The sequence below is a fragment of the Mycobacterium toneyamaense genome (assembly GCF_055384815.1).
Genome location: NZ_AP040333.1, coordinates 3846928 through 4755171 on the forward strand (window position 1 = coordinate 3846928; position 908244 = coordinate 4755171).

The window sequence follows — 908244 nt, forward strand, 5'->3', positions numbered from 1 at the left end:
CGGGCGCAGGCGGTCGAGCGCGGTGACGTCGAATTCCGTTGCGGTGTACAGTCCGCCGGCGGCGATGGCACCGGGCGGCGGCAGCATGCGGTAGCAGCCGACGTACTCGCCGGTGTGGTCCTCGCGGACCAGCAGGTGGTCGCAGAACTCGTCGAATCGGTCGGCGTCGCGGCCACTTTCGAATCCGGGGCTGTCGTCGGTGAGGGTGTAGCCCGGCTCGGAGGTGAACACGTGGTGACGAAGCCGTTGCGCGGCCTCGATGTGTTCGGGGTCGGCCGACAACAGGAGGGTGTACCTCGGGGTGTCGGTCGAAACAGCAGTGTCGTCGGGGGCGATGAGTACAGAACTAGTGCTCATGCTCAGCACGGTGACGGAGCCGATCAGCGCGGCGGCATCAATCACGTAACGCGTCGATGACCGGTTGCGAAACATCACGGTCCATTGCATTCGGCGCATGATGCCGCGATGAGGAGCCGCTTCTGACAAGGGTTTCAGGCACTGTCCCGGTGTGCCAGCGCAACGCGCAGCTGCCGCCGGCCGCGGGAGACCCGCGACATCACCGTGCCCATGGGCACTCCCATGAGCCCGGCGGTCTCGGCGTAGGTGTAGCCCTGAACCTCCACATAGAACAGCGCGGTCCGCGCGCCTTCGGACAGCTCCCCGAACGCGGCCTCGACATCTCCGTCGGCCATGAGGTCGAGCAGCTCGACCTCTGCCGAACGGCGGGCAGTCGACTGTTCGTGGCCGGCCGCGGTGATCGCCTCCAGCGGCACCTCCGGTGGGCGCGACGCCCGATGGCGATGTCTGCTGACCCACCGATTGTGCAAGATGCGGAAAAGCCAAGCGTTGAGATTGGTGCCCTGCTGAAACGACCCGAACCCCTGATACGCGTGTAACAAGGTGTCCTGCAAGAGATCTTCGGCGTCGGCTTCGCAGCGTGTCAGCCGGCGGGCGCCGCGGCCGAGGGCGTCGAGCAACGGCACGGCATCCGCGACAAACCGGGCCGCAAGGTCAGCGTCCGGCACCGGCGCTGCCGTCACGATCGAAACTCCCCTCGCCTGTGACCGCGCAGGGTGCGCCGCCGAACTCAGACTCGCCGGAAAGCGCCTGTGGCGAACCATTGAAAGTTCGTGGTCGGTACCGGAATCCGTGGTGCGCCCTGCGATGGATGACTTCGCGCGCCGGCCCGCGTTCAACCCCGCACAGGGTCAAATCCATGACGCTGCCGAATGTGTGCCAGAAGGAGACAACGTGAGCTTGGACAACATTTCCCACCTCGGTCAGACGGGGCTCGACGAGTTGGTTCCGTCGCGTTACGCGGTGCCGGTCGGCGATATCGAGGTACTGGTCATCAGCGACGGCGTACTGCCGATCACGGCGTCGACGCTGGGCACCAATGTCCCGCCCGCCGAACTGACGGGGTGGCTGGACGACAACTTCCTGCCGCCCGAGATCGTCGACTGGCCGCTGAACATCGTGGTGGTCCGCAGCGGCGACCAGACGATCCTGGTCGACGCCGGACTCGGGCTGGAGTTCCCGGACTTCCCGCGCGCCGGACAGACGGTCCAGCGGCTGGAGGCAGCTGGTGTCGATCTCGCCTCGGTGACCGACGTCGTGCTGACCCACATGCACATGGACCACGTCGGCGGACTGATCACCGAGGGCGTGAAGGAACGGTTCCGGCCGGACCTGCGCGTGCATGCGGCCACCGCCGAGGCCGAGTTCTGGGCGGCACCCGACTTCTCCCGGACGGTCATGCCGCAGCCGATCCCCGACGTGCTGCGGCGCTCGGCCACGCAGTTCCTGACCGACTACAGCGGCCAATTGCGGACGTTCGAGACGGACTACGAGGTCGCGCCGGGCGTGCTCGTCTCGCGTACGGGTGGTCACACGCCCGGGCACAGCGTGGTCCGCCTCGAATCGCGCGGCGAGAAGCTGACCTTCGCCGGCGACGCCGTGTTCGCCCCCGGCTTCGATAATCCGGAGTGGCAGAACGGCTTCGAGCACGACCCCGAGGAGGCGGCCCGCGTCCGCATCCGCCTGCTGCGCGAGATCGCGGCCACCGGCGAGGCCCTCGTCGCCACGCACCTGCCGTTCCCGTCGGTGTGCCACGTGGCGGCCGTCGGCGACGCTTTCCGGTGCGTGCCCGCGACCTGGGACTACTGACCGCTGAGCACGAGAACGGCCCCCGGACCTGTTGTCCGGGGGCCGTTTTCGGTGAGGCGGGCGGTCAGGCAGCCGCGCCGCCGCCATCGGCATGCAGCGTCGACCCGGTGACGAAGCTCGACCGTGGCGACGCCAGGAACAGCACCGCCTGCGCGATCTCGGCCGGCTGTGCCGTCCGGCCCAGCGGCAGCATGCGCCCCAGTTCGTCGTTGGTGTCGCCCCATTCGGCAGCCACCCCCGGCGTCGCCGTCGGCCCGGGAGCCACGCTGTTGACACGCACACCGTGCGGCCCGAATTCTGTTGCCCACGTGCGGGTCAACGATTCCAGCGCAGCCTTGGACGCGCTGTAACTGGATGCCCCCGGCACGCCCTTGAACGCGACCATGGACGTGACATTGACGATGCTCCCCCGGCCCCGGCGCAGCATGCCAGGGACCAGAGCCGCCACCAGGAAATAAGCGCCGCGCACGTTGGTGTCGAAGGTGGACTCGAAGGTCGCCACGTCCTGCTCCACGGTCAGTGCACCCGGGAAGCTGGCGGCGTTGTTGACCACGATGTCGACATCACCGCATTGGCGGGCAAGGCTTTTCACTGATTCCAGGTCGGCCAGGTCCGCGGGGATGAACCGCACCCCGAGTTCGGCGGCCGCCGCGGCGCCACGGTCGGCGGAGCGTCCGGTGATGATCACCGTCGCACCTTCGGCCGCCAGCAGGCGCGCGGTCTCGAACCCGATGCCGGCCGTCCCGCCCGTCACGAGCGCGGTCAGCCCGGTCAGCTCTGTCACCGGGCCGCCAGCCAGTCCGCCAGGTGCAGGTCCGAGATGATGGCATCGCCGCTGGTGACCAAACCGGTGTCGCCGACCTTGGTGCCGAAGTAGGTGGCTGCCGGGTCGACGACGATCGGCAGGCTCTCACCGCGGTGGGCCAGCGCCAGTTTGGCCAGGCCCGCGAACGTCAGTTTGTCCGGCCCGCCGATGTTCACGATCCCGTTGGCGGGTGCGTCCTGGGCGACGCGGGCCACTTCGGCGGCGACGTCGGCGCCGGCGATCGGCTGGATGAGGCCCTCGGGCACCCGCACTTCGCCGTCGACGGTCAGCGATGCGGTGATCGCGTCGGCGAACTCATGGAACTGGGTGGCCCGCACGATCGTGTAGGGCAGCCCCGACTCGGTGATGATGCGCTCCTGGGCGACCTTGGCCCGCATGTAGCCGCTGTCGGGCAGACCGTCGCAGCCGACGATGGACAGTGCCACGTAGTGGCCGACGCCGGTCTCCTTCGCGGCGGCCACCAAGTTGGTCGCCGACCGGGTGAAGAAGTCCAGTACCGGGCCGTCGGAGAAGTCCGGCGAGTTGACGACGTCGACCAGCACGTCGGAGCCGGCGAGGGCCTCGGTCAGGCCCGCGCCGGTGAGGACATCGGCACCTGAGTCCCGAGAAGCCGCCACGGTCTGGTGACCGGCCTCGTTAAGCAGGGCCACGACCTTCGAACCGATCTGGCCGCTGGCACCCATCACAGTGATCTTCATCAGACACACCCTTTCGAATTGTTTCGGTTGTGCGGCTTCCACACTCGCAGTCGCCGCAGGCCCGCGAACCCCGGAAAGTCCGTAGTCCGCCGGCGGTCAGTCCAGGAACACCACGTTGTCGCCGATCGGATTGCGCGGCGTGTCAAGGTGGTTCGCCGGAAACGCCGGGTCGGCGTAGCCGATCGAGATGCCGCACAGGATCGTGAGTTCCTCGGGAATGCCGAGCTGCGCACGCAGCACCTCGGGATACAAGCTGATCGACACCTGGACACAGCTGCCGAGGCCCCGCTCGGTCAATGCCAGCATCAGCGTCTGCAGGAACATCCCGACACCCATCGCGTCGACCGAGCCGAAATCGCGGTGCATGCACACCACCCCGGCGACGGGCGCCCGGAAGAATTCCCAATTGCGCCGCTGCGCCGCCCAGCGGCCCGCCGCGTCGCCGCGTTCGATGCCCATCGCGCCGTACACCAGGGCACCGCTCTCGCGGCGCAGATGCGCGAACCGGGGCGGCAGACCGGCCGAGCCCACCTCAGGCGGCGTCGTATCGACGGCCGCGAGCAGCGCCTCGACCAATCGTGCGCGCCGTTCCCCGGTGACGAGGTAGACGTGCCACGGCTGGGTGTTGGAGTTCGACGGTGCCCGGATCGCCAGCTCCAACGCCTCGTCGAGCAGCTCCCGCGGAACCGGCTTGTCCGGCAGGAACATCCGTGCGGACCGGCGCGACCGGACGATGTCGCCGAACCCGGTCGTCATCGGACTCGCCGGTCCTTGCGGGTTTCGAGTTCGTCGTCATCGACGACGACGAGCATCGGCACGCCGGGCGTGCAGATCATCGTCACGAGAAAGCGCAGCCGGACGTCGGTGCGGTTGTTGGCGTCCGAGTAGTGGATGACGTCGCCACCCGGCTCCCAGAATGCCTCCCCCGCTTTGATCACCCGCGGCGCTTCACCCTCCAACTCGAAGAGCATCTCGCCTTCCAAGACATAACCGAACGACGGTCCACCGGGATGACGATGCGGCGGAGCGCCCGCGCTCCCCGCCGGCCACTCGATGATCGACGTCATCACGTGGGCGTCGGCCGGGATGAACGGCGGCGTCACGGTCTGGATGGTGGTGATCGCCTTCATCAGGTCGGCACTATCGAACATTGTTGCTCCTCAGTTGAATCCAGGCCTGACCGATCGGAATGCCGACAGGCAGGACGCTCGGTATTCAGCTTCGTCGCGATGCGGCCTGGTGGGACCCTTGGAACTCCGTAGTCGAAACCGGGTGGAGCCACCGGGCGATATTGGCGACGTAGTCCTTGAAGACCGCCAGCCGCGACGGGTCGTCCTTGATCTGTGTGCCGGGAAGATCGGACACGAACGACGGTGCCCCCGCGGCGAGGTCCCAGTTGTAATCGGCGAAGTGGTGGAAGGTGGACTCGGCGACCACGCGGCCCATCGGCCGCCCGGCCGGACATCGTTCACCGTCGACCACGACGGCGAGGTTGAAGTGCCGGCCGGTCGCGGTACTGCGGCCCCTCGCGATTGCCTGGGCGTACGGACCTTTCGCAGTCACCATGCCCTCATGCGGATGCGCGGGGAACCATTCGATGTGCCCGCTGGCGGTGTGGTTCGTTCTCAGCAGTTCGTGTGGCTCGCCGTCGACCAACACCGGCTGGTAGTCGCCGTTGGCACCGGAGTGGTAGTTGGGCCACGAGATGTGCGGATTGTCCTGGTCGTCGCACAGCTCGCGAGGGTCGACGGTCTCGTCGTGGAATTCGTTGACCACGCCCAGGATTCCGAGGCGGTTCAGGCAGCACCCCAGGTCCTGGTGATCGCGCGCGGTGAGCACCCCGCCGCCGCGCTCGCGGAACCGGCGGATGCCGTCGGCGTCGGCGGCCGTCAGACCGTCGCCGACGTCGACCGCCAGCAGCCACAGCTGGTCGAAATCGAGCTCGTCCAGACGGGCCAGTACCGGGTCGTCGGTGAGACATGACCGATTGCGTGCGGTCACGTGGTGACCGCACGCTCTCAGTTCGTCCGCGACCATCGAGAACCGGCTGACGTCCCAATCGTCGGCGCACTCGGTGATCGTCGTCTGCAACAGGATGCGGGACACAGAACTCTTTCATGTCAAGGGTTTTCGCGGAACGCGATCAGCATGGCCGATGGCGGACCGCGCCGGACCCTTGACAGTTCGTGGTCTGTGGCGCGAGTCAGCCGGCGGGGAACAGCGTGCGCAACTGCCGCCGCGACGTGATGCCGAGCTTGACGAAGACCTTGCGCAGGTGCCATTCGACGGTGTGCGTGCTGATGAACAGCTGGGCACCGATCTCCTGGTTGGTCAGACCGGCGGCGGCAAGTTCGGCGATCTGGGCCTCTTGCGTCGTCAGCTCGTCACCCGAACTGACCGGCTCTTTGCGGACCTTCTTCCCGGCGGCGATCAGCTCGCGTCGCGTGCGCTCCGCGAACGCCTCGGCTCCCATCCGGTTGAACATCTCGAATGCCGCGCCGAGGTGCTCCCGCGCCGCCACGCGCCGGTTCATGCGGCGCAGCCATTCCCCGTAACACAGATGGGCCCGGGCCAGCAGGAACACGACGCCGGTACGCCCGAGTCGTTCGATGGCCTCGGCGTACCGGACGTCGGCGTCTTCGTCGTCGGCCACCAGGGCGCGCGCGTACGCGAACGCCCCCAGCCCCCAGTCGGTGCCGCTGGTACCCGCACGTCCGGCCAGCTGCTGCGCAGCCCACTGCCCGGTTTCCTCGTCGCCGATGCGCGTCGCCGCTTCGACGAGCTCGATCAGACCCCAGCAGTAGAAGCCCAGATCGTCGAACTGGCAACAGTTCCTGGCCGCCGCGAACGCTTCGGCGTAGCGCCCGAGTCCGTTGTAGACGACAGCCGAAAGAAACCCCGTGACCCCGAGTACCCGGCCTTCGCCGCGGGCCGCCGCGTCGGCCGCGGCGGACTCGATGAGGCCCACGGCGTCGACCGCGACCCCGCGAAACGCCGCCAACGACAGCGAGTGGTACCGCAACGGGGCGTAGTCGGTCGCCGCCGAGATGACGGCGGCCTCGGCGATAAGTGCTGCCGCCGTGTCGAATTCGCCTGCGAGCAGATGAACGCCGGCCCCGAACGCGAGTGCGGGCGGAAGTACGGCCAAGGCGCCGGCGTCGCGCGCCTGGCGTATCGCGGCGGTGGCCAGCAGCCGGTGGATGCCGTCATCCCAAATCTCGCCGACGGCCGACTCCTGAATGATGGCCAGGCCCAACGGCATCCACCGCAGGAACTGACCGTCGGCGTCCTGTGCGTGCCGGCACATGAGCTCCAGCGCGGCGCGCATCTGTTCGGCACCACCGCCGGTGACGATCCGGCTCGCCACCCCGCTCAGCAGCAGGTCCACCGGCCGATGCAACGCGGCCGCATCTCCGAGCGCCGCGCCCGCGGCCTCGGCCACCTGCACCACCATGTCCGTCCCACCGAGCCGGCCCGCATACATCGCCGCGGCGAGCGCCTCGAGGTATGTCTCGTGGGCCAGCCCGGCGTCGAGCCTCTCGAGGTCGCGTGCCGCGGCGAGCAGCTTCTGCACGGCGTCGCTGAGCGGCGGCACGCCGGGCCCGCCGCCGCGACTGCGGGCGAACTGCATCTCCGCCCGCAACCGATCCACTTGCGCCCGTTGCAGATCCGTCAGTGGCCCGAGTTCGGCGATCGCCAGGAGCTCATACGCCGCAGCCGGTGCCGCCGCGTCGCGCTTGGCCTGTGCCGCCGCGAGCGCGCGTGCCGCACGCAAGGCCGGGTCCGCGGTGAGCACCGTCGCACGTTCCAGGAAGGCCGCGGCCGCGGCGACGCCGCCCTTGCTCTGCGCCCGTCCGGCGGATCGCTCCAGATCCGCGGCCACTGCGTCGTCGGGCCCCGCCGCCGCGTGCGCGAAATGCCACGCGCGGCGGTCCGGATCCTGCCGCGGGTCGGTGGCCTCGGCCAGCGCCCGATGTACCGATCGGCGCGCGTTCACATCGGCCGCACGGTAGACAGCCGACCGCATCAACGGATGGCCGAAACGCACACGCGCGCCGAACTCGATGAGTCCGGCCGCCTCGGCCGGCGCCAGCGCGCTGACGGACAGTCCCAAAATCGTTGCGGCCCGCTGGAACAGCGCCGCATCCCCAACCGAGTCGGCGGCGGCGAGAAACAACAGTTGCTGGGCCGCCGGTGGCAGCGCCTCGACGCGACGCCGGTAGCCGTCCTCGACCTGCCGCGTCACACTGCGCCCGGTGCCCATGTTCCAGAAGCCACCGGCGAGCTCGGCGGCAGAAACACTGCGGGGAACCTCGAGGAGCGCCAACGGGATTCCCCGCGTCTCGGCGACCACACGGTCGCGCACCCGTTCGTCGACCCGACCCAACAGCACCGAGTCGAGCAGGTCGCGGGCGTCGGCATCGGACAGCCCGGTGACCGTCAGCTCCGGCAGCGGCCCCAGCGCCTCTGCTCCGGCGTCACGGGCCGCGAACAACAGCACAACGGGCTCGGCGAGGAAGCGGCGCGCCACGAAGGCAAGGGTCTGCAGCGATACCTGATCGAGCCACTGCGCGTCGTCGACCACACACAACAGCGGCTGGTCCGCCGTCGCGGCGGCCAACAGGCTCAGCACCGCGAGGCCCACCAGGAAACGGTCCGGCGCCGCCCCGGCGCCGCGGCCGAAGGCCACGTCCAATGCCCCGCGCTGCGGCGTCGGCAATTCGTCGAGGTGCTGCATCAGCGGCGCGCACAGCTGCTGCAGGCCCGCGTACGCCAGCTCCATATCGGACTCGACGCCCGTCACCTGAATACAGCGGAATCCGTCGGCAGCGTCCACCGTATGCCGCAGCAGCGCAGTCTTCCCGACCCCCGCCTCGCCGCGCAGGACGAGGACCTGACTGCTGCCCGAGCGCGCGGCCGACAACAGGCCGCGCAGCGTCGTGATCTCTCTGTCGCGGCCACGCAAGACCGGCGCGCGATCCTGGCTCGCCATCGGCACCACCGTTTCTGGTTGCTGTCAGCAGTCCTGCCCAGACACAAAGGTGCCCCAAAACCGAAGTTTTGGGGCACCTTCGCTTCTGCTCACGCAGAGAAAAATCAGCCCTTGCGAGCCTTGATGGCGTCGGTCAGCTGCGGGGCGACCTGGAACAGGTCACCCACGATGCCGAGGTCGGCGATCTCGAAGATCGGGGCCTCTTCGTCCTTGTTGACCGCGACGATGGTCTTGGACGTCTGCATGCCGGCGCGGTGCTGGATGGCGCCCGAGATACCGAGGGCGATGTACAGCTGCGGGGCAACGGTCTTACCGGTCTGGCCGACCTGGAACTGACCGCCGTAGTAGCCCGAGTCGACCGCGGCACGCGAAGCACCGACAGCACCGCCGAGCGAGTCGGCCAGGGCCTCGACGACCGCGAAGTTGTCGGCGCTGCCGACACCACGGCCACCGGCGACCACGACGCTGGCCTCGGTGAGCTCCGGACGGTCACCGGCGACGGCCGGCTCGCGCGAGGTGATCTTGGTGGCGTTCTCGGCCTGGGCCGGAACCTCGACGTTGACGACCTCACCGGCGCCGTCGGCCGGGGCGGCCTCGACGGAACCCGGACGGACAGCGATCACCGGGAGCACGTCGTTGGCCTGCGCCTCGACGGTGTAAGCGCCACCGAAGATGCTGTGGACGGCGATGCCGCCGGCCTTGACGTCGACGACGTCGACCAGCAGGCCGGCACCCAGGCGGGCGGCCAGACGACCGGCGACCTCTTTGCCCTCGGTGCTGGCGACAGTCAGCACGGCGGCCGGGCCGGCGGACTCGACGAGAGCCTCCAGCACGTCGACGGTCGGGGTGACCAGGTAGTTCGCCGCGTCAGCCGACTCTGCGACGTAGATCTTGGCCGCACCGGCGGCCTTGAGGGCGTCGGTCAGCGGCGCGGCGGTGCCGGGGGCACCCACCACAACTGCCGACGGCTCACCGAGCACACGGGCAGCGGTGATCAGTTCGGTGCTCACCTTCTTGAGGGCACCATCGGCGTGCTCGACGAGCACAAGTACTTCAGCCATGCGTATTTGCCTCTGTGTCTTTCTGGAAGTTTCGGTGTGGTGGGGGCTAGATCAGCTTCTGACCAACGAGGTACTCGGCGATCTTGTTGCCGCCCTCGCCCTCGTCGGCGATCTTCTCGCCCGCGGCCTTGGCCGGCTTCGGCGTCGACGACAGCACCTTGCTGCTGGCGTTGGCGACACCGACCTCGTCGGCCTCGACACCGATCTCAGCCAGCGTCAGCACGGTGACCGGCTTCTTCTTGGCGGCCATGATGCCCTTGAACGACGGGAAGCGGGCTTCACCGATGCGCTCGTTGACGCTCACGACGGCGGGCAGGGTGGCCTCGAGGCCGAAGACGCCCTCGTCGGTCTCACGCTCGCCGGTGACCTTGCCGTTCTCGACGGAGATGCTGCGCAGCGAGGTCAGCTGCGGCAGGCCCAGCAGCTCGGCGATGACGGCCGGAACCGCGCCACCGACACCGTCGGTGGACTCGTTGCCACCGATGACCAGCTCGGCGCCCTCGATGGTGCCCAGCGCGCGGGCCAGGGTCCAACCGGTCTGGACGATGTCCGAACCCTTGAGCTGGTCGTCCTTCACGTGCACCGCGTTGTCGGCGCCCATGGACAGAGCCTTGCGGATGGCCTCGGTGGCCCGCTCCGGTCCGACGGTCAGCACGGTGACGGTGCCGGCGCCGCCGGCGGCCTCTTCCTTCTCCTTGATCTGCAGCGCAGCCTCGACGGCGCGCTCGTTGATCTCGTCGAGCACCGCGTCCGCGGACTCGCGGTCGAGGGTGAAGTCGCCGTCGTTGAGCTTGCGCTCCGACTCATAGTCAGGGACCTGTTTGATCAGGACCACGATGTTCGTCATGGGTGTGGTTCGTCCTCCTCGATGAGGCCGGCGGTCGGCCTGGCATTCACGATTAACGCAACGACCAACATGTTACTACTCGGTAACTTATGTGGCATGGCGCAGGAACACCATAGCTGGTCGAACGCGGCCCGAGGATGCCGCCTTTTGTTTTCTTGACCACACTCGAGGCGGTTGGGCAACATGGCAGAACCAGCAGGTGGGACGGCCCAACCGATCGGGCATGGGATCAGCGGTACCACTCTGGGCTAGCCTGCCTATCTAATGAGCACTTTTCCCGAAACCCAGCCGGACAGCCACGCGGCAAAGTCAGTGCCAGTGATGCCACTGACCGGTGAGCGCACCGTCCCGGACCTGGCCGAGGAGAACTACTGGTTCCGGCGCCACGAGGTGGTGTACCGGCGACTGGTCGAGCGCTGCCGCGACCGCGACGTCCTGGAGGCCGGTGCCGGCGAGGGCTACGGCGCCGACCTCATCGCCGACGTCGCGCGCCGGGTGATCGGGCTCGACTACGACGAGTCCTCGGTGGCGCACATCCGCGCCCGCTACCCGAGAGTCGAGATGCTGCACGGCAACCTGGCCGCGCTGCCACTCCCCGATGCCTCCGTCGACGTCGTGGTCAACTTCCAGGTGATCGAACACCTTTGGGACCAAGGACAATTCGTCGCCGAGTGCCTGCGCGTGCTGCGCCCGGGCGGCGTCCTCCTGATGTCGACGCCGAACCGGATCACCTTCACCCCCGGCAGCGACACCCCGCTGAACCCGTTCCACACCCGGGAACTCAACGCCGCCGAGATGACCGAGCTGCTGACCGAACAGGGCTTCGTCATGGAGGCCATGCTGGGCGTCTATCACGGCGCCGGACTGCGTGAGCTCGACGCTCGGCACGGCGGCTCCATCATCCAGGCCCAGATCGACCGCGCCGTGGCCGATGCACCCTGGCCCGCGGACCTGCTGGCCGACGTGGCCGCGGTGACCATCGACGACTTCGATCTGCTCGCAGCTGATGCCGCAAACAGCCCGAACATCGACGACAGCCTCGACCTGGTGGCAATCGCGGTGCGGCCGTGAGTGATTCATCGAGCACACCAGTACCGGGGATGTTCACCCTGGTGCTGCATACGCACCTGCCGTGGCTGGCCCATCATGGCCGCTGGCCGGTCGGTGAGGAGTGGCTGTACCAGTCGTGGGCGACGGCCTATCTGCCCCTGACGCGCGTGCTGCGCGAGCTGGCGGAGGAAGGCCGCGGTCACCTGCTGACGCTGGGCATGACGCCCGTCGTCACCGCTCAGCTCGACGATCCGTACTGCCTGGCGGGTATGCAGCAGTGGCTGTCCAACTGGCAGCTGCGCGCGCTGGAGGCGACGACCGTCCGTGACGGCGGCGGCGCCCCGGAGACCTTCAACTCGCCGGAAGCGTTGCGCGCCTTCGGTGTTCACGAGCACCAGCAGGCCGGTGCGGCACTGGCCGAGTTCGCCGATCACTGGCAGCACGGCGGCAGCCCGGTGCTGCGGCAGCTCATCGGCGCGGGCACCATCGAACTGCTCGGCGGCCCGCTGTCGCATCCGTTCCAGCCGCTGCTCAACCCCCGGCTGCGCGAGTTCGCGCTGCGCGAGGGCCTGGCCGACGCCGGCGCCCGCTTCGCGCACACCCCCGGCGGCATCTGGGCGCCCGAATGCGCCTACGCCCCCGGCATGGAGACCGGCTACGCGGCCGCCGGCGTCACCCACTTCATGGTCGACGGCCCGTCGCTGCACGGCGACACCGCGCTCGGCCGTCCCGTGGGCGAGTCGGACGTCGTCGCCTTCGGTCGCGACCTGCAGGTCAGTTACCGCGTGTGGTCGCCCAAGTCCGGCTACCCGGGGCACCCGGCCTACCGCGACTTCCACACCTACGACCACCTGACCGGCCTCAAGCCGGCCCGCGTCACCGGACGCACCATCCCGTCGGAGTCCAAGGCGCCGTACGAACCGGAACGGGCCACCGCCGCCATCGACGCGCACGTCGCGGATTTCGTGAACACCGTGCGGCGCCGACTGCTCTCGGAGTCCGAGCGCACCGGCCGCCCGGCCCACGTCGTCGCCGCTTTCGACACCGAGCTGTTCGGGCACTGGTGGCACGAGGGACCGGAGTGGCTGGGCCGGGTATTGCGCGCGCTGCCGGCCGCCGGTGTCCGGGTCGGCACCCTGTCGGACGCGATCGCGGGCGGCTTCGTCGGCTCCCCCGTCGAACTGCCGCCCAGTTCCTGGGGTTCGGGCAAGGACTGGCAGGTCTGGTCCGGCGAGCAGGTCGCCGACTTCGTGACGCTCAACGCCGAGGTCGTGGATACCGCGCTGACCACGGTGGACAAGGTGCTCGCACAGGATTCGGCGTACCCGGCACGTGACCGCGTGGCCGACCAGATCCTGCGGGAAGCCCTGCTGACCGTCTCGAGCGACTGGCCGTTCATGGTGAGCAAAGACACCGCGGCGGAATATGCTCGCTATCGCGCGCACCTGCACGCGCACGCCACCCGGGAGATCGCCGGTGCCCTCGCGTCTGGACGACGCGATCAGGCCCAGAAACTCGCGGAAGGTTGGAACCGCGCCGACGGACTGTTCGGCGCCCTGGACGCGCGGAGGTTGCCGCGATGAGCACTTGCGCGAAGAGCCGAGTGCACCGATGAGCGCTTGCGCGAAGAGCAGAAGGCAACGATGAAAATCCTCATGGTCTCGTGGGAGTACCCACCCGTGGTGATCGGCGGCCTCGGACGCCACGTCCACCATCTGGCCGTCGAGCTCGCGGCCGTCGGCCACGAGGTCGTGGTGCTGTGTCGTCGCCCCGCGGGCACCGACCCCAGCACGCACCCCACCACCAACGAGGTGCACGAGGGTGTGTGGGTGATCTCGGCGGCCCTCGATCCGAACGAGTTCACCTTCGGCACCGACATGATGGCCTGGACCCTGGCCATGGGCCACGCCATGATCCGCGCCGGACTGAGCCTGCGCGACTGGACCCCGGACGTCGTACACGCGCACGACTGGCTGGTCGCCCACCCCGCCGTCACGCTGGCCGAGTTCTTCGACGTGCCACTCGTCTCCACCATCCACGCCACCGAGGCCGGCCGGCACTCCGGCTGGCTCTCCGGCCCGGTGAGCCGCCAGGTGCACTCGCTGGAATCGTGGCTCGTGCACGAGTCCGACTCGCTGATCACCTGCTCGGTGTCCATGGGCGAGGAGATCACCGAGCTGTTCGGACCCGAGCTGCCCGACGTGAGCGTCATCTGCAACGGCATCGACACCGCCGGCTGGCCGTTCGCCATGCGCCGCAAGCACGACGGCCCGGCCGAGCTGCTGTTCGTCGGCCGGCTGGAGTACGAGAAGGGCGTTCATGACGTCATCGCCGCGCTGCCGCGCATCCGGCGGACCCACCCCGGCACCACGCTGACCGTCGCCGGTGACGGCACGCAGTACGAGTGGCTGGTCGAGGAAGCCCGCAAGGCCAAGGTCACGAAGGCCGTGAATTTCGTTGGCCGCGTGGATCATTCAGGGCTACTGGAGCTGCTGCACCGGGCCGACGCCGCAGTCCTGCCGAGCCACTACGAGCCGTTCGGCATCGTGGCGCTGGAAGCCGCCGCGGCCGGGACGCCGCTGGTGACGTCGAACGTCGGCGGGCTCGGCGAAGCGGTGATCAACGGCAAGACCGGCGTCTCCTGCCCGCCGCGCAACGTCGGCGCGCTGGCGTCCGCGGTCCGCAAGGTGCTCGACGACCCCGCGGGCGCGCAGCAGCGCGCCCTGGCCGCACGTGACCGGTTGAACCACGACTTCTCGTGGCAGACCGTGGCCGCCGAGACCGCGGATGTCTACCTGGCCGCCAAGCGCGGCGAGCGACTGCCGCACGCGCGTCGTCCCATCGTGGAGCGCCCGCTGCCCGACCGCGGCTGAGAGTTCTTCACCGCAAATCCATAGAACTGTCCCTTTTCCCTGGAAGAGGGACAGTTTTGTGCTGACTTGCGGACTTTCGACCCTTGACGCATATACCCCCCGGGGGTACAAACGGCAGGGTGTTCACTCGCCGTAGTTTCCTGATCGCCTCCGCCGTCACGGGCGCATCCGCACTCGCCGGCGTCGCCGCGTGTAGCAAGACGCCGGCCGCGGCCGGCGGTATCGACCAGAAGGCCATCGCCGCTGCCGAGGCTGCCCGCCCGCACACCGGGCGCACCGTCTCGGTGGCGCTGCGCCCGCAGCCGGCCACCGTCGACCTGGGCGGTGTCACGGTGCAGACCCTCGCGTACGGCGATCAGGTGCCCGGCCCGCTGATCCGCGCGTCGGTGGGCGACGAGCTGTCGGTCCGCGTGTCCAACGGGCTCGACCATGACACGTCGGTGCACTGGCACGGCATCGCCCTGCGCAACGACATGGACGGCGCGGCACCCGCGACGCCGAACATCAAGCCCGGCAACGACTTCACGTACGCGTTCTCGGCCCCGCATGCCGGCACCTACTGGGCACATCCGCACACCGGTCTGGACGCGGACTACGGGCTGTACCTGCCGGTCGTCATCGACGATCCCGCGGAGCGCGGCCGCTACGACGCGGAATGGATTGTGGTCCTTGATGACTGGACCTCGGGTGCCGGTAAGTCGCCCCAGCAGATCTACGACGGCCTGCGCGCGATGGCCGGCATGGGACACATGGGCGGCCACGACATGAGTGGCATGGGTGACATGCCCGGTATGGCGGGAATGGCGACGAGCCCGCTGCTCGGCGGCGACGCCGGCGACGTCAAGTACCCGTACTTCGTCGCCAACGGCCGGATTCCCGCCGCACCAACGGTTTTCAATGCCAAGCCGGGTCAGCGCATCCGGCTGCGCATCATCAACGCCGGCGCCGACACCGCGTTCCGGGTGGCACTGGCCGGGCACCGCATGACCGTCACGCACACCGACGGCTTCCCCGTTGACCCGGTGGACGTGGACGCACTGCTGCTGGGTATGGGCGAGCGCTACGACGTCGTCGTCACCGCGGGCGACGGCGTCTTCCCGTTGGTGGCGGTGGCCGAGGGCAAGGACAGCGCCGCGCGCGCCATCCTGTCCACCGGCGCCGGCACCGCGCCGGACGCCGCGTTCCGCCCCGCGGAGCTGAACCGGAAGATCGGCACCGTCGCCGACTTCACGGCGACCTCGGCCGTCGACCTCGGTCCCATCACACCGGACGTCACGCTGGCCGCGGAACTCACCGGCTCGATGATGAAGTACGACTGGGGCATCAACGGGCGGGGCTTCGACAACCGCACGGCCCTGACCGTCCGACAGGGACAGCGCGCCACCATGACCTTCACCAACTCGACGACGATGTGGCATCCGATGCACCTGCACGGGCACACGTTCCAGGTGCTGCAGGCCGACGGCCGGCGCGGGCCGCGCAAGGACACGCTGATCGTGCTGCCCAGGCAGAAGCTCACCGTCACACTCGTCGCCGACAACCCCGGTGAGTGGATGCTGCACTGCCACAACGCCTATCACCAGGAGGCGGGCATGATGACGACGCTCGACTACATGAGCTGAGCTACCGGGAGCTCTTCTTACGCTCGATGTCGGCCAGGGCCCGGGCGAGTTCCTCGCGCTCGGCGGCCGAGGTCTCCCAGTCCAGCTTGCGGTTCTTGACCACCTTGGCGGGGGCACCGACCGCGATGGAGAAGTCCGGAATCTCGCCCTTGACCACCGCGTGGGCGCCGAGCACGCAGCCGCGGCCGATGCTGGTGTTGCGCAGGATGGTCACCTTGGCGGCGATCCAGGTGTCCGGCCCGATCCGCACCGGGCCCTTGATGATGCCCTGGTCCTTGATCGGCAGCTCCATGCTGTCCATCTTGTGGTCGAAGTCGCAGACGTAGCACCAGTCCGCCATGAGCGCCGACTCGCCGATCTCGATGTCCAGGTAGGTGTTGATGACGTTGTCGCGTCCCAGCACGACCTTGTCACCGAACCGCAGCGAGCCCTCGTGGCAGCGGATGGTGTTCTTGTCGCCGATGTGGACCCAGCGGCCGATCTCCATCTGCGCCAGCTCGGGCGTGCACTGGATCTCCACGCCCTTGCCCAGGAACACCATGCCGCGCGTGATGATGTGCGGGTTGGCCAGCTTGAACTTGAGCAGCCGGAAGTACCGCACCAGGTACCACGGGGTGTAGGCCTTGTTGTCGAGCACCCACTTCAGCGACTCACGGGTGAGGAACCGCGCCTGCCGCGGATCGCGCAGCCGCGAACCCCGCCATCGTTTGTGAATCGGTGCGCCCCACATCGTCGTCATGGCCGGAAAGCCTACGCGAGGCGAAATCGGACATTCGCCGGTCTCGGACTAGTCTCGGGACTCGATGCCTGCACACCGAATCCGCCGCCTCGCCACCGTTGCTGCTGCCGCGGTCACGCTGACCGTTGCCGGGTGCGGCAACACCGACTCCTGGGTCAAGGCACACCCCTCGGACGGCTGGCCCGCGCAGTACGGCGACGCCGCCAACAGCAGCTACACCGCGCTGGCCGGGGCAAGCAGCCTGAAGCAGGACTGGGCCCGCTCGGCCAAGGGAAACATCGGCGCGCAGGTGATCCTCGGCTCCGGCAGCTATCTGGCCATCAACGCGCAGTCGGCCAACGGTTGCTCCCTGATGGTGTGGGAAAGCGACCAGCACGGCCGCCAGCGCTGGTGCACCCGGCTGTGGCAGGGCGGCGGCATGTCCAGTCCCCTGTTCGACGGCTTCGACAACATGTACGTCGGCCAGCCCGGCGCGATCATGTCGTTCCCGCCGACGCAGTGGATCCGCTGGCGCCAGCCCGTGATCGGGATGCCGACGACACCGCGCATCCTGTCGCCCGGTCAGCTCCTCGTGGTGACGCATCTGGGCCAGGTGCTGGTGTTCGACGCGCACCGCGGCCAGACCATCGGCGCCCCGCTGGACCTCGTCAGCGGCGTCGACCCCGCCGACTCGGCGCGCGGCCTGGCCGACTGCCAGCCCGCCAGAGCGGCCTGCCCCATCTCGGCGGCGCCCGCCTACTCCCCTGACACCGACATGGTCGTCCTGGGCCTGTGGCAGCCGGGCACCGATGCCCCGGCCCTCGTCGGGCTGCGCTACCACGAGGGTCAGACGCCGCTGCTGACCCGCGAATGGAGCAGCACCGCGGTCGGAGGCGGCCCCATCGCCAGCCCGGTGCTGTCGGCCGACGGCAAGACCGTCTACGTCAACGGCCGCGACCAGCACCTCTGGGCGGTGAATTCCGCCGACGGCAAGGCCAAGTGGTCGGTCAACCTCGGCTTCCAGCCGCAGACGCCGCCGTCGGTGACGCCGGACGGTCTGGTGGTCGCCGGCGGCGGGCCGCAGACCAAGCTCACCGCGGTCAAGGACAAGGGCGACAAGGGTGAGGTGGCGTGGACGCGCAGCGACGTCGAGCCGCTGACGACGGCCACGCGCGCCGGCACCGACGTCGGGTACGTGGTGGTCCGGGACGGCCAGGCCGGCCAGGCGTTGGTCGTCTTCTCCCCCGCCGACGGCCACACCGTGAACAGCTATCCGCTGCCGGGCGCCACGGGCTGGCCGGTCGGGGTGTCCGTCGGGCACGACAAGCGCGTCATCACCGCGACGAGCAACGGCCAGGTCTACGCGTTCGCCCCAGCCTGATCAGGGATTTGTGCACGATTTTCCGCGGCCGGCGCGGAAAATCGTGCACAAATCCCTAGGCGAGCATGGACTCGATAGGCGCTCGCGGCACCGTCACCTGCACCGCGCCGGCGGATTCCGGTAGCACCTGTCCCTGGCTGAAGAAGAAGATCAGCGAGTCGTTGGTGATCGCGAAGTTCTGGTAGGTCTCCGGATCCAGCCCGGCGGCCGGCGGCATCAGCACCGGCTGCGCTGACTGGCGGATCAGTTCGCCCTGAACCAGCGGCAGGATCACCGGAAAAGGTTGTGCGCCAGGTACGAACAGATTGTCGATGGTGATCGGCCTGCGCTGGACCAGGTCCCACGTGAACGTCTTGTAGAAGGTCTGCGGATGCGCACCGCCGACATCCTGGAACGTCTTGAACACGACCGACTGGGTGTTCCGGGGCGGGATCGCCGCGGTGTACTGCGTCGCGGTGGTGTCCAGCTCGTACGAGGTCTCGTGCGGTCCGGGCATCTTCGCGACGTTGACGTACCCGTCGCGGGTCTGCGTGATGTAGTCGACCACGGCCTGCTGATCCGGGTAGTCGATGGGATAGCTGATGTTGAGCGCGTAGCCGCGGGTGGTGTCGCGAATCTGACACATCCGTGAGCCGTCGACGACGCCGCCCAGCTCCGGGCATTTCGCCGGGGTCGCGGCCGCAAGAGGCATGCCGAGCCAACCGACCGCCCCTGTTGCAGCGATCACTGCGGCGAGTGCGGGAAGGCGCATCTGGTGAATCCTCCAGGGATCAAGAAATGGCGGCAAGTCGCCGCCGGTTCCAGCGTACCTGTCGGCCCTACCCGTCCCGGCCATGAACTGCGACCTGGCGATTCAGCGCGACGGCCGGCAAATGAAGGCCGTCGGCCGGGCGGCGGCGCCCGCACCGATGCGCGTGATCACCACAGAGAGCTGCGCACCCGAGCGCTGCAGCTTCAGCTTGGCGCGCAACGCATCCGGGTCGATGTCGACGCCGCGCACCAGAATTTCGACGGCCGACGCCCCGTGCGCGGACAGCGCCTGCCGGAGCCGCTTCTCGTTGTAGGCGATCTGCTCGATGACCTCGAAACCCCTTGTGCCGCTTGGCAACTCGTCGCCAGACAGGTACGCGATCGCCGGGTCGAGCTGCCACAGGCCGTGCCGCGCCGCATAGTGGCGCACCAGACCGGCGCGCACCACCGCGCCGTCGGGGTCGACGATCCACCGCCCCGCGGGCCCCGAGGGACAGTCGCCGGGGTCGGCATCGGTGAATTCCTCGGCCACCTGGCCGTTCTTGTCGAGCACCGTGGCCCGGCGCGTAACGCCGGATGGCGCCAGCCCCGGTGACCACAGACAGGCCTCCCGGACGCTGCCGGCCAACGACGTGATCTGCACCTCGCCGCTGAATCCCAGCTCGGCCAGTTGGCCGAAATCGACGCCGGGAGCGCATTTCACCACCAGGTCGCGGCCCTGGTAGACCTCGAGCAGCTCGTCCAGCGGCGGGGCGTAATCACGGGGGTCGAACTTGCGGCGCCCCGAACTGCGCCGCGCCGGGTCGACGACCACCACGGTGTCCCGCGTGATCGGGCGGAGCGCGTCCGCGCGGCACAGCAGCGCCCGGTCGCCCACGTTGTGCCGCGCCATGGCCAGCCGGACCGCGTCCAGGTCGCTGCCGACGAGATGCGACGCCGAATCAGCCGAATTACTCAGCGCGGCAAGTTCTGTCCCGACGGAACACGTCGCATCGTGCACGAGGCGGCCGGACAACCGCCGCGCCCGATGAACGGCGACAGCCCCGGCCGTGGCCTGCTGCAGCGCCTCGTCGGTGAACAGCCAGCCGGTGACGTCGCCCAGCTGCGCCAGTTTGGCGACGGCCCGGCGCCGCAGCAGCACGGTCTCGACCAGAACCGCCGCACGGTCACCGAAACGCGAACGCGCCCAGGCGATGTCGGATACCCGGTGGGCATCGGTCAGGGGCCGGGCGGCCACCTCGGCGAGCGCCTCCTGACCGGGTCCGGTCAGGTAGGCGACATCGTCGAGTGTGAAGGCATAGCCGCTCACGTCAGAGCGTCAGGGGCGCGGGGTCCGTCAGGACGGCTTGACCCCGGTGATCATGACGTTGTAGAACCAGCCCTTCGGCACGATGTGGCGCCACACGTTGGCGTCGAACCAGCTGAGCGAGGTCCAGCCGCCGAAGGCGAACTTGGCCCAGCCCCAGCCGAGCTTGCCCGGGGGCACCGTCGACTCGAAGGTCCGCACCGGCCAGCCCAGCATGGCGGCGGTGAATTCCTCACTGGCGGTGGCGACTTCGACCGCACCGGCGTTGGTCGCCATGCGCTCCAGGTCGGCGGGCTCGAAGGTGTGCAGGTCGACGATCCATTCGAGCGCGGCGGCGCGCGAGTTCTCGTCGAGCTCCTCCTGCGGCCGGCGCCAGGACGCCAGGCCCGGCAGCTTCATGGCCGCGACGGTGGTCTTCCAGGTCAGGTCGGCCAGGCGACGGGCGTAGAAGTTGCCGACGGTGGTGGGCTCGCCGGCGAAGATGAACCGGCCGCCCGGCTTGAGCACGCGGACGACCTCGCGCAGCGACAGCTCCACATCGGGGATGTGGTGCAGCACCGCGTGTCCGACGACGAGGTCGAAGGTGTTGTCCTCGTAGGGAATTCCCTCCGCGTCGGCGACACGGCCGTCGATGTCCAGACCGAGGGCCTTGCCGTTGCGGGTGGCCACCTTGACCATGCCCGGGGACAGGTCGGTGACCGAGCCGCGGCGCGCGACGCCGGCCTGGATCAGGTTCAGCAGGAAGAAGCCGGTGCCGCAGCCGAGCTCGAGGGCGCGGTCATACGGCAGCTGGCGCTGGACCTCGTCGGGCACGATGGCGTCGAAGCGACCGCGGGCGTAGTCGATGCACCGCTGGTCGTACGAGATCGACCACTTGTCGTCGTAGCTCTCGGCTTCCCAGTCGTGGTACAGGATCTGCGCCAGCTTGGTGTCGTGGCGGGCCGCCTCGACCTGCTCGGCCGTCGCATGCGGGTTGGGTGCCTGGTCAACTACCTCGGATACCTTGGCGGCAGCGTCGGCTGCGGCGACCTCGGACGTCTGGTCGGTACTCGTCATGCAGGTCAGCCTAACTGCCCCGTCACCGGGAGTTCACATCCACGGTTCTGTTCACCCGCTGAGCACGGGGATCAGCGAACCGCGAACGCCGCCTTTGCTGTGGCCAGCGCCTCGGGCGACGAGTCGAGGAACCTGCGCGCCCACTTGTGCGCTTCGTCGTAGACGTGGTCGGGCGCCACGAGTTGGTCGACCAGACCCAGGGCCACGGCTTCATCGGCACCGGCGAACCGGCCACTGAACACCAGGTCCTTGGCCCGGCTGTCGCCGACGGCCGCGGCCAACCGCGCCGCGGCACCCTCGGCCGGTGCCCGGCCCGACAGGATCTCGGTCGACCCGACCTTCACGTTGTCGCCGCTGATGCGCCAGTCGGCCGCGAGCGCCAGCGTCAGGCCACTGCCCAGCGCGTAGCCGGTGACGGCCGCGACGGTGGGCCGCGGAATGGCGGCGACAGCGTCGACCGCGGCGCGGCACACCGCGCCCGCGACGCGGGCCTCGGCCGCATCGAGGGTGCTGGTCTCGTGGTCGTCGTCACCGGTGCAGAAGACCTCGTGGCCGCCGTACACGATGACGGCGGTGACGTCGGACCGCTGGCCCAGCTCCTCGGCGGCTGCGGCGACCTCCCGGCACATCTGGCGGGTCAGCGCATTGCGCGGCGGCCGGGCCAGCAGCAGGGTCCCGATGCCGTCGATGACGTGGATTTCGACGAATTCCGCGGCGAACTCACGCTTGGTCATCACTGCGCCCTACCGGCGCGCGCCGCCTTGTACCGCTCGGCATCGAAGAACTCGATGTCCCACGTCCCCTCGCCCATGGTGAGCACCGGTTCGATCGGCTCGATCTTCCGTTCGTCCTTGAGCAGCTCGCCGACCGTCCGGCCGTCCAGTGAGCTCAGTTGCGTCCACGTGGGCGGCAGCAGGAACGAATGTCCGGCCGCGAACTCCTCCAGCGCGGCCGTGGGCGTACGCCAGGCGACGTGGTCGCTCTCGGTGTTGTTGCCGTCGGCGCGCTGGCCGGCCGGCAGGGCGCCGACGAAGAAGAACGTGTCGTAGCGACGGGTGCGTTCCTCTTTGGGGGTGATCCAGTTGGCCCACGGCCACAGCAGATCGGCGCGCAGCACCAGCTTCTCGCGGGCCAGGAACTCCCCGAACGACAGCTCACGGCTTTCCAGCGCGGCGCGCGATTCGTGGTAGACGGTCGCGTCGGAGACGATGCCGTCGGGGTCGTCGGCCGGCCCGGCGAACAGCACACCGGACTCCTCGAAGGTCTCGCGGGCGGCGGCGCACACCAGCGCGCCGGCCAGCACCGGGTCCACGCCGAACTTCTCGGCCCACCAGGTGCGGTCGGGTCCGGTCCAGGCGATGTCGGCATCGCGGTCGCGCTCGTCGACCCCGCCGCCGGGGAACACCGTCATGCCGCCGGCGAAGGCCATCGACATGGTGCGGCGCATCAGGAAGACCTCGATGCCAGGCGCACCGTCGCGCACCAGCATCACCGTCGCGGCCGGCCGGGGATGCAAGGGGTCGAGTTCGGTCATATACGCCTCCTGTGCGCCGCGCGACTGCGGGTACGACGGGCGAAGTACCGCCCGTCGATGTACTCCAGGGCGATCGACTGACCGAAGGCCTGGGAGAGATTCTCGGATGTCAGCACGTCGGGCAGCAGCCCGGCGGCGACCGTCTGCCCCTCGGAGAGCAGCAGGCAGTGCGTGAAGCCCTCCGGGATTTCCTCGACGTGGTGAGTGACCAGCACCGTGGCCGGCGCGTCGGCGTCGGCGGCCAGATCAGCCAGCCGGGCCACCAGTTCTTCGCGACCGCCGAGGTCCAGTCCGGCCGCCGGCTCGTCGAGCAGCAACAGCTCCGGATCGGTCATGAGCGACCGGGCGATCAGGACCCGCTTGCGCTCCCCCTCGGACAGCGTGCCGTAGCGGCGGTCGGCGAGGTGTTCGGCGCCGATGCTCTCCAAGGTGTCCAGCGCACGGTTGTAGTCGACGTCGTCGTACTGTTCGCGCCACCGGCCCAGCACGGCGTATCCGGCCGAGACCACCAGGTCCCGCACGACTTCGTCGTCCGGTATCCGCTGCGACAGCGCCGAACTGCTGAGCCCGATGCGAGACCGCAACTCGGACATGTCGGTGCGGCCCAGCCGCTCGCCGAGGACGAAAGCCGTGCCCGACGACGGATGCTCGACGGCGGCCGCCATGCGCAGCAGCGACGTCTTGCCCGCGCCGTTGGGGCCCAGGACGACCCAGCGTTCGTCGAGTTCCACCGCCCAGTCGATGGGGCCGACCAGGGTGGCCCCGCCGCGGCGCAGCGTGACCCCGGAGAATTCGATCAGCAGGTCAGGATCGGGCTGGGCGTCGGGTTCTACGAGGTGGTCGTTGAGGGCGCCGGGCACTCGCTCATCGTAGTCACGGCCGGTTCAGCCGCCCGGTCCCCCACCACGTGTGCCCAGCCACTGGCCGCGAGCCACCGGGTCGGGGTGCACCGCAGCACCAGTTGCACCAGCGGCCCAATCCCCAAGGCGTACACGACGGTTCCGACGCCGACGGTGCCGCCCAGCAGCCAGCCGGTGGCCAGCACCGTCACCTCGATGCCGGTGCGGACCAGCCGCACCGACCAGCCGGTCCGGGCCACCAGCCCGGTCATCAGTCCGTCGCGTGGCCCCGGCCCCATCCCGGCACCGATGTACATCACCGTGCTGACGGCGTTGAGCACGACGGCGCCGACCATCATCGCGGTGCGCACCGGCAGCGTCGTCGGCTGCGGCAGCACCAGCAGGGCCGCGTCGACCACGACGGAGATGACGATGACGTTCGCGACGGTGCCGACGCCCGGCCGGTTCCGCAGCGGAATCCAACCGAGCAGCACGACGACGCCGACGAGCGCCGTCGCGCCGCCGATGGTCAGTCCCGTGTGCTTGGCCAGGCCCTGGTGGAAGACGTCCCACGGGTCCAGGCCCAGGCCGGCCCGCACGAACAGCGCCATTGACAGTCCGTAACCGCTCAGGCCCGCCAGCAGCAGCGCCGTGCGGACGGCCGTGGTCTTCACGCCGACGTCAGCCCTCACCGGTGGTCCTGGAAGCGAGCGCGGATGGCATCCAGTTCGTGCCGCACCCGCGCCGCATCCAGATCGCGGACATCGGCCCGGTTGTCGCGCCGCGACCGGACGCGCTTCTCAGCCAGTTTTGATAGCCAGTTCGTTCGCATGGCCCCAGTTTTCCCGCCAACTGGCTTGCCATTCAATAGCCAGTTGGCTGATACTGGCTTCAATGTCGATCGAGATGTCAGCCAGATCACTTGACGAAGTCCTTCTGGCACGAGAATTGGGCAACTGGCGCACCTCCAGCCTCAGCGGCCCCGCCTATCTGGGCCTGGCCGATGCCATCCGCCTGCTCATCGTCGACGGCCGGCTTCCCGTCGGCGCCCGGTATCCCAGCGAGCGCGCGCTGGCCGACGCCCTGCGCGTCTCCCGCACCACCGTCACCGCGGCCTATGCCCAGCTGCGCGAGGACGGCTATCTCAACGCCCGCCGCGGCGCCCGCAGCACCACGGCGCTGCCGCCCACCGCACCGACGGCCAGTCCGGCCCCCCTCACCAGGACCGGCACGCTGAGCCTGGCCGACGCCGCCCCCTCGGCGCCGGCGGCCGCCACCATCGAGGCATTCACGCGCGCCGCCCAGCGCCTGGCACCGCACTTGCACGACATCGGCATCGAACTCACCGGCGTCGCCGAACTTCGCCAGGCCATCGCCGAAAGATATTGCGCCAGGGGGCTTCCCACCGAGCCCGACGAGATCATGGTGACCACCGGGGCCCTGCACGCGATCAATCTCATACTGGCCACCTACGCCCGCCCGGGCGACCGCGTGCTCATCGAGCAGCCGACGTACCACGGCGCCATCTCGCTCATCGCCGCGTCCGGAGCCCGCCCGGTGCCCGTCAGCATGGCCGAAGACGGCTGGGAACTGGATGCCGTGCAAGCCGCCATGCGGCAACTGGCACCGAATCTGGCCTACCTGATCGTCGACAACCACAATCCGACCGGGCTGAGCCTGCCGGCCGCGGGACGCGAGCGCCTCGCGCGCATCATCTCCGAGACCCGGACTCGCACCATCATCGACGAGACCATCTGCGACATCTGGCTGGACGAGCCGCTGCCGCCGCCACTGGCCTCCTACCTGGAGAGCCGTCGCGACCTGGTGATCACCGTCGGTTCGATGTCGAAGTCCTTCTGGGGTGGACTGCGGGTCGGCTGGATTCGCGCCGAAAGGTCCACCCTGGCCGCCATCGCCGCGGTGCGGCCGACCATCGACCTGGGCACCGCCATCGTCGAACAACTCGCCTCGGCCGATCTGCTCCGCCAGGCCGACACCGTGCTGCCGGCCCGCCGCGACATGCTGCGGGCCCGGCGGCAGCTGGTGAGTTCGCTTCTGCAGGAACAACTTCCGGACTGGACGGCGAGCCCGTGCCACGGCGGCATGTCGATGTGGATGCGGCTGCCCGCACCCATGAGTTCAGCGCTATCGGCCGCGGCGTCCCGGATGGGGCTCGTCATCCCCGCGGGTCCACGATTCGGCGTCGACGGCACCCTGGAGCGCTTCATCCGGGTGCCCTTCACACAGCCCGAGGAGCGGCTACACGAATCGGTTGCGGTGCTGGCTCAGGCCTGGCGCAGCGTCACCGGCTCCGGTACGCCGGACGCGCACGCCCTCGTCGTCTGAGGGGCCCTGAGAACTTACTGCTGGCTCTGGATCAGGCCGATGCAGGTGCCGATGTGCTCGGGCGTGCAGGGGATGCCGTTGACCGTCTGCAGGCCGCCGACCGACTGGGTGATCTGTGCGCCCGTCCCACTGTTGGACGTCTGCGGCGGCACCGCCTGCGGGCCACTGCCATTCGCCGTGCCCTTGACGCACACGCCTTCGAAATGGCTCGGCACCGTCCCCCAGGGGCACGCGTAGGCCGGCGCGGCCGCCGTCACAGAGACGACCGACAAGGGGCCGGCGACCAACGCGACAGCACTCACACCAACCAGAACCGCACGCTTCATGTCACCATCTCCCACACGCTTACGCAGCAAATCAATATCAATAGTCACCACTGTAACGCGACAGCGGCCCCGGTGTGCCCTCGCCAGGGAATCCCTACGGAATATCGACGCGTCGCACCACACCGTCGACGGCGTCGGCGGCCTCGATCTCGCCACGCGTGATGCCCAGGATGAACAGCACGGTGTCCAGATACGGGTGGTTCAGCGACGCGTCGGCGACGGCCCGCAGCGCGGGCTTGGCGTTGAACGCCACCCCGAGCCCGGCGGCCGACAGCATGTCGATGTCGTTGGCGCCGTCGCCGACCGCGACGGTCTGCTCCATGGGCACACCGGCCTGGTTGGCGAAGTCCCGCAGCGCCTTGGCCTTGCCCGGGCGGTCGACGATCGGGCCGGTCACCCGGCCGGTCAGCTTGCCGTCGACGATCTCGAGGTGGTTGGCCGCGACGAAGTCGAGCATCAGTTCCTCGGCCAGCGGCTCGATCACCTGACGGAACCCGCCCGACACCACACCGCAGTGGTAACCCAGCCGGCGCAGCGTGCGCAGCGTGGTGCGGGCCCCCGGGGTCAGCTCGATCTGGTCGGCGACCTCGTCGACCACCTCGGCCGGCAGCCCGGCGAGCGTGGCCACGCGTTCCCGCAACGACTCCTCGAAGTCCAGCTCGCCACGCATGGCGGCTTCGGTGATCGCCGCGACCTTGGCCTCGGCGCCGGCGCGGGCAGCCAGCATCTCGATGACCTCGCCCTGGATCAGCGTCGAGTCGACGTCGAACACGATGAGCCGCTTGGCCCGGCGGGCCAGGCTGTAGTCCTCGAGCGCGATGTCGACGCCCTCGTCGACGGCGACGCGCGCCAGCGCGGTTTGCAGCTGGGTGTACGCCCCGCCCACCGGCGGCACCGACACCCGCAGCTCCAGCCCCGTCACCGGATAGTCGGAGACGCCGCGGATGAAGTCGATGTTGACCCCCAGCGCCGCGACCTCGCGGGCGACGACGGTGAACGCCTCGGCGGTGATGGGCCGGCCCAGCACGACGATGGTGTGGGTCGACGGTTCCGTCAGGACGGGCTGATCGTCACTGCTGTCGATCGCGACATCGAGTCCCAGCTCGCCGATGGCCTGTTGCACGTCGGCCCGCAGCACCTCGCCGGCCACCTCGGCCGGCACCGCAACCAGCACGCCGAGTGTCAGGCGGCCACGGATGACCACCTGCTCGACGTTCAGCAGCTCGACGTTGTGCCGCGACAGCACGCCGAACAGCGTCGACGTCACGCCCGGCTGGTCGAGACCGGTGACGGTGATGAGCACGGATCCGTTTGGCATTCCTGCCTGCGTCATCTGTCAAGTCCCCTAACGCAGAACCGCCCGCGCCTTAGGCGCGGGCGGGTCGGCTGATTCCTAGTGGTGCGATCGACCGATGTGCGCTTCGGCGCGCATCCGCTCGACCATGTGCGGGTAGTGCAGCTCGAACGCCGGGCGCTCCGAACGGATCCGGGGCAGCTCGGTGAAGTTGTGCCGCGGCGGCGGGCAGCTGGTGGCCCACTCCAGGGAGTTGCCGTAGCCCCACGGGTCGTCCACCACGACGGGCTCGCCGTAACGCCAGCTCTTGAACACGTTCCACACGAACGGCAGCGTGGACAGGCCCAGGATGAAGGCACCGATGGTCGAGATCACGTTCAGCGTGGTGAAGCCGTCGGTGGGCAGGTAGTCGGCGTAACGACGCGGCATGCCCTCGTCACCGACCCAGTGCTGGACCAGGAAGGTGGTGTGGAAGCCGATGAAGGTCAGCCAGAAGTGCAGCTTGCCCAGACGCTCGTCGAGCAGCCGGCCCGTCATCTTCGGGAACCAGAAGTAGATGCCCGCGTAGGTGGCGAACACGATGGTGCCGAAGAGCACGTAGTGGAAGTGCGCGATGACGAAGTAGCTGTCCGTCACGTGGAAGTCCAGCGGCGGGCTGGCCAGCAGCACGCCCGACAGGCCACCGAGCAGGAAGGTGATCAGGAAGCCCACCGAGAACAGCATCGGCGTCTCGAAGGTCAACTGGCCCTTCCACATGGTGCCGATCCAGTTGAAGAACTTGATACCGGTCGGGACCGCGATCAGGAACGTCATGAAGGAGAAGAACGGCAGCAGGACGGCGCCGGTGGCGTACATGTGGTGCGCCCACACGGCGACCGACAGGGCGGCGATACCGAGCGTCGCGTAGATCAGGGTGGTGTAACCGAAGATCGGCTTGCGGCTGAACACCGGGAAGATCTCCGAGACGATGCCGAAGAACGGCAGCGCGATGATGTACACCTCGGGGTGGCCGAAGAACCAGAACAGGTGCTGCCACAGGAGGACGCCGCCGTTGGCGGGGTCGTAGATGTGCGCGCCCAGGTGGCGGTCGGCGGCCAGGCCGAACAGCGCGGCAGTCAGCAGCGGGAAGGCCAGCAGCACGAGGATCGAGGTCACCAGGATGTTCCAGGTGAAGATCGGCATGCGGAACATCGTCATACCCGGGCAGCGCATGCAGACCACGGTGGTGACCATGTTGACGGCACCCAGGATGGTGCCGAGACCACCGACGGCCAGGCCGACGATCCACAGGTCGCCACCGGCACCGGGCGAGTGGATCGCGTCGGTCAGCGGCGAGTAGGCGGTCCAGCCGAAGTCAGCGGCACCACCGGGGGTGATGAAGCCGGCGATGGCGATCATGGCGCCGAACAGGAACAGCCAGAACGAGAAGGCGTTCAGCCGCGGGAACGCCACGTCGGGGGCGCCGATCTGCAGCGGCAGCACCAGGTTGGCGAAGCCGAACACGATCGGGGTCGCGTAGAACAGCAGCATCACCGTGCCGTGCATGGTGAACAGCTGGTTGAACTGCTCGTTGCTCAGGAACTGCAGTCCCGGCATGGCCAGCTCGGTGCGCATGAACAGCGCCATCAGGCCACCGATGAAGAAGAACACGAAGCAGACGACGCAGTACATGATGCCGATCAGCTTGTGATCGGTCGTGGTCACCAGCTTGTAGATCAGGTTGCCCTTGGGGCCCATACGCTCCGGGAACGGGCGACGAGCCTCGAGTTCTCCGATTGGGGGCGCTTCGGCTACCAACAGATCCTCCAAATGTTCCGGGCGAATAGTTCGAGCACACGGGGCATCCCATGTTGTCTGCCGGTGATCTTATCCCCCATCGCACAGCCTTGCGGCGAGGGTCCTACAAACTGTCGTAATTGGCTGGACCGGCCGCCTGGCCCGGCGTGGCGCGGGCCCCCGCGACCGCGCCTCATCTGGGCCCGACCGCGCGGGTGTTACCGTCGGCCACGTGCAGTTTCCGACTTCCCGTACCCGGCTGTCCAGCGCAAGCGCGGCGGTTCTCACCGCGCTGTGTGCGACGGCCGCGGCCGTCCTGACGGGCTGTTCGGGACACACCGCCGAACCTCAGGCAGCGAACTCGGCTCCCATCACCAGCACCACCCGTATCGCCACCGCGGGCGTGCTCGGCAACCAGCGCCGGCCCGACGACTCGTGCGCGCCCAACCCGGCAGCGCTCGATGAAGGGCCGCCCATCCGTCAGGTGCACCACGCCGCGGGAGCCACCGACGTCAACGCCGACCCGCAGCGCATCGTCGTGCTCTCGGGCACAGCACTCGATGCGCTGTGCGCGCTGGGTCTGCAGTCCCGTGTCGTCGCCGCGGCGACCCCGACGGATTCGTCGGGCCAGACGTCGTATCTGGGCACCGTCATCCACAACGTGCCGGCGGCCGGCACGCGCGGCGCACCCGACATGGCGGCGGTCAAGGCCGCCAACCCCGACCTGATCATCGGCTCGCAGGTGTCGTCGACGTCGGACACCTACGGCGCGCTGTCGGCCATCGCACCGACGGTACTCACCCGTCCGTCCGGCGCGGCCTGGGAGGACGATCTACGGATGGTCGGTGCGGCGACCGGACGCGGCGCCGCCGCGGGCGCACTGGTCGACGGATTCAACGCCGACGCCTCCAGGATCGGCGGGCAGAACGACGCCTCGCACTTCCAGGTGTCGGTGGTGCAGCTGACCGAGGGCACCATGCGAATCTTCGGCGCCAACAACTTCCCGGGTAGCGTGCTGGCCCGGATCGGCGCGGATCGCCCTGCGCCGCAACGGTTCACCGACAAGCCGTACCGCGAGATCGACATCTCGAAGCTGACGCCCGGCACCGATTTCTCGACTGCCGACGGTGACATCGTCTACCTGTCGTTCGAGTCACCGGCGGCCAAGGACAAGGCTGCCGCGTTGCTCGACAGCCCGGCCTGGAAGAAGCTCGCCGCCACCCGCGACAACCGGGTGTTCGTGGTGAACAACGAGGTATGGCAGACCGGCCAGGGCATCGTGGCCGCGCGCGGCATGCTCGACGACCTGCACTGGCTCAACGCGCCCATCAATTAGTCATTGCGCGTCCTGCAACGCCTGCTGGCCGAACTGTCCGAGTTCCAGCGAGCCGTCGGGCAGGACCAGCTCGCCCGACTCGATGCGCTGTCTCAGATAGGCGAACGTCTGCGCGGTCTGGGCGAACAGATGCTCGCCCGCGCGCAGCGCGGGGCGTGGCTTGGCGTCTGACGACGCGAACTGCGGCAGCGGTTTCACCTCGGTGTGGTAGTCGACGTTGAAGAACAGCGGAAACGAATACCGCTCCTCGGCGACCTTGCGGACCCGGTGGCTGGTGGCCACGAACGCGCCGTTGGTCCACAGCTCCAGCAGGTCCCCGACGTTGACGACGAACGTGCCGTCCACCGGTGGCACGTCGATCCACTCGCCCGCGCCGTTGAGCACCTCGAGGCCGGGGGCCGTCGGCTTGAGCAGGGTGAAACATTCGTAGTCGGTGTGCGCGCCGATCCCGACGCTGTCGTGGGCGTCCGGGTTGTACGGATAGTGGATGAGCCGCAGCTGGCTCGGCGTCTTGGTGGCGTGCCGGGAGAAGACCTCGGGATCCTCGCCGAGGGCGACGGCGAACGCCCACAGGAGCCGCTGCCCCACGGCCAGCACGGCCTGGTAGTACGCGGTCACCGCCTCGGCGAAACCGGGTAGGTCCGGCCAGGTATTGGGGCCCAGCATGGGGTTGCCGGCCAGATGATCCGGATCGTCGGCGGGCAGATCCAGCGCGGTGTCGAACGCTTCTTTCAGGTCCGGGACGGTGCCCTCCAGGCCCTCCTCGCCGACCGGCACATACCCGCGATGACAGCGGGACAGCCCGATGTAATCACGCATCTTTTCTTCGACCGGCAGCGCGAAGTACTCCTTCACCGCCGCCAGCATCGCGCCGAACAACGACTCGTCGATGCCGGTGCCGCTGATGTAGAAGAAGCCGACGTCGGCCGCCGCCCGGCCGAGCTCGGCGGCCACGCGGTGCTGCTCGGCACGCTCGGGTGACGACAATCCGCTGATATCGATGATCGGCACCGACGTGAATGACGTTACGCCACTCATGAATTCACATTCCCTTCCGAGTTGTCCACCGTCCAGTGCACGCCGTTGGCCTGGATTTGGTCGCCGACAGAAGCCATGTCGGCGAAGTCGATACCGAGCGCTCGCTGCGCGTCGCCGCCCACGGTGCCGAGCACCACCTGAGTGCCGTCGGCCCAGCCGAACATGGCGCCGACCCGGACCAGTAGCGCCGACGCTCCGGCCGGCCCGGACAGGTGCAGCGCGCCTGTCGGCCCCGCGTCGCCGGGGTCGCGGACCCAGTGCTCGATGTAGTGTTCGTGCACCCCGGTCTCGACGAGAACATCGCTCTCCCAGTGCATTACGCCGGCGTCGGGATGCGGTCCCGGCGTCGTGATGTCGAACTCTCGATGCCACTCGAAGACGTCGCCGTCCTGGTGCAGGGTGCCCGCGAATCCGCGGGAGTCAACGTAGGCCGTCAGGCTCTGCAGCCACAGCACACCCGGTTCGGTGTCGCGCGTGCCGTCGACGTCGATCAACAGCGTGCGGCGCCAGAGGCCGGCGCAGTCGGTCAGCAGTGGTGTCATGACGATTCCTCCCAGTTGTGCTGCAGCATCCGCAGTCCGTCGACGGTGGGCACCCCTATTGCCCGTACCCGGGCGATCCCGCCGTCCGGGTAGGCCTGTACGCGCAGTGCCGCCACGTCGGGCACGTCGACCGCGAACACCTGGCGCGCATCGGCGAGCAGTCGCGTCCGCGGCAGCACCGGAACGTCGAAAGCGACCATCCCCCAACCGTGTTCCCGATCAGGGCGACTACGGCTGCCCAGCACCGACACCTCCAGGCTGGCGTTGAACACGAAGTACGACGTGTCGACCTCGATGCGGCGCAGGTCGGCGGGCGCGGCGAACGAGACGATCACCGCGTCGTGGGTGTCCGGTCCGACGTCGCGGCGTCGGCGCGCCTCCCAGCCGTCGCCCATGTTGTGCGGCCGGTTCGGCATGATCAGCGACGTGGCACTGGAATAGAAACTGTCACTGCACCATTCGACCCGACCACCGTTTTCCAGACCGGACACCTCGACGGTGACATCGCTGAAGGACGCGGGGTCCGCCACCACCTCGCCGTACGCCCGCAGCCGGGCGACGCCGCCGTCGGACTGCAACCGCAGCCGCAGGTGCGTCCACCGCCGGCGGTCCGCGACGGCCAGCAGATTGTGCGAATCCGCCTTGAGCACAGTGGGTTCCACGATCGGTGTCCAGGCCACGACGGGGTCTGCCGGATCGTCGGTGCGCGCCAGCACGCAGGCGTCCACCGCGCAGCCGCTCGGGTGATTGCCCGAGAAGAACCGGGTGTCCACGTCGATGGTGCGCAGCCGGCCGGGTGTGCCCAGCCGGATGATCGCCCAGTCGCCGGCGCGGCCGGCGTGGCGCCGGGTCTCCCAGCCGTCCACCACTTCGCCGCGCAGGTCGAAGGTTCCCGGCACGAAGGCGGGTTCGGCCGGGTCGACGAGCCGCTCCTTGAATCCGAACGATTCGTCACTGGCGGCCACCACGCTGCCGCCGACGAGGCGCGAGGCGAGATCGACGTCGGTCATCGGCCCAGTGCTTCCGACAGCGGCCAGTGGCTGCGCGGATTGTCCGGTCCCGGCGCGAACACCCCCGCCTTGCTGGTGGACAGGCCCAGCCCGACGACGGCCTGGGCGAGGGCCACCGCGGCGGCGACCCCGTCGACCGCGGGCACCCCGAGCTTGGCGGAGATCGCCGCCGTCACGCCCGCCATCCCGGCGCACCCCAGGCAGATCACGTCGGCGCCGTCCTCGTTGATGGCGCGTGCGGCCTCGTCGACAATCGCCTGCACGGCGCCGGCGGGATCGGCGTCCACGGCTGCCGTGCCGAGGCCGCAGGCCCGTACCGAGGCGCAGTGTGCGTTCAGGCCGGCCAGCAGCAGCCGGTCCTCGATGGGCGGGATCGACCGGGCGAGCGTGGTGATCACCGAGAACCGCCGGCCGATCAGGTGCGCGACATGCGCGGCGCATTCGGCGATGTCGAACACCGGCACCGTCAGCATCTCGGCGAGCGCGTCGCGGCCGTGCTCGCCGAATCCGGCGAGCACAACGGCATCGAAGTCGAAGTCGCCCGACCGGGTCAGTCGGGCAACCAGGTCCATCACCCCGACCGCGGAAAGGTAGCTCTCGGCGGCGGAGTCGATTGCCGCCGAGCCGAAATACGGTGACATGCACACGATCTCAACGTCGGGATGCGCAGCGGCACGCGCGGCAGCGGCGATCTCGGCGGTCATGGCCGCCGAGGTGTTCGGGTTGAGCACCAGGATTCTCATGCCGGCTCCCCCACCGACGCCGGCACGCCGGCAACCCAGGTCTGCAGGACCGAACCCCGCAGCATGACACCGTCATACGGGCTCACCGGGTGACGGTGCCGCAGCGTCGCCGCCCGCACGGTGTCGAGGGCACCCGGATCGAAGGCGCACAGGTCGGCCCGCAGACCCACGGCGATCCGGCCCCGGTCGGCGTAACCGGCCAGCGCGGCGGGCCGTTGCGACATCCACCGGCTCAGGTCGGCGAGCCCGAAGCCGCGTGCGGCGGCCTGCGTCCACACTGCGCGCGGGCTCAGCTGCAGTGAGCTGATCCCACCGAATGCCCGCCCGAAATCCCCGTCCCCCTTGAGCCGCGGCGCGCAGGGCGAGTGGTCGGACACCACCAGGTCCAGCGTGCCGTCGTGCAGCGCGGACCACAGCAGTTCACGGTTGGCGCCGTCCCGGATGGGCGGGCAGCAGGCGAATTCGGTGCCACCGTCGTGCACCGCCTCGGCGGCGAATGTCAGGTAATGCGGGCAGGTTTCGGCCGTCACCGGTATCCCGGCGCGCTTGGCCTCGACGAGACGGGCCAACACTGTGGCGCTGGAGACGTGCACGATATGCGCGCGGGCCCCGGTCGCCGCCGCCGCGTCGATCACCAGGGCCACGGCATCGTCTTCGGCGGCGTCGGGTCGCGACGCCAGGAACGACCGGTATTGGCGGCCCGCCGGCACTGGCCCGGCGTCGATCACCTGGTTGCTCTCGGCGTGGACGAGCAGCACCGACCCCAGTTCGGCGATGCGCCGCATGGCATCCCGGAACTGTCCCGGGCTCAGGTGCGGGAAATGCGGGTTGCCCGAGTCGGCGAGGAAGCACTTGAAGCCGCGCACCCCGGCCTGTGCCAGGTCGGGCAGGTCGTCCAGGTTGTCGGGCACCACGCCACCCCAGTACCCGACGTCGACGTGGCAATTGGCCGCTGCCGTGGCCTCTTTGGTGTTTAGGGCCGCGACGCTGGTGGTCACCGGGTCGCAGTCCAGTGGCATGTCGACCACGGTGGTGATCCCGGCCGCGGCCGCCGCGGCGGTGGCGGTCTCGAAGCCCTCCCAATCGGTACCCGGTTCGTTGATGTGGACATGCGTGTCGACGAAACCGGGCAGCAGCACCACCGATTCAGGCAACCGGATGTCCTCTGCCGCAGCGCAATCGGCGTCGACGTCACCCACGAAGACGATGCGGCCACCGTCGATCCCCACCGCGGCGGGAACCTGGTGACCGTCGACGAGCACCCGGTCGGCGCGCAGCACGCACTCCATCACAGCCCGCCGAACCGGTGATGGAAATGGTCGGTGAGCTCGGGCCACACGTGTGGATCATGGCCGGGGATCAGCTGAAACCCCCTGTCGGCGGCCAACTTCTTGAGTCGGCGGATCGGCTCGATCGTGTCCTGCGGGTCGACGTCGATGAACCCGCCGAGGGCGAGCTCGTGCTCGATGTTCTCCGTGAGGTCGGCCGCATCGAAGGCGAACACGAAGCCGTCACCGCCGACCGACCGGTCGAGTTCGACGACGAAGCTCTGATGCCCCGGCGTGTGCCCATAGGTCGGCACTGCGGTAATGCCCGGGGCGATCTCGGCTTCCCCGTCGGCCAGGTGCCACTCGATGTTCGGGTCGTCGAAATCGATCCGATTGATCGCGTTGCGTTCAGGCTCAGGGTGATTCGACAGCCCGTACTCGAGTTCACGACGCTGGGCGTGCACCGGGACCTTGCCGGCGAACAGCTTGAGCCCGCCGGCGTGGTCGTGATGCAGATGGCTGACGGCGACGGTGTGGATCTCGTCGAAATCCACCCCGACCTCCGCCAGCCGCTGCTCGATCGGCTCGCCCGGTCCGGGCAGCACCGGGCGGTACTCGACGGTCGGGAAGAACCGCCGGTACAGCGCCGGGTCCCGTATGAGCGCGGTGTTGAATCCCGTGTCGAGCAGTACCCAACCGCCGTCGGTCTGCAGCAACACCCCGGGCACCGGCTCCCGCATGCGCTCCTCGGGCGGTGCGCCGTACACCGACACCGACTTCGGCAGCTCCTCCCAGCCCAGGGTCAGCAGGATGATCCGCCGTACCCCGGGCTTGCCGACCAGAGTGGCCATCAGCCGACCGAAAGGGCGTTCAGGCGCAGTGAATTCGGGTTGGTGACCACGTGTGCCTGTTCGACGCCCTTGAGCCAGGGCTGGGCCACCATGAAGTCGTTGACGTCGGCGATGTTCAGCCAGCAGCCGGTCTTGACCGCTTCCACACCGGCCGTGGAGAAGTCGGCCTCCGAGTCTGTCGGCAGTCCCGCGGCCAGTGCCGCGGTGACCGGCGGCGCCGAGCACCCGAAGAAGTTCAGGCCACCATCGGCATCCCACGAGATGTGGCCCCAGGTGTACGGCGACGGCGCATCGGGCCAACCGAGATAGGTCATGATCTCCGGCGCGGACTGCCCATCGGTGCCGACCCAGCCGTAGATCTCCGACGTCGGGTACGCCTGCACCTTGGCGGTCAGACCTGCCGCGGCCAGCTGCGTCTGAATCAGGTTGCCGATCAACTGGTTATCGGGGTTGCTCGAGTCGTAGCCGATGGTCACGGTCTTCTGATCTGCAGGCAGCTTGCCGGCAATCGCGGACAGTGCCGACGTATCGTGCGAGACCGACTGCTTGCCGTATTCGGCGGCCATCATGTTCGGCGGATAGATCTGCTCGGCCTTCTTGCCGCGCCCGAAGTACGTCTGCTTCACCAGTTCGTCGACGTCGATCGCCTGCATCACGGCGGTCCGGTTCTTGGCGTCGGTCATCATGCCCTTGCGCGGGTTGATGTACGCGTAGTTCGACATCATCGTCGGCAGCGAGTAGTTGGCGAACGCCTTGTTGTTCAGGTAGGACTGGACCGCCGAGGAGGGCAGGTCGTGCAGGATCGCGGCCACCTGGCCGTTGTTGAACTGCAGTTGCTGCGCCGACACGTCGGTGATGACCGGAAGCTCGACCTTCTCGAAATACGGCTTGGTGCCCCAGTAATCGGGGAAAGCGGCCATCGCGTAGTGCGAGCCCACCTGCGCGTCGGTCAGCGTGAACGGACCGGTGCCGAGATCGTGAGTGGTCAGGTAACCCTGCGCGTTGTCCGTGCCGGCGTTCTTCTTCAGTCCTTCGGGGCTGAGCATGCGGGGTCCATAGGGACAGGCCAGGTAATCGAGGAACGCCGAGTTGGGTGCCTTCAGCGTAATGGTGACGTCGTAATCCCCTTGTGTGGTCACCGATTCCACGTCCTTGACCATGTAGGCCGGGCCCTGGTTGACGGCCACCCGGCGATCGAACGACGCTTTGACCGCCGCCGACGTGAACGGCGTGCCATCGTGGAACTTGACGCCCTCACGGAGCTTGAACGTGAACACCTTGTTGTCCGGCGACGCCGTCCAGCTCGTCGCCAGCAGCGGTTCCAGGACGGCCTTGTCGACACCGGCCTTGTATTGCAGCAGGCCTTCGTAGGTGTTGGTGGTCAGCAACAGACCTTGTCCCGCGTAGTAGATGTCCGGGTCCGGCGGCTGCCCCGGGTCCTGCAGGAAGGACAGGTGCAGAACCTTGTCGGTGGGCGCGGCGTTGGGCGTGCCGCTCCCCGAGTTCGAGCCACCGCAACCGCTCAGCGTCAACATGACGGCGGCACCGGCAGCGGCGATCCGCCAGCTTCCGCGCGCGCGACCGGGGACCTTGAGGCTTTTCATCATCGGGCAACTCCTTCGAGGGCGGGGCTGGACAACTCGGGCGGACACATATCGGAAAAGGCGGCGACGATCTCGTCGGTGGTGCGCATGGCACCGGCCTGCAGGTACTCCATGGCATCGAGGGCCGCGTCGTGGCGATAGGTCGACGAGCCGCCCACGCAATCGGTCACGACGCGGACGTAGAAGTCACGCTGGTGCGCATCGGCGAAGGTGTAGTGCACACAGACGTCGGTGAGCCCGCCGATGAGAATGAGTGTCGAGGCGCGCAGGCCCGACAGCACGATCTCGAAATCTGTTCCGATGAAACCGGAATAGCGGCGCTTGACGATGTGGAACTCGTGGTTGGGCCCATCGAGGTCGGGCAGCAGCGCGGGATGCAGCGGGGTGCCCGGGCGGCCGTCCACACAATGCTCGCCCTCGGCGCCGTCGAGCTCGCGGCCGAAGTCGATCCCGTTGGGGCGGTGCACCTCCTGGAAGAACACGATCGGGACTCGCGCGGCGCGCGCGGCGGCGATCAGGCGCTGGGCCCGGGCGATCCGGCCGTCGTACCCGGCCATGTGCTCGATGCCGACCAACTCGGCCGGCATGTCGCCGCACTCCTGCATGTCGACGACGACCAGGACGGGATTACCTACGATGAGCGGCTGTTTCGGCACTTAACCTCCTGTGACGGCGATACGCGGATCAGCGGCGGCCTGCAGCAGGTCCACCACCGTGTTGATGACGACGTAGAGCGCACCCAGCATCAGCGTGACCCCGGCGATCGCCGGGAAATCCGCCACGGGAATGCTCTGCGCGACGTACTGCCCGATGCCGGGCCAGCCGAAGACCTGCTCGACCACCAACACGCCCGAAAACATCAGGCCCACTTGGAGTCCGGTCATCGACAGGGCGGCGCCGACCGAGTTGCGCAGCACATGCCTGGCCAGGATTCGGGTCTCGGACAGTCCCTTGGCGCGGGCCGTCCGCGCGTAGTCGCTGTCGATGTCGGCCAGCAGGCTGCTGCGCAGCACGCGGCCGATCGCGACAGCCGGGCCGATCGCGATGACGAACGCCGGCAGGATCAGGTGGTGCGCGGCGTCGGCCACGACATCGAGCCGCCCGTGGAGCAGACCGTCCACGGTGAGCATGCCCGTCGGCCCGGTCGGCGGACTCGGCACGGCACTGCGGCCGTTGGCCGGTACCCAGCCCAGGTCTTGGTAGAAGACGATGAGGCCGAGGATGCCGAGCAGGAACATCGGCGCCGAGGAACCCGCGAACAACACGGCCCGAAGCACATTCGCGCCGCGCCAGTTCAAGGTTGTGCTGAACGCCAGCAGCACCGCGAGAACGACGGCGATCAGCAGGCCGGCGAGCGCCAGCTCCAGCGTGGCGGGCACGAACGACCCGAGGTCGGCCATCACCGCATGCCGGGTCCGGTACGACGTGCCCAGGTCACCGGTCGCGGCACCGGCCAGGTAGTGCCAGAACTGGACCAGCACAGGGTCATTCAGTCCCAGCGCCGCGCGCCGGGCCGCCACCGCGTCAGCTGAGGCCTGGGCGCCGAGCTGGGCCTTCACCGGATCCAGCGGCGAGATGTTCTGCAGGACGAACATCACTGCCGTCAAGGCGACCAGGATGGCGACCATCGACCCCAACCGCGAGGCCACGAACGTCTTCATGTTTCACCCACCTCTCTTCATGCGCGCGCTCATCACCACCACCGGATCGGCGGCCTATGTCGTCTTCATCAGGTTGCGCAGGCAGTCGCCGGAGATGTTGGCGACCAGCGCCAGCACCAGCACACCCAGTCCCGGCATGACCGGAATCCACCACTGCTGCAGGAAGTAACTCAGGTTGCGCGCCGAGTCGGCGCCGAGCTCGGGTGCCGGCGCGGCCTGACCGAGCCCGAGAAAGGACAAGCCGGCCAGGGTGAGAATCAGCGTGCCGATGTCCAGGCTCGCGGCGACCAAGGCGTTGGGCACCGCACCCGGCAGCAGGTGCCGTCCGGCGAGCCGAAATCGGCTGACACCGGCCAGCTTTGCGGCCTCGACGTGGGGACGCGCCGCAAGTCGCGCCACCTCCCCGCGAACCAGCCGCGCGTAGAACGGCCACCACACGATGGACACCGCGATCAGCGTGTGCAGGAAGCTCGGTCCCAGCGCGGCGACCACGGCGATCGCCAGCACCGGCGCGGGCAGCGACAGGAAGCCGTCGGTGATGCGCATCAGCGTCGAGTCGACCCAGCCACCGGCCGCCCCGGCGACCAGGCCGACGAGCCCGCCGATCAGCAGGCCCAGCGCCACGACCGCCAGCGCGGCCAGCCAACTCGACCGCGCGCCGTAGAGGACACGGGACAGGATGTCGCGTCCCACGCTGTCGGTGCCGAGCAGGAACCCGTGCTCACCCGGCGCCTGCAATGGCATCCCGACCGGGATCAGCGGGTCGTGGGGAGCCAGCAGCGGCACCGCGACGAGAGCCAGCGTCAACAGGATCACGAGGGCGAATCCCGCGCGGTTGATGATCGTCGACCGGGACTGCGGCAGCGCCAGCCGCAGCCGGCCACGACCGCGGGTGAGACTCGGGGCGGGGATCGCGATGGCCATCAGCGCACCTTCTCTTCGATACAGGCGACCTGATGGACGCCACCGAATTTGCCGACGAGTCGGACGTCGAGCTCGTCACCGCTGCAGGCGTCGACGGCGATCGGGCATCTCGGATGGAACGCACATCCGGTCGGCGGTGACAGCGGGCTCGCCGGTTCGCCTGGCAATACCCGCGATTCGCGGCCGAGGTCGGGAATCGCGTCGACCAGCGCACGGGTGTACGGATGTGCCGGGTTTCCGATGACCTCTTCGGCCGGTCCGATCTCCACGATGCGGCCCAGGTACATCACGGCGATGCGATCGGCGACGACCCGAGCCACCGACAGGTCGTGCGTCACGAACACCACCGACATGTCCAGACTGCGGCGCAGGTCCCCGATCAGGTTGAGCACCGAGGCCGCCAGGGACACGTCGAGGGCACTCGTGGGTTCGTCGCACAGCAGCACGGCGGGCGGGACGACGGTGGCGCGTGCCAGCGAAACCCGTTGGCGCTGACCGCCGGACAGCTGGCCGGCGCGTGACTTCGCCACCTCCGCGGGTAGCCCCACCCGGCCGAGAACCTCGATGACCGCATCGCGGCGCGCGGTCCGCGACAGTTTCCTGCCGCGCAGGCGCTCGGCGATCAACTCGCCGACCGACAGCCACGGCGTCAGTGAGGCGCCGGCGTCTTGGAACACCATCTGTGGGCGTTGTTCCCCGGCCACCTCGACGGCGCCCGTGGTCGCCTTCTCCAGGCCGGCGATCACGCGCAACAGTGTGGATTTTCCCGAACCGCTCTCCCCCACCAGTGCCACCGACTCGCCGTGGCCCACGCGCAGCGTCACACCGCGCAATGCCTGGAGTTTGCCGCGCGGCGCGACGGTGAAGGTCTTGGTCACGTCCGTCACGGTGACGGCGGCCGGCTGGTCCGCAGCGGCAGTGCTGACCGGCTGTGCGGCAACGGGTTCCGGCATTGAGTCGAGAGCCGCGGGATCGTGCGCCAGCTCCTCCGGGGTGAGCAGACAGGCGCTGACCCGCCCGGGGCCCACGGAAGTCGGTTCGGGAGAGGACTTCTCACAATTTTCGGTGGCTTGATCACAGCGCGGGCTGAAAGCGCATCCCGGTAGCGGTGACACCGGGCTCGGCACCGAACCGGGCATCGCCGCCAGCCGACGGCCACGTGCGGTGTCCAGCGTCAGCCGTGACCGCAGCAGCCCGCGGGTATAGGGGTGAGCAGGTGCGCCCAGAACGTCGGCGGCCGGGCCGACCTCGGCGATGCGGCCGGCGTAGAGCACCGCGATGCGGTCGGAGATCTGGGCCGCCACCCCGAGGTCGTGGGTGATGAAGACGATGCTGCAACCGATTTCGTCGCGGAGTCGTTGCAGCAGTCGGAGGACCTGGGCCTGCACCGTGACGTCCAGTGCGGTCGTCGGTTCGTCGGCGATGATGAGTTCCGGCGAGCCGGCGATCGCGATGGCGATCATCACGCGCTGGCGTAGGCCGCCGGAGAGTTCGTGCGGGTAGGCGCGCATCCGTCGCGCCGGATCGGGTATGCCGACCGCCGTCAGCAGCCGCAGCGCTTCGTCGGCGCTGCCGGCCGCCTCGGCGACCTGCTTCCCGATGCGCATGGTCGGGTTCAGGGACGTCATCGGGTCCTGGAATACCGCGCCCAGATCGAGACGGCGCACCCTGCGCAGCGCCTTCGCGTCACCGTGCACCATGTCCGAGCCGGCCACGGAGATGGTGCCCTCGATCCGGGCGGAAGCCGGCAGCAGCCCGAGCATGCCGAATCCCAATACGCTCTTCCCCGAACCTGATTCGCCCACCAGGCCAAGGATTTCGCCGCGCCGAACGGTCAGCGAGACGCCGCGCAGCGCGTGTACCTCACGACCGTTGCGCTGGAACGTGACATGCAGCCCCGCCACGGTCGCCACCGCATCCGGGTTCGACGACACGGTGGCGACGGGCGTGGCGTCCGCCACCGATACAGCAGTGCCCATGTGCGCTCTCCTGCGTTCTGATCGCCATGCCTTGGTACGTCGCTGACCGCTGGCCTGTCAGTTGACAGTTTTCTCCCCCGACCATCTCGCATGGTGTCGCCGAAGTAAGCACGATGTAAGCAACCGAGGCCCTCAGGTAACCGGCCGATATCGCAGGTTTCTGTCGCGTGACAGATACCGACCGCCGGTATCGATGGCTGCCGGCTTGGACCACGATGAATGAATGTCGACCACCCACACAGGAAGGCCTCGACTGCGGCCCCAGCGACGCCCGGGCGTCACGGGACGAGACGAAATCCTCGATGCCGCAAGCGAATTGTTCACCACCCTGGGCTACGCAGGTACGTCGACGCGAACCATCGCCGATTCGGTGGGCATCAGGCAGGCGTCGCTGTACCACTACTTCAAGACCAAGGACGACATCCTGTGTGCCGTGCTGAGCCAGACCGTCGCCCCGACACTGGCCTTCATCCCGAGCCTGCTCGACGCCACGCCGCCACTGTCGGCAACCGAGCACCTGCACGCCCTGGCCGCGTTCGATGGTGACCAATTACTCGGAGGCACTTGGAATCTGGGAGCGCTCTACCTGCTTCCCGAGCTGCGCGCCGATCGCCTGGAGCCATTCTGGTCCGACCGCGAACGCCTGCGACAGCACTACCTGACCCTGAGCCGGGAAGTACTGCAAACGACCGGCGTCCATCCGGCGGCGGCCGACCTACCGTTCCGGCTGGTCGAATCGCTGGTCAACATGTGGTCGGTGCCGCACGGCCCCGAACGATCCGACCTGCCCATGCAGGTCGCCGATGCCGGCGTGCGCGTGCTGGGCATCCCCGACGCCGCGACACCGGCACTGCGCAGAAGGACCGGGCAGGTCATCGAACTCCACCAGGCTCCCCGATAACCTCATAGCGTGTTTCACGTACTGAACATCACCTACACGCAACCCTTGGACGTCGTGGACCAGGCGCGACCCGCGCATCTGGACTGGCTCGGCAAGCTGGTCGAGGAGCGCCGCATCCTTCTCGCCGGCCGACTGGAGTCGCAGGGCGGCGCCGTGCTGATCGCCTCGGACATGACGGCCGAAGAAGCCGACGCCCTCACGGCCAGCGATCCGTATGTGCACGCCGGCGTCGCCACGTACGAGCGCGTGAGCTTCAACGCAGGTTTCCGCGCCGCCGGGCTGTAGCCGCAAAATTCACAGCCGGATCCGGGATTAGTTCGGCGCCGGTCGCCGTTGAGTGTGGTCAGGGCCTGACGCATTGCCCCTCATTTCGTTACCTTCGCTAATCTTTGTAGTAGGTAACCGCCGCTAGGCAAGCCGAGAATGAAGAGGACTGAACACGCATGACCACGACCGTTTCCGCCTACGCCGCGACCTCAGCGACCAGCCCGCTGACCAAGACCACCATCGAGCGCCGTGACATCGGCCCGCACGATGTGGCATTCGACATCAAGTTCGCGGGCATCTGTCACTCGGACATCCACACCGTCAAGTCCGAATGGGGCCCGGCCAACTACCCCGTCGTACCCGGCCACGAGATCGCCGGTGTCGTCACCGCCGTCGGCTCCGAGGTGACGAAGTACAAGGTCGGCGACCACGTCGGCGTGGGCTGCTTCGTCGACTCGTGCCGCGAGTGCGAGAACTGCCTGGCCGGCCTGCAGCAGTACTGCACCGGCAAGGGCGGCAACATCGGCACGTACAACGCCACCGGCCGCGACGGCACCCCCACCTACGGCGGCTACAGCACCGCGATCGTCGTCGACGAGAACTACGTGCTGCGCATCCCGGACAGCATCCCGCTGGACAAGGCCGCTCCGCTGCTGTGCGCCGGCATCACCCTGTACTCGCCGCTGCGGCACTGGAATGCCGGGCCGGGCAAGAAGGTGGCGATCGTCGGGCTGGGCGGTCTGGGCCACGTCGGCGTGAAGCTCGCCGTCGCGATGGGCGCCGAGGTCACCGTGCTGAGCCAGTCGCTCAAGAAGATGGAAGACGGCCTGCGCCTGGGCTCACACCACTACTACGCCACCAACGACCCGGACACCTTCAAGAAGCTGGCCGGCACCTTCGACCTCATCATCAACACGGTGTCGGCGAACCTCAACATGGGCCTGTACCTGAACCTGCTCAAGAGCGACGGCACGCTCGTCGAGCTCGGCGCCCCCGAGAAGCCGCTCGAGGTGCCGGTATTCCCGTTGATCGGTATGCGCCGCACCCTCGCCGGCTCGTTGATCGGCGGCATCCCGGAGACCCAGGAGATGCTGGACTTCTGCGCCGAGCACGATGTCACCCCGGAGATCGAGGTCATCGACGCGTCGTACGTCAACGAGGCCTACGAGCGCGTCATCGCCAGTGACGTGCGGTACCGCTTCGTGATCGACACCGCGACCATCTAGCCGCGGGTTTCTCGTCAACGCCGAGGATTGCAGTCAAATACTGACTGCAATCCTCGGCGTAACGCGTTATCGGCCGTCTGCGCCGGGGCGGGCGTCAGGCAACAGGTCCATAGCGGCCAACGGCCAGCCGGCCGCGGCCAGTTTGGCAGCCACCCGCGCGACGTTCTCCGGGCCGGCGTCATGGTGGGTGACGTCGGCGATGAACTCGGCGATGTCGTCGCGCTCGATGGGATTGTCGACGTCGGCGGGCGCTGAGGCCTCGGCGATATTGCGCACCACTTCGGCCACCTGCTCCTCGGTCAGCGGCGTGGCCCGCAGCAATGCCAGCAGCGGCACCCGGTCGGGGCCTGGGACCCCCTCCGGGTAACCGGCACGCAGCCAGTTCAGTACCGAAAGCAGCAGCGACTTCGTCGACACCCGGTAAGTCTCGCCGTTGCCCGGTCAACCCACCACTGGACGCGCCGGCATCTGGGGTTTTCGCGTCTGCTCTCGGAGTACCGGCCACAATCTCCCTTGTGCCCGACGATCCGGTAGACATCCTGCAACGCTGGGAGCTTGCAGGGGGCGTCTGGCGGGTCATCGGCCGCCGTGCGCACGAACTGACCATCGGGCTGTTCCAGTGCGACGGCGGTGAGCGGGTCGACGTGATCCGCTCCGGCGATGCGGCGCTGCTCGCCTTCGTCGGCGACCGGGAGTCCAACGCGGACTGACCAACCGGCCCGCTCGGCCGCGTCGGGAACAGACTCAGGTTGGAAAATTCGCGCCGGGAGCCCAGTTCAGGGCGTCGTATCGTTGACTCAATCGTCGTCGTAAGCGTGTTGGAGGCAGCCAGGTGAGGACACCGCGCACCGGCTTCCGCGCTCGCGATGACCTCGAACCGGCCGTACCGGACGAGTCACGGCGACGGCCACGACGATGGCGACACGTCTTAGCCGCACTGGTCGGAAGCTGCCTCGCGTTACTCATCGTTACGGGCGGGATCGTTGTCGGACTTCGTGTTTCGTCATCACGACCGCTGGTGTCGCCACCCTCATCCAGCCCCCACACAACGAGCGCGCCAGCGGTTGCGTTGCCAAGTCCCTCGCACACAGCTGCCGCTCCCGACTCCTCCAGTGATTCGCGCAACCTCCGCCTTTCCTTTGCTCAGCTACAGGCGGCCCTGGGCGGTCGGCTCGGAGTAACACTGATGCCAATTGGCGGTGGCGGACCGGCGATGTCGTTCGGCAATTGGGCCCGTGGCCCGGCGTGGTCGACGATGAAGGTGCCGCTCGCGATAGCCGCACTGCGTCAAGGAGATTCAGCCTCGGCAAGCGAGCCGATCAAAATCGCAATCACCCAATCCGACAACGAAGCGGCAGACGCCATCTGGCGTGGCCTGGGATCGCCCGACACCGCTGCGGAGAAGGTCGACGCAGTGCTGCAGGAAGCCGGTGATCCGACCCGAGTTCAGTCTTACCGAAGCCGGCCCGAATACAGCGCTTTCGGGCAGACCGTCTGGTCGTTGGAGAATCAGACTCGGTTCCTAGCTGCCGCAGCATGCGACGACCGAAGCGCGCCGATCTTCGACCTCATGGGACAGATCGCCAGCGATCAGATGTGGGGCCTCGGCACCATTCCTGGCGCCCGGTTCAAGGGCGGTTGGGGGCCGTTGGAGGCGGGTGGATACCTGGTACGCCAACTGGGTGTAATCGATACCGGCTGGGGCCGGGTCGCGGCAGCAATTGCCGTGCAACCGAATTCGGGGACGTTCACCGATGGCATCGCTCAGCTGTCGCAAGTCGGACGCTGGTTGAAGGAGCACTCAGCGGAGCTGCCTGCGGGCCGTTGCCGGGCCTGAACTCACTGCAGCAGGACACCGGGCGCACCCCGCCGCCTCAGTAGATGTATACCCGGGCGTTGTTTCCGCCCACGCAGGTCACCCAGTTGTCGGTGCCGTAGGCCGCACACTGGACCACAAAGTTTGGCCCGCTACAGGTGGCGCCGTCAACGGTGCGGCAATCCACGGCTCCGGGTGCCGATACCGTCCGTGGCGCACGAACGACGCCGCCGTAGTGATCCCAATACGAACCGAGGACACTTCGAGCGAAGAAACATGATGTCTCCGCAGAACCTCGGCCCGAACGCGTTCCCCATCCCGACCTGGACGTCAGCGACCAGCCGGCATCGCAGCTATCGTGTGACGCGCTGTTATCCGCGCCGGTCACGAGCGGTGGCGTTCCACTCGACGAAGGCATCGGCGGTGCAGGCACAGGTAGAGGCATGGGCGTCTGCGGAGCGGGCGGTTGTTGCGCAGGAGGCGCGCCGATCGTCGAAACAGTTTGGCCAGGTGAGGAAGTCGCGACCGCGTTCGTGTTGTTCTGGCCAGCAAGCATCCCAATGACGATGCCTATTCCGCCTAGCATCAATGCGCCAACCGCTCCGATCACCGCCGGCACCACCCACCGCCCCCGTTGTTCGGAATGCGTCGCTCCGACAACCACCGTCGGCCCGGTCAGGGGCTCAGAGTCATGGCGAGGAGGCGGGGGCACCACCAACTGCTCTCGCTGCATGGTCGCTGACTGCTGCCACGCAGCGCCTGCGTCGCGCAATGCTCGATGCGCAGCGCGTGCCAACGCCCCAGCCGTGCCGTAGCGATCATCGGCCTCCTTCGCCATGCCGCGAGCGACAACGTCATCGAGTGCGGTTGGAACGTGTGGATTGATCGCACTCGGACGCGGCGCCGGCGTGGAAAGGTGTGCAGCGATTACCTGCTCAAGCCCTTGGCCGGGGAATGGCGCACGGCCGGTCAGCGCCTCGCACAGCACACACGCAAGCGCGTAGACGTCGACGGCTGGCGTCGTGTCGTGTCCCCCGAATCGCTCGGGGGCCATGTACGCCATCGACCCGATTTGAGTTCCGGTCATAGTTAGCCGCGAATCCCCGTGAGCCTCGGCAATCCCAAAATCGACTAGGTATGCGAAGTCTCCCGCCGTGACCATGATGTTCTGCGGTTTCACGTCGCGGTGAATCAACCCAGCGGCGTGAGCGGCGTCCAGCGCCGAAGCGATGTGGCCAACTATTGCTACCGCTTGTTCCGCAGGCAGCGGGCCTGACTTGAGCATGTCGTGCAGGGTTTCGCCGTGCACCAACCGCATGTCGATGTAGAGGCGGCCATCGACCTCACCCCAGTCGTGGATCGGAATAACGTGTGGTTCCTGCAGGATTGCGGCAGCACGTGATTCGCGCTGAAACCGTTCGCGGAAGCGCTCGTCCTGCGAATACTGATCGGACAAGATCTTCAGCGCGACAGTACGGTCCTTGCTGGTGTCCACAGCTTCGTAGACCTCGCCCATGCCGCCGACACCGAGCAGCCCGGTGATTCGGTACTTACCGAACTGCTCACCGTTGCGCTTAGTCACGTAGCCCCCTGCAGACAAGTTCCTATTCGCAGCCCGCCCACCCCGGCCATCCGACTGCGATCAGCAAGGCTCCAGTGAGCGCCACCGATGTCGATCAGCATAAAACCAAACATTCTGCTCACTACCAATATTGACCAGTAGGCGCATTTGCCCGCGATCAATAGCCCTGTGACGAGATACTCGATCTATACCTGCAGTCGCCACCAGACTGCGCACCGCTGCACCACGATAGAAGGGTTCGATGAGCTATCCGCACGACCCGGCGAGACACGGCAGACCAGCGTCCGACCAGCGCAGACCTGTCGGCCAGCCGACAGTGATGCATCCGTCCCCGTCGCCTGCGGCTCGGCATGCAGCGCCCACAGCGCCGAACGCGATCATCGGCTCGATCCGCGTCGTGGAATTCAATTTGAGGTTTGCCCCGTATGCGAAGTTCGGCTGCGCGTGCTCGTCCAACAGGCCGGATGCTCGATAGCCCGTGTCAGCATCGGCGCAACCACGACCTCCGATCGAACGTCCGGCGCTCGGCGCCAAAGGCGTGACAGTCAGACTGATCTCGGTCGTGGCAGCCTTCTTTGTGTCTGCATGTGGGCACACAGTCGTTGCCGGACAACCACTTTCGGCACGGTTCAATCCACAAAAGGTCAGCGGACTGACTGTATCGGACGGACCAAGTGGCCCGAGACCTGACAGCCCCGCACCGACTGGACGTGTCGCAAATACCGATGACGGTAGCTTTGATCGGTTAGCCCTGTTGGCCATCAACGATGTCGAGTCGTTCTGGAAGATGCAGTACCCCAAATCGTTCGGACAACAACTCAAACCCGTCAGCCGACTCGTCTCCTCAGATGGTGACGAACTGGCCGGGTACACATTGTGCGGAAGCCCCGAAGGCAACGCCGTGTACTGCACCATCGACAACTCAATCGGGTGGGACCGGTCGCAAGAGACAGGGTTGGTTCCGCCGGCGCTACCGTTCTTCGGCGCGATCGGCGCGGCAGGCGTTTTCGCGCATGAGTACGGCCATGCCGTTCAATTTCAGGCGGGCCTACCGATCCGCTCTCCCACGCTGATAAAAGAACAGCAAGCCGACTGTTACGCCGGGGTATACATGCGCTGGGTCGCTGACGGCGATTCTGCGCGGTTCGTGGTCAGTACAGGAGACGGCCTCAATCATCTGCTTGCCGGTCTCTTGGCAATACGCGACCCGCAAGGCGAATCCGACGATCCAGATGCGCTTCTCAAACAGCACGGCACCGGACTGGATCGCATCAGTGCCTTCCAAATCGGATTCGAGCAGGGAGCTCGCGCCTGTTCGACGATCGATCGGGCCGAAATTCAACGACGGCGAGGCGATCTGCCTCGTAACCTGTTCGATGCCCGAAGCCCGAACAGCGACATCACCATCGACCAGAGCACGTTGGCCACACTCGGCGAAGAACTCCACAAGATCCTGCAGCCTGCGAACCCGCCTGGGCTCACGACTGGCGGAGCGTCGTGTGACGGAAGCCGGTCTACCGCGGTCGCTGTGTACTGCCCTGACAGCAACACCGTGGCAATCGACTTGCCGGCACTACAGCAGATCGGCGCGCCCGCAGACGAACGCAGCCATCGACTCCTGCAGGGCGACAACACCGCAATATCCGTAATCGCTTCCCGCTATGCGCTGGCCAGCGAGCACGAGCGCGGATTGCCGCTCGACACGCCGCAAACCGCGATGCGCACCGCATGCCTCACCGGAGTCGCGCAACGCGGCATGGCGCAGCCAGTTTCCTTGCCGTCAGGTCCAGGTTTGATGCTCGGCGCCGGCGACCTCGATGAAGCCGTCGCAGGGCTGCTGACCAATGGAATAGTCGCCAGCGACGTCAACGGCACCCCGCTCCCCGCTGGCTTTACCCGCATTGCCGCCTTTCGCATCGGAATCCTCGGAACAACCGACGACTGCTTCCGGAGGTTCTGACTCATGAACGACAACACCTCAAACACGGAAAACGCCACCTCGCGGATCACGCAGCCGCAACGCGAACCTTCAGCGCCGGCCAACCAGCCGAACCACGATGAATTGCCCTGGTGGCAAACCATTTATCAGCCGCCGCCTGGGTCATTCCACAACATCCCGCAGCGCCGGCCACCTATGCGCCCCGTCCGCCCGTTTGCTCCCCCTAGAAGTTCGGCCATCGCACCCCGTGCTCGACCAGCGTCGCAGGATGCTCGCCTCCCGCCACCGATTCCACAAAGCGCCCCGGTGGGACCACCTGTTGGCCCGGCACAACGAGGCCCTGCATCGTCAACGACCCGGTTGAAACACCAATCCAATGGGCGCCGCAAACTCATTGGCATCGGAGCAGCTGTGCTTGCCGTCGAAGCCGTCGCGCTCCTGGTCGGCATATCGATGCTCCGCACCTCGAAGACGATCGAACTCGACATCAATCAAGCGCAACGAGGCGTGGAACAGGTCCTGACCGACACGGTGAGTGGCTATGGCGTTACGAACATTTCAAACGTCAGGTGCAACGGCGGCGTCAACCCACCCGTCAAGAAGGACGGCACCTTCAAATGCGAGGCCACCGTCGACGGCCGCCAGCGACAGATCACGGTGGTGTTTGTCGACGACGGCGGGACATACGAAGTCGGAGGTCCGACCGGCTGATGACCCGACTGGAATGCCCAATAACAGCTGATGGACAACGCAATTCCACGATGCACGACAAGGACTCTGACCGTGATTGCACACACTAACCGGATCGGAACGGAATTCGGAAAATATCGGATTGTGGACATGCTCGGCAAAGGTGGAATGGGCGAGGTCTATGAAGCCTTCGATACGGAGAAGAACCGCACCGTCGCGCTGAAGATCCTCGCCGCACAACACGCTGATGACGATCAATTCAGAGCGCGGTTCCTGCGCGAATCACACGCGGCAGCGATTCTGCAGGAACCGCATGTGGTGCCAATCCATGACTGGGGCGAGATCGACGGAAATTTGTACATCGATATGCGGCTGATCCAGGGCGCTACGCTACATGAACTGATCAAGACTCAGCCGCTTGAACCGCAACGGGCTGTATCGATCATTCAACAGATTGGCGCTGCCCTCGACGCCGCACATGCTGAGAGGCTGCTGCATCGCGACGTCAAGCCCCAGAACATCATCGTCACCTCAGCCGACTTCGCATATCTCGTGGATTTCGGTATCGCTGAAGCCCAAGGCGACACACACCTCACGATGGCCGGCACTCAGATCGGGTCGTTCTCCTATATGGGGCTCTTCATGATTGACGGTGTAGTTGGGGTCTGAATCCGCCGGTTTCGAGTAGGGATCGGGCGATGTAGTGGGTGAGGTTGCGAAAGCCCAGGGCGGAGCCACGGAGGTGTTCGAGACGGCCGTTGATCGCTTCGGTCGGTCCGTTGCTGGTGCCGGGCCGGTCGAAATAGGCCAGCACATCGACAGCCCGCTTGGTCAGTGTGCGTCCGAGGGTGATCAGCTCGGTCAGCGGTTTGGGAACGCCGGCGCTCAGCGTGTCGATCAGCGCCGCCATCATGGCTCGGCCTTTCGTGCGGTCGGGTTCGCGGTAGGCGGCCACGGCGCGTTGGTACATGTGCCAGGTCGCTTCGACCTCCACATGAATGTCGCCGGTGAACAAGGCTGCCAGCCGGGCTTTCTGGCGGTCGGTGAGCAGATCGACGCCGGTGTGCAGGGTGCGTCGGCAGGCATAGAGCGGGTCGGTCTTGCGGCCGCGGTGCCCACACGTGGCCACCTGGATACGGCGGCGGCAGTCGTCGAGAGCGTTGCCGGACAACCTCACCACGTGGAAGGGATCCATCACCGTGGCTGCCTCAGGAAGTTCTTCGGTGGTGGCGGTCTTGAACCCGGAGAAGCCGTCCATGGCAACAACTTCGACACCGTCGCGCCAGGGCTGGGGTCGCTCGGACAGCCAGTCGGCGAACGCCTTCTTGGAGCGGCCTTCGACCATGTCGAGCAGCCGGGCAGGGCCGGTCTGGTCGTGGACCGGGGTGAGGTCGATGATCACGGTGACGTACTTGTCGCCGCGACGGGTGTGCCGCCACACGTGCTCATCGACGCCGATCACCCGCACGCCGTTGAAGCGGGCCGGATCGGCGATCAGCACTCGCTGCCCTTCGGCCAGGACGGCGTTGTTGGCGGTGTTCCACGACACCGCCAGCGCTTCGGCGACGCGAGCCACGGTCAGGTGTTGGCAGACAATCGCTTTCAAGGCCCACTGCAACGCACGCCGGGACAGCTTGGCGCGTGGTTCGGCGGCGTTGCCGAGGTCTTGGCGCCACACATGGGCACAGCCGGCGCAGCGGTAGCGGCGGAGGGTGACCAGCAAGGTGGTGGGCCGCCACCCGAATGGTTCGTGGGCAAGCTCGCGTGTCACGCTGTCGCGGCTGACGCCTCGCTCGCCGCAGCGGCGGCACCACGAGTCGTCGTCGCTGACCCGGCATGCCAATACCGCACGATCGGGGTGCAGTTGCTGGCCGGTCACCTCCAACCCGAGGTCGTCGAGGCGGCAGAAAGTAGTCAGGTCAGCGCGGGCGAAGCCCGCCCGACCGGTAGCGTCAGGCACGTCGAGGTCTTTCGGATGAGGCGTGTAGGAACCTTCATCTTCGAGAGACCTCGACCCCTATCCCGGCAACGACGCGCCGATGACCTCTACACCCTCAACTGCGAAGAGCCCTATATGGCTCCCGAACGATTCGACGACGCACCATGCTCACCGGCGTCGGACGTCTACTCGCTGGCTTGCGTGCTGTACGAATCCGTCACCGGCGAAACGCCCTTCGCTTCCACCAGCCAACAACATGTGATCGCCGCACACATTGCCAAACCTCCGCCACGCGCCAGTTCAATCAATCCACACCTCTCGCCTGCATTTGACGAAGTCATCGCACGTGGCATGGCGAAAGATCCGGACGACCGTTATGGCAGCGCCGGAGCACTGGGGCGAGCTGCGCTCCGGGCGCTCACACCCGGTGTCCACACACCGGCATTCGCCGACGCGAACACCATGGCCAGACCCTATTCAGCGCCTGTACAGGCGATCGACAGCGTGCCCGCAGTACCGACCGGTCCGACCGCTGCTCACGAGCGAAACGATACCGATCGTCCAGCCCGAAACATGACTGTTCCGCTTGTAGTCATCGCTGCAGTGGCGGTCCTGCTCCTCGGCGCAGTTGGCATCGTCGTCGGCATGCTGGTCTCCCGGAATTCCAATCAGAACGCGGGCGCCCCGACAACAGTCACCGTCGCTCAACCAGCTGCCCAGGCATCGATGTCGCCAATCGTGTCGCCATCTATGCCGCCGCCAGCACCGTTGCCGCTGCCCAAGCCAGCGCCCTCCGCGCCGTCGGTTCCCACCATCGACCAGGAAACGTCCAGTACCGCTCAATTGGGCCAGCTGGTCGCAAACGACCGGCCGTACGTTGCTGCCGTACTCGCCGACTTTTGGATCCCGCAGTTGAGCGCAAAACGACCCGGAGTCGTCGACCAAGGCGTGGTCTGGGACAACACTCTTGCACTGCAGGAGCATCTTCGGCTGCGGCAGCGGTACAACGCGAAGCTGCTGTGGTCCGGCGATTGGTCCACATTCGACGGCAGAAATTTCTGGGTAACGGTCGTGCCGATTACCTTCAGTGATTCAAGCGGGGCGCTGTTGTGGTGCGAGGCCCAGGGATACGATCGAGACCACTGCATTGCGAAGATCGTGAGCAACACACGGCCAGTTGCGGGCAGTACTGCCACGAACTGAGCGAAGCCACCGGGCGATCCCAGCGTTTGCACAAGTTGACGGAATTTACTGTCACGCATTAATACTTGGAGCATGACGTCCGCTCGCCGCCGTGCTCCGCTGCCCCAGCTGGCCCTTGCCGGCGTGGCCATCGCCCTGCTGCCGACGGGCGTCGCGCAGGCCGATCCCGAGCCGGTACCGGCACCGGCTCCCGTATCCGCCGGCGTCACCGGCGTCCTCAACGACTGGCAGAAGTCCGTCTGTGCGCCAGGCAGTTTCAACCAGGACGATCCCGCGATCGCCGCCCGTGACTGGCCCGGCGCGGTGCGAGCGGGCACCTGCGCGAGCGCGGTGAATCCCGGCCTGACCAACGGCCTGTGGATCACGCAGTGGACCGCCAACAGCGACATGACCTCGGCGCTGCAGCGCAATTTCATGGCGCTGTTCGCATCGGCCGTCAGCGATCAGACGGCGATCATCACCTTCGCGGTGGCCAGCCCCGAGGCGCGCAAATCCCTTGAGCCGCTGACGAAATTCGGGTTCACCATCAACCCGGTGCCGCCGCTGGCCTGACGGTCAGCACTTGCCCGACGACACCTGCCCGGCGAGCTTCTGCGCAAGGACCGCCACCGGGGTGTTCGATTCCTGCGACAACCGAGTCAGCATGTTGAACGCCACCACGGCATTGACCTGGAAGCGCTCCATGATGATGCCCTTGGCCTGGCCGATGACGTCCCGGCTGCTCAGTGCGCTACGGAAGTCGACCTCGCGGCGCACGCTGTCCCAGGCCAGCGCCGCGTGCGTGGCCAGCACGTAACCGACCTGCTCGGATTCCTCGTCGAAGGCGTTCGCTGCCCGGGCGTACACATTCAGTGCACCCAACATCTTCTGTGACGTGAACAGCCGAAAGCACAGCATCGAGGAGGAATTGTCAATACCTGTGGATCGGCTTGTTTCAGGCGACCTCCGTTCCAGTTGATTCGGTCGGTGCCGAGTCCGCCGACGGGGTGATGTCGGTGGGTCGCTCGAGCAGTTTGCCTTTGTGGAAGATCGCGCCGGCCCGGACCAGAGCGACCAGGTGCGGTGCGTTGACGGCTCGCCAGCGGGCTTGCGCGGCGTCGATCAGCTTGTAAGCCATGGCCATTCCGGCGACGCGTGAACCCGGCCCCTTGGTCACCTTGGTCCTCAAACGTACCGTGGCAAACGTTGATTCGATCGGGTTGGTAGTGCGCAGATGGACCCAGTGCTCGGCCGGGTACTTATAGAACTCCAGCAGCACATCGGCGTCATCGACGATCTTGGCGACCGCCTTGGGGTACTTGGCGCCGTAGTCCACCTCGAACGCCTTGATCGCCACCTGCGCGTGGTCGATATCCTCGGCGTTGTAGATCTCCCGCATCGCCGCGATCGCCCCCGGATGAGCCGACTTTGGCAGGCAGGCAAGAACATTGGCCTGCTTGTGAAACCAGCACCGCTGCTCGCCGGTGGCCGGGAACACCTCACGCACGGCCTTCCAGAACCCCAGGGCCCCATCGCCGACGGCCAGCACCGGTGCGGTCATCCCGCGACGTCGGCACGACCGCAACAGATCAGCCCACGACTCGGCCGACTCCCGGTACCCGTCGGTGAGCGCGACCAGCTCCTTGCGGCCGTCAGCGCGCACACCGATCATCACCAGCAAACAGAGCTTCTCCTGCTCCAGGCGCACCTTGAGATGGATGCCGTCGACCCACAGGTAGACGTAGTCGGTGCCCGACAGATCACGGGCCTCGAAGGCCTTGGCCTCGTCCTGCCACTGCGTGGTGAGTCGGGTGATCGTCGTGGCCGACAAGCCGGCACCCGAGCCCAGGAACTGCTCCAACGCCGGACCGAAATCACTGGTCGACAAGCCATGCAGATACAGCAACGGCAACACCTCGGTCATCTGCGGCGACTTGCGCACCCACGCCGGCAGGATCGCCGAGGAAAACCGTTGCCGCTCACCAGTGTCCGGGTCAACACGTTTGTCATTGACCCGCGGCGCGGTCACACTCACCGCGCCCGCCGCGGTGAGCACCTCGCGCTCGCGGTGATAGCCATTGCGCACCACCAGCCGGTGCCCGTTCTCATCAAGCTCACCGGCATGAGCCTCGATGTAGGCGGCGACCTCAGCCCGCAACGCTGCGGCCAGCATCTGGCGGGCACCGTCGCGGACAATCTCATCGAGCAACGACCGCGACGAGCCAGCATCCTCGTTGGATGAATCCGCATCGTGAACTACCGTGAGCATGGGCGTACCTTCCCGAACCAGCGCGCCAACGCCGGCTCTTGATCAGACCTTCGACATTCAGATCATCCTCGGGAAGGTGCGCCCTTTCCTACGCCGCCTCGCCGAGGCTCATCCACAGGTTCTGATCATTGCTCAGCATCGAGCGGATCGGGGTCACCCGCATGGCGTCGGCCGCGAACTTCGGCCAGCGCTGCTCGGTGCTCAGGTCGCCGACCTCGACGATGTCGCGCTCCCACGTCGCGCTCAGGCACGGGCCTTCCAGGTGGCGCTGCTGGATGGCGTCGAGCATCACCGGGTAGTCGTGCGTGGTGGCCTGTGTCTCCACCTTGCCACTGTTGGTGTGGCCCAACGTGATACCCGCATATTGGGCGCCGGGGACCTCACGGACGGCGGCCTGCACCACCTGGTCGACGAGGTCGGATTCGGGTTGCGAGGTGTCGTGCAGTTCGCGCGCCATGGCGGCGATTCGGTCGAACGCCTCGGGTAGGTCGTACTCCGTCATCGCCGCCTCCCGGCGTCAGCCGCAAGGGTGTGCGGCCCCTATTAGAAGTCCCAGTCGGAGTCTTCCGTATTGACGGCCTTGCCGATGACGTACGACGAACCCGAGCCCGAGAAGAAGTCGTGGTTCTCGTCGGCGTTGGGCGACAGCGCCGACAGGATCGCCGGGTTCACGTCGGTCTCGTCGCGCGGGAACAGCGCTTCGTAGCCGAGGTTCATCAGCGCCTTGTTGGCGTTGTAGCGCAGGAACTTCTTGACGTCCTCGGTGAGGCCGACGCCGTCGTACAGGTCCTGGGTGTACTCCACCTCGTTGTCGTACAGCTCGAACAGCAGCTCGTAGGTGTAGTCCTTGAGCTCGGTCCGCTTGGCCTCGTCGACCGCTGCCAATCCGCGCTGGTACTTGTAGCCGATGTAGTAACCGTGCACCGCTTCGTCACGGATGATCAGGCGGATCATGTCGGCGGTGTTGGTGAGCTTGGCGCGCGAGGACCAGTACATCGGCAGGTAGAAGCCGGAGTAGAACAGGAAGCTCTCGAGCAGCGTCGAGGCGACCTTGCGCTTGAGCGGCTCGTCACCCCGGTAGTACTTCATGACGATCTCGGCCTTGCGCTGCAGGTTCGGGTTCTCCTCCGACCAGCGGAACGCCTCGTCGATCTCGACGGTCGAGCACAGCGTCGAGAAGATGTTGCTGTAGCTCTTGGCGTGCACCGACTCCATGAAGGCGATGTTGGTGTAGACGGCCTGCTCGTGCGGGGTCAGCGCGTCCGGGATGAGGCTGACGGCGCCGACGGTGCCCTGGATGGTGTCAAGCAGCGTCAGGCCGGTGAAAACCCGCATGGTGAGCTGCTTTTCGCTGTCGGTGAGGGTGCCCCAGGACGGGATGTCGTTGGACACCGGCACCTTCTCCGGCAACCAGAAGTTGCCCGTGAGACGGTCCCAGACCTCCGCGTCCTTGTCGTCCTGCACGCGGTTCCAGTTGATCGCGGAGGCCCGGTCGATCAGCTTCATACCTTCAGACACCGTGACCCCATTTCGCCTGGAACTGTGTTTGCCGGATCGGCACCACAGACACTACCCCTGGTGTCTGTCATCGCCGAACACCGCTAAAAGTTGTGTTCGCGTGTCGCGCCCGCGGAGCCGATTCAGCGAATGAACTCATACTCGGTCGACTTGAATTTCCGGGTTTCCAGCCAGTACTGCCAGGTCATGCCGCTCCACAGGGTGCGGTTCACGCCGTGCTCGTCCATGTACCAGCTGTGGCAACCACCGGTGCTCCACACCGTGCCGGCCAGGTTCTGCTGCAGTTCGGCGTTGTACTCGTCCTGGGCGCGGCGGCTCGGCATCAGTGCGGCGGCGCCCGCCTTGTCGGCCGCGGCGATGGCCTGCGCGGCGTAGCGGATCTGCGACTCGATCATGAACACCACCGAGTTGTGGCCGAGCGCGGTGTTCGGGCCGAGCAGGAAGAACAGGTTCGGCATGTTCGCCACGGTGATGCCGCGGTGCGCCGCCATCCCCTCGCGGTTCCACCGGTCGACCAGGTCCTCTCCCCCGAGGCCCTTGATGTCGACGTAGGTGTACGAGTCGGTGACGTGGAAACCGGTGCACCACACCACCACGTCGACGGGGTGCTCGACGCCGTCGCGGGTGACGATGCCGGCCGCGGTCATCCGCTCGATGCCCTCGGTGAAGACCTGCGTCTTCGGGTTGGCGATGCCGCGATAGTAGGTGTCGGAGTTCAGGATTCGCTTGCAGCCGGCCACGTAGTTCGGCGTCAGCTTGCGGCGCAGCTCGGGATCTTTGATGCTGCGGTTGATGTTCCATTTGCCCAGCAGCTCACCGATTTTGAGCAGCCGCGGCTGCTTGGTCATCGCGAAGCCGACGCCTTCGTGGATCCAGTAGATGGCATCCCGCATGAGCGCCCGCGTACCCGGCACCCGGCGGAAGGTGTTCTTCATCCATTCCGGAAAAGCGTTGTTGGGCCGCGGCATGACCCACGCCGGGGTGCGCTGGTACAGGTGCAACTCGGACACCTGGTCGACGATCGCGGGCACGATCTGGATGGCGCTGGCGCCGGTCCCGATCACCGCGACGCGCTTGCCGGTGATGTCGACACTGTGGTCCCACTGTGCGGAATGGAAAGCGGCACCGGCAAATTCGTCGCTGCCTTCGATTTCGGGAACCGCCGGGATGTGCAGGCCGCCCGCACCGGAGATCAGGAACTGCGCGATGTACTCCTGGCCGTCGGTGTCGTAGACGTGCCAGCGCCGCTCGTCTTCGTCCCAGTGCGCGCGGTCGACATGGGTGTTGAACCGGATGTTGCGGCGGAGGTTGTGCTTGTCGGTGACGCCCTTGAGGTAGTCGAAGATCTCGGGCTGGAACGACCACATGTGCGTCCAGTCGGCCTTCGGCTCGAAGGAGAACGAGTACATGTGTGACGGGATGTCGCACGCGCAGCCCGGGTAGGTGTTGTCGCGCCAGGTGCCGCCGACCTCGTCGGCCTTCTCCAGGATCAGGAAGTCGCGCTCGCCGAAGCCCTGCTTGCGCAGCGCGATGCCCATGCCCAGACCGGAGAAACCGGACCCGATGATCACCGCGCGCGTCACGATGGGCTCGGCGGCCTCGTTGCCGACGGACTGCGCTCCAGTTGACTGCTCGACCGTCATGAACCTGCTCTTTCCTGGGAACGGCGGTACCGGATACTGCACAGTCTCCGGTCCGACCCGCGAGGTGTCAACGCACCACGTCAGGAGCGGAATCGTCAGCCGACGGACTCTTCGCGGCGCACCGCGTCGTGCACCGGCAGGTCCAGGTCGAACCGGATGCCGAGCAACCTGGCGGTGCCGTTGATGGCGCCGATCATGATGGTGGTCATGTGCGCGACGAACTGGTCTCGGGGCAGCCGGCGCGGAGTTTCATCACTGCCGCCGAGCCACCAGTCGGTCGCCGATGCGGCCGCGCCGAACAGCGTGAACGCCGCCAGCTCGAAGATGGCCGAATCCAGATCCATGTCCTTGAGTTCGCCGCTGATCATGGCGGCGATCGCCAGGGTGATGTCGCGGCCGCGGTTGACGGTCGTCATCGCGGCGGCGGACTGGTCGGCGAACCTGCCCTGCAGCAGGAAGCGCACCACGTTGGGGTGCTGGTCCACCAGGTCCACATAGTGCTCGACGGCGCGGCCGATGATCTGCCCGGTCGAATCGTGCTCGATGTCGATGGACGGAATGACGGCCGCCCACAACATGTCGCGCATCCGCTCGCCGATCTGCGAGAACATGTCGGATTTGTCGGCGAAGTGCCGGTAGATCTTGGGCTTGGCGGTGCCGGCCTCTTCGGCGATCTCCCGCACGCTGACGTTCGGGCCGAGCCGGTCGATCGCGCGGAACGCGGCGTCGACGATCTCCTCGCGGACCTTGAGCCGGTGTTCGCGCCAGCGCTCGCTACGGGCGTCCACCTTCTCGGGCGCACCCTTGGGCGGAGTGACCTTCACCTGCACGGTGACCGACGGAACGTTCACGCCCGGCACACCAGGAACTTTCACCCCGGCCTGGATGCCGGTGCGTGGAAGAGATGGCCTGCGCACCCCGCCACTGTACCGGGCGGGCCAAATCTGACCTGCTCAGACTGCCCGGCGCGGCGCATGTCACACCTTCGGACGCCTCGTCACAGCCAGCGGATCAACAGGCTGCACGCGTAGCATCGGCGTCAGGCCTCGCCCGAAAGTACCGGCCCGACAAGGAATTGATTACATGGTGCAGCGGTACGACGTCATCGTCGCCGGCGGAGGTCCCGCCGGATCGGCGGCTGCGTGGCAGGCCGCGCAAACCGGCGCCAGCGTGCTCGTCATCGACAAGGCCACCTTCCCGCGCGACAAGCCGTGCGGCGACGGCCTGACGGCCCGCGGGGTCAGCTACCTGCAGAAGATGGGCCTGACGGACGAGGTCGCCCGGTTCCACCGGATCAATCGGGTCACGGTGTTCAGCCCGCACCAATGGGAGCTGTCGTTCCCGCGCCGCCCCGGCATGCCCGACCACGGCTGCACCGTCAGCCGTACCCACCTGGATGCGCTGTTGCTCGGCCATGCCGCGGCCGCGGGCGCGGAAGTCCGCCAGGGTGGCGAGGTGGCCGGTGTCGAGCGCAACGACGACGGCCGGGTCACCGGTGTGGTGCTGAAGGATGGCGAGACGGTGCACGCGGACGCCGTGATCGCAGCCGACGGCGCCTATTCCCCGATCAAACGCGCGCTGCATGTCGACTCGAGTTATCACGGCTATTCGGCGATCGCCATTCGCGCCGAGATGCCGGCCGAGCGTCCCGACTCCGACGCGCTGGAGATCTACCTCAAGCTGCTGTTCGACGGTGACCAGCTGCCCGGCTACGGCTGGGTGTTCCCGATGGGCAACGGCACCTTCAACATTGGCCTCGGCTACGTCAACAGCTACCGCAACTGGCAGGCCATCAACGCCACCCGGTTCCTCGGCGACTTCCTGCACACGCTGCCGCGCGACTGGGCGCTGCCGTCGATCGACGAGTTGAAGAAGAACCGGAGCGTGCGAGCCTGGCGCCTGCCCATGGGGTTCACCGCATGGCCGCCGTGGCAGCCCGGCGTCCTGTTCGCCGGTGATGCGCTGGGCGCCGGCAAGCCGGCCTCCGGTGCGGGCATCTCAAAAGCACTCGAATCCGGTTTGGCCGCAGGCGAATGCGCCGTCGCCGCGCTGACCAACGGCGGTCCCGACGACTTCACCAACTACCAGCAGCGCATCGAGGCGGCGTGGGGCCGCGAGTACCGGCGCGGCCGGTTCTTTCACAAGCTGGCCGGCATCCCGTGGGTGGCCGAGGCCGGCCGCCGCGCGGTCGACAGCCGCGTCTTTCGTGATGTGCTGCTCAAGTCGCTGTACAAGAAGGCCGAGGGGCCGGCACACACCTGACTACGCGGCCGGCCGCGCGCCCTTGCCTGACGGCGTGTGATCGGCCTTCGCGCCGGCGGGCGCGTCGGATTTGGTTGTGCTCCTGGTGGATTCGCGCCGCCGATCGCCGGCTTTGACGGACGGTGTGGTCGCGTCGATACCGGCGTCCGCATGACCGGCGTCCACATGACCGGTGTCCGCGGGTTGTGGCCGCCGATCGCGGGTCTGCCGCACCGGCACGACCGGGTCCGCCGCTGGCCGACCCTGCCCACGCTTCACCGGTTTCCCCTTCGAGGCGGCCGATGACGACGGGGCCACCGCGCTCGCCGAGGGCGCGGTCGAGTCCGGGTCCCCTGACGTCGCCGTCCGCGGTGCCGTTGCCGCGAGGCGGCTTGCGGTTGTCGGCACTGCCTGGGGCGTCGTCGCCGCGGCGACGGACTTCGGTGCGGTACTCGGCGGCGTGGCCGACGTCGGCTTCTGGCCGCCGACCACCTGCAACAGCTTGGCCACCGGACGCGTGATATTCGTCAGCGCCGCAGTCAGATTCACCACCGACTGACGGATCGCCTTGGCCAGCGGCGAGTTGTCCACCGACTTCGCCGGATGGTCGGTGGTGGGTGTGGCCGGTTCGGTGGCATCCACCGTCGGTTGCGGCAGCGTGGGCGTATAGCTGCCGGTGCGGAGAATCTGCACCGACTGTGCCAGCGCTCCGGGCAACTCTTTGAGGGCGGCGCTGATCTTGGCCTGCGGCGTGGTCCAGCTGAATTGCTTGACCTGGCTGGGATCCGCCGTGCGCTCATAAGCGCTTTCGATGATGACGCGCAGAACCGGGTCCATAGCGTCGACGAGGCGCTGCGCCCCGATCAGCGATGCGGCAAGGCGCAGGGGCGCGAGCAGCGGCAGGCGCTGCGGGAAGGTCACGTACGTGGTGTTGCCCACGGTGGTGCTGACCGTGTTCGAACTGACCTTGGGCTCCAACGCATACCCGGGCAGGACATGCTCGAACACGATGCCCATGACGGCGTTGACCACGGCCAGCGGGTTGAAATACGCCGGGAAATCAGCGAATCCGTCGTACTGGTTCTGGTAGACCGTGGTCTGGAACGGGCTGTCGGACGGCCCCGGCCGTCCGAACGGAAAGAGATCACCGAGGATCGGCATGCGACTCCATGCGGTGAAGCGGGACAGGATTCCACCGTTCGGCTGGTACGGATCGCCGATGAGGGTGAACGTGTAGTCGCCCGCATGGGCCACATAGGCCGGGTCCTTGGCCATGTCGGCGCGCGCGATCTCGGCAACCTCGGCCCCTTGGGACATGCCGAGGATGGTGATCTTCTCGCCCGGTGCCTGTTTGGCGATGTCCTGCTCCAGATATCCGGCACCGATGCGTTCGGACTGCTTCAAGGAATGCGGCCAGTACGGAATACCCGACAAACCCGGCAGCGCGGAGATGATCGGCCACTCGACGTTGATCTGCCCCGGGTAGGGCACAACGTGGAACGAATCTCCTTGCGGGACAGCGGTTCCGTAGAAGAACATCGGGATGCTCAGCCCGAGCGGGTCGAAGGAGCCACCGATGCCGATCGTGGTGTCGACGAGCCGTACGGCGACCTGCGACACGATCGGAGCGCCCGGTGCCGCCACACCGGCCACTGCCGCCGCCGCGATGCCGACCGCGACACCCCTCGCCAAGACCGTGGTCGTCCACCGCGATGATTGCCATTGTTGTGTTGAGTTGACCCCCATAGCCGCAGGACGCTATAGCAATCCCGCATTTGAAAACAAGAGTTCTTTTTAAAAACAAGAAGTCTTGTTCAAAACCGTCCGCAATCGGCGATCAGCAGGTATGACGGGACCGCGATCACCGCACCGAGGCGGCGATACCGGCCCGCACCACTGCCATGAAGCTCGTCAGATTGCCGATCAGGGTGTCGATGCTCGGGCGCGATTCGGGGTCGGCTTCGTGGTCGTGCAGCCAGTCGGCAACAGCCTCGAACAGACCACCGACCGTCAGGACCGCCAGCGCGTGGAAGTCGACCGCGGCATTGTCCGCGATCTCCGGGAACTCGCGACGCCGCCACAAGTCTTCGACAAACGTTGCGGTCCAACGCCGATTCTCGCGACGCTGTCGCTCGACCCGCGGCGAGATACCCGCGCATTCCCCGAACGCCACCACCGCAATCCGTGGGTCATCGACCAGAGCGTGGGCGAACGCCGACAGCAACAGCCGGACGGTCTCGTCGTTGTCATCCGGTGCGCTGTCGAGGATCTCGACAACATGGCGTTCGATTCGCTCGGCGATTTGCCGGAGCAACTCGATGTAGCAGTCTTCTTTGCTGTCGAACGTCTCGTAGAACGCCTTGTTCCCCACGAACGCGTTCTGGCAGATCTGCTCGATCGAAGTATTCGCATAGCCGTCGCGGGCGAACAGCTCGAACGCTGATGCCAGCAGTTGTTCCCGGCGGTGGATTCGGCGCTGCTCGGCGTCGAGACCGCGTATCGTGCGCGGACTTCCTGATGTCGCGGATCGTGGCGCGGTGGTTTTGCCTGTGCCCGCCGACGGTCTGCTCATGGCCTGGGAGTGTAGTAGCGCCGGGCAAACGCGACAGGTACGACGGCGTCAGCGCCGACCGCGCTTGGCCTGGCCCGGCTTTCGCGCGACTTTGCCCGCCGCGGCCCGGGCCGCCTGCTTGGCGAGGGTCTTCTCCCGCGCGCTGCGTTTCGGCGCCGGTTCGGCCTGCCCCCGCGACGAACTGGCTTTCCGGCCCCGCACGATGCCGATGAACTCCTCGACCAGCTCCGACTGCTCCCCTTCCGGAAAAGCGAGTGCGACGGGGCAGGTCGGTGCGTCGGTGATCGGCCGATAGGTGAGGTCCTTGCGGTGATACAGCCGCGCAAGCGACTGCGGGACGATGAGCGCGCCCATTCCGGCGGCGACGAGTTCGATTGCGTCCTCGGTGGTTTCGGGCCGATGGTCGACGGGCGCGCCCGGGGCGTCGGCCCACGCGACCACATGGTCGAGCGGTACGAGGATCGGCTCGCCGTCGAGGTCGGCGGCGGCGATCTCGTCGACCGCGGTGAGCAGATGATCGGTCGGCACCACGGCCACCGTCGTCTCCTCGTACAGCGAGATGACGGCCAGGCCACTCGTGTCCGCCGGCAGCCGGAGCAGCGCCACATCGACGGTGCCGGCCCGGAGTGCGTCGGCCGCATCTGCCGCGGCGACCGGATGCAGAACCAGCGCTGCCTCGGGATGACGCTCGGACCAGATCCGCGCCCACTTCGCGGGCGTCCCGCCGGGGACGTATCCGAGGGTCAATGAGGCCGACAAGGAGGACGGTGGCACGGCGATCACGCTACCCAAACGCGCGTCGGGCGGTTCGTGGTCAGCGCCGATAATTGGGTCATGACCGGGCTCGGCGTCTTCACGTTCCATCTCGTCGAGATGCCTGTCACGGCGACGGTGCCGCTGCTGCGGCGACCACCTCATCCTGACCGGGTGACGGGGCTGCGCTACGCGGAATGCCTGTCGCTGATGCGGCTCGGCGCGCCGACGGTCTCCCCCGACCGGCTGCAGTTGCGGCGGCTGGCGATGTTCGCCCGGTGGGACGACGAGGCCGCGATCGACACCTTTCTCGCCGGTCCGGGCACGCGTCTGGCCGCCGGCTGGCATGTCCGGATGACGTTTCTGCGGCGCTGGTCCACGCTCGTGGCGCTCCCCGATTTGCCGCAGGAGGCCGATGCCTCCGACGCTGACGAGCCCGTCGTCGCCGTCACCCTGGCCCGCATGCGGTTGCCCGAGGTACCGCGCTTCCTCACGTGGGGCAAGCCGGTCGAGCGGTTGGTCCGTGATCATCCGGACGCCACCCTGGCGCTGGCGGCGGTGCGCCCGCCCCGCTCGATCTCGACCTTCTCGATCTGGAACTCGGTGCGGGCGATGACGGACATGGTGCATGGCCGGGGTGAAGTGGCCGAGCTCGCCGACCCGGCACGGCATGCCGACGCGATGGCCGAGCGCCGCCGCCGCGACTTTCATCATGAGTTCGCGACCTACCGGTTCCGGCCGCTGTCCGAACACGGCTACTGGGACGGGCGTACCGGTTACGTCCCGCGGCGTTCCAGCTTGTAGTGCAGGCGGACGGCCGGCAGGTTCCACATCCGCAGCACATGGTCGGTGCGAAGTACCTGCTCACGGTCGACGTAGAGGTCGAACGTCTCATGCACGGGTACCCGCCGCGCGAAGTAGCGCCCGCGGTCGCGCACCAGGACGTACGCCCCGTCAGCGCCCCACGGGCCGGCCGGGGAAGACAACCGCAGACCGCCGTCCGGCAGGTGCTGCGGCCGCAGGAAGACCTGGACGTTGCCCTCTTCCAACGGGAACGTCACGTGCACGCTGGCCCGGTCGGCACCGGGAAGCGTTCTGCGCGAATAGCATCCGCTGAACACGGTGTCGCCGTTGCCGCGCAAGGTCCGGATCCAGCCGGCCGCGACCTGCGCGCCGGTGCCGTCGGTGATCACCGAGACCCGACCATCGATGCCGCGTGCCACGTCAAGGGGACGCATCGGTAGCGCCAGTTGCTGTACCCGCTTACCGAACATGCGCGATATCAATTCGCCGCCCGGCCAGAACAACGGTGACCAGCTGCTCCACACCTCCATCCGCCAGCGCGCCGTGTGGGTGTAGAAGTCGTGAATCATCGGGTGGACGGCCGCGGCATCGAATCCGGGCCCGGACAGTCCCTCGAGATCGGGCTGCAAACCGGCGTCGGGGTCGTCGTCGCGCAGCGCGCCACCGCGGCGGGCCGCTTCATCACGCAGCCAGTTGTTCCCGCCGCCCCGGGACCCGAGTGGCGCCTGCAGCCAGGCATCGACGCCGTCGAGGTCGACGCCTCTGCCGGTGGCCCGCCAGAACTTGCGGGTCGCGAGATCCAGAGTCGAAAACTCCACGTCGCGGATCGTACGGGGTCATCGCAGCGACCTACCGATAGGCTGATGCCCATGAGCAGGCCCAACGCGCAGTCCATGAAACCCGCCACCGCGGCGAAGAAGCTGGACGTGTACTTGCCCGCGACACCTGCCGAGTTCCAGGAGAACGCGATCACCCGCGCCGACCTGGCGGCGCTGCAGGCCGATCCGCCACAGTGGCTCAAGGACCTTCGCAAGAACGGGCCGCACCCCAAGAACCTGGTGGCCGCCAAGCTGGGTATCTCGATCGCCGGCCTCGCACGCGGCGGCGTCGAGAAGGCGCTGACCACCGAGCAGATCGACGCCCTGCTCGAGGAGAAGCCGGACTGGCTGATCATCGAACGCGAGAGCTACCAGCAGGTACTGCGCGAGCAGCGGCGGATCAAGGCACTGCACGCGGATCAGGCGCGCGAAGCCTGACGACCGGTCGCCACCTACCACCGGTCGTCACAGCAGCACTCACCAGAGATCGAAGCCCACGTTGGTGTTGGGGTAATGGCTGCTGAAGCTGTGATTGATCCAGTAGTTCTTGGCGAGAAAACCGGTGACACTGGTGTTCGCGACATTCGTGTTGGTCTTCGAGTCGTTGACCTCGTAGGTGGCGGTCGGGCCGCCGACACCAACCCGGTAGGCGACGTGCATGTCGAGCGAGTCGCCCTGTGGCGCAACGGCTGTCACGGTTTCGGTGGCGCCGGGTGCCAGTAGCCGCTGAGGACCGTCGACCCATTTGCCGTTGGGGCTCGTCCCGTCGCCCTGCAGGAACTGAACCTTGTCGGTGTGGTTGGTGATCGTCATCGCGATGGTCGGCTCGCCGGGATGAGTGACCGGCATGGTGCCCGCGTTGGCGACAGCGGCGAAGGACAGCGCGGCGGCGATGCCCGTTCCGGCCGCGGCGATACGAGCCGTCGTGATGTTCATGGGGCCTCCTGTACGTGAATGTTGTTACTCGAGAAGGGTTTTGGACCTTTCCTCTGACACCGACAACTATTCCGCGCACGGCGACTTCCCGGATTCCCCCGAACAGCGGATTCGCCGGTGGAACCGTTCTCCCCCGATCGGTGGACATGCCGAGTCCGCCGAACGGTCACCGCGGCGATCTGCTTGGGTAGACCCGATGGCTGACACACCGAACCCGCTACTGGGCATCGCCACGTTCAACGTCAACGGGATCCGGGCGGCACGCCGCCGCGGCTTCGACGCCTGGCTCGCCAGGCGGGGACTCGACGTGGTGGCCCTGCAGGAGTTGCGCTGCCCGCCCGCGGAGGTCGGCGCGTTCGACGGATATCACGCGGCAATCGACAGCGGCTCGATCCCCGGCCGCAACGGCGTCGCCATCCTGACGCGTGAGGCACCGGCGGACGTGCGGACTTGGGTCTCGCATCCGCCGCGCAGCCGCGGCCTCGGGGTCCATGCGCTCGAGGGCCGGTACCTCGAGGTCGACCTTGCGGACGCTCCCCTCACGGTGGCCTGCCTCTACCTGCCGAAGGGCGGCCTGCCCGCGCACCTGCAGCGGCCCGGCAACATACGCGACATTCCGGACGGCGGCGCCAAGTACGAACGGAAGATGCGCTTCCTCGGGGCGTTCGCGCGCGAGCTGGGCCGGAACCGCCGGGCGGCGCTCGCGGCGGGCCGCGAGTTCCTGCTGCTCGGCGACCTGAACGTGGCCCACCTGCCACACGACGTGACCAATTGGCGGGCGGCGCAGAAGATGGAGGGCTTCCTCCCGGAGGAACGTGCCTGGCTGGACGCGCAGATCGGGCCGCGCACGCTGGTCGACGTGGTCCGGACGCTGCACGGCGACCGCCCCGGGCCGCTGTCCTGGTGGAGCTGGGCCGGTGAGTCGTTCGTCAAGGACGTGGGCTGGCGCATCGACCATCACCTCGCCACGCCTCGGCTTGCGCGGACCGCCGTGTCGGTGACGGTCGACAAGGAAGCCGAGCCCATTGCGCGGCTGTCGGACCACGCGCCCGTGGTCGTCGAGTACGCCTTCCCCTGAGCCTTCGAAACCGTCGCTAGCGGTCGAACATGTCGCTCAACCGATCGAAGAATCGATCGGCCCGCTGCTCCAACCGCGTGCCCTTGCCCCATTTCTCCCACGCGTAGACCGCGCCGAAGATCGCGATCACGATCCCGAAGACGAGAGCGGTGACCAGGATGACTTGAACGGTCGTCGACATCGGATCATCTTCACGCACGCGATGAGTTGTGCGCGGGCCGGCTGTCTACCCCTGTGACGGCACCCGCTTCCGGGCGCCGCGGACCACAGGAGCAGCCCGATGCACGCCATGATCTTCGTCCACCTGCCCGTCGCCGACGTCGCGCGCTCGCGGAAGTTCTTCGCCGGCCTCGGCTATTCGTTCAACGAGGACTTCAGCAGCGACAACGCGGTGACGTTGACGCTCGGGGAGAACCAGTTCGCGATGCTGACCCAACGCGACGTCTTCGACTCCCTGCACCCTGCCGAAACTGCCGACGCTTCGAAGACCAAGGAGTGCGTCGTCTGCTTGAGCGTCGACAGCCGTGAGTGTGTGGACAAGCTCGTGGACGGTGCCCTCGCCGCAGGGGCAACGGCAGGCGACACCGATGACGAGGACTTCATGTACGGCCGCAGCTACAACGACCTCGACGGCCACTCCTGGCAAATCTTCGCGATGACCCCGGCGGCCGCGGGCGTGGCCGAATAGAAGAAAGCTGCGCAAAACACGCAAAAGCCTGACTAATACGTACAAGCTCGCGTTGTGATGCCGGTTACAGCGACCCTTCTGAGATTGCTCCAGTCACACCCTCAGGAGATAGCTGATGTTGGTTGCCCTCGGCCTGACCATGGTCGCCGCCTTCATGGTCGTCATCATGACCAAACGCGCCACGCCCATCGTGGCGCTGATCGCCGTTCCCGTGACCTTCGGCCTGCTGGCGGGAGCGGGCAGCGGGATCGGGAAAATGATCACCGACGGCATCAAGGATCTGGCGCCCACCGCCGCGATGCTGTTCTTCGCGATCGTGTTCTTCGGGATCATGATCGATGTCGGGCTGTTCGATCCGGTCGTCCGCACCGTGATCCGCGTGGTGGACCACGATCCGGCGCGACTGGTGGTCGGCACCGCGGTGCTCGCCGCGGTGGTCTCGCTCGACGGTGACGGTTCGACGACGTTCATCGTCACGGTCTCCGCGCTTCTGCCGCTGTATCTGAAGCTGGGCGTCAGCCCGGTGGTGCTCACCGTGGTCGCCGGGTTGGCGAACGGCACCATGAACATCGTGCCGTGGGGCGGCCCGACGGCACGTGCCGCGGCCGCGCTGAAGATATCTCCGTCCGAGGTGTTCGTCCCGATGATCCCGTCGCTGATCGCCGGAATGTTCATCGTGCTGGCCTTCGCGTGGCACCTGGGAGTGCTGGAGCGCAAGCGGATCGGTTCCATCGTGGTCCGCGAACGGGTCCTGGCGGGTGTCGGCGCCGGCCCGGAGCCGGCGGGCCTCAGCGGCGGCGACGCATTCGAGGGTGCCGCCGACGACTCGGGCGCGATCTCCGGCGCGTTCGCCCGACCAAAGCTGCTGTGGTTCAACGCCATTGTCACCGTCGCGCTGCTCGCGGTGCTCACCATGGACATCCTGCCGATCCCGGTGCTCTTCATGATCGCCGCCGCCGTGGCCCTCATGGTGAACTTCCCGCAAGTGGCCGAACAGCAGGCGGCGATCACCCGGCATTCGTCGTCGATCGTGTCGGTGGTGGGCATGGTGTTCGCCGCCGCGGTACTGACGGGAGTGTTCAAGGGCACCGGCATGGTGGAGGCGGTGGCCACCTGGGTCACCGGCATCATCCCCGAGTCGATGGGTCCGCACCTCGGCGTGATCACCGGTGTGCTGTCCATCCCGTTCACGTTCCTGATGTCCAACGACGCCTTCTACTTCGGCGTCCTGCCGGTGCTCTCGGAGACCGCGAGCCATTACGGGATCAGTGCGGCCGAGATGGCGCGGGCGTCGATCACCGGGCAGCCGTTCCATATGCAGAGCCCACTGGTCCCGGCGATCCTGCTGCTGGTCGCGCTGGCCGGCGTGGGGCTCGCCGATCACCACAAGAAGGTGCTGTGGCGCGCGGCGGTGGTCTCGCTGACGATGCTGGTGGTGGGCGTCGCCCTCGGCCAGATACCGCTCTGACGCGCCGATCCGCGGCCGATCCGCCGTCGACGGCGATAGCCTCGACCCTCATGCCGAGGATCCGATTACGCACGCAGATCCTGATCCTGCAGATGGTGATCGTGACCGCCAGCCTGGCCGCCGGTTTCGGCATCATCATCCACCGCACCGACACGCAGACCCGCACCGAATTCGCCCGCCGCGCGCAGGCCATCGCCGAGACGGTGGCCTCGGATCAGGAGGTCCAGGCCGGCGCTGCCGCCCAATCCGCGGCACGCCGGGCCGGGCACCCGGCCACCGCCGCCGAACTGGCCGCCGCCCCGCTGCAGCGGCAGGCCGCGGCCATCACGGCCCGTACCGGAGTGTTGTTCGTGGTGATCGCCGACGACGCCGGATATCGCATCGCACATCCGGACCCGGCGCAGCTGGACCGGCCCCTCAGCACCGATCCCTCCGCCGTACTCGGGGGCGAGTCCGAGCTGACGGTGCAGCAGGGCACCCTCGGCGATTCGGTCCGCGCGAAGGCCCCGATCCGCGGTCTGGACGGCACGGTCGTCGGCCTGGTCAGCGTCGGCGTGCCGATGGACACCGTCAACCAGGCCACCCACCGCACCCTGATGCTGCTGATCACGTTGGTGGCGGTTGCGCTGACGGTTGGGGCGATCGGGTCGGCGCTGTTGACCAGGCGCTGGCGCCGCCTCACCCTGAGCCTGGAGCCCGAGGAGATGGCCGAGCTGATCCGCGAGCAGGATGCGGTGCTGCATTCGGGCGCCGAGGGCGTCGTCGCGATCGACGCGGACGGCATCGCCCGGGTGATCAACGAGCGGGCGCGGGAGTTGCTCGGCATCACCGCCGCACCGGGGACGCCGCTCAGCGAGCTGGGCCTGACGCCCCGTGTGTCGGCGGTCGCGGCGGAGCCGACGACGGTGCCGGTGGCCGCGGCCGTCAACGAACGTGTGGTGCTGGTGTCGTCCCGGCGCGTGCACCGCGGCGGCACCGATCTGGGCACGGTGCTCACTGCCGTGGACCGTACCGACATCGAGGCGCTCACCCGGGAGCTGGACTCGGTGCAGGCGATGAGCTCGGCGCTACGGGCACAGCGCCATGAGTCGGCGAACCGTCTGCACGTGGTGTCAGGCCTGCTCCGCGACAATCGGACGGCCGAGGCACTGAGGTACCTGGACGAGATCACCGGGCGAGCCGGCGTGGCCCCGGTGCCAGGTCTGGAACGCCTGGACGAGCCGCATCTACGGGCGTTCGTCGGCGCGAAGGCCGCCCGTGCGCACGAACGCGGCGTCGTGCTGCGGGTGGGCGAAGAGACGGCGCTTGTCGGCGCACTCGCCCACCCGGTGGACACCACCACCGTGGTCGGGAATCTGCTCGACAACGCGATCGACGCGGCAGCCGAGAATGCGGCGCCCGACGCGCGCGTTCCGACGGTGGAGCTGGACCTGCTGCGCGACGGGCATGATCTGGTGATCGTGGTGACGGATACCGGGCCCGGTTTCACCGTTGACGACCCTTTCCTCGAAGGAGTTACGACGCGGTCCGATCCGACGGTGCCGGGTGGGCGCGGTATGGGTCTGGCCATCGCACGGCAAGTGGCGCGCGGGCATGGTGGCGACGTCACCATCGCCGCTCGCGGCGGCACGGACGGCGCGCCGACCACGGTGCTGGCGACGATTCCGGGAGGTGTTCTGGGCGATGACGCGTGAGCTGCGAATCCTGGTGGTGGACGACGACTTTCGGGTCGCCGCGTTGCACGCCTCGGTGGTCGATTCGATGCTCGGATTGGTCACGGTCGGCTCGGCGCGAACCATCGCGGAAGCTAGGACGATCGTGGCCGGCGCCGACGCCGCGCAGGCACCGGTGGACCTCGCACTGGTCGACGTCTACCTGCCGGACGGCTCCGGCATCGACCTGGTGCGCAGCCTGCGCTGCGACGCCTTCATCCTCGGTGCCGCTGACGATGCGGCCAGCATCCGGGCCGGGCTCGCCGCGGGCGCCCTCCACTATCTGATCAAGCCGTTTCCGAACACCGAGTTGGCGCGGCGCCTGGCGGCATACACGGCGTATCGGCGGATCCTCGATGGCCCGCACCTGACGCAGGAACAGGTGGACTCGGCGGTCTCGGTGCTGCGGTCCGAGCGCCCGGCCACCAAGAAAGACGACGGCGCCTCGCCGACCGAGCGCCTGATCGTGGACGCGCTCCGTGAGGCGGGTGAACCACTACTGGCAGACGAGATCGCGCAACTGGTGGGCGTCTCCCCCGCGACCGCGCGGCGCTATCTCGCGGATCTGGTACGGGCCGGCACTATCACGATGGGCCTGCAGTACGGCTCCACCGGCCGTCCCCGCCAGCGTTATGCCCTTGCGTGAGAGGGTGATTGGCTTTCAGTCCGGCACTCAGTCCAGGCGGACGGTCTCGAACGTCGCCCCGGCCGCGGGCAGGCGGGCCAGTAGCGCGTCGCCCAGCGCCGCCGCCGGGGTCAGTACCCCACGCAGATCCGAGAGCTTGTCGCGGTCCAGCGCGAGCGCAAGACTGCTCTCACCCAGCAGGACCGCGGTCGCGATATAGCTGGGGTCGCCCTGCTGGGCGATGACGGCTCGGTACCGGGCCCCGGTCGTCGTGGTCGTGTAGGTCTCGATGCGGTATTGCCCTTTGTTCAAGGCACTTTCGCTCGGTCCGGTGCCGGGCTTGGGCAGGAGGCGTTCGAAGAACCGCGCGGGCGCCGTGTCGGCGTAGCGGCTGCCCACCGCAGACAGCCCGGCAAGGGCCGCCGTCGAGACTGCCGCACGCACGGGCGCGAGTACCGAAGGGCCGGCGCTTACCTGCTCGGCGTACCGGAACTTGCGCCCGTACGCCCAGTCCAGAAGTGCGTTGCTACGCCGCACGATTCGCGAGTTTTCCACCGCCATGATGAATGCACCTGTCCAGCTGCCCTCGAGTTCGGGGGCGATCTGGTTGCCGCGCCGCAACGGGGTATCGGTCTGACGGCCGAAATCGGGCTCGGCGCCGCGATCGGTGCTCAGCGTGTAGGGATCGAGCATCGCGTTGCGGACGGCGGCGTCGGCCGACATGGTGCGTCGCGCTTCGAGGATCGAGGCGAGGGTGCCGCCGGACGCCCCGCCAACGAACTTCTGCACCACCATGTTCGTCGTGGTGAGCTCGCCCTCCCCGTCAGCTTTCGCCCGCTTGTAGAGGGCGTAGACGGTGAGATCGGAAGGGACCGAATCGAATCCGCAGGAGTGCACGATCCGGACACCGGCGTCGGCGGCCTGCCGGTGGAACTGTTCGGCGCTGGCGCGGATGAACGGGGTCTCACCGGTGAGGTCGGTGTAGTCGGTGCCGGCTTCCACACAGGCCGCCACGAGTGGCAGGCCGTAGCGGGTGTACGGCCCGACGGTGGTGATGACGACTTGGGTGCGCGCGGCCATCGCCAGCAGGGACGCCGGCGACCCGGCGTCAGCCTCGATGATCGGCCAGTTCTGGGCCGCCTCCCCCAGTGACTCCCGCACCGCACGCACCTTGTCCGCCGATCGGCCGGCCAGCGCGATCCGGGCCGACCCACCCGCCTTGGCCAGGTATTCGGCGGTGAGCCTGCCGACAAACCCGGTGGCGCCGTAGAGGACTAGGTCGAATTCACGCTGAGCCATGGCCCGGAAATTACCTGAGCGAACCACGTCACAATTGAAATGCGACATGAATCATGGTCAGAATTAGCGTGGGCCGGCCGTGCCTGTCCGGTGTGCCGTCACACCGTCGTCAGCAGGTGACCGGCCTTCAGCCCCGAACCGGTGAGGACTGCGACGACCGTGTCCGCGGCGTCGATCGCGCCGGCCGCCTGGAGCCGACGCAGCGCGGGAAGAACCTGGGCACTGGTGGGTTCGACGAACAATCCGGCCCTGGCGAGCTCCCCCACCGCGGGCAGCAACTCGTCCTCCGGTACCGCGACGGCGGTCCCGCCGGTGTCGCGGATCGCGTGCAGGACTTCGCGGTCCCGCACCGGTTTCGCGATGGCTGTTCCCTCGGCGGCGGTCGTCGACCACTGGTGTTCGGCGACCTCATCCCAGCCCTGCTCGATGGCCGTGACTAACGGACAGCAATTCCGTGGCTGGCTGACGAGGATCCGTGGCATTCGGTCGATCGCGCCGGCCCGGTGCAGCTCGCCGAATCCGATGGCACAGCCGAGGACCAGGCTGCCGGCACCGGCAGGAACGAGAACCGCAGTGGGAGCACGGAATCCGAGGTCTTCCCAAATTTCGTAGGCGATCAGCTTGATGCCCTGCAGGAAATACGGGTGCCAGTTGTGGCTCGCATAGAACGTTGTTCCGGCTCGGCGGACGGCCTCGCCCGCCACCTCCTGCCTTGTGCCGGAAACCAATTCGATGTGCGCGCCGTGCCACCGACTCTGCACGATCTTGTTCGGCGAGGTAGCGGCCGGCACGAGGATGTGGGCTTCGATTCCCGCCGCCGCACAGTAGGCCGCGACCGAGGATCCCCCGTTGCCGCTGGAATCCTCAAGCGCGCGCTCGATGCCCTGGTGACGCAAGGCCGTCACCATCACGGCGACGCCGCGGTCCTTGAAACTGCCGGTGGGGTTCATCGATTCGACCTTCAGGCCGACGTCGATGCCGTCGAAGTTCCGAGTGATCAACGGCGTCCGACCCTCACCGAGCGTCACCGGGTCGATGTGCGCCAGGGGATTTGGCAGCGCCGCGCGGTAACGCCACTGAGAGTTGACCGCGGTGTCGATCTGCGCGCGGCCGATACCCGGCAGCGTTTCGAAGACCAACGGGCTGCCGTCGTCACCACGCCAGCGGGGTTGGTCAGCGGGATACCGGTGCCCGCTGCGGTCGACGAGGCGCGGTCGACTCAACTCGACTCTTCATTGCAGTACCGGCACGTGTCTTTCTTGACTCCGCGATTTGTGTGGTACCTCGTATGCGCACTGCGCTTGCTCGACGGCATGGGCCGGCCCTTTCGGGCCGCTGACATTTTGGCGCGCGTTTCCGCACTGGCACTGCGACCAAAATTCGGGTTTCCGGCGCCTTTCCGCTGCTCTGAAAGCTTGGCCTTAGCCTCTTCCGACATCACATGACCGAAGCTGGGGTGATCAGCACCGAACTTCCCGAAATTCGGATTGTCAGCACCAACGTTCGTTCCTTTACGTGCGGCCGACCACTTCGCTCGTTGCTCCGCGGAGTGTTCCCCTCGATAGAACGGCGCATCCTCACCGAATCGGCTGGGAATCTTACGACCGGTCGATCGAATCCTCGCTGCCTCCCGCATCTCCGCGGTCCACACAACGCCTGTCGGTCCGAGCCCGCCGTCCGACAAGTTCAACAGTGGATGCCCCTCCTGCCGAAGAAGCGCTATCCACGCAATCTCGGCCTCGCCTAGCTCGTCGAGACCGTCTGTCCAGTCCAGCGGGTCCACGACCAGGTCGTCACGCTGTTGCTTTCGCAACCAGTCGTAGAACGGCGTTTTTCTCCCGTCCCAAGCAACTTTCAGATGCTGTCGCAGGCGTACTTGCGCGGTTTTTGTTGTGAGGCCGACATAGCGATAAACGGACTCCGACCGGAGCCTGACCCCATAGATCAGGCCTCCGGTCGGAGTTCTACCCGTCACGAAACCCGCTGTCAGCGAACAATCACTACAACATGCAACTGACGCAACCCTCCACGGACGTGCCCTCCAGAGCCATCTGGCGCAACCGGATGTAGTACAGCGTCTTGATGCCCTTGCGCCAGGCGTAGATCTGCGCCTTGTTGACGTCACGCGTCGTGGCGGTGTCCTTGAAGAACAGCGTCAGCGAAAGTCCTTGGTCCACATGCTGAGTGGCCGCGGCGTAGGTGTCGATGATCTTCTCGTAGCCGATCTCGTACGCGTCCTGGTAGTACTCCAGGTTGTCGTTCGTCAGGTACGGCGCCGGGTAGTAGACGCGGCCGATCTTGCCTTCCTTGCGGATCTCGATCTTCGACGCGACCGGGTGGATCGAGCTGGTCGAGTGGTTGATGTACGAGATCGAGCCCGTCGGCGGGACGGCCTGCAGGTTCTGGTTGTAGATGCCGTGCGCCTGCACCGACTCCTTCAGCGAACGCCAATCGTCCTGCGTCGGAATGTGAATGCCGGCATCGGCGAAAATCTGGCGGACCTTGTCGGTCTTCGGCACCCACTCCTGGTCGGTGTACTTGTCGAAGAACTCACCCGAGGCGTACTTCGACTTCTCGAACCCACCGAACTTCGTACCGCGTTCGATCGCAATGCGATTCGAGGCGCGCAGCGCGTGGAACAGCACCGTGTAGAAGTAGATGTTGGTGAAGTCGATGCCCTCTTCGGAGCCGTAGTAAATCTGCTCACGAGCCAGGTAGCCGTGCAGGTTCATCTGTCCCAGGCCGATGGCGTGCGAGTCGTTGTTGCCCTGCTCGATCGACGGCACCGACCAGATGTGCGTCTGATCCGACACCGCGGTCAGGGCACGAATCGCCACCTCGATGGTCTGCGCGAAGTCCGGCGAATCCATGGCCTTCGCGATGTTCAGCGAGCCCAGGTTGCACGAGATGTCCTTGCCGACCTTGGCGTAGGACAGATCGTCGTTGTACAGCGACGGCGTCGACACCTGCAGAATCTCCGAGCACAGGTTCGAGTGCGTGATCTTGCCGTCGATCGGGTTGGCCCGGTTCACCGTGTCCTCGAACATGATGTACGGGTAGCCCGACTCGAACTGCAGCTCGGCGAGCGTCTGGAAGAACTCGCGCGCCTTGATCTTCGTCTTGCGGATGGCGCCGTTGTCGACCATCTCGTAGTACTTCTCGGTAACGTTGACGTCGGCGAACGGCAGTCCGTAGACCTTTTCGACGTCGTACGGCGAGAAGAGGTACATGTCCTCGTTCTTCTTCGCCAGCTCGAACGTGATGTCCGGGATCACGACACCCAGCGACAGCGTCTTGATCCGGATCTTCTCGTCGGCGTTCTCGCGCTTGGTGTCGAGGAAGCGGTAGATGTCGGGGTGGTGCGCGTGCAGGTACACCGCACCCGCGCCCTGGCGGGCACCGAGCTGGTTGGCGTAGGAGAACGAGTCCTCCAGCAGCTTCATGATCGGGATGACGCCCGAAGACTGGTTCTCGATGTTCTTGATCGGCGCGCCGTGCTCACGAATGTTGCTGAGCAGCAACGCAACTCCGCCGCCGCGCTTGGACAGCTGCAGCGCCGAGTTGATGGAGCGGCCGATGGACTCCATGTTGTCCTCGATGCGCAGCAGGAAGCACGACACGGGCTCGCCGCGCTGCTTCTTGCCCGAGTTGAGGAACGTCGGGGTGGCCGGCTGGAACCGGCCGTCGATGATCTCGTCGACAAGCTTCTCGGCCAGCTCGGTGTCACCAGCGGCCAGGGTGAGGGCGACCATGACGACGCGGTCCTCGAACCGCTCCAGGTAGCGCTTGCCGTCGAAAGTCTTCAGGGTGTAGCTGGTGTAGTACTTGAATGCGCCCAAGAACGTCGGGAAACGGAACTTCTTGGCGAAGGCCCGGTCCAGCAGCTGCTTGACGAAGTTGCGGCTGTACTGGTCGAGCACCTCGCGCTCGTAGTACTCCTTCTCGATCAGGTAATCGAGCTTCTCGTCCTGGCTGTGAAAGAACACCGTGTTCTGGTTCACGTGCTGCAGGAAGTACTCCCGCGCCGCGAGCACATCCTTGTCGAACTGGATCTTGCCGTCCGCGTCGTACAGGTTGAGCATCGCGTTGAGAGCGTGGTAGTCGCTCTCACCGGGCAGCGCGTGCGTGGTGGCGGCTACCGGTTCTGCAGCTGTGACGGTTGGTGGCACGAGAGTTCCTTCCAGAAATCTTCCAGACCCTCACGGACGGCGATGACGTCGTCCGGGGTTCCCATGAGTTCGAGGCGGTAGAGGTACGGAACTCCACACTTACGGGAGACCACATTGCCCGCGTAAGCGAATTCAGCACCAAAGTTGTTGTTGCCCGCGGCAATGACGCCGCGGATCAACGACCGGTTGTGTTCATTGTTGAGAAAGGCGATGACCTGCTTCGGGACGTAGCCACCGTCGTTGATGTCCGGGGTGGCACGCCCGCCGCCGTAGGTCGGGAGCACCAGGACGTAGGGCTCGTCGATGACCCCGTCCTCGATACGTCCATGAATCGGGATGCGAATGGCCGGGATACCCAGCTTCTGGACGAAGCGGTGGGTGTTCTCGGACACGCTGGAGAAGTAGACGAGATTGCTCACTGTTCCTTCTCCTCCCCCGGCTGGTTGATTTCTAGGCGGTGACCGCCACGGTGCTGAGCGCCTTGATCCGGTCGGGACGGAAGCCCGACCAGTGCTCGCTGTCGGTCACGACGACCGGGGCCTGCAGGTAACCGAGCGCCAGCACGTACTCGCGAGCTTCGTCATCGATGCTGATGTCGACCTTCTCGTAAGCGATGCCCGCCTTGTCCAGCGCCTTGTAGGTGGCGTTGCACTGCACACATGCCGGCTTGGTGTACACGGTGACGGTCATCTCGGTACGACTCCTCTTCGAAAGGCCTGGAAGCTGAACTGAACATGGCTGGCAACTGACGGGGTAGCGCTTTCCGCTGATATCCCCATCCGGATCAGCGGCCCGGCAACCCCTGAAATTCCCGCATCTCCGGTCGTCCCGAGCCACTGCTGTCAGCACGTCCGGGAATCCCCGTCCGACCGACTTTGCGGCCCCGGCCGACCCTCAAATTGTGGGGGCCTGTCGGTCCGTCAAACACTACACCTAGTGGGCGACAAACCGAACAGATACAAGATGTTCTGAACAACATTCGTGAAATTCCCAGGTCGTAAGGCCGAATCCGAGACACTCTCTCGGCGTGTCGCACATCACACCCGGGGGCGTGTCGCGCTCCGACTACCGGTTTATCACCAGCCACCGACATTGATTGTGTTCAACCCGTTCGGGCGAGGATGACCTTGCTCGTTCGCCGCTGGTGATGACCCTCCCACCGACTGACGCCCTGCTGGGTTGTCTTCGACTTGATCTGTCTCACCAGCGACGCGCGAGCAAGCGTTGCCCCGAGAGCCCAGCGGGGCGGACATGACCTAATCAGGAGCCTGGCCGTTCCTCATCAATGTCTTGTCTGCCCGCCCCGCAGGGTTGTCACCCACCCGCACGGTTCATTACTACGGAGAGGACACCACCATCGTGACATCCCCACGCCGAGTCGTCATCGGCGCCGACACCCATCTGGACACCATCCACGTCGCCGCCATCACCGACACCGGCCAACCGCTCGGCGACGCCGAATTCCGCACCAACCCCACCGGCTACTGGGCCGCGATCTGCTGGGCCCGCAGCTTTGGTGACATCGTGACCGCAGGAGTCGAGGGCACCAGCAGCTACGGCGCCGGACTCACACAAGCATTGCAGGCCAACGCTATTCACGTCGTTGAAGTCAACCGACCCGACCGGGCAGCCAGGCGCAGGCAAGGAAAATCCGACCCGCTCGATGCCTACAGTGCCGCCCGCGCCGCGCTGGCCAGCAACAGCCCAGCCGTCCCCAAAGACCCCCACACCAATGCACTCAAAGCCCTGCTGACCGCCCGTCGCGGCGCCGTCAAAGCCCGCACCGCAGCCATCCAGCAGATCAAGGACCTCCTCGTCACCGCTCCCGCCGAGATACGCGAGCGCTACCGCGGCTACACCACCACGCTGACGCTCGTGGCCGCGCTGTCCAGATGCCGACCCGCTACACACAACGATCCCGTCACGGTCTCAGTACTGACGGCCTGCAAAACACTGGCCCGCCGCGTCACCTTCCTGCAAGATCAGGCCGACGAAATCACTGCTGAGCTCGACACCCTCACTGCTGCATTCAATCCTGCACTCCGGGCCGCCCACGGCGTCGGCCCGGACACCGCCGCTCAACTGATCATCACCGCCGGCACCAACCCCCAACGACTCCGCAGCGAAGCCTCCTTTGCGATGCTCACCGGAGTCGCTCCCATCCCGGCCTCGTCCGGGAAAACCAGCCGCCACCGACTCTCCCGCGGCGGCGACCGCGCCGCCAACAACGCCCTGTACCGCATCGCCCTGGTCCGCATGGCCCACGACCAACGCACCCGCGACTACGTCACCCGCCAGACCGCCGCCGGCCGGTCCAAAAAAGAGATCCTGCGGATGCTCAAACGCGCTATCGCCCGCGAGATGTTCAAACACCTCACCGCACCCAGCCCGATCGACGACTACAGCGACCTCCGCCCGGCTCGTCGAGCCACAAACATCACTCTCACCGCCGTCGCCGACCACTTCGGCGTATGGCCCAACGACATCTCCCGCCTCGAACGCGGCCTCAAACGCGACGACACCCTCGCCGCTACCTACCGCCAATGGTTAAACACCCAGCTCAACCACGCCGCTTGACTATTAACAGAAATAGGAGCATCAAGTTGCGGCGACGCGCCGCTCGCGACGCGCCGGGCTCGGCCCGGCGGAAGTGGCCAGCTACGCCGATTTCCACGCGACGGGCATCACTGCGGTGGTACAGGCGTGACGGACGTGACACATGCGACCATCACCCCCGCGTGGCGCGTACCGCCCACACCCCCGCCGCCAGTACGGCCACCGCTTCGGCGACCACACTGAGGACTGCATACGGTACCGGCTCGGCGCCCGTCTCCCACGAATCCGAACAGGCCGACGGTTCGCGACAGCGCGAACGCCGCCAATGCCCCCGCCGACAGCACTCCCGAGGCCCATCCGAACCACCGCGGCGCACCCACCGCCAGCAGCGCGCCGACGGCACAGAACACCGCTGCCTGCACCAGGAAGCCGGTGCCGATCGTCGGGATGTGTCGGTACCCGTGCACATAGAGGTAGGCGTGCACACCGCCGCTGACAACCATGGCCGCCGCGATCACCAAACGGTAGACAAGAGTCACAGCAGGGTCCGTTCCTTGAGCGCGAGCGTGTGCTGACCGGTCTGGTAACTGACCTCACGGATACCGAGCGCGTCGTGCAGCTTGCCGGCCGGCAACGTCAGCGGTTTCGGTGCCGGACCGTCGCCGGGATGCGGCAACGGGTAAGCGGTGGTGGTGCCGCTGTGGAAAGTGATGTTGCCCTCGGTCTTCGAAAATACCTGGTGCACATGCCCGTTGAGGCAGGTCACCGAGGCGAACCGCTTCAGGTAGCTCAGGGCCTGGGCGGAGTCGTCGGTCCCCCAGCCCCAGTCGGGATACATCGCGAACAGCGGGATGTGGCTGAACACCACGATCGGGGTATCGCTCGACAGCGCGGCGACGTCCTTCTCCACGAACTCGAGTTGATCGACGCCGAGGTGGCCGAGTTTCTTCAGGTTCAGTGTGTTCACCAATGCGATGACATGTACGCCGGCGATATCGAAGCTGTACCAGCCGTCGCCGCGGGTGCCCGCGCCGAAAGCCTGGCGGTACTTGGCGCCGGCGTCGTCGGCCGAATCATGTTCTCCCGGAACGGTGAACACGTGCGGGGTGCGCAGTCCGGTCATCATCTGCCGGACCTGGTCGAATTGTTCCGGCGTGGCCAGATGCGTCAGATCGCCCGTGTGGATGACGAAATCCGGCGTGTAGCCGAGGTTGTTGATGGTGTCGATGGCATGGGTGAACGAGCCGGCGACGTCGGTGTTGGCGGCACCGGTGAAGCCGATGTGACTGTCACTGACCTGGGCGAAGCGCAGCGTGGGCTGCGCGGCCGGCCCGGAAGAGCTACCTGCGACGTGCGACAGCACTTCCCCGCCGACCACCGACAGCCCCACGGCCGCGCCGAACCACGCCGTGTGCCGGAGCAGTTGGCGGCGGTTCATCTGCTGCGGGTCGCCTTGCGAGTCACTCATTTGACGACCACCGTCCCGTGCATGAAGGGGTGAATGCCGCAGACGTACGTGTAGGTGCCGGGCGCTGCGAACACGTAGCTGAAGGTGGCGCCGGAACCCATTGTCGGAGAGCGGAACTGACCGCCTTCGGCGACGACGTTGTGTGGGTCTTCGTCGTGGTTGGTCCACGTCACGGTCGTTCCGGCCGGCACCGTCAGCGTGTCGGGCGCGAACGCGAAGTTGTCGATGTTGACGGCGTTCGGGCCGGCCGGCATCGGCGCCTGGTGGCCCGGTTCGGGCGGGGCCATCGTCATCGAGCCCATCGCGGGTCCGGACCCGGAGCCCGACATGCCAGGCGTGACGCCGGAACTGAAAACCGCGGTTGCAGTTGAGCTTTGTGGAACGGTCGAGGTGCATGCGGACAGGAACAGGACTGCGCCGGAGAGCGCCACCAGGGATCGTCGCGACACGACGGGAACCTCCGTAGTCGTCGGGTACGGGCGCGCCTGCGCACCCTCACCAACAGATACGGCGGCGGGTTACACCGCCTCAGGCCGGCTGGCTCGGCGGCGTCGGCGCGAAAACCTCGATCACGCCGCCCACCTCCCGAACATCGAACTTCGGCAAGGGTTTTGGCGCAATCGGCAACTGATGGGTCAGGACGTGACCGTCCGTGGCGAACGACGTGGAATGGCACGGGCAGCGCAACCTGTCGTCCGGCCCGTCGAACCAGAGCCGGCAGCCCTGATGCGTGCAGACACCCGAGATGCCCTGCACGTTCCCGTCGACCCTGCGCACGAACCCCACGACCGAGCCCAGGTCGAACGGATGCACCGCACCCTCCGACACCTCGGCGCTGTCGGCGACCTTCTGCCACGTCCCCGCCGACGGAACCAACTCCTGGCTCGCGGTGTCCTGCTTGCCAGACCCACTGCGGCCCACCAACGCCCGGTCGACGGCGACCGCGGCCACCGCGGCACTGGCGGCCGCCGATGTCCCGACGATCACCTGCCGTCGGTTGGCGCGCAGCCAACCCGGCTTCGGCGCCGCCGCGTCGTCGCCGTCGAACTGTGCGGCGAGTCTGGCGTGCAGATCGGCGAGGAACTCCGGACGCGGCTCGTCGGCGCCGGGCCGGGCCGCCTGTAGGTCGATCGCCGTCCGCATCTGCGCCGCGTCGAAGTCGTCGGGCGTGAACCGCGACGGCTTGCGGCCACGCAGCAGATCGTCGAGGTACCGGCGCAACCCCCGCGCGTTCATGGCTCGCCCTTCTCGTTGATCTGTGCCGCCAGCCGTAATGCCCGGTGTTGCAACACCTTTGCGTTGGCGACGCTGACGCCGAGCTCCGCTGCGGACTCCTTGATCGACTTGGTCTGGAGAAATCGCAGCTCCAGTATGCGTCGATAGTTGTCCGGCAGGGCGTCCAACACCGCGGCGACACGGTCCGGCGCGGTACTGATGGACTCCTCGGCTTCCGGCGGCGCCTCGATGTCCAGGTCGATCACCGTGATCTCCCGCCCCATCGTCTCGCGCCAGTGCGCGGCGAGCACCGTGCGCGCGGTACTGCGCAGATACGACCGCACCTCGGCAGCACTTGCCGTCAGCCGCAACGGCCGCAGCGCGGCGAGAAACACCTCGGCGGTGAGGTCCTCGGCGTCGGCCTGATTGCCGACCCGCGCGTAGATCGTGCGGTAGACCCACGTCGCGTTGTCCTGGTAGACGGATTCCCAGTCGGGATACCGGGAATCCGACGACACCACGCGGAGCGGGGGTCGGTGCACAGGATCACGCTGTGCAGACACATTGGCCCCGTCTCATCGGTGCGGCCCGGCACACCCCGGGACCACTTCGACAAGTAGATAGCCGCCGGGGTTACATCGGGCTGCCGCGGGCAACACCGTCACCCGCCGTCGTCCACCGGGTCCAGCAGCCGGTCACCGAACAGACTGCACAGCAGCAGCGCCACCTCGACGTCGAGCCGGTCGTCCTCGATGGGCCGGCCCCGGCGTTCGATCGCCCGCTGCACCCGGTATTTCACCGAGTTCGTGTGCAGGTGCAGTTCCTCGGCCGCGGCCTTGTTGCTGCCGCCCGCCTTGAGGAAGGCCTGCAGCGTCTCCCGGAGGCGCTGGTCGCCGTCGGTCGAACAGGCCAGCGGGCCAAGCACTTCCGTGGCCCACGCCGACAGCGCATCGACATTCGACCCCAGCAGTGCCGCGAGTGCGATGCCACGGTGGCCGAACGCGGTGAACCGGCGCCGCTGCGGGCCCGACGCCACCGCGACGGCGCGGGCGTCTTCGGCCTGCCGGTGCGACAGCCGGAAGCCGGCGACGCCGGACTGCGGAGTGCCGGCGGCGACGTACGGCCCGTCGGCCGGCACCAGGCTCCCCAGCCACGTCACCGCCTCCGCGATCACTGCCGCGGGCACTGCGACCCAGGCCCATGCCGTGGCGCGGTCGACCGAGACGAAAAGCGGCGAATCTGCCGCGCCGATCGACGCGGCGAACTGCTGGATCAACCGTTCCATCTCGGCCAACCGGTCCTCGGAGTCGTCGCACCACAGCACCACCGCGAGATGGGTGCGCTGCAGTGGATAACGGATCGCCACCGTCGCGGCGTCGATGTCGACGTCGCCGCCGGCCAGCAGTTCACGAATCTCCGTGATGCGCACGCTGTTCCGGTTCTCCAGCCAACTCTCGCGGGCCTGTTGGTACACCTCGATGACCTCTTGGGAGATCCTGTCGATGTAGTTGAACGAGATCGTCGACATCACGTCGAAGACGTCCAACGCCAGCTGCGGGTCGAAGTCCGCGGTCCGGACCTCCTCCAGGACCTCTTTCAGTACCGCCTGATGGCCGAGCCGGTACGACCGGACTAGCACATTGGCGGAGATGTCGCGCTGCGCCAGCCGCCGCGCGTGTTCGATCGCGGCCGCGGGGGCATGCAGGAGGTCGATCGAGATACCGTGTCGCGCCGCGGCGAAGAACGCATCGATGTTCGCGGCGACCGAGTCTGCCAGGATCTGCTGAAGTTGCTCTTCGTCGCGCAGCTCGGCGATGTCGGATACCAGCAGCTCGGAGATGGAGCGCGTGATGTCGGTGAGCCGAGCGTCCAGTCGCGTGCCGATTCCGGCCACCGCCTGCGTCAACGCGTCACCCGCGCCGGTGCGGTCTGCGCCACCGGCCACGTTAACTGCCTGTTTTCCCGGCCACCCCCAAACCGTAGTTCGTCGTCAGTCCGTTTGTCCCCGAAGAACGGCAGCTACCGGAATTTTCGTCGCGGTGTTCGCTCAGCGGCCACACAGCAACGGGGCCGCCGATATCCGTTCGCGGATACCGGCGGCCCTGATGTTCACCCGAGGTGTGTTCAGCCGACCTCGGCGGCCAGCTTGGCGACCACGCCACGCACGCCCTCGACGACCTCGGCCGCCTCGCGGGGATGCTTGCCGTCGAACGCCGAAGCCGGCAGGGACAGCTTGACGTCGACGACATCCGCACCGGCGATGCCGAACGACTTGCGGCTCTCGTCATGTGCCCACACCCCGCCGTACTGGCCGAGCGCGGTCCCGATGACCGCCAGCGGCTTGCCGGCGACGGCGCCGGAGCCGTACGGGCGCGACAGCCAGTCGATCGCGTTCTTCAAGACGGCGGGAATGGTGCCGTTGTACTCCGGGGTCACAGCCAGGATCGCGTCCGCGTCGCCCGCGATCTGGCGCAGCGCGACGACCGCCTCGGCAACCGAGTCGTTGTCGATGTCCTCGTTGTAGAACGGCAGGTCGGCCAGCCCGTCCGCGACACGTACCGTCACGCCATCAGGCGCAGATTCGACCGCCACCTCGGCGAGCTGGCGATTGAGCGAGGCCGCGCGGAGGCTGCCGACCAGGACCAGGACCTTGGTATCTGCCATTTTCTTTCCCCTAGCTTGTCTCTGTGGACCGTTCCGGCGAACCGATCCTCGCACGAGTCAACCGGACTGCGGTCCGATTCATTCCGCCTGAGTTAAAGTTTTTTCATGAGCGACGGGGTGGCGCAACTGCGGCCCACGAACCTGCCCATGGCGGGTCTGCCGATGAGTCCGGCTGCGCCGGTCGAGCGCGGCGATGCTGCGCGCAACCGGCTCCTGCTTCTCGACGCGGCCCGCCGGCTCATCGCCGCGCGCGGCTCCGACGCCGTCACCATGGACGACATCGCGGCCGAGGCCGGCGTCGGCAAGGGCACCCTGTTCCGCCGGTTCGGCAGCCGCGCCGGCCTCATGCTCGTACTCCTCGACGAGGACGAGCAGGTCGAGCAGAACGCCATGATGTTCGGCCCACCTCCGCTGGGTCCCGGCGCACCGCCGCTGGAACGACTGCTCGCCTACGGCCGCGACCGGCTTCAGTTCGCCTGGCAGCACCGCGCCCTGCTGTCCGACGCCGGGCGTGATCCGCAGAGCCGCTTCGGGGCCGCCGCCGCCGTCCACCGCACCCACGTCCGGATGCTGCTGCACACCGCCGGCACCACGGGAGACCTCGACGCCCAGACCGATGCCCTGCTGGCTCTTCTCGACGCCGACTACATCAGCCACCAGCTCGACGATCTGGGTCACAGCCTGCAGGCGCAGGGCGATGCGTGGGAAAGCGTGGCGCGCAAGCTTTGCGGGACCTGAGATGACCTGGGTACTGCACGTCGACCTCGATCAGTTCCTGGCGTCCGTCGAATTGCGCCGGCACCCTGAGCTGGTCGGTCTGCCCGTCATCGTCGGCGGCAGCGGTGACCCCACCGAGCCCCGCAAGGTGGTCACGTGCGCTTCCTATGAGGCAAGGGAATTCGGCGTCCACGCCGGGATGCCGCTGCGCACCGCCGCCCGCAAATGCCCGGAGGCCGTCTTCCTGCCCTCGGACGCACCCGCTTATGACGAAGCCTCCGAACAGGTGATGGGCCTGCTGCGCGACCTCGGCCATCCGGTCGAGGTGTGGGGCTGGGACGAGGCGTATGTCGGTGCGGCCGTGGCTGACCCGTTCGAGCTGGCCGAGAAGATTCGCGCCGTGATCGCCGCCGAGACCGGCCTGTCGTGCAGCGTCGGCATCAGCGACAACAAGCAGCGTGCCAAGGTCGCCACCGGATTCGGCAAGCCGGCCGGGGTTTTCGCGCTCACCGCCGAGAACTGGATGACGGTCATGGGCGACCGGCCTGTCGACGCGCTCTGGGGCGTGGGTCCCAAGACCGCGAAAAAGCTGGCCGAGCTGGACATCACCACCGTCGCGGAGCTGGCCCGCACCGACGCTGAGCTGCTCACGTCAACCTTCGGTCCGACCACAGGCTTGTGGATCCTGTTGCTCGCCAAAGGCGGCGGCGACAGCAACGTCACGGCTGAACCGTGGGTGCCGCGGTCACGCAGCCACGTGGTGACGTTCCCGGCAGACCTCACCGACGTCGCCGAGATGGACGCCGCCGTCAGCGAGCTGGCCCGCCAGACTCTCGACGAGATCGTCGAGCAGGGCCGTGTCGTCACCCGAGTGGCCGTGACCCTGCGCACCAAAACGTTCTTCACCCGCACCAAGATTCGCAAGTTGCCGATGGCCGGTACGGATCTGGAGACCATCACCCGAACCGCGATCGATCTGCTGCACGACTTCGAACTGGACCGGCCGGTGCGGCTGCTCGGGGTGCGGCTGGAACTGGAGATGCCGCAGTAGTGCTCACCACCATCGCCATCCGGGGCTACCGGTCGCTGCGCGAGATCGTCCTGCCGCTGTCGGAGCTGACCGTCGTGACCGGAGCCAACGGCACCGGCAAGTCCTCGGTGTACCGGGCACTGGGGCTGCTGGCCGACTGCGGACGCGGCGAGGTCATCGGGTCCCTGGCCCGCGAGGGCGGGTTGCAGTCGGTGCTGTGGGCCGGGCCGGAGAACACCAGCGGCGCGCGCCGGACGGGTACCACCGAGGGCACCAGCCGGACCCGGCCCGTATCACTCGAACTCGGCTTCGCGGCAACCGATTTCGGCTATTTCATCGACCTCGGCCTGCCGCAGGACCCCGGGCACAACTCGATGTTCGGCCAGGACCCCGAGATCAAACGCGAGACCGTGTTCGCCGGGCCCTCTCCCCGGCCCAGCAGCGCCCTGGTCCGTCGCACCCGGACCTACGCCGAGGTGGCATCCGACTCGGGCCGCGGTTTCGATGAACTGACCCGCGCCCTGCCCAGCTACCGCAGCGTCCTCGCGGAGTACGCGAACCCCGAGGCGCTGCCCGAGCTGGCCGCGGTCCGGGACCGATTGCGCGACTGGCGTTTCTACGACGGCTTCCGCGTCGACCGCGACGCGCCCGCCCGCCGCCGCCAGGTGGGCACCCGAACCCCGGTGCTGAGCAACGACGGCAACGACCTGGCCGCCGCCGTGCAGACCATCCTCGAAGCCGGTTTCGACGATCTGCCGCGCGCGGTCGGCGATGCGTTCGACGGCGCCGAGATATCGGTCAGCTCCGACGGAGGGTTGTTCGAACTGCAGCTGCACCAACGCGGCATGCTCCGGCCGCTGCGCTCGGCCGAATTGTCCGACGGCACACTGCGGTTCCTGCTCTGGGGCGCCGCCCTGCTGACGCCGCAACCGCCCGCGCTCATGGTGCTCAACGAACCGGAGACGTCCCTGCACCCCGACCTGGTGGGCCCGCTCGCCGACATGATCGCCGCCGCCGCACGCAAGACGCAGGTCGTCGTCGTCACCCACTCGGCACGGCTGCGCGAGCGGCTGGCCGCGTGCGACGCGAGCGAAGTCGAACTGGTCAAGCAGTGGGGCGAAACCCGGATCGACGGCCAGACCATGCTCACCGCGCCGCCGTGGGACTGGGGAAAGCGCTGAAGCTCAGCAGTTTTGGGGTTCAGCCACGCTTCGGCCGCAAGGCGCGCGTGAACAACACGTTCACTTGACGCATCGACACACTGTAGGGCCACCACGCCAGCCGCTTGAACAGGTACAGGGCCCGGATGTCGGGTGACGTGTAGACCATGAACCGGTTCTTGGCCACCCCGGACAGCAGCTTGTCCGCAGCCTGCTCGGGCGACACCGCGTGTCCGGCGAACCTGGCCACCCAGCGCTGCACCTGCGGATCGTCGCGATCCACGCCCGCGATCTGAACCGTCTGCACCAGAGGCGTTTTCACCGCGCCCGGCACCACGACCGACACCCCGATGCGATGCCGTGCCAGGTCGAAGCGAAGTACCTCGCTGACCCCGCGCAGGCCGTACTTGCTGGCACTGTAGGCGGCGTGCCACGGCAGCGCGACGATGCCCGCGGCCGATGAGACATTGGCCAGCCGACCACCGCGGCCGGCGGCCACCATGGGCGGGACCATGGTCTCGATGACGTGGATGGGCCCCATCAGGTTGACGTCGACCATAGACCGCCAGTGCTGATGGGTCAGGGTGCTGACGGTGCCCCAGGCTGAGATCCCGGCGATGTTGAGCACCACATCCATGGCCTCGTGCCGGCTGTGGATGTCGGAGGCGAAAGCCGCGACGGCGTCGTAGTCGGAGATGTCCAGCGCGCGGTGTTCGGCCACCTCCCCGCCGAGTGCCCTGGCGTCGGCGACGGTCTGTTCCAGCCCGGTGGCGTCACGATCGGTCAGATAGAGGACCGCGCCCTGCTGGGCCAGCTTGAGCGCGGTCGCCCGGCCGATGCCGCTGGCCGCCCCCGTCACGAAACACCGCTTGCCTGCGTAGCCGCTCCACCGCGTCATGGCCCGACCCTACACAGGCCCCGTCTTTCAGACAGAGACCTGGCCGCCACCCCATAAGGCGCTGAGCCACAGTCGTTCCACGATGTCGACGGCGCGCTGCGGGTCGCCGCCCCGTCCGATGAACGCGCTGTCTCGCGACAGCGTGTAGGCCGTGGTCGACACCAGGGTGCGAACCAACGCCGGCAAGTCGTCGGAAATCGGGCGCCGACCGGCGTCCTGCTCGATGAGTCCGACGATCTTGTCGATGACGCCGTCCTCGAAGTCGGCCATCAGGTCGCGGATTTCGGCGTCAGTGTTCTGGGCTGCGGTGCACGCCGCCATGATCGGGTCGTTGATGGCGTAGACCGCCGCCGCGCTACCGACCATGCGCTTGGCGAAGGATGCCGGCGTCTCGTCCGGTTCGCGCGGCGCGAAGTTGTGGGTGAGCTCGTCCAGTTCCTCCATCGCCTCGGACACGATCCGGGCCAGCACGGAGTACTTCGAGTCGAAGTAGAAGTAGAAGCCGGACCGCGCCACACCGGCGCGGGCACTGATGGTGCTGACCGACAGATCGGCGAACGGCCGCTCCTCCAGCAGTTCGCGAACCGCCTCGATGATGGCGTCGCGTTGCTTGTCGCCGCGACTACGGCCCTTGTCGGCCGTCTCGACTTCAGCACTCATGGCGCTCACGATGTCATCGCCGACACGCCAATTCAAACTTGACACGCGTCAAGTATGGCAGCCAAGATGACAACAGGTGGTGACTTTCACCACAAAAGAGCATCAAGAGCAGACAGGAATCCCTGGATGGCGACCATCAGCACCCCGAACTACCTCCTCGATCAGGCCATGCGGCGCCTCAAGCCGACACCCGTCACGGTGCCGGGCATGGGCGTCATCGAGAAGCGGCTGCTGGCCACCGACTGGGATCAGTTCAAGCTCGCCGAGCCGCCCGCAGGCAGCGGCCTGAAGCCGATCATGGGCGACTCCGGGCTGCCGGTCATCGGACACCTGATCGAGGTGTTCCGGGGCGGGCCCGACTACGTCCTGGACATCTACCGCAAGCACGGGCCGCTGTACTACGCGCAGACGCCGGCGCTGCCGGCCGTCATGGCGCTGGGGCCGGACGCGACGCAGGCCGTGTTCTCCAACCGCAACAAGGACTTCTCGCAGCGCGCGTGGGATCCGGTGATCGGTCCGTTCTTCGAGGGCGGCCTCATGCTGCTCGACTTCGACGAGCACATGTTCCACCGCCGGATCATGCAGGAGGCGTTCACCCGCTCACGGCTGACGGGCTACGTCTCGCACATCGATTCCGTGGCGACCAAAGTGCTGGCCAACGACTGGGTGGCCAACGATCCCCGATTCCTGTTCCACCCGGCGGTCAAGGAGCTGACGCTCGACATCGCGTCCGAGGTGTTCATGGGACACCCCGCGGGGACCGACCACAAGCTCGTCACCACCATCAACCAGGCCTTCACCACCACGACCCGCGCCGGCAACGCCATCATCCGGAAGCCGGTGCGCCCCTTCGCCTGGTGGCGCGGCGTGCAGGCCCGCAAGACGCTCGAGGACTACTTCTCGAGCTCCATCGCCGAGAAGCGCCGCTCCGAGGGCACCGACATGTTCAGCGTGCTGTGTCATGCGCAGGACGAAGACGGTCAGACCTTCACCGACGACCAGATCGTCGCGCACATGATCTTCCTGATGATGGCCGCGCACGACACCACGACCTCGACGCTGACGACCATGGCCTACCACCTGGCGGCCAACCCGCAGTGGCAGGACAAACTCCGCGAGGAATCCGAGCGCATCGGTGACGCGCCGCTCGACATCGAGTCACTGGAGAAGCTGGAAACCTACGACCTGGTGATCAACGAGTCGCTGCGGTTGCAGACGCCGCTGGGCTTCAACTTCCGCCGTGCCGTCCGGGACACCGAACTGCTCGGCTACTACATCCCGGCGGGAACCGACGTCGTCACGTGGCCCGGCATGAACCACCGCCTGTCCGAGCTGTGGACCGACCCCATGCGGTTCGACCCCGAACGGTTCGCCGAGCCGCGCAGCGAGCACAAGGCGCATCGCTACGCCTTCGCCCCGTTCGGCGGTGGCGCACACAAGTGCATCGGCATGGTCTTCGGGCAGCTGGAGATCAAGACCGTGATGCACCGGCTGCTGCGCCAGTACCGCCTGGAGCTGACCCACCCCGGCTACGAGCCGTGGTACGACTACGGCGGCATGGCCGTGCCGGTGGACGGCATGCCGATCGTGTTGCGGCCGTTGCGCTGATACTTCTGCCGAACGGGACTAGGCGTGCAGCCGGTTCGCGCACGCGATCATCGCCCGCAGCGCCGACTGGACCGGGTCGCGCGCCCAGCCCATGGCCCACTCCGAGCGCACGCCGTCGCTGCCGTGGATGAAGGTCGCGATGCCGCCGCCGACGGCGGGCAGTTGATGGAACTTGATCATCTCGACGGCCATGCCGCGCTCGTGCAGCATCGCGGTCAGGGCTGCGACGGGGCCGGTCGCGGCGGCCGTAGAGGTCGCGATGCGGTCGCCGACGGCGATGCTGGCGCGGTACCGGCGCGGAGCGGTGATGCCGCGACGAAGGTCGTCGTCGCCCGCGGCGCCCCAACTGCCCAGACGGATCGGACCACCCTGGTGGCCGTAGTGGTCGACGAACGTGTCGTGACACATCGCTTCTGCGTGTTCGCGCAGGTCACGAGGCACGGGACGGTCGAACAGATCCGCGAAACGAGTGGTGGAAATGGCGGTGGAGGTGAACATGCGTCGGTCTTTTCTGCTCGAAAGGAGTGACCGACAGGTAGTAGCGTCCGACCCACAGCGAGGGGTCGGTCAGGATCAGACCCCGCTGTGGGTACTGGCTACTACGAGCATGTGAAGCATGGTCGCCGAGGTTAGTCCGCGACCGTGCCCCGGGTCAAGGCGATTTCACCGCCGGATTGAGCAGCCACAGGAACGGCCGGTGGCTGAGGCGCCCGTCCCGGTGCAGCGGCATGCTGTCTCGCGACGCGGAATACCAGGCGGCCCGGCTGACGCCGGTGAAGTCGAGTTGCCGCCCGCACCGGCCCGCGAGCGCGTGCAGCAGCAGCATCCCGGTGCGTCCGTTGCCTTCACGGAACGGGTGAATCTGGTTGTAGCGGGCGTACAGGCGGGCCAGTTCCCAGGCCAGCCGCGGGTTGTCGAGCTCAGCCCCGACTTCCACCAATGCCGTTGCGGCGAGCTGGATTTCCGCCAGCCCGGCGGCGACGTCGACCTGCCAGGTGAACGCCGAGTCACCGCGGCGGATGTCGACGGTACGCAACTCCCCCGCCCACTCGTAGACGTCACCGAACAGCTCCCGGTGCAGGGTGCGGATGTCGATCTCGGCCTCCGTCGCAGCTTGCCGACAGTGCCACAGCACCATTCGCCCCGCCGTCACCTGAAATTCCACTGCTGCCAGGTCCGGCCCGTGCTGGATACCGAAGTTGTTGCGCAGCACCGATGTTCCCGGAATCAGGTACGGCGCCCGGCGCCGCAGCAACCGGCGCCGCACCGGCGCCGGTGGATACTGCGCACGGCACCGTGCGAGGTAGTCGCCGAAATCCAGTGCGCCGGAGGCCAGTGCACCCAGCTCGACGATGTGGGCGGGCTGCGGCTCCCAACCTTCGATGCGCTGCGCGGCCAGGGTCTGGTGCACCGCATGCTGTGCCGCGCGAGCGGTCACGGTGGGCTCTGTTGGCATCAGCGGAACGCCGACGTCGACGCGAGATAGGCCAACTTGCGGCTGACGCCGGCCACCTCGCGGGCCACACTGCGCAGCATGGCCCGCTCCTGTGGCGGCAGTTCCGACAGCACCACTTGATCGCCGGCCGCGCGCGACGTCCACCGGAATTTCACCAAGGCGGCAAAACAGTCCCGTAACGTCGAAACATCATCGGCGTCAAGCACCTTCGCCGCACCGGCGGCGTCGAGCCGACTCGGCGTCGATAGCGCCGTGGCACCCGCCGACACCCCCGCCCAGCGGGCGATCTTCACCAGCGGATCGATCGCCGCCGGTTTGAGGTCGACGGCGTCGGACTGGTTGGCCAGCATGCGCAGCCGGGAGGGAAACGTCGCACGCAACGTGGTGGCGTCCTGCAGCAGGTACTGACGCGCCGGGTAGCTGGCGACAGCCGCACGCACCACCTGCGCCCGTAGGAGGTCCTCGGCCACCTCGTCGTCGGCCAGGTGGACGGCTCGGGAATCGGCCAGCACACCGGTCATCACGACGCCGCGGTCCACGCGCGGATCGGACGTCCAGTGCGCGATGCCGTCGGACCATGCGCTCGCCGAGCGGCAGAATCGCGGCCGACTGGCCAGCACCCCGTTGGCGTCCGCCCGCACACCACACCGTTCCAGGACGCCATGCACCTGCGCTGCCGCCGCCAGCGCTTCGTCGCGCGCGGCATCGTCCGCCAGCACGACCAGGGTCTCGACGTCGGACCCCGCCACCGCCTCGCCCCGCGCGACGCTGCCGGACACGAACCACGACCAGGACGGGCCCGGCGTCAGCCGTACGGCCGCGGCGACACCGGAGCGGAGCGCCTGCGACCACGCCGCCGCGACCTCACCGGCGGGGGCCGACGCCCGCGCCGCCGCCCGCACCGCCTGCAGGGCCTGCTCGATTCCCGACCGCAGCGCGCCCTCGCCGTCCGCCGCTCGGATCGCGGCGAGGGCGGCGTCGACACCGAGATCAGCGGAGGACATGCAGATGTTTCTATCGGACGACAGTTACCTCCGCGTTTCGTGCACGGTTTTCCGCGGTCAGCGCGGATTTTCGTGCACAAATCGCGAGGTTGTAGGGTTTGCCGCGATGAGCTGGCAGCACGCGTTACTTCTGCTCGCCGCCGGTGTCGCGGGCGGCCTGACCGGGAGTATCGCCGGACTGACCTCCGTCGCGACGTACCCGGCCCTGCTGATGGCGGGGCTGCCACCGGTGGCGGCCAACGTGACCAACACCGTCGCGCTGACGTTCAACACCATCGGATCGGTGTGGGGTTCGCTCCCCGAACTCGAGGGCATGGGCCAATGGCTGCGGCGGGTCATGCCGATGGCCGTCCTCGGCGGCGCGGCCGGCGCCGCACTGCTGCTGTCGCTGCCCGCAGAAGGTTTCGAGCAGGTGGTGCCGATCCTGCTGGCGCTGTCGAGCCTCACCATCGCGATACCGCAGCGACGCGGCGCGGACGACGAGCCCGGCCGCTGGCGTTCGGTGCTGATCTCCGTCGCGATCTTCGCAATCTGTTTGTACGGAGGATATTTCGGCGCCGCGGCGGGCGTGATGCTGCTGGCGCTGTTCCTGCACGGCGGTAGTGAATCGCTCGCGCATGCCAACGCCGCCAAGAACGTCGTGCTCGGCGCCGCCAATTTTGTTGCCGCCATCGGCTTCATCGCACTGGCGCCGGTGCACTGGATTGCCGTCTGGCCACTCGGCCTGGGTTGTCTGATCGGTGCCCGGCTCGGCCCGATCGTGGTCCGCCACGCTCCCGCGACACCACTGCGACTGGCCATCGCGGTCGCCGGCCTGGCGCTGGCAGTCAAGCTGGGCTACGACGCCTACCGGTAGGGAACGGGTTGTCGCCCTTGGCCACCCGCACACCCAGGTGGATCAGCTCGGTGGCCGAGGCGTGCAGCTTCTCCCCCGCCTCACGGTCGGCCAGGCCCGCCAGGAACCGTGACCAGGTGCCCTCGATCACGATGCCCAGCTTGAAGCAGGCCATCGCGATGTACCAGTCGAGGTGTTCGGTGCGGCGGCCGCCCGCGGCGAGGTAGGCGTCCAGCAGTTCGTCCCGGCCGGCCAGGCCACCGGCCTCCGCCAGCGCGGCACCGACGACGATCGCGTTGGGCGCGGTCGGCCAGCACACCAGCATCCAGCCCAGATCCAGCAGCGGGTCGCCGATGGTGCACATCTCCCAGTCGACGAACGCCGCCAGCTCCGGCCGGTCGTGGCGCAGCATGACGTTGTTGAGGTGACAGTCGCCGTGCATGATGCCGGGCTCGCCATCGGGTGGCCGGTTGTCGGTCAGCCAGGTCGCCAGCTGCGCGACACCGTCGAGCGATTCGGGATCGTAGTGCTCGTGCCGGTAACTCTGAAGCAGCCCGACGAACTGCGGAACCTGGCGTGCCACAAAGGATCCCGGCTTCCGGATGGCAGCCAGCGGGCTGCCTTCCCAGGTGACGTTGCCCAGCTGCGCCAGGCTCGACGCATAGGACAGCCCGACGTCATGCCGTAGCCCGGCGTCGGCGGCGTATGCCGGCGAGAGTTCCTCGCCGGGGTTGAAGCCGTCGACCTCGGCCATCAGATAGAAGACGACGCCGAGCACCGCCGGGTCCTCGCAGCCGGCGATGAAGGCGGGATGCGGCACCGAGGTACCGGCCAGGGTCCGCAGTACCGCGATCTCGCGCAGCATGGTCTTGTCACTGGTCGGGCGGGGATGCAGGGGCGGGCGGCGCAACACCACCGGGCGGCCGTCGATGTGCAACCGCACCACGATGTTCTGGGTGCCTCCGGTCAGTGGCTCGACGGCGGTGACGTGCTCACCCAACCCCTCGGCGCGAATCCAGTTCTGGACGATCTCTCGGTCACGGTCGGTCAGAGTCGGCTGCATGATGTAAGTGATTCTGGCCCGGCATCACCCGGACGGGCAGCCAATTCTTACGATCCGTTTTCATTCGGGGCTCGCCACCGGGGCGCGCCGTACTGTGACGGTGTGGCACATCGACTGGATCCGCACCGCTCGCTGGCCGGCCTCGCAGCCGCAGCCGTTGCGCTCGGGGTGGCGGCGCTGCTGGCGATTCCGCTTGGGCCACACGCCGATTCCCGCACCGCGGTCGGATCGGTCGTCATCGACCTGACGCCCGGGCCGGTCAAGGAGTGGGCGATCCAGACCTTCGGCACCAACGACAAGCTGTTCCTGACCGTGGCGGTGCTCGTGGTCATTGCGGTGATCGCCATGGTGACAGCACAATTCGAGGACCGGAAGCTCGGCAGTATCGCCTTGGGGCTGGCCGGGGTGCTGGGCGGCGCCGCGGTGCTGTCGCGCACCGGCGCCCGCCCGGTCGACGTCATCCCGTCGCTCGTGGGCGCTGCGGCGGGCATCGCGGTCCTGCGGCTGCTGGTCGCCGATCGCGTCAGGCCCCCGGCGCCGGAACCGGGAGCAGATACCGATCCCGGCCGGCGTCGATCGCTGGCGGCGCTGGGTTTCCTCGCCGCCGGCACCCTCGCCGGCGTCATCGGGACGGTGCTGGGCCGCGCCGCGTCGTCGGCCGCGGGTGACCGCAACGCCTACACCCCGCCGGCGCCCAAGGTCCCCGGCCCGCCGATTCCGCCCGAGGTGCAGCCCGCCGACGTGGACCTGGCGCCGTTCATCACTCCGACGGCCGACTTCTACCGCATCGACACCGCGCTGTCCGTCCCGCAGGTGCAGCGCCAGGACTGGCGGCTGCGGATCCACGGGATGGTCGATCGCGAAGTCACCTTTCGTTTCGATGAGCTGGCCCAGTTCGAGGCCATCGACAAGGTCGTCACGCTCACCTGCGTGTCGAATCCGGTGGGCGGCAACCTGATATCGAACGCCACGTGGACGGGCTACCGGGTGCGCGACCTGCTGGCGCGGGCCGGCGTCCATTCCGACGCCGACATGGTGCTGTCCAAGTCCATCGACGGGTTCACCGCGGGCACTCCCGTCGAGGCACTGACCGACAACCGCGACGCGTTGCTCGCCGTCGCCATGAACGGCGAACCGCTGCCGACCGAACACGGCTACCCGGCGCGGCTGGTGGTCCCGGGTCTGTACGGCTACGTCTCCGCGACCAAGTGGCTCGTCGACCTCGAACTCACCAGATTCGATCGGGCCGAGGCCTATTGGACGAAGTTGGGCTGGTCCGCGCACGGGCCCATCAAGACCGAGTCGCGCATCGACGTACCCCGCGCCGGGTCCGGCGTGCCGATGGGTACGGCGACGTTCGGCGGCGTCGCGTGGGCGCAGAACCGCGGGGTCCGCGCGGTGGAGGTCCGGATCGACGACGGCCCATGGCGACCGGCGACGCTGGGCGCCGCGTACTCGAACGACACCTGGCGGCTCTGGAGTTACACCTGGCAGGCAGACCAGCCCGGGCGGCACACCATCACCGTCCGCGCCACCGATGGCACCGGCGCGCTGCAGACCTCGGAGGTCGCCGACGTCGTTCCCGATGGCGCGACGGGCTGGCATTCGGTGTCGTTCACCGTCGCCTGACCGGCGCCCGAAATATTCGGTTGGCGAGCCGGATCCGCTTCACTACGGTGGCCGGATGACCGAACCCGCCCAGCAGTGGCGCGCCGGCCTCCGGTCCCGGCTCATCGCGGCACGCAAGGCCAAGGACAACGTTGCGGTCGCGGCGCTCCGCAGCGCACTCAGCGCCATCGACAACGCCGAGACCCCGGACGTGCCGCTGCCGCGGGCCGGCGCCATCGCCGACAGCGCCCACGGTCTCGGCGCCGCCGAGGTCGCCCGCCGACATCTCACCGACGACGAGATCCAGGAACTGATCGGCACCGAGGCAGACGAGCGTCGGGCCGCGGCCGGACAACTACGGGCGGCCGGCCACGGGGACCGCGCCGCGCAGGTCGAGGCGGAGGCCGCCGTACTGCGTGCGCTGCTCGACAGCGCCTGAACATGTCGGTGCCCCATGCCAAGCTGGGGTCATGCTGCTCTCCGACGTCGCCACGGCCTCGGCCGAAGTCGGTGCGGTGTCTGCCCGGTCCGCGAAGATCGCGCGCATCGCGGCTCTCCTCGGGAGTGCGGCCGATGATCCGGCGACCGTCGCCGTCGTCGTGCACTGGCTGTCCGGTGAGCTGCCGCAGCGGCAGATCGGGGTCGGGTGGGCGGCGCTGCGCGCGCTGCCGCCGCCGGCCGCCGGCGACCCGACGCTGACGGTCATCGAGGTCGACGCCGCGCTGACGGCCATCAAGGCGGTGGCCGGCAAGGGTTCGGGGGCCGCGCGCTCCGCGCTGCTCCACGGTTTGTTCGGGGCGGCCACCGAGGTCGAGCAGACCTTTCTGCGTGGGCTGCTCAGCGGCGGGCTGCGCCAGGGCGCGCTGGCAGGCGTGATGGCCGACGCGGTCGCGAAGGCCGCCGGCATCGCCGCCGCCGACGTGCGCCGTGCCGCGATGCTCGGCGGCGACCTGGCCACGGTCGCTGCCGCCGTGATGTCCGACGGCGTCGCGGGCCTGCGGCGCTTCACCCTCACCGTGGGCCGCCCGGTGAGCCCGATGCTGGCCCAGACTGCCACCGATGTCGGCGATGCCCTCGAAAAGCTCGGTGGCACGGCGATATTCGAGACGAAGCTCGCCGGCGTCCGGCTGCAGATACATCGGTCGGGCACCGACGTGTCGGTCTACACCCGCAGCCTCGACGACATCACCGCCCGGTTGCCGGACGTGGTGCGCGCGGTGCTGGCGCTGCCCGTGACGGACCTGATCGCCGATGCCGAGGCCCTGGCCATGCGTCCCGACGGCCGCCCGCACCGGTTCCAGGTCACGTCCTCCCGCATCGGCAAACGCGCCGATGATGGGGCGCAACCCCTTTCGGTGTACTTCTTCGACATCCTGCACCGCGACGGCACCGATCTGCTGGACCAGCCGGCCGAACACCGCCGCCAGGCGCTCGACGACGTCGTTCCCGAACCGCTGCGGGTCGGGCGCTGCGTCACCTCCGATTCGGTTGTCGCCCAGCAGTTCCTCGACGACACGCTGGCCGCGGGCCACGAAGGCGTGATGGCCAAACACCCGGAGTCGCCCTACGAGGCGGGCCGGCGTGGCGCCGGGTGGCTGAAGGTCAAGCCGGTGCACACGCTCGATCTGGTGGTGCTCGCGGTCGAGTGGGGATCCGGACGGCGCACGGGCAAGCTGTCGAACATCCATCTGGGAGCGCGGGATCCGGTCACCGGTGGCTACGTCATGCTGGGCAAGACCTTCAAGGGGATGACCGACGCGATGCTCGACTGGCAGACCGCCCGGTTCACCGAACTGGCCGACGGCCCGATGGACGGCTACGTCGTGCGGCTGCGCCCGGAGCAGGTCGTGGAGATCGCGTTCGACGGAGTGCAGGGGTCGAGCCGCTACCCCGGCAAGATGGCGCTGCGGTTCGCCCGGGTGCTGCGCTACCGCGACGACAAGCGGCCGGAAGAAGCCGACACCATCGACACCGTCCGGTCGCTGTACGAACGCTGAGTGTTACCCCGCGATTCGGGGCCACCGATGACAGGATGTGGGGCATGTCGCAAGCCACCGCGCACCCCGGCGAATCCGTCGGGGACGTCACCTATGTGCGTACCGACCCGGACCTGCCACCGGTCGCGATCATCGACCGCTCGCCCATCACCACCCGACATCGGGTGATCTTCGGCGTCATCGCCGTGGTCGCCGCCGTGGCGTGGGCCGTAATCGCCCTCGCGCGTGGCGAGACGGTCAACGCGGTGTGGTTCGTCATCGCCGCGATCTGTACGTATGTCATCGGATACCGGTTCTACGCGCGGCTGATCGAGATGAAGATCGTCAAACCCCGCGACGATCACGCGACCCCGGCCGAGCTCCTCGAGAACGACACCGACTACATGCCGACCGACCGCCGGGTGCTGTTCGGTCACCATTTCGCGGCCATCGCCGGCGCCGGCCCCCTGGTCGGCCCTGTGCTGGCCATGCAGATGGGCTACCTGCCGGGCACCATCTGGATCATCATCGGCGCGGTCGTCGCCGGTTGCGTGCAGGACTACCTGGTGCTGGTCATCTCGACGCGGCGGCGCGGCCGCTCGCTCGGCCAGATGGCGCGCGACGAGCTCGGGCCCATCGGCGGTATCGCCGCGATCGTCGCGGTGCTGGTGATCATGGTGATCCTGCTGGCTGTGCTGGCTCTCGTCGTGGTCAACGCGCTCGCGGAAAGCCCGTGGGGCGTGTTCTCCATCGCGATGACCATTCCGATCGCGATCTTCATGGGGCTGTACCTGCGGTACCTGCGGCCCGGCCGGGTGTCCGAGGTGACACTCATCGGCGTCGCGCTGCTGCTGCTCGCGGTGGTCTCGGGCGGTTGGGTCGCCGAAACCTCCTGGGGTGCAGACTGGTTCACGCTGTCCAAGGTGACGTTGTCGTGGTGCATCATCGTCTACGGCCTGGCCGCGTCGGTGCTGCCGGTGTGGCTGCTGCTCGCGCCACGCGACTACCTGTCGACGTTCATGAAGGTCGGCACCATCTCGCTGCTGGCGGTCGGCATCCTGATCGCCCACCCGGTCATGTCGGCTCCCGCCGTGTCGCAGTTCGCCACCCGGGCCGACGGTCCGGTGTTCGCCGGCGCGCTGTTCCCGTTCCTGTTCATCACCATCGCGTGCGGCGCGCTGTCCGGCTTCCACTCCCTGATCTCCTCGGGCACGACGCCGAAGCTGCTGGAGAAGGAAGGGCAGACGCGGCTCATCGGCTACGGCGGCATGCTGACCGAGTCGTTCGTCGCGATCATGGCGCTGATCACCGCGGCGATCATCAACCAGCACCTGTACTTCGTCATCAACTCCCCCGGGGCGGCGACCGGCCCCACCGCGGCAACCGCCGCGACCTACGCCAACGGGTTGGGCCTCTCGGGAGCCCCGATCACCGCACAAGAGATCACCACTGCCGCCACCGATGTCGGTGAGCACTCGGTGGTTTCGCGTACCGGCGGCGCACCGACGCTGGCGCTGGGCATGTCGGAAGTACTGCACCAGGTGTTCGGCGGGTCGAGCATGAAGGCCTTCTGGTACCACTTCGCGATCATGTTCGAGGCCCTGTTCATCCTGACCACCGTCGATGCCGGCACCCGCGTCGCACGCTTCATGCTGTCCGATGCCCTGGGCAATCTCGGGGGGCCCCTGCGGAAGCTGCGCGATCCCAGCTGGCGGATCGGCGCGTGGAGCTGCAGCCTCCTGGTCGTCGCGGGCTGGGGCAGCATCCTGCTGATGGGCGTCACCGATCCCCTCGGCGGCATCAACACGCTGTTCCCGTTGTTCGGTATCGCCAACCAGCTGCTCGCCGCCATCGCACTGACGGTCGTCACCGTCGTGGTGATCAAGAAGGGCCTGCTGAAATGGGCCTGGATTCCCGGGCTGCCACTGTTCTGGGACGCCCTGGTCACCCTCACCGCGTCGTGGCAGAAGATCTTCTCCCACGACCCCAAAATCGGTTACTGGCAACAGCATTCGCAGTATGTGGCGGCCGAGGCGGCCGGCAAGACGAGCTTCGGCTCCGCGAAGAACCCCGACCAGATCGACGCCGTCATCCGGAACACCTTCATTCAGGGCACGCTGTCCATCGTGTTCGCGCTGCTGGTGGTGATCGTCGTGGTCGTCGGCATCGTCGTCGCCATCCAGGCCATCCGCGGCGGCGGCCGGCCCCTCACCGACGACGAGGCGGTGCCGTCGCGGCGGTTCGCCCCGCGCGGCCTCTTCGCCACCGACATCGAGAAGGAGGTGCAGAAGCAATGGGACGCGCTGCCCGACTCGCACGCCAGATCAGTTGGTACTGGTCATCACTGATGGGCGACAACCACTACGCCCGGTATCTGGACCACCACCGTCGCAGCCACACCGGCGAGCCGGCGCTGACCGAGCGCGAGTACTGGAAGGCGCGGCACCGCGCCGCGGATCGCAACCCGCAGGGCCGCTGCTGCTGAGCGGGCACGCCAGGTGAACAGCTGACCGTCGGGCCGGCGGGCAACGACCGTCTACACAACCGTCCGCACAGTGGACGCACACCGCTGTCGGCACCGCACAGGGTGGTACCAAAAGAGACGCCCCTCACTCCGTGGTACTAAATTCCTGTATGGACAGATGTCCAGTTGTTGCCCGACCAGCTTTAGGAGAAACGTGCTGTTCACGGTTTCCGACGTCACCGACGCCGTCGCTGCAGCCATCCCGGACCGGACCCTGATCATTCAGGGCGATCGCCGCTTCACCTACGCCGAGGTCGTCACCCGCGCCAACCGGCTCGCCGCCTACCTGCACGCACAGGGCCTGGGCGTGCACACCGAGCGCGATCAGCTGGCCGGCCACGAAGTCGGGCAGGACCTGGTCGGCATCTACGCCTACAACGGCCCCGAGTTCGTCGAATCGCTGCTCGGCGCCTTCCGGGCCCGGGTGGCACCGTTCAACGTCAACTACCGCTACGTCAAGGCCGAGCTGCAGTACCTGCTGAACGACGCGGGTGCCTCCGCCCTGATCTACCACGCCGCGTTCGCTCCGACGCTGGCCGAGGTGCTGCCAGAGCTGCCGAACCTCAAGGTACTGATCCAGATCGCCGACAGCTCGGGCAACGAGCTGCTGCCGGGTGCCGTCGACTACGAGACCATCGTGACCACCGATGTCCCGCCGCCGCCGGTGACGCCGTCGCCCGACGACCTCTACGTGCTGTACACCGGGGGCACCACCGGTATGCCCAAGGGCGTGCTGTGGCGCCAGCACGACATCTTCATGGCCTCGTTCGGCGGCCGCAACGCGATGACGGGCGAGCCGGCGCAGTCGGCCCAGGAGATCGTCGACCGGGCCTCGGCCGCCGGCGAGATGCGGATGATGATCCTGCCGCCGCTGATGCACGGCGCCGCGCAGTGGGGCGTGATGACCGGCATCAACAACGGCCAGACCATCGTGTTCGCCAAGGATGTCGAGGGCTTCAACGCCAAGGAGATCGTCGAGACCATCGCGCGCGAGAAGATCGCCATCGCGACGGTCGTCGGTGACGCCATGGCCCGGCCGCTGGTCACCGCGATCGAAGAGGCGATCGCCGACGGCAGCCACGACCCGACCTCGCTGGTCATCGTCGCCAACGGTGGCGCGCTGTTCACCCCGGCCGTGAAGGGCCGGCTCGTCGCCGCTCTGCCCAACGCGATGGTGATCGACGGCGTGGGTTCGTCGGAGACCGGCGCGCAGATGTCGCACGTGTCGACCAAGGCCAACGTGTCCAGCGGCACCTTCACCGCCGGCCCGGCCACCCGGATCGTCTCGGAGGACTTCTCCGCGCTGCTGGCTCCGGGCCACGAGGGCAACGGCTGGCTGGCCCAGGAGGGTTACGTGCCGCTCGGATACAAGGGCGACGCGGCCAAGACGGCCAAGACGTTCCCGGTGATCGACGGCATCCGCTACGCGGTGCCGGGCGACCGGGCCCGGCTGCTGGAGGGTGGCACCGTCGAGCTGCTCGGCCGCGACTCGGTGACCATCAACTCCGGCGGCGAGAAGATCTTCGCCGAAGAGGTCGAATCCGCCATCGCCTCGCACCCTTCCGTGGTCGACGTCGTCGTCGCCGGACGCCCGAGCGAGCGCTGGGGCAACGAGGTCGTCGCCGTCGTGGCGCTGGCCGACGGCGCCGAGGCCGACGCCGCCGAACTCATCAAGCACGCCTCGGAGTCCATCGCCCGCTACAAGCTGCCCAAGGCGGTCGTCTTCCGGCCGACCATCGTCCGCAGCCCCGCGGGCAAGGCCGACTACCGCTGGGCCAAGGAGCAGGCGCTCCAGGACTAGCCCGCAGCCCACCTCCCCTCGCGGGCTGGGGGCACCGCCCGCTTGCGGGGGAACGCAAAACTGTCGATTTCGCAACGAAAACGACAGTTTTACGTCTGCTCGCGGGGAGAATTCACGCCCCGAACCGTGCCAATGGATCGGCGGTCGCCTCGATCTTGGCGACGAGTCCGTCGCGGATCGTCAGCACCACCACCGCGAAGAGCTGCCGGTGCGCGAACGCCAACAGGACGGGTTGACCGAGCGGACCGGCGACGACGGTGGTGCCCGGCCCGAGGTAGAGCATGAGGTTCTCGGCGACGCGCTGCGGGCCGTGGTTGACGATGGGCGGGATCGGCGGATCGGTGAGCACCGTGCCGACGCCCCAGACCGTCGGATCCAGTACGGCGGCCAGTGCCTGCACGTCGCCGCCGGCGCAGGCGGTGATGAACTTCTCGGTGACCAGTTGATGGTCGGGCGCCTCGATGTCGTCGGCGCGCACGTCGGTACCCGCCACCTTCGCGCGGGCCCGACGGGCCAGCTGCCGGCACGTGCCGACCGGACGGCCGACGGTCTCCGCGATCGACTCGAACGGGACGCCGAACACGTCGTGCAGGATGAAAGCCACGCGCTCACCGGGACTCAACTGCCGTAGCACCCGCAGCAGGGCGCTCGACACCTCGTCGTCCAGGGCGACGCGGTCCGCCGGGTCTGGCTCACTCGATGCCAGTGGCGGCATCGCGTCCTGCTCGGTCGGTTGTTCCCGCCGCGCCCGCGCCGACCGCACCAGGTCCAGGCACAGCCGCCCGGCGACGGTCGTCAGCCACGCGCGGACGTCCTCGATCTCACCGGGAAGCGTGCGGGACAGTCGCAGAAACGCTTCCTGCGCAACATCTTCGGCGTCGCCGACGTCACCGAGCATCTGGTACGCGAGGTTGACCAGATACGGATGGTGGTGGCGCCAGGCCGCGGTGAATTCGGTGGTTTCTGTCATCAGTTGAAGACGATTCAGGGTGCTGAAAAGTTACCCCACCGCCTCATCCTTCGGGCCGTAACTTTCCCGAGGGGTGCTCCGTCCTTGATGCATGACCATTCTCATCACCGGGGCCACCGGCAACGTCGGTCGCCCACTCGTCGAACAGTTGCACGCCGCAGGCATGAAGGTCCGTGCCGTCACCCGTAATCCGTCGCCGCATTTCCCGGCCGGGGTCGAGACCGTCGCGTCCGTCCGCGACGGCCTCGCCGGAGCCGCGGCGGTGTTCCTCAACTCCCGCGCCCTCGGACCGGACCTGGCGTGGACCGTCGAGGCCGCGAAAGACTCCGGCGCCAAGCTGGTCGCGCTGTCCGCGATGAACGTCGACGAAGACTTCACGCGGCAGCCCTCGCGCCTGCGCGGCGACCGCAACAAGGAGGTCGAACAACTGGCCGTCGACTCGGGACTGCCGTGGGTGAGCCTGCGGCCGGCGTTGTTCGCCACCAACTTCATCGGTATGTGGGCGGGGCAGCTGCAGGCCGGCGACGTCGTCGCCGGACCCTACGCGTCCGCATCCAGCGCGCCGATCGTCGAGGCCGACATCGCGGCCGTTGCCGCGCACGCGCTGCTCACCGATGACCTCGACGGTCGCAGGATTTCGCTGACGGGGCCGCAGTCGCTCACCAACGCCGAGTTGCTCGCCATCGTCGGCGACGTGCTGGGGCGCGCTCTGCACTACCGGGAAATCCCGGTCGCACAGGTCCGCGAACGCTTCGTCGCCATCGGCTTCCCCGCCGAATTCGGCACCGCCTACACCGCGCTGCTGGCCGAAACGGTCGGCCGCCCGGCACCGGTGACCGACGAGGTCGAGCGCATCCTCGGCCGCCCCGCCACGACGTTCACCGAATGGGTGGGTCAGCACCGCGGCGCCTTCACCCCGCGATTGGAGACCAGCCATGTCTGAGCCGCGCACATCGAATCCCCGGCCGCCCCGCTACCTCAAGCAGATGAACAAAGTTGTTGTCGCCGTAGGGAAACTCGGCATCCCGGTCGGTCCGGCCATGGTGCTCACCGTGCCCGGCCGCAAGACCGGCACGCCGCGGAGCACCCCGATGACGCCGTTCGTCGTGCACGGCGAGATGTACGCCGTCGCCGGCTATCCGGGTGCGCACTGGGCCCTCAACGCCCGCGCCGCCGGCACCGGCACCTTGACGCGGGGCCGCAAGTCGCGGCCCGTGCGGATCACCGAGTTGACGGTCGACGAGGCTCGCCCGGTGCTGCGCGAGTTCCCCGTCCAGGTACCCGTCGGCGTGAAATTCGCCAAGAGTTCGGGCATGGTCACCGAGGGCACGCCCGATGAATTCGAGTCGCTGGCAGGCAGACTCGCGGTCTTCCGGTTCGATCCGCTGGGCTGATCCGGAGATCACGCAAGCCGTCGAACTCTCAGCGGTAGGCGCTGCCCTGCTCGCGGTCGAGGTAGGTGTCGGACTTGTTCTTCAAGAAGAACAGGTACACCAGCAGCGACGCCGCGATACAGACGGTGACGTAGGCGATGAACAGCGGCACGTCGCCCCGGGCCTTGAGGGCCTGGTAGATCAGCGGTGCGGTACCGCCGAAGATCGAATTGGCCAGCGCGTAGCCGACGCCGACGCCGAGGGCCCGCACGTGGGCCGGGAACAGTTCGGACTTCACCAGCGCATTGATCGAGGTGTATCCCGTGAGGATGACGTATGCGACGGCAACCAGCAGGAACGACATGATCGGCGAGTGCGTCTGCGGCAGATAGGTGATGAGGACGTACGTGTAGACCAGCCCGCCGAAGCCGAACCACAGCAGTAGGGGCTTGCGGCCTATCCGGTCGCTGATCATTCCGCCGATCGGCTGGATCAGCATCAGGAAGATCAGTCCGAGCAGGTTGATCCAGGTCGCGGTCATGGGTTGGTTCTTGTAGGTCGCCTTGACCATCGCCGGCGCGTTGACACTGTACGTGTAGAACGCGACGGTGCCACCGAGCGTGATCAGGAAGCACAGCAGCAACGGCTTCCAATAGCGCGAGAACAGCACCCATATCGAACCGGCATGGGGCTCCTTGCCCTCCTGAATCGCCTCGAGGGTCTCCTTGGACAGCGACTCGTCCATGCTGCGGCGCAGCCAGAACACCACCACCGCCGCGACACCGCCGACCGCAAAGCCTATGCGCCAACCGAATTCGCTCACCTGCGCGGTGCTCAGCGCCGTGAGGATGATGAGCAAGGTGAATTGGGCCAGCACGTGCCCACCGACCAGGGTGACGTACTGGAACGAGGAGAAGAACCCACGGCGTTCCCTGGTCGCCGCCTCCGACATGTAGGTCGCCGACGTGCCGTACTCGCCGCCGGTGGCGAACCCCTGCACCAGCCGGCAGATGATCAGGATGATCGGTGCGGCGACGCCGATGCTCGCCCGCGAGGGAACCAGGGCGATCACCATCGAGCAGGCGGCCATCAGCGAAACGCTGACCATCAGTGCGGCGCGGCGGCCCCGGCGGTCGGCGAAGCGGCCGAAGAACCACGATCCGATGGGCCGGGTGACGAACGTGACCGCGAAGATCGCGTACACGTAGATCGTCGAATTCTGGTCGGCCTTGTCGAAGAACTGGTTTTCGAAGTACGTGGCGAAGACGGTGTAGACGTAGACGTCGTACCACTCGACGAGGTTGCCCGACGATCCCCGGATGGTGTTCCAGATGGCGCGCCGGGTCGCGGCGCGGCCCGACGGCGTCGGCGTGTCCTCGGTCAGTGCGGTCATGCTGCTCTCCAACGGTCGGCAACGAACGGGTGTGGGCACATCATTGCGGCGAACCGACGCCAAGGAACGGGATCTGGCCACAGCGCCGTTTTCCTTGCACGATTCACAGATTCACACAGACCGTACCCCCGGGCGACACCGGCTCACCGGACTTCAGCCCTCGCGGATGACCCCGCGTGCGCAGAGGTGCTCGGTCAGCGGGGCCACCCCGACCTCGAAGTGTTCGGCCATCGCCGTTCGGGCCGCTTCACCGTCGCCGGCCTGCAGTGCGGCGATCACCCGGCGGTGGTCCCGGATCGACAGATCCGGCCAGCCCTCCAGTGTCGGGAACACGGCTTCAGGCGCGTAACGGGTTATGCCGGACATGAATTGGGTCAGCTTGGGTGAGTCGGCGACGACGTTGATCAGCCGATGGAACTCGTGGTTGAGCTGCACCATGCGGTCGACATCGGTGTGCTGGTAGGCCTGCTCAAGCGCGTCTTGAATCCGGGTGAGTTCCGAAACCTGGGCCGCGGTGATGTTCTCGGCGGCGCGGGCCGCGAGTTCCCCGCCGACGAACGCCTGCACCATGGCCACATCGGAGACATCGCGGGCGGTGACCTCCAGGACCATGAAGCCGCGTCGCGGGTGCTGCACCAACAGCCCCTCGGCCCGCAGGTTCAGCAGCGCCTCCCGGACCGGGGTGACGCTGACACCCAGCTCGGTGGCCAGCTGGTCGAGCCGCAGATACTCCCCCGCCGGGAAGGTGCCGTTGAAGATCCGGCGGCGGACGTAACGCGCCACGTCGTGCGAAAGCTGTGCGGGCGCGGCGAATTCGGGTTCAGATGCGGTATTCATTGAGCAGGCTCTTGCTGATGATGGTCTTCTGGATTTCGCTGGTGCCCTCGCCGATCAGCAGGAACGGCGCGTCCCGCATCAGCCGTTCGATCTCGTACTCCTTCGAGTAGCCGTAGCCACCATGGATCCGGAAGCTCTGCTGGGTGACCTCCGAACAGAACTCGCTGGCAAGGTATTTCGCCATGCCTGCCGCGACGTCGTTGCGCTCCCCCGAGTCTTTGAGCCGCGCCGCATTGACCATCATCAGATGCGCCGCCTCGACTTTCGTGGCCATCTCGGCGAGCTGGAAGGCGATGGCCTGGTGGTCGGCGATCGGCTTGCCGAACGTCTCCCGCTGCTGGGCGTACCGCACCGCCAATTCGAAGGCGCGGATACCGACACCACAGGCCCGCGCCGACACGTTGACCCGGCCGACCTCGATACCGTCCATCATCTGGAAGAAGCCCGCACCCGGCTTGCCGCCGAGTACGTCGTCCGCGCCGGCGCGGTAGCCGTCGAAGATGAGCTCGGTGGTGTCGATGCCCTTGTAGCCCAGCTTGTCGATCTTGCCCGGGATGGTCAGGCCGGGTTTGACCTCGCCGAAGCCGGTCGGCTTCTCGACCAGGAACGCGGTCAGGTTGCGGTGCGGCTTGTCCGCGCCCTCATCGGTTTTCACCAGCGCCGCAACCAGAGTCGAGCTGCCACCGTTGGTCAGCCACATCTTCTGCCCGGTGATGGTGTAGCCACCGTCGGCATCCCGGACACCCCTGGTGCGGATCGCCGCGACATCGGAACCCAGCTCCGGCTCGGACATCGAGAAGGCGCCGCGCACCTCGCCGGTCGCCATGCGGGGCAGGTAACGCTGCTTCTGCTCGTCGGTGCCGTGCTGGCGGATCATGTACGCGACGATGAAGTGGGTGTTGATGACGCCCGAGATGCTCATCCAGCCGCGGGCCAGTTCCTCGACGCACAGCGCGTACGTCAGCAGCGACTCACCGAGCCCGCCGTACTCCTGCGGGATCATCAGGCCGAACAGGCCCATGTCTTTCATCTGATCGACGATGGCCTGCGGGTAGGAGTCCGAGTGCTCGAGCTCCTGGGCCGCGGGAATGATCTCCCGGTCGACGAATTGCCGCACGGTGGCGACGATTTCGCGCTGCACCTCGGTGAGGCCGGCGGTCTGGGCGAGACGAGTCACGATGCCACCCTTTCGAAGACAGCGGCCAGCCCCTGGCCGCCTCCGATGCACATGGTTTCCAGGCCGTAGCGGGCATCCCGCAGGTGCAGTTCGCGGGCCAGGGTCGCGAGCATCCGGCCGCCCGTCGCGCCGACGGGATGGCCGAGCGAGATACCCGAGCCGCGCACGTTCGTGCGTTCCCAGTCCCCGTCGGTGAACTTCCATTCCCGGGTGCACGCCAGCGCCTGCGCGGCGAAGGCCTCGTTGAGTTCGATCAGATCGATATCGGCAAGAGCCAGGCCGGCTTTGGCCAGTGCGACCTCGGTGGCCGGCACCGGTCCGATGCCCATGACGTTCGGCGGCACCCCGGCCACACCCCACGACACCAGCCGCACCAGCGGCGCCAGCCCCAGTTCGGCCGCGCGCTCGGGGGTGGTCACGATGCACATCGACGCCGCGTCGTTCTGCCCACTGGAGTTTCCGGCCGTCACGGTGGCATCCGGATCGTTCTTGCCCAGTACAGGTTTGAGCTTGCCCAGCGCTTCGACGGTGGTGTCGGCGCGCGGATGTTCGTCGGTGTCGATCACCTGGTCGCCGGTGCGGGAGCTCACCATGACGGGCACGATCTCGTCGGCCAGGACGCCACTGCGTTGCGCCGCAACGGCTTTCTGGTGCGACCGCACCGCCAGGGCGTCCTGCTCCACGCGGGATATCGCGTACTGCCGGCGCAGGTTCTCGGCGGTCTCGAGCATGCCACCGGGCACGGGATAGTTCTTGCCACCGGCGGTCGTCCGGCCTCGCGCCAGCCCGTCGTGCACGGTGATGCCACCCCGCGCGCCACCCCAGCGCATGTCGGTGGAGTGGAATGCGACGTTGCTCATCGACTCGGCACCACCGGCGATCACGAGATCGTTTGCGCCACTGGCGACCTGCATGCACGCCTGGATGACGGCCTGCAGTCCCGACCCGCAGCGCCGGTCGACCTGCATGCCGGGAACCGTGACCGGCAACCCGGCGTCGAGCGCCACCACGCGGCCGATGGCCGGCGCCTCACTCGACGAGTAACAGTGCCCGAGAATGACGTCCTGCACCGCCTCGGCCGGAATCCCGGTGCGCTGCAACAGTCCCCGCAGCGCCGCAACGCCCAGCTCGACCGCGGTCAGTGACTTGAACATGCCGCCGTAGCGGCCGATCGGGGTACGTACCGGTGCGCAGATGACGGGACTGGTCGCGGTCATCTAGATGTGCCGTCCCCCGGTGATTTCCAGGACGCAGCCGGTCATGTACGACGACATGTCCGACGCCAGGAACGTGACCACCGACGCCACTTCGCTGGGCTCGGCGGCCCGTCCCATCGGGATCTCCGCCAGTTTCTGGTCCCAGATACGTTGCGGCATGGCCTCGGTCATCGCGGACCGGATCAGGCCCGGCTGCACGGCGTTGACCCGCACGCCGAGGTGGGCGACCTCCTTGGCCGCTGCCTTGGTCAGACCGACGATGCCCGCCTTCGCGGCTGAGTAGTTGGTCTGGCCGATGAGGCCGACCTTGCCCGAGATCGACGAAATGTTGATTATGGCACCGCTTTTCGCCTCCCGCATCACATTGGCCGCGAGCCGGGTGCCGTTCCAGCAGCCTTTCAGGTGCACATCGATGACCTGATCGAACTGCTCCTCGGTCATCTTGCGCATCGTGGCGTCGCGGGTGATGCCGGCGTTGTTGACCATGATGTCGAGGCCACCCCATGCGACGGCGGCGTCGATCAGCGCCTGGACGTCGGCGGCGGACGTCACGTCGCACCGGACGGCCTTGGCCACCTCGGCGCCACCGAGCTTGGCGACAGCCGCCTCGGTCGCCTCGAGATTCAGGTCGCCGATCACGACGCGGGCGCCCTCGGCGATGAAGCGTTCCGCGATCGCGTATCCGATCCCCTGGGCTCCGCCGGTGATCACCGCGATACGTCCGTCCAGCAGCGGCATGGTCGTGCACTCCTCCTGATCGACTGAACCGGTCATCGCAGCACCCGACGACCAGCTTCATACATAAAATATGATATTTCTTGCATCAAACCAGAAGCACCGTCGTGTTGCGCAAGGAGACCCCACATGGCCGAACCCACCGGTTCCCCCGTCGCAGAAGTCAGCGATCAGGATTTCCGCGACATTCTCGACGCGACCCGCCAGTTCGTCCGTACCGCGGTGGTGCCGCGGGAGCTGGAGATCATGACCGAGAACCGGGTGCCCGACGACATCCGGGATCAGGCCAAGAACATGGGCCTGTTCGGCTATGCCATCCCCCAGGAATGGGGCGGCCTCGGGCTCGATCTCGTCCAGGACGTCGAGATGGCGATGGAGTTGGGCTACACCACGCTGGCCGTCCGCTCGATGTTCGGCACCAACAACGGCATCGCCGGTCAGGTGCTGGTCGGCTTCGGCACCGACACCCAGAAGCAGCGCTGGCTGGAACCGATCGCCAGTGGCGACTGCGTGGCATCGTTCGCGTTGACCGAGTCCGGCGCCGGTTCCAACCCGGCGGGCCTGCGCACCAAGGCCGTGGCCGACGGGGACGACTGGATCATCACCGGCCACAAGCGATTCATCACCAACGCGCCCACCGCGAATCTGTTCGTGGTGTTCGCCCGGACCCGGCCGGCCGACGCCGACGGACCCGGCATCGCGGTGTTCCTGGTCCCCGCCGACGCTCCCGGCGTCGTGGTCGGACCGAAAGACGCGAAGATGGGCCAGGAAGGGGCCTGGACCTCCGACGTCACGTTCGACGATGTGCGGGTCGGTCCGGATGCCCTCATCGGCGGCAATGAGGACATCGGCTACCGCGCCGCGCTGACGTCACTGGCCCGGGGACGGGTGCACATCGCCGCCGTGGCGGTGGGCGCGGCGCAACGCGCGCTCGACGAGTCGGTCGCATACGCCGCGACCGCCACCCAGGGCGGCACCGCAATCGGCGAATTCCAGCTGGTCCAGGCGATGTTGGCGGACATGCAGACCGGCGTCATGGCCGGTCGCGCCCTGGTCCGTGATGCCGCGCAAATGTGGGTCAGCGGCACGGACCGACGCATCGCGCCGTCCGCCGCGAAGCTCTTCTGCACCGAGATGGTCGGCAAGGTCGCCGACCTGGCCGTGCAGGTGCACGGCGGTAGCGGGTACATGCGCGACGTGCCCGTCGAACGGATCTACCGCGACGTGCGTCTGCTGCGGCTGTACGAGGGCACCAGCGAGATTCAGCGTTTGATCATCGGTGGCGGCCTGGTGAAGGCGGCACAGCGCTCGGCTGCGGGCCGCTGACGCGACCGCGCGACCTGGCGGTCCGCGCTCTCACCTGGCCGCCTCCAGCAATCATCCGATGATTCGCACGATCGACTCGACCACGGCCGCCGGCTTATCCGATCCCTCGATTTCGACGGTTACTGTCACGGTCGCCTGAACGGCACCGTCCAGCTCGTCGACTTTCGAAATGACCGCACCCGCCCGAACGTTTGCTCCGACCTTGACCGGTGTGATGAATCGCACCTTGTTATAACCGTAATTGACGGCCAATGCGACGTTGTCGACGCGATAGAGCTGGTGCATGAAATGCGGTAGCAGTGAAAGCGTCAGCAAACCATGGGCAATTGCGCCGCCGAACGGGCCCGCGGCGGCGCGCTCAGGATCGACGTGAATCCACTGATGGTCGTCGGTGGCGTCGGCGAACAGATTCACCCGCTCCTGGGTGATTTCCATCCACTCCGTCGGCCCAAGCTGACTACCTGCTGCTGCGACGAACTCGGACAGATTGTCGAAGACCTTCACGCTTGCTCCTCTCGGGCGCGGCCGCTTCCCGGGCCGCACCGCTATTACTTCTAACGCGTCCGTCAGGGCAGCACAATGCACAGATTTTCGGCCGATGCCACCTACTTAGCCACTCAAAGTTCGCCATCTTGGGGCATCGCCTACGCTAACCTGCACATATAGCAATATCCGGGATTGCCAACGTCCATTGCACCAGCACACTCGGTTTGACCAATTCTTCGGCCCGCCGAAGGCCGACAGACAACGTTTCACCACTAGTTGGCTGCAGGACCCCGAGCAATTGTCAATACCTGTGGATCGGGGTGTTTCAGGCGACCTCCGTTTCGGTGTGTTGATCGCCGTCTGACGGTGGTGTCGGTGGGGTGATGTCGGTGGGTCGTTCGAGCAGTTTGCCTTTGTGGAAGACCGCTCCGGCGCGGACGAGGGCGACCAGATGTGGGGCGTTGACGGCCCGCCAGCGGGCTTGGGCGGCGTCGATCAGCTTGTAGGCCATGGCCAATCCAGCGGCCCGTGATCCCGGACCCTTGGTGACCTTCGTTCTCAAACGCACTGTGGCGAAGGTGGATTCGATCGGATTCGTGGTACGCAGATGGATCCAGTGCTCGGCGGGGTAGTGGTAGAACTCCAGCAGGACATCGAGGTCGTCGACGATCTTGGCGACCACTTTCGGGTACTTCGCGCCGAAGGCAACCGCGAAGGCCTTGACCGCGACCTGAGCTTTGTAGCGCGCCATCGCCGACGGCCAGCACTGGGGCGGTCATGCCGCGGCGTTTGCAGTCGCGCAGCAGATCCGCCCACGACTCGCATGACTCCCGATAGCCGTCGGTGATCGCCACGAGTTCTTTGCGGCCGTCAGCGCGCACGCCGAGCATCACCAGCAGGCACAGCTTCTCCTGGTCCAGGCGGACCTTGAGGTGAATGCCGTCGACCCACAGGTAGACGTAGTCGCTGCCGGACAGGTCCCGGGCAGCGAACGTACGGGCTTCGTCTTGCCACTGCGCGGTCAGACGGGTGATCGTGGTGGCCGACAACCCGGCACCCGAGCCGAGGAACTGCTCGAGTGCGGGCCCGAAGTCGCTGGTTGATAGGCCGTGCAGATACAGCAGCGGCAGCACCTCACTCATCTGCGGGGACTTGCGTGCCCAGGCCGGCAAAATCGCCGAGGAAAACCGCTGCCGCTCACCAGAATCGGGGTCGACACGGCGGTCGTTGACCCGCGGCGCTTTCACCTGCACGGCACCGGCCGCGGTCAGCACCTCACGCGGCTGGTGATAGCCGTTGCGGACCACCAGTCGGTGACCGTTCTCGTCGAGCTGATCAGCGAATGCGGCGACGTACGCGGCGACCTCGGCCTGCAGTGCAGCGGCCAACATCTGCCGGGCTCCGTCGCGGACGATCTCGTCCAACAACGACCGGCCGGCCTCGCCGCCGTTGGCCTCCTCGGCATCGTGAACTACGGTGAGCATGGGCGTACCTTCCCAACCAGCGCGCCAACGCCGGTCTTGATCGAATACCTGATTCCGTGATGATCATCCTCGGGAAGGTGCGCCCACTTTCAGGCCGCCTCGCCGGGCCTCATCCACAGGTATTGATCATTGCTCCAGGACCCCAACAACCCCGATACTGAATTAGGGAATGCAGTCCGCGCGAGATGCGTTTACCGCAACCGACTGCCAACTGACGTTGCAGTGACTGCTCGAAACGAATGGGGCAACGATGTCGGTGGAGTATGTCGAATACGAATCCAACGTCGATATTCGCTTTCCCGAAAACATCGCCTGGTTCGACACCGATACCGATTGCAGCGTGGTGCTGTCGCAACCCCACACCGACCCGGAACTCTGGAACCGCTACGTGGATGCGGCGGAGCAAAGCTATCGCCGGCACGGCGTCGAAGCGGTCGTCGACGCTGCCGCGATCCGCGGCGGTGCCGACACCGCGCTGTTCTGGACGGTCCTGGACCGCGGCGGCAACATGGTCGGCGGCCTGCGTGCCAAAGCCCCGCTCGGCGGCGCCGATGATTCTCATGCCGTGGTCGAGTGGGCCGGCCGGCCCGGACTGGCCATGGTGCGCAAGATGATCAACGACCGGGTGCCCTTTGGCGTCATGGAGATGAAAACGGCGTGGGTCTCCGACAACCGGACCAGCCAGCACGCCATCACGAATCTCCTGGCCCGCACCGCCTATCACGCCACCAGCGTCATGGGCGTGCAGTTCGTGATGGCCACGGCAGCCCAGCACGTCCTGGAATTGTGGAAATCCGGTGGCGGCGTGGTGGCGCCCATTCCGGCCACGCCGTACCCGGACGAGCGCTACCGCACCAAGATGATGTGGTGGGATCGACGGACCATGGTCAATCATTCTCAGCCGGAGCAGATTACGAAGGCGCTGCACGAGATCGACGCGATATCAACCAGGCTGGTCGCCGGTTGATGCCAGCTCTGGACGCTAACCACATCTCGATCCTCGACCCGCAGAACCCCGCCGACGCGGAATCCCTCGAAGCGCTGCTGCGCGACCCGACGGTGAACACCGTGGACACCTGGGCCGACCAGTTCGCCGCGCTGGCCGAACTCCGGCCGGCACCGACGTCCGATCTCCTCGACGAGCCCGCCCGCTGGGTCTACTACCCGTGGCGCGCGACGGTGCTGAAGCTGCTGGGACCGCGGTCGTATCGCCGACTGCGTCTGGACCGCAACCGGCATCTGGCCACCAGCGGCGAACAGGACCGGCTGGGCCGCCTCCGCATCGGCATCGTCGGACTCAGCTCGGGCCACCTCATCGCTCACTCGCTCGCCGTAGCGGGGTTCTGCGGCGAGCTGCGGCTCACCGATTTCGACACGCTGGGCGTGTCCAATCTCAACCGCATTCCCGCAACGGTTTTCGACATCGGCCTCAACAAGGCGACCGCCGCCATGCGCCGGATCGCCGAACTCGATCCCTACCTCCTCGTCCGGCATTCGTCCGCCGGACTGAGTGCCGACGCCCTCGCGCCGTTCCTCGACGGGCTCGACGTACTGGTCGAGCAATGTGACTCGTTGGAGATGAAACTGCACCTCCGGCACGGCGCCCGCGCCCGCGGGATCCCGGTGCTGATGGCCACCAGCGACCGCGGGCTGATCGACGTCGAACGCTTCGACATCGATCCCACCCGCCCGGTCTTCCACGGACTGCTCGGCGACATCGACCCCGACGCGATGGCGGGCCTGCCGATCGCCCAGAAGTTGCCGTACCTCATGCAGGTCTTCGACCCGGCCAGAGTTTCGCCGCGAATGGGTGCGTCCCTACTCGAGGTGGGCCGCACGCTGTCGGCCTGGCCACAGCTCGTCGGCGACGTAACCGTCGGAGCGGCAACAGTTTTGGAAGCCATCCGCCGGATCGGGCTGGACGAACCGCTGGCGTCGGGGCGCACCCAGGTCGACATCGGCGGTCTGCTCGGCGAATTGGCCGAACCCACCCGCGCGGACCCACCTGCCGACGGCGCCCTGCCGCCGTCCCCTGCGGTCGCCACCGGGCTCGGCCAGGTCGTCGACGCCGCGGTCGCCGCCGCCATCCGCGCCCCGTCGGGCGGCAATTCCCAGCCCTGGCACATCGCGGTGACAGCCGACAGCGTCGTCATCGGCATCGATCCCGCGCGCACGTCGACCATGGACGTCGGCTTCCGGGGCAGTGCGGTCGCCATCGGAGCCGCCGCGTTCAACGCCCGAGTTGCTGCCGCCGCCAACGGTTTTGCCACCGACGTGACCTACACCGAACCCGCCGGCGAGTCCCCGCTGCAGATCGCCCTCCGGCTGCGGCCGGGCGCCGACCCTGAGCTCGCCCGGTGCTACCCCGGGATCTTCGAACGTGAGACCAACCGCCACCGCGGGACGGGCGCACCGTTGCCCCCCGAGGTGTCCGAGACACTCGCGCGGGTGGCACAGCAACACGACGCACGTGTGCACGTGATGGTCGGCCACGACGAGATCGCACGCACAGCAACGGTCTTCGCCGACGCCGACCGAATCCGCTATCTCACCCCCACCCTGCACCGCGAGATGATCTCGGAACTGCGCTGGCCCGGCGACGACGGATCGGACTTCGGCATCGACGTCCGTTCCCTGGGGCTCGATTCCGGCGATCTGGCCGTACTGCCCCTGCTGCGCCGGACCGACGTCGTTGCGGCACTCGATGACTGGGATGCCGGCTCCGTCCTCGGGGATGACACAAGTGGTCGCATGCGTTCCAGCAGTGCGATCGTCACCGTCATGATCCGAGGCGCGGCGCTGAGCGACTTCGCCCGTGGCGGTGCCGCCGTGGTCGCCGTGTGGATGGCGGCGCAGGACGCCGGCCTGGCCGTGCAGCCGATGTCGCCGCCGTTTCTCTACGCCCACACCGGAACCGAACTCGGCGAACTGTCCGGCAAGTACGCCGACGAACTCCGCCGACTACAGGACACGTTCCATGCGTTGACCAGCAAAGGGCCGGGCGAGGCCGTGGTGCTCGCGCTCCGAATATCGGATGCGCCACCGGCTTCGGTACCCAGCCGCAGGAGCACCGCCTTTGAGGTCAGCGCAGGTTAAGCTGATCGTCTCATGTCCATCGACGAGTCTCCCCCTTCACTGGATCGCCTGGTCACAGAGGTTGCGACGCGGTTGATGGCGGCGGACTCCAGCAACTCCACCAAGGTGTACACGGACGTTCTGGAGATCCTCGTCAACTACTTCGAGGTCGACGTCAGCTTCCTGCGCCGCAACGACCATGAGATCGGTGCTTCGATCCTCGTCGCGGAATGGCCACTGCGGCCGGAGATTCCGGACCCCGACCCCCTGCGCGTGGTGTACTTCGCCGAGGCCGACCCGGTCTTCGCGGAGACCGAGCACCGCAAGACACCGCTGATCGTGCGCCCCGACCCGGAGCCGGACGACTACCAGCGCCGCATCGAGGCGGACCGCAACGTCCCCCAGATATCACTGGCAGCAACGCCTTTGGTGTCCGGCGACCGCACCACCGGCGCCTTGGGCTTCATCAAGTACGGCAACCGGGAATGGGTCACCGAGGAGATCAACGCGCTGCAGGCCATCGCTTCGCTGTTGACCCAGGCCCAATCTCGGGGTCTCGCCGAGGAGCAGCTCCGGTACCTGGCCGAACACGACGACCTGACCGGCCTGAACAACCGGCGCGCCCTCATCGCCCACCTCGATGCCCGGTTGCAGCCGGGACAACCCGGCCCGGTCACCGCCCTCTTCTTCGACCTCGATCGGCTCAAGGCCATCAATGACTACCTGGGGCACAGCGCGGGTGACTCGTTCATCCGCGTCTTCGCCCAGCGCCTCACCGAAGGGGTCGACAGCAAGACCGTGATCGCCCGGCTCGGCGGTGACGAATTCGTCGTCGTCCCGGCCGAGCCGATATCCGCGACGAAGGCCGAAGCCCTGGCCTACCAGCTTCAGGACTCGCTGCGGCGTCGCGTCTGGATCGACGGCGAACGGCTCACGCGGACAGTGAGTGTCGGCGTCGCTTCCGGTATCCCGGGCTCCGACAACTCCTCCGACCTGTTGCGCCGGGCCGACCAGGCCGTCTTGAGCGCGAAGTCGGCCGGCGGGGATCGTGTCGCGGTGTTCACCACCGCGATGTCCCTGGAAACGGCCTACCGCAACGATATCGAGCTGCATCTGCAGGACGTCATCGAGAACGGCGCACTGCTGCTCAACTACCTACCGGAAATCGACATGCGCACCGGGAAGCTGCTCGCGACCGAAGCGCTCGTCCGCTGGGACCATCCCACACGCGGGCTGCTCCCGCCGGCCGCATTCATCGGTATCGCCGAATCGATCAACCTGGCAGGCGAATTGGGCCGTTGGGTGCTGCGGACGGCCTGTCGAGAGTTCGCCCGGTGGCGCGAGGACTTCCTGGCTTCGAAATCCGGCAGCGATGATGCCGATGACCGCGACGATTTCGAACTACGCGTCAACGTCTCCCCGGTCCAGCTGGTGACCGACGGCTTCGCCGAGTCGGTGGCCGACATCCTCGACGAATTCGGTCTCGACCGCGGATCGGTGTGCCTGGAGATCACCGAGAACGTCGTCGTCCAGGACAGCGAGTCCTCCCGCGCCACCCTGGCGGACCTCCACAGAACCGGGGTCCGGCTGGCGATCGACGACTTCGGCACCGGCTACAGCGTGCTGTCCCATCTCAAGTCGCTACCGGTCGACATCCTCAAGATCGACCGCAGCTTCGTCACCGATCTGGGTTCCAACCCCGGCGACCTCGCGATCGTCCGGGCGATCATCGCACTGGCCGACTCGTTCGGTCTCCAGATCGTCGCCGAGGGTGTCGAAACCACAGCTGCCGCAACCACACTGCTGCGCCTCGGCTGTCACCGTGCGCAGGGCTTCCTGTTGTCGCGGCCGCTGCCGAGCGACCAGATGGCGACGCTGTACCGCAAGGGACGGGTACCGGTCCGGTTCACCAGCGAGATGTGATCCGAACCGCGCTAGCGCGCAACCAGTTCCACGCGGGCGAATCTGCTGGCGGGCAGGCCCACGATACAGACCTCGAGGGCGCCGGCCGGCGCCGCGGCAGTCTCGACGGATGCGCCCTTGCCGGTGAAATCGGGCGAGATCACGACGCCGTGGCGCGCACGTACGAAGTACGGCCCGTCGGGTGTGTTCAGTTCGGCTCCGATGATCCGGCGGTCTTCGAACAGCAGCGCCTGCAGCGTGCTGGCCGCGCTCACCGCGATATCGCGTTCGGCGGCCGCCGCCGCCAGCCAGTCGAACAATTGGCCCGGTCCGTCGCCCGTGCTCCATTCGATGGCGCCGAGCGAAGACAGCTGGAGCGTCGTGCCCGCCGAGTCGCGCAGGGTCTCCGAGGACCAGCCGCGAACCGTGCTGTAGAGCGCGCCGGTGGCCGAATCCAGGCACACCCGGGCCCAGTCGAGCAGTCCCGCGCCGAAGAACGTCTCGATGGTGCGCGTGTGCGTCTCGGACTCCGTCAGCTCGCGCACGACACGGGCCGGCACCGAAGCGCCGTCCGACGGCGGTTCGGCCGCGTCATCGACTTCGGCGGTCACCGCAGCGAAATAGACGGCGGTGGCGTCGAGCTGCTCGCCGAGGTCGGGCTCGGCCGCTTCGACTTCGCCGGGTCCGCCGGCTTCCGGGGCGGGCTCGTCGTCGGGAATCCCTCGCGGTACGCCGAACTCGTCGATCCTTGCGTCGAGCGTGGCGCCCAGAGTGACGCAATGCACATCATCGCCGCGCAGCCAGCGCCCGTCATCGGCGTGCAGCGCTCCGGCAACCATCACATCTGCGGCGGCGTCGACCGCGGCAATGGCTGTCGCCAGGCCACCGATACCGGCGCCGACGCACAGCACGTCAACTTCTGCGTCCCAATCCAACCTGAAATCCCTGAGTTAAGCGGCAGCGAATTGCAACAATCCGACAGCCAGGGATCGATTTCGCCGTGCGGCTACTTTACATACTCTCGGAATGAACGACACCAACAACGGCCTACGTTATGGCACCCTTAGGATGATTCCGGGGGGCTAGGAGCTTGGGTCGGTAAGCCGTTGGTGGGGTGAGGTCGTCGAAGGTGCGTACAGATCGCAGTCCGTGGCTCTGAGGTGATCTGGTTGCACGTTCGATGCGCGATCGCGTGTGGTGAGCGCCCAGTGCGCCCGGTGCCCTGCCGACGGGGCCTCAATAGGCGGGTAGGGCCGAGAGGCCGGTAAGTCCGATGTGGCCGTGCAGTTTTCGTATGTTGTGGCACGCCGCGAGCAATAGCCATTCGCCGCGGGCCTGCTCAAGGCCGCGCAGCAGAAGATGTTTGGCGTTCTGCAGCGTCGACATCTGACCGAACACCGGTTCCACGATGGCTTTACGGCGGGCATAAACCTGCTGGCCACGTTTGGTGGTGAGCTTGCGGGCCATCCGTTGCTTGGTGGTGGCATCGGCCGGGATGCGTCCGCGTGGGGCCACCGGGGCCGGGTCATCACGGCGCCGGCGGCCGGGGGCAATGAAGAACTCGGTCCCATACGTAGCGGTGTATGCGGCGGCGGCCTCACAGTTGGCGGCGCTGCTGTAGCCGGCATCAGCGAGCACCTGGGCGGGAACCCGGCCGGTGTTGGCCGCCGCTTGCCGGGTCATCGGCAACAGGGTGCCCACATCGGCGGCGTTGGTGCCCACTGCGGTGGCCACGATCACCTGATGATCGGCATCGACCACAGCCGCGGCGTTGTAGCACTGGTGAAACGCCCCATCGGCGGTGAGCATGATCTTGGAATCCGGATCGGTGAAGTTGCGCTGCGCCTTGGGTTTCGGTGTGGCTGCTGCGGCGGCGGCCGCTCCCGCACTGGTGGTGGTGTCGTCATCATCGTCGCGTTCACGGGCTTTGCGTTCAGCGTCGGCGCGGGCCGCCTCGGCGGCTTCGTGCTCCAGGGCGGCTTTGGCCTGGCGAATCTTCACCAGCCGGGTCTCGCGGCGGGCCAACTCGGCCGGGAGCTCATCACCACGGCGGTCCTTACCGAACTGCTGGTCTTCGGCCTTGTCGATCCGTTCAGCTTCCAATAGCAGCGCTGACACCTCGGCGGCCAGGACTTTCTCTTTCTCGGTCATCCGGGCATAACTCATCGCTTTGCGTTTGGAGGCGTTGGCCCGCACCTTCGTGCCATCAAGGGCGACCCGGCCCAGGGACACCATGCCCGCGGCCTGACACAACGCCAACGCCTGCACGAACACATGTCCCAGGGCGGACAGGTGGCGTTTACGGAACCGGGCGATCGCCCGGTAATCGGGGGCGCTACCAGAGGCCAGCCACCGAAACGCGACCACGTCAACACAGGCGGCTTCCAGCTTGCGCGAGGAACGCACCCCGGTCGTGTACCCGTACAGCAGAATCCGCACCAGCAGCCGCGGATCGTACGGTGGCCCACCCCGGACCTCGGTATAGGCGGCATGGATCCGGGACAAGTCCAGATGCTCATCGACCAACTCGGCGATGAACCGGGCCAGATGCTCAGCGGGCAGCCAGTCATCGAGCGACGGCGGCAACAACAGGCCCTGCTCCGGCGCGAACGGGCGAAACGTCTTGTCCACCGGCGCCTTCGGCGCCACAGAATGTGAATCCACCCGCTGCCCGGGGTCTACCTCGAACAACCCGCCATCACCGAGATCATCACGCACACCTAAGGATCCCGTATACCGGCAGCTCGCACCAACACCCCGCCCGGCGTGTTACTGACCCACGCTCCTAGCCACAGAACGCGCGCTGACGGAAGGTGATCGACGAATGGGGCGCCAGCCGCGATCCGAAGTGACCCGACGCAAGATCATTGACTCTGCTGTCGATTTGATCAACGAGATCGGTTATCCCGCCGCGGGATTGGCTGACATCATCGAACGCGCCGAGCTGACCAAGGGCGCGCTCTACTATCACTTCGACTCCAAAGAAGCACTGGCCACTGTCATCATCGAAGAGGCAATGGTTCTGCTGCACAACGTGTTCCAGTCCGCACGGGACTCCGAGCACAGCGCCATGGAATCACTGATCGTCGGCACCTTCACCACCAGCGACCTGTTGGCGACCAACCGGACCGCCCAAGCGGGGACCAAACTGCTGCGCACGTTCGCCGGCTTCAACCCGACGGCGCGACACAGTTACGTGAACTTCGTCGACCAGTTCACCTCGGACATCAAGCGCGCCGAAACAGACGGCGACCTGCGCCCGGGCGCGGACCCCGCCGACGTCGCCAACACGCTGGTGGCCTGGATCCTCGGCGCGGAGTTGATGTCAAGCGCCGCGTCCGACGGCAACGATCTCCGGGAGCGGTTCGCCAGGCAGTGGCGCGTTCTGATGCCGGCGATCGTGACCGCGGACTCGCTCGACCGCCATCTTGCCTTCATGGCGGCCGCATCCACGCGACAGACGAACACCGTGGAGCAGACCACCACCTGAAACCCACATCGCTAACTAAGTTCACTTCTTTGTTGCTAGGCTGCCATCAGCCCAAGCGACAGAGGAGTCTGCATGGACCTCAATTGGTCGGCCAGTGATCTGGCATTCCGCGATGAAGTACGCACGTTTCTGCAGGAAAATCTGACACCGGACATCCAAGAAGCCGGTCGCCTGATGACCAGCGTGTACAGCGATCACGACGCGAGCCTGGACTGGCAGCGCATCCTGCACGAGCGCGGCTGGGCGGCGCCGGCCTGGCCGGTGGAGTACGGCGGCTGCGATTGGAGCTTGACGCAGCACTACATCTTCAGCCGGGAGTCGATCCTGGCCGGGGCGCCGTCGCTGTCCCCGATGGGCATCCGGATGGTGGCACACGCGATCATCCGGTTCGGCACTGCCGAACAGAAGGACTACTTCCTGCCCCGCATCCTGACCGGCGAGGTCTTCTTCTGCCAGGGCTACTCCGAACCCGAGGCCGGGTCCGACCTGGCCGCCCTGACCATGGCCGCCGCTTCCGACGGCGACGACCTGGTGTGCACCGGCAGCAAGATCTGGACCACCCACGCCACCGAGGCGAACTGGATGTTCGCACTGGTGCGCACCACCCGCACCGCCAAGAAGCAGCAGGGCATCACCTTCGTCCTGATCGACATGAGCACACCCGGTATCGAAATCCGGCCACTGGTCATGACGTCGGGCGAAGAGGTCCAGAACCAGGTCTTCTTCGACGAGGTCCGGGTGCCCAAGAGCAACGTCATCGGGCAGATCGACGACGGCTGGACCGTCGCGAAGTACCTGCTCGAATTCGAACGCGGCGGCGGTGCGGCCGCCCCGGGCCTGCAGGTGCTGGCCGACGAGATCGCCACGGCGGCGGCGCACGCGCCGGGCCCCGAGGGCGGCGTGCTGCTCGACGATGCCGCGTTCTCGCGCAAGCTCGCCGATGCGCGAATCCGCACCGAAGTGCTCGAGATTCTCGAATACCGCGTGCTGGCCGCGCTGGCCGGCGGCGGACATCCGGGCGCAGCGTCGTCGATGCTGAAGGTGCTCTCCACCGAGTTGAGCCAGACCCTGACCGAACTCGCCATGGAGGCCGCCGGCCCCCGCGGCCGGGCGTACCAGCCGCATGCCACCCGTCCCGGTGGACCGGTGGCCGAATTCGCCCCTCCCCCAGACGGTTACGTCAGCGGCGAGGCATGGCAGGCGGTCGCGCCGCTGCGGTATTTCAACGACCGCGCCGGCTCGATCTACGCCGGCAGCAACGAAATTCAGCGCAATATCCTCGCCAAAGCAGAATTGGGGCTGTAGATGGACTTCACCTTCTCCGCGGAACAGGAACTTCTCCGGGACGGCCTGTCCAAGTTCCTGGCCGGCCGGTATGACCTCGAAACCAGCCGGGCAGCAGCGAAATCGGGGCCCGGTTGGCAGCCTGACATCTGGCAGTCGTTCGCCGAGGAACTCGGCATCCTCGGCGCCGCGCTGCCGGAAGACGCGGGTGGCATCGGCGGCGGGCCCGTCGAGGTCATGCTGATCGCCGAAGCGCTGGGTCACGCCCTGGTCATCGAACCGTACGTGGACACCGCGGTGGTCGCAGCCGGTCTGTTGCTGCGATCCGGTAGCCCGGTTGCCGGCCCCATCTTGGCGGAAATCGCCTCCGGCACAGCCGTTGTCGCGCTTGCCGCGGCCGAGGCCCACAGCGGCGACCGGTGGCAGGACGTCCAGACCACCGCCTCCCGCGACGGCGACGACTGGGTGCTGCGCGGCGACAAGATCATGGTGGTCAACGCGCCGTTGGCCACCCACCTGCTCGTCACCGCACAGACACCCGGCGGCATCTCACTGTTCCTGGTCGACATCTCCGAGCCCCGCGAGGGGCTGGTAATGCACAGCTACCGCACCGTCGACGACCGTCGGGCCGCCGACCTGGAACTCCGCGACGTCCGGCTGCCGGGCGACGCGCTCCTCGGCGCCGAGGGCGAGGCGTGGCCGTCGATCGCCCAGGCCCGCGACGAGGGCGCCGCCGCCGTGTGCGCCGAAGCCGTCGGCAACATGCGGAAGGCGTTGGCGGACACCGTCGAATACGCCAAGCAGCGCCAGCAGTTCGGCCAGCCGATCGGCAGCTTCCAGGCCCTGCAGCATCGCATGGTCGACATGCACATGGAGCTCGAACAGTCCGTGTCGGCGGTGTACCTTGCCGTGCTCAACCTGGAAGCCGACGCGCACACCCGGGCACGCGCGGTTTCCGCGGCCAAGGCCACCGTCGGCCGCGCCGCACGGTTCATCGGCCAGAACGCCGTACAGCTGCACGGCGGCATGGGTATGACCGAAGAGCTCGCCATCGGCCACTACTTCAAGCGGCTCACCGCCGTTCAGTACGAATACGGCTCCACCGACCACCACGTGACCCGCTACGCAGAACTGACCCGCGGCTGAGTTCGGCGCCGCGCAACTCTGGGTGTGCCCTCACCTGATCCGGCCGGACCGGATCAGGTGAGCGTCATCTGCTTCTGCGCGTACAGCTTTGCCCACTCGGCGCGCGGCCGGATCGACGTGTCGACGTCGACGGCTTTGGCGCGCAGGGCACCCGCCGTCGCCTGGTCCTTCGGGGTCAACTTGAACGGGTCCCAGCCGAAGAACCGGCAGGAGTTCTGCCAGGTGATCTTGTCGATGTCGGAATCGCTTGCGCCCGCGGCATTCAACTCGGCCAGCACCTGCTCGGGCGCATCGGGCCAGAAGCAGTCCGAGTGCGGATAGTCGCACTCCCAGGCGATGATGTCGATACCGATCTCGTGGCGCAGCTTCAGCGACGTCTTGTCGGTGACGTAGCACGCCAGCGAATGCTCACGGAAGACGTCACTGGGCAGCTTGTCCCCGAAGTCGCGGCGCAGCCATTTCTGGTTGGTGTAGTGCCGGTCGCTGCGATCCAGATAGAACGGGATCCAACCGATACCGCCTTCGGAGAACGCGAATTTCAGGTCCGGGTAGTTGCGCATCGCCGGGCCCCACAGCAGGTCCTGGGCGCACATCGCCGAGACCTGCGTGGCCAGGATGATCAGATTGTCGATCGGGGCGTCCTTGGCCATCGAGATCGCGCCGAAACCGGTGCCGATGTGCAGACACATCACCACGTTCTCTTCCGACAGGGTACGGAACACCGGGCCCCAGTAGTCTTCGTCGAAGTAGCTCGGCAGGCCTTCCAGGTGCGGCAACTCGGGCATCGTCACCGCCCGGCACCCCTTCGCAGCGACGCGACGGATCTCACGGCACATCGCCTCGGGGTTCCACGTCGGCAGGATCGCGATGGGGATGAACCGGTCCGGGTACGAACCGGCCCATTCATCGATATGCCAGTCGTTGTAGGCCGAGACCATCACCAGGGTGGCCTCTTCGCGGTGCATGTTCAGGTGCCGGGCGGAGAAACCGGTGAAGGTCGGGAAGCACATCGAGGCCAGGATGCCGTTGCGGTTCATGTCGCGTACCCGCTCGTGCACGTCGTAGACGCCGGGACGCATCTCGGCGAACCCGGCAGGATCGCGACCCCACTCCTCGGCCGGCCAGGAGACCACGGCATTGAGCCCGCTCACTCCTTGGGGGCGGCCCTGGTACATCCACTGGTCGACGCCCTTGTCGTCGGTGACGACGATCGGCGCCTCGGGCTTGTACTTGTCCGGAACGTGGTTGACGAACATGTCGGGCGGCTCCACGACATGGTCATCGATGCTCACCAGGATCAGGTCGTCGGTATTCACTGGACTCCAATTGCTCCTCACGTGCGCGGCATCCTCACGTCCGCGCCTGCACACCTCAGTAGTACCGTCTACAGGCGTGACCGTCTCTGCACTTTCGGACAGAGGTTTATCTCAAACGGCCAAGATGTCCGAGCGGCCGGTGATCGAGCTGCGCCGCGGCGGCCGCGCCCTCGGCGGCAGCTACCTCTACGAGGGCGACGCGCTGATCACCGGCTGGCACTCGCACGAGGTGCACCAGATCGAATACGCACTGCACGGCCTCGTCGAGGTGGAAACCGATGTCGCCCACTATCTGCTGCCGCCGCAACAGGCCGCCTGGATACCGGCCGGCCTGCCCCATCAGGCGGTGATGAACCCCGACGTCCAGACCGTTGCCGTGATGTTCGATCCCGGCCTGATCTCGGACCGGTCGGACCGGGCTCGGATCATCGCCGTCTCCCCACTGATCCGCGAGATGATGATCTACGCGTTGCGGTGGCCCATCGACCGGCCGGACGGCGATGCCGTCTCCGACGGGTTTTTTCGCACCCTGGCGCATCTCGTCGCCGAAGCGCTGGACCACGAAGCGCCGCTGAGCCTGCCGACGTCCGAGCACCCGATCGTCGCCGCGGCGATGGCCTACACGAAAGCGCATCTGGCTTCGGCAACGGCCGAACAGGTGAGCCGCGCGGTCGCGGTGTCGCAGCGGTCGCTGCGCCGGCTGTTCCAGGAGTCCATCGGATTATCTTGGCGGACTTATCTTCTCAACGCCCGGATGCTCCGGGCGATGGCGTTGCTGACAGAACCGGGGCAGTCGGTGCAGGCCACTGCCACCGCGGTCGGCTTCGAGAGCCTGAGCGCGTTCACCCGCTGCTTCACCCAGTTCAGCGGGCAGTCACCGTCGGGTTACCGGCGCCAGACCGCGGAGACGGCGCGCGCGCCGCACGAGTCGCGATAAGGGTCGCGATCACGGCCGGTCAGCCATCTCCCAGGTGCGATCACATCGCACCTGGGTCTCGGCGATCAACCGCGCGTTCGGCTCGTCGACCGCACGGACCCAGTGCTCGGCCGCGATCAAACTGCGTCCGCCGGCGATGTGGCGCGCAAGCAGTCGCTGCCGCCGCACCTCGTCGGCGCCGCTGAGGTAGTACAGCCGATCGATCAGCTCCCGCGCACCGGCAAAGCCGTTGGACGGCAACGCCAGATAGTTCCCCTCCGTGACCACGAGCCGGGCCGCCGCGGGCACAACCAGTCCGGCCGCAACAGACTCCTCCATCGCCCGATCGAACCGTGGCACATAGACATCGGCAGTCTGATACGCGTCCCGCACCCGAGCCAACGCCACCAGGAAACCGGCCGCATCGAAGGTGTCCGGGGCACCCTTACGGCCTTTGCGGCCGAGCCGCGCCAGCTGCGCATTGGCGAGATGAAAGCCATCCATGGGCAGTAGGGCCGCGAAATCATGCTGCGCGGAATTGAATTCATCGACGAGATGTGCGGCCGCGGTCGACTTGCCGACACCCGGTGGCCCGGTGAGACCGACGACCACCCGGCCCGACCGCTCATCGAGCAGTCGGGCGACATCGTCCGTCAAGCGGGCCATGGCGCGGACATTAGCCGTTCGGCGCGTCCAAGTCGAAGACGTGCAGCACGCGATACCGGCAATGTCACCGGCGCTGCGGCTCGGGCGCACACGCCGTCAACAGCTCCGTGCCGTCCTTGCCCGCGACATCAGCGGGACTCAGCCAGCCGAATCCCTGGAACCAGTAGGTATCCGGTGCATGCCGGCCCGACTCGGTGACGGCCGGACCGAGGTCGGTTGTGGTGGTTTCCGGCTCCCCGCTGGGGCGGTAGACCCGCAGCAGCACCGTTTTCCGGGTCCGCCAGTCGAATCCGCCGGGCAGCGGCCGTGCCACAGCGAAGCCGGGGTACGGCCCGGTGGCGGTCAGGGAGTCGAACGGGACGGCATTGCGTGCGTCGGCAGCCAGTACCATATCCGTCTGACCGGGCTGGAATGTCAGGATCACCGCGTCCACCGGACCGCAGTACCGGCCGGGCCAGATTCGCAACGTCCCGTCGGTGACGCGCACCCCGAAAACCCTCGGCAGTTGCCGGCCCCGCGCGGGGTCACGCGAACAGAGCGTCAGGAACTTCGTGCCGTCCCGGGCCGCGACGCCCGCAGGATTGAGCCAACCGATGCCCTCGAACCAGTAGGTGTCCGGCGGATGCCGGTCCGATTCCGTGATCGCCTCGCCCAGCTTGCTGACACCGCCGAATGATCGTGGCGACTGCGGAAAGACGGACACGGTGTCCGCGGTGCGCCAGTCGAATCCGGCGGGCAGCGGCGTCACCACATCGAACCCTGGATAGGGCCCGCCGACGGTGAGGTACTCGACTTCGACGCCGGGGTTCGGCGGAGTCGTGCGTGCACCGATGGCTTCCGGCAATGGCGTCGCCTCGAGCTTCAGTTCCGCCTTGGCGCGGCCATCGATGTTGAAGGTGACGTTGACGGCCGTCGTGCCGCGGCATGGTGAGCCGGTCCACACCCGCAGTTGTCCGTCGGTCACCCGGACTCCGAATTGCACCGGTAGCGACGGCTTCCCCAGGGGGTCACAGCCGCACAACGCCAGCAGCGTCACGAAAGCCACACCGAGACAGTGGATTCGCCGGATCACGAGTAACCCCCGTCCGATGCGCCGGCGTTGGTCTCGAACGGATTTCGGCGGCCGGTGAGCTTTTCGGCGGCCAGACTGATCGCGTACTGCTTGGCGAATTCCACGGGTCCCAACGCGGCCCACTGTCCCGAGTGCCGCTCTTCGTGATGCAGGACGCGATCGATGTCCATGTCCTGCTGGCGTGCGCCGCCGGGCCCGTCGTACCACATCTGACCCGACCCGATGATCTTGCGGAGTTGGTCGCCCGCATCCGCCGGGTGATCGATGTTGATCAGGAACACGTCACCATAGGTGGATCCGGCCTGCTGGCTCAGCTGGTTCTGGATGAACCCGCCGCCCAGTCCCATCAGCATGCCGTTGGGTGTGGTGGCGAACCGCCCGCCGCTGCCCGCCAGTCGCGGAACCTGTTCGTAGCTCCAGGAATTCGCCGACTGCCGGTCGACGATGCGCTGCACCTCGGTCGCCGTGTAGGGCGTTTCGGCGAAGTCGGTGGTCGGGTTTCCTTTTTTGTAGCTGGTGCCCGCGTTGAGGATGTACGTCATCAACACGGCCCGGCGGGCGTCGTCGGCGCTGGTCCCCGGCGGTAGCAGGAAGTAGGTGTTGTCGTCGCTGGGATCGCTGCTCGTTCGGTTGTTGTCGACGACGCGCTCCATGCCCTCGAGGATCTCGAAACTCGCCGGGGTGAGCTTCTGCTGCCGTGCGATGTCGACGATGACCTGAGGCGGCACACCCTTTTTCGCCGCATTCTGCAGCCACTCCCGGTAATACCCCGCGCTGGTCCCGCTCAGCAGGCCCGCGTCGCGCAGCGCGTCCTCGTACTTGTTGACGGGGTCGTATCCCGGTTCCCCGGGATCATCACCGATTCGTGCGTCTTTCGCTTCCGGCACGTCGAACGGAATACGTTCGGCAGCTGCTTGGTCGCCGTGCTCGTAAAGGAACGCGGCCGAATCGAGCTTCCCCGCGAACGCGGACATGCCCTGTCCCAGCACCTGCGCACGACGCAGGAGCGCAGCCCCCACCTCGCGACACGCCTGGCCGCTGTCGAGCCCGGCCACCGGGCCCGCGGCGGCAGACAGTTCGGGGCCGCCGCCGTCGTTGACCAGTCCGCCGGCCACGTCCGCCAGCTCCGCTGCGGTTTCCCGCAACGAGGCCACGACGACCGTCAACGGCGCCGTCATGCCAGTTCCCAACCGACCTTGCGGAGCTGATGGCCGGTGTCGCGGTCGGCCGCTTCGAATTTCGCGAGCAGCAGTTTGATCGCGTTCTCGACCTCGATCCGCTTGGCCGCGATCTGCAGCGCCTGGACCGGCGAAACCCGCGCATACCAGCGGAGCCAGAAGCCGGGCGTGACCCCGCCGTCGTCGGCGACGTCCCACTGCGACCCGGCAGCGTCGACTGCCTTCTTCAGACTGGCGCGGAGCTCGGTGAGCTGGGCACCACCTGTCGCCAACGGCTCTGCCACGGCATCGAGCTGGTTCCGATATGCGGTCTGCTCGTCGAGCGATTCGCGCCCCTGCTTCTGCGCGGCATCGGCGGCGGTGCCGGTCCAGTCCTCGGCCAGATGGGCGAATTGCGTTCGTGCCCGGTCGATCTGGGCGCCGACGCGCTGGGCCGCGGCCCGCGCGTCGAGGGATGCGGTCAGCAGCGATTCCGGATCGGAATTCAGCACCTGCGACACCGTGTACGACATGGACCGTCCCCCGTTCCCATCGGTCTCCATTGTCCCCCACGGGCCGCAGGCCACCGGTCACCAAAAATCGCGTCCCCGCGACCAGGATGTCACCTAGTGGGAACCTGCCTTCCACTGACGCTGCGGGCCGACTAAGACCGAATGATGACCTCCCACATCGCGCCCCCGCCCGACACAATGCAAGCAATGGTGCTGACCGAGTTCGGCGGCCCCGAGGTGCTGCACGCCGCCGAGTTGCCCACCCCGGTGCCCGCGGCCGACGAGGTGCTGGTCGAGATCGCCTGCACCAGCGTCAACCCGGCGGACTGGAAAACCCGCGAGGGCAAGCTCTCCGCCTACATCGACTATCACTTCCCGTTCGTGCTCGGCTTCGACCTGGCCGGCGTCATCGCGGCAGTCGGGCCGGGCGTGACCCGTTGGCAGGTGGGCGATCAGGTCTTCGGGATGTCCAACCAGCGCAACGGGAATGACGGCACTACGCCGAATACTGCCTCGCATCGTCCGAGCTGCTCGCGCCACTGCCCGCCGGCTGGAGCCACGTCGACGCCGCGGGACTGCCGGTGGCGGGCAGCACCGCCTACGGCGGCATGGTCGACGCCGGCGGGCTGCAGGACGGCCAGACCGTGCTGATCAACGGCGGCGCCGGTGGCGTCGGCAGCATCGCGATCCAGATCGCCCGGGCGCTGGGCGCGCGGGTCGCGGTGACGTGCAGCCCGAGGAACTTCGATTACGTCACCGAACTCGGCGCCGAGCTGGCCATCGACTACCGCGGCGGCGACGTCGTCGCGCAGCTGCGGGCCTGGGCTCCGTCGGGCGTCGATCAGGTGCTCGACGCCGTCGGGCTGGACACCCTGCTGCCGCATGCCGAGGAGCTGGTGGCTCCCGGCGGCAGCTACGTCGAGATCGAGACCCTCATTTCGCGCGCCGACGAGGAGCGGGTGGCCCGTGCCGCCGAGCGCGGCGTGCGGATCGTCTCCAACATGATCGCGGTCCAGCGCCAGCCCCAGCACCTCATGGAGTTGGCCGCACTCTGCGCCAAGGGCGCGATCCGGCCACCGGAAACCGAGGTGCTGCCACTGTCGAAGGTGGCTGACGCGCACCGCCTCGTCGAGGCCGGGCACGTCCGCGGGAAAGTCATCCTCGCCACGCATTCCGGCTGAGCTCGCCCGGCCAAAGCCCTTGGGACGGAGACTCATCCGACCACCGGGCTGGTAGCGTGATGCGGACGTTCAGGCCGAGGCACGGGAGGCATTGTGGGGCATCGCGAATTGCTCCATCACCTGGTGTCCGACGCCGCTGCCGCAATGCCTGATCGGCCGGCTCTCATCGCCGAGGACGGCACCGTCACGACGTTCGCGCAGTTCGACCGGTCGATCGCGGCGGTCGCCGGCTGGATCGCGTCGCGGACCAGGCGCGGCGACCGCGTCGCGGTGATCGCCGACAACGGCCCGGATTACGCGACGCTCTACTACGCGGTGCCCGGCGCCGGACGCATCCTGGTCCTGATCAATCAGCGGCTCAGTGCCGACGAGCATGTCGCACAACTGGCGACCGCGGCTCCGACCTTGATACTGGGTGACGGCCGCTATCTGGGGCCCCTGAACCGGCCCGAGGCAATCTCGTTCGACAGCGAAGAGTGGACTGCGGCAACTCAATCGGCCGGACGGCCCGGGCCCGACGAACCTGACGCCGACGACCCCGTCTGGCTGCTGTTCACCAGTGGGTCGACGGGAGCGCCGAAAGGTGTTGTGCACACGCATCGTTCGATCACCGCGGCGGTCCGGGGCAGTATCGCCGGCAGGTCGGTCCGTCCGGGCGGTGTCTATCTGCTGCCGTTTCCCATGTGCCACATCGCCGGGTACAACATGCTGGTGCACCACGGTGCCCGGTCGACGGTGCTGCCGGTGGCGGCATTCCGGCCCGATGACTTCGCGGCCGCGGTGAACCGGCACCAGGTGACCTCGTGTTCGTTGGCCCCGACCATGCTGCACAGCCTGCTGGCCCATCTGGACCAGGCCGGCACCGATCTGCCGTCGCTTCGCGACATCGCCTACGGTTCGTCGGCCATTCCGGCCGACCTGCTCCGGCGTGCCCTCGACCGGCTCGACGTGGGATTCCACCAGGGTTACGGAATGACCGAAACCGGCGGCAACGTCACGTTTCTCGGGCCCGAGGACCACCGGGCGGGCGCTGCTGGCGACACCGCCGTCCTCGGGTCGGCCGGCCGTCCCCACGGCGGCGTGCAGATCCGGATCGCGCCGAACGGCGAAATCCTGGTGCGCGGAGACCAGGTGGCGGTCCGGTACTGGCCCGACACGCCCACGACCGTCGACGGCTGGTTGCACACCGGCGACGTCGGATATCTCGACGACGAGGGCCGACTCGTGGTGTCCGACCGGCTGAAGGACATCATCATCACCGGCGGCGAGAACGTGTCCTCGCGGGAAGTCGAGGACGTGCTGTCAGCGCACCCCGACGTGGATCAGGTTGCGGTCGTGGGGGTTCCGGATCCGTACTGGGGTGAGGCCATCTGCGCGGTCGTCGTGCCCAGCGGCGGGGCTCACCCTGACGCGGATGCCCTGACCGCGTATGTTCGCGAGCACATCGCGGCCTTCAAGCGCCCCCGGCACGTCGTGTTCGTGGACGCCCTACCGCTGACGACCAATGGCAAGATCGCGAAACAGATACTGCGCGAACAGCTCCGAGCACGATTCACCAACTAGCGCGGCTGCTCAGGGCGTGGTCGTCGCGAGGCCTGCCCGCTCGACGCTCATCAGGCTCTCGGTCTCGTGCTCCTGCCGGTACGCCGCACCACCGCCGTTGAGGCCGAACAGCCGCTTGCTCCACAACAACCACAGCACGGCGATGATGTTCACCAGCAGCATCGCCACGCGCAGTGTGGTGACCTTTTCCGTCAGCTCGTAGATCTCCAGCGGCAGGAAGATACCGGTGGCCACCACCGCGAAATACTCTCCCCACCGCCACATCCCCCACAGCCCGACAGCTTCCACCAACTCGATCAGCGCATACACCGCAATGCCGATCCCGATCCACAACAGGGTCGTGCCCGACATGGTGAAGGCATCGTTGATGTGCCGAATGATCTTGGAACCGTCGATGTTCCAGCCGATCTGGTCGGCCAGCGGCCGCAGCAGGGGCAGGTCCTTCTCGAACATGTCCCGCAGATGCACACGCGCCGCTCGCACCCTGAAGACGCCGTAGGACATCGCGGCCAGCAGCAGGAATCGGAAGACGCGCTCGACCGCCAGCACCCGCATCAGCACGCGGTCGCGCAGCAGCCGGCCGCGCGGGACTTCGGGTGCCGATTCCGCCGGTCCCTTCCCCCGTGGCGGGCCGACGACGAACGTCTCGCACCTCAGGCAGCGCCACGCCTCACCGACCGGGGTCTGCACGTGCAGACGGGCGGCCAGCTCCGGCTCATCCGGGGCGAACGTTGCGTGGCCGCGGAGTCCGCAGGACCGGAGGGCGAAATCCACCATGTCCGTACCGTATCGACACGAGCTGAGCGGAGCACCCGAATCCGCCCGCCGTAGTTCCGCCGGTTCAAGGAAGATGGACCGATGCCATCCCTACTGTGGTTCCGTCGCGACCTGCGGCTGCATGACCTGCCCGCGCTGGCGGCTGCGATCGACCAGGACCGTGACGTACTCGCGTGCTTTGTGCTCGACCCGCGCCTCGAGGCGTCGTCGGGCCCGCGCCGTCTGCAGTTCCTGGGCGACTGTTTGAGACACCTGAACGCAGAACTCGATGGCCGACTCCTGATCACCCGTGGCCGCCCTGAAGAGCGAATTCCGTTGATCGCCAACAAAGTCGATGCCACTGCAGTGCACATCTCGGCAGATTTCTCGCCGTTTGGCCGACGCCGCGACAGCCGCGTGCAGGACGCCCTGGACGGTATCCCCCTGATATCCACCGGATCGCCGTACCTGATCTCGCCGGGGCGGGTCACCAAAGACGACGACAGCCCATACAAGGTGTTCACGCCGTTCTTCCGTCGCTGGCGTGACCACGGCTGGCGGCAACCGGCCGGCACCGGTGCACAATCGGCACGGTGGATCGATCCGGGCAGCGTGGCGACCGCCGTGTCCAAACTTGCCGACGCCCCAGACACTGGTGTGCCGGCCGGATTCACCGCCGGCGAGGAGGCAGCTCGGCACCGGTGGCAGCAGTTCGTCGACGAGGGACTGGGCGACTATGACGACCACCGCGACCTGCCCGGCATCGACGGCACGAGCCATATGTCGGTGCATTTGAAGTTCGGCACCATTCATCCCCGCACCATGGTCGCCGACCTCGACTTACGCCACAGCAGCCACCTTGCGTACCTGCGCCAGCTTGCTTTTCGCGATTTCTATGCCGCGGTACTGCATCACTGGCCGAACAGCGCCTGGCACAACTGGAACCGCGACTTCGATGTCATCGAGACCGATACCGACGACGCGGCAGAGCGGCTCTTCGAAGCCTGGAAGGCCGGACAGACCGGATTCCCGTTCGTCGACGCCGGCATGCGGCAATTGCATCAGACCGGATTCATGCCCAACCGGGTACGTATGATCGCCGCGTCCTTTCTGGTCAAAGACCTGCACCTGCCTTGGCAATGGGGCGCCCGCTGGTTCATGGAGCAGTTGGTGGACGCCGATATCGCCAACAATCAGCATGGCTGGCAATGGTGCGCGGGCAGCGGCACCGATGCCGCGCCCTACTTCCGGGTGTTCAATCCGACAGCGCAAGGACAGAAATTCGACCCCACCGGCGCCTACATCCGCCGCTGGATTCCCGAACTGGCCGACGTGGTTGATCCCCACCTCAAATCGGGATCGCGGCCGGCCGACTACCCGGCGGCGATCGTCGATCACGGCGAAGAACGCGGCGAAGCGCTCCGCCGGTACCAAGCGGTCGGCGCCCGAAGCGCCGCCGTGCGCGCGTCGCGGAAACCGTAGCGATTCCCCGGCGTATGGCAGCATCGACAGGGGGCACCTGCCAATTGGCCAGTGCCGTCGCGGTTCTGCCGCACCGGGGGAAGGATTGCGATGCGTGTCACGACATTACTGATCACGGGAGTCGCGACAGCCGTCACCGCGGCCGTCGGCGGCGCCGCAACAGCGCCTGCGGTCCGCTCGAGGTGGTATGCGCAACTGCGGAAGCCGGCCTACCAGCCGCCGCGTCAGGTGTTTCCGGTGGTCTGGCCGGCGCTGTATGCGGACATCGCCGCGGTGTCGGCCGCCACCATCGATGAATTGGGGGCAACCGGCCGCGACATCGAGCGACGCGCCTACCGGAACGGGCTCGCACTGAACCTCGTACTCAACGCCGCGTGGTCCTGGTTGTTCTTCAACCGCCGCCGGTTCGGAACGGCGACAGCCGTCAGCGCCGTGCTGACGGTGAGCAGCGCCGATCTGTCAAGGCGGGCCGTCGACGCCATCGGCGGACGGGCCGCACCACTGGCGCTGTATCCGCTGTGGTGCGCTTTCGCCACCGTGTTGTGCGGGCACATCCGGCAACTGAACCGCCGAGCCGGCCAGTCGTAGCCGCGGAGGTCTGGCACTCACCGGGCCATCGACCTACGCTGGCGAGCATCCACGCCCGATACACGCGGAGGCCAGGTTGCCGAATCCGGAAGCTTTTCTCGACCAGTTCGCCGATGACGCGTCCGGGCGGGTGTTCGCCGAGCCGTACCACACGCCTGATGGCTCGACTGTGATCCCCGTCGCCAAGGTCAGCCACGGCGGCACCGGACCGACGGCAAAACCGCTGGGCGTCTTCGTCATCCGTGACAGTGGCACGACCTGGGTGCCCGCCGTCGATGCGGACCGCATCGCGTTGGTCGGTGTCGTGACGGGCCTGGTGGCCGCGACAATCGGCTGCCTTGCGCTGCTGCGGCGCCCGCCGTGGCCGGACCTGTCCGACCACGGGCACCCGGCTTCGCGTCGGCAGCGCTGACGTTCATCCGCGCCGGGCGCGGATTTCATCTCACAGATTCAGATCGTCGACTTGTCGACACTTGCGTCGTTTCGCGAGCCCGCCTCTGGGTATCTGGTGTTGCGGGGGTCGTGGAGTTGTTCGACCGCGGGACAGCGCGGAAGAGCGATTCCTCTTTCATCACGAGCACACGCAAGGAGTTCAACCCATGACCTTGAAGAAGACCGCAGCGCGTGCAGTTGCAACCAGCATGCTTGGCCTGGCAGGCCTCGGCGTCGGCGCCGGCCTCGCGCAGGCAGACCCGGTCGGCCCGATGCCGACACCGCCATTTCCGTCGCCCAACGTCCCCGGACCAGGCGTAAACGCCGGGACACCGGGCAACCCGCTCCCGCCGGGACGCGGTTTCCTCCCGCCTCCTGGACACGGCGGGCCGATGCCGCAGGACCGTATTCCGTTCACCGCGACGCCGTCGTGGGTCCTGGTCCCGGTGGTGCCGCCGATGGGCACCCCACCGGCACCGGCGCTCCCGGACTGGGCCACCGGCATGCAGGTGGTCTGGAACCCTGACCTGGGCGCTTGGGGCGTCTGGGACATGCAGGGCAGCGCGTTCATCCGCATCTGACCGACAGCAAGCGGCCGCCACCCCGTCGTTTGACGGGGTGGCGGCCCGCTGACGGGGACTGCGGACCTCGCAGCACTCACCAAATCCCCGGAAACTCTACGGATACTCCCAGCTGTATCCCAGGCAGAAATGCTGACTCTGGCGTCAATTCTTTCTACCGTTACCGCTGACAGCCATCAGTGCGCGGGCGGAGGGAACGACCATGGGTTGCTCACGGTACATCGGCCGGGTCGGCGCCCTGGCAGTTTTTCTGGGGGTCGGCGTATCGCTGACGACGGGGCAGGCGATCGCCTACGCCGAGCCGTCGGCGACGGACACCTCGCACGCGACACAAGCAGCAACCCCAGGCAAGCCGGCACCCCACACGCCCACCTCAGAGACGGCGGCACGGGCCGACACGACGCCGGCCTCGACGCCAGACGGATCGGTGCCCTCACCCCACAAGCCCAAGCGGCAGCCGAAGAACAAGGGCGCTGACAGCAAGAACACCGAGACGGCCGGCAAGCACCGCGACGCGAATTCCACCCGCCACGCAGACCGCGCCACCAAGGCCGCGCCGGCCTCGACCACCGGCGAATCCGTCAGCGCCACAACGAAAACCGATCAGCCGCGGCCCACTGCGACGGTCAACCACTCCCCCACACCAGCGGTCGCCGCGACCTCGGCCGTGCCCGCGACGGCATCGGTGGCCCATACCGCCGCCGCACCGCCGGCGGCGGTCGTCACGCCCACCGTGTCGGCCCCTTCCGTACCCAACACGATCAACCAGATCGTCACCGCCGCAAAGCAACTCATCGGCGTGGTGCTGCGGCCGCTGGTATCGACGCTGCCGTCGAACGTACCCGCCAATTCGCCCGCCCTGTGGACGGTATTGGCCTGGGTGCGCAGGCAGATCGAGACGAATCTCCTTCCACCCCATGTGGTCTCCGCCTGGAACGTGACGAGCCCGAACCTGCTGACCAACCCCGGTGCCGAGTTCGGTGATCCTTCGCTGTCCGGCGGCAGCACGGTGTCCATCCCCGGCTGGACCGTCACCGGCACGCCGACGGTCATCCCCTATGGCACCAAGCGCCAGCTCCCGTTGGGTCTGCCGACGCCGGGGCCGACACTCCCGGCCATCTTCAACTTCCCCAGTGATCGGCCGACCCCGGGCGACACGCAGTTCTTCGGAGGCGGCAATGTCGCGACCTCCACGCTGACCCAGACAGTCGATCTCAGTGGCGCCGCCGCGGCTATCGATACCGGCACGACACCGTTCAAGCTGAGCGGCTTCCTGGGCGGCGCCATGATCGATCCTTCGGCCGCGTCGATCAAGGTCACGTTCCTCGACGCCACCGGGACGCAACTGGGGGTCGGCAAAGTGGCGCCCGTCGGCCCCTTCGAACGTTGGTTCCAGACCGGACTGCTCGAGCGCAGCACCGAAGGCACCGTCCCGGCCGGCACCCGCACCGCGCAAGTTGTCGTCACCCTGAAAGACTTGAACCCGCTGACCGGCGGCTACAACAACGCGTTCGCCGACGATCTCTCGTTCACCGTCGGGGCGTCGCTGCCTGCACCGCCGCCGCCCACCCCGCCGAAGTCGACGGTCGGCGCACTCGACCACATCTTCATGGTCTACCTGGAGAACAAGGGCTACAAGGACATTGTCGGCAGCGCCAACGCGCCGTACCTCAACAGCCTGATCGACACCTACGGCGTCGCGACCGACTACCACGCGCTGACGCACCCGAGCGATCCGAACTACTACCCGATCCTCGGCGGCTCCGACTTCGGCCTCAGCTACAACTGCGCGACCAACTGCATCGATGCCACCAACCTCGCCGACAGAATCGAATCGGCAGGCAAGACATGGGCCGGCTACGCGCAGGGCATGTCCGCCGCTGGGCCCTACGTGTCGACAAGCGGTTACGCGCCCGACCAGTTGCCGTTCCTGGCATATAGCGACATCTACAACAACCAGGCCCGCGCCACCGCGCATCTCCACCCACTGACCCAGATGGCGACAGACCTCTCGTCGTCGGCCACCACACCGAACTTCGCGTGGTTCGCGGCCAACGAGGCCAACAACGGTGAAGGGCCGCTCGACTTCCCAGGCGGCTATCTCAACTACATCGGGGCGCTGCTCACCAACCACCAGTACAACGTCAAGGCGGCCGACGAGTTCGCTCAGCAGACCATACCGACCATCCTGAATTCGGCGGTCTGGAACGACCCGACGCAGAAGTCGGCGATCGTCGTCACATTCGACGAAGACACCGACAACCTGTCGCTCGGCTTCGGCAACGGCGGCAATCGTGTTGTCACCGTGGTGATTCCATCTCCGGGCGCCGTCGACGCCGGGATGCGTTCAGGTAACTTCACCAGCACCAGCTATGCCAACCACTACAGCCTGCTGCGCACCATCGAGGATGCACTGCAATTGGCGCCGCTGACCAACAACGACGCCTACGCCGTGCCGCTCAACGACTTCTGGGGCACGCCGCCGGTCATGCCGTAGCCCAAACGAGCGTCGGACCCGAGGAAAAACCTCGGGTCCGACGTCTACTTCCGGTTGGTTCAGCGGATCAGAACCAGTCGACCTGAGCCTCGACGGTGGTGCGGTCCAGGCTGGCCAGCAGGTCCAGCTGGGTCGTCACCTTCGGCAGCTCGTAACGGAAGAAGTACTGCGCGGCAGCACGTTTCCCGTCGTAGAAGTTGCCGGTGTTGCCGCCGGCGGCAACCAGCTGCTCCAGCCAGATCCAGGCCATCACGATGTGGCCGGCGGCTTCGAGGTAAGCGGTCGAGTTGGCGAGCGTGGTCTCGGGATCGCCCGCGGCCCACAGCGCCGCGGTGACCTCGGCGAGGCGGTCGGTCTGCGCCTGCAGGTCACGCGCGTAGCCGGCCGTCGCCTCCGACTGCAGTGCGGTCTGGACGGTGTCACCGATCCGGCTCTGCAGCAGCTTCAGGCCGGCGCCGCCCTGCATGACCACCTTCCGGCCGAGCAGGTCGATGCCGTGAATGCCATGCGTGCCTTCGTGAATGGCGTTGAGGCGGTTGTCGCGGTACTGCTGCTCGACGTCGTACTCGGTGGTGTAGCCGTAGCCGCCGTGAATCTGGATGCCGAGGTTGTTGGCTTCCAGGCACCACTGCGACGGCCAGCTCTTGGCGATCGGCGTGAGGACCTCGAGCATCAGCTCGGCCTCGTCACGCTCGGCGCCGGTGAAGATCTTGATCTGGTCGACCAGCCGTGCGCAGTACAGGCCGAGCGCCAAAGCGCCTTCCACGTAAGACTTCTGAGCCAGCAGCATGCGCTTGACGTCGGCGTGCTCGATGATCGCGACCTGCGCCCGCGACGGATCCTTGTCGCCGACCGGACGACCCTGGGTGCGCACCTTGGCGTACTCCAGCGACGTCAGGTAACCGGCGTAGCCGATGGCGGTGGCCATGGAGCCGACGGCGACGCGGGCCTCGTTCATCATGTGGAACATGTAGGCCAGACCGCGGTGCTCCTCGCCCACGAGGTAGCCGACGGCGCCGGGCTCGTCGGTCGGCTGGTGGCTGCCGTCACCGAAGTTCAGCAGGGCGTTGGTGGTGCCGTGGTTGCCCATCTTGTGGTTGAGGCTGACGAGCGCGACGTCGTTGCGGGTGCCGTCGGTCAGGAACTTCGGCACGATGAACAGCGAGATGCCCTTCACGCCGGGGCCGCCGCCGGGGACCTTGGCCAGGACCAGGTGCACGATGTTCTCGGACAGCTCGTGGTCACCACCGGTGATCCACATCTTGGTGCCGGTGACGCGGTAGGTGCCGTCGGCCGCCTTGGTGGCCTTGGTGCTGATGTCGGCGAGCGACGAGCCGGCGTCCGGCTCGGAGAGGCACATGGTGCCGAAGTAGCGACCCTCGAGCATCGGGCGTACCCAGGTGTCGATCTGCTCTTCGGTGCCGTACTCGGTCAGCAGGTTCGCGTTGCCGACGGTGAGGAACGCGTACGAGAAAGTGGCGGGGTTCGCGGCACGGAAGAACGCGGCCGACGACTGCGCAACCACGTTGGGCAGCTGCATACCGCCGACACGCTCGTCGAACGAGCTGGCCATCAGGCCCGCGCCGTTGAAGTCGTCCAGCGCCTGCTTGATCTCGTCGATCAGCACGACCTTGCCGGCCTCGTCCACGAACGGCGGGTTGTGGTCGGCCTTCTTGTTGTGCGGCGCGAAGCGCTTGGTGGCGATGTCGGCGCTCAGATCGAGGACGGCATCGAAGGTGTCCCGCGAGTGCTCCGCGAAGTGCTCGTGCTTGGTGAGCTCGACGACGTCAAGCCACTCGTACAGCAAGAAGTCCAGGTCGCGCCGAGACATGAAATCAGTCACTGGGTTCTACCTTCCAATGCAGCCAGACATTAGCAGTCGCTCATTTCCTAAGCGATTGCTAATATCGCCTATCAGTCAGGCCTGTGTCAACTGTGTGTACGATCACGTGCACATGAAGACCGACCGGACGACCGACTCGGCCGCAGCCGAGCGCATCCGGCGGGCGGCCATCGAGGCGTTCGCGGAGTCCGGCTACGGCGGCACCTCCACCCGTCAGATCGCCAAACGCCTCAACATGAGCGCGACGGCCATGTACCCGCATTACCGCTCGAAAGAAGAACTGCTCTACGCCATTGCCCTGGAAGGGCACGGCAGCCTCCTGGCGACGCTGCGCGCCACCGATGATGCCGCCGCACCGAGCGCCGAACGCTTCCACACGGTCGTCGCGGCCTTCGCCACCTGGCATGCGGAGAACAGCAAGCAGGCCAGGGTCGTGCAATACGAACTCCACGGCCTGACCCCGGCCCACTACCGCACCATCGCCCCACTGCGGCACCAGGTCACCGCCGTCATCGCCAACATCATCGAAACCGGCATGGCGACAGGCGAATTCCATGTCGACAACCTCGACGACGTGGTGATGGCGATCTCGTCGCTGTGCGTCGACGTCTGCCGGTGGTTCCCCTCGCGCACGCACCGCGACCCCCACAAACTGGGCGAGATCTACGCCCAGGTCGCCGCCCGTCTGGTGCGCTGACCGCACTCTGCGGAGTTCCGCCGGAAGCGCCGTCGCGCCCCCGATTTTTCGGGTTCTACCTGCCATAACCTGCCGGTGACCGGCGGCCGTCGTGATGTACTTGCTGCCGACGACAGGAGGCCCGATGGTCAACCCTCCACCGGAGGACCGCGAAGAGGTCGCGACGGCGGCAGACGACAGCCCGGCCACCACGGGCGACGCGCCAACGACCGAGGTCCGGTTGCGCCGCGTGCGCGGCAGATTCAGCATCCAGTCGAAGCTCATCACGATGTTGTTGGCCGCGAGCATCGTCTCGGCCGCCATCGTGGGTTTCATCGGATATCAGACCGGACAGGCCTCGTTGCGCAACGCCGCCTTCGACCGGTTGACGCAGGTCCGTGAGACGCAGTCCCGGCAGTTCGCCGCCCAGGTGACCAACCTGAAGAACGCTCTGCTCATCTACACCAGCGGGCCCGCGATGGCCGAAGCCGTGCAGGCCTTCAGCACCGGGTTCAACGAATTGGCCAATGCCACAATCGATCCCGCTGAGCAGCAGGCGATCATCGACTACTACAACCAGGAACTGATCAACCCTGTCGAACGGGCGACGGGGGCCAAGCTGAACCTCGACGTGCTGTTGCCGTCGTCCAACGCGGCCAAGTACCTGCAGGCCCGGTACACCGTCGCCGCGGCACGGCCAAACGGCCCACCACCGCCGCCCGATCCCACCGCCTGGGGCGCCGCCTCGGCCCGCTACAACCCGTTCTTCCAAGAGATCGTGCGGCTGTTCGGCTACGGCGACGCCCTGTTGATCGATGCCGCCGGCAATGTCGTGTACTCGGCCAAGAAACGGGCGGACCTCGGTACGAACGTCCTGTCCGGTCCGTACCAACAGGGCAACCTGCACGAGGCCTACGCCAAGGCGATGGGCGCCGACCGCGTCGGGTATGTCGCCGTCACCGACTACCAGACCTATCACCCGGCCGCCGACCACCCCATCGCCTGGATGGCCGCGCCGGTCGTGACGGCCGGACGCACGGTGGGAGTCGTGGCGCTGCAATTCCCGATCTCCGGGCTGAACGCGCTGATGACATTCAACGGCAAGTGGCAGGCGAACGGTCTGGGCTCGACCGGCGAGACCTACCTCGCCGGGACCGACGACCTCATGCGGTCGAATTCCCGCCTCTTCGAAGAGAATCGGCAGACTTATCAACACGATGTCGTTGCGGCCGGGACACCGGCCGAGTTGGCTGAGCGGGCCGTCCGGCTCGGCGGCACCACGCTGCTGCAACCCGTCGGCGGCCCCGCCACCCGCGCCGCGCAGCGCGGCCAGTCGGGGGTCCTGATCGCCACCGACTACCTCGGTCAGGAAACGCTGCAGTCGTATGCGCCGGTGACCGTCGGCCCCGACGTCAACTGGTCGATCGTCGCGAAGATCGACACCGCGGAAGCCTTTGCGCCCGAACGCGTCTTCACCAGAACCATGGGCGTGGCGGTGACGGCGATCGTCATCCTGGACTGCCTGGCCGCCATGGCACTCGCGCAACTGTTCGTGCGGCCCATCCGACGGCTCGAGGCCGGGGCCCAGAAAGTCAGCCGGGGCGACTACGACGCGATGATCCCGGTGCGGACGCGCGACGAATTCGGGGATCTGACCAAGACATTCAACGACATGAGCCGGCTGCTCGGGATCAAGGACGACCTGCTGCGCCGCGAACGCCGCGAGAACGCCCAGCTGCTGCGCTCGCTGATGCCCGAATCGGTCATCGAGCGCTATCGCAGCGGCGAGGAGACGATCAGCGAGAACCACCAGGACGTCGCGGTGCTCTTCGCCGACATCGACGGCCTCGACGCCCTCTCCAGTGCGCTGCCGGCCGACGAATTCCTCACTGTGGTCAACGAATTGGTCCGCCAGTTCGACGACGCCGCCGAACGCAGCGGGGTCGAGCCGGTGCGCATCCTGCGCAACGGCTACACGGCGAGCTGCGGATTGAATGTGCCCCGGCTGGACAACGTCGAGCGCATCGTCAACTTCGCGATCGAGTTGCAGCGCATCGTGGCCCGCCTCAACGACGAGGACAATCTGCAGCTCGGTTTCCGGGCCGGCATCGACACCGGCACCGTCACCAGCGGCCTGGTGGGCGGCGCCACCATGATGTACGACATGTGGGGCAGCGCAGTCGATTTGGCCTATCAAATTCAGGCCGGCGGCGCCGAGCCCGGGATTTACATCACCGGGCGGGTGTACGACGCCGTGCACGACACCCACCGGTTCACGCCGGCCGGGCAGCACACGGTCGACGACGTCGAAGAGCCCATCTGGCGGCTGGCGGGGCGGCGGTAGGCCGTGTACTCCTCCGGTTCGTCATGGTTCCTGTGGGTCGCAGCGATCGCCATCGGGCTACCTGTCGGCCTGATCGTCCTGACCGAGTGGCGCCGGTCCCTGATCCGCCGGCGCAGCCCGCTCGCCGCGCCCGTCGGGCTCCTGCGCACGTATGTGCTCCCTGTGATCGCCGTGCTGCTGCTGATGCTCAAGGTGGCGATCGTCCCCGCCCGCGACGTTCCCATCCGCATCGTGGCGACCGTCCTGGTGTTCCTGGTGCTGCTGCTGGTGCTGTCCGGCTTGAGCAACACGATGTTCGCGAACGCCCCGGAGACCTCGTGGCGCAGCCGCATCCCCCGCATCTTCGTCGACGTGGCCCGGATGGTGCTCATCATCCTGGGCTTGGCGGTGATCTCCCGATATATCTGGGGCAGCAACGTCAAGGGCGTCTTCACCGCGGTCGGTGTCAGCTCCGTGGTCCTCGGCCTCATGCTGCAGCACTCCGTCGGGCAGATCGTGTCCGGGTTGTTCATGTTGTTCGAGCAGCCGTTCCGGATGGGCGACTGGCTGGACACCGCCGCGGCGCGTGGCCGCGTCGTCGAAGTCAACTGGCGCGCCGTGCACATCGAGTCCAGCACCGGCGTACAGATCACTCCGAACTCGGTGCTGGCCGGCACGTCGTTCACCAACCTGAGCCGGCTGGCCACCTCGCACACCACCGTCACCACCACGTTCGCCGCCAGTGACCCTCCCGACCAGGTGTGCGCGATGCTCACCCGGATTGCGGCTGCCCTGCCCAACCGCGGCGACGACGTCGAGCCCAGCACCGTGCCCATCGGCGATCACAAGTACCGCACCACCATCGGGCTCAAATCGCCCGGGGACGACGACGCCGTGCAGGCCACCTTCCTGCGCTGGGCCTGGTACGCGGCCCGGCGCGACAAGCTGCATCTCGACGGTGTGGCCGACGACTACTCCACCCCGAAACGTGTCGACGAAGCGCTCGAGGAGGCGGCGGCGCCCGCACTCCGGCTGAACAAGGCCGACCAGCAAGCTCTCGCCCCGTACGCACGCCTGATCCGGTACGGCACCGGCGAGCTCATCCAGGCGCCCGGCGAGGTCCCGAAAACCATCAACGTGGTGGTGTCAGGCCGGGTCCGGTTGACCGTGCCGACGGCCGATGGTTCAGTCGCCGGCGTGCGCAGCCTGGACAAGGGCGCGCTCATCGGCGTCGCCGCGTTCACCCACCAGGCCAACCTCGCCTACGTGCACGCCCTCGACGAAGTCACCCTGCTGCAGATCGAGCACGACGAAATCCAGCGCCTGCTCACCGACCGGCCCCAACTGTCCCGGGAGTTCGGCCGCCTCATCGACGAACGGCGGAGCGAGGCCAGAGCCACCATCAAATCTGCGGGGAAAGCAGACCGCGCCAAGGCAATTCGTGATGCCGGGGCCGCACAACTCGGCACTGCCGGTGGAGCCAACGGGCTGCATTCCTCTTAGCTCCCGACAGGCATCACGTCTCGGCCGTCCCGTCGAACTTGCTGATGTGTCGATCGAAGAACTCGACGATGTCGTCACGACCGCCTGACAACCCAAGCGACGCATGCATGGACAGCAGTTGCGCCGTCCCGACGATCAAGGACGTCGCCACAACCGGCGGTAGATCCTCGGCGGCGATGCCGTGCCGCGACAGGACGGACCGGACAGTCTCAGCCTGCGCTTCCAGAAACTGCTGCGCTGCGGCCGCGATCTCGGCCCGCAGCGCTTTCCGATGATTGGCGAGTGCCGTGTATTCCGTGATCAGTCCGAAATCACGGTTGTCGATGAGGGCATTCCACAACGCCCGCAACGGGTTCGGCGCCCGTAGGATCTGGGCCTGCGATGCCAATTCCTGCTCGATCCTGCGCCGGATCGCAGCCAGGAACAGATCATCCATGGTGCGGAAGTAGTAGTGCACCAGCTGCGGCTTGAGCCCTGCCCTTTCAGCGACCCGCCGCGATGTCACCGCGGCGTAGCCCTCGTCGAGCATCAGCGCCTCGGCGGCATCGAGTAGGGCTCCGCGGTTCTTCGACTCGGGACCAGCGATCCTGCGCTCCGATGCCATACCGTCACCACCTTTCTCCACCGCTGCCGCCGGGCGCCATTCTCGCGGTTCCACCACGTGACGGCGACGCCATGATGCTAAGCAGGCGCTCGGCACGAGCATCCGCCAGCCTGGGTTCGGGTACAATTCATGAGTGTTTTCCGCCGATGACCTGGGCGTGTGGTGACCAGCCCGACAGACGATCCGATCTGGAAACAACGCGCGGTCGAGCGCTCAGTCAAGACGGCGAAACTCCGGGCAGCCCAACGAGTCCAACGATTCATGGACGCGGCTCAGTCGATCATCCTCGAGAAGGGCACCACGGACTTCACTGTCCAGGAGGTCGTCGACCGCTCAGGCCAGTCGCTGCGTAGCTTCTACCTGCAGTTCGACGGCAAGCATGAATTACTGCTGGCGCTATTCGAAGATGCGCTGAACCGCGCAGCCGACCAGATTCGGGCCGCCGCCGACCCCGAGAGTGACCCGCTGAATCGCCTCAAGATTTCCATCGAGCTGCTCTTCGAACTGTGCCGACCCGACCCAGCGGCCAGGCAGCCACTGTTCACCGACTTCGCTCCGCGACTCGTGGTCACGCATCCGGATGAGGTCAAAATCGCCCAAGCACCTTTGCTGTCGTTGCTCACCGAGTTGATGGAAAATGCCAGTGCCGCAGGCGAACTTCGGCCGAGTGCCAATCCGGCTCGAATGGCGGCGATGGCCATGCAGACGGTGATGTTCATCGCTCAATCCAGTGGGACCACCGACAGCGCAGCCGCAGATTCCATCACCACCGACGAACTATGGGATTTCTTGGCCAACGGGTTCGCCGCGCCAAAGTGAGAATTGGAAACGGAATTCGAGATGGGGTGCCCGCAGTGACAACAGAGGCAACCGCAGACAAGCGCCGGCGGCGCGAACGAGGTTCCATCAATCCCGACGACATCGTCAGCGGTGCTTTCGAACTCGCCGAACAGGTTTCGATCGACAATCTCAGCATGCCGATGCTGGGAAAGCATCTCGACGTCGGTGTCACGAGCATCTACTGGTACTTCCGCAAAAAGGACGACCTGCTGGACGCCATGACGGACCTCGCCTTGCGAGAGTATGCGCTTTCCGCGGTCTATTCCGTTGCCGAGAACTGGCGGTCCGCGTTACGCAGCCATGCCCGCGCGATGCGTCAAATATTTGTGGACAACCCGGTGATGTGCGACCTGATCCTCATTCGATCCCCACACGCCCTACACACCGACGGCTTGGGCGTACAAGCCGTCGAGCACGCCATCTCCAGTTTGGTCGAAGCCGGGCTGACACCGGAGGCTGCGTTGGACGTCTATACAGCGGTATCAGTTCACGTCCGTGGATCGGTTGTGCTGCAACGCCTTCGGGAAAAGATGACCCCCGAAGCGGGACGGGACGGGCGCAAGGACGCTCCCCTTGTCGATCCCGGGACCACACCACTACTCGCGCAGGCGCTTCGGGACGGTCGGCAACTCTGCACTCTGGACGAGGTGAATTTCGACTTCGGGCTCGAGTGCATTCTCGACCACGCTGAGCTCCTGATCGCGGCCAACACCAAGGCGGCACGAGCGCGCAGATCAGCGCGCTCGTGAGCCGGCCCGACACCACGCCGATTAATGTCGCCGCACGGAGACACCGCCGCCCGCGCGTGACCTAACTCCGGTTCGTCTTGATGTCGAAACCGACCTTGTCACCGTCGACACTGGTGATCTTCAGGTGCGCCTTGTAGGGACCCTCCGGGCCGGTGAAAGTGCAGTCGAATTCGCCGCCGACCTTGGCGTCGATGCCCGACGGGCACTTGACATCGGTCGGATGGAATCCGGTCTTGCTGCTCACCATGTCGGTCACCGACTGCGCGGCGCCTTCCGGTTTGATGGTCGAGGTACACGCGCTCAACTGCAGCGTGAGGACCCCGACGATGACGGTCGTGCCGATGAAACCGATGGATCGGGTCATGCAAGGAACCGTAGGCACGTCGGTTGGAAATGCGTTGGAGACCCAACTCTGCGTGGTGATCAAACGCGTTCCGAAATAAGCGTCCCGTTTCTGTTCGGTGGCCGCTCCTACCTATAGGCGGAGCCTCACCGTGGGGCCCAACTTTGAAAATCGGACGTTAATCATGACCAATACCCACAACACCAGGACAAACCGGCTGATCGCGGCGGTTGGCGTCGCAGCGGCCCCTGCCCTGATGCTCATCGCCTCGAGCTGGACGGCCGCGCCGGCATTCGCGGTCTGTAACGAGGCCACACCGAACTGCCAGCAGGTCGATTCCGGGCATCAGAGGGCGCTCGACCAGATCAACGACGCATTGCTGAGTGGACAGTGCGCGGGACCTGACGGCTTCTGCGACGACAGCATCCCTGGCAGCGACGTCACACCCCGGCAAGGCACTCCGAAGTCCCCCACCAAGACTGGCGTTCAGACTCCGATCACGACCACACGAAAGTAGTTAGCCCCTGCGGTCAACGGGTATCCGCCAGTCACAGTGGAAAAGTCACGGCAGTTGCTCTTCCGTCCACCGAGGCAGGCGCGGCGATGAGGTTTGCATATCTGGCCGGAAGCTTGGGCCTCCTCCTCATCTGGCTGGCGTTGTGGTGGCATTCAAGCCATCTGCGACGCCCGCTGATCCTGCGGGTCAGCGCCGCCACCGCACTTTGCGGACTCACCGAACCGCACCGCGTTCCCGAATACTGTTACCCGCCAACACTTTTCGATATCAATCTCATGACGGGGTTCGACATCGAAAGTGTGCTGTTCTCGTTCGCCATCGGGGGCATCGCAACCGCGGTGTACGGCGCCATTACGTTCAACCCGACAACTTCGGCGCAGCGCAGCCGCGCCGCTCGGACGGGTGTCCCCGTCGAGGAGCTGTCGTTCGGCTTCGTCTTCGGCCTGATGTGGTGACCCGTCGCAGTGACGGCTGGGCGGCGCCGTCACTGCGACTTGCGGATGCGGTCCCCGACGGCCGCGACCCGGCGCCGTACCCGCGTGACCCGCGGGACGTACTCGGCGGCGCGCCGGGCACCGTCCAGAATCGTGGCCATCGGCTGCAGCGGTGCGGAGACTCGAACCGGTGTCCGATCGACCTGCGGCGGCTGACTTCCCTGCCACCACACCGGTTCGGTGAGCCTTTGCACGAACGGCACCGAACTCTCCACCGAGGCGTTGCCCCATTCGATCGCGCGGTCGATGGCTTCCGGCGCGGCGGCCAGCGTCACCGGAGACAGCGTGGGGCTGAACCGGATGACACGGTCGGCGAACGGTGCGTTGCGGACCATCTGCAACTGCAGCGCCTGGGTAATCGGTTGCAGCCAAAGGTGTCTCGGGTTCCATTGCGGGTGGAAGCAGTCCCAGCCGATGTAGCACGCGTTGCGGGTGCCGAGGCGACCGTCCTGAATTCGCTTCCACGCCAGCTCGATCGGGACGTTGCTCGCCGCTCCCCCGTCGACCAACGCGGCGACATCCTTCTCCACGAGCAGCTGATCGAGCAGGCCCCACATCCGCGGATCACTCGACTCATGATGCAGAATCCCCGGGATCGCCGACGAAAAGCTCGCGGCGTCAACGACATTGAAGTCGGCCGTCAGATCGTCGCCGCCGAGCACGATCGGCTTGACGACGCGGGAATCGATGAACGCGGCGACCTGCCACAGCCGGTTGACGACGCCGGGGGCGTAGCCCAGCTTGAGGTGCTCGAGCGCTCGTACACCCATCATCGTGAAGTGCGACGGATGGAACTGGCCGGGCAGCCGGTCGAAGGACTGCTTCCGGACGCCGGCGACGACGGTCTCGTACGGGATCGAGAGATCCGTCATCCGCATCGGTTCACCGTCTTCGCGCGTGAACATCTCCTTGGCGAATTCGTTGAACTGCAACGAGAACAGGCCATTGAGTCCGTGGCGACGGCGGGTCCGGGCCGGGGCCAGGACGCCGCGGTAGGTGACGGTCTTCGCCCAGGCGACGTAGTCCTCGATGGGCACCGGCAGGACGCGGGCCATGACGCTGCCGACGATGGCGCCGAACGAGTTGGTCAACATGTAGGCGGGCGGCAGGCCCGCCGCGAGCATGCGCTGCATGCCGCCCAGGTAGACGTAGCCGGCGCCACCCCCGCCGCCCAGGACCGCGACGTAGGTCTTGTAACCGAGTTCGGCATCGAGTTCGGCCGCGGAGAAGTCGTTGGCGTGGCGCTCCAGCAGCAGCGACCGCTCGTAGTCGACGTCCTCGGCGAAACTCGCGAGGATCGCCTTCGCCGCGTCCAACCGTTCCTGTGCGGTGGTCCGCCCGCGCAGTGCGTGGTACAGCGCATCGATCACTCGCGCGCGGAAGCCGGCGATCTCGTCACCGACCGTCACATCGCCGCGACCCCGGGTACCGCCCGGACCGGCCGCGCCCGGTTCGAACACCGTCAGACGCGCGAAGCTCAACAGGTAGCGCAAACGCCGGAACTGCTCGGGGCTGAGCACGTCGGGGCATTCGAGGTCGGCCCGAACCAGCGCGGCTTCCATATGCTGCAGCGCGAGAGTCGGATTGCTGCCCGGAAGGCCCGGGGGTTCCGCGGCCTCGATCACCGCCAACTCGGTGGACACGTCGCCGAACGGTACGAGCTCGGGATTCACCATCAGATCATTGTTCGCCACCGGGCATCCGGCCGCGGCGGTTGGGTCGGATTGCCAGAACTGCCCGACAACGTCAGCTCTGTCGCGACTCGGCCAGCACGTCCGAGAGCCACTTGATCACGAGATCGGGCTGCTCGTCGATGATGAAGTGACCGCAGTTGGGCACCTCGGTGATGTTCAGATCGTCGGCGTGGTCCTTGAAGCCCTCCAGCAGCGACGGGTGCACCGCCACATCGTCGAGACCGAACAGCACGCGCACCGGCATCGCGAGCTTCTGGTCGTCGTAAGGACCACGCGCCAGTTTCGCGAACTCCTTGCCGACCATGGAACGGTAGATCTTGGAGCCCGCGACACGACGGTCACGGTCGCGGAAGCAGCCGCGGAAGAAGTCCACCGACTCCTGGGGCATGCCGCTGCGGCGGATGAACCACCACAGCGTCGGTGACAGGTGCGACAGCGGTCCGACGACCGGAGCGCCCACGACAAGTTGGTACGCGAGTTTGTGGGCATGCCGTGCGACGCGGCCCGGCTCCTGCCACACCGGCGGGATGTTGAGGATCGCCAACCGCTTGACGCGCGCCGGCGCCTTCAACGCCACCAGCTGTGCGGTCCAGCCGCCCCAGTCATGACCCACCAGGTCGAAGGTGTCCAGCCCCAGCGCCGTCGCCGCGGCCAGCACGTCGGAGGCGAACTGTTCCTTCTCGTAACCCTTCGGGGTGACCTCGCTCCAGCCGGCGCCGCGCAGGTCCATGGCGTGCACCCGGTAGCCGGCATCGGCCAGCGCCGGAATGACCTTGTGCCACATGAACCAGTTCTCCGGCCAGCCGTGCAGCAGCACGACGGGGCGTCCACCCTCCGGCCCGGCCACAGCCACGTGGATTTTCACGTCACCGGCCTGCACATATTCATGGGTCACGCCATCGAGAGTGGGCATGCTGCGCTGCGTCATGCGCGCATCTTACCGCGCGGTAAGTTCGCTGGTCGACAGGTGGCGCCTTCTTGCGGCCGGGACACCAGGCGGTCGGCAGCGATCAGTTCGTCGCCGCGTTCCATTCATAGGGCAGGAACTTCCCGTCGAACGTGATCACCACGCGGTCGCCGCCTGGGTGGGACTTACGTTGCAGGTCGATGCTGAAGTTGATGGCGCTCATGATGCCGTCACCGAACTGCTCGTGAATGACTTCCTTGAGCGCTGGTCCATATACCGAAAGCGCTTCGTAGAGCCGGTAGATGGTCGGGTCGGTGGGCACCGCGGTCGGCAACCCGCCGCGCATCGGAACGGCGGCCAGAACGGGAACGACGGACTCGTCGAGACCGAGCAGTTCCACGACCTTGGCGCCCAGTTCTGCCGGCACCGGGTGCTGGCCGAGCAGTGCCGCGATCGTCCACACCAACGGACGCTCGACCGCATCCGCCAACTGTTGCCACGTCAGGCCTTTCGCCAGGCGCGCGGCGACGATCGCTTCGGTTACTTGATCTCGTGTCATGCGGTACAGCTTCGTGGACCGGTGTTACTGAGGAATTACGAGTTCTGCGCTGCCGCAGGATCAACCGCAGCGCGCCGCGCAACGAGAAAACCCGCCCTGACCGGAGTCAGAACGGGTTTACTTGTGGAGCTAAGGGGACTCGAACCCCTGACCCCCACACTGCCAGTGTGGTGCGCTACCAGCTGCGCCATAGCCCCTTAAGTGGTGCCTGATGAAGCTACACCACTGGCACCACCGTCGACAAAACGGCTGGTCAGAGGGACCCTTCCACCGGCTCGTGGCCCAGTGGACAGATCGGGGTCTCCTCGTCGTCACCGGATCGACGCGTTTCCGGGGCCAGCGACCAACACACCGCAGCCGCCAGCAGGATCACCCCGCCGACGCCGAATGCGGCGGTGAAGGACACGTGCTGGGCGATCTGTCCGGCGGCCAGGGAGCCGACGATCGTGCCGAGGTCCGACATCATCTGGAAGGTCGCTACGGCGGTACCGCCGCGTGCGCGGTTGCCGATGATGTCCGCGACGGCCGCCTGCTGGGGCGAGACGAAGACGCCACTCGCCGCACCCGTCACGAACGCGATCACGAGGAACACCGGCAGCGACGTGGTCCAGCCGAGCAGCGCCGTCGAGGCGGCCGACACCGTCAGGCCGACGATCATCAATTTGCGGCGGCCCACCCGGTCGGACAGGTGCCCGCTGGGAATCACGGCACAGACGTTGCCGATCGCGAACATCGCCAGCACCAGGCCGGCCATGCCCGCGCTGCGGTGCAGGACGTCGACCACGAACAGCGGCACCAGCGCCACGCGCAGGCCCAGCGCCGCCCATCCGGCCGCCAGGTTCGACAGCAGGGCGGCCTGATAGGCACGGTTGCGCAGCACGGTTCGCACCGACACCGTCGGCCCGACCGCCTCCTCGTCCGGAGCGGCCAGCGTCGAGTTCCGCAGGCTGACGAACACCACGGCCGCGGCGACCACCAGCGCCGCCCCGTAGATGGCGAACGGCACGGACAGACCCAGCCCTGCGGTCAAGCTGCCGACCACCGGCCCGGCCACGCCACCGATCATGAAGGCGCTCGAGAACAACCCGGCCACCCGGCCACGGGCGTCGAACGGCGACAGCCGGATCATCAGCGCCAGCGACGACACCGTGAACATTGCCGAGCCCGCACCACCGAGGGATCGGAACACCAACAGCTGCCAGTAGGTCTCCGCAAACGCGCAGGCCAGCGTCGACAACGCGACGATCAGCAGGCCGGTGAGATAGACGCGCCGCTCACCGAGCTTCTGCACCAACAGGCCACTGGGCGGCGCGAAGATCAGGCGCATCGCGGCGAACGCGGTGATGACGAACGTCGCCGCGCTGATGCTGACACCGAAGTTGCGGGCGTACGCCGGCAGTACCGGGGCCACCACGCCGTAGCCGAGTGCGATGACGATGTTGGCGCCGGCCAGCACCCAGATCTCGGCCGGCAGTCGGGTCGGGGTCGGACAGTCGCCCTCCGTTACAGCGCTCACGCTATGACTGTATTCACCACTTCCCGCGCCGCGGCCTGGACCTGCGCCAGATGTTCCGGACCCTTGAACGACTCGGCGTAGATCTTGTAGACGTCCTCGGTCCCCGAGGGCCGCGCGGCGAACCAGGCGTTCTCGGTGGTCACCTTCAGCCCGCCGAGCGGCGCGCCGTTGCCCGGCGCGGCCGTGAGCTTGGCAACGATCGGTTCGCCCGCCAGCTCGGTCGCGGTGACCTGTTCGGCCGACAGCTTCGACAATCGCGCCTTCTGTTCGCGGTTGGCCGGCGCGTCGATACGGGCATCGGTTGGGGCACCGTACTTTTCGGTCAGCTCGGCGTAGCGCTGCGACGGCGACTTACCGGTGACCGCCAGGATCTCCGAGGCCAGCAGCGCCAGGATGATGCCGTCCTTGTCGGTGGTCCAGACGCTCCCGTCGGTGCGCAGGAACGACGCCCCGGCACTCTCCTCGCCACCGAAGCCGATTGTGCCGCTGAGCAATCCGTCCACGAACCACTTGAAGCCGACCGGCACCTCCACCAGCTGGCGTCCCAGCCCGGCCACCACGCGGTCGATGATCGACGAGCTGACCGCGGTCTTGCCCACCGCGGTGGAACCCGGCCACCCCGCCCGATGCGTGTACAGGTAGTCGATGGCCACGGCGAGATAGTGGTTCGGGTTGAGCAGGCCCCCGTCGGGCGTGACGATGCCGTGCCGGTCCGAGTCCGCGTCGTTGCCGGTGGCGATCTGGTAGCGGTCGCGATTCGCGATCAGTGACGCCATGGCGTTCGGCGAGCTGCAGTCCATCCGGATCTTGCCGTCGGTGTCGAGCGTCATGAACCGCCAGGTCGCGTCCACCAGCGGGTTCACCACGGTCAGGTCCAACTGGTGCCGTTCGGCGATGGCGGCCCAGTAGTCGACGCTGGCGCCGCCGAGCGGGTCCGCGCCGATGCGCACCCCCTCTGCGCGAATGGCATGCAGGTCAACCACATTCGGCAGATCCTCGACGTAGGCATTGAGGTAGTCGTGCCGCTCCGTCGAGCCCAGCGCACGCGCCAGTGGCATCCGCTTCACGTCGCGCAGCCCGTCGCGCAGAATCTCGTTGGCGCGCTTGGCAATCGCGCTCGTCGCATCGGTGTCGGCCGGGCCGCCGTTGGGCGGGTTGTATTTGAAGCCACCGTCGCACGGCGGGTTGTGCGAGGGGGTGACGACGATGCCGTCGGCGAGGTCGCCTTCCCGGCCGCGGTTGAAGGTCAAGATGGCGTGGCTGACCGCCGGTGTGGGCGTGTAGCGGTCGGCGGCGTCGATCATCGCGACGACCTCGTTGCCGGCCAGCACCTCGAGCGCCGTGACCCAGGCCGGCTCGGACAAGGCATGGGTATCACGGCCGATGAACAGCGGTCCGGTGGTGCCCTGCGCGGCGCGGTACTCGGCGATCGCCTGTGTGGTGGCCAGGATGTGCGGCTCGTTGAACGCCGCGTCCAGACTCGATCCGCGGTGGCCCGACGTGCCGAAGACCACCTGTTGATCGACGTTCTCGGGATCGGGCGCCACGGTGTAGTAGGCGGTGACCACGTGGGCCACGTCGATCAGGTCATCTGGCTGGGCCGGTTGGCCGGCGCGCGGGTTGGCCGTCATGGGCTCGATTCTGCTACCGGTTCTCCCCCGGTGTGCACCAGTCGGCGTTCGGCCACCATACTTTTGCCCTATGTTCGGCCACGACAACCGAGAATTGGCCGCCGTCTTCGTCGGGGGCGCCATCGGCACCGTCGCGCGGGCCGCCCTCGCCGTCTTCGCCGCGCCCCATCCCGCGCACTGGCCCTGGCCCACGTTCATCGTGAACATCGTCGGCGCGTTCCTGCTCGGCTACTTCACCACCCGGCTGCTGGAGCGACTACCGGTATCGAGCTATCAGCGCCCGCTGCTCGGCACGGGCGTGTGCGGTGGCCTGACCACGTTCAGCACGATGCAGGTCGAGACGGTGCGGATGCTCCAACACGGCGCCTACGGGCTGGCCGCGGGCTACACGGTGGCCAGCATCCTCGCCGGCCTGGCCGCGGTCTACCTCGCCACCGTCCTGGTCCGACGGGTCCGGGTGCGGGCATGACGGCGGTCATCTGGCTGGGCGTCGCGCTGATCGGTGGCGTGGGCGCCGTGACGCGGTTCCTGGTGGACCGCGCGGTATCGAAACGCAAGAGCAGCAGCTTCCCGTACGGCACGTTCGTGGTGAACCTCAGCGGCGCCTGGCTGCTCGGCTTCTTCGGCGGTCTGGCGTTGCCTCCCAATGTCGCCTTGCTGGCCGGTACCGCGTTCGTCGGCGCCTACACGACGTTCTCGACGTGGATGCTGGAAACCCAACGCCTCGGCGAGGAACGACAGGTCTGGTTCGCGCTCGCCAACATCGTGGCGAGCGTGGTGCTGGGCCTGGCCGCCGCGGCGCTGGGAATATGGATGGGCGGCCTGCTGTGAGCGACTCCACGGACTACCTGAAACTCACCACGTATTTCGTTGAGCGCCAACGTCATCAGGGCCGCCGCTTCCTCGCCGAGGAGCTGCTCGACCTCTACGCCGCCGAGAACGTCGCCACCAGCGTGGTGCTGCGCGGCATCGCGGGATTCGGGCCGCGGCACCAGCTGCGCACCGACCAGACCTTGAGTCAGTCCGAGGACCTGCCGGTCGCCATCGCCGCGGTGGACACCGCCGACAAGATCGCCGCACTGGCCGAGCAAACAGCGGAACTGACGACGCGCGGACTGGTCACGCTCGAACGCGCTCGCCTGCTCACCACCGCAAAGTCCGGCGCGAGCTCATTCCCGTCGCTTCGCTCGCCCCACCACACCAAGCTCACCGTCTATGTCGGCCGCCAGCACCGGATCGCTGGCCGGCCGGCCCACATCGCGGTGTGCGACCTGCTCCACCGGAACGGATTCGCCTGCGCCTCGGTCTTTCTCGGAGTCGACGGCACGGTCCGTGGCCGCCGTGAGCGCGCCCGCTTCCTGAACCGCAACCTGGACGTTCTTGTCATGATCATCGCGGTCGGCGACGGCGACCGCGCCGCCGCGGTCCTGCCGGAGCTGGAGCGGCTGCTGCCCGACCCGTTGGTGACGGTCGAGCGGGCCGAGCTCTGCAAGCAGGCGGGGGCGCTACTGGCCCGCCCGGGTGCGCTTCCGGCGTACGACGCCGCCGGAACTCCGCTGTGGCAGAAGCTCATGGTGTACACCACCGAGGACACGCTGCACGGCGGCGAGCCGGTGCACCGCGAGATCGTGCGCCGCCTGCGCGGCATCGAGGCCAGCCGCGGCGTCACCGTCCTGCGCGGTATCTGGGGCTTCCATGACCGACGCAAGCCGCATGGCGACAGATTGTTTCAGCTCGGCCGTCAGGTTCCCGTCACGACCATCGTGGTCGATACTCCGGAAAACATCTCTACCGCTTTCGATCTCATCGATGAAGTGACCGCCGAGCACGGAGTGGTCACCTGCGAACGCGTGCCGGCGTTGGTCTCCATCGACAACGGAAACCGGGACGGCGGTACCAGTCTGGGCCACTTCCTCACTTAGAAGGTAAGCCTAGCCTAAACACCTTCGGTCGACTACGGTCCCTCGACATGGAGACAACTGAATCGGTAAGCAGTGGCTTGGCCAAGATCATGCGGGACGACATGGGCGTGGACATCAAACGCGTCACCCGCGAATCACGGCTCATCAACGATGTCGGTTTGGACTCGGTGGCATTCGCCGTGGGCATGGTCGCAATCGAAGACCGCTTCGGCGTCGCACTGTCCGAGGAAGACCTGCTCAGCAGCGAAACCGTCGGCGACCTCGAAGACGCGATCGCCGCGAAACTCCCTACCGCCCAACGCTCATGAGCGCCTCCAGCCTCGCCTCCGCCCTGTCCGCGGTGATGACGCGGTCCACGCGCGACCTGGTGACGCTCGATCCGAAAACCGGTGACTGGCAACGGCATCCCTGGCAGGAGGTGCACGCCCGGGCCGAGAACGTCGCCGCACACATCGACGGACAAAGCCGCATCGGGCTGGTCGGCGAGCCCACGGCGGAATTCCTGGCAGCCATCTACGGCGCGATCTTCGCCGGCGCCGCAGTGTCCATCCTGCCCGGGCCGGTACGCGGCGCCGACACGGCCACCTGGGCCGCCACCACCCTGAACAGGTTCGCCGGTATCGGCATCGGCACAGTGCTGAGCCACGGCAAGCATCTCGACCTGTTGCGCACGGGCGCCACCGATGTGGAACTGCACGACGTCAATGCCGTTGCCCACGAACGTCGTTCGACAACCTTCGTACCTTCTCGCACCGCCGACTTCGGCATCCTGCAGGGCACGGCGGGATCGACCGGCACGCCCCGCACGGCGCAGATCCCCGCGGACGCGGCGTTGGCGAACCTGCGTGGACTGGTCGCGCGGATCAATGTCACCGACGCCGATCGTGGACATTCGTGGCTGCCGATCTACCACGACATGGGCCTGGCGTTCATGCTCACCATGACACTCGGCGGCGGCGAGCTGTGGCAGGCGCCGACCACCGCGTTCTCCGCGTCGCCGTTCAACTGGCTCAAGTGGTTGACCGAGAGCAAGGCAACCATGACCGCGGCGCCCAACATGGCGTTCGGGCTGCTCGGCAAGTACGCCCGCCTGGTCACCGATGTCGACCTGGGCGCACTGAGATTCGCTCTCAACGGCGGCGAACCCGTCGACTGCTACGGCACCGATCGGTTCGCGACCGAGATGGCCAAGTTCGGCTTCGACGCGAACGCCCTGTGCCCGTCGTACGGGCTCGCCGAATCAACCTGTGCGGTAACCGTTCCCGCCCCGGGTGGCGGACTGCGGTGCGACGATGTCACCGTGTCGATCGACGGCGACACCGCGGTGCGCAGGTACGCGGTGCTCGGCCGGCCCATCGACGGCATGGAAGTCCGCATTGCCCCCACCGACGTGCCCCACGAGCTCACCGGACGCGAAGTGGGCGAAGTACAGGTGCGCGGCACCTCGATGATGGCGGGCTATCTCGGACAGGACCGCATCGATCGCGAAGAATGGTTCGCCACGGGCGATCTCGGCTACTTCACCGCCGACGGCCTGGTGGTGTGCGGCCGGCGCAAAGAACTCATCACCGTGGCCGGACGCAACATCTTCCCCACCGAGGTCGAGCAGGTGGCCGCCCGCGCCGACGGCGTGCGCGAGGGCGCCGTCGTGGCGGTGGGCACCGAAGGCTCCGGCGCCCGACAGGGTTTGGTGATCGCCGCGGAGTTCAAGGGCGACGACGAGTCGACCGCCCGCAGCCAAGTGGTGTCCCTGGTCGCCTCCGAGTGCGGCATCGTGCCGGCAGACGTGGTGTTCCTCAAACCGGGCGCCCTGCCGCGAACCTCGTCGGGGAAACTCCGTCGCCTCGAGGTCCGACGCACCCTGGAAACGGTGGGATCATGACCACGGTCGAGTCGTGCACCATCGAGGCCTATCGCGAACTGCTGGGCGAGGTCTTCGACGACCGGGTCCGCGACTGGACCGCGGAAGCCGAAGAAACCGACCGCTTTCCGCGCAAGCTCATCGAATACCTGGGCCGGTCAGAGGTTTTCGCCGCCAAGTGGGGCGATAGCCAACATCCGGACGTGGCAAAAGTGTTCGCCCTCGCCGGGGAGTTGGGCAAGCTCGGATCCGCGGGAATCGGCGTCGGGGTGAGCCTGCACGACTCGGCCATCGCCATCCTGCGCAGGTTCGGCAAGTCCGACTATCTGCGCGATATCACCGAGCAGGCCATCCGGGGCGATGCCGTATTGTGCATCGGCGCGTCGGAAGAGTCCGGAGGTTCCGATCTGCAGATCGTCGAGACCGAAGTCGTCTCCGCGCGTGGCGGTTTCGAGGTCCGCGGCACCAAGAAGTTCGTGTCGCTGTCGCCCATCGCCGATCACATCATGGTGGTCGCCCGGAGCGTCGACCATGATCCGGAGAGCCGCCACGGCAGCGTCGTCGTGATCTCCGTGCCGACGGCGCAGGTCGAGGTACGCACGCCCTATCGCAAGGTGGGCGCCGGGCCCCTCGATACCGCGGCGGTCCACATCGACACCTGGGTGCCGGCCGACGCTTTGGTGGCGCGGGCGGGTACCGGCCTGGCCGCCATCTCCTGGGGACTGGCGCAGGAGCGGCTTTCCGTCGCCGGTCAGATCGAGGCCAACTGCCGCAGGATCATCGGAATCACGTTGGCCCGCATGATGAAACGGCGCCAGTTCGGCCATACCTTGTACGAGCATCAAGCATTGCGGATGCGACTGGCCGACCTGCACGCGCGGGTCGATCTGCTGCGCTACGGCCTGGCGGGCCTGGCCGCGCAGGGGCGCATGGATCTGCGTGCGGCCGCGGCCATCAAGGTCACCGCGGCGAGGCTCGGTGTCGAGGTCGTCGACGAATGCATGCACATCTTCGGCGGGGCCGGATATCTGGTGGACGAGACACCGTTGGGCCGGTGGTGGCGCGACATGAAGCTCGCCCGGGTCGGCGGCGGCACCGACGAGGTGCTCTGGGAGCTCGTGGCGGCGGGAATGCGGCCCGACTACGAGGGATACGACGCGGTGACGTCGTCACCGTTCATCGCTTGACCAGATTCACCAGGAACTCGATGGTGACGATGGGATCGACGGCGAGCAGTCCCACCGGTGGCGCCGGCGGGACGATGCCGTAGTCGGCGAAGGTGACGGGGATTTGGCCCACGGCCACAACCCCGTTGCCCGACCGCTGCACATCCAGCCGTACCGCGACCTGGCGGGCGACGCCCTTGAGCGTCAGCTGCGCCGAAACCTCCATTGTCGTGGGCATGCCGTCGCCGGAGACCGACGACAGATCGACCGGATCGAGGACCGCGAGTTTGGCCGTCGGGAACTTGGCGGCATCCATCACGTCGGTGCCGCGGAACCTGTCGTCGCGGCCGCGGTGCGGCGACTGCATGGTTGCCACGTCGACGACGAAGCTCGCCGCCTGCAGCGTGCCACCGGTAACCGTGGCGTCACCCCTGACCGAGTTGGTCCGTCCGGTCACGGTCACGGTTTCCCACAGCAGTTGTTGCCGGGCGCGGTAACCCGCCTGGGAACGGTTGGCCTCGTCGTCGGGGCCCGCGGCAACGATCCATTTACCGTCGAGGTTCGTGTTGGCCGGACGGTGCGTGGACGGCAGGCTCAGGGCCGGCGCCGGTGCGCCTTCCATCTGGGTTCGGTAGAACCACGGTCCCGCGCACACCCCCACAACGGCGAGCACTGCCAGCAACAGCAGAAGCCTTTTTGCCACTCCCTCTATATACAGGGCGGGTTCGGCGTCAGCTGGATGGGCGCGCCAACGCGTACAGCGCCATCCTGCGGTTGGCCATGTCATGTTCGCCGAGGAATTCGGCGCCGCCATGCTCGACGAGCCGTCGCGCGCCGGTGTTGCGATGGTCGGGATCGAACATCACCCGACGGCACGACGGCACCAGTTCGAACAGACTCGCCAACACCTGGGGCATCAACAGCGGTCCCAGCCCACGATTGACGAAGCGCTCGTCCGCGATCGCGGCGTGCAGCCCCAGATCGTAGGGATCGGCATCGTATCGAGGCGCGATGGAATCCTTGGCGGCCCAATACAGCTCCAGGTAGCCCATGGCCTTGTCCTGGTAGCTGACCAGTAGCGGCCGCGAGTACTCACCGTCGAGTTGCGCCTGCAGGTGCCGCCGCCACCACTCGGGCGGTCGGTCGTACTCCCAGGCCTCCGCCAGATGCGGCCGGTTCATCCATTCGGACAGCATCTCGGCGTCGGCATCGGCGTCGACAAGGCGCACCGCCCACGGGCTTGCCAGCCGCGGCACGGGTGGTGCGCCCACCGCTCGCACTTCAGCGGACAGTGAGGTCAACTCGCGCGGTAGCACCGGCCCCTGATCAATCTCGGTCATTTCAGCGGGGAGCCTACCCGATTTTGTTTAGGTTAGGTTTGCCTACATCAGGGTGTCGGCACCTGGTCGATTACCTGCCCACCGGACCGTCACCGCTACGGCCGCCGACACATCCAGAACCCGTGCGGACTGCTTGTTCGGACGCTGTAACGCTCAGCCACAGACGGTCGATAGAACTGCTAACGTAGTCATCAATCACTTTGGTCGCATCGGTTAGCTGGTGCGGGAGGGGAATACACAATGTCTTTCACCACTCGGATGATGGTCGGCGCGGGCTCGGCACTGGTCGCTGTCATGGCCAGCGGCGCAGTCGCCACCGCTCAGCCGGACCCCACCCCGATCATGTACTCGACCTGCACCTACCCGCAGGTGATCGCCGCTCTGACCGCCCTCGACCCGGGTGCGGCCGCCGAGCTGCAGGCGAACCCGATCGGCGTCGGTTACCTGCACCAGCTGATCGCCTCCGGTCCGCAGCAGCGCAAGGCCCTGATCACGCGGGCGTACAACACCCCGGGTGCCGCTCAGTACACCGACCTGGTGCTGAACGTGGCCAACACCTGCAACAACTTCTGAGCAGAAGCCAACTCGACGCGGCTCGATCCTTCGGGATCGAGCCGCGTTGTGCTTTCTGGACGCTGAACGTCAGAATCCGCGGTTCGAACCCCGGACCGCGGCGACGGCGTCGTCAGGTCCGGTGAAGGCCACCTGAGCCGGGCCGCGGCCTGCCGCGAAGAGCAGCAGCTCGCCGGGCGCGCCGGTCACCGTCACCTCGGCGCCGCGGCCGGCCGCGGCCAGGCGGCGACCGTCCGGTGTCACCAGCACGATCCGCGCCGGGGCGTTCTTGATCCCCATGCGCGCCATGGTCGCGACCTGCCCCGCCAACGCGGACACCAGCCGGTCGTCGAGCTCCCGCGGCTCCCACGTCGGCTGGGCCCGGCGCACGTCCTCGTTGTGAATGAACATCTCGGCCACGTTGACGAACGGGTCGAGCAGCTTGAACGGCGAGTACAGCGGCGGGCCCGCCGCAATCATGTCGACCAGCTTCTCCCAGTCGGTGGATGCGGTCACCTGCGCCTGTACTCGTTCGGTGTAGCCGGCCAGTTGCGACACCAGAATTCCGGGCGCAGCGTCGAGCCGACGTTCCCGTACCACCAGGTGCGCGGCCAGATCACGAGCGGTCCAGCCCTCGCACAACGTGGGTGCATCGGGGCCGTGCTCGCGGAGGGATTCGACGAGTGCGGCGCGTTCCCGTTGGGCGACAGTCATGGCTGGAGTCTAGGTCGGCCGACGCTCAGGCGGCGCGGCACCAGCGCTGCGTTCAGGCTGCGACGCGGGTCACCTTCGCCAGGCAAACGCCAGGTGAACGATCGCGACGTGGTTACAGATGGGTACCCATCCGCACAGCGGGGGCCTCAACAGCCTCATTGCTAACTATGGTCACAACAGCCCCTCGCTGGCGTCCGAGCGCCGCCTGCCATCCGAAAGGTGTGACCGTGTCGCCGCGTCCTCGCATTGCATCGGTGGCTTTGACGGCTGCCGTCGTTCTCGGTGGAGCAGTCGGCATCGCGCCGCCGCGCGCAGCCGCCGAACCGTGCACCGGCCCGAATGCGGGCGTCCTGCCGCCGAACGGCGTGCCCTCGAGCGGCGTCATGCGGCCGCCATCGGGCGGCCACCGACCGAGCAACGCGAACGACAAGGCCCCGCTGCCGACCCTGGGCAAGTTGTCCCGGTCGCTGCTCAGCGCCTTCACCCAGGGCACCGTGCAACAGCAGGCCGGCGTACTGCCCGGCAAGCCCCGCGTGCCGCAGCCGCCGGTCCAACCGCGCGCGGCACAACCCGCCCCCGCCGCGGCGCAACCTCAGCCCGGAGCGGAGCCGGCGCCCGCCATCGACGCGGGCACCACGTCGTTGGTGGGCTGGGTGACCGGCGACCAGAGCGCGGGTGGCGACACCCTGCAGCGGTTCGGCATCTCCGGCACCGACCTCGGCATCATGTGGGACAACGGCGACCCGGTGAACAACCAGGTGCTGATGATGTTCGGGGACACCTACGGCTACTGCGCCACCCCGAATCAGCAATGGCGCTACAACACCATGTTCCGCACCAACGACCGCACGTTGTCGCACGGCATCCACATCCCACCCGGCTCGGTGACCAACCCCTATTCGGGCTCACCCGAGTGGCAGCCGAATCTGGCCAAGCAGACCATCCCGACCATCCGGTGGGCGCCTGTCGAGAAGGGCATCATCCCGACTTCCGGTGTCTCCGTGGGCAAGACGCAGTACGCCAGCTTCATGTCGATCAAGAACTGGGACAGCGCCGGCGCGTGGACGACGAACTACTCGGCGATCGCCGTCTCCAACGACAACGGCCAGAACTGGGGTGTGTACCCCAGCAGCGTCCGGCCGATGGCACCCGACAGTGTGTCGCGCGTGGCGTACCTGCCGGGGAATGAGAACTTCCAGCAGGGCGCCTTCCTGAAGGGCAGCGACGGCTACATCTATTCCTACGGAACCCCTTCTGGCCGAGTCGGAAACGCCTACGTGTCCCGGGTGCCCCAGAACCTGTTGCCGGACATGAGCAAGTACGAATACTGGAACAACGAGAGCCAGTCGTGGGTGCCCAACAACCCCGCTGCGGCCTCGCCGATCATTCCCGGCCCGGTCGGTGAGATGTCGGTGCAGTACAACACCTATCTCAAGCAATACCTGGTGATGTACTGCAACAACCTGTCCGACGTGGTGATCCGTACCGCCCCGACACCCCAAGGGCCTTGGGGCCCAGAGCAATTGGTGGTGTCGTCGCAGCAGTTCCCGGGCGGGGTCTACGCGCCGTACCTGCACCCGTGGTCCACCGGTCGGGACCTGTACTTCACGCTGTCGCTGTGGTCGGCGTACAACGTGATGCTGCTGCACACCGTACTGCCCTGAGCCGGTTGGGTTTTGGCGTTCAGTCGAGCGTGGCCCAGAATTCGGTGAGCGCGGCCGCGCCGCGCGCCGGGTCCTGTAACATCCACCAGTGCCCGAGCCCGTTGAGCACCGTGGTGCGTGCGCCCGCGCGTTCGGCTGCGCGGTAACGGATTTCGTCGGAGCCGATGTACGGGTCATCGGTGGCCAGCAGCGCAAGGCCCGGCCTGGCCCGCAACGTCTCGATGTGACGCCCGGCCTCCGCCATCGCGGGTTGGCGCGCCGAGCGGTACAGCGCCAGGATCGCCCGGCCCATCTCCGGGCCCTGCGCGGCGGCGAGGGCCGTCGCGACATCCAGCGGCATGCCCAGGGCGACCATCTGGAAGGCACGGTCCTCGACGCTGCCGCCGAGCATCGTTTCGACCAGCTGCTCGCCCTCCCCCGGCGTCTGCCACACCTGGGCCAGGTCGTGCCAGACGTAGTCCGGGTCGAGTATCCCGACGACGTCTGTCACCCAACTGCGGACGAGTTCGGGCCGGTGCATGACGGCAGTCAGGACGTGGCCGCCGCCCCAGTCGTGGCCGACGAGGTCGACCGGCTCCCCGATGGTGTCCAGCTCGGCCTCGAGCCAGTCCCGGTACGCGAGGTAGGTGGCCGAGAAGTCGGCGGGCAGCGGAGCACCGAATCCCGGTGGCGACAGGCGCACCACGTCGTCGCGACCGAGCGCATCGACCAACGGTCCCCAGATCGCATCGGTCTCCGGGTTGCCATGCACCAGAACGACAGTCATGAGGCCATCCTGGCACTGCCGCGATCGCCGTCGCCACGAATTGGTGCAAGATGTAAAGCCGCGGCCGCCTACATCCTCGGCGGCGGCGTGGCCGCCGGGCCCAACAGGTCGGCGCTGTTGTTCGACGACGTGCGGCGCCACCGCCCGTAGAGCGGCAAGTCGCGCATCGACTCCCCGCCCACCGACCACCGTCGGGCCACGAAGCGGATGACGGTCCGCACGTAGCGGTTGGTCTCTGAGTACCAACGCCATTCGTACAGCCGTCCGCCCTGCAGCCAGTGCGCGAGTGCTTCGGATTCGACGCCCTGCAGGTACGGCCGAACCCAGGTGACCATCACCCATGGCTGCGCCGCTGCGCCGTCGGGAACCCGGAAGGTCCAGTCGATCGGATCGTCACCGGCAATCATGGTGTGGCGCAACGCCGGCGGCTTCGGCGCCGCGCTCTCGGGCACGCCGAACAACTGCACCGTCACGTTGTGAAAGACAGCAGGTCCCCCGGCCTCGAACCGCACTCGGTAGGTGTCAGTGGCCGCGTCGTCGCGGTCCACGGAGAATGCCGCCAGCCCGCCGACAGCGACATAGCGCGCGAACACCAGTCCGCTGACGACCATCACGACGCGGCGCACCGCCAGCAGCACCGTGAACGTCGCGACGGTCAACGCGACGACGCCCCACATGAGGTCCATCCGGACAGCGTGGCAGAGCGTCAGCGGCGCGTCATGGCAATAGCGGACGTACCACTCAATCCGCCGTGTTCGCCTTCGCCAATTGGTGCAGCAGCGACAACGACAGGAATGTCATCGGTCCCGCGTCCTGGAACTTGCCGCCGACGTTGCCCGCGATACCGCCCTCGACAGCGAGGCCACTGATCAGGTCGAGTTTGAGCTGGGGGCTACCCGCGCTGAAGTCGAGGTCGGCGAGATCCACCCAGACGATGTTCGGGCGGGTCGTGGATTCATAGACGTAGCGCCGATTGGTCAGGTCCATGACCACCTGCCAGATCGTCTGCGAGGCATCGGGCTTGCCCGGATCCGGTATCCGGAAGGGCTGGGCGGCATTGCGGATCACCGAGAACATGCCGGCGATCGCTTCCACTTGACTGGATGGCGCGGGCAGCCGGCCGACGTAGTAGGTGGCTCGCGCGAACCTGTCGGCGGCCGACGTCGAACCCGGCAGCGGCTCGGCGCCCCCGAGGCCCTCGAAGTTTCTTCACCAGCTCGAGCTGCTGATCGAAGGTGGGCGAGTTCGTCATCACCCGAAAGTCCTTGCTGTGGTAGACCTTCGGCCGGCCGTCGAGGTACTCGATGATCGCCGAGTCGCCGGTGGCGTCATCGAGGGCCAGATGAATGGTGGGCGGGTCGCCACCGGTGGGATCGTCCAGCTGGACCACCTGCACGTCGGTCTCGGCGATCCAGGCGACGGCCTCGGCCACCGTCGCGAAGTTGTCGAGGAAGTACTGCAACCAGATTGCCTGGCTCAGCTGGGTCCGGGTGTCATCCGGTGTGCCGTAAGTGGATTCGGCCAGCCACAGCACGTGCCCCGCCAGACCGGCTTCGTTGATGCCGTACACCGAGATGATGTCGAAGGCCGTGGCAATCACGCTGCCGAACTTCGAGGTCCAGGTGAGCTTGCCGGTGACGCCGTCGTCACGGGCCACGCCGCGCGGTTGCTTCCAAAGGTTGGTCATGAGGTCGCGGTGGAAGTCCATGTTGCGGCCGACCAGAACCGCATCGCCTGCGTCAGGCCAGATGACTCGTGTGCACACCGGAGCAAGCCTAACTTTCTACGCGCGGGCCACCCGCCGAATCGTTTGCTATGAATTGGGCCGCACGAGTGGGATGCTCAACAGACGACGGTTCCCCACAGGGAACTCGCAGCTGAACATAGGGGTGAGGAGGTCTTGCCGGTCCACCGATGGTTCGCGGCCATCGGTAGCTATCCAAACCTCCGAGAGGAAGACCCATGAACATGTTGCGTAGCACGACGGCCGTGCTCGTCCCCGCCCTGCTGCTGACGATGTCCTGTTCCTCGGGAGACAAGAGCAAGGATCAGTCGGCCGTCACGACGCTGCACTTCTATGAGCACGACACCGGGCAGACCAGTGTGGATTTGGGAACTCCCGGGGAGGGACCCGGCGACCAATTCATCTTCTCGGGTGATGTCTTCGATCGCCAGGGTGGCACCAAGCTGGGGCGGACAGCCGGCCAGTGCACGACCCTCAGCGGCAACGCCACCTCAGGTGACGTGTCGTGCACCGAGACCTTCATCCTCGACGGCGGGCAGATTTCGGTCCAGACACTTGCCGACCGCGCCGCCGTGTTCAGCAAGGGCGAGACCGTGCCGATATCGATCGTCGGTGGCAGCGGCAAATACAGCAAGGCCCGGGGTGACGGCACCGTACAGGTGCCGCCCGAGGTGCCCAATCAGACAGACGCCAACTTCGTGCTGAACGTGGTGACGGGCTGAGCGCCGAGGCGCGCGGGCACTACGCCCAGCGGTTCGCGAGCAACTTGAAACTCGGCATATCTTCCAGCGACGTGAGCGCCTCGTAGATCCGCTGGTACCCGGTGCCGGCGATCCGCCACACGCCGTCCTCGTCCTTGCGGTAGGTATCGGCGTAGTAGCCCGAGCCGCGAATCATGGCGTGCCCCGGCACGATCACGGTGTCCTCGAACACCCACGAACCGTGCGCCGTGGTGTCGGAGTCGAGGTCGATCTCGGGGTGGCTGGCGATGTGGGTCGTGATGATGCCGTTGTCGAGGTTCGTCCGCATGAAGTCGACGACGGCGTCTCGTCCCTCGTAGTGCACCGGCTCACCCATCGCGTGTGTGCCATAGCGGGTCACGACATCTGCGGCGAGGCAGTCCCCGAAGGTGTCCCAGTCCTTGAGGTCCAAGGAGCGGAAGTAGCGGTACTTGAGCCGTTGGATGTCGGCGATCGCCTCCAGGTTTGCCATAACGGCGAGACTAGAACATGTTCCAGTTTCTGTCACAGGAATACGGAAACGCTGCGCCACATGGCGGTATCAAAACTACGACATATGGTGCATCCACACTGATGACACTGCTTGCACAGAATTACCCGGAACGGCGCCTGCCACTCACGATGCCGCGCGACCTGCACGCCGGTGGCGCCCCCCAGCAAGCGGCGCTTGATCCACTTTGGCGCCCACCCGCGCTCCGTCGAGTAGGCGGCCGACGGTACGCCTGGTGAGACTTTGGCGCAGAAAAGTGAACCGATCCGATCTATCACCGTTGATCGCCGTTGTCTACGTTCGACTGATGGCGCTACAGGTTTGACCGCTCCGAATGTCGGACGGTCGGAAAGTACTGCACCGCAGGGTATTTGACATCCAAAACCGGGAATGGCGTCGTCGAACCAAGTACTGGCGCGGTTGAATCTCGTTCCAGACAATCAGAGACGGGCCGCCTTGGACGCCATGCCTACCGAAGCCCGTCGGCTCCCGTCGATCACCCGCACCATCTCGGCGGGCCCAGACATGGTCGGTCACCGCCAAGCTCCACCGCCGTCAATGAAATAACCCCCAAAAATGTGTTGACAGGTTATAGACGCGATGTCTAGTTTATAACTATCTAAATCGAGATAAGGGGTTAGCAATGAGCACAGCTTCCACGAGCTATCACTACGTCACCGTCGCAGGACAGCGGCTGTTCTACCGGGAGGCGGGCCGCAAAGATGCGCCGGCAATAGTGCTGTTGCACGGTTTTCCGACGAGCTCATTCATGTTCAGGGACCTCATCGCGCGACTGGCCGGTGACTATCACGTCATCGCCCCCGATCACCTCGGCTTCGGCTACTCAGACATGCCGCTGGTGACTGAGTTCGACTACACATTCGACGCGCTGGCCGATCTCACCCAGGGTCTCCTGGACCAACTTGGCCTTACTCGTTACGCGATCTATGTCCAGGATTACGGCGCACCCATCGGCTGGCGACTGGCGCTGAACCGTCGCGATGCGATCACCGCGATCATCACGCAGAACGGGAATGGCTACGACGAGGGGTTCGTCGACAGTTTCTGGAGGACGGTCTGGGATTACCAGCGTGAACAAACCGCAGAAACCGAGGCCGCCATCCGTACTGCGCTCGAGTTCGATTCGATCAGGTGGCAGTACGTGACCGGCTCACCGGATGAGTCTCTGGTCAGCCCGGACACCTGGACACTCGACAGTGCGCTGCTATCGCGGCCGGGCAACGACGAGATTCAACTCAAACTTTTCCGGGACTACGCCACCAATCCGCCGATGTATCCGGCGCTGCACAACTATCTGCGCACCAGCGGAGTGCCGGTTCTGGCCATCTGGGGCAAGCACGACCCGATCTTCGGACCGGCCGGCGCGACGGCGTTCGCCCGGGACGCGCATGACGCCGAAATCCATCTACTCGACGGCGGCCATTTCGTGCTGGAGACCGCCGGCGCAGAGGCTGCGACCCTGATGGCCGCGTTTCTCCACAGGGTTGGTGTCAATTGAATACGACCGCTCAGGAGACCAGCCCTCGTGTCCTCGTCTTCGATGTCAACGAAACGCTCATCGACATCGAGTCCCTGGCGCCGATCTCATCGATCTGGCGCAGCAGCTGCATGCAACCCGCAACGTGTAAGGAGACCGTCACATGACCACCCCCACCAACCCGTCAGCGACGCCGACCCGGCCGGCAGTGGTCCGCGAACAGGACGGCGGGCCGACCATGCGTGCAATCGTCCTCGACGGCTTCGGCGGCCTGAACGCACTGACCTACACGGACATCCCCAAACCGCTGCCGAGGCGCGGCGAAGTGGTTATCCGGGTCAAAGGGTTTGGGATCAACCACGCCGAGATGCATATGCGCCGCGGCGAATGGGCCGAAGCTGCCGAGGTCAGCGGCATCGAGTGCGTCGGAATCGTCGACGCCTGTCCCGGAGGCGAATTCCCGGTCGGCGCCAAGGTAGCAGCCCTGATGGGCGGGCTTGGTCGCACCATCAACGGCAGCTACGCCGAGTTCACCCGCGTGCGCGCGCAGAATGTGGCGCTGGTCGACTCTGAGCTGCCTTGGTCGCAGCTGGCGGCGCTGCCGGAAACGTATGCCACCGCATGGACCTGCCTATTCCGGAATCTCAACCTCACAGCCGGACAAACGATCGTGATCCGTGGTGCCACATCGTCTTTCGGACAGGCGGCAGTCAAGCTCGCCGTGCAGGCAGGAGCCCGAGTGATCGCGACCACGCGCGACCGGAACCGTTTTGGATTCCTGACCACACTCGGTGCTGAACGCGCCGAGCTGGAGGTTCCCGATCTCGGTACTCACATCGCCGAAGCCAAAGAGGTGGATGCTGTTCTCGATCTCGTCGGGAACAGCACGATCTTGGACTCGATGTCGATGCTGCGCCGTGGTGGGACGGCATGTCTGGCCGGCTGGCTCGGAGGGCTCGCCCCAATTACGGACTTCAATCCGTTGTTGCAGATGGCGAGCGGGGTCAATCTGAGTTTCTTTGGCAGTTTCGTGTTCGGTTCACCGCAGTTTCCGCTGTCGGATGTCCCCCTTCAGGACATCGCGAACAAGGTCCGCAACGGCGAACTGGACGTCACGCCGACGCGCGTCTTCTCGTTCGATGAGATCCGCGAAGCGCACAGGGTCATGGAAGCAGGCCAAGCCGAAGGAAAGATGGTGGTGGTTGTCGACTGACTCGGCGGCAAGCGCACGAATAACTGACCTGTCAAAAACAGCGAAACCCCGCCCGTACCGACGGGCGGGGTTCGCACCTGCTATTCACTTGTGGAGCTGCCGGGAATTGAACCCGGGTCCTACGGCATTCCCTCAAGACTTCTCCGTGCGCAGTTCGCTATGTCTCTACTTGGATCTCCCGGTCACGCGAACAAGCCGAGATGACGATCCCAGTCGCTGTTTGATGTCCCCACGGGTTCCGCGACCGATCCCGTGGGTGGGTCCCTCTAGTCGATGCCAGGGTCCGGGCCGAGGGCGCTCCCGGTCTGACAGACACGCGGTCGCTACTTAGGCAGCGAGGGCGTAGTCGCGCTGATGAGAATCGGCGCTTAATTGGTTACAACGACGCTTACGGTGGTCTCTTGCCTGCACCGGCACGCTTCCCTTGATTCGATGCGCGAAGTCGAAACCGTTCAGCCCCTCGCACCCCCGCCGACTTTCGGCAGGACACTCCATCATACCGGCCACGCCGACAACGTCCACCGAGTATCCGTCGTCGCCGTCTGAGCAGGTCAGATGACGTAACCGAGGTTCTCGACGATGCGCTGCCCAACCTCGGCATCGCCCTCGAATTCGATGACCACCGACCGGACCGCGCCCAGCGGACGCCCGCCGCACAGCCGCGTGAACTGCCAGCCGTCCATCCGGATCACCGTGGTCGGCTCGGCGCCGCCGAAGTCGGGTACCACCGCGGCACGGCCGTCGACGGCGACGCGGATGGTGCGCGCCATGGGGCCGGTCAGTTGGATCTCGACCCGCGCTCCGTCGGGCGCTCCCCCGCGCTTGGCGACGACGAAGCCCATCATCGTCTCGATCTCGTCGAGCGACAGCCGCGCTTCCGGCTTCTGCAACGCGGCATCCGGCGCGGGCCGCGCGACGGACTCACGGATGTCCTGCTCGTGCATCCACGAGTCGAACGTCCGGATCCGCATGAAGCGACCGATGCTGTCCTGTCCTGCCGGCGTCATCGTCGGGGTGTTCCACTCCTCGTCCGACATCGCGGTCAGTGTGGCCCGGCGGTCGCCGGTGACGGCGCGGAACTTCTCCAGCAGCTCGGCGCTCGAGAGCCCGGCCATCGACCGGTTCCAGCATTCGTTCATCACGCCGATGGGGTTGTGCACGTGGTCAAGTTCGGAGACGTCCACGTCGGCCTCCGGCACCGCCTCGCCCTTGAGCATCAGCTCGGTGCCGATGATGTGCGCCACCACGTCACGGACGTGCCAGCCGGGCAGCTCGGTCTGCGTGGTCAGCAGTTCCGCTTCGGAAATGGCGGACAACAGCGTGTCCAGGTCGTCCCACACCCCGAAGAGGGCGGGCAGGACGTCGGACTTCTCGAGGACGGTCACGGGGCGGGTTGGGCTGCTCACCGGCTGACCGTACGACGGCAGACCCCTGCGCACTGGGAAATGCGCGATGCGTCCCAATTCCGTCATGCGACGATGGCCCCATGGGGGACAACCGCGCCGAGGCACAGCGCCTGCGGGACATCACGGTGATCCGTAAAGTGCGCGACCGCATCGACCGCGAGTACGCCAAGCCGCTGAACGTCGAGGAGCTGGCGCGCGGTGCGCACATGTCCGCCGGCCATCTCAGCCGGGAATTCCGGCGCATCTACGGCGAATCGCCTTACTCGTACCTGATGACGCGCCGCATCGAACGGGCCATGACGCTGCTGCGCCGCGGCGACCTCAGCGTGACGGATGTCTGCTTCGCCGTTGGCTTTTCATCACTGGGCACGTTCAGCACCCGGTTCACCGAGCTGGTCGGGGTGGCGCCCAGCGTGTACCGCCGCGACCATTCGCAGGCAGCCGACGGCATTCCCGCCTGTCTGGCGCGGCAGGTCACCAGACCGATCAGGAATCAAGAAGCACCGCCGCACTGACCGCCACTACCGTGACGGGCATGGAAATCTCCATTCACTACGCATTCCTGCCCCACACCGACACCGAGGCGGCGCTCAAGTTCTACCGCGACGACCTCGGGTTCGAGGTACGCAAAGACGTTGGCTACCAAGATATGCGGTGGCTCACGGTCGGTCCGCCCGGGCAGCCGGGCACGTCGATCGTGCTGCATCCGCCGGCCGCCGACCCGGGCATCACCGAAGACGAGCGCCGCACCATCCTGGAGCTCATCGCCAAGGGCTCCTATGGCGCCGTCACGCTGGCGACCGACGACCTGGATGCGCTGTTCGCCCGCTTGGAGGCCGCCGGCGCCGACGTCCTGCAGGAGCCCACCGACCAGGACTATGGCGTGCGCGACTGCGCATTTCGCGATCCGTCCGGCAACCTGATCCGGATCAACCAGCTCTAGTGACCAGCTACCCCGCGGCGATCATCGCGACCGAGCCCAACGCCAGCGCCATGCCGACGGCTTGCCAGGCCCGCACCCGCTCTTTGAGCACCACCATGGCCAGCGCGACGGTCGCCGCGGGATAGAGCGAGATCAGCACACTCGCCAACGACAGCATCGAGGCCTGCAGCGCCAGCAGCATCCCCACGTTTGCGATGACGTCGAGCGCCGCCGCGACCAGGGCGAGCTTCAGCGGAAGTCCGCGCGGCAGAGCGAAATTGCGGGTCGCCACCGCGGCGAGCATCACCACCGCGGTGGCCGCGAAGCGCGCGAAGACCAACGGCCAGAGCTTGGCGTCGTGCGGTACCTGATGGATCACGGCGAAGCTGAGCCCGAAGGTCAATCCGGAACCGACGGTCAGCCAGGCGACCTTGGCGGTGAACCGGTGCGGCGTCTCGTCCTCGTCGGTGGCCTGCGCACTCACCAGCGCGACCGCGACCAACGCCAACGCGATCCCGGCGATCGCCACCGGACTGGGCCGCTCCCCCAGTGCGACGCCGACGCCGATCGGCCCCGCCGACACCAGGATTGCGGTCAGTGGCGAGACGACGGATATCGGTCCTGAACCCAACGCGGCGTAGAACCACCAGATGCCGAACGCCTGCAGCACGCCGCACAAGATGCCCCACATGACCGCGTTCGACGAAACCTGGCCGCCGACAACGCATGCCATCACCGTCAGCAGCACCCCGGCGACGGGGTACGACACCAGAACCACCCGCAGTGCCGCGACGCGCCGTGCCGCGATGCCACCGACGAAATCGCTGATGCCATAGCCCAGCGCCGACAGCAGCGCGAGCAGAACCCCGGTCAGATCTTGCCCTTGAAACGGCGGCCCATCTCACGGGTGATCTCGCGCTGCGCATCGCGCTTGGCGATGTCCTGACGCTTGTCGTGTGCTTCCTTACCGCGGGCCAGCGCCAACTCGACCTTGACCCGGCCGTCGGAGAAGTACAGCTTCAGCGGCACCAGCGTGAAGTTGCCGTCCCGCAGCTTGCCGACCAGCATGTCGATCTGCTTGCGGTGCAACAACAACTTTCGGTTGCGTCGCGGCGCGTGGTTGGTCCAGGTGCCGTGGTGGTACTCGGCGATGTGCAGGTTGCGCAGCCACACCTCGCCGTCGTCGACGGTGGCGAACGCGTCGGCCAGGGATGCCAGGCCCTCGCGCAAACTCTTCACCTCGGTACCAACCAGCGCGATGCCCGCCTCGTAGGTATCGATGATCGAATAGTTGTGCCGCGCTTTGCGGTTGGTCGCGACGACCGCGTTGTTGCCGGATTTGTCGGCGTCTTTCTTGTTTGCGTTCTTGGCCATCGCTACCGCCGTATGTACGCGCGCAGCGTGACGTATGCGGTGATGCCGGCCATGCCGAGCCCCAGCAACAACATCAGCGGCGCACAATAGACGAGGACATCGGCGTAGTCGACCTTGGCGATCAAACCCGCTTGGTAGAACTGGTTGAGCACGTCCTCGAGGAACATCGCCCGTACGATGATCAACCCGACGACGGCAAGCACCACACCAACCAGTGCCGCGAGCACCGCTTCGACGAAGAACGGCAATTGCGTGTACCAGCGCGTGGCGCCGACCAGCCTCATGATGCTGATCTCGGTGCTGCGGGTACGTGCGGCGATCAACACCGTGTTGGCGATCAACAGGGTCGCGGCGATTGCCTGAACGAGCGCCACTGCGAAGGCGGTGGCACTGATGCCGTCGAGAATGCCGAAGAGGCGGTCGACCAGTTCCTTCTGGTCGGTCACCTGGCGCACACCGGGACGTCCGCGCAGCGCGTCTTCAAATCCCTTGTGCTGCTCCGGATTGTCGAGCTTGACGACGAACGACGCGGGGAAAGCCTTCTTGCTCGCGTAATCCTTGAATGCCGGAATCCGGCGGACCGCGTCGTCGTACGCCTGGTCCCGGTTCATGTACCGCACCGACTTGACGTCCTTGCGGTCGTCGATCAGCTTGCGCAGCGACTTGCACGGGTCGGCGTCGCAGTTGGGGTCGTTGGACGAGACGTCGTCGGTCAGGAAGACCTGGCTCTCCACGCGGTCCAGATAGATCTGCTTGGACTGATCGGCCAGCCGCACCACGAGGAGACCACCGCCGAACAGGCCGATGGAGATGGCGGTCGTCAAGATCATGGCGACCGTCATGGTGACGTTGCGACGAAATCCGGTCAGGACTTCATTGACGAGAAAGCCGAAGCGCACTTAGCGATCCATTCCGTAGACGCCGCTCTGCTCATCGCGGATGAGGCGGCCGAGTTCGAGTTCGATGACGCGCTGACGCATCGAGTCGACGATGTGATGGTCGTGGGTGGCCATCACGACCGTCGTGCCGGTGCGGTTGATCCGCTCCAGCAGGTCCATGATGTCGTTGCTCGTCTCGGGGTCCAAGTTGCCGGTGGGTTCGTCGGCCAGCAGCACCAGCGGCCGGTTGACGAAGGCCCGGGCGATCGCGACCCGCTGCTGTTCGCCACCGGACAGCTCCCCGGGCAACCGGTTGGCCTTGCCGGACAGGCCCACCATCTCCAGCACGTCGGGCACGACGCGGTTGATGGTGTCCGGGCGCTTGCCGATCACCTCGAGCGCGAACGCCACGTTCTCGAACACCGTCTTCTGCTGCAGCAGCCGGAAATCCTGGAACACGCAGCCGAGCACCTGGCGCAGGCTCGGGATATGCCGGCTGGGCAGCTTGTTGACGTGGAACTTCGAGACGCGAATGTCACCCGAGGTCGGCACCTCGGCTCCGAGCAGCAGACGCATGAACGTCGACTTCCCGGAACCGGACGGACCGATGAGGAAGACGAACTCACCCTTGTCAATCTTGAGCGACACGTTGTCCAGGGCTGGGCGTGCCGAAGACTTGTAGTTCTTGCTCACGTGGTCGAGGGTGATCATCACGGCACGCCAGTGTAGTCGGACGCCGGAGTGTGACGGCTGAGGCTGTTGCTGCTAGCTCGCCGCCGGTGCGAGCAATGATCAATACCTGTGGATGAGGCCCGAGGAGGCGGCCTGAAAGTGGGCGCACCTTCCCGAGGATGATCATCACGGAATCAGGTATTCGATCAAGACCGGCGTTGGCGCGCTGGTTGGGAAGGTACGCCCATGCTCACCGTAGTTCACGATGCCGAGGAGGCCAACGGCGGCGAGGCCGGCCGGTCGTTGTTGGACGAGATCGTCCGCGACGGAGCCCGGCAGATGTTGGCCGCTGCCCTGCAGGCCGAGGTCGCCGCGTACGTGGCCGCATTCGCTGATCAGCTCGACGAGAACGGTCACCGACTGGTGGTCCGCAACGGCTATCACCAGCCGCGTGAGGTGCTGACCGCGGCCGGTGCCGTGCAGGTGAAGGCGCCGCGGGTCAACGATCGCCGTGTCGACCCCGATTCTGGTGAGCGGCAGCGGTTTTCCTCGGCGATCCTGCCGGCCTGGGCACGCAAGTCCCCGCAGATGAGTGAGGTGCTGCCGCTGCTGTATCTGCACGGCCTATCGACCAGCGACTTCGGGCCCGCACTCGAGCAGTTCCTCGGCTCGGGTGCCGGGTTGTCGGCCACCACGATCACCCGTCTGACCGCGCAGTGGCAAGACGAAGCCCGTACGTTCGCTGCCCGGGACCTGTCCGGCAGCGACTACGTCTACCTGTGGGTCGACGGCATTCACCTCAAGGTCCGCCTGGACCAGGAGAAGCTGTGCCTGCTGGTGATGCTCGGCGTGCGCGCTGACGGCCGCAAAGAGCTCGTGGCGATCACCGACGGCTATCGGGAGTCATGCGAGTCGTGGGCGGATCTGCTGCGCGACTGCAAACGACGCGGCATGACCGCCCCAGTGCTGGCCGTCGGCGATGGCGCGCTCGGGTTCTGGAAGGCGGTGCGGGAGGTATTCCCGAAGACCCGAGAGCAGCGCTGCTGGTTCCACAAGCAGGCCAACGTCCTTTCCGCACTGCCGAAGTCAGCGCATCCGGCCGCGCTGGCGGCCATCAAGGACATCTACAACGCCGAAGACATCGACAAAGCTCAGGTCGCGGTCAAGGCCTTCGCGGTTGCCTTCGGCGCGAAGTACCCGAAAGTGGTCGCCAAGATCGTCGACGACCTCGATGTCCTGCTGGAGTTCTACCACTACCCCGCCGAGCACTGGATCCATCTGCGTACCACGAATCCGATCGAATCCACCTTCGCCACAGTGCGTTTGAGAACGAAGGTCACCAAGGGTCCGGGATCGCGGGCCGCTGGATTGGCCATGGCCTACAAGCTGATCGACGCAGCCCAAGCCCGTTGGCGGGCCGTCAACGCCCCACATCTGGTCGCCCTCGTCCGCGCCGGAGCGGTCTTCCACAAAGGCAAACTGCTCGAACGGCCCACCGACATCACCCCACCGACACCACCGTCAGACGGCGATCAACACACCGAAACGGAGGTCGCCTGAAACACCCCGATCCACAGGTATTGACAATTGCTCCGCCGGTGCCGCGCCGGGCGAAATGATGGTGGTCGTGACCGGGCCGTCGGGCGGCGCTGCGGCCGGGAGCGGACCCGGTGGCGGCGACGGTGCGGGAGCCGGCGTCGGTGCCGGAGCCATGCCGGGCAGCAACGGCAACGTGACCGGCGGCAGTCCCGGCGCCGGGGTGATGACCGTCGTGGTGGGCGGCGCCGTCGTGGTGGAACTGGTCGTGCTCGACGTCGTCGTTGTGGTCGTGGTCGTCGTCGTATCGGTCGTCTCGGTGGGAGTCTCCGTCGGCGTCGACCGGGGCGTCGTCCTCGGGCGGGTGTTCACATCGGTCCGCGGCACCCAGGTGTACTCGGGATTGGGCACGAACCCCGGTGGCACCACCGCGGGCGGCGGCGTCGGCGGAGGCGGTGGCGGTGCATAGGTCTGGTGCAGCCAGTACGCGACGAAGAAGGCCACCATCAGACCGACCGTCGACGTCCGGACCCGCCCCAGGATGTATGCGGGCCAGGCGCGGTCAGCGCGTTTGACGGCGATACGGGACAGCGCACTCATCATCGCTGGTCCCCCGGCCCCTGGGTCTCGTCCGCGGCGCCGGCGGCGGTCGCCGGATGCACCATGGCCTCCACTTCAGGCTCGTGGTCGGCGGGACTCTCGATACCGGCCCGGCCGAAGGCCGAGACGACCATCACGCGCAGTCGCCGGCCGACCTCGAACTGCTTGCCGGGCAGTGTCCGCGCCACCATCCTCAAGTTCACGGTGTCCAGTTCGATGCTCTCCACACCCATCAACTGCGGTTTGTCGAGCAGCAGCGTGCGCAACTGGCGGTCTTCCATCGCGCGTTCGCACACCCGGCCCAGCACGTCGTTGACCTTGCCGAGATCGGCCGTCGTGGGCACCGGGATGTCGACCACCGCGCGCGCCCAGTCCTTGGACAGGTTGACGGTCTTGGCGATCTGCCCGTTCGGGATCGTGTACACCTCGCCGTCACTGGAGCGCAGTTTGGTGACGCGCAGCGTGACGTCTTCGACGGTGCCCTCTGCCGGCACCGTGATCCCGCTGACGGTGAGCGACACCAGGTCACCGAAGCCGTATTGCTTCTCGGTGATGATGAAGAACCCCGCGAGTAGGTCCTGCACGATGCGCTGGGCACCGAAGCCCAGCGCGGCGCCCAGCACCGCGGCGGGAGCGACCAGCGAGCCGATGGGGATGCCGAGGATCTGGATGACGTCGACCAGCACGATCACCGATACCAGAGCAATCGTCACCCACGAGATCACCGAGGCGACAGCTTGCCGGTGCTTGGTGGTCTCCGACCGGACGAGCGCATCGCTCTCCTGAAAGCGCTCATCGATGCGCGCGGTGACCCGGTGCGTCAGCCAGCCGACGAACCGCGCGATGAGCATCGCCGCGATGACGAGCATGACGATCCGCAGCCCGCGGGTGATGATCCATTCGCCGATCGAGCCCCGCCAGAAGTCGTGCCACTGCTGGGCCCACCAACCGAGCGACTCCGGTTGGCTCGCGGCAATCAGAGAAAAATTAGTCATCTTCTTTTCGGTTGCGCCAGCGGATTCCGGCTTCCAGGAAGCCGTCGATGTCGCCGTCGAGAACCGAGGCCGGGTTGCCGACCTCGAACTCGGTGCGCAGGTCCTTCACCATCTGGTAGGGGTGCAGCACGTACGAGCGCATCTGGTTGCCCCAGGAGCTGCCGCCGTCGCCCTTGAGGGCGTCCATTTCGGCGCGCTCTTCCTGGCGCTTGCGTTCCAGCAGCTTGGCGCTGAGCACTCGCATCGCGGAAACCTTGTTCTGCAGCTGCGATTTTTCGTTCTGACAGGTCACCACGATGCCGGTCGGGATGTGCGTGAGCCGGACCGCCGAGTCGGTGGTGTTCACGGACTGACCACCCGGGCCGCTCGAGCGGTAGACGTCGACGCGGATGTCGCCTTCGGGGATGTCGATGGAGTCGGCGGTCTCGACGACCGGCAGCACCTCGACGTCGGCGAAGGACGTTTGACGGCGACTCTGGTTGTCGAAGGGGCTGATCCGCACGAGCCGGTGGGTGCCCTGCTCGACCGACAGCGTGCCGTACGCGAACGGCGTGTGCACCGCGAACGTGGCGCTCTTGATGCCCGCCTCCTCCGCATACGACGTGTCGAAAACCTCGACCGGATACCCGTGCTTCTCGGCCCAGCGGATGTACATGCGCATCAACATCTCGGCCCAGTCGGCAGCGTCGACGCCACCGGCGCCGGAGCGGATGGTGACGACAGCTTCCCGCTCGTCGTATTCCCCCGACAGCAGCGTTCGAACCTCGAGCGCCTCGATGTCCTCACGCAACTTGGCCAGTTCGGCATCGGCGTCGGCGATCGCGTCGGTCTTGGCCGCGCCCTCTTCCTCCTCGGCCAGTTCGTAGAGCACGGGCAGGTCCTCGACCCGTCCGCGCAGCTCCTCGACCCGGCGCAGCTCGCCCTGTGCGTGCGACAGGCTGCTGGTCACCTTCTGGGCGTTGGCCTGGTCGTCCCACAACTTGGGATCGGATGCCTCATCTTCGAGTTTGGCGATTCGCGCGCGCAGACCTTCGACGTCGAGCACCCGCTCCACAGTCGTCAGAGTGCTGTCGAGGGCGGCAATGTCGGCTTGACGGTCGAGGTCCACAAAGGATGAGGGTACCGACCAGTGAGACGGACTTTCACATTGCGAGCCCTGATCGCTTAGACCGGTTTAGCATCGCCGTGTAACCCGCTCGGCCGCGTCGCGACAGCCCCTTGCGCGCACTGAGCAGAACAAGAAGGCAAACCATACATATGCGCCCTTACCATGTGGCGGTTGTCGGATCCGGCCCGTCAGGGTTTTTCGCTGCCGCGTCACTGTTGAAATTCGCCGATGCCAAGGCCGCAACCGATGATCCGGTCGAGGTGCGCATCGACATGCTCGAGATGCTGCCCACCCCGTGGGGACTGGTGCGCTCCGGCGTGGCTCCGGACCATCCGAAGATCAAGACCGTGACGGCGCAATTCGACAAGGTCGCCGACGATCCCCGGTTCCGCTTCTTCGGCAACATCACCGTCGGTGAGCACGTGCAGGCCCCCGAGCTTTCGGAGCGCTACGACGCCGTCATCTACGCCATCGGCGCCCAGTCCGACCGCCCGCTCGGCATCCCCGGTGAGGAACTGGAAGGCAGCGTGGCTGCCGTCGACTTCGTCGGCTGGTACAACGCGCATCCGCATTTCGCGGCCATGAACCCCGATGTCACGCAGGACCGGGCCGTGGTCGTCGGCAACGGCAACGTGGCGTTGGACGTGGCCCGCATCCTCGTCAGCGATCCGGGCGAGCTGGCGGCCACCGACATCGCCGACCACGCGCTGACGGCCCTCGGCGCCCGCGGCGTCCGCGAGGTCGTGATCATCGGCCGGCGCGGCCCGTTGCAGGCGCCGTTCACGACGCTGGAACTGCGCGAACTCGGCGACCTCGCGGCCATGGCCGACGTCGACGTGATCGTCGACCCGGCCGATGTCGACGGCATCACCGACGCGGACCTGGAAGCGGCGGGCAAGACGGTGCGGCAGAACATCAAGATCCTGCGCAGCTATGCCGAACGCGGGGCCCTCGGGCGCGCGCGCCGCATCGTCTTCAAGTTCCAGACCTCGCCCATCGAGATCAAGGGAACCGACCGCGTCGAGTCAATCGTGTTGGGCCACAACGATCTGATCGACGATGGCGGCCGGATCGTTGCCAAGGACAGCGGCCACCGCGAAGAGCTGCCGGCCCAGCTGGTGGTGCGCGCGGTGGGCTACCGCGGCGTGCCGACCGCGGGCCTGCCGTTCGACGAGCGCGCCGCGACCATCCCGCACACCGAGGGCCGGGTCGAGGGCAGTCGCAACGAATACGTCGTCGGCTGGATCAAGCGCGGGCCGTCGGGCGTGATCGGCAGCAACAAGAAGGACTCGCAGGACACCGTCAACACCCTGATCGAGGACATCTGCGGCGCCGAGCTGGCCGACTTCGGACCCAGCCACACCGAGGACCTGGAGGCCTGGTTCCTGTCCCGGCAGCCCGCGTTGGTGACCAACGACCATTGGCGCCTGATCGACGCGCACGAGCGGTCGGCCGGCGAGGGCCAGAACCGGCCGCGCGTGAAGCTGACCGACGTGGCGCACATGCTGCGGGTGGCGCACGGCTGACTACGTTGCGCCGGCACCTGAAGCGAATGCGGGCCGCGAATATCTACAGGAAACTTTCAGATATCTCCGCTTAGCATTGCTTTAGGGGAGGTGCGCAGGCAGTTTCGGGCTCACGAACAAGCTGCAGCTGCGGTTGATGACGGTTATCAAAGTCGACGCTGCACAAATGCGTGCGGCGGCCAAAGGCCTGGCCGGCAATGCCAACGCGGCATCTGACTCATACAGCAAAGTCAGTGCCACGATGGGATCTATCGGGGGTATGGCCGGATCAGATCCGGCCGCCCAGGACTGGGGCCACGGCTTTGACTCGGCCCTGGCTCGGGCACTTCAAGCTCACTATTCGTCAGTGGGCGCGGTAGCGAACTGCGCGGAACTTACCGATGCCACCGCTGTCAATCACCTGAACGCAGATGGCCAATCCGTGGTGGGGCCAAAGCCGACGCCCGAGGCATTGGGGATCTCCAAGACCAACCTTGTTCCAATGTGCCTTGCACCTCCGCCATCGTCCGCCGGCGGCGACGATGCCAGCAAGCCGTGGTGGTGGGCCAAAATCCAGCATCTCGTCGGTGATATCTGGCCGAATGGGCACCAGGATCGCCTGCATTCCGCGGCGGCGTCACTTCGCACAGCTGCGACAGAACTGCGCTCCGTCGCCAGCCAGATGCAGGGCAACGTCGCCGTCATCGAGAATCAGATCTCCCCCGAGATCGACTCGGCAACCGTAACTTTGATCAAACTGCAAACCGGCCTCAATTCAGTCGCCGGCACTTACGATCAACTGGCACAAAATTGCGACGATCACGCTCACCACATCGACGACGCACATTCCCAGATGGAGGAAGCGGCGGCAGAACTCATTGGACTTGCGCTGCTCGACGTCCTCACCGACGGCGCTTTGTCTGCGGCCGTCGCGCGGGTAGCAGCACGGGTGATGGAGATATACGAGGATTTCAGGGGTCTGTTGCAGACCGCGCGCCTGGCTATCAAAGGCACCGAGGAGGCCGCAGAGGCCACTGAAGGCGTGATGGGCGGGGTCGAACAGGCGGTCAGCAAGGTCGAGTCGTTCTCGGAGGCCGATTCAGCCGCTATGAATCCGGCAAAAGACCTGACCAAACCTACGGGCGACCCAGCCACCGCGCATTTGCCGCCGCTTCGTCAGCATTACATCCAGGACGTCCAACAAAAGGTTGGATCACTCGTGCAGGAACTCCGGCAAGCGGGTGCATCGGACGAGCAGATTGCCCGAGCAGCCAACGCAGAACGGCGAGCAATCGGGCAAGAATACAAGGACGCCACCCCCGAGCCGATGAAGAGCCAGATCTATGGTCGGAATGAAGAAAAATACGGTGACCCACTTGGACCAACCTACGACTATCTCAAGGCGCAAGGAAAAACTGACCAACAAATTATCGATGCATCGCAACGCACCGGCGGCGGCGATTTAGGATTGGGCCAAAAATGACTGAGACGAAAATACTGACGTTACTCTCGCACGATAAGTGGCTCGACGTCGCAGACTATCGTCTTTCTACTCACACAATCGAAAATATCCGACACGTCGATAACCCGGAAGACTTGAAATTTTTGGAAATTTCCGGCCGGTACGGCACTGTGGGATCGGAAAAAATTGTCGTAAGCCTCGACAAATCTTTCCGTGCACTTGTCGTCGGATTCGAGCACGATGCTCAATTCGCACTCTCCAACTGCGATGTCCAGTGGACTCAACTTGACGAGACTCTTGCCCAATTGACGATAACGCACGGGGCATACACCAGATCCCTCACATATCCCCACCATCGCGACTGGGTCGAGGATGATTTCAACTTCGACATGAGCTCATACGAAGATTTTGATTTCGGCTTGTGGATATATGGCTTAAAGACTGACCCAGACCTCAGGCAGCGGTTGACGCAAGAATGGGCAGGGGCGCGGCATGGGGGTTCGATTGTCTAATCCACTAAAGGTCAACACGCAGAATACCTTCGAAGCAGCACAGGGCGTGGCCAACCAAGCACTGGAACTGCGGGACCACCTCAAGCAAATAACCCTGGAGTGGGAACAACTGTCCGACAGCTGGGAAGGAAGGGCCGCATCCGCTTATTTGCACGCATGGACCGAGTGGCACGACAGCGCGTCGATCCTGGTGCAGTCCCTCGTCGAATCGTCTGAGAAATTGATGCGTGCGGCGATCGCATACGACGAACAGGACCATGCGAGCGGCTGCAACATCAACTCCGCGGGAAGCACTATCTGATCATGAGCCACTATCGGGTCGAACTCGAAAACCTGTCTTCATTCATCGATAAGCTTGCGGCGTTCGACAACAACGCGGAGGCCGTCACTTCAACCGTCGACCAACTCGTCTCACAATTACATGAGACATGGGGCTCTTCGCAGTTGAGGGTGTAGAGGTGGTCGGCGCGTCGTTGCCTAGGTAGGGGTCGAGGTCTTCCGATGATGAAGGTTCGTACACGCCTCATCCGAAAGACCTCGACGTGCCTGACGCTACCGGTCGGGCGGGCTTCGCCTGCGCTGACCTGACCACTTTCTGCCGCCTTGACGAGCTCGGGTTGGAGGTGACCGGCCAACAGCTCGCTGCCGGTCGGGCCGTGCTGGCGTGCCGGGTCGCCGATGACGATCGGTGGTGCCGCCGCTGCGGCGAAGAGGGCGTTGTGCGTGACAGCGTGACCCGCACGTTGGCCCATGAACCGTTCGGGTGGCGGCCCACGACCTTGCTGGTCACGATCCGCCGCTACCGCTGCGCCGGTTGTGCTCACGTGTGGCGCCAGGACACCAGTAGGGCGGCCGAGCCACGGGCCAGGTTGTCCCGGCGTGCTCTGCGCTGGGCGCTGGAAGCCCTTGTCTGTCAGCACTTGTCGGTTGCCCGGGTCGCCGAGGCGTTAGCGGTGTCGTGGAACACCGCCAACAACGCCGTGTTGGCCGAAGGTCAGCGGGTGCTGATCGCTGATCCGGCCCGCTTCGACGGCGTGGCGGTGATCGGCGTCGATGAACACGTGTGGCGGCACACCCGCCGCGGCGACAAGTACGTCACCGTCATCATCGATCTCACCCCCGTGCGTGACGGGACCGGCCCGGCCCGGCTGCTCGACATGGTCGAGGGCCGGTCCAAGAAGGCGTTCGCCGACTGGCTGGCCCAGCGCCCGCAGGACTGGCGTGATCGTGTGGACGTCGTTGCCATGGACGGCTTCTCCGGCTTCAAGACCGCCGCCACCGAAGAACTCCCCGCCGCGGCGACGGTGATGGACCCCTTCCACGTGGTCCGCCTTGCCGGCAACGCCCTCGACGAGTGCCGCCGCCGCGTCCAGTTGGCCACCTGCGGGCACCGTGGCCGCAGCACCGACCCGCTCTACCGATCCCGGCGCACCCTGCACACCGGAGCCGATCTGCTCACCGACCGGCAGAAAACCCGACTGACCGCACTGTTCACCATCGACGCCCACGCTGAGGTCGAGGCCACCTGGCACATCTATCAACGCACTGTGGCCGCCTACCGCGAACCGGACCGCCGCAAAGCCCGCACCATGATGGCGGCGCTGATCACCACGCTGAGCACCGGGGTTCCCAAGCCGCTGACCGAACTGATCACCCTCGGACGGACCCTGAAGAGACGCGCCGCCGACGTCTTGGCCTACTTCGACCGCCCCGGCACCAGCAACGGGCCAACCGAAGCAATCAACGGCCGCCTCGAACACCTGCGCGGATCCGCGCTGGGCTTCCGCAACCTGACCAACTACGTCGCCCGGTCCCTGCTCGAGACCGGAGGCTTCCGAACCCAGCTCCGTCAACCTCGGCGGTGAAGAATCGTCAACGCGTGCTCAACGCGGCCAGAGCGTCATTGGTCTCGGCCACCGAGAAACGGTCGGGGTGCCAGCCCCGGGGCAGCCAGTCCCTCATCTCCTGCGCACCCAGCCCCATCGGCGTTGCCCGCGGGTCGTACCCGCCACGAACCCACGCAGCCAACTCCTCGTAGCCACCCAGGCCCCCACAGTCCTCCGGCGGGCAGGCCATCTTGCCCGTCAGACACACCGGAACCGGGGGCGGATCATCGAAAACGTCTTCGACCACCAGCACGTGCTCCCATCCGTCGCCGAAGTCGTAGTCATAGAACAACCGCTCGCCCTTATCGGAGACCACCTGATCGAGGCGCACGCTGTCCTCGACGACACCCTCGTCGCCTTCGCTGAGATCAAACCCGGTCACGAAGTAAGCACGGGTACGCCGATCCGCCCCAACACCGAACTTATGCAGATGACCGTCCTGCCAACCCATCGCGACCTGCAATACGACATGCAGCTCATCAAGCATGAGGTCGCCCGGCAGGTCCAGACGACGCCAGATCGGCGGCTTGGCGTACATCAGGTCCAACCGCACCCGAAAACCCCGCACACGCTCCGGCACCGCCCGCACCTCGGGCACCGGCTCATCGAGCACCCCCGCGAACACGTCCCGACCAGCATCGGCCATCAACTGTTGCAGCAACACCAAATCCACACCGCCCCCGGACACTCCGCTCTTCCTCTTACTCTTCCGCTTCTTCTCCGGCACACCCCCAGCCAACCAGACCCCCGATCACAGGACCAACCGAAAGCAGCTGATCGTCCCTACACCGTCAAGTGCGAAGAGCCAGACATGGTCAGGATCGGCCGCAGACGCTCATCAAAGTCGCCACGACGAATGGATGCAAGCGGCGTCAAACATGCGTGAGGCGGTCGGGAAATTACGACAGGCAGCGCATGATGCGCACCACAACTACGACCGTGCCGTATCCACAAATACGACTATGTGGCCATAACCACGCACCAGCGGTGAGGATGGTGTGCCGGTCGCGCACAAGCTGACTAACATGCATGTGACGCAGCGTGACAGGAAGGGGCGGATCATGAGCGGATGGCATCGGTTCATGCCCAAGACGTGCCGGCCGACCAGCAAACGGTTGTGCGCCGTGGACGACACCCGGACCGGAAGCAGCCGCAAACCTCTGGACCCCATCCAACTCCCGCCGGACTACGCACAGTGACAGTTGACAACGCCGATGACCAGATCGGCGAACTGCACCGATCCTGGTACGAACTCCTCGCACCTCACGCTGGCGCGGCGGTTGACATCGCCCAGACAGGACGGGCAGTGATCGCGTCGTGGGCAGAACCGTCACGGCGTTATCACGACCTCGACCACCTGTGTGATGTTCTGCGCAGTGTCGACCAGTTGGCCGCACATGCGGCCGACCCGACTGCGGTTCGGCTGGCGGCGTGGTACCACGATGTGGTATATCACGGGCGCTCGGACGACGAGCTGGCAAGCGCCGCCCGCGCCGAACGTGAACTCTTCAACCTGGACGTCGAGCACAGCCTGGTGACCGAAGTGGCGCGGCTCGTACGCCTGACCGCCACCCATGATCCTGGCCCCGGGGACCGCAACGGAGAAACCCTTTGCGACGCCGACCTACGCATCCTGGCGTCTCCCGCCGATCGCTACGCCCGCTACGTGGCTGCAGTGCGCGCCGAGTACGCCCATGTGCCCGACGCCCAATTCCGTGAGGGCCGCGCTGCCCTGCTCTCATCGTTGCTGGCTGGGCCAGCACTGTTTCGCACGCCACACGGACACGCAGAATGGGAAGCTCCGGCGCGGGCCAACCTCACCGCCGAATTGCGCACTCTGCGCGCCTGAGAGCTCATCCACCCGAGTTCTCACAACCTGTACGCGCACACCCGGCTAGTGGCCGGGCCGCAGGATGCCCTGCACGGCGAATGTCGTCAGGTTGCCGCCTGAGTTGAGCAGCGACGACGTGGCCGTCGACCCGGACAGCAAGCCCGAACCCAGTGAACCCACGCCGGCCTGAAGGCCGCCGGCGTTGATGGCCGCGATGCCCTCGAGTCCCCCGATGTTGTGGGTGGTGAAGTGCTGGGCGAAACCGGCCTCGTTGCTCAGGGCGCCGCCCAGGCCGTCGAGCGGACCACTGTCAGCTAATGCCGTACCTGCGGGTGCAAGGAGCAGCGATCCGCCTGCGGCGAGTGCCGCCCCGATCATCTTGGTGGCCCTACCGGTCGCCGACATCTGAGACGTGGCCATGTGCGTTGTTGTCCCCTTCTGCGGAAAGATTCTGTCCAACGGTCGAATCCGAGCGCTGCACGCCAGACGGCCGGCAAGCTCGATGCGATAGCTGACTATTCACACAGTGAATCTATTAGCACAGGACAATGCTCGAATTGAACCCATTTTCCGAAAATCCCAGAGAGTGCTGAGCAAACTCGCGGAGCAGTCCGAGAAAGAGCCGACTACGCCTGAGGGACTTGACCCCGTGTGTTGGACACGCTGAATCCCGCAAGGTTGGCGGGGGAAGCGAGATGATCCACCACGATGGCAAGGAAAAATTACCCTGACGAGTTCAAACGGGACGCGGTAGCGCTGTACCGAGACACCGAGGGCGCCACGATCACGCAGATCGCCGACGAACTCGGCATCTCCGGCGTGACGCTCTCAGCGTGGTGCAAAGCCGCCGGGGTGCCGATCAGGCACCGCAACCCCACCGCAGCAGCACAGCCGAGCCCCGGCGTTGAGACCCCAGAGCAGGAGCTGGCCCGGCTACGGGCCGAGAACAAGGCGTTACGCGCCACGGAGGCTCGGTTGTCTACCGAGCGTGACATTCTGCGGTCGGCGGCCAAGTATTTCGCCGGGGAGACGAACTGGTGAGCCGCTTCCAGTTCGTCGCCGACCACCTGCACACCTTCGAGGTGAAGTGGCTGTGCGCAGTCGTCGAGGTTGCGCGTTCATCGTTCTACGCCTGGTTGGCCGCTGCCGACGGACGCGCCGCCCGCCAGGCCGCTGACAAGGCGCTGGCCGCGCGTATCCGCACCGTGCACGATGAGGACAACACCTACGGGGCGCCGCGGATCACCGCTGAACTCAACGACGGTGCACCCGACGGTGAGCGGGTCAACCACAAGCGGGTGGCCCGGGTCATGCGCAGTGCCGGGATCGCCGGCTACCGCCGCCGGCGACGGGTGAAGACCACCACGCCGGATCCGGCCAAACAGAAAGTCCCGGACCTGCTCAACCGGGACTTCACCGCCGCGGCACCCAACGTCAAGTACGTCGGCGACATCACCTACCTGCCATTGGCAAGCGGTTCGAATCTGTATCTGGCGACCGTGATCGACTGCTTCTCCGGACGGGTGGCGGGGTGGGCGATCGCCGAGCACATGCGCACCGAACTGGTCGAAGATGCCCTCAAAGCCGCTGCGGCGCTGCGCGGCTCCCTGACCGGTGCAGTGTTCCACACAGATCACGGAAGTCAGTACACCTCAAGGGATTTCGCGAACCTCTGCCGTGACTTGGAGGTCACCCAGTCTATGGGTGGCGTCGGGTCAAGTGCCGATAACGCGCTGGCCGAATCGTTCAACGCCGCCCTCAAACGCGAGATCCTGCAGGACCGCAGCCACTGGCCCGACGCTGCTACCTGCCGCCGCGAAGTGTTCCGCTGGCTGGCTCGCTACAACACCAAACGACGGCACTCCCGGTGCCGCTATTCCAGCCCTGCGACCTACGAAAGGACCCTAACACCGGCTACGCTGCCAGTAGCCGCGTAACCACAAATCCCGTGTCCACTACATGGGGGCAAGGCCCTGAGTGGCGTGCGGCGCGAAGTTCCAGTTGTCGGGGTTCTTGGGCGAGTAGACGACGGGGACCAACTGGCCCACCGTGGGCCACTCGGCGACGTCGATCGCGATACGGCCGTAGACCTCGTGCTCGTTCACGCTGGGGCCGTTGATGACTCCGGCGACGGTGACGAACTGCTCCCCCGTGGCGTCCGGCCGCGGACTGACGCCGGTGATCAGCAGCGTCCCGCTCTCCCCGCTACGCGTACGTCGCAACCACGGGGCGGCCAGCAGCACGAGCGCCCCGAGCAAGACAATGAGCACGACGAATTCCCACACCCACTCATGGTAGGACTGCACTCATGAGTGCCACCCAAGCAAGTAGCGCAGCGGATTGCGCGTCCCGCCGAGACGACGTCACTTTGGCCCTGGCCCTGGCCGATCAGGCCGATGCCGTGACGCTCGATCGCTTCGGCGCGCTGGACCTGCGCATCGAGACCAAGCCGGACCTGACGCCGGTGACCGATGCCGACCAGTCCGTGGAGCGGGTGCTGCGCGAGACGTTGGCCGCGGCCCGGCCGGACGACGCCCTGTTGGGCGAAGAGTACGGGGGCACAGCGGTTTTCGCGGGCCGGCAGTGGGTCATCGATCCGATCGACGGCACCAAGAACTTCGTCCGCGGCGTGCCGGTGTGGGCGACGTTGATCGCCCTTCTCGAGGACGGCGTGCCGGTCGTCGGTGTCGTCAGCGCGCCGGCTCTCGGCCGCCGGTGGTGGGCCGGCACCGGCGCGGGCGCGTTCAGTTCATTCGGCGGGCGGACGCGGCCCATCTCGGTATCGGGCGTCGACGCACTGGACGCGGCGAGCCTGTCCTACTCCGATCTGACCACCGGCTGGGAAGACCGGCGCGACGCCTTCGTCGCGCTGACCGACGCGGTGTGGCGGGTGCGCGCGTACGGCGACTTCTGGTCGTACTGCCTACTGGCCGAAGGTGCGGTCGACATCGCCGTCGAACCGGAGGTCAAACTCTGGGATCTGGCCGCGTTGGACGTCGTCGTCCGCGAGGCCGGCGGGGCGTTCACGAACCTGGCCGGCGCGCCCGGGCCGCACGGCGGCAGCGCGGTCGCGACCAATGGATCACTGCACGAAAAGGTGCTCGCCGCCCTCTCCTGATGTCGCGATTTGTGCACGAAAACCCGCGTTCAGCGCGGGTTTTCGTGCATAGGCAGCCGAGTCCCCGAATGTGAATTTGATAACACGAGCGTCGTACCTTACTCCGGAGTAAGATACGGTCATAACGCACTGCCCCAACGACGCGAGGCTGTCGAAATGACCAACACCCTTCCTCAGAACGGCACAAAAGCCGGCTCCGCCCAGCGCCCTGTGCGCAAGGGCCCGGAGAGCGCCATCGGACTCCAGCGACACAAGCGGACAGCGACCGACATCGGTCTGGCGCTGATCACGCCTTTTGTCGGCCAGGAGTTCCTGGACAAGTACAACCTGCGGGATCCAATGAACCGCGGCCTGAAGTACGGCATCAAGACGGCGTTCTCCACCGCCGGCGCCGCGGGCCGGACGTTCAAGCGCATTCCCGGGATCAACGGCGCCCCGACCCGCCTGAAGCCGGGCGGCTCGGACTACTTCGACCTGAACCCGGACGAAGACCAGCAGATGATCGTGGAGACCGTCCGCGAGTTCTCCGAGGAGATCCTGCGGCCGGCCGCACATGACGCCGACGCCGCCGCGACCTACCCGGCCGACCTGATCGCCAAGTCCGCCGAACTCGGCATCACCGCCATCAACGTGCCCGAGGAGTTCGACGGCATCGCCGCCTCTCAGAACACCGTCACCACGGCACTGGTCGCCGAGGCCCTGGCGTACGGCGACATGGGTCTGGCCCTGCCGATCCTGGCGCCCGGCGGCGTGGCGTCGGCCCTGACCCGTTGGGGCAGCGCCGGTCAGCAGGCCACGTATCTCCCGTCGTTCGCCGGTGAGAACGTCCCGCAGGCGTGCGTCGCGATCGCCGAGCCGCACGCGCTGTTCGACCCGACCGCGCTGCGGACCACTGCGGTCCGCACCCCCAGCGGTTACCGCCTCAACGGCGTCAAGTCGCTGGTTCCGGCCGCTGCCGACGCCGAGCTGTTCATCATCGGTGCGCAGCTCGACGGCAAGCCGGCGCTGTTCATCGTCGAGTCCAGCTCCGAGGGACTGTCGATCACGGCCGACCCGAGCATGGGCATCCGTGCCGCGGCCCTGGGCAAGATCGAGCTGAACAACGTCGCAGTCCCGCTCGCCAACCGCCTCGGCGAGGACGAAGCGACCGACAACGACTACTCCGAAGCCATCGCGCTGTCCCGATTGGGTTGGGCCGCACTGGCAGTCGGCACCTCGCACGCGGTGCTCGACTACGTGGTGCCCTACGTCAAGGAGCGCCAGGCGTTCGGTGAGCCGATCGCCAACCGCCAGGCGGTGGCCTTCATGTGCGCCAACATCGCCATCGAACTGGACGGCCTGCGCCTGATCGTCTGGCGCGGTGCGTCGCGTGCCGAGCAGGGCATGACCTTCCTGCGGGAAGGCGCGCTGGCCAAGCGGTTCGCCGCCGACAAGGGCATGCAGATCGGCCTCGACGGCGTGCAGCTGCTCGGTGGCCACGGCTACACCAAGGAACACCCGGTTGAGCGCTGGTACCGCGATCTGCGGGCACTCGGCGTCGCCGAGGGTGTTGTCGTCCTGTAGTCGCCCGAATCGCAGAACTCTTCCCACTCACCCGAAAGACCAATCATGGCAATCAATTTGGAACTGCCCCGCAAGCTGAAGGCTGTCGCGGAAAAGGGACATCAGGGCGCCGCCGAGATGCTCCGCCCCATCTCCCGTAAGTACGACCTCGCCGAGCACGCCTACCCGTCGGAACTCGACACCCTTGCCAGCCTGTTCGAGGGCGTGCAGGAGTCGAACACCGTCTCGGTGGCCGGCGCCGGCTTCTCGGCGAACGAGTCCAAGAGCAAGCACGCAAACGTCAACGGCGCCAACATGTCTGCGCTGCTGAACGCGCTCGAGGTCAGCTGGGGCGACGTCGCCCTGCTGCTGACCGTGCCCTACCAGGGCCTGGGCAATGCCGCCATCTCCGCGGTCGCCACCAAGGAACAGCTGTCCAAGTGGGGCAAGGTGTGGGCCGCCATGGCCATCACCGAGCCGAGCTTCGGTTCCGACTCCGCGGCGGTCACCACCACCGCCGTGCTCGACGGTGACGAGTACGTCATCAACGGCGAGAAGATCTTCGTCACCGCCGGTTCGCGCGCCACCCACATCGTGGTGTGGGCGACGGTCGACAAGTCGCTCGGCCGGGCCGCCATCAAGTCGTTCGTCGTGCCGCGCGAGCACCCCGGCGTCATCGTCGAGCGCCTGGAGCACAAGCTGGGCATCAAGGCCTCCGACACCGCGGTCATCCGCTTCGACAACTGCCGGGTCCCGAAGGATTACCTCCTCGGTGATCCGGAGGTCAAGGTGGACAAGGGCTTTGGCGGGGTCATGGAGACCTTCGACAACACCCGTCCGATGGTGGCCGCCATGGCGATCGGCGTGGGCCGTGCCGCCCTGGAGGAGCTGCGGGCGATCCTGACCGACGCGGGCATCGAGATCTCGTACGACAAGCCGGCCCACGCCCAGAGCGCACCGGCCGCCGAGTTCCTGCGGATGGAGTCCGACTGGGAGGCCGCGTACCTGCTGTCGCTGCGCGCCGCCTGGCAGGCCGACAACAAGATTCCGAACTCCAAGGAAGCGTCCATGAGCAAGGCCAAGGCCGGGCGCATGGGCACCGACGTGACCCTCAAGGCCGTCGAATTGGCAGGCACCACAGGCTATTCCGAGCAGACACTGCTGGAGAAGTGGGCCCGCGACTCGAAGATTCTCGACATCTTCGAGGGCACGCAGCAGATTCAGCAGCTCGTCGTGGCCCGGCGGCTGCTGGGCCTGTCGTCGGCACAGCTCAAGTGACCGGGGCTCCGGTAGCCCGGCACCACGACCGGGCTACTGGGGCACGGTAGCCACCACACTGTGATAAGCAGACAGGCCCCGGGATTGCTCCCGGGGCCTGTCTGCTGTCGAGGTTACGAGGACGGGTTGGCGCCCAGCACACGCTGCAGGTCAGGCTTCATGGCCTGCAGCTGCTGGCCCCAGTAGCCCCAGTCGTGGGTGCCGCTGTCGGGGAAGTTGAACACGCCGTTGTTGCCGCCCGCGGCCAGGTAGTTGTCCTGGAAGGTGCGGTTGGTGCGGATGGTCAGCCCCTCGAGGAACTTGGCCGGCACGTTGTCACCACCGAGCTCGCTCGGGTTGCCGTTACCGCAGTAGACCCACAGGCGGGTGTTGTTGGCGACGAGCCGCGGGATGTTGACCATCGGGTCGTTGCGCTGCCAGGCGTTGTTCGGGTCGCCCGTCGAGCCCCACATGTCGTCGGCCTTGTAGCCGCCGGCGTCGCCCATCGAGACGTTGATCAGGAACGGCCACCAGCCCTCGGACGGGTTCAGGAAGCCCGACATCGAACCGGCGTAGATGAACTGGTCGGGGTGCCAGATCGCCAGGGTCATGGACGACGAGCCGGCCATCGAGAGGCCGACGGCGGCACTACCGGTCGGCTTGACCTCCCGGTTGGCCTGCAGCCACTGCGGCAGCTCCGAGGTCAGGAAGGTCTCCCACTTGTAGGTGGAGCAGCCCGCCTTGCCACACGCCGGCTTGTACCAGTCGGTGTAGAAGCTGGACTGGCCGCCGACCGGCATGACGATCGACAGACCGGAACCGAGGTACCACTCGAAGGCGGCGGTGTTGATGTCCCAGCCGTTGTAGTCGTCCTGTGCACGCAGGCCGTCGAGCAGGTACACCGCGGGCGACCCGTTACCACCGCTCTGGAACTGGACCTTGATGTCGCGTCCCATGGCAGGTGACGGGACCTGGAGGTATTCGACCGGCAGGCCGGGGCGCGAGAACGCGCCGGCGGTCGCTGTCTGGCCGGCAAGTCCGATAAGACCGGGGAGCAGGACGGCGGCCGAGACGGCGCCGGCGACCCTGCGTGCCCAACGGCCGCGAATCTTGTCAACGAACATTCACAATCCCATTTCAGTGTCGGGTACCGGGTAAAGTGCCCACTCCACGCGATCGGATGGCGTTGGTGGCACGGCCGCGATTCCCGCAGCCGCGTGCGGTGAGCTCAGCCTGGTACGGGAACTGAACACACCGAATGATTCAGTTGTCTGTGGGCAGTAAAACACGCACCCGACACGCCGAGGAACCCCCGAATCGCGCTTGAGACCAGGTTGTTGCGGACTTCGTATCGTTCAGCTATCACCCGGCGGCTCTGCTGGGAGCCGTTCATCCGGCCGTAGGCTGCCGTTTGTGACGAGCGATCGGAACGACGTCGACGACCTGGCGGACACCCGGCCGGGCAGCCGGTTGGGTATCGACGACTGGCGCGCGGCCGGTTACGCGATCCTGGCGGAAGAGGGCCTGAAGGCGCTGAAGATCGATCGCCTGTGCGCCCGGTTGAACGTCACGAAAGGCAGCTTCTACTGGCATTTCGCCAACATCGCCGCCTACCGGACCGCCCTCGTCCAGGGCTGGGGCGAGCTCCGTGACGCCGACCGCAGCCAGATCGACGAAATCGGCGCCCTGCCGCCGCGGGACCGACTGATCCAGATGATGAACTCGCTGGTCAGCCCCCGGCACTGGACGCTGGAGCGGGCCATGCGGGAGTGGGCGCGCTCGGATGAGGCGGTCGCCGAGAGTGTGCGCGCCGCGGATCGGCGCATTCTCGCCGCGGTTCGGCGCGCGTTCGAGGATTACGGCTTCGACGGCGACGAGGCGGAGCTGCGGGCCGACGCCACCTTCGCGGTCGGCATCGGGTTCCTACACCTCTCCGGCGACTCCCCCCATCCGCGGTTGGCCGCCCGCAGCGAACGATTCCTCGACCTGATGCTCGCGACCTGATCTCCATACCAAAAGGTATGGTACGGTCCGGCTCATGTTGAGTACGCAGGCCGGCATCACCGATGGGTTCGTGACCGCGCTCGGCGAACGCGCCGCCGAGGCCGAAAAACTCCGGTGCCTTCCCGACGACACCGTGCGCGACCTGATCGCGTCCGGGTTCACCGAACTTCTGGTGCCCGCACGTTTCGGCGGACAGCAGGCGCCGTTCCCCGACATCCTCGACCCGGTGCGCCGTCTCGCTCACGGCTGCACCTCGAGCGCCTGGACCATCGGCTTCCTGACGCTGCACAACTGGATGCTGGCGCTGTTCGGCGAGCAGGCCCAGCAGGAGGCGTTCGAGAGCCGCCCCTTCCTGGCGCCCGCACCGCTGGCCCCCACCGGCAGAGGACTGCCGGTCGACGGCGGCATCCGACTGTCCGGGCGCTGGTCCTGGGCCACCGGGGTGATGCACGGCAACTGGATCATCGTCGCCGCGCTCTGCGGGCCCGATGACGGCATCTACCCCGCCCTGGCGCTCCTGCCGATCAGTGCCATCACCGTCGAGGACGTCTGGCACACCGACGGCATGCGAGCCACCGGATCCAACGACGTCGTCGCCACGGACGTCTTCGTGCCCGAGCACCGACTGGTCAAGGTGACCGACATCTACGCCGGCACCGCGCCCGGCGCCGGACTGCATGACAGCGCCACCTACCGCTGGCCGATGGTGCCGGCGCTGGCCCTGCTCGCCGCCATGCCCGCCCTGGGCAGCGCCGAGAGGGTCACCGAGAACTACGCGCAACGGCTGGCCGAGCGGGTGCTGCCGTACGAGGGCGTCATGCAGAAGGACAAGCCAATCGCCCAGGCGCACTTGGCCGGAGCACAGGTGCGGTTGCGGTCACTGCGCGCACTGCTCGCCGACACCGTCGGGGAGATCGAGGAGATCGTCGTCGCCGGCGATCCCGTGGAGAAGCCGGTGCGCGCACAGGCCCGGCTGACGGCCGCGCACATCGTGGCCGAATCGCGGGCGGTGATCGGTGACCTGATGGGCGCCGGCGGAGCCAGCATCCATTTCCTGGCCAGCCCGATGCAGCGGTTCAAGCGCGACGTCGACGTGTTGGCCGGGCACGTCGTCTTCGATTACGACACCAGCCGGGAACTGGCCGGCGCACTCACGCTCGGGATGAAGATCCCGCGGACGTCGATGATCTGATGAACACGAGGGTGTGAAATAGCCAGATGCCAAACCCACAGCCCGCTTTCACCAACTTCTTCCAGAAGCGGATCGCCAATCCCGTCATGCGGCGGTTGCCGTTTCAGACGCTACTCGAGACCACAGGGCGCAAGTCCGGTGAACCCCGTCGCACTCCGCTGGGCGGCAAGATCGTCGACGGGCAGTTCTGGTTCGTCTCGGAATTCGGTGAGAAGTCCCAGTACATCCGCAACATCCAGGCTGATCCCCGGGTTCGGGTGCGGTTGCATGGCAGATGGCACAGCGGGACTGCGCACCTGGTACCCGACGATGACGCGGCCGCGCGACTTCGCGAATTGCCGCAGTTCAACAGCTTCGGGGTACGCACGTTCGGCACCAACCTGCTGACCGTGCGCGTCGACCTGGACGGTTAGGCCGCGCCAATCTCCGTCGGGTCATTGACATCGGTCCATAAGTAAAACTAACGTTATTTTTAGTTCCAGGGCCACGTACAGGAGCAAGCATGGAATCATTCGTCCACCTGCGCAAAGGCAAAACTCCCAAGCGAGTGCACGCCGACCTCGATGGGCTCAAGGACGACGAACTCGGGCGCGGCGGCTTCGTCGGGCGTACCGCGAACATGTACCGGCGCAACGACCCCACCGCATACCGCACCGTCGGCCCGCTCCGGCCCACAGACGTGCTGTCCTCCGAATTGAAGCCCTCGGATGCGACCGACGCGGCGGGCGCTCCCCTGCTGATGTTCTCCAACGCCGACTGCCAGGTGCTGCTGAGCCGGCGGAGCACCGAGATGCCGTTCTTCGTCCGCTACGTCGACGGTGATCTACTCCTGTTCGTACACAAGGGTTCCGGGCTGCTGGAGACCGAATTCGGGCCGCTGCGGTACCGCGAGGGCGACTGGGTCTACATCCCGAAGGCGTGCACGTTCCGGCAGGTGCCGGATGACGAGTCGACGTGGCTCATGATCCAGGCCACCGATGACTTCCGGGTGCCGCCGGCCGGGACCTTGGGACGACACTTCCCGTTCGACCCGGCGCAGGTCACCATCCCCGAACCCGAGCCGCTTGAAACTGGCGACGGCCCGCAAAAAGACGGAGAGTACGAGGTGCGGATGTACCACGCCCCGGTCGATGGGGTTGGGACCACCTCGCTCATCTACCAACACAATCCGCTCGATGTGGAGGGCTGGCGGGGCGACAACTTCCCGTTCACCTTCAACATCGAGGACTACACCGTCATCACGTCCGAGAGCGTGCACCTGCCGCCGACCGTGCACCTGTTCATGCAGGCGACCGGCGTCTACGTGATGAACTTCCTGCCCAAGCCGGCCGAGAGCGTGCCGGGTACCGAGCGCACCCCCTGGTACCACCGCAACGTCGACTACGACGAGATCGCGTTCTTCCACTCCGGCTCGCTGTACGGCATCCCGATGCCGCCGGGCCTGATCTCCCATGCGCCCCAAGGTGTTCACCACGGCGCACCGGAAGCGGCGCGGGAGCGCGCCCGCCGCAAGTTCGACCAGTACGACCGCGTCGACTGGTCGGTGATCGCCATCGATACGCGCCGACGTCTCACACCCTCCGCCGAAATCCTTGCCAATGATCTGGGGCAGCACTGATGAGCGCTTGCGCGAAGAAGAGAGAGCACTGATGACAACCGCCGAAGCACCCGTCAAGCACGACTACGACCGCATCCCGTATCTGGTTGCGTACCAGAACAACTCGGCAGTGCGCGATGTGTACGGCGGCGTGGCGGAGTTGGTGGTGCTGGAAAGCTACCTGCTGAAGCCGAAAGCCAAGCCGAGTGACACGGTGCTGGTGTTCATGCACCCCATCGGGGGCGGCGCCTACCTGCCGATGATCAACGCACTGGCGCGCGCCGGCCACCACGTCATCTACTGCAACAGCCGCTTCCGCGGCACCGACTCGGCATTGCTGATGGAGAAGGTGGTCGAGGATCTCGGTGAGTGCATCAAGGATGCCAAGAACCGGCTGGGCTACGCGAAGGTGGTCCTCGCCGGGTGGAGCGGCGGCGGCTCGCTGTCGGTCTTCTACCAGCAGCAGGCGCAGCACCCGACGGTGACGGCCAGTCCCTCCGGGGACGGGCCGGACCTGACGAAGCTGGGCCTGATCCCGGCGGACGGTCTCATGCTGCTGGCCGCCCACATCAGCCGCCACGGCACCATGACCGAGTGGATGGACGCCTCGATCCTCGATGAGAACGACCCGTCGAAGCGCGATCCCGAACTCGATCTCTACAACCCGGACAACCCCAACCAACCGCCGTACTCCCCCGAGTTCCTGCAGCGGTACCACGAGGCACAGATCGCCCGGAACCGGCGAATCACCAAGTGGGTCAAGGAAAAGCTCGCCGAGCTCAAGGCGGCGGGGCGGCCCGATGACGAGTTCGCGTTCGTCGTGCACGGCACCATGGCCGACCCGCGCTGGCTCGACCCGACGGTCGATCCCAACGAACGCACCCCGGGACAGTGCTATCTGGGGGATCCTCGAGTGGTGAACATGAGCCCCGTCGGCCTGGCCCGATTCTGTACGTTGCGCAGCTGGCTGTCGCAGTGGAGTTACGACGACGCCAACGGTGACGCCGTGAAGGCGGGTCCGGACATCGCGGTGCCGACACTGGTGATCGGCAACCTCGCCGACGACGCCTGCACGCCCAGCCACACGCGGCGGCTCTACGAGGCGATCGGGCATCCGGACAAGGAGATGCACGAGATTCCCGGCGCCAACCACTACTACTCCGGACCGGATCAGCGCGGCACGCTGCGGCAGGCCGTCGGCATCTGCACGGACTGGCTGCACCAGCGGGGGTTTTCGCTGTGACGACGGGTGCTCTGGACGGCATCCGGGTGCTCGAACTCGGCACCTTGATCTCCGGTCCGTTCGCCGGCCGGCTGCTCGGCGACATGGGCGCCGAGGTCCTCAAGATCGAGTTGCCGTCGGCCCCCGATCCGCTCCGGACCTGGGGCCAGGCCGAGCTCGACGGCCACCGGTTCTTCTGGACGGTCCACGCGCGCAACAAGAAAGCGGTGACGCTCGACCTGCGCACTGCGCGCGGCCGGGAACTGTTCCTCGACCTCGTCGAGCAGTCCGATGTGATCGTGGAGAATTTCCGGCCCGGCACGCTCGAGAAATGGAACCTGGGTTACGACGTTCTGCGCGAACGCAATCGGGGCATCATCCTGGTGCGGGTGTCGGGCTACGGCCAGACGGGTCCCGACGCCGGGAAGGCCGGCTACGCGTCGGTCGCCGAGGCGGCGAGCGGACTGCGGCACATGAACGGTTTCCCCGGCGGTCCCCCGCCGCGACTCGCGTTGTCGCTGGGCGACAGCCTCGCCGGCATGTTCGCCGCGCAAGGCGCGCTCGCCGCACTGTACCGGCGCAGTGTCACCGGCGAGGGCCAGGTCGTGGATACGGCACTCACCGAAAGTTGTTTGGCCATCCAGGAATCCACCATTCCGGACTACGACATCGGCGGCGTGGTGCGCGGACCGTCGGGCACCCGGCTCGAAGGTATCGCGCCGTCGAACATCTACCAGAGCGCGAACGGCAGCTGGGTGGTGATCGCGGCCAATCAGGACACGGTGTTCCGGCGGCTCTGTCAGGCCATGGACCGGCCCGAACTGGCGACCGACGAACGGTTCGCCGACCATCTGGCGCGTGGCCGCAACCAGGACGAACTCGACAAGATCATCGGCGACTGGGCAGCGCAGCGGGAGCCCCACGACATCATCGCCACCCTGTCGGAGGCCGGCGTGATCAGTGGGCCCATCAACACTGTCGCCGAGGTGGTACAAGACCCACAACTGCAGGCACGCAACATGATTGCCGACCACTGGGACGAACGGGTGCAACGCAATGTGAAGGGTCCCGGCGTCGTCCCGGTGCTCTCGGACACGCCCGGCACCATCCGCAACGGTGGCTCGGCGCGGCCAGGCCAGGACAACGCGGAGGTGTTCGGCCGTCTCCTCGGTCTCGATGCCGGGCAGTTGTCGGCACTGCGCGAGGAGGGTGTGTTGTGACCGACCTGCCGGCCCACGTGACCGTCCGCGAGGTCTGCCTGCGCGACGGCCTGCAACTCGAAGACCCGATTCCGTTGTCCGCCAAGCTCGAACTGCTCGAGGCCATCGTTGCCACCGGTGTGCAGGAGGTCGAGGCCACCGCATTCGTCTCACCGTCCAAGGTGCCCGCACTGGCCGATGCCGCCGAATTGGCCGCGGCGCTGGACGCTTTTCCCAACGTCGAGTTCTCCGCGCTCGTGGCGGGGGCCGGCGGCGCCGGCCGTGCGCTGGCGGCCGGCATGCGGTCGCTGGAATACGTGGTGTCCGCCGCGGACGGGCACAGCCGGGCGAACGTCGGGCGCTCGACGGCCGATTCGACGGCCCTGATCTCCGACATCGTCGGCCTGGCCCACGACAGCGGCGCCAGCGCCGAAGTCATCATCGCCACCGCCTGGGACTGCCCCTTCGACGGACCGACCGACCCGGGCCGGGTGGTCGATATCGCCGCGGCAGCAATGGAATTCGGGGCGGATCGGGTGGCCATCGCCGACACCATCGGCACCACCACCCCGCGGCGTGTCAGCGACCTGATCAGCCGCGTCCGCCCGGTCATCGGAGACCTGCCGCTCGGTGCACATTTCCACAACACGCGGGGCGCCGGCCTGGCCAGCGCCTACGCCGCCGTGCAGGCCGGTGTGACGCGACTCGACGCGTCGGTGGGCGGCCTGGGCGGCTGCCCGTTCGCACCGGGCGCGACCGGCAACATCGCGACCGAAGACCTGGTCTACCTGTTGCGGGACAGCGACATCGACACCGGCATCGACCTGGACCTGGCGATCGACGCGGCCATGGTGGCGCGGCGCGTTGTCGGCCATGAGCTGCCCAGCGCCCTGCTGCGCGCCGGCGACCGGCTGCTGGGCTGAGCATGCCCACCGAAAATTTGACCGCCAAGGGCCGACAGACCCGCGAGGCCATCGAACTCGCCGCCCGGAAGCTGTTCGCCGAGCGGGGCTTTCACGGCACCACGCTGGCCGACATCACGTCGGCTGCCGGGAAGTCGTCGGCGGTGTTCTACCGCTATTTCGACGACAAGGAGGACCTGCTGGCCGAGCTGGCCGAGTCGTTCCTGCACGACATCGTCACCCCGTCGGGGATGAGTGTGCCGCTGCCGGAGTCCCCCGAGGACACCGAGTACTTCACCACCGTGGTGACGGGGTACTGGAACCTCTTCAAGCAGAACATCGGCATCATGATCGCGGTCGCCCAGCTGGGCGCCACGCAGCCGCGCTTCGCCAAGGTACAGAACGAGTTCCGGCGCTTCGGGATGGACCTGGTCGCCGATTCGGTCCGCCACGCCGCGGAGCAAGGCCATGCGCAGGGCATCCACCCCGGGCAGCGCCTCGATCCCGAACACATCGCCGCGGCGATTTCGCTGCTGTTCGAGAACTTCACCGTCGTGGTGGTCGGCAACCCGGGCTCCGGGCTGCAGATCAGCGACGAGGACGCCATCACCACCCTGTCGACCATCTGGAAGAAAACCCTGTACGGCTTCTGACCGACGAAAGAGATCACCGTGGATTTCGCTCTACCGGAACACCTTCCGGGCCTGCTGGCAGAGATGGACGCCTTCATCGAGGCGGAGATCAAACCGCTGGAACGAGAGAACCTGCAGTACTTCGACCGGCGCCGGGAATTCGCCCGTACGGACCTCGAGAACGGCGGTGTGCCCACCCGGGAATGGGAGGATCTGCTCGACGAGATGCGCCGCCGTGCCGACGCAGCCGGATGGCTGCGCTACGGCCTGCCCGGCGAGTTCGGTGGCCGCGACGGCACCAATCTGGACATGGCCGTCATTCGGGAACACCTGGCGCACAAGGGCCTCGGCCTGCACAACGACCTGCAGGACGAGTCATCGATCGTCGGCAACTTCCCCCAGGTCATCATGATGAGCCGGTTCGGCACGCCGGCGCAGCAAGCGGAATGGGTCGAGGCCATGATCACCGGTGAGCGGTCGATGGCGTTCGGGCTCACCGAACCCGACCACGGGAGCGACGCCACCTGGCTGGAGACCACCGCGGTCCGGGACGGTGACGGGTGGATCATCAACGGCCGCAAGCGCTGGAACACCGGAGTGCACCGCGCCACCCACGACCTGATCTTCGCCCGCACGTCGGGGGATCCCGGGCAGGCGGTCGGTATCACCGCGTTCCTGGTCCCGACCGACACCCCCGGTTTCACCGTGCCGTACTACTGGTGGACGTTCAACATGCCGAGCGATCACGGCGAGGTCGAGCTGAACGATGTTCGGGTGCCGGCTGATGCGGTGCTCGGCGAGGTGGACCACGGCTTGGAGGTCGGCCAGACGTTCCTGCACGAGAACCGCATCCGTCAGGCCGCCAGCAGTCTGGGCGCCGCGCAGTACTGCATCGACAGGGCCGCGCAGTACGCCGGCGAGCGCGTCGTCTTCGGTAAGCCCCTGGCGGTGAACCAGGCCGTGCAGTGGCCGCTGGCCGAGCTGCAGACCGAGGCCCAGATGGTCCGGCTGCTGGTGTATTACGCCGCCTGGCACCTCGATCGGGATCACCACATGGAGGTTTCCGACAAGGTGTCGATGGCCAATTACCGCGCCAACAGACTGGTGTGTGAGGCGGCCGACCGAGCCATGCAGATCCACGGTGGCGTCGGCTACAGCCGGCACGAGCCGTTCGAGCACATCTACCGGCACCACCGCCGCTACCGGATCACCGAAGGCGCCGAAGAGATTCAGATTCGCCGGGTGGCGCAGCGGATGCTGAAGTTCGGGCGCAAGTGATCGACGCGCAGGAATTGGCCCGAGCGCTCGCCGCGGTGCTCGAACCGGAGCTCGGCGAGGTCAGCGTCGAGAACCTGCGGGAGCTGACCGGCGGCGCCAGCCGTGCGACATGGGCTTTCGACGCGCGCACCGCCACCGGGGCCCGCGCGTTGATCCTGCGGGTCGGACCGCCCGACGAAATCCACGCCGGCATGGAACTCGAGGCCGCCGCACTGTCCCGGGCGGCGGCCGCGGGCGCGCCGGTTCCCCGCGTGCTGGCAGCGAGCAACTCGCCTGAGGCCCTGGGCAATCCGTTCCTGGTGTGCGACTTCGTGCCCGGCGAGACCATCGTCCGCAAGATCCAGCGAACACTCGATGACGATGGTCGCGCCCCCCTTCTCGGGCAGTGCGCCGAAGCACTGGCGGCCATCCATCGCGCCGACCCCACCGGTATCGAGCTGTCGCGCGAGGACCAACTGAGTTCATGGCGACGCGAACTCGATGAGATCGGCGACACCACAGCCACTTTCGAGTGGGCCTTCCGCTGGTTGGCGCGTAACCAGCCGTCGGACGCCGGCGATGCGGTGCTGGTTCACGGCGACTTCCGGATGGGCAACCTCATCGTCGACGGCAGCCGGCTGGCGGCAGTGCTGGATTGGGAGCTCACCCATCTGGGCTCGCGCGCCGAGGACCTGGCCTGGTTCTGCATTCGGGCCTGGCGCTTCGGGGCGCCGCGGACGCTGGACGCCGGCGGCCTGGGCAGCATCGAGGACTTCCTGACCGCCTATGAGCACTCCAGCGGAATCACTCTGGACCGCAAGACCTTTCACTGGTGGCTGGTGTCCGCCACCTTGCGCTGGGGCATCATCTGCCGGTATCAGGCGCAGCGGCACCTGTCCGGACAGGCCAGGTCGGTGGAGTTGGCGACCATCGGCCGGCGGGTGTGTGAAACCGAATGGGACCTGCTCAACCTCGTGGCGGCCCGATGAGCCATTACCGTCCCACCGCCGCTGAACTGGTCGCCGCCGTGGCCGAGTTCCTGGAGACCGAGGTACGCGCGGCCACCGATGGTGCGGTGAACTTCCATGCCCGCGTGGCCGCGAACGCGCTGCGGATCGTCGAACGCGAGCTGTCTCAGGACGGCGCAGAACCGGGGCTGCTGGGATTCGACGACGAGCAGGCCCTGGCGCGCGCGATACGCGACGGGGAGTTCGACGACCGTGGCCCCGAACTCGAGCCCGTGCTGCGGGCGCTCGTGCGGCATCGGCTGGACGTGGCCCATCCGGGCTATGCCGACGAGTAGCCGAACCCGGCCTACCTGATCGCCGTACTGTCGTAGCCTGAGCACGTGGCCGACTCCGCGCTCAAGATCCTGGTGTACAGCGACAACCCGAACACCCGTGACCAGGTGCGCACGGCGCTGGGACGGCGCATCCACCCGGACCTGCCCGACCTGACCTATCTCGACGTGGCGACGGCGCCCGTCGTGGTGAGTTCCGTCGACGCGGGCGGGATCGACTTGGCGATCCTCGACGGCGAGGCCACGCCCGCCGGCGGGATGGGGCTCGCCAAGCAGCTCAAGGACGAGGTCGCGAACTGCCCGCCGATCGTGGTGCTCACCGGCCGCCCGGACGACGCCTGGCTGGCGTCCTGGTCGCGCGCGGAGGCCGCGGTGTCCCACCCGATCGACCCGATCCGGCTCGGTGAGGCCGTGGTCGCGGTGCTGTCTCCACAGCGGTGAAACCGTGCGTTAACCAGCACGAAATGGCCTGTGGCCGTTCACTCTTCGCGTCAGCGGCGATGGGACGCGGGAACGTCAGGAACTGATCATGATCCTAGCCAAAATGCGGCGGCCGTTCCGTTAACCGAGCTAAGCTGTGGGCCAGCTCACATCGACAGCTCGACGAGGGAGCCACACAGGGCATGACGAACGCATGAACGTCTACATCCCCATCCTGGTACTCGGCGCGATCGCCGCGGCGTTCGCGGTGGGTTCGGTCGGAATCGCGCTGGTCATCGGCCCCCGGCGGTACAACCGAGCCAAGCTGGAGGCCTACGAATGCGGCATCGAGCCGATGGCCCCGGGCTCCCCCGGGCATGAGACCACCGGGCAGCGGTTCCCGGTCAAGTACTACCTGACCGCCATGCTGTTCATCGTCTTCGACATCGAGATCGTCTTCCTGTATCCCTGGGCCGTTTCCTTCGAATCGCTCGGGGTATTCGCGGTGGTGGAGATGTTGCTGTTCATGCTGACGGTGTTCGTCGCCTACGCATACATCTGGCGCCGCGGCGGACTGAGCTGGGACTGAGGGCAGACCCATGGGACTCGAAGAACGCCTGCCCGGCGGCATCCTGCTGTCCACCGTCGAGAAGGTCGCAGGCTACGTACGCAAGGGGTCGCTGTGGCCCGCCACCTTCGGCCTGGCCTGCTGCGCCATCGAGATGATGGCCACCGCGGGCCCGCGCTTCGACATCGCGCGCTTCGGCATGGAGCGGTTCTCCGCGACGCCGCGCCAGGCCGATCTGATGATCGTCGCGGGCCGCGTGAGCCAGAAGATGGCGCCGGTGCTGCGTCAGGTGTACGACCAGATGGCCGAACCCAAATGGGTGCTGGCCATGGGCGTGTGCGCCTCCTCCGGCGGCATGTTCAACAACTACGCGGTGGTGCAGGGCGTCGACCACATCGTGCCCGTCGACATCTACCTGCCCGGCTGCCCGCCGCGGCCCGAGATGCTGCTCAACGCAATCCTCAAGCTGCACGCCAAGATTCAGGAGATGCCGCTGGGCGTGAACCGGGCCGAGGCGATCGCCGCGGCCGAGGAAGCCGCCCTGCAGGCCCGCCCCACCATCGAGCTGAAGGGACTGCTGCGGTCATGACGGACGCGCCGGACCAGACGGGACCCGAGGTGATCGGGACGCGGCGCGGCATGTTCGGTGTGCGCGGCAGCGGCGACACGTCGGGCTACGGCCGGTTGGTCCGGGAGGTGGCCCTGCCCGGCAGCTCACCCCGGCCCTACGGCGGCTACTTCGACGACGTCGTCGACACGTTGGCGGCGACCCTCGGTCCCGACGAGTTCGGCGCCGCGATCGAGCGCGTCGTGGTCTTCCGCGACGAACTGACCCTCGAGGTGCGCCGCGAACACCTGGTCGCGGTGGCCCAGGCACTGCGCGACGAGCTGCGATTCGAGCTGTGTCTGGGAGTGTCCGGGGTGCACTACCCCGACGACACCGGTCGCGAACTGCACGCCGTCTACCCGCTGATGTCCATCACCCACAACCGCCGCATCCGCGTCGAGGCGTGTGCACCGGACGCCGATCCGCATGTGCCGTCGCTGTATTCGGTGTACCCGACGACCGACTGGCACGAGCGGGAGACCTACGACTTCTTCGGCATCATCTTCGACGGCCACCCTGCCCTGACCCGGATCGAGATGCCCGACGACTGGGTGGGCCACCCGCAGCGCAAGGACTACCCGCTCGGCGGAATCCCGGTCGAGTACCACGGTGCGAAAATCCCGCCCCCGGACGAACGGCGGGCCTACAACTGATGACTCAGGACAACGAACCCGATGGCCGCGAACGCGTGGTCACCGTCGGCGGTCAAGACTGGGCCGACGTCGTGGCCGCGGCACGGGAGAGCGCGGTCGCCGGCGAGCGCATCGTGGTCAACATGGGCCCGCAGCATCCGTCCACCCACGGCGTGCTGCGCCTGATCCTCGAGATCGACGGCGAGACCATCACCGAGGCCCGGTGCGGAATCGGCTACCTGCACACCGGAATCGAGAAGAATCTCGAATACCGGACCTGGACGCAGGGCGTCACCTTCGTGACCCGCATGGACTACCTGTCGCCTTTCTTCAACGAGACGGCGTACTGCCTCGGCGTCGAGAAGCTGCTCGGCGTCACCGACGCCATTCCCGAGCGCGCGAGCATCATCCGGGTGCTGCTGATGGAACTCAACCGCATCTCGTCACACCTGGTCGCGCTGGCGACCGGCGGTATGGAGCTGGGTTCCATGTCGGCCATGTTCTTCGGCTTCCGGGAACGCGAACTGGTGCTGTCGATCTTCGAGACCATCACCGGGCTCCGCATGAACCACGCCTACGTCCGCCCCGGCGGCCTGGCCGCCGACCTGCCCGACGAGGCCCTGCCGCAACTGCGGGAACTGCTGAAGCTGCTGCCCAAGCGGTTGCGCGACATGGAGAATCTGCTCAACGAGAACTACATCTGGAAGGCCCGCACGCAGGGGGTTGGCTACCTGGACCTGACCGGGTGCATGGCACTGGGCATCACCGGACCGGTGCTGCGCTCGACGGGGCTGCCGCACGATCTGCGAAAAGCGCAGCCGTACTGCGGATACGAGTCCTATGACTTCGACGTCATCACCGACGACCAGTGTGATGCCTACGGCCGCTACATCATTCGGGTCCGCGAGATGCACGAGTCCATCAAGATCGTCGAGCAGTGTGTCGAGAGGCTCGGCAAGGTCACCGGGCCGGTGATGATCACCGACAAGAAGCTGGCCTGGCCCGCGGACCTGAAGCTCGGCCCCGACGGCCTGGGCAATTCGAAGGAACACATCGCCAAGATCATGGGCTCATCGATGGAGGCCCTGATCCACCACTTCAAGATCGTGACCGAAGGCATCCGGGTGCCCGCCGGGCAGGTGTACGTCGCGGTCGAATCGCCGCGCGGCGAGCTGGGTGTGCACATGGTCTCCGACGGTGGCACCCGGCCCTACCGGGTGCACTACCGCGACCCCTCGTTCACCAATCTGCAAGCGGTGTCGGTGATGTGCGAGGGCTCCATGGTCGCTGACGCCATCGCCGCGGTGGCATCGATCGATCCGGTGATGGGAGGCGTGGACAGGTGACCGCTATCGAACTGCGTCTCGGGCCGCGTCCGGACGAGCCCGGCCCACCGATCGGCCAAGGGCCGCAGTCGTATTCGCCTGACGTGACCGCGCGCCTGGCCGCCGACGCCGCGACGATCATTGCCCGCTACCCCAGTGCCCGCTCCGCACTGCTGCCGCTGCTGCATCTCGTCCAATCCGAAGACGGGTACCTCACCCCTGCCGGAATCTCTTTCTGCGCTGCGCAATTGGACCTCAGCACCGCCGAGGTCACCGCGGTCGCGACGTTCTACTCGATGTACCGCCGCACCCCGACAGGCGAGTACCTCGTCGGGGTGTGCACCAACACGCTGTGCGCCATCATGGGCGGCGACGCCATCCTCGAATCACTGGAGGACCACCTGGGTCTCGGCGCCGGCGAGACCACCGCCGACGGCCGGGTCACGCTGGAGCACATCGAATGCAACGCCGCCTGCGACTACGCACCCGTGGTCATGGTGAACTGGGAGTTCTTCGACAACCAAACCCCCGGTTCCGCACGTGATCTCGTCGACTCACTGCGGGCCGGTGAGCCGGTCACCCCGACCCGGGGCGCGCCCCTGTGCACCTTCAAGGACACCGCACGCATCCTCGCCGGCTTCCCCGATGAACGCCCCGGCAGCAACGACTCCGAACCGGGCGCGGCCACCCTCGCCGGGTTGCGCGTCGCCCAGGAGCGCGGGATGGAGGCGCCGCAATGACACTCGCGCCGGTGCTGAGCAGACACTGGGATGAGCCGCAGTCGTGGACGCTGCAGAGCTACGTCCGGCAGGGCGGCTACCAGGCACTGCGGGCGGTGTTGCGGATGCAACCCGCCGAAGTCATTGCGCTGGTCAAGGATTCCGGACTGCGCGGACGCGGCGGCGCGGGTTTCCCCACGGGGACCAAATGGTCGTTCATCTCCCCCGACGACGGCCGTCCGCACTATCTGGTCGTCAACGCGGACGAATCCGAACCCGGGACGTGCAAGGACATTCCGCTGATGCTGGCCTCGCCGCACGCGCTGGTGGAAGGCGCGATCATCGCGTCGTACGCCATCGGCGCCCGCCACGCATTCATCTACGTGCGCGGTGAGGTGGTTCCGGTACTGCGCCGGCTGCAGGGTGCGGTCGCCGAGGCCTACGCGAACGGCTATCTCGGCACCAACATCGCCGGCACCGGCTACGACCTGGATCTGGTGGTCCACGCCGGGGCGGGTGCGTACATCTGCGGCGAGGAGACCGCGCTGCTCGACTCCCTGGAGGGCCGGCGCGGCCAGCCCCGGTTGCGTCCGCCGTTCCCCGCGGTCGCCGGGCTGTACGCCTGCCCGACCGTGGTCAACAACGTCGAGTCGATCGCCAGTGTCCCGTCGGTGATCCGCGGCGGGGTCGACTGGTTCCGGTCCATGGGGTCGGAGAAGTCGCCCGGCTTCACGCTGTACTCGTTGTCGGGTCACGTCACCCGGCCGGGGCAATACGAGGCACCCCTGGGGATTTCGCTGCGCGAACTGCTGGAATACGCCGGCGGGGTGCGGGCCGGGCACCAGCTGAAGTTCTGGACGCCGGGCGGATCGTCGACGCCGATGCTCACATCCGAACACCTGGACGTCCCACTGGACTACGAAGGCATGGCCGGGGTCGGCTCGATGCTGGGCACCAAGGCACTGCAGATTTTCGACGAGACGACCTGCGTGGTGCGGGCCGTCCGCCGGTGGACCCAGTTCTACGCCCACGAATCCTGCGGCAAGTGCACGCCGTGCCGCGAGGGCACCTACTGGCTGGCGCAGATCTATGCCCGGCTGGAGAACGGCCAGGCCCACGCGGCCGACCTGGACAAACTGCTCGACATCTCCGACGCCATCCTCGGCAAGTCGTTCTGTGCCCTCGGCGACGGCGCGGCGAGTCCGATCATGTCCTCGCTCAAGTACTTCCGCGACGAGTACGTCGCGCACCTGAACGGCGGCTGCCCCTTCGACCCGCACGCCGCCACGCTCTTCGCCACGGAAGGAGCGGGCGCATGACGGTCACCGAGCCGGCGAAGGGCGCGGCCGCGGTCGAGATGGTGACCCTGACCATCGACGACCAGCAGATCAGTGTGCCCAAGGGCACGTTGGTGATTCGTGCGGCCGAGCTCATCGGGGTGCAGATTCCCCGGTTCTGCGACCACCCCCTGCTCGACCCGGTGGGCGCCTGCCGGCAGTGCCTCGTCGAGGTGGAGGGCCAACGGAAACCGTTGGCGTCGTGCACCACCACGGTCACCCCGGACATGGTCGTGCGTACCCAGGTGACGTCGGAGGCCGCCGACAAGGCACAGCACGGCGTGATGGAACTGCTGCTGATCAACCATCCGCTGGACTGCCCCGTCTGCGACAAGGGCGGCGAATGCCCACTGCAGAACCAGGCGATGTCCAACGGCCGCGCCGATTCTCGCTTCGAGGACGTCAAGCGCACCTTCCCCAAGCCCATCAACCTGTCGGCGCAGGTCCTGCTCGACCGGGAACGCTGCGTGCTGTGCGCGCGCTGCACGCGGTTCTCGAATCAGGTCGCCGGCGACCCGTTCATCGAACTGCTGGAACGTGGCGCACTGCAGCAGGTCGGTATCGGGGGCGGTGACCCGTTCGACTCCTACTTCTCCGGCAACACCGTGCAGATCTGTCCCGTCGGCGCGCTGACCGGGACTGCGTACCGGTTCCGGGCCCGGCCTTTCGACCTGGTCTCCTCCCCCAGCGTCTGCGAACACTGCGCCTCGGGCTGTGCGCAGCGCACCGATCATCGCCGCGGAACGGTGTTGCGCCGCTTGGCCGGTGACGATCCCGAGGTGAACGAAGAGTGGAACTGCGACAAGGGCCGGTGGGCCTTCACCTACGCCACGCAGGGTGACCGGATCACCACACCCTTGATCCGCGAGGCCGACGGCACCCAGCGCCCGGCGTCCTGGCCCGAGGCCGTCGCTGTCGCGGTGCGCGGCCTGTCGGCGGCCGGTGCCCGGACCGGCGTGCTGGTCGGCGGACGACTCACCACCGAAGACGCCTATGCGTATGCCAAGTACGCGCGGATTGTGCTGGGCACCAACGACATCGACTTCCGCAACCGGGTGCACAGCGACGAGGAAGCCCAGTTCCTGGCGGCGTCCGTCGCGGGTCAGCCGATGCGGGTGACGTACGCCGACCTGGAGCAGGCGCCCGTCGTGCTGCTCGTCGCGTTCGAGCCGGAAGACGAATCGCCGATCATCTACCTGCGGCTGCGCAAGGCCTTCCGCAAGCACGGCCTGAAAGTTGTTGCGGTGGCGCCGTTCGCGAGCCGCGGACTGGAGAAGATGGGCGGCACCCTCATCTCCGCCGCACCCGGCCGCGAACCCCACGCACTCGACGCCGTCGAGGTGTTGCCGCCCGGTTCGGTCATCCTCACCGGTGAGCGGCTGGCCGGTGTCCCCGGCGGGTTCTCCGCCGTGGCCCGGCTGGCCGAGCGGACCGGCGCGGCCGTCGGCTGGGTACCGCGGCGGGCCGGCGAGCGCGGTGCACTGGAAGCCGGTGCGGCCCCGAATCTGTTGCCCGGCGGTCGTTTGGTCACCGACGTGCCGTCACGCACGGAAGTCGCCGTCGCCTGGCACGTCGACGAACTGCCCGACACTCCGGGCCGCGACACCACCGGGATCCTCGCCGCCGCAGCCGACGGTGAGCTCGAGGCTGTCCTGGTCGCCGGTGTCGAGCTGGCCGATCTCCCCGACCCGGCACTGGCGCAGCAGTCGCTCGGCGCCGCGAAGTTCGTGGTGAGCATGGAGGTGCGCCGCAGCGCCGTCACTGATCTCGCGCACGTGGTGTTCCCGGTGGCGCCCGTCGTCGAGAAAGCCGGCAGCTTCGTGAACTGGGAAGGGCGGCATCGCGCATTCGGCGCGGCGCTGCCGCCGGCCACGCGAGCGGACATGGGAGTGCTGGCCGCGCTCGCCGACGAGCACTGCATCGATCTGGGTCTGCGCGATGTCGCAACCGTGCGCAACGAGATGAACCGACTGGGGTGCTGGACCGGACCACGGCCCGCCGCACCGGAATTCACCGCGCCCCCGAACCCGGTGCCCGGTCCCGGTCAGGCGGTTCTTGCCGGCTGGCGGATGCTGCTGGACGCCGGCCGGCTGCAGGACGGCGAACCCCATCTGGCCGCCACGGCGCGTCCGGCGGTGGCCCGCCTGTCGCCTGACACGGCCGCGAGCGTCGGCGCGTCCGAAACCCTCACCGTCAGCACCGATCGGGGCAGCCTTACCCTGCCGCTCGAGATCACCGACATGCCGACCGGCGTGGTGTGGCTGCCGCTGAACTCGCCCGGGTCGACCGTCCATGCCACGCTCGGCGTCGCTCCCGGCGCGGTCGTCTCGATCAGCGGGGCGGCAACGTGAACTATCCCGACCTCTCCTCGTTCGGCCTGGACCCGTGGTGGCTGGTCCTCGCCAAAGCCCTTGGCATTTTTGTGTTCCTGGTGCTGACGGTGCTCGTCGCGATCCTGCTCGAACGACGAGTCCTGAGCTGGATGCAGATGCGCATCGGGCCGAACCGGGTGGGGCCGTTCGGGTTACTGCAGAGCCTCGCCGACGGCATCAAGCTCGCCCTCAAAGAAGGGCTGGTCCCGGCCGGCGTGGACAAGCCGATCTACCTGCTGGCGCCGATCATCTCGGTGATCCCGGCGATCATGGCGTTCGCCGTCATCCCGATGGGGCCGCTGGTCCACGTCTTCGGGCACGAGACGCCGCTGCAGTTGACCGACCTGCCGGTCGCGGTGCTGTACGTCCTCGCGGTCACCTCGATCGGGGTCTACGGAATCGTGTTGGCGGGCTGGGCTTCCGGCTCGACCTATCCCCTGCTCGGCGGGCTGCGGTCCAGCGCGCAGGTCATCTCGTACGAGATCGCGATGGCGCTGTCGTTCGCCGCGGTGTTCCTGTACGCGGGCACCATGTCGACGTCGCAGATCGTCGCGTCACAACAGGGCCGCTGGTACGTCTTCCTGCTGCTGCCGTCGTTCCTGATCTACGTGGTGTCGATGGTCGGCGAAACGAACCGGGCGCCGTTCGATCTGCCCGAGGCCGAAGGCGAGCTGGTCGGCGGATTCCACACCGAGTACTCGTCACTGAAGTTCGCGATGTTCATGCTCGCGGAATACGTCAACATGACGACGGTTTCCGCACTGGCCACCACCCTGTTCCTCGGTGGTTGGCAGGCGCCCTGGCCCCTGAGCCTCATCCCCGGCGCCAACACCGGCTGGTGGCCGCTGCTGTGGTTCGTCGGCAAGGTGTGGGCGTTCCTCTTCCTGTTCATGTGGCTCCGGGCCACGCTCCCGCGCCTGCGGTACGACCAGTTCATGGCGCTGGGCTGGAAAGTGCTCATCCCGATCTCGCTGGGGTGGATCATGATCGTCAGCATCGTGCGGACGCTGCGGCTGCAGGGGCACGACAGCTGGCCCGTCGTGCTGGCCTTCGCCGGCGCCATCGCCGTGGTGGCCATCGCCGGTGCGTTGTGGAACACGGTGCGGCGCAAGTCGGCTCGCACGAGTGCCCCGGCCGCCGAACCACAGCCCGGCGCGTTCCCGGTGCCGCCCATCCCGGCCAAGGAGGTTCACCATGCCCGGTAGGCCCAAGTTCATCGACGCCATCGCCGGTTTCGGCGTCACCTTCGGGACCATGTTCAAGAAACCGGTCACCGAGCAGTATCCCGAGGAGCCCGGTCCGGTCGCTCCGCGCTATCACGGCCGGCATCAGCTCAACCGGTACGACGACGGCCTCGAGAAGTGCATCGGTTGCGAACTGTGCGCGTGGGCCTGCCCCGCGGACGCGATCTATGTCGAGGGCGCCGACAACACCGAGGAACAACGGTTCTCGCCCGGCGAGCGGTACGGCCGGGTGTACCAGATCAACTATCTGCGGTGCATCGGCTGCGGGCTCTGCATCGAGGCCTGCCCGACGCGCGCGCTGACCATGACCAACGACTACGAGATGGCCGACGACAACCGGTCCGACCTGATCTACGGCAAGGACAAGCTCCTGGCGCCGCTGAAACCCGACATGACCGCGCCGCCGCACGCCATGGCCGAGGGCAGCACCGACGAGGACTACTACCGCGGCAACATCACCGCGGACGGCCTGAAGCGGCGCGAGGCGGCCAAGTGACCGGAGAGGCCGTGACGTTCTGGGTGCTCGGTACCGTGTCGGTGCTCGGCGCCATCGCCATGGTGGCCGCCCCCAAAGCGGTGTACTCGGCAATGTTCCTGGCCAGCACCATGATCAGCCTCGCGGTGCTCTATATCGCCCAGGACGCAGTGTTCCTCGGCGTCGTGCAGGTGGTGGTCTATACCGGTGCGGTCATGATGCTGTTCCTGTTCGTCCTCATGCTCATCGGTGTCGATTCGGCGGACTCGCTGATCGAAACCATTCGGGGACAACGCGTTGCCGCCGTCGTGGCCGGTATCGGATTCGGCATCGCGGTGATCGCCGGGATCGGCAGCCTCGGGGCCAACTTCGTCGGGCTGGAGCACGCCAACCGGGCCGGCAACGTCCAGGGCCTGGCGGTGCTGATCTTCACGCGCTACCTGTGGGCCTTCGAGGTCACCAGCGCGCTGCTCATCACCGCGGCGCTGGGTGCCATGGTGCTGACCCACCGCGAACGGTTCGAGCGCCGAAAGACCCAGCGCGAGCTGGCAATCGAGCGGTTCGCCGGCGGCGGGCACCCGACACCACGGCCCAACCCCGGGGTGTACGCGCGGCACAACGCCGTCGACATCCCGGCGAAGCTGCCCGACGGCTCGGACGCCGACATGTCCGTCAGCGCCATCCTGCCGCGGCGCAGTGTCTCGACCAACGATGGGAACATCTCGTGAATCCCACCAACTACCTGTATCTGTCGGCTCTGCTGTTCACCATCGGCGCAGCCGGTGTGCTGGTGCGCCGCAACGCCATCGTCATGTTCATGTGCGTCGAGTTGATGCTCAACGCGGCCAATCTGGCGTTCGTCACGTTCTCCCGGATGCATGGCGAGCTCGACGGTCAGGTGGTGGCGTTCTTCACCATGGTCGTGGCGGCGTGTGAGGTGGTGGTGGGACTGGCGATCATCATGACCATATTCCGGACCCGGCGATCGGCGTCGGTCGACGCCGCGAACCTGTTGAAGCAGTGACCATGACGACATCGGTGTGGTTGCTGATCGCGCTGCCGCTGGCCGGCGCGGCGATACTGCTGCTCGGCGGCAAGGCCACCGACGCGTGGGGGCATCTGCTCGGCTGCGCCACGGTGGTCGGCGCCTTCCTCGTCGGCGCCACGCAGTTCGCGGCAATGTCCGGTCGCGACAACGACGTCCGGTTGGTGCACGAGACGCTGTTCTCCTGGGTTCCGGTGGCCCAACTGCAGGTCGATTTCGGCTTGCGTCTGGACCAGCTGTCGGTGTGCTTCGTCCTGCTCATCACCGGGGTCGGCGCGCTGATCCACATCTATTCGATCGGCTACATGGCGCACGACCCGGCCCGGCGGCGCTTTTTCGCCTATCTCAACCTGTTCGTCGCGGCCATGCTGCTGCTGGTGCTGGCCGACAACTATCTCGGTCTGTACGTCGGGTGGGAAGGCGTCGGCCTGGCGTCGTACCTGCTGATCGGGTTCTGGTCGCACAAGCCGTCGGCGGCGACGGCCGCCAAGAAGGCGTTCGTCGTCAACCGGGTCGGTGACATCGGCCTGGCGCTGGCCCTGGCGGCGATGTTCGCGCACACCGGAACCCTCTCGTACACGGGTGTTTTCGCGCAGGCGCCGCTTCTTCCAGCGGCGACCACCACGCTCATCGGTCTGCTGTTGCTGCTGGCGGCGTGCGGCAAGTCCGCTCAGGTACCGCTGCAATCGTGGCTCGGGGATGCGATGGAGGGCCCGACCCCCGTGTCGGCGCTGATCCACGCGGCCACCATGGTCACGGCCGGCGTGTACCTGGTGGTGCGGTCGGCTCCGATCTTCAACCAGTCCGCCGACGCCCGGTTGGCGGTCGCCGTCGTCGGGGCCGTCACGCTGTTGTTCGGCGCGGTGATCGGCTGCGCCAAAGACGACATCAAGAAGGCCCTCGCGGCGTCGACCATGAGCCAGATCGGCTACATGATGCTGGCCGCGGGTCTCGGACCCGCCGGCTACGCGCTCGCGATCCTGCATCTGCTGGCGCACGGTTTCTTCAAGGCCGGCCTGTTCCTCGGTGCCGGTTCGGTGATGCACGCCATGGACGACGAGACCGACATGCGCCGCTACGGCGGGCTGCGCACCGCCATGCCCGTCACGTTCGCCACGTTCGGCATGGGTTACCTCGCGATCGTCGGTATCCCGCCGCTGTCCGGGTTCTTCTCGAAAGACCCCATCATCGAGACCGCGTTCGCGGCCGGCGGCGCCAAGGGTCTGCTGTTCGGCGGCGCCGCCCTGCTGGGCGCGGGCATCACGGCGTTCTACATGACCCGCGTCATGCTGATGACGTTCTTCGGCGAAAAGCGCTGGCGTGCCGAGGCGCATCCCCACGAGTCGCCGTCGGTCATGGGCTGGCCGATGGTGGTGCTGGCCGCCGGATCGATCGGTGCGGGCGCGCTTCTCGCCGTCGGTGGGAAGTTGGAGCATTGGCTCGAACCGGTCGTCGGCTTCCACGAGCCCGAGCATACGGTGCCCGCTTGGCTGCTCACGGTCGTCACGCTCGCGGTGGTCGGCGTCGGCGTCGCGATCGCCTACCGGATGTATGCGCGCCAACCCGTCCCGATCAGCGCCCCGGTCAACGTCTCCGGGTTGACGGTCGCCGCGCGCAACGATCTGTACGGCGATGCGTTCAACGAGCGGGCGCTGATGGTGCCGGGCCGGCGGCTCACCGAGAACCTTGTCGACTTCGATGACGTCGCGGTCGACGGCGTCACCCGTGAGCTCGCCGCGCTGGTCCGCACCGGGTCGCAGGATCTTCGACGCTGGCAGAACGGGTTTGCCCGGTCGTATGCGCTGTCCATGTTGGCCGGAGCGGCATTGATTGCGGCCGCCATTCTCACGGTGAGGGTGTGGTGACCGGAATGTGGTGGCTGACAGCGTTGTGGGCCGTCCCGATGGCAGGCGGTGCGGCAGTGATCCTGTTGCCCGCCGGCGCACGGGCTTTCGCCCGCTGGGGGGCCCTGGCGGTGTCGCTGGTGGTGCTCGTCATCGCGCTGGTGCTGGCGCTGCGCTTCGACCCGGCCGGGGCGCGCTACCAGTTCGTCGAGAACCACCCGTGGATACCGTCGTTCGGCACCGGCTACATCCTCGGGGTCGACGGCGTGGCCCTGGTCTTGGTCGCACTGACCGCTGTCCTGGTACCGCTGCTGATCATCGCCGGCTGGAATGACGGCGACTCGAATGATGCCGGCGCGCAGGCCAAGTCGACCCACGCCTACTTCGCGCTGATCCTCGCCGTCGAATCGATGGTGCTGATCTCCCTGGTGTCACTGGACATCCTGCTGTTCTACGTGTTCTTCGAAGCCATGCTGATCCCGATGTACTTCCTCATCGGCGGTTTCGGCGCGGACCGGCCCGCCGCGTCCAAAGCAGCGGTGAAGTTCCTGCTGTACAACCTGTTCGGCGGCCTGATCATGCTGGCCGCGGTCATCGGACTGTACGTTGCCACCGCCAACAGTCCCGCTTTCAACCACGGCTCCTTCGACTTCCGTGCCGTCGCGGACGCTGTGCGCTACGGCACCCTCAACATCAGCCCGGGGATAGCCAATGCGCTGTTCGGTGGGTTCATGTTCGCGTTCGCAGTCAAGGCACCTCTGTGGCCCCTGCACCGTTGGCTGCCCGACGCGGCGGTGCACGCCACGCCGGCCACGGCTGTCCTGATGATGGCTGTCGTCGACAAGGTGGGCACATTCGGCATGCTCCGGTACTGCCTGCAGCTGTTCCCGTCGTCCGCAGCGACATTCCGGCCCTTGATCATTGCGCTGGCCGTTATCGGCATCGTCTACGGGGCCATCGTCGCCATCGGACAGACGGACGTCATGCGCCTGATCTCGTACACCTCGATCTCGCACTTCGGCTTCATCATTCTGGGCATCTTCGCGATGACCGAGCAGGCGCAGTCCGGCGCCGCGCTGTACATGGTCAACCACGGCATCTCGACCGCCGCGCTGTTCCTGATCGCCGGATTCCTGGTGTCCCGCCGCGGGTCTCGCGCCATCGCCGACTACGGCGGTGTGCAGACCGTCGCACCGATACTGGCCGGCACGTTCCTGATCGCCGGACTCGCGACGCTGTCGCTGCCCGGCCTGGCACCGTTCATCAGCGAATTCCTGGTTCTGGTCGGCACATTCATCCACTACCCGGCCGTCACCGCCGTCGCGGCCACGGCCCTGGTGCTCTCCGCGCTCTACATCCTGTGGATGTATCAGCGGATGATGACGGGCCCCGTCGCCGACGGCAATGACAAGCTGCGCGACCTCGTACCGCGGGAACTGGCCGTGGTCGTGCCGTTGGTCGCCCTGCTGCTGGTGCTCGGCGTCTACCCCAAGCCCGCGTTGGACGTCATCAATCCGGCTGTCGGACATACCTCGTCGAGTACCGCCCAGGGGGTCGCCCGGTGACGCCCATCCCCGCGCCGTCCGTCGAGTACGGCCTGCTGTCGCCGATGCTGATCGTGTTCGGCATCGCGCTGGCAGGTGTGCTCGTGGAAGCCTTCGCACCGCGCCCGGCGCGGTACCGCGCCCAAGTGGTGTTGAGTATCGGTGGCCAGGCGGTGGCCCTGGTGGCCGTGGTTTCCCAAGCGCTGCACCTGGGTTCGGCGATCGGCCGGCCTGCAGTCCTCGGGGCCATCGCCATCGACCGCCCGGCGCTCTTCCTGCAGGGCACTCTGCTGGGGGTCAGCCTGTTGGCCACCTTGCTGATGGCACAACGGGTTTCGGACGGCAGTGGGCTGGCCGCGTTCACCCCGCAGGCCGCGACAGTGCCCGGTAGCGCCGCCGAGCAGATCGCCCTCAAGACCGGTGTCGCCCAGACCGAGGTGTTCCCGCTGGCGATGTTCGCGCTCGGCGGCATGATGCTGTTCGGCGCGTCCGATGATCTGCTGACGATGTTCGTCGCGCTCGAGGTGCTGTCCCTGCCGCTGTACCTGATGTGCGGTCTGGCCCGCCGGAATCGGCTGCTGTCGCAGGAAGCGTCACTGAAGTACTTTCTGCTGGGGGCATTTTCGTCGGCGTTCTTCCTCTTCGGTGTCGCGATGCTCTACGGCTACTCCGGCAGCCTGAGCCTCTCGGGCGTCGCTGCCGGCCGCGGCCCGGCCTCCCTCGGGCTCATCGGCATCGCGCTCCTGTGCGTGGGCCTGTTGTTCAAAGTCGGTGCGGTGCCGTTCCATTCGTGGGTGCCCGACGTCTATCAAGGGGCACCCACACCAGTCACGGCCTTCATGGCGTCGGCCACCAAGATCGCCGCCTTCGGCGCGCTGCTGCGGGTCTGCTACGTGGCGCTGCCGGCGCTGGCCAATGATTGGCGGCCGGTGCTGTCGATCATCGCGGTGCTGTCCATGGCGGTGGGCACGGTGATCGCCATCGCGCAGAACTACGTCAAGCGCATGCTGGCGTACTCCTCGGTGGCACATACCGGCTTCATCCTCACCGGCGTGATCGCGCTCAACGACAACGGACTGTCGGCGTCGTTGTTCTACCTGTTCGCCTACGGTTTCAGCACGCTCGGCGCATTCGCGGTCGTGAGTGTGGTGCGCCGCGCCGACGGGGACGAGGAAGATGACCTGCGGCGGTGGGCCGGACTCGGACGCCGGCATCCATTCTTCGGTGTCGTGTTCGCGTTGTTCTTGCTTGCTTTCGCCGGCATTCCCCTGACCAGTGGATTCGTCAGCAAGTTCGCCGTCTTCAAAGCCGCAGCCGAAGGTGGTGCCGCATCGCTTGTCGTCATCGGTGTGATCGTCAGCGCCGTCGCCGCGTACTTCTACGTCCGCGTGATCGTCCTGATGTTCTTCACTGATGCGGTCGAGGACGGCCCGCAAGTTCAGTCGGGCAGTCTGAGCACCGCGATGATCGGGCTCACCGCCTTTGTGACGCTGGCGCTGGGCGCCGTCCCGCAGCCGGTGCTCGACCTGGCCAACCACGCGGGTCAGTTCCTGCGGTGAGTGGCTGACCAACGGCCGGGCCGCCGCGGCCGGCTGCGGGCCGACACCCGGCCCCGAACACTGTTGAGTTGTCAAGGTGCGCAATGCTTTAGGTGTTAGGCGGCTGTGTCGAGGCGCATGGTGCGGCGGTTGTGGGCGGGGATGGGTTTTCGGTGTGGGTCGACGGCCGCGGGTGGGATGAGCCAGGGGTGTTTGTCCAGTCCCATGACGACGTCCCAGCCGTCGTGGTGGACGTTGGCGTGGCAGGCCGGGCACAGCAGGCACCCGTTGGCTAGTGATGTCTGACCGTGGTGGGTCCAGTGGATGATGTGGTGGGCGTGGGTGCGTCCGGGTGGGGCGCCGCATTTGATGCAGCACTGATCCCGCAAATACAGCGCTTTGCGCAGGTGCGCCGGGAACAAACGTTTCTCCCGCCCCATATCGAGGGGTACGTGTTCGCCGTCGACGATCATGGTGGTGACGGTGGTGTCGCAGCAGATTCGTTCCAGGGTCATGGTGCTGATCGACCCGATGAATTCCAACGCCGCCAGGTCCGGGGCGTCGGCGGGCACGGTCACCAGTAGCTGCGTGCGCGGCGCGTAAGCGGTGTCGCCGCCGCGGGCGGCGATGTCCAGCACCGCTTCCAGCGCGTCGGCCCGCCGCCGGCCCGCCGTGCGGGTGTCGGGGCTGCCGTCGGGTTCGGGCCGCGGCGCCGATCCTTGTTCGATCGCCGCGATGTACTTGGCCCCGACTTCGGCGTCCAGGTCCGCCCGGATCTGGACCCGCCCGTCGCTGGTGACGCGGTGGTCGGCGGTGTTGACCGACCGGTCCTCGGCCGCCGGCAGGCCACCTTCGGCGGCCGCATGCCGGTTGCCCAACCGGCGGGCGCGGGCCCCGATGTCTGCGGGGGTGGCGCCGGAGAAGAACTGCCCCAACAGATCGGTCACCTGCCCGAACCGGGTCTCCTCGTCTACCTCACCGGGTGCGCGGGCTCGGATGTGGTTGATGCCTTTGACGATCGCATCGACATGCTCCCCGGAGATCGCCCCATCAGCGGCATGCGCCGCGAGCGTGGGCAACGCCGACAAGGCTGCCGATACCCGGATAAAGCGCTCGGCCACCGATGGCGCACACCCCAACGCCATCAACAACTCCCGCGGCGTCCGGCCCTGCGCGGCCGCCACCCCGCAGCGGTCCAACACCCCGGTCAGCATCGCTGCCAGATGATCGGCCATATTGCGCAGTTTCATCACGCACGTCATGGCCGCCACTGCGTCGTCCCGGGACATGTCGTCGGGGACGGCCACGTCGCGGAGGCGCTCGAGAAGAGCGTTGAGATCCGGTGTGATTCCCATGCCCAATTGTATCGAACGTATGTTCGAACCGCAAGGACTTTTTGGGCCTACATCAGGACACCGGTGACAGTGCGGCTGATCGTGGTGAAGCCCATCGGGTGACCTGATGCGTCCCGTGGGGAGCTCGGCATTCTGCGACGAGTACGACAATGCCGAAAGTCGTTCTACACCTTGCGTAAAGGAGCGATGGACGACGCGGTTTTGATCGTCAACAGCCGGCAACGCGATCATCACCGTCCCAAAACCACAGAACTGCCACCAAGATCCTGGTACATCGCGTTCCGAATTTTGCAATGCCGCAAGACGTTGCCGACTCAAAGCGTCTACACACCGGACCACACGCGGCGGTCGCCGCCGTCTCGCCGTCCCGACGCTCGTTGAACTTGCCATGAGAGCGCGGTGCCCACCCGAGTGGTACCCGGTTCCGCCACGAAACTGGCCCCTGACAAGCGGCCAATGAGTACCTAGCCTCGTAGTCATGGCGACGGAGTTGGCAGTTGGGCATGCGCGCCAGGTGAGCCTGGCAAGCGCCGCTCTGCCCCCAAGCCTCCGGCAGGCTGACTACCTCGACGTCTTCGAAGTCACCGTCGCTGAATCTGACGCGCGTACGCCCGAAACGCTGGCACGGCAGGCGCTCGAACAATCCAGTCCAGCCCTCCGCGAGGGAATCCGGTTCGCCCACAAGGCGTTACTGCGATTCCGGCTCGGGCCGGCGGACTCACCGCAGCATATCCTCGGCTGGCGCATCGCGGTGTCGACTCCCGATGCGGTTCACCTGGAGGCCGAATCGCCGCTGATGGACGGAACTCTGATCCTCCGGCGAGTCGATGCCTCGACAGGCCAACTCATCACCGCACTGCACTACAAACAGCAGCGGCCTGCGGCGGTGATCTGGCGGGCCATCGGCCCCATCCATCGCACGGCCGCTCCATACCTGATGAACAAGGTGGTCATCCGATGATCGGTGACCGCTGGGGCGTCACCGACGCCGAAACCATGGCGCGATACGACTGCGACAGCTACGTCGCCAGCCCATCGCTCGAGGCGTGGCGCGGAGTCACCGTCAACACCCTACCAGATCGGTTGTGGCCGTGGGTTGTTCAAGTGCGCCTGGCACCGTACTCCTACGACTGGATCGACAATCTGGGCCGGGAGTCACCGCGCAAGCTGCACAACCTGAACGATCCCCGGCCCGGTGATCCGTTCACCGCCAGTGCCGGCCGGCCATTGGGCAAGGTGCTCTCGGTGGACCACCAAGCGCAGTTGACGGCGCAGATCATGGGCGCTCACATGTCCTATCGGCTCACCCCGCTAGACGACCACAGAACTCGATTGGTACTGAAAGTGACTGCGCCACAGTCGTGGCGGCTCGCCGCTCCCCTACTCAGTGTGGGGGATCTCGTGATGGCCCGACGGCAGCTACTCAACTTCAAGCAGCTCGCCGAGAAGTAGCGCCTCCAACTTTGTGATGCACGTCACATTGTGGACCTGTCACAAAACGGGCTCCAGATGCATCTCAGAGGTAAGGCGTTCATCAAAGGAGGCAGGACATGAAGGCCGGTACGGTCACGCGAACTCCACGACACATGCCAGCGTCGAATCGCGCCGCCGCCCAGGGGACTGCGATCGACTCGCGGTACCACCCGTCCGCGGCGGTGCGTCGGCAACTGAACAAGGTCTTCCCGACGCACTGGTCCTTCCTGCTCGGTGAGATCGCCATGTACAGCTTTGTGGTCCTGCTGCTCACCGGCGTTTACCTGACGCTGTTCTTCGACCCGTCGATGGCTGAAGTCACGTACAACGGCGTCTACCAGCCGCTGCGCGGTGTGCAGATGTCGCGCGCTTACGAGTCCGCACTCGACATCAGCTTCGAGGTCCGCGGCGGCCTTCTGGTGCGTCAGATTCACCACTGGGCCGCGCTGATGTTCGCCGCGTCGATCATGGTGCACATGGCGCGGGTGTTCTTCACCGGTGCGTTCCGTCGGCCACGGGAAGCCAGCTGGGTGACGGGTGCGCTGCTGCTGATCCTGGCCATGTTCGAGGGCTACTTCGGCTACTCGCTGCCCGACGACCTGCTCTCGGGTATCGGTCTGCGCGCCGCGCTGTCCTCGATCACCCTGGGCATTCCGGTCATCGGCACCTGGATGCACTGGGCCCTCTTCGGCGGGGACTTCCCCGGCCAGACCATCATCCCACGGATGTACGCGCTCCACGTATTGATCATTCCCGCAATCATTTTGGGCCTTGTGGCCACGCACCTGATCTTGTTGTGGTTCGGCAAGCACACCCAGTTCCCCGGCCCCGGCCGCACCGAGAAGAACGTCGTCGGCGTCCGCGTCATGCCGGTCTTCGCCTTCAAATCCGGCGCGTTCTTCGCCATGGTCACCGGAGTTCTCGGCATCATGGGTGGTCTGCTGCAGATCAACCCGATCTGGGAACTGGGCCCCTACAAGCCCTCGCAGGTGTCCGCCGGTAGCCAGCCCGACTTCTACATGATGTGGACCGAAGGCCTTGCCCGTATCTGGCCGGCCTGGGAGTTCTACCCCTTCGGCCACACCATCCCCGCTGTGGTCGCGGTGGCGTTGATCATGGGTCTGGTCTTCACGTTGCTCATCGCTTATCCCTTTATCGAGGCCAGGGTTACGGGTGATCATGCGCACCACAACCTGCTGCAGCGTCCGCGTGACGTGCCGGTCCGCACCGCCATCGGTGCCATGGCCATCGCGTTCTACATGGTGCTCACTCTGGCCGCGATGAACGACATCATCGCGCTCAAGTTCGACATCTCCCTGAACGCCACCACCTGGATCGGCCGCATCGGCATGGTCGTCCTGCCCGCAGTGGTCTACTACCTGACCTACCGCTGGTGCGTCGGCCTGCAGCGCAGCGACCGCGCCGTCCTCGAGCACGGCATCGAGACCGGCATCATCAAGCGACTGCCGCACGGCGCCTACGTGGAGCTGCACCAGCCCCTGGGACCGGTCGACGACCACGGCCACCCCATCCCGCTGGAATACCAGGGTGCCGCACTGCCCAAGCGCATGAACAAGCTCGGCTCCGCCGGCTCGCCCGGCACCGGCAGCTTCCTGTTCGCCGACTCCGCCGTCGAACAAGCCGCCCTCGCCGACGCCAAACACGCCGCCGAGCACAAGGCACTCACCGCCCTCAAGGAATACCAGGACGAAATCTCGCCCAACGGCTCGCGCGGGCACTAATAGTTTGAGACACGCCCACATTGGTTGTGAAACAAGGTGTTTCCGCTCATGATGCTGGTGTGACCGAGTGTGAGAATGGCGCGGCCGACGGAGTTCATCCTCTATTGGTGGAGCGGTTCAGCCCGGTGTCGTTCGACCGGGACGCGACCCTGAGTGACGCAGAGGTCGACGTTCTGCTCGACGCCGCCCGTCTCACACCATCGGCGGGCAACTCCCAGCCGTGGATGTTCATCGTGGGGCGCCGTGACGACCCCGTCCACTCTCGGATCGTGAATCACCTGGCACCCAGCTCAGCGCGCTGGGCGCCCGATGCCGCACTGCTGATCGTGAACCTGGCTCACGTCCTCGTCGAAGACACGGACTGGGAGTTCTCCGAATTCGCGCGATACGACCTCGGACAGGCGGTGGCCCACATGACGATTCAAGGGCTGGTCATGGGACTCGGTGCACATCAGTTCCGCGCGTTCGATCGTGACGGTGTCGCGCGCGAGTTCGGCGTCCCGGCCGCATGGGAGGTGACGTCGATGACTGCCCTAGGGCGGGCTGGGCGGCCGTCGGACGAAAAGACCGGCCCTTCCCCGAGTCGCGCTCGACTGTCACGACGCGAAATCACCTGGGCCAGAGTGTGATGGGCTCAGCCCCGCCCGTTTGGCAGCCAGCGCATCACGCGACGGAATCGTTTGTGCCAGTTCGCGCCTCGGGCTGCGGGATCAGGCACACCGTTCCACCCGCCGTGTCCATCGGCCGAATGCCCAGACCCTGGTTGAGCCGACCACGCTGGTTCTCCCAGGCGATTTCGGCAGCGATTTCCATCAACTGAGCCTTACTGAGGTGCGTGAGCAGCTCCTCACGCAAGCCTTCGGAGATGATCGCGGGCGTACGGGACATCTCTTCGGCGAATTGAATGCACAGCTTTTCGAGGTGAGTGAACTCATCACTGTCCCGGTAGTTCACCAAGGCGATCAGTTTCTGCTCCGAGAACCCCTCACTCCGGCCGAGGGTATCGGAGATGTCGATGCAGAATTCACAGTGCGTCAACATCGCGGCTTTGATTCCCGCGAGCAGCTTCAGTTCGGTCGGCGCCCGGCCGCTGAACAACAGCGCCATTTCGTAGAGCCCGTTCGCTGCTGCGATGAGCGGGCGCCGGATCAGCCAACCCGGGAGGTCCCAACGGTTTTGGCGGGACTTGGCCAGGACCACGAGGTGTACCCAGATGCGCTTCAGGATTCTCACGATGCTTTCTCCTCGATTCCCTCGCCACCGGACGGCGCCTGCGGTATAGCCTCATGCTAGGTCGCTATTGGACGCAGGTTAGGAACCAATATTTCGATTGAATCGGGTACCACTTCAGGTCCGGAGCTGCTCATCGAGCTGGACCGGACCAGTGGTGCCGGCGCGCTGCATCGCCAGCTGGCCGATGGCCTGCGGGACGCGATCCGGACGGGACGGCTCACGCCGAAAACCCGTCTGCCTTCCAGTCGCGTGCTCGCCGCAGACCTCCAGGTGTCGCGACGCCTCGTCGTCGACGCGTACAGCCAACTCGTCGCAGAGGGGTTCCTGCAGAGTCAACAAGGTTCTGGCACAACGGTTGCCGCAGTCGACACGGCCACTGGGGAATCGCAACCGTCACGCCCGGACCGTCGAACATTCGACATAGACTTCGCACCCGGAGTGCCCGACCTGTCGAGCTTCCCCCGGCACAGTTGGTTGCGCGCGCTGCGTCAGGGGCTGTCGTCCATCGAATCTCAGTCGCTCGGATACGTTTCATCGAAGGGCCTACCCGACGCCCGCACCGCGGTGTCGGACTACCTACGACGCACCCGCGGGGTACGGGCCGATCCGCAGCGTGTCGTGTTGTGTTCGGGAGCGACGCAGGCCGTCGCATTACTCGCGCATGTGGTGGGAGATCGCGCGGTTGCGATGGAGAATCCCGGATTCTGGTTGCACCGCATGGTTTTCCGTCACCACGGCATCGAGCCGTTGCCCGTTCCGGTCGACGACGACGGACTCGACGTCGCCGCGCTCGCCAACACCGCGGCATCGGCGGTGCTGACAACCCCGGCCCACCAGTCTCCGACCGGTGTCGTCCTGTCACCCGCCCGTCGCACAGCGCTGCTCGAATGGGCCCGCGCGGGCAATATTGTCATCGAGGACGACTACGACGCCGAATACCGTTACGACCGCGCACCCGTCGGTGCGCTGCATGCCCTGGCCCCCGACCGCGTCGTCTACCTCGGCTCGGTGAGCAAAACACTGGCCCCCGGCTTGCGGCTCGGTTGGATGGTCCTACCGCCGGACCTTGTCGGTCCTGTGGTGTCGGCGAAAAGTCTTGCCGACACCGGTAGTTCGGTCATGGATCAACTCGCGTTCGCAACACTGCTCCGTTCCGGCGACTACGACCGGCACCTGCGGCTCATGCGCCGGCGCTATCTTGCCCGACGCAACGCACTACTGGCAGCGCTCGGTCGGTACCTCCCCGAGGCGAAGGTGCTCGGCGCCGCCGCCGGCGTCCATCTCACAGTGCGCCTGCCCACCGACTGCGACGTCGACGACATCGTCCGCGAGGCCGCGAGCCGGCGGGTACGTATCGATCCGCTGTCCTGGTGCTATACCGAACCCGACTGTGCGCCACCGGGATTGATTCTCGGCTACGCCAACCTGACGGAGTCGCAGATCGACACCGGCGTGCGGAGCATTGCGGCCGCAGTTGCTCGCGCGACGTAAGTGGTACCCGGTACCACCGCCAAAGTGGCGCCTGACACTGGGCCATTGCGCGCCTAATCTCGAGCAATGACGACGCGAACACCGTTGCGGATCGTGCTGGTGACCTGCGCGATCCTCGGCCTGATAACGCTGATCCTCGGCATCTGGGCGTTCGTCGCACCGATGTCGTTCTTCGAGGTGCTCGCACCGTTCGAGCCCTACAACCGCCACCTTCTGCATGACGCCGGCGTCCTGCAGATCGGTGTCGGAGTCGCGATGCTGCTGGCCGCGGCGCAGCGGTCACCCGTGGAGGTGGCGCTCGGCGGCTTCATCGCGTTCGAAGCGCTCCACGTCGTCTCGCACGTGATCGACCGGGATCTCGGTGGCCGGCCGGCATTCGACATCACGGCTCTCACGATCCTCACGCTTGCCGGCGTCGCCGCGTTGGTCATCGGTCGACGTAACTAGCGCGGCACTCGCTGTCTCGCAATCGATTTGCCGCCGACTCCACCGAGGGAGTCGCCACTCCCAATGTGCCTGGCCCCTTGTGGCGTACCGACGGCCGCATCCGCTGAGCGGGAATTCGGCAGCTCACACCGCCGACCTCTGGGCCGAGAGTTGATCCACTCCGAACGCAGCAGCCCATTCCCGAAATCCCGGTAGGAGGGAATCGCGATGGCGGGGCCCGAAGCGCGGCTGCCAATCTTCCTCGGTGGGACGTGTCCCGGGTCACATTGACCCGCAGGTCCCGGTAGAGAAACGGAGTACGTCATGCCGCAGCGATCGTTCGCCGGTCCGTTGCAAGCGGTCGGCGGGTTGTTCGCCATGACGGCCGACGCCGCCAAATTCGCGTTCCAGAGGCCGGTCCAGTGGCGCGAATTCCTCGACCAGTCATGGTTTGTCGCGCGCGTGTCGCTGGCACCCACACTTCTCGTCGCAATCCCGTTCACCGTATTGGTGTCGTTCACTCTGAACATCTTGCTCCGCGAACTGGGTGCCGCCGATCTCTCCGGAGCCGGTGCCGCGTTCGGCGCTGTCACACAGGTCGGTCCCATGGTGACGGTCCTGATCGTGGCCGGCGCCGGCGCGACCGCCATGTGCGCCGATCTCGGATCGCGCACCATCCGGGAAGAGATCGACGCCATGGAAGTGCTCGGGATCAATCCCGTGCAGCGGCTGGTGACCCCGCGCATGCTGGCCTCGGGACTCGTCGCACTGCTCCTCAACAGTCTTGTGGTCATCATCGGCATCCTCGGCGGATACCTGTTCTCGGTATTCGTGCAGGACGTCAACCCCGGTGCCTTCGCCGCCGGCATCACTCTGCTCACCGGTGTTCCCGAAGTCGTCATCTCCTGCATCAAGGCGACGCTGTTCGGCCTCATCGCCGGCGTAGTGGCCTGTTACCGCGGACTCACCATCTCCGGTGGTGGCGCCAAAGCGGTGGGCAACGCCGTCAACGAGACCGTCGTGTACGCGTTCATGTCGCTGTTCGTGGTCAATGTGGTGGTCACCGCCATCGGCATCCAGATGACCACACGATGACCCGCAGCACAGCGCCGCTTCGGTCCACGTACCCGCGGCTGACACGCGCCGTTCAGACGCCCGTGAAGATCACCTCCGGCATCGGCGATCACATCTTGTTCTACGGTCGTGCGATTGCCGCGGTGCCCTACGCCGCCGCGCACTACCGACGCGAAGTGATCCGGCTCATGGCTGAAATCAGCATGGGCGCAGGCACGTTGGCGATGATCGGCGGCACCGTCGTCATTGTCGGATTTCTCACTCTCGCCACGGGCGGCGTCCTGGCGATCCAGGGGTACAGCTCGCTGGGCAACATCGGCATCGAAGCGCTGACCGGATTCCTGGCGGCGTTCATCAACGTCCGAATCTCGGCACCCATCGTCGCGGGGATCGGCCTGGCGGCCACCTTCGGCGCCGGCGTCACCGCCCAGTTGGGCGCGATGCGGATCAACGAAGAGATCGACGCACTCGAGTCCATGGGCATCCGATCTGTCGAGTACCTTGTCAGCACCCGTATCGCTGCGGGAATGCTCGCGATCACACCGCTGTACGCCATCGCGGTGATCCTGTCCTTCGTCGCAAGCCAATTCACCACCGTGGTGCTACTCGGACAGTCCGGCGGCCTGTACAACCACTACTTCGACACGTTCCTCAACCCGATCGACCTGCTCTGGTCGTTCCTGGAAGCGGTCTTGATGGCGCTCGCAATCCTGCTGTTGCACACCTACTACGGCTTCTTCGCCAGCGGCGGCCCGGCCGGGGTGGGTGTGGCAGTCGGCAATGCCGTCCGCACTTCGCTGATCGTCGTCGTCTCCATCACGCTGCTCATCTCACTGGCCATCTACGGGTCCAACGGCAACTTCAATCTCTCTGGCTAAGTAGGCATCGAATGTCACGTGACTCAGTACGTTTGCTCACCGGCTGTGCTGCAATGGGGCTGGCCGCTGCCCTCGTCGTCGGTGCCGTTGTGTTGTTCCGCGGCGGTGCAACGTCCACGGCATCCGTCACAGTGCTCTCACCACGCGTGGGTCTGATCATGAATCCCGATGCCAAGGTGAAACTCCATGGCGCGCAGGTAGGCAAGGTGGCCGCCATCGAGAATCGGCCGGACGGCAGCGCCGCGATTCGTCTGGCGATGAATCCGGACTACCTCCAACTGATTCCGGCGAATACCCGGGTGCAGATCGTGTCCAGCACGGTGTTCGGCGCCAAGTACGTCGATCTCGTGCCGCCGGCCGAACCATCTGCCCAGTCGCTGCACGCGGGACAGGTTCTCGACGCCGGCCACGTCACCGTCGAGATCAACACGGTCTTCGAGCACTTGGTGGATGTGCTGTCCCAGGTCCAACCCGAGAAACTCAACGAAGCACTCGGCGCCATGGCCCAAGCGCTGGGCGGCCGCGGCGACAAACTCGGTCAGACCCTGGTCGATTTCGACGCCATGCTCGCCAAGATCGATCCGAGCCTTCCGGCAATGAGCCAGGAAATCGCCACTGCTCCAAAGGTACTCAGTGCCTATGCCGACGCCGGCCCCGATCTGATGGACGCCGCACGCAACGCATCTCAGCTCAGCGACACCATCGTCGAGCGCCAGCAGGACCTCGACTCGGTACTGCTGAGCGCCATCGGATTGGCAGACATCGGCAATGACGTAGTCGGTACCAACAGCAACGCGATCGTCGACGCCATGCACCTATTGGTACCCACGACCAACCTGACCAATCAGTACAACCAAGCACTCACCTGCGCGCTCAAGGGCATGGAGCCGCTCGCGATGGGACCGCCGCAACCGTTGCCCGGGATCATGCTGCTGGACTCGTTCCTGCTGGGCACCGAACGCTACCGCTATCCGGGCAACCTGCCGAAGGTCGCCGCGTCGGGCGGTCCGCAATGCATGGGCCTGCCCAACGTGGGCTTCGGGGAGCGGCCACCGTTCGTGGTCACCGACATCGACGCCAACCCCGCACAGTACGGAAATCAAGGGATCCTGTTGAACTCTGATGCCCTCAAGCAAGCTCTGTTCGGCCCGCTCGACGGACCACCGCGCAACACTGCTCAGACAGGGCAACCCGGATGACGCGTCACAACTCGACCGCTCTGAAGTTCGGCGCCTTCGGCATCACGATGCTCCTGGTGACCGCAGCGCTTTTCGCAATCCTCGGGCAATACCGAACCGGCTCGACAAACACCTACTCGGCAGTGTTCACCGACGCCTCCAGCCTGAAAACCGGTGACTCCGTGCGAGTCGCGGGCATCCGGGTCGGCACGGTCGACAGCATCGCGTTGCGACCTGACAACACCGTGGTCGTAGGTTTCGACGCCGACCGCGACGTCGTGCTGACCACCGGCACCAAAGTCGTTGTGCGTTACCTCGATCTGGTGGGCAACCGGTACCTGGAGCTCGTGGACAACCCGGGGTCGACCAAAATCCAACAGGCCGGCACGCAGATTCCGGCCGACCGCACGGAGCCCGCGTTGGACCTCGACCTGCTCCTGGGCGGCCTCAAACCCGTCATCCAAGGGCTCAATGCCCAGAACGTCAACGCGCTGACCAATTCGCTGATCCAGATTCTGCAGGGCCAAGGCGGGACCATGGAATCGCTGATGGCTCAAACGACTTCATTCACGACGGCACTGGCCGACAACGGCCAGACGGTTCAACAATTGATCGACAATCTGAACACTGTCGTTGCGACAGTCGCCAAGGACGGCGACAAATTCTCCGGCGCCGTAACCCGCCTGCAACAGCTGATCACCGGCCTGTCCCAGGAACGTGACCCGATCGGCGATGCCATCACCGCTCTGGACAACGGAACAGGTTCCCTGGCCGAACTGATGACACAGGCCCGGCCGCCTCTCACAGGAACGGTCAACCAGCTCAATCGAATGGCCACATTGCTGGACAACGACAAAGACAAGGCCCGCATGGATCTCGCGCTGCAGAAGGCGCCCGCCAACTACCGGAAATTGGTTCGCCTCGGCGCCTACGGCAGCTTCATCAACCAGTACCTGTGCGGCATGAACGTTCGCGTGACGGATCTGCAAGGCCGCACCGCGTACTTCCCCTGGATCATGCAGAACACCGGACGCTGCGGGGAGCCCTGATGCTGAAATACCGCGGATCGCAACTGATGCGCACCGGACTCATCGGTTTGGTGCTGGTCATTCTCGTCATCGCTGTCGGCCTTCAACCGCAGAAACTGTGGTCGTGGGCCACGTCGATCAGGTACCACGCGGTGTTCGCCGACGCCGGTGGGCTGTCGCCGGGAAACGACGTCAAGGTCTCCGGCGTCACCAAGGGCACCGTAAGCGCCGTCACCCTCAGTCGCGGAAACGCCCTGGTGACGTTCACTCTCGATGGCACGGTCACGCTGGGCACACAGACCACCGCCCACATCAGAACAGCAACCGTCCTCGGCGCCCGGATGATGACTCTGGAACCCGCCGGAACCGGCAGCCTGCACGCCGCCGACACCATCCCCCTTGCCCGCACCGGGTCTCCGTACTCACTGACCGACGCCGTCAGCGACTTCACCTCCAACACCGCCGAGACCGACACCGCAACACTCACCCACTCGCTGGACACGCTGTCGGAAACCATCGACCGGATGGCCCCACAACTGGGACCGACGTTCGACGGGCTCACGCGCCTGTCACGAACGCTCAACAGCCGCAACGAATCCCTGGCCGCGCTGCTCAAGAACGCGGCCGACGTAACCGGCATTCTGTCGCAGCGCAGCGCGCAGGTGAACACCCTGCTGCTCGATGCCAACGCGCTCACCGGAGTGCTCAACCAGCGACGGCACGCGATCGTCGATCTGCTGGCCAACACGTCGGCGCTTTCTCAGCAGCTGTCGGGACTTGTGCACGACAACGAAAAGGTCCTCGCGCCCACGCTGCAGAAAGTCAACTCCGTCAGCGCGATTCTGGAGAAGAACCGCGACAACATCGCCAAGGCCCTCGCCGGACTGGCCAAATATCAAGTCACGCAGGGCGAATCAGTCAACAACGGCTGGTACTACAACGCCTTCGTCGGCAACCTCATCCCCTCACAGACCATTCAACCGTTCCTCGACTACGCCTTCGGGTTCCGTCGCGGCACCAACGCCGGCCAGCCGCCTGACAACGCCGGCCCACGCGCCGAATTCCCCTGGCCCCACAACGGAATTCCGGGAGGCCACTGATGATCACCCGTCATCGCAAACCCTTGACACGTGTCGCCGCGGCCCTACTGGTGGTGCTGGCGCTCGCCGGCGCCGTGCTGCTGGTGCGGCAGACCGTTTTCCGTCCCACCACCATCACCGCGTACTTCACCTCCGCCACCGCGATTTACCCAGGCGACGAAGTCCGCGTCGCCGGCGTCAAAGTGGGAACGATCACCAGCATCGAACCTGCCGGCAGCCAAGCCCGGCTCACGCTCTCGATCGATCATGGCGTACCGATCCGGGCAGACGCGAAAGCCATCATCATGGCGCAGAACCTGGTGGCCGCCCGCTACGTGCAGTTGGCGCCCGCGTACGAAGATGCCGGCCCGACAATGGCCGATGGTGCGCGGATCGGCGTTGAGCGGACCGCGGTGCCGGTGGAATGGGACCAGGTCAAAGACCAGCTCATGCGGCTGGCCACCGATTTGGGTCCGGTCAGCGGATCCGCTGCCACCTCGCTGAGCCGTTTCATCGACAGTGCCGCGACCGCGATGGATGGCAACGGCGAGAAACTGCACCAAGCGATCAGCCAACTCTCGGGGATCGGACGCATATTGGCGCACGGCAGCGGCAACATTGTCGAGATCATCAAGAATCTGCAGACCTTCGTCACCGCGCTGCGCGACAGCAACACCCAGATCGTCGAGTTCCAGAACCGCCTCGCGAGTGTCACGAGCGTCGTCGACGGCGCGCGTTCCGATCTCGATGCCGCCCTGACGAACCTGGCTTCCGCCGTCGGCGAGGTGCGGCGCTTCGTCGCGGGTACCCGCGATCAGACCGTCGAACAGTTGCAGCGGTTGACGAACGTCACCCAGAACCTCGTCGACAACAAACTCAAGCTGGAAAATGTGCTGCATGTGGCGCCCAACGCCATCGCCAACGGCTACAACATCTACAACCCCGACAGTGGTACGGCCGTCGGCGCTTTCGCGATGTCGAACTTCGCCGATCCCGTGTCGGTGGTCTGCTCAGCGATTGCGGCAGTCAAGAATGCCACGGCAGCCGAATCGTCGAAGTTGTGCGCGCAGTATCTCGGCCCAGCACTGTCGCTGATCAACTTCAATTACCTACCACTGCCGACGAATGTCTATCTCCGCAAGGCACCGAGTCCGGAGAATCTGGTTTACACCGATCCCAAACTCGCCCCCGGCGGAAGCGGTTCCCGCGCCGAGTCCCCAACCGAGCCCCCGGCGGTGTCGGCCTACACCGGTACCAACGACGTCACCCCTCCCGCCGGGTGGGGCGCGCCGCCGGGCCCCCCAGGGGCGTACGCGCCCAACGGATTACCGGCCGATCCCGCGCCCGCATTGTTCCCCGGCGCGCCGGTCCCCCAACCAGCCGCCGCGTCATCGCCACAAGCACCCACAGTCCGGGACCTGCTCCTTCCCGCAGAAGCCGCTCCCGCGGCGCCGAACCCAGGAGGCACCCCGTGATGAAGCGACGGTCCCTGGCCCGCCTCACGGCGCTATCGGCCTGCTCCCTGCTGTCGATAACCGGTTGCGCGTTCCACGGATTGAACTCGTTGCCGTTGCCGGGCACGGTGGGACGCGGGTCCGACGCCACGATCTATCACGTCGAACTCGCCAATGTCGGTACCCTGGAGGCGAATTCGCCGGTCATGATCGGCGACGTCATCGTGGGCAGCGTATCGAAAATGTCGGTGCGCAACATGCGCGCCGACGTCGAGGTGTCGGTCAAACCTGGCACCGTGGTCCCCGCGAATGCGGTAGCGACCGTTGGGCAGACCAGTCTGCTCGGGTCCATGCACCTGGCGCTGGATCCGCCGCCGGGGAAGGCGCCCTCCGGACAACTGTCCCCAGGCACCACCCTGCCGCTGAACCGGACGTCGACATACCCGTCGACGGAACAGACGTTGTCGTCGCTATCGGTCCTCGTCAACGGCGGCGGACTCGGCCGGGTCGGTGAGCTGGTCACCGAGACCAACAACGCATTGAACGGCAGGCAGGACCAGGTCCGCGACCTGCTCACGCGCCTCAACAATGTGGTCGGCATCTTCGCCGATCAGCGAGACGACATCAATGCCTCCATCACCGCGCTCACTCGCCTGGCAGGAACCATGGCCGGCCAGAGCGATGTGATCACCCAAGCCCTGCAACGAATCCCGCCCGCGCTGGATGTGCTGATCAAAGAGCAGCCCCGTATCACAACAGCTCTGGAGAAGTTCGGCGTGTTCAGCAATACAGCCACCAAACTGATCAAAGCCACCCAAGACGACTTGGTGACCAACCTGCGCAACCTGGAACCGACCCTCCGCGCCCTGGCCGACGTCGGACCGAATCTGGGCACTGTGCTGGCGTTTGCGCCAACGTTTCCCTACCCGCAGAACTTCATCGACCGCGGCATTCGCGGTGACTACCTCAACGAATTCATCACCTTCGATTTCACGATCCCCCGGCTCAAGCGAGGATTGCTGCTGGGCACCCGCTGGGGACAGGAAGGAGCCCCTTTGGTTCCCGCTCCCGGCGACCCCTGGTACGCCAACTACACCAAGGACCCGCTGGGCACGTTGCTGACCGCGCCGCCGAAAGCTGTTGCGACGCTGCCGGCGCCGGCACTCGCCGCCCCGACAAATCCGAACGGCGGCAGCAACTGATGCTCACCCGCTTCGTACGCATTCAGCTCGGCCTCTTCGCGGCCGCCTCGATCATCGGTATGGCAGTGATGCTGGTCGTCTACCTGCAGGCACCCACCCTGTTGGGGCTCGGGCGCATGACGGTCAGCCTGCAACTGCCGGCCACCGGTGGCCTGTACCGGTTCTCGAATGTCACCTACCGCGGCGTGCAGGTCGGCAAGGTGACCGATGTCCGGCCCACCCGTGACGGTGCCGTCGCCACCCTATCGCTCGACAATGCGTCGAAGATTCCCGCGGACCTGCACGCTGCGGTACTGAGCGTGTCCGCCGTCGGCGAGCAATATGTCGACCTGCAACCCCATAACGACGCCGGCCCCTACCTGCACGACGGATCGGTCATTCCGGCGTCGAAAACATCGATTCCCCAAGCTGTCGGACCGATGCTCGATCAAGCCAGTGCGCTCATCGACAGCATCCCGAAAGACAAGATCAGCCCGCTGCTCGACGAAACATTCAAGGCGTTCAACGGCTCTGGTTACGACGCCGGATCCCTCTTGGATTCCTCGTCGAAATTGATCGCCGACGCCAACAGCGTCAGCGATCAGTCTCGAGCGCTCATCGATGACAGCAGGCCCTTGCTCGACGGCCAAGCTCAATCGGTCGATGCCATCCGGACCTGGGCCCACAGCGTCGCCGGACTCAGCCGGCAACTCGTCCAGAACGACCCCCAAGTCAGGACGCTTCTCAAAGACGGGCCGGACGCCGCGGACGAGGGCTCCCGCCTGTTCAACCAGGTAAAGCCCACTCTGCCGCTGCTTTTGTCCAACCTGACAACCCTCGGGCAGGTGGCTGTGACCTACCACCCGTCGCTCGAACAACTGTTGGTGCTGCTGCCACCGACAGTGTCGTCCACCCAGTCTTACGGTGCACCCAAGAACAATCCGACGGGCATGGCTTTGGGCGATTTCACCCTGAACATCGGCGATCCGCCGGCCTGCACCGTCGGCTTCCTCCCGCCGTCGTCCTGGCGCTCACCGGAAGACACCAGTGATGTCGACACCCCCGACGGGCTCTACTGCAAGCTGCCGCAGGATTCGCCGATCGGTGTACGCGGGGCGCGGAACTACCCATGTATGGGCAACCCCGGAAAGCGCGCTCCCACAGTCGAAATCTGCGATAGCGACAAGCCTTATCAGCCCCTGGCGATGCGCCAGCATGCTCTCGGCCCGTATCCGATCGACCCCAACCTGCTCGCTCAGGGGATCCCGCCGGATTCTCGGGTCGATCATGACAGCACGATCTACGGACCACTCGACGGAACGCCGAGGCCGACAACGGGTCAACCGCCGGCCGGCGAGGCCGCACCGGACACTCCCCCGCCGCCGCCGGATGGTGCCGCGCCCACGCCGGTGGCTCCGAGCGCCTTCATTCCCGAGACTTCGAAGGGCCCGTCGGTCGCCATCGCCACGTATGACCCAGCCACCGGACGCTACGCGGGTCCGGATGGAAAGGTCTACCGCCAGAAGGATCTGGCTCCGCGGAGCGGAGAACGGACGTGGCGGGACCTGTTCACCGCCTGATTGAACAACGTTGGGCCGGCACGTTCTCAGGGCGGGCCGGCCCCGCAGTGGGTACCTGGGTCAGGCGGTCTTGACCAGCTTGAAGGGCATCGTGATGAAGAGGACCCTGCTACTTCCGCACGAGCCGCTGACTCCGGTGGTGGAGTCCTCGCCCATCAGTGTCGACGATGTCGGGTCCGCGCCGGCCCCATCTGAGGTAGCCGGGTAGAACCTGAAAACCTGAAGTCCCGGCCCTGCAGTGCCATCTGCACATGGCTGCCAGTTGTCGACCGTCTTCTTGACGTACCAGACGCCGCTTTTCATGTAGATCGGCGCGTTCCATCCCCAGTCGCTCGCGACGGTGCCTGCGCATTCGGTCGGATAACTGCACTCGGTCTTGATCGTCCAGGTGCTGCGGATACTCGCCTCGTCGTGATAGATGTCGTTGGTCTTGGCCCACTCACCATTGGACGTTGCGACATAGGTGCCATTGAGACCCCAGTCGTTCGAGGCGTCGGCGATGCCACAATCCCACCCCGTCAACAGCCCGACAGTCACCGCCGTCGCAGCGATCGATGTCGTTGATATCTGCAAGGCCTGCTCCTTTGCGGCGAACCCCTTTGCCGCCCGTCGGTGGACACCAGACGGCGCGAGTCCGACCACTTCGGCTCATCGAAAGATGCTGCCGCACAATCGGTACAGCTACTACTGTCCAACTTTCCGCATTGGGCGACAGCCAAAATCCCGCCAGGCGGTCATCGCACCCTGCGTGGGTCGATGGTGTGTCACCGTTGACTACGGATCTACCGCCATGGAGGAAGTCTGCGATGCGAATCGATCGAGCACCACGCCGAGCAGCGGCGGGCGCCGTATTCGTGATCGCCTTCGGTACCGCGACAGCACATTCCGCTTCCGCAGACAGCGACTCGACGCCGCACCGCGTGACGTACACCGTCACGGCCGATCTGGCCACCAACGCGGGCATCTACTACCGCGATGTCCAACCGCCCACGTGGGCCGAATACAGCCACAACCCTTATGAATTCAGCCCGAGAGACGACGTACATCTCGAACCCGGAAAGCCCTGGGTTCACGAAGCCACCCTGGACGACCCCGACCAGTGGGCGATGGTCACGGTCACCACAGCCGGTCAGCCATCACAGCCCGGCCAGACGCTGCGCTGCACACTCACCGTCGATGGGCAGGTCGTCAACCGATCGAACGGCGCCAGCGGTGCGCTGTGCTCACTACGAAATTGGTGACTCATCGAGCACCAGGCGGCCGTCAACCGCTGGGCGGGAACCCCCCTTCACCATTCGGAACTCGACCGGATTAGCGTCGAAAACATCATGGCCAGAACGGGAATGGCACCAACGGGCACTAGTACCCACGATCAGCAGCGAACCGGAGGTGGATCATGCGGTTACTCAGCCGCGCTGATACCGCGACGCAGGTGAACGCCACAGACACCGCCGCGGAAGACGGCCGGGCACAGCCTGTCGACCCGGGGCTGATCAACCAGGCGGAGGCCGAAGCACTCGCCGCAGAAGAGCTGGCCGCAGCAGCGCGCGCACGAGCCGATGAACTTCGCGCGCGGGCAGCCGAATCGGATCCCGCTGATGCCGAAACCGGTACACCGCAGGAGTCGTCGACGGGGCGATGGCGGCGGTTGCGCCGCCCAAAGTTGAAGACGGTATTGGCCACTGTCGCCGTCCTGGCCACCGGGAGCGACCTGACCGGCTCCGCCAAGATCAAGTGATCAAAGGTGAGCAGCTATCTCGGTGAGCCACGGATGACGCGGGTTTTCCAAAAGCAGCGACTGAGCCAGCCATGTGCGGCTTGGTTCATCGAGCAGTGGCAAGCAGCGCTGGAAGGAGCAATGATCAGAACCTGTGGATGAGCCTCGGCGAGGCGGCGTAGGAAAGGGCGCACCTTCCCGAGGATGATCTGAATGTCGAAGGTCTGATCAAGAGCCGGCGTTGGCGCGCTGGTTCGGGAAGGTACGCCCATGCTCACGGTAGTTCACGATGCGGATTCATCCAACGAGGATGCTGGCTCGTCGCGGTCGTTGCTCGATGAGATTGTCCGCGACGGTGCCCGCCAGATGCTGGCCGCAGCGTTGCGGGCTGAGGTCGCCGCCTACATCGAGGCTCATGCCGGTGAGCTTGATGAGAACGGGCACCGGCTGGTGGTGCGCAATGGCTATCACCGCGAGCGCGAGGTGCTCACCGCGGCGGGCGCGGTGAGTGTGACCGCGCCGCGGGTCAATGACAAACGTGTTGACCCGGACACTGGTGAGCGGCAACGGTTTTCCTCGGCGATCCTGCCGGCGTGGGTGCGCAAGTCGCCGCAGATGACCGAGGTGTTGCCGTTGCTGTATCTGCATGGCTTGTCGACCAGTGATTTCGGTCCGGCGTTGGAGCAGTTCCTGGGCTCGGGTGCCGGCTTGTCGGCCACGACGATCACCCGACTCACCACGCAGTGGCAGGACGAGGCCAAGGCCTTCGAGGCCCGTGATCTGTCGGGCACCGACTACGTCTACCTGTGGGTCGACGGCATCCATCTCAAGGTGCGCCTGGAGCAGGAGAAGCTCTGTTTGCTGGTGATGATCGGTGTGCGCGCTGACGGCCGCAAGGAGCTGGTCGCGCTCACCGACGGGTACCGGGAGTCGGCCGAGTCGTGGGCTGATCTGTTGCGGTCGTGCCGACGTCGCGGGATGACCGCACCGGTGCTGGCCGTCGGCGATGGGGCCCTGGGGTTCTGGAAGGCCGTGCGTGAGGTGTTCCCGGCCACCGGCGAGCAGCGGTGCTGGTTTCACAAGCAGGCCAATGTTCTTGCCTGCCTGCCAAAGTCGGCTCATCCGGGGGCGATCGCGGCGATGCGGGAGATCTACAACGCCGAGGATATCGACCACGCGCAGGTGGCGATCAAGGCGTTCGAGGTGGACTACGGCGCCAAGTACCCCAAGGCGGTCGCCAAGATCGTCGATGACGCCGATGTGCTGCTGGAGTTCTATAAGTACCCGGCCGAGCACTGGGTCCATCTGCGCACTACCAACCCGATCGAATCAACGTTTGCCACGGTACGTTTGAGGACCAAGGTGACCAAGGGGCCGGGTTCACGCGTCGCCGGAATGGCCATGGCTTACAAGCTGATCGACGCCGCGCAAGCCCGCTGGCGAGCCGTCAACGCACCGCACCTGGTCGCTCTGGTCCGGGCCGGCGCGATCTTCCACAAAGGCAAACTGCTCGAGCGACCCACCGACATCACCCCGTCGGCGGACTCGGCACCGACCGAATCAACTGGAACGGAGGTCGCCTGAAACAAGCCGATCCACAGGTATTGACAATTCCTCGCGCTGGAAGTCAATGGTGTCCTTATCTCGGACCTGCTTGGCCTTGTGCAGAAGTTGAATCTCCGGGCGCAAGTAGGTGATTTCATCGTGGTACCAGAGGCAATCGCCCAGAGAGCGTGTCAGGTTTGGATTGCGCTTGTACCGCCACATCTGCCCGTCAACGTTGTTGAGCTGGATGTCGTATTCCCATGGATCGGCTCCGCTGGCCCGCAACCAGAGGTTGCCGCACTGAGTCGACACATTTGAGGGCCGATGAAGAAGGGGTGTGAGGCTCCCCGCTGCCGCCCACACGTCTAACGAGGCACTGGCAAACTCAATGAAGCCGTCAACCTCGGCGCGAGGAATACCGATGTCGAGATCATCGTGCGCCCTGGGGGCCCTAACGAACGCTTCGATCGCCCAGCCGCCGGCAATCCACCACCGGCCCGCGTAACCGTTCAGGAATTTGGCCGCGTCACGCGGCGTGCGGCCTTTCCACGGACCATAAAGCCGCACCACCTCGGCAGCGCCGACACCAGGTCTGGCACGGGGCAAAGCGCACGTGTCGGTGGCTCCTGAGAGGATGAGCATATGAAGGCGAAGAAGCCGAGGGTTCGTGATGGCCAGGGCGGGTTCTCGTTGCCGAACATCCACCTCTATAAGGCGTTAACGTGTCTGTTCGGCACGGCGCTTTTCGCGTGGGGTGCATGGTCGTCGGTGGGTGGCCACTGGTTTGCGGGCGAGCCGGGTGTCCTGCGGGCGGCGCTTGGCGTTTTGTGCGGTGCCGTAGCCGTTGGAATGTCGCGGGAGTTACGTACCGAGTGGGGACGCTATCGGGCCAGCCCCGACTAGGAACGTATCGGTAATCCGAAATAGGAGTGCCGACCAACCGAAGGTGATTTGCAGGTGACACCGACAGGCGCAGAGCAGCCCACCCAGCGCACCCTTCCCGTCCGGCCCGTTCATCGACATCACCGCGGGGAGATCCGGGTGCGGCGGCTGGTCTGTGGCTGAGCGTGATGACCTCGGCGGTGGTCAGCGTCCATGCGCATTTGGAGACGTGGACGCTGCGCAACAGCTTCCCGGCCAGCTATCGTAGATGGCGCAGGTGCCAAACCAGCAGATGCGCCAGTGGTATCAGGACACGTAGCAGACTCTCACTGTTGCCAAAGAGCCGACGAGGCAGCTACTTACAGTTGACAAGGACTTGCGAGTATGGCCGCGCGTAGCAGCCGCTTGCGCCTGCGCCCTTACCAGCGCGACGCGGTGACAGCGATCGACGTCGACGAGGAGCGTGCCCTTGTTGTCGCCGCATGTGGCACGGGGAAGACTTTGATGGCCGCCCACGCGGCGGCAAAGCTGCTTCCTGATGGGCCAGCGGCCGTGCTGGTCGTTTTTCCCACCCTCGGCTTGCTGGAGCAGACTTACCGCACTTGGCGGCGTGAGGCGCCGTTTGTGTTCGACGCGCTGGCGGTGTGTTCAGCGCACCTACGCGACACCGAGGACATCCGCAGCGGCGAGCTGTCCATTGCCAGCACGACGTCACCTCATAAGCTCATTGAATGGCGTCACGAGGTGTCTGGTGTCGGGGTGGTGTTTTGTACGTATCAGTCGTTGCCGGTCATCGCTGCGGCCCATGCCGAGGGGATGGCGGCGTGGGAGGTCACCGTGTTCGATGAGGCGCACCGGACTGCGGGGCTCAAGGGCAAGCCGTTCGCCGCCGCGCTTGATGACAGGCTGATCCCCGCGGCGCATCGGCTGTTCTTCACCGCGACACCGAAGGTGCACAGTGGTCCGCGCACTCGCGGGGGCAAGCCGCGACGGCGTTCGGTGGCCTCCATGGATGACCCTGAGTTGTACGGACGGCAGGTCTTCACCTTGCCCACCCGGGCCGCTATCGAGCAAGGGATTCTGTCACCGTTCAAGGTCGCGGTCATTGCGGTGGCTGATAGCGCGGTGTCGTCAGCGCTCAAGGATCTGCGGATGATCAGTTTGGCGGCCGGCGAGGATGGTGCAGCCCGCGCCGATCATGTCGCCTCCTCGATCGCGCTGACCCAGGCTGCCGCTGATTACGGGTTGTCCAGCGTGCTGGCGTTTCACAATACGATTGCCGCAAGTTCAGAGTTTGCAGCCACTTTTCGCCGCACTCACGCGCTGTTGACGGCCAGGGGCCTTGTCCGTGACGGTCGCGCCGCGAAGGTCATCCATATCGACGGCTCCACCAAGCTCAGTGATCGGCTGGCCGCCACGCAGACGTTGGCTATTCACGACCCTGCGCGGTGGAACATGGTCACCAACGCCCGCTGTTTGACCGAGGGCATCAATATCCCGGCTCTGGATGCCGTGTTCTTCGCCGAGCCGCGATCGTCGGAGGTTGATGTGGCCCAAGCGGTCGGCAGAGCTATCCGCAAGAACCCCAATCATGACCGGCCCGCCCTCATCGTCCTGGCCGTCACAGTCGATGACAGCCAGGACGCCGAAACGGTCATCGACATAAGCGAATTCAAACGCGTGCGCCAGGTCCTTGCTGCGCTGCAGAGCCACGATCCGACACTGAACCGCGATCTCGGACTGGTCCGGCAGCGCCTGGCTGACGGTCCTAGCGCCGATGATGTCACCGACATCGAGACCGATATCCTAGATATCCACCTCCCCGCGAAATTGCCGAAGAAGCTTGCCGCACAGTTTTTTAGCGCTTTCAGCGTTCACACCGTCGACTCGCTGACTCGGCAGTGGGACCAGCATTACCAGGCCGCTCGGGCATTCGCCGCCGAACACGGTCACTCCAACGTGCCCCGCCGGCACCTGGCCCCGTCTGGCGCCGATCTCGGCACCTGGATTCAGCATCAGCGCACCCGGTATTCTCAGGGCCGTCTTCTTGCCCACCGCGTCGAACTTCTCGAGAGCCTGCCTGGATGGGCATGGAACCAGCATGAAGCCATTTGGAACCAGCGATTCAACGCGCTCACGGACTTCATCAAGGCCCATGGCCACCCGTACCCGGACTATAAGTACCGCACGCCCGCTGGGGATGCGCTGGGCATATGGGTCCAAAATCAGCGCGCCGCCTACAAATTGGGGCGTATGCCAGCGCGCCGCGTAGAAACTTTTCGAGTCGCTGCCGGGTTGGACGTGGGATCCGCTCACAGATCAGCAGTGGGAGGCCAACTTCGCTGCGTTAGTCCAGTATGGGGCCGAGCACGGACACACCCGCCCACCCGCGGCGTACCGGGTTGGCGATTTCGCGGTCGGCAATTGGGTGGGGATGCAACGCAGACTTCACAACAACGGAAAGCTGCCCGCTGCACGCGCGAGGCGCCTTGCCGGGCTACCCGGGTGGTCGTGGAAGGCACTTGATGACCAATGGGACATCAATTTCGGGGACTTGGCCGTCTATGCCGCCCAGCACGGACATGCCCGGCCGCCGCAGGCCTACTATGCCGAGTCCGGACTTGCTCTGGGGCACTGGGTTTCCGATCAGCGTCGCCGACGAGCGAAGTTGTCCGATGAGCGCCGCGCGCGGCTGGAATCGCTGCCCGGCTGGGCGTGGAACCCCGCTGAGGCACAGTGGGAAGAGAACCTAGCCGCTCTGACGGCGTTCGCGGTCGAGCACGGGCACGCCTATCCGCCGCGTGACACAGGGGATCCCAGGTTGTTCAAGCTCAACAGTTGGGTGGTCACGCTGCGCCGTCCCGGGCGCCGGGACAGAATGGATCCGCAGCGACGCAAACAGCTCGAAGCGGTGCCAGGCTGGTCGTGGGATCTCCGCCAGGCATCAACGTGGGATGACTCTTTCGCTGCGCTAGCGGCATTCGCGGCCGAGCACGGCCACGCCGACCCACCCGCTGATTACCACTCGCCGGACGGCATTAATGTGAGCGACTGGGTGCGCCAGATGCGTCGGCCTTCGCGCCGCCGAAAGCTGCACCCTCGTCGGCGCGATCAGCTTGAAGCGTTACCAGGATGGCACTGGGGCATCGCCGAGACTGGACCTGCGCTCGGCGCGAACTCATCGGGGCTTGCGGCCGGGTCATCGGTCGAGTCCGAGGATGAGGGCCACGGACTTCTCGATGTGGCTCATCGTGGGTCTGTTGAGCGTTCCGAGGTGGCGCAGTAGTCGTCCTCGGGCGATGCCTCGGACTGCCCGGCAGACTGCGACGCTGTTGGTGTCGACGCCTTCATCGGGGGTGATCGGTGGCCGGAGGCTTGTCGGTGTGCGCGAACTCGACACCGGTATCACCACGACGAGTTCGGTGGGATTCGGATCGCCGGTGAGGAGTTCGTCAGCCGACACGATGACGGCGGGCCGGTGTTTGGCGGGTTCGCCGGGGCGGCCGGCGCCGAAGGCGACCAGCCACAGTTCGCCCCGGCGGGGATTAGTCGATTCCATCGGCGTCGGCCTGTTCCCAGTCGCGGTCCTCCTCGATGACGGCTGGGTTGGCGGCTTCTGCGCGGGTGGCGGCGCGTTCCTCGGCGAAGGCGGCGTCCCTTTCGGCGCGGTGGGACCATTCGTCGAGGAGTGCGACGACGGAGATGCCGCGGTCGCGGGCTTGTGCATTGAGGCGATCACGAGTGGTAACCGGTACGCGGATCGTTGTTGTAGGTGTAGACATGATCCCAGAATAAACTGTAGACAACTGTATCTACAGGGCTGTTTGGTCTCTTCGGTCCAGCGATCCCGGAACTTAGGGCATGGCGAGGATGGAGTTGCGTCGAACGCGGCATGGCTGGGAGGAGCCGCCGCCCCCTCTGTACTGCGTAAATGGGCAGGCTAAGTCCCCTGGGGTGGTGGGAATTCGGGGACGGGGCTGAGGTGGGCGGAGATGTTCAGGCCGTGTCGGTGCCGGTGTTGGGGTGGGCCATCGCGTAGTGGTCAGTGAGTTACGTACCAAAGTGACTCACCGAAGGAAACCGCGCGATGACCCTTGACCATTCTGCCCTGCTCGCTCAGCTCGATGCACTGAAGTCCGCTGACTCGGGTGCGGTGTTCGCCGAGTTGATCCGTTCCGGGTTGCAGCAGCTCATCGAGGCCGAGGCCACCGCGGCGATCGGCGCGGGCCGTTACGAACGCAGCGACGGCCGCACGGTGCACCGCAACGGGCACCGCCCCAAGACCGTCTCCACGACCGCCGGGGACATCGAGGTGCAGATCCCCAAGCTACGGGCGGGATCGTTCTTCCCGTCGCTGCTGGAACCCCGCCGGCGTATCGACAAGGCGCTGCACGCGGTCATCATGGAGGCCTACGTGCACGGGGTGTCCACCCGCAGCGTCGATGACCTGGTGACGGCGATGGGCGTGCAGACCGGGGTGTCCAAGTCGGAGGTGTCGCGGATCTGCGCCGGCCTGGACCGCGAGATCACAGCGTTTCGGGAACGCTCGCTGACCCACACCAGCTTCCCCTACGTGTTCTGCGATGCCACCTTCTGCAAGGTCCGCGTGGGGGCGCACGTGGTCTCCCAGGCCCTGGTGGTCGCGACCGGCGTGTCGATCGACGGCACCCGTGAGGTGCTGGGCACCGCGGTCGGTGACAGCGAGTCGTTCGAGTTCTGGCGCGAGTTCCTCGCCTCGCTTAAGGCGCGCGGCCTATCGGGGGTGCACCTGGTCATCTCCGATGCGCACGCTGGGTTGAAAGTCGCTGTGGCACAGCAGTTCACGAACTCATCGTGGCAGCGGTGCCGGGTGCATTTCATGCGGAACCTGCATACCGCGGTATCGGCCAAACACGCCCCGGCGGTTACCGCGGCGGTCAAGACCATCTTCGCTCACACCGAACCCGACGAGGTCGCCGCGCAGTGGGACCGGGTCGCCGACACCCTGGCCGCGTCGTTCCCGAAGGTGGCCGCGATGATGGGCGAGGCCAAGACCGACGTGTTGGCGTTCACTGCGTTCCCGAAGGCGCATTGGCAGAAGATCTGGTCGAATAATCCGATAGAGCGTCTGAATAAAGAGATCAAGCGTCGGGCCGATGTCGTGGAGATCTTCCCCAATCCGGCGGCGTTCCTTCGCCTGGCCACCGCGGTGGTCATCGAATCCCACGACGAGTGGCAGGTCACCCGCCGCTACCTCTCCGATGTCTCCATGGACGAACTACGCGCCGTGATCGCCGCCAAACACGCCGCGGCAGCACTTGCCAAACAACACCAAATCGCCTAGCGTTCACCATGACTCGTTGATCACAACGCGTGAACCACGCCAGATCCGAAGTCCACCACTCCCCGGGACGCTATCAATGGGCATCCACTACGGGGTGGCGCCGGACGTGTGCTGATCGGAACGCAGCACTGCCAGACGTGTGGCATTCACCGTTCGATCTGCTGTCAGAAATGGGAAGAATTGCGTTTGATGCAACAACTGCGCGCCAGAGGAGTGTCAGCATCGCGGCATCTGGGAGGCCGCTGAATAATCGGCGTGCCTTCGTGGTGGGGTTGGTGTGAGCTGGGATAATAGGCTACGCGTCCAACAACTCCCGATCCGGCCGCTCCGCACCCTGCACAAACCAAAAACGCGAACATACTGCCCGGCGCCACCAAATGACCCACCAGGATCCTCGAGCTCACCGTCGCCGAACAAGTCCAGGCGATGATCAGCCATGTTTACTTCGGGTAGGGGACGGCCGTCGATCCCGGCGTCGGTGATGGCCTCGGTTCTGGTGTTGCAGACGTTGCAGGACCTGTCGGATCGCGAGACCGCTGAGGCGGTCCGGTGTGATCTGCGGTGGAAGGTCGCTACCGGGATGGCGTTGGACGACAAGGGTTTTGATCCGTCGACGCTGGTGTACTGGCGCAACGACTGGCGAAATCGGAGCGGCCGCAGCGGATCAACGACGCGGTACGCGCGGTGATCACACAGACCGGGGTGATGACTGGTCGGCGTAGGCGGGCGGTGGATTCCACGATTCTGGCTGACGCGGTGGCCACCCAGGACACCATCACCCAGCTGATTTTGGCGATCCGCCGGGTCGGGCGGGTGGTACCCGGGGGCAGCGAGGCCATCGCGGCGGTGTGCACCGGGCATGACTACAGCCGTGCGGGGAAGCCTCAGATCGACTGGGAGGAACCCGGCGCCAAGGACGCGTTGGTCTCGGCGCTGGTCAACGATGCGAACGCCCTGTTGGAGGCACTGGCCGGGATTGACGAGCAGATCGCTGCCGAGGAGATGGTGGCGGCGGCGTTGGCCAAGATGTCGAACCAGCTGAAGGCTCAGACGGCACCGACGGGCGGTGGCGTATCGGCCCGTCGGGTCGCCCCGGACGGGGTGATCTCCCAGGTCGACCCCGACGCCCGCCATACCCGTAAGTCACCTGAGGCACACCGGGATGGGTGTCGGGCGCATGTGGTGGCCGAACCCGAGACTGGGATCATCACCGATGAGGCGTTGACCATGGCCGCCGGAACCGAGAATTCCGATGCCGCGGTCGCCGAGCAGTTCCTGACCGAGGACACCACCACCAGTGGTGGTGGGCGTGAGTGGTATGGCGATTCTGCTTACGGCACAGTCGATTTGCGTGGCGCGATCCGCGATGCCGGCCACGATCTCGAATTCAGTGCGAGGTACATGGTGCAACTCATCATCACCGGCCAAGACGCACTCGAACCTTCGGCGGCCATCGAGGTGACGAGCCGACTCCGCCTCGTCGCGGGCGACAGCACAGCCCGGCCTCCCGAGGGCACGGTGCTGTCTACGCCGGAGGATTCGCGATAGTCACCCTTTCCGAGGGTCAGAATCGCAGCGTGGCTGGGAGCGATCTGGGACCTCGGTACGAGCCCGGGCCCCCGGTGAGGTACGGGCTACAAGCACTCGCTAGGCTCTCCAGCGCGATCTTGGCCCGTTCGCGATCTCTATACACAAGGAAATGCAGCACGATACCGTCCAGGGCAGCCAAGATCAGCCGAGCGGTCTGCTCGATGTCAATACCGCCCGCGGCGACCGTACCCTCGACCGCTGTCCTCAACGCATTGGCGACAAGAGCGCAGTTGCGGTCGTACTGCCGTTGCGCCATCCAGTGCGAGTCAGGGTGGCGCAAACAGTAGATCATGAGCTCAAATTGCATCAGCTGGAAGGACGGATCGTCTTCGACGAGGCTCCAGAAGACAAACAGCGCCTCGCGCACCGCGTTCTCGGGTGTCGAATGTTTCCGAGCCTGCGGGTGTTGCGCATCGCGCCGCAGCGCTTCGACTTGGTCGCCAACGAAATCTATGACTGCGCAGATCAATTCGTCTTTGTCCGTGAACGTGTGGTGCACCGAACTTAACGGGAGGCCGGATTGCTCGGCCACCTTGCGGGTGGTCGTCGCTTCCAACCCCACGTCGGCGATCACCTCTATCGCCGCGTTGATGAGCTGCTGACGACGTTCGAGGGCGCGCTGTGATCGGAGACTCTTTGACACCTGATCAGCCTACCTCTAAGTTGGGTCATGTGACCCCGGGTCACATGACCCAGATATTGTGGGTCGAAGTTGGATCCGCAATGAATCGAGAGGGACTTTCAAAATGGCAGATCACCGCGCGACAGCAGCGACCCAATCGCTGATTCGTCCGCTGGACCTGAGCGAGGAGGTGTACGCCAGCTTTGGCAGCTTCGTCGGATACTGCGTTCGTGCAACTGGGCATATCGATGTCGCGGCGATGACGCGCGCCCTTGCCCAACTGCGATCGTGTTATCCAGTGCTCGCCACCCGAATAGTCCCACTGGGCACCGGGCGGCACGCTATCACCGCAGAAAGAGACGATGCTGACCCCACCTACGTGACCGTCACCTCGGGGCGCGGCTCACCGCCTCTGCGTGGCTTGACGATGCGCCAGCAAGACCAAGTGTGCGCCGTGCACATCGCCGAAGGAGAAGGCGATACTACTGTCGCCTTCTTCACCCACCACAGCGTGGCTGACGGGCAGCATTCTCTGGTCCTTCTCACTCAACTGTGGTCGATGTACACCGATATCGTTGCCGGACGCCCATCCCCCACCCTAACTCCCCACCCGTACCCTGAGTCGGCCGAGGCCCTGCTGCTGGCACGCGGTTACCCTGACGCTACATCGTCGGGCTCAGTTCCATTGCCCTGCAATGACATCAGCGACACCGCCGTCGCGAACGACGCTGCGTCCGCCGAGTTCATCCGGCTGCGGCTGCCGCCGGCGCAGACAACACAACTCATCTCCAACGCACGGTCGCAGCACACGACAGTCAATGGCGTCATCTCGGCTGCGTTGATTCTTGCCGAAGCGCAGGTACGTTCCGTCGACGTGCGCGAGATCGCCTACATGTACACCGTCGACCTACGCTCACGTCTGAACCCGCCGGTGGGACTCACCGAGGGCACGAATGTGATAGCCCCGGTGTTTGCGACAGGGGCCGATGTCGCTGGGGACGGAATGTACGAGATGGCCCGCAAACTCAATACCAAGCTCGCAGCGGATCTGGACCGAGGCATGATCGCCGAGCTCTTGGGACTAGTGGCGGCACTATCCAATGACGAGTTCCCCGAACTGCCCGCAGTGCTGACTCCCGGGGAAACACTGAGCAGCACCAACTGGGGGCGGATACCCGAACTCGTTACCCCGCCGAGCGTTTCGCTCATCGATTTTCACCCAGCATCCTATCAACAATGGCAGTCGCCACAGGGACTCGACATCCCCGGCCTGCACATGACAGAAAGCGCGTACATCACCACCTTCAACGGATCCCTGGCCATCGATTTCGCCAGTTCCGACAATCCTGACCTGGCAGCAGCTCGCGCGGCCGCCACGCGACAACTCCTGACCCCAGAGGACGTGCAGAACGTCGTCGACGACGGCGGAGAGTGAGCCCGCTGCTTACCCTTGAGGTGCAGGCGCTCAGACCCTTGTCTCGGTTGCGGTAACCGCGATCACCAGCTGGCGCTCCGGGGTTGGCCGACGCCGACGCCAAGACCCTTCACAGCCCACCAATCCGATCGTGATGCCATGAATCATGCGCCGACCAACCGCAGTCTCGTGGCGCTCGCGATCCCCTCAGCTCACATTCGAACTCCCACTGGAGAACCAACATGCATGACACCCGCCTGAGGTCTGGACAACGTAGATTCCGATCGACTTCGCATCCCACCATCGCCGACAAAAAGGCCGGAACGTTGACGTACGCCGGACGACGCCGCCTACCCCTTCTGCTAACGGTAGCCCTGACGGCCCTCGCGTCGTCGTTGACACTCATCCCCGCGGCGTCCGCCGACCCCTGCCCAGGAGTCGAGGTGGTCTTCGCTCGCGGCACCTTCGAAGCGCCAGGACCCGGGCAAACAGGACAAGCGTTCGTCGACGCACTGCGCGCCCATCTGCCCGATGAGTCCGTAGATCTCTACCCCGTGAATTATCCTGCCTCCCTCGATTTTCCCCGGGCGGCCGACGGGGTTGCCGACGCGAGCACCAGAGTTGCGGCGATCGCCGCGCAATGCCCGGAAACGCAGATCGTGCTCGGCGGGTACTCACAGGGAGCCGCCGTGGCGGCCTACACCACCACCGACGTCGTTCCGCCGGGATACGCTCTGCCGCCCGGAATTACGGGCCCGCTACCACCCGAGATCGCCGATCATGTCGCCGCCGTAGTGTTGTTCGGCAAACCCACGCAAGGCTTTGTGCACATGCTCGTCCAAACAGCCCCACCCATTACCATCGGCTCGCGGTATGCCGACCGGACCATCGACCTCTGTATGGTTGGGGACCCGGTGTGCTCGCCAGACGGCTTTGAACGCTCCGCCCACAGCGCATATCGCACAGCTGGGATGACCACCGAAGCAGCGCAATTCGCTGCCGACAGAGTGCGTCTTCGCGCCTAAGCGGTCCGTTTCACTCCGAGAGTTAGGGCGGCGCAGGCGAAGGAATCGCGGGACGACAGCCACCACCTCGACCGGATTCCATGGCGATTGCCGGTCAGGATTCTCTTCGCCCCGGCTTTGCACCCACCGAACATTGTGGTGGCACTCACATCGCTGTACGGTACGGAGGGTACTGTTAAGTACCCGACGTCGAAAGGGAGAGAAGACATGAACTCGCTCACTACCCCCTCGGCGGCCCGCCTACCGGAGGCGACCAGGCTCCCCGGCCCGGTTTTGCTCGCCGGCTGGATCTATTTCCGCAGACGTCTTCTGACCGGACTTCAGTGCCGCCACGGGTCGACCTTCACCATGAAGATGGCGCCCTACGGGCGCTGCGTCGTGTTGACCACCGCCGATCTGACCAAGGAACTCTTCACCGCCAGTACTGAGATCGCCGGTAACGGGGTCCCCAACCTCGGCAACGTCCTCGGGCCCGGGTCGACGTTCGCACTGGAGGGCGAAGCGCACCGACGCCGACGCAAGCTCCTGGTACCGCCCTTCCACGGCAGACAGATGAGGGCCCACGAGCAGCTCATGATCGAGGAGACCCGCCGCGAGGCCACGACGTGGCGGATGGGCGAGGAGATGGAGTCCGCCGAGCCATTCATGCGCTTGACGCTCAACATCATCCTGCGCGCCGTCCTCGGCGCCGAAGGCGCACACCTGGAGCAGTTGCGACGCATCATGCCGCCGATGGTGGAACTCGGAGCCAAGCTGACCGCCTCACCGTTCGCCGACCCCGACCGCAGATGGGGGGCTTGGGCACGATTCCGCTCGATGCGTGCCGAGTATGACGCAGTGGTGCTCGACCTCATCGCGGCCACGCGCGCCGATCCGACGCTGTCCGAACGCGACGACGTCCTGGCCATGCTGGTGCAGAGCACCTACGAGGACGGCGAAGCGATGACCGACACCGAGATCGCCGATGAGCTTTTCACCCTGCTCGGCGCAGGGCACGAGACCACGGCCAACACACTTGCCTGGGCCGTCGAACGGCTGCGACGCCATCCTGCGCTCCTCGACCGACTCGTCGAGGAGATCGATCGAGGTGGAACCGAGCTGTTGGCAGCCACGGTGCTCGAGGTCCAGCGCACCCGGCCGGTTGTTACCGAGGTCGCGCGGATGATCGCCGGGGAGCCCCTGCAACTGGGCCAGTGGGTGATCCCGCCGGGCTACCAGATTGTGGTCGCGCTCGACCAGGTACAGCTCGACGAGAACGTTTTCCCTGACCCCATGACGTTCCACCCCGACCGGTTCATTGGCGCCAAACCCGGTATGTACTCCTGGATTCCGTTTGGTGGTGGCACCCGCCGGTGCATCGGTGCCGCCTTCGCCGACATGGAGATGAACGTCGTGTTGCGCACCTTGCTGCAGGACTATGAGCTGTCCCCCACGACAGCCCCGGACGAGAAGTGGCGCTCCCGGGGTGTGGCCTGGACCCCGGGCGACGGTGGCCGGGCCGTCTGGCATCGCCGCACTGTGCCGCAGGTCGTCGGCAGGGTCGACGCCGCGGTCGGCGAGGTCGTGGCGTGATGACCGACCCCCGTGAGGAGTTCGCCGATGTCGGCCAAGGGATCACGTTGTGCTTCGAGCAGATCGGTGACGCCGATGCGACGCCACTGCTACTCGTCGCCGGACTGGGCCAGCAACTGCTGTCCTGGCCGTTACCGCTGTGCGAGGCACTGGCCGGGCGCGGTTTTCGGGTGATTCGCTTCGATAACCGCGACAGCGGCCGGTCGACTCACGCGAGCGCGAAGCCCCCCGGGCTGCTGGCCATGCTCACCGGTCGCTACCCCAGCGATACCTATGGTCTCCACCACCTGGCCCGCGACACCGTAGGGCTGCTGGACGCGCTGGCGATTGAACGGGCCCATGTCTTCGGCGCGTCGATGGGCGGCATGATCGCGCAGGTCGTTGCCAGCCGGTGGCCGCAGCGAGTGGCCAGCCTGACCTCCATGTTCTCCACCACCGGTGCGCCGCGCATCGGACGGCCCGCCTGGTCGACCTGGTTGAGGATGCTCGCCTCGCCACCGTCCTCGGCCCACGAGGCCGCCGACGCCGATGTCGCGACGTACGCTCACATCGGCTCCGTTGGCTTCCCGCAGGACGAAGCCTGGATACGCGACCACGCCGCTGCGGCCTGGCGCCGCGACCCGAGCCCCGGCGGAGCCTCCCGGCAGCTTGCGGCGATACTGGCCACCGGCGACCGCACTGCCGAACTCGCTCGCATAATCGCGCCGACACTGGTGATCCACGGAGACCGCGACCGGATGGTCGCCACATCGGGCGGCCGGGCCACCCACCGGGCCATCGGGCATTCGCGACTGTGGGTCGTACCCGGATTGGGCCACGACTACCCTCCTGCGTTCTGGCCGCAGCTCGTTGACGCCGTCGCCGACCAGGCGGGCACCACCGACCTGCCGCCGCAAGTGCGCGGCGATGTCCAGGCTGCGGCCGCCCCAGGCACCTTCAGCTCGACCATCTAGAAACGGAGAAGCGATGCACCATCAGAGGCCTGATCCGCTCGCCGCCACACTGCGGTCATCACCGGCGCGGCTTCGGGCATAGGGCGGACGATCGAGCAGCGGCTTGCTCGATACGGCTGCCGCGCGATAGGACGTGCGGCGAATCGCTCGGAGCTTCCCCGGGCCACTCGACAAGATCTCGCACGGCAGGCCGATGTTCCACGCCCCGAGAGCTTGGTCTGTAGGGCGACATTCCAAGCAGTCGGCGGGCGAGATGGTCCGCCACGGCCACTCCCCCTTGATCCGACCGAGCGGCCGCATGAGCCAGGACAGCAAGTTCCTCTGCCTGATGTACCCGAGTCCCCTTGTTGGTTGGGCCTGGATCTGACGGCGACGGCAGTGACTCGAACCCTGATCGGGAGGAGGTGGCGAAGCTGATCGACACGTCATACCGGTTGTGGCCACCAAGAGAATTCATCGCCCAACTCGACACCGAAGGAGCGTCGTGACAATCACCAGCCCGTACCCCGAGGTCGAGATTCCCGACACCGGTGTCTACGACTACCTGTTCGGCGAATTATCAGACGCCGATGCCGATCGGGTGGCGCTGGTGGACGCCCCGACGGGCACCGAGCTGACCTACCGGGGTCTGATCACCCGCATCGATGCCTTCGCCGCGGGTCTGGCCGGCCGCGGAATCGGTGTCGGCGACGTCGTGGGTCTGCTTGCCCCCAACAGCTCGGGCTTCGCAGTCGCGTTCCACGGCATCCTGCGCGCCGGGGCGACGGCCACCACCATCAACGCGCTGTTCACCGCCAAGGACATTGCCACGCAGTTGACCGACGCGCACGCCACGATGCTCATCACCGTCTGCGCACTGCTGCCCCAGGCCGCCGAAGGCGCTGCGCACGCCGGCCTGTCCCCCAGCGAGGTAGTGGTGCTCGACGGCGCCGGCCAAGCCGCTGCGGCCGAGCATCTAAGTGTCGATGATCTGCTGGCCTGCGGCGCCGACTCCCCCATGGTCTCGTTCGACGCCGCGACACATCTGGCGGCGCTGCCCTACAGTTCCGGGACAACGGGCAATCCCAAGGGCGTCATGCTCACCCATCGCAACCTCGTGGCCAACGTCGCACAGTTCAGTTCCATCCAGGGGATCACCGCCGATGACGTGATCATCGCCGTGCTCCCGTTCTTTCACATCTACGGGATGACAGTTCTGCTGAACGCCGCGTTGCGCGCCCGGGCCCGGCTGGTCATCATGCCGTCCTTCGATCTGCAGAAGTTCCTGACCAACATCGAGAACCACCGGTGCACCGTTGGCTACATCGCCCCGCCGGTCGCGGTCGCGTTGGCCAAGCACCCAGTCATCGACCAGTTCGATCTGTCGTCACTGAAGGTCGTCATGTCGGGCGCCGCACCCCTGGACGAGGATCTGGGCCATGCCGTCGCCAAGCGGATCAGCTGCCGGGTTGTGCAGGGCTACGGGATGAGTGAACTCTCCCCGGTGAGCCACTGCATGCCCTTCGACGGTGGTGAGCAAAGCGTCGGGGTGACCCCGCCCCTGAGCTCAGTGGGCTGGACTGTGCCAAATGCCGTCAGCAAGATCATCAACCCGGAAACCGGCGCCGAAATCGGCATTCCGGAGTCGGGTCGTAGCGAGGCCGGCGAATTGTGGTTCTCCGGCCCCAATGTGATGGCCGGCTATCTGGGCAACGACAAGGCGACTTCCGAGACCATCGACGGCGACGGGTTCCTGCACACCGGCGACATGGCGTGTGTGGACTCCACTGGTTGCGTGTACATCGTCGACCGGCTCAAGGAACTGATCAAGTACAAGGGGTATCAGGTGCCGCCCGCCGAACTCGAGGCCCTACTGCTGACCCATCCCGGCATCGCCGATGCCGCCGTCATCGGTGTCACCGATGCTGACGGTGAGGAGATCCCGAAAGCTTTTGTCGTCAAGCAGTCCGGCGCCGCCGTCGACGAAGAACAGGTCATGGCGTTCGTGGCCGACAACGTCGCGCCGTACAAGAAGGTGCGCCGGGTGGAGTTCATCGACGCCATACCGAAGTCGGCGTCCGGGAAAATACTGCGCAAGGACCTGCGGGGCTAGCTGCGGCGACCCTCGGTCTGATCACCGCGCCCACGATGACGATTGCACTGAGGCGAGTCTGCGCCGCCGAGCGGCGGCCCAGACTCGCTACAATCCGTCCATGGCTGGCGTCGTGGGGAAAAGGCGCGCAGCGATGAGTCATTCCACTCCTCTGCCGGGCTCAGTCCCCGTCGACGCGCACGAGCGCCTAATCCGAGCCCTGGCGCAGTCCATCGAAGTCAAGGGCTACCGCAAGACCGCTGTTACCGACGTGGTCAGCCTGGCCAAGGCATCTCGTCGGACCTTCTACCGTGTCTTCGGGACCAAAGACGACGCCCTCTTGGCGCTGATGAAGGATGTCAACGCCAGTCTGATCGCGGACCTGCGTGCGGCGGTAGACCCGCGACTGTCGTGGAAGTCGCAGGTGGACAAGGCGATCCGCGTCTATTTCGCTCATGTCGAACGGTGGCCGGCAGTCCACCTGTGCTCCATTCGCGAACTCCCCTACCTGGGAGAGATCGCCGAGCCGGTGATCCGCCAGAGCAACGACGCCTTCGCCTCCCTCATCACCACCATGACCGACAACGAGCAGTTTCGGCGCGCCGGAATCGAACCCGCCACCCGGCTGCACGCGATGATGGTCCAAGGCGCGCTGAATGAACTCGTCGCCGACATCCTGCAGTCATCCGGCCGGATCGCCGACGGAGTGGATCTGGCGATAGCCAGCACGGCGGCACTGCTGTCACTTGACGTCGACACGCCGCAACCGACCTGAGACTCACACGGTTAAATGCGTCAGTGCCCCGCCTCCACGAGCCACACCCCCACAACGATCACCAAGATGCCGCATGCCATGGTCCGCGTCAGCGGCTCTCGCAGGAACAGCCGTGCGAAGATCGCTGTTAGCGCCACTCCGCACGCCGCCCACACGCCATAGGCGATCCCGATCGGCAGGCCGAGCGACAGGCTCCAGGCCAGGCAGGAAAAGGCGATCACGTAACCGAGGATCACGACCAAGTACCACGACGGACGGCCGCGGTCCACGGCGATTTTGAGGCACAGAGTCGCGCTCACCTCGCTGAGGATCGCGAATCCTAGAATCCACCACTGCATCAGAGCTCCCGGCCGATCCGCCGGTGACCAGCCTGCGCGCCCCACTCGACCAGAACGACCCCCACGACGATCAGGGCAATGCCGCCCACCGACGTGCCGGAGAGTGTGTGGCCGAACAGCAGGGCGGCGCACAGGGCGGTCAGGGCGACGCCGCTGGCTGCCCAAATGCCGTACGCCACCCCGACCGCCGTGCCCGACTTCAGAATGCGCACCAGAAGTGCAAACCCGACGCCATACCCGAGGACGACCACCAGATACCACCAGGGGTGTTCCACTGCTGCCTGCATAGCCAGCGACGCCCCCACCTCGGCGGTAATCGCGCAGCTCAGCAAACCCAGAGGAGTTGTCCCCGCCCGCGCCCCCGTGGCCCGGCGCAAACGCCGGGCACCGGGGTTTCCCGGGTATCGCACCCCATCTTCATTCATCAACAAGCCTCTCCGTCCCCGAACAACGTCGCTTGACGCCCATGGGTGCTCTAGAGTACCCATGGGGTAGGTACTCCGTAGTACCGACGATCGACTGGGGTCACGCGCCTCGCACGAGCGAAAAGCGACACGTCACCGCGGCCCGCGTCCGCATCTGGAGAGGAACACCGATGTTCAATCGCAGAACGACACTGACCGGCAGGACCGTAGTCATCACCGGCGCCGGCTCCGGCATCGGCCGGGCGCTGGCGCACCGGCTCTCGACAGCGGGGTGTCCCGTCGCAATCGCCGACGTCGACGAGGTCGGCCTCAAGGAGACCTTGTCGATGCTCTCTGGCGCGTGCCTGACCGACGTGGTGGACGTACGCGACGCCGCGGCGGTGGGTGAGTTCGCCGCGCAGGTGGCATCGTGGGCGCCCGCGCCGATCGGAGCGGTCTTCAACAACGCCGGCGTCGCCCTGAGCGCGAGCATCCGCAACGGTGTCAGCGACGACGAGGACTGGCTGCACGAGATCAACTACCGAGGCGTTGTGAACGGCACGCGCGCCTTCCTGCCACAGTTGCTAGGTCAGTCCGCCGGCGCGATCGTCAACACCTCCAGCGTCTACGGTCTCATCGGAGTCGGCAACGAGAGCGCCTACTGCGCCTCGAAGTTCGCCGTGCGTGGATTCACGGAGTCACTGCGTCACGAGTTGCGCGGCACGGGCGTCCGGGCGGTCACCATCCACCCCGGTGGGGTCAAAACCAACATCGCCCGCAACGGCCGTCTCCGTGAGGACACGGAAGGGTGGGGACGAACACCGGATGACATCGCCGAAGAGTTCGATGCGCTTGCAATGACGACGCCGGAGGCGGCGGCGGACATCATCGTCGAAGGGGTCGAGCGAGGACAGTCGCGGATCCTCGTCGGCATCGACGCCAAGGTCATCGACGCGCTGGTCCGGCTGGCACCGACCCGCTACCCCATCGGCATTGCCGCGGTGCAAGCGGCTCTCAGCTCGCGTGCGGCGAAGCGGCTGGGCACGGTGATGGCCCGATGAGCACCGCGGAGCGACTCGACATCTTGATTGTCGGTGCCGGCCTGTCAGGCATCGGCACCGCCCACCACCTGAAGTCGGCGCATCCGGATCGTAGCTTCGCCATTCTGGAATCACGCCCGCAGATCGGCGGTACGTGGGATCTGTTCCGGTATCCCGGCATCCGCTCGGACTCCGATATGCACACCCTGGGCTACCGGTTCCGGCCGTGGACCGACGCCAAGTCCATCGCCGACGGCGCTTCCATTCTGGACTACATCAAATCCACGGCAACCGAGAGCGGCATCGACGCCCACATCCGGTTCGGGCACCGGGTCGTGGCCGCCGACTGGTCCGCAGCCACCTCGACCTGGCGGGTCAAGGTGATTGCGGGGGAGACCACCCGGTTCTTCGAGTGCTCTTTCCTGGTCATGTGCTCGGGCTACTACTCCTACGATGCCGGCTACACCCCTGAACTGAAGGGCATAGATACCTTTGAGGGTCGGGTAGTCCATCCGCAGCAGTGGCCTGAGGACCTCGATCACTCTGGCCGGGACATCGTGGTCATCGGCAGCGGCGCGACCGCCGTGACGCTGGTGCCCGCCCTCGCGAAGTCCGCGGCTCACGTGACGATGCTGCAACGCTCGCCCACCTACATCATGTCCGTCCCCTCCCAGGACGTCATCGCAAACACCCTGCGTCGGCTCGTGGGTTCAAAGTTGTCCTATCGGCTCACGCGATGGAAGAACGTGGCCACGGCCTGGGCCGTGTATGAGTTGAGCCGCCGGTGCCCGAGCATCATCAGAGCAATGGTGCGCAAGAACGTCGCTGAACACTTGCCGGCAGCCGACGTCGATGCGCACTTCACCCCCAGCTACCAGCCGTGGGATCAGCGGCTGTGCGCGGCCCCAGACGGCGACCTGTTCCGATCGCTGAAGTCCGGACGGGCGTCAGTGGTGACCGACACCATCGACACCTTCACCGACGTAGGCATACGGCTGACGTCGGGCACAACACTGCGAGCCGACATCGTGGTCACCGCAACAGGACTGGACCTACTCTTCTTCGGCGGCATCGACCTCCGCGTCAACGGAAATCGGGTGAACGTAGCCGAGGCCTTCGCTTACAAGGGCATGATGCTCAGCGACGTCCCCAACTTCGTGTACACGCTGGGCTACACCAACTCCTCGTGGACCTTGAAGGCCGATCTGGTCAGTCAGTACCTGTGTCGGCTCATCGAATTCATGGACAGCCACGGCTACACCAGCTGCGTGCCGCACCCCGATGACCTGACGATGCCGCGCCGGCCGCTGTTCGACTTCGAGGCCGGCTACGTCAAACGGGCGCTCGACCGCATGCCCAGCAGCGGGCCCCGCGCGCCATGGCGACAAGGCATGAACTACATCGAAGACGTCATCACGATGCGACACCGCGCCATCGACGACGGAGTGCTGCAGTTCCACCGGACCGAACACGCGCAGCCCGGACAGGACCCGTCCACTGCGGAAAACCATCGCCCCGACCCCAGCCACTGCGAAACGGGGGGGTCACGTCGTTCGTGAGTATTCGTCCAGGGATGAAATCCACAGCGAGACCCCGCAGCGGGGAGCAAGCCCCTTGAGCAGGCATCGCGCTGACACGTGTAAGAGGCCCGCTTGGGATGTCGCTGAGGACATGGAAAGCCCCGCCAGCATCCTCGACTGCCCGCCGCACCACGGCCTGAGGGCTGCAGCTGCTTCGAAGAACAGCGAGGTCATCGACACCATCGAGGCGCACGACGTCTGGTGCCCGTCGGCCTTCAATCCGCACGGGTTCGGGCATCAGTTGGGTGTGCGGGTCATACCGTCGACAGCCACAGCAGCGGGCGGGCGATGTCATCGACCGGGGTCATGCCATCGTGCCACTCGAAGTACCGCCGTCGTCCGGACCGCTTACTGCAAGGCTCCTTCCACATGTAAAGGCGAGCTGAAATGACAACGACGCGCGACGCATACGAGAGCTCAACGAAGTCCGTTGTCCGAGAGGCTCTTTCCCCGACCCGTGCTGTCAGCGATCATCCGCACCGGAGAACGGCCGACGAGGCCGCCGGCACTGTGGGGGCGTCTGCGCGCTTCGCTGAAGCGGTCCTGCCGCTGGTCAACGATCTTCTCCGCGCGGCCCGCAGGCTGACTCGGAACCACGCCGACGCCGAGGACCTGGTGCAAGAAACCATGCTCAAGGCTTTCGCCGGCTTCTCCACGTTTCAGCCCGGAACAAACATCAAAGCCTGGCTGCTGAGAATCCAGTCCAACACCTGGATCAGCTTCTATCGCGCACGTGCGCGTCGGCCCGAGGAACTGCTCACCGGTGGCCTCAACGATGTGGAATCAACTCGCGGTCAACGTCACGGGCCATCGGCCCGGTCCGCCGAACAGGCCGCCCTCGACACCGTCGCTGACGACGACGTCAAGAACGCACTAGAAGGACTCACAGAACCGCAACGCCTCGTTCTCTACCTCGCAGACATCGAGGGCTTCCGCTACAAAGAGATAGCCCGAATCGCGGGAGTGCCTCTGGGAACGGTCATGTCGCGACTCCATCGTGCACGCGTCGCTGTCCGCAAACACCTGCTCAGTCTCGGCGACGGCCGTTACGCAGATGGGCGCGGACTCTGAGTATCCGGAGCGCGTCCACCCAACGACGACTCGCTGTCGTCCATCAACTCAGCTACGACAAGGACACGTTATGAACGATTCAATGCGCGCGCAGCGCTTCTACGCCGACACCGGCACAGTGGTCATCGAAGACGTCGCCATCCCCATCGCGGGCCCCGGCGAGGTACTGGTGAAGGTCGCATTCTGCGGAATCTGCCATTCTGACCTCAGCCTGCTGGACGGCACGTTCCCCGCCGAACTCCCCGTCATCACCCAGGGGCACGAAGCGTCGGGCACCATCGCTGCCCTCGGACCCGACGTATCGGGCTGGGCGGTGGGCGACCGCGTGGTGGTGGCCGCGGGCCGCACCTGCGGGACATGCGCGAAGTGTGCGCGGGGCGACGCCGCGAACTGCCTGAGCCCGAGCATCATGGCCTTCGGCTACGACGGCGGCTGGGCCGAATACACTGTCGCACAAGCTATCGGGCTCACACGAATTCCTGACAACGTCTCGCTCGAGCACGCCGCGATCCTCGCCGATGCAGTGTCAACACCATTCGGCGCCGTAGTACGGACCGCCAACGTGCGCGTCGGGGAGTCCGTCGGCGTCTGGGGTGTCGGCGGGGTCGGTACACACATCGTGCAACTAGCCCGCCTGGTCGGCGCCGCACCCATCATCGCCGTCGACATCAAACCGGCTGTGCTCGACCGCGCGCTGGATCTCGGTGCCGACTATGCCTTCGATGCCCGCGATCCTGAACTGATCTCCAAGATCGCCGCCGCCACTGACGGCGAAAACCTCAACGTCAGCTTCGACGCAGTGGGGGTGACCACGACGTTCGAGCAGGCACTTGCCGCCGTAGCTGTGGGAGGCAAACTCGTGGGTGTCGGTATGAGCGCCGACACTCCCTCCCTCGGGTCGACGTCAGACTTCAACTTCGGGCACCGACAGGTACTCGGACACCTCGGCTACCACAACGAGGACATCGGCACTCTGGCGACACTCGTCTCACGCGGACGCCTCGACCTTTCTCGCTCGATCAGTCAGATCGTGCCGCTGGACGACGTGCAACGAGGCATCGACATGCTCAAGGAACCCGAAGGCAACCCGATCCGCATCCTGGTCAAACCCTGATCAGACCCGCAGCGGGCCACAAAGAACGTCTGGCGCGGTACTTCCCGCGATAGCTCTCACATGATCGACCCGTCGCCACGCCTGAGCCCCCCGACACGGGAAGGAACCCATCTTGACCACCTCACCTGTTGCTCTCTTCGGCTCTATCCCCGAGCCACCAGGACTACCGCTGGTTGGGCACACCTTCAGCGTCCCGCGCGAGAACCCCATGCAGTGGATGATGGCCCAGGCCAAGGAACTGGGACCGATCATGCGGCTGAGGATCGCGAACACCAACACGATCGTCGTCTCGGACGGAGACCTGGTGGCCGAACTCTCGGACACCGAAAGGTTCTGTAAGAGCGTCTACACCGAGCTAGTTCAGCTGCGCGACATCGGCGGCGACGGCCTGTTCACCGCTTTCAACGATGAACCCAACTGGCGCAAGGCCCACAACATTCTGCTCCCCGCGTTCTCGCTCGAGGCTATGAGCCAGTACCACGCGACAATGGTCGATGTCGCGCGAAAGCTCCTCGATCGGTGGGACCGTTACGCAGCCGCTGCCTCAGTAGTAGAGGTACCGGAGGACATGACGCGGTTGACCTTCGACACCATCGGCCTGTGCGGTTTCGGTTTCGACCTGGAATCGTTCCAGCGAGAGACCCCTCATCCCTTTGTCGAAGCCATGAGCCGAGCGCTGCACCACGCGCAAGGTCTGGCGGCGACCCTGCCGATCATGAACGCGTTCAAACGCACAAGCGGCGAGCAGTACGAGCGCGACATCGCTTTGATGCACAACGTGGTGGACGACGTTGTGCGCCAGCGCCTCGAATCTGGCGACAACCACACCGACGACCTGCTCGGCCGCATGCTCAACACTGCTGACAAAGACACCGGGCAACGCCTGGACCCGGAGAACGTCCGCAACCAAGTCATCACCTTCCTGGTCGCCGGACACGAAACTACTAGCGGTGCAATGTCTTTTGCTCTCTACTACCTCGCCAAGAACCCAGCGGTGCTGGCCCGCGCCCAAGCTGAAGTCGATACCTTGTGGGGAACCTCGGACGACATCGATCCGTCCTACACCGACATCGGACGGTTGACCTACGTGCAGCAGATCCTCAATGAAACTCTTCGGCTGTGGCCGACAGCTCCTGGCTACGCTGTCGAACCCTTCGAAGATACTGTCATCGGCGGACGCTACGCAGTCAAACGCGGCGACGTGGTCACGATCCTCACCCCGCCTCTACATCGTTCACCTGAATGGGGCGACAGCGTTGAAGCATTCGATCCCGAGCGCTTCAACACCGAAAACGTCAGCAAACGACCCATGCACCTGTACAAGCCCTTCGGCAACGGTGAACGCGCCTGTATTGGACGGCAATTCGCACTCCACGAAGCAACCCTTGTCCTGGCCATGATCATTCACCGGTACCGCCTCAACGACTACTCCAACTATCAACTCAAGATCACCGAAGCCTTGACGATCAAACCGGGCGGCCTGACGCTGAAGCTGGCCCGCCGCCTACCCGCTGATCGCAGCGTTCGGCCGGCCGACACCGGGCGCCACGCCAGCACTGTGGTGGCGCAGCCAGGCAACGCAGTCGAGCTGGGAACCACGCTCACGGTGCTGCACGGGTCCAATTTGGGCACATCGGCACGGCTGGCCCGTGATATCACCGACCGCGCAACACAAGCCGGCTACAACGCCACGCTGGGTTCCCTGAACGATGCGGTCGGGCAATTGCGTCCGGACTCGGTGGTACTGGTGGTGGCGTCGTCCTACAACGGCAGGCCCACCGACGACGCCGACGAATTCCTGCCCTGGCTGGAATTCGTGACCCCTGGCTCCCTCGACGGACTGCGATACGCAGTTCTAGGAGTCGGTGACCGCAACTGGGCTGCCACCTACCAACACGTCCCCACCATGATCGACGCACGCTTGTCAGCCGCCGGTGGGCACCGGCTCATCGACCGCGGCGCCGCAGACGTCGCCGGGGACTTCACCGGAGAAGTCGAACGCTGGAACACCGACCTGTGGGCGACGATCCTGCCTCGTGACGGCATCACCGCCGAGCCGCCGGATGAACACGACGCCGGCCTCACCATCGAGTCAGCAGTGTGGTCGTTGGACCAGGACCTGCAGAGCAGGCACGGTCTCGAACCGATGACGGTCGTTTCGGCCCATGAATTGGTCGACACCACGCACCCACTGGGGCGATCGAAGATGTTTCTTCGCCTCGAACTACCAGCAGGGACGACGTATCGCACCGCCGATCACCTTGCACTGCTTCCGCAGAACCCGGCCGAGCTGATCGCACGAGTGCAACGTCGCTTCGGTGCCGATCTCACCGAGCTGGTGATCATCCGCCGTCATGGTCGGGTCCCGGGTCACATCCCCACCGAACGACCCATCACCTTGGGCGAGGTCTTCAGTCGATACGTGGAACTGCAGTGCCCGGTCACGATCGAGCAGATCGAGGCATTGATCGCGCGGTGCTCATGCCCGCCCGAGCGCACGGCGTTGCAGAAGCTCGTCGACGATGCCGACGAGTTCGCTGCCAGAATCACGACCGCTCGAGTGTCGCTGCTGGATCTACTGGAAAGCTATCGGTCGGTCGAGCTCGGCGTCGACACCTTCCTCGCTATGCTGCCGGCACTGGCTCCGCGGCGGTACTCTGTATCGTCGTCACCGGCCGCGCAGCCAGGCCACGTCGACTTGATGGTGGCCGCTGTCGATGCCCCTCACCTGTCAGGCGAGGGAACATATCGCGGAACTGCCTCCACCTACGTGAGCCGACTGCAACAAGGAGACACGGTGCTGGGCCGCGTGCTGCCGTGCTCAGATGGCTTCCGTCTGGAGAATGATCAACCGGCAATCGTCATCAGCGCTGGCACCGGACTGGCACCGTTTCGTGGCGTGATCCAGGACCGGGCCCACAGCGCAGACGCCGCACCGCTGCTCTGCTACTTCGGTTGCGATCACCCTGATGTCGACTTCCTTCACCGCGCAGAACTCGAGGAAGCACAATTGAACGGCGTAGTTGATCTACGGCCCACGTATTTCGCTGCACCCGAGGACAACTGCCCGTTCGTTCAGGATCGCATCGTTAAGGAGGGCCGCGAGGTCTGGCACATGATCGAGGAAGAACAGAGGCAGTTGCGAGTGTGCGGGGACGGGGCTCGATTGGTTCCGGGGGTCAAGCGAGCCCTGCTCGATGTCTACCGCACTCGATCGGGTAACGACGACCAAGAGCGAGCCCTCGCCTGGCTCGAAGAGCTCACCGCCAGCGGCAGACTCGTCATCGATGCCTGGTCTTCCAAGTAGTGCCACAGTGTGCCCGTCGGACTCGCCGCGCCAACGTGGCCGCGCGAGTCTGACGGATACACTCCCAGACGCTCCTAGCGGAGCGACGACACAACCAGCGCCTCGACCAACTCCGGCAAACACCCCAACCGTGACAACCGAAAAGGAATGCGCAACGCATGCCCGCTCACCCGCACGCCGAAGCGTCAATGAAACCGCATTTCGAAGACATTCAGGCCCACTACGACCTTTCTGATGACTTCTTCGGCGTCTTCCAGGACCCCACCCGCAAGTACAGTTGCGGCTTCTTCACCGGACCGAACTGCACACTGTCCGAGGCGCAAATCGCCAACGTCGATCAGCATCTGCAACGGCTTAACCTCAGGCCAGGTATGACCTTGCTTGATATCGGCTGCGGCTGGGGCCTGACCCTGCAGCGCGCCATGGAGAAGTACGACGTCAACGTGATCGGTCTGACATTGAGCAGAAATCAGCAGGCCTACTGCACACAACTGCTGTCCGACGTCAATTCCGAGCGCAGCTTCGACATCCGTCTCCAAGGCTGGGAGCAGTTCTGCGAACCGGTTGATCGGATCGTGTCAATCGAGGCGTTCGAGCACTTTGGGTTCGAGCGCTACGACGACTTCTTCACGATGTGCCGGACCGTGCTCCCTGACGATGGCCGGATGACTATCCAAAGCAGCGTGGGCTATCACCCCAACGACCTGCGGGCCCGCGGCAAGAAGCTGACCTTCGAACTTGCCCGATTCGTCAGGTTCATGATCACCGAGATTTTCCCCGGAGGCCGGATCCCGACCACCGCAATGATGGTCGAGCACGGTGAACGTGCCGGCTTCACCGTGCTCGAAACACTGTCTCTGCGTAACCACTACATCAAGACCCTCGGTATCTGGGCTGAACGACTCGAGCGCAACCGAGCCGCCGCAGTGGCCGCCACGGATGAGGAGAACTTCGACCGATACATGCGGTATCTCACGGGAGCTCAGTACTACTTCGTCGACGAGTCGATCGACTCGAGTCTGATCGTCTACCAGACCGCAGGCGCTCAGAACGCCGCCGATCCAAGTCCTGATACCGTCAGTCATGAGGCGCGAGGGTAGCCGCAGCAACCCGCAGAGGCACAACTCGTCGATAGAGTCGATGATCGCCCTGTGTGGGGCGGCTTCCAGGGCAAAGCGGCTGTGTGCGCCACCGGTGATCCTATAGCTGTTGATGACACCAGCGCGGTGAGCAGCCATAAGGTTGTTGGTGGTGTCACCCACGGTGAGCACGTCACGGATATCGACTGTGCTGGCGCGCAAGAACGCCGTCAGAATCAGATCTGGTGCGGGTCGACCCGGGGGTACGTCGTCACCGCTGAGGGTGAAATCCGCAATGTCTGTCCACCCGAGGCTGCGTAGCAATAGGTCGAACGTCTCGCGGTCCAGACCTGTGGTCAGTACGGTGGTGATCCTGCGTCGGCGAAATGCGGAAAGGACTCTCAATGAAGATGTCAAGCCGCCGATTCGGTGATTTGGGGTGAATCGGGTTGCCAGGTGCGGTTGTCGCGGATGAGTGCGTAGAGGACGTTTGTGCGGCGTCTGGCCAGGCAGATCGTGGCTTGGATGGGCCGTTTACCCTCATCTCGTTTGCGCTGGTAGTAGGCCCGAGATTGCGGGTCGCAGCGGATTGCGGTCAGGGCGGACATGTACATCACCCGACGCAGTCGTCGGCTGTAGCGCTGCGGAGTGTGCAGCCGTCCGGTGCGTTTCCCCGAATCGCGGGGAACGGGGGCCAGTCCGGCCCAGGCGGCGAGTTGGTCGGCCGAGCCGATCAGTGTCGGGTCGCCGACGGCGGCGAGGAATTCGGCGCCGAGTCGGAAGCCGATGCCAGGCATGCTGGTAATCACCTCGGCGAGTGGATGTCGGTGAAATCGGCCCTCGATGTCAGCGTCAGTAGATTGGATGCGTTCATCGAGGGAGATCACCCCCTGCGCCAGTTCGGCGACCAGCGCGGCGGCGACCTCTTCGCCGGGCAGCCGCACGGTCTGGGTCTTCGCAGCGGCGACGGCGGCTTCGGCGATGGAGGATGCATTGCGTACCCCCCGGCCTCAGTCAGGTTCTTCGTGATGCGCGAAAGTCCGCTCTGCCGAATGGATTTCGGGCGCTGGTAGCGCGACAGCAGAACCACCCATCCACGGTCCTGGGTCAGTTGGGCGACTCGCTCGAGGGGGGCGGGGCACACCGCGATGAGTTGCTGGTGCAGTCGGTTGATGGTGCGGGTGCGATCGGCCACCAGGTCCGCCCGATGAGCGGTCAGCATCCGCAGTTCGGTGATCAGGTCATCGTGGGTGTGCAGAACCGGCAGATGCGTTCAGTGCTGGTTTCCAGCTGGAAACCACACGTGACCGCGAATTAGCGCTCATCACAGGGCGCTGGGGAGCGCCCTCCGACCTGCGGTCGGCGGCGCTGACGTGGTTCACCGAAGCCGGCCTTTCGGAGGACAAAGTCATGGACGCCAACATCCATCCACTGCTGCAACACGCCGCTGAGGTCACGCACGGTCAAGAGCACGCCGACGCGGTACCCGACGTTGACCGCGAGCAGCTCGACGAGTACCGGCCACCTACGCAGATCGCGGACCGCCGCCTCGCAGGAACAGATGTTGAGCTACACGACGGTGCGTCCATCATGGTGAGGGTCATCAACAATCGCATCGACCCCAAACGAGTGTTGACGCTCAACAGTGAGCAACGCGCAACCCTCGACCGCGCGATAGAGATCCTCGAGACGACCATCCCGGATCTCTCACGCGACGCACTGAGCTACCTGCAGATGTTCGCTTTGACCGACCGCCCCAACATGGTCGGCGAGACCTGGATGGAGTACCCCGGCCTCGTCTTGTTCGGGCCGGCGGCCTTCGAGACGCCCAAAGTCCTCGCGGAATCCCTGTTCCACGAAGCCCTGCATTCCAAGACAGTGTGGTTGGAGCGAGGAATGAAGACGCTCCTCGAGGAGGCCACCTCAGGCGAGCAAGACGAGGATGACAAGCCGATCCAGGTGCCGTGGCGACGCGAGGAAGATGGCTCGGTCAGCCAATGGTCGACAGTGCGAACCTTCGATGCGTTCTACGTCTACGCGCACCTCACTGTTTCCGCTGCCGCGGTGTGGGAGGCCGAGCGGCTAGATAAAGACCTCGATCAGTGGCGCCGGATTTGCTTCCGCGCCGCCTATCTTTCGAACCAGCTTCGGAACAATCCCAAGTGCGCCGACATTGGCTCCGAGCGGCACCAGGTTGTCGGGTGGCTCGACGACATCCGCGCGCAGCCGTTCGATCTGAGCCCCGCAGGACAAGAACAGCTCACACGCGCGGCATGATCGGCCGTCGCTCTTCCTCCTTTGCAAGAGTTTTCAGCTCCAACGCTGGAGTGACCCGCCCCGGGGAGGTTGGTGCGTGACCACCGGTAGTGCTTCGGCGCTGCGACTCACGGGTGTCATTCAGCGAGCTCGAACCTGGATGCTCGTCGGCCTGCTGTGGTCCTACTTTGGGACCACCGTGGTCGGCGGTGCCGTACCGGTTCTGGTGTCGCTAGGTCTGCTGCCGCTGCTGTGGCTGCCCTTGATGGCAACGCTGGAGAATGTGCAGGACATGTGCAGCGCCGCTGCGGCCCGGATGCTGCGCAGGTTCGAGGCGGGCAAGATTCTTGTCCGGTGCGAGGTCGCTGATGTCGCACTGACGCTGCTGGCAGGAGCGGCGATCATCGCGGTGGATCAGCGGTGGGCGGCTGTGATCCTCTGCGTCTACACCGCCGCGACGTCCTTTCTACCGCTGTTCATCGACCTCGCCGAGGAGTTCTATGGCGCCGAGATTGAGAGGAAGGCGCCTGGCTCTGCCGCCGTGTTCAACACCTACTTGTATGCCGCCCTGCCTGCGGTGTCACAGTTCGTGAGCACACCGTTGGGAAGCCTCCTCGCAGGGTGGTCAGTGTTGGCGGTACTGGCTGTCAATGTTGTTGCCTCGCTGCTGGCCGTCGCCGCACGCTACCGCAGTCTCCGGTTGGGACGATCGGTGGGAGTCGGTTCCGCGGCGAACGACAACGAATCGGCCCAACACGCTGACCACGAGGAAACCAACATCACGCTGAGGACCCTCTTAGGAATGAAAGGTCCAGTGGGGTTCCCCTGAAAAAGTGGACACGGTTAGCTTGATTGCTGATTGATCCGTGCGGTGATCTCGAAGTCGATAGGTGAGATCATTCCCAGTGAACTATGCCGCCTGTCATGGTTGTAGTAGCGAAGGTAATTGTCAAGTCCCGCAGCAAGATTCGCATACGTTGTGAAGGCATGCCGCTTGTAGTACTCGTGCTTGACCGTCGACCACAGTGATTCGGACCCGGCGTTGTCCCAACATATGCCGGTGGCCCCCATAGAGCGGCGCAGGCCGTGATCGGAGCAGACTGTGGCCAAGTCGTGACTGGTGTATTGACTGCCCCGGTCCGAGTGCAAGATGGTGCCGGCCACCGACCCGCCGCGGGTGAACACCGCCGCGTCCACCGCCTGCTCGACGAGCTCAGTGCGCATGTGGTCAGCCACCGACCAGCCCAGCACCCGTCGCGAGTGCTCGTCGCGGATCGCGCACAGGTAGGCATCGCCTTCACCGCAGGTCAGATAGGTGATGTCGGAGGTCCATACCGCATCGAGGCGGCCTTGATCGAAGACCCGGCCCACCCGGTCGGGTGGGAAAGACGCCGCCGGGTCGACGACTGTGGTTTTGACCTTGAAGGTGCGCGGGCTGATGCCTTCGATGCCCATCTCGGCCATGATCGCCGCGACGGTGTTGACCGACACCGAGACCCCAGCGGCGTGCAGGTCGGCGGTGATCCGTGGTGAACCGTAAGTGCGTCGGGATTCTTGCCAGTGGGCCAGGATCTTGACCTCGAGATCGCGGCGCCACTGCTGCCGCGGCGTGGGTTCGGTGCGTCGCTGCCGTGCTTCCCAGGCGTAATAGCCCGAGCGTGAGACGTCGAGGAGCTCGGTCAGTGTGGCGATGTCGTGGTCGGCGCACTCCGCGGCGATGAGCTCAAACCGACTCACCGATGTTGCTGTGCCGCAAAGTACGCCGATACTTTTTTCAAGAAGGCGATATCTCGGTCCTTCTCGGCCAGTTCCGCACGCAGCCGCACCAATTCGGCGCGTTCACGGGCCGTCAGATCGCCTTCTGGCGGCCCATGGCGGGCATCGCTGGCCACCCCGTCGCGGACCCTCTCCTGACGCACCCACTTGCCCAGCAGACTCTCGTGCAGGTTCAGTTCGCGGGCCACCTCCGAGACCGGCCGGCCCCTGTCAATCACCCGACGAGCAGCCTCCACCTTGAACTCCGGTGTGAACGACCGACGCGTCCGCGACATATCGACATCCTTCCAGCAGGACACCGTCCCGCTATCTCAGGTGTCCACTGAAACTGGGGAACCTCCCAGGCTCACCGTTGTTCTCGGCTTCAGTTCCCCTTGCTGCGGGTCTAAGCGCCCTCTATATCGGACAGTGGTGCGCTTCGTTTATCGACAACAAAGGCGGCTTCTTTGCCGTCGCGGCGATCTGCGCGGGTGTCGGGGCATTGGTCGGCCCCTTCCTGGCCCGTGCTGCCACCAGGCAGTTCGGAGTCACGGTAGTGCTGTACACCGGCTGCGTCCTCACCGCGGTCCTCATGGGATCCGCCGCGGTGTACACTTGGGGCAGCGACCCCGGTTCAGGCAGCATCGCTGGGCTGCCAGTAGTAGTCGTCCTGTTCTGGGCCTATGTCGCCCTCACGTCGTCCTTGTTGACGGGAGTGGAAGTCACGCAGGTCACTGCGCGTCAAGAGCTTTTTCGGGGTGATCGGTTCATCCAGGTGATGGGTTGGGGACACTCTTTCGCGGCCGCCGGCGGCTTGCTCGGGGTGTGGGCAGGGCTATTACTGCAGGCCGACCAGCAGCCAGCGTGGGCGCTAGCTGCCGGGGCTGGGCTCCTTGCCTCAACGATTCTGATTCTGCGGCCCAATCCAAACCTCACCTGAACCGCTTATCCGATTGACCTGCAATACATTTTCTTACGGTATCTCTACGAGGTCTAAAGGGTCCCGGCGAAGCCAAGGTAGCGCAGAGAGGACGGGATGCAAGTGAGGATCGGACATGTGACCGTCAAACCGTAGAAGGCAATTGCGACGCCGGGTCACACGGAGTGTGGCGGCGACTGCCTCGGCAAGGAACTCGGTACCCCACGGCTGATGCTCCGTTGTGGTCTCCGCGACGATCTCCAGGACCGGTTCGTTCGGCACAGGGAAGGCAAACGCGACGGCAACAATCTCACCGTCGTGCCAGACACCGGAACTGGCATCGGCGTCGATCGAATCGATCTCAGCAGCAGCAACCTCGGTGAGTAGGTCGAGATCGCCGACGGGAGACCACCGCTGATGAATCCACATGTATTGCCGCTCAAAGACTTTACTGAGTGACTCAGGGTCCTTGTCCTGCAGATTCATCGAGCGGCTGCCTGCTTTGTGTTGTCGGCTGGCCCAGCGCATTACGGCAGGATCGTTGGGGTCGATCACGACATTGAGGCAACGCGCGTAAGTCGCGGCGCCCGCCTTCGTTAAGAAGCCCATTGCCGCAGTGTTCGCTGTCCGCACTTTCGTGGACAGCGGTTGATCGTCAGGACGCGCCTGCTTGATGGCATCCAGCAAGGCCGCGCCGATGCCACGGCGTCGGAACCGAGGATGGACATCGATGGCACACGGAAATCGACTGCTATGCAAAGTATTCACTGCGATCGATGCGCACCCGAGAAGACGGTTATAGCTGTCGACGGCGACCAGAGTGCGTCGCCAATCCGGGCCGTCCTGGTCGGGTCCGTGGAGGGCATGGAACTGCTCTATCCACAAGGTGTCTGTGTCAGTATCGAGAAGATCGCGTACACGACGAGCATCAGCCGGTCGCCATCTGCGGATCGTGATACCGGTACCGTCTAGGCACGTCGCGTGGAGATGTCCTAGAGCTGTGTGGGAGTCAAACTGCGGTGTGGCCCCCGGCGTGTGCTGGACCATGCCTGCAGCATAACGCTCGTAATCATGTTGTGTCACCGACTTTTTTGAGAGGCGACCATGCGGTGCTTGGGTTCAGGAACGTCATGAGCGAGTTCCTGTGTGCTTGCTTGAACTGGCCTTACAGGAGGAGGTTAAAGTCCGCCGGATGCGGTGATGGTCTGTCCGGTGACCCAGCGGGCCTGCGGGCTAGCCAGGAACGCTACAACGTCAGCAATGTCTTCTGGTTGTCCCACTCTGCGCATGGGGGTGTCCTCGGCAATCTGCGCTAGCGCAGACGGATCTGCGTTGACTGTCCGCTGCATATCGGTATCGGTGACTCCGGGCCTGACAGCGTTGACGGTGACGCCGCGTGGTCCAAGTTCGAATGCCGCAATCGCGGTCAGCTGCTCTAAAGCGGCTCATCCGGAGATGGAGTGCAGCTGAGGGTGCGGTGATTCCGGTGTGGGGGTCGTGTCGGTGAGCTGAGACGGGCCCCGACTGGCAGAGGATGCAGGTTCCTACACCATTGCAGACCTGCCACCCGGGGAGCCCTGTGCCTGAGCCTACGTCGTTGCCTGCTGCTGTTGTCGCCGACACGATCGTGCGGACCGTCGAGCTCGGGGTGACGATCACCGACGCGGCCGTCGATGGTGAGGCCACGGTGGTGTTCTGTACGTTGCTCGACGACGGAAACACCGACTGTCCCGGATGTGGTGCGGCGGGTGTGTACCGCGACACCGTGGTCCGCCGGGTCACCGACGTGCCGGTCGTTGGACATCCGCTGCGATTGCATGTCCGGGTGCCGCGCTACCGGTGCGTGAACACCGACTGTGAGCGAGAAGTGTTCGCTCACAACACTGATCGTCTCGCACGACGCGGCTGGTCGACCACCCGACGCTGCGCCCGCTACATCTGTCGACGGCTGATGATCGACCGCGCCACCGTCGCCGCGGTCGCCCGCGAACTTGGGTTGTCCTGGGACACCGTGAACACCATCGCTTTGGATGCCACCCAGGTGATCGTCGCCGGCGACCTCACCCGCCTGGACGGGGTCCGCGTCATCGGCGTTGATGAGCACCGCTGGGCCCATGTCCGCCGCCCCGGCGACGACGGGTTCGTCACCGTGATCGTCGACCTGACCCCCGTCGCGGACGGGACCGGTCGGGCCCGGCTGCTTGACCTGGTGCCGGGACGCTCCACCGCGGCGTTCACGGGCTGGCTGGCGACCCAGAGCCAGATGTTTCGGGACCGGATCGAGGTCGTCGCGATGGACGGGTTCAACGGCTACAAGACAGCGGCCACCGAGCAGGTGCCTGAGGCCACCCCGGTGATGGATCCGTTCCATGTCGTGGCCCTGGCCGGCACCAAGCTCGATCTGTGCCGCCAGCGCATCCAGCAGCAGACCTGCGGGCACCGCGGCCGTGCCGGGGATCCGCTCTACGGGGTGCGACGCATCCTGCGGACCCGGCTGCCACTGCTGAGCGCACGCCGAAAAGCCAAGCTGGAAGCCGTGTTCGCCGACGAAAACCATCTCGCGGTCGAACTGTGCTGGAGCTTCTACCAACGCATGATCGCCGCCTACGCCCACCCCGACCGCCGCCGCGGCGAGGCCATGATGGGCGCGGTCATCGACGCGCTGCGCAGCGGCGTCCCTGACGCCTTAGAGGAGCTGGCTGCGCTCGGCCGGACCCTGTGGCGCCGCCGCGCCGACGTGCTGGCCTACTTCGACCTCCACGCCTCCAACGGCCCGACCGAAGCGATCAACGGCCGACTCGAAGCACTACGCCGCAACGCCCTCGGCTTCCGGAACCTGACCCACTACCGACTGCGCTCACTACTGCACTGCGGCAACCTCACCCAACGAATCGACGCACTCTAAAACCGGAAGAGCCTCTAAAGCGCTGGCGAGTCCCCGTTTCTGAGTCCACCCGTTCTTGGAGTCGGGTTGGTGTGATCCAGTTTCAGTTGATGCTGCAGGCCACCGGGGTGTGGCTACATCTGCAGACGGCAGCGTACTCGGCAGGGGTCCGGTAGCCCAGGGCCGAGTGGCGGTGTCGATGGTTGTGTTCGGTCTTGAAGTCGCCGATGACCACGCGGGCCTCGAGCACGGTGTTCCAGTGGTTGCGGTTGAGGCACTCCTTGCGTAGTCGGTTGTTGAAGGATTCGATGTGTCCGTTATTCCACGGCGTTCCCGGCGGGATGTAGGACATCCCAGTTCTTCCGTCGCAGAACTGTTGCAGCGCTTGCGAAATGAACTCCGGACCGTTGTCCATCCGCAGCACCACCGGCTGGCCGCCGGCCGCGGCGAACACCTTCTTGAGCTCGTCGACCAGACGGTCGGCAGTGATCGACCGCTCGACGACATTCAGCAGCGACACCCGCGTGTGTTCGTCAACCATGGAGGCGATCTTGATGGCCTTGCCGTCGAGGGTGGAGTCGAACTGGAAATCGATCGCCCACACCACGTTCGGCGCGTCGGCTTCGATCCGTGGGATCGATGACACCCCAGCCCGCTTGCGCGAACTGTGCACCCGCACCTGCAGCCCCTCCTCGCGCCACAGCCGGTGGATCTTCTTTTTGTTCACCTCACGGCGCTCGTCGTAGCGCAACGCCGCCCAGGCACGGCGGAACCCATGGCACGGGTGTTTGGTGGCGTAGGAGCGCAGCCAGGCCCGCATCTCGGCATCAGGGTCAGCGGGAGTCTCGGCTTGAGGCAGGCGGCGGCAGGTGGAGCGGGCCAGCCCAACGGCTTTGCAGGCCAGCCGTTCCGACATGCCCAACGTGGTAGTGAGCATGTCGACGGCGCGGCGCTTGGCAGCTGGGCTCAGAATTTTCCCTTGGCGACCTCCCGCAGGGCATCTTTGACCAGCTCAGCCTCGGCGAGCAACCGCTTGAGGCGGGCGTTCTGCTCGCGCAGCTCTTTGAGTTCTTTGGCGGCGTCAGTGTCCATCCCGCCATAGGAGCGGCGCCAGTCGTACAACGTCGCCGCCGACACCTCCAGCTCAGCGGCGACCTCTTCGCCGGTCTTGCCCTCCGCGGTCAGCTCATCCGCACGGCGCAGTTTGCGCACGATGTCCTCCGCGGAATGCCGCTTCCGACCAGCCATACGTTCATCGTCCCTTCTCGCCCGACATCGGGCCACAGGACTCTAGAACTTGCTGGACTCATCCAGCGGGAACACGCCACTGCCGCATAAGCGGATACGCCTTCGACCGGATGGGTGCTGGCGTTGATGGTGGAGATGTTGATGACCGATGCCCCCGGCCGTAGATAGGGGATCACGTGCTTGATAATCAGAAACGGGGCGGTGGCCGCGATCATCAAGTTGTCGGACCATACGCTGAAAGCGGTGTCCTCGATTAAGGCCACCGGTGGCAGGATCGCGGCGTTGTTGACCACTACATCTAAGTGTGGCACATCCGAATTCGGAATTGCCGCAAGTAGTTTCTCGATCGAAGCAATGTTCGTCAGGTCAGCTTGCATGGGGTTGGCGCTACCGCCTGCTGCATGCACCCTGTCTTTGACCTGACCTGCGGCGGTTTCATTGCTTAGGTAGGTGAAAGCGACGTGATAGCCTGCCGCGGCCAACCGGGCGACGATCGCCGCTCCGATTCCGCGCGAACCTCCGGTCACCAGGGCGTACTTGGTTTCTGTCACATCCACCATTGTGGGGCACAGGCTTCACTCTGTGAAGCGAAAGTTGCTCCATCCAAGCAACATTGCCGCTACAAGTGCACGTCGGTGATCAAGTATCTGGCGAATCGCACCTGGCACGCCAGGTACTATCTGAAACGCCCTGGGTTTCCCGGAGGCTCTGATGTGCCCTGGGTTCGGTGGTGTCGCCATACTTGGTTTCAGGCCACGGGTTGGGCGGATTGATGCAGCAGTTCGAACTCTATCGGAGTGCGCATCCCGAGGGCGGAATGGCGGCGTTGCCGGTTATGGAAAATCTCCAGGTAGTCGAAAATGGCATTGGCCAGCTCGATTCTTGTCTTCCAGCGCTTGCGATTGAGTAACTCGGTTTGCATTCTGCCCCAAAATGATTCGATCATCGCATTGTCGTAGCAATCGCCGATCGAGCCCATCGACGGGACCAACCCGGACCGCTTGGCCCGATCGGTGAAAGCCCAAGAGGTGAACTGACCAGGTTCAACCGGTGGAAGCAACACTCTGATAGTTAGAGGGTGTTCGATGGTTCGTCGTCAGCAAGCAGCAGACCGTGCTGTTCGTCGTGCGATGAGGTCGCCGGGGGCGCCACCGCATCAACGCGAGACCGAGCGACTGTTTTGGATCGAAATCGCCAAAGGCTCGTTGCCGGCGGCGGCAGCCATCGCCGTCGGCGCGTCGCAGCCGGTCGGGCAGCGGTGGTTCCACAACGCTGGCGGGATGCCACCGTTTGATCTCACACCACTGTCGGGGCGCTACTTGTCGTTCCGTGAGCGCGAGGAGATCGCGCTGCTGAGGGCCCAAGGCGCCGGAGTGCGCCAGATTGCCCGGGAGATCGGTCGGGATCCCTCCACGATCTCGCGCGAGTTGCGCCGCAATGCTGCCACTCGCGGATACACATCCGAGTACCGTGCATCGGTAGCGCAGTGGAAGGCCGAGCTCACAGCCAAGCGCCCCAAGGCAGCCAAGCTGGCCACCAACCCGAGACTGCATGCTTATGTCCAAGAACGGCTTTCAGGGGGGATCAGCAGGGCCGACGGATCAGTGGTGGTCGGGCCGCAGCCGCCGCGGTGGACCGGTAACAACAAACCGCACCGCAAAGACCGAGCATGGGTGCAGGCCTGGAGTCCGGAGCAGATCGCCAACCGGATCAAGCTCGACTTCCCCGATGATGAGTCGATGCGCATCAGCCACGAAGCGATTTACCAAGCTCTCTACATCGAAGGCCGCGGTGCGCTCAAGCGTGAGCTGGTCTGGTGCCTTCGCACCGGACGGGCCCTACGTGCGCCGCGGGAGCGATCGCGGTGATCTGCCTGGGCGCACGTCACGCCGGAGACGCTGATCAGCGAACGCCCCGCAGAGGTTGCCGACCGCGCGATACCTGGGCATTGGGAAGGCGATCTGCTGATCGGGCTGGAGCGCTCGGCCGTCGGTACGGTTGTCGAGCGCACTACACGGTTCACGATGCTTGTCCACCTGCCCCGCGAGCAGGGTTATCGACACAAACAGTCGGTCAAGAACGGCCCGGCATTGGCCGGTTATGGCGCGATAACGATGAAAAACGCTCTGGCCGCGACGATGTCGACCTTGCCTGCTCAGCTGGCTCGGTCGCTGACCTGGGATCGTGGTAAGGAGATGTCCGCTCACGCTCAGTTCAAGGTGGAGACTGGTATCCCGATATTCTTCGCTGACCCACAATCACCATGGCAACGCGGCACAAACGAAAACACCAATGGTCTTTTACGGCAATACTTTCCGAAAGGCACCGATCTATCTCGATGGTCGGCCGACGACATCGAAGCGGTCGCACACGCACTCAACACCAGACCCCGCAAAACCCTCGGCTGGAAGACCCGATAGCGTCCCGGGGAGTGGTGGACTTCGGATCTGGCGTGGTTCACGCGTTGTGATCAACGAGTCATGGTGAACGCTAGGCGATTTGGTGTTGTTTGGCAAGTGCTGCCGCGGCGTGTTTGGCGGCGATCACGGCGCGTAGTTCGTCCATGGAGACATCGGAGAGGTAGCGGCGGGTGACCTGCCACTCGTCGTGGGATTCGATGACCACCGCGGTGGCCAGGCGAAGGAACGCCGCCGGATTGGGGAAGATCTCCACGACATCGGCCCGACGCTTGATCTCTTTATTCAGACGCTCTATCGGATTATTCGACCAGATCTTCTGCCAATGCGCCTTCGGGAACGCAGTGAACGCCAACACGTCGGTCTTGGCCTCGCCCATCATCGCGGCCACCTTCGGGAACGACGCGGCCAGGGTGTCGGCGACCCGGTCCCACTGCGCGGCGACCTCGTCGGGTTCGGTGTGAGCGAAGATGGTCTTGACCGCCGCGGTAACCGCCGGGGCGTGTTTGGCCGATACCGCGGTATGCAGGTTCCGCATGAAATGCACCCGGCACCGCTGCCACGATGAGTTCGTGAACTGCTGTGCCACAGCGACTTTCAACCCAGCGTGCGCATCGGAGATGACCAGGTGCACCCCCGATAGGCCGCGCGCCTTAAGCGAGGCGAGGAACTCGCGCCAGAACTCGAACGACTCGCTGTCACCGACCGCGGTGCCCAGCACCTCACGGGTGCCGTCGATCGACACGCCGGTCGCGACCACCAGGGCCTGGGAGACCACGTGCGCCCCCACGCGGACCTTGCAGAAGGTGGCATCGCAGAACACGTAGGGGAAGCTGGTGTGGGTCAGCGAGCGTTCCCGAAACGCTGTGATCTCGCGGTCCAGGCCGGCGCAGATCCGCGACACCTCCGACTTGGACACCCCGGTCTGCACGCCCATCGCCGTCACCAGGTCATCGACGCTGCGGGTGGACACCCCGTGCACGTAGGCCTCCATGATGACCGCGTGCAGCGCCTTGTCGATACGCCGGCGGGGTTCCAGCAGCGACGGGAAGAACGATCCCGCCCGTAGCTTGGGGATCTGCACCTCGATGTCCCCGGCGGTCGTGGAGACGGTCTTGGGGCGGTGCCCGTTGCGGTGCACCGTGCGGCCGTCGCTGCGTTCGTAACGGCCCGCGCCGATCGCCGCGGTGGCCTCGGCCTCGATGAGCTGCTGCAACCCGGAACGGATCAACTCGGCGAACACCGCACCCGAGTCAGCGGACTTCAGTGCATCGAGCTGAGCGAGCAGGGCAGAATGGTCAAGGGTCATCGCGCGGTTTCCTTCGGTGAGTCACTTTGGTACGTAACTCACTGACCACTACGCGATGGCCCACCCCAACACCGGCACCGACACGGCCTGAACATCTCCGCCCACCTCAGCCCCGTCCCCGAATTCCCACCACCCCAGGGGACTTAGCCACCGGCAGCGGTCCGGACGCTTCCGGCCGGTAGATCCGGACATCCACATGACCACCGTCGACCGACACCCGGTCATCCCAGACGACGGCGACCGATTCGGGCTGCGGGTTCGGCACGAACCGCGCGCGAATCGCGGCCCTGGCCTCGGCGCCGGTCATCGTGGATACCTTGGGAAATCCCCCATCGAGAGCCTCGATCAGGTCCGCCACTTGTGGATCGAGGCTCATGCGGGCCGCATCGCAGACGCGCGCAGCTCCGCGTTGTGCGCGGTAAGACCGCCCCGCAGGGGGCGCACGAGCGTGGGCGTGGCATGCTCGCGGACGCTTTCGGCGTTGCGCCATACCGCCGTGGCGGTCATCCGCACGGGCGTCACCAACCGCCGGTCGAACGTCATCTTTGACATGGGGCCACACACGGACACCGCGGCCACGGCTTCGCCCACGGGTCCGATCGGTGCTGCGACGCAGCCGAACCCGCGAAGAGACTCTTCCCTCTCAGTGGCCACACCGTGGGCGCGGACCCTGTCCAGTTCGGCAGCGAGCTGGGCACTCGTGGCGACCGAGTACCGGGTTCGTCGTTTCGCGAGGTCAACGTCAGCAGAGTCGCGATAGGCCAGGATCGCCTTACCGACGGCGGTACATTGGGCGGGTTGGCGGCCGCCGACCCGTGTCGGGATCGCAGCTCGCACCTCGTCGCCGATCTTCTCCAGGTATACGACGTCAGAGCCGTCCAATATGGCGAGATGCACCACCAACCCGGTGGCCCGGTGCAGATCACGCAGGAGCGGAATGGCAGCCCGGTGGATTCGGTCCTGTTGCAGCGCAAGGTTTCCCAGCTCCACGAGACGCACGCCGAGCTCGTAATCGAACCCGTCACGACTCAGCCAGCGCAGGTTCACCAGGCGCTCGAGCATGCGGTGCGCGGACGAGCGGGGCAGCCCGGTGCGACGAACTATCTGCGCCAAGGTGAGACTTCCCGACCCATCGAACGCGTCCAACACCAGGGAAACCCGATCAATCACGTTGCTAGGCATCTCGGCAGCCATATCGACGGTCAGCGTCATCGAAACCCTCCAGGCTCATCGCTCGAATAGTCAAAATAGGAATAGCGAGTTTTTTACCATATGCTGTGGTCGCTGTCACATACCGATCTGTGGCCGCCGGCGACCTCGCCGCCGCGGCTGGTTCCGCTCACCGGTCGGCCACGTATCGCCGGATTCCCTGAACTCGGTAGAGCTGAATCGGAAGAACACATCAACGACCTCGGGAGCCCCATGCGCAAGCAACTGCTGCTGGCCATCGCCGCCGGCGCGCTCACCCTTGGCCCGCCGCCCGTGGCGACCGCTGACACCCCTGCCTCGTGCGAGGACGCCTACTGCACGCCCGGCATCTCCCCCGGGGTGGTGTTGGGAGCCCCCTGTGGCGACACGTCGCATTTCGTTTTCGGCACCACGTCATGGGGCCGACTCGTGTTCTGCGGCTCTCCGCGGCGATATGAACCGCGCTATTTTCGCTCGCCGCCGATGCGGGGTATCAAGGTCGAGGGCTCACCCTGCCCTCAATTCGTCAACGACGTCGCCCAGGCACCGGACGGGTTGTTCTTGAGCTGCGTTGCTGTCGACGGGGCCAGCCGCTGGGTGCAAGGCGATCTTTGACCCGCGCAGGGCGACGCAACCTCCCGGCACCGGAGCCGGTCTACCCCCGTTCGTGCGTCGGTGGCGACACGCCGTCCAGACCGGCTCCGAGCAGTGTGCGAACAAATAGGTCACCATCGAGGAGCCTGCTCGTCCGTGCGGTGATCTGCCACTTGCCCGCAATTCTGTTGAGTACGAAAAGATTTGCGGTGGCACGCCAGACTCGGTAATGGTCGTCGCCGCTGGAGTCTGAACCGCTCTGGCGCAGCAGTACCAGCGATTCGCAGACGGCCACTGCGGCGTCGCCGTCCAAGGCGATCACAGCAGGTCCCAGGAAGTGACAACACCCCTGAGCGACGAGGTCCTGGTGTGATGGGGAGCTGACCATGTCATGTACCCCCTGACGGCCCGTCATCTGCCAGCCTTCTACGTCGTAGGTTCCGCCGACAGCCCACAGCCGCGCGGCTCGGTCGGCGTCGCCCGAATCGACTGAAGGACCGTACGTGGCAATGATTTTCGCGATCTCCAGCTGATCTTCGAGTTGCCGCAGACGTGACAAGACCTCGGCTTCGGTCATACTTCCTTCTCCAATTCACGCAAGCGGACCAACTGATCGCAGTAGTGCGACGCACTGTTTGCCCGGACCACGCAGCTGATGGCCGTGGCCCCGGCGTCGCGCAGGACTTCCAATTGGGCGCGCGTGCCGGCCGGATCACCCTCTGGGTCAACCACGGTGGACAGCACCACCTCAAAACCCGGCTGACGTTCGACGATGGCCAACATGTCAGATACGTCATGCGGATCAAGCCCGAAAGGCATCCATCCGTCCGCATGACGTACTGCCCGTCGCAGTGACGCCGCACCGCGTCCGCCGACCCACAGTGGGACCTGCCGCTGTTCAGCGTGCGGCAGCACAGTCATGCCCTGGAAGTCATAAAACCGTCCATGGTATTGCGGTATCGCACTGGACAGCGATGCTCGAAGAGCGCAAATCGCGTCATCCGCGCGTGCGGCCCGCTGCGCCCACGACGCTTCCAACAGCGCGAATTCCTCTTCCAGAGAGCCGATTCCGACTCCGAGTATCAGTCGCCCCGCGCTCACCCGATCGAGGGTGCCGTAGCGTTTCACGATCTCCAACGGATGGTGGTATCCGAGGACCAGCACCGCAGTGGCCATCCTGATTCGGCTGGTGTGCGCGGCAAGATAACCCAAGGTGGCCAGCGGATCCCAATACACCGCACCACGGTTGGCGACATCCGCCGACGGAACGGCAATGTGTTCCGAGCACGTCAGATACTCGAAACCCAATTCGTCAGCAGCGGAAGCAATCTGAACCAGATCCTCGATGCCGGCGGTGGATTCCCAGTCGCTGGCGATTCCGGGCTGCTGCACCACTACTGGCGTGGACAAACCCAACCGCACGTCAATGTGCCCCGGCAATCAGGGCTCTGATCGCCTCATGCGATTCCAGCACCACCCGCGATCTGTCCGGGGCACTGTTGGCTTCTGCGCGGCCCACGTTACCGCCCGCCACCCAGACCGGCCCATCGGCAAGGTGTGCGAGACCTTCTGCGGCGACGTCAGCGGGCTCGTTGACCAGGATGCCGGGCGCATCGAAATTGAGGCCGATTCGCTCCATCGCCGGCGTCCGCGTGACACCGAGCACCAATTCCAATACATCCACATTGTGTTCGCGCAGTTCCACCCAGAGGCTCTCGGCGAACATCCGGGAAAAAGCCTTGGCGCCAGCATAAATCGTGTGCCTCCACGCGCCCATGTAGCCGGCAAGCGATCCGACGAGCATGATGCCTCCGCGGCCACGAGCCGCCATCGGACGGCCGTAGTACTGGACCAATTCGAGCATCCGCGTGACATTGAGGTCGGTGACCTTTTGAAACTCGCGGAGGTCGGTCTCCAAGAACAGCTCGTTGCACGTGCTCGCGCCTGCGTTATAGATCAACAATCCCACTTCGAGGTCGGCGGTGCCCTCGCAAATCCGGGCAACCGATTGTGGATCGAGGAGGTCAGCGGACTCCACGCGAACCTCGACGCCGATTTCGCGGCAGCGTGCCGCGGTCTCCTCGAGCGGCCCCGGTTTGCGCGATCAGTACCAGGTTCAAACCCGCCCGCGCGAGCTGCACGGCGAATTCGGCTCCCACGCCCTCTGATCCACCGGCAATGACTGCCCACGGTCCGTACTTGGCAACATCGATCATCGTGAATCCTTTTGTCGGAGTTATCTTTGCGTGGCGCCCGCGTCAACGGGCAACGTGATCGCGGTGACGTAGCGAGCCTCGTCGGAGGCCAGGAACAGCGCCGCATTTGCGACGTCGATCGCTTCAACCCACGGGATGGACAGGAGGTTCATCCGTCGCGCGGCTTCGGCGAACTCGTCCCGCGTGGGAGGTCGGTCCAGGTCCGGACGGAAAGCAGTCCGGACGACGTCGTTCTGGATGAGCGGGGTATCGACGTTGGTGGGCAGAATGCAATTCACGCGGACGGCGTGCGGCGCCAGGTCGTGCGCGAAGCTGCGCATCAGTCCGATCACCCCGTGCTTGGCGGCGGTGTAGTGGCCTACCCCGACAAGGCCGCGCACGCCGGCGATTGAGCTCGTCAGCACCATGGCGCCGCCACCGCGTGCAATCAGGTGTTCGGCGCTGGCCCTGCAGGTGTGCCACACTCCGGTCAGATTGACGTCGAGCATGGTGCGCCAGGCGTTTTCACCGAGATCGATGGTCATCGCACGGGACGTGATTCCGGCCGTCGCGCAGACAATGTCGAGTCCACCGAACACATCGGCGCCCCGGTCGGTCGCGGCCTGCATCCCCTTGAGGTCGCGGACGTCGACGATCTCGGTGTGGATCCGGCCGCCGGCCCGTGCGACCAGCCTGGCCGTCTCCTCGAGGTCGGCCGGAGTGCTGAAGGGAACCGAGACGGTCTCGACAGGCCCGCACAGGTCGAGCCCGATGATGTCGGCGCCCTCCTGGGCGAACCGCACCGCTTGGGCGCGGCCGATTCCGCGCGCAGCACCCGTGATGACTGCGACTTTGCCTGCGAGCCGCAGCGCACTCATGCGCTTCTCCCCGTCACACTGCGTGCCCACAGGTCTCGGCGTCGTTTGAATCAGGCTTCGATCTCCTGCTCACACCTGCAACGGTAGGTACCGCCTCCAAGCCGAATCTTCGGCGATTCCCGGTGATCGGAAACCAATGCAGGGATCCCGCTCATCGGAGAGACCGGTTGGGTGCGTGCCTTTGTCGTCCCAGACTTTCAGCACATGAACGATGTCGAAGCCGGCACCGAAATCGTCAGCGCAGGCCGAGGTGTATTGCTAGCGGTAGCCGATGTCGTTGAGGAGACTCCCGACGCTCGGTCGTTGGTGTTCACGGTCCCCGAACAGCTGCGCGACCGCTTCACCTACCGTCCAGGGCAATTCCTGACCCTGCGCGTACCGAGCGATCAGACCGGCTCGGTGGCCCGGTGCTACTCGTTGGCGAGTTCCCCGCACACCGATTCCGAACTGAAGGTCACGATCAAGCGAACTGTGGGCGGATACGGGTCGAACTGGTTGTGCGACAACATTTCTGCTGGCGAAACCATCGAAGTGCTACCGCCGGCCGGAGTCTTCACACCGTCCTCGCTCGACACCGACTTTCTGTTGTGGGCCGCCGGAAGCGGTATCACCCCTGTGATGTCGATCCTCAAATCAGCGATGGCATCCGGTTCCGGACGAGTGGTGCTGTGCTACGCCAACCGTGACGAGCGTTCGGTGATCTTCGCGGCTGAGCTCCGCGAACTGGCTGCGCGTTACGCCGGTCGCTTGACGGTATTGCACTGGTTGGAGTCGGTGCAGGGGTTGCCGACTCGCGCGCAGCTGACCGGATTTGCGCGCACCGTCTTTTCCGGGTCCGCGACCTTCGAATCGTTCATCTGCGGTCCTGCCGCGTTCATGTCGGTCGTCAAGGAGGCCCTGAGCGAAGCCGGGGTGCCACGTGAGCGCATCCATCTCGAGGTGTTCCAGTCCCTCTCGAGCGACCCGTTTGCCAATGAGATGAGTTCCGCAGCAGATCATTCCGATAGCGGAGACGCTGCAACGGTACGGATCGACCTTGACGGCGCGAGCCACCGATTGCGATGGCCGCGTCGCGCAACACTGGTCGACACGATGATCGCGGCAGACCTCGACGTGCCCTACTCGTGCCGAGAAGGCCAGTGCGGATCGTGCGCGGCGACCGTGCTCGGTGGCCAAGTCGACATGGCAGCCTCCGAAGTACTGCAAGCAGAGGACCTCGCCGACGGTCTGATCTTGGCCTGCCAGGCCACACCAATATCAGACGAACTGCACATCAAGTTTTAGAAAAACCTCTGCTCCACAACATTTTCCGCTCACCGGGAACGGTTCTCACCAACGGAAATTCCACCGACGGACCATCAGTGGCAGCCATTGAAACGATAGGACGACAAGATGACCGACCGGGTAATCGACCGGGTGCGCGAGATCGCCGACCAACTGCGCGCCCAGGGCCCCGAGGCAGAACGGGCCGGGCAGCTCACCGACGAGACGGTCAAATTGATGAAGTTGGCGGGCAACATTCGACTGCTGCAGCCGAAGGCCCACGGCGGACTGCAAGTCCACCCGCGTGAATTCGCCGAGACCGTGATGGCCACCGCCGCACTGGATCCGTCCGCGGGTTGGATCAACGGCGTCGTCGGCGTCCATCCGTATCAGCTCGCTTACGCAGACCCACGAGTCGCGTCCGAAATCTGGGCTGACGATGTCGACACCTGGGTCGCCTCCCCTTACGCGCCACAGGGCGTCGCCACGCCAGTCGACGGTGGCTACATCTTCAACGGCCGCTGGCAGTTCAGCTCGGGCACCGACCATTGCGAGTGGATCATCCTGGGCGCCATGCTCGGTGACGCCGAGGGCAAGCCCGTCATGCCGCCGCAGATGCTGCACATGATCCTGCCCCGCAGCGACTACGAGATCGTCCAGGACTCCTGGAACGTGGTGGGCCTGCGCGGCACCGGCTCCAAGGACGTCATCGTCAAGGACGCCTTCGTCCCCACCTACCGCACCATGGACGCGATGAAGGTCATGGACGGCACCGCCCAACGCGAGGCCGGGATGACCGAGACGCTGTACCTGATGCCGTGGTCGACCATGTTCCCGCTGGGCATCTCGTCGGCCGTCATCGGCATCGCCGAAGGCGCCCTGGCCGCCGCACTCGATTACCAACGCGAGCGCGTGAACTCCAGCGGAGTCTCGATCAAAGATGACCCCTACGTCATGTATGCCATCGGTGAGGCCGCCGCCGACATCAACGCCGCCCGGCAGGATCTGCTGGCCAATGTCGACCGGATGTACGACATGGTCGCCGCCGGCACGGAAGTGTCGTTCGAGGACCGCGCGGCCGGCAGGCGCACCCAGGTGCGAGCCGTATGGCGCGCCGTCTCGGCGGTCGATGAAGTATTCGCGCGATGCGGGGGCAACGCCGCGCGGATGGACAAGCCGCTGCAACGGTATTGGCGGGATGTGCACGTCGGCCAGGCGCACGCCATCCACGTACCGGGCACGGTCTACCACGCCTCGGCCCTGAGTTCCCTCGGCGTGGACCCGCAGGGCCCGCTGCGGGCGATGATCTGACAGGAGAACACCCGTGGGATTGATCAAGAGCCTCAGCTACTGGGGCTATCCGTGGGTCACCGATCTACCTAAGGCGATACGTCCGTAGCTTGTACGGTTTACTCGCGGGCCGCGCGCCGTAGCCACCGAGTAGCAGCTTCCGAATTACATCTGCACGAGGTCGAACGGATAGGTCAATGTGCCCGCGGGCGCTCCATCGCAGCCGGTGGCGAACGATGATGACAGTGTGCCGGACATGGTGTTCGGATCCCACGAATAGGTATCCCGGGTCGGTATCACAGGCCCGTAATAGACATCCCCGCAACGCAATCCATCCGGCACATCAACGGTGAGCGTCAGCCGTCCGTCGTGACGATGCGCGTCGCCCTGGTAGGGAAAGGCCTTCGCCACCGGTTGTGGAATCGCCTGAACGTGAACGCAGTCGCCCTGACAACTCGACAGCGCCCATAGCCAGGTGTGAAAGTCATGCCGGCCGGAGATTCTGACTTCGAAGTTCCCGTGGCGGATATCCGCGTGCGCCAGCGGCATCGCCGTCCATGCGGCGGCGACCAACGCCATGGCCGAGATGGTTGATTTCATACCTGCCCTTGCCGACGCGCCTGCCGGATCAGACGCCACCGGCAGCACCGGCCAGACGTGGCTGTGATCCCTTTACCAGCAAGAAGTTACGGGGCACCGGTCCCGGGATGGGACGAATATCCGCTGAGCGGGCACCCTTCGAACCCAAACCACAGTGTGTGACAGCGCGCACACCATATGGTAAAAATAGTCATAGTCCTTTTTTGACTATCGACCTCTGGGAGCGCCTCATGACAACGACCGTCGTGAACCGCGGCGAAACGCCGATCGCCGCCATTGACCGGATGTCCCTGGTGCTGGATGCCTTCGACGGCAAGACACCGCTGACGATGGTGCAGATCGTGCACCGCACCGGTCTTCCGCGTTCATCTGTGCACCGCATGCTCGAGCGACTCGTGCACCTGCGCTGGCTCCGACGGGAAGGTTTCGACTACGAACTCGGGACCCGCTTGGTCGAACTGGGGTCGCTGGCCCTGCATCAGGGCCGCATTCACCAGGCCGCGCTGCCCCTCCTGCGCAGTCTGCAGCGGGCCACGGGCTTGGTAGTACATCTGGCTGTCCTCGACGGCTCCGACGTCATCTGTCTCGAGAGAATCGGCGATCACCTGACTGATCTCGTCCACACCTCGGTCGGCAATCGCGTACCGGCGCACTGTACTGCGCTGGGAAAGGCCATCCTCGCCGAAAGCGACTGCACGGAAGTCGATTTCAGCAGCCGCCAAACTCGTTTCTCGATTACCGGCACCCAGCAAGTGGCGGTCGAACTGGCGAAGACCCGCGAACGTGGCGTGGCGTTCGACCGCGAGGAATCACTACTGGGGATCGGCTGCGTGGCGGCAGCCATCGGACTGCCCGGTCAGCCGCTCGCTGCGGTATCCGTGTGCGGGCCGATCGACCGGATCACGCTGGATCAGCGGCTGGCGGCGCCGGTTCGAATCACCGCGTCCCGCATCTGGCGCAACATGGAATTCGGCCCGCACCAAGGTGGTTCCCGGTCGCTGCAGGCAGTTCACCGCCGGTCGTCGGTGAGCCGCTGGGCGACTCCGTAGCGTTGTTCGGGGTCGAGGACGCAATGGGTGCGCCCGAACACGGTCACCATGCACTTGTTGTTGTGGGTGCAACGGCTGCGTGAATCCGGCTCCGTGACCATGGTGTTCACCCGGTCGGGTTCACGAAGCAGCGCCCGCCCCATGGCGAAGAAATCGAACCCTTCCCGCATGCCGGTCTCGATGTGTTCACGGTTGGTAATGCCACCCAACAGAACGAGTTTGGTGTTCTTCATCAGCGGGACGAATTGCCGAGCGGCGTCGAGCATGTACAAGTCCCGGTAGGGGTACCTGCCCATCGCTTGCTTGCCGAACAGTCGGATGGCGGGGCGCAGCGCGGCGGGCATCACTTTCGAAAACTCTTTGGCCGGCACATCGCCACGGAACAGATACATCGGTTTGTAGACCGAGGAACCTTGGGTCAGCTCGATGGCGTCAAGCGTGGCGTCGGCATCGAGGAGTTGTGCCGTGCGCAGTGCTTCGTCGATCCAGATGCTGCCGGGGAAACCGTCATCCATGTCCAGCTTGGCGATCACCGCGACCTGGCCGCCGATAACTGTCCGGACGTGTTCAGCGATCTCACGAACCAGTCGAGACCGGTTGTCGATCGACCCACCGTACCCATCTGTGCGGCGGTTGATGAGCGGACTCAGGAATGAGCTGGGCAGGTACAGGTGGCCGAAATGAAGCTCGACCGCGTCGAAACCGGCATCCACCGCGATGCGGGCGGCTGCCCCGAACTGCCGGATGACGGTCTGGATTTCCGCGACGCTGATCGCGCGGCAGTACGCGAAAGACGTCGGGTTGATGAACCTGCTCGGCGCCACCGCGGTAACACCGGTGAGCTTCTTGGGCGCCACCACCCCGGCGTGCCCCAGTTGAGCCGAAATTGCCGCTCCGCGAGTATGTACGGCGTCGGTCAACCGGCGCAGGCCCGGCAACGTAGCTGCACTCATGACGATCTGTCCCGGCGCGCTCGCGGCTTCGGCAGAGACGCAACAGTACGCGACGGTGGTCATCCCCACGCCGCCGTCGGCGAAGGCACGGTGAAAGGCGATCAAATCATCGGTGACCGCGCCGTCGGGCGAGCGCCCCTCCGAGGTCGCCGCCTTGATGATTCGGTTCCGCAGCACCACCGGTCCGAGCTGCGCAGGTTCAAAGGGATTGTCGCCCATGGGATCACCATTGCCGCCCATCACCGAGGAGCAAAGATCCGTTCCCGGTAACCGGGAAGAGGCGGACCGCGCAACGCCCTCTGCGCCTAGCCTCTACCCATGGACGAAGTGTTCGTCATCGACCGCGTGGTCACCGCACCCGGGTGTGCCCAGAAATTCATCGACGCCTATCTCGCCGGATACGCCCCCGGCGCCATCGAGCGCGGTATGACCATGTGGGACATTCTGGTCAGTCCACCGATCTGGTTCGACGACCGAACCAACGTCGTCACCATCACCTGGTCCCTGCCCAGCCCGCAGGCGTGGTGGCAGATGACATGGCAGGGTCGCGGCGATCCGACACTGGCACAGTGGTGGGACAGCGTGGCCGGCCTCATTGTCGAACGCAACCGCAGCGTGGCCGCGTCTCCCGAAAACGTGGCCCCCGCAGGTGATGTCGTTGCGCGGCAACCACAACCGGCAGCAGAGGGTGCCACCGTCGGCGTGACGCGCCTGATCGACGTCGACGAATCCGATCGGGTACGAATCCTGGAGAACTTGCGCGCGGCAGCCCACGACAGCGGCGCACTCGCGTATGTGGTGGAACCGACGCTGTCGGGCTCACGCAATGGTGGCGACATCCTGGTCCATCTACGCTTCGCAGACCAGGCTTCCTGGCGGCAAAGCACTTTCGACAACATTCTGGCCGATCCGGCGATCATGCACGTCAACGGCGCGACTTATCGCGGAACCCCGACACGCAGCGGTAGCGGCACCGTGTACCGCGCACTACTGCTGCGTGTCGACCCCGGCGTCGACGCCGACACCATTGCCGACTTCGAACGCGAATTGGCTTCGATGCCAAGATATGTTTCGACCATCGCGGCGTGGCAGCTCAGTCGTGTCGACACCGCTATCGGTACCAGCCCGTGGACGCACGTGTTCGAGCAGGAATTCACCGACGTCGACGGGCTGATGGGGCCGTACCTGATGCACCCTATCCATTGGGCGGTCGTCGACCGCTGGTTCGACCCGGAAACCACCGACGTGATCATCCGAGATCGTCTGTGCCACAGCTTCTGTGAGCTGACCACGCCGGTGCTGCGCTGACGGGGCCGCTAAACCCCGGCGGGCAGGATGTTCGGATTGGCCGATGCCGGCGGTTGCAGCGGCGGCAGAACCGCGCCGCCGTCCAGCGAGTGCACCGGCAATTGTTGGGACCATGGGTAGTGCAAGCTGAACGCCACCAGACCCGTCCGCTCCGCGGCGGGCGCGTGGCACATGGCCAGCACCGTCTCTGCCAGATATTCGACCGGCTCGGTGGGAAACGATTCGGGAATGAGCGCGGCGGCGCCAGGGGTACGCACCGCAGTGGACGGACCCACACAGTTGACGGCGATGTTCGCATCGACCAACTCGGCTGCCACCCCTTGGGTGAACCGGTGCAGAGCCGCCTTGCACGATGCGTAGATGACATCGCCGGCGGTCTTGTTGTAGTCCCGATACGGCCGCGCCGGGGCCACCCCGGTAACCGAGCCGATGTTGACGATCCAGCCCGCACCCTGGCTTCTCATGTGCGGCACAACGGCTTTCGTCAGGGCGAACGGGATGCGCAGGTAGTGGTCGATTGTCCGGTCGAAGGTTGCCATCGGCATGTCCTCGACCACGGCATAGTCGGCGAAACCGGCGTTGTTGACCAAGATGTCGATGCGCCCGGTCCGTTCCAGGACCGCCTCGACAAGGCCGCCACGCGCGTCGGGGTCTTCGAGATCCGCCGGCACGCCGAAGGCCGAACCGCCGGCGTCTTCGACGAGCCGCACGGTTTCCTGGATGCTGCCCGGGATCATCTCACTCACGCCGGCGCGCACCGACGCTGACGGACCATGCCCGCGCGCGGTGACCGCGACCGTGGCCCCTTCGGCCGCCAGCCGCTGTGCGATTGCCCGTCCGATCCCCCGGCTACTGCCCGTCACGAGTGCGGTCTTACCGGCCAAGAGCCTTGTCATTGCAGGATGAAGTCTTCCTCGATGGGTGCCCGGTGCTGACGCCACAAGTCGACCAGTCGATATGGTGTGGCCACCACGACGCGCCCTGAACCGGACCGGTAGTAGGTGTGGGCGTTGGGCGTATGGCACCACACGGTGCCGCGCATCGTCTCGTCGATGCCCTCGACGTACTCGTCGTACGCATTGCGCGTGACCTCCATGGTCGGCACGCCGCGCAGCGCCATCAGCTGCAGACACTCGATGATGTAGTGCGCCAGCACCTCCATCGAGAAGTTGGCGCCCGCGCCGTGGCCTGGGCTGTAATTCGGTGCTGACGTGATGAACAGGTTGGGGAAGCCCGGGACCGTGCCACCTCGGTAGGCACGCGGACTGTCGCCCCACTCAGCGGACAACGCCCGGCCGTCGCGACCGCGGATGTCGATCGTCGACAGGAAGTCCAGGTGGTAGCCGGTGGCGTAGATGATGACGTCGAGGTCGATCTGTCGGCCGTCGTGCGTGACAATCCCATCGGCGTTCACCGCGGCCGGCTCGCTGGCTTCGACGTCGACGTGATCACGGGTCAACGCGGCATAGTAGCCGCCGGGGTCGCGGATGATCCGCTTGCCGTACGGGGCGAAATCGGGCGTGACTTTGCGGGCCAATTCTGTTCCGGCGCCGAACATCTGGTTGATGTAGTCCGTGCACATCTGCAACAGCACGTCGTTGGCGGGCGAGATCGACAAATGGTTCTTGGACCACTCCGGGTCCTGCAGGATGACCGGGTAGTTGTTGTCGGCGGTGGCCCAGTACGACTTGACCCGGTTCCACATGGCGTAGAACGGCAGCACCCGCCCCAGGTAGCGGCGATGTTCCGGGACGTCGTCGGACAACCGCTTGCGGGGAGCGACCCAATGAGGCTGCCGCTGGAACACGGTGAGGTGTTCGACCTGGTCGACGCAGGCATCGACAATCTGCACCGCGGTGCAGCCGGCACCGATGATCGCCACCTTCTTGCCCGTCAGGTCCAGCGCGGGATCCCACTGCGCCGAGTGAATGCTGATGCCGCCGAAGCTCTCCCGGCCCTCGAGATCGGGAAAGCGGGGACGATTCAGGTAGCCGGCCGCGGTTACGACGAAACTGGCATGGTCAACCGTCGTGCTTCCGTCGGCGCCGCGCGAATGAATCTGCCACTGCTGACGACTTTCATCCCACCGCAACGCCTCCACCTCGGTGCCGAACCGGATGTGCTTGCGCAGCTCGTGCTTGTCCGCGAGCGCGACGAGATAAGCCTGGTACTCGGCGCCCTGCGGGTAATAGCTGGACCATTCCGGGTTCACTTCACGCGACAGCGAGTAGTAGGCCGACGGGGTGTCAACGCCGATGCCCGGGTACGTGGTGGTCAGCCACGTACCCCCGACTTCGCTGTTGCGGTCGAAAATCTGAAACTGGACGCCCTCCTCGGCAGCCGCCAGTGCTACCGCGATGCCGGCCAACCCGGCCCCGATGATGGCCATGGAAGTGGTCTGGGGAATCGGCACCGTGCGCGGCAGCGTAGGTTGCGACGGGCGGAAACCACCCTGCTCGATCAGCAGGTCGACGAATTCGTCATCTACCGGACCGCCCACCGCCAGCGGCAGCACCCGGGTGAACAGGTCGCGGTCTGCGCCGGCCGCGTCCTCGGGCCGGAAGTCGACGAGCGCAGTGCTGATCTCGCCGACCAGCGCGTGCATGGTTTCGGGATCGGTGGTCCCCGCCCGCTCAGGCGGGTCCTGCACGTGATCGATCTTGGGGGCGTACCGATCGACGACCGATGCATCGCCGGTCATCTGTGCGAGCACAGCGACGAGGACACCGGGATCTGCCTGCATCAGGTGTGCACGCAGGGCGTCAGGGTCAGCAGCGCTGGCTACAGGTGAGGACGATTCGGTCGCGGCGGTCATGCAATCGAGTATCGAAGGGACCGCCCTTTCGCCGCCGCTGCTTTGACCTCTGAGCGGGATACGATCCTGCGAGCAACTCGGTGCGCTACATACGTTTCACCGCATGGATTCTGATGACCTGGACACCGTTATCGCCCGGGCCCGCAGCCACAGCCTCGCCGACATTCCACGCCGGGCGGCGCGCAGACAGCCGAACAAGACAGCGATCGTCGACGGCGAGGTGTCGCTGAGTTTCGCCGAGTTCGACCACCTGGTCGACCGTGCCGCTGCGGCGTTGCGCGACAACGGTCTTCGGGTCGGAGACCGGCTTGCGTTGTTGTCACGGAACTGCTGGCAGTACGCGGTACTGACATTCGCCTCGGCCCGTGCCGGCGTGGTTCTGGTCCCGATCAATTTCATGCTCACCGCCGAAGAGATCACCTACATCCTGGCGCACAGCAATGCTGCCGGGCTCATCGTCGAAGCGGACCTGGCGCCGGTGGCGGCGGACGCGCTGCGCCGCGGCACCGCAGTGCACGTCACCGCAGCGCTGGCTCCGGCCGGGCAGCAGTGTCCCTCTGGATGGCCAGATTTCGCCGATTGGCTCGCCGCCACGAGCACTGCCCCGGACCATCTTCTCGGCGACGAACAGCTCGTCCGGGTGATGTACACGAGTGGCACCGAGTCGCGGCCGAAGGGGGTGATGCACAGCAGCCGCAGCTTGATGTGGCAGTACATCAGCACCATCGTCGCCGGCTCGATGTCTGGCGACGACGTCGTCATCCATTCCCTGCCGCTGTACCACTGCGCACAGCTCGACAACTTCCTGGCCACCGCAATCTATCTCGGCGCGACAAGCATCATCCTGCCCCGCCCCGAACCCGAACTGGTCCTGCGCACCATCGAGCGCCACCACGCCACCAGTTACTTCGCGCCGCCCACTGTGTGGATCAGCCTGCTGCGCAGCTCCGTCTTCGACCAGGTCGACCTGTCCAGCCTGTGCAAGGGGTACTACGGCGCCTCACCGATGCCCACCGAAATCCTGCACGAGTTGCGTCGCCGGTTGCCGGGTCTGCGCTTGTGGAACTTCTACGGCCAGACCGAGATGGCGCCCCTGGCCTCGGCGCTCGGACCGGAGGAACAGGACGCTCACGCCGGATCGGCAGGCCGACCGGTGGTCAATGTCGAAACCACCATCCTCGACGAGACGAACACTCCCGTACCACCGGGAACCGTCGGCGAGATCGCCCACCGCAGTGCACATTTGATGCTGGGCTACCTCGACGACGCGGACAAGACCGCGGAGGCGTTCGCCGGTGGTTGGTTCCATTCCGGTGATCTCGGCTTCTACGACGAGCACGGCCTCTTGCACGTGGTGGACCGCAAGAAGGACATGATCAAGACCGGCGGGGAGAATGTCGCCAGCCGCGAAGTGGAAGAAATCCTGTACCTGCACAACGGTATCGAGGAAGCCGCCGTCTTCGGGTTGACGCACCCGCTGTGGGTCGAAGCTGTCGTCGCCACCGTGGTCCCCCGCGCCGGGATGACGCTGACCGAAGACGAAGTCCTCACCCACTGCCGTGGTCATCTCGCAGGCTTCAAAACTCCCAAACGGGTTTTCTTCGTCGATTCCCTCCCGAAGAACCCCAGCGGCAAATTGCTCAAACGCCGACTGCGTGAAGAATTCAGCCCCGAATTCGCGCAAAACTGAAGGAACACAACATATGTACAAAGGCCGCATCGCGCGATTCGATGAGCCCGGCAAGCCATTTCAGATCGAGACCGTCACGCTGCCAGAGGTCGGACCGGGTGAAATCCTGGTCCGCGTGACCCGCGCCAACATCTGCGGGTCGGACGTACACGCCTGGCACGGCACGTTCGCAACCCGAGGTCTCGGTGGGCAACTGCCAACGGTGCTCGGGCACGAAATGGTTGGGGCTGTCGAGGCGCTGGGTGACGGTGTTTCGACCGACTCGAACGGCAAGCCGTTGCAGACCGGCACCCGAGTGGTGTTCCCCTACTTCTACAGCTGCCACAGCTGCCGCAATTGCCTTGCCGGGCGACGAAACGGCTGCCTGAAGCTGAAGATGGCCATGCTGGGCCGGGCCGACGAGCCACCATATTTCGTCGGCGGCTACGGCGATTACTACCTGCTGCCGGCCGGCGCCGTCGTCTACACGGTTCCGGACAGCGTCGCTGACGACATCGCGGCAGGCGCCAATTGTGCTCTGTCCCAGGTGATGTACGGGTTCGAACGCGTCGACCTGCAACTCGGTGAACACGTTGTCGTGCAAGGGGCCGGAGCTCTGGGCCTCTATGCGATCGCGGTCGCCAAAGCGCGCGGCGCCGCGAACGTGATCGCGATCGACGGCATCGCCGAACGGCTGGAGTTGGCGGCCGCCTTCGGTGCCGACACCGTGCTGGATCTGAACCAGGTCGCGACGCCCAGGGACCGAGCCAAAGCCGTTCGTGCGCTGACCGACGGACACGGTGCCGACGTCGTCGTCGAAGTCGTCGGGCACCCCTCGGCGATCGAAGAGGGCCTGCAGATGCTGGGACAGTTCGGCCGCTACGTCGAGATCGGCAACATCAACGCCGGCCAGACGTTCGCCTTCGACCCCTCGCGATTCGTCTTCAGCAACAAGACCATGGTCGGCGTTTCGCTGTACGACCCGGCAGTGCTGTCTCGCGCCCTGACCTTCCTGGACCGTCACCAACATGAACTGCCCTTCGACCGGCTCGCCGCAACGACGTACTCGCTCGACGACATCAATGACGCCTTCGCCGCGGCGGACGGCAAGCGCGACATCCGTGCCAGCATCACCCCGTAGTTCGCAAAGGACGAATATGCACACTCACCAACGTTCCGAGCTTTTCATCGACGGCCGCTGGGTGGCCCCGTCGGGCAGCGGTGTCATCGACGTCGTCGACCCGGCCACCGAAGTGGTGATCGGCCATGTCCCGGCCGGCGACGAAGCCGATGTCGACGCGGCGGTCGCCGCAGCACGCCGCGCCTTCGATCCGGCGATCACCGTCCCAGAGCGGCGGCAGCGGCTGCGCCGGGTGATCGATGCGATGGAGAAGCGCCTGCCGGACATCGCCAACCTCATCACCGCCGAGATGGGCGCCCCGGTACGAATCGCGCAGACGGTGCAAACGCAGGTACCGCTCGCCGTCGCCAACGGCTTTGCCGACGTCTTGGACACGTTCGATTTCGAAGAGCGCGTGGGCAATTCGCTGGTGCTGCGCGAGCCCTACGGGGTTGTCGGCGCCATCACCCCGTGGAACTATCCGCTGTACCAGGTGGTCGCCAAGGTGCTTCCGGCCATCGCCGCGGGCTGCACCGTCGTGCTCAAACCGAGCAACGAGGCACCGCTGTCGGTGTTCGCGTTCATCGAAGCCTGCGAGGAAGCGGGACTGCCGCCCGGGGTGGTCAACATCGTTTCCGGCCCTGGACGGGTGATCGGTGAGCGCCTCGCCAGTCACCCAGACGTCGACTTCGTGTCCTTCACCGGGTCCACCGGGGTGGGATCCCGTGTCGGCGAGCTGGCGGGCCAGTCAGTCAAGAAGGTGGCCCTCGAGCTCGGCGGAAAATCGGCAAACGTCATCCTCGATGGCGCCGACCTGGCCACCGCGGTCAAAGTCGGCGTCGGCAACGCGTTCCTCAACGGCGGCCAGACCTGCATGGCGTGGACGAGAATGCTTGTGCCGCAGAGGCGCTACCGTGAGGCACTAGAACTGATCGAATCGGCGGTGGGCCGCTACACCGTCGGCGATCCCTGGGACCCGGCCACCCGGATCGGCCCGTCCGCCTCACAATCCCAGTTCGACACGGTGCGCGGATTCATCGACCGCGCGCAGCGTGATGGCGCGCGTCTGCTCACCGGGGGCTCCGAGCGGATCCGTGACATCGGGTTCTTCCTGGCACCAACGGTATTCGCCGATGTCGACCCGGAATCTGAACTCGGACAGGAAGAAGTGTTCGGACCCGTACTTGCCGTCATCCCCTATACCGACGACGACGATGCCCTGCGCATCGCCAACGGCACACCCTACGGCCTGTCGGGGGCGGTGTGGGCCGCCGACGACGACACCGCGATCGCGTTCGCACGTCAGATTCAGACCGGACAGCTGGACATCAACGGCGGTCCTTACAACCCCACCGCGCCGTTCGGCGGCTACAAGAAATCGGGAATCGGCCGGGAGCTCGGGCGATTCGGCTTCGAGGAGTATCTGCAGACGAAGTCCCTTCAACTCAGGGCACGGCCGTGAAGGCACCCGTCGATGTCAGCACCAGCGGCTCGATCCAGCTCTGGACGATCGATCTCCCAGAGGCAGGCAACGCCATATCTTCCCCGGATGTGATCGCGGCGATCGAGGCCAACATCGATGCAGCCAACCGCGACAACGCAGTTCGGGCGATCATCCTCACGGGTCGCGGGAAGATCTTTTCGGCCGGCGGCAATGTCAAGGAGATGGCCGACCGCCGCGGCATGTTCGGCCTCGCCCCCATCGACCAGCGTCGTGCGTACATCGATGGCATCCAACGCATCCCACGTGCGATGAGCCGGCTCGAAGTCCCCATCATCGCCGCGGTCAACGGCGCCGCGATCGGCGCCGGCTGCGATCTGGCGATGATGTGTGACATCCGCATCGCCTCGGAGCGCGCGTCATTCGCGGAGAGCTTCGTGCAGCTCGGCTTGATTCCCGGCGACGGCGGATCCTGGTTTCTGCCGCGGGCCATCGGATACTCCCGCGCCGCCGAGCTCACCTTCACCGGTGACCGCATCGATGCCGCAACGGCGCTCGACTGGGGTTTGGTGAGCCGCGTTGTGGCCCATGAGGATCTGCTTGCGGAAGCGCACACCCTGGCCGAGCGCATCGCCGCCAATCCCCCGCACGCGCTGCGGATGGCCAAACGACTGCTTCAGGAATCCATCACCGGCACACTGGAATCGACCCTCAGCATGGCCGCAGCCATGCAACCGCTGGCCCACCATGACACAGCGCACCACGAGCGCATCGCGAAGTGGAAGACCTCATGACGCCGACCCTGAGACGTCTGGTGCCGCCGGCGAGCAGCTCGAACCCAGCTGCTGACGCGTTGCGCGGCCAGGTCCGGACGTTCCTCGCCGAACAACTGGCTGTGGGCGCCTTCACGCCGTCGGTCGACGCCTGGTTGTGCGGCTGGGACGAGACCTTCACCCGTTCGCTGGCACGACAAGGCTGGTTGGGTATGACGGTCCCCGAACACTATGGCGGGCACGGCCGTTCGTTTCACGACCGCTTCGTCGTCACCGAGGAACTACTGGCCGCCGGGGCGCCGGTGGCCGCCCATTGGATCGCCGACCGCCAGATCGTGCCGTCGCTTCTCAAGTACGGCACCGAAGAACAGAAGCACGAGTACCTGCCCCGCATCGTCCGCGGTGAGTGCTTCTTCGGCATCGGAATGAGCGAGCCCGACTCAGGATCGGATCTCGCGAGCGTGCGCACGCGAGCAGTCCGTGCCGACGGGGGCTGGGCGATCACCGGGACCAAGGTATGGACCTCGGGGGCGCACCGGGCCCACGCGTTCATCGTCTTGGCCCGCACCGCACCGGCGGACTCGGCACATCGGCACGCGGGGCTCAGCCAGTTCATCGTCGACTTCGCCACCGAGGGCGTAGACGTTCGGCCCATCATCTCCATGAACGGTGGGCACCACTTCAATGAGGTGATTCTCGATGAGGTGTTCGTGCCCGACTCCCGGGTCTTCGGAGAAATCGGGCAGGGTTGGAGCCAGGTGACCTCCGAGTTGAGCTTCGAGAGAAGTGGCCCGGAACGGTTCCTCTCGACGTTTCCACTCCTGGGCTTTGCACTCGAACAGGCTGCTCCACAAGATGTTTCGTGCGACGTCGAGATGGGCCGATTGGTGGCACGTATCGCCGGGCTGCATCACACATCGATGGCTGTGGCAGATGCCCTGCAACGCGGCGAGGCCGCCGATGTCTCCGCAGCCGTGGTCAAGGTCCTCGGCACCACCGTCGAGGGCGATATCGCCGACTACGCCGATCTGCGCACCGGTGATGAGAGCAGGGTCGACTCGTCGTGGGCCGATCTGGTGTTCCACGCGGTCGACCAGCGCCCCGGATTCACCCTGCGCGGCGGAACCAACGAGGTACTGCGCGGCGTCATCGCGCGGGGATTGGGGTTGCGATGAACGCAATCGGATCGATGACAAGCGCGCCGACAGTCGATCGCGATCTGGTCGACATGATGGACGCCGTCTTCGCCGACCACCGGCTGTCCCACGATCCTGGGCCGGCCGAGGCACGAGTCGACTTTGACCGCACATTGTGGCAACGGCTCGATGAGCTCGGGCTGGTGCGGCTGACCGGTTCGGAACAATCCGGCGGTAGCGGCGCGAGCTGGCGCGAATCGGCTGAATTACTCACCGCCGCAGTGCGGCACGGGGTACGGCTGCCGTTGGCCGAGCATGATCTCTTGGCGTGCTGGCTGCTGGAGGCCGTCGGCCACGAAGTCGACGACGCGCTCCGCACGATCCACGTGGTGCCGCAACCCGATGCACCTCGGGCGCCGACGCCCTGGGCCGGCTCCGCCGACCGGATCGTCACCGTGTGGCGGACCGGCGACGGCTATCGTGTCGCCGATGTCGACACCACGGAAATCACGATCGCCCCGGGACGCAACCTGATCGGCGAACCGCGCGACACCGTGAGAGTCGATGCGGCCGGGTGGCCCGGACAGGCGGTAGCGCCCGAGTTGGTCACCGAACTCGAGCGCAAGGCCGCGTTGGTGAGAGCCATTCAGGTTTGTGCCGCACTGGATTGCGCGATCGCGGCCTCGGTTGAGCACGTGATGTCGCGCATCCAGTTCGGCCGTCCCCTCGCCAAGTTCCAGGCGATCCAGAACCTGATCGCAGATGCCGCCGCCGAGGCGGCGGTTGCGCGCTCGGCTACCGAAGCGGCACTGCACACCGCACTCGAAACAGGATGGCTGACAGACCATCTCGACTTCCAGATCGCAGTCGCACGGTCCTGCGCTGGGCATGCGGCGTCGGCCGTGACACGTCATGCCCACCAGGTGCACGGTGCGATCGGGACGACACGCGAACACCGCCTGCACGAATGGACCCGCGCAGCCCTGGCGTGGCGCTCGGAGAACGGTTCTGTGCACTTCTGGGACCGGAAGGTCGCCGCCGCGGCGGCTGAAGCAGGCCGCACCGGCGTGTGGGCGTTGATCACTGGCACCGGGTAGCTTTCGGGATTATTCCGGTGACCGGTCACGGGCGCTGTGACGAGCAACTCCGGCGAGTTGACTGACCGGTATGAGCAACTCGATCAGCTTGCCTGAGGCCCAAGAATTCATCGCCGAGTTCTGGTTTCACTACGACCAGGGAAACTTCGCCGAAGTGGCGGCTCGGATCGGCGACGAGATGGAGTATCTGAGCCGTTCGGATTCCGGAAACTGCCCATTCGAGCATCTGCTGGCGGCCGAATTGCACGGCGGCGCAGAGACTCTCGCCTGGCTCACCGAGCACCGCAACGAGAACCCGTACCCGTGCCGCCACCACGCGACCAACGTCTTCCGGACCGGAACCGAGGGTGAGGTCACGACGGTGCGGTTCTATCTGTACGTCAACCAGATCACCAACAACGTCCCGTTCGGGGTGTCGAGCGGCGTGGTCGACGTCGGCATTCGGCGCGCGGGTGATGCGTTGGTGTTCACCTCGATGACGGTGGTGCTGGACGCCGAGAACTCGATCCCGCTCGCCGAGCACGCCGCGAAGGCCGCGGCCGCCAACGGGCAACCCGCGTGACCGCTGACGCGATCTTCGGTGGTGGCGTGGCCGTCATCACCGGCGCCGGCGCCGGCATCGGCGCCGGCCTGGCGCGTCACGCCAGTCAGCTCGGTATGACGGTGGTGTTGGCCGACATCGACGCCGCCGCCATTGCGGCTCTGCGTGACGAAATCCGCGTGGCCGGAGGAAACGCAGTCGACGCCGTCTGCGACGTTCGTGATGCCGCGGCGGTACAGCGGCTGGCGGACAGGGTATTCGACGAATTCGGTGCCGTGCGACTGCTGGTCAACAACGCGGGAGTCGAACAGTTCGGCTACCTGTGGGATACCCCATTGGCCAACTGGCAGCGGATCGTCGACGTCAACATCAACGGCGTATTCCATGGCATTCGCGCGTTTCTGCCACGAATGATGTCCACCGATGCGCCCGCGTGGGTGTGGAATCTGTCTTCGATCGGCGGGGTCGCCGTGGTTCCCCTGCAGGCGCCCTACATCATGAGCAAGCATGCCGTGCTGGCGCTGACCGAATGCCTGAATCTCGAGGTGCAGTCCGCAGGCCATGCTCGTCACATTCACGTCCAGGCCGTCCTGCCGGGAGCCGTCGTCTCCAACATCTTCGAATCCGCGGGCGGAGTCGACACCGGGAACACCGATGCCGCCGAGGGGCAGCGCGCGGCCATGCTCGATATCAAAGCAGCCGCAATGGACCCCCTCGCCGCCGCACAGGTGGTCTTCGATCAAGCCGCCGAAGGACGCTTCTATCTCATCACCCAACCGGACTATGTCGGTGCGGCGATGTCCGAACGTGCCCGCGTACTGACCAGCCAGCAGGCGCCACAACTGCGCGAGCATCGCCGGTTCGACCCCACCCACAACTGAGATGCCTACACCACAACTCGATCACGATGCCGCCGTCCGGGTCGCATCTTTCGGAGACATCGCACCGATGCGGACCCGCGGCCTGCCGGCCGTCCGCGCCGGTATCGAATCCGCGCCGCTCCCTGACATGCCGACCATGGCCAGCACACAGAACCTCACGGCCCCGGGGCCTGCCGGCCCGCTGGCGGTCCGCCTGTACCGGCCCAGCACGGATGAACGCCTCCCAGTCCTGGTCTACTTCCACGGCGGCGGGCTCGTCATGGGCTCCAACCACTCGTTCGAACCGTTGGCGAGAGAACTGGCCCACGCCACCGGAGTCGCCGTCGCAGCCGTCGAGTACCGCCTGGCACCGGAGTCACCACCACCCGCGCAGTTCGACGACGCCTACGCAGCGACGGAATGGATCGCCGCCAATGCGTCCGAACTCGACATCGACGCCGGACGGCTGGGGGTGGTCGGCGACAGTGCCGGTGGATCACTGGCTGCCGCAGTGGCTTTGGCGGCGCGTGACCACGCCGGGCCGCAGATAACCCTGCAGGTCCTGCTCTACCCCGGCCTGGATCGCGACATGGGCGCACCATCGATCACCGCGATGCCCGACGCACCGATGCTGCGCCACGACGACATCGTCTACATGCACGAACTGGTCGACCGTAGTGGCGATTGGCCGCATTCGCACTATCAGGTGCCGGCCTACGCAACCGATCTGAGCGGCCTGCCCCAGGCGATCGTGGTCACCGGCGAGTGCGACCCCATCCGGGACTGGGGTGAGCGCTACGCCAATCGGTTACGGGAGGCGGGAGTACAGACCACTCTCACGCGTTATCCCGGGATGTACCACGGGTTCTTGATGCGATCAGACGCGACCGCCCGCGGCCGGCTGGCCATGGCCGAAGTCGGTGCGCTGGTGCGCGCAAAGTTCGCCCATCCCGGTGCCACCGGCCGATCCACCAACGGATCCCTCATGCAAAGCGCTTCTGCCCCAACGTCGACAGTCGACACACTCACCACCGAAGGAGAACACCATGCTGACCGATGAGCGGCGACGCGAGCTGTCCGACGTCCTCCGTCCCGCCGCGCCACCGCGCGAGATCACCGATGTCTACACCCCCGACCAGCGGCGGCGACTGCTCGACATTGTGCACGACCAGGGCCCGTGGAAGCTGATCATCGCGCAGCACTTCGCCTCCGCGGACGAGCTGATGGCGACCATGAGCGGTTCGTTCCCAGAGGGGTTCACCCCGTCCCTGGATCTGTTTCTCACTCCGACGTTCCGCGGCTATCTCGCCAATTACGGTGCCGTCCTGTACCCCGAGCTGCACGACTGCTTCTACCACAGCGCCTTCCTCGAGCACGCCAAGAGCTACTGGAACGCGCAGTACGCGAAGCCACAGATAATGCTGTTCAACATCAATGGCCCATGCGCCAACCGCGATCCCGGTCATCTGGACTCCCCGAGCTTCCGTGGTGTGCGCTACGAGAACGCACCCACCTGGCTGTGCAGCGTGATGGGCAAATCAGGGCTGTTCACCGATTACCTGATCAAGATGGCCCAGGTCATCACCTGGTTCTCCCTCGATGAACAATCAGGATTCACGTACTGGCCCGACGGACCGCTCAAGGCGCCCGGACGGGTACTGCCGCCGATCAACAACCGGGGTGTGGTCGTGCAGAACGAGATGATGATGCATCGCGGCGAGGCCAACGGGCCTCTGGCACAGCAGGTTCCCGCCGGCCTGTCCTTCGACACCGTGTTCACCGGCGACCCGGCCGACCGGGATCAATGGTTGCTGAAGAACGGTGACGATGTCATCGGGAGTCACCACACCGACGAGCTGAGGTTCCTGGTGCACTGGTCCGCCGAAGTGTTCTCGGACTACGACGAACTGAAGAAGAACATGGATGGCTCCGACGACATCACGATCGAACGCGCCATCGGCATGATGGTCGATGACCTCAAAGGCAAGGGCATCAAACTCGACGTCCCCAGCGAGCCCCTCCACGACGCCGCGTTCATCGGCGCACTCAACGCGGCCTACGACTTGGGTGCCCCGACGACGTACCCGGAAGACGCGCCTGTCAGCGCGTTCCAACTCGCATAGACCGCGAAAGGCACTGGAAAATGGATCGTTTCACCGACCGTCGCGTCATCGTGACGGGGGCCGGGTCCGGCATCGGCGCGGCCACCACCGCACGGCTGCTCGATGAGGGCGCCACCGTGGTGGCCTACGACATCGCCGCCGACGGACTGGCGACCACTGCCGACGCTGCGGAAAACGCCGGCACCGCCAAGCGCCTGACCACCGCGACACTCGACATCTCGGACGAGAATGCAGTCATCGCCGCCGTCGACGGTGCGGTGGCTGAGTTGGGTGGCCTCGACGTACTCGTCAACGTCGCGGCGATACAGACCTGTTCGCATACCCACGAGACCACGTTGGCGGACTGGAACCGGACGCTCGCAGTCAATCTCACCGGTACCTTCCTCATGACACGTCAGGCACTCCCGGCCCTGCTGGAGTCGGGCCGTGGCGTGGTGGTGAACTTCACCTCCACCGCGGCGACTTTCGCCCACCCCTACATGGCGGCCTACGCCGCCAGCAAGGGCGCGGTCCTGAGCTTCACCCACTCACTGGCACTGGAGTACTCGAAACAGGGCCTGCGTGCGGTGAACGTCCAGCCAGGCGGTGTCTCTACCGCGTTGGCCAACACCACACTCGAGAAGATGCCCGAAGGCTACGACTTGGGATTGTGGGCCAAGCAGACGCCGCTACTGCACGGCCGGGACAACCCGATCCTCGGCGATCCGAGTGCTGTCGCCGCGGTGATCGCCATGGTGGCCTCCGACGACGGCGCATTCATCACCGGCACCGAAATCCGGGTCGACGGCGGCGCGCACGCGTAGTCCCCCGACTTTCCCTCGGGCACGATGCCTCGATGTCAAGAAAGCACGCCGGTTCCGCACGGGAAGCTGCGCAGGACCGGCGTGCCGCGGGGCCCTACCGGACGAGGCACCCATCAGTTTCCCGGTTCGGCGCCCGGCAAGGCCCCGACAACCATCCCCATCCCGGTCCGCAGCACCGATCGCAGGCGGTCGAAGTCACCGTGCTCGACCCACTGCACATAGGCATGCCGGCACGCCTGAATGATCAACTGCGCCGGTAACTCCCGCGTCATCGGATCATCGTCCAGGCCGATCCGGGTGTCGAGAAACTCGGTGATCGGCCCGACAAGTTCTTGACCCCAGTCCAACCAACGCAGCCGATACTGGGGTGCACCGACCACCAGTGCCATGAACGTGCGGTCGAACTCCACCTGTCCACGTTTGGGCACCTCGGTACTGAATGCGTCCACGAGGATGTCCACGACATCACCGTCTGGCGGAGCGGCCGACAATACCTCGACGCTGAGCCTGCCGAACTGACGGAACAGCGGCATGACGACGTCTTCTTTGACCGGAAAATGCCGATGAAAAGTCCGCGGCGCGATACCGACGGCCTGGCAGATGCGCTCGACCGTCGCCGACGTCGATCCCTCCGCGAGGAAGATGTCACGCGCGGCAATGGCGATATCCAGTCGGAGCTCCTCGGCACGGCGCTCCGTCAGCGTCGCCGTCCTACCCTCAGCCCGCATGCATCCTCCTGGTTTCGGCGTTGCGGCTCATAGTATTTCGTCTCCCTTGCAATGCGGCGCCGGCACGGCAATCCGTATCCCGATGACAGGGAATCCGGTAGTGACGTACGTCTCCCGAACACTACCGTTGAACCTGTCAGATTCTGACATGCATGCTGAATCTGACAGCGGGATGCCCGCCGCGTAACAGTGGTCGCTAACCGTCCCGCGCCTATTGATGCTCACGCAGCACAGCCCACCGAGGAGGAAACATGACCCCCGAATCTGTAGAAATCACCACGGAGACCATGGAATTGAATTACGACGACTACACCCACGACTTCATGGGCAAGGTCGGCAACATCCAGGACTTCTCCCGCGACTTCCTGGTCGGCCTGGCACGCGTGTTCGAGGATGTTCTGAACTTCATGCCGTATGCGCACGTGAAGATCTATTCGGAGAAGGTCGGCATCAATGCCGCGATGGATGTGACCGCCCAGGTCTCCCGGGCCGGCATGCGTCAGGTCATGCCCATGGGACGCTTCATCGCTCCGCCCGGTTGGGACTGGAAAGACGCGCAATACCAAGCGATTCCGTTCGACGTACAGACCGAGGATCTCACGAAGCCGGCTCTGATCCGCCTGATCAAGACCTACTGGGACCAGTACCTCAAGGGGCACAACTACCTCATCGACCAATGGACGAAGATCATTCCCGAAGAGGAGGTATGGCTGGGGCTGCCCGACATGTACCAGCTCATCATCGACTACCAGTACCCGAAACTGGCGAAGGTCCTCAAGATCGAGCCGGTGCATGTGGTGGACTTCCTGAAACTGGCGGTGTTGAGCATCGACGGCACCCTGGGCTACGGGGGCGAATACATCGTCTACAACCCGGACCACGTCGTGTTGAACATGCGCCGTTGCGAGGTGCTGCAGAAGTACACCGACGAGGGCCTGTACCCGCCAGCGCGCGCCTGGATGAATTGCACTTTCGAGCAACGCATTTCGGCACCGTTCTTTCCTGGCTGCAAACTGGCCATCAACCTGCCACCCAAGGACTTCAAATTCGCCCAAGGTGAGCCGTTCTGCGTGTGGACCTACACCCGTGGTGAAGAGAACCACGCGGCCGCGGCGGCTGCGCCGGATCCACGGGCCACCGCGATGGAGCGGCTCCCTCTCATGGACGTGACGGTGTCCAGCTAGAAACCGTGGGGCTGCGCCGTGACTGACGGCGCAGCCCATTTCATCAGTCTGAGAAGCTGCCGTCGACGACCGGAAGCGTCCCCGCGCGTACGGCATCATCGATCGCTCCGCTGAGCGCCGAGCACGCCAGGAACAGGCTGCGATCTCCATACGCCGCCAATTGTTGTACGGTGCAGCGCTCTTCACAACGACCGAGAGCGGTACCGGTCCACTGCACGCTGGTCTGACTCCAGCTGCTCTTGCGGACCAGTACGGCAGCTCCGCACCGCAGGCAATCCACCGGCACCATCGACATGTCGTCGAGCCGGTTGTCGTGCGGTGCCGCCATCACCCGATAGGACTGGACGCCGCGGCCCGGGCAGCAAGATTCGCCTCGACCTCTTTCATCCACGCTTCCCGGGGCCGCGTCGTGTCCAGCTCGAATTCGAACCGGTCAACCATGTCCCGCGTGACATCGGCGACGTCGACATAGAACTGCTCGTACCAACGGCGCAACTGGTACACCGGCCCGTCTTCTTCGACGAGAAGCGGATTGTCGATGCGAGTCTTGTTACGCCAGATCTCCACGTCCTGCTCGAAACCCATCTTGACGAAATCACCCAGTGCGATGGCTGTTTCGACGGCGAGCTCGTCGGGCATGGACGGGTTCTTCTCCACGACGATGCCGTATTGCAGCGCGAAGGAGTTCTCGTCGATCGGATAGTGGCAGTTGATCAACACAGTGTGCTGATCGAAACCCTCGTAGTGGTAGGTCAGCTCATCGATCATGAATGACGGTCCGTGGTAGGCGGCCAGGGATGTCGTCCCCAGAATCGTCACGCCCTCCTCGGGATCGCCAAGATCAGGCCGTCCCGCGCTTTTCATGTATTGGGTCGCGACGTGACCTTCGAAGATGTTCTTGAAGTGGGTGGGCAGCGAGCCATGGATGTAGAAGAAGTGCGCCATGTCGACCACGTTGTCGATGATCTCGCGGCAGTTGGTGTGCACCACCGTGGTGTACCAGTGCCAGTCGGTCCAACCATCGCTGGTGGCGCCTTCGATGCGAGGGATGGTCACATCCTGTGGTGGCTCATTGTGCTCGGGGTCATTCCACACGAACAGCATGCCGTCTTGCTGCAATGTGGGCCAAGCCGCGGTGCGGGCCAGCCGCGGTGTGCGCTTGGCATACGGAACCAGCTTGCATCGGCCGTCCCCACCCCAGCGCCAATCGTGGAAGGGGCACGCGATCTCGTTTCCCTTGACCGTGCCCTGGGACAGGTCGCCACCCATGTGCCGGCAGTATCCGTCCAGGACACTGATGGCGCCGTCCTCGCCGCTGAACACCACCAGCTTCTGCCCGAAAGCGTTGATCTGGTGCGGTTTTCCGTCAGCGAAATCACGGATGAGACCCAGGCAGTGCCAGCCTCTGGCAAACCTGGTCGGCACCGAGCCAGCTTCGATCAACCGGATGTCGTCGGTTTCGGATTCGGCTGTCATTGTTCGGTCCGTCCTTCAATCTGAAATCGCCATCCTGACAACATCATTGAACTGTGCGCGCCGCTTGCCGGGAGATCGGCGTTCCCGCTGACAGGAATTTCCCGGCGAGAAATGTGTCTCTGCGGTTTTAATGTCATTGACCGTGACCGCCTCGACGCACACCACGATCCCCGCTGGTCTGACCATCGCTGATACCGAAGTCGACCTTCTCGTCGTCGGGTCCGGCACCGGCCTGGGCGCCGCACTGGCCGCACGTGAACAGGGCTTGTCGGTACTCGTGATCGAAAAGTCCTCCTACGTAGGTGGTTCAACGGCCCGTTCCGGCGGCGCCCTGTGGCTGCCCGCGAGCCCCGTCATCGAAGAGTGCGGCGGCGTCGATACCGCACAGCGGGCGAGCACCTATCTCGATGCGGTCGTTGGTGATTCAGCTCCGCAGGACCGTTCGACCGCTTATCTGCGCAACCTGCCGGCGACGGTCGACATGCTGCGCCGGACCACTCCGATGAAGCTGTTCTGGGCGAAGGACTACTCCGACTACCACCCCGAGGCACCCGGCGGTTCAGCCGCCGGCCGCACCTGCGAATGCCGCCCGTTGAACACCTCGATTCTCGGTGAGTACCTGGCTGACCTGCGTCCCGGAGTAATGGAGGTCAGCATTCCAATGCCGACGACGGGCGCCGACTACCGCTGGTTGAACCTGATGAGCCGGATGCCGCGCAAGGGGTTACCCACGGTCGTCAAGCGCCTCGCGCAGGGACTCGGCGGACTCGCACTGGGTCGCCGCTACGCCGCCGGCGGGCAGGCCTTGGCCGCCGGCCTGTTCGCCGGCGCGATTCGCGCCGGCATTCCCATCTGGCTGGACACCTCGCTGACCGGCCTCGTCACCGATGACGATGGTCGGGTGACCGCCGCGACCGTCATCCATGCGGATTCCGTATTCACGATCACCGCCCGGCACGGCGTGGTGCTCGCCGCGGGCGGATTCGACCACGACATGGACATGCGGTGGAAGTTCCAGTCCGAATCCCTCGGACGCAATCTCAGCTTGGGAGCACGATCCAACACAGGCGACGCCATCCGGATAGGCCAGGAGGTCGGCGCCGGTATCGCCTCAATGGATCAATCGTGGTGGTTCCCCGCAGTGGCACCGCTGCCCGGCGCGGCCCCTGCGGTCATGCTGGCCGAACGCTCGCTGCCCGGATCATTCATCGTCGATCAGACGGGCCGCCGTTTCGCCAATGAATCGGCGGACTACATGAGCTTCGGTCAGCGGATACTGGAACTTGAAGCTGCCGCCACCCCGGTTGAGTCGATGTGGATCGTTTTCGATCAGCAGTACCGCAACAGCTACGTATTCGCGGCGGAGCTGTTTCCCCGGATGCCGATACCCCGGCGCTGGTATGACGCCGGAATCGCTTTTCGGGCAGACAATCTCACCGATCTCGCCACACAGATCAACGTTCCGGCGGGTACCTTCCGTGCGACAGTGGACCGGTTCAACGAGAACGCGTTCGCGGGTGAGGACCCGGATTTCGGGCGCGGCCGGAGCGCCTACGACCGCTACTACGGCGATCCGACGATCACGCCGAACCCCAATCTGCGTCCGCTGCTGAGTGGTCCGTTCTATGCCGTGAAAATGGTGCTCAGCGATCTCGGTACCTGTGGTGGTCTGCTCGCCGACGGTCATGCGCGCGTACTGCGGGAGGACGGCACGGTCATCGACGGTCTGTACGCGATCGGGAACACCGCCGCCAACGCCTTCGGCCGCACGTATCCGGGTGCCGGCGCCACCATCGCACAAGGTCTGGTTTTCGGCCACATTGCCGCTCAGCACGCTGCGCAGAACAGACTGGCCGCACAGGCTCGGTGAGACGCCCCGACGTCAGTCGGCGGCGTCTTCGGCAGCCGCCCTACGTTCGACCTCGTACCAGAAGGAGAGATCGGGCCAGGCGATGGCGCCGCCCTTGCTCGTGTTCGGCAGGGTTGCCTCCGCCTCGTCCAAATCCTTGATGAGGTTCAGGGCAAGCTCCCGTTCAGACGTATAATACCGGTCGGCCCAGGTCAAGGCCAGTTTGGCGTAACCCCACGTGGGATCAGCGCCGGACCACTTGGCTTCCCTGGCGGCTTCACGCTGCAACTGGTCGATTTGAGCAACGTGTTCGTGCAAGAGTTTCTTGAGCGCGGCCGGAGCGCTCAAATGGCCCAACATCACCCGCAGAATCGCTGGATGCTTCAGCGTAGGCAGCTCTATCGGTGCTTCCTTGGCCCACCGAGAAACCGCATCCAATCCCTTGTCGGTAATTTTGTAGAGTCGCCGGTAACGAGCGCCCTTTCCCTCCACGCGCGAACTCAGCAGCCCGAGCTTTTCCAGCTTCTTCAGCTCTGCGTAAATCTGGCTGTAGGCGGGACTTCCGAAAAAGAAGCGCATGCTCCAGTGGATCCACTTGCGGATGTCATAGCCCGACAGCTCGCGCTCGTACGACAGCATCCCCAGCAAGGCCCAGTTGATCGCGGGCAGCGAAGGTATGTCTGACGTCTCGGGTTCTCCCACACTCTCAGGTTAACAATCGGGCCTCTGAAGACGTCGCACCTCGACCGCCAACCGGGATTTTGCCTTGCTCGACGACGCCACGCCGACCGACAGTGATTGCCAGGTCATCAGTAGACAAGGAGCGACATGGGACTCAGGAACCAAGGGGTGCACGCAGCCTTCGCGGCACACGGTGCGCGGAGGGAACCGGCGAGCGGACCCCGCATGAGGGAGACGAACGCACCTCAGGTCCCCGAAGCGCTCTACGCGTCCCTCACAGACTCGGTCCGTCGACTCGTCGACTTCACGATTCGCAGCGAATGTGACGCCGCGACCATCGAATCAGTCCGCGCCAAAATCGACGCTGCCACAGACGAACTCGGCCGTGCGCTGATGCCGGGCTCATTCGGTGTCCAACAGGAGGTCAGCGGGTCGTCCATCGCTTGGGGCAACGCGGTCATCGGATTGCGTAACGCGCTCGCTCCCCCGCTCGACGTTCATCACGACGATGACGGAACGGCTTGGGCCGAAACCACATTGGGTGCGGCGTACGAAGGACCCAGTGGCCAGGTTCATGGGGGTATCTGCGCTTTGCTGCTCGACCATGTCTTGGGTGCGACAGCACACAAACCCGGCCAACCCGCAGTCACGGGAACGCTGACGATCCGCTACGAGAAGGGCACCGCGCTGGGACCTGTCCGGATCGCAGCCCATATCGACCGCATCGAGGGTGTGAAAACCTTTGCCGTGGGCCATATCGCTACGTCTGACGGCGTGACGGTGCGTGCAGAAGGGGTTTTCATCCATCCCCGTAGGTCCACCACGTGAGACGGCACGGTCAGCTACGTCGGCGTCAACGTGAACGGCAGCCAGTAGGTCCCGGCCCCGTCACCCGGACAGCCCGGTGCGGCCACGGTGAACGTCCGCTCCCCGGAGAAACTGCCGTCGCCGTCGGGTTTCAGGAAATCGGACCGGAATGCCGTCACCGCAGCACCATTCGGGCCGCAGTGGAACGGATAGTCTCCCGATGACTCCCAGCGGTCGCCCGTCCAGCGGTAGTCGAACAGCACCGGTGCGTTCGGATTCTCTTTGAGCTCAGTCATTCTCAGCCAGTGCGCAATACAACCACCGGCGTCGCACACGGTCCGGAACAGGGCCGCCTGGGTCGACGGGTCCGAGGTGTCGGGACGGCCGTTGAACGTCTGCCGCGAATGATCGAGAAACGTGTCGTAGCTCCCGTACAGCGGGACCGGTTCCGCACGATCAGCGTGCGCCAGCGGAGCCGTCACCAGCAGTACCGATGCGGGCAATGCACAGATTTTCGGCAGCATGACTTTGAATAGCACACTGCCCGGAGCTTCGGGGGCGATCTAACATCGCAATTGCCAACGGTCAACCGTGTTGCGCACTGTGTAGGTGTGCCAGGAATCTCCGTGCAGCAACAAGGTGACCTCGCTGGGACCTGATGGTGGGTAACCGATACCGGAAGCGTTGCAACAAGAGGCGTCGATGTCGTTACCCACGAACACGCTGACGCCGATCACACCCGATGGGCCGACGAGCAATTGACGGTCGGGGTTACTGCGATCACCGATGGCCAGCAGTCCGCTGGCGATGTTGAGGTGGCCATCAAAGGCCCGGACGCCCAATCCGCCAGTGTCCGAGCCGGAGAGCACGCGAACCCGAAGCTGCCGTCCGACGGCGTCGCACTCGTCGGCGCTCATGGTCTGTACCCGCAGTGCCTGTTGCACCGGCGCAGGTTCAGGGTCGATGCCGGACTGGATGTAGATGCCAGTAATCCCTTGCGCCCCAGCATCTTCAATTACCACGATGCCGCGGTCGGGTGCGATCATCATGTCGCACAGCAGCTTGTTCGTTGCCGTTCGTGCCGCCATGTCTCCTCTTTCCGTGGCCAAAAACTGTTTCAATCCACCCACGGATCGTCCGCGAAGTACTGTCCCGGATCATTTGGATTTCTCCGGTCAGCCGGCTCTCCCGGCTTGCGGGCGGCAGCCGTGATCGCGGTCCAGAACAGTGCCGGCACTGATGCGAAACATCGGATAATCCTCGGTACGTCACGAAACACATTGACCCCCTGTGCTCCTCGGGTGATATCGGCAGCGTCGGTCCCCGTCGCGCCCGGCGGTCCGTTACACACTGGTCGAAATCGACAGTGCGGCCGCAAATTCGAGAAGTCGTCCCATTTCTTCCTGACCATCGTCTGCGTTCTTGTCGAAGAGGTAGCACTCGACGTAGTGCTGGCTGTCCTCAGGAGTGGTTCGGGTTGTGCTGTTGACTATCGGCGTATACAGGCGGAGGCGCACCGACACCAGCTCGTGAGAACCGTCAGGTAGCACGTCGTAATCGGTGTGCAAAGCCTGATCACTGAGCCGCGACAGCAGAACGGTCCGCACCGAGGACTGGAACATCGGGTGCGGCAATCGATCATCGTGACCGGCGCATTCAGTGTCCGAGCCGTGCCACAGGATCAGCCGCCGGCCGTCAGTGATCGCAACCTCCTGCCACGTCGGGCGCTCCGTGAGCACGAATGAGTAGGCGCCGTCGAAGTCGAGGAAAGGGCGCAGATTGTTCAGCGCTGCTTCGGGATTGCGAATGCCGAGCATGACCGCCTGCTGAAGATGCCTGTGTGATGCCCAGTCAGCCATGCGCGGCCAGCACCCTTCCGAATTGAATCAACCGTTCCATCTGTGCTCGCCCGCCGTCGGTGACAGACTTGCTGAACACCAGTTCCTCGCTGAACGCCTCGGTTCTCGCTGGGGTCTTGGCCAGCGTGTAATCGGCCGTCGTGGTCACGAGCCGCAGTTCGACACTGTGCAGTGACCGTCCACCGCGGTGATCGACGCGATACCCGACCTTGAGATTGCGGTCGGTCAACGCAGACAACGGAATCGAGCGCAGCGTGGACGTCAGCAAGGGTTCGCCGGGCTCAGGATCGTCGTCGTCGGTGAGTTCGTCGTCACCCATCCACAGCAGTAACGTCCGACCGTCGGTCACCGCGACCTCTTGGTACAACGATTCGCGCGAATCCTTTTCTTCGAGTGTGCGTTCCATGACGAATGCCTTGATCGCGGCCGGGTCCATTACCCGGTACAGCGCCTCCAACGCGATCGCGGGATCGCGCAGATATGCCTCCGCCGCTTGCGCCAAGTCGGAGTAGGGCGCCCAGTCCTGGTGAGTATCCGGCCCGCCGGGTCGGCCGGGTGATAGTTCGGTCATCGACATCAGTTCCCGGATGGGGACAACACCCGCAGTGCGGGTACCACCTTCATCGGTGAGAGACCACCCATGACCACATCCCCTGTCCAGCAGACCGACCCGTTGGACCCGTCGCCGATGACGAGCCTGTGCAAGGTGTAGTCGGGAATCAGAGGCAGAACCGAACGGTGATCTAGCTCACAACGCGCGAAGCCAACGAATCCCACCGGGGCTCCCCGAGCGGCTCGTCGGCATCCGGCCATAAGGAAGGCAGCTCGAAGGGCAGACAGAAGCCGAAACGGCGTAAGAGCAAGTCGCACCATAACCATCCGTAGGGCAAACGAGAGCGGCGATCGTTCCCCGGTCGGCGGTAGCATCGCCGACCGGGGAAACTCACGACGACGGGGAAATGAGATGAGTACCGATCAACGTCCGGCAGTCCCGAAGGCGCGGCCGCCGGTTGCCCATACTGTGTGGAGCCCGGTGACCACGGATCAGTTGCCCGAACGTCCGGATTTCCGCAGGATCATCATCCGAGATACCGGCGACGCCTCGTCGGCCGCTGACTGGCAGCTGTTGGCGCAGTACATGTCCCGGCACCCGCATCTGGGGTTATTCGTCAATATCTTCGGCGAAGGCTTGCGTGACCTGGATTTTCTCGCCGAGTTCGGATGGCTCACCGATCTGACGGTGGAGTGCATGTCGCTCCAGTCGGTGGAGGGCTTGCGACATCTACGACAGTTGGAATCGCTGGACCTGGGACCGACGAAGCGGCGGGTATCGCTGGAGGTGCTGACCGAACTACCTGCGCTTCGGAGTGTGTCGATCACTGATCACTCACGGGAGCTTGATGTCCTCGGCCAGATTCCTGGTCTGCGCTCAGCGAGCTTGACCAGCGCCAAGCGCGACGACCTTGAATTCCTCACCGGGTCAACACAGTTAAGATTGGTGTACTTCACCATGGGGCGGCTCAACGACCTGTCTGCCCTGACCCGGCTGCCGCATCTCATCTCGCTGGACATGTATCGCACGAAGGTCACCGACTTGACCCCGATCGGGGGCTGCACGTCCCTGGTGACCCTGTGGCTGGAAAGCCTGCCCGTTGGGGCACTGCCCGATCTGGGCGCACTCAATGATCTGATGGTCGTGGAAGTCGCCAAACTCAAAGGCCTCGATGACCTCACCCCGATCGCACACGCCCCTGCCCTGCGGTACCTGCGGGTACAAAGCGACGCCCTGCAACCCGACGATTTCACCGTGTTGGCGGGGCACCCCACTTTGGAGGTGATCGATGCGGATCTGCGCACCGACAAGCTCGGCTACCAGGTCAACCAGATGCTCCAGCTGGACCGCGACGACGTGAACCCGTACTACCAGAGAGCGTTCAAGCGCGAACTCGCCGCCCGCATCAGCGGCGAACCGTAAACCCACACAACGAGAATCAGAGGTTTCACAGGTGAACCCATTCTTCCTCGACGACGAAGACCCTGCATCCGTCGCGCTGCTGCTGAGCACGGGCGATCTGACCGTCGACGCGGCCGTGGAAGAGCACGGCCATACACCCAACGGCGACTTCTGGACTGGAGTGGCCGAATACCTGATCAGCAGCCACCGCCCAGATCTGTCAGATGCGTTCGAATTCGACCCAGAGGCAGGAACATTCGCCGCCTACGGTGACCGTGACCAGCTGCTGGCACTGGCCGACCTGATGCGTCCCGCGGTGACCGACTCCGATGCCATCGCCGCGCTCATCACCACCGCCACGGCAGCAGGGTACGAATTCGATGACTAGCAACCGGATGGATCGCCCTACCCCTAGGCCGCAGCGCCACCCTCAGCGGCGGCCAGAACTGTCTGGCGCGCATCGCGCGCGGCGAATGAAACGATCTCGGCCCACCCGCCGTTGCTGATCTCTCCCGGACAGCGGCGGCAATGCGCGAACTGCTCTGCGCGAAATTGGCTGTTCTGGTTGCCAACTCGGTGACTGTGGCCGCAGACCGTGACACCCTCGTCAACGGCGACGGCCCCACTGAGGCTGTGCTGGGCCGGCTGTGCCCCACATGCTGGTACGCCACCCGCGCCGCGCTGGCCCAGCGTGTTATTGACGACGGATTCACCGGGCTGCTTGGGCAGGACCTGCTCGACCCTTCCTCCGTCGCGATCGTCTACACCTGCGGGCTCCTTGACTCCTAGCCGTGGACAGGAGTGACTGTTGATAGATCGGCAAAACGCACAGCACGAGCGAATGGCGCAGCCTGGAAAACCATTACCGGCGAACGGCATTCGCACTGCCTGCCGAAGACGATGATCCTGACCACCCCTGGCCTCCCTAAGCGGTTGAAACTAAGCGGATGGAATCCCGGCGAATCGGTTGCCTTGAACCCGTCGTGGTAACGAAGGAGCCGGCCGGATGAGCAGTTCGCCAATCAGTAATCCGCCTGCAGCTCAGTCGATCTCAGGAAGCGGCACTCCGACCACAAGCTCCGCATACTGGCGCATCAGCCGCAGCGCCGTCGGCCGGCTCAGGTCCGGATCGCGTGCGGCGATCCGGTAGCCGAAGTAGTCCTCCATCGACATCAAGGTCATGGCGATATCGCGCGCCGGGTGCAGCAACCGGAACACGCCGCTCTCCTGGCCGCCCGACAGCAGATCGGCGTACAGGCCGACCTGCCGGTGATAAATGCCCTGCACGTCGCTGCGCTGGTCAAGCTCGAAGCCGGCCGACAGCACGGCCCGCCAGATCGCACGCCACTCGGCGTCCTCGGGCCCGGTGGGCAGGCCGGCAGCCATCGTCATCACCAGCTGCTCGCGGGCGTCGGCCGATGACCGCTGCAACTCAAGCCGCGCATCGTAGAACCGCACGTCGGAACGCAGCGCCAGCTCGGAGAGCAACTGCGTCATGTCCTTGAAGTAGTACCGCACCGCGTTGGTGGTGAGCCCCAGTTCCTCGGCGACGTCGGCCAGCTTGAGGGTGGCCAAGTCGTGTCGCTCGATCAGTGCGATCGCGGCGTCCATGATCTCGCGACGCCGCTCCTCCTGCTTGTTGGGCCGGGCCATGGCACCAATCTTGCCCGTTCTCTTGCGAGACGTGGCACGCGGGCGCATAGTTCTTTTCCAATCTGGAAAAAAACTCGGGAGAAGCAATGCGTGCCAGAGATCTCGGCGTGGTCATCGGGGAGCACCCCACTGGCCCGGCCAACGCCATCACCGACGTCGAGGGCGTGCGGGTCGGGCACACCACGCTGCAGGACGGCGGCGTCAACACCGGCGTCACGGTCGTCGTTCCGCATGACGGCATCTGGACCGAGCCGGTGTTCGCCGGTTCACACCGCCTCAACGGCAGCGGCGAACTCACCGGGCTGGAGTGGATCCGCGAATCCGGCGAGCTCACGAGCGCGATCGGACTGACCAACACCCACAGCGTCGGCGTCGTGCGCGACGAACTGGTGGCCGCCCAGGTCCGCGCCCGCGGCGCCGGCCTCTACTGGTCACTGCCAGTCGTGGGCGAAACATACGATGGACTCCTCAACGACATCAACGGCTTTCACGTCCGTCCCGAGCACGCCCGCCAAGCGCTCGAGGCGGCGTCCACGGCACCGCCCGCCGAGGGCAACGTGGGCGGCGGCACCGGGATGATCTGTCACGGCTTCAAAGGTGGCATCGGTACCGCATCGCGCCGCACCGAGACAGCCGTCGGGCAGTACACCGTCGGCGTACTCGTCCAGGCCAATCACGGCCGGCGGGAACGACTCCGGATCAACGGCGTGCCGGTCGGCGAACTCATCGGACCCAGCCAGGTGCCGCTGCCGGACCTGCCCAAGCAGTACGCCCCGGGATCGGGCTCGATCATCGTCATCATCGCCACCGATGCCCCGCTACTCCCCCATCAGTGCACCCGACTGGCGCAGCGCTCGGCGCTGGCGGTGGGCCGTCTCGGCGGCACCGGCGAGCAGTACAGCGGTGACCTGATGCTCGCATTCTCGACAGGTAACCGCGGCATCCCACCATATGCATGGGATGAGGACGCCTCCACCGCACACCCGGAAGTGGCCCTGCGGATGGTCGCACCGCAACTGATGACCCGGCTGTTCGACCTCACCATCGAGGCGACTGAGGAGGCGATCGTCAACGCGATGGTCGCCGCCACCACCCTGACCGGACACAACGGTTTCACTGCCCACGCCATCGACCACGATCTGCTGCGCCACGCGTTGGACCCCAATACCCCTGCACCCGAGGAGATTTCATGACCACTGCATCGGCCGAGACGCAGGGGCGGCGGCTTTCCGGGCGCCTGGGCCCCGTCGGCATCGTCTTCATGGTGGTCGCGGCTGCCGCCCCGCTGACCGTGATCGGCGGCAACATGCCGTTGGCTATGGGCCTGGGCAACGGCGCCGGCGCCCCGGTGGGATTCGTGATCGCCGCCCTGGTGCTACTGGTCTTCAGCGTCGGCTTCGTGACCATGACGCCACACGTTCCCGAGGCCGGGGCGTTCTTCTCCTATGTGACCGTCGGCCTGGGCGAGCGCATGGGCAAGGGCATCGCGGTCGTCGCACTGATCGCCTACACCGCCATCCAGATCGGCATCTACGGCTACATCGGATGGGCGATCTCCGACACCGTCGCCCACTACCACGGCCCGGTAATCCCTTGGCCCGTCTACTCATTCATCGTGCCGGCAATCGTCGCAGTGCTCGGCTACCGGCACATCGAGCTGAGCGCCAAGGTCCTGGGCGTGGCGTTGGCCCTTGAGATCGGCATCGTCGTCGTGCTGGACGCGGTGATGGTCGCCAAACCCGGCCCGGCCGGTGTCACCTTCACCTCCTTCGCACCCGCCACCTTCACTCAGGGCACCATTGGCATCGCCATTCTGTTCGCCCTCACCGGGTTCATCGGGTTCGAGGCCACCGCCGTGTTCCGCGATGAAGCCCGTGATCCCGAGCAGACCATCCCGCGCGCCACCTACGCCGCGGTGATCATTATCGGCGCGTTCTACGCCATCACGGTGTGGGCGTTCGTGGTGGCCGTCGGTCCGGATCAGGTCGCGACTGTGGCGCGGAAAACCCTTGCCGGCGAGGGCAATATGCTGCTGGACACCACTGGCGACATGCTGGGCATCGTGGGCCGCGACATCGTCAACGTCCTCCTGCTGAGCAGCCTTTTCGCCTGCGTGCTGTCCTTCCACAACGTGATCGCGCGCTATCAGTTCGTGTTGGCCGGCAAGGGCCTGCTGCCCGCTCGGCTGGCCACGGTGCACGACGACCACGAATCACCGTCGTTCTCTTCGCTGGTGCAAACCGCCACCGCCGCAATGATTGTCGCCGTACTGGCGATCCTCGGCATCGATCCGCTGGTCGGGGTGTTCGGCTCGATGGCCGGGGTCGCAACGGTCGGCATGGTCCTACTGATGCTGACCACTTCGGTGGCAGTGCTGGTGTTCTTCCTGCGTAACCGAGAGCTGGGGATGGACGGGTTGTGGACGACGCGCATCGCTCCGGCGTTGGCCGTGCTCGGTCTGCTGGGCAGCCTGTGGCTGGTGCTGTCGAACTTCACGCTCGTCACCGGTGGCAGCGCGACGCTCAGCACGGTTCTGGCCGCGATCCCGTTCCTCGGGCTCGTCGTCGGATTTGCGGCCTGGCGTCCGTCGCGGGCGCTGTCGACCAACTAGGCGGCAGCACCGCTCGGCATCACCAAGGCACCCGGATCGAGCCGATCACGCCGACGGCGCACGGTCCGGACCCCGGCCACCGCCGGACCGTTGATCAGAAGACGCGGATCCAGTCGATCAGCATCTCGGCGGGGTAATTGCCGCCGGCAGGCTCGCGACCGCCGGACCCACCGATGGCCAGGTTGAACACCGGGGCCAAGGTGTACCCCGGATCGTTGAAGGGCCAGTCGTCCAACGAATTGGCCGGCACCGCGAAGAACGGCTCTTGCCCCGGCGCGTAGTCCTTCCAGAAGTACATTCCGGTCGGCTGCCAGGTCATCCGCCAGGTATGCCACCCGCTGTCGATCGGATGCGGGTCGGTGGCGAACGACGTGCCGTCCAACCGGGCGTGCACCGTCGTCCCCGATGGCCAGTCCCGGTTGCCGTACCACTCGACCAGGTCGACCTCGCCGCCGCGGACCGGATCGTCATTGAGCAGCCAGAAGGCCGGCCAGGCGCCGTCCGTGAGGCAGTTCAGTTTGATCCGCGCCTCCCAGGTGGTGCCGACCCCTCCGCGCCAGTTGCCGACGACCTTGGCGCTCGCGTAACGCTCCCGGATGTTCGCGCCGGGACCACGGGTGGCCCGGATGACGAGGTTGCCCTTGCCGTCCTGGAACACGTGCTCCTGATCGGTCACGTACCGGCCCATGTTGTACGGCTGGTCCCATTCGACGGGGTTTCGGATGACCTCGCGCTCAGGCACGATGAACCACCACGCCGGGTCCGGCGGGGCACCCGCGGGGCCGTTGAATTCGTCCCGGAACAGCATTGCCGGGCCTGCCGCTGAGCCGGCAGGCGCAGCAGGCGCGGCCCCCGGGCCAGTCCCCGGACCTGGGGCAACGGGCAACGGGTCGGCGTCAGCCCTCGGGGATCCCAGCACGGTGGTAACCGCGCCGAGGCCAACCATCATCATGATCTTGCGACGATCCATATCCGGCACATCAGCAATCGTAGGCGACGCACCGTCGCGACACGGCTAACCAAGTAGCCTGGTTGCGGAAGTGTTCGAGCTCGTCGCCGTGGCGGATGCCCAACGGCCATTCGCTCGCGCCAGCCCGAGAGCACGCGGATGACGAGGTTCAGAACCGCACTCGGCAACACCGTGATCAGGTCCCATGCTGATTCAAAGGCGCTGGCGCCCAAGAGCTTCCGGCGAGACCGTCAAGCCCCGCTGATCACTCCATGCGTGACAATGGTCGCCGTCTCGTCGACCCACAGCTCGTCGAGTTCACTCTCGGGATGCAGCAACATCCGCAGCATCGTTGCGCCACCGATGATCTCGATGAGCCGTTCAGGCTTGACGTCGGCCTGGACCTCGCCGCGCTCGATGCCATGCTCGAGCCGCACCCGCACCACGTCGAACAGCCCATGGAAGCGTGCGACGACCCGCGCGTTGAGCTCCTCGTCGGCGCTCATGTCCGCCATGAGTCCCGGAAGCGCAGCCCGCACGGCCGGGCTGGTGAACACGTCGCGCGCTGCGGCGATCATGGCGCGGATGTCGCCGACGATGTCCCCTTCCGGGGTCGACAGCGCGGTCGGCGTCGTGGGGAACGCCGCTTCATGCACCAACTCGGCCTTGCTCGACCAGCGGCGGTACAGCGCCGTCTTCGTCGTTCCCGCACGTTCGGCGATGGCCGCCATCGTCAGATTGGCGTAGCCGACTTCGGGCAGCAGTTCGGCGGCAGCGGTCAACACCGCGGCGTCGATCCGGGGATCGCGTGGCCGACCGGCGCCAGAGGGCTTGTCAACCGCTTGCAGGTCTGATTTCATAACGCTACGCATCGTATCGTAATTATCTCGGGAAGGAAGGTTCAGTGCCGAACCAACCGGCGGACAGCTCCGTCACGGTCGAGACGAACGTCGACCATATTCAGCGCTCCAGCCGTGACGTGACAACAGTTCCGGACATCCTGTCACAGTGGCTGTCCACCGTGATGGAAGGCGGCATCAAGCCCGAGATCACCGTCGAGAGCGGCGTCGACTCGAACGGAATGTCTTCCGAGACAATCATCATCACCGGCCGGTGGACCGAGGGCGGCACGCCGGTGGAGCAGAAGTGGGTCGTCCGGGTCGCGCCGACCACCGAGGACGTCCCCGTCTTCTCGTCCTACCGACTGGACCACCAGTTCGACGTCATGCGCCTGGCCGCCGAACTCACCGACGTCCCGGTCCCCCGCGTCCGCTGGCTGGAGAACACCGGCGAGGTGCTCGGCTCGCCGTTCTTCCTGATGGACTGCGTCGACGGCGTGGTGCCGCCGGACGTCATGCCGTATACATTCGGCGGCAACTGGTTCGCCGACGCCACCCCGGAGCAGCAACGCACGCTGCAGGACAGCACCGTGGAGGCCATCGCCAAGCTGCACTCGATCCCCGACGCGGAAAAGACCTTCGGCTTTCTCCAGGAAATCGACCCGCCGGGCGACACTGCGCTGCGCCGGCACTTCGGCTGGCTCAAGGAGTGGTACCAGTTCGCAGCGTCGGGCCTGGGCCGCTCACCGCTGGTCGAGCGTGCCCTCGTCTGGCTGGAGGAGAACTTCCCCGAGGACGTCGCGGCATCCGAATCGGTTCTCGTGTGGGGTGATTCGCGCATCGGCAACGTGATGTACCAGGACTTCCGCCCCTCCGCGGTCCTGGACTGGGAGATGGCCACCGTCGGCCCGCGCGAGTTCGACGTCTCGTGGATCATCTTCGCGCACAAGGTGTTCCAAGAGCTCGGCGGCCTGGCCGGGCTGCCCGGCCTGCCGGACGTGCTGCGCGAAGAGGACGTTCGCGCGACCTACAAGAACTTCACCGGCGTCGAGGTCGGTGACCTGCGCTGGTTCTACATCTACTCCGGCGTGGTGTGGTGTTGCGTGTTCATGCGCACCGGCGCCCGCCGCGTGCACTTCGGCGAGATGGAACAGCCCGACGACCTCGAGTCGCTCTTCTACCACAAGTCGCTGCTGGAGAAGCTCCTGGAAGGAACAGCCTGATGCTCGGCCCCATGGACGAATACCCGATCCACCAGGTCCCGCAGCCCATCGCGTGGCCCGGGTCCAGCGACCGGAACTTCTACGACCGCTGCTACTTCAACGCCCACGACCGCACCGGCGACATCTTCGTCATCACCGGCATGGGCTACTACCCCAACCTCGGGGTGAAGGACGCCTACTTCCTGGTCCGCCGCGGTGATACCCAGACCGCCGTGCACCTGTCCGACGCCATCGACCAGGACCGCCTGAATCAGCACGTCGTCGGCTACCGCATCGAGGTCACCGACCCACTGCACCAGGTGCGCATCGTGCTCGACGAGACCGAGGGCATCGCCGCTGACCTGACATGGAACGGCCTGTTCGACGTCGTGCAGGAGCAGCCGCACATCATGCGCCAGGGCAACCGCGTCACACTGAACGCGCAGCGCTTCGCGCAATTGGGTTCCTGGAGCGGCACCCTCGCCATCGACGGCGAGGACATCGAGGTCAGCCCGGACACGTGGATCGGTTCGCGTGACCGGTCCTGGGGCATCCGTCCCGTCGGTGAGGCCGAGCCCGCCGGCCGGCCGGCAGACCCGCCTTTCGAGGGCATGTGGTGGCTGTACGTACCGCTGGCGTTCGAGGAATTCTCGCTCGTGATGATCATCCAAGAGGCCCCCGACGGCTTCCGGTCACTCAACGACTGCAGTCGTGTCTGGAAGGACGGCCGCGTCGAGCAGCTCGGCTGGCCGCGCGTGAAGATCCACTACGTCTCCGGTACCCGCATTCCCACCGGGGCCACCATCGAGGCGACGGCGCTGGACGGCACGCCCGTCCGCTTCGACGTGGAATCCAAGCTGCCCGTGCCAATCCACGTGGGCGGCGGCTACGGCGGTGACGCCGACTGGCTGCACGGCACGTGGAAGGGCGAGACGTTCACCGAGCGCCTCACCTACGACATGACCGATCCGGCGATCATCGCTCGCTCCGGCTTCGGCGTCATCGACCACGTCGGCCGTGCGGTGTGCCATGAGGGCAACAAGCCGCCGGCCGAAGGCTGGGGCCTGTTCGAGCACGGCGCGCTCGGTCGCCACGATCCGTCGGGCTTCCCGGACTGGCTGACGATGGCCCCCTAGTTTTGCTCTTCAGGAGCAAACAGGAATGTTCCCCGATACAACGGCGTATCGGGGAACATTTGTCTTTGGTGGCGCTAGCCGGCCCACCACAGCGATGCAGCGAGCAGAACTTCGGCAAAGCCGTAGAACCAATTGGGGTAGAACGGTGTTCGGTCACCGGCGACCGCGGACACGATGCGCCCGAATGCCATCCCGAGCAACGCCACGCTCACGGTGACCACGATGCCGGTACGGACCTGCTCGGGAGCTGCGATGGCGTATCCGAGGATCGCCGCGATGGCCAACCCGAAACCGCCGTAGACCGCCCGTACCTCTGCCCGAGATGCGGGGCCGCCCAATGTGATTCCGAAGGGCCGCAACATCTCCGCGGGGGCGGTCAGGGCCCGCAGGCCCATGCCCGCAAAGAACACCGCGTTGACGCCGACGACGACGTTCGACGCCACTGACACCGTTACCTCCCGACGACGACGGACCGGCAATCAGCATGACGTATGTGGGTCATGTCGTCACGCGCAACGACTCAGAGTCGCCACATTTCGCGCTCGGTGGCGGCCTGCTCGAATGCCTTGTGACGGAAAGTCTCCGGCTGGCGGACTTTCGCAGCGAGATGCAACCGGGTCACGAACGCGGTGGTCTTGTCCGACCACCAGTGCATCGCGGCCGCGGCGGGGTGGAAGCCAACTGACGCAGAGTTTGTGGCCATCGCGGTGTCCCTTCACGAACTCCGACAATGCTTTTGGGATCGCACAACCTCGGCGACGGGCACCGTCGGCACTAGTGCATCGGTTCAGCGACGGAGGTACCCGATCTATTCCCCGCGGCAGGCCGTTGTTCGCTGTCGGCTTACTCCAGCCCGGCGGTGCCGTCCGCGCCAACGGTGACCTTGGCACCCGCGAGGTCGTCGCGGATGCTGGCCTCGGCCTGCGACGGGTCGGTGATCACGGCGAGGGCCCGGCTGCCGCTGGGTGTCCGGACAGCCACGAAGACCTTTTCGGGAACGCCCTCGCGGGTGACCGGCGTGGTCCAGGTTTCCACGGTGCCGGTTCCGGACCATTCATCCTCGGCCACCACGGTCGGTTCGGCGTCGACCTCGGATTGCACATCTTCCCAACGGAATTCACGTGCCGGCGGCTCGGTGCTGTAGACGCCGAAACTGTGCTTGGTCAGGTAACCACCATTGGCGGTGATGAGCCCGATCTGGCCAGGATTGGCCACCAGCCGCTCCGCCATGGCGGCGATCGAATGCGACACATAGTTGTTCCACGGCCCACCGGCGAAGGTCAGGCCACCGGTCACGGTCAACGGACGCGCCGGATCATCGAGGGCCAGTCCCAATTCACGGGCGGCGACCTGCACCGCCGACGGGAAGCACGAATACACGTCGACCGCATCGATGTCATCGATGCCGAGCCCGGTGAGCTCCAGCACCCGACGGCCCGCGATGCGGATCGCCGCCGACCCGGAGAAGCTCGCCCGCTCCCCGATCAGATAGGTGTCGTGGGCGTCGGTGCCGGCGTGTGGGAAAACCCACCGGTCCCTGGGAATCTGCAATTCTTCGGCCTTGCCCACCGAAGTCAGGATCAGGGCCGCACCCTGGTCGACCATGTTGTTGGAGTTCATCAGCTTGGTGTACGGCCAGCTGATCATCCGGTTGTCCGGACCGGGCTGCCAGATCTGCTCGGCAGACACCGCGTCCCGACTCCAGGCGTGCGGATTGCCTTCTGCCACTTGACTGAACCGGGCCCACAGCTCGCCGATCCGGCGACGATGCTCCTCGATGCCCTCCCCCGTCGCGATCCGCAACGCCTGCTCGAACATCGGGTACACGTGCGACGGCGCCACCAGCCCGATCCGCAGTTCTGCGGGCCCGGCCATGGTGAATTCGGGGTCACTGGGTGCGAGTGGCACCGACTCGTCCTGCTCGGTGCCGGTGAGTCGTTCGCCGCGCGCCTTCAACCGTGTTCGGGTACGCCAGGTTTCCCCGCCGGCGATCAGCACCACGTCGTTGCGGCCCCGCTCAATGTCCAGGCACGCCTGGTTCACCAGCGACTGCGGCACGTTGCCACCGATCGGGGTGTACCGGGTGACGGCGTCGGCCGCACCGATGCGCTGCGCCAGCAGTAAGCCGGGGTCCCGGTACCGCACCGACAGCAGGTTGACGATCCGGACGGCGTCGACCGCCTCGAGGACGCGCGCGTTAGCGGCGGCCCGGGCCGCGGCCTCCATCAGGTCGACAGGCTCGCCGGCCGGGTTCTCGTCGTACTGGTTGACCTGGCCGTAGCCGACGAGCACCGGGGTTCTGGGATCAAGTGACACTGACGTTTCCTCTTCTGGCGCCGGACCTGCTCCGGAATACCTCCACCTTGGCGGCATGCGGGCGGCACTGTAAACGACCAGCGCGGAAATCCGCACATGAGCGTTCGCGACATCTGCCCGCCCTCAAGACTCGCAGATGTCGCATGAGGAAACGTATAGGTGTCGCACAATGCGATTTACAGGCGGGCGCCGACAGCATTGCATGGAGCCGAGACGGTGCATGGACCTGCAGAAGGGTGAACACATGACGATGAGCGTGGCCGAACGAGCCGAACTCGCTGCGGCCGTCAAGGACCTGCTCAGTGAACATTGCACCGAAGCCGACGTCCGCCGCGTGATGAGCACCGACACCGGATTCGATCGCGACCTCTGGAACAAGCTGGCCGCCCAGGGTGTGGCGGGCCTGCTCGTCGACCCGGACCACGGGGGCGTCGGGCTGGGCGCACAGGAGCTCGAGGCGGTCGCCGAGGTCACGGGTGCAGCGTTGCTACCCGCCCCGTTCCTGTCGAGTGCGGTCTTTGCCACGGCCTTGATCCAGGCCGCCGGCACCGACGACGACAAGGCACGGCTCTTGCCGGGGTTGGCCGAAGGTTCCTCGATCGCAACCGTGGCAGCCACCGGGCCCCGTGGCACGTGGGCACCAGATGGTGTTGCGATTCAGGCAGACCGGCACGGCGACGGGTACCAACTCACCGGCTCCGCGCACTATGTGCTCGACGGGCAGATCGCCGATGTCGCCCTCGCCGTGGCGAAGACCGGCGAGGGCATCGCGATCTTCGAGGTCGCCCCGAACGCACCCGGCTTCGACCGCACCGCCGCAACGGTTTTCGACCCCACCGTCCGGCTGTCGACGTATACGTTCGACCAGACCCCGGCCCGTCGCATCGGCACCGGCGGCTGGGCGGCTGTCGAAAATGCGTTGTCCCTCACGGTGATCGCCCTCGCCGGTGAGCAGGTCGGCGGGGCCCGTCACCTGTTCGATCTCACCGTCGAATACCTCAAGACCCGGATCCAGTTCGGGCGGCCCATCGGCAGCTTCCAGGCGATCAAGCACATGGCGGCCGACCTGCTGCTGGAAGTCGAATCCGCCACTTCGGCGGCACAGCATGCCGCTGCGCAATTCGATGCCGCCCCGGTGGGCGCCGACGGTCCCGTCGCCCTGGCCGGATTCGCCTGTGCGGAGGCCTATCACACCACTGCCATGCAATCGATCCAGATGCACGGCGGCATCGGCTTCACCTGGGAGCACCCCGCGCATCTGTTCCTGCGCCGGGCACGCACCGGCCGTCAACTGTTCGGCAGTTCACGTGACCATCGTGAGCGCTACCTGGCATCCAAGGGGGCCTGAGATGACGACCACCGCAGACGAGCTGCGCACCGAGGTTCGTGACTGGCTCGCGCAGAACTGGACCGCGTTGCCTCCGTCGGACGATCCCTGGGTGAGCTCACCCGAGGAAATCGCCTGGCGTCAAAAGGTTCTCGACGCCGGCTACGCCGTGCCCACATATCCGCCCGATTGGTTCGGCCGCGGCTACCCGAGCAAGCTCGCCGCGGTGATCCAGCAAGAGTTTCGCGCCGTCAAGGCCCCGGGCGCCTGCCAGGACAAGCACAACATTCCTGCCAACACCTTGTTCGCGTTCGGCTCGGACGAGCTGAAACATGAACTGCTACGGGACTTTCTGACCGGGGCGGCCCGCACCTGTCTGCTCTACAGCGAGCCCGGCGCCGGATCGGATCTGGCCGGGGTGAGCACCACAGCGGTGCGCGACGGCGACCGCTGGGTGGTCAACGGCCAGAAGGTGTGGACCTCCGGAGCGGCGACGTCCGAATACGGTCTGCTGATCGCACGCACCGACTGGGATGCGCCCAAGCACAAGGGCATGAGCTACTTCATCATCCCGATGCGGCAGCCCGGCATCGAGGTGCGGCCTCTGGTCCAGATCACCGGTGAGGCGCATTTCAACGAGGTGTTCATCTCCGATGCCACCGTGCCGCATGCGAATCTCATTGGCGGAGAAGGGAACGGCTGGCGCGTCCTGCAGACCGCCCTGGCGTACGAACGCTCCATCATGGGCGACGGCGGCCGCGGCTCGCGCAACAAGTCCAAGGCCGACAGCCTCGTGGAACTGGCTCGCGCGCACGGCCGCCTCGACGACGCCGCCCTGCGCGAGCGCCTTGCGGACGTGTTGGCGTTGCGGGAACTCAACCGGCTCAACAACCTTCGCGCCAAGGCGTCCACCAGTCAAGGCACGTCGAGTTCGATCATGTCGCTGGGCAAGCTCGCGATGTCGCGAATCCTGCACTCGGAGGCCGCGCTGAAGACCGAGATCATCGGTACCGAATCACTGCTGGCGGGTCCCGACAACCCCGAGGCCGACGACGTGAACTTCCTGTCCCTCAACGCGTTCTTCACCTCCATCGGCGGCGGCACCGACCAGATTCAGCGCACCATCATCGGCGAACGCGTGCTGGGGCTGGCGAAGGAACCCGAGACCGACCGCGACATCCCGTTCCGCCAGGCGCGACGCAGTTGACGATCACGGCCTACGATCCGCCGCTGTCGGGCATCGAGATACTCGATCTGACAGCCGGACCCATCACAGCCGTCGGCCGGCTTCTGGCCGATCTCGGTGCCCACGTCACGTCGGTGCACCTGGCCGGTGTAACCGCGACCGACACCACCGGACCACGCATCGACGGAGTGCCCATCGGCACCGCCATCAACCGACACGGGATCCCTTCGGTCGAGATCGATCCGTCGACCCCGGCCGGGCAGCAGGCGTGGGCCGACTTGGTGGCGACCGCCGACATCCTCATCGAGAACACGCGTCCGGGATCGGCGGCCGAGGAATCCTTGGCGGTCAACCAGATTCACGCTGACCATCCGGCACTGGTCATCCTGTCCATCAGTGACTTCGGTCGTGATACGCGATATCACGACTGGCAGGCCACCACTCCGGTGCTGCACGCGTTGACCAGCGAGCTGTCCCGCTCGGGCATCCCGGGACAGCCACCGCTGGTGCCGCCGAGCGCGGACCTGCCGTACCACGTCGCCGCGGCCCAGGCCGCCTTCTTCACCCTCTGTGTGTTCCTGGATCGGCTGCGCACGGGCACAGGCGATCTCATCGATTTCTCGGTGCTCGAAGGTGCGATGCAGACCCTCGACCCGCCATTCGGCACGGCAGGCAGCGCGGCGGCCGGCGTGCCCATCAGCGAACAGCAGCGCGACTGGATCGCCGAGCAGCAGCGCTATCCGATCTTCAAATGCAAGGACGGCCACGTCCGCATGTGTGTGTTGGCAAAACGCCAGTGGCAGGGCATGTTCGAGTGGATGGGGCGCCCGGCGGAATTCGCCGACCCCAAGTTCAACAGCCTCCGTGAGCGTTTCGCGTCCGCCACCCTGTTCGGCGCCATCGAGCAGTTCTGTGCCGACAAGACCCGCGCGGAGCTCGAACTGGCCGGACAACGGCACGGCGTGCCGACGGCCGCGGTGCTGAGCCTGGCCGAGGCGCTGTCCACCGAACAGGTTGCCGCGCGCGGATTCTTCCGCGAGACGGAGCTCTCCCCCGGTCTGACCGCACCCGTACCGGTCGGTGTCGTCGAGATCGACGGGCACCGGGCGAGCAGCCTGAACATCAAGGCGCCGAGTGAGCGACGACTCCGCGACGCCCCCACGCTCACCGCGCGCCCCCGCAGCGGCCTCGGACTGCCCCTGGAGGGGCTGCGCGTACTGGACCTCGGCGTCATCGTCGTCGGCAGCGACACCGGCCGCCTGTTCGCCGACCTCGGCGCCGACGTCGTCAAGATCGAGAACTCCGCCTTCCCTGACGGGCTCCGCATCAGCCTCACCCGGATGACGCAGGCCTACGCCGCCGGTCACCGCAACAAGCGGTCGATCGGGATCGACCTCCGGTCCGCGGAAGGCCGCGTGCTGGCACACCGGCTGGTAGCGCAGTCCGACGTCGTGCTGAGCAACTTCAAACCCGGTGTAGCAGCGGCGCTCGGCATGGATCACGCGACACTGCAGCAGGTGAATCCGGGCATCGTCGTCGTCGACAGCTCGGCGTACGGAGCCACCGGGCCGTGGGCGAAACGACTCGGCTACGGGCCGTTGGTTCGCGCCGCGGCGGGCTTCACCGAGCTGTGGACCTACCCAGATGACCCAGATGCGTTCTGCGACACCGTCACGGTGTACCCCGATCACGTGGCGGCGCGGATCGGGGCGTTGAGTGCCGTCGCGCTCCTGCTGCGCCGCGAACGCAGCGGTGGCGGCGGATCGGCGAGCATCGCCCAAGCCGAGGTGATGCTCAGTCACCTGGCCGACGACATCGCCGGCGAGGTGCTCACCCGGCGCGGTCATGCTCGCGACGACCAGCCGGCTCGTGACGCACCGTGGGGCCTGTTTCCCGGCGCTGGTGATGACACGTGGATCGCGGTCACGGTCCGCGACGACGCCGACTGGTCAGCCCTGTGCGCGGCGATCGACCGGCCCGATCTCGCTGCCGATGCGGAGCTGGGTTCGCGGTCCGGGCGGGATCGTCAGCGCGCGCGGCTCGACGAGGCGCTCAGCGCCTGGACATCCCGGCACCCACCGGCAGAGGCCATGGCGCGGTTGCAGGCGGCGGGCGTCCCGGCCGGGGCTGTCCTGCATGCGGTGGAGGTCCCCGCCTGGGACTACTACGTCGAGCGACGGGCTTTCCGGGAGGAACTACATCCGCACGGGACCGCACCGTTCATGATGGAGAACGTGCAAATCCACGCTGACCTGATCCCCGATCCCCCGCTGGGGCAAGCGCCACTGCTCGGCGAGCAGACGCGTGAGATCGCGGCCGAACTGCTCGGCCTGGATGATCAGACAATCGACGATCTGATTGCCCGCGCCATCCTCGAAGTACCTGCGGCAGCAGCACATTCAGGACGGTAACCACCCCGTCCCATGGAAATCGATTTCACCCGCCTTCGCTACTTCGTCGCGGTCGCCGAAGAGCTGCACTTCAAGCGCGCTGCCGATCGGCTGATGATCACGCCGCCGCCGCTGAGCAAGCAGATCAAGTTGCTCGAGCGCGAAGTGGGCGGGGAACTTTTCGAGCGCACCTACCACGACGTCCGCCTGACACCGCTGGGTATGCAGCTGCTGGAGCCGGCCCGCGACATCCTGCGGCGGGTGGAGGAGCTGAAGGCCACAGCGTCACGAATCACGCAGGCGAGCAACCCCGTTCGCATCGATGCGACCGCCTACGCGCCATCTGATTTCCTGGCGAGATTCGAGCAAGCGGTGGCCGGCCTCGCGATACCCACCGAGTTCAGCGTGCCCGGGTCGGCGGCCGAGGTCATCGCCAAACTCGTTTCCGGGCACACGGATCTCGGTCTGATCCACCTGCCGGCCGCCGACAAGCGCATCCGGCACCGGGTGGTGGCCACCTATCCGGGCGCGGCGGCGGTGCGGTTCGACGACCCGCTCGCCGCCAACGACACCATCGCCATCGAAGACCTGCGGGACCGCGATGTCGTGATCGACTTCGCCCGGCCCAATCCCGTGGTGCTGGCGCAGATGACGCGGGGCCTGAACGAACGCGGCGTCACGCGCATCGTGCGCGCCGTGAGTCAGCTGGGCGGTGAGCTGGAGATGGCCAGCCATGTGTTCAACCGGTATCTCGTCGCACTCGTCAGCTACGCGCCCGCCTCCACGCTGGGCCGAATCTTCTCGCCGCCCGAATTCAAGCTGATCCCGATCGATGAAAGCACCTGGGCGCCGGCCAAGATCGCGCTGGCGTGGGCGCCGGACCGGCTGCGTGATCCAGCCGAGATCGAGGCACTCGTCGGACAGCTCGCCACTGTCCTGCGCTGAGTCGCGCGCGAAATACCTGTCACCGCCCGACGGTAGGCTGCCTCGACGGACAAACTCCACCAACGCAGCTCCGGAAGGTTCAAACCGTGCTCGATGCCGATGACGTGCGCCGCATCGCGCTGTCCCTCCCGGAGACCACAGAGAAGGAGCGTTGGGGCCACCCGACTTTCGACGTGGCGCGCAAGATGTTCGTCACGGTGCCCGACGATCAGACCTCGTTTGCGGTGCGCTGTCCGAGGTTCGACCGCGAAGAGCTGATCGCGGCCGAACCGCACAAGTTCTGGGTGCCGCGACATGAGGCGGCGTCGTCGTGGGTGCGGGTCCGGCTGGAGGCGCTCGACGACGAGCAGGAACTGACCGACATCCTCGCCGACTCGTGGCGACTGGCTGCCCCGCCCAGACTCACCGAGCAAGAAGAATCCTGAACGCCGAAGGTGCGTACAGATCGTCAGATCTGTGGAAGAGGCGCGCTGATTGCACAGTCGTGGCGGGGTGTGGTTCATCGACTTCGTGACTGTGCAATCAGACGGTCGAAATCGTGAAATCGACGATCAGGTGGCACAGTCGCGACCCACCCCCGGCTGGGCACTTGACAAGCAAACGTCTTGTGGGCTTTGACCGTGCGCTGACGCTCACAAAAGTTCGAGTAGTGAAGATCCTGAGCGCACGATCAACGCGAGGCCGACGTTCTGCACCGCGCAGGGGACCGCTCGCGGGAGAAATCAGACCCGCTGAGCAGCCCGTCCGAACACCATGGACTCTTCGATGCGGTCGAAGCGGTGGTCGATCACGTCGAGCACGTAGTTGTGCCGGACATGCCACGGGCGATGGGTACCGGATTTGGGCAGCGCGTGGGGGTTGCGGTTGATGTAACCGGCGTCGAGGTCGAAGGTCTTCTTCTCGTCCATCGGAACGTCACCCAGATGCGGATAGGCGTGGGTGTAGCCGTGAGAGTCCATGTACGCCACCAGTTTTGCGAACGCACGGGCAGTCATGTCGGCGCGCAGGGTCCACGATGCGTTGGTGTAACCCAGGCACCATGCCATGTTCGGCACGTCCTCGAGCAGGAACTCCTTGTAGACGTAACGGTCGGACGGGGTGATCGCGACCCCGTCGACCGACAGGGAGATGCCGCCGAGGGCCTGCAACTCCAGCCCGGTCGCGGTGACGACGATGTCGGCGTCAATGCGCGCACCGGATTTCAGCACGATGCCGTTGGCATCGAAGTGGGAGATGTGGTCGGTGACGACCTCGGCGCGGCCATCACCGATGGCGGTGAAGATGTCGCGGTCGAGCACCGCGCAGAGGCGTTGATCCCACGGGTCGTATTTCGGGTTGAAGTGCACATCCACGGGGTAGCCCGGCGGCAACGCGGCCATGGCCCGGTTGCGGATGAGGCGGCGCCCGCCCTTGGGGAACTTCCGGAGCAGGTTGTAGCTGAGCACGCTGATGAGCACGTTGCGGAACCACACGATGCGGTGAGCGATCTTGTCCGGCAACAGCTTCCGGATGAAGCTGACCATCGGGTCGATCTGCCACTGCGACATCAGGTAGGTGGGTGACCGCTGCAGCATGGTCACCTTCCCGGCGGTCTTCGCCATGGCGGGCACCAGGCTGACCGCGGTGGCACCACTGCCGATCACCACGACCTTCTTGCCGGCGTAATCCAGTGACTCCGGCCAGAACTGCGGATGGACGACGTCGCCGGCGAAGGTGTCGATGCCCGGGAAGTCCGGCGTGTAGCCCTTGTCGTAGTTGTAGTAGCCGGTGCCGCAGAACAGGAATCGGGCGCGGTAGGCCCTGGCCTCGCCGTTCTCCACGGCGTGCACCGTCCAGGTGTCGGTCGCCGAATCCCAGTCGGCCGACTGCACATGGGTGTTGAAGGTGATGTGACGGTCGATGCCGTGCGTGTGTGCCGCGGTGGTCAGGTACTCGCGGATGTGATCGCCGTCTGCGATGTTCTCCGGCCGCTCCCACGGCTGGTACGGGAAACTGAGCGTGAAAATGTCGCTGTCGGATCGAATACCCGGGTAGCGGAACAGGTCCCAGGTGCCACCGATGCGCGTCCGCCGCTCCAGGATCCGGTAGGTCACCTGTGGGTTGCGTTGATGCAGCCGGTACGCGGCGCCGATGCCGGAGATACCGGCACCGATGATCAGCACATCGAAGAACTCGCCGTCGCTGGCCGTCATGAATCTCCCTTGATCAAATCCGGTACCGCCGGTTTCACCTTAGGACATGGCGATCCTAGGCCGTCGAGCTGTGGGCCACTCCTGCGAGCAGCGCCCGCAAATGCTGATTGACCTGCTCGGGACGCTCCAGGTTCGCGCAGTGACCGCCGCCCAGTTCCACGAACGACCACAGATTCGGCACGTTCCTGGCGATCCGGCGGGACGCCGCGATGGGCAGCAACCGATCTTTGGTGCTGCCGATGACGAGCGTCGGCACCGTCAGGTTGTCGAGTCCGATGTGGTGAGCATCGAGGTTGTCCACCAGCGCGTTCACCCATCCGCTGCGGCCGGCTGCGGAAGTGCCCATGAACAGTTCGTAGACGTAGTCGGCCACCGCGGGGTCGGCGTCACGTCCGACGGCGATCATGGCGACGAACTGGCGCGCCGCCCTACGCGAACCCGGCACCAGCGGGGCTCCGCCGAACGTCTTGAGGATGCGGCCGGCGGCGTAGGCCCGGGACTTCGCCAGCGAGTTCGGGACCTGCGCCAGCTGGACCAGCTTCAGCAGGTCACCGGTCGTGGTGTTGATCAGGGCGACGGCGTCCGCGCACTCGGTGACCCGCTGCGGGTAGCGCTGCGCCCATGAGCTGATGGCAATACCGCCCATCGAGTGCCCCGAGAGGACGGCCCGCTCCCCCGGCCGAAGCGTCGCGCTCAGCACCGCATCGAGGTCGGCCGCGAGAAAGTCCAGGTTGTACTTGTGGCGGCCGCGGGGAGCTTCACTCTTGCCGTGACCGCGGTGGTCGTAGGCGATGACCCGGTAGTCGCTCGCCAGATCCGCGATCTGATTGCCCCATACGCCGATGGCGCAGGTGATGCCGTGGGCGAACACGATCGGCTGCCCGTGTTCGGGACCGAACACCTCGGCGTGCAGCCGCGTGCCGTCGACGGCCTTGATTTCCATGGATCGGCCTGGTGGCAGCGCCGCGGGACGCCCGGGTTTGACCAACTGCGAATGAGTGAAAGCGGTCATGCTGCTCCGTTTCGGGTTCGGCGACGTTGCCGGCGGGACATCCCGTACCAGCGAGCCTACCTAAATAACCAGCACTGGTTTGACGGCAAAACCGGCGGCGGCGTCCGACCAGGCGTCGGCGAAGCGGTCGAACGGGTAGGTCCGTACCAGTTTGTCGACGGGCAGCTCGCCCCGGAGGACGTGTCCGGCCAACCGCGGGATGAAGCTGTGCGGCTCACTGTCCCCTTCGATGACCCCCTGTATCCGCAGCCCGTTGGCCAGGATCAGCCCCACGGGAAGTTCCGCGGTCAGCGCGCCCAGCCCGACGAGCGCGAGCGTGCCGCACTTACGCAGGAGCGTCAGCGCGGTGCTGATGACGTCGCCGCGCGCGGTCGTGTCGACAGCCAGCGTCGCACCACCGCCGGTGAGCTCCATGATCTCGGCCGGCAAGGTCTCGGAGGCCGAGTCGACGGCCCCGGTGGCACCCAATTCGATTGCCAGCGAACGTCGTTCGGCGATCGGGTCGACCGCGATGACCGTGCGACAACCGGCGATGCGGGCCCCCATCACCGCCGAGAGACCGACTGCGCCGGCGCCCCACACGACCAGCACATCGTCGGGTCCCGCGGCCAGGGTGTTCAGCACCGCGCCGACCCCGGTCTGCACACTGCAGGCCAGCGGTGCCGCCAGCTGGGCATCGATGCCGTCGGGCAGCACCACGACATTCGACGTGTTGGCCAGCGCGTGGGTGGCGAAGCTGGACTGCCCGAAGAATCCGCCGCGAACGGGCTGACCGTCGAGCCGGAGCGCGCTCGACTCGTCACCGCGGTCACCGGCCATGTTCAGGCGACTGGCATTGTCGCAATAGGCGGGCGTGTCGGATGCGCACGCTGCGCATTGCGCGCAGCTGGCGAACGTCAGGACGACGCGCCGGCCGACGTCGATGCGAGCGTCCGGTCCAGCCGCCAGGACCGTGCCCGCGCCTTCATGGCCGAACACCATCGGCAGGCGCTTCTCCGGCCAACGGGCGGCCGTGCTGATATCGGTGTGGCAGATGCCGACGGCATCGATGCCGACCAGCACCTCGCCGCCCTGCGGTTCGCGAATCTGGACATCGGTCAGTTCAGGGGCCGAACCCGGGCGGAGCAACACGGCGGCACGTGCGTCGATCATTCACGGATGGTAGGTCGACGGTAATCTGCGCCGGGTGACCGGGATCGACAACTGCCGGGTGCCGCGCGGATGACGCCCCGCCAGTTGCCCCGTTGGTCGGTCCCGTTCGTCTTTGTCACCGGTGCGGCGTCGCAGTACCTGGGTGCCGCGATCGGCGTGTTCCTCTTCTCGACCACCCAACCGGCCACCGTCGCTTGGCTCCGGGCCGCGGCCGGTGCGCTGGTGCTGATGGCCTGGCGCCGGCCGTGGCGAATGCCGTTGACGCGCCGCCGTGTCGCGATCGCGACCCTGTTCGGGTTGATCACCGTCGGCATGAACATCGCGTTCTACGAAGCGCTGGCCCGTATCCCGTTGGGCACCGCCGTCGCGATCGAATTCATCGGCCCGACGCTGGTGGCCACGCTCGGGTCACGCAGACCGCGTGATCTTCTGGCTGCTGCCCTGGCCGCCGGCGGAGTTGCTCTGTTGGCCGGCATCGAATTCACCTCCGAGCTCGCCGGCGTGGCGTGGGCACTGGCTGCCGCGGCGCTCTGGGCCGGTTACATCATGGTCGGCAAACGGGTGGCGGACGCACACGGCGGTCTCGACACGCTCGCCCTCGGAATGTCGACCGCCGCAGCCATTTTGGGCCCGGTGATCATCGGCCTGCAGGCCCACACGAACTCGGCGGTGTTCGTCGATCCGCGCACCTGGCTGCTCGGCCTCGGCGTCGGCCTGTTGTCGACGGCCATCCCCTATGCGCTCGACCAGATCGTCCTCCGTCAGGTCGGCCAGGCGAGGTTCGCGATCCTGCTGGCACTGTTGCCCGTGACGGCCGCCCTCATCGGGCTCACCGTGCTGCATCAGATTCCGGCGATCGGCGAGATCGCCGGCATCGGACTGGTGGTGACCGGCCTCTTACTCGGTGCCCGCGGCGGAGCGTGACGTGGACATGCGACAGTGGCAGGGACCCACCGGCAATGCCTACAGGAGAAGAGCACCATGCGCGCCATTCAGATCGCCCGGTTGGACGGCCCCTCGGCGGCCGAACTGAACGACATTCCCGAGCCTGACGGCGCCGGCCTTGTGGTGATCGAGGTGCACGCCGCCGGTGTCGCCTTCCCCGACGCGCTGCAGTCGCGCGGCCTGTACCAGCACAAGCCGGAATTGCCGTACACCCCCGGCGCCGAGCTCGCGGGCGTGGTGCGCAGCGCACCCGAGGGCGCGCACGTGGCGGCCGGCGACCGGGTGGCGGCGTTGACCATGTTGTCGGGCGCCATGGCGGAAGTCGTTGCGCTACCGGCTGATCGGGTCTTCAAGCTGCCGGACTCGGTGTCGTTCGAGGCCGGCGCCGGACTGCTGTTCAACGATCTGACGGTGCACTGCGCGCTGCGTACCCGTGGACGACTGACGCCCGGCGAGACGGTGCTGGTGCACGGCGCCGCGGGCGGCATCGGCACGTCGACGCTGCGCCTGGCCCCGGCGTTCGGCGCCGCCCGCACCATCGCGGTGGTAAGCTCGCCGGACAAGGCCGAGATCGCCCGTGCCGCTGGGGCTTCCGACGTCGTGTTGGCCGACGGTTTCAAGGACGCGGTGCGTGAGCTGACCGACGGCCGCGGCGTCGACCTGATCCTCGACCCGGTCGGTGGCGACCGGTTCACCGACTCTCTTCGGTCCCTGGCACCCGGTGGCCGGCTGCTGGTCGTGGGATTCACCGGCGGCGATATTCCGACGGTCAAGGTGAACCGCCTGCTGCTCAACAATGTGGATGCGGTGGGTGTCGGCTGGGGTGCGTGGGCCATGACCCACCCGGGTTACCTCGCCGAGCAGTGGGAGGAGCTGGAGCCGCTGCTGGCCTCCGGTGCGGTGACCCCGCCGGCTCCCGAGGTCTATCCGTTGGAGCGGGCCGCGGACGCCATCGCCTCGCTGGAAAACCGTTCCGCCAAGGGCAAAGTGGTCGTCACGTTGCGCTGACCGGCAACACCAGCCGGGACTGGCCGCCGTCGCCGTGCGCGATGGTGTGCACCGAGGGCACCATCTCGGTGGCGGTCCCGAGCGGATCGCCGGTGCCCAGATTGCGCGCGAACCGCGGGAAACAGCCGCCCGCGACCAGCAGGCGGATCCGGTGGCCGGCCGCGAATCGGTAGGCGGTCGCGTCGAGTTCCAGGCGCAGCAGCGCCGCGGGGGCGTCGGCCGCGGTGAGCCGCAGATAGCCGTCGGTGACATTGGTCGAATGTCCGTCGGGCCCAACGTCACTGATGCGCACGAACACGTCGGCGTGCGGGTTGTCGGTCCGGTGGTCCAGTTCGACGTACGGCGTTCCGATGACGTCGAGGTCAGCAGGCAACACCGGGCTGGTGAAGGTCAGCACGTCCGATCGCTCGGCGAGCGCGGTGTCGTCGATGTAACCCGACTTGCCGGAAACCAGAAGGCGCCCACCGATACTCGGTGTCGGGTCGGCCGGGTCGTAGACGAACGTGGACGGCGCCCCGCTGTCGGGCGGGGTCTCGGCCAGCGCCGCGCCGGGGTGCAGGTGCCACACCTGTTCGGCAGCCGGCGGTGGCCACTCCTGCATGTCGAGCCAGTCACCGCCGGCAACACAGATCCGCACGGGGGCCGCGGCGCGGCGGGAACCGTCCAGCCACAGTACGGATTCCTTGATGGCCTCGGTACCACCGGACCCGTGTGTCCACGGGCCGACGGTCAACGCCACTTCGACACCGCGGGCCCGCAGTCGCCGGTACTGCTCGAGGGTCTGGTCCACGAACACGTCCTGCCAACCGGTGATCAGCAGCACCGGGCCGCGCAGGTTGTCGAGTGCGGCCGCCACACCGTTCTCGGCCCAGTACGGCGACGACGGATCCGGCTGTTCGAGCCACGCGTTGAACCACGGGGTGCGTCCGCCCAGGAGTTCGGCGGCGGCCGGATCGAGCGGCAGCGTCTCCAGAACCGGCTTGAGGGTGCGCGGCGTCGCCATGCCGCGGAGAATCTGGCGAATCCAGCCCCCACGGTGCTGCCAGGCCACTTGATAACTCCAGCCCAGGAAATCGCCGAGCGCGAACGACCCTGTGCTCCATACCGAGTGTCCGAAATCGTGCGGCGCCATGGTGATCACGGAGGTGGTCAGGTCGTCGGGTTGGTCGACGAGGAGCGCCAGCTGGGTGAAGCCCAGGTATGACGCCCCGACAGTGGCGAATTCTCCCCCGTACCAAGGCTGTTCACGCAGCCACCGGACCGTGTCGGCACCGTCGTCGACCTCGTGACGGCCGGGCTCGAACGCACCGTCGGACCCGAAGGTGCCGCGCGTGCTCTGCAGCACGACGTGGAAGCCCTGCCCCGCGTACAGCCCGGCGAACACGCGGTTGGGCAGGCCGTCGCGGCCGTAGGGCCCCCGCATCAGCAGCGTGCCGGCGGGCTTGCGGCGCTGCGGCGCGTAGTGATCGGCCAACAGGACGGCGCCGTCGCGCATCGGCACCGGAAGCGACCGCTCCACCCGGAAGCTCGTGGCCCGCGGCAAACCCAGCCGGCGGGTCAGTGCGCGGGCACCGAGCCACGCCAGGGTGTCGCGTCGCACGTCACACTCTCCTCGTCCGGTCGTGGGCCTTGGACCATTTTCCACGGCGGCACCAGATCCACGGCAATCGACGGCCGGAACTGTGATCTGTTCGACGACCGGGGATTTGTGCACGATTTTCCGCGGCAGACGCGGAAAATCGTGCACAAATCCCTAGAAGGCCGAGGTCTCCAGCTCCATGACGTCGGTATCGAGCGTCTCGATCACCTCGCGCACCGAGGTCAACAGCGGCAGCATGTTCTTGGCGAAGAACTTCGCCACCGCCACCTTGCCGGTATAGAACGCGTGGTCGCGTTCGGAGGCGCCGTCGAGCGCCGCCAGGGCAATCTGGGCGGCCAGGATCAACCGCCAACCGATCACCAGGTCGCCGACCGCGAGCAGGAAGCGCACCGAGCCCAGACCCACCTTGTACAGCTGCTCGGGATCCCCCTGGGCCGCCATCAGGTAGCCGGTCAGCGCGGCGGCCATCGCCTGGACGTCGGCGAGAGCCGTTGCCAGCCGGTCGGTTTCGGCCTTGAGCTCCGGCCCGGCACCATCGATGGTTGCGGTGATCTGGCTCGACACGTGGGCCAGCGCCGCGCCCTGGTCGCGGATGATCTTGCGGAAGAAGAAGTCCAGCGACTGGATGGCCGTCGTGCCCTCGTACAGCGCGTCGATGCGAGCGTCGCGGATGTACTGCTCGATCGGGTAATCCTGCAGGAAGCCGGACCCGCCGAGTGTCTGCAGCGATTCGGAGAGCATCTCGTAGGCGCGCTCGGAGCCGACGCCCTTCACGATGGGCAGCAGCAGGTCGTTCACCCGGTGCGCCAGATCGGCGTCGGCACCCGAAACGAGTTGCGCGACATCAGCATTCTGGTAGGCCGCGGTGTACAGGTAGACCGCGCGCAGACCTTCGGCGTAGGCCTTCTGCGTCATCAGACTGCGTCGCACATCGGGGTGCTCGATGATCGCCACGCGCGGCGCGGTCTTGTCCGCCATCTGGGTGAGATCGGCACCCTGGATGCGCTCCTTGGCGTAGGCCAGCGCATTGAGGTAGCCGGTGGACAGGGTGCCGGCGGCCTTGACGCCCACCGTCATCCGGGCGTTCTCGATGACCTTGAACATCTGCGCGATGCCGTTGTGCACGCCGCCCACGAGGTAGCCGATGGCGGGCTTTCCGTGGGCGCCGAACGTCAACTCACACGTCGGTGACGACTTGATGCCCATCTTGTGTTCCAGGCCGGTGACGTACACGCCATTGCGCTCGCCCAGCTCGAGGGTCTCGGGGTCGAACAGGAAGTTGGGCACGAAGAACAGGCTGAGTCCTTTGGTGCCCGGGCCCGCGCCTTCTGGCCGGGCCAGCACCAGGTGGAAGACGTTCTCCCCGGTGTCACCGACGTCGCCACCGGAGATGAAGCGCTTGACGCCCTCGATGTGCCAGGTGCCGTCGGGCTGTTCGATGGCCTTGGCCCGTCCCGCCCCGACATCGGAGCCGGCGTCCGGCTCGGTCAGCACCATGGTGCCCGCCCAGCCCTTGTCCATGGCCGTCCGCGCCCAGTGCTGCTGCTCCTCGGTACCCACCTCGGCCAGCGTGTGCGCCATTGCCGGCCCCAGGCCGTACAGGAACGTCGCCGACGGGTTCGCGCTGATGAGCATCTCCTGCGTCGCCCACACCAGCGCCGCCGGCGCCGGCGTCCCACCGGCGCGCTCATCGAGGCCCAGGCGCCACCATTCGGCTTCCTTGACCACCCGCACGGTCTTGGCCAGCTCCTCGGACACCGTGATGCGGTGCTCGTCGGGCAGGAACACCGGCGGGTTGCGGTCGGCTTCGACAAACGTCTCGGCGACAACGCCTTCGGCGAGCTTCGAGACCTCGTCGAGGATGGATCGCGCGGTATCGGCATCGAGGTCGCCGTAGCCACCCGCGTCCAGGGCCGCGCCGAGCGGCAGCACTTCGAACAGATTGAATTCGATATCGCGCAGATTGGCGATGTAGTGGCTCACGCACCTCAGGATCCGCGTCCCGCCACGAGGTACGCAACCGTAAGTCTCGCCAACCTACGGTTACGGACCCGAAGGTTCTGAGGTCACACCCACATGTGACCTCCACCACACCGCGTCCCCCGGGGATTTGTGCACGATTCTTCGTGGTCGGCGCGGAAAAACGTGCACAAATCCCAGGGCCGGCTACAACTGGACGATCACGCTCTTGTTCTTCAGGTAGGCCTCGAGGCCTTCGCGACCGAACTCCTGGCCCCAGCCGGACTGCTTGTAGCCGCCGAACGGCAGGTCGTGGTCAAAGACCAACTGGCAGTTGACCTGAACACTGCCGGCCTGCAGGCGCTTGACGATGCGGTGCGCCCGGCTGACGTTGGTGGTCCACGCGGTGGCCGCCAGGCCGTAGCTGGTGTCGTTGGCCATGGCGACGGCCTCGTCTTCGGTGTCGAACGGCAGGATGCTGACCACCGGCCCGAAGATCTCCTGCTGGTACAGGCGCATGCCGGGGTCGACGTTGGTCAGGACGGTCGGGTGCACGAAGTAGCCCTTGCGGTCCAGCCGGTAGCCGCCGGCGACGATCTCGACGCCGTCGTTCCTGCCTTCATCGATGAAGCCCAACACCCGGTTGAGCTGTTTGGCACTGATCAGCGGGCCGCTCATCACGCCTTCTTCCTCCGGACCGCCGTACTTCATGAAGTTGGCGACGTTCGCGATGCCCTCGACCACCTGGTCGTAGACGCCGCGCTGCACGAAAATCCTTGAGCCGCAGACGCATCCCTGCCCGGAGTGGATGAAGATGCCCATGGCCGCGCCGAAGATGGCCTTGTCCAGCTCGGCGTCGTCGAAGATCAGCACCGGCGACTTGCCACCGAGCTCCAGCATGACCTTCTTCAGGTTGCCCGCCGAGGCCTTGACGATCTCCTTGCCGACTTCCGTCGAACCCGTGAAGGCCACCTTTTCGACGTCGGGATGCGCGGTGATGGCGGCGCCCGCGGTGTGGCCGTAGCCGGTGATCAGGTTGACAACACCCTCGGGCACGCCGGCCTCGTGAATCAGGCGATCGAGCAGCAACGCCGAAAGCGGAGTCTCCTCAGCGGGTTTCACCAGGCTGCTGCAGCCCGCGGCCAGCGCCGGGGCGATCTTGGCGCAGGCGTTGAAGATGGGGCCGTTCCACGGGAAGATCAGGCCGACGACACCGTACGGCTCACGCAGCGTGTAACCGTGCTGATCGACGTAGGCGTCCGAGGCGATACCGCTGGTGCGGATGTCGTAGGCGGTGCCGTTGATCTTGGAACACCAGCCGGCGTAGTAGCGGAAGAACTCGGCGCACGTCGGCACGACGAGCTCGGACTGCATCTTCATCATGCCGGTGTTGGCCGAGTCGATGGCCGCGAACTCAGCGGTGTGCTCGTCGATCAGGTCGGCGATGCGCCACAGGATCTTGGCGCGTTCCCGGCCGGGCAGCCCAGACCACACGCCGGCCTCGAAGGATGACTTGGCGCGGGCGACGGCCTCATCGACGAACTCGGGTCCGCAATCGGTGAACTCGCCGATCTGCTCTTCGCTCACCGGATCGATGATCGGGATGAGCTCACCCGTACCCGGGCGCTTCTGGATGTCCTCCAAGACCGACTGCAGCGTCATCGCGTGCCTCTCATCGTCAGCGAGTGCGCGCCCGGGGTGGGCACGCAACAAATGCTGTGCAGTTGCTTAGCATTGCCGCGATCAGGTCGTCAAGAGTGGCTCACGTCGGCAGGTTGTCTGGAAAGATCGCAGCTGTGTCTGCCGGCCACGACTACACCTCCCCTGACCTGGCACGCAGCGCCCTGGTGCTGATCGACGTGCAGAACGATTTCGTCTCGGGCCCGTCGCAAGTCGACGGCACCGCCGAACGGGTGCCCGCGATGGCCCGGCTGCTCGCGGCGTTCCGCGCGGCGCACCGGCCGATCGTGCACATCGTGCGTCTGTACGTCCCCGGCGGCAGCGATGCCGACCCCCCACGCCGGGCCGCCATCGAGTCCGGGAAGCAGATCGCCGCCCCGCACACCGACGGAGCCGCGGTACCCGGGGAACTGCTGGCACATCCCCTCGACTACGACTCGCTACTCGCGGGCGGCGTCCAGCACGTGGCGGCGGGCGAGGTCGTCATGTTCAAACCACGGTGGTCGGCGTTCTACCGCACGGCGCTGGAAGAGCATCTGCGCGACCTCGGCGTCAACACTGTCGTGGTGGCCGGCTGCAACCTGCCCAACTGTCCGCGCGCCACCCTGTTCGACGCCTCCGAGCGCGACTTCCGCGCCGCGCTGGTCACCGACGCCACCTCGCAGGCGACGCCCGAGCGGCTCGCCGACCTGGCGCTCATCGGCGTCGAGACGCTGACCACCGCCGACGTCGAGCAGGTCTTCCAGGCCGCTGAAACCTCACAGGAACACCAGTGAAGAATTCACGGGGTGAGACCGCACAGTAAGACGCGCCCCTGACCGCCCTCGCGATCACCGCGGTGCTACTGGCCGGCATCGCCGCGGGAGTGATCAACGCCGTGGTCGGCTCCGGCAGCCTGATCACCTTCCCTGTACTGATGGCCGTCGGTTACCCACCGCTGGTCGCCAACATGTCGAACTCCGTGGGACTGGTGCCCGGCAACTTCACCGGCGCTTACGGCTACCGGCACGAGCTCGGCGGCCAGGGCCCGCGCATCCTCCGGCTCGGCGTGGTCTCACTGGCCGGAGCGATAGTCGGTGCGGTGTTGCTGCTCAAACTGCCGCCCGGCGCATTCACCGCGGTCGTACCGTGGTTGATCCTGCTGGCCGGCGCACTGGTCCTGGTGCAGCCCGTGTTGCGCCGCGCGCTCGATGCGCGACGCAGCGCGCCGCGGTCCACTGACCATGCCGCGCCGCTGTACGCGGGCGTGTTCGGGTGTGCGGTGTACGGCGGCTATTTCGGTGCGGCGCAAGGCATCATCATGATGGCCCTGTTCGGATTGTTCGTGTCAGAAGATCTGCAGCGCCTCAACGGTGTGAAGAACATCTCTGTGGGACTGGTCAATTCGGTCGCGGCCATCATCTTCATCGTCGTCGGCCAGGTGGCGTGGCTACCGGCGCTGCTGCTGGCCGTCGGTTCGACCATCGGCGGCTACATCGGGGCGAAGATCGGACGCCGCCTGCCCCCCAACGCCTTACGCGCCTGCATCGTCGTGGTCAGTGTCATCGCGTTCACCGTCATGATGCTCCGGTAGCCGTCATATCACGTACGACAGCACGAAGGCGCCGACCGAGAGTCCAAGCATGCCAAGGCAATTGAGCCAGAATTCCTGCTTGAGAAAATTCGCGCGGTAGTGCGCATAGGCCGCGCACAGGAAGTAGACGATCACGCCGGCGTTGGCCGCCACCCCGATGCCGGGATACTTCAGGCCGGCCAGCAGTCCCGCCACGGCGAGCAGCTTGACGACGATCAGCACCCACCACCAATCCTCCGGAAGACGCACTCCCTCAAGACATCCGCGGATGAATTGCGGCGGGCGGATCGACATCAAGGCATCACCGAAGAGCGCCGCCGCCAAGATCGCGGTGGGCCACCAGTAGTGCGGAATTCCGGTCACTGCTCATCTCCTTGTACTGAATCGTGGATGACGCAACGGACGACGTCGCGCAGCTGGTCTGGCACCGACGCGCCACCCGAGGCGTGGTTGCCACCGGTCATGACGATGCCGAGGTAGGCGAAGTAGACGACCCGGGCCGCGCGCTCCGCAGCAGCATCGGGCAGGCCGGCGCACGCCAGCACATTCCGCAGTTCGGCGACGAGTGCGACGGCGAGGTCGCGGAAGATCGCCGACTCATGGGTGCCGCGGACGATGATCGACGAGTACTGCCGAGACAACGCAGGATCCTCGGCGAAGTACCGGAGAAACGGTGCGAGCAATCCGATCACGGCGTCGACCGCGCCCTCGGGGGTCAACGAATCCTGCGTTCCCCCGCCACTTTGACGGTCACGGTGCACGGCGCCGATCCACTCGTCGAACACCTCGATGAGCAACCCGTCCTTATCGCCGACCCCCATCACCGTGCCAGTGCTGACACCGGCATCGGTGGCGATCTGCCGGACGGTCGTCGCGGCGAAACCCTGTTGCCGGAAGAGCCGTTCGGCCGACGAGAGCACTTTCGCGCGAGTCTCATCGCGCGCCGCCGCTCTGGATTGAACGTGTTCAGTGAACATGTTCAAATGATGCAGTGCGGACATCTGATCGTCAAGTCGACCTCAGGCGACAGGCCCTGGCATACGACCTCGACGAGGTGGATCATCTGGCCCGGCAAACTATTTGACCTCATTGGTCACTTTCGGCACAGGCGTCCCAAACCGCGGTTTCTTGTCGGACCTTCGAACTAGTGTTCGATGCATGGGAATGACCGATCCAGCCGCCGTCGAGGAGGCCTACGCCGCCTACGAGGCTGCGCAGGCCCGGCTCGCAGCCCTGGACTACACCGGCCTGGATGTGCGGACATTGTTGGAGGTGCAGTCCCGCCGCGAAACCCTTAAGTGTGCGGCCGAGGCCGTCGATCACCAGATCCTGGCCGCCGCCCAAACCCAAGCCACCGCCAAAGAGATCGGGGCCAAGGATTGGCCCGAAGTCCTGCATGTGCGGTTGCGGATCAGCCGCGAAGAAGCCCGCCGCCGGGTCCGCGACACGGACAATTTGGGCCCGCGCTCGGCCATCACCGGGGAGCCACTTGGTCCGGTGTGGGAACTGGTCGCCGCCGCCCTGGCTGACGGTGCGATCAATGCCGAGCACATCGCGGTGATCACCTGGTTCTTCGGCAAGCTGCCGCTGTGGGCGGCCGACCCGATCACCCTCGCCCAGTGTGAGGCGGATCTGGTGGCCGATGCGAGGGCCAAAACCCCCGAAGACCTCCGCAAATTCGCGGCGGACTTGTTGTATCGGCTCGATCAGGACGGGCCCGAACCCGACGACAACGAGCCCGACCCGAAACGCTCGTTCGTGATGGGTAAGCAGCGGCCCGACGGACGCACCGACGTCACCGCCCAACTCGACCCCGAAGGGCGGGCCTACTGGGAAGTGTTGTTCGACAAGTACGCCGCCCCCGGCATGTGCGACCCCGCCGATCCGCAGCCCTGCTACTCCGGCACACCCACTCAAGAGCAGATCGACGCGGATACCCGCACCCTCGCTCAGCGCCAGTACGACGCGTTCACGTTCGTGGGCCGGATGATGCTGGCCTCCGGGACGTCGGGTGTGCACAACGGGTTCCCCGTCGCGGTGGTCGGCACCTGCACCGTCACCGACCTGGAGAAGCGTGCCGGGGTGGCGCTCACGCACACCGGGACCAAGCTCCCGATCAGGGATTTGATCCGGATGGCGGCCCAGGGCTCGGACAACTACCTCGCCATCTTCGACGAGCACACCGGCCAACCCCTGTATCTCGGCCGGGCAGCCCGCACCGCCAGCACCGCCCAACGCCTCGCACTGTTCGGGCGCGACCACGGCTGCACCCGCCCCAACTGCACCGCCCCCGCCTCCCGCAGCCAGGCCCATCACCTCACCAACTGGCGCGATGACGGCCTGACCAACGTCGACACCATGACCCTGGCCTGCGGCCGCGACAACCGCCTCGTCGACACCGGCGGCTGGACCACCACCATGGGCCCCGACGGCCGCACCCACTGGACCCCACCACCACTGCTCGATGTCGGCCAACCCAGGACGAACCAGTATCACCACCCGACGCTCTACCCACCCAAGGGCGGAGATGGTGACGACGGTGAAAGCGACAGTCCCACAAGCTGACCCGGCACCCAACGACGCCGGAAGCCCACGCCGACCAACCACGGCGGCAGTACCGCACGCGCCGCGGACGCTGCCTGCACAGACGGATGCCGGCAAGCCTTGGCCCGCAACAGATACGGAACGCGATCGCCGAATTCGTCACCGCCGAAACGCAATAACGGACTTTTGGTATGTCACGATTTGAACGCGCCGAGCTCAGCTAACGCGCGGACGAGATGCCGATGTGTCAGCATGGACCGGTGAGGCCAAGCAAAAGCAAAAGCCGAATCAGAAGTCTGGTCGCAATCCTGGTGCTACCACCAGGATTGATGTCCGCAGCGCTCCCACTGGCAGCACATGCAGCCGACTGCCCCGACGCCCAGGTCGTCTTCGCCCGTGGTACCGACGAAGCGCCGGGACCTGGCGGGGTCGGGACGGCGTTCATCAATTCACTGCGTACCGCCATCAGCCCGAAAACCCTTGACGTATATGCGGTCGACTATCCCGCGACAACCGACTTCCCCACCGCCGTCGACGGAATCCGCGATGCCCGTAGGCAAATCGTGACGACCGCGGCAGCCTGTCCGCGGACCAAGATGGTGCTCGGCGGGTTCTCGCAGGGCGCCGCGGTTGCCGGCTTCGTCACCGCGGGCACCATTCCTGACGGAATCTCCGCCGCTGAGGTGCCGGCTCCCATGCCACCGGACGTGGCGGATCATGTTGCAGCAGTTGCCTTGTTCGGCAAGCCCTCCCCACGGTTCATGCGTGCCATCGGCTCCCCCTCGGTCACCGTCGGCCCGGTTTACCAGCCCAAGACCATCGATCTGTGCGCACCCAACGACCTCGTGTGCGACGCGCACGGGTCGAGCTTCGATGCCCACAACAGTTACGAGGACAGCGGATTGGTCACACAGGGTGTCAACTTCGCGGTGAGTCAACTGCAGGCCGGGTGGGCGGCCGACGCACTGGCGGGACCCGCGCCATGGTCATCGACGACGGTGCAGGCCGCCGATCAGGCCGGCCGCGGTCCCGCGCCTGCCGGGACTCGGCCGACCACCGCGGCGCCGGCCCACATGCCGGCAAGCGCGCCGTGGCTCCCAGGCCCGGAGCAGACCGCACAGGACACAGCGCCACCACAGTAGCGGTCAGCGGAACCGCACGCCCCGGCGCCGCACCCACCAGTCGGCAAACAGCGTCCCGGCGAGCCACACCACAACCGCGATACCTAGGTGCACAGCACTTTTCGTGTCGCGGCCGAGGACGGGCCCGAAGACGTGGGCGACGGCGTTCGGTAGCGACCGCCACAGTTCACGGTGTTCGACGCCGCCGACCGGGTCGGCGACGAAATACAAGGCGTACGGCAACGCCAGCGACGACAACCACAGTGCGATACGGCGCCGGTCACGACGCTGGCCCCACCGCTGCACCAGCGGAACTTCGGCAACCGGCAGCAATACCGACACCGCGTTGCCCACGCCCAGCCAGGACACGATCGGCACCGCGACATTCGGGATCGTCACGCCGAGCCGGGCCGGGGTTTCCAGCCAGACGGTGAGCACTGCTGCGGCCGCAAGCGTGGGAAGTCCGACAAGAATCAGCAGCGCCAGGTTCTTCTGCAGCAATATCCGCCAGGGCGCCGTAGCTGCGTCCAGACTCCGCTGGACCCGATCATGGTCGGCGCCAAGCACATTGGTCGTCGTGGTGTCGGCGAGGACGAAGGACGAGAAGTAGGTGCCGACGAGGATCACCCAGTCTTGATGATGCCGTCCCCCGGAGGTCAATGGCTCCACGGCGAGCCACAGCAGCGCGAGCACGACGTTGGCCGCCACGCCCAGCAGCCAGCTGCGCGGTGGGGTGAAGGCCCACCGCACTTCCGACCACACTGCCGGCAACATCGTCCATCTCCACCGTCAACGCCCCGTCCGCCGCGGAGCCCGTGCGACGATACCGGCAACAAACGTTGCGGTTCCTGTGAGCGCGGTGCCGCCGACACAGATCCGAATGGGGGCGCATGGCCGAACCGCACGGCACCGATCCCAGTGCCCAGATTCAGCCGATCGTCGACCTGCTGGCCCGATCGCTGAATCGCGCGGTGCTACTGGACGACACGGCGATGACGCCGATGACCTTCAGCCGCCAGCTCGGGACCGTCGACGACGTGCGGATGCACAGCCTCCTCGAGCGCACGACGAAACCCGAAGTCATTGCCGAACTTCGAGCCTTCGGAATCGACGACGCCGACCCGGGCGTCGCGATCCCACCGCTCCCCCAGTACGGCATGGTTGCGCGTTACTGCCCTGACAAATGCCGTCAGGGCAGCGCGAAGGAGACGACGTGAGTGGGACACCGGCCCTCAAGAAGGCCCTGAGTCAGCGCCAGCTGTCAATGATCGCGATCGGCGGCCGGCCGCCGCCATTCTCACGTCATCGGTCATCGGGTTCCTGGGTGTCATCGCCTCGGCCTTCTCCCCCGATTTCATCTTCAAGTTCCTGCTGGACTCCAGCGGTGCGGTCATCCTCTTCGTCTACCTACTGATCGCGATTTCCCAGATCGTGCTGCGGTACCGCAATGGTGGCGACAAGCTCAAAGTCAAAATGTGGCTGTTCCCGGTGCTGTCCATCATCACGGCGTTGGCGATGACCGCGATCCTGGTGCAGATGTTCGTTCAGGGCGGTGACAACAGAAGGGCACTGACGCTGAGCCTGCTGTCCTGGGCTGTCGTGATCGGCCTGTTCTTCGCCAACCGCTGGTTCAACTCCCGTCGGCCGGCGCCGGAGCCCGTCACCTCGACCGAGCGGCCGCACCGAGTGCTCGTGCTGGCCAACGAAACCGTCGGCTCGGACGAGCTGCTCGATGAACTGCGTGCGATCGGTGCCGACAACGCCACGACCTATCACGTCGTCGTACCGGTCAGCCCGATCGAGACCGGCGCCGCCGCCTCGCACAGCCCCCTTGACGTCTGGGAAGCCACCAAAGTCCTTGCCCAGCAACGCCTTGACCAGACACTGGCCGCACTGCACTCGGCGAGCCTGGAGGCCGACGGCAAGTTGGGCGACTATCGCCCGCTGCGCGCCCTGGCAGCCGCCGTCGCCGAATTCGAGCCGGACCAGATCGTCATCGCGACGGAGCCGCCGGAGCAGTCGATCTGGCACCGGTTCGACGTGGTCGACCGCGCCCGGTCCGACTACCACATCCCGGTGACCAACGTGATCGCGATGGCGCCCTCCGAGGAGCCTGTCGCGTGACGATCATCGCCGGGTTCAGCGCGTCCCGGCAAGGCAGCGCACCGATCAACCTCGCCGTGCAGATCGCACAGACCACCGGCGAGAAGGTCATCGCGGCGGCCGTTCTCGAGCGCTCGTGGCCACCACGCAACGACCCGGTCGAGGACGAGTACCTGCGGCACATCAAGGCGCAGACGGCCCAGTCCTTGCAGGCCGTCGTCGACGGCCTGCCCGGGCGGCCGGACGTCCCGACGCTGGTGCACGAATCCGGTTCCATCCCAACCGGATTGCTCGAGCTGGCCCAGGAGTTTCAGGCCCGCGCCGTGGTGCTCGGATCGTCGTCGTCCGGCCTACTGGGACGCGTGGCCCTCGGCAGCGTGACGGAGCGGCTGGTGCACACCGCGCAGGTTCCGGTAGCGATCGCGCCGCGCGGATATGCCTTCAGCCACGAACCGATCCGTCGGCTCACTGCGGCCTATGGCGGTGAGGCCGACACCAATGGACTGGTTCGCGCTGCCGCGGAGCTGTCCCGGGACTGGAACGCCAAGCTGCGGATCGTGGCATTCACCGTGCGGCCCGCGTGGGCGTTCGGCGGGCCCTCACTCGAGGTGGGTGCCGAGGACATGGTCGTCGCGCAATGGTCGAAGCGCACGGCCGACGAAGTCACCAAGCAGCTCAACAAGGTTCGTGAAAATCTGGCGGTGCCCGACGTGGACATGGTCGTCAGCAGCGGGCGGGATTGGCAGCAGGCCGTGGAGAACACGGGCTGGGCGCCGGGTGATGTGCTGCTGCTCGGGTCGGGCGCGGCCGGGCAGTCGGCGCGGGTGTTCCTCGGATCGGCCGCGGCGAAGATTCTGCGTCATTCACCGGTCCCGGTGATGATCATGCCGCGCGCCTGAGTTCATCGTCCGACTGGCCAACTATTGCAAGCGCTTGCCGAAATCGACTGCAATAGTTGGCCTTTCGGTGTTTGCGCCTAGCTCTTGCCGTAGGGGGCGGCCTTGACGACCGGGCTGGCGGAGGGGGTCAGCGGCGCGGTGGGAGGCGCCTCCTTGGTGGTCGTCGAGCCATTGGCGCCAACCGGGTTCTCCCGCGCCGGTTCGGCAACCGCCACAGTGGCGGCCCCCATGGCCACAAGAGCGCCGGCGCCGATGGCCGCTGCCACGCGACGGATGGTGACGGCGTTGGTCAGACGTGAACGAGACATCAATTTCCTCAGTGTGTTGTTGCCTGTGCAGGATTGGTGCCCGCGGCCCCGAGCCACTCGCACCGCCGACCCTTGTGTCCCGCAATCTACACGAGCAGATCGGGATCGGCATGGCCAAACCACAAGCAATCGGTGCCGCGAAATCTGCCGTGTTGCCGAGATCACGTCAACAGCCAGCGGAAACGTTGAGCAGTCTGCTCAGAGTGTGACGTAGGACACTGTGACCTACGCATCATTTTGTCCGGTACCGCCGGGGTTGACGCCCGCGTCGGAGAGGTGTCGCCGAAGCCGATCCGGGGTAAGGACCGACGGTGCGACACAGACACCGGGCAGGTCTGCCATGAGGCTGCGACACAGTGACATCTCGTCGCCCGGCATCACACGGAGGCGGCGCGGCAACGGCTTCTCGTACTACGACACCGCCGGCGCACCTGTGACCGACGAGGCGACGCTGCAACGAATCCAGGACCTGGTGATACCACCCGCGTGGCGAAAAGTCTGGATCAGCCCGCACCGCAACGGTCATATCCAGGCCGTGGGTACCGACGCCGCGGGACGCCGGCAGTACCTCTATCACGCTGTGTGGCAACAGGAACGCACCGAGGAGAAGTTCGACCGCGTGCTCGAGCTCTCCACGGTCCTGCCCGACTGGCGAGGCCGGATCGCAGCCGATCTCACCGGCCGGGGACTGCACCGCGAGCGCGTGCTCGCGCTGGCCCTGCATCTGATCGATCTCGGGTATTTCCGCGCAGGCGGCGAGGAGTACGCCCAGGACAACGATTCCTGCGGACTGGCCACGCTGCGCTGCGAACACATCGAGGTGCGCAGCGGCACAGTGATATTCGACTACCCGGCGAAGAGCGGTGTGCAGCGGCATCTGGAACTGGCCGATCCACAAGTGGTCCGCGCAGTCCGAGCGCTGCGCCGGGGACGAGGCCCGACCGACCGATTCCTGTACTGCCGCACCGGTTCGGGCTGCGTGGAGCTGCACGCTGACGACCTGAACGCCCGATTCAAAGAGCTTGTCGGCGAGGAGTACAGCGTCAAGGACCTGAGAACGTGGCACGGCACCGTGCTCGCCGCCGCGGGTTTCGCCGCCGTTGCACCGGCAGACACGAAGACAGCCATCCGTCGTGCCCGGACTGCGGTCTTTCGCGAGGTCGCCGAAGAACTCGGCAACACCCCGGCGGTAGCGCGTAGTTCGTACGTCGATCCGCGGGTGGTCTCGGCGTACGAGGAAGGTCTGACGATTTCCGCGGCCGTCAGGCGCGCCGAAAAACAACGCAACGAAGCTGCGGCTCAGGAGATCCTGGAAAGTGCCACCCGAAAGCTCATCCGTCGCGTGGCGCGAACGTCAGGTACCTGAGTGCTGGAGTCTGGCCTGCAGGGAGGTATCGATCATCCGCGGGCTCAAGATGTGATCTAGCGCCGTGGTGGCGCAGCCGATAATGCCGACGCGCTCTTGAAGCACCGAAGGGACGACCTGCAGTGTGCGGGTGGCCAGGGTGCTGGCATTGCCGTACAGGGTCTCTCGCAGACCGGCCACGAACACGTCGTACGCACCGACCATGTCGCCGGCCACGACCAACACGGCAGGATTGATCAGGTTGACAGCCGCCGCGAGCACTTCGCCAACATGCCGGCCACTGTCCCGAATCTTGCTGCGGGCCTTGGCGTCCCCACCATGCGCCAACGCCACGACGTCGCGCAGATGACCCACGGCGTACTCATCACGTCGCAGATCACGCACGATCGCCCAACCGCCGGCAACCGCCTCGACACAACCCGTGTCACCGCAGCGGCACGAAATACCGGCAGCCGCGGCAATCTTGCTGTGCCCGAAATCGCCCGCGGCCTGCACCGCGCCGCGCCGAAGTTGCCCACCCATCACGATGCCGGCACCCAGTCCGGTGGAGGCTTTGACGACCAGCATGTCCTGCACATCGGCAAATCCGAAACGGCGTTCGGCCAGTGCGATCACATTGGCGTCGTTGTCCATGACCACCGGCGCATCGGTGAGGTGCCGGAAGTACGGCGCCAGCGGCACACCGTCCCACCCGCTCATGTTCGGTGAATCCAAGCTCGCCCCGAGCTGCCGATCGACCGTGCCCGGCAGACTGAGACCGATGCCGAAGATGCGGTCGCCGCGGCGCCTGGAGTCGTCGAGTAGCTCATCGAGCCGTTTCACCAGGTCGGGCATCAGATCGTCCGGGCCCATGCCGGGCTCCTGATCGATCTCGGCGGTGGCGAGGATTTCGCCGGCGAGGTTGCACAATGCCAGCTGGGTGCGACTGCGCCCGATGGCCACCGCGAAGACGATGCCGGCATCGGCGTTGAGCATGAGCTGCGTGGCCGGACGCCCGCCCGTCGACGCCACATGGTCGGGCTCGATCACCAGATTGTCGGCTTCCAGTGCCGCGATCCGCGTGGTCACCGCGGTGCGGGACAGGCCGGTGATTCGGCCGATCTCGCTGCGGGTAATAGCCCGGTGATCCCGGATCACGGCGAGCACTTCGCCGGCAGTGGGTGACACCGACGTGCCGCTGAGCGCCATGGCTGCCATTGAAGCAAGGCGGCACGTGCCGACGCAAGCGTAAGTCGACACCACTTAGGTATTTGAAGTACGTAATGGGCTTGCGGAAAGTCCCAATGAGTGTATGGTTCGTTCTGAAACGATCAAGCGAGGAGCATCAGCAGTGACTATTCGGATCGGCGTCAATGGTTTCGGGCGTATCGGGCGTAATTTTTTCCGGGCCCTGGATGCGCAAAAAGCGGGGGGTAAGAACGCCGATCTGGAGATCGTGGCGGTCAATGACCTGACCTCGACCGATGCGTTGGCGCATCTGTTGAAGTTCGATTCGATCCTGGGCCGGCTGCCCTATGACGTCCGTGCTGATGGGGACACGCTGATCGTGGGTGAGACCAAGATCAAGGCCCTGGCGGTCAAGGAAGGCCCGGCGGCGCTGCCGTGGGGCGATCTGGGTGTGGACATCGTGGTCGAGTCCACCGGTATCTTCACCGACGCCGCCAAGGCCCGCGGCCACCTGGAAGCCGGGGCCAAGAAGGTCATCATCTCCGCGCCGGCGACCGGTGAGGACATCACCATCGTGATGGGGGTCAACGACGACAAGTACGACGGCAGCCAGGACATCATCTCCAATGCCTCGTGCACCACGAACTGTCTGGGCCCGATCGCCAAGGTCTTGAACGACGAGTTCGGGATCGTGCGCGGCCTGATGACCACCATCCACGCCTACACCCAGGATCAGAATCTGCAGGACGGGCCGCACAAGGATCTGCGCCGGGCCCGCGCGGCGGCGATCAACATCGTGCCGACCTCCACCGGGGCGGCCAAGGCCATCGGCCTGGTGCTGCCCGAGCTCAAGGGCAAGTTGGACGGGTATGCGTTGCGGGTGCCGGTGCCCACCGGGTCGGTCACCGATCTGACCGCCGAGCTGGGCAAGGCCGCGACCGCTGCGGAGATCAACGCTGCGATGCAGGCCGCGGCCGAGGGGCCGCTCAAGGGGATTTTGAAGTACTACGACGCGCCGATCGTGTCGTCCGATATCGTCACCGACCCGCACAGTTCGCTGTTCGATGCGGGACTGACCAAGGTCATCGACAACCAAGCCAAGGTCGTGTCCTGGTATGACAACGAATGGGGCTACTCCAACCGCATCGCCGATCTGGCCGCGCTCGTCGGCAAATCGCTGTAGATCATTCCGACTGCGAACCGGTCCAGCGGAACGGCGTCTGCAGCGCAATCACCTTCTCCGCCTTGTCATACCAGCCCTGCGGCGCGTGCTGGCTGGTGTGCAGGTAGCACTGCACCCGGACTTCCGCGCTGCCCGGTGTGAACGTCAGCAAGCGACTCAGTGGCAGCGTCGTGATCGGCATGTGGTGCCGGCTCAACGAGGCGACGTTGAGAAACCATGTGCCCCAGCGCTGTTCGATATGACTCTTGCCACCGAAATTGTCATCGGGATGGGTGTGGGTGTGGCCGGCGATCCACAGCTGCACTCGCCCCGGATGCGCGGCCAGGAACTGCTCGAAGGCGCCGGAGTCGGGCTGACTGTCGACCCAGTACAGGTACGACGCGCCCTGCGGTGTGCCTGCCGCGAACGGCCGGTGGTAGTGCTCGACCAACTGGCCGTCAGCGTCGCGACGAACGCCTTCCCACTCTCCCGAGGCGACCGTGGTGTCCTTGAGGACGTAGTGGTGCACCGTGACGATGATCGCGTCCGGATTGGCCAGCACCATGGCTTTCCACCATCGGAACGTCTCACCGCTGACCACTCCCCCGGGGTTTCCGCCCAACGTGCCGCGACCGACAGACTGGGTTGGTTCGTTGCGGTCACTCAGCATGAGGAACAGCAGGTTCCCCACCCGGAATGCGTAGTGCTGCCAAACCCCGTCGACCGCAAAGGGCCGGCGGGCGTTGTCGACTCCGGAAGATGCGGTGTGCTGTCCGAGCGGGTCAACCCATTTCTGCCACCACCAGGCCTCGGGTTCGTCCAGCCCACTGCGGTCATGGTTGCCGCACACGCTGTAGATGTCCTCGCGCCGATGACGGCGCAGGCTGGCGAACTGCCGCCGCAGCTCACGCCCCTCGGCGTCGTCCGGCAGGTGGTGGTGGGCGCCGGACATGTCGCCGACGTCCACTGCGATGTCCCAGTCGAACGCCGGGCCACCCTCAGACCCGCCGACCTCGGACTGCGAGATCGCCTCGGCCAGACTGTCTCTGCCGAATCTCCGGTCGGTGCCCACGTGTGCATCGCCGAAGGCCCAGAGGCGGAATGGTTCCGCACCGCCGGTCATTCGCGGTCACCGTCGACCAGTCCCCAGTACCGGCGGATTTGTCGATCCGCCACGCCGAATACCGAGTCGACGATGATGCCGATCACCAGCACGACGATCATGACGGCTATGGCCAGCGGCATGTCACTCATGTTCTGCGCGTTCTCCAGCAGGACCCCGATCGATGCGGTGCCGGCGACCATCACGACCAGTTCACCCGCCATGAGGCTGCGCCATGCGAACGCCCAGCCCTGACGTAATCCGCTGACGAACGTCGGCAGTGAGGCCGGCAGGATCACATGCCGGTACAACGCAAACCGCTTCAGCCCCATGGTCTTTGCCGCGCGCAACTGCAGCGGTGGAATGTGGTCGGCGCCCGAGATCACGCCGAGCGCCACCGACGGCGCGGCACCGATGACGATGACGAACAGGATGGCCGAGGTGTTGAGACCGAAGAAGATGATCGCGAAGGGAAACCAGGCGATGGCCGGCATCGTCTGCAGTCCGGTGATCAGTGGGCCGAACGTGTTGCGCAACAGTTTGTTACGGGACAGAACGCTGCCGATGACCGTACCGATGAGCAGCGACAAGCCGAAACCGATGACCGCCCGCGCCATCGTCGTCGAAACCGCCTGCCACAACACCGCATCGTGCAACTGCTGCCACAGGGTGGCGCCGACAGCCGCGGGACTGGGCAAGACCACGGACGATTTCCAGCCGCTCAGACAGACCAGCTGCCACGCCCCCAACACCACCAGCAGGGCCAGCGCCTTCGCCCACAGCGATGCCAGCAGCGACTGCAGCCGACCTGCGGTGTGCCGTGCCGACCCAGCCAGTTCGGCGACTCCACTACCGACCACGATCACCGCTGCCTTCCTCGTGCAGTCGCCCCGTGATGTGTGCCGCCAACTCCGCGACGTCGGCGGTGTTGATCTGACGAGGACGCGATGCCCGAACCTGGAACTCTTCGACCACACGACCCGGTCGAGTCCCCAAGAGAATCACCCGGTCAGCCAGGCGAACCGCTTCTCGTACGTTGTGCGTGACGAAAACAACTGTCAGTCCGCGTGATTCGACTATGCGCTCGAGTTCCTCATGCAGCAGATCACGCGTCAGCGCATCCAGCGCGCCAAAAGGCTCGTCCATCAGCAGCACGTCGGCGTCCTGAGCGAGCGCGCGGGCCAGCGCAACCCGCTGCCGCATACCGCCCGACAACTGATGTGGACGCTTGCCGGCGAATTCGGCCAACCCGACGGTGGTCAGCAGTCGGGCGACCCGCTCGCGGCGCACGTCCCGCGGCACCGCACGCGCCCGCAGCGCGAGATCGACGTTGGCTGCTGCCGTCAGCCAGGGGAACAGAGCCGGCTCCTGAAACATCAGCGCCACCCGGCGACCGAACGTCTCGACCGTCCCGCTCGACGGCGCGTCCAGTCCGGCGATGATCGACAAAAGCGTGCTCTTGCCACAACCGGAACTGCCGACCAGACAGACGAATTCGCTTTCGGTGACCGTCAGGCTGACCGGGTCCAAGGCTGCTACCGCGGCAGATCCCTTCCCATAGCGCTTTGTCACGTCGACCAGTTCCAATGCCGGCTGCGGTACCGGAGGCTGCGTGGGAACAGTCACCGTGATCTCACCGGCGTCCGCACAGCGGGTCACGCCGCAACCGCCGGTTTGCCTGATGCCGCCAGCACTGCGTTGAGCGGGGCCGGATCGAAGAGACCGTCGATGTTCAGCGGCTGCAACAGGCCGATGGCGACGGCCTTGCTCACCTGTTCGCGCAGCGACGCGATCCCCGGATCGTTGGTGAACGTCGTCTCCTTGAACGACTCGGCCAACACCTCCGGATCCAGGCCCTTCCCAAGCGTTTTCGTGAGTGCGGCATTGGCCGACTGCGCCGCGGCCGTGGGATCGGCGCCGATCTTGTCATTGGCCTGAACCTGGCCGCGCAGGAGCCCGGCCACGGCGTCGGGATGCTCGGCCAGGAAGTCCTGGCGCACGACCAGCACGGTGATGGTGTTCGGGTCCGACCACAACCGCACGCCGCCGGCTCTGATCATCTGCACGTCGAACGGCGCGGAATCCAGCGCACCGGCGATCTGCTTGCTCACGAACTGCTGGACGATCGCCGATTCGGGATTGGTCGGCTTGACCGAAACATCGCCGCCGCCTTGGGCATCGGCCTTCAACCCGTTCTTGGCGAGCCAATCGCGGAGGCTGACGTCCTGGGTGCCACCGAGCGCCGGATCAGCCACCGTCTTGCCCCTGAGGTCCTGGGCAGACGTGATCCCCGGTTGGACGACCATCGAGGTACCACCGCTGGCGGCACCTGAAATGATCTTGATGGCTTTGCCATTCGATTTCTGCCAGGCGTTGAAAGCGGGGTTGGGCCCCACGTATGCGGCGTCGAGATGGCCCGACAGCAGCGCGGTGATCTCTTCGGTGCCCGTGCTGAACGGTTGCGCGGTGAAGGTGACCCCGGAGCCGAGCTGGTGGGCGAACAGCCCGTCGTTGACGCCGACCAGCGCCGGCGCGTGAGTGACACGAGTCAGGTAGCCCAGCCGCAACGGCACGGGAGACGACGACGCCGACTTGGTCGATGTAGCGCATCCGGCCAGCGCGACGACGGCGGTGATCGCCGCGCCCAGCGCGAGCAGCCGGGTGAAATGACGTTGAGAGAACACGGTTTTCCTTGATGTCGATCGAGCGGGTGACATGCGAGGTCAGGCCGGCTCGGGACATCGCGTCTGGCCGCCCGAACGGGTGACGAACAGCGGGCTGGTCCACACCCGATGACCGTCGGACTGGGTGGCGCGCACATACGTGGCACTGGTGCCAGGTGGCAGACCGAGCACGAGGTCGCCCGTCACCGTGGTGGGCAACGCGGAGAATTCGGCCACCCGTTCGGCGCGCAACCGCAGATTCAGCCCGCCCACGGCGGTTTCGATGTGACCGGCACGGATCAACTCGGCACCCGAGAACTCGCGCTCCACGTGCAAGCCGTCCTCGTGCACCGACGCCTGAATTCGGAAGCGGGCCGCCGCGAGATCCGCCAACCGCACCACGATGCCGACGTCCGAACCGTAGGTTGTGGTCCGCCAGCGCACGGCCTCACCGGCAGCGTCGAAGTGTTGCTCCGGATGCGCTGCGGCCCAGAGTGTTACATCGAGCAACTCGGTACCCGTCACCCGGACTTCCCCCGACCACGTCGCCCACCGGTAGCGGTCGCGGTGCCGCGCTCCACCCCATCGGATGCGCACGAGTTCGTCGGACAGTCCGGTCTCGTTGTGCAGGTTGCGCTGCCACAGTCGCCCCGTGCTGTCGTAGATGGCGATCTCGTCCCAGCCGGACGTGCCGTACAGCACGTAGTCGACGTTCAATTCGTCGTCTTCAGTGTCGATTTCGTCGCCCATCCAGGCGTCGCCACTGCGCAGCAGCGCGACGGCACGCGCGCCGGTCGTCGCCCACGTCCGGCGGGCACGCAGCGTGCGTCCCACGTCGGCTTTGGTGAGCTGCGGCGCGAGAACGCCTGTCAGACCGCCGAATCCGCCGAAGATGTTCGCTCCGGGCGCCCCACCTCCGGGCCGGCCACGGTGCTCGTCGCTGGCGGCGCTGGCGCCCAGACGCAGGCCGCGGGCCAGCGCATCTTCCAGGAACCAGGGACTGCTCCCCCAGGACGAGTGCACCTCGATCAGCCGTTCGAGCTCGGGATGGTGCCAGTCCAGGATCGCGCGCCGGCCACCCACGTGTGGGATCAGCAGGTACGAATCCGGGTCCTTCTCGTAGGCGGCGTAAAGCTCTGTGATGGGCCAGGTTTGGGGTGTCGGCACGGTGCTGGCCATCCCCTGGTGCCATTCCAGCGAGCGCGCCAGCGTGGTGTCGTCGCCGAGAAAGACGACGTTGTGGTCACCGCCCACACCAGCGGTGCCGCACCACTCGACACCCGGGAAGCAGACCAGGCTACCGTCGCTCGAGATCGCCCGGCAGGCGTCGACCACATCGATCCAGGCCTCGTCGGTGATCTGAAAGTCGTTGGCGGTGTATCCGACAACGTCGAGTGCCCCGATATCGCGGGCATAGCGCAGGTTCCAGGCAGTGTCCTGGGTGCCGACAGTGTCGTTCGAATGGACATGCAGGTCGGTGAAGAACGCACGCGGGGCGGGCAGGTCGTCGATCACGTCGAGGACGGTGTCGGCAGGCCGCACTTCCGCGTGTGTGTCGGCGACGACCTCGATGTGTGCGGCGCGCGCCGGCACCACGAGGGACACACTTGCCCATCCCGCGGACGGCGCGTGCGCCTCGGCTGCGGCGGCGCCGTCGATGAGCGCACGCAGTGTGGCAGCGGTATCAGTGCAGGCGTTGCCCCAGCGGTCCTGCAGGTGAGCGCGAAGCGTGACAGCACCGGCGTCGCTGCGCACCAGCCGTGGTCCGCGGACCACGACTCGCTCGGGCGGACCGGACACGATCGCCAGCCGGTTGACACCGGCCCGGGCCATCCTGGAGGTACCCAGCGGGTCGACGAACAGATGCACTTCGAACTCGTCCTCGACGAAAGTCTGCACGCGGGTGCCCTGACCACCGAATCGCCGGTCCCCGAGCCGGATTTCGATCACGTCGCCGGGACGGAGGTAGCCGTCGACCGCGTGGATGAGCAACGATTTCTGGAACGGCCGCTCCCCGCCTTTGACGTCATATCGGACTGCGAGCTGCTGCACGGTGGCCGCACCGGCTTCGGAGGCACGCCCCACCAGCGATCTGCTGACCAACTGCGCGCTGGCATAGTCGCGTCCGGCGGGATCAGCGGTCTGCAGGTCCCAGTCGGAGTAGTAGCGGAAGCACAGTTTGAGCCAGCCGCTGTCGGCAATGCCCGACCGGCCGACCGTGTAGGTGAAGACGATTTCCTCCACCGCGCCGGCGACCACCGACGTGTGCGAGCACGTCAGCTCGCCGAGGAAGGGCACCGCGTCGAATTCCGCAGTGATGGCGTCGCGCACCGCAGCCACCGAGCAGTCATTGCTGTGCAACGGACTCTGCGGACGGAGGGGAATCGCACGGGACATCAACCCATCCTTTCCGCATTGCACCTAGGAGTCCAGTTAATAGATATGATGCGATTCATCATTGAAAGTGAATAACCATGAATCTGCAGCAGCTCCATTACGTGGTCGCCCTGGCCGAAGCCAAGAGCTTCACCAAAGCGGCCGAGACTTCTTTTGTCGTGCAATCGGCGCTCAGCCAGCAGGTGCGAAAATTCGAGGAGGAGCTCGGCGTCACGCTCTTCGAGCGCACCACCCGGGCTGTCTCGCTCACCCCGGCCGGTGAGGCGCTCCTGCCGCTGGTACACCAGGTGGTCGCCGGCATCGACCAGATCAAAGTCGACGCCCAGGCCCTCAGCGGCACCGTCACCGGACGCCTGACCGTCGGGATGATGGAGGTGCCGTCCGAAAGCCTTGACGTCGCAACACTGATGGCGACGTTTCACTCGCGCTACCCGGACGTGAGCGTGACCCTGCGCAGCGGAGGCAGCGACGTCCTGCTGACGGCGACGCGCGACCGCAAGCTGGACGCGGCCATCGTCGGCTCCAACGTCTCCCCGGCCAGCGACCAGTTGGACTTCACCCACTTGTTCACCGAGTCGCTGATCGCGGTCATGCCCCGCGATCACCCGCTGACCCGACAGCGGGCGGTGGCGCTGACCGAACTGGCGGCGTTGCCGTTCATCGACTTTCCCCTCGGTTACGGACTTCGCCACGAAACCGACCGCGGCTTCGCCGGCGTGCCACGCCGGGTGGCCTTCGAGGTCACCCGGGTCGATGAGGTCGTGCACTTCGTGCGGCAGAACCTCGGGGTGGCGCTGCTGCCGGAATCGGTTGCGCGCACCCGCGCCGACAGCGACAGCACCTTGGCGCTTCGCCCCGTCACAGGCGTCCAGATGCACCGCCAGGTACATCTCGTCGCACCGCGACCGCACCTGCGTTCGGCGGCATGCCAGGCATTCATCGCCTGTGTCCATGACCACCTGGCGACGCACTAAGCCGGGCCGGTAGCCGAAAAATATTCCCGCACAGCGGCTTCGAGTACCTGAACGGCGGTTGCCATTCTGTCGATGCTGATGCTCTCGTCGTACACTGCCCACCCGTCGTCACCGGGGCCGAACGTGACCGCGGGAATGCCGACGTGGCGGAAGCGGATGGTGTCGTTGAAAGCCGGTTTTGTGTAGGTGCGGACATCCTCGCCCGTGACACCGCGGTACGCGCTCCGGATCGCAGCAACCAGCGGATCGCCGGCCGCCAGCGGTACAGTGCCCGCGACGAACGTCGGGCCGGGCGCGAACTCGACATCGACATCGATACCTTTGGGGCGCAACGCCGTCAGGCGGCGGTGAAACTCTTCGAGCAACCGGCCGGCGACCACGTCGGGGCCGATGTTGACGGCCGCAACGCGTGCGGTCGCCTCCAACGGAGTGAACTGCGCCATGCCGGCCTCCCCCGCGTGCAGGCCCACCACTGAAACCGGCCAATCCCCCACAGGATCGGCGGCAATGCCGGACAGGAACTCAGCCAGAAACAGCGCCGGGTTGACACCGGTATCAGGCCGCCAGATGTGGCTCGACCGCCCGCGGGCCGTGATGTCCAGCAGGGCATGACCGGTCTGTGCCACCGCCAGGGCGATACCGCTGTGGCCGTCGTCGGTCCGCGCGGTCGGTTCGACTGTGATTGAGGCGTCGGGACGCAGGCCGTGTTCGTCGACCAGGTACTTGGATCCTTCGATGCCGTTGCGTTCCTCGTCGACGGTCAGGACCACCAGCAGGGTCCCGTACTCCGGCGGATCGTCGACGAGGCGTTTGGCCGCGGTCAGCAGCGCCGCGAGGTTGGCGCGGGTGTCCGACGTGCCGCGCGCATAGATCCGGCCATCCGATTCGACTGCCGCATAGGGATTTCCGGCGCAGATGCGCCACCGGCTCGGCGGGCCGGACGGGTAGGTGTCGAGGTGATCGTTGAGCATGAGGGTCGGACCGGCGCCGAAGCGCTTCGTCGCCACCACATTCGGTCGCTGCGGCGTGCGGCCCACCAGCTCGACGGTGAAGCCCCACTCGCGCAACAACTCACCCAGCGGACGTGCGATGCGCTCCTCTTCCGGCGGGCGACTCGGACCATCAAGGCTGTTCTCGCACCACGGCTGGCCGGCGGCCACCAGACGAGTGGTGAGCTCGACGAGTTCACGACGGTCCACGGCCGAGTCGACGGCGGCGCGGGTCATGCGCGAATCTCGCTGTCGATCAACGCCCGCAGGCCGTCGTTGTCCCGGCCCTGTGCCAGCCCGAGTGTCACCAGCAGCCGCGCGCGGTGCGGTGAGATCCCGGCAGCCAACTGCGCACCGTGTTCGACGAGTCCGGCCACGCCACCGGGGTATCCGTACACCGGAGCGACCCGACCGTCCGCAGCCCGCGTGGTCAGCACGACGAACCGGCCGCCGTCGATGAGTTCCTCCACTGCCGCGGCCTGTTTCGGCGGCAGATTGCCGGCGCCGTTCGCCGCCACCACGATCGCCTGCTGCGCCTGTCCCGCGGCACGGAACACCGATCCGTCGTCACCCAACGCCGCCAGCAGCACGGGCACCGGCCGAATCGGACCGGTGGGATCACCATGGCTCGTGCGGCGCTGCGGAGACCGGTGCCACTGGACCTGGCCGCCGACGACGTAGCCGATGGGCCCGCGCCCCGGCGCGTCGAAGGCGTCTCGTACGACCCCCGAAACCTTCACGGCCTCACGGCCATCGAAGATCTTCCCGGCGAACACCACCACCGGGTCGATGTCGGCACCCGAGGACGCCACCGCCAGCGCGTCCGCCAAGTTGGCGCGGCCGTCGCTGTCATGCCGGGTGCCGAGGATCATCGAGCCGGTGACCACCACCGGCACCGGCCAGTTCTCCCGGTAGGACAGCCAGGCCGCCACCTCTTCGATGGAGTCCGTGCCTGTGGTCACGACGATGCCGCCGGCCCCGTCGGCAACCAGTTCGCGAGCCCGGGCGACGAGACGTTCCAACAGGTCGAAGTCGACCTCGGAACCACCGACCAGTGCGAGGCTCTCGGCGCCGGAAAAGCCCGCCACGGTCTCGGACAGCTCGACCGCCCCGGTCACAGGCACCGCGCCCTGCGCGGTCTGGTGCATGGAGATGGTGCCGCCCAAGCCGATCAGGTATGCCCCGCTCATGAATTGCTCTCCGTCACAAACGATCCGGCGATGATGTTCTGGTAGTCGGGGATGTGCTGGTCAGCAGGGATGCGGCCGATGCTCTGCGCCCAGCGGGCGCGGTCGGCGAGATCAGCGGCGAGTTCCGGCCCGAGGTGCGTCTGGTACCTGAACTCCGACGTGACCTGGCTGATCAGGTTGTCGTCCAGCCCTGTTGCTTTCGCGACCGCGGTCAGGGCCGCCGGGTCCTGACCGGACAGCGGCGCATCGGCGTTGCGGATCGCCCCCACGAACTTGCCCACCGCCTGCTTCTTCGAGTCGAGGACGCTCGCGTTGGCCAGGTACAGACTGTGCTGGTTGTACTTCTGCCGTCCCTGCAGCTCTATTGCGTCACTGCCCAGTGCCGCAACCGCTTTCGCCAGCGCCGGCTGGAAGACGGCGATCGCGTCGACGTTGTGATTGGTGATCGCGGTGACGATCTCGGCCGGTCCGGTCTGGATCAGGTCCGCCTTCACGTTGGCTTCGGTGAGGAATCGGCTCGCGAAGTAATGCGCGCTGCTGCCCAGAGGCACGGCGATCTTGCGGCCGGCCAGGTCGGCAATCGAGTTGATGCCGGCCGAGCGGCGCGCGACGAATCTGCCCTCCGGCCAGATGGCTCCGTCTGCGAAAACCCGCAGATTCGGATTCTTCAGCGCCGCAGCCGAAGTGGGGACATCGCCGCCATTGGCGATGTCCACCGCGCCGCCCGCCAGCGCCTCAAGCGCCGCGGCACCCGTCGGGAACGGGACGATCTTGACGTTGACCCCGTGCTGCTTGAAATATCCGAGATCATTGGCGACCGGCACCTGCGCCCAGGACGGGTCGACCACCCACGCCAGGGTGAGCGAGTCGGCCGCACTTTCCTTACTCGAACCACTGCAGCCCGCAATGCCCAGAACCGCCAGCGCGGCAACGAATATCGCGGCAATCTTCCGATGTGTGTTCATCCGTGTTCTCCCGAGGTGAGGGCCGGTTGCTGCCCGTGCAGCAGATCGTGCAGACGACGGCGCAGTGCCGCGTAATCGTCGAACTCGCCGAGACGGCTCGCGGGCCGAGGCCGCGGCAGCGGGTTGCTGAGGTGATCGGCGATGGCGCCGGTGTGGTCCATCACGACAATCGACGACGCGATGCGAATCGCCTCGTCCACATCGTGCGTGACGAAGACGACGGTAGGCCTGCTGTGCTCCCACAGTTCGACCACCAGGTCTTGCATCTGCTGGCGGGTCAAGGCGTCCAGCGCACCGAATGGCTCGTCCATCAACAACACTCGCGGGCTATTCGCCAGGGCACGGGCGATTCCGACGCGCTGCCGCATGCCACCGGACAGCTCGTGTGGACGGTTGTGCGCGACGTCCGGTGCGAGACCGACCGCGCTGATCAACTCGGCGATCCGGGCGCGCCGCTGCGCGCGGGGCACCTTCGCCGCGCGCAGCGCGAACCCGATGTTGCTTCCGACGGTGCCCCAGGGGAACAGGACGTCGCGCTGGAACACGACGCCCCGCTCACGTCCCGGTCCGGTCACCAGCCGACCCGCGAAAGCCACCGAACCCGTTGTCGGCCTGACGAATCCAGCGATGACATTCAGCAGGGTCGACTTGCCGCAACCCGACGGCCCGAGGATCGTCAGGAATGCCCCGGATTCGATGGTGAGGTCGAGGCCGTCGACGATGGGACGGTCCGCGCCCGGGTAACGCACCGCCAGCGAGCCGACCGTGATGTCGCCGGCGGTCACGACTGTTCCTTCGCCCAGCGCACGGTGTGACGGGTGGCCTGGTGGAACAGCTGATCGGCGAGGGCGCCGACGATACCCAGGGCCCCGAGACAGACGAACAACCGGTCGGGTTGGCTGAACAGGCGCGCCTGGTCGAGCCGGAAACCGAGCCCCTCGGTGACGCCGGACTGCTCGGATGCCACGATCAGGATGAGGGACGTCGCGATCCCCTGACGCAGGCCGGTGAGGACCGATGGCAGTGCGCCCGGCAGCACGACGTTGTTGAACGTCAACAATTTTGACGCGCCGAGCGATGCCGCCACCCGTAGATGGTCGTCGCGTGTCGCCGCGATGCCGGCGTGCGTGTTGACCCAGACCGGGAAGAAGACGCCGAGGCTGGTGAGGAACAGCTTGGACTCTTCACCGATGCCGAACCACAGGATTGCCAACGGCACCAGGGCAATTGCCGGGATGGGCCGGACGATCTGGATCGTCGGCTCCAACAGCCCCCGGGCGATGCGCGATCGGCCCGTGAGGGTCCCCACCACGATGGCGATCAGCGATCCGACGACAAAGCCCTGGAGCGCCCGCCGAAAGCTCGCGACGGAATCAGCGAACAGCGTTCCGTCGCTGTACATCTCACGCGCGGCGTGCACAACCTGCGCGGGCGCGGGCAGGAGCCGGGCGGAGAAGAGTTCGAACCGCACCGCGGCGTCCCAGCCGATGACGACTACGACGAGGCTCAGGATCGGCAAGGCGGACAGCAACGCCAGCCGGGCAAGCTCGCCGCGATCGCGCCGGCGTCGTTCGGCTCCGGCCGCACTACTCAGGGGAACTGCTGTGGGCACGCCGCTCGAGCGGAGCGCGCCAGAACCGCGTGCGGGTGCCGATACCATCCATCTTCCCTTGCAGACCTGCTTGAAGGCCCGCAACGTAACACCGGCTTCGACGGGATCCGGTGTGGCGACGGCGTCACCGCATCGTCGGCACGATGACAGCATCACCCCCGAATCGGCTCAGACCTGCGGTAATTCGACAGCGCTCGCGCTGTGGTGGCGCGTTTTGATCCTTCTGATCCGATGGTCCGGGTACCGGCGTCACGGCCGACGGTCTAGTCGGTGAATTCGATGCGCACCGACACCGGCGCGGTCCCGTAGGACGCGATTCTCGGTCCGGCCGCACCGGACAGCCGCACGCGGGCACGCACGTCGTCCTCCGGCGCAAAAGTCGCGATGCCGGACCGCCATCGATCACCCTGCTGGATACGAACATTCGGATTGGCCTCGATGTTGGCACCCCAGCCCGACAGCGTGCCGTGCCCGCAGATGACCCAGGCGCCGGTCTCATCGAAGATCGGCGAAACCGGAACCCGCCGCAGCTGCCCGGTTTTACGACCGCGGGTTTCCAATTCGCTTACCTGCGTTGGGCGGACGGCGCCGAGACGCGCCAGACCCCGCACCGTCGGGTTGAGCAGGTAACGCCCGACCGCGCGGAACACCCGGAAACTTACGCCTCATGCCCGGGCGGTGGCGCTGGCGTGCACGACGTCAGGTTGACGCCCGCGTTGCGGCACTACGGTTTCGGCGTCGACGCGATCGGCAGGAGGCTTTGCCGCGCGAATTGTTCGACCTGTTCATAGGTCTCCAATGGCGCCAGCACCGCAGGCGTGAGCAGGATCGAATGGGTGATGCGGACAAGGATTTCGGCTCGTGCGAGCAACTCGGGTTCCGGAACGGCCGCCACGTCGGGGCCACGAAGCACTTCGGCGGTCGCCGCGACGGCGCCGGCCAGCAGCGGTGAGGCTTCGAGGGTCAGTCGAGGCAGCACGGTGTCGGGCTCGATGTCCAGAAGCCGGTTCCAGACCGCATTCGTGCGCACCGTCTCGATCGTCGTGGCAAAACTGTGGACCACGCGATCCGCGAAATTGTCGGTGCGCGCCGCCGCGGCGCGCACCGCTTCGAACAGCTTCTGGGATTCGCGGATGAGCACCGCCGAGACAATCTCGTTCTTCCCGCCGACCCGTCGATAGATCGTGACGCGGCCGAGCCCCGCGCGTTGAGCGATTTCATCGACGGTCGCCCGCCGGATCCCGATCTTGGCGAAGACATCCAACGCGGCGTCGAGGATCTCTTCGACGCCCTCATCACGGGCCGTGTCGAGCGCGAACAGATCGGTGTGCACGCACCTGACCATAGTCGATGCTGCAACATTGAAACAATTGTATGTAGTGTGTTTCACTGTAGCAAGAAGGACTCAGAGCCGAGGAAGGCGTGTGATGGCGAGCAAAAAACCGGGACGAGTGGTGCGCGAGTACAACGACGAGGCACTGGCGATCAACGCCCGCCACGTCCACTTCGATTGGTCCGGCGTCCCGTTGGAGTACATCCCGGGCGAGGCCTATGCCACGCATTTCTGGAACGTGATGCACCTGGTCCTGCCTGAAGGCGAGCGGGCCATGGCTGACGTCTTCGGCCAGGCCCTGCCATACATCGACGACGAGCGCCTCAAAGAGGAAGTCATCGGATTCGTCGGACAGGAGGCGACGCACGCGGCCTCGCACGAGGGCTTCCGCAACTACCTGCGCGCACACGGTGTCGACGTCGGTGTGGTCCTGCGCCGCATCGACTTCGCGGTAGAGAAGATCTTCGGTGACCACGGGATCACCGGCCCCGCACGCAAGGCGTGGTTGAGCGAGCGCCTCGGGGTCTACGCGGCGGCAGAGCATTTCACCGCCGTCATCGGCGAATGGCTGTTGGACAACGAGGCCTTCGATCGCGCCGGCATCGACCCGACGATGCTGGACCTGCTGCGCTGGCACGGCGCCGAGGAACTCGAGCATCGCAATGTCGCGTTCGATGCCTACCAGTACGTCGACGGCGGCTACGCCCGCCGCGCGCGCACGGCCCTCATCGCATGTTCGGGCCTTGCACTGCTTTGGTTTTCGACGGCATCGCATCTGTACCGCAACGACGCGACGGTGCAGCGTCGTCGTCCGTGGCCCTTCGAGTACATCCGCGCCGCCCATCATGGGTTGGTGCCGGGGGTGTCCTTCCTGTTCTCGCAGATGTACTTCTATCTCCGACCCGGTTTCCACCCGTCGACGATGGGCGACATCAGCAAGGCAGTGCGGTACCTGGCGGTATCGCCCGCGGCGCAGGCGGCACACGCATGAACGAGCTCGTCGACCAGTCCACATCTGTCGATGACCCCACGCCCGCGCTCAGGGCCATGGGGCAGTTGGCCCGCGGCTATTCGCGGTTGTTCACCGAGAGCCGGATCGCAGACCGCTTGTCGCCGACCCGCCCGGTACGCCGGGCCGGATACGACGCGCGGCTCGAAGTCGTTGCGGCGGAACGCGTAGCCGACGACGTCGTCAGCCTGACCTTGAGCCGGGCCGACCGTTCACCGCTCCCCCGCTGGACGCCGGGCGCGCACATCGATGTGTTCACCCCGACCGGCCGGCAACGGCACTACTCGCTGATCGGTGACCAATTCGATCCCCGCCACTATCGAATCGCCGTGCGGCGCATCCCCGACGGCGCGGGTTCGGCCGAGCTGCACCGCGTCCGGGTCGGCGACACGCTGCGTATCCGGGGACCCCGCAACGCGTTCACCCTGGCCCCCGCCGACGAGTACGTGTTCATCGCCGGCGGGATCGGCATCACGCCGATCCTGCCGATGGTGCGTGCGGCGGCATCCGGCCCGGCCCCCTGGCGCCTGGTGTACACCGGGCGTTCGCGCGCATCGATGCCCTTCATCGACGAGCTCACCGCCCTCGGGCCCGACCGGGTGCTCATCCAACCCGACGACCAGTACGGCGCACCGGATCTGGCCGAATTGTGTACGACCGCTTCATCCCGCGCGGCGTTCTATGTGTGTGGCCCTCCCGCGATGATCGAACGGGCTCGCGAGGTCGCCACCGCCGCGACCGCGCCGGGCCGTCCCGCAGAGTTCCACAGCGAACGTTTCACCGCCGCACCGATCGTCGACGGCAGAGCATTCACCGTGCAGCTCACCGAATCGGGGCTCGCTGTCGACGTCGCCGCCGACGAGTCGGCCCTCGCTGCCATCCGCCGTGTCAAACCCGACGTGCAGTACTCGTGTCAGCAGGGTTTCTGCGGGGCTTGCCGCGTGCGACTGGTGGACGGGATCGTCGAGCACCGAGACCGGGTGCTGACCCCCGACCAGCATGCCGACTCGATGATGATCTGCGTTTCCCGCGCCCAGGGTGACTCGATCTCCGTCGCGCTCTAGTCAGCCACCGGCACTCACCAAGGACACACCCATGACCAAACCCACTCCCACACATGTCCATACCGCGATCATCGGTGCCGGCTTCGGCGGGATCGGCGCGGCGATGCGACTCAAGGATTCCGGCGACAACGACTTTCTCGTATTCGAGCGGGCCACCGAGATCGGCGGAACCTGGCAGGCGAACACCTATCCGGGAGCGCAGTGCGACATCCCGTCGGTGCTGTATTCGTACTCGTTTGCCCCGAACCCGGACTGGACGCGCCTGTATCCGCTCCAGCGAGAACTGAAGGCCTACATCGAAAGATGTGTCGATGACAGCGGCATCCGGTCGCGCATTCGGCTCGGGCACGACGTCACCGACGCCTCATGGGACGACCTGGCCCAGGTGTGGCAGATCACCGCAGGCGGTCAACATTTCACTGCCACCGTGATGGTCCTTGCCACCGGACCATTCAGTGAGCCGTCGATCCCGAATCTTCCGGGCCTCGAAGACTTCTCGGGCCCGGCCTTTCACTCGGCAGAGTGGCGCCATGACGTCGACCTGCGCGGAAAGGCGGTCGGTGTCATCGGCACCGGCGCTTCGGCCGTGCAGTTCATCCCGCGGATTCAGCCTGACGCCGCCGAACTGGTTGTGTTCCAACGAACCCCGACGTGGATCCTGCCGCATCCGGACCGCCCGCTCGGGCCCGCGGTACGTTCGGTGTTCCACACGGCCCCGCTCGTCCAGCGCGCGGCCCGTTCGGCGGTCAGCCTCGTCCAGGAAGCGATGGTGCCCGGTCTGGTCCATCTGCCGGCGCTGCTCCAGCCGATGGCGGCCGTCGGCAGGTGGCATCTCCGCAGGCAGGTCCGCGACGAGAATCTCCGGGAACAGCTGACACCGCGGTATGCGTTCGGATGCAAGCGACCAACGTTCTCCAACACCTATTACCCCGCGCTGGCCGCGGACAACACCGTCGTGGAAACCGCCGCGATCCGGCGGGTCACCAGAGACGGGATCGAAACCGCCGACGGGCACCACCATCGCCTCGACGCCATCGTTTTCGGAACCGGGTTCAAACTGGCCCACAACGAAGGATTCACCCGCATCCACGGCCGAGATGGCCGCAGCCTCGCGGAGGTGTGGGCCGGCGGAGAGATGAAGGCGCACTTGGGCACCGCCATTCCGGGCTTTCCGAATCTGTTCATGATCCTCGGCCCGAACTCGGTGGTGTACACGTCGCAGATCGTGACGATCGAGGCGCAGCTCGACTTCGTACTCGACGCCATCGCGCAGATGCGGCGCCGCCAGATCCGCAGTATCGAGGTCTCGGACGACACCCTCGAAAACTTTGTCGCACACGTCGACCGGCGTCTTGCGGACTCGGTGTGGAACTCCGGTGGTTGTCAGAGCTACTACTTGAGTCCATCAGGCCGCAACTTCACCTTCTGGCCCGGCTTCGTCTTCACCTTCCGGCACCAGATGCGGCGAATTCGCCTCGCGGAGTTCGATATCCGCTTCGCCACCATGCCGCCCGAGTCCGCTGACGCCGAGTTGGTGGTCGGACGATGACCGCACGTGCGGCGATGCCCCTTTCTGGCGCAGTGGTTTTCATCACCGGTGCAGCACAGGGCATCGGGTTCGAAGCGGCCTCCCGTTTCGTGGCGGCCGGCTCCCGGGTGGTCCTCGTCGACGTCGATGCAGAGAAACTCGGGAAAGCCCAGGCACAGCTGGGGAGCGACACCATCGGCATCGTCGCCGATGTGCGCGATACCGAGGCATTGACCGCCGCGGCCGAACAGGTGGTGCGCGACTGGGGGCGCATCGATGTGGTGGTCGCCAACGCCGGCGTCACACCGCCACCGGCCACCCTGCGCACCATCGAACCCGGTGCGTTCCAACGGGTTATCGACATCAATCTGCTCGGCGCGGTGCACACGGTGCGTGCGACAACCGAGCACATCATCTCCAGCCGCGGGCACATTCAGCTGATCGGATCCTGCGCCGCGTTCGCACCGGGCATGGGCGGTGCGGCGTACATGATCAGCAAAGCCGGGGTCGAGCAGCTCGGGCGGGCGTTGCGGATCGAGCTCGCTGCCCACCAGGTGACGGTCGGAATCTCCTACTTCGGAATTGTCGACACAGCGCTGGCCCGCACCACACTCGACGATGATCCGATGGGCCGACGCATCGGCGAACTGTTGCCCTGGCCGTTGAACAAGCGCATCGACGCCGGACATGCTGCCGCAAGTATTGTCGACGCGGTCGCCCGGCGCAGAGCCAGTAGCACCGTGCCGCGCGCATGGATTCCCTACGCCTGGCTTCGCGGCGTCATCAACGTGATCCTCGACCAGCAACTCGCCGCCAACCGGACGGTGGCCGCCATCATCCGGCAGCTAGAACGCTGACACGCTGCCTCGCAGCGGAAGCCAGACCACCGACCAGCACCAGCCGAAAGTACCGCCTCCAGAAAAGAGATGACACGATGGTCACCACCTCGGACGTGCACGGCCTGATCGCGACCGCCACGACATTCGCCCGGCGAGGCCTACGCGTGGCAGGGCGAGCCGACATCCCCGCGCGGGAGGTGCCGTCGTACGAGCAGGCCGGCGGGCCGCCGCACGCGCCATCGCGGGCGGCCGATGCCGACGTCGCGACACCGAACGACTCGCCACAGTCGAACGATTCGCTGCACACCAAAATGGTGGGGCTGTTGGATCGCTCGCTGGAGCAGAGCACATGCGAGACGCGGCTGGAGGTCTACGACCGTATCGTCGACCAGCTTGTTGCCGACGAGGCGAGGATTCTCCGTGCACTGTCGAACGGCACCACGTCTCCCCTTGTCAATGTCTATTCGCAGGCTCGGTGGTGGTCCATGCCTCGAGCCGTCCTGACCAATACGTCGCTGATCGGCCGCACCGCAGGCGTGACGCTGCCGGCCATGGCGCCGACCTACGTCGCCAACCTGTTGCGGCTCGGTCTGGTTGAAATCGGGCCCCAGACAGATGGATCCGAGCCCGGCTACGAGGTGCTCATGGCCGAACCGGGCGTCATGCGCGCCATCGCCGACGCGCAGCAGGCACGGCAGTCCGCTCGAGTGGAGCGGCTCAGTCTGCGCCTGTCAGACCTGGGCCGCGAGCTGTGGACGACAGCGATGGGCGGCAGGTCGCGGTAAGGCACGAAAATTCTCGAACTAGCTGGGCCACAACGCGTTCTGCCACAGTGCCGCCACCGCATCGGTGGTGCGATCGAGGTGGCCCGGCTGCGCGGCGACGCGCGCCGGCGCACAGCCGGCGACCGTCGCAGTGGTCAGAACACGTACCAGCGCGGGGAGATCGGTCGAGATCGGTTGGGCGCCTTGATGCACCTCGGCCGATACCATCGCCACGATGCGCTGGGTGATCGCGTCCTCCACATCGGCGACGATGCCGGCGATCTCCGGTTCATAACCTGCCGACGCGCGACACGAGGCCCACACCGGGTCGTCAGCGGCCAGGGCGGCACGGATACCGGTGATGACACGTGCGATCAATGCCGGCGTGGACTCCCCCTGTGCCCGCAACGCGAACGACTGATCGAGCATCGCGGCAGTGGTGCGTCCATGCAGCAGTTCCGCGAGCGCGGAGTACTTGGATTCGAAATAGAAATAGAACGCGGTTCGCGTGACACCGGCCTGCCGAGTGATCGCCTGTACCGAAAGCTCCGAGATCGGGTTTCGATCGAGCAGTTCGCGGAGCGCTGTCAAGATCGCGGTACGGGCGTGATCACCACGGTTGGTGATAGGTGTCCGGTCCCGACCGGTGGCGCTCGAACCGTCGGTGGCAGTCAGACCGGCCGGGCAGCACGTGCCGCTGGGTTGACGTCGGGTTGCCAACATCACGGCTCTCTTTCTGTTGGACAAGGCATTTCGCGTAGCGCCGCACTTCCACCAAGGAGGAGGGCGACAACACCATCGTCGCCCGATTGAAACAATCATACGCAATATGTTCTACTGTTTCAGCCTGAGCCGTTGCGGCCGCACCTCGGTCCGGACTCCGCACGGCACTGCTGTGAAAGGGTTGTGATGAGCGAAAGTCTGTGCGCGCATTTCCAACGCCGCGTTGCCGAACTCGGTGACACAGCCGCGATTTGCCGCGCCGACGGCACGTTAGCGCTGACCTGGTCGCAGTACGGCGATCAAGTTCGGCGGGTGGCCGCGGGTCTGGCCGCGCTGGGTGTGCGGCGCGGCGATGTGGTGGCGATGATGCTCACCAATCGACCCGAGTTCCACGTTGTCGACGCGGCAGTGATGCATCTCGGTGCAGTCGGCTTTTCGGTATACAACACCAGCGCCGCGGCGCAGATCACGTACCTGTTCGAAAACGCCCAGCCGGCAGTCGTGGTCAGCGAAGCGCAATATCTGGAGAAGGTGCTGACTGCCTCATCGGGCACCGCTGTGCGCCACGTCATCTCGGTCGACGACTCGAACCACGACGTGCTCACCCTCGACGAGGTAACTGCCGGGGGCGCCGAGGATTTCGACTTCGACGCCACTTGGAAGGCCGTTCAGCGTGACGACATCCTGACCCTCATCTACACCAGCGGGACCACAGGGCATCCCAAAGGCGTAGAGCTGACGCACGGCAACCTGCTGTACCAGCTCGAGGTGATCCCGAATGTGGTCGGCAATCTCACCGGGGGTCGGGTGCTGTCCTATCTGCCGGATGCGCACCTGATCAATCGCTGGATCGGCCAGTACGCGCCGATGTACTTCGGTATCACGGTCACCGACGTCGACGACCCGAAGACACTGATCGACGTCCTGGGCCGCGTGCACCCGACGTTCTTCGTCGCGGTACCGATGCTCTGGTACAAGATTCGGGCTCGTGTCGAGACACTCACCGCCGAGCAGACCGGACCGGCGGGCGCGCTCGCGCGGTGGGCCCTGGAAGCCGGCAAGAAGAAGGCGGCAGCCACCCTGGCGGGCGGCCGGTTGGGACTGCTCGACGAAGCAGCCGCCGCCGCGGCAGACGTGTTGGTGTTGTCCAAGATTCGCGCGCGCCTCGGAATGGATCAACTGAGCGCTGCGGTGTCGGGCGCCGCACCCATCGATGTTTCCGTACTCGAGTTCATGCTTGCGATCGGTGTTCCCGTGTTGGAGGCCTGGGGCATGTCGGAGACCTCCGCGGTCACGACCGTCAATCCCAGAGACCGGCTCAAGCTCGGCACGGTGGGTAAGGCGATCCCCGGCACACAGATCAAACTGGCCACCGACGGCGAGATTCTGGTCCGCGGATGTGGGGTGATGCGCGGCTACCACCGCGATCCCGGTCGCACCGCGGAAATCCTCGATGCCGACGGCTGGATTCACACGGGCGACGTCGGCTCGCTCGACGCCGACGGGTACCTGCGTATCGTCGACCGCAAGAAGGAGTTGATCATCAACTCCGGCGGAAAGAACATGTCCCCCAGCAACATCGAGGGCGCACTCAAAGCGGCCAGCCCGCTGATCGGCGCTGTCGCCGCCATTGGTGACAACCGTCCGCACATCGCGGCGCTGATCACGCTCGACCCCGATGCGGCCGCGGATTTCGCTTCCCGACATGGATTCGGCGGCGCCACCGTCGACGAGATGGTCGGCTACGAGGCGACACAGCAGGCGGTGTCCGACGCCGTGGCGTCGGCGAATAGCCGGCTGTCCCGGGTGGAGCAGATTCGGAGCTGGAAAGTCCTGCCGCAGTATTGGATTCCCGGCGGGGATGAGCTGACGCCGACGCTGAAGCTGCGCCGCGCACCCATCGCCGAAAAATACGCCGCACAGATCGACGCGCTGTACACGCGTTGAACGAGAGGAACAAGACAGTGACCCACGCATCGACGACCGAACTCGCCGACCTATCCGGTTTGGCCCGCGACTTCTTCACCAAGGAAGTCGCCCCGCGTCACGAGGAATTCGCCGCCGCCGGCGAGCCCGACCGCGCGTTGTATCGCCGTGCCGGCGACCTGGGGTTGCTGCTGATGTCGATCCCGGAGGAATTCGGCGGCGGTGGGGCGACTTTCGCGCACGAGGCGGTGCTCTTCCGGGAACAGGCCCATGCCGGTGACCTGTCCATGCAGTTGGGCGTGCACGCGGGCATCGTCCCGCATTACCTGAACGCCTACGCCACCCCCGAACAGAAGCTGCGCTGGCTGCCCAAACTCGCTTCCGGCGAATGGATCGGCGCGATCGCCATGACCGAGCCCGGTACCGGATCGGATCTCCAGGCCATTTCGACGCGGGCCGTTCGTGTGGGAGACGAGTACGTGATCTCCGGCGCCAAGACGTTCATCTCGAACGGTGCGACATGCGACCTCATCATCATCGCGGCCAAGACCGATCCGCAGCAGGGTGCGGCCGGGTTGTCGCTGTTCGCCGCCGAGGTCGGCGACGACACCCCGGGATTCCAGCGCGGTCGCAAGCTGAAGAAGATCGGCCAGAAAGGGCAGGACACCACCGAACTGTTCTTCGACGAACTGCGCGTCCCCGCGGAGAACCTGCTCGGCGGCGTCGAAGGTCGCGGCTTCGTCCAGTTGATGCAGCAGTTGCCGCAGGAGCGCCTGATCGTGGGCGTCGCCGCGCTGGGCGCGGTCGAGGCCGCGTACGACCACACGCTGGCGTACGTCAAGGAGCGCCACGTGTTCGGGAAACCTCTCTTCGCCCTGCAGAACACGCGTTTCGAACTGGCCGAGATCGCCACCGTCATCGACGTGATGCGGACATTCGTCGACGACGCGATCCAGCGTCACGTCCGCGGCGACCTCGACGTCAAACGCGCCGCGCAGGTCAAACTCTGGTGCTCCGACCAGCAGACACAAATCGTCGACCGATGCCTGCAGCTACATGGCGGCTATGGCTACATGGAGGAATACCCCATCTCCCGCCTGTTCGTCGACAGTCGGATCTCACGGATCTATGCCGGTGCCAACGAGGTCATGAAGGATCTCATCGCGCGCCACCTCTAGCCCGGATGATTCGACCGGCTCGCGCCGACCGGGTGTGAAACGCTCTACCCGTGCGAATGGACAGGTTCGGCCGGGCTGGGAGCGATTGATGGGCGGCCAGACACCGATGGCGCCCGTACCTCAGCGTGCCGGAGCCGAACGCGACATCCAGTTCGGGGTGCTGGGTCCGCTGCAGGTGAACGTCGGGTCAGCACCGATTCAGGTCGGCACGCCGAAACAGCGCGCGGTACTTGCCATGCTGGTCGCGAACGCCAACCGCGCCGTCAGTGCCGCGGACTTGATCACAGCGATCTGGGAAGGCGAACCGCCGGCCGCCGCACGCATCTCGGTGAGTGCCTATGTGTCGAATCTGCGCCGCCTCATCACCGAGGCGGGCATCGACGCCCACGCCGTCGTGGCCACCGCACCCAATGGCTACCGACTCGAAATCGCGACCGGGCAAAGTGATCTGGCCCGGTTCGCCACGGAGCAGCAAGCGGGGATCAACGCCGTGGCCGCTGGACGTTTCGAGGCGGCCAGCACACACCTGACCACCGCACTGGCTCAGTGGCGCGGCCCCGTCCTCGACGACCTGCGCGACTTCGCCTTCACCGATGTGCTGCGCAACGAGCTGGCCGAGGACAAAGTCCTCGCCCAGACGGCGCGGGCCCACGCCGAGATCGCCTGTGGCCGAGCCCATACCATCGTTCGGGAGCTCGAAACCCTGGTCGGGGAACATCCCTACCGCGAACCGCTCTGGGCTCAACTGATGACGGCGTACTACCTCACCGACCGCCAATCCGATGCGCTCGACACATATCACCGGCTCAAGACAACGTTGTCAGATGACCTCGGCATAGACCCCGCGCCGGCGCTGCGCACGCTGTACGAACAGATTCTGCGCCAGGAGCCGCTCGACGTACAGCGCAATGCCCAGGCCGCGGCCCAAACGGTCGTCGCTTTCGAACCCGGTGTGACCACCCTGATCAGCCCTGTCACCGCAGCCCTGCGCGACGTGCACGATCACCTTCATCGGCTCAGGGGTTCGGCCACCCGCATCGGACGCAGCCCGGACAATGACCTTGTCTTGGCCGACGACAAGGTGAGCCGGCACCACGCCGTCATCAACAACGCCGACACCGCCCACATCATCACCGACCTCGGGTCTGCCAACGGAGTCCATGTCAACGGAGAGCGAATCCGCGCCACGGCCGAGCTCCACGATGGCGACACCCTTCGAATCGGCAGTCAGGTGTTCGTGTTCCAGACGTCGCCGCCCACCACGCCGCAGGACGGTGGCCGAGTGTGACCGGACCTCAGCCGCCGTACTGCGGCTTCAGCTGACCCGCCAGCGCAGCCAGCGGGACGTTGGCCACGACGGTGCCACCGTCCATGGACCAACTGAAACGGTCTCGTGGACTTGGGCTTTCGCGGGACATCGGCTGGTCCGGCATGTAGAGGCGCAGGGAATCACCGGTGAGCGCGAAAGCGCGGTAGTTGCCCGAGTACCCGGGCCCGTCTCCGTCGGGCTGGAACTCCTCCACGGTGAACGGGTAGGTGCGCGGTGCGTGCGGCGGTGCGGCCGCGTCGAGGACCGGCGGCAGGATCGGGGCAGCGGCGGCCGAAACCGCCTGATTCGCATTGACTCCCGGCCGGAACAGGTCCGGTAGGTACAGCCGGCGGCCAGAGTTCATGTCGAACAGGAATGATCGGTAGGCGTTGTTGGCCTGGATACCGAAGGGCTCGAACGTCTCGTGCACCACCACCGACTGCAGCCCGCCGGGACCCGGGATGATCTCGTAGTCCGCACGCGCACTGCTGTCGCGCGGCGTGGTGTTTCCGGTCGCGCGCCACCCGTTGAACAGCCGGGTGTAATAGTCACGCAATACCGGTCCGGCAGTCGGGTTGTCGATCAGCTCGGCCGGAACGCGCAGCGTCAGAAGCATTTCCGCTTCGCGCTGAGACTTGACCACCGCGGTGCACGCACCACCGTCCCACACCGCGCCGAGCCCCGCGCAGAAGCTGTCGATAGCCGCGTCGGCAACCGGTGCAGCCGGGAAAGACGTCGTGGCAACTGTCGCACCCAAGGCAGCCAGGGCCGCCCGGACTCTACTTGCCACGTTTACCGTCCGCTCCGGCGAGCAGCACCTCGGCCGCCAGCCACCTGTCGCCCACCTTGCGCATCGTCATCGACACGCTGACGTAATCGGTCCGCTTCTCTTTCACCCCGGCGCTGGAGACGTCCTGCTTCACCGACAGCAGCACGTCGACGTCGTCGCCGCGCACGTCCTTGACCGCCCCGTCCTCGACCACGCCCGTCGTGCTGACCTTGTTGTCGATCAACATCTTCCGCATGGTCGCCGCGGCCTTGCTGTAGGCATCCTTGAACTCGCCCGTCGCCCCGCCCAGCACATCGGCGAAGTTCTTGTCGATCGTGCTCTGGTCGGTGGTCGTCAACATGACCGCGTAACCGCGTGCCGCCGCAAGGGCTTCCGCAGCCTCGGCGTCGCGCTGATGCTGGGCGTAGACCAGTGCCCACGCGGTGCCGGCGGCGGCCGACAACGCGATGACCACGACCGCCACGGCCCAGCAGAGGCTGCGCCGGATGGCATAGGTCTTCGGGGCCTTGGGCGCAGCGGCCGCCGCCGGCGTGGACGGTTCGGCCTCGCCGGTCTCGGCTGCGGCCGTGTCGACGTCGGGTACCTCGGTGTCCTTCTCGGTCACAGGATTTCGACCCTGCTGGCCAGCCAGCGGTCGCCGACCTTCTCCATGGTCATGTCGATGCGGTTGCGGTCGATGCGGGGGCTCGGGTTGTTCGCGTTGGTGATCGACTGATCGACGAACAGCAGCACCTCGACCTTGTCGGGCGTCGCCGACTTGACCGCCGCCGCGACGACGATGCCGGTTCCGGAGGCCTTGTTGTCGATCAGCACCTGCCGCAGCTGCGTGGCGCCCTGGCTGTAGGCGTCCTTGAACTCACCGGTGGAACCGTCGAGCGACTTGCGATAGTTCTCGTCGATGTTCTTGGCGTCCAACGTGGTCAGCACCACGGCGTAGTCCTTGGCGGCCTGCAGTGCCGCATCACTGGCGGCGTTGACCCGGTACTGCTCGTACTGCCGCCAGCCCAGAAAGCCCAGCGCTGCCACCAGAATCGTGAACAGCAACGCGCACACCACCGCCGCCAGCCCGACCCGGCGCTTCGATGCCGCCGCAGCTGGTTCCGTGGTCTCGGCCGCGGCGTCCGCCCCGGTCACGTCCGTTGTCTCAGCCGCAGTCGTCAGCTCGGTCGCCTCGGTTTCGGTGTCGTGCACCTGGTCGAATACGTCGGCGCTGCCAGCTCGTTTACTCATCACTTCTCGCGTGTCTCGTGGACCGTCAGTTCGGCATCGGGATCGGGTACGACGGACCCCCGTACGGGGTGTCGATCGTGTAGCCCGGGTAGTGCGGCGTCTTGTCGGTCACCGCGTGGGGGTCGTAGCCCGGCGGCGGACCGGCAGTGTCGTCACCCGGAGGCCGTGGCGCGTTGCGCGCACCGCGGACCAACAGCGATGGATCCTGATCCTCACAGTAGGTGTACTTGTACGGCTCGGGGAAACTCGCGTCCGACGGCGGGTGCCGCGGCAGGTTGTAGTCGCATCGGTACTTGGGGTAGATGTCAACGATCGCCCAGACACCGCCATCGTGAACGACGGACGCGAACCGGTCGATGAACGGATCCCGGTCGGGCCGCCAGATGTACTCGAGGCCCGGAATGCGTTGATAGATCACCTGCGAGGTCGTCGACAGGTTGCCGAGGATCTGCACCACGTTCTGCCGGTTGTCGGCGATCAGGTTGTCCAGCGTCGCCAACTGCGGCTCACCGCGCTCGACCAGGGTGCGGAAACCGCCGTCCATCTTGTTCACACCGTCGAGCACCTTGGTCAGATCGTTCGTGGTGGCGGCCAGGCCCGGACGCACATCGGCGACAGTGCTGAACACGACGCGCGTGGTACGAATCATGCTCACGGTCTCCGGCAACACCGAATCCACGGTGTTGGCCAACAAACTCGCGCCGTCCAGGATCGCGGCAAGCTTGCGTGGGCCGTCCTTGGTGACGTGCAACTCGTTGAACATCTTGCCGAGCTTGTCGGCATCGAGCTGCGCCAGCGCACCGCGGCTGTGGTCGATGATGTGCGGCAGGGTCACCGGGATGCTGGCCTGCTTGCCGGAGATCACCGCACCGTCAGTGAGATACGGGCCGCCGCCGTGCTCCGGCCGGAAGTCCAGGTACTGCTCCCCCGCCGCCGACAAGCCGGAAACCCGCACCGGGCTGTCGGTCGGGATGTGGGCAGACGAGTCGACGGAGGCCACCGCCTCGACACCGTTCTTGGTGAGGTTGACCGCCGCAACGTGACCGATCGGGATGCCGCGCAACGTGACATCCTGATTGGCCAGCAGCCCACCGGATTCCGGCAGCATGATCCGGATGGCGATGGTCCGGTGGAACGGGTTGAACCGCAGACCGTCGATGGCGATGTAGCCGAAAGCGATCACGGCAGTGGCCAGCAAGCCGAACAGCGCGAGCACCACCTTGCGGCTCGCCACCGCCTTCACGATGCGAATGACGAACGCCACCAGGCTGTTCAGCGCGTTCATCGGGTTCGGTCCGATCCGTAGATGCGGCCGAGCAGCATGTTCCATTCGTAGCGCAGGCTGCCGATCATCAGGTGCCAGTCGGTGCCGTCGGGTCCGTGGATGCCCGGGTCACCCGCGTAGTTCTTGTCGGGCAGTGCACCGATCGCGATCTTCGAGATCTCCGCCTGCACGTGCACGGCGGTGGAACTGGTGGCCTTGACCAGGATGCCGATCAGCCGGTTGAAGGCGGTCAGCGAGATGTTCGGGTCCATGGCGATCTCGTTGAACACCGCCGACAGCTTGTTCACATCGGCAGCGACACTGCGGGTGTCGGTGCCCTGCATCGACGGGAACTTGGACAGCTGCCGCGTGATTCGACCGACGTTGTCCACCACGTCCATGATCCGCGTGGTGATGTCGGAGATGACCGCCAGCGCGGGGGCGCCGGCGGCCAGCGCGGTGTCGATGCTCTGCTGATGCCGGGCGACCTCGGCCGCCATGTTCGACGTGCTGCGCAGCGTCGCATCCAGTTGCGCTGTCCGCGCCGTCATCTTCGCCAGGAACTGGTTGGTCTCCGAGATCAGCCCGGCCAGCTTCTCGCCGCGCCCGCCGACCACGCGGCCGGCGCCGTTGACATCGGTGGTCAGGGCGCGGATGGCGCCGCCGTTGACGAGCATCGCCAGCGAGTTGAGGAGTTCCTCGACCGTCGGGGCCGCGGCCGTGGCCCCCAACGGGATGGTGTCGCCGTTGCGCAGCAACGCTCCGCTGTCTGCCTTGTCGTCCGGCGGACGAATCTGGAGGAAGACGTCGCCCAGCGGTGTGGCCGAACGCAATTCGGCGGTGCTGCCCACCGGCAGCGGTACATCGCGACGGATCCGCATGGACACCTTGGCAGTGAAGTCCACGGCCTCGATCGACGTGACCTCACCGATGTCCGCGCCGTACAGCCGCACCTTCGCCTTCGACGGCAGGTTCAGCGCGTCGGTGAACACCGCATTGAGGTCGTAGGTTCCGCCTCTGGATCCGGGGGACGGCAACGGCACGCTGTCCAGGCCCGCGGCGCAGCCCGTCATCAGCAGGACGCCGCCGAGAACGCCGGCCCAGCGCGCCCCTCGCACAACCGATTTCACGCTCATCGCGTCGGCCCTCCCGGAGCGGGCGCAGCCGGGGCGGGTGCAGCCGGGGCCGATGCGCCGGGCTTCGGCGGCTCACCCTGACCCGACGGGCCGATACCGTTGGCCATCAGGTCCATCATCGACGTCAAGCCGAAGTCCGGACCGTAGTCCTGCAATGTGCCGGTCGCACAACCCAATTGCTTGAGGCCCATCAGGTTGCAGAGTTCCTTGTTCAGCTGGTTGTACGCCAACAACTTGTCGGTCAGCAGGTGGCCACGGATGCTGCCACCCACCGGGTCCAGCACGTTGTAGACGTTGTCCAGGGTCAGTGGCAGGACGTCCAGCGTCTCTTCCAACTCGCGCTTGTTGTCCGAGAGGGACCGCATTACCGGGTCCAAGTCGGCGAACGCGCCCTTGAGCTGGTCACGGTGACGCTCCAGCAGCCCGCTGACCTCTTCGAGGATCTCGTTGGCCTTGGCGCCTGTGCGCCCCGACCCGAGATTCTGGTCGGCGAGGATGTCGCTCAGTTGATGAACGTTGCTGCCGAATCTGCGCACGGCGTCGTCGTTTTCGGCCGCAGATTGGGTCAGGTCCGAGACACTGCGAATGATCTCCTGCAGATTCTTCTCGGTCTTGGCTCCACCGTCGGGTCCGACCTTGAGGGCCTCCGACAACTTGGTCAGCGTCGACTTGATCTGGGTGCTGTTCTCGGAGCTGATCCGGGAACCCAGGTCCACCAGATCGCCCAGTGGCCCACCGCCCTGCGGGTTGCCCTTCAGGGCGGTGCCCAGTTTGTCGATCATCGACAGCGTCTTGTCGAACTCAACGGGAGTCCTGGTGTGGCCCAACGCGATCAGATCGCCGTCCCGCAGCTTGTTCCCACCACGGTAGGGCGGGGTCAGCTCGACGTGCCGGTCGGTGAGGATCGAGGCGGAGACGGTGGCCGCCGTGACGTCGCTGGGGATCGGGATCTTCTTGTCGATGTCCATGGTGACCTCGATGTAGCCACCCTTGTTCACCACCGAGTCGACCTTGCCCACCTGCATGCCGAGCACCGACACCGCGTTGCCGGGATACAACCCGACGGCGTCCTGGAAATGCGCTGTCACGGTGATGTTGCGCTGCCACATGCGCGGCGCCACGGCGGCCGCGGTCGTCACCAGCGCGACGATCGCGATTACGGCGATCGCACCGATCATCAAGGCGCGCTTACTCATTTGCAGTCCTTGAAGTATTCGACGATGTTGAACTGGCGGGCCCGGCCGCTGATCGCGCACATCCAGGAATCCACCATGATGCCGGCGGGCAGGGTGATGTCGGCACCGTTGCCGCTACCCGTGAGGTTGGCGATGTTGCGCGCAGTGACCGGTGCGACCTGCAGGATGCTGCGGACCAGTGCGTCGTGATCGGCGAGCAGCTTGGCGAATTCGTGCAGGTTGGTGATCAAGGCGTCCAGTTGCGGCTCGTTGGCCAGCAATGTGTGGGCCCGGTCGGCCAGCAGCGTCACCCCGTCGAACAACCGCTGCATCGCGGCCCGCCGGGTGGTGATCTCGCCGAGAATCTGGTTGCCCTGCAGCACAAGTGCGCCGAGGTCGGCCTTCTGCCGATGCAACAACGCAGCGATGGTGTCGGCGTTGGTGATCAAGGTGCCGAGCTGGTCACGGCGGGACTGGATGACCCCGGCCAGCGAGTTCAGGTTGGTGAGCGCCTCCGGCAGGGCGTCGGGCACACCCTGCAGGCTGCCACTCATCACGCGCACCGACTCGGCGATCTTGTCCGCATCGAGCGGCGACAGCGTGCTGGTCGCACCCTCGAGCGTCTTCTGCAGGTCGTACGGCACCTCGGTATGACTCAACCTTGATTGTGTTGCCGGCGAGGTGGCCCGCGCCCGCCGGGCTGATCTCCAGGTACCGCGAACCCAAGATGGTCGTGAGTTTGATGGCCGCACGTGTTTCTGTGCCCAGCCGGACGTTCTTGTCGGCTTTGAACGTCACCACCACGTGGTCACCGGCCAGCTCGACGTTCTGCACCTCCCCGACGTTGATGCCCGCGATGGTGACGGCGTTTCCGGATTTGATCGCGGCGGCCTGAGCGAACTCGGCGGTGTACTGCTTCTTGCCGACGTCCAGGATGCTGACCAGCACCACGGCGGCGACCATCACGACGATGACCGTCAAGCCGATCACACCGAGCCAGAACTTGTTGTAGTCCTCCAGGACTCGCTTGCGCCCACCCGGGATGCTCGCCGGGCGCAGCGGACCACCGAACAGGCTGCTCATCGGCACACCGCCGTGTGCCAGGTCTCGTTGCCGTTACCTGGCGTGGCCGCGACGACGAACCGGCGGAACCAGTTGAGCAAGCCGCGCCACAGGCCGAAATCGAGGTCGCAGACGTAGACGTCGATGTAGGTACCCTCCTGGCCCGCGCGGGCAAGTCCCTTGAGCAGCAACGGCACATTGGCCAACGCATACCCCAGGCGGGCCTTGCCGTCGGTCACGCTGTACTTCAGGAAACCCGGCTCGCGGTCGATGAACTGCTGCATCTGCGGGGTGATCGCGTTGACGATCGCCGAGAGTCGCGTGACGTTGGCAGTGATCGACCCCACCGAGGAGACCAGCTCGTCGCGCCGGCCGTTCAGGGCGGCGATCGACACCGAGGTTTCGTGCAGCATCGTCTCCAGATTGGCGCTCTGCGCGGCCAACGTCGTCATCAACCGGTCCAGGTTCGCGATCAAATCCCCCAGGGCCGCATCGGGACCCGCGAGCGTCTGCGTCAGCACCGACGCCTGGGTCGTCAGCGTCAGCAGCGACCCCTGGTTGCCCTGGAACGCCGTGATGATGGCGTTGGTCAGGTTGTCCACCTGCTGCGGGTCGAGCTCGGTGAACAGCGGCTCGAAACCGTTGAGCATGTAGGAGATGTCGAACGACGGATTGGTCCGGCTCTCCGGAATCTGCGCTCCGACAGCCAGTTTGCGTTTGTCGCCCTCACCCTGACTCAAGCCCAGGTACCGCTGACCGATGATGTTCTGGTAGGTCACCGAGGCCAGCGTGTTGGTGTACAACGTCTGATTGCTGCGCACCTGGAACGAGACCTTGGCCTGGTTGTCCGGCGTCAGCTCGATCTTGTCGACCCGGCCGACGCGCACCCCGGCCACTCGGACGTCGTCGCCTTCGGCCAATCCCGAAACGTCGCTGAAGATCGCCGAATAGCTCGAGGTGGGCCCGGCGACGTTGCGCTGCAAGGTGGCGAAGACCATCCACGTGACGGCCACGGAGAAGACCAGGAACAGCGTCAGGAACACGACGGTGCTGCGCTTCAACTTCATGGCTGCCCCTCCGGGATCGGGGTGACCTGCACGTCCTGTCCGCGGGCCACCGGGCCAAGCAGCAACTGCGTGGCGGAAGTGGCCGGGCCACCGACGATCTGGCTCAACTGGTCCTTCTCACTCGGGCTGCCGACCGGCCCCACGGTGCCGCCGTAGAGGGGCGCGGACTGCTGCTGCACCTGGCCGCCAGGTGCGGGTGCGCCGGCTTCGGCCGGCAACGGCGGGCCCGGGGGCACGGGCGTGGCCTGCGGCCCGGGCGCCGGTGCCGCCTGCGGTGCGGGTGGCGCGTTCGGGTCCGGCGGGCCGGGGAACTCCGGCACGATCGGAACCGAAAAGCGCGGCGGCGCAATGTTGGGACGGTTCTCGGTCACCCACGGTGGGGTTGCCATCCCCATCGATTCCAGGCCGGGCTTGAGGTCGGGCGCGGTCGGGGTTTCGGGTGCGGTCTTGCAACTCGGCCCCTCCATCGCGCCGTACCGCGGGCAGTCCGCCCGGGTGTACTGGCGCGACGGGTTCATCGAGATGACGGCCTTCCACACGATGTGGCCGGTGTCCTGGTTGACGCCCTCGTCGTAGACCTTGTTGGCCAGCGCCTGCAATCGTGTTGAGACGCCGTGGAATTCACCGGCGTGGTCGGCCAGCACGCCGAGTGCCGGCGTCAGGCCGGTGCTCACCTGGATCATCCGGTCACTCTGGTGCTCGAACGCATCACCCAGCGTGCCCGTAGTGTTCAGGCCACCAGAGAGGAAATTGGTCAGCTGCGTGCGCTTCTCGGCGAACGTCCGCATCGGCTGTACCGAACTGTCCAGCGCGGTGAACAGGTCCGGCGACACTGTGCGCAGACTCTCGGCCGCGGCCTTCAAGGCGGACAACGTCGTCGGGCCGGTGTCGTCGGACTTGACCACCGTATTCAGTTGCTGCATCACGGCATTGACATCGTGGCCCGCATCGGTGAGCTTCTGGCCACGGCCGTGGGTGGCCTCGGCGATGGCCGCGAAGACACCGACGTTGTTGGCATCCGGTGACTGGCCGACAGCCTTGAGCAGCTGGCGCAACTTGGCCAGCACGTTCTGGAACAGCACCGTCGGCAAGGTCTGGTCCTCGAGCACCACGTCACCGGAACGGATGGGCCGCGCCCCGTCGCCGTTCTGCACGAGCTGCACCGCCGACACCGCAAAGATGTTGGCGGGCACCACGCGCGCGGTGACGTTGTCAGGGATCTGCGCGGCGAACTGCGGCTGGATGTTGACGTGCACCACGTTCGGCTGGCCGTGCTGCGACGGCGTCACACCCGACACCATGCCGACGATGACACCGCGGAACTTGACGTCGGACCGTTCCGGCAGGCCGTCACCGATGTTGATGAGCTTGAGCTCCACCCGGACGAAATCGTCCAATTTGCCTTGCGATTTCACCACCATGAGGACCGCGGCGAACGAGGCGATCACCGCGAAGCACAAGCCGATGACGCCCAGTTTGCGGTCGGTCGAACCGCGCGGGTCGTGGTCGAACGAGTTGCCCATCAGCCACCGAACCTTGCACCGCTGATGACGCCCCACAGCGCCATGGTGAGCAGCATGTTGACGATCATCACGACCGTGACACTGCCGCGCATCGCGCGGCCGGCCGCCACGCCGACGCCGGCCGGGCCGCCGGAGGCGAAATAGCCGTAGTAGCACTGGATGGTCGACGAGATGAACACGAAGATCACCGCTTTGACGGTGGCGAACAGCACGTCGCGGCCCTCGAGGAACAACCCGAAGTAGTGCAGATAGGTACCCGTGGACTGACCGGCCACCACGCTGACCAACTGGCACGACAGGTAGGCCAGGGCGAGGGCCGCGAGGAACAACGGGACCACCGCGATGACCGAGGCCACCACCCGCGTCGCCACCAGGTAGGCCACCGAGTTGATGCCCAGGGTGTCCAGCGCGTCGATCTCGTCATTGATCCGCATGGCGCCGAGCTGTGCGGTGAACCGGCAGCCGGCCTGTGCGATGAAGGCCATCGCGATCATCGCCGGCGCGAGTTCTCGGGTCGTCGCGAAGGACGAGACCAGGCCCGTCGCCGGCCCCAGTCCCAACAGGTTCAGGGCGTTGTAACCCTCGACGGCGACCAGCGCGCCGGCCGTGACACCGAGCACGCCGGCCACGTTCAGCGTGCCGCCGCCCACCACGATGGAGCCGTTGCCCCAGGTGATGTCGGACAGCAGCCGCAGCAGTTCCTTGCGGTAGCGCAGCCACATCGTCGGGATGGCCAGCACGACCTTGCCGAAGAACTCGATCATGTGGCCGGTGCGCCCGGCCGCCTTCAGCAGTCCGTTGCCGACCGCGGTGAACGGCCGCAACAGCTGCGGAGTGAATGTTGAGGGAGCCGCCATGTCAGATCGACGTCTTCGGGAACACGATGACGTACAGCTGGCTCATCACCACGTTGACGATCATCATCAGCAGCACCGACTCCACCACGGCGGCGTTCACCGAGTTGGCCACACCGGCCGGACCGCCGCGGGTGTCCAGCCCCTTGTGGCAACTGATCACCGCCACGATGACGCCGAAGACGATGGCCTTGACCATCGCCAGGGCGAGGTCACCGACGGTGGAGAACGACGAGAACGTCGCGATGAACGAGCCCGGTGTGCCGTTCTGCAGGTAGACGTTGAACATGTAGCTCGCCAGGTAACCGACGAAGCTGGTGACGCCGGTCAGCAGCACACCGATGAGAACGAGGGCGACCAGCCGCGGCACGACGAGGCGCTGGATCGGGGACACGCCCATCACCTCCATGGCGGAGATTTCCTCACGCATGGTCCGCGATCCGAGGTCCGCGCAGACGGCCGAACCGACCGCCGTCGCCAGCAGCAGCGAGGCCACCAGGGGCGCGCCCTGCCGGATGACCACCAGCCCGGTCGCCGCACCCGACAGGGACGACGCGCCGACCTGGCCCGCGAGCAACGCGAATTGGATCGACAGCGTCACGCTGATCGGGATCGTCACCAGAACCGTTGGGGTGAAGGCGGTTCCGGCCATGAACGCGGCCTGGTCCAGGAATTCGCGCACCTGGAAGCGGCCCTTGACGATGTCGAAGAACAGGTACTCCAGTGTCCGCAGGCCGAGGACGATCTGCCCGCCGGCGGTACTCAGCGATGCGATCGGGTGGTTCTGCAGATAACGCTTGACCCAGTCGATGGCCTCGGCGATGGCGCCCCACTTCGCCAGTCCCCTTGGTTGTGCCTGGTCGGTCATCGGGCTGCCGCTTCCTGGCCGGACTGCGGCCACTCGGTGGCGATGCCGCGGCACACCAGTTCATTGCTTGCGATGGTCTGTGCGAGCAACTCCTCGCGGCTCGGCTTCTGTCCGTAGCGAAGGGCGATGCCGAAGGGGATGGCGCAGATTGTCTGGGCGGTGGCGCGCACGTCGACGTCGGCACGGATGTAGCCCTGATTGATGCCGTCCCGGAGCATGTTCGCCAGCACACGGGCGCCGTCGTCGAAGAGCCGCTGGAACTCCTCGGTCATCTGCTGGTCGACGCCGGCGGCCTGCACGACGATCAACTGCATCAGGCGCGGTTCATCGGCGAGGAGTTCGCTGTACGCCATGCCGATGCCGAGAAGATGGTCACGGAATTCGGTGATGGACGTCAGGCGTCCCGGCGTCGAGTCGCCGATGGCCGCCAGCACCCGGGCATTTACCTGGCGCACGGCGTGGTCGACGATGTCGCGCTTGTTCTCGAAGTACCGGTAGAACATCGAATGGCCGGACCCGAGTCGCTTGGCGATGTGACTGATGGAGGTCTGGTGATATCCCCGCTCAGCGAACTCCGCCAATGCCGCTTCGATGACTTCTTCGCGTACCAGCTCAGCGCGTTTCGCCCGCTGGCGTTCCGCCATGGTCGCGCGCGCCTCGCCTGTCACGCGGATCACAGTAGCGTATCGATTCCGGTTTCGGACACAGTCTTCGCGAAACGGAATGAATTGTCTCGCGGGTAGGCCTTGGCGCGCCGCCGGTTTGCTGAAGTTCGCAGTTGACGTTGCCGCTGCACAGTAGGGCGGGTTCCTCGACCGTGGGGCTGTTTGGGCATTTTCACCAAATACCCACAGCTTCGAGCGGCGCTGTGGTAGGCGACAGCGCCGCACTATCCTGCCCCCATGGCAATGGATCGGATCACCGTCGAAGTTCGAGATGGCATCGCCTACGCGACGCTCAACCGGGCCGACAAGATGAACAGCCTGGACCTGCCGATGCTGGAAGCGCTCGCCACGGTCCCCGATCGATTGGCTCGCGACCGTTCTGTACGCGTCGTGATTCTGCGTGGCGACGGGCGGGCGTTCTGCACCGGGCTGGACTTCGCCGGAGCGAAGTTGCAGGGATTGAGCGCCGTGCGCAACTTCGGCAAGTTCCCGGGGCAGAAGACCAACCTGTTCCAACAGGCCTGCTGGGCTTGGCGCGAGTTGCCGGTTCCGGTGATCGCGGCCGTACACGGCCACTGCTACGGCGGCGGCCTGCAGGTGGCCCTGGCCGCGGACTTCCGAATCGCGACGCCGGACTGCAAGCTGTCGGTCATGGAGGCCCGCTGGGGCCTGATCCCGGACATGACCGGGTCGGTGACTCTGCGCGAGCTCCTGCCGATGGATGTGGCCAAGCGGCTCACCATGACCGCCGAGGTGTTTTCCGGGACCGATGCCCTGGGCTACGGACTGGTCACCGCCGTCGCCGACGACCCGCTGCTGGCCGCCGAGGAGCTGGCCGCCCAGCTGATCGAGCGGTCCCCCGACGCGCTGGCCGCCACCAAGAAACTGTTCGACGCGACCTGGACGTCGCCTCCGCGCTGGGCGTTCTGGACCGAATCGCTCTTGCAATTACGGCTGCTGCGGGGGCGCAATCACCGGTTGGCGCGCAAGGCGGGGCGCGACGGCAGTCCGGTTTGGGCGCCGCGGTCGCTGGGCTGAAGACCAGCCTTGGCGTCCGGCTTCGACTTGGGATCGGGCTTTGGCGTCAGTGCCTTCGTCGCTTTCGTCAGACCGTTGGCGAGCCCGGCCAACGGGTTGGGGAACTGCCCCGATGACTGCGACGGCGGCGTTTTCTTCGGCTTCTTCGGCGGCGTCTGGGCGATGGTGACCTCGGGTGTGACGGCCGACGTCGTCACGGGCTTCGGCGCCGCCACCGGGGTGAAGGCACCGGGCTGCATGGCAGCTGCGCGGACCTTGTTCGCCTCGGTGACGATGGTGTTCGCGACGACGTTCGCGGCGTTGGTCACCACGCCACCTGCGGTCTGGACGCCCGCCATGAACGCGCGCAGCGGATTGCCGCTGTTCGCCAGTTCCTGAGCCACCGCATCAGGTACATGGAACGCGCCGGCAAGGAAGAAGTTCAAGCCCGGGAAGATCACGGCCGCAACCACATTGATGACTCCGATCACCGCGACCTGGAACACGCCGCGCGGCATGACCGTCGGCTCCGGGTTCCGGACGACGGGCGCGTTGAGCGCGTCGTAGGTCTGCTGGCGGAACTGCTGGAACGCGTCGAGCACCGCGCCCGGACCGGCGGGGATCGCGGGAGGAATGTTGAGCAGACCCACCACGCCGACTTCGAAAGCGTTGAGTGCCCGCTTCGCCGGAATGGCGGCGTCGGCATCGATCGCCTTGTCCATGGCGGCGGCCGTGGGTCCCGTCATCGATGCCGCGGCGATGCCGAGAGCCTTGAGCGGTCCGTTCGCCGCCAACGCGGAGAGGAACACCCCCGGCTCCTGCAGCGTCGTGGTGACACCGGTCGTGACGGTCTGCGCCAGCAGCGGGCAGATGATGGAGCAGTAGATCCCCTGGTTCTTCACGAAGCTGGTGATCAGCCCGCCCGGCGGAACTGTTGCGGCCAAACGGATTTCCCTCGTCACGGCCGGCGGCGAAGCATGGCCGGAGGCGGGCGGGGCGGGCGGCGCCGGTGCGATGACGGCCATGGCGACGGCGGTCGCGGCGAGAGCAGTGGGCAGGCGTGCGGACAGTTGCATCGTGATCCCCTTGCGCAGCGGTGTACGGGTACCACGATCCGGCGGGCCACTCGGTTCAATCGGTGCGGGAATCGATCTGCGCGGCCAGTGCGCCGAGGCTGATGAGCAGGTTCCTCGTCGGCGGCTGCGCAAGGTCGGCGACCGTGGTGGTGTTCAGCGACGCGTAGAACGCCGCTTTGGCCTGCGCCAACGCCGCGCGGAGCCGGCATGCCGACTGCAGTGGGCAATCCAGCCCACTGCAGTCGACCAGCTCGGTGTCACCATCGTCTTCCAGTGACCGCACCACGTCGCCCAGACGGGCGGTGCGACCGGCCGCGGTGAGGGCAAGCCCGCCGCCGCGACCGCGGTCGGCGTCCAGCCACCCGGACGCCGCCAGGTGCGCACACGCTTTGGTCGCGTGCGTGTAGGAGATCTGCATGTCCTCGGCGATCTGCCGCGTCGAAATCCGCTGCCGGCCGTCTTCGGCGGCCAGCCGGATCAAGATCCGCAGCCCGACGTCACTGAAACCGGTCAACCGCACATGACCACGCTATTTAATCGTCATTTCTGATGCAAATAAAGATGCAGGTGGGCGGCGCCCCTGCCCGGCAGGAACGCCGCCACACCAACGCGTGCCGGTCAGCCCGCCAGGTGCTTCTTGAGCTCGGTCCGGGCGAGAGCGTTCTTGTGCACCTCGTCGGGCCCGTCGGCGAAGCGCAGCGTGCGGATGCCCGCGTACATCGCGGCGAGCGGGAAGTCCTGCGACACCCCGCCGGCGCCGTGCACCTGGATGGCTTTGTCCAGAATCCATTGCACGGTGAGCGGCGTGGCGATCTTGATGGACTGAATCTCGGTGTGCGCGCCGCGGTTTCCGACGGTGTCCATCAGCCAGGCGGTCTTGAGCACCAGCAGCCGGAGCTGTTCGACGCGAACACGGGACTCGGCGATCCAGTCCCGGATCACGCCCTGCTCGGCAAGCGGCTTGCCGAACGCGACCCGGCTCGCGGCCCGCTGGCACATCATCTCGATGGCGCGCTCGGCGACGCCGATCGCCCGCATGCAGTGATGGATGCGGCCCGGTCCGAGACGGGCCTGGGCGATCGCGAACCCGCCGCCCTCTTCACCGATCAGATTGGACACCGGCACCCGCACGTCAGTGAACCGCAGCTCGGCGTGCCCGCCATGGTCGTGGTCGTCGTACCCGAACACTTCCATGCCGCGCAGCACCTCGAGGCCCGGGGTGCCGCGGGGCACCAGGATCTGCGACTGCTGGCGGTGGCGTTCGGAGGTCGGGTCCGTCTTGCCCATCACGATGAACACCGTGCAGTTGGGATTCATCGCGCCGGTGATCCACCACTTGCGACCGTTGATCACGTACTCGTCGCCGTCCCGCACGATGGACAGCTCGACGTTGGTGGCGTCCGAGCTCGCCACGTCGGGTTCGGTCATGGCGAAGGCGGACCGAATCTCGCCGTCCAGCAACGGTTCGAGCCACCGGCGCTGCTGCTCCTCGGTGCCGAATTCGTTGAGCACCTCCATGTTTCCGGTATCCGGGGCGGCGCAGTTGAACACCGCGGGCGCCAGTTGGATACTGCGGCCGGTGATCTCGGCGAGCGGGGCGTACTGCAGGTTGGTCAGGCCCGCGCCCTTCTGCCCCGGCAGGAACAGATTCCACAAACCGCGACGCCGGGCCTCGGCGCGCAGCTCGGTGAGGACCGGGACACTGTCCCACGCCCACCGGTTGTCCAGGGCGCCCAGCTGCTCGTGGAACGTCTTCTCGGCGGGATAGACGTGGCTTTCCATGAACGCCGTGAGTTCGGCGATCATTTCGTTGGTCTTGGCGTCGTACGCGAATTCCATGTCAGTGCTCCTTGAGTGCGTTGAGGCCGGCGTCCAGCAGGAAGTGCACCGCGTCACCGGCGAACGAGAATCCGTCACCGACGGTCTGCCCGTTGACATAGCGGTAGTGGATACCTTCGAAGATGCCTGCCATCTTGAAGAAGGCGAGACCGAGGTAGAAGCCGAAATCACCTAGCGGACGGTCGATTCCGGCGTGGTAGCGGTCGATGATCTCCTGTTCGGTCAGGAAGCCGGGGGCTTCGCTGACATCGGAGACCTCCCCGTTGCCCGATGCGGCCAACTGCCCGTAGGCCACCATCAGCGCGAGATCGGTGAGCGAGTCGCCGATGGTGGCCAACTCCCAGTCGATGACGGCGGCGGGCCGGTCCGCGGAATCGAACAGCACGTTGTCGAGGCGGTAGTCGCCGTGCACGATGCCGGGTGCCGAATCGGCCGGAACCCGCTGCGACAGCGCGTCATAGAGCTTTTCCATGACGGGCAGGTCCCGGGTGCGGGCCGCCGCGAACTGCTTGTGCCACCGGCCGACCTGACGCCCGAGGAACCCTTCGGGCCGGCCGAAGTCCGCGAGCCCTACCGAGGCGGGATCGACGGAATGCACCGCGACCAGGGTGTCGACGAGTCGCTCCGAGATGAGCCGGGTGCGCTCGGCGCCCAGCGCCGTCAGTTCGGCGGCCTGCCGGTAGGGCGTGCCGTCGATCTCGGCCATCACATAGAAGGGTGCGCCGAGCACGGAAGCGTCATCGCAGAATCCGTACATCGCGGGCACGGGCACCGCGGTGGGCGCCAGCGCCGACATCATCCGATATTCGCGACTCATGTCGTGGGCCGTGGCGAGCAACTCGCCCACGGGAGGCCGGCGGACGATCCACGACGAATCGCCATCTGTGACACGGTAAGTCAGGTTCGACTTGCCACCGGCGATCAACGTCGCCGACAGCGTGGCGCCGGCACCGGGCACGGTGGCCGACAGCCACGCACCGAGGCGATCCAGGTCCAGCCCCGGCAGTTCGACATGTGCGCCGGCGGCCATCAGACGCCACCGCCCAGGAGCACGCCGCCGTCGATCGTCAGGGTCTGGCCGGTCATCCAGCCGGCGTCATCCGACAGCAGGAACGCCACCACCGAACCGATATCCTCCGGCACGCCAAGACGTTTGAGCGCATAGTGCGCGCTGACCTCTTCTTCACGGCCTTCGTAGAGCGCGGTCGCGAAGCGCGTCTTGACGACGGCGGGCGCAACCGCGTTGACGCGGATGTTCGGACCCAGCTCGACGGCCAGCTCCTCGGTGAGGTGAATGACCGCGGCTTTCGACACCCCGTAGAAGGCGATACCCGGCGCGGGCCGCAGCCCGGCGATCGATGCGACATTGACGATCGCGCCGCCGTGTTCGCCCTGCCAGGCCCGGTTCACCTTCTGCACCCACGAGAGCGCCGACAACACGTTGACTTCGAGAATCTTGCGCGCGGCGTCCATGTCGATGTCCATGAGCGGCCCGTACACCGGGTTGATGCCGGTGTTGTTGACGAAAAGGTCGGCACTGCCGAAGGTTTCGATCGCCTTGGCCACCACGGCATCCTGATGCTCGGTGTCGTCGCCGCGGCCGGCGACGGCCAGCGCGACATCCGGTCCACCGAGGGTCTCGACGGCGGCGTCCAGCGCTTCCTGCTTGCGGGCCGTGATCACCACCTTGGCGCCTTCGTCCACCAGACGCTGGGCGATGGCGAATCCGATGCCACGACTGGCACCCGTGACGATCGCGGTCTTTCCTTCGAATCGCGTGCTCATGTCAACTTCCTCGTGGGGGGGTTGCGGTACAGGGCCCCACACCGTGGGACACATAGGCGAAGTGTGCCACACTGGCACACAGCGGCGCAATGTCCCATAATGGGTAAATGTCCGGAGCAGAATCGACGACCCACTCCCCGCGACTGGGGACGGCATTGAGCCGTCAGGCCGCGGTCGACGCTGCAACTCGCCTGTATCTGGCGGGCGAACCGGTCGACATGTCAGCGCTCGCCACCGAACTCGGGATCGGCCGCTCGACTCTCTACCGGCTCGTCGGAAATCGCGAAGACCTTCTCGCGACCGTGCTGGCCGAGGCCACCGAACGCACGTTTCGCCGAGCCCACGCGGAGGTCGTCGCGGAGGCGGAAGCCAAGGGCGAATCGCGCGGTGGTACCGGATTTCTCCTCGCGGTGATGGACCGCTTCCTGAACGCCGTTGTCGACGCGAAACCGCTGCAGGCGGTGTCACACCGTGAGCCGCTCCTGATCGTGCGGCTCATGCTGCTGCCCGGACTCGTCGAGCAGACCGCAGGTCGTCTGGTCGGCGAGCTCCTCGACGCCGAGGTCGCGGCCGGCCGAATGGAATTGCCGCTACCCACCGCCACTTTCGGCCTGGCGCTCATTCGCATGTGCGACGCGCATCTGTACGCGCCGCTGCTGGGCGGCGGCGCCCCCGAGATCGGTACCGCACTCGACCTGGTGGCCGCGCTACTCGGCCACAGCCGATCCGACGAAGACTGAATCCTGTTGCGGCAGTCAGTTCGACGTTGCAGCAGCCAGATTGTCCGCGACTTCCGCTTCCCAACTCTCGATGGAATGCGTGGTGTCGATCTCGAACTCGAATCGGTCCGTCATATCCGGCGTCACATCTTCGACGTCGACATAGAACTGCTCGTACCAGCGGCGCTGCTGATACACCGGCCCGTCCTCCTCGGTGAGCAGCGGGTTGTCGATGCGGGCCTTGTGCTTCCAGATCTCGACGTCCTGTTCGAAGCCGGTCTGAACGCCCTCGATGAAAGTTCTTGCGAGGTCGGCGTTTTCCTCTTCGGCCAGGCCCGGGAGCTTCTTGACGATGGCACCGTACTGCAAGACGAACGAGTTCGGGCTGACCGGGTAATGCGAGTTGATCAGGATGGTGTCGACGGTCATGCCGTTGGCCACGCTGCGCAGCCGGTCGATCATGTAGGAAGGCCCGAAATACGAAGCCTCTGAATAGAGGATGGACGTCGGGTCATGGAAGGTGCTGACAACCATGTCGTCCCGCGGCGTCGAATCCATCACCTGGGTGGCGACATGACCTTCGAAGATGTTCTTGAAGTTCCGGGGAAATGCGTAGTGCACGTAGAAGAAATGCGCCATGTCGACGTTGTTGTCGATGATCTCGCGGCAGTGCGAACCTTCGATCAACTGGATGTTCCAGGTCCAGTCGGTCCAGGCGTCCGTGCCGTACCCCTCGATCTCGGGGATGTCGACTTCCGGCGGCGGGGTGTTGCCCTGCGGGTCATTCCACACGAACAGTTGTCCGTTGCGTTCGAGTGTCAGCCAGGAGCGGGTCCGCGCCAGCCGCGGCGTCCGTTTGGCGTAGGGCACCAATGTGCACTTGCCGTCTCCGCCCCAGCGCCAGTCGTGGAACGGGCACGCGATCGAGTCACCTTTGACAGTGCCGTACGCCAGGTTGCCGCCCATGTGCCGGCAGTACGCATCGAGCACGTTGAGCCGGCCCTGGCTGTCGGCGAACACCACCAATGACGTGCCGAACGCGTCGATCTGATGGGGCGCACCGTCGTTGAAGTCGCGGATCAGGCCGAGGCAGTGCCAGCCGCGGGCGAACCTCGTCGGGTTCTCCCCCGCCTCGATCTGCCGGATTTCCGTCAGCTCTTGATCCGTGACCGACATGCGCTCCTCCATCGTTGTTTTCAGCGGGGGTCAGCCAGCGCGGGCATCGGCGCGGTGAGCAGACCGACGACCATCGCGACGATGTTGTCCCTGGCCTCGGCCTCACCGAGAGCACCACGGGCCGCGTCGCGATGCTCATCCAGTTGGCGTTCATGGTCAGCGAGCAGGGTGTACATGACCGAGGCCATCGCCGCCATGCGTTGGCGCCGAAGCGCTTCCGGTAGGTGATCGAGGGCGCGCAGCAGCCGGGTGGTGAGGATTCGGGTGGCCGGCCACTGCTCCGACGTGAGCGTGAGTTCAGCCATGACGGGGTGATGGCGCACGCGTTCGAGGAAGCGCGCGTAGTGGCTCGACCCATCGGAGTACGGGGTGTCGAACAGCGGCTCAACCAGAATGGTCACCAGGGCGGTGATGCTGTCGTCAGGCTCCCCGGCACTTTCATGCTCGGCCAGCAGCGCCAGCCGCGCCTGTTCCAGTGGCGCCTGACGATGGCCAATGATGGCCTTGATCAAGCCATCTCGCGATCCGAAGTGATAGTGGACAGCCGAATTGTTCCGCTGCCCGGCAGCCACCGCGACGTCACGGAGCGACACTTCCGGGCCGGATTCCGCGATCAGGCGCTCACCGGCGAGGAGCAGCTCCGTGCGGGCATCAGACCGACTCACGGGCTTCAGTGTAGTTCTCTGGCTTCAGATTGCAATCACTGACGCTTGACCAATTAAGTGACGACGCTTATTTTGAGGTGGTTCGTCCCGCCATGCGCTGGCTCCCCGGAAGGAAACCCATGACCGTCTCTTATGGACCGATCTGCCAAATCGCCTGGGTCACCGCGGACATCGAGGCGACCGAGCAGTTGCTGAGCAAGCAGTTCGGGATCGGTTCATGGGTCCGGATGCCCGACATCGAGTTCGGGCCGGAGAGCTGCCGCCTGCACGGCGAGCCCGCCGACTTCACGGCCCACATCTCCTTGTCCTACTCGGGCGACATGCAGTTGGAGCTGATCGAACCGGTGCGCGGCAAAAGCATCTACACCGAATTCCTGGCTCGCAGCGGCCCGGGCCTGCACCACGTGTGTTTCGAGCCGGCCGATTTCGACGCCGCCGTGGCGTCGGCGCAAGAGCAGGGTCTGGCCATCGTCCAGGAGGGTGAGATGTCCGGCGGGTTGATGCGTTTCGTCTATGTCGACGGCGCGTCGGCCGGGGTGCCGTATATCGAGCTCGGCAAGTTCAGCCCCGAGATTCACGCGATGTTCGAGTACATCAAGACCGCCGCGGCGGGCGCGTGATGATTCCGGAAACAGTATCAGCACAAAGTGTTTCGTCATTCTCCGACGAGGTCGACGTTCTCGTCGTCGGGCTCGGCATGGCAGGAGGCTGCGCAGCGGTGGAAGCAGCCGCCTCAGGTGCGCGCGTACTCGTGCTGGAACGTGCCGCGGTGGCCGGCGGCACCACGGCGATGGCCGGCGGCCACTTCTACCTGGGCGGCGGCACCGCGGTCCAGGAGGCAACCGGCCAGGACGACTCCGCCGCCGAGATGGCCAAGTATCTGACCGCGGTCTCCAAAGAGCCTGTGCCGGAACTGATCAACGCCTACTGCGAGGGCAGTCCCGAACATCTCCGGTGGCTGGAGGCCCTGGGCTTCGAGTTCGAGCGCAGTTACTACCCGCACAAGGCCGTCATCCAGCCGGAGACGCAGGGCCTGATGTACACCGGCAACGAGCAGGTGTGGCCGTACCGCGAGCAAGCGGTTCCGGCACCGCGAGGTCACAAGGTCCCGGTGCCCGGCGATACCGGCGGCGCGGGCATGGTGGTCAAGCTTCTCGTCGAGCGACTGGGCGAACTCGGCGCGGAAATCCGTTACGAAACAGGCATATCCGCACTCGTCGTCGACGATGACCGGGTCGTCGGCGCAACCTGGAAGCACTTCGGTGAGACGGGCGCCGTGCGGGCGAAGTCCGTCGTCCTGGCCACCGGCGGATTCGTGATGAACCGCGAGATGCTGGCGCAGCATGTGCCTCGACTGGCCGATGAGCGCGTTTTCGCCTTGGGCAGCACCTATGACGACGGCATCGGAATCCGACTCGGTCAATCCGTCGGCGCCGCGACCAGATACCTGGACCAGGCATTCATGACCGCTCCGGTATATCCGCCCGCCACCCTCCTCACCGGCCTGATCGTGAACCACAACGGGGACCGGTTCGTCGCCGAAGACTCTTATCACGCACGAACTTCCGCCTTCGTCCTCGAACAGCCCGACAGCGTCGCGTACCTCGTCGTCGACTCACGTCATGTCGAGATGCCGACGATGCCGTTGGTTCAGTTGATCGACGGTTGGGAAGATGTCGCCGAGATGGAGGCGGCACTCGGCATCCCGGCCGGCCGGTTACAGTCCTCGCTCGACAGGTACAACGCGAATGCGGCACGCGGCGAGGACCCCGACTTCCACAAGGCGACAACGTATCTCGAGCCGCAGGACGTCGGCCCATGGGCGGCGTTCGATCTGAGTCTCGGCAAGGCGTTCTACAGCGGTTTCACCCTCGGCGGTCTGGCGATCTCGGTCGACGGGGAGGTGCTCCGCGACGATGGCACCGCCATTGCCGGGCTGTACGCCGCCGGCGCCTGCGCCTCCACCATCGCGCAGGACGCCAAGGGATACTCCAGCGGCACCCAGCTCGGTGCCGGTTCATTCTTCGGCCGTCGGGCAGGGCGCGCCGCCGCCGTAGCGGCGACGGGAGCCTGATCCCGGTAGCGTTGCAGATGATGACCGGACAAGCCGACCTGCCCACGATCATGCCCGCCGCGTTCATCGGCCACGGCAGTCCGATGAACGCCGTGGAACACAACCGGTACACGGCCGCATGGACAGAGTTCGGCCAGTCGGTACCACGGCCCCGGGCGATCCTGGTGGTCAGTGCGCACTGGTACATCAACGCCACCGCGGTCACCGCCATGGCCCATCCCCGCACCATCCACGACTTCTACGGCTTCCCGCAGGAGCTGTTCGATGTGCAGTACCCCGCGCCGGGACTTCCCGAGCTGGCCGACGAGATCGCCGAGACCGTCAAACCGACGTGGGTCGGGTCCGACCGGGACAGCTGGGGCATCGACCACGGCACCTGGTCGGTGTTGGTGCATGCCTTCCCCGATGCCTCGATCCCGGTGGTGCAGTTGTCGATCAACGCCGATAAGCCGTTGGAGGAGCACGTCGCGCTCGGCGCGCAACTGGCCGAATTGCGCAGCCGCGGAGTGCTGATCGTCGGTAGCGGCAACATCGTGCACAACTTGCGGGCCATGAACGCCCGGCTACCCGACAGTGGATTCGATTGGGCCACAAGGTTCGACGACGCGGCAGCCGATCTGCTCACGGCGGTACCGGCCGACATTCTGCGGCTTCGGGAACATCCCGACTTCGCCGCCGCCGCGCCGACCCCGGATCATTTCATCCCGATGCTCTATTTCGCCGGGCTGTGCGCAGCCGCCGACACCCCGGCGCACGTGCTCGTCGACGGCTACACCTACGGTTCGCTGTCCATGACGTCATACACCCTGACCTGACACACGCTCACGCAGTGCTGGTGGCGTCAACCTCCGTCGCACCGGCGGGTTTCAGGGTCTCGGCCGGAGTTGCGTACGCGTGGCGACGGTTGAGGAACTGGTGACGCGCATTCTCGCCGACCAGCGTGCGCACCTCGTTCAGCAGGGCACGTCTGCCCCGGTGCTGCTGCCGCAGCAGCCGGCCGGCCGAGCCGAACAGCCGAGCCGGACTCAGCACCTGCGAGGGCTTCTCCCGGTGCGTGAAGAGATCGAGGAACCGCCCGATCTGCCCCTTGTCATGCAGGTCCGCGACCATCTGCGGGAACACTGCCGGCACCCGCCCCGCTTTGCCCAGATCGTTGGCGAACCAGTAGTGATCGGAGAACTCGCGATCGCGCCACCGGCCCCAGCGCGCCAGTGCCGCGTCCTGCGCTTCCGGTGAACCGCCCAGTCCCGCAACGATTGCCGGCACCGCCGCGTCAACCTGTGCGAATGCGTCACCGATCCCCCGCCCGGGCGACGGATCCTTGAAATGACCGGCGTCGCCGACCAGCATCCACCCGGGTCCGCACGGGTCCCGGAAGAAACCGTTGTAGTGGACCATCCCGAACAACTTGCCGACTCGCTGAGCGCCCTCGAGCGCCTCGACCACCGGTTCACAGCTCAGGGCGTGGTCCATGAAGCTGCGTTCGAGGTTGGTGCGGAATCGCGGTAGCTCACTCAGCTCGGGGATCACGATGACCTGATACAGCCCGTTGTCGGCCGCCGCGCCGATCACGAACTTGTCGGCCCACCGATGGAAGACGTTGGTCGGCTCCTCCGGCATGTTCGCGCCCTCGAAGAACGCCCAGTACGCAAAACGTTGATTCGGTACGACGTTGTACTTACGCGCCGCAACAAGATTCGCGACGGTCGAGTTGCGGCCGTCGGCGCCGACGACGAGTCGGGCACGGAGTTCGTTCTCGTGGCCACCGTTCCTGACGCGCACGCCGGTGACCCGCCCACCGTCCTGCAGCAGTCCGGTGACGTCGGCGGCCATCCGTACCTCTGCCCCCGCCTGCTCGGCGGCGCCGACCAGAATCGGATCGAGCAGGGTGCGCCGGACGGAGGCACTACCGCCGACGTCGCCTGCACGTTGCGGCCATCTGACATTGAACTGGAAGTCCTCGGCGCGGGAATTGGACCGCATCATGAACGGCGCACCGGTGGCGTGCAGTTGGTCCGTCACGCCGAGGCGATCGAGAAATGCCAACCCGTCGGCCTCGAAGATGTGGGTCGACAGGGTGTCCCGTGGAAACGTCGCGCGTTCGACTACCGCAACGTTCACACCCTGCCGTGCCAGCATCGCGGCCAGCGGCGAGCCGGCACACCGAGCACCGACGATGACGACGTCAAATCCTTGGGCCAACATGGTTGCTCCCGAAGTTCGCACTGCGCCGAGGCGGGCCGACCCGGCGCAGCTGGAAAAAGCGTACGCCGCACAATGCGTGACGTACAGCAATTCTTCAGGACTTTGCCGTGCTTACCTGAAACGGAATTTCGCCGGTTTTATCACAGCACCGTCAATGCCACGACGCGCTAGACCCGTTGTTCCACAGCAGTTCTGACGTAACTGTGGTTGCGCGCGACGATGGCGTACTCACGCCTCCGACAGGCCGGCGTGCCATGAATTGCATCAAAACAGTTCGCTTGCAACTTAATTCGTCACCGTAGCGCTCAAGATGCCGGTCGTGGAGTCCGCCGAAAACTGCGAAACCTGTTGTGCGCACGTAATGCTGCGCACGGCAGCGGCGCTACGACAAAGCGGGTCCGGGAGTCGGCGACGTCGTAGAGGAGGTCGACGGAACCGAACTGGGAGGCTGCAATCCGTAGCCGGCCTGCGGGCCCGGCGGCGTGCCGTACGTCTGCGGAGGTCCGGGCAATGCGCCGTAGCCCATTTGCGGGTTGGTACCGGGCTGCGGGCCATACGCCGGGAACTGCGAGCCGTACCCGGGCGGTGTCAGATGCGAGCCGGCAAGGAGCTTCGACGCCACGAAAGCCGCTGCCTGGTCCGTGTAAGCGGGAACATAACCCTGCGTGTGTCCACTCCAGGAATTGCCCGCACCGGCGTGGCAGATCGGGTCGGCAGGATTACAGAGGTCGATCGCCTTGGGACTGAGCGGTGAGTTCTGGGTCGGCGGCGCTCCGTCGGTGCGGTCTGCCTGGTTGCCGAAAGTAGCGACGGCCGCGATGTTCTTGTTGTACTCAGGCGGCAACGGATCACCCCAGTTGATACCGGAGAAGCCGGCCACGATGTTGACGACGCTCGCGCCTTGCGAGTAGCCACCCAGAACGATCTTTGTATCGGGGCAAGCCGACGCCGTGGACTTGATGTGAGCGATCGCGTCCTTGGCCCCCTCGCCACTGTGCCGCTGCGTGATGGTGGCCTTGTAGTCCACCGCATACGACCTGATGGTCAAGCCGCCGGCCTGCTTGCGCAGCGCATCAACGAGGGCATCCCCGACCCGGCCCATACCTGCCGGCTCGTCGGTGCCGCGCGCGAAGATGACTTCGGCGTCGGGACAGTCGTCGGCAGCAGCCACCGGCGCCACGCCCGTGATGACGAGCGGGGCCGCAACCGTGAGCAGAGCGACCGCGCCAGCAACGACCGCGCGATGTACGTGGCGAAACAGCATCTCCGCATCTTACCCGCATACAGGAAAGTAAGACAAAACCCTGACCAGCAAATATTCATTCCACAGCAATTAGGACCGCGTCCAGATGCGCGATCCAGTCAGGTTTCCGGCAAACTCGGCGACCGGGATTCCACCTTCCAGCAGCGCGGGTACCGACCGCGCCGGCCGGTATAGTCGCCGGCGTGGGTGCTCGTTCCGACCAGGCTTCCGCACCCATGGTGCGGGCGCATTCGTCGTGCGCCCCGTCTTTTCTCTCCTCGATCTGGAACCGCGCCCGCCTGGCGCCCCTGAACAAATTCGCGCGCTGATTTCCGCTGCCCGAACGTTCACCCCTCCAGTTCCTGTGATGAGAAATGAAGCCATCTCTCTACGCCGTTGCGGCGTCGTTGTACCTCGCTGAGTACACCCTCTATTCGAACTCCTCCGCGACCGTTCTCTTGAACGCGTCGATCTCGGACTTCTTTCACGTGCCCTACGGGCTGGCCGCAAACGTCGGCGTGGCCTTTCTCGCCGGGTTCTGTGCGACCCTCCTGCCGGCCGGCCTGCTACTGCACCGCTGCCGGCCGCTCACCACGTTCTACGTCAGTTCGGCAGCGCTCGCGGTACTCGGCGTCGCCGCGAGCCTCAGCCCGTCGTTCTGGATCCTCATCGTGGTCCGGTTCCTGCAGGGCGCGGCGTCGGCCGTGCTGGCACCGCAGTTGTTCCGGATCGCGCGACAGCAGTTCTATCCCGATCACCACACGGCATTCCTCGGCACCTGGGGGTTCGTGGTGTCGGCGTCAGCGCTGTGTTCACCACTGATCACCGCGGTGCTCAACGACGCGTGGGGGTGGCGGGCCTTCCCGTACGAGACGGTGCTGACGACGGTTGTGTCGATTCCGCTACTGGCGTGGGGCGCGCGGGCGCAGGCACCCGAACTCGAGACTGCGCCCGAGACCTCCCGCCAAGGTGCGGGTTTGATCATCGGTTTCGGGCTGGCGCAGGTCGTCATCTTCCTGGCGGCCGGGACGACGAGTGAGCTGACGACCAAGGCCGCGTTGGGCGCGCTGGCGACGGTCCTGGGCGTCGTGGTCATCGGCGCCTGCCGATCGTCAGCCGGGGACGGAGGTCGCCGGCCGATTCTGTATCGCAGCTTCCTGATCGTCTTCGTGGCGGGCATCGCGACCAACGTCTTCACCTTGGTGGTGATCTATGTCCTCCAACGGGTGCACTCTTTCACCTCGTACCGGGCGGCGCTCGTTCTCGTGCCCATGGCGGTGGTCGCTGGTCTGTTGCCGATCTCGAGGTTCGGCCGCCCCGGCGATGCCGCGAAGAACACCCGGTTGGTGGCTTACGGAGCGGCTTGCCTAGCACTGGCCGGCTGCTGGGTCGCGGTCAGCGCCGAGCATGTGGGTTCGTCGCTGATCAGTGCCACCATGATGGGCGGCGCCATGGGCTTCCTCTGGAGTTCACTGGCCACCAACGTGCTGACGAGTTCCGGCCGGGTGACGTTCGATTCCGCGGTGTACCACTACCTGCGGGCGTTGGGCGCGGCCATCGGGGTGTCGGTAGGGGCAACGGCGATCGGCGGTTTCGCGGATCCGCACCGCCTGCTCATCTTCGCCGGGGTGCTGATCGCCGTCGTCGGGGTCATCGCGTCCGTCGCCGTACGGCCGGTCGTCACCGCTCGTGTGGAGGTCCAACGGTGAGGCGCGACATCGTCTTCGCCTGGCCGCCCGGGCAACTCACCACGGACCCGCGCCTGGCCTACAACGGCATCTCGAAAACCTATGTGCGACAGGTGTTCGAGAGCCTCGTCGACATCGACCCGGTCACCGCCCAGCTGCGACCGTGGCTGGCGTCGTCGTGGCGTCGCCCCGATCCGCTCACCGTGGAAGTGACGGTCCCGCCCGGCCGGCACTTCTCCGATGGCACGCCGCTCACCGCAGAGCTGGTCCGAAACAGCTTCCGCGACATCATGACCGACCTTGCGGACGCCACTCCCCTGCCGGCGGCGGTTGCCGCGCTCACCGGACTGTCAGCCGTCGAATCACGCGGCGAGACGGTCACGTTCCGGTTCGAGCGGCACAACGCCGCATTCCTGCACAGTCTGGCCGGTGTGAACTTGGCGGTCAGCAAGCCGTCGACCGGTGACATGCGCCTCGGCACCGGCTCGTGGGTGCCGGCGGAGTCGGGGTGCCTCGTCGATGGCAGGCATCGTCTGGTGTTCGACGCGCGCGACGACGGATCCGCCGCGGTGCGCGCCGGTAGCACCGACGGCTTCGTGACGGCCGATATCCACAACCCGGGCATCAGCTACGGCTTGTGCCCCAACGCATCCCGCGGTCCGCTCGCCGATCACCGAATCCGGCGTGCGTTGTCGCTGCTGATCGATCGTGAGCGACTGCGCCCGATCCTGCAGACGTGCGGCTACACCGTCGCCGGCTCGGTGCTCACGCCGACCGCGCTGCACTACCTGGATTGCTCAGACCAGTTGCGGCACGAACCGGCAGCGGCACACCGGTTGCTCGATGCGGCCGCCGCCGACGGGTTGCGATTCGAGGTCGTGTTCAACAGCTCGTTCTCCCCCGTCGACGCCGGACTGTTGTCCGCGGTTGCCGGCCAGTGGGCGGACCATCGCATCGAGCTGGTGCTGCACGACGTCGACTTCGGCGAGCTCCGGTCGCGGCAGCAGACTGGCGACTACGATTTCCGGTTCTTCTATTACACGGCAACCGATCCCGATGCGTTGCGGTACCAGTTCGCGCTCGATCAACGCAACGCGATGTGCCGCGTGGAACGCGATCGGCTCGACGACCTGCTCGACGCTCAGCTGCACTGCCCCGAGCCCGCCGAGCGCCGAAAGCTGGTGCACGACATCCAGTCCCGAATCATCCATGACGGGCTGTGGCTGCCGATCGGCAACGTGCGCACCGTCGTCAGCCACCGACCGGACACCGTGCCCCGACTCGCGCTCGACGCCGAGGGCCTGGCGCGCTTCACTCATCTCTGAAACCGAAAGGCACCCAACGTGTCAGACCACACCACCGCACCCGTCGTCATCGTGGGCGCCGGCCTCGGCGGACTCGCCGCGGCGATCGCACTACAGCAGGGCGGCCACCACGCCATCGTGGTGGACAAGACCCGTGAGCTCGGCGAGGTCGGCGGCCCGCTCGGCATCTCACCACCGACGCTACGACTGTTCGGCGAATGGGGCATGCTCGAGCAGTTCAACCGGATCTCCTCTGCGACGCGCTATTTCGAGACACACGATCAGACCGGTCACGTCGAGTCCGTCGCCGACTACGCGGCAATCCCGGAAATCGGTTCGGAACACGGCCGGTTCGGATACGCCGACGCCGAGGTGTCGCCGCGCACCGTCCACCGGGCCGATCTGCATGCCCTGATGGTGGCGCATCTCGGCCGGGACCGAGTTCGGCTGCGCCACCAGCTGACCGGTCTCGCCGAGCATGACGATCACGTCGAGCTCACGTTCGCCGACGACGCCGTCATCCGGACGCAGTTGGTGATCGGGGCCGACGGGCTGCGTTCCACTGTGCGTGGGCTTTTCAGCGATGACTCGATCAACTACTGCGGTTCGGTGATCTTCCGCGCCGTCAGCCCCGTCGACTGTCTCGGTACCCGCCCGAACGACCGGTTGCGCTCGTGGCATTCGGCCGACTACGCCAAACACGTCATCGCTATGCCGGTGCGCGCGGGCCGGCAGGTAGCGGTCGACGCGACCCTCGGTATCGACGAACCACCACTGCACCTGTGGTCGGCGCGTGCGGATTTGGCAGCACTGGCAAGGCAATTCGATGATTTCGAGACCGTCGTGGGTCAGCTGATCCGCGGCGCCACCGGGCCGATGTACATGCACCCGGTCTACGACCGGGATCCCATCGCGCGCTGGACCACAGCGCGCGTCGCGCTGCTCGGTGACGCCGCGCATCCGATGACGCCGTTCGGCGGGCAGGGCGCCAATCAGGCCATCCAGGACGGTGCCGAACTCGCACGTCAACTGTCCGATGCGCAGGACGGTGATGTCGCCGCGGCACTCCAGCGCTACCAGGCCGTCCGGACCGAGCAGACAGCGGAGATTCAGCGGTCAGCGCGGCAGCTGGCCTCGCGGCGGGCGACCATCGCGATGCGGCTGACCGACGTGCTGGTCGACGCCTAGCCCCGCGGACGCCGAAACCTGAAGCGGCGGTGACGTTCCATGAACGTCACCGCCGCAGACCTCAGACTGCCGTCGTGCCACCGATCGACACGTAGGGCGCCGTCCGGAGGGTGTACCCGCTCTGCCGCTCCGCGATCTGCTGGGCGCGCTGCGCCTCGGTGACGTAGACCGTGGTCTTCGGCAGCACGGTCTTCAGCTGGTCGAGCGTGACGACCTGCGCCGAAAGCGTCGGCTGGACCGTGGCATTCGGATCCAGGCCCTGCCAGCGAGCGAAGATCGTGCCCTGGTTCAGGCCGCCGGTGGACACCCAGTTCGCCACGCCCGGATCGGTTTTGGCGACGACGAGGGTGTACGACCCATCCGGGTTGGCGATGGCCTGCGCGTTGTTGAGGCTCGTCGGGTCGCCCGTCGTGTAATCCGGAGAGATGGTCCAGGCGTTGGTCACCGGCACGTTGAAATACTTGGCGGTGCCCGGCGTCAGCGTGATGACGAGCGCCTCGTTGTCGGCCAGGTTGAAGTGCCCGATGCTCTGTTTCTGCGTGGACAACGTCTGAGAGCCCGCGTTGGTCGGCTGCGGCAGCGTGTTGACCGGATCCTGACCCGCCAGCGGCAGCCAGGCGTCCGACGTGACGTTGACGGCCTGCATCACGACGCCGTTGGCGATGTTGGTGATCGCCGCCGACGGCAATGTCGTATTGGTACCGGAGGTCTGCTCGATGGTCAGGCTGAGGCCCTGGTTGGTGTTCCAATCGGTGACCGTGTTGCGCACGAAGATCTGGCCGGCATTGGTCCCCGCGGGGCCGTCACCCAGGAACAGGTAGTTGGTGGTGCCGGCCAGTGCCGGGTCGCGGCCCGCGACGATGGTGAACGTGCCGTCAGGATTGACCTGCAGTTGGTCGCCGGTGATGATCGCCGATGACTGGCCCGTGGCACCGATCTGCGCCGTGATGTTGACGTCGGGCGGCATCTGGCCGTTGATCTTGCCGTGGATGACGTAGCTCTTGCCATCGCTGATGAACGCCATGCGGTACAAGGTGTCCGGGTTGTCGTAGAGCACCTGGTTGCCCGGCGAGGTCACGCCACCGATGGTGTGCGGTGGCGTGGCGATCCAGTTGAACGACGGATTGCCCGCGGCGTTGTCCGCGATGTTGATAGCGGCCATTGCCGAATACATGGCGTACTGCCGCACCGCCGCATCGAGCATCGCCATGTTCTGGGCGTCGACGCCGCCGGGCACGTCGGAGAACGTCACGGCTTGGGTGTTGATCCACTTCTGCTTCAGGGCGGCGATCGCACCATCCATCGCGCCGGAGTTCAGGAGCGCGAGTGCCCTTTGCTCGGTGCTGATTTCGGTCGCGGTCGCCAGCGGGCTGGTCTGCGCCACCGTGCTGACGGTGATCACCTTGGTGGTGGTGTGCGGTCCGGGTGACATCACGTTGAGACCCAGCGGGTCACCTTTGAGATCACTTGCGGTCACGGTGAAGCTGTCCGTCCCACCGTGCACCAACGCCTCCGGATTCGGCACGTACTTGAACGAGCCATCCGCGAACAAGGTCACGGTCCCGTTGGCCGGACCCGTCGACACGTGGAGTTTCACGTTGTCGCCGTTGGGATCCGACGTGGTGATCTGGCCGAGGATGGCACCGTTCATCTGCAGCGTCTGCGCCGCGTCGTAGCTGATGGTCGGCGGCTTGCTGCGGAACAAGGAGTCCAGCTCGCGACGGACCAATGACAGGAACCCTTCCAGCGAGCCGGGCCGCGCGGGTGCGGTCGGCGAATGGCCGGCGAACGGTGCCAGCAGGTTCGAGACGGCCGTCGTGATGCCGGACACCGCGGCCGTGAGGAAATGCGCCGGCGCGGTGGCCGCCGTGGATACGACCGGCCGGGTGGTGGTCACTGCCGGCGCCGACGCCGACAGCGTCGAGAGGTTCGCGGCGCGTGGGGCGACGGCAGCGGGCGCTGCCGCGGTCGCGGAAACCACGGCACTCGGCGACCCACTCTTGGCCGTCGATGATGTCGAGGGCACCGAGCCAGCCGCCGCCGGCGTCGATGCGGGAGTGTTCGATGAGAGCGCCTGTTGCGCGCCGGGACTTTTCGGCTTCGGCTGTGGCTTGGGTGACTTGTTCTTGCTCCGCGGAGCACTTCCGGTCTTCGTGTCATCAGCGGCTGCAGGGGCGGTGTCGCTCTCGGCCGGCGTGCCGGAGGTGCCGCCCGTCTGACCAGAGGCGGTGGACGAACCCGCAGTGTCCGATGTTTTTGAGCCGTTCTTCAGGCCTTTACGCGCTTTACGGCTGGAACCGGCCGAAGCCTTGTCGCCGGAGGTGGCGGCTTTCGGCGCCGCCGAATCCGACGCCGAGCTGGTGCCGGTCTTGCTTCCCGACCCCGTGGAACCGTCATCGGCCCAGGCCACCCCGTGCCCGGTGAGGACCGCGGTCCCGACGCCGAGCGCAACTGCTAGTCCTCCGACACGACCAATGCTCGTTGCAGCACTCATCGCACTCCTCTCCATTGAGGTTCCGGTTGGGCGGAATCCGTTGATATGTATCGAGAAAGCGGGTCGCGACATTCTCGTCGGCCACCAGCCCATCACATGCGACCACGCCGAGCCGCACCACCGCAGCTACGGTTCCGATGAGCGGAACTACCCACTGCGCCAGCAACATTCGCGCACCGGACGATCAACGCACGGCTCGCAGTCGACGCACTCCGGCCGGTCGGCCCGAATACGCTCGCCAGACGCGTGCGGCAGTCGTCTGAACCAGGGCCACCAGCCGATGGTCAGGTGCCATCCGGCCGGCTGCTCCACTTATCGATACCGCAGCGCAGATCTCGCCTCCGCGCCCGATCGGAGCGGCCAAACACGCTATCCCGGTCAATGTTTCGTCCCGGTCTTCCGCGAAGCCCCGTGCCCGCACCAGCGCCAGCTCCTCACGCAGCGCACCCGATGTCGCCGCCTCGACCGCAGCCAGCCGGCCGGCCGGTACGTGCGCGAGCATCGCCCGCCCCATGGCCGAGGACTGCGCCGGATGGCGACGGCCCGCCGCCGGCGTAGCCGTGACCGCAGCCCGGTCACCGACGACGCCCAGATGCACGACATCGAGACCATCGAGGATGGCCAGGTTCACGGTGTGACCGGTGGCCTGATGCAGGTCCCAGAGAAACGGCATGGCCGCGCGGTGCAGCCGATCCTGATGTATCGCAAGGTAACCCAATTCGGCCAGCCGAAATCCGAGTTCGTAGTCGCGTCCATTTCGCCGGAGCCAGCCGAGCTCGACCAGATGCTCGAGGATGCGGTGGACGGACGTTCTGGGTAGGCCCGTGCGCCGGACGATCTGCGTGAAGGTCTGCCGGCCAGGCCCGTCAAACGTGCCGAGCACCAGGGATGCCCGCTCGAGAACTGCACTGGGCGGGCAGCTTTCGACCTCGACGCTCATGCTTGTTGCTCCTGATTTTTGCGATGTCCTGATGTCAAGTGATGTCAGCCTGAAGCAGACGACGGCATATCGCCAGAGAAATTGATAAAGTGACGAATATGCGCCATTTCTCGCCAGCTGGCTCCGTCCAGGACCACGTGTGACGGCCGCGGACGCGCCTGCACGCGTCGATTCACCACCGACCGACCGCGTCGTGGCGGTATTGGAGTTCATCGCCACCGAAGCCGAGCCGGTATCGGTGGCCGCCATGGCATCTCGCCTCGAACTGAGCCGGTCGACGGTGACGTCGATCCTGGCGGCACTTTCGAAGGCGGGCTGGGTGACGCGGCAGGCCGACCGCCGCTACCGGCTGGGCCCCGGTCTGCTGCGGCTCGCCGGTGCGGTGCAGTCGCAGCTGACCCCCTCGGAGGCCTTCTCCCATGTGCTGGCCGAGCTCGCCGACCGGGTCGGGTGTGCCGTCTCCTTGGCGCTCGTCGACCAGACCGAAATGACCATGGTCGGTGTCGCCGCCGGGCCGGGCCAGGTGCCCGCCGGCGTCGACACCGGGGCGCGCCTGCCGATGACCGCGCCGTTGGGTGTGTCGGTCATGGCCTATCGCAACAAGCAGTCACAACACGACTGGATCGATACGGCGCCGGCGGCCCACCGTCCGGTACTGCAGGCGTTGCTACGCCAGGTCCGCCGTAGCGGAGTGGCCGTGTTCGGCGCCGACGGTGCCGCACTCGAGATCCTCGAGGTCGTGGGCGAGGTCGTCGGATTGCTGGCCGAGCACCCCCGCAGCGGCGCCCTCAGGCAGCGGTTGTTCCAGTTCCTGAGCAGATTGAGCGCCCGGCCCTACACCACCGAGGAACTGGCTGCCGACGCCGCACTGTCGATCAGTTACCTGTCCGCTCCGGTGTTCGATCGCGGCGGCAATGCCGTCTACGAATTGCAGATCGGCTGCCTGAGATCACAGGTGAGCCGCGCCGAGCGTGACGAATACGTCCGTGAAATACGCTCGACCGCAGCTACTTTGACCGAACTCACCGGCACCTGACGGAATCACTGCGGATCGAAGACGACCTGCAGGTGGTCGGGGCCGCGCAACTCGGTTCCGAGTCGTCCGGCGATCCGGACACTGGACGGATCGGCGAGCCGTAGGCCGGGCAGTCGGTTCAGCAGCACCTTCACCGCGATCTCCATCTGCGTGGTGGCCAGCGCCTGGCCGAGGCACACGTGCGGCCCGGTGCCGAAGCTCAGCTGTGCGGTCGCATGCCGGCTGGTGTCGAAGAGGTCGGGGTTTGTGTACACGGCGGGGTCCCGGTTGGCCGCCGCGATGGCCAGCAGCAGCCACGTGCCCGCGGCAATGTCGATGCCGTGCCAGGTCACGTCAGTGGCCGCGAAGCGCGGAATGATCGACGGCCCGGGTTCCCAGCGCAATCCTTCCTGCACCGCCCACCGGGCCTCGTCCGGATCGTTCCGGACCCGATCGAGCTGGTCTTGATGAGTGAGCAACGCCCACAACGTGTTTCCGAGACTCAGGTAGGTCGTGTCCACCCCCGCCGGAAACAGGAGCCGGACGAACGAATAGATCTCCTCGTCGGTCAGCCGGACGCCGTCGACCTCGGTGGTGACGAGCTTGGACAACAGATCGTCGGACGGGTTCTGCCGTTTGTCCTCGACCAGCGGCCGGAGGTAGTCCGTGAACGACTCCCGGGCTCGCATCGCGGCGTCGGGATCCGTCGGGTAGAAGAACAAGTCGTGGGCCCACTTGGCGAACAGGGCATAGTCGTCCACCGGGAGACCCAACAGCTCGTTGGTGATCCGGAACGGGTACTGCTGGGTGAATTCCGTGACCAGGTCGGCCCGGCCCCTGCCGGCGAACTGGTCGACGAGGTCCTGCGCGATCGGCTCGAGCAGTTCGGCACTGTACGTCTTGATGAGTGCTCGACGGAATGCCGGCGAGACGAGCGCGCGGTTGGTGCGGTGCTCTTGACCGGCCATGCATTGCAGCGTCTTGCCCATGGCGGGGCCGGTCGTCATGCCGTACATCGCCGCGGCCGGGAACGTCTCCTCGTCCTTGAAGAGGTCGGTGACCAACTCGTCGCTGAGAATGATCAGCGCGGGCATGCCGTGGAAACGCGCCTCGGCGTACGGCGCGCGGGCCCGTAGGTCGCGCAATACACCGTGCAGGTCGGACAGTTCCTCAGCACCGAAATCCACGAACTCGCCGCTCACAACCGCTGTCACCGTGATCTCCTTCATGAGCCTGTCGGAAACGGCTCTCGACCAGGAGAATGCTCGACGGATCATTCGGGCGCACTACGGGTTTCGGTCACCGGAACTTTGGTTTCGGGAAATTCCGCTGATTGGAACTCCTCTAGCGGTTCGACTCGGTGTGCGGTGCCAACGCCAGCCAATAGAGCGCGACCACCGCCGGCGGCGCCAGCAGCGGCAGCCACGGTAGGCCCAGATCCACCGCGCCGGCGACCACACCGACGAGCGTGAACCCAAGCATGGCAAGCAATGTCGGCCTGGTCAGGGTGACCACCCCGGCGCCCGCCGCATGCCGCATCAGCAGGTACGCGGCCGCGGAGAGTCCCGACAGCGCCGCGACCAGTGCCGGCGAGTCGGACAGCGCCAGCACCACCACCGTGAGCAGCACCGCCCCCGTCGCCGCAGCCCGGAACGCCAGCCCGGCCACCATTGCCGCCAGTGCCGACACGGCAACAATCACGGCCGTGCCGTGGGCCCCCACACCGGCCACCGCGACCATGAGGACGCCGAAACCAGCCGAAAGTGCCTGGGCACCAGGCTGACCCAACCGGGTTGCCGCGTCGGCCGTCATCGCGTCACCGCCTCGCGGCCCGCCGGCGTGCCGGCATCAACCGCAGCGCCTGATCCAGAGTGACAGTCGACGGCCACGGCACGACGTCGACGCCGACGATCCCCATGTCGCGGTACATCGCGTGGCGCTGCAGCGCCCACATGCGGGCCAGCGTCGGATCCCGTTCGCCGTCGAACGGAGGCCCTTCGAGCACGTCGACCGCCACCACGGTGTGCCGGCGGTTCCGCAGCTCGGTGAGTGCCAACGCGAATGCGGTGTCGAGCAACGTCGAGAAGGCGAACACGATCGCGCCCGGCGGGACGGCCGCGCGCGGCGCCAATGTGCCTGTCGTGGTTTCGTATTCCCGCCCGACGGCCATCGCGGCGTCGAGCACGCGGTAGAACTGGCGCTGACCGATGTCGGCGCCGATCCACCGCGGCCGCGCGCTACCGAGCGCGACGATGCCGGCGCGGTCACCATTCCGCAGCGCGCTCTGCACCACCTGCGCGGCGCCGAGCACGACCCGCTCCATCGCGGCAGAGGCCGGGCCGAGAGGCTGCATGCTCGTGTCGATGAGCACGACCACGTCCGCGGCGCGGTGGGTCAACCGTTCGGTGACATGGAGCCGGCCCCGGCGGGCGCTCACCGGCCAGTTGATGGTGCGCAACTGGTCGCCGGGAAGATAGGCACGGACGTCCGCATACTCGACACCCGGTCCGACGTGCCGGGTGAGATGCGTGCCGAGCCGGTCGGGTAATTCGATACGCGGTATGGGTGTCGATTGGGGCGGCGCAACGGGAAAGGCGAAGACTTCGGCGGTTTCGACAGTGCCCGTCCCGGCCAGCAGTCCCCCGCCCGCCACCGCGTCGACGACGGCCCGGATCGGATAGCGTCCCCAGCGCTCGGCCCGCACCGCGACGGTCTGCAGCGGTGCGGCACTGCTCTCGAGAACCTCGATGTCCATGCCTGATTCGACCGACACCGTCACCTCGGCTGCGATGGTCGGCGCGTCCGTCGTCACCCACACCGTCAGCCGCGTCTCGTCGTTCTCGAAACAGCGGGTCAGCCCCGGCTGCCCCTGCACGTACACCTTGGCAGACGGGCGCTGCCAACTGATCGAGCACAGCACACCGAGCATCGGCGCCGCGAAGGCGACGAGCTGCCACCGCGGACCCAGCACGGCGGCGGCGAGGGCCACGCCGGCACAGGTGGCGATGGCCTTCGTGAGCGATGAGGCACGCCAGCGTAATTCGACTTCACGGGGCTCGGTCGCATGTGTCACGACGGCCCACCACGGGTCCGCGGCACCGGCAGGCGTTGCAGTAGCTGTGCCACGATGTCGCCGCCGTGGACACTGCGGACCCACATCTCCGGCTTCAGACTGATCCGGTGCGAAATCACCGGAATGGCAAGTGCTTTGACGTCCTCGGGGATCACGTAGTCCCGGCCGAACAACAGCGCACGCGCACGGGCAAGTTGCACGAGATCGAGCTCGGCCCGGGGGCTGGCTCCGACGACAACCTGCGGGTGACTACGACTGGCCGCCGCCAGTGACACCACGTAGTGCAGGACGTCGTCGTGCACCGTCACCTGCTCGACCGACTCGCGCATGGCGAGCAGATCATGGGCATCGACAATCTGTTTCACCATCGGCTCGGCGGAACCACGTTCGAGGCGGCGGCGCAGCATCACCGTTTCGTCGGTACCCGACAGGTACTTCAGTTCGACTCGGACCGCGAATCTGTCGAGCTGTGCCTCCGGCAGCGGATACGTGCCCTCGTACTCGATCGGGTTGTCCGTGGCAAGGACGATGAACGGTGCCGGCAACCGGTGGGTTTCGCCGTCGATGCTCACCTGGCTTTCCGCCATGGCCTCCAGCAGTGCGGCCTGCGTCTTGGGCGGCGTCCGGTTGATCTCGTCGCCCAGCAGCAGGTTGGTGAAGATCGGCCCGCGCCGGAACTCGAACCGCCCGGACTGCATGTCGTAGATGGTCGAACCGAGCAGATCAGCGGGCAGCAGGTCCGGAGTGAACTGCACACGGGTGAAGGCCAGGCCCAGCGCTCGCGCAAAAGACTTGGCGATCAACGTCTTTCCCAGTCCCGGCAGGTCCTCGATGAGCACATGGCCACCCGCGAGCACGGCGGTCAAGATCAGTGTCAACGCGGCTCGCTTGCCCACCACAACGCGTTCGATCTCGTCGAGCACCGCCTCGGAATGGGCCGTCGTCAGCTCCGCCGGCATGGTCATAGCCGCTCCAATCGGTGCAGGATTTCGTCGAGCGTGGCCCGGCCCGGCCCGGGCTCGTCGCGGCTGGACCGACGGACGTCGTGCGGATCCACCCACTGCCACAACTGATCCCCGAAGACCATCCGGCCGGTGGCTTGCATTGCGACCGGGTCCCTGGCCTGCTGTGGGCCGGTCGCCATGAAGAACTCCCGTGCCAATGTGGGCCGCAGGTGTTGATCCCAGTCGCCGCGCGTCGTCTCCGACCACTGGATCAGCGTTTCGGTCCGAACGATCCAGTCCCGCAACGACTCTTCCGCATCGTTCCCGGCCGGTTCGACGAACCGCGGTCCGCGGTCGACGAGCCGGCGCCGGACAGCCCACAGCACGAACACTGCGACAACCGCGGACACCCACCCGACCGCTCGGCGATCTCCGAGGACGAGCATGAGCAGTTCCGCTCCGATCACCAACGTAATCCCTACGATCTCAAGCCTCTTCATGTCAGGCTCCGCAACTCGTCGAGTACCCGGAGCAGCGCCCCGGCGGCGATCTCGCGGTGATGCTCGGTCATGACGTGCGGGCTGAAGCGCGCCTCGGCGAACAAGGCGACCAGCTCGGTCGCGCTGCCCGCGTGCAATGCATGGTGTTCGACGGCCCGGGCGAGTACTTCAGACGGCGTGTCCGATTCCTGTGGCGCGGCGCCGGGAGCGTCCGCCAGAGCCCGCTCCATTGCGGCGTAGCAGGCGATGATCGACTCGCGCGGCCCGCGGCTGCGGTCGCCGATCTCGGCCAGGCCGAATTCCGCTGCCCGCGTCAGGGTTTCGGGTGTGGACTCCCCGACCATCGGTTCCGGGCCGTCAGCGACCGGCGGCTGCGGTTCGGCAGCACGCCGGCTTCTGCGGACCAGGACACCGCCGACAGCCCACAGCAGCAACATCATCACGGTGGCGGCGAGCAGGTAGCCGAAGACGCTGGGCTCCTGTTGCGGCGGCGACATGGGCGGCCGCCCCGGTGCCGGTGACGGCGGCGGTGATGGCACCGGGGTGATCGGCGCTCTGTTCTGCGGGGGTTCCGCGAAGGGCAGAACAGGTAGTTGCAGCAGCTGCAGATGTGACAGCAGGAGCAGGATCACCAGCCAGGCGAGGAACACCCCGCCACCGATCAGCAGCAGACGGCGGACGGGCTTCCACGTGAGCTTGCCCTCGAACGACCCCGGCAACTGGAAGGCCGCCGACGCGCCCGGAGTCCTCGGACGCCGGAGCGATGCGATCAAGGCGATCGCGACGATGAGCACCGAGACGACCAGCAGGGTGTCGATGCCCACCTGACTCGCGGTGCCGCTTGCCCGCTTGTCGGGCTGCGGGTGACCGCTGCCGGGCAGATGGCCGCGCAGGGCGAGGGAAACGACGAACAGCAGTGCGAGCAGCGCGACCACACGCCCCAACGCCTTGTCGCTACCGTTCATCGGTACACCGCTCGATCGTTTGCCCTGTTTCCATCGTGGCACGTCATCGCCGCCGAAACTGCCGAAAGAGCGCGATGCGCTCGTCGCCTGACGTTCCTCGTCTGGCCGACGGAATCGACCTGTGGAAATGTGAAGCCACTCGATCGGAGGTCGGAAGTGAAATGGGCGGCAAGGTCATTGTGTTTGGCGATGACGGGCGTGGTGCTGGCCGCGTCGGGGTGCAGCCTGGAAGGCGCGCGCGGCAACTACGGCACCGGCCCGGACGCGATCATCACCGTCAACGGCGGTGAGCCACAGAACGGTCTGGTGCCCACCAACACCAACGAGAACATGGGCGGTCGCATCGTCGATTCGTTGTTCACGGGTCTGTACAGCTACACCGCTGACGGCACGCCGGTGTTGGCGAACGCGGAGTCCGTGGACACCACCGACAATCAGAACTACACCGTTCACCTCAGACGGGACTGGACCTTCACCGACGGCACCCCGGTGCGCGCCGAAAACTACGTCCGCGCATGGAATTTCGGTGCGGCGACCGTCAACGGACAACTGCAGCAGAGCTTCTTCTCACCGATCGAGGGGTACGACGCCGTCGCCGCCGAGGGTTCCCCGCTGACCGAGATGTCGGGCTTGAAGGTGGTGGACGACTACACCTTCACGGTGCGCCTCACCAGCCCCAACATCGACTTCAAACTGGGGCTCGGATTCACGCCGTTCAAGCCATTGCCCGATGTGTTCTTCGCCGAGGGCGCAGCCAAGTTCGGCGAGCACCCCGTCGGGAACGGCCCCTACATGCTCAAGGGCCCGGACGCCTGGCTGCACAACGTCAAGCTCGATGTGGTGCGCAACCCGAATTACAAGGGTCCGGACAAGCCGAAGAACGGTGGCCTGAGCTTCATCTTCTACAGCAGCTTCGACACCGCGTACACCGACCTCGAGTCCGGCAACCTCGACGTGCTCGACACTGTGCCGGTGAGCGCGTTGGGCACCTACAAGAAGGTGCTCGGGAAAAGGGCGCTGACCAAACCGACCGCCCAGAACTTGCAGCTCGGAATCCCCTATTTCCTCCCGCACTTCAGCGGCGAGGAGGGTCGCCTGCGACGCGCGGCGATTTCGATGGCGATCAACCGGCCCGAGATCATCAAGGCGATCTTCCGCGGCGCCCGCGGCGCGGCGGAAGACTTCACCGCCCGGTCGCTACCGGGCTGGGACGCGAACATCCCGGGCAATGACGTGCTGAAGTTCGATCCGGTCAAAGCCAAGCAACTGTGGGCGCAGGCTGACGCGATCGCGCCGTGGTCGGGATCGTTCGCGGTCGCGTACAACTCCGACGGCGATCACCAGGTGTGGGTGGACGCGCTGTCGAACCAGTTGAAGAATGCGCTCGGCATCGACGCGCACGGCGCGCCGCAGCCGACGTTCAAGCAGGTCCGGGACGAAATCACCAAGCGGACCATCCGGACGGCGTTCCGCAGCGGGTGGCAGGGCGACTACCCGTCGATGATCGAGTTCCTGCAGCCCCAGTTCGTGAGCGGCGCCGGCTCCAACGATCCGGTCTACAGTTCACCGGCGTTCGACGCGAAGCTGATCGAGGCTGAACGGGCGCTCGATCCGAACCAGTCGTATGCGCTGGTCAATCAGGCCCAGGCGATCCTGCTGCACGACCTCCCGGTGATCCCGCTCTGGGACTACATCGCGGCCGGCGGCGTCGGACCAGGTGTGACGGCCCAGCTGACCTGGAACGGTCTGGCCGATTTCACCCAGATCACCAAGGGCGACGACGCCGAGAACACCAAGGGATAACCGATGCTGAGATACGGATTGAGCCGGCTCGGGCAGGTGGTGATCGTGTTCTTCGGTGCCACCTTCCTGATCTATGCGCTCGTCTTCCTGCTGCCCGCCGACCCGATCTCCGCGCTGGGCGGCGGTAAGCCCATGTCGCCCGCGCTGATCGCGACGCTGCGCGCGCAGTACCACCTGGACCAGCCGTTCTACTCGCAGTACTGGCACTACATCAGCGGGGTGTTCCGGTTGGACTTCGGCACCTCCTTCTCGGGCCAGCCGGTGTTCGACGTGATGAAACGGGCCTTCCCCGTCACGGTCGATCTCGCGCTCATCGCGCTCGCCGTCGAGGCGGTGTTCGGTGTGACGTTCGGCGTGCTCGCGGGTCTGAACAAGGGCAAGTGGTTCGACACCACGATCCTGATCGTGACGCTCCTCATCGTCGCCGTCCCGATCTTCGTGATCGGCTTTGCGGCGCAGTACCTGTTCGGTGTGCGCTGGCAACTCTTCCCCGTCACCGTCGGCGGCCATCTCGACGTCTATCACCTGCTGCTGCCCGGATTCGTGCTCGGCGCGGTGTCGTTCGCCTACGTCGTCCGGCTGACCCGCTCGTCGGTCGCGGAGAACCTCTCGGCGGACTACGTGCGGACGGCGACGGCGAAGGGGCTGTCCCGTCCGCGGGTGATCCTGGTGCACGTCCTGCGCAACTCGCTGATCCCGGTGGTGACCTTTCTCGGCGCCGACCTCGGTGTGCTGATGGGCGGCGCGATCGTGACGGAAGGAATCTTCAACATTCCCGGAGTGGGCGGAACCATCTATCAGGCGGTGATCCGGGGCGAGTCGTCGACCGTCGTGTCCTTCGTGACCGTGCTCGTACTCATCTACCTGGCGTCCAACGTGGTGGTCGACCTGCTCTACGCCGCCCTCGACCCGAGGATCCGCTATGCCTGAGCCCCAGACGCAACCCACCCTCTACCCCGGCCAGGAGCGTTTCGTCGCGGGCCCGGACGTGGTCAGCGTCGCCGCGATCGACGCGGTCGACGCCGACGTGCAGCCGGCCGGCTTCTGGAAGTCCGCATGGCTGGAGCTGCGCACCAAGCCGGAGTTCGTCGTCTCGATACTCCTGCTGGCGATCATCGTGGTCGTCGTGCTCTTCCCGGGACTGTTCACCAGCCAGGACCCGCATTACGGTTCGCTCGAGCAGTCACTGCTCCCGCCCAGTGCCGAGCACTGGTTCGGGACCGACCGGCAGGGCTACGACATCTACACCCGAACGATCTACGGCGCCCGCGCCTCGGTGGCCGTGGGCGTGCTGACCACGATCGTCGTGGTCCTGATCGGCGGCCTGCTCGGCGCGGTAGCCGGCTTCTTCGGCGGCTGGATCGACTCGGTGATCGCGCGGCTGTCGGACATCTTCTTCGGCATCCCGCTGATCCTCGCGGCGGTGGTCACGATGCAGATGATCAGTTCTCGCACCGTGTTCACCGTGGTGATCGTGCTCGCGATCTTCAGCTGGCCGCAGATCGCGCGCATCGCCCGATCGGCCGCGATCGCGGTCCGCAACGAGGAGTTCATCACCGCGTCGCGGTCGCTGGGCGCGTCCCGGGTGCGCACCCTGTTCGCCCACGTCATACCCAACGCGCTGGGCCCGGTGATCGTCGTCGGCACCATCTCGCTGGGCATCTTCATCGTCACCGAGGCGACCCTGTCGTATCTCGGGATCGGATTACCGTCCACGGCAGTGTCGTGGGGCATCGACATCGCGGCCGGGCAGCAATTGCTCCGCGAGGGCACGCCAATCCTGTTCTACCCCGCGGCGGCGCTGGCGATCACCGTCCTCACCTTCATGATGCTCGGTGACGTGCTGCGCGACGCGCTGGACCCGAAGGCGAGGACCCGCTGATGACCGAGACGCCGAACGAGGGGGCCGCGCCCCTACTCGACATCCGCGACCTGCAGGTCGATTTCCGCGCGCAGGGCAAGTCGGTGCCCGCGGTGCGAGGCGCGAGCCTCACCGTCTACCCGGGGCAGACCGTGGCCATCGTCGGCGAGTCCGGGTCGGGTAAATCGACCACGGCCGCCGCAGTGCTGGGCCTGTTGCCGGGGACCGGCAAGGTGACCGGCGGTCAGATTCTGTTCGACGGCCAGGACCTGGCCACCACGTCGCGCCGCGACTTCGAGAAGATCCGGGGCAGCGGCGTCGGGCTGGTCCCGCAGGACCCCAACACCAACCTGAACCCGGTGTGGCGCGTCGGATTTCAGATCCGCGAAACCCTGCAGGCCAATGGCGCGGCGAAGCGGGGTGACGCGCGCAAACGCGCCATCGCGCTGCTCAGCGAGGCCGGCATGCGCGACGCCGACAAACGGGTCAATCAGTTCCCGCATGAGTACTCGGGCGGCATGCGCCAGCGGGCGCTGATCGCGATCGGACTCGCCTGCCGGCCGAAGCTGCTGATCGCCGACGAGCCGACCTCGGCCCTGGACGTGACGGTGCAACGGCAGATTCTGGACCATCTCGAGGAGTTGACCACCGAGCTCGGCACCGCGGTCCTACTCATCACGCACGATCTCGGCCTGGCCGCGGAACGCGCCAGCCACCTGGTCGTCATGTACAAGGGGCGGGTGGTCGAGTCGGGACCCGCCCTGCAAATCCTGCAGGACCCCCACCACGAGTACACCAAGCGGCTGGTGCGCGCGGCGCCCTCCTTGGCCGCGCGGCGCACCGACGGCGAGCTCGTGGGCGACCAGGCGCTGCAGCCGAAGGTCACCGGCACCGAATCCAGCCTGGACGTGTCGTCCGGCCCTCAGGACGTGCTGGTCGCGACCAACTTGATCAAAGACTTCCCGATCCGCGGTGCCGTCCCGTTCCGCGGCGGCTCGACCTTTCGCGCCGTGAACGATGTCAGTTTCACGCTGCGACGCGGGACGACCACCGCGGTGGTCGGCGAGTCCGGCTCGGGGAAGTCGACGGTGGCGCGCATGGTGCTGGGACTGTTGGAGGCGACCTCGGGCACAGTGCATTTCGACGGTAAGGACGTCACATCGCTGCGGGGCGCCGACGCGAAGGAGTTCCGCCGCCGGGTACAGCCGGTGTTCCAGAACCCGTACGGGTCACTGGATCCGATGTACTCCATCTACCGGGCGATCGCCGAGCCGCTGAACATCCACGGCATCGGAGACAAGTCCTCCCGCACCGCTCGCGTGAAGGAGCTGCTGGACCTGGTCGCACTGCCGCAGTCGGTCATGCAGCGCTTCCCCAACGAGCTGTCCGGCGGGCAGCGGCAGCGCGTCGCGATCGCCCGTGCCCTCGCGCTCAACCCCGAGGTGGTGGTGTGCGACGAGGCGGTGTCGGCGTTGGACGTGCTTGTGCAGGCACAGATCCTGACGCTCCTGCGCGATCTGCAGAACGAGCTCGGCCTGAGCTACCTGTTCATCACCCACGATCTGGCAGTGGTGAAGGAGATCGCCCACAACGTGATCGTGATGTCACGCGGCGAGGTGGTGGATTCCGGGCCCACCGACCAGGTGTACGAGAACCCGACGTCGGACTACACCCGGATGTTGATCGACGCGATCCCAGGCGGGACGATCGAGCTCGCCGGCTGATGCTGTGGCCGTGCGGCGCAGTGACTTTCGGGGATTGCCCAGCTGCCGGCTTTGCGGGCGCGGCTAACCCTGCGGGTAGAAGAGAAACAACACACAGCCCGACGCCGACTGCGGAATGTGCCATGATCCCGCCGGTGCGTGCAGGAAAGTCCCTGCGGGATAGTCGTTTACGCCGTCGTTGAACACGCCGGAGACGACGTACACTTCCTCTGGCCCTGGACTGTGATGGTCTTCGTCACCCCATACCGCGCCGGGGGCGATGGTCGTCACCGCCGCCTTGGCGCCATCTTCGCCCCGCCACAGCAGCCGGGCTGTGATGCCCGGGAAGATTTCGACCGGGTCGACGTCTGCCACTGACTTCCAGGCATACCCGGGGGCGTTGGGGCCGAACCAGGCTGCATCTCCTGCGACTGAGTCCACGGAATGCAAAACCAGGGCTCCCGTTGCGCTATTCCGACGACCCCACATTCCTGCTCGACGCCCCGATCCACCTGGACATGAAGAAGGCCCCCGGAGAGTTCTCCGGGGGCCTTCTCGCTAGTAGCGGGGACAGGATTCGAACCTGCGACCTCTGGGTTATGAGCCCAGCGAGCTACCGAGCTGCTCCACCCCGCGTCGGTGAATACAACGTTACCCAACGCTGCCGAATGAACCAAATCGTATGGTCAGACAGGGTTTTTGGGACCACCTGGTGAACCTGCGCCAGATGCAGAACTGCCCAACTCCCGAAGGAGTTGGGCAGTTTCTGACTCATGCGGACTACTTGGCGTCGCGGTACCTCGCCATGGCGTCGTCGAGCTTCTGCAGCGCGGCGCCGTACTGGGCGAAATTGCCGCTCTGCTGGGCCGCACGCATGCCGTCGAGGGCCGCGTTGACGTCTTGCAGGGCAGCCGCTTTCGCGGGCGACAGCGTCAGCGGCACGCCAGGTGACTGCACCGCGACCGGCGGGGGCTGCGGTCCCGCGGCAGGCGGCTGGACGGCCCCCGGAACGGCCGCCGGAGGCGGCGTGCCGGCCGGCACATCGGTCGGAGCCGGACCGGTCGCGGTGGCACCGGCGCCGGGCCCGAAGATGCCGTTGAGGGCGTCACGGACCGTCGGGCCGTAGCCGACCTTGTCGTTGTACATCATCGCCACGCGGATCAGTCGCGGGTACGACGAGGCCGCGTCACTGGCGCCCGGCGAGGCGTAAACCGGTGCGACATAGAGCAACCCGCCCTGCCCGACCGGCAGCGTCAAGAGATTGCCCCACCGGATCCGGTTCTGGTTGTCCCGGCCGATGACGCCGAGATCCTGGCTGACCGCGGTGTCGGTGCTGATCGCGTTGAACGCCAGCTTGGGACCGTTGACCTGACCCGGGATGGTCAGCACGGTGATCTTGCCGTACGTTGCCGGATCGGAGCTGGCGCTGATGTACGCCGCCAGGAAGTCCCGCCGAAACCGGTTCATCGCCGTGGTCAGCTGGAACGACGACGAATCACCACCCGTGGCAAGGTCTTTCGCGACGATGTAGTACGGCGGCTGGAAGCTGCTGGCCGTCGGGTTGGGATCGAGCGGCACGTCCCAGAAGTCCGATGTCGAGAAGAACGTCACCGGATCGTTGACGTGGTACTTGGCCAGCAGCATGCGCTGGACCTTGAACAGGTCCTCCGGGTAGCGCAGGTGCTCGGCGAGTTCCTTGCTGATGGCCGACTTCGGCTTCACGGTGTCCGGGAACACCTTCATCCACGCCTGCAGCACCGGGTCGTGCTCGTCCTGCTCGTACAGCGTGACGGTGCCGTCGTAGGCGTCGACGGTGGCCTTCACCGAGTTGCGGATGTACGAGACCTGCTTGTCCGGCAACATCCGGTTGACCGCAACCTCATTCGAGTCGGCGGTCGCACTCGACAGCGACGTCAGCTCCGAGTACGGGTAGTTGTCCAGGGTGGTGTAGCCGTCGACGATCCACACCATGCGCTTGTTGACGATCGCCGGGTAGACCGTCGAGTCGGTGGTCAGCCACGGCGCCACTGCCTCGACCCGGTGGGCCGGGTCACGGTTGAACAGAATCTTGCTGTTCGGCCCGATGACGCTGGAGAACAAGAAGTTCCGCTCGGCGAACTTGGCGGCGAAGACCGACCGGGCCAGCCAGTTGCCGATGTCCACACCACCGGTACCGCCGTAGGTGTAGTTCTTCGTCTCGGTGTTGGTCTCGTAGTCGTACTCGCGGTCGGCGCCGTTCTTGCCGACGATGGCGTAATCCGATGGCGCGCTGGCGATCACCGGACCGAAGTAGATGCGCGGCTGATCCAGCGGTGCCGGACCGGGCGACACGGCCGCGCCATTGGCGCCGACCACGCTGGCCAGGAACTCCGGGTAGCCGCCGTTCTGGTTGGGGTCATTGGCGATACCGCGCACGGTGTTGGCGGGCGAGGCGATGAAGCCGTTGCCGTGGGTGTAGACCGAGTGCTTGTTGATCCAGTCGCGCTGGTTGTCGATCAGCCGGTCCGGGTTCAATTCCCGTGCCGCGACGACGAAGTCGCGCAGCTTGCCGTCCGGCCCGTTGTAACGGTCGATGGACAGCTGGTCCGGGAAGCTGTAGAAGTTCTTGCCCTGCTGGAACTGCGTGAAGGCCGGCCCGACGATGGTCGGGTCGAGCAGGCGGATGTTCGACGTCGTCGCCCGGTCGGCCGCCACCTGCTCGGCGGTGGCGGGCGCGTTGCCGCTGTAGTCACGGTAGGTCACCGAATCGCCGGTCAACCCGTACGCGTCGCGCGTCGCCGTGATACTGCGACTGATGTAGTCGCGTTCCTTCTGCGCCGCATTGGGTTTGACGCTGAACTGCTCGACCAACATGGGCCAGCCGGCCCCGACGATCACCGAGCTCAGCAGCAGCAGGACCAAGCCGATCGCCGGAATCCGCAAGTCCCGCAGCACCAGCGCCGAGAACACGGCCACCGCGCAGATCACCGCGATCGCCAGCAGGATCAGCTTCGCCGGCAGCACCGCGTTGATGTCCGTGTAGCCGGCGCCGGTGAACGGCTTACCGGCCCGGGTGTGGCTGAGCAGCTCGTACCGGTCGAACCAGTAGGCAACGGCCTTGAGCAGCACCAGGATTCCCACCAGCGACACCAGCTGCATGCGCGCCGCGCGGCTGAGCGCGCCCTGGCGGCCCGACAAGCGGATGCCGCCGAACACGTAGTGGCCCAACAGGTTCCCGACCAGCATTAGGAAGACGCCGACGAACAGGTAGCCGAGCACCAGCCGGTAGAAGGGCAGGTCGAACGCGTAGAAGCCCAGATCCTTGCCGAATTCGGGATCGGTGATGCCGAACGAGCCGCCGTGCAGGAACAGCTGCACCCGCACCCAGTAGGTCTGCGCCACGAAGCCGCCCAGCAGCCCGATGAACGCCGGGACACCGATGGCGAACAACCGCAGTCGCGACAGGACGGTGGCGCGGTAGCGGGCCACCGGGTCATTGGGTCCGGACGCCGGCACGAACACCGGCCGGGACCGGTACGCCAGTGCCATTCCACCGAACGCCACGGCGCCGATGAAGACGCCGGCCACCAGGAAGACCACCAGACGCGTCACCAGGACGGTGCTGAACACCGAACGGAAGCCGACCTCACCGAACCACAGCCAGTCCACGTAGGCGTCGACCAGTCGCGGGCCGACCATCAACAAACCGACGATCAGCAGCGCGATCCCGACCAGGATTCGGCTTCGTCGCGTCAGCTTCGGCATCCTCGCCGCAGGCCGCATCCCCACTCGTCAGCTCCAGTCTGTTGAAAAGTCTGTATGAAATCTGAAAAGGCCAGCTTGACCTACGACTCTACGCAACCAGGGGTGATCGCGAGTTCAGCAGCGGGGAGGTTCGCCACCAGCGGACACGGCGTGCAGCGCGTCGACGGCACCACTGAGGTTCTCGACCTTGATCAGCCCGAGTCCGTCCAGGTGGGCCGAGACCGCTTCGGCGCAGTTCTCGGCGGGCACCATGAACACCGTCGCGCCGGCCTCGCGGGCCGCCAGCATCTTGTGCGTGATGCCGCCGATCGGGCCCACTTTGCCGTCATCGCCGATGGTGCCGGTACCCGCAACGAACTTGCCGCCGTTCAGGTTTCCGTCGGTCAGCTTGTCGACGACGGCGAGGCTGAACATCAGACCGGCCGACGGGCCACCGATGTTGGCGAGGTTGAAGTCGATGACGAACGGCGCCCACGGCGCGTTGAGCACCGTCGTACCGAGGTAGCCGTAGTCACGATCCTTGTTGGTGCCCAACGTGATGGTCGTGACGCCGATCCCGGCGTTCTTGCGCCGGTAGTCGAGCACGACGTGGTCACCGGGCTTGGTTTTCTTCAGCAGTCCGGTGAACTCTTCGACGGTGGCCACCGGAATACCGTTGACCGCATCGATGGCATCGCCGGGGCGCAATTGACCGGCCGAGGGGCCGGGATCGGCGACGGCCTGGACCGTCACCGCCTTCGGATACTTGAGGTAACTCAACGCCGCGTACTCGGCGTCTTCCTCGGAGTTCTTGAAGTCGGCGTTGTTGGCCTTGTCGACCTGCTCCTTGGACTTGTCCGGCGGGTACACCAGGTCGCGCGGCACCAGCTGCTCGCGGCCCGACATCCACAGCGCCAGCGCCTGGCCCAGCGTCAGCCCGTCGCTCTGCGACACCGTCGTCATGTTGAGGTGCCCGGACGTCGGGTGCACCTTGACGTCGCCCTTGATGTCGACGACCTTCTTGCCGTCGACCTCACCGAGCGTGTCGAACGTCGGGCCGGGACCCAGCGAGACGAAGGGCACGGTCACCACCGACACCAGTACGACGAACACGATGATCGGCACCAGAGCGACCACGAGCGTAGAAATCCGCCTGTTCACGCCGCCAACAGTAAAGCTCGTCGCTCGGTTCGCTGACAGCATGACCCGCGAAGCCACCCGCCGGCGATGCGGGCAGTACCGTTGACGGTATGGCTGACCTGCCTTTCGGCTTCTCCAGCGGCGAAGACCCCGACCGCGACAAGTCCAAGAAAGAACCTGGACCAGGCTCTTCCGGCGGCTCCTCGGACCCGTTCGGGTTCGGCAACGCGTTCGGCGGTCCCGGCGGCGCCGGCATGCCCGACCTCGGGCAGATCTTCACGCAGCTCGGCGCGATGTTCAGCGGCGCGGGCGCGTCGATGAACAATCCCCAGTCCGGCCCGGTCAACTACGACCTGGCCCGCAAGCTGGCGTCGAACTCGATCGGCTTCGTCAAGCCGGTGCCCGAGCAGACCGCGACGGCCATCTCCGACGCCGTGCATCTGGCGGAGACGTGGCTCGACGGCGTCACCGCCCTGCCGGCCGGCACCACCCGCGCCGTGGCGTGGACGCCGAGCGACTGGCTCGACAACACCCTCAACACCTGGAAGCGGCTGTGCGACCCGGTCGCCGAGCAGCTGTCGACGGTGTGGGTGTCGGCGTTGCCCGAAGAGGCCAAGGCGATGGCCGGCCCGCTGCTGGCGATGATGTCGCAGATGGGCGGCATGGCCTTCGGCTCGCAGCTGGGCCAGGCGCTGGGGACGCTGTCCAAGGAGGTGCTGACGTCCACCGACATCGGCCTGCCGCTGGGGCCGTCCGGCGTCGCCGCACTGATGCCCGAGGCCGTCGAAGCGTTCGGCGAAGGTCTCGAGCAGCCGCGCAGCGAGGTGCTGACATTCCTCGCGGCGCGCGAGGCTGCCCACCACCGGCTGTTCAGTCACGTGCCGTGGCTGGCCAGCCAGCTGCTCAGCGCCGTCGAAGCCTTCGCCAAGGGCATGAAGATCGACATGAGCGGCTTCGAGGAGATGGCCTCCGGCCTGGACCCGGCGTCGCTGATGGGCGACCCGGGCGCCATGGAGAAGCTGCTGAGCCAGGGCATGTTCGAACCGAAGGCCACCCCCGAGCAGGCCGCGGCGCTGGAACGACTGGAGACGCTGCTGGCGCTCATCGAGGGCTGGGTGCAGACCGTCGTCACCGCCGCACTCGGTGAGCGGCTGCCCGGCACGTCGGCGCTGAGCGAGACGCTGCGGCGTCGTCGCGCCACCGGCGGGCCCGCCGAGCAGACCTTCGCGACCCTCGTGGGCCTGGAACTGCGGCCGCGCAAGATGCGCGAGGCCGCCACGCTGTGGGAGAAGCTGACCGACGCCGTCGGCGCCGACAAGCGCGACGCCGTCTGGCAACACCCCGATCTGCTGCCCAGCGCCGCCGATCTCGACGAGCCCGCGGCCTTCATCGACCAGGCGCTCGGCGGCGACACCTCGGATCTCGACCAGGCGCTGGCCGATCTGGAGAAGGACCTCAAGCGGTCCGCCGACGAGGACGCGGGAGACGACCCAGCCGAGGGCTGAGTGCCTGTGGATAACTGATTCGCCGAATCGGCGTGCTGTTGGCACAGTTGGGCCATGACCACGTCTCGTCAGACCCTGAACCCGGCCATGCCGGTGTTGCAGCGGCCCGACGGGACGGTGCAGCTCGGCTGGGACCCGCGGCGCGCCATCGGCATTCGGCCACCGGACGGATTGACGGTCGGTGACCTGGCGGACCTGCTGCGCGGTATGCAGAGCGGCGTCGACGCCGAGAGCAGCCAGGCGCTCGCGCTGGCGGCCGGGCTGACCGATGTCGACGGCTGGACCGGCTTGGTCGACGCCCTGAACTCCGCGGGACTGTTACAGACGGCGCCGGATACCGGCCGGCGACCGGTATCGGTACGCATCCACGGCAGCGGCCCCCTCTCGGATCTGTTGGCCGGCGCCCTGAACTGTTCCGGAACCCGGGTGCGCACCAGCCGATTCGGCCACGTGGCCGTCACGCGGGATGCCGCCGATCTGGTGGTGCTGTCCGATTTCCTGGTCGCCGACCGCCGCCTGGTACGCGACCTGCACCGTGCCGGGGTCCCGCATCTGCCGGTGCGGATCCGGGACGGCACCGGGCTGATCGGTCCCCTCGTTTTGCCCGGGGCGACGAGTTGTCTGAACTGTGCCGACCTCCACCGCAGCGACCGCGACGCGTCGTGGCCGGTGCTGGCCGCCCAATTGGAGGGCACCGTCGGCAGCGCCGACCGGGCGACGGTACTGGCCACCGCGGCGGTGGCGCTCAACCAGGTGGACCGGGTGATCGACGCGATCCGCGGCGGCGGGGCCCGCGCAGAACCACCGCCGACGCTCGATGCCACCCTCGAATTCGACATCGGCTCGCGGACCACGGTGGTGCGCCGGTGGGCGCGTCATCCGCTGTGTGACTGGTGCGATCGACTGTCGTGACAACACGCGTTGCCATGTCGCTGCCGTGCACTCAGCAACGTCATGGATGATGTGAATGTGGCTGATATCAAACGGGGCAGTGTGGCACGCAACGCGAAGCTCGCCGGTCTGGCCGGCGGCATGGCGGGACGGGCGGCGCTGGGGTTGGGCAAGCGCCTGGCGGGCAGGTCCAAGGACGAGGTGACCGCCGAGCTGATGGACAAGGCGGCCAACCAGCTGTTCACCGTGCTGGGTGAACTCAAGGGCGGTGCGATGAAGGTCGGCCAGGCCCTGTCGGTGATGGAGGCGGCGATTCCCGAGCAGTACGGCAAGCCGTACCGCGAGGCGCTGACCAAGCTGCAGCGTGAAGCCCCGCCCCTGCCGGCCGCCAAGGTGCACCGCGTGCTCGACGCGCAGCTGGGTACCAAGTGGCGCGACCGCTTCCAGTCGTTCGACGACACGCCGGTCGCGTCGGCCAGCATCGGCCAGGTACACAAGGCCGTCTGGTCCGACGGCCGCGAGGTCGCGGTCAAAATCCAGTACCCCGGCGCCGACGAGGCGCTGCGTGCCGACCTGAAGACCATCCAGCGTCTGGTCGGCGTCTTCAAGCAGCTGGCGCCCGGCGCCGATGTCCAGGGCGTCGTCGACGAGCTGATCGACCGCACCGAGATGGAACTGGACTACCGGCTGGAGGCCGACAACCAGCGCGCCTTCGCCAAGGCCTACGCCGGGCACCCGCACTTCAAGGTGCCGGCGATCGTGGCCAGCGCGCCGAAGGTCGTCATCGCCGAGTGGATGGACGGCATCCCGATGTCGGTCATCATCCGGGAGGGCACCGTCGAGCAGCGCGACCTGATGGGTACCCGGCTGTCGGAGCTGACATTCGACGCGCCTGCGCGCCTGGAGATCATGCACGGGGACACCCACCCCGGGAACTTCATGCTGCTGCCCGACAGTCGCATGGGCGTCATCGACTTCGGCGCGGTGGCGCCACTGCCCGGTGGGCTGCCGACCGCGATCGGCGAGATGATCAGCCTGGCGCGGGACAAGAACTACGACAAACTGCTGCCGGTGATGGAGGAAGCCGGGTTCATCCAGCCGGGCGAAGAGGTCCCGATCTTCGAGGTCGACAACATGCTGCGGCAGTACGTCGAGCCGATCCAGACCGATGTCTTCCACTACACGCGGCGCTGGATCATGAAAATGGCTGCGGGCCAGTTGGACAACGGCGTGAACCAGATCAAGATGGCCCGTCAGCTCGACATGCCGCCGAATCTGGTCATCCCGCTGCGCGTGATCGCGTCGACCGTGGCGATCTGCTGTCAGCTGGACGCCCACGTCCCCGTGAAAGCCATTGCCACGGAACTGGTTCCGGGCTTCACGCCTTAGTCAACGGCGATTACGCGGCCGCTCGGCGCCGGCGAGCGGCCGCGTAATGCACGCCAAACACGGTGTGTCGGTGTGCAGACACGGCCGCTCGCGGTTGGTCCCCCCGGGGTTTGGCCGCGGGGTCATGCCGCGACGACGTCCTTACGCGGACGACCGCGCGGACGCTTGCGTGCGATGACGGCACCCCGTTCGAGGATCTCCCCACCCCAAACACCCCACGGCTCTTCACGTTCCAGCGCCTCGTTGAGGCACTGCAGCCGGATCGGGCAGTCGGCGCACAGCGCCTTGGCCTGTTCCAGCTGAGTGGGGTTGTCAGCGAACCACATATCGGGGTCGCCGACATGACATGGCACCGCCAGCCTTTGTCGGCAAGTCTGGCTAGTCATGTCCTCATCACCTACTTCCTGGTCGTCTTGCGTCTCATCTGTCTGATGGATCGGTGACCAGGTGGTGGTTTTGAGGTTGTGCCCCAAAAACATTGGCCACGGATCCGGTGGTTTCGGGTCCGTGGCCAGGTTTTGGCTGCTGTAGGCGCTACCTAAGTAGTGCCTCGCTTCACGGACGCGAAGGTCTTGGCGTTGCGCTTGCGCTGCGGGATGTCGGCGACATGTCCAGCCGTCGCGAGACGTGCCGCCGGCATAGCGGCGGCTGCAGCGACAGCGGGAATGGCGGGAACGTCAACGATCTGATGCCAACCGGCGCCGACGCGCGATACCGCCTCATAGGCGGCAGCGGTCAACGGCGCACGGGAACCAGAGACAGCGAGGACAGCGCCACGGGACGCATCAAAGCTGATCATCGGGGCCACCTCCTCAGCGGTCGACTGCGGATTCACGGGGTGTGAATTCGCGGGATTTCGTTGCGGCTTCGAGGCTAGACGTTACCACCAAAATCAGGCAAGCGATTTTTTGACCAGCAGTTTTGGCGCAATTTGCGTCATGTTTGGCGCAATTTAGTGGGGCTAACGGGACGCGTTCACCAATGCCAGCACATCCGGCCCGTATTGCTCCAGCTTGCGCGCACCGATGCCGGGAATGGCCACCAGCGCGGCATTGTCGGCCGGCAGGGCCTCGGCGATCGCGATCAAGGTGTTGTCGGTGAACACCACGTAGGCGGGCACCTTCATCTCCTGCGCGGTACGCAGGCGCCACTCCTTGAGCCGGCCGAGCAGCTCCTCGTCGAGGTTCGACGGGCACGATTCGCAGCGCCGCAACAGGATCGCGGTCGACGACGTCAGCGCCGCATTGCAGACCCGGCAGCGCGGCGCCGGACCCCGTTTACGTTGCGGCTGTTGGGGTTCCCGCCGGCTCTGCAGTGTCAGCCCGTTGAGGAACCGCGAGGGCTTACGGCTCTGCCGCCCGCCGGCGGCCCGGGCTAGCGCCCACGAAATCGTCAAATGCACTCTGGCCCTGGTGATTCCGACATAGAAGAGGCGGCGCTCCTCCTCGACGGGTTCGCTGTCCGCGCCGTGCGACAGAGCGTGCGAGATGGGCAGCGTGCCGTCGACCAGACCGACCAGGAACACCGCATCCCACTCGAGGCCCTTGGCGGCGTGCAGCGACGCCAGCGTGACGCCCTGCACCACCGGTGGGTGCCGCGAATCGGCGCGCTGGCGCAGCTCGACGAGCAGTCCCTGCAGGTCCAGGTTGGGACGCACCGCGACTTCCTGCTCGACCAATTCGACCAAGGCCAACAACGCATCCCAGCGTTCCCGGGCCTTGGTACCCGCCGGCGGCTCGGCCGTCAGGCCCAGCGGTTCCAGCAGATCCCGGACCAACTGGGGCAGCTCGACCCCGGCCACGTCGCCCTGGTGTCCCGCGGCGCGCTGCAGCGCCAGCAACGACTGCCGAATCTCCTGGCGGCTGAAGAAGCCCTCACCCCCACGCACCTGGAACGCCACCCCGGCCGCGGTGAGCGCCTCCTCGTACACCTCGGACTGCGCGTTGATGCGGTACAGCACCGCGATTTCCGAAGGGGCAGTTCCGGATTGGATGAGCTTCTTGATGGCGGCGGCGACCGCGTTGGCCTCGGCGACCTCGTCGGGGTGTTCCCGGAACACCGGCTTGGGCCCCGGATCGCGCTGACCGATGAGCTGCAACCGGCTGGCCGCCATCCGGCCGGACGCCGCCGAGATCACCTGATTGGCCAGCGACACCACCTGCGGCGTGCTGCGGTAGTCGCGCTCCAGCCGGATCAGCGCCGCATCGGGGAACCGCCGCGAGAAGTCGAGGAGGTATTGCGGGGTGGCGCCGGTGAACGAGTAGATGGTCTGGTTGGCGTCACCGACCACCGTCAGATCGTCGCGCTCCCCCACCCAGGCGTTGAGCACCCGCTGTTGCAGCGGGGTGACGTCCTGGTACTCGTCGACGACGAAGCAGCGGTAGCGGTCGCGGAATTCGCCGGCGACGGCGGCGTCGTTCTCGATGGCGGCGGCGGTGTGCAACAGCAGGTCGTCGAAGTCCAGCAGCGCCGACCCGTCGCGCCGGGCCTTGAGGCCCTCGTAACCGGCGTACACCGCGGCGACCTTGGCGGCGTCGAACGGGATGTCCCGCTCGATCTTGGCGACCTGCTCCGGGTACAGCTCGGGGCTGATGAGGGACGACTTGGCCCATTCGATCTCACCGGCGAGGTCGCGCACGTCGTCGGTACTGGCCTGAATACCCGCGCGGTTCGCCGCCTGTGCGACCACCGCGAACTTGCTGTCGAGCAACTCCCAGCCGGTGTCGCCAACCACGCGCGGCCAGAAGTACCGCAGCTGCCGCAGCGCCGCGGCGTGGAACGTCATGGCCTGAACGGCCCCGGTGCCTTGTGCTCCGTCGATCTCGTTTTCCAGGCTGCGGAGGCGGCCGCGCATCTCACCGGCGGCGCGTTGGGTGAATGTCACGGCCAGCACCTGACTCGGCGCGACGTGTCCGGCGGCGACGAGATAGGCGATGCGGCGGGTGATGGTGCGGGTCTTGCCCGTGCCGGCACCGGCCAGCACGCACACCGGGCCGCGGGGCGCGAGGACGGCCTCACGCTGTTCGTCGTCGAGGTCCTCAAGGAGTGTGGACGGCGGGGCCTCGGCTGGCATGGCCTCCATCATGGCAGGCGGGTGTGACACACGAGGCACCGCTGGGCGGCATGACGCGGCGATCGGATACGTTGAGGTGCGTTATGAGTGCACTGATCATGTACAGCACGACCTGGTGCGGCTACTGCAAGCGGCTCAAGACCGCGCTGAAGGCCGAAGGCATCTCCTACACCGAGATCGACATCGAGCAGGACCCGGCGGCCGCCGAGTTCGTCGGTTCGGTCAACAACGGCAACCACGTGGTTCCGACGGTGAAGTTCCCCGACGGCTCGACGCTGACCAACCCCAGCATCAAGGACGTCAAAGCCAAGCTGAGTTAGGGATTTGTGCACGATTTTCCGCGCCGGCCGCGGATTTTCGTGCACAAATCACTGGGCCGCCCAGGATTCGATGATCTCCCGGGCGATCGAGATGGAGCCGGGTAGTAGCAGCCGGGTGTCCGCCGTGCTGTTCCAGTCGCCGTGCTCGAGGGCTTCGCGCACCTCGGCCCGGGTGAACCAGTCGGCCTCGGCGATCTCGCCGTCGTTGAACGAGAACGGCTGCTCCGGATCACCGATGGCGTGGAAGCCGACCATGAGCGAACGCGGGAACGGCCAGGGCTGACTGCCCAGGTACTTGACGTCGGTGACGGTCAGACCGATCTCCTCGGCGATCTCGCGCACGACGCAGCTCTCGAACGATTCGCCGGCCTCGACGAACCCGGCCAGCAGTGAGAACAGCCGCTCGGGCCAGTTGGTCTGCCGGGCCAGCACCGCGCGGTCGTGCCCGTCGTGCACGAGGCAGATGATCGCCGGGTCGATGCGCGGGAATTCCTCGTGGCCGCCGATGCTGTTGACCCGCGCCCAGCCGCCTTTGATCGGCTTGGTGGGCGCGCCGTCGATGGCGCTGAAGCGGGCGCTGTCATGCCAGTTCAGCAGGGCCGTCGCCGTCGAGACGAGCTGGGCGCTGATGTCGTCGAAGATGGGCCCGGCCCGGCGCAGGTCGAGGACCTCGACCGGCGCGTCCGTCCCGCCCGTCGGCTCCTCCAGTGCGGCGCGCACGCCCCACACGTGGCGGCCATCGGGCATCCGGCCCAGGAACACCGCGTGCTCGTCGGGCTTGTCGCCGAGTTCCGCGGCACGCCCGAGCACCACCCGGCCACCGGAGATCAACACCTGATTGCGGCGGTCCACGCGCAGCAGCAGCGCGTCCTTCCAGCCGGCGATCGCGGCGTCGACGTCGGTGCGCAGCGTGTCGGCCCGGTCGGCACCGACCCGGGACAGCAGCGGGACGTTACGCAGGGTGAAATCGCTCATCGCGGGGCTTACCGTTCGACTTCGGCGTTGCGGATGTAGAGCAGCCGGTCCCCGGCCGCCAGGGCGTCGACCTCAGGCGAGTCGACCCGCAGCAGCTGCCCGTCGCGCACCACCCCGAGCACGATGTCGGTCAGGTGCCGCGGCGAACCGCCGAGCTCCTTGGCCTCGACCTCGCGCTCGGAGATCGCGAAGCCGGCATCGGGGGTGAGCAGGTCTTCGACCATCTCGACGACGCTCGGCGTCTGGGTCGCGATGCCCAGCAGCCGGCCGGCGGTCTCCGAGGACACGACCGTCGAGTCGGCACCGGACTGCCGCAGCAGGTGCTGGTTCTCGGCCTCGCGGGCCGAGGCGACGATCTTGGCCTTGGGTGCCACCTCGCGCGCGGTCAGCGTGACGAGCACGGCGGTGGCGTCCTTGTCGGTCGCGACGACGATGGACTTCGCGTGCTGGGCGCCGGCGAGGCGCAGCACCTCCGACTTGGTGGCGTCGCCGACCACGGTGACCAGTCCGGCGGCGCGCGCCCGGTCCAAGGCCGCCGGGTTCTCGTCGACGACGACGATGTCTCCGGGGGCGACCTCGTCACCGACCATGGCCTGGACCGCGGTGCGGCCCTTGGTCCCGTAACCGACGACGATGGTGTGGTTGCGCACGGTGCTCCTCCATCGCTGAATCTTCAAGGCTTGACGAGACTGCGTGGTCAGCGTCTCGACGGTCGTACCGATGAGCACGATCAGGAACGCGATCCGCATCGGCGTGATCACCAGGACGTTCACCAGGCGCGCGCTCGGCGTCAGCGGTGTGATGTCGCCATAGCCGGTGGTCGACAGCGACACCGTCGCGTAATAGATGCAGTCCAGGAGCGACATCTCGTTCTCCTGGGCGTCGCGGTAGCCGTCGCGGTCGAGGTACACGACGAGCACCGCGGCGGCGAGCACCAGCAGCGCGTAGATGACACGGCGCACGATCCGGCGGATGGGACTGACGAACGCTTCCGGAATCTGCAGCACATCAACCAGATCCGCGTTCTGGCGGCTCGTGAGGTTCTGTTCCATCGCGGCCATGCGCCGCGACAACCTAACGCGAGCCATGCGGCTCCATTATCTGGCGGAGACTCACCACGAGACGGCTCGGCACAGCACTATGTAACCATGACCGCCGCCAACAGCACTGCCAACACCACCCCCAGCCAGGCGCCCGCGTACCGAATGGGCGCGCTGCTCGTCGGAATGGGCGCCCTGCACTTCGTCGCACCGAAGCCTTTCGACGGCATCGTCCCGGCGGAACTCCCCGGCACGGCACGGTTCTACACCTACGCGTCGGGCGTCGGCGAAGTCGCCACCGGCGCCGCGCTGCTCCTGCCCCGTACCCGCAAGCTGGGCGCGCTGGCCGCGGTCGCACTTTTCCTCAGCGTCTTCCCGGCGAACGTCAACATGGTGCGGCTGTGGTGGCCCAAGGGGTGGCCGGCCCGCATCGCGGCACTGGCCCGGCTGCCGTTGCAAGTGCCGATGGTGACCCAGGCACTCAAGATCTACCGCAACTCACCCGAGGTGAACTAGCGCCGCCAGCTCGTCGGCGCCGGGCAGGTCGGTGGGTGCCACCGTCTGCCCCGCGCGCACGTAGTGGAAGACCGCCCGCACCGCATCGACGGGTACGCCCTGGATGGACGACCAGGCCAGGCGGTACACCGCCAGCTGAATGGCCTTGTTGCGCAGCGTTTCCGGAGTGGTGGGCGGATCGCCGGTTTTCCAGTCGAGCACGGTGTAGCCACCGTCGGCGTCGGCGAACACCGCGTCGATACGGCCGCGGATGACCCGGTCACCGATCACCATGTCGAACGGCACCTCGATGTCGATCGGGGTACGGGCCGCCCACTCCGAGAGGGCGAACGCGGCCTGCAGGTCTGCCAGTTCCTCGGCGACGGCCTGCCCCAGCTCGGCGTCGACCGCGCCGGGCAGGTCGTCGAGGTCGAACAGCCGCTCGGCGGAGAAGTACCGCTGCACCCAGTCGTGGAACGCGGTGCCCAGCAGCGCCTGCGGGTCCGGCCGGGCGGGCAGCCGTCGCTGCAGCCGTTGCAGTGCACCCGACCGGTCGCTGCCCAGGTCGACCAATGTGCTCACCGACAACTGCGGCGGCAGGTCGAGCGGACCGCGCTCCTGGGCCCGCTCCCGCTCGGCCAGCAGGGCGTCCACGTCGGCAGCCCAGCCGTGCCGGTCCTCGAGGTCTTCGGCCCCTGCGGCGAGCGCCTGGGCCACCAGGGCCGCGCCCCGGTCGACGTCCCCGCGCCGGGAACCAGCCGGGTCGACGGGCCAGGAGCACTCGACGACGTTGTCCCGCAACGGGTTGACGGTATTTTCCGCGGGTGCCGTGGCCCACTGCTCGATTTCACCGCAGGGGTGGCCCTCCTGCGCTGCCCGTTCGATGATGTCGCGTATCTCGATCAGGAAGTCAGAAGGCCCCGCCGGTTTTCCGGCCGTCGTCCCCCAGTGATATCCGGACAACAGCAGGGTGTCCTCGGCCCGGGTGAGGGCCACGTAGAGCAGCCGGCGTTCCTCATCGGTGCGCCGCTGATCGAGCAGCGCCTTGTGCGCGGCGATCTTGTCCGCCAACATCTTCCGGTCGTAGACATCGGAGGTGTCGAGCACCGGCACGCCATGTTCGGACAGCTCGGCACGGTCCCCACGCAACAACGGCGGCAGGTCCCCCGCGTCGGTCAGCCAGGTGCGCTGCGACGCGGTCGACGGGAACACCCGGGCAACCAGGTGCGGAACCGCGACGATCTGCCATTCCAGGCCCTTGGCCGCGTGCACCGTCAGGATCTGCACGCGGTCCGAGGCCACCGTCACCTGTGCCGGGGCCAGCCCGTTCTCCACCTCCGCGGCCGCGGTCAGGTACGCCAGCAGTCCGGCGATGGATGCTGCGCCGTCCGGTTCTGCGGCCGGCCGCGCGGCGTATCCCGCGACCACATCGGCGAAGGCATCGAGATGTTCGGTGCCGCGCCAGCCCTCGGAAACCCCACTGGCCGCGCGGGTTTCGGCGTCGATACCCAGGACCCGACGCACTTCGGCGACCAGATCCGGCAGCGGCTGGTGCAGGTGCGCACGCAGCTGGCTCAGTTCGGCGGCCAGGGCGAGCAGCCGGCGGTGTCCTTCGGGTGAGTAGCGGTCGGCCGGGCCCGGATCACTGATCGCGTCGGCCAGGCAGGCGTGGTCGGCGTCGGGGGCGACCTGTGCGACGGCCTGCTCGGCGGCCGACCCGGACGTCCGCGCCGGGTCGGGCGCATCCAGTTCCGAGGCGCGGCGCCACAGCGCGGCCAGGTCGGCTGCGCCGAACCGCCACCGCGCGCTGGTGAGCACCCGCATCGCGGCGACCCCGGCGGTCGGTTCGGCGACCAGGCGCAGCATCGCGACGACGTCAGCGACCTCGGGGATGGCCAGCAGCCCGGCCAGACCGACCACCTCGACGGGCACCCCGCGGGCAGTCAGCGCCTCGGCGATGGGCGCGGCGTCGGCGTTGCGGCGCACCAGGACGGCGGCCGTCGGCACCGGCTCTCCTGCGGCCACCGCGCCGTGGTACCGGCGGGCCAGGTGGTCGGCCACCCAATCACGTTCGGCGACAACATCGTCCAGCAACGCGCACTGGATGGTCCCCGGCTCGGCGCCCGGGCGCGGCAGCAGTTCGCGCACGCTCACACTGCGGCGCCGTGCCTCGGCGGACACCTCGTTGGCCAGCTTGAGTGCCCGCGGCGGATTGCGCCAGCTGGTCCGCAATTCCAGGGTCGGGGCCGGCGAACCGTCCGACAGGCGGAAGTCGGTGGTGAACCGCGGCAGGTTGGTCGCCGACGCGCCGCGCCAGCCGTAGATCGACTGGATGGGATCCCCGACGGCCGTCAGCGCCAGGCCGTCGTCGACGCCGCCGCCGAACAGCGACGACAGCGCGACCCGCTGAGCGTGCCCGGTGTCCTGGTATTCGTCGAGCAGGACGACGCGATACCGCTCCCGCAGCTGCGCGCCGACCTGCGGGAAACGCTCGGCCAGGCGGGCCGCGGCCGACATCTGGCTGCCGAAGTCCATGACCTGCGCTTCCCCCATGCGCTGGTGCACGGCATCGATCAGCGGCACCAGCTCGGCCCGCTCGGTCTGGGTGGCCAGCAGGTTCAGCAGCGACTGGGTGGGCCCGCCGCGTTGGCCCGGGCCCCCGGGGAGCGTGAGAATGAGCCGCTCCAGCTCGTGATGCGTGTCGCGCACGGCGTCGGTGTCGACGAGATGCTCGGACAGCTGGCCGGCCAGGCGCAGCACCATCTGGGTGACGGCGGCCGGGGACTTGTCGGTGTGCAGCTGCCCCGGGAAGTCGGACACCACCCGAAAAGCCAACTGCCACATCTCGGTTTCGGTGACCAGCCGGGTGGCCGGCTCGATGGGCAGCAGCAGCCCGTACTCGCGCAGCAAGGTGCCCGCGAAGGCGTGGTAGGTGCTGACGGTGGCGTGCTCATCGGCCAGCGAGACACCGGGCAGCAGACCCGACCCCGCCAGGCGGGCCAGCCGGGTACGCACACGGCGCAGCAACTGTCCGGCGGCCTTGCGGGTGAAGGTCAACCCCAGCACCTGCGACGGCGTGGCATAGCCGTTGGCCACCAGCCACACCACGCGCGCCGCCATGGTCTCGGTTTTCCCGGCACCGGCCCCCGCGATCACCACCAGCGGTCCCGGCGGCGCGGCGATGACCGCCGCCTGCTCGTCGGTCGGGGTGAACAGCCCGAGCGCCTCGGCAAGGTTGGCGGGACTGTGCGTCACGGGCATGCCCCCTTCGTACCCTGCGCCGGGCACATGGCCCGCACCGGGCACGTCGCACACCCGGAACCGACGCGCGCGACGAAGTGCGGCCCGGCCGTCGCCGCGGCGGCGTCGGTCACCCGCTGCCGCCACTGCGCCTGCGCCGTCTCCCCCATCGGATCCTGTTCGCGTTCGGTGGCGCCGGTCTTGGCAGGTTTGGCCGGATACACCAGCCGGCCACCACCGGGCTGATCACCGTGCGGCACAACACCTTCGGCGATCGCCAGCTGGTACAGCGCGAGCTGGGCGTGCTCCTGGGCATCGGCCTTGGTGGCGGGGCTCTTGCCGGTCTTGACGTCGACCACCACGAGGCGGCCCTCACGGTCCCGTTCCAGGCGGTCGATACGTCCCTTCACCTGCACCTGCAGCCCCTCGTCGGCGATCGTGCCGGACACCTCGAGTTCGGTACCGACCTCGGTCAGCTCACCGCGGGTCTCCTGCCGCCACGTCGTGAACGTCGCCAGCATGGCGCGGTACCGCTCCAGCTCGTTGTCGGCATACCAGTTCGAATCGAAAGGCAGCTGCTGCCAGACCTTTTCGAGTTCGCCCCGCAGCTGCGCCTCGCTGCGACCCGAATCGGCAACCAGGGCGTGCACCAGCGAGCCCAACGCCGACCGCAGATCGCGGCCGTCGCTGCCGCCGTGGCGCTCCAGCATCCAGCGCAGCGGGCAGTCGGTGAGGGTCTGCACGGTCGACGGCGACACCGTGACGACGTGGTCGTCGCCCGACCACAGCGGCTCGGCAGTGGACAGCTCCGTGCTGGCGTACCACTGCGCCGGGTCGGCGCCCGGCACGCCGGCCTCGGCCAGCCGGGCCAATTGCGCTGCCGCACACAGCCGGTCGGTTTCCTCGACCGCGCCGTCGGGAGCACACACCACCGACCGCAACCGGCCGACCAATGCCGACGGCGACAACACGGCGGGCGCATGCACCGGGAGCTCGTCGGCGCCGGAGTCGGTGCCGCCGGCCAGGGCCGCCAGCTCCTCGAAGAACGTCGACGGCAGCAACGCCTCGTCACCGTTGTCGCTGTCGACGGCCGTCACCAGCACGCGGTTGCGGGCCCGTCCCAGCGCGGCGACCAGCAGTCGCCGTTCCTCGGCCAGCAGCGGCGCGGTGGCCGACATGCCGCGCACGTCGCCCACCCCGTCGACGATGTCGAGGAGCTGCTGGGTGCCGAGTACGCCCCCGCGCGGAACGGTGTTGGGCCACAACCCTTCCTGCAGGCCCGCGATGACCACGAAATCCCACTCCCGCCCCAGCGCGGCATGGGCACTGAGCACGGCCACCTCGTCGGCCTCGGCGCGCTCGGGAGCCGAACCCGCCCAGGAGAGAGCGCGGACGTGGTCGATCAAGCCGGCGAGGGACGCGGCCGCGGTGCGGGCGACGTACTGGTCGGCGGTGTCGAACAGCGCGGTGACGGCATCCAGATCGGCGTTTGCCGCCACCCCCGCCGCACCCGGACGCCCTGCCGCAGCCTGCCACCGGCGCGACAACCCGCTGGCGTGCCAGGCCTGCCACAGCACGAAACGCGGATCCTGGCCCGCGGTCGCCGACCGGCGCGCCGCGTCGAGAACCGCGCGGACGCGCCGCACGGGCCGTGCCAACTGATCGGACAGCGAGTGTTCGGTACTTCCGGTCAGCGCCTCGACGAGCAGGTCACCGAAATCGCGACCGCTGCCGTCCGCGCGGCGCAGCGCGCGCCGCAACTGGCGCAGCGACACCGGGTCCACCCGGCCGATGGGACCGGTCAGCAGGGCCAGCGCCCGGTCGCCGGTCAGCTGATCGGCGATGCAGTCCAGCACCGTCAGCAGCGCGCCCACCGCCGCATGCTGGGCCGGCGGCGCGGTCCCGGCCTGTTGCTGCACCGGAACCCCGGCGGCGGTCAGAGCCCGGGCCAACGCCGTCCCGGCGCTCGGCACCGATCGCACGATGACGGCCATCTGCGACCACGGCACCCCGTCGACCAGGTGCGCGCGACGCAAGGCGTCGGCGATCAACGCGGACTCGGCGTGCGGCGAACCCGCGACGCGCACCGACAGCGAGCCGAGCTCATCCGTCGTCGCCGGCGTCAGCGCCCGGGACGCGTCCACGCCGGGCAGCCGCCGCGCGACGGCCGCGACCGCCCCGGCCACCGCGGGCGAGCACCGGTAGGACTCGGTCAGCACCACCTGCGGCTGGTCGTCGGGGCCGCACAGCAGCGTCGGCTCGGCGCCGCGGTAGCCGAACACCGTCTGGCTCGGGTCACCGGCGATGACCGTCAGCTGGGCGCCGGCCGCCAGCACCCGCACCAGCAGCGCGGCCTGCGGGTCGAGGTGCTGCGCATCGTCGACGAGCAGCAGCTTGATGCGGGCACGTTCGGCGTCCAGCAGCGCGGGATCGACGGCGAAGGCCTCGAGCGCGGCGCCGACCAGCTCAGCCGCGCCCAGCGCCGGCACCGTCGCCTGCGGAGCCGCCATGCCGACGGCGCTGCGCAGCAGCATCACCTGCTCGTAGACCTGCGCGAACCGCGCCGCCGCCACCCACTCCGGACGGCCGGCCTTGCGCCCGATCCGGCGCAGATCCGCAGGGTCGACGCCGCGTTCGGTGCAGCGGGCCAACAGGTCCCGCAATTCGGTCGCGAACCCCGCGGTGCCCAGCGCCGGCCGCAGGTGCAGCGGCCAGTCCACGCTCGCCTCGTCGCCGTCCTCCAGATCACCGGTGAGGAGCTCGCGGATGATGCCGTCCTGCTCGGCGCTGGTGATCAGGCGCGGCGGCGCGTCACCGGCGCGCTGCGCGGCCTGCCGCAACACGGCGAACGCGTAGGAGTGCAGTGTGCGGACCAGCGGCTCCCGGGTGACCTGGCCGGTATCGCCCAGCAGCGCCGACGTGATGGCGCCGCGGACCCGGCTGCCCAGCCGTGCCGAACCGGTGAGCAGGAGCACCGACTCCGGATCGGTCCCCGCCGCGATATGCGTTGCCGCAGTGCGGATCAGCAGCTCGGTCTTGCCGGTACCGGGGCCGCCCAGCACCCGCACGACACCGCGCTGCCCGGGCTCGGTCAGGGCATTAACCGAACCGGGCGCGGTGAGTGCGGAGTGCGGGGCGGCCATGGCAGGAATGCAACCACAGGGGTACGACAAGTTCGGCCGACGGCGACACCCGGCCGCGATGTCTGGCAGCATCAACGGGGTGAGCTTGCAGGTGTACCGCTACGGACCGGCGCGGCCGGCACAGATCCTGGCCCTGCACGGCCTGACCGGCCACGGAAAGCGCTGGCAGACACTGGCGGACGGGTATCTGGCCGAATATTCGGTGCTGGCACCCGATCTCCTTGGACATGGCCATTCGTCGTGGGCGGCGCCGTGGAACATCGACGAGAACGTCGCGGCCCTGGCCACCCTGCTCCAGGACGAGGCCGACGGGCCGGTGGTCGTGGTGGCGCATTCGTTCGGTGGTGCGATAGCGCTCAATCTCGCGGCCGCCCACCCGCATCTGGTATCAGGCCTGGTGCTGCTGGACCCGGCGACCGGGCTGGACGGCAGCTGGATGAGCGAGATCGCCGACGCCATGCTCGGCTCCCCCGACTACCCGGACCGCCACGAGGCCCACGCCGAGAAGGTGAACGGATCGTGGGGCGAGGTCTCGGTGAAGTACCCCGGCGAACTCGAGCGCGACCTGGACGAGCACCTGGTCGCCCTGCCGGGCGGACGCGTCGGCTGGCGCATCAGCCTGCCCGCCATGATGTCCTACTGGAGTGAGCTGGCCCGCCCAATTGTGTTGCCGCCGCAAGGCACACCGACAACGCTGGTGCTGGCCAAACGGACGCACCCGGCCTATGTCACCGGCGAACTGGTGTCCGGTTTGCAGGCCCGGCTCGGCGCCGACTTCGTGCTGACCGAATTCGATTGCGACCACATGGTGCCGCACGCCATGCCCGCCGAAACCGCCGATGTGATCCGGCGCCACCTGGTCTGATCGTGGCCGCTGTCACCGACGAACAGGTGGAGAGGGTGCGGGACCTCGTCGCCTCGATCCCGCCCGGCCGGGTGTCGACCTACGGCGACATCGCCGATGCCGCAGGGCTTTCCAGCCCGCGGATCGTCGGCTGGATCATGCGCACCGATTCCTCGGACCTGCCGTGGCACCGGGTGATCAGCGCGTCGGGCCGGCCGGCAGCGCATCTGGCGACGCGGCAGCTGGAACGGCTGCGCGCCGAAGGGGTGCTGGCGGTCGACGGCCGGGTTCGGTTGCGGGAGTACCGGCACGAGTTCTGAGGGCCGCTCAGCCGACGGTGATGGCGTCCAGCCGTTCCTTGATGAAGTCCGCGGAGACCACCGGCGCGAGCCCGGACACCGCACCGATGGGCGGCTGCAACGGGGTGATCAGCGCGTCGTGGTTGGCTTCGTAGAAGTAGATCAGCGACACCAGGTCCTCTTCCGGCGCGTGCGGTTGCGGCGGCAGCACGCGGTGGCGCCCCGACGGCCAGCGTCGTCCGCTCCAATACTCCAGCAGGTCCCCGATGTTCACCGTCAGCGCGCCGGGTTCCCAGGGGGCGTCTTCCCAGCCCGCTGCCTCGGAATACACCTGCAGCCCACCGGCGCCCGGCTCCCGGTCGAGCACCGTGACGGTGCCGAAATCGGTGTGCGGGCCGATGCGAAACTGCCCCGGCTCGGGTTCGCCCACGACACTCACCGGCGGGTAGTGGTTGATGTTCATGGTCCACGTCGGCCGATCTGCCAGCGCGGCAAAAGGATTCGCCGGCAATCCCAGCGCGTGCGCGAACAGGGCCAGCAGGTCGTCGGACAGCCGGCGCATCTGGGCGGTGTATTGATCCACCAACGTCTGCAGGGCGGGCACCTCGGCGGGCCATACGTTGGGGGCGAACCAGATTCGATCCACCTCCGGATCCCCCGTCGACGTTTCCGCGCCCAGGCTGAAACTCTCCTTGAGATCGGGTGGCGTCTCGGTTCCCTCGGCGTACCCGTTGGCCTCGGCGCCCGGGCCGATCCAGCCGTGCCCGCCGACCGGCACCGAGTACCGCTGCTTGACCTCGTCGGGCAACGCGAAGAACTCCCGGCTGGCCGCGCGCACCGCAGCCGCCAACCCCTGGTCCACCCCGTGACCGGTGACCACGATGAAACCGGCGCGCTGCAGCCCCTCGTCGACCTCGGCGGCCAACGCATCGGCCTCGGCTCCGCCGGCATACCAGCGGGAAATATCCACTGTCGCAATGGCACTCATTCGCCGATATCCTCCGCCCACAATTCGGGGCGGGCCGCGATGAAGTCCTCCATCATGGCCACGCACCGCTCGTCGTCCAGAACCGTAACCGCCACACCATGTTCGGCCAGCCAGTCATGACCGCCGTGGAACGTGCGGGCCTCCCCGATCACCACCGCGCCGATGCCGAACTGCCGCACCAGCCCGCTGCAATACCAGCACGGCGACAGCGTCGTCACCATGATGGTCGAGTGGTAGCCGCGCTGGCGCCCGGCCGCGCGGAACGCGTCGGTCTCGGCGTGCACGGAGGGATCATCGTTCTGCACCCGCCGGTTGTGCCCGGCGCCCAGGAGTTCACCATCGGCGCGAAACAACGCCGCGCCGATCGGAATACCGCCTTCGGACAGCCCTTTTCGGGCTTCGGCGACCGCGACGTCGAGCATCTGCTCAGGGGTCATGCGGCGGCGCATTCCGCGGCGATCTTCTTTCGACACAACACCAGGTACGCGACACCCGCGACGACGAAGCCGACGAAGAAGGTGATGTCGCCGAGCTTCGGCACCGCACGGGCGATGTAACCGACGAACTTCTCCTGGTTGGAGAACAACAGCACCGACAGGCCCAGTCCCAGCGCGAAGGACAGCAGCCCGGGCCAGTTCGAGTACGAGCGGTCGTAGAGGTACCCGGCAATGTGTTGCCCGCGACGCAGATACTGATCGGCGAAGACCACACCCAGCCACGGTCCGATCCAGTAGGCGATCACCAGCAGGAACGCTTCATAGCTGTGCGCGGCGTCGGGCAACGCCCACCAGGCGATCAGGAATCCGGCGACGCCGAAGAAGACGGTCACCAGCGCCCGCGCGATATGCGGCGGCAACGTGATCCCGATGGTCACGAAAGCCATTGCCCCGGAATAGACATTGAGCGCATTGGCGGCGATCGCGCCGATCGCGATGGCCAGCAGGGTCGCCTTGGCCAGCCACGGCGCAAGCTCGGCCGTGAACGACGCGGTCGGATTGGCCAGGCTCGCGGTGCCGAACGTCGCCGATGCCGCCCCGACGATCTCCAGTACCGCGCACGAGATGAACAACCCGGTGGAGGCGAAGAACCCTGTCGCGAAAGTGGATACCGCCGGCGGCAGATAGCGCGTGTAGTCCGCGGCGTACGGGGTCCAGCCGGCCGCGTAGCCGAACGACGTGCCGACGGTGAGCAGGAAGCCGCCGAGTCCGCCGACGCCGCCGGACGGCGCGGGCGCACCCAGATTCGCGTGTGCGAAGATTCCGACCGATGCCGCGCCGAAGACGACGACGAGCGCCGGGAACGACCACCGCTCGAACGCCTGCACCAGATTGTGACCGAAGAACGCGAACGCCGTCTGCAGCACCACGATGACGATCACGCCGACCAGCGGTCCGAAGCCGAACAGGGTGGACAGGGCAAACGCACCGCTGACGCTGTTCGTGGCGAACCACCCGACGCCCGCGGTGATCGACATCAGCGTCGCCGGCAACGCATTGCCCTTGAACCCGAACGCCATTCGGCCCAGCACCATCTGCGGCACGCCGTGCAGCGGCCCACGCGCGGACAGGAAATAGTGCGCAATGGCACCCAGTCCCGTCCCGACGATGATCCCGGCGACCGCCTGCCAGAAGCTCATGCCAAAGGCGAGGACGGCCAGCATGCCGACGAACACCGTCGCGAATTCCATGTTGGGCGACGTCCACGTCCAGAACAGCTGGCTCGGCTTGCCATGCCGGTCCGCCTCGGCGATGAACTCGTTGCCACCGGGCTCGACCGCAGCGATCCGGTCTTTGTAGGTTCCGTCGGTGGTGGGTTCAACAGCCGTCATGCGAGGTAACTTTCCCACCGAACGGGGCGCGCTGCCATTCGAACGACGGTGCGCGGAATTACAGCACCAGGCGGACCAAAGCTGCGGTGCGGGCCAACCCCGGGAAGGCCGCTGCCGTCGACCGGGGGTGCAGGGCATGCACAGCAAGCCGGAAGATCAAGGCGCGCAACAACATCTGCGGCCACTCCGGCAGCGATGCCCAGCGTTCGATGAGACCGTCGTCGGCCTCGCCCCAGGACAGCGCGTCGACGACGACCACGCCCGCGGCCCACGACGCCGGGCGCCAGTACGGCGTGATGTCGGTGATGCCCGGCGCGGCGGTGCCGGCGAACAGCACGGTGCCGTAGAGGTCGCCGTGCACCAGCTGACTCGGGTTGCGGGTCGGCTTGCGCAGCGACGCAAGCTGATTGATCAGCTCGATCGAGCGGCGACCGTCGGTGGTACCGGGTACCACCCGCGAGCCGGGCGGCAACGACTGCAGCGGCCGGTCTTCCCACGCGGCGCGGTCGGCGGCGATGAAGACGTCGACGTCGCTCCACGGCACCGCGGGCGGCTGCGTCAGGAAGCGCGGACGCTCGAGCTTGGCCGTCGCCTCGTGCAGGCGCACCGCCGCCGAGACGATCTCGTCGTGCCGCGGTTCCGGGGTCCCGGTGACGAACGTGTCGGCGCGCCAGCCGGCGACGACGTAGCGGCCGTCGGTGGCACGCACCGGGCGCGCCAGCCGGACGCCGTCCACGAACAGCGTCTCGCGCACCTTGGCCGACCAGGACGCCCGCGCGTTGTCGGCGACCATGGACAGCACGACCTCGCCACAGCGCCAGCCGCCCTCCCAGCTCGAGCCGAGCGGCACCGGCCGGAGACCGGTCAGGCCGAACGCCGTGAGCACATGTTCGGGAGGACGGTCGACGGTCACCCGATCAGACTAAGGTGTGCCCGGCCAGACCTGACGTCAGTACATGACCATGTCGGGCTCGAGTTGCCGGGCCCAGGCCACGATTCCGCCCTGCAGGTGCAACGCGTCGGCGAATCCGGCCCGTTTGAGGGCGAGCAGGGCCTCGGCCGAGCGGATCCCGGTCTTGCAGTACAGCACCGCAATTCGGTCCTGGGGCACCCGGGCCAGCCCGGCCCCGGAGTCGAGCGTCGACTTGGGGATCAGTTCGGCACCCTCGATGCGGTTGATGGCCCACTCGGCGGGCTCCCGCACGTCGATCAGGGCGACGGGCTTGCCGGAGTCGATCAGCTCCCGCAGCTCGAGCGGAGTCACCGTCGAGTCGGCCGCCGCCTCGGCGGCCGCGTCGGACACCACGCCGCAGAACGCGTCGTAGTCGATGAGTCCGGTGATCTTCGGGGTCGCCGGGTCCTTGCGGATCGCGATGGTGCGGTAGGTCATGTCGAGGGCGTCGTAGATCATCAGCCGGCCCAGCAGCGACTCGCCGATACCGGTGATCAGTTTGATGGCCTCGGTGCCCATCACCGAGGCGACGGACGCGCAGAGAATCCCCAGCACGCCGCCCTCGGCGCACGACGGCACCGTGCCCGGGGCCGGCGGCTCCGGGTAGAGATCGCGGTAGTTCAGCCCGCGCCCGTCGGGGGCGTCCTCCCAGAACACCGACATCTGGCCGGAGAACCGGTAGATCGAGCCCCAGACGTACGGCTTGTGCGCCAGCACCGCGGCGTCGTTGACGAGGTAGCGGGTGGCGAAGTTGTCGGTGCCGTCCAGGATCAGGTCGTACTGCTCGAACAGCGGCACCGCGTTGTCGGTGTCGAGCCGGAATTCGTGCAGATTGACGGTGACCAGCGGGTTGATCTCCAGGATCGATTCGCGTGCGCTCTGGGCCTTCGACCGGCCGACGTCGGACTGGCCGTGGATGATCTGGCGCTGCAGGTTCGATTCGTCGACGACGTCGAACTCGACGATGCCGATGGTGCCGACGCCCGCCGCCGCGAGATAGAGCAGGGTCGGGGAACCCAGTCCCCCGGCGCCGATCACGAGCACCCGTGCGTTCTTGAGCCGCTTCTGCCCTTCGACGCCGAGGTCCGGGATGATCAGGTGGCGGCTGTACCGCGCCACCTCGTCGCGGGTCAGTTCGGCCGCCGGCTGCACCAGCGGCGGCAAGGAGCCGTTTTCCTCCTTGCGTCCGGACGGGGATGCCATGCCCTCAACAGTAATCAGCGGCTTCGCATGACATTTCGGGGCCGCTCGGTGGCGCCGAGCGTGCGCTCCCTGTACGTCGAATACGGCGTGTCGGGGTACAGACACGGCCGCTCGCGGGAGGGGCGGCTAGGGAATGGGGTACGGCCAGGAGTTGACGTGGCAGGTCTTGCCGTCGGGCTTGACCGACTCCGGGTCGAACTTGGCGTCGTCGTTGTTGTTGGTCGAGAAGGTCTGCTGCATCATGATCGGCGCCAGCCCGCCGTTGTCGCCGCAGGGCTCGTGCATCCGGAAACCGAGGGCGTGGCCGACCTCATGGTTGATCAGGTACTGGCGGTACGAGCCGATGTCGCCCTGGAACGGCACCGCGCCGCGCACCCAGCGCGCCTCGTTGATGAAGACGCGGGACTGCGCCTTGCCGCCGTCGGCCGGGAAGTACGCCGGGTTGAAGCACGACGACTCCAGCTGGATGTCGTAGCCGCAGCCCTCGCGGACCGTCATCGGCGAGGTCAGGGACACCCGGAAATCCGGTGTCTCCGGCGACGACGCGTCGAGCCGGGTGAAGGCGAACTTCCCGTCGTGCGTCCAGCTCTTGGGGTTCGCGAGGGTTTCGGCGACCATCCGGGCGAACGCCTCGTCGCCGCCGAAACTGGTGGTGTCGACGCCGTCCTCCACCTCGACGGTGTAGGTCACCGACTTGGTGGTGCCCTGACCGATCTTGCCGGTGGTACCCGGCACGATGTGCCAGGCCTTGGCGCCGGCCTCGGTGAACGGCCCGCCGTCCGGGAGGATGCCGGTGGGCAGGTTGACGTCGAACTGCGTCAGGCCCTTGGGCGGTGCGCCGACGATCGCGGTGCTCGCCGAGTTGATGGTGGGCTGGCCGACCATCGGCACGTGCGGATGCGCCGGTGTGATCGGCGCCGGACCGGAGATGCTCTGGTAGACCACGATTCCGGTGACGACGGCCAGGGCCGGCAGGGCGTAGGCGCGCCACCCGTAGGTGGATACGAAGCGGCCCAGCCAGGACTGCTTGCGCCACTGCTGCCGGTCGTCCCGGTTGGACCGCAGCCGTCCGGAGTCCTCGGCCACCGGATCCCGCTGCGCGCGCAACGGCTCACGCCACTCATTGCGCACCACAGGGACGCGACCGGTGCCTCGGCCCGGGTCGTAGGTCACCGAACCAGGATGGCACAGAGCTGGGCGTACGCCGGTAATGGCACGCCACCAGGTTGTTCAAGTGGGACCGGACACAATCGCCGAACCGCTGGTAGCACGCGAATGCCGCGAACTAACGGTAGTAGTGTCGTGGCGATAAACTGCCGGGTCGGTCAACCTGAACAACAAGTTGGGCGGCCATGAACAGCGGGGTCCAGATCGGACAATGCCAGATTGAGGACGTAATGAGCGAGGTTGCCAACACCTCAGACGCCAGAGGCACGCAAGCCGGAACCGACGGTACGCAGGGCGGCCCGACCACGAATCGACGGGGCAACCGGCTGCCTCGCGACGAACGCCGCGGCCAGCTGCTGATCGCGGCGAGTGACGTCTTCGTGGACCGCGGCTACCACGCAGCCGGCATGGACGAGATCGCCGAACGCGCCGGCGTGAGCAAACCCGTCCTGTACCAACACTTCTCGTCGAAGCTCGAGCTGTACCTGGCGGTGCTGCAGCGGCACGTCGACAACCTGCTGCAGGGCGTGCGCGGCGCGCTGAGCGCCACCACCGACAACCGGCTGCGCCTGCGTGCGGCCGTCGAGGCCTTCTTCGACTTCATCGAGCACGACAGCCAGGGCTACCGGCTGATCTTCGAGAACGACTACGTCACCGAGCCGCAGGTGTCGGCGCAGGTGAAGGTCGCGACCGATTCGTGCACCGACGCGGTGTTCGACCTGGTGAGCAGCGATTCCGGGTTGGAGCCGCATCGCGCCCGGATGATCGCCGTCGGGCTCGTCGCGATCAGCGTCGACTGTGCCCGCTACTGGATCAACAACGACCGGCCGATCTCCAAGGACGCGGCCGTCGACGGCACGGTGCAGTTCGCCTGGGGCGGACTGTCACACGTTCCACTCACCCGCTGACGCGGCCAGAACAAGAAAGCTGCCCCTCTCCATTGCGGAAAGGGGCAGCTTTTGCGTGTGGGCGGTGTCAGTCCTTGCCGGTGACGCCGAAGCCGACACGGCGGACGTCGGCAGCGCCGATCTCGACGTAGGCGATCTTTGCGGTCTGCACCAGGAACCGGCGACCCTTCTCGTCGGTCAGTGCGAGCACGCCCGAATCCTGACCGAGCGCGTCGGTCACCAACTTCTCCACTTCCTCGGGAGTCTGCGCGCTGTTGAGGAACAGTTCGCGCGGGCTGTCGGTGACACCGATCTTGACCTCCACGCTGACCCCTTTCATTCGTTTTCAAGACTTCGGTCGAGCTGCTGTCGAACTCTCCTCAGGAGGCTAGTGGACGACGGCCGCCGCGGTGGCCGCGGGCCGTTCGCCGGTGGCGAACCGGTGCGAGTCCCGCCGGCGAGGTCACGACGTCGTCACAGTTGTCGACCCGGAATCACCGCCGGACGGCACCGCTTTTCGAGGTCGCGACGGGTCGTCGCGACGGGGTCGACCGAACCGAGTCCCGACCGTTATCAGGCGGCCAGCGAGCCGAGCTCATCCGTAACTTCTGCACCATTAGCATCGACGAGGTAAGTGATACTCGACCGGGGAAAGTCGCCATGAGCAGGACATATTCGCGATATTCAACACCGTCGGGGGCGTCCACCGGCAGCTACGGGGACACCCCGAGCTACGAGGGCTACGACCGCGGTTACAGCTACGGCTCCAGCACCGCGTACGGCAGTGGATACGGCAGCACGGAGTACAGCAGCGACCGCAGCCACTCGTACGGCTCGTACAGCTCGTACGGTTCGGCCACCGATCTGGCCGACCGACCGGCGCGCGAGTACACCAGCACCTACGGCGACACCGATCGGTTCACCGCGTCCGACGCGGGCTACACCGACGCGGACGCCGACGCGGCATACGACGACTACGACGACGAGATCTACGAGTACGACGAAGGCATCGACCGGCGCTGGGTGTGGGTGGCCGGCGTCGCCGGTGCCATCCTGCTCGTCGCCGTCATCTGCACCGTCGTGATTCTCGGCGGCGGCGACAGCGGGCCTGTCACCGCGCCGATCACGCCGCCCAGCACCAGCCAGTCGGCAACGCCGACCGCCTCGGCCGCGCCGTCGGCCGCTCCGCGCCCCCGGGTGACGGCGGCGCCGCCGACCGCGTCACTGGCACCAGAGACCGTCACGACCGTCACCCCGACCGCAGCGGCGCCCACACCGGCCGAGGCCGTCCCGCCGGCCGACGCCGCGGCGGTGCCGGCGGCACCACTGCCGAACACCATCACGTACCGCATCACGGGCAACAAGTCGCTCCTGGACCTCGTGACGGTGATCTACACCGACGGGCAGGGCGCGCTGCAGACGGACGTCAACGTGGCGCTGCCGTGGGCCAAGACGGTCACGCTGAACCCGGGCGTCACGCTGAGTTCGGTGACCGCGACCAGCGTCACCGGTCAGCTGAACTGCTCGATCAGCGACGGGTCCGGCCAGGCGGTCGCCATGCAGACCAACAACACGATGATCACCACCTGCACGAAGTAATCACCACGGCACCACAGAACCGGGTGTGTGAGCTCAGCCGAGGCCGAGTTCGCGCACCCGGTTCTTGTGTGTCTCCTGCAGGCGCTCGAAGAACTCGGTCATCTGGGTCAGGCCCTCGCCGCTGGACAGCACGAGATCGACGAGCTCGTCATGCTCGGCCATCACGAACTGCGCCTGGGTGATGGCCTCCCCCAGCAGCCGCCGCGACCACAACGCCAGCCGGTGCCGCTGCCGGTCGCTGGCGCTGACCGCGGCCCGCACCTCGGCCACCACGAACTGGGAGTGCCCGGTTTCCGACAGCACCGCGCGCACCACGTCGGCGGCCTCGGCGGGCAGCGAACCGGCGATCTCCAGGTAGAAATCCGCCGCGAGGGCGTCGCCGACGTACGTCTTGACGAGCGCTTCGAGCCACGTGCTCGGCGTGGTCAGCCGGTGGTAGTTCTCCAGTGCCGGAGCGTATTTCGTCATCGCCGGGACGACGTCGACGCCACGGCGCAGCAACGCGTCGCGCAATACGTCGAAATGCCCCATCTCGGCGGCGGCCATGCGCGCCAGGTTGATGCGGCCGGCCAGATTCGGCGCCATGCGCGCCTCCTCGGTCAGCCGGTAGAACGCGGCGACCTCGCCGTAGGCCAACAAGGCGAACAACTCGTTGACACCGGGATGATCGCCGGACACCGCCGGCTGCACCGGAGTTGCCGTCTGCTCGGGCCGCGCCTGGGACGTCGAAGGCATGGCCCCAACTGTAGACCGCGACTCGCGTCACAGCCGACCGGCGATGCGACCAGCTACAATGGTCTCGGCTGTAGCCAGTTCCGAGCAAGTTCCGGATCCGAGAAGGGTCCGGCGCGGGCAACGCGCAACCGGCCACGACCAAGGAAATGTGCGTGCACGTGTTGGCCCGCCTCCATCCGCGACCGACGCGGTAGGCGGTTCTCCAGCTCGCCGGAACATCCGGCTGAATCGGCAGAATCGCCCCGAGGGCCCAAGTGTTGATCGTCAGACTCGTGCGCGCGTGGACAAACAGCGAGCACTGACTCCGATGACACTGGAAGGCATCCACGCCACCTCATGACCGCATTGACTGCAAAGACAACCGAAGAAAAAACATTCGCTGACCTCGGCGTTCGGGACGAGATCGTCCAGGCGCTCGCCGAAGACGGCAAGGCCCACCCGTTCGCCATCCAGGAGCTGACCCTCCCGCTGGCGCTCGCCGGCGACGACCTGATCGGCCAGGCCCGCACCGGTATGGGCAAGACCCTGGCGTTCGGTGTGCCGCTGCTGCACCGCGTCGCCTCCGACGCCTCGCTGCCGCTGACCGGCACGCCCCGCGCGCTCGTCGTCGTCCCCACCCGCGAGCTCTGCATCCAGGTGTACGGCGACCTGAAGATGGCCAGCAAACACCTCAAGGCCGGCGAGAACGGGGAACGCAAACTCCGCGTCGAGGCCATCTACGGCGGCCGTCCGTACGAGCCGCAGATCGAGGCCCTACAGCAGGGCGTCGACGTCATCGTCGGCACCCCGGGCCGGCTCCTGGACCTGGCGCAGCAGGGTCACCTGCAGCTCGGTGGACTGAGCGTCCTGGTATTGGACGAGGCCGACGAGATGCTGGATCTGGGCTTCCTGCCCGACATCGAGCGCATCCTGCGGCTGACCCCGGATTCGCGGCAGGCCATGCTGTTCTCGGCGACCATGCCGGACCCGATCATCACGCTGGCACGCACCTTCATGAACCAGCCGACGCACATCCGGGCCGAGGCCCCGCACTCGGCGGCCACCCACGACTCGACCAAGCAGTACGTCTACCGCGCCCACGCGCTGGACAAGGTCGAGATGGTCAGCCGCATCCTGCAGGCCAACGGCCGTGGCGCCACCATGATCTTCACCCGCACCAAGCGCACGGCGCAGAAGGTGTCCGACGAGCTCGCCGAGCGCGGCTTCAAGGTCGGCGCCGTCCACGGTGACCTGGGCCAGATCGCCCGCGAGAAGGCGCTCAAGTCGTTCCGCAACGGCGAGATCGACGTGCTGGTCGCGACCGACGTCGCGGCCCGCGGCATCGACATCGACGACATCACGCACGTCATCAACTACCAGATCCCCGAGGACGAAATGTCCTACGTGCACCGCATCGGGCGGACCGGTCGTGCCGGCAAGACCGGTATCGCCGTCACGCTGGTGGACTGGGACGAGCTGACGCGCTGGACGCTCATCGACAAGGCCCTGAACCTGGACTGCCCGGACCCGGCCGAGACGTACTCGCGTTCGCCGCACCTGTACGAAGAGCTGGACATCCCCACCGATGTCACCGGCTCGATCGGTGCCTCGCGGGCCAAGCCCGCCAAGAAGTCGGCTTCTGACCCCGAGCTCAAGCGCGAGTCGAGCGCCGACAAGGACCGCCCGGCCCGCAGCCGCAGCCGGTCGCGCCGCCGTACCCGCGCCGGCGAAACGGCCACCGGTCATGTCGAGGCGTCCGGTGCCGCCGAGGGCGACGCCCCCGCCGAAGCCGGTGCGCCGACCGGCGACACGCCCGCCGAGTCGACCCATTCGGGTCGTCGCCGCCGGCGTCGTCGTCCGAGCAAGGCCGGCGCCGAGGCCGCGGCCGTCGCAGCACCTGCAGCCGAATAGCCGCAGGTCGTCGGCGCCCTATGGTCAAACCGGAACGACGTACCGCAGCTGATCTGATCGCCGCCGCGGCCATCGTGGTGGTGGTCGCGGTCGGCGCCGCGCTGATCTGGTGGAACAGCGACGCGCGGGCCACCGTCAGCCGGCCCGCCGAGCGTCCCATCCCGGCGTTGCATGCCGCGAAGACAGTCCCGACGACGCTGCGCGAGCTATGGACCGCAGCCAGCGGCAAGACCACCCAGCCGGCGGTCGTCGGCGGCGTCGTGGTGACCGGCGACGGCGACGAGATGCTGGGCCGGGACCCGGCCACCGGCAGCACCGTCTGGAGCTACTCCCGCGGCCGCGAACTGTGCGGCGTCACCACCGTGTACCAGTACGCGGTGGCGGTGTACCCCGACGACCGCGGCTGTGGGCAGGCCAGCGCGATCGACGCGAGCACCGGACGTCGCGGACCCGCCCGCAGCAGCCTGGCCGACGCCGAGGTGAAGCTGTCCACCGACGGGACGACGATCCTGTCGTACGGGGACAGCCGCCTCGAGCAGTGGCGCTCGGACCTGGTGCGCATGATCAGCTACGGCTACCTCGACGCCGTCGTGAAACCCGGTGTGCCGGCCTCTCCCCTGTGCCGGTTGACCTCCGCCGCGGCGAGCCCGGCGTCGGTGGCCGTCATGGAGGCCTGCCCCAAGCAGAACGACCTGCGGTTGACGCTGCTCAAGGCCGCCAAGGAAGAAGACCAGCCGGACGTCAAGCGGGTGGCGTTGCCCGGTGTGAGTGTGGACTCCGACGCCCAGGTGATCGCGGTGTCCGAGACCAAGGCGGCCATCTACGTGCCGACGCCGCAGCCGTGCGTGAACATCGTCGACGAAACCGGCAACACCATCGCCAGCACGCTGCTGCCGCATGCGCCGACACCGGTGACCGCGACGACCCGCGTCGGTGACGTCGTCACCTGGTACACCGGCGACTCGGTGCTGGTTTTCGACGCCACCGGGTTGCGCTACAAGTACACCGTCAGCGCGCAGGGTGGACAGGCGCCGATCGGCCCGGCGACCATGCTGGCCGGGCATCTGCTGGTTCCGGTGACCAGCGGCTACGACACGTTCGACGCCCAGAGCGGCGCCGGCCAGACGCACATCGCGCTGGCCAGGCAGCCCGTCAACACCGCGGTCATCCCGGCCCTGGCCGGTTCGGTGCTGCTGGAGCAGCGCGGCAGCCAGTTGGTGGCGTTGGGTCAGTGACCCGCGCCGTCACACCTCAGGGGTGAAGACGGGCAGCGCCTTGTTCTTCTTCCAGTGCTTCAGCAGCGACTGTGCCAGTTCGCGATAAGCGATGGCGCCCTTGTTCTTTCGGCCTGCGAGGACCGACGAACCCGAGGCACTGGCCTCGGCGAACCGCACCGTGCGCGGGATCGGCGGGGCGAGCACCACGAGGCTGTAGCGGTCGGCCACATCGAGCAGGACGTCGCGGCTGTGCGTGGTGCGGGCGTCGTACAGCGTGGGCAGCGCGCCCAGCAGGCGCAGGTCCGGGTTGGTGATCTGCTGCACGTCGGTGACGGTCCGCAGGAACTGGCCGACACCGCGGTGGGCCAGCGTCTCGCACTGCAGCGGCACGACGACGTCGTTGGCCGCGGTCAGGCCGTTGAGCGTCAGCACGCCCAGCGACGGCGGGCAGTCGATGATCACCACATCGAACTGGTCGGCGACCTTGGCCAGCGCGCGCTTGAGCGCGTACTCGCGACCGGCCCGCATCAGCAGCATCGCTTCGGCACCGGCCAGGTCGATGTTGGCCGGCAGCAGGGTCATACCCTCGGTGGTCGAGACCAGCGCGACGTCGGGCTCCACGTCACCGAGCAGCACCTCGTGCACCGAGACCGGCAGCTTGTCGGGGTCCTGGCCGAGAGAGAAGGTCAGGCAGCCCTGCGGATCGAGGTCGACGAGCAGAACGCGCTGCCCTTCCTCGGTCAGCGCTGCACCCAGCGACGCCACTGTCGTCGTTTTTGCGACCCCACCTTTTTGGTTGGCGACCGCAAGTACCCGTGTCACGGTGCCCATCCTGACACGCGGCCATGTGGCACCGCTCACCGTGGGGCAGAATCTCGGGCGTGAGTACCGCAGCCGATCTTTCCAAACACAGGCTGTTGCTGCTTCGCCACGGCCAGACCGAATGGTCGCGCAGTGGCCGGCACACCGGACGCACCGACCTCGAGCTGACCGAGGAAGGCCTGCAGCAGGCCCGCAGCGCCGCCTCGGCGCTGGCCGAGCTGAAGCTCGACGACCCCTTGGTGATCAGCAGCCCGCGGCGGCGCGCCGTGGTCACCGCCGAACTCGCCGGGCTGAACGTCGCCGAGACCACCGAACTGTTGGCCGAGTGGGACTACGGCGATTACGAAGGCCTGACGACGCCGCAGATTCGCGAGCAGGTGCCCGACTGGCTGGTGTGGACGCACGGCTGCCCCGGCGGCGAGAGTCTGGCCGATGTCAGCGCCCGCGCCGACCGGGCCGTCGCGCTGGCCCTGGAGCACATGGCGACGCGTGACGTGGTGTTCGTCGGGCACGGCCACTTCTCGCGGGCCGTGATGACCCGCTGGATGGAGCTCCCGATCACCGACGGCATCCGGATCTCGATGGCGGCGGCCTCGATCTCGGTGTGCGGCTTCGAGCACGGCGTGCGCCAGTTGGTCGCGCTCGGTCTCACCGGCCACCCCAACCCGTGCCTGCCCGAGTGACCCGGGTTTTCGTGCTGGCGGGTCCCGACGGGGTGATGCTGGCAGACGGCCCGGCCCGGGCGTTCCCCGATCTGGCCGACGCACGACGGGCGCTGGCGGCCGGCGAGGTGCCGATCCTGGTGGGCGCCTTGCCTTTTGATCTCGACTCCCCCGCCGCACTGATGGCGCCGGCCTCGGTCACCCATGCTGACGCGCTGCCGTTCACCGCCGACCGGCTGCCGGCGGTCCGGATCGCGGCCAGCCTGCCCTCGCCCGACGAACACCGGGCCCGGGTGGCCGCGGCGGTACGGGCCCTGCGCGATCCGGCGGCCGGCCTGCACAAGGTGGTGCTCGCCCGGGCGCTGGAGCTCGTCGCCGACGACGTCCTTGACCCGTACGTGGTGCTGAGCCGGCTCGCCGACGACCACAGCGCCACAGCGTTTTTCACCGATCTCAGCGCGGCCGGGGCGCCGTACTCCGGCACCGCGCTGCTCGGCGCGAGTCCCGAACTGCTCGTCGCCCGCCGCGGCGATGTGGTGACCTGCAAGCCGTTCGCCGGCTCGGCGCCGCGGTCCGCCGACCCCGAGACGGACGCCGCCAACGGCGCCGCGCTCGCGGCGTCGGCCAAGAATCGGCATGAGCACCAGCTGGTGGTCGACATCATGCGCGAGGCGCTCGAACCGCTGTGCAGCGAACTCGACATCGCCGCCGAGCCCCAGGTGAGCGCCACCACGGCCGTCTGGCATCTGAGCACCCCGATCGTGGGACGACTGCGCGAAACATCGACCACCGCACTGGATTTGGCCATCGCACTGCATCCGACGCCGGCGGTCGGCGGGGTCCCCACCCAAGCGGCGGCGCGGCTGATCCACGAACTCGAAGGCGACCGTGGGTTCTACGCCGGTGCGGTCGGCTGGTGTGACAGCGCCGGCGACGGCCGGTGGGTGGTGTCGATCCGGTGCGGGCAGCTGTCGGCCGACCGGCTGTCCATCGACGCCCGCGCCGGCGGCGGTATCGTCGCCGAATCCGATCCCGATGACGAAGTCACCGAGACCACAACAAAATTCAGGACGATGCTGACCGCGTTGGGAGTACCCGTATGACCGTGACCATCCGCCCGGTGCAGCCCGGCGACGAAGTCGAGATCACCGCGATGATCCACGAACTGGCCGCATTCGAGAAGGCCGCCGACCAGTGCACCGTGACCGAAGCGCAGATTCGGACCGCGCTGTTCGGTGGCGCCGAATCGGGTCAGGCCGCCGTCTCGGGTCATTTTGTCGAGGTCGACGGCCGGCCGGCCGCGTTCGCACTGTGGTTCCTGAACTTCTCGACGTGGGACGGCGTCTCCGGCATCTACCTCGAAGACCTGTTCGTGCGTCCCGACTTCCGGCGCCGCGGCCTGGCCCGCAAGCTCCTGTCGACACTGGCGCAGGAATGCGTGGAGCGCGGTTACACGCGGCTGCAGTGGGCGGTGCTGAACTGGAACGTGAATGCCATCGCCCTGTACGACGAGGTCGGCGGGAAACCGCAGACCGAGTGGACCACCTACCGGGTGTCCGGACCGGAGTTGACGGCTCTGGCCGAGGGCTGATCCGGCCACCGCTGACGTTCCTCGCAAATTTCTTCCCCAATTCCCTTCTGCACGTGGGCCTCAGCTGCCACCATCGGTGGTGATCCGCGGCCCGACCGATGAGGCCGGGCCGGGGAAGGGACGGCAATGCGATTCCAGCGTCGCCAACTGCTGTCCAGGGTGAGCATCCAGTCGAAGCTCGTGGTGATGCTGGTGCTGTGCACCATCGTCGCGGCGACCGTCGTGGGTGTCATCGGGTTCCGGGCCGGTCGCGCCTCACTGCGCGACTCGGTCCTGAACCGGCTCACCGAACTTCGGCAATCGCAGTCGCGCGAATTGAAGGACCAGCTGTCGGATCTGAAGAACTCGATGATCATCTATGCGCGCGGCGCGCACACCCAGGGTGCTCTGGCGGAGTTCACCGCCGGATTCGACGCGCTGGCGGACAAACCCATCAGTCCGGCGCAGTCGCAGTCGATCACGGACTACTACACCAACACCTTTCTCAAAGAGGTCGAGCAGTCCAGCGGCGCCAAACTGAATGTCGATCAGCTCCTCCCGAGGGACAACGCCCAGCGCTACCTGCAGGCGAACTACACCGCCGTACGGAAGGACGACGACACGGCGGTCAAGGTCGACGACGCACATGACGGCAGCACCTGGTCCGCGGCGAACGCCCGCTATCAGGACTTCTTCCGCCAGATCGTCACCCGGTTCGAATTCCAGGACGCGCTCCTGCTCGACAACCGCGGCAACGTGGTCTACACCGCGTACAAGGACGTCGACCTGGGCACCAACATCCTGACCGGGCCCTACAGCGGCTCCAAACTCCGTGGCGCATACGAGAAAGCGATGTCCGCCAACGCAGTCGACTACGTCGGCATCACCGATTTCGAGGTGTACCAGCCGGCGGAGAACGTGCCGACCGCGTGGATGATCACGCCGATCGTCACCGCCGGGCGCGCGATGGGCGCGCTCGCCCTGCAGTTCCCGGTCACCAAGATCAACCGGCTCATGACGTTCGACCAGCGCTGGAAGGAATCCGGCCTGGGCAATACCGGCGAAGTCTTCCTGGTCGGCCCCGACGACCTGATGCGCTCGGATTCCCGGATGTTCCTGCAGGATCGGCAGACCTACAAGAACGACGTCGTCGCGGCCGGCACCCCGGCCGACGTCGCCGACCGCGCCATCCAGTTGGGCGGCACCACCCTGGTGCAACCGGTGCCACCGACCACCAACAAGCAGGCCCTGCGGGGTGAGTCCGGAACCCGGCTGGCCACCGACTATCTGGGCCACGAGGTGCTGCTGGCCTACGCCCCCATCACGATTCCCGATGCCGAGCTGCACTGGACCATCATCGGCAAGATCGACACCGCGGAGGCGTTCCAGCGGGAGACCGCATTCACCAGGACCATCGTGTTGACGACGGTCGGCATCATCTTCGTCGTGTGCATCGCCGCGATGTTCCTGGCTCAGCTCTTCGTTCGCCCCATCCGGCGACTGGAGGCCGGCGCGCAACGGATCAGCGCCGGCGACTACAACATCAACGTGCCCGTCGAGACACGCGACGAGATCGGCGAGCTGACAGAGGCTTTCAACGAGATGAGCCGGAGCCTGACGGTCAAGGAGGAGCTGCTCGTCGCGCAGCGCAAGGAGAACGCCAAGCTCTTGACGCTGTTGATGCCCGAACCGGTCGTCGAGCGCTACCAGCAGGGCGAGGAGATCGTCCCAGAGGAGCACCAGAACGTCACGGTGATCTTCACCGAGGTCATCGGGCTGGATCGACTGCAGGCCCAGTTGACGTCAGAGGGATCGCTCGCCGTCGTCACCGAGCTCGAACGCCAATTCGACGCGGCCGCAGACAGTCTCGGCATCGAACGCGTCCGCGCGATCCGGAACGGCTACCTGGGCAGCTGCGGCCTCAACACCCCGAGGCTCGACAACGTCCGGCGGACCGTCGACTTCGCCCTGGAATGCCAGCGCATCATCGACCGGTTCAACAGCGAGACGGGTAACCACCTGGGCCTGCGTGCCGGCATCGACACCGGCACCGTCAGCAGTGGCCTCGGCGGCGAGTACTCCGTGGTCTACGACATGTGGGGCGCTGCGGTCAACGTCGCCTACCAGGTCAAGAGCGGTTCACCGCAACCCGGAATCGACGTCACCGACCGGGTTTATCAGGCGCTGCAGGCCACCATGACGTTCACGTCGGTCGGCACCATGTCCGTCGACGGGCAGGACGAGCCGATCTGGCGACTGGTGGTGCCGGAATGATCGCTGACGTGTTCACCTCGGCCTGGTTCTACTGGGCCGTGGGCATCGCGATCGGGCTGCCGATCGGGCTCGTCGTGCTCACCGAATGGCAGCACGCGCTGCGCCGCAGGCACAGCTTCCTGGTGCGGCCGGTGACCGTGCTGCGCAATTACCTGCTGCCCCTGGGCGCACTGCTGCTGCTGTTGACCGAGGCCCGGCAGGTACCGGCCGCAGCCACCTCGGTCCGCACCGTCGCAACGCTTTTCGCATTCGTCGTGCTGATCCTGCTGCTGTCCGGCGTCAACGCCACCCTGTTCCAGGGGGCGCCCGCGGGGACCTGGCGCAAGCGCGTCCCGACGATCTTCGTCGACGTCGCCCGGTTCGTCCTCATCGCGGTCGGCCTGGCGGTGATCTTCTCCTACATCTGGGGAGCGAACGTCCGCGGCCTGTTCACCGCACTGGGTATCACCTCGATCGTCATCGGCCTGACACTGCAGAATTCAGTGGGCCAGATCATCTCGGGCCTGTTGATGTTGTTCGAGCAGCCGTTTCAGATCGGCGACTGGCTGGACACGGCCGCCGCACGCGGCCGGGTGGTCGAAGTCAATTGGCGTGCCGTGCATCTGGAGACCGGAGCCGGAACCCAGATCACCCCGAACTCGGTGCTGGCGGGGGCGTCGTTCACCAACCTGAGCCGGCCGGCCGACGCGCACTCGATCACGGTGACGACGATCTTCTCCCTCGACGATCCGCCGAACCAGGTGTGCGCGTTGCTCACTCGCCTGGCGGCGGACCTGCCGATGCGGCGCCCTGACGGCACCGTGTCGGCAACCCCCGCAGGCGGGCTCGAATATCAGACCACCATCCCACTGCACTCCCCCGCCGACGACGGAGAGACGAAAAAGCTTTTCCTGCAATGGGTCTGGTATGCATCACGGCGGGCCGGTCTGCACCTGGACGAAGCCGATGACGAATTCTCCACAACCGAACGGCTGGCCGAGGCCGTCGCCGAAGTCGTCGCGCCGACCCTGCGGCTCAGTGCCGACCAACAACGCGAACTGCTGGGCGCGGCGAATCTGGAACGCTACGGCATCGGCGAACTGGTCCAGCGCGTCGGAGAGGTGCCCGACCGCATGACGTTCATCCTCTCCGGACGTGTTCAGCTGACTGCCGGCGGTGACGATGGAGCCGAGACCCTGATCGGAATCCTCGAGAACGGCAGCTATCTGGGTCAGAGCACATTGACCCGGCAGCCGGTCATCGGCAATGCCCACGCCCTCGACGAAGTCACCGTGGTGCACGTCGAACGCGACCACATCGAGACCGTGGTGCAGCGAAATCCGGTGCTGCTACAGGAATTCGGCCGGATCATCGACGACCGCCGGGCCCACGCCCGGCGTCTGCTGAGTGCCGACTGAAACCGTCACTCCCGCTTCGAGATCCACTCCACCGTGGACGGGCTGAACAACAACCCCAGCGTGACGATGGCGACGAGCGCAACCACGATGGCGTACTGCAGCTGGCCGGATTGGAAGACGTACCAGGCGACGCCGAGCAACAGCAGATTGGCGAACACCCCGATACCGCGGCCCCAGCGCCGCCCGGTGATCAGTGCCCAGCCGCCGGCGAGCACCGCCCCGCCGACGCACACCAGCCAGATCGCGTTGCCGTAACCGCTGACGATGTGCTGGTCGGCGCCGGCCAGCCCGCGCACCACGTACACCACGGCGCCGATCAGGCCGAGCGCACCTTCGGCCGCCACCAGGAAGCCGGCCCGGCGCACGGCCGGCGGATGGATCGCCGGATCACTCACTGCGACAACCGATCTGCCAGGTACCGCACCGCCAGCTCGTAGCCGATGGGCCCGGCGCCGGCGATCACCGTCTCGGCCACCGCCGACACGTAGGAGTGATGCCGGAAGGCCTCGCGCTTGTGGATGTTGCTCAAATGCACTTCGGCGACCGGCAATTCGGCTGCGGTGAGAGCGTCGGCGATGGCCACCGAGGTGTGGCTGTACGCGGCGGGGTTGATCACGATGCCGACGCAGTCGGTGCGCGCCGCCTGGATCGCGTCGACCAGTTCACCTTCGTGGTTGCTCTGCACCGCGCGCACGGAGAAGCCCAGTTGCGCCGCGAGATCGGTTACGGCCTGCTCGATCTGCGCCAACGTGGTCGAGCCGTAGATTTCCGGCTGGCGAGTGCCCAACAGGTTCAAGTTGGGCCCGTTGACGAGGAGCAGGCGGCGATCGGTCACCCACTCACGGTACCGGCTGCGAACAGGCAGAATTGTCCGGTGCCGACCAACAATCCACCGTGTCGCTGCGATACCGGGGCCGAGTATGCCGCCTGCTGCGGCCCGCTGCACCGCGGCGAGCGTGCCGCTGCCACCGCAGTGGCGCTGATGCGTTCGCGGTTCACCGCGTTCGCCCTCGGTGAGGTCGGCTACCTGCTGGCGACCTGGCATCCGGACACCCGACCGGCAGACCTCGACCTCGATGACGCCGTCACATGGCGCCGGCTGCAGATCGTCGACACCGAGGCCGGCGGCACCGACGACCCGACCGGCGTCGTGCAGTTCCGCGCGCAGTACGTGCGCGACGGCAGCCGGCACATCCTGCACGAACGCAGCCGATTCACCCGCGGCGACGACGGCGGCTGGCTGTACGTCGACGGCGACTTCGTGGACTAGCCGCCGGGCGACCGAGTTGCCGACGGTCGCGGCGCGGATAGGCTCGTCACCCGTGCGTGCCGTGCTGATCGTGAATCCGAACGCAACCTCGACGACCCCGGCAGGCCGGGACCTCCTTGCCCACGCGCTGGAGAGCCGCGTCGACCTCACCGTCGCGCATACCGACCACCGTGGCCATGCCATCGAGATCGGGCACCAGGCCGCCGCTGACGGCACCGACGTGGTGATCGTGCACGGCGGCGACGGCACCGTGAATGAAGTGGTCAACGGCATCCTCGGGCACGCCAATGGCGTGCCGGGCGCCTCCAACACCGCCGTCGGCGTGGTGCCCGGCGGCTCGGCGAACGTGTTCGCCCGGGCCCTCGGCATCAGCCCCGATCCACTGGAGGCGACGAACCAGCTCGTCGACCTGCTCAGCGATTACCGCCGGGGCGTGCCCTGGCGCCGCATCGGGCTGATGGACTGCGGTGACCGCTGGTCGGTGTTCACCGCCGGTATGGGCGTCGACGGTGAGGTCGTGGCGGCCGTCGAGGCGCAGCGGGCCAAAGGCCGCAAGGTGACCGCGTCGCGGTACATCCGGGTGGCGATCCGCGAGGCCGTCGGCAGCGCCCGCAAGCCCCCGCGGTTGACGCTGCACCTGCCGGACCGTGAGCCGGTCACCGGTGTGCACTTCGCGTTCGTGTCGAATGCCAGCCCGTGGACCTACGCCAACAGCCGGCCGGTCTGGACCAACCCCACAACGACGTTCGAAACGGGGCTGGGCGTCTTCGCGACCACGAGCATGGGCATCTGGGCCAACCTGCGATTGCTACGACGGATGCTGTCGCGTACGCCACAGATTGAAGGCCCGCACCTGATCCGCGATGACGACCTGCCGTGGCTGCGCGTGACAAGTGACACACCTATCGCGTGTCAGATCGACGGAGATTTCGTTGGCCTGCGCGAAAGCATGACGTTCACGGCGGTGCCGGCGGCTCTCAATGTGGTCGCGCCCCCAGCAAAAACACAGTGACCAGCGATCTTGGTAACACTTTGCAAAATTTAGGGCGCAGGTGGGCCCAGTGTAGTACAACTGGTTCAGGGGCCTGCCAACGCGGGTCCGCAGTGACATTGCCCACGAGTTAACGCGCCGCTATTGACATCTGTCCAGCCTGTGAAAACATCAGATGCAACAGTGCAGAAACATTTCGTGTGCACCCGTTAACAGCCGAAGTGAAAAAAACATTGCGCGCTTTGCTGCGCGCCCAGTGAGGAGTGTTGACCATGGATTGGCGCCACAAGGCGGTCTGTCGCGACGAGGATCCGGAACTGTTCTTCCCCGTGGGAAACAGCGGCCCGGCCATCGCTCAGATCGCTGACGCGAAGCTCGTGTGCAACCGCTGCCCGGTGACCACCGAGTGCCTGAGCTGGGCACTCGAGTCCGGCCAGGATGCGGGTGTCTGGGGCGGCATGAGCGAAGACGAGCGTCGCGCGCTGAAGCGTCGCAACGCCCGCACCAAGGCCCGCACCAGCGTCTAGCCACGGCATTCGAAAAATGACCCCGGCGACGAGCCGGGGTCATTTTTTGTGGGGCAGGGCCGATGGCCGGCCCCGCTCGCGAATGTGCCGTCAGATCGTCGAATCAGCGATTTTCGTGATCTGTGTGCACGCTCGCGGCGGGTGACCAAACGCGAAACATATTGCACGGCTGGGTTATTGCGCGGCTCGGCCCCTGCACCTACTGCGCGGCTCGGCCGCGGCGACCAATGGGCACCCGCAGCACCACATCCGTGCCACCACCCGGCGCCGCATTCATGCTCAGCGTCCCGTCGAGAACCGACGACACCTGCGTCTGCACGATCTGCAGCCCCAGCCGGTCCGAGTTCTCGAGCGTGAATCCGTCGGGCAAGCCATGGCCGTCGTCGTGCACGACGACGTCGAGCCAGCGCGCCGACCGGTCCGACTTGATGGTCACGCTGCCCTGCTCGGTACTCGGATCAAAAGCGTGCTCGATGGCGTTCTGCACCAGCTCGGTGATGACCATGATCAGCGCGTGCGCGCGGTCGGCGTCCAGGACACCCAGATCACCCTCACGCCGCACCCGGATGGGGGCGCCCAGCGAGGCCAGGTCGTTCATCATCGGCAGGATGCGGTCGATGACCTCATCGAGGTTCACTTCCTCGTCCACCGACAGCGACAGGGCGTCGTGCACCAGCGCGATCGACGACACCCGGCGCACCGAATCCAGTAGCGCCTCGCGCGCCTCGGCGTTGTTCATTCGCCGGGACTGCAGCCGCAGCAATGCCGCCACCGTCTGCAGGTTGTTCTTCACCCGGTGGTGAATCTCACGGATCGTGGCGTCCTTGGACAGCAGCGCGCGGTCCCGCCGCTTGATCTCGGTGACGTCGCGAACCAGCACCGCCGCACCCACGGCCTGCCCGCCCACGGACAGCGGGATGGTGCGCAGCAGCACCGCCGCGCCGCCGGCGTCGATCTCCATGCGCATGCTGGAGCCGCCCGCCAGCAGATCCCGGACGTGGTTCGCCAGTTCCTGCGCGTCGAAGGGATCGGAGATCAGCGGCCGGGTGACGCTGATCAGGTTCTGCCCGTCCAGCTCGGTGGCCAGCCCCATGCGGTGATACGCCGAGATGGCGTTGGGGCTGGCGAACGTCACGACGCCGTCGACGTCCAGCCGGATCAGGCCGTCACCGACGCGAGGGCTGGACCGCGACATCGGCACGTCACCGACGTTCGGGAACGTCCCCTCGGCCAGCATGCGCAGCAGATCGCGGGCGCAGTCCAGATAGGCCCGCTCGAGTGGCGCCACCTTGCGGCGGTCGGCGAGCGCAGTCTGGTGCGTGAGCACCGCGACCACGTCATTGCCGTAGCGGACCGGGACGGCCTCCAGGTTCAGTCGCGAATCACCTTGTACGGCGGCGCTTTCGGCTCCCCGGCCGATGAGCCCGGTCTCGAAGGCCGCCGTGACGGCGGGCATGTCCGCGGCAGAGTTGATGGTCCCGACCGCGTCGGCGAACAGCACCGTCAGCGCGGTGTTGGGCCGAATCTGGGCCACGCACACCAGTGCCCCGTCGTCGCGCCGGACCCACATGAGGTAATCGGCGAACGACAGGTCGGAAAGCAGCTGCCATTCACCGACCACGGCGTGCAGGTGGTCGACCGCATTGCCGGGCAGGACCGTGTGCTCGGCGAGCAGATCACCGAGTGTGGACACGTCTCGTTATCCCGTTCTGGGGGTTGCCTAGCCGATGACGGCGATCAGGTCGCCGGCCTGGATCACGTCGCCGACGGCCACGTTGACGGACGTCACCGTGCCGGCGACCTCGGCCAGCACCGGAATCTCCATCTTCATCGACTCGAGGAGCACCACCGTGTCACCCTCGCCGATCTGGTCGCCCTCGCGAACCACGACCTCGAGCACACTGGCCACGATTTCAGCGCGAACGTCCTCAGCCATCTTCACCCCACTCGTCTACGTATCTGTACGCAGGCGGTGCCTGCGGCCTCTATTGCACCACAGCACCACGGTTTGCAATTGGGTGGCGTGGCCGTGCGACACTGTAGGGCGAGCAACCGAACCTTTGGAGGACCATCATGGCCAAGCGTGGCCGCAAGAAGCGTGACCGTAAGCACTCGAAGGCCAACCACGGCCGGCGTCCCAACGCCTGACCCACGCCTTCAAAAAACCGCCCGGCTCCTCACGGAACCGGGCGGTTTTTCGTTGTCAGCCGCGGACGATGGTGGTGCGGCTGATCTCGAGCTTCAGGCGCGCCCGCAGGCCCTCAGGAGCCTTCTCGCCGCTGCACTTGGTGGCGATCAGTGCCTTCACCCGCTCCTCGATGCCGTACTGGCGCAGGCAGGTGGGGCATTCCTCCAGGTGGACCCGCAGCTTGTCGCGCGTCTCCGTGGTGCATTCGCCGTCCAGCAGCGTCCATACCTCGGCGATCACCGCGGCGCATTCGGGATGCTCCGGGTCGACCGGGCCGATCGGCGGCTGGAAGTCGTGCCCCTCGGGGCGGGTGAACTCCTCGCCCATCAGGACACCTCCTGGGTGTCGAGGCTCTCTCCACGGAGGAAGCCCCGGTCGCGGGCGACGCCCGTCAACAGTTCACGCAGCTGCTTGCGGCCACGGTGAAGGCGGGACATCACCGTCCCGATCGGGGTATCCATGATTTCGGCGATCTCCTTGTACGGGAAGCCCTCGACGTCGGCGTAGTACACCGCCATCCGGAACTCTTCCGGCAACGCTTGCAGCGCCGCCTTGATTTCAGTGTCCGGCAGTGCCTCCAGCGCTTCAACCTCAGCTGACCGCAGACCGGTCGACGAGTGCTCGGCGTTGGACGCCAGCTGCCAGTCGGTGATCTCGTCAGTCGGGTATTCCGCCGGCTGCCGCTGCTTCTTGCGGTAGCTGTTGATGTACGTGTTGGTCATGATCCGGTACAGCCACGCCTTGAGGTTCGTGCCCTCACGGAACGAGTGGAAGGCCGAATAGGCCTTCACCATGGTCTCCTGGACCAGGTCCTCGGCGTCCGCAGGATTGCGCGTCATGCGCAGCGCACCGCCGTAGAGCTGATCGAGCAGCGGAATCGCATCGCGCTCGAACCGCGCCGTCAGCTCCGCGTCGCTCTCGACCGCGGAACCCAGCCCGTCGATGTCGGTCATCGTGATCGAGACCGTCCCTTCTGTCGCGGCGCCACGCAACAGGTCCGGTAACTCGACCGGACGTTCCAGACATGCCGTTGGCACCTGTGTCCCCTTCCGTCCGATCCTAGAGGCTGCGACCGACAAGTTCGCGAGCCATTAATTGACCATGCTGACGGGAGTAACAGCACCGCACCACACAGTTGTTCCCGGCCTCTACGCTTGCCAGCCATGGCGAGCGCGGCAACACCGGCGATCAAGGCCCTGCAGGCCGCGGGAATCGGCTACGAGATCCGGCAGTTCCGGCACGACCCGCGGGCCACGTCGTTCGGCGACGAGGCCGTCATCGAGCTGGCGGCGGAGGGGTTCGTCGCGGCGCAGATCTTCAAGACGCTGGTGCTGGCGATCCCCGGTGGCCTGGCCGTCGCGGTGCTGCCCGTGCCCGACAAGCTGTCGTTCAAGGCCGCCGCCGCGGCGCTCGGCGTACCCAAGGCCGAGATGGCCGAGCAGGCCGCCGCACAACGCGCCACGGGCTATGTCGTCGGCGGCATCTCCCCGTTGGGGCAACGCAAATCGCTGCCCACGGTCGTGGACCGGTCGGCACTCGACTGGGACCGGGTGCTGTGCAGCGCCGGCAAACGCGGATTGGACCTCGTGCTGGCCCCCGCCGACCTGGTGGCCGCCACCTCGGCGGTGACTGCCGAGATATGTACTCCGCGGTAACTCCGGCGGCATAGGGTGTGCGCATGACACTGTCCGGGAAGACCATGTTCATCTCCGGTGCCAGCCGTGGCATCGGTCTGGCCATCGCCAAGAAGTTCGCGGCCGACGGCGCGAACGTCGCGCTGCTCGCCAAGACCGCCGAACCCCATCCCAAGCTGGACGGCACCGTCTACACCGCGGCCAAGGAGATCGAAGAGGTCGGTGGCCAGGCGCTGCCGATCGTCGGCGACGTCCGCGACCCCGACTCGGTCACCGCCGCCGTGGCCCAGGCAGTCGCACAGTTCGGCGCCATCGACGTCTGCGTCAACAATGCCTCGGCCATCAACCTCGGCTCCATCGAAGAGGTGCCGATGAAGCGCTTCGACCTGATGAACGGTATCCAGATCCGCGGCACCTACGCCGTCTCGCAGGCGTGTATCCCCCACATGAAGGGCCGCGAGAACCCGCACATCCTGACCCTGTCGCCGCCCATCCGGATGGAATCGGAGTGGCTGAAGCCGACCGCGTACATGATGGCGAAGTACGGAATGACGTTGTGCGCGTTGGGTATCGCCGAAGAGATGCGCGAGGCCGGCATCGCCTCGAACACGTTGTGGCCGCGCACCCTGGTCGCCACTGCCGCGGTGCAGAACCTGCTCGGCGGTGACGAGGCGATGGCCAAGGCCCGCAAGCCCGAGGTGTACTCCGACGCCGCCTACGCCATCTTCAACAAGCCGGCTCGCGAATACACCGGCCAGAGCCTGCTGTGCGAGGACGTGCTGCTGGAATCCGGCGTCACCGACCTGTCGGTGTACAACTGCACCCCCAACGCCGATCTCGGCGTCGATCTGTGGGTGGACACCCCCAACCCGCCGGGATACACCGGCCCCTAATCGGAGGCCGGGCAGATCTCCACACCCGTGACCATCGGCGGCCACGCCACCGTCACCTCGACCAGCGCCGCCAGCGGCGCGATCGCGGGAAATGCCCGGTCCCACTGTTTCTGCACCTGCTGCACCGCATGGGGATGCATGACTGTCCACACCATCCCCACCAACAGGTACGGCAGTGCCATCCACAGCAGGAATTCGGCCATCGCGCCGACGCTGACCCGTCGGCTGAGCAGGCGGCGCATCAGATCAACTCCCCGTCCCGGCGAATCTGCCTGCGCACGTAGGCCAACAGCGCGTAACTGCCGGCCTGCCGGATGAACAGCGGCAGGAACCGGTTGACGAAGGCGACCAGCCGGAACAAGGTTTCGAACAGATACTGGCGGCCCCCGCCCCACGACATCCCCATCGCATCCCGGAACACCGGCGCCAGGAAGCCCCCCGTCAGGAACATCAGCAGGGGCCGAAACGGCAGGGCCAGAACCGGATTGATCATCTTCAGGCGCACCAGGTCCGTCAGGTAGGCGCGGACGGTGTCATCGATGGCCACCTTGGCACAGGCCGCGGTCCAGTAGTCGTCGAACTCGGCGCGGGTGGCCGGCCACTGCTCGTCGGTGACCTGCAACGTGGTGCCCAGCGGAGCGGCGGACCGGTAGAACTGCTCGGACAACTCGGGTGTCAGCTCGCCGCGCAGCAGTTGATGGACGTCCTCCATACCGACGAACAGGCAGGCGGCGACCCACATCTGCAGATCACGGTCAAAAGCGTTGTAGCGCACCGGACTGTCGGGACCGGACCGCACCTGGCGGTGCGCCGTGTCGACGGCCTTGCGCATGGCTGCCCGGTCCTCCTCGGTGCCGAGGATGGCCACCGCGAGGTATTGGAACGTGGTGCGGGCCCGCTTCCACGGATGTTTGAGCAGGTTTCCCGAGTCGACCTTGCTCTCGACCACGCCGTGCCCGACACCCGGCCAGGACAGCTGCATGATGACGTTGGCGGCGCTGGCCGCGGCACCCCAGAAGTCCGCGGCGTCGGCAATGGTCACCGGGTACTCGTCCCAGCGCGCGGTGCGGCGCCGAATCTGGATGCGGCACTGCGCGATGGTCAGTGCAGGTGATTCGCCGGTCATGGCAGGCACATGTTCGTCAGCAACAGCATCGGCCAGAACACCACGGTCCGCGCGAACACCAGCACCCGGTCCACACCGTGCGCCGCCTCGAAGGTGCCGGTGTGGGTGACGGCCCACAGCACGCCGAGCACCAGATAGGGCGCGGCGGGCATGGCGGCGGTGCCCAGCCACTCCGCGATCGTCATCTCGAAGCCGAAGATGCCCGGTGCACGTTCTTCGTCGTCGGTCATGGTGCTTTCAACCTAGGCATACAGTGGCCGCATGTCGACGTGGTCAGTCGGACGGTATGAGGCCGTCGCCGAATTCATCGCACCCATCGCCTTCGAGGTGGTCGACGCGGTGCCGCATGGGCCGGGCACCGCACTGGTCGACCTGGCCTGCGGGACCGGTAACGCGTCGCTGCACGCGGCCGGCCTCGGCGCCCAGGTCACCGGTGTCGACATCACGCCGGAGTTGCTCGCCATCGCCGCAGCCAAACCCGGTGGTGACGCGGTCGAGTGGGTCGCGGCCGACGCGTCGGCCACCGGACTGCCCGACGCCTCCTTCGACACCGCGGTGTCCAACATGGGCGTCATCTTCGTCGAACCGACAACGATGGTCGCCGAGCTGGCAAGACTGCTCAAACCCGGTGGCGCCCTCGGGTTTTCGACATGGGTCAAGGCCGGGGACAATCCGTTCTTCACCCCGGTCGTCGAGGTGCTGGGACAACCCGAGCCCGGCCCGTACTCACCCGATCAGTGGGGCGTACCCGAGCTCGTCCACGAGCGGCTGGCTACCGATTTCGCCGACGTCGCCATCGAAAACAGCGTGCTCGTCTGGCGATTCGGCTCCGTGGCGGACGCGGTGCGCTTCGTCACCGACGAATCACCCATGCACGTCACCACGTTGACGTACCTGGACGACGAGACCCGGAGCCGACTCGTCGCGGCCTTCACCGCAGCGTTCACCGCGCACGAATCACCCGACGGCACCGTCGCCTTCGACGCGCCGTACGCGGTGATCACGGCACGGCGCCGGAGCTGAATTCAGTTGGCCTGATACAGGATTCCGCGGGCGATGGCCTCGCGAATCTCCGGCAGCGCCGCCTCCGCCAGGGCGTCGGCATCGACACCGTGATGCGCGGCGAGCAGCCCGATCAGTGTGCCCAGCGGCACCTCACCGCGGCAGCCGGCCAGCAGCGCGGTGAACACCTCGTCCACCCCGAGGACCGCGCCCGGCCCGCCGGGACGCCGGACCGCGCACCCGATCTCCTGCCAGCCATCCGGCCCCGGCAGTGAATGCTGTTCCAGCAGTACCGGAGCGGTCGACAGCCGGGCGGCCAACAGCGCCTCGTCGGAGGTGTCGCGCAGGTAGGCCCGGCGGGCGAAGAACGCCTCCACCTCGATACCCGTGATGGGTTCGTCGGTGATCTCCTCGAGGATCTGCTCGGGCGCTTCACCGGGACGCGGCACGCGCAGCGAGATCAGTCCCATGCCGATCCCGGTGATGCCCTCGGCGTCGAACCAGTCCAGCCAGTCGGCGCCGCGCTGCGCGATCTGTTCCGCGGACTCCCCCGCGTCGGCCAGCCACAGTGACACATAGCTGACCGGGTCGGCCAGTTCCCGTTGCACCACCCAGGCGTGCAGTCCGGTGCCGGTCAGCCAGTCCTGCACCCGGGACCGCCAATCATCATCCCGGACAATCCAATTGGCCATGATCTGCGCGGTGCCACCGGGCGTCAGGTAGTTGCCGACGTTCTCGATGATGGTGCGGCACAGTCCATCTCCGGCCACCCCCGAGTCGCGGTAGATGTAGTCCTGGGCGCCGGCGCCCACCACGAACGGCGGGTTGGACACGATCAGGTCGAACCGCTCCCCCGCCACCGGCTCGAACAGGCTGCCGGGCCGCAGATCCCACGACATGCCGTTGAGCCCCGCGGTGGCCCGCGCCAGCGTCAGCGCCCGCGGGTTGGTGTCGGTGGCGACGATGTCGGCGCAGTGCCCGTTCAGGTGCAGTGCCTGGATGCCGCAGCCGGTGCCCAGATCGAGCGCACGCTGCACCGGGGTGCGAATCACGGCCCGCGCCAACGACATCGACGCACCGCCGATGCCGAGCACATGCTCGTGCTCGACCGGCCCGCCGCGCAGGGCGGCATCCTGGTCGGAGACGACGAAAAAATCGCGAATCCCGTCCGAATGCGGGCGGATGTCGAGAATCGCCCGGACGGTGTCGTCCACCTGCAGCACGCCGGCCGCCGCCAGCTCGGCCAGGCCGGCCGACGGGAACGCCGCCTGCACCTGGTCCACGGGTTCGTCGGTGCCGAGCAGGAACAGCCGCACCAGCGTGGCCAGGCGACCACCGCCGGACGTGGCCCGCAGCGCCGGCCACCACACGCCGCGGCCCATGGCGGCATTCGCGTCGTCGCCGAGCAGTTCGGCCACCCCGTCGGTGGTGTATCCGGCCGAGCGCAGATCAGCGCCGAGGGCTTCCATCAACAACGGGTCCAGGGCGGTCAAAACAGGGTTCCTTCGGGTTCGTTCTTGGCGGGCTCGATGAGTTCTGGGCCGTTGTTGCGAATGCTGTTGACCAACTTGGACACCTCACGGGTGACGATGCGGTCCAGGTCGCCGTGGCCGCGCAGCAGACCCTCGTCGATGGGCGCGTCAGGGTCCAGCCAGCGGTCCCAGTCACCGGCACTGATGGTCAGCGGCATGCGGTCGTGGATGCCGGCCAGCGGCCCGACCGACTCCGTCGTGATGATGGTGCAGCTGACCAGGGGCAGGCTGTCCTTGGGCGCGCCGTCCGGCCGCCACGTCGACCACAGACCCGCCATGAACAGCAGCTCGTCGTCGGCGGCGTGCATGTAGAACGGCGTCTTGGTGGCCTTCTTGCCGTCGGCGGCCGGGTTGGGCCGCCACTCGTACCAGCCGTCCATCGGGATGAGGCAGCGCTTCGATTTCGCCGAGCCCCGGAACGCCGGTGACGTGGTCAGCGTCTCGGCCCGCGCGTTGATCAGCAGCGGGCCCTTGGTGTCGGGCGCGCCGTCGGCCGTGGTCTTCACCCACGGCGGGATCAGGCCCCAGCGCATCGACCGGACCCGGCGGGTCGCCTCGTCGTCGGGCTCGGAATGCCGCCGGACCACGGTGCTGATGGTCGTGGTCGGCGCGACGTTGTAGTTGGCCGACGGCGTCGTGCTGCCCTGTTCACCGCCGTCTTTGGCGGCGTCCGACGCCTTGGCATTGGTCTCGTCCAGAGCCTGGATTTTCTCGGCCAGCAGCGCCGGGTCGGTGGTGACTGCAAATCGCCCGCACATACCAGGCAGGATAGGGGCATGGAACTCTGGCCCGCACCGTCGGTGACCGGTCCGGTGCAGGCCACTGTCACCGTGCCGGGATCGAAGTCGCAGACCAACCGAGCGCTGATCCTGGCAGCCCTGGCCACCCCGCAGGGCACCTCGACCGTCAGCGGCGCACTCCGCAGCCGCGACACCAACCTGATGATCGGCGCGCTGCAGGCCCTCGGCGTGACGATCACGGGTGACGGCACGGAACTGACCGTCGGCGGCGCCATCGCCCCGTCCGGGGACGTGCGCATCGACTGCGGTCTGGCCGGCACCGTGCTGCGGTTCGTCCCGCCGGTCGCGGCCCAGGGCACCGGGGCCGTCGTGTTTGATGGCGACGAGCAGGCCAAGACGCGCCCCATCACCCCGCTGCTCGACGCCATGCGCGGCCTCGGCGTCGACATCGACGGCGACGGCATGCCGTTCACCGTGTCGGGCACCGGGTCGGTGGCCGGCGGCGAGGTCCGGATCGACGCGTCGTCGTCGTCGCAGTTCGTGTCCGGACTGTTGTTGTCGGGGGCCACGTTCCGCGACGGCCTGACGGTCATCCACACCGGTGCGGCGGTGCCGTCACAGCCGCACGTCGAGATGACCATCACGATGCTGCGCGAAGCGGGCGTCGAGGTCGACGACAGCGAGCCGAACCGCTGGCACGTGGCGCCCGGGCCGATCGCGGCGCGGCACTGGGCCATCGAGCCCGACCTGTCGAACTCGGTGCCGTTCCTCGCGGCCGCCGCGGTGACCGGCGGCACGGTGCGGCTGGCCCACTGGCCGCAGCAGAGCGTGCAGCCGTCGGGCGACATTCTCGCATTGCTGGACAAGCTGAACACCGTTGTGCAGGTGGTCGATTCGCACCTGGAGGTCCGGGGCGCGCAGAGCTACGGCGGCTTCGACGCCGATCTGAAGGCCGTCGGCGAGCTGGCGCCGTCGATGGCCGCACTCGCCGCGCTGGCGAGCCCGGGTTCGGTGTCGACACTGTCGGGCATCGCGCACCTGCGCGGGCACGAGACCGACCGGCTGGCCGCGCTGACCAACGAGATCAACGGGCTGGGCGGCCAGTGCCGCGAGACCGACGACGGTCTGGTCATCACGGCCGTGCCGCTGCACGAAGGCACCTGGCGGTCCTACGCCGACCACCGGATGGCCACCGCCGGCGCGATCATCGGCCTGCGGGTGCCCGGCGTGCAGGTGGAGGACATCGCCACCACGGCCAAGACGCTGCCGGACTTCCCCGGTATGTGGGCAGACCTGCTGGCCGGGAAATAGCTTGCGGGAGTACGACGAATCAGATGTCCGGGTGCGCTCGGGCAAGGGTTCGCGTCCCCGCACCAAGAACCGGCCGACGCACGCCGACGCCCGCGAGGCCATGGTCGTCACCGTCGACCGCGGCCGCTGGGGCTGTGCGCTGGACGGCAATCCCGACCACATCGTCACCGCGATGCGGGCCCGTGAACTGGGCCGCACCCCGATCGTCGTCGGCGACTCGGTGGGGATCGTCGGCGACCTGTCGGGCAAGCCCGACACCCTGGCCCGCATCGTGCGCCGCGACGAACGCCGAACCGTGTTGCGCCGCACCGCCGATGACACCGACCCCACCGAACGGGTGGTGGTCGCCAACGCCGACCAGTTGTTGATGGTCGTCGCCCTGGCCGATCCGCCGCCGCGCGCCGGGCTGGTGCAGCGTGCCCTGATCGCCGCGTACGTCGGTGGGCTGCGGCCGATCCTGTGCCTGACGAAGAACGATCTGGCGCCGGCCGAGCCGTTCGCCGCCGAGTTCGCCGGCCTGGACCTGACGATCATCACCGCCGGCCGCGACGATCCGCTCGACGCCGTCGCGCCCCTGCTCGAGGGCAAGGTCACCGTGCTGCTCGGCCATTCCGGTGTCGGCAAGTCGACGCTGGTGAATCGCCTTGTGCCCGAGGCAGACCGGGCCACCGGTGAGGTCTCGGGCGTCGGGAAGGGCAAGCACACGTCCACGCAGTCGGTGGCGCTGCCGCTCGACGACGGCTGGGTCGTCGATACCCCGGGCATCCGGTCCTTCGGCCTCGCGCACATCCAGCCCGACGACGTGCTGATGGCGTTCTCGGACCTCGCCGAGGCCATCGAGGACTGCCCCCGCGGCTGCGGGCACATGGGGCCACCGGCCGACCCGGAATGCGCGCTCGACACGCTCACCGGCCCGGCCGTCGACCGCGTCGAGGCGGCCCGTCGCCTCCTCGCGGTGCTGAACGAGCCGACGTACTAGCGGGCCACCAGCATCGTCGCGCGGTAGTCCGTCAGCGCAATGGTGCCCGGCGTCTCGGGATACGGGTCCAGCGAGCGCAATTCGACGATGTACCCACCGACCGTATCGGTCAGGTGGGTCTGCCCCGGCGCGGGATTGGTGTCGAACTCCAGCGTGGTCGGCTGCTGACCGTCTGCGGTGACGACGACAGCGATCCGGGCCGCCCCCGTCCAGACGCATGACACGCGCTTGGGGCAGCGCGAATCATCAAGCACCCGATCGAATTTCAGCCGCAGCCCGGCGCCGTCGACCATCGCGGACTGCCCGCCGGCGAGGACGAACTCGTGGCCCAGTTTCGCCGTGGCGGTGTCGGGTCGCGCCTGTCCCGGGATGCAGGCGACGGCGAGTGCCACCGCCGGCAGCACGACAAGAAAACGCGAAAACCCCCAAAACCTGGTGGTTTTGGGGGTTTTCACGAGACTTGCTAGGCGGCGGCGGCGCGCTTGGCCCGACGGCGGCGGCCACGCACGGTGGCGATGGCCGTCTTCAGACCGCGCTTGTTGCCGGTCGCCGGGTCGATGGCGCCGAAGCTCTCGTCGAGCTCGACGAACATCCGCTCGCTGCGGGTCTCCGGGGCATCGTCGACGGTGTCGATCAGATACTTGTCCGGCACCGACAGCTTGGCGATGGTGCGCCACGTCTTGCCGTACTGCACCAGGAAGTTCCCGGTGGTGTAGGGCAGGTCGTACTTCTCGCACAGCGCCCGAACGCGGATCGAGATCTCGTACAGCCGGTTGCTGGGCAGGTCCGGGTACAGGTGATGCTCGATCTGGTGGCTCAGGTTGCCGCTCATGAAGCGCAGCACCGGGCCCGAGTTGAAGTTGGCACTGCCCAGCATCTGGCGCAGGTACCACTCGCCCTTGGACTCGCCGACCATGTCGGTCTTGGTGAACTTCTCTGCGCCATCGGGGAAATGGCCGCAGAAGATCACCGCGTTGGCCCACACGTTGCGGATGACGTTGGCCAGGAAGTTGGCCTTCATCGTCGACTTGTACGTGGCACCCGGGGACAAAGACGTGAGCGCGGGGTACGCGACATAGTCCTTGGTCAGCTGGTGCACGGCCTTGGTGCTGAACTCACGCACGCGGACCATGGTCGCCTTGCGGTCGTCGCGGCCCTTGAAGATCTTGCCGAGCTCCAGGTGCTGCAGACCGACGCCCCACTCGAACAGCAACGCCAGGACGGTGTTGAACCCGAGGTTGAAGAGGTGGTGCGGCTTCCACTTGATGTCACGAGTGACGCGCAGCAGACCGTAGCCCACATCGTCGTCCATCCCGAGGATGTTCGTGTACTTGTGGTGCATGAAGTTGTGGGTGAACCGCCAGTGCTTGGAGACCCCGTTCATGTCCCACTCCCACGTCGAGGAGTGAATCTCGGGATCGTTCATCCAGTCCCACTGGCCGTGCATGACGTTGTGGCCGATCTCCATGTTCTCGATGATCTTGGCCACGCCCAGGGTGCTTGCCCCGGCCCACCAGTACGCCCGCTTCGAGCTGCGCAACAGCAGCAGGCGGCCGGCTACTTCGAGAGCACGTTGTGCCGCGATGGTGCGGCGGATGTACCGGGCGTCGCGGACGCCGCGGGATTCTTCGATGTCTTGCCGGATCGCGTCCAGCTCAACGCCCAGAGCCTCGATATCGGCTTCGGTCAGGTGCGCGAACTCAGGTACGTCAGTGACTGCCATATCGACCTCCTTCCAGTTACCTACGCTAGCGTAACCTACTCAACCGTAGGTTGCTAGACAGCAAATTCTATATTTCCCAGATCTGCGGTTTTGTTAAATATCCAGCACGCAGTCGCCGGCCGCAGCCGAAACGCACGTCTGCACCCGACTTCCGGGTTCCCGTTCCTCTCCGGTCCGCAGATCTCGCGCGTGCCCCTCCAGCAAACCCACCACGCAGGACTGACAGATACCCATCCGGCAGCCGAACGGCATCTGCACGCCCGCCTGTTCACCGGCCTCCATCAGCGATGTCGCCGCATCGGCGACGACGGTCTTTCCGCTGCGCTCGAACGTCACCGAACCACCGGTGCCCTCGACCGCAGCCCGCGATGCCGCGAAGCGCTCCAGGTGCAGCCGCACCCCGAGTCCCGCTGCCTCGTATTCACGCTCGGCGTCGTGCAGCATGGCCTCCGGGCCGCACGCCCACGCTTCGCGCGTCCGCCAGTCGGCGACTTCCTCGTCCAGCTTGGCCAGATCGAGGCGCCCCTCGGTACGGGTGGCCCGCACGCGCAACTGGTAGCTCGGGTGATCCTTGGCCAGCTTCGCCAGCTCATCGGCGAAGATGACGTCGGCCGCCGTCGGGGCCGAGTGCAGGTGGACGATGTCGGTGATCTGGTCCCGGCGCGCCAGGGTGCGCAGCATCGACATCACCGGGGTGATGCCCGAGCCGGCGGTCAGGAACAACACCTTGCCCGGCGCGGGGTCCGGCATGACGAACTCGCCCTGCGGCGCGGCCAGCCGCACGATGGTGCCGGGCGCCACGCCACCGACCAGGTGGGTCGACAGGAAGCCCTCGGGCATGGCCTTCACGGTGATGGTGATGGTGTGGTCACCGCGCGATTCCACCGGGCTCGACGTCAGCGAGTACGAACGCCACCGCCAGCGGCCGTCGACCAGCAGACCGATGCCGATGTACTGCCCCGGGTGGTAATCGAAGGAGAATCCCCAGCCCGGCTTGATCACCAGGGTTGCCGAATCCTCGGTCTCCCGGCGCACGTCGACGACCTTGCCGCGCAGCTCCCGTGCCGACCACAGCGGATTGACCAGCTTGAGGTAGTCGTCCGGCAACAGTGGTGTGGTGATGCGCCCGACGAGCGTGCGCAGCGCGTGCCAGCCCGGTCGCTCCTTGGCGCCGGCCACCGTGGGCCGCACCGTGTCGACCACATTGGCCGAGACCTTGATGGTGTTCTTGGCCACGTTCACTCCCGCTCGGTTGGTCGTCCTAACCTACGGTACCGTAACCTACGCTCAAGTAGCTACCCCTGCAGGCGAAGCGCAAGGGCTACAGCAGCTCCAACAAGAACGGTAACTCTTGAGCGGCGTACCACGCCAGATCATGATCCTGCGCATCTCCGACGGTGAGCTCGGCGTCCTCGTCGCCGAGGTCGGCAGCGTCCACGACGGCCACCGCAGCAAGCACCGCCGGCTCGGCCGCCGAGTTGTCGACGTACGCCGCGATCACATCGGCCAGCTTGACCGGCCCGGCCAGACGCACCACGGCGTCGTCCAGATCGGGGCGCACCGTCACACCCTCGGCCTCGGCCACCAGCACCGCCCGCCGCGGCGGCAAGCCGGCGTCCGCGCCGACCCCTTCGCCGGCCAGTAGCCGCAGCGACGCCAGTGCCGCTTCCTGCAGCGCGATCTCGCCCAGCTCGTCCTCGTCGCCGTGCGCGTACGCCTCACGCAGGGTCGGGGTCACCGCGAACGCGGTACCGCTGCGGGCCGGCATCACCCCGTCTGCCACGAGTTGCGTGAGCATGGCCAGGGTCGCCGGAATGTAGACGCGCACCAGGGCACTCTAAGCGATCAGCGCGCCGTCTCCCGCAGCTCGTCGAGCGCTTCGCGCAGCAGGCTGGGGAACACGTCGACGTCGCTCATGGCCTCGCGGTCGGCGTTGATGCCGTAGTACAGGCTGCCGTTGTACGACGTGATGCCGAGCGCCAGCACCTGATTGTTCAGCAGCGGTGGCACCGCGTAGGTGTCCAGCAGCTTGGTGCCCGCGACGTACATCTGCTTCTGCGCGCCCGGCACGTTGGTGATCAACAGGTTGAACTGCCGCGCCGGGAAACTCGTCGCGACCCGGGTGCCCATGGCGTGCAATGTCGGCGGCGCGAAACCCGACAGCGTGACGATGGTGCGCGCGTCGACCGGAGTGGTCGTGGTGGCCTGCGTCTCGGTGGCGTGCGCGATCTGGGACAGCCGCACGAGCGCGTTGTTCTCGCCCACCGGCAGGTCGACCAGGAACGGCGTCACCTCGCTGATCGCCTGCCCCGGGCCGGCGGTCTCGAGGTGGTCGGTTTCGGGATACACCGACATCGGCGCCATGGCCCGCACCGTCAGCCCCGTCGACACCGACTGACCGCGGGACATCAGCCAGTTCCGCAGCGCGCCCGTCACCACCGCCAGCACCACGTCGTTGACGTCGCAGTCGAAGCGCGTCCGCAGCTGGCGGTACTCCTCCAGCTCATGCTTGGCGACGGTGAACCGCCGGTTGCGGGACACGGTGGCGTTCAGCGGGCTGCTCGGGGCGGTACCCCGCACCAGCGTGCGCGCCATGTCGATGACCCGCCGGCCGGCCTCGACGAACTGTTCGGTGCTCGAGATCATGTCCGCCGCCGCCGACTGCACGGCGGCCAACTGCGCCGTCGGGCGCGTGATCCACTCCCCGATGGCGCCCAGCAGCAGCGAGGCATCGCTGGGCTCGCGGCCCGGGATCCAGATGTCCTCGCCGAACTCGGGGGGCTTCTGGGTCCGGTCGGCGATGACGTGCCCGATCTCCAGCGCCGTCATGCCGTTGACGAGCGCCTGGTGGGTCTTGGTGTAGATCGCCAGGCGATTGTCGGAGAGCCCTTCGACAAGGCACATCTCCCACAGCGGCCGCGTCTTGTCCAGCGGCCGCGAGCCCAGCCGGGCCACCAGATCGTGGAGCTGGGCATCACTGCCCGGAGACGGCAGCGCCGAGCGCCGGATGTGATAGGTGATGTCGAAGTCGCGGTCGTCGACCCAGACCGGCCGGGCCAGGCCCAGCGTGACCTCGCGGACCTTCTGCCGGTAGCGCGGAATCTGCGGGAGCCTGGCCTCGACGGTCGCCAGCAGCGTCTCGTAGCTCAGGCCGGCCCGCGGTCGCCGCAAGATGGACAGCGTCCCGACGTACATGGGTGTCGATGAGTCTTCCAGCCCGTAGAACGACGCGTCCGACGCCGACAACCGGGTCACCATGCAGCCGCTCCCCCTTCACCTCCTGAACGACCCCGTCACGGTATCCCCGGGACCGGTCACCCGCAGCACCGGATCGGCGAATTGGCGTCGAGCACCTGGTGAAACCGGTGCGATGATTTAGCGGTCTGCGACTCTCCAGCAGATGCGCCTCATGCACCGGACCGACCGCTGGAGAGATTTCATGACCGCATCGACCCGCATCGACGTCGACCTGACGGTGCCGATCGTCGACTACGAGCCCGCGCCGATCGAGACGGGCACGCCGGTCCGTGTCCCCAACCGGCTACAGGTGGTGGCCGATCCCGAACCGGATTGCGCCACCGGATCCGCTGTCGGGTCGCCGCTCGAGGTCGCGCCGCCCAGCGCCGCACTGATGTTCGCCGACGCCGCACTGCGCCGGGTCCTGGAGGTCAGCGACCGCCGGCGGCCGATGGCGCAAGTGCGCCCGCTGGTCACCGCCACGCTGTTCGACGCCATGTCGTCATGGCCCCGCCGCACCAGGACCGACGGCACCGCCGCGCTGCGCCGGGTGCGGCTACGCACCGCCCGCGAACAGGACGGGTCACCCACGGCCGTCGAGGTGTTCGCCACCTTCAGCCGCGGGCCACGACTGCATGCCGCCGCCGGACGCATCGAAATACTCGGCGGGCGTTGGCAATTCGTGGCCCTGCAGCTGGGTTGAGCGGGTCAGCGCCGCTTCTGCTTGCGCGCGGCCTCACGACGTTCCCGGCGTGAGCCCGGGCCCGCTGCGTGCCGGCCGCCCTCGCGACGAACCTCCGCGGACCCGTCCTCGGCCGGGCCGCTGTAGGTCATGGCCGGGGCCTTGTCCTCAATTCCCTTGGCGCGCAACGCGGCCGGCGCGGCCTGCTCTTGGGCGGCGTTCTGCTCGGCCTCCGCGGCGAACTGCGCGAGCCCCTGCGGCGCGGCGACCGGAGCCACCTGCGGCGCCTGCTGAGCCTCGACCTGCACGTTGAACAGGAAGCCGACCGACTCCTCCTTCAACCCTTCGAGCATGCCCGTGAACATGTCGAAGCCCTCGCGCTGGTACTCGACCAGCGGGTCGCGCTGCGCCATGGCCCGCAGGCCGATGCCCTCCTTGAGGTAGTCCATCTCATAGAGGTGCTCGCGCCACTTGCGGTCGATGACGTTCAGCAGGACGCTGCGTTCCAGCTGCCGCATGGCACCGGGACCGGCGATGGCCTCCAGGTCGGCTTCGCGCTTGGCGTAAGCCTTTTCGGCGTCGGCGATCAGCGCGTCGCGCAGCTCTTCCTGGGTCAGCTCGCCCGGCTCACCGACAGCATCGGAGTCGATCAGGTTGTGGTAGTCCAGACCCACCGGGTACAGCGTCTTGAGCGCGTCCCACAACTTGGCCAGATCCCAGTCCTCGGCATAGCCCTCGGCGGTGGCGCCGTCGACGTAGGCGGTGATGACGTCGACCAGCATCTTGTGGGCCGTGTCCTGCACGTCCTCACCCTCGAGGATCGCCCGGCGCTCGCGGTAGATGACCTTGCGCTGCTGGTTCATCACCTCGTCGTACTTGAGGACGTTCTTGCGGACCTCGAAGTTCTGCTGCTCGACCTGGGTCTGCGCGCTCTTGATCGCGCGGGTCACCATCTTGGCCTCGATCGGCACGTCGTCCGGCAGGTTCAGGCGGGTCAGCAGCGCCTCGAGGGTGGCGCCGTTGAACCGGCGCATCAGCTCGTCGGACAGCGACAGGAAGAACCGGGACTCGCCCGGGTCACCCTGACGGCCGGAGCGACCGCGCAGCTGGTTGTCGATACGGCGGGACTCGTGGCGCTCGGTGCCCAGCACGTACAGACCACCGACCTCGCGGACCTTCTTGGCCTCTTCCTCGACCAGCTCCTTGACCTTGGGCAGCTCCTCGTGCCAGGCCGCCTCGTACTCGTCGGGCGTCTCGACGGGGTCCAGGCCACGCTTGCGCAGCCGCGCGTCGGCGATGAAGTCGACGTTGCCGCCCAACACGATGTCGGTCCCGCGACCGGCCATGTTGGTGGCGACCGTGACGGCCTTCAGCCGGCCGGCCTCGGCGATGATGTTCGCTTCCTGCTCGTGGTACTTGGCGTTGAGCACGTTGTGCGGGATGCGGCGCTTGGTGAACTGCTTGGACAGGTACTCCGACCGCTCCACGCTGGTGGTACCGATCAGGACCGGCTGGCCCTTCTCGTAGCGCTCCTGCACATCGTCGACGACGGCGATGTACTTGGCCTCTTCGGTCTTGTAGATCAGGTCGGACTGGTCCTGGCGGATCATGGGCCGGTTGGTGGGGATCTGCACCACGCCCAGCTTGTAGATCTCGTGCAGCTCAGCGGCCTCGGTCTCGGCCGTACCGGTCATACCGGACAACTTGTCGTAGAGACGGAAGTAGTTCTGCAGCGTGATGGTGGCCAGGGTCTGGTTCTCGGCCTTGATCTCGACGTGCTCCTTGGCCTCGATGGCCTGGTGCATGCCCTCGTTGTAGCGGCGGCCGACCAGCACGCGGCCGGTGAACTCGTCGACGATGACGACCTCGCCGTCGCGGACGATGTAGTCCTTGTCGCGCTGGAACAGTTCCTTGGCCTTGATGGCGTTGTTCAGGTAGCTGACCAGCGGTGAGTTGGCGGCCTCGTAGAGGTTGTCGATGCCGAGCTGGTTCTCGACGAACTCCACACCGGCCTCGTGCACACCGATGGTGCGCTTGCGGATGTCGACCTCGTAGTGGACGTCCTTCTCCATCAGCGGCGCGATGCGCGCGAACTCGGTGTACCAGTTCGATGCGCCGTCGGCCGGGCCCGAGATGATCAGCGGGGTACGGGCCTCGTCGATGAGGATCGAGTCGACCTCGTCGACGATGGCGAAGTTGTGGCCGCGCTGCACCATGTCGTCGACCGAGTGCGCCATGTTGTCGCGCAGGTAGTCGAAGCCGAACTCGTTGTTGGTGCCGTAGGTGATGTCGGCGTTGTACGCGGCGCGACGTTCTTCCGGCGTCAGCTGCGACAGGATGACCCCGACCTCCAGGCCGAGGAAGCGGTGCACACGGCCCATCCACTCGCTGTCGCGCTTGGCCAGGTAGTCGTTGACGGTGACGACGTGCACGCCCTTGCCCGAAAGGGCATTGAGGTAGGCCGGGAGCACACAGGTCAGGGTCTTGCCCTCACCGGTCTTCATCTCGGCGACGTTGCCGTAGTGCAGCGCGGCGCCGCCCATCACCTGGACGTCGAAGTGGCGCTGGTCCAGCACACGCCAGGCCGCCTCGCGGGCAACGGCGAAGGCTTCGGGCAGCAGGTCGTCGAGCGATTCGCCGTCGGCGATGCGCTTCTTGAATTCTTCGGTTTTGCCGCGCAGCTCGTCGTCGGACAGCTTCTCGACGTCATCGGACAAGGTGTTGACATAGGCGGCGACCTTTTGCAGGCGCTTGACCATGCGACCTTCACCGATGCGGAGCAACTTCGACAGCACGCTTTTCCCCTGTGGGTCTGGAACGGATATACGTCAGCGGGTTAGACCTGACCATCGTAGGTGACCGGGGGAATCGGCAGATAAGAGTGCGCCCCCGGCGGTTCAGCCGGGGGCGCATCACTGGAAATTCAGGACAGGCGGATCAATCCGTAGTCGTAGGCGTGTCTGCGGTAGACCACAGACGGCCGGTCGCTCTCCTTGTCGTGGAACAGGAAGAAGTCGTGTCCGACCAGCTCCATCTCGTACAGCGCGTCGTCGACCGTCATCGGGTTGGCCGGGTGCTCCTTGACCCGGACCACCTGACCCGGAATGTGGTCGTCGACCTCGGCGGCGGCCGTCTCGTTCGACAGCGCCGGCAGGTCCTCGGGCGGGACGATGGACGTGGCCTCGGCAAGACTCACCGGGGTCTTGTCGCCATAGTGAATCTTGCGGCGGTCCTTGCTGCGCCGGAGGCGGTTCTCGAGTTTGCCGACGGCCGATTCGAGGGCCGCATAGAAGCTGTCCGCACAGCCTTCGCCACGAACGACCGGCCCGCGGCCGCGTGCCGTGATCTCGACATGCTGGCAGTTCTTGCGCTGGCGCCGGTTCTTCTCGTGGTCGAGTTCGACATCGAACAGGTAGATGGTGCGATCGAAGCGCTCCAATCGAGCGAGCTTCTCGGAAACGTAGATGCGGAAGTGTTCGGGGACCTCGACGTTGCGGCCCTTGACGACGACGTCGGCGTGCGGTTCGGGCGCAGGCTCGGTGTCGTCGGCAAACATGGTCGAGCGGGCAGAATCCACGGATTGGGTTGTCATGCTTAGCAACTCGCTTCTCTCTCGCAGTGCACGTGTGGCTCTTCTTGCACACGGTCTGAACTACGCGCCGAGCGGGTCTGCAAGTCGCCGCAGCCCGGCGCAAGGTGTTGACTACTCACCTCCTACCGCTGTCAGCGATTTGGTACCGAGTGAATATGTCGGTACCGCCGTGAGGCTTCACGGGTGGTTGCAGCCGACGGTAGTCCGAGTTCACCTAGTCGTGCCACCGATTTCGCATACCGGTTTTGAGAACTTCATATCGAGTTGATGTAGGTACTGCTCCGGCCGTGTCGTGCCGTCTCGAGGCTCACGCGTGTGCTATTGCGAGCACCGCCGCCACCTGTGCTCCGGATGTTTGCAGGACCCGAACGGCCTCGGCCGCCGTCGTCCCCGTCGTCACCACATCGTCGAACACGATGGCCTCCCCCACCACCGGTGCACGCTGTCGAACCCGGCCGCGGATGTTGCGCTGTCGTTGCGCACTGGAAAGGCCGACGGAGTCACGGGTGAAGGCCCGCATGGCCAACGCCGGTTCGACCGTGACGCCCGGAAGAGCTGCGGCCGCGGCGCGGGCGATCTTCGCGACGGGGTCGCCGCCGCGGCGCCGGGCCGCCAGGCTGCGGGTCGGCGCGGGCACCACCGTCAGCGGCGGCACGATCAGGCCCCAGACGATCAGCGTGCGCAGCGCCGCGGCGACGGCGTCGGCGAGCGGTGCGACGACATCGGTGCGGCCATGTTCTTTGAGCCCGACGACGGCCCGCCTTCTGGCCCCGGCGTAGCGCCCGAGCGCGAACACCGGGACGCCGGGGTCCTCCCGCGGCGAGACGACGTGCGGCTCGTCGGGGCGGACGGTCAGTTCCGCCGCGCAGGCGGGGCACCAGCGGGTCGACGGCGCACCGCAGCCACCGCATTCGACGGGCAGGACGAGGTCGAGCATGAGGCCAGCATGGCGCGGGGGTACGACAGATTGATTCAGCCAGGAAGCACGGGCAGTGCGCCCGCGACCATCAGCGGCCGGACATCGGTCCACATGAGGTTGTTGTCCGCTGCCGAACCCGACAGCTGGAGCACGCCACGTTGGTCGGCGAGGTACACCGTCGAGGTGTTCGCGGCAACGGTCGACACCGGGACGACCAGGTTCCGGGTGGGCCCGTCGGAGTTCACGCCGTCGAGGTTGACGTACGACACGGGGTGCGCGCCGTCGGTGCGGGTCACGACGATGTCGTCGCCGGTGCGCCAGGACAGCGACAGCGCCGTGTTGCCCAGGCCGAAACCGAGCCGGCGTGGATAGGTGAGCGCGAGCTGGCCGCCCTCACGCTGCTCGACGCTGGCCAGGATCACCTGGCCGTTGATCACCATCGCGGCGCGGGTGGCGTCCCGCGACAACTGCAGCGCGCTGATCGGACCGGGGAATTTGGTGGCCACTGCCGACGAGTCGACAGGAATGCGGGCGGGTTGGCCTGACGCCGCCTCCTGGATCGCGCGCACGACGTTGGCGCCGTCGACGACGATCCAGATGGCGTCGTCGAGCGACCAGCTGGGACGCGACAGCGTGTGCGCGTCGAGCGCCTGTGCGGCGTCGCCGTTGACCGGACCCACCCACAGCGACTGCGCCATGTCCGGGGCACCGGGCCGCAGCGTCACCACCGAGGCGACCTCCTGCCCGCTGCGCGACAACGCCGCCGAGGTCTGGCCCGGCAGTTGGCCGAACGCCCCGGCGACCCGCGGCGCGTTGTCACCTTCCAGCGATACCAGCGATCCCCCGGCCAGAGCATGCAGTCCGGCCGCGGCGCCGGGGTCGGCACCAGGGTCGGTGGCCGCGACGTCGGAGGTGTTCCAGCCTTCGGCGAAGCGGTCGTCGAGGGCGGCGCCGTCGGCGTTGATCACGTACGGGCCGTTGACCCCGGCCCGGAACAGCGTCCAGATGATCTGCGCCGCAAGTAGTTGCCGGCTGTGCGGGTCGGTGGTCGACAGGCTCTCGAGGTCGATGCGGGCGCCGCCGTAGCCGCGGCCGACACCGGTCTTGCCGCCGTCGGCACGGGTCACCGGACCCCGCAACCGGAGCGGTGCGGCCATCAGATTCCGTACGCTGCTTGCCATCTCGGGCCGCGGCCCGGACAGCAGCTTGGTGACGAGTTCGGTGGCGAGCTGGTCCGGGTCGGACACTGCGACGTAGCGCGGGTCGGGCACGACGGTCTTGCCGGTCGGGTCGACGAAGTACAGCGTGTCGCGTTTGTAGGTGGACTGGAACTGTTGCCAATCCAGGAACACCCCGTTGGGCAGCTTGTCGATGCGCCAGCCCCGCGGCGTCTTCACCAGATCGATGGGGCCTGGGTCGGGCAGCGCGCCCTCCCCCGTCTCGAACACCCCGACGTCCGACAGCGAGCCCAGGATGTCGGCGTGCATCGTCACCGAAACCTTGTCCGTGCCACGGGTTTCCACGAACACGACGCGGTCGATCAGCAGGGCACTGCCGGCGTCGTCCCACGAGCGGGATGCCGATTCGGTGAGGAACTGGCGTGCCGCCAGGTGCCGGTTCGCGGGATCGGCGGTGGCTTTGAGGAATTCGCGCAGCAGCAGGTCGGGATCCATGCCGGGTGACGGCGTCGGCAGGTTGCGCGGCGCCGGCCGGTCGACGGTGCCCACGGCCTGCGGCGCCGACGAACTGGGCACGCCGGCGCACCCCGTCAGGACCAGCATCAGCACTGCGCAGAGCGCCAGTGCCCCTCTCATGATGGGTCCCCCGCGGGCAGCTCGCCGGACGAGAGAGCCGTAACCGATTTGGGCCCAGTGGGTTTGAGAGGCAGCGGGCTGGTGGTCACCTTGTGGCCGCGCACCAGCGGCAGCGTGAGCCGGAAGCAGGCGCCGTGGCCGGGTTCGCCCCAGGCTTCCAGCCGGCCCTGGTGCAGGCGGGCATCCTCGATGCTGATGGCCAGGCCGAGGCCGGTGCCGCCGGAGCGCCGCACCCGCGAGGGGTCAGAGCGCCAGAACCGGCTGAACACCATCTTCTCCTCGCCCGGTCGCAGACCCACGCCGAAATCGCGGACCGTCACTGCCACGGTATCCACATCGGCGGCCATCTTGATCTGAACGGGCTTCTTCTCCGCATGGTCGATCGCGTTGGCGATGAGGTTGCGCAGGATCCGCTCGACGCGGCGCGGATCCACCTCGGCGATGACGGCCTCGTCCGGAAGGTGCACGGCGAGTTTGATGTTTGCGTCGTCGGCCAGGTGGCCGACGTTGTCGAGCGCGCTCTGCACGGTGTCGCGCAGGTCGACCGATTCCACCGACAGTTCGGCCACACCGGCGTCGTGCCGGGAGATTTCCAGCAGATCGGCCAGCAGTGTCTCGAAGCGGTCGAGTTCGTTGACCATCAACTCCGTCGAGCGCCGCAGCGCCGGGTCGAGTTCCTCGCTGTGGTCGTAGATGAGGTCCGCGGCCATGCGGACCGTCGTCAGCGGCGTCCGCAGCTCGTGGCTGACGTCAGAGGTGAAGCGGCGCTGCAGGTTTCCGAACTCTTCGAGCTGGGTGATCTGCTTATGCAGGCTCTCGGCCATGTCGTTGAACGACACCGCCAGACGCGCCATGTCGTCCTCACCGCGTACGGGCATGCGCTCGGTGAGGTGTCCCTCGGCGAACCGCTCGGCGATGCGCGACGCCGACCGCACCGGCAGCACGATCTGCCGGGCCACCAGCAGCGCGATGGCGGCGAGCAGACCCAGCAGCACGATGCCACCGGTGGCCATGGTGCCGCGCACCAGCGCGATGGTGCTCTCTTCGTTGCCCAGCGGAAAGATCAGGTACAGCTCGAGGTTGGTGACCTGCGACGAGGTCGGGCTGCCGACGATCAGCGCGGGACCGGAGAATCCGTCGGTGTGGACGGTCGCGTACTGGTAGCTGACCTGGCCCGCTTTGACGAAGTCGCGCAACGAGTTCGGAATCTCGCCCACCGGCCCGGCCGATGTGGCCGCGCGCGGACCGTCACCCGGTACCACCAGCACCGCGTCGAACGCACCGGCCAGCCGCGAGCCCGAATCGACCTTGCGGTCGATGAGGGTGTTGCGTGCCAGCTGCAGGCTGCTGTTCAGCGAGCGCGTCTCCTCGCCGCCGACGATGCCGCTCACCGTCGTGCGGGCGTGCTCGACCTCTTCGGTGCCGGCGCGGACCTTGGCTTCGAGGATGCGGTCGGTGATCTGGCTGGTCAGCACGAAACCCAGCACGAGGATGACGGCAAGGGACAACCCCAGCGTCAGGGAGACCACGCGCAGTTGCAGCGAGCGGCGCCAGGCATAGCCGACCACCCGGCCGACAGCGCCCAGCCCGCGCACGAAAGCGCCCGAGCCGAAACCGCCACGGATACGCCGTCGGGATCCCCAGATCACCGGCGCCCTACGGTCTCAGGCTCGGGCTTGACGAGCCGTCCGATCACGGCGGTCCGGCCTTGTATCCCACTCCTCGAACGGTGAGCACCACCTGCGGGTTCTCCGGGTCCTTCTCGACCTTGGCCCGCAGCCGCTGCACGTGGACGTTCACCAGGCGGGTGTCTGCCGGGTGGCGGTAGCCCCACACCTGTTCGAGCAGCACGTCACGAGTGAAGACCTGGCGCGGCTTCCGGGCGAGGGCCACGAGCAGGTCGAACTCCAGCGGAGTCAGCGAAATCTGCTCACCCTGGCGGGTCACCTTGTGGGCCGGCACGTCGATGTCGACGTCGGCGATGGACAGCATCTCTGCCGGCTCGTCGTCGTTGCGGCGCAACCGCGCCCGCACCCGCGCCACCAGCTCCTTCGGCTTGAAGGGCTTCATGACGTAGTCGTCGGCGCCGGACTCCAGGCCCAGCACCACGTCGACCGTGTCGGTCTTGGCGGTCAGCATGACGATCGGCACGCCAGAGTCGGCGCGCAGCACACGGCACACGTCGATGCCGTTCATTCCGGGCAGCATGAGGTCCAACAGCACCAGATCCGGGCGCAGCTCGCGGACCGCGGTCAGCGCCTGGCTGCCGTCACCGATGACGGCGGTGTCGAAGCCTTCGCCCCGCAGCACGATGGTGAGCATCTCGGCCAGAGATGGGTCGTCGTCGACGACCAGAATGCGTTGCCTCATGGCGTCCATGGTGTCACCAGATCGCGATAAAGCTGTGATCTCCGATGGGTGTTTTGCCTCTTACCTGACAACTCGCTGGTAGACGAGGCGGCCAGATCACCCCAGCAGCGTTGTGGCCAGCTCCCCCGGGTCGACGTCCGGGGCGACCAAAGCCCAACGGCCGACCCAGTTTTCGGCCGCGAGCGCGGTGTACACCGCGGCCGTGCGGCCCTGCAGGCCACCGTCGCGCTCGTAGGCGTCGCGGGTTCGCGTCGCGTCCTGAGCTTCCCGGCGTGCCGCCCGCTCTGCGGCGAGATCGGTCGGCACATTGAGATAGAGCTGCCAGTCCGGCACCGGCAGCGCCAACCGCTCGAACTCCAACTCCCGCACCCAGGCGACGACGTCCCCGCCCGCCCCCTGATGCAGCCGGGCCGCGCTGTAGGCGGCGTTGGACGCAACGTAGCGGTCGAGGATCACAACATCGTGCGCGTCGTTCAATGCGGCGATCTCGGCCTTGGCGCCCGCGCGGTCGAGCGCGAACAGCATCGCCATGGCGTACACCGAATCGGCGAGGTCGCCGTGCCGGCCATGGAGCGCCTCGGCGGCGATATCCGCCTCGACCGAGCGGCCGTACCGCGGGAACGCCACGGTGGTCACCGACTTCCCGCGGGCCTCGAACTGCGCCCGCAGACCCTGGGTCAGCGTGTTCTTCCCCGCACCATCGACGCCTTCGATTGCGATCAGCACGTGGCGAGACTAATTGCTGGATTCGATATATCTCATGCGCGACGTCACAGAAACATCGCAGAAATCGCGCGGTGACGCCCGATCAGTACTTTCGCGCGATGGCGACCACCATGCAACCGCCCAAAAGCGAGATGATCCGGCTCGCGAACAAGCCTCCTTGGTACACGTCGCTTTTCGTGCAGCTGCTCGTCGCGATCGTCGCCGGCATCCTCGTCGGCTGGCTGCAGCCCAAGGTCGGCGCCGACCTCAAGCCGCTCGCCGACGGCTTCATCAAGCTGATCAAGATGCTGATCGCGCCGATCATCTTCTGCACCGTCGTGCTGGGCATTGCGCACGTCGGCGACCTCAAGTCCGTCGGCCGGATCGGCGTGAAAGCGTTGATCTACTTCGAGGCGGTGACCACCTTCGCGCTGCTCTTCGGGCTGGTCGTCGGCAACATCGTCAAACCCGGGGCCGGTTTCCACGTCGACGCCGCCACGCTGGCGTCCGGGGCCGACGCGATCGCGAAGAAGACCCAGAACAAAGAGCTGCCGCACACCGTCGATTTTCTGCTGAACATCATCCCCGAGTCGGTGTTCAAGGCGTTCACTGAGAACAACCTGCTCCAGGTCCTGTTCTTCGCCGTCCTGTTCGGGCTGGCGTTGGCAAAGTTCGGCGAGAAGGGCCCGCCCGTCATCCTCGAGATCGTCGACCATCTGAGCCACGTGTTCTTCACGGTCATCGGCTGGGTGATGCGACTGGCGCCCATCGGCGCCTTCGGGGCGATGGCCTACATCATCGGCCAGTACGGCATCGGCTCCCTGAGCAGTTTCGCCAAACTGATCGGCGCTTGCTACCTCGCCGCCGTCTTGTTCATCGTGGTGCTCGCGGTCGTTGCGAAGGTCTTCGCGGGAGTGAACCTGTGGAAGTTCGTCGTGTACATCAAGGACGAGCTGTTCCTTGCGCTCGGCACCGCTTCCACCGAGGTTGTGCTGCCGCGCATCATGGCCAAGCTGACCAATGCCGGATGTTCACGCACCACAACGGGTCTGGTGGTGCCGACGGGCTACTCGTTCAATCTCGACGGAGCGACCCTCTACCTCTCGATCTGTGTGCTGTTCCTGGCCCAGGCATTGGGCGTGAACCTGAGCCTGGGTGAGCAGATCACCGCGGTGCTGGTACTGATGCTGACGTCCAAGGGCATGGCCGGCGTTCCCGGGTCCTCATTCCTCGCGCTGTCAGCGACCGTCGCCGCCATCGGCCACGGCGCCATCCCGGTCGCCGCGGTGGCCCTGCTCCTGGGCGCCGACCGCATCATGGACTCGATGCGCGTCTCGGTGAACTTGCTGGGCAACTGTGTCGCAACCTTCGTGGTGGCCAATTGGGAGGGGCAGCTCGACAAAGACCGTCTGTGCAAAGTGCTCGACGGCCAAGACGTCCCACCACTCGACGAGCCTGACCCGATCGAAGACGGGGCCGCACGCGGTCCTTCTAAGTCCGCGACCTGATCGATATCAGCTCAGAGTCCTTCGACCGTCATGCCTGCGGCTTCCGGGTGCGCGGTAGAGGTGAGCGCTACGTTGAACGACGTGCCACATATGCGATCAGTCGTGACCAAGCATGGCTGAAATCGGTATCGATGCTGAGCGAGCCAAGGTCATCGTGGAAGCAATTCTCGCCGAAAATAAGGCCAACGGAGGCGTGCCCTGCGTACTGGCCGGAGAACCCGTCGACTACGAATTTTGGTGGGTGCAGGGATACCAAAGTCGAGCATTCATCGAAGATGATGATGCGAACGCAATTCTCGTCGGCAACGGACCAATAGTCGTTCCGAAGGACGGCTCGGCACCATTCCAGCTCTCGAGCGCACTGCCCGCCGCGGTACAGATGGAACGTATTCGTGCGGCACAGCCGGACTCCGGTAAGTGATTCTCACGCCTGCATGAGGGCTGCGACGTTGCACAGACCCTTCCCGGCGACGTGGGTGTACCGGTCTGCATCGGACTCATGGGTGAACACAGCTCTGCGGCCAGCGACTCCCACAGACCACCCAAAAGCGTCATGCTTCGGCCTCAAGCCTTCGGCCGCGCCAGCTGGCAAGATGTCGCCCAACCCATGATCAGCACGCCAAATGCTCCCCAAACACATCAGGACGTATGCGTCGGCGTCCGAAAGATTGTCGAATCGACCGCGCGTCGAGGCATTTCCGCGGTCTGTTTTCACTACGAGATACCCGGTGCCATCACGCCGGACTTCATATCCGATCTCCATGCCGGCCCAGCCGTGGACGACCTGAGTGTCTGAGGCATGAAGCCGAAGCAGCATCCCTGCCCTTGCGGCCCACTCCGACAATAGTTCGGTGTCCTCCACGAGCCCATTCTGCCGAATTGTGTCAACAGCCGAGCGTCCCACTATCGACGGACAACGACCCGAGTCGCCGCGACCACCTATGACCCAAGGAGACCAAACGTGACGCTCACCGAATTGGCGAGAGCTCTGGAATCGATCGGCATCTCACCTGCGACAGTCGCGCTCGGTGGACATGCGGACTACGCGTGGTCTGTTGAGCAATCACCTGAAGGTAGGTGGGAAGTGTATTGGTACGAGCGAGGCACCAAAAACGTTTTGGTCCAACTTCATACGGAATCGGATGCCTGCTTCCAACTCCTCGGACGCTTGACCTACAGTCAGCTGCTGGCTGGCGTCATCGGGGTGAAGTAGCCCTCTACCCGTGAGCGACACGCGTGAATACCCCTGAAAGTCATGCCTTTTCAGGGGTATTCACGCCGCAGTTACAGTGGCGGTGGGATGTCTTGTTGCTCTGCTGATTCGGCGGCCGCCGCGGCTTCTGCGGCTTCTGCGGCTTCGCGTTCTTGGCGTTCTTTGCGCCGGCGGGCGAAGGCTTCTTGGGCGGCTTCGCGCTCGTCGATATCGGCTTGGTTGAGGGCGCGTTCGTAGGCGATCTGCTGGGCCTGGTTCTGGGCGCGGGTGCGGCGCCGGATGGGCATCATGACGCCCCGGCCGGGAGCCGCGGTGGTGTCCAGATCGGTGTCCTGTGGTGGTGGGTTCGGCAATGGGGTGTCGGTGACCGTGCGGGGAAACAGGATTCGGCTTTCGGGCACGCTGATGTAGGTGTGGCCGGTGGGTGCGATCCACACAATCGTCCCGTCAGGCTGTTGACGGTCCTGCCACCCATCCGGCCCGCCGTAAAACGTTTTCAGCAGGTGGTGTTTGCGGCACTTCGGGCTCAGGTTGCCCGGATGCGTCGGCCCGACCGGCCACGGAATCGTGTGGTCGATATCGGAAGCGGTGGCGGGCTGATCGCAGCCCGGGAACATGCATGTCATGGCCCGCACCCGGACGAACTCATCCATCGCCGCCGACGGCCGGTACCGCGACACCTCGCCCAGATCCGCAGCCGAGGCGACGGTGCGCACTTTCGCGCCCCGGGCCACCAGATCGGCGAGCACCGCCGGGGGCACCACACCGCCGCCGAGGACATAACCGACCGGGGTGCATACCGGCGCCGGGGGCTTGGTAGAAGTCGGAGCGGAAGTCGGGACCGGCGGGTGCGCCGCATGAGCTTCAGGGGTGGGCATGGGCGCCATGTCATCCGCCGGCGCGGGCTCAGGCTCGGGCGCGGCCTCGTTCACGAGTGCGGGCTCAGGCTCGGGCGTGAACACCGGCTCAGGCGCGGGCTGATTTGGCGCCGCAGTCGGAGGCGCGGCCGGATCCCCGTGCAACAGCGGATCCGTCACCGGCACCGGCAGCCGATCGGTGAGCACATGAATCACCACCGCCGCCGCCCGGGCATCAGGCCCAGCCGCAGGGCAATCCGGATTGCCGCACTGGCACACCAACCGATCCCCACGAGCCGCCAACACCCCCAACGCGTCAGCCCGCCGCTGCCCGAACGTCCGCGGATCGTCCTCACACACCTGCCGCGCCATCTCGTTCAGCACCCGATCCAGCAACTCCGCATCGGTGGCCAACAGCGCACCCCAGATCGAGGCCACCCCGGTCTCATCATCGGGCTTGCCGACCCCGACCCCACGCCGGCGCGCGGCCGAGCGCACCTTCAAAACGGCGGCCGGGTCGAACTTCTGCACCCAACCGTCGATCTTGCGTTCAATCTTCTTGCGCGACAACCCCGCCCACTCCGACAACGCCCCCGCCAACGCAACATCGATCACCGCCAGCGTATTGGGATCCTCCACCAGGCGGGTACGCCAACAGATCGTCCCGACCGTCCGCGCCGACACCCCACCATCGGCGAACACCGCCGCCACCCGAGGTAGCCGGAACCGCAACGCGACCGCAATCGACAACTGCCCCGACGCTTCGCGCTTCCCGATCCCCAGCGCCGCTCCGACTTCGGCGACCGCAGCATCCCAGCCATCACAGGCCCACCACTGCCGGCCATCTTCGTCATCGACACGCAACGCCACCAGATCAGCGATCGCCCGAAACTTCCCGCACTCCGCCACATTCGACACCCGCGCGAAATGAACCACCGCATCGACCACGGAGGCATCGTGAACCAGCACACCGCCGGCCCCGACACCCATATGTTCGAACATATGTTCGAGTCTACCGCCAGATCCGACAAATGTCACGAAAACGGCGAACACACCGATAACCCCTTCAGGACACAATCGAACGTTTTCCATCGCTCCTACGTGTCATTGGGTATAGGACCGGAAGGACCCTGAGATGCGTACTGCACTAATAACTCTCATAGCTCTCACCACCACTGCTGCCGTACTGGCCCCCGCCGCGCCGGCAGCCGCCGAGTCGGCGATTGTCACCATCGGCCAGCTGGAGGCCGAGGGATTCCACGTGAATGTCGACCGGGTCGGTACCGCGCCGCTCGATCAGTGCGTGGTGACCAGCGTCCGCAACCCGCAGGAGCAGACCCGGCTCATCCGGGTGGACGGCCCCGGCAACCGGGACCAGATCATCCGCGTGGTGGTACGACGGACCATCACAGTGTCGCTGGACTGCAGTCGCTAGCCGGACTCAGTTCGCGATCACCGGCAACGTGATCGACGACGGATGGGCGGCGTCGTGCAGGATGGTCTGCGTCGCAACGACGGTCGCCGCATCCCGCCCGAACGGCGCACCGGTGTTGGGATTCGGCGCGAACTGCGGGTAGTCGCTGCTGGAAATCTCGACCCGCACCCGGTCCCCTGGCTTGAGTTGGTAACTGGTGGGCCAGATTTGGATGCGGTACTGGTACGGCTGGCCGGGGACGATCGGCGTCGGCGCCGACAACGAGTCCCGGAACGACGCCCGGATGATGCCGTTGTTCAGGTTGACGGCCGTCCCATCGGGCTTGACCACCACCAGCTTGGCCGTGAAATCGGTATCCACAGCTGAAGATTGGGCCCACAGCGAGACGGTGGCCGCCCCGGTGATCTCGGTGTCCCGGGTCACCGGGTCGCCGGTGTACACCAGCACATCGGATCGCTGTTCGACCGGCGTCTGGTCGTACGGCCCTTGCGGACCGGACTTCGCACCACAACACGAGTGCCCACCCAGGCTCGGTGCCGGATTGAGCGGGTCGTAGGTGTAGGTGTCGGGCGGTTGTGGTCCGGGCAGCACCGGCAACAGCTTGCCGTCGCGGTCCGCGATGCCGCCGGAGCCCGAGAGGTAGTAGTTGATCCATTGCGTCTGCGGCAGTGGCCAATTGGCGGCCATCTTCCAGGCGTTGACACCCATGGTGAAGTAGTCGACGCGCGGCTTGCCCGCCACACCGTTGTCGACGCCCTTCAGGAAGTGGTCGAACCAGGCCAGCATCAGCTCGTTGATCGGGCTGTTGCCCACCGCTCCAATGTCTTTGAGCATCGGTGCGGGCTCGGAATCAGCTCGACCCCACGCGACGTGGTCCCACGGCCCGATGACCAGACGCTGGTTCGTACGCGCGAAGTCGTTGCCACCGTGGGCCACCATCCCGGCGAAGTTCTCCACACCGCCGGCCAGGAACGCGTCGTACCAGCCCTCGAAGTGCAGCACCGGAATTCGCACCGCCGGATACCGGTCGCGAATGCTGACCTGCTGCCAGAAGGCGTCGCGCGTGTTGTGCCGAACCCAGTCGAAGTACCACGGCGCCACCGCCGGATTGTGGGGCTGCATCGGCGGAAGCTCCTGCTGTGGGCGGAAATTCAGCCATCGCGTCGGATCGGCGCCGGCGTCCCGCAACAGCCGCTCGGCTTCGGCGTCCCGGCGGTTCTGCGCGGCGCCAAGCGCAATCGACTCGATGGCCCACGGCTGCACGAACGCCAGCCGGAACTCGCCGCCCTCGTAGGTCCAGCCGTCGTAGTAGTCGGACGCGGTGTTGGCGGGCGCGATCGTCACCAGATGCGGCGGCGCCGTCACCGCTGCAAGCCATTGCGTCGCACCGACGTACGACGATCCGTACATCGCCACCTTGCCGTTCGCGCCGGGCAGACCGGCGGCCCATTCGACGGTGTCGTAGCCGTCGGCCATGTCATTGGTGAACTCACTGAACACCCCGCCGGAGCTCCCCTGGCCCCGAACGTCCTGCACGACAACGAGATAGCAGTGCGAGGCGAACCAATCCGGCGGTTCGTAGCGCTCCGGCGACGTCTGCGCCCCGGACTTGCCGTACTGCGTCCGCATCAGCAATACCGGCACCGGCTCAGCGGTTCGAGGGCGATAGACGTCGGCGCGCAGGACGACGCCGTCGCGCATGGTGGCGCCGACATCGCGTTCGGTATCGACGGCGCACGAGCCCCGGCCCGTCGCAGCAGGGAATGGAGAAGCGGGCGGACGGTCCGCGCCACAGGCAGCCAGCAGAGCCAGCACCACCACGAACGCCGTCACGCGGATCAGAGCGCGCACGCCACCACGCTAGACGGTTACGACGGCGCGGGTCCGCCCGACTTCGTCGTCAGCACCAGGACGTTCGCGTCGCGGTCGAGGAACGCCTGCGTGGTCATGCCCGAACCGGAGAAGTGGTTGTTGAGTTCGGGCCCCGACAGGTACGGACCGCCGGGCAGTTCCGGCTGCAGAATCTTCTGCACCGTCGGCCGCCGATCGGTGTCGGCCGGGTGGTATTCGGCGATCAATCGAGTGGTCTCCGCCGGGGGCAGCTTGATCACCGCGTCGATCCAGTTGACCTTGCCGGCCAGGCTGGGATCGCCACTGTTGTTCCAGGTGACCCACACCGCCTCGTCAGGCTTGCGCAACTGCGGGAACTGCCAGACCAGCTGCTGCACGTCATGCCGGACCATCTCGGGCGGTATCGGCGGGCCCTTCACCGCAGGCGACGCGGAGCCGAAGCTGTCCAGGCTGCCGAGGTTGACGCCGTCGCAGCCGGTCAACGTGACGCCGACCACAGCCAGCAACGCGATGCGTCTTTCCCATCGGTTCTTCCGCATGGCCGACGTCCCTTCACGAGGGTGCCCTGGTGTGCGGAAATTCTAACGCCGAGATCCGCTAACCAGCAGATCTTCAGCAAACATCTGAGTGTGGCGCAGAACACAAAATTATCGCCCAGTGCAATATATCGGCGCCGCTCGTGCCTGCGGTCAGCTAATTCGTCGATGTGTGCCGAGCCCGGAAAATGCGAAAACCCCCAATTCCCGTGGGAATTGGGGGCTTTCGAGTGTGCTCACGCGAACAGCGCAAACAGACCGCGAACAGACTCAGTAGCGGTAGTGCTCCGGCTTGTACGGGCCGTCGACGTCGACGCCGATGTACTCGGCCTGCTCCTTGCTGAGCTTGGTCAGCGTGCCACCGAGAGCCTCGACGTGGATACGCGCGACCTTCTCGTCGAGGTGCTTGGCCAGGCGGTAGACCTCGTTGTCGTACTCGTCGTTCTTGGTCCACAGCTCGATCTGGGCGATGACCTGGTTGGAGAACGAGTTCGACATCACGAACGACGGGTGGCCGGTCGCGTTGCCCAGGTTGAGCAGACGGCCCTCGGACAGCACGATGATCGACTTGCCGGTGTCACCGAAGGTCCAGAGGTCGACCTGCGGCTTGATGTTCAGCTTGGTGGCACCCGACTTCTCGAGGGCCGCCATGTCGATCTCGTTGTCGAAGTGGCCGATGTTGCCCAGGATGGCCTGGTTCTTCATGGCCTTCATGTGCTCGAGCAGGATGATGTCGAAGTTGCCGGTCGCGGTGATGACGATGTCGGCCTCGGGGATGCCCTGCTCGACGGTGACGACGTCGAAGCCGTCCATCAGCGCCTGCAGCGCGTTGATCGGGTCGATCTCGGTGACCGCGACGCGCGCGCCCTGGCCGGCCATCGACTCGGCACAACCCTTGCCGACGTCGCCGTAGCCACAGATCAGCACCTTCTTGCCACCGATCAGCACGTCGGTGCCGCGGTTGATGCCGTCGATCAGCGAGTGGCGGGTGCCGTACTTGTTGTCGAACTTGCTCTTGGTGACCGAGTCGTTGACGTTGATGGCGGGGAACGCCAGCTCCCCCGCGGCGGCGAACTGGTACAGCCGCAGCACGCCGGTGGTGGTCTCCTCGGTGACACCCTTGACTGACTCGGCGATCTTGGTCCACTTGGTCTTGTCGTTCTCGAAGCCCTTGCGCACGAGCTCCAGGAAGACCTTCCACTCGGCCGAGTCGTCTTCCTCGGCCGGGGGCACGACGCCCGCCTTCTCCCACTGCGCACCGCGCAGCACCAGCATGGTGGCGTCGCCGCCGTCGTCCAGGATCATGTTGGCCGGCTCGCCGTCCCAGGTGAGCATCTGCTCGGCGCACCACCAGTACTCCTCCAGCGTCTCGCCCTTCCAGGCGAAGACCGGGGTGCCCTTGGGCTCCTCGACGGTGCCGTGCGGGCCGACGACGACGGCCGCGGCCGCGTGGTCCTGGGTGGAGAAGATGTTGCACGACGCCCAGCGCACCTCGGCGCCCAGCGCGGTCAGCGTCTCGATCAGCACGGCGGTCTGCACGGTCATGTGCAGCGAGCCGGAGATGCGCGCGCCCTTGAGCGGCTGCACGTCGTGGTATTCGCGGCGAAGCGCCATCAGGCCGGGCATCTCGTGCTCGGCGAGGCGAATCTCCTTGCGGCCGAACTCGGCCTCGGACAAATCGGCGACCTTGTAGTCGATGCCGTTACGGACGTCTGCCTTCAATTCCGTCATGGATTAGAGCCCCATTCATTCGTTCCACTGGAGTGACCCCATGGCCTGCGGGCTCGCGGGACAGGCGCCAGGAAACAACTCGAATGGCGCGCTGACGGCTACGGGGTATCCCCACTACCGTAACGGTCGGCGAACGGCGTCATGAGCCGGGCCAGGTCAGCGGCCACATCGTGGTCCGCTTCCGGCGGCATTGACACGTAACTGATCGCCAGCCGGACGATCGCCCGCGCGAGCACCCCGGCGTCGTCGTCGGAAATCTGCACCCAGCTGCCGCGGAACGCCTCGGTGAGACGCTTCGAACAGTGCGAGATGATCGGCGCGCTGTCGGTGGTGATGATCTGCAGCAGATCGGGTTTGGCGACACCGGTCAGCAACGAGATGACGAGCGGATCGGACGCCGACTCGGTGAAGAACATCCGGAAGCCCTGCAGGAACGCGGACTCGATGTCGCCGACGTTGGCGTAGATGGCGTGCTCGACGGCGTCGACCAGGCGGTCGGCGAGGCGCATCGCGTACCCCTCGGCCAGGCCCTGGCGCGAGCCGAATTCGTTGTAGATCGTCTGTCGGCTGATGCCGGCGGCGCGCGCGACGTCGGACAGCGTGATCGACGACCAGTCCTTGGCCAGCAACAGTTCTCGCATGCCGTCCAGGATCGAGTGCCGCAGCAGGACCCGTGACGCCTCGGCGTACGGCACCCGAGGTGCCGCAGGGCGCGGCCCCTCGGGTCCGTCCGGTACTGCGGCCGCGGCGGTCACGACGCCACGACCTCCACCATGTCGAAGTCGGATTTGGCGGCGCCGCAGTCGGGGCAGCTCCAGTCCTCGGGGATGTCGGCCCAGCGGGTGCCCGGGGCGATGCCGTCCTCCGGCCAGCCCTTCTCCTCGTCGTACTCGAAGCCGCACTGCAGGCAGACGAACTTCTTGAACGGCTCGCTCATGAACTCACTCCTACTCCGTCGTTTCCCGTCGCTGCGCTCGCCCCGGGGCTGTTTCCCGTCGCTGCGCTCGCCCCGAAGGGCTCGAAATCGATCTTCTCGCGCACCGCGCAGTCCGGGCAGCACCAGTCGTCGGGAACATCGTCCCACGCCGTGCCTGCCGGGAAACCTTCACGCGGAGCGCCTTTGGCCTCGTCATAGACATAACCACAGCCCGGGCATTGGTAGGCACTCATGGTCAGGCCACCGCCCCGTACTTGGCCAGCACCTTGTCCCGCACCCGCGGGTGGACGTTGACCTTGGTGATGTCGCCGTCGTAGTGCTCGATGACCCGGTGGTCCATCATCCGGCGCCACAGCGGCGGGATGTACGTCAGGCCGATCAGGGTCGCGTAGCCGCTGGGCAGGTTCGGTGCGCCGTCGATGCTGCGCAGCGTCTGGTAGCGGCGCGTCGGGTTGGCGTGGTGGTCACTGTGCCGCTGCAGGTGGTACAGGAACAGGTTGGTGACGATGTGGTCGGAGTTCCAGCTGTGCACCGGGGCGCAGCGCTCGTAGCGGCCGCTCTCGGTCTTCTGCCGCAGCAGGCCGTAGTGCTCCAGGTAGTTGACCGACTCCAGCAGGCTGAATCCGTAGATGCCCTGGATCAGGACGAACGGGATGAGCGCCGGGCCGAACACCGCGATCAGGATGCCGAAGAACACCACCGACATGAGCCAGGCGTTGAGGACGTCGTTCTTGAGGTAGGTACGCGGGTCCCACGGGCTGCGGCCGAGGCGGCGGATGCGCTGGGCCTCGAGTTCGACCGACGACTTCAGCGCGCCCCACACGGTGCGCGGCAGGAACTCCCAGAAGTTCTCACCGAAGCGCGCCGAGGCGGGATCCTCCGGGGTGGCGACCCGGACGTGGTGACCGCGGTTGTGCTCGATGTAGAAGTGGCCGTAGAACGTCTGCGCCAGGGTGATCTTGGCCAGCCAGCGTTCCAGGTTCTCCTTCTTGTGCCCCATCTCGTGCGCGGTGTTGATGCCGACGCCACCGAGGACACCGACCGACAGCGCGACACCGAGCTTGGCCCACCAGGCCAGGCCGCCGTCGAAGCCGAGCCAGCTGAGGTCCTTGGCGGTGAACAGGTATGCGCCGAGGATGACGCTGGCGTACTGGAACGGGATGTAGACGTAGGTGCAGTAGCGGTAGTACTTGTCGTTCGCCAGCTGCTCCATCATCTCCTCGGGCGGGTTCTCCCCGTCGGGCCCGAACTTCAGGTCGAGGATCGGCAGCAGCACGTAGAGCAGGCCGGGGCCGATCCACAGCGGCACCTGCGCGAGCGTGTGCCAGCCGGCCTGGTTCAGTGCCCAGATCAGCGGGAGCATCACGAACAGCGCGGTGGGCGCGATCAGGCCCATGAGCCACAGATGACGCTTGCGATCGCGCCACTGCTCGGTGTTGACGTCGGATACCTCGACTGACACGGGTCCACCTCCATTGGTTGGGCCGACAACTTGTGCTCTTGACTATAGAGGCCATTTTGTCGCCGGTCTAGACAATGGAGGCATTTTTGTAAAACAGCTTGTGGCAGCCGTCACCGCAGCAGGTCGCTGCGGGTTTCGGCGACGTCAGCCGCGGTAGAGATCAGGCTCGATGTAGATGATGCGGGCGTTGGGCACCGCGGCCCGGATCGTCACCTCGGCGGCATCGATCGTGGCGGCAACCGTCGCCAGGTCGGTGTTCGGAGCCAGCGCGATCTTCACGCCGACGAGCATCTCCTCCGGCCCCAGGTACTGCGTCCGCAGATGGATGACGCGGTCGATGTGCGGCGTCTGCTCCAGCGCGTTGCGGATGGCGCTGGTCTCGTCGACCGTCGCGCCCTCGCCGATCAGCAGGCTCTTCATCTCCACCATCAGCACCACCGCGATGACGCCGAGCAGCACACCGATCGCCGCGGTGCCGACGCCGTCCCACACCGGGTCGCCCGTCAGCATCGACAGGCCGACGCCGAACAGGGCCAGCACCAGACCGACCAGGGCGCCGGAGTCCTCCAGCAGCACCACCGGCAGCTCCGGGTTACGCGAGGTGCGGATGAAGCGCCACCAGCTGCCGGCTCCCTTGAGCGGACGCGATTCCTTCACCGCGGTGTAGAAGCTGTAACCCTCCAGACCGATCGCCACGACGAGGATCGCGACGGCGACGACGGGCGACGACAGCGGCTCGGGATGGGTGATCTTGTGATAGCCCTCGTACAGCGCGAACATCGCGCCCAGGCTGAACAGGACCAGCGCCACCACGAACGAATAGAAGTAGCGGCTGCGGCCGTAGCCGAACGGATGCAGATGATCGGCGTCCTTGCGCGCCTGCCGCTGCCCCCACAGCAGCAGACCCTGGTTGGACGTGTCCGCCAGCGAGTGCACCGACTCCGCGAGCATCGACGAACTGCCCGTGATCAGGAAGCCGACGAACTTCGCCGCCGCGATCCCGGCATTGGCCAACAGCGCTGCGATGATCGCGCGCGCACTCCCCGAGGCCGACATGACCTGCCCTTTCGTAGGTTTGTTCTAGATCCCCACCGTCGCACGGAACACCGTCGACGGCACTTGCGCCACCAGCTGCACGGGGCCCTCCCCGGCGGCGACCCAGGCCGCGGCCCCCTTGTTCAGGGTCAGCTCACCGCCCGCGGACTGCACCCGCACGCGGCCCTGCGTGCCCAGCAGAATCTGTGGGCCGGCGTGCCCCCGCGGCAGCTCGACCGCAGAGCCCACCCGCTCGTCGCCGATCCGCAGGATCGACACCGCGAATTCCGGTGCGGGCGTGTCGAAAACCTGCTCGACACCGTCCTCGGCCGGCCGCGGATGGATCGGCCGGCCATCGGTCGGAGTGAAGTCGAGCACCCGGAGAAGTTCCGGTACATCCACGTGCTTGGGTGTCAGACCACCGCGCAACACGTTGTCGGAGTTGGCCATCACCTCGAAACCCATGCCGTGCAGGTAGGCGTGCAGGTTGCCGGCGGGCAGGTAGATGCCCTCGCCCTCGACCAGGCTGATGCGGTTGAGCAGCATGGCGGCCAGCACCCCGGCATCGCCCGGGTACCGCTCGCCGAGCTCGAGAACCGTCTTGGCCTCGGCCGCGAATTCCGTTGCCCCCGAACGGATGTAGTTGATCGCGCCGTCGAGGACGGCAGGCACCAGCACATCGAGGTCGGGCTGCGGCAAGGTGATCCAGGTGGTGAAGACGGCCCGCAGCCCCGCCGCGTCCGACTGGCCGGCCAGCAGATTGATGTACGGGTCGAGGTCGGACACCGCCAGCGCCCGCATCAACTCGACGGTGCGAGCCACAGGCCGGAACCCGGCGAGCGCCTCGAACGGGCCGAGGGCCACGATCAATTCCGGCTTGTGGCTGCGATCCCGGTAGTTGCGGTCGCGCGCGTTGAGCGCAATGCCTTGGCGCTCTTCACGATTGAAGCCCTCGGCAGCCTGCTCGGCACTGGGGTGCGCCTGCAGCGACAGCGGTTCGTCAGCGGCGAGCACCTTCGCCAGGAACGGCAGCGACTCACCGAACCGCGCCAGGACCTCGGGCCCCAACTCGCCGGCGGGGTCGGCCCCGATGACCTCGAGCAGCGACACCTCCCCGTCGGCCGTCTCCAGCCGTGCCGGGTCCCCCGGGTTCGCACCCAACCACAATTCAGCTTCGGGATGTGCTGTGGGACTGGGTCTTCCGGCGAAATCGGCCAAGGCGGTACGCGACCCCCAGGCGTAGTTCCTGACCGCGCCTCGTAGCAGATGCACTATGTCTAACCTCGAACCAGTTTCAGGTACACGGCCGTCATCTCCAGCCGCACCGCCAGCATCGCGATCTGTTGTTCCAGGCGACTACCCGGCACCTGCAGCCCCGCGTCGGGCACGTCATCGGCACTGAGCACGTCGACATCGCCACCGAGCGCGTCCATCCGGGCGATCACGCCGGGACGCTCCTCGTCGGCACACAGCACGACGGTGCGCACCCGGGCCGGCACCGGCCCGTCGATCTCGGGGTCGTGGAAAAGCGAGTCCTCGTAAGACATTTCGACGGTCTGACGGCCGAGCCCGCCGTGCAACGCCACCAGGGCGTCGGCGCCGCCCGTCGCGGTCACGAGCTGATGGGCCACCCGCAGCAGCACGGTCGCGGCATGACGGACCAGCGCCAGCATGGCCGCGCCCTCACCGGCCAGCACCACCTGCCGGCCGGACATCCGCTCGGCCAGGTTCTTGGCCGGGTTGGTGAACATCTCGCGGGCCGCGCTGTTGCGCAGCGCCTCGGCATCCAATTCGTCGGCCAGGGCATCGAGGTCGATGCGCAGCGCCGGGTCGACGACCATCATCGTCGCCAGGCCCGCGGCCAGGTAACGGGTGAGGCCGAAATCGTCGGGCACCGACAGGCGCGGCGGCAGCACCACGGCCCGGCCGGCCGCGGCATCGCGCAGCGGACCGTCGTTCGGCGCCACCACGATCACGCGCGCACCGCGACGCACGCCGGTCGCTACCGCCGTCACCAGCGCGGGGTCGGCCGCGTCGTCACCGGCCACCACCACGACGTCCAGTGCGCCGATCCACGGCGGCACGTCCGGCGTGACAACGAGCGGGATCGGCGACGTCGCGGCCAGTGCCGCGGCCAGTACGGTCCCGGCCGCACCGGACGCGCCCGATGCCCCACGCCCGCACACCCAGGTGACGGTCCGCGGACGTTGATCCGAGCGCAGCTCGTCGAGTTCGCCTTCAGTGAGCGCCGCGGCGACCGCGCGGGTCTGTGCGCCTGCCATCGACGCCGCGCGCAGCAGGCCGTCGCGGTCGGCCGCGATCAGACCGTCGACATCGTCGAGGTCGAGGGTCGCCGGGGCGGCACTCATGGCAGCGACCCACCAGTGCGCCCGCTGACCGCCTTTATCTGCGCCGCGATGTGCGCCACGATCTCGTCGACTTCCACCCGCGTGCGGGCTTCGACGTTGAGCCGCAACAGCGGTTCGGTGTTGGAGCTGCGCAGGTTGAACCAGCGCCCGTCGCCGAGGTCGACGGTCACGCCGTCGAGTTCGTCGGTCGCGGCGATGTCGCTGCCGTAGGACGTGAGGACAGCCTGCACACACGCCGGTGCGTCAGCGACGGTGAAGTTGATCTCGCCCGACGCCTCGTACCGCTGGTACTTGGCCATCAGTTCGGACAGCGGGCGGTCCTGTTCCCCGAGCGCCGCCAGCACGTGCAGCGCGGCGAGCATGCCGGAGTCGGCACCCCAGAAATCGCGGAAGTAGTAGTGCGCCGAGTGCTCGCCACCGAAGATCGCGTTGGTCTCGGCCATCAGCGCCTTGATGTACGAATGGCCGACGCGCGAGCGCACCGCCGTGCCGCCGCGCTCGGCGATCAGCTCGGGCACCGCCCGTGAGGTGATCAGGTTGTGGATGACGGTCGCGCCGGACTCGCGGGCCAGCTCGCGATCGGCGACCAGCGCCGTCACGGCCGACGGCGAGACGGGTTCGCCCTTCTCGTCGACGACGAAGCAGCGGTCGGCGTCACCGTCGAACGCGAGGCCGATGTCGGCGCCGTTCTCCACGACATGCTTCTGCAGGTCCACCAGGTTGGCCGGGTCCAGCGGATTGGCCTCGTGATTGGGGAACGTGCCGTCCAGCTCGAAGTACAACGGCAGCAAGGTGATCGAGGAGACGGCGCCCAGCACCGCCGGTGTGGTGTGCCCGCCCATGCCGTTTCCGGCGTCCACCGACACCCGCAACGGACGCAGCGCCGACACATCGACCAGCGAACGCAGGAAGGTGCCGTACTCGGCGAGGACGTCGCGCTCCTCGACCTTGCCCGCGGCGCCGTCGTAACCGGGCACACCGTCGGTGACCTCACCAGCGACGGTGGCCAAACCTGTTTCGCTGCCGACGGGCTTGGCGCCCGCCCGGCACAACTTGATGCCGTTGTAGGCAGCCGGGTTGTGGCTGGCCGTGAACATGGCGCCCGGGCAGTCGAGCAGACCCGAGGCGAAGTAGAGCTGGTCGGTCGACGCCAGCCCGATCCGGACCACGTCCAGACCCTGTGCCGTGACCCCGTCGGCGAACGCCGCCGCCAATGACGGTGAGCTGGGCCGCATGTCGTAACCGACCGCCACCCGGGTGGCGCCCTCGGCGCGCATCAACCGGGCAAACGCACCACCGACGTCGGCGACGAACGACTCGTCGATCTCCTCGCCGACCAGCCCACGCACGTCATATGCCTTGATGACGCGCTGTACAGAGGCAGCAGGCCGAGACATAGCCCTCCCGATCTCATCGTTCGCAGACCACTGCATACCGAGGGTCTGTGACAGTCAGCCTATCGGCTGACCCATCTGCCCGCGGACGGTCGGTGGGGTTCGGTAGGACTTGCGTCGCTAACTCTCAGGCGGATCCGGCAACACCCGGAGATGACCGCGGCGGCGCCCGTTGTGTTGCGTACGCGGTGCGGGCGGCGCCATGACGGTGCCACCGGGCGTGCCGGCGTGGCTGCCGGGCAGCGGATCGGTGAAACCTGTTGGGATGCCACCGCGAGACGGCGCGTCGCGCCCCTCGCGCACCGCGTCGGCGAGCGCGACGAGGTCGTCATCCTCGGAGGGCGTGGGCAGCGGGCCGGCGTGGCGGACCAGCTCCCATCCGCGGGGCGCGGTGATGCGGCTGGCGTGCGACACACACAGGTCCCACGAATGCGGCTCCGACGCGGTGGCCAACGGACCTACGACTGCCGTGGAATCCGAATAGACAAACGTCAGCGTCGCCACGGCGTAGTGCGGGCAACCTGGCCGGCAGCAGCGACGGGGAACATTCACTCGGCGAGATTATCGCGCCGCCGACGCGCCCACCGCCGGACACGCGCGTCGCGGCCGCGTCGATCTCCAACCGTTACTATCGGCCAGCTAGCATCTGACGGTGCCCCACTCACGTGTACGCCGCCGTCGCGGCATGCGCGGCCCGCTCCTCCCCCCGACCGTTCCCGGATGGCGCAGTCGCGCCGAGCGATTCGACATGGCGGTGCTCGAGGCCTACGAACCCATCGAGCGCCGCTGGAGCAATCGGGTGTCCGGACTCGACGTCGCGGTCGACGAGATTCCGCGGATCTCCCCCAAGGACCCCGATGCCATCCAGTGGCCGCCCGAGGTGATCGCCGACGGGCCGGTGGCGCTGGCGCGGCTCATCCCGGCCGGGGTGGATGTTCGGGGTAATTCGACACGGGCGCGAATCGTCTTGTTCCGCAAGCCCATTGAACGGCGGGCGAAGGACTCCGTTGACCTCGCCGACCTGTTGCACGAAATTCTCGTGGCGCAGGTAGCCACGTATCTCGGCGTTGAACCGTCGGTGATCGACCCGACCATCCTCGACGACTAGCCGGTCGATCTACCCGCGGTGTGTCAGATGACGCCGCGCTTGATCCGCCGGCGCTCACGCTCCGACAGACCACCCCAGATGCCGAAGCGCTCATCATGCGCCAGGGCGTACTCGAGGCACGCGTCGCGCACCTCGCAGCCCTGGCAGATGCGCTTGGCTTCGCGGGTCGAGCCACCCTTCTCGGGGAAGAACGCCTCGGGGTCGGTTTGCGCGCACAGGGCGCGCTCCTGCCACTGGTCTTCCGTGAGCTCGGGTTCGGTGTCGATGTGATCAGGCACCAGACTCAGCTGCGGCCGTCCGGCGACGACGTGCTGAACGGGTCCGGTGTTCGTGTGCGGTGCGGTCCCAACAGAGCCGAGCATCCGCCCGTCGAACTGCACCACGTGATCGAAATCTGCGTGTTCGTAAGACATTTGCCGCCTCCTCCCCTGCTTTACGTAGTTCTCAAAACGGAGTCCAACTACTTACCCTGCGTGCCGTGAGTGGCGATCAAAATTCGAACAAACGGTCGAATCTCGGTCTGCTGCACCGGAACCGGTAAACAAACCGGGAATGACACTGTTGTGATTACACACGGGTTAGCTGCCACGGTCAAGCGGATGAAGCGCATTTCCTACCATCTTGTGACCTGTTTACGGCGCGTCGTTACCGCGGCGTGTCGCGATAGTGACCAATAACACGCTGGCGCACAACGTAGTTGAGAATGCCGATAACTGATGCGGCTGTTACTCAAGTGAATAATGAGGTTTTAAGTTTGCTGCGCGCCGAATTGCCTTCCGGGCGCGTCATTCCACCCGCGCGCCATCGCCTAGGGTGAGTCGACGTGAAGGTGACGGTTCTGGTCGGTGGCGTCGGTGGCGCTCGGTTTCTGCTCGGTGTCCAGAAACTGCTGGGGTTGGGTCAATTCGCCGAACCCGGTGCGGAGCCCTCCCCGCACGAGCTCACCGCGGTCGTCAATGTCGGCGACGACGCCTGGATGTTCGGCGTCCGCATCTGCCCCGACCTCGACACCTGCATGTACACCCTCGGCGGGGGCATCGATCCCGAACGCGGCTGGGGCCACCGGGGCGAAACCTGGCACGCCAAGGAAGAGCTCGCCGCCTACGGCGTGCAGCCGGACTGGTTCGGCCTCGGCGACCGCGACCTGGCCACCCACCTGGTGCGCAGCCAGATGCTGCGGGCCGGCTATCCGCTGTCCCAGGTCACCGAGGCGTTGTGCGACCGCTGGCAGCCCGGCGCCCGGCTGCTGCCCGCCAGCGACGAACGCAGTGAAACCCACGTCGTGGTAACCGATCCCGAATCGGGCAATCAGCGGGCCATCCACTTCCAGGAATGGTGGGTGCGCTACCGCGCCCAGATCCCCACCCACAGCTTCGCGTTCATCGGCACCGAGAAGGCAAAGGCCGCACCGGGTGTCGCCGACGCCATCGCCGGCGCCGACGTCGTGCTGTTGGCCCCGTCCAATCCCGTCGTCAGCATCGGCGCGATCCTGGCGGTACCCGGCCTGCGCAGCGCGCTGCGGTCGACCCCGGCACCGGTGATCGGCTATTCCCCGATCGTCGCCGGAAAGCCGTTGCGCGGGATGGCCGATGACTGCCTCAAGGTGATCGGCGTCGACAGCACCTCGGAGGCCGTGGGTGCGCACTACGGCGCCCGCAGCGCGACCGGCATCCTCGACGGCTGGCTGATCGACGCGGGCGACCACGCCGAGATCGAAGGTGTCAACGTCAAGGCCGTGCCGCTGCTCATGACCGATCCGGCGGCCACGGCCGAGATGGTCCGGGCCGGACTCGAACTGGCCGGACTTCAGCTGTGACCGAGCATGGCGCCGCGGCCGCCATCGAAATCCTCCCGGTGCCCGGGCTTCCCGAGTTCCGCCCCGGCGACGACGTGGCCGCCGCCATCGCCGCCGCCGCCCCCTGGCTGCGCGACGACGACGTGCTGGTGGTCACCAGCAAGGTGCTCTCCAAATCCGAGGGCCGCATCGTCGCCGCGCCGACCGATCCCGACGAGCGGGACGCCCTGCGGCGCAGGCTGATCGACGAGGAGGCCGTGCGGGTGCTGGCCCGCAAAGGCCGCACCCTGATCACCGAGAACGCCAACGGGCTGGTCCAGGCCGCGGCCGGCGTCGACGGATCCAACGTCAGCACAACCGAATTGGCCCTGCTGCCCGTCGACCCCGACGGCAGCGCGGCGCGGCTGCGCGCCGGCCTGGCCGAGCGGCTCGGCGTGACCGTCGCGGTCGTCATCACCGACACCATGGGCCGGGCCTGGCGCAACGGCCAGATCGACGCCGCCATCGGCGCGGCCGGACTGGCCGTGCTGCACGGTTATTCCGGCGTCCAGGACACGCACGGCAACGAGCTGTTGGTGACGGAGGTCGCCATCGCCGACGAGATCGCGGCCGCCGCCGACCTCGTCAAGGGCAAGCTGACCGGCATCCCCGTCGCCGTGGTCCGGGGCCTGTCACCGCGCGACGACGGCTCGAACGGCCGGACCCTGGTGCGCGCCGGTGAGGAAGATCTGTTCTGGCTGGGCACCGAGGAAGCACTGGCCCTGGGCCGCAGGCAGGCTCAGTTGATGCGCCGTTCGGTGCGCACGTTCAGTCCCGAGCCCGTGGCGCCGGAGCTCATCGAGGAGTCCGTCGCCGAGGCGCTCACCGCGCCCGCGCCGCACCACACCCGCCCGGTGCGGTTCGTCTGGGTACAGGACCACGACACGCGAATCCGGTTGCTGGACCGCATGAAAGAGAAGTGGCGCACCGACCTGACCGGTGACGGGCGCCCGGCCGACTCCGTCGACCGGCGCGTGGGCCGCGGCCAGATTCTCTACGACGCACCGGAACTCGTCATCCCGTTCCTGGTTCCCGATGGCGCACACAGCTATCCGGACGCGGCCCGGACCGAGGCCGAGCACACCATGTTCACCGTCGCGGTGGGCGCGGCCGTACAGGGGCTCCTGGTGGCCCTGGCGGCCCGGGACGTCGGCAGCTGCTGGATCGGCTCGACGATCTTCGCCGGCGACATCGTGCGTGCCGAGCTCGAGCTGCCGGCCGACTGGGAACCGTTGGGCGCCATCGCGATCGGCCACTTCCCGGAGAGCGACGAGCCACGCCGGCCGCGGCCGCCCGTGCCGACGGACGAACTGCTGATCCGCCGATGAGCGAGTCGTTGCACGCCTCGGTCGTCGCCGCGTTGCGCGACTGGGCGGCCCCCGACGCCGATCAGGACACCCTGCGGCACGCCGTCGCGGCCTTCGTCGAGACCCGGCCCGACGCCTGTCGGCGCGCCTGCGTACCCGGGCACATCACCGCGTCCGCGCTGGTGCTCGACCACACCCGCACCAGGGCCCTGCTCACGCTGCACCCGCGGTTGGGCCGCTGGGTTCAGCTCGGCGGTCACTGCGAGGACGTCGACACCGACATCCGCGCGGCGGCACTGCGCGAGGCCACCGAGGAATCCGGCATCACCGGGCTGGAGATCGCCGAGATGCCCGCGGCGCTGCACGTACATGCGCTGACGTGCTCATTGGGCGTGCCGACGCGGCATCTCGACGTGCAGTACCTGGCCGTCGCGCCGGCGGACGCCGAAATTCACTGCAGCGACGAATCGCTGGATCTGCAGTGGTGGCCCCTGGACGCGCTACCGGGCCCGGACCCGGGACTGGAGCGGCTCGCGCGGGCCGCTCAGACGTCCGTCGAGTAACGAATACCGCCGTCCGGGATGGTGACACCGGGCCACACCCGCGCGCCGCGCAGCAGCTCGCACCGGGCCCCGATGTTGGCGCCGTCACCGATCACGCCGTCACGGATCAGGGCCCGCGGGCCGATCCGGGCGCCGAACCCGACGATGGACCGCTCGATCACCGACCCCGCCTCGATCTTGACGCCGTCGAAGATCACCGCACCGTCCAGCCGGGCGCCGGCACCGATCTCGGCGCCGCGGCCCACCACGGTCCCGCCGATCAACAGCGCACCGGGCGCCACCGCGGCACCCTCGTGCACCAGGCTCTCGCCGCGATGCCCGTCGAGTACCGGCGACGGTGCGATACCGCGCACCAGATCCGCTGAGCCACGGACGAAATCGTCGGGCGTGCCCATGTCCCGCCAGTAGCTGGCATCGACATGACCGCACACCTTGAAACCATCGGACAGCAGCTTCGGGAACACCTCGCGTTCGACCGATACCTCACGGCCCGTGGGGATCTCGTCGATCACCGCGCGCTGGAACAGGTAGCAACCGGCGTTGATCTGGTCGGTCGGCGGATCCTGCGTCTTCTCCAGGAAGGCCGTCACCACACCGTCGGAATCGGTTGGCACACAACCGAACGCGCGGGGGTCGCTCACCCGCACGAGGTGCAGCGTGACATCGGCCTGCCGCTCGCGGTGGCTGGCGACCATGGCGCCGAGATCCAGCCCGGACAGCACGTCACCGTTGAACACCATGGCGGTCGGGTGGCGCAGCTTGGGCGCGACGTTGGCGATACCGCCACCGGTGCCCCGGGCCTCCTCTTCGACCACGTACTCGATCTCCAGACCCAGCTTGGAGCCGTCGCCGAATTCCGCCTCGAAGACCTCGGCCTTGTACGAGGTGCCCAGCACCACATGGCGGATACCCGCCGCGGCGATCCGGGCGAGCAGGTGGGACAGGAACGGCACGCCGGCCGTCGGCAGCATCGGTTTGGGCGCCGAGAGGGTCAGCGGGCGCAGCCGGGTGCCCTGCCCACCCACCAGGATGACCGCGTCGACGTCAACCGGATTCACCGCGTCACTCAACTCGCGTCCTTTCAAGCCTCGAGGTCATCGCCGGTAGCCTAGTTCGCCCGGCGGCGCTTACGCCTGGAATTGCCCACCACCGCGCGTTCGCGCGCGCCCAGCGCCGACTTGATGGTCCACCGCAGCGGCGCCTGCCACCAGTGCGGATGCCGGTCGGCGAGGAAGGTATAGGTACTGCGGTGGTGCGCGGCCAAATTGCGGGCCGGGTCCCGTCCGGTGGAATGTCCCTTGTCGTGCAGGATTTCGGCGGCCGGGACGTACACGTTCTGCCAGCCGCCGCGCGCCAGGCGGTCCCCCAGGTCGACGTCCTCCATGTACATGAAGTAGTTCTCATCGAATCCGCCGATCTGCCGGAACGCCTTGGTGCGCAACAACAGACACGAACCCGACAACCAGCCGACGGCGCGTTCGCTGGGCTCCAACCGGTCCTGGCGGTAGGCCGCCGTCCACGGATTGGATTTCCAGAACGGGCCCACCACGGCGTGCATGCCGCCGCGGATCAGGCTCGGCTGATGCCGCGCCGACGGATAGACCGAGCCGTCGGGATCGCGGATCAGCGGACCGACCGCGCCGGCTGCCGGCCACCGCGCCGCCCCGGCGAACAACTCGTCGATGCTGTTGGGCCCCCACTGCACGTCCGGGTTGACCACGACGAAGAACTCCTGGTCCACCACACTGTCGGGCGTGTCGAGGTAGGCCGACACGGCACGGTTCACCGCGGTGCCGTAGCCGAGGTTGCCACCGGTGCGGAACAACTCGACGTCGGCGTAGCGCTCCAGCGCCGCCTCGGGCGCGCCGTCGGTCGATCCGTTGTCGGCCATCACCACCAGCAGGCGGCGTTCCGTCGCGTGGGCCAGCGTCTTCAGGAAACGGTCCAGATGCGCGCCGGGTGAATACGTCACCGTCACCACGAGCAGCGGGCGGTCCGATTTCGGTCCGGGTGGCTGCTCGATCACGGCCTAGAGGTTAGCGGGCCGACGGCCGTACCCGCACCGGGGTGTGACCCGCCGAACCCCGGGCTACCGGCCACGGCAAGCCCTCACCAGTAGCCTGTCCTGGTGCCAGGTCGACTGTTCCGCATCCTCGCCGTCATGACGACGGTGCTCGTGATGGTGGGCACCGGCGTGGCCTGGAGCAGCCTGCGTTCGCTGGAATCGGGCATCAACCGCATCAGCACCGCGGCCCTCGGCGGCGGGGGCGACGACGGTGCCGTCGACATCCTCCTGGTGGGTATGGACAGCCGTACCGACGCACACGGAAACCCCTTGTCAGAGGAAGAACTCGCGACGCTGCGGGCCGGTGACGACGTGTCCACCAACACCGACACCATCATCCTCGTGCGTATCCCCAACAACGGGCGCTCGGCCACCGCCATCTCGATCCCGCGCGACTCCTATGTGCAGGCGCCGGGTCTGGGCAAGACCAAGATCAACGGTGTCTTCGGTCAGGTGAAGCTCGAGAAGATGAAGGAACTCGTCGAGGAGCAGGGCGAGGACGCCGCGACCGCCGAGCCGAAAGCCGTCGAGGCCGGCCGGGAAGCGCTCATCAAAACCGTGGCAAAGCTCACAGGCGTGACCGTCGATCACTACGCCGAAGTCGGGTTGCTGGGCTTCGCGTTGATCACCGACGCCCTCGGCGGCGTCAACGTGTGTCTGAAGAACCCCGTCGACGAACCGTTGTCGGGCGCCAACTTCCCGGCCGGCTGGCAGAAGCTCAACGGCCCGCAGGCCCTGAGCTTCGTGCGGCAGCGCCACGATCTGCCCCGCGGCGACCTGGACCGGGTGACCCGCCAGCAGGTGTTCATGGCGTCGCTGGCGCACGACATCATCTCCGGGCAGACGCTGTCCAGCCCCAGCACGCTGAGCCGGCTCCGCAGCGCCGTGCAGCGGTCGGTCGTGCTGTCCGATGGTTGGGACATCATGGATTTCGTCCAGCAGATGCAGAAGCTGGCCGGCGGCAACGTCGCGTTCGCCACCATCCCGGTGCTCGCCGAGGACGGCTGGAGCGACGACGGCACCCAGAGCGTCGTGCGCGTCGACCCGGCGCAGGTGCAGCAGTGGGTCGCCGGTCTGCTGCAGGACCAGGCCGAGGGCAAGACCGAAAAGCTCGCGTACACCCCCGGAAACACCACCGTCGACGTCGTCAACGACAGCGACATCAACGGGCTGGCCGCGGCGGTGTCGGAGGTGCTCACCGAAAAGGGCTTCGTCGCAGGCAAGATCGGCAACAACGAGGCCGACCATGTGCCGTCGAGCCAGATCCAGGCCGCGAAGTCCGACGATCTCGGCGCGCACGCCATCGCCGAGCAGCTGGGCAATCTGCCGGTGGTCGAGAACGCCTCGGTGCCCAGCGGCGCGGTCCGGGTGGTGCTCGCGCACGACTACGCGGGCCCCGGCTCCGGTTTGGACGGCGGCAGCCACACCGTGACGCAATCCGCTTCCGACACCGGCGATTCCGGCTCCAGCACGCCGGTCCCGCCGTCGCCGATCATCACCGCGGGCGCAGCCGACCCCAAGTGCGTGGACTGACGATGACCAACCTGGCCGGCGCGGTCCTCGACCCGCTGCTGCGCGACGACCCGGCCGGGCCGCGCATCACCTACTACGACGACGCCACCGGCGAGCGCATCGAGCTGTCGGCGGTGACGCTGGGCAACTGGGCCGCCAAGACCGCCAACCTGCTGCGGGACGAGCTCGGCGCCGGTCCGGGCAGCCGGGTCGCGGTGCTGCTGCCCGCGCACTGGCAGACGGCGGGCGTGTTGTTCGGTATCTGGTACATCGGCGCGGAAGTAGTTGTCGGAGAACCACTTCCGACACAGTGCGACATCGCCCTGTGCACGGCCGACCGCATCGACGCGGCCGACGAGACCGGCGCCGGCGAGGTCGTCGTGCTGTCGCTCGATCCGTTCGGCAAGCCCGTGCCCGACCTCCCGATCGGTGTCACCGACTACGCCACGTCCGTGCGGGTGCACGGCGACCAGATCGTGCCCGAACGCACCCCGGGGCCGGCACTCGCCGGCCGCTCCGTCGACGACGTCCTCGCCGCGGCCCGAAACGGTGCGGCGGCAAAGGGATTCACCGCCGGCACCCGGCTGCTGTCGACGGCACCGTGGGACACCCCCGACGAACTGGTCGCCAATCTGCTGGCGGTGTTCGCCGGCGGCGCCTCCCTGGTGCAGGTGGCCAACCCCGACGCGGGCGCGCTGGAGCGGCGCCGCGCGACGGAGAAGGTCACCGCCGACCTCTAGCGGCCGGCGTCAGCGCAGCAGGGCGCGGGACATCACGACCCGCTGAATCTGGTTGGTGCCCTCGTAGATCTGGGTGATCTTGGCGTCGCGCATCATGCGCTCCACCGGGAAGTCGACGGTGTAACCGGCGCCGCCGAACAACTGCACGGCGTTGGTGGTCACCTCCATGGCCACGTCCGAGGCGAAACACTTCGACGCCGCGGAGATGAAGCCCAGGTTGCCTTCGCCGCGCTCGGCGCGCGCCGCCGCGTTGTAGACCATGAGGCGGGCGGCCTCGGTCTTCATCGCCATGTCGGCGAGCATGAACTCGACGCCCTGGAACTGGCTGATCGACTTGCCGAACTGCTTGCGGTCCTTGGTGTACGCGATCGCGGCGTCCAGCGCGCCCTGCGCCACCCCGACGGCCTGCGCGCCGATGGTGGGACGGGTGTGGTCGAGCGTCGCCAGCGCGGTCTTGAAACCGGTGCCCGGCTCGCCGATGATGCGGTCACCCGGAATACGGCAGTTCTCGAAGTACAGCTCAACGGTCGGCGAACCCTTGATGCCGAGCTTGCGCTCCTTCGGGCCGATGCTGAAGCCCTCGTCGTCGATGTGCACCATGAACGCCGAGATGCCGTTGGCACCCTTGTCGGGGTCGGTCACCGCCATCACGGTGTACCACGTCGACTTGCCGCCGTTGGTGATCCAGGCCTTGGCGCCGTTGAGGATCCAGTCGTCGCCGTCGGCCTTGGCGCGCGTGCGCATGGCGGCGGCGTCACTGCCGGCCTCGCGCTCGGACAGCGCGTACGACGCGAGCTTGCCGTCGACCAGGTCCGGCAGCACCTTGCGCTTGAGCTCGTCGGAGCCGCTCAGGATCAGGCCCATGGTGCCGAGCTTGTTGACCGCGGGGATCAGCGACGCCGACACGTCGACCCGGGCCACCTCCTCGATGACGATGCAGGCGGCCACCGAGTCCGCGCCTTGGCCGCCGAACGCCTCGGGCACGTGCACGGCGTTGAAACCGGACGCGGTCAGCGCGTCACTGGCCTCCTGCGGGAACCGGGCCTGCTCGTCGACCTCGGCGGCAAACGGCGCGATCTCCTTCTCGGCCAGGGCCCGGATGGCGGCACGCAGCTCCTGATGCTCTTCCGGCAGCTGAAACAGATCGAATGACGGGTTACCGATAGACATTGATGGCTCCTTGCCTGCCCATGTGGCGAGATGCGGGGTGCTACTCGCCGGTAACTTTACCGCCCCTGACCCGACACCTTCTGCAGCCCACGGACCAACTCGCGGTAAGTGCGGTGATAGACGGTGCGCAACGTCTCGCTGCGGCGCAGCACGTCGACGGCCGTCACGGGGCCGAGCAGCAGCACGGGATGCCCGGCGAAAACCGAGGTGGTGTGCTGGATCCGGGCCGAGCGGTGCGCCGCCGACTCGAGTTCGGCCTGGTAGTAATCGCAGAACTCCGGCTGGGTGAAGAACACCTTGTTGAAGCCGATCGCGAATGGGGCCAGGCCGGCGCCGTCATCGAGGTATTTGAGCGTGCCCACCGCGACGCCGGGCCAGAACTCGTTGAAGACGTCGTCGGCGATGACGATGCCGCCATCGGCCAGGGTGGCCTCGGCCAGCTGCATGTCGCTGTAGACGATCTCCTCGGTGTGGCCGCCGTCGACGCTGAAGAACCGGACGGGCCCACCGGCCTCCTCCAGCAGCACCTCGGGGGTCAGCTTCGTGGAGTCACCCTGGTGGATCACCACGCTGTCCATGGACGACCAGACGTCGACGTTGCTGGTGAACTTCGCCAGATCACCGGCGCCGGAACCATCGATGTTGAGGTCCTGGTCGCCGAAAATGTCGATGGCAACGGACTTTTCGTCGTCCCGCTGCAGCAGGTTCAGGCCGATGAACAGCTTGCCGTGGTGCACACCGATCTCGGCGACCGCACCGCCGACGGACCTGGCCCGCTGGGCCTCGTCCAGCGCACCGGCGACCAGGAGCACCTCCGGCTCCATGAATCCCGTGACGAGTTTGTGGCCGACGCTGCGGTACCGCGCGAATGAGGATTTCATCGATCGTGAGCTTACTTGCCCAGCAACCGATTCCGCAGCGCCTCATCCTTGTCGAGCACCATCTGCTCCAGGTCCTCCTGGAAACGCTGCATCCGCGCCCGCAAAGCGGCATCGGCCGACCCCAGGATGCGTACCGCCAGCAGGCCCGCGTTGCGCGCCCCACCGATCGACACCGTGGCCACCGGCACGCCCGCGGGCATCTGCACGATCGACAGCAACGAGTCCATGCCGTCGAGGCGGGCCAGCGGCACGGGCACCCCGATCACCGGCAGCGGAGTGGCCGACGCGACCATGCCGGGCAGGTGCGCGGCGCCACCGGCGCCGGCGATGATCACCTCGACGCCGCGGTCCGCGGCGGTCTTGGCGTAGTCGAGCATGCGCTGCGGTGTGCGGTGCGCCGACACCACGCCGACCTCGAACGGCACCTCGAACTCGGCGAGCGCGGTGGCCGCGTCCTCCATCACCGACCAGTCGCTGTCACTGCCCATGATCAGGCCGACCCGGGGGCCTCCCGCGCGTTCACTCATGTCCACTCCATCCGTCGGTCCACTCAGCGTGCGACAGCCAATGCGCGGCCCGGACGGCGCGCTCGCGCACGTCGGCCACGTAGTCCTCGTCGTCGAGCGAGCCGCCCGGCGCGCCGACGATGTTGACGTGGCCGATCTTCCGGCCCGGCCGCTCCCCCTTGCCGTACAGGTGCACCCGGGCCTCGGGCAGCCGGCCGAACAGGTGGTGCAGGCGCTCGTCCATGGTCATCTCGGGTTGCGTCGGCGCGCCCAGCACGTTCGCCATCACCGTCACGGGCGCCAGCGGTGCCGTCGACCCCAGCGGGTAGTCCAGGACCGCGCGCAGATGCTGCTCGAACTGGCTCGTCGTCGCGCCGTCCATGCTCCAGTGCCCGGAGTTGTGCGGCCGCATGGCCAGCTCGTTGACCACCAGGTCACCGTCGACCGTCTCGAAGAGCTCGACCGCCAGCACGCCGACCACACCGAGCTCATCGGCGATCCGCAGCGCGAGCTGTTCGGCCGCCGTCGCCACCGCGGCGTGCAGCTGCGGCGCCGGCGCGATCACCTCGACGCAGATGCCGTCCTCCTGCACGGTGTGCACGACGGGCCACGCCGCGCCCTGCCCGAACGGCGAGCGCGCGACGAGCGCGGCCAGCTCGCGGCGCATGGCGACCTTCTCCTCCACCAGCACCGCCACGCCGGCGGCCAGGTAGCCCTCGGCGGCAGCACGGGCCTGTGCCACGTCGTCGGTCAGGGTGACGCCCTTGCCGTCGTAACCGCCCCGGCTCGCCTTCACGACCAGCGCACCACCGGTTTCAGCGGCGAGCTCGTCGATGGCATCGAGATCAGCGGTCGACGCCACCTCGCGGTAGCGCGGCACCGGAGCGCCGAGTTCGGCCAGCCGGCGGCGCATCACCAGCTTGTCCTGGGCGTGCACCAGCGCCGACGGCGGCGGGGCCACGTTGACGCCGTCCGCGACCAGGGTCTGCAGCAGCTCGGTCGGCACGTGCTCGTGATCGAACGTCAGGGCCGACGCACCGGCGGCCACCTGGCGCAGCGCCTCGAGGTCGGTGTGCGAGCCCAGCACCACCGCGGGGCTCACCTGGGCGGCCGGCTCGTCGGCGGAAACCGCCAGGACCCGCAGGGTCTGACCGAGCGCGATGGCGGCCTGGTGGGTCATGCGGGCCAACTGGCCGCCACCGATCATTGCCACGACGGGGGGTTGCGTCACGGCGCCTAGTTTGTCACGCACCGCGGGTGTCCCCCGAATCTGCCTATGCCGACTAGCTACCGCCCGCTACCTGCACGGGTACGTGAAATGCAGGTACTTTCCGTAAACTGGCCGCTTATGTCGTTCACCGAGGCCACGATTGCGCGGCTCCCGCGAGTGATTCGGCCGTTTGCCGAGCGGCATCACGAGCTCATCAAGTTCGCCATCGTCGGCGCCACCACGTTCGTCATCGACTCGGGCATCTTCTACACCCTCAAGCTCACCGTGCTCGAACCGAAGCCCGTCACCGCCAAGATCATCGCGGGCATCGTCGCGGTCATCGCGTCGTACGTGCTGAACCGCGAATGGAGCTTCCAGAACCGCGGTGGCCGCCTGCGTCACCACGAGGCACTGCTGTTCTTCGCCGTCAGTGGCGTCGGCGTGCTGCTGAGCATGGCCCCGCTGTGGGTCTCCAGCTACGTGCTGCAGCTGCGGCAACCCAACGTGTCGCTGACCATCGAGAACATCGCCGACTTCCTGTCGGCGTACATCATCGGCAACCTGCTGCAGATGGCGTTCCGGTTCTGGGCGTTCCGGCGCTGGGTGTTCCCCGACGAGATGGCCAAGCACGCACCCGACATGACGCTCGAGGCGACGATCACCGCCGGTGGTTTCGCCGAGGCCTACGACGAACTCGGCGACGACCCTCAGCTGGGCGACTCCTCGGAACCCAAGGTGTCGAAGACTTCGTGATACAGCAGCGAGTGGACCTGCTCCACCCGCGGAATGTCATGGAATTCCAGGGGATCCTGCGATGCCGACTCGATGATCAGCGTGCCGGTGCGCAGTATCCGGTCCAGTAGCTGGTGCCGGAACTCCACACTGTTGATGCGCGCCAGCGGAATGTCGATACCCGACCGCGTCAGCACGCCGCGCCGGAACATCACCCGCCGGTCGGTGATCACGAAATGCGCCCCGCGCCAGGTCAGGAACGGCCAGACGGTGAGCCAACCGATCACCACCAGCCAGACCACGCCGATCACCGCGAAGATGATGTTCTTGGCGTTCGAATCCCAGTTGGTGTGGTTGACCACCGCCGCGAGGAACGCGGCCAGCGCCGTCGCGACCAGCAGCACCAGCACCGGCCCGATCAGTCGCTTCCAGTGCGGGTGCCGATGCAGCACAACATGTTCGTCGGCCGCCAGCACGTTGTCCGGGTAACCCATACCCAGACTCTAGGCGGTGCTCAGCCGGCGGCGGGACGCAAATGGACGACGTCGCCCGCCGAGACGGCCACCGCCCCGTCGGCCGAATCGATCACCAGCGCACCGCCCGCGTCGATGTCGGTCGCCTGCCCGACCACCTCACGCCCGCCGGGCAACTCGGCCCGCACCGACTGTCCGAGGGTGGCGCTGTGCTTGCGGTAGACGGCCAACAGCTCGACGTTCCCGCCCACCCGCCACTCGGCGATGCGGGCGTGCAGACGGTTCAGCAGCGCCACGGCCAGCTGCTGCCGATCCGGTTGCGCGACACCGAGACTCAGCAGGGACACGGCCACCGGGTCGGGCAGTTCGGCGGCGGCGAGCGACACGTTCAGACCGATACCGACGACGATGACGGGCGACCCGCCGGCCGGGGCCGCGACCTCGGCGAGAATCCCGGCGAGCTTGCCGGTGCCCACCAGCACATCGTTGGGCCACTTGAGCGCGGCTTGCACGCCGGCCACCTCGGCGACGGCCTCGACGACGGCCACCCCCGCCGCCAGCGACAGCAGGCCCCACGTCTCGCTCGGCACGTCGGTGGTGTCCACCCCGAACGACATCAGAATCTGCGACCGCGGCACCGCCGTCCAGGTGCGGCCCTGGCGTCCCCGGCCCGCGGTCTGGTCCTCGGTGAACAGCGCCACGCCCGCCACGTTCTCGCCGGACTGTGCCCGCGTCGCCAGATCGGCATTGGTCGAACCGGTTTCGGCCACCACCTCGACGCGCCAGCCGTCACCGACGGACGCCTGGATCGCCGCGGCGTCCAGCGGCAGCAGCTCAGCAGTCATTGGTTACCTTCTTCCCGGCGAACCGATCCGCCATCCAGTCGAGCATCTCCTGCGCCGCGGGCGGATTGTGGCCGCCCTGCGGGTCGAACTCTGTCGTCACCGTGCCACCGAGCGAACAGGCCCGCCCGATGGCCGCCTTCGTCCAGGCCGAATCGATGAACGGGTCCAGACCGCCGTACCAGACGTACAGCGGCGCGGTCAGCCGGCGCTGCGGAATTGCCCACGCCTGCAAGAGATTCTGCAGTCGCTGGGCCGCATCCGGCGACACCGGCAGGAAGTCGCGCGGCCCGAGTTGTCCGGCGGCGACGGCACGCTTGTAGGCCGCGCCGGCGCTGCAGTCCGTCAGCACGTTCCAGTAGCGGGACGCACCGCCGTGCCGGTATTCATCACGGTTCAGGTCGGGGTGCAGCCGGGCCAGCGATTCGATCAGCGCCTGCAGCACCGGGCGCTGCTCGCTGGTCAACGTGCCGGTCTGCGATTTCGCCACCAGACCGCTGATATCGGCGGCGGGCGCCACGGCGACCGCACCCACCAAGTTGAGCTCCGGGGCATAGGGCTCGGCCTGCTCGTCGGCGGCCCAGGCCGCCGCGCCACCCTGCGAGTCGCCGAACGCCGCCCACGTCGAGGAGATGTCACCGAACACGTGCCGTGCCGCGCGGACGGCGTCGATCATGTTGAGGCCCGCGGTGCGGGCGTCGGAGTACGGGTGCACGCCCTTGACGCCCAGCCCCTGGTAGTCGGCCAGGGCCACGGCGTACCCGAGATTGATCACGACTTTCGCGATGGGCAGCAGGTTCATCAGGGTCGGCGACAGCGACGGCCCGCAGTTGTTGTCGATGCCCAGGGTGCCGTGCCCGAGAGCCACCACCGGCCAGCCGCCCTTGGGCGCCCGGCCCAGCGGCGTGAGCACCGCGCCCGAGACGACGGTCGGCGCGCCGCTGTCACCCGAGGTCGAGTGATACACCACGCGGGCCGCGCGAATCCCCTGTCCCGTGAAGGTGCTGGTGACCCCCGGCATGGTCGTCGCCGACAGCAGGGTGCCCGGGCCGGAGCCGGCGAGATCGGCCGAACCGATCGGCTCCGGCGCGCCCGAGAGCGGAATGAACATGTCGAGGACCTTCGAGGTCCCGATCAGCGCCAGCGGTCGCAGGTAGGTCGCGGCCGTCAGACCACCGACGACCAGGACGGCCACCACTATCCACGGCAGGGCTTTACGCATCAAAGGGGATTATTCACCGACGGTCGCCCGTCCGGAGTCAGTAGGCGCCAGAACCGCCGATGATGGTGCGGAAGGTCTTGGCCGCGATCAGCAGATCGTTGGTGATGGACCAGTTCTCGACGTACGACAGGTCGAGCCGTACCGAGTCCTCCCACGACAGGTCGGCCCGGCCGCTCACCTGCCACAGCCCCGTGATGCCGGGGAGCACCAGCAGCCGGCGGCGCACCTGCTCGTTGTACGTGTCGAATTCACGGCGCAGCGGCGGGCGCGGCCCGACGACGCTCATGTCGCGGCGCAGCACGTTGAAGAACTGCGGCAGTTCGTCGATGCTGTAGCGCCGCAGGTATTTTCCGACCAGCGTGACGCGCGGGTCCTCGTGAATCTTGAACAGCACCCCGCTGCCGCTCTCGTTGAGATCCAGGCTGATCAGGTCGTCGACCATGCGGTCGGCGCCCTGCACCATCGTCCGGAACTTCGTCATCTGGAACGGCTTGCCGTCCAAGCCGATTCGCTCGGAGCGGTAGAAGACCGGACCACGGCTGGTGAGCTTGATCGCGATGGCCGACAACACCATCAGCGGCGAGGTCACGGTGAGCGCGAACAGTGCGACGAACACGTCGAAGGCGCGCTTCTGGAGTTTCTTGGTCCCGCTGTACTGCGGACGCTCCACGTGGATCAGCGGCAGGCCGGCGACGGGACGCATGGTGAGCCGGGGGCCGGCGACGTCGATGACGCTCGGGGACACGACCATGTCCATGCCCAGCTTGTCGAGCTCCCACGACAGTTCGCGCACTCCCTCGGGCCCGAGGTGGTCGGTCGTGGTGAGGGCGACGGCGTCGAAGGCGGCCTGGGTGATGGCGTCGGACACCTGGGTCTCGTTGCCGAGCACCGGCAGCTCGCCGACCCCCGCCACCTCGAAGGTGCCGCCGGCGGGCCGTCCGGTGAGGCAGACGCCGCGGACCGAGTAGCCGTACCACCACTCGCGGTGCAGGGACTGCACCAGGTTGCTCACGGCGCGCGGGTCACCGACCGCCAGCACGTTGGCGACGCACTTGTTGCGCCGGCGCAGGCGGGCCAGCACCCGGCGGCAGATGGTCCGGCCCACGACGAGGCCGACGAGGCCGAGCGGCAGCGCGACCGCCAAGTAGCCGCGAGCGTACTCAGGGCGGAAGATCATCAGTGCGACGGCGATGATGCCGACGGTGGCCAGCGTCGCGGAGAAGACCCGGCGGTACTCCTCGACGCCGGCGCCGACAATGCGCGGCGATCGGGTGCGGTATGCGGCCAGCATGGCCAGCCAGATCACGGCGACGAACAGCGAGAGGACCGAGTAGTACGAGAAGACGTGCAGATACGTCGAAGTGAATTCCAGGGAGGCGTCGGGTGTACCGAGCTTGACGAACTGGGCACTCGCCAGGGCCAACACGACCACGACCAGATCGAATGCGATGAGGCACCAGCGGTACCGCGTCTGCCAGGCCCGGTCAGCTAAAGGCGCGACGGCCCGTACGCGAGGCGCGGGAGAAGCCTCGGGAACGTAGAGTTCTTCTGCCACCGACACTGACGCGTACTCCCTCCCATTTGCTGGCTGTTCGCTATAGCCCCCGCTCAGCGAACTGCGACTACTATCGCATCGTTTGCTCGAAAATACCACCGATCAGAAAAATAGGCAGGTCAACCGCAGCGACCCTGCAGCGCGGCCTTAGCGAACCCGGCAAACTGATAGAAGAACGTCAGCTCCCACCCGACGGGCGAGAAGTCATAGTCCCTGGGCAAAGCCACCGCGACAACCGAACCGTGGTCCGGGGAATAGCACTGCCGGAAGATCAGGCGGGCGCGCGGCAGGTGGTACCGCCAGCTGACGACGATGATCCGGTGCCAGGATCGGCCCTCGGAGAGTTGGCGCATCATCATGGCCTCGCCGCGGGTCGTCAGGATCTCCGGCTTCCGGCAGATCACCTCGATGTCGGTGGCCGGCGCGCAGGCGCTCTTCATCTGGGGGTCGCCCGGCACGTACGGGTTGGACAGCACCACGGTGCGGGCCCAGCCCTGCCGGGCCAGGCTCAGCCCGTACTGTTCGCGGCCGTCGTGTTCGCCGGCCAGCACGATGATCGCGTCGGCCCGCTGGAGCTGATCGGACTTCGCGCCCGCGAACAGCACCAGCCCGGCCAGCCCGACATCGACGAGCACGACGATCGTGACCACACCGAAGACACGGCGGATGACCCGGCCGAGTTCACCGCGCGCCATAGTCCGCCAGTTGTTCGGCGCACATCTCTCGGTACTGCTGCCACATCCGGCGACCCAACTCGCGCTGCCCGGCAGCGCTGTAGTGGCGATCGTCGGGACTGTTGTACGAATCGCGCGGGCCGGGCACGAAGGTGCAGAGCGGCCACCGGTTCGGGGTGTCGGCGTGCACGGCGTCGATCGCGGCGTAGGGCTTGCCGCTCAGCTCCATCTCCTCGGGCACCATCTGCCCCAGGACGAACGGCAGGCTCTCGCCGTACCTTGCGCGCAGGTCCCCGATCAGCGAGTCGAGCTTGGCCTGGTACTGCGCGCCGGAGATCAGCGGCACGTCGGTCTCCCCCTGGTGCCAGAGCACCGCGGCGATCTCACTGCCGGGAAACCGCGCCAGCGCGGCGTCGATGGCCGCCACGGCCCGCCGGTACAGGTTCACCCGGGTCTTGCGGTCGGCCGGATCCCACGTGTGCCCGTTCTTCGGGGTGAATGAGGTGTCGCCGCGAGCACCGGGGATCAGCAGGACCGGCCGCCCGGTGTCCTCCGCGAGTTGTTTGGCGAACGTCGGACCGAAACCGACGTATTTGCAAGGTATTTCGTGCAGCAAGGGTTGCGTCGCCAGCACCGCCGTGCCTTTGGACGGTCCACACATGGCCCACTGGTGCACCAGCGGGTGGGGGCGGTCCAACCCGTCGGGATCGACCGGCAGCCCCATGCCGAACGCGTTGGACTGCCCCAGGATCGGCAGGATCAGATACGGCCGTTCGGGCTCGCCGACAGCGGTGCCGCGGGGCGCGATGAGTCGCTTTACGATGCACTTCGCATCGATCAGCAGCTGCTGGTGAATCGGGCTGTCGCCGTTGGGATTACGTGGTTCCCTGCGCAGGACAGCCATTGACCGCCTCGCCTCCCCTGAATCGCTCTGCCAGCCATCGGAGTTGACCCGGCCCGTCAATATCGCCATGGCCACCGTCCGGCTGGAAATTCCAGACCACCGTACCGCCCAGCGAACACGCCCGGGCAATGGCGGCCTTCGTCCATTGCGGGTCGAGGAACGTGTCCTTGCCGCCGTAGACCACCGACATGGGAGCCGACAGCGGCTGCTGCGGCAGGGCCCAGTCCTGCAGGTGGCGACGCAGCCGGTCGGCGGCTGCCGCATCGACCGGCGCCAGGTCGCTCGGACCGACCGCGTCGAGGGCGGCGGCGCGGTACGCGACGTCGGGCCCCGAGCACGCCGACAGCACCTTCCAGTACTTGGCCGCCGCGCCCCGGCGGTAGTCGTCGCGGTTCAGGTCGGGATGCAGCCGGGCCAGTGACTCGACGATCGCCTGGAACGCCGCCTCCTGGTCCTTGGTCATGGTGCCGGCCTTGCCCTGATCGAAGATGCCGGCCTTGTCGACGATGCCCGCCACGTCGGCCGACGGCACGCTGGCGGCCGCGCCGATCAGGTCGAGTTCGGGCGCGTAGGTGCGCGCCTGTTCGTCGGCGGCCCAGGCCGCGCCGCCGCCCTGCGAACCGCCGAACACCGCCCAGCGGTTGGAAATGTCGCGGAACGTGTGGCGCAGGGCGCGCACCGAGTCGATGACGTTGCGGCCCGCCGTGCGGTTGTCGGTGTAGGGGTGGACACCGGGCGCGCCCAGGCCCTGGTAGTCGGCGAGGGCGACGGCGAAACCGAGGTTGACGAAGCCCTGCACGAACACCACGTTGCCGAGGAGATTCGCCGACAGCGACGGCGCGCACGGGTAGTCGATGCCGGTCGTGCCGTGGGCCAGCGCGATCACCGGCCAGCCGCCGTCGGGCGCCTGGCCCCGTGGAGTGAACACCGATCCCGACACCACCGTCGGCGCATCGGTGTCACCGGAGGTGGATCGGTAGACCACCCGGGCGGCCTGCAAATCCTTGCCCTCCACCGAGTTGGTCAGCGCCGGCATCGTCATGGCGCTGATCAGGCTGCCCGGGCCGGAGTCCGCGAGATCGGCGGTCCGGATCGGCACCGGGTCGCCGGCATCGCCGTGCCGCAGCTTGTCCAGGGCCCAGCTGCCGACCTGCCACATCACCGGCAACGACGCCGCGATCAGGAGCACTGCCGCGAGCGCGGCGCCCCACTGGATCGCACGGCGCATTCAGGACCACCTGGTGCGGTACCGCTTGGCGAATTTCATGACGGGCTCTTCCACTGCGTAGTACGTGACGGCCGAGACCACCAGTGTCACCGCCAGGACGAGCGCCACGTTGCGCAGCATGCCGGGCACGGTGTCGCCGGCCATCAGGCCCCAGCGGCCCAGCAGCAGCATGAGGGGGAAATGCCAAAGATACGCCGACAACGAGACCTTGCCGACGAACCGGAAGGGCGCGGTGTCGAGCAGCTCGGCCAGCCCGGACCGCTCGCCGCGGAACAGCGGCGCGACGATCACCAGGATGCCCAGCGCGCACAGCACGGCCAGCGCCGACGTGGCGTACGGGTTGGCCAGGGCGATCAGGCCGAGCATGACCACGCCCGCGGGGAACATCGCCAGGAAGCTGTACAGCCGGACGCGCCGGCTGAGCTTCTCGCGAATCGCGTTGTGCTCCATGGCCACGACCAGCACCGCGGCGGCCATGCCGAACGCGAAGGTGTCGGAGTTGGTCAGGAAGGTCTTGGTGTAGACCGCAACCCAGTTGGCGCCCCAGTTGATCTCCGTCGGATCGGTCAGGTGCAACGCCGAGATCATCCACGGCACGAAGGCCCGGCCGATGAAGCCGAGCGCGATCAGCAGCGCCGGGCCGAGGGACACGATGACCCACGGCCGCAGGTTCGATCGCCGGGCGAGAGCGAACAGCAGCATGCCCAGCAGCGGGATCGAAAGGTAGAAGGCGTATTCCAGCGTCAGCGACCACGACGGGTTCAGGCCGGTCTGGAAGTACTTCGGGATGTACGACTGCATCAGCGTCAGGTTGGCGATCAACTGCCACGGGTCGGTGATCATGCCGGTGCCGTCTTCGGTGCGCGTCGGCTGCAGCGACGCGTTCTCGATGTAGACGATCTGCAGCAGGTAATTGCACAGCAGGAAGATGACCAGGTAGCCGGGCAGAATCCGGGCGATGCGGTGGACGGCGAAGTTCGCGGTGCTGGGCAGTTCGCGCTGCTCGATCAGGTTGCGTACGTAGGGCAGGAACAGCAGGAACCCGCTGAGCGCGTAGAAGAAGATCAGCGACAGCCCGACGAGGTTCGTCTTCCAGTGGTTGGCCGTCTGCGGTGAGTAGTGCCCCGTGACGTGCATGACGGCGACGCCCAGGCACGACAGCCCGCGGGCGCCGTCCAGCCCGATGATGCGGGCCCGGGTCCGGACCGGTGCCGAGGTCGGCGCGTTCACTGTCCTGCTCCCTGCATGGAATTGAATGACGGACAACTGTTCTGGGCGGGGACGCCGCCGAACCGGTCCTTGATCCAGTCGTAGGACATCGCCACGTCGATGTCGGCGTGCCCCTTGGTCGGCTGGAACATGATGTCGATGACGTCGCCGAGGCGGCACGCGGCGGCGAGCGCCTTGTTCGTCCAGTCCGGCGGCAGCAGCGTGTCCTGGCCGCCGTACAGCACGAGCATCGGCGCGGACGTCGGCTCCTTGGGCAGGCTGCGCTTGGCCAGCAGGCCCTGCAGCGTCGCTTCCGCCTGCGGGGTCGCGGGCCGCAGATCGTCGGGCGTGATCTTGTCGATCGCCGCGGTCCGCGCCGCCGCGTCCTCGGTGCGGCACGAGGCGAGGACGTCCCAGTGCTCGACGATCTCGCCGTGGCGATAGTCCGCGAGGTTCAGGGACGGGTTCTCCGTCGCCAGGGCGGCCAGGATGAGCTGCAGGATGGCGCCCTGCTCTTTCGACAGGCTGCCGGCCGCGGCCCCGGCGGCCAGGCCGGTGAGATCGGTGGCCGGCGACAGGCTGACGGTGCCGACGAGGTTCAGCCCGCTGCCGTAGCGGGCGGCGAGTTCGTTTGCGGCCCAGGCGGCTTGGCCGCCCTGGGACACCCCGACGGCCAGCCAGCGGTCCGACGACTGCGGTACCAGCTTGTGCGCCGCGCGCACGGAGTCGATGACGTTGTAGCCCACCGTGGTGGCATCGGCGTACGGATGGCCGGCGGTGCCCGGGCCGAGGCCCTGATAGTCCGGCAGGCTCACCAGGTAGCCGGCCTTGACCAGCGTGGTGATCGGCGCGGACAGCCCCTGCAGCGTCGACGACCCCGACGGTCCGCAGTCGCGTTGCACGCCGGACGTCGCGTGGCCGAAGACGATGATCGGCCAGCCGCCCGGCGGCGGTGTCCCGTTCGGCACGAAGACCGAGCCCGACACCTCGGTGTGCTCACCGGTGATCCCCGACGTCGACGTGTACCCGATGCGGGCGGCCAGCGACACGGCCGATTTCAGCCGCAGGTCCAGCGTGGGGAACGTCGACGCCGACACCAGCGCACCGGGCACGTGACCGGCGCCCGTGGTGTCAGGTTTGAGGTCGATACCCCCAGCCGTAGGGGGCCCGGCCTTTTTCGGTGCCGGATCACTCTGGCAGGCCGGCGCGGTCAGACACACCGCGGCGAGCAGGCCCGCGGCGACCAGACGCCGCAGCTGCCGCGAGTTCATCCCGACGCTCCGGCGGTCGCGTCACCGATAACCCGCTCGAGGTGCCGGCGACTCTGTACCCGGTCGAAGATCAGCGCCCGCGCGATGACCGCGATGACACACAGCGCGAAACCCAGGACCGTCCCGGTCATCACATACGACGCCACGCTGCCCACCCGCTCGGCGGGGCTGGCGTCGTCGATGACGACGAGCGTCGCGCTGGTACCGGCGACCAGGGCCAGCCGGTTGCCCACCGCGACCATGTCGTTCACGACCTCGTGCGCGATCTGTGTGGTCTGGTCGGCATCACCGCCGGTGACCGTGACGTTCAACATCGCTGTGGCACTGGGCAATATGACGATCCGGGCGGCGAGTTCCTTGTCGGACTCGATCAGGCCAAGCTTCTGGATGATGGGCGCGGTGATCTGCGAGCTGGTGGCCAGGTTTCGGTAGGTCTCCATCAGGCCGAGCATGCCGGCGTCGCCGTAGTAGGCGTCCAGGGGCGATGCGCTGCCCTCGGTCCGGACGAACACCGATGCCGTGGATCGGTATTCGGGCTTGGCGTGCTCCCAGCCCGCCCAGCCCACCAGTGCACTCGCGATGGTGGTGACCAACACCAGCACCCAACTGTTCTTGACGAACAGCGCGTAGTCGCGCACCCGCGGCACTCCGGCCGGCGTGATCACGTCGCCCCCACACAGACATCGGCCACGCGCTCGCCGTCGAACCGCGCCTGCAGCCACGCCAGCGCGTTCTGCATCGTCTGGTCGTTGATCTGGCCCGTGTCGCCGACGCCGCGCATCACGACGATCTGCTGGCCGCGGGCACACGCGGCCGCGGTGGCCGTCAGCACGCCGGCCGCCGGGTTGACGGTGTCGGCCGTGCCGAACGCCACCAGCACCGGCGGATCGTTCGGGCCCGCACCGGGACTGGGCAACGCGACGGCACCGAGGCGACGCTTGAGGTCTGCCGCAGCGGCCGCATCCTTGGCCTGGAAGTCGTTGGGAGTCAACTGATTCAGCGCCAGTTGGGCGGCCGCGACGTCGCGCGGTGCGCAGTCGACCAACAGGTCCCACTGGTCCTTGAGTTTCGCCGAGCGGTGCGCGTCGAGGTCGAAGTCGGGCTGCATGGTTTCCAGGCTCTGCAGCGCCCGGATCTGCAGCCGGTACTGATCGGCGGTCGCCAGCGCGGCGGTGCGGTCCGGGTCGGCGAGCGGCGCCAGATCCGCGATCGGGTTGACCGCCACCGCGCCGACCATGTTCATGCCGGCGCCGTAGGTCCCGTTGCGTTCGGCCGCGGCCCACGCGGCCAGGCCGCCTTCGCCGGCGCCCAGCGCACCCCAGTTGGTGCTGGTGGACGGAGCGGCGCGATGGATCGCGCGGGCGGCGTCGATGATGCTGTTCCCCAGGCTGTTCGCATCCAGGATGGAGTGCTGCCGGGCACTGGAGCCCGGGTCGATGCCCAGCCCCTGGTAGTCGGACAGGACGATGGCGAAGCCGCGCCGCAGATACACCGTCATCCCGGTCGAGTAGCCCCAGAATTGCGGCGCGAGGGTCGGCGCGCACTTGGGCAGCAGCCCGGTGGTGTCGTGCCCGAACGAGATGATGGGCCAGCCGCCCTTGGGCGCCGGGCCCGGGGGCACCGCGATCAGGCCGCTGACCTGGATGGGACGGCCGTCCACGCCGCTCGTGGACCGGTACACGATGCGTGCCGCGGTGGCGCCGGCCTCGTCGAAGCTGGGGTCACCTTTGACGGGCTTCAGCTCGACCAGGGAACCCGGGCCGTCGTCGGTGAGGTCGGGCGGCGGGAGTGCCTCGGCCCCCGGAAACATCGGGGTGAGGTCCCGGGTGGGACGCACGTCGTCACCCGGCCGTGGCGGCACCGGACCCGACTGGCCGCACGCAGCGACGGTGACCAGCACTGCAGCCAGTGCCAGTACCGTGCGCCGCAACTCAACCTGACGCATCACGGCTTCTGGTGCGCCGCCGTCTTGGCCTCGGGCTGCGATGCAGCCTTGGCGGCGGCCTTGGGCGCCGCCTTCTTGCTCTTGCCGCCACCGGACTTGGGGCCGTCGGACCCGCCGATGTGAAGCTTGAACTCGACCGGTTCGTCGGTGGCGACCGAACCGATCAGTACCGCGTTGGCGGACTTCAGGGTCTGCACGGCACGCGTGAGCGCATTGCTCGTCGTGTGCCGGATGCGGCCGACCAGCAGAGCCCCGTCCGACAGTGCGGCGGCGACGGCACCGTCGTTGTACTTGCCCAGCGGCGGCGTATCCACGACGACGTAGTCGAACTGGCCGGACAGGTCGGCGAACAGGCTCTCGGTATGGTCGCCGGCCCACAACTCGCCCGGACGCGTGGTCGCGGGGCCCGCGGGCAACACCGCGATCCGGTGCTGACCGACGGAGACCTCGGGGATCAGGCTCTCGGCGACGGTGTTCTCGCCGACCAGCACGGTGCTCAGGCCGCGGTCGGCCGCGCCTTGACGGGCCGCCGGGGTCAGGTCCAGGCGCTGCGCCACCGCCGGGTTGCGCAGGTCACCGTCCACCAGCACCACGCTTCTGCCGGTCTCGGCCAGCACGGCGGCCAGATCGATCGCCACCGTCGTCCGCCCGTCGGACGGCGACGGACTGGCTACCGCGATCACCCGAGCGGCTTCATCACGATTTGCCGGCACGGTGAACCGCAAATTGTTGCGGAGCTCGCGCAGCGCCTCCGGATAGGCACCCTCGGCGGTCAGGTCGACCACCGGCGCATGGCTGCGGGCCGAGTCCGCGGGCAGCGCGCCCATGAGCAGCGAACCACTGGCGTCGGCCACGCGGTCGCGGCCGCGCACGCGGCGGTCGATGATGCCGAGCACGATGGCCGCCAGCAGGCCGAGGACGAGGCCACCGGCCAGCCCCATCCCGATGCGGGTGACCATCGAATAGCCCAGGGGCTTGGTCGGATAGCCGGCCTCGTCCACGACGATGGCGCCCGCGGCGGGGCTGCCGCCACGGCGGGAGGTCTCCAGCTCCCCCACCAGGCCGGCGAGCTGATCGGCCACCGCGCTGGCGTAGGTCTGCGCCTGGCCCGGGTCCTTGTCGGTGACCGACACCTGCAGCAACACGGTCTTCGGCAGCGGGACGGCGGTGACCTTGGCCCGCAGTTCGCCCGCCGAGATGGTCGCCTTCAGCTGGTCCACCGCGCGGGCAGCCACCTGCTCGCTCATGGCGAGGGTGGCGTAGGAGTTCACGCGGTCCTGGGAGAACAGGTTGTTCTGGTAGGCCTCGGTGACCGACGTGCCGTTCTGGGTCGCCACGAAAAGCGTCGCGCTGGACTGGTATTCGCGATCACCGAATTCCCACCACGACCAGCCCGCGACACCTCCGACAACCGTCAGCGCCACGATCGCCCACCAGTACCGGCCGAATATCCGCAGGTACTCTTTGATCTCCAAGGTCGTGCCCCTTATTTCAGCAATGCGACGGCTCACAGATTAGCGGCTGGGAACCGGACCGACCATTCAGGCGCGCCACGGGTCCGGGCAACCTGCTTGAGCTTAGCTGGTCGAGCTGAGAACATAGTCGGCATGAACGCCCGTTTGGGTCAACTCGGCAATCTTAAATCATCGGTCGGGATTCTGGCCGTGATCTTGGGCCTGGTCTGGTTGGCGACGTCTTTTGGCCAGGTCACCCTGTTGGGCATTGTCGCTATTGCCGCACTGGTTGTCGGCATCTATGTCGGATTACGGCATCCGCTGTGGTTCTTGTACGGATTGGCGGTCGTCACCGGCGCACTGCCTTTCGGATATTTCCCGGGCGTTCACGTGCCCTTATATCTGCCGTTCGCATTCGGTGCGGTGGTCGCGTTGTTTGTGCATCCGCGACTGGCCCGTCCGATTCATCCGCTGGAATGGGCGATCATCGCGCTCGTGATCACGTCGATCGCGTCGGTCGCGGTAACCGGCGTGGGCGTGGGCGACGTCATCCAGATCGTCCGGTGGTCGGTGGTCACCTTGGTCGCGATCGCACTGAGCAGTCTGTCGGGGCAACATCTGGAGAAGTTCGGCCGCATATTCGTCTACGCGACGCTGGCCAATGCGGTCTTCGGCCTGTACATCGTGGCATTCGACCCCAACCAGACCTCGTTCAGGTATCTGCGGGTCTTCGGTTACGCGGCGGAATACACCGCGACGCGCTTCGCGTTCGCCGAAGGCGGTGCCGAAAGGTCCATGCGACTCGGCGGCACGTCGGTGGACCCCAACGCCGAGGGCATCGCGCTGGTGGTGTCGATCGCCGTCGGCCTGGTTGTCCTGGCGGGCTGGCAGCGCATCGTCGTGACCGGCATCTTCCTCGTCGCGCTGCTGCTCACCTTGAGCCGGGCCGGCATGTTCACCATCGTCGGCGGGGCGGTGCTGGTGCTGGCCTTCCACACCATGCGGTCCCGGGACCGCGGTTTGGCCATCGCCGCGATGGTGGCCGCGATCGGAGCCGCGGCGGCGATACCGGAAGTGCGGACCAGATTCGCGCACTCGTTCAGCAGTGACGATGTCGGCTCCACTTCCCGAATTGATGCCATCCGTGAATTCCCCGACACCATGGCCGGTTACTGGTTGTTCGGAAAAGGCTGGAACCGGCTCGAATTCCGGGACGGAAACTATGCGTTCGTGCTGAACCATGTGTCGAACGCGCCATTGCTGACGATTTACCGCGGCGGCATTTTCCCCGGTCTGGCGTTCTTTGCGATCATGGTGATCGGTTGCGTCATGAGCTACCGCGCGATTCGCTCGAATTCATTTGCCTGGGCCGGATATGGCGGCATCTACATCGGATTCTGTGTTGTCGCGCTCCAACTCGATCACCCCGTGGTCGGCATCCCCCCGGCCACCCTCAAGTTCTCCATTTTGCTGGCGTTCCTGGTGCATATAGACCGAGAACGGCAGGAACAGGTAAGACTGCGACACGCCCAAGCAGATTCACAGCAAACGCCCTTGGCTGCTGCACACTGAGTGCGCGTTTGCGCCTCGCGACGCACTTCATAGGTGAAGGGCGGTTGCACGATGCCCGGGAAGCGCCCCCGACGATCCGCCCGCCGTTTCTCGAGCATGGCATCGGCGATCGCCGGCAGCATGGTCTGCGCCCTCATCGTCTTGACCGGCATCCCAGGGGACACCCCTGAGCGGGTCAGGATCGCCGAGCGGGCCAAAGTCGTCAACCTGCCGACCACCATCGGCTTCGCCGACTCCGACATCTACGGCCTGTCGCAGGATGACGTGAACCGGACATTGGCATTGATGGCCAACAACCGCGTGAACACCATCCGGTTGATGATCCCGTGGGCCGGGGTCGAGCCGATCCTCGGCCAGCTCGACTGGAGCCTGGTCGACAAGACGGTGAATGCCGCCGCCGCCATGAACATGTCGATCATCGCGTTCATCAACGCGACCCCGCCCTGGGCCATGTCGCAGGGCGGCCTCCCGCTCAGCAGCCGGCCGTCGGACCCCGACGCCTACGGCGCCTTCACGGCCAAGGTGGCCACGCGTTACAAGGGCAAGATCTCCGCCTACGAGATCTGGAACGAGCCGAACGCGGTGTTCTTCTACAGCCCCGCGCCCGATCCCGCGGGCTACACCGATCTGCTGAAGTCGGCCTATCCGCGCATCAAGGCCGTCGACCCGGACGCGACGGTGATCGGTGGGGTCGTCGGCGCCGTCGTGGACTTCGGCTCGTGGTCGATCAACCCGGTGCGCTTCATCGCCGGGATGTACGCCGCCGGCGCCAAGGGCAACTTCGACGCGCTGTCGTTCCACCCGTACAACTACAACCTGAAATTCTCCGACGGCATGCTGATCGCGAATTCGCCTGTCCTGCAATTGCTTCAGATGCGCCAGGTGATGATCGACAACGGCGACGACGAGAAGAAGATCTGGGCCACCGAATACGGCGAGCCCACCTCGGTGGTCAACGAGACCACGCAGGCCGCGTATCTCAAGGACATCTACACCAAGTGGCAGGAGATGCCGTACACCGGCCCGCTGATGGTCTACACCACACGTGACCGCAAGACCGGGAGCAACCAGGCCGACGCCACCGTCGGGCTCTACCGCAGCGACTGGACCCCGAAGCCCGCGGCCGCCGACCTGGCGGCGACCATCGCCGCCGGCGTACCCAAATCGCCGGAGTTCCTGCGCTTTTCGCAGATCACCGACCCGGCGCACGGCTCGGTCCTGAGCCCGGTGTTCAAGGCAACCAAGACGGTGTGGGCGCAGGTCCGCACGGTCAACACCATCTACGAGCTGCCGAGCGGCTACGTGTCGTCACCGCGCCCGGTGGCCGACATCGCGATGCAGCGGAACTCGGTGCCTTCGAGCGTCTTTGCCGATGGCTACCAGGACTTCTCCGGCGGCCAGGTGTTCCGCGTGTGGTGGTCGCCCGAGACCGGTGCCCACTGGGCCTCGAGCGCTTTCGCGCAGGCCTGGAAACCGCAGCTGGGGTTGGCCACCAGCGACGAGCGCTACGTCAACGGCTCCAACCGCGTCGACTTCCAGCACGGTTACATGGTCTGGGCACCGTGGGTCGGCGTGAAGGTCTACTACACCTGACCGTCGCCGCGCAGCAGGTCGGCCACCGCCCGGTGCGGCAACCGGTCCTGCCACCGCTGCCGGTTGATCTCGAACAGCTGGTTTCCCAGGTCGACGGCGGCCGGCACGTCGGTGAGCAGCCGCCGGCACTCGGCGATGAACGCCGCATCGTCGTCCAGGGGTCGCAACCCGAAGATCGGCCCGAGTGATCCGATGGCCGCCGTGGTGGCGACGGCAGGCAGCCCGATCCGGATGGTGTCGAGCAGCTTGACCCGGACTCCCCCGCCGGTGCGGATCGGCGCGATCAGGGCACGGCACGTGCCCAGGAACGCCCCGAGGTCGTCGACGAATCCGAGGTCGCGGACCCCGTCGGGATAGACCGGGTCGGCCGCACCAGGTTTCTTGGCCCCGATGATGCACAGTTCGGCGCCGGGGATCCCGGCGGAGATCCGCGGCCACAGTTCGAGAGCCCGCAGGAACCCCTCCTGGTTGGGCGGCCAGTCGCGGGTGCCCATGAACACCAGCCGCGGCGGGGAGGTCGCGACGTCGACCTGCGTACCGGGCGGCATCGTGATGTCCATGAACCGGGCATCGGCGACGCCGTTGTCGCGGTAGTACTCGGCTTCCTCGGCGTCGTAGGTGCTGACGGCGTCGGCCGCGCGCGCGACGCGCAGCTCGTCGCGGACCAGGCGCGGTTCCTCGACGCGGCCGAGCGCGCCGCGCGACGCCCGCCAGACCAGCGACTCGCTCACGTTGGTGTTGACGACGAATCGCTTCTTCCCGAAATGCGTGCTGCGGAAGAACGATTCGGCCATGTAGCTGTGTTCGGCGACGAACACGTCGGCGTCGCTGCGATCGATCGCCCGGACCAGTTCGTCGGTGTCGAATCGGACATGCACCAGGCTGCGCCGGCGCCGCAGGGAGTCGATGAGCAGCCGGTGCGGACGCACGGCCGGCTTGTGGACCCGCTCGAGCGGCAGGCCACCGGGAATCAGGTCGGCAGTGACGGTGCCCGGTCGGGGTGACAGCGCGATGGCCGACACCTCGGACGAGTCGGCGGCCAGCTGCATGAGCATCCGGGCCAGCGCGACGTCACCGGTGTGTTCGAGCACCGGGTCTTTCGACAGGATGAACGCGGTCTTCGGCGTGGTCATGACTCCACCACCTCGCGCGGCCGGTAGACCGCCCACGTGAACCCGGCGAGCATGATCGCGTCGGCGACGGTGGCCGCGATGGCCGCGCCCACCGCACCGAGCGGCGTCAGCGTCGCGAGGGCGGCGACCATGCCCAGTTTCACCGGCACCAGGCCGACGGCGATGGTGAGCCGGAAGACATCGCGCCGCTGGGTGTAGAGGATCACCTGCAGCACGAAGATGCAGATGCGCAGCGCGGCGAAGCCGCCCATGATCATCATGGTCGTGGCGAGCTGGGTCGGTGCCCCGAAGGCGAACAGGCAGCCACCGATGATCAGCAGCAGCGAGCCGCCGAGTGCCGCCATCCGCAGGATGTTGCGCAGCGGTGGGGCGGCCGACAGGTCTCCGCCGCTCTCCCGCAGCGGCTCGTGATAGGTCATGCCGAAGGACTGGCCGGCAGCCGCCACTGCGGCCGCGACGACCCACGCGAGCTGGTAATAGCCCGCTGCCGTGGTGTCCACCAGGGTGCCGAGCAGCAGCACGTCACCGCCGAGATACAGCGTGGTGCCGAGCATTTCGCCGGTCAGCGCCGCGATCAACCGCGGCGGCCCGGGTGGTGCGGGCCGGTGACCGATGGCCAGCTTGGCCCCGACCAGCAGAATCAGCACGTAGGGCGTGCAGTACAGCAGCGAGGCGTGGGTGAGCGTCGGGTGCGCCGCGGTGTACAGGTACACCGCGCCGATGCCGGCACTGGAGAACTGTCGCGCGGTGTCGAGCCGATACACCTTGTCCGGGTGGCCATCGCGCGCGGACTGGCTCTTGACGACGTTGAGGGCGATCTCGCCGCCGGCCACCATCAGACCGAAGCCGATGACGTAGTTGACGTCGAACGTGACCGCGCCGGCGGCGACCAGACCCACCGCGACGAGGTAGCGCATGGTGCGCTCACGCAGGAAGTGCTCCTCGGATTCCCGGATGGCCCGGACCGCGAAGGAGTTGTCGACGGTGTTGCCGACGATGCCGTTGAGCACCGTCGCCATGGCGTACAGGCCGTATTCGGAGACACCGAGGCGCTGGACGAGGATCAGCGTCCACAGCAGGCCGACCCCGCGACCGCCGTAGATCCAGATCAGCGAGATGAGCGTCTTCGCCACATTGCGGGTGGGCGCTTCGGGGGCAGTCAGGTCACACGCTCACAGCTGCTCGGGCCAACATGTCGGTCCACACGCGGCCGAACGCCTCGGCCGTCCGCGGCCCGGAGCAGGCCTCGCGGTAGGCCTCGACGTGCCGGCCGAACTCGGCCAGTCGCTGATCGTCGTCGACGAGGGACACGATGGCCTTGGCCAGCGACGACGCGACCTGTTCGGCGTTCTGGTCGCCGATGCGGACGACGAGGGCGCCGGTGCGCTCGTCCAGTTCGGCCAGGGCGCCGTAGTCGGTGCAGACCACGGGTGTGCGGTAGGCCATCGAGTGGGCGACCGAACCGGATGCCGGGTACGTCTCGGCGTAGAAGTGGCGCTTGCCGTACGGAATCACCACGGCCCGTACCGAATCGAAGAACGTGTCCTCAGCCGGACCGTCGACCGGGCCGACGATCTCCACCCCCGGGCCCCCCGTCAGTGCCTCGGTCCCCCGGCCCGCCACCCGGATCACGATGTCGTCGGGCAGCTCCCGGCGGATGCGGGCGATCTGCTCGAAACCCTTGCCCCGGTACACATGCCCGAAGAAGCCCACGGCCTTGGGCCGCTCGGTGAGCGGGCGCAGCCGCGGCCGTTCGGAGATGATGTGCGGCACGGCGGCGACGGTGCTGTCGGGGTAGATGGCCTTGATGGAGTCCGCGCCGATCTGACTCAGCGCGACCATCGTCCGGTCCCCGTTGACGACGCCCTCGATCCGCCGCGACAGCGGGCGCAAAGGGTAATGCAGGCCGTGCATGACGAGCCGGTGCTGCGCCACGAACCGGGTTCGCGCCGGCCACCAGATGCCTTGCGGCGGATCGTGAATCGTCGCCGCCACCGGCACCCCACGTAACCTGGCGATCGACCAGAACGCCGACACCGCACCGGCCGCCAGCTCCGCATGCACCAGCACCCGTCCCGGCGGCCCACCGGCCACCAGTTCGGCGACCGCACGCCGGTGGCCCCGTACCTGGGCGACCGTCTCGGCGCCCGGACCCAGGGTGCGACGTTGCATGACCTCACCGAACAGCGGCTGTACGGCGTTGACGAAGTTCTCGGCGTAGTCGCCCACCGCGGTCTGGCCTTCGGCCGGACCGATGTAGACCAGCCGGTACTCGCGTAGATCGACCGGCATCAGCAGAACAACGGCCGGTACTTTGCGCTGTAGCCCAATGCATCCGGATTTCGCTTGGCGAACACCTTGGCGGGGTTGCCGCCGACCACGTCGAGTGGGGCCACGTCCTTGACCACGAGCGCCTGCGCGGCGACGACGGCGCCGCGGCCGATCAGGGCGGGCAGCACCATGGCCCGGCTCGCGATCCATACGTAGTCCTCGATAACCGTCGGGATCGGGATCGGCAGGAAGTCCGGGTGGTTGATGTCGTGCCCGCCGCCGAGCAGGTGGACATCGCTGGCGATGGTCACGTTGTCGCCGATCCACAGGCCGGCCCGCGCGTCGAGCAGGCAGCGGAATCCGATTGTGGTGCCGTTGCCGATCGTCAGGAATTCGATGTCCAGGATCGTGGTGCCGCGCATGATGGTCGACCACTCACCGATGGTGGCGCCGAACAGCCGCAGGAAGCCCTGGCGGATGGTGTGCGACGGGATGTGCGTGATGAACATGTTGAACAGCAGTTCGCCGATTCGGTTGCGCGCCTTACGGCGAACGCTCATCTTCTGCATCTTGTAGTAGGTGACGCGGCCGTCCTCACCGAGTTCCCACTCGGGATCCGGCGGCAATTTCAAGGTCGGCGCGGCCGCTTTCTTGCGTGCCACATCTGCCGGGTCTGCCGTTGCCGGCTCGCCAATCACGTTCTTCGCTCCCGTCGTCCCGGATTCCGAGTTAACCACAGTGTTTCGGCCCCGTCAGTGCAGCCGGCCCTGGCGCGTCAGCATCTCCGACCACTTTGCGGCGTAGGCGGCGGCGACGTTCTCCGGCGACCGCTCCTGGCGCGTCCGGTCGGCATTCGTCTCCAATTCCTTGAGCCGCGCCTCGTCGTTGAGCAGGGCCTCGATGGCCGCCGAGAACCCGGCCGGCAGCGCCTTCGGGTCGTCAGAGTCCATCGGCACGACGACCGCGCCGGTCTCGGTGCCGAACTCGGCCAGAGAGCCGTAGTCGGTGCACACCACCGGGGTGCGGTACGCCATGGCGTGCGCGGCGACCGACGACGCGGGGTAGGTCTCGGCGTAGAAATGGCGCTTGCCGTACGGAATCACCACGGCGCGCACCGAATCGAAGAACGCGTCCTCGGCGGCACCGTCGACGGCACCCACGATCTCCACCCCCGGGCCACCGGGCAGCGCCTCGGTCCCCCGGCCCGCCACCCGGATCACGATGTCGTCGGGCAACTCCCGGCGGATGCGCGCGATCTGCTCGAAACCCTTGCCGCGGTACACATGCCCGAAGAAGCCGACGGCCTTCGGGCGCTCGGTCACCGGGCGGACCCGGGGCCGCTCGCAGACGAGGTACGGGGTGTACGCCACGTCGGTGTTCGGATAGGTGTCGCGAATCGACTGGGCACCGATCTGGCTCAGCGCGAACAGCGTCCGCTCCCCGTTGACCGCGCCCTCGAGCATCCGGGACACCGGACGCAGCGGGTAGTGCAGGCCGTGCATCACCAGCTTGTGCCGGGCCACGAACTTCGTGCGCCCCGGCCACCAGATGCCTTGTGGCGGATCGTGCACCGTCGCCGTCACCGGCACCCCACGCAACCCCGCGATGGACCAGAACGCCGACACCGCACCGGCCGCCAGCTCCGCGTGCACCAGCACCCGGCCGGGTTTCCCACCGGCGACCAGCTTCGCCACTGCACGCCGGTGTCCCAGGATTTCCCGCGCGCTGTCGGAACCCGGCCCGAGCGTGCGGTGCTCGACGAGTTCGCCGACGTGTGGCCGCAGCGCGCGCGTCAGGTTCTCCGCGTAGTCGCCCACCGCCGTCTCGTGGTCCGCCGGACCGACGTACACCAGGCGGTAGTCCTTCAGCGTCGCGACCCGGGTCGCTTCTGGCGCCATCAGTACCCGGCCAGCTTGTCGACCGCTTCATGCAGTCGAGCGCTGAACGCGTCCTCGGTGAACTGGGAGACGTGATGCTTGATCTTCTCCTGATCCCACGTCGCCGACTCGAACCGGTCCAGCGCCTCGCGCACCGAATCCGGTTGTGGTTCATCGAAATACAGGCCGGTGGTGCCCTCGTCGATGGTGTCGAGGAAGCCGCCGAACCGCAGCGCGACGCTCGGCCGGCCCCAGACACCCGCCTCGATGGGGGTCAGGCCGTAGTCCTCGAAACTCGATGACATCAGTGCTCGGCAGTTCTTGTAGAGCCAGGCCATCTGCCCGTCGGTCAGGTTGTGGAGCATGGTCACATTGTCGGTCTTCATCGACCGGAGCCGCTCGGCTTCGGGCCCATTGCCGACCACCACGAGCTGCCGGTCACTACCCGCGAAAGCCCGCACGATGACGTCGACGTTCTTGTACGGCAGCAGCCGGCACACGACGAGGTAGAAGCTGCCGTCCGGATCGCTCAGGTCGACCTTGTCCTCGAGCTCCTCGACGGATTCGACGGCGTACGACCGCGACATCGCCACCGGCGCGAACATCACCTCGGCGTCGATGTCGTAGGCCTTCTTGACGTAGCCGCTGATCATGGTCGAGATCGCGAGGTACTTGTCGGCCGCGAGCGCCTGCCGACGGTCCCAGTCCAGCAGGCGCTTCTTGGTGAGCTTGAGGCCCAGGCGCTTGATCGGGTTCGCGTGGTCCCCGAGGTAGGCCTCGGTCTGGTACAGCCAGCGCGCCGGGTTGTAACAGTAGATGAGCTTCTTGCCGTTGGTGCGGAAACCGTGCGACCAGCCGCTGCAGCTCGCCAGCACGATGTCGGCGTCGACGTACATGGACTCGGCGACGCGCGGATAGATGGGCAGCGCGGCCCGGTGGTACTTGCGGGCCAGACCCACCTTGTTGAGCGCCGACACCCGGATGTCCAGGTCGGCAAACTCCGGGTAGGTCAGCTCGGGGTCGTAGAGCATCGTGTAGAGCGGGGCGTCCGGGAACGCCTTCGTCATCGACAGGACAACTTTTTCCGCGCCGCCGAACTGGGTCAGATAGTCGTGGGCGATGGCCACCTTCGGCCCGTCCACTCCGTCGTACTTGCGCGTCGAATGCACTGTTGAATATCCCCTTGCGCCGATCTGCTGATCGTTTCGCGGTCGTAGAGTCAGCTACCCGAAAAGAGCGGGCACGCATATCGAACCGCAAACTTACGCAAATGACAAGCTAAATGCATCGCGCCTGCGCAGGACGCACTGCCGACAGTGCGCACGCGCTCCCTCAGCTAAGCGCGATTCGGTACCATCGGTCCGCCTTTCCCGGCGCCGCGCTCCCCCGACGGCAACCCGGTCTCGCGGCTTCGACCAGGCATTACCCACTGCCCGAGCGGCGCCGGGTCGCGACCGCGCTCAGTGCCCGCTCAGCAAATGCCACCGCCTGAACGCTGTTCAACCCGAGTTACGGGCGGGACCAGCGCGCGAAGTGTATATTGACTTACCAGCAAACTGCTGACGCAGGTCGTGCAAGCCGCGGGGGCGGAAAAATCTATGAACGGTGCGCAAATGAGCGGTACACACGTGGATGTCCATTACAAGGACCTGGACACCCTCTGGCAGGGCTACGACGAGTCCGTCCGCACCCTGGCCGAGCGCGAAGGCGTCAAGGCCGTCGCCGAACTCGGTGGCGGCGCCAACCCGATCATCGGCGGCGACGACTGGAGCTTCGCCGACGAGCGCGTCGTCATCGACATCTCCGCCACCGAACTCGCCAAGGCCAACAGCCGCGTGCACACCCGCGTCGCCGATCTGTGCAAACCGATCGACAACGAGCTGGCCGCGTACGACCTGGTGTTCTCCAAGATGCTGTGCGAGCACCTGCCCGACGCCCGCACGTTCCACGAGAACTGCTTCAAACTCCTTCGCCCAGGCGGACTTTCGGTGCATTTCTTCCCGACGCTGTTCGCGTTCCCGTTCGTGGTGAACCTGCTCATCCCCGAGCAGGCGGCGCGCACCGTCATCAGCAAGCTGCAGCCCGGGCGGTTGCAGAACCCGCACCACGAGAAGTTCCCGGCCTACTACCGCTGGACCACCGGCCCCACCCAGAAGGCCATCAAGCGCTACGAGAGCGTCGGTTTCCAGGTCGAATCGTGGTCCGGCGCCTACGGCCACGGCTACTACCGTGTGCTGCCTCCGCTCGATGCCCTCGAGCGCGCGAAGAGCCGTTTCCTTCTTAAGCACCCGGTGCCCGCACTCACGAGTTTCGCGGCCGTGGTCCTGCGCAAACCGGCGTGACCCGCCGAGAGAGCACCCCACCTTCACAACTTTCTTAGAGAACCGTTAACATCGTCGCCATGACGAGCGTGACCGAGCCACCGGTGGACAAGGCGATCGACATCCACACCACCGCAGGCAAGCTGGAAGACCTGCGTAGGCGTACCGAAGAGACCCTGCACCCCGTCGGCGAGGCCGCGGTGGAGAAGGTCCACCAGAAGGGCAAGCTCACCGCCCGCGAGCGCATCCTGGCGCTGCTGGACGAGGGCTCGTTCGTCGAACTCGACGCGCTGGCCAAGCACCGCAGCACCAACTTCGGCCTGGCCGACAAGCACCCGCTCGGCGACGGTGTGGTCACCGGCTACGGCACCATCGACGGCCGCGAGGTCTGCATCTTCAGCCAGGACGCCACCGTCTTCGGCGGCAGCCTCGGTGAGGTCTACGGCGAGAAGATCGTCAAGGTCCAGGAGCTGGCCATCAAGACCGGCCGCCCGCTGATCGGCATCAACGACGGCGCCGGCGCCCGCATCCAGGAGGGTGTGGTCTCGCTCGGTCTGTACAGCCGCATCTTCCGCAACAACATCCTGGCGTCGGGTGTCATCCCCCAGATTTCGCTCATCATGGGTGCCGCGGCCGGTGGCCACGTGTACTCGCCCGCGCTCACCGACTTCATCATCATGGTCGACCAGACCAGCCAGATGTTCATCACCGGACCGGACGTCATCAAGACCGTCACCGGTGAAGAAGTCACCATGGAGGAGCTGGGCGGCGCCCACACCCACGAGGCCAAGTCCGGCACCGTGCACTACGTCGCCTCGGGCGAGCAGGATGCCCTGGACTACGTCCGCGACCTGCTGAGCTACCTGCCCCCGAACAACTACGCCGAGCCGCCGCGCCTGCCCGCGCCGCCGCACCCGGGTGCCGTCGAGGACAACCTCACCGAAGAGGACCTCGAGCTCGACACCCTGATCCCGGATTCGCCGAACCAGCCGTACGACATGCACGAGGTCATCTCGCGCATCCTCGACGACGACGAGTTCCTGGAGATCCAGCCCGGCTACGCGCAGAACATCGTCATCGGCTTCGGCCGCATCGACGGCCGCCCGGTCGGCATCGTGGCCAACCAGCCGACCCAGTTCGCCGGCTGCCTGGACATCAACGCCTCCGAGAAGGCCGCGCGGTTCATCCGCACCTGCGACGCCTTCAACATCCCGATCATCATGCTGGTGGACGTCCCGGGCTTCCTGCCGGGCACCGAGCAGGAGTACAACGGCATCATCCGCCGCGGCGCCAAGCTGCTGTACGCCTACGGTGAGGCCACCGTCGCCAAGATCACCGTCATCACCCGTAAGGCCTACGGCGGCGCCTACTGCGTCATGGGTTCCAAGGACATGGGTTGCGACGTCAACCTCGCGTGGCCGACGGCCCAGATCGCCGTCATGGGCGCCTCCGGCGCGGTCGGCTTCGTCTACCGCCAGGAGCTCAAGGCCGCCGCAGCCAACGGCGAGGACGTCGATGCCCTGCGCCTGCAGCTGCAGCAGGAATACGAGGACACCCTGGTGAACCCGTACGTCGCGGCCGAGCGTGGCTACGTCGACGCGGTCATCCCGCCGTCGCACACCCGCGGCTACATCGCCAACTCGCTGCGTCTGCTGGAGCGCAAGGTCGTTCAGACGCCGCCGAAGAAGCACGGGAACATTCCGCTGTGAGCGGCGACGTGCAGACCCCGGAAGAGGCCGTGGAAGCGCCCGTCGCGCCGCTGTTCCAGGTCGTCAAGGGCAACCCTTCCGACGAGGAGCTCGCTGCTCTGGTGACGGTGCTGGCCAGCGCCTCCGGTGGCGGTGCCGCCGAGGCCGGCGACCGCAACGACTGGGGCCACCCGGTCTCCAAGCTGCGGTACGCGTACACCAGCTGGCAGCTGGTGACGTTGGTGGAGCGCACCTTCATCCGTCGATGAGGCTCGTTCTGGGCTCGGCCTCCTCGGGCCGGCTCAGTGTCTTGCGCAAGGCCGGTGTCGAACCGGTCGTGCTGGTGTCCGACGTCGACGAGGACGCGATCATCGCGTCTCTCGCCGACGCGGGCCCCGGCGATGTCGTACGCGCCCTGGCAACAGCCAAGGCGCAGCGGGTCGCCGACTCCCTCGACGCGAGTCTGTCGTCGGATTGCGTTGTGATCGGCTGTGATTCGATGCTCGAGTTCGATGGCCGGCTCACCGGCAAGCCCGGCGCCCCCGATGTGGCTCGCCGGCAATGGCACTCGATGGCCGGCCACAGCGCCGTCCTGCACACCGGCCACTGTGTGCTGCGCCTGACCGCCGGCGCCGTCACCGATCAGGTCACCGAACTCGGTTCCACCACGGTGCATTTCGGCGAGCCGAGTGCCGCGGACCTGGACGCCTACGTCGGCACCGGCGAACCCCTCTGGGTGGCAGGCGCTTTCACGCTCGACGGCCTGGGCAGCTGGTTCATCGACGGCATCGACGGCGACCCCTCCAACGTCATCGGCCTGAGCCTGCCGCTGCTGCGCCGCATGCTGGCCCGGCTCGGCGTGTCCGTCGCGGAGCTGTGGGCCGCGAACCGGCCCGCGTAGTTTTTTCCCGAATCCACCTATCCGCACCGCATCCCGCACCGAACTCCTGGTGACAAACCAGGAAGGACGGCACGGTGCGGCGGATTGCAGTGATCGGGAGCGGCATATCGGGGCTCACCGCGGCCTGGGTGCTCGCCCGCGACGCGGAAGTCACCCTGTTCGAGGCACAACCGCGATGCGGTGGTCACGCCCACACGCATGAGCTGGCGGCACGCCGCGGCGGCACCGACGTCGTCGGCGTCGACTCCGGCTTCATCGTGCACAACGACCGCACCTATCCCACTCTGCTGCGACTGTTCGCCGAACTCGGTGTCCGGACACAGGAATCCGACATGTCGATGTCGGTGTGCTGCGAAGGCTGCGGCCTGGAGTACGCCGGCGCGAAGGGGCTGAAGGGCCTGTTCGCCACGCCGGGCGCGCTGGTCTCGCCGCGCTATCTGCGTCTGCTCGCCGAGGTGACGCGCTTCCACCGGCTCGCCCGCGCCGAGCTGGCGCGCGGCGTGGCGGACGGGCAGACCCTCGGCGAATTCCTCGGGGCCGCAGGGTTTTCCCGCTACTTCGTCGCGCATTTCATGGTGCCGCTGGTCGCCGCGGTGTGGTCGTGTCCCCCGGACGTCGCGCTCGACTATCCGGTCGGCTACCTGCTGGCGTTCCTCGACCATCACGGGATGCTGACGGTGTTCGGGTCACCGACCTGGCGGACGGTGACGGGAGGCTCCGCGCGGTACGTCGAGGCGGTCACCGCGCGGCTGCCGTCGGTACGCCTCGGCGTACCCGTACGCGCCATCACCCGCAACTCCGACGGCGTGCTGGTGCGTGACGACGCGGACCGCGTCGAACAGTTCGACGCGGCCGTCATCGCGACGCATCCGAATCAGGCCCTGTCGATCCTGGACCAGCCGACGGCGGATGAGATCGAGATTCTCGGCGCCCTGCGGTACTCGATCAATCACACTGTGCTGCACACGGATACGTCACTGCTGCCGCGACGCCGTGGCGCTCGTGCGTCGTGGAACTACCGGATGCCGTCGTGCACCGTCCAGTCCGACGAGGTCCTGGTCAGTTACGACCTCAACCGGCTGCAGCGACTCGACGGGAGCACCGACCGGCGGTTCGTGGTGACGCTGGGCGGCGGCACCCGGGTCGATCCGGGTCAGGTCATCGCCACCATGCTCTACGACCACCCGCAGTACTCCCCCGAGTTCCGCGCCGCACAACAGCGCCTGCACACGCTCGGTGATCACCGCGTGGCGTTCGCCGGCGCGTATCACGGCTGGGGCTTCCACGAAGACGGCGCGGTGTCCGGCGTCGTCGCGGCGGAACGACTCGGCGGCAGCTGGAGCGGTGCGGTGCCACCTCTGCTGCGGCCGGCGGGGAATGTGGCATGAGCCCACCACAGATCGTGCGGACCAGGATCCACCACGCGCGCACCGTGCCGGTGCGGCACGCGTTCACCTACCGCAGCTACAGCTGGCTGGTCGACCTCGACGCCGTGCCCGAGCTGCCCCGCCTGTTGCGGCGGTTGGCCGGGTTCCACGCCGCCGACCATGCCGGCGATCCGCACCGGACGCTGCGCGAGAACGTCGACGCCTATCTCGGCGAACACGGCATCGACCTCGGCGGCGGCCACATCCGAATGCTGGCCAATGCCAGGGTCTTCGGTTTCGTGTTCAACCCCTTGACCGTCTACTGGTGCCACGATGCCGCCGGCGCGCTGGTCTGTGCCATCGCCGAGGTGCACAACACCTACGGGGGCCGGCACCGCTATCTGCTGCGTGCCGATCACCGCGGTGAGGTGACGGTGCCGAAGGCGTTCTACGTATCCCCCTTCAACCCGGTCAGTGGCCGTTACGTGCTGCGCATCCCGGAGCCGACACGGGACCGGCTCTGCGTGGCGGTCACCCTGCTCGATGCGTCCGGCGGCGTCGTCATGACCGCCACCTGGACCGGGACCGTTCAACCCGCCCGCCCCGCAACCGTTTTGACCACTGCACTGGCAGCGCCGCTGGCGCCGCTGCTGGTCCTCGCCCGCATCCGCTGGCAGGGCGTGCGCCTCTGGGCGCGCGGCCTGCCACTGCACCCTCGCCCCCAGGAGGCCGCCCTATGACGAATCAACTCCACGACGGTGCCGCCGCGTACGATCCGTTCCTGCCGGCCAGATGGACCGAAATCGCCCAGGTGCCGAGTGGTCTGCGGACCCGGCTCGGCACGCCCGTCGCGCGGGCGTTGTTCCGGGCCGCGGTACGGGACCTGCCGGTGCGGGTGGAGTATCCGGACGGCACCGTCCAGGGCGCGGCCGGCGCCGATGATCCGGCCGCACCGCGAATGCTGTTGCACCGCCCCGACGACTTCTTCGGCCGGATCGCGAACAGTGGCCTGATCGGCTTCGGCGAGGCATACATGGTCGGAGACTGGTCGGCGCCCGAGCTCACGGCCGTACTCACCGCACTGGCGTCGCGCATCGACACGGTCGTGCCGGCCGCGTTCCAGGGGCTGCGCTCCGTGCTGCTGCCACGGACACCCCGCAACCACCGTGGGGCACAAGCGGATACGCGCGCGAACATCGCCCATCACTACGACCTGTCCAACGAGTTCTTCAGCATGTTCCTCGATCCGACGCTGACCTACTCGTGCGCGCTGTTCGACACGCTCGACCCGGCGCCGGCGTGGCGCGACCTGGCGGCAGCGCAGCACCGCAAGATCGACCGGCTGCTGGACGCCACCGGCGTCGGCGCCGGCACGCGGCTGCTCGAAATCGGCACCGGCTGGGGCGAATTGGCGATCCGAGCCGCGCAGCGTGGCGCGCACGTCCACACCGTCACCCTGTCCCGCGAGCAGCAGCTGCTGGCCCGCGAGCGCATCGCCGCCGCGGGACTGTCCGACCGCATCACGGTCGAGCTGTGCGACTACCGCGACATCACCGGGACGTACGACGCGATCATCTCCGTCGAGATGATCGAGGCCGTCGGGTATCGCTACCTACCGGCCTATCTGCGCACGCTCGAGCGGCTCCTCGATGTCGACGGCCGGGTCGGACTGCAGCTGATCACCATGCCGCACAAACGCATGCTGGCTTCGCGTGACACCTACACCTGGGTGCACAAGTACATCTTCCCGGGCGGGTTCCTGCCGTCGGTCAAGCTCATGGAACGGTCGATCAGCGCACACACCGCACTGCGCATCACCGACCGGCATTCGTTCGGACCGCACTACGCGCACACCCTCAGGCTGTGGCTGCAGCGATTCACCGCGAACAGCGCCGGCGCCGACGCCCTGGGATTCGACCGCATCTTCCGGCGGATGTGGCGTTTCTACCTGGCCTACTCCGAGGCGGGCTTCGCCTCGGGCTACCTGGACCTGCACCAGCTGGTCCTGCAGCCGAAGGCGCGATCGTGAGCACGCCGTCCGGATCCGACCGGTTGCGTCAGATCGACCCGGTTCTCGCGCAGCCGTGCGACGATTCCCGGATGGAAGGTGAGCCGGACCGCGTAGCTCTGCTCACCGCGATCGCCGACGGCGACAGTGCGGCTTTCACCGAGTTCTACGACCTCACCTCGCCACGGGTGTTCGGCCTCGCCTATCGCGTCGTGCGGGACCGGACCCTGGCCGAGGACGTCGTGCAGGAGGTTTTCCTCCAGGTGTGGTCCTCTGCGGCGCGGCAATACGACCCCGCGCTGGCCAGCCCGATCGGCTGGCTGATGACGTTGACCCACCGCCGCAGCATCGACCGGGTCCGCTCCGAACAGTCGGCCGCCGACCGCAACCACGCGTACGGCGCCTCGAACCTCGGTCGCGAGCACGACACCGTCGCCGACGAGGTGGGACAGCGACTCGATGAGCAGGAGGTCACCGACTGCCTCGATGGACTGACCGCCGTCCAGCGCGAAGCCATCGGCCTGGCGTACTACAGCGGCCACACCTATCGGGAGGTCGCCGAGCACCTCGCCGTCACGCTCCCCACTATCAAGGCCCGAATCCGGGACGGCCTGATCCGCCTGAAGAACTGCTTGGGGGTGGGCACCGATGCCTGACAGCTACACCGACGACGAACAGCAATTGCTCGATCTCGCGTACGTATATGCACTCGATGCGGTGTCCGAGGCGGAACGCTCCGACATCGCCGGCCGCCTGGGCGTCGCGGCGCCGCACACCGCGCAAGCCTTCGCCCGCATCGTCGGCGACACCCAGGAGACCATGGCAGTGCTCACCGCGGGTGACACCCTGACGCCGCCCGCCGAGCTGCGCGTGCGCATCCTGCAGGCCATCGGCATCCAGGCGGCCGAGCGCAGTTCGGATGAGTTGGCACTCAGGCGAACCCGGCGACGCCGGCTGATCGTCCGGCTCGCGGCGGCTGCCGCCGTGATCTGCGCGATCGCCATCGGCACGACGGTGATCGCCGATCGCTTCACCGAGCACCCGGCACAGCCGACGGTGTCGCAGGTGCTGGCCAACCCGGACATCCGCACGTACTCGGCGCCGGTTGCCGGCGGTACCATCACCCTCAGCGCGTCACAACGGGCGAACGCCGTCGTCGTGGCCATGTCCGATGTGCCCGCGCCGCCGGCCGGCCACGTCTATCAGATGTGGTTCATCCCGACGTCGGGAGCGCCGCGATCCGCCGGGACGATGAGCGCGGACACCATGCCGCCACCCGGCGGCGAGGTGATACCGGCGCTGGACTCGGCCGCCAAGGTGGCCGTGACAGTCGAGCCGGGCTCCGGGTCCAGCCAGCCGACGAGCGATCCGGTCGTCGTCGTCGCCCTGACCTGATGACCATGGTCGGCGCCTTCTTCGACGATCTCCTCGACCGCACCGTCGTACTCGGGTACTCCCGACTGGGTCTGGCTGTGCGGCAACAGCTCTGGCGGGCCCCCGAGCTGCCGGCCGGCGCCCTCGCCGGTCGCACCGTGCTGGTCACCGGCGCGAATTCCGGTATCGGCAAGGCCATCGCCACCGAACTCGCGACGCTCGGGGCGACGGTGTTGATGACGGTGCGCGACCGGGCCCGCGGCGAGGCCGCGCGACACCATGTGCTCACCGTCGCGCCGGCCGCCGACGTGGCCGTGGAGGTGTGCGACGTGTCGCACCTGGCGGCCGTCCGGTCGTTCGCCGCAGACCTGCTGTCGCGGCGCCCACGGCTCGACGCCGTGATCCACAACGCCGGCGTCATGCCCGAACAGCGCACGGAAAGCGCTGAAGGACATGAGCTCTCGCTGGCAACCCACGTTCTGGGGCCGGTGTTGCTGACGGAACTCCTGCGGCCGGGGCTGACCCCGGCAGCGCGGGTCGTGCTGATGTCCTCCGGCGGCATGTACACCCAGGCACTTCCGGTCGACGACATCGAGTACCGGCGCGGGCATTACCGCGGTGCCACGGCGTACGCGCGCAGTAAGCGCATCCAGGTCGCGTTGACGCCGCTGCTGGCGCGGCGCTGGCCCGAACTGATGGTGGCGGCCATGCATCCCGGCTGGGCCGACACCCCCGGCGTCGCGCAGTCACTGCCCGGGTTCCGCCGCGTGACGCGTCCGATCCTGCGGACGCCCGAACAGGCCGCCGACACCGCGGTCTGGTTGACCGCCACCGAACCCGCCCCGGTCTCCGGACAGTTCTGGCACGACCGCCGCATCCGTCCCACGCACTACTTGCCCACCCGAGACGACGACGCCCGGGTGCGGCAGGTGTGGCAGTACTGCGCCGCTGCCATCGGTTTGTGAGGGCTTGTCGCGCAATCAGATTCGGGCGAGTTCGCGGCGGAGCCCGCGCGCCCCGTCGTCGAGGAGGTGCGCCACCGCGAGTTGCAGCACGGGCTCGAGCCACCGCAGCCACCCCTGGAACGCGAACCTGATCCGGTAGGTGACCTGGGTACCGTCCACGTGCGGCACCACCGTGATGGTGTCGCGCGCGATCAGGTACTGGTTGACGCCGCGCAGTTCGATCGACTGCCCCGGCGTCAGGCTGGTGACTTCGTACATGATCTCCGACGTGCGACCGGCGAAGCGCGACGTGTTCGCGTAGCGGGTCCCCACGCCGCCGTCGCCGGCGATGCGTTCGGTGTGCACGGTGCCGGGGTCCCACTGCGTCGTGGTGGTGAAGTCCGCCAGATACGCGAAGACGGCGTCCGCAGGCGCGGCCACCACCAACTGACGTTGCGCGTCGATCATCGGGCCGCCTTTCCCAGCTGGTGCCGCAGGCACTGTTCGAGATCCGGGCGCCGGAAGCGGTGCCCGGCGTCGATGAGCCGGCCGGGTACGACGCGCTGACTGGCCATGGCCAGCTCGCGCGCCCCCTGCCGGCCGAGCAGCAGCGCCGGTCCAAGGGCGGGCACGGGCAGCACGGCCGGACGGTGCAGCACCCCGGCCAGGGTCCGCGTGTAGTCCGCGTTGCGGACCGGTTGCGGGGCAACGGCATTCACCGGACCGGACAGCCCGGCGTCGACGAGGGCGCGGTGGTACACATCGATCAGGTCGTCGATGTCGATCCACGACAGCCACTGCCGCCCGTTGCCGAGCGGTCCGCCGAGACCGGCGGCGAACAGCGGCCGCATCAGTTGCAGCGTGCCGCCGCGCGGCGTCTGCACGATCCCGGTACGCACGTTGACGACGCGCAGTCCGGCCGCGGTTGCCGGCGCCGTCGCCGCTTCCCAGTCGGCGACGACGTCGGCCAGGAACCCGTCGCCCGGTTGCGCCGATTCGTCGAGGCGCTCGTCGGCCCGGTCGTCCCCGTACCAGCCGACGGCCGACGCGCTGACGAAGACCGACGGCCCGTCCGTCGCTCCTGCGGCGCACTCGGCCAGCCGGCGGGTCGGCTCGATCCGGCTGCCGCGCACCGCTTTCTTGTGCGCGTCGGTGAACCGGCCGGCAATCGATGCGCCCGCCAGGTGCACCACGGCGTCGATGCCGTCGAGCAGGTCATCGGCGGGTGATTCGGGATCCCAGCGACGCTCGGTGTCGTCGCGCGGTTCGCGGCGCACCAGCCTGATGACGCGGCAACCACCGGTCGACAGGAAGGCGGTCAGGGCGCTGCCGATCAGGCCTGATGCCCCGGTCACCGCCACCGAGCCGGGACGCTCGCCGTGCTCGCGCGCCCACCGGTGGGCGGCCAGGTCGTCGCTCAGCTGGCGATGGCGGTAGCGGAACGTCGGCTCGAGGAGGTGCCCGGGGACCGGCGCATCGACACGGTCGGTGACCCGGGTGCGCCCGTCGCCGACGGCGTCGAAGCAGTGTTCGTGCCGCCAGTGCCCGATCAACTGTGTTGGCAGCGAACGCAATCCGTCGCGGCTCAACTCATCGACGAACCGTGCGGGCGGCGCATAGTCGGCGGGATTGTGCTGTGCGCTCCAGCGCAACCCGCCGGGCAGGCCGAGCACGGCGCGCCCGTCGGCCAGCGACGCCGCTTCGGCAACCACGCTCATGGGCTGCCACGGCGGCAGCATCCGGTGGATGGCCCCCGGCCGCGCGTGCCAGGCGAACACGTCGTCGCGTGGCGCGTCGACCACGCTGCTGTACTCGATTCCCATCAAACCTCCGAGTTGATTCGGTCTCAGTGGGATTCGGCGCCAACCGGCCGGCGGATGGGTCTGGTCAGTTGGCCGGCTTGTAGCTGAACGACACCTTGCCGTCGGCGACGTCGGTGACCGTCAGGGTGTAGGCCCGGTTCTGGCCGCCGACGACCGCGGTGCAGCGCTGCGTCGCCCCGACCTTGCTGTCCACATCGCCGGCGCACGTGACGGTGTTCGGGCTCTGGCCCAGTTGCGAGGCGAGGGAGCTCTCGGCCACGGACTTCTCCAGCACGGGCGTCAGGCCGTAATTCATTGCGAGCCCGGACACTTCGCTCACCAGGGCGGTGCGCCGGCTGGTGAACCCGTCGTCGGTGATGTCGCACAGCGCCACCGCGCCCTGCTTGCCCTCCAGTCCCGACAGGCACGTCACCGAGTCCGGGGCCGCCTTGCGGGTGCGGGTCACCATGTCCGCCACGGCCGCCTCCAACTGCGTCTTGGAGACCGCCGGGGTCATCGAATAGCTGACCTTGCCGCCCTCGACCCCGGACACCGTGATGGTCGGCTGGATGCCGTAGGCCGGTGACATCGTGACGTCGCACCGCGTGCTCTGCCCGACCTTCGCGATGAGGCCGCGCTCGCAGATCACCGCCTGCGGCGGCTGGCTCGTGAAGGCGTCGTGGATCGCGCGCTCCAGCGACGCCTTGTCCACCATCGGCAACTGCGCCGACGGCTTGGCCTGAACGGCTTCGGGTTCGGGGCGCGTGAGGCTGTAGACCAGCGCCGCGAGCCCCGTCAGCAGCAGCCCAGCGATGACGACAAGTGCCAGGATGCGCGCCCTCATACCCGCTATTGTGCCCGGGCTACATCAGGTCGTTTGCGGGCACGTCATTTCGGTGCTCGCGGTACCACGCCACGGTGCGCGCCAGACCGTCGTCGAGGGCCACCTGCGGCGACCAGCCCAGCGCCCGCATCTTCGAGATGTCGGGGCACCGGCGCGGCGTGCCGCCGGCCTGCAACTCGCCGGGCTTGATCTCGAGCTCGACGCCGACGGCCCGGCCGATGCGCTCCGCCAGCTCGCGGACGCTGAGTTCCTCGTCGCTGCCGATGTGGTAAACCTCGCGGTGACCGCCCTTTTCGTACATCGTCAAGATGCCCTGGACGATGTCGTCGACGTAGCAGAACGAACGCGTCTCACTGCCGTCACCCTGGATCGGGAAGGTCGGGTCACCAGCCTCCTGGCAGCCCAGCGCCCGCAGGATGAACTGGGGCTCGACGTGCTTCCACCCCATGTTGGGCCCGAACACGTTGTGCGGCCGGAAGACCTGCACCTGCCGGTAGTGGTCCTGCCCGTAGTTGAAGGCGATCAGCTCGCTGACGATCTTGCCGCCGCCGTACGAGTACCGGGGGTTGAGGCTGTCCGGCAGCATCAGCGGGATGGTCTCGGGCGTCGGGATGATCGCCGGCGTCTGGTAGACCTCGGCGGTCGAGGCGACGATGAGGTCCGGTACCCCCGCCGCGCGGCCGGCGTTGGTCACCGCGAGCGCGCCGCGCAGGCCGACGTCGAGCACCAGTTCCGGTTGTTTGTAGAAGTTCTCGGTGCCGTTGATGGCGGCGAGGTGCATGACCACCTCGGCGCCGGCGAACGCCTTCTCGAGGGCGTCCTGATCGCGGACGTCACACGTGAAAAGCTCGACGTCCGAAGCGACTTCGGCGAATCGGCTGGCATCGCCGCGGACCATGGAGTCCACGACCGCGACCTGCCAGCCGTCCCGCACCAGCCGCTTGACCAGGTAGGCGCCGATGAATCCGCCACCACCGGTGACAACGACCTTCTCAGACACGCTCGACGACCTTTCCGCTGCGGCCCACCGCGAAGTAGCTGTCGCCCAGTTCGGTGGCCGGCAGGTGGCTGTAGTGGTTCCAGTAGTCGAAGACGAAACCGTCGGGGCTGATGAACTCGCTGATGGTGCGCGGCGAGATGGTGCCCAGCGACGGGTGGTTGTTGCCGAGGACGACGACGTCCGCGCCGCTCACCGCGTCACCAAACCGGTTGTACACCTTGTGCCCCGGAAAGGCCTCGGCCAGAACGTCATTCGGGGTCACCGGGTCGTAGACACCGATCTCGGCATCCGGGTGCGCGGCCTTCAGCTCATTGAACACCTTGATGGACATCGACCCGCGTAGGTCACTGGTCTCGGGCTGGCCCTTGAACGCCATGCCCAGCAGGTTGATCTTCAGCGGCCCTTCGGCGCCCAGCTTCCGGCGGGCGATCTCGCTGCTGATGAAGCGCACCGTCTCGGCGGGCTGGCGCTCGTTGACCAGGCGGCCGGCGGCGGTGATGTCCAGCGTGACGCCGCGTTCGCGGACGCTCTCCATCAGGATGTGCGGGTCCTTCTCCAGGCACGGCCCACCGACCAGACCCGGCAACGGGATATTGGTGCGGTTGTATCCGAGTTTGCCCGCCGAGATCACCTCGTAGGCGCTGACACCGAATGCGTCGCAAATGCGGGCGACTTCGTTGGCAAACGCGAACTGAACATCGCGGAAGGTGTTGCTCACCAATTTGATGATCTCGGCGGTCTCGATATCGGAGACCAGCACGATCGAGCTGGTGAGTTTCCGGAATACCGCGGCGGCCCGGTCGGCGACCGCCGGGTCGTCGGCACCGACGATCTGCGGCAGCTCGCGCAATTCCTGCAGCGCCTTGCCTTCCAGGGTGCGCTCGGGGCACATCGCGATGTCGAAGCTCTTGCCGCTGGCGGCCAGCATCGGCGCGACCACGTCGCGGGTGGTGCCGACCTTGACCGTCGACCGCAGGATGACGAGCGCGCCGTCCTGCATGTTTCCGGCGATGTCACGGGCCGCGGCCTCGATCATGTCGACGCGTGCGACACCGTCCGCCGACAGCGGGGTGCCGACGGTGATGATGTACGTATCGCACGAGAAGCTGTCGTCAAATGCGGTGACGGCCTTCAGTTTCCCGAATCGGGTGACGCCCTCGAGGGCGTCGGGCAGGCCGGTCTCGGTGAAATGCGGCAAACCCTGATTGGTCATATCGACCAATTCCTGACGGGTCTCGATTCCGATGACGGAGTTGCCGGCCTCGGCCAGCACGGTGGCCAGCGTCAGGCCCACATATCCCAGGCCGATGATTCCGACGTCGTATTTCTCTGGCAAATCCTCAATCCCTCCGGTCAGCCCTGTGGGAGACGGCTGATGTCATACCGCAGCGGTTGTCGCGCAAACAAGTTTCGACCTTACGGGTCGGCGGCGCATTTCGGGCCTAGGTACGCTCACAGTGTGCCGCTGCCCGCAGACCCACATCCCGCTTTCGCCACCTATGCGCATCCCGATCGCCTGGTGACCGCCGACTGGCTGTCAGGCAACATCGGACGCCCCGGTTTGGCCATCGTCGAATCCGACGAAGACGTCCTGCTGTACGACACCGGCCACATCCCCGGCGCCGTCAAGATCGACTGGCATACCGACCTCAATGACCCGCATGTCCGCGATTACATCGACGGCGCACAGTTCGCCGCGCTGATGGATCGCAAGGGCATCAGCCGCGACGACACCGTGGTGATCTACGGCGACAAGAGCAACTGGTGGGCGGCCTACGCGCTGTGGGTGTTCACGCTCTTCGGGCACCCGGACGTCCGCCTCCTCGACGGGGGCCGCGACCTGTGGATCACCAACGGCCGCGACACCACCCTGGACGTCCCGAGCAAGCAGACCACCGGGTACCCGGTGGTCGAGCGCAACGACGCTCCGATCCGCGCCTTCAAGGACGACGTCCTCGCGATCCTCGGCAAAGAGCCGCTCATCGACGTTCGCTCGCCGCAGGAGTACACCGGCGAGCGCACTCACATGCCCGACTACCCGGAGGAGGGTGCGCTGCGCGGCGGCCACATCCCCACCGCGCGGTCCATCCCGTGGGCAAAGGCCGTCGACGACAGCGGCCGGTTCCGCAGCCGCGCCGAACTCGACGAGCTGTACGGCTTCATCTCCCCCGACGACAAGGCCGTCGCCTACTGCCGCATCGGCGAGCGCTCCAGCCACACCTGGTTCGTGCTGACGCACCTGATCGGCCTGCCCGCCGTCCGCAACTACGACGGTTCCTGGACCGAGTGGGGCAACGCCGTGCGGGTGCCGGTCGCTGTCGGTGAGGAACCGGGGGACGCGCCTTCGTGACCATGCCCGCGGCTCTGGCCGAGGTCGTGTCGGAGTTCTCCGAGATGCAGGGGCAGGACAAGCTGGCGCTGCTGCTGGAGTTCGCCAACGAGTTGCCGGCACTCCCGCCGTCGCTCGAGGAAGCCGCCATGGAGCCGGTGCCCGAGTGCCAGTCGCCGTTGTTCCTGCACGTCGACGCCGACGACCCCGAGCATGTGCGGCTGTACTTCAGTGCACCGGCCGAGGCTCCGACGACGCGTGGTTTCGCGGCCATCCTCGCGGCGGGCCTGGATGGTCTGCCGGCGGCCGACATCCTGGCGGTGCCCGACGATTTCTACGCCGACCTCGGGCTGGCCAAGCTGATCAGCCCGCTGCGGCTGCGGGGCATGTCGGCGATGCTGACGCGCATCAAGCGCCGCCTGCGCGAAGCGGCATAGCCCACCCGGGTACGGCTCAGAAGAACGGCAGCTTGAACTTGCCGCTGTAGTGCAGCGCATCCGGGTTGCGCTGGCCGATGATCTTGCCGGGCACGCCGCCGACGATGCCGAACGGCGGCACCTCTTTGTTGACGACGGTGTGTGCGGCCACCACAGCGCCGCGGCCGAGCAGGCACGGCAGGATCATGGCGCGCGTCGCGATCCACACGTGGTCATCGATCACGATGGGGTCCGGCGGGTTGGGCGCCGGCACGAAGTTCGGATGGTTGATGTCGTGCCCGCCGGCGATGATGTGCGTATCGCTGGCGATGACGACGTCGTTGCCGATCGCGATGCCCGCGCGCGCGTCCAGCAGGCAGCGGAAGCCGATGGACACCCGGTCACCGATCACCAGGTACGGAATGGACCAGACGCTGGTGCCGCGGTTGATCGCGGTGCCCTTGCCGATCTTCGCCCCGAACAGCCGGAGGTAGCCCAGCCGGATGAAGTGGAACGGGATGTGGGTGACGATCGAGCTGTAGAACAGCGCGGCGTAGGTGTCCCGGATCCGGTGCCACAGGGTCTCGCCCGGCAGCTCGTGCTTGAGGATGTTGCCGTCCTCGTCGGTCACCCACTGCATCTTCGGTGGGATGCGGACGTTCGGGTTGACCGCCCGCTTGCGCGCGATCAATTCGGGGTCTGAGGCCTGCGGCTCGACGAACAACGGTGTCCCCTTACTCGTGGCTCCCCGGCGGGTCCGGTGCGGCACCAGTATCACCCAAGCAGATGTTCGGTGAGAAAGCGCGGGTCAAGTGGGTCGATTGGGCAATCTCTAAGAAAACGTCCCGGCGCCCGCGTATCCCGAAGTGGGGATCCGCCGGTTAGGCCTTACACTGCACGCGATACATTCTTAAAGACATTTCTTAGAGAACCGCCGTCAGGAGGCACTGTGGCCAACCACGCCAGTTCCAAGATCTCCAAGGTGCTAGTCGCCAACCGTGGAGAGATTGCCGTCCGGGTCATCCGGGCTGCCAAGGACGCCGGACTGGCCAGCGTCGCCGTTTACGCCGAGCCGGACGCCGATGCGCCGCACGTGCGGCTGGCCGACGAGGCCTTCGCCCTGGGTGGCCAGACCTCGGCCGAGTCCTACCTCGTCTTCGACAAGATCCTCGACGCCGCCGCCAAGTCCGGCGCCAACGCCATCCACCCGGGCTACGGCTTCCTGTCCGAGAACGCCGACTTCGCCCAGGCCGTCCTCGACGCCGGGCTGATCTGGATCGGGCCGAGCCCGCAGTCCATCCGCGACCTCGGCGACAAGGTCACCGCGCGCCACATCGCCGCCAAGGCCAACGCGCCGCTGGTGCCGGGTACCCCGGACCCGGTCAAGGACGCCGACGAGATCCTGGCCTTCGCCAAGGAGCACGGCCTGCCGATCGCCATCAAGGCCGCCTTCGGTGGTGGTGGCCGCGGCATGAAGGTTGCCCGCACCCTCGAGGAGATCCCCGAGCTGTTCGACTCGGCCACCCGTGAGGCCGTCGCCGCCTTCGGCCGTGGTGAGTGCTTCGTCGAGCGCTACCTGGACAAGCCGCGCCACGTCGAGGCCCAGGTCATCGCCGACACCCACGGCAACGTCGTCGTCGCCGGTACCCGCGACTGCTCGCTGCAGCGCCGCTTCCAGAAGCTCGTCGAGGAGGCCCCCGCGCCGTTCCTGTCCGACGCGCAGCGCAAGGAAATCCACGAGTCGGCCAAGCGCATCTGCAAGGAAGCCGGCTACTACGGTGCGGGCACCGTCGAGTACCTGGTCGGCCAGGACGGCCTGATCTCGTTCCTCGAGGTCAACACCCGTCTGCAGGTGGAACACCCGGTCACCGAGGAGACCTCGGGCATCGACCTGGTGCTGCAGCAGTTCAAGATCGCCAACGGCGAGGCCCTGGACATCACCGAGGACCCGGCCCCGCGCGGCCACTCGTTCGAGTTCCGCATCAACGGCGAGGACGCCGGCCGCGGCTTCCTGCCGGCCCCCGGCCCGGTCACCAAGTTCGAGGCGCCGACCGGCCCCGGCGTCCGCATGGACTCGGGCGTGGAGTCCGGCTCGGTCATCGGCGGTCAGTTCGACTCGATGCTGGCCAAGCTGATCGTCACCGGCGCCACCCGCGAAGAGGCCCTGGCCCGCTCGCGTCGTGCGCTGGCGGAGTTCAACGTCGAGGGTCTGGCCACGGTCATCCCGTTCCACCGCGCCGTGGTCTCCGACCCGGCCTTCATCGGTGACGGCGACAAGTTCGACGTGCACACCCGCTGGATCGAGACCGAGTGGAACAACACGGTCGAGCCGTTCACCGGTGGCGAGGCCCTGGACGACGAAGACGCCGCACCGCGCCAGAAGGTCGTCGTCGAGGTCGGTGGCCGTCGCGTCGAGGTGTCGCTGCCCGGCGATCTGGCCATCGGTGGTGGCGGTGGTGGCGCGGCCACCGGCGTCATCAAGAAGAAGCCGAAGCCGCGTAAGCGTGGCGCCGCCGGCGGCAAGGCCGCCTCGGGCGACTCGGTCACCGCGCCGATGCAGGGCACCGTCGTGAAGGTCGCCGTCGAGGAGGGCCAGCAGGTCTCCGCGGGTGATCTGATCGTGGTGCTCGAGGCCATGAAGATGGAGAACCCGGTGACCGCGCACAAGGACGGCACCGTGACCGGCCTGTCGGTCGAGGCCGGCGCCGCCATCACGCAGGGCACCGTCATCGCCGAGCTGAAGGACTAGTTTCCAGTCCGCTGGTTTTGCGACTCAGGGCTGCGATCCACCGCGGATCGCAGCCCTGAGTTGCATTTGAGGAGCGTCATGGAGCCCATCGAAATCAACGCCGGAGCCTGGTACCTGCGCGCCCTGCGCGCCGACGACCGCATGGATGACCGGCCGTCACTCGCGGACTTGGGTGAGCACTCTCCCGATCACGTCGAAACCCGTACGGCGCAATGGGAATCCGACACGCTGTACTCGTGGGCGGTCTGCGAGCCGACGACCGGCGAGCTGCTGGCCGAGATCACCTTGGACCCCGCCACGCGGGAGATTTCCGTACGCACCCGCGAGGGGTTCGACGACGCCGCCGCGACGGGCGTCGAATCCGTGCGCCGCTTCGCGGCAGCGATGCTCGATTAGGCCCCGCCGAAACTCAGAACAGCAGCACCGGCAGGCTCATCGTCAGCACGATGGACATCAGCAGGAGCAGGAACCAGCCGGCGCCCTGCCAGGCCCACCAAACCTTGTCGCCCCGCCAGGCCCGGTAGGTCCGCACGAATGCCCACACCCCGCTGCCGAACAGGAACAGCGGGCCGGCCAGCGCCAGCACGGTGCGGTACGGCATGCTGCACGCCGCCGTGTCGTAACCGCTGCAGTGCCGGACCCACACGGCCGCCAGCACCATGAAGCCGACGCCGACGCTCCCCATCACCAGGCCGAATCGCGCGGCCTGATGCACGCTGGGATCGTCGTCGCGGAACCGATCGGTTGTCGGGCTGAGCATCAATATCACCGCCAACCCCAGTATGCGCCTGTTCGACGCTAGGGCGCCAGTGGACCCTCGGCGATCCGTTTGATCGCAGCCAGACGCCGATCCCATTGTCTGCCAATGGTTTCCAGCTCAGTTCCCAAAGCACTGAGCTTGGCCCCCAGCGCGCGGTAGCGAATCTCCCGGCCCACCTTGACGGGCTCGACCAGCCCCGCGTCGGCCAGCACCGACAAATGCTTGGCGATCGCCTGCCGGCTCACGGGCAGTCTGCCCGCCAGGGCGCTCGCCGACAGATCGTCGGCGCCCAACTCGGTCAGGATGCGCCATCGGGTCTCGTCGGCGAGCACCGCCAGCACCGCCGGCATGCGGGTGTCGGTCACACCGCCGCCTGCAGGTACGCGACCAGGTCGTCGAGCTCGGCAGTCCAGCCGCCACTGTTCTCGGCGTGCGCCGTCTGCGGATCGGCCAGGTTCTCGAAGCCCGTCTCGCACAGGTCGAGTCGGGTGCCGCCGTCGATCTCGGTGAGGTCGAAGCGGACGACCGTGGAGTTTTCCGGGGTCGGGTCGGCGTCGGCTTCGCGGTGCGCCCACCGATAGACCAGCGTGTGCGGCGCCTCGGCACTCTCGACGACGACCCGGAACTTGCCGTGGGCGTTCCAGCCGAAGAACCCGGTGCCGCCGGGGATCGGCTCGAGTTCGGCTGCGTCACCGAACCATTGCGCGATGAGCTCGGCTTTCGTCAGAGCATCCCAGACCCGCTGGATCGGCGCGTTGATGTCGATGCTGCGGGTGATGTCCAGCGTGTCCATGATTCCCCTTCGAGCGACGTGATGTGCAACTCCAGAGTTGCACACGCCAGCCCGTACTGCAACCCTCAGATTGCACTTGCGGTCGCGCGCCGCTCTCGCACCAGCATCAGGCCGATGGTGCCGAACACCAGGTTGGCCGCGATCTCCAGAATCGCGGTCACCCACGAGAACGCCGTCACGCGCGCCCACGGCGGCGCATTGATGAAGCTGTCGCTGAAGAATCCCCACTTCGGAAGCAGATGTGCCGCAGTGAATCCCACCGCGCCGGCATAGCCGATACCGACCGCCGCGAGCGGTGCCCACCGGTTCCGCTTGAACACCAACGTGATCGTGACCGCCGCGAGAATCAGCTGCAGCGTGCCGCCCACCATCACCGCCGGTGGGACGACGTTCATCCCCCGCCGCATGTGATCAGCGCCGTGCAGCAGCAGCGCGACGGCCAAAAAGCCTGCGGCCCAATCGAAGTTACGTTGCCAATTCCTGGATTCACCAGTCATTCGGATCACCTCTACTACGCACGGTAGTAAACAGGTGCCGTTCTGTAAAGACCTGTCAGGGGTTGGCCCTACGATGCCTGGCGTGCGGATGAAACTCTTGGGCGCGGCCGGGCTGTTCTCGGGCGGCGCGGCGTATCTGCACGGCTGGACCTGGGAACCGGCGCTGGGCGTGGCCGTCGGCGTGCCGCTGCTCCTCGCCGCCGTTCCGCACGTCATCACCGGGATGCGCACCCCGAGCCGCCACGAAGATCCCGTGCACGACATGTCCGGCACCGAATTCGAGGACTACGTCGCCCGGATCGCCCGGTCCTGCGGCGTCCCCGTCATCATGACGGAGCTGTCGGGAGACTGGGGCGTCGACCTGATCGTCGGGACGCGGCCCAATCGCCTTGCCATCCAATGCAAGCGGCTGTCCCGGCCCGTCGGCCCCGGCGCCGTCCAGGAGGTCGTCGCCGGTGCACCCATGCAGGACTGCGCGCACACCATGGTGGTCACCAACAACGACTTCACTCCGGCCGCACGGAAATTGGCCGAGTTGCACGACTGCACCCTCGTCAGCGGCAGCGAGCTGACCCGGCTGCGCGGACTGATCCGGCAGCAGGTCCTAGAGCGCCGCTAGCACGTCCCGAACCGCCTGAACCGCTTCATCGATCTCGGTCCGCGACACCGTCAGCGCCGGTCGGAACCGCACGGAGTCGGTGCCGCTGGCCAGCAGGATCACGTGGTGCTGCCACAGCCGCCTGATCACCTCGTCGCGCTGCGCGGCCGACGGCATGCTGAACGCACACATCAGCCCACGCCCGCGCGGATTGAGTACCAGCGCCGGGAATTCGCTTGCCAGGCAGCGCAATTGCCCCACTAGGTACCTGCCCATGCGCACGGCGTTGTCGATCAGCCCATCGGCCTCGATGACCTCGAGGATGCGGCGGGCCCGCACCATGTCGGTCAGGTTGCCGCCCCAGGTGGAGTTGATCCGTGAACTGACGCGGAAGACGTTGTCGGGGACGTCATCGACGCGACCACCGGCCATCACACCACACACCTGGGCCTTCTTCCCGAACGCCACGACGTCGGGTGTGACGCCCAATTGCTGGTAGGCCCAAGGGGTTCCGGTCATCCCGACGCCCGTCTGCACCTCGTCGAAGATCAGCAGCGCGTCGTACTCGAGGCACAACTCCCGCATCGCGGCGAAGAACTCGGAACGCATGTGCCGGTCGCCACCCTCACCCTGGATCGGTTCGGCGATGAAGCAGGCGATGTCGTGCGGGTACGCCTCGAAGGCCGCCCTGGCCTGGCGCAGCGATTCACGTTCCAGCGCAACGATATCCACGTCCGGCGTCACCACCGGGGCATCGATACGCGGCCAGTCGAACTTCGGGAACCGGGCGACCTTGTTGGGGTCGGTGTTGGTCAGCGACATGGTGTAGCCACTGCGGCCATGGAACGCGCCGCGCAGATGCAGGACCCGGGTGCCCAGCGCCGGGTCGATGCCGCGCGACTCGTTGAGGCGGCTCTTCCAATCGAACGCCACCTTCAGCGCGTTCTCCACGGCCAGCGCCCCACCGTCGACGAAGAACAGGTGCGGCAGCGCCGGGTCGCCGAGCACCCGCGCGAACGTCTGCACGAAGCGCGCCATCGGCACGCTGTACACGTCGGAGTTGCTCGGCTTGTTCACCGCCGCCTGCGCCAGTTCGGCGCGGAAGGCCGCATCGGTGAGCGCCGGATGGTTCATCCCCAGCGCCGACGACGCGAAGAACGTGAACATGTCGAGGTACCGGGTGCCGTCACGGGCGTCGACGAGATACGAGCCACCCGACCGGTCCAGATCGAGCACGAGATCCAGGCCGTCGGTCAGGATGCTGCGCCCCAGCACGTCGCGCACGTCGCGGGCGCTGCCCGCCGACAGCCCGTCACCAGAAGTCAGAACAGCGGTCATGGCGCCATCCTAACGCAATATTTACAGCTTGCCCGCCTTCTGACAGGAACTATTCCGGTAGTGACACCTGATCATCGTAAAAAGTCTGTAAGATGATGGTGCTTCGCGTGCGAACGTTGGCGACCGTGCGGATCCGCTGCAGCAGGCCCTCCAGCGCCCGCGCCGAGGCGACCCGCACCAGCAGGACGTAACTCTCCTCGCCGGCCACCGAATGGCAGGACTCGATTTCGGGGAAGGGTTGCAGCCGCGCCGGGGCATCATCAGGTTGGGAAGGATCGAGTGGGGTGATCGCAACGAACGCCGACAGCATGTGGCCGACGGCCTCGGGGTTGATCCGCGCTGTGTATCCGGTGATCACTCCGCGGGATTCGAGCCTGCGCACGCGCGACTGCACCGCCGACACCGACAGTCCCGCCGCCGTCGCGAGGTGTGCCAGCGTCGCGCGGCCGTCGGCCATCAGCTCCCGCACCAGGATTCGGTCGACATCGTCTAGCTGCTCGGCTTCGGCCATGGCCGGAGACTACCCGCAGGTCGTGCCATGACGGTCCAGACCTGGGAGCTGCGCGCCGCGTTCGCCGCCGCACTGTCGCGCATGTACGGCACCGAGGTTCCGGCGTACACCACGCTGGTCGAGGTCAGCACGGCCGTGAACCGCGACTGCGCCACCGACGGCCGGCTCGGTTCCCTCGAGCGCGTCACCGCCGAACGCCACGGCGCGATCCGCGTTGGCAGCCCCGCCGAACTCGCTGACGCCGCAGCCCTTTTCGCAGCCTTCGGCATGTACCCCGTCGGCTTCTACGACCTGCGCGAGGCCGCCTCACCGGTGCCCGTGGTCTCCACCGCGTTCCGTCCCATCGACGCAGAAGAGCTCGACCGCAACCCGTTTCGGGTGTTCACCTCGATGCTGGCCACCGAGGACGCCCGCTTCTTCTCCCCCGATCTGCGCACCCGGGTGCAGCGGTTCCTCGGGCAACGCCGGCTGTTCGACCCAGCGCTGATCGCCCAGGCCCGCCGGATCGCCGCCGACGGCTGCCCGGACCATGATGCCGACGATTTCGTCCGCCGCTGCACTGCCGCTTTCGCGTTGTCCCGCACGCCGATCGACAAGGCCTGGTATGACGAGCTCAGTGAGATCTCGGCCGTCGCCGCGGACATCGCCGGCGTGGCCACGACCCACATCAACCATCTGACGCCGCGCGTGCTCGACATCGACGAGCTGTACCGGCGGATGACGGCCCGCGGCATCACCATGATCGACGCGATCCAAGGCCCGCCCCGCACGGACGGACCGCAGGTCCTGTTGCGGCAGACCTCGTTTCGGGCCCTGGCCGAGCCACGCACGTTCCGCAACCCCGACGGCACGGTGTTCGACGGGAGTCTGCGGGTGCGCTTCGGTGAGGTCGAGGCCCGCGGAGTGGCGCTGACCCGCGCCGGCCGGGAGCGCTACGACGCCGCGATGGCCGACCAGGAGCACTGGGACCGGTACTTTCCCGCCACCGACGCCGAGATGGCGACACAGGGCCTGGCCTACTACCGCGGCGGCGACCCCACGAAACCCGTTGTCTACGAGGACTTCCTGCCGGCCTCCGCGGCCGGCATCTTCCGGTCGAACCTGGACCGCGATGCGCAACCGGCAGCCGCCGACGACCACTCCGACTACAGCCTGGACTGGATGGCCGGCGCCATCGGCCATCACATCCATGACCCTTACGACCTCTACGAGAAAGCGGCATCATGACCTCTGTGCAGAATCATCTCTTGCCCACCGCCGATCAGCTCCGCGACCGCGTGCGGACCGCGCTCCAGGCCGTCGGGGCTCACGTCGCGCTCGGTGAGCCCGGCGCCCACGGGCTGCACGCCAGCACGCCCATCACCGGCGAGGTGCTGTTCACGCTTCCCGAGAGCAGCGCCGAGGAAACCGACACCGCGATCGCCGAAGCGGCGCAGGCCTTTGTCGCCTGGCGCACCACGCCGGCGCCGGTGCGCGGTGCTCTCGTGGCCCGCCTCGGTGAACTGCTCGTCGAGCACAAGGCCGATCTGGGCACCCTGGTGACCATCGAGGCCGGCAAGATCACCTCCGAGGCGCTCGGTGAAGTGCAGGAGATGATCGACGTCTGCCAGTTCGCGGTCGGCCTCTCGCGCCAGCTGTACGGGCGCACCATCGCCTCGGAACGGCCCGGACACCGGCTCATGGAGAACTGGCACCCGCTCGGGGTCGTCGGCGTCATCACGGCGTTCAACTTCCCCGTCGCCGTCTGGGCCTGGAACACCGCCATCGCGCTGGTGTGCGGCGACACCGTGGTGTGGAAGCCCTCCGAGCTCACCCCGCTGACCGCCGTCGCCTGCCAGGCGCTGCTGGAGCGCGCCGCGGCCGACGTCGGCGCCCCCGAGCATGTCGGCCGGTTGGTGCTGGGTGGCCGCGAGATCGGGGAACAGCTGGTCGACGATCCCCGCGTCGCGCTGGTGAGCGCGACAGGGTCGGTGCGGATGGGTCAGCAGATCGGCCCGCGGGTGGCGCAGCGGTTCGGCAAGGTGCTGCTGGAGCTCGGCGGCAACAACGCGACCATCGTCACGCCGTCGGCCGACCTCGATCTCGCGGTGCGCGGCATCGTGTTCGCCGCCGCCGGGACCGCAGGCCAGCGGTGCACCACGCTGCGCCGCGTCATCGCGCACCACAGCGTGGTGGAGACGTTGGTGCAGCGCATCGTCACCGCGTATCAGAGCCTGCCCGTCGGTGACCCGTCTGCCGAGGGAACGCTGATCGGGCCACTGATCCACGAGCGGTCGTACCGCGACATGGTGGGCGCGCTGGAACAGGCGCAGGCCGAAGGCGGCGAGGTGACCGGCGGCGAACGCGTCCAGCTGCACCCCAGCTCGTACTACGTCACGCCGGCGGTGGTCCGGATGCCCGGGCAGACGGCCATCGTGCACCAGGAGACTTTCGCGCCGATCCTGTACGTGCTGACGTACGACACCCTCGACGAGGCCATCGCTCTCAACAATGCTGTTCCCCAGGGCCTTTCGTCGGCCATCTTCACCACCGACATCCGGGAGGCCGAACGCTTCATGGCCGCCGACGGGTCGGACTGCGGCATCGCCAACGTCAACATCGGCACCTCCGGCGCGGAGATCGGCGGTGCGTTCGGTGGCGAGAAGCAGACCGGCGGCGGCCGCGAATCCGGTTCCGATTCCTGGAAGGCCTACATGCGCCGGGCCACCAACACCGTCAACTACTCCTCGGAACTGCCGCTGGCTCAAGGCGTGCAGTTCGGCTGAGGTAGACATGAGCCCGTGAAGATCGAAGGTGCGGTGGCCGTCGTCACCGGAGCGGGCTCGGGCATCGGCAGGTCCATCGCAACGGCGCTGGCGGCCGCGGGCGCATCGGTCGTGGCCGGCGACATCAATGCCGAGGCCGCCGCCGAGACGGCCGCGGGCTACGGCGGTGTCGGCATCGGCGCTGACGCGTCGTCGGTCGACGGCATCGCGACACTGCTCGACGCCGCACGCGATGCGTACGGGCCCGTCGACATCTACGTCGCCAACGCCGGCATCACCGGCGAACCAGGACTGGGCGACGACGAGGCCGCCTGGGACCGCATCATCGACATCAACCTGCGCGCGCACATCCGGGCCGCTAAAGCCGTTGTGCCGGAATGGGTCGAGCGCGGCGGCGGGCATTTCGTCGCTGTCGCCTCCGCCGCCGGCCTGCTCACCCAGCTCGGTGCGGCGGGGTACAGCGTCACCAAGCACGCCGCCGTCGGGTTCGCGGAGTGGCTGACCATCACGTACGGCGACCAGGGCATCGGCGTCAGCTGCGTCTGCCCGATGGGTGTCGACACGCCACTGCTGCGCGGCATGACGGACTCCCCCGATTCCGCGATCCGGGTGGCCGGCAATGCCGTGACCCACGCGGGTAACGTCGTCGGGCCCGATCACGTCGCCGGCCTGGTGGTCAAGGCCATCGAGGACGGCACGTTCCTGGTCCTCCCGCACCCCGAGGTGCTGGAGATGTACCGCCACAAGGGCGCCGACTACGACCGCTGGATCGCCGGCATGCGGCGCTACCAGCGGACCCTCTGACCTGCGATTTGTGCACGATTTTCCGCGCTGACCGCGGATTTTCGTGCACAAATCCCTCAGGCATGTCAGACCCGCCGGGCAGTATGGACACGTGAATCCACTCGACAGGTTCAGTGACCTGACCCGGGAGTGGTTCGCGGCTACCTTCAGCACGCCCACCCCGGCCCAGGCGCAGGCCTGGCAGGCCATCGCCGACGGGCACAACACGCTGGTCATCGCGCCCACCGGGTCGGGCAAGACACTCGCGGCGTTCCTCTGGGCCATCGATCAGCTGGCTCAGGAGCCCGCCAACACCAACGGCGCCAAGGGCACAAAAGTCCTCTACGTCTCACCGCTGAAGGCCCTCGCGGTCGACGTCGAGCGCAACCTGTCGACGCCACTCACCGGCATCACCAGGGTGGCCGAGCGCGTGGGCACACCGGCACCGGAGATCACCGTCGGCGTGCGGTCGGGTGACACGTCCCCGGCGCAGCGCCGCCAACTGATCGCGACACCGCCGGACATCCTGATCACCACACCCGAGTCGCTGTTCCTCATGCTGACGTCGGCGGCCCGCGAGACGCTGGCGACGGTACGCACCGTCATCGTCGACGAGGTGCACGCCGTCGCGGCCACCAAACGTGGCGCACACCTGGCCCTCTCGCTGGAACGTCTCGACGAGCTGCTCGACAAGCCGGCCCAGCGGATCGGCCTGTCCGCGACCGTCAAGCCGCCCGAGGAAGTCGCCCGTTTCCTGTCGGGGGCCGCGCCCACCAGCATCGTCAAACCACCGGCCGCCAAGACCTTCGACCTGAGCGTCGAGGTGCCGGTGCCGGACATGGCCAACCTCGACGGCGGCACCATCTGGCCCGATGTCGAGGAACGCATCGTCGACCTGATCGAGTCGCACAATTCGTCGCTGGTTTTCGCGAACTCCCGGCGGCTGGCCGAACGGCTCACCGCGCGGCTCAACGAGATTCACGCCGCCCGCTCGGGCATCGAACTGCCCAATGAACGCAACTCGCAGGTCGGCGGCGGCGCGCCCGCCAACCTCATGGGCAGCGGACAGACGTTCGGCGCGCCGAGCCTGCTGGCCAAGGCCCACCATGGTTCGGTCAGCAAGGAAGCCCGGGCGCAGGTCGAAGAGGATCTCAAGAGTGGCCGGCTCAAAGCCGTCGTCGCCACCTCGAGCCTGGAGCTCGGTATCGACATGGGCGCCGTCGATCTGGTCATCCAGGTGGAGGCGCCGCCCTCGGTGGCCAGTGGTCTGCAGCGCATCGGCCGCGCCGGCCACCAGGTCGGTGAGATCTCCGAGGGCGTGCTGCTGCCCAAGCACCGCACCGACCTGATCGACTGCGCCGTCACCGTGCAGCGGATGCGCGCCGGCGAGATCGAGACGCTGCAGGTACCCACCAATCCGCTCGACGTACTGGCCCAGCACACCGTCGCGGCGGCGGCCCTCGAACCGCTCGACGCCGACCGCTGGTTCGACGCGGTCCGCCGCAGCGCACCGTTCGCCGCCTTGCCGCGCAGCGCATTCGAAGCGACGCTCGACCTGCTGGCCGGCAAGTACCCGTCGACCGAGTTCGCCGAGCTGCGGCCGCGTCTGGTCTACGACCGCGACAGCGGCACCCTCACCGCCCGGCCCGGCGCGCAGCGGCTGGCCGTCACCTCCGGCGGCGCGATCCCGGACCGCGGCATGTTCACCGTCTACCTGGCCACCGGTGACGAAAAGCCCTCGCGGGTGGGCGAACTCGATGAGGAGATGGTCTACGAGTCGCGGCCCGGTGACGTCATCTCCCTCGGCGCCACCAGCTGGCGCATCACCGAGGTCACCCACGACCGGGTGCTGGTGCTGCCCGCGCCCGGTCAGCCCGCGCGGTTGCCGTTCTGGCGCGGTGACGCCGCCGGCCGGCCCGCCGAGCTGGGCGCCGCGATCGGCGCCTTCACCGGAAAGCTCGCTGGACTGCCGCGCGCCGAATTCGACGAGTACTGCAGCACAATGGGTTTCAACGACTACGCCACCGACAACCTGTGGCAGCTGCTCGACGAGCAGCGGCAGGCCACCGGCACCGTGCCCACCGACACCACCTTCGTGGTGGAACGGTTCCGCGATGAGCTCGGCGACTGGCGGATCGTCCTGCACTCCCCCTACGGGCTGCGAGTGCACGGTCCGCTGGCGCTGGCCGTCGGTCGGAGGATCATGGAGCGGTACGGAATCGACGAGAAGCCCACCGCGTCCGACGACGGCATCGTGCTCCGGCTGCCCGACACCGGGGAAAATCCGCCCGGCGCAGACATTTTCGTCTTCGAAGCCGATGAGATCGAGCCCATCGTCACCGCCGAGGTCGGCGGGTCCGCACTCTTCGCCTCCCGCTTCCGCGAGTGCGCGGCGCGGGCGCTGCTGCTGCCGCGGCGCCATCCCGGCAAGCGGTCACCGCTGTGGCACCAGCGGCAGCGCGCCGCCCAGTTGCTGGACATCGCCCGCAAGTACCCGGATTTCCCGATCGTGCTGGAGACGGTGCGCGAGTGCCTGCAGGACGTCTACGACGTCCCGATGCTCATCGAGTTGATGCGCCGCGTCGCGCAACGACGGATCCGGGTGCTCGACGTGCAGACCGCCACACCATCACCGTTCGCCGCCTCGCTGTTGTTCGGTTACGTCGGTGCATTCATGTACGAGGGCGACAGTCCACTCGCCGAACGGCGCGCTGCCGCACTGTCATTGGACGCCACCCTGCTCGCCGAGCTGCTGGGCCGCGTCGAACTGCGCGAACTGCTCGACCCGGACGTGGTGGCGTCGACCATCCGGCAGTTGCAGCATCTGACCGAAGACCGGGCCGCCCGCGACGCCGAGGGCATCGCCGACCTCCTGCGGCTGCTGGGGCCGCTGAGCACCGAGGAACTCCGGCAGCGTTGCACCGCAAGCGATGTCGAGGCCTGGTGCGCCACGCTCCAGGCCGCCAAGCGCGCCGTGTCGGTGACCTTCGCCGGCCAGAGCTGGTGGGCCGCGGTCGAAGACATGGGCCTGCTGCGCGACGGGCTCGGCGTCGCGGTGCCGGTCGGCGTGCCGGCCAGTTTCACCGCGACGGTGTCCGACCCGCTGGGCGAATTGCTCGGCCGCTACGCCAGGACCAACGGGCCGTTCACGACGACGCAGGCGGCCACCCGGTTCGGCCTGGGGCATCGGGTGACTGCCGATGCCCTCAGCCGGATGGTGTTGGACGGCAAGCTCATCCGCGGTGAATTCACCGATCTTCCGGACAGCGTCGACCAACAGTGGTGTGACGCCACGGTGCTGAAGATTCTGCGCCGCCGGTCGCTTGCCGCGCTGCGGGCCCAGATCGAACCGGTGAGCACCGCCGCATACGCCCGGTTCCTGCCGGCCTGGCAGCAATTCGGCGACGCCCGCGGCATCGACGGCCTGGCCTCGGTCATCGAACAGCTTGCCGGCGTGCCGATTCCGGCATCCGCGGTCGAACCACTCGTGTTCGGCCAACGGGTGTCGGACTACCAGCCGGCGATGCTCGACGAACTCCTTGCCTCCGGTGAGGTCATGTGGTCTGGCGCCGGTCAAATCGGTAGCAACGACGGCTGGGTCGTGTTCCACCGTGCCGACACCGCGCCGCTTTCGCTGGCGCCGGGCACCGAGATCGAGTTCACCGACACACATCGCGAGCTGCTCGACACACTCGGCAGCGGTGGGGCGTACTTCTTCCGGCAGCTGGCGGCCGAAGACAGCACCGACGCGAAACAGGCTCTGTGGGAACTGATCTGGGCCGGCTGGGTCACCGGCGACACCTTCGCCCCGGTGCGGGCGCTGCTCGGCAACGCGGGACGCAAACCGGGCGGTGCGCACCGGCAACGGCAGCAGCGCCCGCCCCGGCTCAGCCGCTACAGCGTCGCCCGGCCGCAGGCCCGCACCGTCGACCCGACGGTCGCCGGCCGGTGGTCGGCCCTGCCACCCGCCGAGCCGGAATCCACGACGCGGGCGCACTTTCAGGCCGAGCTGCTGCTGAACCGCTACGGCGTCGTCACCCGCGGCGCGGCCGACGGCCTGCCCGGCGGGTTCGCCACGCTGTACAAGGTGTTGACGGCTTTCGAGGAAGCCGGCCGCTGCCAGCGCGGGTATTTCATCGAATCGCTTGGTGGTGCACAGTTCGCAGTGGCGTCGACAGTGGACCGGCTGCGCAACTACCTCGACAACGTCGACCAGAGCAGCCCCGACTACACCGCCATCGTGCTCGCCGCCACCGACCCCGGAAATCCCTACGGCGTCGCGCTCCCCTGGCCCGAGGTCGCGGGCCACCGGCCGGGCCGCAAGGCAGGCGCACTGGTGGCGTTGGTCGACGGCGAGTTGGTGTGGTTCCTGGAACGGGGCGGAAAGTCGTTGTTGTCGTTCGACGCCACGCCGGAACAACAACGCGCGGCGGCCGGTGCGCTGGCCGACCTGGTGAGCGCGGGGCGGCTGCAGTCGCTGTTGATCGAGAAGGTCAACGGGGAGCCGGTTTTGGCCCCCACCCCCGACGCGGCGCAGGCCGAGGTCCACGCCGCGCTTGCCGACGCCGGTTTCTCCCGAACGCCGCGAGGGCTGCGGCTGCGCTAGGCCTCCGGCAAGACGTTCGGCAGTATCGACCGCATGGAAAGTGGGTTGTCAGACGCCGCCATCGCCGCGATGACGCCGGCGCAGCGGCACGAGCTGATCATGCGCTTGCAGCGTCCACTGGATGAAGTGTTCCCGCCCGCGATGGCGAGGAGGATGCGGCGCATCCGGCTGACGGTGATGACCGGCAGCTGCATCGTGCTGATCCCGTGGGTCGTCTACCTCGGATTCACGCTTCCGGACAACTACACGGCGCACAACTGGCCGGCGACCTGGATCGGTTTCGACGGTCTCCTCGTCGCCTTCATGGCCACGACCGCGGTGCTGGGCTGGTTGCGTCGTCAACTCGTGCTGCTCACCGCGTTCACGACCGGGGTGCTGCTGGTCTGTGATGCCTGGTTCGACGTCATGACGTCCGATTTCGGCCACGACTCGACGGTGCCGTTGGTCACCGCGGTATTGATCGAACTGCCGCTGGCGGTGCTCATGATGACCGGCGCCATCCGGATTCTGCGTCTGACCGCGACGCGGCTGTGGTTCCTCGAACCCGGCGCACCGCTGTGGCGGCTGCCGCTGCTGCCCTAGTTGGTCGAGGGTGTGGGTGGTGGTTCGAAGGGTTGGTACCACCACCATTGGGCGCGTTCCCCGGTCGGTCCGGGGCACGGCGGCACATCAGGGCGAGCTGAGGTGGGTGGCCGCGCAAGAGATCCGCCGTCGAGCTGGCGGCCCGCGGCATCGGCGACGACCAGCCGATCAGCCGGCCCGGTGATCGTGATGACCCGCTGGTGATGCAGCCGATGGTGGTACGGGCACACCAGCACCAGGTTGTGCAGTTCGGTCTCCCCGCCGTTCTCCCAATGAATGATGTGATGCGCATGCAAACCGCGGGTGGCCCCGCACCCGGGGACGCGGCAGCAGCGGTCGCGGTGTTCCAGCGCGCGGCGCAGCCGCCGGCTGATGGTGCGGGTGGTGCGCCCGGCCCCGATCGGCTGCCCGTGTTTCTCGAGCCATACCTCGCAGGTGGCGTCGCACAACAGCAGTTGGCGTTCCTCGTCGGTGAGCATCGACCCCAGATGCAAGGTGGCTGTGCGCTGTTCGAGGTCCGCATGCACGACGACGGTGGTGTGCTGCGCATGCGGACGCAGTGCCACGTCGGCGTCCCAGCCGGCCTCGACCACGCTCATGAACGCGTCCACCTGGTTCGGGAACGGCGGTGCCTGCTCCGACACTTGCCCTTCGGTGTCTTCGTGGTCGCGTTTCCAGTCCGCGACCAACGCGTCCTGATGCGACGCCACGGCGGCATCGAACTTCGCCGCCTCCAACTTCGGCAGCCGGATCTTGTAGGTGACCGAGCCGTCATCATGGGTGGTCTTGGCGATCGACCGCTCCGGTTCAGGCGTGGGCTCAGGCTCCGGGCGCGGTTCCAGTTTCACCGCCGTCCGCAACTGCGTGACCGTGGCGGATTCGGCGAACTGCGCGTAGTGCTCGTCAGAACCGTCGGCCGCGTGTTCGGCGACCACCCCGACCTGATCCAACGACAACCGGCCCGCCCGCATCGCCTCCGCGCAGCGCGGGAACTCCTCCAACCGGTGCGCCACCGCCACCATCACTTCCGCATTACGCGGCGAGACACCGGTTTTCCATGCCATCAACGACGCCATCGACCGGGCACCGGTGGCACCCCAGAGCCCGTCCCGGTCGATCTCGGCGGCAATCTGCACCAGCCGCGCGTCGATCGCGTTGCGCTGACCGGTCAGCTCACCGATCTCGGCGAAGTACGCATCCATCCGCTCGCACGGCGACGACTCAACATCGAAAGCCGTTGCGCTGCTGGACATAACACCATCAAACCAGAGGGGTACGACAAAAAATCGCACCCAGTCGCTCGCCTACTCCTCAAGCAGCAGAGGGATTTTCGAGCACAATGGCAACGCCTTGACCCGATCCGACGCAGACGCCGATGGCTCCGTAGCGGGCATTGCGCTCGCGCAGTTCGGTGGCCAGGGTCAGGACATACCGGGCACCGGTGGCGCCGAACGGGTGGCCGATCGCCACGGCGCCCCCGTTGGGTGTGAGCTTCTCGTCGGGCACGACGAATCCGTCGAGCTGATTGGGCAGCTCGCGCAACACCCCGAGGGCCTGCGCGCTGAACGCTTCGTGGACCTCCCAGACATCGATCTGCTCAGGCGTCAGACCGGCACGTTTGATGGCCAGGGGCAGGGCCCACGCCGGTGCCAGCCCCATGAACAGCGGGTCGATCCCGTACACCGCCGAGGACACCACCCGCGCCAACGGCTCGACGCCGAGTTCCGCCGCGCGCTCCCCCGACGCCAGTACCAGGGCGCTGGCGCCATCGGTGAGCGGCGTCGAATTGGCCGCGGTCATCTGGGTCGTACCCGGCTGCGGTCGCAGTGCCGCCAGCTGCTCGGCCGTGGTCTCGTCGCGGATGAATTCGTCGTGCTCGAAAAGCCGCGCCGGCGCCTTCTTCGTCGCGGCGATCTCGACCGGCATGATCTCCTTGGCCAGGCGCCCGGAATCGCGGGCCGCCTTGGCATTTCGCTGTGTGCGCAGCGCGAAGGCGTCGATCTCCTCGCGCGTCAGACCGTAGCGATCAGCCACCTTCTGCGCGGTCTCGATCATGCTGATGTAGGCGTTGCGCGCCAGCAGCGCCGGGTTGGGCGGGCCGCCGGCACCGGCCCACATGGTGTCGAGCAGGATGACCGGCCCGCGCGGCGCGAACGGTGCGTCGCCTTTCATGTAGGCCCAGCCCGATCGCGACATCGACTCGACGCCGCAGGCCATCCCCACGCCCAGGTCGCCGGCCCGGATCGCGTGCGCGACGTTGATCGTGGCACTCAGCGACGAACCGCAGAATCGGTTGATGGTCGTCCCGGCCACGGTGTCCGGGAATCCGGCGGCGAGCGCCGCCCAGCGGGCGACGTCACCCATCCCCTCGTGGGCAGGGTTCACACAACCGGCGACGACGTCCTCGATGGCGCCGAGTTCGACGCCGACGCGTTCGCACGCGCCCTTCATCGTCATGCCGAGGAGGTCATCGGTGCGGATGTGCGACAGCGAGCTGCCGTACCGCGCAAATGGAGTGCGGACACCACCAAGCACAAATGCTTCTGTCATCAGACGTCTCCCGCTCGATGTCGAGCCGAGCGTACGTCGAACGTGAACGTGATCGCGCGGATCTCGGCTCAAAGTCAATCGATTAGTGCAACGTGGCTAGGCGGCTTGGTTCAAGAGCGCGGCTAGGCGTTGGGCTGGGGTGTCCAGATCGAGGGTGGGTCGGGGACGCTTGTTGAGGGTGTCCTGGATACGGGTGAGGTCGGCTTTGGTGTGCACGCTCAGGTCGGTGCCTTTTTCGAACCAGAACCGCAGCAGCCGGTTGGTGTTCTCGTTGCTCCCGCGCTGCCAGGGTGAGTGCGGATCGCAGAAGTAGACCGGCGCCTTGAGCGCCAGTTTGATGTCACGCCAGTTCGCCATCTCGCTGCCGCGGTCCCAGGTGATGCTGCGGCGCAGGTGTTCGGGCAGCTCACTCATCGCCGCGATCATCGCCGCGGCCACCGAGTCGGCGGTGTGATTGTCGGGTAGGTGCAACAAGATGGTGAACCGGGTGCTGCGTTCGACCAGGGTGCCGATCGCGCTGCCGCCGCGAGTACCCAGGATCAGGTCGCCTTCCCAATGTCCCGGCACGGCACGGTCATTGGCCTCGGCTGGCCGGTCACTGATGGTGAACACATCGGTGAACTTGCCGCGGCGTTCGGTGTGGTCGCGGGGCTTGCGGGTGGCCCGTTTGGTGGACAGGCACTTGTTCAGATCAGCGCGCAGTTGGCCACGGCCCTGCACGTAAAGGCACTGGTAGATGGTTTCGTGGCTCACGCGTTTGAGCCTGTCATGCGGGTGATCGCGGGCCAACATCTCGGCGATCAGTTTCGGGCTCCACCCGTCATCCATCCACGTTTCGATGGCGGCGCACAGCGCGGTGTCGTTGAGTTTGAACGCTTTTGGTCGGTGTGACCTCTGCGCCGCCCGCCCGTGTGCCATCCGGGCGTGGTAGTCGCCGTCGGCATTGCTGTTGCGCCGCACCTCACGCCAGATGACGCTGCGGTGGCGGCCGATCTGCGTACCGATCTGCTCATAAGTCAGGCCAGCATCGCGGCCCCGCATGATCGCGATGCGCTCATCGAGACTGAGCCGATGCCCCCGTCCACCGGGCCGATCGGGAACGCCGGCCTCGGCCAGCCCGTGCATGCCGCTGCCCATGATCAGTTTCATCGCACCAGCGTTGCGCCACCACACCCACGCCGAGGTCGTCGACACACCCATCGCCTTGGCCGTCTCGATTAATGGAGCGCCCTGACACACCCGGTCAAACAACTCCCGCCGGGTCTGCTTCGAATGCGGATACCCACTGGGCACGACAACCTCCCAAATCAATGGATGTTGTCTTGACCGTATGAATCTGCCCGGGAAAGTCGACGATGGAGTTCACGCTCGGCGCAACCAGTCCAGCACCTGCTGTGCGTGCGTGTTCGGCGGGAAGATCGGGTAGAAGACGTGCTCGATGCGGCCGTCGCAGATCACCATGGTGAGTCGGGTGTAGAGGCGCGGGTGCCCGTCGGCAGCGAACGTCGGGAGCCGCAGCGCGTCGGCCAGAACGAACGTCTCGTCGGACAGCATGTGGAAGGGCAGTCGCAGCCGACGCACCACTTCTGCCTGATAGTCGACGTCCTGGCTGGACAGTCCCCAGACCTGGCTCGCCCCAGCGGCTTTCAGCTCGGCGAAGTGGTCACGGAAGTCGCATGCCTCGGTGGAACACCCTCGGGCCCCGGGAATCGCATCCCAGCCCGCGGGGAGGTCAGCACCGGGACGGCCGGTCAGTGGATACAGATACACGATCGTCCGCCCCGCCGGCAGCTGCCGCAGCTGGACTTCCCCACCGCCGCTCGACCTCAGCGTGATGTCGGGGACCTCCAGGCCGACGAGATGATCAGCGGCGCCGTCGTTTTCGGGGACAGGCAGGCCGGCGGGGAGCGTCGTGAAATCTGTCAACGGTTCGTCCTTCTTGTCGAATGCTCGGCATGCGGCGGCGTCGAGCCGCGCCGCGAGGTCGTGTCGGCGCCGCGTCAGCGACGCGATGGTCTCGTCGAGGACGGCGATGCTGTCCCGATACGCCACGAGCGACTCGGGACACTCGTCGCTGTGTTCGTGGCCATGACGAAGGCAGTCGATGAACGGTCCGGCCTTCGACGGGGCGATGCCGACGGCGGCGAGAGCACGCACCTCGCTGACGATCTGCACATCCTCTTCGGAGTAGTCCCGGTAGCCGTTGGGCAGGCGCGACGGCGCCAGCAGGCCGAGGTCCTCGTAGTACCGCACGGCCTTGGTCGACGCGCCCGTCCGCCGGGCCAGCTCGGAAATCTGCATGGTCAATGTCCTCAATCGAGAGGGTAAACATTGCCGCCGGGGGCAAGGTCAACTTCCGCGGCCGCGGGACCCGCTCACACCGAGTCCTAGAGTGAAGCCATGGCCCTGCACACCCCGTTGACGGAACTGTTCGGCATCGAGCACCCGATCGTCCTGGCCCCGATGGGCGACGTATCCGGTGGCCGGCTGGCAGCCGCGGTGTCGGAGGGTGGCGGGCTGGGCCTGATCGGCGGCGGCCGCGGCGACCTCACGATGCTCGCCACCGAATGCCAGTTGGCCAAGCAGGGCACCGAAAAACCCTGGGGCGTCGGCCTACTCACCTGGGCGGTCAATCAGGAGATCATCGACTGGGTGATCGCGCAGCAGCCCGCCGCCATCATCTTGTCGTTCGGCGACCCGGCCCCGTTCGCCAAAGCGATCCACGACGCCGGCATTCCGCTGCTGTCCCAGGTCCACAGCCTCGATGAGGCCAAGCAGGCCCTCGACGCCGGAGTCCAGGTGCTGGTCGCGCAGGGCCGGGAAGCCGGGGGCCACCACGGCGGCCGGTCGACGTTGCCGTTCGTCCCCGCGGTCGTCGACATCGCGCACGGCATCCCGGTTCTTGCCGCCGGTGGGATTGCAGACGGCCGCGGCCTGGCCGCTGCACTGACGCTCGGCGCCGCGGGCGCCATGATCGGCACCCGATTCGAGGCCACCCACGAGTCCCTGCTCAGCGCCGCCGAGTCGAAGGTCATGCTCAAGGCGAAGGCGGCGGACACCACGAGCGGACGCGCCATCGACATCGCCGCCCGGCCCGTCGAAACGCGTTGGCCCGCCGAGTATCCGGCGCGCACGTTGCGCAGCGTCTTCACCGACACGTGGCAGGACCGCGACGCCGAGCTCGACGCGGATCCCAAGGCACAAAACGAGTTCCGCACCAAGGTCGCCGAGCTGGACATGGACTACGTGCCGATCTGGGCCGGTGAGGCCCTCGACCTGATCGACGAGCTGGAACTGGCCGCTCCCCTGGTCCAGAAAATCGCGCACGACGCCGAACGCGCGCTGACCCGAGCCCACGCCTACATCCGCTGATGCCCGAAGGCGACACCGTTTTTCACACCGCAGCGATCCTCCGTGAGGCGCTGCAGGGAAAGACGCTGACGCGCTGCGACATTCGCGTCCCGAAGTTCGCCACCGTCGACCTCACGGGCCAGACGGTCGAGGACGTCATCAGCCGCGGCAAGCATTTGTTCATCCGCACGGCCGAAGCCAGCATCCACTCGCATCTCAAGATGGAGGGCAAGTGGCAGGTCAACACCAGGCCCCGCCGGCCCGACCACAAGACGAGAATCATCCTGGAAACCAAGGACATTCAAGCGGTGGGTTCAGAACTCGGCATCCTGGAAGTCCTCAAGCGGGACCACGACGAGGAGCCCGTCAAGCACCTCGGCCCGGATCTGCTCGGCCCGGACTGGGATCCACACCGGGCTGCCCAGAACCTCACCCAGGACCCCGACCGGCCACTGCATGAAGCACTACTCGACCAACGCAACCTCGCCGGCGTCGGCAACGTCTACGCCAATGAGCTGTGTTTCATCGTCGGCCGCCGCCCGACCGCCCCGGTCAGCACAGTGAAAGACCCGCTGCGGCTGGCGCAGCGGGCCCGGGACATGTTGTGGCTGAACAGAAACCGATGGAGCAGGACTACAACGGGCGATACCCGGCCCGGCCGTCAACTCTGGGTTTACGGCCGGGCCGGGCAGGCGTGTCGCAGGTGCGGGACGCTGATCGAATCAGGCGACCGGAACCGGCACCAGAACCTCGACGTCGTCGGCGACCTCAACAACCTCCGTGACCGGATCACCTTCTGGTGCCCGCTTTGTCAGCCATGAGTCCGGCAGGGCCAGGCGGCAGATCTTCTTGACCACCGAGAAGAACTGCTTGTGGATCGGGCCGGTGTTGTAGGGCAGGTCGTACTTCTCGCACAGTGCCTTGACCTCGGGCGAGATTTCCGCGTAGCGGTGCGCCGGGATGTCGGGGAACAGGTGGTGCTCGATCTGGAACGACAGGTTGCCGCTGAAGATGTGGAACCACTTGCCGCCGGACAGGTTCGCCGAACCCAGCAGCTGGCGGTAGTACCACTGGCCGCGGGTCTCGCTCTTGGTCTCCTCGATGGTGAACTCGTGCGTGCCCTCGGGGAAGTGGCCGCAGAAGATGATCACGTACGACCACACGTTGCGCATCAGGTTCGCGGTCATGTTGCCGGCGAACACGAACGGCAGGAACGGCCCGGCCAGCAGCGGGAACGCCACGTAGTCCTTGATGGTCTGCTTACGGACTTTCGCCCACATCTCGCGCAGCATGTCCTTCTTGTCGCGCAGGCGGATTTCACCGGTGCGGATGCGCTCGGCCTCCAGCTCGTGCAGCGCGACGCCGTACTGGAAGAACACCATCAGCAGGAAGGCGTACACCGGGTTGCCCAGGAAGTACGGGCTCCACTTCTGGTCCTCGCTCATGCGCAGGATGCCGTAGCCGATGTCGCGGTCCATGTCGACGATGTTGGTGTAGGTGTGGTGCATGTAGTTGTGCGAGTGCCGCCACTGGTTGGACGGGCAGGCCGAATCCCATTCGAAGTTCTGGCCGCGCAGCGCCGGGTCGCCCATCCAGTCGTACTGGCCGTGCATGACGTTGTGGCCGATCTCCATGTTGTCCAGGATTTTCGACAGCCCGAGCATCACGGTGCCGATGGGCCAGGCCGGCGGCAGGAACAGCAGGGCGCGGCCACCGACCTCCAGCTTGCGCTGCATGGCGATGATGTTGCGGATGTAGTCGGAGTCGCGGTCACCGAGGTCGGCGAGGTGGCGTTCGCGGATGGCGTCGAGCGCGCGGCCGAATTCGTCGAACTGCTCGGCGGTCATGGGGGCGGGACGTTGAGCCATGGTTCGTCTCCTTTGAGTGTGTGGGCTGGGTGGGTGGTCTAGAGGTCGATCTGGACGTCGCCGCACGGGGCGGTCACACAGATTTCGATGTTTTCATCGGGGGTGGTCGAGACGGCGCCGGTGATCAGGTTCTTCACCGGGCCGCTGATCTTCTTGCGCGTGCAGGTGTGGCAGATGCCCATGCGGCAGCCGTTGGTCGGGTTGAGGCCGGCGGCCTCGGCCTGCTCGAGGATCGAGCGACCGTCGTCGACGACGTCGACCTTGCTCTCGGTGAAGGCGACGCTGCCGCCGGAGGCCTCGGTCGGGACCGCGATGACCGGGGGCACGAAGCTCTCGGACTGCGCGCCCGGCAGCAGGTCCTTGACCGCGTCGACGAGCGCCGGCGGGCCGCAGACGAACACCGCATCGGGGTTGGGCATCGCGGCGGCCAGGTGGTCCGGGCCGAAGTGGCCGCTGAGGTCGCCGCGGTTGGACCGAGTGTAGCTGTGCAGCACCTTCACGCCGGGCGTTGCGGCCAGCTCGGTGGCGTACGCGGCCTCTTCGGGGTTGCGGGCGTAGTGGATGAAGGCCACCTCGCCGTCGAAGTTCTCCTCACGCAGCGTGCGCAGCATGGACAGCACCGGGGTGATGCCGCTGCCGCCGGAGACTAGCAGGATGCGCCGGGGGCGCTGCTCGGGCAGGACGAAGTCACCACCGACGGAGTCGAGGTGGACGACCATGCCGGGCTCGGCATGCTCGAACAGGTGGGTGGAGACCAGGCCGCCGTCGTGCAGGCCGACGGTCAACTCGATTACCGGGCTGCCCTCGGAGTTGGCCGGCGAGTAGCACCGGGTGCGGCGACGGCCGTCGATCTCGACGGTCAGGTTGATGTGCTGGCCGGCTTTGAAGCCCTGCCAGGCGTCGTTGGGCTGCAGGGTCAGGGTGACGCTGCGCGGCGTCTGCCGACGGACCGCGACGACCTTGGCGCGGGCATCGTTGACAGTCCAGGTGCGGTCGAAAACCTCGGTGTACCGGTCCACGCCATGCGGGCCGGTGAGGATGCCAACCAGGGCGGAGCGCCGTACCCGGCGGCTCAAAGTTTCGGTGAACATGTGTACACAGTGGCCGACTCCAACCGTTCGCGTCAAGACTTAAAGTGCAGGTTGTTGCCCGGATCACAGGGTGAACATCCGTATCGATAACTCATACACATCTGTATCGATCTGCGGTTTCGGTGCGCTGTGTAAACTTTGTTCGGTGAACAGTCGTACCCCTGGTTCACGCGACCGGAGGTCCAGCCGCTCATCAAGCTCCCGCGTCCAGGACAACCTCTCTCGCGAAGAGCGCAAGGAAGCCACCCGCCGCGCCATCATCGCGGCCGCCCTCAAGCTGCTCGACGAGGACAGTTTCAGCGCGCTCAGCCTGCGTGAGGTCACCCGCGAGGCCGGCATCGTGCCGGCAGCCTTCTATCGGCACTTCGAAACCATGGACGCCCTCGGCCTGGTCCTGATCGACGAGTCGTTCCGCGCCCTGCGGGAGATGCTTCGTGGCGCCCGCGCCGGCCAACTCGATCCCAAGCGCATCATCGAGTCCTCGGTCGACATCCTGTTCAACAGCGTCGCCGAACGCCCCGAGCACTGGCGCTTCATCAGCCGCGAACGCAACAGCGGCGTCACCGCGCTGCGCTACGCGATTCGCACGGAAATCCGGTTGATCACCTCGGAGCTCGCGATCGACCTCGGCCGGCTGCCGGGGCTCACCACCTGGAGCGCCGAGGACCTGAACATCGTGGCCGGACTCTTCGTCAACACGATGATGACCACCGCCGAATCCATCGACGACGCCAACGACGCCAAGGCCCTGGACGACGTCAAACGGACCGCACGCAAGCAGCTGCGCATGATCGCCGTCGGCGTGGCCGGGTGGCACAGCGGCTAACGTCAGGCGCATGACAACGCTGTCGCTCGCCTATCCTCGCCCCGATATCGCCGTCCTCACGCTGGACCGGCCGGACAAACTCAATGCGCTGAACCTCGAACTCGTCGAGGCCCTGCACAGCACCCTCGAGGAGATCCACCGGAACAACGAGTGCCGTGTCGTCGTACTCACCGGCGCCGGCCGCGGATTCTGTTCCGGCCTGGACCTTTCCGACCCCAACCCGCCGGAAGCCGGTGGCGGACTGGAATTTCCACGCTCGGGCATGCGCTGGCAGGAACGTATCGCCGAGCTGACCACGCGGATCCAGAGTCTGCGCCAGCCGGTGATCGCCGCGGTCAACGGGCCGGCATACGGCGGCGGTTTCGCCATCGCGCTGGCCGCCGACATCCGGATCGCGGGACCCGGCGCACGGTTCTGCACCCAGTTCATCAAGCTGGGCATCGGCGGCTGCGACATCGGGGTGAGCTACACCCTCCCCCGGATCGTCGGCGCCGGTCAGGCGTTCGATCTGATCCTCACGGCCCGGACGGTCGAGGCCGACGAGGCGCTGCGCCTTGGGCTGGTCTCACGACTGTCCGCGGACGACGTCGTCGCCGATGCCCTGGCCATCGCCGAAACCCTGTGCGGCTACGGAAAATTCGGTGTCGAGTCGACCAAGCAGGTGCTGTGGGCCAACCTCGAGGCCCCCAGCTTGCAGGCCGCACTGCATGTCGAGAACCGCAGCCAGATTCTCGCGGCCTCGGCCCACATCGATCTGGCGGCAAAAGCGTTCGGTAACCGGTAACTAGGGCACGCGCTTCTTCAGTCGTGCCACCCGGTGCAATTGACCGAAGATGTTGAGCGAGGTCAGCATCGGGATGCCGCCGACGAAGGTGCGGAACGAGGGGTGGCCGCCGTGGACCTGGAGTTCGTACATGCAGCCGACCACGTAGAAGAAGCCCATGGTGAACAGCAGCGCGGGTATCGCGTAGGCGAGCGGCGAGCCGGCGTCGGACACCAGTTCCTTCGCGTAGTCGATCTCGTCCTGCGACATCGGTTGGCCTTGGCGCACTTTGGCCAATACGGCTTTGTGGGCGCCCACCTGTTCACCCAGGGCGGCGGGTGGCCGCCGCTCCAAGCCGCGGATGTACACGAAGACACACACCAGCAGGATCAGTGCCATCAACCCGGCAAGGATGGTCAGACCGCCCCACAGCTCGATGCCCGTCATGCGTCTCCTCCGTGCCGCCGCGCACCTGCACCCGATCCCGCGACCGCGGGATCGCCGTCCTCCCATAGCAGCAGTTGACGCACGGACTGGCGAAATCCGTAGGGCTGCAACATCTGGCTGGCCGGGCGTGGTCGTACCTTGAGCGGCCACCAGAACCACCGTCCGAGCAGCGCCGCGATGGCCGGTGTCATGAACGACCGCACGATCAAGGTGTCGAACAGCAGACCGAGGGCAATGGTCGTCCCGATCTGACCGAGGACCCGCAGGTCGGCGAACACGAAGGACGCCATGGTCGCGGCGAACACCAACCCGGCCGAGGTCACCACCGCGCCCGAGCCGGCCATCGCGCGGATGATGCCGGTGTTGATGCCGGCGTGAATCTCCTCCTTGAACCGCGAGACCAGCAGCAGGTTGTAGTCCGATCCCACAGCCAACAGCAGAATGACGGCCAGCGCCAACACGATCCAGTACAGCTCGATACCGAAGATGTCCTGCCAGATCAGCACAGAGAGCCCGAACGAGGCGCCCAACGACAGCGCCACGGTACCGACGATGATGACGGCCGCGACGATGCTTCGGGTGATGAACATCATCACCAGCAGGATCAGACTCAGGGCCGCGATGCCGGCGATCATGAGGTCATATTTGGCGCCGTCCTGAATGTCCTTGTAGGTGGCCGCGGTTCCGGCGAGATAGATCTTCGACCCGCCCAACGGTGTGCCCTTGACCGCTTGTTGCGCGGCGTGCCGGATGGCGGCGATGTGCGAAATACCCTCCGGCGTCGCGGGATCACCGTCGTGCGTGATGATCATCCGGGCGGCCTTGCCGTCCGGGGACATGAACAGCTTCATACCGCGCTGGAACTCGGGATTGGTGAACGCCTCGGGCGGTAGATAGAAGGAGTCGTCGGTCTTCGACGCGTCGTACGCCTGGCCCAGCGCGGTGGCGTTCTGCAGCGATGCGGCAGCCTGGTCGTTGAGACCCTTGTTCGTGGCGTAATTCGTCATCGTCAGCTCGCGGTTGGTCTCCTGACTGGCGATCTGCGGCGGGATCAGCGCGAGCAACTTCGGTTGCAGCGCATCGAGTTTGGCGATGCTCCCCGCGACGTCGTTCAGCTGATCGGTCAGCTCGTCGATGCCGTCGAGCGCGTCGAAGATGGACCGCAGGGCAGCGCACACCGGGATGTCGTAGCAGTGCGGCTCCCAGTAGAAGTAGTTGCGCAACGGACGGAAGAAATCGTCGAAGTTCGCGATCTTGTCTCGTAGATCCTGGGCGGTCGCGACCGTCTGCTGGAATGCCGTGGCCTGCTCGTGGGTGATACCGCTCGACTGCTGTTGCAGCGCATACTGTTGCCGCAGAATGTCGATCGACTTGTTGATCACCTCGACCTGCTTCAGCAGGTCACCGCTACGCGCCTGCTGGAACGGCAGGTTGTTGATCTGGCCGGCGTTTCCGGCGCTGATCAGGAACGGTATCGACGAATGGTCCAGCGGCGTCCCCAGCGGCCGGGTGATCGACTGCACCTGCGCGATGCCGTCGGTGTGGAAGACCGCCTTCGCGACGCGCTCGAGCAGGATCATGTCGGTGGAGTTCCGCAGATCGTGGTCGGCTTCGATCATCAGCAATTCGGGATTGAGCCGGGCCTGGGAGAAGTGCCGTTCGGCAGCGGCGTAGCCGATGTTGGCGGGCGCGTCGGCCGGCATGTACGGACGGGTGTCGTAACTCGTCTTGTAGCCGGGCAGGGCGATCAGGCCGATGAGGGCCACCGCGATGGTCACCACCAGGATGGGGCCGGGCCAGCGCACGATGGCGGTACCGATGCGCCGCCAGCCCTGGGTCTGCAACTGGCGCACGGGTTCGAAGAGGCCGAAGTGCCGGCCGATGCACAGGAGCGCGGGCGCGAGCGTCAGCGCGGCGACCACGGCGACGAGAACGCCTGTGCCGGCCGGGATTCCGAGGCTCTCGAAGTACGGCAGCCGGGTGAACGTCAGGCAGAACACCGCACCCGCGATGGTCAGGCCCGATCCCAGGATGATGTGTGACGTGCCGTGATACATGGTGTGGTACGCCTCGACGCGGTCCTGCCCGGCGTATCTGGCTTCGTGGAACCGGCCCAGCAGGAAGATCGCGTAGTCGGTGCCCGCGGCAATGACCAACAGTGTCAACAGGTTTGTCGAGTACGTCGACAGCTCGATGATGCCGGCGTTGGCCAGCGACGCGACGACGCCGCGAGAGGCCGTCAGCTCCATCATCACCGTGAAGATCACCATGATCACCGTCGTGATCCGGCGGTACAGCGAGAACAGCATCACCATGATCACGCCGATGGTGATCAGGGTGGTCTTCAGCGTCCCGTGGCGGCCCACCTCGAACTGGTCGGTGATCAGCGGCGCGGCACCGGTGAGATAGACCTTCAAACCTGCTGGCGGCGGGGTGTTCTCGATGATCTTGCGAACGGAGTCGACGGACTCGTTGGCCAGCGATTCACCCTGATTGCCGGCGAGATACACCTGCACCAGCGCGGCCTTGCCGTCGGCGCTCTGCGATCCGGCCGCCGTCAGCGGGTCACCCCAGAAGTTCTGCACATGCTGGACGTGCTTGGTGTCGGCGGTGAGCTTGTCGATCAGACCGTCGTAGTAGTGGTGTGCGTCCGCCCCCAGCGGCTTGTCACCCTCCAGGACGATCATGGCCGAACTGTCGGAGTCGAACTCCTGGAAGACCTTGCCGATCCGCTTCGCCGCCTGCAGCGACGGGGCGTCCGTCGGACTCAGCGACACGTTGTGCGACTCGGCGACAGTCTCCAGTTGCGGCACAAAGACGTTCGTGACGACGGCCAGGCCCAGCCAGAAGAACGCGATCAGCACCGAGTACCGGCGGATGAAGTCGGGAACGCGGTTGGCGCTCATCCGGATTTGTCCAGACAGTAGGTGAAGGCGTGCACGGTGTTCACCGTTCTCTCGTCCTTGACGGCGTCATCGATGGTGATGCGGCAGCCGATCGAGTCGCTGTCGCCTTGGGCCTGAAGGTTGACGAACACCGCGGGCTGCGTGGTGGTCGTGTCGTACGTCCACGGCAGCGTGACGGAGTCGGCACGCTGCGGTTGGGCATTGACGTCCAGGTAGGTGACGGTGGCGACGGTGCCCGGCGGTCCGTAGACCTCCATCACCACATGCTTGGGGTTGAACGGCACGATGTCGTTCACCGCACCACTCGGGGTCGAGGTGACGTCATGCGAGGCGAAGATGCCCTGCAGTCGGTACACCGCGAACCCGGCGACCACGACCACCACCACGGCCACCACATACATCCAGTGCCGGCCGAGTCGGCGCCTGATCGAAAGCTGCTGCATCCGTGCCCCTTTCAATCCGTACGCGAGGCACGGACTGCGCGGAACGCCTTCTAGCGTGGCTAATCAAGAAGGTTGACGGTATGACAGTAGACCCGCCGGGGCTATAATTCAACACGTAAAGAATTCTGTGAATCAGGAAGTCGAATGAGCCAGCGACCCACCCGCGGTGGACGCCGCCCGGGCCCCAGCGGCACCCGCGAGGCAATCGAGGAAACCGCGCGAAAGCTGTTCGCGGAATTGGGATACGAACGGACCTCCCTGCGGCAGATCGCGCTGCAGGCCGGCGTCGACCCGGCGCTGGTCAGCCACTTCTACGGCAAGAAGCGCGACCTGTTCCTCGCCGTGGTCGAACTGCCGGTCGAGCCCGCCACGGTCATCGGCCGGGTGCTCGACGGCGACAAGGACTCAGCGGGGCTCCGGCTGGCGACGTTCATCCTCGAGGTTCTCGACGATGAAGTGCGGCGACAACCCATGATCGGCATGGTGCGCGCGGCCACGGCCGAACCCGAAGCCGCGAAGCTGGTCCGGGACTTCCTGGCGCGCAAGATCATTGCGCCCATCGCCGAAGGACTTGGCTCCGCCGATGCCGACTACCGCGCCGCGCTCGTCATGTCGCAGGTCAACGGTTTCGCGATGGCGCGCTACGTCATCGGCCTGGAACCACTGGCCAACCGCTCGAACGAACAGCTCGCCGCCGACCTCGGCGTGACGCTGCAGCGCTACCTGCTCGGTGACCTCGCGCCGGACTGTGCCAGCTCGTGACGGATGAGGCGCGAGCTGTTGGTGACAACGGCGACCGACGACGCGTTGTGCAGGATCGCGGCGAGGACGGGCGACAATCCGCCGACCGCTCCGAGTAGCAGCCCGACCGCGTTCACCGCGATCGACATGGCGTAGTTCTGCCGAATCACGCCGACTGCGTGGTCACTGAGACCGCGCACGTCGAGCAGCCGCCGCAGGTCGTCTGTCGACAATGCCACGTCGGCAGTCTCGACGGCGACGTCGGTGCCGGCCAATCCCATGGCGATACCGATGTCTGCCGCGGCCAGCGCGGGTGCGTCGTTGACCCCGTCGCCCACCACCGCAACGGTGTAGCCCTCGTCATGCAGCGTGCGCACCAGGGCGAGTTTGTCCTCGGGTAGCGCGTTTGCCTTCCATTCGGTGATGCCGAGCTCGGCAGCGACGGCCTGCGCGGTGTCCGCGTGGTCCCCGGTGAGCATGACGATCCGCTGCACACCCGAGGCCCGCAGGCGCGCAAGCACTTCTGCCGCTTCGGGGCGCACCTCGTCGCGAAGGCTGATCAAACCCACCAGTTCACCGTCGACGGCAAGCAGCAGTGGCGTCTCGGCCTGACGGCGCAATCGCTGCACCCACGCATCGGCCTCGCCGCACACCGCGACGTCCTCGCGCTCCAGCAGAGACGGGCTGCCGAGCAGCAGCGTGCGACCGTCGGCGCGGGTCCGCATCCCCAGACCCACGAGTACCTCGCACTCCTCGTGCGGCGGAATCACGATGTGTTTGTCTTCGGTCGAGCGGATGACCGCTTCGGCCAACGGATGCCGTGAGTGAATCTCTGAGCTCGCGGCGTAGGCGAGAATTTCCTCGGGAGTCCAACTCTCCTGGAAAGAAACGATGTTCGTGACGATGTGCCGACCGAGAGTGAGGGTGCCGGTCTTGTCGAAGACCACGGCATCGGCCCGGCCGGCCGCCTCCAGATGTGAACCGCCTTTGATGAGGATGCCACGCCGTGCTCCGTTGCCGATGGCCGCGCTGATCGCGGTCGGGGTGGCGAGCCCCACCGCGCACGGGCACGCCACCAGCAGCATGGTCATTGCCCGGCGTACGTCGCCGGTGGCCACGAACGTTGCCGTTGCCAAGACGAACGACGCGGGCACGAACCGACGGGAGAAGTTCTCTCCCACCGTCTGGATCGGCGCCCGATCACGTTGCGCTTCTTCGACTCTCGCCACGATGCGGCCCAGTACCGTGTGACTGCCCACCGCGCGGGCCCGCACGACGACCCGGCCGCGGACGACCACGAGATCCTGCGTGGACCGTCGCACCCGGTGCCATGGTCACCGGCAGCGTCTCACCGGTGATGGCGGACTGGTCGACGATCGCCTCCCCTGCGACGACCTCGCCGTCGACCGGGATCGCGACCTGCTCATGAACGACGACCAGATCGCCGATCCGCAGGGTTTCGGCGTTGACCTGCACCTCGGTGCCGTCGTGAAGCTGCACCCAGGCGGTGTCCTGAACGCCCCGCAGCAGGTCGGCGATGGCGCGGCGCGTACGACGCAGGGTCAGATCCTGAAGGTACTCACCGATGTTCAGCAGCCACAGCACCGTGAGTGCCACCACGTTCTCGCGCAGGATCAGACTCGCGATGGTCGCCGCGGACACCAGCAGATCGGTGCCGGGCGACTTGCCCCCGCGCAGTGCGCGCAGCGCACCGCGCAGGAACGGGTATCCGGTGACGATGGTCGCTCCGGTGGCGAACGTGCGGCTGGCCGGCCCGAGCAACCGCGGGCGGGCCAGGCCGTAACGACGGACTCCCAAGAGCGCGAGAGCCAGAGCACCGAGCGCCATGCGCAGTACATCCGCGTTGTGAATGTCAGCCGAACGCGGCGAGCGAGCCGGGACCAGCTGCCGCGGTGTGGCCTGCGCGGCACGGATTGCAGCCAGCAGCTCCGAAGTGTCGCAGCGCTGCGGCGAGTACCAGACCACCACTGACGCGGTACGCGGGTAGGCGTGGACAGTTCTGACGCCACCGACCTTGTCGACGGCATCTTCGATCGCCACAGCCCCGACGGCATCGCCCCGCAGCCACGGAACCTGAACCCGAATCCGGCCCGCTGCAACGGATATCACCGTCAGGTCGGCGTCGGCGGCGATGCGGGACGCATCTGCCACGTCGGTCAGCACATCAGTGGTCATGGGAATGTTCGGCGTCGGCCACCGACGGCGGCGGCACCTCCTCGCCGATTCGCTCTCGCGCTTCGGCCATCACATCGGCGACCTTCAGCCGGGCGTTCTCTGCCGCCTCCTCGGCTTTGCGGGTACCGCGCAGCGCCCACGATGCGGTGGTGACACTCGCTTCGTGGATGGGCGCCGCACGCAACGCTTTGCGCAGCACGTCGTACGCCGCCACGCCGATGACGCCAGTGGCCACCGTCCTGGTGGCTTTGATCAGTGCTGGGTGAATCGACATCAGGCGGTCCCTCTCGTCATGTGATGTGTTGTGCGGTTGTCATTTTCACGCGTTCCCCGGCGATGAGGCACGAGTGGCGGCCGTGATCATGGCGGACCGGGCCGGCACCGCGGACGCGTGTCATACAGCCCAAGGTAGTGCGTGATGCCCCTGCGCGGCGGGCTTGCTTCAAATGACACGCCTCAGACGTGACTGTGCGCCGCAGTCCACGCCGGTAGCGGATCCGCGTAACGCAGCCAGGCACCCGTGCCGGCCGCCACTTCGTCGTCGGTGAGGAGCGCCGCGTCGAGAAGCGCTCGCACCTTGCCCGCTTCGAGGCGGATACCGATGAAGACGATCTCCTGACCGGGCTCGATTTCGGTGCTCGTCCAGTACTGGGCGGGTTCGATGGTGAGGTTGGGGCCGGCCTGCGACCAGATGGCAGCGATGTTCGGCCGGGTGGCGATCCAGCAGAAACCCTTGCTGCGCAACAGACCTCGCACCTGGTCGAGGGCATCGGCGAGTCGCTGCGGATGGAACGGGCGATCGGCACGGAACGTCATGCTGCTGATCCCGTACTCCTCGGTTTCCGGGGTGTGCCCGTTGGCGATCTCTTCATCCCACCCAGGAGCCTCCGCGGCAAGTTCCGGATCGAACAAGCCGGTGTCCAAAACGGTTGCCAGCGGCACGATCCCGTGCTCGGTGCGCTCGATCCGCGCATTGGGGTTGAGACGCCGCACGACGGCCTCGACGGTCGCGGTCGTCTTGGCGCTCACGAGGTCGGTCTTGTTGATGAGAATGACGTCGGCGAACTCGACCTGGTCGACCAGCAGATCGGCGATGTTGCGGCCGTCGCCGTCGGCCACCGCGAGGTTCCGGTCGGTGAGCGCTTCCCCGCGCGCCAGTTCCGGCAGGAAGGTGCACGCATCGATGACGGTAACCATCGTGTCGAGGCGGGCGAGCTCGGACAGGATGAAGCCGTCCTCGAACTCCCAGCTGAAGGTCGCCGCCACCGGCATCGGCTCGGAGATGCCCGTCGACTCGATCACGATCTGGTCGAATCGGTTCTGCCGGGCCAGATCCGCGACCGCGGTGATGAGGTCCTCACGCAGGGTGCAGCAGATGCATCCGTTGGTGAGCTCGACGAGCTTCTCTTCGGTCCGGTCGAGATGCCCCTGACCGGCGATCAGGGCCGCGTCGATGTTCACCTCGCTCATGTCGTTCACGATCACCGCAACCCGGCGACCCTCCCGGTTGGCGAGGATGTGGTTGAGCAGCGTCGTTTTGCCCGCTCCCAGGAAGCCCGAAAGTACGGTCACAGGGATCAGGTCAGCTGAAGTCGAGGGCATGGCTTAACGATAATCATTTTCATTAAGGAATGCGAGTCGGCGGCCGGAAATAATCCGGACCGTAGTCCGGTTGGTGATCGGCAGAGGCCGGACAGTCCGGCCCTCGAACCAAGCAAAGGACAGGCACATGACCTCCACCGCAACCGCTCCCCTCAGCGTCGGCACCTGGGCGATCGACACCGCCCACTCCACCGTCGAGTTCTCGGTACGCCACCTGATGGTCAGCAAGGTCCGCGGGAAGTTCGAGAACTTCAGTGGCGCCATCACCGTCGCCGCCGACGGCACCCCGTCGGTCACCGCTGAGATCGACGTGACGTCGCTGAACACGGGCAACGAGCAGCGCGACGGCCATGTGAAGTCGGCCGACTTCTTCGACGCCGAGAACCACCCCGTCGCGACCTTCGTCTCGACCGCGGTGCGCCCCAACGGCGATGCGTACCTCCTCGACGGCAACCTGACCATCAAGGGCAACACCCGCCCGGTCACCCTGAACCTGGAGTTCAACGGCGTGAGCCCCGGCATGGGCAACGGCGAGGTCTCGGGCTACGAGGCGTCAGTTGTCATCAACCGCAAGGACTTCGGCGTCGACCTCGACCTGCCGATGGAGACCGGTGGCGCCGTCGTCGGCGACAAGGTCACCATCACCCTCGACATCGAAGCCGTCAAGCAGGCCTGATCCGAAGGCAATGCCGGGCCGGGTTCCCCCGCGTCCTGTCGCCCGGCCCGGCATTGCCCATCGCCTTCGCTACTCCGGCCAGGCGTTGTTCTGAATGAGGTCAACCACGTTCGTCCGTTCGAACGACGGATCGAAGTGTGCGAGCACATCGTCGTTCATCGTTCCGAACGTGGTAGCCGGCCGATGGGCCATGCCGTCGTTGAACGCCCGCAGGATGCGGTTCTTGAAGTCGGGACGCGGATGGGCGGCAACCACTTCGGCGCGCTGCTCTGCACTGATCTCGTCGAGGCCCAGCCCGATGACGTCGGTTTCGACACCCAGAATCACCACCGCAACCTCGGGCGCCAGGTGATGCGGGACCTCTGGTGTGGTGTGCAGCGCGATCGCGAGCCACACATTCGTCGCTTCCTGCTCACTCCGGCCGAAGTCCAGCAACAGTTTTCGAGCCAGGTCGGCCCCGTCGATCTCGAACCGTTGATGCTTGGTGCCGTACTCCGTCGTCAGGCCCAGATCGTGGAACATACCGCCCACGTAGGCGAGTTCCGGATCGACGTCGAGGCCCCGCGCAGCGGCCTTCAACGATCCCCACAGGAACACCCGGCGGGAGTGGTTGAACAAGGTGTCGTCGGTCGCCTTCCGGACGATCGAGGTGGCCTCCCGGACCAGCTCGGTATCCGGAATCGTCACTCCTGCAATGACTTCGGTCATGATCGTCAACTCTCCGTCGGACTTGATTGGACACAGTCCATTTTGTCCGCGGATCGGCCCTACCTGACAGAGCGCGCAATGCCACGCATCCCACAAATCAGGACATGGTCAGACGTACTTCTCGTGCACGTAGCACCACCGCCAGTTCTCGCCGGGCTCGAAGGACTGCACGATCTCATGCCCCGGGGTCTTCGCATGGGCGCTGGCATGTTTCATCGGCGAGGAATCACAACAGCCGACGTGCCCGCACGTCAGGCACAGCCTGAGGTGCACCCAGCGGGTGCCGGCCGCGATGCAGTCCTGGCAGCCCTTCGTGGTCTGCGGGGTGACCAGGCGGACGTTCTTCAGATGCGAGTCGCCGAAGATGGATGCCACGCCATCCACGGTAGCCCCGGTACGCCCGGATTACCGGGACGCGCGCGGCCCGACTTCGGCCAGCAGCATCTCGGCCAACTTCGCGCTGGCCGGGCCGATCTGTGATTGTTCCGCCGAAGCCAGGTAGATCTGCCACACGATCGCGGGCCGAATCTCTATGGCGCGCAAGTCCGGAAAGTTCGCGGCTTCACTGCCCGGCATGATGATGGTGCCCAACCCATGCTGAACCAGCCTGGCTGCGATCGAATATTCGAGCGCGACTTCGTGCGGGGTACGCGCCGAGACGCCGGCCGCCGAAAACGCCGATTCCACCAGCCTTCTGAGCCCGAACTCGGGAGGGAAGCCGATCAGGTCTTCGTCGCACAACTCCGTGAGGTCCACGTGACGACGCTGCGCCAGGCGGTGGTCGGCACGGCAGACGAAGACCATCGGCTCTTCACACATCAATTGCATCTGGACCCGTGGCGGGAACCGGTCGGGCGCCGACACCAGCGCCAGGTCGAGTGAACCCTCCGCGATCGCCGAAAGGTAAGCAGCCGAACCGGTTTGACTCTGCCGCAGCCTGATCTGGACGAAGGGGTAGGTGCGGTGGAACTCCCCGAGCACCTTCGGCACATCCAAGGTGCCGAACGAGATCAGCGAACCCAGATCGACCGTTCCGGACAGCTCGCCACGGAAGTCGCCGACCGAATCCTTTGCCAGCCGCGCGGTCTGGATGACGCGCCGGGCGTGTTCGCGAAACAACTCACCCGCCGGCGTGATCTTGATCTGCTGCTTGGTCCGATCGAACAGCTCGACGCCGAGCTCCCTCTCCAACTTCGCGATCGACATCGACAGTGCGGATTGCACGACATGCACCTGCTGCGCCGCACGCGAGAAGTTCATCGCGCCGGCCACCGCGAGGAAGTGTTCGAGCTGACGCAGTTCCATAGCGACAACCTATCAATGATGCTGATCGGAAAGATCAACTCTGGTCATTGGACTTGATTGGTCTCGATTGTTCTCATGGAGGTGGACCGAAGGAGGAAACGTCATGCAAGCCATGGTCGTGAACGATCGTGATGCCGGCATCAAGGGCATGACCCTGATGGAACTGCCCTACCCGCACGCCGCCGAGAACGACGTCGTCGTCCGGGTGCATGCGGCCGGGTTCACGCCCGGCGAGCTGGACTGGCCCGCCACCTGGACCGACCGGGCGGGACGCGACCGGACTCCGAGCGTGCCCGGCCATGAACTTTCCGGGGTTGTCGTCGAGTTGGGTTACGGCACAACCGGATTGACCGTGGGACAGCGGGTATTCGGGCTGGCCGACTGGACGCGTGACGGGTCGCTCGCCGAATACACCGCCGTCGAGGCCCGCAACCTCGCGCCGCTACCCGCCGACATCGACCACGTCGTCGCCGCCGCACTGCCCATATCGGGACTGACGGCCTGGCAGGGCCTGTTCACGCACGGTCGTCTCGCCACCGGCCAGACGGTCCTGATTCACGGCGCGGCAGGCGGCGTCGGCTCGCTCGCGGTACAGCTGGCTCACGAAGTGGGCGCCTTCGTCATCGGGACCGGCCGCACCGCCGACCGCGACCGGACACTGGCGCTCGGCGCCGACGCCTTCGTCGATCTCGACACCGAGAAGCTGGAAGATGCCGGTGAAGTCGACGTCCTGCTGGACGTCATCGGCGGCGACATCCTCGCCCGCTCGGCCGCGCTCGTGCGGGACGGCGGCACGCTCGTCACCATCGCGGAGCCGCCCGAGGTGCTTCCCCGCAACGGTCGCGGGCTGTTCTTCGTCGTCGAACCCGACCGCTCGCAGCTGATCGAACTCGCCAACCGGGTGCGCGACGGACGCCTCACGCCGATCGTCGGTGCCGTCCGGCCCCTTGCCGAAGCGGTGGCGGCGTTCGCACCGGACAAGCGCATCCCGGGCAAGACCATCATTCAGATCACCGAGCAGCCTCGATGACCGGGATGCGCTGTGCAACAGTTCTGTTCGCCGCAGCCGTGTTCGCCGGAACCACGGGGTGCGCGTCGTCACTCGCTGACACCGCGTCGCCGACCCCCGAAACACTGACCCCACTCATCGAGCAGGCGCTGCCCAACGTGCCGGGCAAGACATTCACCTCGGCGGTCGTCGAATTCCCGCCCGGTGCCCGGGCCGCGCCGCACCGGCACGGCGACGCATTCATCTACGCCTACGTCCTCGACGGCGCGGTGCGCAGCCAGGTCGACGACTCCCCCGTCACCGAGTATCGCCGGGGCCAGAACTGGGTGGAGCAGCCCGGTGCGCACCACGTGCTCACCGAGAACACCAGTCAGACGGAACCCGCCAAGCTCCTCGTCGTCTTCGTCTCGAACACCGGGGACAGCCTGAAAGTCGACGACCCGCATCGGTAAGTTGGTCACCTGGCGGCTCCGCACGAAAGCTGATGAACTGGAGCCACTTCGGGACGGGCGGGGGCACGATGGCACAGCGGTACGACGTCGTCGTCGCCGGTGGTGGTCCGTCGGGCTCTGCCGCCGCCTGGCAGGCGGCGCGGGTGGGCGCCAAAGTGCTGGTCGTGGACAAGGCCGAGTTTCCCCGCGACAAACCCTGCGGCGACGGACTGACGGCGCGCGCCGTCAGTTACCTGCAGAAGATGGGCCTGGCCGACGAAGTCGCCACCTTCCATCGGGTCAACCGCGTCACGGTGTTCAGCCCGAGTCGGTGGGAGATGTCCTTCCCACGCCGCCCCGGCATGCCCGATCATGGCCACACCGTCAGCCGTACGCAGTTGGACACGGTGTTGCTCAGGCACGCCGAGAAGGCCGGCGCAGAGGTACGCGAAGGCGCCGAAGTGGCGGGACCTGAACTCGATGCCGACGGCCGGGTGGTCGGCGTGGTCCTCAAGAGCGGGGAGAAGATCTCCGCAGACGCCGTCGTCGCCGCCGACGGCGCGTACTCGCCCGTAAAGCGCGCCCTGCACATCGATTCGGAGTACAACGGCTACTCGGCCATCGCGATCCGCGCGGAGATGCACGCCAACCGGCCGGACACCGATTCGCTCGACATCTACCTCAAACTGCAGTTCCAGGGCGATCAGTTGCCCGGCTACGGCTGGGTGTTCCCCATGGGCGACGGCGTCCTCAACATCGGCGTGGGCTATGTGAACTGCTACCGGAACTGGCAGGCCATCAACGCCACGCAATTGCTCGGTGAATTCCTGGCATCCCTGCCGCGTGACTGGGAGCTGCCGTCGATCGCGGAATTGAAGAAGAGCAAGAGCGTGCGAGCGTGGCGGCTGCCGATGGGTTTCACCGCGTGGCCGCCGTGGCGTCCGGGTGTGGTTTTCACCGGCGACGCACTCGGCGCCGCCAAACCGGTTTCCGGCGCGGGCATTTCGAAGGCGCTCGAGGCCGGCCTGGTCGCCGGCGAATGCGTCATCGCGGCGCTGCAGAACGGTGGCCCCGACGACTTCACCAACTACACCCGGCGCCTGGAAGCGGCCTGGGGCCGCGAGTACCGGATGGGCCGCTTCGGCCACAAGCTCGCCGGCATCCCTGCCATTCCGAACACGGGTATCAAGCTTCTCGACAAGGGATTCGTCCGCGACGGCGCGCTGCGGGTGATGTACGGGAAGTCATACGGCCCCCTGCACACGTACCGACAGCTACCGCGGCGTCCCGCCACCGTCGACGATGACGACCTGTCCGGTGATGTAACTGCCTGCGCCCGAACACAACAGGAGCGCCGTGCCCACCATTTCGTCGGGGCTGGCCAGCCGCTTCAGCAGCGTGTTCGACGCCATCGCGTCGATGGCCTCCTGCGGGTTGTTGCGCACCATGTCGGTGTCGACGGGGCCGGGCGCGATGGCGTTGACCCGGATGCCGTCGGCCGCGTAGGCGGCCGCCATCGAGCGGGTGAACGACAGCAGCGCCGCCTTGCCCGCGGCGTACATCGACACGAACGGCGCGAACTGGAAGGCGCCGACCGACGACATGTTCAGGACCGCGGCAGCCGGGCTCGTCTTCAAGTGCGGCAACGCTTTCTGCACCAGAAACACCGGCCCACGCAGGTTGGAGTCGTACGACTTGGCCCACGCCTCGGGCGTCATCTCCCCCAGCGGCTGGGCGAGCGCGTTGGCCGCGTTGTTCACGAGCACGTCGATGCCGCCGAACTCCGCGACGGTGGCCTCGACCAGCCGGTCGAGATCGTCGAGGTTGCCCATGTTCACGGGCACGCCGATCGCCTTGCCACCCAGACCGCGCAGGTGCTCGGCCGCAGCCTCGCACGCGTCGGGCTTACGGCTGGCGACCACGAGATTGGCACCGGCCAGCGCGAACCCCTCGGCCATCGCGAGGCCGATACCGCGCGTCCCGCCGGTCACGATGACGGTGCGGTCGGTCATGTCGAACAGGCGGTCAAATGTGGTGCGGTCCATGGCTAGCAGTAGAACACAGGGGTTATTCGGGCCGGTTCGCCAACGTCCGCTCACTGACGAACTCCCGCTGCTCTCCGGTCACCGGATCGACAAATGCGAGCCGGTGGGCCAACAACTGCAGCGGCGTGGAGAAGTCGCCGACAGGAACCTCGAGCACCGTGGGGTACAACGGATCACCGTCGATGGGCAGCCCGAGCGAGTTCATGTGCACGCGCAACTGGTGGGTGCGGCCGGTGGCCGGCGTCAGCCGGAACAGCCCGTCCCCCAGCGACTCGACGAAAGTCACCGCGTTCACCTCACCGGGCTCGATGACGGCCTGTAAAGACCCGCGCCGCTTCACAATTCGGTTCCGCAGCTCGACGGGCCCGGCGAGTGTCCCAGCCGACGATCGGGCCAGATACGTCTTGGACACCTCGCCCGAGGCGAACATCGTCTGATACGCCCCGCGGACCTCGCGCCGTGCGGTGAACACCAGGACACCGGCCGTCAGCCGGTCCAGCCGATGTGCCGGTGAGAGTTCCCATAGTCCCAAGGCCCGGCGCAGCCGCACCAGCGCCGTCTGCACCACGTGCCCACCGCGCGGCATGGTCGCCAGGAAGTGCGGCTTGTCGACCACGACGATGTTGTCGTCGCGGTACAGCACCGGCACGTCGAACGGGACGACGACCTCGTCGGGCAGGTCCCGGTACCAGTAGATGAACGCGCCGGCCGGTAGCTCCGTGGTGTCGGAGACGACCGACCCGTCGGCGCAAAGCACCTCGCCGGCAAGCACTTTGGCGGCCGCCTCGTCGCCGAACCGGGACCGCAGCTCAGCCAGCACCGGCCCACCGTGCACCCGTAGCCGGGCGGGCCCGATCCCCTCGTATCCGGGACGGACGGGCAGGCTCAATCGAGCGGCACCGGCTCGAGGATCTCGGACCGGGCCTCGGGAGCCGCCGCGCGCAGCGCGTCGGCCGATTCGTCGTCGGGCTGCGTCTGCGACAGCACCTCGGCCTCGACACGCGCCAGGTAGGTGGCGACCTCGCGGTCGACGTCCTCGGCACTCCAACCCAGCACGGGCGCAACAACTTCCGCGACCTCACGGGCGCAGTCGACGCCGCGGTGCTGGTACTCGATGGAGATCCGCATGCGGCGCGCCAGGATGTCCTCGAGGTGCAGTGCGCCCTCGGCCGCGGCCGCGTACCAGGCCTCGACCTTCAGGTACACCGGCGCCTCGGTGATGGGTTCTAAGAGGTCAGGCCGGTCGGCCGCCATGTCCAGCACCTCACCGATCAACGAGCCGTAACGGTCCAGCAGGTGCCGCACCCGGTAGGGGTGCAGACCATAGTGCTGGCCCACGTGTTCGGTCTGGTTGATCAGCGCGAAGTAGCCGTCGGCACCCAGCAGCGGCACCTTCTCGGTGATCGACGGCGCCACCCGCGTCGGCACGAACTCACTGGCCGCGTCGATGGCGTCCTCGCCCATCACCCGGTAGGTGGTGTACTTGCCGCCGGCGATGGCCACCAGGCCCGGGGCCGGCACCGCGACCGCGTGCTCGCGGGACAGCTTCGAGGTCTCCTCGCTCTCACCGGCCAGCAGCGGGCGCAGACCCGCGTAGACGCCGTCGATGTCGTCGTGGTTGAGCGGTGTCGCCAGCACCTTGTTGACGTGTCCGAGGATGTAGTCGATGTCGGCCTTGGTCGCCGCCGGGTGCGCCAGGTCCAGGTTCCAGTCGGTGTCGGTCGTGCCGATGATCCAGTGCGTCCCCCACGGGATGACGAACAGCACCGACTTCTCGGTACGCAGGATGATCGCCACCTCACTGACGATGCGGTCCCGCGGGACGACGATGTGCACGCCCTTGGAGGCGCGGACCCGGAACCGGCCGCGCTGCTTCGAAAGGGCCTGAATCTCGTCGGTCCACACGCCGGTGGCGTTGACCACCACGTGGCCGCACACCTCGGTCACCGCACCGGTTTCCGAGTCGCGGACCCGCACGCCCGTGACCCGGTCGCCCTCGCGCAGCAGCGCCACCACCTGCGTCGAGGTGCGGACAACGGCGCCGTAGTGCGCCGCGGTGCGGGCGACGGTCATGGTGTGCCGGGCGTCGTCGACGACGGTGTCGTAGTAGCGGATCGCGCCGATCAGCGAACTGCGCTTGAGCCCGGGTGCCAGCCGCAGCGCCCCGGCCTTGAGCAGGTGCTTCTGCGCCGGCACCGACTTGGCTCCGCCGAGCTGGTCGTACAGGAAGATGCCGGCGGCGATGTAGGGACGTTCCCAGATCCGTTTGGTCAGCGGGAACAGGAACGGCAACGGCTTCACCAGATGCGGCGCCAGCGTCGTCAGGGACAGTTCGCGTTCGTGCAGCGCCTCACGAACCAGGCCGAACTCGAGCTGCTCCAGGTAGCGCAGGCCGCCGTGGAACATCTTGCTGCTGCGGCTGGAAGTGCCGGACGCGAAGTCGCGAGCCTCGACCAGGGCGACCTTCAGGCCGCGCGTCGCCGCGTCGAGCGCCGCACCGGCGCCGACGACACCGCCGCCGATCACGATGACGTCGAACTGCTCGGAGCCCAACCGGTTCCATGCGGTGTCGCGCTGCGCGGGACTCAGCAGGGTCTGACCATTGCCCGGACCGGGAATCGGGTCACTCACGGCGGAACTCCTCGTGGTTACTCGTCGGTAGGCCTTGCGTGACCGAGCCTACGTGGTCGGTGCGGTTCGCGTGTCAGTCCAGATCGTCGTGAGCCATGAGCCGGCGGGCCGTCTCGATGATCGAGCCCGACAGCGACGGGTAGACCGACAGCGTCTGCGCCAGATCGGTCACCGAGATGCGGTTCTGCACCGCCAGCGCGATCGGCAGGATCAGCTCGGAGGCGATCGGCGCGACGACGACGCCGCCGATCACCACACCGGTGGCCGGGCGGCAGAAGATCTTCACGAAACCGTGCTCGAGCAGCGACATCTTGGCTCGCGCGTTGGTGTTCAGCGGCAGCATCAGGGTGCGGGCCGGCACCGTGCCGGCGTCGATCGCGGACTGCGGCACGCCGACCGCGGCGATCTCCGGGCGCGTGAACACCGCGGCGGCGACCGTCCGCAGCCTGATCGGCGAAACCCCTTCACCCAGTGCGTGATACATCGCGATGCGGCCCTGCATGGCGGCCACCGAGGCCAGTGGCAGCAGGCCGGTGCAGTCGCCCGCGGCGTAGATGCCCGGCGCCTTGGTGCGCGACACCCGGTCGACCGTCAGGTAATTGCCCGGCCCGAGTTCGATGCCGGCCTTCTCCAGCCCCAGGCCCGAGGTGTTGGGCACCGACCCGATACTCATCAACGCGTGGCTGCCCTCCACGACGCGGCCGTCGGCGAGGCTGACCTTGACGCCGGTCTCGGTCCGGACCACCGAATCGGCGCGCGCGTTCTTGACCAACGTCACACCGCGCTCGGAGAACACCTCCTCCAGCACCGCGGCGGCGTCGGAGTCCTCGTGCGGCAGGATCTGGTCGCGGCTGGCCACCACCGTGACCTTGACGCCCAGTTCGGTGTAGGCGTTGCAGAACTCGGCGCCGGTGACGCCCGAGCCCACGATGACCAGGTGCTCCGGCAGGTCGGTGAGGTCGTACAGCTGCCGCCAGTTCAGGATGCGTTCGCCGTCGGGCACCGCGTTGGGCAGGACCCGGGGGCTGGCGCCGGTGGCGATCAGCACCACGTCGGCCTTCAGCACGCCGGACCGCCCGTCGGGCGTCGTGACCTTGACCCGGTGGTGCGCCATTCCCGGGATGCTGTCGACGAGCTCGCCGCGGCCGGCCACGACGTTGACGCCGGCGCGCAGCAGTTGCCCGCCGATGTCGACGGACTGGCTGCGAGCCAGCGTCTTGACCCGGTTGTTGATCTGCGGCAACGAGATCTTGGCGTCCTCGATCTTGATGTCGAAGCCCAGCCCGTCGGCGCGGCGCAGCTCGGTGCGCACGCCCGTCGACGCGATGAAGGTCTTGGACGGCACGCAGTCCCAGAGCACGCAGGCACCGCCGATGCCGTCGCGGTCGACGACGGTCACCTCGGTTGCCTCACGGCCGTAACCGGCGGCGACCAGGGCGGCCTCATATCCGGCGGGACCGCCGCCGATGATCACGATGCGGGTAGCCACGGCTACATCTAACCCCGAGTTGGGTGTTGGTCGCCGGACAACAAGCCGTAGGCTTGCCGAGTGCCGCTCTACGCCGCTTACGGATCGAACATGCATCCGGAGCAGATGCTTCAGCGGGCGCCTCATTCTCCGATGGCGGCCACGGGGTGGCTGCACGGCTGGCGACTGACGTTCGCCGGCGCCGACATCGGCTGGGAGGGCGCGCTGGCGACGCTGGTCGAGGATCCGCTCTCGAAGGTCTTCGTCGTGCTCTACGACATGACGCGCGAGGACGAGGAACGCCTGGACCGGTGGGAAGGCTCCGAGCTGGGGATCCACAAGAAGATCCGCTGCCGGGTGCACCGGGTGTCGTCGGACACCTCCACCGACCCCGTGCTGGCCTGGATGTACGTCGTCGACGCCTGGGAAGGCGGGCTGCCCTCGGCGCGGTACCTCGGCGTCATGGCCGAGGCCGCCGAGATCGCCGGCGCCCCCGCGGACTACGTCCACCACCTCCGCACCCGCCCCTCCCGCAACATCGGGCCCTAGTCCCTTTTTCTTTCCCGCGAGCGGCCGTGTTTGTACAGCGACACACCGTGTTTCGCGTGCAATTTGGGGCCGCTCAGGCGGCGCGAGCGCGCCCGAAGTTCGCGTTGATGCGCGCGACGAGGTCGTCCGGGCGGTAGCGGACGTCCTCGAACACCATCGAGATCGCCGTCCATCCGACGTCCATCAGTGCCGAACTGCGCTCGCGGTCGGCCAACATCGCGTCCGGTCCGCTGTGCCAATCCAATCCGTCGTACTCTGCGGCGACCATGTACTGCGGCCACGCGAAATCCAGCCGACGCAGCTTTCCCCGGCCGTCGATGACCTCGTATTGCAGTTCGGGCATCGGTAGGCCGCCGTCGATCATCACGAGGCGCGCCTCGCTCTCCATCGGCGACTCCGCGCGTGGATCTGCGATCGGCAACATCTCCCTCACGATGACGATTCCGCGACGTCCGGCCTGCCTGGTCACCGCCCGCGACAACTCCACCCGGTCGCAGGTGCCGGAACGCAGAGCAGCATCGAGCGTCGCCAGTACACGTGGCCTTCGCAGCGAGCGTGCTACTTCGATCGCAGTCCACGCCGGCGCGGTCGCGGGCCGGCCCTGCTCCACAACCATCGGTGCGCCGTCGCGGCGATGGATCATCAGTCCATCAGCGTGCCGCAGATGTGAACCTGCGGGATTGAGCACATGCAGGTCCTTGGGATTCTCGGTGTCGAATCCGTAGAGGGCCGCCGCCGTCCCCAGACACACCGGGACCGGCTTGCCGGCCGAGAGGTCCAGGCCGCGCAGCCGCGTCCAGTCGTCGGGTTCACCCCGCGAGTAGATCCCTTGCCAGATACGTTCGAGCGCACCAGTTTTCAGATACGAGTCAAAGGTCCTGCGGGACAGCTTCGACAGGATCTGAGCGCTGGTGGCTACCCCGTCCTGGAGGTCGAGTAGTGCTTGAAGGTCGGCGTCCACGTCGTTGATGCTCGGCTTCCACGGCTGTGGCCGAAAGGCGCATCAGACGATCTGTGGATCAATCACGAACTGTGGAATTTCGCGGCACGTGGATCAGGTGCGCAGTTCACGGCCCCTCGGCGAGCGTGAGCGGCCCCAAGATGCACGCGAAACACGGCGTGTCGGCGTACAAACACGGCCGCTCGCGGTTAGGAGCAGACACCCACGCTCGCAGTTAGAAAGCGGCGGCCTGTTCGATGATGTTGACGAGGACCCGGACGCCGACGGCGAGGGCGCGTTCGTCGAGGTCGAAGGTCGGCTGGTGCAGGTCCAACTGCGGGCCGACGCCGGGCCACACGCCGAGGCGCGCCATGGCCCCCGGCACCTCCTCGAGATACCACGAGAAGTCTTCGCCGCCACCGGATTGCTTGGTGTCGGCCAAGGCGTCGGGGCCCAGCGCCTCGATGGCGTGGGTCATGATGCGCGTCGAGAGTTCCTCGTTGACCACCGGCGGGACGCCACGGCGGTACAGCACCGTGTGATCCACGTTGAGCGGCGCCAGCAGGGACGAAACGATCTCGCGGACAATCGATTCCATCTCGACCCAGGCATCACGGCTGGCGGTGCGGATGGTCCCGGCCAGGGTGCCCGTCTGCGGGATGGCGTTCGACGCGAATCCGGCGTTGACCGCGCCCCACACCATGACGGTGCTGTGCCGCGGATCGACGCGGCGGGACAGGATGCCGGGCACCCCGGTGATCAGCGAGCCGAGCGCGTAGACCAGATCACCCGTCAGGTGCGGGCGCGACGTGTGCCCGCCCGGCGAGTGCAGGGTGATCTCCATCTGATCGGCGGCCGAGGTGATGGGACCCGGAATGGTGGCGACCTTGCCGACCTCGAGCCGCGGATCACAGTGCAGCGCAAAGATTCTCGACACGCCCGCCAGTGCACCCGCGGAGATCGCGTCCAGCGCGCCGCCGGGCATCAGCTCCTCGGCGGCCTGGAACACCAGGCGCACACCGACCGGCAGCGTCGGCGCCGACGCCAGCGCCAACCCGGTGCCGAGCAGCACCGCGGTGTGCGCGTCGTGTCCGCAGGCGTGCGCCACATTGGGCACGGTCGAGGCGAACGGCAGGCCGGTGCGCTCGTCCATCGGCAGCGCATCCATGTCGGCGCGCAGGGCGATCCGCGGCCGGTCCTCGGGACCGAAATCGCACGTCAGGCCGGTACCGCCGGGCAGAATCTTCGGGTTCAACCCGGCCTCGGCCAGCCGCGTCGCAACGAACTTGGTGGTCTCGAACTCCTGCCGGCCCAACTCGGGGTTGGCGTGCAGATGCCGCCGCCAGCCGACCAGGTCGTCGTAGTTCGTGGCCAGCCAGCGCTCGGCGTGGTCCGAGAGGGTCATCCGCGCCCTGCCTTCACTTGTCGCTGAACCGCCGCCCGGTCCGCCATCTTCTGCAAAACCCGGGCCCGCTCGTCAGGTGCCTGCGCCAGTGCAACCACCGTGCGCGCCAACATGATCGCGCCTTCGGTGACGGCCTTGTCCGCACTCGGCCCCGCCGCCGCCGCGGTGAACTCCGGCTGATGGATCGACGCGCCATTGGCCTCGATCCCGACGACCGGGTGGATTCCCGGCATCACCTGCGTGACGTTGCCCATGTCGGTACTGCCGAGGGGCACAGACACTTCCAGGTCCACCGGCAGCGGCGTCCGGCCGAGACGCTCCATCTCGGCGCGGAACACCGTCGTCAACCACGGATCGGGCGTCAGCGCGTCATACCGCGGCGACACCTCCGTCACCTCGTGCGTGCAGCCCGCCGCCAAGGCGCCGGCCGCGAAGCACGAGAACATGCGTACTTCCAGTTCGTCGAGTGACGCGGAGTCCGTGGCCCGCATCGTGTACAGCAATTCCGTATGCGCCGGAATCACATTCGGCGCCTGACCGCCGTCGGTGACGATGCCGTGCACCATCTGACCGGGCGTCAACTGCTGACGCAGAAGCCCGATCGCGACCTGGGCGACCGTCACCGCATCGGCGGCGTTGATGCCCAGGTAGGGCGCGACGGCGGCGTGCGACTCGCGCCCGCGGTAGGCCACAGACACCTCGGACAGCGCCAGGGACCGCGCCCCCGCGATGTCGACCGGACCGGGGTGCAGCATCACCGATGCCGCGACGTCGTCGAACACCCCTGCGTTCAGCAGCAACGCTTTTCCGCCGCCGGCCTCTTCGGCGGGCGTACCGATCAATGCCACGGTGATGCCGATCTCGTCGGCGACCTCGGCCAGCGCCAGTGCCGTGCCGACCGCCGACGCGGCAATGATGTTGTGCCCGCACGCATGTCCGATACCGGGCAGCGCGTCGTACTCGGCGCAGATGCCGATCACCAGCTCACCGCTGCCGTAGTCGGCACGGAACGCGGTATCCAGGCCGCCGGCGGCCGGGGTGACGTGGAAGCCGCGCTCGGCCACGAGCGCCTGGGTCTTGGCGCAACTGCGGTGCTCCGCGAAAGCCAGTTCCGGTTCGGCGTGGATCGAGTGGGACAGCTCGATCAAATCGGCACGGTGACGCGCGACGGCATCGGTGACCGTCTGCAGAGCGTCTCCCGTCAACATCATGGAAGTATCGCACCGGCCTGTTCGGCCGCAGCTGGCAACTAAGGTGGACGCCGTGACCGATCCGCAGGCCACCCCTGACTCCGCCGCCGCTGCGGCCGCCGCCGCCATCCGTGACCGCACCGGAATCGCCGGCTTCGACGTGGCCGTCGTCCTCGGTTCCGGCTGGGCCCCGGCCGCCGCCGTGCTGGGCGAGCCGTCAGCCACCATCGCCATGGGTGACCTGCCCGGATTCACCCCACCGACCGCGTCGGGTCATGGCGGTCAGGCACTCGCGCTGCAGGTCGGCGGCCGCAACGTGCTGGTCCTGCTGGGCCGCATCCATGCCTATGAGGGCCACGACCTGCGCCATGTCGTGCACCCGGTGCGCACCGCCATCGCGGCCGGTGTGGGCACCGTGGTGCTGACCAATGCCGCCGGCGGCTTGCGCGCGGAGTACTCGGTGGGCCAGCCGGTGCTGATCAGCGACCACCTGAACCTGACGGCGCGGTCGCCTCTGGTCGGCGCCCAGTTCGTCGATCTGGTCGACGCCTATTCGCCGCGGCTGCGGGCACTGGCCCGCGCGGTCGACCCGTCACTGACCGAAGGCGTGTATGCCGGGCTGCCCGGCCCGCACTACGAGACACCCGCCGAGATCCGGATGCTGCGCACCCTGGGCGCCGACCTGGTCGGCATGTCGACGGTGCACGAGACCATCGCGGCCCGCGCCGGCGGCGCCGAGGTGCTCGGCATCTCGATGGTGACCAACCTGGCGGCCGGCATGACCGGTGAGCCGCTGAGCCACGCCGAAGTCCTGGAGGCCGGACGCCAGTCAGCGACCCGGATGGGGACGCTGCTGGCCGAGGTGTTGGCGCGGTTGTGAGACAGCGACACCAAGCTTTGATGGAGGCAACGCCCAACGAAAGCCGATTCAGGCGTTTCGAAACTTCTATGAGCCCTCGTAGCAACCCAACTGATAGATGAGCGCTTCATCGATTGCAATCGGCTGATCCGCATACTCCGCCAGTGATCGAACCGCATCGAGGTTCGGAACATCGAAGTCAAAGGGCTCCACAGGAATGTCATCGTCGACCCGCAGGATCTCGCGAATCGCAGCCACCGTCAGACGGGTCAGATGAGTTTCCTGCACTAGTCGCTCCGTCGTGCGGTCAAAACCCTGAAGCCACCACGTAAGCACTACGGCTCCACCTTCCGTCCGGGATCTGCTGGCTTTGTCTGCGCACCCGTGTCCGGGTCGAATTCGCCTTGATGAACGCCACGCTTGTTGTAGACCTCAACCTTGCCGTGCTGGCTGTCCCACTCGTAGATAGTCCCGTCGTCATCTTTCCAACGTCGCCGCATACGTCCGCCCACTGCGAGCACAATGGCCCCGTGAACCACACACCCCTGACCTTCGGCACCGCGGGCCTGCGTGGCCCCATGCGTGAGGGCCTCGACGCCATGAACGTCACCACCGTCAGCCGCGCGACGTGGGCCGTGGCGCAGGTGCTCAAGGACCGTTGCCTGGGCGGGTCGACGGTCGTGGTCGGCCGGGACGCCCGGCACCACTCCGACGAATTCGCCACCGCAACCGCGGAAATCTTTGCCGCCGAAGGGTTTTCCGTCATCCTTCTCCCCCACCCCGCGCCGACCCCGGTCGTGGCCTACGCGGTGCGGCAGCTCGACGCCGTTGCCGGCGTACAGATCACCGCTTCGCACAATCCCCCTGCCGATAACGGCTACAAGGTGTACTTCGACGGCGGCATCCAGATCGTCCCACCCACCGACCGGGACATCGAAACGGCCATGCGGCAGGCACCGACCGGCATCGCCCGGCAGCCCGTCACGCCCGTCGACGAAACCCTCATCGAGCAGTACGCGCGCCGGGCCGGGTCACTACGCCGGACACAAGGCGAGGTCCGGGTGGCGCTGACCGCGATGCACGGTGTCGGTGGCGCGCTGGCGATCGACGTCCTGAACCGCGCCGGTATCAGTGATATCCGGACGGTGGCAACACAATTCGAACCCGATCCCGACTTCCCCACCGTCGCGTTCCCCAACCCCGAGGAGCCCGGCGCCACCGACCTGCTGCTCGCCCTCGCCGCCGAGGCCGGCGCCGAAGTCGCCATCGCCCTGGACCCCGACGCGGACCGCTGCGCCGTGGGCATCCCGACCACGAGCGGCTGGCGCCTGTTGTCCGGCAACGAAACCGGTTGGCTGCTGGGCGATTATCTGCTGTCGAACCTGACTCCCGAGGAAGCCGCGACCACCGTCGTCGCCAGTTCACTGGTCTCATCTCAGCTGCTCGCGAAGATCGCCGCCGACCACGGGGCCCACCACGTCGAAACGCTGACGGGCTTCAAATGGCTGGCGCGCGCCGACCAGGACATCCCTGGCGCCACGCTGCGGTACGCGTACGAAGAGGCCATCGGGCACTGCGTCGACCCCGATGCCGTACGCGACAAGGACGGCATCAGCGCGGCCGTGGTGTTCTGCGATCTGGTTGTGGCGCTGCGCCATCAGGGCCAGACGGTGCAGGATCGACTGGACGCCCTGGCCACGAAATTCGGCGTCCACGCCACCGGCGCGGTCTCGGTGCACACCGACGCCGACGCGGTGATGGCCCGCCTGCGCGCCGAGCCGCCGGCCCAGATCGCCGGTGTCCCGGTCCGGACCGAGGACCTGGCCGAGCTGCGCGGAAAACGGCGCACCGACGCCCTGGTCTTCACCGGCCGTGGCCTGCGGGTGGCGGTGCGCCCGTCGGGAACCGAGCCAAAGATCAAGTGCTACATCGAGGTCAGCAAGCCGCCGACCGCCGATCTGGCGACCGGTCGGACGTCGGCCGCAGCCGAACTACGCGACGTCGAGGCCGTGGTCACCGGCCTGCTGGCCCCGGCCTGACGCCGAACCGTAGGGAGATCCCTTATATCCGGCGGGCTCCTGTGCGACTTAGCCTCGATTCAACGGAGGAAAGAGGTGTCGGCATGTCGGACAACACACTCGCTCGCCGCTGCGGTGGCGCCGCGACGGTCCTGATCGGCGGAATCGGTACTGCGGGCATCGCTCTCGCCCCACCGGCGGCCGCGGTCCACGCCGAGCAGTACATCTCGACGTACTGTCGGCCTGCCACCGTGCAGGACTGCCGGCAGCCGGCGGTGCTCCGCTTCGACCTTCCGACCGACGACTGGGTGCAGCCGTCCTTCACCAACGCCGCCGACGGCTGTTCCGATATCTCGGTGCGCTTCTCGGTCAGTCCCGCAGGAACTCCGGGCACCCTCAGCAGCAGCTACCGGCTCAGCCCAGGTCAGACCGCCGTGGGCCCGCATGCCCACATGTCGGCAGGCGCGATGCAGGTGAGCGTCTTCGCCACCGGAATCGAAGGCGGTTGCAACACCGGCGCTCTCATGGCCTGGGGCGGCACGGTGTCCGTCGACTCCACCGGCAAGCCGAACCTGCCCGACGCGGTTCCCCGGCCGACCCAAACCCCGCTACCGACCCCGACCGGGCCGATCGTCCACTAGCGCGGACCGAACTGCCGATCCCCCGCATCGCCCAGGCCCGGCACGATGTAGGCATCGTCGTTCAGCGCGGCATCGATGGTGGCCGTGAACAGTCGCAGTGACGGAACCACCTTCTCCACCAACGCAATTCCCTCCGGTGCACACACCACGCACACCGCGGTGATGTCGTCGGCCCCGCGGTCGACCAGGAGTTGCAGGGTGTACGCCAGCGACCCGCCGGTGGCCAGCATGGGGTCGAGCACCATCACCGGCCGGCCACTCAGGTCGGCCGGCAGGGACTCCAGGTACGGCGTCGGCTGGTGCGTCGTCTCGTCGCGCGCCATGCCGACGAAGCCGACCTGAGCCTCCGGAATCAGCGCGTGTGCCTGGTCGACCATGCCCAGGCCCGCCCGCAGCACCGGAACCAGCAGTGGCGGGTTCGACAGACGCGAGCCGGTGCACACGGCGACCGGGGTCTGCACCGGCAGCTCCTCGCTGGCCAGCGAGCGCGTGGCCTCGTAGACCAGCATCAGCGTCAGATCGCGCAGCGCCGCCCGGAACCCGGCGTTGTCGGTGCGCTCGTCGCGCAGAGTGGTCAGCCGCGCCGCGGCCAGAGGGTGATCGACGACCCGGACGTCCATGGGCGCCAACATTAATGGAACCGAACGGGCGCGGCGCCCGTCTTATCCACATGATCCGAAACCTGACCGTGGACCCGTCAGCCCTGCACAACCTGTCCGCGGACTACCGCGGTCACAGCACCGAACTGGCCACGCACGCCGCGGACCTGACCGCCATCGCCCGACAGTTCGACGTGTTCGGCCCCGTGGGCGAGGCCTTCGCCGCGGCACTCGCACAGGCGACGCACCACCAGGCCCAGTTGGCGTACCGCCTCAGCGCGCATCTCGACTCCGGCGCCACGACCGCCGTCGCCACCGCGAACACCTTCGTCGACGCCGACGACAACGTCGGCGGCCGGATCGGAACCTGGTGGTGACGGGCTCCCTGGCAGCCGCGCTGGCCGCGCCGATCCGAGACGTGCAGGCACTGGTGGGCCCCGGCTTCTCGGGCGCGGATCCGGCCGGCGCCCTGCGTGCGGTGCAGTCCGGGCTCGACGGCGTGGCCGCCGCTGCCGACGACGGATGGCAGCGGACCCAGGACCAGTGGACCGGCACGGCGGCAGGCAGTGCGGGCCAGTTCGCGAGCGCGGCGGTCACCGCCATCGTGGCGATGGCGATGACGGCCGGGCAACTGAGCACGCACACCGAACGGGCCGCTGCCGCGGTGGCCCGGGCCCGCGAGCGCCTCCGAACCATCCTCCAGAACTTCGAGGCCCGCGCGACCGAACTGGAAGCCACTCTCGAATCCCCTGCCGACGCCGCCGCGCTCGTCGACGAAGCCGGCCGGGCCCTGGCTGAGGCCATCAGTGTCGTCGACGAGCTGCACACCGAACTCGCCACGCAGGCCGAGCAGATCACCGCGACGACGAGTGCCCCCGCACCCCAGAGTCACGGATCGGCGTGGGAGACAAGCGGATCCGGCCCGGCTGTGAGCCTGCCCGGCCTGGGTGCATCCGGTGGCCAAGGTGCGACCGGGGCCGGCGGACTCGGCGCCCTCGCGACTCCCGCAGCGCACGCTGCGCAAGCCGCACTCAGCACACGGAACCACCGCCGGCCACCCGACCCCGGCAAGTTCGGCGCCGGTGAGGCCGTCACGCTGCCCGACGGCAGCACCGCCACCGCACCGAACAAGGTCGCCGCCGACGCGGTGCGGCACGCCCTCACCCAGCTCGGCGTGCCGTACGTGTGGGGTGGCACGACGCCCGGCGTTGGCCTGGACTGCAGCGGCCTGACGCAGTGGGCATACCGCGAAGCGGGACTCGACCTGCCGAGGCTGGCGCAGGAGCAGGATGTGGGCGCCGCCGTCGACCGTGGCTCGCTGCGCCCGGGCGACCTCGCGGTGTGGGACGGCCACGTCGCGATGATCGTCGGGAACGGTCTCATGGTCGAGGCGGGCGATCCGGTTCAGCTGTCCCCCATCCGGACGACCAACCTGAATCAGGGTTTCCACGGCTTCTTCCGCCCGACGGCATGACACCGCCGCATGACGATCAAGCAGCGAGGAACGAGCGCGATGAGGAATGCGGCCCATAGATGAAGCCGGAATACGACGACGCGATGGCCCGCGCCCGCGCGGCGCTCGCGGTGTTCCGGCGTACGGCTGCCGAGCTGTCGAGGGCCGACGCCACCGCTGATGTCACCACCGCCCTGCGCCACCTGCGCGACGATCTGCACCGACAAGATGCCCCCAGCGTGGCCCGACCCGCACGTCGATAGGCTGTGCCGCATGGCTGCTGACATCGTGCCGGTTCGGCTCGGGTTGACCAATGGCGATCTGTACACCCTGTGGGCGCCGCTGTGGCGCGACTCCGACGACGAGTGGGAAGCGTTCCTGGGTCACGGCGACGACCTCTACGCCTTCGAATCCGTCGCGGACCTGGCCGCTTTCGTGCGGACCAACACCGACAACGACCTCGCCGACCATCCGAAGTGGAAGGCGCTCGGCGAGGCCAACGCCCACCGCCTCAACCCCGACGAGAGCCACATCCACGACCTGGTCGGCGTGCCCGAGCTGGTCGCCGAGAAGCCCACCGAGGAGTCCGTCACCTCGCTGCGGCGGACGCTCCAGGTGGTCGGCGCGCTCGGTTCGGTCTGCGACCTGATCGCGGTCGCGAAGTTCTTCAACGGCAACCCCGTGCTGTCGACGCTCGGCGGCGGCGCCGAGGCCTACTCGGGCCGGGCCGGCCGTAAGCGCTGGGCCGACATCGAGGCTGCCGTCGGCCGCAGCTGGGACCATGTGCTCGACGCCATCGACGCCCTGGTGACCACCCCCGAGGTCGACGCCAAGGCCGCCGAGAAGGCCCAGGCCGAACTCGACGAGCCCGCACCCGAGCCCGAAGAAGACGAACTCGACGAGGTCGATGAGACCGACGTCGACGACGTCGTCATCGAGGACGAGGTCGACACCGACTCCGAGGAGGCGGCCCTCACCGCGCAGGCCGAGCGGCAGCTGCTCGGCAGTGACGAGGACTTCTGGGAGCGCGTCGGCATCGACCCGATCCGCATCATGACCAAGGGCGCCACGCTCTACACGCTGCGCTGCTACTACAACGACCAGCCGCGGTTCCTCGGCCGCAACGGCCGGATCAGCGTGTTCGGCTCGGAGCGCACGCTGGCCCGCTACCTGGCCGACGAGCACGAGAGCGACCTGTCCAGCTTCGAGGCCTACAGCGACATCCGCACCGCTGCCACCGACGGCTCGCTGCAGATCCGCGTCACCGAGGACAACGTCTACGTGCTCAGTGGCCTGTCCGACGACATCGCCGACGGCCCCGAGGCCGTCGACCGCGAGCAGCTGGACCTGGCGGTCGAGTTCGTGCGCGACGTGTGCGACTACGCCGAGGACGGCACCGCCGACAAGTACCTGACCACCAGCCAGCCGCTGGGCAAGTTCGTCGGTCATGTGCTGGAGCCCGAGACCGTCGGCGCCCCGTCGAAGCCGTACGCCGAGGCCGTCGCCCAGTGGGAGACCCTGGAGCGTTTCGTCGAGTCGCGGCTGCGTCAGGAATGACGCGCGGTGCGATGAGTTAGGCCGGTCGGTCGGGTCTGCACTGACATGACCCAGACCAGCGCCCAGCCCATCATCCGAAATCTCGCCGTTCCCGGCGCCACGCTGCATTACGAGGTGCGGGGCAGCGGGCCGGTGTTGGCCGTCATCGGTTCGCCCATGACGGCATCGGAGTTCGCCGCGGTGGCCGATGCCCTGGCCGCCGACCACACTGTCGTGACGTACGACCCGCGGGGACTCGGCGCCAGCCCCATCGACGATCCCGCACAGGACTCGACGCCCGAACTGCGGGCCGACGACGTCGCCGCGGTCCTCGAGGATCTCGGTGCCGGTCCGGCCGACGTGTTCGGCTCCAGCGGCGGCGCGGTGACCGGCCTGGCGCTGGCCGCCAAGTACCCCGGTTGGGTACGGACGCTGATCGCGCACGAGCCGCCGCTGCTGGAGTTGTTGCCGGCCTCGGAAGCCGCCAGGCAGCGCGCCGCGACGCGGGAGATCATCGACACCTTCCACAGCGACGGGCCGGGCGCGGCCATGGCGAAGTTCATGGCGACGGCGGGCTTCGATCAGGCCGACGACGGCGCTCCCGGGCCGCAGGGGCCGCCGCCCGCTCCCGATGAGATGACCAAGCAACTCGCCGACCTGTCCCGGTTCTTCAACCATGAATTGCTCTGCACCACAACGTATCTGCCTGATGTTGAGGCGTTGCGGGCCGGCCGGGTCGTCGTGGGCATCGGCGCCGAGTCGGAACATCTCATCACCTACGGCACCTCGCTGGCGCTGTGCCGCCTGCTGGGCGTCGAGCCCGTCGTCTTCCCGGGCGATCACGGCGGGTTCATGAGTGCGCCCGGCGAATTCGCCGACGCGCTGCGGGCCGTTCTGTCCGACTGAAACCCCGACTCGCCCGGCCACCGCGCGCGCTCACAGCCGACACACAACTACGCCGCGTTGCAAAATTAGTTAGCAAGGCGTAAGAATTTCCCAAGAATCCGCTGAGTGAGCGGAGCCGCCTGCCGAGCGCAGGCGAAGGCAGCAGCTTGATCGTCGGGGATTCGGTCAGCGCGTGTTGAGCGGAAGGTGGTCGGGTGCGGTCGGAATCAAAGGGCCTGCTGAAGAAAGTCTGGATACCGCTCGTCCTGGTGGCCGTATTGGCGGTGTCGGGCCTCGTGGTGTCCCGCCTGCACGCGAAGTTCGGGTCGGAGAACCTCAACGCCCATGCCGGCGCAGGCGTCGAGATCGTCCAGTTCAACCCCAAGGTCCTGGTGTACGAGGTCTATGGGCCGCCGGGAAGTTCGGCAGAGATCAGCTATTTCGATCCCGACGCCAACGTGCACTCGGTGAGCGCCGTGCTGCCCTGGTCCGTCACCCTGTCCACCACGCTGCCGACCGTCAGCGCAAACCTGATGGCGCGCAGCGACAGTGAGCAGAGCAGCGACCACATCGGCTGCCGCGTCACGGTGAACGGGACGGTCCGCGAGGAGCAGTCCGCCGATGGCGTCAACGCCCAGACCTACTGCCTGGTGAAGTCCGCATGACCGAAACACTTGAGACACAGCACGAGACGGCGGAAAAGCGGCCGAAGTTCGCCCATGCGCTGCGCATCCTGTCTGTGCCGATCATCCTGTTCTGGGTCGCGATCGCCGTCCTGGTGAACGTGATCGCGCCGCCGCTGGAGGTCGTCGGCGAGCTGCATGCCGCGCCGATGGCGCCCGAGGACGCACCGTCGATGCACGCGATGAAGTTGATGGGCGCGAACTTCAAGGAGTTCAACTCCAACAGCACGATCATGATCGTCGTCGAGGGCAAGGAACCGCTCGGTCCGGACGCCCACAAGTACTACGACGAGATCATCCGCAAACTGCAGCAGGATCCCGAGCACATCCAGCACATCCAGGATTTCTGGGGCGACACGCTGACCGCGGCCGGTGCACAGAGCGCCGACGGCAAGGCGTCCTACGTGATGATCAACCTCGCCGGCGAGCAGGGCATGACGCTCGCCAACGAGGGTGTCGACGCCGTCCGCAAGGTCATCGAGGAGACGAAGGCGCCGCCGGGGGTGCAGGCACATGTCGCCGGTCCCGCCGCGCTGACCGACGACATGCACGTCATCGGCAACGCGAGCCTGGTCATGATCACCCTGATCACCCTGGCCGCGATCGCCGGCATGCTGCTGGTGGTCTACCGCTCGGTGCGGACCACCCTGGTCCAGCTGTTCCTGACGTTCCTGGCGCTGCTGACCGCACGCGGCGTGGTGTCGGTGCTGGCCACCCACGACGTGTTCGGGCTGACGACCTTCGCGGGCAACATCCTGACGATGCTGGCCATCGCCGCGGCCACCGACTACGGCATCTTCATCTTCGGGCGGTACCGCGAAGACCGCGGCATCGGCTTGGACCGGGACGACTCGTACTACGCGACGTTCAAGTCCGTCGCCCCTGTCATCGTGGGTTCCGGCCTGACCATCGCCGGCGCGACGTACTGCCTGAGTTTCTGCCGCCTGCCGTACTTCACCACGATGGGCGCACCGGTCGCGATCGGCATGCTCGTCGTGGTGGCGATCTCGGTGACGCTCGGCCCGGCCGTGCTGTACCTCGGCAGCCGCGTCGGGATGTACGAGTCCAAGCGACCGCCGCAGAGCCGCTTCTGGCGCCGCATCGGGACGGCCGTCGTGCGGTGGCCCGCACCGATTCTGGTGGCCAGCCTGTTCGTGGTGCTGGTCGGCATCGTCGCCATCCCCGGCTACAAACCGGCCTACAACGACCGCTATTACCTGCCTGAGGACGCTCCGGTGAACGTCGGTTTCGCCGCCGCCGACCGGCACTTCACGCAGGCCCGCATGAACCCTGACATCCTGATGGTCGAGTCGACGCACGACATGCGCAATCCCGCAGACATGCTGGTGCTCAACAAGATCGCGAGCAACGTGATGCACACCGACGGCATCGCCATGGTGCAGAGCATCACCCGGCCGCTGGGAATTCCCATCCAGCACAGCTCGATTCCGTTCCAGACGAGCGTCTCGGGCCAGACCAGCAACATGAACCTGCCGTTCCAGCGCAAGCAGCTGGAGGACCAGCTCCGGATGGTCGACGCCACCAACGTGTCGATCAGCATCCTGGAAAAGCAGTACGCGCTGTCGCTCGAGCAGACCAAGCTGACACAGGACTCGGCCCGTAAGTCGCAGGCGCTCCTCGAGGTCACCGAGGAGATGCGCAACAACATCGCCAACTTCGATGACCAGTTCCGGCCGATGCGCAACTACTTCTACTGGGAACCGCACTGCTTCGACATCCCGATGTGCGCGGCGATGCGGTCGGTGTTCGACTCCCTGGACGGCATCGATGAGCTGACCGACCGGACCGGCGACGTCCAGGTCAACACCGACAAGCTGGCCGACCTGGCACCGAAGCTGACGGCGCTGCTCCCCCAGACCATCGCGTCGATGAAGACCAGCCGTGACCTGTCACTGGCGTCGTACAACTCGCAGAAGGCCCTCATCGACCAGATGCAGGCCATGAACGACACCGCGTTGTCGATGGGTGCTGCCTTCGACGGCGCCAAGAACGACGACCTGTTCTACCTACCGCCCGAGGCCTTCCAGAACCCGGACTTCCAGCGCGGCCTGAAGATGTTCATGTCGCCGGACGGCAAGTCCGCGCGCATGTTCATCACGCACCAGACCGACCCCGCGACGGTCGACGGCATCAACCGCGTCGAGTCCGAACGCAAGGCCGCCCAGGACGCCCTGAAGATGTCGTCGTTGTCGGACGCCAAGATCTACCTCGGCGGCGTCGCGGCGACCTATAAGGACATGGCCGACGGCGCCCGCTACGACCTGATGATCGCCGTGGTGTCATCGCTGACGCTGATCTTCATGATCATGCTCATCCTGACGCGCAGCGCGGTCGCGGCCCTGACGATCGTCGGCACGGCGGGCAGTTCCATCGCCGCGTCGTTCGGTATCTCGGTGCTGTTGTGGCAGGACCTGTTCGGGATCCAGGTGCAGTGGCTGGTCATGCTGATGTCGGTCATCATCCTGTTGGCGGTCGGCTCGGACTACAACCTGCTGCTGGTCTCCCGGTTCCAGGACGAGATCCACGCCGGCCTCAAAACCGGCATCATCCGCTCCATGGCCGGCACCGGCGGTGTCGTCACGTCGGCCGGACTGGTGTTCGCGGCCACCATGGCCGGCATGATGGCCAGCAAGCTGATCGTGCTGGCGCAGATGGGTTCGACCATCGCGATCGGTCTGCTGATCGACACCTTCATCGTGCGGTCGCTGCTGATGCCGTCGATCGCGGTGCTGCTCGGCCGCTGGTTCTGGTGGCCGCAGGTGGTGCACCCGCGCGGCAGGTACAACACCGAGAAGTTCGTGCCGAAGGCGTTCCAGCGGAACGCCCGGCAGGAGCCGGTGTCGGCGGGCGCGGCCGGGCGCTCCGGCTTCGTCGACGACGCCCCGACCGACAGCTACCCGACCAGCACGGCGTAGCGCGGTTTGATGACGTCGTCGATGATCGCCAGTCGCTCGTCGAACGGGATGAAGGCCGACTTCATGGCGTTGATGGTGAACCGCTGCAGGTCGGTCCAGCCGTAGCCGAACTCGTTCACGAGGAGCGCCATCTCCTGCGTCATGGTGGTGTCGCTCATCAGGCGGTTGTCGGTGTTCACGGTGACGCGGAAGCGGAGCCGCGCCAGCTGGTCGAACGGATGCTCGGCGATGCTGGCCGCGGCGCCGGTCTGCACGTTGCTGCTCGGGCACATCTCCAGCGGAATTCGCTTGTCCCGCACGATGTTCGCCACCCGACCCAAGTGAAAGGTGCCGTCCGGCCCCTCCTCGATGTCGTCGACGATGCGGACGCCGTGGCCCAGCCGGTCGGCGCCACAGAACGCGATGGCCTCGTGTATTGACGGCAGGCCGAAGGCCTCGCCGGCGTGAATCGTGAACCGCGCGTTGTTGCCCCGCATGTATTCGAAGGCATCGAGGTGGCGGGTCGGAGGGTAGCCGGCCTCGGCACCGGCGATGTCGAAGCCGACCACACCGCGGTCGCGGAACCGGATGGCGAGCTCGGCGATCTCGCGAGACCGGGCAGCGTGCCGCATGGCGGTGACCAGACAGCGGACCGTCGTCACCTGCCCGGCCGCGGCCGCCGCCTTCTCGCCGTCCGCGAACCCGGCCAGCACCGCGTCCACGACCTCGTCCAGCACCAGACCGCCGTCGATGTGCAGTTCGGGCGCGAACCGCACCTCGGCGTAGACGACGTTGTCGGCGGCCAGATCCTCGACGCATTCGTACGCGACGCGGTACAGCGCATCGGTGGTCTGCATGACGCCGACGGTGTGCGCGAACGGCTCCAGATACCGGACGAGCGATCCGCTGTGCGCCTGGGTGCGGAACCACTTCGCGAGCTCGTCGATGTCCATGGTGGGCAGGTCGCCGTAGCCGCTCTGTTCGGCCAGCTCCACCACCGTGGCGGGACGCAGCCCGCCGTCGAGGTGATCGTGCAACAGCGCTTTCGGTGCCTGCTTGATCTGATCCAGCGTCAGGGTGGTCATCTGTCCATCTTGCGCCGGATCGTCGCTTTTAGCCCGCCGGCTCGTCCGCCAGCAGCAGCCGCGTCCGGAACAGATCCAGCACCTGGTCCAGCGCCGCCCGGGTGGCCTGGCCCGGCTCGTCGATCAGGTGCTCGGTGACCACCGAGTGCGGCGCCAGGCGCGCATCCGGGTTGGCGTCGGAGTCCTCGAGTTCGACGGCGATGAAGGCGTCACCCAGCTGCTCGCGCAGGAAGTCGAAACGCTCTGCCGGCACCAGCTTGTCGCTCTTGAACCGCATGCCGATGACGTTGAGGCCCGCGGCGCACCGGCCCTTGACGACCTCCAGGTCGGCCGGCGAGATGTCGATGTTGCGGCGCTGCTTGGCGGTCAGGCCCAACGGCATCGACGGCTGGGACAGCACCGGCGCCAGGATGACGTCGTCGGTGGCCATGGCCAGGGCGTAGCCGCCGGTGAAGCACATGCCGATGGCGCCGACGCCGGGGCCACCGCACCGCTTGTGTTCGGCACGGGCCAACGCGCGCAGCCAATCGACCACCGGCGACGTCTTTCCGGTCGCGAGGATGGTGAACTCCTTGCTGATGCACGACGGCAGCGCCGACCCCATGGCCTTGAGCGCCGCCAGGTTGCTGGCGTTCGGATCCAGGCCGGGGATGCCGAACAGGTGCGGCAGCACGGCGGTACAACCCAGGTCGGCGACCTTGCGGGCGAAGTCGAGAACCTTGGGCGTGATGCCGGGTATCTCGGCGATCACGATGACGGCCGGACCGGTGCCCTTCCGAAAGACCGTGCGGGTCGTGCCATCGTGGGTGAACTCGGTGCGCTCGAAGTCGCGGAGGTCATCGTCAGCCATGCGGACGACCCTAGTGGCGGGCGGGGTCGCTGACCACCGTTGGTTTCGCGGCTATTCGACGCGGTCGAGCACCACGGGACGCTGCGGCGGCGCAGTGTCGTCCACCGACCACCCGCCGTCGAGTTCGGCCAGCGCAGACGGCAACCGCTCGGGGGTCTCGGTGTACAGCGTGAACAGGGTCTCACCGGCCGCGACGGGCTCACCGCTGCGCCGGTGGAGGTACAGCCCCGCCCCGGCCTGCACCGGGTCTCCGGGCTGGGCCCGTCCCGCGCCGAGCCGCCACACCGCCATCGCCACCGCCATGGCGTCGACGTCGCCCATCACCCCGCTTCGCGACGCCACGACCGTCTCGGTGTGCGTCCCCATCGGCAGGGGCGCATCGGGATCGCCACCCTGTGCGGCGATCAGTTGCCGGAAGCAGTCCATCGCGGTGCCGTCGGTCAGGGTCTGGGCGGGGTCGACGCCGTCGAGGCCGGCCACGTCGAGCATCTCGCGCGCCAGGGCGACAGTCAGTGCGACGACGTCGTCCGGGCCGCCGCCGGCCAGGACGTCCAGCGACTCGGCGACCTCGATCGCGTTCCCGACCGCGCGACCGAGCGGCCGGTCCATGTCGGTGAGCAAGGCCCGTGTCGGGACGCCGTAGGCCGTGCCGAGGTCGACCATGGTGCGCGCCAGCTCACGCGACTCGGCCTCGGTCTTGAGGAACGCACCGCGACCGACCTTGACGTCCAGCACCAGCGAGCGGGCGCCCTCGGCCAGTTTCTTGCTCATGATCGAGCTGGCGATGAGCGGTAGCGATTCCGTCGTGCCCGTGACGTCGCGCAGGGCGTAGATCTTGCGGTCGGCAGGCGCCAGGTCGCCGGCCGCGAAGATCGCCGCGCCGATGCCGGAAAGCTGTTGGCGGATAGCGTCTTTCGACAGCTCGGCGGTGAATCCGGGGATCGCTTCCAGCTTGTCCAACGTGCCGCCGGTGTGCCCGAGGCCACGGCCGGCGGCCTGCGGGACAGCGCCGCCGCAGGCCAGGACGACGGGCACCAGCGGGATGGTGATCTTGTCGCCGACGCCGCCGGTGGAGTGCTTGTCGACCAGCGCGAGCGGCCGGCCGTCGCGCCGCAGGCCGGTGAAATCGAAGCGCTCCCCGGAGTCGACCATGGCCGCCGTCCAGCGGGCGATCTCGGCCGGCGTCATGCCGCGCAGGAAGATCGCCATCAACAAGGCCGACATCTGCGCGTCGGCGACGCGCCCATGGGTATAGCCGTCGATCACCCAGTCGATCGCGGCGTCGGACAGCACACCGCCGTCGCGTTTGGTGCGAATGACTGTCGGCGCATCGAACGGCATCGCTGGGATCCTCCTGCCGGGGCCTCGGTCGACCCCATCGAAACTGGTTACCGGCGGGTAATCAGAAGTGTTGCACCGCTTGGCGTTACCGGCGGTTCAGGTCATCCGGCCCGAAGGCGTCGGGCAACAGTTCGGCCAGTGGCCGCGGACCCGATGCGTGATCGATCAACATGGCCGGCCCACCGTGCTCGAGCAGCACCTGCCGGCAGCGTCCGCACGGCATCAACACAGCCCCGGAACCGTCCACACACGCCAGCGCGAGCAGCCGTCCACCACCGCTGGAATGTAGGGCGCAGACCACAGCACACTCCGCGCAGAGGCCAAGGCCATATGAGACATTTTCCACATTGCAGCCCACCACGATTCGGCCGTCATCGACCAGCGCCGCCGCCCCCACCGGGAAGTGCGAGTAAGGTGCGTAGGCACCCCGAGAAACAGCTATTGCCTTGTCGCGCAACAGTTTCCAGTCAATTTCCGGCATCGCTGACACCCCGTTCCCGGCACCCCGACATTGCCTCGAGGACCGACCCGACGACCAAGTAAGTTAATGTAGGCAAACCTAATTTCCGGCGCGGGTTGCCCATTCCCCCCACACGCTAGTTCTGACTGTGCGCAAATTGGGATTAGAGTCGCCCCGAGGTTTGGGCTCGGCACGCGAAAAAGTTGCTGCCGGGTCACGCGTCCACCGACGGCGTTGGAGGTCGAAATGAGTACAGCGGCAGCCGCGGAATCCGCCATACCCGCGCCGCGTTCAGCACAGAAGCGACGGAGCCTGTATCGCGGAGACCCGGGCATGTGGTCCTGGGTGCTACACCGCATCACCGGTGCCACCATCTTCTTCTTCTTGCTGGTCCACGTTCTGGACACGGCTCTGGTCCGGGTCAGCCCCGAGGCCTACAACGAGGTGATCAACACCTACAAGACGCCGATCATCGGGTTCATGGAGATGGGCCTGGTCGCGGCGGTGCTCTACCACGCCCTCAACGGCGTGCGAGTCATTCTGATCGACTTCTGGCAGCAGGGACCCAAGTACCAGCGGGTCATGCTGTGGACCATCCTGGCCATCTGGATCGCGGTCGTCATCGCCGCAGTTGGGGTAGAGGGCATGCACATGGTTGAGCACTACGGGTGGCTCAAGTGACCACGCACACCGATTCCGGCGCCGCCGAGGCGCGCCGCGGGGGCCGTCCGGCCCCGGTCATGGAGCGCGAGCACGACCGCCCCGCCGCCCTCGATCACCCGCGCGCTCCCCGGCGCGCCCGTGGCATCCCCTACTTCGAGAAGTACGCCTGGCTGTTCATGCGCTTCTCCGGCGCCGCGCTTGTGCTGCTCGCCCTCGGTCACCTGTTCATCGGGCTGATCTGGCAGAACGGCGTCTACCGCATCGACTTCAACTACGTCGCGCAGCGCTGGGCCTCGCCGTTCTGGCAGATCTGGGACATGGCCCTGCTGTGGCTGGCGCTGGTGCACGGCGCCAACGGCATGCGCACCATCATCGGTGACTACGCCCGCAAGAACACCACCAAGTTCTGGCTGAACTCGATTCTGCTGCTGGCCACCGGATTCACCCTGGTGCTGGGCAGCTACGTGCTCGTCACCTTCGACGCGAACATCAAATAGGGGCTCGCAGGATGATTCAGGAACATCGCTACGACGTCGTCATCGTCGGTGCCGGTGGCGCAGGCATGCGCGCGGCAGTGGAAGCCGGCCCGCGCGTCCGCACCGCCGTGCTGACCAAGCTGTACCCGACGCGTTCGCACACCGGCGCCGCCCAGGGCGGCATGTGCGCCGCACTCGCCAACGTCGAGGACGACAACTGGGAGTGGCACACCTTCGACACCGTCAAGGGCGGCGACTACCTCGCTGACCAGGACGCCGTCGAGGTCATGTGCAAGGAAGCCATCGACGCCGTGCTGGACCTCGAGAAGATGGGCATGCCGTTCAACCGGACGCCCGAGGGCCGCATCGACCAGCGTCGCTTCGGCGGTCACACCCGTGACCACGGCAAGGCCCCGGTCCGCCGCGCCTGCTACGCCGCCGACCGCACCGGCCACATGATCCTGCAGACGCTGTACCAAAACTGCGTCAAGCACGACGTCCAGTTCTTCAACGAGTTCTACGCGCTCGACGTGGTCCTCACCGAGACGCCCGGCGGCCCCGTCGCCACCGGCGTCATCGCCTACGAGCTGGCCACCGGCGACATCCACATCTTCCACGCCAAGGCGATCGTCTTCGCCACCGGCGGCTCGGGCCGGATGTACAAGACCACCTCCAACGCCCACACCCTCACCGGTGACGGCCTGGGCATCATCTTCCGCAAGGGACTTCCCTTGGAGGACATGGAGTTCCACCAGTTCCACCCGACAGGCCTGGCCGGCCTCGGCATCCTGATCTCGGAAGCCGTGCGTGGTGAAGGTGGGCGCCTGCTCAACGCCGAAGGCGAGCGCTTCATGGAGCGCTACGCCCCCACCATCGTCGACCTCGCGCCGCGTGACATCGTGGCCCGCTCGATGGTGCTGGAGGTGCTCGAGGGCCGCGGCGCCGGACCCAACAAGGACTACGTCTACATCGACGTGCGTCACCTCGGTGAAGAGGTGCTGGAGGCCAAGCTTCCGGACATCACCGAATTCGCCCGCACCTACCTGGGCGTCGACCCCGTCACCGAGCTGGTGCCGGTGTACCCGACCTGCCACTACGTCATGGGCGGTATCCCGACCACGATCAACGGCCAGGTGCTGCGCGACAACGTCAACATCGTTCCGGGCCTGTACGCCGCCGGTGAGTGCGCCTGCGTCTCGGTGCACGGCGCCAACCGCCTGGGCACCAACTCGCTGCTCGACATCAACGTGTTCGGCCGTCGCGCCGGCATCGCGGCCGCCGAGTACGCGCAGAACCACAACTACGTCGAGCTGCCGGACAACCCGGCCGACATGGTCGTGGGCTGGGTCGGCGACATCCTGTCCGACCACGGCAACGAGCGCGTCGCCGACATCCGTACCGCGCTGCAGCAGTCGATGGACAACAACGCCGCCGTGTTCCGCACCGAGGAGACCCTCAAGCAGGCGCTGACGGACATCCACGCGCTGAAGGAGCGGTACAGCCGAATCACGGTGCACGACAAGGGCAAGCGCTACAACAGCGACCTGCTCGAGGCCATCGAGCTGGGCTTCCTGCTCGAGCTGGCCGAGGTCACCGTCGTCGGTGCGCTGAACCGCAAGGAATCGCGTGGCGGCCACGCCCGCGAGGACTACCCGGACCGCGACGACACCAACTACATGCGCCACACCATGGCCTACAAGCAGGGCGCCGACCTCCTGTCCGACATCCGGCTGGACTACAAGCCTGTCGTCCAGACCCGGTACGAGCCGATGGAACGGAAGTACTGACATGAGTGCACCCGTATTGGACAAGCCCGAAGCCGGCGACCCGCCGCTGCCCCCGGTGCCCGAAGGCGCCGTCATGGTCACGCTGAAGATCGCCCGGTTCAACCCGGAGAACCCGGACGCCGCCGGCTTCCAGAGCTTCCGCGTGCCCTGCCTGCCCAGCGACCGGTTGCTGAACCTGCTGCTGTACGTGAAGGGCTACCTCGACGGCACGCTGACGTTCCGCCGGTCGTGCGCGCACGGCGTGTGCGGTTCGGACGCCATGCGGATCAACGGTGTGAACCGGCTGGCCTGCAAGGTCCTCATGCGTGACCTGCTGCCGAAGAAGCCCGGCAAGGACCTGACCATCACCATCGAGCCCATCCGCGGCCTGCCCGTGGAGAAGGACCTCGTGGTGGACATGGAGCCGTTCTTCGACGCCTACCGCGCCGTGAAGCCGTTCCTCATCACGTCGGGCAACCCCCCGACCCGTGAGCGCATCCAGTCGCAGACCGACCGCGCCCGCTTCGACGACACCACCAAGTGCATCCTGTGCGCCTGCTGCACCACGTCGTGCCCGGTGTACTGGAGCGAGGGCTCGTACTTCGGCCCCGCCGCCATCGTCAACGCGCACCGGTTCATCTTCGACTCGCGTGACGAGGCCGCTGCCGAGCGTCTGGACATCCTCAACGAGGTCGACGGTGTGTGGCGCTGCCGCACCACCTTCAACTGCACCGAGGCCTGCCCCCGCGGCATCCAGGTGACCAAGGCGATCCAGGAAGTCAAGCGCGCCTTGATGTTTGCCCGCTAGGGCATTTTGCGTCGAACGTGAAGAAGATCGCGAGAATTCACCCGAATCTCGCGACCTTCTTCACGTTGGGCACCCAGCAGCGCGCAGAGCAGCCCACACCCGCTCGATGACCGTGCGAGGGCGGTAGTTCAGGAGGTTGGCGCCGACCCGCACAATTCGCCACCCCAGATCCCGGTATTCGACGTCCTGGTCGATATCCCGCGTCCGTTGGTTCGGGTCGGTCCAATGCTGAATGCCGTCGTACTGGACGCCGACCTTCCAACGCCGCCAACCCATATCGATACGCCCCACCAGTTCCCCGTATTCGCCGAACACCTCGATCTGTGTGTCGGTGGGCCGTATGCCCGCCTCTGTCAGCAACAGCCGAGTTCGGGTCTCCTGGGGCGACTCTGCACCATAGTCGGCCAATTCGAGAACCCGACGTAGCTGGACCAATCCCCGCATTCCCCGATGGGCGTCGATAAGCGCCTGCACCTCAACAAGTTTCAAATCGCAAGCCTGAAGTAGTGCATCCACCCTGATGACTGCTTTGGTCAGCCCCTTGCGGCGGCCGAGATCGAACGCGGTCCGAGCCGGATTGGTAGACCTGACGCCGCGGAGTTCACAGATTTCGTCGGGATCGAGTGCATCACTGTGCAACAGCACGCCTGCGGCCTTGTGCCTGCTGGGCTGGTTGATCTCGGCGGGTTCGTCGGCGCCGATCCACTTCGATCCATGCAAGGCCGCAGCCGACAGCCCCGCGACAACACCGCGCCGCCCTGACCACAACCAGACGCCGACGGCCTTATCGGCCGGTGTCATCGCGGCGCCACGAGGGATGTACACGTCGCGGTGGATCATGTCGTGCCGCGTATCCAGGTCGTACCGGCTGACCAATCCCGCCGCCAACGCCTCTGAGCCCCGAAAGGGCCAATTGCCCGCCATGCGTATTGGACGCTGACGGCCACCGGCCGGTTCCATGCCCCGCCCAACGTGAAGTAGATCGCGAGAATCCGGGAAAACCTCGCGATCTTCTTCACGTTCGGCCCAGGTATTTACTGGGACCACTGTTCCCGGTAAATTGGAGACATGACTCAGGCAATGGAGCCCGGTTACCAGAACCTCCTCGACGTGCTGTCGGAAGGCTCGGTGCGGCGCCGCTTCGACCCCTACCTCGACATCGCGTGGGATGCCCCGGACATGCAGATCGACCTCAACGATCCGCGCTGGGTGCTGTCCCCGACCATCGACCCGCTGGGCGCCACCGAGTGGTACCAGAGCCAGCCGCTGGAGCGTCAGATCGAGATCGGCCGCTGGCGGACGCTCAACACCGTCAAGGTGGGCGCGGCGTTCGAGAGCATCCTGATCCGCGGGCTGATGGCCTTCATCATGAAGCTGCCCAACAACTCCCCCGAGTTCCGGTACGCGCTCCACGAGATGACCGAAGAGTGCAACCACATCCAGATGTTCCAGGAACTGGTCAACCGCTCCGGTACCGATGTCCCGGGCATGCGGAAGCTCTTCTTCAAGCTGTCGCCGTACATCGGCCTGGTCGGCCAGTACTCGCCGACGGCGTTCATGGCCGGCATCCTCGCCGGCGAGGAGCCCATCGACCACTTCCAGAAGGGCATGATCCGCAACGGCGCCAACCTGCCGCCGGCAGTGCTGCGCACCATGCAGATTCACATCGCCGAGGAGGCCCGCCACATCTCGTGGGCCAACGAATTCCTCAAGACCCACATGCCCGAACGGTCGTGGCGGTTCAAGGCCTTCGCCACCGTCGCCTTCCCGCTGACGCTGCGCTGGCTGGCGCACGAGATCATGGGGTCGTCGAAGTCGTTCGGCAAGCAGTTCGACATCCCGGAAGACGTCATGCGGCAAGCCTTCTGGCGCAGCCCGCAGTCGCGGAAGATCATGGCGAGTTTCTTCGACGAGACCCGCGCGCTGGCCGAGGAGATCGGCCTGATGAACCGCGTCGGCCGCTGGATGTGGAAGCGCTGCGGCATCGCCGGTGAGACGGCCCGCTACCGCAGTGCACCCAACCGCGAGGCACAGTTGATCGCCTGATGCCCCACGTCATCACGCAGTCCTGCTGCAGCGACGCATCGTGCGTCTACGCCTGCCCGGTCAACTGCATTCACCCCACGCCCGACGAGCCCGACTTCCACACCGCCGAGATGCTGTACATCGATCCGGTGGAGTGCGTCGACTGCGGCGCGTGCGTGACGGCCTGCCCGGTCGACGCCATCAAGCACGACGGTTCGCTGGAGCCGACCGAGAAGGTCTTCCTCGAGCTCAACGCCGGCTTCTACAAGGAGCCACGGCCCCGGCCGCTGCTGGCGCCCGTCGTTCCCCCGCTGCAGGTCCGCGCCCCCGGAGCCCTCAGCGTGGCCATCGTCGGGTCCGGCCCGGCGGCGATGTACGCGGCCGACGAAGTGCTGACCATCCCGGCCGCCCGCGTCCGGATGTACGAGCGGCTGCCCCAGGCCGGCGGTCTCGCCCGCTTCGGCGTGGCCCCGGATCACCGGCGTACCCGGGGCGTGTCCCGGCAGTTCGACACCATCACCGCCGACCCGCGGCTGGAGTTGGTGACCGGCGTCGAGATCGGCTCCGACATCACCCACCAGCAGCTGCTCGCCGAGCATGATGCCGTCATCTACGCCGTCGGCGCCGCGACGGATCGTCCACTGGATGTACCCGGAGCGAACCTGCCGGGCGTCAGCTCGGCCACCCGTTTCGTGGCGTGGTACAACGGCCATCCCGACTTCGCCGACGCCGTCTTCGACCTGTCGCGACCGCGTGCGGTCGTCATCGGCAACGGCAATGTCGCGCTCGACGTCGCCCGGATTCTCACCAGCGATCCGGACCGGCTGGCCGCCACCGACATCGCGCCGCACGCATTGAAAGCCTTGCGGCAGAGCAAGATCGACGAGGTTGTAGTCGTCGGCCGGCGCGGGCTCGCGCAGTCGGCGTTCACGGTGCCGGAACTGGTCGGCCTGACGACGATGCCCGACGTCGACATCGTCGTCTCACCACAGGACCTGGCGTCACTGCCGGACACCGATGCGCGCGCCCGCATCCTGCGGGACCTGCCACAACGGCCCGGGAACCGCCGCATCCGGCTGGAGTACCTGCAGTCGCCCACCGCCATTGCGCGCACCACGGCCGGACTGGACATCGAATTCGCCCGCAACGAACTGGTGGCGGCGGCCGACGGCACCATCAAGGTGAAGCCGACCGGCGACCTGCACACCGTCAATGCCGGACTGGTGCTCACGTCGATCGGCTACCGGGGACGGCCCGTGGCCGACCTGCCGTTCGACGCGGCGCGGGGCACCGTCCCCAATGACAGCGGTCGCGTCGACGGTGTCGCCGCGACCTACGTGACGGGCTGGATCAAACGCGGTCCGACAGGGTTCATCGGCACCAACAAGTCCTGCGCACAGGAGACCGTGCGCAGCCTGGTGGCCGACTACAACGCGGGGTTGTTGGCCTGACGGTTCGCCAGCGCGGCCACCACGGCGACGAGCGGCTCATCACGACTGACCTCGAACCCGATGGCCCGTGCGGCACCGTCGATGACGTACCAGGTGAAGTCGGCGAGGTGCGCGATCATCTCGTCGCGGGTGTGCGTCGGTTCCGGCGTGCGCACCCAGGCGAACAGCGTCTCCTCGACCATGGTCACGATCGCCAGCGGGACCAGTTTGAACGCGCTGTCCTCGACGCCGATCGCCAACTGGATGGCGGCGATGATGCCGTCGGCGCGTTCGATGATGCGCAGCTTCAGCTCGCCGACGGCGTCGAGCGTCTCATCCCCCTCGAACGACGGGCCACTGCGCGCGAACTCGTTGAGCCGCGGATGGTCGATCATCCAGTCCGCGACGGCCTCGATGGTGCGGGTCAGAATCTCGCGCAGCGAGCCGTCGGAGATGTCGAGCTTGCTGACCAGGACGGACCCGAAGTCGTCGATGAGGTACGACCGCACCCGCCGCTCGAGTTCCTCCTTGCCGGAGGTCTGCCGGTAGATCACCGACTTGGCGACGCCCGCGCGTTTGGCGATGGCGGCGACGGAGATGTCGGCGCCGGGCGGGCTCTCCTCGAGCAGTTCGATCATCGCCAGCAGGATCTGGGCCCGGCGTTCGGCGTTGTGCTGCTCCCACCGCGCCTCGTACCCACTCACCGAGGCAGAGTTCGGGGCCACAGACATGTGTCTTACGGTAGCCGCCGCCTTCTCATGTGATGCCCGCCACACCCCTGTCACACCTCGCGACGCTGTCTCGTCCAACCGGTATGACCACAACACCACGCATCGAACCCCTGTCCCCGCAACGCGCCGGCCTGCTGACCCGGCTCATGTACCGCTACGCCAAGCGTGAGTTCGGCGAGGTGCCCGAACCGTTCACGGTGGCGGCGCACCACCCGCGGCTGCTGGTCGCCAACGCCGTGCACGAGACACTGCTCAAGAACGGTTCCAAGACGCTGCCCGACTCGGTCCGCGACCTCGCCGTGTTCTGGACCGCACGGACCGTGGGCTGCTCCTGGTGCGTCGACTTCGGCACCATGCTGATGCGCCTGGAGAGCCTGGATGTGGACCGGCTCAAGCACATCGACGATTACGCGACCTCGCCGCTGTTCACCGACGACGAGCGGGCCGCCATCGCCTACGCCGACGCGATGACCACCGATCCGCACAACGTGACCGATGAGCAGGTCGACGATCTCAAGCGCCGGTTCGGCGAGGCGGGTGTCATCGAGCTGACCTATCAGATCGGCGTGGAGAACATGCGGTCCCGGATGTACGCGGCGCTCGGGATCACCGAGCAGGGCTTCAGCTCGGGCGACGCGTGCCGGGTGCCCTGGGAGGCCTAGCCCGAGCGAGCCGGGACTCTCGCTGGCCTCACGCCCCGGCCAGGTGGTAGAACACGTTACAGAAATGACGGCCTCGGCCGCCGAAACCGCCTGTTCAACGAGGACTGCCCATGCACTGGTACACCGGCAACACGTTCTATGACACCGTGCTGACGGCGGCCTTCGCGTTCGCCGCGTTCGTGATCATCGGCGGCTTCTTCGCGCAGAGTTCGTATGGGCGGTTTTCGACGACGAAGCTCGGCCTGAATCTCAACCCGAAGCTCGGTTGGTGGCTGATGGAGATCCCGGCGACGGTCGTGTTCCTCATCAGCTACCTGGCCGGGCCGCACCGCTTCGAGCCGACATCGCTGGTGCTGGCCGGGATTTGGCTGCTGCACTACGCCAACCGGGGCTGGTTCTTTCCGCTGGCGATCCGCCAGGCGCCCGGCAAGCGCGGCACCTTCAACGTGTCGGTGATCGTGATGGGCATGCTCGTGACGTCGATGCACGGCTACCTCAACGGGACCCTGTTCAGCCACGACTTCTTCGGCCAGTACACCACCGCGTGGCTGACCGACCCCCGGTTCCTGGTGGGCCTGGTGGTCTATCTGTGCGGATTCGTGCTCCTGGTCAACTCCGAGTCGATCGTGCGAAACCTGCGCGACAAGAACAACCCCGGCGGTGCGGAGTACCGGATTCCGTTCGGCGGCGGTTTCCGGTTCGTCACCAGCCCGGCGTACCTGGGCGAGCTCATCGCCTGGTCCGGCTTCGCGCTGCTGACCTGGGCGCTGCCCGGGGTGGCCATCCTGTTGATCACCGCGGGCAATCTCATTCCCCGGGCGCTGGGCACCCATACCTGGTACCAGGAGAAGTTTCCCGAGTACCCGACCGACCGCAAGGCCCTGATCCCCTACGTGCTCTAGGGCCGCTGATCAGACCGCAGCGGCGAGCCGCTAATCAGATCGCAGCGGTGACGCCGTGAACTTGTCCGGGTTCGCGATGTCCCACAGCGCGACGACCTTGCCGTCGCGCACCGTCATCGCGGTGACGCGCGGCAGCATCTCCGGATGCTCACCGTCGGCGGGCAGGCCGGGGCTGTACGCACCGAGTTCGCCGTTGACGAGCGCCAGTTGCGACGTCGAAAGCCATTGCGGCCCATAACGTCTGGCCAGCCCGAACAGGAACCGGGCGACCTTGTCCGCGCCGACGATCGTGCGGGGCGCCGTCGGTGCCCGACGGTTGGAGTCACCGGTGAACGTCGCATCGGGATGCAGCAGTTCGACGACGGCGGCCATGTCCCCGCCGGCGAGCGCGGCCATCAGCTTGCCGACGACCTCGTTGTGGCCGGCGTCGGGCGGTGGCGCCGGGGCCTCGGAGACGGCGCGGCGGGCCCGTGACGCGAGCTGGCGGGCACTCGCATCGCTCACGCCAAGCACCGACGCGATCTCGGAGAACGGCACCGCGAAACCGTCGTGCAGGACGAAGGCCACGCGCTGGTCGGGTGTCAGCCGCTCCAGCACCACCATGGCGGCGAAGCGGGCGTCTTCGCCCGCGACCACCGCGGCCAACGGGTCGGACGCGTCGAATCCCGTCACCACCGGTTCGGGCAGCCACTCGCCGAAATAGGCCTCGCGGCGGTGCGCCGCGGACCGCAGCCGGTCCAGGCCGAGGCGGCTGACCACTGTCGTCAACCAGGCGCGGGGCTCTTCGATCGACTCGACATCGGCGCTGTGCCAGCGCAACCAGGCGTCCTGCACGATGTCCTCGGCGTCGGCGTAGACACCGGTCAGCCGGTAGGCGACGGACAGCAGGTGCGGGCGTAACCGCTCGAATTCATCGGTGTCCTGCGCAGTGGTCACAAACACCAACCTACGACTCGGTGTTCGAGCGCGGCGAACCGTAGCATCTCATCGGCAATCAACCGGGATGAGCAGGGAGCAGATGACCACGACAGCGCCAGACATCGTCGCCCGAGACAAAGGCCTCAAACGGGGTGCCCTCGGTCTGGTGTCCAGCGTGGTGGTCGGGCTGGCGTCCACTGCTCCGGCATACAGCCTGGCGGCGACGCTCGGCCTGGTCATCGCCGCCGGCGGCACGCTGCTCGCCGGGGTCAAAGCGCCTGCCATCATGCTCATTTCGTTCGTGCCGATGTACCTCATCGCCGTCGCCTACCAGGAACTGAACAAGGCCGAGCCCGACTGCGGCACCACGTTCACGTGGGCGGCCCGGGCCTTCGGTCCCGTCGTCGGCTGGCTGGGCGGCTGGGGCATCATCGTCTCCGACGTCATCGTGATGGCCAATCTCGCGCAGATCGCCGGGTCGTACTCGTTCACGTTCGTCGGTGACCTCGGGTGGCATTCGGCCGCCGGTCTGGCGAACAGCACGCTGTGGTCGACGGTGGCGGGCGTCATCTGGATCGTGTTGATGACGTACATCTGCTACCGCGGCATCGAGGTGTCGGCCCGGCTGCAGTACGTGCTGCTGACGGTCGAGGTCGTCGTACTCATCGTGGTGTCGGTCGTGGCGCTGGTGAAGGTCTACACGCATCACGGGCATGCCTACTCGATCATGCCGTCGTGGTCCTGGTTCTGGCCTGGCGGAACGGATTTCGGCACGGTGATCGCCCCGGCGGTGCTGGCCACCATCTTCATCTACTGGGGTTGGGACACCGCGGTGGCGTGCAACGAGGAGTCCGACGATCCGGGCCGCACCCCCGGCCGCGCCGCCGTCATCTCGACGTTCCTGCTGCTGGCCACCTACGCGTTGGTCACCGTTTCGACCATCGCGTTCGCGGGCGTGGGCACCGAAGGCATCGGGCTGGGCAACCAGGAGAATGCCAAGGACGTGTTCACCGCCATCGGGCCATCGTTGTTCGGGGACAGCGTGATCGGGAAGATCGGCATGCTGCTGCTGTCGGCGTCGATCCTGACCTCGGCGGCCGCCTCGACGCAGACCACCATCATGCCGACCGCGCGTACCACCCTGTCGATGGGCGTATACCGTGCGCTGCCACAGAGTTTCGCAAAGATTCATCGCCAGTACCTGACACCCACCACGTCGACCATCGTGATGGGCGTGCTGTCGGTGTTGTGCTACGTGCTGTTCACCGCCATCAGCGCCGATCTGCTGACGGCGCTGATCGGTTCGGTCGGCCTGATGATCGCCTTCTATTACGCCCTGACCGGGTTCGCGTGCGTCTGGTTCTACCGAAAGACGTTGACCCGCAACGTGCGTGACTTCATGATGCGCGGCCTGCTGCCGTTGCTCGGCGGCATCACACTGTCGGTGGTGTTCGGCTACGGCCTGGTCCAGTACAGCAAGCCGGACTGGCTCAAGGACGAAAACCACCACGACGTCACCATTTTCGGGTACGGCGCGGTGGGTGTCGTCGGCGTCGTCGGGTTGCTGCTCGGTGTGGTGCTGATGTTCGCATGGCGCGTCGCGCAGCCCGAGTACTTCCGTGGACTGACGCTGCCGCGGCGCCATGACCTGGTGCTTGATACGCCGGCCTCCGTCCAGTCCGCACCGGCGCATTTCGGGTTGCCGGACTCCGGCGACATGCCGACGGTCATCGCCCCGGACCTGTCGAACCTGCCGCCCGGCGAGACGGCCGTGGACACGGCGACGGGCGAAGAGTTCCGTCGCGACTGACGGTCGCCCGGCAGGCAGTCGTGAAAACCCCGAATCCAAACGGAAATTGGAGGTTTTCCCGTCTGCCGACACGTAACAGGCGTTACCGTCTACACGTGCCGCACAAGCCACCCATCAACCCGGTGCGCTGGACCCCGCCGCCGGTCGACGCCCTGCCTGATTTCCCGTCCGCGGAACTCACCATCGTGCCGATGCCCGGCGATGCCCCCGAGGACGTGGTCGTCGGCGCCGACGGCGTGTTGTGGACCGGCCTGGTCGACGGGCGGATCGTGCGGGTCTCCCCCGACGGTGACACAGATGTGGTGGCCGATACCGGCGGCCGGCCGCTGGGGCTGCACGTCGCGCGGGACGGGCGACTGCTGGTCTGCGACAGCTACCGGGGGCTGCTGGCGCTGGATCCCGGCACCGGCGCCCTGGAGGTGCTGGTACCCGACATCGACGGCCGGCCCCTGCGCTTCTGCTCGAATGTCACCGAAACCGAAGACGGCACAATCTATTTCACCGAATCGACCAGTTCGTTCCATTACGAGCACTTCCGCGCCGCGATCCTCGAGGCCCGCGGTGACGGCGGCCTGTACCAGCTGGCGACCGACGGCACGGTCAGCACACTGCGCGAGGGCTTGTACTTCGCCAACGGCGTCACCGTCACCGCCGACGGCACCGCGCTGGTGTTCGCCGAGACGCAGGGCCGTCGGCTCTCGAAGTACTGGCTGTCGGGACCACAGGCCGGCAGCATCACGCCGCTCGCGGTCAACCTGCCCGGTATGCCCGACAACATCTCGACGGGCGCCGACGGGCGAATCTGGGTCGCGTTCGTCACCCCGATCAACGCCGCCGCCGAGTGGCTCGCGCCGCGACCGACCATCCTGCGGCAGTTGGTGTGGCGTCTGCCGGACGCGCTGCAGCCGCAGATGGCGCTGGAGGTGTGGGCCGTCGCCTTCGATCCCGACAGCGGTGCCGCGGTCGCGGGCGTGCGCGGCCGGCACCGTCAGTTCGGACAGGTGACCGGACTCGTCGAGCACGACGGGCGGCTGTGGATGAGCTCCATCGGGGTGCCCGCCCTGGCGCACTGCGCGCTCCCCGAGCGCCGGTAGGCCCCGGTTAGCTAATTCACATTTGTAACTTCAACCCCACTTGTCACAGCGCGGCAACACGGGATCCGGTCATCCGTCACCTAATCTGGCGACACCATGGCGACCACCCGATCAACGTCACAGCGCGCTGCAGCCCTGGCAGCAGCGTTTTTCCTGGCGGCCGCACCGGCGTTGGCCTATGCCGAACCCGACCCGCCGGCCGCGGATCCATGCCCGTATCGGGTGAACACCCCGCCCGCGGTCGACCAGTCCGAGGTGCCCAAGGCGGGCGACCCGCCGGCTCCGATTCCCGTCCCGGCGACGCCGCTCGGCGGCGACCTGATGGGCAGCTGCGGCATCGTCGCTGCACCCGACATGCCACCTCTGCCCGGCGACGTCTCAGCTGACGCCTGGCTCCTGGCCGACCTCGACAGCGGTGACATCATCGCCGCCAAGGACCCGCACGGGCGGCACCGCCCGGCCAGCATCATCAAGGTGCTGATCGCGACGCAGGCGCTGCGTGAACTGCCCATCAACAAGCGCGTCACCGGAACCCCCGAGGATGCTGCCGCCGAGGGCACGCGGGTCGGCGTCGACGACGGCGGTATCTACACCGTCAACGATCTACTGCACGGCCTGCTCATGCACTCGGGCAACGACGCCGCACACGCGCTGGCGATGCAGGTCGGCGGCATGGACACGGCGATCGAGAAGATCAACGACCTGGCGTCCAAGCTGGGCGGTCGCGACACCCGGGCGGCCACTCCGTCCGGCCTCGATGGCCCCGGCATGAGCACGTCGGCCTACGACATGGGCCTGTTCTACCGCTACGCCTGGCAGAACCCGACGTTCGCCTCGATCGTGGCGACGCAGAAGTACAACTTCCCCGGCCACCCGGCCAAGCCCGGCGAACCCGGCGACCACCCCGGCTACGAGCTGGAGAACGACAACAAGCTGCTCTACAACTACCCGGGCGCGCTCGGCGGCAAGACCGGGTACACCGACGACGCCGGGCAGACGTTCGTGGGCGCTGCCGATCGCGGCGGGCGCCGGCTGGTCGCGATCCTGCTGCACGGCACCCGCGTGCCGATCGCGCCGTGGGAGCAGGCCGCACGACTGCTGGACTACGGGTTCGCGACGCCGCCCGGCACCAAGGTCGGCACGCTGATCGAGCCGGACCCGTCGCTCACCCAGCGCAAGCCCGACGCCAAACATCCCGCGGCCGCCCAGGCCTTCGACGGTCTGCCACCGGTCGACGCGGTGCCGATCCGCGTCGGGGTCGGCGTGGTCGGGTCCGCGGTGGTGCTCTCGCTGATGATGGCTGCCCGTTCGATCAATCGGCGCCCACAGCACTCCAACCGGTAGAGACTGACGGGCGATGACGCTCATCTCGGCCGGGACGGTGGTTCTCGGCGATTCCGTGTGCCGGCCCGGGTGGCTGGAGATCGACGGTGACCGCATCGTGGCGTGCGGCGGCGGCGCCCCGCCCCGCAGTGTCGACGTCGATTTTCCCGACGGTGTCGTGGTGCCGGGCTTCGTGGACATGCATGTGCATGGTGGCGGCGGCTTCTCCTACGGCACCGACGATCCGGGTGACGTGGTGCGGGCCGCCGAGTTTCATCGTGCCCATGGGTCCACGACGACCCTGGCGAGCCTGGTCACGGCGGCGCCGGAGGTCCTGCTGGCGCAAATTCAGACGCTGGCCGACGCGGTGCGCGACGGCGTCGTCGCCGGGATTCATCTGGAGGGTCCGTGGCTCAGTTCGGCGCGCTGCGGTGCGCACGACGTGACGCAGCTACGGGAGCCCGACCCCGCGGAGATCGATGCCGTACTCGCCGCCGGCGACGGGGCCATCCGCATGGTCACGATCGCCCCCGAACTACCCCGCGCCGATGTCGCGATCGAACGGTTCGTCGACGCGGGAGTCATTGTGGCCGTGGGCCATACCGACGCCAGCTACGAAGAGACCAAACGGGCACTGCAGCTGGGCGCCACAGTGGGCACGCATGTGTTCAACGGCATGCGCCCGCTCCATCACCGCGATCCGGGCCCGGCGCTGGCGCTGCTCGAGGACAGCCGGGTGACGGTGGAGCTCATCGCCGACGGCGTGCATCTCCATCCCGCGCTCGTGCACCAGGTGGCGGTCACCGCGGGCTCGGATCGCGTCGCGCTGATCACCGATGCGATGGCGGCAGCCGCCATGCCCGACGGGACGTACCAACTGGGCGGGCTCGACGTCGAGGTCGCAGGCTCGGTGGCGCGGCTGCGCGAGCGGTCCACCATTGCGGGCGGTACGGCCACGATGGACGCGTTGTTCCGGACGGCGGCAACGGGTTTGGAGGCGGCGTCGGATTCGGCGCTGCGGCACGCCGTGGCGATGACGGCGACGACGCCGGCGCGCACCCTCGGCTTCGACGACGTCGGCGAGTTACGGCCCGGCGCGTCCGCTGACTTGGTCGTGCTGGACCGGCAGCTGCAAGTGCAGGCGGTGGTGCGGCGCGGAGTGTGGTCGGCGAGTCGGGGCGCACCAGCCTGACTACGGCTTGTGCTGGCCAGATCCGAGCGGACGGAGAACACACCCGCTGGACACTGGACAAGCAATTGATCTCGGCGACTTGAGTGCGAACTGACGTCGCGAAGGTGCGAGTGGGCAGGTGCGCAGATTCGCAGTCAATGCCACAACCACGAGCCAACCCTCAAATCACCGTGAGCGGCAGCGCCTTTCCCAAGTCAGTGCCCGCGGCGATGGACATCCGCTGCCGCCCGAGCGCCGGCCATGCCTGTACCGCACAGAACGGCGCGCACTGGTCCTGGCTCGACCGGGTGCCGACGTGGACGCAGCACTGCACGAGGCGTTCTTCGATCATCGTCGAGATGTCCATGAACGGTTTGACGGTGATGCGAACCACCCGCTCGCCCAACAGTTTCCGCACCCGGTTCTTTCCGCCCGGCAGGGCCGACGACGCCAGCGCCAGCAGCGTCGGCATGCCCAGATCGCAGTTCTGGCAGATGGTTCGCCACACGTCGCCGATCCCGGGATGCGACAGCGAGGACTGCTCGGACAACAACCCCAGGAGCGATTCCCGGACCGCCAGCTGCAGTTCCTGCGGCAGCTCGCTGTCGGCGATCCTGTTGGACACCAACCCGAGTCGTTCTTTGAGAATGTCATGGCCGATCAGCGACACCAGCGACCGCCAGTGCCCGGAATCGTCGCGCAGGACATAGCCGACCGAGCAGCAGTGCGGATGCGAGCACGGCAGCGCGGTGAGGTCCCGCCAGGTCACCAGGCCGGCGGTCTGCGGGCCGAGCCTGCTCAGCACACCGGTGTGTGTCAGCCGGTCGTGTGCGTCCAGGTTGCCCGACCGCCCCGAGCCGAACTGCGGCTGAATGGTGATACCGCCGACGTAGGGGGTATCCAGCGCCAGCTGCACCATGTCGCCGATCTCGTTGTCGTTGACGCCGAGCGCGGCAGCCATCACCAACGTGGTGAAAATCTGGCGCTCCGAAAGGCGCTGCAATGCCTGCGTTTTCAGCTTGCGGAGGTCGCCGCCGCGGTGGTGCCGGTGCGCCGTCTCGGACAGTCCGTCGTATTGCAGATACACCTCGACACGGTGCCGGTGGGCACTGAGCAGTTCGAGGAGGGCATCGTCCGTGGCGATCCGGATGCCATTGGTGTTGACCAGGATTCGGGTGACGGGCCGGCGTGTCAGTGCGTCGAGCAGTTCGGCCAGATCGGGATGCAGCGTCGGTTCCCCGCCGGAGAGCATCAGCACATCCAGCCGGCCGTTCTCCCGGGCCAGCCGCTGATCGACATTGGCCAGCACGTCGGCGACGGGCACCACATTGCGCAGGTCGGGCGACGAGTCGGTGAAGCAGGTGGGGCACCGGAGATTGCAGACCTCGGCGATGTCTTCGAGCAGGATGCAGGTGTGCTGGGTCTGCATCTCCGGCAGCCCGCGCAGATACGCCGACGGGATCGGGTCGAAATTGCCTGCCACATCAGGCATGTGCGCCTTGGTCGGGGCGGTCCACTCCTCCAGGTACGCAAGGATCTCGGGGCTCTCGTCGTACAGCGTGCTGATCAGGCCATGTGCCGGGCAACCCCGCTCCAGCCACACCTTCCCGTCGCGCTCGACGAGCCGGCCGGCCAGTCGCGCCACATCGGCGAGCAGCCGTTCGGGAGCGTCGTGGTGACAGCGCGGGCAGTAGGCCGTCACGTAGCGCAGGATGCGGTCACCGCGCAGACCCATGCCCGCCGTCATGTGTACATCGTCGGATTGAGGCCGGTGCAGTACCCGACGGTCAGGATCGAGGTGAGGGCCCAGCCGATCATCAGGCCGAGGCCGAGCCCCTTGGATGCCGGGTTGCCGGTCTTCCACAGCGCGAAGCCACCGCCGAAGGCAAGGAAAGCCAGCAGCGCGGCCCCGAAGGCGAGCAGCACCTTCCGCTGGTCGGCGAGCATCAACGTGAGGAAGCCCACGCCGACGTTCAGCACCGGGAAGAGGATCACCCCGCAAACCACACCGCCCCCCGAGATCGCGTTGGGCTTCGGCGGCGGATAGCCGTACTGCGGGTACTGAGGGTATTGCGGGTACTGCGGCGGATATTGGGGGTATTGGGCGTATTGCGGGTGCTGGGGCGGGTTCTGGCCCGGCGGCACGCCGTCGCCGGGCTCGTCGTCCGGATAATCAATTGGCGGCTGGGACACGGTCGCCCTCCTTGTCTGCAGACGAAACCCGGTAGTAGCCGCGGCGATAACCGCGCCACACCCGAAAAACCAAGAGCGCCAATGACGGCAGCAGCACCCATTGCGGCCGCGTCAGGTCCAGCCACACGGTCTCGTTGGCGCGCACGAATTCCACGAAGAAACGGAACACGGCATAGGCCGCCACGTAGATGACGAACAACTCACCGGGATGGGTGATTCTGGGCCGCAGCCACATGAGCACGGCGAAAGCGGCCAGCTGGAACACGATTTCGTAGACGAACGACGGGTGCATGGCCAGCCCGGCCACACATCCCGGGCACTCCGGGGTGCTCGCCGGCGCATGTACGCCCCACGGCAGTGTCGTCGGGCGGCCGGGCGCCTCCGTCAGCAGGCACCCGATTCTGCCGATCGCCATCCCCAGGGCGACCGCCGGAGCGAACAGGTCCCCGGTCTTGCCGCGATATCCGCCGAGCCGTTTGGCGATCAGCACCCCGACGTACGCGCCCAGCAGCCCGCCGAGGATGCTCTTGGAGCCGTACTCCCACGCCTGCGCGACAGTGGGATTGGCGCCGAAGTCGAGGTGCCGCGCCAGGCCCGACAGGCGCATCCCGATCGCCCCACCGACGAGGGCACCGGTGACGGCCACCAGCGACTGTTCGTTCACCGCGCCGCGGCGCCGCGCCTCGCGCACGAACACGAGGACGGCGGCGAGGACCCCCAACCCCACGAACAGACCGTGGACCGGTACCTGCACCGGTCCGATCTGCCACTGCCGGATCATCTCGATCACAGTGGCAAACCTACCGGCCGGAATCGTCAGTGCACGATGATCCCGCGAATGTTCTTGCCTTCACGAAGATCTTGATAGCCCTGGTTGACCTCTTCGAGGGTGTATCGGGTGGTCACCAGGTCGTCGAGTTGCAGCTGGCCGTCGTTGTAGAGCCGCAGCAGCCGGATGATGTCGTACTGCGGGTTGGCGGAGCCGAACAACGAGCCGCGAATGGTCTTCTCGAACAACGTCAACTCCAGGCCCGAGACGTGAATCGTCAGCTTCTCGGGGTTGGCCATACCGATGACCACGACAGTCCCGCCCTTACCGATGGCACTGAATGCCGACGTGACGACGTCCTCGTCCACGGTGCCGACGCAGATGATGGCCTGATCGGCGCCCTGCCCCCAGGACAGCTCGTTGATCTTCTCGGCGGCGGCCTCGGCGCTCGCGAAGACATGCGTCGCACCGAATTTCAGCGCGGCATCGCGTTTGAACGGCACCGGGTCGACGGCGACGATGTATTTCGCGCCGGCATGCGCGGCGCCCTGGACGGCGTTGATGCCGATGCCGCCGATGCCGTACACGACGGTGATGTCGCCGGGCCGCACGTTGCCCGCGTAGGTGGCGCCGCCCCATCCGGTCGGCACGCCACAGCCGACGAGCACGGCGGTCTCGAGCGGCAGCCAGTCGTCGATCTTGACCACCGAGTGCTGCGAGATGGTGGCCTTCTTGGCGAACGTCCCCAGCATGCACATGGCACCGAAATCCGTACCACCCTTGTGGAATCGGAAGGAGCCATCCGGCATGGAGCCTTCGAGGATGGTGGCGCCCATGTCGCACAGAGCCTGCCGGCCGGTCGAGCAGTATCGGCAATGGCCGCAGCTTGGGATGAAGCTGCACACCACGTGGTCCCCCGGCTTGACCTTGGTGACACCGGGGCCGACGTCCTCGATGATGCCGGCGCCCTCGTGCCCACCGACGATGGGATAACGCGGTGGGAGGTCGCCGTCGGACAGGTGCAGGTCGGAGTGACACAGTCCGGCGGCGGTGTAGTTGATCAATACTTCGCCCGGCCCCGGGCCGTCGAGATCGAGTTCCATGATCTCGAAGGGCTTACCCGGCTCCAGCAGGACAGCTGCGGTGGTCTTCATCGGTGGATTCCTTTCAGGCTGAGTGGGTAACGCTGCGATTTCCTTGGGCTGGGGCCAGATCGCGCTGCAGGAAGTCGAGCTGGTCGGCCAAAACCCGCTGCTGCCAGGGACCGTCGTAGAAATCGAGGTGGTCTGCGGGGTACTCGCGCAATTGCGCCCAGTACCCGGCGCGGCGGGCCGCCTTGCGGGCGGCGGCGGCCGGCGCGATGCGGTCGTCGGTGCCGGGCTGGACGAGGATCGGGCACGCCAGTTTCCCGGCTTTCGTGATCGGGCGGTTGAACGCGACGCCGAGCGCGTGCCGACCACGCACCTCGTTGCGCCACGTCGGCCCGGCGACGGGCAGCCAGGCCTCTTCCGAGCCCGAGGTGGCGATCACCGCGTTCGAGCCGGGTTGCCCGACCACCGGCACCATGTGCGCGGGCCGTCCGCGCGCCGCGCGCAGTGTGTCCCGCAGCGCATTCACGCTGGCGCGCACCAGATATCCGATGCCGCAGTTGCGGACCAGGTGGACGAGCGTGGCCCGCCCGTCGACGGCCGGATTCATCGAGATGACGGCCGCGATCCGCTGGTCCCGGGCCGCCACGGCGATGACGTGGCCGCCGGCGTACGACGTGCCCCACAGCACGATCCGGTCCGGGTCCACGCCGGGCAGGTGCCGCGCCGCGGCGATGGCGGCGTGATAGTCCTGCCGCTGGCGGGAAATCGAGACATCCTGCCGCGGAACACCTTCGGATTCACCGAACCCGCGGTAATCGAAGACCAGCACGTCGAGGCCGGCGGCGGCGAACGGCTCGGCGAAGCCGAGCAGCGCGGTGTCCTTGGTGCCGCTGAAACCGTGGGCCATCACCACGCACGGCCGGCCGGACTCACCGGCCAGCGCATCGGTGGCAGCAGGCAGATGCCAAGCGGCACAACGGACGCCGTGGCTGTAGAAGTAGAGCTGCTTCATGAACGATGTCTCCCTACGAGGCGTACGCGACGGACTTGACGGACGAGAACCGCAGGCCCGGATCCTCGATGGGACCGCCGCGTAGCCGCTCGGCATCCATCTCGTAGGCGTGCTTGACCAGCCACGAACCGCTGTCGCCGCTGCGGGGGAACTGCTGGATGCCGCGCTGCACGTAGCCCGACGACAGGTCCATCAGCGGGCCGCGTGCCATGTCGAGGTTCTCGACGACCGGCACGACGACGTCGTGACCGTGGGCGTCCATGTGGTCGAGCATCCGGCAGAAGTGCTCGCAGACCAGATCGACCTTCAGGGTCCACGCGATGTTGGTGTACCCCATGGCGAAGGCCATGTTGGGGACGTCGGACACCATCATGGCCTTGTACACCGTGTGATCCGGCATGTTGAGCAGCTGACCGTCGACGCTCAGCGCGATCTTGCCGAACAGCGACATGTTCAAACCCGTTGCGGTGACGATGATGTCGGCCTCCAGCTCCTGCCCGGACTCCAGCAGGATGCCGCGCTCGGTGAACCGCTCGATCTGGTCGGTGACGATCGAGGCCTTGCCGGTCCGGAAGGCCTTGAACAGGTCGCCGTCGGGCACCATCGCCAGGCGCTGCTCCCACGGGTTGTAGCGCGGGGTGAAGTGGGTATCGACGTCGAAGCCCTTGGGCAGCTGCCGGGCGACGTTGGCGATCAACAGCTTTCGCATGATCTTCGGGTACTTCTGGCAGAGCTTGAACAGTCCGCGCGCCGTCGCGATGTTCTTGCGCCGCACGATCGGGAAGGCGCGCTCGTGGCCGAGTACCTTGTTGAGCGCGTTGGTGATCGGGTCCGCGGCCGGAACCGACAGCACGTAACTCGGGGACCGCTGCAGCATGGTGATGTGGCCGGCCTTGTCAGCCATCGACGGGATCAGCGTGACCGCCGTTGCGCCGCTGCCGATGACGACGACCTTCTTGCCGGCGTAGTCCAGATCCTCCGGCCACAGCTGCGGGTGGATGACCGGGCCCGCGAAGTCGTCCTTGCCGGGGAAGTCGGGGATGAAGGGCTTTTCGTAGTCGTAGTACCCGGTGCCGAGGAACAGGAAGCGGCCGGTGAACGTCGTCGTGTCATCGCCCTGCGTCGTGGTGACGGTCCAGCGGCCGGTGTCGGAGTCGAAGTTCGCGTTCTGCACGCGCCGACCGAACCGGATGTGCTCGCCGATCCCGTTCTCGTCGACGGTCTGCTGCAGGTAGTCGAGGATGATGTGGCCGTCGGCGATCGACTTGCGGTGGGTCCACGGCTTGAAGCCGAACCCGAACGTGGGCATGTCGGAGTCCGACCGGATGCCGGGGTACTTGTGCAGGCTCCAGGTCCCGCCGATGGTGTCGCGCCCCTCGATGATCAGGAACGACGTGCCCGGGCGGTTCGCCTTCAGGTGATACGCCGCGCCGATGCCGGAGATGCCGGCGCCGATGATCAGGACGTCGACGTCCTGCGACGTCGACCGCTGCGTTGAGGAGATGGACACTGTGTGGCTCCTGACGGGTGGACAGCTTTGTGTGATGGCACTCACGCTATGGACGTCGCGGGGCGTGTAACAGGTGCGACGGCCCAGTACTCGACCCGCGATATGTGCAGGGGCATACTTCGTTGATGGCCGCCGAGACACCATCACGTGAGGTCATCGACCTCATGGGCGACGTCGCCGAACTGATGCTGGCCGAGCTCGACGACCTGGTCGCCGAGATGGACGCCGCCGAGATCGAGCTCTCCCCCGCCGCCGGCTCGGATGCGGCCGTGCTGGCGGATACCACCGCCAGCAACCGGGCCAACGCCGCGCGGGTGCTGTCGATGCTGGCCCGCAGGGAAGCCAAGCCCGCGCCCATCGACATCCCACCCGAGGCCCTCGATGTCGCCCGCACGATTGCCCGCCGCGGGTTGGAGCTCGATGTGCTGTTCCAGTCCTACCGGCGCGGACAGAACGTGGCGTGGAGTCGCTATATGAAGCACGCCACCCGACTCGTCCCCTCCGGTCCGCTGCTGCTCGAACTGCTGGAGGCGTCCTCACAACGCCTGTTCGAGTACGTCGACACCGTGCTCGGGTGCGTCGTCACCGCGGCGCAGCGCGAACGCGAGGAAGTGCTCGGCGGCGCCATCGCCCGCCGCGCCGAGACCATCCGGCTCATCCTGGACGGCGCCGCCATCGACGCCGGGCGGGCCGGCGAGCGCCTGGGGTACGACCTGCGCCAGCGCCACACCGCACTGGTGCTGTGGACGCCGCCGCACGGGGACGTCCAGGGTGCGCTCGAATCCGCCGCGGCGGTGCTGGCGCGGGCCGCGGGTACCCGACCACCGCTGACGTTGTCCGTCGGTCCCTCGACGTTGTGGGCGTGGCTGGGCAGCAGCACCGAGCCCGCGGTCGACGCGCTGTCCGACGCAATCGAGCAGGCGCAGAACCACATTCGCGTCGCGGTGGGACCGACGCGGCCCGGCATCACCGGCTTCCGCCGCTCCCACGAGGCGGCGCTGTCGATCCAGAGTCTGCTGGCCGGGCACCCCGGCGGCGCCCGGGTTGCGCTGTTCCGCGACCTCGAGGTCACGGCGCTGGCGGCCCAGAACACCGACCGCGCAGCCGAATTCGTCGCCGCGACCCTGGGCCCGCTCGCGCAGGACACCCCGGCCGCGGCCCGCCTGCGCGACACCCTGCGGGTGTTCCTCGACGAGGCGGACAACGCACCCCGCGCCGCCACCCGGCTGCACACCCACCGCAACACCGTCCTGCAGCGGGTGGCCCGGGCCACCGAATTGCTCGGTTACCAGCCGGGGGAACGCCGGCTCGCGATGGAACTCGCGCTGGAACTGGCGCACCAACTCGGTCCCCGCGTGCTCACCTCGGCGCCACCGGGCGCATAGCGATCACGTGGTCGGCAGCGTCACGTCCAGCCGGAATCCGCCGGGCACATGGGCGGCCGACACCTGACCGCCGTGGGCTTCGACGATGCCGCGCACGATGGCCAGGCCGATGCCGGCGCCCGAACCGTCGGCCTCCGGGGTGCGGGCCTGCGTACCGCGCCATCCCATGTCGAACATGCGCCCGAGATCGTGCGACTGCACGCCGGGGCCCTGGTCCAGCACCGTCAGCACGATCCGGTCGCCGTCGAGGTGATGGGCCGAGACCTGGATCTCGGAATCCTCCGGCGCGTGCCGAATGCTGTTGACCAGCAGGTTCGCCACCACGCGGGACAGCTCCCCCGGATCGGCATAGAGGACCTGGTCGGTCATTTCCGCATGCGTGATGGTGATGCCGCGGGTGGCCGCGAGGGCCCGCATGTCGGACACGACATCGGAGACGAGATCGAGGAGCACCACCGGCTCCTTGCTGAGCTTGAGCATGCCGCTCTGGATCTTGGACAGCTCGAACAGCCCGTCGACCATGCCGTTGACCGCATCCACCTGATCGCGGATCTGGCGGATGTAGTCGGCCGGCTCGTCGACGACGCCCTCCTCGAGTGCCTCGGCCATCGCGCGCATACCGGCCAGCGGTGTCCGCAGATCGTGCGAGACCCAGGCGACCAGCTGACGGCGCGACGCGTCGAGTTGCTCGACCTCGGCGCGGGCCGCCGCCAGCTGCGCGGACGACTGCGCGAGTTGGCCGGACAGTTCTGCGAATTCGCGCGAACTGTCGACGTCCGCCGTGACGACCTCGCCGCTGCCGATCTGCCGGGCCGCGCGTTGCAGCCGGGCCAGCGACCGCCGCAGCCGTCGCAGCATGAACCCGGCGGCCAGGCCGGCCATGAGCGCCGAGATGGCGAGCACCGCCAGCAGCACCTGTAGGTCGTGCGACGACAGGTACATCTCGATCGAGATCGCCACCGTGGAGGCGACGATCGCGACGATCGTCGCGCCGATCAGCGCCGTCACGTGCGTCCCGATGGAGCCCCGCCGATTCAGCTGCATGACGAGAACCGCTGCGCCCGTGGCCACCGACGTACAGATCAGGGCCGTCACCGCGATGATGACGAGGTCCGTCGCGCCAAGGATCATGCCGACCGCCCCGATGGCGTGAACCGGTACCCCGTGCCCCACTCGGTGCGCAGGTAGACGGGGTCACGTGGGTCGGCTTCGATCTTCTCGCGGAGCCGCCGGATGTGCACGGTGACCGTCGACGCGTCGCCGGCACTCCAGCCCCACACTTCGCGCAACATCTCATCGCGGGAAACCACACGGTCGGGGTTCTTGAGGAGGAACAGCAGCAGTTCGTATTCGCGTCCGGTCAGTTCGACATCGGCGCTGCCGCAGGTGATCCGGCGCATCGTGGGGTCGATGCGGAACCGGCCGACGACGAACGGAGCGAGCGGCGACTGGTGGGAGACCCTGTGCCGCAACAGTTTCGAGATGCGTAGTTGCAGCTCACGCAGCGCGAAGGGCTTGGCGAGGTAGTCGTCGGCACCGAGTTCGAGGCCGTCGATCCGGTGACCGCTCGCCCCGAGGGCGGTCAGCATGATCACCGGAACGTCGGAGCGGCTGCGGATGTCGCGCAGCAGGTCGTCGCCGGACAGCCCAGGCAGCATGCGGTCGAGCACGAGTACGTCGGGTGTCGAGCGCTGCACGGCGTCGCGCGCGGTTTCCCCGTCGGAGAACTCGTCGATCCGAAAACCTTTGGCGCGCAGGTACGCCGCCACCGCGGTCCGCACCCGCTGGTCGTCTTCGACCAGCACGACGTGCGCTCCGCCGCCGTTGTCGGAGCTCACGGGCGCATCCATGTCGCACCTCTCATGGTGCTGAGCCTAGACAGCGGGCCGGGTATCGGGCTGATTCTTACGGTTCTGAAATCTTTGTCGAACGCCCGCCGGGCGCTCCCTAACTTCGTCGGCGACGGGGTGATCGGCACCCCACGACGCTCGAAGGAGTTCCACATGGTCATCAAGCCGATCGCAGCGACAGCAGCTGCGGTGTTCGCGCTGACGCTCACCGCGTGCGGTGCGAACGAGATGAAGTCGGCCGGTTCGTCGAGCCCCGCCAGTTCCGCGATGTCGTCCACCATGACCTCCGCGATGGCCACCGCGAGCTCCGCCGCGCGCACGGGTCATTTCACCGGCCTCAATGGCAAGCACGTCGCCGGCACGGCGACCGTGACCGGCATGAATCTGGAGTTCGCGGAATTCTCGTCCGACGAGGGCCCGGACCTGCACGTGTACCTGACGAAGGGGTCCACCGAGTCCGATGTCGCGGCGGGTAAGGAGATCGCCGCCATCAAGTTCGACCAGGCGACGCAGTCGTTCCCGCTGTCCGGCATCGACACCATGGGTTACACCACCGTCGTCATCCACTGCGACAAGGCGAAGGCAGTCTTCGGCGCTGCCTCCCTCATGTGATGTCCGATCTGATGACCACCCGCGCACTGACCACGCGCGACCGCGCCGACCTGGCCGCGTCGATACTCTTCGGCGCGGTCCGGGTCGGGCTGGGACTGCTGTGGCTTCATGAGGGCTATGTGAAGTTCCGGGCTCACTTCGGGCGTGCGGACATCCTGCTGGTCGTCGACGGCGCGTCAGCGAATTCGCGTGTGCCGGAATACTTTCGCTTCGTCGCCGAGCACCTGTTGCGGCCGACGGCCGACCTCGCCGGCGTCATGACCCCGCTGACCGAAGTGACACTGGGTCTGGTTCTGATCCTCGGTGTGTTCAGCACGCTGTCCGCCGTCGCCTCGGCGGGCTTGCTGGCCGTCTACTGGAGCTCGGACCAACTCATCGCCCAATATCCGATCATGGCGCTGCTGAGCGTGGGCGTCCTTGTCGGACAGGGTTATTCGAACCGCTGGTCGATCATGGCGCTGGTGCGCCGGCGACCGGCCCACCAGGAAGTGGGATGACATGAAAGCAATACTCATCGGGTCGGGCATGGCGGCGCTGGCTGCCGTCGTGATGCTGCACGCGCCGACGGCATCGGCAGCGTCGGCCGAAGGGGCCGTCAACGACCTGCGGGAAGCCATCGATCACGCCAACGAGCAAGCAGCCGCACGATGAAAGCTGACCGTGACTGGATGGTCAACGCCGCCCGCGGGGTATCTGGTGCAACTCAATCAGACACCCACGGCACCGCTGACGGCCTGCACGGTCGGTGGCGTGCGCACGCTGGAGGGCGGCACCCCGTCGGCTCTCGTCGACATCGTGTGCCCCGACGGCTGCTGACGGCGGCGTGCCGACCGGGATCAGAGCTTTCCGGTGCGCAGGTCCTGGCTGCTCTTCAGCACAGCCGAGTCCAGAGTCCAGTTCTCCGGCTGGACGCGTTCCCAGAGGCTGCCTTTCCCGGTCGCCCTGCCGAGTTCGTCTTCGCGTCTGAACCACTGCTCAGCGGTGCGAATCCGGTTCGGGTGGATGTCGTCCAGCAGCGCGTAATCCCGCGTGATGATGCCGTCTTTCCACAGATTCCAGAAGCCGGTGAAGTTGTCGCGAAATGTCATGGTGCTCGGGTCATTCGGGTCGGCGTTGTATCCGGCAGGGCTGTCGGCGACGCCCCCGAGCGGCCCGCGCCAGTACGCGTCCATGTCGGTGTCGACGTATCGGGCGGGGTGCCCGGTGACCGCCTCGAATGCCCGGGCAAGTTCGTGATACGGGATGTGGTCGATGGCCACCTCGAGGTCCATGCCGTTGGAGCGGTCGGTGTTGTCGAAGAGCCAGCGGACGTAGTAACCGCAATCCTCGAGTGAGACATGGGGCACCGCACCGTCGCCGAGTGGTACCCGCCAGGTGACGACGCCGTCTTCCACGCTGGGTGCCATGGGCGTCAGGGGTGAGATCGTCATCTCGATGTACGGCCCCGATGTGAAGATGGCGGCGCCCATCCGAGCCGAATTCACCTGATTTTGCAGCAGGATCCATTCGGCGATGCGGCCCTTGCCGTCGTAGTGGCCGGCGCGGTACCTGGAGTCGTAGCCGGCCTTCTTGAGTGCGTAGTCGAGGTTCCCGTAGACGAAGAATCGGATGCCTTCTTCGATGGCGATCTCGTAGGCGCGGATGGCCCAGTACATCTCGGTCTTCTCACCGGCGTTGAATCCGTCGATGTTGATGAACGCACCGTCGCATCCGCGGAAGCCTTCTCGCAGCATGTTTTCGTCGGTGAAGGTGCCTTCGAGCGCCGAGACGTTTCCCAGCTCGAGCAACGATTTGGCCCGCGCACTCGTGGCGTCGCGAGTGAGGAAGCGGACGGAGTACTTTCCGTCCGCGACGAGGTCGCGGACGATCGGGTTGCCCTGGGCCCCGGTCGCGCCGATCATGAAGATCTTCGAGGTGGGATGTGACATGACAGCTCCTCTATTTGATGTATATACAACGTTGGGATCGCGGGAATGAGCCGAACCCCACCGATTGCTAGTCGCCGGGCGGCAGACCGATACTGGTCGCCAGGGTCCGGACCGCCTTGACGCCGCCGGCACCCATCAGCTCGGCGGCCTCCTGTTGCGCCTGCCGCCATGCCGGCAGCACGGTCTCGATCTTCTTGCGGCCCGATCCGGTCAGCGCGACCTCACGCACCCCTTTGGCGTTCGCAGAGACCGCCTCCACCCAGCCGTGCTTCATCAACAGACTCAGGTTGCGGCTGACGGTCGACCGCTCCAGCTGCAGCACCTCACCGATCCGGGCCGGCGAGCAGGGCCCCACCTTCCCCAGCGCCGCCATGAGATTGATCTGGGCGATGCTGACGCCGTGCTCCTCGAGGGCATGGTCGTACAGACTCGTCACCGCCCGGCCGAGCAGCCGGACGCGAACCGCCAGGCAATTACTGACGATCTCATCGACAGCGGCGTGGACCATGCCACCAGTGTTGCATATACACCATCGGTCGGCAACGAGCCGCCGGCGCAACTATCCCCTGCGGAGTCGCACCAGGCGCGAAAGACCCAGCCCACCAAGCAGGCCCACAGCCGCGCCGACCACCGCGCTGTTCGCGTCGACGCCCTCGCGCTCGCGGTAGCGGGTGACGATCGCAGCTGGTCCGGGCGGCGCCACCGGGGCCAGCGCCATCGTGTCCGCGGCGGTGGCCGCCCACGCGGTCGAGAACAGGATCAGCCGCGCGGTGATGTACGCGAACACCATCAGGCCCAGCACGGGACCGAACGTCGCGCCGGCCGGCCCGTGCATGACGGTCCGCAGATAGATCGACGCGACCTGCTTGAACAGCTCGAAGCCCACCGCGGCGATCAGGGCAGCCCGAGCCGAGCTGCGCAGGCTGACCTTCTCGCGGGGCAGCCGGGCGATGATCCAGGTGAACATCAGCCACGCCACGAGGAACGACACCGCCAACGACGCCACCCGCAGCAGCACGCCGAGGCCGGGCACGTGCCCGACGCCGAACCAGTGCAGGACCGTCGTCATCAATCCGGTGTCGCCCAGGGCGGTCAGGCCGATGGTGATGACGATGGCGATGAACGCCGAGATCAACGCCAGCAGGTCGGACAGCTTGGTGCCCAGCCAGCCATCGGGTTCGCTCTGCTGCTCCCACATCTCGGTGAGGGCCTTGCGCAGGTTCGCCATCCAGCCCAGGCCGGCCCACGCCGCGGTCGCCAGGCCGATGACGCCGACCGAGGTGCGCGATTTCACGGCCGAGTCCATCAGCCCGACCAGCTGGTTACCGAAGTCGCCCGCGACCGCGGAGCGGATGTGCACCTCGAGTTCGGCCAACAGGTCGGGGCGGGATGCCAGCACGAAGCCACCCACCGCGAAACCGACCATGAGCAGTGGGAACAGCGCGAACACCGTGAAGTACGTGATGCCGGCGGCGTAGAAGTCGCCGTTGCAGGACTCGTAGCGGTCCTGGGCCCGCATGATCCGATCCAGCCACGGATGCCGCTGACGCAGTCGGTCGAGTAGGCCCGGCTGGTCCGAGTCGGTCATTTTCGGCAAACCCCCTTGTCTGCCGAAAAGCCTAGTAGGCGACGCCGGCGGTGTCCCGGCGCGGCGCCGGCAATCTCAGCGCAGACGCGGCAGCAGGCCCAGCCGGTCGTTGACGCGCTGCAGCGTCTTGAACGCCACCTGCTCGGCGCGCTCGGCACCCGCGGCCAGCACCGATTCGAGCTCGGCCGGGTCGGCGAGCAGCTCGTCGACCCGGTTCTTGATCGGGGTGACGTACTCGACGACGGCCTCGGCCGTTTCCTTCTTGAGGTCGCCGTAACCGCGTCCTTCGTACCCGGCCACCAGGGCGTCGACGGCGGTTCCGGTGACCGCCGACTGGATGGTCAGCAGGTTGGAGATGCCGGGCTTGGCCTCGGTGTCGAACCGGATTTCGCGCTCGCTGTCGGTGACCGCTGAGCGAATCTTCTTGGCGCTCTTGGCCGGATCGTCGAGCAGATTGATCAGCCCGGCGTCGGTCGCGGCCGACTTGCTCATCTTGGCGGTCGGATCCTGCAGGTCGTAGATCTTGGCGGTGGCCTTGGGGATCATGGCCTCGGGCACCACGAAGGTGTCAGGGAAGCGCGCGTTGAACCGCTGCGCAAGGTCACGGGCCAGTTCCAGGTGCTGACGCTGGTCCTCACCGACGGGCACCAGGTCGGTGTCGTACAGCAGGATGTCGGCGGCCATCAGCACCGGATAGGTGAACAGGCCGACTGTCGTGGCGTCGGCGCCCTGCTTCTGCGACTTGTCCTTGAACTGCGTCATCCGCGACGCCTGACCGAAGCCGGTGAAGCAGCCCAGCAACCACGCCAGCTGGGTGTGCTCGGCGACGTGGCTCTGCACGAACACCGTGCTGCGGGCCGGGTCGATACCGAGCGCGAGGTACTGCGCGGCAGTCACCAGCGTGCGACGACGCAGCGTGTCCGGGTCCTGCGGGACGGTGATGGCGTGCAGGTCGACGACGCAGAAGAACGCGTCATAGCCGTCCTGCAGGTGGGCCCAGTTCTGCACCGCGCCCAGGGCATTGCCCAGGTGAAGCGAGTCGGAAGTGGGCTGTGCCCCGGAAAAGACGACGCGCTTGTCCGCGCCTGCACCGCTGTTGCTCATGATGTGTTCGATTTTCGCACTGCCGTCATCCGGTTTTGTCCGGGGCTGGCCATGCCGCGTGCCGTGCCGTCGAGCCGACTCAGCGACTACTACTGAATTGTGCCGCCAACAAGGAGAAGACGATGAGTGCCGATCAGACGATCCCCGGCCACCTGATGGCCTCCGAAATCGTCGAACAGCCGCAGGTCTGGCGCCGGCTGCTCGACGAAGGCCGCGAACCCATCCGCGCCGCGGCCGCCCAGATCGCCGCGACCTCGCCCCGATTCGTGCTGTTCGTGGCGCGGGGCACCAGCGACCATGCCGCGCTGTACGCCAAGTACCTCGTGGAGATCAACCACGGGCTGCCCGCGGGCCTGGTGTCACCGTCGACCATGACGGTTTACGGAGCTCGGCCCGACCTGCGCGATGTGCTCTACATCGCGGTGAGCCAGTCCGGCGGTTCTCCGGACCTGGTGCGTTCTGTAGAGGTCGCGCGCTCTCAGGGTGCGCTGACCGTCGCGGTCACCAACAACGCGGCATCTGACCTGGCTGAGGCAGCGGCGATCCACATCGACGTGCTTGCCGGTGCCGAGAAGTCGGTGGCAGCGACCAAGTCCTACACCGCGGAGCTGCTCGCGCTGCAACTGCTGCTGGGCGACGACCGCGACGAAGTTGACGCACTGCCCGATCTCGGCGAGCAAGTCCTGGCCTTCGACGCGCTGGTCCGCGAGGTGGCGCAGCGCTACCGGTTCGCGCAGCGACTCATCGCGACCGGCCGCGGCTACTCCTACCCCACCGCCCGCGAGGCCGCACTCAAGCTGATGGAGACGTCTTACCTTTCCGCACAGGCGTTTTCGGGGGCCGATCTGCTGCACGGCCCGCTCGCCACCGTCGACCCTCAGGTGCCGGTGCTCGCGGTCGTACCGGAAGGAGCCGGCGGGCAGGCGATGGCGCCGGTACTGGAACGGCTCGCCGAGCGTCACGCCGACGTCTTCGGTGTCGGAGACCCCGCGGCGCTGGCCGGACTGGCCGGCGGCATCGCACTACCGAGCGGCGTCAGCGACGAGCTGTCCCCACTCTTGGAAATCCTTCCGCTGCAACAGCTTGCGCTGCATCTGGCGCTCGCCCGCGGTGGTGACCCCGATCAGCCACGCGGCCTGCGGAAGGTCACGGAGACGCTGTGACACTGATCGCCGACGGCATGGTCACTCCGGCGTCGGCGTCAGGCGTTGCAGCACTTTGAGGAAGACACGCCGTTCCTCGGCACTCAGCTCACCGAGCCAGCGCTCCTCACCGCGCTGAATGTCGGCCTGCACCGCATCTTTGAGGCGGCGCCCGGCGGTCGTGATCGACAGGAGCCGAACCCGGCGGTCGTCAGGGTCGGGTGTGCGCTCGATGTAGCCGCGGTCCTGCAGGTCGTCGAGCGTGCGGATGATGCGGGTCTTGTCGGCGCCGATCGCCTGCGCCAGCACGGCCTGCGACCGCATCGGCGTCTCATCGAGCGCCACCAGCACGACGTATCCCCACATGCTCACGCCGTGCTTGTCGAGGATGGGCTGTTCGGCAGCCATCAGCTCACGCAGTAAGGGCGCGAGCATCGCAGCAAGGTCAGGGCGCTTGGCCGGCATCCGATCATCGTAGGCATTGCCATATCGTATGCGTCTACTTACGATAAGCTCATGCCTATCGTTTCCACTGGTCTCCTCAGCGCCCATCGCCGCGCCATCCGTGCCTCCGTCGACATCGTCAACACCGTCGGACGTGCCGACCTTCGGCGCCCGACACCCTGTGCTGCTTGGGATTTGGCCGAGCTACTCGCGCACATGACGGTCCAGCACCGCGGGTTCGCCGCCGCCGCGCGTGGGGGTGGCCAGGACCTCGCGCTATGGAATCCGGCTTCTTGTCGCGACACGCACGACCCGGTAGGCGACTACGCCGCAGCCGCCCATGATGTGGTGGATGCGTTCGGCGCCGCGGACCCCGACAGTCAGTTCGCCCTGCCGGAACTCGGCACGTCGGTACCGGCGGAGATGGGGATCGGCTTCCACCTGATCGACTACGTCGTGCATGGCTGGGACGTCGCCGCCAGTCTGGGCGTCCCCTTCGCGCTGCCCGACGACGTCGTGGCCACTGCGCTCCCCCTGGCCCTGGCCGTGCCCGACGGGGACTTCCGCAGCATGCCCGATGCGCCGTTCGGCCCGGCCCAAGCAGGTGACAGCGCAACGGATTTCGACCGGCTGCTGCGTCATCTCGGCCGTGACCCGCAGTGGGGCGATGCGTTCGGCCACGAGTCGCTCCATCCCATCCAGTAACAGATTGGGGACTTCCGGCCCTGTTATCAGTAACTTTCGGCCACTGAGGTCAAGCGCTCCGTCATCGATACCGTCCGTTGTATGACTTACGTAATCGGACGAGAATGCGTTGATGTCACGGATATGTCGTGCGTGCAGGAGTGCCCGGCCGACTGCATCTACCAAGGCGATCGGGCGCTCTACATCAACCCGCGGGAATGTGTGGATTGCGGTGCCTGCAAGCTGGCTTGCCGAGTCGATGCGATCTACTACGACGCCGATCTGCCCGAAGACCAGCTCGCGTACCTCGCCGACAATGCCGCATTCTTCGATGAGGTACTCCCCGGACGCGACGTGCCCCTGGGCTCGCCCGGCGGCGCCAGTGCGATCGGTCGTGTCGGAGTGGACACCCCGCTGGTGTCGGCTCTACCCCTTCGGAGCTGAGCCCGCCACACCATCGTCGATATCGCGGCCGCGACCCGCAGTGGTGCGCCTAGGCGGCGTGTCGCGGTTGCACCACGATCGGCGTGTCGCCGCTTCCTGGGACGTGTGCGATCTGAACCTGTCAGCATCGGCTGACACAGTCAGCACATGGTGACAATGTCAGCCGAAGCTGACGACTCCGGGCGCGGACTGTTGCAGGAGGCTGGTCACCGAACCGGCCGCCAGATCAGCTGTACTCGACCGTCACCGGCGCGTGGTCCGACCAGCGCAGCGCGTACGCCGCGGCCCGTTCCACCCGCGCCGCAACGGCTTTGGGCGCCAGCTTGGCATTGGCCAGGTGGTAGTCGATGCGCCACCCGGCGTCGTTGTCGAACGCCTTGCCGCGCCACGACCACCAGCTGTACGGCCCGGCGACGTCCGGGTGCAGCTCACGCACCACGTCCGTCCAGCCGGAGGCCATCAATTCGGCCAGCCACTGCCGCTCACTCGGCAGGAACCCGGACTTCTTGACGTTGGCCTTCCACGCCTTCAGGTCCAGCTCCGTCGCGCAGATGTTCCAGTCGCCGCAGATCACCACATCGCGGCGCTTGCGGGTCAGCTCGGCCATGCGACCGGCGAGCGCCACCATGAAGCGCTCCTTCTCCACCTGCTTGTCGGTCTCGGCCTCACCGGTGGGCACATACACACTGGCGACCGTGACACCGTCGGTGTCGACCTCCACATACCGCCCGTGCGCGACGAATTCGCAGTCCGGACTGAGCCCGACCCGCACCGCGGTGATCGGCGCCCGCGACAACACCGCCACCCCGTTGCGGCCCTTGGCCGACGGTTCGGCCGACGCCAGCTGCCACCCCGCGTCGAGAGCAGGCGCCAGAGCCTGCGTCAGCTGCGTGTCGTCGGCCCGGGTCTCCTGCAGGCAGATGACGTCGGACCTGGTGTCCTTCAGCCACGGCAGCAGCCCGAGGTTCTCCGCCGAGCGCTCTTTGACCGCGGCGCGGATGCCATTGACGTTGATGGTGGTGACGATCACGAAGCAGAACCTTAACGTCGGGGTACGACAGGCCGGAAACGACGAACGTGAGCTTGGGTGCCAAAAATCGACACCCAAGCTCACGTTCGAGCGGAATTACTCCTGGGCGGAAGCCAGCGCGGCGTTGAAGGTCGCGCTCGGCCGCATCACCGCCGAGGTCTTCTCCGGGTCCGGGTAGTAGTAGCCGCCGATGTCGGCCGGGCTGCCCTGTGCCGCAGCCAGTTCCGCGACGATCTTCTCCTCGTTCGCGGCCAGCGTCTTGGCCAGCGGAGCGAACTTGGCGGCCAGCTCGGCGTCCTCGGTCTGCTCGGCAAGGGCCTGCGCCCAGTACATGGCGAGGTAGAACTGGCTGCCGCGGTTGTCCAGCTCACCGGTGCGCCGCGACGGACTCTTGTTCTCGTCCAGCAGCTTTCCGGTGGCGGCATCCAGCGTCTTGGCCAGCAGCAGAGCCTTGGCGTCGTCGGTCTTGTTGCCCAGGTCCTCGAGGCTCGCACCCAGGGCCAGGAACTCACCCAGCGAATCCCAGCGCAGGTGGTTCTCCTCGACCAGCTGCTGCACGTGCTTGGGCGCCGAACCGCCGGCGCCGGTCTCGTACAGGCCGCCGCCGGCCATCAGCGGCACGATCGACAGCATCTTGGCGCTGGTGCCCAGCTCCAGGATCGGGAACAGGTCGGTGAGGTAGTCGCGCAGGATGTTGCCGGTCGCGGCAATGGTGTCCTGACCGCGCATGGCCCGCTCGATGGTGTGTCGCATGGCGCGCTCCTGCGACATCACCTGGATGTCGAGGCCCTCGGTGTCGTGATCCTTGAGGTAGGTCGCGACCTTCTTGCGCAGCTCGGCCTCGTGCGGACGCTCCTGGTCCAGCCAGAACACCACCGGCATACCGGAGAGCCGGGCCCGCGTGACGGCCAGCTTCACCCAGTCGCGGATCGGCGCGTCCTTCACGACGGGCATGCGCCAGATGTCGCCTTCTTCGACGTTCGTGGTGAACAGCACCTCACCGGTGTCGATGTCGACGATGTTGGCGGCGCCGTCCTCCGGAATTTCGAAGGTCTTGTCGTGGCTGCCGTACTCCTCGGCCTTCTGCGCCATGAGACCGACGTTCGGCACAGTGCCCATGGTCCGCGGGTCGAACTGGCCGTGCGTCTTACAGAAGTTGATGATCTCCTGGTACATCCGGGAGAACGTCGACTCGGGGTTGACGGCCTTGGTGTCCTTGAGCTTTCCGTCGGCGCCGTACATCTTGCCGCCGAGCCGGATCATGGCCGGCATCGAGGCGTCGACGATGACGTCCGACGGCGAGTGGAAGTTCGTGATACCACGGGCCGAGTCGACCATGGCCAGCTCGGGACGGTGCTCGTGGCACTTGTGCAGGTCGTCGACGATCTCGTCGTGCAGCGACTTGGGCAGCGTCGAAATCTTGTCGTACAGGTCCGAGAGACCGTTGTTGACGTTGACACCCAGCTCGTCGAAGAGCTTCTGGTGCTTGGCGAATGCATCCTTGTAGAAGATGCGTACGGCGTGACCGAACACGATCGGGTGGCTGACCTTCATCATGGTCGCCTTGACGTGCAGGGAGAACATCACGCCCGTCTTGTAGGCGTCCTCCATCTGCTCCTCGTAGAACTGGATGAGCGCCTTCTTGCTCATATACATCGAGTCGATGATGTCGCCGGCGTCGAGCTTGACCTCGGGCTTGAGCTCAATTGTCTTGCCGGACTTGGTCTTCAGGACCATCTTCACGCGGCGGTCCTTGTCGAGCGTCATGGACTGCTCGCCGTGGTAGAAGTCGCCGGTCTTCATGGTGGCGACGTGCGTGCGGGACGCCTGCGACCACTCGCCCATGCTGTGCGGGTGCTTGCGGGCGTACTCCTTGACCGCCTTCGGGGCACGACGGTCCGAGTTGCCTTCGCGCAGAACGGGGTTCACCGCGCTGCCGAGACACTTGCCGTAGCGATCCTTGATCGCCTTTTCTTCGTCGGTCTTCGGGTCACCCGGGTAGTCGGGCAGGTTGTAGCCCTTCTCCTTGAGCTCCTTGATCGCGGCGACGAGCTGCGGCACCGAGGCACTGATGTTGGGCAGCTTGATGATGTTGGTGTCGGGCTCCTGCGTCAGCCGGCCCAGCTCACCCAGGTTGTCGGGGACCTTCTGCTCATCGGTCAGGTAGTCGCTGAACTCGGCGAGGATGCGGGCCGCCACCGAGATGTCACTGGTCTGGACGTCGATACCGGCGGCGCCGGCGAAGGTGCGGACAACCGGCAGGAAGGCGTACGTCGCGAGCAGCGGCGCCTCGTCGGTCAACGTGTAGATGATGGATGGTTTCTCGCCACTCATGGTCACTCTCCCGGCGTCACGGACGGTACGTACGAAAATCTATGTCGAGTCCGGCGTCTGCACATGACTACCCCGTCGCACGACGGTTACGAAACTACCGTGACCGGCGGGGCAGGTTTCCGGTGGTCCGGTCTGTCATGCACAGATCTGGATCGATACCGACAGGCTGCGCGAACCAGACCGACACCGACACGCCGTCTCCCGCCCACCGGACGGCACCAGCTAGCAGTTGCCCAGGCTCTTGAGATACCCTCGAGTCCGGTCATGAGTGCCAGCGTCAAGCCCCGGCTTGCTGGCCGGCAACCCTCCATCCGCGGTGGGGTGCCCCGGGAGACGACCAGGTTGAGCAGTCGTACATCGGCTGCGAGGCAAGCGCGGGTCCGCCACCACGGACCCGGATGACTGGGTGAGTGGAGGCTTCCTATGCGTCGCTGTCTGTGATTCGTGCGAGTTCGCGCACCCATTCGTCGTACCCAAAAACTCACAGGAGACACCCCTAACATGACCACTGAGGCCATCGACCCCACCGCGCGCTGGAGCTTCGAGACGAAGCAGATCCACGCAGGTCAGAGCCCCGATAGCGCCACCAATGCCCGGGCGCTGCCGATCTACCAGACGACGTCGTACACGTTCCGCGACACCGACCACGCCGCCGCGCTGTTCGGGCTGGCCGAGCCGGGCAACATCTACACCCGCATCATGAACCCGACCACCGACGTGGTCGAGCAGCGCGTCGCCGCTCTCGAGGGCGGCGTGGCCGCGCTGTTCCTGTCGTCGGGTCAGGCTGCCGCCACCTTCGCCATCCTGAACATCGCCGGCACCGGCGACCACGTCGTGGCCTCGCCGCGGCTGTACGGCGGCACCTACAACCTGCTGCACTACACGCTGCCCAAGCTCGGCGTCGAGGTCAGCTTCGTGGCGGACCCCGACGATCTGGACTCGTGGCGCGCCGCCGTCCGGCCGAACACCAAGGCGTTCTTCGCCGAGACCATCTCCAACCCGAAGATCGACATCCTGGACATCCCCGGCGTCTCGGGCGTCGCGCATGACAACGGCGTGCCGCTGATCGTCGACAACACCGTCGCCACGCCGTACCTGATCCAGCCGCTGGCCCACGGCGCCGACATCGTCGTGCACTCGGCCACCAAGTACCTGGGCGGGCACGGCTCGGCCATCGCGGGCGTCATCGTCGACGGCGGCACGTTCGACTGGACCAACGGCAAGTTCCCCGGCTTCACCGAACCTGACCCGAGCTACCACGGTGTGGTGTTCGCCGACCTGGGCGCACCGGCCTACGCGCTCAAGGCGCGCGTGCAGCTGCTGCGCGATCTGGGCTCGGCGGCGGCGCCGTTCAACTCCTTCCTCATCGCGCAGGGATTGGAAACGCTGTCTCTGCGCGTTGAACGCCATGTGTCCAACGCGCAGAAGGTCGCCGAGTACCTCGAGGGCCGCCCGGACGTGCTCTCGGTGAACTACGCCGGCCTGCCGTCGTCGCCGTGGTACGAGCTGGGCCGCAAGCTGGCCCCCAAGGGCACCGGTGCGGTGCTGTCGTTCGAACTGACCGGTGGCGTCGAGGCGGGCAAGGCGTTCGTCAACGCGCTGACGCTGCACAGCCACGTCGCCAACATCGGTGACGTGCGGTCGCTGGTGATCCACCCCGCGTCGACCACGCATCAGCAGCTGACCGCCGAGGAGCAGCTGGCCTCCGGCGTCACCCCGGGTCTGGTGCGCCTGGCCGTCGGCATCGAGGGCATCGAAGACATCCTCGCCGACCTGGAGCAGGGCTTCGCTGCCGCCGGATCGGTGGGGGGTGCCGACCGAGAGGCGGCCTTGGTGTGACGATTATCGACGTGCCCGTGTCTGACATATCCGCAGCGCCACGGCTGCCTGCCGAAGGCGAGACCGGTGTGGTGAACATCGGCTCGCTGACGCTGGAGAGCGGCATCGTGCTGCCCGACGTGTCCATCGCGGTGCAGCGCTGGGGCGAGCTGTCCCCCACCGCCGACAACGTCGTGATGGTGCTGCACGCGCTGACCGGTGACTCCCACGTCACCGGCCCGGCCGGGCCCGACCATCCGACCGGCGGCTGGTGGGACGGCGTCGCCGGCCCGGCGGCGCCGATCGACACCGACCGCTGGTGCGCCATCGCCACCAACGTGCTCGGCGGCTGCCGCGGGTCGACCGGCCCGAGCTCGCTGGCTCCCGACGGAAAGCCTTGGGGCTCACGGTTTCCCGCCATCACCGTGCGCGACCAGGTGAACGCCGACCTGGCGGCCCTGGCCGCCCTCGGCATCACCCAGGTGGCCGCGGTCGTCGGCGGCTCCATGGGCGGCGCGCGGGCGCTGGAATGGCTTGTGGGACATCCCGACACGGTGCGGGCCGGGCTGGTGCTGGCGGTCGGCGCGCGCGCCACCGCCGACCAGATCGGCACGCAGTGCGCACAGGTCGCGGCCATCAAGGCCGACCCGAACTGGAACGGCGGCGACTACTACCTGACGGGACGTACCCCGGACGACGGCATCCAGATCGCCCGCCGGTTCGCGCACCTGACCTACCGCGGCGAGAAGGAACTCGACGACCGGTTCCGCAACACCGCGCAGAACCATGAAAAGAGTTCTGGCGACGGCCTGTACGCGGTCGAGAGCTACCTGGAGTACCAGGGCCGCAAGCTGGCAGCGCGGTTCGACGCGGGCACCTATGTGGCGCTGACGGACGCGCTGAGCAGTCACGACGTCGGGCGCGGACGAGGCGGGGTCGCGGCGGCGTTGTCCAGCTGTCCGGTGCCGGTGATCGTCGGGGGCATCACCTCCGACCGGCTGTATCCCATTCGGCTGCAGGAAGAGCTGGCCGCGTTGCTGCCGGGCTGTCCGGGTCTCGAGGTCATCGAATCCGACTACGGCCACGACGGATTCCTGGTCGAGACCGACAAGGTGGGCCTGCTGATCCGCCAGACACTGGATTTGGCCTCGCGGTGACCGGCGAACGCTCGCTGTCCTTCGGAGAGCAGGCCGCTGCCTACGAGCGGGGGCGCCCGTCGTATCCGCCGGAGTCCATCAACTGGCTGCTGCCCGCCGGCGCCGTCGACGTCCTCGACCTCGGCGCCGGTACCGGCAAGCTGACCGTCCGGCTGGCCGAGCGCGGCCTGTCGGTCACGGCCGTCGACCCCATCCCCGAGATGCTCGAGGTGCTCAGCGGGTCACTGCCGTCGGTGCCGGCCCTGCTGGGCACGGCCGAGGAAATCCCGTTGCCCGACAACAGTGTCGACGCGGTCCTGGTGGCCCAGGCCTGGCACTGGTTCGACCCGGAGCGGGCCGCCGCCGAAGTGGCCCGGGTGCTGCGGCCGGGCGGCCGGCTGGGGCTGCTCTGGAACATCCGCGACGAGCGGCTGGGCTGGGTCAAGGAACTGAACCGCATCATCGGCTGCGAACACGATCCGTCGGCCGACTCACTGTGCGGCGGCTTCACCGACATCGAGACGCACCGCTTCGAGTGGACGAGTTACCTTACGCCGCAAGCGCTTCTGGACCTCGTGGCGTCACGGAGCTACTGCATCACCTCACCCGCCGACGTGCGCCGCAAGGTGCTGGGCGAGGTACGCGAGCTGCTGAACACGCACCCGGCGCTGGCCAGCAGCACCGGGTTGGCGCTGCCGTACGTCACGCACTGCGTGCGGGCGACGCTGGCCTAGGCACTCGGCTCGCCGGGAGCCAGAAATGTTCCGATGACTGCCGTGCCCGGGCCGACGCGCGCCCCAGGCCCGGGCACCGCGGTTGTCGTCAGCGCCCCGAGTTCCCCGCCGCATTCGGCGCAGACGGTCTTCGCCGTTGTGACACAGCCACATTCGCCATGCACGAGTAGCGCCGGGGGGCCGTCTTCCCCGGCAGTCCATTTGTCACCCCACGCGAGCAGGGTCACGATCACCGGGTAGAGCTCGCGCCCCTTGTCGGTGAGGACGTACTCGAAACGCGGAGGCGCGCTCTGATATTGGCGCCGGGCGACGATCGCGTGGCGCTCCAGGTCGTCCAGACGCGCAGCCAGGACGTTCGACGCGATGCCGAGATCACGGCGGATGTCCTCGAACCGGGCCATCCCCGCGAACAGGTCCCGCAGTACCAAGGCCGTCCACCGTTGGCCCACCACGTCGAGCGTCCGCGCTATCGAGCAGGAGATGTCACCGAAGGACTGTTTGGACACCGCATCAGCCTAGTCCATTGCTTTCTGCAATGGACTCTGATTAGGTGGGTTGCAAATAACAAGTGACGCTCAGGGGGTTCTGATGACGACCAGCACCGACTCCGTCGCGACGTTCTGCGCGGCCACCCGCAGCGGCGACGTCGACGGGTTCATCGCCGCCCTCGCGCCCGACGCGGAGCTGGTCTCCCCGCTGTCCGGGCGCATGGTGTTCCGGGGCCGCGACGACCTCCGGGTCCTGCTGACCGCGGTCTACGCCAGGATGCGAAACCTCGAGTGGGACAACGTCATCGGCGACGGACGCACGTGCGTCGCGGTGAGCCGCGGGCGCATCGCAGGGCTCACCATCACCGATGCCCTGGTGTTCGAACTCGACGATGCGGGGTTGATCCAGCGGCTGCGCCCGCACCTGCGGCCGTGGCTCGCGGTGGCGATCTTCGCCCTGCTGCTCGGCCCACGGCTCGCCGCCCACCCGGGCGTCGCGCGCCGCGCGCTCAGGCGCTGACCGGCATTTGCGGCCAGATGTTCACAGCACGCCCTGCTCGACAGCTTGATGGATCGTGCGTATGACGGGCCTGAAGCCGAGTTTGCGAGCCAGGGAGCCGTCCATCTGTAGGTGCCATGGGTTCTCCAGCGCCTGCGCCGACGGCTCCATGAGACCCCCGGTCAGCTCGACGAGTTCGTAAAGCGTCGCCGGCGCCTCGTCACCGATGTTCACGATGCGGCCGTCCAGCGCGCCCGTCAGCGCAAGTCGGATTGCCGTTCCGATATCGCGATGATGGATCAGGCTCATTCGCGAGGCCGGGTGCAATCCCGCCTCCGCCGCGAGCGCCCCCAGCGCTTCGAGGTGTCCGTCCCCGTCGCCGTAGATGAATCCGTACCGCTGGATCGACCACGTCAAACCGCTACGGCGCAACTCGTTCTCGGCTGCGACCTTGCTTGCGGGGTACGCCAACGTGGGGTCTGTCGCATCGCTTTCACGACCGGGCCGCCCGCCATTCTTTCCGTAGACGTGAGCGGTGCTGGCCATGATGAAACGGGCCTGAGGCACGTGCCGGCGGACGGCGGAGATGAGGCGACGGGTCCCCTCGAGGTTCGTCTTCCATATGACGTCGGCATCGGTGGTACGAAAGGCCGCGGCCAGGTGGACGATCGCCCCGGCACCCTGCACCGCCGTCGCCAGCGAGTCACCGTCGAATAGATCTGCCACCACCTCGGTGGCCCCATCGGGCGCCGACCCAGGCCGGCGCACCACGGCGCGGCAGTCGAAACCATCGGCAATCAGACGCGGCACGAGTCGAGCACCGACCAGGCCGGTCGCACCGGTAACGAGAATCTTCATCTCACCGAGCCTTTCGGATTGACGCTTCGAGCCGCTCGGTTGCAGTGCGGAGCACACGCACGACGACATCGACGTCTTCGGCGCTGATTCCGTCGAACGCCACCGAATTGAGGTGCGCCAAGTCAGGTAGCTCGCTCCACAACGCCTCTCCCGATGCGGTGACACGCAACACCTTCTGACGCTGGTCGACCGTGTCGGGTTCCTGCACGACAAGACGCTTGCGCACCAACACACCGACGACGGTGCTCAGTGTCGCGCGTTCGACCCGAAGGATGCGTTGTAAGTCGCGCTGCCTGGTCGGACCCTCATTTATCAGTTGGTGCAGTACGTACCACTGCGTCGCTCCGAGGTGGTGAGGTCGCAGAGCGTCCTCCATCGCCTCCCGCGCCGCCAAGTAGCACCGTTTGGTCCAAGCGCCGATTGTGTCGTGAGGAGCCACGTCCACTTTGTTAGGCACCAGACAATAATGTCTGGTGCCTAACAATTCGTCAACAAGGACCGCGATCCGGTCGGCGGCCGCAGGCTGATCACACGAGCCCAAACGGAGTCCACACCTTCACCTTGCCAGCCTACCTACTAGTAGGTAGGCTGATCCTGTGTCCCCAACTCCGTCGACAGCAGACGAAATCCTCACTCACGCAGAGAGACTCATAATTGCCGGCGGCTACAACGGCTTCAGCTACGCAGACATCGCGAACGAAATCGGCATACGCAAGCCGAGCATTCACCACCACTTCCCCACCAAGGCCGATCTGGTCCGGACGCTGGTGAGCCGTTACCGGCAGGAGGCCCTCGCCGGAATCGCGGAGATAGAACGCCACGTCGGCGATCCGGCCGGCATGCTCCGAAGCTACGCCGATTTCTGGCGAACCTGCATCGCCGACGCGACCCATCCATTTTGCGTCTGCGCCCTCCTGGCCGCCGAACTACCTTCGCTCCCAGAACAAGTCGCCGACGAGGTGACCGCCCACTTTCGCGCGCTGTCGGCGTGGCTGGCCTCGGTTCTCGAACGGGGCGCCGAACAGAATCTGATTCGAATCGAGACAAACCCCCGCGTCGATGCCGAAATGTTCATGGCCACCGTGCACGGCGCGATGCTGTCCGCCCGCGCCTACGGCGACGCCGCAACGTTCGCCACCGTCGTAACCCCTCTGGTCAACCGGCTCGACGCCACGGGCAGCGCACCGACGGCGACTTAGTGACCACCACCGAGACAGCGCCGGCGACGAACAAGTTTGCGACGCGTCATCCATCGCCGGTCAGCAACGCGGCGCACCGCCGAAACCGATTCGTCGCGGCCATTCAGCCCACTGAGAGGAAACCACCGTGTCAATCCATCAAGCAAGCCCGTCGGAAACCGAATGTGAGCAGTGGTTGAAGGTCTACTACTTCGTTCGCGCAGCCTTCTCCTTCGCCTGGGTAGCCGTCGCGCTGACGCTCGCGCAGCACAGCCGGCCGCTGGCCGTGGGGTGGCTCATCCTCTATCCACTATGGGACGCCTCGGCCAATTTCTGGGATGCCGCGCGAAGCGGCGGACTGGCGCAAAACCAGTCGATCAACGTTGTGGTCAGTCTGATCGTCACCGTCGTGGCCGCCTACGCCCTGTTCGCGGATACGACATGGGTACTCGCAGTCTTCGGTGCGTGGGCCACCCTAGCCGGTTTGTTGCAACTCATCACCGCCATTCGACGTTGGAAAGTCGGCGCGCAGTGGGCAATGGCCCTCAGCGGCGGCCAATCGGCGCTCGTCGGCGGGCTGTTCATCACCCAGGCCCACACGCCGACCATCGGATCGGCCAAGACCCTTGCCGGATATGCCGCGATGGGCGCGATCTACTTTCTGATCTCAGCGGTCTGGCTGACAGTGAAGACCAACCGCGCCAAGGCAACACGCGGCCCGCACGACGGTGACGCGGGCACGGATAAGCTCGTAGTCGGACGATAGCGAACCGTCGTGGACCCGCGTCCGGTCCTCAGAATCTTGTCATTGCTGCCATCTCAGCTGACATGCGACACTCATTCACCGACATCCTCAGCCGGACCGAACCAGCGCTGCAGGGCCGCACGCAGGTCGTCGGCATCGGCCGCGCCGAAAGTGTCTGCGGCCCAGGCGACATAGCCGTCGGGACGGATCAGCATGGCGGCGGGCCCGTCGGCCATGGCGGCGACCACCGTGTCGACGCGGCGGTCCCACGGTGCGGCGACTGGGGCCGCCGCACCTCCGGACAGGTCGAGCACCACGCCCCGGCCGCTGTGCAGAAGCTCGGTGAGCCGGCGACCGTCGTCCAGCCTCTCGTCCGGCACCATGAACCCCGTCAGGCTGTGGGGGGTGCCGCCCATCTCGTAGCGAACGTCCGCCCCCGCCAGCAGTCCGGCCATGTGCGCGGTGACATCGGGCAGCTGGAAGAGCTCACCGAGAAGCGTGCGCAAGGCGCGCACCTCGGGTCCCGGTGCAGTGAGGGCGATCTGGGCCAGTGAGTGCATCATGACGCGCTCGCCCACCGGATAGCGCTCGGACTCATACGTGTCGATCAATTCCTCAGGCGCCCAGCCATTGATGACAGCAGCCAGCTTCCAGCCCAGGTTCAGGGTGTCCTGCAGACCGAGGTTCAGCCCGGGACCACCCATTGCCGAATGCACATGTGCGGCATCACCGATCAGCAGAATGCGACCGGACCGGTAGGCGTCGGCCTGCCGGGTGTTCTGGCCGTCGACGCGGCGCCTCGCGAACGGACCAGGCCCGTCCGGCAGCTCGAACGGCACGTCGACCCCGAGCACTCGACGCAGACTCTGCCGCAGTTCGTCGTAGGTCAACTCCCCCGGCGCGTCGTCCGGCGACGAACCGAACTCCAGGGTGCCCAACATCGGCGGGTCTCCGTGCGCCTCGAAGAAAATCACCATGCCGGTGTCATAGCGGTTGTGTCCGAAAGGAATCCGTCCGAATCCCGGTACGTCGAGCTCGCCGTCGGGGCCGCGGAACTCGTCGGCGATGCGCACGTGCGCCAGCCGGGCCACCGTCGGCGACGTGTGTCCAGGAAAGCCGATACCCGACTGCTTGCGGACGGTGCTGCGGCCGCCGTCGGCACCCACCAGCCAATCGGCTTGCAGCACATAGGCACCGTCGGGCGCGGCCACCTCGACGGTGACGCCGTCAGGCCCGGCCGACAGGGCGGTCACGGCGTGTCCCCACCGCACCTCGACCCCGAGAGTCTGGGCCCGCTCGTACAGCAGCTGGACCAATCGGGGCTGCTTCATCAGCAGCGCCCGCATCGGATTGCTCTCGATGCCAACAAAATTCAGCGGCAGGCCGGAGAACATCCAGCCGTAAGCGGGCTGCGGCACGTGGGGATCGCCCGTGAATGCCTGATAGAGGCCACGCATGTCTAGCTGCCGGATCACTTGTCCGACAAGGCCGTTGGCCTTGGGCTCGTCGCCGGGCCCGGGCAGCGCGTCGAGCACGACGGGTTTGACGCCGGCGAGGGCGAGTTCGCAGGCCATCATCAGGCCGTTGGGTCCGGCGCCGGAGATCACGACGTCAGCGGGCATGCTCACTCCTTCGTTCTGTTCGGTTCAGGCAGCCCGGCGATCACGGCATCGAAACCCGCGCGCATCAGCTGCGTGATGGACACCGGCGGATCGGCGTTGGCGTACGCCTCCATCGCGGTATCTCCGACCGCGCGGACCACGGCCACCACCAGGCGCGGGTACATGTCGTCAGGGCCGAGGCCCGTTCGCTCGGCGATGGCCGCCACCCAGTCCTGATAGAGGATCTGCGGCACCGCATTGCGAACCTCGGTGCGCATCAGCAGTTTTCGGACTTCGACGAGTTCGCGGCGGTCCGGGATGAGGTCGGCACCGGTGATGTCGACCATCTCTTCTTCCAGCGTGCCCGTCACGGCCACGATGATCGACGTCCACAGCGGTTCGTCGGCCGGCCGCGACCGGAACGTCGCGACACTGCGCTGCATCCGCTCGGCAATGCGATAAGCCAGGGCCTCGTACTTGCCGCTGAAGTAGTTGTTGAACGTCCGTAGGGACACTCCCGCCAGCGCCGCGATCTCCTCGCGAGTGACGGCATCCAGCCCGCCGCGGTCGAACGCCAGCTGCAGCGCCGCGTCGCTGAGCGCCCGACGGGTGTCGAGCTTCTTCTGTTCGCGCAGACCGGTTGCGCCGGATTCGGGCATGCCGCCACGGTACCGATGATTTTGCACACCGGGCAAGTTTGCCTAACGGGCAATTTCCTGTGAATACGACTGACTCAAGTCATTGACTCTGGTCAGTGACTCGAGTACAACTTGAGCCACCATGACCCGCGCCACCGCCAAACCATCGCTGCGAGAAGCCAAACGGCTGGAAACCCGCCAGCGGGTTCTCGATGCCGCGATCACCGAGTTCAAGCGCGCGGGAATGGCCGATGCCGACGTCGGCGCCATCATCAGATCGGCCGGCGTCGCACACGGCACGTTCTACTTCCACTTCCCCACGAAAGAGCACGTGCTGTTCGAGCTCGAACGCCAAGCCGAGGAATCCGCCGGACGCGAGCTCGCCACATTCCTGCAGACCCCCCACACCCTCGAAGAGGCGCTGAACGAGGTGGTCCGGGTGATCGTGGCCGTGGAACAGCGGCTCGGCCGACTGCTCTTCAAAGATGTTCTGGCCCTGCACTTTTCCTCCAACCGCCCACTCGACGACGAATGGACCGACCACCGCGTGATCGTGCTGGTGGTCCAGGAGATCGAGCGGGCGCGCCAGGCCGGTGAGGCCGACGCGGATGTCGACGCGTTCCACAGCGCCGTCTACTTCCTGCTCAGCCTCTACGCCCTGCTGACCACGAGTCGCGGCGCGGATCAGATCCGCACCGCGCTGCTGGACAACTTCGTCCACACCGCGCTGCGAGGTATCGCGGCCCGATAACCGGAGGAGACACCATGTGGCAGGAGATCGCCCGCCTCGCCATCGCATGGGGCGCCATGGCCGCCCTCATCGCGTTCTGGTACTGGATGTTCTCGAACATCGGAACCTTCTGATCCGGCCGGTCTGCAAGTGTCGCAATCGATTACGGCCGCAGAGCTCGAACGGGCCTGTGCGCTGACCGCGGTGGCACTGTCCGAACGACGGCGGGCCGGGGTGCATCTGATCTCCGGCGAGCAGCGCCGCTTCGGCCTCAGCGCCGGCCGGTCCGTCATCCACGTTCCGTATCCCGCGCCCGTCCCCGACTGGTCGTTGCGGACCTACACGTGTGGTGTCGCCCTGCAGTGCGCGCCGTCGAAAGACCGCATCGCGCAGTACCCGCTGCACCGGTTGGCGGAGCGCGAACTGGGTGCGCTCCGCCAGGTCGAGGGGGCAACGGCGCTGGGCTGGGTGGCGCGGCGCTGGCCCGGGTTGCTGTCCGAGGCGCGTCGGGCGCTGCCCGGACTGGAACCGGCTGACCCGGATCTCTCCGCGGACGAAATTCTCTGCCGCACAGATACCTTGGCACGCTCCCGCGAGCGTCTGCCGGATTACCCGCTGCTCGGTGCACCGCCGCTGAGCGCGCCGACCAACCGGACGCTGGCGAGCGCGATCCGGCGCACGCTCGGGCGCATGCCGTGGTCGTCGTCGCGCTCGGACACGCAACGGCTGATGTCGATCCCCGTCGGCGGCGAGGGCGGGGTGCGCAACGCCAACCTGCCACCGGCCAGCCGGCCCGAAGACGACGACCTCGACGTCCGGCCCGACCGTCGCGCGGGAATCCCCTACCCCGAATGGAATTCGTGGCGTGGCCAGTTCCTACCCGATCACGTCGCGGTCCTGGAACGGCGGCAGACCCGGCACGACCGCCGCGGTGGCGCACCGCCGGACATCCGGCGCTGGTTCGACGAGCCGACGCATCGCACGATGGTCAACCGACTGGAGGACGGCAGCGACCTCGATGTCGACGCCTATGTGGCGGCCTACGCGGACGAGCGATCCGGGTCGCAGCAGGAGCCGAAGGTGTTCCGCACCTTGCTGCCGAGTGCGCGCGACACCGTCACCGCCGTACTCCTGGACGGCAGCTCGTCGCTGGGCATTCATCAGGGCCGGGTGTTCGACCTCGAATTGGCCTGTGCCGATGCACTTTCCCGAGCCATGACGGTGGCTCGCGAGCGCCACGGCATCTTCGTCTTCAGCGGCAACACCCGCCATCGCGTCGAGGTTCGATGCCTGAAAGACTTCAGCGACAACCACTTTGCACTGCCCAGCAAGTCCGGCCTGGTGACGGGCGGCTACACCCGACTCGGCGCACCCATCCGGCACCTGACCAGCCGCCTGCTGACCCAGCCCGCGCAGCGCCGGGTTCTCATCGTGATCGGCGACGGGCTGATCTCCGACGAAGGCTACGAAGGCCGGTACGCGTGGGCCGACGTCGCGCACGCCGTCGGTGAAGCCGACGAGGCGGGCGTCGGCGTCTACTACCTGGGGCTGGGACCGGTCCGGGTGGATCCACTGCCCGAGGTCTTCGGCTCCCGGCGATCCCGCCGAATCCGCCGTATCGAGGAACTTCCCCGCGTCCTGGCGCACGTGCACCGAGAGTTGGTTTCCGCATGACTGATTCGCCATACCTGCCGGCCGGCGACGAGATGACCACTTTCAGTCAGGCGTATCAGCGTCGGCTGCCGGTCATGCTCACCGGGCCCACGGGCTGCGGCAAGACGCGCTTCGTCGAGCACATGGGAAACCTGTTGGGGCGCCCCGTGGTCACCATCAGCTGTCATGACGACCTCACCAGTTCGGACCTGGTCGGCCGGTTCGTCGTCGCCGGCGGTGACGTGCTCTGGACCGACGGCCCACTGACCCGCGCCGTCAAGGACGGCGCCATCTGCTACCTCGACGAGGTGGTGGAGGCGCGCCACGACTCCCTGGCGATCCTGCACTCACTGACCGATCACCGTCGCACCCTCTATCTGGACCGGGCCGGCGAAGTGGTGCCCGCACCCGATTCCTTCCTGCTGGTCTGCTCGTACAACCCGGCGTACCGGCATTCGCTCAAGGACCTCAAGCCGTCGTTCCGCCAGCGCTTCGTCACCATCGCGATGACCTATCTGCCACCCGACCGCGAGGCCGAAGTCCTCCTCGGCGAAACGGGCATCGACATCGGCGCCGCCATGCGGCTGGTGCAGTGCGCCAACAGCATTCGCCAGGCCGACGACACCTTCCATTTCGAGCCGCCGTCGACGCGCGTGCTGGTCTCGGCGGCGCACCTGGTCGCCGCAGGCGCCGACGAGATGTCGGCTGCCGAAGCCGCGATGCTGGCCCCGCTGAGCAGCGACGGCGCCATCAGCGAGGGGCTGCGCGAGATCGCCGCCGCATGCCTGCAACCGGCGGGAATCCGGTGAGGACGAACACCTCTGTCAGAAAGGGAGTTTCACGGCCATGAATGAGCAGGACCGCAAACGCAAACGGGCACTGATCGTCTTCCAGCTGTTCGCCTACGGCTGGCTGCTGGCGATGTTCCTGATCCAGCTGCACATGTCGATCGTCCGTGGCTGGTGGTCACTGTGAGTACGACAGCAGTCCCGACCCTCAGCTACGACCAGCACCACGACGAATCCCGGCTGGCGCAACGACAAGCCGACCGCTGGCTCATCACCGGCACCCTGTTGATGGGGTCGATGTTCATCGGCTTCGTCGGGCTGCCGTTCTTCCTGCGCGGCGTGTGGCTGCAACGGCGCGCACAGAAGGCCGGCCTGTCGGTACGACCCATCATCGTGACGCTCATCGGCTATCTGGTGATCCTCGATGCCGCCCTCAACAGCATCGGGTGGTCACTGGATCTGCTCGCCAACCACACGCTGCTGAACCGCACCATCATCACGGCGTGGGGCAACATGTTCGACGCCGGATACTTCTGGCACTACAACGAACTGTGGATCGGTGGGGCCGGCGCACCGGGCGAGAAGGCCTGGGAAGTCGCATTGATCCTGACGGTGTTCACCATGCGCATTGCCGCCGGTATCGCGTTCCTGCAGATGAAGCGGTGGGGTCACCAGTGGCTCATCATCACCTGCTGGTTCGGCATCGTCATCTGGATCGGTTACACGTTCAACATGACGATGTTCGCCGACATCCGTTATGCCGGTGTGGTTTTCCCGGTGGTCGGATGGTGGCTGTACGACATCTTCTACATCACGCCGTTCCTGGCCATCCCATATCTGCACACCGTCAATCGCGAAATCTTCAGCGACTAAAGGAATTCCATGACCACCACCGAAGCCGAATCGACAGCCGCCCTCCCCCTGGGCACCACGCCCGTCTACGCCAACATGCACAAGTGGCTCAAGCGCGGTCTTTTCGTGTGCCTGTTCGGACTCGTCATCGAGGGATCGTTCACCATGCCGGCGCTGGCCGTCTGGTACGGCTGGCCGACGTTGTCATTCCGAGAGATCTGCAGCGAGTTGATGAAGGTGCGCTACTCCGATGACACGCTGGAATGCAAGTTCCCGTACGACTTTTCGGGTGCACCCTTCGGCGGGCCGCCGGAGGCCGCGGGCCAGCAGACCGCGAAGGACACCTGGGGCGTGCAACCGGTGCCCCACTATCACCGCCTCGGCTTCCGCGAACTGGTGCAGATCCACGAGGACCGCCTCGCCCGCACCGCCGGTCACTGACAGGGATTTGTGCACGATTTTCCGCGGTCACCGCGGAAAATCGTGCACAAATCCCGGTGGATCAGAAGGCGTAGGCGCCGAACCGGCCCCAGGCGACGAACAACGCCAGGCCCAGCAGCACCACGTTGACCGCTACGTTGGGGTACTCCTTGCGCCGACCGTGCGTCACGATGGCGCCGACCATGACCGCCGCCAGGCCGACGGCGGCCAGCGGGGTGAGTACCGGGAGGATGTGCACGAGCGGCGGCACGATGAGGCCGATCGCGCCGGCCACTTCGGCCGCGCCGATCCCGCGGATGGCGTTCGGGTCCACGTCGGCGAGTGCGCCCAGGCCCTGCGCAACCAGCTTCTCCTTGGGCAGGGCCAGCTTCATGATGCCGCTTCCGGCGAAGACGAATGCCAGTACGCCGGCGACGATCCACAGTGCAGTGTTCATGATGCGCTCCTCAGGGCTGAAGTTCTCACGGTCGGTGACTCGACAGAATGAAACGGACTTTAGTCCGATTCAATTCCTGGCGCGAACGACGGGGAGGGTATCGCCGCTAAAGCGGCGCGACGCGATCGGCCCAGGGCATCGCTTCTTCGAGTTGAGCGGCCAGCCGGATGAGTAGCGATTCACCTCCGAGCGGAGCCACGAACTGCACACCGAGCGGCAGTCCGTCCGCGGTCCAATGCAAGGGCAACGAGATGGCCGGGCGGCCGGTCAAGTTCGCCAACTGCGTATACGGCACCCAGCCGAGGTTCTTCTCCACCATGTCGTCGACGATTTTCGTGTACCGCAGGAAGGATGCGGTGCGGGTCTTGAGCAAGACATCGACCGCGGGCCGCAGTGCGGTCGGCAGGTCGAACTCGCCGATCTTCGGGGGCGGCGTCGCCAGCGTCGGCGTCAGTAGCAGGTCGTAGGACTCGAAGAACGTGGTGAGCCGACGGGCATGGTCGTGGCGCCGTTGAACAGCCGCCACGTAGTCGACGCTGCTGGTCGCGCGCCCCAGCGCGGCCATGATCAGCGTCTCGCGTTCGAACGCGTCGTCGCGCGCGCCCGTCAGCCGTTTGGCATCGGCGACTTCCCAAGCCAAGAACACGAACCAGGTGAGCAGGAAGTCGCGCGCCAATTCACCGTCGTCGAACGGCGCCTGAGGCAGTTCCTCCACGTGGTGGCCGAGTTCGGTCAGGGTGCGCACCGTCGCTTCCACTGCCGCGAACGCCTCACGGTGCGGCGCCGGCGTGATCGCCGACGGCACCCGCACGCCGATCCGCAGCTTCGGAGGGTTCTCGCCCACAGCCGACACGAACGGCGATCCGGGTAGCCCCGGAACAAAGGGCCCGCAGGCCTCACCTCCGCTGATGACATCGAACATCGCGGCGGTATCGCGCACCGTCCGCGACACCACGCCCTGTACCGCCGCGCCATGCATCATCTCACCGCCGCCGGGCCCGAAAGGGGTCAGCCCGCGTCCTGGCTTCAGCCCGACCAGTCCGCAGCAGGCCGCCGGGATACGTGTTGATCCGCCACCATCGTTCGCGCCGGCGCAGGGCACGATTCCCGCGGCTACCGCAGCGGCCGAACCGCCCGACGATCCACCCGGCGTCCGCGTCAGATCCCATGGATTGCGCGCGGGCCCCCAGACCTCGGGTTCGGAAATGGCCTTCGCCCCGAACTCCGGCAGGTTGGTCTTGCCGAATATCACCAACCCCGCGTCGATCCAGCGCTGCACGATCGTCGCGTGTTCCTTGGCCGGCAACGATTTCAATGAACGGGAGCCGTGTGAGCTCGGCAAGCCGGCGTAGTCCTGTCCCAGGTCCTTGATCAGGAACGGCACACCCGCAAATGGACCACTGAGCTCGTCCGACGGTGTCGTGACGGGTACCTCGCGGACGATGGCGTTGATCTTGGGATTCACCACTGCGGCCCGGTCCCGGGCCAGCGTCAGCAATTCCGGGGCCGACACCTCCTTGTCGGCGACCAGCTTCGCCAACCCGGTGGCGTCGTATCTGCGGTACTCATCGAAGTTCACCCCGTGATCTTCGGTCCGGCCGGGAAATCGCTCTTGACATATCGAGACACTGATTTCGACACTGACGAACGTGGACGAGTCGATCAGAGCCGGCGTGCTGCAGGACTTCGCCCCATTCATCCGCGAACTTTCCGGCGACCCCGACCGGTTGTACCGGCAGAGCGGGCTGGACCCGGCTGCATTGCACGATGCCGAAACGATGGTCCCCCTCGACGCCGTCGCGATCCTCCTCGAGAACGCCGCCCGGCAGCACCGGCTCCCCACGCTCGGTCTCCGGCTGGGCAGCCGTCAGGACCTGTCGATATTGGGCTTGCTCGCCGTGGTCGTGCAGAACAGCGACACGGTGTACGAGGCGACAGCCAACGCATCGCGGTACCTGTTCTTTCACAGCCCTTGCTACGAATTGGTCATCGAAGACCCCAGCCCGCACCTGCCCGGCTGCATCACGGTGCGTTTCGACATCCAACTCGAGCGCGCAGTCCCGCAGCGACAGCTGATCGACGCGTACCTGTCGTCGACATACCGGATGGCACAGACTCTTTCGCCGATTCCACTGCGCCTGCAAGGCGTATCGCTCCCGCACTCGCCGGTCGGCGAACGCAGTGCCTACCGCTCGCATTTCGATGCGCCCGTCGCCTTCGAACAGCCATACGCGGCAATACATTTGGAGCGCAATGTGCTGCACGCCCGGATCCAGTCCATCAAGCCTCGCCTGCGTAGCCAAGCGATCGCCTACATCGCCACCCGGTACCCCGCAGCCGGACAGCGCCTTTCGGAACGCGTACAGCGCACATTGAAGAGCACCATCGGAGCCAATCGGGGCACCAAGGCGGAGATCGCCGATCTGCTCGACATGCATCCCCGTACGTTGCAGCGACGACTGTCAGACGAGAACGCCACGTTCGAGGACATCCGGGCCGACGTCTACCGGTCTGCGACGCGCCGGCTGCTGCTCGAAACCGAGCTGCCCCTGAGCCAAGTCGCGGCCGTCCTCGGCTACTCCGAGCAGTCGTCCATGACGAGGTCGGTCAAGCGTTGGTTCGGGGTCACCCCGGCACAACTGCGCAAGGACGGCCCGGTCGCACTGCTCTCGACGGTTTGAGGCACTGGGCCGCGGCAGTAATTAAGCAGTACCCAACGGGTTGATGGTCCACGCCACGTACAACATGACGGCGCTGACCGATGCTGTTGTCGCGACGTCGATGATCCGGCTGCGCACGACGAGCAGGCCGGCGCGGTCATCGGTCAGCAGCAGACGCATAACCGCCGCGATACCGACACCGATCGCCATCACCAGCGCACCGCGGCGCCAATAGCCGCCGACCACCAACGCGAACGCCACCACGAAGAACACGCCCACCGACAGGATCGGCCATTGGCCGGCGAACACCTTGCGGGCGAATTCCTTTGCGGTCAAGACAGTTTCGCCTCTTCCGCCTCGACCACGTTGGCCAGCAGGAAAGCGCGGGTCAGCGGGCCGACACCGCCCGGATTGGGCGACACATGACCGGCCACCTCCCACACATCGGGGTGCACGTCACCGGCGAGCTTGCCGTCGACACGGCTGACACCCACGTCGACGACGGCCGCGCCCGGCTTGACCATGTCGGCGGTCAGCATGTGCGGCACGCCGACCGCGGCGATGATGATGTCCGCCTGCCGGGTCAGGGCCGGCAGATCACGAGTTCCGGTGTGGCACAACGTCACTGTCGCGTTCTCCGAACGCCGGGTGAGCAGCAGGCCCATCGGCCGGCCCACGGTGACGCCGCGGCCGATCACCACGACATGCGCGCCGGCAATCGGTACCTCGAAGCGGCGCAGCAGGTGCACGATGCCGCGCGGCGTGCACGGCAGCGGCGCGGGCTCGTTCAGCACCAGCCGACCCAGGTTTGTCGGGTGCAGTCCGTCCGCATCCTTGTCGGGGTCGATGCGCTCCAGCGCGGCGTTCTCGTCGAGGTGCTTGGGCAGCGGCAACTGCACGATGTAGCCCGTGCACTCCGGGTTGGCGTTCAGCTCGTCGATGACGGCGTTCAGCTCAGACTGACTGATGTCGGCCGGCAGGTCCCGGCGGATCGAGTTGATGCCGACCTTCGCGCAGTCGGCGTGCTTGCCACGCACGTAGGCGTGCGAGCCCGGGTCGTCACCGACCAGGACCGTGCCGAGACCCGGCGTCCGGCCGGCGGCGGTCAGCGCCGCCACCCGCTTCGTCAGGTCCGTGAAGATCTCGTCGCGTGTGGCCTTGCCGTCCAGCGTGATTGCACCCACGGCGAACATTGTGTCAGGCCCGCGGGAACACCCGTTGACACCACCCAAGACCGCGTGGTCAGCTGCCGAATGTGAACACCCAGCCCAATGTGTCCACTGACGTTTTCAGTGCAGCCAAGCTCGGTCCGATCACGTTGCGTAATCGGGTCATCAAGGCCGCGACGTTCGAGGCGGCGACGCCGGATGCGCTGGTCACCGATGATCTGATCCGGTATCACCGGCTGCCCGCTGCGGGTGGGGTGGGGATGACGACGGTGGCCTATTGCGCGGTGGCCCCGGGTGGGCGTACCGATGGGTGGCAGTTGTGGATGCGCCCGGAGGCGATCCCGGGGCTGCAGAAGTTGACCGCGGCGGTGCATGCCGAGGGGGCGGCGATCAGCGCGCAGATCGGGCATGCCGGCCCGGTCGCCAATGCCCGCACCAACAAGGCCACCGCGTTGGCGCCGGTGCGGTTGTTCAACCCGCTGTCGATGCGCTTTGCCCGCAAGGCCACCCGCGCCGATATCGACGATGTGATGGCCGCGCACGCGAACGCCGCCCGGTTGGCGATCGAGGCCGGGTTCGACGCCGTCGAGGTGCACCTGGGCCACAACTACTTCGCGTCCTCGTTCCTGTCGCCGTTGATCAACAAGCGCCGCGATGAGTTCGGTGGCTCGCTGTACAACCGCGCCAAGGTGGCCCGCGGCACCGTGCAGGCCGTACGGCAGGCCGTGGGTGATCGGATCGCGGTGATCGCCAAACTCAACATGAGCGACGGCGTCCGGGGCGGTATCCCGATCCAGGAGTCGCTGCAGACCGCCACCTGGCTGCAAGAGGACGGCGCCCTGGACGCGCTCGAACTCACCGCCGGCAGTTCGCTGGTCAACCCGATGTACCTGTTCCGCGGTGATGCCCCGGTCAAGGAATTCGCCGCGAACTTCAGGCCGCCGATCAGCTGGGGCATCCGGATGAGCGGCCACAGGTTCTTCCGCGAGTACCCGTACCAGGAGGCCTACCTGCTCGAGCAGGCCCGCCAGTTCCGGGCCGAACTGTCGATGCCACTGATCCTGCTCGGCGGCATCACCAACCGCGAAACCATGGATCTGGCCATGGCCGAAGGTTTCGAGTTCGTCGCGATGGGCCGCGCCCTGCTCGCCGAACCCGACCTACTCAACCGCATCCAAGCCGACAAGACAGTGAAATCGGGCTGCACACACTGCAATCTGTGCATGCCCACCATCTACAGCCGCACCCACTGCGTCGTGACCGGCAAGCCCTACTGACCCGGCTGGTCCCCAGGAAAGTCCCCGGCAACGGATAGAGTTGCCTTCGATGACTGGACCAGCCGCATTGCCAGCGCTCACCGTTCGCCATGACGCCACCACGCGCACGTTCGCCCCGGGAAACGATGTCGTAGTCGGCCGCGATCTGCGCGCCGACTTCCGCGTCGCCCACCCGTTGATCTCGCGTGCGCACCTGATGCTGCGCTTCGACCACGGCCGCTGGGTCGCCGTCGACAACGGCAGCCTCAACGGCATGTACGTCAACGGGCAGCGTGTCCCGGCCGCCGACCTGCACGACGGCTCGGCGGTGAACATCGGTAACCCCGACGGCCCACTGCTGACCTTCGAGGTCGGCCAGCACCTGGGCCCGGCCGGCACACCGCCGACGACGTCCATGCCCGTCACGCCGACGCCGTCGACCAACAACCGGCCCAGCACGACCTGGCCGAGCCAGCAGCCGTACACCCCGCCGTCAGCGGCGCAGCAGCGATACCCGAGCGGCCCCCAGACGTTCAGCCCGTCAGGTCCGCAGCCGCAGTACCCGTCAGGTCCGCAGCCGCAGTACCCGAGCGGGCCGCAGCCGCAGTACGGCCAGCAGCCGCCGCGCTACCCGACCGCACCCCAGCAGTACGCGCCGCCGTCCGCACCGATGTCCCGGCCGGCGCCGGCGCGAATCGCGCCTGACGAGTCGAGCTCGCCCGCCACCCAGTTCGGCCCGACCGCCGTGGCGCGGCCGAGCGAGAACAACCTCGGCACGACGATGCTCAAGATCCTGCGGCCCGGCCGCAACGCCGAGGTGCCGGCCGGAGCCATCAAGATCGGTCGCGGCACCGACAACGACATCGTCATCCCCGACGTTCTGGCCTCGCGGCACCACGCCACGTTGATCCCGTCGGCGGGTGGCGGTGCCCAGATCATCGACAACCGCAGCATCAACGGCACCTTCGTCAACGGCCAGCGGGTCGAGGAGGCGATGCTCCGCGATGGCGACACCGTCACCATCGGTAACGTCGACCTCGTCTACAGCGGCGGCACCCTGGCCCGCCGCACCGTCACCACCGCCGACACCCGCACCGGCGGTCTCGAGGTCCACGGCCTGACGTGGACCATCGAGGGCAACAAGACCCTGCTGAACAACATCTCGCTGGACGCCCGCCCCGGCACGCTGACCGCGGTGATCGGCCCGTCCGGCGCCGGCAAGTCGACGTTCTCCAAGCAGGTCGCCGGCCTGACCCATCCGACCAGTGGCACCGTCACGTTCGAGGGCCACGACATCCACGCCGAGTACGCCTCGCTGCGCTCCCGAATCGGCATGGTGCCGCAGGACGACGTGGTGCACGGCGACCTGACCGTCCGGCAAGCCCTGATGTACGCCGCGGAGCTGCGGCTGCCGCCGGACACCACGAAGGAAGACCGCGAGCAGGTCGTCATGCAGGTGCTCGAAGAGCTCGAGATGACGAAGCACCTGGACACCCGGGTCGCGAAGCTCTCCGGCGGTCAGCGCAAGCGTGCGTCGGTAGCGCTCGAGCTGCTGACCGGTCCGTCGTTGCTGATCCTGGATGAGCCGACCTCCGGCCTGGACCCGGCACTCGACCGCCAGGTGATGACGATGCTGCGCCAGCTGGCCGATGCCGGTCGTGTGGTGCTGGTGGTCACCCACTCACTGACCTACCTCGACGTCTGCGATCAGGTGCTGCTGCTGGCACCGGGCGGCATGACGGCCTTCTGCGGCCCGCCCAGCCAGATCGGTCCCGAACTGGGTACCACCAACTGGGCCGACATCTTCTCGTCGGTGGCCGGCGATCCAGAGGCGGCCCACCAGCAGTTCCTGCAGCGCTCCGGCCCGCCGCCACCACAGCCACCCGCGGCGACACCGGCCGACCTGGGTGCGCCGGCGAAGACGTCGCTGCTGCGACAGTTCTCCACCATCGCCCGACGCCAGGTGAAGCTGATCCTGGCCGACCGCGCCTACACCGCGTTCCTGCTGTTCTTGCCGTTCATCATGGGCGTGCTGTCCCTTTCGGTGCCCGGTGGCGGCCCCAACAAATCCGGTGTGGGCTTCGGTAAACCACTCGCCGCCGGCCCACCTGATTTCGGCGCCGCACCGAGCGAACCCGGCCAGATCCTGGTCATGATGAACGTCGGCGCCATCTTCATGGGCACCGCGCTGACCATTCGCGCGCTGATCGGTGAGCGGGCGATCTTCCGGCGGGAACAGGCCGTCGGCCTGTCCACCACCGCGTACCTGGCGGCGAAGGTCGCGGTGTTCACTGCCTTCGCCGTCGTCCAGTCGTCCATCGTCGTGGCCATCACGATCATGGGCAAAGGCTGGGGCGCCGGAGCGGTCACGAACGGTTCGGTGATACCGAGCCGCAGCCTCGAGATGTTCGTCGACATCTCGATGACGTGTGTGGCCGCGGCCATGACGGGTCTGGCGTTGTCCGGTCTGGCCAAATCCGCCGAGCAGATCATGCCGCTGCTCGTGGTGGCCGTCATGAGCCAGTTGGTGTTCTCCGGCGGCTTGATTCCGGTCACCGGCCGCGTGGTGCTCGACCAGTTGTCCTGGCTCACGCCGGCACGGTGGGGTTTCGCATCGTCGGCCTCGACCATCGATCTGACCAGATTGGTCCCCGAGCCGGTGCTGCCCAATGACAAGTTCTGGCACCACACCACCGGCGCGTGGTGGACCGACATCGGTGCCCTGCTGCTGCTGTCGGCCTGCTATCTCGGCTTCGTGCGCTGGCGGATCCGGCTCAAGGCCGACTAGGGGCTAGCTGGACAGGTCCAGGCCGTGGGCGACGGCGTAGGCGATGGCCTGGTCGACGTCGATGCGGGCGCCCCGCAACCCGGCAGTGGTCCAGAACGTCGCATCCGTGCGGGCCGCGCGCAGGTCCGCCTGCTCGAACTTCGCGTCCTGCACCCGCGCGCCGCGTAGGTCGGCCGCGCGCAGCACGGCCTTGCGCAGGTCCGTGCCGACGAGCGAGGCCTCAGACAGCCGGCAGTCGGTCAGGTCCACCGCCCGCAGATCGCAACCGGCCAGCACCGCGAGCCGCAGGTCCACCTCGACCATGGTGATGGGCCGCATCGCGCACTCGGTGAACGTCGACCCCAGCAGGGTGCAATGCCGGAACGTGCTGTGCGCCAGCGAGGTCCGGCGGAAGGTGCAGTTACGGAACGCTGAGCCGGAATGCTCGGACTCGGTGAGGTCGACGCCGCTGAAGTCGCAGTCGGTGAAGACGACCCGCTCGGTGCGCAGCCGACTGAGGTCCCCGTCGTACTCGTCACGAAAGACGACTCCGGTGAATTCCGTGTCTTGCCAGTGCTCGTCGGGAACCGTCACGAGTTCGTACGATAGCCCCCATGGCAGACCTGGCACGCCCCGCTGACCGCCTGTCGAGACGTGGTTTCCTCACGCTGACCGCCGCCGGACTGGCCGCGGCGCTGAGTACCCCGATTGCCTTGGCCGACAACGGCAAACCCGTCGGCTCCGCCGACAACGGCAAACTGATCGACTTCACGCATCTCCAGGTACCCGTCGACCAGGTCGCCGCCGCCGGCTACACCGGCGTCATCGTCTACGTGTCGGAGCTACGACCGGGTGCCACGTTCGACTTCAAGCCCGTCAGCCGCGGCTACACCGACGCGCTGCGGGCAGCGGGTCTGCACGTGGTGAGCGTCTACCAGTACGGCAAGCCGGGCTGGGTGAACAGCCCGTCGGACTTCACCCGCGGCTTCGACGGCGGCGTGGCCGACGCCCGCACCGCACTGAGACTGCATGGCGCGGCCGGTGGGCCGGACACCGCGCCGATCTTCTTCAGCGTCGACGAGGACATCTCCGCCGACACGTGGAAAAACGTTGCGCTGCAATGGTTCAAGGGCATCAATTCGGTCCTCGGGGTGCAGCGCACCGGCATCTACGGCGGTGCCCGCCAGGTCACCTGGGCGGCCGACGACGGCGTCATCGGCCGCTCCACCACCCCGAGACATCGCTGGGCGTGGCAGACGCGGGCCTGGTCCGGCGGCGCCCGCGCGCCGATGGCGGTGCTGTATCAGGCGACAGTGGTGACAGCTTCCGACCCGGGCACCATGATCGGCGACATCCACGTCGACGAGGACGACATCCTGGCGGCCGACTATGGCCAGTGGGACCTGGCTCGTTAGGCCGGGGCGCCCAACCTCATCAGCGCGTATTCGGTGACGGTGATCAGCGCGTCGCGCGCCGACTGCCGCTGCCGCGCGTCGACGGTCACGACCGGGATGTGGTCGGGTAGCGCCAGCGCCTTGCGGACCGCGTGGCCGGGATGCCTTGGCGCACCGTCGAATTCATTGACGGCGATGATGAACGGCAGACCCCGCGCCTCGAAGAAGTCGACGGCGGCGAAGCTGTCCTGCAACCGGCGGACGTCGACGAGGATGATCGCGCCGATGGCGCCGCGCACCAGGTCGTCCCACATGAACCAGAACCGGCGCTGCCCCGGTGTGCCGAACAGGTAGAGCACCAGGTCGTCGGCGAGGGTGATGCGGCCGAAGTCCATGGCGACCGTGGTGGTGTTCTTGTCGGGGGTGCCGGCGAGCGCGTCGACCCCTACCGAGGCGTTGGTGACGATGGCCTCGGTGCGCAGCGGCATGATCTCGGAGACCGCACCGACGAACGTCGTCTTACCGGCGCCGAACCCACCCGAGATGACGATCTTCGTCGACGCGGGGGCGTGCCGATCAGAGTGCCCGTAGGCCACGCAGTGTCCTCCCGATCAAGTCACGCCGGTCGTCGATGCTCGCCGTGGTGCCGAGCGTGGCGTGTACTTGAAGATAACCCTGCGTGACGAGGTCGCCGATCAGCACACGCGCAACACCGAGTGGTATTGCTAACTTTGCCGCGACCTCGGCCACCGAGGGCCGGGTGGAACCGAGTTTGAGAATTTCGCCGCGCACGTCGTTGCCGGGCCAGTGCGTCGCCGGGGCGCCCGCCAGCGGATAGATCGGCGCCTCCATGGGCAGCTCGATCTCGGTGGTGGTCCGGCCCGCGGTCAGCGTGTAGGGCCGCACCAGACTGGGCTGCTCCGCGGTGAATGCGGACTCCCAGGCGTCAGATGTCGGCTCCATGAGGTGTCCTTATCGGGTCCTGCGGGCAGACTGCACGACGGTCCCGACGCGTTCGACGAGGATCGCCATCTCGTAGCCGATCTGGCCGATGTCGCACGACCGGGTCGCCAGCGTCGCGAGGTTCGAGCCGTCGCCGACGCGCATCAGCAACAGGTATCCGTGCTCCATCTCGACCACGGACTGCAGTACGTGCCCGCCGTCGAACAGCTGGGAGGCGCCGGTGGCCAGACTGGCCAGCCCGGAGGCGACGGCCGCGAGTTGGTCGGCACGCTCGGTGGGCATCCGCGAACTCGCGGCCATCAGCAGTCCGTCGGCCGACACCAGGATGGCGTGCGCCACCCCCGACACCTCGTCGGCGAACTTCGTGACCAGCCAATCCAGCGACTCGCGCTGCGTCGTACGTGTCATCACCGGCCTCCCGTGTCCCGGGACTGTGACCGGCCCGCGTGCACGCCGCCGAAATGTCCGCTGATGCTGGCCCGCACTGCGGCGGGATCCCGCCGCAGTGTTCCCTCGTCGGAGCCTTCGGGGTGTCCGCCCTCGTCGGGCGCGCCGGGGACCAGCCGGGCACCGGGCTGGCGGACCGGCAGGCCCGCCTCGGTGTGCTCGACGACCGGCGCGTCCTGCGCGGCGGCCGCCGCCGACCAGCCCTGGTCCCACACGGTCTGCCAGTCGAGGTCGGTGCTGTTCGCCAACTGGGTGGGATCGTCGATCAGCCATTCCGAGAGCATCTTCTGGTAGATGGCGTCCTCACTTCCGGCGGTGGGGCTCGGCTGGGGCGTCGGGGCGGGACGGACCGGCGGCGCAGGCGGGGGCGTCGGGCGGACCGGCTCCGGCGCCGGACGCGCGGGTTCGGGCGCCGCGGGCGGCGTCTGGGCCCGGGCGGCAAAGAACGACGACGTGTCGGTCGGCGCCTGAGCGGGCCGCTCGGCAGGCGACTCGGTACGGCCGGCGATGCCGCTGGCTCCCGGATTGCGCTGCGGCAGGTTGACGCCGCTGAGGTCGCCCGCGTCGGCCGTTCCGGCACCGAAGCCGTTGCGGGTTTGCGGTTCCACGAATGCCGGTTCCACCGAGGGCGCGGGCGGCGCCGGGGGCTGAGCGAGCGGCTGCGCCACGGCGCCGAACGTCGCGAACCCGCCGGTGTCGGGACCCAGGCCCGGGAGGTCGGTCACGCCGGTCTCGGCGGTCGACGAGCCGTCCCAGTAGGTGCCGAAGTCCGGGATGGCGGGCAGCCCGGCCTGCAGTTCGACGGGGACGTAGATGCCGGCGGTGGTGCCCGATTCGGGGTCCCCCTCGACGGTGTCGCGCAGCCGGACGACGAGGCCGTGCTGGGTGGCCAGCCGGCCGACCACGAACAGGCCCATGTGCCGCGCGGTGTACGTGTTGACCTCGCCGCCGGAGCGCAGCCGGCTGTTGGCCATGCGCAGATCGGCTTCGGTCATCCCCAGACCGCCGTCGCTGACCTCGATCACCAGTGCACCGTTGGGCGCGTGCACCGCGGAGACCTGCACCTCCGAAGTCGGCGGCGAGTACCGCAGCGCGTTGTCGAGCAGCTCGGCCATCATGTGCACCAGATCGCCGGCGACCGAACCGTGGATCTCGGTGTCGGGGGCAGCGACGATGGCCACTCGCTTATAGTCCTCGACCTCGGACGCCGCGGCATTGATCACCGCGGTCACGGGCACCGGCTCGCCTTGTTCGTGCGGCACGTTGGTGCCGGCCAGCACCAGCAGGTTGGCGCCGTTGCGCCGCATCCGCGCGGCGAGGTGGTCCAGCCGGAACAACTTGGCCAGCCGCTGCGGGTCCTGTTCGTCACGCTCCAGCTGATCGATGACGGTCAGCTGCTGGTCGATCAGCGACCGGCTGCGCCGCGACAGCGTCTCGAACATGTCGCTGACCTGGAGCTGCAGCCGGGCCTGCTCACCGGCGAGCAGCACGGCCTGTTCGTGCAACTCGTCGACCGCATGCGCAACCTGTCCGATCTCCTCGGTGCTCTGCACCGGCAACGGGCGGACGGTCACGTCGGCGCCGGACCGGACCTCGTCGAGCTCGCGGACCAGGTCCTCGTGGGCGACCTTGAGGGCGCTGGTGCGCAGCCGCCGCAGCGGCCTGATGAGGGTCCGCGCCATGTACAACACGATGAGCAGGGCCAGCACCATGACGGCGCCGACGATGACCGAATCACGGATGGCTTCGGTGCGCTTGGCGTTGGCCTGATCGTCGACCGCCGAGACGACGGTCGCAGACACACTGTCGAGCACCTTGCCGGCGATGCCGCTGGTGGTCTGGATCGACTGACTCAGGTCGGGATTGTTGACCAGTGGCACATTGGGATCGGACATCATCGACATCCGCTTGACCATCTCCTGGGCCAGCTTCTGCGCTTCGGGCGAGCCGACGCCCAGCACTTCACTCATGCCGAACAACGTCGACGGCTCCGTGCCCGCCAGGGTGGTCATCGAGCTGCGCAGTTCGTTGTCCGGCAGTTCGCCGCCGAGGGTGACGAGCAGCTGCTGCATCATCATCTGACCGCGGGCGCCGACGGCCCGGCTCAGACCCTGCGTCTGGGCGCGGATCTTCTCGTCGTCGATGCGTACCGAACCGGTGATCGTGTCCTCGGCGGTCAGCAGGAGCGGCGCGTACGACGTCACGCGCTCACGCAGTCCGATGCTGTTGGCCGCGACCTTGTTGAGCAGCCCCTGGCCTCCGTCGAGCAGGGTTTTGATGCCGGTACCGACGTCGGTGGCGACATCGGTCTCCCCCAGCCGGTGCTGCAGCCGTCGTTTGCTCTCGTCGTAGGCGCTCAGCGCCTGCTGCGCGTCTCCGCCGGTGGACGTGGCCAGTATCGCGGCGTCGAACGTCGCCATGTAGTTCTCGATGGCAGGCACCATTTCGGCGCGGTCCGCCGCGCGGCGCAAATCCGCGGCGTCCGTCCAGCCCGAATAGATACGCATTCCGCCGAACGTGCCGGCCAGCGCCAAAGGCACAAAGGCGATGGCGAAAACTTTCCAGGCGACCGGCCAATTCGACGGCGCGAAGCGCGACGGGCGTTTCGCGGGCGCGCGGGTGACCTGATCAGCTGCCGAAAACTGTTGCGCAGCAGTCATCGCGGCTCGGCTTTCCCGCCGGCCATCGGTCCGCAAACAGTTACAGGCGCTTGGTTCATATTGGTGTTCCCCGCCGGATTATCAGCCCACTCGGGCACGGGAAATCCGCCTGGCAATCTGTCGCAGTATGACAGCGATGAGCAGCCGTTTCCATGCTTCACATCCAACGAACAGCGTTCGTGACCTATGTGTTGCACAGTTGTGTGGTAAAAGCGCGCGGTATTGGTGATTTAGAGTGCCTAGATGGCACGGAGCCGGCTGACCCCCGAGCAACGTCGGGACCAGATCCTCGATCTCGGGATGGCGGCATTCTCTGTCCTGCCGTTCGAGCAGGTGGCGATGGAGGACATCGCGGCGCAGGCCGGAATCTCGCGGGCTTTGATCTACCACTACTTCCCCAGCAAGAAGGAACTGTTCGCGGCGCTCTGGGCGCGGGCGCACGAGAAGCTGGCTCACGACTCGCACTTCACCGCCGTCGACACCGTGCGGGCCCAGATCCGCAGTGCGCTCGTCGCGCACTTCACGTTCTACGAGCAGAACCTGACGCTGATGATGATCGCCAATCGCAGCGCCATAGCCGCCGATCCCGCGGTGCGCAGCCCGATCACCTTCGAACTCACCCGGCTGCGCGACCACGCACTGGACGCCCTGGACCTCGCGGGGTCCGGTCGCGATCTGGTGTCGGTGGCGCTGTCCGGATGGCTGGCGCTGGTGCGCGAAGTGGCATTGGAATGGCTTGAGCTGCAGAGCTTTTCTCGTGACGCCGCCGTCGACCTGTGCCTGACCGCACTCGACGCCCTGGTGTCACCGCATGCGGATCTGAACCAGGTGCCCCATGGCGCCGCCGATTCAGCGGCAGCACAGTAACCTACTTCGGCCCCACCTAGACCCAGACAGAGAGGCGCCACGGTGGCACTGAAGGTGCTGTTCTACTCACCCCGGATCGCGCCGAACACCGGCAATGCGATCCGGATGGTCGCCGCCACAGGCGCCGAGCTGCATCTGGTCGAGCCGCTCGGCTTCGACCTGTCCGAGCCGAAACTGCGTCGCGCGGGCCTGGACTACCACGATCTGGCATCGGTGACGGTGCACCCCGATCTGCCGACCGCCTGGCAGGCACTCCTGCCGGCACGGGTGTTCGCCTTTACCGCGCACGCGAATTCGTCGTTCGCCGACGTGGCCTACCAGGGGAACGACGTGTTGATGTTCGGCCCCGAGCCCACCGGCCTGGACCCCGAGACCCTCGCCGACCCGCACATCACCCAGCAGGTCCGGATCCCGATGATCCCGGGCCGGCGGTCGCTGAACCTGTCCAATGCCGCGGCCGTCGCGGTGTACGAGGCGTGGCGTCAGCTCGGCTTCGCCGAGGGCATCTGACCGAGCCGACGCCTCAGCTCACCAGGTGTCCCAGTGGGCGAGCTGCTCGGCCGGCAGTCGCTGGGCCTTCTTGAAATCGGTGCCCTTGGTGTAGGCGATGGGGAACAGTCCGCCCTGCGTGTAGCGCTCGAACGGGATGCCCAGGAGCTCGGCCGCCTTCCGCTCACCGTCGCCGAGCAGGTGCAGTGTCGTCCACGCGGAGCCCAGTCCGCGCGAGCGCAGCGCGAGCATGAAGCTCCAGACCGCCGGCAGCAGCGAGCCCCAGTACGAGGCCTGCATGCCGGCCTCGGCGCGGTCGGGCCGGCCCTCCAGGCACGGGATCATCAGCACCGGCGCCTTCTCGAAGTTCTCGTTGAGGAACTCCGCCGAGCTCTTCACCGCGCCGGCCCGGTCGTCACGCATGTCGCCGCGCTGCGGTGCGTCCATCGCGAGGTACGGGGTGGCGTTGGTGCGGTAGATGTCGGCCAGCGCCTTCTTCTTGGCCTCGTCCTCGACGAAGACGAACTGCCAGCCCTGGTTGTTGGAGCCGGTCGGCGCCTGCAGCGCCAGATCGAGACACTCCATGATCACCTCGCGCGGCACGGGCTTCTCGAAGTCGAGTCGCTTACGCACCGATCGAGTCGAGGTCAGCACTTCGTCAGCGGTGAGGTTCAGCGTCATAGCCGCACATTACCGCCGGCCCGCCGGCACCCTGGTGGCGGCGGGCTCGGTGCCCGTCAGTGCCGGGGCAGTTTCGTCACTGCGCGCACGATCGGCACCAGCGACTTCTGCCAGAGCGACTTCGACAGGCCGAACGGCGGGTCGAGGTTGAGCACCTTGGACGTCGAAATGGTCTGGGATTCGGTGTATTTCAGCAGACCCTCGGCACCGTGCCGGCGGCCCACACCCGAGATGCCCATGCCGCCCATCGGTGCGCCGAGGCTGCCCCAGGCCAGGGCGTAACCCTCGTCGACGTTGACCGTGCCGGACCGCAGGCGCGACGCGATCTGCTCGCCCTCCTCGATGGAGGCGGCCCACACGCTGGCGTTGAGCCCGTACTCGGTGTCATTGGCCTTGGCGATGGCCTCGTCGACGTTGGCGACCGGGTAGATCGACACCAGCGGGCCGAAGGTCTCGTTGTTGGCGCACTCCATGTCGGAGGTGACGTCGGTGAGAACGGTCGGCTCGTAGAACAGCGGGCCGATGTCCGGCCGGGCGTTGCCACCGGCAATCACCTTGGCGCCCTTGACCTTCGCGTCGTCGACGTGACCGGAGACGGTCTTGAGCTGGCCCTCGGAGATGAGGCTGCCCATGTCAACGCTGAAGTCGTAGGCGGTGCCGAGCTGCATCTTGCGCACCTGGTCACCGAACTTGCGGGTGAACTCGTCGGCGATGTCGCGTTCGACGTAGATGCGCTCGATCGAGATGCAGAGCTGGCCGGCGTTCGAGAAGCAGGCACGGGTGGCGGCCTTGGCCACCTTGTCGAGGTTGGCACCCTGGGCGACGATCATCGCGTTCTTGCCGCCGAGTTCGGCGGAGAACCCGATGAGGCGACGACCGGCGTGCTCGGCGAGGTGGCTGCCGGTGGCCGAGGAGCCGGTGAACATCAGGTAGTCGCAGTTGTCGGCGATCGCGGTGCCGACAACCGAGCCCGGTCCGGGGACCACGGCGTAGAGCGCCCGCGGCAGACCGGCGCGGTACAGCAGCTCGGCGCAGGCCAGCGCGCAGTACGGGGTCTGGCTGTCCGGCTTGAGCACCACGGCGTTGCCCGCGAGCAGGGCGGGGACGGCGTCGGAGACCGTCAGCGTCATCGGGTAGTTCCACGGCGAGATGACGCCGACGACACCCTTGGGCTGGTAGGCGACGGTGGTCCGGTTCAGGCCCGGAAGCAGCGGCGCGACGCGGCGCGGCTTGAGCAGCTTGGCCGCGACCTTGGCGTAGTAGTCCGCGTTGGCGAACAGGTCGATGATCTCTTCCTGGGCCGCCCACCGCGCCTTGCCGGCTTCGGCCTGCAGCAGGTCCATGAGGAATTCCCGGTTCTCGAGAACCAGGTCGCGGTAGCGCGCGATCACCGCGGCCCGCTCGGCGACCGGGCGCTTGACCCAATCACGTTGGGCGGCACGCGCTTTGGCGAACGCCTTCTCGGCATCTTCGGCGGTCGCGACCGGGATGGTGGCCAGTGGCTTACCGGTGAACACCTCGTCGATGGTGCGGGTCGGCCGGGCGTCGATGTTCTCAATGGCGGCCAGTTGACGCAGACGATCGAAAACCTGCGCTGACGGTGCGGGCATACTGGCTCTCCTGAGTCGATCACGGATGCGCGGTCAATTTTGCGGTACCGGCGGTCTCGGTAACACTACTCGACAGCGTGCCGCTGCCATAGATCCAGCTTTTTACAAATCGGGGATTATGTCAATGAAATTGGCAAAATTACCCACTTCGTCTGGTGGTCAGCCCGTCATCAGGGTGATCTCGGTCGGTCGATATGCGGTCGACGCTTGGGATTCCGCGTTGACCTTGCACCTACGGCGCATTAGTTCGAGTGGGATGTGCCCTCAGGTCAGGGTCAGTGGTTCTGAGCGCTGAAATCGAGTTGACCCTGCATCCTGGGCGGAGTTGCACGAGTACCTCTCAGCCAGGACGCACACTCAACCGCCAAAGCGCCGGCCTGCCGAATCTCCCTCAACGGAAGTCCCGGGATTTCGCCATCACCCGCAGGTCGAGCCGGCCCATCCGGTCCGCGATCACGGTGACCGCCCCACTGGCGTTCTGCACGATGCCGCGCACCAACAGCGCCGGCGCGGTCTGCGCCAGCTTGCGATGGCGGGACCACACCCCCGGTGCACACAGCACGTTGACCATGCCGGTCTCGTCCTCCAGGTTGATGAACGTCACCCCCTGCGCGGTGGCCGGACGTTGCCGGTGCGTCACCGCGCCGGCCACCACGATGCGGGTGCCGTCGGGCACCTCCAGCAGCTTGTTCGCGGGCACCACGTCCAGCGCGTCGAGGCCTTCCCGCAGGAACTGCGTCGGGTAGCTGTCCGGCGAGATACCCGTGGCCCACACATCGGCGGCCGCCAGTTCCAGTTCCGTCATGCCGGGCAGCGCCGGTATGCCGCCGGCCGACCCGACGCCGGGCAACCGGTCGGGACGTTCGGCGGCCGCCGCTCCGGCCGCCCACAACCCCTCCCGCCTGGTGATGCCGAAGCATCCCAGTGCGCCTGCCGTCGCCAGCGCCTCGGCCTGGGGTACCGACAGCTGCACCCGCCCGGTCAGGTCGAGCAGAGAGGCAAACGGCCCGTTGGCATTTCGTTCGTCGACGATGCGCTGGGCCAACTCGTCCCCGATATGCCGGACCGTCCCCAGTCCCAGCCGCACCTCGGTGCCGCGGTTCTCGCACGTCGCGTACGCCAAGCTGGCGTTCACATCCGGCCCGTGCACCAGCACCCCGTGCCGGCGGGCATCGGCCACCAGCGACTGCGGCGAGTAGAAGCCCATCGGCTGGGCCCGCAGCAATGCCGCACAGAACACCGCGGGGTGGTGCAGCTTGAACCACGACGAGGAGAACACCAGCGACGCGAAACTCAGCGCATGACTCTCCGGAAAACCGAAATTGGCGAAGGCTTCGAGCTTTTCGTAGATCCGCTCGGCTGTCGGCCCGGTGATGCCGTGCAGTTCCCGCATGCCGTCGTAGAACCGTCCGCGCAGCTGCCGCATCCGTTCGGTGGACCGTTTGGACCCCATGGCCCGCCGCAGCTGATCGGCCTCGGCCGGGGTGAACCCAGCACAGTCGACAGCCAGCTGCATGAGCTGCTCCTGGAACAGCGGCACCCCGAGCGTCCTGGTCAGTGCCGCTTCCATGGACTTGTGCTCGCAGGTCGCGTCCTCCAGTCCGTTGTGCCGCCGGATGTACGGGTGCACCGAGCCGCCCTGGATCGGGCCGGGCCGGATCAGTGCCACCTCGACCACCAGGTCGTAGAACTTCTTGGGTTTCAGCCGCGGCAACGTGGCCATCTGGGCCCGGGACTCGACCTGGAACACCCCGACCGAGTCGGCGCGCTGCAGCATCTCGTACACCGCCGGCTCGGTCAGATCCAGTTTGGCCAGATCCACCTCGATGCCCATGTGCTCCCGGGCCAGGTCGATCATGTAGTGCAGGGCCGAGAGCATGCCCAGCCCGAGCAGATCGAACTTCACCAAACCGATTGCGGCACAGTCGTCCTTGTCCCACTGCAGGACACTGCGGTTCTCCATGCGCGCCCACTCCACCGGGCAGACGTCGGCGATCGGCCGGTCGCAGATCACCATGCCGCCGGAGTGAATTCCCATGTGCCGCGGCAGATTCCTGATCTGCAACGCCAGGTCGACCACCGCCGCGGGAATGTCCTCGACGTCCGGCGAGTCGGCCAGTCCGTTCCACCGGCTGATCTGCTTGCTCCAGGCATCCTGCTGCCCCTGTGAAAACCCCAGGGCCCGGGCCATGTCCCGTACCGCGCTACGGCCGCGGTAGGTGATGACGTTGGCCACCTGCGCGGCGTAGTCCCGGCCGTACTTCTGGTAGACGAACTGGATGACGTTCTCGCGCAGGTCCGATTCGATGTCGATGTCGATGTCCGGCGGGCCGTCGCGCGCCGGGGACAGGAACCGTTCGAACAGCAGCTCGTTGGCCACCGGGTCGACGTTCGTGATCCCCAGTGCGTAACAGACCGCCGAGTTGGCGGCCGACCCCCGGCCCTGACACAGGATGTCACTGTTCCGGCAGAACTCGGTGATGCTGTGCACCACCAGGAAATAGCCCGGAAACTCCAGCTGCCCAATGATTTTGAGCTCATGTTCGATCTGCCGGTACGCCTTCTCCCGGTCCGCGTCCGGTTTCCAGCCGTAGCGACGGGCCGCCCCCTCCGCCACCAGCTCACGCAGCCAACTGATCTCGGTATGCCCTTCCGGCACGTCGAACGGCGGCAATTTCGGTGCGATCAAACGCAATTCGAACGCGCACTGCTCCCCCAGTTCGGCAGCGTTCGTCACCGCACCCGGGTGGTGGGCGAACAGCCGGGCCATCTCCGCCCCGGACCGCAGGTGCGACCCGCCCAGCGGGGCCAGCCAGCCTTCGGCCTCGTCCATCGAGTTGCGGGCCCGGATGGCGCCCATCGCCATCGCCAGCTTTCCCCGCGACGGCGCGGCGAAATGCGCGGCGGTGGTGGCGACGACGCCGAGGCCGAACCGCGGCGCCAGCTCGGCCAGCGTCGCATTGCGTTCGTCGTCGAGCGGATGCCCGTGGTGGGTCAGTTCGATGGTCACCCGGTCGGCGCCGAACCGGTCCACCAAATCGGCCAGCGCCGCGTCCGCCGCTTCCGTACCACCTGACGACAGGGCTTGGCGCACATGGCCTTTACGGCAGCCGGTCAAGATCTGCCAGTGCCCGCCGGCGGCCTCGGTGAGGGTGTCCAGGTCGTAACTCAGCACCCCCTTCTCGCCGCCGGCCAGATGCGCCCGGGCCAGTTCCCGCGACAGCCGCCGATACCCCTCGGGCCCGCGAGCCAGGACCAGCAGATGCGGCCCGGGCGGGTCGGGCAACTCGGTGCGTGGAGTGTTGCTGAGCGACAGTTCGGCGCCGAAAACCGTCGCCATGTCGAGTTCCTTGGCGGCCTCGGCGAAACGCACGACACCGTAGAGCCCGTCGTGATCGGTCAGTGCGATGGCCCGCAGATCCAGCCGGACGGCCTCCTCCACCAGCTCCTCCGGCGTACTGGCGCCGTCGAGGAAGCTGTACGCGGAGTGGGCGTGCAGCTCGGCATACGGCACCGATGTTCCCGGCCGCGCCGGGCGGTTGACCGGCCGATAGTCACCGCGCTTACGCGACCACGCCGGGCTGTCGCCGCCGTCGGCCGGCGACTCGGGGGAAGCGCCGGCCACCCGAGGTTTACCCTCGAGCACCCGCTGCATCTCCGCCCAGCTCGGCGGCCCATTGTGCCAACCCACCACATCAGAGTATTCGAAACTTTGTTCGAACGCTAGATGTCCTGGTCCGCGGGAACTCAGTGGCCTCCCGTGCGACTAGATCCCAAAGGGCGCCAGAGAGGGACTGACGATGGCCATGCTGAGGCACTTGGGCAATCTGGAACGCGAGGTGATGGATCACCTCTGGGACGCGGACGGGCCACAGACCGTTCGCGAGGTCCATCACGCCATCTGCGCCGAACGCAAACTCGCGTACACCACCGTCATGACGGTGCTGCGCAGACTCGCCGGCAAGGGCGTGGTCCGCCAACTCCGCGATGATCGGGCACACCGCTACGTCGCGTCGCGCAGCCGTGATCAGCTGGTGGCCGGCCTCATGGTCGACGCGCTCGGACAAGCCGCCGAGCAGAGCGACCGGCACGCAGCCCTGGTCCACTTCGTCACACAGGTCAGGGCTGACGAGGTCGATGTACTGCGGCAGGCACTCGCCGCCGTGGATCCCGCGGTGCGCCTGGTATCCAGGCGCATCGCGGAATCGCTAGAAATCGTCGGGCACACCCGGAGCGATGGGCCAGCCGAAGGCGACAGCGGCGCAGTGCACCGAACCCGGGGTGAGCTCACGAACGGATCCTGCATTCGCCAGCGCCTGCAGGCCAACCCCGCCGAGGTATACGGCGCCGAGATCACGTACCGACATGGCGATATCCGCCGGCGCCGTGGTGCTTTCGCATTCGGCGCCATCAGGTCCGCCACGTAGCTGCCACCGGCCGGTGTTCCACGGACAGAACTCATCGGCGATGTCCAGCACCACGTCGACCGGAGCGGCGTAGCTGCGCAAACCCAGTGCCCGAGGCAGATCCACCAGGCGTACGTAGATGCCGTCTCTGACCTGGCAGGCGAGCGCGCGCCGGTCGGCCACCAGGCCGAGGAGCGGCTCATCGACTGCGGCACCGTCGTATGCGACGGTCCTGATCAGATCCATATCCAGGAGATGGCGCCAAATCTCCGTGTACGCATGGGGATTGGTGGCCACCACTTCTTGGATCCGGATCTCGCTGTCGGGCTGCCCGCGGTCGCTCCAGTTGACCTTGGGCCGGTAGATGGCGAATCCGCTGGCGGTACCGTCGGCCTCGTGGTGCAGGAGGAAGCGAAGCTTGCCGAACTCCTTGCGCCGCACCTCGTTGTCGTGGATCCAGTTGTCCCACCACGGACCCGGCCGCTCCATCAGACCGGGCCGCTGTGCGATCGCGCGCTGGTGAATCTCGGGGCCGCTGGCCAGCAACGTCTCGGCGTCGACGTGCGTCACCGAGCCGTCGCCTCGCTGGACGTCCGCGCGGAATCCCAGTTCACGCACATTGCCGGAGAGCTCCGCGACCGGTACCGCCATGCCGTAACCGAAGCGCCCATAGATGCTGGCCTCAGATGCGTACAGCATGGCCAGCGCCTCGGTTCCGCGGTCTCGGATGTCCTCGAGTTGGTGGCGCATCATGGCGGTGAGCAGGCCGCGGCGTCGATGGCTGGACGACACCGTGACGGCGGTGACGGCAGCCACCGCCGTGGTCGCCCCACCGGGTAGCACCACCTGCTTCCCGAAAGCCCCTGCGGTGGACACCCAACGGGTGCCGTCGTGGAAACCGAACATGCGGTCGTACTCGGTGAAGGCGCGCATCAGGTCGATCTCGTCCTGCTGCGGATCCTGCAAGAACACGCCGTACGACGTAGCCATGAACGCATCGAAATCATCGCTGTCGCTGACACAGCGCAGCGTCAAATCAGTCATGTACCAACGGATATCACGGCGCCCCCGCTGAAGTCATCTGATTATTCGGGGCGGACGAAAAGCCAACACCAGCAATGGTTTCGGTCATGCGGCCGGAGCAGATAGCCTGTCGCCGAGCGTCATTCGCGTGCGGCACAGTGCACTGTCAGGCGTCGCCGGCACGTAGCCGGTCACAGCCGCGGTGAGCGGCCTGGTGATTGCCTGCTCGGCGCGTCTGGCACACACCACGACGACCAGCGGCCACGCCAGTTCGGTCACCGCGGTGAGCCGTTCGGCCAAGCCGAGAAAGACGCCGTGCCTGGCCTCGTAATAGACCCACAGCACGAGGACGCACAGCACCAGCGTCGCGGTCAGAGCACAGCGCGGACGACACACCAGCGGGGTTGCCGCCGCGCTGCTCATACCCAGAATCGGCACCAGCGCCAATGCGATGAGGCCGCCACCGGCCGCCAGCAGATGGGTACTTTCGTTGGCGCTCACCGTGACCGGAAAGGCCGCGACGGCAAGCCCGCAGCACCCGGCAATCGCCAGCGCGATGCGGGCGGACAGTCGCACCACGCGCAGTCCCATCGCGGTCGCGATCTGACAGGCCGCACTCACCACGAACCCGGCCGTCATGATCCCTTGGCCACTGCCTCGTCCCGCGAGAACGCTCAACGTTTCGGACCACGAGTCATAACTCGTCGTGAGGACGGTCCTGGCAAGAATCGCGGCCCCCACCAACACCACTGGCGCCGCCGCGGCAGTCACCAATGTCCACCCGGCCGTCCGGCATCCTTGCTCAATCACCATGAGAACGACTCGGCACTCGGTTGTACCGGCGCCACAGCCCGAGCCATGACACCAAAACGGCTGCGACCACGATGATTTCGGCCGCGACTCCCCACCCATGCGGATACAGCACGCCCGCGACGTGGTGGTCGATGAAGCCGGCGCGCGGCAACGGTGACAGGCCCGCGCCGTCGCGGGCCCACCGCTCGATCGTGGTCAGCGGACACTCGACGACACCGGTGAGAATAATGACGGTCCAGCCGACGATGAGCGCGTGCGCCCAGATCGTCACGGGCCACCGCCACGCCAGGAACCCGCCGCCGATGAGGTAGCCGAGAAAGGCGAAATGTGCGGCAACCGCCGCTACTGCGATCGCGGAATACGGCATCGTCCCGGCCTCTTCGAACTGGCGTAGCTGCTGGGACATGGATACCCGAGGTTGGAACCGGCAAACCGCCACAGCGCACCCCGCGCAGTTGACCGTGCGCCCGCCGTCAACGGCGCGCGCCACCTACCCGATCGGGTAGGTACCAACCTGCCCATGCGCACATTGGTCCCGGCGGCGGCACGCCGTAGGCTGGGCGTGTTACCTGGATCACAGGATGAGGGATGGGTCTGGTGAGACTCGATGTGATGGCGCCCGCGCAGATCGCGGCCACGACGGCGGCGACGGCTGTGCCGACGCGGCTGTTGAAGTTCCATGCCCCTGAGATCGTGTTCGGCATCGACTCGATGGCGGAGGCTGCGCACGCCGCGGTCCGCCTGGGCGGGTTGCGGCCCATGCTGGTCACCGACCCCGGCCTCATCGAGGCCGGCTGGGTGGCCGAGCTGGTCGGGCACCTGCGCGCCCAGTGCGTCGAGGCGCACGTATGGAGTGCGCTGACACCGAACCCCAAAGACCACGAAGTAGCAGCCGGCCACGAGTTCTACCGGTCGCACAGCTGCGACGTACTCATTGCTCTGGGCGGCGGCTCGGTGATCGACGCCGCCAAAGGCGTAGCGATCCTGGCGGCCAATGGCGGCCACATCCTCGACTACGCCGGAGTCGACAAGGCAACCGCGCCGATTCCGCCCCTGGTAGTGCTGCCGTCCACGTCGGGCACCGGCGCCGACGTCTCACAGTTCTGCATCGTCACCGACACGACCCACAACACCAAGATCACCATCTTGGGCCGTGCCCTGGTCCCCGACATCACCGTCATCGATCCCCGACTGCTCACCACCATGCCCGAATGGCTCAATGCGGCAACGGGTCTGGACGCGCTGACGCACGGCATCGAGGCGTTTGTATCGCTCGGGCACAACCAACTGACCGACCATCACGCACTGCGGTCGGTCGTGATGGTCACCGAAAACCTGGTCAGCACCATCGAGCGACCGCAGGACATGCCGGCCCGGGTGCTGATGGCCCAAGCCGCATTGGAAGCGGGCCTCGCGTTCACCAACGCTATCCTCGGAGCCGCGCACGCCATGAGCCATCAGGTCGGCGGGCTCCTCGACTTGCCGCACGGCGTCATCAACGGCGTGCTGCTACCCCACGTGGTGCGGTTCAACGCTGAGGCCGATCCGGCTCCGTTCGCCACCATCGCCACTTGCCTCGGGATCGCCGACAAGCGCGCCCCGGAGCTGGAATCCGCACTGGCACTTGCCGATCGACTCCAGGAGCTGGCCAGGCAGGTCGGCGTGCCACGCGGGCTGGCCGAGTTGGGAGTGCGCGACGCCGATGTTCCGCTGTTGGCCCACAACGCCCTTCAGGATGCGTGCCTGACCACCAATCCCCGCCCCATCGACGATGCGCAGCTGCGCGCGCTGTTCCGGGCTGCGCTATGACAACCTTGCCCGGCAACCCGGTGGTCCCCCGACGCGCCGCCGCGCCGGATCTGGATCAGCTCACGGGTGTGCGTTCCGGCAAAGGCACGTTCTATCCCGAGTTCCGGGTGGCGGCGCAACGCACCGAACGGGTGGTCGCCGCGCTCGACGCCATCTCGCGTGCTCTTGTTCAGACCGTCAACGGACCCGAGAATTTGGTCCGGGCCGTCGCCGAGGCAGCCCGTACCCACCTCGGTGCCGAATGGGTGCTGTTGGCGCTGGCCGACGGTGCTCTTCCGGAGGCGCGACCCCGTCACCTCATCCTCGACGCCGAGGGGCACGCATACTCCTTCGAAGGCCTGTCGGGCACCAAACATCCGGTACCGCACCTGCCGGATGCGGTCCTGAACCGGCTCAACGACGTCCTGCGCGGCCGGCTCGCCCAGTTCCGGGTACCGGTGATCGAAAGCCACCACTCACATGTCCCGATCGAACTCGACGGCGGGGTCGTCGGAGCGTTCGCGGCCTGGACGCCACCGCACCGCCTGCTCGACGGTATCGACGAGGCGGTGATGCGGATTCTCGCCAGCCAGACTGCGGTGGCGCTACAGAACTGTGAACTGTTCCAGCGTTCGCAAACGCTGCTGGCACAGTCGGAGGCACGCAACGCACAGTTGCTGGCGACGCAACGGGAACTCGGTGCGGCACAACGCCATCAGGTGCTGGACTCCGAGCGCCACCGCATCGCACGGGAACTGCATGACAGCGTCGCGCAGACGGTCTTGTCGGCGGGCATGCAGATCGAGGTGTGCCGTAGCGAGGTCGAATCACATTCCGGCCCAGCAAGTCTGGTCGGACGGCTGGACACGGCCAAAGCACTGACCCGGTCGGCGGTCGACCAACTGCGGTCGGCCATTTATGCGCTCAACCATTCCTCCCACGCCGATCGGTCCAGCCTCCCCGAGCTGCTCGAACAGCTCGCCACGGTGCACATGCCAAAAGACCTGCGGGTGACGCTGCGGGTCGACGGCGATGTCGCCGAACTGCCCAGTGCGGTCGAACGGAGCCTGCTCCGGATCGCCGGAGAGGCGCTGTTCAACACCGCGATGCACGGCCGCGCCTCACGGGCCATCGTGCGCTTGAGCTACCGCGCCGCCGGCGTCACCCTGTCGGTGTCCGACGACGGCATCGGTGACCCGGACAAGATCCGGCTGATGCTTCGACTGGCCGACGTCGCCGACCTCGATGGGCATCATCGAGGCCTGGCGAACATGCTGGCACGCTGCCGGGAATACGGCGGGACCTTCAGGGTCGGCCGGTCTCGCATCGGCGGCGTGCGGGTTGTCGCCACCATCCCGCGGGCCCCAGAAGAAGCTCCGCTCGAAGGAGTTGTGCCATGACCGTTGACACCAGTACCGGGACCATCCGCCTTGCGCTGGTGGACGACCATGCCATCCTCCGACAGGGGCTGCGGTCATTACTGGAACGCGAGCATGATCTCGTCGTGGTCGGCGAAGCCTCCAGCGAGCCCGAAGCAGTCGCCATGGTCGCGGCGACGCTACCCGATGTGGTGCTCGTCGATCTCAAGCTGTCAGCGGGGTCAGACTTCGAGGGATTGTCCTTGTGTACCAAGCTCTCTGGAGCTCACCCCGACGTCGGCCTGCTCGTCCTGACCACGTTCCTCGATGAGGACCTCGTGGTCCGTGCGGTGCATGCCGGAGCGCGCGGCTACGTGGTCAAGGACGTCGACACCACAGAACTGGTGCGAGCGATCCGTGCGATCTCCGTCGGGCAGAGCGCGTTCGACTCGCGCAGCGCGGCCGCCGTGGTCCGCTCGCTGAGCGGACGCGGCGATCACCGCGAGAAGCTCACCGACCGCGAGATGGAAGTGTTGCGGCTGCTCGCGGCGGGCCTGTCGAACCACAAGATCGGTGAGCAGCTGTACATCTCGGCTACCACTGCCAAGTTCCACATCAGCAACATCATGCGCAAACTCGAGGTCAGCCGACGTGCCGAGGCCGTGTACGCGGCCAGTAAACGCGGACTGATCTAGGCCGACGATCTTCGTCGGCCTAGATCAGCTGTTATCGATGTTCGGGTTGACCCTATGTGCTGCTACGTATTCCGATAGTCGATGACGATGCGGCCGTCGATCTGTCCGTGTTCCATCCGTGCGAACACATCGTTGATCTCATCGAGGCGCGCGCTGGTGACGGTCGGCTTGATCAGGCCCCGCGCGTAGAAGTCGAGTGCCTCGGCCATGTCTTGCCGCGTTCCGACAATCGACCCCCGGATGGTGAGTCCCTTGAGAACGATGTCGAAGATCGGTGCCGGGAAGTCGCCCGGCGGCAGTCCGTTGAACACGATGGTGCCACCACGACGGGCCAGTGCGATTGCCTGACCGAACGCCTGCGGGTGCACGGCGGTGACCAGGACACCGTGCACGCCGCCGGTGGCCTGCTGTGTCGACTCCACGACGTCGGCGGTGCGGGCATTGATGGCGACCTCGGCGCCGAGTCGGGTGGCGAGCGCGAGTTTGGCATCGTCGACATCGATGGCCACCACGCGTAGACCCATCGCGCGGGCGTACTGAACTGCGATATGCCCCAGCCCGCCGATGCCGGAGATCGCCACCCACTGGCCGGGCCGGGTGTCGGTGACCTTGAGTCCCTTGTAGACGGTGACGCCGGCGCACAAGATCGGCGCGATCTCCAGTGGGTCGGCGCCATCCGGGATCCGCGCGGCATAGTCCGCGTTGACCAGCATGTAGGTGCCGAAGCTTCCGTTGACGGAATAACCACCGTTGCGCTGACTTTCACACAAGGTCTCCCACCCCGTCCGGCAATATTCGCAGCGGCCACAGGCCGACCACAACCAGGCGTTGCCGACCTTGTCTCCGACGGCGAGGTCTACCACGCCCTCGCCGAGCGCTACGACGGTGCCGTAGCCTTCATGCCCCGGCACAAACGGCGGCTGCGGCTTGACAGGCCAATCACCATGCGCGGCATGTAAATCCGTGTGGCATACCCCGGATGTTTCGAGCTTGACCAGGGCTTCGCCATAGCCGGGCGTCGGCAGTTGCATGTCGTGCACCTGCAGCGGCATGCCGAAGTCGGTGACGACCGCGGCCTGCATGGTGTCGGCACGTCCCGCCACAGTTTCAGTGGCCAGTGTCTGTGTCATCGATTCACTCCATTCGTGAGAATTGGTCCGGAAGAGGGTTTGAGGTTCTGGTTGGCGCAAAGCTGATAGCACACAACGCTATTGACAGCGATGCGCCGCCGCATGCCCCGATCGGACCGACTCCCGGACCCGCCTGGGCGGGTCGCGTACTACCCATTCGGACAGGGCCGTCGGGCGCCGGCCGAACGATCCAAGGACGGACGAAGCGTTGCGCAAAGGCGCCACCCCGAGGCCGCTCACCCGCCATGATGAGTGCCGTACCCAGACACTGCGAAGGCGGATCACGTGGCAACGAGCGAACATCCGAAGGGCACGAGCGCGGACACCAGGCCCGAGCGCCGCGGCCTCATGCAATCTCTGACCGCGCTGTGTGTCCGCTACGTCGAACGCCTGATGCCCGACCCGTACCTGTTCGCCGTCATCCTGACCGTCCTGGTCGCCGGGATGGTCGCCCTTCTGGTGCACGGCGCGACGCCCAGCGGCATGCTCAAGGCCTGGTACGGCGGGGTGTGGGGAGCGCAGAACATCTTCACGTTCGCGTTCCAGATGGTGCTGATCCTGGTGACGGGTTACACGCTGGCCGAGGCGCCCGTCCTCAAGCGGGCCATCGTCCACATCGCCGGCAAGCCGAACAACCAGGTTCAGGGCGCCCTCCTCTGCTTCACCGTCAGCGCCGTGCTGTCCCTGCTGAACTGGGGACTGGGACTGGTCGCGGGTGCGCTGGTCGCCCGGCAGGTCGCAAAGCGTTTCACCGACGCACATTTCGGCTACCTCATCGCCGCAGCGTTCATGGGATTCATCGTCTGGACGCAGGGACTGTCGTCGTCGATCGCCCTGGCCAACACCGACAGCAGCAGCCCGATCAACGTGATCCACAAGCTGGCCGGCATCACTGTTCCGTTGAGCCAGACCATCTTCCAGCCCTACAGCTGGCTGTCGGCCATCGTCGTCCTTGCGGTGCTGGCACTGGCGGTCTGGCGCATGGCGCCGACGCAGAGCCTGGCGCCCGATCCGGCGGTCTTCGAGGACGAAAACCAGCCGGACAGCGGAGCTGCGGCAGGATTGCCGGCTCCGCCGGCGCCAGGCAAGAAGACCTTCGCCGAATGGCTCGAGAACCTCTGGATCCTCAATGTCCTCGTATTCGCCGCGGGCATGGCCTATTTCGTGATGAGCGGGTTCGCCCTGAACATCTCGTCGATGATCATGTTGTTCACGATCACCAGCGCGCTGCTGCATCGCACGCCCATCCGCTTCATCCGCGCGTTCACCGGCGCCGCCAAAGTTTCCGGCCCGCTGCTACTGCAGTACCCGCTGTACGGCGGCCTGGTCGGGCTCCTCGGTTATCAGGCGACGAAGGCGGACAAGCCGCTGCAGACGCTGCTGGCCGAGGCGCTGGTCAACGGCGCGACCGAACACACTCTGCCGGTCCTGACCTTCATCGGCTCGTTGATCATCAGCCTGTTCGTCCCGTCAGGCGGCGGACACTGGGCGGTGCAGGGTCCGATCGCGGTCGACTCGGCACTGGCCATCGGTCAGCATTCACCGGCCTATCTGGGCCTGATCTCGATGGCGGTGGCCGTCGGAGAGGGCGTCGCGAACATGATCCAGCCGTTCTGGCTGTTACCGCTGCTGGCGATCGCGAAGCTGAATGTCCGTCAGGTGATGGGCTTTACGGTCGTCGCGTTCCTGATCGGGACGGTGGTGTTGGGTGCCACCATGCTCATCGCGCCCTACGTGATCTGAGGTGACTGGGCGCCCGTTCCGCCACCCAGCTCCCTCATGAATTGGGCCAGCTCTGTCCGGCTGTTCAGGCCAAGTTGGGTGCAGCACCGGTAGACGTTTCCTTCGACCGTACGCACCGACAGCGTCAGCTCCTCGGCGATCTGCTTGTTCTGCATACCCCGGGCAACGAGTTCGGCGATCTCGCGTTGCCGATTGGTCAGCGGCAGCGGCACAGCCGTCGTGCGGGTGGCCGGAGTGGTGGCGCCGCAGTCAGCGATGAGCCTGCTCGCCCGGGCAGCGGCCGTCAACGCGGTGCCCCGCTGCTGATGCCTGCGGTAGGCCGCTGCGGCCTGCGCGGATGCGTCAGCAGCGCAGATGCGGTCGCCGATCGCTTCGAATTCTGTTGATATTGCCGCCAATTCGCCGGCATCGTGTTTCGCGAGCGCCGCAGCCCAGCGCGCCCCCAGGACAGCTCGGGGACTTTGCACCTGGTCCGCCAACTCAGCCAGTCGTGACGCCTGCCGAGTATCGCCGAACTGGACAAGTGACTGTCGGCAACGCACCTCCCACGCAAGTTGCCCGTTTACCCGGGCACGCTCGGCGCCGTCCTCGGCGGCAGCGCGCGCCTGCGCAAGCCGTCCGGTGGCAGCGGCCGCCCACGCTGTGGCCAGCCGCGCACACGGGTCCAGGAAAGCGAACGCCGGGTGACGGTGACGGTCCACCATGGCAGAGACTTTGGCGATCTCATCGACATCACCCAGGTACGTGACCGCTTCCAGGTAGATGAGCAGAAAGCAGTAGTGCACGCCGATTCTCGCCCCGGTCGTCGAGGATTCGGCCAGAGCCTGCCGCAGCCGGGAATGTGCTGCGCGCACGTCGCCGGCGCCAAGTGACGCCAGTGCGCTGATCGCGGCAGCGATGCTCCGGAACACGCCGGGCACATCGCCCCACTCGGGCTCGGCCCGCTTGGCAAGGGTCTGAGCGCGCTCGATATCGCCGGACAGGACCAGCGCCTGAACTGCAGCCAGCGTCGAGGCCGGCGCTTGCAGCGCCGCGGACGGCCACGCGGTCGTTGCGGCCGCCACCTCGGCAGCCGCGACCGCACCCTCGGGTTGCCCGAGATCGCCGAAGGCGATCGTCATGGCCCACGCGAGCATCAGGGTCGGCATATCGCCGAGGCGCTCGCGGTCGATTGCCGAGCCGATCGCGACGGCCTCTGATGGCCGCGCCGCCATGGCCAACTGCATGGCGCGGAACGCCTCCGCCTGCGCAACAGACTCGGGCGACGACCCGCACAACGTTTCGTCGATGATCCGCCATGATGCGTCCGGCTGGGCCAGCGGCCACAGCAAGTTGGCTGCTCGCAGTTGCCCGACGACCGACCCGAGCACGTCGGGAAGCGGCTCGCTCGCCAATTGGTCCAGAATCTCCTGCGCGCGCCCCGGTGTCTCCGAATGCATCAGGGTGTGCGCGAGCAGGAGCCGAGCCTCGGGACCGGCGCCAGAGTGCACCGCGGCCTCGGCGAAGCGGCTCGTCAAGCCGATGTCATGGCGGGTGTACGCCACCTGCGCGGCGCGCATGAGGACACCGATATCGGGCTGCAGGTCGGACTGCAGCCACAGCCGTCCCACCCGTACCGGGTCGACCACCGCGTCCACGGTCGTCGTATCGGTCATCGCCGAAACGATCTGCCCACTGAGGCGTGCCAACCGCACCGACCCCATGCGCCCCCGTCGGGCTTCGCCGTACAGCGGATGCCCGACACGGGCCCGCGGTACCCCGACGCCAGGTGGTGACACGGTGATCAACCCGCGCTGTTCGCAGTATTCGATGGCGCTGCTGTCGGCGAGCCGGGTGAGGTACTCCAGCTCCAGGGGTTCGGCGATCGCGACGATGTCGATGACCTCACCAGCGGCATCACCGATCGCGCCGATCTGGCTGTCGATGAGCTCCAACAGCGACCCGGTGACGGTGATGGGGCCCGCCCATTGCCACCCGTCAGGGCCGGCCACCAGCCGCTGCGCATCGATCTCCTGGATCACGAGCTGTCGAAGGAACAGCGCGTTGCCAAATGTCATGTGCCACATGCGTGCCGCACATGAGGGCTCGACCGGACCCCCGAGGACACGCTCGAGCAGACTGTCGGATTGCGGCCTCGACAGCGCCTGCAAATCGATGCGCGGCAGCGAGACGTCTTTCCACAGTGCGGTGATCACGTCGGGAGTGTGCGTACCACTGCGCAGGGTCACGATGACCGTTGCCGCCCGGCGCACGACGATCTGATGGATCACGTACGCAGACAGGTCATCGAGCAGATGAGCGTCGTCCACCAACACCAAAACCGGTCCGCCTTGCGGTGAATCGGTGATCGCCGCGATCACGTCGCTGACGATCCGCAACGGCTGGCTGTCGATCGAGGATGCCCACTGCGCCAGAGCACCCAACGGGATCGGTTGGGCCGCAGCCGTTCCCGCTATCCACCGCACGGCCCAGCCCAACTTTGCCGCGTCGGCGCCCGCTTCACGGGCCAACCTTGTCTTGCCGACCCCGGCGTGACCCGCGATCACGATGCCGGCGCCGTCGGCCCTGCCGTCCAGTGTCGCCGCCACGACGTTGAGTTCTTCGGCTCGTCCCGTCAGCGGCCAGAGGGCGGTTGCCCCTCTGGCGCGCGATGCCAGGCCGACATCACGCTCGGTGGGCACAGGATCGCCGGCGTTCAGCACGGCAGTTCGTCCGGACATGCGCGGATGTCGTCACGGCACGTGCAGGTGGCTGACCATCGACTGCCTGGACTGCGATAGCAGGGCAGCCAACTTTGCCTCGGCGAGCTGGAAAAAGCCGGCGAGGGCCGCCGGTTCGACATCGACATACTCACAAATGGCGTCTGCGGGAACACCGGCATCACGCAGGCGCAATGCCAAGGAATACGGCAGCGGTAGTTGGCGCAACGCCTGTTCGTGTGCGCCCAAGTCAAGAGCCATGCCGTCAGCGTGCGCTCGGGACAGCGCAGCGGGATGAGTAATTCACTACTCAAACTCCACTGCCCCCGGGGCGCATGGACGCGCCCGACGACAACGCCGGTGATCATGCGATCAAAAAAACCATAAATAACCGGGTCCGGACATCAGCCAAACGGATGAGATTTCGCCGGCGTCAAATATATCGGCGACCGACAAGCCCTCACCGGTGTGGCAGGACAGCACGGTTTTCCAACGGTCCGCAGCGGACGTCGAATCGCTCGCGCACGGTGTCGAGAGCTTGGCGGTGGTGTGCGCGCTCGCGGCGGTGAGTGGCCATGAATCGCGCGGTGGCCAACAGGCGCCGCGGCAGCGGGTACCAGCGATCGAAATCCAGTCCGCAATCCGCGAACACCTTTGCGGGGACCGCGTCAAAGATCAAACTCAGGTTGTAGTGCGCGAGCGAGACCATCGCGTACGGAAGAACGTTCTGTCCTTTCCGTTGCAGCTCTTGCCAATCCAACTCGTACAGCGGGACGCTCGTCAGCTTGTCCAGGAACAGCAGATGCGTCAGGAAGTAGCCCATGAATGCCGGCAGATGCAGCGCAGCAGACCGGGTATTCAACGACAGCACGCGACCACTGTCGGAGACATACGGCTCGTACGGTTGCGGAACGCGCCCCAGATAGCCGGTGCAGTTGATGATCCAGCTACCGGCTTGGATGGTTCTGGTTGCGCCACTGCGTAATTGAAGTTCGACGACGTCGCCGCGGTCCACGATGTCGACGAGATGATCCATCACGATCTGGTTGACGCCGGCCGCGATGGTGGCGCTCTCCTCTTCGGAGAGCACGCCCAGCAGGAAGTGCGGCGCTCGCGGCGTCGGCGACACTCCATAGTCGGCGCGGAGCTGGTCTGCTGTCGCACCTTCATTGCTGCCGTCGAATGCCAGAGCCGTGCCACGCAGCGCAGTGCTCGGCAACGAACCACGCACCCAGCGCGCGGCGCCACGCAGGTAAAACTTGTTGCGGTCGGCGAAGAACGTCCCCGAACCGGCCAGCAGGTTCACCTCACGTCCCGGATAAGCCGTGATCAACGCGTGGGCGGTATCCATCGCGGTCTTGCCGCCGCCGATGACCCACACGGGAGCGGTACTGTCCGCGATGGCTCCGCTGCGGACATCGCAGTAGTCGGGCGAAACCGACTGCACGCGTGTGCTTGTCACCGGCAGCGGTTGATTCGGCATGACGCCGATGCCATACGCCTTGACCGCCCGTTCGGCCGTGATGACGGTCCGCTGATCATCCGAGGATCGACAGGTGAGCCGAACGACGCCGTCGGCCTCGTCGGTGGATTCCAGTGTCCACCCGAAGTACTCGTCGACCTGCACCCGCTGCTTGATGACGTCGAGACAGTGTTGAAAGTGGTCGAGCACTTCGGCCTTGGTCGCCAGGTGCGAAGGGTCCTTACCGAAAGTCCATTCGATGTTCCCCGCGGTGAAGAACGGGTGCGGCTGGTGCAGCCGAACGTACGGATAGGTGTCGACCCACATGCCGCCCACGCGTGGTCTGCTGTCTACCAAGGCAATCCGCTGGCTGCCGGATAGGTATTGACTGGCAACGAACAGTGCATTGAGGCCGGCGATGCCCGCGCCGACGACACAGAGGTCGTATGTCTGATTCGAGGGACTGTTCACGTCTACACCTCCGATAGCGGCGTGGTCACGCCGTAATCGTCGTCGGTCTCTGGCGCGACGGATTGAGTAGTGCGGTACGCAATTTTTCCGGCGGGGCGCTTGGGCGCCAGTTCACTCGTATTCGACGGGCAGCACTCCGCGTTCGACGGCACTGACCGGTGCGGCACGGTCGGCTTCGGTCTGGTCGGCGTAGCGGCGGGCGAAACCGCTCAGCGACTTGCTCACACGGTCGGAACGACCGAGATAACCGGCAATCATCGATGCGCCGCTGGTCCTGACACCGGGTACCGCCTGCGCCCCATCTGCGGGCTGGTCATCACACCGACCGCGGTGGGAATCAGCAACGCGCATCCCCACGGCACGGCCACCCAGAACGGCCAGAAATAGCCGGTGCCGGTAGTGAGCCAGATTGCGAGGCACAAGAGGTTCACCGCGACCCACGGCATCCACATGATGGCAACCCATTGCGGAATCCTGTGCTTCCGTTGCCGTTTCGGCTCAGGACGGTCATGCGACGGCGGCAGGTCGGACACGATCTCGGTGAGTTCGCCGCGGGTCTGCGCCTGGTAGAGCTGCTGCAGGCGCGTGTCGTATTCGGCCAGTGTCAGCCGGCCGTCGGTGACGGCACGGCTGAGCCTGCCAGCAATGACGTCGCGGTCAGCGTCACCGACACGGATGCGATCGTCGAGGGTGTCGGTGGTGCCACCGGTACGCATCGATGGCCCGAGCGGGAAGTCCTCATGGTGGTACATGGTTCAACTCCATTCGCCATAACGGTGTTATGGACATTCATAACACCGTTATGGCCACGTGGCAAGGCCTCACACAGAACTGCGCCACACGGACGTCCATGTGGCGCAGCTCGGTAACGACCAAGGCCTCGACGAGCCTGGGTACCCGCAGCTGAGCCGCGCCAAACATGTTATTTGCCACACCGTCTGAACGGCGTTGTCCTGCCGTTTTGGTGGGGCGGGACGCAGAAGCGTCGTTAGTATTTGGATTGTCGGCTCACGCGTGTGAGCCCCTCGGAGGTGACAATGACGGGCCAGCCAGTTCAGGGCAGCGGCAATCCTGCCGCGGCGAGTTGCACGGTCGAACAGAGCCAGATCGGCGCGGTTAGCGTGGTGACGGTGTCGGGGACGGTGGACATGCTCACCGCTCCGCAGCTGGAGGCCGCGCTGAGCCCGGCGGCGGTCGGCGCGGCCGACGCGGTCGTCGTCGATTTGAGCGCCGTGGATTTCCTGGCGTCGGCCGGCATGGGCGTGCTGGTGGCCGCGCATGCGGAATTGGCACCGGCGGTCCGGCTCGTCGTCGTCGCCGACGGTCCCACCACGAGCCGGCCGCTCAAGCTGGTCGGCATCGCCGATCTGATCGAGCTGTTCGTCACGCTGGACGAAGCGCTTGCGGCGGTCGCCACCTAGGGCGGTCGATGTCGGACGGAAGAAGGCGGACAGAAGGTAGGTCGAGCAGGTTCATATGACGGATCCGGACCAGTCGAGCAGCGGGGCGCGTTTCAGCAAGGTGGACGTGGTGGCCATCCCCGAACATGCCGCATCCATCCGTCAGGAATTCGCCACCTGGTTGGCTGAACATTTCGCCCTGGACCGGGTGAAGGCCAGCGATATCGTGCTCGCCGTCAACGAGGCCTTGGCCAACGCGGTCGAAGCCGCCTACGCGGACGCACCCGAGCCGGGTGTCATGCACGTTCGCGCCGACTTCGACCGCGCGTCGGCGCTGCTCACCGTGACCGTGACAGACGAAGGCACGTGGCGCCCCGCCGCAGCGCAGTACGCGAATTCGGCACGCGGCCGCGGTATCCCGCTGATGCGAGCACTCACCGATCGTGCGTCGATCGAGCCCACCGAAGCCGGAACCCGGGTGCTCTTGCAATGGGATGACATCGCCGCCGCGGCCGCCTGACCGTCACGACTGCGGTAGCCGCACCACCTGAACGAAGAACTCGTCGATCTCCCGCACGGCTTTCATGAACTGATCGAGATCGACGGGCTTGGTCACGTAGGCGTTCGCATGCAACTTGTAGCTGCGCAAGATGTCTTCCTCGGCCGACGACGTGGTCAGGACGACAACCGGTATGTGAGACAGGTCGGAGTCGGACTTGATCACCTCCAGCAGTTGCCGGCCGTCATATTTCGGCAGATTCAGGTCGAGCAGGATCAGGTCCGGGGTCGGGGCATCCGCATGGACGCCGCGCCGGTAGAGAAAATCCAGACCTTCTTGACCGTCGCGGGCCACATGCAGGGTGTTCTTGATCTTGTTGTCCGCGAACGCTTCACGGGTGATCAACTCGTCCCCCGGGTCGTCCTCGACCAACAGGATGTCCACCACTCGGCCGGCTGACGACGCGTTCATGGGTGACTTCCTTCCGGCTGCTCGAATGCGATGACGTTCGGTTCGGTGGTCGGGGTGGCCGGCAATGTGAACACGAACCGCGTGCCATCGGTGTACGAGGTGTCGATCCCGATGGTGCCGCCGTGATGTTCGACGATCTTCTTGCACAAGGCCAAGCCGATGCCGGTACCGCTGTAGGCATCACGGCCGTGCAACCGCTGAAAGATCACGAACACCTTGTCCACAAACTCTTCGGCAATCCCAATACCGTTGTCCGTGACCGTGAATACCCAATCGTCGGCATCTTCACCCGTTCCGGGTGTGCAGTCGATCACGATCCGGGGCGCGAGACCCTCTCGCCGGAACTTCACCGCGTTACCGATCAGGTTCTGCCACAACATCGTGAGGAGGGTGGGGTCGCCGTCGACCCGCGGCAGGCCGGCGGGCGGCAGCAGCACTTCGGCTCCCGACTCGGTGATCGAGGTCGCGAGGTTCTCCATGGCCGAGGCGACAGCCTCGCCCAGATCGACTTCGGTGTGCGTGGCGTTGATCCGGCCGACGCGGGAGAAGGTGAGCAGGTCGTTGATCAGCAACTGCATGCGCTTTGCGCCGTCGACGGCGAAGTTGATGTATTCGACTCCGCGCTCGTCGAGCTGATCGCCGTACCGCTTCTCGATCAGCTGGCAGAAGGACGCAACCTTGCGCAGCGGCTCTTGCAGATCATGCGATGCGACGTAGGCGAACTGTTCGAGTTCAGCGTTGGACCGACGCAGCTCCTCGGCCTGTTCGTCGAGGGCAAGGCGGGCGAACTGGGACGCCTCGAGCTCCTCGACGATGCGCTGCCTCATCTCCTCGACGTCGACGGCAATAGCTCGAATGTCGGTGGGCCCCTGGGGAATTATGCGCTCATCGAAGTTACCCTGCGTGATCCGGCGGCACGCTGCTGCGAGTGCGCCCAAGGGACGGGTGACCGAACTCCGCACCAGCATGGCCAGGACCACCGCCATGACGACAAACGCACCGACCATGGTCGCCAGCACCCGGTCGCGCCACTGGCGTATCGAAGCCAAGCGAGCGGTGTCAGCGTCGCGCGCCTGTGCCAGGTGCGCGTTCTGGGCATCGAACAGCGCACGAAGGTAGTCGAACTCCTTCTTGCCTTCCTCATTGGTACGGCTGTCGACGACGGCCGGATGTCCCACGACGACACTGGCGATCACCGGCTGGGCGTAGGTGCTGCGCCACGTACCGGCAGCTCGCTCGATCGCGTCGAGGTCCGCGATGAGTGCCTCGCGCCCCTCCAGCAGTGATCTGAGTTTCTGCGCCGCAGCGGTTTCAGCGCGTTGTCCGTCGTCATACGGCGCCAGGAACTGGCTGTCAGCGGCACTGGCATAACCGCGGACCGCGGTTTCCTGGTCACGTAGCCCGGCCTGCAAGCGGTAGGCGGCCACGCGCGCCGGTTGCAGGTGCTCGATCAGTTCGCTTGACACCGTGTCGGTCCGGTTCATCAACAGCGCACCGCCGACCGCGCCGGAGAGCACCACCGCGCCCATCGCAGCCAGAACCAGGTTCTGCCAACCTTGCACCGTCAACTTCATCGAACCGAGCGCTCCACTCGAATGACGGCGATGTCGTCGGTGAGACCGCCGAAGGGCTCGGCCCGGGCCTCCGTCTCACTGATCAGCGCTTTGACGAACTCAGCCCCGGGCAGGCGCGCCAGTGAGCGCGCATTCGCCAGCAGTCCCTCCTCCCCGAGTCGTTCGCCGCCCTCCCCCGCAGGTCCCTCGAACAGCCCGTCCGTCAGCAGCATCAATCCGTCGCCCGGCTGCAACTGCAACCGATTGACCGGCCATTCGGTGGCTCCGAGCCCCAGTGCCGGTCCGGCGACGGGTTCGAGCCAGTCGACGGTGCCGGTGCCATGCATGAGCAGCCCGGGATGACCTGCCCGCACCACGTCGAACTGCCCGGTATCGGGCGTCAGTGCCACACTCAGCAGCGTCGCGAAAGTGCCGCGGCTGGGACGCTCGGTGGTCAGGATGCGGTCCAGCTGGCACATTCGCTCATTGCCGCGCAGACCCGCGAAAGTCAATGCACGCCAACCGATTCGCAGCGCCACGCCCAACGCGGCCTCGTCCGGCCCATGACCGGCGACGTCGCCGATCATGACGTGCACCGTGCGGTCCGGGGTCTGCACGACGTCGTAGAAGTCGCCACCGATCAGGGCGTCCCGCCGGCTCGGCAAGGACTGGGTGACGACCTCGACGCCGGGATTGTCCAGAAGCAGCGGAGAGGGCAGCAGGCCCCGCTCCAGCCGGGCATTCTCCTGGGCGCGCAGTCGACTGGCGTGCAGATCCACCGCAGTGACCTCGGCGCGCTTTCGTTCGATGGCATACAGCACCGCGCGCCGGAGCGTGTCCGGATCCACCCGGCCCTTCACCAGGTAATCCTGCGCTCCAGAGGCCATGGCGGAAACGCCGAAATGCTCGTCGTTCAAACCGGTGAGAACGACGATCGGCACGCTCGGAGCCAGAGCACCCAAGCGATCCAGAGCGTCCACACCACCGGCGTCGGGCAGGTGCAGGTCGAGCAGCACACAATCCGGACGGATCGCGTCCAGCGCGGTCGCCGCCTGGCTCAATGTGGGAGCCCAGTGGAAGTCGATGTCGATCGCGGCGTCGGCGATCAACTCCTCGACCAGAAGGGCATCACCGCGGTCGTCTTCCACCAGCAGCAGCGACAGCGGCCTGCCCGAGGATGGCCCCGCCTTTGCAGGCGATGAGCGGCTCAGCCGTGGGTCTGTCGGCATGGACAAGTGGTCACATCCTTCACCAACGGGCCACCTACATCGTGCTGACCATATCGTTCGCCGTGCTTACCCAGCGGACGTTACCAGTTGGTACCACACCGCTTTGGACCATTGACGCTCCGCAGTTGGCTGGGCCGCGCCGGCCGCTACTCCAACTTGTCCCGGAGCTGCGCAAGGGTTTTCGCCAGCAGCCGCGACACATGCATCTGGGAGATACCGAGTTTCGCGGCGATCTGCGATTGCGTCATCGATTCGAAGAACCGCAGCACCAACACTGTTCGCTCGCGCTCGGGCAGTTCGGCCAGCAGCGGCCGGAGCGCCTCGCGCTGTTCGACCTTCTCCAACCCCGGATCGACGTCGCCCAGCGTGTCGGCCAGCGACGGCCGTTCCTCATCACCAGCGACCTTGTCGATCGATGCGGTCTTGTACGAACTTCCGGCCATCAGACCGTCGAGCACCTCATCGCGATCGACGCCGAGCTCGGCAGCAAGTTCAGAGGGCGTGGGCGCGCGGCCGAGGCGCTGAGACATCTCGGCGGTGGCAGTCCCGATCCGCAGATGCAGTTCTTTCATCCGCCGCGGCACTTTCACCGACCAGCTGTTGTCGCGAAAGTGGCGGCGTAGCTCGCCCATGATCGTGGGAATCGCGAAAGGCGCGAATTCCGAACCTAATTCGACATCAAACCGGTTGACCGCGTTGACGAGGCCCATGCGCGCGACCTGCAGCAGATCGTCGCGGGCTTCCCCCTTGCCCTCGAAGCGTCGCGCGATGTGGTCCGCCAGCGGCAAACAGCGCTCGATGATTCTGTCGCGCTGTGCGATGTAGTCAGCTGAATCTTCGGCCGTTCGTCGGAGCTGACGGAACATCTCGAGAACGTCCGCATACTCCGCCGTCACCGCTGCAGACTCACTCGTCTCGAGGTCAACGAAACACCCAGCACCTGGGTGCCGTCGACAGCCGGTTCGTCGGCGAAGGTGGACACCTCGTCGGCGAGCGAGTTGAGCACATGCCAACTGAAGGTGTCTCGCTTCACCACCTCGGTGCCGCGGCTGTCATCGACCGCGCATCGTGCCGAAGCACGAATCACCACAGCATCATTCGCCGGATCGACGACGACCCGCAGGCTCGATCCCGGCACCGCGGCACGGATGAGGCCGGTACAGGCTTCATCGACCGCCAAACGGATATCGGCGACGGCGTCCAGATCGAAATCCTCGAAGGCGGCCACTGCCGCGACGAGCGTCCGCAGGACTGCCAGGCTTTCCGCCGAGGCCGCAACGATCAGTTCAACGGACCGGTCACCGCGCGCCATGTCGCCCTGCCCCACTGCATCAACCACGTATCCTCCAGCATCCCGGTGCAGGTCACTCCACATCACGCCCTGTGTACCCATTTTCCATGGCCCTCCAAACAAACGCGCACAACCTGCCCTCCGCGCGTTCTCGGACCGAGCAGACGCGTGCGGATCAGTGCCGCCATCAGCACGACTGATCTACGGAATGTGCTGCCGGACAGGGTTATCCGCTGTGGCGCAGATCGCAATAGTTCGTGTTTGGCGTTCACCGGAGGTGGGAATTCTCGGACGGCGTGGAGAACGGTTCTCCGTGCGCGATCGATCCGATCGGCCAGCCGAAGGGTAGACATGAGCGAGAACAAGCACACCGGGCCTGAAGAAGCTGTCCGGGGAGTCGTTGAAGGCCTCAAGGGGAAGGCCAAGGAGGTCATCGGTACGGTGGCCGGTCGTGATGACCTGGTCCGCGAAGGTCAAGCCCAGCAGGACAAGGCAGATGCGCATCGGGCGGCGGCCAGGAAGGAAGCCGAGGCCGAGGCGGCACGCGCCGGCGCGAAAGCCGCCGAGGCGCGTGAGCGCGCAGAACAACAGAACTAACTGAGTGTGTGGCGATGGCCCAGTCCGGCGAAATGCCGGGCTGGGCCACTCTCGTGGGCGGGTGGACGGATCAGGAAAGCTTGTGGCGGAGACCCTTTCGGCAGGATGAGACCGGGTGTTTTGCACATCGATCGAGTGGGTATCGAGAAGTCAGCTGACGCACTCGCGCGTCGCCCGATTTGAAGGAATTAGGGATGACACTCGAATTGCCAGCCACTGCCGACATCACCGTCCATCTACCGGTACTCCTGGTCGGGCTGCGCTGGCTGTTCGACACCGAACAACCGGCGGGCGCCGTCCAGTGTCCCGCGGGCGACAGCCTGTCTTCTGCAGGCGGGCGCGCCTTTCGGTTCATTCCCGCAGACCACGACGGCCGGGCGGCGTTGGGCATAGCCGTGACCACCGGCATCGCCGGCGATGTGATCAGCGGCCACGAAATCGCCGATTTCATCGACCTGATCGAGGGAATGGGCGAAGAGGTGCTGTCGGTCAATTCCGTAGCGGCAGGGTCCTTTTACGTGCTGACGTTCGCCAGAGCCGCTCATCCGACGCTGCGAAGTGCCGTTGTCCGTTATCGCGTCGAACACCGCGCGGACGCCGACGCCTCACCATTCGGGCCGGCGCGACGCTCGACAGTGGTCAACCCTGTGAGCGCACGGGATGTGCAACGGCAGGCACGTGTCGGCACCGCCTTCCCGGACAGCCCGCGGTCCCCCAACGATGCCGCCGGCGTGTATTGGATGGATCGCTTCGATGGCCCGGCAGCGAGCGCCGCGATCGGCACAGAGCTGTGTCTGGCCATGCGGGCTTAGCCGCCGCGCATCGACTTACCCTTCAGGACCGCGGCAACCGGACCACCTGGACGAAGAATTCGTCGATCTGACGCACCGCACCCAGAAACTGGTCGAGGTCGACGGGCTTGGTCACGTAGGCATTCGCATGCAGTTGGTAGCTGCGCAAGATGTCTTCCTGCGCCGACGACGTGGTGAGCACGACGATCGGGATGTCGCACAGCTCGATATCCGATTTGACCTTTCCCAGCAGCTGGCGCCCGTCATACTTCGGCAGATTCAAGTCGAGCAGGATCAGGTCCGGTCGCGGCGCATTCTCGTAGTCGCCCCGCCGGTAGAGGAAGTCGAGACCCTCCTGGCCGTCGCGGGCGACGTGCAGGACATTCTTGATCTTGTTATCGGCAAAAGCTTCCCGGGTGATCAACTCGTCCCCTGGATCGTCTTCGATCAACAAGATGTCGATCGCCCTGCTCTCGCGCGGCGCTGTCACGTGCCCAACCCTTCCGCACCTCGGCAGAGATGACGTTCGATCCATCGACCGGTGGCTCCGGCAACGTGAGTACACGGTGGCCTCGACTACCAGAGGTTCGAGGCCACCGAGCTCCGACCACTGTCAGTTTACATTGTAAACAGGCCCGACGTCCGGCCGGGCTCGCGCGGTCCGCGCGGTCAGTGCTGCGACAACAACGATTCGAGTCGATCCAACAGCGCTTCGAGCGCTTCCTCGAACTCCGTTTCGCTGTGATCTTCCGAAAGCAGGGGTTGCAGTCGGTCCAGGTGCGGATAGTCCGACAACGTGGCGCTGGAGTGGTCAGCGACGTCGACGATCGCCTCGACAGGGCTCAACTGGGCGCCGTGAGCAGACACCTCCAACAAGAGCTGCCCCAACAAGAACGTGGTGTAGGCCCGGTAGGCGGCGACCGCCCCGACATCGTCGAACCCGTAGGAAAGCAACGTATCGAGGAAGCTCTCCATCCAGCGCAGACTGCGCAGCGGCGGGCGCACCCACGGCGCCTCCGGCGCCTGCGTGGCCACCAAAGGGAAGACGTGGGGGTGCTGTAGCGCAATCTGACGCACCCCGTGACCAAGACGGATCAGATAGTCCTGCCAGCCGTCCTCTTGCCGACGAGCCGCCAGCTGATCGGCATACAAGCGGTCGATGACGTGATCGACCACACCGGTCAGCAGATCCGCTCTGCCGTGCACGTACCGGTACAGCGCCATCGCTTCCACACCACATGCCGCACCCAGCCGGCGCATGGTCAGCTTCTCCAGGCCGTGCTGGTCGATGAACTCGATGGCCGCGTCCAAGATGAACTCACGGGTCAACGACGGGTGACCATCGCGCGCCCCGGCGTCGACGCCCGAGTCATTGAATCCCGACACCCGTCCGACCTCCCAGCACCCGTGACATACCGGCACCAACGCTAGTTGCAGAAGCCGCGAAATGCTGAACCTTCGCGGCGGGCGGCAGGCCTGTTTCAGGAGAGGGTCCGGAATACCGTGAGGGCACGGCCGTCGACGGTCACGGTGGCCCCCGCCTCCACGGGTGCTGCCTCGGCGTCTGCGGTCGCCACATCGCCGGCGGTATCGAGTAGTAGTTGCCATCTCGGGCCGAATTGATCTGGCGGCAAAGTGAATTCGATGGCTTCGTCGTGGGCGTTGAAGCACAGGACAAACGAGTCGTCGACGACACGCTGCCCTCGCTCGTCCAAGTCTGGGATGCCCTGTCCGTTGAGATAGACCGCGACGGACTTGCCGAAGGCGGTGTTCCAATCCTCGTCGGTCATTTCCGAGCCGCTCGGAGTGAAGAAGGCGACGTCCGGTACGTCCTGCGCCCCGCGGGTCCGCACCGGCCGGCCGGTGAAGAAGCGGCGACGCCGGAAAATCGGGTGCGCGGTGCGGATCGCGGCCACGGCGCCGGTGAACGCGATCAACTCGGTGTCGGCGGACTCCCAGTCGACCCAGGTGATTTCGTTGTCCTGGCAGTAACCGTTGTTGTTTCCCCCTTGGGTGCGGCCCAGTTCATCGCCGTGGCAGATCATCGGGACGCCCTGGCTCAGGAGGGTGGTGGCCAGGAAGTTGCGCTGCTGACGTCGACGCAGCGTCTCGATGCCGGGGTCGTCGGTCGGTCCTTCCACACCGCAGTTCCAGGACCGGTTGTCCGACTCGCCATCGTTGTTGTCGTCACCGTTGGCCTCGTTGTGTTTCTCGTTGTAGGAAACCAGGTCTCGCAGGGTGAAGCCGTCGTGGGCAGTGACGAAATTGATCGACGCGACCGGCCGTCGTGAGGTGTGTTCATAGAGATCCGCCGATCCGGTGAGTCGCGAGGCGAATTCGCCGAGAGTGGACTCCTCCCCGCGCCAGAAGTCGCGAACGGCATCGCGGTACTTACCGTTCCATTCCGTCCACTGCGGCGGGAAATTCCCGACCTGATATCCACCGGGCCCGACGTCCCAGGGCTCGGCGATCAGTTTGACCTGGCTGATCACCGGATCCTGCTGGACCATCTCGAAGAACGTCGACAGGCGGTCCACGTCGTAGAACTCCCGTGCCAGCGTCGACGCCAGATCGAAGCGGAAGCCGTCGACATGCATCTCGGTCACCCAATACCGCAGTGAGTCCATGATGAGCTGCAGGGCGTGCGGATGACCGGCGTTGAGACTGTTGCCCGTGCCGGTGTAGTCCATGTAGTACTTCTGGTCGTCGTCGACCAGCCGGTAGTAGGCGGCATTGTCGATTCCCCGGAACGACAGCGTCGGGCCCAGATGGTTGCCTTCGGCGGTGTGGTTGTAGACCACGTCGAGGATCACTTCGATGTCCGCTTGATGCAGCGCACGCACCATGGCCTTGAACTCTTGGACTTGCCCGCCCGCGGTCACTCCGGAGGTGTATTTGGGATCCGGCGCGAAGAACCCGATCGTGTTGTACCCCCAGTAATTCGACAACCCTCTGTCGATCAGCGTGGAATCGTTGGCGAAGTGGTGCACGGGCATCAGCTCGATGGCCGTGACGCCGAGACCCTTCAAATGCTCGATGATGGCCGGGTTGGCGACGCCCGCGTAGGTACCGCGGTCACGCTCGGGGACGTCGGGATGACGCTGCGTCAGCCCCTTCACGTGCGCCTCGTAGATCACCGAGTCCGTGTACGGGCGCTGCGGGGGCCGGTCCGTGCCCCAATCGAAGTACGGGTTGATCACCACCGATTTGGGCATGCGACCGGCAGAGTCGTCGTCGTTCCGGCTGTCCTCGTCACCGAAGTTGTAGCTGAAAAGTGCTTGATCCCATTGGAATTCGCCGTCGATCGCCTTGGCATAGGGATCGATGAGGAGCTTGTTCGGATTGCACCGCTGCCCCGCAGCCGGATCGTACGGTCCGTGTACCCGGTAGCCGTAATGCTGTCCAGGGACGACATCGGGCAGGAACCCGTGCCAGATGAATCCGTCGACTTCCGGTAGTACAACACGTGTTTCGGCGCCGTTGTCATCGAACAGACACAGCTCGACACGTTCTGCGGCCTCGCTGAAGAGCGCGAAATTGGTTCCCACACCGTCATAGGTAGCTCCGAGCGGGTAGGCCTTCCCCGGCCACACCTCAGTGCGACCGGACCCGGTGTCCTGCGAACCGACCTCAGTCATGCGCTCTCCTCGACCAAGAGATAGCCCGAATCAGGGTCGCCCAATCATGTCCAGGGTTGGTTTGACCGGGCACTGCCGTGGGTACCTGTAAGCCGTCGGCATCGACGAACACGTCAATTGCCCTGAGCAAGGAGCGCAACAATGATCATCCTGGGCATCATCTTGCTGATTCTGGGATACGCCTTGGGGGTACCGATTCTGGACACCATCGGGGTGATCCTGATCGTCATCGGCGCGGTCCTCTGGATCTTGGGCGCCGTTGGACGGCCGGTTGCAGGCCGCAAGGTGTGGTTCTGACCGGGCCATGACCGTCCCTGTTCACGACGGGCATTGTCGTGACGCGCGCCAGCCCCGATGCGAGGGGCCAGCCGGTCGGCGAGACGAAACACGTTGATAAAACGGGAAGTACGGGACAGTCGGCACACGACGACATGGTGGCGCAGCCGCACGGCACAGATGAGGAACCGATCGCCGCCGCCGAAGCTGCCGCCGCGCAGATGAAAACCGACGCGCGTCCCCACGGAGAACTGGGTCGGCGGTTCAATCGGCAGTCACCATTCTTCGTCGGGATGACAGCAGCGGCCGGCGTGGCCGTGACCTACGGCGCCATGCACATGTTGATCACCGCGCGGTCGGTGCTGGTGCTGATCGGGGTGGCGTTCTTCCTGGCGTTGGGCTTGGAACCCGCCGTCTCGTGGTTCGTCAACCACCAATTCCCGCGATGGCTCGCCACCACAACCGTTTTCGTCATCTTTCTCGCCCTGATGGCAGCCTTCGTGGCGGCTGCCATCCCGCCGTTGTCGCAGCAGGCCACCCAGCTGATCCATCAGGCACCGCACTACATTCAGGAAGCCCAGAGCCATTCGTCCACCATCGGAAAACTGAACGACCGCTTCCACATTCAGCAGCGGATCACCGACATGATGAACGGATCGGGCGGCTCGATACTGAATGAGATCGTCACCGCCAGCTCGGCGGTATTCGCCGCATTGGCCGACGTCCTCATCGTCATCGTGCTCACCGTGTATTTCCTGATCGACTTTCCCCGCATCCGCGCGACGCTGTATCGCCTTGTCCCCCAGACCCGTCGACCGCGGGCGATTCTCATCGGGGACGACATGTTCGCCAAGGTCGGCGCCTACGTGCTGGGAAACGTGGCGATATCGGTGATCGCCGCGGCCGCCACCGCAGTCTGGCTGACGGCGTTCGACGTACCGTATCCCCTGCTGCTCGGCATCTTCGTCGGGCTCTTCGATCTGGTGCCTGTCGTCGGCTCGACCATCGCGGGTGTCGTGGTGGCGGCGGTGGCGCTCACGGTGTCACTGCCCGTATGTATCTCTACCGCAGTGTTTTTCGTGGTGTTCCGAGCCCTCGAGGATTACCTCCTGGTACCCCGCATCATCGGGCACGCCGTCAAGGTGCCCGCGTTGGTCACGGTGGTGGCGGTTCTCGTCGGAGGCGCACTACTGGGCATCGTCGGAGCGCTGGTGGCCATTCCCATCGCCGCCGCCGTACAGCTGATCGCACACGAGGTGTTGTTTCCGCGTCTCGATGACACCTGAGAAACGCGGTGTACGACAAGTCACAGCACCGCAGCGTTTGGAGGCCGGCCGGACTGGAAATTCTTCAGAGCAGGGCGCGACAGCAATGCCGCTCCTGACGCAATCCGTCCCATGAATAGCGGAAGGGTAGATATGACCGAGAAGGACAAGAACACCGGACCCGAGGAAGCCGTGCGCGGCGTGGTGGAAGGTGTCAAGGGTAAGGCGAAGGAAGTCATCGGCACCGTGACAGGTCGCGACGACGTCGTGCGCGAGGGTAAGGCCCAGCAGGACAAGGCCGATGCGCAACGCGACGCCGCGAAGAAGGAAGCGGAGGCAGACTCGGCGCGTGCCGGCGCCAAGGCCGCTGAGCAGCGTCAGGAAGCTGAACAGCGCCGCTGACTCATGACGAAGGAGAGGCCCCGCCGGGATTCATCCGGCGGGGCCTCTCGTCGGAACGAGTTGTCAGTTCGGGGCCGACGTGCACAAGATGCCGTGCGCGGTCTTCACAAGCGCGCCGGCAGGGCCCGCATCGGCCCCGTACTGCCCCGCCAGCGCGCCAATGACATCGGCACGCGACTGGCCACTGAATGCCATCTGACACGCCTGCAGCCCGGCCTGCATCACCGCGTCGTCGTCGCCGGGGAAGCCCACGTTACGGGCTTGGTTGATGAACCGTTGTTGTTCCGGCGTAAACGGCATCGGCCAGGCCGACGCGGGTCCGGCAGCGGCAACGGACAGCGCGGCGGCCGCGGCGACGGCACCTGCAATCAGGCAAATCTTCATGGACCTTGTCTCCCCCAAGTTTCCGGCCCCGCGGGTCGCGCGACCTCAACATGAATGAGCGTAATCCCCCCAGACCAGTCCCCGGACCGATATTTTCGCGCTGCACCGACACGAGCGCCCATCCCTTCGACGTGGCCGGAGCGGCGATCGAACAACACCCCGTCGGCCCTCGCGCTGCCCTTGCAACCGTCAGAACGGTCGGCTGTTCGCCTGCCATTTGGCCGATTCCGGTCGCGGACCGAAGCGCTCGACGTAGCGGTCGTGCATCTGCGACTGCTTCTGCCGCAGGACTTCGTCGATCAGGTTCGGGTCGAGGCCGTGCTGGCTCAGGCGGTAGCGGCGCCACACCTTGTTGAGCACGAACGCCATCACCAGCGCCCAGAAGTAGATCGGCAGCGTCATCTCGGAGTGCACATACACCGACGCCGGCAGCAGCCACAGCGGAGCCAGCACGAAGATCGGCGGGATGGCGTATCGGATCATGTGCCGGCGCACGGCCCCGTCGTCGGTCAGGTCCTGACGAACCCACTCCTGCAGGTGGTCCGGCAGGCGACGCCCGTAGGCGTAGGTGATGCGCTGCCAGAACGTCGGACTGTCGGCGACCATGACGACTCCTTTGACTGATCATCTGGGGCCACGGTGCGTGTACCCTAATAGTTAGGACACTAACAGTTAGGCTGCTATTCCAATAGCCCGAAAGAACGTGATCCAGGCCGCAGATGAGCACCACATGCTGTGGGCGCAAAATATTAGGACGCTAATTGGGTAATAAGCTGGGCAGCATGTCCGCTGCCTCCGAAGACGTCGACCCGCTGGCCCTGGAGCGGCAGGTCTGCTTCGCGCTGGCCATCACCAACCGTGCGGTGCTGGCCATCTACCGGCCACTACTCGAACCACTCGGGCTGACGCATCCGCAATACCTGGTCCTGCTGGCGTTGTGGGACAACGCAAAAGCCAAGCAAGAGCCGTTGACCGTCAAGCAGATCGCCGCGCTGTTGCAGATGGATTCGGCCACGGTGTCGCCGATGCTCAAACGGCTCGAGGCCCTTGAGCTGATCCATCGCACGCGCAGCGCCACCGACGAACGCACCACCCACATCACCCTGACGCCCAAAGGCGTCGCCCTGCGCCGCCGTGCCCTGAAAATTCCACCGGCGGTCGTCGAGCAACTCGGTGTCGACCTCGACGAGCTGGAGCGCCTGCACACGGTGCTGACCAGAATCAACGCAGCGGCCGTTGCCGCCGGCACGCTGACGGCAGGTTCGGGGTGACAGTTTCTAACTGAGCCCAGAGGACTGCGCAGCCGGCTGGGCCGGCTTCCCCGTGACCCCGAGTCGGCTCGCCACGTGGTCGGCGGCGCGGTCGGTGAGCCCGCGCGCCTGGTACGCACCGTGGGCGCTCCGATCGCCGCCGGTCGGTGAGCACACCGGATCCTCGGGGATGCACACGTCATCGGTCTTGCCGACGTAGCGCGGGCCGACGGTGATGGGCGGCGCGCCCGTGTAGATCATCTGCAGGAATCCGCTGGACGGTTTTCCGAAGAGGACAACGCCAGCCACGCGATCGGCCACCGACGCCGGCATCGGCCCGCTCAGCCCGGGCGGCAAGACGAAGCCCTGCGGCACGCTGTCCTCGGTGATGTAGGCGGCGACCGCCGCGCCCTGCGAGTAGCCGCCGAGCACGACCTTGGTGTTCGGGCAGGTGTTGGTGGTGGCCATGACCTTGTTTTTCGCGTCGATCACGCCGTCCGCAGCAGTCGCGAAATCAAGGGAGGCAGGATAATTGACGGCGTAGACGTCCACCGACTTCCCCGGTGTCCGGGCGCGGAGCGCATCCACGAACGCCTGCCCGACGCCACCGACACCCGCGGGTTCGAATGTGCCGCGAGCGAATACGACTTGCACGTCCGGGCAAGCCTCCGCCGCGACGTGCGCGGCAGTGGCGACGCCCCCGGCCGTGACCGACACCGCTGCGGCGGCAGCAATCAGCCACCGATCATTTCGATTCATCAGGACGCGCCCCCAACTCGACAACAATGCAGCGGCGGCGGCGATGCCCCCGCGATCACCCAATTCATGTCTACCCCATCCGGCTCAGTCGAACCCCCCACCGCCCAGTGATTCACACCACGTGGCTGGGCCCGAGGCGGCGAAATCGCCTGCCTCGAGCCCGAACTCACGCTCAGACGGACGTCAGCTCGGATTCGCGTTCGACCGGCTTCGGCCAGGGCTGGGGAATCGGGCGCTGACGCACGCGCTGCGGCCACCAGAACCAACGTCCGAGCAGACCGGCAATCGACGGCGTCATCAGTGACCGCACCACCAGGGTGTCGAACAACAGACCCAGACCGATGGTCGTACCGACCTGGCCGATGATGATCAGCTTGCTCACCGACATGGACATCATGGTGAAGGCGAACACCAGGCCCGCCGAGGTGACCACCGAACCGGTGCCCACCATGGCGCGGATGATGCCGGTGTTCAGCCCGGCGTGGATCTCCTCCTTGATCCGGGAGACCAGCAGCAGGTTGTAGTCCGCGCCCACCGCCAGCAGCACGATGACCGACATCGGCAACACCATCCAGTGCAACGGAATACCGACGATGTGCTGCCAGAGCAGTACCGACAGACCGAAGGCCGATGCCAGGCTCAGTACCACGGTTCCGACGATCACCGCCGATGCGACGACCGCACGGGTGAGGACCAGCATGATGATGAAGATCAGGATCAGCGCTGCGGCCGCGACGATCATCAGGTCGTAATCGGCACCGATCTGCATGTCGTTGTACATGGCTGCGCTACCACCGAGATAGATCGAGGAGCCTTCGAGCGGGGTGCCCTTGATCGCGTCGGCCGCGGCGACCTTGAGCGGCTCGATGCGCGAGGTGCCCTCCGGCGTCAACGGGTCACCCTGGTGAATGATGGTGAACCGCACCGCATGTCCGTCGGGCGACATGAACAGCTTGAGCCCGCGCTGGAAATCGGCGGTCTCAAACGCTTCCGGCGGCAGGTAGAACGAGTCGTCGTTCTTGGCCGCGTCGAACGCCTCACTCATCGCGGTACCGGTCTTCTGCATCGCGATGGTCTGGTCCTGCTGCGCCTTCTGCATCTGGTACTGGTTCAGCAACACCTGCTTCTGGTGCTTCATCGACTGAATCTGCTTGGGCATGGTCGCGACCATCTTGGGCATGAGGTCAGCCATGCGCTGCATGTCGGGAACGATGGCCTGGAAGTCATCCGACATCAAGCTGATGCCGTCGATGCTCTCGAAGACCGATCGCATGGACCAGCACACCGGGATATCGAAGCAGTGTGGCTCCCAATAGAAATAGTTGCGAATGGGCCGGAAGAAATCATCGAAGTCCGCCAAGTGATCTCGAGTGTCACCCATGTCATCCGAGGTGGTCTTCATCTTGTCGGCCATGCGCTGTGACACCGCTGCCAGATCTGTCTGAACACTCATCATCTCGGTCATGGCGTCGATGCTGTTCTGCAGATCGTCGGCCTGAGAGAGCAGATTGTTCAGATTCGTCTGCGTGTAGTCGTTGTTCATGAGCTGCGTGGAGCCGCTCTGTCCCACGGTGTACGGGATCGTCGAGTGCTTGATCGGGTCACCGTCGGGTCGGGTGATGGTCTGCACCTGGGCGATGCCGTGCACGTTCTTCAGCGCCTTGGCGATCTTGTCGATCACCAGGAAGTCGGCGGGGTTCCGTAGGTCGTGGTCCGACTCGACCATCATCAGGTCCGGGTTCATCTTGGCCTGCGAAAAGTGCCGGAACGCCGCGTCATAGCCGACGTTGGCGGCGACGTCCTTGGGCAGATAGATCCGGTCGTTGTAGGTGGTTTGATAGCCCGGCAGCGCGATCAGACCGACCAGTGCGGCCACCACAGCACCGACCAGGATGGCGCCCGGCCAGCGCACCGTCGCGGTACCGACCCGATGCCACCCGGCGGTTCTCGTGTTCATCCGCGGTTCGAGGACCCGGCGGAAGCGGGTGCAGACCGCGATCACCGCCGGCCCCAGGGTCAGCGCCATCGCGACCACCATCACCATGCCGATGGCCAGCGGGAAGCCCATCGTCTGGAAATACGGCAGCCGGGTGAAGTGCAGGCACAGGGTCGCGCCGGCAATGGTCAGGCCCGAGGCCAGCACCACGTGTGCGGTGCCGTGAAACATGGTGTAGTAGGCCGATTCTCGGTCCTCACCGGCCCGCCGCGCTTCCTGATAGCGCCCGATCAGGAAGATGGCGTAGTCGGTGGCCGCGGCGATCGCCAAGGTCACCAGCAGGTTGGTGGCGAAGGTGGTCAGCCCAAAGACGTTGTGGTAGCCCAGGAATGCCACCAGCCCTCGCGCCCCGGACAGCTCGAGCACCACCATCACCAGCACGATCAACGTCGCGATGACGGATCGATAGACCATGAGCAGCATGACCGCGATGACGGCGAAGGTGACCCCCTCGATCAGCTCCATGCTCTTGTCACCGACGGCGTTCTGATCGGTGCTGGTCGCCGCGGGGCCGGTCACGTAGGCCTTTACCCCCGGCGGAGCGGGACTTTCGGTGGCAATGTGGCGCACCGCGTCGACCGACTCGTTGGCCAGCGTCTCACCTTGATCACCGGCGATGTAGACCTGAACGTACGCCGCCTTGCCGTCGCGGCTCTGGGCGCCCTTGGCAGTCAGCGTGTCGCCCCAGAAGTCCTGGACGTGCTGTACGTGGGTGGTGTCGGCGCGCAGATCGCTGACCATCTTGTCGTAGAACGCATGGGCGTCGGCTCCCAGCGGCTTATCGCCTTCGAGCACGATCATCACCGAACTGCTGGTGCGGTATTCGTCGAATACGTTGCCGACGCGTTTGGTGGCGATCATCGATGGCGCGTCGTTGGGGCTCATCGACACGGCGCGCAGCTTGCCGACTTCCTCGAGTTGCGGGACGACAGTGTTCAGTGCGGCGATGACTCCGATCCAGGCCAGGATGATCAGCACGGCGAATCGTCGGAGGAACCGCGGTATTCCCTTGTGCCCCTTGCTCTCCGCCACCGGGATGGCGTCGGTCTGGGCCTCGTTGGCCGGCGCGCTCATGCGGCCTTCACAAAGCAGAAGGTTTCGGCGTTCATACCGGTGGCGGTCCTCTCTTCTTTGACCACGTCATCGACACTGACCCGGCAGCTGATGCTGTTGCCGTCGCCCTGGGCCAGGATGTTGGGCTGGACCGAGGGCAGAGTGGTCTGCAGGACCAACGTCCACGGCAACGACACCCCCGCGGCGCGCTGCGGCTTGCCTTCGAGGTCCATGTAGTTGATGACGGCCGTGCTACCCGTGCCGAAGATCTCGTACTTGACGAATTTGGGGTTGAAATCCTCGGCGTTGTCCGAGCTCTTCTCGGTGATGACCACGGGATTCGAGCCGAATACCTGTCGTACGTTCGACACGATCACCACACCGGCGGCGACCGCGACGATCACCAATAGCGGTAGCCATGCCCGCCGAAACACTCTCGTCATCTTGCCTTCTTCAGAAGTTGCCGACCGCGCGGTCGTCGGGCATCTCGGGGGCACACCGCCATTGGCGAGCCGCCGCACATCTAGCTAGGTAACCTAACGGAAAAAGTGGATAGAGTCCATCCATTTAAATGTCGTCTTCGTTACAACCTGGCGCGGGCCCGCCGCATTCCTGCCCTGCGCGGGCAAATGCGATTTCCGCTGAAAAACCCTTGGTCAGCAGCGAAATTCGGACCTAAATCACTCAGCTGTTGGAGGCGAAGTCCCAGACCTGCATGTTGCCGGCGGGATAGCCCAGGCAGACGTCGGTCGCCTTGGCGACCACGCCCTTGTTGTTGAAGAAAATCTTGGCCCAGTTGCCCCAGTGGGTGGCCACCTGCTCGTAGTAGACGTTGGTGGCGGTGTCCTCGGAGTACTGCCGGCGGCCGACCGGGTCCAGAGAGAAGAACCAGTGGATGCGGTCCTGCGCCATCTGCTGGATATCGGCGGGGCGGTTGTTCCGGTCGATCATGTAGCGCTGGTAGTACACCGGGCTGGTGTCACGCACCGCCTGCAGGTACTGCTCGGCATCGCAGGTGGTGGTGATGATGCGGCGCGGGATCGGATAGTCGTCGGTCGCGTCGGCACCGGCCGGCGCGGCAAGGGGCAGCGCGGTCGCCGCCAGGCCGACCACCACGGCGGCCAATCCGATACGGAGAGATCGAAGCGTCATGCGCGGACCCCGGTTTGCGACTGCTGCGCGGCGGCTTCCAGTATCGAGCGCTTGTCGGGGCAATAGAAATCTATTGCGGCACTGAGGAATTGCCAGTTCTGTTGAGTGGCGTTCTGCCGCGACAGGTTGGTGGCGACGAACTTGGCCGACTGATAAGCGTCGTGGTCGACGTTGTTACTCAGCCGCTGGCACGCGATCTTCCCCAGCCAGGCGTTGTAGTCCTTCGGTCCGTAGATGCCGTAGGTGTGCAACTGGTTCGCGAAGTCGGTATCGGGATCGGCATGCGCAGGTCCGGAACCGGACACCGCCACGACGATTCCGACAGCGGCGGCGGCCAACGCAGGTACGGCCCGGTGGTGTCGTGTCATGCAGCGCGCCCTCCCGATCGCGAATCACCGCGATCGTGAGCCGGTCGCAGCGTCCGGCATGAAACTATTCCGGTAAGTGGATGGCGTCAATCCACTTAGTGCAATGGTGTCCCGGATTACACTGCGGGGGTGATGGCCCGCCCGACCACAGATCGACCGTTGCGCAAGGATGCCGTGCGCAACCGGCAGCGAGTGATCGATGCGGCCCGCGACCTGTTCGCGACGCAAGGCCTCAGCGCAACGCTCAATGATGTGGCGCACCACGGCGGCATCGGCGTGGGCACGGTGTATCGCCGATTCCCCACGAAGGAAGAGCTGTTCGAGGCCATCTTCGAGGACGCGATCGACGAGATCGCCGCGGTCGCCGACACGGCATTGGAATTCGACGACTCCTGGGCGGGATTCGCCTGGTTCGTGGAACAGATGTGCCAGCAGACGGCCACCGATCGTGGTCTGCGAGAGATCCTGTACGGCAAGGGCGGTGGCGGCAACGGGGTGGAAGCGGCGCGCACCCGCCTGGTACCGAAAATCGCGAAACTTGTTGAGCGGGCGCAAAAAGACGGCCACCTGAGACCCGGCATCTCCGACAGTGACATGCCGATCCTGGGCCTGTTGGCAGGCACGGTCAGCGAATTCGCCGGCCACGTCGACCCCGAGCTGTGGCGACGGTATGTGGCCATCTTCCTTGACGGGCTCCGCAGTCGCGATGGCCAGGACAAGCTGCCGGTCGATGCCCTTGACGAGGATCAGGCCGCTATCGCCATGACCACCTCACCGCCGGGATCCTGCTTCAGCAAGGAGTAGCGGCCCGCGGGCTACAGAGACGCGTCGCAGTTTTGTTTTGAGGCGGCTGGTGGCCGGACGTGCCGCCGGGGAAACTCGAACCATGCGCGGCGCCGAACCTCTGCTGACACCCATGCTCATCATCGTTTGCGTCGTGATGGCCGTCGCGGCGGCCGCGGTGAACCGCTTGGCGCTGGGCGGATCCGTGTGGGAGGCGCCGAGCGCCGCGGCGCGGGCAGCACTTCAGCTGGCTGCGGTATCGACCGTGCTCGCCGTCGCATTGCAGCGGATGTGGTCGTCGCTGCTGGTGCTCTTGCTGATGTTCATCGTCGCCTCGATCACTGCCGCTCGTCGCAGTCAGGCACAGCGCGGGGCCTGGTGGCTGACCGTCGCCCTCGCCGCCGGCATGGTCATGGTGATTCCGCTACTGACACTCAGCGGTGTGGTGCCGTTCAACGGTGTCGCGGTGGTGCCGGTGTTCGGCATCGTGCTGGGCGGAACGATGACCGCATCGGCGGTGGCGGCGCGGCGTGCACTCGATGCGCTGACGCAGCGCGCCGGCGAGGTCGAAGCGGCTCTCGGTCTCGGTATGTCAGAACGTTTCTCGCGGATGTCGGTCATCGAGCGGCCACTGTCGGACGCCCTGCTGCCCAACCTCGATCAAACCCGCACCGCCGGACTCGTCACTCTTCCCGGCGCATTCGTCGGGGTGCTGCTGGCGACCGGCTCGGCCGCACAGGCGGCGGCGGTTCAGGTCCTGGTACTCGTCTCACTCTTGCTCGCGCAGGTCTGCGGCGTCGCAGTCGTCGGGGAACTCGTGGTCCGAGGCAAGATCGCCCGGTCGAACGACGCGATCGCGCCGCCTCGCAGCGCGGGCCCCGTCGTCGCTCTTGCCCGCAGACTCGGGGCGGGCAGGCCGGAACCCTCCACAACAGGACCATAGTCAGGCGGGTTCAGCGGCGCCCGAGACCTGCAGGGGTGGCTCGTAGCGACCTGTACACCGTTTTACCGGTTCGTTAGTTACGGTGATGACGTGCTGAGAGCCCTCAACGAGCTTGTCGACAGGGTGACGCGCACCCTGATGGCCGTCGACGCGGACAACTACGTGGCCGCCAGCGAGCAGGCACTGACCGACGTGGCAGCGCATTTCGGTTTGGATGTGGCGTTTCTGCGGCACAACGATCACACCATCGGCGCGACGATCCTGATCGCTCAATGGCCGATCAGGACCTATATGCCCGACCCGGATCCGATCGGAACCGTCTACTTCAAGGATGCCGATCCGGTCTTCGCGATGGCCGAACATGTCGCAGAACCGGTGATCCTGCGGCCGGCGGCCGAGCCGGACGAATTCCAGCAGCGCATCGAGGAAGGCACCACCGTGCCGGTCATCTCGATGGCTGCCGTGCCGATGAACGTCACCGACACGGCGGAACCAGATTGCTTCACCACAACCGGCACACTGGGCTTCATCAAATACGGCGACCGGCAATGGCTGGACGAGGAGATCACCGCGCTCAAGGTCATCGCCACGATGTTCGCCCACGTCAAGGTGCGGGTGGAAACACTCGCATCGATCAAACACCTTGCCGAGCATGATGACCTGACCGGATTGCGCAACCGCCGAAGCCTGCTCGACCATCTCGATCAACGACTCGCATCGGGTGAGCCTGCCCCTGTCGCGGCGCTGTACATCGACCCCGACCAACTCAAAGCCGTCAACGATCTGCTGGGCCACGAGACCGGTGATCAGGTTCTCGTCGAGCTCACCCAGCGGTTGAGCGAGTACGCGGCCGGCGAGGCGTTCTTGGCTCGCCTCGGTGGGGACGAGATCGTCGCGGTGCTCAACGCGCCCACATCACTCGCCGATGCCCAGGCCTACGCCGAACGGCTGCGCGAGACGCTGGCCGCGCGACTGATGCTGGGTTCGTCGTACATCAGGCACCGGGTGAGTATCGGTGTGGCCGTGGGGATTCCAGGAGCCGATTCGGTGTCGGACCTGCTCCGGTATGCCGAGCACGCGTTGACCGCCGCCAAGGCCGCGGGTGGCAATACCGTGATCGCGTTCAGCGACGAACTCGCGGCGCAGTTCTCGTTCCAGACCGACGTCGAAGTGCATCTGCAGGACTGCATCGACAACGGCGCGTTGTTCCTCTACTACCAGCCCGAGGTCGATTTGCGCAGTGGCGAACTCGTGGCGATGGAAGCGGTGGTGCGATGGAATCACCCGACCCGCGGACTACTGCTGCGTGAGGAGTTCATGCCAACGGCCGAGGCCACCAACTTCGGCGGTGCTGTGGGGCGCGAGGTGTTGCGGATGGCATGCGAGCAGTTTCGACGTTGGCGAGCTGAGGGTTTGGCCCAGAACGTGATGCTCCGGGTGAAGCTGTCACCCGCCCAGGTGCTGACTGCCGGGTTCACCGAACATCTCGCCGCGACGCTCGCGCAGTTCGAGGTTCCGGCGGGTTCGCTGTGCTTGGAGCTGCCCGAGGACCTGTTGGTCACCGAGGCTCAACTGTGCGGCCAAATCCTGTTGGAACTGAAGCAGATCGGGGTTCAGCTGGCGTTGGACAACTTCGGCACCGGGTACAGCTTTCTGCCCAGTTTGAAAGAGCTGCCCATTGATTCGTTGAAGGTCGGCCGCGGGTTTGTCCAGACGCTCGACCATGACGACGAGAACGCCTTGTTCGTCCAGTCGATCGCTCTCCTGGCCGACGCGTTCGGGCTCGAACTGACCGCCGACGGGCTGGAGACCGAGTCCGCGGCGCAAAAACTCATCGCCATGGGTTACCGTCGCGCGCAAGGGCTTCTGGTGTCCGGTCCGGTCGACGCGGACACCATGGGGCAGCTCCTGGCGGCGCCGGTGCTGCGCACCCCGGCGCCGTGATTGCCCGGTCAGACTTTCCGAGCGGTCAGCAGCAATGCCGGTAGGTGCACGCGGCCGGCGTCGTCGACCGGGAAGTTGTGGGGCGGCAACCCGGGGATGTCGGGGAGTTTGACAGCCACGAACGACGCCTGCGTCGCCACGTCGGACCAGTGCGCCGCGACGGCGTCGCGGACTTCGGCTTCGGTCACCTGGTTCGGGATCGGGCACGGCGAATCGGCAGGCAACGCGTCCTTGGTGAACACCAGCAGGTACAGCACGGCACCAGCAGCGGCGGCCTCATGGATACCCCGCAGGTAGTCGTCGCGCGCTTCGACGGGCAGTGAGTGGAACAGGGTGCAGTCGATGACGGTGTTGAACTGCTGGGTGAGGCCGAGGGCACCGATATCGCGGAGATCGCCCTGCAGGAATCGGGCCGTGGTCAGGCCGCGGTCGGCTGCCGCAGCAGCGGCCTGCTCGATCGCGACCGTCGACAGGTCGATGCCGGTGACCTCGAAGCCCCGCTCCGCCAGGGCGAGCGCGACATCGCCCACGCCGCACCCGGCGTCGAGGACGGGTCCGGTGACTTTGCCGGCGTCGATGAGAGCGAGGATTTCCGGCTGCGGTGCGCCGATGTTCCATGGCGGCGGTCCCATGAAGATTTCGTGGCGGTATGCGGCGTCCCAGTCCATCACTTCGCTCATGGTGACCAAGAGTAGTTGGGTGTGCTGCCAACTCCCCGTCAGTCGCGCAGCACGACGCGCTCGTCGCTGCGCCGGCTGGTCACCGCCGGCGGCGCCGCGACGGTGAGTCGCAGGATCAGCGCGATCCTCTCGTCCGCGTCGATGCCGGCGAGGTCGACGAATTGGCGTTGCAGAATCCCGAGTTCGCCGGCGAAGCGAGCGGAAAGCTTGGTGAGATCGGCCGTATCGTGGGCGAACAGCCAGACCGGCGAGATCGGCTGTACGGCCAGGCCGCGCTGCTGCGCATGCACCCACACCGCCTCCGCGGCCGAGCCGCCCGCGGCATAGTCGCGCAGTGCACCACCGGTGACGGTGACGATCGCCAGAGCCGAACTGGCGTGCACCCGGCCGCGCATGTCGTCACCCAGTGCTTCACCGGCGTTCCAGTCGGCCAGTTGAGCCATGACTTCCGGCCGGCGCAGCAGCTCGAGCATGACCAGCCCGCCATCGCCCAGTCCGAGGCTGTGCACGTCGATCCCGGCGTCCGGATCGGGATCGCCGGGCCAGCGCAGCTCGGCGATCATCTCCTGATGCAGGTGGGGGGTCAGGAACCTGATCCGGTCGGAAGCGCCCAAAATCTCTGCCGCTGCGGCGATCTCGCCTGGCGCGGTGATGAGTCGCAGCCGCCCGCCTTCGCATTCGGCAGCAGCCGACAATGCCCCGGCAACCTCGTCGGCCAGGGGCGTGGGAGTGCCTTTGTCGCGGTTGGTTTCGCGCGCGAGCACCGCGCCGTACAGGTCGGCGAGGTCCGGGTTGCCGCCCTTGCCGTACCAGAGTGTCGCGTGCAGCGGTGACCACGACCCGTGGGCCGGCTCGTCGACGGTTACCGGGCCGAGGATGCCGTGGTGGGCGGCGGCAACCCGAGCATTGAACACCGCGGCGCCGACGGCGACGGCGCTCCCCCGGAATCCGACATCGATGGTCGGGCTGTATTGCGGGGCAAGGCAGATCGCGATCTCATCTTCGCCGGCCTCGATCAACCAGGGCTGAACATTGCCGCCCGACGGCGCGCGCATCGCGGCGATCGCAACCTGGCCGGTGAGGCTGGTGGCGGAGAGCGGCTCGTGCGCGGGCGTGGTGGGCCGCGGCGCGCCCATCGACGGCTCGGCGAGTTGGTCCAGCGATGACCCGATGTCGATGCGGCCGCGCCCCGAGCGCAGTTCCTCGCCAAGTCCGATACGCCGCACCGCCTCGGCTATCGCAGACGCCCCGATGATGACCTCCGAGGCCACCTGCGGCCAGGTGGCCAAGGTCCGGTCGAGTTCGATGAGCGACGCCGCGGTGCGCGGTGAGAGCTTTTCGGCTTCGAGGTGGCGCAGGATGTGTGCCACCTTCTCCTTGCTGCTCATGCCGGGCAGCAGGCCGATGTCGAGCGGGCCGAGCAGGCCATGGAGGATCGGGCGGTCAGGTTCGTCGTCGAAACGTTCGACGTCGATGATGCCGCGGTCGCTGGTGGCCATCAGCACCGGGATGCGTCGATGCCGGGCGGCCACCCGCGCGACGGCCTTGATGTCGAGCGAATCGCATTCTTCGACAAAGACATTGAGCCCGTCGACGAAGTCATCGACGGTCTCGGTGGTCAGGCCCTGATGGAATACCTCGACCGGTAGGTACGGGTCGAGTTCGGCGATGCGGCGCGCCGTGGCGACAGCCTTGTTGAGTCCGAGGTCGAACACGGTGGCCGGTATCCGATTCAGGTTCGAGAGCTCGACGCGGTCGAAGTCGGCCAGACGCAGTCGCCCGCACAAGCCTTGGGTGGCCAGGGTGTGGGCGATGACATGCCCGACGCTCAGGCCCGCCACACCGACAGTGAGTTCGGCCAGTCGGGTCTGCTCCCCCGTGGTGATGCTGTTGCGATTGCGGTCGAGGCGCAGTGCCTTGAAGCCGGCCGGACCCAGGATCGAGACGAGGGTCCGTCGCCACGGGTACCAGACCCAACGGGCCGGTTCGTCCAGGAGTGCGGCAGCGGGTTGGGGGCGCAATCGGCGTAGGTTGTCCAACTCGGGCCCGTAGTGGTCGAGGACCTGGACGTGCGGGTCCGACCGGAGAAGATCGAGTGTGGTCGCGGCTGCCGGATTGGCCGGGTCCAGAATTTGTGGGCGATATTCGTTCGGATCAGTTGGTTGCACTATTCGGCTCCAAGTTCTGTGCATTGCCTGGCTGCGCCATTCGGGCCGTCTGTACGCTGCGGAATGGGCCTGGGGGGCAGTTCGTCAGTGTCGCCGACCAGCCACAGGAGAAACCCGTTGATGTGGGCGCTCAGGCACGAATCCACTTCTGCTGCAGCGGCTATCGCGCGTTTGCGCAGCGCCTCGTCGGCGCGGTAAATGCCGGCGGGCACTCGGTGCTGGCTCGGCATTTCCTCACTATCGCATAGGTGGATATCCACCGTCGAGACTGATAACGTCGGCCCGTAGAAATACGGGGCGTGGCCAGGGGGAATGAATATGCGCGCTGCGGCGGCGACAATCTCGATTGACGACAGCGTCACGGATTAACGCAACATGGTCGACCAATCACGCCCGGACGTCGCGTCACTACCGCTACCACCGGTGAATCCGCTGCCTCGCAAACAACGTCTCGCCGCGTGCCGTTCCTTCCACACCGGCACCGATGTCCTGCGCGACGCCGGCGGCCCGGTCACCCGCTTCACCCTCGCGCCGAAGTGGCTGATGCCTCCCCTGGTCGTCGTCACCTCCCCGCAGGGCATCCGGGACACCGTCACCTGCCACGACGGCTCGATCGACAAGACCAGCGACGTCAGCCAGGAGCTCGAGCGCATCATCGGAGCCAACCTGTTCGTCGTCGACCATGAGCACTGGCTGCCGCGCCGACGCACGATCCAGCCCGTGTTCACCAAGCAATCGGTCGCCGAGTTCGGTGGCCACATGTCCGAGGCGGCCGAAAAGGTATGCGCCAGTTGGGACGACGGCGCCGAGATCGACTTGGACGCCGCGGCCCGACGGGTCACGATGCGCGCACTCGGCCAGAGCGTGTTCGGGGTCGACCTGAGCGATCATGCCGAGTCGATCGACGCACCGATGCGTGTGGCCGTCTCGTATGCGGTGTCTCGGGCGATCAACCCGGTGAGCTTGCCGCGCTGGGTTCCCACCCGGGCGCGCCGGCGTGCGTACGCGGCGGCAGCGACGATCCGCAAGCTCGCGCTGGATGTGGTGAAGGCATGCCGGGCCGATCCTGAGATGAACGCGCCTCTGGTGCAACAGTTGATCGCGGCGAAAGATCCCGACACGGGTAAGCCGTTGTCGGACTTGGACATTGCCAACGAGCTGCTGATCTTCATGTTCGCCGGCCAGGACACGACCGCGACCACGATCGCGTACGCACTGTGGGCGCTGGGCCGTAACCCGGAGATGCAGGACCGTGTCCGTCAGGAGGCGTCCCGATTCGGCGACCGCGAACTGACTCCCGATGATGTTGCCGGCTTGGGATACACCATCCAGGTGCTCAAGGAGTCGATGCGGTTGTGTCCGCCCGGGGCAACAGGTTCACGGATGGCCACTCGCGATGTCGCCGTGGCTGGCTACCGGATTCCGGCCGGCACGATGATCGTCATGGGTCGCATGTCTGTGCACCGTGACCCCAGCCTGTGGGACAGGCCGCTGGTGTTCGATCCGGAGCGATTCACCGAAGCGAACAGCCGCGGTCGTGACCGCTGGCAGTACATCCCGTTCGGCGGCGGTCCACGCGGCTGTATCGGCGACCATTTCGCGATGCTGGAAGCCACGTTGGCCCTGGCAACCATCGTGCGTTACGCCGAAATCGATTCTCTCGATGACGAATTCCCGATGGTGGCCCCCTTCACGCTCGTGGCCGGAGGACCCATCCGGGCCAGGATCAAGCTGCGCTGACCAACCGCCGCCCTTCGGTGAGCGGGCGGTCCTGCGAGCAGTCTGAGTCGAGCCGGCCGACAACCCCTCGTATGTCGGCCGGCTCAACCCGTTGAATTCGTGGTCTACTCCACGGCGCGGAGTTGGCCGTGCCGGATAAGTGCGGTGACAGCTTCGTCCCAGCGGCGCAAGTTCTCAGGTTCGAGGAAAGCACCCGGGATGTGTCGCTCGATGTGCTTTCGAAACAGGATGGTTCCCGCGCGCACAATCAGCGGAAGCAGCGCACCCCACTCAGGGTCAAGGTCTTCACGGGTCAGCCCCATCTTTTCGAAGTGGACCCGCTGCGCCTCACTGATGGCGAACATGCCGTCGAAGATGGTTTCGCCCACGCCTTCGGGTTCGAGCATCTGCATGCAGATGTACTCGAGCACGTGTGGCTTCTCCGAGATGACCTCGGTAAAGCGATGCCCCATGGCGACCAGCGATTCCTCTGGTGGAGCGTCGGGGTTCTGAATTTTGGCGGCCAGCGCGTCGATCGCATGATCGTCGACTGCGGCGATCAGATCCTCTTTGGCCTTGAAATGGTGTTGAACACGCCCGACGCTGACGCCCGCCGCGTCGGCGACGTTTTTCAGCGTCGCCGCCTGTGTCCCGCGGTCCGCAAATACGGTCAGCGCAGCCTCGATGATCATCTCGCGGCTGGTGGGTTTGGCCGGTTCGCGTCGACGTGTGAACACGGTCTCCATGCGAGTAGACAATACATGGAACTCGTGTCACGATTCGACTGTATCGGCGGTCAATATTGAAAACTTGGTTAACGATATAGACATATCGGTACGCCCGGTTGCGTATCGCCACACACTGGAGGGCCAGCGGCCCGCACCGCGACGGCAAACGCCGCAGTCAGGAAGAGATCAGGAAACATGACCGATTCGGCATTGCGCACGCCAGGCGGCCAGCCGAACGCAGGTGCCACGACACAGCGAACGGGTACCTGATGCCGGCGATCACCTACCCGGCCCCAGCGGGGCCCGTTCCCGGATATCTCGCGGCTCCCGACGGCGCCGGGCCTTGGCCCGCGGTGGTCGTCATCCAGGACGTCCGCGGACTCACCGCCGACATCCGCCGCAGCGCTGACAAATTCGCCGAAGCCGGTTATCTGGCGTTGGCTCCCGACCTCTACGGCGGCCACAAGCCCAAGATCCGATGCGTCGCCAAGACCATCCGCTCACACTTCACCGGCGAAGGCCCGGCTTACGACGACATCGAGGCTGCCCGTTCCCACCTACTGGCCGACCCACGCTGCAACGGCAAGGTCGGGATCGCCGGCTTCTGCATGGGCGGGGGCTTCGCCCTCGTCGTCGCCGCGCGCGGCACATACTCAGCGGCCGCATCCATGTACGGGCTGGCCCCCAAGGACATCGACAGCCTGGAGCGATCCTGCCCGGTCGTCGCGAGCTACGGAGCCAAAGACCGCATCGTGAAAAAGGGTGCGGCCCAACAACTTCAAACCGTCCTGGCGCGCGCGGGCATCGCCCATGACGTCAAGGAGTATCCCCTTGTCGGCCACGCCTTCATGAACGACTTCGGCCTACCCCGCGTTCTCAAACCCGTGGAAACCCTTGCCCGAATGGAGTTCTCGGAGTTGGAGGCCGAAGACTCCTGGCAGCGGGTCTTCGCGTTCTTCGAAGAGCATCTCACCTGACGGGTCACCAAACATGACCGCAATACTGCAGAAGTCAGCTATTCCGTCACCGATGCCGCCGTGCACGTTTGATCCGGACCGGTGGGTCAATGCCGGGAACGACGCCGAGGTCAAGGCGTTGTGCCGCTCATGCCCGCGCCGCCAGCGTTGCGCCATCGAGGCCGTCAACACCCCGGGCATCTCTGGCGTCGTTGCCGGCGTGCATGTACCCGATGGGGGCCGCCCCCGCGCTTTCGCCCTGCGTCACCTGCGAGCGGTGGCGGCCCTCACCGGGATGCCTGAAACACCCTGACTACCTCACGCGAGTTCAGCCGGCTCGGGCGCCGGCTCCGCATCCACCGACGATTCCCGGGTCTGCCTGCGGGCAATGCGGGCCGGACCAGCGACGTACCACGCGGCCGCGGCGAGCAGCACCGCGAGGAAGATCCACGGCATCAAGGCTGCCGGCCAGGCCGGGAGTGGATACACGTTGCGGTAGAAGACGTACCCGAGGCAACCGGTGACAGTCATTCCGATGATGACGGCGGCACCGATGCCGGCCTGTGGCGCCAAGCGCCGCACCAGAATCGGGATACCCAGTCCCATCAGCATGTAGGCAACCATGTAGCCGAAGGTCCCCAGGGTTCCGGTGTAGGAATACACATCCAGTTCGTTGATTCCGCTGAGCCCCAAGCCAAGCGCCGCAACCAGGGCAGCCACACTGAGCAAGATGATCGCCACATGCGGGGTCTTGCGGACGGGATGTGTCGCCGCCATCTTGCTGTGCACAAGCTGCGACTCCCCCATCGATCGCAGTACCCGACTTGCCGCTGTCAGTGAGCCGGTCACGCAGGCGAAGTTCGAGGCCACCGCGCCCAGATCGATGCCCAACGCAAGCCAGTGAAAGCCAAGGCCATCGGCCAACGTGTTCAACGGCGTTGCATCGGCGGCCAGGTTGTCGGCACCACCGAATCCGACAATCTGAGCGTAAGACGCGTACAGGTAGAGCGCGCCCGCCAGGAGCGCACTGCCCGTGACGGCCCGCGGGATCGTCCGCTGTGGGTCCTTGGCCTCGACGGACAAACACGCAGCCGACTCGAAGCCGACGAAGCCCAGGGTCGCCAACACCATGCCGCTGACCACCTGTTGCACCGTGATGCCGGTGGGCATGAGCGGCGCAAGGGTGAAGCCATGATGAAGTAGAACCATGGTGCACACCAACAGAATTGCTCCGATTGAGAGCACCTCGAGCACCACGCCGGTCCATGCGGAGATCCGGACGCCGCGGATCATCATCCAGGCCGCGCAGACCACACACAGGATTTCCAAAACCACCGTCACCGAAATCGAGGTAGCGGGCGCGCCGGCGCTCACCGGTGGAGCCACTCCGAGAAGGGGTTTGGTGTACTGCGAGAATTGGGCGACGCAGCCGACGGAGATGAGCAGATACCCGAGAGCGAGACCGGTCGAACCGACGAACCCGACAGCTCTACCGAACGCGGCGGTGATATGTGAGAGCAGGTCCTCCCCCGGCCGCAGCCGCGCGGCCCGGGACACGCACCAGCCCACCAAGAGCAGCACGCACAAGGAGACGGCGTAGGAATACAAGGTGCCTGCGCTGGCGCTGGCCGCCACAAGCGTTGCGCCGGAAACCATCACGGCACTTGGCGCGATACCGGCCGTCGATTGCGCGACGAGCTCGACACCGCTCATACTGGCGGCCGCAAGCCCGGTATCCGCATTCTGCTGAGCATCTCTGAGTTCCTCGAGCCGCTCGACATTGGATATAGACGGCATAGATCGGCCTCCTCATGGTGATTGGTCGGTCCCGAACACGGCGCGGACCGCATGCCGGCTGCAGTGCCGACGGCTGGGGTGTAGGCTAAATGACCTAGCGGGGCAACCGCTTTCGGTTCACCAGGCAACTTTAGAGTCGGGTTGTTACGAGAAGTGACGACGAATGTTAAAAGCGCCGACAAATACATTCGTCATTCACACTGAATGACGCGGCATTGGACAACGGAGACCGGTATCGCGTAGATGTGTATTCGCGGCGAGTCGGCGCATGTTTTTGCAGATACAGAAAATTCCGACTATCGCCGGTGCTGAAATCAGCGCGCCGGCTGTCGTTCCGGGCTGTATGCCGAATACCGATGTAACACAGTACATCTGGAGAGTCGGCACAGATTTCGGGCAGATTCATACCACCCGATGAAAGGTGAGCCCGGGCGCGACGTTGTGACGCCCATTCGCGAAACTCTGCGTTTCCCTGCAATTCATCGACAAGAAGCTTTCACAGGGCTTTGACAGCTACGGCTGCCGTCAGCGTGAACTACTTCCTATTGGCGAAGATGATTCGGTGCCATTCTTTTTCGGCGACCGAGGTGATGTCGCTCATCACGTGCTTGATGGTCAGGTATTCCTCGAACGAATAGGCACTCATGTCCTTGCCGAACCCGGAAGCACCGAAACCGCCGTGCGGCATTTCGGAGATGATCGGGATGTGGTCGTTGATCCACACGCAGCCCGCCTGGATTTCGCGCGATGCCCGCTGGGCTCGGTACACGTCACGAGTCCACGCCGAGGCCGCCAACCCGTACTCGGTGTCGTTGGCCTGCCGCAGCGCGTCGTCATCGTCGATGAAGGGTCGCACGGTCAGCACGGGACCGAAAATCTCGTCGCGGTAGATCTCGGAGTCTTCCGCAACATCGGCGATCAGGGTCGGCGGGTAGAACGTACCGGGACCCTCGGGCATGGTTCCGCCCGTCACGATCCGGCCGCCCTGCTGCTGGGCCCGCTCCACCATGCCGGCGACTTTGGCCCGGTGTGGCGTCGAGATCACCGGTCCCAGATCGGTATTCGGGTCGTGCGGGTCGCCGGTGACGACCTTGCCGAACAGTTCGGCAACTCCGGCCACAAAGTCGTCGTACAGCGGTTGCGCCACGATGGCGCGGGTCGCAGCGGTGCAATCCTGGCCCGTGTTGATCAGCGATGCCGCCACCGCACCATGGATCGCGGCATCCAAGTCGGCGTCATCGAAGACCACGAACGGAGCCTTGCCGCCGAGTTCGAGCTGGGTGCGGTGGCCATGGACGGCCGCAGCTGCCATCACTCGTCGCCCGACTGCTGTCGAGCCGGTGAACGTCACCATGTCGACATCGCGATGCCCGGCAAGGGTTGCGCCGACGTCCGCGCCCAGCCCGGTCACGACGTTGAACACGCCTTCGGGCAGCCCCGCTTCGCCGGCCAGGCGCGCCAGCGTGAGCGTGGTCAGCGGCGTGATCTCGGCAGGCTTGATCACCACGGCACAACCAGCCGCCAACGCGGGCAACGCCTTCCAGACCGCCATCTGCAGCGGGTAGTTCCACGGCGTGATGGTCGCGACCACCCCGACCGCCTCGCGCCGGATGCTCGACGTGTGATCGGCCGAGTATTCGGCACTGGCCTTGCCCTCGAGGTGTCGGGCGGCACCGGCGAAAAAGTCGATGTTGTCGACGCTGCCGGGCACGTCGAAGTTCGCCGCCAGCCGGACCGGTTTACCGGTCTGCCGCACCTCCTGATCCACGAGCTCGTCGGCGTTCTCGGCGGCCAGTTGGGCCAGCCGCGCCAGAACCGTGGCCCGCTCGGCCGGAGTTGCCCGGGCCCAGCTCGGCTGTGCAGCGCGGGCCGCAGCTACTGCGGTGTCCACATCGGCGGGTGTCGCCAGCGCATATGAGGCCACGACAGCACCTGTCGCCGGATTGATGATGTCGAACGGATTGCCGTCCGTCGTCACGATCTTTCCGTTGATGAAGCTACCCGCGACGACCTCGCCTCCACCTGCACTCACGATCTAGCACGCTACCCCAAGACTGCTGCGGTTTCCACTCGAAATCATGCTTCCTACGACTGATTCCGTCGTGCATGTTGTGCTGAACGACGAAATCCGTGCACAATTGACGCCATGGCCATCTCCGATGCACCGCCTGATGCCGCTGCGCTGCCTGCACGAAGTAACCAATCTCGGGGCGGTGCCGCATTCCAGCTCGACGAGCTCTCGAAAGAGATCATCGAGCAGCTGCAGCAGGATGGCAGGCAGTCCTACGCCGCCATCGGTAAAGCGGTCGAACTATCGGAAGCGGCCGTGCGCCAACGGGTCCAGCGCATGATCGACTGCGGCGTCATGCAGATCGTCGCCGTGACCGACCCCGTTCAAATGGGCTTCGGACGCCAGGCCTTGATCGGCGTTCGCTGCACCGGTGATACCACCAAGGTCGCCGACAAACTCGCCGCCATCGAGTCTGTCGATTACGTAGTGCTGACCGCCGGCACCTTCGACATCATCATCGAAGTCGTCTGCGAAGACGACGGCCACCTGCTCGACCTGCTCAACAGCAAGATCCGAGCCGTGCCCGGGGTGTTGTCCACCGAAACGCTCGTCTATCTCAAACTCGTCAAACAGCAATACAACTGGGGCACGCGATGACCACAATCAATGCAGCACAATCACTTTCAACCGACTTGGCAGCCAAGGCCAAGCGGCACCTGTGGGGCCATTTCGCCCGCCATGGGGCCGACATCACCCCGCCGATCATCACCCGCGGCGAGGGCGTCACCATCTTCGACGACCGCGGCAAGAGCTACATCGACGGGCTTTCGGGCCTGTTCGTCGTACAGGTCGGGCACGGCCGCGAAGAACTCGCGGCCGCCGCCGCCCGGCAGGCCGAGCAACTGTCCTTCTTCCCGTTGTGGTCCTACGCAACGCCGACCGCGATCGAACTGGCCGAGCGCATCGCCAACTATGCCCCAGGCGACCTGAACCGAGTCTTCTTCACCACCGGCGGCGGCGAAGCGGTCGAGAGTGCATGGAAGCTGGCCAAGCAGTTTTTCAAGCTGACCGGAAAACCCGGCAAGCACAAGGTGATTTCGCGTTCCATCGCGTACCACGGCACGCCGCAGGGTGCGCTGGCGATCACCGGCATCCCGGCTTTCAAGGCGCCGTTCGAACCGCTCACCCCCGGCGGCTTTCGCGCGCCGAACACAAACTTCTACCGGGCGCCCGATGCCTACGCACACGACCCGGAGGCCTTCGGCCGGTACTGCGCCGACCGCATCGCCGAGGCCATCGAATTCGAGGGCCCCGACACCGTCGCCGCAGTGTTCCTGGAGCCGGTGCAGAACGCGGGCGGCTGCTTCCCGCCGCCACCGGGATACTTCCAACGCGTCCGGGAGATCTGCGACCGGTACGACGTCCTCCTGGTGTCCGACGAGGTGATCTGCGCCTACGGCCGCATCGGCTCGATGTTCGCCTGCGACGATTTCGGCTACGTCCCCGACATCATCACCAGCGCAAAGGGTTTGACGTCCGGCTACTCCCCGATCGGCGCGATGATCGCCAGTGACCGCCTGTTCGAACCCTTCAACGACGGCAAGACGATGTTCGCCCACGGCTACACCTTCGGCGGACACCCGGTGTCGTCGGCGGTGGCGCTGGCCAACCTCGACATCTTCGAGCGCGAGGGCATCAACGACCATGTCAAAGCGACCGCCCCGGCTTTCCGGGCAACACTCGAGCAGCTGTACGACCTGCCGATCGTCGGCGACGTCCGTGGCGAGGGATTCTTCTACGGCATCGAGCTCGTGAAAGACAAGGCCACCAGGGAGACCTTCAACGGCGAAGAGTCCGAGCGCCTGCTGCGCGGCTTCCTGACCCCAGCGCTGTGGGAGGCAGGTCTGTACTGCCGCGCCGACGATCGCGGCGACCCAGTGATCCAGCTGGCTCCGCCGCTGATCAGTGGGCAGAAGGAGTTCGACGCGATCTACGACATCCTGCGCACCGTCCTCGACGAAGCGGGGCGACGCCTCTAGACGGCTCTGTCCCGAACTCTTGGCTGCCCGAACAGATTTGGGTGGCTACCCGCCGAAATGGGTGCCGGTCAGATCTTCGGAAGCCGTCCAGACGCGGCGGGCTTCGTCTTGGCTGCGGATTCGGCTGTAGGGCTTCTGTTCGGCGGGTGCACCACCAAGATGCATGAACCCCTTGGGCCCGTACAGCTTTCCGCCGGCATTCGGTGTGGTGGCGGCCATCAGAGCGGGGAGCTTCGCGGTTTCGACAGTTCCGACGATGAGGCCCACTGCTGAGGCTCGCCGGATGAGCCTGACACCGAGAGTATCGCCGTTGCGGCCGATCTCGGGGCGCACGGCGAGCAGGCTCGTGGGGGCGACGCCGGGGTGGGCGAGATTGCTGGAGATCCCCCAGCCGAGCTCGCGGCTGCGCCGATCAAGCTCGAGGCCGAACAATCCGAACGCGATCTTGGACTGGCTGTACGCACCGAAGCCGTTGTAGGACTTCTCCCAGTTGAGGTCGTCCCAATTGATTGATCCGCGGTTCGCCGCAATGCTGATCTGCGAGGTCACACGGGCTTTCCCGGCGCGCAGAAGCGGCAGTAGGTGCGCGACGAGGGCGAAGTGTCCCAAGTGATTGGTGCCGAACTGCAGCTCGAACCCGTCGGCCGTCATCTGCCTGGCGGGCGGTGTCATCACGCCGGCGTTGTTGACGAGTAGGTGAATCGGCCGGCCGTCGTCAAGCAGGCGCTGGCTCAGGCTCGCAACCGATTTGAGGGATGAGAGGTCGAGTGGCTCGACTGACACTCGAGCGTTGGGTGTCTCGTTGCAGATCGTGGCAACTGCGGCGTCGGCTTTGACGGGATTGCGCGCGGGGAGGACAACCTCGGCGCCGGCCGCAGCCAGGCGACGAGCTGTGCCAAGGCCGATGCCGTCGGTACCGCCGGTCACCACGGCGCGGGTGCCGGTGAGGTCGGGCAGGGTGATATCGATCGGGGCGCGATGCATGGGGTTCCTCCATCAGGTGTGAACTCCACAGTCACACCCGCGGGAACCCGTATCCAGGGATCGGCGATCCCTGGATACGGGACGGAGTGGTCGTACTGTGATTGCGGAGAGGAGACGCAAGTGATCGACCGGGCCGGACTCGCCGAATTTCTCAGGCGCCGCCGTAGCGCACTCCAGCCGGAAGACGTCGGACTACCGCGAGGGCAACGTCGGCGCACTCAAGGTCTGCGGCGCGAGGAGGTCGCGGCGCTTTGTCACATGTCCACCGATTACTACACGCGCCTCGAGCGCGAACGAGGTCCACATCCGTCGCCACAGATGATCGCGGCGATAGCCCAAGGCCTACATCTGAGCCTTGACGAGCGCGACCACCTCTTCCGACTGGCAGGCCACCACGCCCCGCCCCGCGGTGCTACCGGCGACCACATCACCCCGGGGCTGCTGCGAGTGCTGGATCGATTGTCAGACACTGCGGCCGAGATCGTGACCGAACTCGGCGAATCCCTGCGACAGACACCGCTGGCAGTCGCGCTGACCGGGGACGCGACGAAGTTCACCGGCCCCGAACGCAGCATCATCTACCGATGGTTCACCGACCCCGCGAGCCGAGAGATCCATCCCGTAGACGACCACGCATTCCTGTCGGCGATGTACGCATCCGGGTTGCGGGCGAGTCTGGCCCTGCGCGGCCCCGATTTCCGTGCAGCGTGGTATGCCGACATGCTCCTCGCGCGCAGCGAAGAGTTCCGCGGATTGTGGGAAGACCATGCCGTCGGGATTCGGCCCGAGGAGGCAAAACGCTTCCTTCACCCGCAGGTTGGGCTGCTCGAACTCACCTGCCAATACCTCGTCGACCCCCAACAGTCCCACCTGCTCCTCGTGTACACCGCCCAGCCGGGCTCGGAGAGTTACGAGAAGCTGCAACTGCTCGCCGTCGTCGGAAACATCGCCATCGACAACCAATTCGGCTGAGCGCACTACCAGGTGGGCCGAAGTCGCCGGTCGTCGAGACGGCGACTTGCCAAGGCCTGCCCTCGGTAGTGACGAGTTACCATGCAGATTGCGGAGTTTCACATCAGTTCGCTGTCACGGGGCTTCGCGCCAAGCCGGAGTGCGAGGGCCACCAGCAGGACGAGGACCAGACCGGTAGCGGCAGCGTTCATGTCGAACGGTCCGGCGTTGGGCCAACCGGCCTCGGACCGCGCAGATCCGCGCAGGAAAGGCACAATCGCGAAAACCGCGACCACAATTACGCTTTCGCCGACCACCACTACCGGGAAGTGCTCCACCGCGATCCGCCACGCGGTGCGATTATCGCAGTCACGCTGCGCGGCGCGGATGCGTGGCAACAGCACACGCACGTTGTAGGCCCCCGCAGCCATCAGCAGCGCAACGCATATCAGTTTGAGTCCGAGCGCGCGGCCGTACGGTGTGGTCAACAGCTGAGTCGGGGTACCGACGTGGGTCCACGTCATCCAGGTTCCGCTGATGATCAACGCCCCAACCGCATACAGCGCAACGACACTGAAACGCTCCCAGAGACGCCGCCATTCATCGGTAAGGGCTGCGGCACTCTCGCGGACATCGCTGTTGCCGGCCGGGCGTCGCCCCATCACCGCCACCGTGGCCAGCACGATGAGGCCCCCGGCCCACAGCAGGGCGCCAACCACATGGGCGATCGTCAGCACGACGCTGGGCAACGCATGCGCCGTCAACGTCCGGCTGATCAGCTGCGGTACGACCGCGGTCAGGACAGCGCAGCCGGCCACACCGATGCCGGCCGAGCGTGACGGATGCCACCGGACCCAGAGCAAACCTCCGATGGTCAGCAAGTAGAAAAATGACTGCACGACAGCGATTTCGCCCGACCCGAGCCAACCACCGCGCGCGGGTGGGGCCGTGATGAATGCAGATACTGCCTGCCATGAGAGCGCCTGCACGAGTCCGGTTTTCGCGAACGCCGCCACCGCACTCAGGTGATGCAGGACCGACGTCGCAAAAACCAGGGCCGCCACCGGAAGCGCGAGGCGACCCAGCCGCCGTGCCAGGATGCCGTGGGCAGAGCACGGACTGACCAGCAAGGCCATGCCCACACCGATTCCCGTGGCACTGGCCAGTCCGATGTCATAGAGGACCTGCGTGACCACGGCCATTGCGCTCGGAGACGGAGGTGTCATGGCTCAACCCACCACCACGGGAGCGTCCGAATCGCCGACTCTCATTGTGTTCGTAGCTGATTCCTGAAAACGTGGCACGCGTATGTTTCCTCGATCGACATGTCCTGGGCAGTCTCGTGTGCACCGGATCACCCGCCATCGTTGTGCCCGCGCGTGGGTGCACGGTCAGCGCAACATGTCAACAGGCTATGAATCGAGACGTGACGACGTTTCGACCGGGCCGGCGAGCTCAACGCGCTACACCGGCTACTACACACATGTCGGCGCTGCCGACCTAGTGGCGCATTGATTAAGCCCGTTCCTGCGAAACCAACTACGACCGACGCAGAGCGGGTCGGCATGATCATTCACACTCAGCGCAGTGAGTCGTTGTATCCGCTTCTGGCGCCGGTCACGAACGGTCTGCGCCGGAACGCATTCCGGCCATGAGCAGACTCAAGCCGTAGTCGAATCGCGCGTCGAAGTCGAGCAGCTGCACGACGGGGCCGGACGCGAGGTGTGGGAAGTCTCCCGAGCGGACGACACCCTCCAGCGTCTCGGTCTCGCCGCCGGCGGCGCCCTGCTGTTCAAGGACTTCACCAAGGACGTAGCAGAACAGCGAGCTGGCCGCCCACAACGCATGTTCGCGGGCCAGGCCGCCGGCCCGGACACTGCCGACGAGCGTATCGATGAAGGTCAGGTTGGCCCGCTTGGCAGCATAGTTTCCGCCGACGATCCGCGCCCCGTCGCGCTGTGACAGCAGTGCCGAACGCAGACCCCCTGCAAGGCTTTTGACGCGATCGACCCAATCCGGGTGGTCCAGGCGCGCATTGTCGAGCGCCTTCGCCAGGATCGCCTCGGCCATCTCGTCGATGAGGGCGTCCTTGCCGTCGACCAGTCGGTAGATGGTCGGGAGGTGGGCCCGCAGCCGGTCGGCCAGCCGGCGCATGGTCAGCGATTCCAGCCCGGACTCGTTTACCAGTGCCAGGGCTTCCCCGACCACTCGGTCCACCGACAGGTTGGCGAGCGCCACACGATCGGGGCCAGTCGAGGCGGTTGACACGTTAACAATGTTAACACTACGCTCCGACCTGCGATTAACATTGTTAATGCGAAGGAGGGCGTGGCGTGGGCAGCGAACTGGGAGCCGATGGGATTGGCGTCGCGGTCCGGCAACTCCGATGGGAGGCCGACGGTGTGGTGTCCGTGCAATTGCAGCCGCGTTGTGGCGAGCTACTGCCAGCCTGGGAACCCGGAGCGCACATCGATCTGCTCCTGCCCACCGGCATCCAGCGTCAGTACTCGTTGTGCGGGCCGGTCGGTGAGCGCTCGTACTACCGCATCGGGGTGCGCCGGGAACGGACCAGCCACGGCGGCTCCGAGTACGTCCACGCGTTTCTGCGTCCAGGACAACAACTTACGGTCGCCGGCCTGCGGAATACATTCGAGCTGCGTCCGGCCGCCTCGTACATCTTCGTCGCCGGCGGCATCGGCATCACCCCTATCCTCCCGATGCTCCGTCAGGCCGAATCCTGGGGCCTGGACTGGAAACTGCTCTACGGTGGGCACACCGCCGCCTCGATGCCGTTCGCCGACGAACTCGGCGAATACGGAACGCGGGTGAGCTTCTACGCCTCTGACGCCGACGGTCGCATCCCTCTCGGCGCGCATTTCGCTCGGGTTCAGCCCGGGGCGCAGATCTATGCCTGCGGCCCTGCAGCACTGCTGTCGGCGCTGCAGGACGCCACCGCCCATTGGCCGACGGACAGTCTGCATCTCGAGCGCTTCAAACCAGGCAAGCGGACGGCATCCGCAGACGCTCCGGTCGAAGTGGTGTGTGCAGCGTCAGACAGGACCGTCAATGTCGAAGCGGGCCAAAGCATTCTCGCCGCACTCGACAATGCCGGGGTCAAGGTGCCGTCGTCGTGCCGATCCGGGATCTGCGGGGCGTGTGAGACCGCCGTGCTCGAGGGCGTCCCCGACCACCGCGACGACATCCTCTCGGAGTCCGAGCGCGCCGCCAACGACCGCATGTTCATCTGTGTTTCGCGCGCCCAGACTCCCCGACTCGTTCTCGATGCTTAGGTAATCCATGCTGAAATCAACAGGTACAGCGGCAGATTCGTACTCCCCCATCTCCATGGAGCGGGTGAGGGAGATCGTCGGATACCCGGAGAGGTTCATCGCCGAGAAGAAGGAGCCGAAACTCGGTGAATTCTCGGCTCGCTTCATCGCGCACAGCCCGTTCTTCTGCATGGCCACCGTCGGCGCCGACGGTCAGCTGGACACCAGCCCGCGGGGCGACCCACCCGGTTCGGTGCGGATCCTCGACCCGTGGACGCTCGCCATCCCCCACCGGCCGGGCAACAAGCTCGCTGATACCCACGAGAACATCACCGAGCATCCCGCGGTGGGACTGGTCTTCTTCGTGCCGGGCATCCGCGAGGTGATCCGGGTGAACGGGGACGCGTTCGTCACCGATGACCCTGAATTGCTCGAGATGCTCAGCGCCGACGGCAAACCCGCGGTGTTGGCCACCATCGTGCGCATCCGCGAGGTGTTCGGGCAATGCGGCAAGGCCGTCATCCGGGCCAAGCTGTGGGAAGGTGACAGCCGCGGACTGGCCGACGCTGTGACATTAGGCGGGGACTTCTACACCCTCACGATCACCGAGAGCGCGGCGAAGATGGCTGAGAAACTCGGCGACCTGGCGGGGTCACTCCACGCGGTGATCGACGTTCATTACGAGAACGAGTTGTACTGACCTCAGACCGCAACCGGGCAGCTCGGCCACCCGCCGAGAAACCCACGGTGGTGCCCAAGTTGGTCGCACCCAAGCGTCTAGATCACCGGCTGGAGCTGGAATCGGGGCGTTGGTGGCCCCGTGAGTGCCTTGCCTCTTCCGGCTGAGGACTTACGACAGGGCACGCCTAGTGAAACAGACTGAGGTTGAGGCTTGGGAGGGATAAGCCAGGCATGCCCAATGACAGCGGGACCGACAGGTTCACGTTGGGCGCCGGCAAACTCGACAGGTTGATCGGCGGAAAGCCACCCAGGCTCCAATCATCGCCCCAGTCAAGACCGTTGGTGTTGTTACGTGCCGTCTTCCCGGAGCGGGAATGGCCGGCCTGATTGTCCTGGTTGACCGTATCGGGCGAGGCCTGTGCAATGCCGACACCAGTCAGCGAAATAGCGAGCGCAGCGGCTGAAATGACGGTACTTCGGGTGATCAGTTTGATTCTCATGCGGCAGGGACCTCCCTCGATTGGCTGCCGTGCTGGGCAAAACGTAGCCGCCGACTCTGGGAAATCCGTATCGACGTCATAGGAGTCGGCTATGCCTACCCCGGATCCCGAGTTTCCGTATCGTCGCTGTACGGCCGAGGCGCCATACAAAAGCCTCTACCGACTCCAGAAGATACTGTCCAACAACGGTATTCACTGGAATCTAGCACTCACGGAGTCTTGCCAAGAAGATCGACCACATGCGCACGGACTTTGCGACTCCGCGAGTTTCGTTGCCTGACACCTAGCAGCCTGCGCCAGAGCTGCTGGACCGCACCAACTTTCGTTCACCCCAAACAACGGTCCCATTATGGCGTGGCGATTCAGCGGCCAGGACAGACTCGCGACATTCGACCGTGACGATGGTCATGGGTAGGGCCGGCTGTGACTCAAAACCAGCTGTATTCATACGTTTTCGCAAGCAATGTCCTAGAGGTTTGATGGATTCGGCCGATAGCTTCACGTCCGTACTGGGCAGCGGGTCGGGGCCGGCGAAGTTCCCGGGCCACACCGGTCGCACCAGGCACCGAGGTCGCTGCATCTCGGCAATCCCACGGCCTGCCTCACCCGCCATCGGGCCAAATCGCCGCCTGGTTCGGCAAATCGACACCTGGATCGGAGCACATCATCGTCATGACAATCCACTACACCGCTGAAGAGAACCTCGGTCAACCAGCGCGGGTACAGCTACTGCGCCGGGTTCTGGGGTCGGTCAGCGATGCCGCCGAACCCATCGTCGACCTGATGCGCCCTTACGTCGAAGGGCTCGAGAGCCTGCCGGCCGACGGCCGATTTCTGTTGGTGGCGAACCACACTCAGAGCTTCATCGAGGTGCCGCTGATCCTGCACTACGTGCGGCGCGGCATCGGGACGCGGGTGCGGCCGCTGGCAGAGCGGGGTATCGGCAAGATGGGCGGCCCCATGGGAGATGTGGTCGCCGCCGTCGGCGCCGTGGTCGGATCTCCGGAAAACGCCCAGGAATTGATGCGGAACAACGACACAATTCTGGTGTTTCCCGGCGGCGGCCGCGAGCTCGCCAAGTTCAAAGGCGAAGAGAACACCATCAACTGGCTCGGCCGAGCGGGCTTCGCCCGCGAAGCCATCATCGGCGGCTACCCGATCGTGCCGGTGACCCTGGTCGGCGGCGACGACATGTACCAGCATCTGTTCACCCGCGACAGCATGCTGGGCCGGCTCAGCATGACGATCAGCGAGAAGATCACCGGCCGTCCGAACATGCCGATCCCGCTGATGCGAGGGATCGGTCCCACTCTCATCCCACGGCCGCAGCGCATGTACCTGAGGTTCGGTGCCCCCATCACCACGACCAAACCCGCCGATGTCTCCGGTGAGACATGGATCGCCACGGTCAAGGAGACCACCCAGGAAGCGCTGGAAACCAGCTTCGTCGACCTTCTGAGCGTTCGCGCCGCCGACCCCTACCGCGCATTGAATCCGCTGGCGTGGCCCCGTGCCGCACGCCCGGTCAACATGAGCGACGACGCCCGTGGCTAGCCGAGTTCGCACCGAAGGCCGCGCCGGCCTGCTCCCCGGGGAGATGGCACACGCCGCGACGGTCGCTGCGGCCTCAGCAGGCCTGGCGATCTCGACAGCCGTGGTGCCGGTGACGGCATTCCTGGCCTTGGCCGCCGTCGTGCCGATCGGGCTACTCGCTCACCGCCACCGGCTACGGGTATTGATCACCGCTGCCATCGCCGGTGCGATGATCGCATTCCTCATCATTGGTGTGCCCGGCGCCATTACCGTGCTGTCCTGCGCCTACATCGGAGGGCTGGCCGGCATCGTCAAACGCCGCGGCGGCGGTATCGTCACCGTCGCCCTCACCGGTCTCACCGCAGGCGCGGTCCTCGGGACCGTCACAGCCGGCATCTTGCTGGTGCTGACGCCGTTGCGGTCGCTGATCTTCAGCGCCTTGAACGCGACGACGAACGGACTGGTTGCCGCCCTACACGCCGTTCCCGCCCTACGTGACCTCGGCGACGGCTTGGCGCACCTGACCTCGGCCGGATTCAGAGCCTGGCCACTGCTGCTAACCGGCTGGATGGCGGCCGTCGTGACGCTCGTGTCTGTCATCGGCTGGTGGATCATGTCCGGTGTCCTGCGGCGCCTCGGCGGGATCCCCGACGTCCACAACCTCGACCCGCCCCCGGCCGACCTGGCCGGGGCCGCCCCCGCCCCGCTGCCGATGCATCTGGACCACGTCAGCTTCCGGTATCCCGACGCCGAACACGACGCGCTGGCGCCGACCAACTTCACCGTCGATGTCGGCGAGCGTCTCGCCGTGGTCGGTGGCAACGGGTCCGGCAAAAGCACACTGGGACGCATTCTCGCCGGCGCCGAACCCACCACCGGCGCGGTCCACCGGCCCGGTGCAGTCGGCCTGGGCCGCATTGGAGGCACCGCTGTGGTGCTGCAACACCCGGAGACACAGGTGCTGGGTATGCGGGTTGCTGACGACGTCGTCTGGGGCCTGCCCCCGGACACACCAGTGGACGTTGATGCAATCCTGCACCGGGTAGGTCTGGCCGGGATGCGTGAGCGCGCGACAAATGGCCTGTCCGGAGGTGAACTGCAGCGCCTGGCCGTGGCCGCTGCGCTGGCCCGCTCGCCGAAACTTCTGGTAGCCGACGAAATCACCTCAATGGTGGACCCCGAGGGCCGTGAAGCGCTGCTGGCGGTGGTCGACGGCCTGACCGCACACCAGCAAATGTCAGTCGTCGAGATCACCCACTACCGCGACGAAGCCGAGAGCGCCGACCGGGTCATCAGCCTGTCCGGAACCGGAAATGACACCGCCATGGTGTCCACCGTCGCGGCACCCGCTTCAGCCCCGGCCGCTGTCGGTCGCCTGCCCGCGGCAACCGGCGTGCCCGTGCTGCGACTGGACGGCGTCAGCCATCAGTACGCGACGGGCACCCCATGGGCACACACCACGCTGTCCGACATCAACCTCACTGTGCACCAGGGCGATGGCATTTTGATCCACGGCGGCAACGGGTCCGGCAAGTCGACGCTGGCATGGATCATGGCCGGCCTGACCGCGCCCTCCGCAGGATCGGTCCAGATCGATGGCCAACCCGCCGCCGAACAGGTCGGCACGATCGCCATCGCCTTCCAAGCCGCGCGCCTACAACTCATGCGGCCGCGGGTCGATTTGGAAATCGCATCCGCCGCAGGATTCGATGCAGATGAGACGGATCGCGTGGTGGCCGCGCTGGCCAGTGTCGGCCTGGACGCCGCACTCGCGCGGCGCCGCGTCGATCAACTCTCCGGCGGACAGCAGCGCCGACTGGTGCTCGCGGGCCTATTGGCCCGCAGGCCCCGGGTGCTGATCCTCGACGAGCCCCTGGCCGGCCTGGATGCTAGCAGCGCACGCGATCTCGTGCAGCTGCTGACCGACCTGCGCCACACCACCGGATTGACGATCATCATGATCTCGCACGACTTCCTCGGCCTGGACCAGTTGTGCCCGCGAGTGCTACGCCTGCGCGGCGGTGCAATCGAGACTCCAGTGTCGCCCGCGACGGGGGCATCGTCATGACACCCCGTACGCAAGACAAGTCTCGGGGCCCGAGGCCGTTGGTGCTCATGCGACCCGTCCCGGGAACAAGCCCGGTCCACTCGTTGTGGGCTGGCACCAAGCTCATCGTCGCCATCGCCGTCGCGGTGATGCTGGCCATCGATCCCAGCCCCGTCCCGATCGCCGCGGTCGGCGTCCTGGACCTGGCGGCGATCCGGCTCGCACGCATCCCGAGGACCGCCTTTCCGTCCGTACCGCCGCCGGTATGGGCAGTCGTCTTGATCGGCTCCGCGGTCCTCCTGACCGCAGGCGGGCCCCCGTTCGTCATCATCGCCGGCCTGCATGTGGGACTCGGTGGCCTGTTTCAGTTCCTGCAACTCTCGGCGTTGACCATCGTCCTGTTGCTCACAGGTGCGGTGCTCTCCTGGACCACTGACGTCGCCGATGTCGCGCCGGCGATAGCGACACTGGGCCGCCCACTGCGCCGACTGGCGATCCCTGTCGACGACCTCGCGGTGGCCCTGGCCTTGGCACTGCGGTCTTTTCCCTTGCTGATCGACGAGTTCAGGGTCGTGAACGCGGCCCGCACCTTGCGGCCCGCACCAGAGCTGAGCGGGATACGACGGGTGCGACAGCGTATCCGCGACGGTGTCGACCTGATAGCCACCGTCACTGCGATGATGTTTCGCCGCGCCGACGAAATGGGCGATGCGATCGCCGCCCGAGGTGGAACCGGACAACTCACCGCCGGCCGCACCAAACTCCGCCGGTCCGATTGGGTAGCACTGGCGATCGCCGGCGCCGTCTGCGCCACTGCCCTCGGTCTCGATGTGACCATGGGCGGCATCGGCGGTCCGCCGAGTCGTCACTAGGGTTGAGGACCAGCCTGCGCGGGCATCCCTGGATATCACCGGCACTCAGCGATCAATGAACCACGTTGTTGCCGAACGTCTTTCGTCTCGATGCGTCTTCTGACCGCTCGGTGCACCGCCACATCCGCCGGATATCAGCGTATCCAATCGCGGAAGGTGATCACTCCGCGATTGTCGAAGAGTTTTTATGAATTCCCGGCCGCGATGATTATTCGTTCTCCGATTACGCCATCGCCGAACGCGCGACGGTCACCAATCGCTTTACCCGGTCAGACGGACGGAAGACGACAGCCAAAACTGATACGGCGGCCCTAATCGACCGACAGTTTCTGCCTATGTTCGCCGACTACCGTCGATTCCGTCGCCCACCGAATTTGGCAGAGGAGAAGGACATCGTGAAGAAGTCACGTCCAGTAGTCGGATCAGTGGCCGTATGTGCCGGATTGGCTTTAAGCGCAATCGGATTCGAAACGGCAACGGCCGGCGCGATGCCACCGCCCCCACCCGGACCGGGAGCCCCGGGGGCACCGGGAGGGTGTGTTCTGCTGCTGCCGTGTGTCGGTCCACCTGCGCCCCCGCCTCCAGCGCTTGGAGTACCGAACATTCTCGGGATTCCATTGCTTCCACCGCTATAGGCCGACGGTGATAACGGGAGGCCTGGATCGATCTCCTGATCCAGGCCTCCCGCATTCGTTCGACCAAATGAATGGACGACGCGCACGGGGTTTCATGAACCCGACTGCTGGTACTCCCTAGAGATGCCCGACGAGATGCGGCGGACCAGGCAAGTACTCCCGGGCCAAGGCGGGACCCGACCGATGTTGGGTGGTCACGCCAGACAATCAACAATCAACTACCACCTGAAAGCTGTGTTTCATAGGTCATCCATAGGTCAACCACAGATCGTCGCTAATCCGGTTGGCAACAATGACGCGATGCGACACTCGCCAGACGCCTACGAGGCGACCCGTCGGCCACAAGCCACCGGCCCTGCAGCTCCGGCCCCGATGACTCGCCACGACGGCAGCCCGATCGAGGTGCTCGTGGTCGACGATGAACCGGCACTCGGCGACCTGGTCGCCATGGCGCTGCGCTACGAGGGCTGGCTCGTCACGGCAGCATGCGACGGTGCATCGGCCATCAAAAAGGCCGCCGACGAGAAACCCGACATCGTGGTGCTCGACATCATGTTGCCCGACATGAGTGGCCTCGACGTGCTCCACGAACTGCACCGCATCCGCCCAGAACTACCAGTGCTGCTGCTCACCGCAAAAGACACCATCGAAGATCGCATCGCTGGATTGTCCGCGGGTGGAGACGATTACGTCACGAAGCCGTTCAACGTCGAAGAAATGGTCCTCCGCATGCGGGCACTGGTTCGCCGGTCCGGCATCGGGTTTGCCGCCGACAGTGCTCAACTCGTCGTCGGCGATCTGGTGCTAGACGAAGACAGCCGCGAAGTAACCCGTGCGGGAGCGGAAATCAATTTGACCGCAACTGAATTCGAAGTTCTTCGGTTGATGATGAACAACCCGAGACGGGTACTTACCAAAGCCCAGATCCTCCGCGCCGTATGGGACTGGGATTTCGAGGGCCGCTCCAACGTTGTCGAGCTGTACATCTCGTACCTCCGCAAGAAGATCGATGCCGACCGCACGCCCATGATCCAAACGGTCCGCGGGATCGGCTATGTCCTCAAACCTCAGTGACATCGTGGTGGCGGACCCTGCCCCATCATCGCGATGTCGCTGGAATTGCGCGCCGCGTACATGGACGTTGCGGAGCCGCCTGATCGTCGTGGTTGCGGTGCTCGGAGCAGGACTGTGCACCGCTGTCGGAGCCGCCACCCTGGTTGCGCTCCGGCACTTCCTCATCAACCAACTCGACAGCCAGGTTTCCGACGCCGAATCGCGGTCCGTAACGTTCTTTGAGTTCGGACCGCCGCCATTCCTGCGATTCTCCGGTCCCGGGCCGATGTTTCTCGACGCGCCCGGCCAATCGGCAGGCACCGTGGGCGCCATCATTTCGGGGCCCGGTCAGAGTCAGGCGGCAGTCATCATGACCAGCGGCGATCGGCGCTCCGTCAGCCCTGCGGCACTGACACAGCTAGAGCGAGTTCCCCAGGGGCACAAGGTGAGTGTCTACCTCGACGGTCTGGGCCTTTACCGCCTTGCCGCGCAGCAGTCCCGGGATACGGTTGTGGTGGCAGGCCTGCCAGTATCGGGAGTACAACAGACGCTGGGATCGGTCACCTGGATGATCGGTGGGTTCTCTGCGGTGGCGCTGGCGGCGGCGATCGCCGCTGGGAGCGCGATGATTCGCCGTGAGCTCGTCCCGCTGTCACGGATGTCCGAAGCCGCGCAACACGTTGCCGAACTTCCGTTGCACGAAGGCGACGTACGACTTCCGTCCCAGATCGAACCGGTCAACGCCGACGCCGCGCATACAGAGGTGGGCCGGCTGGGCACCGCCCTCAACCGCATGGTCGACCGGGTAGCCGACGGATTGGCCACCCGCCACGCAAGCGAGACCCGCGTACGCCAGTTCGTCGCCGACGCCAGTCACGAATTGCGTACGCCGCTGGCCTCCATCCAGGGCTACACCGAGGTGGCACGACGTTTGGTGGCCGAGAGGCCTGATGCGCGACGCGACGATCTGGTCTACGCGCTCACCCGGGTCCACGCCGAGTCCCGGCGCATGAGCCAGTTGGTCGAGGACATGCTGCTGCTGGCCCGGCTGGACGCCGGCCGCCCACTCGAGAACAACGACGTCGACCTATCCCAAATGGTCATCGACGCCGTGAGCGACGCCCACATGGCGGGGCCTGAACATCGTTGGGCCCTAGACCTTCCAGACCAGCCTGTCGTTGTGGTCGGTGACCGCCAGCGGCTGCACCAGGTACTTTCCAACCTGCTGTCGAACGCCCGCGTCCACACCCCCGCCGGCACCAAGGTGGCCACCACACTCGCCGTGGGCGACGACGGATCAACAACACTGACGGTGGCCGACAGCGGCCCCGGAATTCCGCCCGATCTACTGCCGGAAATCTTCGAACGCTTCGCCCGCGGCGACGAATCCCGCTCACGAGCGGCAGGCAGCACCGGCCTCGGATTGGCCATCGCCCAGGCGGTAGCTCAAGCCCACGGCGGCACCATCTCAGTCAACAGTGGCCCGAACGGGTCTGCGTTCACGGTGACGCTGCCGGCACGCGGCACACAGTCATAGCCGCGCCCCACAGTTGCCCAACGATCTTCCCAGGTAAGTCACAGAAGATGAGCGCATGCTGCAGAACCCGACGTTGCATCCGGCACGACTGCCGCAGGCCGCTCGTTCACAGTCCGACCCGCGGTGGGCGCGTACAGCGCTCGCCGGCCTCTTGGCGGCCACCGCGGTCTTGTGGACCGTGACTCTCGGCCGAATGGGTTGGGCCAACGCCTTTTACGCCGCGGCCGTGCAGGCAGGCGCGCAGAGCTGGAAGGCATTCCTGTTCGGCTCGTCGGATGCCGAAAACTCCATCACCGTGGACAAGCCGCCCGCATCGCTGTGGCCGATGGAGCTCAGCGCCCGAATCTTCGGCGTCAACACGTGGTCGATTCTGCTACCACAAGTGCTGATCGGCCTCGCCTCTATCGCACTTCTGTACGTGATCGTCCGCCGGCAATTCGGTGCGGTCGCGGGCCTGATCGCCGGCGGCACACTGGCTTTGACGCCGGTGGCCACTCTGATGTTTCGCTACAACAATCCGGATGCCCTGCTGGTGTTGCTCATGATCGGCGCGGTTGGTGCCCTACTGCGCGCCGTCGAGGACGGCCGCACGCGGTGGCTGGCGTTTTGCGGCGCACTCATCGGATTCGGTTTTCTGACAAAGCAATTGCAAGTCATGCTCGTGGTACCCGCGTTGGTCCTCACCTATCTGATCGCCGGGCCGACCCGGCTGCGTACCCGGGGGCTGCAACTGATCGCAGCGCTGCTGTCGATGGTCACGGCGGGCGGTTGGTGGGTAGCCCTGGTCGAGTTGATCCCGAGCAGCAGCCGGCCCTACATCGGTGGTTCGACCGACAACAGCTTCCTGAACCTGACGTTCGGATACAACGGAATATCTCGGCTCAGTGGCAGCCACGGCGGATTACCGGAGCTACCCGCCGGCGCGGAGTTGCCGCCAGGTAGTAAGCACGGCGGCTTCCCATTCGGTTCCGATCCCAACATCCTGCGGTTGTTCACGGGCGCGTCCGGGGCACAGATATCGTGGCTTCTGCCGGCCGCTCTGATCTTCCTCGTCGCGGGAATAATCCTGTGCGGCAGGGCGTCCAGAACCGAGCCGCAGCGAGCTCAGTACCTGGTCTGGGGCGGCTGGCTGCTCGGCACCGGCGTCATCTTCAGCTTCATGTCCGGCCTCTATCACGACTACTACACGATGGCGCTCTCCCCCGCCATTGCCGCACTGGTCGGCATCGGAGCCACCGAGCTTTGGCGACGCCGAGCCACCATGTGGATCGGTCTGACCCTGGCAGCGGCGATTGCACTGACCACGGGCTGGTCTTGGGTACTGCTGAACCGCACACCGGATTTCGCGCCTTGGCTGCGTTGGCCGGTGGCGGTGATCGGCGCCGGCGCCGCGCTGATCCTCGTAGCCGATGTACTGCGCGGCATCCCGTTCGGATCGTGCGCGGCCCCACTTGCTGTCGTCGCAGTGCTGGCCGGTCCGCTGGCCTACTGTGTAGAGACCGTAGCCACCCCGCACAACGGCGGCATCGTGACCGCCGGCCCGCAGCTCAGCAGCCAGCACTTCCCCAGCATGCCACCCGGCTTCGATACCGCATCGAGCACGCGGCTGGAACAGCTGCTCGAAGCGAATGCAGACAACTACCAGTGGGTGGCGGCCACCAACGGCGCCAATGACGCCGCCACTTACCAGTTGGCGACCGGCCACGCAGTGATGCCGATCGGCGGCTTTGGGGGCATGGACCCATCACCGACCCTGGCGCAGTTCCAGCAGTACGCCGCCCAGGGGCGGATTCACTACTACATTGCCTCCCGCGGCCCCAGATTCCCCGGCGGACAAAGCGGGGCGCAGACCGAGGGCGACAAGATCGCCGACTGGGTGAAACAGAGTTTCACCGCCGCCACCGTCGACGGTGTGACCTACTACGACCTCACCGCGGACCAACACAGCGCATCCTAGGCAGGAATTGTCCAATACCGTTGTCGGATAACCGAAGAATGCAGCGGCCGTGGCGTGTGCTGGCTAGGTCAGGCCGTGTCCGGCCGGATTGGGACCACGCAGGCTCAGGACCGCAGTAACCGCCGCACCGACGCCTGCGCCCACACTCACCGACGCGATCACCAATAATGCCATCCTGGCCAGACGATGCGTCCTGTACTGCTTGGGCATATGCGCATCTCCCCACTGTGAAACAAGCTGACAGGCGCCGACTTTAGCCCACGTCGTTGGGGCCCGCCGGACTCGCGACCTTTGCGAATTCTGACCTACGTGGGCAATTTCGCGCCGGTACGTGACGACACGATCATTATCTAGCGCATTCATAATACGGTGTGCGCCAATTGATTACACAATCATGTGTGCCGAATAGCCGGTCGGTGCCCGATCCTCAACAATTGAACCAGCAGGGTCATAACCGCCACGCGCGCCTCAATATCCATATCTGGGTGATACAAGATCCATAGGAATTCCCAAGGTCAAACCTAGCGCACGCTCATGCCGACCTGGACGGCCAAAACAAGCAGCTCCACCGGGTAGTGAAGAGCGATTGGTCAAAATCAATGCAGCGCAACAGGACTGCACAAGGGGTGCGACACGCGAGAGACCGGGAGGACTGGTCGCTCGCGTGTCGCACTAATTGAGATGATGCCGGAAGGTCATCACCGATAACCAACAGGCTGTCGCGGGCCCATTGGCGAATCCAGCCTATGACCTCCTGCTATGCACGAGCTGTCGTGCGCATAGGAAATGACAATCAGAATTGTAGTCACGACAGGAATCCGCGCGATGAACTGCCCGCCACTGCGTGCAGAGGACGCCGGCACGCGCTCGGTCGCCACTTCCGAGTACGGGGATAAGGGCTGAGCCACTGAAGGTTTCGGAAGGATCGCAGGCCCGATCGACGTCGACGTACCTCGCCGCAGGAACATCCGCCATTGATCTCGGGGCGATGCGCGGCGACCTTGGCTGCACTGTTCGGCATGTTGAAGCATCCTGTGCATCAACGCGTTTCGAAGCCGATGCCCACATCGACGACGATGACAAGAGGCATGCATGACACAAAATGGCGGTGGCGCAGCACGCGATTTCACGCGCGCTGCGCCGCCTGGACAGTTTGTCAGGGAATCCTCTTGATCACCGCGGCGGCGGAGGCGGCGGCGGGCACGGAGCGGGTGGCGGTGCGCACTGGCTTGGCGGCGGCAGAGGCGGACCGGCATTGGCCACACCTGCACCGAGCAGGCTGGCGGTCAATCCAAGCCCGGTGATGAATACGGCGGCGCCGACAAACTTGGGCCGACGTGTGATTGAGCTGGACATGTAGCTCCCTTCCTAGGTGAATCAGTCTGTCCTGCAACGACTGTAGTGCACAAGGTGGTCTGTAGAACGTCATCGGGCCTGTGGCATCCCTATGCATTTTCAGGCTCGCCACTGAGATGAATTGATAGAAAACCCACAACGCCAGCGGGGCGCGACAGCCGATATGCCGACCCATAATGGAACCATGGCACCGATCGAACGTCTCAAGGCGGGCCGTCCGTCGGCAGCAACAACCGCCGCCAACCGTCAGCGCATTCTGCGTGCAGCGCGAGAGACGTTCATTGAATTCGGTTACACCACCGCGACATTCGATGTCATCGCAACACGGGCTGGCTTGTCCAGACCGGCACTGCACTATCACTTTGCCAACAAATCGGAGTTGTACCGCGACGCCATTGACCGCCCGGCGGTCGATGTAGTGGCGGCAGCGGCCGCTACGGCCCGGCGCTCGAAAACGTTTCCCGCACAGCTTGTCAGCTTCTTTTCAGCGGCCCTGGGCGCCGACGACCCTGGCCAGTGCAACGCCCAACTTGTTGCCGCCGCCGTGCGCGAATCGGTTCGCAATGAAACACGAATCGTCACTGACCGCTCGGTGCTTCGTATGTCCCGGGCATTCATCTCGTCGGCAATGCGTGAGGCTATCGATCGAGGCGAGCTCAGCGATGAGGTCAACATCATCGATGCCGTCGAAACGATGGTCGCGGTTCTTTGCGGTATCGCCGCTTACCCCTCGGCAGTTGGCCCTGCCGACAACCTTCCGGCCATCGTGAGTACTTTCGAACTGCTGATCACCGACAGACTCCTTGCCGGTTGACCCGTCGTACCGGCGGCCTACAGAGCTGCAAACACCACCTGCGCATGAGCGACGGTCCGGCCGCCAGCCGCAGTTGCACATGTGTCGCGGTTGACATGATTCACATACAAAAACCCCACGAGTACAACATCATTCGGCCCTATCCTGCCTAGATCATCATCGGCGCTGAATCAACGACCAAGGCATTATGAATCGCCCCGGGTTTGATGCACACCGGTTACTGGTGTGCAGCCTCTGAGTTGGCCGCGTTTGTAGCGTAGTGGACGGCTTCGTACTCCAGGGGTGGGATGCGACCGAGGCGGTGCATGAGCCGGTCGGCGTTGTACCAGTGCACCCACTCGGCGGTGAGCAGCTCCACGTCGGTCAGACGGCTCAGAGGGCCGCGCCGAAACGGCGAGTCATCGCGGACGGCTTCAGTCTTGTAGAGCCCTATGGTCGTCTCCGCCAGAGCGTTATCGAAGGCATCGCCGACTGTCCCGATTGAGGCCACCAGTCCAGACAGCGCCAGGGTCTCGCCGAACCGCACAGACGTATATTGAGAGCCCGCATCGCTATGGTGAATAGTGTTGCCCAACAATGGATTACCCTCGTCGATACGAAGTTGGGCGGCGTGGCGGATCGCCTGACGCACGAACCGGTCCTCCTTGCTGGCCGAGCAGGTCCATCCCACTATCCGGCCCGCGTAGGCGTCGATGGCGAATGCGGTGTAGACGAACGTTCCGTTGGTCAGCCGTACGTAGGTGAAGTCCGCGACCAGCAGCACGTTGGGCGCGGGCACCCGGAACCGGCGTTTGACCAGATCGGCCGCCCGCGCCGCGGCGGGATCGGCGATCGTGGTGCGGACCTTCTTGCGGCGGGTAACCCCGCGCCAGCCGTTGGCCCGCATGAGGCGCTCCACGGTGCAGCGGGCCACCACAATGCCTTGTCGGTGCAGGTGAGCCCACATCTTGGTAGCCCCGTACAGTGACTCCGGTTTGCGTCGGCCGTGCTCGTCTGGCTCGTAGAAGCCGGCGAGCACCTCGGTGATGACGGTGTCCCACAGCGCCCGAGCGGATGGGGGGCGGGTCAGCCAGGCGTAGAAGGTTCTCGGGGCGATCTGGCAGCCGTGCTCAGTGAGCACGCGGCAGATCGGAGCGACCCCGAACCGAGCACGATGCTCGGCGATGAACGCACAAATCAACGGTGTCGCGGGTCGCTCTCCCGCACGAAGAAACTTGTTGCCGCCTTGAGGATTTCGATGGTTTCCTCAAGCTCGCGGTTCTTGCGCTTCAGCTCTCTATTCTCACGGGCGACGTCGGTGGGCACCCCGTCACGTTGGCCGGTGTCGACCTCGGTCTGGTTGACCCAGCGGCGCAGTGATTCATACGACACCCCCAACCGCTTGGCGACCGCGGTGATGCAGGCCGTGCGGGTGTCGTACTCCTCGGCATGGTCGGTGACCAACCGGACCGCTCGGGCCTTGAACTCGTCGTCGTACTTCCTTGGCATGATGCAAACGACCTTCCCTCGAAAGAAGGTGTGCATCAAACCCGGGGTGGTTCATTATCAGGACGGGAAAGAACTGTTGACAACATTGAAATGCGGCTTCGTGATGAGCATCTGTGCGGTCGTGGCGTTGTCCGTCGGAGCTGGGCCTTCACGCGCGGATCTAGACAACCAGCTGAGCTTGGTGGACGGCCTCGATCGCACCTTGACGGTGCAGCAGTGGGACACGTTCCTCAACGGTGTATTTCCGTTGGACCGCAACCGGCTGACACGTGAGTGGTTCCACTCCGGCCGCGCCACCTACAAGTGTGATGGCAACGGCTGCGGCCAGTTCACCGGCACGTTGGAGTTGGGCTATCAGATCGGCTTCCCGTGGGCCCTGGGCGTAGGCATCAACTTCAGCTACACCACGCCGAACATTCTCCTCGACGATGTCAATCCCGGCACATTCAACAGTAGCGGGAGCGGCGGTGGCGGCATCATCACACCAAACCTGTTGCCGGGTGTGTCGATCTCCGCCGATCTAGGCAACGGCCCGGGTATCCAGGAAGTCGCGACGTTCTCGGTGGACGTTTCCGGCCCGACGGGTTCAGTGGCGGTGTCCAACGCGCACGGCACTGTGACCGGTGCAGCCGGCGGCGTGCTTTTGCGGCCCTTTGCTCGCCTGATCGCCAAGACCGGTGACTCGGTGACCACCTACGGTGAACCCTGGAACATGAATTAACCGGGCAGCCATCGAGGCATGGAGGCGCTGGATGAGGAATACACGGCCCAGAAGATGCCCGGACGCGCCTTGGCCGCCGAGATGAGTCGGTCGAGGGAACGGGGCGAGTTCGAAGATCAAATGAATCCCCAGCGGAGTAGCGGAGCCGCCAAACGAGCGGCATTCAGACGGGGTTGTGCGCCGAGATCGCCAGCCCGCCAGCGGGACTCAGTCCGTGACGAGCGGGTCGACCACCCGGCCGCATCCCGGTTGCACCTGCGGCAACCGGGCTACGCGCCGGGCGGTCGAGTCGCTGCACCAGGATCAGAACGGCGGAGGCGGGAGTAGTGGGCCGCCCGGGGCCGGCGGAGCCCCTGGACCCGGAGGAGGAGCGAGGCCGGGTCCACCGGGCGGCGGGGGCGCACCGGGCCCCGGCGGCAGGATGCCCGGCCCGGGCGGTGGGGGCGGCTGCGCGCCGGCCACGGCCGCGGTAAATCCGGCGCCCGTGCCCATCAGCGCGACCGCTAGCAATGCGACCGCTGCACGATGACGTGACTTGTGCTGCTTCGACATTCACATACCTCCTCTTCTGCGGAACTACTTACAGTCGCCGACACTAGCTCATTCAATCGACTGAAATGAATTGTCTAATCGCGGTAACATCGTGCGTTGAAACGTTATATCGCAAACCGTGCAGCTACTTCTACGATTGCCGGTTCAAGCTCTAATTAGTCTTGCTACCAGTCGATTTAGTCGGTCAGGTGCCGTAGCACAGCAACGCAATATTGTTCATCAGAATGGGTAAATATTCGGAGTTCGCGCTTTTCCGACGCTCCTCTCCGCTGCATATTCATATTGTCGCGATACGCGATCCATACGAATTCCCCAGGATTGAAAGCACATTTGAGCCGAGTACGACTCAACGTCGTGCGCACAATGCAAGCAGCGTTATTTTTGCCAGACAGAGGTGTCGGTTGACTGTCAAAGTCGCGCGGCGCCGTGCGGCGTCTGCACTCGCGTACGTCGTGGCACGCGATAGGCACGGTGCACTCCGCAGCGCACGACGGGCGACTTCTCGCTTCGAGGCCCTTACGGGTCATCCGAGCGACCTTCCCGCCAGTTGGAGGGGAAGTCTGGCCAGATGGCGGACAACAGCGGAGCGGCCCGACGCGGCACACTCGGTCCTGAACAGCCTCACGGCATCTCTGGAGGCAATGGCCGGAGCACGATCGGCGTCGCGTCAAGAACCAGGAGGCCACGGACGCGCCGCGAACCCACGACCTGCCACGCGATTGCTTAGTTGACCTTTTGCAGTGCGAACGGTCGAACCCGGCACCGTTCGAGATTTCGTAATGCGCGTCGCCACGGAGAAAAGCAACCCCTGCTCCCCTCCTCTCCACTTTCAACATATAGCGCACCCCGGGGCTTGTGGCAATACCCCCCTCATGCTCCAGAATCGCTGGGCTGCAACGTAACTGCAGCTCGATCGTCTTGAGGGGGTCGCATGACGAACATTGATGTGATCATCGTGGGCGCAGGACCGACCGGTCTGACGCTCGCCACCGAACTCTGCCTGACCGGGATCAAACCGCTCGTTCTGGAGCGACTCACCGACATTCGCGAGGTCGCCAAAGCCGGCGGCATCGGCGGCCAGATCCTCAACCTACTGCGCTACCGCGAACTCGGTGACCTGCTCAATGACGCGGCCGGCCCGCCAGTCACCGCCAAACTCCCGTTCGGCGGCATCCACGTCGACCTCACCCAGCTGGACGAGTCGCCGATGCAGGTGCAGCGACTCCCCCAGCCTCAGCTCGAAGCCCTCCTGCAGGACTACGCACGCGGCCTGGGCGTCGAGGTCCGGCGCGGTCACGAGGTCGTGGGCCTGCAGCAGGACGACGACGCCGTGCATCTCGAGGTCCGCGGTCCGGACGGCCCGTATCGCGTCAGCGCCCGGTACGTCGTGGGCTGCGACGGGGTACGCAGCCGGGTGCGGGAACTGGCAGGCATCGGCTTCCCGGGCATGGTGTATCCCGAGATTCACCGCATGGCCACCGTCACGTGGCCGCGCGAGATCACCGTCCGCGACGACGGCGACTATGACGTCCCGGGCTATGGCCGCCTGCCGTGGGGCTACAGCCAGACCGAGGGCGGCATCTTCGCCATCGCGTCGTCAGAGCCCGGATGGTTGGGCCTGTACACCAGCGAGGCGCCCGATCACGACTACGACGATGACGACCCGATGACGCTGGACGAATTCCGCGCCAGCGTCCGTCGCGTGCTCGGCGTGGACTTCCCGCTCGGCGAGCCAAAGCGGCTGACCCGCTTCACGTACGCGGCCCGGCACACCGAGCGCTACGTGTCGGGCCGGGTGCTGCTGGCCGGTGACACGGCGCACCAGATTCCGACGGGCGGCGTCGCGGTATCGGCCGGGATGCTCGACGGGGTGAACCTCGCGTGGAAGCTCGCCGCCACGCTCCGGGGCTGGGCGCCGCCCGGCCTGCTCGAGACCTACCACTCCGAACGGCACCTCGCCGGCGAACGCCTGCTGCTGCACGCGCAAGCCCAGGTGTCGCTGCGGCGGGGCCACGATCCGGCCGACGAGGCGCTGCGAAAAGTGTTCACTGAGTTGCTCTCCGACGCGCCCGCGCTTGCGCGCGTCGGCGCGATGATCGCCGCGTCCGACGTCCGGTATCCGATGCCCGGCGCGCAGCCGCACCCGCTGGCCGGGACGTTCGCGTCGCACCTGCCCGACGCCGTCGTGGCGGCCCTGCGCGCGGCGCGACCTGTCTTCGTCGGACCACCCGAGCTGTGCGACGTCGCGGCACCGTGGGTGGATCGCGTCGACATCCTCAGGGGCCAGGCCGACGCCCTGCTGATTCGCCCGGATGCACACATCGCGTGGGCCGGCGCCTCGGATGCGGGGCTGCGGGACGCACTCACGTATTGGTTCGGCGATCCGCGATGAATATTCGCGCCCGCACCGGTCTACCCAGTGAACGCAACCATCAGGAGGCAACATGACCGAGCAGACCGCCCTGCCGCCAGTGGTCGACCAGGACACCTGGCGGGCCGCCCTCGACGACCTGCGCCGCCGCGAAAAGGCCGCGACGCGCGAATTCGACGCCATCGCCGCACAACGGCGCCGGCTGCCGATGGTCGAGCTGCCCGACTACACCCTGATCGGCGCCGAGGGGCCGGTGCGGCTGGCTGACGTCTTCGACGGCAAGTCCCAGCTGATCGTCTACAACCACATGTGGACCGACGGCGCCGAGTGGCAGTGCTCGGGTTGCACCGGCTTCACCTCGCAGTTCACCCGCCTCGATTTCCTGGCCAATTACGACGCCCGCTTCGTCATCGTCACCAACGGGCCCATCGAGGAAGCCTTGGCCTACAAGGCCAAAGTGGGCAACAAGATGGAGTGGTACTCGTCGTCGGAGAGCAGCTTCGGGTCGGACATGGGCGCCGCGCCCGGCACGGGTTTCGCCGTCAATGTGTTTCTGCGACACGGCGATACCGTGTACCGCACCTGGCACACCGACGGCCGCGGTTGCGAGCAGCTGGGTCACAGTTTCGCGTTGATCGACGTTCTGCCCTACGGCCGCAAGGAGCAGTGGCAGGATTCGCCCGAAGGCTGGCCCCAGTCGCCGACTTACTCCAAATGGGCCAGTTCACAGGACATTGCCCGCGCATACGGATCGAACGCAGAGAACGGACAGAACCGATGACCAGCAGCTCGACGACCCAGGAACGCTTCGTCGCCACCCGCACCATCGCCGCACCGCCCGCGGCGGTGTTCGCGGTGCTGGCCAATCCGGCGCGGCACAAGGAGACCGAACCTGGCGACTGGGTGCGCGACGCCGTCGACACCGCACCGATCACCGGTACCGGCCAGGTCTTCGCCATGAACATGTACCTGGACCAGGCCGGCGGGGACTACGTCACGTACAACCTGGTGACGGATTTCGAGCCCGACAAGACCGTCGGCTGGGCGACCGGCAGTCTGGACGAGTCGGGACAGCACGTCCCGGGCGGTTGGTGGTGGCGCTACGACCTCGCACCGAACGGTGACGGCACCGATGTGACTCTCACGTACGACTGGACCGAAACACCGCAGGCCTTCCGCGATCAGATCGGCGGCATGCCACCGTTCCCGCTCGGGTTCATCGAGGAGTCGCTCGCCGCACTCGACCGCGCCGTCACCGGGTAGGGGCCGCCTCGCCCGCGCTGCGCGACAACGCTTGCACGACAACGGATTGTCACACATGCACGGGCGAGGCGGTGCCCTCACCGAACCGAGGGTACGGGCAAAAGCGTCGGCCGTTCACCGAGTCGACTCCGAATGGCCAGGCGAGAACCGTTTTGGTCCTGCGCGTTTCCCGCGTACGCTTGGTCCATCGGCGGTACTTCGTCGCGTGGCGGGTCAAAGCCACGCCGTCGCCGATTCGAAGTAGTTTGACCGATTCGCGGTCAAGGCAGGAGCGTCGAAATGACGCCGCAACATGACCGCACGACCCACACTCAGCGCACGTCGCCGAAGCAGACTCCACGATTGCGGTTGAAGCCCAAGGCTCCCCACAGTGGATATGTCGACGGGGCGTGGTGGCCGCACACCCGCAACCTGAGCACCGAGCTGCCCGACCTGCTGGCCGTCTTGTCGGTGCGCCTCGGACAGATCGACCGGGTGCTCTACAACGTCGGCGAGTGGTCGGCCGCCCCCACCAAACTCGCGGCAGGCGGGCGGCGGGTGCGCCTCGACGGCTATCAGCGCCAGCCGATCAACACCGTTGAGGTGGTTGGTCTCGATCGCAACCGGATCGTGCTCCTGACCGTGCCCGTCGATACGGCTCCGGCAGAAGCCCATTGCGCGCTTATGAGTGCCGCGCAGCCCAATGACCACACGACGGTGTCGGGCATTTTCGCAGCCGCGCAGCACGCGGACTAGCGGTTCATCGCTTCTTGCGCTGAATCACAACAGATTTGGATGCGGACGTTCGCATCCATGTTCAAAAAGAAAGTAGTAGTCACATGACCGAAGGAACCGTGAAGTGGTTCAACGACGCTAAAGGCTTCGGCTTCATCTCCCCCGACGGCGGTGCGCCCGATGTTTTCGTACATCACACCGAAATCCTGGGCGCCGGCTTCCGCTCACTGGAGGAGAACCAGCGAGTGAAGTTCGATGTCACCCAGGGCAATAAGGGCCCGCAGGCCGTCGGCGTCACCACGCTCTGATTCCCGCGGAAATTCTGGACTGACGCGCCACGCGTCAGTCCAGAATCTTTCCCGAAACACGTTGCCGCCGTGCGGCTGTCAGGATTTCCTCGGCGGTCTCCAGCATCGCGTCCTCACCGCGACGCGGGTCTACCGGCTGACCGGCAGCGCGGCGCAGCACCATGCCGGCGAGCGTGTTGTTGGTCGTGCTGGGCACGATCAACAGGGTGGCGGTGGCTTCGCACCCTTCCACGGTCATGATGTGCTGCGCGCGTCCACGCCAGGCCTGCCAATTGAGGTTCGGCGGATTGTGCAGGGGCGACCAGTTGATGCCGACCTCCGCGATCTTCCCGAGACGGTCATCGAGAACCGCCATCAGGCCCCCGAATTCGTCGGCCAGGACTCCCGTGTACGGCCACCAGGCCCCGTCGATCCGACGACCGAGCTTGTCAGACAGGCACAGCCGGACGGGCTTGTCGGCGCGGATCCGTTGCGCGACGTACGCCATCAGGTCACCACCGCATGCTGAAGCCCACTGGTGCGCCATCCCATGAAAAGTCCTAACGGTCGGTGCCGCGATCACCCACCGGCAGAATCACGTAGAGACCACGCTGCCAATGACTTCGAGCGGAGCCGCCAAGCAACATCTGACGCGGCTCTACCTATGACGCTACGCCGCATGCGCGGCCGCCGCGCCGCGCAACCGTCAGTCGCTGTACTCCGCGGTCCCGTCTTCGAGCACCAGCCGGGCGTTGCTGCCGTCGGCCGCAGCGGCCTCGGTACGGAACACCGCGTGCCCAGGCTCGGTGCGCCACACCGATGTCGTCAACGTCTCGCCGGGGAACACCGGGGATGTGAAGCGCGCGCCGACGGCCTTGATCTTGGCGGCGTCACCGCCGGCGAGCTCGGCGACCAGGACGCGGCCGGCGACGCCGTAGGTGCACAGGCCGTGCATGATCGGCTTCGGGAAGCCGGCGAGGGTCTGCGCGAACCACGGGTCGCTGTGCAGCGGGTTCCGGTCGCCGGACAGCCGGTAGATCAGCGGCTGATCCTCGGTGGTGGGCAGCGCCACGACGGCGTCGGCCGGGCGATCCGGGATCTCCGGCGCGGCGGCCCGCTCCCCTGGCTGCCCGCCGAATCCACCCTCACCGCGGATCACCGCGGTCGACCAGGATTCGGCGATCACATTCCCGCTGTCGTCGGTGGCGGTGCCCTTGAACGTCAGGATGGCGTTCTTGCCCTCGCCCTTGTCCTGGATGTCGACCACCTCGGAGCTGACGTTGAATCGGCCCGACGGCGGCAGCGGCGCGTGCAGCCGAATCTGCTGGCTGCCGTGCAGCAGCTTGCCGAAGTTGAAGCTGCCGACCTCCCCGACAGCGCCCCAGGCCGGGCAGCAGATCACCGCGTAGGTGGGCAGCACCTGCTGGTCGATGCCATGGCTGTTCTCCGTGGTGAACGCCAAATCCTTCGTCCCGCAACCCACTCCGAGTGCGTAGAGCAGGGTGTCGCGCTCGGTCCACTCGAAAGGCTGCGGTGCGGTCTTGGCTCCGATGGCATTGGGGTTGATCGGCATTCGGCGGTTCTCCCTCAGAAGTCGGTGTGACAAATTCGGACCATACGCGCTATTGACCTGAACCCGCGACAGGTTCACGATGACTCGCATGCGATATGTCGTTACCGGCGGTACCGGGTTTATTGGCCGCCGCGTCGTCAGCCGGATTCTGGCTCAGTACGACGAAGCCGAAGTGTTCGTTCTCGTTCGTCGGGCCTCGTTGGCTCGCTTCGAAGAACTGGCCGCGGACTGGGGTGACCGGGCGAAACCCCTGGTCGGCGACCTCACCTCCGCAGGTCTGGGCCTGGCCGATCTGGCTGATCTGGGTCCGATCGATCATGTGGTGCACTGCGCCGCGATCTATGACATGACCGTCGACGCCGCCACTCAGCAGGCGGCCAACGTCGAAGGCACTCGCGCGGTGATCGAGTTGACGCGCAGCCTCGGCGCGACGCTGCACCACGTGTCGTCGATCGCGGTGGCCGGCAATTACCGGGGCGTTTTCACGGAGGACGACTTCGATGTCTCCCAGGAGCTGCCGACGCCGTACCACCAGACCAAGTTCGAAGCCGAGCAACTGGTGCGCGCCACCGCGGGTCTGCGGCACCGGATCTACCGGCCTGCCGTCGTCGTCGGCGACTCCCGGACCGGCGAGATGGACAAGGTCGACGGGCCGTATTACTTCTTCGGGGTGCTGTCGCGACTGGCAGCACTGCCGAAATTCACGCCGATGATGGTGCCCGACACCGGCCGTACCAACATCGTGCCGGTGGACTACGTGGTCGACGCGCTGGTGGCGCTGATGCATGCCGAGGGACGCGACGGCCAGACCTTCCATCTGACCTCACCGAATCCCATTGGACTCAAGGACATCTACCGCGGCGTCGCACAGGAAGCCGGCTTACCGCCACTGCGTGGCACCTTGCCGAAAGCCACTGCGGCTCCGGTTCTCAAGGCCACCGGGCGGGCCAAGGTCCTGCGCAACATGGCGGCCATCCAGTTGGGCATCCCCGGTGAGGTGCTCGACGTCGTCGACCTGGCGCCGTCGTTCGCCTCCGAGGCCACTGTGGCAGCACTGCAGGGCACCGGCATCGTGCTGCCCGAATTCGCTTCGTACGCACCGAAGCTCTGGCGTTACTGGGCCGAGCACCTGGACCCGGACCGGGCCCGCCGGGATGATCCGCGCGGCCCGCTGGTCGGACGCAACGTCATCATCACGGGCGCCTCGAGCGGTATCGGCCGGGCCTCAGCCATCGCCGTCGCCGAGCGCGGCGGACGGGTGTTCGCCTTGGCCCGCAGCGCCGACGCTCTCGACGAGCTGGTGACGGAGATTCGCCAATTCGGCGGCGAGGCCTACGCTTTCACGTGCGACGTGGCCGACGGCAGTTCGGTGGAGCACACCGTCAAGGACATCCTGGGCCAATTCGATCACGTCGATTATCTGGTGAACAACGCCGGCCGCTCGATCCGTCGTTCGGTGGTCAACTCGACCGACCGCTTCCACGACTATGAGCGCGTCATGGCGGTCAATTACTTCGGCGCCGTGCGGATGACGCTGGCGCTGCTGCCACACTGGCGCGAACGGCGGTTCGGTCACGTGGTCAATGTGTCGAGCGCCGGGGTGCAAGCGAACAGCCCGAAGTACAGCGCCTATCTGCCGAGCAAGGCCGCACTGGACGCGTTCTCGGAAGTGGTTGGCACCGAGACCCTTTCGGACCACATCACGTTCACCAACATCCACATGCCGTTGGTGGAAACCCCCATGATCGCGCCGTCGAAGCGGTTGAACCCCATGCCGCCGATCACCGCGGAGCACGCCGCGGCAATGGTGGTGCGCGGCCTGGTCGAGAAGCCGGCCCGGATCGACACTCCGATGGGCACGCTGGGTGATCTCGGAAACTACTTCACACCCAAGCTGTCTCGCCGCGTGCTGCACCAGTTGTACCTGGGCTACCCGGATTCGGCAGCGGCCCGCGGTGTCGCCGAAACCCCGCCGCCGGTTGATCGTCCGGATCGCCCGCGCACACCGCGCCGGCCCAAGCGGCCCCTCGCAGCCGGCAAGATCCGGGTGCCCCGTCCGGTCAAGACCGCGGTACGGCTGATCCCCGGCGTGCACTGGTAGACACCGATACAGACGGCGACACCTGGTCCCAGCAATGGGGCTCGGACCAGGTGTCGCGGTGTCGAGGTCAGACCAATTCGTACGCCGGGTCCCGGTGCAGGGTCGAGTCGATGCCCTCTTCCTCCTCTTCCGCCGAGATCCGCAGCCCCATCATCTTCTTGATGACAAGCGCGATGACGAGGGCCACCGTGAACGAGTAGGCCAGGACCGACCCCGCGGCGACGGCCTGCTTGAGCAGCAGGTCTGCGCCGCCGCCGTACAGCAGTCCGTTGACGCCGTTGGGCATGCCCGAGCTGGCGAAGAAACCGATCAGCAGGGTGCCGACGATGCCGCCGACGAGGTGGACGCCGACGACGTCGGTCGAGTCGTCATAGCCGAACTTGTGCTTGAGCCCGATGGCGAACGGGCAGACCACCGCCGGGATGAAGCCGACGAAGATGGCGCCGACCGGGGTGACGGCACCACACGCGGGAGTGATGGCGACCAGACCGGTGATGGCGCCCGAGGCGGCGCCGATGCCGGTGACGTGGCCGTCCTTGAACTTCTCCACCAGGAGCCAGCCCAGCGTGGCCGCACACGTCGCGACGAACGACGTGACCATGACGATCGCCGCCGGCTTGCCCGCGGACAGCGCCGAGCCACCGTTGAACGCGTACCAACCGGCCCACAGCAGACCGGCGCCGAGCAGGATGAGCGGCACGTTGTGCGGCTTACGTGACGACCAGGTCGCCGAGCGGCCGAGCACCAGCGCGACCGCAAGCGCGGCCGCGCCCGCGTTGATGTGGACCGCCGTGCCACCGGCGAAGTCGATGGCGTGCAACTTGTTGGCGATCCAGCCGCCCTTGGCGTCACTCGTGACGACGCCGTCGACCGCGAAAACCCAATGGGCAACGGGGAAATAGACCAGAATCGCCCACGCCGTCGCGAACGTCATCCAGGCGGCGAACTTCATCCGGTCCGCCGCGGCACCCGAGACGATCGCCACGGTCAGCGCCGCGAAGAGCGCCTGGAACAGCGCGAACAAGCTGACCGGCAGGCCGTTGATGGTGGTCATCGGGTCCAGGAGGTTCTTCATCCCCGCGAACTCGGTGAAGCTCCCGACGAATCCGCCGTAGGAAGTGCCGAACGTCATGGAGAAGCCGAACAGCACCCACAGCACTCCGACGACCGCCACGGCGCCGTACGTCATCATCATCATGTTGGTCGAACTCTTCACACTGACCATGCCGCCGTAGAACAGGGCCAGCCCCGGGATCATGATGGTGAGCCCAATGATGCAACAGAGCATGAATGCTGTTGTTCCGGTATCCATTTCGCCTCCTCGCAAGTTCGGGGCACAGGCTATGCCCGTCTCGGGACAGTAGACATCGTTTTCTTTGCGTAGACGATATGGTGCGCGTAACAAGCTTGTGAACGACCTCGTAACGCCGAAGTTACGTAGCTGCTGTTGCAATCCCCAAGCCGCGCGTGTCTACTATTGAGAAACGATGATTCCTATGAGTAGTCGGGAGTTGGCATGACGAAGCCCACCACACTTGCGGAATTGGCCGCCCAGGCGGGAACCAAGTTCATCCTCGCGCTCTTCGTCGACCTGAACGGCAAGCCGTGCGCGAAGCTGGTGCCGGTCGAAGCGGTCGACGAACTCGCCACCGACGGAGTCGGGTTCGCCGGCTACGCAGTCGGCGCGATCGGCCAGGAACCGAAAGACCCCGATCTGGTCGCCATGCCCGATCCCGCGTCGTTCACGCCGATCCCCTTCGTCAAAGAGGGCCTGGCCCTCGTCCATTGCGATCCGCACGTGAACGGCGAGCCGTGGCCGTTCGCGCCGCGCAACATCCTCAAGGCCATGATCCAGCAGGCCGCCGACGCCGGATTCGAACCGTGGATCGGCGCCGAGGTCGAGTACTTCCTACTCAAGCGGGACGCCGACGGCGCATTGGTGCCTGCGGACGACCAGGACACCGCGACCCAACCGTGTTACGACGCCCGCAGTGTCACCCGGATGTACGACCACCTGTCGTCGATCAGCACCGCGATCAACGGTCTGGGCTGGGGCAACTATGCCAACGATCACGAGGACGGGTCCGGCCAGTTCGAACAGAACTTCAATTACGCCGAGGCGCTGACCACCTGTGACCGCGTCATCACCCTGCGTTACCTGCTCAACGTGATGGCCGCTGAGCGGGGCATGATCGCCACGTTCATGCCGAAGCCGTTCGCGAACAAGACCGGATCCGGCCTGCACATGCACATGTCACTCACCAGTGGCGGCGCCCCGGTGTTCCCGACCGAGCCCCACGAGGACGACCGCGGCCTCGCGATGTCCGCGACGGCGTACTCGTTCATCGCCGGCATCCTCGATCACGCGTGCGCCATGCAGGCGGTGATCGCGCCAACGGTCAACTCCTACAAGCGAACCGGCGCCATCTCGACGGCATCGGGTGCCTCATGGGCGCCGCGCTTCCCGACCTATGGCGGCAATGACCGCACCCACTACGTGCGCGTCCCGGACAGCAGTCGCATCGAAATGCGCGGCGCCGACGGTTCGGCCAACCCGTACCTGGCGGCGGCCGTCGCACTCGCCGCCGGCCTGGACGGCATCAAGCGGGCTGCTGACCCCGGCGCCCTGGGCACGGGACCGAAACAGGAACGCCTCCCCGCCACGCTGTTGCACGCCATCGAACGGCTGGAGACCGACGAGGTGATGACCGGCGCCCTGGATGCCGCCATCCCGCCCAACACCGATATCCCCAGTGTCGCCGCCTATTTCGCCCGTCTGAAGAAGACCGAGTTCTGGGACTGGCATTCCGCGGTCGGCGCCTGGGAACACGAGCGCTACCTCACCGCTTTCTGAGCACTGCAGCAAAACCGCTGTCGGCCAACAACATCGGGCCGCGACGAGAAAGGACCAGTACAACCATGTGCGGAATCGTCGGGTTGCACCTGCGCAACCCCGAGCTCTATCCCAGGCTGGGTGAACTGTTGGCCGGCATGCTGACCGCCATGGAGGCGCGCGGCGCCGACTCCGCCGGCATCGCCGTGTATGGCGACCCCGAGTGGTCACCGCCGGGACAGAGCACCATCTCGCTGATCGAAGTCGGCGAGTCCCCCGAACAGGTCGCGGAAGCACTCGGCGCCCGCCTGAGCGCCGAAATCACGGTCATCGCGCGCGATGTGACCTATCTGGTGTCGGCGTCCACGACGCCCGAGGCACTGCTCGCCGCGGCCAAGGCGGTGTACCCGCACGCTCTCGTCGGCGGATTCGGCACCGATGTGGCGGTGCTCAAGGGCGTCGGCACGCCCACGTCGCTGGTCGAGAACTGGGGCTTGGCCGGCGCACAGGGCTGGCAGGGCGTCGGCCATACCCGGATGGCCACCGAATCGGCGGTGACGCCCAGCGGCGCACATCCGTATGCGGTGGGCCCGGATCAGTGTCTGGTGCACAACGGTTCGTTCGCCAACCACGCCGGCATCCGACGTAACCTACGCGCGGCCGGTGTCGAATTCGATTCCGAGAACGACACCGAGGTCGGTGCCCGCTTCGTGGCCCACGAGCTGGCGGCGGGATCCGACGTCGAGCAGGCCCTGACCGATCTGACGACAACATTCGACGGCTTCTACACCCTGCTGGTCTCCAACAGCGACAGCTTCGCCATCGTCCGCGACGCCATCGCGTGCAAACCGGCGGTCATCGCCGAGACCACGGACTGGGTGGCCATGGCATCGGAGTTCCGCGCCCTGGCGCACCTGCCGGGGATCGAGGACGCCCGCATCTGGGAGCCCGAACCCGAAGTGGTCTACGCCTGGAGCCGAGAGGCGGTGCCGGCATGAGCGACGCGCCAACGACTTTCGACCTGTCGACGGTGAGTCTGCGTGACGTCAATGCGGCCCTGCACGCCGACGGCATCGACGGCCAGTTCGTCATCACCAATCCCCAAGGCGCGCACAACGTGGCCGTCGGAGTCAACTCGCCGGTCGAGATCACGGTGCACGGCCACGTCGGCTACTACGCCGCCGGCATGAACCAGAAGGCCGAGATCACCGTCAACGGCAACGCCGGACAAGGTCTGGCGGAGAACATGATGAGCGGTGTCGTCCATGTCACCGGCGACGCATCGCAATCGGCGGGCGCCACGGGGCGCGGCGGACTGCTCGTCATCGACGGCAACGCCGCCGCCCGGTGTGGCATCTCGCTGAAAGGGCTGGACATCGTCATCGGAGGCTCAGTGGGCCACATGAGCGCCTTCATGGCACAGAAGGGCCGCATCGTCATCCGCGGTGACGCCGGCGACGCCCTCGGCGACTCGATCTACGAGGCCCGGCTGTACGTCCGAGGCGAAGTGAAATCCCTTGGTGCGGACTGCATCGAGAAACCGATGGAGGCCGAACACCTCGAGGAGCTCGCGGGCCTGCTCAAGGCGGCGGGCTACGACGACGACCCGGCCACGTACCGGCGCTACGGCTCGGCCCGCAACCTCTATCACTTCCAAGCACACAACTCCTACTGATTGGAGGCCAGCTCATGACCTTCTCGGCAGACGACCGCGCCAACCGCGGTCTACGCGAGTCCGCCACCTTCGACCGCACGACCATCGCCGCCATCCACCGGGCGGCGGAGACCGGCATCTACGACATCCGCGGCTGGGGCGCCAAGCGCGCACTCCCCCATTTCGACGACCTCCTCTTCCTCGGCGCGTCGATGTCGCGCTACCCTCTGGAGGGCTACCGCGAGAAGTGCGGCACCGATGTGGTGTTGGGCGCACGGAACGCCAAATACCCACTGCACCTGGATATCCCGGTCACCATCGCCGGCATGTCGTTCGGGGCGCTGTCCGGCCGCGCCAAGGAGGCGCTCGGACGCGGCGCCTCAGAAGTGGGTACGTCGACCACCACGGGAGACGGCGGCATGACGCCCGAGGAACGTGGCCACTCCAAACACCTTGTCTACCAATACCTGCCGAACCGGTACGGAATGAACCCGGACGACCTACGCCGCGCCGACGCCATCGAGGTGGTACTCGGCCAGGGCGCCAAGCCCGGTGGTGGCGGAATGCTGCTGGGCCAGAAGGTCTCCGAACGGGTCGCCGGGATGCGCGACCTGCCACAGGGCATCGACCAGCGCTCGGCGTCGCGGCACCCCGACTGGACCGGCCCTGACGACCTGACCATCAAGATCAACGAGCTCCGTGAGATCACCGATTGGGAGAAGCCGATCTACGTCAAGGTCGGCGCATCGCGCACGTACTACGACGTCAAACTCGCGGTCCACGCCGGCGCCGACGTCGTCGTGGTCGACGGCATGCAGGGCGGCACCGCGGCCACCCAAGAGGTGTTCATCGAGCACGTCGGCATCCCCACCCTGGCCGCAGTACCGCAAGCCGTGCAGGCCCTGCAGGAACTCGGCGTACACCGCAAGCCCGACGGCGTGCAATTGATCGTGTCCGGCGGCATCCGCACCGGCGCCGACGTCGCGAAAGCACTGGCGCTGGGAGCCGACGCCGTCGCGATCGGCACCGCTGCATTGATCGCGCTCGGCGACAACCACCCGAAGTACGAGGCCGAGTACGCCCAACTCGGCTCGGCAGCAGGGTTTTTCGACGACTTCCAGGACGGCCAGGACCCAGCAGGCATCACCACGCAGGATCCGGTGTTGCAGCAGGCGCTGGACCCGGTCGACGGCGGCCGCCGCGTCGCCAACTACCTGCGCGTCTTGACGATGGAGGCACAGACCATCGCACGCGCCTGCGGCAAGGCACACGTCACGCACCTGGAGCCTGAGGACATGGTTGCCGTGTCCATCGAAGCCGCCGCCATGGCGCGGGTGCCGTTGGCCGGCACGTCGTGGATCCCGGGCCACTCCGCGGCAGGTGGTTTCTGATGGCGTCGAAAGCCGTGATCATCGGTGGCGGCCTCATCGGACTGTCCATCGCACACTCCCTGACTCAGCGCGGGCTCACGGATATCCTTGTCCTGGAACGGCATCAGCTGGCCAGCGGCGGCACCGGAAAATCATCGGGCATCGTCCGCGCCCACTACGGTGTGCCGTCGATCGCCGCGATGGCCTGGCGCAGCCTGCCGGTGATCGAACAGCTGGGAGACGCCGTCGGCTTCCGCCAGGTCGGCTACACCGTGCTCGTCGGTGACGAGAACGTCGACGCCCTGAGCGCGAACACGGCCATGCATCAATCGCTCGGCGTCGAGGTCGAACTGATCGACACCGACACCCTGCAGAAACTGTGGCCGATGCTCGAAACCTCCGATGTGGCACTGGCTTCCTACGAACCACGCGGCGGATTCGCCGACGCCACCCAGCTGGCACTGCACTTCGGGCAGGCAGCCCGGGCGGCGGGGGCCAGGATCCGGCAGAACACGCCCGTCGCCCGCGTCGTGACAGCCGGCGACAAGGTCACCGGGGTCATGCTGGAGAACGGTGACCTCATCGACGCCGATCTGGTGATCGTGGCCAACGGCTGGTGGTCGGCAAAGTTGTTGGCCGCCATGGGCATCGACTTTCCCATCGAGGCGTATCGATCGGAACTGCTGATCGTCGACGCCGGCACACCGCTGCCGGACCTGCCGGTGATCTCCGACTTGATCAGCCTGCAGTACTGCCGCGTCGAAGGCTCCGGCCAGTTTCTGGTCGGCAACAGCGACCACGCCGACTTCCAGAAGAAGTTCGTCGACCCGGACAACTACTCGAATGTCGCGGCGGAGGCATCCGTCCTGGCCTACGGCGAGAAGGTGATGCACCGGTTCCCCGGCTTCCCCGAACCGGCGGTGACTCACACCTACGCCGGGGTGTATGACGTTCCGCCGGACTGGAATCCGGTGATCGCGCCGATCGGCGGGGTCGACGGGTTGATCCTGGCAGCCGGTTTCGCCGGTCACGGATTCAAGATCAGCCCGGCGGTCGGTGAGCTGGTCGCGGACCTGGTGTTCGAGGGCGACAGCACCGATCCCGACATCCCGGCCACGGACTTCCGGCTGGAACGGTTCGCCGAAGGCAAGCCGCTCAACAGCCTGCACCCGTACGTGGGTGCGGGCGAGATGCGCTGACGACCTCAAATTTCTCTGCCAAGAAGGATTTTTCATGCCTGACACCGTCACCTCGTTGCTTGCCGAGATCGCCGGCACCGGCGTCGACAACCAGCGCGGCGGCTACACCCGGCCCGTCTATTCGACTGCCGAGCTCGACCTGCGGTCGTGGTTCATCGCGCACGCGGCCAAGCGCGGTCTGGACATCGAGACCGATCGCAACGGGATCATCTGGGCCTGGTCGGGCGGGGTCGGCGATGACGCCGTCGTCACCGGCAGCCACCTGGATTCGGTGCCCGGAGGTGGCGCCTACGACGGACCGCTCGGGGTGGCGTCGGCGTTGGTCGCCTTCGATCTGCTGGCCGCCCGCGGCGTCGGCGGACGGCGGGCCATCGCGGTGTTCCCCGAGGAGGAGGGCTCCCGTTTCGGGGTCGCATGCCTGGGCTCGCGGCTGCTGACCGGTGCGATCGACCCGGACCGGGCCCGATCGCTGGCAGACAGCAGCGGCACCACGTTCGCCGAGGCAAGTCGTTGTGCCGGAATCGATCCCGCTCATCTGGGGCCCGATCCAGACATGGTGCGGCGGATCGGGACGTTCGTGGAACTCCATGTCGAACAGGGCCGCGGTCTGATCGACCTGGGCAGGCCGGTGGCTGTCGCGTCGTCCATCCTCGGCCACGGCCGGTGGCGGTTGTCCTTCACCGGTGCGGGCAACCACGCCGGCACCACGCTCATGACGGACCGGGCCGATCCCATGGTGGCCGCCGCCCGGCTGATCACCGCCGTCCAGTCACAGGCGCGGGCCATCAGCGGCGCACGCGCCACCGTCGGCCGGATCGTCCCGGTGCCCGGCGGCACCAACGTCATCGCCTCGCGTGTGGATCTCTGGCTGGACGTACGTCACCCCGAGGACGCGGTGACCAAGTTCCTGGTGCACGAGATCGCGGAGGCCGCCAATGCCGCTGCCGCCGGCGAGGGCTGTGGTGTCACGATGACCGAGGAATCATTCAGCGCCACCGTCGATTTCGATTCGTCGTTGCGTGACGGGCTGAGCGCTGCGCTCGATGACGCGCCGATACTGGGCACCGGCGCGGGGCATGATGCCGGAGTCTTGAAGGATCACGTGCCCACCGCAATGTTGTTCGTGCGCAACCCCACCGGCGTCTCCCACGCGCCGTCCGAAGCGGTCGAGAACGCGGATGCCGAAGCCGGCTCGCTCGCTCTGGCCGACAGCCTGCAGTACCTCATCGAGACCCAGTCGGCACGGACCGATCCCGACGCGCGTCGTCTACTGACAGTGGACGTTGATGCGTTACGGTTGACAGGTGGAGAACGACGAAACGCTACTTCGCAATGCGGGCACCACCCGTAACCGACGGCCCGACGACAAGGTCGAAGAACTCGAGCTCGAGGTCGCCATCGCGCGCAATGTTCGTCAGCTGCGCCACAATTCGGGTCTGTCGGTCGGAGAGATGGCCGCCCGCATCGGCATCTCCAAGGCCATGCTGTCCAAGGTCGAGAATGCCCAGACGTCCTGCTCGCTGAGCACCCTCGCGCTGCTGTCCAAAGGTTTCGACGTACCGGTGACCTACCTGTTCCGCGGTGCCGACACCGAACGGCCCGCGTCGTTCGTCAAAGCCGGCAAGGGCACCCCGATCGTCCGCAGCGGCTCGCAGGCCGGCCACGAATACGAACTACTGGGTGGGCTCCGCGGCGAGCACAAACGCCTGGAATGCCTGATGGTGACGCTCAACGAGGACAGTGAGGTCTATCCACTGTTCCAGCATCCCGGGACCGAATTCATCTACATGCTCGACGGCGTCATGGACTACGGCCACGGCCGGTCCGAGTATCGACTCGAGCCCGGCGACTCACTGCAGTTCGACGGTGAGGGCGTCCACGGGCCCACCCGGCTCATCCGTCTGCCGATCCGCTTTGTGTCGGTCATCGCATTCCCCGACGGCGCGATATAGATAACAGGCCCAGAGCCCGCGATCGGACTGCCCGTTCCCCCGCGGCCCTTTAGGGTTGGCGACATGACAGGGGGCCTACTACCCGTCGGACAGACCAGGGTGCAGCCGGTTTTTGCCGACGTCGACACCGGCGTAGACGACGCGATGGCACTGGCCTACCTGCTGGCCAGTGCCGATGCCGAGCTGGTGGGCATCGCGTCCACCGCGGGCAACGTCCCGGTCGACCAGGTATGCGTCAACAATCTGGGGCTGCTTCAGATGTGCGGCGTCGGCCCCATCCCGGTGTCCAGGGGCTCGAGCGTCCCGCTGGTCGCGCCGTTGCGCACCGCCGAGGACACCCACGGCCCGCAGGGACTCGGTTATGCGGAACTTCCTGAGCCCGACGCCGAGTCCGAAATCGGCGGCGTGCTCACCGAGTACGACGCCGCCGAGGCCTGGATCCAGGCCGCACGCGAGTACCCCGGCGAGTTGATCGGTCTCGTCACCGGCCCGCTGACCAACTTCGCGCTGGCGCTGCGGCAGGAGCCGTCGCTCCCTCGGTTGCTGCGACGCCTGGTGATCATGGGCGGCGCCTTCGACTACCGGGGCAACACCACGCCGGTGTCCGAATGGAACATCAGCGTCGACCCGGAGGCCGCCGCCGAGGTGTTCTCGGTCTGGGGCGCGGCCTGGGGTCTGGAGGACCCGACGCATCTGCCAATAGTGCTGGGGCTCAACCTGACCGAGAACGTCGCGATGACACCGTCGCTGTTGAGCCGGCTGGCTACCGCAGCGGGCGGACCGTCGTCGCCGATGAGTGTGCTGGACGATCGCGGGACACGGTCGACGTCATCCAACCCGCTGATCCGGGTGCTGGAAGACGCCATGCGGTTCTACTTCGAGTTCCATTTCGACCAGGGCGAGGGCTACCTGGCGCACCTGCACGACCCGCTCGCGGCGGCGGTGGCGCTCGACCCGGACATCGTCCGGTACCAGCAGGCGACGGTCGACGTGGAACTGCTGGGCACGTTGACGCGCGGCATGACGGTCGCCGACTGGCGCGGACACTGGGGACGCCAGCCCAATGCCCACATCGGCATCGAGGTCGACCCGGTGGCGTTCTTCGATCGGTTCATCGAGCGCGTCGGGGCCTTCGCATCCAAGTTGTGAGGGGTGTTCCGACGACTCCGCGAGCAGGCGCAAAACTGTCTTTTCCGAACGGAATTCGACAGGTTTACGTTCCCCCGCAAGCGGGAGGTGCCCCCAGCTCGCGGCGGGAGCTCAGTCGTCGGTGACGGTGATCTTGACGTCGATGTTGCCGCGGGTGGCGTTGGAGTAGGGGCAGACCTGGTGGGCCTTGTCCGCCAGCTCCTGCGCAGCGTCGTGCTCCAGGTTGGGCAGGGTGATCTCCAGCTCGACCGCCAGGCCGAATCCGCCGTTGTCCAGCTGGCCGAGCGAAACCCGCGCTCCCACAGACGAATCGGTGACATCAGCCTTGGCTTCGCGGGCCACCAGGCGCAGCGCCGAGTGGTAGCAGGCGGCGTAGCCGATGGCGAAAAGCTGCTCGGGGTTGGTGCCGTTGCCGCTGCCACCCATCTCCTTCGGGATGGCCAGATCCAGGTCCAGCTTGCCGTCGGAAGTGCGGCCGTGGCCGTCGCGACCTTCGCCGGTGGCCAGGGCTTCGGCGGTGTACAGCGTCTTCATGTCGATCTCCTTGTGGTGGTTGGTACCGGTGACGCGGGTTGCGTCGGTAAATCAATGCGATGCGGTGAGCGCATCGGTCAATCGGTGAATCGCGTCGCGCAGATCCGCGGCTTCCTGCTCGGTGATGCCGGTCTGGGCGCCCAGCTTCTCGGGGATGCACTGGGCCTTTCCCTCGAGCTTGCGGCCGGCCGGGGTGAGGGTCACCTCGACCTGACGCTCGTCCTGCAACGACCGTTCACGACGGATGAATCCATTGGCTTCCAAGCGTTTCAGTAGCGGTGAGAGAGTCCCCGAATCCAGCTGCAGTCGCTCACCCAGGCGCCCGACCGTGACCCGATCCTCTTCCCACAGCACCAGCAGCACGAGGTACTGCGGATAGGTGAGGTTCAGCTCGGTCAGGATCGGCCGGTAGGCCGCCGTCATCGCCCGCGACGCCGAGTACAAGGCGAAGCAGAGCTGACGGTCCAAGGTGAGTGCGTCCACGTGAAGAACTGTAGCCCACAATTTAGTTGTGCACAACCATAATTTTCTCGTGCTGCCGGCAGGCCTCGAAGATGTCGCTGGTTCGGGTACTTCCGGCGGTGCCACAGTCCGCCCATCCCCGAGGGGTGCTACGGCGAATGTGCAGTTTCGGACGGTGAATCTGCGAAATGTCGAACGAAACCTGCACATTCGTCATAGGAAGCGATGGGGCAACCATTGGGTGCCGCCCCGCCCAGGAACTCCACGGTTCGAACTACAGCGCCGGCCTATTCATAAACCCCCTCCACATACCACCGCCGCTGTCGATAGCAGAGGAGCAGCGCACGGCTCTCCCCTTCATCTCCGAGCAGCACCTGAACCCGGGCCGTGCGGCCCTTCCCCCGCTCCGGATCCCACCAGCGTTCGTCGACCGGCCACGGCCCCGCCCACCAGCGCAACGCCCCGCGGTAACCCGAACCCGTCAGCCCCACCGGATCGGTGGAGAACATGCCCCGGTCCGTCACCCGAACCGAATCACCGCGTACGTCAACAAGTTCCACCGGGTCATCCAGCAGGACCACCGGAGCCGGCTCCGGCAGGCGCCCGGGCCACGGCTGGGCCGGATCATTCAACGGCACCACCTCATCACCCAGCGGCGTGAGCGTGATGCGCTCGGCCGGCCCCCGCCCACCACTGAGCACCGGCACCTGCACCGCCTCCGGCCCGAGCAGACCCTGGACCCGCACCAGCGCCCGCCGGGCGCGCATCCGGTCGTCATCTCCGGAAGATCCCCACAACGGCAACTGCAATGCCGCGGCCGAGACGACCTCGACCGGATGCAGCCGCAACACCGTGATGGGTCCGGTGGGCCCGGCGCCGCCCAGTCCCCGCCTGGTCAGCCAACCGTCCAGCTGCCACCGCACCCGGTCCGCGGTGGCGTCCTCCGTCAGCGGCTCGGCACACCGCCAAACCCGTTGCAGTTCCTCACCGTTGGCGGTCACCGCATCGATGGCCAGCCGGGTGCACCCCACCCCGGCGGACTCCAGGCTGCGGTGCAACTGGCTTGCCAGCGAGCGTCCGGCGAATGCCGCCGCGTCCACCCGGTCGATCGGCGGGTCGCAGTCCATCACGGCGTCGAGGTCCGCCGGCGTCTCCGGCCCCGACGGGCGGCGCGCCGGTTCACCCCGCGAAAACCGGTGCGCGACCACGGCATCGGTACCGAACCGGGACGCCACGTCGGTCCGCGACAGCGCGGCGAACTGCCCGATGGTTCGGATACCCATGCGCCACAACAAGTCCGCCAGTTCTTCCCGGCCCTCACCGGACAGGCTCGGTTCGGTGGCCAACTGCCGGATGGACAATTCGGCGAGAAACTGCGCATCCTCACCCGGCGCGAGGATGCGCCCTGCCCGGGCCGCGAAGACCGCCGTGGGCAGCTGGTCGGCGATGCCCACCTGGCATTCGACCCCGGCCGCACCCACCGCGTCGACCAATCGTTCAGCCGCGGTCTGCTCCGACCCGAAATACCGGGCCGCGCCACGCACCGGCAATACCAGCAGCCCCGGCCGCAGGACCTCTGCGCGCGGCACGACCTCGTCGACCGCGGCCGTCACGCCCTCGAAGTGACGGGCGTCCCGCGCCGGATCGGCGGTGGCGACGTGCAATTGCGGACAGCGTGCCTGAGCTTCCCTGCGCCGCAACCCCCTTCGGACGCCCGATGCCCGAGCCGACGCCGAACAGGCCGCCACCCGGTTCGCCAGAGTGACCGCCACCGGCTCGGTCACCGGCAGCCCGGCCGCCACCGCCGCCGCCACCGCAGGCCAGTCCATGCACCAGATGGCCAACACCCGCGACATCTCAGCCACCCACCGCTCGAAGCGGACGCATCGAGCGGCCGCGGGCGCGCGTGTCCAGCCGCACCCGGCCGATCCGCCCGCACCCCGGCACCGGATCCCCGTCGCCCGCTCCGACCACCTCGTACCCGCGGACCCTGGCCTCCAGCCGGGCCGTCGCCCCGGGCCAGTCGCCGTCGGTGACCAGCAGGGTGCACTCGCGCTGCCGGGCCCGGGACGCCACCACCCGCGCCCGGCCGGCCGGGACGGACTTGCCACCCAGCCCGAGCAGCACCAGGTCGAGCCCGTCCATGAGCACCGCGGCCACCTCCACCGGGTCCGGCCCCGGGTCCGGGATGAGCGCGATGCGTTCCAGGTCGGCCCCCATCTCCACCGCGGCCAGCAGCCCGACCTTGGGCTGACCGACGATGGCCGCATACCCGCCGGCCGCCGTCACCGCTGCCACCATTCGCAACGGCAGCGAGCGGGCCCCCGAGAGCACCGCGACCGTGCCGCGGGGCAACACGTCAGGCAGCAGCTCAGACTGCAGATCCGACGGTTCCAGCAAACTTTCGGCAACCTTCGGGGCCGGCTCGGGCCGTCCCCGGTCCCGGCCGCGCAAACCTGCCGGTCCCGACATCTCGGCGATCTTGCGCCGGAGCTGTTCCAGCTGGTCAGCGCGGTCAATCCGGCTATTCGCCAGACTGGTCACAGCCGCCACAACAACACCTCCCGCACCATCAGACACTGTCAATATTCGAATATTTGTTCGATACCGTGAGTAAACACCCACCCACCGACACGGTCAAGCCGCCGACGACACACAACGCCGTCATCTCGGCGTTCCGACCTGTACGCTCATAACTGGAATAGGTCCGGAAATCCCGCTCGGGGCTTGGTGGACCGCTGCGCTAGTGGAAGGGCATGCATCATGCGTTCGAATCGTCTGGTCCACCGCGTCGCCGCCGCAGCGGGAGGCACCGCACTCATCGCGATGATCGGCCTCACCGCCGGCTGTGGCGAGGAGAAGAAGACCCCCGAGGCGCCGTCGACCACCACCACGACCACGACCACATCGGCGGTCACCCCGACCGAGAAGTCGCTCAGCCCGAACGGCGGCAACCTGTTCACCCCGTCGGTCACCGCCAACCCGGCGCCCACCGCCACACCGGGCACGCACCGCAACTGACAACCAACCCGGGTTGCCTACCGGCCCAGCAGAATCCGGGTTCGCGCTACCGTTGGTACATGCCATCGCCGAATCGGACACCACCCCGGCGATGGCTGGTTGCCCTGGCGCTTGCCGCCACACTGACGCTGGTGGTCGTCAACCTGCCCACCCCGGGCCGGCCGACCACTGCGTCAGATCAGCCGTCGGACACCATCGACGGTCCCTTCGCGTCGCTGCTTGCCTCCTCGACCGATCTCGGGCCCGCTCATCCGCAGCGCGTCCAGCTCACCGCCACGCTCGATGCGAACCACCGACCGGATGCGCTGATCAATTGGGCTGAGCTGCAACGCCTTTCGGTGCGCTGGCGCCCCGGTGACAACTGGGCCGTCGTCGAAGGCGACCCCGACCGGATGGGCGCCGCCTTCGGCGTCGAGGTGCACGACTATCGCGGCCGGCGTGGACAGGAGTTCTACGCCGCGCCGCAGCAACCCCAGCTCCCCACCGAACTACAAGGCACGGTCGCCGAATTGGGCCGGATCCTCAGCTACACCCCGCACCACGATTCGGCACCGCAGGACCCGCCGCAGGGTGTCCCGGAACGCGGCCTCACCCCGAGCCACCTGCTCAGCGCCTACCACGCCGACAAGTTGAGCGCAGCCGGCCACACCGGCAAGGGCACCACGGTGGTGGTCTTCGCCTTCAACGGTTACGACCAAGCCGACCTGGACCAGTTCTCCACCACCTTCGGTCTACCCAAGTTCACCCCGACCCTCATCGGCGGGCAGCCCGGCGACGAGCGCGGCGAGACCACCATGGACCTCGAGGTGATCCATGCCATCGCCCCCGACGCCCGGCTGGTCGTGGTCAACGCCCGTCCCACGGTCACCGGCGACGGCGCCTACGTGAAGATCGGCGAGATGTTCGAGCGGACCGATCGCGATTTCCCCGGCGCGATCTGGAGCCTGTCGATCGGCTGGGGCTGCGACAAACTGACCACCGCGGCCGACCTCGCACCCGTCCGCTCAGCGTTGGCCGCCGCAGAAGCGCACGGCACCACCGCATTTGACGCCAGCGGCGACCTGGCCGGACTGGAATGCAAGGGCGGCGACGACTGGGACTCCCCTCCCGGCCCGGCCGACATCGGGCTGGATTCGGTGGCGTCGCTGCCCGAGATGACCAACGTCGGCGGCAGCACCCTGTCCACCGATGCCGAGGGCAGGTGGGTGGACGAACAGGCCTGGTTCAACGTCCCGCTCTCCCAGGGCACCGGTGGCGGGGTCTCCGCACTGTTCGACCAGCCACGCTGGCAGGCGGCCGCTGCGAACCAGGTCGACCCGAAACGCAGCGCCGGCAAGCGCATGACGCCGGACATCTCGGCCGTCGCCGATCCCTACACCGGCGTGCGGATCGTGGTGGACAAGGAGGTGGTCGTCGGTGGCGGCACCTCACAGTCCGCGCCGATCTGGGCCGGGCTGACGGCCGTCATGACGCAATACCTCACCGCCAACGGTGGACGGCCCATCGGTGCGCTCAACCCGTTGCTGTATCGGATCGCCACCGGCGCCCCGCGACCGGCATTCCGCGATATCACCTTGGGCGGCAACGCCGTTGACACGGCGGGCCCAGGCTACGACCTGGTCAGCGGGCTCGGCACCCCGAACGTGGAGAACCTGGCGGAAAACCTGTTGCTGCTGCAGAAGGTGACGCAATGAGCACCCAGCTCGAAGACCGGCCGATGATGGAGTGCGAGGTCTGCCAGCTGGACGTCCCGGCCGGCGAGTACTGCGGGCTGTGCGGCGCGCCGCTGAGCGAACACCGCCACGACGGACCGCACTGGCTGCGGGCGCGGTCGTTCAGCGCCGCACCCGGCCAGCATCTGCTTCGCCTGTCGATCACCAGCTCGCTGTTCCCGCACCTGTCCCCGCGGTCGCGCACGTCGTTCATGCTCGGGCTCGTCGCCCTGGTGCTCGCCCTGGTCGCCACCGCGATGCTCCGCCTGCCCGGCGCGCTCGTCGCCGTCGCCGTCCTCGGGCTGCCCGTGATCTTCGGAATCTATCTCCGGGAATCCGAATTCAACCAGGACGCACCGCGCGGCAACCTCTGGCTGACCGCCGGTCTCGCCGTCGCCCTGGGCGTCGGGTGGGCGCTGCTCACCGGAGCGGTGGCCGCCCGGTCGTACGGCATCCCGCTCGGGGCGGGCATCGCGGCGGCCCGCATGCTGCGCACCGGCCTCGGCGCCACGCTCGGTGGCCTCCTGCTGATGCAGGTGCCCACACTGGTGATCCGCCTGGTCCGGCCCGGCCATCGAGAAGCCTTGCACGGCTACGCCATCGGCGCCCACGCCGCCATCTATTTCACCGCGGCGGCAACTCTGACCCGACTGGCCCCGCAGTTCGGCACCGGCATGGTCAACCGCGACCGCCCGCTGCAAGGCCTGTTGGTCGAAGCCGGTATCCGCGGCCTGGCCACTCCCATCATCGCCGCGACCGTCGGCGGCCTGATCGGTGCGGCGCTGTGGTTCACCCGGCCACCGAACAAGGCGCACCAACATCGCGGCTACGTCCGGCTGACACTGACCCTGATCGCGGTCACCGTCGCCGTGGTCTATGCCCTGCTCGGCCTGATCGATGCCGTCCAGCTGCCCCAGTTCGTCCAGCTGGCAATGTATTTCGCGCTCACCCTCGTGGCGCTGCTGGCGTTGCGCATCGGACTGCACCTGGCGCTGCTGCACGAGGCTCACGACGACTACAACATGGACGAACCGCTGCTGTGCACCCAGTGCGGCCACGTGGTGCCCGACGCCCCGTTCTGCGCCGCGTGCGGTGCCGCCACCCGGGCATCGTCACGGGCCGCACGGCACAGCCAGCGCACCGACCGCCCGGCGCCCGCCGACAGCATGACGGTGGGGCTCCTCCCCGGCTACTCGCTGCACGCCCCCGCCTACGCGACGACGCCGACCCGGACCACGAAACGCGTTCAGGTGGCACTGGTTTTCGTCCTCGCCGCCGTGGTGGTGGCCGCGCTCCTGGTCGGGGTGTCCGGACTTCTGGAGAAGCCGGCCGTGCGGTACGTGTGCCCGCCGGAATGCGGCCATCCGCCCATGGGCCAGCCGGTGACCATCAACCCCCGGTTCACCGCACCCGACGGCTCGTTCAGCGTCGCCTACCCGGCGACCGGATCGGCGTACGAAGTGACCAAGGACGACCACGGCGTACTGGCCAAACTGCTCGCCGGCGATGGCGGGATGCTGCAGCTGTTCAGCCGGCCCGCGACCGGACGCCAGCCGAAAGACATTGCGGCCGAACTGGTCAAGTCGACCTATCCGGATGCCAAGACCGCGTACGAGATTCCGAACGCCATGGTCGGCTACCAGACGGGCTACGGCGTCGTCGCCGACTGGTATCCGCAGGGCGCGAGCCGCCAGTACTCCCGGATGCGGCTGCTGGTGCTCGTCGCCGTCAAGAACGACCTGGCACTGATCGCCGCGGCCTCGGGTCCGTACCACCGTTTCGGTCCCGACTTCGGTTCCGGGAAACCGTCCGCGGTCGGCCTGCAGCTGGCCCTGGACATGGGCCAGTACGTCAACAGCTTCGCGTGGCGGGGCGACCCGGCGCGCTGAGCCGCACCCGTCAGCGGAGGGGGATCACTCCCACTCGATGGTGCCCGGCGGCTTGCTGGTGATGTCCAGCACCACGCGGTTCACCTCGGGCACCTCGTTGGTGATGCGAGTCGAAATACGTTCCAGCACTTCGTAAGGCACGCGGGTCCAGTCGGCGGTCATGGCGTCCTCACTGGACACCGGGCGCAGCACGATCGGATGTCCGTAGGTCCGCCCGTCGCCCTGCACACCGACCGAGCGCACGTCGGCGAGCAGCACCACGGGGCACTGCCAGATGCTCTGGTCCTGACCGGCCGCGGTGAGCTCCTCGCGGGCGATCGAGTCGGCGCGGCGCAGCGTGTCCAGCCGGGAGCCCGTCACCTCGCCGACGATCCGGATACCCAGACCCGGGCCCGGGAACGGTTGGCGCCCAACGATTTCCTCGGGCAGGCCGAGCTCGCGGCCGACGGCGCGCACCTCGTCCTTGAACAGCAGCCGCAGCGGCTCGACGAGTTTGAACTTGAGGTCCTCGGGCAGACCGCCGACGTTGTGGTGGCTCTTGATGTTGGCCGTACCGGTGCCACCGCCCGATTCCACGACGTCCGGGTAGAGCGTGCCCTGCACCAGGAATTCGATCTCGGACTCGCTCGATCCCAGGGCGTCGCGCACCGCGCCCTCGAAGGCCCGGATGAACTCGCGGCCGATGATCTTGCGCTTGCCTTCGGGGTTGGTCACACCCGACAGGGCGTCGAGGAAGCGGTCGGCTTCGTCGACGGTGACGAGCTTGGCACCGGTCGCGGCGACGAAGTCGCGTTCGACCTGCTCACGCTCCCCCGCGCGCAGCAGGCCGTGGTCGACGAACACACAGGTCAGTCGGTCGCCGATGGCGCGCTGCACCAGCGCGGCCGCGACCGCCGAGTCGACGCCGCCCGACAGGCCGCAGATGGCCTGGCCGTCGCCGATCTGCTCGCGCACCTGCTCGACCAGCTGGTCGGCGATGTTGGCCGCGGTCCAGGTCGCGCCGATGCCGGCGAAGTCGTGCAGGAACCGGCTGAGCACCTGCTGGCCGTGCGGCGAGTGCATCACCTCGGGGTGGTACTGGACACCGGCCAGCTTGCGGGCCCGGTCCTCGAAGGCGGCGACCGGGGCGCCGGGGCTGCTGGCCACGACGTCGAATCCGGCGGGCGCCGCGGTGACCGCGTCGCCGTGGCTCATCCACACCGGCTGCGTGCCCGGCAAACCCGAATGCAGTTCTCCGCCGGAGACTTTCAGCTCGGTCCGGCCGTATTCACTGGTGCCGGTGTGCGCCACGGTGCCGCCGAGCGCCTGCGCCATGGCCTGGAACCCGTAGCAGATGCCGAACACCGGAACCCCGAGGTCGAAGATCGCCGCGTCGAGTTGCGGCGCGCCGTCTTCGTAGACGCTGGACGGCCCCCCGGACAGCACGATGGCCTGCGGGTTCTTGGCCTTGATGTCCTCGACCGTCGCGGTATGCGGCAGCACCTCGGAGAACACCCGAGCCTCGCGGACCCGGCGGGCGATCAGCTGCGCGTACTGCGCACCGAAGTCGATGACCAGAACGGGCTGTGAAGCTGGTGTTTGCACCCGCCCAGTCTAGTGGTGGGCAGCCGGCGGCTCTGCCAACCGCTCGGCTGCGGCGCCCACGGCGGCGCGGACGTCGTCATCGGTCATCTCGCCGAGCCCCAGCGCGGGCCGCAGGAATGGCCCCAGCAGTCGCCAGCCGAGTTGCAGCGCGATGATGTTGCCCACCGCGAGCCGGGCCTGATTCTCGTCGGCGTACCGGGGCAGGAATTCGTCGAGCAGGCGCGCCATGTTGGGAAATGTGGTCTGCAACTCCCCGACCGGGTAGCCGTCGAGCGCGGCCCGGGCGATCACCCGGAGCTGTCGGTCGACTGCCGCGTCGATCACGTCGGCCGGTGCATCGGTGTCGATCAGGCCCTTGAGCCGTTGCCCCAGATGGTCCAGCACCGCTCCGACCAGCTGGTCCTTGGAGCCGAGGTGCCGGAACACCAGACCGTGGTTGACGTTCGACTTCGCGGCGATGTCCCGGATCGACGTGGCGGCGGGACCGCGCGCGGCGAACAGCTCCGATGCGGCCTCGAGGACGGCCGCGACGACCTCGTCCCGGCCCACTGGCACGCCTGTAGTCATGCGGCTACACTAGCGCCCACGTGCTGTAGTCAATTGACTACAGTCGCCTCGGCTGAAAGGAACGTCATGCTCAACGCCACGAAACTGACCAGCAAGATCGGTGCCGTCATCGACGGCGTGCGACTGGGCGGTGACCTCTCCCCCGACACCATCGCCGGGATTCGCGCCGCGCTGCTGGAGCACAAGGTCATCTTCTTCCGCGGTCAGGACCACCTCGACGACGCGCAACAGCAGGCCTTCGGGGAACTGATGGGTGACTTGGTCGGCCATCACTCGATGAAGCGCGCCGACGCACCGAAGATCACCCCGATCGACTCGGAGTACGGCAAGGCCAACCGCTGGCACACCGACGTGACGTTCATGCCCGACTACCCCTCGGCATCGGTGCTCCGCGCCGTCACCCTGCCGACCTACGGCGGTTCCACCCTGTGGGCCTCCACCGTCGCGGCCTACGAGGCGCTGCCCGCCCCACTCAAGGCGCTGGCGGAGAACCTGCGGGCCGTGCACTCCAACCGGTTCGGCTACCTCAAGGACGTCACCGTGGACACAACCCACCTCACCGACGAGCAGAAGGGCTACCAGGCCGAATTCCAGAAGCCCGACTTCCGCACCGAGCACCCGGTGGTGCGGGTCCACCCCGAGACCGGGGAACGCGCCCTCGTGGCCGGCCAGTTCGTCCGCGGCTTCGTCGGCCTGGACAGCTACGAGTCGGCCGCCCTGCTGGAACTGCTGCAGCGACGAATCACCATGACAGAGAACACCGTTCGCTGGAACTGGCAGCCCGGCGACGTCGCGATGTGGGACAACCGGGCCACCCAGCACCGCGCCGTCGACGACTACGACGGCCAGCACCGGCTGATGCACCGCGTCACCCTGACCGGCGACGTCCCGGTCGACATCCACGGAACGCCCAGCCGCGTGATCAGCGCGGCATAGCGACGACGAATAACCGGGCCGAAAAGCGGGAAAGGACACAGCAGAACCGCTCCCGACCGAAAGAGCAACCATGCTGGGTCTCCCCGACGCCGTGCACGCCTGCCTGTTCGACCTCGACGGCGTCCTGACCGACACCGCGAGCGTGCACAAGAAGGCCTGGAAGGCGATGTTCGACGACTATCTGCGGCACCGCGCCGAACGTGACGGCGAACCGTTCGTCCCGTTCGACAGTCACGACTACCTGCAGTACGTCGACGGCAAGCCGCGCCAGGACGGCGTCCGCTCATTTCTGCGCAGCCGCGGCGTCGACCTTCCCGAGGGCGACCCTGACGACCCGCCCGGCGCCGAGACCGTCGCCGGACTCGGGAACCGCAAGAACGAGATGTTCCAGCAGGTGCTGCACGACGACGGCATCGAGGCGTTCAGCGGATCCCGGAAGTATCTGGAGGCGGTCGCCGCTGCCGGACTCGGCATCGCGGTCGTGTCGTCGAGCGCCAACACCCGTCAGGTGCTCGACGCGACCCGACTGTCGCGGTTCGTCCAACAGCGGGTCGACGGCGTGACCCTGCGGGACGAGCACATCGCGGGTAAACCGGCACCGGATTCGTTCCTGCGGGCCGCACAACTGCTGGGCGTCGAACCGGCGGCGGCCGCCGTCTTCGAAGACGCGCTGGCCGGTGTCGCGGCGGGCCGAAACGGCAGATTCGGGTACGTCGTCGGAGTGGACAGAGCCGATCAAGCCGCGCAGCTACGCGACAGCGGCGCAGACGTCGTGGTCCGCGACCTGGCCGAGCTGCTGTAGGCCGACGATGATCACTCAGGACTCATTTCCCGTCGAGCCATGGCAGGTCCGCGAGACCCAACTGGACCTCGAGCTGTTGGCGCAGTCGGAGTCGGTGTTCGCATTGTCCAACGGACACATCGGCTTTCGCGGAAATCTCGACGAAGGGGAACCGCACGGGCTGCCCGGCACCTATCTCAACTCGTTCTACGAAACCCGGCCGCTGCCGTACGCCGAAAGCGGATTCGGCTATCCCCAGGGCGGCGAGACCATCGTCGACGTCACCAACGGCAAGATCATCCGCCTACTGGTCGACGACGAGCCCTTCGACGTCCGGTACGGCGAACTCCTCGACCACGAGCGAATTCTGGATCTGCGCGCCGGCACCCTCTCGCGCACCGTGCACTGGCGGTCACCGGCCGGAAAACAGGTGCGCGTCAAGTCGGTTCGGCTGGTCTCGCTGGCCCAGCGCAGCGTCGCGGCCATCGAATACATCGTCGAGGCCATCGACGAATTCGCCCGCGTCACAGTGCAATCGGAGTTGGTTGCCAACGAGGACCAGCCGCAGACCTCGTCGGACCCCCGCGTCGCGGCGGCCCTTGCCAATCCCCTGCAGGCGATACACCACGAACACAACCAACACAGCGGCCTGCTGATCCACCAGACCAAGCGCAGTGGCCTGATGATGGCCGCTGCGATGGACCACGAGATCGAGGTCCCGGGCCGTGTCGAGGTGAGCACCGACGCCCGCCCAGATCTGGCGCGTACCACCGTGATCTGCGGTCTGCGACCGGGTCAGCAACTGCGCATCGTGAAGTATCTGGCGTACGGCTGGTCGAGCCTGCGGTCACGGCCCGCGCTGCGCGATCAGGTCGCCGGTGCGCTGGCCGGCGCGCACTACAGCGGGTGGCAGGGTCTGCTGGATCTGCAACGCGCCTATCTCGACGATTTCTGGGACAGCGCCGACGTCGAAGTCGACGGTGACCCCGACTGTCAGCAGGCCGTGCGGTTCGGGTTGTTCCACGTACTGCAGGCCAGTGCGCGCGCGGAATGCCGCGGTATCGCCGGGAAGGGGCTGACCGGAACCGGCTATGACGGTCACTCTTTCTGGGACACCGAAGGTTTCGTGCTGCCGGTGCTCACCTACACGAAACCGCATACCGTCGCCGACGCCCTGCGCTGGCGTGCTTCGATCCTGGGATTGGCGAAAAGCCGTGCGGCGGAACTGGGTTTACGCGGCGCGAGCTTCCCGTGGCGCACCATATCCGGACCCGAGTGCTCGGCGTACTGGCCGGCGGGCACCGCGGCGTGGCACGTCAACGCCGACATCGCGATGGCGTTCGAGCGCTACCGCAACGCCACCGGTGACCAATCCCTGGAAGTCGACTGCGGCCTGAACGTGCTGGTGGAGACGGCACGGTTGTGGATGTCGTTGGGACACCACGACCGGCACGGCGTCTGGCATCTCGACGGCGTCACCGGCCCCGACGAGTACACCGCGATGGTGCGCGACAACGTCTTCACCAATCTGATGGCGGCACACAATCTGCGCGTCGCCGCCGACGCGTGCACGCGGCACCCCGACAATGCCTATGCCATGGGCGTGACCAACGAGGAGACGGCCGCCTGGCGCGACGCCGCAGCCGCCGCACATATCCCGTACGACGACGAACTCGCCGTGCATCCGCAGTGCGAGGGCTTCACCACCTTCGCGGAATGGAAGTTCACGCCCGACAGCGCTTATCCCCTGTTCCTTCACTACCCGTACGTACGGCTGTATCCGGCGCAGGTGATCAAGCAGGCCGACCTGGTGCTGGCCATGCAGTGGCAAGGGCACGCCTTCACCGCTCAGCAGAAGGCGCACAACGTCGACTATTACGAGCGGCGCACGGTCCGGGATTCCTCGCTGTCGGCGTGCACGCAGGCGGTGATGTGCGCCGAGGTCGGCCACCTGGAACTGGCGCACGACTATGCCTACGAGGCGGCCTTGATCGACCTCCGCGATCTGCACCACAACACCCGCGACGGGCTGCACATGGCATCCCTGGCCGGCGCCTGGATCGCGCTGGTCGCCGGTTTCGGGGGCCTGCGCGACGATGAAGGCATCCTCGCGCTCGACCCGCAGCTGCCGGACAGTCTGTCCCGGCTCCGATTTCGGTTGCGGTGGAGGGAGTTTCGGATCACCGTCGACGCGACGCACAACGAGGTGACGTACACCCTGCGCGACGGGCCCGACTCCACCCTGGAAATCCGGCACGCCGGATCCGACCTCACGCTGAGTACGCGCGAGCCGACCGTCGTCGACGTCAAGCGGCGGCAGTCGCTACTGCCCCCGCCGCCGCAACCGCCGGGCCGGGCGCCCACACACCGGCGGCTGCACACCGTCTGACCCCGAGGGATTTGTGCACGATTTTCCGCGGTCAGCGCGGAAAATCGTGCACAAATCCCTACTAGACCGGGGTGATCGGCAGCCGGCGCAGCGCGCCGGGGGCATCGGCCGGGACGACGGGACGGTCCGGCGCGATCGGTTCGATGCGCCGGTAGGGCTCTCCTTGTGCCGGCCGCGCGTCGTCCTGCCCTTTGTTCGGCCACAGCGACGCCGCGCGCTCGGCCTGCGCCGCGATCGAAAGTGACGGGTTCACACCGAGATTCGCGGAAATCGCGGCACCGTCGGTGACGAACAGCGTCGGGTAGTTGTAGACGCGGTGGTAGGGGTCGATGACGCCCGTCTGGGCACTGTCGCCGATCGCCGCGCCGCCCAGGAAATGCGCGGTCAGTGGGATGTTGAACAGCTCGCCCCACGTGCCGCCGGCGATGCCGCCGACCTTCTCGGCCATCCGCCGCGTCGCCTCGTTGCCGACCGGGATCCAGGTCGGGTTGGGCTCGCCGTGGCCCTGCTTGGACGACATGATCCGGATGCCACCGGGCCCGCGCTTGGTGAATGTGGTGATCGAGTTGTCGAGGTGCTGCATCACCAGCGCGATCACGGTGCGCTCGCTCCACCGCTTGGGGTTGAGCAGCCGGATCAGCTCACGCGGGTCCTCGCCGGCCTGGTCCAGGAACTGCTTCCACCGCGGCACGTCGGTGCCCTGCGGGCCGGCGCCGTCCGTCATGAGCGTCTGCAGCATGCCCATGGCGTTGGAGCCCTTGCCGTACCGCACGGGTTCGATGTGGGTGTCGGGCGTCGGGTGGATCGACGACGTGATGGCCACGCCGTGCGTCAGATCCATGCCCGTGGGCACTTCGCGGGTCTGGGCACCCACGATCGACTCGGAGTTGGTCCGGGTCAGCACGCCGAGCTTGTCCGACAGCTTGGTCAGCTTTCCGGTGTCGCGCACCTTGAACAGCAGCTTCTGGGTGTTGTACGTGCCGGCCGCGACGATGAGGTACTTGGCGGTGAAGGTCCGCTTGCCGCGCCGCACCTTGCCGTTGGTGCGTCGGGTCGACACCTCCCACAGGCCGTCGCCGCGCTGCTCGAAGCTGGTGACCGTGGTGAGCGGATGTACTTGTGCGCCAGCCTTTTCCGCCAGGCCCAGGTAGTTCTTCACCAGAGTGTTCTTGGCGCCGTGCCGGCAGCCCGTCATACACTCGCCGCACTCGATGCAGCCGGTGCGGGCCGGGCCGGCCCCGCCGAAGTACGGGTCGGGCACCGTCTTGCCCGGGGTCTTCTCACCGTCCGGTCCGAAGAACACACCGACGGGCGTCGCGACGAAGGTGTCGGCGCAGCCCATGTCCTCGGCGACCTCTTTGATGATCTTGTCCGCGTCGGTGAACGTCGGGTTCTTGACGACACCGAGCATGCGCTGCGCCTGCTCGTAGTGCGGCATCAGTTCGGCGCGCCAGTCGGTGATGTTCTTCCACTGCGGGTCGTTGAAGAACGGGTCCGGCGGGATGTAGAGGGTGTTGGCGTAGTTCAGCGAACCACCGCCGACACCCGCGCCCGCCAGGATCATCACGTTGCGTAGCAGATGGATCCGCTGGATGCCGTACATGCCGAACTTGGGGGCCCACAAGAACTTTCGCAGGTCCCACGAGGTCTTTGCGAAGTCGGCGTCGGAATACCGGGGGCCGGCTTCCAACACTCCAACGCGGTAACCCTTCTCGGTGAGCCGGAGGGCGCTGACGCTGCCTCCGAAACCCGAGCCGATGATCAAGACGTCGTAGTCAGGCTCCATGGCAGAAGTATGGACCTACCGCTCGGTAACCAGCTACCAAGGTAAACCTAACTCGCTACCGCCGGTACTAGCTACCGACGGTGAGGCCTACCTTCTGGAACTCCTTGAGGTCGCAGTACCCGGCCTTGGCCATCGACCGGCGCAGGCCACCGACCAGGTTGACCGAGCCGAACGGGTCGTCGGACGGGCCGTTGAGAACCTGGTCGAGCGACGGACGCTCACCCAGTGCGACCTGCAGCAGCGCGCCGCGCGGCAGCGACGGGTGCGCCGCGGCAGCCGGCCAGAACCAGCCCTCACCAGGCGCTTCGGCAGCGGCGGCCAACGGGGTGCCCAGCAGGACCGCGTCGGCGCCGCAGGCGATGGCCTTGGCCAGGTCACCCGAGGTGTGGATGTCGCCGTCGGCCAGCACATGCACGTAGCGGCCGCCGGTCTCGTCGAGGTACTCGCGCCGCGCGGCGGCGGCGTCGGCGATCGCGGTGGCCATGGGCACGCTGATGCCCAGGACCTCGTCGCTGGTCGTCGCGCCGTAGGTGGAGCCGTAGCCGACGATGACGCCGGCCGCGCCGGTGCGCATGAGGTGCAGCGCGGTGCGGTGGTCGAGCACGCCACCGGCGACGACGGGCACGTCCAGCTCGGAGATGAAGGTCTTGAGGTTGAGCGGCTCACCGTCCTGCGCCACCCGCTCGGCCGAGATGATGGTGCCCTGGATGACCAGCAGGTCGATGCCGGCCGCCACCAGCGTCGGCGTCAGGGCCTGGGCGTTCTGCGGGCTGACCCGCACCGCGGTGGTGACGCCGGCTTCACGCACACGTGCCACGGCGGCGCCGAGCAGCTCCGGGTCCAGCGGCGCCGCGTGAAGCTGCTGCAGCAGCCGAACGGCCGCCGACGGATCGTCTTCCTTGGCCGCCAGCTCGACCACCTGGGCGAGCTTGTCCTCGACGTCGCGGTGCCGGCCGATCAGGCCCTCACCGTTGAGCACACCGAGGCCGCCGAGGCGGCCCATCTCGATGGCGAATTCGGGCGACACCAGCGAGTCGGTCGGGTGCGCCAGGACCGGGATCTCGAACCGGTAGGCGTCCAGCTGCCAGGCCGTGGAAACGTCCTGGCTGGAGCGGGTGCGCCGCGACGGCACGATGTTGATGTCGTCCAGTTCGTAGGTACGACGAGCGGTCCGGCCCATGCCGATTTCGACCATGTCACGCATGTGTTCTTTGACTTCCCTGTCAGTTAGCGCGAGGAATAGTTCGGTGCTTCGACGGTCATCGTGATGTCGTGCGGGTGGCTTTCCTTCAAGCCCGCCGCGGTGATCTGCACGAACTGCGCCTGCTGCAGTTGCTCGATGGTGGCCGAACCGGTGTAGCCCATGGCAGCCCGCAGACCGCCGGTGAGCTGGTGAATGACGGTGGACAGCGGACCGCGGAACGGCACCCGGCCCTCGATGCCCTCGGGCACCAGCTTGTCCTCGGACAGCACGTCGTCCTGGAAGTAGCGGTCCTTGGAGTAGGACTTGCCCTGACCGCGACCCTGCATGGCGCCGAGCGAGCCCATGCCGCGGTAGCTCTTGAACTGCTTGCCGTTGACGAAGATCAGCTCACCCGGCGATTCGGCCGTACCGGCCAGCAGCGAGCCGAGCATGGCGGTCGACGCGCCGGCGGCCAGCGCCTTGGCGATGTCGCCCGAGTACTGCAGGCCGCCGTCGGCGATGACCGGCACGCCGTAGGGGCGGCACGCGGCCGTCGCCTCCAGGATGGCGGTGATCTGCGGGGCGCCGACACCCGCGATGACGCGGGTGGTGCAGATGGAGCCGGGCCCGACACCCACCTTGACGGCGTCGGCGCCGGCCTCGCACAGCGCGGCGGCGGCGGACCGGGTGGCGACGTTTCCGCCCACGACCTCGATCTTCTCGCCGACGGCCTTCTTGAGGCGGGCGACCATGTCCAGCACGCCGCGGTTGTGGGCGTGCGCGGTGTCGACGATCAGAACGTCGACGCCGGCGTCGGCCAGCGTCATGGCGCGGGTCCAGGCGTCGTCACCGACGCCGACCGCGGCCCCGACCAGCAGGCGGCCGTCGCTGTCCTTGGTGGCCAGCGGGAACTGCTCGGTCTTGACGAAGTCCTTGACGGTGATCAGCCCGGTGAGCTTGCCGTGGCCGTCGACGATGGGCAGCTTCTCGATCTTGTGCCGGCGCAGCAGGCCCAGGGCGGCCTCGGCCGAGACGCCCTCCTGGGCGGTGATCAGCGGAGCCTTGGTCATGACCTCGGCGACGGCCTTGTCCTGGTCGACCTCGAAGCGCATGTCGCGGTTCGTGATGATGCCGACGAGCTGCCCCGACGTGTCCACAACCGGCAGGCCGGAGATCCGGAACCGGGCGCACATGGCGTCGACCTCGGCCAGGGTGTTGCTCGGCGAGCAGGTGACGGGGTCGGTGACCATGCCGGCCTCGGACCGTTTGACGGTCTCGACCTGCGCGGCCTGCTCGCTCAGCGGCAGATTGCGGTGCAGCACGCCCATACCGCCGGCACGGGCCATCGCGATGGCCATCCGCGATTCGGTGACGGTGTCCATCGCCGAGCTGACCAGCGGCACCCGGAGCCGGATGTTGCGCGTCAACTGGGAGGACGTATCGGCAGTCGCCGGGATGATGTCGGACGCCGCGGGCAGCAGAAGGACGTCGTCGAAGGTCAGCCCGAGCATCGCGACCTTGGTCGGATCGTCACCGCCGGTCGGCACCGGAACGGAGATGGGAACGCTGCTTTCAGCGATCGACATGGGTGGGGCCTCCAGGGCAGACACAGTCGTGGAACTAAAAAGCCATCCTATCGGCCCAGACTGCCTGCAACGAACTCCACTCGGTGGCGGCTCGCCGGGGTAACGGCTGGCGCATGGTCGGGGGTGATAAGTAGGGTGGACCTGTGCGTGACCACCTGCCGCCGGGCTTGCCACCCGACCCGTTCGCCGACGATCCCATGGACCCGTCGGCCGTTCTGGATGCGCTGGAGCCCGGACAACCCCTGGACCCGCAGGAACGCATGGCCGTCGAGGCCGATCTCGCTGATCTGGCAGTGTACGAAACACTGTTGGCGCACAAGGGCATTCGCGGCCTCGTCGTCTGTTGCGACGAGTGTCAGCAGGACCATTACCACGACTGGGACATGCTGCGGGCGAACCTGCTGCAGCTGCTGGTCGACGGCACCGTCCGCCCCCACGAGCCGGCCTACGATCCCGAGCCTGATGCCTACGTGACGTGGGACTACTGCCGCGGTTATGCGGATGCGTCGCTCAATGAGGCGACCTCCGAGCACGACGGCTACCGCTGATTTTTTCTGTTGACGTGCTGGATGTCACGTCTGGCTGCGTTGATGTTCCGCTGAGGGCGAAAAATGCCGAGTAGGCAGCACCCCCATTAGAGGGTCAACAGCCGCCGCATGACGTCAGTGCTGCCCGTGGCCCGATCCGGATCCCGATCCCGACCCTGACGGTGCCTGCGTCGTCGTCACGACTGACCGCTCGCGCGTCGGCTCCGGCTGCACTTCCCTGGTTGAGGGCGCCACGGTGGGCTGTACTGCCGGGACTGTCGGTGCAGGTGTGGTCACCGAGGGCACTGTGACAGTCGGGGCGACGGTGGTGACCGTCTGCGCGGGCGCCGGGTTCTGCGTCGGCGATGCCACAGTCGACGGTGCGACCGTGGCCGACTGCGTGGCCGTCGCCGTGGGCTGATTGGTGACGACGGGCTCGCTCGAGGGCACCGTGGCAGGCGACGTCCCCGTCGCCGTCGCGCTCGACGGCACCGAGGTGGCCGTCGAAACCGAAGACGAGGTGACGGTCGAGCTGCTCGGCGACGGAGAACTGGTCGTCTCGGTCGGCGACGTCGCGCTCGAAGAGGCCGACGTGCTCGTCGGCTCCGAGGGCGAGGTCGACGCACTGGTCGACGTCGCGGACGCGTCGGTCGAGGTGGCCGACGTGGACGACGATGTGGTCGTCGACGTGCTGGACGACGAGGTCGACGACGACGTCGTCTCCACGACCGGCACCGGCAACAGGGTCAGCGGCGACGACGGCAGGACCGGCATCGGCTCGCCCGGCGGCGGCAGCGTCGCGGCGGGGTCCTGCTCAACCACCTTGTAGGTCAAGGCATTCCACTGCTGGATCAGCTGCTGCTTGTGCTCCGGGGCGTCGACGCTCTGCACGGTCGGGCTCAGCGCCTGGAGCTTCTCCTGCGCCTGCTGCCACTGGCCGTTGTCGATCAGCTGCTGCACTTGCTGCATCTCGGTCTGCGCGGCCAGCATCACCTGGTCGTCGCGGCTGGCCTTGTCGCTGCCGAACATCGCCGTGTGCAAGCCGTACAGCGACGAGTCGGGCCCGGCGGCGTAGATCGCGGTGCCGAAGCCACCGAGGCACAGCAGCGCGGCCGCGACCGAGCCGACGATGGTCAGTGATGTCCGAGATTCCTTGCGGTGCAACCCGTTCTGCAGGGCGGCGACCGCGTCGCGGGCCGTGACGGGCGTCGTCACCGCGGGTTCGCGGATGCTGTCGCGCCAGTCGGCGAGCAGGAACGCCAGCTCGGCTTCCGTGGAATCCGTCGAGTAGGCGTGTTGGTCTGCGGCGAGCGCGTCGAAGAAGCGGTCGACGCGTCGAATCTCGTTGAGCGAGGGGTCGCCGCCGCCCGGCGACCATTGTCCGGAGTCAGGCATGGCCGCGCTCCGTCGAACCGATCTCGGTCTTCAACCGCGCCAACGCGCGGTGCTGCGCGACGCGGACCGCGCCGGCGGTGCTGCCGACGGCCTCCGCGGTCTCCTCGGCACTCATGCCGACGACGACGCGCAGGATCAGGATTTCGCGCTGCTTCTCGGGCAACACGGACAGCAAGCGGTTCATCCGGGCCGCCGAGTCGGCGTCGATGGCCAACTGTTCCGGGCCCAGCTCGGTCGAGGGGCGGTCCGGCAGATCGTCGGTGGCTTCAGCTCGGTTGCGGCCGGCGGCACGATGCGCGTCAGCAACCTTGTGAGCGGCAATGCCGTACACGAAAGCCAGGAACGGCCGTCCCTGGTCCTTGTACCGCGGCAGCGCCGTGATCACAGCTAAACACACCTCCTGAGCCACATCGTCTGCGGAAACACCCTGTCGCTCGCCGACCCCGAAGCGCGCACGGCAGTACCGAACGACGATCGGGCGGATGGTTTCCAGCACCTTGCGGAGCGCGTCGCGATTGCCGGCAACTGCATCAGCAACGACAGCATCGAGACCATCTCCCGAAAATGTCATCGTGGGCGCAATCTCCAGCGTTACGGACGAGGCAGTGCCGTGGTTGGTATGTCAGGACAACAGTAATGACTGGTGTGAGCTACCAGATTCATCCCGCCCATCGGCCGCCGCGTGTGCGCACCGTGGCGGCCGCCGTGTCACGGAGCTCTGCCATCGCTTCCGGGCTGTGCCCGGCGCTCCCGATATCGCTCAACAAACAACCCAATGCCCAGGTCAGCGGCACCAACCCGAACTGCTGCGTGCGTTCCAGCGCGGCGTCGGCGAGGCGCCGGGACTCGCCGAACCGGCCGGCGCTGCACAGCGCCGCCGAATACACGACGTCGGTTTTCACGGCGTGGCGCGGCGAACCGAGGTCAGCGACGAGCTCCCGCGCACGTTCGGCATGAGCGACGGAATCCTCGCCACGACCGCTGACCATGGCCAACTCCGCGCTGACCCAGGCCAGCCGAACCCGCTGACGCGGTACCCCACTGTTGTCGGTGTCGACCGCGGCCCGCTCGAGCAGCCGCTGCGCCACCGCGAAGCGGCCGATCCCGAGGGCGTCGGCGGCCAGCCCGACGAGGGCGTCGGCCCGCGCCTCTGCGGCGTCGCGCCGATGGGCGACCAAGGCCCACGCCCGCCCGTCGGCAACCCGGGCGAGGCGATGCCAACCGAGCTGCCGGAGAAACGACGCGCGGGTGCTGTGCGCCAGCGACAGCAACGGACCGCGACCACGCCGCGCCACGGTGTCGAGATCGGCGGTGGCGACGGCATATCGCCCCTGACCGCCTGCGGCCACGGCGCGCAGCCACAGTTCGCCGGCCGAGTGCGCCGCGGGCAGCGGCCAACACGGCAGGTCGTTGCCAAAAGCGGCGTCGTACAGACGGACGGCTGGCGGGTCGACAGTGCCCGTCCTGGTACCGGTTGCGGTCATCGAGTCAGCACGGTATCAATGCCGCTCCTTCGCGTGACCGCCTTCTCTCGCCGTGCGAGTTCGAGAGCTTTGGTTAATAATTAATGCTGGCCGTGTTAACAACATGTCAACGACTTCCAATTCCGCCACATATCGACAAACGTGGCGAACTGTCGCGAACTGCCGAAACAGGTACCTTGCGACAATATCGCCACCACTCGTTTCGTTTCCAAGGCATCGCGCAGATGAACGTGATGTAAATTCTTGACCTGCGCTTATGGGGTTTCGCACAGAGCGTGGCTATTGACGGAATTTGCCGAATCCTTCTACTTTGTGTGCACGAGTTGTCATCGGCGACAAGTTCTCGGGTCATTTGCAGATCAACGCGTATCCACAGCTTTCCAAAATGGATGCGCGGGGAGGAGTCGTTCCCAATGCCACAGCCTCAGCAGCTTCCCGGACCCAACGCCGATATGTGGGATTGGCAGATGCACGGCGTTTGCCGTGGCGTCGACTCAGCGGTGTTCTTTCATCCCGATGGCGAGCGCGGCCGGGCTCGGGCCCAGCGCGAAATGCGCGCCAAGGAAATGTGCCGGGCCTGCCCGGTGATCACTCAATGCCGGTCGCACGCCTTGGCCGTCGGCGAACCGTATGGCATCTGGGGCGGGCTCAGCGAAGGCGAGCGCGAACTGTTGCTGAAGCGGGGCATTCGCCGCGCGTCGTAGTCCATCTCCACCGAAAACCGCATCCCAGCAGGCGTTCCCGAACGTTCGCTGGCATGCGGTTTTCGGCGCAGTAGTCGCAGCCGTCAGTCCGGCTCACCGTATTCATCGAACCAATAGGCAAGTTTCCCGCGGCGGCTCACCGCGCGCAGTCTGCGCTCGGTGGCCTCACGGGTGGTGCTGGTACTGACGATCAGCAGCTCGTCACCAGCTTCCAAGCGCGTGTCCGGCTGCGGCACAAAGGTATTGCCCTTGCGGATGATCAGAGTGATCACGCTCGGGTCGGGCAGCCGCAGTTCCAGCACCGTCACGTTGTGCAGCCGCGACTGCGGCAGCACTGTCAGCGTCAACAGCTCCGCGTCGAGCACGTCCAGCGGCGCCGCTTCCACCTGAATCTCCCGGGTGACATCGCGACGGATCAGTCCGAGCCGGTGCGCGATCGGCTTCAGACTCGGCCCCTGCACGAGCGTGAACACCACCACCAGCACGAACACGATATTCAGCAGCCGCTGGCTGTCCGGCACTCCGGTGACGATCGGGTAGGTGGCCAGCACGATCGGCACAGCGCCGCGCAGTCCGGCCCACGACAGGAAGGCCTGCTCCCGCCAGGGCACCCGGAAGCCGATCAGCGACAACACCACCGACAACGGCCGGGCCAACAGCAGCAGCACCAGGCCGATGACGACGGCCGGCACCAGGTCGTCACCGAGCTGGCTGGGCGTGACCAACAGGCCGAGCAGGACGAACAGCCCGATCTGGGCCAGCCAACCCAGACCCTCGGCGAACGACCGGGTGGCCGCGCGGTGCGGCAGCCCGGAATTCGCGAGCACCAGACCGGTCAGGTAGGCCGCGAGGAATCCGCTGGCGTGCGTGACCCCACAGGCCGCGAAGGCCACCGTGCCCAGCCCGAACGTGGCGAGCGGATACAGCCCCGACGCCGGCAGCGCGATCCGGCGCAGCGTGACGGCACCGAGGTACCCGCACAGCAGGCCGATCGCCGCCCCGACCGCCAGCTCGTAGACCAGGTCGACCATCCCGTGACCCGGATGGAAGGCCAGCGGCACCACGCTGAACATCAGGACGAGGATGACGGCGGGGGCGTCGTTCAGACCGGACTCGGCTTCCAGCAGACCCGCCAGCCGTCTGGGCAACGGCAGCACCCGCAGCACGGAGAACACCGCGGCGGCGTCTGTCGACGAGACGATGGCGCCCAGCAGTAGCGCCAGCTGCCAGTCCATGCCCAACAGCAGATGCGCGCCTGCCGCAGTGACGGCCGTGCTGACGGCCACGCCGAGGGTGGCCATCACCGCCGCCGGCGCCAAACTCTTGCGGACGTCGCTGAACTTGGTGGTCAGACCACCCTCGATGAGGATGATCGCCAGCGCCGCGGTCCCCAGGTCCCGGACCAGGGCGACGTCGTCGAACCGCAGCCCGATGCCGTCTTCGCCGACCAGCACACCGAGGCCGAGGAACAGCAGCAGACTGGGCAGGCCGACGCGGGTCGCGAGTCGCGTCGCGACGATGCTCGCCAACAGCACCAGCGCCCCGACGAGCAGCACGCGGTTCAGCTGCTCCAGCGTCATCGATCCCCCATTCCGGTGTGCGGCCGAAGCAAATGTATCTATGTATCTGGGAACTCGCTGCGGGCGGCGGTAGGCGACAATGACTGCGTGAGCACCCGGGGCATGCGCGTGGCGATCGCCGGCGCCGGCGCGGTCGGCCGGTCGGTCGCGCAGGAACTCGTCGCCAACGGGCACAAGGTCCTGCTGATCGAGCGCGACATCCACAAGTACGAGCCGCACACGGTCCCCGAGGCCGACTGGCTGTGGGCCGATGCCTGTGAGGTGGCCTCGCTCGAGGAATGTGGCGTCGAGATGTGCGACGTCGTGATCGCCGCGACGGGTGACGACAAGGCGAACCTCGCGATGGCGCTGTTGGCCAAAACCGAGTTCAGCGTGCCGCGCGTGGTCGCGCGCGTGAACAACGTCGCCAATGAGTGGTTGTTCACCGAGGACTGGGGTGTGGACGTCGCGGTGTCCACGCCCCACGCGATGGCCGCCGGGGTCGAGGGTGCCATCGACGTCGGCCACCTGGTGCGGCTGATGGGACTACGTCAGGGGCACGCGAACCTGACGAAGTTCACGCTGCCGCCGGACAGCCCGCTGATCGGACGCACCATCGGGGAGATGACCCTGCCGCCGAACACCTTGTTGGTGACGGTGCAGCGCGGCAGCAGGATCATCGTGCCCAAATCCGGAGATCGTTTCGAGGACGGCGACGAATTGCTCTTCGTCGCAGACGAATCCGTCGACGGCGACATCCGCGACCTCATCCACGGCGCTTAGAGCGGCGTCGTCGACGGCGTCAGCCATGCTTGGCGGCCATCGGCTCGGCCTGCATGACACCGCCGGCCTGCAGCCATTCACCGACGGCACGCGGCGCATCCCGGACCGGGTTGTAGACGTCCTCCTCCGACGAGAAGAGGTTGTCGCCCGCGTAGACGAGGCGGGTGATGTTGGGGAACCCGAAGACCTTGCCCGGCTCGGTCGGGTGGTCGAGCGCGTTGATGATCTCGGTGACGATCGCGCCGTTCTCCTCGTCGATCGCGACCCAGGTGTGCGGAAAACGCATGTGCGGGAACGGCTTCATGACGCCGACGATCCATTCGCGCACCGCCTCGCGGCCGTGCATCTCGCCGTAGGCGTGTTCGATGTAGTGCACGTCTTCAGTGAACAGATCGGCGAAAGGCGCCCAGTCCCCCGTGCTCGAACAGACCTCGACGACCTTGGTGTAGTGGTCGAGCGCGGCCATCAGCTCGTCCCGGGTGAATCGTGGCATGTCCAGACCTCCAAGATGACTAGAATCAATTTCAGTTTTGGGACTCTACCCAACAACTAGAATTCGCTCCAGACCCAAAAAGGAGCTGCCCCGTGGCACGAATCGCCGAACCCCGCCCGGCCGCCGAGCCCAGCTCCGCCGTGCAGCAACAGCGGCGCGACGCGATCCTCCAGGCCACCGCGGCCCTGGCCGCCGAGAAGCCGGCCGACCAGGTTCAGATGAACGAAGTCGCGCGCGCGGCCGGGGTCGCGCTCGGCACGCTGTACCGCTACTTCCCGTCCAAGACGCACCTTTTCGTCGGCCTCATGGCAGACCGGGTGGACCGCATGCAGGACGGCATCCACCGCCGGAAGGCCCCGGCCGGCACCGCGGCCGACCGCGTGTTCGACGTCCTGTCACGCGCGACCCGTCCGATGCTGCGCCAACCCCACCTGACCGCAGCCATGCTCAATTCGCTGAACACCGCCGACGCGACGGCCGTCGCCGAGGTGGGGCACATCGACCGCCAGGTCCGCAGCATGCTGCTGACCATCTGCGGCGTGGATGATCCAGGGCCACAAGATATTTCGTTGATGCGGCTGGTCCAGCACACCTGGCACGGCATCCTGCAGTCCAGCCTCAACGGACGAATCTCCGCCGATGAGACCGAAGACGAAATTCAGCTGGCGTGCCGGTTGATCCTGGCCCCGCTGTCGGAGGCCGCCAGTTAGCCTTGTCGTCATGACGACACCATCGCCCGAAGGCACCGTCACCGTCGCCGAGAGCGGCGCGGGGACCTACACGCAGGAGATCATCGCCGGCGGGCACCGGTTGATCGCCGACGAACCACGCCCGTTCGGCGACGACGCCGGACCGTCACCCTACGACCTCCTGCTGTCCGCCCTGGGCGCCTGCACCTCGATGACGGTGCGGATGTACGCCGACAAGAAGGGCTGGCCGCTGGAGCAGGTGCGGGTGTCGTTGCGGCACGCGAAGATTCACGCGAAGGACTGCGCCGACTGCGAAACCGACCACGGCATGATCGACCACATGGACCGCGAGATCGAATTGATCGGCGACCTCGACGACGAGCAGCGCGAGAAGCTACTGGCCATCGCCGAGCGCTGTCCCGTGCACCGGACGCTGACCTCGTCCGTGCACGTCTCCACGTCGTTGCGGCCGGTCAGCTCGCTGCCTGCGTGATGATTTCGTCGACTTCGGCCGCCCGGACGACCATCTCGGCGTGGGCCTTGTCGAGCGCTTCAGCCTGATCCTCGTCGGCCTTCATCATGCCCTCGATGTCGAAGCCGGCCATGTCCAGCACGCCCATGTCCGCGAACGCCTTCTGCACCTTGGGGCCCCACAGCCCAATGTCCTTGACAATCGGCACGATTCGGCTGAACAGATGCGACCGGAACTGGCTCAGCATGGGCGCCGTCTCGACCCAGTCGATACACGCCTGCACGTCGAGGCCCAGCGCCTCGTAGACCTCGTCGCCCCGTAGCCGGTCCCGCATGAGGTAGCAGGCTTCCACTACGAATTCTTCGCGCTCGTTGCGCTCGGCGTCACTGATCTGGGAGTAGTAGTCCTTCAACGAGATTCGGCCGAAGGCGACGTGCCGGGCTTCGTCCTGCATGACGTAGGCCAGCACCTGTTTGGCCAACGAGTTGGGCGCGGCCAGGTCGCGCTGCACCCCGAACGCGGCGAGCGCGAGACCCTCGATGAGCACCTGCATGCCGAGATAGGGCATGTCCCAGCGGGAGTCGCGCAGGGTGTCCTCGAGCAACACGGACAGGTTCTTGTTGACGGGGTAGACGACGCCGACCTTCTCCTGCAGGAACCGCGAGAACGTCTCGACGTGCCGAGCCTCATCCATCGTCTGGGTGGCGGCGTAGAACTTCGCATCCAGATCGGGCACGACCTCGACGATCTTCGCCGCGCACACCATGGCGCCCTGCTCACCGTGCAGGAACTGCGAGAACTGCCAGGCCTGCGAATGCTGGCGCATCTCGGCGCGCCGTTTCTCATCGGCCGATTCCCACATCGGGCTGCCGAACAGCGGATGGAACTCGTCAGGCAGGCCGATGGGGTTCATCGGATCGACGTCCTGCGACCAGTCGATACGCGACTGGGCATCCCACTGCTTGTCCTTGCCCTTCTGATACAGGGACAGCAGGCGGCCGCGGCCGTCGTCGTATTCCCAGGTGAAGCGCGCGTCGCCGCCGCTCGGCACATCCCAGGAATAGGGCGAGGGCACCGTCGTGTACTTGTCCTTGGTAGTCATCAACGGCCGCCTCTCTGCGCGCATATGTCCGGACGGAAATATGACCTGTATCACAGTGCGCTGCGGACGGCCGAGCCGTCAACCACTCAGCCCAAGTCGTAACTCTCGCGCGCGACGCGGATGAAGTGCCCGGTGGCGGTGTCGGTGCACGTGACCCCGGACAGTTCGCTGGTGCAGGAGATCGCGCCCTGGGTGAAGGTCTGGCCGTAGTCGAGTGTCTTGAGGTTCGGGGCACGGAAGTTGCTGGCGCCTTCGTAGCATCCGAGCTTCCCGGGATTGCCCTTACTGACGTAGAACTGCAGGCCGCCGAAGTTGAAATTACAGGCGCGGCCGTACGGGCCCATCGTCGATGCCGGCTGCACCCAGGCATGTTCCCGCACTTCGCAATTCACGCCATTGCCGTCGGAGTACACGTCACACACGATGTTTCCCGAGGGAGTCACGAACTCGTGGTTGGCGGGCACCGGGCCGCCACCGCCACAGGCGTTCGCCACGGCGGCGAGCGGCAATGCTGCGGTGGCCGCGACCGAGAGCGCCGCGATCAGAATGGTCTTCATGGCCACAGCGTGGTGCGCGGGCCTTGGCGGATTCTTGGCGCGCCCGCCGCCACGTCAGCTGGGTGGGCGCTTCTCGATGAAGGCCAGCACGCCCTCGAGCGCGCTCGGGTCCATCATGTTGCAGGCCATCGTCGCGCCGGCATCCGCATACGCGGCGTCGATGCCGACTTCGATCTGGCGGTAGAACAGGGACTTGCCCATCGCGACGGCGACAGCGGGCTTGGCGACAATGCTCGCGACCACCGCCTCGACCTCGTCGTCAAGCGCCTCCGGCGGCGCCACCCGGTTCACCAACCCCAACACCTTGGCTTCGTCCGCAGAGATGAATTCGCCGGTCACCAACATCTCGAAGGCGGCCTTCCGCGGGACGTTGCGGGACAGTGCGACTCCCGGTGTGGCACAGAACAATCCGACGTTGATGCCGCTGACGGCGAAGCGCGCGTCGTGGCTCGCCACCGCGAGATCGCACATCGCGACGAGCTGACAGCCGGCAGCCGTCGCGAGACCCTGCACCCGCGCAATCACCGGCACCGGCAACCGCTGGATCGCCATCATCACCGCCGTGCACTGGGCGAACAGGCCTTGGTAGTAAGCGAGCGACGGCTCCGCCCGCATCTCTTTGAGGTCATGGCCGGCACAGAAGGCCTTGCCGGATGCCCCGAGCACGACGGCCCGCACCGTCCCGTCGTCGGCGAGCCCGACGAAGGCGTCCCCCAGTTCCGTGAGCATCGCCTCAGACAGCGCGTTGAAGGCCTGCGGACGGTTCAGCGTCAGCGTGACGACCCCACGGTCGTCGCGGTCACGGCGCAGCAGCGGTTCGCTCATCAGCGGGCGCCCTCCAAGAAGTACGTCGTCATCGGCCCCTTGCCCTTGACCTCGACCACCTGCGGGTCGCTGAATGCGTAGCGGTGCGCGAGCAGCGAGTGCGTGGATGCGGACACCTGGATGCGGTGCGGGCGGCCGCTGGACTCCATGCGGCTCGCCGTGTTCACGGTGTCGCCCCACAGGTCGTAGATGAACTTGCGCTGCCCGATCACGCCCGCGACCACCGGACCCGACGAGATACCGATCCGCATCGAGATCGGACTCGGCCAGCTCGACGACAGGCTGGTGACGGTGCGTTGCATCTCGAGTGCCAACTCGGCCATCGACGCGGCGTGGTCGTCATCGGGGTTGGGCAGGCCGGCAACCGCCATGTAAGCGTCACCGACCGTCTTGATCTTCTCGATGCCGCGCCGGTCGCAGAGCTCGTCGAAGGCGCGGAACATCGTGTCCAACAACTGCACCAGCTCCTCAGGAGTCAGCGTCTCGGACAGTGGCGTGAAGCCCACGATGTCGGAGAACAACACGCTGACGCTGGGCGCCGAGTCGGCGATGGTCAATGCGCCGTCTCGGAGCCGGTCCGCGATGGTTGCCGGCAGCACGTTGTAGAGGATTTCCTCGGTCCGGGCCCGCTCCTGTTCGACTTCACGCTGCCGGAGGAAGTCGATACGCCGCAGCCGCTCGAGCGCGTAGGCGATGAGCACGCTGATCGCGGACAGTCCCGCGATTTGGGGCACCATCGTGCCGAGCTCGTCCAGGCTGCCCCGGGCAGCCGGCAGTTCCAGACACACCGCGACGAACACCACGGTGTTGGCCAGCGCGGCGTGCATGCGCAACCGCAGTAGACCGACAGCGCCCAGCAGCGTGACGGTGGCCGAGGTCATCAGGTACTGGGTCGGGAAATCGCCGACGCGGGCCAGCACCGGTACGAGCAGCACCTGGATGACCGTCAGCTGTACGACGGCGGCGACCTGCAACCGGTCCTGAAGCGTCCGACTCCGGCGGATCGCCACGATTCCCAGCAGGAAGATGCCGATGGTAACCGCGCGGACGATCAGGGCGCCGGGGACGAACCCGCGCAGGACCAGGAAGTCCACGGCCGCGTACACGACGGTGAACAGGATGCCGACCACTTGCGCGAAGGTCGCCGCCCGCAGCCCGTTCGCGTCGTCGTGCGCCCGGAATTCGCGCTCGGAGTCGGCGTCGTCGAACTCCAGCATCCACTTGCGCATATGAAGCTGGGCATGAGTGTGCTGCACCCAGCACCGCACCGCTTGTGCATCCACAGGCCGAAAATAGCGGAGACCCGCGAGGCCGAGGCCGCTATTCGACGATGTCGCCGCGGTATTGCTCGAAAAGCGAAAGGAATTCAGCTCTTTCGGTCTCGGCCACGCCATTCTTGATCAGCGCGGCGTCGGCGTGTTTCATGTTGGCGTCCCATTCGGCATCGGAGATCGCCAGTCCCGCATGGGAGGTCAGCATGTCACGCCCGATGTAATGGCACGGCCCGCCGGTGAGCTCGCACATCTGATCGACCAGCAGCTGCCGGGCCCGCATATGCGAATCGCTGCTGCGGCCCGACCCGAAACGCGCGAACGCCGGGTCAGCCAGCAGTGTCGCGAACAGATCGTCGATGACGGCCGCGATCACGTCGTAGCCGCCCAGCCGTCGGTACAGAGATGGCGTCGTGTCGGTCATGATGCCCTCCTCGACCAAGCATCGCGCCGGCCATGAGAGGTACGCAGGCAAATCGCAGATATTCCCCGCACAGCCTTCGCCGTCGTCACAAAAGACTTGATTCTGCCAACCGTGCATCAAATCCTGCCGATCGGAATGGTACTGCCGCACAACCGGTTTCAACCATCAGAGCACCACAACAACCGAAAAAGGGGTTCAAAATGAAGAAGTTCGGCTTTGCCACTCTGATCGCATCGAGCATGACCGCCGCCGTCCTGGGCCTGGCCGTCCCCGCGCAGGCCACCACCGGAACCCCGATCGGTCCCCACTACAGCGTCGACAACCACGACAATGCCAACACCAGCAACGGCTTCTACGACCAGGCGTTCTGACCGCCCGACCAAGGACCCCCGATCCGCACGGATCGGGGGTCCTTCATATTGTGAGCCGATGGCGGTCAGGCGTATCGACATCGAGCAATTGTCAATACCTGTGGATCGGGGTGTTTCAGGCGACCTCCGTTTCGGTGTGTTGATCGCCGTCTGACGGTGGTGTCGGTGGGGTGATGTCGGTGGGTCGTTCGAGCAGTTTGCCTTTGTGGAAGACCGCTCCGGCGCGGACGAGGGCGACCAGATGTGGGGCGTTGACGGCCCGCCAGCGGGCTTGGGCGGCGTCGATCAGCTTGTAGGCCATGGCCAATCCAGCGGCCCGTGATCCCGGACCCTTGGTGACCTTCGTTCTCAAACGCACTGTGGCGAAGGTGGATTCGATCGGATTCGTGGTACGCAGATGGATCCAGTGCTCGGCGGGGTAGTGGTAGAACTCCAGCAGGACATCGAGGTCGTCGACGATCTTGGCGACCACTTTCGGGTACTTCGCGCCGAAGGCAACCGCGAAGGCCTTGACCGCGACCTGAGCTTTGTCGATGTCTTCGGCGTTGTAGATGTCCTTGATCGCCGCCAGCGCGGCCGGATGCGCTGACTTCGGCAGCCCGGCCAGGACGTTGGCCTGCTTGTGGAACCAGCAGCGCTGCTCTCGGGTCTTCGGGAATACCTCCCGCACCGCCTTCCAGAACCCGAGCGCGCCATCGCCGACGGCCAGCACTGGGGCGGTCATGCCGCGGCGTTTGCAGTCGCGCAGCAGATCCGCCCACGACTCGCATGACTCCCGATAGCCGTCGGTGATCGCCACGAGTTCTTTGCGGCCGTCAGCGCGCACGCCGAGCATCACCAGCAGGCACAGCTTCTCCTGGTCCAGGCGGACCTTGAGGTGAATGCCGTCGACCCACAGGTAGACGTAGTCGCTGCCGGACAGGTCCCGGGCAGCGAACGTACGGGCTTCGTCTTGCCACTGCGCGGTCAGACGGGTGATCGTGGTGGCCGACAACCCGGCACCCGAGCCGAGGAACTGCTCGAGTGCGGGCCCGAAGTCGCTGGTTGATAGGCCGTGCAGATACAGCAGCGGCAGCACCTCACTCATCTGCGGGGACTTGCGTGCCCAGGCCGGCAAAATCGCCGAGGAAAACCGCTGCCGCTCACCAGAATCGGGGTCGACACGGCGGTCGTTGACCCGCGGCGCTTTCACCTGCACGGCACCGGCCGCGGTCAGCACCTCACGCGGCTGGTGATAGCCGTTGCGGACCACCAGTCGGTGACCGTTCTCGTCACGCTGATCAGCGAATGCGGCGACGTACGCGGCGACCTCGGCCTGCAGGGCAGCGGCCAACATCTGCCGGGCTCCGTCGCGGACGATCTCGTCCAACAACGACCGGCCGGCCTCGCCGCCGTTGGCCTCCTCGGCATCGTGAACTACGGTGAGCATGGGCGTACCTTCCCAACCAGCGCGCCAACGCCGGTCTTGATCGAATACCTGATTCCGTGATGATCATCCTCGGGAAGGTGCGCCCACTTTCAGGCCACCTCCTCGGGCCTCATCCACAGGTATTGATCATTGCTCCTATCGACATCGGCGGCACCACCCTGCAGGCGACTGAAGACGACGGCATGGTCGTCGCCCGCGGCATCCCCTATGCCCGCGCCGACCGGTTCGCCGCCCCGGAACTGATCACAGTCGGCGCGGAAAAACTCGACACAACCGAGCGTGGGCCCGCGTGCCCTCAACTGCCATCGCGTCTGCAGCCCGTCACCGGCCCCGTGGTCGACAGCCTCCCAGTCAGTGAACAGTGCCAAGTGCTCAGCGTCACCGCACCCGCGGATGCCGACGGACTGCCAGTGATGGTGTGGTTCCACGGCGGGGCCTACGTGTCGGGTAGCGGTGAATCCCCGAAGTACGATCCGCTGGCGCTGGTGGCCGAGGGGCAGGTCGTCGTGGTGACGGTCACCTACCGGCTCGGCATCTTCGGGTACCTGAACATCCACGACCCGGAGACGCAGAACCTCGGCCTGCGTGACCAGATCTGCGCGCTGCAATGGGTCCGCGACAACATCTCGGCGTTCGGCGGGGATCCTCACCGCGTCACGGTGTTCGGCCAATCAGCCGGCGGCGATTCCGTCATGTCACTGATGTTGTGCCCGGAGACAACGGGCCTGTTCACCCGGGCCATCCTGCAGAGCGCTCCGCTGGGCCTGCCGCGCGAGCGCTCCTCGATGGCCGCCGCGATGCGCACCGCGGCGCTGGCGGCGTTGAAGGACACGCCGGCCATGGAAGCCGACACCGAGCAGCTGCTCGAGGCACAGCTTGCCGCACTGACTGCCGCCCAGCCGTTCGGCCGGCTCGGCATGATGGCCTTCGCGCCGATTCTCGGTCACGCACCGCTGGTTTCCGCCGAACAACTCGAGTCTCAGATCGCCGCTGCGGCAGCGCATGTCGAGATCCTGGTCGGCTACACGCGCGACGACGGCGCGCCATTTGTGTCGATGGATCCGCGCGGCGCCCGCGTCCAACGGCTCGGTCCGCCCGGCAAAGCGCTCGCCGCAGCGGTCGGGCGCAACCTGACGCGCACCGTATTCGGCAGGCCGGCAATCGATCTCGCCCGCACCTGGGAGCGCGCGGGCGGACGGTCGGCGACGTTCCGCGTGGACTGGGCACCACCGGGAGCGCCCCTGGGCGCATGCCATTGCATCGAGCTTCCACTGCTCGTCGGCGCGGTTGACGCTTGGCGGGACGCACCGATGCTCGGCCCCGAGCCACGCACCGTCGATGAGGGCCTCGGGCGTCAGATGCGTTCCCTGTGGGCGGGTTTCGCGCATGACGGTGTCGCGGCACTCGGGCAGAGACAACTCGTCTTCGGGTAAACGAAAGCACCCCCGGCCCAACAGGACCGGGGGTGTTCTCGTCGCGCCGACTGTGAGGTCTATGTGGGGAAATCGTCGAGATTTCCTGCATACCCCTCACAGTCGGGCACGGAAACTACTTAGTGAGCGTGGCCGTGGTGGCCTTGTCCCGTGATCAGCTTCCTCGGCCGGCTTGTCCACGACGATCCTCTCGGCAGTAGCCCGCTAGTCGGTCTGTCAAGCGGTACGCCGAGCATGGCGATTCGGTCCCGCATCTGTGGCGGCGCGGGTACTAGTGATTCATGGCGACCGCGTGCGTGGCTCACTCCACCTATCTCGCATTCAGTGGTGGCACCTCAGTTCTAGGAGTGCCACCGATCGCTGTCGCCCTAGTTGGCGGCGTGCTCGCGGTAGTGGCGGCACAACTACAGTCGCCAGTTCCACAACTTCCACTACGAATCTTGTTGGGTCTCATCAGCGCCGTCACTCCATCATCGTTTGACACTGTGGGGGCGGCCGGTAGGGCTGTGCCGAGCGACCAAGCAGAAGCAAAGCGGAGCTTGAAGAATTCCAGAGGGCGATCGGAGCCGCGCAGGCGAAGCTAGATGAACTCACCAGCCAGGTGAACACCAAAGAAGTTTCGGTCGCAGAGTTGTCCAAGAAGGTCGAAGAACTGAACGCACTGGCCGCTGAGAGCCAGAAAAAGGCAGACGCCATCGGAAAGACTCTTCAGGCAGTGCTTGAGAAGCATGACAAAGGTGAGTTCTGGAAGAACGTGGGTATCGGCTTCCTCTTCATGCTCGGTGGCGGCCTGATCGCGCTGGCTATCACTATGTACGTCCCAGCTTTTGACTGCCACCCACACTAGAGATTGCCGGGCCGTTGACATCGCAAGAAACCAACTGCCATGCAGCCGGCTACGTCAGCATGGTTAGTTGGCTGACGGCCCCGGAGTTCCAGCCTCCTACATGTCAAACGGTCGCCCGGTCTGGCGCGGAGAACGGTACTCAATCGACGGCAACGGCATGGTCTACAACGGCAGCCGGACACCGCCCGAACCGAGTGCGGCCGTGCATGTTATGCAGGGGCGGTACGTCATAGTCCGCAGCTAGCGATAGATGGCAATGATGTCCAACTCCAGCGCTGGGCCTTCAATTTCGTAGTTCATTGGATTCGACTGGTTTTTGCGACCGGAGGACGTCGAGAATGTTTCCATGAGCTGCATTGCTTCATTGTTGACGAGCTTGCGGGATTGACCATACGGCACTATCCGCTTGATTTTTCCGACCACGATTAGACGCTCGTTCTCGATATTCTCCACTCGCAGATGGTCGTTATGGAGCGGCCCGAAAATAGACCAAGTCGTAGTCGAGGAATCACGACCCACAGCTATTCGACTTATATTCAGACTGTCGAAAAGCTGGCGCATAACCTCTGTCTGCGCTTTAAGTTGTTCGGCATTACTTGTATCGTAATTCGCGTTTCCCACGCTAAGACCCGCCTGACCCGCTGTAACGAAAACATCCATGAGGGCGGCCATCTGGACGCCGCCGCCACCACGCGCAATGAGTCGTGACCCCTGATCGATCTCAACGTCACACTCCCAGAGGATTGTCTCGCCAACCTGAGCTGACGCGAAGTCATTGTTTGGGTCGACGACGTCGATCCATGCAATTGCTTCGGGGTTATCGCGCGCGACGGCTAACAGCCTTTGGTACTGGGCTTCGGGCGGATAGGACATCGTCAATTCTCTATCGTCCGAGCCTCCACCTTCCAATTTCGCGCGAGCGAACTTTAGATTAATCTCACCGGTCTTAGCCCGCTTCTTCACGAGGTGGACCTTGGTTTCGGCGATAAGACCTCCGTCTAGTTGCGCCGCAAACCCTTCAAGTATTGGCTTGTCCAAGTAAACGAATCGAATCAGCACTAGGCAACGCTCCAAGCCCGCTCGGTGCGGTCCCACTCAATCGAGTCGCCGTGCAGTTTGCGAAACTGCGTCAGCACCTTAGGGCTGATCGCGGGATTGCCGTTCTCATTTTCGTATACCCATTCGGAGCCGATCCGAGTATCGATCTCGTGCACCATAACTTCCTGATATTCGAGCTTCTCGGCTCTGATGCGGTCGACCATCCACTGAGCGACATCCATCGCTGTTGCCGCTGCACCACTAGTCATCTGACGTACAGCACCTTCCTTCGGCTGGTGTGCCAGTTCAAAACTGGTCACTGGAACAAGGAAACTACCCCCGCAGATGCCGACAGGAGCACGCCCAACCCGGCGAAAACGATTGTGGGCTTGACCCCTGATGGTGGACACCTAACTGGTGGGACTGCTGGTCCTGCGGGAAGGATGTCCGTATGGCGGGCAAGCGTAAGAAGTACACCCCGGAGTTTCGGGAGCAGGCTGCCCGCCTGGTGATCGAGACGGGACGTCCGATCGCGCATGTGGCCGCGGAGATGAATCTGGGTGAGCAGTTGTTGGGTCGGTGGGTGCGCCAGGCCCGCGAGTCGGCCGGGGATACTGGCGGGGTGCTTGATGTTGATGAGCGCGCCGAGTTGGAGCGGCTGCGCAAGGAGAACGCTGAATTGCGTTTGGACCGTGAGTTTTTAAAAAAAGCGGCAGCCTTCTTCGCCTCCGAACAGAACCGGTAGATGCTTACCGGATCATCGAGGCGGAGAAGGCGAACTTCAGCATTGTGCGGATGTGCCGACTGCTGGTGGTATCGCGGTCGGGGTTCTACAAGTGGCGTGTGGCCGACGCTGCCGGTCCTACGCCGGCCCAGCAGCGCCGTAAGCGCCTCGACACCGCAGTTGCGGGGTTTCATGCCGACTCCGACGGGGTGAACGGCGCACCGCGCATCCTGGCCGATCTACGGGAGGATGGCTGGGTGGTCTCGTGCAAGACGGTGGCGGCATCACTGCGCCGCCAAGGTTTGTTCGGGATCAGTCCGCGCACTTTCGGTCCGCCGACCACCGTGGCGGACCCGGATGCCGAAGCGATCCCGGACCTGGTCAAACGTCGTTTCGATACCGGTGTGCTCAACGCGGTGTGGACCAGCGACATCACCTATCTGCGGACTGGGGAAGGCTGGTTGTATCTGGCGGCGGTACGGGACGGGCATTCGCGGCGGGTGATCGGTTGGGCGATCGCCGATACCCTGCATACCGATGTTGTCGAGTCGGCGTTGACGATGGCGATCGCGTTGCGTGGCCCGTTGCCAGAGAAGGTGATTTTCCATGCCGATCGGGGCTGTCAGTACACCTCGGCGCAGCTGGCTCGGTTCGCCCGGGAGAACAACCTGCTGCGGTCGGTGGGCCGTACCGGGGTGTGCTGGGATAACGCTGCGACTGAATCATTATGGGCGACACTGAAAGTCGAGTTTTACGACCGGCGGTTGTGGCCGACGAAAGCTGCCGCTAGGCTCGCCGTCGGTGACTGGATCGAGCGGGTCTACAACCGCCGCCGGCGTCACAGCGCACTGGGCATGATCAGCCCCGTCGAGTTTGAAAACCGGATCAATCAGACGGCACAAGCCGCCTGACCCTGTGTCCACCAAACAGGGTCAAGCCCAATTGGCACGGCACCGGGGTTGGCTACACCAATGATGTCCCGCAGGACGTTGCCCATCTCATTGTCATGCGGAGGTGGCGCATCCGGCGGAGGCTCACCAAGCCAACCGCCGTCGATAATCACCGGCTCATCGAGCCGCTTGGCGGCTCGGTGCGCTTTGGCTCGTTGTTCCAACAACGCACCCACTGCAACGATCCCGCAGCACGCGCCGAGGATCGACAACACCGCCGCAACTGCCGCGTTCGTCGTCATTTCGAATCCGCTTACCGAGGCGGCGGGTTATTGGCCATGTACTTGGCCCAGCGGAGTTGGTTACGCAGCCGAGGCCAGTCGTTATGGACCCACTCGGCAGCCTGTTCGCCGTTCGCAACGCGACCGCTCTCGCCCGCCAGGACCAATAGTCCGGCGCTGAGTTCACGGCGTTGGTAGGTCCAGTGGTCTGAGTGCTGCCTGATGACGTAAAGGAACGTCTCACCGGCCAGAGGTCGGTGCAGGAACGCGACAGCGTGGTCGATCGCGCCATGCGCCTCTGTCAGTTCGTCGTCTTCTGCTGCTGGCATACCGCCCGACACTACCGGCGTTTACTAGCCCGTCAATTGGATAAAGCAGGGCCGACTACGGGCGTAGCTTTCCGCCGTATGGACGACCGAGGCCTGAAGGCGCTTGGCGCGCTCCTCTGCCTAACGCTCTGCATCGGCGGCTTGTACTGGATATGGCACGGAGAAGTTAGCGACGAACCGACCGCAACCGGCATGAGCGTCGGTCTGATCTATGCCTGTTTCAGGATGTACTTCCACTGAAACGAAAAGCCCCCAAGGCTGCATTACGCAACCGAGGGGGCCTTCGTTGTTTCTACGTGTTACCGCACGGCCCTAGTGAGCGTGACCGTGGTGGCCGTGCCCGTGATCGGCTTCCTCGGCCGGCTTGTCCACGACGGCCGTCTCGGTCGTCAGGATCATCCGGGCCACCGAAGCGGCGTTGAGCACCGCGGACCGGGTCACCTTGGCCGGGTCGACGACACCGTCGGCCAGCAGGTCACCGTAGGTCAGGGTGGCGGCGTTGAAGCCGTGGCCGGCGGGCAGCTCCGAGACCTTGTTCACCACAACGGGGCCGTCGAGGCCGGCGTTGGTGGCGATCCAGTACAGCGGGGCCGACAGCGCCGAGGAGAAGACCTCGAGGCCGATCAGCTCGTCGCCGGTCAGCGAGCCACGCAGGCCGTCCAGGGCGGTGCGAGCCTGGACCAGAGCGGCGCCACCACCGGTGACGATGCCCTCTTCCACCGCAGCCTTGGCGGCGGCGACGGCGTCCTCGACGGCTTCCTTGCGCTTCTTCAGGTCGGTCTCGGTGGCAGCGCCGACCTTGATGACGGCCACGCCGCCGGCCAGCTTGGCGAGGCGCTCTTCGAGCTTCTCGCGGTCCCAATCCGAGTCCGAGGCCTCGATCTCGCTGCGCAGCTGCGCCTTGCGGCCGTCGATGGCCTCGGCGGTGCCGCCGCCGTCGACGATCACGGTGCTGTCCTTGCTGACCACGACGCGGCGGGCGGTGCCCAGCACATCGAGGCCCGCCTCGCGCAGTGTCAGGCCCACGTCGGGGTTGACGACCTGGCCACCGGTGACGACGGCGAGGTCCTCCAGGAACGCCTTGCGGCGGTCACCGAAGAACGGCGCCTTGACCGCGACGGCCTTGAGGGTCTTGCGGATGGCGTTGACGACCAGGGTCGACAGGGCCTCACCCTCGATGTCCTCAGCGACGATCAGCAGCGGCTTACCGGCCTGGGCGACCTTCTCCAGCAGCGGCAGCAGGTCGGGCAGCGAGCTGATCTTGTCGCGGTGCAGCAGCACCAGCGCGTCCTCGAGGACGGCTTCCTGGGCGTCGAAGTCGGTGACGAAGTACGCCGACAGGAAGCCCTTGTCGAAGCCGACGCCCTCGGTGACCTCGAGCTCGGTGTTCAGGGTCGAGGACTCCTCGACGGTGACGACGCCGTCGGCACCGACGCGGGTCATGGCCTCGCCGACCAGCTCGCCGATCAGTTCGTCGCGCGACGAAACGGTCGCGACCTGGGCGATGGCGGTCTTGTCGGACACCGGCTTGGCCGCGGCCAGCAGGGCCTCGGACACCGCGTCGGCGGCCTTCGAGATGCCCGCGCCGAGCGCGATCGGGTTGGCACCGGCAGCGACGTTGCGCAGACCGGCCTTCACGATGGCCTGGGCCAGCACCGTGGCGGTGGTGGTGCCGTCGCCGGCGACGTCGTTGGTCTTGGTCGCGACGGACTTGACCAGCTGGGCGCCCAGGTTCTCGAACGGGTCTTCCAGGTCGATGTCGCGCGCGATGGTGACGCCGTCGTTGGTGACCTGTGGGCCACCGAAGGCCTTGGCCAGCACCACGTTCCGGCCGCGCGGGCCGATCGTGACGCGGACCGCGTCGGCGAGCTTGTCGACACCGGCTTCCATGGCGCGGCGCGCAGCTTCGTTGAATTCAATCTGCTTGCTCATAAAAGTCTTTCTTGACGCCTAACGCATACCGCCCCGAAAACCGCCCGTGCGGACACGGGGATTTCCGGGGCGGGACACGAATGCTTACTTGGAGACGACAGCCAGCACGTCGCGGGCCGAGAGGATCAGGTACTCCTCGCCGTTGTACTTGATCTCGGTGCCGCCGTACTTGCTGTAGATGACGGTGTCGCCCTCGGCAACGTCCAGGGGGATCCGCTTCTCGCCGTCCTCATCCCAGCGGCCGGGGCCAACTGCGACGACGGTGCCTTCCTGCGGCTTTTCCTTGGCGGTGTCAGGGATGACCAGACCGGAAGCGGTCGTGGTCTCGGCCTCGTTGGCCTGAACGAGGATCTTGTCCTCGAGTGGCTTGATGTTGACTGCCACGATGGAAGCCCTCCACTTGGTTGGTATGTCGATCCAGGGCCAATCCCCGGATGCCAGGTTGTTCGGCAAGCGTCCTGACCACACACCGTCGTCGCGGGTGCCGGAGCGCGGTTGGCCGCGTGCCACCTAGCACTCTATACACGCGAGTGCTAGCGCTCAAGGGTGGGGCAGTGCCGGATTCGACGAACTCGCTGTGGGCGGAAACCGCAGGCTACCCAGCCGCCGGTGACGTGTTGACCAGGAGCAGGTTGGACGTCGCCCGGTGCGTGATGGTGTTGGCCGTCGAACCGAGGACCCGGGGCGAAGCCCGCCATGCCGCGGTTCCCGATCACGAGAAGGTCGTAATCGGCAGCTGCGAGCACGTCCGCCGGGTCGCCGGTCAGCGCCTGCCGCTCCAGCGACCCGGCGATTCCCAGCCGGCTTGCGACCGTGTTCAGGGTCTCCTCGGCCGCGGCGGCGTCGCCTCCGACAGTGACCAGGATCGGCCGGGCCCCGGCCGCCAGGTCATACCCGGCCCGGACCGCACGCACCGAGGTGTCCGAGCCGTCGGTGGCCAGGGCGATCGTCTGCACCGCCGCCACCGGCTTGCGCACGAACAGCACGTCGACCGGGCTGTGGTGCGACAGTTCGTTCGAGGTACTCCCCCACAAGCGGCTGGCGGTCTGGCCGAGGCCTGCCGCACCGACGACGATCAGCGGTCGCTCCGACTGCGCGGCAGCGTCGACCAGGGCGTCGAACGCACTGCCCTTCACGGGAACCTTGTCGATCGTCGTGACGCCCAACGCGGTGAGATCGACGTCGGCGCCCTCGGCCGTCAGATCCGCCCACGGCTGTTCCCGGCCACCCGGCACCGAGACGCTGGGCTTCCACGCGGTGACGACGGTGACCGGCACACCGAGGGCAGCGGCCACCACGCCGGCGACGGTGACCGCGTCGGTCGCCTCGTCGGACCCGTCGGTGCCGACGACGATTCGGGAGTAGGACGTCATGGCGGTCCCTTCGATCGGGGTGTCAGGCACCGAAGACGAGGATGTGGACGGCGCCGACGAGGATGCCCAGGAGTCCACCGTGGGCGTACAGCAGCCAGGCGTCCTGCTCGATGGCCGAGTACAGCATCTCGCCGAACTTGTCGGGCGGCAGCGCCCGGAACTTCTCGGTCGCGAACGTCTCGATCTTCTTGGCCTGGGTCTTGTTGAACCCGGGGTCGTAGAGGACGCTCGGGGCGAAATCGACCAGCTTGTCGCCGGCGCCGCGTTGCAGCCCTTCGACATCGACGACACCGAACGAGTTGCGGGCGACGACGCGGTACGGGCCCAGGATGCGCTCGGCCTCTTCGCCCACCGCGGACTGGATCAGCGCCCGGGTCTTGTCCGCGCTGGCGCCGTTGAGCAGTTCGTGCGCGAAGTTCTTGACCGTCAGGACCTGTAGCGACAGCATGGTGGCGAGTTCGTGAGCGGCCTGGTGCTGCCGCTTCGCGAAAAGTCCCTGCTTCCAGAGGTATTTGTAGCGGGGCTGTGGCTCACCGGGTTCGAACACCACCTTGATCGCGATGATGTTGACGATGATGCCGATCACCGCGGCCCCGCCGAGCACCCACAGCCAGGCCGGCAGGAAGTGCAGGATCGAGTCGAGAAATCCCGGCAGGTGGATGGCGAAACCGCCATGTGCCGCAGCGTGTTCGCGCGCCTCGTCGCTGGAGTAGTAGATCAGCGACAGCCACAGTGCCAGCAGGACACCGAACGGGAAGCCCAGCGCGCCGATGCGCACCATGAAGCGGAGTTCGGGCACCGCCAAGCCTTTGATGATGTCCCGCAACACTTCTGGGTTGCGACGCAGGAAGTTGACGGTCATGAGCTTGACGTTGAGCAGCTGGTCGATGTTCTCGCCGACCTTGGCGAAGGCCCGCTTGGAAATGGTTGGCAACTCGGCGTCGACGGTCTGCAGCACCTCGTCTTTCAGCGGCCGCGGGAGTGAGCGCCACATCTGCGGATGCCGGCCCTCGATGATCTCGGTGGTCAGCCGGCCGATGTCCGGTCGTGCCGCCACCGCAATGGCTTTGGCGAGTTTGTCGGGATTGAGTTGTGCGTAGAAGTCCGAAATCTTGCCGATCCGGGCTATGGATGTATCGACGATGAGGCTGGCCATCTTCTCGGCGCGACACGGAATGAATCCCTGGAAACCCAGAATTCCGTTGGGCGCGAAGGTGGGCAGAATCTGGACCTTGCGGGGCAGAAAGGGAAATATCCGTTTCAGGCCCGGCACATAGAAGCCGGTGAACCGCACGGGCGCGAACAACATGATGACGCCGGTCCAGTTGGTGATCAAGCCGGCGATCGCGCTGAAGATCGGCACGCTGATATGTCGACGATGAATTTCGATTGTCCGGTGAGCTCCTCCCAATCAAGAAAGGGCCCGGCGGCGAGCGTTGTCATGGCATATCCCTGGGCTTGTCGGGGTCGGATCAGTGCTTGTGGTGCGCGGCGGGATCAGGTGGGCCTTTCCCGATGATCTTGTCGCCGCGCTCATCGGTGGCCCAGCCACCGGCGTTGTAACCCTCGGTGTCGATGCAGAGACTTCGCAGAACTGTTTGCCGAAGTCCGACAGGTAGATGCTGCGGTACACGCTGATCGTCTTGGGCATCACCTCGGTCACCTCAAGTGCCCGCGGTTGCACCTCGAGCAGCGCGTAGCGCCGGTAGTCCGCCACCGGCTCAGACGAAAAGCGCACCAGACCAAGACGATTGAGGTTGGCCAGATAGCGTTGGTCCGCCTCGGGCCACCGGCAGCCGGCCATGTCCGCGATCATGTTCACGCCACTGACGAGCCGATCCGAGCCGACGTGGAACATCGTCTTGGTCCGGATGTCGATGGACGGCTGGATGCCTGCGACGGCCAGGAAGCGCAGCATCCGAACATCGTCCGGCGCAAGCTCATTGAGAATCTGGCTGAATGCCGGATGCCGGTGCGCCTGTTTGCGTGTCGGCTTCTGCGACTTGGCAATCAGCTCGTCGCCCCAGTGGCGCAGATCAGCGTCGCTGTCGTGCTTCGCCTCCTTCTTGTCGCCGTCGCGGTGTTCGGACTTCTTCTTGACGGTGTCGCCGGAGCCACCCATCACCCGGCGTACCGGCGTGACGGCGACGCCGATGACGGCGGCGGGATTGAGCGCAGACTCCGCGGCGCGCTTGAGGCCGCCGAAGATTCCCGGGTTCTCGACCGGCGACGCGTCCGGCGTCACGACGGGCAGCACAGCGGTTGCGGCAGCAGCATTTTCGTCGCCATCGTCAATATTGTCGCTGTCATCGGCAGCATCCGCCGGCGACGAGATCGCTGTCGGTGTCGGGTGCGTCTCGCGACCCGGCAACCGGCTCAGAATATTGACGACCTTCAGCAGATCGCCGGCGGCAGCTCGGGTCGATTGCACGGCCGCCGCGATGTCGCGCGCAGTGTCGATACCGAGCTTGGCGAGCGGATCGACCAAGGCGCCCAAGGGATTACCGCTCGGCTCTTGACCGTGATCGTCGGAGGGCGAGGTGCCGCGAGCTTTGTCGGATTTTGGATCGTCGCCCATAATTCGCCTCCGTCAGACTGTGCGAGTAATTATCCAAAGGACCGGCTCGCTGACATGCGTTTCGCAGTGATCCAAAAACTACTGACGGCAGCGCAAGCGAACTACGTCGCAAACAGCCAAAGTTCGTACCGCACCCGGGGCGCGTGTTGTCGACGGTCCACAAATGCCCCGTCGCGGCGAATTGTCAGTTCAGAACGGCCTGACCGAACCAGTGGCACAACAGCAATGCGACCTCGACCTCGATGCGATCGTCGACAATCGGCGTGCCCCGGCGACTGATCGCGCGGTTGACCCGGTACTTGATCGAATTCGAATGCAGATGCATTTCGTCCGCGGCGGCCTTGAAACTCGACCCGGTCCGCAGGAACACGCGCAGCGTCTCGCGAAGCCGTTCGTCGTTCTCGGTGTCACTCGCGAGCGGACCCAGGATTTCGGCCACCCAGGCGCCGACCGATCCGACGTTGTCGCCGAGCAGCGTCGCGACGGGCAACCCCGGATCGCTCGCCGCGGTGATGCGCCGTTCGACCGAGCCCGACACCACCGCCACCGCGCGGGCGTTCACCGCCTGCTCATGCGAGCGCCGGAACCCTTCGATGCCGGGCAACGGATTGCCCAGCGCCATCCACGGCGAATCCTGTTGTGTCGCCGCGAATTCGCGGATCCGGTCCGAAGCGCCCTCGGCGCCCTGCGCCGACAGCGGCAGCCAGACCCACGCGGTGAGATGGTCGACCGACAGGAACAGCGGCGGCTCATGGGTGCCGAGCGATGTGGCGAGGTGGTTGGCGAAACGCTCCATGCGGACCAGCTCGTCGCCGCCGTGGTCATCGGGGTACCACAGCGCCAGGGCCAGGTGCACGCGTCGCAACGGGTAGCGGATTTCCTCGGTGAGCTCGTCGACGTCGCCGCCGGCCGCGGTGAGAATCGCGCGAACCCGCTGGGCCCGCATGCTGTTCCGGTTCTCCACCCAGCGGTCGTACTCCTGCTGGTAGGTGATGAGGACCTGCTGCGAAATCCAGTCGATGTAACCGAACGCGACGGTCTGGAAGTACTTGAAAACGTCGAGGCCCCGGCGCGGATCCAGGTCCGAGTCCGCGATCTCGTCGAGCACGAAGTTCATGACTTCCTGGTGACCCAGCCGGTACGCGCGCACCACCGCATTTGCCGGAACGCCGCGCTGCGCCATCCGCCTGGCGTGTTCGAGCGACTCCGTCGGCGGGACGACGTCCTCGATCGGGATCCGGTGGCGGATCGAGGCGAAGACGGTCTCGACATTGGCGGCGACGGTGTGCGCCTGCAATTCGAGCAGTTGGGCATCCTCGCTGAGCTCGGCAATCTCGGTCAGGAGGATCTTCTGGATCGACTGCGTGATGTCGTTCAGCTTGCCGTCGAGCGCGCCGATCACCTCGGCTGCGCGCGCGACGACGGCCCCTTCGTCGACGCGTCTTCCCGGCATGACACGACCGTAGATCACGAGGCGCCGAAGTTGCCGCAAATCGGGCTTTGTCGCCGCACGACAACTACGCTCCGCAAACGCCCTGAGAGTTGGTCGTCCCGAGACGTCGATCAGGGCGGCCGCGATGAATAGCTTTCGTAGACACCAGACCAACGAGGAGGGCAACGTGGCTACTGCCGCCGCAACCGAAGTGGACCTCGCCGCCGTCGACCTCGCCGACCCCGCGGTGTGGGACGACGGTCCGCCGTATGAGCTGTTCGCCCGAATGCGACGCGAAGACCCCGTGCACTACAGCCCCCAGCGCAACGTCCCCGGCGAAGGCGGCTTCTGGTCCATCACCCGCTTCGACGACGTCCGCACCGTCAGCCGCGACCACCGCACGTTCTCGTCCGAGAAGCGCGGCATCTTCAACGTCGACGACATCGGTGTGCCGCTGGATGTCCAGCGGCTGCAGCTGATTTCGATGGACCCGCCCCGGCACGACCGGCTCAAGGCCCTCGTCATCAAGGCCTTCACACCCGAACGTGTCGCGGCCCACGAAGACGCCATCAAGCAGATCATCAACGACGTCCTCGACAGCGTGGCCGACCGCGAGAGCTTCGACCTGGTCCGCGACATCGCCCGGCCGGTGCCGGCCCGGGTGATCGGCTCGATGCTCGGGACACCCCCCGAGGATGACGAGCGCCTCGTCTACTGGACCAACGTGTTCAGCGCGTTCGAAGACCCGGAAATCCGCTCGCAGTGGGATGACGCCGGCGCCATCGTCGGAGAGATCATCACCTACCTGGGCGAGCAGATGGCTCAGCGCCGGGACAACCCGCGCGACGACCTGATCACCGCGGTGATGAACGCCGAAGTGGACGGCGAGAAGCTCAACGAACTCGAGATGGCCACGTTCTTCACCCTGCTCATGACGGCCGGCAACGACTCGACGCGCGCCACGTACAGCGCGACGATGCTGGCCCTGATGCAGAACCCGGATCAGCTGATCCTGCTGCAGGAGAACCCGGAGCTGCTGGAGCCCACCGTCGAGGAGGGCCTGCGCTACGCACCCGCCTTCGCCTTCATGGGCCGGGCCGCGACGACGGACTTCGAGCTGCACGGCAAGCAGATCAAGGAGGGCGACCGGCTGCTGCTGTGGTATCTGGCGTCCAACCGGGACGAGACCGTCTTCGAGAATCCGCACGAGTTCGACATCACCCGCGAGGAGTTGGCGGACAGGCACCAGGCCTTCGGTGGCCGCGGCAAGCACTTCTGTCTGGGCGCCAACCTGGCTCGGCTGGAACTGAAGCTGTGGATTCAGGAGACCGTCCGCCGGTTCCCCGACCTCGCGCTCGACGGTGATCCCACCCGCGTGCGGGCGCTGTTCCTGAACCAGTACAAGTCGATCCCCGTCCGCCGCACGGCAATGCGCCGCTCGGACGAAGAACAGAGGGCACTGTGAGTAACGCTGCATACCGGGAAGTCGAGGTCGACCTCGAGGTGCGCCGGCGCGAGCAATCCGCGGACGGTGTCGTCACGCTGACGCTCGCCGACCCCTCCGGCGCGGACCTGCCGGAGTGGACCCCCGGCGCTCACATCGACCTGGTCATGTCGCCGTCGCTGACACGGCAGTACTCCCTGTGCGGCAGCACCGCCAGCCGCACCGAGTGGCAGGTGGGCATCCTGCTCGACCCGAACAGCCGTGGAGGTTCGCAGTACGTCCACGACAAGCTCCACGAGGGCACCACCGTCCGGGTGCGCGGGCCGCGCAACCACTTCGCGCTCGTGAACTCGCCGCGCTACCAGTTCGTCGCCGGCGGTATCGGCATCACGCCGATGCTCCCGATGATCGAGGCCGCCGAGGCCACCGGCGCCGACTGGCAGCTGATCTACGGCGGCAGCGCCCGCTCGTCGATGGCGTACCTGGACGCGCTGGAACGCTTCGGCGACCGCGTGACCATCTGCGCGCGCGACGAGCACGGCGACGCTTTCCGGACCAAGCTGGCGGCGGTGCTGGCGGCGCCGCAAGACAACACGTTGGTCTACTGCTGTGGACCCGAGGGCCTGCTCGACGCGGTCGAGAAGGGCTGCCAGGCCTGGCCCGACGGCAGCCTGCACCTCGAGCGCTTCTCGGCGAAGACCATCGAGGAACCGGCCGACGCCCTCGACACGTTCGAGATCGAATGCCAGCGTTCCGGCATCACCCTCACCGTGCCGTCGGACAAGACGATCTACGACGTCGCCGAAGAAGCGGGCCTGGACGTACTGGGGTCGTGCATGGAAGGCGTGTGCGGCACCTGTGAATGCGAAATTATCGCCGGCATCGGCGATCACCGCGACTCCGTGCTCAACGACTCGGAGAAGGCGGAGAACAAAACCATCATGATCTGCGTCTCGCGCTCCCGGTCCGAAAGGCTGGTGCTCGACCTATGAGAACCAACTACCCGTTGAACTGCTGGTACGTGGCCGCGCTCAGCGATGAGGTCGGCGCGGGACTGCTGGCCCGGCGTCTGCTGGACAAGCACGTGGTCCTGTACCGCCGCGCGTCCGGTGAAGTGGTCGCCCTGGAAGACCGCTGCGCGCACCGCGCCTATCCCTTGTCGGAGGGCCGGCGGGACGGCGATCGTGTCGTCTGCGGCTATCACGGCTTCAGCTACGAGCCCGACGGCTGTCTGGCCGACGTGCCGTCGCAGGAGAACGTGCCACCCGGCGCCCGGGTGGCGGCGTACCCGGTCGTCGAGACCGCGCCGTTCGTCTGGATCTGGCTCGGCGAACCGCGTGCTGCCGCCCTGCGCCCACCGCCACGCGTGCCGTGGTACCTGGACGGTACCGGCTGGACCAGCACCACCGAGGTGCTACGTATCGAGGCGAATTACCTTCTGCTGCATGAGCATTATCTCGACCTGACCGATGTGTTCGTGACGCATCCCGAGGTCGTGCCACCGGATATTCAGCAACTCCCGCCGCTCAACGAGGTCGAGATCTCCGAACGCTCGGTGGCCTACACCCGGTCCACTCCCCCGAGTCGGCTGGCGCCGTGGGAGTCGGCGATCACCGGGTTGCCCGAAGAGTCGGTGGCCACCCGGCGCGAAGAGGGGACCTTCGTGTCCCCCGCGCTGCACACGCAGCACTACGCCATCGAAATCGACGACGGCGAATCCTATGGGCTGTTGCGGATTCACGGGTTCACGCCCGAATCGCCGGGCTCGACGCACGTCTTCCTGCAGATGGCACGCAACTACGCCGGCGCCGAGGACACCGTCACCGAGTACCTGCGGATCATGTTCCACGAGTGGGCCGTTCGCGATGCGGCCATCCTGGAGACGATTCAGCGGCGGCTTGACGAACCCGGTGACCGCCGGCGCGACATCAACGTCAAGGCCGATCGGGCCGCGATCCGGGCCCGGCGCATCGCCATGGACATGGTCGACGACGAAACCAGCCGTTTCAACTGAGGAGAGCCACATGTCCAACACCGACTATGACGTGATCGTCGTCGGGTCCGGATTCGGAGGCAGCGTCACCGCGCTGCGACTGACCGAGAAGGGCTACCGCGTGGGCGTTCTGGAGGCCGGCCGCCGGTTCACCGACGACCAGTTCCCCAAAACCAGTTGGGACGTCCGGAAATTCGTCTGGGCTCCCAAGCTGGGCTGCTACGGCATTCAGCGCATCCACATGCTGCGCGACGTCGTCATCCTGGCCGGGGCGGGCGTCGGTGGCGGGTCGCTCAACTACGCCAACACGCTCTACAAGCCGCCCGCGACGTTCTTCAACGACCCGCAGTGGGCCCACATCACCGACTGGTCCGACGAGCTCTCGCCGTTCTACGACCAGGCCAGGCGAATGCTCGGCGTGGTGATCAACCCGAGCATGACCCCGGCCGACGAGATCATGAAGGCGGTCGCCGAGGACATGGGTGTGGGCGACACGTTCGTCCAGACGCCGGTCGGGGTGTTCTTCGGTGAACCCGGCAAGACCGTGCCCGATCCGTTCTTCGGCGGCGTCGGACCGGACCGCACCGGGTGCATCGAATGTGGCAGCTGCATGACGGGCTGCCGCTACGGCGCCAAGAACACGCTGCTGAAGAACTACCTCGGTCTGGCCGAGAATGCCGGCGCCACAGTGCATCCGCTGACAACGGTCGATTCGGTACGACAGAGCCCGAGCGGCATCTGGGAGATCGACACCGTGCGCACCGGCCGGACCCTGCGCAAGAACCGTCGGACATTCACGGCGCGGCACGTCGTCCTGGCGGCCGGTACCTGGGGCACGCAGAACCTGCTGCACAAGATGAAGGACAGCGGCACCCTGCCCCAGCTGTCGGACCGCCTCGGCGTGCTCACCCGCACCAACTCCGAATCGATCGTGGGCGCAATGAAATACAAGGTCGACCCGGCGCTGGACCTGACCCGCGGCGTGGCCATCACGTCGTCGTTCCATCCGACCAGCGACACCCACATCGAATCGGTGCGCTACGGCAAGGGCTCCAACGCGATGGGTCTCCTCCAGACGGTGATGACCGACGGCGGCGGCCGGTGGCCGCGCTGGCTGAAGGCGCTGGGTCTGGCTGTGACGCATCCGCGCGCACTGCTGCGGGTCCTGACGGTCGGCAATTGGAGTGAGCGCACGGTGATTTCGCTGGTGATGCAGAACCTGGACAACTCGATCACCACATTCACCAAGCGAGGACTGCGCGGCTGGCACCTGTCGAGCAAGCAGGGCCACGGCCAGCCCAACCCGACATGGATCCCGGCCGGCAACGACGCGACCCGCCGGGTCGCCGAGAAGATCGACGGCGTCACGGCCGGCACCTGGGGCGAGCTGTTCAACATCCCGATGACCGCGCATTTCCTCGGCGGTTGCGCCATCGGCTCGGACGCCGAGCACGCCGTCATCGACCCGTACCACCGCGTCTACGGATACCCGACCCTGAGTGTCGTTGACGGGTCGGCGGTCTCGGCGAACCTGGGCGTGAACCCGTCGCTGACCATCACCGCCCAGGCCGAACGTGCGGCGGCGATGTGGCCCAACAAGGGCGAGGAGGACCTGCGTCCCGAGCAGGGCCAGCCCTATCGCCGCGTGGACGCCATTGCTCCGATCAAACCCGTTGTGCCGGAGGGCGCTCCGGGGGCGCTGCGACTGCCCCTCATCCCGCTCTCCCCGGCCGCGAACGACGCGTAACGGCTACAGCGCGATGTTCAGGTGGTCGGATACGTTGCCGACCATCTGCACATCCACAACACGTTCGGTGAAGTACCAACCGGCGTCGTCGCGCGCGAACGTATCGCCGTACCGGCCCACCACGATGGGTTGCAGCGGAACCGTTTCGGTCTGCTGCACCACGCAGAACGTCGACCGCGCATGAGCGGTATCGCCGTCGAGTTCAACGATCGGGTTGAGTACCAGATGCCGGGTGCGCGGGGTGTTCCCGTGATCGGGGAAACGGCGGGTGGTCTTGGCGAACAGCGCCGCGATGGCCTCGGCGCCGGCAACGCCCATGAAGTTCCCGCGCCCCAGCAGTTTTCCCACGCCGTCGAAGTCGCCGGCGTCGATCAGTTCGGCGTACCGGTACAGCAGCTCCGTGATCTCCAGTTTGTCCGCGGCGTCCTGCAGGCTCACGCGATCTGGCCTTTCACCACCGGCAGCCCCGGGTCGCTCGGCACGTCGAGCCGCGACGGTTTGGCTCCCGCCGCGATCAGGTGCGCGGCGAACGAGGCGATCATGGCCCCGTTGTCGGTGCACAGCCGCGGCCGGGGCACCCGAAGTGTCAAACCGGCCTCGGCACAACGCTCTTCGGCCAGCTCACGCAACCGCGAATTGGCGGCCACTCCCCCGGCGATCAGCAGTGTGGACACGCCCAGGTCGGTGGCCGCACGAACCGCCTTGCGGGTCAACACGTCCGCGACGGCCTCCTGGAAGCCGGCGGCGACGTCGGCGTGCGACGCGTCGGGGTGCTTCTCCGTGTGGCGGGCGACGGCGGTCTTGAGACCGGAAAAGCTGAAGGCGTACGGGTCATCTCGAGGACCGGTCATGCCGCGCGGGAACACGATGGCATTCCGGTCGCCTTGGCGGGCCAGTTCGTCGAGCACGCGGCCACCGGGGTAGCCGAGCCCGAGCAGCCGGGCCACCTTGTCGTAGGCCTCGCCCGCCGCGTCGTCAACGGTGCTGCCGAGTTCCTCGATCGGCTCGCCCAGGGATCGCACATGCAGCAGATGGGTATGACCACCCGACACCAGCAGCCCGACGCTCTCGGGCAGCGGGCCGTGGTCGTAGACGTCTGCGGCCAGGTGCCCGCCCAGGTGATTGACACCGTAGAACGGCACACCCCACGCCGCCGAATAGGCCTTGGCCGCAGCCACACCCACCAACAGTGCACCGGCCAGGCCGGGCCCGATGGTCGCGGCGACAACGTCGGGCCGCTCGATGCCGGCGGCCGCCAGGGCGCGATTCATGGTGGGCCCCAGCGATTCCAGGTGCGCACGCGAGGCGATCTCGGGGACCACGCCGCCATAGCGGGTGTGCTCGTCGACGCTGGAGGCGACCTCGTCGGCCAAGAGCGTCACGGTGCCGTCGTCCGCCAATTCGCAGATGCCGACGCCTGTTTCGTCACAGGAACTTTCGATGGCCAAGATGATTGTCATGAGCCTGACTCGCTCCTCACGTCCGCGTCGCCTGACACGCTGCTCACCTGCGCGTCCCGTCGCATGGTGTATGCGTCCGCGCCACTGATCCGGTAATACCGTTTGCGCACACCCATCTTCACAAACCCGACGCTTTCGTACAGGCCGATCGCCGGCTTGTTGTCGGTGCGCACCTCTAGGAACACGGTGCCGCCATCGGCAATGGCCAACAGCCGGTCCAGCAGCTCGCGGCCGATGCCCTGGCCCTGGTACGCCGGATCGACCCCGATGGTGTGCACCTCGTACTCGAACGGCGGTTTACGGCCCAGCCGGCTGATGCCGGCATACCCCACCAGATGCTTGCCCTCGCGTGCGGCGACGTAGTGGTTGTGTGCCGAGTCGAGCTCGCGGATGAAGGCAACTGCCGGCCACGGGTCGTCACCGGGAAACAGGATCGCCTCCAGTTCGCCGCACCGGTCGGCGTCGCCGACCGTCAGGGGACCGTACTCGATGGTCACGAGAGTCCCCGCTCGGCAAGGGTTTTCGCGTCGGGTCGGCGCAGGTACAGCGGCACCAGCGCGGCGGGCGGCTGGTCCCAGTCGGCGGCGGTCACGAGGCCGGTCACGGTGGGGTACTCGACGTCGAGCGAAGGCAACGGGAACAGTGCGGCCTGCGCGGCCGGGCCGGCCACCGAACCCGACCCGGGCTCGACGTCGGCCGCGGCGCTCACCGCCGGTCCCTCGACCCGCGCGCCGCCGCGGTACCGCGCCCAGTACACCTCGCGGCGACGGGCATCGGTGACCACCAACAGTTCTCCGGGAGTCGCCGGGGCGATCGCATCCAGGCTGCACACGCCGTACACGGGGATGCCGAGCGCCTGTCCGTACGCAGCTGCGGTGGCCATGCCGACCCGCAACCCGGTGAAGGGGCCCGGCCCGCAGCCGACGACCACGGCTTCCAGGTCGGCGAACGTGATACCGGCATCGGCAACGGCGGCAATCACATTGGGCGTCAACTGCTCGGCGTGCGCGCGGGCATCGAGGGTGATCCGTTCGGCCAGCACCTCGACGCCGGCCGCGGAACGCCGTGCCACACCGGCGGTGACGGCCGGGGTGGCGGTATCGATGGCGAGAATCATCCACGGCTCCAATGCCAGACAGCGGTACGGGTGTCGTCGTCGGCGCGCTCCAACCGGATGTCCAGATGGCTGGCCGACAATCGCTCGGCCAGACCCTCGCCCCACTCGACGATCACCACGGCGTCGTCGAGGTCGGTGTCGAGGTCGAGCGAGTCGAGTTCTCCGAGCAGGTCGGTGCTGCCTGAATCGAGCAGTCGGTACATGTCGACGTGCACCATCGCGGGGTGTCCGGCACGGCGGGCGGGATGTACCCGGGCCAGCACGTACGACGGCGACGTCACCGCGCCGTCGACATCCATACCCTGCGCAATGCCCTTGGCCAGCATGGTTTTCCCGGCGCCCAGCGGCCCCGTGAGCACCACGACGTCGCCGACCTTGAGTTCGGCGCCGAACCGGGCGCCGAGGGCCATGGTGTCGGCCTCGGTCGGCAGGTGCACGGTGCCGTGCGAATCATCCATTGCGCTTGGCCTTTCCACGCAGATGCCGGGTGAGCGCCACCAGCCGTGACGGCGTGGCGTGCTCGACGAAGCGCTCCAGCGCCTCGTTGATCAGTTCGGGTTGCTCCATGTGCACCATGTGCCCGGCCCCTTCGACAATGACCAGTTCAGACTTCGGCAGCTGCCGGGCCATCGCCTCGGACTTGGCCAGTGGGGTGAGCAGATCGTGGTCGCCGCAGGCGATCAGCGTGGGCACGTGCTGCAAGACCGGCAGCGCGCCTGCCTCGTCGTGGGTTTCGAGTGCGTGCAGGAACTCGACGGTCGTGCGGATCGAGGTGTTGTGCGTCATCTTCTCGACGTACCGAGCCACCGACGGGCTGACTGCGTCGTCACCGAACGACGCGGCCTTGAGCACCGGGCCGATGACGGCCTTCGCCGCGCCACGGCCCGCACTGACCGCGCCGGGCGCGAACCGCACTGCGACTTTCGCCGCCTCCAGCGCCGGATTCTGCAGCACCTCACCCAACGGCGAACGGGTAACCCCTTGTGCCGCAGAGGCGAGGATGGCGACGCCGCACACGCGGGCGGGGTAGTTGTGCGGAAACTGCCGGGCGTGGGACAGCACCGTCATGCCACCCATCGAGTGACCGACCAACACCACGGGCCCCCGCGGCGCCATCACCCGCATCACCGATTCGAGGTCCTGCCCCAGTTGCGGGACGGTGTACGAGTCGGTCGGACCGGCCGAGGACCGGCCGTGCCCGCGCTGGTCGTAGAACACCATGCGGACCTGATCGCCCCACCGCTCGGCCAGCCGGGCCCGCTGAAAGTGGAAGGAGCCCATGCTGTTACAGAATCCGTGTGCGAAGAGCACCGTCAGCCGGGCGTCTTTCGGGCCGACCTCGCGGACTGCCAGCGGCACGCCGTCGGTGGCCGTCACCACGTACCCGCGGTCGGCGTCGAGCGTGGTGAAATCTTCACCCGCGTAAGGGTCTTCACCTCCACGGCGGCGCAACGAGCGGGCGACGCTGATCCCGGCGACTGACCCCACGGCCGTGAGCCCGGCCATGCCCGCCAGCCACCGGGCATTCCTGTTGTCGCTCATGGACGTCAGCCCGTCGACTCGCGATAGGTCCGGGCGACCCGGCCCCGCGGGCTGGTGACGACCTCGTAGTTGATGGTGCCCAGCAGTTCGGCCCAGTCCTGCGCCGTCGGCTCACCGGCGGCGCCCGAGCCGAACAGCACCGCCTCGTCGCCGACCTTGACACCGGCACCGTCGGGTCCGAGGTCAACCACGAACTGGTCCATACAGATTCGGCCGATGTTGCGGTACCGGGCGCCGTTGATGCTGACGTCGATGCGTCCGCTCAGACCGCGGAAGACCCCGTCGGCATAGCCGAGCGGGATCAACCCGACGGTGGTGTCGCGGTCGGCGATCCAGGTGTGCCCGTAGGACACGCCGTCGCCGGCTTTGATCGAACGTACCGCGGTGACAGGGCATTTCAGCGTCATGACGGGCCGCAGGCCGAAATCGCCGAGCGCGGGGATCGGCGTCTGCCCGTAGACCGCGATACCCGGCCGCACCACATCGAAATGCAGATCGGGCCGCGTCAGGGTCGCGGGCGAGTTGGCCAGGTGCGCCACTTCGAAGTGCACGCCGGCCGCCGCGGCCTGTTTCCGAGCCGCAGTGAGGCGCTCGGCCTGGGTGTCGTTCATCGGGTGCTGCGGGTCGTCGCCGCATGCGAGGTGGCTCATGATGCCGCGGGGGCGTACCGCGCCGTCGGCGGCGGCCCGGGCGATGGCGTCGAGCAGGGCCGGGTACTCGGCGGGGCTGACGCCGTTGCGGCTCAGGCCGGTGTCGACCTTGACGGTGAGTGTGGCCGGCGCACCGCTGCGGCGCACGCCGTCGAGCACGTCGTCGAACTGCCGTACCGACGCCACCGCCACCTGCACATCGGCGGCCAGCGCGGGCGCGAAGTCGGTGCCGGGCAGGTTCAGCCAGGACAGCACGGGCGCAGTGATGCCGGCCTGCCGCAGCGCCAGTGCCTCGGTGATGTTGGTGACGCCGAGCTCGGCGGCCCCGGCCGCCAGGGCGGCACGCGCCACCTGCGGCGCACCGTGCCCGTAACCGTCGGCCTTGACCACCGCCATCACCGCGGCGCTGCTTGCGCGTTCCCGCAGAAGCCGCACGTTATGCGCAATTGCGCCCAGGTCGATGACGGCCTGGGCAGCGGGTTGAGGATCGGGCGAGCTCATATCGCCTCCGATTCTCCCAGACGCCCGCTGATCCGCGTCGAGCCTGAGCTTGTGCACCACGATTTCGGGAGATCTGGAACACAAGCTCAGGTTCGTCCCCTAGTGGGCGAACGGCTGCACGTCGTCGAACTGGCCCTTCGGTTTCAGTTCGTCGAGGCTGTTCAGCACGGTGGTCAGGTCGTCGCGCAGGGCACGGGCCAGGTCCGCCGAGAAGCCCTCACGCACCACCACACGCAGCACTGCGATGTCCGTCGCACCCTCGGGCATGGTGTACGCCGGCACCTGCCAGCCGTAGGCACGCAGCGCGTGCGACACGTCGAATTCGGTGTAGGGCCGTTTGCCCTTGAGCCGGCACGCGATCACCGGGATCGCCGAGCCGTCGGTGATGACCTCGAAGTGTTCGCTGCCCCGCAGCTCGTCGCCGATCCACCGGGCGGTGTCCGACAGGCAGCGCATGATCTGCGTGTAGCCGGCCCGGCCGAGGCGCAGGAAGTTGTAGTACTGGCCGACCACCTGATTGCCGGGCCGAGAGAAGTTCAGGGTGAAGGTCGGCATATCGCCGCCCAGGTAGTTCACCCGGAAGACGAGGTCCTCGGGCAGGTGCTCCTTGCTGCGCCAGACCACGAAGCCGATGCCGGGGTACGTCAGCCCGTACTTGTGGCCGCTGACGTTGATCGAGACCACCCGCGGCAGCCGGAAATCCCAGTGCAGATCCGGGTGCAGGAACGGCACCACGAAACCGCCGCTGGCGGCGTCGACGTGGACGGGGATGTCCAGGCCCTTCTCCTGCGCGAGCTGATCGAGCGCCGCGCAGATCTCAGCGATGGGCTCGAGCTCACCGGTGAACGTGGTCCCCAGGATGCCCACCACCCCGATGGTGTCCTCGTCGACACTGGCGAGCACCTGCTCCGGGGTGATGACATAGCGGTCCTCGGCCATCGGCAGGTACCGCGGCTCGACGTCGAAGTAGCGGCAGAACTTCTCCCACACCACCTGGACGTTGGCGCCCATCACGAGGTTGGGGGTGCGTCCCTTCCAGTCGCCGACCTTCTCGCGCCACCGCCATTTGAGAGCCAGGCCGGCCAGCATGACGGCCTCGCTGGAACCGATGGTCGAGACCCCGCAGGCCGACGACGGGTCATCGTCGCGCAGGTCTTCGGCGTGGAAGAGGTCGGCCACCATGGACACGCAGCGGGACTCGATGGCCGCGGTCGCCGGGTATTCGTCCTTGTCGATCATGTTCTTGTCAAACGTCTCGGCCATCAGCTTCTCGGCCTCGGGGTCCATCCACGTGGTGACGAACGTCGCGAGGTTCAACCGGGAGCTGCCGTCGAGCATCAGCTCGTCGTGGATGAAGCGGTAGGCGGCCTGCGGGTCCAGCGGGTCGTCGGGCAGACGCAACGATGGGACCGGCGCGGTGGACAACCGCCCGGTGTAGGCCGGGCTCATGATCGGTCCATGAACATGCTTGCGCGACATACTGATTCCCCCTTGATTAGAGCGATGCGACAGCGGCCCGGACATGGGCCAGGATGCGGTGCGCCGATGTGGGCGCGGGGTTGGGACCGGGGTCGGCTGCGGACAGGCCCGCCGCACGGGCATGCACGAAGGCCGCCATCGCGGCGGCCTCACCCGGTGCGATGCCCGACGCCAGCAGGGCGCCAATGATGCCGGACAGCACGTCGCCGGATCCGGCTGTGGCAGCCCAGGATTGGCCGGCGGGATTGAGATAGGTGGGGCCGTCCGATTCGGCGATGATGGTGACGTTGCCCTTCAACAGGACGGTGGCGCCCAGACGTTCGGCCAGTTCGCGGGTAGCGGTCACCCGGTCGGGTCCGGGCGGATGTCCTGCGAGCCGGGCGAATTCGCCGGCATGGGGCGTCAGCACCGTCGGTGCCGCGCGGTCCGCGACGAGGTCGAGGTCGGCGGCCAACAAGGTCAGTGCATCGGCGTCGACGATCACGGGCAGGTCGGTGTCCAGCGCGAACCGCAGCGCGTCGTCGCCGGCGGTATCGGTACCGAGCCCGGGGCCGACCACCCACGCCTGGACCCGTCCCGCAGCCGTCATATCCGCCGCTGCAACGACTTCCGGCCAGTGCGACACCACTTCGGCGTGCGCGGAGCCGGCGTAACGGACCATGCCCGAGGTCGCGGCGACGGCGGCGCCGCTGCTCAAGATTGCCGCGCCCGGATACGTCGCCGACCCGGCAAGCACACCCGTGACGCCTTGGCTGTACTTGTCGTCCGACGGGTGCGGAACCGGCCAGCGGGCGCGGACGTCGTGCGCTTCCAATCCGAGGAACGCCGGCTCCGGCAGGTCGAGTCCGATGTCGATGAGTTCGACGCGGCCGCAGTCCGCCAGTCCGTGCACGGGTTTGAGCCCGCCGAAGGTGACGGTCAGCGCGGCGTGCACATGGGCGCCGTCGGTGGCGCCGGTCTGGACGTCGATGCCGCTGGGGAGGTCGACGGCGACGATGGGCGCGGTGTTGGCCGCGCAGACCGCCGCGGCATTGGGGCGCAGCGGCCCGGTGGCGCCGATGCCGACAACGCCGTCGATCACCAAATCGGTTGACGGCGGAATGCTTTCAACTACTCTGCCGCCGGCTTTTCGGAATGCGGTGAGCGCCTTCGGGTGGGTGCGGTCCGGGTTCAGGAGCACCGCTGTAGCGGCCGCACCGCGGCGGCGCAGGAACGTGGCCGCCCAGAGCGCGTCGCCGCCGTTGTCGCCGGAGCCCACCACCGCACAGACGCTGCGCCCGCTCACGCCGCCGGTGCGGGCCTTGAGTTCGGTGGCGATCGCCGTCGCCAACCCGTATGCCGCCCGGCGCATGAGCACGCCATCGGGCAGCGAAGCCAACAGCGGCGCCTCGGCCGCGCGGATCTGCTCGGCGGTGTAGTAGTGCCGCATAGCTCGAAGGTTACGCACATCCGCCCCGCGGGGGTTGGCATGTGCGTCAAATTCGGGTGCCGAGCATGAGCGGGTGTGCGAACTTCTGTGGATTTTTCGCACACCCGCTCACGTTCGGCGCGGATAACATCCCGCCATGACCTACGGCTATTCGCCGCTGCCACCGGCCAAGCCTCCGCTGTCGAGCGGCGACCTCGCCGCCTCGATCAGCGCGCTGGTGCTCACCTATGTCGGCGGCGGCGTGGCCGCGTTCTTCGCGGTGTTCGCGTTGGCGTTCACCGACTACTGTCCGCCGGCGACCTGTCACATCGACGCCGGGATCAACGCCATGGCAGCGGGTTTCATCGCCGCCATGGTGGTGGCGCTGGCCGGCACGGTCGTCACGGTCATCCGACTGGTGAAGCGCCTGCGCGCCTGGCCATTTGCCGTCGGCACGCTGGGGTTGTGTGCCGTCCTGTGTGTGCTCGCGATCGGCGGCTACATCGCCGCCGTCGGCGGCTGAGACTCAGACGAGAACCGCGCTGGGCTCCACCGTCACCTTGATGGCCTCGCCGTTCTGGACGATCGAGAACGCATCGAGCACCTCGTCGAGGGCGATGTGCCGGGTGATCAAGTCCTTCACCGGAACCTGGCCGGTTGAGATGTAGTGCAGCGCCCGCTTGTTGTGCTCGGGCGCAGATCCGTTGGCGCCGTGGATGTGCAGCTGGCGGTAGTGCACCACGTTGGAATCGCAAGTGATCGTCGGATTCGTCTTGGGCAGGCCGCCGAAGAACGAGATGCGGCCGTTGCGCGCGGCCATCGCGATGGCCTGCTCCTGCGTGATATTGGCGGCGGTCGCGGTGATCACCACGTCGGCGCCGCGGCCTCCGGTCAGTTCCATGACCTTCTCGACGACGTCGACCTCCGCCGCATTGATCACCGCATCGGGGTGCACGGCATCGGCGGACATCGCCAGGCGGGCGTCGTTGACGTCCACGAGGTACACCGGCCCGCAGTCGTGCACACCACGGGCGATGCGGATGTGCATGCACCCGATGGGACCGGCACCGAACACCACGACGGTGTCACCCGGCTCGATGCCGAGCAGATCCTGGGCGTTGATGGCGCACGCGAAGGGTTCCGCGGCCGACGCCTCGTCGTAGCCGACGTTGTCCGGAATCCGGTTCAGCCCATCGACTTTGAGTACCTGGCGCGGCACGATCATGTACTCGGCGAATCCGCCGTCGTACTGGTAGCCCATCGAGGTCTGGTTCTGGCACACGGCCATCCAGCCCTTGCGGCACTCGTGGCACTCACCGCACGGGACCGCGGCGATCACCTGAACCCGGTCGCCCTCGGCCCACTCGGTGCCGTAGGTGGCGTTCACGTCGGCGCCCACCTCGACGATGTCGCCGGCGATCTCGTGCCCGATGGTCCGCGGCGGGGTCAGGTTCTGGTGCCCGTTGTGCAGGATCTTGACGTCCGTGCCGCAGGTCGAACAGTTGCGCACCCGGACCTTGATCTCGTCGGGTCCACATACCGGCTCGGGCACATCTTCGAGCCGGACGTCCTCGGGTGCGTAGTAGCGCAGCGCTTTCATGGCGTTCCTTCCGGTTCTCCGGCCTGGCCGGCAAGTGTGTCGTGGTTCACTCTGCGCCCACTCTAACGGCAATTCGGGCATAAATTCAAACTTTTCTCTGCCCACTTTTGCCCATTTGCTTGCCATCGTGCCCATATGTGGGCTTTACTCATAACCACACGGTGATGTGACGGGCATCACCTTCGCGGCCGGTCAAGGTGGAGGTCCAGCACAGTGAACGCAACGACGGAAACACCGCAGCGCGCCAGTCTGCGCGTGCGGGTGCAGCAGCTCGGCACCGCACTGTCGAACATGGTCATGCCGAACATCGGCGCCTTCATCGCCTGGGGCCTGATCACCGCACTGTTCATCAAGACCGGCTGGCTACCGAGCCTCTTTCACTCGCTGCAGAACCCGGACGGCTGGGTGGCCCACATCGGCGGCTGGGGCGCCTACGAAAAGGGCGGCATCGTCGGGCCGATGATCACCTACCTGCTGCCGGTCCTCATCGGATCCACCGGCGGACGAATGGTGTACGGAACCCGCGGAGCCGTCGTCGGTGCCATCACCACCATGGGCGTGGTTGCCGGGTCCGATGTTCCGATGTTCATGGGCGCAATGATCATGGGTCCCTTGGGCGGCTGGGTCATCAAGAAGCTGGATGCCTTGTGGGACGGCAAGATCCGCCCCGGCTTCGAGATGCTGGTGAACAACTTCTCGGCCGGCATCGCCGGACTGGTGCTGGCCGTCATCGGGTTCTTCGGTGTCGGCCCGGTGGTATCGGCATTCACCCGCGGCGCCGGCCACGGCGTCGACTTCCTGGTCGGCCACGACCTGCTGCCGCTGACCTCGATCTTCATCGAGCCCGCCAAGGTGCTCTTCCTCAACAACGCCATCAACCATGGCGTGCTCACTCCCCTGGGTACCACGCAGGCGCTCGCCACCGGCAAATCCGTGCTGTTCCTATTGGAAGCCAATCCGGGCCCCGGCCTGGGAATCCTGTTGGCGTTCATGGTGTTCGGCCGCGGCGCCGCCAAGGCATCCGCACCGGGCGCCGCCATCATCCAGTTCCTCGGCGGCATCCACGAGATCTACTTCCCGTACGTGCTGATGAAGCCGAAGCTGATCGCCGCCACCATCCTGGGCGGAATGACGGGCGTCTTCATCAATGTGCTGTTCGGCTCCGGCCTGCGCGCGCCCGCCGCACCCGGTTCGATCATCGCCGTCTACGCCCAGACCGCGTCAGGCAGCTACCTCGGCGTCACGCTGTCGGTGCTGGGGGCGGCCGCCGTCTCCTTCGCGGTAGCCTCGGTGCTGCTCAAGACCGACCGCGCCACCGACGAGCCTGATCTGGCTGCCGCCACCGCCGAGATGGAGGCACTGAAGGGCAAGCGATCCAGCGTGGCCTCGGCACTGGTGGGCAGCTCCGCGTCGGCTCCCATCACCAATATCGTGTTCGCGTGTGATGCCGGCATGGGTTCGTCCGCGATGGGAGCGTCGGTGCTGCGCAAGAAGATTCGCGACGCCGGCTTCACCGGCGTGACGGTCGTCAACCAGGCCATCTCCAACCTGACCGACACCTACGGGCTGGCCGTCACCCACCGTGATCTCACCGAGCGCGCCCGGCAGAAGACCCCGTCGGCGATCCATGTCTCGGTCGACGACTTCATGAACTCGCCCCGCTACGACGAAATCCTGGAACTACTGGGACGTACCAACGGCACCCCTGGGTCCTCAGGCGAATCCGCCACGGCGCCAACCGAACCCACGGCCGATTCCGACGATGTGCTGTCGCTCGACTCGATCGTGCTGGCCGGCTCGGCCACCACCGCCGAGGCCGCCATCACCGAGGCCGGCAACCTGCTGGTCTCCGCGCAGGCCGTCGACGTCTCGTATGTCGACGCCATGCACGAGCGGGAGAAATCGGTATCGACGTACATGGGCAACGGCCTGGCGATCCCGCACGGCACCAACGATGCCAAGAGTGCGATCCGGCATTCCGGGATCTCGTTCGTCCGCTATCCCGAACCCATCGACTGGAACGGCAAGCCCGCCGAGTTCGTGGTGGGCATCGCCGGCGCCGGCAAGGACCACATGGCGCTTCTCACCCGGATCGCCCAGGTGTTCCTGAACAAGGACGAGGTGGAGCGGCTGCGCCGCGCCAGCACGCCCGAGGAGGTCCGGGCGGTGCTGAGCGAAGCGCGGTAGACGACGGGCGCCAGAATGTCATCCGTGGATTCAGACAGCCGCCAGCGCCAGATCGTCGAGTTCGCCCGTACCCGTGGGCGGGTCGAGGTGCTGGCGCTGGCCGAAGAACTGAACGTGGCGTCGGAGACCATCCGCCGCGACCTGAAGGTGCTGGCCGGGCGGCGCATGCTCAAGCGGGTCCACGGCGGAGCCATCCCGCTGGAGACGGCGGCATTCGAATCGACGGTCGAGTACCGTAGTCAGGTCGACCTGGCCCAGAAGCACCGGATCGCGGCCGCAGCCGCGGATCTGCTCCATGGAGCCGAAACCGTTTATCTGGATGAGGGATTCACTCCGCGACTGATCGCCGAACAGCTGGCGGATCAGCAGCTGACGGTGGTGACGTCGTCGTTGCTGGCCGCCGAAGCGCTGGCCCACAGCGCGACCGTGACGGTGATGCTGCTCGGCGGACGAATGCGCGGACGAACCCTGGCCACGGTGGACAACTGGGCCGTGGAGCGGTTGCGCAGCCTCGTAATCGACGTCGCCTACCTCGGCACCAACGGCATCACGCCCGAGCACGGGCTGACCACCCCCGATCCCGCGGTGGCCGCGGTCAAGCAAACCGCGGTGTCGGTCGCGATGCGCCGCATCCTGGTGGCCGCCGATTCCAAATTCGGCGAGACCAGCTTCTGCCGGTTCGCCGACGTGTCCGACTTCGACGCGATCGTCACCGGTACGGAACTGCCGGCCGCCGCGGCGGCCCGTTATGAAGCGCTAGGGCCTTCGGTGGTGCGCGCGTGAGCGTTGCGTGAGCGTTGCGATCGAGCCGATCCCACAGAGCCGTTGGGCCGCTGGGTCGGGGTGTCAACGTGTAGCGCTGCATCGGTGCGCGGGCGTGCCCCGCTGAGCACATGCGCTACCCGGCCGAGTTGGCGCCCAACCTTTCCGGGCGGTTCGCGCGATGCGCTAGGCAGTTGCAAGGCTCGAGCTTGAGGACCCACCACCTGCCTTCACCGAGATCAGCGCAACTGTCACCGACGTCCTGATGTAGGCCGAAAAACTCCTTGCTGTTCGAACATATGTTCGATACAATTGGGCATGGGAATCACACCGGATCTCAACGCTCTTCTCGATCACCTTCGCAGTGTGCAGGTCTCCGACGAGATGTCGGTGGACGAGGTCGTTGCGGCGATGACGTGCGTGCTGCGGCTGCGCAATGTGGCCGACCATCTGGCGGCGATGCTGACCGGGGCGCTGGACCGCTGTGGTGCCGCGGCCGCGCAGGGGCGGACGCCGAGGGAGTTGTTGATGGCGTTGGGGTGTGCGCCGTCGGTCGCGCAGCGGCTGGTCCGGGTCGGCGCCGCGTTACCGGCATTGCCCACATTGGCGGCCCATGCCGCCGACGGTGCGATCTCCGGGGAGCATGTCGATGCGATCGTCAAAGGCATCAACCACATCCGCGCCCGCGCACCCGGCGAGCTGGACGAGGAGACCCGGTACCAGCAGGTGACCGATCTGTTGGGACAGTTCTTCTCCGGCGCCACCCCCGCCGACATCGACAAACGCGCCCGCCGGCTGGGCAACCGGGTCGCCGCCGCCGAAGGTGGCCTGCCGGCCGCCGAGGACCGGTCGATCAACACCGTCGAGCACCGCGTCACCTCCGATGGTCGGGTGCAGGTGCGCGCGGACTTGGACGTGGAGGTGGGCGCCAAGCTGGTCGCAGCGATCGAGGAACACTCGGCACCGCGGCCAGAACCCGACGGCACCCCCGACACCCGCACCGCGGGCAGGCGGCGGGCGGATGCGCTGGAAGCGGTGCTGGACATCGCCGCCCGCGGCGGCGACACCGCGTCCGCGCCGCGCACCCAGCTACTGGTGACGGTGCCCGCCGACACCCCCGACCTGGCGGCGTTGGAATTCATCGGATCGATCAGCACCATGACCCTGGAACGAATCTGCTGCGACACCACCGTCACCACGATCATCGTCGACGGCGAACACGTACCCCTCGATATAGGGCGCGAGAAGCGGCTGTTCCCGCCGCACCTGCGCAAAGCGCTCTATCACCGCGATGAATGCTGCATCAAATGCGGCGCACCACCCGGACGCACCCACGCCCACCACATCATCCACTGGACCCACCACGGTGAGACATCACTAGCCAACGGCTGCCTGCTGTGCCCGGCCTGCCACGCCAACGTCCACCACGACGGCTGGGACGTCGTCATGGGCCTGGACAAACACCCCTGGCTCATCCCACCCGCGGCCGTCGACCCACACCGAAAACCCATCCCCGCATACAACCGCCGCACCATGCGCCTCGACACAGCCGCATAACACCTAAAGCGTTACGCACCTTGACAACTCAACAGTGACAACGCAAAGCGGGCCTGCTGCTCCTACGGCGGGATGGGAGTAGCAGGCCCGCACCCGGAGGATCACGAACAGTTCACCGCGATGTCCGCACCGCGTCAGGCATCGGCGGCAGGTAGCTGACGGCGTTGCCGCCGCCGCGCTTGGCCACGAACATCGCCTCGTCGGCACGGGCGACCAGATCGCCGAGCAGTTCCGCGTGGTCACACCCGGATTCAGCGAAGTGCGCGATCGCCGCGGCGGTGATCCCGATACTCGCCGTGATCGGCGCGTGGTCGTCGCGGCCGCACAACGCGACCCGGATCCGGTCGGCCACGGCCACCCAGTCCCCCGGCTGCAGGACGTCGACGACGACGAACTCCTCGCCCCCGACGCGCGCCACCAGCGCGCCGCCATGCACGGAGGACTCCAGTCGCCGGGCGCAGCGGACCAGCACCTCGTCGCCGGCGCTGTGGCCGAACCGGTCGTTGACGATCTTGAACCGGTCGAGGTCGATCACGATGACCACGACGTCGGCCGCGCGCTTGCGGTGGCCGCGCAGCAGGTCGTCGATGTGGAGATTGAGACCGCGGCGGTTCAGCAATCCGGTCAGTGGGTCGTTCGAGGCCTCGTTGGCCTCGTTGCGCAGGGCCCAGATGCCGAAGTGGGCGGCGATCGGCGCCACCGCGAGCGCCCCGCCGGACAGCAGCTTCACGAACGCCAGGACCAGATCGCCGCCGCCGATGATCGCGATCTCGACGGACATCGCCGCGATCGACGACACCGCCCAACAACTATGTACGGCAAGCGCTTTGGGGCCGTCGAAGAAGATGATGTAGAACGACACCAGCAGCAGCGCACTCAGCCCGAACATGCCGGACAGCACCTTCTGGTTGAGCAGGGTGACCACGGTGACGCCGATGTCGACGTTGATGAGGAACGCGTGCGACACCCGGTACGACGGCCATGGCCGCAGCCACCACACCCAGCTCCACACGTACATCGCCGTGATGAACACGATGGACACGGCCCGCACGACCGCGCCCGCGGGTGCGTCACCGGACCACTGGGCGATCATGACGATGAGGCCGACCATGCCGACGCCGAGCCCGACGAGGAACTGGATCAGCCCCGTCAGCGACCGCTTGGCGAAGTACTCGACCTGCGCCTCGTAATCGGTCGGCGTATGCCACCATTCGCGGACCATCCGGACCGTGGCGTGACGCGCAGCAGCATCCAGCAACAATCCACGGCCCTCACAATGGACACCTTCGGCTGACCCTCAACCCGCATCCAACCATTTCCACAGCTAATATTTCAGCAGAATGTGCGGATATGGTTGACCTGCGTTTTCCCATGCTAGAGCACAGGCTTGGTTGATGCCAGCGAACGAGCCGAAGCGAAGCTATTCGACAGTGACCGACTTCGCCAGGTTCCGCGGCTTGTCCACGTCGTATCCGCGCTCACGGGCCACCGACGCGGCGAACACCTGCAGCGGGATGGTCGACAGCAGGGGCTGGAACAACGTCGAGGTCGTCGGCAACTCGAAGATGTAGTCCGCGTACGGCCGCACCGTCTCGTCGCCTTCCTCGGCGATGACGATGGTGACCGCGCCACGGGCCTGAATCTCCCGGATGTTGCTCAGCAGCTTGGCGTGCAGCATCGATGAGCCCTTGGGCGACGGCATCACCACGATCACCGGCAGATCGTCGTCGATCAGCGCGATGGGACCGTGCTTGAGCTCGCCGGCGGCAAAGCCCTCGGCGTGCATGTACGCCAGCTCCTTGAGCTTGAGCGCACCCTCGAGCGCCACCGGGTAGCCAACATGGCGCCCCAGGAACAGCACCGTCGGCGACTTCGCGAACTGCCGGCCCAGATCGGCGATCGGGTCCAGCCGCTCGAGCACCTGCTCGACCAGCGCCGGCATGGCCTCCAGCTCGCGGTACTCGCGGGCGACCTCGTCCGGGTACTTGGTGCCGCGCGCCTGTGCCAGCGCCAGGCCCACCAGGTAGTTGGCGGCCACCTGGGCCAGGAACGTCTTGGTCGCGGCGACGCCGATCTCCGGCCCTGCCCGGGTGTAGAGCACGGCGTCGGCCTCGCGCGGAATCTGCGAGCCGTTGGTGTTGCAGATGGCGAGCACCTTGGCCTTCTGGCCCTTGGCGTGCCGGACGGCCTCGAGGGTGTCTGCGGTCTCGCCGGACTGCGAGATGGCGATCACCAGCGTGCTGCGGTCCAGCACCGGGTCGCGGTACCGGAACTCGCTGGCCAGCTCGACCTCGACCGGCAGCCGCGTCCAGTGCTCGATGGCGTACTTGGCGAGCAGGCCGGAGTGGTACGCGGTACCGCAGGCGACGATGAAGACCTTGTCGACATCGCGCAGCTCCTGGTCGGACAACCGCTGCTCGTCGAGCACGATCTTGCCGTCGACGAAGTGACCGAGCAGCGTGTCGGAGACGGCCGCGGGCTGCTCGGCGATCTCCTTGTACATGAAGTAGTCGTAGCCGCCCTTTTCGGCAGCCGACAGGTCCCAGTCGATGTGGAACGGGCGCGCGCGGTCCGACGCGTCGTTGCCGTCGAAGTCCAGCACCTGGTAGCCGTCCGCGGTGATCACCACGGCCTGGTCCTGTCCGAGTTCGACGGCGTCGCGCGTGTACTCGATGAAGGCCGCGACATCGGAGCCGACGAACATCTCACCGTCGCCGACGCCGACCACCAGCGGGGTGGACCGGCGGGCCGCGATGATGGTGCCGGGATCGTCGGCGTTGCTGAACACCAGCGTGAAGTGACCCTCCAGCCGGCGCAGCACCGCCAGCACCGACGCGACGAAGTCACCGGCCGTCGGGCCGTTCCGGTAGGCCTGTGCCACCAGGTGGACGGCGACCTCGGAGTCTGTGTCGCTCTGGAACTCGACGCCGGCGGCCTCCAGCTCGGCGCGCAGCCCGGCGAAGTTCTCGATGATGCCGTTGTGGACCACCGCGAGCTTGCCGCTGGCATCGCTGTGCGGATGCGCATTGCGGTCGGTGGGACGCCCGTGGGTCGCCCAGCGGGTGTGCCCCATGCCGGTGGTGCCCTCGAGCTCGGCGGCATCGGTCTCGGCCAGCGCCTCTTCCAGATTGGCCAGTCGGCCGGCGCGCCGCCGGATGGTCAGACCCCCGTGGCCATCGGCCAGGGCGACACCGGACGAGTCGTAGCCGCGGTATTCCATCCGTCGCAGCGCGTCGACCACGATGTCGCGGGCCGGCCGTTGCCCGACATAGCCGACGATTCCACACATGGTTATCCAGGGTAGTGCAGCCGCCCGGGTGCCGGACCGTGCATGCGTGACGCACAAACCAGGGCCACTGCGCTAACGTCATCGCGTGGCCAAGACGAAGAAGCTCTTCGGCGCTCTGACGCGCCGCGGCCCGCACCGCGTTCTGCGTGGTGACCTGGGTTTTGCCGGTCTGCCGGGCACGGTCTACACCCCCGAGTCGGGGCTGAATCTGCCCGGCGTGGCATTCGGCCACGACTGGTTGCAGGGTGTCGGACGTTACAACGGCACGCTCGAGCATCTGGCGTCCTGGGGCATCGTCGCGGCCGCACCCAACACCGAGACCGGCATCGCGCCGTCGGTGCTGAACCTGGCGTACGACCTGGGCACCACCCTCGACATCATCACCGGAGTCCGGCTGGGCCCCGGCAAGATCAGCGTGCACCCGACCAAGCTGGGCCTGGTCGGGCACGGTTTCGGGGCCTCGGCCGCGGTCTTCACCGCCGCCGGCCTTGGCTCGTCGGCCAACCCGCTCAAGGCAGTAGCCGCGGTGTTCCCGACCGCGAGCAAGCCCGATGCTGACCAGCCCGCGTCGGGTCTGCGGGTTCCTGGCCTGATCCTCAACGCACCGGGCGCCGACCTGACCATCCAGTCCAACGCCACCGAGCTGGCCGCCGCATGGCGGACGGCGACGGTGCGGACCGTCGCCAAGGCCGTCCCGGGCGGTCTGGCCGAGGGCTTCCGGCTGTCCAAACTGGTCGGGATGCCCGGCGCGGATCGCCGCACCCAGAAGACGGTGCGCGCGCTGCTGACTGGCTACCTGCTGTTCCAGCTGACCGGCGACAAGACCTACAAGGATTTCGCCGACGCCGACGTGGTGCTGCCGAAGACCGTCGCCGCCGATCCGGACGCGGAGAACCCGGCACTGGAGGACAAGGTCGCTGCCCTGTTGAAGGGCTAGGAGCGTGTGCACGCGGCTGCACCATCGGCACCAAACCGAGTGCTGACGTTTTGACGCTGACGTCCGGGGTAACTGCGTCAGCGTGTTGGAGACCGTCACCGCCCCGTTTCAGTGGGTCGCCGCTGCCCGACACCGCCGGGTGTTCCACCCGGGTGGCGTACTGGCACGGGGTTCGATCGAGCGGGTGGCGGCGCGCGACGTAGGCCTACCGATCGAGTCCGCCTCCGATGTGCTGGTGCGGCTTTCGAAGGGAATCGGCACACCGGGAGCGCTGCCCGACGTGATCGGGCTGGCGTTTCGGCTGCCGGCGGGTGACTCGGAGACGGCAGCGGCGGCACCGCCCTGGGACGTGCTGTTGGCGTCGGCGGGCCGCGGACGGCTCAGCCGCTTCGGCGTCCGGCCGGTCGTTCGATGGCCGGGCCAGCCGATGTCCAGTGTCATGCCACTGCGGTACCAGGGCACCAACTGGTGGCTGCGCGCGCAGATCCTGAGCCATGTCGACGGCGCCGGAGTGTCGCTGGACAGCATCCGCAGCGCCCTGCACGACGGGCCGATGACCGTCGCCATCGACCAGGCCCCGGGCTTCGCATCGTTTCGCCCGTTGGCCAGGCTGACGATCAAAGACGTTGTGCCGCACGATGAAATAGCCGACACCGACTTCGACCCGGTGCTGCATACCGCACCCGGCATGCAGCTGGCGCCGCACTGGCTGTCGAACCTACGGATGCAGGCGTATCGACGCAGCCGCAAAGGGCGGCACCCCGACAGCGCATGACCCAGATCCGGACCGAAGAGGAGAACCGTATGGACGCCTTGGCATTTCTGCGACGTGAACACGAGAGCGTGCTGGGCATGTTCGAAGTGCTCGACGGAGCTCCCCGCGGGACCGGCGCTCAGCAGAGCGGCCTGGCGACGATGGTCGAGAACTTGGTGATCGCCGAATCACAGCACGAGGCAATCGAAGAGCAGTTGTTCTGGCCGGCGGTCCGGGACGCGCTCGATGACGGTGACGAACTCGCCGATCACGCCATCTCTCAGGAAGAGGCCGGGAAGAAGCTGCTGCAGCAATTGGCGGACGGCGCGCCCGGCGAAGCGGAATATCATGCGGCACTTGACGAATTCATCAAGGCCGGCCGCGAGCACATCGCCTACGAGCAAGACGTCGTGTGGCCCAGGCTGTCCGCCGCGGTGAGCGACGAACGCTTGGAAAAGCTGGGCCACGAACTCGAAGCAGCCAAGAAGATGGCGGCAACCCGGCCGCATCCAGATACCCCGTCGAGTTCCGCGGTACAGAAAACGGTGGGTGTGGCGGCCGCCGTGGTCGACCACGTTCGGGACGCGGTGAGTGGACGAGACCGACAGAATCCGCCCGACCCACCTACCTCGTGATTGTCTTACGGCCGCGGCCACCGGCGTTCGTCGCCGGTGGCCGCGGACCGCTGGATCAGGTTGTGGCGGTGTGCTGTTCGTGGGTGAACGGCTTGTCGCAGTGCACCGCGGGTTCTCCACTGGGATTGTTCTTGGCCCCGGTGTTCTTCTGCAGGGACGTGCCCAGCCAGTCTTTCGTGGGCGACTTCACGTAGTTCCACGACATACCTTCTGGCCACGGACCCTGACCTTCGTTCCATGGTCCGCGGACGTCGCCCTGACCGTTGGACATGTTGAACGCGAGGGTCTGGAAACGCTCGTCGCCGGCCAGGGTGCCCGGCGGGAAGTTGACCGGCAGCTCGTTCAGGGCGGCGGTGAACTGCTGGAAATGGGTGACTTCGCGCGTCATCAGGAACGTGAGCGTGTCCTGCACGCCCGGATCGTCGGTGAACTGCTTGAGGTATTCGTAGACGATCTTGGCCCTCGACTCTGCGGCCAGATTGCTGCGCAGGTCGACCGAGGGATCACCGTTCGCGTTGACATACGACCCCGACCACGGAATCGCGGCCGCATTGCTGACGTCCGGGCCGCCGCCGGTCAGCACGCAGTACAGCGGATTCATCGCGACCTGGTGAATGGCCTGGTCGCGGCCATCCGGACTGGCGACCGTCGCCATCCAGTCGCAGCGCTCGTTGGCCTGCTTGAGATCGTCATTGAAGCCGTCCAGCAGCATCGTGATCATGGCACCGACCATCTCGAGATGGCTCAGTTCCTCGGTGGCGATGTCCATGAACAGGTCGTACATTTTTGGGTTCTTTTCGCGCAGCACGAATGCCTGGGTGAAGTACTGCATCGCCGCTTTGAGTTCCCCGTTCGCGCCGCCGAACTGCTCCTGTAGCAGCGTCGCAAAGCGCGGATCGGGTTGATCGACGCGTACCTCGAATTGCAAATCCTTGTGATGAGTGAACATTCGCGCTCCCTTGGGCTGGTAGTGATCTACCGCAACCGCGTACCCCCTGCCGGCCCGGCGAAACAGCATCCAGCCCGACGGCTTCACTCCCCCACATTCGGTAGTTCGTCGGCCGCGATCTCGCATGGCGTCTTGGTGGTCGGATCGGGTTGCTCCGCAACCGGTTCCACCGGCGGCGTGGTGGGCGCCGGGTCGGCTACAGGTTGGCCGGGTACCGGCTGCTGAGGCGGTAGCACCGGGGCGTCGACGGGGCCGGGCTCGGCGTCATCGGACTCAGCGGTCTCCCCCGAGGTGTCCTCCTCGCCGGCGGCATCGCTCTTGGCAGCGTCCTCCTCGTCGGCCTCCTCTGCGTCGCTGTCGTCCGGCTCGTCATCGGCATCGCCATCCGCCGCGTCGTCCGGCTCGTGGTCGGTATCGGTGCCATCGGCGCCGAGCCCGAGGTCGTCTCCCAGGCCGTCCCTGATGTTGTCGAGCCCGCCCAGTCCCGATGCGCCGGGCGCCAGACCCGCCATGGAACCGAGCGCTCCCCCGATGGCATCGGTCAGCTGCCGGCCCAAACCGCCGATACCCGAACCGAATCCGAGATCTCCGGACGAGCCGGCTGCCGCCGGGGTTGCCGCGGCAGCGCCGAGCGCCGGTTCGGGACCTCCGGGCGGAGCGGTCGACGGCGCCGGGGCCGATTCGGCAGGAACGGGCGGGGCCGACGGCATGGCAACGGGTTCGGCCGGCACCGGCGGAGCCGCAGATGCGGACGGCGCCGTCGGCGTCCACCCCGCCGCTGTGCCCAACGTCGCGAAGGGCGCAGCCGCCGCGGCCTGATATGCCGGCGCGGCCGGCCACGCCGGCGCGGGCGAAGCCTGAGGCGTCCAATCGGGCGTCAGCACGACGGGTACCGCGAACGAAACAGCTGCCGGGGTGACCGCTGCGATGGCCGAATCATACGCCGCCGCAACGGCATCGGAGGCCTCCTGCAGCGCGGGCAGCAGGTCCCCTGACACCGCATGAAGGACGAAGGGCTTGACCTGCTGATCGACGATCTCGCTGGCGGCCGACAGGTCACCGGCCCCGGCGAGGACCGCGCGGGCCGCCGCGCTCCACTGGTCACGGTGCCCGGCAGCCTGCGCGTCGGCCCGCAACACCGCGTCGACCTTGGCGTCGACGGCGCGCCACAACGCGTCCCGCAGCGTCGTCAGTGCCTGTGCGCTCCGCTGCAGATGCGCGACCACATCCTCGGCCGCCACCGTCAGGATGCGCAGAAAGCCGCCGGCGGCGTCCCCGCCGGTGCCCGCCCACTGTGCCGTCAGCTCCCGATATCCGTTGCCCTGCAACCGCACTGCGTCCTGCGCGACCAACACCGCAGCGTCAAGCGAGCGGGCGTCCGTGGCCAGCGCGTCGAGGTTCAGCCCACTCTCGGCGTAATACAACTCCGCCAACGGCCCTGGAGACGGCACGCCCAATACCTGGCATGCCGTCACGTACTCGTCGAGGACCGTCACCGCGCCGTCGCCTTCGGCGAGTCGCCCGGCCACATCGAACGCAGCCGCCATCATCAGACCAACCGGCCGGCGAGGTCGGTATCCGCGTCCTCGTAGCGCGCCGACGAAACCCGTAGTGCCGCTGCGGCTTCCGCCGACGCCGACGCCCATGCCCGAAGCTGCCCGGCCGACTGGTCCAGCGCGGCGCGTAAGGCGGCCGCGCGCGAGGCATGATCACGTCCGCCGCAGAACCCGTCGAAGTACCACCGCAACAACGGCGCGACCGCGGTGCCGAGCATGTCGGCGACCGATTCGCACCGCTGCGCGACATCCCGCACTGCCGAGAGGTCTATCCGAGCGACGTCACGTTCTCCCATGCCTTGCTATGACGCGCGGCGCGGCCGTTCGGTTCCATCGAAGCTGAAAATATCCTGTGGCCACCCGCCAAAACGACCTTCGTGGACGGCTGTCGACACTAGCCTGCAACGATGCAACCGCTGGTCTTCCTCGATACGGAGACCACCGGCCTGCACGCCGACCGGCAACCCTGGGAAATCGCCATGCTGCGGCGCGACGATGCCGGTGAGTCGCGCATCGTGATGTACATCGACCTGGCCGACCTCGATCTCGACGCGGCCGAGCCTGCGGGCCTGCGGATCAGCCGCTTCGCCAGTCGCCATCCGCAGGTGGTCTACGGGCCCATCGACCTCCCGTCGGTGCACCGTGAACAGGAAGCCGCGGAAATCGTTCGCGAGTGGACCATGGACGCCACCATCGTCGGTGTGGTGCCCAGCTTCGATACGCAGTGTCTGCGCGCCATGCTGGCACGCCATCAGCTGACACCGGGCTGGAGCCCCAAGCTCATCGACGTCCTCTCGCTGGCCGCCCGGTACGTCCTGGACTACGGGCGCACCCCGGAACGGGACTCGACACAGTTGTCCCGGCAGTGCGGAGTCCGGCCGCCCGGCGCCGGCCTCCGGCACACCGCGCTCGGCGATGCGCGATGGGCGATGCGGTGGTACGACCAGCTGTCCAGCCGCCTGATGTCGCGACTGGCCCAGTAGGACAGGCGAACTCAGCGCAGGCCCGGGTGCGTGCCCGACTGCCGGGCCCGCCGCTGGACGGCGGCGATCTCACGCAGCCCGTCACCGAGCAGGCTCCGGTTGAGCGGCGAGAGGTCGCCGACGGTGACCACGTCGTTCGGGGTGCGACCGTCGGCGATCAACTCGACCTGATGCGCCAACCGCATCCGTTGCAGCATGACGAAAACCTCTGTGAGCGTCCGGGAATCGCGCTCGGTCAGCGCTCCGGTGCCCACCGCTGCCGCGAGCCGCGCCGGCGTCGAAGCCGACGTCATGTCGGCGGTCAGGCCGCCCCACCGGGCCAGGTTGACGATCGGCGTCACCGCATGCGTTTTCAGGTCGAACGTGCCGCCGCGCCGCGACAGCACATCGCGCAGCGACCACGTGCGCACCTTGCCCGACAGCGCATCCAGCAGCTGCAGCCGCAGCGCGTTCGGATGTTCGTCACGCATGCGGTGGAACACCGTGGGCACGGTGTGCAGCGCCCGGTTCCCCCACACCACGCGACCGTCGATCAGCAGGGAGGACAGGATCAAACCCTTGCCGCGCAAGGGATCATCGAGCCAGCCCTCGGCCGCCTGCGCCCAATCGGAGGCCGACCGAGCGAACGCCTTGTGCGACGCGACGGCGCCGTTGCTGTCGGCAGGCAGACCGCAACCGTCGAGGATGGCGTGCGTGCGGGCCGCGATGGCACGCAACTGCGCGCACTCGGCATCGCAGCTGTCGGCCCAACTGAGCGCGCTGTCCACATCGGAGGACGGCATGGCCTCCCGGCGGGCGATGCTGCCGAGGGTGAGCCACGCGAACTGGTCCTGCGTCGGGCCCGGGCCGGCTTCGGCCAGGGCCAGCTCCAATGCCTTGCGCACCAACGCATCCAGCACGATCGAGGCAATGCTGCTGGCGGCCGACGCCTTCGTCCCGGTGCGGAACAGCTCGACGGCGATCCGGGTCACGTCGCGGCCATGGCGCTGGAGCGCGGCGGCATCGGGCGCCTGCGCGATCGCCCGGCGCAACACGAAGCTCTGGCGCGCCGAGGCGGCCAGCAGATCGACGTCCTCCAGCACGCCCAGCACCTCACCGCGTGGCGACAGCACCGGCATGTGGCGCATGCCCCGCTCCAGCATGTCCAACAGGACGGTCTCGGCGGTGCGATCAGCGGTCACCGTCTGGGCGGGCGCGCTCATCACCTCGGAGATCGGGACGTCGACGGGCAACCCGGCCGCGACCACGCGCGACCGAAGGTCGCGGTCGGTGAAGATGCCGACGCCGCCCTCGCGCAGCCTGATCAGCGCGTAGGACACGCGCTGCTCGCTCATCTGCACGACGGCGTCGCGAACCGAGACGCCCGGCTCCACGATCAGCACGGTGCCGTGCACCAGATCGCCGACCGGCCGGGAGTCGCCGGCGGTGATCAGCTGCGACTGCGACGACGGTGTGGCGGACAGCGCCAGGAAGCGCAGCCCCGCCGGTTTGGCGAACTGAGCCCGCACGAGCTCGCCAGGCAGGCGGATGACGGTGGCGGGTTCCGTTGTGCGGGCCAGGAATTCGATACCACCGCCGGTCAGCATCGGCACGTAGCCGAAGATTTCGCCGGGCTCGATGGTGTCGAACACCTGCCCGTCGCCCACCTCCTGGAGGTTCACCGAGCCGGTGAGAACCATCCAGATGTCGTCGGGGACCTGCCGGGAGAAGTCCGCGATCACGGTGCCGGCGCGGTACTGCTCCACCGACGACGCGGCGACGAGGTCGTTCAGTTCGGTGTCACTCGCCGTCTGAAACGGCGGACGCGAACCGAGGAAGTTCACCAGCTCCGGAGAGGTCACTTCGCCATCGTGCCCTACGTCACCCGTTGCGAATGAGGTCCGCGCATTTCTCGGCCATCGTCATCACCGTGATGTTGGGGTTGACCACCGGCAACTTCGGCATCGCCGAGGCATCGACCACCCGCAGGTTGCGCACCCCTTTGACGCGCAGCTGCGGGTCGAGCACCGCCATCGGATCGTCGACCGCACCCATCCGGGCGGTACCGGCCGGGTGGTACACCGTGTTGTGCGTCTTGTAGATGTAGGCGAGCAGTTCCTCGTCGGTCTGCGCATCCGGGCCGGGCGCCAGTTCACGGCCGATCCACTCCTGCAGGGGCTCCTGCTCGGCGATCTTGCGCGCCAGCTTGATTCCGGCCAGCATCACCTTCTCGTCGTGCCCTTCCGGGTCGGTGAAATAGCGTGGGTCGACCTTCGCCCGATCCCGGAAATCACGCGAGGCCAGCCGCACGGTTCCACGCGAACGGCCTTGTGTCACATTGGGAGTGAGGCAGAACCCGTTGTCGGTGGTGGGGTACCCGTGCCGCAGCGTGTTCATGTCGAACGGGACGCTGCCGTAATGCATCATCAGGTCGGAGTGATCGGGATTGTCGCCGGCGACCTCGGTGGTCGCGAACAAGCCGATCTCCCACCACTGCGTGGACTCGGTGACCATCGGCTTCGCCGCTTCCCAGAACACCAGGCCCTCGACGTGGTCATCGAGGTTCTCACCGACGCCGGGCGAGTCGACCCGCACCGGCACCCCGACCTCGTTCAGGTGGGCTGCGGGCCCGATTCCGGACAGCATCAGCAGTTTCGGGGTGTCGATCGCGCCGGCCGTGACGACCACCTCGCGGCTCGCGGTGACGACGTCGTAGCCGGTGAGGTCCGGGCGCTGGTACCGCACGCCCGTCGCCACCGGCTCGTCGCCCGAGTCGTCGAACAGGATTTCGGCCACCCAGCAGTTGGTCAGCACCGTGAGATTGGGCCGCGACTCGAGGATCGGGTGCAGATACGCGTGCGAGCTGGACATCCGCTCGCCGGCCTCATTTGCGTTGATCTGCAACCAGCCCGCCGCGTTGAGGGTCCAGTCGCCGCGGTTGAACTGCACGGTCTCCAGACCGACTTTGGCGGCGGAGTCGATCACCGCCTGACCGCACGGGTCGTTGGGCGGCACGTCACGCAGCCGAACCGGACCCGAATCACCGTGCGGCACACCCTGATACGTGCCGGTCGCGGTGTTGTTCTCCACCTTCGCGGTGAACGGCAGCACGTTCTCCGGCTCCCAGCCGGTCGCGCCCATCGCCACCCAGTCCCGCAGGCCCTGGGCGAGCGGCCAGAACGCGATACACGAATTGTGTGACGAACACCCGCCGAGCACCTTCGCCCGCGCGTGCCGCATGAAGCTGTTGCCCTTCTCCTGCGGCTCCACCGGGTAGTCCCAGTCGTAGCCGGAGTCCAGCAGGTGCATCCACTCCGACAATTCGAGGATGTTGCGGTCACCCACATCCGACGGCCCGGCCTCCACCAGACAGACGGTGACATTCGGATCCTCGGACAGCCGCGCCGCGAGGACACAGCCGGCGGTGCCGCCGCCGGCGATCACGTAGTCGTAGGTCTGATCGGACATGATGCGAACTCCTCGAAAAGTGGGCAGACAGAGGGGAACAAGCTCAGCGGGTCAGTCGCGGGTATACGCCGAGTGGGAGGCGAGAGTGCCAATGTGGTTGCGGCCCTTGACGAAATACCAGAGCAGGCCCAGACCGAGGATGACGCCGATGTAGACGAACGCGCCCCAGGTGTTGTACCACGGGTCACCGTAGATCGCGACGCGCGGCCACGCCAGGTTGACGGCCATCCCGACGCCCCACAGCACCGCGAAGATGTTGACCGGCAGGCCCCACTTGCCCATGGTGAAGTAGCCACCCTCGGCAAGGTCTTTCGGCGGCCACTCCCCCCGCAGGCGCTTCTTGAGCAGCGGGCCGGTGACCATCAGGTAGGCCAGGTAGATCATGATGATCGCGATCGAGGTCAGCACGGTGAAAACCTTTGGCTGCCCGAGGTTGATCACGAGGATCAGCGCCGCGATGATGCCGATCACGACGGCCGGCACGACGGGCGCCTGGGTCTTGGGGTGCACCTTGGCGAGCTTCTCGCCGAACGGCAGCGCGTTGTCGCGGGCCATGGCGAACGTCAGGCGGATCGCCGCGGTGTGCACGGCCAGCGAGCACACCGTCACGGCGACCACGATGCAGATCAGGAAGATGGTGCCCAGCGGGCCCCACATCACCTTCTCGACGATGGACTGCAGGCTGCCGTCGGGGCTGCCCAGCGCCGGGTCGTTGAGGTCGGGCGTGGCCATGATGGCGCCCGCCAGGATGGCGCCGCCGATCACGAACGAGGCCAGGATGGCGCGCAGGATGGCCTTGGGCGCGGTGCGCCGCGGTTCGACCGTTTCCTCGCCGAGCGAACTTGCCGTGTCGAACCCGTACATCACGTACAGCGACGCCACCGAGGCCACCAGGAACGCGCCGAAATATCCACCGGGCAGCCCGGCGCCGTGGCCCTGGGTGTCGAAGAAGACACTCGGCCCGCGCTTGATGTTGAACAACAGGATGACCGCGATGAGCACGGCCGCAATGAGTTCGATGAAGACACCGGCGCTGTTGATCATCGCCATCAGCCGCACGCCGAAGGCATTGACGACGGTGGTGAACACGATGAGGACCGTGCCGAGCAGGATGGCGTTGGCGGCGAAATCGTACTGACCGGTGCCGTCACCGATCACCTGGAAACCCTTCCAGAGCCGTGGCAGGTTCAGCTGTAGGGCCAACACCACCGCCGACAGTGTGACGATGGAGGCCGTGAGCATCAGCCACCCCGAACTCCAGCCGACGATGCGGCTGCCCAGCTTCTTCGACCAGTTGTAGACGGAACCCGCGACCGGATACTTGGCGGCGAGTTCCATGAAACACAGCGCCACCGCCATCTGCCCGATGAACACCATGGGCCAGGACCAGAGGTACGCCGGTCCGCCGTTGCCGTAGCCGACGTAGAACAGCTGGAAGGTACCGGTCAGGATCGAGATATAGCTGACCCCGGCCGCGAAGCTCGCGAATTTTCCGATGCTGCGGTCCAGTGATTCCTTGTAGCCGAAATCCTCGAGTCCGCCGCTGTCCGTATCAGTGAGGTTCTGAGTCATGAAGTTGTGTCCCTAGCCTTCGGTGGCGTCAAACCAGCCGGCCGGCGTTGGCGCGGTGTTGTGCCAGATATGTTTGAGCTCTTGATATTCCGCGAGACCCGAGGGACCGAGCTCGCGGCCGTTGCCCGACTTCCCGAAACCGCCCCACTCCGCTGCCGCGGTGTAGTAGCCGAAGTCGTTCAACCACACCGTGCCGTGCCGTAATGCGCGCACCACACGTTCGCCCCGCGCCGGATCAGAGGTTCGCACCCCTGCCGCGAGACCGTACTGCGTGTCGTTGCCGAGCCTGATCGCCTCGGCCTCGTCGGTGAACCGCTCCACCGTCATGATCGGCCCGAAGGTCTCCTCCGTGACGATCCGCATCGAGCGGTCGCACCGGTCGAAGATCGTCGGCAGGAAGAAGTAGCCGTCCGCCAGTGCCGGATCGTTGGGCCGGGTCCCGCCGGTGATGAGCTTCGCGCCCTCGGAAATGCCCAGGGCCACAAAGGATTCGATCTTGTCCAGCTGCTGCTTGGACACCAGTGGGCCGGTCTGGCTACGCGGGTCGGTACCGTCGCCCATCCGGATCTTCTCGGCCCGCTCGGCGAGCTGAGCGACGAAGTCGTCGGCGATCGACTCCTCGAGGATCACCCGGGTACCTGACGAGCACACCTGGCCCGAGTGCAGGAATACGCCGGTGAGGACCTGGTCGACGGCAGCGTCCCAGGCCGCGCCGGTTCCGATGTCGGCGAAGACGATGTGCGGGTTCTTCCCGCCGAGTTCCAGCGCCACCTTGGTCACGTGCGCGGCGGCGGTCCTGGCGATGTGCTGACCGGTGCTCAGCCCACCGGTGAACGAGATGAGGTCGACATCGGGATTGTCGGTGAGTGCCGCACCGACGGCGGCCCCACTGCCCTGGATCAGGTTGAGCACGCCCGGGGGCACCCCCGCTTCCTGGGCCAGCCGGACGAAGGCGATGGTCGAAAGCGGTGTCACCTCACTGGGTTTGGCCACCATGGTGCAACCGGCCGCCAGGGCCGGCGCGATCTTCCAGGAGATCTGCAGGAGCGGATAGTTCCACGGGGCGATCAGCACGCACACCCCGATGGGCTCGTGCACCACCCGGCTGATGACGGCCGGGTTGCCCACGTCGACCAGGCGGTCCGACTGCGTCGCGACCAGGCGCGCGTAGTAGCGGAACACCGAGATCACGTCGTCGATGTCGATCCGGCTCTCCGCCAGGGTTTTTCCGGTGTCGGCGGTCTCCAGTGCCGCCAGCGACTCCTTGTCGCGGGCCAGCAGGTCGGCGATGCGCTCGAGCAGCGCGGCCCGCTCGGCGACCGGCGTGGCCGGCCAGTCCCCGGCATCGAAGGCCGCGCGGGCCGCGGCGACAGCCGCCAGCGCGTCGTCGTGGGTGGCCTCGTCAACCGTGGCGAAGACCTTGCCCGTCGCGGGGTTGATGAGTTCCCGGGTACCGCCATCGGCGGCATGCCGCCACTGCGATCCGATGAGCAGATCAGGTGCACCGTCCACGTTGCCTCCTCGATTACCGGTGATCACCCAGGCGACAGGCGATCCGGCGGCGACCATACTCGGAACCCACTGTGCCCATGCGATTTTCGGACGCGACGGTCCTGCGATTCACTCTGGGCATCGCGGCTCGCTTTCCCTATGGGCGTCGGAGGCAGTCGGGCCGCCACGACGAGACCATCGACTACGGCCGCCCCGGCCCTGTCGCCAACTAATATATCACTAGCTGATCAGTAATGATGCGGTTTGAGATGCTGATCTGACTCATTTTTTGCGACCCGCTGCCAGCCATGCGAAAGACCTCATCTGGCCTTCCTCGGCGTCGATCCCGGCTGCCCGCGTCTGACGAGTTCGGCACCGGAATTCATGTGCGCGACGCGTCCCATGCGGCGCTGGACGTCGGCGATCTCCTTGACGGTCTGCTCGATGGTGCTGCGGTCGATGGGTGAGATCTCGTCGAGGTCGATGATGTCGTCGGGACGCTGGCCCGCCTCGATCTGCCGCAACTGGTGTTCCAGCCGGAGCAGCTGGAGCGCGTCGAACGCTTCGATCAGCCGGCTCGCGGAGCGGTCGGTGAGCACCTCCGACCCGGCGGCAACGCGGAGCCGGTCGACGGTGTGCAACTCCGGGGATCCGACGCTGAGCGAGGCCCACCTCGCGACATTGACGATCGGCAGCAAGCCCCGGCCCTTGATGTCGAACTTCTCGTCACGCCCGATGATCCGGTCCCGCACCGAGAGCAGGCGCGCTCGGCGCGAGAGCGAATCCTGCAGCAGCAGTTCGACGGTCGCGGGATGCCGATTGAAATCGCGGAAGACGCGCGCGGGCTCGGGCAACGCCGGGTCGCCGAAGATCGGCCGGGCGTCCACCAGCAGCGAGGCCATGATGGTGCCCTGATTCTGCTGAGGGTTGGTGAGCCAGCCCTGCGCCGCCTCTCGCCACTGCGAATCGGTACGCGAGAACCCCGGGTGCGACGGGAACGCATGATGAGCGTCGACGCCGATGCCACAGAGCTGCAGCACCTCCCCCACGACACTGAATGCTTCGCGGTAGCGCGGGATTTGGTCCTCGTACGAATCCGCGAACGTCACCGCGGCATCGACATCGGACGAGGGCACCGCTTCGCGCCGGCCGATGCTGCCGAGTGAGAGCCAGGTGAAGGCATCGATCGACAGATCGTTGAATTCCTCGTGGTCGAAGACCAGGAAGATCGCGCGACGGGTGATCGAGGCGATCAGCGCCGAATGGACGGCGATCACCCGATCGGCCGTCAGACCGCGCGCCAGGATGTCGGCAAGCATCGCCGGAACCCGGCGCGCATGTGTGATCAGCCCATCGATGCTGCAGGCCTGCCGGATCTGTGCGTTCAGGCTGACACCGGCGGTCGTGGGCGCGAGCATGAAATCACGCTCCCCGACCGCGCCTTTCAGGCGGCCGTCGTCTCCGGTGACGAGCAGGAACGAGACGCCGTGATCGAGCAGCATGATCAGGGCGTCAGCAGACGACATACTCGCCGGTGCCGTGATCGCGGGATAGTCCATCACCGCATTCGCGGGCGATTCCCGCGGCAGACCTTCCCCGATCACCTTGCGGCGCAAGGCTTCATCTGTCACCAGGCCGAAGTGACCGGTGCCGGTGTCGACGGCAGCGTACGGCAGGCCCAGCTCGGTCATGCGCGCTGCGAGCGTCGTCACCGATTCGTCGGCCCGCACGACCAGCGGGTCGCGGTAGACCAGATCCGACAGCAGTGTGTACCGCGGCTGAGCGGCCGTGAGCCCGCGCACGTGCGCGATCTCGTCGGCCAGGAAACGCGCGCCGCTGCGGGACGCGAACGCGGGAAGGACGATGCCGGACGGCAGGTTCGCGACGATGACCTTGGTCTTCGCCTCGATCCGCGGGCCGACCGGCCGCCCCGCGAGTGCGGAGGTGTATCCGATTGGCGCGCCACGCGTGAACTTGTCGGCGGGCCCCTCACCGATGCGTTCCGGATCGAACCAGAGATCGATCTCTCCCGACATCACCAGTCCGATGCTCGTCGGCATCGTGGCGAAGGCATCCAGAATCAGGTCGCCCGGCTGGTACTCCGCGATCTGCGCAGCAGCCACCGCGCCGGCGCGCTCGGCCGGACTCAGTGCATCGAACGGTGGGCAGTGCGCCAGCAGCTCGGCGAGTTCGGCCAGTTCCGCCTCGGTCCCGGTCTCGGTCGACATGCCGCAGTCCTCTCCGGAGTCGCTCACCCGACGGTGGGCCGGGAGCCGGTCGTGACGACGAAGGCGCCCCACTCCGGGGTCGCCTCGACGAGGTGGCCGGGATCGATGCCGATGAGACGACCGCCCGGGAAGCGGGTCACCTCATGGTGCAGTCGCGCATCATAGGTGGTTGCCGGATGGTCGGACGTACCGTGCGAGCCACTGTGGCCGTGCACCTGACTGAACGGGAGCGTCGTGCCTTCCCACCCGGGCACGACCTCCTCGGTGCGGCTGGCCCATAACGGACCCGCCATCGGATTCGGTGGGCCGAGCATGGCGCCGCCGCCGTACAGCGTCGGGCACCCCGTGCGGGCCAGGCTGTTGATCCGGCGCGCCGCCTGCCGCGCGGTATCGGGGGCGAGGAGGTGCTCGCGCCAGAACTGCTCGGTGACCCCGGCATGCGTCACCAGGAAATCCTCTTCGCCGGTCTCGACGGCGACCGCAGCGTGCAGCTTGCCGTCGGCCCACCACTTCTTCAGGATGCGCTGTTCCAGGTAACCGATCCGGTCCTCCCACAGGAAGCTGTTCGGCCGTAGATACAGAGCCTCATGATTGCCCACAAGCTGAACCCACTGCCCGGGATACGTGTTCAGGTAGTAGTCGACCAGACGAACGACACCCTCGGAGTCCGGGCCCCGGTGCACCAGATCCCCCACCTGAATCACGACGAGATCATCGGGCAACACCCCGGTTTCGGAGACACCGAGAGACCGCAGCTCGCGCCGCAGCTCCTCGATGTGCCCACCGACATCGCCGATCACGGCCACCCGCATCGTCATGGACCGGATTTTCCTCCCGCCTCGCGCCGCACCTGACCGAGTCCGCAGCGGCGTGACCCAGGCCCGGCCTGTATGGCGTGCGCTCAGTGGCTCATGTCCAATTCGCTCAGCGACTTGCCGCTGGTCTCCGGAGCCAGGATCTGCGACACGATCGCGCCGGCGAAGGCGATGATTCCCGCGAAGACCATGGTCCAGGTGAAACCGAGGTGCTTCATCGAGAGCGGGATCAGGAACAGACCCGCAGCAGCACCGAGGCGGCTGATCGCCGCCGCGAATCCGGTACCGATCGCCCGGACCTCGGTCGGGAAGACCTCCGCGGGATAGATTTGAGTGAACGCGGTGTACATCGCGTTGACGAACGAATACGCCAGGAACAGCGCCAACATCACCATCGACATCACACCGACCTGCTCCACCGGAAGCACGAAGCTGCCGAGGACGGCGATGGCGACCAGCAGACCGCCCGCGATCCACTGGGTCGGAACGGTCATCTTGCGCCGCCCCCAACGGTCGATCATGAACATCGTGAAGATCACGCCCAACCAGGCGACGACCGAGAGAACCACTCCGCGCATCAGGCCCTTCATGCCGATATCGCCCAGTAGGCCGTCGGCGAAGGTCGCGATGGCGAAGTACGGCGTCACCGCGCAGGTCCAGAACACGGCCATGAAGACCGTCGAGCGCCACACCGCCGGCGAGAACAGCATCTTGAAACTGCCCGTCGCGCCGCCCGCAGTGGCTTTCATCATGTCGGTCTGGTAGGCGGTGTCCAGATACCCGACGACCAGTCCGTGCGCCTCTTCGGTCCTGCCCTTTGCCCACAACCAGCGCGGCGACTCGGGCAACCCGATCCGGCCGATCAGCAGCGCGGCTGCGATGAGCGTTGTAGTGCCCAGCGTGACCCGCCAATCCACACCGGCCCGGTCCATGAAGTAGCCGATGACGAACGCGATCATGAAACCGCCGTACCAGGCGACCAGGGTCAGGGCCAACAGTTTGCCGCGGAGATGGGTCGGCGCGAACTCCGCCAGCATCGGCAAGCCGACCGCGTACTCGATGCCGACGGCCAGGCCCATCAACAGACGAACGGCGAAAAGCTGTTCTGGTCCGTCGACGAAGAACTGCAGAGCCGAAAAGGCCGTGAACAGCGCCAGATCCCAGAACAGAATCGGCTTACGGCCGAACTTGTCGGCCAGCCACCCACCCAAAGGTGAGCCGATGAGGATGCCGAGCATCGCCGAGGCGGCCTCCAGCCCGATCCAGACGGTGGTGAACCGGGGGTCCAGCTCGATGGTGTGCGTAACCGGACCGATGCTGCCCAGGATGTAGCCATCGAGGAACATGCCGCCGACCAACACGACGATCATCCGCGCCATGAACCGGCGCTTGCGCGCCAGCACGGCCGGGTCGTCGGAGAATGTCGCTGCCGCACCTTCGCTCACAGACATGGCACATGCTCTTCAGGAATCGGTGTACAGGACATCACTGCTCCTTTGATCGCGGGTTCCGAAATAGCGGACGTCGTTGGCCTGGATGGCACTGCGCTGCACAGCCTTTGGGTGGTGTGGTGTCCCGGTCCGTCAAGGCCGCCTCTCCAGCCGGCCCGGCGGACCGGGACACCGCGCCGACTCCGCGAGTATTCGGCGCCCGGCCGGTTGCCGGGAGCCGAATGCGCGCATCTAGTCGGCGAGCTTGTTGCGCAGCCAGTCATGGAAGTCGCCGAGGTGGTGTTCGCTGGGCACCAGCACACCGCCGTCGCGATAGACGCGGGAACTCATGGCGGGCTGACAGCGCTCGCACGCGTCGAAGTCCTGCTGGTTGACGCGGTGGAACAGCTCTACCGACTTGCTCACGTCGCGCCCGGATTCGACCACGCCGGGCAGGTACAGCCAGTCGCATTCGACGATGGTGTGGTCCGCCGCCATCGGGAACATCCGATGGATGATGACGTGATCGGGCACCAGGTTGACGAACACCTGCGGACGTACCGTGATCGCGTAGTAGCGCCGGTCCTGATCCGCGGTGACGCCGGGGATGTGCTCGAAACCCTCTGAGCCATCGATGGTGAAGCCCGCGACGTCTTCGCCGAACTCCGCGCCGTGGCCGACGTAGTACTGGGCGGCGTAGCCGTCCGCGAACTCCGGCAGCACCTCGGTCAGTTCCGGGTGGATGGTGGCGCAGTGGTAGCACTCCATGAAGTTCTCGATGATGAGCTTCCAGTTCGCCTTGACGTCATAGACGATGCGGCGACCGAGGCTCAGATCGCCCACCGTGTAATGGTCGATCGACTCGACATCGCCCAGCCGATCCACGATCTCCTGCATGACGGTGTCCTCGAACGACGGTGGCTCGTCGGCCAGGCACACCCAGACATAGCCGAGCCACTCCCGGACCGAGATCTTGCGCAGGCCGTATTCGACGCGGTCGATGTCGGGCATCTTCGTCAGGTTCGGCGCCGCGACGAGCTTGCCGTCGAGATCGTAAGTCCATGCGTGATAAGGACATTGGAACGCGCGCTTGACCTCGCCGCTGTCCTCGGTGCACAGCCGGGCGCCGCGATGCCGGCACAGGTTGAAGAACGCGTTGATGTCACCCTTGCGGGACCTGGTCACCAGAACGCTTTCGCGACCGACCTGGACGGTCTTGAACGCACCCGGCTTGTCCAGATCCGCGGCGCGCACAACGCAGAACCACATGGTCTCGAAAATCTTCTCCTGCTCGAGGGCGAAGACCTCCGGATCGGTGTAGTAATGCCCTGCCAGAGTGGAAATGAGGCTTTCCGGCAGGCTCGGCACGGTGGCGGTCATCGAACTCCTTTGCGATGTCATGTCGTGAGTTTGGTTGGGGTGCAAGAACTTCGGCTCAGACCGTGGTGGGCGTCGGCACCAACTGGCGGCGCCACCGGGTGAACAGCCGGGGCTGGTCGATACCGAGGACCGCCACCAGGCGGCCGTCGCGCCGGTACGTGGCCAGCAGGCAGCGCTCCTCGCAGCTGCCCTCCTCGATGGTGATCTCGTCATCGGGACGGGCCAGGCCGGCGAACTGAATGCGGGAGCCGTACTGGTCCGACCAGAAGTACGGCGGCTTCACCGTCGACTCCTGCGCCAGACCACCCGCCAGCAGCGCAGCGACCGCCATGGCAGGACGCTCCAGCGCACCGGTCCAGTGTTCGACCCGGTGGTGGGTGTCGGTGGCGGCGTCGAGCCATGCCGCGCAGTCCCCGACGGCGACGACGTTCGGCAGGGCCGTCTGCCCGTGCGTGCCGCACAGCACGCCGTTGCCGAGCGCCAGCCCGCTGCCCTGCAGCCAGTCGATGTTGGGCACGCCGCCGATACCCACCACGACGATGTCGGCCGGCAGATGGCGGCCGTCGGCCAGATCGACGCCGGCCACCCGCCGCACACCGCCCGGGGTGCGCAGTGCGCGCTCCTGCCCGACCAGTCCGGCCACACCGACACCGCAGATCAGCGTCGTTCCGTTGGCGGCATGGGCACCGGCGACCACACCGCCGAGCCACCCGCCGAGCTGCATCTGCAACGGCGTGCGGGCGGCTTCGACGACGGTGACGTCCAGGCCCAGCTTGCGGGCCGTCGACGCGACCTCGGCCCCGATGAAACCGGCGCCGATGACAACCAGCCGAGCGCCCGGCACCAGTTCGGCCCGCAACGCCACGGCGTCGTCGATGGTGCGGATGACGTGCACGCCGGCCATACCCTCGCAGCCGGGCCAGCGGCGGGCGCGCGAGCCGGTCGCGAGCACCACGCCGTCGGCGTCGATGCGCGTCCCGTCGGCGAGTTCGATTGCGCCACTGCGACTGTCGAGCTTGGCGGCGGCGACACCCAGTCGCCAGTCTGCCTGCAGATCGTCGTCGTCGGATTCCAGCGCGAGGTCGGCTTCGGAGACGGTGCCGGCGAGGAGCTCCTTCGACAGCGGCGGGCGGTCGTACGGCCGCTGCGCCTCGTCGCCGATGACCGTCAGCCGCCCGTCGAAGCCCTGCGCCCGCAGCACCCGCGCTGCCGACAGGCCCGCGAGCGACGCTCCCACGATCGCGACGTGCTTCATTACTGCCCCGCGCCCAGTCGAGCCCGGATGTCGGGCGGCAGGTTGGGTTTCTCGGTGCTCAGTTCGACGTGGATGACGCCGTCGGAGATCACGACCGTGTGCGTGCGCACCGGCAGCTTGGCCGGCGGCGCGTCGACCGCTCCGGTGCGGAGGTTGAACCGCGAGGCGTGCAGCGGGCACTCGACGTCGCACCCCTCCAGCCAGCCGTCGGCCAGGGACGCGTCCTGGTGCGAACAGGTGTCGTCGATGGCGAACACCTCGCCGTCCTCGGTGTGGAAGACCGCGATGGGCGGGTCGGTTGCCACGCGCCGAGCCTCGCCGGGCGGGAGTTCGGAGAGCCGACAAATCTCAAGCATCGGGTGTGCCCTCTCGGTGAGTTTGACGCGTATTACGCAACGTGATTCGAATTATGCAACAGTGTGTGCGCAGTCACATATCCGTGTCAAGGGGTGGACGGGATGGTTTACACAGCCGGAACAACTGCCCAACCGGGCTTGAAAGCCCAGGTCAGTCGGATGTGCGGCGAGTCGACGCGAGGTTGTGCGGCAGCTCCGCCGCGTCGATGCCGCTCGCACCACCGGCGCTGCGGGGGCATCGACTTGAGGTTCGCCACAGGGCACGGGAATCACCGATGGCGAACAGTTGATATATTAGATCGCGTTGATCTGATATGCAGCGTGAATCGACGAATTGCCCGATAGGGCGTGCGCAGTCAGCGCCGATAGCCCATGCGGCGGCTGACATCATCGGCCGCCGCGACCACGGTCGGCGCGATCTCCCGGGCGCGCTCCTCGGTGAGCCGATACGCCGGACCAGAGACGCTCAGCGCGGCGATCACCACACCGAGGTGATCCCGAATCGGCGCGGCGACGGCGTTGAGCCCGGGCTCGAGCTCCTCCAACGACACCACGTAGCCATTGCGGGGCACGTCCTGCAACTGCGCTTCCAGTCGCTCGATCGACGTGATGGTGCCTTCGGTGAACCGCTGCAGCCCAGCCGCCGCCAACAGGTCCCGCCGGGCATCGGCAGCCATGAAGGCCAGCAGCACCTTGCCGCTCGACGTCGCGTGCAACGGCGTGAGCTCCCCCACCCAGTTGTGCGTGCTGACCGCCGCGGGTCCCCGCGCCTGGTCCACGTTCACCGCGTACTCCGATCGCAGCACCGCGATGTTGACGGTCTCGCCGACCTCGGCTGCCAGTCGCTCGCAGATCTCCCGGCCCTGCCGCGTGACGTCGAGCCGGCCCGACACCGCGTTGGCCAGCCGCAGGATGCCGAAGCCGAGCCGGTACTTGCCGCGCTCGAAAGCCTGCTCGACGAGTTCCCGATCCTCGAGCGCCGCGAGCAGGCGCGAGACCGTCGACTTGTGCACCCCGATGTCCGACGCCAGCTCGGTGACTCCGGCCTCGCCCCGGCGCGCGAGGAGATCCAGGACAGCGAGCGCGCGGTCGACGGACTGCACGCCCGCATTGCCGGAATCAACGCCGTTGTTGCTCATTACGCAACGATAACCACATCGTGATGCGTGTGGTCACGTTCGTCGGGCACGTCAGACGATTGCGCGGATCGCCTTCTCGAATCCGGTGACGTGGTCGAGCGCTATCTGTGCCGCGGCGTCGCCGTCGCCACCGGCGATGGTCCGCAACAGCTCGGCGTGCTCGCCCACGTGTCGGGCCACCGTCGGCAGGCGGTCGAGGAACAGGCAGAAGATCCGGGTCGCGAGATTGTCGTAGCGGACCAGCACATCCTCGAGATGGGGATTTCCGGCTGCTCGGTAGATCGCGCGGTGCGCGCGCAGGTCCCACCGCATGAGCTCGTCGCGATCGATGTTCTGCACATCGAGCGCTTCGGTGCGGTCGGCGAGCGCGAGCAGGCCGGCACGCACGTCGGCCGAGGCGTTCTCGGCAGCCGAGCGTGCGGCGACGGGCTCGAGATTGACCCGAATCTGAGAGATGTGCCGGAGGTCGGCGACATCGACACCGGTGGCGAAAGTGCCGCGGCGCGGGAACGAGACCACCAACCGATCCGCTTCCAGGCGCTTGAGAGCCTCGCGGACGGGGGTCCGGCCCAGCTCGAGTTCGGCCGCGAGATCGTTTTCCACGATGGCTTCGTTGGGCCGGATATCCAGCATGATGAGCTTGTCGCGGATCACCAGGTATGCCCGGTCGGCGAACGACATCTCCTCGGAGACAACGTCATCGAGCTGTTCCACACCGGCAACGCTCACGCCCGCCCCGCCTTCCCGACGTCGCCGACTTCAGCGTCCGGCAACTGATCTGATCTGGTCAGGTCAATGATATATCAGGACCTGCGCCGTCCGGTCCTCCCGATCGCGGCCGGTCGGTAGCGCGCCGCGGAGGCATCACAGCAACGCGCGAATCGCCGCTTCGAAGCTGCAGACATGGGCCAGCGTCAGGGCGGAAGCCGTGGCCTCGTCGCCCGCGACGATGGCCTCCAGCAGCTCGATGTGCTCACGTACGTGGCCGGCGACGCCCGGCAGCCGGTCCAGGAACAAGCACCAGATCCGGGTGGCATGCGCGTCGAGACTGACGAGGATGTGTTCCAGGTGCGGATTGCCCGAGGCCCGGTAGATCTCGCGGTGCACATGGACGTCGTGCCGCAGCACCTCGCGGGGATCGTCGGTGTCGTCGATCCCGGAGATCGCCCGCGCGAGTGCCGTCAGCCGGGCGCGGGTCTCCGGTGTCGCGACGCGGGCGGCCCGGGCGGCCGCCGTCGGCTCGAGGAGCTTGCGAATCTCCGAGATGTCGGCCAGGTCCGTCATGTCGACTGCCGTGGCGAACGTGCCCCGCCGCGGGTAGGCGACGACGAGGCGGTCACGCTCGAGACGTTTGAGGGCCTCCCGCACGGGAGTGCGGCCGAAGCCGAGGTCAGCCGCGAGGTGGTCGTCGTTGATGGGCTCCCCCGGCCGGATGTCCAGCATCACCAGGCGTTCGCGCACGATGTCGTAGGCGCGGTCCGCGTTGGTCTCGGTAATGGCCGCCCTGGTGTCGGGTTGAGTGCTGTCGAGATCGCCGAACGACAACTCTGTCAGGGTCATCGCCAATCCTCCAAAAGTGTCTGCGGCCCAGCTCTTGACGCGGCCACCAGCTGATCTTAATCTAACCGACAGCTGATATATTAGTCCAGCACACACTGCAATGTCAGAAAGGTGTACATGACCCTCGACACCGCCCCGACAGCCACCAACCCCACGCTGAGCGCAAGTCTCGCCGAGCTGGATCCGGATGTGTACCAGGCGATCTCCGCCGAGTTGCACCGGCAACAGAGCACGCTGGAGATGATCGCCAGCGAGAACTTCGCGCCCGTCGCCGTGATGCAGGCGCAGGGCTCGGTGCTGACCAACAAGTACGCCGAGGGCTACCCGGGCCGCCGGTACTACGGCGGCTGCGAATTCGTCGACGTCACCGAACAACTCGCCATCGACCGCGTCAAGAGCCTCTTCGGCGCCGAATACGCCAACGTGCAACCACATTCGGGCGCGCAGGCCAACGCCGCGGCCATGTCGGCGCTGCTCTCCCCCGGCGACACCATCCTCGGTCTCGACCTGGCGCACGGCGGGCACCTCACGCACGGTATGAAGCTCAACTTCTCCGGCAAGCTCTACGACGTCGCGGCCTACCACGTCGGGGAAAGCGACCACCGGGTCGACATGGCCGAGGTCGAGCGCATCGCGCGCGAGCGCCGGCCGAAGCTGATCCTGGCGGGCTGGTCGGCCTATCCCCGCCAGCTCGATTTCGCCGAATTCCGCGGCATCGCAGACGAAGTCGACGCCTACCTGATGGTCGACATGGCCCATTTCGCCGGCCTGGTCGCCGCCGGCCTGCACCCGTCGCCGGTGCCACACGCCCACGTCGTCACCTCGACCACGCACAAGACACTGGGCGGCCCCCGCGGCGGCATCATCCTCACGAACGACCAAGCCCTGGCCAAGAAGTTCAACTCGTCGGTGTTCCCCGGTCAGCAGGGTGGACCGCTCGAGCACGTCATCGCCGCCAAGGCCGTGTCGTTCAAACTCGCGGCCACGCCCGAATTCCGCGAGCGGCAGCAGCGCACGCTGGACGGCGCAGCGATCCTGGCCGAGCGCCTGCTGCAAGACGATTCCCGCGCGGCCGGCATCAACGTCGTCTCCGGCGGCACCGACGTCCACCTGGTGCTGGTCGACCTGCGCGAGTCCGAACTGGACGGCAAACAGGCCGAGGACCGGCTGCACCGCGTGGGAATCACCGTGAACCGCAACGCCGTTCCGTTCGACCCGCGACCGCCGATGGTCAGCTCGGGCGTGCGCATCGGCACCGCGGCGCTGGCGACCCGCGGCTTCGATCTGGACAGCTTCCGCGAAGTCGCCGACGTCATCAGCCACGCGCTGCGACCCGACGCCGACGACGCGGCCCTGGCCGCACTGCGCAGCCGAGTGGACGCGCTCGCCGACCGCTTCCCGCTCTACCCCGACCTCACGGAGGCCCCGCTGTGACCGCACCGACGACCCCACCGGGCGCACACCTGCCCGACCATCCGGAATTCCTCTGGCGCACACCGGAACCCAAGAAATCCTACGACGTCGTCATCGTCGGCGGCGGCGGACACGGCCTGGCGACCGCGCACTACCTCGCCAAGAACCACGGCATCACGAACGTCGCGGTGCTGGAACGCGGCTGGCTCGCCGGCGGCAACATGGCCCGCAACACCACGCTGATCCGGTCCAACTACCTGTGGGACGAGAGTGCCCGGATCTACGAGCACGCCCTGAAACTATGGGAGGGCCTGGAAGAGGACCTGGACTACCCGATCCTGTTCAGCCAGCGCGGTGTGCTCAACCTGGCACACAGCCTGCAGGACGTCCGCGACAGCGTGCGGCGCGTCGAGGCCAACAAGCTCAACGGCATCGACGCCGAGTGGGTGGAACCCAAAGAGGTCAAGGACCTGTGCCCGATCGTCAACATTTCCAGTGACATTCGCTATCCGGTGCTGGGTGCCACCTATCAGCCCCGGGCCGGCATCGCCAAGCACGACTACGTCGCCTGGGGCTTCGCGCGCCGGGCCGACGAGGCCGGCATCGACATCATCCAGAACTGCGAGGTCACCGGATTCGTCACCGACGGCGACCGCGTCACCGGGGTGCGCACCACGCGCGGCGACATCGGCGCCGGACAGGTGGCGCTGTGCGCGGCCGGGCACACGTCGACGTTGACCGACATGCTCGGCATCCGCACACCGCTGCAGAGCCACCCGCTGCAGGCGCTGGTATCCGAACTTCTCGAGCCGGTGCATCCCACCATCGTGATGTCGAACGCGGTGCACGTGTACGTATCTCAAGCCCACAAGGGCGAACTCGTGATGGGCGCCGGCGTCGATTCCTACAACGGCTACGGCCAGCGCGGCGCGTTCCACATCATCGAACGCCAGATGGCCGCCGCGGTGGAACTGTTCCCGGTCTTCGCCCGCGCGCACCTGCTGCGTACCTGGGCGGGCATCGTCGACGTCTGCCCCGACGCATCACCGATCGTCGGCCGCGTCGGCTACGACAACCTGTACCTCAATGCCGGTTGGGGCACAGGCGGTTTCAAGGTGACGCCCGGCATCGGCTGGTGCCTGGCCGACACCATCGCCACCGGCCGCGAACACGACTACGTCGCCCCCTTCAGCCTCGACCGGTTCGTCACCGGAGCCCTGGTCGACGAACACGGCGCCGCCGGCGTGGCGCACTAGAAACCAGGAGCCGCAATGCAACTCATCGACTGCCCGTGGTGCGGGCCACGTGAGGAAACCGAATTCCACTACGGCGGTCAGGCGCACGTCGCCTACCCCGAGGACCCGCAGGCACTGACCGACGAACAGTGGGCGCACTACGTGTTCTTCCGCGCCAACCCCAAGGGGCTGTTCGCCGAACGCTGGACCCACAGCGCCGGCTGCCGCCGCTGGTTCAACGCCATCCGCGACACCGCAACCTACCGATTCGACCGTGTCTACCGACTCGACGAGCAGAGGCCGACAATCTGATGAGCACCGCACTGCGCACCGAAACCGGCGGCCGTATCGACCGGGATACGGTGCACACCTTCACTTTCAACGACCGGGAGTACACCGGCCACGCCGGTGACACCCTCGCGTCGGCGCTGCTGGCGAACGGCGTACATCACGTCACCTCGAGCATCAAGATGGGCCGTCCCCGCGGCTTCACCTCGGCGTGGGCCGAGGACACCGGCGGCCTCGTCCAGATCGAATACCCCTTCCCCGAGCCCATGCTGCTCGCCACCACCGTCGAGCTGTACGACGGACTCGTCGCACGCGGCCTCCCGGGACAGGGCCGGCTCGCGGACGTCGCCGACCCCGCGCGCTACGACTCGACCCACGTGCACGCCGACGTCCTGGTCGCCGGGGCCGGCCCGGCCGGCCTCGCAGCCGCGCTGACGGCTGCCCGCGCCGGTGCCCGTGTCGTGCTGATCGACGAACAGAACGAGGCCGGTGGCGCCCTGTTGGGCAGCACCGACACCATCGCCGGCCGCCCGGCACTGCAGTGGGTTGCCGACGCGGTCGCCGAACTCGCGACCTACCCCGACGTGCTGCACCTGCAGCGCACCACGGGATTCGGCCACTACGACGACGGCTTCGTCCTTGCGCTGCAACGGCGTACCGATCACCTCGGCGCCGCTGCTCCGGCAGCGGTGAGCCGGCAGCGGGTCTGGCGGATCCGGGCCCGGCACGTCATCGTCGCCGCCGGCGCCCACGAGCGGCCGGTGGTGTTCACCGACAACGACCGCCCCGGCATCATGCTGGCCGCCGGCGCCCGCACCTTCCTGCACCGGTACGGCGTCAAGGTCGGCGAGCGGGCCGTCGTGTTCACCACCAACGACAGCGCCTACCAGGCCGCGCTGGACCTGCACGACGCCGGAGTGGCGATCACCGCGATCGTCGACGCCCGGGACGCGGTCGCCACGAATCTGCGCGCGGCGTGCGATTCCCGTGGCATCGAACTGCGCACCGGATCGGTCGTCAGTGGCAGCCGCGGTGAGAACCGGGTCAGCGCCGCCATCGTCACCGGTACGGACGGCACATTCGACGAACTGGCGTGTGACGTGCTGCTGGTCAGCGGCGGCTGGAATCCCGCAGTCCACCTGTTCAGTCAGGTGCGCGGGCCCCTCCGGTACGACGCCGCCCTCGGCGCGTTCGTTCCGGGTGCCGAACTCGATGAAGTGAGTGTCGCCGGCTCGGCCGCAGGCACGTTCAGCCTGCCCGGTTGCCTGCGCGACGGTCGCGCCGCCGCCACCCGCGCCCTCGCCGGCCTCGGGTTCACAGCAGCCTCCGAACCACTTGCCGGAGAATCGGATTCGATCCGGGCCGCGGGCGCACCCGCTGTACTGTGGCGCGTTCCCGACGCCGACGGCACAACGCAGTTCGTCGACGTCCAGCGCGACGCGACGGTGGCGGACCTCGTTCGCGCGGTCGGCGCGGGCATGCGCTCGATGGAACACATCAAGCGCTACACCACCATCGGCACCGCGCACGACCAGGGTAAGACCTCTGGCGTCGTCGCCTCGGGCATCACCGCCGAACTGCTCGGTGTCCCCGTCGCCGATCTCGGCGTCACCACCTTCCGGCCGCCGTACACGCCGGTCGCGTTCGCGGCGCTGGCCGGTCGCAGCCGTGGCCGGATGTTCGATCCGGAACGTGTTACCGCGGTGCATGATTGGCACGTCGCCCGCGGCGCGGTGTTCGAGGACGTCGGCCAGTGGAAGCGTCCGCGTTACTACCCGCTGCCCGGTGAAGACATGGAGACCGCGGTGCTGCGCGAATGCGCCGCTGCCCGAACGGGTGTCGGCATCCTCGACGGCTCGACGCTGGGCAAGATCGACGTCCAGGGTCCCGATGCCGGCGCCTTCCTCGACCTGCTCTACACGAACCTGATGAGCACGCTCAAGGTCGGCATGCTGCGGTACGGCGTGATGTGCGGCGTCGACGGCATGGTGATCGACGACGGCACCGTCATGCGCCTGGCCGACGACCGCTTCCAGGTGTTCACGACCACAGGTGGCGCGGCCCGCATCCTGGACTGGATGGAGGAATGGCTGCAAACCGAGTGGCCGCACCTGCGGGTGCGCCTCACCTCCGTCACCGAGCAGTGGCACACCTTCCCGGTGGTCGGCCCGCGCTCGCGGGACGTCATCGGCGCGGTGTTCCCGGGCGTCGACGTCAGCAACGAGGCGTTCCCGTTCATGGCCTGGCGCGACACCCAGCTCGACGGCGTGCACGTCCGGATCGGCCGGGTCAGCTTCTCCGGCGAGCTGGCGTACGAGGTCAACGTCATGGGCTGGTACGCAACGGCGGTGTGGGAGAGGCTGATCGAGGCCGGCGCACCCTTCGGCATCACGCCGTACGGCACCGAGACCATGCACGTGCTGCGCGCCGAGAAGGGCTACCCGATCATCGGGCAGGACACCGACGGCACCGTCACGCCGCAGGACCTCGGGATGAACTGGGTGGTCTCGAAGAAGAAGCCCGACTTCGTCGGCAAGCGCTCGTTCACGCGCGCCGAGAACCTCAATCCGCTGCGCAAGCAGTTCGTCGGACTGCTGCCGGTCGATGCGCGGACGGTGCTGCCCGAAGGCGCCCAGATCATCGAGACCCCGGCCGACGGCACGTTGCCGCCGCCACCGGTTCCCATGCTCGGCCATGTCACGTCGAGCTACCGCAGTGCCGAGCTCGGGCGCCCGTTCGCCCTGGCGCTGGTCAAGGGCGGCCACGCCCGCATCGGAGACACCCTCACCGTCCCCGTGGACGGTGCCCTGGTGACCGTCGAGGTCACCGGTTCCGTCCTCGTCGATCCCGAAGGAGCACGCCGCGATGGCTGAAACCCTCACTCGCCGTAGCCCGTTGCAGAGCTGGGCCGCCCAGTTCGCGGCGACCGCACCGGCAGCACTCCTCACCGAGGAGCCGTTCACCACGATGGTCGATCTGTGGGTCGACCCAGAAGGAGCCGGCGGCGCCGAAGCTGCCCAACTCCTCGGCCTGGCCGCGTTGCCGACCACACCGGGCACGTGCGTCACCGGTCCCGATTCGTCGGTGATCTGGTTCGGTCCGCAGGAGTGGCTGGTGACGTCGACGCAGCGCGGCGGTGAGGCACTCGAGGCGGAGCTGCACGACGCGGTCGCCGCGGCCGGCGGTGCTGCCGTCGATGTGTCGGCGCAGCGCACCATCGTGCGGCTGCGTGGGGCGCACGCCCGCGATGTGCTGGCCAAGGGCTGCTCACTGGACCTGCACCCGCGGGTGTTCGGCCCAGGCGCCGCGGCTCAGACGATGCTGGCGCTGGCCGCCGTCGTGCTGATTCCGTTGGACGACAAGGGCACCGACTACCGGATCATCGTCCGCTCGTCGTTCGCCGGCTACCTCGCCGACTGGTTGATCGATGCGGTGGAGGAATTCGAGTAAGGGGCAGAACGCCGAAAGTGGGCTTGTGCTCGATCACAAGCTCACTTTCGGCGTATTTGTCGGCGGGGGCTGTCGCTGAGCCTGCGCGACGGGCGACAAACGTCGACGCCGCATCGAAAATGAGCTTGTGTTCGAAGATTCTGGAATTCTTCGAACACAAGCTCATTTTCGGCGCCAAAAGTCAGTGGCCGCGCGCGATCCACTCCGCCAGGTGTGGGGCCTCGGCACCGACCGTGGTGTGGTCGCCGTGGCCGGTGTGTACCCGGGTCTCCTCCGGCAGCGTCAGGATCGAATCCCGGATGGAGTCGATGATCGTCGGGAAGTCGCTGTAGGACCGCCCCGTCGCCCCGGGCCCGCCGTTGAACAGGGTGTCCCCGGAGAACAGCGCACCGGCCTCCGGCAGGTACAGGCACACCGACCCCGGCGAGTGCCCGGGCGTGTGGATGACCTCGATCTCGGTGCCCGCGACACCGATTCGCTGACCGGCGTCGAGATTCCAGTACTTCTCGTCGGGATGGCTTGTCTGCCAGAGCATGTCGTCGCCGGGATGCAGCAGGATCGGCGCGTGCAGCTCGTACGCGAGCTCCGGGGCCACCGTCACGTGGTCGTTGTGCCCGTGCGTGACGACGACCGCCACCACGTTGCGGCCGGCGACGGCGTCGACGATCTGGGGCGCGGTGTGGGCGGCGTCGACGATGACGACCTCCGAGTCATCGCCGATCACCCACACATTGTTGTCGACGTCCCACGTCCCGCCGTCGAGGCTGAAGGTCCCGGAGGTGACGACGCGGTCGATGCGGAGCTGCCCACTCACAGCACGACCACCGAACGCAGCACGTTGCCGGCGTGCATGGTGTGGAAGGCGTCCTCGACCTCGTCGAGTTTGATCCGCTCGGAGACGAAGCGCTCCAACGGGATTCGGCCCTGCTGGTAGAGGTCGACCAGCATCGGGAAGTCGCGCTCGGGCAGGCAGTCGCCGTACCAGGAGGACTTCAGCGATCCGCCGCGGGAGAAGAAGTCGACCAGCGGCATCTCCAGCGTCATGTCCGGGGTGGGCACGCCGACGAGGACGACGGTGCCGGCGAGGTCACGGGCGTAGAACGCCTGCTTCCAGGTTTCCGGGCGACCGACGGCGTCGATCACGACGTCGGCACCGAACCCGCCGGTGAGCTCCTGCACCGCCTCGACGGTGTCCACTTCGGCGGCGTTGATGGTGTGGGTGGCACCGAGTTCCTTGGCCCACTCCAGCTTTCGCGGATCCCGGTCGACCGCGATGATCTTGCCCGCGCCGGCGAGCCGGGAGCCCATGATGGCGGCGTCGCCGACGCCACCGCAGCCGATCACGGCCACCGAGTCGCCGCGCGATACGTTGCCGGTGTTGACGGCCGCGCCGAGGCCGGCCATCACGCCGCAGCCCAGCAGGCCGACCACGGCCGGGTCGGCATTGGCGTCGACCTTGGTGCACTGCCCCGCGTGGACCAGCGTCTTGTCGGCGAACGCCCCGATGCCCAGCGCCGGGGTCAGCTCGGTGCCGTCCTCCAGCGTCATCTTCTGGGTGGCGTTGAACGTGTCGAAGCAGTACTGCGGACGGCCGCGCTTGCACGCCCGGCACTGGCCGCACACCGCACGCCAGTTGAGGATCACGAAGTCGCCGACCGCCACCGATTCGACGCCCGGGCCGACCTCTTCGACGATGCCGGCGGCCTCATGGCCGAGCAGGAACGGGTACTCGTCGTTGATGCCGCCCTCGCGATAGGTCAGGTCCGTGTGGCAGACGCCGCACGCCTGGATGTTCACCACCACCTCGCCTGGGCCGGGGTCCGGGATCACGATGGTGGTGACCTCGACCGGGGCCCCCTTGGCGCGGGCAATGACACCTCGAACTTGTTGCGGCATAGCGATACTCCTTGTTTGTCAGGGACGTTCAGGGGATGGTGGTGATCAGAGAACGAGGCAGAGCCGGAAGGCGTCGTAGATCGCGGCGTGGATGTTGCGACTGGCGACGGCGTCACCGATGCGGAACAGCTGGTAGCCGCCGTCGGCGTTGCGCACGACGTTCTGCGGCTGCAGGTTGAGCAGCGCCTGCTGGTCGACTTCGCCGAGGTTGGTGGAACCGGGGATCAGGCCGAAGTACAACTCGTCGGACGGCAGCGTGCCGTGTTCGACGACGACGTGGTCGACCATGCGCTGCCGGGTGGCGTGCGCATATTCGTTGTAGAGGTCCACCTCGAGCCGACCGTCCTTGCGGCGCACCCCGGTCAGGCGCTCGTTGAGCGTGACGCGCACGTCGTGCTCGGCGAACACCTTGAAGTAGCCGGGGTAGTTCACGCCGCCGACGTCGGGCGCCAATGTCCGCTCGGGGGTGACGAACTCGAGGTCGACGCCGGTCCGGGCCAGCACCTCGGCGGCGTCCAATCCGGGATGGCCGCCGTTGTCGTCGTACAGCATGACCTCACCGCGCGGATGCACCGCGCCGCACAGCACGTCCCAGCCATCAGTGACGAGATTGGCGCCCTCGGTGAGGAATTCGGTGTTCGGCACGCCGCCGGTCGCGACGACGACGAGGTCGGGGTTCTCGGCCAGCACCTCGTCGACGTCGACGTAGCGATTGGTGCGGATGTCGACGCCGAGCAGCTTGCATTCGTCCAGCCGCCACTCGATGATGCTGATCAGATCGCGCCGGCGCGGTGACGACGACGCGATCCGCACCTGCCCGCCGGGCAGGTCGGAGGCCTCGAAGACCACGACGCGGTGACCGCGCTCGCTAAGCACGCGGGCGGCTTCCAGACCGGCCGGTCCGGCGCCGATGACGACCGCCGTCCGCGCCGGCCCGGTCGCCTTGTCGATGCGGTGCGGCAGCCGGTCTTCGCGGCCGGTGGACGGGTTGTGCACGCACTTGGCGTCGCGGTTCTGGTAAATCTCGTCGAGGCAGTAGGTCGCGCCGACACAGGGGCGAATCCGATCCTCCTCGCCGGCTTGGATTTTCGCGACGATGTGCGGGTCGGCGATGTGCGCACGCGTCATGCCGACGAGGTCGAGCAGACCGTCGCGGATCGCGTGCCGGGCGGTGGCGACATCGTTGATCCGGGAGGCATGCATGACCGGGATGCCGAGTTCCTTCTTGACCTGCCCGGCGAACGACAGGTGCGGCGCGACCGGGGTCCCCATCGGCGGGATGACGCGCGACAGCGCCTCGTCACTGGCCATGTAGCCCTTGATCACGCTGATGAAGTCGATGCCCTCGGGTACCAGGCGCTTGGCGATCTCGATGCCGTCCGCGTACTGCAGCCCGCCGGGCAGGTCCTCGTCGAGTGACATCCGGATGCCGACCGCGAAGTCCGGTCCGGCGGCCTCGCGGACCGCGCGAATCACCCTGAGCGGGAAACGAAGTCGATCTTCCATGCTGCCCATGCCGTACTCGTCGTCGCGGTGGTTGGTCAGCGGCGACCAGAAAGCGTCGAGCAGATGGGTGTAGGCCTCGAGTTCGATGCCGTCCAGGCCGGCCGCGCGGCACCGCGCGGTGGCGTCGGCGTAGGCCTTGACGATGCGGTCCATGTCCCACTCCTCGGCCACCTTGGGGAAGGACCTGTGGGCGGGTTCGCGGATGGCCGACGGGTACACCACAGGCAGCCAGTCGCCGTCGTAGTTGCTGGTGCGCCGGCCCAGGTGCGTGATCTGGCACATGACGGCGGCGCCGTGTTCGTGGACGCCGTAGGCCAGCTCGCTGAGCCAGGGCACGATCTCGTCCTTGTAGACGTGCAGATTGCCGAAGGCAGAGGGGCTGTCGGGCGCGACGACCGCGGAGCCGCCCATCATGGTCAGCGAGATGCCGCCCTTGGCCTTCTCCTCGTGGTACAGCCGGTAGCGGCGCTTGGGCATGCCATCTTCGGTGTAGGACGGCTCGTGCGATGTGCTCACCACGCGATTGCGCAGGGTCATGTTCTTCAGCCGGAAGGGCTGCAGGAGCGGATCGATGAGCTGATGCGCCATGGGCGAGTCCGTTTCTTTCCGATGGTTCGGACGTGGTTCACACACCGTTTACGACCCCATAAGTACCGCTTGACCAGGTACAAATGCTGATCTACCGTATGTGGCGTAACTAATATATCACTCGTCTATCAGCCCGTCTACGGACTTCGAAAGGGGAGCTTCAGGTGACCATCAGCGTGTTCGACCTCTTCTCCGTCGGCATCGGTCCGTCGAGCTCACACACCGTCGGACCGATGCGGGCCGCCGCCCGATTCATCGACGATCTGCACACCCTCGACGCCTTCGGCGGTGCCACCGGGGTCGCGGCAGTCCGCGTCGATCTCTACGGCTCGCTGGCCGCCACCGGCGCCGGCCACGGCACCATGACGGCCATCCTGCTCGGACTCGAGGGCAACCGCCCCGAAGACATCCGGACCGACGTCATGGAACGGCGCGTCGAGGAGATGCGGGCCAGCGGCCACATCATGCTGGGCGGCCTGCGCCCGATCGCGCTCACCGAGGCCGACATGGTCCTGCGCCCGTTGACCGTCCTGCCGTTCCACCCAAACGGCATGACGCTCACCGCACTCGACGCGCACGGCGCCGAGCTGCACGTGCAGACCTACTTCTCCATCGGCGGCGGGTTCGTCGTCACCGAGGCCGAAAGTCTGGAGCCCGTCACCGAGGCCGCCACGACGCATGCGCTGTCGTTCCACTCCGCGAAGGAATTGCTGGAGCTCTGCCGCCAACGCGATTGCCGCATCAGCGATCTCATGCTCGCCGTCGAATGCGAGACGCGCACCGCCGACGAGGTCCGCTCCCGGCTGCTGCACATCCGCGACGTGATGGTCGAGTGCGAAGTGCGTGGCATCGCGCGCGACGGCTACCTCCCCGGGCCCATGCGCGTGCGCCGCCGCGCCCGGGACTGGTTCGAGCGGCTCAACGCCGAGGACTGGAACAAACAGCCCGAATTCGCCGAGGACTGGGTCAATCTCGTCGCGCTGGCCGTCAACGAGGAGAACGCGTCCGGCGGCCGGGTCGTCACCGCGCCCACCAACGGCGCCGCCGGCATCGTGCCCGCGGTGATGCACTACGCCGTGCACTACACCCGGGCCGGCCGTCAGGATCCCGACGGCACCGCAGTGCGTTTCCTGCTCACGGCGGGAGCCATCGGTTCGCTCTACAAGGAGCGCGCGTCCATCTCCGGCGCGGAGGTCGGCTGCCAGGGCGAGGTCGGGTCGGCGGCGTCGATGGCTGCCGGCGCGCTCGCCGAAATCCTCGGCGGCACACCGGAACAGGTCGAGAACGCCGCCGAGATCGCGATGGAGCACAGCCTCGGACTCACCTGCGACCCCATCCAGGGGCTCGTGCAGGTCCCGTGCATCGAGCGCAACGCCATCTCGGCGGGCAAGGCAATCAACGCGGCGCGCATGGCACTACGGGGCGACGGGGCCCACTACGTCTCGCTGGATCAGGTCATCGAGACCATGCGGACCACCGGCGCCGACATGCACTCCAAATACAAGGAGACCTCGATGGGCGGCCTCGCGGTCAACGTGCCGGTGAACTACGTCGAATGCTGAATGTTGCTGCAGGAGAAGGAGACAACGATGCACCTTGATTGGTACGACCGCGGCATCCTCACCTTCGTGCTGCGCTGCGCGCCGGGTGCGGAACCATCCAACGACGCGTCCCTCGCGCAGTTCGGGATCACCACACCCCGGGTGATGCGCCGCTTCGACGCCGTCCTGGACGCGGTCCGCGCACACCAGTTCCCGCTCGACGACGCCGATCTGACGCTCGTCCACCAGGCCGCCGACTATCGCGACCACATGCCGCGCACCGGGTAGTCGCTAGGGCTGCTCGCTGACGGATTCGGCGACGCGGAACGCGACGGTCCTCGCCGTGATTTCATCTGGGGCCTCCACCATGACCCGGACCACCTGTTCGGTTCCGGAGGGGCGCAACAGGATTCGGCCGGTGTCACCGAGTTCGGCCTCGGCTTCGGCGACCGCGGTCTGCACCGCCGGCGCCTGCGCGACCGTGGCCTTGTCGGCCACCTCGACGTTGATCAGCACCTGCGGCAACGTCTTCATGGGCGCACACAGCTGCGCCAGGTTCGACCCGGTCTGCGCCATGCGCGACATGAGCCGCAGTCCGGTGACGATGCCGTCGCCGGTGGTGCCCAGCTCGGGCATCACGATATGGCCGGACTGCTCACCGCCCAGCGAGAACCGTCCCGCGCGCAGCTCTTCGAGCACGTACCGGTCCCCCACACCCGTCGTGCGCACCTCGATGCCGGCCTCCCGCATCGCCAGGTGCAGGCCGAGGTTGCTCATCACGGTCGCCACCAAGGTGTTCGAGACCAGCTCGCCGGCGTCGCGCATGGCCAGCGCCAGCACCACCATGATCGCGTCACCGTCGACGAGGGCGCCCGACGCGTCGACGGCCAGACAGCGGTCGGCGTCGCCGTCGTGGGCCAGGCCCAGGTCGGCGCCGTGGTCGATGACGGCCTGCTGCAGCTGCGCCATGTGGGTGGAGCCGCAGCCGTCGTTGATGTTGAGGCCCGTCGGCTCGGCGTTGATCGCGATGACGGTCGCGCCGGCCGCTCGATATGCCTGCGGGGCGGCCGTCGAGGCGGCGCCGTTCGCGCAGTCGACGACGACCGTCAGCCCGGCCAGCGGCGCGACGGCGGCCTTGGCGGCGTGGGTGAGGTAGCGGTCCAGGGCGTCTGCGGCCTCGAGCACGCGGCCGATGCCGGCGCCCGTCGGCCGGGTACCCGGACCGGCGGCGACCAGTTCGGCGATGCGGTCCTCGGTGTCGTCGTCGAGCTTGTGCCCGCCGGTACCGAAAATCTTGATGCCGTTGTCCGGCATGGGATTGTGCGAGGCGGAGATCATCACGCCGAGCTGCGCGTCATACGAGGCAGTCAGGTACGCCACCGCGGGGGTCGGCAGCACGCCGACCCGCAGCACGTCGACGCCCTCGCTCGTGATGCCGGCGATGACCGCGGCCTCCAGCATCTCGCCACTGGCCCGGGGATCTCGTCCGACGACCGCGACGCAGCGACCGGCGCCAGAGGTCGAGCAGAGGCGGCGGGCGGCGGCTGAACCCAGCGCCAACGCCAACTCCGCGGTCAGATCACGGTTTGCGACGCCACGGACGCCATCGGTGCCGAACAGCCGACTCATGAACCTTCTTTCGTCCTTCAGATGACCCCATGAAACGCCGAAGGCGGGCGTGTCCAGACTGCGACACGCCCGCCCACGAGCAGAAACGATCAGCGCTTGCTGTACTGAGGCGCCTTGCGGGCCTTCTTGAGGCCGTACTTCTTGCGCTCGATGGCACGCGGGTCACGGGTCAGGAACCCGGCCTTCTTGAGTGCCGGACGATCCTCGGGCTGAACCAGGATCAGCGCACGGGCGATGGCCAGACGCAGCGCGCCGGCCTGACCCGAGGGGCCACCACCGTCGAGGTGGGCGTAGATGTCCACCGTGTCGACGCGGTCGACGGTCACCAGCGGGGCCTTGATCAGCTGCTGGTGCACCTTGTTCGGGAAGTAGTCCTCCAGGCTGCGGCCGTCCAGGTTGAACTTGCCGGTGCCGGGCACCAGACGAACGCGGACGACGGCTTCCTTGCGGCGGCCAACGGTCTGGATCGGACGGTCGATGTACACGGGCTCGCGCGGTGCCGACTCTTCGGCCACCTCGAACTCGGTCACTTCAGTCACGTCGACTTCAGTCACTGGGCCACCTGCTTGATCTCGTAAGGAATCGGCTGCTGCGCGGCGTGCGGATGATCAGGACCCGCGTACACCTTCAGCTTCTTCTGCACCTGGCGCGACAGCTTGTTGTGCGGGAGCATGCCGACGATCGCGTTCTCAACGGTGCGGGTCGGGTGCTTCACCAGCTGTTCGCCGATGGAGCGCTTGCTCAGACCGCCCGGGAAACCCGAGTGACGGTAAGCAAACTTGTCGGTGAGCTTCTTGCCCGACAGGGCAATCTTCTCGGCGTTGATGATGATGACGAAGTCACCCTCATCGGAGTTGGGCGTGAACGTCGGCTTGTGCTTGCCGCGCAGCAGGTTGGCTGCTGCAACGGCGAGCCGGCCGAGCACCACGTCTTGGGCGTCGATGACGTACCACTGACGCGTGGTGTCACCCGCCTTCGGCGTGAATGTAGGCACAGCTATACCTCTTCTTCTCGGGTTGAGTCCCGGTGCTATCCGGGTGCCGGTCAAGTACGCGACCTGCGAATTCCCGGCGACCGACGGTGACCCGGGAAGCATTGGCCTGACGGCCTGCAGCGCACCAACGTGGGAGCTTACCCGGGTGCGTCACCGCAGGTCAAAACGCGGGTGAGCGCCTCGAACGGCGACCTCAGGTCAGTACACCCGGTCCTGCTGGTCGGGCACGACGCTGCCGTCCGGCCGGTGCAACGGCGCCTTGGCGCCCGTCGGCTCGATGTATCCCTTGGTCGCGCAGGCGTACGGTTCGGCCTGCTTCTTGGGATCGATGAACATCGGGTTCACCAGCCAGTTGCCGCCCGCGTTGTCGTAGGCCGTGCACATCAGCTCGGTCTTGTTGCGGTTGAGCACCAGCCGCAGCGCGGTGGCGTCGGTGAGGAACGTGACGTCGGTGTCGGAGTCCCCGGCGGCGAAGGCCGCGCGCTTGGGCTCGGGCTGTTGGGTGAACGCGGCGGGGCCGGTCACGCCGAACACCTCTTCGTTGACGCGGCAGCGCTTGCCCTCGATGTACGTGATGGCGGGCTCGCCGCCGCACGGCACCGGGCGCGACGTCAGGACATCGCCGTCGTGTTCGGTCCGCACGCCCATGACGTGGTCGGCCGGGATGTCGAGTTCTTCCGCCCATACCCGCGCCACCGGTTCGGCCGACGCCGAGATGATCCGTACGTCGAAACCGTTGGCGTGCAGGGTTTCCACGAGATCGCGCATCTGCGGGTAGTAGCGGACCCAGCCGGTCTGCGTGCTGCTGCCGACCTTCTGCTCGGTGCCCGCCGGGGCGTCGAGGTTCTCCTTGCGGGCGGTCTTCGCGAACTCGACCACCTCGGCTTCGCGCCAGCCGGCCTGCATCTGCGCGGCCCAGGCGTACGCCGGTTCCATGCGACGGGCGTTGAACCCGGCGAAGGCGGGCTCCCCGGCCTTGGTCTTGGCATCGGTGTAGACCGACACGAGTTCGTCGGCGCAGGCGGTGTCGGTGTCCGTGGGCATCGGCTGGCCCGGCTTGGCCGCGGCGCAGGCCCGACTCAGGGCCGTGACGGCCGGCGGCGTCAGGAACGTGCTGGTGGACGCCCAGTTGCCGTCGGCCGGTGCTCGGAGCTTGCCGTTGCGCACCATCCAGAAGAACGTGGCGTCGCCGATGTCGTTCTTGACGATGGTGTTGTCCCAGTCGAACAACGCCAGCGGCGCACCCTTCGTCACCGAACCGGCGGCGCCGCACGTGCCCAGCTTGGCGAGCATGGCGTCGATCCGGTCCCGGTTGTCGCCGTACCAGGCGGAGTTCTGCGCCAGCGTCCGGCACGACGCCGTGCTGGTGGCGGGCGACTGCGCTGCCGGAGTGCTGTCGTGGCTGCTGCAGCCGGACATGGCGAGGAGGCCGACCAGCGCAGCGGCGGAGGCCAGTCGGTTGATGCGGGGCACTTTTCTCCTGTGTGGTCAGGTGAGCTCGGCGGCGCTGGGCGCTTCCAGGGAGGTGTCGCGGGAGGTGTCCTTGAGGTCGACGCCGGACCGGCCCAGCGCGCGGGCACCCGACACCAACCCCGCCGCGACCGTCGCGGCCTCGGCGTAGCCGAGCCCCTCGGGCGGGTGGATGTTAGAGATGCAGTTGCGGTCTGCGTCGGTACGCCCCGGCATCGGCAGATGCGTCAGGTAGATGCCCAGGCTGTCGGCCACCGACAGGCCCGGCCGCTCCCCGATGATCACCAGCAGCGTGCGCACTTTCGCCGCCGCGCCGACGTGGTCGCCGAGCGCCACGCGGGCCTGCGTGGCGATCACCGGCGGCGCCAGCGTGTACTGGTCGCCCAGCCGCGCCACGAGCTCGGCGAGCAGCGCCGGACCATGCTTGGCCAGGGCGTAGGGCGAGAGCCCGTCGGCCAGCACGAAGCCGATGTCGGCCGGGGTTTCCGGGACGTCCATGGGCGTGGCCGGCAGCCGGCCAAGATCGGGACGGCGCAGGTACTCGCTACGGGACTCGGCCTGGCTGCGCACCACCGCCGGTTCGCCGATCCCGATCTCCCGGACCCGGGCCGCGAGGGCCTCGACGTCGAGCGGCTCGTGCACGGCGTCGCGGGCGGCGGCGTGGGCCGCGGAAAGTTCGAGGACCTCGCGGGTGGGCAACGCGTTACCGGCGCGGCCCAGTCCGATGCGGGCCTGCGTGGTCTTGCGGAGCTCGTCCCAGAACTCCTGGATTGCGAGATCTTCGGTCATCGTCATCCCGCCGCGGTGAGCGCCCGCAGCGCCGAGCGCTGCAGATCGAACTTGGTCAGCTTGCCGGAATCGTCGGTCATACCGACCTTCTTGAGCCAGGCGTCGAACTCCGGAGCCGGCTTCAAACCGAGTGTCCGGCGGACCGCCACGACGTCGTGGAACGACAGGCTCTGGTAGCCGAGCATGACGTCGTCGGCGCCTGGCACCGTGATGACGAACGCACAACCCGCCGCGGCCAGCAGCGTGAGCAGGGTGTCCATGTCGTTCTGGTCGGCTTCGGCGTGGTTGGTGTAGCAGACGTCGACGCCCATCGGCAGGCCGAGCAGCTTGCCGCAGAAGTGGTCCTCGAGCCCGGCCCGGATGATCTGCCGGCCGTCGTACAGGTACTCCGGACCGATGAAGCCGACGACGGTGTTGACCAGCAGCGGGTCCAGGGCGCGGGCGACACCGTAGGCCCGGGTTTCGAGCGTCTGCTGGTCGACGGGCCGGCCGCCGGTACCGAGGTGGGCGCCCGAGCTGAGCGCCGAGCCCTGACCGGTTTCCAGGTACATGACGTTGTTGCCGACGGTGCCGCGGTTCAGGGACCGGCCGGCCTCGTTGCCTTCGCGCAGCAGCGCCATGTCGACACCGAAGGCCTTGTTGGCGCCTTCGGTGCCCGCCACCGACTGGAACACCAGGTCCACCGGGGCGCCGGCCTCGATGAGGCCGATCGTGGTGGTGATGTGCGACAGCACGCACGACTGCGCCGGGATGTCGTAGCGGCTGCGAATGTTGTCGAGCAGGTGCAGCAGGTCGGCGGTGGCCTGCGGCGAGTCGGTGGCCGGGTTGATGCCGATGACGGCGTCGCCGCACCCCATCAGCAGTCCGTCGAGCACGGCGGCGGCGATGCCGCGCGGATCGTCGGTCGGGTGGTTGGGCTGCAGCCGGGTGGCCAGGGTGCCCGGCAACCCGATGGTGCTGCGGAAGGCCGCGTGCACCTGGGTGGCCGCGGTGACGGCGATCAGGTCCTGGTTCCGCATGATCTTGGAGACCGCTGCCGCCATCTCCGGCGTGATGCCGGGGGCGACGGCCGCGATCTTGGCGGCGGCGTCGTCGCCGGCCACCGCGTCCAGCAGCCAGTCCCGGAAATCTCCCACCGTCAGGTGGGAGATTTCCGAAAACGCTTGCTGGTCATGGGAATCGATGATGAGGCGGGTGACCTCGTCGGTCTCGTACGGCACCACCGCTTCATTGAGGAAGGTGTCCAGCGGAAGGTCGGCCAGTGCCCACGCCGCGGCAGCCCGCTCGGCGTCGTTGTGGGCCGCGCACCCGGCGAGTTCATCACCGGAGCGCAGCGGCGTGGCCTTGGCCATCAAATCCACAAGCCCGTCGAAGGTGTGGTTCACCCCCGAAATCCGCTGGTGGTACTTCATTTCAGCTCGTCCTCGGCTTCTGCGAGCATCGCGAACTCTTCATCAGGAGAGTTTGCCACCAAATGGTGCCGGCTGTAGACCGCGAAGTAGAGCATGAAGGCGCAGAACACCAGCAGGCACAGGCCCACGGCCTTGGGGTCGACCAGGAAGGTGGCGATGACCGCGACGACGGCGATGACGAGCGCGAAGCCGGTGGTGGCGATGCCGCCCGGGGTGCGGTACGGCCGCGGCATGTTCGGCTCGCGGCGGCGCAGCACGATGTGGCTGACCATCATCAGGACGTAGCTCACGGCCGCACCGAAGACCGCCATGTTCAGCAGCAGGTCGCCCTTGCCGGTCAGCGACAGCAGGAAGCCGATGACGCCGGGGACGATGAGCGCCAGTGTCGGCGCCTTGCGGGAGTTGGTCACCGACAGCTGGGTCGGCAGGTAGCCCGCCCGGGACAGGGCGAAGAGCTGACGCGAGTAGGCGTAGATGATCGAGAAGAAGCTCGCGATCAGTCCGGCCAGGCCGATGTAGTTGACCAGCTTGGCGCCGACGCCCGAACCGAGCGCCTCGACGAGCGGGTTGCCCGAGGCCGACATCTGTTGCGCGCCACCGACACCCGTGGTGAGCACCAGCACGACGGCGCAGGTGACCAGCAGTACCGTCATCGCCGCGATGATGCCGCGCGGCACGTTCTTCTCCGGGTTCGCGGTTTCCTCGGCGGCCAGCGGCACGCCTTCGATCGCCAGGAAGAACCAGATGGCGAACGGGATGGCGGCCCAGATGCCGAGGTAGCCGTGCGGCAGGATCGCCGAAGCCCCGGCCGCGTTGACGTCGACCGCAATGGTGGTCAGGTTGGAGACGTCGAACTGCCCGATGGCACAGACCGCGAAGATCACCAGGCCCAGCAGCGCGATGGCGGTGATCACGAACATCACCTTGAGCGCCTCACCGACACCGGACAGGTGGATGCCGATGAAGAACGCGTAGGCCGCCAGATACACCCACCAGCCGTTGTGAATCCCGAAGAGCCCCAACGATTCCACGTAGGCGCCGATGAACGTCGCGATGGCGGCGGGGGCGATCGAGTACTCGATGAGGATCGCGGTGCCGGTGGCGAAACCGCCCCACGGGCCCAGGGCACGACGGGCGAAGGTGTAACCGCCGCCGGCGGCCGGCAGCGCCGAGGACAGCTCGGCCATGCCCAGCACCAGGGCCAGGTACATGCCGGCGATGATCACGGCGGCGATGGCGAGGCCACCGAAACCACCGTGTGCCAGACCGAAATTCCAGCCGGAGTAGTCCCCGGACACCACGTAGCTGACGCCGAGTCCGGCGAGCAGCAGCCAGCCGGCCGTGCCCTTCTTCAGCTGACGTTTCGCGAGGTATTCGTTGCTCTCGACGTGCTCTTCGACACCGCGAGCGGAGTGCTCACTGGGTGGGTTGGTGATGGACACTGCGAACTCCTGAAAGAGGGATGGCGGATGCCGAATTGGCCTGCCCCCCAGGAGTCTTCTGGTGCCGGCCTTGATCATTGTGTCGCCGAACGCTTTTGGAAAGCGTCGACCGAGAAAGGAAGCGAGCGCCCGCGCATTCGGGGGGTACGCGGGCGCTCGCGGTTCGTGGGAGCTACGCGCTTCGTTTCCTTGCGCGCTCGCTCATCAGAGTGCTCGTTTCCTCGCGCGAGCGCTCGTCAGAAGAACCCCTGGGCCTTCGTCGAGTACGAGACGAGCAGGTTCTTCGTCTGCTGGTAGTGGTCCAGCATCATCTTGTGGTTCTCGCGGCCGATTCCGGACTGCTTGTAACCGCCGAACGCGGCGTGCGCGGGGTACATGTGGTAGCAGTTGGTCCACACGCGGCCGGCCTTGATGTCGCGGCCCGCCCGGTAGGCGACGTTGCCGTTGCGCGACCACACGCCGGCGCCGAGGCCGTACAGGGTGTTGTTGGCGATCGAGATGGCGTCGTCGTAGTCCTTGAACGACGTCACCGACAGCACCGGACCGAAAATCTCCTCCTGGAAGATCCGCATGCCGTTGTGGCCGGAGAACACCGTCGGCGTCACGTAGTAGCCGCCGTTGAGGTCGCCGCCGAGCTCGGCCCGCTCACCACCGGTGATCAGCTGCGCGCCTTCGGATTTGCCGATCTCGATGTAGGACAGGATCTTCTCGAGCTGGTCGTTGGAGGCCTGCGCGCCGATCATGGTCTCGGTGTCCAGCGGGTCGCCCTGGCGGACGGCCTTGGTGCGGATGGCGGCCAGCGCCAGGAACTCGTCGAAGATGTCTGCCTGGATCAGGCTGCGCGACGGGCAGGTGCAGACCTCGCCCTGGTTCAGCGCGAACATCGTGAAGCCTTCCAGCGCCTTGTCCTGGAAGTCGTCCTCGGCGGCCATGATGTCGCTGAAGAAGATGTTGGGGCTCTTGCCGCCCAGCTCCAGGGTGACCGGGATCAGGTTCTGGCTGGCGTACTGCATGATCAGCCGGCCCGTGGTGGTCTCGCCGGTGAAGGCGATCTTGGCGATGCGGTTGCTCGACGCCAGCGGCTTGCCGGCCTCGACGCCGAAGCCGTTGACCACGTTGACAACACCCGGCGGCAGCAGGTCGCCGATGAGCGAGAACAGGAACATGATCGACGCCGGGGTCTGCTCGGCGGGCTTGAGCACGATCGCGTTGCCGGCGGCCAGCGCGGGGGCCAGCTTCCAGACGGCCATCAGGATCGGGAAGTTCCACGGGATGATCTGGCCGACGACGCCGAGCGGCTCGTGGAAGTGGTAGGCGACGGTGTCGTCGTCGATCTCGGAGATCGAGCCTTCCTGGGCCCGCAGCACGCCCGCGAAGTAGCGGAAGTGATCGACGGCCAACGGGATGTCGGCGTTCAGGGTCTCGCGGACCGGCTTGCCGTTGTCCCAGGACTCGGCGACGGCGATGGCCTCGAGGTTCTGCTCCATGCGGTCGGCGATGAGGTTGAGCACCCGGGCGCGGGCGGCCGGCGAGGTCTTGCCCCAGGCCGGCGCGGCGGCGTGCGCGGCGTCCAGCGCCTTCTCGATGTCGGATTCGTCCGAGCGGGCAATCTCGATGAACACCTCACCCGTGACCGGGGTACGGTTCTCGAAGTAGCGACCGGCAGCGGGTGCCACCCACTCGCCGCCGATGAAGTTGTCGTAGCGGGCCGGGTAGGTCATCACCGAACCCTCGGCACCGGGACGCGCGTAAACAGTCATGGGTTCACTCCTCCAGTGGGTGACAAAACACAGATGTGCTGCTGGTCACTAACGGTACGCAGAAGTGGGTTGCAACACAGTTGCATCGTTGAACGCGATGGAACCGGAGCCCGTCAGCCGAGGTCGGCGTCCAATCCCGCCAGGTGCCCGACCGCCTGCGCCCGCACCACCGCGTCCGCCGACGGGTGGTTGCGCAGTAACTGCCAGCCGTGCCGGTCGTCGCGGCCGTCGGGCAGCGCCAGCCACCGGCGCAACAGGCCAACATGTCCGGCCGCGGACGCCGACAGCACCGCGGTCCGCAGGCTCTCCCCCAGCTCGGTGCGCAACCGGGCGATCGCCGGCGACACCGACTGCGGCAGCAGCGCACCCGAGTAGTGGGACAGCGCGGCGTCGACATCACCGCGGTGCAGCGCGGCGAAGACATCGGCGACGTCACTGTCGATCGGGGTGAGCAGCCGGTAGGGCCGCGACGCCACGTACTGGGCGCCGATGACCCGGCGCAGGCGGGACATCTCGACGCGGATGGTGACCGAGTCAAGATCGTTGTCGTCCAACAACATTGCGAGATGGTCGGCGCTCAGACCCTCGGGATGACGGCTCAGCAGAACCAGGATGTCGGCGTGCCGGCCGCTCAGGGTGTGCTGGCGCGGTTGTCCGTCGTCGCCGGTGGCGACCCAGCGCGGACGGTCACCGCCCAGCACCGTCAGGCGAGCCATGGTCACCGGACTCGGCGTGGGCTGCAGCAGCCGCTGCAGCGCCAGGTGGTTCTCGATGGCCATCACCGTCGCGCGCACCAGGCCCAGGGTCTGGGCCGAGGCAATCTGGCTGTCACCGGTGAGGTCGACGCAGCCGATGAGCTCGCCCGTCGTCGGGTCGTGCACCGGCACCGCCGTGCAGGTCCAGGGCTGCACCAGGCGGGCGAAGTGTTCCGAGCCGTGGATTTGCAGTTCCCGGTCCAGCGCCAGCGCGGTGCCCGGAGCGTTGGTGCCGGCGCTGCGCTCGCTCCAGTTGGCGCCGGCCACGAAGTTCATGGCCTCGCCCCGGCTCAGGGCCGTCTTGTCGCCCTCGACCCACAGCAGGGTGCCGTCGGCGGCGGCCACCGCCACCATGACACCGCTGTCCTTGGCGTCCTCGACCAGCAGTTTCCGGATCACCGGCAAGGCGGCCGCGATGGGTTGTTCGGCGCGCAGCTGGTCCAGGGTCTTGGGCACGACGGGCGTGAACTGCGCACCGCCGAGGTCGGGGTCCACGCCCGTGGCCAGGCTGCGGCGCCAGCTGTCGGCGATGACGGGACGGACGGCCGCGGGGTCCAGGTGCTGGGCGTCGATCTCGCCGGTGACGAACCGCTGGTGTACCGCGCGCAGCGTCGAGCCGGCCGGCGACCCCTCGGTGCGGCTGGTTCCCACGACACTCACACTCCTCGCAGGTCGGATACACACCTGCGTGGCCGCCAGGGTAGTCGACCTGGGTGTTCTAAGACACAAGTTGGGCCCTGCGCGCGGCATGACTGTGTGGTCCCGCCCCCGGCTCTCCTCCGGGGGCGGGACCACACAGGGCTTGTGGTGAGGCTAGAAGACCCAGTCGCCCGCCGCGCGCCGGTCGGTCGCGGCGATGTCATCGGCGCCGTCGCGGACGGCGTTGCCGAGGCTGTGCAGGATGTCGTTGAGGGCGGCCGCCGACTGGTTCCAGCGGGCCTGTTCGGCCTGGAACGCCTCGGCCGCCTCCCGGGTCCAGGTCTGCTGCAGTGGCGCGACCAGGTGCCGGAGCTCTTCCAGCGACGTGTTCATCCGTGCCGAGGTGGCATGGATTTGTTGGCGGACGGTGAACTCGATCTCGCCGAAGTGGTACGACAGTGCCGGTTGCATATGCCTTGTCCCGTCAGATCGCGTGGCCGGTGGCGCCGATGCGCTGGGCATGGTCGTCAGCGGCCTGGCTCAGCACCGCCGCGTTGGCCCGGATGGTCTCGGCGATACGTTGCAGTGACGCATGCAGTTTCATCGATTCGCCGTTCCACCGGCTCACCACGTCCTGGAATCTGGTCGCCGCGGCGCCGCCCCATACCGTCGGCGGGATGGCGGTCATCTGACCGATGAAATTGCCGAGCATGGCCCGAATCTCCTCGTTGCGGACCTCGACCTTGCCGGCGATGCCCGTCATCAGATCGAAATCGGTAGTCAGAGCGCCACTTTCCGGAGCTGTCATGATTTCCTCTCCATTGGTTTGATTGTTCAGACGTTTGCCGACGGCGTTCGGTTCCATTGCCGCCCAGGTTTTTTCAATCGGTCCGGCGCGCGGAGCGGATCGCGGTGTCGCAGGCCGCTTGGACGGCTGCGCCCTGGCACCCCACGGCGATCCGGACCGGGCCGTCAAGCAGCACCGACCAGTCGACGGTCCGCGCGCCGCGCACCTCGCGATACCGCACGGCCGCGCGTCCGGCACTAACCGCGGCCTCCTGGAAATCCAGGATGATCCCTCTGGGCAGCTTCGCCGACGCCTCCCGCAGCGCCCGCGCCGCCACCTCGAGCGTCTGCTCCTGGGGCACCACCGACTGGGTGAGGTGGATGATCTGCCCGCGGTCATCGGGCGAAATGATCTGCAGCCGAGCCGAACCCGCGCCGGCAACCGCCCGATCAACCGTCCAGCGCGCCGGGACCTGTACCGCCACCCGGCCCTCCACGAGCCAGGAAAATTCCGGGTCGGTGGCAGCGGCGACCGCAGGCGCCGGGCCGTCACGGGTGGACAGGCCCAGTCCCCCGGCACCGAGGACGGCGACGGCCGCCGCGAAGCCGATCGCGATGTGTGCCCGCGCCAGACGTGGTCGGGCCGTGGTCGGTGGCGGGTGCGTGTCGGCGTCTGTGCGCAGGTCGTCGCAGCTGAGAATCTCGGCCGGGACACCCTGATCCTGCAGCAGCGCTTGGATTTCGGCGGCCAGGGGTGCGCCATCGGGGACGCCGATGGGCGCATCGATCACCACCCGGGTGTCCCACGTGGTGCGCGCGATGACGGCCTCGGCGGTGGCGCTGTCGGTGCGTCGTACGACCGACGCGGCCGATCCCGGACGGGAGATCGTCACGAGCTCCTCCCCCAGTTCGACGACCGCGCAATCGGGTTCACCGCCGGCCGCCCGGAGTGCGTCGGTTCTCCGCGCTATGACAACGTGGGAAACGCGGCTGGGGACCGCGGCCCGAACCCGCTCGATCCGCGACGGCGACCACCAGGTCGGGCACACCACCGTGACGGCCGATGCGGTACCTGTCGCCGCGGTCATGGCATCGCGCCAGATGCGTTCGGCGGGAACGACTGTGGCATCGAGCACACCCAGCGGCTCGTCGATGCACTCCAGGGCCGACGCGACCAGGTCAGCGTCGATATCCGCCGGCCCGATGATGGTCGTCGGGCCCACCACCACGACTGTCACGGTGGTTCGGTCCAGCCGATCTGGACCAGCTGATCGGTTTGGCCACGGCGCACGACGACGGCCCGGCCAGGAGGCAGCGTCATCGGCCGCGCGGCGCCGAGCAGCGGCCCTTCATCCGGGCTGGTGCTCATGATGATGCCCGTCGCGCCCAGGTCGCGCATGCGCGACAGGAGCGGGTCGAACATGGCGCGTGCGGCACCGCCGGAGCGGCGGGCGACCACGACGTGGAGCCCGATGTCCGAGGCGTGCGGCAGCAGGTCGAGCAAAGGGTTCAGCGGATTCCCCGCGGCACCCACGACCAGGTCGTAATCGTCGACCACGACCTGGATTTCGGGACCGGACCACCAGGAGCGGTCGCGCAACTGCTGCTGCGTGACACCGGGTCCCGGCAGCCTCGCGGTGAGCAGGGTCAGCGCAGCGGCGAGTTCGGCAGCGGTCGTCACGGCCGACATCGCGTAGCCGCACAGGTACGGCGGTTCCACCACCCCCAACAGTGACCGCCGGTAGTCGACGATCAGCAGCTGCGCCCGAGCGGGATCGGTCTGTCCGGTGATCGCGCGGCACAGCGTCCGCAGCGCCGACGTCTTGCCACAGCCCGTGTCGCCCAACAGGATCAGGTACGGATCGGCGCCCATGTCCAGCGCGAACGGTTGCAGGTCCTCTTCAGAGACGCCGATGACGTACCGCGGCGGTCGTTCCGTGGTGGCCGGTAGCTCGGCGTAATCGACGCGCTGCGGCAACAATTCGATCTGGGGCGCGGGCTCTTGATCGGTGAGCGTCACGTCGAGCTGCGGCC

868 protein-coding genes, 2 tRNA genes, 1 other RNA gene, 21 pseudogenes and 1 riboswitch (2 of these 893 cut by a window edge) are annotated in these 908244 nt (G+C 66.7%); of the genes and pseudogenes, 416 read left to right on the forward strand and 476 right to left on the reverse strand.

Features of this window, described 5'->3' with window-relative positions:
• Both ACZ5IQ_RS18450 and ACZ5IQ_RS18455 read right to left on the reverse strand, forming a co-directional pair.
• Positions 1–357: the start of a GNAT family N-acetyltransferase gene (locus tag ACZ5IQ_RS18450; RefSeq protein WP_464480075.1), read on the reverse strand. Its footprint begins 477 nt before the window's first position; the window shows 357 of its 834 coding nt (coding positions 1–357); it begins with the start codon at positions 355–357; its stop codon lies off the left edge, out of view.
• A gap of 134 nt (positions 358–491) precedes the next feature.
• Positions 492–1040: a sigma-70 family RNA polymerase sigma factor gene (locus ACZ5IQ_RS18455; RefSeq protein ID WP_244872858.1), complete on the reverse strand. Its 549-nt coding sequence runs from the start codon at positions 1038–1040 to the stop codon at positions 492–494.
• A gap of 211 nt (positions 1041–1251) precedes the next feature.
• Between ACZ5IQ_RS18455 and ACZ5IQ_RS18460 the strand changes: the two genes are divergently transcribed.
• Entirely contained in the window at positions 1252–2166 is a 915-nt protein-coding gene (locus ACZ5IQ_RS18460) for an MBL fold metallo-hydrolase (RefSeq protein ID WP_244872857.1), read from the forward strand.
• Between the two features lie 64 nt (positions 2167–2230).
• Here the strand turns inward: ACZ5IQ_RS18460 and ACZ5IQ_RS18465 are convergent, their stop codons facing one another.
• From ACZ5IQ_RS18465 to ACZ5IQ_RS18500, 8 genes are all read right to left on the reverse strand, one after another.
• On the reverse strand, positions 2231–2950 hold the full coding sequence (locus ACZ5IQ_RS18465) for an SDR family NAD(P)-dependent oxidoreductase (RefSeq protein ID WP_212813855.1): 720 nt from the start codon (positions 2948–2950) through the stop codon (positions 2231–2233).
• Positions 2947–3690 carry an SDR family oxidoreductase gene (locus tag ACZ5IQ_RS18470; RefSeq protein ID WP_212813853.1) on the reverse strand — a complete coding sequence of 248 codons (744 nt, stop codon included), beginning with the start codon at positions 3688–3690 and terminating at the stop codon, positions 2947–2949. Before ACZ5IQ_RS18470 ends, ACZ5IQ_RS18465 begins: the two co-directional genes overlap by 4 nt.
• Before the next feature lie 96 nt (positions 3691–3786).
• Entirely contained in the window at positions 3787–4446 is a 660-nt protein-coding gene (locus tag ACZ5IQ_RS18475; protein WP_212813851.1) for a nitroreductase, read from the reverse strand.
• Positions 4443–4841 carry a cupin domain-containing protein gene (locus ACZ5IQ_RS18480; protein WP_212813849.1) on the reverse strand — a complete coding sequence of 133 codons (399 nt, stop codon included), beginning with the start codon at positions 4839–4841 and terminating at the stop codon, positions 4443–4445. The genes ACZ5IQ_RS18475 and ACZ5IQ_RS18480 overlap by 4 nt, the downstream gene beginning before the upstream one ends.
• 64 nt (positions 4842–4905) lie before the next feature.
• Positions 4906–5796: a hypothetical protein gene (locus tag ACZ5IQ_RS18485; RefSeq protein ID WP_212813847.1), complete on the reverse strand. Its 891-nt coding sequence runs from the start codon at positions 5794–5796 to the stop codon at positions 4906–4908.
• Positions 5797–5893: 97 nt separating this feature from the next.
• Positions 5894–8683 carry a helix-turn-helix transcriptional regulator gene (locus ACZ5IQ_RS18490; RefSeq protein ID WP_212813844.1) on the reverse strand — a complete coding sequence of 930 codons (2790 nt, stop codon included), beginning with the start codon at positions 8681–8683 and terminating at the stop codon, positions 5894–5896.
• Positions 8684–8787: 104 nt separating this feature from the next.
• Positions 8788–9744 carry an electron transfer flavoprotein subunit alpha/FixB family protein gene (locus ACZ5IQ_RS18495; protein ID WP_135356585.1) on the reverse strand — a complete coding sequence of 319 codons (957 nt, stop codon included), beginning with the start codon at positions 9742–9744 and terminating at the stop codon, positions 8788–8790.
• Positions 9745–9790: 46 nt separating this feature from the next.
• Positions 9791–10591 carry an electron transfer flavoprotein subunit beta/FixA family protein gene (locus tag ACZ5IQ_RS18500; protein ID WP_212813842.1) on the reverse strand — a complete coding sequence of 267 codons (801 nt, stop codon included), beginning with the start codon at positions 10589–10591 and terminating at the stop codon, positions 9791–9793.
• Between the two features lie 264 nt (positions 10592–10855).
• On the opposite strand from ACZ5IQ_RS18500, the gene ACZ5IQ_RS18505 reads away from it, so the two are divergent.
• The 4 genes from ACZ5IQ_RS18505 to ACZ5IQ_RS18520 all read left to right on the forward strand — a co-directional run bounded on the left by ACZ5IQ_RS18505 (position 10856) and on the right by ACZ5IQ_RS18520 (position 16136).
• A complete protein-coding gene (locus ACZ5IQ_RS18505; protein ID WP_244872856.1) occupies positions 10856–11662 on the forward strand; it encodes a class I SAM-dependent methyltransferase in 807 nt (268 codons plus the stop codon).
• A 29-nt stretch (positions 11663–11691) separates the two neighbouring features.
• Entirely contained in the window at positions 11692–13224 is a 1533-nt protein-coding gene (locus ACZ5IQ_RS18510) for a 1,4-alpha-glucan branching protein domain-containing protein (protein WP_212814748.1), read from the forward strand.
• A 60-nt stretch (positions 13225–13284) separates the two neighbouring features.
• On the forward strand, positions 13285–14514 hold the full coding sequence (locus tag ACZ5IQ_RS18515) for a glycosyltransferase family 4 protein (RefSeq protein ID WP_212813840.1): 1230 nt from the start codon (positions 13285–13287) through the stop codon (positions 14512–14514).
• Positions 14515–14633: 119 nt separating this feature from the next.
• Positions 14634–16136 carry a multicopper oxidase family protein gene (locus tag ACZ5IQ_RS18520; RefSeq protein ID WP_464480076.1) on the forward strand — a complete coding sequence of 501 codons (1503 nt, stop codon included), beginning with the start codon at positions 14634–14636 and terminating at the stop codon, positions 16134–16136.
• 1 nt (position 16137) lies between these two features.
• Here ACZ5IQ_RS18520 and ACZ5IQ_RS18525 read toward each other — a convergent pair whose 3' ends face one another.
• Positions 16138–16875 carry an acyltransferase gene (locus ACZ5IQ_RS18525; protein ID WP_020103137.1) on the reverse strand — a complete coding sequence of 246 codons (738 nt, stop codon included), beginning with the start codon at positions 16873–16875 and terminating at the stop codon, positions 16138–16140.
• Positions 16876–16939: 64 nt separating this feature from the next.
• Here ACZ5IQ_RS18525 and ACZ5IQ_RS18530 point away from each other — a divergent pair, with 64 nt between their 5' ends.
• Complete coding sequence (locus ACZ5IQ_RS18530; protein ID WP_464480077.1) at positions 16940–18235, forward strand: outer membrane protein assembly factor BamB family protein; 1296 nt, start codon at positions 16940–16942, stop codon at positions 18233–18235.
• A gap of 55 nt (positions 18236–18290) precedes the next feature.
• Here the strand turns inward: ACZ5IQ_RS18530 and ACZ5IQ_RS18535 are convergent, their stop codons facing one another.
• The 8 genes from ACZ5IQ_RS18535 to ACZ5IQ_RS18570 all read right to left on the reverse strand — a co-directional run bounded on the left by ACZ5IQ_RS18535 (position 18291) and on the right by ACZ5IQ_RS18570 (position 24552).
• Positions 18291–18986, reverse strand: coding sequence for an esterase (locus ACZ5IQ_RS18535; protein WP_212813834.1), 696 nt, complete (start codon positions 18984–18986; stop codon positions 18291–18293).
• A gap of 102 nt (positions 18987–19088) precedes the next feature.
• The gene (locus ACZ5IQ_RS18540; RefSeq protein ID WP_212813832.1) at positions 19089–20294 is read right to left on the reverse strand and encodes a THUMP-like domain-containing protein; all 1206 of its coding nucleotides are present in this window, start codon (positions 20292–20294) and stop codon (positions 19089–19091) included.
• Between the two features lie 27 nt (positions 20295–20321).
• Entirely contained in the window at positions 20322–21347 is a 1026-nt protein-coding gene (locus tag ACZ5IQ_RS18545; RefSeq protein WP_212813830.1) for a class I SAM-dependent methyltransferase, read from the reverse strand.
• Between the two features lie 71 nt (positions 21348–21418).
• Positions 21419–22081, reverse strand: coding sequence for an enoyl-CoA hydratase (locus ACZ5IQ_RS18550; RefSeq protein ID WP_464480078.1), 663 nt, complete (start codon positions 22079–22081; stop codon positions 21419–21421).
• Positions 22081–22881: an NUDIX hydrolase gene (locus tag ACZ5IQ_RS18555; RefSeq protein ID WP_212813826.1), complete on the reverse strand. Its 801-nt coding sequence runs from the start codon at positions 22879–22881 to the stop codon at positions 22081–22083. The genes ACZ5IQ_RS18550 and ACZ5IQ_RS18555 overlap by 1 nt, the downstream gene beginning before the upstream one ends.
• Positions 22878–23741: an ABC transporter ATP-binding protein gene (locus ACZ5IQ_RS18560; protein WP_061001297.1), complete on the reverse strand. Its 864-nt coding sequence runs from the start codon at positions 23739–23741 to the stop codon at positions 22878–22880. The genes ACZ5IQ_RS18555 and ACZ5IQ_RS18560 overlap by 4 nt, the downstream gene beginning before the upstream one ends.
• A complete protein-coding gene (yczE, locus tag ACZ5IQ_RS18565) occupies positions 23711–24331 on the reverse strand; it encodes a membrane protein YczE (protein WP_406801809.1) in 621 nt (206 codons plus the stop codon). The genes ACZ5IQ_RS18560 and yczE overlap by 31 nt, the downstream gene beginning before the upstream one ends.
• A 77-nt stretch (positions 24332–24408) precedes the next feature.
• A complete protein-coding gene (locus ACZ5IQ_RS18570; protein ID WP_165605527.1) occupies positions 24409–24552 on the reverse strand; it encodes a hypothetical protein in 144 nt (47 codons plus the stop codon).
• 62 nt (positions 24553–24614) lie between these two features.
• On the opposite strand from ACZ5IQ_RS18570, the gene yczR reads away from it, so the two are divergent.
• Positions 24615–26066: a MocR-like transcription factor YczR gene (yczR, locus tag ACZ5IQ_RS18575; RefSeq protein WP_133427156.1), complete on the forward strand. Its 1452-nt coding sequence runs from the start codon at positions 24615–24617 to the stop codon at positions 26064–26066.
• Positions 26067–26080: 14 nt separating this feature from the next.
• On the opposite strand, the gene ACZ5IQ_RS18580 is transcribed toward yczR, so the two are convergent.
• The 3 genes from ACZ5IQ_RS18580 to ctaD form a co-directional block, all read right to left on the reverse strand.
• Entirely contained in the window at positions 26081–26392 is a 312-nt protein-coding gene (locus tag ACZ5IQ_RS18580; protein ID WP_020103125.1) for a hypothetical protein, read from the reverse strand.
• A gap of 94 nt (positions 26393–26486) precedes the next feature.
• Complete coding sequence (serB, locus tag ACZ5IQ_RS18585) at positions 26487–27710, reverse strand: phosphoserine phosphatase SerB (RefSeq protein WP_110767291.1); 1224 nt, start codon at positions 27708–27710, stop codon at positions 26487–26489.
• A gap of 75 nt (positions 27711–27785) precedes the next feature.
• Positions 27786–29483 carry an aa3-type cytochrome oxidase subunit I gene (gene ctaD, locus ACZ5IQ_RS18590; protein ID WP_061004131.1) on the reverse strand — a complete coding sequence of 566 codons (1698 nt, stop codon included), beginning with the start codon at positions 29481–29483 and terminating at the stop codon, positions 27786–27788.
• Positions 29484–29694: 211 nt separating this feature from the next.
• On the opposite strand from ctaD, the gene ACZ5IQ_RS18595 reads away from it, so the two are divergent.
• Positions 29695–30798, forward strand: coding sequence for an ABC transporter substrate-binding protein (locus ACZ5IQ_RS18595; protein ID WP_409430115.1), 1104 nt, complete (start codon positions 29695–29697; stop codon positions 30796–30798).
• On the opposite strand, the gene ACZ5IQ_RS18600 is transcribed toward ACZ5IQ_RS18595, so the two are convergent.
• From ACZ5IQ_RS18600 to ACZ5IQ_RS18650, 11 genes are read right to left on the reverse strand one after another with little or no spacing between them, the layout of a single operon-like run.
• Positions 30799–31836 carry an isopenicillin N synthase family dioxygenase gene (locus tag ACZ5IQ_RS18600; RefSeq protein ID WP_133427154.1) on the reverse strand — a complete coding sequence of 346 codons (1038 nt, stop codon included), beginning with the start codon at positions 31834–31836 and terminating at the stop codon, positions 30799–30801.
• A complete protein-coding gene (locus ACZ5IQ_RS18605; RefSeq protein WP_318986147.1) occupies positions 31833–32378 on the reverse strand; it encodes a hypothetical protein in 546 nt (181 codons plus the stop codon). The genes ACZ5IQ_RS18600 and ACZ5IQ_RS18605 overlap by 4 nt, the downstream gene beginning before the upstream one ends.
• Positions 32375–33388, reverse strand: coding sequence for an allantoicase (gene alc, locus ACZ5IQ_RS18610; protein WP_464480079.1), 1014 nt, complete (start codon positions 33386–33388; stop codon positions 32375–32377). The genes ACZ5IQ_RS18605 and alc overlap by 4 nt, the downstream gene beginning before the upstream one ends.
• Positions 33385–34131, reverse strand: a complete 747-nt coding sequence (locus ACZ5IQ_RS18615; RefSeq protein ID WP_464480080.1) for an aspartate/glutamate racemase family protein — start codon at positions 34129–34131, stop codon at positions 33385–33387. The genes alc and ACZ5IQ_RS18615 overlap by 4 nt, the downstream gene beginning before the upstream one ends.
• Positions 34128–35420: an allantoinase AllB gene (gene allB / locus ACZ5IQ_RS18620; protein ID WP_464480081.1), complete on the reverse strand. Its 1293-nt coding sequence runs from the start codon at positions 35418–35420 to the stop codon at positions 34128–34130. Before allB ends, ACZ5IQ_RS18615 begins: the two co-directional genes overlap by 4 nt.
• On the reverse strand, positions 35420–36250 hold the full coding sequence (locus ACZ5IQ_RS18625; protein WP_464480082.1) for an N-acyl homoserine lactonase family protein: 831 nt from the start codon (positions 36248–36250) through the stop codon (positions 35420–35422). Before ACZ5IQ_RS18625 ends, allB begins: the two co-directional genes overlap by 1 nt.
• The gene (locus ACZ5IQ_RS18630) at positions 36250–37854 is read right to left on the reverse strand and encodes an ABC transporter substrate-binding protein (protein ID WP_464481485.1); all 1605 of its coding nucleotides are present in this window, start codon (positions 37852–37854) and stop codon (positions 36250–36252) included. The genes ACZ5IQ_RS18625 and ACZ5IQ_RS18630 overlap by 1 nt, the downstream gene beginning before the upstream one ends.
• Entirely contained in the window at positions 37854–38510 is a 657-nt protein-coding gene (locus ACZ5IQ_RS18635; RefSeq protein WP_464480083.1) for a cysteine hydrolase family protein, read from the reverse strand. The genes ACZ5IQ_RS18630 and ACZ5IQ_RS18635 overlap by 1 nt, the downstream gene beginning before the upstream one ends.
• Complete coding sequence (locus ACZ5IQ_RS18640; protein ID WP_212813802.1) at positions 38511–39515, reverse strand: ABC transporter permease; 1005 nt, start codon at positions 39513–39515, stop codon at positions 38511–38513.
• A gap of 54 nt (positions 39516–39569) precedes the next feature.
• A complete protein-coding gene (locus ACZ5IQ_RS18645) occupies positions 39570–40439 on the reverse strand; it encodes an ABC transporter permease (RefSeq protein WP_464480084.1) in 870 nt (289 codons plus the stop codon).
• Positions 40439–42418 (reverse strand): dipeptide ABC transporter ATP-binding protein, encoded by a 1980-nt coding sequence (locus ACZ5IQ_RS18650; protein ID WP_464480085.1) that lies wholly within the window; start codon positions 42416–42418, stop codon positions 40439–40441. Before ACZ5IQ_RS18650 ends, ACZ5IQ_RS18645 begins: the two co-directional genes overlap by 1 nt.
• Positions 42419–42641: 223 nt before the next feature.
• Between ACZ5IQ_RS18650 and ACZ5IQ_RS18655 the strand changes: the two genes are divergently transcribed.
• The 3 genes from ACZ5IQ_RS18655 (at position 42642) to ACZ5IQ_RS18665 (ending at position 44812) form a co-directional block, all read left to right on the forward strand.
• Positions 42642–43319 (forward strand): TetR/AcrR family transcriptional regulator, encoded by a 678-nt coding sequence (locus ACZ5IQ_RS18655; protein ID WP_464480086.1) that lies wholly within the window; start codon positions 42642–42644, stop codon positions 43317–43319.
• A gap of 9 nt (positions 43320–43328) precedes the next feature.
• A complete protein-coding gene (locus ACZ5IQ_RS18660; RefSeq protein WP_138249815.1) occupies positions 43329–43604 on the forward strand; it encodes a YciI family protein in 276 nt (91 codons plus the stop codon).
• A 158-nt stretch (positions 43605–43762) separates the two neighbouring features.
• On the forward strand, positions 43763–44812 hold the full coding sequence (locus tag ACZ5IQ_RS18665) for an NAD(P)-dependent alcohol dehydrogenase (protein ID WP_464480087.1): 1050 nt from the start codon (positions 43763–43765) through the stop codon (positions 44810–44812).
• Positions 44813–44878: 66 nt separating this feature from the next.
• Here ACZ5IQ_RS18665 and ACZ5IQ_RS18670 read toward each other — a convergent pair whose 3' ends face one another.
• The gene (locus ACZ5IQ_RS18670; protein ID WP_212813792.1) at positions 44879–45229 is read right to left on the reverse strand and encodes a DUF3349 domain-containing protein; all 351 of its coding nucleotides are present in this window, start codon (positions 45227–45229) and stop codon (positions 44879–44881) included.
• A gap of 98 nt (positions 45230–45327) precedes the next feature.
• Between ACZ5IQ_RS18670 and ACZ5IQ_RS18675 the strand changes: the two genes are divergently transcribed.
• On the forward strand, positions 45328–45522 hold the full coding sequence (locus ACZ5IQ_RS18675; protein ID WP_318986138.1) for a hypothetical protein: 195 nt from the start codon (positions 45328–45330) through the stop codon (positions 45520–45522).
• Between the two features lie 476 nt (positions 45523–45998).
• Positions 45999–46649, forward strand: a complete 651-nt coding sequence (locus ACZ5IQ_RS18680; RefSeq protein WP_346416766.1) for a serine hydrolase — start codon at positions 45999–46001, stop codon at positions 46647–46649.
• Between the two features lie 37 nt (positions 46650–46686).
• Here ACZ5IQ_RS18680 and ACZ5IQ_RS18685 read toward each other — a convergent pair whose 3' ends face one another.
• Positions 46687–48210 carry a serine/threonine-protein kinase gene (locus ACZ5IQ_RS18685; RefSeq protein WP_318986136.1) on the reverse strand — a complete coding sequence of 508 codons (1524 nt, stop codon included), beginning with the start codon at positions 48208–48210 and terminating at the stop codon, positions 46687–46689.
• A gap of 754 nt (positions 48211–48964) precedes the next feature.
• Between ACZ5IQ_RS18685 and ACZ5IQ_RS18690 the strand changes: the two genes are divergently transcribed.
• The 3 genes and pseudogenes from ACZ5IQ_RS18690 to ACZ5IQ_RS18700 form a co-directional block, all read left to right on the forward strand.
• Entirely contained in the window at positions 48965–50170 is a 1206-nt protein-coding gene (locus ACZ5IQ_RS18690) for a neutral zinc metallopeptidase (RefSeq protein ID WP_464480088.1), read from the forward strand.
• Between the two features lie 3 nt (positions 50171–50173).
• A complete protein-coding gene (locus ACZ5IQ_RS18695) occupies positions 50174–50860 on the forward strand; it encodes a DUF4333 domain-containing protein (protein ID WP_213020321.1) in 687 nt (228 codons plus the stop codon).
• A 30-nt stretch (positions 50861–50890) separates the two neighbouring features.
• Positions 50891–51472 (forward strand): annotated as a pseudogene (locus ACZ5IQ_RS18700) (serine/threonine-protein kinase); the annotation flags it as partial.
• 7 nt (positions 51473–51479) lie between these two features.
• Here ACZ5IQ_RS18700 and ACZ5IQ_RS18705 read toward each other — a convergent pair.
• Positions 51480–52799, reverse strand: coding sequence for an ISL3 family transposase (locus ACZ5IQ_RS18705; protein WP_073698465.1), 1320 nt, complete (start codon positions 52797–52799; stop codon positions 51480–51482).
• A gap of 15 nt (positions 52800–52814) precedes the next feature.
• Here ACZ5IQ_RS18705 and ACZ5IQ_RS18710 point away from each other — a divergent pair, with 15 nt between their 5' ends.
• Positions 52815–53981 carry a serine/threonine protein kinase gene (locus ACZ5IQ_RS18710; protein WP_464480089.1) on the forward strand — a complete coding sequence of 389 codons (1167 nt, stop codon included), beginning with the start codon at positions 52815–52817 and terminating at the stop codon, positions 53979–53981.
• Positions 53982–54053: 72 nt separating this feature from the next.
• Positions 54054–54533 (forward strand): hypothetical protein, encoded by a 480-nt coding sequence (locus ACZ5IQ_RS18715; protein ID WP_212813784.1) that lies wholly within the window; start codon positions 54054–54056, stop codon positions 54531–54533.
• 3 nt (positions 54534–54536) lie between these two features.
• Here ACZ5IQ_RS18715 and ACZ5IQ_RS18720 read toward each other — a convergent pair whose 3' ends face one another.
• The 6 genes from ACZ5IQ_RS18720 to ACZ5IQ_RS18745 all read right to left on the reverse strand — a co-directional run bounded on the left by ACZ5IQ_RS18720 (position 54537) and on the right by ACZ5IQ_RS18745 (position 60220).
• Positions 54537–54845 (reverse strand): ANTAR domain-containing protein, encoded by a 309-nt coding sequence (locus ACZ5IQ_RS18720; RefSeq protein WP_464480090.1) that lies wholly within the window; start codon positions 54843–54845, stop codon positions 54537–54539.
• 70 nt (positions 54846–54915) lie between these two features.
• On the reverse strand, positions 54916–56229 hold the full coding sequence (locus ACZ5IQ_RS18725; RefSeq protein WP_052536990.1) for an IS256 family transposase: 1314 nt from the start codon (positions 56227–56229) through the stop codon (positions 54916–54918).
• 88 nt (positions 56230–56317) lie between these two features.
• Entirely contained in the window at positions 56318–56731 is a 414-nt protein-coding gene (locus ACZ5IQ_RS18730) for a hypothetical protein (RefSeq protein ID WP_464480091.1), read from the reverse strand.
• 41 nt (positions 56732–56772) lie between these two features.
• The gene (nrdF, locus tag ACZ5IQ_RS18735; protein ID WP_036427309.1) at positions 56773–57735 is read right to left on the reverse strand and encodes a class 1b ribonucleoside-diphosphate reductase subunit beta; all 963 of its coding nucleotides are present in this window, start codon (positions 57733–57735) and stop codon (positions 56773–56775) included.
• 134 nt (positions 57736–57869) lie between these two features.
• Positions 57870–59390 carry a flavin-containing monooxygenase gene (locus ACZ5IQ_RS18740; RefSeq protein WP_212813782.1) on the reverse strand — a complete coding sequence of 507 codons (1521 nt, stop codon included), beginning with the start codon at positions 59388–59390 and terminating at the stop codon, positions 57870–57872.
• 95 nt (positions 59391–59485) lie between these two features.
• Positions 59486–60220, reverse strand: a complete 735-nt coding sequence (locus ACZ5IQ_RS18745) for a TetR/AcrR family transcriptional regulator (protein ID WP_212814740.1) — start codon at positions 60218–60220, stop codon at positions 59486–59488.
• A gap of 253 nt (positions 60221–60473) precedes the next feature.
• Between ACZ5IQ_RS18745 and ACZ5IQ_RS18750 the strand changes: the two genes are divergently transcribed.
• Entirely contained in the window at positions 60474–61652 is a 1179-nt protein-coding gene (locus ACZ5IQ_RS18750) for an NAD(P)/FAD-dependent oxidoreductase (RefSeq protein ID WP_212813780.1), read from the forward strand.
• Here the strand turns inward: ACZ5IQ_RS18750 and ACZ5IQ_RS18755 are convergent, their stop codons facing one another.
• The 3 genes from ACZ5IQ_RS18755 to ACZ5IQ_RS18765 form a co-directional block, all read right to left on the reverse strand.
• Positions 61653–63323 (reverse strand): PE-PPE domain-containing protein, encoded by a 1671-nt coding sequence (locus tag ACZ5IQ_RS18755; protein WP_244872850.1) that lies wholly within the window; start codon positions 63321–63323, stop codon positions 61653–61655.
• 169 nt (positions 63324–63492) lie between these two features.
• Entirely contained in the window at positions 63493–64203 is a 711-nt protein-coding gene (locus tag ACZ5IQ_RS18760) for a TetR/AcrR family transcriptional regulator (protein ID WP_212813776.1), read from the reverse strand.
• A 48-nt stretch (positions 64204–64251) separates the two neighbouring features.
• The gene (locus ACZ5IQ_RS18765; RefSeq protein ID WP_244872931.1) at positions 64252–64986 is read right to left on the reverse strand and encodes a LysR family substrate-binding domain-containing protein; all 735 of its coding nucleotides are present in this window, start codon (positions 64984–64986) and stop codon (positions 64252–64254) included.
• 51 nt (positions 64987–65037) lie between these two features.
• On the opposite strand from ACZ5IQ_RS18765, the gene ACZ5IQ_RS18770 reads away from it, so the two are divergent.
• Positions 65038–65760: a hypothetical protein gene (locus ACZ5IQ_RS18770; RefSeq protein WP_212813774.1), complete on the forward strand. Its 723-nt coding sequence runs from the start codon at positions 65038–65040 to the stop codon at positions 65758–65760.
• On the opposite strand, the gene ACZ5IQ_RS18775 is transcribed toward ACZ5IQ_RS18770, so the two are convergent.
• Positions 65733–66578: a hypothetical protein gene (locus tag ACZ5IQ_RS18775; RefSeq protein WP_212813772.1), complete on the reverse strand. Its 846-nt coding sequence runs from the start codon at positions 66576–66578 to the stop codon at positions 65733–65735. The genes ACZ5IQ_RS18770 and ACZ5IQ_RS18775 overlap by 28 nt on opposite strands.
• A gap of 51 nt (positions 66579–66629) precedes the next feature.
• Here ACZ5IQ_RS18775 and ACZ5IQ_RS18780 point away from each other — a divergent pair, with 51 nt between their 5' ends.
• Positions 66630–67016, forward strand: a complete 387-nt coding sequence (locus tag ACZ5IQ_RS18780; protein ID WP_138249832.1) for a DUF5997 family protein — start codon at positions 66630–66632, stop codon at positions 67014–67016.
• A 39-nt stretch (positions 67017–67055) separates the two neighbouring features.
• On the opposite strand, the gene ACZ5IQ_RS18785 is transcribed toward ACZ5IQ_RS18780, so the two are convergent.
• A complete protein-coding gene (locus ACZ5IQ_RS18785) occupies positions 67056–67514 on the reverse strand; it encodes a hypothetical protein (protein WP_464480092.1) in 459 nt (152 codons plus the stop codon).
• Positions 67515–67710: 196 nt separating this feature from the next.
• Here ACZ5IQ_RS18785 and ACZ5IQ_RS18790 point away from each other — a divergent pair, with 196 nt between their 5' ends.
• Positions 67711–68592 carry an exodeoxyribonuclease III gene (locus ACZ5IQ_RS18790; protein WP_464480093.1) on the forward strand — a complete coding sequence of 294 codons (882 nt, stop codon included), beginning with the start codon at positions 67711–67713 and terminating at the stop codon, positions 68590–68592.
• A gap of 16 nt (positions 68593–68608) precedes the next feature.
• Here ACZ5IQ_RS18790 and ACZ5IQ_RS18795 read toward each other — a convergent pair whose 3' ends face one another.
• Entirely contained in the window at positions 68609–68773 is a 165-nt protein-coding gene (locus tag ACZ5IQ_RS18795; protein WP_464480094.1) for a hypothetical protein, read from the reverse strand.
• Between the two features lie 99 nt (positions 68774–68872).
• On the opposite strand from ACZ5IQ_RS18795, the gene ACZ5IQ_RS18800 reads away from it, so the two are divergent.
• The 4 genes from ACZ5IQ_RS18800 (at position 68873) to ACZ5IQ_RS18815 (ending at position 73106) form a co-directional block, all read left to right on the forward strand.
• Positions 68873–69280, forward strand: coding sequence for a VOC family protein (locus ACZ5IQ_RS18800; protein WP_464480095.1), 408 nt, complete (start codon positions 68873–68875; stop codon positions 69278–69280).
• Between the two features lie 115 nt (positions 69281–69395).
• Complete coding sequence (locus ACZ5IQ_RS18805; protein ID WP_464480096.1) at positions 69396–70748, forward strand: CitMHS family transporter; 1353 nt, start codon at positions 69396–69398, stop codon at positions 70746–70748.
• Positions 70749–70798: 50 nt separating this feature from the next.
• Entirely contained in the window at positions 70799–72442 is a 1644-nt protein-coding gene (locus tag ACZ5IQ_RS18810; RefSeq protein WP_464480097.1) for a sensor histidine kinase, read from the forward strand.
• Entirely contained in the window at positions 72432–73106 is a 675-nt protein-coding gene (locus tag ACZ5IQ_RS18815; RefSeq protein WP_346416772.1) for a response regulator, read from the forward strand. The genes ACZ5IQ_RS18810 and ACZ5IQ_RS18815 overlap by 11 nt, the downstream gene beginning before the upstream one ends.
• 27 nt (positions 73107–73133) lie before the next feature.
• Here the strand turns inward: ACZ5IQ_RS18815 and ACZ5IQ_RS18820 are convergent, their stop codons facing one another.
• From ACZ5IQ_RS18820 to nrdH, 5 genes are all read right to left on the reverse strand, one after another.
• On the reverse strand, positions 73134–74384 hold the full coding sequence (locus ACZ5IQ_RS18820) for a saccharopine dehydrogenase family protein (RefSeq protein ID WP_464480098.1): 1251 nt from the start codon (positions 74382–74384) through the stop codon (positions 73134–73136).
• Positions 74385–74482: 98 nt separating this feature from the next.
• Positions 74483–75607, reverse strand: a complete 1125-nt coding sequence (locus ACZ5IQ_RS18825) for a threonine synthase (protein ID WP_464480099.1) — start codon at positions 75605–75607, stop codon at positions 74483–74485.
• 777 nt (positions 75608–76384) lie between these two features.
• On the reverse strand, positions 76385–78553 hold the full coding sequence (gene nrdE, locus ACZ5IQ_RS18830; protein ID WP_346416775.1) for a class 1b ribonucleoside-diphosphate reductase subunit alpha: 2169 nt from the start codon (positions 78551–78553) through the stop codon (positions 76385–76387).
• Entirely contained in the window at positions 78520–78972 is a 453-nt protein-coding gene (nrdI, locus tag ACZ5IQ_RS18835) for a class Ib ribonucleoside-diphosphate reductase assembly flavoprotein NrdI (RefSeq protein ID WP_138249859.1), read from the reverse strand. The genes nrdE and nrdI overlap by 34 nt, the downstream gene beginning before the upstream one ends.
• A 31-nt stretch (positions 78973–79003) precedes the next feature.
• On the reverse strand, positions 79004–79243 hold the full coding sequence (gene nrdH, locus ACZ5IQ_RS18840; RefSeq protein WP_020104016.1) for a glutaredoxin-like protein NrdH: 240 nt from the start codon (positions 79241–79243) through the stop codon (positions 79004–79006).
• Between the two features lie 669 nt (positions 79244–79912).
• On the opposite strand from nrdH, the gene ACZ5IQ_RS18845 reads away from it, so the two are divergent.
• Positions 79913–81130, forward strand: coding sequence for an IS110 family RNA-guided transposase (locus ACZ5IQ_RS18845; protein WP_406783714.1), 1218 nt, complete (start codon positions 79913–79915; stop codon positions 81128–81130).
• 151 nt (positions 81131–81281) lie between these two features.
• On the opposite strand, the pseudogene ACZ5IQ_RS18850 reads toward ACZ5IQ_RS18845, so the two are convergent.
• The 7 genes and pseudogenes from ACZ5IQ_RS18850 to ACZ5IQ_RS18880 form a co-directional block, all read right to left on the reverse strand.
• Positions 81282–81648 (reverse strand): annotated as a pseudogene (locus tag ACZ5IQ_RS18850) (hypothetical protein).
• Complete coding sequence (locus ACZ5IQ_RS18855; protein ID WP_064860709.1) at positions 81645–82577, reverse strand: metallophosphoesterase family protein; 933 nt, start codon at positions 82575–82577, stop codon at positions 81645–81647. Before ACZ5IQ_RS18855 ends, ACZ5IQ_RS18850 begins: the two are co-directional and overlap by 4 nt.
• On the reverse strand, positions 82574–82906 hold the full coding sequence (locus ACZ5IQ_RS18860) for a cupredoxin domain-containing protein (protein ID WP_374704303.1): 333 nt from the start codon (positions 82904–82906) through the stop codon (positions 82574–82576). The genes ACZ5IQ_RS18855 and ACZ5IQ_RS18860 overlap by 4 nt, the downstream gene beginning before the upstream one ends.
• Positions 82907–83105: 199 nt before the next feature.
• Entirely contained in the window at positions 83106–83813 is a 708-nt protein-coding gene (locus tag ACZ5IQ_RS18865; RefSeq protein WP_061001675.1) for a Rieske (2Fe-2S) protein, read from the reverse strand.
• On the reverse strand, positions 83810–84355 hold the full coding sequence (locus ACZ5IQ_RS18870) for an RNA polymerase sigma factor (protein WP_061001674.1): 546 nt from the start codon (positions 84353–84355) through the stop codon (positions 83810–83812). The genes ACZ5IQ_RS18865 and ACZ5IQ_RS18870 overlap by 4 nt, the downstream gene beginning before the upstream one ends.
• Before the next feature lie 98 nt (positions 84356–84453).
• On the reverse strand, positions 84454–85737 hold the full coding sequence (locus tag ACZ5IQ_RS18875) for a PucR family transcriptional regulator (RefSeq protein ID WP_135357344.1): 1284 nt from the start codon (positions 85735–85737) through the stop codon (positions 84454–84456).
• A 179-nt stretch (positions 85738–85916) separates the two neighbouring features.
• Positions 85917–86456, reverse strand: coding sequence for an NADPH-dependent FMN reductase (locus ACZ5IQ_RS18880; RefSeq protein ID WP_064860710.1), 540 nt, complete (start codon positions 86454–86456; stop codon positions 85917–85919).
• 147 nt (positions 86457–86603) lie between these two features.
• On the opposite strand from ACZ5IQ_RS18880, the gene ACZ5IQ_RS18885 reads away from it, so the two are divergent.
• From ACZ5IQ_RS18885 to ACZ5IQ_RS18895, 3 genes are read left to right on the forward strand one after another with little or no spacing between them, the layout of a single operon-like run.
• The gene (locus ACZ5IQ_RS18885) at positions 86604–87194 is read left to right on the forward strand and encodes a TetR/AcrR family transcriptional regulator (protein WP_406774260.1); all 591 of its coding nucleotides are present in this window, start codon (positions 86604–86606) and stop codon (positions 87192–87194) included.
• A 1-nt stretch (position 87195) separates the two neighbouring features.
• Entirely contained in the window at positions 87196–88224 is a 1029-nt protein-coding gene (locus ACZ5IQ_RS18890; protein WP_464480100.1) for a DNA polymerase IV, read from the forward strand.
• On the forward strand, positions 88224–89384 hold the full coding sequence (locus tag ACZ5IQ_RS18895; RefSeq protein WP_064860712.1) for an AAA family ATPase: 1161 nt from the start codon (positions 88224–88226) through the stop codon (positions 89382–89384). The genes ACZ5IQ_RS18890 and ACZ5IQ_RS18895 overlap by 1 nt, the downstream gene beginning before the upstream one ends.
• A 19-nt stretch (positions 89385–89403) precedes the next feature.
• On the opposite strand, the gene ACZ5IQ_RS18900 is transcribed toward ACZ5IQ_RS18895, so the two are convergent.
• Both ACZ5IQ_RS18900 and ACZ5IQ_RS18905 read right to left on the reverse strand, forming a co-directional pair.
• Positions 89404–90261: an SDR family oxidoreductase gene (locus tag ACZ5IQ_RS18900; RefSeq protein ID WP_061001669.1), complete on the reverse strand. Its 858-nt coding sequence runs from the start codon at positions 90259–90261 to the stop codon at positions 89404–89406.
• A 27-nt stretch (positions 90262–90288) separates the two neighbouring features.
• A complete protein-coding gene (locus ACZ5IQ_RS18905; protein ID WP_267323508.1) occupies positions 90289–90921 on the reverse strand; it encodes a TetR/AcrR family transcriptional regulator in 633 nt (210 codons plus the stop codon).
• A 126-nt stretch (positions 90922–91047) separates the two neighbouring features.
• Between ACZ5IQ_RS18905 and ACZ5IQ_RS18910 the strand changes: the two genes are divergently transcribed.
• Positions 91048–92529, forward strand: coding sequence for a cytochrome P450 (locus tag ACZ5IQ_RS18910; RefSeq protein ID WP_267323509.1), 1482 nt, complete (start codon positions 91048–91050; stop codon positions 92527–92529).
• Positions 92530–92547: 18 nt separating this feature from the next.
• On the opposite strand, the gene ACZ5IQ_RS18915 is transcribed toward ACZ5IQ_RS18910, so the two are convergent.
• From ACZ5IQ_RS18915 to ACZ5IQ_RS18925, 3 genes are all read right to left on the reverse strand, one after another.
• Positions 92548–93027: a 2-isopropylmalate synthase gene (locus ACZ5IQ_RS18915; RefSeq protein WP_061001666.1), complete on the reverse strand. Its 480-nt coding sequence runs from the start codon at positions 93025–93027 to the stop codon at positions 92548–92550.
• 154 nt (positions 93028–93181) lie between these two features.
• Complete coding sequence (locus ACZ5IQ_RS18920) at positions 93182–93967, reverse strand: Fic family protein (RefSeq protein WP_464480101.1); 786 nt, start codon at positions 93965–93967, stop codon at positions 93182–93184.
• 17 nt (positions 93968–93984) lie between these two features.
• The gene (locus ACZ5IQ_RS18925; RefSeq protein ID WP_135357341.1) at positions 93985–94989 is read right to left on the reverse strand and encodes a putative nucleotidyltransferase substrate binding domain-containing protein; all 1005 of its coding nucleotides are present in this window, start codon (positions 94987–94989) and stop codon (positions 93985–93987) included.
• A 106-nt stretch (positions 94990–95095) separates the two neighbouring features.
• Here ACZ5IQ_RS18925 and ACZ5IQ_RS18930 point away from each other — a divergent pair, with 106 nt between their 5' ends.
• Positions 95096–95845, forward strand: a complete 750-nt coding sequence (locus tag ACZ5IQ_RS18930; RefSeq protein WP_133427124.1) for a sulfite exporter TauE/SafE family protein — start codon at positions 95096–95098, stop codon at positions 95843–95845.
• Here the strand turns inward: ACZ5IQ_RS18930 and ACZ5IQ_RS18935 are convergent.
• Positions 95817–96887, reverse strand: a complete 1071-nt coding sequence (locus ACZ5IQ_RS18935; protein WP_064860716.1) for a phosphotransferase family protein — start codon at positions 96885–96887, stop codon at positions 95817–95819. The two genes, ACZ5IQ_RS18930 and ACZ5IQ_RS18935, sit on opposite strands and share 29 nt — an antisense overlap.
• Before the next feature lie 102 nt (positions 96888–96989).
• Here ACZ5IQ_RS18935 and ACZ5IQ_RS18940 point away from each other — a divergent pair, with 102 nt between their 5' ends.
• The 6 genes from ACZ5IQ_RS18940 (at position 96990) to ACZ5IQ_RS18965 (ending at position 104796) form a co-directional block, all read left to right on the forward strand.
• The gene (locus ACZ5IQ_RS18940) at positions 96990–98516 is read left to right on the forward strand and encodes a molybdopterin-dependent oxidoreductase (RefSeq protein ID WP_135357339.1); all 1527 of its coding nucleotides are present in this window, start codon (positions 96990–96992) and stop codon (positions 98514–98516) included.
• 55 nt (positions 98517–98571) lie between these two features.
• Positions 98572–98934: a GatB/YqeY domain-containing protein gene (locus ACZ5IQ_RS18945; protein ID WP_061005231.1), complete on the forward strand. Its 363-nt coding sequence runs from the start codon at positions 98572–98574 to the stop codon at positions 98932–98934.
• 31 nt (positions 98935–98965) lie between these two features.
• Complete coding sequence (locus ACZ5IQ_RS18950) at positions 98966–100492, forward strand: ATP-dependent DNA ligase (protein ID WP_464480102.1); 1527 nt, start codon at positions 98966–98968, stop codon at positions 100490–100492.
• Between the two features lie 44 nt (positions 100493–100536).
• Positions 100537–102819 (forward strand): carbon starvation CstA family protein, encoded by a 2283-nt coding sequence (locus ACZ5IQ_RS18955; RefSeq protein WP_174814005.1) that lies wholly within the window; start codon positions 100537–100539, stop codon positions 102817–102819.
• Positions 102819–102956: a YbdD/YjiX family protein gene (locus tag ACZ5IQ_RS18960; protein WP_322790394.1), complete on the forward strand. Its 138-nt coding sequence runs from the start codon at positions 102819–102821 to the stop codon at positions 102954–102956. The genes ACZ5IQ_RS18955 and ACZ5IQ_RS18960 overlap by 1 nt, the downstream gene beginning before the upstream one ends.
• 157 nt (positions 102957–103113) lie before the next feature.
• Positions 103114–104796 (forward strand): acyl-CoA synthetase, encoded by a 1683-nt coding sequence (locus tag ACZ5IQ_RS18965; protein ID WP_407665069.1) that lies wholly within the window; start codon positions 103114–103116, stop codon positions 104794–104796.
• Positions 104797–104908: 112 nt separating this feature from the next.
• Here the strand turns inward: ACZ5IQ_RS18965 and sigI are convergent, their stop codons facing one another.
• A complete protein-coding gene (gene sigI / locus ACZ5IQ_RS18970) occupies positions 104909–105766 on the reverse strand; it encodes an RNA polymerase sigma factor SigI (RefSeq protein WP_464480103.1) in 858 nt (285 codons plus the stop codon).
• Positions 105767–105857: 91 nt separating this feature from the next.
• On the opposite strand from sigI, the gene ACZ5IQ_RS18975 reads away from it, so the two are divergent.
• Both ACZ5IQ_RS18975 and ACZ5IQ_RS18980 read left to right on the forward strand, forming a co-directional pair.
• The gene (locus ACZ5IQ_RS18975) at positions 105858–106709 is read left to right on the forward strand and encodes an NmrA family NAD(P)-binding protein (protein WP_464480104.1); all 852 of its coding nucleotides are present in this window, start codon (positions 105858–105860) and stop codon (positions 106707–106709) included.
• Positions 106702–107160: a nitroreductase/quinone reductase family protein gene (locus tag ACZ5IQ_RS18980; protein WP_064860724.1), complete on the forward strand. Its 459-nt coding sequence runs from the start codon at positions 106702–106704 to the stop codon at positions 107158–107160. The genes ACZ5IQ_RS18975 and ACZ5IQ_RS18980 overlap by 8 nt, the downstream gene beginning before the upstream one ends.
• A gap of 28 nt (positions 107161–107188) precedes the next feature.
• Here ACZ5IQ_RS18980 and ACZ5IQ_RS18985 read toward each other — a convergent pair whose 3' ends face one another.
• From ACZ5IQ_RS18985 to fabG, 5 genes are all read right to left on the reverse strand, one after another.
• Positions 107189–108532 (reverse strand): MFS transporter, encoded by a 1344-nt coding sequence (locus ACZ5IQ_RS18985; protein ID WP_064860725.1) that lies wholly within the window; start codon positions 108530–108532, stop codon positions 107189–107191.
• A 153-nt stretch (positions 108533–108685) separates the two neighbouring features.
• A complete protein-coding gene (locus ACZ5IQ_RS18990; protein WP_061005220.1) occupies positions 108686–109369 on the reverse strand; it encodes a GntR family transcriptional regulator in 684 nt (227 codons plus the stop codon).
• Positions 109353–110546: an acyl-CoA dehydrogenase family protein gene (locus ACZ5IQ_RS18995; protein WP_061005218.1), complete on the reverse strand. Its 1194-nt coding sequence runs from the start codon at positions 110544–110546 to the stop codon at positions 109353–109355. The genes ACZ5IQ_RS18990 and ACZ5IQ_RS18995 overlap by 17 nt, the downstream gene beginning before the upstream one ends.
• Entirely contained in the window at positions 110543–111763 is a 1221-nt protein-coding gene (locus ACZ5IQ_RS19000; RefSeq protein ID WP_406802605.1) for an acetyl-CoA C-acetyltransferase, read from the reverse strand. The genes ACZ5IQ_RS18995 and ACZ5IQ_RS19000 overlap by 4 nt, the downstream gene beginning before the upstream one ends.
• Positions 111764–112501 carry a 3-oxoacyl-ACP reductase FabG gene (gene fabG / locus ACZ5IQ_RS19005; protein ID WP_135357352.1) on the reverse strand — a complete coding sequence of 246 codons (738 nt, stop codon included), beginning with the start codon at positions 112499–112501 and terminating at the stop codon, positions 111764–111766.
• Positions 112502–112627: 126 nt separating this feature from the next.
• Here fabG and ACZ5IQ_RS19010 point away from each other — a divergent pair, with 126 nt between their 5' ends.
• Positions 112628–113824 (forward strand): acyl-CoA dehydrogenase family protein, encoded by a 1197-nt coding sequence (locus ACZ5IQ_RS19010; RefSeq protein ID WP_406802606.1) that lies wholly within the window; start codon positions 112628–112630, stop codon positions 113822–113824.
• A gap of 51 nt (positions 113825–113875) precedes the next feature.
• Here the strand turns inward: ACZ5IQ_RS19010 and ACZ5IQ_RS19015 are convergent, their stop codons facing one another.
• Together ACZ5IQ_RS19015 and ACZ5IQ_RS19020 are read right to left on the reverse strand one after the other, a co-directional pair.
• Entirely contained in the window at positions 113876–114328 is a 453-nt protein-coding gene (locus tag ACZ5IQ_RS19015) for a MaoC family dehydratase (RefSeq protein ID WP_064860726.1), read from the reverse strand.
• A 307-nt stretch (positions 114329–114635) separates the two neighbouring features.
• Positions 114636–115794 (reverse strand): annotated as a pseudogene (locus tag ACZ5IQ_RS19020) (transposase).
• A 250-nt stretch (positions 115795–116044) separates the two neighbouring features.
• Here ACZ5IQ_RS19020 and ACZ5IQ_RS19025 point away from each other — a divergent pair.
• Genes ACZ5IQ_RS19025 through ACZ5IQ_RS19035 form a run of 3 tightly spaced genes read left to right on the forward strand, consistent with a single transcriptional unit; the run spans position 116045 to position 120792 of the window.
• Positions 116045–116761 (forward strand): hypothetical protein, encoded by a 717-nt coding sequence (locus tag ACZ5IQ_RS19025; RefSeq protein WP_061009922.1) that lies wholly within the window; start codon positions 116045–116047, stop codon positions 116759–116761.
• A complete protein-coding gene (locus ACZ5IQ_RS19030; protein ID WP_464480105.1) occupies positions 116761–118890 on the forward strand; it encodes an Rv1355c family protein in 2130 nt (709 codons plus the stop codon). Before ACZ5IQ_RS19025 ends, ACZ5IQ_RS19030 begins: the two co-directional genes overlap by 1 nt.
• 12 nt (positions 118891–118902) lie before the next feature.
• Complete coding sequence (locus ACZ5IQ_RS19035; protein WP_464480106.1) at positions 118903–120792, forward strand: putative bifunctional diguanylate cyclase/phosphodiesterase; 1890 nt, start codon at positions 118903–118905, stop codon at positions 120790–120792.
• 11 nt (positions 120793–120803) lie between these two features.
• Here ACZ5IQ_RS19035 and ACZ5IQ_RS19040 read toward each other — a convergent pair whose 3' ends face one another.
• Positions 120804–121706, reverse strand: a complete 903-nt coding sequence (locus tag ACZ5IQ_RS19040; RefSeq protein ID WP_131808831.1) for a hypothetical protein — start codon at positions 121704–121706, stop codon at positions 120804–120806.
• Between the two features lie 301 nt (positions 121707–122007).
• Positions 122008–123402, reverse strand: a complete 1395-nt coding sequence (locus tag ACZ5IQ_RS19045) for an IS1182 family transposase (RefSeq protein WP_464481422.1) — start codon at positions 123400–123402, stop codon at positions 122008–122010.
• Positions 123403–123595: 193 nt separating this feature from the next.
• Here ACZ5IQ_RS19045 and ACZ5IQ_RS19050 point away from each other — a divergent pair, with 193 nt between their 5' ends.
• From ACZ5IQ_RS19050 to ACZ5IQ_RS19060, 3 genes are all read left to right on the forward strand, one after another.
• Complete coding sequence (locus ACZ5IQ_RS19050; RefSeq protein WP_061009914.1) at positions 123596–124261, forward strand: ScbR family autoregulator-binding transcription factor; 666 nt, start codon at positions 123596–123598, stop codon at positions 124259–124261.
• Between the two features lie 72 nt (positions 124262–124333).
• On the forward strand, positions 124334–125566 hold the full coding sequence (locus ACZ5IQ_RS19055) for an acyl-CoA dehydrogenase family protein (RefSeq protein WP_064860413.1): 1233 nt from the start codon (positions 124334–124336) through the stop codon (positions 125564–125566).
• On the forward strand, positions 125567–126691 hold the full coding sequence (locus tag ACZ5IQ_RS19060; protein ID WP_064860412.1) for an acyl-CoA dehydrogenase family protein: 1125 nt from the start codon (positions 125567–125569) through the stop codon (positions 126689–126691).
• Positions 126692–126744: 53 nt separating this feature from the next.
• Here ACZ5IQ_RS19060 and ACZ5IQ_RS19065 read toward each other — a convergent pair whose 3' ends face one another.
• Complete coding sequence (locus tag ACZ5IQ_RS19065) at positions 126745–128007, reverse strand: amidohydrolase family protein (RefSeq protein ID WP_064860411.1); 1263 nt, start codon at positions 128005–128007, stop codon at positions 126745–126747.
• A gap of 76 nt (positions 128008–128083) precedes the next feature.
• Between ACZ5IQ_RS19065 and ACZ5IQ_RS19070 the strand changes: the two genes are divergently transcribed.
• Positions 128084–128944 carry an AraC family transcriptional regulator gene (locus ACZ5IQ_RS19070; protein WP_209841251.1) on the forward strand — a complete coding sequence of 287 codons (861 nt, stop codon included), beginning with the start codon at positions 128084–128086 and terminating at the stop codon, positions 128942–128944.
• Positions 128945–128953: 9 nt separating this feature from the next.
• Here ACZ5IQ_RS19070 and ACZ5IQ_RS19075 read toward each other — a convergent pair whose 3' ends face one another.
• Genes ACZ5IQ_RS19075 through ACZ5IQ_RS19090 form a run of 4 tightly spaced genes read right to left on the reverse strand, consistent with a single transcriptional unit; the run spans position 128954 to position 132351 of the window.
• Positions 128954–129643 carry a nucleoside/nucleotide kinase family protein gene (locus ACZ5IQ_RS19075; RefSeq protein WP_268794107.1) on the reverse strand — a complete coding sequence of 230 codons (690 nt, stop codon included), beginning with the start codon at positions 129641–129643 and terminating at the stop codon, positions 128954–128956.
• Between the two features lie 10 nt (positions 129644–129653).
• Entirely contained in the window at positions 129654–130634 is a 981-nt protein-coding gene (locus ACZ5IQ_RS19080) for a hypothetical protein (protein WP_131808830.1), read from the reverse strand.
• Between the two features lie 23 nt (positions 130635–130657).
• Positions 130658–131839 carry a type VII secretion target gene (locus ACZ5IQ_RS19085; RefSeq protein WP_082934870.1) on the reverse strand — a complete coding sequence of 394 codons (1182 nt, stop codon included), beginning with the start codon at positions 131837–131839 and terminating at the stop codon, positions 130658–130660.
• Positions 131836–132351: a WXG100 family type VII secretion target gene (locus tag ACZ5IQ_RS19090; RefSeq protein WP_064860409.1), complete on the reverse strand. Its 516-nt coding sequence runs from the start codon at positions 132349–132351 to the stop codon at positions 131836–131838. Before ACZ5IQ_RS19090 ends, ACZ5IQ_RS19085 begins: the two co-directional genes overlap by 4 nt.
• A gap of 186 nt (positions 132352–132537) precedes the next feature.
• Here ACZ5IQ_RS19090 and ACZ5IQ_RS19095 point away from each other — a divergent pair, with 186 nt between their 5' ends.
• From ACZ5IQ_RS19095 to ACZ5IQ_RS19105, 3 genes are all read left to right on the forward strand, one after another.
• Positions 132538–132981 carry an alcohol dehydrogenase catalytic domain-containing protein gene (locus ACZ5IQ_RS19095; protein ID WP_234789752.1) on the forward strand — a complete coding sequence of 148 codons (444 nt, stop codon included), beginning with the start codon at positions 132538–132540 and terminating at the stop codon, positions 132979–132981.
• On the forward strand, positions 132912–133511 hold the full coding sequence (locus ACZ5IQ_RS19100) for a zinc-binding dehydrogenase (RefSeq protein WP_244602347.1): 600 nt from the start codon (positions 132912–132914) through the stop codon (positions 133509–133511). Before ACZ5IQ_RS19095 ends, ACZ5IQ_RS19100 begins: the two co-directional genes overlap by 70 nt.
• A gap of 108 nt (positions 133512–133619) precedes the next feature.
• The gene (locus tag ACZ5IQ_RS19105) at positions 133620–135074 is read left to right on the forward strand and encodes an AMP-binding protein (protein WP_135357350.1); all 1455 of its coding nucleotides are present in this window, start codon (positions 133620–133622) and stop codon (positions 135072–135074) included.
• A gap of 9 nt (positions 135075–135083) precedes the next feature.
• Here the strand turns inward: ACZ5IQ_RS19105 and ACZ5IQ_RS19110 are convergent, their stop codons facing one another.
• Positions 135084–135851, reverse strand: coding sequence for a DUF2127 domain-containing protein (locus tag ACZ5IQ_RS19110; protein WP_061009895.1), 768 nt, complete (start codon positions 135849–135851; stop codon positions 135084–135086).
• 81 nt (positions 135852–135932) lie between these two features.
• Here ACZ5IQ_RS19110 and ACZ5IQ_RS19115 point away from each other — a divergent pair, with 81 nt between their 5' ends.
• From ACZ5IQ_RS19115 to ACZ5IQ_RS19135, 5 genes are all read left to right on the forward strand, one after another.
• Positions 135933–137312, forward strand: a complete 1380-nt coding sequence (locus tag ACZ5IQ_RS19115; protein WP_135357316.1) for a cryptochrome/photolyase family protein — start codon at positions 135933–135935, stop codon at positions 137310–137312.
• A gap of 90 nt (positions 137313–137402) precedes the next feature.
• Positions 137403–137900 carry a TspO/MBR family protein gene (locus ACZ5IQ_RS19120; RefSeq protein ID WP_135357315.1) on the forward strand — a complete coding sequence of 166 codons (498 nt, stop codon included), beginning with the start codon at positions 137403–137405 and terminating at the stop codon, positions 137898–137900.
• A 76-nt stretch (positions 137901–137976) separates the two neighbouring features.
• The gene (locus tag ACZ5IQ_RS19125; RefSeq protein WP_135357314.1) at positions 137977–138312 is read left to right on the forward strand and encodes a GerW family sporulation protein; all 336 of its coding nucleotides are present in this window, start codon (positions 137977–137979) and stop codon (positions 138310–138312) included.
• Positions 138313–138499: 187 nt separating this feature from the next.
• Complete coding sequence (locus tag ACZ5IQ_RS19130) at positions 138500–138913, forward strand: hypothetical protein (RefSeq protein WP_061009885.1); 414 nt, start codon at positions 138500–138502, stop codon at positions 138911–138913.
• A gap of 202 nt (positions 138914–139115) precedes the next feature.
• The gene (locus ACZ5IQ_RS19135) at positions 139116–141410 is read left to right on the forward strand and encodes an alkaline phosphatase family protein (RefSeq protein WP_464480107.1); all 2295 of its coding nucleotides are present in this window, start codon (positions 139116–139118) and stop codon (positions 141408–141410) included.
• 67 nt (positions 141411–141477) lie between these two features.
• On the opposite strand, the gene ACZ5IQ_RS19140 is transcribed toward ACZ5IQ_RS19135, so the two are convergent.
• Positions 141478–143241 (reverse strand): acyl-CoA dehydrogenase, encoded by a 1764-nt coding sequence (locus tag ACZ5IQ_RS19140; protein WP_061009931.1) that lies wholly within the window; start codon positions 143239–143241, stop codon positions 141478–141480.
• Positions 143242–143365: 124 nt separating this feature from the next.
• On the opposite strand from ACZ5IQ_RS19140, the gene ACZ5IQ_RS19145 reads away from it, so the two are divergent.
• The 3 genes from ACZ5IQ_RS19145 to ACZ5IQ_RS19155 all read left to right on the forward strand — a co-directional run bounded on the left by ACZ5IQ_RS19145 (position 143366) and on the right by ACZ5IQ_RS19155 (position 147755).
• The gene (locus ACZ5IQ_RS19145; protein ID WP_029105473.1) at positions 143366–143950 is read left to right on the forward strand and encodes a TetR/AcrR family transcriptional regulator; all 585 of its coding nucleotides are present in this window, start codon (positions 143366–143368) and stop codon (positions 143948–143950) included.
• Between the two features lie 124 nt (positions 143951–144074).
• Positions 144075–146273: an adenylate/guanylate cyclase domain-containing protein gene (locus ACZ5IQ_RS19150; RefSeq protein ID WP_464480108.1), complete on the forward strand. Its 2199-nt coding sequence runs from the start codon at positions 144075–144077 to the stop codon at positions 146271–146273.
• Positions 146274–146276: 3 nt separating this feature from the next.
• Positions 146277–147755, forward strand: coding sequence for a mechanosensitive ion channel domain-containing protein (locus ACZ5IQ_RS19155; protein ID WP_464480109.1), 1479 nt, complete (start codon positions 146277–146279; stop codon positions 147753–147755).
• A 13-nt stretch (positions 147756–147768) separates the two neighbouring features.
• Here the strand turns inward: ACZ5IQ_RS19155 and ACZ5IQ_RS19160 are convergent, their stop codons facing one another.
• Positions 147769–148461, reverse strand: a complete 693-nt coding sequence (locus ACZ5IQ_RS19160) for a TetR/AcrR family transcriptional regulator (RefSeq protein WP_464480110.1) — start codon at positions 148459–148461, stop codon at positions 147769–147771.
• Positions 148462–148521: 60 nt separating this feature from the next.
• Here ACZ5IQ_RS19160 and ACZ5IQ_RS19165 point away from each other — a divergent pair, with 60 nt between their 5' ends.
• Together ACZ5IQ_RS19165 and ACZ5IQ_RS19170 are read left to right on the forward strand one after the other, a co-directional pair.
• Complete coding sequence (locus ACZ5IQ_RS19165) at positions 148522–149178, forward strand: TetR/AcrR family transcriptional regulator (protein ID WP_064859663.1); 657 nt, start codon at positions 148522–148524, stop codon at positions 149176–149178.
• A 26-nt stretch (positions 149179–149204) separates the two neighbouring features.
• Complete coding sequence (locus tag ACZ5IQ_RS19170; protein WP_374704301.1) at positions 149205–149948, forward strand: TetR/AcrR family transcriptional regulator; 744 nt, start codon at positions 149205–149207, stop codon at positions 149946–149948.
• 61 nt (positions 149949–150009) lie between these two features.
• On the opposite strand, the gene ACZ5IQ_RS19175 is transcribed toward ACZ5IQ_RS19170, so the two are convergent.
• Positions 150010–150312, reverse strand: coding sequence for a DUF4333 domain-containing protein (locus ACZ5IQ_RS19175; RefSeq protein WP_061009874.1), 303 nt, complete (start codon positions 150310–150312; stop codon positions 150010–150012).
• Between the two features lie 130 nt (positions 150313–150442).
• Between ACZ5IQ_RS19175 and ACZ5IQ_RS19180 the strand changes: the two genes are divergently transcribed.
• Complete coding sequence (locus ACZ5IQ_RS19180) at positions 150443–150808, forward strand: hypothetical protein (protein WP_234789704.1); 366 nt, start codon at positions 150443–150445, stop codon at positions 150806–150808.
• An 86-nt stretch (positions 150809–150894) separates the two neighbouring features.
• A complete protein-coding gene (locus ACZ5IQ_RS19185; protein WP_061009871.1) occupies positions 150895–151263 on the forward strand; it encodes a hypothetical protein in 369 nt (122 codons plus the stop codon).
• Between the two features lie 29 nt (positions 151264–151292).
• Here ACZ5IQ_RS19185 and ACZ5IQ_RS19190 read toward each other — a convergent pair whose 3' ends face one another.
• The 6 genes and pseudogenes from ACZ5IQ_RS19190 to pgm form a co-directional block, all read right to left on the reverse strand.
• Positions 151293–152978 (reverse strand): patatin-like phospholipase family protein, encoded by a 1686-nt coding sequence (locus ACZ5IQ_RS19190; RefSeq protein WP_409430130.1) that lies wholly within the window; start codon positions 152976–152978, stop codon positions 151293–151295.
• Positions 152979–153048: 70 nt separating this feature from the next.
• Positions 153049–153924, reverse strand: coding sequence for an alpha/beta fold hydrolase (locus ACZ5IQ_RS19195; protein WP_464480111.1), 876 nt, complete (start codon positions 153922–153924; stop codon positions 153049–153051).
• An 82-nt stretch (positions 153925–154006) separates the two neighbouring features.
• Positions 154007–154462 carry a cyanase gene (gene cynS / locus ACZ5IQ_RS19200; protein WP_061010490.1) on the reverse strand — a complete coding sequence of 152 codons (456 nt, stop codon included), beginning with the start codon at positions 154460–154462 and terminating at the stop codon, positions 154007–154009.
• Between the two features lie 124 nt (positions 154463–154586).
• Positions 154587–154659, reverse strand: a tRNA-Ala gene (locus ACZ5IQ_RS19205).
• A 60-nt stretch (positions 154660–154719) separates the two neighbouring features.
• Positions 154720–155978 (reverse strand): annotated as a pseudogene (locus ACZ5IQ_RS19210) (MFS transporter); the annotation flags it as partial.
• On the reverse strand, positions 155975–157609 hold the full coding sequence (pgm, locus tag ACZ5IQ_RS19215) for a phosphoglucomutase (alpha-D-glucose-1,6-bisphosphate-dependent) (protein ID WP_212813669.1): 1635 nt from the start codon (positions 157607–157609) through the stop codon (positions 155975–155977). The pseudogene ACZ5IQ_RS19210 and the gene pgm, both read right to left, overlap by 4 nt.
• A gap of 70 nt (positions 157610–157679) precedes the next feature.
• Here pgm and crcB (ACZ5IQ_RS19220) point away from each other — a divergent pair, with 70 nt between their 5' ends.
• The 6 genes and pseudogenes from crcB (ACZ5IQ_RS19220) (at position 157680) to mbtN (ending at position 162579) form a co-directional block, all read left to right on the forward strand.
• A complete protein-coding gene (gene crcB, locus ACZ5IQ_RS19220) occupies positions 157680–158078 on the forward strand; it encodes a fluoride efflux transporter CrcB (RefSeq protein WP_061004655.1) in 399 nt (132 codons plus the stop codon).
• On the forward strand, positions 158075–158440 hold the full coding sequence (crcB, locus tag ACZ5IQ_RS19225; RefSeq protein WP_020102656.1) for a fluoride efflux transporter CrcB: 366 nt from the start codon (positions 158075–158077) through the stop codon (positions 158438–158440). The genes crcB (ACZ5IQ_RS19220) and crcB (ACZ5IQ_RS19225) overlap by 4 nt, the downstream gene beginning before the upstream one ends.
• Positions 158437–159531, forward strand: a complete 1095-nt coding sequence (locus ACZ5IQ_RS19230; RefSeq protein ID WP_464480112.1) for a DUF190 domain-containing protein — start codon at positions 158437–158439, stop codon at positions 159529–159531. The genes crcB (ACZ5IQ_RS19225) and ACZ5IQ_RS19230 overlap by 4 nt, the downstream gene beginning before the upstream one ends.
• Positions 159532–159572: 41 nt before the next feature.
• Positions 159573–159839, forward strand: a pseudogene (locus ACZ5IQ_RS19235) (acyl carrier protein); the annotation flags it as partial.
• Positions 159836–161413 (forward strand): long-chain-fatty acid--ACP ligase MbtM, encoded by a 1578-nt coding sequence (gene mbtM, locus ACZ5IQ_RS19240; protein WP_318986046.1) that lies wholly within the window; start codon positions 159836–159838, stop codon positions 161411–161413. The pseudogene ACZ5IQ_RS19235 and the gene mbtM, both read left to right, overlap by 4 nt.
• The gene (mbtN, locus tag ACZ5IQ_RS19245) at positions 161410–162579 is read left to right on the forward strand and encodes a mycobactin biosynthesis acyl-ACP dehydrogenase MbtN (protein ID WP_318986045.1); all 1170 of its coding nucleotides are present in this window, start codon (positions 161410–161412) and stop codon (positions 162577–162579) included. The genes mbtM and mbtN overlap by 4 nt, the downstream gene beginning before the upstream one ends.
• Here the strand turns inward: mbtN and ACZ5IQ_RS19250 are convergent.
• Positions 162569–163261 (reverse strand): YceI family protein, encoded by a 693-nt coding sequence (locus tag ACZ5IQ_RS19250; RefSeq protein WP_464480113.1) that lies wholly within the window; start codon positions 163259–163261, stop codon positions 162569–162571. The two genes, mbtN and ACZ5IQ_RS19250, sit on opposite strands and share 11 nt — an antisense overlap.
• Positions 163262–163289: 28 nt before the next feature.
• Positions 163290–163898, reverse strand: a complete 609-nt coding sequence (locus tag ACZ5IQ_RS19255; protein ID WP_318986043.1) for a GNAT family N-acetyltransferase — start codon at positions 163896–163898, stop codon at positions 163290–163292.
• Positions 163899–164138: 240 nt separating this feature from the next.
• On the opposite strand from ACZ5IQ_RS19255, the gene ACZ5IQ_RS19260 reads away from it, so the two are divergent.
• Positions 164139–164471: a hemophore-related protein gene (locus ACZ5IQ_RS19260; protein ID WP_020102663.1), complete on the forward strand. Its 333-nt coding sequence runs from the start codon at positions 164139–164141 to the stop codon at positions 164469–164471.
• 69 nt (positions 164472–164540) lie between these two features.
• Here ACZ5IQ_RS19260 and ACZ5IQ_RS19265 read toward each other — a convergent pair whose 3' ends face one another.
• Positions 164541–165164, reverse strand: a complete 624-nt coding sequence (locus tag ACZ5IQ_RS19265; protein WP_464480114.1) for a TIGR03085 family metal-binding protein — start codon at positions 165162–165164, stop codon at positions 164541–164543.
• A gap of 227 nt (positions 165165–165391) precedes the next feature.
• On the opposite strand from ACZ5IQ_RS19265, the gene ACZ5IQ_RS19270 reads away from it, so the two are divergent.
• Entirely contained in the window at positions 165392–166828 is a 1437-nt protein-coding gene (locus ACZ5IQ_RS19270; protein WP_406783803.1) for a DUF4185 domain-containing protein, read from the forward strand.
• A gap of 19 nt (positions 166829–166847) precedes the next feature.
• Here ACZ5IQ_RS19270 and ACZ5IQ_RS19275 read toward each other — a convergent pair whose 3' ends face one another.
• The 3 genes and pseudogenes from ACZ5IQ_RS19275 to ACZ5IQ_RS19285 all read right to left on the reverse strand — a co-directional run bounded on the left by ACZ5IQ_RS19275 (position 166848) and on the right by ACZ5IQ_RS19285 (position 169359).
• Positions 166848–167594, reverse strand: coding sequence for an alpha/beta fold hydrolase (locus ACZ5IQ_RS19275; RefSeq protein WP_464480115.1), 747 nt, complete (start codon positions 167592–167594; stop codon positions 166848–166850).
• Between the two features lie 68 nt (positions 167595–167662).
• Positions 167663–168280, reverse strand: a complete 618-nt coding sequence (locus tag ACZ5IQ_RS19280; protein ID WP_061004641.1) for a hypothetical protein — start codon at positions 168278–168280, stop codon at positions 167663–167665.
• Between the two features lie 55 nt (positions 168281–168335).
• A pseudogene (locus tag ACZ5IQ_RS19285) lies at positions 168336–169359 on the reverse strand (linear amide C-N hydrolase).
• Positions 169360–169556: 197 nt separating this feature from the next.
• On the opposite strand from ACZ5IQ_RS19285, the gene ACZ5IQ_RS19290 reads away from it, so the two are divergent.
• Positions 169557–170060 carry an allene oxide cyclase barrel-like domain-containing protein gene (locus tag ACZ5IQ_RS19290; protein WP_061004637.1) on the forward strand — a complete coding sequence of 168 codons (504 nt, stop codon included), beginning with the start codon at positions 169557–169559 and terminating at the stop codon, positions 170058–170060.
• 19 nt (positions 170061–170079) lie between these two features.
• Here ACZ5IQ_RS19290 and ACZ5IQ_RS19295 read toward each other — a convergent pair whose 3' ends face one another.
• On the reverse strand, positions 170080–170550 hold the full coding sequence (locus ACZ5IQ_RS19295; RefSeq protein WP_061004636.1) for a nuclear transport factor 2 family protein: 471 nt from the start codon (positions 170548–170550) through the stop codon (positions 170080–170082).
• A gap of 661 nt (positions 170551–171211) precedes the next feature.
• Between ACZ5IQ_RS19295 and ACZ5IQ_RS19300 the strand changes: the two genes are divergently transcribed.
• Together ACZ5IQ_RS19300 and ACZ5IQ_RS19305 are read left to right on the forward strand one after the other, a co-directional pair.
• Positions 171212–172087 carry an alpha/beta fold hydrolase gene (locus ACZ5IQ_RS19300; RefSeq protein WP_061004634.1) on the forward strand — a complete coding sequence of 292 codons (876 nt, stop codon included), beginning with the start codon at positions 171212–171214 and terminating at the stop codon, positions 172085–172087.
• Positions 172088–172229: 142 nt separating this feature from the next.
• Positions 172230–173279: a zinc-binding dehydrogenase gene (locus tag ACZ5IQ_RS19305; RefSeq protein ID WP_205848947.1), complete on the forward strand. Its 1050-nt coding sequence runs from the start codon at positions 172230–172232 to the stop codon at positions 173277–173279.
• Between the two features lie 88 nt (positions 173280–173367).
• On the opposite strand, the gene ssrA is transcribed toward ACZ5IQ_RS19305, so the two are convergent.
• Together ssrA and ACZ5IQ_RS19315 are read right to left on the reverse strand one after the other, a co-directional pair.
• Positions 173368–173739, reverse strand: a transfer-messenger RNA (tmRNA) gene (gene ssrA, locus ACZ5IQ_RS19310).
• A gap of 91 nt (positions 173740–173830) precedes the next feature.
• A complete protein-coding gene (locus ACZ5IQ_RS19315) occupies positions 173831–174685 on the reverse strand; it encodes a maleylpyruvate isomerase family mycothiol-dependent enzyme (RefSeq protein ID WP_237163084.1) in 855 nt (284 codons plus the stop codon).
• An 80-nt stretch (positions 174686–174765) separates the two neighbouring features.
• On the opposite strand from ACZ5IQ_RS19315, the gene ACZ5IQ_RS19320 reads away from it, so the two are divergent.
• The gene (locus tag ACZ5IQ_RS19320) at positions 174766–175200 is read left to right on the forward strand and encodes a helix-turn-helix transcriptional regulator (protein WP_135357300.1); all 435 of its coding nucleotides are present in this window, start codon (positions 174766–174768) and stop codon (positions 175198–175200) included.
• Positions 175201–175220: 20 nt separating this feature from the next.
• Positions 175221–175628 carry a VOC family protein gene (locus tag ACZ5IQ_RS19325; protein ID WP_135357299.1) on the forward strand — a complete coding sequence of 136 codons (408 nt, stop codon included), beginning with the start codon at positions 175221–175223 and terminating at the stop codon, positions 175626–175628.
• A gap of 7 nt (positions 175629–175635) precedes the next feature.
• Here the strand turns inward: ACZ5IQ_RS19325 and ACZ5IQ_RS19330 are convergent, their stop codons facing one another.
• Genes ACZ5IQ_RS19330 through ftsE form a run of 4 tightly spaced genes read right to left on the reverse strand, consistent with a single transcriptional unit; the run spans position 175636 to position 178570 of the window.
• Positions 175636–176481 carry an EamA family transporter gene (locus tag ACZ5IQ_RS19330; protein ID WP_205848948.1) on the reverse strand — a complete coding sequence of 282 codons (846 nt, stop codon included), beginning with the start codon at positions 176479–176481 and terminating at the stop codon, positions 175636–175638.
• The gene (gene smpB / locus ACZ5IQ_RS19335) at positions 176478–176981 is read right to left on the reverse strand and encodes an SsrA-binding protein SmpB (protein WP_064859642.1); all 504 of its coding nucleotides are present in this window, start codon (positions 176979–176981) and stop codon (positions 176478–176480) included. Before smpB ends, ACZ5IQ_RS19330 begins: the two co-directional genes overlap by 4 nt.
• 2 nt (positions 176982–176983) lie before the next feature.
• The gene (ftsX, locus tag ACZ5IQ_RS19340; protein ID WP_061004623.1) at positions 176984–177880 is read right to left on the reverse strand and encodes a permease-like cell division protein FtsX; all 897 of its coding nucleotides are present in this window, start codon (positions 177878–177880) and stop codon (positions 176984–176986) included.
• Positions 177881–178570: a cell division ATP-binding protein FtsE gene (gene ftsE, locus ACZ5IQ_RS19345; RefSeq protein ID WP_061004622.1), complete on the reverse strand. Its 690-nt coding sequence runs from the start codon at positions 178568–178570 to the stop codon at positions 177881–177883.
• A 207-nt stretch (positions 178571–178777) separates the two neighbouring features.
• Here ftsE and ACZ5IQ_RS19350 point away from each other — a divergent pair, with 207 nt between their 5' ends.
• The gene (locus ACZ5IQ_RS19350) at positions 178778–180091 is read left to right on the forward strand and encodes an IS256 family transposase (RefSeq protein WP_067990476.1); all 1314 of its coding nucleotides are present in this window, start codon (positions 178778–178780) and stop codon (positions 180089–180091) included.
• On the opposite strand, the gene ACZ5IQ_RS19355 is transcribed toward ACZ5IQ_RS19350, so the two are convergent.
• Genes ACZ5IQ_RS19355 through prfB form a run of 3 tightly spaced genes read right to left on the reverse strand, consistent with a single transcriptional unit; the run spans position 180053 to position 182770 of the window.
• On the reverse strand, positions 180053–180667 hold the full coding sequence (locus ACZ5IQ_RS19355; protein ID WP_464481486.1) for a hypothetical protein: 615 nt from the start codon (positions 180665–180667) through the stop codon (positions 180053–180055). The two genes, ACZ5IQ_RS19350 and ACZ5IQ_RS19355, sit on opposite strands and share 39 nt — an antisense overlap.
• Positions 180667–181662: a mechanosensitive ion channel family protein gene (locus ACZ5IQ_RS19360; RefSeq protein WP_061004619.1), complete on the reverse strand. Its 996-nt coding sequence runs from the start codon at positions 181660–181662 to the stop codon at positions 180667–180669. The genes ACZ5IQ_RS19355 and ACZ5IQ_RS19360 overlap by 1 nt, the downstream gene beginning before the upstream one ends.
• Positions 181655–182770 (reverse strand): peptide chain release factor 2, encoded by a 1116-nt coding sequence (gene prfB / locus ACZ5IQ_RS19365; RefSeq protein WP_061004617.1) that lies wholly within the window; start codon positions 182768–182770, stop codon positions 181655–181657. Before prfB ends, ACZ5IQ_RS19360 begins: the two co-directional genes overlap by 8 nt.
• A gap of 149 nt (positions 182771–182919) precedes the next feature.
• Between prfB and ACZ5IQ_RS19370 the strand changes: the two genes are divergently transcribed.
• The 5 genes from ACZ5IQ_RS19370 to ACZ5IQ_RS19390 all read left to right on the forward strand — a co-directional run bounded on the left by ACZ5IQ_RS19370 (position 182920) and on the right by ACZ5IQ_RS19390 (position 188114).
• Positions 182920–184296 carry an FAD-dependent oxidoreductase gene (locus ACZ5IQ_RS19370; protein ID WP_267323605.1) on the forward strand — a complete coding sequence of 459 codons (1377 nt, stop codon included), beginning with the start codon at positions 182920–182922 and terminating at the stop codon, positions 184294–184296.
• A gap of 136 nt (positions 184297–184432) precedes the next feature.
• Positions 184433–185758 (forward strand): WXG100-like domain-containing protein, encoded by a 1326-nt coding sequence (locus ACZ5IQ_RS19375; protein ID WP_135357297.1) that lies wholly within the window; start codon positions 184433–184435, stop codon positions 185756–185758.
• Positions 185755–186249, forward strand: coding sequence for a hypothetical protein (locus tag ACZ5IQ_RS19380; RefSeq protein ID WP_061004612.1), 495 nt, complete (start codon positions 185755–185757; stop codon positions 186247–186249). The genes ACZ5IQ_RS19375 and ACZ5IQ_RS19380 overlap by 4 nt, the downstream gene beginning before the upstream one ends.
• Entirely contained in the window at positions 186230–186550 is a 321-nt protein-coding gene (locus ACZ5IQ_RS19385; RefSeq protein WP_133428462.1) for a WXG100 family type VII secretion target, read from the forward strand. Before ACZ5IQ_RS19380 ends, ACZ5IQ_RS19385 begins: the two co-directional genes overlap by 20 nt.
• 241 nt (positions 186551–186791) lie before the next feature.
• Complete coding sequence (locus ACZ5IQ_RS19390) at positions 186792–188114, forward strand: ISL3 family transposase (RefSeq protein ID WP_267325223.1); 1323 nt, start codon at positions 186792–186794, stop codon at positions 188112–188114.
• A 7-nt stretch (positions 188115–188121) separates the two neighbouring features.
• On the opposite strand, the gene ACZ5IQ_RS19395 is transcribed toward ACZ5IQ_RS19390, so the two are convergent.
• Entirely contained in the window at positions 188122–188823 is a 702-nt protein-coding gene (locus tag ACZ5IQ_RS19395) for a plasmid pRiA4b ORF-3 family protein (protein WP_267324660.1), read from the reverse strand.
• A gap of 373 nt (positions 188824–189196) precedes the next feature.
• Between ACZ5IQ_RS19395 and ACZ5IQ_RS19400 the strand changes: the two genes are divergently transcribed.
• Both ACZ5IQ_RS19400 and ACZ5IQ_RS19405 read left to right on the forward strand, forming a co-directional pair.
• Positions 189197–189334, forward strand: coding sequence for a hypothetical protein (locus tag ACZ5IQ_RS19400; protein ID WP_209841248.1), 138 nt, complete (start codon positions 189197–189199; stop codon positions 189332–189334).
• Positions 189331–189984 (forward strand): HD domain-containing protein, encoded by a 654-nt coding sequence (locus ACZ5IQ_RS19405; RefSeq protein WP_244602344.1) that lies wholly within the window; start codon positions 189331–189333, stop codon positions 189982–189984. Before ACZ5IQ_RS19400 ends, ACZ5IQ_RS19405 begins: the two co-directional genes overlap by 4 nt.
• 45 nt (positions 189985–190029) lie before the next feature.
• Here the strand turns inward: ACZ5IQ_RS19405 and ACZ5IQ_RS19410 are convergent, their stop codons facing one another.
• On the reverse strand, positions 190030–190386 hold the full coding sequence (locus ACZ5IQ_RS19410; protein ID WP_064859637.1) for a hypothetical protein: 357 nt from the start codon (positions 190384–190386) through the stop codon (positions 190030–190032).
• Positions 190387–190674: 288 nt separating this feature from the next.
• Here ACZ5IQ_RS19410 and ACZ5IQ_RS19415 point away from each other — a divergent pair.
• A protein-coding gene (locus ACZ5IQ_RS19415) for an IS3 family transposase (protein ID WP_109557065.1) occupies positions 190675–191903 on the forward strand; the annotation gives its coding sequence in 2 pieces (ribosomal slippage) (positions 190675–190987 and positions 190987–191903; 1230 coding nt in all).
• An 18-nt stretch (positions 191904–191921) separates the two neighbouring features.
• Here the strand turns inward: ACZ5IQ_RS19415 and ACZ5IQ_RS19420 are convergent.
• Entirely contained in the window at positions 191922–192230 is a 309-nt protein-coding gene (locus ACZ5IQ_RS19420; protein ID WP_464481487.1) for a hypothetical protein, read from the reverse strand.
• 44 nt (positions 192231–192274) lie between these two features.
• Between ACZ5IQ_RS19420 and hisN the strand changes: the two genes are divergently transcribed.
• From hisN to ACZ5IQ_RS19435, 3 genes are all read left to right on the forward strand, one after another.
• Positions 192275–193084: a histidinol-phosphatase gene (gene hisN / locus ACZ5IQ_RS19425; protein ID WP_064859636.1), complete on the forward strand. Its 810-nt coding sequence runs from the start codon at positions 192275–192277 to the stop codon at positions 193082–193084.
• Between the two features lie 156 nt (positions 193085–193240).
• Positions 193241–194647, forward strand: coding sequence for an acyl-CoA dehydrogenase family protein (locus ACZ5IQ_RS19430; protein WP_212813629.1), 1407 nt, complete (start codon positions 193241–193243; stop codon positions 194645–194647).
• A gap of 45 nt (positions 194648–194692) precedes the next feature.
• A complete protein-coding gene (locus ACZ5IQ_RS19435; RefSeq protein ID WP_020102696.1) occupies positions 194693–195904 on the forward strand; it encodes an acyl-CoA dehydrogenase family protein in 1212 nt (403 codons plus the stop codon).
• Positions 195905–196017: 113 nt separating this feature from the next.
• On the opposite strand, the gene ACZ5IQ_RS19440 is transcribed toward ACZ5IQ_RS19435, so the two are convergent.
• Positions 196018–197007 carry an esterase family protein gene (locus ACZ5IQ_RS19440; RefSeq protein WP_464480116.1) on the reverse strand — a complete coding sequence of 330 codons (990 nt, stop codon included), beginning with the start codon at positions 197005–197007 and terminating at the stop codon, positions 196018–196020.
• Between the two features lie 289 nt (positions 197008–197296).
• Between ACZ5IQ_RS19440 and ACZ5IQ_RS19445 the strand changes: the two genes are divergently transcribed.
• The 26 genes and pseudogenes from ACZ5IQ_RS19445 to nuoN all read left to right on the forward strand — a co-directional run bounded on the left by ACZ5IQ_RS19445 (position 197297) and on the right by nuoN (position 222879).
• The gene (locus tag ACZ5IQ_RS19445; RefSeq protein WP_212813625.1) at positions 197297–197887 is read left to right on the forward strand and encodes a TetR/AcrR family transcriptional regulator; all 591 of its coding nucleotides are present in this window, start codon (positions 197297–197299) and stop codon (positions 197885–197887) included.
• A 34-nt stretch (positions 197888–197921) separates the two neighbouring features.
• The gene (locus tag ACZ5IQ_RS19450) at positions 197922–199079 is read left to right on the forward strand and encodes an acyl-CoA dehydrogenase family protein (RefSeq protein WP_464480117.1); all 1158 of its coding nucleotides are present in this window, start codon (positions 197922–197924) and stop codon (positions 199077–199079) included.
• 26 nt (positions 199080–199105) lie between these two features.
• Positions 199106–199492, forward strand: coding sequence for a nitroreductase/quinone reductase family protein (locus tag ACZ5IQ_RS19455; protein ID WP_212813621.1), 387 nt, complete (start codon positions 199106–199108; stop codon positions 199490–199492).
• A gap of 89 nt (positions 199493–199581) precedes the next feature.
• Positions 199582–200697 carry a homogentisate 1,2-dioxygenase gene (locus ACZ5IQ_RS19460; protein ID WP_212813618.1) on the forward strand — a complete coding sequence of 372 codons (1116 nt, stop codon included), beginning with the start codon at positions 199582–199584 and terminating at the stop codon, positions 200695–200697.
• Between the two features lie 31 nt (positions 200698–200728).
• Entirely contained in the window at positions 200729–201919 is a 1191-nt protein-coding gene (locus ACZ5IQ_RS19465) for an alpha/beta hydrolase family protein (RefSeq protein ID WP_212813617.1), read from the forward strand.
• Positions 201916–203118: a CaiB/BaiF CoA transferase family protein gene (locus ACZ5IQ_RS19470; protein WP_212813615.1), complete on the forward strand. Its 1203-nt coding sequence runs from the start codon at positions 201916–201918 to the stop codon at positions 203116–203118. Before ACZ5IQ_RS19465 ends, ACZ5IQ_RS19470 begins: the two co-directional genes overlap by 4 nt.
• Positions 203115–204020, forward strand: a complete 906-nt coding sequence (locus ACZ5IQ_RS19475; RefSeq protein ID WP_464480118.1) for a hydroxymethylglutaryl-CoA lyase — start codon at positions 203115–203117, stop codon at positions 204018–204020. The genes ACZ5IQ_RS19470 and ACZ5IQ_RS19475 overlap by 4 nt, the downstream gene beginning before the upstream one ends.
• A 2-nt stretch (positions 204021–204022) precedes the next feature.
• Positions 204023–204652 carry a TetR/AcrR family transcriptional regulator gene (locus ACZ5IQ_RS19480; RefSeq protein ID WP_464480119.1) on the forward strand — a complete coding sequence of 210 codons (630 nt, stop codon included), beginning with the start codon at positions 204023–204025 and terminating at the stop codon, positions 204650–204652.
• An 18-nt stretch (positions 204653–204670) separates the two neighbouring features.
• A complete protein-coding gene (locus ACZ5IQ_RS19485; RefSeq protein ID WP_464480120.1) occupies positions 204671–205909 on the forward strand; it encodes an acyl-CoA dehydrogenase family protein in 1239 nt (412 codons plus the stop codon).
• Positions 205906–206877, forward strand: coding sequence for a phosphotransferase family protein (locus ACZ5IQ_RS19490; RefSeq protein WP_464480121.1), 972 nt, complete (start codon positions 205906–205908; stop codon positions 206875–206877). The genes ACZ5IQ_RS19485 and ACZ5IQ_RS19490 overlap by 4 nt, the downstream gene beginning before the upstream one ends.
• Positions 206874–207191, forward strand: a complete 318-nt coding sequence (locus ACZ5IQ_RS19495; RefSeq protein ID WP_244872836.1) for a DUF6285 domain-containing protein — start codon at positions 206874–206876, stop codon at positions 207189–207191. Before ACZ5IQ_RS19490 ends, ACZ5IQ_RS19495 begins: the two co-directional genes overlap by 4 nt.
• 45 nt (positions 207192–207236) lie before the next feature.
• Positions 207237–207629 (forward strand): Rv3143 family two-component system response regulator, encoded by a 393-nt coding sequence (locus tag ACZ5IQ_RS19500; protein WP_464480122.1) that lies wholly within the window; start codon positions 207237–207239, stop codon positions 207627–207629.
• Between the two features lie 193 nt (positions 207630–207822).
• Complete coding sequence (locus ACZ5IQ_RS19505) at positions 207823–208197, forward strand: NADH-quinone oxidoreductase subunit A (protein ID WP_043400785.1); 375 nt, start codon at positions 207823–207825, stop codon at positions 208195–208197.
• 10 nt (positions 208198–208207) lie between these two features.
• Complete coding sequence (locus ACZ5IQ_RS19510; RefSeq protein WP_029119553.1) at positions 208208–208765, forward strand: NuoB/complex I 20 kDa subunit family protein; 558 nt, start codon at positions 208208–208210, stop codon at positions 208763–208765.
• Positions 208762–209436 carry an NADH-quinone oxidoreductase subunit C gene (locus ACZ5IQ_RS19515; RefSeq protein ID WP_406803508.1) on the forward strand — a complete coding sequence of 225 codons (675 nt, stop codon included), beginning with the start codon at positions 208762–208764 and terminating at the stop codon, positions 209434–209436. Before ACZ5IQ_RS19510 ends, ACZ5IQ_RS19515 begins: the two co-directional genes overlap by 4 nt.
• On the forward strand, positions 209436–210761 hold the full coding sequence (nuoD, locus tag ACZ5IQ_RS19520; protein ID WP_464480123.1) for an NADH dehydrogenase (quinone) subunit D: 1326 nt from the start codon (positions 209436–209438) through the stop codon (positions 210759–210761). The genes ACZ5IQ_RS19515 and nuoD overlap by 1 nt, the downstream gene beginning before the upstream one ends.
• Positions 210758–211480: an NADH-quinone oxidoreductase subunit NuoE gene (gene nuoE, locus ACZ5IQ_RS19525; RefSeq protein WP_464480124.1), complete on the forward strand. Its 723-nt coding sequence runs from the start codon at positions 210758–210760 to the stop codon at positions 211478–211480. Before nuoD ends, nuoE begins: the two co-directional genes overlap by 4 nt.
• Entirely contained in the window at positions 211477–212778 is a 1302-nt protein-coding gene (nuoF, locus tag ACZ5IQ_RS19530) for an NADH-quinone oxidoreductase subunit NuoF (protein WP_212813601.1), read from the forward strand. Before nuoE ends, nuoF begins: the two co-directional genes overlap by 4 nt.
• Positions 212775–215147 (forward strand): NADH-quinone oxidoreductase subunit G, encoded by a 2373-nt coding sequence (locus ACZ5IQ_RS19535; protein WP_212813599.1) that lies wholly within the window; start codon positions 212775–212777, stop codon positions 215145–215147. The genes nuoF and ACZ5IQ_RS19535 overlap by 4 nt, the downstream gene beginning before the upstream one ends.
• Positions 215144–216373 (forward strand): NADH-quinone oxidoreductase subunit NuoH, encoded by a 1230-nt coding sequence (gene nuoH / locus ACZ5IQ_RS19540; RefSeq protein ID WP_212813597.1) that lies wholly within the window; start codon positions 215144–215146, stop codon positions 216371–216373. Before ACZ5IQ_RS19535 ends, nuoH begins: the two co-directional genes overlap by 4 nt.
• Positions 216363–216922, forward strand: a pseudogene (gene nuoI, locus ACZ5IQ_RS19545) (NADH-quinone oxidoreductase subunit NuoI); the annotation flags it as partial. The gene nuoH and the pseudogene nuoI, both read left to right, overlap by 11 nt.
• The gene (locus ACZ5IQ_RS19550) at positions 216905–217615 is read left to right on the forward strand and encodes an NADH-quinone oxidoreductase subunit J (RefSeq protein WP_212813593.1); all 711 of its coding nucleotides are present in this window, start codon (positions 216905–216907) and stop codon (positions 217613–217615) included. The pseudogene nuoI and the gene ACZ5IQ_RS19550, both read left to right, overlap by 18 nt.
• Positions 217612–217911 (forward strand): NADH-quinone oxidoreductase subunit NuoK, encoded by a 300-nt coding sequence (gene nuoK, locus ACZ5IQ_RS19555; RefSeq protein ID WP_061002954.1) that lies wholly within the window; start codon positions 217612–217614, stop codon positions 217909–217911. Before ACZ5IQ_RS19550 ends, nuoK begins: the two co-directional genes overlap by 4 nt.
• Positions 217912–217913: 2 nt before the next feature.
• Complete coding sequence (nuoL, locus tag ACZ5IQ_RS19560) at positions 217914–219797, forward strand: NADH-quinone oxidoreductase subunit L (RefSeq protein ID WP_212813591.1); 1884 nt, start codon at positions 217914–217916, stop codon at positions 219795–219797.
• Positions 219798–219802: 5 nt separating this feature from the next.
• Positions 219803–221341 carry an NADH-quinone oxidoreductase subunit M gene (locus ACZ5IQ_RS19565; RefSeq protein ID WP_212814729.1) on the forward strand — a complete coding sequence of 513 codons (1539 nt, stop codon included), beginning with the start codon at positions 219803–219805 and terminating at the stop codon, positions 221339–221341.
• A 5-nt stretch (positions 221342–221346) separates the two neighbouring features.
• Positions 221347–222879: an NADH-quinone oxidoreductase subunit NuoN gene (gene nuoN, locus ACZ5IQ_RS19570; protein ID WP_212814728.1), complete on the forward strand. Its 1533-nt coding sequence runs from the start codon at positions 221347–221349 to the stop codon at positions 222877–222879.
• Between the two features lie 95 nt (positions 222880–222974).
• On the opposite strand, the gene ACZ5IQ_RS19575 is transcribed toward nuoN, so the two are convergent.
• A complete protein-coding gene (locus ACZ5IQ_RS19575; protein ID WP_212806410.1) occupies positions 222975–224213 on the reverse strand; it encodes an HNH endonuclease in 1239 nt (412 codons plus the stop codon).
• 478 nt (positions 224214–224691) lie between these two features.
• Between ACZ5IQ_RS19575 and ACZ5IQ_RS19580 the strand changes: the two genes are divergently transcribed.
• From ACZ5IQ_RS19580 to ACZ5IQ_RS19595, 4 genes are all read left to right on the forward strand, one after another.
• Positions 224692–225174, forward strand: coding sequence for a hypothetical protein (locus tag ACZ5IQ_RS19580; protein WP_406774191.1), 483 nt, complete (start codon positions 224692–224694; stop codon positions 225172–225174).
• On the forward strand, positions 225171–225665 hold the full coding sequence (locus ACZ5IQ_RS19585) for a polyketide cyclase (protein ID WP_318984245.1): 495 nt from the start codon (positions 225171–225173) through the stop codon (positions 225663–225665). Before ACZ5IQ_RS19580 ends, ACZ5IQ_RS19585 begins: the two co-directional genes overlap by 4 nt.
• Before the next feature lie 134 nt (positions 225666–225799).
• The gene (gene qcrB / locus ACZ5IQ_RS19590) at positions 225800–227428 is read left to right on the forward strand and encodes a cytochrome bc1 complex cytochrome b subunit (protein ID WP_318984244.1); all 1629 of its coding nucleotides are present in this window, start codon (positions 225800–225802) and stop codon (positions 227426–227428) included.
• Positions 227429–227487: 59 nt separating this feature from the next.
• Positions 227488–228057 carry a nitroreductase family protein gene (locus tag ACZ5IQ_RS19595; protein WP_212806414.1) on the forward strand — a complete coding sequence of 190 codons (570 nt, stop codon included), beginning with the start codon at positions 227488–227490 and terminating at the stop codon, positions 228055–228057.
• Between the two features lie 34 nt (positions 228058–228091).
• Here ACZ5IQ_RS19595 and ACZ5IQ_RS19600 read toward each other — a convergent pair whose 3' ends face one another.
• Positions 228092–228661: a carboxymuconolactone decarboxylase family protein gene (locus ACZ5IQ_RS19600; protein WP_212806415.1), complete on the reverse strand. Its 570-nt coding sequence runs from the start codon at positions 228659–228661 to the stop codon at positions 228092–228094.
• Positions 228662–228862: 201 nt separating this feature from the next.
• Between ACZ5IQ_RS19600 and pdxR the strand changes: the two genes are divergently transcribed.
• The 10 genes from pdxR (at position 228863) to ACZ5IQ_RS19650 (ending at position 240030) form a co-directional block, all read left to right on the forward strand.
• Positions 228863–230152 (forward strand): MocR-like pyridoxine biosynthesis transcription factor PdxR, encoded by a 1290-nt coding sequence (pdxR, locus tag ACZ5IQ_RS19605; protein ID WP_464481488.1) that lies wholly within the window; start codon positions 228863–228865, stop codon positions 230150–230152.
• A gap of 66 nt (positions 230153–230218) precedes the next feature.
• Positions 230219–230599 carry a hypothetical protein gene (locus ACZ5IQ_RS19610; protein ID WP_212806416.1) on the forward strand — a complete coding sequence of 127 codons (381 nt, stop codon included), beginning with the start codon at positions 230219–230221 and terminating at the stop codon, positions 230597–230599.
• A gap of 303 nt (positions 230600–230902) precedes the next feature.
• Positions 230903–231673 (forward strand): MlaE family ABC transporter permease, encoded by a 771-nt coding sequence (locus ACZ5IQ_RS19615; RefSeq protein ID WP_212806417.1) that lies wholly within the window; start codon positions 230903–230905, stop codon positions 231671–231673.
• The gene (locus tag ACZ5IQ_RS19620) at positions 231670–232530 is read left to right on the forward strand and encodes an ABC transporter permease (RefSeq protein WP_318984242.1); all 861 of its coding nucleotides are present in this window, start codon (positions 231670–231672) and stop codon (positions 232528–232530) included. Before ACZ5IQ_RS19615 ends, ACZ5IQ_RS19620 begins: the two co-directional genes overlap by 4 nt.
• A gap of 11 nt (positions 232531–232541) precedes the next feature.
• The gene (locus ACZ5IQ_RS19625; protein WP_406783810.1) at positions 232542–233729 is read left to right on the forward strand and encodes an MCE family protein; all 1188 of its coding nucleotides are present in this window, start codon (positions 232542–232544) and stop codon (positions 233727–233729) included.
• Positions 233726–234757, forward strand: a complete 1032-nt coding sequence (locus ACZ5IQ_RS19630) for an MCE family protein (protein WP_464480125.1) — start codon at positions 233726–233728, stop codon at positions 234755–234757. Before ACZ5IQ_RS19625 ends, ACZ5IQ_RS19630 begins: the two co-directional genes overlap by 4 nt.
• Entirely contained in the window at positions 234757–235836 is a 1080-nt protein-coding gene (locus ACZ5IQ_RS19635; protein WP_464480126.1) for an MCE family protein, read from the forward strand. Before ACZ5IQ_RS19630 ends, ACZ5IQ_RS19635 begins: the two co-directional genes overlap by 1 nt.
• The gene (locus ACZ5IQ_RS19640; protein WP_464480127.1) at positions 235836–237290 is read left to right on the forward strand and encodes an MCE family protein; all 1455 of its coding nucleotides are present in this window, start codon (positions 235836–235838) and stop codon (positions 237288–237290) included. Before ACZ5IQ_RS19635 ends, ACZ5IQ_RS19640 begins: the two co-directional genes overlap by 1 nt.
• Complete coding sequence (locus ACZ5IQ_RS19645) at positions 237287–238471, forward strand: MCE family protein (RefSeq protein WP_464480128.1); 1185 nt, start codon at positions 237287–237289, stop codon at positions 238469–238471. Before ACZ5IQ_RS19640 ends, ACZ5IQ_RS19645 begins: the two co-directional genes overlap by 4 nt.
• Positions 238471–240030: an MCE family protein gene (locus tag ACZ5IQ_RS19650; protein ID WP_212806424.1), complete on the forward strand. Its 1560-nt coding sequence runs from the start codon at positions 238471–238473 to the stop codon at positions 240028–240030. The genes ACZ5IQ_RS19645 and ACZ5IQ_RS19650 overlap by 1 nt, the downstream gene beginning before the upstream one ends.
• 60 nt (positions 240031–240090) lie before the next feature.
• Here ACZ5IQ_RS19650 and ACZ5IQ_RS19655 read toward each other — a convergent pair whose 3' ends face one another.
• A complete protein-coding gene (locus ACZ5IQ_RS19655; protein WP_212814726.1) occupies positions 240091–240567 on the reverse strand; it encodes an Rv2253/PknI dimerization domain-containing protein in 477 nt (158 codons plus the stop codon).
• Between the two features lie 269 nt (positions 240568–240836).
• On the opposite strand from ACZ5IQ_RS19655, the gene ACZ5IQ_RS19660 reads away from it, so the two are divergent.
• The 3 genes from ACZ5IQ_RS19660 to ACZ5IQ_RS19670 all read left to right on the forward strand — a co-directional run bounded on the left by ACZ5IQ_RS19660 (position 240837) and on the right by ACZ5IQ_RS19670 (position 243331).
• Positions 240837–241271 carry a hypothetical protein gene (locus ACZ5IQ_RS19660; RefSeq protein ID WP_244872832.1) on the forward strand — a complete coding sequence of 145 codons (435 nt, stop codon included), beginning with the start codon at positions 240837–240839 and terminating at the stop codon, positions 241269–241271.
• A 155-nt stretch (positions 241272–241426) separates the two neighbouring features.
• Positions 241427–241768, forward strand: a complete 342-nt coding sequence (locus ACZ5IQ_RS19665) for a hypothetical protein (protein WP_464480129.1) — start codon at positions 241427–241429, stop codon at positions 241766–241768.
• Positions 241769–242017: 249 nt separating this feature from the next.
• Positions 242018–243331 (forward strand): IS256 family transposase, encoded by a 1314-nt coding sequence (locus ACZ5IQ_RS19670; protein WP_052536990.1) that lies wholly within the window; start codon positions 242018–242020, stop codon positions 243329–243331.
• On the opposite strand, the gene ACZ5IQ_RS19675 is transcribed toward ACZ5IQ_RS19670, so the two are convergent.
• A complete protein-coding gene (locus ACZ5IQ_RS19675; RefSeq protein WP_464480130.1) occupies positions 243308–243862 on the reverse strand; it encodes a hypothetical protein in 555 nt (184 codons plus the stop codon). The two genes, ACZ5IQ_RS19670 and ACZ5IQ_RS19675, sit on opposite strands and share 24 nt — an antisense overlap.
• 72 nt (positions 243863–243934) lie before the next feature.
• Between ACZ5IQ_RS19675 and ACZ5IQ_RS19680 the strand changes: the two genes are divergently transcribed.
• The 3 genes and pseudogenes from ACZ5IQ_RS19680 to ACZ5IQ_RS19690 all read left to right on the forward strand — a co-directional run bounded on the left by ACZ5IQ_RS19680 (position 243935) and on the right by ACZ5IQ_RS19690 (position 247460).
• Complete coding sequence (locus ACZ5IQ_RS19680; protein WP_064282751.1) at positions 243935–244195, forward strand: hypothetical protein; 261 nt, start codon at positions 243935–243937, stop codon at positions 244193–244195.
• A gap of 363 nt (positions 244196–244558) precedes the next feature.
• Positions 244559–246388: pseudogene (locus tag ACZ5IQ_RS19685) on the forward strand (helicase associated domain-containing protein); the annotation flags it as partial.
• Between the two features lie 73 nt (positions 246389–246461).
• On the forward strand, positions 246462–247460 hold the full coding sequence (locus tag ACZ5IQ_RS19690; RefSeq protein WP_236745855.1) for a helicase associated domain-containing protein: 999 nt from the start codon (positions 246462–246464) through the stop codon (positions 247458–247460).
• Here ACZ5IQ_RS19690 and ACZ5IQ_RS19695 read toward each other — a convergent pair.
• Both ACZ5IQ_RS19695 and ACZ5IQ_RS19700 read right to left on the reverse strand, forming a co-directional pair.
• Positions 247374–247733, reverse strand: a complete 360-nt coding sequence (locus ACZ5IQ_RS19695) for a type II toxin-antitoxin system PemK/MazF family toxin (RefSeq protein WP_464480131.1) — start codon at positions 247731–247733, stop codon at positions 247374–247376. The genes ACZ5IQ_RS19690 and ACZ5IQ_RS19695 overlap by 87 nt on opposite strands.
• Entirely contained in the window at positions 247720–247956 is a 237-nt protein-coding gene (locus tag ACZ5IQ_RS19700) for a hypothetical protein (RefSeq protein WP_046361779.1), read from the reverse strand. Before ACZ5IQ_RS19700 ends, ACZ5IQ_RS19695 begins: the two co-directional genes overlap by 14 nt.
• A 305-nt stretch (positions 247957–248261) precedes the next feature.
• On the opposite strand from ACZ5IQ_RS19700, the gene ACZ5IQ_RS19705 reads away from it, so the two are divergent.
• The 3 genes from ACZ5IQ_RS19705 to ACZ5IQ_RS19715 all read left to right on the forward strand — a co-directional run bounded on the left by ACZ5IQ_RS19705 (position 248262) and on the right by ACZ5IQ_RS19715 (position 251045).
• The gene (locus ACZ5IQ_RS19705; RefSeq protein ID WP_036437208.1) at positions 248262–249497 is read left to right on the forward strand and encodes an IS256 family transposase; all 1236 of its coding nucleotides are present in this window, start codon (positions 248262–248264) and stop codon (positions 249495–249497) included.
• A gap of 436 nt (positions 249498–249933) precedes the next feature.
• Positions 249934–250185, forward strand: coding sequence for a transposase (locus ACZ5IQ_RS19710; RefSeq protein ID WP_079632918.1), 252 nt, complete (start codon positions 249934–249936; stop codon positions 250183–250185).
• A gap of 41 nt (positions 250186–250226) precedes the next feature.
• Entirely contained in the window at positions 250227–251045 is an 819-nt protein-coding gene (locus ACZ5IQ_RS19715; RefSeq protein WP_052765110.1) for a hypothetical protein, read from the forward strand.
• Between the two features lie 16 nt (positions 251046–251061).
• On the opposite strand, the gene ACZ5IQ_RS19720 is transcribed toward ACZ5IQ_RS19715, so the two are convergent.
• A complete protein-coding gene (locus tag ACZ5IQ_RS19720; RefSeq protein ID WP_046361780.1) occupies positions 251062–251730 on the reverse strand; it encodes a TetR/AcrR family transcriptional regulator in 669 nt (222 codons plus the stop codon).
• A gap of 103 nt (positions 251731–251833) precedes the next feature.
• Here ACZ5IQ_RS19720 and ACZ5IQ_RS19725 point away from each other — a divergent pair, with 103 nt between their 5' ends.
• The 6 genes from ACZ5IQ_RS19725 to ACZ5IQ_RS19750 all read left to right on the forward strand — a co-directional run bounded on the left by ACZ5IQ_RS19725 (position 251834) and on the right by ACZ5IQ_RS19750 (position 259519).
• Positions 251834–253144, forward strand: a complete 1311-nt coding sequence (locus ACZ5IQ_RS19725; protein WP_079632916.1) for a phthiocerol/phthiodiolone dimycocerosyl transferase family protein — start codon at positions 251834–251836, stop codon at positions 253142–253144.
• Between the two features lie 353 nt (positions 253145–253497).
• Entirely contained in the window at positions 253498–254148 is a 651-nt protein-coding gene (locus ACZ5IQ_RS19730) for a cutinase family protein (RefSeq protein ID WP_064282769.1), read from the forward strand.
• Positions 254149–254355: 207 nt separating this feature from the next.
• Positions 254356–255720: a cytochrome P450 gene (locus ACZ5IQ_RS19735; protein ID WP_064282754.1), complete on the forward strand. Its 1365-nt coding sequence runs from the start codon at positions 254356–254358 to the stop codon at positions 255718–255720.
• Entirely contained in the window at positions 255720–256673 is a 954-nt protein-coding gene (locus ACZ5IQ_RS19740; protein ID WP_079632914.1) for an alpha/beta fold hydrolase, read from the forward strand. The genes ACZ5IQ_RS19735 and ACZ5IQ_RS19740 overlap by 1 nt, the downstream gene beginning before the upstream one ends.
• 484 nt (positions 256674–257157) lie before the next feature.
• Positions 257158–258765 carry a 4-coumarate--CoA ligase family protein gene (locus tag ACZ5IQ_RS19745; RefSeq protein WP_079632912.1) on the forward strand — a complete coding sequence of 536 codons (1608 nt, stop codon included), beginning with the start codon at positions 257158–257160 and terminating at the stop codon, positions 258763–258765.
• A gap of 100 nt (positions 258766–258865) precedes the next feature.
• Positions 258866–259519 (forward strand): TetR/AcrR family transcriptional regulator, encoded by a 654-nt coding sequence (locus tag ACZ5IQ_RS19750; protein ID WP_078358322.1) that lies wholly within the window; start codon positions 258866–258868, stop codon positions 259517–259519.
• A 20-nt stretch (positions 259520–259539) separates the two neighbouring features.
• Here the strand turns inward: ACZ5IQ_RS19750 and ACZ5IQ_RS19755 are convergent, their stop codons facing one another.
• Together ACZ5IQ_RS19755 and ACZ5IQ_RS19760 are read right to left on the reverse strand one after the other, a co-directional pair.
• Positions 259540–259857, reverse strand: a complete 318-nt coding sequence (locus ACZ5IQ_RS19755) for a DMT family transporter (protein WP_078358321.1) — start codon at positions 259855–259857, stop codon at positions 259540–259542.
• Positions 259857–260234 carry a DMT family transporter gene (locus tag ACZ5IQ_RS19760; protein ID WP_323848553.1) on the reverse strand — a complete coding sequence of 126 codons (378 nt, stop codon included), beginning with the start codon at positions 260232–260234 and terminating at the stop codon, positions 259857–259859. Before ACZ5IQ_RS19760 ends, ACZ5IQ_RS19755 begins: the two co-directional genes overlap by 1 nt.
• Before the next feature lie 218 nt (positions 260235–260452).
• On the opposite strand from ACZ5IQ_RS19760, the gene ACZ5IQ_RS19765 reads away from it, so the two are divergent.
• The 6 genes from ACZ5IQ_RS19765 to ACZ5IQ_RS19790 all read left to right on the forward strand — a co-directional run bounded on the left by ACZ5IQ_RS19765 (position 260453) and on the right by ACZ5IQ_RS19790 (position 269473).
• Positions 260453–261322, forward strand: coding sequence for an SDR family NAD(P)-dependent oxidoreductase (locus tag ACZ5IQ_RS19765; RefSeq protein WP_079632909.1), 870 nt, complete (start codon positions 260453–260455; stop codon positions 261320–261322).
• Positions 261319–262860, forward strand: coding sequence for a flavin-containing monooxygenase (locus ACZ5IQ_RS19770; RefSeq protein WP_464480132.1), 1542 nt, complete (start codon positions 261319–261321; stop codon positions 262858–262860). Before ACZ5IQ_RS19765 ends, ACZ5IQ_RS19770 begins: the two co-directional genes overlap by 4 nt.
• Before the next feature lie 531 nt (positions 262861–263391).
• Positions 263392–263952, forward strand: coding sequence for a sigma-70 family RNA polymerase sigma factor (locus tag ACZ5IQ_RS19775; RefSeq protein ID WP_464480133.1), 561 nt, complete (start codon positions 263392–263394; stop codon positions 263950–263952).
• Between the two features lie 70 nt (positions 263953–264022).
• Positions 264023–265066 (forward strand): zinc-binding dehydrogenase, encoded by a 1044-nt coding sequence (locus tag ACZ5IQ_RS19780; RefSeq protein WP_064282760.1) that lies wholly within the window; start codon positions 264023–264025, stop codon positions 265064–265066.
• Positions 265067–265178: 112 nt separating this feature from the next.
• On the forward strand, positions 265179–268373 hold the full coding sequence (locus ACZ5IQ_RS19785) for a cytochrome P450 (RefSeq protein ID WP_079632906.1): 3195 nt from the start codon (positions 265179–265181) through the stop codon (positions 268371–268373).
• Between the two features lie 188 nt (positions 268374–268561).
• Positions 268562–269473, forward strand: coding sequence for a cyclopropane mycolic acid synthase family methyltransferase (locus ACZ5IQ_RS19790; protein ID WP_212814962.1), 912 nt, complete (start codon positions 268562–268564; stop codon positions 269471–269473).
• A gap of 126 nt (positions 269474–269599) precedes the next feature.
• Here ACZ5IQ_RS19790 and ACZ5IQ_RS19795 read toward each other — a convergent pair.
• Together ACZ5IQ_RS19795 and ACZ5IQ_RS19800 are read right to left on the reverse strand one after the other, a co-directional pair.
• Positions 269600–269869 (reverse strand): annotated as a pseudogene (locus ACZ5IQ_RS19795) (HAD family hydrolase); the annotation flags it as partial.
• Positions 269866–270719: pseudogene (locus tag ACZ5IQ_RS19800) on the reverse strand (IS110 family RNA-guided transposase); the annotation flags it as partial. The pseudogenes ACZ5IQ_RS19800 and ACZ5IQ_RS19795, both read right to left, overlap by 4 nt.
• A gap of 143 nt (positions 270720–270862) precedes the next feature.
• Here ACZ5IQ_RS19800 and ACZ5IQ_RS19805 point away from each other — a divergent pair.
• Entirely contained in the window at positions 270863–271729 is an 867-nt protein-coding gene (locus ACZ5IQ_RS19805; protein ID WP_464480134.1) for a hypothetical protein, read from the forward strand.
• Positions 271730–271805: 76 nt separating this feature from the next.
• Complete coding sequence (locus tag ACZ5IQ_RS19810) at positions 271806–272537, forward strand: MFS transporter (protein ID WP_464480135.1); 732 nt, start codon at positions 271806–271808, stop codon at positions 272535–272537.
• A gap of 14 nt (positions 272538–272551) precedes the next feature.
• Here the strand turns inward: ACZ5IQ_RS19810 and ACZ5IQ_RS19815 are convergent, their stop codons facing one another.
• Positions 272552–273445, reverse strand: coding sequence for an IS3 family transposase (locus tag ACZ5IQ_RS19815; protein ID WP_260932168.1), 894 nt, complete (start codon positions 273443–273445; stop codon positions 272552–272554).
• Entirely contained in the window at positions 273442–273759 is a 318-nt protein-coding gene (locus ACZ5IQ_RS19820) for a transposase (RefSeq protein ID WP_260932170.1), read from the reverse strand. Before ACZ5IQ_RS19820 ends, ACZ5IQ_RS19815 begins: the two co-directional genes overlap by 4 nt.
• A gap of 77 nt (positions 273760–273836) precedes the next feature.
• On the opposite strand from ACZ5IQ_RS19820, the gene ACZ5IQ_RS19825 reads away from it, so the two are divergent.
• Entirely contained in the window at positions 273837–274403 is a 567-nt protein-coding gene (locus tag ACZ5IQ_RS19825; protein ID WP_464480136.1) for an MFS transporter, read from the forward strand.
• Between the two features lie 33 nt (positions 274404–274436).
• On the opposite strand, the gene ACZ5IQ_RS19830 is transcribed toward ACZ5IQ_RS19825, so the two are convergent.
• Together ACZ5IQ_RS19830 and ACZ5IQ_RS19835 are read right to left on the reverse strand one after the other, a co-directional pair.
• Positions 274437–275267, reverse strand: a complete 831-nt coding sequence (locus ACZ5IQ_RS19830; RefSeq protein ID WP_212812932.1) for a GNAT family N-acetyltransferase — start codon at positions 275265–275267, stop codon at positions 274437–274439.
• A gap of 293 nt (positions 275268–275560) precedes the next feature.
• Positions 275561–275815 (reverse strand): annotated as a pseudogene (locus tag ACZ5IQ_RS19835) (SDR family NAD(P)-dependent oxidoreductase); the annotation flags it as partial.
• Between the two features lie 146 nt (positions 275816–275961).
• Between ACZ5IQ_RS19835 and ACZ5IQ_RS19840 the strand changes: the two are divergent.
• Positions 275962–277287 carry an ISL3 family transposase gene (locus ACZ5IQ_RS19840; protein ID WP_079632900.1) on the forward strand — a complete coding sequence of 442 codons (1326 nt, stop codon included), beginning with the start codon at positions 275962–275964 and terminating at the stop codon, positions 277285–277287.
• An 82-nt stretch (positions 277288–277369) separates the two neighbouring features.
• Here ACZ5IQ_RS19840 and ACZ5IQ_RS19845 read toward each other — a convergent pair.
• The 3 genes and pseudogenes from ACZ5IQ_RS19845 to ACZ5IQ_RS19855 all read right to left on the reverse strand — a co-directional run.
• Positions 277370–278514 (reverse strand): IS3 family transposase gene (locus tag ACZ5IQ_RS19845; RefSeq protein WP_109557119.1). Its coding sequence is split into 2 segments (ribosomal slippage): positions 277370–278247 and positions 278247–278514, totalling 1146 coding nucleotides; the frame shifts between segments, so codons are not numbered across the junction.
• Complete coding sequence (locus ACZ5IQ_RS19850) at positions 278448–279065, reverse strand: SDR family NAD(P)-dependent oxidoreductase (RefSeq protein WP_165693627.1); 618 nt, start codon at positions 279063–279065, stop codon at positions 278448–278450. The genes ACZ5IQ_RS19845 and ACZ5IQ_RS19850 overlap by 67 nt, the downstream gene beginning before the upstream one ends.
• Before the next feature lie 197 nt (positions 279066–279262).
• Positions 279263–279550 (reverse strand): annotated as a pseudogene (locus ACZ5IQ_RS19855) (transposase); the annotation flags it as partial.
• Between the two features lie 49 nt (positions 279551–279599).
• On the opposite strand from ACZ5IQ_RS19855, the pseudogene ACZ5IQ_RS19860 reads away from it, so the two are divergent.
• Positions 279600–280934, forward strand: a pseudogene (locus ACZ5IQ_RS19860) (IS30 family transposase).
• A gap of 70 nt (positions 280935–281004) precedes the next feature.
• Here the strand turns inward: ACZ5IQ_RS19860 and ACZ5IQ_RS19865 are convergent.
• The 3 genes and pseudogenes from ACZ5IQ_RS19865 to ACZ5IQ_RS19875 all read right to left on the reverse strand — a co-directional run bounded on the left by ACZ5IQ_RS19865 (position 281005) and on the right by ACZ5IQ_RS19875 (position 283452).
• Positions 281005–282240 (reverse strand): IS256 family transposase, encoded by a 1236-nt coding sequence (locus ACZ5IQ_RS19865; RefSeq protein WP_036437208.1) that lies wholly within the window; start codon positions 282238–282240, stop codon positions 281005–281007.
• A 148-nt stretch (positions 282241–282388) separates the two neighbouring features.
• Positions 282389–282616, reverse strand: a pseudogene (locus tag ACZ5IQ_RS19870) (alpha/beta hydrolase); the annotation flags it as partial.
• A complete protein-coding gene (locus ACZ5IQ_RS19875) occupies positions 282613–283452 on the reverse strand; it encodes an IclR family transcriptional regulator (RefSeq protein WP_212806426.1) in 840 nt (279 codons plus the stop codon). The gene ACZ5IQ_RS19875 and the pseudogene ACZ5IQ_RS19870, both read right to left, overlap by 4 nt.
• Before the next feature lie 210 nt (positions 283453–283662).
• Here ACZ5IQ_RS19875 and ACZ5IQ_RS19880 point away from each other — a divergent pair, with 210 nt between their 5' ends.
• Positions 283663–284043, forward strand: coding sequence for a hypothetical protein (locus ACZ5IQ_RS19880; RefSeq protein WP_212806427.1), 381 nt, complete (start codon positions 283663–283665; stop codon positions 284041–284043).
• A 40-nt stretch (positions 284044–284083) separates the two neighbouring features.
• On the opposite strand, the gene ACZ5IQ_RS19885 is transcribed toward ACZ5IQ_RS19880, so the two are convergent.
• From ACZ5IQ_RS19885 to ACZ5IQ_RS19900, 4 genes and pseudogenes are all read right to left on the reverse strand, one after another.
• Positions 284084–284599, reverse strand: a complete 516-nt coding sequence (locus ACZ5IQ_RS19885) for a nuclear transport factor 2 family protein (RefSeq protein WP_212806428.1) — start codon at positions 284597–284599, stop codon at positions 284084–284086.
• Positions 284596–285444, reverse strand: coding sequence for an LLM class F420-dependent oxidoreductase (locus ACZ5IQ_RS19890; RefSeq protein ID WP_212806429.1), 849 nt, complete (start codon positions 285442–285444; stop codon positions 284596–284598). The genes ACZ5IQ_RS19885 and ACZ5IQ_RS19890 overlap by 4 nt, the downstream gene beginning before the upstream one ends.
• 1 nt (position 285445) lies before the next feature.
• Positions 285446–286238 (reverse strand): annotated as a pseudogene (locus ACZ5IQ_RS19895) (SDR family NAD(P)-dependent oxidoreductase).
• Between the two features lie 20 nt (positions 286239–286258).
• The gene (locus tag ACZ5IQ_RS19900; protein WP_212806430.1) at positions 286259–287095 is read right to left on the reverse strand and encodes a mycofactocin-coupled SDR family oxidoreductase; all 837 of its coding nucleotides are present in this window, start codon (positions 287093–287095) and stop codon (positions 286259–286261) included.
• Between the two features lie 204 nt (positions 287096–287299).
• On the opposite strand from ACZ5IQ_RS19900, the gene ACZ5IQ_RS19905 reads away from it, so the two are divergent.
• Together ACZ5IQ_RS19905 and ACZ5IQ_RS19910 are read left to right on the forward strand one after the other, a co-directional pair.
• Positions 287300–288379 carry a ferredoxin--NADP reductase gene (locus ACZ5IQ_RS19905; protein WP_212806431.1) on the forward strand — a complete coding sequence of 360 codons (1080 nt, stop codon included), beginning with the start codon at positions 287300–287302 and terminating at the stop codon, positions 288377–288379.
• Positions 288380–288487: 108 nt separating this feature from the next.
• On the forward strand, positions 288488–289669 hold the full coding sequence (locus ACZ5IQ_RS19910; RefSeq protein WP_464480137.1) for an acyl-CoA dehydrogenase family protein: 1182 nt from the start codon (positions 288488–288490) through the stop codon (positions 289667–289669).
• Between the two features lie 144 nt (positions 289670–289813).
• Here ACZ5IQ_RS19910 and ACZ5IQ_RS19915 read toward each other — a convergent pair whose 3' ends face one another.
• On the reverse strand, positions 289814–290227 hold the full coding sequence (locus ACZ5IQ_RS19915; protein ID WP_371824471.1) for a hypothetical protein: 414 nt from the start codon (positions 290225–290227) through the stop codon (positions 289814–289816).
• Positions 290228–290478: 251 nt separating this feature from the next.
• Between ACZ5IQ_RS19915 and ACZ5IQ_RS19920 the strand changes: the two genes are divergently transcribed.
• Complete coding sequence (locus tag ACZ5IQ_RS19920; RefSeq protein ID WP_212814723.1) at positions 290479–291297, forward strand: IclR family transcriptional regulator; 819 nt, start codon at positions 290479–290481, stop codon at positions 291295–291297.
• Here the strand turns inward: ACZ5IQ_RS19920 and ACZ5IQ_RS19925 are convergent.
• Positions 291258–292469, reverse strand: a complete 1212-nt coding sequence (locus ACZ5IQ_RS19925) for an NADH:flavin oxidoreductase (protein ID WP_212806434.1) — start codon at positions 292467–292469, stop codon at positions 291258–291260. The genes ACZ5IQ_RS19920 and ACZ5IQ_RS19925 overlap by 40 nt on opposite strands.
• A gap of 483 nt (positions 292470–292952) precedes the next feature.
• On the opposite strand from ACZ5IQ_RS19925, the gene ACZ5IQ_RS19930 reads away from it, so the two are divergent.
• Positions 292953–293558 (forward strand): Dabb family protein, encoded by a 606-nt coding sequence (locus ACZ5IQ_RS19930; protein ID WP_346416875.1) that lies wholly within the window; start codon positions 292953–292955, stop codon positions 293556–293558.
• 8 nt (positions 293559–293566) lie between these two features.
• Here the strand turns inward: ACZ5IQ_RS19930 and ACZ5IQ_RS19935 are convergent, their stop codons facing one another.
• Both ACZ5IQ_RS19935 and ACZ5IQ_RS19940 read right to left on the reverse strand, forming a co-directional pair.
• Positions 293567–294454, reverse strand: a complete 888-nt coding sequence (locus ACZ5IQ_RS19935) for an SDR family NAD(P)-dependent oxidoreductase (protein ID WP_212806435.1) — start codon at positions 294452–294454, stop codon at positions 293567–293569.
• A complete protein-coding gene (locus ACZ5IQ_RS19940) occupies positions 294451–296373 on the reverse strand; it encodes a flavin-containing monooxygenase (RefSeq protein ID WP_212806436.1) in 1923 nt (640 codons plus the stop codon). Before ACZ5IQ_RS19940 ends, ACZ5IQ_RS19935 begins: the two co-directional genes overlap by 4 nt.
• Before the next feature lie 103 nt (positions 296374–296476).
• Between ACZ5IQ_RS19940 and ACZ5IQ_RS19945 the strand changes: the two genes are divergently transcribed.
• The 11 genes from ACZ5IQ_RS19945 to ACZ5IQ_RS19995 all read left to right on the forward strand — a co-directional run bounded on the left by ACZ5IQ_RS19945 (position 296477) and on the right by ACZ5IQ_RS19995 (position 307936).
• On the forward strand, positions 296477–298063 hold the full coding sequence (locus ACZ5IQ_RS19945) for an acyl-CoA synthetase (protein WP_212806437.1): 1587 nt from the start codon (positions 296477–296479) through the stop codon (positions 298061–298063).
• Between the two features lie 13 nt (positions 298064–298076).
• Positions 298077–299183, forward strand: coding sequence for a zinc-binding dehydrogenase (locus ACZ5IQ_RS19950; protein ID WP_212806438.1), 1107 nt, complete (start codon positions 298077–298079; stop codon positions 299181–299183).
• 16 nt (positions 299184–299199) lie between these two features.
• Positions 299200–300624: an aldehyde dehydrogenase family protein gene (locus ACZ5IQ_RS19955; protein WP_212806439.1), complete on the forward strand. Its 1425-nt coding sequence runs from the start codon at positions 299200–299202 to the stop codon at positions 300622–300624.
• Positions 300621–301397 carry a crotonase/enoyl-CoA hydratase family protein gene (locus tag ACZ5IQ_RS19960; RefSeq protein ID WP_212806440.1) on the forward strand — a complete coding sequence of 259 codons (777 nt, stop codon included), beginning with the start codon at positions 300621–300623 and terminating at the stop codon, positions 301395–301397. The genes ACZ5IQ_RS19955 and ACZ5IQ_RS19960 overlap by 4 nt, the downstream gene beginning before the upstream one ends.
• Positions 301394–302551, forward strand: a complete 1158-nt coding sequence (locus tag ACZ5IQ_RS19965; RefSeq protein WP_212806441.1) for an acyl-CoA dehydrogenase family protein — start codon at positions 301394–301396, stop codon at positions 302549–302551. Before ACZ5IQ_RS19960 ends, ACZ5IQ_RS19965 begins: the two co-directional genes overlap by 4 nt.
• A gap of 14 nt (positions 302552–302565) precedes the next feature.
• Positions 302566–303609, forward strand: a complete 1044-nt coding sequence (locus ACZ5IQ_RS19970) for an acyl-CoA dehydrogenase family protein (RefSeq protein ID WP_212806442.1) — start codon at positions 302566–302568, stop codon at positions 303607–303609.
• A 70-nt stretch (positions 303610–303679) separates the two neighbouring features.
• A complete protein-coding gene (locus tag ACZ5IQ_RS19975; RefSeq protein WP_212806443.1) occupies positions 303680–304171 on the forward strand; it encodes a polyketide cyclase in 492 nt (163 codons plus the stop codon).
• On the forward strand, positions 304168–305031 hold the full coding sequence (locus ACZ5IQ_RS19980) for an SDR family NAD(P)-dependent oxidoreductase (RefSeq protein ID WP_212806444.1): 864 nt from the start codon (positions 304168–304170) through the stop codon (positions 305029–305031). Before ACZ5IQ_RS19975 ends, ACZ5IQ_RS19980 begins: the two co-directional genes overlap by 4 nt.
• Position 305032: 1 nt before the next feature.
• Entirely contained in the window at positions 305033–306070 is a 1038-nt protein-coding gene (locus ACZ5IQ_RS19985) for an alpha/beta hydrolase (RefSeq protein ID WP_212806445.1), read from the forward strand.
• Positions 306057–307133, forward strand: coding sequence for a hypothetical protein (locus ACZ5IQ_RS19990; RefSeq protein WP_212806446.1), 1077 nt, complete (start codon positions 306057–306059; stop codon positions 307131–307133). Before ACZ5IQ_RS19985 ends, ACZ5IQ_RS19990 begins: the two co-directional genes overlap by 14 nt.
• A gap of 20 nt (positions 307134–307153) precedes the next feature.
• The gene (locus ACZ5IQ_RS19995; RefSeq protein ID WP_212806447.1) at positions 307154–307936 is read left to right on the forward strand and encodes an SDR family NAD(P)-dependent oxidoreductase; all 783 of its coding nucleotides are present in this window, start codon (positions 307154–307156) and stop codon (positions 307934–307936) included.
• Between the two features lie 113 nt (positions 307937–308049).
• Here the strand turns inward: ACZ5IQ_RS19995 and ACZ5IQ_RS20000 are convergent, their stop codons facing one another.
• Positions 308050–308664, reverse strand: a complete 615-nt coding sequence (locus ACZ5IQ_RS20000; RefSeq protein WP_212806448.1) for a TetR/AcrR family transcriptional regulator — start codon at positions 308662–308664, stop codon at positions 308050–308052.
• Between the two features lie 251 nt (positions 308665–308915).
• Between ACZ5IQ_RS20000 and ACZ5IQ_RS20005 the strand changes: the two genes are divergently transcribed.
• The gene (locus tag ACZ5IQ_RS20005; protein ID WP_212806449.1) at positions 308916–309848 is read left to right on the forward strand and encodes a hypothetical protein; all 933 of its coding nucleotides are present in this window, start codon (positions 308916–308918) and stop codon (positions 309846–309848) included.
• Positions 309849–309891: 43 nt separating this feature from the next.
• On the opposite strand, the gene ACZ5IQ_RS20010 is transcribed toward ACZ5IQ_RS20005, so the two are convergent.
• Complete coding sequence (locus ACZ5IQ_RS20010) at positions 309892–310176, reverse strand: hypothetical protein (RefSeq protein WP_053855896.1); 285 nt, start codon at positions 310174–310176, stop codon at positions 309892–309894.
• Positions 310176–311324 carry a Rieske 2Fe-2S domain-containing protein gene (locus ACZ5IQ_RS20015; protein ID WP_053855895.1) on the reverse strand — a complete coding sequence of 383 codons (1149 nt, stop codon included), beginning with the start codon at positions 311322–311324 and terminating at the stop codon, positions 310176–310178. Before ACZ5IQ_RS20015 ends, ACZ5IQ_RS20010 begins: the two co-directional genes overlap by 1 nt.
• A gap of 142 nt (positions 311325–311466) precedes the next feature.
• Here ACZ5IQ_RS20015 and ACZ5IQ_RS20020 point away from each other — a divergent pair, with 142 nt between their 5' ends.
• Positions 311467–313194 carry a 3-ketosteroid-delta-1-dehydrogenase gene (locus ACZ5IQ_RS20020; protein ID WP_212806451.1) on the forward strand — a complete coding sequence of 576 codons (1728 nt, stop codon included), beginning with the start codon at positions 311467–311469 and terminating at the stop codon, positions 313192–313194.
• Between the two features lie 12 nt (positions 313195–313206).
• Here ACZ5IQ_RS20020 and ACZ5IQ_RS20025 read toward each other — a convergent pair whose 3' ends face one another.
• The gene (locus ACZ5IQ_RS20025; protein ID WP_212806452.1) at positions 313207–313875 is read right to left on the reverse strand and encodes a helix-turn-helix transcriptional regulator; all 669 of its coding nucleotides are present in this window, start codon (positions 313873–313875) and stop codon (positions 313207–313209) included.
• A 204-nt stretch (positions 313876–314079) separates the two neighbouring features.
• Between ACZ5IQ_RS20025 and ACZ5IQ_RS20030 the strand changes: the two genes are divergently transcribed.
• Positions 314080–314682 carry a PaaI family thioesterase gene (locus ACZ5IQ_RS20030; RefSeq protein WP_020102778.1) on the forward strand — a complete coding sequence of 201 codons (603 nt, stop codon included), beginning with the start codon at positions 314080–314082 and terminating at the stop codon, positions 314680–314682.
• A gap of 14 nt (positions 314683–314696) precedes the next feature.
• On the opposite strand, the gene ACZ5IQ_RS20035 is transcribed toward ACZ5IQ_RS20030, so the two are convergent.
• The 4 genes from ACZ5IQ_RS20035 to ACZ5IQ_RS20050 form a co-directional block, all read right to left on the reverse strand.
• Positions 314697–315185, reverse strand: coding sequence for an MBOE_33420 family protein (locus ACZ5IQ_RS20035; RefSeq protein ID WP_212806453.1), 489 nt, complete (start codon positions 315183–315185; stop codon positions 314697–314699).
• Between the two features lie 39 nt (positions 315186–315224).
• Entirely contained in the window at positions 315225–315749 is a 525-nt protein-coding gene (locus ACZ5IQ_RS20040; protein ID WP_212806454.1) for a hypothetical protein, read from the reverse strand.
• Between the two features lie 255 nt (positions 315750–316004).
• On the reverse strand, positions 316005–316520 hold the full coding sequence (locus tag ACZ5IQ_RS20045) for a hypothetical protein (protein WP_212806455.1): 516 nt from the start codon (positions 316518–316520) through the stop codon (positions 316005–316007).
• The gene (locus ACZ5IQ_RS20050; RefSeq protein WP_212806456.1) at positions 316513–317091 is read right to left on the reverse strand and encodes a hypothetical protein; all 579 of its coding nucleotides are present in this window, start codon (positions 317089–317091) and stop codon (positions 316513–316515) included. The genes ACZ5IQ_RS20045 and ACZ5IQ_RS20050 overlap by 8 nt, the downstream gene beginning before the upstream one ends.
• 555 nt (positions 317092–317646) lie before the next feature.
• On the opposite strand from ACZ5IQ_RS20050, the gene ACZ5IQ_RS20055 reads away from it, so the two are divergent.
• The 3 genes from ACZ5IQ_RS20055 (at position 317647) to ACZ5IQ_RS20065 (ending at position 319263) form a co-directional block, all read left to right on the forward strand.
• A complete protein-coding gene (locus ACZ5IQ_RS20055; RefSeq protein WP_464480138.1) occupies positions 317647–318495 on the forward strand; it encodes a leucine-rich repeat domain-containing protein in 849 nt (282 codons plus the stop codon).
• A 31-nt stretch (positions 318496–318526) separates the two neighbouring features.
• Positions 318527–318862, forward strand: coding sequence for an Imm51 family immunity protein (locus ACZ5IQ_RS20060; RefSeq protein ID WP_212806458.1), 336 nt, complete (start codon positions 318527–318529; stop codon positions 318860–318862).
• Between the two features lie 140 nt (positions 318863–319002).
• Entirely contained in the window at positions 319003–319263 is a 261-nt protein-coding gene (locus tag ACZ5IQ_RS20065) for a hypothetical protein (protein WP_406774189.1), read from the forward strand.
• A 252-nt stretch (positions 319264–319515) separates the two neighbouring features.
• On the opposite strand, the gene ACZ5IQ_RS20070 is transcribed toward ACZ5IQ_RS20065, so the two are convergent.
• Positions 319516–320127: a TetR/AcrR family transcriptional regulator gene (locus ACZ5IQ_RS20070; protein WP_212806460.1), complete on the reverse strand. Its 612-nt coding sequence runs from the start codon at positions 320125–320127 to the stop codon at positions 319516–319518.
• An 86-nt stretch (positions 320128–320213) separates the two neighbouring features.
• On the opposite strand from ACZ5IQ_RS20070, the gene ACZ5IQ_RS20075 reads away from it, so the two are divergent.
• Positions 320214–321320: a DmpA family aminopeptidase gene (locus tag ACZ5IQ_RS20075; protein WP_212806461.1), complete on the forward strand. Its 1107-nt coding sequence runs from the start codon at positions 320214–320216 to the stop codon at positions 321318–321320.
• Entirely contained in the window at positions 321317–322738 is a 1422-nt protein-coding gene (locus ACZ5IQ_RS20080; protein ID WP_346416844.1) for an APC family permease, read from the forward strand. The genes ACZ5IQ_RS20075 and ACZ5IQ_RS20080 overlap by 4 nt, the downstream gene beginning before the upstream one ends.
• A 94-nt stretch (positions 322739–322832) precedes the next feature.
• Here the strand turns inward: ACZ5IQ_RS20080 and ACZ5IQ_RS20085 are convergent, their stop codons facing one another.
• Entirely contained in the window at positions 322833–323708 is an 876-nt protein-coding gene (locus ACZ5IQ_RS20085) for a glycoside hydrolase family 16 protein (RefSeq protein WP_346416876.1), read from the reverse strand.
• 230 nt (positions 323709–323938) lie between these two features.
• Positions 323939–324547 carry a TetR/AcrR family transcriptional regulator gene (locus ACZ5IQ_RS20090; protein WP_212806463.1) on the reverse strand — a complete coding sequence of 203 codons (609 nt, stop codon included), beginning with the start codon at positions 324545–324547 and terminating at the stop codon, positions 323939–323941.
• 44 nt (positions 324548–324591) lie between these two features.
• Here ACZ5IQ_RS20090 and ACZ5IQ_RS20095 point away from each other — a divergent pair, with 44 nt between their 5' ends.
• Both ACZ5IQ_RS20095 and ACZ5IQ_RS20100 read left to right on the forward strand, forming a co-directional pair.
• A complete protein-coding gene (locus ACZ5IQ_RS20095; protein WP_212806464.1) occupies positions 324592–325749 on the forward strand; it encodes a phosphotransferase family protein in 1158 nt (385 codons plus the stop codon).
• Positions 325749–326864: an Rv3169 family protein gene (locus ACZ5IQ_RS20100; protein WP_244872828.1), complete on the forward strand. Its 1116-nt coding sequence runs from the start codon at positions 325749–325751 to the stop codon at positions 326862–326864. Before ACZ5IQ_RS20095 ends, ACZ5IQ_RS20100 begins: the two co-directional genes overlap by 1 nt.
• A gap of 74 nt (positions 326865–326938) precedes the next feature.
• Here the strand turns inward: ACZ5IQ_RS20100 and ACZ5IQ_RS20105 are convergent, their stop codons facing one another.
• From ACZ5IQ_RS20105 to ACZ5IQ_RS20115, 3 genes are all read right to left on the reverse strand, one after another.
• Complete coding sequence (locus ACZ5IQ_RS20105; protein ID WP_212814719.1) at positions 326939–327307, reverse strand: DUF4345 domain-containing protein; 369 nt, start codon at positions 327305–327307, stop codon at positions 326939–326941.
• A gap of 77 nt (positions 327308–327384) precedes the next feature.
• Positions 327385–327567 carry a hypothetical protein gene (locus tag ACZ5IQ_RS20110; RefSeq protein WP_212806465.1) on the reverse strand — a complete coding sequence of 61 codons (183 nt, stop codon included), beginning with the start codon at positions 327565–327567 and terminating at the stop codon, positions 327385–327387.
• Positions 327568–327707: 140 nt separating this feature from the next.
• Positions 327708–329180 carry an acetyl-CoA acetyltransferase gene (locus ACZ5IQ_RS20115; protein WP_212806466.1) on the reverse strand — a complete coding sequence of 491 codons (1473 nt, stop codon included), beginning with the start codon at positions 329178–329180 and terminating at the stop codon, positions 327708–327710.
• A 244-nt stretch (positions 329181–329424) separates the two neighbouring features.
• On the opposite strand from ACZ5IQ_RS20115, the gene ACZ5IQ_RS20120 reads away from it, so the two are divergent.
• The 5 genes from ACZ5IQ_RS20120 (at position 329425) to ACZ5IQ_RS20140 (ending at position 335453) form a co-directional block, all read left to right on the forward strand.
• Positions 329425–330528 (forward strand): acyl-CoA dehydrogenase family protein, encoded by a 1104-nt coding sequence (locus ACZ5IQ_RS20120; RefSeq protein WP_212806467.1) that lies wholly within the window; start codon positions 329425–329427, stop codon positions 330526–330528.
• A gap of 1 nt (position 330529) precedes the next feature.
• The gene (locus tag ACZ5IQ_RS20125) at positions 330530–331714 is read left to right on the forward strand and encodes an acyl-CoA dehydrogenase family protein (RefSeq protein ID WP_212806468.1); all 1185 of its coding nucleotides are present in this window, start codon (positions 330530–330532) and stop codon (positions 331712–331714) included.
• Positions 331711–334104 carry a CaiB/BaiF CoA-transferase family protein gene (locus ACZ5IQ_RS20130; RefSeq protein WP_212806469.1) on the forward strand — a complete coding sequence of 798 codons (2394 nt, stop codon included), beginning with the start codon at positions 331711–331713 and terminating at the stop codon, positions 334102–334104. The genes ACZ5IQ_RS20125 and ACZ5IQ_RS20130 overlap by 4 nt, the downstream gene beginning before the upstream one ends.
• Before the next feature lie 12 nt (positions 334105–334116).
• Positions 334117–335028: a LysR family transcriptional regulator gene (locus tag ACZ5IQ_RS20135; RefSeq protein WP_212806470.1), complete on the forward strand. Its 912-nt coding sequence runs from the start codon at positions 334117–334119 to the stop codon at positions 335026–335028.
• 86 nt (positions 335029–335114) lie between these two features.
• A complete protein-coding gene (locus ACZ5IQ_RS20140) occupies positions 335115–335453 on the forward strand; it encodes an MmcQ/YjbR family DNA-binding protein (RefSeq protein WP_212806471.1) in 339 nt (112 codons plus the stop codon).
• 297 nt (positions 335454–335750) lie between these two features.
• Here ACZ5IQ_RS20140 and ACZ5IQ_RS20145 read toward each other — a convergent pair whose 3' ends face one another.
• Genes ACZ5IQ_RS20145 through ACZ5IQ_RS20155 form a run of 3 tightly spaced genes read right to left on the reverse strand, consistent with a single transcriptional unit; the run spans position 335751 to position 339384 of the window.
• The gene (locus ACZ5IQ_RS20145) at positions 335751–337220 is read right to left on the reverse strand and encodes a flavin-containing monooxygenase (RefSeq protein WP_212806472.1); all 1470 of its coding nucleotides are present in this window, start codon (positions 337218–337220) and stop codon (positions 335751–335753) included.
• 55 nt (positions 337221–337275) lie between these two features.
• The gene (locus ACZ5IQ_RS20150) at positions 337276–338232 is read right to left on the reverse strand and encodes an alpha/beta fold hydrolase (protein WP_244872827.1); all 957 of its coding nucleotides are present in this window, start codon (positions 338230–338232) and stop codon (positions 337276–337278) included.
• Positions 338233–338292: 60 nt separating this feature from the next.
• Positions 338293–339384, reverse strand: coding sequence for an NAD(P)-dependent alcohol dehydrogenase (locus ACZ5IQ_RS20155; RefSeq protein WP_212806473.1), 1092 nt, complete (start codon positions 339382–339384; stop codon positions 338293–338295).
• A gap of 69 nt (positions 339385–339453) precedes the next feature.
• Between ACZ5IQ_RS20155 and ACZ5IQ_RS20160 the strand changes: the two genes are divergently transcribed.
• Together ACZ5IQ_RS20160 and ACZ5IQ_RS20165 are read left to right on the forward strand one after the other, a co-directional pair.
• The gene (locus ACZ5IQ_RS20160) at positions 339454–340308 is read left to right on the forward strand and encodes an EamA family transporter (protein ID WP_212806474.1); all 855 of its coding nucleotides are present in this window, start codon (positions 339454–339456) and stop codon (positions 340306–340308) included.
• A 57-nt stretch (positions 340309–340365) separates the two neighbouring features.
• Positions 340366–341337 (forward strand): NADPH:quinone oxidoreductase family protein, encoded by a 972-nt coding sequence (locus tag ACZ5IQ_RS20165; RefSeq protein ID WP_212806475.1) that lies wholly within the window; start codon positions 340366–340368, stop codon positions 341335–341337.
• Here ACZ5IQ_RS20165 and ACZ5IQ_RS20170 read toward each other — a convergent pair.
• From ACZ5IQ_RS20170 to ACZ5IQ_RS20180, 3 genes are all read right to left on the reverse strand, one after another.
• On the reverse strand, positions 341324–342937 hold the full coding sequence (locus tag ACZ5IQ_RS20170; protein ID WP_212806476.1) for a CocE/NonD family hydrolase: 1614 nt from the start codon (positions 342935–342937) through the stop codon (positions 341324–341326). The genes ACZ5IQ_RS20165 and ACZ5IQ_RS20170 overlap by 14 nt on opposite strands.
• A 153-nt stretch (positions 342938–343090) precedes the next feature.
• The gene (locus ACZ5IQ_RS20175; protein WP_212806477.1) at positions 343091–344920 is read right to left on the reverse strand and encodes an acyl-CoA dehydrogenase; all 1830 of its coding nucleotides are present in this window, start codon (positions 344918–344920) and stop codon (positions 343091–343093) included.
• A 183-nt stretch (positions 344921–345103) separates the two neighbouring features.
• Complete coding sequence (locus ACZ5IQ_RS20180; protein WP_212806478.1) at positions 345104–346558, reverse strand: aldehyde dehydrogenase family protein; 1455 nt, start codon at positions 346556–346558, stop codon at positions 345104–345106.
• Positions 346559–346692: 134 nt separating this feature from the next.
• Here ACZ5IQ_RS20180 and ACZ5IQ_RS20185 point away from each other — a divergent pair, with 134 nt between their 5' ends.
• Together ACZ5IQ_RS20185 and ACZ5IQ_RS20190 are read left to right on the forward strand one after the other, a co-directional pair.
• Positions 346693–347352: a cysteine hydrolase family protein gene (locus ACZ5IQ_RS20185; protein ID WP_212806479.1), complete on the forward strand. Its 660-nt coding sequence runs from the start codon at positions 346693–346695 to the stop codon at positions 347350–347352.
• A gap of 62 nt (positions 347353–347414) precedes the next feature.
• Complete coding sequence (locus tag ACZ5IQ_RS20190) at positions 347415–348149, forward strand: sulfite exporter TauE/SafE family protein (RefSeq protein WP_464480139.1); 735 nt, start codon at positions 347415–347417, stop codon at positions 348147–348149.
• 3 nt (positions 348150–348152) lie between these two features.
• Here the strand turns inward: ACZ5IQ_RS20190 and ACZ5IQ_RS20195 are convergent, their stop codons facing one another.
• Together ACZ5IQ_RS20195 and ACZ5IQ_RS20200 are read right to left on the reverse strand one after the other, a co-directional pair.
• Entirely contained in the window at positions 348153–348503 is a 351-nt protein-coding gene (locus ACZ5IQ_RS20195) for a DoxX family protein (protein WP_464481489.1), read from the reverse strand.
• A gap of 5 nt (positions 348504–348508) precedes the next feature.
• Entirely contained in the window at positions 348509–349126 is a 618-nt protein-coding gene (locus ACZ5IQ_RS20200; RefSeq protein ID WP_464480140.1) for a TetR/AcrR family transcriptional regulator, read from the reverse strand.
• Positions 349127–349307: 181 nt separating this feature from the next.
• On the opposite strand from ACZ5IQ_RS20200, the gene ACZ5IQ_RS20205 reads away from it, so the two are divergent.
• Both ACZ5IQ_RS20205 and ACZ5IQ_RS20210 read left to right on the forward strand, forming a co-directional pair.
• Positions 349308–350714, forward strand: coding sequence for an HNH endonuclease signature motif containing protein (locus tag ACZ5IQ_RS20205; protein ID WP_464480141.1), 1407 nt, complete (start codon positions 349308–349310; stop codon positions 350712–350714).
• Positions 350715–351022: 308 nt separating this feature from the next.
• Positions 351023–351835 (forward strand): cutinase family protein, encoded by an 813-nt coding sequence (locus ACZ5IQ_RS20210; protein WP_138249973.1) that lies wholly within the window; start codon positions 351023–351025, stop codon positions 351833–351835.
• A gap of 3 nt (positions 351836–351838) precedes the next feature.
• Here the strand turns inward: ACZ5IQ_RS20210 and ACZ5IQ_RS20215 are convergent, their stop codons facing one another.
• Positions 351839–352588 (reverse strand): hypothetical protein, encoded by a 750-nt coding sequence (locus ACZ5IQ_RS20215; RefSeq protein ID WP_138249974.1) that lies wholly within the window; start codon positions 352586–352588, stop codon positions 351839–351841.
• A 116-nt stretch (positions 352589–352704) separates the two neighbouring features.
• On the opposite strand from ACZ5IQ_RS20215, the gene ACZ5IQ_RS20220 reads away from it, so the two are divergent.
• The 3 genes and pseudogenes from ACZ5IQ_RS20220 to ACZ5IQ_RS20230 all read left to right on the forward strand — a co-directional run bounded on the left by ACZ5IQ_RS20220 (position 352705) and on the right by ACZ5IQ_RS20230 (position 354816).
• Positions 352705–353031, forward strand: coding sequence for a hypothetical protein (locus tag ACZ5IQ_RS20220; protein WP_464480142.1), 327 nt, complete (start codon positions 352705–352707; stop codon positions 353029–353031).
• A 28-nt stretch (positions 353032–353059) separates the two neighbouring features.
• Positions 353060–353938 (forward strand): annotated as a pseudogene (locus ACZ5IQ_RS20225) (amino acid permease); the annotation flags it as partial.
• Positions 353935–354816, forward strand: a complete 882-nt coding sequence (locus tag ACZ5IQ_RS20230) for a universal stress protein (RefSeq protein WP_064859728.1) — start codon at positions 353935–353937, stop codon at positions 354814–354816. The pseudogene ACZ5IQ_RS20225 and the gene ACZ5IQ_RS20230, both read left to right, overlap by 4 nt.
• A 77-nt stretch (positions 354817–354893) precedes the next feature.
• Here ACZ5IQ_RS20230 and ACZ5IQ_RS20235 read toward each other — a convergent pair whose 3' ends face one another.
• Positions 354894–355124, reverse strand: coding sequence for a hypothetical protein (locus tag ACZ5IQ_RS20235; protein WP_131808796.1), 231 nt, complete (start codon positions 355122–355124; stop codon positions 354894–354896).
• Positions 355125–355464: 340 nt separating this feature from the next.
• Between ACZ5IQ_RS20235 and ACZ5IQ_RS20240 the strand changes: the two genes are divergently transcribed.
• Entirely contained in the window at positions 355465–356490 is a 1026-nt protein-coding gene (locus tag ACZ5IQ_RS20240; protein ID WP_464480143.1) for a DNA topoisomerase IB, read from the forward strand.
• On the opposite strand, the gene ACZ5IQ_RS20245 is transcribed toward ACZ5IQ_RS20240, so the two are convergent.
• Positions 356479–357678, reverse strand: a complete 1200-nt coding sequence (locus ACZ5IQ_RS20245) for an ROK family protein (RefSeq protein WP_464480144.1) — start codon at positions 357676–357678, stop codon at positions 356479–356481. The genes ACZ5IQ_RS20240 and ACZ5IQ_RS20245 overlap by 12 nt on opposite strands.
• Before the next feature lie 142 nt (positions 357679–357820).
• On the opposite strand from ACZ5IQ_RS20245, the gene gap reads away from it, so the two are divergent.
• Complete coding sequence (gap, locus tag ACZ5IQ_RS20250) at positions 357821–358840, forward strand: type I glyceraldehyde-3-phosphate dehydrogenase (protein WP_464480145.1); 1020 nt, start codon at positions 357821–357823, stop codon at positions 358838–358840.
• Position 358841: 1 nt separating this feature from the next.
• Here the strand turns inward: gap and ACZ5IQ_RS20255 are convergent, their stop codons facing one another.
• From ACZ5IQ_RS20255 to ACZ5IQ_RS20275, 5 genes are all read right to left on the reverse strand, one after another.
• Entirely contained in the window at positions 358842–359942 is a 1101-nt protein-coding gene (locus tag ACZ5IQ_RS20255; RefSeq protein ID WP_464480146.1) for a hypothetical protein, read from the reverse strand.
• Complete coding sequence (locus ACZ5IQ_RS20260; RefSeq protein WP_464480147.1) at positions 359939–360781, reverse strand: ABC transporter permease; 843 nt, start codon at positions 360779–360781, stop codon at positions 359939–359941. The genes ACZ5IQ_RS20255 and ACZ5IQ_RS20260 overlap by 4 nt, the downstream gene beginning before the upstream one ends.
• Positions 360771–361508, reverse strand: a complete 738-nt coding sequence (locus ACZ5IQ_RS20265; protein WP_464481490.1) for an ABC transporter ATP-binding protein — start codon at positions 361506–361508, stop codon at positions 360771–360773. Before ACZ5IQ_RS20265 ends, ACZ5IQ_RS20260 begins: the two co-directional genes overlap by 11 nt.
• A gap of 68 nt (positions 361509–361576) precedes the next feature.
• Entirely contained in the window at positions 361577–362605 is a 1029-nt protein-coding gene (locus ACZ5IQ_RS20270) for an ABC transporter substrate-binding protein (RefSeq protein WP_464480148.1), read from the reverse strand.
• A gap of 39 nt (positions 362606–362644) precedes the next feature.
• Entirely contained in the window at positions 362645–364981 is a 2337-nt protein-coding gene (locus tag ACZ5IQ_RS20275; protein ID WP_464480149.1) for a CehA/McbA family metallohydrolase domain-containing protein, read from the reverse strand.
• 77 nt (positions 364982–365058) lie between these two features.
• Here ACZ5IQ_RS20275 and ACZ5IQ_RS20280 point away from each other — a divergent pair, with 77 nt between their 5' ends.
• Positions 365059–365955 (forward strand): LysR family transcriptional regulator, encoded by an 897-nt coding sequence (locus tag ACZ5IQ_RS20280; RefSeq protein ID WP_064859914.1) that lies wholly within the window; start codon positions 365059–365061, stop codon positions 365953–365955.
• On the opposite strand, the gene ACZ5IQ_RS20285 is transcribed toward ACZ5IQ_RS20280, so the two are convergent.
• The 7 genes from ACZ5IQ_RS20285 to ACZ5IQ_RS20315 form a co-directional block, all read right to left on the reverse strand.
• Complete coding sequence (locus tag ACZ5IQ_RS20285; protein WP_464480150.1) at positions 365952–367181, reverse strand: M20 family metallopeptidase; 1230 nt, start codon at positions 367179–367181, stop codon at positions 365952–365954. The genes ACZ5IQ_RS20280 and ACZ5IQ_RS20285 overlap by 4 nt on opposite strands.
• Positions 367178–368134: an asparaginase gene (locus ACZ5IQ_RS20290; RefSeq protein ID WP_135358064.1), complete on the reverse strand. Its 957-nt coding sequence runs from the start codon at positions 368132–368134 to the stop codon at positions 367178–367180. The genes ACZ5IQ_RS20285 and ACZ5IQ_RS20290 overlap by 4 nt, the downstream gene beginning before the upstream one ends.
• Entirely contained in the window at positions 368131–369099 is a 969-nt protein-coding gene (locus ACZ5IQ_RS20295) for an ABC transporter substrate-binding protein (RefSeq protein ID WP_133426833.1), read from the reverse strand. The genes ACZ5IQ_RS20290 and ACZ5IQ_RS20295 overlap by 4 nt, the downstream gene beginning before the upstream one ends.
• Positions 369096–369884 (reverse strand): ABC transporter ATP-binding protein, encoded by a 789-nt coding sequence (locus ACZ5IQ_RS20300; protein WP_464480151.1) that lies wholly within the window; start codon positions 369882–369884, stop codon positions 369096–369098. Before ACZ5IQ_RS20300 ends, ACZ5IQ_RS20295 begins: the two co-directional genes overlap by 4 nt.
• Positions 369881–370711: an ABC transporter permease gene (locus ACZ5IQ_RS20305; protein WP_464480152.1), complete on the reverse strand. Its 831-nt coding sequence runs from the start codon at positions 370709–370711 to the stop codon at positions 369881–369883. The genes ACZ5IQ_RS20300 and ACZ5IQ_RS20305 overlap by 4 nt, the downstream gene beginning before the upstream one ends.
• A gap of 263 nt (positions 370712–370974) precedes the next feature.
• A complete protein-coding gene (locus ACZ5IQ_RS20310; RefSeq protein ID WP_464480153.1) occupies positions 370975–371361 on the reverse strand; it encodes a nitroreductase family deazaflavin-dependent oxidoreductase in 387 nt (128 codons plus the stop codon).
• A 74-nt stretch (positions 371362–371435) separates the two neighbouring features.
• Positions 371436–372044 (reverse strand): TetR/AcrR family transcriptional regulator, encoded by a 609-nt coding sequence (locus ACZ5IQ_RS20315; protein WP_020103107.1) that lies wholly within the window; start codon positions 372042–372044, stop codon positions 371436–371438.
• A 94-nt stretch (positions 372045–372138) separates the two neighbouring features.
• Between ACZ5IQ_RS20315 and ACZ5IQ_RS20320 the strand changes: the two genes are divergently transcribed.
• From ACZ5IQ_RS20320 to ACZ5IQ_RS20340, 5 genes are all read left to right on the forward strand, one after another.
• Positions 372139–373035, forward strand: coding sequence for a metal-dependent hydrolase (locus tag ACZ5IQ_RS20320; protein WP_464480154.1), 897 nt, complete (start codon positions 372139–372141; stop codon positions 373033–373035).
• Complete coding sequence (locus ACZ5IQ_RS20325) at positions 373032–374117, forward strand: PDR/VanB family oxidoreductase (protein WP_464480155.1); 1086 nt, start codon at positions 373032–373034, stop codon at positions 374115–374117. The genes ACZ5IQ_RS20320 and ACZ5IQ_RS20325 overlap by 4 nt, the downstream gene beginning before the upstream one ends.
• 31 nt (positions 374118–374148) lie before the next feature.
• The gene (locus tag ACZ5IQ_RS20330) at positions 374149–375666 is read left to right on the forward strand and encodes a flavin-containing monooxygenase (RefSeq protein WP_464480156.1); all 1518 of its coding nucleotides are present in this window, start codon (positions 374149–374151) and stop codon (positions 375664–375666) included.
• Positions 375663–376502, forward strand: a complete 840-nt coding sequence (locus tag ACZ5IQ_RS20335) for a short-chain dehydrogenase/reductase (protein WP_464480157.1) — start codon at positions 375663–375665, stop codon at positions 376500–376502. The genes ACZ5IQ_RS20330 and ACZ5IQ_RS20335 overlap by 4 nt, the downstream gene beginning before the upstream one ends.
• Positions 376503–376579: 77 nt before the next feature.
• The gene (locus tag ACZ5IQ_RS20340; RefSeq protein ID WP_464480158.1) at positions 376580–377269 is read left to right on the forward strand and encodes an Abi-alpha family protein; all 690 of its coding nucleotides are present in this window, start codon (positions 376580–376582) and stop codon (positions 377267–377269) included.
• An 18-nt stretch (positions 377270–377287) separates the two neighbouring features.
• On the opposite strand, the gene ACZ5IQ_RS20345 is transcribed toward ACZ5IQ_RS20340, so the two are convergent.
• Positions 377288–377971 (reverse strand): TetR/AcrR family transcriptional regulator, encoded by a 684-nt coding sequence (locus ACZ5IQ_RS20345; RefSeq protein ID WP_464480159.1) that lies wholly within the window; start codon positions 377969–377971, stop codon positions 377288–377290.
• Positions 377972–378157: 186 nt separating this feature from the next.
• Between ACZ5IQ_RS20345 and ACZ5IQ_RS20350 the strand changes: the two genes are divergently transcribed.
• The 3 genes from ACZ5IQ_RS20350 (at position 378158) to ACZ5IQ_RS20360 (ending at position 382363) form a co-directional block, all read left to right on the forward strand.
• Positions 378158–379918, forward strand: a complete 1761-nt coding sequence (locus tag ACZ5IQ_RS20350) for an AMP-dependent synthetase/ligase (protein WP_464480160.1) — start codon at positions 378158–378160, stop codon at positions 379916–379918.
• A 17-nt stretch (positions 379919–379935) separates the two neighbouring features.
• Positions 379936–381075 carry an acyl-CoA dehydrogenase family protein gene (locus ACZ5IQ_RS20355; RefSeq protein WP_464480161.1) on the forward strand — a complete coding sequence of 380 codons (1140 nt, stop codon included), beginning with the start codon at positions 379936–379938 and terminating at the stop codon, positions 381073–381075.
• 88 nt (positions 381076–381163) lie between these two features.
• The gene (locus tag ACZ5IQ_RS20360) at positions 381164–382363 is read left to right on the forward strand and encodes a BTAD domain-containing putative transcriptional regulator (RefSeq protein ID WP_464480162.1); all 1200 of its coding nucleotides are present in this window, start codon (positions 381164–381166) and stop codon (positions 382361–382363) included.
• A gap of 7 nt (positions 382364–382370) precedes the next feature.
• Here the strand turns inward: ACZ5IQ_RS20360 and ACZ5IQ_RS20365 are convergent, their stop codons facing one another.
• From ACZ5IQ_RS20365 to ACZ5IQ_RS20425, 13 genes and pseudogenes are all read right to left on the reverse strand, one after another.
• Positions 382371–383174: a hypothetical protein gene (locus ACZ5IQ_RS20365; RefSeq protein ID WP_464480163.1), complete on the reverse strand. Its 804-nt coding sequence runs from the start codon at positions 383172–383174 to the stop codon at positions 382371–382373.
• A complete protein-coding gene (locus ACZ5IQ_RS20370; RefSeq protein ID WP_267323664.1) occupies positions 383164–383778 on the reverse strand; it encodes an Mce protein in 615 nt (204 codons plus the stop codon). Before ACZ5IQ_RS20370 ends, ACZ5IQ_RS20365 begins: the two co-directional genes overlap by 11 nt.
• Entirely contained in the window at positions 383775–384404 is a 630-nt protein-coding gene (locus tag ACZ5IQ_RS20375) for an Mce protein (RefSeq protein WP_409430171.1), read from the reverse strand. The genes ACZ5IQ_RS20370 and ACZ5IQ_RS20375 overlap by 4 nt, the downstream gene beginning before the upstream one ends.
• A gap of 25 nt (positions 384405–384429) precedes the next feature.
• Positions 384430–385734 carry an MlaD family protein gene (locus ACZ5IQ_RS20380; protein WP_409430172.1) on the reverse strand — a complete coding sequence of 435 codons (1305 nt, stop codon included), beginning with the start codon at positions 385732–385734 and terminating at the stop codon, positions 384430–384432.
• Positions 385686–386804 carry an MlaD family protein gene (locus ACZ5IQ_RS20385; protein WP_409430173.1) on the reverse strand — a complete coding sequence of 373 codons (1119 nt, stop codon included), beginning with the start codon at positions 386802–386804 and terminating at the stop codon, positions 385686–385688. The genes ACZ5IQ_RS20380 and ACZ5IQ_RS20385 overlap by 49 nt, the downstream gene beginning before the upstream one ends.
• Positions 386801–388000, reverse strand: coding sequence for an MCE family protein (locus tag ACZ5IQ_RS20390; RefSeq protein WP_409430174.1), 1200 nt, complete (start codon positions 387998–388000; stop codon positions 386801–386803). Before ACZ5IQ_RS20390 ends, ACZ5IQ_RS20385 begins: the two co-directional genes overlap by 4 nt.
• Positions 387997–388638, reverse strand: a complete 642-nt coding sequence (locus ACZ5IQ_RS20395; RefSeq protein ID WP_409430175.1) for an MCE family protein — start codon at positions 388636–388638, stop codon at positions 387997–387999. The genes ACZ5IQ_RS20390 and ACZ5IQ_RS20395 overlap by 4 nt, the downstream gene beginning before the upstream one ends.
• A gap of 97 nt (positions 388639–388735) precedes the next feature.
• Positions 388736–389062: pseudogene (locus ACZ5IQ_RS20400) on the reverse strand (MlaD family protein); the annotation flags it as partial.
• A complete protein-coding gene (locus ACZ5IQ_RS20405; protein WP_064859927.1) occupies positions 389059–390108 on the reverse strand; it encodes an MlaD family protein in 1050 nt (349 codons plus the stop codon). The pseudogene ACZ5IQ_RS20400 and the gene ACZ5IQ_RS20405, both read right to left, overlap by 4 nt.
• A complete protein-coding gene (locus ACZ5IQ_RS20410) occupies positions 390105–391631 on the reverse strand; it encodes an MlaD family protein (RefSeq protein WP_064859928.1) in 1527 nt (508 codons plus the stop codon). The genes ACZ5IQ_RS20405 and ACZ5IQ_RS20410 overlap by 4 nt, the downstream gene beginning before the upstream one ends.
• Complete coding sequence (locus tag ACZ5IQ_RS20415) at positions 391631–392488, reverse strand: MlaE family ABC transporter permease (RefSeq protein WP_138250000.1); 858 nt, start codon at positions 392486–392488, stop codon at positions 391631–391633. The genes ACZ5IQ_RS20410 and ACZ5IQ_RS20415 overlap by 1 nt, the downstream gene beginning before the upstream one ends.
• Position 392489: 1 nt before the next feature.
• Complete coding sequence (locus ACZ5IQ_RS20420) at positions 392490–393353, reverse strand: MlaE family ABC transporter permease (protein WP_110783998.1); 864 nt, start codon at positions 393351–393353, stop codon at positions 392490–392492.
• Positions 393350–393997, reverse strand: a complete 648-nt coding sequence (locus ACZ5IQ_RS20425) for a TetR family transcriptional regulator (protein WP_163693257.1) — start codon at positions 393995–393997, stop codon at positions 393350–393352. Before ACZ5IQ_RS20425 ends, ACZ5IQ_RS20420 begins: the two co-directional genes overlap by 4 nt.
• A 264-nt stretch (positions 393998–394261) precedes the next feature.
• On the opposite strand from ACZ5IQ_RS20425, the gene ACZ5IQ_RS20430 reads away from it, so the two are divergent.
• On the forward strand, positions 394262–395056 hold the full coding sequence (locus tag ACZ5IQ_RS20430) for a crotonase/enoyl-CoA hydratase family protein (protein ID WP_133426955.1): 795 nt from the start codon (positions 394262–394264) through the stop codon (positions 395054–395056).
• Here the strand turns inward: ACZ5IQ_RS20430 and ACZ5IQ_RS20435 are convergent.
• From ACZ5IQ_RS20435 to ACZ5IQ_RS20455, 5 genes are all read right to left on the reverse strand, one after another.
• Entirely contained in the window at positions 394990–396111 is a 1122-nt protein-coding gene (locus ACZ5IQ_RS20435) for a hypothetical protein (protein ID WP_409430176.1), read from the reverse strand. The genes ACZ5IQ_RS20430 and ACZ5IQ_RS20435 overlap by 67 nt on opposite strands.
• A 55-nt stretch (positions 396112–396166) precedes the next feature.
• Positions 396167–396631, reverse strand: coding sequence for an RrF2 family transcriptional regulator (locus ACZ5IQ_RS20440; protein ID WP_409430177.1), 465 nt, complete (start codon positions 396629–396631; stop codon positions 396167–396169).
• A 98-nt stretch (positions 396632–396729) separates the two neighbouring features.
• Positions 396730–397950: an acyl-CoA dehydrogenase family protein gene (locus ACZ5IQ_RS20445; protein WP_409430178.1), complete on the reverse strand. Its 1221-nt coding sequence runs from the start codon at positions 397948–397950 to the stop codon at positions 396730–396732.
• A gap of 1 nt (position 397951) precedes the next feature.
• Positions 397952–398980, reverse strand: a complete 1029-nt coding sequence (locus ACZ5IQ_RS20450; protein WP_464480164.1) for a phosphotransferase family protein — start codon at positions 398978–398980, stop codon at positions 397952–397954.
• Positions 398980–399735 (reverse strand): SDR family oxidoreductase, encoded by a 756-nt coding sequence (locus ACZ5IQ_RS20455; RefSeq protein WP_212806520.1) that lies wholly within the window; start codon positions 399733–399735, stop codon positions 398980–398982. The genes ACZ5IQ_RS20450 and ACZ5IQ_RS20455 overlap by 1 nt, the downstream gene beginning before the upstream one ends.
• Positions 399736–399842: 107 nt before the next feature.
• Here ACZ5IQ_RS20455 and ACZ5IQ_RS20460 point away from each other — a divergent pair, with 107 nt between their 5' ends.
• On the forward strand, positions 399843–400475 hold the full coding sequence (locus ACZ5IQ_RS20460) for a TetR/AcrR family transcriptional regulator (protein ID WP_244872816.1): 633 nt from the start codon (positions 399843–399845) through the stop codon (positions 400473–400475).
• A 15-nt stretch (positions 400476–400490) separates the two neighbouring features.
• Here the strand turns inward: ACZ5IQ_RS20460 and ACZ5IQ_RS20465 are convergent, their stop codons facing one another.
• Complete coding sequence (locus tag ACZ5IQ_RS20465; RefSeq protein ID WP_212806521.1) at positions 400491–401630, reverse strand: Rieske 2Fe-2S domain-containing protein; 1140 nt, start codon at positions 401628–401630, stop codon at positions 400491–400493.
• Between the two features lie 20 nt (positions 401631–401650).
• The gene (locus ACZ5IQ_RS20470; RefSeq protein WP_212806522.1) at positions 401651–402295 is read right to left on the reverse strand and encodes a TetR family transcriptional regulator; all 645 of its coding nucleotides are present in this window, start codon (positions 402293–402295) and stop codon (positions 401651–401653) included.
• A gap of 119 nt (positions 402296–402414) precedes the next feature.
• Here ACZ5IQ_RS20470 and ACZ5IQ_RS20475 point away from each other — a divergent pair, with 119 nt between their 5' ends.
• Genes ACZ5IQ_RS20475 through ygiD form a run of 3 tightly spaced genes read left to right on the forward strand, consistent with a single transcriptional unit; the run spans position 402415 to position 405184 of the window.
• On the forward strand, positions 402415–402915 hold the full coding sequence (locus tag ACZ5IQ_RS20475; RefSeq protein WP_212806523.1) for a VOC family protein: 501 nt from the start codon (positions 402415–402417) through the stop codon (positions 402913–402915).
• Positions 402915–404369, forward strand: a complete 1455-nt coding sequence (locus ACZ5IQ_RS20480; RefSeq protein ID WP_212806524.1) for an FAD-binding protein — start codon at positions 402915–402917, stop codon at positions 404367–404369. The genes ACZ5IQ_RS20475 and ACZ5IQ_RS20480 overlap by 1 nt, the downstream gene beginning before the upstream one ends.
• A gap of 50 nt (positions 404370–404419) precedes the next feature.
• Entirely contained in the window at positions 404420–405184 is a 765-nt protein-coding gene (ygiD, locus tag ACZ5IQ_RS20485) for a 4,5-DOPA-extradiol-dioxygenase (RefSeq protein ID WP_464481491.1), read from the forward strand.
• 7 nt (positions 405185–405191) lie between these two features.
• Here the strand turns inward: ygiD and ACZ5IQ_RS20490 are convergent, their stop codons facing one another.
• Complete coding sequence (locus ACZ5IQ_RS20490; RefSeq protein WP_212806526.1) at positions 405192–406574, reverse strand: NAD(P)/FAD-dependent oxidoreductase; 1383 nt, start codon at positions 406572–406574, stop codon at positions 405192–405194.
• Between the two features lie 382 nt (positions 406575–406956).
• Entirely contained in the window at positions 406957–407838 is an 882-nt protein-coding gene (locus ACZ5IQ_RS20495; protein WP_212806527.1) for a cutinase family protein, read from the reverse strand.
• A gap of 353 nt (positions 407839–408191) precedes the next feature.
• On the opposite strand from ACZ5IQ_RS20495, the gene ACZ5IQ_RS20500 reads away from it, so the two are divergent.
• Genes ACZ5IQ_RS20500 through ACZ5IQ_RS20510 form a run of 3 tightly spaced genes read left to right on the forward strand, consistent with a single transcriptional unit; the run spans position 408192 to position 411997 of the window.
• Positions 408192–409526: an MFS transporter gene (locus ACZ5IQ_RS20500; RefSeq protein WP_212806528.1), complete on the forward strand. Its 1335-nt coding sequence runs from the start codon at positions 408192–408194 to the stop codon at positions 409524–409526.
• Positions 409523–410830 carry an ABC transporter substrate-binding protein gene (locus tag ACZ5IQ_RS20505; RefSeq protein ID WP_212806529.1) on the forward strand — a complete coding sequence of 436 codons (1308 nt, stop codon included), beginning with the start codon at positions 409523–409525 and terminating at the stop codon, positions 410828–410830. Before ACZ5IQ_RS20500 ends, ACZ5IQ_RS20505 begins: the two co-directional genes overlap by 4 nt.
• 18 nt (positions 410831–410848) lie before the next feature.
• Positions 410849–411997 carry an FAD-dependent oxidoreductase gene (locus ACZ5IQ_RS20510; protein ID WP_464480165.1) on the forward strand — a complete coding sequence of 383 codons (1149 nt, stop codon included), beginning with the start codon at positions 410849–410851 and terminating at the stop codon, positions 411995–411997.
• Between the two features lie 61 nt (positions 411998–412058).
• Here the strand turns inward: ACZ5IQ_RS20510 and ACZ5IQ_RS20515 are convergent, their stop codons facing one another.
• Together ACZ5IQ_RS20515 and ACZ5IQ_RS20520 are read right to left on the reverse strand one after the other, a co-directional pair.
• Positions 412059–414491, reverse strand: a complete 2433-nt coding sequence (locus ACZ5IQ_RS20515) for an Ig-like domain-containing protein (protein ID WP_464480166.1) — start codon at positions 414489–414491, stop codon at positions 412059–412061.
• A 184-nt stretch (positions 414492–414675) separates the two neighbouring features.
• The gene (locus ACZ5IQ_RS20520; protein WP_464480167.1) at positions 414676–415431 is read right to left on the reverse strand and encodes an IclR family transcriptional regulator; all 756 of its coding nucleotides are present in this window, start codon (positions 415429–415431) and stop codon (positions 414676–414678) included.
• 139 nt (positions 415432–415570) lie between these two features.
• On the opposite strand from ACZ5IQ_RS20520, the gene ACZ5IQ_RS20525 reads away from it, so the two are divergent.
• Complete coding sequence (locus ACZ5IQ_RS20525; protein ID WP_464480168.1) at positions 415571–416467, forward strand: IclR family transcriptional regulator; 897 nt, start codon at positions 415571–415573, stop codon at positions 416465–416467.
• Between the two features lie 5 nt (positions 416468–416472).
• Here the strand turns inward: ACZ5IQ_RS20525 and ACZ5IQ_RS20530 are convergent, their stop codons facing one another.
• The 6 genes from ACZ5IQ_RS20530 to ACZ5IQ_RS20555 all read right to left on the reverse strand — a co-directional run bounded on the left by ACZ5IQ_RS20530 (position 416473) and on the right by ACZ5IQ_RS20555 (position 421928).
• Positions 416473–417660 carry a cytochrome P450 gene (locus ACZ5IQ_RS20530; RefSeq protein ID WP_464480169.1) on the reverse strand — a complete coding sequence of 396 codons (1188 nt, stop codon included), beginning with the start codon at positions 417658–417660 and terminating at the stop codon, positions 416473–416475.
• 130 nt (positions 417661–417790) lie between these two features.
• Positions 417791–418258, reverse strand: a complete 468-nt coding sequence (locus ACZ5IQ_RS20535; RefSeq protein ID WP_464480170.1) for a hypothetical protein — start codon at positions 418256–418258, stop codon at positions 417791–417793.
• A 4-nt stretch (positions 418259–418262) separates the two neighbouring features.
• The gene (locus ACZ5IQ_RS20540) at positions 418263–419519 is read right to left on the reverse strand and encodes a DUF58 domain-containing protein (RefSeq protein WP_346416419.1); all 1257 of its coding nucleotides are present in this window, start codon (positions 419517–419519) and stop codon (positions 418263–418265) included.
• Entirely contained in the window at positions 419516–420484 is a 969-nt protein-coding gene (locus ACZ5IQ_RS20545; protein ID WP_346416420.1) for an AAA family ATPase, read from the reverse strand. Before ACZ5IQ_RS20545 ends, ACZ5IQ_RS20540 begins: the two co-directional genes overlap by 4 nt.
• Positions 420481–420930: a hypothetical protein gene (locus ACZ5IQ_RS20550; RefSeq protein ID WP_464480171.1), complete on the reverse strand. Its 450-nt coding sequence runs from the start codon at positions 420928–420930 to the stop codon at positions 420481–420483. The genes ACZ5IQ_RS20545 and ACZ5IQ_RS20550 overlap by 4 nt, the downstream gene beginning before the upstream one ends.
• Before the next feature lie 29 nt (positions 420931–420959).
• Positions 420960–421928: a DUF4129 domain-containing protein gene (locus tag ACZ5IQ_RS20555; RefSeq protein ID WP_464480172.1), complete on the reverse strand. Its 969-nt coding sequence runs from the start codon at positions 421926–421928 to the stop codon at positions 420960–420962.
• Between the two features lie 189 nt (positions 421929–422117).
• On the opposite strand from ACZ5IQ_RS20555, the gene ACZ5IQ_RS20560 reads away from it, so the two are divergent.
• From ACZ5IQ_RS20560 to ACZ5IQ_RS20575, 4 genes are read left to right on the forward strand one after another with little or no spacing between them, the layout of a single operon-like run.
• Positions 422118–423731 (forward strand): peptide ABC transporter substrate-binding protein, encoded by a 1614-nt coding sequence (locus ACZ5IQ_RS20560; RefSeq protein WP_464480173.1) that lies wholly within the window; start codon positions 422118–422120, stop codon positions 423729–423731.
• A gap of 3 nt (positions 423732–423734) precedes the next feature.
• A complete protein-coding gene (locus tag ACZ5IQ_RS20565) occupies positions 423735–424661 on the forward strand; it encodes an ABC transporter permease (protein ID WP_318984138.1) in 927 nt (308 codons plus the stop codon).
• The gene (locus ACZ5IQ_RS20570; protein WP_464480174.1) at positions 424654–425613 is read left to right on the forward strand and encodes an ABC transporter permease; all 960 of its coding nucleotides are present in this window, start codon (positions 424654–424656) and stop codon (positions 425611–425613) included. Before ACZ5IQ_RS20565 ends, ACZ5IQ_RS20570 begins: the two co-directional genes overlap by 8 nt.
• Positions 425613–427316: a dipeptide ABC transporter ATP-binding protein gene (locus ACZ5IQ_RS20575; RefSeq protein WP_464480175.1), complete on the forward strand. Its 1704-nt coding sequence runs from the start codon at positions 425613–425615 to the stop codon at positions 427314–427316. Before ACZ5IQ_RS20570 ends, ACZ5IQ_RS20575 begins: the two co-directional genes overlap by 1 nt.
• A 63-nt stretch (positions 427317–427379) precedes the next feature.
• On the opposite strand, the gene ACZ5IQ_RS20580 is transcribed toward ACZ5IQ_RS20575, so the two are convergent.
• The 4 genes from ACZ5IQ_RS20580 to ACZ5IQ_RS20595 all read right to left on the reverse strand — a co-directional run bounded on the left by ACZ5IQ_RS20580 (position 427380) and on the right by ACZ5IQ_RS20595 (position 432179).
• Positions 427380–427736 (reverse strand): cupin domain-containing protein, encoded by a 357-nt coding sequence (locus ACZ5IQ_RS20580; RefSeq protein ID WP_212806541.1) that lies wholly within the window; start codon positions 427734–427736, stop codon positions 427380–427382.
• Positions 427737–427857: 121 nt separating this feature from the next.
• A tRNA-Met gene (locus tag ACZ5IQ_RS20585) sits at positions 427858–427931 on the reverse strand.
• Between the two features lie 144 nt (positions 427932–428075).
• Positions 428076–431063, reverse strand: a complete 2988-nt coding sequence (locus tag ACZ5IQ_RS20590; RefSeq protein ID WP_212806542.1) for a UPF0182 family protein — start codon at positions 431061–431063, stop codon at positions 428076–428078.
• A gap of 90 nt (positions 431064–431153) precedes the next feature.
• Entirely contained in the window at positions 431154–432179 is a 1026-nt protein-coding gene (locus tag ACZ5IQ_RS20595) for a YlbL family protein (protein ID WP_318984135.1), read from the reverse strand.
• Positions 432180–432268: 89 nt separating this feature from the next.
• Between ACZ5IQ_RS20595 and ACZ5IQ_RS20600 the strand changes: the two genes are divergently transcribed.
• Genes ACZ5IQ_RS20600 through ACZ5IQ_RS20610 form a run of 3 tightly spaced genes read left to right on the forward strand, consistent with a single transcriptional unit; the run spans position 432269 to position 435943 of the window.
• Positions 432269–433663 carry a zinc-dependent metalloprotease gene (locus ACZ5IQ_RS20600; protein WP_318984134.1) on the forward strand — a complete coding sequence of 465 codons (1395 nt, stop codon included), beginning with the start codon at positions 432269–432271 and terminating at the stop codon, positions 433661–433663.
• Positions 433664–433717: 54 nt separating this feature from the next.
• Entirely contained in the window at positions 433718–434575 is an 858-nt protein-coding gene (locus tag ACZ5IQ_RS20605; protein ID WP_464480176.1) for a TOMM precursor leader peptide-binding protein, read from the forward strand.
• 42 nt (positions 434576–434617) lie between these two features.
• Positions 434618–435943: a macrolide-binding ATPase MABP-1 gene (locus tag ACZ5IQ_RS20610; protein WP_464480177.1), complete on the forward strand. Its 1326-nt coding sequence runs from the start codon at positions 434618–434620 to the stop codon at positions 435941–435943.
• Positions 435944–436065: 122 nt separating this feature from the next.
• On the opposite strand, the gene ACZ5IQ_RS20615 is transcribed toward ACZ5IQ_RS20610, so the two are convergent.
• The 3 genes from ACZ5IQ_RS20615 to ACZ5IQ_RS20625 form a co-directional block, all read right to left on the reverse strand.
• Positions 436066–436329, reverse strand: coding sequence for a WhiB family transcriptional regulator (locus tag ACZ5IQ_RS20615; RefSeq protein ID WP_029105582.1), 264 nt, complete (start codon positions 436327–436329; stop codon positions 436066–436068).
• Positions 436330–436481: 152 nt separating this feature from the next.
• Positions 436482–436742, reverse strand: a complete 261-nt coding sequence (locus tag ACZ5IQ_RS20620; protein ID WP_318984132.1) for a hypothetical protein — start codon at positions 436740–436742, stop codon at positions 436482–436484.
• A gap of 162 nt (positions 436743–436904) precedes the next feature.
• Positions 436905–439016, reverse strand: coding sequence for an ATP-dependent DNA helicase UvrD2 (locus ACZ5IQ_RS20625; protein WP_464480178.1), 2112 nt, complete (start codon positions 439014–439016; stop codon positions 436905–436907).
• An 83-nt stretch (positions 439017–439099) separates the two neighbouring features.
• Here ACZ5IQ_RS20625 and mrx1 point away from each other — a divergent pair, with 83 nt between their 5' ends.
• Complete coding sequence (gene mrx1 / locus ACZ5IQ_RS20630) at positions 439100–439336, forward strand: mycoredoxin (RefSeq protein WP_212806548.1); 237 nt, start codon at positions 439100–439102, stop codon at positions 439334–439336.
• Between the two features lie 48 nt (positions 439337–439384).
• Here the strand turns inward: mrx1 and nudC are convergent, their stop codons facing one another.
• Both nudC and ACZ5IQ_RS20640 read right to left on the reverse strand, forming a co-directional pair.
• Entirely contained in the window at positions 439385–440311 is a 927-nt protein-coding gene (gene nudC / locus ACZ5IQ_RS20635) for an NAD(+) diphosphatase (RefSeq protein ID WP_212806549.1), read from the reverse strand.
• Between the two features lie 8 nt (positions 440312–440319).
• On the reverse strand, positions 440320–441399 hold the full coding sequence (locus ACZ5IQ_RS20640; RefSeq protein ID WP_212806550.1) for a potassium channel family protein: 1080 nt from the start codon (positions 441397–441399) through the stop codon (positions 440320–440322).
• Positions 441400–441459: 60 nt separating this feature from the next.
• Between ACZ5IQ_RS20640 and ACZ5IQ_RS20645 the strand changes: the two genes are divergently transcribed.
• Positions 441460–441867 carry a DoxX family protein gene (locus ACZ5IQ_RS20645; RefSeq protein WP_318984129.1) on the forward strand — a complete coding sequence of 136 codons (408 nt, stop codon included), beginning with the start codon at positions 441460–441462 and terminating at the stop codon, positions 441865–441867.
• Here the strand turns inward: ACZ5IQ_RS20645 and ACZ5IQ_RS20650 are convergent.
• Both ACZ5IQ_RS20650 and ACZ5IQ_RS20655 read right to left on the reverse strand, forming a co-directional pair.
• The gene (locus ACZ5IQ_RS20650) at positions 441850–445107 is read right to left on the reverse strand and encodes an ATP-dependent helicase (RefSeq protein WP_464480179.1); all 3258 of its coding nucleotides are present in this window, start codon (positions 445105–445107) and stop codon (positions 441850–441852) included. The genes ACZ5IQ_RS20645 and ACZ5IQ_RS20650 overlap by 18 nt on opposite strands.
• A complete protein-coding gene (locus ACZ5IQ_RS20655) occupies positions 445098–448229 on the reverse strand; it encodes an ATP-dependent helicase (RefSeq protein ID WP_464480180.1) in 3132 nt (1043 codons plus the stop codon). Before ACZ5IQ_RS20655 ends, ACZ5IQ_RS20650 begins: the two co-directional genes overlap by 10 nt.
• 58 nt (positions 448230–448287) lie before the next feature.
• On the opposite strand from ACZ5IQ_RS20655, the gene ACZ5IQ_RS20660 reads away from it, so the two are divergent.
• Complete coding sequence (locus ACZ5IQ_RS20660) at positions 448288–449094, forward strand: alpha/beta fold hydrolase (RefSeq protein WP_464480181.1); 807 nt, start codon at positions 448288–448290, stop codon at positions 449092–449094.
• Positions 449095–449096: 2 nt separating this feature from the next.
• Entirely contained in the window at positions 449097–449393 is a 297-nt protein-coding gene (locus ACZ5IQ_RS20665) for an MGMT family protein (protein WP_029120249.1), read from the forward strand.
• A 7-nt stretch (positions 449394–449400) separates the two neighbouring features.
• Here ACZ5IQ_RS20665 and ACZ5IQ_RS20670 read toward each other — a convergent pair whose 3' ends face one another.
• The 6 genes from ACZ5IQ_RS20670 to ACZ5IQ_RS20695 all read right to left on the reverse strand — a co-directional run bounded on the left by ACZ5IQ_RS20670 (position 449401) and on the right by ACZ5IQ_RS20695 (position 455516).
• Positions 449401–450360 carry an isopenicillin N synthase family dioxygenase gene (locus tag ACZ5IQ_RS20670; RefSeq protein WP_464480182.1) on the reverse strand — a complete coding sequence of 320 codons (960 nt, stop codon included), beginning with the start codon at positions 450358–450360 and terminating at the stop codon, positions 449401–449403.
• Entirely contained in the window at positions 450357–450797 is a 441-nt protein-coding gene (locus tag ACZ5IQ_RS20675; protein ID WP_464481492.1) for a nucleoside deaminase, read from the reverse strand. The genes ACZ5IQ_RS20670 and ACZ5IQ_RS20675 overlap by 4 nt, the downstream gene beginning before the upstream one ends.
• Positions 450794–452188, reverse strand: coding sequence for a purine-cytosine permease family protein (locus tag ACZ5IQ_RS20680; RefSeq protein ID WP_464480183.1), 1395 nt, complete (start codon positions 452186–452188; stop codon positions 450794–450796). The genes ACZ5IQ_RS20675 and ACZ5IQ_RS20680 overlap by 4 nt, the downstream gene beginning before the upstream one ends.
• A gap of 58 nt (positions 452189–452246) precedes the next feature.
• Entirely contained in the window at positions 452247–453101 is an 855-nt protein-coding gene (locus ACZ5IQ_RS20685) for a TIGR02569 family protein (RefSeq protein WP_073697168.1), read from the reverse strand.
• A gap of 36 nt (positions 453102–453137) precedes the next feature.
• On the reverse strand, positions 453138–454343 hold the full coding sequence (gene moeZ / locus ACZ5IQ_RS20690) for an adenylyltransferase/sulfurtransferase MoeZ (RefSeq protein WP_464480184.1): 1206 nt from the start codon (positions 454341–454343) through the stop codon (positions 453138–453140).
• 126 nt (positions 454344–454469) lie between these two features.
• Positions 454470–455516, reverse strand: coding sequence for a DUF3152 domain-containing protein (locus ACZ5IQ_RS20695; protein WP_464480185.1), 1047 nt, complete (start codon positions 455514–455516; stop codon positions 454470–454472).
• Positions 455517–455740: 224 nt separating this feature from the next.
• Here ACZ5IQ_RS20695 and ACZ5IQ_RS20700 point away from each other — a divergent pair, with 224 nt between their 5' ends.
• Positions 455741–456418, forward strand: coding sequence for a TetR/AcrR family transcriptional regulator (locus ACZ5IQ_RS20700; protein ID WP_029120246.1), 678 nt, complete (start codon positions 455741–455743; stop codon positions 456416–456418).
• Positions 456419–456485: 67 nt separating this feature from the next.
• Here the strand turns inward: ACZ5IQ_RS20700 and ACZ5IQ_RS20705 are convergent, their stop codons facing one another.
• Complete coding sequence (locus tag ACZ5IQ_RS20705; protein WP_135355331.1) at positions 456486–456722, reverse strand: DUF3107 domain-containing protein; 237 nt, start codon at positions 456720–456722, stop codon at positions 456486–456488.
• A gap of 335 nt (positions 456723–457057) precedes the next feature.
• Here ACZ5IQ_RS20705 and ACZ5IQ_RS20710 point away from each other — a divergent pair, with 335 nt between their 5' ends.
• On the forward strand, positions 457058–457996 hold the full coding sequence (locus ACZ5IQ_RS20710; protein ID WP_464480186.1) for a hypothetical protein: 939 nt from the start codon (positions 457058–457060) through the stop codon (positions 457994–457996).
• Between the two features lie 33 nt (positions 457997–458029).
• On the opposite strand, the gene ACZ5IQ_RS20715 is transcribed toward ACZ5IQ_RS20710, so the two are convergent.
• Complete coding sequence (locus tag ACZ5IQ_RS20715) at positions 458030–458731, reverse strand: ferritin-like fold-containing protein (RefSeq protein WP_135355333.1); 702 nt, start codon at positions 458729–458731, stop codon at positions 458030–458032.
• 336 nt (positions 458732–459067) lie between these two features.
• Here ACZ5IQ_RS20715 and ACZ5IQ_RS20720 point away from each other — a divergent pair, with 336 nt between their 5' ends.
• A complete protein-coding gene (locus ACZ5IQ_RS20720) occupies positions 459068–460621 on the forward strand; it encodes a DEAD/DEAH box helicase (protein ID WP_133426879.1) in 1554 nt (517 codons plus the stop codon).
• A gap of 20 nt (positions 460622–460641) precedes the next feature.
• A complete protein-coding gene (locus tag ACZ5IQ_RS20725; protein WP_464480187.1) occupies positions 460642–461856 on the forward strand; it encodes an Rv3212 family protein in 1215 nt (404 codons plus the stop codon).
• A 9-nt stretch (positions 461857–461865) separates the two neighbouring features.
• Here ACZ5IQ_RS20725 and ACZ5IQ_RS20730 read toward each other — a convergent pair whose 3' ends face one another.
• Entirely contained in the window at positions 461866–462669 is an 804-nt protein-coding gene (locus ACZ5IQ_RS20730; protein ID WP_166428055.1) for a ParA family protein, read from the reverse strand.
• Positions 462670–462683: 14 nt separating this feature from the next.
• Between ACZ5IQ_RS20730 and ACZ5IQ_RS20735 the strand changes: the two genes are divergently transcribed.
• The 5 genes from ACZ5IQ_RS20735 (at position 462684) to ACZ5IQ_RS20755 (ending at position 468563) form a co-directional block, all read left to right on the forward strand.
• A complete protein-coding gene (locus tag ACZ5IQ_RS20735) occupies positions 462684–463343 on the forward strand; it encodes an acid phosphatase (protein WP_133426882.1) in 660 nt (219 codons plus the stop codon).
• Positions 463344–463378: 35 nt separating this feature from the next.
• Complete coding sequence (locus ACZ5IQ_RS20740) at positions 463379–464425, forward strand: isochorismate synthase (RefSeq protein ID WP_166428064.1); 1047 nt, start codon at positions 463379–463381, stop codon at positions 464423–464425.
• Positions 464422–464913 carry a GNAT family N-acetyltransferase gene (locus ACZ5IQ_RS20745; protein WP_060999103.1) on the forward strand — a complete coding sequence of 164 codons (492 nt, stop codon included), beginning with the start codon at positions 464422–464424 and terminating at the stop codon, positions 464911–464913. Before ACZ5IQ_RS20740 ends, ACZ5IQ_RS20745 begins: the two co-directional genes overlap by 4 nt.
• A 126-nt stretch (positions 464914–465039) precedes the next feature.
• Complete coding sequence (locus tag ACZ5IQ_RS20750) at positions 465040–467166, forward strand: adenylate/guanylate cyclase domain-containing protein (protein WP_464480188.1); 2127 nt, start codon at positions 465040–465042, stop codon at positions 467164–467166.
• Entirely contained in the window at positions 467166–468563 is a 1398-nt protein-coding gene (locus ACZ5IQ_RS20755; RefSeq protein ID WP_464481493.1) for a mechanosensitive ion channel family protein, read from the forward strand. Before ACZ5IQ_RS20750 ends, ACZ5IQ_RS20755 begins: the two co-directional genes overlap by 1 nt.
• 5 nt (positions 468564–468568) lie before the next feature.
• Here ACZ5IQ_RS20755 and ACZ5IQ_RS20760 read toward each other — a convergent pair whose 3' ends face one another.
• A complete protein-coding gene (locus ACZ5IQ_RS20760) occupies positions 468569–468958 on the reverse strand; it encodes a hypothetical protein (RefSeq protein ID WP_212806569.1) in 390 nt (129 codons plus the stop codon).
• A complete protein-coding gene (aroQ, locus tag ACZ5IQ_RS20765) occupies positions 468955–469398 on the reverse strand; it encodes a type II 3-dehydroquinate dehydratase (RefSeq protein ID WP_020102966.1) in 444 nt (147 codons plus the stop codon). The genes ACZ5IQ_RS20760 and aroQ overlap by 4 nt, the downstream gene beginning before the upstream one ends.
• A 39-nt stretch (positions 469399–469437) precedes the next feature.
• Between aroQ and ACZ5IQ_RS20770 the strand changes: the two genes are divergently transcribed.
• The 3 genes from ACZ5IQ_RS20770 (at position 469438) to whiB1 (ending at position 471351) form a co-directional block, all read left to right on the forward strand.
• Entirely contained in the window at positions 469438–469833 is a 396-nt protein-coding gene (locus ACZ5IQ_RS20770; RefSeq protein ID WP_464480189.1) for a YchJ family protein, read from the forward strand.
• 52 nt (positions 469834–469885) lie between these two features.
• Positions 469886–470845, forward strand: coding sequence for a diacylglycerol/lipid kinase family protein (locus ACZ5IQ_RS20775; protein WP_464480190.1), 960 nt, complete (start codon positions 469886–469888; stop codon positions 470843–470845).
• 251 nt (positions 470846–471096) lie between these two features.
• Positions 471097–471351 carry a transcriptional regulator WhiB1 gene (gene whiB1 / locus ACZ5IQ_RS20780; protein WP_020102963.1) on the forward strand — a complete coding sequence of 85 codons (255 nt, stop codon included), beginning with the start codon at positions 471097–471099 and terminating at the stop codon, positions 471349–471351.
• A gap of 199 nt (positions 471352–471550) precedes the next feature.
• Here the strand turns inward: whiB1 and ACZ5IQ_RS20785 are convergent, their stop codons facing one another.
• Positions 471551–473044 (reverse strand): sensor histidine kinase, encoded by a 1494-nt coding sequence (locus ACZ5IQ_RS20785; RefSeq protein ID WP_212806572.1) that lies wholly within the window; start codon positions 473042–473044, stop codon positions 471551–471553.
• 27 nt (positions 473045–473071) lie between these two features.
• Positions 473072–473287 (reverse strand): biotin/lipoyl-binding carrier protein, encoded by a 216-nt coding sequence (locus tag ACZ5IQ_RS20790; protein WP_036421130.1) that lies wholly within the window; start codon positions 473285–473287, stop codon positions 473072–473074.
• A 137-nt stretch (positions 473288–473424) separates the two neighbouring features.
• On the opposite strand from ACZ5IQ_RS20790, the gene ACZ5IQ_RS20795 reads away from it, so the two are divergent.
• The gene (locus ACZ5IQ_RS20795; protein ID WP_085976028.1) at positions 473425–473499 is read left to right on the forward strand and encodes a 50S ribosomal protein bL37; all 75 of its coding nucleotides are present in this window, start codon (positions 473425–473427) and stop codon (positions 473497–473499) included.
• 55 nt (positions 473500–473554) lie between these two features.
• On the opposite strand, the gene rsrA is transcribed toward ACZ5IQ_RS20795, so the two are convergent.
• Both rsrA and ACZ5IQ_RS20805 read right to left on the reverse strand, forming a co-directional pair.
• A complete protein-coding gene (gene rsrA, locus ACZ5IQ_RS20800; protein WP_212806573.1) occupies positions 473555–473866 on the reverse strand; it encodes a mycothiol system anti-sigma-R factor in 312 nt (103 codons plus the stop codon).
• Positions 473866–474492 (reverse strand): sigma-70 family RNA polymerase sigma factor, encoded by a 627-nt coding sequence (locus ACZ5IQ_RS20805; RefSeq protein ID WP_168176135.1) that lies wholly within the window; start codon positions 474490–474492, stop codon positions 473866–473868. The genes rsrA and ACZ5IQ_RS20805 overlap by 1 nt, the downstream gene beginning before the upstream one ends.
• A gap of 210 nt (positions 474493–474702) precedes the next feature.
• Between ACZ5IQ_RS20805 and ACZ5IQ_RS20810 the strand changes: the two genes are divergently transcribed.
• Positions 474703–475194 (forward strand): aminoacyl-tRNA deacylase, encoded by a 492-nt coding sequence (locus ACZ5IQ_RS20810; RefSeq protein ID WP_212806574.1) that lies wholly within the window; start codon positions 474703–474705, stop codon positions 475192–475194.
• Between the two features lie 23 nt (positions 475195–475217).
• Positions 475218–476066 carry an SDR family oxidoreductase gene (locus tag ACZ5IQ_RS20815; RefSeq protein WP_464480191.1) on the forward strand — a complete coding sequence of 283 codons (849 nt, stop codon included), beginning with the start codon at positions 475218–475220 and terminating at the stop codon, positions 476064–476066.
• Here ACZ5IQ_RS20815 and ACZ5IQ_RS20820 read toward each other — a convergent pair.
• Genes ACZ5IQ_RS20820 through ACZ5IQ_RS20830 form a run of 3 tightly spaced genes read right to left on the reverse strand, consistent with a single transcriptional unit; the run spans position 476063 to position 477422 of the window.
• Positions 476063–476308: a hypothetical protein gene (locus ACZ5IQ_RS20820; RefSeq protein ID WP_073698325.1), complete on the reverse strand. Its 246-nt coding sequence runs from the start codon at positions 476306–476308 to the stop codon at positions 476063–476065. The genes ACZ5IQ_RS20815 and ACZ5IQ_RS20820 overlap by 4 nt on opposite strands.
• A complete protein-coding gene (locus ACZ5IQ_RS20825) occupies positions 476308–477192 on the reverse strand; it encodes an oxygenase MpaB family protein (RefSeq protein WP_073698324.1) in 885 nt (294 codons plus the stop codon). Before ACZ5IQ_RS20825 ends, ACZ5IQ_RS20820 begins: the two co-directional genes overlap by 1 nt.
• Positions 477189–477422 carry a hypothetical protein gene (locus tag ACZ5IQ_RS20830; RefSeq protein ID WP_464480192.1) on the reverse strand — a complete coding sequence of 78 codons (234 nt, stop codon included), beginning with the start codon at positions 477420–477422 and terminating at the stop codon, positions 477189–477191. The genes ACZ5IQ_RS20825 and ACZ5IQ_RS20830 overlap by 4 nt, the downstream gene beginning before the upstream one ends.
• Positions 477423–477453: 31 nt before the next feature.
• Between ACZ5IQ_RS20830 and ACZ5IQ_RS20835 the strand changes: the two genes are divergently transcribed.
• Positions 477454–478215 carry a class I SAM-dependent methyltransferase gene (locus ACZ5IQ_RS20835; RefSeq protein ID WP_464480193.1) on the forward strand — a complete coding sequence of 254 codons (762 nt, stop codon included), beginning with the start codon at positions 477454–477456 and terminating at the stop codon, positions 478213–478215.
• A 2-nt stretch (positions 478216–478217) separates the two neighbouring features.
• Here ACZ5IQ_RS20835 and ACZ5IQ_RS20840 read toward each other — a convergent pair whose 3' ends face one another.
• Positions 478218–479663: a DUF7059 domain-containing protein gene (locus ACZ5IQ_RS20840; RefSeq protein ID WP_464481494.1), complete on the reverse strand. Its 1446-nt coding sequence runs from the start codon at positions 479661–479663 to the stop codon at positions 478218–478220.
• Positions 479664–479683: 20 nt separating this feature from the next.
• Positions 479684–480484: an SOS response-associated peptidase gene (locus tag ACZ5IQ_RS20845; protein ID WP_464480194.1), complete on the reverse strand. Its 801-nt coding sequence runs from the start codon at positions 480482–480484 to the stop codon at positions 479684–479686.
• A gap of 18 nt (positions 480485–480502) precedes the next feature.
• Here ACZ5IQ_RS20845 and aroA point away from each other — a divergent pair, with 18 nt between their 5' ends.
• The gene (gene aroA, locus ACZ5IQ_RS20850) at positions 480503–481777 is read left to right on the forward strand and encodes a 3-phosphoshikimate 1-carboxyvinyltransferase (protein WP_464480195.1); all 1275 of its coding nucleotides are present in this window, start codon (positions 480503–480505) and stop codon (positions 481775–481777) included.
• Position 481778: 1 nt separating this feature from the next.
• Entirely contained in the window at positions 481779–482756 is a 978-nt protein-coding gene (gene rsgA, locus ACZ5IQ_RS20855; RefSeq protein WP_346416448.1) for a ribosome small subunit-dependent GTPase A, read from the forward strand.
• Here rsgA and ACZ5IQ_RS20860 read toward each other — a convergent pair.
• From ACZ5IQ_RS20860 to ACZ5IQ_RS20880, 5 genes are all read right to left on the reverse strand, one after another.
• Positions 482753–483148 (reverse strand): hypothetical protein, encoded by a 396-nt coding sequence (locus tag ACZ5IQ_RS20860; protein ID WP_464480196.1) that lies wholly within the window; start codon positions 483146–483148, stop codon positions 482753–482755. The genes rsgA and ACZ5IQ_RS20860 overlap by 4 nt on opposite strands.
• 71 nt (positions 483149–483219) lie before the next feature.
• The gene (locus ACZ5IQ_RS20865; protein WP_346416450.1) at positions 483220–484479 is read right to left on the reverse strand and encodes a fatty acid desaturase family protein; all 1260 of its coding nucleotides are present in this window, start codon (positions 484477–484479) and stop codon (positions 483220–483222) included.
• 93 nt (positions 484480–484572) lie between these two features.
• Entirely contained in the window at positions 484573–485715 is a 1143-nt protein-coding gene (locus tag ACZ5IQ_RS20870) for a ferredoxin reductase (RefSeq protein ID WP_464480197.1), read from the reverse strand.
• Positions 485716–485800: 85 nt separating this feature from the next.
• The gene (locus ACZ5IQ_RS20875) at positions 485801–486310 is read right to left on the reverse strand and encodes a DUF6912 family protein (protein ID WP_464481495.1); all 510 of its coding nucleotides are present in this window, start codon (positions 486308–486310) and stop codon (positions 485801–485803) included.
• 14 nt (positions 486311–486324) lie between these two features.
• Positions 486325–487737: a WS/DGAT/MGAT family O-acyltransferase gene (locus tag ACZ5IQ_RS20880; RefSeq protein WP_318984103.1), complete on the reverse strand. Its 1413-nt coding sequence runs from the start codon at positions 487735–487737 to the stop codon at positions 486325–486327.
• Between the two features lie 181 nt (positions 487738–487918).
• On the opposite strand from ACZ5IQ_RS20880, the gene ACZ5IQ_RS20885 reads away from it, so the two are divergent.
• On the forward strand, positions 487919–488419 hold the full coding sequence (locus ACZ5IQ_RS20885) for an Rv3235 family protein (protein ID WP_318984102.1): 501 nt from the start codon (positions 487919–487921) through the stop codon (positions 488417–488419).
• Between the two features lie 5 nt (positions 488420–488424).
• On the opposite strand, the gene secA is transcribed toward ACZ5IQ_RS20885, so the two are convergent.
• The 7 genes from secA to ACZ5IQ_RS20920 form a co-directional block, all read right to left on the reverse strand.
• Complete coding sequence (gene secA / locus ACZ5IQ_RS20890; protein ID WP_346416453.1) at positions 488425–491193, reverse strand: preprotein translocase subunit SecA; 2769 nt, start codon at positions 491191–491193, stop codon at positions 488425–488427.
• 128 nt (positions 491194–491321) lie between these two features.
• Positions 491322–491954, reverse strand: coding sequence for a ribosome hibernation-promoting factor, HPF/YfiA family (gene hpf / locus ACZ5IQ_RS20895; RefSeq protein WP_464481496.1), 633 nt, complete (start codon positions 491952–491954; stop codon positions 491322–491324).
• A 343-nt stretch (positions 491955–492297) separates the two neighbouring features.
• Positions 492298–492927: a ComF family protein gene (locus ACZ5IQ_RS20900; protein WP_464480198.1), complete on the reverse strand. Its 630-nt coding sequence runs from the start codon at positions 492925–492927 to the stop codon at positions 492298–492300.
• Between the two features lie 35 nt (positions 492928–492962).
• On the reverse strand, positions 492963–494723 hold the full coding sequence (gene lpqB / locus ACZ5IQ_RS20905; protein WP_212806583.1) for an MtrAB system accessory lipoprotein LpqB: 1761 nt from the start codon (positions 494721–494723) through the stop codon (positions 492963–492965).
• Positions 494720–496372 carry an MtrAB system histidine kinase MtrB gene (gene mtrB / locus ACZ5IQ_RS20910; protein WP_464480199.1) on the reverse strand — a complete coding sequence of 551 codons (1653 nt, stop codon included), beginning with the start codon at positions 496370–496372 and terminating at the stop codon, positions 494720–494722. The genes lpqB and mtrB overlap by 4 nt, the downstream gene beginning before the upstream one ends.
• A gap of 43 nt (positions 496373–496415) precedes the next feature.
• Entirely contained in the window at positions 496416–497102 is a 687-nt protein-coding gene (gene mtrA, locus ACZ5IQ_RS20915; RefSeq protein ID WP_020102929.1) for a two-component system response regulator MtrA, read from the reverse strand.
• Between the two features lie 87 nt (positions 497103–497189).
• Positions 497190–497819, reverse strand: a complete 630-nt coding sequence (locus tag ACZ5IQ_RS20920; RefSeq protein WP_406801411.1) for a dTMP kinase — start codon at positions 497817–497819, stop codon at positions 497190–497192.
• A 98-nt stretch (positions 497820–497917) separates the two neighbouring features.
• Here ACZ5IQ_RS20920 and dctA point away from each other — a divergent pair, with 98 nt between their 5' ends.
• From dctA to ACZ5IQ_RS20935, 3 genes are all read left to right on the forward strand, one after another.
• Entirely contained in the window at positions 497918–499306 is a 1389-nt protein-coding gene (gene dctA, locus ACZ5IQ_RS20925) for a C4-dicarboxylate transporter DctA (RefSeq protein WP_464480200.1), read from the forward strand.
• A 112-nt stretch (positions 499307–499418) separates the two neighbouring features.
• Complete coding sequence (locus tag ACZ5IQ_RS20930) at positions 499419–499727, forward strand: YrhB domain-containing protein (RefSeq protein ID WP_464480201.1); 309 nt, start codon at positions 499419–499421, stop codon at positions 499725–499727.
• Positions 499728–500267: 540 nt separating this feature from the next.
• Positions 500268–500519 (forward strand): hypothetical protein, encoded by a 252-nt coding sequence (locus ACZ5IQ_RS20935; protein ID WP_464480202.1) that lies wholly within the window; start codon positions 500268–500270, stop codon positions 500517–500519.
• A 71-nt stretch (positions 500520–500590) separates the two neighbouring features.
• Here ACZ5IQ_RS20935 and ACZ5IQ_RS20940 read toward each other — a convergent pair whose 3' ends face one another.
• Positions 500591–502378 carry an HNH endonuclease signature motif containing protein gene (locus tag ACZ5IQ_RS20940; RefSeq protein WP_464480203.1) on the reverse strand — a complete coding sequence of 596 codons (1788 nt, stop codon included), beginning with the start codon at positions 502376–502378 and terminating at the stop codon, positions 500591–500593.
• Positions 502379–502511: 133 nt separating this feature from the next.
• Between ACZ5IQ_RS20940 and ACZ5IQ_RS20945 the strand changes: the two genes are divergently transcribed.
• Positions 502512–502811, forward strand: coding sequence for a hypothetical protein (locus tag ACZ5IQ_RS20945; RefSeq protein ID WP_212806589.1), 300 nt, complete (start codon positions 502512–502514; stop codon positions 502809–502811).
• Between the two features lie 6 nt (positions 502812–502817).
• Here the strand turns inward: ACZ5IQ_RS20945 and ACZ5IQ_RS20950 are convergent, their stop codons facing one another.
• From ACZ5IQ_RS20950 to ACZ5IQ_RS21005, 12 genes and pseudogenes are all read right to left on the reverse strand, one after another.
• Positions 502818–504662 (reverse strand): CocE/NonD family hydrolase, encoded by a 1845-nt coding sequence (locus ACZ5IQ_RS20950; protein ID WP_464480204.1) that lies wholly within the window; start codon positions 504660–504662, stop codon positions 502818–502820.
• 17 nt (positions 504663–504679) lie between these two features.
• Positions 504680–505201, reverse strand: a complete 522-nt coding sequence (locus ACZ5IQ_RS20955) for a hypothetical protein (protein WP_346416975.1) — start codon at positions 505199–505201, stop codon at positions 504680–504682.
• Between the two features lie 267 nt (positions 505202–505468).
• Positions 505469–506929 (reverse strand): adenosylhomocysteinase, encoded by a 1461-nt coding sequence (gene ahcY / locus ACZ5IQ_RS20960; RefSeq protein WP_346416976.1) that lies wholly within the window; start codon positions 506927–506929, stop codon positions 505469–505471.
• Between the two features lie 98 nt (positions 506930–507027).
• Positions 507028–507684, reverse strand: coding sequence for a TetR family transcriptional regulator AlkX (gene alkX, locus ACZ5IQ_RS20965; RefSeq protein WP_212806593.1), 657 nt, complete (start codon positions 507682–507684; stop codon positions 507028–507030).
• Complete coding sequence (locus tag ACZ5IQ_RS20970; RefSeq protein ID WP_020102918.1) at positions 507681–507866, reverse strand: rubredoxin; 186 nt, start codon at positions 507864–507866, stop codon at positions 507681–507683. Before ACZ5IQ_RS20970 ends, alkX begins: the two co-directional genes overlap by 4 nt.
• Before the next feature lie 71 nt (positions 507867–507937).
• Positions 507938–508099 (reverse strand): annotated as a pseudogene (locus ACZ5IQ_RS20975) (rubredoxin); the annotation flags it as partial.
• Positions 508100–508101: 2 nt separating this feature from the next.
• The gene (locus ACZ5IQ_RS20980; protein WP_212806595.1) at positions 508102–509328 is read right to left on the reverse strand and encodes an alkane 1-monooxygenase; all 1227 of its coding nucleotides are present in this window, start codon (positions 509326–509328) and stop codon (positions 508102–508104) included.
• 144 nt (positions 509329–509472) lie between these two features.
• A complete protein-coding gene (locus ACZ5IQ_RS20985; protein ID WP_212806596.1) occupies positions 509473–510384 on the reverse strand; it encodes a cation diffusion facilitator family transporter in 912 nt (303 codons plus the stop codon).
• A gap of 24 nt (positions 510385–510408) precedes the next feature.
• Positions 510409–511635 (reverse strand): mannose-6-phosphate isomerase, class I, encoded by a 1227-nt coding sequence (gene manA / locus ACZ5IQ_RS20990; RefSeq protein ID WP_464480205.1) that lies wholly within the window; start codon positions 511633–511635, stop codon positions 510409–510411.
• Between the two features lie 5 nt (positions 511636–511640).
• Positions 511641–512732: a TobH protein gene (locus tag ACZ5IQ_RS20995; protein WP_212806598.1), complete on the reverse strand. Its 1092-nt coding sequence runs from the start codon at positions 512730–512732 to the stop codon at positions 511641–511643.
• A complete protein-coding gene (locus tag ACZ5IQ_RS21000; RefSeq protein WP_464480206.1) occupies positions 512729–514129 on the reverse strand; it encodes a phosphomannomutase/phosphoglucomutase in 1401 nt (466 codons plus the stop codon). The genes ACZ5IQ_RS20995 and ACZ5IQ_RS21000 overlap by 4 nt, the downstream gene beginning before the upstream one ends.
• Positions 514130–514246: 117 nt before the next feature.
• On the reverse strand, positions 514247–514678 hold the full coding sequence (locus ACZ5IQ_RS21005) for a DUF3499 domain-containing protein (protein WP_061000741.1): 432 nt from the start codon (positions 514676–514678) through the stop codon (positions 514247–514249).
• Positions 514679–514811: 133 nt separating this feature from the next.
• Here ACZ5IQ_RS21005 and ACZ5IQ_RS21010 point away from each other — a divergent pair, with 133 nt between their 5' ends.
• Positions 514812–515234, forward strand: a complete 423-nt coding sequence (locus ACZ5IQ_RS21010) for a metallopeptidase family protein (RefSeq protein ID WP_029105556.1) — start codon at positions 514812–514814, stop codon at positions 515232–515234.
• Between the two features lie 23 nt (positions 515235–515257).
• Here ACZ5IQ_RS21010 and ACZ5IQ_RS21015 read toward each other — a convergent pair whose 3' ends face one another.
• Positions 515258–515521 carry a WhiB family transcriptional regulator gene (locus ACZ5IQ_RS21015; RefSeq protein WP_205848855.1) on the reverse strand — a complete coding sequence of 88 codons (264 nt, stop codon included), beginning with the start codon at positions 515519–515521 and terminating at the stop codon, positions 515258–515260.
• Positions 515522–516057: 536 nt separating this feature from the next.
• On the opposite strand from ACZ5IQ_RS21015, the gene cofD reads away from it, so the two are divergent.
• From cofD to ACZ5IQ_RS21030, 3 genes are read left to right on the forward strand one after another with little or no spacing between them, the layout of a single operon-like run.
• Entirely contained in the window at positions 516058–517050 is a 993-nt protein-coding gene (gene cofD / locus ACZ5IQ_RS21020) for a 2-phospho-L-lactate transferase (protein WP_464480207.1), read from the forward strand.
• The gene (locus tag ACZ5IQ_RS21025; RefSeq protein WP_464480208.1) at positions 517047–518396 is read left to right on the forward strand and encodes a coenzyme F420-0:L-glutamate ligase; all 1350 of its coding nucleotides are present in this window, start codon (positions 517047–517049) and stop codon (positions 518394–518396) included. Before cofD ends, ACZ5IQ_RS21025 begins: the two co-directional genes overlap by 4 nt.
• Positions 518393–518938, forward strand: a complete 546-nt coding sequence (locus ACZ5IQ_RS21030; RefSeq protein ID WP_464480209.1) for an NUDIX hydrolase — start codon at positions 518393–518395, stop codon at positions 518936–518938. The genes ACZ5IQ_RS21025 and ACZ5IQ_RS21030 overlap by 4 nt, the downstream gene beginning before the upstream one ends.
• Here the strand turns inward: ACZ5IQ_RS21030 and manB are convergent.
• Together manB and ACZ5IQ_RS21040 are read right to left on the reverse strand one after the other, a co-directional pair.
• Positions 518920–519996, reverse strand: a complete 1077-nt coding sequence (gene manB / locus ACZ5IQ_RS21035) for a mannose-1-phosphate guanylyltransferase (RefSeq protein ID WP_346417046.1) — start codon at positions 519994–519996, stop codon at positions 518920–518922. The genes ACZ5IQ_RS21030 and manB overlap by 19 nt on opposite strands.
• Positions 519997–520046: 50 nt before the next feature.
• Positions 520047–520964 (reverse strand): glycosyltransferase family 2 protein, encoded by a 918-nt coding sequence (locus ACZ5IQ_RS21040; RefSeq protein WP_464480210.1) that lies wholly within the window; start codon positions 520962–520964, stop codon positions 520047–520049.
• A 135-nt stretch (positions 520965–521099) separates the two neighbouring features.
• On the opposite strand from ACZ5IQ_RS21040, the gene ACZ5IQ_RS21045 reads away from it, so the two are divergent.
• Positions 521100–522536: an LCP family protein gene (locus ACZ5IQ_RS21045; protein WP_406804198.1), complete on the forward strand. Its 1437-nt coding sequence runs from the start codon at positions 521100–521102 to the stop codon at positions 522534–522536.
• 2 nt (positions 522537–522538) lie between these two features.
• Complete coding sequence (locus tag ACZ5IQ_RS21050) at positions 522539–523255, forward strand: TIGR03089 family protein (protein WP_464480211.1); 717 nt, start codon at positions 522539–522541, stop codon at positions 523253–523255.
• 9 nt (positions 523256–523264) lie between these two features.
• Here the strand turns inward: ACZ5IQ_RS21050 and ACZ5IQ_RS21055 are convergent, their stop codons facing one another.
• The 4 genes from ACZ5IQ_RS21055 to ACZ5IQ_RS21070 are packed head-to-tail and all read right to left on the reverse strand — an operon-like array spanning position 523265 to position 527043.
• Positions 523265–524425 (reverse strand): acyl-CoA dehydrogenase, encoded by a 1161-nt coding sequence (locus ACZ5IQ_RS21055; RefSeq protein ID WP_464480212.1) that lies wholly within the window; start codon positions 524423–524425, stop codon positions 523265–523267.
• Between the two features lie 56 nt (positions 524426–524481).
• Entirely contained in the window at positions 524482–525306 is an 825-nt protein-coding gene (locus tag ACZ5IQ_RS21060) for a class I SAM-dependent methyltransferase (RefSeq protein ID WP_061000759.1), read from the reverse strand.
• Positions 525307–525317: 11 nt separating this feature from the next.
• On the reverse strand, positions 525318–525833 hold the full coding sequence (gene purE / locus ACZ5IQ_RS21065) for a 5-(carboxyamino)imidazole ribonucleotide mutase (RefSeq protein ID WP_064861128.1): 516 nt from the start codon (positions 525831–525833) through the stop codon (positions 525318–525320).
• Positions 525826–527043 carry a 5-(carboxyamino)imidazole ribonucleotide synthase gene (locus ACZ5IQ_RS21070; RefSeq protein WP_256370084.1) on the reverse strand — a complete coding sequence of 406 codons (1218 nt, stop codon included), beginning with the start codon at positions 527041–527043 and terminating at the stop codon, positions 525826–525828. The genes purE and ACZ5IQ_RS21070 overlap by 8 nt, the downstream gene beginning before the upstream one ends.
• Positions 527044–527160: 117 nt before the next feature.
• Between ACZ5IQ_RS21070 and ACZ5IQ_RS21075 the strand changes: the two genes are divergently transcribed.
• Positions 527161–527775 carry a GtrA family protein gene (locus ACZ5IQ_RS21075; protein ID WP_020102898.1) on the forward strand — a complete coding sequence of 205 codons (615 nt, stop codon included), beginning with the start codon at positions 527161–527163 and terminating at the stop codon, positions 527773–527775.
• Here ACZ5IQ_RS21075 and ACZ5IQ_RS21080 read toward each other — a convergent pair.
• The 12 genes from ACZ5IQ_RS21080 to ACZ5IQ_RS21135 all read right to left on the reverse strand — a co-directional run bounded on the left by ACZ5IQ_RS21080 (position 527730) and on the right by ACZ5IQ_RS21135 (position 540552).
• Positions 527730–528248 carry a PH domain-containing protein gene (locus ACZ5IQ_RS21080; protein ID WP_406801405.1) on the reverse strand — a complete coding sequence of 173 codons (519 nt, stop codon included), beginning with the start codon at positions 528246–528248 and terminating at the stop codon, positions 527730–527732. The genes ACZ5IQ_RS21075 and ACZ5IQ_RS21080 overlap by 46 nt on opposite strands.
• Positions 528249–528268: 20 nt before the next feature.
• A complete protein-coding gene (locus tag ACZ5IQ_RS21085) occupies positions 528269–529072 on the reverse strand; it encodes a biotin--[acetyl-CoA-carboxylase] ligase (protein WP_406801404.1) in 804 nt (267 codons plus the stop codon).
• Complete coding sequence (locus ACZ5IQ_RS21090; RefSeq protein WP_237162857.1) at positions 529062–530291, reverse strand: lipase family protein; 1230 nt, start codon at positions 530289–530291, stop codon at positions 529062–529064. The genes ACZ5IQ_RS21085 and ACZ5IQ_RS21090 overlap by 11 nt, the downstream gene beginning before the upstream one ends.
• Before the next feature lie 37 nt (positions 530292–530328).
• Complete coding sequence (locus tag ACZ5IQ_RS21095; RefSeq protein WP_237162859.1) at positions 530329–531852, reverse strand: sugar transferase; 1524 nt, start codon at positions 531850–531852, stop codon at positions 530329–530331.
• Positions 531853–531965: 113 nt separating this feature from the next.
• Positions 531966–532541 (reverse strand): YdcF family protein, encoded by a 576-nt coding sequence (locus ACZ5IQ_RS21100; RefSeq protein WP_133426915.1) that lies wholly within the window; start codon positions 532539–532541, stop codon positions 531966–531968.
• On the reverse strand, positions 532528–533424 hold the full coding sequence (locus tag ACZ5IQ_RS21105) for a sialate O-acetylesterase (RefSeq protein WP_464480213.1): 897 nt from the start codon (positions 533422–533424) through the stop codon (positions 532528–532530). Before ACZ5IQ_RS21105 ends, ACZ5IQ_RS21100 begins: the two co-directional genes overlap by 14 nt.
• A complete protein-coding gene (locus tag ACZ5IQ_RS21110) occupies positions 533396–534652 on the reverse strand; it encodes a lipase family protein (protein ID WP_464480214.1) in 1257 nt (418 codons plus the stop codon). Before ACZ5IQ_RS21110 ends, ACZ5IQ_RS21105 begins: the two co-directional genes overlap by 29 nt.
• Positions 534653–535882 carry an acyltransferase family protein gene (locus ACZ5IQ_RS21115; RefSeq protein ID WP_464480215.1) on the reverse strand — a complete coding sequence of 410 codons (1230 nt, stop codon included), beginning with the start codon at positions 535880–535882 and terminating at the stop codon, positions 534653–534655.
• Entirely contained in the window at positions 535879–537132 is a 1254-nt protein-coding gene (locus ACZ5IQ_RS21120) for an alpha/beta fold hydrolase (protein ID WP_061009598.1), read from the reverse strand. Before ACZ5IQ_RS21120 ends, ACZ5IQ_RS21115 begins: the two co-directional genes overlap by 4 nt.
• Positions 537129–537797 carry a YveK family protein gene (locus ACZ5IQ_RS21125; protein ID WP_464480216.1) on the reverse strand — a complete coding sequence of 223 codons (669 nt, stop codon included), beginning with the start codon at positions 537795–537797 and terminating at the stop codon, positions 537129–537131. Before ACZ5IQ_RS21125 ends, ACZ5IQ_RS21120 begins: the two co-directional genes overlap by 4 nt.
• Positions 537794–539077, reverse strand: a complete 1284-nt coding sequence (locus ACZ5IQ_RS21130) for a lipase family protein (protein WP_131808698.1) — start codon at positions 539075–539077, stop codon at positions 537794–537796. The genes ACZ5IQ_RS21125 and ACZ5IQ_RS21130 overlap by 4 nt, the downstream gene beginning before the upstream one ends.
• The gene (locus ACZ5IQ_RS21135; protein ID WP_061000788.1) at positions 539077–540552 is read right to left on the reverse strand and encodes a tyrosine-protein kinase domain-containing protein; all 1476 of its coding nucleotides are present in this window, start codon (positions 540550–540552) and stop codon (positions 539077–539079) included. The genes ACZ5IQ_RS21130 and ACZ5IQ_RS21135 overlap by 1 nt, the downstream gene beginning before the upstream one ends.
• 132 nt (positions 540553–540684) lie before the next feature.
• Between ACZ5IQ_RS21135 and ACZ5IQ_RS21140 the strand changes: the two genes are divergently transcribed.
• Both ACZ5IQ_RS21140 and ACZ5IQ_RS21145 read left to right on the forward strand, forming a co-directional pair.
• Positions 540685–542103 (forward strand): O-antigen ligase family protein, encoded by a 1419-nt coding sequence (locus tag ACZ5IQ_RS21140; protein ID WP_061000789.1) that lies wholly within the window; start codon positions 540685–540687, stop codon positions 542101–542103.
• A gap of 96 nt (positions 542104–542199) precedes the next feature.
• Complete coding sequence (locus tag ACZ5IQ_RS21145) at positions 542200–543696, forward strand: beta-galactosidase (protein WP_406801401.1); 1497 nt, start codon at positions 542200–542202, stop codon at positions 543694–543696.
• Here the strand turns inward: ACZ5IQ_RS21145 and ACZ5IQ_RS21150 are convergent.
• From ACZ5IQ_RS21150 to ACZ5IQ_RS21175, 6 genes are all read right to left on the reverse strand, one after another.
• Entirely contained in the window at positions 543687–544829 is a 1143-nt protein-coding gene (locus ACZ5IQ_RS21150; RefSeq protein WP_061000791.1) for a glycosyltransferase, read from the reverse strand. The two genes, ACZ5IQ_RS21145 and ACZ5IQ_RS21150, sit on opposite strands and share 10 nt — an antisense overlap.
• Positions 544826–545962, reverse strand: a complete 1137-nt coding sequence (locus tag ACZ5IQ_RS21155; RefSeq protein ID WP_061000793.1) for a polysaccharide biosynthesis protein — start codon at positions 545960–545962, stop codon at positions 544826–544828. Before ACZ5IQ_RS21155 ends, ACZ5IQ_RS21150 begins: the two co-directional genes overlap by 4 nt.
• Positions 545963–545993: 31 nt before the next feature.
• A complete protein-coding gene (locus ACZ5IQ_RS21160; protein ID WP_464480217.1) occupies positions 545994–547121 on the reverse strand; it encodes a glycosyltransferase family 4 protein in 1128 nt (375 codons plus the stop codon).
• On the reverse strand, positions 547121–547762 hold the full coding sequence (locus ACZ5IQ_RS21165) for an acyltransferase (RefSeq protein ID WP_064860975.1): 642 nt from the start codon (positions 547760–547762) through the stop codon (positions 547121–547123). Before ACZ5IQ_RS21165 ends, ACZ5IQ_RS21160 begins: the two co-directional genes overlap by 1 nt.
• 90 nt (positions 547763–547852) lie before the next feature.
• Positions 547853–548998 (reverse strand): glycosyltransferase family 4 protein, encoded by a 1146-nt coding sequence (locus ACZ5IQ_RS21170; protein ID WP_135355364.1) that lies wholly within the window; start codon positions 548996–548998, stop codon positions 547853–547855.
• The gene (locus ACZ5IQ_RS21175; protein ID WP_226519206.1) at positions 548998–550146 is read right to left on the reverse strand and encodes a glycosyltransferase; all 1149 of its coding nucleotides are present in this window, start codon (positions 550144–550146) and stop codon (positions 548998–549000) included. Before ACZ5IQ_RS21175 ends, ACZ5IQ_RS21170 begins: the two co-directional genes overlap by 1 nt.
• A gap of 444 nt (positions 550147–550590) precedes the next feature.
• Between ACZ5IQ_RS21175 and ACZ5IQ_RS21180 the strand changes: the two genes are divergently transcribed.
• The 10 genes from ACZ5IQ_RS21180 (at position 550591) to ACZ5IQ_RS21225 (ending at position 559601) form a co-directional block, all read left to right on the forward strand.
• The gene (locus ACZ5IQ_RS21180) at positions 550591–551319 is read left to right on the forward strand and encodes a class I SAM-dependent methyltransferase (RefSeq protein ID WP_234880725.1); all 729 of its coding nucleotides are present in this window, start codon (positions 550591–550593) and stop codon (positions 551317–551319) included.
• A 59-nt stretch (positions 551320–551378) separates the two neighbouring features.
• The gene (locus ACZ5IQ_RS21185) at positions 551379–553007 is read left to right on the forward strand and encodes an acyl-CoA carboxylase subunit beta (RefSeq protein ID WP_226519208.1); all 1629 of its coding nucleotides are present in this window, start codon (positions 551379–551381) and stop codon (positions 553005–553007) included.
• Positions 553004–553255 carry an acyl-CoA carboxylase subunit epsilon gene (locus ACZ5IQ_RS21190; RefSeq protein WP_212806622.1) on the forward strand — a complete coding sequence of 84 codons (252 nt, stop codon included), beginning with the start codon at positions 553004–553006 and terminating at the stop codon, positions 553253–553255. Before ACZ5IQ_RS21185 ends, ACZ5IQ_RS21190 begins: the two co-directional genes overlap by 4 nt.
• Entirely contained in the window at positions 553252–553887 is a 636-nt protein-coding gene (locus tag ACZ5IQ_RS21195; RefSeq protein WP_464480218.1) for a Maf family protein, read from the forward strand. The genes ACZ5IQ_RS21190 and ACZ5IQ_RS21195 overlap by 4 nt, the downstream gene beginning before the upstream one ends.
• Before the next feature lie 74 nt (positions 553888–553961).
• Positions 553962–555275, forward strand: coding sequence for an NAD(P)/FAD-dependent oxidoreductase (locus ACZ5IQ_RS21200; RefSeq protein WP_456093947.1), 1314 nt, complete (start codon positions 553962–553964; stop codon positions 555273–555275).
• Positions 555272–555994 carry a DUF1365 domain-containing protein gene (locus tag ACZ5IQ_RS21205; protein ID WP_464480219.1) on the forward strand — a complete coding sequence of 241 codons (723 nt, stop codon included), beginning with the start codon at positions 555272–555274 and terminating at the stop codon, positions 555992–555994. The genes ACZ5IQ_RS21200 and ACZ5IQ_RS21205 overlap by 4 nt, the downstream gene beginning before the upstream one ends.
• Complete coding sequence (locus tag ACZ5IQ_RS21210; RefSeq protein WP_064858485.1) at positions 555991–557283, forward strand: SAM-dependent methyltransferase; 1293 nt, start codon at positions 555991–555993, stop codon at positions 557281–557283. Before ACZ5IQ_RS21205 ends, ACZ5IQ_RS21210 begins: the two co-directional genes overlap by 4 nt.
• The gene (gene sigK / locus ACZ5IQ_RS21215; RefSeq protein ID WP_064858486.1) at positions 557280–557918 is read left to right on the forward strand and encodes an ECF RNA polymerase sigma factor SigK; all 639 of its coding nucleotides are present in this window, start codon (positions 557280–557282) and stop codon (positions 557916–557918) included. The genes ACZ5IQ_RS21210 and sigK overlap by 4 nt, the downstream gene beginning before the upstream one ends.
• A complete protein-coding gene (locus ACZ5IQ_RS21220) occupies positions 557911–558657 on the forward strand; it encodes an anti-sigma factor (RefSeq protein ID WP_064858487.1) in 747 nt (248 codons plus the stop codon). The genes sigK and ACZ5IQ_RS21220 overlap by 8 nt, the downstream gene beginning before the upstream one ends.
• Positions 558657–559601 (forward strand): SDR family oxidoreductase, encoded by a 945-nt coding sequence (locus ACZ5IQ_RS21225; RefSeq protein ID WP_464480220.1) that lies wholly within the window; start codon positions 558657–558659, stop codon positions 559599–559601. Before ACZ5IQ_RS21220 ends, ACZ5IQ_RS21225 begins: the two co-directional genes overlap by 1 nt.
• 15 nt (positions 559602–559616) lie before the next feature.
• Here ACZ5IQ_RS21225 and ACZ5IQ_RS21230 read toward each other — a convergent pair whose 3' ends face one another.
• From ACZ5IQ_RS21230 to ACZ5IQ_RS21250, 5 genes are all read right to left on the reverse strand, one after another.
• Positions 559617–560048, reverse strand: a complete 432-nt coding sequence (locus ACZ5IQ_RS21230; protein ID WP_406801396.1) for an SRPBCC family protein — start codon at positions 560046–560048, stop codon at positions 559617–559619.
• Positions 560045–561403, reverse strand: a complete 1359-nt coding sequence (locus ACZ5IQ_RS21235) for a TIGR01777 family oxidoreductase (protein WP_406801395.1) — start codon at positions 561401–561403, stop codon at positions 560045–560047. Before ACZ5IQ_RS21235 ends, ACZ5IQ_RS21230 begins: the two co-directional genes overlap by 4 nt.
• A gap of 64 nt (positions 561404–561467) precedes the next feature.
• Entirely contained in the window at positions 561468–562226 is a 759-nt protein-coding gene (locus tag ACZ5IQ_RS21240; RefSeq protein WP_318986422.1) for a DUF4333 domain-containing protein, read from the reverse strand.
• Between the two features lie 19 nt (positions 562227–562245).
• Positions 562246–563226 (reverse strand): NAD-dependent epimerase/dehydratase family protein, encoded by a 981-nt coding sequence (locus tag ACZ5IQ_RS21245; protein ID WP_318986421.1) that lies wholly within the window; start codon positions 563224–563226, stop codon positions 562246–562248.
• A complete protein-coding gene (locus ACZ5IQ_RS21250) occupies positions 563219–564562 on the reverse strand; it encodes a nucleotide sugar dehydrogenase (protein WP_464480221.1) in 1344 nt (447 codons plus the stop codon). Before ACZ5IQ_RS21250 ends, ACZ5IQ_RS21245 begins: the two co-directional genes overlap by 8 nt.
• 123 nt (positions 564563–564685) lie before the next feature.
• On the opposite strand from ACZ5IQ_RS21250, the gene ACZ5IQ_RS21255 reads away from it, so the two are divergent.
• Both ACZ5IQ_RS21255 and ACZ5IQ_RS21260 read left to right on the forward strand, forming a co-directional pair.
• A complete protein-coding gene (locus tag ACZ5IQ_RS21255) occupies positions 564686–565576 on the forward strand; it encodes a sulfurtransferase (RefSeq protein ID WP_064858492.1) in 891 nt (296 codons plus the stop codon).
• Between the two features lie 2 nt (positions 565577–565578).
• Positions 565579–565992, forward strand: a complete 414-nt coding sequence (locus ACZ5IQ_RS21260; RefSeq protein ID WP_406783850.1) for a SufE family protein — start codon at positions 565579–565581, stop codon at positions 565990–565992.
• A gap of 16 nt (positions 565993–566008) precedes the next feature.
• Here the strand turns inward: ACZ5IQ_RS21260 and ACZ5IQ_RS21265 are convergent, their stop codons facing one another.
• Entirely contained in the window at positions 566009–566740 is a 732-nt protein-coding gene (locus tag ACZ5IQ_RS21265) for an acyltransferase (RefSeq protein ID WP_318986418.1), read from the reverse strand.
• Positions 566741–566920: 180 nt separating this feature from the next.
• On the opposite strand from ACZ5IQ_RS21265, the gene ACZ5IQ_RS21270 reads away from it, so the two are divergent.
• A complete protein-coding gene (locus ACZ5IQ_RS21270) occupies positions 566921–568720 on the forward strand; it encodes an acetyl/propionyl/methylcrotonyl-CoA carboxylase subunit alpha (protein ID WP_318986417.1) in 1800 nt (599 codons plus the stop codon).
• Between the two features lie 78 nt (positions 568721–568798).
• Positions 568799–569116 (forward strand): hypothetical protein, encoded by a 318-nt coding sequence (locus ACZ5IQ_RS21275; protein WP_464480222.1) that lies wholly within the window; start codon positions 568799–568801, stop codon positions 569114–569116.
• A 13-nt stretch (positions 569117–569129) separates the two neighbouring features.
• Here ACZ5IQ_RS21275 and ACZ5IQ_RS21280 read toward each other — a convergent pair whose 3' ends face one another.
• The 4 genes from ACZ5IQ_RS21280 to ACZ5IQ_RS21295 form a co-directional block, all read right to left on the reverse strand.
• On the reverse strand, positions 569130–569480 hold the full coding sequence (locus ACZ5IQ_RS21280) for a hypothetical protein (RefSeq protein WP_133426942.1): 351 nt from the start codon (positions 569478–569480) through the stop codon (positions 569130–569132).
• A gap of 38 nt (positions 569481–569518) precedes the next feature.
• Positions 569519–569830 (reverse strand): ArsR/SmtB family transcription factor, encoded by a 312-nt coding sequence (locus ACZ5IQ_RS21285; RefSeq protein ID WP_061003384.1) that lies wholly within the window; start codon positions 569828–569830, stop codon positions 569519–569521.
• 11 nt (positions 569831–569841) lie between these two features.
• Positions 569842–570273, reverse strand: a complete 432-nt coding sequence (locus ACZ5IQ_RS21290) for an SRPBCC family protein (RefSeq protein WP_464480223.1) — start codon at positions 570271–570273, stop codon at positions 569842–569844.
• A gap of 65 nt (positions 570274–570338) precedes the next feature.
• A complete protein-coding gene (locus ACZ5IQ_RS21295) occupies positions 570339–570770 on the reverse strand; it encodes a hypothetical protein (RefSeq protein ID WP_346417009.1) in 432 nt (143 codons plus the stop codon).
• Between the two features lie 73 nt (positions 570771–570843).
• On the opposite strand from ACZ5IQ_RS21295, the gene ACZ5IQ_RS21300 reads away from it, so the two are divergent.
• Positions 570844–571389 carry a restriction endonuclease gene (locus tag ACZ5IQ_RS21300; protein WP_406783837.1) on the forward strand — a complete coding sequence of 182 codons (546 nt, stop codon included), beginning with the start codon at positions 570844–570846 and terminating at the stop codon, positions 571387–571389.
• Here the strand turns inward: ACZ5IQ_RS21300 and lat are convergent.
• The gene (gene lat, locus ACZ5IQ_RS21305; protein ID WP_406801393.1) at positions 571375–572706 is read right to left on the reverse strand and encodes an L-lysine 6-transaminase; all 1332 of its coding nucleotides are present in this window, start codon (positions 572704–572706) and stop codon (positions 571375–571377) included. The two genes, ACZ5IQ_RS21300 and lat, sit on opposite strands and share 15 nt — an antisense overlap.
• Positions 572707–572755: 49 nt before the next feature.
• Entirely contained in the window at positions 572756–573217 is a 462-nt protein-coding gene (locus ACZ5IQ_RS21310; RefSeq protein ID WP_133426946.1) for an Lrp/AsnC family transcriptional regulator, read from the reverse strand.
• A 27-nt stretch (positions 573218–573244) separates the two neighbouring features.
• On the opposite strand from ACZ5IQ_RS21310, the gene hglS reads away from it, so the two are divergent.
• The 5 genes from hglS to ACZ5IQ_RS21335 all read left to right on the forward strand — a co-directional run bounded on the left by hglS (position 573245) and on the right by ACZ5IQ_RS21335 (position 581953).
• Complete coding sequence (gene hglS / locus ACZ5IQ_RS21315) at positions 573245–574444, forward strand: 2-oxoadipate dioxygenase/decarboxylase (protein ID WP_406801392.1); 1200 nt, start codon at positions 573245–573247, stop codon at positions 574442–574444.
• Positions 574441–575982, forward strand: coding sequence for an L-piperidine-6-carboxylate dehydrogenase (amaB, locus tag ACZ5IQ_RS21320; protein ID WP_464480224.1), 1542 nt, complete (start codon positions 574441–574443; stop codon positions 575980–575982). The genes hglS and amaB overlap by 4 nt, the downstream gene beginning before the upstream one ends.
• 15 nt (positions 575983–575997) lie before the next feature.
• A complete protein-coding gene (locus ACZ5IQ_RS21325) occupies positions 575998–576786 on the forward strand; it encodes an SDR family oxidoreductase (RefSeq protein WP_406801390.1) in 789 nt (262 codons plus the stop codon).
• A 91-nt stretch (positions 576787–576877) separates the two neighbouring features.
• Complete coding sequence (locus ACZ5IQ_RS21330; protein WP_464480225.1) at positions 576878–581371, forward strand: ATP-dependent helicase; 4494 nt, start codon at positions 576878–576880, stop codon at positions 581369–581371.
• 33 nt (positions 581372–581404) lie between these two features.
• Positions 581405–581953 (forward strand): hypothetical protein, encoded by a 549-nt coding sequence (locus tag ACZ5IQ_RS21335; RefSeq protein ID WP_406776309.1) that lies wholly within the window; start codon positions 581405–581407, stop codon positions 581951–581953.
• Here the strand turns inward: ACZ5IQ_RS21335 and ACZ5IQ_RS21340 are convergent.
• From ACZ5IQ_RS21340 to ACZ5IQ_RS21355, 4 genes are all read right to left on the reverse strand, one after another.
• On the reverse strand, positions 581950–583206 hold the full coding sequence (locus tag ACZ5IQ_RS21340) for an HNH endonuclease signature motif containing protein (RefSeq protein WP_406776310.1): 1257 nt from the start codon (positions 583204–583206) through the stop codon (positions 581950–581952). The two genes, ACZ5IQ_RS21335 and ACZ5IQ_RS21340, sit on opposite strands and share 4 nt — an antisense overlap.
• A gap of 58 nt (positions 583207–583264) precedes the next feature.
• Entirely contained in the window at positions 583265–584503 is a 1239-nt protein-coding gene (locus ACZ5IQ_RS21345) for a thiolase family protein (protein WP_406776311.1), read from the reverse strand.
• A 96-nt stretch (positions 584504–584599) separates the two neighbouring features.
• A complete protein-coding gene (locus tag ACZ5IQ_RS21350) occupies positions 584600–585796 on the reverse strand; it encodes an IS30 family transposase (protein ID WP_212806682.1) in 1197 nt (398 codons plus the stop codon).
• 69 nt (positions 585797–585865) lie between these two features.
• Positions 585866–586804, reverse strand: a complete 939-nt coding sequence (locus ACZ5IQ_RS21355; protein WP_406775023.1) for a MerR family transcriptional regulator — start codon at positions 586802–586804, stop codon at positions 585866–585868.
• 99 nt (positions 586805–586903) lie between these two features.
• Between ACZ5IQ_RS21355 and ACZ5IQ_RS21360 the strand changes: the two genes are divergently transcribed.
• On the forward strand, positions 586904–587875 hold the full coding sequence (locus ACZ5IQ_RS21360; RefSeq protein WP_318986403.1) for an NAD(P)H-dependent flavin oxidoreductase: 972 nt from the start codon (positions 586904–586906) through the stop codon (positions 587873–587875).
• Positions 587875–588675 (forward strand): endonuclease VIII Nei2, encoded by an 801-nt coding sequence (gene nei2 / locus ACZ5IQ_RS21365; RefSeq protein ID WP_318986402.1) that lies wholly within the window; start codon positions 587875–587877, stop codon positions 588673–588675. Before ACZ5IQ_RS21360 ends, nei2 begins: the two co-directional genes overlap by 1 nt.
• Here nei2 and ACZ5IQ_RS21370 read toward each other — a convergent pair.
• Both ACZ5IQ_RS21370 and ACZ5IQ_RS21375 read right to left on the reverse strand, forming a co-directional pair.
• On the reverse strand, positions 588577–589722 hold the full coding sequence (locus tag ACZ5IQ_RS21370; protein ID WP_318986401.1) for a fatty acid desaturase family protein: 1146 nt from the start codon (positions 589720–589722) through the stop codon (positions 588577–588579). The two genes, nei2 and ACZ5IQ_RS21370, sit on opposite strands and share 99 nt — an antisense overlap.
• Before the next feature lie 38 nt (positions 589723–589760).
• On the reverse strand, positions 589761–590813 hold the full coding sequence (locus ACZ5IQ_RS21375) for a ferredoxin reductase (RefSeq protein WP_318986400.1): 1053 nt from the start codon (positions 590811–590813) through the stop codon (positions 589761–589763).
• A gap of 145 nt (positions 590814–590958) precedes the next feature.
• On the opposite strand from ACZ5IQ_RS21375, the gene ACZ5IQ_RS21380 reads away from it, so the two are divergent.
• Positions 590959–591639, forward strand: coding sequence for a TetR family transcriptional regulator (locus tag ACZ5IQ_RS21380; RefSeq protein ID WP_318986399.1), 681 nt, complete (start codon positions 590959–590961; stop codon positions 591637–591639).
• A 10-nt stretch (positions 591640–591649) separates the two neighbouring features.
• The gene (locus tag ACZ5IQ_RS21385) at positions 591650–592423 is read left to right on the forward strand and encodes an enoyl-CoA hydratase/isomerase family protein (protein WP_406802832.1); all 774 of its coding nucleotides are present in this window, start codon (positions 591650–591652) and stop codon (positions 592421–592423) included.
• Here ACZ5IQ_RS21385 and ACZ5IQ_RS21390 read toward each other — a convergent pair whose 3' ends face one another.
• Genes ACZ5IQ_RS21390 through ACZ5IQ_RS21400 form a run of 3 tightly spaced genes read right to left on the reverse strand, consistent with a single transcriptional unit; the run spans position 592424 to position 596198 of the window.
• The gene (locus ACZ5IQ_RS21390; RefSeq protein ID WP_406802831.1) at positions 592424–592849 is read right to left on the reverse strand and encodes a hypothetical protein; all 426 of its coding nucleotides are present in this window, start codon (positions 592847–592849) and stop codon (positions 592424–592426) included. It lies immediately after the preceding gene.
• Complete coding sequence (locus ACZ5IQ_RS21395) at positions 592846–595755, reverse strand: MMPL/RND family transporter (RefSeq protein ID WP_464480226.1); 2910 nt, start codon at positions 595753–595755, stop codon at positions 592846–592848. Before ACZ5IQ_RS21395 ends, ACZ5IQ_RS21390 begins: the two co-directional genes overlap by 4 nt.
• On the reverse strand, positions 595752–596198 hold the full coding sequence (locus ACZ5IQ_RS21400) for an MmpS family transport accessory protein (RefSeq protein WP_318986395.1): 447 nt from the start codon (positions 596196–596198) through the stop codon (positions 595752–595754). Before ACZ5IQ_RS21400 ends, ACZ5IQ_RS21395 begins: the two co-directional genes overlap by 4 nt.
• 144 nt (positions 596199–596342) lie before the next feature.
• Here ACZ5IQ_RS21400 and ACZ5IQ_RS21405 point away from each other — a divergent pair, with 144 nt between their 5' ends.
• The gene (locus ACZ5IQ_RS21405) at positions 596343–596960 is read left to right on the forward strand and encodes a TetR/AcrR family transcriptional regulator (protein ID WP_346417022.1); all 618 of its coding nucleotides are present in this window, start codon (positions 596343–596345) and stop codon (positions 596958–596960) included.
• Here ACZ5IQ_RS21405 and ACZ5IQ_RS21410 read toward each other — a convergent pair.
• The 3 genes and pseudogenes from ACZ5IQ_RS21410 to ACZ5IQ_RS21420 form a co-directional block, all read right to left on the reverse strand.
• A pseudogene (locus ACZ5IQ_RS21410) lies at positions 596918–599135 on the reverse strand (heavy metal translocating P-type ATPase). The gene ACZ5IQ_RS21405 and the pseudogene ACZ5IQ_RS21410 sit on opposite strands and share 43 nt — an antisense overlap.
• Positions 599125–599409, reverse strand: a complete 285-nt coding sequence (locus ACZ5IQ_RS21415) for a DUF1490 family protein (RefSeq protein ID WP_029120166.1) — start codon at positions 599407–599409, stop codon at positions 599125–599127. Before ACZ5IQ_RS21415 ends, ACZ5IQ_RS21410 begins: the two are co-directional and overlap by 11 nt.
• Before the next feature lie 182 nt (positions 599410–599591).
• Positions 599592–600737 carry a GTP-binding protein gene (locus tag ACZ5IQ_RS21420; protein WP_406802829.1) on the reverse strand — a complete coding sequence of 382 codons (1146 nt, stop codon included), beginning with the start codon at positions 600735–600737 and terminating at the stop codon, positions 599592–599594.
• A gap of 127 nt (positions 600738–600864) precedes the next feature.
• Between ACZ5IQ_RS21420 and ACZ5IQ_RS21425 the strand changes: the two genes are divergently transcribed.
• Positions 600865–601413, forward strand: a complete 549-nt coding sequence (locus ACZ5IQ_RS21425) for a YceI family protein (protein WP_212806650.1) — start codon at positions 600865–600867, stop codon at positions 601411–601413.
• 69 nt (positions 601414–601482) lie between these two features.
• On the opposite strand, the gene ACZ5IQ_RS21430 is transcribed toward ACZ5IQ_RS21425, so the two are convergent.
• The 3 genes from ACZ5IQ_RS21430 to ACZ5IQ_RS21440 all read right to left on the reverse strand — a co-directional run bounded on the left by ACZ5IQ_RS21430 (position 601483) and on the right by ACZ5IQ_RS21440 (position 603426).
• A complete protein-coding gene (locus tag ACZ5IQ_RS21430; RefSeq protein WP_212806651.1) occupies positions 601483–602121 on the reverse strand; it encodes an HD domain-containing protein in 639 nt (212 codons plus the stop codon).
• 108 nt (positions 602122–602229) lie between these two features.
• Positions 602230–602496: a UBP-type zinc finger domain-containing protein gene (locus ACZ5IQ_RS21435; protein ID WP_020102826.1), complete on the reverse strand. Its 267-nt coding sequence runs from the start codon at positions 602494–602496 to the stop codon at positions 602230–602232.
• Between the two features lie 30 nt (positions 602497–602526).
• Positions 602527–603426, reverse strand: a complete 900-nt coding sequence (locus ACZ5IQ_RS21440; RefSeq protein WP_212806652.1) for a LysR family transcriptional regulator — start codon at positions 603424–603426, stop codon at positions 602527–602529.
• 103 nt (positions 603427–603529) lie between these two features.
• Between ACZ5IQ_RS21440 and ACZ5IQ_RS21445 the strand changes: the two genes are divergently transcribed.
• From ACZ5IQ_RS21445 to ACZ5IQ_RS21455, 3 genes and pseudogenes are all read left to right on the forward strand, one after another.
• A complete protein-coding gene (locus ACZ5IQ_RS21445; RefSeq protein WP_212806653.1) occupies positions 603530–604456 on the forward strand; it encodes an NADP-dependent oxidoreductase in 927 nt (308 codons plus the stop codon).
• The gene (locus tag ACZ5IQ_RS21450; protein WP_212806654.1) at positions 604453–604887 is read left to right on the forward strand and encodes a cupin domain-containing protein; all 435 of its coding nucleotides are present in this window, start codon (positions 604453–604455) and stop codon (positions 604885–604887) included. The genes ACZ5IQ_RS21445 and ACZ5IQ_RS21450 overlap by 4 nt, the downstream gene beginning before the upstream one ends.
• A 68-nt stretch (positions 604888–604955) precedes the next feature.
• Positions 604956–606134 (forward strand): annotated as a pseudogene (locus ACZ5IQ_RS21455) (geranylgeranyl reductase family protein); the annotation flags it as partial.
• Between the two features lie 6 nt (positions 606135–606140).
• Here the strand turns inward: ACZ5IQ_RS21455 and ACZ5IQ_RS21460 are convergent.
• The 4 genes from ACZ5IQ_RS21460 to ACZ5IQ_RS21475 all read right to left on the reverse strand — a co-directional run bounded on the left by ACZ5IQ_RS21460 (position 606141) and on the right by ACZ5IQ_RS21475 (position 611031).
• Complete coding sequence (locus tag ACZ5IQ_RS21460; RefSeq protein ID WP_212814688.1) at positions 606141–606911, reverse strand: SDR family NAD(P)-dependent oxidoreductase; 771 nt, start codon at positions 606909–606911, stop codon at positions 606141–606143.
• A 22-nt stretch (positions 606912–606933) separates the two neighbouring features.
• Positions 606934–607794, reverse strand: a complete 861-nt coding sequence (locus ACZ5IQ_RS21465) for a pseudouridine synthase (protein WP_371824580.1) — start codon at positions 607792–607794, stop codon at positions 606934–606936.
• A gap of 2 nt (positions 607795–607796) precedes the next feature.
• Positions 607797–609542: a glycerol-3-phosphate dehydrogenase/oxidase gene (locus tag ACZ5IQ_RS21470; RefSeq protein WP_318986387.1), complete on the reverse strand. Its 1746-nt coding sequence runs from the start codon at positions 609540–609542 to the stop codon at positions 607797–607799.
• A gap of 73 nt (positions 609543–609615) precedes the next feature.
• Positions 609616–611031: an NAD(P)H-quinone dehydrogenase gene (locus tag ACZ5IQ_RS21475; protein ID WP_318986386.1), complete on the reverse strand. Its 1416-nt coding sequence runs from the start codon at positions 611029–611031 to the stop codon at positions 609616–609618.
• A 60-nt stretch (positions 611032–611091) separates the two neighbouring features.
• Between ACZ5IQ_RS21475 and ACZ5IQ_RS21480 the strand changes: the two genes are divergently transcribed.
• Positions 611092–611559 (forward strand): gamma-glutamylcyclotransferase family protein, encoded by a 468-nt coding sequence (locus ACZ5IQ_RS21480; protein WP_267318214.1) that lies wholly within the window; start codon positions 611092–611094, stop codon positions 611557–611559.
• Between the two features lie 73 nt (positions 611560–611632).
• Here ACZ5IQ_RS21480 and ACZ5IQ_RS21485 read toward each other — a convergent pair whose 3' ends face one another.
• From ACZ5IQ_RS21485 to ACZ5IQ_RS21495, 3 genes are all read right to left on the reverse strand, one after another.
• On the reverse strand, positions 611633–612520 hold the full coding sequence (locus ACZ5IQ_RS21485; protein ID WP_406775035.1) for a hypothetical protein: 888 nt from the start codon (positions 612518–612520) through the stop codon (positions 611633–611635).
• 214 nt (positions 612521–612734) lie between these two features.
• Entirely contained in the window at positions 612735–613904 is a 1170-nt protein-coding gene (locus ACZ5IQ_RS21490; protein WP_318986384.1) for a M20 family metallopeptidase, read from the reverse strand.
• Entirely contained in the window at positions 613901–615112 is a 1212-nt protein-coding gene (locus ACZ5IQ_RS21495; RefSeq protein ID WP_406804199.1) for a M20 family metallopeptidase, read from the reverse strand. The genes ACZ5IQ_RS21490 and ACZ5IQ_RS21495 overlap by 4 nt, the downstream gene beginning before the upstream one ends.
• A gap of 1 nt (position 615113) precedes the next feature.
• Here ACZ5IQ_RS21495 and ACZ5IQ_RS21500 point away from each other — a divergent pair, with 1 nt between their 5' ends.
• Complete coding sequence (locus ACZ5IQ_RS21500) at positions 615114–615974, forward strand: purine-nucleoside phosphorylase (protein WP_346417032.1); 861 nt, start codon at positions 615114–615116, stop codon at positions 615972–615974.
• 66 nt (positions 615975–616040) lie between these two features.
• Here the strand turns inward: ACZ5IQ_RS21500 and ACZ5IQ_RS21505 are convergent, their stop codons facing one another.
• Entirely contained in the window at positions 616041–616289 is a 249-nt protein-coding gene (locus ACZ5IQ_RS21505; RefSeq protein WP_464480227.1) for a DUF7683 domain-containing protein, read from the reverse strand.
• A complete protein-coding gene (locus ACZ5IQ_RS21510) occupies positions 616289–616453 on the reverse strand; it encodes a colicin E3/pyocin S6 family cytotoxin (protein WP_406775096.1) in 165 nt (54 codons plus the stop codon). The genes ACZ5IQ_RS21505 and ACZ5IQ_RS21510 overlap by 1 nt, the downstream gene beginning before the upstream one ends.
• On the opposite strand from ACZ5IQ_RS21510, the gene ACZ5IQ_RS21515 reads away from it, so the two are divergent.
• Positions 616433–617992, forward strand: coding sequence for a phospho-sugar mutase (locus ACZ5IQ_RS21515; RefSeq protein ID WP_464481497.1), 1560 nt, complete (start codon positions 616433–616435; stop codon positions 617990–617992). The genes ACZ5IQ_RS21510 and ACZ5IQ_RS21515 overlap by 21 nt on opposite strands.
• Before the next feature lie 83 nt (positions 617993–618075).
• A complete protein-coding gene (locus ACZ5IQ_RS21520; RefSeq protein WP_346417035.1) occupies positions 618076–618612 on the forward strand; it encodes a hypothetical protein in 537 nt (178 codons plus the stop codon).
• On the opposite strand, the gene upp is transcribed toward ACZ5IQ_RS21520, so the two are convergent.
• Positions 618609–619232, reverse strand: a complete 624-nt coding sequence (gene upp / locus ACZ5IQ_RS21525; RefSeq protein ID WP_464480228.1) for a uracil phosphoribosyltransferase — start codon at positions 619230–619232, stop codon at positions 618609–618611. The genes ACZ5IQ_RS21520 and upp overlap by 4 nt on opposite strands.
• Positions 619233–619282: 50 nt before the next feature.
• On the opposite strand from upp, the gene ACZ5IQ_RS21530 reads away from it, so the two are divergent.
• The 7 genes from ACZ5IQ_RS21530 to ACZ5IQ_RS21560 all read left to right on the forward strand — a co-directional run bounded on the left by ACZ5IQ_RS21530 (position 619283) and on the right by ACZ5IQ_RS21560 (position 626704).
• Positions 619283–619588 (forward strand): type VII secretion target, encoded by a 306-nt coding sequence (locus ACZ5IQ_RS21530; RefSeq protein WP_464480229.1) that lies wholly within the window; start codon positions 619283–619285, stop codon positions 619586–619588.
• Positions 619585–620685: a C40 family peptidase gene (locus ACZ5IQ_RS21535; protein WP_464480230.1), complete on the forward strand. Its 1101-nt coding sequence runs from the start codon at positions 619585–619587 to the stop codon at positions 620683–620685. Before ACZ5IQ_RS21530 ends, ACZ5IQ_RS21535 begins: the two co-directional genes overlap by 4 nt.
• 59 nt (positions 620686–620744) lie before the next feature.
• Complete coding sequence (locus tag ACZ5IQ_RS21540) at positions 620745–620927, forward strand: hypothetical protein (protein ID WP_406804195.1); 183 nt, start codon at positions 620745–620747, stop codon at positions 620925–620927.
• A gap of 10 nt (positions 620928–620937) precedes the next feature.
• Entirely contained in the window at positions 620938–622221 is a 1284-nt protein-coding gene (satS, locus tag ACZ5IQ_RS21545) for a protein export chaperone SatS (RefSeq protein ID WP_464480231.1), read from the forward strand.
• Between the two features lie 45 nt (positions 622222–622266).
• The gene (locus ACZ5IQ_RS21550) at positions 622267–623106 is read left to right on the forward strand and encodes an alpha/beta fold hydrolase (protein WP_464480232.1); all 840 of its coding nucleotides are present in this window, start codon (positions 622267–622269) and stop codon (positions 623104–623106) included.
• Positions 623107–623300: 194 nt separating this feature from the next.
• Positions 623301–623750 (forward strand): MmpS family transport accessory protein, encoded by a 450-nt coding sequence (locus ACZ5IQ_RS21555; RefSeq protein WP_406775043.1) that lies wholly within the window; start codon positions 623301–623303, stop codon positions 623748–623750.
• Positions 623747–626704 carry an MMPL/RND family transporter gene (locus tag ACZ5IQ_RS21560; protein WP_464480233.1) on the forward strand — a complete coding sequence of 986 codons (2958 nt, stop codon included), beginning with the start codon at positions 623747–623749 and terminating at the stop codon, positions 626702–626704. The genes ACZ5IQ_RS21555 and ACZ5IQ_RS21560 overlap by 4 nt, the downstream gene beginning before the upstream one ends.
• On the opposite strand, the gene ACZ5IQ_RS21565 is transcribed toward ACZ5IQ_RS21560, so the two are convergent.
• The 4 genes from ACZ5IQ_RS21565 to ACZ5IQ_RS21580 form a co-directional block, all read right to left on the reverse strand.
• The gene (locus ACZ5IQ_RS21565; RefSeq protein WP_464480234.1) at positions 626683–627768 is read right to left on the reverse strand and encodes an adenosine deaminase; all 1086 of its coding nucleotides are present in this window, start codon (positions 627766–627768) and stop codon (positions 626683–626685) included. The two genes, ACZ5IQ_RS21560 and ACZ5IQ_RS21565, sit on opposite strands and share 22 nt — an antisense overlap.
• A gap of 28 nt (positions 627769–627796) precedes the next feature.
• Positions 627797–628618: a dienelactone hydrolase family protein gene (locus ACZ5IQ_RS21570; RefSeq protein ID WP_464480235.1), complete on the reverse strand. Its 822-nt coding sequence runs from the start codon at positions 628616–628618 to the stop codon at positions 627797–627799.
• Between the two features lie 51 nt (positions 628619–628669).
• A complete protein-coding gene (locus tag ACZ5IQ_RS21575) occupies positions 628670–629959 on the reverse strand; it encodes a thymidine phosphorylase (RefSeq protein ID WP_464480236.1) in 1290 nt (429 codons plus the stop codon).
• An 85-nt stretch (positions 629960–630044) separates the two neighbouring features.
• Positions 630045–630440, reverse strand: coding sequence for a cytidine deaminase (locus ACZ5IQ_RS21580; protein ID WP_318986371.1), 396 nt, complete (start codon positions 630438–630440; stop codon positions 630045–630047).
• Between the two features lie 225 nt (positions 630441–630665).
• Between ACZ5IQ_RS21580 and sdhC the strand changes: the two genes are divergently transcribed.
• Genes sdhC through ACZ5IQ_RS21600 form a run of 4 tightly spaced genes read left to right on the forward strand, consistent with a single transcriptional unit; the run spans position 630666 to position 634132 of the window.
• A complete protein-coding gene (gene sdhC, locus ACZ5IQ_RS21585) occupies positions 630666–631100 on the forward strand; it encodes a succinate dehydrogenase, cytochrome b556 subunit (RefSeq protein ID WP_212806679.1) in 435 nt (144 codons plus the stop codon).
• Between the two features lie 59 nt (positions 631101–631159).
• Positions 631160–631579 carry a succinate dehydrogenase hydrophobic membrane anchor subunit gene (locus ACZ5IQ_RS21590; RefSeq protein WP_061002042.1) on the forward strand — a complete coding sequence of 140 codons (420 nt, stop codon included), beginning with the start codon at positions 631160–631162 and terminating at the stop codon, positions 631577–631579.
• Positions 631580–631590: 11 nt separating this feature from the next.
• Positions 631591–633345, forward strand: coding sequence for a succinate dehydrogenase flavoprotein subunit (gene sdhA / locus ACZ5IQ_RS21595; protein WP_212806680.1), 1755 nt, complete (start codon positions 631591–631593; stop codon positions 633343–633345).
• A gap of 1 nt (position 633346) precedes the next feature.
• Positions 633347–634132 carry a succinate dehydrogenase iron-sulfur subunit gene (locus ACZ5IQ_RS21600; RefSeq protein WP_020102797.1) on the forward strand — a complete coding sequence of 262 codons (786 nt, stop codon included), beginning with the start codon at positions 633347–633349 and terminating at the stop codon, positions 634130–634132.
• 60 nt (positions 634133–634192) lie between these two features.
• Here ACZ5IQ_RS21600 and ACZ5IQ_RS21605 read toward each other — a convergent pair whose 3' ends face one another.
• Entirely contained in the window at positions 634193–635056 is an 864-nt protein-coding gene (locus tag ACZ5IQ_RS21605) for an endonuclease domain-containing protein (RefSeq protein ID WP_464480237.1), read from the reverse strand.
• A 144-nt stretch (positions 635057–635200) separates the two neighbouring features.
• On the opposite strand from ACZ5IQ_RS21605, the gene ACZ5IQ_RS21610 reads away from it, so the two are divergent.
• Positions 635201–636178 carry an AurF N-oxygenase family protein gene (locus ACZ5IQ_RS21610; protein ID WP_464480238.1) on the forward strand — a complete coding sequence of 326 codons (978 nt, stop codon included), beginning with the start codon at positions 635201–635203 and terminating at the stop codon, positions 636176–636178.
• A complete protein-coding gene (locus ACZ5IQ_RS21615; protein ID WP_464480239.1) occupies positions 636178–637608 on the forward strand; it encodes an FAD-dependent oxidoreductase in 1431 nt (476 codons plus the stop codon). The genes ACZ5IQ_RS21610 and ACZ5IQ_RS21615 overlap by 1 nt, the downstream gene beginning before the upstream one ends.
• Here the strand turns inward: ACZ5IQ_RS21615 and ACZ5IQ_RS21620 are convergent.
• Positions 637584–638318 carry a TetR/AcrR family transcriptional regulator gene (locus ACZ5IQ_RS21620; protein ID WP_318987331.1) on the reverse strand — a complete coding sequence of 245 codons (735 nt, stop codon included), beginning with the start codon at positions 638316–638318 and terminating at the stop codon, positions 637584–637586. The genes ACZ5IQ_RS21615 and ACZ5IQ_RS21620 overlap by 25 nt on opposite strands.
• An 83-nt stretch (positions 638319–638401) precedes the next feature.
• On the opposite strand from ACZ5IQ_RS21620, the gene ACZ5IQ_RS21625 reads away from it, so the two are divergent.
• Positions 638402–638980, forward strand: coding sequence for a carboxymuconolactone decarboxylase family protein (locus ACZ5IQ_RS21625; protein WP_464480240.1), 579 nt, complete (start codon positions 638402–638404; stop codon positions 638978–638980).
• A 110-nt stretch (positions 638981–639090) separates the two neighbouring features.
• Positions 639091–639882, forward strand: a complete 792-nt coding sequence (locus tag ACZ5IQ_RS21630) for a phosphatidylethanolamine N-methyltransferase family domain-containing protein (RefSeq protein ID WP_293012501.1) — start codon at positions 639091–639093, stop codon at positions 639880–639882.
• A gap of 30 nt (positions 639883–639912) precedes the next feature.
• Here the strand turns inward: ACZ5IQ_RS21630 and ACZ5IQ_RS21635 are convergent, their stop codons facing one another.
• Positions 639913–640818, reverse strand: a complete 906-nt coding sequence (locus ACZ5IQ_RS21635) for a sigma-70 family RNA polymerase sigma factor (protein ID WP_318987329.1) — start codon at positions 640816–640818, stop codon at positions 639913–639915.
• A gap of 82 nt (positions 640819–640900) precedes the next feature.
• Between ACZ5IQ_RS21635 and ACZ5IQ_RS21640 the strand changes: the two genes are divergently transcribed.
• The 4 genes from ACZ5IQ_RS21640 to nagA all read left to right on the forward strand — a co-directional run bounded on the left by ACZ5IQ_RS21640 (position 640901) and on the right by nagA (position 646219).
• Positions 640901–642610: an APC family permease gene (locus ACZ5IQ_RS21640; protein ID WP_464480241.1), complete on the forward strand. Its 1710-nt coding sequence runs from the start codon at positions 640901–640903 to the stop codon at positions 642608–642610.
• Positions 642611–642705: 95 nt separating this feature from the next.
• A complete protein-coding gene (locus ACZ5IQ_RS21645; RefSeq protein WP_464480242.1) occupies positions 642706–643704 on the forward strand; it encodes an SMP-30/gluconolactonase/LRE family protein in 999 nt (332 codons plus the stop codon).
• 96 nt (positions 643705–643800) lie between these two features.
• Complete coding sequence (locus ACZ5IQ_RS21650; RefSeq protein WP_318987326.1) at positions 643801–645048, forward strand: D-alanyl-D-alanine carboxypeptidase family protein; 1248 nt, start codon at positions 643801–643803, stop codon at positions 645046–645048.
• Between the two features lie 13 nt (positions 645049–645061).
• Complete coding sequence (gene nagA, locus ACZ5IQ_RS21655) at positions 645062–646219, forward strand: N-acetylglucosamine-6-phosphate deacetylase (RefSeq protein ID WP_464480243.1); 1158 nt, start codon at positions 645062–645064, stop codon at positions 646217–646219.
• A gap of 160 nt (positions 646220–646379) precedes the next feature.
• Here the strand turns inward: nagA and ACZ5IQ_RS21660 are convergent, their stop codons facing one another.
• The 6 genes from ACZ5IQ_RS21660 to ACZ5IQ_RS21685 are packed head-to-tail and all read right to left on the reverse strand — an operon-like array spanning position 646380 to position 652773.
• On the reverse strand, positions 646380–647945 hold the full coding sequence (locus ACZ5IQ_RS21660; RefSeq protein WP_464480244.1) for a radical SAM protein: 1566 nt from the start codon (positions 647943–647945) through the stop codon (positions 646380–646382).
• The gene (locus ACZ5IQ_RS21665; protein WP_464480245.1) at positions 647942–648391 is read right to left on the reverse strand and encodes a hypothetical protein; all 450 of its coding nucleotides are present in this window, start codon (positions 648389–648391) and stop codon (positions 647942–647944) included. Before ACZ5IQ_RS21665 ends, ACZ5IQ_RS21660 begins: the two co-directional genes overlap by 4 nt.
• A complete protein-coding gene (locus ACZ5IQ_RS21670; protein ID WP_464481498.1) occupies positions 648372–649172 on the reverse strand; it encodes a prolipoprotein diacylglyceryl transferase in 801 nt (266 codons plus the stop codon). The genes ACZ5IQ_RS21665 and ACZ5IQ_RS21670 overlap by 20 nt, the downstream gene beginning before the upstream one ends.
• 35 nt (positions 649173–649207) lie before the next feature.
• Positions 649208–650314, reverse strand: coding sequence for an NDMA-dependent alcohol dehydrogenase (locus tag ACZ5IQ_RS21675; RefSeq protein WP_464480246.1), 1107 nt, complete (start codon positions 650312–650314; stop codon positions 649208–649210).
• A gap of 13 nt (positions 650315–650327) precedes the next feature.
• Complete coding sequence (locus ACZ5IQ_RS21680) at positions 650328–651263, reverse strand: alpha/beta hydrolase (RefSeq protein WP_464480247.1); 936 nt, start codon at positions 651261–651263, stop codon at positions 650328–650330.
• Positions 651264–651276: 13 nt separating this feature from the next.
• Entirely contained in the window at positions 651277–652773 is a 1497-nt protein-coding gene (locus ACZ5IQ_RS21685) for a flavin-containing monooxygenase (RefSeq protein WP_464480248.1), read from the reverse strand.
• A 125-nt stretch (positions 652774–652898) separates the two neighbouring features.
• Between ACZ5IQ_RS21685 and ACZ5IQ_RS21690 the strand changes: the two genes are divergently transcribed.
• Positions 652899–654158, forward strand: a complete 1260-nt coding sequence (locus tag ACZ5IQ_RS21690; protein ID WP_464480249.1) for a PucR family transcriptional regulator — start codon at positions 652899–652901, stop codon at positions 654156–654158.
• Positions 654159–654161: 3 nt separating this feature from the next.
• On the opposite strand, the gene ACZ5IQ_RS21695 is transcribed toward ACZ5IQ_RS21690, so the two are convergent.
• Positions 654162–655289 (reverse strand): sensor histidine kinase, encoded by a 1128-nt coding sequence (locus ACZ5IQ_RS21695; RefSeq protein ID WP_464480250.1) that lies wholly within the window; start codon positions 655287–655289, stop codon positions 654162–654164.
• Positions 655286–656008 carry a response regulator transcription factor gene (locus ACZ5IQ_RS21700; RefSeq protein ID WP_406802525.1) on the reverse strand — a complete coding sequence of 241 codons (723 nt, stop codon included), beginning with the start codon at positions 656006–656008 and terminating at the stop codon, positions 655286–655288. The genes ACZ5IQ_RS21695 and ACZ5IQ_RS21700 overlap by 4 nt, the downstream gene beginning before the upstream one ends.
• A 153-nt stretch (positions 656009–656161) precedes the next feature.
• On the opposite strand from ACZ5IQ_RS21700, the gene ACZ5IQ_RS21705 reads away from it, so the two are divergent.
• From ACZ5IQ_RS21705 to ACZ5IQ_RS21720, 4 genes are read left to right on the forward strand one after another with little or no spacing between them, the layout of a single operon-like run.
• Positions 656162–656620, forward strand: a complete 459-nt coding sequence (locus ACZ5IQ_RS21705; RefSeq protein WP_318987316.1) for a DM13 domain-containing protein — start codon at positions 656162–656164, stop codon at positions 656618–656620.
• Positions 656620–657117 carry a DoxX family membrane protein gene (locus tag ACZ5IQ_RS21710; protein ID WP_464480251.1) on the forward strand — a complete coding sequence of 166 codons (498 nt, stop codon included), beginning with the start codon at positions 656620–656622 and terminating at the stop codon, positions 657115–657117. Before ACZ5IQ_RS21705 ends, ACZ5IQ_RS21710 begins: the two co-directional genes overlap by 1 nt.
• Before the next feature lies 1 nt (position 657118).
• The gene (locus ACZ5IQ_RS21715; protein ID WP_464480252.1) at positions 657119–657271 is read left to right on the forward strand and encodes a hypothetical protein; all 153 of its coding nucleotides are present in this window, start codon (positions 657119–657121) and stop codon (positions 657269–657271) included.
• Between the two features lie 9 nt (positions 657272–657280).
• Positions 657281–657436, forward strand: a complete 156-nt coding sequence (locus ACZ5IQ_RS21720; RefSeq protein WP_464480253.1) for a hypothetical protein — start codon at positions 657281–657283, stop codon at positions 657434–657436.
• A gap of 20 nt (positions 657437–657456) precedes the next feature.
• Here ACZ5IQ_RS21720 and ACZ5IQ_RS21725 read toward each other — a convergent pair whose 3' ends face one another.
• The 4 genes from ACZ5IQ_RS21725 to trpS form a co-directional block, all read right to left on the reverse strand.
• Positions 657457–658548: an NmrA family NAD(P)-binding protein gene (locus ACZ5IQ_RS21725; protein ID WP_406802522.1), complete on the reverse strand. Its 1092-nt coding sequence runs from the start codon at positions 658546–658548 to the stop codon at positions 657457–657459.
• A gap of 67 nt (positions 658549–658615) precedes the next feature.
• The gene (locus ACZ5IQ_RS21730) at positions 658616–659056 is read right to left on the reverse strand and encodes a MarR family winged helix-turn-helix transcriptional regulator (RefSeq protein ID WP_212806702.1); all 441 of its coding nucleotides are present in this window, start codon (positions 659054–659056) and stop codon (positions 658616–658618) included.
• A 51-nt stretch (positions 659057–659107) separates the two neighbouring features.
• Positions 659108–660136, reverse strand: a complete 1029-nt coding sequence (gene yhjD, locus ACZ5IQ_RS21735; RefSeq protein WP_318987312.1) for an inner membrane protein YhjD — start codon at positions 660134–660136, stop codon at positions 659108–659110.
• A 75-nt stretch (positions 660137–660211) separates the two neighbouring features.
• Positions 660212–661240 (reverse strand): tryptophan--tRNA ligase, encoded by a 1029-nt coding sequence (trpS, locus tag ACZ5IQ_RS21740; RefSeq protein ID WP_212806704.1) that lies wholly within the window; start codon positions 661238–661240, stop codon positions 660212–660214.
• 155 nt (positions 661241–661395) lie between these two features.
• Between trpS and ACZ5IQ_RS21745 the strand changes: the two genes are divergently transcribed.
• Complete coding sequence (locus ACZ5IQ_RS21745; RefSeq protein WP_318987334.1) at positions 661396–662403, forward strand: SIS domain-containing protein; 1008 nt, start codon at positions 661396–661398, stop codon at positions 662401–662403.
• A 21-nt stretch (positions 662404–662424) separates the two neighbouring features.
• On the opposite strand, the gene ACZ5IQ_RS21750 is transcribed toward ACZ5IQ_RS21745, so the two are convergent.
• Positions 662425–662847: a MarR family winged helix-turn-helix transcriptional regulator gene (locus tag ACZ5IQ_RS21750; protein WP_464480254.1), complete on the reverse strand. Its 423-nt coding sequence runs from the start codon at positions 662845–662847 to the stop codon at positions 662425–662427.
• Between the two features lie 51 nt (positions 662848–662898).
• Here ACZ5IQ_RS21750 and ACZ5IQ_RS21755 point away from each other — a divergent pair, with 51 nt between their 5' ends.
• Complete coding sequence (locus ACZ5IQ_RS21755; protein ID WP_464480255.1) at positions 662899–663531, forward strand: TIGR03086 family metal-binding protein; 633 nt, start codon at positions 662899–662901, stop codon at positions 663529–663531.
• A gap of 81 nt (positions 663532–663612) precedes the next feature.
• A complete protein-coding gene (fdxA, locus tag ACZ5IQ_RS21760; protein WP_212806707.1) occupies positions 663613–663954 on the forward strand; it encodes a ferredoxin in 342 nt (113 codons plus the stop codon).
• Between the two features lie 226 nt (positions 663955–664180).
• On the opposite strand, the gene ACZ5IQ_RS21765 is transcribed toward fdxA, so the two are convergent.
• Positions 664181–664984: an exodeoxyribonuclease III gene (locus ACZ5IQ_RS21765; RefSeq protein WP_212806708.1), complete on the reverse strand. Its 804-nt coding sequence runs from the start codon at positions 664982–664984 to the stop codon at positions 664181–664183.
• A 96-nt stretch (positions 664985–665080) separates the two neighbouring features.
• Positions 665081–667318: an NADP-dependent isocitrate dehydrogenase gene (locus tag ACZ5IQ_RS21770; protein ID WP_212806709.1), complete on the reverse strand. Its 2238-nt coding sequence runs from the start codon at positions 667316–667318 to the stop codon at positions 665081–665083.
• Between the two features lie 260 nt (positions 667319–667578).
• Positions 667579–667699: riboswitch (SAM riboswitch) on the forward strand.
• A gap of 120 nt (positions 667700–667819) precedes the next feature.
• Here ACZ5IQ_RS21770 and ACZ5IQ_RS21775 point away from each other — a divergent pair.
• From ACZ5IQ_RS21775 to ACZ5IQ_RS21785, 3 genes are read left to right on the forward strand one after another with little or no spacing between them, the layout of a single operon-like run.
• On the forward strand, positions 667820–669157 hold the full coding sequence (locus tag ACZ5IQ_RS21775) for a bifunctional o-acetylhomoserine/o-acetylserine sulfhydrylase (RefSeq protein WP_464480256.1): 1338 nt from the start codon (positions 667820–667822) through the stop codon (positions 669155–669157).
• The gene (gene metX, locus ACZ5IQ_RS21780) at positions 669154–670293 is read left to right on the forward strand and encodes a homoserine O-acetyltransferase MetX (RefSeq protein WP_318986852.1); all 1140 of its coding nucleotides are present in this window, start codon (positions 669154–669156) and stop codon (positions 670291–670293) included. The genes ACZ5IQ_RS21775 and metX overlap by 4 nt, the downstream gene beginning before the upstream one ends.
• Positions 670290–671006 (forward strand): class I SAM-dependent methyltransferase, encoded by a 717-nt coding sequence (locus tag ACZ5IQ_RS21785; RefSeq protein WP_464480257.1) that lies wholly within the window; start codon positions 670290–670292, stop codon positions 671004–671006. The genes metX and ACZ5IQ_RS21785 overlap by 4 nt, the downstream gene beginning before the upstream one ends.
• Here the strand turns inward: ACZ5IQ_RS21785 and ACZ5IQ_RS21790 are convergent.
• Positions 671003–671512, reverse strand: a complete 510-nt coding sequence (locus tag ACZ5IQ_RS21790) for a winged helix-turn-helix transcriptional regulator (RefSeq protein WP_318986850.1) — start codon at positions 671510–671512, stop codon at positions 671003–671005. The genes ACZ5IQ_RS21785 and ACZ5IQ_RS21790 overlap by 4 nt on opposite strands.
• An 82-nt stretch (positions 671513–671594) precedes the next feature.
• On the opposite strand from ACZ5IQ_RS21790, the gene ACZ5IQ_RS21795 reads away from it, so the two are divergent.
• Positions 671595–672014, forward strand: a complete 420-nt coding sequence (locus tag ACZ5IQ_RS21795; protein ID WP_464480258.1) for a nuclear transport factor 2 family protein — start codon at positions 671595–671597, stop codon at positions 672012–672014.
• A 21-nt stretch (positions 672015–672035) separates the two neighbouring features.
• Here ACZ5IQ_RS21795 and ACZ5IQ_RS21800 read toward each other — a convergent pair whose 3' ends face one another.
• Positions 672036–672851 (reverse strand): NAD-dependent epimerase/dehydratase family protein, encoded by an 816-nt coding sequence (locus ACZ5IQ_RS21800; protein ID WP_464480259.1) that lies wholly within the window; start codon positions 672849–672851, stop codon positions 672036–672038.
• Position 672852: 1 nt separating this feature from the next.
• Complete coding sequence (locus ACZ5IQ_RS21805; protein WP_464481499.1) at positions 672853–673227, reverse strand: MarR family winged helix-turn-helix transcriptional regulator; 375 nt, start codon at positions 673225–673227, stop codon at positions 672853–672855.
• A 220-nt stretch (positions 673228–673447) separates the two neighbouring features.
• On the opposite strand from ACZ5IQ_RS21805, the gene ACZ5IQ_RS21810 reads away from it, so the two are divergent.
• Together ACZ5IQ_RS21810 and ACZ5IQ_RS21815 are read left to right on the forward strand one after the other, a co-directional pair.
• On the forward strand, positions 673448–674050 hold the full coding sequence (locus tag ACZ5IQ_RS21810) for a TetR/AcrR family transcriptional regulator (protein ID WP_464480260.1): 603 nt from the start codon (positions 673448–673450) through the stop codon (positions 674048–674050).
• Between the two features lie 175 nt (positions 674051–674225).
• Positions 674226–674795: a DUF308 domain-containing protein gene (locus tag ACZ5IQ_RS21815; protein ID WP_464480261.1), complete on the forward strand. Its 570-nt coding sequence runs from the start codon at positions 674226–674228 to the stop codon at positions 674793–674795.
• Positions 674796–674866: 71 nt separating this feature from the next.
• On the opposite strand, the gene ACZ5IQ_RS21820 is transcribed toward ACZ5IQ_RS21815, so the two are convergent.
• Together ACZ5IQ_RS21820 and ACZ5IQ_RS21825 are read right to left on the reverse strand one after the other, a co-directional pair.
• Positions 674867–676396 carry an FAD-dependent monooxygenase gene (locus ACZ5IQ_RS21820; RefSeq protein ID WP_464480262.1) on the reverse strand — a complete coding sequence of 510 codons (1530 nt, stop codon included), beginning with the start codon at positions 676394–676396 and terminating at the stop codon, positions 674867–674869.
• A 2-nt stretch (positions 676397–676398) separates the two neighbouring features.
• Positions 676399–677034: a TetR/AcrR family transcriptional regulator gene (locus tag ACZ5IQ_RS21825; RefSeq protein ID WP_464480263.1), complete on the reverse strand. Its 636-nt coding sequence runs from the start codon at positions 677032–677034 to the stop codon at positions 676399–676401.
• A gap of 121 nt (positions 677035–677155) precedes the next feature.
• On the opposite strand from ACZ5IQ_RS21825, the gene ACZ5IQ_RS21830 reads away from it, so the two are divergent.
• The 6 genes from ACZ5IQ_RS21830 to ACZ5IQ_RS21855 all read left to right on the forward strand — a co-directional run bounded on the left by ACZ5IQ_RS21830 (position 677156) and on the right by ACZ5IQ_RS21855 (position 681477).
• Complete coding sequence (locus tag ACZ5IQ_RS21830; RefSeq protein WP_318986846.1) at positions 677156–677764, forward strand: TetR/AcrR family transcriptional regulator; 609 nt, start codon at positions 677156–677158, stop codon at positions 677762–677764.
• Positions 677765–677893: 129 nt separating this feature from the next.
• Positions 677894–679417 carry a nitric oxide reductase activation protein NorD gene (locus ACZ5IQ_RS21835; protein WP_464480264.1) on the forward strand — a complete coding sequence of 508 codons (1524 nt, stop codon included), beginning with the start codon at positions 677894–677896 and terminating at the stop codon, positions 679415–679417.
• Positions 679414–680205, forward strand: a complete 792-nt coding sequence (locus ACZ5IQ_RS21840; RefSeq protein ID WP_464480265.1) for an AAA family ATPase — start codon at positions 679414–679416, stop codon at positions 680203–680205. Before ACZ5IQ_RS21835 ends, ACZ5IQ_RS21840 begins: the two co-directional genes overlap by 4 nt.
• A 37-nt stretch (positions 680206–680242) precedes the next feature.
• Positions 680243–680371 (forward strand): hypothetical protein, encoded by a 129-nt coding sequence (locus ACZ5IQ_RS21845; RefSeq protein WP_256370088.1) that lies wholly within the window; start codon positions 680243–680245, stop codon positions 680369–680371.
• Entirely contained in the window at positions 680368–681057 is a 690-nt protein-coding gene (locus ACZ5IQ_RS21850) for a hypothetical protein (RefSeq protein ID WP_244872801.1), read from the forward strand. The genes ACZ5IQ_RS21845 and ACZ5IQ_RS21850 overlap by 4 nt, the downstream gene beginning before the upstream one ends.
• A 9-nt stretch (positions 681058–681066) precedes the next feature.
• A complete protein-coding gene (locus tag ACZ5IQ_RS21855; protein WP_212806717.1) occupies positions 681067–681477 on the forward strand; it encodes a hypothetical protein in 411 nt (136 codons plus the stop codon).
• A 61-nt stretch (positions 681478–681538) separates the two neighbouring features.
• On the opposite strand, the gene ACZ5IQ_RS21860 is transcribed toward ACZ5IQ_RS21855, so the two are convergent.
• Both ACZ5IQ_RS21860 and ACZ5IQ_RS21865 read right to left on the reverse strand, forming a co-directional pair.
• Positions 681539–681913 (reverse strand): DoxX family protein, encoded by a 375-nt coding sequence (locus tag ACZ5IQ_RS21860; protein ID WP_212806718.1) that lies wholly within the window; start codon positions 681911–681913, stop codon positions 681539–681541.
• A gap of 106 nt (positions 681914–682019) precedes the next feature.
• On the reverse strand, positions 682020–683492 hold the full coding sequence (locus tag ACZ5IQ_RS21865; protein WP_464480266.1) for an amidase: 1473 nt from the start codon (positions 683490–683492) through the stop codon (positions 682020–682022).
• Between the two features lie 70 nt (positions 683493–683562).
• Between ACZ5IQ_RS21865 and ACZ5IQ_RS21870 the strand changes: the two genes are divergently transcribed.
• A complete protein-coding gene (locus tag ACZ5IQ_RS21870; protein ID WP_464480267.1) occupies positions 683563–684594 on the forward strand; it encodes an AraC family transcriptional regulator in 1032 nt (343 codons plus the stop codon).
• A 21-nt stretch (positions 684595–684615) separates the two neighbouring features.
• Here ACZ5IQ_RS21870 and ACZ5IQ_RS21875 read toward each other — a convergent pair whose 3' ends face one another.
• Positions 684616–684909, reverse strand: coding sequence for a DUF3017 domain-containing protein (locus ACZ5IQ_RS21875; RefSeq protein WP_020104182.1), 294 nt, complete (start codon positions 684907–684909; stop codon positions 684616–684618).
• Positions 684906–685757, reverse strand: a complete 852-nt coding sequence (locus tag ACZ5IQ_RS21880) for a bifunctional methylenetetrahydrofolate dehydrogenase/methenyltetrahydrofolate cyclohydrolase (RefSeq protein ID WP_464480268.1) — start codon at positions 685755–685757, stop codon at positions 684906–684908. Before ACZ5IQ_RS21880 ends, ACZ5IQ_RS21875 begins: the two co-directional genes overlap by 4 nt.
• Positions 685758–685828: 71 nt before the next feature.
• Here ACZ5IQ_RS21880 and ACZ5IQ_RS21885 point away from each other — a divergent pair, with 71 nt between their 5' ends.
• Both ACZ5IQ_RS21885 and ACZ5IQ_RS21890 read left to right on the forward strand, forming a co-directional pair.
• On the forward strand, positions 685829–687019 hold the full coding sequence (locus tag ACZ5IQ_RS21885; protein ID WP_464480269.1) for an NADH:flavin oxidoreductase: 1191 nt from the start codon (positions 685829–685831) through the stop codon (positions 687017–687019).
• A gap of 49 nt (positions 687020–687068) precedes the next feature.
• Complete coding sequence (locus ACZ5IQ_RS21890; protein ID WP_464480270.1) at positions 687069–689786, forward strand: FHA domain-containing protein; 2718 nt, start codon at positions 687069–687071, stop codon at positions 689784–689786.
• A gap of 3 nt (positions 689787–689789) precedes the next feature.
• Here ACZ5IQ_RS21890 and ACZ5IQ_RS21895 read toward each other — a convergent pair whose 3' ends face one another.
• Positions 689790–690359, reverse strand: coding sequence for a pentapeptide repeat-containing protein (locus ACZ5IQ_RS21895; protein ID WP_318986838.1), 570 nt, complete (start codon positions 690357–690359; stop codon positions 689790–689792).
• Between the two features lie 20 nt (positions 690360–690379).
• On the opposite strand from ACZ5IQ_RS21895, the gene ACZ5IQ_RS21900 reads away from it, so the two are divergent.
• Positions 690380–691180, forward strand: coding sequence for a DUF1906 domain-containing protein (locus ACZ5IQ_RS21900; RefSeq protein WP_464480271.1), 801 nt, complete (start codon positions 690380–690382; stop codon positions 691178–691180).
• Here the strand turns inward: ACZ5IQ_RS21900 and ACZ5IQ_RS21905 are convergent.
• From ACZ5IQ_RS21905 to ACZ5IQ_RS21920, 4 genes are read right to left on the reverse strand one after another with little or no spacing between them, the layout of a single operon-like run.
• On the reverse strand, positions 691177–691755 hold the full coding sequence (locus ACZ5IQ_RS21905; protein WP_464480272.1) for a GTP-binding protein: 579 nt from the start codon (positions 691753–691755) through the stop codon (positions 691177–691179). The genes ACZ5IQ_RS21900 and ACZ5IQ_RS21905 overlap by 4 nt on opposite strands.
• Positions 691736–692122, reverse strand: coding sequence for a DUF742 domain-containing protein (locus ACZ5IQ_RS21910; protein WP_212806725.1), 387 nt, complete (start codon positions 692120–692122; stop codon positions 691736–691738). Before ACZ5IQ_RS21910 ends, ACZ5IQ_RS21905 begins: the two co-directional genes overlap by 20 nt.
• Before the next feature lie 9 nt (positions 692123–692131).
• On the reverse strand, positions 692132–692530 hold the full coding sequence (locus ACZ5IQ_RS21915) for a roadblock/LC7 domain-containing protein (protein ID WP_061001428.1): 399 nt from the start codon (positions 692528–692530) through the stop codon (positions 692132–692134).
• A complete protein-coding gene (locus tag ACZ5IQ_RS21920; protein WP_464480273.1) occupies positions 692530–695229 on the reverse strand; it encodes a HAMP domain-containing sensor histidine kinase in 2700 nt (899 codons plus the stop codon). Before ACZ5IQ_RS21920 ends, ACZ5IQ_RS21915 begins: the two co-directional genes overlap by 1 nt.
• Positions 695230–695472: 243 nt before the next feature.
• On the opposite strand from ACZ5IQ_RS21920, the gene ACZ5IQ_RS21925 reads away from it, so the two are divergent.
• Positions 695473–696096, forward strand: coding sequence for a TetR/AcrR family transcriptional regulator (locus tag ACZ5IQ_RS21925; RefSeq protein ID WP_061007029.1), 624 nt, complete (start codon positions 695473–695475; stop codon positions 696094–696096).
• Positions 696097–696144: 48 nt separating this feature from the next.
• A complete protein-coding gene (locus tag ACZ5IQ_RS21930) occupies positions 696145–696606 on the forward strand; it encodes a tRNA (cytidine(34)-2'-O)-methyltransferase (RefSeq protein WP_082761748.1) in 462 nt (153 codons plus the stop codon).
• Between the two features lie 18 nt (positions 696607–696624).
• Here the strand turns inward: ACZ5IQ_RS21930 and ACZ5IQ_RS21935 are convergent, their stop codons facing one another.
• From ACZ5IQ_RS21935 to ACZ5IQ_RS21945, 3 genes are all read right to left on the reverse strand, one after another.
• Positions 696625–697266, reverse strand: coding sequence for a nitroreductase family protein (locus ACZ5IQ_RS21935; protein WP_061007030.1), 642 nt, complete (start codon positions 697264–697266; stop codon positions 696625–696627).
• Positions 697267–697322: 56 nt separating this feature from the next.
• Entirely contained in the window at positions 697323–698876 is a 1554-nt protein-coding gene (locus ACZ5IQ_RS21940; RefSeq protein ID WP_138250196.1) for a succinic semialdehyde dehydrogenase, read from the reverse strand.
• A gap of 391 nt (positions 698877–699267) precedes the next feature.
• A complete protein-coding gene (locus tag ACZ5IQ_RS21945) occupies positions 699268–702567 on the reverse strand; it encodes an error-prone DNA polymerase (RefSeq protein ID WP_464480274.1) in 3300 nt (1099 codons plus the stop codon).
• A 109-nt stretch (positions 702568–702676) separates the two neighbouring features.
• Between ACZ5IQ_RS21945 and ACZ5IQ_RS21950 the strand changes: the two are divergent.
• Positions 702677–703057 (forward strand): annotated as a pseudogene (locus ACZ5IQ_RS21950) (BlaI/MecI/CopY family transcriptional regulator); the annotation flags it as partial.
• A gap of 27 nt (positions 703058–703084) precedes the next feature.
• Here ACZ5IQ_RS21950 and ACZ5IQ_RS21955 read toward each other — a convergent pair.
• The 3 genes from ACZ5IQ_RS21955 to ACZ5IQ_RS21965 form a co-directional block, all read right to left on the reverse strand.
• On the reverse strand, positions 703085–704326 hold the full coding sequence (locus ACZ5IQ_RS21955) for a GNAT family N-acetyltransferase (RefSeq protein ID WP_464480275.1): 1242 nt from the start codon (positions 704324–704326) through the stop codon (positions 703085–703087).
• Between the two features lie 84 nt (positions 704327–704410).
• Positions 704411–705217 (reverse strand): DUF998 domain-containing protein, encoded by an 807-nt coding sequence (locus tag ACZ5IQ_RS21960; RefSeq protein ID WP_464480276.1) that lies wholly within the window; start codon positions 705215–705217, stop codon positions 704411–704413.
• Positions 705108–705524, reverse strand: a complete 417-nt coding sequence (locus ACZ5IQ_RS21965) for a DUF2784 domain-containing protein (RefSeq protein WP_234789786.1) — start codon at positions 705522–705524, stop codon at positions 705108–705110. Before ACZ5IQ_RS21965 ends, ACZ5IQ_RS21960 begins: the two co-directional genes overlap by 110 nt.
• 206 nt (positions 705525–705730) lie before the next feature.
• On the opposite strand from ACZ5IQ_RS21965, the gene ACZ5IQ_RS21970 reads away from it, so the two are divergent.
• From ACZ5IQ_RS21970 to ACZ5IQ_RS21980, 3 genes are read left to right on the forward strand one after another with little or no spacing between them, the layout of a single operon-like run.
• Positions 705731–706927: an iron-containing alcohol dehydrogenase gene (locus ACZ5IQ_RS21970; protein ID WP_464481500.1), complete on the forward strand. Its 1197-nt coding sequence runs from the start codon at positions 705731–705733 to the stop codon at positions 706925–706927.
• The gene (locus ACZ5IQ_RS21975; RefSeq protein ID WP_464480277.1) at positions 706924–708306 is read left to right on the forward strand and encodes a MadS family sensor histidine kinase; all 1383 of its coding nucleotides are present in this window, start codon (positions 706924–706926) and stop codon (positions 708304–708306) included. Before ACZ5IQ_RS21970 ends, ACZ5IQ_RS21975 begins: the two co-directional genes overlap by 4 nt.
• A complete protein-coding gene (locus ACZ5IQ_RS21980; RefSeq protein WP_464480278.1) occupies positions 708303–708959 on the forward strand; it encodes a MadR family response regulator transcription factor in 657 nt (218 codons plus the stop codon). The genes ACZ5IQ_RS21975 and ACZ5IQ_RS21980 overlap by 4 nt, the downstream gene beginning before the upstream one ends.
• A gap of 62 nt (positions 708960–709021) precedes the next feature.
• On the opposite strand, the gene adhP is transcribed toward ACZ5IQ_RS21980, so the two are convergent.
• Entirely contained in the window at positions 709022–710089 is a 1068-nt protein-coding gene (adhP, locus tag ACZ5IQ_RS21985; RefSeq protein ID WP_464480279.1) for an alcohol dehydrogenase AdhP, read from the reverse strand.
• A gap of 348 nt (positions 710090–710437) precedes the next feature.
• Here adhP and ACZ5IQ_RS21990 point away from each other — a divergent pair, with 348 nt between their 5' ends.
• Entirely contained in the window at positions 710438–711832 is a 1395-nt protein-coding gene (locus tag ACZ5IQ_RS21990; RefSeq protein ID WP_464481501.1) for a TIGR00366 family protein, read from the forward strand.
• Here the strand turns inward: ACZ5IQ_RS21990 and ACZ5IQ_RS21995 are convergent.
• The 4 genes from ACZ5IQ_RS21995 to ACZ5IQ_RS22010 all read right to left on the reverse strand — a co-directional run bounded on the left by ACZ5IQ_RS21995 (position 711820) and on the right by ACZ5IQ_RS22010 (position 717216).
• Positions 711820–714552: a helix-turn-helix transcriptional regulator gene (locus ACZ5IQ_RS21995; RefSeq protein ID WP_464480280.1), complete on the reverse strand. Its 2733-nt coding sequence runs from the start codon at positions 714550–714552 to the stop codon at positions 711820–711822. The genes ACZ5IQ_RS21990 and ACZ5IQ_RS21995 overlap by 13 nt on opposite strands.
• Before the next feature lie 12 nt (positions 714553–714564).
• On the reverse strand, positions 714565–714792 hold the full coding sequence (locus ACZ5IQ_RS22000; protein ID WP_073693583.1) for a hypothetical protein: 228 nt from the start codon (positions 714790–714792) through the stop codon (positions 714565–714567).
• A gap of 199 nt (positions 714793–714991) precedes the next feature.
• Positions 714992–716464, reverse strand: a complete 1473-nt coding sequence (locus ACZ5IQ_RS22005; protein ID WP_073693582.1) for an FAD-dependent oxidoreductase — start codon at positions 716462–716464, stop codon at positions 714992–714994.
• Between the two features lie 254 nt (positions 716465–716718).
• A complete protein-coding gene (locus tag ACZ5IQ_RS22010; protein ID WP_286150032.1) occupies positions 716719–717216 on the reverse strand; it encodes a DUF1707 domain-containing protein in 498 nt (165 codons plus the stop codon).
• A 285-nt stretch (positions 717217–717501) separates the two neighbouring features.
• On the opposite strand from ACZ5IQ_RS22010, the gene ACZ5IQ_RS22015 reads away from it, so the two are divergent.
• Positions 717502–717885 carry an STAS domain-containing protein gene (locus ACZ5IQ_RS22015; protein WP_073693580.1) on the forward strand — a complete coding sequence of 128 codons (384 nt, stop codon included), beginning with the start codon at positions 717502–717504 and terminating at the stop codon, positions 717883–717885.
• 55 nt (positions 717886–717940) lie between these two features.
• Positions 717941–718384 (forward strand): ATP-binding protein, encoded by a 444-nt coding sequence (locus ACZ5IQ_RS22020; RefSeq protein ID WP_073693579.1) that lies wholly within the window; start codon positions 717941–717943, stop codon positions 718382–718384.
• Positions 718385–718387: 3 nt separating this feature from the next.
• On the opposite strand, the gene ACZ5IQ_RS22025 is transcribed toward ACZ5IQ_RS22020, so the two are convergent.
• The 5 genes from ACZ5IQ_RS22025 to ACZ5IQ_RS22045 form a co-directional block, all read right to left on the reverse strand.
• On the reverse strand, positions 718388–718834 hold the full coding sequence (locus ACZ5IQ_RS22025; protein ID WP_073693578.1) for a response regulator: 447 nt from the start codon (positions 718832–718834) through the stop codon (positions 718388–718390).
• Complete coding sequence (locus tag ACZ5IQ_RS22030) at positions 718831–720408, reverse strand: sensor histidine kinase (protein ID WP_464480281.1); 1578 nt, start codon at positions 720406–720408, stop codon at positions 718831–718833. The genes ACZ5IQ_RS22025 and ACZ5IQ_RS22030 overlap by 4 nt, the downstream gene beginning before the upstream one ends.
• Positions 720405–721616: a PP2C family protein-serine/threonine phosphatase gene (locus ACZ5IQ_RS22035; RefSeq protein WP_073693576.1), complete on the reverse strand. Its 1212-nt coding sequence runs from the start codon at positions 721614–721616 to the stop codon at positions 720405–720407. The genes ACZ5IQ_RS22030 and ACZ5IQ_RS22035 overlap by 4 nt, the downstream gene beginning before the upstream one ends.
• A gap of 146 nt (positions 721617–721762) precedes the next feature.
• Positions 721763–722512, reverse strand: a complete 750-nt coding sequence (locus ACZ5IQ_RS22040; RefSeq protein WP_073693575.1) for a SigB/SigF/SigG family RNA polymerase sigma factor — start codon at positions 722510–722512, stop codon at positions 721763–721765.
• Entirely contained in the window at positions 722509–722928 is a 420-nt protein-coding gene (locus ACZ5IQ_RS22045) for an ATP-binding protein (protein WP_073693606.1), read from the reverse strand. The genes ACZ5IQ_RS22040 and ACZ5IQ_RS22045 overlap by 4 nt, the downstream gene beginning before the upstream one ends.
• A 330-nt stretch (positions 722929–723258) precedes the next feature.
• Between ACZ5IQ_RS22045 and mbp1 (ACZ5IQ_RS22050) the strand changes: the two genes are divergently transcribed.
• Together mbp1 (ACZ5IQ_RS22050) and ACZ5IQ_RS22055 are read left to right on the forward strand one after the other, a co-directional pair.
• The gene (gene mbp1, locus ACZ5IQ_RS22050; protein WP_073693574.1) at positions 723259–723504 is read left to right on the forward strand and encodes a microaggregate-binding protein 1; all 246 of its coding nucleotides are present in this window, start codon (positions 723259–723261) and stop codon (positions 723502–723504) included.
• A gap of 194 nt (positions 723505–723698) precedes the next feature.
• A complete protein-coding gene (locus ACZ5IQ_RS22055; protein WP_073693573.1) occupies positions 723699–724316 on the forward strand; it encodes a hypothetical protein in 618 nt (205 codons plus the stop codon).
• 22 nt (positions 724317–724338) lie between these two features.
• Here the strand turns inward: ACZ5IQ_RS22055 and ACZ5IQ_RS22060 are convergent, their stop codons facing one another.
• The 3 genes from ACZ5IQ_RS22060 to glgX form a co-directional block, all read right to left on the reverse strand.
• Positions 724339–724785 carry a response regulator gene (locus ACZ5IQ_RS22060; RefSeq protein ID WP_464480282.1) on the reverse strand — a complete coding sequence of 149 codons (447 nt, stop codon included), beginning with the start codon at positions 724783–724785 and terminating at the stop codon, positions 724339–724341.
• Between the two features lie 179 nt (positions 724786–724964).
• A complete protein-coding gene (locus ACZ5IQ_RS22065) occupies positions 724965–725681 on the reverse strand; it encodes a TetR/AcrR family transcriptional regulator (RefSeq protein WP_464480283.1) in 717 nt (238 codons plus the stop codon).
• Positions 725682–725776: 95 nt separating this feature from the next.
• On the reverse strand, positions 725777–727933 hold the full coding sequence (gene glgX / locus ACZ5IQ_RS22070) for a glycogen debranching protein GlgX (protein ID WP_464480284.1): 2157 nt from the start codon (positions 727931–727933) through the stop codon (positions 725777–725779).
• 141 nt (positions 727934–728074) lie between these two features.
• On the opposite strand from glgX, the gene ACZ5IQ_RS22075 reads away from it, so the two are divergent.
• The 3 genes from ACZ5IQ_RS22075 (at position 728075) to mbp1 (ACZ5IQ_RS22085) (ending at position 729876) form a co-directional block, all read left to right on the forward strand.
• Positions 728075–728230, forward strand: coding sequence for a hypothetical protein (locus ACZ5IQ_RS22075; RefSeq protein WP_142239346.1), 156 nt, complete (start codon positions 728075–728077; stop codon positions 728228–728230).
• Positions 728231–728364: 134 nt separating this feature from the next.
• On the forward strand, positions 728365–729495 hold the full coding sequence (locus ACZ5IQ_RS22080) for an AI-2E family transporter (protein ID WP_174557606.1): 1131 nt from the start codon (positions 728365–728367) through the stop codon (positions 729493–729495).
• Between the two features lie 132 nt (positions 729496–729627).
• A complete protein-coding gene (mbp1, locus tag ACZ5IQ_RS22085) occupies positions 729628–729876 on the forward strand; it encodes a microaggregate-binding protein 1 (RefSeq protein ID WP_073693569.1) in 249 nt (82 codons plus the stop codon).
• Between the two features lie 63 nt (positions 729877–729939).
• Here the strand turns inward: mbp1 (ACZ5IQ_RS22085) and ACZ5IQ_RS22090 are convergent, their stop codons facing one another.
• Entirely contained in the window at positions 729940–730260 is a 321-nt protein-coding gene (locus ACZ5IQ_RS22090; protein ID WP_073693568.1) for a DUF732 domain-containing protein, read from the reverse strand.
• A 189-nt stretch (positions 730261–730449) separates the two neighbouring features.
• Entirely contained in the window at positions 730450–730866 is a 417-nt protein-coding gene (locus ACZ5IQ_RS22095; protein ID WP_073693567.1) for a DUF5313 domain-containing protein, read from the reverse strand.
• A gap of 176 nt (positions 730867–731042) precedes the next feature.
• Between ACZ5IQ_RS22095 and ACZ5IQ_RS22100 the strand changes: the two genes are divergently transcribed.
• Positions 731043–731531 carry a MarR family winged helix-turn-helix transcriptional regulator gene (locus ACZ5IQ_RS22100; RefSeq protein ID WP_464480285.1) on the forward strand — a complete coding sequence of 163 codons (489 nt, stop codon included), beginning with the start codon at positions 731043–731045 and terminating at the stop codon, positions 731529–731531.
• A 6-nt stretch (positions 731532–731537) separates the two neighbouring features.
• On the opposite strand, the gene ACZ5IQ_RS22105 is transcribed toward ACZ5IQ_RS22100, so the two are convergent.
• The 5 genes from ACZ5IQ_RS22105 to ACZ5IQ_RS22125 all read right to left on the reverse strand — a co-directional run bounded on the left by ACZ5IQ_RS22105 (position 731538) and on the right by ACZ5IQ_RS22125 (position 736838).
• The gene (locus ACZ5IQ_RS22105) at positions 731538–732269 is read right to left on the reverse strand and encodes a cutinase family protein (RefSeq protein ID WP_464480286.1); all 732 of its coding nucleotides are present in this window, start codon (positions 732267–732269) and stop codon (positions 731538–731540) included.
• 172 nt (positions 732270–732441) lie between these two features.
• Positions 732442–735339: an MMPL/RND family transporter gene (locus ACZ5IQ_RS22110; RefSeq protein ID WP_464480287.1), complete on the reverse strand. Its 2898-nt coding sequence runs from the start codon at positions 735337–735339 to the stop codon at positions 732442–732444.
• Positions 735336–735761 (reverse strand): MmpS family transport accessory protein, encoded by a 426-nt coding sequence (locus tag ACZ5IQ_RS22115; protein ID WP_073693563.1) that lies wholly within the window; start codon positions 735759–735761, stop codon positions 735336–735338. The genes ACZ5IQ_RS22110 and ACZ5IQ_RS22115 overlap by 4 nt, the downstream gene beginning before the upstream one ends.
• Positions 735762–736002: 241 nt before the next feature.
• Positions 736003–736470, reverse strand: a complete 468-nt coding sequence (locus tag ACZ5IQ_RS22120; RefSeq protein WP_212806775.1) for a DUF5078 domain-containing protein — start codon at positions 736468–736470, stop codon at positions 736003–736005.
• Complete coding sequence (locus tag ACZ5IQ_RS22125) at positions 736467–736838, reverse strand: DUF732 domain-containing protein (protein ID WP_212806776.1); 372 nt, start codon at positions 736836–736838, stop codon at positions 736467–736469. The genes ACZ5IQ_RS22120 and ACZ5IQ_RS22125 overlap by 4 nt, the downstream gene beginning before the upstream one ends.
• 132 nt (positions 736839–736970) lie before the next feature.
• On the opposite strand from ACZ5IQ_RS22125, the gene ACZ5IQ_RS22130 reads away from it, so the two are divergent.
• The 3 genes from ACZ5IQ_RS22130 to ACZ5IQ_RS22140 all read left to right on the forward strand — a co-directional run bounded on the left by ACZ5IQ_RS22130 (position 736971) and on the right by ACZ5IQ_RS22140 (position 740508).
• Positions 736971–737642, forward strand: coding sequence for a TetR/AcrR family transcriptional regulator (locus ACZ5IQ_RS22130; RefSeq protein ID WP_212814666.1), 672 nt, complete (start codon positions 736971–736973; stop codon positions 737640–737642).
• A gap of 82 nt (positions 737643–737724) precedes the next feature.
• Positions 737725–738564: an ABC transporter permease gene (locus tag ACZ5IQ_RS22135; protein ID WP_464480288.1), complete on the forward strand. Its 840-nt coding sequence runs from the start codon at positions 737725–737727 to the stop codon at positions 738562–738564.
• A gap of 90 nt (positions 738565–738654) precedes the next feature.
• A complete protein-coding gene (locus ACZ5IQ_RS22140; RefSeq protein WP_464480289.1) occupies positions 738655–740508 on the forward strand; it encodes a putative bifunctional diguanylate cyclase/phosphodiesterase in 1854 nt (617 codons plus the stop codon).
• Positions 740509–740516: 8 nt separating this feature from the next.
• Here the strand turns inward: ACZ5IQ_RS22140 and ACZ5IQ_RS22145 are convergent, their stop codons facing one another.
• The 3 genes from ACZ5IQ_RS22145 to ACZ5IQ_RS22155 are packed head-to-tail and all read right to left on the reverse strand — an operon-like array spanning position 740517 to position 743718.
• Positions 740517–741188 carry a class I SAM-dependent methyltransferase gene (locus ACZ5IQ_RS22145; protein ID WP_244872787.1) on the reverse strand — a complete coding sequence of 224 codons (672 nt, stop codon included), beginning with the start codon at positions 741186–741188 and terminating at the stop codon, positions 740517–740519.
• Positions 741189–741226: 38 nt separating this feature from the next.
• Complete coding sequence (locus tag ACZ5IQ_RS22150; RefSeq protein ID WP_371824479.1) at positions 741227–743356, reverse strand: Rv1355c family protein; 2130 nt, start codon at positions 743354–743356, stop codon at positions 741227–741229.
• Positions 743356–743718: a hypothetical protein gene (locus tag ACZ5IQ_RS22155; RefSeq protein WP_212806778.1), complete on the reverse strand. Its 363-nt coding sequence runs from the start codon at positions 743716–743718 to the stop codon at positions 743356–743358. Before ACZ5IQ_RS22155 ends, ACZ5IQ_RS22150 begins: the two co-directional genes overlap by 1 nt.
• Before the next feature lie 13 nt (positions 743719–743731).
• Between ACZ5IQ_RS22155 and ACZ5IQ_RS22160 the strand changes: the two genes are divergently transcribed.
• A complete protein-coding gene (locus ACZ5IQ_RS22160; RefSeq protein WP_212806779.1) occupies positions 743732–745096 on the forward strand; it encodes a cytochrome P450 in 1365 nt (454 codons plus the stop codon).
• Positions 745097–745200: 104 nt separating this feature from the next.
• Here ACZ5IQ_RS22160 and ACZ5IQ_RS22165 read toward each other — a convergent pair whose 3' ends face one another.
• Entirely contained in the window at positions 745201–745821 is a 621-nt protein-coding gene (locus ACZ5IQ_RS22165) for a TetR/AcrR family transcriptional regulator (protein WP_212806780.1), read from the reverse strand.
• 251 nt (positions 745822–746072) lie between these two features.
• On the opposite strand from ACZ5IQ_RS22165, the gene ACZ5IQ_RS22170 reads away from it, so the two are divergent.
• Both ACZ5IQ_RS22170 and ACZ5IQ_RS22175 read left to right on the forward strand, forming a co-directional pair.
• Positions 746073–746780: a dienelactone hydrolase family protein gene (locus ACZ5IQ_RS22170; RefSeq protein WP_212806781.1), complete on the forward strand. Its 708-nt coding sequence runs from the start codon at positions 746073–746075 to the stop codon at positions 746778–746780.
• Between the two features lie 13 nt (positions 746781–746793).
• Positions 746794–747072 (forward strand): WhiB family transcriptional regulator, encoded by a 279-nt coding sequence (locus tag ACZ5IQ_RS22175; protein ID WP_212806782.1) that lies wholly within the window; start codon positions 746794–746796, stop codon positions 747070–747072.
• A 5-nt stretch (positions 747073–747077) separates the two neighbouring features.
• Here the strand turns inward: ACZ5IQ_RS22175 and ACZ5IQ_RS22180 are convergent, their stop codons facing one another.
• Positions 747078–748556, reverse strand: coding sequence for an APC family permease (locus tag ACZ5IQ_RS22180; protein ID WP_212806783.1), 1479 nt, complete (start codon positions 748554–748556; stop codon positions 747078–747080).
• Between the two features lie 535 nt (positions 748557–749091).
• Positions 749092–750588, reverse strand: coding sequence for a gamma-aminobutyraldehyde dehydrogenase (locus tag ACZ5IQ_RS22185; RefSeq protein WP_212806784.1), 1497 nt, complete (start codon positions 750586–750588; stop codon positions 749092–749094).
• Between the two features lie 114 nt (positions 750589–750702).
• Here ACZ5IQ_RS22185 and ACZ5IQ_RS22190 point away from each other — a divergent pair, with 114 nt between their 5' ends.
• Both ACZ5IQ_RS22190 and ACZ5IQ_RS22195 read left to right on the forward strand, forming a co-directional pair.
• Positions 750703–751224: an Lrp/AsnC family transcriptional regulator gene (locus tag ACZ5IQ_RS22190; RefSeq protein WP_212806785.1), complete on the forward strand. Its 522-nt coding sequence runs from the start codon at positions 750703–750705 to the stop codon at positions 751222–751224.
• Positions 751221–752606: an aspartate aminotransferase family protein gene (locus ACZ5IQ_RS22195; RefSeq protein ID WP_212806786.1), complete on the forward strand. Its 1386-nt coding sequence runs from the start codon at positions 751221–751223 to the stop codon at positions 752604–752606. Before ACZ5IQ_RS22190 ends, ACZ5IQ_RS22195 begins: the two co-directional genes overlap by 4 nt.
• A 45-nt stretch (positions 752607–752651) precedes the next feature.
• Here ACZ5IQ_RS22195 and ACZ5IQ_RS22200 read toward each other — a convergent pair whose 3' ends face one another.
• Positions 752652–753590, reverse strand: coding sequence for an SDR family oxidoreductase (locus tag ACZ5IQ_RS22200; RefSeq protein ID WP_212806787.1), 939 nt, complete (start codon positions 753588–753590; stop codon positions 752652–752654).
• A gap of 120 nt (positions 753591–753710) precedes the next feature.
• Here ACZ5IQ_RS22200 and ACZ5IQ_RS22205 point away from each other — a divergent pair, with 120 nt between their 5' ends.
• On the forward strand, positions 753711–754562 hold the full coding sequence (locus tag ACZ5IQ_RS22205; protein ID WP_244872786.1) for a helix-turn-helix transcriptional regulator: 852 nt from the start codon (positions 753711–753713) through the stop codon (positions 754560–754562).
• Between the two features lie 98 nt (positions 754563–754660).
• On the opposite strand, the gene ACZ5IQ_RS22210 is transcribed toward ACZ5IQ_RS22205, so the two are convergent.
• Positions 754661–755743 (reverse strand): copper resistance D family protein, encoded by a 1083-nt coding sequence (locus tag ACZ5IQ_RS22210; protein WP_346414538.1) that lies wholly within the window; start codon positions 755741–755743, stop codon positions 754661–754663.
• A gap of 415 nt (positions 755744–756158) precedes the next feature.
• Positions 756159–756809: a TetR/AcrR family transcriptional regulator C-terminal domain-containing protein gene (locus ACZ5IQ_RS22215; RefSeq protein WP_244872785.1), complete on the reverse strand. Its 651-nt coding sequence runs from the start codon at positions 756807–756809 to the stop codon at positions 756159–756161.
• Between the two features lie 65 nt (positions 756810–756874).
• Here ACZ5IQ_RS22215 and ACZ5IQ_RS22220 point away from each other — a divergent pair, with 65 nt between their 5' ends.
• Both ACZ5IQ_RS22220 and ACZ5IQ_RS22225 read left to right on the forward strand, forming a co-directional pair.
• Complete coding sequence (locus tag ACZ5IQ_RS22220; protein ID WP_212806790.1) at positions 756875–757831, forward strand: PDR/VanB family oxidoreductase; 957 nt, start codon at positions 756875–756877, stop codon at positions 757829–757831.
• Positions 757832–757886: 55 nt separating this feature from the next.
• Complete coding sequence (locus tag ACZ5IQ_RS22225; RefSeq protein WP_244872784.1) at positions 757887–758510, forward strand: MSMEG_1061 family FMN-dependent PPOX-type flavoprotein; 624 nt, start codon at positions 757887–757889, stop codon at positions 758508–758510.
• A 166-nt stretch (positions 758511–758676) separates the two neighbouring features.
• On the opposite strand, the gene ACZ5IQ_RS22230 is transcribed toward ACZ5IQ_RS22225, so the two are convergent.
• Positions 758677–758991, reverse strand: coding sequence for a hypothetical protein (locus ACZ5IQ_RS22230; RefSeq protein WP_212806792.1), 315 nt, complete (start codon positions 758989–758991; stop codon positions 758677–758679).
• 672 nt (positions 758992–759663) lie between these two features.
• Between ACZ5IQ_RS22230 and ACZ5IQ_RS22235 the strand changes: the two genes are divergently transcribed.
• The 6 genes from ACZ5IQ_RS22235 to ACZ5IQ_RS22260 all read left to right on the forward strand — a co-directional run bounded on the left by ACZ5IQ_RS22235 (position 759664) and on the right by ACZ5IQ_RS22260 (position 768625).
• Positions 759664–760545 (forward strand): 1-acyl-sn-glycerol-3-phosphate acyltransferase, encoded by an 882-nt coding sequence (locus tag ACZ5IQ_RS22235; protein WP_212806793.1) that lies wholly within the window; start codon positions 759664–759666, stop codon positions 760543–760545.
• A 43-nt stretch (positions 760546–760588) separates the two neighbouring features.
• Positions 760589–762592, forward strand: coding sequence for an ABC transporter ATP-binding protein (locus ACZ5IQ_RS22240; protein ID WP_212814659.1), 2004 nt, complete (start codon positions 760589–760591; stop codon positions 762590–762592).
• The gene (locus ACZ5IQ_RS22245; RefSeq protein ID WP_212806794.1) at positions 762589–763443 is read left to right on the forward strand and encodes an energy-coupling factor transporter transmembrane component T family protein; all 855 of its coding nucleotides are present in this window, start codon (positions 762589–762591) and stop codon (positions 763441–763443) included. The genes ACZ5IQ_RS22240 and ACZ5IQ_RS22245 overlap by 4 nt, the downstream gene beginning before the upstream one ends.
• A 1007-nt stretch (positions 763444–764450) precedes the next feature.
• Positions 764451–765152, forward strand: a complete 702-nt coding sequence (locus tag ACZ5IQ_RS22250; protein ID WP_212814657.1) for a response regulator transcription factor — start codon at positions 764451–764453, stop codon at positions 765150–765152.
• A gap of 97 nt (positions 765153–765249) precedes the next feature.
• Positions 765250–766668, forward strand: coding sequence for a sensor histidine kinase (locus ACZ5IQ_RS22255; RefSeq protein WP_464480290.1), 1419 nt, complete (start codon positions 765250–765252; stop codon positions 766666–766668).
• 55 nt (positions 766669–766723) lie between these two features.
• Positions 766724–768625, forward strand: a complete 1902-nt coding sequence (locus ACZ5IQ_RS22260; RefSeq protein ID WP_464480291.1) for a glycosyltransferase family 39 protein — start codon at positions 766724–766726, stop codon at positions 768623–768625.
• Between the two features lie 63 nt (positions 768626–768688).
• Here ACZ5IQ_RS22260 and ACZ5IQ_RS22265 read toward each other — a convergent pair whose 3' ends face one another.
• A complete protein-coding gene (locus ACZ5IQ_RS22265; protein WP_464480292.1) occupies positions 768689–768835 on the reverse strand; it encodes a hypothetical protein in 147 nt (48 codons plus the stop codon).
• Positions 768836–770165: 1330 nt separating this feature from the next.
• Here ACZ5IQ_RS22265 and ACZ5IQ_RS22270 point away from each other — a divergent pair.
• Positions 770166–770795: a TetR family transcriptional regulator gene (locus ACZ5IQ_RS22270; protein WP_464480293.1), complete on the forward strand. Its 630-nt coding sequence runs from the start codon at positions 770166–770168 to the stop codon at positions 770793–770795.
• A gap of 217 nt (positions 770796–771012) precedes the next feature.
• Here ACZ5IQ_RS22270 and ACZ5IQ_RS22275 read toward each other — a convergent pair.
• Positions 771013–772283 (reverse strand): IS3 family transposase gene (locus tag ACZ5IQ_RS22275; RefSeq protein WP_110783669.1). Its coding sequence is split into 2 segments (ribosomal slippage): positions 771013–772010 and positions 772010–772283, totalling 1272 coding nucleotides; the frame shifts between segments, so codons are not numbered across the junction.
• Positions 772284–772386: 103 nt separating this feature from the next.
• Between ACZ5IQ_RS22275 and ACZ5IQ_RS22280 the strand changes: the two genes are divergently transcribed.
• The 6 genes from ACZ5IQ_RS22280 (at position 772387) to ACZ5IQ_RS22305 (ending at position 778212) form a co-directional block, all read left to right on the forward strand.
• A complete protein-coding gene (locus ACZ5IQ_RS22280; RefSeq protein ID WP_346414605.1) occupies positions 772387–773004 on the forward strand; it encodes an MspA family porin in 618 nt (205 codons plus the stop codon).
• A 1483-nt stretch (positions 773005–774487) separates the two neighbouring features.
• Positions 774488–775948 (forward strand): FAD-dependent monooxygenase, encoded by a 1461-nt coding sequence (locus ACZ5IQ_RS22285; protein WP_464480294.1) that lies wholly within the window; start codon positions 774488–774490, stop codon positions 775946–775948.
• Positions 775949–776000: 52 nt separating this feature from the next.
• A complete protein-coding gene (locus ACZ5IQ_RS22290; RefSeq protein ID WP_464480295.1) occupies positions 776001–776708 on the forward strand; it encodes a DUF899 family protein in 708 nt (235 codons plus the stop codon).
• Positions 776705–777190 (forward strand): SRPBCC family protein, encoded by a 486-nt coding sequence (locus ACZ5IQ_RS22295; protein WP_464480296.1) that lies wholly within the window; start codon positions 776705–776707, stop codon positions 777188–777190. The genes ACZ5IQ_RS22290 and ACZ5IQ_RS22295 overlap by 4 nt, the downstream gene beginning before the upstream one ends.
• A 279-nt stretch (positions 777191–777469) precedes the next feature.
• Entirely contained in the window at positions 777470–777925 is a 456-nt protein-coding gene (locus tag ACZ5IQ_RS22300; RefSeq protein WP_464480297.1) for a DUF5994 family protein, read from the forward strand.
• An 83-nt stretch (positions 777926–778008) separates the two neighbouring features.
• On the forward strand, positions 778009–778212 hold the full coding sequence (locus tag ACZ5IQ_RS22305; RefSeq protein ID WP_020102455.1) for a cold-shock protein: 204 nt from the start codon (positions 778009–778011) through the stop codon (positions 778210–778212).
• Between the two features lie 34 nt (positions 778213–778246).
• Here the strand turns inward: ACZ5IQ_RS22305 and ACZ5IQ_RS22310 are convergent, their stop codons facing one another.
• Positions 778247–778699, reverse strand: coding sequence for a DUF5994 family protein (locus tag ACZ5IQ_RS22310; protein WP_464480298.1), 453 nt, complete (start codon positions 778697–778699; stop codon positions 778247–778249).
• 198 nt (positions 778700–778897) lie between these two features.
• Complete coding sequence (locus tag ACZ5IQ_RS22315) at positions 778898–779764, reverse strand: MaoC family dehydratase (protein WP_464480299.1); 867 nt, start codon at positions 779762–779764, stop codon at positions 778898–778900.
• Positions 779765–779852: 88 nt separating this feature from the next.
• Here ACZ5IQ_RS22315 and ACZ5IQ_RS22320 point away from each other — a divergent pair, with 88 nt between their 5' ends.
• Positions 779853–781865, forward strand: a complete 2013-nt coding sequence (locus ACZ5IQ_RS22320) for an SDR family oxidoreductase (protein ID WP_464480300.1) — start codon at positions 779853–779855, stop codon at positions 781863–781865.
• Positions 781866–781932: 67 nt separating this feature from the next.
• On the opposite strand, the gene ACZ5IQ_RS22325 is transcribed toward ACZ5IQ_RS22320, so the two are convergent.
• Positions 781933–783177, reverse strand: a complete 1245-nt coding sequence (locus ACZ5IQ_RS22325; protein WP_464480301.1) for an ammonium transporter — start codon at positions 783175–783177, stop codon at positions 781933–781935.
• Between the two features lie 204 nt (positions 783178–783381).
• Between ACZ5IQ_RS22325 and glnT the strand changes: the two genes are divergently transcribed.
• The 8 genes from glnT to ACZ5IQ_RS22365 all read left to right on the forward strand — a co-directional run bounded on the left by glnT (position 783382) and on the right by ACZ5IQ_RS22365 (position 792022).
• A complete protein-coding gene (gene glnT, locus ACZ5IQ_RS22330) occupies positions 783382–784719 on the forward strand; it encodes a type III glutamate--ammonia ligase (protein ID WP_464480302.1) in 1338 nt (445 codons plus the stop codon).
• A gap of 65 nt (positions 784720–784784) precedes the next feature.
• A complete protein-coding gene (locus tag ACZ5IQ_RS22335) occupies positions 784785–785696 on the forward strand; it encodes a class II glutamine amidotransferase domain-containing protein (protein WP_212806808.1) in 912 nt (303 codons plus the stop codon).
• On the forward strand, positions 785693–786373 hold the full coding sequence (locus tag ACZ5IQ_RS22340; RefSeq protein WP_212806809.1) for a protein glxC: 681 nt from the start codon (positions 785693–785695) through the stop codon (positions 786371–786373). Before ACZ5IQ_RS22335 ends, ACZ5IQ_RS22340 begins: the two co-directional genes overlap by 4 nt.
• Positions 786374–786387: 14 nt before the next feature.
• Positions 786388–787743, forward strand: a complete 1356-nt coding sequence (locus tag ACZ5IQ_RS22345; RefSeq protein ID WP_212806810.1) for an FMN-binding glutamate synthase family protein — start codon at positions 786388–786390, stop codon at positions 787741–787743.
• Positions 787743–788921, forward strand: coding sequence for an NAD(P)/FAD-dependent oxidoreductase (locus tag ACZ5IQ_RS22350; protein WP_464480303.1), 1179 nt, complete (start codon positions 787743–787745; stop codon positions 788919–788921). The genes ACZ5IQ_RS22345 and ACZ5IQ_RS22350 overlap by 1 nt, the downstream gene beginning before the upstream one ends.
• 34 nt (positions 788922–788955) lie before the next feature.
• On the forward strand, positions 788956–790272 hold the full coding sequence (locus tag ACZ5IQ_RS22355) for an allantoate amidohydrolase (protein WP_464480304.1): 1317 nt from the start codon (positions 788956–788958) through the stop codon (positions 790270–790272).
• Positions 790226–790873: a helix-turn-helix domain-containing protein gene (locus ACZ5IQ_RS22360; protein WP_212806813.1), complete on the forward strand. Its 648-nt coding sequence runs from the start codon at positions 790226–790228 to the stop codon at positions 790871–790873. The genes ACZ5IQ_RS22355 and ACZ5IQ_RS22360 overlap by 47 nt, the downstream gene beginning before the upstream one ends.
• A 63-nt stretch (positions 790874–790936) precedes the next feature.
• Positions 790937–792022 carry a nucleoside hydrolase gene (locus ACZ5IQ_RS22365; protein ID WP_464480305.1) on the forward strand — a complete coding sequence of 362 codons (1086 nt, stop codon included), beginning with the start codon at positions 790937–790939 and terminating at the stop codon, positions 792020–792022.
• A gap of 111 nt (positions 792023–792133) precedes the next feature.
• Here ACZ5IQ_RS22365 and ACZ5IQ_RS22370 read toward each other — a convergent pair whose 3' ends face one another.
• The 4 genes from ACZ5IQ_RS22370 to ACZ5IQ_RS22385 form a co-directional block, all read right to left on the reverse strand.
• Positions 792134–792556 (reverse strand): organic hydroperoxide resistance protein, encoded by a 423-nt coding sequence (locus tag ACZ5IQ_RS22370; protein ID WP_020102468.1) that lies wholly within the window; start codon positions 792554–792556, stop codon positions 792134–792136.
• 51 nt (positions 792557–792607) lie between these two features.
• Positions 792608–793039, reverse strand: coding sequence for a MarR family winged helix-turn-helix transcriptional regulator (locus ACZ5IQ_RS22375; RefSeq protein ID WP_318986507.1), 432 nt, complete (start codon positions 793037–793039; stop codon positions 792608–792610).
• A 266-nt stretch (positions 793040–793305) separates the two neighbouring features.
• Positions 793306–794874, reverse strand: coding sequence for a DNA polymerase Y family protein (locus tag ACZ5IQ_RS22380; RefSeq protein WP_464480306.1), 1569 nt, complete (start codon positions 794872–794874; stop codon positions 793306–793308).
• Position 794875: 1 nt separating this feature from the next.
• Positions 794876–795571, reverse strand: coding sequence for a hypothetical protein (locus ACZ5IQ_RS22385; RefSeq protein WP_318986505.1), 696 nt, complete (start codon positions 795569–795571; stop codon positions 794876–794878).
• Positions 795572–795781: 210 nt separating this feature from the next.
• Here ACZ5IQ_RS22385 and ACZ5IQ_RS22390 point away from each other — a divergent pair, with 210 nt between their 5' ends.
• The 3 genes from ACZ5IQ_RS22390 to ACZ5IQ_RS22400 are packed head-to-tail and all read left to right on the forward strand — an operon-like array spanning position 795782 to position 799640.
• Positions 795782–796039, forward strand: coding sequence for a hypothetical protein (locus ACZ5IQ_RS22390; RefSeq protein ID WP_212806817.1), 258 nt, complete (start codon positions 795782–795784; stop codon positions 796037–796039).
• A 59-nt stretch (positions 796040–796098) separates the two neighbouring features.
• The gene (locus ACZ5IQ_RS22395; RefSeq protein WP_318986504.1) at positions 796099–797733 is read left to right on the forward strand and encodes a S53 family peptidase; all 1635 of its coding nucleotides are present in this window, start codon (positions 796099–796101) and stop codon (positions 797731–797733) included.
• Positions 797730–799640 carry a zinc ribbon domain-containing protein gene (locus tag ACZ5IQ_RS22400; RefSeq protein WP_464480307.1) on the forward strand — a complete coding sequence of 637 codons (1911 nt, stop codon included), beginning with the start codon at positions 797730–797732 and terminating at the stop codon, positions 799638–799640. Before ACZ5IQ_RS22395 ends, ACZ5IQ_RS22400 begins: the two co-directional genes overlap by 4 nt.
• 24 nt (positions 799641–799664) lie before the next feature.
• Here the strand turns inward: ACZ5IQ_RS22400 and guaA are convergent, their stop codons facing one another.
• The gene (gene guaA, locus ACZ5IQ_RS22405) at positions 799665–801224 is read right to left on the reverse strand and encodes a glutamine-hydrolyzing GMP synthase (RefSeq protein WP_464480308.1); all 1560 of its coding nucleotides are present in this window, start codon (positions 801222–801224) and stop codon (positions 799665–799667) included.
• A gap of 9 nt (positions 801225–801233) precedes the next feature.
• Positions 801234–801791 carry a TetR/AcrR family transcriptional regulator gene (locus ACZ5IQ_RS22410; RefSeq protein WP_212806821.1) on the reverse strand — a complete coding sequence of 186 codons (558 nt, stop codon included), beginning with the start codon at positions 801789–801791 and terminating at the stop codon, positions 801234–801236.
• 66 nt (positions 801792–801857) lie between these two features.
• On the opposite strand from ACZ5IQ_RS22410, the gene ACZ5IQ_RS22415 reads away from it, so the two are divergent.
• The 3 genes from ACZ5IQ_RS22415 (at position 801858) to ACZ5IQ_RS22425 (ending at position 805897) form a co-directional block, all read left to right on the forward strand.
• Entirely contained in the window at positions 801858–802727 is an 870-nt protein-coding gene (locus ACZ5IQ_RS22415; RefSeq protein WP_464480309.1) for a TauD/TfdA dioxygenase family protein, read from the forward strand.
• 70 nt (positions 802728–802797) lie between these two features.
• Positions 802798–803529, forward strand: coding sequence for a beta-phosphoglucomutase family hydrolase (locus ACZ5IQ_RS22420; RefSeq protein ID WP_464480310.1), 732 nt, complete (start codon positions 802798–802800; stop codon positions 803527–803529).
• A gap of 7 nt (positions 803530–803536) precedes the next feature.
• Positions 803537–805897 (forward strand): glycoside hydrolase family 65 protein, encoded by a 2361-nt coding sequence (locus ACZ5IQ_RS22425; protein ID WP_464480311.1) that lies wholly within the window; start codon positions 803537–803539, stop codon positions 805895–805897.
• Between the two features lie 61 nt (positions 805898–805958).
• On the opposite strand, the gene ACZ5IQ_RS22430 is transcribed toward ACZ5IQ_RS22425, so the two are convergent.
• The 3 genes from ACZ5IQ_RS22430 to guaB form a co-directional block, all read right to left on the reverse strand.
• Complete coding sequence (locus ACZ5IQ_RS22430) at positions 805959–807683, reverse strand: GMC family oxidoreductase N-terminal domain-containing protein (RefSeq protein WP_464480312.1); 1725 nt, start codon at positions 807681–807683, stop codon at positions 805959–805961.
• Positions 807684–807750: 67 nt separating this feature from the next.
• Positions 807751–808878 carry a GuaB3 family IMP dehydrogenase-related protein gene (locus ACZ5IQ_RS22435; protein ID WP_346414607.1) on the reverse strand — a complete coding sequence of 376 codons (1128 nt, stop codon included), beginning with the start codon at positions 808876–808878 and terminating at the stop codon, positions 807751–807753.
• Positions 808879–808910: 32 nt separating this feature from the next.
• Entirely contained in the window at positions 808911–810452 is a 1542-nt protein-coding gene (guaB, locus tag ACZ5IQ_RS22440) for an IMP dehydrogenase (protein WP_133427623.1), read from the reverse strand.
• A gap of 143 nt (positions 810453–810595) precedes the next feature.
• Between guaB and ACZ5IQ_RS22445 the strand changes: the two genes are divergently transcribed.
• Positions 810596–811000, forward strand: coding sequence for a DUF5319 domain-containing protein (locus tag ACZ5IQ_RS22445; protein ID WP_020102483.1), 405 nt, complete (start codon positions 810596–810598; stop codon positions 810998–811000).
• 114 nt (positions 811001–811114) lie between these two features.
• Here ACZ5IQ_RS22445 and ACZ5IQ_RS22450 read toward each other — a convergent pair whose 3' ends face one another.
• The 3 genes from ACZ5IQ_RS22450 to ACZ5IQ_RS22460 all read right to left on the reverse strand — a co-directional run bounded on the left by ACZ5IQ_RS22450 (position 811115) and on the right by ACZ5IQ_RS22460 (position 813858).
• Complete coding sequence (locus ACZ5IQ_RS22450; RefSeq protein WP_464480313.1) at positions 811115–812374, reverse strand: anti-sigma-D factor RsdA; 1260 nt, start codon at positions 812372–812374, stop codon at positions 811115–811117.
• Positions 812367–812945: a sigma-70 family RNA polymerase sigma factor gene (locus ACZ5IQ_RS22455; RefSeq protein WP_138250355.1), complete on the reverse strand. Its 579-nt coding sequence runs from the start codon at positions 812943–812945 to the stop codon at positions 812367–812369. The genes ACZ5IQ_RS22450 and ACZ5IQ_RS22455 overlap by 8 nt, the downstream gene beginning before the upstream one ends.
• Positions 812946–813033: 88 nt before the next feature.
• A complete protein-coding gene (locus ACZ5IQ_RS22460) occupies positions 813034–813858 on the reverse strand; it encodes a hypothetical protein (protein WP_464480314.1) in 825 nt (274 codons plus the stop codon).
• Positions 813859–814271: 413 nt separating this feature from the next.
• Between ACZ5IQ_RS22460 and ACZ5IQ_RS22465 the strand changes: the two genes are divergently transcribed.
• Entirely contained in the window at positions 814272–814562 is a 291-nt protein-coding gene (locus tag ACZ5IQ_RS22465; RefSeq protein WP_029105464.1) for a WhiB family transcriptional regulator, read from the forward strand.
• 83 nt (positions 814563–814645) lie between these two features.
• On the opposite strand, the gene ACZ5IQ_RS22470 is transcribed toward ACZ5IQ_RS22465, so the two are convergent.
• Positions 814646–816142, reverse strand: coding sequence for a potassium/proton antiporter (locus ACZ5IQ_RS22470; RefSeq protein ID WP_346414584.1), 1497 nt, complete (start codon positions 816140–816142; stop codon positions 814646–814648).
• A 102-nt stretch (positions 816143–816244) separates the two neighbouring features.
• Between ACZ5IQ_RS22470 and ACZ5IQ_RS22475 the strand changes: the two genes are divergently transcribed.
• Positions 816245–816904, forward strand: a complete 660-nt coding sequence (locus tag ACZ5IQ_RS22475) for a potassium channel family protein (RefSeq protein WP_409431743.1) — start codon at positions 816245–816247, stop codon at positions 816902–816904.
• 19 nt (positions 816905–816923) lie between these two features.
• Here the strand turns inward: ACZ5IQ_RS22475 and ACZ5IQ_RS22480 are convergent, their stop codons facing one another.
• Complete coding sequence (locus ACZ5IQ_RS22480; protein ID WP_029120961.1) at positions 816924–817397, reverse strand: nuclear transport factor 2 family protein; 474 nt, start codon at positions 817395–817397, stop codon at positions 816924–816926.
• A 92-nt stretch (positions 817398–817489) separates the two neighbouring features.
• Here ACZ5IQ_RS22480 and ACZ5IQ_RS22485 point away from each other — a divergent pair, with 92 nt between their 5' ends.
• Both ACZ5IQ_RS22485 and ACZ5IQ_RS22490 read left to right on the forward strand, forming a co-directional pair.
• Entirely contained in the window at positions 817490–818107 is a 618-nt protein-coding gene (locus ACZ5IQ_RS22485) for a TetR/AcrR family transcriptional regulator (protein ID WP_244602401.1), read from the forward strand.
• Positions 818108–818117: 10 nt separating this feature from the next.
• Positions 818118–818579, forward strand: a complete 462-nt coding sequence (locus tag ACZ5IQ_RS22490) for an OsmC family protein (RefSeq protein WP_135357762.1) — start codon at positions 818118–818120, stop codon at positions 818577–818579.
• On the opposite strand, the gene ACZ5IQ_RS22495 is transcribed toward ACZ5IQ_RS22490, so the two are convergent.
• The 5 genes from ACZ5IQ_RS22495 to ACZ5IQ_RS22515 form a co-directional block, all read right to left on the reverse strand.
• Positions 818560–819660: a ferritin-like domain-containing protein gene (locus ACZ5IQ_RS22495; RefSeq protein WP_061001639.1), complete on the reverse strand. Its 1101-nt coding sequence runs from the start codon at positions 819658–819660 to the stop codon at positions 818560–818562. The two genes, ACZ5IQ_RS22490 and ACZ5IQ_RS22495, sit on opposite strands and share 20 nt — an antisense overlap.
• Positions 819661–819746: 86 nt before the next feature.
• Positions 819747–820217: a hypothetical protein gene (locus tag ACZ5IQ_RS22500; protein WP_135357763.1), complete on the reverse strand. Its 471-nt coding sequence runs from the start codon at positions 820215–820217 to the stop codon at positions 819747–819749.
• Between the two features lie 54 nt (positions 820218–820271).
• On the reverse strand, positions 820272–821042 hold the full coding sequence (locus tag ACZ5IQ_RS22505) for an enoyl-CoA hydratase (protein ID WP_464480315.1): 771 nt from the start codon (positions 821040–821042) through the stop codon (positions 820272–820274).
• Positions 821042–822325 (reverse strand): adenylate/guanylate cyclase domain-containing protein, encoded by a 1284-nt coding sequence (locus ACZ5IQ_RS22510; protein WP_464480316.1) that lies wholly within the window; start codon positions 822323–822325, stop codon positions 821042–821044. Before ACZ5IQ_RS22510 ends, ACZ5IQ_RS22505 begins: the two co-directional genes overlap by 1 nt.
• A 37-nt stretch (positions 822326–822362) precedes the next feature.
• Positions 822363–822899 carry a group I truncated hemoglobin gene (locus tag ACZ5IQ_RS22515; RefSeq protein ID WP_267323874.1) on the reverse strand — a complete coding sequence of 179 codons (537 nt, stop codon included), beginning with the start codon at positions 822897–822899 and terminating at the stop codon, positions 822363–822365.
• A gap of 38 nt (positions 822900–822937) precedes the next feature.
• On the opposite strand from ACZ5IQ_RS22515, the gene ACZ5IQ_RS22520 reads away from it, so the two are divergent.
• Positions 822938–823108: a hypothetical protein gene (locus ACZ5IQ_RS22520; RefSeq protein WP_267323875.1), complete on the forward strand. Its 171-nt coding sequence runs from the start codon at positions 822938–822940 to the stop codon at positions 823106–823108.
• A gap of 115 nt (positions 823109–823223) precedes the next feature.
• Here ACZ5IQ_RS22520 and ACZ5IQ_RS22525 read toward each other — a convergent pair whose 3' ends face one another.
• A complete protein-coding gene (locus ACZ5IQ_RS22525; RefSeq protein WP_267323522.1) occupies positions 823224–824537 on the reverse strand; it encodes an IS256 family transposase in 1314 nt (437 codons plus the stop codon).
• A gap of 128 nt (positions 824538–824665) precedes the next feature.
• Between ACZ5IQ_RS22525 and ACZ5IQ_RS22530 the strand changes: the two genes are divergently transcribed.
• Complete coding sequence (locus ACZ5IQ_RS22530; protein ID WP_464481502.1) at positions 824666–825970, forward strand: carboxylesterase family protein; 1305 nt, start codon at positions 824666–824668, stop codon at positions 825968–825970.
• 601 nt (positions 825971–826571) lie between these two features.
• Complete coding sequence (locus tag ACZ5IQ_RS22535; protein WP_464480317.1) at positions 826572–826817, forward strand: hypothetical protein; 246 nt, start codon at positions 826572–826574, stop codon at positions 826815–826817.
• A 240-nt stretch (positions 826818–827057) separates the two neighbouring features.
• On the opposite strand, the gene ACZ5IQ_RS22540 is transcribed toward ACZ5IQ_RS22535, so the two are convergent.
• Together ACZ5IQ_RS22540 and ACZ5IQ_RS22545 are read right to left on the reverse strand one after the other, a co-directional pair.
• Positions 827058–827912: a DUF6414 family protein gene (locus tag ACZ5IQ_RS22540; protein WP_464480318.1), complete on the reverse strand. Its 855-nt coding sequence runs from the start codon at positions 827910–827912 to the stop codon at positions 827058–827060.
• Entirely contained in the window at positions 827876–828175 is a 300-nt protein-coding gene (locus tag ACZ5IQ_RS22545; RefSeq protein WP_464480319.1) for a DUF6953 family protein, read from the reverse strand. The genes ACZ5IQ_RS22540 and ACZ5IQ_RS22545 overlap by 37 nt, the downstream gene beginning before the upstream one ends.
• Before the next feature lie 131 nt (positions 828176–828306).
• On the opposite strand from ACZ5IQ_RS22545, the gene ACZ5IQ_RS22550 reads away from it, so the two are divergent.
• A protein-coding gene (locus ACZ5IQ_RS22550) for an IS3 family transposase (RefSeq protein WP_212806691.1) occupies positions 828307–829490 on the forward strand; the annotation gives its coding sequence in 2 pieces (ribosomal slippage) (positions 828307–828559 and positions 828559–829490; 1185 coding nt in all).
• On the opposite strand, the gene ACZ5IQ_RS22555 is transcribed toward ACZ5IQ_RS22550, so the two are convergent.
• Positions 829469–829771, reverse strand: coding sequence for a hypothetical protein (locus tag ACZ5IQ_RS22555; protein ID WP_464480320.1), 303 nt, complete (start codon positions 829769–829771; stop codon positions 829469–829471). The genes ACZ5IQ_RS22550 and ACZ5IQ_RS22555 overlap by 22 nt on opposite strands.
• A gap of 191 nt (positions 829772–829962) precedes the next feature.
• Here ACZ5IQ_RS22555 and ACZ5IQ_RS22560 point away from each other — a divergent pair, with 191 nt between their 5' ends.
• Positions 829963–830319, forward strand: a complete 357-nt coding sequence (locus ACZ5IQ_RS22560; protein ID WP_464480321.1) for a hypothetical protein — start codon at positions 829963–829965, stop codon at positions 830317–830319.
• A 72-nt stretch (positions 830320–830391) separates the two neighbouring features.
• Here ACZ5IQ_RS22560 and groL read toward each other — a convergent pair whose 3' ends face one another.
• The 6 genes from groL to ACZ5IQ_RS22590 form a co-directional block, all read right to left on the reverse strand.
• Positions 830392–832011 (reverse strand): chaperonin GroEL, encoded by a 1620-nt coding sequence (gene groL / locus ACZ5IQ_RS22565; protein ID WP_267323877.1) that lies wholly within the window; start codon positions 832009–832011, stop codon positions 830392–830394.
• An 84-nt stretch (positions 832012–832095) separates the two neighbouring features.
• Positions 832096–832398 (reverse strand): co-chaperone GroES, encoded by a 303-nt coding sequence (gene groES, locus ACZ5IQ_RS22570; RefSeq protein ID WP_029367666.1) that lies wholly within the window; start codon positions 832396–832398, stop codon positions 832096–832098.
• 146 nt (positions 832399–832544) lie between these two features.
• Positions 832545–833414 carry a universal stress protein gene (locus ACZ5IQ_RS22575; RefSeq protein WP_267323878.1) on the reverse strand — a complete coding sequence of 290 codons (870 nt, stop codon included), beginning with the start codon at positions 833412–833414 and terminating at the stop codon, positions 832545–832547.
• Positions 833407–834747, reverse strand: coding sequence for a DUF445 domain-containing protein (locus ACZ5IQ_RS22580; protein WP_323848438.1), 1341 nt, complete (start codon positions 834745–834747; stop codon positions 833407–833409). Before ACZ5IQ_RS22580 ends, ACZ5IQ_RS22575 begins: the two co-directional genes overlap by 8 nt.
• Positions 834748–834795: 48 nt before the next feature.
• Complete coding sequence (locus ACZ5IQ_RS22585; RefSeq protein ID WP_267323879.1) at positions 834796–835962, reverse strand: Abi-alpha family protein; 1167 nt, start codon at positions 835960–835962, stop codon at positions 834796–834798.
• 184 nt (positions 835963–836146) lie between these two features.
• On the reverse strand, positions 836147–837415 hold the full coding sequence (locus ACZ5IQ_RS22590; protein ID WP_267323880.1) for a PucR family transcriptional regulator: 1269 nt from the start codon (positions 837413–837415) through the stop codon (positions 836147–836149).
• A 166-nt stretch (positions 837416–837581) separates the two neighbouring features.
• On the opposite strand from ACZ5IQ_RS22590, the gene ACZ5IQ_RS22595 reads away from it, so the two are divergent.
• The 4 genes from ACZ5IQ_RS22595 to ACZ5IQ_RS22610 are packed head-to-tail and all read left to right on the forward strand — an operon-like array spanning position 837582 to position 842578.
• The gene (locus ACZ5IQ_RS22595) at positions 837582–838859 is read left to right on the forward strand and encodes a cytochrome P450 (RefSeq protein ID WP_267323881.1); all 1278 of its coding nucleotides are present in this window, start codon (positions 837582–837584) and stop codon (positions 838857–838859) included.
• On the forward strand, positions 838856–839830 hold the full coding sequence (locus ACZ5IQ_RS22600) for a PDR/VanB family oxidoreductase (RefSeq protein ID WP_406783867.1): 975 nt from the start codon (positions 838856–838858) through the stop codon (positions 839828–839830). Before ACZ5IQ_RS22595 ends, ACZ5IQ_RS22600 begins: the two co-directional genes overlap by 4 nt.
• A complete protein-coding gene (locus tag ACZ5IQ_RS22605) occupies positions 839827–840852 on the forward strand; it encodes a Rieske 2Fe-2S domain-containing protein (protein ID WP_406783868.1) in 1026 nt (341 codons plus the stop codon). Before ACZ5IQ_RS22600 ends, ACZ5IQ_RS22605 begins: the two co-directional genes overlap by 4 nt.
• Before the next feature lie 10 nt (positions 840853–840862).
• Positions 840863–842578, forward strand: a complete 1716-nt coding sequence (locus tag ACZ5IQ_RS22610; protein ID WP_406783869.1) for a GMC oxidoreductase — start codon at positions 840863–840865, stop codon at positions 842576–842578.
• A 3-nt stretch (positions 842579–842581) separates the two neighbouring features.
• Here ACZ5IQ_RS22610 and ACZ5IQ_RS22615 read toward each other — a convergent pair whose 3' ends face one another.
• From ACZ5IQ_RS22615 to ACZ5IQ_RS22655, 9 genes are all read right to left on the reverse strand, one after another.
• Positions 842582–843016 carry a nuclear transport factor 2 family protein gene (locus ACZ5IQ_RS22615; RefSeq protein ID WP_406783870.1) on the reverse strand — a complete coding sequence of 145 codons (435 nt, stop codon included), beginning with the start codon at positions 843014–843016 and terminating at the stop codon, positions 842582–842584.
• A complete protein-coding gene (tsaD, locus tag ACZ5IQ_RS22620; RefSeq protein ID WP_406783871.1) occupies positions 843013–844038 on the reverse strand; it encodes a tRNA (adenosine(37)-N6)-threonylcarbamoyltransferase complex transferase subunit TsaD in 1026 nt (341 codons plus the stop codon). The genes ACZ5IQ_RS22615 and tsaD overlap by 4 nt, the downstream gene beginning before the upstream one ends.
• Positions 844035–844535 (reverse strand): ribosomal protein S18-alanine N-acetyltransferase, encoded by a 501-nt coding sequence (gene rimI / locus ACZ5IQ_RS22625; protein ID WP_406783872.1) that lies wholly within the window; start codon positions 844533–844535, stop codon positions 844035–844037. Before rimI ends, tsaD begins: the two co-directional genes overlap by 4 nt.
• Positions 844532–845155 carry a tRNA (adenosine(37)-N6)-threonylcarbamoyltransferase complex dimerization subunit type 1 TsaB gene (gene tsaB / locus ACZ5IQ_RS22630; RefSeq protein ID WP_406783873.1) on the reverse strand — a complete coding sequence of 208 codons (624 nt, stop codon included), beginning with the start codon at positions 845153–845155 and terminating at the stop codon, positions 844532–844534. Before tsaB ends, rimI begins: the two co-directional genes overlap by 4 nt.
• The gene (gene tsaE, locus ACZ5IQ_RS22635) at positions 845152–845613 is read right to left on the reverse strand and encodes a tRNA (adenosine(37)-N6)-threonylcarbamoyltransferase complex ATPase subunit type 1 TsaE (RefSeq protein WP_464480322.1); all 462 of its coding nucleotides are present in this window, start codon (positions 845611–845613) and stop codon (positions 845152–845154) included. The genes tsaB and tsaE overlap by 4 nt, the downstream gene beginning before the upstream one ends.
• Complete coding sequence (locus ACZ5IQ_RS22640; RefSeq protein ID WP_064859886.1) at positions 845606–846697, reverse strand: alpha/beta fold hydrolase; 1092 nt, start codon at positions 846695–846697, stop codon at positions 845606–845608. The genes tsaE and ACZ5IQ_RS22640 overlap by 8 nt, the downstream gene beginning before the upstream one ends.
• Positions 846698–846702: 5 nt before the next feature.
• Positions 846703–847848: an alanine racemase gene (gene alr / locus ACZ5IQ_RS22645; protein WP_464480323.1), complete on the reverse strand. Its 1146-nt coding sequence runs from the start codon at positions 847846–847848 to the stop codon at positions 846703–846705.
• A 99-nt stretch (positions 847849–847947) separates the two neighbouring features.
• Positions 847948–849327 carry a glutamate decarboxylase gene (locus ACZ5IQ_RS22650; RefSeq protein ID WP_464480324.1) on the reverse strand — a complete coding sequence of 460 codons (1380 nt, stop codon included), beginning with the start codon at positions 849325–849327 and terminating at the stop codon, positions 847948–847950.
• A 16-nt stretch (positions 849328–849343) separates the two neighbouring features.
• Positions 849344–850756 (reverse strand): NAD(P)H-hydrate dehydratase, encoded by a 1413-nt coding sequence (locus ACZ5IQ_RS22655; RefSeq protein WP_464480325.1) that lies wholly within the window; start codon positions 850754–850756, stop codon positions 849344–849346.
• Between the two features lie 136 nt (positions 850757–850892).
• Here ACZ5IQ_RS22655 and ACZ5IQ_RS22660 point away from each other — a divergent pair, with 136 nt between their 5' ends.
• Positions 850893–851258: a hypothetical protein gene (locus ACZ5IQ_RS22660; protein WP_212806851.1), complete on the forward strand. Its 366-nt coding sequence runs from the start codon at positions 850893–850895 to the stop codon at positions 851256–851258.
• A 3-nt stretch (positions 851259–851261) separates the two neighbouring features.
• Here the strand turns inward: ACZ5IQ_RS22660 and ACZ5IQ_RS22665 are convergent, their stop codons facing one another.
• Positions 851262–852335 (reverse strand): zinc-dependent dehydrogenase, encoded by a 1074-nt coding sequence (locus ACZ5IQ_RS22665; protein ID WP_464480326.1) that lies wholly within the window; start codon positions 852333–852335, stop codon positions 851262–851264.
• 213 nt (positions 852336–852548) lie between these two features.
• Between ACZ5IQ_RS22665 and ACZ5IQ_RS22670 the strand changes: the two genes are divergently transcribed.
• The 3 genes from ACZ5IQ_RS22670 to ACZ5IQ_RS22680 all read left to right on the forward strand — a co-directional run bounded on the left by ACZ5IQ_RS22670 (position 852549) and on the right by ACZ5IQ_RS22680 (position 856841).
• On the forward strand, positions 852549–854522 hold the full coding sequence (locus tag ACZ5IQ_RS22670; RefSeq protein ID WP_464480327.1) for a PTS mannitol transporter subunit IICBA: 1974 nt from the start codon (positions 852549–852551) through the stop codon (positions 854520–854522).
• A 24-nt stretch (positions 854523–854546) separates the two neighbouring features.
• The gene (locus ACZ5IQ_RS22675) at positions 854547–855305 is read left to right on the forward strand and encodes a DeoR/GlpR family DNA-binding transcription regulator (RefSeq protein ID WP_464480328.1); all 759 of its coding nucleotides are present in this window, start codon (positions 854547–854549) and stop codon (positions 855303–855305) included.
• A 297-nt stretch (positions 855306–855602) separates the two neighbouring features.
• Positions 855603–856841 (forward strand): HNH endonuclease, encoded by a 1239-nt coding sequence (locus ACZ5IQ_RS22680; RefSeq protein WP_318986474.1) that lies wholly within the window; start codon positions 855603–855605, stop codon positions 856839–856841.
• Positions 856842–856953: 112 nt separating this feature from the next.
• On the opposite strand, the gene ACZ5IQ_RS22685 is transcribed toward ACZ5IQ_RS22680, so the two are convergent.
• Positions 856954–858099 carry a GGDEF domain-containing protein gene (locus tag ACZ5IQ_RS22685; RefSeq protein WP_406783875.1) on the reverse strand — a complete coding sequence of 382 codons (1146 nt, stop codon included), beginning with the start codon at positions 858097–858099 and terminating at the stop codon, positions 856954–856956.
• A gap of 162 nt (positions 858100–858261) precedes the next feature.
• Positions 858262–860130, reverse strand: coding sequence for a glutamine--fructose-6-phosphate transaminase (isomerizing) (gene glmS / locus ACZ5IQ_RS22690; protein ID WP_212806857.1), 1869 nt, complete (start codon positions 860128–860130; stop codon positions 858262–858264).
• A gap of 85 nt (positions 860131–860215) precedes the next feature.
• On the opposite strand from glmS, the gene ACZ5IQ_RS22695 reads away from it, so the two are divergent.
• The 3 genes from ACZ5IQ_RS22695 to ACZ5IQ_RS22705 all read left to right on the forward strand — a co-directional run bounded on the left by ACZ5IQ_RS22695 (position 860216) and on the right by ACZ5IQ_RS22705 (position 862456).
• Positions 860216–861067, forward strand: coding sequence for a dienelactone hydrolase family protein (locus ACZ5IQ_RS22695; protein WP_212806858.1), 852 nt, complete (start codon positions 860216–860218; stop codon positions 861065–861067).
• 82 nt (positions 861068–861149) lie between these two features.
• Positions 861150–861842, forward strand: a complete 693-nt coding sequence (locus ACZ5IQ_RS22700; RefSeq protein ID WP_212806859.1) for a phosphodiesterase — start codon at positions 861150–861152, stop codon at positions 861840–861842.
• 29 nt (positions 861843–861871) lie between these two features.
• On the forward strand, positions 861872–862456 hold the full coding sequence (locus ACZ5IQ_RS22705; protein WP_064859825.1) for a hemerythrin domain-containing protein: 585 nt from the start codon (positions 861872–861874) through the stop codon (positions 862454–862456).
• A gap of 55 nt (positions 862457–862511) precedes the next feature.
• Here the strand turns inward: ACZ5IQ_RS22705 and ACZ5IQ_RS22710 are convergent, their stop codons facing one another.
• The 3 genes from ACZ5IQ_RS22710 to ACZ5IQ_RS22720 form a co-directional block, all read right to left on the reverse strand.
• The gene (locus ACZ5IQ_RS22710) at positions 862512–863405 is read right to left on the reverse strand and encodes a manganese catalase family protein (RefSeq protein ID WP_212806860.1); all 894 of its coding nucleotides are present in this window, start codon (positions 863403–863405) and stop codon (positions 862512–862514) included.
• An 83-nt stretch (positions 863406–863488) separates the two neighbouring features.
• Positions 863489–864955 carry a hypothetical protein gene (locus ACZ5IQ_RS22715; protein ID WP_464480329.1) on the reverse strand — a complete coding sequence of 489 codons (1467 nt, stop codon included), beginning with the start codon at positions 864953–864955 and terminating at the stop codon, positions 863489–863491.
• Positions 864955–865257, reverse strand: coding sequence for a type VII secretion target (locus ACZ5IQ_RS22720; RefSeq protein WP_212806862.1), 303 nt, complete (start codon positions 865255–865257; stop codon positions 864955–864957). The genes ACZ5IQ_RS22715 and ACZ5IQ_RS22720 overlap by 1 nt, the downstream gene beginning before the upstream one ends.
• 111 nt (positions 865258–865368) lie before the next feature.
• Between ACZ5IQ_RS22720 and ACZ5IQ_RS22725 the strand changes: the two genes are divergently transcribed.
• Positions 865369–865944, forward strand: coding sequence for a 3'-5' exonuclease family protein (locus tag ACZ5IQ_RS22725; protein WP_464480330.1), 576 nt, complete (start codon positions 865369–865371; stop codon positions 865942–865944).
• A gap of 11 nt (positions 865945–865955) precedes the next feature.
• Here ACZ5IQ_RS22725 and ACZ5IQ_RS22730 read toward each other — a convergent pair whose 3' ends face one another.
• The 13 genes from ACZ5IQ_RS22730 to ACZ5IQ_RS22790 form a co-directional block, all read right to left on the reverse strand.
• Positions 865956–867785 (reverse strand): DUF294 nucleotidyltransferase-like domain-containing protein, encoded by a 1830-nt coding sequence (locus tag ACZ5IQ_RS22730; RefSeq protein ID WP_212806864.1) that lies wholly within the window; start codon positions 867783–867785, stop codon positions 865956–865958.
• Between the two features lie 19 nt (positions 867786–867804).
• Entirely contained in the window at positions 867805–869391 is a 1587-nt protein-coding gene (locus ACZ5IQ_RS22735) for a GMC family oxidoreductase (protein WP_464480331.1), read from the reverse strand.
• Between the two features lie 51 nt (positions 869392–869442).
• Entirely contained in the window at positions 869443–870963 is a 1521-nt protein-coding gene (locus ACZ5IQ_RS22740; RefSeq protein ID WP_318986465.1) for an APC family permease, read from the reverse strand.
• Positions 870964–870975: 12 nt separating this feature from the next.
• Positions 870976–872475, reverse strand: coding sequence for an aldehyde dehydrogenase family protein (locus ACZ5IQ_RS22745; RefSeq protein ID WP_464480332.1), 1500 nt, complete (start codon positions 872473–872475; stop codon positions 870976–870978).
• Positions 872476–872774: 299 nt separating this feature from the next.
• Entirely contained in the window at positions 872775–874682 is a 1908-nt protein-coding gene (locus tag ACZ5IQ_RS22750) for a putative nucleotidyltransferase substrate binding domain-containing protein (RefSeq protein ID WP_464480333.1), read from the reverse strand.
• Positions 874683–874705: 23 nt separating this feature from the next.
• Positions 874706–875500, reverse strand: a complete 795-nt coding sequence (locus ACZ5IQ_RS22755; RefSeq protein ID WP_464480334.1) for a metallophosphoesterase — start codon at positions 875498–875500, stop codon at positions 874706–874708.
• 83 nt (positions 875501–875583) lie between these two features.
• Entirely contained in the window at positions 875584–876948 is a 1365-nt protein-coding gene (locus ACZ5IQ_RS22760) for an MFS transporter (protein ID WP_318986461.1), read from the reverse strand.
• Between the two features lie 231 nt (positions 876949–877179).
• Entirely contained in the window at positions 877180–878307 is a 1128-nt protein-coding gene (locus tag ACZ5IQ_RS22765) for an aromatic ring-hydroxylating oxygenase subunit alpha (protein WP_406803642.1), read from the reverse strand.
• Positions 878308–878362: 55 nt separating this feature from the next.
• Positions 878363–879562, reverse strand: a complete 1200-nt coding sequence (locus ACZ5IQ_RS22770) for an NAD(P)/FAD-dependent oxidoreductase (RefSeq protein ID WP_406803641.1) — start codon at positions 879560–879562, stop codon at positions 878363–878365.
• Positions 879562–879918: a bifunctional 3-phenylpropionate/cinnamic acid dioxygenase ferredoxin subunit gene (locus tag ACZ5IQ_RS22775; protein ID WP_406803640.1), complete on the reverse strand. Its 357-nt coding sequence runs from the start codon at positions 879916–879918 to the stop codon at positions 879562–879564. The genes ACZ5IQ_RS22770 and ACZ5IQ_RS22775 overlap by 1 nt, the downstream gene beginning before the upstream one ends.
• 356 nt (positions 879919–880274) lie before the next feature.
• The gene (locus tag ACZ5IQ_RS22780; RefSeq protein WP_406803639.1) at positions 880275–881057 is read right to left on the reverse strand and encodes an IclR family transcriptional regulator; all 783 of its coding nucleotides are present in this window, start codon (positions 881055–881057) and stop codon (positions 880275–880277) included.
• A gap of 51 nt (positions 881058–881108) precedes the next feature.
• A complete protein-coding gene (locus tag ACZ5IQ_RS22785; protein ID WP_212814643.1) occupies positions 881109–881738 on the reverse strand; it encodes a GntR family transcriptional regulator in 630 nt (209 codons plus the stop codon).
• A gap of 183 nt (positions 881739–881921) precedes the next feature.
• Positions 881922–882617 (reverse strand): GntR family transcriptional regulator, encoded by a 696-nt coding sequence (locus ACZ5IQ_RS22790; RefSeq protein WP_464480335.1) that lies wholly within the window; start codon positions 882615–882617, stop codon positions 881922–881924.
• A gap of 117 nt (positions 882618–882734) precedes the next feature.
• On the opposite strand from ACZ5IQ_RS22790, the gene glyA reads away from it, so the two are divergent.
• Genes glyA through ACZ5IQ_RS22815 form a run of 5 tightly spaced genes read left to right on the forward strand, consistent with a single transcriptional unit; the run spans position 882735 to position 889003 of the window.
• On the forward strand, positions 882735–884051 hold the full coding sequence (glyA, locus tag ACZ5IQ_RS22795; protein ID WP_464480336.1) for a serine hydroxymethyltransferase: 1317 nt from the start codon (positions 882735–882737) through the stop codon (positions 884049–884051).
• A complete protein-coding gene (locus ACZ5IQ_RS22800) occupies positions 884048–885286 on the forward strand; it encodes a sarcosine oxidase subunit beta family protein (protein WP_212806876.1) in 1239 nt (412 codons plus the stop codon). Before glyA ends, ACZ5IQ_RS22800 begins: the two co-directional genes overlap by 4 nt.
• 15 nt (positions 885287–885301) lie before the next feature.
• On the forward strand, positions 885302–885577 hold the full coding sequence (locus ACZ5IQ_RS22805) for a sarcosine oxidase subunit delta (protein WP_212806877.1): 276 nt from the start codon (positions 885302–885304) through the stop codon (positions 885575–885577).
• Positions 885577–888426 carry a 2Fe-2S iron-sulfur cluster-binding protein gene (locus tag ACZ5IQ_RS22810; RefSeq protein ID WP_464480337.1) on the forward strand — a complete coding sequence of 950 codons (2850 nt, stop codon included), beginning with the start codon at positions 885577–885579 and terminating at the stop codon, positions 888424–888426. The genes ACZ5IQ_RS22805 and ACZ5IQ_RS22810 overlap by 1 nt, the downstream gene beginning before the upstream one ends.
• Positions 888419–889003 carry a sarcosine oxidase subunit gamma gene (locus tag ACZ5IQ_RS22815; protein WP_464480338.1) on the forward strand — a complete coding sequence of 195 codons (585 nt, stop codon included), beginning with the start codon at positions 888419–888421 and terminating at the stop codon, positions 889001–889003. The genes ACZ5IQ_RS22810 and ACZ5IQ_RS22815 overlap by 8 nt, the downstream gene beginning before the upstream one ends.
• 181 nt (positions 889004–889184) lie before the next feature.
• Here the strand turns inward: ACZ5IQ_RS22815 and ACZ5IQ_RS22820 are convergent, their stop codons facing one another.
• From ACZ5IQ_RS22820 to ACZ5IQ_RS22830, 3 genes are read right to left on the reverse strand one after another with little or no spacing between them, the layout of a single operon-like run.
• Positions 889185–889817: an MBL fold metallo-hydrolase gene (locus ACZ5IQ_RS22820; protein ID WP_212806880.1), complete on the reverse strand. Its 633-nt coding sequence runs from the start codon at positions 889815–889817 to the stop codon at positions 889185–889187.
• The gene (locus ACZ5IQ_RS22825; protein WP_226519428.1) at positions 889814–890899 is read right to left on the reverse strand and encodes an S-(hydroxymethyl)mycothiol dehydrogenase; all 1086 of its coding nucleotides are present in this window, start codon (positions 890897–890899) and stop codon (positions 889814–889816) included. Before ACZ5IQ_RS22825 ends, ACZ5IQ_RS22820 begins: the two co-directional genes overlap by 4 nt.
• A gap of 45 nt (positions 890900–890944) precedes the next feature.
• Positions 890945–892993 carry an oxidoreductase gene (locus ACZ5IQ_RS22830; protein ID WP_464480339.1) on the reverse strand — a complete coding sequence of 683 codons (2049 nt, stop codon included), beginning with the start codon at positions 892991–892993 and terminating at the stop codon, positions 890945–890947.
• A 164-nt stretch (positions 892994–893157) separates the two neighbouring features.
• Here ACZ5IQ_RS22830 and ACZ5IQ_RS22835 point away from each other — a divergent pair, with 164 nt between their 5' ends.
• Positions 893158–894555, forward strand: coding sequence for an L-serine ammonia-lyase (locus ACZ5IQ_RS22835; RefSeq protein WP_464480340.1), 1398 nt, complete (start codon positions 893158–893160; stop codon positions 894553–894555).
• Positions 894556–894582: 27 nt separating this feature from the next.
• On the forward strand, positions 894583–894822 hold the full coding sequence (locus ACZ5IQ_RS22840) for a hypothetical protein (protein ID WP_464480341.1): 240 nt from the start codon (positions 894583–894585) through the stop codon (positions 894820–894822).
• Positions 894823–894825: 3 nt separating this feature from the next.
• On the opposite strand, the gene glmM is transcribed toward ACZ5IQ_RS22840, so the two are convergent.
• From glmM to eccCb, 13 genes are all read right to left on the reverse strand, one after another.
• Complete coding sequence (gene glmM / locus ACZ5IQ_RS22845; protein WP_226519432.1) at positions 894826–896163, reverse strand: phosphoglucosamine mutase; 1338 nt, start codon at positions 896161–896163, stop codon at positions 894826–894828.
• A gap of 89 nt (positions 896164–896252) precedes the next feature.
• Positions 896253–896693 carry a 30S ribosomal protein S9 gene (gene rpsI, locus ACZ5IQ_RS22850; protein ID WP_406803666.1) on the reverse strand — a complete coding sequence of 147 codons (441 nt, stop codon included), beginning with the start codon at positions 896691–896693 and terminating at the stop codon, positions 896253–896255.
• Between the two features lie 20 nt (positions 896694–896713).
• On the reverse strand, positions 896714–897157 hold the full coding sequence (gene rplM / locus ACZ5IQ_RS22855) for a 50S ribosomal protein L13 (RefSeq protein ID WP_061007206.1): 444 nt from the start codon (positions 897155–897157) through the stop codon (positions 896714–896716).
• Positions 897158–897355: 198 nt separating this feature from the next.
• The gene (locus ACZ5IQ_RS22860) at positions 897356–898630 is read right to left on the reverse strand and encodes an HAD family hydrolase (RefSeq protein ID WP_464480342.1); all 1275 of its coding nucleotides are present in this window, start codon (positions 898628–898630) and stop codon (positions 897356–897358) included.
• A gap of 15 nt (positions 898631–898645) precedes the next feature.
• Positions 898646–899422, reverse strand: coding sequence for an ethanolamine ammonia-lyase subunit EutC (gene eutC, locus ACZ5IQ_RS22865; protein ID WP_061007207.1), 777 nt, complete (start codon positions 899420–899422; stop codon positions 898646–898648).
• Complete coding sequence (locus ACZ5IQ_RS22870) at positions 899419–900828, reverse strand: ethanolamine ammonia-lyase subunit EutB (protein WP_464480343.1); 1410 nt, start codon at positions 900826–900828, stop codon at positions 899419–899421. Before ACZ5IQ_RS22870 ends, eutC begins: the two co-directional genes overlap by 4 nt.
• Positions 900825–902270, reverse strand: a complete 1446-nt coding sequence (gene eat / locus ACZ5IQ_RS22875) for an ethanolamine permease (RefSeq protein ID WP_020101489.1) — start codon at positions 902268–902270, stop codon at positions 900825–900827. The genes ACZ5IQ_RS22870 and eat overlap by 4 nt, the downstream gene beginning before the upstream one ends.
• A 236-nt stretch (positions 902271–902506) precedes the next feature.
• Complete coding sequence (adh, locus tag ACZ5IQ_RS22880; protein WP_293019358.1) at positions 902507–904030, reverse strand: aldehyde dehydrogenase; 1524 nt, start codon at positions 904028–904030, stop codon at positions 902507–902509.
• Positions 904031–904143: 113 nt separating this feature from the next.
• A complete protein-coding gene (locus ACZ5IQ_RS22885; protein ID WP_020101487.1) occupies positions 904144–905436 on the reverse strand; it encodes a GAF domain-containing protein in 1293 nt (430 codons plus the stop codon).
• A 162-nt stretch (positions 905437–905598) separates the two neighbouring features.
• On the reverse strand, positions 905599–905895 hold the full coding sequence (locus tag ACZ5IQ_RS22890) for a WXG100 family type VII secretion target (protein ID WP_020101486.1): 297 nt from the start codon (positions 905893–905895) through the stop codon (positions 905599–905601).
• Positions 905896–905908: 13 nt separating this feature from the next.
• On the reverse strand, positions 905909–906232 hold the full coding sequence (locus tag ACZ5IQ_RS22895) for a WXG100 family type VII secretion target (protein WP_064859830.1): 324 nt from the start codon (positions 906230–906232) through the stop codon (positions 905909–905911).
• Positions 906233–906305: 73 nt separating this feature from the next.
• Entirely contained in the window at positions 906306–907448 is a 1143-nt protein-coding gene (locus tag ACZ5IQ_RS22900; protein ID WP_064859814.1) for a type VII secretion-associated protein, read from the reverse strand.
• A protein-coding gene (gene eccCb / locus ACZ5IQ_RS22905) for a type VII secretion protein EccCb (RefSeq protein WP_064859813.1) crosses the window boundary here: on the reverse strand, positions 907445–908244 show its end. It continues 2773 nt past the right edge of the window; only the last 800 of its 3573 coding nucleotides appear in the window; its start codon lies off the right edge, out of view; its stop codon occupies positions 907445–907447. Before eccCb ends, ACZ5IQ_RS22900 begins: the two co-directional genes overlap by 4 nt.

Coding starts and splice junctions, on each gene's coding strand:
- ACZ5IQ_RS18470 (WP_212813853.1), bottom strand. CDS start 3,690: ATGAAGATCACTGTGATGGGTGCCAGCGGCCAGATCGGTTCGAAGGTC.
- ACZ5IQ_RS18475 (WP_212813851.1), bottom strand. CDS start 4,446: ATGACGACCGGGTTCGGCGACATCGTCCGGTCGCGCCGGTCCGCACGG.
- ACZ5IQ_RS18480 (WP_212813849.1), bottom strand. CDS start 4,841: ATGTTCGATAGTGCCGACCTGATGAAGGCGATCACCACCATCCAGACC.
- ACZ5IQ_RS18490 (WP_212813844.1), bottom strand. CDS start 8,683: ATGGCGAGCCAGGATCGCGCGCCGGTCTTGCGTGGCCGCGACAGAGAG.
- ACZ5IQ_RS18495 (WP_135356585.1), bottom strand. CDS start 9,744: ATGGCTGAAGTACTTGTGCTCGTCGAGCACGCCGATGGTGCCCTCAAG.
- ACZ5IQ_RS18500 (WP_212813842.1), bottom strand. CDS start 10,591: ATGACGAACATCGTGGTCCTGATCAAACAGGTCCCTGACTATGAGTCG.
- ACZ5IQ_RS18505 (WP_244872856.1), top strand. CDS start 10,856: ATGAGCACTTTTCCCGAAACCCAGCCGGACAGCCACGCGGCAAAGTCA.
- ACZ5IQ_RS18510 (WP_212814748.1), top strand. CDS start 11,692: ATGTTCACCCTGGTGCTGCATACGCACCTGCCGTGGCTGGCCCATCAT.
- ACZ5IQ_RS18515 (WP_212813840.1), top strand. CDS start 13,285: ATGAAAATCCTCATGGTCTCGTGGGAGTACCCACCCGTGGTGATCGGC.
- ACZ5IQ_RS18525 (WP_020103137.1), bottom strand. CDS start 16,875: ATGACGACGATGTGGGGCGCACCGATTCACAAACGATGGCGGGGTTCG.
- ACZ5IQ_RS18530 (WP_464480077.1), top strand. CDS start 16,940: ATGCCTGCACACCGAATCCGCCGCCTCGCCACCGTTGCTGCTGCCGCG.
- ACZ5IQ_RS18535 (WP_212813834.1), bottom strand. CDS start 18,986: ATGCGCCTTCCCGCACTCGCCGCAGTGATCGCTGCAACAGGGGCGGTC.
- ACZ5IQ_RS18545 (WP_212813830.1), bottom strand. CDS start 21,347: ATGACGAGTACCGACCAGACGTCCGAGGTCGCCGCAGCCGACGCTGCC.
- ACZ5IQ_RS18550 (WP_464480078.1), bottom strand. CDS start 22,081: ATGACCAAGCGTGAGTTCGCCGCGGAATTCGTCGAAATCCACGTCATC.
- ACZ5IQ_RS18555 (WP_212813826.1), bottom strand. CDS start 22,881: ATGACCGAACTCGACCCCTTGCATCCCCGGCCGGCCGCGACGGTGATG.
- yczE (WP_406801809.1), bottom strand. CDS start 24,331: ATGGCGCTGTTCGTGCGGGCCGGCCTGGGCCTGGACCCGTGGGACGTC.
- ACZ5IQ_RS18570 (WP_165605527.1), bottom strand. CDS start 24,552: ATGCGAACGAACTGGCTATCAAAACTGGCTGAGAAGCGCGTCCGGTCG.
- yczR (WP_133427156.1), top strand. CDS start 24,615: ATGTCGATCGAGATGTCAGCCAGATCACTTGACGAAGTCCTTCTGGCA.
- ACZ5IQ_RS18580 (WP_020103125.1), bottom strand. CDS start 26,392: ATGAAGCGTGCGGTTCTGGTTGGTGTGAGTGCTGTCGCGTTGGTCGCC.
- serB (WP_110767291.1), bottom strand. CDS start 27,710: ATGCCAAACGGATCCGTGCTCATCACCGTCACCGGTCTCGACCAGCCG.
- ACZ5IQ_RS18600 (WP_133427154.1), bottom strand. CDS start 31,836: ATGAGTGGCGTAACGTCATTCACGTCGGTGCCGATCATCGATATCAGC.
- ACZ5IQ_RS18605 (WP_318986147.1), bottom strand. CDS start 32,378: ATGACACCACTGCTGACCGACTGCGCCGGCCTCTGGCGCCGCACGCTG.
- alc (WP_464480079.1), bottom strand. CDS start 33,388: ATGACCGACGTCGATCTCGCCTCGCGCCTCGTCGGCGGCAGCGTGGTG.
- ACZ5IQ_RS18615 (WP_464480080.1), bottom strand. CDS start 34,131: ATGAGAATCCTGGTGCTCAACCCGAACACCTCGGCGGCCATGACCGCC.
- allB (WP_464480081.1), bottom strand. CDS start 35,420: ATGGAGTGCGTGCTGCGCGCCGACCGGGTGCTCGTCGACGGTCACCAG.
- ACZ5IQ_RS18625 (WP_464480082.1), bottom strand. CDS start 36,250: ATGGCCACTCTGGTCGGCAAGCCCGGGGTACGGCGGATCATCCTGCTG.
- ACZ5IQ_RS18630 (WP_464481485.1), bottom strand. CDS start 37,854: ATGAAAAGCCTCAAGGTCCCCGGTCGCGCGCGCGGAAGCTGGCGGATC.
- ACZ5IQ_RS18640 (WP_212813802.1), bottom strand. CDS start 39,515: ATGAAGACGTTCGTGGCCTCGCGGTTGGGGTCGATGGTCGCCATCCTG.
- ACZ5IQ_RS18645 (WP_464480084.1), bottom strand. CDS start 40,439: ATGGCCATCGCGATCCCCGCCCCGAGTCTCACCCGCGGTCGTGGCCGG.
- ACZ5IQ_RS18650 (WP_464480085.1), bottom strand. CDS start 42,418: ATGGGCACTGCTGTATCGGTGGCGGACGCCACGCCCGTCGCCACCGTG.
- ACZ5IQ_RS18655 (WP_464480086.1), top strand. CDS start 42,642: ATGTCGACCACCCACACAGGAAGGCCTCGACTGCGGCCCCAGCGACGC.
- ACZ5IQ_RS18665 (WP_464480087.1), top strand. CDS start 43,763: ATGACCACGACCGTTTCCGCCTACGCCGCGACCTCAGCGACCAGCCCG.
- ACZ5IQ_RS18680 (WP_346416766.1), top strand. CDS start 45,999: ATGCCAATTGGCGGTGGCGGACCGGCGATGTCGTTCGGCAATTGGGCC.
- ACZ5IQ_RS18695 (WP_213020321.1), top strand. CDS start 50,174: ATGAACGACAACACCTCAAACACGGAAAACGCCACCTCGCGGATCACG.
- ACZ5IQ_RS18710 (WP_464480089.1), top strand. CDS start 52,815: ATGAGGCGTGTAGGAACCTTCATCTTCGAGAGACCTCGACCCCTATCC.
- ACZ5IQ_RS18715 (WP_212813784.1), top strand. CDS start 54,054: ATGACGTCCGCTCGCCGCCGTGCTCCGCTGCCCCAGCTGGCCCTTGCC.
- ACZ5IQ_RS18720 (WP_464480090.1), bottom strand. CDS start 54,845: ATGTTGGGTGCACTGAATGTGTACGCCCGGGCAGCGAACGCCTTCGAC.
- ACZ5IQ_RS18725 (WP_052536990.1), bottom strand. CDS start 56,229: ATGCTCACGGTAGTTCACGATGCGGATTCATCCAACGAGGATGCTGGC.
- ACZ5IQ_RS18730 (WP_464480091.1), bottom strand. CDS start 56,731: ATGACGGAGTACGACCTACCCGAGGCGTTCGACCGAATCGCCGCCATG.
- nrdF (WP_036427309.1), bottom strand. CDS start 57,735: ATGAAGCTGATCGACCGGGCCTCCGCGATCAACTGGAACCGCGTGCAG.
- ACZ5IQ_RS18740 (WP_212813782.1), bottom strand. CDS start 59,390: ATGACGGTCGAGCAGTCAACTGGAGCGCAGTCCGTCGGCAACGAGGCC.
- ACZ5IQ_RS18750 (WP_212813780.1), top strand. CDS start 60,474: ATGGTGCAGCGGTACGACGTCATCGTCGCCGGCGGAGGTCCCGCCGGA.
- ACZ5IQ_RS18760 (WP_212813776.1), bottom strand. CDS start 64,203: ATGAGCAGACCGTCGGCGGGCACAGGCAAAACCACCGCGCCACGATCC.
- ACZ5IQ_RS18770 (WP_212813774.1), top strand. CDS start 65,038: ATGACCGGGCTCGGCGTCTTCACGTTCCATCTCGTCGAGATGCCTGTC.
- ACZ5IQ_RS18780 (WP_138249832.1), top strand. CDS start 66,630: ATGAGCAGGCCCAACGCGCAGTCCATGAAACCCGCCACCGCGGCGAAG.
- ACZ5IQ_RS18785 (WP_464480092.1), bottom strand. CDS start 67,514: ATGAACATCACGACGGCTCGTATCGCCGCGGCCGGAACGGGCATCGCC.
- ACZ5IQ_RS18790 (WP_464480093.1), top strand. CDS start 67,711: ATGGCTGACACACCGAACCCGCTACTGGGCATCGCCACGTTCAACGTC.
- ACZ5IQ_RS18795 (WP_464480094.1), bottom strand. CDS start 68,773: ATGTCGACGACCGTTCAAGTCATCCTGGTCACCGCTCTCGTCTTCGGG.
- ACZ5IQ_RS18800 (WP_464480095.1), top strand. CDS start 68,873: ATGCACGCCATGATCTTCGTCCACCTGCCCGTCGCCGACGTCGCGCGC.
- ACZ5IQ_RS18805 (WP_464480096.1), top strand. CDS start 69,396: ATGTTGGTTGCCCTCGGCCTGACCATGGTCGCCGCCTTCATGGTCGTC.
- ACZ5IQ_RS18810 (WP_464480097.1), top strand. CDS start 70,799: ATGCCGAGGATCCGATTACGCACGCAGATCCTGATCCTGCAGATGGTG.
- ACZ5IQ_RS18815 (WP_346416772.1), top strand. CDS start 72,432: ATGACGCGTGAGCTGCGAATCCTGGTGGTGGACGACGACTTTCGGGTC.
- ACZ5IQ_RS18820 (WP_464480098.1), bottom strand. CDS start 74,384: ATGGCTCAGCGTGAATTCGACCTAGTCCTCTACGGCGCCACCGGGTTT.
- nrdH (WP_020104016.1), bottom strand. CDS start 79,243: ATGACCGTCACCGTGTACACCAAGCCGGCATGTGTGCAGTGCAACGCC.
- ACZ5IQ_RS18855 (WP_064860709.1), bottom strand. CDS start 82,577: ATGAGTGACTCGCAAGGCGACCCGCAGCAGATGAACCGCCGCCAACTG.
- ACZ5IQ_RS18860 (WP_374704303.1), bottom strand. CDS start 82,906: ATGTCGGGCTCCGGGTCCGGACCCGCGATGGGCTCGATGACGATGGCC.
- ACZ5IQ_RS18865 (WP_061001675.1), bottom strand. CDS start 83,813: ATGAACGCGCGGGGGTTGCGCCGGTACCTCGACGATCTGCTGCGTGGC.
- ACZ5IQ_RS18880 (WP_064860710.1), bottom strand. CDS start 86,456: ATGGCAGATACCAAGGTCCTGGTCCTGGTCGGCAGCCTCCGCGCGGCC.
- ACZ5IQ_RS18885 (WP_406774260.1), top strand. CDS start 86,604: ATGGCGGGTCTGCCGATGAGTCCGGCTGCGCCGGTCGAGCGCGGCGAT.
- ACZ5IQ_RS18890 (WP_464480100.1), top strand. CDS start 87,196: ATGACCTGGGTACTGCACGTCGACCTCGATCAGTTCCTGGCGTCCGTC.
- ACZ5IQ_RS18900 (WP_061001669.1), bottom strand. CDS start 90,261: ATGACGCGGTGGAGCGGCTACGCAGGCAAGCGGTGTTTCGTGACGGGG.
- ACZ5IQ_RS18905 (WP_267323508.1), bottom strand. CDS start 90,921: ATGAGTGCTGAAGTCGAGACGGCCGACAAGGGCCGTAGTCGCGGCGAC.
- ACZ5IQ_RS18910 (WP_267323509.1), top strand. CDS start 91,048: ATGGCGACCATCAGCACCCCGAACTACCTCCTCGATCAGGCCATGCGG.
- ACZ5IQ_RS18915 (WP_061001666.1), bottom strand. CDS start 93,027: ATGTTCACCTCCACCGCCATTTCCACCACTCGTTTCGCGGATCTGTTC.
- ACZ5IQ_RS18925 (WP_135357341.1), bottom strand. CDS start 94,989: ATGTCCTCCGCTGATCTCGGTGTCGACGCCGCCCTCGCCGCGATCCGA.
- ACZ5IQ_RS18930 (WP_133427124.1), top strand. CDS start 95,096: ATGAGCTGGCAGCACGCGTTACTTCTGCTCGCCGCCGGTGTCGCGGGC.
- ACZ5IQ_RS18935 (WP_064860716.1), bottom strand. CDS start 96,887: ATGCAGCCGACTCTGACCGACCGTGACCGAGAGATCGTCCAGAACTGG.
- ACZ5IQ_RS18945 (WP_061005231.1), top strand. CDS start 98,572: ATGACCGAACCCGCCCAGCAGTGGCGCGCCGGCCTCCGGTCCCGGCTC.
- ACZ5IQ_RS18950 (WP_464480102.1), top strand. CDS start 98,966: ATGCTGCTCTCCGACGTCGCCACGGCCTCGGCCGAAGTCGGTGCGGTG.
- ACZ5IQ_RS18955 (WP_174814005.1), top strand. CDS start 100,537: ATGTCGCAAGCCACCGCGCACCCCGGCGAATCCGTCGGGGACGTCACC.
- ACZ5IQ_RS18960 (WP_322790394.1), top strand. CDS start 102,819: ATGGGCGACAACCACTACGCCCGGTATCTGGACCACCACCGTCGCAGC.
- ACZ5IQ_RS18965 (WP_407665069.1), top strand. CDS start 103,114: ATGTCCAGTTGTTGCCCGACCAGCTTTAGGAGAAACGTGCTGTTCACG.
- sigI (WP_464480103.1), bottom strand. CDS start 105,766: ATGACAGAAACCACCGAATTCACCGCGGCCTGGCGCCACCACCATCCG.
- ACZ5IQ_RS18975 (WP_464480104.1), top strand. CDS start 105,858: ATGACCATTCTCATCACCGGGGCCACCGGCAACGTCGGTCGCCCACTC.
- ACZ5IQ_RS18980 (WP_064860724.1), top strand. CDS start 106,702: ATGTCTGAGCCGCGCACATCGAATCCCCGGCCGCCCCGCTACCTCAAG.
- ACZ5IQ_RS18985 (WP_064860725.1), bottom strand. CDS start 108,532: ATGACCGCACTGACCGAGGACACGCCGACGCCGTCGGGCCGCGCCGCG.
- ACZ5IQ_RS18990 (WP_061005220.1), bottom strand. CDS start 109,369: ATGAATACCGCATCTGAACCCGAATTCGCCGCGCCCGCACAGCTTTCG.
- ACZ5IQ_RS19000 (WP_406802605.1), bottom strand. CDS start 111,763: ATGACCGCGACCAGTCCCGTCATCTGCGCACCGGTACGTACCCCGATC.
- fabG (WP_135357352.1), bottom strand. CDS start 112,501: ATGCCGCTGCTGGACGGACGTATCGCGGTGATCACCGGCGGAGCCCAG.
- ACZ5IQ_RS19010 (WP_406802606.1), top strand. CDS start 112,628: ATGGCCGAACCCACCGGTTCCCCCGTCGCAGAAGTCAGCGATCAGGAT.
- ACZ5IQ_RS19025 (WP_061009922.1), top strand. CDS start 116,045: ATGTCGGTGGAGTATGTCGAATACGAATCCAACGTCGATATTCGCTTT.
- ACZ5IQ_RS19030 (WP_464480105.1), top strand. CDS start 116,761: ATGCCAGCTCTGGACGCTAACCACATCTCGATCCTCGACCCGCAGAAC.
- ACZ5IQ_RS19035 (WP_464480106.1), top strand. CDS start 118,903: ATGTCCATCGACGAGTCTCCCCCTTCACTGGATCGCCTGGTCACAGAG.
- ACZ5IQ_RS19050 (WP_061009914.1), top strand. CDS start 123,596: ATGGGGCGCCAGCCGCGATCCGAAGTGACCCGACGCAAGATCATTGAC.
- ACZ5IQ_RS19055 (WP_064860413.1), top strand. CDS start 124,334: ATGGACCTCAATTGGTCGGCCAGTGATCTGGCATTCCGCGATGAAGTA.
- ACZ5IQ_RS19060 (WP_064860412.1), top strand. CDS start 125,567: ATGGACTTCACCTTCTCCGCGGAACAGGAACTTCTCCGGGACGGCCTG.
- ACZ5IQ_RS19085 (WP_082934870.1), bottom strand. CDS start 131,839: ATGACGGCGCCGTTGACGGTCGTCGTGGCCTCGTTGCGGGAAACCGCA.
- ACZ5IQ_RS19090 (WP_064860409.1), bottom strand. CDS start 132,351: ATGTCGTACACGGTGTCGCAGGTGCTGAATTCCGATCCGGAATCGCTG.
- ACZ5IQ_RS19095 (WP_234789752.1), top strand. CDS start 132,538: ATGGTGCTGACCGAGTTCGGCGGCCCCGAGGTGCTGCACGCCGCCGAG.
- ACZ5IQ_RS19110 (WP_061009895.1), bottom strand. CDS start 135,851: ATGGTGGATTTCGCCCTCCGGTCCTGCGGACTCCGCGGCCACGCAACG.
- ACZ5IQ_RS19115 (WP_135357316.1), top strand. CDS start 135,933: ATGCCATCCCTACTGTGGTTCCGTCGCGACCTGCGGCTGCATGACCTG.
- ACZ5IQ_RS19120 (WP_135357315.1), top strand. CDS start 137,403: ATGCGTGTCACGACATTACTGATCACGGGAGTCGCGACAGCCGTCACC.
- ACZ5IQ_RS19130 (WP_061009885.1), top strand. CDS start 138,500: ATGACCTTGAAGAAGACCGCAGCGCGTGCAGTTGCAACCAGCATGCTT.
- ACZ5IQ_RS19135 (WP_464480107.1), top strand. CDS start 139,116: ATGGGTTGCTCACGGTACATCGGCCGGGTCGGCGCCCTGGCAGTTTTT.
- ACZ5IQ_RS19140 (WP_061009931.1), bottom strand. CDS start 143,241: ATGTCTCGGCGCGACCTGGACTTCTTGCTGTACGAGTGGCTTGACGTC.
- ACZ5IQ_RS19145 (WP_029105473.1), top strand. CDS start 143,366: ATGAAGACCGACCGGACGACCGACTCGGCCGCAGCCGAGCGCATCCGG.
- ACZ5IQ_RS19150 (WP_464480108.1), top strand. CDS start 144,075: ATGGTCAACCCTCCACCGGAGGACCGCGAAGAGGTCGCGACGGCGGCA.
- ACZ5IQ_RS19160 (WP_464480110.1), bottom strand. CDS start 148,461: ATGCTCGTGCCGAGCGCCTGCTTAGCATCATGGCGTCGCCGTCACGTG.
- ACZ5IQ_RS19175 (WP_061009874.1), bottom strand. CDS start 150,312: ATGACCCGATCCATCGGTTTCATCGGCACGACCGTCATCGTCGGGGTC.
- ACZ5IQ_RS19185 (WP_061009871.1), top strand. CDS start 150,895: ATGAGGTTTGCATATCTGGCCGGAAGCTTGGGCCTCCTCCTCATCTGG.
- ACZ5IQ_RS19190 (WP_409430130.1), bottom strand. CDS start 152,978: ATGGTGAATCCCGAGCTCGTACCGTTCGGCGACGTGTCCACCGAGTTG.
- ACZ5IQ_RS19195 (WP_464480111.1), bottom strand. CDS start 153,924: ATGACGCAGCGCAGCATGCCCACTCTCGATGGCGTGACCCATGAATAT.
- cynS (WP_061010490.1), bottom strand. CDS start 154,462: ATGACACGAGATCAAGTAACCGAAGCGATCGTCGCCGCGCGCCTGGCG.
- pgm (WP_212813669.1), bottom strand. CDS start 157,609: ATGACGGCCAACCCGCGCGCCGGCCAACCGGCCCAGCCAGATGACCTG.
- crcB (WP_061004655.1), top strand. CDS start 157,680: ATGTTCGGCCACGACAACCGAGAATTGGCCGCCGTCTTCGTCGGGGGC.
- crcB (WP_020102656.1), top strand. CDS start 158,075: ATGACGGCGGTCATCTGGCTGGGCGTCGCGCTGATCGGTGGCGTGGGC.
- mbtM (WP_318986046.1), top strand. CDS start 159,836: ATGAGCGCCTCCAGCCTCGCCTCCGCCCTGTCCGCGGTGATGACGCGG.
- mbtN (WP_318986045.1), top strand. CDS start 161,410: ATGACCACGGTCGAGTCGTGCACCATCGAGGCCTATCGCGAACTGCTG.
- ACZ5IQ_RS19255 (WP_318986043.1), bottom strand. CDS start 163,898: ATGACCGAGATTGATCAGGGGCCGGTGCTACCGCGCGAGTTGACCTCA.
- ACZ5IQ_RS19260 (WP_020102663.1), top strand. CDS start 164,139: ATGTCTTTCACCACTCGGATGATGGTCGGCGCGGGCTCGGCACTGGTC.
- ACZ5IQ_RS19265 (WP_464480114.1), bottom strand. CDS start 165,164: ATGACTGTCGCCCAACGGGAACGCGCCGCACTCGTCGAATCCCTCCGC.
- ACZ5IQ_RS19275 (WP_464480115.1), bottom strand. CDS start 167,594: ATGACTGTCGTTCTGGTGCATGGCAACCCGGAGACCGATGCGATCTGG.
- ACZ5IQ_RS19280 (WP_061004641.1), bottom strand. CDS start 168,280: ATGGACCTCATGTGGGGCGTCGTCGCGTTGACCGTCGCGACGTTCACG.
- ACZ5IQ_RS19290 (WP_061004637.1), top strand. CDS start 169,557: ATGAACATGTTGCGTAGCACGACGGCCGTGCTCGTCCCCGCCCTGCTG.
- ACZ5IQ_RS19295 (WP_061004636.1), bottom strand. CDS start 170,550: ATGGCAAACCTGGAGGCGATCGCCGACATCCAACGGCTCAAGTACCGC.
- ACZ5IQ_RS19300 (WP_061004634.1), top strand. CDS start 171,212: ATGAGCACAGCTTCCACGAGCTATCACTACGTCACCGTCGCAGGACAG.
- ACZ5IQ_RS19305 (WP_205848947.1), top strand. CDS start 172,230: ATGACCACCCCCACCAACCCGTCAGCGACGCCGACCCGGCCGGCAGTG.
- ACZ5IQ_RS19320 (WP_135357300.1), top strand. CDS start 174,766: ATGGGGGACAACCGCGCCGAGGCACAGCGCCTGCGGGACATCACGGTG.
- ACZ5IQ_RS19325 (WP_135357299.1), top strand. CDS start 175,221: ATGGAAATCTCCATTCACTACGCATTCCTGCCCCACACCGACACCGAG.
- smpB (WP_064859642.1), bottom strand. CDS start 176,981: ATGGCCAAGAACGCAAACAAGAAAGACGCCGACAAATCCGGCAACAAC.
- ftsE (WP_061004622.1), bottom strand. CDS start 178,570: ATGATCACCCTCGACCACGTGAGCAAGAACTACAAGTCTTCGGCACGC.
- ACZ5IQ_RS19350 (WP_067990476.1), top strand. CDS start 178,778: ATGCTCACCGTAGTTCACGATGCCGAGGAGGCCAACGGCGGCGAGGCC.
- ACZ5IQ_RS19355 (WP_464481486.1), bottom strand. CDS start 180,667: ATGAGTGCGCTGTCCCGTATCGCCGTCAAACGCGCTGACCGCGCCTGG.
- ACZ5IQ_RS19360 (WP_061004619.1), bottom strand. CDS start 181,662: ATGACTAATTTTTCTCTGATTGCCGCGAGCCAACCGGAGTCGCTCGGT.
- ACZ5IQ_RS19370 (WP_267323605.1), top strand. CDS start 182,920: ATGCGCCCTTACCATGTGGCGGTTGTCGGATCCGGCCCGTCAGGGTTT.
- ACZ5IQ_RS19375 (WP_135357297.1), top strand. CDS start 184,433: ATGACGGTTATCAAAGTCGACGCTGCACAAATGCGTGCGGCGGCCAAA.
- ACZ5IQ_RS19380 (WP_061004612.1), top strand. CDS start 185,755: ATGACTGAGACGAAAATACTGACGTTACTCTCGCACGATAAGTGGCTC.
- ACZ5IQ_RS19385 (WP_133428462.1), top strand. CDS start 186,230: ATGGGGGTTCGATTGTCTAATCCACTAAAGGTCAACACGCAGAATACC.
- ACZ5IQ_RS19400 (WP_209841248.1), top strand. CDS start 189,197: ATGAGCGGATGGCATCGGTTCATGCCCAAGACGTGCCGGCCGACCAGC.
- ACZ5IQ_RS19410 (WP_064859637.1), bottom strand. CDS start 190,386: ATGGCCACGTCTCAGATGTCGGCGACCGGTAGGGCCACCAAGATGATC.
- hisN (WP_064859636.1), top strand. CDS start 192,275: ATGAGTGCCACCCAAGCAAGTAGCGCAGCGGATTGCGCGTCCCGCCGA.
- ACZ5IQ_RS19430 (WP_212813629.1), top strand. CDS start 193,241: ATGACCAACACCCTTCCTCAGAACGGCACAAAAGCCGGCTCCGCCCAG.
- ACZ5IQ_RS19435 (WP_020102696.1), top strand. CDS start 194,693: ATGGCAATCAATTTGGAACTGCCCCGCAAGCTGAAGGCTGTCGCGGAA.
- ACZ5IQ_RS19440 (WP_464480116.1), bottom strand. CDS start 197,007: ATGTTCGTTGACAAGATTCGCGGCCGTTGGGCACGCAGGGTCGCCGGC.
- ACZ5IQ_RS19450 (WP_464480117.1), top strand. CDS start 197,922: ATGTTGAGTACGCAGGCCGGCATCACCGATGGGTTCGTGACCGCGCTC.
- ACZ5IQ_RS19455 (WP_212813621.1), top strand. CDS start 199,106: ATGCCAAACCCACAGCCCGCTTTCACCAACTTCTTCCAGAAGCGGATC.
- ACZ5IQ_RS19460 (WP_212813618.1), top strand. CDS start 199,582: ATGGAATCATTCGTCCACCTGCGCAAAGGCAAAACTCCCAAGCGAGTG.
- ACZ5IQ_RS19465 (WP_212813617.1), top strand. CDS start 200,729: ATGACAACCGCCGAAGCACCCGTCAAGCACGACTACGACCGCATCCCG.
- ACZ5IQ_RS19480 (WP_464480119.1), top strand. CDS start 204,023: ATGCCCACCGAAAATTTGACCGCCAAGGGCCGACAGACCCGCGAGGCC.
- ACZ5IQ_RS19495 (WP_244872836.1), top strand. CDS start 206,874: ATGAGCCATTACCGTCCCACCGCCGCTGAACTGGTCGCCGCCGTGGCC.
- ACZ5IQ_RS19505 (WP_043400785.1), top strand. CDS start 207,823: ATGAACGTCTACATCCCCATCCTGGTACTCGGCGCGATCGCCGCGGCG.
- ACZ5IQ_RS19510 (WP_029119553.1), top strand. CDS start 208,208: ATGGGACTCGAAGAACGCCTGCCCGGCGGCATCCTGCTGTCCACCGTC.
- ACZ5IQ_RS19515 (WP_406803508.1), top strand. CDS start 208,762: ATGACGGACGCGCCGGACCAGACGGGACCCGAGGTGATCGGGACGCGG.
- nuoD (WP_464480123.1), top strand. CDS start 209,436: ATGACTCAGGACAACGAACCCGATGGCCGCGAACGCGTGGTCACCGTC.
- nuoF (WP_212813601.1), top strand. CDS start 211,477: ATGACACTCGCGCCGGTGCTGAGCAGACACTGGGATGAGCCGCAGTCG.
- ACZ5IQ_RS19535 (WP_212813599.1), top strand. CDS start 212,775: ATGACGGTCACCGAGCCGGCGAAGGGCGCGGCCGCGGTCGAGATGGTG.
- nuoL (WP_212813591.1), top strand. CDS start 217,914: ATGACGACATCGGTGTGGTTGCTGATCGCGCTGCCGCTGGCCGGCGCG.
- ACZ5IQ_RS19565 (WP_212814729.1), top strand. CDS start 219,803: ATGTGGTGGCTGACAGCGTTGTGGGCCGTCCCGATGGCAGGCGGTGCG.
- ACZ5IQ_RS19575 (WP_212806410.1), bottom strand. CDS start 224,213: ATGGGAATCACACCGGATCTCAACGCTCTTCTCGAGCGCCTCCGCGAC.
- ACZ5IQ_RS19580 (WP_406774191.1), top strand. CDS start 224,692: ATGGCGACGGAGTTGGCAGTTGGGCATGCGCGCCAGGTGAGCCTGGCA.
- ACZ5IQ_RS19585 (WP_318984245.1), top strand. CDS start 225,171: ATGATCGGTGACCGCTGGGGCGTCACCGACGCCGAAACCATGGCGCGA.
- qcrB (WP_318984244.1), top strand. CDS start 225,800: ATGCCAGCGTCGAATCGCGCCGCCGCCCAGGGGACTGCGATCGACTCG.
- ACZ5IQ_RS19610 (WP_212806416.1), top strand. CDS start 230,219: ATGACGACGCGAACACCGTTGCGGATCGTGCTGGTGACCTGCGCGATC.
- ACZ5IQ_RS19615 (WP_212806417.1), top strand. CDS start 230,903: ATGCCGCAGCGATCGTTCGCCGGTCCGTTGCAAGCGGTCGGCGGGTTG.
- ACZ5IQ_RS19620 (WP_318984242.1), top strand. CDS start 231,670: ATGACCCGCAGCACAGCGCCGCTTCGGTCCACGTACCCGCGGCTGACA.
- ACZ5IQ_RS19625 (WP_406783810.1), top strand. CDS start 232,542: ATGTCACGTGACTCAGTACGTTTGCTCACCGGCTGTGCTGCAATGGGG.
- ACZ5IQ_RS19630 (WP_464480125.1), top strand. CDS start 233,726: ATGACGCGTCACAACTCGACCGCTCTGAAGTTCGGCGCCTTCGGCATC.
- ACZ5IQ_RS19635 (WP_464480126.1), top strand. CDS start 234,757: ATGCTGAAATACCGCGGATCGCAACTGATGCGCACCGGACTCATCGGT.
- ACZ5IQ_RS19640 (WP_464480127.1), top strand. CDS start 235,836: ATGATCACCCGTCATCGCAAACCCTTGACACGTGTCGCCGCGGCCCTA.
- ACZ5IQ_RS19650 (WP_212806424.1), top strand. CDS start 238,471: ATGCTCACCCGCTTCGTACGCATTCAGCTCGGCCTCTTCGCGGCCGCC.
- ACZ5IQ_RS19660 (WP_244872832.1), top strand. CDS start 240,837: ATGCGAATCGATCGAGCACCACGCCGAGCAGCGGCGGGCGCCGTATTC.
- ACZ5IQ_RS19665 (WP_464480129.1), top strand. CDS start 241,427: ATGCGGTTACTCAGCCGCGCTGATACCGCGACGCAGGTGAACGCCACA.
- ACZ5IQ_RS19670 (WP_052536990.1), top strand. CDS start 242,018: ATGCTCACGGTAGTTCACGATGCGGATTCATCCAACGAGGATGCTGGC.
- ACZ5IQ_RS19680 (WP_064282751.1), top strand. CDS start 243,935: ATGAAGGCGAAGAAGCCGAGGGTTCGTGATGGCCAGGGCGGGTTCTCG.
- ACZ5IQ_RS19695 (WP_464480131.1), bottom strand. CDS start 247,733: ATGGAATCGACTAATCCCCGCCGGGGCGAACTGTGGCTGGTCGCCTTC.
- ACZ5IQ_RS19700 (WP_046361779.1), bottom strand. CDS start 247,956: ATGTCTACACCTACAACAACGATCCGCGTACCGGTTACCACTCGTGAT.
- ACZ5IQ_RS19705 (WP_036437208.1), top strand. CDS start 248,262: ATGACCCTTGACCATTCTGCCCTGCTCGCTCAGCTCGATGCACTGAAG.
- ACZ5IQ_RS19710 (WP_079632918.1), top strand. CDS start 249,934: ATGTTTACTTCGGGTAGGGGACGGCCGTCGATCCCGGCGTCGGTGATG.
- ACZ5IQ_RS19725 (WP_079632916.1), top strand. CDS start 251,834: ATGGCAGATCACCGCGCGACAGCAGCGACCCAATCGCTGATTCGTCCG.
- ACZ5IQ_RS19735 (WP_064282754.1), top strand. CDS start 254,356: ATGAACTCGCTCACTACCCCCTCGGCGGCCCGCCTACCGGAGGCGACC.
- ACZ5IQ_RS19740 (WP_079632914.1), top strand. CDS start 255,720: ATGACCGACCCCCGTGAGGAGTTCGCCGATGTCGGCCAAGGGATCACG.
- ACZ5IQ_RS19750 (WP_078358322.1), top strand. CDS start 258,866: ATGGCTGGCGTCGTGGGGAAAAGGCGCGCAGCGATGAGTCATTCCACT.
- ACZ5IQ_RS19755 (WP_078358321.1), bottom strand. CDS start 259,857: ATGCAGTGGTGGATTCTAGGATTCGCGATCCTCAGCGAGGTGAGCGCG.
- ACZ5IQ_RS19765 (WP_079632909.1), top strand. CDS start 260,453: ATGTTCAATCGCAGAACGACACTGACCGGCAGGACCGTAGTCATCACC.
- ACZ5IQ_RS19770 (WP_464480132.1), top strand. CDS start 261,319: ATGAGCACCGCGGAGCGACTCGACATCTTGATTGTCGGTGCCGGCCTG.
- ACZ5IQ_RS19780 (WP_064282760.1), top strand. CDS start 264,023: ATGAACGATTCAATGCGCGCGCAGCGCTTCTACGCCGACACCGGCACA.
- ACZ5IQ_RS19790 (WP_212814962.1), top strand. CDS start 268,562: ATGAAACCGCATTTCGAAGACATTCAGGCCCACTACGACCTTTCTGAT.
- ACZ5IQ_RS19805 (WP_464480134.1), top strand. CDS start 270,863: ATGGACGCCAACATCCATCCACTGCTGCAACACGCCGCTGAGGTCACG.
- ACZ5IQ_RS19820 (WP_260932170.1), bottom strand. CDS start 273,759: ATGTCGCGGACGCGTCGGTCGTTCACACCGGAGTTCAAGGTGGAGGCT.
- ACZ5IQ_RS19865 (WP_036437208.1), bottom strand. CDS start 282,240: ATGACCCTTGACCATTCTGCCCTGCTCGCTCAGCTCGATGCACTGAAG.
- ACZ5IQ_RS19875 (WP_212806426.1), bottom strand. CDS start 283,452: ATGACGCTGACCGTCGATATGGCTGCCGAGATGCCTAGCAACGTGATT.
- ACZ5IQ_RS19880 (WP_212806427.1), top strand. CDS start 283,663: ATGCGCAAGCAACTGCTGCTGGCCATCGCCGCCGGCGCGCTCACCCTT.
- ACZ5IQ_RS19885 (WP_212806428.1), bottom strand. CDS start 284,599: ATGACCGAAGCCGAGGTCTTGTCACGTCTGCGGCAACTCGAAGATCAG.
- ACZ5IQ_RS19900 (WP_212806430.1), bottom strand. CDS start 287,095: ATGAGTGCGCTGCGGCTCGCAGGCAAAGTCGCAGTCATCACGGGTGCT.
- ACZ5IQ_RS19905 (WP_212806431.1), top strand. CDS start 287,300: ATGAACGATGTCGAAGCCGGCACCGAAATCGTCAGCGCAGGCCGAGGT.
- ACZ5IQ_RS19910 (WP_464480137.1), top strand. CDS start 288,488: ATGACCGACCGGGTAATCGACCGGGTGCGCGAGATCGCCGACCAACTG.
- ACZ5IQ_RS19915 (WP_371824471.1), bottom strand. CDS start 290,227: ATGGCGTTGGTCGCCGCCGCATGGACGGCGATGCCGCTGGCGCACGCG.
- ACZ5IQ_RS19920 (WP_212814723.1), top strand. CDS start 290,479: ATGACAACGACCGTCGTGAACCGCGGCGAAACGCCGATCGCCGCCATT.
- ACZ5IQ_RS19925 (WP_212806434.1), bottom strand. CDS start 292,469: ATGGGCGACAATCCCTTTGAACCTGCGCAGCTCGGACCGGTGGTGCTG.
- ACZ5IQ_RS19935 (WP_212806435.1), bottom strand. CDS start 294,454: ATGACAAGGCTCTTGGCCGGTAAGACCGCACTCGTGACGGGCAGTAGC.
- ACZ5IQ_RS19940 (WP_212806436.1), bottom strand. CDS start 296,373: ATGACCGCCGCGACCGAATCGTCCTCACCTGTAGCCAGCGCTGCTGAC.
- ACZ5IQ_RS19945 (WP_212806437.1), top strand. CDS start 296,477: ATGGATTCTGATGACCTGGACACCGTTATCGCCCGGGCCCGCAGCCAC.
- ACZ5IQ_RS19950 (WP_212806438.1), top strand. CDS start 298,077: ATGTACAAAGGCCGCATCGCGCGATTCGATGAGCCCGGCAAGCCATTT.
- ACZ5IQ_RS19955 (WP_212806439.1), top strand. CDS start 299,200: ATGCACACTCACCAACGTTCCGAGCTTTTCATCGACGGCCGCTGGGTG.
- ACZ5IQ_RS19965 (WP_212806441.1), top strand. CDS start 301,394: ATGACGCCGACCCTGAGACGTCTGGTGCCGCCGGCGAGCAGCTCGAAC.
- ACZ5IQ_RS19970 (WP_212806442.1), top strand. CDS start 302,566: ATGACAAGCGCGCCGACAGTCGATCGCGATCTGGTCGACATGATGGAC.
- ACZ5IQ_RS19975 (WP_212806443.1), top strand. CDS start 303,680: ATGAGCAACTCGATCAGCTTGCCTGAGGCCCAAGAATTCATCGCCGAG.
- ACZ5IQ_RS19985 (WP_212806445.1), top strand. CDS start 305,033: ATGCCTACACCACAACTCGATCACGATGCCGCCGTCCGGGTCGCATCT.
- ACZ5IQ_RS19990 (WP_212806446.1), top strand. CDS start 306,057: ATGCTGACCGATGAGCGGCGACGCGAGCTGTCCGACGTCCTCCGTCCC.
- ACZ5IQ_RS19995 (WP_212806447.1), top strand. CDS start 307,154: ATGGATCGTTTCACCGACCGTCGCGTCATCGTGACGGGGGCCGGGTCC.
- ACZ5IQ_RS20000 (WP_212806448.1), bottom strand. CDS start 308,664: ATGCGGGCTGAGGGTAGGACGGCGACGCTGACGGAGCGCCGTGCCGAG.
- ACZ5IQ_RS20005 (WP_212806449.1), top strand. CDS start 308,916: ATGACCCCCGAATCTGTAGAAATCACCACGGAGACCATGGAATTGAAT.
- ACZ5IQ_RS20010 (WP_053855896.1), bottom strand. CDS start 310,176: ATGGCGGCACCGCACGACAACCGGCTCGACGACATGTCGATGGTGCCG.
- ACZ5IQ_RS20015 (WP_053855895.1), bottom strand. CDS start 311,324: ATGACAGCCGAATCCGAAACCGACGACATCCGGTTGATCGAAGCTGGC.
- ACZ5IQ_RS20030 (WP_020102778.1), top strand. CDS start 314,080: ATGAGGGAGACGAACGCACCTCAGGTCCCCGAAGCGCTCTACGCGTCC.
- ACZ5IQ_RS20035 (WP_212806453.1), bottom strand. CDS start 315,185: ATGCTGCCGAAAATCTGTGCATTGCCCGCATCGGTACTGCTGGTGACG.
- ACZ5IQ_RS20040 (WP_212806454.1), bottom strand. CDS start 315,749: ATGGCGGCACGAACGGCAACGAACAAGCTGCTGTGCGACATGATGATC.
- ACZ5IQ_RS20045 (WP_212806455.1), bottom strand. CDS start 316,520: ATGGCTGACTGGGCATCACACAGGCATCTTCAGCAGGCGGTCATGCTC.
- ACZ5IQ_RS20050 (WP_212806456.1), bottom strand. CDS start 317,091: ATGACCGAACTATCACCCGGCCGACCCGGCGGGCCGGATACTCACCAG.
- ACZ5IQ_RS20065 (WP_406774189.1), top strand. CDS start 319,003: ATGCGCGAACTGCTCTGCGCGAAATTGGCTGTTCTGGTTGCCAACTCG.
- ACZ5IQ_RS20070 (WP_212806460.1), bottom strand. CDS start 320,127: ATGGCCCGGCCCAACAAGCAGGAGGAGCGGCGTCGCGAGATCATGGAC.
- ACZ5IQ_RS20075 (WP_212806461.1), top strand. CDS start 320,214: ATGCGTGCCAGAGATCTCGGCGTGGTCATCGGGGAGCACCCCACTGGC.
- ACZ5IQ_RS20080 (WP_346416844.1), top strand. CDS start 321,317: ATGACCACTGCATCGGCCGAGACGCAGGGGCGGCGGCTTTCCGGGCGC.
- ACZ5IQ_RS20085 (WP_346416876.1), bottom strand. CDS start 323,708: ATGGATCGTCGCAAGATCATGATGATGGTTGGCCTCGGCGCGGTTACC.
- ACZ5IQ_RS20090 (WP_212806463.1), bottom strand. CDS start 324,547: ATGAAATCAGACCTGCAAGCGGTTGACAAGCCCTCTGGCGCCGGTCGG.
- ACZ5IQ_RS20100 (WP_244872828.1), top strand. CDS start 325,749: ATGCTCGGCCCCATGGACGAATACCCGATCCACCAGGTCCCGCAGCCC.
- ACZ5IQ_RS20110 (WP_212806465.1), bottom strand. CDS start 327,567: ATGGCCACAAACTCTGCGTCAGTTGGCTTCCACCCCGCCGCGGCCGCG.
- ACZ5IQ_RS20120 (WP_212806467.1), top strand. CDS start 329,425: ATGACGATGAGCGTGGCCGAACGAGCCGAACTCGCTGCGGCCGTCAAG.
- ACZ5IQ_RS20125 (WP_212806468.1), top strand. CDS start 330,530: ATGACGACCACCGCAGACGAGCTGCGCACCGAGGTTCGTGACTGGCTC.
- ACZ5IQ_RS20135 (WP_212806470.1), top strand. CDS start 334,117: ATGGAAATCGATTTCACCCGCCTTCGCTACTTCGTCGCGGTCGCCGAA.
- ACZ5IQ_RS20145 (WP_212806472.1), bottom strand. CDS start 337,220: ATGACGGCCAGCGACGGCGAGTTCTTCGATGTGCTGATCATCGGTGCC.
- ACZ5IQ_RS20150 (WP_244872827.1), bottom strand. CDS start 338,232: ATGACCGCTTTCACTCATTCGCAGTTGGTCAAACCCGGGCGTCCCGCG.
- ACZ5IQ_RS20155 (WP_212806473.1), bottom strand. CDS start 339,384: ATGATCGACGCACGTGCCGCCGTGTTGCTCCGCCCGGGTTCGGCCCCT.
- ACZ5IQ_RS20160 (WP_212806474.1), top strand. CDS start 339,454: ATGACGCCCCGCCAGTTGCCCCGTTGGTCGGTCCCGTTCGTCTTTGTC.
- ACZ5IQ_RS20165 (WP_212806475.1), top strand. CDS start 340,366: ATGCGCGCCATTCAGATCGCCCGGTTGGACGGCCCCTCGGCGGCCGAA.
- ACZ5IQ_RS20180 (WP_212806478.1), bottom strand. CDS start 346,558: ATGACGCTGCAGTCGGTCTTGGAGGACATCCAGAAGCGCCCGGGTACG.
- ACZ5IQ_RS20200 (WP_464480140.1), bottom strand. CDS start 349,126: ATGTTCACTGAACACGTTCAATCCAGAGCGGCGGCGCGCGATGAGACT.
- ACZ5IQ_RS20205 (WP_464480141.1), top strand. CDS start 349,308: ATGGGAATGACCGATCCAGCCGCCGTCGAGGAGGCCTACGCCGCCTAC.
- ACZ5IQ_RS20210 (WP_138249973.1), top strand. CDS start 351,023: ATGTCCGCAGCGCTCCCACTGGCAGCACATGCAGCCGACTGCCCCGAC.
- ACZ5IQ_RS20215 (WP_138249974.1), bottom strand. CDS start 352,588: ATGTTGCCGGCAGTGTGGTCGGAAGTGCGGTGGGCCTTCACCCCACCG.
- ACZ5IQ_RS20220 (WP_464480142.1), top strand. CDS start 352,705: ATGGCCGAACCGCACGGCACCGATCCCAGTGCCCAGATTCAGCCGATC.
- ACZ5IQ_RS20235 (WP_131808796.1), bottom strand. CDS start 355,124: ATGTCTCGTTCACGTCTGACCAACGCCGTCACCATCCGTCGCGTGGCA.
- ACZ5IQ_RS20240 (WP_464480143.1), top strand. CDS start 355,465: ATGAGGCTGCGACACAGTGACATCTCGTCGCCCGGCATCACACGGAGG.
- ACZ5IQ_RS20245 (WP_464480144.1), bottom strand. CDS start 357,678: ATGGCGCTCAGCGGCACGTCGGTGTCACCCACTGCCGGCGAAGTGCTC.
- ACZ5IQ_RS20255 (WP_464480146.1), bottom strand. CDS start 359,942: ATGACCGGCGGTGCGGAACCATTCCGCCTCTGGGCCTTCGGCGATGCA.
- ACZ5IQ_RS20275 (WP_464480149.1), bottom strand. CDS start 364,981: ATGTCCCGTGCGATTCCCCTCCGTCCGCAGAGTCCGTTGCACAGCAAT.
- ACZ5IQ_RS20280 (WP_064859914.1), top strand. CDS start 365,059: ATGAATCTGCAGCAGCTCCATTACGTGGTCGCCCTGGCCGAAGCCAAG.
- ACZ5IQ_RS20285 (WP_464480150.1), bottom strand. CDS start 367,181: ATGACCCGCGCCGCCGTCGACTCGGCCGTGGACCGTCGTGAACTCGTC.
- ACZ5IQ_RS20290 (WP_135358064.1), bottom strand. CDS start 368,134: ATGAGCGGGGCATACCTGATCGGCTTGGGCGGCACCATCTCCATGCAC.
- ACZ5IQ_RS20295 (WP_133426833.1), bottom strand. CDS start 369,099: ATGAACACACATCGGAAGATTGCCGCGATATTCGTTGCCGCGCTGGCG.
- ACZ5IQ_RS20320 (WP_464480154.1), top strand. CDS start 372,139: ATGGCGAGCAAAAAACCGGGACGAGTGGTGCGCGAGTACAACGACGAG.
- ACZ5IQ_RS20325 (WP_464480155.1), top strand. CDS start 373,032: ATGAACGAGCTCGTCGACCAGTCCACATCTGTCGATGACCCCACGCCC.
- ACZ5IQ_RS20330 (WP_464480156.1), top strand. CDS start 374,149: ATGACCAAACCCACTCCCACACATGTCCATACCGCGATCATCGGTGCC.
- ACZ5IQ_RS20335 (WP_464480157.1), top strand. CDS start 375,663: ATGACCGCACGTGCGGCGATGCCCCTTTCTGGCGCAGTGGTTTTCATC.
- ACZ5IQ_RS20340 (WP_464480158.1), top strand. CDS start 376,580: ATGGTCACCACCTCGGACGTGCACGGCCTGATCGCGACCGCCACGACA.
- ACZ5IQ_RS20345 (WP_464480159.1), bottom strand. CDS start 377,971: ATGTTGGCAACCCGACGTCAACCCAGCGGCACGTGCTGCCCGGCCGGT.
- ACZ5IQ_RS20350 (WP_464480160.1), top strand. CDS start 378,158: ATGAGCGAAAGTCTGTGCGCGCATTTCCAACGCCGCGTTGCCGAACTC.
- ACZ5IQ_RS20360 (WP_464480162.1), top strand. CDS start 381,164: ATGGGCGGCCAGACACCGATGGCGCCCGTACCTCAGCGTGCCGGAGCC.
- ACZ5IQ_RS20375 (WP_409430171.1), bottom strand. CDS start 384,404: ATGAGTAAACGAGCTGGCAGCGCCGACGTATTCGACCAGGTGCACGAC.
- ACZ5IQ_RS20380 (WP_409430172.1), bottom strand. CDS start 385,734: ATGGAACATGCTGCTCGGCCGCATCTACGGATCGGACCGAACCCGATG.
- ACZ5IQ_RS20385 (WP_409430173.1), bottom strand. CDS start 386,804: ATGAGCGTGAAATCGGTTGTGCGAGGGGCGCGCTGGGCCGGCGTTCTC.
- ACZ5IQ_RS20390 (WP_409430174.1), bottom strand. CDS start 388,000: ATGAGTAAGCGCGCCTTGATGATCGGTGCGATCGCCGTAATCGCGATC.
- ACZ5IQ_RS20405 (WP_064859927.1), bottom strand. CDS start 390,108: ATGAAGTTGAAGCGCAGCACCGTCGTGTTCCTGACGCTGTTCCTGGTC.
- ACZ5IQ_RS20410 (WP_064859928.1), bottom strand. CDS start 391,631: ATGGGCAACTCGTTCGACCACGACCCGCGCGGTTCGACCGACCGCAAA.
- ACZ5IQ_RS20415 (WP_138250000.1), bottom strand. CDS start 392,488: ATGGCGGCTCCCTCAACATTCACTCCGCAGCTGTTGCGGCCGTTCACC.
- ACZ5IQ_RS20420 (WP_110783998.1), bottom strand. CDS start 393,353: ATGACCGACCAGGCACAACCAAGGGGACTGGCGAAGTGGGGCGCCATC.
- ACZ5IQ_RS20425 (WP_163693257.1), bottom strand. CDS start 393,997: ATGGCGGAACGCCAGCGGGCGAAACGCGCTGAGCTGGTACGCGAAGAA.
- ACZ5IQ_RS20430 (WP_133426955.1), top strand. CDS start 394,262: ATGGATCGGATCACCGTCGAAGTTCGAGATGGCATCGCCTACGCGACG.
- ACZ5IQ_RS20435 (WP_409430176.1), bottom strand. CDS start 396,111: ATGCAACTGTCCGCACGCCTGCCCACTGCTCTCGCCGCGACCGCCGTC.
- ACZ5IQ_RS20445 (WP_409430178.1), bottom strand. CDS start 397,950: ATGGAATTCGCGTACGACGCCAAGACCAACGAAATGATCGCCGAACTC.
- ACZ5IQ_RS20450 (WP_464480164.1), bottom strand. CDS start 398,980: ATGGCCGCCGGCGCACATGTCGAACTGCCGGGGCTGGACCTGGATCGC.
- ACZ5IQ_RS20455 (WP_212806520.1), bottom strand. CDS start 399,735: ATGAGCACGCGATTCGAAGGAAAGACCGCGATCGTCACGGGTGCCAGT.
- ACZ5IQ_RS20460 (WP_244872816.1), top strand. CDS start 399,843: ATGTCCGGAGCAGAATCGACGACCCACTCCCCGCGACTGGGGACGGCA.
- ACZ5IQ_RS20465 (WP_212806521.1), bottom strand. CDS start 401,630: ATGTCGGTCACGGATCAAGAGCTGACGGAAATCCGGCAGATCGAGGCG.
- ACZ5IQ_RS20475 (WP_212806523.1), top strand. CDS start 402,415: ATGACCGTCTCTTATGGACCGATCTGCCAAATCGCCTGGGTCACCGCG.
- ACZ5IQ_RS20480 (WP_212806524.1), top strand. CDS start 402,915: ATGATTCCGGAAACAGTATCAGCACAAAGTGTTTCGTCATTCTCCGAC.
- ygiD (WP_464481491.1), top strand. CDS start 404,420: ATGCCCGCCGCGTTCATCGGCCACGGCAGTCCGATGAACGCCGTGGAA.
- ACZ5IQ_RS20490 (WP_212806526.1), bottom strand. CDS start 406,574: ATGTTGGCCCAAGGATTTGACGTCGTCATCGTCGGTGCTCGGTGTGCC.
- ACZ5IQ_RS20495 (WP_212806527.1), bottom strand. CDS start 407,838: ATGCTGTTTCGCCACGTACATCGCGCGGTCGTTGCTGGCGCGGTCGCT.
- ACZ5IQ_RS20500 (WP_212806528.1), top strand. CDS start 408,192: ATGAAGCCATCTCTCTACGCCGTTGCGGCGTCGTTGTACCTCGCTGAG.
- ACZ5IQ_RS20515 (WP_464480166.1), bottom strand. CDS start 414,491: ATGAGTGCTGCAACGAGCATTGGTCGTGTCGGAGGACTAGCAGTTGCG.
- ACZ5IQ_RS20520 (WP_464480167.1), bottom strand. CDS start 415,431: ATGAGCGTCGAGGTCGAAAGCTGCCCGCCCAGTGCAGTTCTCGAGCGG.
- ACZ5IQ_RS20535 (WP_464480170.1), bottom strand. CDS start 418,258: ATGACGGCCGACGCGGCAACCCGGTTGGGTCAGCCTGGTGCCCAGGCA.
- ACZ5IQ_RS20545 (WP_346416420.1), bottom strand. CDS start 420,484: ATGACCATGCCGGCGGAGCTGACGACGGCCCATTCCGAGGCGGTGCTC.
- ACZ5IQ_RS20555 (WP_464480172.1), bottom strand. CDS start 421,928: ATGAACGGTAGCGACAAGGCGTTGGGGCGTGTGGTCGCGCTGCTCGCA.
- ACZ5IQ_RS20560 (WP_464480173.1), top strand. CDS start 422,118: ATGACGGGCGTGGTGCTGGCCGCGTCGGGGTGCAGCCTGGAAGGCGCG.
- ACZ5IQ_RS20565 (WP_318984138.1), top strand. CDS start 423,735: ATGCTGAGATACGGATTGAGCCGGCTCGGGCAGGTGGTGATCGTGTTC.
- ACZ5IQ_RS20570 (WP_464480174.1), top strand. CDS start 424,654: ATGCCTGAGCCCCAGACGCAACCCACCCTCTACCCCGGCCAGGAGCGT.
- ACZ5IQ_RS20575 (WP_464480175.1), top strand. CDS start 425,613: ATGACCGAGACGCCGAACGAGGGGGCCGCGCCCCTACTCGACATCCGC.
- ACZ5IQ_RS20600 (WP_318984134.1), top strand. CDS start 432,269: ATGGCTGACCTGCCTTTCGGCTTCTCCAGCGGCGAAGACCCCGACCGC.
- ACZ5IQ_RS20605 (WP_464480176.1), top strand. CDS start 433,718: ATGACCACGTCTCGTCAGACCCTGAACCCGGCCATGCCGGTGTTGCAG.
- ACZ5IQ_RS20610 (WP_464480177.1), top strand. CDS start 434,618: ATGGATGATGTGAATGTGGCTGATATCAAACGGGGCAGTGTGGCACGC.
- ACZ5IQ_RS20615 (WP_029105582.1), bottom strand. CDS start 436,329: ATGACTAGCCAGACTTGCCGACAAAGGCTGGCGGTGCCATGTCATGTC.
- ACZ5IQ_RS20620 (WP_318984132.1), bottom strand. CDS start 436,742: ATGATCAGCTTTGATGCGTCCCGTGGCGCTGTCCTCGCTGTCTCTGGT.
- ACZ5IQ_RS20625 (WP_464480178.1), bottom strand. CDS start 439,016: ATGCCAGCCGAGGCCCCGCCGTCCACACTCCTTGAGGACCTCGACGAC.
- mrx1 (WP_212806548.1), top strand. CDS start 439,100: ATGAGTGCACTGATCATGTACAGCACGACCTGGTGCGGCTACTGCAAG.
- nudC (WP_212806549.1), bottom strand. CDS start 440,311: ATGAGCGATTTCACCCTGCGTAACGTCCCGCTGCTGTCCCGGGTCGGT.
- ACZ5IQ_RS20640 (WP_212806550.1), bottom strand. CDS start 441,399: ATGGCTCGCGTTAGGTTGTCGCGGCGCATGGCCGCGATGGAACAGAAC.
- ACZ5IQ_RS20645 (WP_318984129.1), top strand. CDS start 441,460: ATGACCGCCGCCAACAGCACTGCCAACACCACCCCCAGCCAGGCGCCC.
- ACZ5IQ_RS20650 (WP_464480179.1), bottom strand. CDS start 445,107: ATGCCCGTGACGCACAGTCCCGCCAACCTTGCCGAGGCGCTCGGGCTG.
- ACZ5IQ_RS20655 (WP_464480180.1), bottom strand. CDS start 448,229: ATGGCCGCCCCGCACTCCGCACTCACCGCGCCCGGTTCGGTTAATGCC.
- ACZ5IQ_RS20660 (WP_464480181.1), top strand. CDS start 448,288: ATGTCTGGCAGCATCAACGGGGTGAGCTTGCAGGTGTACCGCTACGGA.
- ACZ5IQ_RS20670 (WP_464480182.1), bottom strand. CDS start 450,360: ATGAGTGCCATTGCGACAGTGGATATTTCCCGCTGGTATGCCGGCGGA.
- ACZ5IQ_RS20675 (WP_464481492.1), bottom strand. CDS start 450,797: ATGACCCCTGAGCAGATGCTCGACGTCGCGGTCGCCGAAGCCCGAAAA.
- ACZ5IQ_RS20680 (WP_464480183.1), bottom strand. CDS start 452,188: ATGACGGCTGTTGAACCCACCACCGACGGAACCTACAAAGACCGGATC.
- moeZ (WP_464480184.1), bottom strand. CDS start 454,343: ATGGCATCCCCGTCCGGACGCAAGGAGGAAAACGGCTCCTTGCCGCCG.
- ACZ5IQ_RS20700 (WP_029120246.1), top strand. CDS start 455,741: ATGAGCGAGGTTGCCAACACCTCAGACGCCAGAGGCACGCAAGCCGGA.
- ACZ5IQ_RS20710 (WP_464480186.1), top strand. CDS start 457,058: ATGAGCAGGACATATTCGCGATATTCAACACCGTCGGGGGCGTCCACC.
- ACZ5IQ_RS20715 (WP_135355333.1), bottom strand. CDS start 458,731: ATGCCTTCGACGTCCCAGGCGCGGCCCGAGCAGACGGCAACTCCGGTG.
- ACZ5IQ_RS20720 (WP_133426879.1), top strand. CDS start 459,068: ATGACCGCATTGACTGCAAAGACAACCGAAGAAAAAACATTCGCTGAC.
- ACZ5IQ_RS20725 (WP_464480187.1), top strand. CDS start 460,642: ATGGTCAAACCGGAACGACGTACCGCAGCTGATCTGATCGCCGCCGCG.
- ACZ5IQ_RS20730 (WP_166428055.1), bottom strand. CDS start 462,669: ATGGGCACCGTGACACGGGTACTTGCGGTCGCCAACCAAAAAGGTGGG.
- ACZ5IQ_RS20735 (WP_133426882.1), top strand. CDS start 462,684: ATGTGGCACCGCTCACCGTGGGGCAGAATCTCGGGCGTGAGTACCGCA.
- ACZ5IQ_RS20740 (WP_166428064.1), top strand. CDS start 463,379: ATGCTGGCAGACGGCCCGGCCCGGGCGTTCCCCGATCTGGCCGACGCA.
- ACZ5IQ_RS20745 (WP_060999103.1), top strand. CDS start 464,422: ATGACCGTGACCATCCGCCCGGTGCAGCCCGGCGACGAAGTCGAGATC.
- ACZ5IQ_RS20750 (WP_464480188.1), top strand. CDS start 465,040: ATGCGATTCCAGCGTCGCCAACTGCTGTCCAGGGTGAGCATCCAGTCG.
- whiB1 (WP_020102963.1), top strand. CDS start 471,097: ATGGATTGGCGCCACAAGGCGGTCTGTCGCGACGAGGATCCGGAACTG.
- ACZ5IQ_RS20790 (WP_036421130.1), bottom strand. CDS start 473,287: ATGGCTGAGGACGTTCGCGCTGAAATCGTGGCCAGTGTGCTCGAGGTC.
- rsrA (WP_212806573.1), bottom strand. CDS start 473,866: ATGGGCGAGGAGTTCACCCGCCCCGAGGGGCACGACTTCCAGCCGCCG.
- ACZ5IQ_RS20805 (WP_168176135.1), bottom strand. CDS start 474,492: ATGACCGACATCGACGGGCTGGGTTCCGCGGTCGAGAGCGACGCGGAG.
- ACZ5IQ_RS20810 (WP_212806574.1), top strand. CDS start 474,703: ATGGCGAGCGCGGCAACACCGGCGATCAAGGCCCTGCAGGCCGCGGGA.
- ACZ5IQ_RS20815 (WP_464480191.1), top strand. CDS start 475,218: ATGACACTGTCCGGGAAGACCATGTTCATCTCCGGTGCCAGCCGTGGC.
- ACZ5IQ_RS20820 (WP_073698325.1), bottom strand. CDS start 476,308: ATGCGCCGCCTGCTCAGCCGACGGGTCAGCGTCGGCGCGATGGCCGAA.
- ACZ5IQ_RS20825 (WP_073698324.1), bottom strand. CDS start 477,192: ATGACCGGCGAATCACCTGCACTGACCATCGCGCAGTGCCGCATCCAG.
- ACZ5IQ_RS20830 (WP_464480192.1), bottom strand. CDS start 477,422: ATGACCGACGACGAAGAACGTGCACCGGGCATCTTCGGCTTCGAGATG.
- ACZ5IQ_RS20835 (WP_464480193.1), top strand. CDS start 477,454: ATGTCGACGTGGTCAGTCGGACGGTATGAGGCCGTCGCCGAATTCATC.
- ACZ5IQ_RS20840 (WP_464481494.1), bottom strand. CDS start 479,663: ATGGAAGCCCTCGGCGCTGATCTGCGCTCGGCCGGATACACCACCGAC.
- ACZ5IQ_RS20845 (WP_464480194.1), bottom strand. CDS start 480,484: ATGTGCGGGCGATTTGCAGTCACCACCGACCCGGCGCTGCTGGCCGAG.
- aroA (WP_464480195.1), top strand. CDS start 480,503: ATGGAACTCTGGCCCGCACCGTCGGTGACCGGTCCGGTGCAGGCCACT.
- ACZ5IQ_RS20865 (WP_346416450.1), bottom strand. CDS start 484,479: ATGGCAGTCACTGACGTACCTGAGTTCGCGCACCTGACCGAAGCCGAT.
- ACZ5IQ_RS20880 (WP_318984103.1), bottom strand. CDS start 487,737: ATGGTGACCCGGTTGTCGGCGTCGGACGCGTCGTTCTACGGGCTGGAA.
- ACZ5IQ_RS20885 (WP_318984102.1), top strand. CDS start 487,919: ATGACCGCATCGACCCGCATCGACGTCGACCTGACGGTGCCGATCGTC.
- hpf (WP_464481496.1), bottom strand. CDS start 491,954: ATGTTTGCCGACGACACCGAGCCTGCGCCCGAACCGCACGCCGACGTC.
- ACZ5IQ_RS20900 (WP_464480198.1), bottom strand. CDS start 492,927: ATGCTCGACCTCGTCCTGCCCGTCGAATGCGGTGGCTGCGGTGCGCCG.
- lpqB (WP_212806583.1), bottom strand. CDS start 494,723: ATGAGAGGGGCACTGGCGCTCTGCGCAGTGCTGATGCTGGTCCTGACG.
- mtrA (WP_020102929.1), bottom strand. CDS start 497,102: ATGGACGCCATGAGGCAACGCATTCTGGTCGTCGACGACGACCCATCT.
- dctA (WP_464480200.1), top strand. CDS start 497,918: ATGGCGACCACCATGCAACCGCCCAAAAGCGAGATGATCCGGCTCGCG.
- ACZ5IQ_RS20930 (WP_464480201.1), top strand. CDS start 499,419: ATGGCTGAAATCGGTATCGATGCTGAGCGAGCCAAGGTCATCGTGGAA.
- ACZ5IQ_RS20940 (WP_464480203.1), bottom strand. CDS start 502,378: ATGTTCGAACATATGGGTGTCGGGGCCGGCGGTGTGCTGGTTCACGAT.
- ACZ5IQ_RS20945 (WP_212806589.1), top strand. CDS start 502,512: ATGCGTACTGCACTAATAACTCTCATAGCTCTCACCACCACTGCTGCC.
- ACZ5IQ_RS20955 (WP_346416975.1), bottom strand. CDS start 505,201: ATGCGGAAGAACCGATGGGAAAGACGCATCGCGTTGCTGGCTGTGGTC.
- ahcY (WP_346416976.1), bottom strand. CDS start 506,929: ATGACGGAATTGAAGGCAGACGTCCGTAACGGCATCGACTACAAGGTC.
- ACZ5IQ_RS20970 (WP_020102918.1), bottom strand. CDS start 507,866: ATGAGCGAGCCGTTCAAGAAGTTCGTCTGCCTGCAGTGCGGCTTCGAG.
- ACZ5IQ_RS20985 (WP_212806596.1), bottom strand. CDS start 510,384: ATGTCGGCCTCGGGGAGTGCGCGCGCGATCATCGCAGCGCTGTTGGCC.
- ACZ5IQ_RS20995 (WP_212806598.1), bottom strand. CDS start 512,732: ATGAGTGCCGCCCCGGCGACCCTCGACCTCGACGATGTCGACGGTCTG.
- ACZ5IQ_RS21000 (WP_464480206.1), bottom strand. CDS start 514,129: ATGTCTCGGCCTGCTGCCTCTGTACAGCGCGTCATCAAGGCATATGAC.
- ACZ5IQ_RS21010 (WP_029105556.1), top strand. CDS start 514,812: ATGCGCGGCCCGCTCCTCCCCCCGACCGTTCCCGGATGGCGCAGTCGC.
- ACZ5IQ_RS21030 (WP_464480209.1), top strand. CDS start 518,393: ATGAGCGAGTCGTTGCACGCCTCGGTCGTCGCCGCGTTGCGCGACTGG.
- ACZ5IQ_RS21045 (WP_406804198.1), top strand. CDS start 521,100: ATGACGACGGTGCTCGTGATGGTGGGCACCGGCGTGGCCTGGAGCAGC.
- ACZ5IQ_RS21050 (WP_464480211.1), top strand. CDS start 522,539: ATGACCAACCTGGCCGGCGCGGTCCTCGACCCGCTGCTGCGCGACGAC.
- ACZ5IQ_RS21055 (WP_464480212.1), bottom strand. CDS start 524,425: ATGTCTATCGGTAACCCGTCATTCGATCTGTTTCAGCTGCCGGAAGAG.
- ACZ5IQ_RS21060 (WP_061000759.1), bottom strand. CDS start 525,306: ATGAAATCCTCATTCGCGCGGTACCGCAGCGTCGGCCACAAACTCGTC.
- purE (WP_064861128.1), bottom strand. CDS start 525,833: ATGAGTGAACGCGCGGGAGGCCCCCGGGTCGGCCTGATCATGGGCAGT.
- ACZ5IQ_RS21075 (WP_020102898.1), top strand. CDS start 527,161: ATGTCGTTCACCGAGGCCACGATTGCGCGGCTCCCGCGAGTGATTCGG.
- ACZ5IQ_RS21080 (WP_406801405.1), bottom strand. CDS start 528,248: ATGGGTTACCCGGACAACGTGCTGGCGGCCGACGAACATGTTGTGCTG.
- ACZ5IQ_RS21085 (WP_406801404.1), bottom strand. CDS start 529,072: ATGACTGCTGAGCTGCTGCCGCTGGACGCCGCGGCGATCCAGGCGTCC.
- ACZ5IQ_RS21090 (WP_237162857.1), bottom strand. CDS start 530,291: ATGCGTAAAGCCCTGCCGTGGATAGTGGTGGCCGTCCTGGTCGTCGGT.
- ACZ5IQ_RS21100 (WP_133426915.1), bottom strand. CDS start 532,541: ATGGCGCGCGGTGAACTCGGCCGGGTCATCCGCCGTGTCTTCGGTGTG.
- ACZ5IQ_RS21105 (WP_464480213.1), bottom strand. CDS start 533,424: ATGGCTGTCCTGCGCAGGGAACCACGTAATCCCAACGGCGACAGCCCG.
- ACZ5IQ_RS21110 (WP_464480214.1), bottom strand. CDS start 534,652: ATGCGCCGTGCGATCCAGTGGGGCGCCGCGCTCGCGGCAGTGCTCCTG.
- ACZ5IQ_RS21120 (WP_061009598.1), bottom strand. CDS start 537,132: ATGAACTCGCGGCAGCTGCGGCGTCTGGTCGCCGCGGGCCTGCTCGCC.
- ACZ5IQ_RS21130 (WP_131808698.1), bottom strand. CDS start 539,077: ATGCGTCAGGTTGAGTTGCGGCGCACGGTACTGGCACTGGCTGCAGTG.
- ACZ5IQ_RS21140 (WP_061000789.1), top strand. CDS start 540,685: ATGAACGCCCGTTTGGGTCAACTCGGCAATCTTAAATCATCGGTCGGG.
- ACZ5IQ_RS21145 (WP_406801401.1), top strand. CDS start 542,200: ATGGCATCGGCGATCGCCGGCAGCATGGTCTGCGCCCTCATCGTCTTG.
- ACZ5IQ_RS21150 (WP_061000791.1), bottom strand. CDS start 544,829: ATGACCACGCCGAAGACCGCGTTCATCCTGTCGAAAGACCCGGTGCTC.
- ACZ5IQ_RS21160 (WP_464480217.1), bottom strand. CDS start 547,121: ATGCCGGTCGATCTACGCGAGTACCGGCTGGTCTACATCGGTCCGGCC.
- ACZ5IQ_RS21170 (WP_135355364.1), bottom strand. CDS start 548,998: ATGGCGCCAGAAGCGACCCGGGTCGCGACGCTGAAGGACTACCGCCTG.
- ACZ5IQ_RS21180 (WP_234880725.1), top strand. CDS start 550,591: ATGAGCGGTACACACGTGGATGTCCATTACAAGGACCTGGACACCCTC.
- ACZ5IQ_RS21185 (WP_226519208.1), top strand. CDS start 551,379: ATGACGAGCGTGACCGAGCCACCGGTGGACAAGGCGATCGACATCCAC.
- ACZ5IQ_RS21195 (WP_464480218.1), top strand. CDS start 553,252: ATGAGGCTCGTTCTGGGCTCGGCCTCCTCGGGCCGGCTCAGTGTCTTG.
- ACZ5IQ_RS21205 (WP_464480219.1), top strand. CDS start 555,272: ATGAGCCCACCACAGATCGTGCGGACCAGGATCCACCACGCGCGCACC.
- ACZ5IQ_RS21210 (WP_064858485.1), top strand. CDS start 555,991: ATGACGAATCAACTCCACGACGGTGCCGCCGCGTACGATCCGTTCCTG.
- ACZ5IQ_RS21220 (WP_064858487.1), top strand. CDS start 557,911: ATGCCTGACAGCTACACCGACGACGAACAGCAATTGCTCGATCTCGCG.
- ACZ5IQ_RS21225 (WP_464480220.1), top strand. CDS start 558,657: ATGACCATGGTCGGCGCCTTCTTCGACGATCTCCTCGACCGCACCGTC.
- ACZ5IQ_RS21230 (WP_406801396.1), bottom strand. CDS start 560,048: ATGATCGACGCGCAACGTCAGTTGGTGGTGGCCGCGCCTGCGGACGCC.
- ACZ5IQ_RS21235 (WP_406801395.1), bottom strand. CDS start 561,403: ATGGGAATCGAGTACAGCAGCGTGGTCGACGCGCCACGCGACGACGTG.
- ACZ5IQ_RS21240 (WP_318986422.1), bottom strand. CDS start 562,226: ATGAGGGCGCGCATCCTGGCACTTGTCGTCATCGCTGGGCTGCTGCTG.
- ACZ5IQ_RS21260 (WP_406783850.1), top strand. CDS start 565,579: ATGCCCGCGGCTCTGGCCGAGGTCGTGTCGGAGTTCTCCGAGATGCAG.
- ACZ5IQ_RS21275 (WP_464480222.1), top strand. CDS start 568,799: ATGGAGCCCATCGAAATCAACGCCGGAGCCTGGTACCTGCGCGCCCTG.
- ACZ5IQ_RS21280 (WP_133426942.1), bottom strand. CDS start 569,480: ATGCTCAGCCCGACAACCGATCGGTTCCGCGACGACGATCCCAGCGTG.
- ACZ5IQ_RS21285 (WP_061003384.1), bottom strand. CDS start 569,830: ATGCCGGCGGTGCTGGCGGTGCTCGCCGACGAGACCCGATGGCGCATC.
- ACZ5IQ_RS21290 (WP_464480223.1), bottom strand. CDS start 570,273: ATGGACACGCTGGACATCACCCGCAGCATCGACATCAACGCGCCGATC.
- ACZ5IQ_RS21295 (WP_346417009.1), bottom strand. CDS start 570,770: ATGACTGGTGAATCCAGGAATTGGCAACGTAACTTCGATTGGGCCGCA.
- ACZ5IQ_RS21300 (WP_406783837.1), top strand. CDS start 570,844: ATGCCTGGCGTGCGGATGAAACTCTTGGGCGCGGCCGGGCTGTTCTCG.
- lat (WP_406801393.1), bottom strand. CDS start 572,706: ATGACCGCTGTTCTGACTTCTGGTGACGGGCTGTCGGCGGGCAGCGCC.
- ACZ5IQ_RS21310 (WP_133426946.1), bottom strand. CDS start 573,217: ATGGCCGAAGCCGAGCAGCTAGACGATGTCGACCGAATCCTGGTGCGG.
- hglS (WP_406801392.1), top strand. CDS start 573,245: ATGACGGTCCAGACCTGGGAGCTGCGCGCCGCGTTCGCCGCCGCACTG.
- amaB (WP_464480224.1), top strand. CDS start 574,441: ATGACCTCTGTGCAGAATCATCTCTTGCCCACCGCCGATCAGCTCCGC.
- ACZ5IQ_RS21335 (WP_406776309.1), top strand. CDS start 581,405: ATGGAAAGTGGGTTGTCAGACGCCGCCATCGCCGCGATGACGCCGGCG.
- ACZ5IQ_RS21340 (WP_406776310.1), bottom strand. CDS start 583,206: ATGTCCAGCAGCGCAACGGCTTTCGATGTTGAGTCGTCGCCGTGCGAG.
- ACZ5IQ_RS21345 (WP_406776311.1), bottom strand. CDS start 584,503: ATGACAGAAGCATTTGTGCTTGGTGGTGTCCGCACTCCATTTGCGCGG.
- ACZ5IQ_RS21355 (WP_406775023.1), bottom strand. CDS start 586,804: ATGCAGATTTCCGAGCTGGCCCGGCGGACGGGCGCGTCGACCAAGGCC.
- ACZ5IQ_RS21360 (WP_318986403.1), top strand. CDS start 586,904: ATGGCCCTGCACACCCCGTTGACGGAACTGTTCGGCATCGAGCACCCG.
- nei2 (WP_318986402.1), top strand. CDS start 587,875: ATGCCCGAAGGCGACACCGTTTTTCACACCGCAGCGATCCTCCGTGAG.
- ACZ5IQ_RS21370 (WP_318986401.1), bottom strand. CDS start 589,722: ATGGCTCAACGTCCCGCCCCCATGACCGCCGAGCAGTTCGACGAATTC.
- ACZ5IQ_RS21375 (WP_318986400.1), bottom strand. CDS start 590,813: ATGTTCACCGAAACTTTGAGCCGCCGGGTACGGCGCTCCGCCCTGGTT.
- ACZ5IQ_RS21385 (WP_406802832.1), top strand. CDS start 591,650: ATGACAACGCTGTCGCTCGCCTATCCTCGCCCCGATATCGCCGTCCTC.
- ACZ5IQ_RS21390 (WP_406802831.1), bottom strand. CDS start 592,849: ATGACGGGCATCGAGCTGTGGGGCGGTCTGACCATCCTTGCCGGGTTG.
- ACZ5IQ_RS21395 (WP_464480226.1), bottom strand. CDS start 595,755: ATGAGCGCCAACCGCGTTCCCGACTTCATCCGCCGGTACTCGGTGCTG.
- ACZ5IQ_RS21400 (WP_318986395.1), bottom strand. CDS start 596,198: ATGCAGCAGCTTTCGATCAGGCGCCGACTCGGCCGGCACTGGATGTAT.
- ACZ5IQ_RS21405 (WP_346417022.1), top strand. CDS start 596,343: ATGAGCCAGCGACCCACCCGCGGTGGACGCCGCCCGGGCCCCAGCGGC.
- ACZ5IQ_RS21415 (WP_029120166.1), bottom strand. CDS start 599,409: ATGTCGATTCACCCAGCACTGATCAAAGCCACCAGGACGGTGGCCACT.
- ACZ5IQ_RS21420 (WP_406802829.1), bottom strand. CDS start 600,737: ATGCCCTCGACTTCAGCTGACCTGATCCCTGTGACCGTACTTTCGGGC.
- ACZ5IQ_RS21425 (WP_212806650.1), top strand. CDS start 600,865: ATGACCTCCACCGCAACCGCTCCCCTCAGCGTCGGCACCTGGGCGATC.
- ACZ5IQ_RS21430 (WP_212806651.1), bottom strand. CDS start 602,121: ATGACCGAAGTCATTGCAGGAGTGACGATTCCGGATACCGAGCTGGTC.
- ACZ5IQ_RS21440 (WP_212806652.1), bottom strand. CDS start 603,426: ATGGAACTGCGTCAGCTCGAACACTTCCTCGCGGTGGCCGGCGCGATG.
- ACZ5IQ_RS21445 (WP_212806653.1), top strand. CDS start 603,530: ATGCAAGCCATGGTCGTGAACGATCGTGATGCCGGCATCAAGGGCATG.
- ACZ5IQ_RS21450 (WP_212806654.1), top strand. CDS start 604,453: ATGACCGGGATGCGCTGTGCAACAGTTCTGTTCGCCGCAGCCGTGTTC.
- ACZ5IQ_RS21460 (WP_212814688.1), bottom strand. CDS start 606,911: ATGGACCGCACCACATTTGACCGCCTGTTCGACATGACCGACCGCACC.
- ACZ5IQ_RS21490 (WP_318986384.1), bottom strand. CDS start 613,904: ATGACCCTCTCGGACCACGCCGAGCGCTGGCTGGCCACGAACTACGAC.
- ACZ5IQ_RS21495 (WP_406804199.1), bottom strand. CDS start 615,112: ATGTTGACGGGAGACGCTCTGCAGACGGTCACCGATGCCGTCGCGCGT.
- ACZ5IQ_RS21500 (WP_346417032.1), top strand. CDS start 615,114: ATGGAAGTATCGCACCGGCCTGTTCGGCCGCAGCTGGCAACTAAGGTG.
- ACZ5IQ_RS21510 (WP_406775096.1), bottom strand. CDS start 616,453: ATGCGGCGACGTTGGAAAGATGACGACGGGACTATCTACGAGTGGGAC.
- ACZ5IQ_RS21520 (WP_346417035.1), top strand. CDS start 618,076: ATGTCGGACAACACACTCGCTCGCCGCTGCGGTGGCGCCGCGACGGTC.
- upp (WP_464480228.1), bottom strand. CDS start 619,232: ATGGACGTCCGGGTCGTCGATCACCCTCTGGCCGCGGCGCGGCTGACC.
- ACZ5IQ_RS21530 (WP_464480229.1), top strand. CDS start 619,283: ATGATCCGAAACCTGACCGTGGACCCGTCAGCCCTGCACAACCTGTCC.
- ACZ5IQ_RS21540 (WP_406804195.1), top strand. CDS start 620,745: ATGAAGCCGGAATACGACGACGCGATGGCCCGCGCCCGCGCGGCGCTC.
- satS (WP_464480231.1), top strand. CDS start 620,938: ATGGCTGCTGACATCGTGCCGGTTCGGCTCGGGTTGACCAATGGCGAT.
- ACZ5IQ_RS21550 (WP_464480232.1), top strand. CDS start 622,267: ATGACCCAGACCAGCGCCCAGCCCATCATCCGAAATCTCGCCGTTCCC.
- ACZ5IQ_RS21560 (WP_464480233.1), top strand. CDS start 623,747: ATGACCGAAACACTTGAGACACAGCACGAGACGGCGGAAAAGCGGCCG.
- ACZ5IQ_RS21565 (WP_464480234.1), bottom strand. CDS start 627,768: ATGACCACCCTGACGCTGGATCAGATCAAGCAGGCACCGAAAGCGCTG.
- ACZ5IQ_RS21570 (WP_464480235.1), bottom strand. CDS start 628,618: ATGGCTGACGATGACCTCCGCGACTTCGAGCGCACCGAGTTCACCCAC.
- ACZ5IQ_RS21575 (WP_464480236.1), bottom strand. CDS start 629,959: ATGCCGTTCGATGCGCCGACAGTCATTCGCACCAAACGCGACGGCGGT.
- ACZ5IQ_RS21580 (WP_318986371.1), bottom strand. CDS start 630,440: ATGCCGGAAATTGACTGGAAACTGTTGCGCGACAAGGCAATAGCTGTT.
- sdhC (WP_212806679.1), top strand. CDS start 630,666: ATGAGTACAGCGGCAGCCGCGGAATCCGCCATACCCGCGCCGCGTTCA.
- ACZ5IQ_RS21590 (WP_061002042.1), top strand. CDS start 631,160: ATGGAGCGCGAGCACGACCGCCCCGCCGCCCTCGATCACCCGCGCGCT.
- sdhA (WP_212806680.1), top strand. CDS start 631,591: ATGATTCAGGAACATCGCTACGACGTCGTCATCGTCGGTGCCGGTGGC.
- ACZ5IQ_RS21600 (WP_020102797.1), top strand. CDS start 633,347: ATGAGTGCACCCGTATTGGACAAGCCCGAAGCCGGCGACCCGCCGCTG.
- ACZ5IQ_RS21605 (WP_464480237.1), bottom strand. CDS start 635,056: ATGGCGGGCAATTGGCCCTTTCGGGGCTCAGAGGCGTTGGCGGCGGGA.
- ACZ5IQ_RS21610 (WP_464480238.1), top strand. CDS start 635,201: ATGACTCAGGCAATGGAGCCCGGTTACCAGAACCTCCTCGACGTGCTG.
- ACZ5IQ_RS21615 (WP_464480239.1), top strand. CDS start 636,178: ATGCCCCACGTCATCACGCAGTCCTGCTGCAGCGACGCATCGTGCGTC.
- ACZ5IQ_RS21620 (WP_318987331.1), bottom strand. CDS start 638,318: ATGTCTGTGGCCCCGAACTCTGCCTCGGTGAGTGGGTACGAGGCGCGG.
- ACZ5IQ_RS21625 (WP_464480240.1), top strand. CDS start 638,402: ATGACCACAACACCACGCATCGAACCCCTGTCCCCGCAACGCGCCGGC.
- ACZ5IQ_RS21630 (WP_293012501.1), top strand. CDS start 639,091: ATGCACTGGTACACCGGCAACACGTTCTATGACACCGTGCTGACGGCG.
- ACZ5IQ_RS21640 (WP_464480241.1), top strand. CDS start 640,901: ATGACCACGACAGCGCCAGACATCGTCGCCCGAGACAAAGGCCTCAAA.
- ACZ5IQ_RS21650 (WP_318987326.1), top strand. CDS start 643,801: ATGGCGACCACCCGATCAACGTCACAGCGCGCTGCAGCCCTGGCAGCA.
- nagA (WP_464480243.1), top strand. CDS start 645,062: ATGACGCTCATCTCGGCCGGGACGGTGGTTCTCGGCGATTCCGTGTGC.
- ACZ5IQ_RS21660 (WP_464480244.1), bottom strand. CDS start 647,945: ATGACGGCGGGCATGGGTCTGCGCGGTGACCGCATCCTGCGCTACGTG.
- ACZ5IQ_RS21670 (WP_464481498.1), bottom strand. CDS start 649,172: ATGATCCGGCAGTGGCAGATCGGACCGGTGCAGGTACCGGTCCACGGT.
- ACZ5IQ_RS21675 (WP_464480246.1), bottom strand. CDS start 650,314: ATGAAGACCACCGCAGCTGTCCTGCTGGAGCCGGGTAAGCCCTTCGAG.
- ACZ5IQ_RS21680 (WP_464480247.1), bottom strand. CDS start 651,263: ATGAAGCAGCTCTACTTCTACAGCCACGGCGTCCGTTGTGCCGCTTGG.
- ACZ5IQ_RS21690 (WP_464480249.1), top strand. CDS start 652,899: ATGGCCGCCGAGACACCATCACGTGAGGTCATCGACCTCATGGGCGAC.
- ACZ5IQ_RS21695 (WP_464480250.1), bottom strand. CDS start 655,289: ATGATCCTTGGCGCGACGGACCTCGTCATCATCGCGGTGACGGCCCTG.
- ACZ5IQ_RS21700 (WP_406802525.1), bottom strand. CDS start 656,008: ATGGATGCGCCCGTGAGCTCCGACAACGGCGGCGGAGCGCACGTCGTG.
- ACZ5IQ_RS21705 (WP_318987316.1), top strand. CDS start 656,162: ATGGTCATCAAGCCGATCGCAGCGACAGCAGCTGCGGTGTTCGCGCTG.
- ACZ5IQ_RS21710 (WP_464480251.1), top strand. CDS start 656,620: ATGTCCGATCTGATGACCACCCGCGCACTGACCACGCGCGACCGCGCC.
- ACZ5IQ_RS21715 (WP_464480252.1), top strand. CDS start 657,119: ATGAAAGCAATACTCATCGGGTCGGGCATGGCGGCGCTGGCTGCCGTC.
- ACZ5IQ_RS21725 (WP_406802522.1), bottom strand. CDS start 658,548: ATGTCACATCCCACCTCGAAGATCTTCATGATCGGCGCGACCGGGGCC.
- ACZ5IQ_RS21730 (WP_212806702.1), bottom strand. CDS start 659,056: ATGGTCCACGCCGCTGTCGATGAGATCGTCAGTAATTGCCTGGCGGTT.
- yhjD (WP_318987312.1), bottom strand. CDS start 660,136: ATGACCGACTCGGACCAGCCGGGCCTACTCGACCGACTGCGTCAGCGG.
- trpS (WP_212806704.1), bottom strand. CDS start 661,240: ATGAGCAACAGCGGTGCAGGCGCGGACAAGCGCGTCGTCTTTTCCGGG.
- ACZ5IQ_RS21745 (WP_318987334.1), top strand. CDS start 661,396: ATGGCCTCCGAAATCGTCGAACAGCCGCAGGTCTGGCGCCGGCTGCTC.
- ACZ5IQ_RS21750 (WP_464480254.1), bottom strand. CDS start 662,847: ATGCCGGCCAAGCGCCCTGACCTTGCTGCGATGCTCGCGCCCTTACTG.
- ACZ5IQ_RS21755 (WP_464480255.1), top strand. CDS start 662,899: ATGCCTATCGTTTCCACTGGTCTCCTCAGCGCCCATCGCCGCGCCATC.
- fdxA (WP_212806707.1), top strand. CDS start 663,613: ATGACTTACGTAATCGGACGAGAATGCGTTGATGTCACGGATATGTCG.
- ACZ5IQ_RS21770 (WP_212806709.1), bottom strand. CDS start 667,318: ATGAGTGGCGAGAAACCATCCATCATCTACACGTTGACCGACGAGGCG.
- ACZ5IQ_RS21775 (WP_464480256.1), top strand. CDS start 667,820: ATGACCACTGAGGCCATCGACCCCACCGCGCGCTGGAGCTTCGAGACG.
- ACZ5IQ_RS21795 (WP_464480258.1), top strand. CDS start 671,595: ATGACGACCAGCACCGACTCCGTCGCGACGTTCTGCGCGGCCACCCGC.
- ACZ5IQ_RS21800 (WP_464480259.1), bottom strand. CDS start 672,851: ATGAAGATTCTCGTTACCGGTGCGACCGGCCTGGTCGGTGCTCGACTC.
- ACZ5IQ_RS21805 (WP_464481499.1), bottom strand. CDS start 673,227: ATGGAGGACGCTCTGCGACCTCACCACCTCGGAGCGACGCAGTGGTAC.
- ACZ5IQ_RS21820 (WP_464480262.1), bottom strand. CDS start 676,396: ATGCCCGCTGACGTCGTGATCTCCGGCGCCGGACCCAACGGCCTGATG.
- ACZ5IQ_RS21825 (WP_464480263.1), bottom strand. CDS start 677,034: ATGCCCGAATCCGGCGCAACCGGTCTGCGCGAACAGAAGAAGCTCGAC.
- ACZ5IQ_RS21830 (WP_318986846.1), top strand. CDS start 677,156: ATGACCCGCGCCACCGCCAAACCATCGCTGCGAGAAGCCAAACGGCTG.
- ACZ5IQ_RS21840 (WP_464480265.1), top strand. CDS start 679,414: ATGACTGATTCGCCATACCTGCCGGCCGGCGACGAGATGACCACTTTC.
- ACZ5IQ_RS21845 (WP_256370088.1), top strand. CDS start 680,243: ATGAATGAGCAGGACCGCAAACGCAAACGGGCACTGATCGTCTTCCAG.
- ACZ5IQ_RS21855 (WP_212806717.1), top strand. CDS start 681,067: ATGACCACCACCGAAGCCGAATCGACAGCCGCCCTCCCCCTGGGCACC.
- ACZ5IQ_RS21860 (WP_212806718.1), bottom strand. CDS start 681,913: ATGAACACTGCACTGTGGATCGTCGCCGGCGTACTGGCATTCGTCTTC.
- ACZ5IQ_RS21890 (WP_464480270.1), top strand. CDS start 687,069: ATGACTGGACCAGCCGCATTGCCAGCGCTCACCGTTCGCCATGACGCC.
- ACZ5IQ_RS21900 (WP_464480271.1), top strand. CDS start 690,380: ATGGCAGACCTGGCACGCCCCGCTGACCGCCTGTCGAGACGTGGTTTC.
- ACZ5IQ_RS21910 (WP_212806725.1), bottom strand. CDS start 692,122: ATGGAGCCGACATCTGACGCCTGGGAGTCCGCATTCACCGCGGAGCAG.
- ACZ5IQ_RS21915 (WP_061001428.1), bottom strand. CDS start 692,530: ATGACACGTACGACGCAGCGCGAGTCGCTGGATTGGCTGGTCACGAAG.
- ACZ5IQ_RS21920 (WP_464480273.1), bottom strand. CDS start 695,229: ATGACTGCTGCGCAACAGTTTTCGGCAGCTGATCAGGTCACCCGCGCG.
- ACZ5IQ_RS21925 (WP_061007029.1), top strand. CDS start 695,473: ATGGCACGGAGCCGGCTGACCCCCGAGCAACGTCGGGACCAGATCCTC.
- ACZ5IQ_RS21935 (WP_061007030.1), bottom strand. CDS start 697,266: ATGACGCTGAACCTCACCGCTGACGAAGTGCTGACCTCGACTCGATCG.
- ACZ5IQ_RS21940 (WP_138250196.1), bottom strand. CDS start 698,876: ATGCCCGCACCGTCAGCGCAGGTTTTCGATCGTCTGCGTCAACTGGCC.
- ACZ5IQ_RS21955 (WP_464480275.1), bottom strand. CDS start 704,326: ATGACTGATTTGACGCTGCGCTGTGTCAGCGACAGCGATGATTTCGAT.
- ACZ5IQ_RS21960 (WP_464480276.1), bottom strand. CDS start 705,217: ATGGGTGGGGAGTCGCGGCCGAAATCATCGTGGTCGCAGCCGTTTTGG.
- ACZ5IQ_RS21965 (WP_234789786.1), bottom strand. CDS start 705,524: ATGTCCCAGCAGCTACGCCAGTTCGAAGAGGCCGGGACGATGCCGTAT.
- ACZ5IQ_RS21970 (WP_464481500.1), top strand. CDS start 705,731: ATGGCGCCCGCGCAGATCGCGGCCACGACGGCGGCGACGGCTGTGCCG.
- ACZ5IQ_RS21975 (WP_464480277.1), top strand. CDS start 706,924: ATGACAACCTTGCCCGGCAACCCGGTGGTCCCCCGACGCGCCGCCGCG.
- ACZ5IQ_RS21980 (WP_464480278.1), top strand. CDS start 708,303: ATGACCGTTGACACCAGTACCGGGACCATCCGCCTTGCGCTGGTGGAC.
- adhP (WP_464480279.1), bottom strand. CDS start 710,089: ATGACACAGACACTGGCCACTGAAACTGTGGCGGGACGTGCCGACACC.
- ACZ5IQ_RS21990 (WP_464481501.1), top strand. CDS start 710,438: ATGCAATCTCTGACCGCGCTGTGTGTCCGCTACGTCGAACGCCTGATG.
- ACZ5IQ_RS21995 (WP_464480280.1), bottom strand. CDS start 714,552: ATGTCCGGACGAACTGCCGTGCTGAACGCCGGCGATCCTGTGCCCACC.
- ACZ5IQ_RS22000 (WP_073693583.1), bottom strand. CDS start 714,792: ATGGCTCTTGACTTGGGCGCACACGAACAGGCGTTGCGCCAACTACCG.
- ACZ5IQ_RS22010 (WP_286150032.1), bottom strand. CDS start 717,216: ATGTACCACCATGAGGACTTCCCGCTCGGGCCATCGATGCGTACCGGT.
- ACZ5IQ_RS22015 (WP_073693580.1), top strand. CDS start 717,502: ATGACGGGCCAGCCAGTTCAGGGCAGCGGCAATCCTGCCGCGGCGAGT.
- ACZ5IQ_RS22020 (WP_073693579.1), top strand. CDS start 717,941: ATGACGGATCCGGACCAGTCGAGCAGCGGGGCGCGTTTCAGCAAGGTG.
- ACZ5IQ_RS22025 (WP_073693578.1), bottom strand. CDS start 718,834: ATGAACGCGTCGTCAGCCGGCCGAGTGGTGGACATCCTGTTGGTCGAG.
- ACZ5IQ_RS22030 (WP_464480281.1), bottom strand. CDS start 720,408: ATGAAGTTGACGGTGCAAGGTTGGCAGAACCTGGTTCTGGCTGCGATG.
- ACZ5IQ_RS22035 (WP_073693576.1), bottom strand. CDS start 721,616: ATGCCGACAGACCCACGGCTGAGCCGCTCATCGCCTGCAAAGGCGGGG.
- ACZ5IQ_RS22045 (WP_073693606.1), bottom strand. CDS start 722,928: ATGGCGCGCGGTGACCGGTCCGTTGAACTGATCGTTGCGGCCTCGGCG.
- mbp1 (WP_073693574.1), top strand. CDS start 723,259: ATGAGCGAGAACAAGCACACCGGGCCTGAAGAAGCTGTCCGGGGAGTC.
- ACZ5IQ_RS22055 (WP_073693573.1), top strand. CDS start 723,699: ATGACACTCGAATTGCCAGCCACTGCCGACATCACCGTCCATCTACCG.
- glgX (WP_464480284.1), bottom strand. CDS start 727,933: ATGACTGAGGTCGGTTCGCAGGACACCGGGTCCGGTCGCACTGAGGTG.
- ACZ5IQ_RS22075 (WP_142239346.1), top strand. CDS start 728,075: ATGATCATCCTGGGCATCATCTTGCTGATTCTGGGATACGCCTTGGGG.
- ACZ5IQ_RS22080 (WP_174557606.1), top strand. CDS start 728,365: ATGGTGGCGCAGCCGCACGGCACAGATGAGGAACCGATCGCCGCCGCC.
- mbp1 (WP_073693569.1), top strand. CDS start 729,628: ATGACCGAGAAGGACAAGAACACCGGACCCGAGGAAGCCGTGCGCGGC.
- ACZ5IQ_RS22090 (WP_073693568.1), bottom strand. CDS start 730,260: ATGAAGATTTGCCTGATTGCAGGTGCCGTCGCCGCGGCCGCCGCGCTG.
- ACZ5IQ_RS22095 (WP_073693567.1), bottom strand. CDS start 730,866: ATGGTCGCCGACAGTCCGACGTTCTGGCAGCGCATCACCTACGCCTAC.
- ACZ5IQ_RS22100 (WP_464480285.1), top strand. CDS start 731,043: ATGTCCGCTGCCTCCGAAGACGTCGACCCGCTGGCCCTGGAGCGGCAG.
- ACZ5IQ_RS22105 (WP_464480286.1), bottom strand. CDS start 732,269: ATGAATCGAAATGATCGGTGGCTGATTGCTGCCGCCGCAGCGGTGTCG.
- ACZ5IQ_RS22110 (WP_464480287.1), bottom strand. CDS start 735,339: ATGAGCGCGCCGGCCAACGAGGCCCAGACCGACGCCATCCCGGTGGCG.
- ACZ5IQ_RS22115 (WP_073693563.1), bottom strand. CDS start 735,761: ATGACGAGAGTGTTTCGGCGGGCATGGCTACCGCTATTGGTGATCGTC.
- ACZ5IQ_RS22120 (WP_212806775.1), bottom strand. CDS start 736,470: ATGACGCTTCGATCTCTCCGTATCGGATTGGCCGCCGTGGTGGTCGGC.
- ACZ5IQ_RS22125 (WP_212806776.1), bottom strand. CDS start 736,838: ATGACACGACACCACCGGGCCGTACCTGCGTTGGCCGCCGCCGCTGTC.
- ACZ5IQ_RS22130 (WP_212814666.1), top strand. CDS start 736,971: ATGGCCCGCCCGACCACAGATCGACCGTTGCGCAAGGATGCCGTGCGC.
- ACZ5IQ_RS22135 (WP_464480288.1), top strand. CDS start 737,725: ATGCGCGGCGCCGAACCTCTGCTGACACCCATGCTCATCATCGTTTGC.
- ACZ5IQ_RS22145 (WP_244872787.1), bottom strand. CDS start 741,188: ATGAGCGAAGTGATGGACTGGGACGCCGCATACCGCCACGAAATCTTC.
- ACZ5IQ_RS22160 (WP_212806779.1), top strand. CDS start 743,732: ATGGTCGACCAATCACGCCCGGACGTCGCGTCACTACCGCTACCACCG.
- ACZ5IQ_RS22165 (WP_212806780.1), bottom strand. CDS start 745,821: ATGGAGACCGTGTTCACACGTCGACGCGAACCGGCCAAACCCACCAGC.
- ACZ5IQ_RS22170 (WP_212806781.1), top strand. CDS start 746,073: ATGCCGGCGATCACCTACCCGGCCCCAGCGGGGCCCGTTCCCGGATAT.
- ACZ5IQ_RS22175 (WP_212806782.1), top strand. CDS start 746,794: ATGACCGCAATACTGCAGAAGTCAGCTATTCCGTCACCGATGCCGCCG.
- ACZ5IQ_RS22180 (WP_212806783.1), bottom strand. CDS start 748,556: ATGCCGTCTATATCCAATGTCGAGCGGCTCGAGGAACTCAGAGATGCT.
- ACZ5IQ_RS22190 (WP_212806785.1), top strand. CDS start 750,703: ATGGCCATCTCCGATGCACCGCCTGATGCCGCTGCGCTGCCTGCACGA.
- ACZ5IQ_RS22195 (WP_212806786.1), top strand. CDS start 751,221: ATGACCACAATCAATGCAGCACAATCACTTTCAACCGACTTGGCAGCC.
- ACZ5IQ_RS22200 (WP_212806787.1), bottom strand. CDS start 753,590: ATGCATCGCGCCCCGATCGATATCACCCTGCCCGACCTCACCGGCACC.
- ACZ5IQ_RS22210 (WP_346414538.1), bottom strand. CDS start 755,743: ATGGCCGTGGTCACGCAGGTCCTCTATGACATCGGACTGGCCAGTGCC.
- ACZ5IQ_RS22225 (WP_244872784.1), top strand. CDS start 757,887: ATGGAGCGGGTGAGGGAGATCGTCGGATACCCGGAGAGGTTCATCGCC.
- ACZ5IQ_RS22230 (WP_212806792.1), bottom strand. CDS start 758,991: ATGAGAATCAAACTGATCACCCGAAGTACCGTCATTTCAGCCGCTGCG.
- ACZ5IQ_RS22235 (WP_212806793.1), top strand. CDS start 759,664: ATGACAATCCACTACACCGCTGAAGAGAACCTCGGTCAACCAGCGCGG.
- ACZ5IQ_RS22240 (WP_212814659.1), top strand. CDS start 760,589: ATGGCACACGCCGCGACGGTCGCTGCGGCCTCAGCAGGCCTGGCGATC.
- ACZ5IQ_RS22245 (WP_212806794.1), top strand. CDS start 762,589: ATGACACCCCGTACGCAAGACAAGTCTCGGGGCCCGAGGCCGTTGGTG.
- ACZ5IQ_RS22250 (WP_212814657.1), top strand. CDS start 764,451: ATGACTCGCCACGACGGCAGCCCGATCGAGGTGCTCGTGGTCGACGAT.
- ACZ5IQ_RS22260 (WP_464480291.1), top strand. CDS start 766,724: ATGCTGCAGAACCCGACGTTGCATCCGGCACGACTGCCGCAGGCCGCT.
- ACZ5IQ_RS22265 (WP_464480292.1), bottom strand. CDS start 768,835: ATGCCCAAGCAGTACAGGACGCATCGTCTGGCCAGGATGGCATTATTG.
- ACZ5IQ_RS22270 (WP_464480293.1), top strand. CDS start 770,166: ATGGCACCGATCGAACGTCTCAAGGCGGGCCGTCCGTCGGCAGCAACA.
- ACZ5IQ_RS22280 (WP_346414605.1), top strand. CDS start 772,387: ATGAGCATCTGTGCGGTCGTGGCGTTGTCCGTCGGAGCTGGGCCTTCA.
- ACZ5IQ_RS22285 (WP_464480294.1), top strand. CDS start 774,488: ATGACGAACATTGATGTGATCATCGTGGGCGCAGGACCGACCGGTCTG.
- ACZ5IQ_RS22290 (WP_464480295.1), top strand. CDS start 776,001: ATGACCGAGCAGACCGCCCTGCCGCCAGTGGTCGACCAGGACACCTGG.
- ACZ5IQ_RS22295 (WP_464480296.1), top strand. CDS start 776,705: ATGACCAGCAGCTCGACGACCCAGGAACGCTTCGTCGCCACCCGCACC.
- ACZ5IQ_RS22300 (WP_464480297.1), top strand. CDS start 777,470: ATGACGCCGCAACATGACCGCACGACCCACACTCAGCGCACGTCGCCG.
- ACZ5IQ_RS22305 (WP_020102455.1), top strand. CDS start 778,009: ATGACCGAAGGAACCGTGAAGTGGTTCAACGACGCTAAAGGCTTCGGC.
- ACZ5IQ_RS22310 (WP_464480298.1), bottom strand. CDS start 778,699: ATGGCGTACGTCGCGCAACGGATCCGCGCCGACAAGCCCGTCCGGCTG.
- ACZ5IQ_RS22315 (WP_464480299.1), bottom strand. CDS start 779,764: ATGCCGATCAACCCCAATGCCATCGGAGCCAAGACCGCACCGCAGCCT.
- ACZ5IQ_RS22320 (WP_464480300.1), top strand. CDS start 779,853: ATGCGATATGTCGTTACCGGCGGTACCGGGTTTATTGGCCGCCGCGTC.
- ACZ5IQ_RS22325 (WP_464480301.1), bottom strand. CDS start 783,177: ATGGATACCGGAACAACAGCATTCATGCTCTGTTGCATCATTGGGCTC.
- glnT (WP_464480302.1), top strand. CDS start 783,382: ATGACGAAGCCCACCACACTTGCGGAATTGGCCGCCCAGGCGGGAACC.
- ACZ5IQ_RS22335 (WP_212806808.1), top strand. CDS start 784,785: ATGTGCGGAATCGTCGGGTTGCACCTGCGCAACCCCGAGCTCTATCCC.
- ACZ5IQ_RS22340 (WP_212806809.1), top strand. CDS start 785,693: ATGAGCGACGCGCCAACGACTTTCGACCTGTCGACGGTGAGTCTGCGT.
- ACZ5IQ_RS22345 (WP_212806810.1), top strand. CDS start 786,388: ATGACCTTCTCGGCAGACGACCGCGCCAACCGCGGTCTACGCGAGTCC.
- ACZ5IQ_RS22350 (WP_464480303.1), top strand. CDS start 787,743: ATGGCGTCGAAAGCCGTGATCATCGGTGGCGGCCTCATCGGACTGTCC.
- ACZ5IQ_RS22355 (WP_464480304.1), top strand. CDS start 788,956: ATGCCTGACACCGTCACCTCGTTGCTTGCCGAGATCGCCGGCACCGGC.
- ACZ5IQ_RS22365 (WP_464480305.1), top strand. CDS start 790,937: ATGACAGGGGGCCTACTACCCGTCGGACAGACCAGGGTGCAGCCGGTT.
- ACZ5IQ_RS22370 (WP_020102468.1), bottom strand. CDS start 792,556: ATGAAGACGCTGTACACCGCCGAAGCCCTGGCCACCGGCGAAGGTCGC.
- ACZ5IQ_RS22380 (WP_464480306.1), bottom strand. CDS start 794,874: ATGTCGCGGGTGTTGGCCATCTGGTGCATGGACTGGCCTGCGGTGGCG.
- ACZ5IQ_RS22390 (WP_212806817.1), top strand. CDS start 795,782: ATGCGTTCGAATCGTCTGGTCCACCGCGTCGCCGCCGCAGCGGGAGGC.
- ACZ5IQ_RS22395 (WP_318986504.1), top strand. CDS start 796,099: ATGCCATCGCCGAATCGGACACCACCCCGGCGATGGCTGGTTGCCCTG.
- ACZ5IQ_RS22400 (WP_464480307.1), top strand. CDS start 797,730: ATGAGCACCCAGCTCGAAGACCGGCCGATGATGGAGTGCGAGGTCTGC.
- ACZ5IQ_RS22410 (WP_212806821.1), bottom strand. CDS start 801,791: ATGACTACAGGCGTGCCAGTGGGCCGGGACGAGGTCGTCGCGGCCGTC.
- ACZ5IQ_RS22415 (WP_464480309.1), top strand. CDS start 801,858: ATGCTCAACGCCACGAAACTGACCAGCAAGATCGGTGCCGTCATCGAC.
- ACZ5IQ_RS22420 (WP_464480310.1), top strand. CDS start 802,798: ATGCTGGGTCTCCCCGACGCCGTGCACGCCTGCCTGTTCGACCTCGAC.
- ACZ5IQ_RS22425 (WP_464480311.1), top strand. CDS start 803,537: ATGATCACTCAGGACTCATTTCCCGTCGAGCCATGGCAGGTCCGCGAG.
- ACZ5IQ_RS22430 (WP_464480312.1), bottom strand. CDS start 807,683: ATGGAGCCTGACTACGACGTCTTGATCATCGGCTCGGGTTTCGGAGGC.
- ACZ5IQ_RS22435 (WP_346414607.1), bottom strand. CDS start 808,878: ATGGTCGAAATCGGCATGGGCCGGACCGCTCGTCGTACCTACGAACTG.
- guaB (WP_133427623.1), bottom strand. CDS start 810,452: ATGTCGATCGCTGAAAGCAGCGTTCCCATCTCCGTTCCGGTGCCGACC.
- ACZ5IQ_RS22450 (WP_464480313.1), bottom strand. CDS start 812,374: ATGCCTGACTCCGGACAATGGTCGCCGGGCGGCGGCGACCCCTCGCTC.
- ACZ5IQ_RS22455 (WP_138250355.1), bottom strand. CDS start 812,945: ATGACATTTTCGGGAGATGGTCTCGATGCTGTCGTTGCTGATGCAGTT.
- ACZ5IQ_RS22460 (WP_464480314.1), bottom strand. CDS start 813,858: ATGACCGCAACCGGTACCAGGACGGGCACTGTCGACCCGCCAGCCGTC.
- ACZ5IQ_RS22465 (WP_029105464.1), top strand. CDS start 814,272: ATGCCACAGCCTCAGCAGCTTCCCGGACCCAACGCCGATATGTGGGAT.
- ACZ5IQ_RS22470 (WP_346414584.1), bottom strand. CDS start 816,142: ATGACGCTGGAGCAGCTGAACCGCGTGCTGCTCGTCGGGGCGCTGGTG.
- ACZ5IQ_RS22475 (WP_409431743.1), top strand. CDS start 816,245: ATGCGCGTGGCGATCGCCGGCGCCGGCGCGGTCGGCCGGTCGGTCGCG.
- ACZ5IQ_RS22480 (WP_029120961.1), bottom strand. CDS start 817,397: ATGCCACGATTCACCCGGGACGAGCTGATGGCCGCGCTCGACCACTAC.
- ACZ5IQ_RS22490 (WP_135357762.1), top strand. CDS start 818,118: ATGACGACACCATCGCCCGAAGGCACCGTCACCGTCGCCGAGAGCGGC.
- ACZ5IQ_RS22495 (WP_061001639.1), bottom strand. CDS start 819,660: ATGACTACCAAGGACAAGTACACGACGGTGCCCTCGCCCTATTCCTGG.
- ACZ5IQ_RS22500 (WP_135357763.1), bottom strand. CDS start 820,217: ATGAAGACCATTCTGATCGCGGCGCTCTCGGTCGCGGCCACCGCAGCA.
- ACZ5IQ_RS22505 (WP_464480315.1), bottom strand. CDS start 821,042: ATGAGCGAACCGCTGCTGCGCCGTGACCGCGACGACCGTGGGGTCGTC.
- ACZ5IQ_RS22520 (WP_267323875.1), top strand. CDS start 822,938: ATGAAGAAGTTCGGCTTTGCCACTCTGATCGCATCGAGCATGACCGCC.
- ACZ5IQ_RS22525 (WP_267323522.1), bottom strand. CDS start 824,537: ATGCTCACCGTAGTTCACGATGCCGAGGAGGCCAACGGCGGCGAGGCC.
- ACZ5IQ_RS22555 (WP_464480320.1), bottom strand. CDS start 829,771: ATGACGACGAACGCGGCAGTTGCGGCGGTGTTGTCGATCCTCGGCGCG.
- groL (WP_267323877.1), bottom strand. CDS start 832,011: ATGAGCAAGCAGATTGAATTCAACGAAGCTGCGCGCCGCGCCATGGAA.
- ACZ5IQ_RS22585 (WP_267323879.1), bottom strand. CDS start 835,962: ATGGGCGACGATCCAAAATCCGACAAAGCTCGCGGCACCTCGCCCTCC.
- ACZ5IQ_RS22590 (WP_267323880.1), bottom strand. CDS start 837,415: ATGCCGGGAAGACGCGTCGACGAAGGGGCCGTCGTCGCGCGCGCAGCC.
- ACZ5IQ_RS22605 (WP_406783868.1), top strand. CDS start 839,827: ATGAGAACCAACTACCCGTTGAACTGCTGGTACGTGGCCGCGCTCAGC.
- ACZ5IQ_RS22610 (WP_406783869.1), top strand. CDS start 840,863: ATGTCCAACACCGACTATGACGTGATCGTCGTCGGGTCCGGATTCGGA.
- tsaD (WP_406783871.1), bottom strand. CDS start 844,038: ATGACAATCATCTTGGCCATCGAAAGTTCCTGTGACGAAACAGGCGTC.
- tsaB (WP_406783873.1), bottom strand. CDS start 845,155: ATGATTCTCGCCATCGATACCGCCACCCCGGCCGTCACCGCCGGTGTG.
- tsaE (WP_464480322.1), bottom strand. CDS start 845,613: ATGGATGATTCGCACGGCACCGTGCACCTGCCGACCGAGGCCGACACC.
- ACZ5IQ_RS22640 (WP_064859886.1), bottom strand. CDS start 846,697: ATGAGCGACAACAGGAATGCCCGGTGGCTGGCGGGCATGGCCGGGCTC.
- alr (WP_464480323.1), bottom strand. CDS start 847,848: ATGAGCTCGCCCGATCCTCAACCCGCTGCCCAGGCCGTCATCGACCTG.
- ACZ5IQ_RS22650 (WP_464480324.1), bottom strand. CDS start 849,327: ATGTCGCGCAAGCATGTTCATGGACCGATCATGAGCCCGGCCTACACC.
- ACZ5IQ_RS22655 (WP_464480325.1), bottom strand. CDS start 850,756: ATGCGGCACTACTACACCGCCGAGCAGATCCGCGCGGCCGAGGCGCCG.
- ACZ5IQ_RS22660 (WP_212806851.1), top strand. CDS start 850,893: ATGACCTACGGCTATTCGCCGCTGCCACCGGCCAAGCCTCCGCTGTCG.
- ACZ5IQ_RS22665 (WP_464480326.1), bottom strand. CDS start 852,335: ATGAAAGCGCTGCGCTACTACGCACCCGAGGACGTCCGGCTCGAAGAT.
- ACZ5IQ_RS22680 (WP_318986474.1), top strand. CDS start 855,603: ATGGGAATCACACCGGATCTCAACGCTCTTCTCGATCACCTTCGCAGT.
- glmS (WP_212806857.1), bottom strand. CDS start 860,130: ATGTGTGGAATCGTCGGCTATGTCGGGCAACGGCCGGCCCGCGACATC.
- ACZ5IQ_RS22705 (WP_064859825.1), top strand. CDS start 861,872: ATGGACGCCTTGGCATTTCTGCGACGTGAACACGAGAGCGTGCTGGGC.
- ACZ5IQ_RS22710 (WP_212806860.1), bottom strand. CDS start 863,405: ATGTTCACTCATCACAAGGATTTGCAATTCGAGGTACGCGTCGATCAA.
- ACZ5IQ_RS22715 (WP_464480329.1), bottom strand. CDS start 864,955: ATGATGGCGGCTGCGTTCGATGTGGCCGGGCGACTCGCCGAAGGCGAC.
- ACZ5IQ_RS22720 (WP_212806862.1), bottom strand. CDS start 865,257: ATGGGAGAACGTGACGTCGCTCGGATAGACCTCTCGGCAGTGCGGGAT.
- ACZ5IQ_RS22725 (WP_464480330.1), top strand. CDS start 865,369: ATGCAACCGCTGGTCTTCCTCGATACGGAGACCACCGGCCTGCACGCC.
- ACZ5IQ_RS22735 (WP_464480331.1), bottom strand. CDS start 869,391: ATGTCCGATCAGACCTACGACTACGTGATCGCCGGCGGCGGCACCGCC.
- ACZ5IQ_RS22740 (WP_318986465.1), bottom strand. CDS start 870,963: ATGACTCAGAACCTCACTGATACGGACAGCGGCGGACTCGAGGATTTC.
- ACZ5IQ_RS22750 (WP_464480333.1), bottom strand. CDS start 874,682: ATGTCGACCGAGACCGGGACCGAGGCGGAACTGGCCGAACTCGCCGAG.
- ACZ5IQ_RS22755 (WP_464480334.1), bottom strand. CDS start 875,500: ATGACGATGCGGGTGGCCGTGATCGGCGATGTCGGTGGGCACATCGAG.
- ACZ5IQ_RS22760 (WP_318986461.1), bottom strand. CDS start 876,948: ATGTCTGTGAGCGAAGGTGCGGCAGCGACATTCTCCGACGACCCGGCC.
- ACZ5IQ_RS22765 (WP_406803642.1), bottom strand. CDS start 878,307: ATGACCGCCACCGTGCCGAGCCTGCCGGAAAGCCTCATTTCCACTCTG.
- ACZ5IQ_RS22770 (WP_406803641.1), bottom strand. CDS start 879,562: ATGAAGCACGTCGCGATCGTGGGAGCGTCGCTCGCGGGCCTGTCGGCA.
- ACZ5IQ_RS22775 (WP_406803640.1), bottom strand. CDS start 879,918: ATGCTTGAGATTTGTCGGCTCTCCGAACTCCCGCCCGGCGAGGCTCGG.
- ACZ5IQ_RS22780 (WP_406803639.1), bottom strand. CDS start 881,057: ATGAGCAACAACGGCGTTGATTCCGGCAATGCGGGCGTGCAGTCCGTC.
- ACZ5IQ_RS22785 (WP_212814643.1), bottom strand. CDS start 881,738: ATGTCGTTCGCCGACCGGGCATACCTGGTGATCCGCGACAAGCTCATC.
- ACZ5IQ_RS22790 (WP_464480335.1), bottom strand. CDS start 882,617: ATGACCCTGACAGAGTTGTCGTTCGGCGATCTCGACAGCACTCAACCC.
- glyA (WP_464480336.1), top strand. CDS start 882,735: ATGACCCTCGACACCGCCCCGACAGCCACCAACCCCACGCTGAGCGCA.
- ACZ5IQ_RS22805 (WP_212806877.1), top strand. CDS start 885,302: ATGCAACTCATCGACTGCCCGTGGTGCGGGCCACGTGAGGAAACCGAA.
- ACZ5IQ_RS22810 (WP_464480337.1), top strand. CDS start 885,577: ATGAGCACCGCACTGCGCACCGAAACCGGCGGCCGTATCGACCGGGAT.
- ACZ5IQ_RS22815 (WP_464480338.1), top strand. CDS start 888,419: ATGGCTGAAACCCTCACTCGCCGTAGCCCGTTGCAGAGCTGGGCCGCC.
- ACZ5IQ_RS22825 (WP_226519428.1), bottom strand. CDS start 890,899: ATGCCGCAACAAGTTCGAGGTGTCATTGCCCGCGCCAAGGGGGCCCCG.
- ACZ5IQ_RS22830 (WP_464480339.1), bottom strand. CDS start 892,993: ATGGCGCATCAGCTCATCGATCCGCTCCTGCAGCCCTTCCGGCTGAAG.
- ACZ5IQ_RS22840 (WP_464480341.1), top strand. CDS start 894,583: ATGCACCTTGATTGGTACGACCGCGGCATCCTCACCTTCGTGCTGCGC.
- glmM (WP_226519432.1), bottom strand. CDS start 896,163: ATGAGTCGGCTGTTCGGCACCGATGGCGTCCGTGGCGTCGCAAACCGT.
- eutC (WP_061007207.1), bottom strand. CDS start 899,422: ATGACGATGACCGAAGATCTCGCAATCCAGGAGTTCTGGGACGAGCTC.
- ACZ5IQ_RS22870 (WP_464480343.1), bottom strand. CDS start 900,828: ATGAAGTACCACCAGCGGATTTCGGGGGTGAACCACACCTTCGACGGG.
- adh (WP_293019358.1), bottom strand. CDS start 904,030: ATGACTGTTTACGCGCGTCCCGGTGCCGAGGGTTCGGTGATGACCTAC.
- ACZ5IQ_RS22890 (WP_020101486.1), bottom strand. CDS start 905,895: ATGCAACCGGCACTGTCGTACCACTTCGGCGAGATCGAGTTCACCGTC.
- ACZ5IQ_RS22895 (WP_064859830.1), bottom strand. CDS start 906,232: ATGACAGCTCCGGAAAGTGGCGCTCTGACTACCGATTTCGATCTGATG.